The organism is Geothrix sp. (assembly GCF_030219325.1).
Taxonomy (GTDB): domain Bacteria; phylum Acidobacteriota; class Holophagae; order Holophagales; family Holophagaceae; genus Geothrix.
On the sequence record NZ_CP126625.1, the window covers coordinates 2193801 to 3104855 of the forward strand.

The 911055-nt window shown below is 67.6% G+C and carries 773 protein-coding genes and 9 tRNA genes (2 of these 782 running past the window's edge); 358 read left to right on the forward strand and 424 right to left on the reverse strand.

The features are described from left to right. The 5 genes from QOZ81_RS09905 to QOZ81_RS09925 form a co-directional block, all read left to right on the forward strand. Positions 1-193, forward strand: the 3' end of a protein-coding gene (locus QOZ81_RS09905) for a polysaccharide biosynthesis protein (RefSeq protein ID WP_291207458.1). The gene continues 1883 nt to the left of window position 1, outside the view; the window shows 193 of its 2076 coding nt (coding positions 1884-2076); its start codon lies off the left edge, out of view; its stop codon occupies positions 191-193. 293 nt (positions 194-486) lie between these two features. Further along, entirely contained in the window at positions 487-1074 is a 588-nt protein-coding gene (locus QOZ81_RS09910; protein WP_291207455.1) for a GNAT family N-acetyltransferase, read from the forward strand. Positions 1075-1139: 65 nt separating this feature from the next. Then, positions 1140-2402, forward strand: a complete 1263-nt coding sequence (locus tag QOZ81_RS09915) for a glycosyltransferase family 4 protein (protein WP_291207452.1) — start codon at positions 1140-1142, stop codon at positions 2400-2402. A 70-nt stretch (positions 2403-2472) separates the two neighbouring features. Further along, positions 2473-3630: a DegT/DnrJ/EryC1/StrS family aminotransferase gene (locus QOZ81_RS09920; protein WP_291207450.1), complete on the forward strand. Its 1158-nt coding sequence runs from the start codon at positions 2473-2475 to the stop codon at positions 3628-3630. A 2-nt stretch (positions 3631-3632) separates the two neighbouring features. Next, entirely contained in the window at positions 3633-4244 is a 612-nt protein-coding gene (locus QOZ81_RS09925) for a sugar transferase (protein ID WP_291207448.1), read from the forward strand. A 25-nt stretch (positions 4245-4269) separates the two neighbouring features. On the opposite strand, the gene QOZ81_RS09930 is transcribed toward QOZ81_RS09925, so the two are convergent. The 3 genes from QOZ81_RS09930 to QOZ81_RS09940 are packed head-to-tail and all read right to left on the reverse strand — an operon-like array spanning position 4270 to position 8574. Next, positions 4270-5871 (reverse strand): GNAT family N-acetyltransferase, encoded by a 1602-nt coding sequence (locus QOZ81_RS09930; RefSeq protein WP_291207445.1) that lies wholly within the window; start codon positions 5869-5871, stop codon positions 4270-4272. 36 nt (positions 5872-5907) lie between these two features. Further along, positions 5908-6828 (reverse strand): proline dehydrogenase family protein, encoded by a 921-nt coding sequence (locus QOZ81_RS09935; protein WP_291207442.1) that lies wholly within the window; start codon positions 6826-6828, stop codon positions 5908-5910. Positions 6829-6861: 33 nt separating this feature from the next. Beyond that, positions 6862-8574 carry a carbamoyltransferase C-terminal domain-containing protein gene (locus QOZ81_RS09940; RefSeq protein ID WP_291207439.1) on the reverse strand — a complete coding sequence of 571 codons (1713 nt, stop codon included), beginning with the start codon at positions 8572-8574 and terminating at the stop codon, positions 6862-6864. A 593-nt stretch (positions 8575-9167) separates the two neighbouring features. Here QOZ81_RS09940 and QOZ81_RS09945 point away from each other — a divergent pair. The 7 genes from QOZ81_RS09945 (at position 9168) to QOZ81_RS09975 (ending at position 17718) form a co-directional block, all read left to right on the forward strand. Beyond that, positions 9168-10721, forward strand: a complete 1554-nt coding sequence (locus QOZ81_RS09945) for a GNAT family N-acetyltransferase (protein ID WP_291207436.1) — start codon at positions 9168-9170, stop codon at positions 10719-10721. A gap of 231 nt (positions 10722-10952) precedes the next feature. Further along, entirely contained in the window at positions 10953-12137 is a 1185-nt protein-coding gene (locus QOZ81_RS09950; RefSeq protein WP_291207433.1) for a polysaccharide biosynthesis/export family protein, read from the forward strand. Positions 12138-12191: 54 nt separating this feature from the next. Further along, positions 12192-12647, forward strand: a complete 456-nt coding sequence (locus QOZ81_RS09955; RefSeq protein WP_291207430.1) for a low molecular weight protein-tyrosine-phosphatase — start codon at positions 12192-12194, stop codon at positions 12645-12647. Beyond that, a complete protein-coding gene (locus QOZ81_RS09960) occupies positions 12644-14860 on the forward strand; it encodes a polysaccharide biosynthesis tyrosine autokinase (protein WP_291207427.1) in 2217 nt (738 codons plus the stop codon). Before QOZ81_RS09955 ends, QOZ81_RS09960 begins: the two co-directional genes overlap by 4 nt. Positions 14861-14928: 68 nt before the next feature. Continuing rightward, a complete protein-coding gene (locus QOZ81_RS09965) occupies positions 14929-15981 on the forward strand; it encodes a Gfo/Idh/MocA family protein (protein ID WP_291207424.1) in 1053 nt (350 codons plus the stop codon). Next, positions 15978-16616 carry an acyltransferase gene (locus QOZ81_RS09970; RefSeq protein WP_291207421.1) on the forward strand — a complete coding sequence of 213 codons (639 nt, stop codon included), beginning with the start codon at positions 15978-15980 and terminating at the stop codon, positions 16614-16616. Before QOZ81_RS09965 ends, QOZ81_RS09970 begins: the two co-directional genes overlap by 4 nt. Before the next feature lies 1 nt (position 16617). Then, positions 16618-17718: a DegT/DnrJ/EryC1/StrS family aminotransferase gene (locus QOZ81_RS09975; RefSeq protein ID WP_291207418.1), complete on the forward strand. Its 1101-nt coding sequence runs from the start codon at positions 16618-16620 to the stop codon at positions 17716-17718. 25 nt (positions 17719-17743) lie between these two features. On the opposite strand, the gene QOZ81_RS09980 is transcribed toward QOZ81_RS09975, so the two are convergent. After that, positions 17744-19114, reverse strand: coding sequence for a hypothetical protein (locus QOZ81_RS09980; RefSeq protein WP_291207415.1), 1371 nt, complete (start codon positions 19112-19114; stop codon positions 17744-17746). A gap of 3 nt (positions 19115-19117) precedes the next feature. Then, positions 19118-20614: an oligosaccharide flippase family protein gene (locus tag QOZ81_RS09985; protein WP_291207412.1), complete on the reverse strand. Its 1497-nt coding sequence runs from the start codon at positions 20612-20614 to the stop codon at positions 19118-19120. A gap of 297 nt (positions 20615-20911) precedes the next feature. Between QOZ81_RS09985 and asnB the strand changes: the two genes are divergently transcribed. The 7 genes from asnB to QOZ81_RS10020 all read left to right on the forward strand — a co-directional run bounded on the left by asnB (position 20912) and on the right by QOZ81_RS10020 (position 29486). Continuing rightward, complete coding sequence (asnB, locus tag QOZ81_RS09990) at positions 20912-22873, forward strand: asparagine synthase (glutamine-hydrolyzing) (protein ID WP_291207409.1); 1962 nt, start codon at positions 20912-20914, stop codon at positions 22871-22873. 73 nt (positions 22874-22946) lie between these two features. After that, on the forward strand, positions 22947-24164 hold the full coding sequence (locus tag QOZ81_RS09995) for a hypothetical protein (RefSeq protein ID WP_291207406.1): 1218 nt from the start codon (positions 22947-22949) through the stop codon (positions 24162-24164). Between the two features lie 140 nt (positions 24165-24304). After that, positions 24305-25498 carry a glycosyltransferase gene (locus QOZ81_RS10000; RefSeq protein WP_291207403.1) on the forward strand — a complete coding sequence of 398 codons (1194 nt, stop codon included), beginning with the start codon at positions 24305-24307 and terminating at the stop codon, positions 25496-25498. After that, complete coding sequence (locus QOZ81_RS10005; RefSeq protein ID WP_291207400.1) at positions 25498-26007, forward strand: CatB-related O-acetyltransferase; 510 nt, start codon at positions 25498-25500, stop codon at positions 26005-26007. The genes QOZ81_RS10000 and QOZ81_RS10005 overlap by 1 nt, the downstream gene beginning before the upstream one ends. 65 nt (positions 26008-26072) lie before the next feature. Continuing rightward, positions 26073-27200 carry a polysaccharide biosynthesis C-terminal domain-containing protein gene (locus QOZ81_RS10010; RefSeq protein ID WP_366082939.1) on the forward strand — a complete coding sequence of 376 codons (1128 nt, stop codon included), beginning with the start codon at positions 26073-26075 and terminating at the stop codon, positions 27198-27200. Beyond that, positions 27197-28324 (forward strand): non-hydrolyzing UDP-N-acetylglucosamine 2-epimerase, encoded by a 1128-nt coding sequence (gene wecB, locus QOZ81_RS10015; RefSeq protein WP_291207395.1) that lies wholly within the window; start codon positions 27197-27199, stop codon positions 28322-28324. Before QOZ81_RS10010 ends, wecB begins: the two co-directional genes overlap by 4 nt. A gap of 112 nt (positions 28325-28436) precedes the next feature. Further along, a complete protein-coding gene (locus QOZ81_RS10020; RefSeq protein WP_291207390.1) occupies positions 28437-29486 on the forward strand; it encodes a polysaccharide biosynthesis protein in 1050 nt (349 codons plus the stop codon). 49 nt (positions 29487-29535) lie between these two features. Here QOZ81_RS10020 and QOZ81_RS10025 read toward each other — a convergent pair whose 3' ends face one another. From QOZ81_RS10025 to QOZ81_RS10045, 5 genes are all read right to left on the reverse strand, one after another. Further along, positions 29536-31815 (reverse strand): PKD domain-containing protein, encoded by a 2280-nt coding sequence (locus QOZ81_RS10025; RefSeq protein WP_291207387.1) that lies wholly within the window; start codon positions 31813-31815, stop codon positions 29536-29538. Positions 31816-31969: 154 nt separating this feature from the next. Next, positions 31970-33325: a sigma-54-dependent transcriptional regulator gene (locus tag QOZ81_RS10030; RefSeq protein WP_291207384.1), complete on the reverse strand. Its 1356-nt coding sequence runs from the start codon at positions 33323-33325 to the stop codon at positions 31970-31972. 40 nt (positions 33326-33365) lie between these two features. Then, complete coding sequence (locus tag QOZ81_RS10035) at positions 33366-34496, reverse strand: sensor histidine kinase (protein WP_291207381.1); 1131 nt, start codon at positions 34494-34496, stop codon at positions 33366-33368. A 179-nt stretch (positions 34497-34675) separates the two neighbouring features. Beyond that, positions 34676-36664, reverse strand: a complete 1989-nt coding sequence (locus tag QOZ81_RS10040) for a hypothetical protein (protein ID WP_291207378.1) — start codon at positions 36662-36664, stop codon at positions 34676-34678. 117 nt (positions 36665-36781) lie between these two features. Then, positions 36782-37216 carry a hypothetical protein gene (locus tag QOZ81_RS10045; RefSeq protein WP_291207375.1) on the reverse strand — a complete coding sequence of 145 codons (435 nt, stop codon included), beginning with the start codon at positions 37214-37216 and terminating at the stop codon, positions 36782-36784. Between the two features lie 501 nt (positions 37217-37717). Between QOZ81_RS10045 and QOZ81_RS10050 the strand changes: the two genes are divergently transcribed. From QOZ81_RS10050 to QOZ81_RS10080, 7 genes are all read left to right on the forward strand, one after another. Beyond that, complete coding sequence (locus tag QOZ81_RS10050) at positions 37718-39112, forward strand: NAD(P)-binding domain-containing protein (protein ID WP_291207372.1); 1395 nt, start codon at positions 37718-37720, stop codon at positions 39110-39112. A 76-nt stretch (positions 39113-39188) separates the two neighbouring features. Beyond that, on the forward strand, positions 39189-39956 hold the full coding sequence (locus tag QOZ81_RS10055) for a response regulator transcription factor (protein ID WP_291207369.1): 768 nt from the start codon (positions 39189-39191) through the stop codon (positions 39954-39956). Positions 39957-40046: 90 nt separating this feature from the next. Continuing rightward, positions 40047-41627, forward strand: a complete 1581-nt coding sequence (locus QOZ81_RS10060) for an aromatic amino acid hydroxylase (RefSeq protein ID WP_291207366.1) — start codon at positions 40047-40049, stop codon at positions 41625-41627. Further along, positions 41624-41869: a 4a-hydroxytetrahydrobiopterin dehydratase gene (locus QOZ81_RS10065; RefSeq protein WP_291207363.1), complete on the forward strand. Its 246-nt coding sequence runs from the start codon at positions 41624-41626 to the stop codon at positions 41867-41869. The genes QOZ81_RS10060 and QOZ81_RS10065 overlap by 4 nt, the downstream gene beginning before the upstream one ends. 70 nt (positions 41870-41939) lie before the next feature. Continuing rightward, entirely contained in the window at positions 41940-42590 is a 651-nt protein-coding gene (locus QOZ81_RS10070) for a hypothetical protein (RefSeq protein ID WP_291207360.1), read from the forward strand. Continuing rightward, a complete protein-coding gene (locus tag QOZ81_RS10075) occupies positions 42583-43734 on the forward strand; it encodes a cytochrome c biogenesis protein ResB (RefSeq protein WP_291207357.1) in 1152 nt (383 codons plus the stop codon). Before QOZ81_RS10070 ends, QOZ81_RS10075 begins: the two co-directional genes overlap by 8 nt. A 2-nt stretch (positions 43735-43736) precedes the next feature. After that, positions 43737-45509 (forward strand): cytochrome c biogenesis protein, encoded by a 1773-nt coding sequence (locus QOZ81_RS10080; RefSeq protein WP_291207353.1) that lies wholly within the window; start codon positions 43737-43739, stop codon positions 45507-45509. Positions 45510-45609: 100 nt separating this feature from the next. Here the strand turns inward: QOZ81_RS10080 and QOZ81_RS10085 are convergent, their stop codons facing one another. Genes QOZ81_RS10085 through murD form a run of 3 tightly spaced genes read right to left on the reverse strand, consistent with a single transcriptional unit; the run spans position 45610 to position 48868 of the window. Then, positions 45610-46116, reverse strand: a complete 507-nt coding sequence (locus QOZ81_RS10085; protein ID WP_291207350.1) for a hypothetical protein — start codon at positions 46114-46116, stop codon at positions 45610-45612. 14 nt (positions 46117-46130) lie between these two features. Continuing rightward, positions 46131-47543 (reverse strand): FAD-binding oxidoreductase, encoded by a 1413-nt coding sequence (locus tag QOZ81_RS10090; protein WP_291207344.1) that lies wholly within the window; start codon positions 47541-47543, stop codon positions 46131-46133. Then, entirely contained in the window at positions 47540-48868 is a 1329-nt protein-coding gene (gene murD / locus QOZ81_RS10095; RefSeq protein WP_291207340.1) for a UDP-N-acetylmuramoyl-L-alanine--D-glutamate ligase, read from the reverse strand. The genes QOZ81_RS10090 and murD overlap by 4 nt, the downstream gene beginning before the upstream one ends. A 426-nt stretch (positions 48869-49294) precedes the next feature. Here murD and QOZ81_RS10100 point away from each other — a divergent pair, with 426 nt between their 5' ends. After that, positions 49295-50062 carry an EAL domain-containing protein gene (locus QOZ81_RS10100; protein WP_291207599.1) on the forward strand — a complete coding sequence of 256 codons (768 nt, stop codon included), beginning with the start codon at positions 49295-49297 and terminating at the stop codon, positions 50060-50062. On the opposite strand, the gene mraY is transcribed toward QOZ81_RS10100, so the two are convergent. The 20 genes from mraY to QOZ81_RS10200 form a co-directional block, all read right to left on the reverse strand. After that, positions 50040-51128: a phospho-N-acetylmuramoyl-pentapeptide-transferase gene (mraY, locus tag QOZ81_RS10105; RefSeq protein ID WP_291207337.1), complete on the reverse strand. Its 1089-nt coding sequence runs from the start codon at positions 51126-51128 to the stop codon at positions 50040-50042. The two genes, QOZ81_RS10100 and mraY, sit on opposite strands and share 23 nt — an antisense overlap. Positions 51129-51149: 21 nt before the next feature. Then, positions 51150-52499 (reverse strand): UDP-N-acetylmuramoyl-tripeptide--D-alanyl-D-alanine ligase, encoded by a 1350-nt coding sequence (locus tag QOZ81_RS10110; protein ID WP_291207334.1) that lies wholly within the window; start codon positions 52497-52499, stop codon positions 51150-51152. Between the two features lie 252 nt (positions 52500-52751). Further along, positions 52752-53738 carry an L-threonylcarbamoyladenylate synthase gene (locus QOZ81_RS10115; RefSeq protein ID WP_291207331.1) on the reverse strand — a complete coding sequence of 329 codons (987 nt, stop codon included), beginning with the start codon at positions 53736-53738 and terminating at the stop codon, positions 52752-52754. After that, positions 53735-55192 (reverse strand): UDP-N-acetylmuramoyl-L-alanyl-D-glutamate--2,6-diaminopimelate ligase, encoded by a 1458-nt coding sequence (locus QOZ81_RS10120; RefSeq protein WP_291207328.1) that lies wholly within the window; start codon positions 55190-55192, stop codon positions 53735-53737. The genes QOZ81_RS10115 and QOZ81_RS10120 overlap by 4 nt, the downstream gene beginning before the upstream one ends. Next, positions 55189-57330 (reverse strand): penicillin-binding transpeptidase domain-containing protein, encoded by a 2142-nt coding sequence (locus QOZ81_RS10125; protein WP_291207325.1) that lies wholly within the window; start codon positions 57328-57330, stop codon positions 55189-55191. Before QOZ81_RS10125 ends, QOZ81_RS10120 begins: the two co-directional genes overlap by 4 nt. A gap of 48 nt (positions 57331-57378) precedes the next feature. Further along, a complete protein-coding gene (locus QOZ81_RS10130; protein ID WP_291207322.1) occupies positions 57379-57747 on the reverse strand; it encodes a hypothetical protein in 369 nt (122 codons plus the stop codon). An 11-nt stretch (positions 57748-57758) separates the two neighbouring features. Then, positions 57759-58721, reverse strand: coding sequence for a 16S rRNA (cytosine(1402)-N(4))-methyltransferase RsmH (rsmH, locus tag QOZ81_RS10135; RefSeq protein WP_291207319.1), 963 nt, complete (start codon positions 58719-58721; stop codon positions 57759-57761). A 2-nt stretch (positions 58722-58723) separates the two neighbouring features. Then, entirely contained in the window at positions 58724-59200 is a 477-nt protein-coding gene (locus QOZ81_RS10140; protein ID WP_291207316.1) for a division/cell wall cluster transcriptional repressor MraZ, read from the reverse strand. Positions 59201-59886: 686 nt separating this feature from the next. Next, positions 59887-60783 carry a DUF3187 family protein gene (locus QOZ81_RS10145; protein ID WP_291207312.1) on the reverse strand — a complete coding sequence of 299 codons (897 nt, stop codon included), beginning with the start codon at positions 60781-60783 and terminating at the stop codon, positions 59887-59889. Between the two features lie 245 nt (positions 60784-61028). Then, positions 61029-62222 carry a GGDEF domain-containing protein gene (locus tag QOZ81_RS10150; RefSeq protein WP_291207308.1) on the reverse strand — a complete coding sequence of 398 codons (1194 nt, stop codon included), beginning with the start codon at positions 62220-62222 and terminating at the stop codon, positions 61029-61031. After that, entirely contained in the window at positions 62216-63661 is a 1446-nt protein-coding gene (locus QOZ81_RS10155) for an HD-GYP domain-containing protein (protein WP_291207303.1), read from the reverse strand. Before QOZ81_RS10155 ends, QOZ81_RS10150 begins: the two co-directional genes overlap by 7 nt. Then, positions 63576-64439: a sensor histidine kinase gene (locus QOZ81_RS10160; RefSeq protein WP_291207302.1), complete on the reverse strand. Its 864-nt coding sequence runs from the start codon at positions 64437-64439 to the stop codon at positions 63576-63578. The genes QOZ81_RS10155 and QOZ81_RS10160 overlap by 86 nt, the downstream gene beginning before the upstream one ends. Positions 64440-64641: 202 nt before the next feature. After that, positions 64642-65229 carry an outer membrane beta-barrel protein gene (locus tag QOZ81_RS10165; protein WP_291207244.1) on the reverse strand — a complete coding sequence of 196 codons (588 nt, stop codon included), beginning with the start codon at positions 65227-65229 and terminating at the stop codon, positions 64642-64644. A gap of 168 nt (positions 65230-65397) precedes the next feature. Further along, positions 65398-66078 (reverse strand): helix-turn-helix domain-containing protein, encoded by a 681-nt coding sequence (locus tag QOZ81_RS10170; RefSeq protein WP_291207240.1) that lies wholly within the window; start codon positions 66076-66078, stop codon positions 65398-65400. A 50-nt stretch (positions 66079-66128) separates the two neighbouring features. Beyond that, on the reverse strand, positions 66129-70559 hold the full coding sequence (locus QOZ81_RS10175) for an efflux RND transporter permease subunit (RefSeq protein WP_291207237.1): 4431 nt from the start codon (positions 70557-70559) through the stop codon (positions 66129-66131). A 2-nt stretch (positions 70560-70561) separates the two neighbouring features. After that, positions 70562-71641 (reverse strand): efflux RND transporter periplasmic adaptor subunit, encoded by a 1080-nt coding sequence (locus tag QOZ81_RS10180; RefSeq protein ID WP_291207235.1) that lies wholly within the window; start codon positions 71639-71641, stop codon positions 70562-70564. Between the two features lie 25 nt (positions 71642-71666). Then, on the reverse strand, positions 71667-71951 hold the full coding sequence (locus QOZ81_RS10185; RefSeq protein ID WP_291207232.1) for a hypothetical protein: 285 nt from the start codon (positions 71949-71951) through the stop codon (positions 71667-71669). Positions 71952-72300: 349 nt separating this feature from the next. Beyond that, positions 72301-73515, reverse strand: coding sequence for a BamA/TamA family outer membrane protein (locus tag QOZ81_RS10190; RefSeq protein WP_291207229.1), 1215 nt, complete (start codon positions 73513-73515; stop codon positions 72301-72303). A 119-nt stretch (positions 73516-73634) separates the two neighbouring features. Continuing rightward, on the reverse strand, positions 73635-74210 hold the full coding sequence (locus QOZ81_RS10195; RefSeq protein ID WP_291207226.1) for a DUF4136 domain-containing protein: 576 nt from the start codon (positions 74208-74210) through the stop codon (positions 73635-73637). 161 nt (positions 74211-74371) lie between these two features. Continuing rightward, positions 74372-75904 carry a sigma 54-interacting transcriptional regulator gene (locus tag QOZ81_RS10200; protein ID WP_291207223.1) on the reverse strand — a complete coding sequence of 511 codons (1533 nt, stop codon included), beginning with the start codon at positions 75902-75904 and terminating at the stop codon, positions 74372-74374. Between the two features lie 783 nt (positions 75905-76687). On the opposite strand from QOZ81_RS10200, the gene QOZ81_RS10205 reads away from it, so the two are divergent. From QOZ81_RS10205 to QOZ81_RS10215, 3 genes are read left to right on the forward strand one after another with little or no spacing between them, the layout of a single operon-like run. Further along, positions 76688-77344 carry a hypothetical protein gene (locus QOZ81_RS10205; RefSeq protein ID WP_291207220.1) on the forward strand — a complete coding sequence of 219 codons (657 nt, stop codon included), beginning with the start codon at positions 76688-76690 and terminating at the stop codon, positions 77342-77344. Between the two features lie 41 nt (positions 77345-77385). After that, positions 77386-78744, forward strand: a complete 1359-nt coding sequence (locus QOZ81_RS10210) for a mechanosensitive ion channel family protein (protein WP_291207217.1) — start codon at positions 77386-77388, stop codon at positions 78742-78744. After that, the gene (locus tag QOZ81_RS10215) at positions 78729-81410 is read left to right on the forward strand and encodes a patatin-like phospholipase family protein (RefSeq protein WP_291207214.1); all 2682 of its coding nucleotides are present in this window, start codon (positions 78729-78731) and stop codon (positions 81408-81410) included. Before QOZ81_RS10210 ends, QOZ81_RS10215 begins: the two co-directional genes overlap by 16 nt. Positions 81411-81432: 22 nt before the next feature. Here the strand turns inward: QOZ81_RS10215 and QOZ81_RS10220 are convergent, their stop codons facing one another. The 6 genes from QOZ81_RS10220 to QOZ81_RS10245 all read right to left on the reverse strand — a co-directional run bounded on the left by QOZ81_RS10220 (position 81433) and on the right by QOZ81_RS10245 (position 88954). Continuing rightward, positions 81433-82710, reverse strand: coding sequence for an L-serine ammonia-lyase, iron-sulfur-dependent, subunit alpha (locus QOZ81_RS10220; protein ID WP_291207211.1), 1278 nt, complete (start codon positions 82708-82710; stop codon positions 81433-81435). 69 nt (positions 82711-82779) lie between these two features. Beyond that, entirely contained in the window at positions 82780-83097 is a 318-nt protein-coding gene (locus QOZ81_RS10225) for a thioredoxin family protein (protein WP_291207206.1), read from the reverse strand. A gap of 11 nt (positions 83098-83108) precedes the next feature. Then, entirely contained in the window at positions 83109-84080 is a 972-nt protein-coding gene (gene trxB, locus QOZ81_RS10230) for a thioredoxin-disulfide reductase (RefSeq protein WP_291207203.1), read from the reverse strand. 113 nt (positions 84081-84193) lie between these two features. Beyond that, positions 84194-85924: a protein-disulfide reductase DsbD family protein gene (locus QOZ81_RS10235; protein ID WP_291207199.1), complete on the reverse strand. Its 1731-nt coding sequence runs from the start codon at positions 85922-85924 to the stop codon at positions 84194-84196. 40 nt (positions 85925-85964) lie between these two features. Further along, on the reverse strand, positions 85965-87440 hold the full coding sequence (locus QOZ81_RS10240) for a M16 family metallopeptidase (RefSeq protein ID WP_291207196.1): 1476 nt from the start codon (positions 87438-87440) through the stop codon (positions 85965-85967). After that, positions 87440-88954: a M16 family metallopeptidase gene (locus QOZ81_RS10245; RefSeq protein ID WP_291207193.1), complete on the reverse strand. Its 1515-nt coding sequence runs from the start codon at positions 88952-88954 to the stop codon at positions 87440-87442. The genes QOZ81_RS10240 and QOZ81_RS10245 overlap by 1 nt, the downstream gene beginning before the upstream one ends. A 302-nt stretch (positions 88955-89256) precedes the next feature. Between QOZ81_RS10245 and QOZ81_RS10250 the strand changes: the two genes are divergently transcribed. Together QOZ81_RS10250 and QOZ81_RS10255 are read left to right on the forward strand one after the other, a co-directional pair. After that, complete coding sequence (locus tag QOZ81_RS10250; RefSeq protein ID WP_291207190.1) at positions 89257-92106, forward strand: TonB-dependent receptor; 2850 nt, start codon at positions 89257-89259, stop codon at positions 92104-92106. A 566-nt stretch (positions 92107-92672) separates the two neighbouring features. Beyond that, positions 92673-93851 carry a TlpA disulfide reductase family protein gene (locus QOZ81_RS10255; protein WP_291207188.1) on the forward strand — a complete coding sequence of 393 codons (1179 nt, stop codon included), beginning with the start codon at positions 92673-92675 and terminating at the stop codon, positions 93849-93851. A gap of 53 nt (positions 93852-93904) precedes the next feature. On the opposite strand, the gene QOZ81_RS10260 is transcribed toward QOZ81_RS10255, so the two are convergent. The 5 genes from QOZ81_RS10260 to QOZ81_RS10280 form a co-directional block, all read right to left on the reverse strand. After that, positions 93905-95374: an aminotransferase-like domain-containing protein gene (locus tag QOZ81_RS10260; RefSeq protein WP_291207184.1), complete on the reverse strand. Its 1470-nt coding sequence runs from the start codon at positions 95372-95374 to the stop codon at positions 93905-93907. A gap of 10 nt (positions 95375-95384) precedes the next feature. Next, positions 95385-98609 (reverse strand): serine/threonine-protein kinase, encoded by a 3225-nt coding sequence (locus QOZ81_RS10265; protein WP_291207181.1) that lies wholly within the window; start codon positions 98607-98609, stop codon positions 95385-95387. A 106-nt stretch (positions 98610-98715) separates the two neighbouring features. Beyond that, complete coding sequence (locus tag QOZ81_RS10270) at positions 98716-99387, reverse strand: hypothetical protein (protein ID WP_291207178.1); 672 nt, start codon at positions 99385-99387, stop codon at positions 98716-98718. Beyond that, positions 99381-100382, reverse strand: a complete 1002-nt coding sequence (locus QOZ81_RS10275) for an ABC transporter ATP-binding protein (protein ID WP_291207175.1) — start codon at positions 100380-100382, stop codon at positions 99381-99383. The genes QOZ81_RS10270 and QOZ81_RS10275 overlap by 7 nt, the downstream gene beginning before the upstream one ends. Before the next feature lie 101 nt (positions 100383-100483). After that, positions 100484-101602: a TlpA disulfide reductase family protein gene (locus QOZ81_RS10280; protein WP_291207171.1), complete on the reverse strand. Its 1119-nt coding sequence runs from the start codon at positions 101600-101602 to the stop codon at positions 100484-100486. Between the two features lie 298 nt (positions 101603-101900). Between QOZ81_RS10280 and QOZ81_RS10285 the strand changes: the two genes are divergently transcribed. Next, positions 101901-103142 carry an HD-GYP domain-containing protein gene (locus QOZ81_RS10285; protein WP_291207168.1) on the forward strand — a complete coding sequence of 414 codons (1242 nt, stop codon included), beginning with the start codon at positions 101901-101903 and terminating at the stop codon, positions 103140-103142. A 9-nt stretch (positions 103143-103151) separates the two neighbouring features. Here the strand turns inward: QOZ81_RS10285 and QOZ81_RS10290 are convergent, their stop codons facing one another. Beyond that, positions 103152-103511 carry a histidine triad nucleotide-binding protein gene (locus QOZ81_RS10290; protein WP_291207165.1) on the reverse strand — a complete coding sequence of 120 codons (360 nt, stop codon included), beginning with the start codon at positions 103509-103511 and terminating at the stop codon, positions 103152-103154. Positions 103512-103522: 11 nt separating this feature from the next. Between QOZ81_RS10290 and QOZ81_RS10295 the strand changes: the two genes are divergently transcribed. Genes QOZ81_RS10295 through radA form a run of 3 tightly spaced genes read left to right on the forward strand, consistent with a single transcriptional unit; the run spans position 103523 to position 105755 of the window. Further along, entirely contained in the window at positions 103523-103978 is a 456-nt protein-coding gene (locus QOZ81_RS10295; protein WP_291207162.1) for a tRNA (cytidine(34)-2'-O)-methyltransferase, read from the forward strand. A gap of 14 nt (positions 103979-103992) precedes the next feature. Then, on the forward strand, positions 103993-104391 hold the full coding sequence (locus tag QOZ81_RS10300; RefSeq protein ID WP_291207159.1) for a cobalamin B12-binding domain-containing protein: 399 nt from the start codon (positions 103993-103995) through the stop codon (positions 104389-104391). Beyond that, entirely contained in the window at positions 104391-105755 is a 1365-nt protein-coding gene (radA, locus tag QOZ81_RS10305) for a DNA repair protein RadA (protein WP_291207156.1), read from the forward strand. The genes QOZ81_RS10300 and radA overlap by 1 nt, the downstream gene beginning before the upstream one ends. Positions 105756-105809: 54 nt before the next feature. On the opposite strand, the gene QOZ81_RS10310 is transcribed toward radA, so the two are convergent. Together QOZ81_RS10310 and QOZ81_RS10315 are read right to left on the reverse strand one after the other, a co-directional pair. Beyond that, positions 105810-106325 (reverse strand): hypothetical protein, encoded by a 516-nt coding sequence (locus tag QOZ81_RS10310; RefSeq protein ID WP_291207153.1) that lies wholly within the window; start codon positions 106323-106325, stop codon positions 105810-105812. Then, positions 106322-107611, reverse strand: a complete 1290-nt coding sequence (locus QOZ81_RS10315; protein ID WP_291207149.1) for an AAA family ATPase — start codon at positions 107609-107611, stop codon at positions 106322-106324. Before QOZ81_RS10315 ends, QOZ81_RS10310 begins: the two co-directional genes overlap by 4 nt. Positions 107612-107862: 251 nt before the next feature. Here QOZ81_RS10315 and QOZ81_RS10320 point away from each other — a divergent pair, with 251 nt between their 5' ends. The 3 genes from QOZ81_RS10320 (at position 107863) to QOZ81_RS10330 (ending at position 111298) form a co-directional block, all read left to right on the forward strand. Continuing rightward, positions 107863-108582, forward strand: coding sequence for an alpha/beta hydrolase (locus tag QOZ81_RS10320; protein WP_291207146.1), 720 nt, complete (start codon positions 107863-107865; stop codon positions 108580-108582). A 64-nt stretch (positions 108583-108646) separates the two neighbouring features. Beyond that, the gene (locus QOZ81_RS10325; protein WP_291207143.1) at positions 108647-109642 is read left to right on the forward strand and encodes a hypothetical protein; all 996 of its coding nucleotides are present in this window, start codon (positions 108647-108649) and stop codon (positions 109640-109642) included. Positions 109643-109789: 147 nt separating this feature from the next. After that, a complete protein-coding gene (locus tag QOZ81_RS10330; RefSeq protein WP_291207140.1) occupies positions 109790-111298 on the forward strand; it encodes an alpha/beta hydrolase in 1509 nt (502 codons plus the stop codon). Between the two features lie 23 nt (positions 111299-111321). Here the strand turns inward: QOZ81_RS10330 and QOZ81_RS10335 are convergent, their stop codons facing one another. From QOZ81_RS10335 to QOZ81_RS10375, 9 genes are all read right to left on the reverse strand, one after another. Then, the gene (locus QOZ81_RS10335; RefSeq protein WP_291207137.1) at positions 111322-113292 is read right to left on the reverse strand and encodes an Ig domain-containing protein; all 1971 of its coding nucleotides are present in this window, start codon (positions 113290-113292) and stop codon (positions 111322-111324) included. A 59-nt stretch (positions 113293-113351) separates the two neighbouring features. Beyond that, complete coding sequence (locus QOZ81_RS10340) at positions 113352-115079, reverse strand: NAD(P)H-dependent flavin oxidoreductase (RefSeq protein ID WP_291207134.1); 1728 nt, start codon at positions 115077-115079, stop codon at positions 113352-113354. 121 nt (positions 115080-115200) lie between these two features. Continuing rightward, the gene (gene ilvC / locus QOZ81_RS10345; protein ID WP_291207131.1) at positions 115201-116217 is read right to left on the reverse strand and encodes a ketol-acid reductoisomerase; all 1017 of its coding nucleotides are present in this window, start codon (positions 116215-116217) and stop codon (positions 115201-115203) included. A 40-nt stretch (positions 116218-116257) separates the two neighbouring features. Beyond that, positions 116258-116803 (reverse strand): acetolactate synthase small subunit, encoded by a 546-nt coding sequence (gene ilvN, locus QOZ81_RS10350; protein ID WP_291207128.1) that lies wholly within the window; start codon positions 116801-116803, stop codon positions 116258-116260. Positions 116804-116814: 11 nt separating this feature from the next. After that, positions 116815-118539: a biosynthetic-type acetolactate synthase large subunit gene (ilvB, locus tag QOZ81_RS10355; RefSeq protein WP_291207125.1), complete on the reverse strand. Its 1725-nt coding sequence runs from the start codon at positions 118537-118539 to the stop codon at positions 116815-116817. A gap of 11 nt (positions 118540-118550) precedes the next feature. Then, positions 118551-120239 carry a dihydroxy-acid dehydratase gene (ilvD, locus tag QOZ81_RS10360; RefSeq protein ID WP_291207122.1) on the reverse strand — a complete coding sequence of 563 codons (1689 nt, stop codon included), beginning with the start codon at positions 120237-120239 and terminating at the stop codon, positions 118551-118553. A gap of 211 nt (positions 120240-120450) precedes the next feature. Further along, positions 120451-121590, reverse strand: a complete 1140-nt coding sequence (gene leuB, locus QOZ81_RS10365) for a 3-isopropylmalate dehydrogenase (protein ID WP_291207119.1) — start codon at positions 121588-121590, stop codon at positions 120451-120453. A 2-nt stretch (positions 121591-121592) separates the two neighbouring features. Next, the gene (locus QOZ81_RS10370) at positions 121593-121718 is read right to left on the reverse strand and encodes a hypothetical protein (protein ID WP_291207117.1); all 126 of its coding nucleotides are present in this window, start codon (positions 121716-121718) and stop codon (positions 121593-121595) included. A 3-nt stretch (positions 121719-121721) separates the two neighbouring features. Continuing rightward, positions 121722-123266 carry a 2-isopropylmalate synthase gene (locus QOZ81_RS10375; protein WP_291207114.1) on the reverse strand — a complete coding sequence of 515 codons (1545 nt, stop codon included), beginning with the start codon at positions 123264-123266 and terminating at the stop codon, positions 121722-121724. A 138-nt stretch (positions 123267-123404) separates the two neighbouring features. On the opposite strand from QOZ81_RS10375, the gene QOZ81_RS10380 reads away from it, so the two are divergent. The 5 genes from QOZ81_RS10380 to QOZ81_RS10400 all read left to right on the forward strand — a co-directional run bounded on the left by QOZ81_RS10380 (position 123405) and on the right by QOZ81_RS10400 (position 129588). Further along, on the forward strand, positions 123405-124325 hold the full coding sequence (locus QOZ81_RS10380) for a LysR family transcriptional regulator (RefSeq protein WP_291207110.1): 921 nt from the start codon (positions 123405-123407) through the stop codon (positions 124323-124325). Then, a complete protein-coding gene (leuC, locus tag QOZ81_RS10385; protein ID WP_291207107.1) occupies positions 124322-125731 on the forward strand; it encodes a 3-isopropylmalate dehydratase large subunit in 1410 nt (469 codons plus the stop codon). Before QOZ81_RS10380 ends, leuC begins: the two co-directional genes overlap by 4 nt. A gap of 1 nt (position 125732) precedes the next feature. After that, positions 125733-126335, forward strand: coding sequence for a 3-isopropylmalate dehydratase small subunit (leuD, locus tag QOZ81_RS10390; RefSeq protein WP_291207104.1), 603 nt, complete (start codon positions 125733-125735; stop codon positions 126333-126335). Between the two features lie 48 nt (positions 126336-126383). After that, positions 126384-127259 (forward strand): YicC family protein, encoded by an 876-nt coding sequence (locus QOZ81_RS10395; protein ID WP_291207102.1) that lies wholly within the window; start codon positions 126384-126386, stop codon positions 127257-127259. A gap of 160 nt (positions 127260-127419) precedes the next feature. Continuing rightward, a complete protein-coding gene (locus QOZ81_RS10400; RefSeq protein ID WP_291207097.1) occupies positions 127420-129588 on the forward strand; it encodes a bacteriohemerythrin in 2169 nt (722 codons plus the stop codon). Between the two features lie 16 nt (positions 129589-129604). Here QOZ81_RS10400 and QOZ81_RS10405 read toward each other — a convergent pair whose 3' ends face one another. Both QOZ81_RS10405 and QOZ81_RS10410 read right to left on the reverse strand, forming a co-directional pair. Next, positions 129605-130474 carry a hypothetical protein gene (locus tag QOZ81_RS10405; RefSeq protein WP_291207094.1) on the reverse strand — a complete coding sequence of 290 codons (870 nt, stop codon included), beginning with the start codon at positions 130472-130474 and terminating at the stop codon, positions 129605-129607. A 2-nt stretch (positions 130475-130476) separates the two neighbouring features. Next, the gene (locus tag QOZ81_RS10410) at positions 130477-131505 is read right to left on the reverse strand and encodes a threonine aldolase family protein (protein WP_291207091.1); all 1029 of its coding nucleotides are present in this window, start codon (positions 131503-131505) and stop codon (positions 130477-130479) included. Between the two features lie 48 nt (positions 131506-131553). Between QOZ81_RS10410 and QOZ81_RS10415 the strand changes: the two genes are divergently transcribed. The 7 genes from QOZ81_RS10415 to QOZ81_RS10445 all read left to right on the forward strand — a co-directional run bounded on the left by QOZ81_RS10415 (position 131554) and on the right by QOZ81_RS10445 (position 138094). Continuing rightward, positions 131554-132435, forward strand: a complete 882-nt coding sequence (locus tag QOZ81_RS10415; RefSeq protein ID WP_291207088.1) for an undecaprenyl-diphosphate phosphatase — start codon at positions 131554-131556, stop codon at positions 132433-132435. Positions 132436-132540: 105 nt separating this feature from the next. Beyond that, positions 132541-133302 carry an ABC transporter ATP-binding protein gene (locus tag QOZ81_RS10420; protein ID WP_291207085.1) on the forward strand — a complete coding sequence of 254 codons (762 nt, stop codon included), beginning with the start codon at positions 132541-132543 and terminating at the stop codon, positions 133300-133302. Then, the gene (locus tag QOZ81_RS10425; RefSeq protein WP_291207083.1) at positions 133302-134489 is read left to right on the forward strand and encodes an ABC transporter permease; all 1188 of its coding nucleotides are present in this window, start codon (positions 133302-133304) and stop codon (positions 134487-134489) included. Before QOZ81_RS10420 ends, QOZ81_RS10425 begins: the two co-directional genes overlap by 1 nt. A gap of 87 nt (positions 134490-134576) precedes the next feature. After that, complete coding sequence (locus tag QOZ81_RS10430; protein WP_291207081.1) at positions 134577-135110, forward strand: TPR end-of-group domain-containing protein; 534 nt, start codon at positions 134577-134579, stop codon at positions 135108-135110. 17 nt (positions 135111-135127) lie between these two features. Continuing rightward, entirely contained in the window at positions 135128-136114 is a 987-nt protein-coding gene (locus tag QOZ81_RS10435) for a gluconeogenesis factor YvcK family protein (protein ID WP_291207078.1), read from the forward strand. 126 nt (positions 136115-136240) lie between these two features. After that, complete coding sequence (locus tag QOZ81_RS10440) at positions 136241-137365, forward strand: DUF4388 domain-containing protein (RefSeq protein WP_291207075.1); 1125 nt, start codon at positions 136241-136243, stop codon at positions 137363-137365. 21 nt (positions 137366-137386) lie between these two features. Further along, entirely contained in the window at positions 137387-138094 is a 708-nt protein-coding gene (locus tag QOZ81_RS10445; RefSeq protein WP_291207072.1) for a hypothetical protein, read from the forward strand. Here QOZ81_RS10445 and truA read toward each other — a convergent pair. Beyond that, entirely contained in the window at positions 138082-138885 is an 804-nt protein-coding gene (gene truA / locus QOZ81_RS10450; RefSeq protein WP_291207069.1) for a tRNA pseudouridine(38-40) synthase TruA, read from the reverse strand. The genes QOZ81_RS10445 and truA overlap by 13 nt on opposite strands. Before the next feature lie 350 nt (positions 138886-139235). Here truA and QOZ81_RS10455 point away from each other — a divergent pair, with 350 nt between their 5' ends. The 6 genes from QOZ81_RS10455 (at position 139236) to QOZ81_RS10480 (ending at position 144123) form a co-directional block, all read left to right on the forward strand. Then, a complete protein-coding gene (locus QOZ81_RS10455) occupies positions 139236-139532 on the forward strand; it encodes an HU family DNA-binding protein (RefSeq protein ID WP_291207064.1) in 297 nt (98 codons plus the stop codon). A 262-nt stretch (positions 139533-139794) separates the two neighbouring features. After that, positions 139795-140457 carry a flagellar basal body-associated FliL family protein gene (locus QOZ81_RS10460; RefSeq protein ID WP_291207059.1) on the forward strand — a complete coding sequence of 221 codons (663 nt, stop codon included), beginning with the start codon at positions 139795-139797 and terminating at the stop codon, positions 140455-140457. 72 nt (positions 140458-140529) lie between these two features. Next, positions 140530-140835 (forward strand): FliM/FliN family flagellar motor switch protein, encoded by a 306-nt coding sequence (locus QOZ81_RS10465; RefSeq protein WP_291207056.1) that lies wholly within the window; start codon positions 140530-140532, stop codon positions 140833-140835. A 258-nt stretch (positions 140836-141093) separates the two neighbouring features. Next, positions 141094-141927, forward strand: a complete 834-nt coding sequence (locus QOZ81_RS10470) for a bifunctional hydroxymethylpyrimidine kinase/phosphomethylpyrimidine kinase (RefSeq protein ID WP_291207053.1) — start codon at positions 141094-141096, stop codon at positions 141925-141927. After that, entirely contained in the window at positions 141924-143111 is a 1188-nt protein-coding gene (locus tag QOZ81_RS10475) for a hypothetical protein (protein WP_291207050.1), read from the forward strand. Before QOZ81_RS10470 ends, QOZ81_RS10475 begins: the two co-directional genes overlap by 4 nt. 22 nt (positions 143112-143133) lie before the next feature. Further along, on the forward strand, positions 143134-144123 hold the full coding sequence (locus QOZ81_RS10480; RefSeq protein ID WP_291207047.1) for a cation diffusion facilitator family transporter: 990 nt from the start codon (positions 143134-143136) through the stop codon (positions 144121-144123). Positions 144124-144129: 6 nt separating this feature from the next. Here QOZ81_RS10480 and dusB read toward each other — a convergent pair whose 3' ends face one another. From dusB to QOZ81_RS10505, 5 genes are all read right to left on the reverse strand, one after another. Then, entirely contained in the window at positions 144130-145110 is a 981-nt protein-coding gene (gene dusB / locus QOZ81_RS10485; protein WP_291207044.1) for a tRNA dihydrouridine synthase DusB, read from the reverse strand. Between the two features lie 161 nt (positions 145111-145271). Further along, positions 145272-147572 (reverse strand): ABC transporter substrate-binding protein, encoded by a 2301-nt coding sequence (locus tag QOZ81_RS10490; protein WP_291207041.1) that lies wholly within the window; start codon positions 147570-147572, stop codon positions 145272-145274. A 5-nt stretch (positions 147573-147577) separates the two neighbouring features. Continuing rightward, positions 147578-148870 (reverse strand): transcription termination factor Rho, encoded by a 1293-nt coding sequence (rho, locus tag QOZ81_RS10495; protein WP_341849985.1) that lies wholly within the window; start codon positions 148868-148870, stop codon positions 147578-147580. A 57-nt stretch (positions 148871-148927) separates the two neighbouring features. Beyond that, positions 148928-149773 (reverse strand): alpha/beta fold hydrolase, encoded by an 846-nt coding sequence (locus tag QOZ81_RS10500; protein WP_291207038.1) that lies wholly within the window; start codon positions 149771-149773, stop codon positions 148928-148930. Next, positions 149773-150249: a SixA phosphatase family protein gene (locus QOZ81_RS10505; protein WP_291207033.1), complete on the reverse strand. Its 477-nt coding sequence runs from the start codon at positions 150247-150249 to the stop codon at positions 149773-149775. The genes QOZ81_RS10500 and QOZ81_RS10505 overlap by 1 nt, the downstream gene beginning before the upstream one ends. Positions 150250-150416: 167 nt before the next feature. On the opposite strand from QOZ81_RS10505, the gene QOZ81_RS10510 reads away from it, so the two are divergent. Then, positions 150417-152069: a DEAD/DEAH box helicase gene (locus tag QOZ81_RS10510; protein WP_291207027.1), complete on the forward strand. Its 1653-nt coding sequence runs from the start codon at positions 150417-150419 to the stop codon at positions 152067-152069. 36 nt (positions 152070-152105) lie between these two features. On the opposite strand, the gene QOZ81_RS10515 is transcribed toward QOZ81_RS10510, so the two are convergent. Next, positions 152106-153434: a hypothetical protein gene (locus QOZ81_RS10515; RefSeq protein WP_291207024.1), complete on the reverse strand. Its 1329-nt coding sequence runs from the start codon at positions 153432-153434 to the stop codon at positions 152106-152108. A 122-nt stretch (positions 153435-153556) separates the two neighbouring features. On the opposite strand from QOZ81_RS10515, the gene QOZ81_RS10520 reads away from it, so the two are divergent. Next, a complete protein-coding gene (locus QOZ81_RS10520) occupies positions 153557-154105 on the forward strand; it encodes a bacteriohemerythrin (protein ID WP_291207021.1) in 549 nt (182 codons plus the stop codon). Here the strand turns inward: QOZ81_RS10520 and QOZ81_RS10525 are convergent, their stop codons facing one another. Further along, on the reverse strand, positions 154106-156586 hold the full coding sequence (locus tag QOZ81_RS10525; protein WP_291207018.1) for a penicillin-binding protein 1A: 2481 nt from the start codon (positions 156584-156586) through the stop codon (positions 154106-154108). A gap of 28 nt (positions 156587-156614) precedes the next feature. On the opposite strand from QOZ81_RS10525, the gene QOZ81_RS10530 reads away from it, so the two are divergent. From QOZ81_RS10530 to QOZ81_RS10545, 4 genes are all read left to right on the forward strand, one after another. Further along, positions 156615-157493 (forward strand): NAD(+)/NADH kinase, encoded by an 879-nt coding sequence (locus tag QOZ81_RS10530; protein ID WP_291207016.1) that lies wholly within the window; start codon positions 156615-156617, stop codon positions 157491-157493. Positions 157494-157658: 165 nt separating this feature from the next. Beyond that, positions 157659-159059, forward strand: a complete 1401-nt coding sequence (gene vorB, locus QOZ81_RS10535) for a 3-methyl-2-oxobutanoate dehydrogenase subunit VorB (RefSeq protein WP_291207013.1) — start codon at positions 157659-157661, stop codon at positions 159057-159059. Next, positions 159056-160486: a 2-oxoacid:acceptor oxidoreductase family protein gene (locus QOZ81_RS10540; protein ID WP_291207010.1), complete on the forward strand. Its 1431-nt coding sequence runs from the start codon at positions 159056-159058 to the stop codon at positions 160484-160486. The genes vorB and QOZ81_RS10540 overlap by 4 nt, the downstream gene beginning before the upstream one ends. Before the next feature lie 23 nt (positions 160487-160509). Further along, positions 160510-160773: a hypothetical protein gene (locus QOZ81_RS10545; protein ID WP_291207008.1), complete on the forward strand. Its 264-nt coding sequence runs from the start codon at positions 160510-160512 to the stop codon at positions 160771-160773. 80 nt (positions 160774-160853) lie between these two features. Here the strand turns inward: QOZ81_RS10545 and QOZ81_RS10550 are convergent, their stop codons facing one another. From QOZ81_RS10550 to rbfA, 3 genes are all read right to left on the reverse strand, one after another. Further along, on the reverse strand, positions 160854-161201 hold the full coding sequence (locus QOZ81_RS10550; protein WP_291207006.1) for a hypothetical protein: 348 nt from the start codon (positions 161199-161201) through the stop codon (positions 160854-160856). 133 nt (positions 161202-161334) lie between these two features. Next, positions 161335-162231 carry a tRNA pseudouridine(55) synthase TruB gene (truB, locus tag QOZ81_RS10555; RefSeq protein WP_291207001.1) on the reverse strand — a complete coding sequence of 299 codons (897 nt, stop codon included), beginning with the start codon at positions 162229-162231 and terminating at the stop codon, positions 161335-161337. Beyond that, positions 162231-162629: a 30S ribosome-binding factor RbfA gene (gene rbfA, locus QOZ81_RS10560; RefSeq protein WP_291206999.1), complete on the reverse strand. Its 399-nt coding sequence runs from the start codon at positions 162627-162629 to the stop codon at positions 162231-162233. Before rbfA ends, truB begins: the two co-directional genes overlap by 1 nt. Before the next feature lie 104 nt (positions 162630-162733). On the opposite strand from rbfA, the gene QOZ81_RS10565 reads away from it, so the two are divergent. The 3 genes from QOZ81_RS10565 to tpiA all read left to right on the forward strand — a co-directional run bounded on the left by QOZ81_RS10565 (position 162734) and on the right by tpiA (position 165485). Beyond that, positions 162734-163459: a class I SAM-dependent methyltransferase gene (locus QOZ81_RS10565; protein ID WP_291206996.1), complete on the forward strand. Its 726-nt coding sequence runs from the start codon at positions 162734-162736 to the stop codon at positions 163457-163459. Positions 163460-163545: 86 nt separating this feature from the next. Next, positions 163546-164742 (forward strand): phosphoglycerate kinase, encoded by a 1197-nt coding sequence (locus QOZ81_RS10570; protein ID WP_291206993.1) that lies wholly within the window; start codon positions 163546-163548, stop codon positions 164740-164742. Between the two features lie 8 nt (positions 164743-164750). Continuing rightward, positions 164751-165485 carry a triose-phosphate isomerase gene (gene tpiA, locus QOZ81_RS10575; protein WP_291206990.1) on the forward strand — a complete coding sequence of 245 codons (735 nt, stop codon included), beginning with the start codon at positions 164751-164753 and terminating at the stop codon, positions 165483-165485. Here the strand turns inward: tpiA and QOZ81_RS10580 are convergent, their stop codons facing one another. After that, on the reverse strand, positions 165486-166226 hold the full coding sequence (locus QOZ81_RS10580; RefSeq protein ID WP_291206987.1) for a zf-TFIIB domain-containing protein: 741 nt from the start codon (positions 166224-166226) through the stop codon (positions 165486-165488). Next, positions 166226-167089, reverse strand: coding sequence for a hypothetical protein (locus QOZ81_RS10585; protein WP_291206985.1), 864 nt, complete (start codon positions 167087-167089; stop codon positions 166226-166228). Before QOZ81_RS10585 ends, QOZ81_RS10580 begins: the two co-directional genes overlap by 1 nt. Before the next feature lie 193 nt (positions 167090-167282). Between QOZ81_RS10585 and aroF the strand changes: the two genes are divergently transcribed. The 4 genes from aroF to QOZ81_RS10605 all read left to right on the forward strand — a co-directional run bounded on the left by aroF (position 167283) and on the right by QOZ81_RS10605 (position 170078). Continuing rightward, positions 167283-168314 (forward strand): 3-deoxy-7-phosphoheptulonate synthase, encoded by a 1032-nt coding sequence (gene aroF / locus QOZ81_RS10590; RefSeq protein WP_291206982.1) that lies wholly within the window; start codon positions 167283-167285, stop codon positions 168312-168314. A gap of 38 nt (positions 168315-168352) precedes the next feature. Next, a complete protein-coding gene (gene secG / locus QOZ81_RS10595; RefSeq protein ID WP_291206979.1) occupies positions 168353-168697 on the forward strand; it encodes a preprotein translocase subunit SecG in 345 nt (114 codons plus the stop codon). Between the two features lie 61 nt (positions 168698-168758). Further along, positions 168759-168844, forward strand: a tRNA-Leu gene (locus tag QOZ81_RS10600). A 136-nt stretch (positions 168845-168980) separates the two neighbouring features. After that, positions 168981-170078, forward strand: a complete 1098-nt coding sequence (locus QOZ81_RS10605; protein ID WP_291206976.1) for an A/G-specific adenine glycosylase — start codon at positions 168981-168983, stop codon at positions 170076-170078. On the opposite strand, the gene QOZ81_RS10610 is transcribed toward QOZ81_RS10605, so the two are convergent. The 6 genes from QOZ81_RS10610 to QOZ81_RS10635 all read right to left on the reverse strand — a co-directional run bounded on the left by QOZ81_RS10610 (position 170050) and on the right by QOZ81_RS10635 (position 175115). Next, positions 170050-171030, reverse strand: a complete 981-nt coding sequence (locus tag QOZ81_RS10610) for a GHMP family kinase ATP-binding protein (protein ID WP_291206973.1) — start codon at positions 171028-171030, stop codon at positions 170050-170052. The two genes, QOZ81_RS10605 and QOZ81_RS10610, sit on opposite strands and share 29 nt — an antisense overlap. 1 nt (position 171031) lies before the next feature. Beyond that, positions 171032-171748 (reverse strand): tetratricopeptide repeat protein, encoded by a 717-nt coding sequence (locus tag QOZ81_RS10615; protein WP_291206970.1) that lies wholly within the window; start codon positions 171746-171748, stop codon positions 171032-171034. A 75-nt stretch (positions 171749-171823) separates the two neighbouring features. After that, positions 171824-172546 carry a peptidoglycan-associated lipoprotein Pal gene (gene pal / locus QOZ81_RS10620; RefSeq protein WP_291206967.1) on the reverse strand — a complete coding sequence of 241 codons (723 nt, stop codon included), beginning with the start codon at positions 172544-172546 and terminating at the stop codon, positions 171824-171826. Positions 172547-172611: 65 nt separating this feature from the next. Then, complete coding sequence (locus QOZ81_RS10625; protein ID WP_291206964.1) at positions 172612-173892, reverse strand: hypothetical protein; 1281 nt, start codon at positions 173890-173892, stop codon at positions 172612-172614. 24 nt (positions 173893-173916) lie between these two features. Continuing rightward, complete coding sequence (locus QOZ81_RS10630) at positions 173917-174288, reverse strand: (deoxy)nucleoside triphosphate pyrophosphohydrolase (RefSeq protein ID WP_291206961.1); 372 nt, start codon at positions 174286-174288, stop codon at positions 173917-173919. After that, the gene (locus QOZ81_RS10635; RefSeq protein WP_291206958.1) at positions 174285-175115 is read right to left on the reverse strand and encodes a ribonuclease HII; all 831 of its coding nucleotides are present in this window, start codon (positions 175113-175115) and stop codon (positions 174285-174287) included. The genes QOZ81_RS10630 and QOZ81_RS10635 overlap by 4 nt, the downstream gene beginning before the upstream one ends. 200 nt (positions 175116-175315) lie before the next feature. Here QOZ81_RS10635 and QOZ81_RS10640 point away from each other — a divergent pair, with 200 nt between their 5' ends. After that, positions 175316-177358: a S1 family peptidase gene (locus QOZ81_RS10640; protein ID WP_291206955.1), complete on the forward strand. Its 2043-nt coding sequence runs from the start codon at positions 175316-175318 to the stop codon at positions 177356-177358. Positions 177359-177498: 140 nt separating this feature from the next. On the opposite strand, the gene QOZ81_RS10645 is transcribed toward QOZ81_RS10640, so the two are convergent. Genes QOZ81_RS10645 through QOZ81_RS10670 form a run of 6 tightly spaced genes read right to left on the reverse strand, consistent with a single transcriptional unit; the run spans position 177499 to position 182848 of the window. Next, positions 177499-178170 carry a glycosyltransferase family 2 protein gene (locus tag QOZ81_RS10645; protein WP_291206951.1) on the reverse strand — a complete coding sequence of 224 codons (672 nt, stop codon included), beginning with the start codon at positions 178168-178170 and terminating at the stop codon, positions 177499-177501. Beyond that, a complete protein-coding gene (locus QOZ81_RS10650; RefSeq protein ID WP_291206947.1) occupies positions 178167-179966 on the reverse strand; it encodes a M61 family metallopeptidase in 1800 nt (599 codons plus the stop codon). The genes QOZ81_RS10645 and QOZ81_RS10650 overlap by 4 nt, the downstream gene beginning before the upstream one ends. 8 nt (positions 179967-179974) lie before the next feature. Beyond that, complete coding sequence (locus QOZ81_RS10655) at positions 179975-180676, reverse strand: TetR/AcrR family transcriptional regulator (RefSeq protein WP_291206944.1); 702 nt, start codon at positions 180674-180676, stop codon at positions 179975-179977. 59 nt (positions 180677-180735) lie between these two features. Then, positions 180736-181329 carry a tRNA isopentenyl-2-thiomethyl-A-37 hydroxylase MiaE gene (gene miaE, locus QOZ81_RS10660; RefSeq protein WP_291206941.1) on the reverse strand — a complete coding sequence of 198 codons (594 nt, stop codon included), beginning with the start codon at positions 181327-181329 and terminating at the stop codon, positions 180736-180738. Continuing rightward, positions 181326-182174 carry an EamA family transporter gene (locus QOZ81_RS10665; protein ID WP_291206938.1) on the reverse strand — a complete coding sequence of 283 codons (849 nt, stop codon included), beginning with the start codon at positions 182172-182174 and terminating at the stop codon, positions 181326-181328. Before QOZ81_RS10665 ends, miaE begins: the two co-directional genes overlap by 4 nt. A 20-nt stretch (positions 182175-182194) precedes the next feature. Continuing rightward, on the reverse strand, positions 182195-182848 hold the full coding sequence (locus tag QOZ81_RS10670) for a DUF2520 domain-containing protein (RefSeq protein WP_291206935.1): 654 nt from the start codon (positions 182846-182848) through the stop codon (positions 182195-182197). Between the two features lie 34 nt (positions 182849-182882). Between QOZ81_RS10670 and QOZ81_RS10675 the strand changes: the two genes are divergently transcribed. Further along, positions 182883-183584, forward strand: a complete 702-nt coding sequence (locus tag QOZ81_RS10675; RefSeq protein ID WP_291206932.1) for a hypothetical protein — start codon at positions 182883-182885, stop codon at positions 183582-183584. On the opposite strand, the gene elbB is transcribed toward QOZ81_RS10675, so the two are convergent. Continuing rightward, on the reverse strand, positions 183581-184258 hold the full coding sequence (elbB, locus tag QOZ81_RS10680; protein ID WP_291206929.1) for an isoprenoid biosynthesis glyoxalase ElbB: 678 nt from the start codon (positions 184256-184258) through the stop codon (positions 183581-183583). The two genes, QOZ81_RS10675 and elbB, sit on opposite strands and share 4 nt — an antisense overlap. A 76-nt stretch (positions 184259-184334) precedes the next feature. Between elbB and QOZ81_RS10685 the strand changes: the two genes are divergently transcribed. The 10 genes from QOZ81_RS10685 (at position 184335) to dsrP (ending at position 196073) form a co-directional block, all read left to right on the forward strand. Next, on the forward strand, positions 184335-185492 hold the full coding sequence (locus QOZ81_RS10685; RefSeq protein WP_291206926.1) for a pyridoxal phosphate-dependent aminotransferase: 1158 nt from the start codon (positions 184335-184337) through the stop codon (positions 185490-185492). A gap of 25 nt (positions 185493-185517) precedes the next feature. After that, positions 185518-187548 (forward strand): DUF4178 domain-containing protein, encoded by a 2031-nt coding sequence (locus tag QOZ81_RS10690; RefSeq protein WP_291206923.1) that lies wholly within the window; start codon positions 185518-185520, stop codon positions 187546-187548. Beyond that, positions 187548-187727: a hypothetical protein gene (locus QOZ81_RS10695; protein ID WP_291206920.1), complete on the forward strand. Its 180-nt coding sequence runs from the start codon at positions 187548-187550 to the stop codon at positions 187725-187727. The genes QOZ81_RS10690 and QOZ81_RS10695 overlap by 1 nt, the downstream gene beginning before the upstream one ends. Next, positions 187727-187945, forward strand: a complete 219-nt coding sequence (locus QOZ81_RS10700) for a DUF350 domain-containing protein (protein WP_291206917.1) — start codon at positions 187727-187729, stop codon at positions 187943-187945. Before QOZ81_RS10695 ends, QOZ81_RS10700 begins: the two co-directional genes overlap by 1 nt. Continuing rightward, a complete protein-coding gene (locus QOZ81_RS10705; RefSeq protein WP_291206914.1) occupies positions 187938-189488 on the forward strand; it encodes a polyamine aminopropyltransferase in 1551 nt (516 codons plus the stop codon). The genes QOZ81_RS10700 and QOZ81_RS10705 overlap by 8 nt, the downstream gene beginning before the upstream one ends. Before the next feature lie 186 nt (positions 189489-189674). Further along, positions 189675-191246 (forward strand): FAD-dependent oxidoreductase, encoded by a 1572-nt coding sequence (locus tag QOZ81_RS10710; RefSeq protein ID WP_291206909.1) that lies wholly within the window; start codon positions 189675-189677, stop codon positions 191244-191246. 262 nt (positions 191247-191508) lie between these two features. Next, a complete protein-coding gene (locus QOZ81_RS10715) occupies positions 191509-193323 on the forward strand; it encodes a hypothetical protein (RefSeq protein ID WP_291206906.1) in 1815 nt (604 codons plus the stop codon). Next, positions 193320-193865 (forward strand): cytochrome c3 family protein, encoded by a 546-nt coding sequence (locus QOZ81_RS10720; protein ID WP_291206903.1) that lies wholly within the window; start codon positions 193320-193322, stop codon positions 193863-193865. The genes QOZ81_RS10715 and QOZ81_RS10720 overlap by 4 nt, the downstream gene beginning before the upstream one ends. After that, positions 193862-194791: a 4Fe-4S dicluster domain-containing protein gene (locus tag QOZ81_RS10725; protein ID WP_291206900.1), complete on the forward strand. Its 930-nt coding sequence runs from the start codon at positions 193862-193864 to the stop codon at positions 194789-194791. The genes QOZ81_RS10720 and QOZ81_RS10725 overlap by 4 nt, the downstream gene beginning before the upstream one ends. A gap of 4 nt (positions 194792-194795) precedes the next feature. Then, positions 194796-196073, forward strand: a complete 1278-nt coding sequence (dsrP, locus tag QOZ81_RS10730; RefSeq protein WP_291206897.1) for a sulfate reduction electron transfer complex DsrMKJOP subunit DsrP — start codon at positions 194796-194798, stop codon at positions 196071-196073. Positions 196074-196174: 101 nt separating this feature from the next. On the opposite strand, the gene QOZ81_RS10735 is transcribed toward dsrP, so the two are convergent. From QOZ81_RS10735 to QOZ81_RS10765, 7 genes are all read right to left on the reverse strand, one after another. Beyond that, entirely contained in the window at positions 196175-197257 is a 1083-nt protein-coding gene (locus tag QOZ81_RS10735) for an aldo/keto reductase (RefSeq protein ID WP_291206894.1), read from the reverse strand. 43 nt (positions 197258-197300) lie between these two features. Beyond that, positions 197301-198383, reverse strand: a complete 1083-nt coding sequence (locus tag QOZ81_RS10740) for an HD-GYP domain-containing protein (RefSeq protein WP_291206891.1) — start codon at positions 198381-198383, stop codon at positions 197301-197303. 127 nt (positions 198384-198510) lie between these two features. After that, positions 198511-198957 carry a hypothetical protein gene (locus QOZ81_RS10745; protein ID WP_291206888.1) on the reverse strand — a complete coding sequence of 149 codons (447 nt, stop codon included), beginning with the start codon at positions 198955-198957 and terminating at the stop codon, positions 198511-198513. 98 nt (positions 198958-199055) lie between these two features. Beyond that, the gene (gene guaA / locus QOZ81_RS10750; RefSeq protein ID WP_291206885.1) at positions 199056-200585 is read right to left on the reverse strand and encodes a glutamine-hydrolyzing GMP synthase; all 1530 of its coding nucleotides are present in this window, start codon (positions 200583-200585) and stop codon (positions 199056-199058) included. Between the two features lie 129 nt (positions 200586-200714). Continuing rightward, positions 200715-202730, reverse strand: coding sequence for a DUF1570 domain-containing protein (locus QOZ81_RS10755; protein WP_291206882.1), 2016 nt, complete (start codon positions 202728-202730; stop codon positions 200715-200717). 36 nt (positions 202731-202766) lie between these two features. After that, positions 202767-204917: a glycine--tRNA ligase subunit beta gene (glyS, locus tag QOZ81_RS10760; protein ID WP_291206879.1), complete on the reverse strand. Its 2151-nt coding sequence runs from the start codon at positions 204915-204917 to the stop codon at positions 202767-202769. Further along, positions 204914-205825, reverse strand: a complete 912-nt coding sequence (locus QOZ81_RS10765) for a glycine--tRNA ligase subunit alpha (RefSeq protein WP_291206876.1) — start codon at positions 205823-205825, stop codon at positions 204914-204916. The genes glyS and QOZ81_RS10765 overlap by 4 nt, the downstream gene beginning before the upstream one ends. A 58-nt stretch (positions 205826-205883) precedes the next feature. Between QOZ81_RS10765 and QOZ81_RS10770 the strand changes: the two genes are divergently transcribed. Beyond that, positions 205884-206408: a GNAT family N-acetyltransferase gene (locus QOZ81_RS10770; RefSeq protein ID WP_291206873.1), complete on the forward strand. Its 525-nt coding sequence runs from the start codon at positions 205884-205886 to the stop codon at positions 206406-206408. A gap of 31 nt (positions 206409-206439) precedes the next feature. Here the strand turns inward: QOZ81_RS10770 and QOZ81_RS10775 are convergent, their stop codons facing one another. Next, positions 206440-208254 (reverse strand): tetratricopeptide repeat protein, encoded by a 1815-nt coding sequence (locus QOZ81_RS10775; RefSeq protein WP_291206870.1) that lies wholly within the window; start codon positions 208252-208254, stop codon positions 206440-206442. An 11-nt stretch (positions 208255-208265) separates the two neighbouring features. After that, entirely contained in the window at positions 208266-208751 is a 486-nt protein-coding gene (locus QOZ81_RS10780) for an RDD family protein (RefSeq protein WP_291206866.1), read from the reverse strand. Positions 208752-208893: 142 nt separating this feature from the next. Between QOZ81_RS10780 and QOZ81_RS10785 the strand changes: the two genes are divergently transcribed. Then, on the forward strand, positions 208894-209841 hold the full coding sequence (locus tag QOZ81_RS10785; RefSeq protein WP_291206863.1) for a carbamate kinase: 948 nt from the start codon (positions 208894-208896) through the stop codon (positions 209839-209841). Positions 209842-210050: 209 nt separating this feature from the next. After that, on the forward strand, positions 210051-210344 hold the full coding sequence (locus tag QOZ81_RS10790; RefSeq protein WP_291206860.1) for a YciI family protein: 294 nt from the start codon (positions 210051-210053) through the stop codon (positions 210342-210344). A gap of 3 nt (positions 210345-210347) precedes the next feature. Here the strand turns inward: QOZ81_RS10790 and QOZ81_RS10795 are convergent, their stop codons facing one another. From QOZ81_RS10795 to QOZ81_RS10810, 4 genes are all read right to left on the reverse strand, one after another. Further along, positions 210348-210716, reverse strand: a complete 369-nt coding sequence (locus tag QOZ81_RS10795) for a response regulator (RefSeq protein ID WP_291206857.1) — start codon at positions 210714-210716, stop codon at positions 210348-210350. A 34-nt stretch (positions 210717-210750) separates the two neighbouring features. Then, positions 210751-211155 (reverse strand): bacteriohemerythrin, encoded by a 405-nt coding sequence (locus QOZ81_RS10800; protein ID WP_291206854.1) that lies wholly within the window; start codon positions 211153-211155, stop codon positions 210751-210753. Between the two features lie 104 nt (positions 211156-211259). Further along, a complete protein-coding gene (locus QOZ81_RS10805) occupies positions 211260-211682 on the reverse strand; it encodes a bacteriohemerythrin (protein WP_291206851.1) in 423 nt (140 codons plus the stop codon). Between the two features lie 43 nt (positions 211683-211725). Further along, positions 211726-216183 (reverse strand): PAS domain S-box protein, encoded by a 4458-nt coding sequence (locus QOZ81_RS10810; protein WP_291206849.1) that lies wholly within the window; start codon positions 216181-216183, stop codon positions 211726-211728. 354 nt (positions 216184-216537) lie between these two features. Here QOZ81_RS10810 and QOZ81_RS10815 point away from each other — a divergent pair, with 354 nt between their 5' ends. From QOZ81_RS10815 to QOZ81_RS10860, 10 genes are all read left to right on the forward strand, one after another. Further along, a complete protein-coding gene (locus tag QOZ81_RS10815; protein ID WP_291206846.1) occupies positions 216538-218262 on the forward strand; it encodes a methyl-accepting chemotaxis protein in 1725 nt (574 codons plus the stop codon). Between the two features lie 91 nt (positions 218263-218353). Further along, on the forward strand, positions 218354-218854 hold the full coding sequence (locus QOZ81_RS10820; RefSeq protein WP_291206843.1) for a chemotaxis protein CheW: 501 nt from the start codon (positions 218354-218356) through the stop codon (positions 218852-218854). 4 nt (positions 218855-218858) lie between these two features. Next, positions 218859-219161 carry an STAS domain-containing protein gene (locus tag QOZ81_RS10825; RefSeq protein ID WP_291206840.1) on the forward strand — a complete coding sequence of 101 codons (303 nt, stop codon included), beginning with the start codon at positions 218859-218861 and terminating at the stop codon, positions 219159-219161. Beyond that, the gene (locus tag QOZ81_RS10830; RefSeq protein WP_300714609.1) at positions 219158-220231 is read left to right on the forward strand and encodes a methyl-accepting chemotaxis protein; all 1074 of its coding nucleotides are present in this window, start codon (positions 219158-219160) and stop codon (positions 220229-220231) included. The genes QOZ81_RS10825 and QOZ81_RS10830 overlap by 4 nt, the downstream gene beginning before the upstream one ends. 14 nt (positions 220232-220245) lie before the next feature. Then, on the forward strand, positions 220246-220608 hold the full coding sequence (locus QOZ81_RS10835; protein WP_291206834.1) for a response regulator: 363 nt from the start codon (positions 220246-220248) through the stop codon (positions 220606-220608). An 8-nt stretch (positions 220609-220616) separates the two neighbouring features. After that, positions 220617-222713, forward strand: a complete 2097-nt coding sequence (locus QOZ81_RS10840; RefSeq protein ID WP_291206831.1) for a chemotaxis protein CheA — start codon at positions 220617-220619, stop codon at positions 222711-222713. Then, positions 222710-223573 carry a CheR family methyltransferase gene (locus QOZ81_RS10845; RefSeq protein WP_291206829.1) on the forward strand — a complete coding sequence of 288 codons (864 nt, stop codon included), beginning with the start codon at positions 222710-222712 and terminating at the stop codon, positions 223571-223573. Before QOZ81_RS10840 ends, QOZ81_RS10845 begins: the two co-directional genes overlap by 4 nt. Then, a complete protein-coding gene (cheD, locus tag QOZ81_RS10850) occupies positions 223570-224181 on the forward strand; it encodes a chemoreceptor glutamine deamidase CheD (protein ID WP_291206826.1) in 612 nt (203 codons plus the stop codon). Before QOZ81_RS10845 ends, cheD begins: the two co-directional genes overlap by 4 nt. Then, a complete protein-coding gene (locus QOZ81_RS10855) occupies positions 224178-225233 on the forward strand; it encodes a protein-glutamate methylesterase/protein-glutamine glutaminase (protein WP_291206823.1) in 1056 nt (351 codons plus the stop codon). The genes cheD and QOZ81_RS10855 overlap by 4 nt, the downstream gene beginning before the upstream one ends. A gap of 33 nt (positions 225234-225266) precedes the next feature. Beyond that, positions 225267-227528, forward strand: coding sequence for an ATP-binding response regulator (locus QOZ81_RS10860; protein ID WP_291206820.1), 2262 nt, complete (start codon positions 225267-225269; stop codon positions 227526-227528). Here the strand turns inward: QOZ81_RS10860 and QOZ81_RS10865 are convergent. From QOZ81_RS10865 to cysK, 8 genes are all read right to left on the reverse strand, one after another. Continuing rightward, entirely contained in the window at positions 227525-228490 is a 966-nt protein-coding gene (locus QOZ81_RS10865; protein ID WP_291206817.1) for an MlaD family protein, read from the reverse strand. The genes QOZ81_RS10860 and QOZ81_RS10865 overlap by 4 nt on opposite strands. After that, on the reverse strand, positions 228487-229152 hold the full coding sequence (locus QOZ81_RS10870; protein WP_291206814.1) for an ATP-binding cassette domain-containing protein: 666 nt from the start codon (positions 229150-229152) through the stop codon (positions 228487-228489). The genes QOZ81_RS10865 and QOZ81_RS10870 overlap by 4 nt, the downstream gene beginning before the upstream one ends. 10 nt (positions 229153-229162) lie before the next feature. Continuing rightward, a complete protein-coding gene (locus tag QOZ81_RS10875; protein ID WP_291206811.1) occupies positions 229163-229948 on the reverse strand; it encodes an MlaE family ABC transporter permease in 786 nt (261 codons plus the stop codon). Positions 229949-229990: 42 nt separating this feature from the next. Continuing rightward, on the reverse strand, positions 229991-230647 hold the full coding sequence (locus QOZ81_RS10880; protein WP_291206808.1) for a CAP domain-containing protein: 657 nt from the start codon (positions 230645-230647) through the stop codon (positions 229991-229993). A gap of 22 nt (positions 230648-230669) precedes the next feature. After that, on the reverse strand, positions 230670-231467 hold the full coding sequence (locus tag QOZ81_RS10885) for a hypothetical protein (protein WP_291206805.1): 798 nt from the start codon (positions 231465-231467) through the stop codon (positions 230670-230672). Further along, the gene (locus QOZ81_RS10890; protein WP_291206802.1) at positions 231464-232369 is read right to left on the reverse strand and encodes an ABC transporter ATP-binding protein; all 906 of its coding nucleotides are present in this window, start codon (positions 232367-232369) and stop codon (positions 231464-231466) included. Before QOZ81_RS10890 ends, QOZ81_RS10885 begins: the two co-directional genes overlap by 4 nt. Continuing rightward, positions 232366-232767, reverse strand: a complete 402-nt coding sequence (locus tag QOZ81_RS10895; RefSeq protein ID WP_291206799.1) for a GntR family transcriptional regulator — start codon at positions 232765-232767, stop codon at positions 232366-232368. Before QOZ81_RS10895 ends, QOZ81_RS10890 begins: the two co-directional genes overlap by 4 nt. A gap of 134 nt (positions 232768-232901) precedes the next feature. After that, positions 232902-233867, reverse strand: a complete 966-nt coding sequence (gene cysK, locus QOZ81_RS10900) for a cysteine synthase A (RefSeq protein WP_291206796.1) — start codon at positions 233865-233867, stop codon at positions 232902-232904. 126 nt (positions 233868-233993) lie between these two features. Between cysK and QOZ81_RS10905 the strand changes: the two genes are divergently transcribed. Further along, positions 233994-234422 (forward strand): RrF2 family transcriptional regulator, encoded by a 429-nt coding sequence (locus tag QOZ81_RS10905; RefSeq protein ID WP_291206793.1) that lies wholly within the window; start codon positions 233994-233996, stop codon positions 234420-234422. A 28-nt stretch (positions 234423-234450) separates the two neighbouring features. On the opposite strand, the gene QOZ81_RS10910 is transcribed toward QOZ81_RS10905, so the two are convergent. Then, complete coding sequence (locus QOZ81_RS10910) at positions 234451-234846, reverse strand: hypothetical protein (protein WP_291206790.1); 396 nt, start codon at positions 234844-234846, stop codon at positions 234451-234453. Positions 234847-235002: 156 nt separating this feature from the next. Further along, positions 235003-238119 carry a C45 family autoproteolytic acyltransferase/hydolase gene (locus QOZ81_RS10915; RefSeq protein WP_291206787.1) on the reverse strand — a complete coding sequence of 1039 codons (3117 nt, stop codon included), beginning with the start codon at positions 238117-238119 and terminating at the stop codon, positions 235003-235005. Positions 238120-238206: 87 nt separating this feature from the next. On the opposite strand from QOZ81_RS10915, the gene QOZ81_RS10920 reads away from it, so the two are divergent. After that, a complete protein-coding gene (locus tag QOZ81_RS10920; RefSeq protein WP_291206784.1) occupies positions 238207-239100 on the forward strand; it encodes an RluA family pseudouridine synthase in 894 nt (297 codons plus the stop codon). Beyond that, entirely contained in the window at positions 239097-240044 is a 948-nt protein-coding gene (locus tag QOZ81_RS10925) for a diacylglycerol/lipid kinase family protein (RefSeq protein ID WP_291206781.1), read from the forward strand. The genes QOZ81_RS10920 and QOZ81_RS10925 overlap by 4 nt, the downstream gene beginning before the upstream one ends. A gap of 61 nt (positions 240045-240105) precedes the next feature. Here the strand turns inward: QOZ81_RS10925 and QOZ81_RS10930 are convergent, their stop codons facing one another. Beyond that, a complete protein-coding gene (locus QOZ81_RS10930; RefSeq protein WP_291206777.1) occupies positions 240106-240849 on the reverse strand; it encodes a hypothetical protein in 744 nt (247 codons plus the stop codon). Positions 240850-241057: 208 nt separating this feature from the next. Here QOZ81_RS10930 and murC point away from each other — a divergent pair, with 208 nt between their 5' ends. Genes murC through QOZ81_RS10955 form a run of 5 tightly spaced genes read left to right on the forward strand, consistent with a single transcriptional unit; the run spans position 241058 to position 247278 of the window. Continuing rightward, positions 241058-242425: a UDP-N-acetylmuramate--L-alanine ligase gene (gene murC, locus QOZ81_RS10935; RefSeq protein ID WP_291206774.1), complete on the forward strand. Its 1368-nt coding sequence runs from the start codon at positions 241058-241060 to the stop codon at positions 242423-242425. A 2-nt stretch (positions 242426-242427) separates the two neighbouring features. Beyond that, entirely contained in the window at positions 242428-245061 is a 2634-nt protein-coding gene (locus tag QOZ81_RS10940) for a M14 family zinc carboxypeptidase (RefSeq protein WP_291206771.1), read from the forward strand. A gap of 7 nt (positions 245062-245068) precedes the next feature. Continuing rightward, positions 245069-245638: a UbiX family flavin prenyltransferase gene (locus tag QOZ81_RS10945; protein ID WP_291206768.1), complete on the forward strand. Its 570-nt coding sequence runs from the start codon at positions 245069-245071 to the stop codon at positions 245636-245638. Then, complete coding sequence (locus QOZ81_RS10950; protein WP_291206765.1) at positions 245635-246561, forward strand: carbohydrate kinase family protein; 927 nt, start codon at positions 245635-245637, stop codon at positions 246559-246561. The genes QOZ81_RS10945 and QOZ81_RS10950 overlap by 4 nt, the downstream gene beginning before the upstream one ends. A gap of 9 nt (positions 246562-246570) precedes the next feature. Then, positions 246571-247278 carry a hypothetical protein gene (locus QOZ81_RS10955; RefSeq protein ID WP_291206762.1) on the forward strand — a complete coding sequence of 236 codons (708 nt, stop codon included), beginning with the start codon at positions 246571-246573 and terminating at the stop codon, positions 247276-247278. 10 nt (positions 247279-247288) lie between these two features. On the opposite strand, the gene QOZ81_RS10960 is transcribed toward QOZ81_RS10955, so the two are convergent. From QOZ81_RS10960 to QOZ81_RS10970, 3 genes are read right to left on the reverse strand one after another with little or no spacing between them, the layout of a single operon-like run. Beyond that, the gene (locus QOZ81_RS10960; protein ID WP_291206759.1) at positions 247289-248218 is read right to left on the reverse strand and encodes a cell division protein FtsX; all 930 of its coding nucleotides are present in this window, start codon (positions 248216-248218) and stop codon (positions 247289-247291) included. Next, on the reverse strand, positions 248215-249297 hold the full coding sequence (locus tag QOZ81_RS10965; protein ID WP_291206756.1) for a hypothetical protein: 1083 nt from the start codon (positions 249295-249297) through the stop codon (positions 248215-248217). The genes QOZ81_RS10960 and QOZ81_RS10965 overlap by 4 nt, the downstream gene beginning before the upstream one ends. Positions 249298-249305: 8 nt before the next feature. Then, on the reverse strand, positions 249306-250388 hold the full coding sequence (locus QOZ81_RS10970; protein ID WP_291206753.1) for a DUF4388 domain-containing protein: 1083 nt from the start codon (positions 250386-250388) through the stop codon (positions 249306-249308). A gap of 114 nt (positions 250389-250502) precedes the next feature. On the opposite strand from QOZ81_RS10970, the gene ribB reads away from it, so the two are divergent. Genes ribB through trxA form a run of 3 tightly spaced genes read left to right on the forward strand, consistent with a single transcriptional unit; the run spans position 250503 to position 252459 of the window. Beyond that, complete coding sequence (gene ribB, locus QOZ81_RS10975; RefSeq protein ID WP_291206750.1) at positions 250503-251624, forward strand: 3,4-dihydroxy-2-butanone-4-phosphate synthase; 1122 nt, start codon at positions 250503-250505, stop codon at positions 251622-251624. Continuing rightward, positions 251621-252115 (forward strand): Crp/Fnr family transcriptional regulator, encoded by a 495-nt coding sequence (locus QOZ81_RS10980; protein WP_291206747.1) that lies wholly within the window; start codon positions 251621-251623, stop codon positions 252113-252115. The genes ribB and QOZ81_RS10980 overlap by 4 nt, the downstream gene beginning before the upstream one ends. A 23-nt stretch (positions 252116-252138) precedes the next feature. After that, complete coding sequence (trxA, locus tag QOZ81_RS10985) at positions 252139-252459, forward strand: thioredoxin (protein ID WP_291206744.1); 321 nt, start codon at positions 252139-252141, stop codon at positions 252457-252459. A 48-nt stretch (positions 252460-252507) separates the two neighbouring features. On the opposite strand, the gene QOZ81_RS10990 is transcribed toward trxA, so the two are convergent. The 3 genes from QOZ81_RS10990 to QOZ81_RS11000 all read right to left on the reverse strand — a co-directional run bounded on the left by QOZ81_RS10990 (position 252508) and on the right by QOZ81_RS11000 (position 255647). Beyond that, entirely contained in the window at positions 252508-253398 is an 891-nt protein-coding gene (locus tag QOZ81_RS10990; RefSeq protein ID WP_291206741.1) for a hypothetical protein, read from the reverse strand. A gap of 64 nt (positions 253399-253462) precedes the next feature. Next, the gene (locus tag QOZ81_RS10995) at positions 253463-254374 is read right to left on the reverse strand and encodes an ATP-binding response regulator (protein ID WP_291206738.1); all 912 of its coding nucleotides are present in this window, start codon (positions 254372-254374) and stop codon (positions 253463-253465) included. Positions 254375-254396: 22 nt separating this feature from the next. Next, complete coding sequence (locus QOZ81_RS11000) at positions 254397-255647, reverse strand: 3-deoxy-D-manno-octulosonic acid transferase (protein WP_291206735.1); 1251 nt, start codon at positions 255645-255647, stop codon at positions 254397-254399. 45 nt (positions 255648-255692) lie between these two features. On the opposite strand from QOZ81_RS11000, the gene QOZ81_RS11005 reads away from it, so the two are divergent. Next, positions 255693-256709 (forward strand): CobW family GTP-binding protein, encoded by a 1017-nt coding sequence (locus tag QOZ81_RS11005; protein ID WP_291206732.1) that lies wholly within the window; start codon positions 255693-255695, stop codon positions 256707-256709. Between the two features lie 12 nt (positions 256710-256721). On the opposite strand, the gene QOZ81_RS11010 is transcribed toward QOZ81_RS11005, so the two are convergent. Then, positions 256722-257210: a GlcG/HbpS family heme-binding protein gene (locus tag QOZ81_RS11010; protein WP_291206729.1), complete on the reverse strand. Its 489-nt coding sequence runs from the start codon at positions 257208-257210 to the stop codon at positions 256722-256724. A 197-nt stretch (positions 257211-257407) separates the two neighbouring features. Here QOZ81_RS11010 and QOZ81_RS11015 point away from each other — a divergent pair, with 197 nt between their 5' ends. The 4 genes from QOZ81_RS11015 to QOZ81_RS11030 all read left to right on the forward strand — a co-directional run bounded on the left by QOZ81_RS11015 (position 257408) and on the right by QOZ81_RS11030 (position 262403). Beyond that, a complete protein-coding gene (locus QOZ81_RS11015; protein WP_441316731.1) occupies positions 257408-259966 on the forward strand; it encodes a Tex family protein in 2559 nt (852 codons plus the stop codon). After that, positions 259966-260577: a hypothetical protein gene (locus tag QOZ81_RS11020; RefSeq protein WP_291206720.1), complete on the forward strand. Its 612-nt coding sequence runs from the start codon at positions 259966-259968 to the stop codon at positions 260575-260577. The genes QOZ81_RS11015 and QOZ81_RS11020 overlap by 1 nt, the downstream gene beginning before the upstream one ends. Positions 260578-260597: 20 nt before the next feature. Then, positions 260598-261470, forward strand: coding sequence for a signal peptidase I (gene lepB, locus QOZ81_RS11025; RefSeq protein WP_291206717.1), 873 nt, complete (start codon positions 260598-260600; stop codon positions 261468-261470). 102 nt (positions 261471-261572) lie between these two features. After that, complete coding sequence (locus QOZ81_RS11030; protein ID WP_291206714.1) at positions 261573-262403, forward strand: S1/P1 nuclease; 831 nt, start codon at positions 261573-261575, stop codon at positions 262401-262403. A gap of 468 nt (positions 262404-262871) precedes the next feature. Here QOZ81_RS11030 and QOZ81_RS11035 read toward each other — a convergent pair whose 3' ends face one another. Continuing rightward, complete coding sequence (locus QOZ81_RS11035) at positions 262872-263204, reverse strand: hypothetical protein (protein ID WP_291206711.1); 333 nt, start codon at positions 263202-263204, stop codon at positions 262872-262874. Here QOZ81_RS11035 and QOZ81_RS11040 point away from each other — a divergent pair. Next, on the forward strand, positions 263203-265323 hold the full coding sequence (locus QOZ81_RS11040) for an alkaline phosphatase family protein (protein WP_291206708.1): 2121 nt from the start codon (positions 263203-263205) through the stop codon (positions 265321-265323). The two genes, QOZ81_RS11035 and QOZ81_RS11040, sit on opposite strands and share 2 nt — an antisense overlap. 28 nt (positions 265324-265351) lie before the next feature. Here QOZ81_RS11040 and QOZ81_RS11045 read toward each other — a convergent pair whose 3' ends face one another. From QOZ81_RS11045 to QOZ81_RS11060, 4 genes are read right to left on the reverse strand one after another with little or no spacing between them, the layout of a single operon-like run. Beyond that, positions 265352-265810: a hypothetical protein gene (locus QOZ81_RS11045; protein ID WP_291206705.1), complete on the reverse strand. Its 459-nt coding sequence runs from the start codon at positions 265808-265810 to the stop codon at positions 265352-265354. Then, entirely contained in the window at positions 265810-267672 is a 1863-nt protein-coding gene (locus QOZ81_RS11050; RefSeq protein ID WP_291206702.1) for a tetratricopeptide repeat protein, read from the reverse strand. The genes QOZ81_RS11045 and QOZ81_RS11050 overlap by 1 nt, the downstream gene beginning before the upstream one ends. Then, complete coding sequence (locus tag QOZ81_RS11055) at positions 267665-268729, reverse strand: 3-dehydroquinate synthase (RefSeq protein WP_291206699.1); 1065 nt, start codon at positions 268727-268729, stop codon at positions 267665-267667. Before QOZ81_RS11055 ends, QOZ81_RS11050 begins: the two co-directional genes overlap by 8 nt. After that, entirely contained in the window at positions 268726-270489 is a 1764-nt protein-coding gene (locus QOZ81_RS11060; protein ID WP_291206696.1) for a M20/M25/M40 family metallo-hydrolase, read from the reverse strand. Before QOZ81_RS11060 ends, QOZ81_RS11055 begins: the two co-directional genes overlap by 4 nt. 117 nt (positions 270490-270606) lie before the next feature. On the opposite strand from QOZ81_RS11060, the gene QOZ81_RS11065 reads away from it, so the two are divergent. From QOZ81_RS11065 to QOZ81_RS11080, 4 genes are all read left to right on the forward strand, one after another. After that, the gene (locus tag QOZ81_RS11065; RefSeq protein ID WP_291206691.1) at positions 270607-272394 is read left to right on the forward strand and encodes an ABC transporter ATP-binding protein; all 1788 of its coding nucleotides are present in this window, start codon (positions 270607-270609) and stop codon (positions 272392-272394) included. A 224-nt stretch (positions 272395-272618) separates the two neighbouring features. Then, on the forward strand, positions 272619-273764 hold the full coding sequence (locus QOZ81_RS11070) for a thiamine phosphate synthase (protein ID WP_291206689.1): 1146 nt from the start codon (positions 272619-272621) through the stop codon (positions 273762-273764). Positions 273765-273785: 21 nt separating this feature from the next. After that, complete coding sequence (locus tag QOZ81_RS11075; protein ID WP_291206684.1) at positions 273786-274526, forward strand: metallophosphoesterase family protein; 741 nt, start codon at positions 273786-273788, stop codon at positions 274524-274526. A 13-nt stretch (positions 274527-274539) separates the two neighbouring features. Continuing rightward, a complete protein-coding gene (locus QOZ81_RS11080; RefSeq protein ID WP_291206681.1) occupies positions 274540-275238 on the forward strand; it encodes a PilZ domain-containing protein in 699 nt (232 codons plus the stop codon). Between the two features lie 9 nt (positions 275239-275247). Here QOZ81_RS11080 and QOZ81_RS11085 read toward each other — a convergent pair whose 3' ends face one another. The 6 genes from QOZ81_RS11085 to QOZ81_RS11110 form a co-directional block, all read right to left on the reverse strand. Then, a complete protein-coding gene (locus QOZ81_RS11085) occupies positions 275248-276723 on the reverse strand; it encodes an MFS transporter (RefSeq protein WP_291206678.1) in 1476 nt (491 codons plus the stop codon). A gap of 48 nt (positions 276724-276771) precedes the next feature. After that, positions 276772-277053, reverse strand: coding sequence for a hypothetical protein (locus QOZ81_RS11090; RefSeq protein ID WP_291206675.1), 282 nt, complete (start codon positions 277051-277053; stop codon positions 276772-276774). A 4-nt stretch (positions 277054-277057) separates the two neighbouring features. Continuing rightward, complete coding sequence (locus QOZ81_RS11095) at positions 277058-277312, reverse strand: MoaD/ThiS family protein (RefSeq protein WP_291206672.1); 255 nt, start codon at positions 277310-277312, stop codon at positions 277058-277060. A gap of 152 nt (positions 277313-277464) precedes the next feature. After that, the gene (locus QOZ81_RS11100; protein ID WP_291206669.1) at positions 277465-278706 is read right to left on the reverse strand and encodes an NAD(P)/FAD-dependent oxidoreductase; all 1242 of its coding nucleotides are present in this window, start codon (positions 278704-278706) and stop codon (positions 277465-277467) included. A gap of 16 nt (positions 278707-278722) precedes the next feature. Beyond that, positions 278723-280573, reverse strand: a complete 1851-nt coding sequence (locus QOZ81_RS11105; protein WP_291206666.1) for an aldehyde ferredoxin oxidoreductase family protein — start codon at positions 280571-280573, stop codon at positions 278723-278725. Between the two features lie 12 nt (positions 280574-280585). Then, a complete protein-coding gene (locus tag QOZ81_RS11110) occupies positions 280586-281062 on the reverse strand; it encodes a 4Fe-4S dicluster domain-containing protein (protein WP_291206663.1) in 477 nt (158 codons plus the stop codon). A gap of 257 nt (positions 281063-281319) precedes the next feature. Between QOZ81_RS11110 and QOZ81_RS11115 the strand changes: the two genes are divergently transcribed. Beyond that, complete coding sequence (locus QOZ81_RS11115) at positions 281320-282213, forward strand: polysaccharide deacetylase family protein (protein ID WP_291206660.1); 894 nt, start codon at positions 281320-281322, stop codon at positions 282211-282213. 76 nt (positions 282214-282289) lie between these two features. Here QOZ81_RS11115 and secD read toward each other — a convergent pair whose 3' ends face one another. From secD to tgt, 3 genes are all read right to left on the reverse strand, one after another. After that, positions 282290-285136, reverse strand: coding sequence for a protein translocase subunit SecD (gene secD / locus QOZ81_RS11120; protein ID WP_291206657.1), 2847 nt, complete (start codon positions 285134-285136; stop codon positions 282290-282292). A 73-nt stretch (positions 285137-285209) separates the two neighbouring features. Next, positions 285210-285533, reverse strand: a complete 324-nt coding sequence (gene yajC / locus QOZ81_RS11125) for a preprotein translocase subunit YajC (protein ID WP_291206654.1) — start codon at positions 285531-285533, stop codon at positions 285210-285212. Then, a complete protein-coding gene (gene tgt, locus QOZ81_RS11130; protein ID WP_291206651.1) occupies positions 285534-286682 on the reverse strand; it encodes a tRNA guanosine(34) transglycosylase Tgt in 1149 nt (382 codons plus the stop codon). A 265-nt stretch (positions 286683-286947) separates the two neighbouring features. Between tgt and QOZ81_RS11135 the strand changes: the two genes are divergently transcribed. The 4 genes from QOZ81_RS11135 to QOZ81_RS11150 are packed head-to-tail and all read left to right on the forward strand — an operon-like array spanning position 286948 to position 289587. Further along, complete coding sequence (locus tag QOZ81_RS11135; RefSeq protein ID WP_291206648.1) at positions 286948-287748, forward strand: energy transducer TonB; 801 nt, start codon at positions 286948-286950, stop codon at positions 287746-287748. 49 nt (positions 287749-287797) lie between these two features. Then, positions 287798-288526, forward strand: coding sequence for a MotA/TolQ/ExbB proton channel family protein (locus tag QOZ81_RS11140; RefSeq protein ID WP_291206644.1), 729 nt, complete (start codon positions 287798-287800; stop codon positions 288524-288526). A 60-nt stretch (positions 288527-288586) separates the two neighbouring features. After that, positions 288587-289087: an ExbD/TolR family protein gene (locus QOZ81_RS11145; RefSeq protein WP_291206641.1), complete on the forward strand. Its 501-nt coding sequence runs from the start codon at positions 288587-288589 to the stop codon at positions 289085-289087. Further along, positions 289087-289587 carry an ExbD/TolR family protein gene (locus QOZ81_RS11150; RefSeq protein ID WP_291206639.1) on the forward strand — a complete coding sequence of 167 codons (501 nt, stop codon included), beginning with the start codon at positions 289087-289089 and terminating at the stop codon, positions 289585-289587. The genes QOZ81_RS11145 and QOZ81_RS11150 overlap by 1 nt, the downstream gene beginning before the upstream one ends. Positions 289588-289630: 43 nt before the next feature. On the opposite strand, the gene QOZ81_RS11155 is transcribed toward QOZ81_RS11150, so the two are convergent. The 6 genes from QOZ81_RS11155 to QOZ81_RS11180 form a co-directional block, all read right to left on the reverse strand. Then, positions 289631-290518: a DMT family transporter gene (locus tag QOZ81_RS11155; RefSeq protein ID WP_291206636.1), complete on the reverse strand. Its 888-nt coding sequence runs from the start codon at positions 290516-290518 to the stop codon at positions 289631-289633. A gap of 144 nt (positions 290519-290662) precedes the next feature. Beyond that, positions 290663-292186, reverse strand: a complete 1524-nt coding sequence (locus QOZ81_RS11160) for a DUF512 domain-containing protein (protein WP_341849997.1) — start codon at positions 292184-292186, stop codon at positions 290663-290665. 69 nt (positions 292187-292255) lie between these two features. Then, positions 292256-294295 carry an elongation factor G gene (locus QOZ81_RS11165; RefSeq protein ID WP_291206630.1) on the reverse strand — a complete coding sequence of 680 codons (2040 nt, stop codon included), beginning with the start codon at positions 294293-294295 and terminating at the stop codon, positions 292256-292258. A gap of 149 nt (positions 294296-294444) precedes the next feature. After that, entirely contained in the window at positions 294445-295278 is an 834-nt protein-coding gene (locus QOZ81_RS11170; protein ID WP_291206627.1) for a DUF817 domain-containing protein, read from the reverse strand. Between the two features lie 9 nt (positions 295279-295287). After that, complete coding sequence (locus tag QOZ81_RS11175; RefSeq protein ID WP_300714641.1) at positions 295288-297651, reverse strand: 3-hydroxyacyl-CoA dehydrogenase/enoyl-CoA hydratase family protein; 2364 nt, start codon at positions 297649-297651, stop codon at positions 295288-295290. 108 nt (positions 297652-297759) lie between these two features. Further along, positions 297760-298908: a thiolase family protein gene (locus QOZ81_RS11180; RefSeq protein ID WP_291206621.1), complete on the reverse strand. Its 1149-nt coding sequence runs from the start codon at positions 298906-298908 to the stop codon at positions 297760-297762. Positions 298909-299073: 165 nt separating this feature from the next. On the opposite strand from QOZ81_RS11180, the gene QOZ81_RS11185 reads away from it, so the two are divergent. Together QOZ81_RS11185 and QOZ81_RS11190 are read left to right on the forward strand one after the other, a co-directional pair. After that, the gene (locus tag QOZ81_RS11185) at positions 299074-300027 is read left to right on the forward strand and encodes an AAA family ATPase (protein WP_291206618.1); all 954 of its coding nucleotides are present in this window, start codon (positions 299074-299076) and stop codon (positions 300025-300027) included. Between the two features lie 59 nt (positions 300028-300086). Next, positions 300087-300482: a hypothetical protein gene (locus QOZ81_RS11190; protein ID WP_291206615.1), complete on the forward strand. Its 396-nt coding sequence runs from the start codon at positions 300087-300089 to the stop codon at positions 300480-300482. Here the strand turns inward: QOZ81_RS11190 and QOZ81_RS11195 are convergent. Continuing rightward, a complete protein-coding gene (locus QOZ81_RS11195; RefSeq protein WP_291206612.1) occupies positions 300473-303541 on the reverse strand; it encodes a protein kinase domain-containing protein in 3069 nt (1022 codons plus the stop codon). The two genes, QOZ81_RS11190 and QOZ81_RS11195, sit on opposite strands and share 10 nt — an antisense overlap. A gap of 287 nt (positions 303542-303828) precedes the next feature. Here QOZ81_RS11195 and QOZ81_RS11200 point away from each other — a divergent pair, with 287 nt between their 5' ends. After that, a complete protein-coding gene (locus tag QOZ81_RS11200) occupies positions 303829-305580 on the forward strand; it encodes an ABC transporter permease (RefSeq protein WP_291206609.1) in 1752 nt (583 codons plus the stop codon). A gap of 7 nt (positions 305581-305587) precedes the next feature. Beyond that, a complete protein-coding gene (locus QOZ81_RS11205; RefSeq protein ID WP_291206606.1) occupies positions 305588-306889 on the forward strand; it encodes an ABC transporter ATP-binding protein in 1302 nt (433 codons plus the stop codon). 171 nt (positions 306890-307060) lie between these two features. Here the strand turns inward: QOZ81_RS11205 and QOZ81_RS11210 are convergent, their stop codons facing one another. The 7 genes from QOZ81_RS11210 to QOZ81_RS11240 form a co-directional block, all read right to left on the reverse strand. Next, positions 307061-308371, reverse strand: a complete 1311-nt coding sequence (locus QOZ81_RS11210; protein ID WP_291206603.1) for a carbohydrate porin — start codon at positions 308369-308371, stop codon at positions 307061-307063. A gap of 72 nt (positions 308372-308443) precedes the next feature. Continuing rightward, positions 308444-309340, reverse strand: a complete 897-nt coding sequence (locus QOZ81_RS11215; RefSeq protein WP_300714646.1) for a DMT family transporter — start codon at positions 309338-309340, stop codon at positions 308444-308446. A gap of 23 nt (positions 309341-309363) precedes the next feature. Then, positions 309364-309735, reverse strand: a complete 372-nt coding sequence (locus QOZ81_RS11220) for a response regulator (protein ID WP_291206597.1) — start codon at positions 309733-309735, stop codon at positions 309364-309366. A 58-nt stretch (positions 309736-309793) separates the two neighbouring features. Then, entirely contained in the window at positions 309794-310930 is a 1137-nt protein-coding gene (locus tag QOZ81_RS11225) for a D-alanyl-D-alanine carboxypeptidase/D-alanyl-D-alanine-endopeptidase (RefSeq protein WP_300714648.1), read from the reverse strand. 2 nt (positions 310931-310932) lie between these two features. Beyond that, positions 310933-311457, reverse strand: coding sequence for a type II secretion system protein (locus QOZ81_RS11230; RefSeq protein WP_291206591.1), 525 nt, complete (start codon positions 311455-311457; stop codon positions 310933-310935). Between the two features lie 23 nt (positions 311458-311480). Then, positions 311481-313295 (reverse strand): HD-GYP domain-containing protein, encoded by a 1815-nt coding sequence (locus tag QOZ81_RS11235; RefSeq protein ID WP_291206587.1) that lies wholly within the window; start codon positions 313293-313295, stop codon positions 311481-311483. Between the two features lie 119 nt (positions 313296-313414). Further along, on the reverse strand, positions 313415-314320 hold the full coding sequence (locus tag QOZ81_RS11240) for an ACP S-malonyltransferase (RefSeq protein ID WP_291206584.1): 906 nt from the start codon (positions 314318-314320) through the stop codon (positions 313415-313417). A gap of 32 nt (positions 314321-314352) precedes the next feature. Between QOZ81_RS11240 and QOZ81_RS11245 the strand changes: the two genes are divergently transcribed. Further along, positions 314353-315324: a hypothetical protein gene (locus QOZ81_RS11245; protein WP_291206581.1), complete on the forward strand. Its 972-nt coding sequence runs from the start codon at positions 314353-314355 to the stop codon at positions 315322-315324. A gap of 131 nt (positions 315325-315455) precedes the next feature. Here QOZ81_RS11245 and QOZ81_RS11250 read toward each other — a convergent pair whose 3' ends face one another. From QOZ81_RS11250 to carA, 4 genes are all read right to left on the reverse strand, one after another. Then, entirely contained in the window at positions 315456-315866 is a 411-nt protein-coding gene (locus QOZ81_RS11250; protein ID WP_291206578.1) for a CoA-binding protein, read from the reverse strand. Between the two features lie 49 nt (positions 315867-315915). Then, positions 315916-319599, reverse strand: a complete 3684-nt coding sequence (locus QOZ81_RS11255) for a PAS domain S-box protein (protein WP_291206575.1) — start codon at positions 319597-319599, stop codon at positions 315916-315918. Positions 319600-319708: 109 nt separating this feature from the next. After that, positions 319709-322939 carry a carbamoyl-phosphate synthase large subunit gene (gene carB, locus QOZ81_RS11260; protein ID WP_291206572.1) on the reverse strand — a complete coding sequence of 1077 codons (3231 nt, stop codon included), beginning with the start codon at positions 322937-322939 and terminating at the stop codon, positions 319709-319711. Then, the gene (carA, locus tag QOZ81_RS11265) at positions 322932-324014 is read right to left on the reverse strand and encodes a glutamine-hydrolyzing carbamoyl-phosphate synthase small subunit (protein WP_291206569.1); all 1083 of its coding nucleotides are present in this window, start codon (positions 324012-324014) and stop codon (positions 322932-322934) included. The genes carB and carA overlap by 8 nt, the downstream gene beginning before the upstream one ends. 294 nt (positions 324015-324308) lie before the next feature. On the opposite strand from carA, the gene tadA reads away from it, so the two are divergent. Both tadA and QOZ81_RS11275 read left to right on the forward strand, forming a co-directional pair. After that, on the forward strand, positions 324309-324761 hold the full coding sequence (gene tadA / locus QOZ81_RS11270; protein ID WP_291206566.1) for a tRNA adenosine(34) deaminase TadA: 453 nt from the start codon (positions 324309-324311) through the stop codon (positions 324759-324761). A gap of 10 nt (positions 324762-324771) precedes the next feature. Next, positions 324772-326595 (forward strand): diguanylate cyclase, encoded by a 1824-nt coding sequence (locus QOZ81_RS11275; protein ID WP_291206563.1) that lies wholly within the window; start codon positions 324772-324774, stop codon positions 326593-326595. 5 nt (positions 326596-326600) lie between these two features. On the opposite strand, the gene QOZ81_RS11280 is transcribed toward QOZ81_RS11275, so the two are convergent. Continuing rightward, complete coding sequence (locus QOZ81_RS11280; protein WP_291206560.1) at positions 326601-327659, reverse strand: DUF2891 domain-containing protein; 1059 nt, start codon at positions 327657-327659, stop codon at positions 326601-326603. A 62-nt stretch (positions 327660-327721) separates the two neighbouring features. Between QOZ81_RS11280 and QOZ81_RS11285 the strand changes: the two genes are divergently transcribed. Next, a tRNA-Ser gene (locus QOZ81_RS11285) sits at positions 327722-327811 on the forward strand. Positions 327812-327888: 77 nt separating this feature from the next. Here the strand turns inward: QOZ81_RS11285 and QOZ81_RS11290 are convergent. Further along, complete coding sequence (locus QOZ81_RS11290; protein WP_291206557.1) at positions 327889-329994, reverse strand: hybrid sensor histidine kinase/response regulator; 2106 nt, start codon at positions 329992-329994, stop codon at positions 327889-327891. A 1-nt stretch (position 329995) separates the two neighbouring features. Beyond that, the gene (locus QOZ81_RS11295; RefSeq protein ID WP_291206554.1) at positions 329996-333016 is read right to left on the reverse strand and encodes an ABC transporter substrate-binding protein; all 3021 of its coding nucleotides are present in this window, start codon (positions 333014-333016) and stop codon (positions 329996-329998) included. Between the two features lie 211 nt (positions 333017-333227). Between QOZ81_RS11295 and QOZ81_RS11300 the strand changes: the two genes are divergently transcribed. Both QOZ81_RS11300 and QOZ81_RS11305 read left to right on the forward strand, forming a co-directional pair. Then, entirely contained in the window at positions 333228-334676 is a 1449-nt protein-coding gene (locus QOZ81_RS11300) for an aminoacyl-histidine dipeptidase (RefSeq protein ID WP_291206551.1), read from the forward strand. Positions 334677-334752: 76 nt separating this feature from the next. Continuing rightward, positions 334753-334843 (forward strand) — tRNA-Ser (locus tag QOZ81_RS11305). Between the two features lie 707 nt (positions 334844-335550). Here QOZ81_RS11305 and QOZ81_RS11310 read toward each other — a convergent pair. The 6 genes from QOZ81_RS11310 to QOZ81_RS11335 form a co-directional block, all read right to left on the reverse strand. Next, on the reverse strand, positions 335551-335736 hold the full coding sequence (locus QOZ81_RS11310; RefSeq protein WP_291206548.1) for a hypothetical protein: 186 nt from the start codon (positions 335734-335736) through the stop codon (positions 335551-335553). Between the two features lie 129 nt (positions 335737-335865). Beyond that, entirely contained in the window at positions 335866-336228 is a 363-nt protein-coding gene (locus QOZ81_RS11315; protein WP_291206545.1) for a hypothetical protein, read from the reverse strand. A 119-nt stretch (positions 336229-336347) separates the two neighbouring features. Continuing rightward, entirely contained in the window at positions 336348-336821 is a 474-nt protein-coding gene (locus tag QOZ81_RS11320; protein ID WP_291206541.1) for a hypothetical protein, read from the reverse strand. A 98-nt stretch (positions 336822-336919) separates the two neighbouring features. Continuing rightward, positions 336920-337933, reverse strand: a complete 1014-nt coding sequence (locus QOZ81_RS11325) for a guanosine monophosphate reductase (RefSeq protein ID WP_291206538.1) — start codon at positions 337931-337933, stop codon at positions 336920-336922. A 30-nt stretch (positions 337934-337963) separates the two neighbouring features. Beyond that, positions 337964-338776, reverse strand: a complete 813-nt coding sequence (locus QOZ81_RS11330; RefSeq protein WP_291206535.1) for a sulfite exporter TauE/SafE family protein — start codon at positions 338774-338776, stop codon at positions 337964-337966. Between the two features lie 17 nt (positions 338777-338793). After that, positions 338794-339942 (reverse strand): ABC transporter substrate-binding protein, encoded by a 1149-nt coding sequence (locus QOZ81_RS11335; RefSeq protein WP_291206532.1) that lies wholly within the window; start codon positions 339940-339942, stop codon positions 338794-338796. Between the two features lie 106 nt (positions 339943-340048). Between QOZ81_RS11335 and QOZ81_RS11340 the strand changes: the two genes are divergently transcribed. From QOZ81_RS11340 to QOZ81_RS11355, 4 genes are read left to right on the forward strand one after another with little or no spacing between them, the layout of a single operon-like run. Further along, a complete protein-coding gene (locus QOZ81_RS11340; RefSeq protein WP_291206529.1) occupies positions 340049-341059 on the forward strand; it encodes a YncE family protein in 1011 nt (336 codons plus the stop codon). 50 nt (positions 341060-341109) lie between these two features. Further along, positions 341110-342042, forward strand: coding sequence for an archaetidylserine decarboxylase (gene asd, locus QOZ81_RS11345; protein ID WP_291206526.1), 933 nt, complete (start codon positions 341110-341112; stop codon positions 342040-342042). Continuing rightward, a complete protein-coding gene (gene scpB / locus QOZ81_RS11350) occupies positions 342039-342755 on the forward strand; it encodes an SMC-Scp complex subunit ScpB (protein ID WP_291206523.1) in 717 nt (238 codons plus the stop codon). The genes asd and scpB overlap by 4 nt, the downstream gene beginning before the upstream one ends. Continuing rightward, entirely contained in the window at positions 342752-342997 is a 246-nt protein-coding gene (locus QOZ81_RS11355) for a hypothetical protein (RefSeq protein WP_291206520.1), read from the forward strand. Before scpB ends, QOZ81_RS11355 begins: the two co-directional genes overlap by 4 nt. A gap of 100 nt (positions 342998-343097) precedes the next feature. Here QOZ81_RS11355 and QOZ81_RS11360 read toward each other — a convergent pair whose 3' ends face one another. Beyond that, entirely contained in the window at positions 343098-343328 is a 231-nt protein-coding gene (locus tag QOZ81_RS11360; RefSeq protein WP_286353645.1) for a hypothetical protein, read from the reverse strand. A 52-nt stretch (positions 343329-343380) separates the two neighbouring features. Further along, positions 343381-345369 (reverse strand): protein kinase domain-containing protein, encoded by a 1989-nt coding sequence (locus tag QOZ81_RS11365; RefSeq protein WP_291206515.1) that lies wholly within the window; start codon positions 345367-345369, stop codon positions 343381-343383. A 144-nt stretch (positions 345370-345513) separates the two neighbouring features. Between QOZ81_RS11365 and rpsU the strand changes: the two genes are divergently transcribed. The 3 genes from rpsU (at position 345514) to QOZ81_RS11380 (ending at position 349853) form a co-directional block, all read left to right on the forward strand. Beyond that, positions 345514-345720, forward strand: coding sequence for a 30S ribosomal protein S21 (rpsU, locus tag QOZ81_RS11370; RefSeq protein ID WP_291206512.1), 207 nt, complete (start codon positions 345514-345516; stop codon positions 345718-345720). Positions 345721-345814: 94 nt separating this feature from the next. Continuing rightward, positions 345815-348235 carry an endonuclease MutS2 gene (locus tag QOZ81_RS11375; protein WP_291206509.1) on the forward strand — a complete coding sequence of 807 codons (2421 nt, stop codon included), beginning with the start codon at positions 345815-345817 and terminating at the stop codon, positions 348233-348235. Between the two features lie 67 nt (positions 348236-348302). Then, entirely contained in the window at positions 348303-349853 is a 1551-nt protein-coding gene (locus QOZ81_RS11380; RefSeq protein WP_291206506.1) for a methyl-accepting chemotaxis protein, read from the forward strand. Between the two features lie 80 nt (positions 349854-349933). Here the strand turns inward: QOZ81_RS11380 and QOZ81_RS11385 are convergent, their stop codons facing one another. From QOZ81_RS11385 to QOZ81_RS11400, 4 genes are all read right to left on the reverse strand, one after another. Continuing rightward, positions 349934-350338 carry a bacteriohemerythrin gene (locus tag QOZ81_RS11385; protein ID WP_291206503.1) on the reverse strand — a complete coding sequence of 135 codons (405 nt, stop codon included), beginning with the start codon at positions 350336-350338 and terminating at the stop codon, positions 349934-349936. Positions 350339-351718: 1380 nt separating this feature from the next. Beyond that, positions 351719-352210, reverse strand: coding sequence for a PH domain-containing protein (locus QOZ81_RS11390; RefSeq protein WP_291206500.1), 492 nt, complete (start codon positions 352208-352210; stop codon positions 351719-351721). A 180-nt stretch (positions 352211-352390) separates the two neighbouring features. Continuing rightward, positions 352391-352741, reverse strand: a complete 351-nt coding sequence (locus QOZ81_RS11395; protein ID WP_291206497.1) for a hypothetical protein — start codon at positions 352739-352741, stop codon at positions 352391-352393. A gap of 979 nt (positions 352742-353720) precedes the next feature. Continuing rightward, positions 353721-354260, reverse strand: coding sequence for a hypothetical protein (locus QOZ81_RS11400; protein WP_291206495.1), 540 nt, complete (start codon positions 354258-354260; stop codon positions 353721-353723). Positions 354261-354388: 128 nt separating this feature from the next. On the opposite strand from QOZ81_RS11400, the gene QOZ81_RS11405 reads away from it, so the two are divergent. Next, positions 354389-354472 (forward strand) — tRNA-Leu (locus QOZ81_RS11405). Positions 354473-354662: 190 nt separating this feature from the next. Here QOZ81_RS11405 and nadE read toward each other — a convergent pair. Together nadE and QOZ81_RS11415 are read right to left on the reverse strand one after the other, a co-directional pair. Then, positions 354663-356372 (reverse strand): NAD(+) synthase, encoded by a 1710-nt coding sequence (gene nadE / locus QOZ81_RS11410; RefSeq protein WP_291206493.1) that lies wholly within the window; start codon positions 356370-356372, stop codon positions 354663-354665. Between the two features lie 9 nt (positions 356373-356381). Beyond that, positions 356382-357518 carry a sensor histidine kinase gene (locus QOZ81_RS11415; protein ID WP_291206491.1) on the reverse strand — a complete coding sequence of 379 codons (1137 nt, stop codon included), beginning with the start codon at positions 357516-357518 and terminating at the stop codon, positions 356382-356384. A gap of 23 nt (positions 357519-357541) precedes the next feature. On the opposite strand from QOZ81_RS11415, the gene QOZ81_RS11420 reads away from it, so the two are divergent. Then, positions 357542-358369, forward strand: a complete 828-nt coding sequence (locus QOZ81_RS11420; RefSeq protein ID WP_291206489.1) for a pyruvate, water dikinase regulatory protein — start codon at positions 357542-357544, stop codon at positions 358367-358369. 27 nt (positions 358370-358396) lie between these two features. On the opposite strand, the gene QOZ81_RS11425 is transcribed toward QOZ81_RS11420, so the two are convergent. Both QOZ81_RS11425 and pap read right to left on the reverse strand, forming a co-directional pair. Further along, positions 358397-359002: a hypothetical protein gene (locus QOZ81_RS11425; RefSeq protein WP_291206487.1), complete on the reverse strand. Its 606-nt coding sequence runs from the start codon at positions 359000-359002 to the stop codon at positions 358397-358399. Positions 359003-359011: 9 nt separating this feature from the next. After that, positions 359012-360484: a polyphosphate:AMP phosphotransferase gene (gene pap, locus QOZ81_RS11430; protein ID WP_291206485.1), complete on the reverse strand. Its 1473-nt coding sequence runs from the start codon at positions 360482-360484 to the stop codon at positions 359012-359014. A gap of 89 nt (positions 360485-360573) precedes the next feature. Here pap and QOZ81_RS11435 point away from each other — a divergent pair, with 89 nt between their 5' ends. Then, on the forward strand, positions 360574-361488 hold the full coding sequence (locus QOZ81_RS11435) for a DUF7544 domain-containing protein (protein WP_291206483.1): 915 nt from the start codon (positions 360574-360576) through the stop codon (positions 361486-361488). Here the strand turns inward: QOZ81_RS11435 and QOZ81_RS11440 are convergent. After that, positions 361485-363128, reverse strand: coding sequence for an NAD(P)/FAD-dependent oxidoreductase (locus QOZ81_RS11440; protein ID WP_291206481.1), 1644 nt, complete (start codon positions 363126-363128; stop codon positions 361485-361487). The genes QOZ81_RS11435 and QOZ81_RS11440 overlap by 4 nt on opposite strands. 71 nt (positions 363129-363199) lie before the next feature. After that, positions 363200-363979 carry an FKBP-type peptidyl-prolyl cis-trans isomerase gene (locus QOZ81_RS11445; protein WP_291206480.1) on the reverse strand — a complete coding sequence of 260 codons (780 nt, stop codon included), beginning with the start codon at positions 363977-363979 and terminating at the stop codon, positions 363200-363202. 156 nt (positions 363980-364135) lie between these two features. On the opposite strand from QOZ81_RS11445, the gene QOZ81_RS11450 reads away from it, so the two are divergent. Beyond that, a complete protein-coding gene (locus QOZ81_RS11450) occupies positions 364136-365050 on the forward strand; it encodes a TIGR01777 family oxidoreductase (RefSeq protein ID WP_291206479.1) in 915 nt (304 codons plus the stop codon). Next, entirely contained in the window at positions 365047-365529 is a 483-nt protein-coding gene (locus tag QOZ81_RS11455; protein ID WP_291206478.1) for an SRPBCC family protein, read from the forward strand. Before QOZ81_RS11450 ends, QOZ81_RS11455 begins: the two co-directional genes overlap by 4 nt. Here the strand turns inward: QOZ81_RS11455 and QOZ81_RS11460 are convergent. The 3 genes from QOZ81_RS11460 to QOZ81_RS11470 all read right to left on the reverse strand — a co-directional run bounded on the left by QOZ81_RS11460 (position 365495) and on the right by QOZ81_RS11470 (position 368574). Then, a complete protein-coding gene (locus QOZ81_RS11460; protein WP_291206477.1) occupies positions 365495-367792 on the reverse strand; it encodes an ATP-dependent helicase in 2298 nt (765 codons plus the stop codon). The two genes, QOZ81_RS11455 and QOZ81_RS11460, sit on opposite strands and share 35 nt — an antisense overlap. 26 nt (positions 367793-367818) lie before the next feature. After that, a complete protein-coding gene (locus tag QOZ81_RS11465) occupies positions 367819-368181 on the reverse strand; it encodes a c-type cytochrome (RefSeq protein ID WP_291206476.1) in 363 nt (120 codons plus the stop codon). A 63-nt stretch (positions 368182-368244) separates the two neighbouring features. After that, complete coding sequence (locus QOZ81_RS11470; RefSeq protein WP_291206475.1) at positions 368245-368574, reverse strand: c-type cytochrome; 330 nt, start codon at positions 368572-368574, stop codon at positions 368245-368247. Between the two features lie 47 nt (positions 368575-368621). Here QOZ81_RS11470 and QOZ81_RS11475 point away from each other — a divergent pair. Further along, positions 368622-368707, forward strand: a tRNA-Leu gene (locus QOZ81_RS11475). A 21-nt stretch (positions 368708-368728) separates the two neighbouring features. Here the strand turns inward: QOZ81_RS11475 and QOZ81_RS11480 are convergent. Continuing rightward, entirely contained in the window at positions 368729-370750 is a 2022-nt protein-coding gene (locus QOZ81_RS11480; RefSeq protein WP_291206474.1) for a methyl-accepting chemotaxis protein, read from the reverse strand. Between the two features lie 395 nt (positions 370751-371145). After that, positions 371146-371679, reverse strand: a complete 534-nt coding sequence (locus tag QOZ81_RS11485) for a hypothetical protein (RefSeq protein ID WP_291206473.1) — start codon at positions 371677-371679, stop codon at positions 371146-371148. Positions 371680-371758: 79 nt separating this feature from the next. Here QOZ81_RS11485 and QOZ81_RS11490 point away from each other — a divergent pair, with 79 nt between their 5' ends. Then, positions 371759-372637, forward strand: a complete 879-nt coding sequence (locus QOZ81_RS11490) for an aldose 1-epimerase family protein (protein WP_291206470.1) — start codon at positions 371759-371761, stop codon at positions 372635-372637. Here the strand turns inward: QOZ81_RS11490 and miaB are convergent. The 3 genes from miaB to QOZ81_RS11505 form a co-directional block, all read right to left on the reverse strand. Next, positions 372634-373938 carry a tRNA (N6-isopentenyl adenosine(37)-C2)-methylthiotransferase MiaB gene (miaB, locus tag QOZ81_RS11495; RefSeq protein ID WP_291206468.1) on the reverse strand — a complete coding sequence of 435 codons (1305 nt, stop codon included), beginning with the start codon at positions 373936-373938 and terminating at the stop codon, positions 372634-372636. The two genes, QOZ81_RS11490 and miaB, sit on opposite strands and share 4 nt — an antisense overlap. Positions 373939-373997: 59 nt before the next feature. Continuing rightward, the gene (locus QOZ81_RS11500) at positions 373998-375314 is read right to left on the reverse strand and encodes an outer membrane protein assembly factor BamB family protein (RefSeq protein WP_291206465.1); all 1317 of its coding nucleotides are present in this window, start codon (positions 375312-375314) and stop codon (positions 373998-374000) included. Positions 375315-375409: 95 nt separating this feature from the next. Beyond that, positions 375410-376015 (reverse strand): hypothetical protein, encoded by a 606-nt coding sequence (locus QOZ81_RS11505; protein ID WP_291206462.1) that lies wholly within the window; start codon positions 376013-376015, stop codon positions 375410-375412. Between the two features lie 88 nt (positions 376016-376103). On the opposite strand from QOZ81_RS11505, the gene QOZ81_RS11510 reads away from it, so the two are divergent. Then, positions 376104-376988 carry a hypothetical protein gene (locus QOZ81_RS11510; RefSeq protein WP_291206459.1) on the forward strand — a complete coding sequence of 295 codons (885 nt, stop codon included), beginning with the start codon at positions 376104-376106 and terminating at the stop codon, positions 376986-376988. A 366-nt stretch (positions 376989-377354) separates the two neighbouring features. On the opposite strand, the gene lepA is transcribed toward QOZ81_RS11510, so the two are convergent. Then, the gene (gene lepA, locus QOZ81_RS11515) at positions 377355-379172 is read right to left on the reverse strand and encodes a translation elongation factor 4 (RefSeq protein ID WP_291206456.1); all 1818 of its coding nucleotides are present in this window, start codon (positions 379170-379172) and stop codon (positions 377355-377357) included. Between the two features lie 136 nt (positions 379173-379308). On the opposite strand from lepA, the gene QOZ81_RS11520 reads away from it, so the two are divergent. The 5 genes from QOZ81_RS11520 to QOZ81_RS11540 are packed head-to-tail and all read left to right on the forward strand — an operon-like array spanning position 379309 to position 385126. Then, positions 379309-380115, forward strand: a complete 807-nt coding sequence (locus QOZ81_RS11520; protein ID WP_291206453.1) for a response regulator — start codon at positions 379309-379311, stop codon at positions 380113-380115. A 38-nt stretch (positions 380116-380153) separates the two neighbouring features. Then, positions 380154-381689 carry a carboxypeptidase-like regulatory domain-containing protein gene (locus QOZ81_RS11525; RefSeq protein WP_291206450.1) on the forward strand — a complete coding sequence of 512 codons (1536 nt, stop codon included), beginning with the start codon at positions 380154-380156 and terminating at the stop codon, positions 381687-381689. Positions 381690-381710: 21 nt separating this feature from the next. After that, positions 381711-382178, forward strand: coding sequence for a nuclear transport factor 2 family protein (locus QOZ81_RS11530; RefSeq protein WP_291206447.1), 468 nt, complete (start codon positions 381711-381713; stop codon positions 382176-382178). Between the two features lie 29 nt (positions 382179-382207). Then, positions 382208-383578, forward strand: a complete 1371-nt coding sequence (locus tag QOZ81_RS11535) for a M20/M25/M40 family metallo-hydrolase (protein WP_291206444.1) — start codon at positions 382208-382210, stop codon at positions 383576-383578. A 48-nt stretch (positions 383579-383626) separates the two neighbouring features. Continuing rightward, complete coding sequence (locus QOZ81_RS11540; RefSeq protein WP_291206441.1) at positions 383627-385126, forward strand: hypothetical protein; 1500 nt, start codon at positions 383627-383629, stop codon at positions 385124-385126. A gap of 18 nt (positions 385127-385144) precedes the next feature. Here QOZ81_RS11540 and QOZ81_RS11545 read toward each other — a convergent pair whose 3' ends face one another. The 6 genes from QOZ81_RS11545 to QOZ81_RS11570 all read right to left on the reverse strand — a co-directional run bounded on the left by QOZ81_RS11545 (position 385145) and on the right by QOZ81_RS11570 (position 392142). Next, complete coding sequence (locus QOZ81_RS11545) at positions 385145-385813, reverse strand: OmpA/MotB family protein (RefSeq protein ID WP_291206438.1); 669 nt, start codon at positions 385811-385813, stop codon at positions 385145-385147. 10 nt (positions 385814-385823) lie between these two features. Continuing rightward, on the reverse strand, positions 385824-386591 hold the full coding sequence (locus QOZ81_RS11550; RefSeq protein ID WP_291206435.1) for a motility protein A: 768 nt from the start codon (positions 386589-386591) through the stop codon (positions 385824-385826). An 82-nt stretch (positions 386592-386673) separates the two neighbouring features. Continuing rightward, a complete protein-coding gene (locus QOZ81_RS11555; protein ID WP_291206432.1) occupies positions 386674-388368 on the reverse strand; it encodes a hypothetical protein in 1695 nt (564 codons plus the stop codon). 10 nt (positions 388369-388378) lie between these two features. Then, the gene (locus tag QOZ81_RS11560) at positions 388379-388774 is read right to left on the reverse strand and encodes a hypothetical protein (protein ID WP_291206427.1); all 396 of its coding nucleotides are present in this window, start codon (positions 388772-388774) and stop codon (positions 388379-388381) included. 67 nt (positions 388775-388841) lie between these two features. Continuing rightward, positions 388842-391052: a multicopper oxidase family protein gene (locus QOZ81_RS11565; RefSeq protein WP_291206424.1), complete on the reverse strand. Its 2211-nt coding sequence runs from the start codon at positions 391050-391052 to the stop codon at positions 388842-388844. Between the two features lie 229 nt (positions 391053-391281). Continuing rightward, positions 391282-392142 (reverse strand): tRNA1(Val) (adenine(37)-N6)-methyltransferase, encoded by an 861-nt coding sequence (locus QOZ81_RS11570; protein WP_291206421.1) that lies wholly within the window; start codon positions 392140-392142, stop codon positions 391282-391284. Between the two features lie 263 nt (positions 392143-392405). Here QOZ81_RS11570 and QOZ81_RS11575 point away from each other — a divergent pair, with 263 nt between their 5' ends. The 3 genes from QOZ81_RS11575 (at position 392406) to QOZ81_RS11585 (ending at position 396488) form a co-directional block, all read left to right on the forward strand. Beyond that, the gene (locus QOZ81_RS11575) at positions 392406-394631 is read left to right on the forward strand and encodes a RelA/SpoT family protein (RefSeq protein WP_291206418.1); all 2226 of its coding nucleotides are present in this window, start codon (positions 392406-392408) and stop codon (positions 394629-394631) included. After that, positions 394628-395287 carry an NUDIX hydrolase gene (locus tag QOZ81_RS11580; protein ID WP_291206416.1) on the forward strand — a complete coding sequence of 220 codons (660 nt, stop codon included), beginning with the start codon at positions 394628-394630 and terminating at the stop codon, positions 395285-395287. The genes QOZ81_RS11575 and QOZ81_RS11580 overlap by 4 nt, the downstream gene beginning before the upstream one ends. Before the next feature lie 70 nt (positions 395288-395357). Then, positions 395358-396488 carry a hypothetical protein gene (locus QOZ81_RS11585; RefSeq protein WP_291206413.1) on the forward strand — a complete coding sequence of 377 codons (1131 nt, stop codon included), beginning with the start codon at positions 395358-395360 and terminating at the stop codon, positions 396486-396488. Positions 396489-396533: 45 nt separating this feature from the next. Here the strand turns inward: QOZ81_RS11585 and QOZ81_RS11590 are convergent, their stop codons facing one another. The 6 genes from QOZ81_RS11590 to QOZ81_RS11615 all read right to left on the reverse strand — a co-directional run bounded on the left by QOZ81_RS11590 (position 396534) and on the right by QOZ81_RS11615 (position 403762). After that, positions 396534-396773: a hypothetical protein gene (locus QOZ81_RS11590; RefSeq protein WP_291206410.1), complete on the reverse strand. Its 240-nt coding sequence runs from the start codon at positions 396771-396773 to the stop codon at positions 396534-396536. A gap of 75 nt (positions 396774-396848) precedes the next feature. Further along, on the reverse strand, positions 396849-397082 hold the full coding sequence (locus QOZ81_RS11595) for a hypothetical protein (RefSeq protein ID WP_291206407.1): 234 nt from the start codon (positions 397080-397082) through the stop codon (positions 396849-396851). 28 nt (positions 397083-397110) lie between these two features. Next, positions 397111-400419: an efflux RND transporter permease subunit gene (locus tag QOZ81_RS11600; protein ID WP_291206404.1), complete on the reverse strand. Its 3309-nt coding sequence runs from the start codon at positions 400417-400419 to the stop codon at positions 397111-397113. Positions 400420-400617: 198 nt separating this feature from the next. Continuing rightward, on the reverse strand, positions 400618-401919 hold the full coding sequence (locus tag QOZ81_RS11605) for an efflux RND transporter periplasmic adaptor subunit (protein ID WP_291206401.1): 1302 nt from the start codon (positions 401917-401919) through the stop codon (positions 400618-400620). A gap of 10 nt (positions 401920-401929) precedes the next feature. Then, complete coding sequence (locus QOZ81_RS11610; protein WP_291206398.1) at positions 401930-403312, reverse strand: TolC family protein; 1383 nt, start codon at positions 403310-403312, stop codon at positions 401930-401932. Positions 403313-403381: 69 nt separating this feature from the next. After that, complete coding sequence (locus tag QOZ81_RS11615) at positions 403382-403762, reverse strand: hypothetical protein (protein ID WP_291206395.1); 381 nt, start codon at positions 403760-403762, stop codon at positions 403382-403384. Positions 403763-403900: 138 nt separating this feature from the next. On the opposite strand from QOZ81_RS11615, the gene QOZ81_RS11620 reads away from it, so the two are divergent. Together QOZ81_RS11620 and QOZ81_RS11625 are read left to right on the forward strand one after the other, a co-directional pair. Then, entirely contained in the window at positions 403901-404971 is a 1071-nt protein-coding gene (locus QOZ81_RS11620; protein ID WP_291206392.1) for an NAD(P)/FAD-dependent oxidoreductase, read from the forward strand. Positions 404972-405110: 139 nt separating this feature from the next. Next, positions 405111-405947 (forward strand): nitrilase-related carbon-nitrogen hydrolase, encoded by an 837-nt coding sequence (locus QOZ81_RS11625; RefSeq protein ID WP_291206389.1) that lies wholly within the window; start codon positions 405111-405113, stop codon positions 405945-405947. Positions 405948-406091: 144 nt separating this feature from the next. Here the strand turns inward: QOZ81_RS11625 and QOZ81_RS11630 are convergent, their stop codons facing one another. The 7 genes from QOZ81_RS11630 to QOZ81_RS11660 form a co-directional block, all read right to left on the reverse strand. Continuing rightward, positions 406092-406637 carry a hypothetical protein gene (locus QOZ81_RS11630; RefSeq protein ID WP_291206387.1) on the reverse strand — a complete coding sequence of 182 codons (546 nt, stop codon included), beginning with the start codon at positions 406635-406637 and terminating at the stop codon, positions 406092-406094. Positions 406638-406784: 147 nt separating this feature from the next. Continuing rightward, on the reverse strand, positions 406785-407381 hold the full coding sequence (locus QOZ81_RS11635; RefSeq protein ID WP_300714686.1) for a hypothetical protein: 597 nt from the start codon (positions 407379-407381) through the stop codon (positions 406785-406787). A 135-nt stretch (positions 407382-407516) separates the two neighbouring features. Next, a complete protein-coding gene (locus QOZ81_RS11640; RefSeq protein WP_300714688.1) occupies positions 407517-408038 on the reverse strand; it encodes a hypothetical protein in 522 nt (173 codons plus the stop codon). A 720-nt stretch (positions 408039-408758) separates the two neighbouring features. Next, positions 408759-409190, reverse strand: coding sequence for a hypothetical protein (locus tag QOZ81_RS11645; protein WP_300714690.1), 432 nt, complete (start codon positions 409188-409190; stop codon positions 408759-408761). Positions 409191-409355: 165 nt separating this feature from the next. Further along, entirely contained in the window at positions 409356-409754 is a 399-nt protein-coding gene (locus QOZ81_RS11650; protein WP_300714412.1) for a hypothetical protein, read from the reverse strand. Positions 409755-410474: 720 nt separating this feature from the next. Continuing rightward, entirely contained in the window at positions 410475-410996 is a 522-nt protein-coding gene (locus QOZ81_RS11655; RefSeq protein WP_291206385.1) for a hypothetical protein, read from the reverse strand. A 405-nt stretch (positions 410997-411401) separates the two neighbouring features. Then, positions 411402-412475 (reverse strand): aldo/keto reductase, encoded by a 1074-nt coding sequence (locus QOZ81_RS11660; protein ID WP_291206383.1) that lies wholly within the window; start codon positions 412473-412475, stop codon positions 411402-411404. Between the two features lie 104 nt (positions 412476-412579). Here QOZ81_RS11660 and QOZ81_RS11665 point away from each other — a divergent pair, with 104 nt between their 5' ends. Further along, positions 412580-413221, forward strand: coding sequence for a MarC family protein (locus QOZ81_RS11665; protein ID WP_291206381.1), 642 nt, complete (start codon positions 412580-412582; stop codon positions 413219-413221). Here QOZ81_RS11665 and QOZ81_RS11670 read toward each other — a convergent pair. The 5 genes from QOZ81_RS11670 to QOZ81_RS11690 all read right to left on the reverse strand — a co-directional run bounded on the left by QOZ81_RS11670 (position 413208) and on the right by QOZ81_RS11690 (position 422187). Further along, positions 413208-413624, reverse strand: a complete 417-nt coding sequence (locus tag QOZ81_RS11670) for a nucleoside 2-deoxyribosyltransferase (RefSeq protein WP_291206377.1) — start codon at positions 413622-413624, stop codon at positions 413208-413210. The genes QOZ81_RS11665 and QOZ81_RS11670 overlap by 14 nt on opposite strands. 4 nt (positions 413625-413628) lie before the next feature. Further along, entirely contained in the window at positions 413629-415698 is a 2070-nt protein-coding gene (locus QOZ81_RS11675) for a S46 family peptidase (RefSeq protein WP_291206375.1), read from the reverse strand. Positions 415699-415815: 117 nt separating this feature from the next. After that, positions 415816-417876 (reverse strand): S46 family peptidase, encoded by a 2061-nt coding sequence (locus QOZ81_RS11680; RefSeq protein ID WP_291206372.1) that lies wholly within the window; start codon positions 417874-417876, stop codon positions 415816-415818. A 121-nt stretch (positions 417877-417997) separates the two neighbouring features. Next, entirely contained in the window at positions 417998-420082 is a 2085-nt protein-coding gene (locus QOZ81_RS11685; RefSeq protein ID WP_291206369.1) for a S46 family peptidase, read from the reverse strand. Positions 420083-420105: 23 nt separating this feature from the next. Then, on the reverse strand, positions 420106-422187 hold the full coding sequence (locus tag QOZ81_RS11690) for a S46 family peptidase (RefSeq protein ID WP_291206366.1): 2082 nt from the start codon (positions 422185-422187) through the stop codon (positions 420106-420108). Between the two features lie 217 nt (positions 422188-422404). On the opposite strand from QOZ81_RS11690, the gene QOZ81_RS11695 reads away from it, so the two are divergent. Further along, a complete protein-coding gene (locus tag QOZ81_RS11695; RefSeq protein WP_291206363.1) occupies positions 422405-423238 on the forward strand; it encodes a hypothetical protein in 834 nt (277 codons plus the stop codon). A gap of 18 nt (positions 423239-423256) precedes the next feature. Here QOZ81_RS11695 and QOZ81_RS11700 read toward each other — a convergent pair whose 3' ends face one another. The 3 genes from QOZ81_RS11700 to QOZ81_RS11710 form a co-directional block, all read right to left on the reverse strand. Next, positions 423257-424141, reverse strand: coding sequence for a metal ABC transporter permease (locus tag QOZ81_RS11700; protein ID WP_291206360.1), 885 nt, complete (start codon positions 424139-424141; stop codon positions 423257-423259). A 27-nt stretch (positions 424142-424168) separates the two neighbouring features. Further along, positions 424169-425107, reverse strand: coding sequence for a metal ABC transporter substrate-binding protein (locus QOZ81_RS11705; RefSeq protein ID WP_291206357.1), 939 nt, complete (start codon positions 425105-425107; stop codon positions 424169-424171). A gap of 61 nt (positions 425108-425168) precedes the next feature. After that, on the reverse strand, positions 425169-426365 hold the full coding sequence (locus tag QOZ81_RS11710) for a TonB-dependent receptor (RefSeq protein WP_291206354.1): 1197 nt from the start codon (positions 426363-426365) through the stop codon (positions 425169-425171). Between the two features lie 149 nt (positions 426366-426514). Between QOZ81_RS11710 and QOZ81_RS11715 the strand changes: the two genes are divergently transcribed. Genes QOZ81_RS11715 through QOZ81_RS11725 form a run of 3 tightly spaced genes read left to right on the forward strand, consistent with a single transcriptional unit; the run spans position 426515 to position 430279 of the window. Beyond that, positions 426515-427738, forward strand: a complete 1224-nt coding sequence (locus tag QOZ81_RS11715; protein ID WP_291206351.1) for an efflux RND transporter periplasmic adaptor subunit — start codon at positions 426515-426517, stop codon at positions 427736-427738. Between the two features lie 4 nt (positions 427739-427742). Continuing rightward, complete coding sequence (locus QOZ81_RS11720) at positions 427743-428972, forward strand: ABC transporter permease (protein ID WP_291206348.1); 1230 nt, start codon at positions 427743-427745, stop codon at positions 428970-428972. 8 nt (positions 428973-428980) lie between these two features. Further along, positions 428981-430279, forward strand: a complete 1299-nt coding sequence (locus tag QOZ81_RS11725) for an ABC transporter permease (protein WP_291206345.1) — start codon at positions 428981-428983, stop codon at positions 430277-430279. Between the two features lie 786 nt (positions 430280-431065). Here the strand turns inward: QOZ81_RS11725 and QOZ81_RS11730 are convergent. Continuing rightward, positions 431066-432679 carry a B12-binding domain-containing radical SAM protein gene (locus QOZ81_RS11730; protein WP_291206342.1) on the reverse strand — a complete coding sequence of 538 codons (1614 nt, stop codon included), beginning with the start codon at positions 432677-432679 and terminating at the stop codon, positions 431066-431068. A gap of 115 nt (positions 432680-432794) precedes the next feature. Between QOZ81_RS11730 and QOZ81_RS11735 the strand changes: the two genes are divergently transcribed. Further along, entirely contained in the window at positions 432795-433589 is a 795-nt protein-coding gene (locus QOZ81_RS11735; protein ID WP_291206339.1) for a carbonic anhydrase, read from the forward strand. Positions 433590-433610: 21 nt separating this feature from the next. Here QOZ81_RS11735 and QOZ81_RS11740 read toward each other — a convergent pair whose 3' ends face one another. Both QOZ81_RS11740 and QOZ81_RS11745 read right to left on the reverse strand, forming a co-directional pair. Further along, entirely contained in the window at positions 433611-433970 is a 360-nt protein-coding gene (locus tag QOZ81_RS11740) for a type II toxin-antitoxin system PemK/MazF family toxin (RefSeq protein WP_291206336.1), read from the reverse strand. Then, positions 433967-434233, reverse strand: coding sequence for a hypothetical protein (locus QOZ81_RS11745; protein ID WP_291206333.1), 267 nt, complete (start codon positions 434231-434233; stop codon positions 433967-433969). Before QOZ81_RS11745 ends, QOZ81_RS11740 begins: the two co-directional genes overlap by 4 nt. 151 nt (positions 434234-434384) lie before the next feature. Between QOZ81_RS11745 and QOZ81_RS11750 the strand changes: the two genes are divergently transcribed. Beyond that, on the forward strand, positions 434385-435797 hold the full coding sequence (locus tag QOZ81_RS11750; protein WP_291206331.1) for a pyridoxal phosphate-dependent decarboxylase family protein: 1413 nt from the start codon (positions 434385-434387) through the stop codon (positions 435795-435797). Positions 435798-435806: 9 nt separating this feature from the next. On the opposite strand, the gene QOZ81_RS11755 is transcribed toward QOZ81_RS11750, so the two are convergent. Then, positions 435807-437372 carry an ArnT family glycosyltransferase gene (locus QOZ81_RS11755; protein ID WP_291206328.1) on the reverse strand — a complete coding sequence of 522 codons (1566 nt, stop codon included), beginning with the start codon at positions 437370-437372 and terminating at the stop codon, positions 435807-435809. Between the two features lie 324 nt (positions 437373-437696). On the opposite strand from QOZ81_RS11755, the gene proB reads away from it, so the two are divergent. From proB to QOZ81_RS11780, 5 genes are all read left to right on the forward strand, one after another. Continuing rightward, positions 437697-438554, forward strand: coding sequence for a glutamate 5-kinase (gene proB, locus QOZ81_RS11760; RefSeq protein WP_291206327.1), 858 nt, complete (start codon positions 437697-437699; stop codon positions 438552-438554). Next, complete coding sequence (locus tag QOZ81_RS11765; protein WP_291206324.1) at positions 438551-439867, forward strand: glutamate-5-semialdehyde dehydrogenase; 1317 nt, start codon at positions 438551-438553, stop codon at positions 439865-439867. The genes proB and QOZ81_RS11765 overlap by 4 nt, the downstream gene beginning before the upstream one ends. 123 nt (positions 439868-439990) lie before the next feature. After that, positions 439991-441301 carry a pyridoxal phosphate-dependent aminotransferase gene (locus QOZ81_RS11770; RefSeq protein WP_291206321.1) on the forward strand — a complete coding sequence of 437 codons (1311 nt, stop codon included), beginning with the start codon at positions 439991-439993 and terminating at the stop codon, positions 441299-441301. Between the two features lie 148 nt (positions 441302-441449). Further along, entirely contained in the window at positions 441450-444263 is a 2814-nt protein-coding gene (locus tag QOZ81_RS11775) for a M20/M25/M40 family metallo-hydrolase (RefSeq protein WP_291206318.1), read from the forward strand. A 26-nt stretch (positions 444264-444289) separates the two neighbouring features. Continuing rightward, complete coding sequence (locus tag QOZ81_RS11780; protein ID WP_291206315.1) at positions 444290-445090, forward strand: hypothetical protein; 801 nt, start codon at positions 444290-444292, stop codon at positions 445088-445090. A gap of 53 nt (positions 445091-445143) precedes the next feature. Here QOZ81_RS11780 and QOZ81_RS11785 read toward each other — a convergent pair whose 3' ends face one another. Both QOZ81_RS11785 and QOZ81_RS11790 read right to left on the reverse strand, forming a co-directional pair. Continuing rightward, a complete protein-coding gene (locus QOZ81_RS11785) occupies positions 445144-445314 on the reverse strand; it encodes a YHS domain-containing protein (protein WP_291206312.1) in 171 nt (56 codons plus the stop codon). 203 nt (positions 445315-445517) lie between these two features. Then, positions 445518-447392, reverse strand: coding sequence for a hypothetical protein (locus QOZ81_RS11790; protein ID WP_291206308.1), 1875 nt, complete (start codon positions 447390-447392; stop codon positions 445518-445520). Between the two features lie 210 nt (positions 447393-447602). Between QOZ81_RS11790 and QOZ81_RS11795 the strand changes: the two genes are divergently transcribed. After that, on the forward strand, positions 447603-448493 hold the full coding sequence (locus QOZ81_RS11795; RefSeq protein ID WP_291206305.1) for a LysR family transcriptional regulator: 891 nt from the start codon (positions 447603-447605) through the stop codon (positions 448491-448493). A 7-nt stretch (positions 448494-448500) separates the two neighbouring features. Here QOZ81_RS11795 and QOZ81_RS11800 read toward each other — a convergent pair whose 3' ends face one another. The 3 genes from QOZ81_RS11800 to QOZ81_RS11810 all read right to left on the reverse strand — a co-directional run bounded on the left by QOZ81_RS11800 (position 448501) and on the right by QOZ81_RS11810 (position 454813). Next, on the reverse strand, positions 448501-449646 hold the full coding sequence (locus QOZ81_RS11800; RefSeq protein WP_291206302.1) for a glycerate kinase: 1146 nt from the start codon (positions 449644-449646) through the stop codon (positions 448501-448503). Positions 449647-449733: 87 nt separating this feature from the next. Continuing rightward, positions 449734-451359, reverse strand: coding sequence for an L-lactate permease (locus QOZ81_RS11805; RefSeq protein WP_291206299.1), 1626 nt, complete (start codon positions 451357-451359; stop codon positions 449734-449736). Positions 451360-451513: 154 nt separating this feature from the next. After that, positions 451514-454813, reverse strand: a complete 3300-nt coding sequence (locus QOZ81_RS11810) for a S41 family peptidase (RefSeq protein WP_291206296.1) — start codon at positions 454811-454813, stop codon at positions 451514-451516. 121 nt (positions 454814-454934) lie between these two features. Here QOZ81_RS11810 and QOZ81_RS11815 point away from each other — a divergent pair, with 121 nt between their 5' ends. The 3 genes from QOZ81_RS11815 to QOZ81_RS11825 all read left to right on the forward strand — a co-directional run bounded on the left by QOZ81_RS11815 (position 454935) and on the right by QOZ81_RS11825 (position 459865). Beyond that, a complete protein-coding gene (locus QOZ81_RS11815; RefSeq protein ID WP_291206293.1) occupies positions 454935-455720 on the forward strand; it encodes a transporter in 786 nt (261 codons plus the stop codon). Further along, positions 455717-457033 carry an exodeoxyribonuclease VII large subunit gene (gene xseA / locus QOZ81_RS11820; protein ID WP_291206290.1) on the forward strand — a complete coding sequence of 439 codons (1317 nt, stop codon included), beginning with the start codon at positions 455717-455719 and terminating at the stop codon, positions 457031-457033. The genes QOZ81_RS11815 and xseA overlap by 4 nt, the downstream gene beginning before the upstream one ends. A 114-nt stretch (positions 457034-457147) precedes the next feature. Then, on the forward strand, positions 457148-459865 hold the full coding sequence (locus QOZ81_RS11825) for a protein kinase domain-containing protein (RefSeq protein ID WP_291206287.1): 2718 nt from the start codon (positions 457148-457150) through the stop codon (positions 459863-459865). A 12-nt stretch (positions 459866-459877) separates the two neighbouring features. Here the strand turns inward: QOZ81_RS11825 and QOZ81_RS11830 are convergent, their stop codons facing one another. Next, positions 459878-461815: a PP2C family protein-serine/threonine phosphatase gene (locus QOZ81_RS11830; RefSeq protein WP_291206284.1), complete on the reverse strand. Its 1938-nt coding sequence runs from the start codon at positions 461813-461815 to the stop codon at positions 459878-459880. Between the two features lie 7 nt (positions 461816-461822). Next, on the reverse strand, positions 461823-462569 hold the full coding sequence (gene fabG / locus QOZ81_RS11835; protein WP_291206281.1) for a 3-oxoacyl-[acyl-carrier-protein] reductase: 747 nt from the start codon (positions 462567-462569) through the stop codon (positions 461823-461825). Between the two features lie 163 nt (positions 462570-462732). Here fabG and QOZ81_RS11840 point away from each other — a divergent pair, with 163 nt between their 5' ends. Further along, positions 462733-463161: a hypothetical protein gene (locus tag QOZ81_RS11840; protein WP_291206278.1), complete on the forward strand. Its 429-nt coding sequence runs from the start codon at positions 462733-462735 to the stop codon at positions 463159-463161. Here the strand turns inward: QOZ81_RS11840 and QOZ81_RS11845 are convergent, their stop codons facing one another. After that, positions 463162-464148, reverse strand: coding sequence for an alpha/beta fold hydrolase (locus QOZ81_RS11845; protein ID WP_291206275.1), 987 nt, complete (start codon positions 464146-464148; stop codon positions 463162-463164). A 186-nt stretch (positions 464149-464334) separates the two neighbouring features. Here QOZ81_RS11845 and QOZ81_RS11850 point away from each other — a divergent pair, with 186 nt between their 5' ends. From QOZ81_RS11850 to QOZ81_RS11865, 4 genes are read left to right on the forward strand one after another with little or no spacing between them, the layout of a single operon-like run. Next, a complete protein-coding gene (locus tag QOZ81_RS11850) occupies positions 464335-464838 on the forward strand; it encodes a MarR family winged helix-turn-helix transcriptional regulator (RefSeq protein ID WP_291206272.1) in 504 nt (167 codons plus the stop codon). A gap of 21 nt (positions 464839-464859) precedes the next feature. After that, on the forward strand, positions 464860-466239 hold the full coding sequence (locus QOZ81_RS11855) for a TolC family protein (protein ID WP_291206269.1): 1380 nt from the start codon (positions 464860-464862) through the stop codon (positions 466237-466239). Positions 466240-466250: 11 nt separating this feature from the next. Beyond that, positions 466251-467360: an HlyD family secretion protein gene (locus QOZ81_RS11860; RefSeq protein WP_291206266.1), complete on the forward strand. Its 1110-nt coding sequence runs from the start codon at positions 466251-466253 to the stop codon at positions 467358-467360. Positions 467361-467376: 16 nt separating this feature from the next. Beyond that, a complete protein-coding gene (locus tag QOZ81_RS11865; protein WP_291206263.1) occupies positions 467377-468942 on the forward strand; it encodes a DHA2 family efflux MFS transporter permease subunit in 1566 nt (521 codons plus the stop codon). A 3-nt stretch (positions 468943-468945) separates the two neighbouring features. Here QOZ81_RS11865 and QOZ81_RS11870 read toward each other — a convergent pair whose 3' ends face one another. From QOZ81_RS11870 to QOZ81_RS11910, 9 genes are all read right to left on the reverse strand, one after another. After that, positions 468946-469470, reverse strand: coding sequence for a ferritin family protein (locus QOZ81_RS11870; protein ID WP_291206260.1), 525 nt, complete (start codon positions 469468-469470; stop codon positions 468946-468948). 11 nt (positions 469471-469481) lie between these two features. Next, the gene (locus tag QOZ81_RS11875; RefSeq protein ID WP_291206258.1) at positions 469482-470363 is read right to left on the reverse strand and encodes a 2-oxoacid:ferredoxin oxidoreductase subunit beta; all 882 of its coding nucleotides are present in this window, start codon (positions 470361-470363) and stop codon (positions 469482-469484) included. Positions 470364-470371: 8 nt separating this feature from the next. After that, positions 470372-472162 carry a 2-oxoacid:acceptor oxidoreductase subunit alpha gene (locus QOZ81_RS11880; protein WP_291206255.1) on the reverse strand — a complete coding sequence of 597 codons (1791 nt, stop codon included), beginning with the start codon at positions 472160-472162 and terminating at the stop codon, positions 470372-470374. Positions 472163-472403: 241 nt separating this feature from the next. Next, the gene (gene fabD / locus QOZ81_RS11885; protein WP_291206251.1) at positions 472404-473342 is read right to left on the reverse strand and encodes an ACP S-malonyltransferase; all 939 of its coding nucleotides are present in this window, start codon (positions 473340-473342) and stop codon (positions 472404-472406) included. Between the two features lie 33 nt (positions 473343-473375). Beyond that, positions 473376-474401: a phosphate acyltransferase PlsX gene (plsX, locus tag QOZ81_RS11890; RefSeq protein ID WP_291206246.1), complete on the reverse strand. Its 1026-nt coding sequence runs from the start codon at positions 474399-474401 to the stop codon at positions 473376-473378. A gap of 10 nt (positions 474402-474411) precedes the next feature. Then, positions 474412-474597, reverse strand: a complete 186-nt coding sequence (rpmF, locus tag QOZ81_RS11895) for a 50S ribosomal protein L32 (RefSeq protein ID WP_286353738.1) — start codon at positions 474595-474597, stop codon at positions 474412-474414. A 52-nt stretch (positions 474598-474649) separates the two neighbouring features. Continuing rightward, positions 474650-475183, reverse strand: coding sequence for a YceD family protein (locus tag QOZ81_RS11900; protein ID WP_291206237.1), 534 nt, complete (start codon positions 475181-475183; stop codon positions 474650-474652). Continuing rightward, positions 475180-475692, reverse strand: a complete 513-nt coding sequence (locus tag QOZ81_RS11905; protein ID WP_291206234.1) for a type II secretion system protein — start codon at positions 475690-475692, stop codon at positions 475180-475182. Before QOZ81_RS11905 ends, QOZ81_RS11900 begins: the two co-directional genes overlap by 4 nt. Positions 475693-475781: 89 nt before the next feature. Continuing rightward, positions 475782-477236 carry a sigma-54-dependent transcriptional regulator gene (locus QOZ81_RS11910; protein ID WP_291206231.1) on the reverse strand — a complete coding sequence of 485 codons (1455 nt, stop codon included), beginning with the start codon at positions 477234-477236 and terminating at the stop codon, positions 475782-475784. Positions 477237-477310: 74 nt separating this feature from the next. Between QOZ81_RS11910 and QOZ81_RS11915 the strand changes: the two genes are divergently transcribed. From QOZ81_RS11915 to rfaD, 5 genes are all read left to right on the forward strand, one after another. Further along, positions 477311-478414 (forward strand): glycosyltransferase family 4 protein, encoded by a 1104-nt coding sequence (locus tag QOZ81_RS11915; protein ID WP_291206228.1) that lies wholly within the window; start codon positions 477311-477313, stop codon positions 478412-478414. Then, positions 478405-479370 carry a glycosyltransferase family 9 protein gene (locus tag QOZ81_RS11920; RefSeq protein WP_291206225.1) on the forward strand — a complete coding sequence of 322 codons (966 nt, stop codon included), beginning with the start codon at positions 478405-478407 and terminating at the stop codon, positions 479368-479370. The genes QOZ81_RS11915 and QOZ81_RS11920 overlap by 10 nt, the downstream gene beginning before the upstream one ends. Before the next feature lie 26 nt (positions 479371-479396). Next, positions 479397-480359, forward strand: coding sequence for a DUF1573 domain-containing protein (locus QOZ81_RS11925; protein ID WP_291206222.1), 963 nt, complete (start codon positions 479397-479399; stop codon positions 480357-480359). A 66-nt stretch (positions 480360-480425) separates the two neighbouring features. Beyond that, positions 480426-481376, forward strand: coding sequence for a DMT family transporter (locus QOZ81_RS11930; protein ID WP_291206219.1), 951 nt, complete (start codon positions 480426-480428; stop codon positions 481374-481376). 62 nt (positions 481377-481438) lie between these two features. Continuing rightward, positions 481439-482374 (forward strand): ADP-glyceromanno-heptose 6-epimerase, encoded by a 936-nt coding sequence (gene rfaD, locus QOZ81_RS11935; protein WP_291206216.1) that lies wholly within the window; start codon positions 481439-481441, stop codon positions 482372-482374. 10 nt (positions 482375-482384) lie between these two features. Here the strand turns inward: rfaD and QOZ81_RS11940 are convergent, their stop codons facing one another. The 18 genes from QOZ81_RS11940 to QOZ81_RS12025 form a co-directional block, all read right to left on the reverse strand. After that, entirely contained in the window at positions 482385-483551 is a 1167-nt protein-coding gene (locus QOZ81_RS11940; protein ID WP_291206213.1) for a PP2C family protein-serine/threonine phosphatase, read from the reverse strand. Positions 483552-483565: 14 nt separating this feature from the next. Continuing rightward, entirely contained in the window at positions 483566-483904 is a 339-nt protein-coding gene (locus QOZ81_RS11945) for an anti-sigma factor antagonist (protein WP_291206210.1), read from the reverse strand. Further along, entirely contained in the window at positions 483898-485067 is a 1170-nt protein-coding gene (locus QOZ81_RS11950; protein ID WP_291206206.1) for a TIGR04552 family protein, read from the reverse strand. The genes QOZ81_RS11945 and QOZ81_RS11950 overlap by 7 nt, the downstream gene beginning before the upstream one ends. Before the next feature lie 88 nt (positions 485068-485155). Then, a complete protein-coding gene (locus QOZ81_RS11955; RefSeq protein ID WP_291206204.1) occupies positions 485156-485455 on the reverse strand; it encodes an ATP synthase F0 subunit C in 300 nt (99 codons plus the stop codon). A gap of 91 nt (positions 485456-485546) precedes the next feature. After that, complete coding sequence (atpB, locus tag QOZ81_RS11960; protein ID WP_291206201.1) at positions 485547-486278, reverse strand: F0F1 ATP synthase subunit A; 732 nt, start codon at positions 486276-486278, stop codon at positions 485547-485549. Positions 486279-486290: 12 nt separating this feature from the next. Continuing rightward, positions 486291-486689, reverse strand: coding sequence for a hypothetical protein (locus QOZ81_RS11965; protein WP_291206198.1), 399 nt, complete (start codon positions 486687-486689; stop codon positions 486291-486293). Then, a complete protein-coding gene (locus QOZ81_RS11970; RefSeq protein ID WP_291206195.1) occupies positions 486682-486963 on the reverse strand; it encodes an AtpZ/AtpI family protein in 282 nt (93 codons plus the stop codon). Before QOZ81_RS11970 ends, QOZ81_RS11965 begins: the two co-directional genes overlap by 8 nt. A 58-nt stretch (positions 486964-487021) precedes the next feature. After that, positions 487022-488485 carry an NADH-quinone oxidoreductase subunit N gene (locus QOZ81_RS11975; RefSeq protein WP_291206192.1) on the reverse strand — a complete coding sequence of 488 codons (1464 nt, stop codon included), beginning with the start codon at positions 488483-488485 and terminating at the stop codon, positions 487022-487024. Then, positions 488485-490164: a complex I subunit 4 family protein gene (locus tag QOZ81_RS11980; protein ID WP_291206189.1), complete on the reverse strand. Its 1680-nt coding sequence runs from the start codon at positions 490162-490164 to the stop codon at positions 488485-488487. The genes QOZ81_RS11975 and QOZ81_RS11980 overlap by 1 nt, the downstream gene beginning before the upstream one ends. Positions 490165-490200: 36 nt before the next feature. Beyond that, on the reverse strand, positions 490201-492507 hold the full coding sequence (nuoL, locus tag QOZ81_RS11985) for an NADH-quinone oxidoreductase subunit L (protein ID WP_291206186.1): 2307 nt from the start codon (positions 492505-492507) through the stop codon (positions 490201-490203). After that, the gene (gene nuoK / locus QOZ81_RS11990; protein WP_366082814.1) at positions 492504-492806 is read right to left on the reverse strand and encodes an NADH-quinone oxidoreductase subunit NuoK; all 303 of its coding nucleotides are present in this window, start codon (positions 492804-492806) and stop codon (positions 492504-492506) included. Before nuoK ends, nuoL begins: the two co-directional genes overlap by 4 nt. After that, on the reverse strand, positions 492806-493357 hold the full coding sequence (locus QOZ81_RS11995) for an NADH-quinone oxidoreductase subunit J (RefSeq protein WP_291206180.1): 552 nt from the start codon (positions 493355-493357) through the stop codon (positions 492806-492808). Before QOZ81_RS11995 ends, nuoK begins: the two co-directional genes overlap by 1 nt. 43 nt (positions 493358-493400) lie before the next feature. Continuing rightward, entirely contained in the window at positions 493401-493904 is a 504-nt protein-coding gene (locus QOZ81_RS12000) for a NuoI/complex I 23 kDa subunit family protein (RefSeq protein ID WP_291206177.1), read from the reverse strand. Between the two features lie 9 nt (positions 493905-493913). Further along, positions 493914-495080 (reverse strand): complex I subunit 1/NuoH family protein, encoded by a 1167-nt coding sequence (locus QOZ81_RS12005; RefSeq protein WP_291206174.1) that lies wholly within the window; start codon positions 495078-495080, stop codon positions 493914-493916. 19 nt (positions 495081-495099) lie between these two features. Beyond that, positions 495100-496200, reverse strand: a complete 1101-nt coding sequence (locus QOZ81_RS12010) for an NADH-quinone oxidoreductase subunit D (protein ID WP_291206170.1) — start codon at positions 496198-496200, stop codon at positions 495100-495102. A gap of 3 nt (positions 496201-496203) precedes the next feature. After that, entirely contained in the window at positions 496204-497082 is an 879-nt protein-coding gene (locus tag QOZ81_RS12015) for an NADH-quinone oxidoreductase subunit C (RefSeq protein WP_291206167.1), read from the reverse strand. Continuing rightward, entirely contained in the window at positions 497082-497585 is a 504-nt protein-coding gene (locus tag QOZ81_RS12020; RefSeq protein WP_291206164.1) for an NADH-quinone oxidoreductase subunit B, read from the reverse strand. The genes QOZ81_RS12015 and QOZ81_RS12020 overlap by 1 nt, the downstream gene beginning before the upstream one ends. A gap of 2 nt (positions 497586-497587) precedes the next feature. Next, positions 497588-497941: an NADH-quinone oxidoreductase subunit A gene (locus tag QOZ81_RS12025; protein WP_291206161.1), complete on the reverse strand. Its 354-nt coding sequence runs from the start codon at positions 497939-497941 to the stop codon at positions 497588-497590. A 134-nt stretch (positions 497942-498075) separates the two neighbouring features. Here QOZ81_RS12025 and QOZ81_RS12030 point away from each other — a divergent pair, with 134 nt between their 5' ends. After that, positions 498076-499707 (forward strand): GspE/PulE family protein, encoded by a 1632-nt coding sequence (locus QOZ81_RS12030; protein ID WP_291206158.1) that lies wholly within the window; start codon positions 498076-498078, stop codon positions 499705-499707. Here QOZ81_RS12030 and QOZ81_RS12035 read toward each other — a convergent pair. Next, complete coding sequence (locus QOZ81_RS12035) at positions 499704-501455, reverse strand: ABC transporter ATP-binding protein (RefSeq protein ID WP_291206155.1); 1752 nt, start codon at positions 501453-501455, stop codon at positions 499704-499706. The genes QOZ81_RS12030 and QOZ81_RS12035 overlap by 4 nt on opposite strands. 509 nt (positions 501456-501964) lie before the next feature. Here QOZ81_RS12035 and QOZ81_RS12040 point away from each other — a divergent pair. The 4 genes from QOZ81_RS12040 to QOZ81_RS12055 are packed head-to-tail and all read left to right on the forward strand — an operon-like array spanning position 501965 to position 505170. Next, positions 501965-503320: an ABC transporter substrate-binding protein gene (locus QOZ81_RS12040; protein ID WP_291206152.1), complete on the forward strand. Its 1356-nt coding sequence runs from the start codon at positions 501965-501967 to the stop codon at positions 503318-503320. Next, positions 503320-503961, forward strand: a complete 642-nt coding sequence (locus QOZ81_RS12045) for a hypothetical protein (RefSeq protein WP_291206149.1) — start codon at positions 503320-503322, stop codon at positions 503959-503961. Before QOZ81_RS12040 ends, QOZ81_RS12045 begins: the two co-directional genes overlap by 1 nt. Further along, complete coding sequence (locus QOZ81_RS12050; protein ID WP_291206146.1) at positions 503958-504674, forward strand: hypothetical protein; 717 nt, start codon at positions 503958-503960, stop codon at positions 504672-504674. The genes QOZ81_RS12045 and QOZ81_RS12050 overlap by 4 nt, the downstream gene beginning before the upstream one ends. Beyond that, positions 504661-505170, forward strand: coding sequence for a peroxiredoxin (locus tag QOZ81_RS12055; protein ID WP_291206143.1), 510 nt, complete (start codon positions 504661-504663; stop codon positions 505168-505170). The genes QOZ81_RS12050 and QOZ81_RS12055 overlap by 14 nt, the downstream gene beginning before the upstream one ends. 6 nt (positions 505171-505176) lie before the next feature. On the opposite strand, the gene QOZ81_RS12060 is transcribed toward QOZ81_RS12055, so the two are convergent. Beyond that, a complete protein-coding gene (locus QOZ81_RS12060; RefSeq protein WP_291206141.1) occupies positions 505177-505956 on the reverse strand; it encodes an enoyl-ACP reductase FabI in 780 nt (259 codons plus the stop codon). A gap of 157 nt (positions 505957-506113) precedes the next feature. On the opposite strand from QOZ81_RS12060, the gene QOZ81_RS12065 reads away from it, so the two are divergent. Continuing rightward, complete coding sequence (locus QOZ81_RS12065; RefSeq protein WP_291206139.1) at positions 506114-507196, forward strand: tetratricopeptide repeat protein; 1083 nt, start codon at positions 506114-506116, stop codon at positions 507194-507196. Here the strand turns inward: QOZ81_RS12065 and QOZ81_RS12070 are convergent. The 3 genes from QOZ81_RS12070 to QOZ81_RS12080 are packed head-to-tail and all read right to left on the reverse strand — an operon-like array spanning position 507193 to position 509772. Then, positions 507193-508110, reverse strand: coding sequence for an ABC transporter permease (locus tag QOZ81_RS12070; protein WP_291206137.1), 918 nt, complete (start codon positions 508108-508110; stop codon positions 507193-507195). The two genes, QOZ81_RS12065 and QOZ81_RS12070, sit on opposite strands and share 4 nt — an antisense overlap. A 10-nt stretch (positions 508111-508120) precedes the next feature. After that, the gene (locus tag QOZ81_RS12075; RefSeq protein ID WP_291206135.1) at positions 508121-508882 is read right to left on the reverse strand and encodes an ABC transporter permease; all 762 of its coding nucleotides are present in this window, start codon (positions 508880-508882) and stop codon (positions 508121-508123) included. Beyond that, on the reverse strand, positions 508879-509772 hold the full coding sequence (locus tag QOZ81_RS12080; RefSeq protein ID WP_291206133.1) for an ABC transporter ATP-binding protein: 894 nt from the start codon (positions 509770-509772) through the stop codon (positions 508879-508881). The genes QOZ81_RS12075 and QOZ81_RS12080 overlap by 4 nt, the downstream gene beginning before the upstream one ends. Positions 509773-510187: 415 nt before the next feature. On the opposite strand from QOZ81_RS12080, the gene QOZ81_RS12085 reads away from it, so the two are divergent. The 3 genes from QOZ81_RS12085 (at position 510188) to QOZ81_RS12095 (ending at position 511916) form a co-directional block, all read left to right on the forward strand. Continuing rightward, entirely contained in the window at positions 510188-510694 is a 507-nt protein-coding gene (locus QOZ81_RS12085; protein WP_291206131.1) for a prepilin-type N-terminal cleavage/methylation domain-containing protein, read from the forward strand. 167 nt (positions 510695-510861) lie between these two features. Then, positions 510862-511299, forward strand: a complete 438-nt coding sequence (locus QOZ81_RS12090) for a type II secretion system protein (protein ID WP_291206129.1) — start codon at positions 510862-510864, stop codon at positions 511297-511299. Positions 511300-511475: 176 nt separating this feature from the next. Then, positions 511476-511916: a prepilin-type N-terminal cleavage/methylation domain-containing protein gene (locus QOZ81_RS12095; RefSeq protein ID WP_291206127.1), complete on the forward strand. Its 441-nt coding sequence runs from the start codon at positions 511476-511478 to the stop codon at positions 511914-511916. An 85-nt stretch (positions 511917-512001) separates the two neighbouring features. On the opposite strand, the gene QOZ81_RS12100 is transcribed toward QOZ81_RS12095, so the two are convergent. The 4 genes from QOZ81_RS12100 to pilB all read right to left on the reverse strand — a co-directional run bounded on the left by QOZ81_RS12100 (position 512002) and on the right by pilB (position 516778). Further along, positions 512002-512418, reverse strand: coding sequence for a prepilin-type N-terminal cleavage/methylation domain-containing protein (locus QOZ81_RS12100; protein WP_291206125.1), 417 nt, complete (start codon positions 512416-512418; stop codon positions 512002-512004). A gap of 51 nt (positions 512419-512469) precedes the next feature. Further along, positions 512470-513672: a type II secretion system F family protein gene (locus tag QOZ81_RS12105; RefSeq protein ID WP_441316713.1), complete on the reverse strand. Its 1203-nt coding sequence runs from the start codon at positions 513670-513672 to the stop codon at positions 512470-512472. 70 nt (positions 513673-513742) lie between these two features. After that, positions 513743-514927, reverse strand: a complete 1185-nt coding sequence (locus QOZ81_RS12110; protein WP_291206122.1) for a type IV pilus twitching motility protein PilT — start codon at positions 514925-514927, stop codon at positions 513743-513745. A 12-nt stretch (positions 514928-514939) separates the two neighbouring features. Further along, positions 514940-516778, reverse strand: coding sequence for a type IV-A pilus assembly ATPase PilB (pilB, locus tag QOZ81_RS12115; RefSeq protein ID WP_291206121.1), 1839 nt, complete (start codon positions 516776-516778; stop codon positions 514940-514942). Positions 516779-516857: 79 nt separating this feature from the next. Between pilB and QOZ81_RS12120 the strand changes: the two genes are divergently transcribed. Together QOZ81_RS12120 and QOZ81_RS12125 are read left to right on the forward strand one after the other, a co-directional pair. Next, a complete protein-coding gene (locus QOZ81_RS12120) occupies positions 516858-518816 on the forward strand; it encodes a hypothetical protein (protein WP_291206120.1) in 1959 nt (652 codons plus the stop codon). Positions 518817-518870: 54 nt separating this feature from the next. After that, complete coding sequence (locus QOZ81_RS12125) at positions 518871-520031, forward strand: GGDEF domain-containing protein (protein WP_291206119.1); 1161 nt, start codon at positions 518871-518873, stop codon at positions 520029-520031. A gap of 7 nt (positions 520032-520038) precedes the next feature. Here the strand turns inward: QOZ81_RS12125 and dnaJ are convergent, their stop codons facing one another. The 4 genes from dnaJ to hrcA all read right to left on the reverse strand — a co-directional run bounded on the left by dnaJ (position 520039) and on the right by hrcA (position 524985). Further along, positions 520039-521202, reverse strand: coding sequence for a molecular chaperone DnaJ (gene dnaJ, locus QOZ81_RS12130; RefSeq protein WP_300714731.1), 1164 nt, complete (start codon positions 521200-521202; stop codon positions 520039-520041). 42 nt (positions 521203-521244) lie between these two features. Further along, complete coding sequence (dnaK, locus tag QOZ81_RS12135; RefSeq protein ID WP_291206117.1) at positions 521245-523110, reverse strand: molecular chaperone DnaK; 1866 nt, start codon at positions 523108-523110, stop codon at positions 521245-521247. A 77-nt stretch (positions 523111-523187) separates the two neighbouring features. Then, positions 523188-523829 carry a nucleotide exchange factor GrpE gene (locus tag QOZ81_RS12140; RefSeq protein ID WP_291206116.1) on the reverse strand — a complete coding sequence of 214 codons (642 nt, stop codon included), beginning with the start codon at positions 523827-523829 and terminating at the stop codon, positions 523188-523190. A 106-nt stretch (positions 523830-523935) separates the two neighbouring features. Further along, complete coding sequence (gene hrcA, locus QOZ81_RS12145; RefSeq protein ID WP_291206115.1) at positions 523936-524985, reverse strand: heat-inducible transcriptional repressor HrcA; 1050 nt, start codon at positions 524983-524985, stop codon at positions 523936-523938. A gap of 57 nt (positions 524986-525042) precedes the next feature. Here hrcA and QOZ81_RS12150 point away from each other — a divergent pair, with 57 nt between their 5' ends. Then, positions 525043-525885 carry a hypothetical protein gene (locus QOZ81_RS12150; RefSeq protein WP_291206112.1) on the forward strand — a complete coding sequence of 281 codons (843 nt, stop codon included), beginning with the start codon at positions 525043-525045 and terminating at the stop codon, positions 525883-525885. A 99-nt stretch (positions 525886-525984) separates the two neighbouring features. Here QOZ81_RS12150 and prfA read toward each other — a convergent pair whose 3' ends face one another. From prfA to QOZ81_RS12240, 18 genes are all read right to left on the reverse strand, one after another. Beyond that, entirely contained in the window at positions 525985-527058 is a 1074-nt protein-coding gene (gene prfA, locus QOZ81_RS12155) for a peptide chain release factor 1 (protein WP_291206109.1), read from the reverse strand. A gap of 105 nt (positions 527059-527163) precedes the next feature. Next, positions 527164-527424 carry a 50S ribosomal protein L31 gene (gene rpmE / locus QOZ81_RS12160; protein ID WP_366082801.1) on the reverse strand — a complete coding sequence of 87 codons (261 nt, stop codon included), beginning with the start codon at positions 527422-527424 and terminating at the stop codon, positions 527164-527166. Between the two features lie 125 nt (positions 527425-527549). Next, entirely contained in the window at positions 527550-528311 is a 762-nt protein-coding gene (locus QOZ81_RS12165; RefSeq protein ID WP_291206106.1) for a hypothetical protein, read from the reverse strand. Positions 528312-528320: 9 nt separating this feature from the next. After that, positions 528321-528647, reverse strand: a complete 327-nt coding sequence (locus tag QOZ81_RS12170) for a PadR family transcriptional regulator (protein ID WP_291206103.1) — start codon at positions 528645-528647, stop codon at positions 528321-528323. Between the two features lie 168 nt (positions 528648-528815). Next, positions 528816-530045: an ABC transporter permease gene (locus QOZ81_RS12175; protein ID WP_291206101.1), complete on the reverse strand. Its 1230-nt coding sequence runs from the start codon at positions 530043-530045 to the stop codon at positions 528816-528818. Continuing rightward, positions 530042-531208 carry an ABC transporter permease gene (locus QOZ81_RS12180; RefSeq protein WP_291206098.1) on the reverse strand — a complete coding sequence of 389 codons (1167 nt, stop codon included), beginning with the start codon at positions 531206-531208 and terminating at the stop codon, positions 530042-530044. The genes QOZ81_RS12175 and QOZ81_RS12180 overlap by 4 nt, the downstream gene beginning before the upstream one ends. Before the next feature lie 171 nt (positions 531209-531379). Further along, positions 531380-532102, reverse strand: coding sequence for an ABC transporter ATP-binding protein (locus tag QOZ81_RS12185; RefSeq protein ID WP_291206095.1), 723 nt, complete (start codon positions 532100-532102; stop codon positions 531380-531382). After that, entirely contained in the window at positions 532099-533202 is a 1104-nt protein-coding gene (locus tag QOZ81_RS12190) for an efflux RND transporter periplasmic adaptor subunit (RefSeq protein ID WP_291206092.1), read from the reverse strand. Before QOZ81_RS12190 ends, QOZ81_RS12185 begins: the two co-directional genes overlap by 4 nt. Positions 533203-533246: 44 nt before the next feature. Next, a complete protein-coding gene (locus tag QOZ81_RS12195) occupies positions 533247-534269 on the reverse strand; it encodes an SAM-dependent methyltransferase (protein ID WP_291206089.1) in 1023 nt (340 codons plus the stop codon). After that, positions 534266-535048, reverse strand: a complete 783-nt coding sequence (locus QOZ81_RS12200; protein ID WP_291206087.1) for a DUF1295 domain-containing protein — start codon at positions 535046-535048, stop codon at positions 534266-534268. The genes QOZ81_RS12195 and QOZ81_RS12200 overlap by 4 nt, the downstream gene beginning before the upstream one ends. Beyond that, the gene (locus QOZ81_RS12205; RefSeq protein ID WP_291206084.1) at positions 535048-535518 is read right to left on the reverse strand and encodes a DUF2062 domain-containing protein; all 471 of its coding nucleotides are present in this window, start codon (positions 535516-535518) and stop codon (positions 535048-535050) included. Before QOZ81_RS12205 ends, QOZ81_RS12200 begins: the two co-directional genes overlap by 1 nt. Next, positions 535515-535847: a DUF1475 family protein gene (locus tag QOZ81_RS12210; protein ID WP_291206081.1), complete on the reverse strand. Its 333-nt coding sequence runs from the start codon at positions 535845-535847 to the stop codon at positions 535515-535517. Before QOZ81_RS12210 ends, QOZ81_RS12205 begins: the two co-directional genes overlap by 4 nt. Further along, positions 535847-536971, reverse strand: a complete 1125-nt coding sequence (locus tag QOZ81_RS12215; protein WP_291207593.1) for an SAM-dependent methyltransferase — start codon at positions 536969-536971, stop codon at positions 535847-535849. Before QOZ81_RS12215 ends, QOZ81_RS12210 begins: the two co-directional genes overlap by 1 nt. A 56-nt stretch (positions 536972-537027) precedes the next feature. Then, positions 537028-537828, reverse strand: a complete 801-nt coding sequence (locus tag QOZ81_RS12220) for a DUF1365 domain-containing protein (protein WP_291206078.1) — start codon at positions 537826-537828, stop codon at positions 537028-537030. A 100-nt stretch (positions 537829-537928) separates the two neighbouring features. Continuing rightward, positions 537929-539182 carry an NAD(P)/FAD-dependent oxidoreductase gene (locus QOZ81_RS12225; protein ID WP_291206075.1) on the reverse strand — a complete coding sequence of 418 codons (1254 nt, stop codon included), beginning with the start codon at positions 539180-539182 and terminating at the stop codon, positions 537929-537931. Next, on the reverse strand, positions 539179-540012 hold the full coding sequence (locus QOZ81_RS12230; protein ID WP_291206072.1) for an acyl-CoA desaturase: 834 nt from the start codon (positions 540010-540012) through the stop codon (positions 539179-539181). Before QOZ81_RS12230 ends, QOZ81_RS12225 begins: the two co-directional genes overlap by 4 nt. A gap of 376 nt (positions 540013-540388) precedes the next feature. Next, positions 540389-540465, reverse strand: a tRNA-Arg gene (locus QOZ81_RS12235). Between the two features lie 370 nt (positions 540466-540835). After that, a complete protein-coding gene (locus QOZ81_RS12240; RefSeq protein WP_291206069.1) occupies positions 540836-541615 on the reverse strand; it encodes an N-acetylmuramoyl-L-alanine amidase family protein in 780 nt (259 codons plus the stop codon). Here QOZ81_RS12240 and hisS point away from each other — a divergent pair. From hisS to QOZ81_RS12290, 10 genes are all read left to right on the forward strand, one after another. After that, positions 541614-542861 carry a histidine--tRNA ligase gene (gene hisS / locus QOZ81_RS12245; RefSeq protein ID WP_291206067.1) on the forward strand — a complete coding sequence of 416 codons (1248 nt, stop codon included), beginning with the start codon at positions 541614-541616 and terminating at the stop codon, positions 542859-542861. The two genes, QOZ81_RS12240 and hisS, sit on opposite strands and share 2 nt — an antisense overlap. 299 nt (positions 542862-543160) lie before the next feature. After that, the gene (locus QOZ81_RS12250) at positions 543161-544321 is read left to right on the forward strand and encodes a hypothetical protein (RefSeq protein ID WP_291206064.1); all 1161 of its coding nucleotides are present in this window, start codon (positions 543161-543163) and stop codon (positions 544319-544321) included. A 193-nt stretch (positions 544322-544514) separates the two neighbouring features. Further along, positions 544515-545810, forward strand: a complete 1296-nt coding sequence (locus tag QOZ81_RS12255; protein WP_291206061.1) for a DEAD/DEAH box helicase — start codon at positions 544515-544517, stop codon at positions 545808-545810. Positions 545811-545877: 67 nt separating this feature from the next. Beyond that, positions 545878-546348, forward strand: coding sequence for a MarR family winged helix-turn-helix transcriptional regulator (locus tag QOZ81_RS12260; RefSeq protein WP_291206058.1), 471 nt, complete (start codon positions 545878-545880; stop codon positions 546346-546348). A 49-nt stretch (positions 546349-546397) separates the two neighbouring features. Further along, positions 546398-547324: an MBL fold metallo-hydrolase gene (locus QOZ81_RS12265; RefSeq protein ID WP_291206055.1), complete on the forward strand. Its 927-nt coding sequence runs from the start codon at positions 546398-546400 to the stop codon at positions 547322-547324. Between the two features lie 26 nt (positions 547325-547350). After that, the gene (locus tag QOZ81_RS12270; RefSeq protein WP_291206052.1) at positions 547351-548535 is read left to right on the forward strand and encodes an MdtA/MuxA family multidrug efflux RND transporter periplasmic adaptor subunit; all 1185 of its coding nucleotides are present in this window, start codon (positions 547351-547353) and stop codon (positions 548533-548535) included. A gap of 234 nt (positions 548536-548769) precedes the next feature. Beyond that, positions 548770-551934: a multidrug efflux RND transporter permease subunit gene (locus QOZ81_RS12275; RefSeq protein ID WP_291206049.1), complete on the forward strand. Its 3165-nt coding sequence runs from the start codon at positions 548770-548772 to the stop codon at positions 551932-551934. Then, positions 551931-555032: a multidrug efflux RND transporter permease subunit gene (locus QOZ81_RS12280; RefSeq protein WP_291206046.1), complete on the forward strand. Its 3102-nt coding sequence runs from the start codon at positions 551931-551933 to the stop codon at positions 555030-555032. The genes QOZ81_RS12275 and QOZ81_RS12280 overlap by 4 nt, the downstream gene beginning before the upstream one ends. A gap of 338 nt (positions 555033-555370) precedes the next feature. Then, positions 555371-557341 carry an aspartate--tRNA ligase gene (gene aspS, locus QOZ81_RS12285; protein ID WP_291206043.1) on the forward strand — a complete coding sequence of 657 codons (1971 nt, stop codon included), beginning with the start codon at positions 555371-555373 and terminating at the stop codon, positions 557339-557341. 25 nt (positions 557342-557366) lie between these two features. Continuing rightward, a complete protein-coding gene (locus tag QOZ81_RS12290; RefSeq protein ID WP_291206040.1) occupies positions 557367-557930 on the forward strand; it encodes a hypothetical protein in 564 nt (187 codons plus the stop codon). A 183-nt stretch (positions 557931-558113) separates the two neighbouring features. On the opposite strand, the gene QOZ81_RS12295 is transcribed toward QOZ81_RS12290, so the two are convergent. Genes QOZ81_RS12295 through QOZ81_RS12310 form a run of 4 tightly spaced genes read right to left on the reverse strand, consistent with a single transcriptional unit; the run spans position 558114 to position 565358 of the window. Then, entirely contained in the window at positions 558114-558740 is a 627-nt protein-coding gene (locus tag QOZ81_RS12295) for a hypothetical protein (RefSeq protein WP_291206038.1), read from the reverse strand. A 46-nt stretch (positions 558741-558786) separates the two neighbouring features. Then, positions 558787-559200 carry a hypothetical protein gene (locus tag QOZ81_RS12300; protein ID WP_291206035.1) on the reverse strand — a complete coding sequence of 138 codons (414 nt, stop codon included), beginning with the start codon at positions 559198-559200 and terminating at the stop codon, positions 558787-558789. A 36-nt stretch (positions 559201-559236) separates the two neighbouring features. Then, complete coding sequence (locus QOZ81_RS12305; RefSeq protein WP_291206032.1) at positions 559237-559629, reverse strand: hypothetical protein; 393 nt, start codon at positions 559627-559629, stop codon at positions 559237-559239. A gap of 17 nt (positions 559630-559646) precedes the next feature. Beyond that, the gene (locus tag QOZ81_RS12310) at positions 559647-565358 is read right to left on the reverse strand and encodes an RHS repeat-associated core domain-containing protein (RefSeq protein WP_291206029.1); all 5712 of its coding nucleotides are present in this window, start codon (positions 565356-565358) and stop codon (positions 559647-559649) included. Between the two features lie 312 nt (positions 565359-565670). Here QOZ81_RS12310 and QOZ81_RS12315 point away from each other — a divergent pair, with 312 nt between their 5' ends. Beyond that, positions 565671-566066, forward strand: coding sequence for a hypothetical protein (locus tag QOZ81_RS12315; RefSeq protein WP_291206026.1), 396 nt, complete (start codon positions 565671-565673; stop codon positions 566064-566066). A gap of 121 nt (positions 566067-566187) precedes the next feature. On the opposite strand, the gene QOZ81_RS12320 is transcribed toward QOZ81_RS12315, so the two are convergent. Then, positions 566188-567246: a hypothetical protein gene (locus tag QOZ81_RS12320; RefSeq protein WP_291206023.1), complete on the reverse strand. Its 1059-nt coding sequence runs from the start codon at positions 567244-567246 to the stop codon at positions 566188-566190. A 46-nt stretch (positions 567247-567292) separates the two neighbouring features. Here QOZ81_RS12320 and QOZ81_RS12325 point away from each other — a divergent pair, with 46 nt between their 5' ends. Beyond that, the gene (locus QOZ81_RS12325; protein ID WP_291206020.1) at positions 567293-568762 is read left to right on the forward strand and encodes an HAD-IG family 5'-nucleotidase; all 1470 of its coding nucleotides are present in this window, start codon (positions 567293-567295) and stop codon (positions 568760-568762) included. 13 nt (positions 568763-568775) lie between these two features. On the opposite strand, the gene QOZ81_RS12330 is transcribed toward QOZ81_RS12325, so the two are convergent. The 3 genes from QOZ81_RS12330 to QOZ81_RS12340 all read right to left on the reverse strand — a co-directional run bounded on the left by QOZ81_RS12330 (position 568776) and on the right by QOZ81_RS12340 (position 572925). Continuing rightward, the gene (locus tag QOZ81_RS12330; protein ID WP_291206017.1) at positions 568776-570599 is read right to left on the reverse strand and encodes a hybrid sensor histidine kinase/response regulator; all 1824 of its coding nucleotides are present in this window, start codon (positions 570597-570599) and stop codon (positions 568776-568778) included. A 56-nt stretch (positions 570600-570655) separates the two neighbouring features. Continuing rightward, positions 570656-571870 (reverse strand): DegT/DnrJ/EryC1/StrS family aminotransferase, encoded by a 1215-nt coding sequence (locus QOZ81_RS12335; protein ID WP_291206014.1) that lies wholly within the window; start codon positions 571868-571870, stop codon positions 570656-570658. A 113-nt stretch (positions 571871-571983) separates the two neighbouring features. Further along, positions 571984-572925: a hypothetical protein gene (locus QOZ81_RS12340; RefSeq protein ID WP_291206011.1), complete on the reverse strand. Its 942-nt coding sequence runs from the start codon at positions 572923-572925 to the stop codon at positions 571984-571986. 396 nt (positions 572926-573321) lie between these two features. Here QOZ81_RS12340 and QOZ81_RS12345 point away from each other — a divergent pair, with 396 nt between their 5' ends. Continuing rightward, complete coding sequence (locus QOZ81_RS12345; RefSeq protein WP_291206008.1) at positions 573322-574158, forward strand: DsbA family protein; 837 nt, start codon at positions 573322-573324, stop codon at positions 574156-574158. A gap of 15 nt (positions 574159-574173) precedes the next feature. Here the strand turns inward: QOZ81_RS12345 and QOZ81_RS12350 are convergent, their stop codons facing one another. After that, a complete protein-coding gene (locus QOZ81_RS12350) occupies positions 574174-575616 on the reverse strand; it encodes a sensor histidine kinase (RefSeq protein ID WP_291206005.1) in 1443 nt (480 codons plus the stop codon). A gap of 85 nt (positions 575617-575701) precedes the next feature. Between QOZ81_RS12350 and QOZ81_RS12355 the strand changes: the two genes are divergently transcribed. The 10 genes from QOZ81_RS12355 (at position 575702) to nuoE (ending at position 587742) form a co-directional block, all read left to right on the forward strand. Next, a complete protein-coding gene (locus tag QOZ81_RS12355; protein WP_291206002.1) occupies positions 575702-576925 on the forward strand; it encodes a sensor histidine kinase in 1224 nt (407 codons plus the stop codon). Continuing rightward, positions 576918-577562 (forward strand): RNA polymerase sigma factor, encoded by a 645-nt coding sequence (locus QOZ81_RS12360; protein ID WP_291205999.1) that lies wholly within the window; start codon positions 576918-576920, stop codon positions 577560-577562. Before QOZ81_RS12355 ends, QOZ81_RS12360 begins: the two co-directional genes overlap by 8 nt. After that, on the forward strand, positions 577559-578362 hold the full coding sequence (locus QOZ81_RS12365; RefSeq protein ID WP_291205996.1) for a cupin domain-containing protein: 804 nt from the start codon (positions 577559-577561) through the stop codon (positions 578360-578362). Before QOZ81_RS12360 ends, QOZ81_RS12365 begins: the two co-directional genes overlap by 4 nt. Positions 578363-578425: 63 nt before the next feature. After that, on the forward strand, positions 578426-579298 hold the full coding sequence (locus QOZ81_RS12370) for a DMT family transporter (RefSeq protein WP_291205993.1): 873 nt from the start codon (positions 578426-578428) through the stop codon (positions 579296-579298). A gap of 84 nt (positions 579299-579382) precedes the next feature. Then, entirely contained in the window at positions 579383-580780 is a 1398-nt protein-coding gene (hydG, locus tag QOZ81_RS12375; protein WP_291205990.1) for a [FeFe] hydrogenase H-cluster radical SAM maturase HydG, read from the forward strand. 1 nt (position 580781) lies between these two features. Beyond that, positions 580782-581999 (forward strand): [FeFe] hydrogenase H-cluster maturation GTPase HydF, encoded by a 1218-nt coding sequence (gene hydF, locus QOZ81_RS12380; protein ID WP_291205987.1) that lies wholly within the window; start codon positions 580782-580784, stop codon positions 581997-581999. Then, on the forward strand, positions 581983-583092 hold the full coding sequence (hydE, locus tag QOZ81_RS12385; RefSeq protein ID WP_291205984.1) for a [FeFe] hydrogenase H-cluster radical SAM maturase HydE: 1110 nt from the start codon (positions 581983-581985) through the stop codon (positions 583090-583092). Before hydF ends, hydE begins: the two co-directional genes overlap by 17 nt. Positions 583093-583219: 127 nt before the next feature. Further along, complete coding sequence (locus tag QOZ81_RS12390) at positions 583220-585400, forward strand: NADH-ubiquinone oxidoreductase-F iron-sulfur binding region domain-containing protein (RefSeq protein ID WP_291205981.1); 2181 nt, start codon at positions 583220-583222, stop codon at positions 585398-585400. 9 nt (positions 585401-585409) lie between these two features. Further along, entirely contained in the window at positions 585410-587173 is a 1764-nt protein-coding gene (locus QOZ81_RS12395) for an NADH-dependent [FeFe] hydrogenase, group A6 (RefSeq protein ID WP_291205978.1), read from the forward strand. Beyond that, complete coding sequence (nuoE, locus tag QOZ81_RS12400) at positions 587170-587742, forward strand: NADH-quinone oxidoreductase subunit NuoE (RefSeq protein ID WP_291205975.1); 573 nt, start codon at positions 587170-587172, stop codon at positions 587740-587742. Before QOZ81_RS12395 ends, nuoE begins: the two co-directional genes overlap by 4 nt. Here the strand turns inward: nuoE and QOZ81_RS12405 are convergent, their stop codons facing one another. After that, positions 587743-588906 carry an MFS transporter gene (locus QOZ81_RS12405; protein ID WP_291205972.1) on the reverse strand — a complete coding sequence of 388 codons (1164 nt, stop codon included), beginning with the start codon at positions 588904-588906 and terminating at the stop codon, positions 587743-587745. Positions 588907-589305: 399 nt separating this feature from the next. On the opposite strand from QOZ81_RS12405, the gene QOZ81_RS12410 reads away from it, so the two are divergent. The 5 genes from QOZ81_RS12410 to QOZ81_RS12430 all read left to right on the forward strand — a co-directional run bounded on the left by QOZ81_RS12410 (position 589306) and on the right by QOZ81_RS12430 (position 592653). Then, positions 589306-589848 (forward strand): hypothetical protein, encoded by a 543-nt coding sequence (locus tag QOZ81_RS12410; protein WP_291205970.1) that lies wholly within the window; start codon positions 589306-589308, stop codon positions 589846-589848. A 40-nt stretch (positions 589849-589888) separates the two neighbouring features. Beyond that, complete coding sequence (locus QOZ81_RS12415; protein WP_291205967.1) at positions 589889-590422, forward strand: hypothetical protein; 534 nt, start codon at positions 589889-589891, stop codon at positions 590420-590422. Positions 590423-590521: 99 nt separating this feature from the next. Then, complete coding sequence (locus QOZ81_RS12420) at positions 590522-590992, forward strand: hypothetical protein (protein WP_291205965.1); 471 nt, start codon at positions 590522-590524, stop codon at positions 590990-590992. A gap of 630 nt (positions 590993-591622) precedes the next feature. Then, complete coding sequence (locus tag QOZ81_RS12425) at positions 591623-592132, forward strand: hypothetical protein (protein WP_291205962.1); 510 nt, start codon at positions 591623-591625, stop codon at positions 592130-592132. A gap of 170 nt (positions 592133-592302) precedes the next feature. Next, the gene (locus QOZ81_RS12430) at positions 592303-592653 is read left to right on the forward strand and encodes a DUF2200 domain-containing protein (RefSeq protein ID WP_291205960.1); all 351 of its coding nucleotides are present in this window, start codon (positions 592303-592305) and stop codon (positions 592651-592653) included. Between the two features lie 79 nt (positions 592654-592732). On the opposite strand, the gene rsmI is transcribed toward QOZ81_RS12430, so the two are convergent. The 4 genes from rsmI to typA form a co-directional block, all read right to left on the reverse strand. Continuing rightward, positions 592733-593581 carry a 16S rRNA (cytidine(1402)-2'-O)-methyltransferase gene (gene rsmI, locus QOZ81_RS12435; protein WP_291205958.1) on the reverse strand — a complete coding sequence of 283 codons (849 nt, stop codon included), beginning with the start codon at positions 593579-593581 and terminating at the stop codon, positions 592733-592735. Positions 593582-593602: 21 nt separating this feature from the next. Continuing rightward, positions 593603-594778 (reverse strand): hypothetical protein, encoded by a 1176-nt coding sequence (locus tag QOZ81_RS12440; protein WP_291205955.1) that lies wholly within the window; start codon positions 594776-594778, stop codon positions 593603-593605. Positions 594779-594856: 78 nt separating this feature from the next. Beyond that, entirely contained in the window at positions 594857-595552 is a 696-nt protein-coding gene (locus tag QOZ81_RS12445) for a YdcF family protein (protein ID WP_291205952.1), read from the reverse strand. 109 nt (positions 595553-595661) lie between these two features. Next, positions 595662-597485: a translational GTPase TypA gene (gene typA / locus QOZ81_RS12450; protein WP_291205949.1), complete on the reverse strand. Its 1824-nt coding sequence runs from the start codon at positions 597483-597485 to the stop codon at positions 595662-595664. Between the two features lie 143 nt (positions 597486-597628). Here typA and QOZ81_RS12455 point away from each other — a divergent pair, with 143 nt between their 5' ends. From QOZ81_RS12455 to QOZ81_RS12465, 3 genes are read left to right on the forward strand one after another with little or no spacing between them, the layout of a single operon-like run. Beyond that, the gene (locus tag QOZ81_RS12455; protein WP_291205946.1) at positions 597629-598867 is read left to right on the forward strand and encodes a type IV pilus twitching motility protein PilT; all 1239 of its coding nucleotides are present in this window, start codon (positions 597629-597631) and stop codon (positions 598865-598867) included. Positions 598868-598918: 51 nt separating this feature from the next. Continuing rightward, positions 598919-599194 (forward strand): HU family DNA-binding protein, encoded by a 276-nt coding sequence (locus QOZ81_RS12460; RefSeq protein ID WP_243286548.1) that lies wholly within the window; start codon positions 598919-598921, stop codon positions 599192-599194. A 57-nt stretch (positions 599195-599251) separates the two neighbouring features. Continuing rightward, a complete protein-coding gene (locus tag QOZ81_RS12465) occupies positions 599252-599524 on the forward strand; it encodes a DUF493 family protein (protein WP_291205939.1) in 273 nt (90 codons plus the stop codon). Between the two features lie 584 nt (positions 599525-600108). On the opposite strand, the gene asnS is transcribed toward QOZ81_RS12465, so the two are convergent. The 7 genes from asnS to QOZ81_RS12500 all read right to left on the reverse strand — a co-directional run bounded on the left by asnS (position 600109) and on the right by QOZ81_RS12500 (position 607597). Continuing rightward, positions 600109-601410 (reverse strand): asparagine--tRNA ligase, encoded by a 1302-nt coding sequence (gene asnS, locus QOZ81_RS12470; RefSeq protein ID WP_291205936.1) that lies wholly within the window; start codon positions 601408-601410, stop codon positions 600109-600111. Positions 601411-601652: 242 nt separating this feature from the next. Beyond that, positions 601653-602573, reverse strand: a complete 921-nt coding sequence (locus QOZ81_RS12475; protein ID WP_291205933.1) for a chemotaxis protein CheW — start codon at positions 602571-602573, stop codon at positions 601653-601655. Then, the gene (locus QOZ81_RS12480) at positions 602570-604678 is read right to left on the reverse strand and encodes a chemotaxis protein CheA (protein WP_291205931.1); all 2109 of its coding nucleotides are present in this window, start codon (positions 604676-604678) and stop codon (positions 602570-602572) included. The genes QOZ81_RS12475 and QOZ81_RS12480 overlap by 4 nt, the downstream gene beginning before the upstream one ends. Continuing rightward, the gene (locus QOZ81_RS12485) at positions 604675-606198 is read right to left on the reverse strand and encodes a chemotaxis protein CheW (protein WP_291205928.1); all 1524 of its coding nucleotides are present in this window, start codon (positions 606196-606198) and stop codon (positions 604675-604677) included. The genes QOZ81_RS12480 and QOZ81_RS12485 overlap by 4 nt, the downstream gene beginning before the upstream one ends. A gap of 3 nt (positions 606199-606201) precedes the next feature. Then, positions 606202-606801, reverse strand: a complete 600-nt coding sequence (locus tag QOZ81_RS12490) for a hypothetical protein (protein WP_291205925.1) — start codon at positions 606799-606801, stop codon at positions 606202-606204. Between the two features lie 10 nt (positions 606802-606811). After that, on the reverse strand, positions 606812-607168 hold the full coding sequence (locus QOZ81_RS12495; RefSeq protein WP_291205922.1) for a response regulator: 357 nt from the start codon (positions 607166-607168) through the stop codon (positions 606812-606814). A 33-nt stretch (positions 607169-607201) separates the two neighbouring features. Next, complete coding sequence (locus tag QOZ81_RS12500; RefSeq protein WP_291205919.1) at positions 607202-607597, reverse strand: PilZ domain-containing protein; 396 nt, start codon at positions 607595-607597, stop codon at positions 607202-607204. Positions 607598-607740: 143 nt separating this feature from the next. Here QOZ81_RS12500 and pyrR point away from each other — a divergent pair, with 143 nt between their 5' ends. From pyrR to QOZ81_RS12550, 10 genes are all read left to right on the forward strand, one after another. After that, the gene (gene pyrR / locus QOZ81_RS12505) at positions 607741-608283 is read left to right on the forward strand and encodes a bifunctional pyr operon transcriptional regulator/uracil phosphoribosyltransferase PyrR (RefSeq protein ID WP_291205916.1); all 543 of its coding nucleotides are present in this window, start codon (positions 607741-607743) and stop codon (positions 608281-608283) included. Further along, positions 608283-609242 (forward strand): aspartate carbamoyltransferase catalytic subunit, encoded by a 960-nt coding sequence (locus QOZ81_RS12510; RefSeq protein WP_291205913.1) that lies wholly within the window; start codon positions 608283-608285, stop codon positions 609240-609242. The genes pyrR and QOZ81_RS12510 overlap by 1 nt, the downstream gene beginning before the upstream one ends. Next, positions 609242-609823 (forward strand): ORF6N domain-containing protein, encoded by a 582-nt coding sequence (locus tag QOZ81_RS12515; RefSeq protein WP_291205910.1) that lies wholly within the window; start codon positions 609242-609244, stop codon positions 609821-609823. The genes QOZ81_RS12510 and QOZ81_RS12515 overlap by 1 nt, the downstream gene beginning before the upstream one ends. Positions 609824-609825: 2 nt before the next feature. Further along, the gene (locus QOZ81_RS12520) at positions 609826-610314 is read left to right on the forward strand and encodes a hypothetical protein (protein WP_291205907.1); all 489 of its coding nucleotides are present in this window, start codon (positions 609826-609828) and stop codon (positions 610312-610314) included. 8 nt (positions 610315-610322) lie between these two features. After that, complete coding sequence (gpmI, locus tag QOZ81_RS12525; protein ID WP_291205904.1) at positions 610323-611846, forward strand: 2,3-bisphosphoglycerate-independent phosphoglycerate mutase; 1524 nt, start codon at positions 610323-610325, stop codon at positions 611844-611846. A 69-nt stretch (positions 611847-611915) separates the two neighbouring features. Next, positions 611916-613142, forward strand: coding sequence for a hypothetical protein (locus QOZ81_RS12530; RefSeq protein ID WP_291205901.1), 1227 nt, complete (start codon positions 611916-611918; stop codon positions 613140-613142). A 227-nt stretch (positions 613143-613369) separates the two neighbouring features. Further along, positions 613370-613918 (forward strand): ATP/GTP-binding protein, encoded by a 549-nt coding sequence (locus QOZ81_RS12535; RefSeq protein WP_291205899.1) that lies wholly within the window; start codon positions 613370-613372, stop codon positions 613916-613918. Between the two features lie 91 nt (positions 613919-614009). Next, positions 614010-615761 carry an acyl-CoA dehydrogenase family protein gene (locus QOZ81_RS12540; RefSeq protein ID WP_291205897.1) on the forward strand — a complete coding sequence of 584 codons (1752 nt, stop codon included), beginning with the start codon at positions 614010-614012 and terminating at the stop codon, positions 615759-615761. A 70-nt stretch (positions 615762-615831) separates the two neighbouring features. Beyond that, on the forward strand, positions 615832-616353 hold the full coding sequence (locus tag QOZ81_RS12545) for a PAS domain-containing protein (RefSeq protein ID WP_291205893.1): 522 nt from the start codon (positions 615832-615834) through the stop codon (positions 616351-616353). Then, positions 616343-617785 carry a methyl-accepting chemotaxis protein gene (locus QOZ81_RS12550; protein WP_291205890.1) on the forward strand — a complete coding sequence of 481 codons (1443 nt, stop codon included), beginning with the start codon at positions 616343-616345 and terminating at the stop codon, positions 617783-617785. The genes QOZ81_RS12545 and QOZ81_RS12550 overlap by 11 nt, the downstream gene beginning before the upstream one ends. On the opposite strand, the gene QOZ81_RS12555 is transcribed toward QOZ81_RS12550, so the two are convergent. Then, positions 617786-618478 carry a class I SAM-dependent methyltransferase gene (locus tag QOZ81_RS12555; protein ID WP_300714770.1) on the reverse strand — a complete coding sequence of 231 codons (693 nt, stop codon included), beginning with the start codon at positions 618476-618478 and terminating at the stop codon, positions 617786-617788. It lies immediately after the preceding gene. A 116-nt stretch (positions 618479-618594) separates the two neighbouring features. On the opposite strand from QOZ81_RS12555, the gene QOZ81_RS12560 reads away from it, so the two are divergent. Then, positions 618595-620379 (forward strand): acyl-CoA dehydrogenase family protein, encoded by a 1785-nt coding sequence (locus tag QOZ81_RS12560; protein WP_291205884.1) that lies wholly within the window; start codon positions 618595-618597, stop codon positions 620377-620379. A 70-nt stretch (positions 620380-620449) separates the two neighbouring features. Here the strand turns inward: QOZ81_RS12560 and QOZ81_RS12565 are convergent, their stop codons facing one another. The 3 genes from QOZ81_RS12565 to QOZ81_RS12575 form a co-directional block, all read right to left on the reverse strand. After that, positions 620450-622363: a DUF6600 domain-containing protein gene (locus tag QOZ81_RS12565; protein ID WP_291205881.1), complete on the reverse strand. Its 1914-nt coding sequence runs from the start codon at positions 622361-622363 to the stop codon at positions 620450-620452. Positions 622364-622456: 93 nt separating this feature from the next. Continuing rightward, positions 622457-623125, reverse strand: coding sequence for a hypothetical protein (locus tag QOZ81_RS12570; RefSeq protein ID WP_291205878.1), 669 nt, complete (start codon positions 623123-623125; stop codon positions 622457-622459). After that, a complete protein-coding gene (locus tag QOZ81_RS12575) occupies positions 623101-623880 on the reverse strand; it encodes a TatD family hydrolase (RefSeq protein WP_291205875.1) in 780 nt (259 codons plus the stop codon). Before QOZ81_RS12575 ends, QOZ81_RS12570 begins: the two co-directional genes overlap by 25 nt. Before the next feature lie 145 nt (positions 623881-624025). Between QOZ81_RS12575 and moaA the strand changes: the two genes are divergently transcribed. Next, entirely contained in the window at positions 624026-625072 is a 1047-nt protein-coding gene (gene moaA / locus QOZ81_RS12580; protein WP_291205872.1) for a GTP 3',8-cyclase MoaA, read from the forward strand. Then, positions 625069-625635 (forward strand): NTP transferase domain-containing protein, encoded by a 567-nt coding sequence (locus QOZ81_RS12585; RefSeq protein ID WP_291205869.1) that lies wholly within the window; start codon positions 625069-625071, stop codon positions 625633-625635. Before moaA ends, QOZ81_RS12585 begins: the two co-directional genes overlap by 4 nt. Here the strand turns inward: QOZ81_RS12585 and QOZ81_RS12590 are convergent. Further along, positions 625632-626009, reverse strand: coding sequence for a (2Fe-2S) ferredoxin domain-containing protein (locus QOZ81_RS12590; RefSeq protein ID WP_291205867.1), 378 nt, complete (start codon positions 626007-626009; stop codon positions 625632-625634). The genes QOZ81_RS12585 and QOZ81_RS12590 overlap by 4 nt on opposite strands. Before the next feature lie 291 nt (positions 626010-626300). Between QOZ81_RS12590 and QOZ81_RS12595 the strand changes: the two genes are divergently transcribed. The 15 genes from QOZ81_RS12595 (at position 626301) to QOZ81_RS12665 (ending at position 644012) form a co-directional block, all read left to right on the forward strand. Next, positions 626301-626621: a c-type cytochrome gene (locus QOZ81_RS12595; protein ID WP_291205864.1), complete on the forward strand. Its 321-nt coding sequence runs from the start codon at positions 626301-626303 to the stop codon at positions 626619-626621. A 54-nt stretch (positions 626622-626675) separates the two neighbouring features. Next, entirely contained in the window at positions 626676-628403 is a 1728-nt protein-coding gene (locus tag QOZ81_RS12600) for a DUF3373 family protein (RefSeq protein WP_300714777.1), read from the forward strand. Positions 628404-628466: 63 nt separating this feature from the next. Beyond that, positions 628467-630653, forward strand: a complete 2187-nt coding sequence (locus QOZ81_RS12605; RefSeq protein WP_291205858.1) for a molybdopterin-dependent oxidoreductase — start codon at positions 628467-628469, stop codon at positions 630651-630653. An 11-nt stretch (positions 630654-630664) separates the two neighbouring features. Beyond that, positions 630665-631216 (forward strand): 4Fe-4S dicluster domain-containing protein, encoded by a 552-nt coding sequence (locus QOZ81_RS12610; protein WP_291205856.1) that lies wholly within the window; start codon positions 630665-630667, stop codon positions 631214-631216. A gap of 9 nt (positions 631217-631225) precedes the next feature. After that, on the forward strand, positions 631226-632206 hold the full coding sequence (gene nrfD / locus QOZ81_RS12615) for an NrfD/PsrC family molybdoenzyme membrane anchor subunit (protein WP_291205853.1): 981 nt from the start codon (positions 631226-631228) through the stop codon (positions 632204-632206). Between the two features lie 10 nt (positions 632207-632216). Then, positions 632217-632804 (forward strand): molecular chaperone TorD family protein, encoded by a 588-nt coding sequence (locus QOZ81_RS12620; protein ID WP_291205850.1) that lies wholly within the window; start codon positions 632217-632219, stop codon positions 632802-632804. Between the two features lie 47 nt (positions 632805-632851). Continuing rightward, positions 632852-634231 carry a sigma-54-dependent transcriptional regulator gene (locus tag QOZ81_RS12625; protein WP_291205847.1) on the forward strand — a complete coding sequence of 460 codons (1380 nt, stop codon included), beginning with the start codon at positions 632852-632854 and terminating at the stop codon, positions 634229-634231. Positions 634232-634242: 11 nt separating this feature from the next. Continuing rightward, positions 634243-634644 (forward strand): helix-turn-helix domain-containing protein, encoded by a 402-nt coding sequence (locus QOZ81_RS12630; protein WP_291205844.1) that lies wholly within the window; start codon positions 634243-634245, stop codon positions 634642-634644. Positions 634645-634679: 35 nt separating this feature from the next. Then, positions 634680-634756 (forward strand) — tRNA-Pro (locus QOZ81_RS12635). 424 nt (positions 634757-635180) lie between these two features. Beyond that, a complete protein-coding gene (locus tag QOZ81_RS12640; RefSeq protein ID WP_291205842.1) occupies positions 635181-636290 on the forward strand; it encodes a hypothetical protein in 1110 nt (369 codons plus the stop codon). Then, entirely contained in the window at positions 636287-637192 is a 906-nt protein-coding gene (locus QOZ81_RS12645; protein ID WP_291205839.1) for a phosphatidylserine decarboxylase, read from the forward strand. Before QOZ81_RS12640 ends, QOZ81_RS12645 begins: the two co-directional genes overlap by 4 nt. Next, on the forward strand, positions 637189-637782 hold the full coding sequence (locus QOZ81_RS12650) for a CDP-archaeol synthase (RefSeq protein ID WP_291205837.1): 594 nt from the start codon (positions 637189-637191) through the stop codon (positions 637780-637782). The genes QOZ81_RS12645 and QOZ81_RS12650 overlap by 4 nt, the downstream gene beginning before the upstream one ends. Further along, on the forward strand, positions 637783-640392 hold the full coding sequence (locus QOZ81_RS12655) for a PEP/pyruvate-binding domain-containing protein (protein ID WP_291205834.1): 2610 nt from the start codon (positions 637783-637785) through the stop codon (positions 640390-640392). It begins immediately after the preceding gene. Beyond that, a complete protein-coding gene (locus tag QOZ81_RS12660) occupies positions 640389-641321 on the forward strand; it encodes a UbiA family prenyltransferase (protein ID WP_291205832.1) in 933 nt (310 codons plus the stop codon). Before QOZ81_RS12655 ends, QOZ81_RS12660 begins: the two co-directional genes overlap by 4 nt. Positions 641322-641324: 3 nt before the next feature. Next, the gene (locus tag QOZ81_RS12665) at positions 641325-644012 is read left to right on the forward strand and encodes a PEP/pyruvate-binding domain-containing protein (RefSeq protein WP_291205830.1); all 2688 of its coding nucleotides are present in this window, start codon (positions 641325-641327) and stop codon (positions 644010-644012) included. On the opposite strand, the gene QOZ81_RS12670 is transcribed toward QOZ81_RS12665, so the two are convergent. Beyond that, positions 643993-644673, reverse strand: coding sequence for an ABC transporter ATP-binding protein (locus QOZ81_RS12670; RefSeq protein ID WP_291205827.1), 681 nt, complete (start codon positions 644671-644673; stop codon positions 643993-643995). The genes QOZ81_RS12665 and QOZ81_RS12670 overlap by 20 nt on opposite strands. A gap of 1 nt (position 644674) precedes the next feature. Next, entirely contained in the window at positions 644675-645787 is a 1113-nt protein-coding gene (locus tag QOZ81_RS12675; protein ID WP_291205824.1) for an ABC transporter permease, read from the reverse strand. 300 nt (positions 645788-646087) lie between these two features. Here QOZ81_RS12675 and QOZ81_RS12680 point away from each other — a divergent pair, with 300 nt between their 5' ends. Both QOZ81_RS12680 and QOZ81_RS12685 read left to right on the forward strand, forming a co-directional pair. Next, positions 646088-649120 carry a sensor histidine kinase gene (locus QOZ81_RS12680; protein ID WP_300714785.1) on the forward strand — a complete coding sequence of 1011 codons (3033 nt, stop codon included), beginning with the start codon at positions 646088-646090 and terminating at the stop codon, positions 649118-649120. Between the two features lie 63 nt (positions 649121-649183). Further along, positions 649184-649834: a response regulator transcription factor gene (locus QOZ81_RS12685; RefSeq protein ID WP_291205818.1), complete on the forward strand. Its 651-nt coding sequence runs from the start codon at positions 649184-649186 to the stop codon at positions 649832-649834. Positions 649835-649920: 86 nt separating this feature from the next. Here the strand turns inward: QOZ81_RS12685 and QOZ81_RS12690 are convergent, their stop codons facing one another. Continuing rightward, on the reverse strand, positions 649921-650067 hold the full coding sequence (locus QOZ81_RS12690) for a hypothetical protein (RefSeq protein WP_291205815.1): 147 nt from the start codon (positions 650065-650067) through the stop codon (positions 649921-649923). Positions 650068-650221: 154 nt separating this feature from the next. Between QOZ81_RS12690 and QOZ81_RS12695 the strand changes: the two genes are divergently transcribed. Further along, a complete protein-coding gene (locus QOZ81_RS12695) occupies positions 650222-650551 on the forward strand; it encodes a hypothetical protein (protein WP_291205812.1) in 330 nt (109 codons plus the stop codon). An 80-nt stretch (positions 650552-650631) separates the two neighbouring features. Here the strand turns inward: QOZ81_RS12695 and QOZ81_RS12700 are convergent, their stop codons facing one another. Further along, positions 650632-651321 carry a protein-L-isoaspartate(D-aspartate) O-methyltransferase gene (locus tag QOZ81_RS12700; RefSeq protein WP_291207590.1) on the reverse strand — a complete coding sequence of 230 codons (690 nt, stop codon included), beginning with the start codon at positions 651319-651321 and terminating at the stop codon, positions 650632-650634. 156 nt (positions 651322-651477) lie between these two features. On the opposite strand from QOZ81_RS12700, the gene QOZ81_RS12705 reads away from it, so the two are divergent. From QOZ81_RS12705 to QOZ81_RS12715, 3 genes are all read left to right on the forward strand, one after another. Continuing rightward, positions 651478-653418: a hypothetical protein gene (locus tag QOZ81_RS12705; RefSeq protein ID WP_291205809.1), complete on the forward strand. Its 1941-nt coding sequence runs from the start codon at positions 651478-651480 to the stop codon at positions 653416-653418. Further along, positions 653415-654578, forward strand: a complete 1164-nt coding sequence (locus QOZ81_RS12710) for a hypothetical protein (protein ID WP_291205806.1) — start codon at positions 653415-653417, stop codon at positions 654576-654578. The genes QOZ81_RS12705 and QOZ81_RS12710 overlap by 4 nt, the downstream gene beginning before the upstream one ends. 80 nt (positions 654579-654658) lie before the next feature. Further along, the gene (locus tag QOZ81_RS12715) at positions 654659-655120 is read left to right on the forward strand and encodes a PliI family lysozyme inhibitor of I-type lysozyme (RefSeq protein WP_291205803.1); all 462 of its coding nucleotides are present in this window, start codon (positions 654659-654661) and stop codon (positions 655118-655120) included. Between the two features lie 115 nt (positions 655121-655235). Here QOZ81_RS12715 and QOZ81_RS12720 read toward each other — a convergent pair whose 3' ends face one another. Beyond that, complete coding sequence (locus QOZ81_RS12720; protein ID WP_291205800.1) at positions 655236-657635, reverse strand: VIT and vWA domain-containing protein; 2400 nt, start codon at positions 657633-657635, stop codon at positions 655236-655238. Between the two features lie 297 nt (positions 657636-657932). On the opposite strand from QOZ81_RS12720, the gene QOZ81_RS12725 reads away from it, so the two are divergent. Beyond that, a complete protein-coding gene (locus tag QOZ81_RS12725) occupies positions 657933-658406 on the forward strand; it encodes a YybH family protein (protein WP_291205797.1) in 474 nt (157 codons plus the stop codon). Positions 658407-658464: 58 nt separating this feature from the next. Here QOZ81_RS12725 and QOZ81_RS12730 read toward each other — a convergent pair whose 3' ends face one another. Both QOZ81_RS12730 and QOZ81_RS12735 read right to left on the reverse strand, forming a co-directional pair. After that, complete coding sequence (locus QOZ81_RS12730; RefSeq protein ID WP_291205794.1) at positions 658465-659577, reverse strand: hypothetical protein; 1113 nt, start codon at positions 659575-659577, stop codon at positions 658465-658467. Further along, a complete protein-coding gene (locus QOZ81_RS12735) occupies positions 659574-660155 on the reverse strand; it encodes an RNA polymerase sigma factor (RefSeq protein WP_291205791.1) in 582 nt (193 codons plus the stop codon). The genes QOZ81_RS12730 and QOZ81_RS12735 overlap by 4 nt, the downstream gene beginning before the upstream one ends. A 66-nt stretch (positions 660156-660221) precedes the next feature. Here QOZ81_RS12735 and surE point away from each other — a divergent pair, with 66 nt between their 5' ends. Genes surE through QOZ81_RS12750 form a run of 3 tightly spaced genes read left to right on the forward strand, consistent with a single transcriptional unit; the run spans position 660222 to position 661775 of the window. Then, the gene (gene surE / locus QOZ81_RS12740) at positions 660222-660971 is read left to right on the forward strand and encodes a 5'/3'-nucleotidase SurE (protein WP_291205788.1); all 750 of its coding nucleotides are present in this window, start codon (positions 660222-660224) and stop codon (positions 660969-660971) included. A 4-nt stretch (positions 660972-660975) separates the two neighbouring features. Beyond that, positions 660976-661248: an acylphosphatase gene (locus tag QOZ81_RS12745; protein ID WP_291205785.1), complete on the forward strand. Its 273-nt coding sequence runs from the start codon at positions 660976-660978 to the stop codon at positions 661246-661248. 2 nt (positions 661249-661250) lie between these two features. Further along, entirely contained in the window at positions 661251-661775 is a 525-nt protein-coding gene (locus QOZ81_RS12750; RefSeq protein ID WP_291205782.1) for an adenine phosphoribosyltransferase, read from the forward strand. Here the strand turns inward: QOZ81_RS12750 and QOZ81_RS12755 are convergent. Then, entirely contained in the window at positions 661756-662670 is a 915-nt protein-coding gene (locus tag QOZ81_RS12755; protein WP_291205779.1) for an NAD-dependent epimerase/dehydratase family protein, read from the reverse strand. The two genes, QOZ81_RS12750 and QOZ81_RS12755, sit on opposite strands and share 20 nt — an antisense overlap. Before the next feature lie 151 nt (positions 662671-662821). After that, positions 662822-664900: a sensor histidine kinase gene (locus QOZ81_RS12760; RefSeq protein WP_291205777.1), complete on the reverse strand. Its 2079-nt coding sequence runs from the start codon at positions 664898-664900 to the stop codon at positions 662822-662824. A 35-nt stretch (positions 664901-664935) separates the two neighbouring features. Between QOZ81_RS12760 and QOZ81_RS12765 the strand changes: the two genes are divergently transcribed. Genes QOZ81_RS12765 through QOZ81_RS12775 form a run of 3 tightly spaced genes read left to right on the forward strand, consistent with a single transcriptional unit; the run spans position 664936 to position 667423 of the window. Continuing rightward, entirely contained in the window at positions 664936-666174 is a 1239-nt protein-coding gene (locus QOZ81_RS12765; RefSeq protein ID WP_291205774.1) for a DNA methyltransferase, read from the forward strand. 60 nt (positions 666175-666234) lie between these two features. Then, positions 666235-666495 carry a helix-turn-helix domain-containing protein gene (locus QOZ81_RS12770; protein WP_291205771.1) on the forward strand — a complete coding sequence of 87 codons (261 nt, stop codon included), beginning with the start codon at positions 666235-666237 and terminating at the stop codon, positions 666493-666495. Further along, positions 666410-667423, forward strand: a complete 1014-nt coding sequence (locus tag QOZ81_RS12775) for a hypothetical protein (RefSeq protein WP_291207602.1) — start codon at positions 666410-666412, stop codon at positions 667421-667423. The genes QOZ81_RS12770 and QOZ81_RS12775 overlap by 86 nt, the downstream gene beginning before the upstream one ends. Before the next feature lie 118 nt (positions 667424-667541). Here QOZ81_RS12775 and QOZ81_RS16800 read toward each other — a convergent pair whose 3' ends face one another. Both QOZ81_RS16800 and QOZ81_RS12780 read right to left on the reverse strand, forming a co-directional pair. Further along, the gene (locus tag QOZ81_RS16800; protein ID WP_366082759.1) at positions 667542-667958 is read right to left on the reverse strand and encodes a very short patch repair endonuclease; all 417 of its coding nucleotides are present in this window, start codon (positions 667956-667958) and stop codon (positions 667542-667544) included. A 9-nt stretch (positions 667959-667967) separates the two neighbouring features. Continuing rightward, the gene (locus tag QOZ81_RS12780; protein ID WP_291205769.1) at positions 667968-669065 is read right to left on the reverse strand and encodes a DNA cytosine methyltransferase; all 1098 of its coding nucleotides are present in this window, start codon (positions 669063-669065) and stop codon (positions 667968-667970) included. Between the two features lie 326 nt (positions 669066-669391). On the opposite strand from QOZ81_RS12780, the gene QOZ81_RS12785 reads away from it, so the two are divergent. Both QOZ81_RS12785 and QOZ81_RS12790 read left to right on the forward strand, forming a co-directional pair. Next, complete coding sequence (locus QOZ81_RS12785) at positions 669392-669787, forward strand: nickel-binding protein (RefSeq protein WP_291205765.1); 396 nt, start codon at positions 669392-669394, stop codon at positions 669785-669787. A gap of 36 nt (positions 669788-669823) precedes the next feature. Continuing rightward, positions 669824-671047 (forward strand): vanadium-dependent haloperoxidase, encoded by a 1224-nt coding sequence (locus QOZ81_RS12790; RefSeq protein ID WP_291205763.1) that lies wholly within the window; start codon positions 669824-669826, stop codon positions 671045-671047. A 74-nt stretch (positions 671048-671121) separates the two neighbouring features. Here the strand turns inward: QOZ81_RS12790 and QOZ81_RS12795 are convergent, their stop codons facing one another. The 7 genes from QOZ81_RS12795 to rpmB all read right to left on the reverse strand — a co-directional run bounded on the left by QOZ81_RS12795 (position 671122) and on the right by rpmB (position 675048). Beyond that, positions 671122-671733: an OmpW/AlkL family protein gene (locus tag QOZ81_RS12795; protein WP_291205761.1), complete on the reverse strand. Its 612-nt coding sequence runs from the start codon at positions 671731-671733 to the stop codon at positions 671122-671124. A 295-nt stretch (positions 671734-672028) separates the two neighbouring features. Then, positions 672029-672511 (reverse strand): RrF2 family transcriptional regulator, encoded by a 483-nt coding sequence (locus tag QOZ81_RS12800; protein ID WP_291205759.1) that lies wholly within the window; start codon positions 672509-672511, stop codon positions 672029-672031. A 131-nt stretch (positions 672512-672642) separates the two neighbouring features. Then, positions 672643-673140 carry an RrF2 family transcriptional regulator gene (locus QOZ81_RS12805; RefSeq protein ID WP_291205756.1) on the reverse strand — a complete coding sequence of 166 codons (498 nt, stop codon included), beginning with the start codon at positions 673138-673140 and terminating at the stop codon, positions 672643-672645. Positions 673141-673202: 62 nt separating this feature from the next. Then, positions 673203-673634: a GNAT family N-acetyltransferase gene (locus QOZ81_RS12810; RefSeq protein WP_291205753.1), complete on the reverse strand. Its 432-nt coding sequence runs from the start codon at positions 673632-673634 to the stop codon at positions 673203-673205. Beyond that, positions 673631-674326, reverse strand: a complete 696-nt coding sequence (gene tsaB / locus QOZ81_RS12815) for a tRNA (adenosine(37)-N6)-threonylcarbamoyltransferase complex dimerization subunit type 1 TsaB (protein ID WP_291205750.1) — start codon at positions 674324-674326, stop codon at positions 673631-673633. Before tsaB ends, QOZ81_RS12810 begins: the two co-directional genes overlap by 4 nt. A gap of 30 nt (positions 674327-674356) precedes the next feature. After that, complete coding sequence (locus QOZ81_RS12820) at positions 674357-674758, reverse strand: bacteriohemerythrin (RefSeq protein WP_291207587.1); 402 nt, start codon at positions 674756-674758, stop codon at positions 674357-674359. Positions 674759-674856: 98 nt separating this feature from the next. Then, a complete protein-coding gene (gene rpmB / locus QOZ81_RS12825; RefSeq protein WP_291205747.1) occupies positions 674857-675048 on the reverse strand; it encodes a 50S ribosomal protein L28 in 192 nt (63 codons plus the stop codon). A 156-nt stretch (positions 675049-675204) separates the two neighbouring features. On the opposite strand from rpmB, the gene QOZ81_RS12830 reads away from it, so the two are divergent. Next, on the forward strand, positions 675205-676002 hold the full coding sequence (locus QOZ81_RS12830) for a DNA-processing protein DprA (protein WP_291205744.1): 798 nt from the start codon (positions 675205-675207) through the stop codon (positions 676000-676002). 457 nt (positions 676003-676459) lie between these two features. Here QOZ81_RS12830 and QOZ81_RS12835 read toward each other — a convergent pair whose 3' ends face one another. The 9 genes from QOZ81_RS12835 to QOZ81_RS12875 form a co-directional block, all read right to left on the reverse strand. Continuing rightward, a complete protein-coding gene (locus tag QOZ81_RS12835) occupies positions 676460-676921 on the reverse strand; it encodes a c-type cytochrome (protein WP_291205741.1) in 462 nt (153 codons plus the stop codon). Between the two features lie 8 nt (positions 676922-676929). After that, a complete protein-coding gene (locus tag QOZ81_RS12840; RefSeq protein ID WP_291205738.1) occupies positions 676930-678933 on the reverse strand; it encodes a c-type cytochrome in 2004 nt (667 codons plus the stop codon). Between the two features lie 10 nt (positions 678934-678943). Continuing rightward, a complete protein-coding gene (locus QOZ81_RS12845) occupies positions 678944-679657 on the reverse strand; it encodes a hypothetical protein (protein ID WP_291205735.1) in 714 nt (237 codons plus the stop codon). Then, positions 679654-680418 carry a cytochrome b N-terminal domain-containing protein gene (locus QOZ81_RS12850; protein WP_291205732.1) on the reverse strand — a complete coding sequence of 255 codons (765 nt, stop codon included), beginning with the start codon at positions 680416-680418 and terminating at the stop codon, positions 679654-679656. Before QOZ81_RS12850 ends, QOZ81_RS12845 begins: the two co-directional genes overlap by 4 nt. Further along, positions 680415-680909 (reverse strand): ubiquinol-cytochrome c reductase iron-sulfur subunit, encoded by a 495-nt coding sequence (locus QOZ81_RS12855; protein ID WP_291205729.1) that lies wholly within the window; start codon positions 680907-680909, stop codon positions 680415-680417. The genes QOZ81_RS12850 and QOZ81_RS12855 overlap by 4 nt, the downstream gene beginning before the upstream one ends. After that, positions 680902-682731 carry an FAD-dependent oxidoreductase gene (locus tag QOZ81_RS12860; RefSeq protein ID WP_291205726.1) on the reverse strand — a complete coding sequence of 610 codons (1830 nt, stop codon included), beginning with the start codon at positions 682729-682731 and terminating at the stop codon, positions 680902-680904. The genes QOZ81_RS12855 and QOZ81_RS12860 overlap by 8 nt, the downstream gene beginning before the upstream one ends. Positions 682732-682735: 4 nt before the next feature. Then, positions 682736-683317, reverse strand: coding sequence for a beta-sandwich domain-containing protein (locus QOZ81_RS12865; protein ID WP_291205723.1), 582 nt, complete (start codon positions 683315-683317; stop codon positions 682736-682738). Between the two features lie 23 nt (positions 683318-683340). Then, positions 683341-684819, reverse strand: a complete 1479-nt coding sequence (locus QOZ81_RS12870; RefSeq protein WP_291205720.1) for a hypothetical protein — start codon at positions 684817-684819, stop codon at positions 683341-683343. A gap of 111 nt (positions 684820-684930) precedes the next feature. Next, on the reverse strand, positions 684931-685605 hold the full coding sequence (locus QOZ81_RS12875; RefSeq protein WP_291205717.1) for a helix-turn-helix transcriptional regulator: 675 nt from the start codon (positions 685603-685605) through the stop codon (positions 684931-684933). A 439-nt stretch (positions 685606-686044) separates the two neighbouring features. Here QOZ81_RS12875 and topA point away from each other — a divergent pair, with 439 nt between their 5' ends. From topA to QOZ81_RS12890, 3 genes are all read left to right on the forward strand, one after another. Next, complete coding sequence (gene topA, locus QOZ81_RS12880) at positions 686045-688519, forward strand: type I DNA topoisomerase (protein ID WP_291205714.1); 2475 nt, start codon at positions 686045-686047, stop codon at positions 688517-688519. Then, positions 688500-689717 (forward strand): PIN domain-containing protein, encoded by a 1218-nt coding sequence (locus QOZ81_RS12885; protein WP_291205711.1) that lies wholly within the window; start codon positions 688500-688502, stop codon positions 689715-689717. The genes topA and QOZ81_RS12885 overlap by 20 nt, the downstream gene beginning before the upstream one ends. A 148-nt stretch (positions 689718-689865) precedes the next feature. Continuing rightward, on the forward strand, positions 689866-690399 hold the full coding sequence (locus QOZ81_RS12890; protein ID WP_291205709.1) for a DinB family protein: 534 nt from the start codon (positions 689866-689868) through the stop codon (positions 690397-690399). A 406-nt stretch (positions 690400-690805) separates the two neighbouring features. Here the strand turns inward: QOZ81_RS12890 and QOZ81_RS12895 are convergent, their stop codons facing one another. Continuing rightward, the gene (locus QOZ81_RS12895; RefSeq protein WP_291205706.1) at positions 690806-691312 is read right to left on the reverse strand and encodes a hypothetical protein; all 507 of its coding nucleotides are present in this window, start codon (positions 691310-691312) and stop codon (positions 690806-690808) included. Between the two features lie 344 nt (positions 691313-691656). On the opposite strand from QOZ81_RS12895, the gene QOZ81_RS12900 reads away from it, so the two are divergent. Further along, a complete protein-coding gene (locus QOZ81_RS12900) occupies positions 691657-692112 on the forward strand; it encodes an aminoacyl-tRNA deacylase (protein WP_291205703.1) in 456 nt (151 codons plus the stop codon). A gap of 424 nt (positions 692113-692536) precedes the next feature. Here the strand turns inward: QOZ81_RS12900 and QOZ81_RS12905 are convergent, their stop codons facing one another. Beyond that, positions 692537-692989, reverse strand: coding sequence for a cache domain-containing protein (locus tag QOZ81_RS12905; protein ID WP_291205700.1), 453 nt, complete (start codon positions 692987-692989; stop codon positions 692537-692539). A gap of 91 nt (positions 692990-693080) precedes the next feature. Then, positions 693081-693608, reverse strand: a complete 528-nt coding sequence (locus QOZ81_RS12910; protein ID WP_291205697.1) for a DinB family protein — start codon at positions 693606-693608, stop codon at positions 693081-693083. A 124-nt stretch (positions 693609-693732) separates the two neighbouring features. On the opposite strand from QOZ81_RS12910, the gene QOZ81_RS12915 reads away from it, so the two are divergent. The 4 genes from QOZ81_RS12915 (at position 693733) to QOZ81_RS12930 (ending at position 701322) form a co-directional block, all read left to right on the forward strand. After that, complete coding sequence (locus tag QOZ81_RS12915; protein ID WP_291205694.1) at positions 693733-694542, forward strand: ferredoxin--NADP reductase; 810 nt, start codon at positions 693733-693735, stop codon at positions 694540-694542. Between the two features lie 292 nt (positions 694543-694834). Continuing rightward, positions 694835-698908: a hypothetical protein gene (locus tag QOZ81_RS12920; protein WP_300714807.1), complete on the forward strand. Its 4074-nt coding sequence runs from the start codon at positions 694835-694837 to the stop codon at positions 698906-698908. 229 nt (positions 698909-699137) lie between these two features. Further along, positions 699138-699872, forward strand: a complete 735-nt coding sequence (locus tag QOZ81_RS12925) for an alpha/beta fold hydrolase (protein ID WP_291205688.1) — start codon at positions 699138-699140, stop codon at positions 699870-699872. A 16-nt stretch (positions 699873-699888) separates the two neighbouring features. Beyond that, positions 699889-701322: an NAD(P)H-binding protein gene (locus QOZ81_RS12930; protein ID WP_291205685.1), complete on the forward strand. Its 1434-nt coding sequence runs from the start codon at positions 699889-699891 to the stop codon at positions 701320-701322. 25 nt (positions 701323-701347) lie between these two features. On the opposite strand, the gene QOZ81_RS12935 is transcribed toward QOZ81_RS12930, so the two are convergent. The 4 genes from QOZ81_RS12935 to QOZ81_RS12950 all read right to left on the reverse strand — a co-directional run bounded on the left by QOZ81_RS12935 (position 701348) and on the right by QOZ81_RS12950 (position 709442). Beyond that, positions 701348-702184, reverse strand: a complete 837-nt coding sequence (locus QOZ81_RS12935) for a hypothetical protein (protein ID WP_291205682.1) — start codon at positions 702182-702184, stop codon at positions 701348-701350. A gap of 212 nt (positions 702185-702396) precedes the next feature. Next, a complete protein-coding gene (locus QOZ81_RS12940; protein ID WP_291205679.1) occupies positions 702397-704916 on the reverse strand; it encodes a PKD domain-containing protein in 2520 nt (839 codons plus the stop codon). A 531-nt stretch (positions 704917-705447) separates the two neighbouring features. Beyond that, complete coding sequence (locus QOZ81_RS12945; RefSeq protein WP_291205676.1) at positions 705448-706677, reverse strand: MFS transporter; 1230 nt, start codon at positions 706675-706677, stop codon at positions 705448-705450. 35 nt (positions 706678-706712) lie between these two features. After that, positions 706713-709442, reverse strand: a complete 2730-nt coding sequence (locus QOZ81_RS12950; protein WP_291205672.1) for a PAS domain S-box protein — start codon at positions 709440-709442, stop codon at positions 706713-706715. 134 nt (positions 709443-709576) lie between these two features. Here QOZ81_RS12950 and QOZ81_RS12955 point away from each other — a divergent pair, with 134 nt between their 5' ends. Further along, positions 709577-710146 (forward strand): hypothetical protein, encoded by a 570-nt coding sequence (locus QOZ81_RS12955; RefSeq protein WP_291205669.1) that lies wholly within the window; start codon positions 709577-709579, stop codon positions 710144-710146. Positions 710147-710205: 59 nt separating this feature from the next. Here QOZ81_RS12955 and QOZ81_RS12960 read toward each other — a convergent pair whose 3' ends face one another. Beyond that, the gene (locus tag QOZ81_RS12960) at positions 710206-710700 is read right to left on the reverse strand and encodes a hypothetical protein (protein ID WP_291205666.1); all 495 of its coding nucleotides are present in this window, start codon (positions 710698-710700) and stop codon (positions 710206-710208) included. A gap of 127 nt (positions 710701-710827) precedes the next feature. On the opposite strand from QOZ81_RS12960, the gene QOZ81_RS12965 reads away from it, so the two are divergent. The 10 genes from QOZ81_RS12965 to QOZ81_RS13010 all read left to right on the forward strand — a co-directional run bounded on the left by QOZ81_RS12965 (position 710828) and on the right by QOZ81_RS13010 (position 718843). Next, positions 710828-711118, forward strand: coding sequence for a DUF2164 domain-containing protein (locus tag QOZ81_RS12965; RefSeq protein WP_291205663.1), 291 nt, complete (start codon positions 710828-710830; stop codon positions 711116-711118). 36 nt (positions 711119-711154) lie between these two features. After that, the gene (locus QOZ81_RS12970; RefSeq protein ID WP_291205660.1) at positions 711155-711520 is read left to right on the forward strand and encodes a 5-carboxymethyl-2-hydroxymuconate Delta-isomerase; all 366 of its coding nucleotides are present in this window, start codon (positions 711155-711157) and stop codon (positions 711518-711520) included. 19 nt (positions 711521-711539) lie between these two features. Beyond that, a complete protein-coding gene (locus tag QOZ81_RS12975; RefSeq protein ID WP_291205654.1) occupies positions 711540-711746 on the forward strand; it encodes a hypothetical protein in 207 nt (68 codons plus the stop codon). Between the two features lie 321 nt (positions 711747-712067). Continuing rightward, positions 712068-713252, forward strand: a complete 1185-nt coding sequence (locus tag QOZ81_RS12980) for a DUF3892 domain-containing protein (RefSeq protein ID WP_291205652.1) — start codon at positions 712068-712070, stop codon at positions 713250-713252. Between the two features lie 54 nt (positions 713253-713306). Then, positions 713307-714494 (forward strand): hypothetical protein, encoded by a 1188-nt coding sequence (locus QOZ81_RS12985; protein WP_291205650.1) that lies wholly within the window; start codon positions 713307-713309, stop codon positions 714492-714494. Positions 714495-714605: 111 nt separating this feature from the next. Then, positions 714606-716138 carry a M14 family metallopeptidase gene (locus QOZ81_RS12990; protein ID WP_291205646.1) on the forward strand — a complete coding sequence of 511 codons (1533 nt, stop codon included), beginning with the start codon at positions 714606-714608 and terminating at the stop codon, positions 716136-716138. A gap of 210 nt (positions 716139-716348) precedes the next feature. Then, positions 716349-716990 carry a sensor domain-containing protein gene (locus QOZ81_RS12995; RefSeq protein ID WP_291205643.1) on the forward strand — a complete coding sequence of 214 codons (642 nt, stop codon included), beginning with the start codon at positions 716349-716351 and terminating at the stop codon, positions 716988-716990. A gap of 29 nt (positions 716991-717019) precedes the next feature. Next, the gene (locus tag QOZ81_RS13000) at positions 717020-717289 is read left to right on the forward strand and encodes a DUF4342 domain-containing protein (RefSeq protein ID WP_291205640.1); all 270 of its coding nucleotides are present in this window, start codon (positions 717020-717022) and stop codon (positions 717287-717289) included. 224 nt (positions 717290-717513) lie between these two features. Continuing rightward, complete coding sequence (locus tag QOZ81_RS13005; RefSeq protein WP_291205637.1) at positions 717514-717990, forward strand: hypothetical protein; 477 nt, start codon at positions 717514-717516, stop codon at positions 717988-717990. Between the two features lie 94 nt (positions 717991-718084). Continuing rightward, positions 718085-718843 carry a sulfite exporter TauE/SafE family protein gene (locus QOZ81_RS13010; RefSeq protein ID WP_291205634.1) on the forward strand — a complete coding sequence of 253 codons (759 nt, stop codon included), beginning with the start codon at positions 718085-718087 and terminating at the stop codon, positions 718841-718843. 225 nt (positions 718844-719068) lie between these two features. Here the strand turns inward: QOZ81_RS13010 and QOZ81_RS13015 are convergent, their stop codons facing one another. Both QOZ81_RS13015 and QOZ81_RS13020 read right to left on the reverse strand, forming a co-directional pair. Next, on the reverse strand, positions 719069-720046 hold the full coding sequence (locus QOZ81_RS13015; RefSeq protein WP_291205630.1) for a SpoIIE family protein phosphatase: 978 nt from the start codon (positions 720044-720046) through the stop codon (positions 719069-719071). After that, complete coding sequence (locus tag QOZ81_RS13020) at positions 720043-720543, reverse strand: DinB family protein (protein ID WP_291205627.1); 501 nt, start codon at positions 720541-720543, stop codon at positions 720043-720045. Before QOZ81_RS13020 ends, QOZ81_RS13015 begins: the two co-directional genes overlap by 4 nt. Before the next feature lie 86 nt (positions 720544-720629). On the opposite strand from QOZ81_RS13020, the gene QOZ81_RS13025 reads away from it, so the two are divergent. Then, entirely contained in the window at positions 720630-721259 is a 630-nt protein-coding gene (locus tag QOZ81_RS13025) for a CGNR zinc finger domain-containing protein (protein ID WP_291205625.1), read from the forward strand. Here the strand turns inward: QOZ81_RS13025 and QOZ81_RS13030 are convergent. From QOZ81_RS13030 to QOZ81_RS13085, 12 genes are read right to left on the reverse strand one after another with little or no spacing between them, the layout of a single operon-like run. Beyond that, a complete protein-coding gene (locus QOZ81_RS13030) occupies positions 721256-723661 on the reverse strand; it encodes a heavy metal translocating P-type ATPase (protein WP_291205622.1) in 2406 nt (801 codons plus the stop codon). The genes QOZ81_RS13025 and QOZ81_RS13030 overlap by 4 nt on opposite strands. Further along, a complete protein-coding gene (locus QOZ81_RS13035) occupies positions 723658-723819 on the reverse strand; it encodes a hypothetical protein (RefSeq protein WP_291205619.1) in 162 nt (53 codons plus the stop codon). Before QOZ81_RS13035 ends, QOZ81_RS13030 begins: the two co-directional genes overlap by 4 nt. Positions 723820-723822: 3 nt before the next feature. Continuing rightward, positions 723823-725163: a 4Fe-4S dicluster domain-containing protein gene (locus QOZ81_RS13040; RefSeq protein ID WP_291205616.1), complete on the reverse strand. Its 1341-nt coding sequence runs from the start codon at positions 725161-725163 to the stop codon at positions 723823-723825. Further along, positions 725164-727098, reverse strand: a complete 1935-nt coding sequence (locus tag QOZ81_RS13045; protein WP_291205613.1) for an FAD-dependent oxidoreductase — start codon at positions 727096-727098, stop codon at positions 725164-725166. A gap of 4 nt (positions 727099-727102) precedes the next feature. Next, the gene (locus QOZ81_RS13050; RefSeq protein ID WP_291205610.1) at positions 727103-727411 is read right to left on the reverse strand and encodes a hypothetical protein; all 309 of its coding nucleotides are present in this window, start codon (positions 727409-727411) and stop codon (positions 727103-727105) included. Next, entirely contained in the window at positions 727408-727590 is a 183-nt protein-coding gene (locus tag QOZ81_RS13055; protein WP_291205606.1) for a hypothetical protein, read from the reverse strand. The genes QOZ81_RS13050 and QOZ81_RS13055 overlap by 4 nt, the downstream gene beginning before the upstream one ends. Before the next feature lie 3 nt (positions 727591-727593). Further along, a complete protein-coding gene (locus tag QOZ81_RS13060; RefSeq protein WP_291205603.1) occupies positions 727594-728163 on the reverse strand; it encodes a cbb3-type cytochrome c oxidase subunit II in 570 nt (189 codons plus the stop codon). A 21-nt stretch (positions 728164-728184) separates the two neighbouring features. Next, positions 728185-729579 (reverse strand): cbb3-type cytochrome c oxidase subunit I, encoded by a 1395-nt coding sequence (locus QOZ81_RS13065; RefSeq protein WP_291205598.1) that lies wholly within the window; start codon positions 729577-729579, stop codon positions 728185-728187. Next, the gene (locus QOZ81_RS13070) at positions 729560-731374 is read right to left on the reverse strand and encodes a c-type cytochrome (protein WP_291205595.1); all 1815 of its coding nucleotides are present in this window, start codon (positions 731372-731374) and stop codon (positions 729560-729562) included. Before QOZ81_RS13070 ends, QOZ81_RS13065 begins: the two co-directional genes overlap by 20 nt. 10 nt (positions 731375-731384) lie before the next feature. After that, positions 731385-732677: a cytochrome b N-terminal domain-containing protein gene (locus QOZ81_RS13075; protein WP_291205592.1), complete on the reverse strand. Its 1293-nt coding sequence runs from the start codon at positions 732675-732677 to the stop codon at positions 731385-731387. Further along, positions 732674-733165, reverse strand: coding sequence for a ubiquinol-cytochrome c reductase iron-sulfur subunit (locus tag QOZ81_RS13080; RefSeq protein ID WP_291205588.1), 492 nt, complete (start codon positions 733163-733165; stop codon positions 732674-732676). The genes QOZ81_RS13075 and QOZ81_RS13080 overlap by 4 nt, the downstream gene beginning before the upstream one ends. Next, positions 733140-733343, reverse strand: a complete 204-nt coding sequence (locus QOZ81_RS13085; protein WP_291205585.1) for a hypothetical protein — start codon at positions 733341-733343, stop codon at positions 733140-733142. Before QOZ81_RS13085 ends, QOZ81_RS13080 begins: the two co-directional genes overlap by 26 nt. A 474-nt stretch (positions 733344-733817) precedes the next feature. On the opposite strand from QOZ81_RS13085, the gene QOZ81_RS13090 reads away from it, so the two are divergent. The 9 genes from QOZ81_RS13090 to QOZ81_RS13130 all read left to right on the forward strand — a co-directional run bounded on the left by QOZ81_RS13090 (position 733818) and on the right by QOZ81_RS13130 (position 747499). Next, positions 733818-735833 carry an NADPH-dependent 2,4-dienoyl-CoA reductase gene (locus QOZ81_RS13090; RefSeq protein WP_291205582.1) on the forward strand — a complete coding sequence of 672 codons (2016 nt, stop codon included), beginning with the start codon at positions 733818-733820 and terminating at the stop codon, positions 735831-735833. 67 nt (positions 735834-735900) lie between these two features. Next, complete coding sequence (locus tag QOZ81_RS13095) at positions 735901-737094, forward strand: winged helix-turn-helix domain-containing protein (RefSeq protein ID WP_300714822.1); 1194 nt, start codon at positions 735901-735903, stop codon at positions 737092-737094. Positions 737095-737116: 22 nt separating this feature from the next. Continuing rightward, entirely contained in the window at positions 737117-737959 is an 843-nt protein-coding gene (locus QOZ81_RS13100; protein WP_291205576.1) for a MurR/RpiR family transcriptional regulator, read from the forward strand. 149 nt (positions 737960-738108) lie between these two features. Continuing rightward, the gene (locus QOZ81_RS13105; RefSeq protein WP_291205573.1) at positions 738109-740904 is read left to right on the forward strand and encodes a TonB-dependent receptor; all 2796 of its coding nucleotides are present in this window, start codon (positions 738109-738111) and stop codon (positions 740902-740904) included. Positions 740905-740971: 67 nt separating this feature from the next. After that, the gene (locus QOZ81_RS13110; RefSeq protein ID WP_291205571.1) at positions 740972-741811 is read left to right on the forward strand and encodes a cyanophycinase; all 840 of its coding nucleotides are present in this window, start codon (positions 740972-740974) and stop codon (positions 741809-741811) included. Further along, entirely contained in the window at positions 741808-743304 is a 1497-nt protein-coding gene (locus QOZ81_RS13115; RefSeq protein WP_291205568.1) for a M14 family zinc carboxypeptidase, read from the forward strand. Before QOZ81_RS13110 ends, QOZ81_RS13115 begins: the two co-directional genes overlap by 4 nt. A 36-nt stretch (positions 743305-743340) precedes the next feature. After that, positions 743341-744507, forward strand: a complete 1167-nt coding sequence (gene iadA / locus QOZ81_RS13120) for a beta-aspartyl-peptidase (protein WP_291205565.1) — start codon at positions 743341-743343, stop codon at positions 744505-744507. 56 nt (positions 744508-744563) lie between these two features. Continuing rightward, on the forward strand, positions 744564-745955 hold the full coding sequence (locus QOZ81_RS13125) for a YfcC family protein (RefSeq protein ID WP_291205562.1): 1392 nt from the start codon (positions 744564-744566) through the stop codon (positions 745953-745955). A 5-nt stretch (positions 745956-745960) separates the two neighbouring features. Next, entirely contained in the window at positions 745961-747499 is a 1539-nt protein-coding gene (locus tag QOZ81_RS13130) for a M20/M25/M40 family metallo-hydrolase (RefSeq protein WP_291205559.1), read from the forward strand. 159 nt (positions 747500-747658) lie between these two features. Here the strand turns inward: QOZ81_RS13130 and QOZ81_RS13135 are convergent, their stop codons facing one another. Continuing rightward, positions 747659-748993 carry a CapA family protein gene (locus QOZ81_RS13135; protein ID WP_291205556.1) on the reverse strand — a complete coding sequence of 445 codons (1335 nt, stop codon included), beginning with the start codon at positions 748991-748993 and terminating at the stop codon, positions 747659-747661. A 112-nt stretch (positions 748994-749105) separates the two neighbouring features. Between QOZ81_RS13135 and QOZ81_RS13140 the strand changes: the two genes are divergently transcribed. From QOZ81_RS13140 to QOZ81_RS13170, 7 genes are read left to right on the forward strand one after another with little or no spacing between them, the layout of a single operon-like run. Then, complete coding sequence (locus QOZ81_RS13140; RefSeq protein WP_291205552.1) at positions 749106-749699, forward strand: methyltransferase domain-containing protein; 594 nt, start codon at positions 749106-749108, stop codon at positions 749697-749699. A 14-nt stretch (positions 749700-749713) separates the two neighbouring features. Continuing rightward, a complete protein-coding gene (locus tag QOZ81_RS13145; protein WP_300714827.1) occupies positions 749714-750778 on the forward strand; it encodes a sulfotransferase family protein in 1065 nt (354 codons plus the stop codon). Continuing rightward, positions 750775-751323 carry an adenylyl-sulfate kinase gene (cysC, locus tag QOZ81_RS13150; protein ID WP_291205548.1) on the forward strand — a complete coding sequence of 183 codons (549 nt, stop codon included), beginning with the start codon at positions 750775-750777 and terminating at the stop codon, positions 751321-751323. Before QOZ81_RS13145 ends, cysC begins: the two co-directional genes overlap by 4 nt. Positions 751324-751369: 46 nt before the next feature. Next, positions 751370-752332, forward strand: coding sequence for an ABC transporter substrate-binding protein (locus QOZ81_RS13155; RefSeq protein WP_291205545.1), 963 nt, complete (start codon positions 751370-751372; stop codon positions 752330-752332). Positions 752333-752334: 2 nt separating this feature from the next. Next, positions 752335-753153 carry an ABC transporter permease gene (locus QOZ81_RS13160; RefSeq protein ID WP_291205542.1) on the forward strand — a complete coding sequence of 273 codons (819 nt, stop codon included), beginning with the start codon at positions 752335-752337 and terminating at the stop codon, positions 753151-753153. Then, positions 753150-753950 (forward strand): ABC transporter ATP-binding protein, encoded by an 801-nt coding sequence (locus QOZ81_RS13165; protein WP_291205539.1) that lies wholly within the window; start codon positions 753150-753152, stop codon positions 753948-753950. Before QOZ81_RS13160 ends, QOZ81_RS13165 begins: the two co-directional genes overlap by 4 nt. Positions 753951-753970: 20 nt before the next feature. Beyond that, entirely contained in the window at positions 753971-754564 is a 594-nt protein-coding gene (locus QOZ81_RS13170; RefSeq protein WP_291205536.1) for a hypothetical protein, read from the forward strand. Positions 754565-754626: 62 nt separating this feature from the next. Here QOZ81_RS13170 and QOZ81_RS13175 read toward each other — a convergent pair whose 3' ends face one another. Continuing rightward, the gene (locus tag QOZ81_RS13175; protein ID WP_291205533.1) at positions 754627-754950 is read right to left on the reverse strand and encodes a hypothetical protein; all 324 of its coding nucleotides are present in this window, start codon (positions 754948-754950) and stop codon (positions 754627-754629) included. 77 nt (positions 754951-755027) lie between these two features. On the opposite strand from QOZ81_RS13175, the gene QOZ81_RS13180 reads away from it, so the two are divergent. Both QOZ81_RS13180 and QOZ81_RS13185 read left to right on the forward strand, forming a co-directional pair. Continuing rightward, entirely contained in the window at positions 755028-756041 is a 1014-nt protein-coding gene (locus QOZ81_RS13180) for a bacteriohemerythrin (RefSeq protein WP_291205530.1), read from the forward strand. Between the two features lie 90 nt (positions 756042-756131). Then, complete coding sequence (locus tag QOZ81_RS13185; RefSeq protein ID WP_291205527.1) at positions 756132-756554, forward strand: bacteriohemerythrin; 423 nt, start codon at positions 756132-756134, stop codon at positions 756552-756554. An 8-nt stretch (positions 756555-756562) separates the two neighbouring features. Here QOZ81_RS13185 and QOZ81_RS13190 read toward each other — a convergent pair whose 3' ends face one another. Together QOZ81_RS13190 and mutS are read right to left on the reverse strand one after the other, a co-directional pair. Beyond that, a complete protein-coding gene (locus QOZ81_RS13190; RefSeq protein ID WP_291205524.1) occupies positions 756563-757039 on the reverse strand; it encodes a pyridoxamine 5'-phosphate oxidase family protein in 477 nt (158 codons plus the stop codon). After that, positions 757036-759555: a DNA mismatch repair protein MutS gene (gene mutS, locus QOZ81_RS13195; RefSeq protein ID WP_291205521.1), complete on the reverse strand. Its 2520-nt coding sequence runs from the start codon at positions 759553-759555 to the stop codon at positions 757036-757038. The genes QOZ81_RS13190 and mutS overlap by 4 nt, the downstream gene beginning before the upstream one ends. A gap of 78 nt (positions 759556-759633) precedes the next feature. On the opposite strand from mutS, the gene QOZ81_RS13200 reads away from it, so the two are divergent. Then, on the forward strand, positions 759634-760731 hold the full coding sequence (locus QOZ81_RS13200; protein ID WP_291205518.1) for an NAD(P)/FAD-dependent oxidoreductase: 1098 nt from the start codon (positions 759634-759636) through the stop codon (positions 760729-760731). Here the strand turns inward: QOZ81_RS13200 and QOZ81_RS13205 are convergent. Both QOZ81_RS13205 and QOZ81_RS13210 read right to left on the reverse strand, forming a co-directional pair. Then, a complete protein-coding gene (locus QOZ81_RS13205; protein ID WP_291205515.1) occupies positions 760728-762068 on the reverse strand; it encodes a DmsC/YnfH family molybdoenzyme membrane anchor subunit in 1341 nt (446 codons plus the stop codon). The genes QOZ81_RS13200 and QOZ81_RS13205 overlap by 4 nt on opposite strands. Continuing rightward, positions 762065-764101 (reverse strand): molybdopterin-containing oxidoreductase family protein, encoded by a 2037-nt coding sequence (locus QOZ81_RS13210; RefSeq protein ID WP_291205512.1) that lies wholly within the window; start codon positions 764099-764101, stop codon positions 762065-762067. The genes QOZ81_RS13205 and QOZ81_RS13210 overlap by 4 nt, the downstream gene beginning before the upstream one ends. A 98-nt stretch (positions 764102-764199) precedes the next feature. On the opposite strand from QOZ81_RS13210, the gene QOZ81_RS13215 reads away from it, so the two are divergent. The 9 genes from QOZ81_RS13215 to QOZ81_RS13255 all read left to right on the forward strand — a co-directional run bounded on the left by QOZ81_RS13215 (position 764200) and on the right by QOZ81_RS13255 (position 775264). Continuing rightward, on the forward strand, positions 764200-765447 hold the full coding sequence (locus QOZ81_RS13215) for a threonine/serine ThrE exporter family protein (RefSeq protein WP_291205509.1): 1248 nt from the start codon (positions 764200-764202) through the stop codon (positions 765445-765447). 363 nt (positions 765448-765810) lie between these two features. After that, positions 765811-766080 carry a hypothetical protein gene (locus tag QOZ81_RS13220; protein ID WP_291205506.1) on the forward strand — a complete coding sequence of 90 codons (270 nt, stop codon included), beginning with the start codon at positions 765811-765813 and terminating at the stop codon, positions 766078-766080. A 1-nt stretch (position 766081) separates the two neighbouring features. Next, positions 766082-767932 carry a kelch repeat-containing protein gene (locus QOZ81_RS13225; protein WP_291205503.1) on the forward strand — a complete coding sequence of 617 codons (1851 nt, stop codon included), beginning with the start codon at positions 766082-766084 and terminating at the stop codon, positions 767930-767932. 78 nt (positions 767933-768010) lie between these two features. Then, the gene (locus QOZ81_RS13230; RefSeq protein WP_291205501.1) at positions 768011-768280 is read left to right on the forward strand and encodes a hypothetical protein; all 270 of its coding nucleotides are present in this window, start codon (positions 768011-768013) and stop codon (positions 768278-768280) included. Between the two features lie 145 nt (positions 768281-768425). After that, a complete protein-coding gene (locus QOZ81_RS13235; protein WP_291205498.1) occupies positions 768426-770999 on the forward strand; it encodes an ATP-dependent Clp protease ATP-binding subunit in 2574 nt (857 codons plus the stop codon). Between the two features lie 72 nt (positions 771000-771071). Next, positions 771072-772502, forward strand: coding sequence for an HD domain-containing phosphohydrolase (locus tag QOZ81_RS13240; RefSeq protein ID WP_291205495.1), 1431 nt, complete (start codon positions 771072-771074; stop codon positions 772500-772502). Next, complete coding sequence (locus tag QOZ81_RS13245; RefSeq protein ID WP_291205492.1) at positions 772499-773329, forward strand: response regulator; 831 nt, start codon at positions 772499-772501, stop codon at positions 773327-773329. Before QOZ81_RS13240 ends, QOZ81_RS13245 begins: the two co-directional genes overlap by 4 nt. 4 nt (positions 773330-773333) lie before the next feature. After that, positions 773334-774344, forward strand: a complete 1011-nt coding sequence (locus QOZ81_RS13250) for a glycoside hydrolase family 3 N-terminal domain-containing protein (protein ID WP_291205489.1) — start codon at positions 773334-773336, stop codon at positions 774342-774344. Beyond that, positions 774344-775264 (forward strand): diguanylate cyclase, encoded by a 921-nt coding sequence (locus tag QOZ81_RS13255; RefSeq protein ID WP_291205486.1) that lies wholly within the window; start codon positions 774344-774346, stop codon positions 775262-775264. Before QOZ81_RS13250 ends, QOZ81_RS13255 begins: the two co-directional genes overlap by 1 nt. Positions 775265-775477: 213 nt before the next feature. On the opposite strand, the gene metK is transcribed toward QOZ81_RS13255, so the two are convergent. Further along, the gene (gene metK / locus QOZ81_RS13260; RefSeq protein WP_291205483.1) at positions 775478-776620 is read right to left on the reverse strand and encodes a methionine adenosyltransferase; all 1143 of its coding nucleotides are present in this window, start codon (positions 776618-776620) and stop codon (positions 775478-775480) included. Positions 776621-776802: 182 nt separating this feature from the next. Here metK and QOZ81_RS13265 point away from each other — a divergent pair, with 182 nt between their 5' ends. Both QOZ81_RS13265 and QOZ81_RS13270 read left to right on the forward strand, forming a co-directional pair. Continuing rightward, on the forward strand, positions 776803-777936 hold the full coding sequence (locus tag QOZ81_RS13265) for a hypothetical protein (protein ID WP_291205480.1): 1134 nt from the start codon (positions 776803-776805) through the stop codon (positions 777934-777936). 126 nt (positions 777937-778062) lie between these two features. Continuing rightward, positions 778063-780648: a hypothetical protein gene (locus tag QOZ81_RS13270; protein ID WP_291205477.1), complete on the forward strand. Its 2586-nt coding sequence runs from the start codon at positions 778063-778065 to the stop codon at positions 780646-780648. Between the two features lie 55 nt (positions 780649-780703). On the opposite strand, the gene QOZ81_RS13275 is transcribed toward QOZ81_RS13270, so the two are convergent. The 5 genes from QOZ81_RS13275 to QOZ81_RS13295 are packed head-to-tail and all read right to left on the reverse strand — an operon-like array spanning position 780704 to position 788919. Further along, a complete protein-coding gene (locus QOZ81_RS13275; RefSeq protein WP_291205474.1) occupies positions 780704-781960 on the reverse strand; it encodes a 1-acyl-sn-glycerol-3-phosphate acyltransferase in 1257 nt (418 codons plus the stop codon). Continuing rightward, the gene (locus QOZ81_RS13280; RefSeq protein ID WP_291205471.1) at positions 781957-783183 is read right to left on the reverse strand and encodes a spinster family MFS transporter; all 1227 of its coding nucleotides are present in this window, start codon (positions 783181-783183) and stop codon (positions 781957-781959) included. The genes QOZ81_RS13275 and QOZ81_RS13280 overlap by 4 nt, the downstream gene beginning before the upstream one ends. 25 nt (positions 783184-783208) lie before the next feature. Further along, entirely contained in the window at positions 783209-783805 is a 597-nt protein-coding gene (locus QOZ81_RS13285) for an OmpH family outer membrane protein (RefSeq protein WP_291205468.1), read from the reverse strand. A gap of 60 nt (positions 783806-783865) precedes the next feature. Further along, a complete protein-coding gene (gene bamA / locus QOZ81_RS13290; protein ID WP_291205465.1) occupies positions 783866-786448 on the reverse strand; it encodes an outer membrane protein assembly factor BamA in 2583 nt (860 codons plus the stop codon). Next, positions 786445-788919, reverse strand: a complete 2475-nt coding sequence (locus QOZ81_RS13295) for an ATP-dependent Clp protease ATP-binding subunit (protein ID WP_291205462.1) — start codon at positions 788917-788919, stop codon at positions 786445-786447. The genes bamA and QOZ81_RS13295 overlap by 4 nt, the downstream gene beginning before the upstream one ends. Positions 788920-789064: 145 nt before the next feature. On the opposite strand from QOZ81_RS13295, the gene QOZ81_RS13300 reads away from it, so the two are divergent. The 5 genes from QOZ81_RS13300 to QOZ81_RS13320 all read left to right on the forward strand — a co-directional run bounded on the left by QOZ81_RS13300 (position 789065) and on the right by QOZ81_RS13320 (position 797056). Next, positions 789065-790381 (forward strand): adenylosuccinate synthase, encoded by a 1317-nt coding sequence (locus tag QOZ81_RS13300; RefSeq protein ID WP_291205459.1) that lies wholly within the window; start codon positions 789065-789067, stop codon positions 790379-790381. Between the two features lie 105 nt (positions 790382-790486). Beyond that, a tRNA-Lys gene (locus tag QOZ81_RS13305) sits at positions 790487-790561 on the forward strand. Between the two features lie 13 nt (positions 790562-790574). Next, positions 790575-790649, forward strand: a tRNA-Glu gene (locus QOZ81_RS13310). Between the two features lie 346 nt (positions 790650-790995). Beyond that, a complete protein-coding gene (locus QOZ81_RS13315) occupies positions 790996-793947 on the forward strand; it encodes a PD-(D/E)XK nuclease family protein (protein WP_291205458.1) in 2952 nt (983 codons plus the stop codon). Position 793948: 1 nt separating this feature from the next. Beyond that, positions 793949-797056 carry a UvrD-helicase domain-containing protein gene (locus QOZ81_RS13320; RefSeq protein WP_291205457.1) on the forward strand — a complete coding sequence of 1036 codons (3108 nt, stop codon included), beginning with the start codon at positions 793949-793951 and terminating at the stop codon, positions 797054-797056. 222 nt (positions 797057-797278) lie between these two features. On the opposite strand, the gene QOZ81_RS13325 is transcribed toward QOZ81_RS13320, so the two are convergent. The 13 genes from QOZ81_RS13325 to QOZ81_RS13385 form a co-directional block, all read right to left on the reverse strand. After that, positions 797279-797974 (reverse strand): HNH endonuclease, encoded by a 696-nt coding sequence (locus QOZ81_RS13325; protein WP_291205456.1) that lies wholly within the window; start codon positions 797972-797974, stop codon positions 797279-797281. A 236-nt stretch (positions 797975-798210) separates the two neighbouring features. Then, complete coding sequence (locus QOZ81_RS13330; RefSeq protein ID WP_291205453.1) at positions 798211-799764, reverse strand: hypothetical protein; 1554 nt, start codon at positions 799762-799764, stop codon at positions 798211-798213. 111 nt (positions 799765-799875) lie between these two features. Next, positions 799876-801933 (reverse strand): alpha-galactosidase, encoded by a 2058-nt coding sequence (locus QOZ81_RS13335; RefSeq protein ID WP_291205451.1) that lies wholly within the window; start codon positions 801931-801933, stop codon positions 799876-799878. A 31-nt stretch (positions 801934-801964) separates the two neighbouring features. Then, positions 801965-803083 (reverse strand): amidohydrolase family protein, encoded by a 1119-nt coding sequence (locus tag QOZ81_RS13340; RefSeq protein WP_291205448.1) that lies wholly within the window; start codon positions 803081-803083, stop codon positions 801965-801967. After that, positions 803080-805143 carry a glycoside hydrolase family 36 protein gene (locus QOZ81_RS13345; protein ID WP_291205445.1) on the reverse strand — a complete coding sequence of 688 codons (2064 nt, stop codon included), beginning with the start codon at positions 805141-805143 and terminating at the stop codon, positions 803080-803082. Before QOZ81_RS13345 ends, QOZ81_RS13340 begins: the two co-directional genes overlap by 4 nt. Positions 805144-805174: 31 nt before the next feature. Next, a complete protein-coding gene (locus QOZ81_RS13350; RefSeq protein ID WP_291205443.1) occupies positions 805175-806068 on the reverse strand; it encodes a DMT family transporter in 894 nt (297 codons plus the stop codon). Next, entirely contained in the window at positions 806065-807375 is a 1311-nt protein-coding gene (locus QOZ81_RS13355) for a class II D-tagatose-bisphosphate aldolase, non-catalytic subunit (protein ID WP_291205440.1), read from the reverse strand. Before QOZ81_RS13355 ends, QOZ81_RS13350 begins: the two co-directional genes overlap by 4 nt. After that, a complete protein-coding gene (locus QOZ81_RS13360; protein ID WP_291205437.1) occupies positions 807368-808213 on the reverse strand; it encodes a class II fructose-bisphosphate aldolase in 846 nt (281 codons plus the stop codon). Before QOZ81_RS13360 ends, QOZ81_RS13355 begins: the two co-directional genes overlap by 8 nt. Beyond that, positions 808203-809150 (reverse strand): carbohydrate kinase family protein, encoded by a 948-nt coding sequence (locus QOZ81_RS13365; RefSeq protein ID WP_291205432.1) that lies wholly within the window; start codon positions 809148-809150, stop codon positions 808203-808205. The genes QOZ81_RS13360 and QOZ81_RS13365 overlap by 11 nt, the downstream gene beginning before the upstream one ends. Before the next feature lie 25 nt (positions 809151-809175). Beyond that, positions 809176-810354, reverse strand: coding sequence for an SIS domain-containing protein (locus QOZ81_RS13370; protein ID WP_291205427.1), 1179 nt, complete (start codon positions 810352-810354; stop codon positions 809176-809178). Between the two features lie 54 nt (positions 810355-810408). Further along, entirely contained in the window at positions 810409-810990 is a 582-nt protein-coding gene (locus QOZ81_RS13375; protein WP_291205425.1) for an outer membrane beta-barrel protein, read from the reverse strand. Between the two features lie 16 nt (positions 810991-811006). Next, entirely contained in the window at positions 811007-814129 is a 3123-nt protein-coding gene (locus tag QOZ81_RS13380) for a TonB-dependent receptor (RefSeq protein ID WP_291205424.1), read from the reverse strand. 30 nt (positions 814130-814159) lie between these two features. After that, positions 814160-814945, reverse strand: coding sequence for a hypothetical protein (locus tag QOZ81_RS13385; protein ID WP_291205421.1), 786 nt, complete (start codon positions 814943-814945; stop codon positions 814160-814162). Positions 814946-815145: 200 nt separating this feature from the next. On the opposite strand from QOZ81_RS13385, the gene QOZ81_RS13390 reads away from it, so the two are divergent. Genes QOZ81_RS13390 through QOZ81_RS13400 form a run of 3 tightly spaced genes read left to right on the forward strand, consistent with a single transcriptional unit; the run spans position 815146 to position 822422 of the window. Further along, complete coding sequence (locus QOZ81_RS13390; RefSeq protein WP_291205418.1) at positions 815146-815907, forward strand: DeoR/GlpR family DNA-binding transcription regulator; 762 nt, start codon at positions 815146-815148, stop codon at positions 815905-815907. A 41-nt stretch (positions 815908-815948) separates the two neighbouring features. Then, on the forward strand, positions 815949-817493 hold the full coding sequence (locus QOZ81_RS13395) for a hypothetical protein (protein ID WP_291205416.1): 1545 nt from the start codon (positions 815949-815951) through the stop codon (positions 817491-817493). Positions 817494-817553: 60 nt separating this feature from the next. Further along, a complete protein-coding gene (locus QOZ81_RS13400) occupies positions 817554-822422 on the forward strand; it encodes a hypothetical protein (RefSeq protein WP_291205413.1) in 4869 nt (1622 codons plus the stop codon). Positions 822423-822593: 171 nt separating this feature from the next. Here QOZ81_RS13400 and QOZ81_RS13405 read toward each other — a convergent pair whose 3' ends face one another. From QOZ81_RS13405 to QOZ81_RS13420, 4 genes are all read right to left on the reverse strand, one after another. Beyond that, positions 822594-823292, reverse strand: a complete 699-nt coding sequence (locus QOZ81_RS13405) for a hypothetical protein (protein ID WP_291205410.1) — start codon at positions 823290-823292, stop codon at positions 822594-822596. 79 nt (positions 823293-823371) lie between these two features. Continuing rightward, positions 823372-825378: a hypothetical protein gene (locus QOZ81_RS13410; protein WP_291205408.1), complete on the reverse strand. Its 2007-nt coding sequence runs from the start codon at positions 825376-825378 to the stop codon at positions 823372-823374. Positions 825379-825404: 26 nt separating this feature from the next. Further along, entirely contained in the window at positions 825405-827078 is a 1674-nt protein-coding gene (locus QOZ81_RS13415) for a hypothetical protein (protein WP_291205406.1), read from the reverse strand. 367 nt (positions 827079-827445) lie between these two features. Further along, positions 827446-828684 (reverse strand): hypothetical protein, encoded by a 1239-nt coding sequence (locus tag QOZ81_RS13420; protein ID WP_291205404.1) that lies wholly within the window; start codon positions 828682-828684, stop codon positions 827446-827448. Between the two features lie 140 nt (positions 828685-828824). Here QOZ81_RS13420 and QOZ81_RS13425 point away from each other — a divergent pair, with 140 nt between their 5' ends. From QOZ81_RS13425 to QOZ81_RS13440, 4 genes are read left to right on the forward strand one after another with little or no spacing between them, the layout of a single operon-like run. Continuing rightward, a complete protein-coding gene (locus QOZ81_RS13425; RefSeq protein WP_291205401.1) occupies positions 828825-829403 on the forward strand; it encodes a DinB family protein in 579 nt (192 codons plus the stop codon). A 4-nt stretch (positions 829404-829407) separates the two neighbouring features. Further along, positions 829408-831927, forward strand: coding sequence for a PIG-L family deacetylase (locus QOZ81_RS13430; RefSeq protein WP_291205398.1), 2520 nt, complete (start codon positions 829408-829410; stop codon positions 831925-831927). Next, positions 831920-832048: a hypothetical protein gene (locus tag QOZ81_RS13435; protein ID WP_291205396.1), complete on the forward strand. Its 129-nt coding sequence runs from the start codon at positions 831920-831922 to the stop codon at positions 832046-832048. Before QOZ81_RS13430 ends, QOZ81_RS13435 begins: the two co-directional genes overlap by 8 nt. Further along, positions 832045-833766: a sodium:solute symporter gene (locus tag QOZ81_RS13440; protein ID WP_291205394.1), complete on the forward strand. Its 1722-nt coding sequence runs from the start codon at positions 832045-832047 to the stop codon at positions 833764-833766. The genes QOZ81_RS13435 and QOZ81_RS13440 overlap by 4 nt, the downstream gene beginning before the upstream one ends. Here QOZ81_RS13440 and QOZ81_RS13445 read toward each other — a convergent pair. Genes QOZ81_RS13445 through QOZ81_RS13455 form a run of 3 tightly spaced genes read right to left on the reverse strand, consistent with a single transcriptional unit; the run spans position 833763 to position 835233 of the window. Continuing rightward, complete coding sequence (locus QOZ81_RS13445; RefSeq protein ID WP_291205391.1) at positions 833763-834197, reverse strand: phage tail protein; 435 nt, start codon at positions 834195-834197, stop codon at positions 833763-833765. The genes QOZ81_RS13440 and QOZ81_RS13445 overlap by 4 nt on opposite strands. Before the next feature lie 10 nt (positions 834198-834207). Next, positions 834208-834603, reverse strand: coding sequence for a hypothetical protein (locus QOZ81_RS13450; protein ID WP_291205388.1), 396 nt, complete (start codon positions 834601-834603; stop codon positions 834208-834210). 36 nt (positions 834604-834639) lie between these two features. Then, complete coding sequence (locus QOZ81_RS13455; RefSeq protein WP_291205385.1) at positions 834640-835233, reverse strand: hypothetical protein; 594 nt, start codon at positions 835231-835233, stop codon at positions 834640-834642. 106 nt (positions 835234-835339) lie between these two features. Between QOZ81_RS13455 and QOZ81_RS13460 the strand changes: the two genes are divergently transcribed. Beyond that, a complete protein-coding gene (locus tag QOZ81_RS13460) occupies positions 835340-836503 on the forward strand; it encodes a GGDEF domain-containing protein (RefSeq protein WP_291205382.1) in 1164 nt (387 codons plus the stop codon). Here the strand turns inward: QOZ81_RS13460 and QOZ81_RS13465 are convergent. The 3 genes from QOZ81_RS13465 to tsaA form a co-directional block, all read right to left on the reverse strand. Further along, positions 836500-837270: a class I SAM-dependent methyltransferase gene (locus QOZ81_RS13465; RefSeq protein WP_291205377.1), complete on the reverse strand. Its 771-nt coding sequence runs from the start codon at positions 837268-837270 to the stop codon at positions 836500-836502. The genes QOZ81_RS13460 and QOZ81_RS13465 overlap by 4 nt on opposite strands. Positions 837271-837292: 22 nt before the next feature. Continuing rightward, positions 837293-837859, reverse strand: a complete 567-nt coding sequence (locus tag QOZ81_RS13470) for a hypothetical protein (protein WP_291205374.1) — start codon at positions 837857-837859, stop codon at positions 837293-837295. Between the two features lie 67 nt (positions 837860-837926). After that, positions 837927-838454, reverse strand: a complete 528-nt coding sequence (gene tsaA, locus QOZ81_RS13475) for a tRNA (N6-threonylcarbamoyladenosine(37)-N6)-methyltransferase TrmO (RefSeq protein WP_291205371.1) — start codon at positions 838452-838454, stop codon at positions 837927-837929. Positions 838455-838611: 157 nt separating this feature from the next. On the opposite strand from tsaA, the gene QOZ81_RS13480 reads away from it, so the two are divergent. Then, positions 838612-839220: a lysophospholipid acyltransferase family protein gene (locus tag QOZ81_RS13480; protein ID WP_291205368.1), complete on the forward strand. Its 609-nt coding sequence runs from the start codon at positions 838612-838614 to the stop codon at positions 839218-839220. Positions 839221-839235: 15 nt separating this feature from the next. Here QOZ81_RS13480 and QOZ81_RS13485 read toward each other — a convergent pair whose 3' ends face one another. Continuing rightward, a complete protein-coding gene (locus QOZ81_RS13485) occupies positions 839236-842352 on the reverse strand; it encodes a sensor histidine kinase (protein WP_291205365.1) in 3117 nt (1038 codons plus the stop codon). A 190-nt stretch (positions 842353-842542) separates the two neighbouring features. Here QOZ81_RS13485 and rsmH (QOZ81_RS13490) point away from each other — a divergent pair, with 190 nt between their 5' ends. Continuing rightward, a complete protein-coding gene (rsmH, locus tag QOZ81_RS13490; protein WP_291205361.1) occupies positions 842543-843577 on the forward strand; it encodes a 16S rRNA (cytosine(1402)-N(4))-methyltransferase RsmH in 1035 nt (344 codons plus the stop codon). Positions 843578-843600: 23 nt separating this feature from the next. Further along, positions 843601-844482, forward strand: coding sequence for a hypothetical protein (locus tag QOZ81_RS13495; RefSeq protein ID WP_291205357.1), 882 nt, complete (start codon positions 843601-843603; stop codon positions 844480-844482). Here the strand turns inward: QOZ81_RS13495 and QOZ81_RS13500 are convergent. From QOZ81_RS13500 to QOZ81_RS13530, 7 genes are all read right to left on the reverse strand, one after another. Continuing rightward, positions 844469-845995, reverse strand: coding sequence for a M28 family peptidase (locus QOZ81_RS13500; protein WP_291207584.1), 1527 nt, complete (start codon positions 845993-845995; stop codon positions 844469-844471). The genes QOZ81_RS13495 and QOZ81_RS13500 overlap by 14 nt on opposite strands. Before the next feature lie 31 nt (positions 845996-846026). Further along, on the reverse strand, positions 846027-846827 hold the full coding sequence (gene tatC, locus QOZ81_RS13505; RefSeq protein ID WP_291205354.1) for a twin-arginine translocase subunit TatC: 801 nt from the start codon (positions 846825-846827) through the stop codon (positions 846027-846029). 87 nt (positions 846828-846914) lie between these two features. Beyond that, a complete protein-coding gene (gene tatA / locus QOZ81_RS13510) occupies positions 846915-847073 on the reverse strand; it encodes a twin-arginine translocase TatA/TatE family subunit (RefSeq protein ID WP_291205351.1) in 159 nt (52 codons plus the stop codon). A 57-nt stretch (positions 847074-847130) separates the two neighbouring features. After that, positions 847131-847538, reverse strand: a complete 408-nt coding sequence (locus QOZ81_RS13515) for a cytochrome c3 family protein (protein ID WP_291205348.1) — start codon at positions 847536-847538, stop codon at positions 847131-847133. A 2-nt stretch (positions 847539-847540) separates the two neighbouring features. Next, positions 847541-849079: a flavocytochrome c gene (locus tag QOZ81_RS13520; RefSeq protein ID WP_291205345.1), complete on the reverse strand. Its 1539-nt coding sequence runs from the start codon at positions 849077-849079 to the stop codon at positions 847541-847543. Positions 849080-849101: 22 nt separating this feature from the next. Further along, positions 849102-850364 carry a porin gene (locus QOZ81_RS13525; RefSeq protein ID WP_291205342.1) on the reverse strand — a complete coding sequence of 421 codons (1263 nt, stop codon included), beginning with the start codon at positions 850362-850364 and terminating at the stop codon, positions 849102-849104. A 197-nt stretch (positions 850365-850561) separates the two neighbouring features. Next, a complete protein-coding gene (locus QOZ81_RS13530; protein WP_291205340.1) occupies positions 850562-851404 on the reverse strand; it encodes a helix-turn-helix domain-containing protein in 843 nt (280 codons plus the stop codon). A 413-nt stretch (positions 851405-851817) separates the two neighbouring features. On the opposite strand from QOZ81_RS13530, the gene QOZ81_RS13535 reads away from it, so the two are divergent. Further along, complete coding sequence (locus QOZ81_RS13535; RefSeq protein WP_291205337.1) at positions 851818-855063, forward strand: S41 family peptidase; 3246 nt, start codon at positions 851818-851820, stop codon at positions 855061-855063. A 46-nt stretch (positions 855064-855109) separates the two neighbouring features. Here the strand turns inward: QOZ81_RS13535 and QOZ81_RS13540 are convergent, their stop codons facing one another. From QOZ81_RS13540 to rlmN, 3 genes are all read right to left on the reverse strand, one after another. Continuing rightward, entirely contained in the window at positions 855110-855868 is a 759-nt protein-coding gene (locus tag QOZ81_RS13540) for a dienelactone hydrolase family protein (protein WP_291205334.1), read from the reverse strand. A 63-nt stretch (positions 855869-855931) separates the two neighbouring features. Further along, complete coding sequence (gene dut, locus QOZ81_RS13545) at positions 855932-856387, reverse strand: dUTP diphosphatase (protein WP_291205332.1); 456 nt, start codon at positions 856385-856387, stop codon at positions 855932-855934. A 47-nt stretch (positions 856388-856434) separates the two neighbouring features. Further along, positions 856435-857493, reverse strand: a complete 1059-nt coding sequence (gene rlmN, locus QOZ81_RS13550; RefSeq protein ID WP_291205329.1) for a 23S rRNA (adenine(2503)-C(2))-methyltransferase RlmN — start codon at positions 857491-857493, stop codon at positions 856435-856437. Positions 857494-857602: 109 nt separating this feature from the next. Between rlmN and QOZ81_RS13555 the strand changes: the two genes are divergently transcribed. Further along, positions 857603-859648 (forward strand): M1 family metallopeptidase, encoded by a 2046-nt coding sequence (locus QOZ81_RS13555; RefSeq protein WP_291205326.1) that lies wholly within the window; start codon positions 857603-857605, stop codon positions 859646-859648. A 13-nt stretch (positions 859649-859661) separates the two neighbouring features. Here QOZ81_RS13555 and QOZ81_RS13560 read toward each other — a convergent pair whose 3' ends face one another. The 5 genes from QOZ81_RS13560 to QOZ81_RS13580 form a co-directional block, all read right to left on the reverse strand. Beyond that, positions 859662-860933: a M16 family metallopeptidase gene (locus tag QOZ81_RS13560; RefSeq protein WP_291205323.1), complete on the reverse strand. Its 1272-nt coding sequence runs from the start codon at positions 860931-860933 to the stop codon at positions 859662-859664. A gap of 25 nt (positions 860934-860958) precedes the next feature. After that, on the reverse strand, positions 860959-861756 hold the full coding sequence (locus QOZ81_RS13565; protein ID WP_291205316.1) for a hypothetical protein: 798 nt from the start codon (positions 861754-861756) through the stop codon (positions 860959-860961). Between the two features lie 121 nt (positions 861757-861877). Then, complete coding sequence (locus tag QOZ81_RS13570; protein ID WP_291205313.1) at positions 861878-862798, reverse strand: ABC transporter ATP-binding protein; 921 nt, start codon at positions 862796-862798, stop codon at positions 861878-861880. Then, on the reverse strand, positions 862798-863658 hold the full coding sequence (locus QOZ81_RS13575; protein ID WP_291205310.1) for a hypothetical protein: 861 nt from the start codon (positions 863656-863658) through the stop codon (positions 862798-862800). Before QOZ81_RS13575 ends, QOZ81_RS13570 begins: the two co-directional genes overlap by 1 nt. A 3-nt stretch (positions 863659-863661) precedes the next feature. Beyond that, positions 863662-864585 carry an ABC transporter ATP-binding protein gene (locus QOZ81_RS13580; RefSeq protein ID WP_291205307.1) on the reverse strand — a complete coding sequence of 308 codons (924 nt, stop codon included), beginning with the start codon at positions 864583-864585 and terminating at the stop codon, positions 863662-863664. A gap of 87 nt (positions 864586-864672) precedes the next feature. Between QOZ81_RS13580 and QOZ81_RS13585 the strand changes: the two genes are divergently transcribed. The 4 genes from QOZ81_RS13585 (at position 864673) to QOZ81_RS13600 (ending at position 871151) form a co-directional block, all read left to right on the forward strand. Then, positions 864673-865887 (forward strand): 7TM diverse intracellular signaling domain-containing protein, encoded by a 1215-nt coding sequence (locus QOZ81_RS13585; RefSeq protein WP_291205305.1) that lies wholly within the window; start codon positions 864673-864675, stop codon positions 865885-865887. 48 nt (positions 865888-865935) lie between these two features. Next, entirely contained in the window at positions 865936-869562 is a 3627-nt protein-coding gene (gene dnaE / locus QOZ81_RS13590) for a DNA polymerase III subunit alpha (protein WP_291205301.1), read from the forward strand. Positions 869563-869856: 294 nt separating this feature from the next. Continuing rightward, positions 869857-870753: a serine O-acetyltransferase gene (locus tag QOZ81_RS13595; RefSeq protein ID WP_300714857.1), complete on the forward strand. Its 897-nt coding sequence runs from the start codon at positions 869857-869859 to the stop codon at positions 870751-870753. Continuing rightward, entirely contained in the window at positions 870750-871151 is a 402-nt protein-coding gene (locus QOZ81_RS13600; RefSeq protein ID WP_291205295.1) for a phage holin family protein, read from the forward strand. Before QOZ81_RS13595 ends, QOZ81_RS13600 begins: the two co-directional genes overlap by 4 nt. Here QOZ81_RS13600 and QOZ81_RS13605 read toward each other — a convergent pair. Together QOZ81_RS13605 and QOZ81_RS13610 are read right to left on the reverse strand one after the other, a co-directional pair. Beyond that, positions 871135-871881, reverse strand: a complete 747-nt coding sequence (locus tag QOZ81_RS13605) for a lysophospholipid acyltransferase family protein (protein ID WP_291205292.1) — start codon at positions 871879-871881, stop codon at positions 871135-871137. The two genes, QOZ81_RS13600 and QOZ81_RS13605, sit on opposite strands and share 17 nt — an antisense overlap. A 4-nt stretch (positions 871882-871885) precedes the next feature. Further along, complete coding sequence (locus QOZ81_RS13610; RefSeq protein ID WP_291205289.1) at positions 871886-872521, reverse strand: peptidylprolyl isomerase; 636 nt, start codon at positions 872519-872521, stop codon at positions 871886-871888. 67 nt (positions 872522-872588) lie between these two features. Here QOZ81_RS13610 and QOZ81_RS13615 point away from each other — a divergent pair, with 67 nt between their 5' ends. Further along, on the forward strand, positions 872589-873518 hold the full coding sequence (locus tag QOZ81_RS13615; protein WP_291205286.1) for a prepilin peptidase: 930 nt from the start codon (positions 872589-872591) through the stop codon (positions 873516-873518). A 96-nt stretch (positions 873519-873614) separates the two neighbouring features. On the opposite strand, the gene QOZ81_RS13620 is transcribed toward QOZ81_RS13615, so the two are convergent. The 6 genes from QOZ81_RS13620 to tmk all read right to left on the reverse strand — a co-directional run bounded on the left by QOZ81_RS13620 (position 873615) and on the right by tmk (position 877697). After that, a complete protein-coding gene (locus QOZ81_RS13620) occupies positions 873615-873878 on the reverse strand; it encodes a hypothetical protein (RefSeq protein ID WP_291205283.1) in 264 nt (87 codons plus the stop codon). An 88-nt stretch (positions 873879-873966) separates the two neighbouring features. Then, positions 873967-874371: a methylmalonyl-CoA epimerase gene (gene mce / locus QOZ81_RS13625; protein WP_291205280.1), complete on the reverse strand. Its 405-nt coding sequence runs from the start codon at positions 874369-874371 to the stop codon at positions 873967-873969. A gap of 55 nt (positions 874372-874426) precedes the next feature. Next, positions 874427-875632 carry a hypothetical protein gene (locus QOZ81_RS13630; protein ID WP_291205277.1) on the reverse strand — a complete coding sequence of 402 codons (1206 nt, stop codon included), beginning with the start codon at positions 875630-875632 and terminating at the stop codon, positions 874427-874429. Positions 875633-875714: 82 nt separating this feature from the next. Further along, entirely contained in the window at positions 875715-875957 is a 243-nt protein-coding gene (locus QOZ81_RS13635) for a DUF2492 family protein (RefSeq protein ID WP_291205274.1), read from the reverse strand. Between the two features lie 64 nt (positions 875958-876021). Beyond that, positions 876022-877032, reverse strand: a complete 1011-nt coding sequence (locus tag QOZ81_RS13640) for a hypothetical protein (protein ID WP_291205271.1) — start codon at positions 877030-877032, stop codon at positions 876022-876024. Beyond that, positions 877032-877697, reverse strand: coding sequence for a dTMP kinase (gene tmk, locus QOZ81_RS13645; protein ID WP_291205268.1), 666 nt, complete (start codon positions 877695-877697; stop codon positions 877032-877034). Before tmk ends, QOZ81_RS13640 begins: the two co-directional genes overlap by 1 nt. Before the next feature lie 88 nt (positions 877698-877785). On the opposite strand from tmk, the gene QOZ81_RS13650 reads away from it, so the two are divergent. Then, entirely contained in the window at positions 877786-878862 is a 1077-nt protein-coding gene (locus QOZ81_RS13650; RefSeq protein ID WP_291205265.1) for a zinc-ribbon domain-containing protein, read from the forward strand. A gap of 1 nt (position 878863) precedes the next feature. Next, on the forward strand, positions 878864-879433 hold the full coding sequence (locus QOZ81_RS13655) for a hypothetical protein (protein WP_291205262.1): 570 nt from the start codon (positions 878864-878866) through the stop codon (positions 879431-879433). Here QOZ81_RS13655 and rfaE1 read toward each other — a convergent pair. Together rfaE1 and QOZ81_RS13665 are read right to left on the reverse strand one after the other, a co-directional pair. Beyond that, on the reverse strand, positions 879430-880434 hold the full coding sequence (rfaE1, locus tag QOZ81_RS13660) for a D-glycero-beta-D-manno-heptose-7-phosphate kinase (protein WP_291205258.1): 1005 nt from the start codon (positions 880432-880434) through the stop codon (positions 879430-879432). The two genes, QOZ81_RS13655 and rfaE1, sit on opposite strands and share 4 nt — an antisense overlap. Next, the gene (locus tag QOZ81_RS13665; RefSeq protein ID WP_291205255.1) at positions 880431-880598 is read right to left on the reverse strand and encodes a Trm112 family protein; all 168 of its coding nucleotides are present in this window, start codon (positions 880596-880598) and stop codon (positions 880431-880433) included. Before QOZ81_RS13665 ends, rfaE1 begins: the two co-directional genes overlap by 4 nt. A 114-nt stretch (positions 880599-880712) precedes the next feature. On the opposite strand from QOZ81_RS13665, the gene QOZ81_RS13670 reads away from it, so the two are divergent. Then, positions 880713-881402 carry a haloacid dehalogenase type II gene (locus tag QOZ81_RS13670; protein WP_291205252.1) on the forward strand — a complete coding sequence of 230 codons (690 nt, stop codon included), beginning with the start codon at positions 880713-880715 and terminating at the stop codon, positions 881400-881402. A gap of 89 nt (positions 881403-881491) precedes the next feature. Here QOZ81_RS13670 and QOZ81_RS13675 read toward each other — a convergent pair whose 3' ends face one another. The 5 genes from QOZ81_RS13675 to QOZ81_RS13695 all read right to left on the reverse strand — a co-directional run bounded on the left by QOZ81_RS13675 (position 881492) and on the right by QOZ81_RS13695 (position 886566). Then, positions 881492-881845 (reverse strand): P-II family nitrogen regulator, encoded by a 354-nt coding sequence (locus QOZ81_RS13675; protein ID WP_291205249.1) that lies wholly within the window; start codon positions 881843-881845, stop codon positions 881492-881494. Between the two features lie 38 nt (positions 881846-881883). Beyond that, on the reverse strand, positions 881884-883560 hold the full coding sequence (locus tag QOZ81_RS13680) for an ammonium transporter (RefSeq protein WP_291205246.1): 1677 nt from the start codon (positions 883558-883560) through the stop codon (positions 881884-881886). A gap of 87 nt (positions 883561-883647) precedes the next feature. Beyond that, positions 883648-884505, reverse strand: coding sequence for a TorF family putative porin (locus tag QOZ81_RS13685; RefSeq protein ID WP_291205244.1), 858 nt, complete (start codon positions 884503-884505; stop codon positions 883648-883650). A 90-nt stretch (positions 884506-884595) separates the two neighbouring features. Beyond that, the gene (locus QOZ81_RS13690; RefSeq protein WP_291205241.1) at positions 884596-884811 is read right to left on the reverse strand and encodes a hypothetical protein; all 216 of its coding nucleotides are present in this window, start codon (positions 884809-884811) and stop codon (positions 884596-884598) included. A 213-nt stretch (positions 884812-885024) separates the two neighbouring features. After that, the gene (locus QOZ81_RS13695; protein ID WP_291205238.1) at positions 885025-886566 is read right to left on the reverse strand and encodes a sigma-54 interaction domain-containing protein; all 1542 of its coding nucleotides are present in this window, start codon (positions 886564-886566) and stop codon (positions 885025-885027) included. A gap of 270 nt (positions 886567-886836) precedes the next feature. On the opposite strand from QOZ81_RS13695, the gene QOZ81_RS13700 reads away from it, so the two are divergent. Next, complete coding sequence (locus tag QOZ81_RS13700) at positions 886837-887904, forward strand: 3-deoxy-7-phosphoheptulonate synthase (protein WP_291205235.1); 1068 nt, start codon at positions 886837-886839, stop codon at positions 887902-887904. A 13-nt stretch (positions 887905-887917) separates the two neighbouring features. On the opposite strand, the gene QOZ81_RS13705 is transcribed toward QOZ81_RS13700, so the two are convergent. The 3 genes from QOZ81_RS13705 to QOZ81_RS13715 all read right to left on the reverse strand — a co-directional run bounded on the left by QOZ81_RS13705 (position 887918) and on the right by QOZ81_RS13715 (position 892155). Further along, positions 887918-888301: a FadR/GntR family transcriptional regulator gene (locus QOZ81_RS13705; protein ID WP_291205232.1), complete on the reverse strand. Its 384-nt coding sequence runs from the start codon at positions 888299-888301 to the stop codon at positions 887918-887920. 18 nt (positions 888302-888319) lie between these two features. Next, positions 888320-889927: a peptidylprolyl isomerase gene (locus tag QOZ81_RS13710; protein WP_291205229.1), complete on the reverse strand. Its 1608-nt coding sequence runs from the start codon at positions 889925-889927 to the stop codon at positions 888320-888322. 191 nt (positions 889928-890118) lie between these two features. Continuing rightward, a complete protein-coding gene (locus QOZ81_RS13715) occupies positions 890119-892155 on the reverse strand; it encodes a (Fe-S)-binding protein (protein WP_291205226.1) in 2037 nt (678 codons plus the stop codon). A 157-nt stretch (positions 892156-892312) separates the two neighbouring features. Here QOZ81_RS13715 and QOZ81_RS13720 point away from each other — a divergent pair, with 157 nt between their 5' ends. The 8 genes from QOZ81_RS13720 to QOZ81_RS13755 all read left to right on the forward strand — a co-directional run bounded on the left by QOZ81_RS13720 (position 892313) and on the right by QOZ81_RS13755 (position 898712). Next, the gene (locus tag QOZ81_RS13720; protein ID WP_291205223.1) at positions 892313-892666 is read left to right on the forward strand and encodes a 6-carboxytetrahydropterin synthase; all 354 of its coding nucleotides are present in this window, start codon (positions 892313-892315) and stop codon (positions 892664-892666) included. A 6-nt stretch (positions 892667-892672) separates the two neighbouring features. Further along, the gene (gene lepB / locus QOZ81_RS13725; RefSeq protein ID WP_291205221.1) at positions 892673-893104 is read left to right on the forward strand and encodes a signal peptidase I; all 432 of its coding nucleotides are present in this window, start codon (positions 892673-892675) and stop codon (positions 893102-893104) included. Between the two features lie 125 nt (positions 893105-893229). Beyond that, positions 893230-893841, forward strand: a complete 612-nt coding sequence (locus tag QOZ81_RS13730) for a DUF1579 domain-containing protein (RefSeq protein ID WP_291205214.1) — start codon at positions 893230-893232, stop codon at positions 893839-893841. Between the two features lie 81 nt (positions 893842-893922). Continuing rightward, complete coding sequence (gene murA / locus QOZ81_RS13735; RefSeq protein ID WP_291205211.1) at positions 893923-895224, forward strand: UDP-N-acetylglucosamine 1-carboxyvinyltransferase; 1302 nt, start codon at positions 893923-893925, stop codon at positions 895222-895224. Positions 895225-895240: 16 nt separating this feature from the next. Next, on the forward strand, positions 895241-895933 hold the full coding sequence (locus QOZ81_RS13740; protein ID WP_291205208.1) for a helix-turn-helix transcriptional regulator: 693 nt from the start codon (positions 895241-895243) through the stop codon (positions 895931-895933). Positions 895934-895998: 65 nt separating this feature from the next. Continuing rightward, entirely contained in the window at positions 895999-896502 is a 504-nt protein-coding gene (locus tag QOZ81_RS13745) for a DinB family protein (RefSeq protein WP_291205205.1), read from the forward strand. A 99-nt stretch (positions 896503-896601) separates the two neighbouring features. Then, positions 896602-897549, forward strand: coding sequence for a ribose-phosphate diphosphokinase (locus QOZ81_RS13750; protein WP_291205202.1), 948 nt, complete (start codon positions 896602-896604; stop codon positions 897547-897549). Then, positions 897549-898712 (forward strand): class I SAM-dependent methyltransferase, encoded by a 1164-nt coding sequence (locus QOZ81_RS13755; RefSeq protein WP_291205199.1) that lies wholly within the window; start codon positions 897549-897551, stop codon positions 898710-898712. The genes QOZ81_RS13750 and QOZ81_RS13755 overlap by 1 nt, the downstream gene beginning before the upstream one ends. On the opposite strand, the gene QOZ81_RS13760 is transcribed toward QOZ81_RS13755, so the two are convergent. The 4 genes from QOZ81_RS13760 to QOZ81_RS13775 all read right to left on the reverse strand — a co-directional run bounded on the left by QOZ81_RS13760 (position 898709) and on the right by QOZ81_RS13775 (position 903387). After that, positions 898709-899662: an FAD:protein FMN transferase gene (locus QOZ81_RS13760; protein WP_291205196.1), complete on the reverse strand. Its 954-nt coding sequence runs from the start codon at positions 899660-899662 to the stop codon at positions 898709-898711. The genes QOZ81_RS13755 and QOZ81_RS13760 overlap by 4 nt on opposite strands. Further along, complete coding sequence (locus tag QOZ81_RS13765) at positions 899650-900876, reverse strand: DUF3570 domain-containing protein (protein WP_291205193.1); 1227 nt, start codon at positions 900874-900876, stop codon at positions 899650-899652. Before QOZ81_RS13765 ends, QOZ81_RS13760 begins: the two co-directional genes overlap by 13 nt. After that, complete coding sequence (locus QOZ81_RS13770; RefSeq protein ID WP_291205190.1) at positions 900863-901561, reverse strand: redoxin family protein; 699 nt, start codon at positions 901559-901561, stop codon at positions 900863-900865. Before QOZ81_RS13770 ends, QOZ81_RS13765 begins: the two co-directional genes overlap by 14 nt. Before the next feature lie 170 nt (positions 901562-901731). Beyond that, positions 901732-903387, reverse strand: a complete 1656-nt coding sequence (locus tag QOZ81_RS13775) for a DUF4382 domain-containing protein (RefSeq protein WP_291205187.1) — start codon at positions 903385-903387, stop codon at positions 901732-901734. 140 nt (positions 903388-903527) lie between these two features. On the opposite strand from QOZ81_RS13775, the gene QOZ81_RS13780 reads away from it, so the two are divergent. The 4 genes from QOZ81_RS13780 to QOZ81_RS13795 all read left to right on the forward strand — a co-directional run bounded on the left by QOZ81_RS13780 (position 903528) and on the right by QOZ81_RS13795 (position 909672). After that, positions 903528-904097: a hypothetical protein gene (locus QOZ81_RS13780; RefSeq protein ID WP_291205184.1), complete on the forward strand. Its 570-nt coding sequence runs from the start codon at positions 903528-903530 to the stop codon at positions 904095-904097. A gap of 59 nt (positions 904098-904156) precedes the next feature. Next, complete coding sequence (locus QOZ81_RS13785; protein ID WP_291205181.1) at positions 904157-905215, forward strand: helix-turn-helix transcriptional regulator; 1059 nt, start codon at positions 904157-904159, stop codon at positions 905213-905215. 126 nt (positions 905216-905341) lie between these two features. After that, the gene (locus tag QOZ81_RS13790) at positions 905342-909103 is read left to right on the forward strand and encodes a M4 family metallopeptidase (protein WP_291205177.1); all 3762 of its coding nucleotides are present in this window, start codon (positions 905342-905344) and stop codon (positions 909101-909103) included. An 11-nt stretch (positions 909104-909114) separates the two neighbouring features. Continuing rightward, positions 909115-909672, forward strand: coding sequence for a hypothetical protein (locus QOZ81_RS13795; RefSeq protein WP_291205174.1), 558 nt, complete (start codon positions 909115-909117; stop codon positions 909670-909672). A gap of 45 nt (positions 909673-909717) precedes the next feature. On the opposite strand, the gene QOZ81_RS13800 is transcribed toward QOZ81_RS13795, so the two are convergent. Then, positions 909718-910530: a DUF4097 family beta strand repeat-containing protein gene (locus tag QOZ81_RS13800; protein ID WP_291205171.1), complete on the reverse strand. Its 813-nt coding sequence runs from the start codon at positions 910528-910530 to the stop codon at positions 909718-909720. Positions 910531-910595: 65 nt separating this feature from the next. Then, on the reverse strand, positions 910596-911055 hold the 3' portion of the coding sequence (locus QOZ81_RS13805; RefSeq protein WP_291205167.1) for a TonB-dependent receptor. Its footprint extends 2420 nt past the window's final position; the window shows 460 of its 2880 coding nt (coding positions 2421-2880); its start codon lies off the right edge, out of view — the gene reads right to left on this strand; its stop codon occupies positions 910596-910598.

The window sequence follows — 911055 nt, forward strand, 5'->3', positions numbered from 1 at the left end:
CGCCCGCCAGCGGGCCATCCTCCAGGGGTTCATGGAGCTGGTGCCGAATTACCAGCCCTCGCCGAATGGCCTGGGCAGGCACCTGGATGCCGCCATCGATTTCGGGGAGGACCTGATGCCTTCGCACCGGTCTCCTGCTTCCGTCATCGTCCTCCGGACGCCTGTGACGTTCACGCCCTTGCAGTCCTCCTGATGGGCGGCCCCGCCCCCGCCGGTGTGGGATGGACGAGGATCCTTCCCCGTATCCGGCTGCCGCCCCCGATTCGCTCTCCATGGGCGGTCCGAAGCCATGTACGGAAAAAAGGGAGGGAGTTGCACAGGTATTTTTCCGTTACTCTTTAAGCCTATCACGTGGTTTTATCCGAGATCGACTGGCGCGACCAAAGTAATATCGGAGCCTGGCACGCGATGGGTAACAGCAACGGCAGGGATTTTCAGATCCGGAAAGTTCAGCCAGACGACATCCCCTTTGTCGTCGATGTGCACTTGGCCAGTTTCCAGAACTTCTTCCTCACCTTTCTGGGCCGCGCCTTCCTGGAGCTCCTCTACCGCGAAATCGCACGGGAACGCGGAGGCGCCTTCCTCGTGGCCACGTCCCCTGAAGGTGCGGTCGTCGGGTTCGCGGCCGGAGTTCCCCATCTGTCCCGCTTCTACCGGAAGCTGGCCAGGGAGCGGTGGTTCAGCTTCGGGCTGGCTTCCATCCAGGCTGCCGTCCGGCGCCCTGCGATCATTCCGAGGCTGTGGCGGGCTCTGCGCGCCTCCGAGGCCTCCGGCCTGTCCCCCTGCCCCGCAGTCCTGATGTCCATCGCGGTGGCCCCCGGCACGAAGCGGTCAGGCATCGGCAAGGCCCTGGTCCGGCACTTCCTGGCTTGCATGGCCCGGAACGGCGCCCCGCACATCTGCCTGACGACCGACCGGGACGACAATGCCCCGACCCTCGGCTTCTACGAGGCTCTCGGGTTCTGGCGGGTCCGCGAATTCCAGACCCCGGAAGGAAGGTGGATCTGCGAATTCATGATCGACACCCCATCGGAACCTCCAGAGCTCGACTTCGCCACGCTTCCGAATCCATGAAGAGCCGCCATGACCTACGAACGCGATGAACCGGTCGGCCCGCCCCCGGTCCAGGTGAGGCGCGCATGAGCGCCGCCTCTGCGCCAGCCCGCGCCGGGAATCACCGTGGGCCCTTCCACGTCGTGATCATCACGCCCTACTTCTGGCCGATCCTGGCTTCCTCGACCCACCTCATGAAGGACCTGGCGGAGGGGCTGGCCGGAGAGGGGTGTCGGGTGACGGTCCTGTCCAACGGACCGAACACCGCCACCCGCGAGGCGGACGGCCCCCTGCTGGCCGGCAGCGTCCACCGGGCCTGGAATCCCTTCCTGCGGCGCCTGGGCGTGCTCTCCAAGTTCTGCGAGTACCTGTGGTTCATGGCCTACTTCCTGCTCCGGGGCCTGGCCATCCCGGGAATCGACGTCATCTTCGTGGCCTCCACCCCTCCCCTTGCGGGGCTGCCGGCGGCCCTGCTGGCCCGGCTCAAGGGGGCCAAGATGGTCTACAACCTGCAGGACATCTTCCCGGATTCCGCCGTGGTGGCCGGGATGCTGCCGGCCGGCGGGTGGATCTACCGCTGTCTCCGCAAGGCCGAGGAGGCCACCTACCGGAGCTCCGATCTCGTCTCCTCCATCAGCCCGGCCTTCTCCGAGTATGTCCAGCGCCTCGTCCCCGGCACGCCGGTGGCCACGATCCCGAACTGGGTGGACACGGACCACATCCGACCCCGCGAGTCCGCCGAGGACCCGGACATCGCGGCGTTCCGCCGGGGCGGGGCCTTCGTCGTGCAGTACGCCGGGAACATCGGGTTCATGCAGAACCTCGAGACGCTGGTGGAGGCCGCCGAGCAGTTGAAGGGCGTGCCTGGCATCCGGTTCATCTTCATCGGCGATGGCAATGCCAAGCAGACGCTCCAGGAGCTGGCCCGCCAGCGGGGACTGGCCAACTGCGAGTTCCTGCCGCTGCAGCCGCTCGACCGGGTCCCCTCGGTGTACAACGCCTGCGACCTCGGAGTGATCCCCCTGAAGCCGGGCGCGGCCCACATCGCCGTTCCCAGCAAGACCTGGAACTACCTGGCGGCGGCCCGGCCCGTCATCGGCTGCGTGGAAGAGGACAGCCCCCTGGCCCAGGTGATCCGGGAAAGCGGGTCGGGCTCCGTCGTGCCCCCTGACGATCCCGGCCGGCTGGTCCAGGTGATCCTGGAATACCAGAATGCCCCCGGGCGCGCCCGGGCGGAGGGCCTGCAGGGACGGACCTACGTGGAGGCCAACCTCTCCCGGCGCACCGCCATCAAGCGCTACTTCCAGATGTTCAACCACGTGCTGGGCCGACCTGCGGAAACCCCCTAATGGACCGCCCATTCCACCCCGAGACCATGGCCGCGAAGCGGACCTGGCCGTCCGTCGCGAAGGAATCGAGATGAGGCAGGAATTCCTCTCCTACAACCCCCCCACCATCGGCGACGGCGAGCGCGCAGAGGTGATGGAGACCCTCCTGTCCCCCTGGGTGACCACCGGCCCGAAGACCAAGGCCTTCGAGGCCGCACTCGGGACCTACCTCGAGGCCCCGGCCGTGGTCGCCCTCAACTCCTGCACCGCGGGCCTCCACGTGGGCCTGGTCGCGCTGGGCGTGGGTCCGGGGGACGAGGTGATCGTCCCCGCCATGACCTTCTGCGCCACCGCCAACGTCGTCGAGCACGTGGGCGCGAAGCCGGTCCTGGTCGATGTCTGCGCCGACACGCTGACGCTCTCCCCCGAGGCAGTGAGGGCCGCCATCACCCCGCGCACGAAGGTCATCCTGCCCGTCCACTACGCGGGCCACCCCGCGCAGATGGACGAGCTGGACCAGCTCGCGGGCCAGCACGGCCTCGCCATCATGGAGGACGCGGCCCACGCGATTTCCACCCGGTACAAGGGGCGCCTCATCGGTTCGCGGGCCAACCTCGCGGCCTTCAGCTTCTACGCCACGAAGAATCTCACGACGGTGGAGGGCGGCTGCCTCACGGGCAGCCAGGAGCTGATCGACAGATCCCGGATCATCGGCCATCACGGCATGAACCGGGATGCCTGGAAGCGCTTCGACCGCTCAGGCTCCTGGTACTACGAGGTGGTCCTCCCCGGCTTCAAATACAACATGACGGACATGCAGGCGGCCATCGGCCTGGTGCAGCTCAAGCGGATCGAGGCGTTCCAGAGGCGCCGCCGGGAGGTGGTGGCCCGCTACGCCGCGGGGTTCCAGGACCTGGCCGCCCTGGAACTTCCGGTCGAGCGGCCCTGGGCCGCGTCGAGCTGGCATCTCTACGTGCTCCGCCTCCGCGCCGGGCAGCTGAGGATCGACCGCAACGCCTTCATCGACGAACTGAAGGACCGGAACATCGGCACCTCGGTCCACTACCTCCCGGTGCACATGCATCCCTTCTACCGGGACAAGTACGGCTACCGCCCCGGGGACATCCCCGTCGCGGCCGACGCCTACAGCCGGATGCTCAGCCTGCCCCTCCACGCGGGGCTGTCCGACGGCGACGTCGACGACGTGATCGAGGCCGTGCGGGAGCTCGTCCTTTCCAACCCGGCCTGATCATGGCGAAACGGGCCTTCGATCTGTTCTGGTCGATCCTGGGGCTGGTGATCCTGTCACCCCTGCTGGTGCTGGCCGCCCTCCTGGTGAAGCTGGAGGATGGCGGCCCGGTCTTCTTCCGGCAGGTCCGCATCGGCCGCGAGGGCCGGCCCTTCCGCATCTGGAAGTTCCGGACCATGGTGGTGGACGCGGAACGCATGGGCCGGTCCATCACGGTGGGGCAGGATGCGCGCATCACGCGCGTCGGCGCCAGGCTCAGGGACACCAAGCTCGATGAGCTTCCCCAGCTGCTGAACGTGGTGGCCGGCGACATGAGCCTGGTGGGCCCCCGACCCGAGGTGCCACGGTACGTCGAACTCTACTCAGAGGCTCAGCGGGCCATCCTCGCCCTGCTTCCCGGCATCACCGACCTGGCCTCGATCAAGTACCGGCACGAGAGCGAGCTGCTCGCCGGAGCCGAGAATCCCGACGAAACCTACGTCCAGGTCCTGCTCCCCGACAAGATCCGCATCAACCTCGCCTATGCGGCCCGGGCCGGGGTCTGGTCCGACTTCCTCGTCATTCTCGCCACCCTCGGCCTCTTCCCCCCGGGGCGCATCCGCACGGAGCCCTGAAGCCGCGTTTCCTCCCCTTAGCCCGTCACGTCCTCCCGCGGCCCTCCTGGGGGTCGAGGGTGAGGCGCAGGTGGACCAGGCGCTCCGAACTCAGCTCGGGCACTTCCACGAACCCCGCCTGCTCGTTCAGGGCCCGTGCCCGGGCGTTCTCGCGCCGCACGCCGGTGTTGATGCTCTCGGCGCCCCATTCCAGACAGGCCCGGATCGAGGCCTGCTTGAGGCCCCGGCCGATGCCGCAGCCCCGGACCTCTGCCGCGACGCAGGTGAAGGCGATCTGGGCGGCGCCCCCGCAAGGCCTCGCCGCGGATGGAACCGACGGTCCCAGCCTGCTCCACCAGTCCGGACGGGCCGCCAGCCAGGGGCGACGGAGGAACCCCAGCATCGCCTGCCACCGGCACGCCCGGAGCAGGGGCCGGCCATAGGGCCGGTCCGAAAGGGCCGTGAGACCCACGAGCCGGTCCCCGCTGCGGGCCACCAGGACCAGGGTCCCCGGCGAGGTGAGGAACCAGCGGTAGGCCGCCCGGATGAATCCACGCCCGAACCCCAGCAGGGCGCCCTCCTCCGCGGAGGAACAAGCCAGGTGCAGGGCGACCACCTCTGCGAGATCAGCGGGGGTGCCGGGGGAGATCTGGATGTTCAGCCCCTGTGGCGCCGGGGTTTCGAGCTCCCGGAACAGGGGGGAACCGAGCCGCCGGCAGATGTCCTCCCGCTCGGAAGCGAGGAGTTCCGGGAACGGCTGCCGTGCCAGCGGCAGCTTCCCGTTGGCGTGGAACCTCACCAGCCCTTCCGCCTTCTGCAGGTAGTCGCTCTTCGGGTAGAGGGCCGCCAGACCCCCAAAGCACCTGGAGACACCGTCGCCAACCCATGGGGCCAGACGGGGATGGAACACCACGCGCTGGCGGACGGGCCGGACCGAATAGCCGAGCCGCGCCTTGAACTGATCGACGCTGGGGGGGGCGTCCAGGGAGTGGAGGCCGTTGTGGATCAGGCGGACGCCCGCGTCCGCCGCGAGGGCCCGGGTGACCTCGAACAGGAGGGCGTTGTTCACCCGCTGCGGAAGGAATTCGGTGAGCGACTGCTGGTAGAGCATGTCGATGCAGTCGTCGATCCGCACGAACAGGAGGGAGGCCGCCAGCCGGCCTCCCACTTCCGCCCCCCAGGCCTCGAATCCATCGAGGTCCGCCGCCGCCCGGACCATGCGATCCCAGTGGGGGCGCCTGTGGCGGGAATGCCGCTGCTGGCGCGACCGCGTATCCCGCTCAAGGGGCCAGCCCTCGCTGGCGTAGCGCTCCAGTGGAATGGGCCCGACCTGACAGGCTTCGAGCCCCCGCCGGACCTTGGCGCGGATGGAGGCGTCCACGTCCTGGATTCCGTAGGCGAGCCGCTCGAAGACGATGTGGTAGCTGCAGGCGCCCTCGTCCGCCTCCAGATCCGTGGAGTAGCGGAGCCCGATGGCGTTCTCTTCGAAGAAGAAGTCGCGGAGCTCGTCCTCGGTGGGGCGGATCACCCAGTGGTAGGGAAAGGCCTGGAAGACCCGTGGCCCCGAATCGAACCAGTAGGAGCTCCGCGTGCGGACCACGCGATGACCCTGGCGCCGCAGCCATTCCGCAAAAATGTCCGGGGTCATCGCAGCCGATTCCGGGGAAGGTCCATGTCCGGTTCCTCAGGATAGGTGGAGGGAGTGCCTGAAGCGCGTCAGGGCCCCGGCGGGGATGCGGCGCAGGCATCCCACCGCGTGGGTCGCCCAGTCGCCGCCGTAGGGGATGTAGCAGCGCACGGTGCAGCCGTCGGCCAGGAGCCGTTCCTGCAGATCGGGCCTGACGCCGTACAGCATCTGGAACTCGAAGGCCTCCCTTCCGAGCCCTAGTCGCGCCTGCACGGCCAGGGTCCAGGCGATGGCAGCCTCGTCGTGTGTGGCGATGGCGGGCGAGACTCCCCGCAAGAGCAGCCGCTCGATGTCGCGGTTGAAGGCGGCGTCGACCTCCGCCTTGCTTCGGAAGACCTGGCTTGCGGGTTCCCGGTAGCCGCCCTTCACCAGCCGGATGCTCGCCTTCCGGTCCAGCAGGCGGTCCAGGTCGCCCGCCCGGTGCCGCAGGTAGGACTGGATGACCAGACCGACCGTCCCGTTCCCAAAGCGATCCTGCATCTCCTCGAACACCCGGAGGGTCGTCTCCACATAGTTCGATTCCTCCATGTCGATCCGCACGAACCCCCCGGTTCCCGCGGCGCATTCCAGGATCCGCCGGAGCTGGAGCTGGCAGTAGGCCGGGTCCAGGTCGAGGCCGATCTTCGTGAGCTTGATCGAGACATTCGAATCGAGGCCTTCCTCGCGGATCCGCACCAGGGCGTCCATGGCCTGCTGGGCCGCCCCCTCCGCTTCCGCCAGGTCCAGCACATGCATCCCGTGGAAATTCAGCGTGGTCTTGAGCCCCCGGGCGTTCGCACCGCGAGCCGCGGCCAGGGCGGAGGCCAGATCCTCCCCGCCCACGAAGCGGCCCGCCAGCTCCCTGACGATCGGGGTGCTCATGACGAGCTTCCTGAACCAGGCCTGCCTGGCGAGGATCTGGGCGGCTTTCCGGATCATGGTGCCTCAGAGGGGCGGATCGCCCAGGGGGCGTCAGTTCGGGATGGGCTTGGAAATGAGGAAGGGACCGAGGGCCAGGTGGAGCAGGCCCGATCGCTGCATCACGTCGATGGCGTCAGCCGGGGAGGAGACGATGGGCTCGCCGTGGATGTTGAAGGAGGTGTTCATGATCGCCCCCCGTCCCGTCCTCTCCCGGAACCGTTCCAGGATGCGGTGGTAGGGGCGGTTCTGCGCCGATGTCACCACCTGGGGGCGGATGGTCCCGTCCTCGGGATGGCAGGCGGCCTTGACCTCCTGCGTGTTCCGGGAGTCGAAGGCCAGGATCATGTAGGGGGCCGTGAAGCCCTTGGGGTTGTGGATGTAGCGGTCGGCGCATTCGGCCATCACCGAGGGCGCGAAAGGCATCCAAAAATCGCGACACTTGATGGCGTTGTTCACGGTGCGAACCACCTCGGGGGAAGTCGGGTCCGCCAGGATCGAGCGGTTGCCCAGGGCGCGGGCGCCGAACTCCTCGCGGCCCTGGGCGCGGGCCACCACCTGGCCGCGGCTCAGGAGCTCCGCGATGGCGTCCTCCAGGTCCTCCGGCCGCGCCACGGTCCAGCCCAGCGCATGGGCCCGGTCGGCGGACGCCTGATACTCGGCTGCGGAGGGCTCGGGCCCGAGGTAGAGCGATTCGAGGGGTTGGATGGTATCGGCCTGGCCGAGGTCCGAAAGGTGGGCCCAGGCGGCGCCCAGGGCGTTGGTCTCGTCGCCGCAGGAGGGGAACACGAACAGGTCATCCACCTCGGGCAGTTCGCCGATGGCCTTGTTCAGCTTCACGTTCATGAAGACGCCGCCGGAGAGGTGCAGCTTCCTGCGCCCTGTCTTCTTCAGCCAGCCGCGCACCCACGCCGTGAGGAACTCCTCCGTGAAGCTCTGGAGTCCGGCGCAGACGTAGTCGAAGCGGGTGAACTCCAGGCGTTTGCGCCAGTACTCGTAGGAGTGGGTCGTGTCGGGCACGCCCGGTGCCCGCCGCCAGGAACCGTCTGTGAGTTCGAAGGCGCTGGCGAACACCCGCTTGATCTTCTCCACGCGGTCGCCGCTGGCATAGGGCGCCATGCCCATGAGCTTGTACTCGTGTTCCATGGGCACCATGCCCATGTAGGCCGTGATGACCTCCCAGAGGTTTCCGATGGATTCATCCTCGTGGATGGTGGCGAGCCGCTCCAGCCGTCCTCCGGGCCCGGGCAGGGAGACCGTGGCACAGAGCGAATCCCCCGCGCCATCGACCGTGATGACCAGGGCCTCCTCGTCCACGCCCCGACCGAAGTGGGCCGTGGCAGCATGGCAGCGGTGATGCTCGATGGTGAAGACCGCCTTGCGGTCCACGCCATGCGCGACGAGGCGCTCGATCTGGCGCTCGCGACGCCAGCGGTGGACCATTCCGCGCACCGGGGTCTTCTGGAGCAGGCGCTTCACCTGCCCGGCGAACGTCGCAGCCTCTTTGTAGCCCCGGATGCGATTCGCCGCCTCGTTGCTGCTGGAGGTCGTGTCGGCGTAGGATCCGTAGCCTCCGAAGACATAGGCGTCGACCTCCTGCCAGGAGAACCCGTGGCTCTCCAGCAGCCGGCCGATCGCCTGCTCCGGGAATCCGCGCCGGTTCTTCTCCCGGGTCGGGCGCTCCTCCTGCAGGGCGCCGAGAAGGCGACCATCACACAGCAGCGCGGCGGAAGCTGTATGGCTCGGATTGATTCCACAGATCAACATGCCTGGGCTCCCGGTTGGCTGAAGTTGCAGCTGGGTCGGAGGGGGATCGGTCTCCGCGGCGGTTGAGGAAGGCGGGGTTCATCGCGACGAAGGACTTTGGGAAGGAGCGGCCTGAGGATGGCTATGATGACATCAGCGGATTGCGAGAAGAGTGATGTTTTTTCGCGATTAATTACACTCAGAAATGATGTCTGCTGTAAAAGAATCAGGATGAACCAAGACGACGCCCGCCCACCCCTGGCCCACGCCTCCGAGGCCTCCGGCAGGCTTCATCCCGGCCTGGGCCACCAAACCGGGCCGGGAATCCGGGACCGGTCCATTCTTTCCCCGGGGACTACCGCCCAGCGGAGACTCCAACCTGGAGTTGACAGGCCCCGTGGTATGGCGGGAAGAATGGACACCCTTCATCGGACACCCCGGTCCAGACTCAGCGGATTCCCCTTGCGCCAGCCTTCCCGCCAGTCCCCCGGCCCCCCGTCCTCCGGGCCCCGCGCCGTCGGCCGGTGGCCCGGGGAGATCCAGTCGGCTGGTCGCCCCGACGGCCGGGGATGGCGCAGGTGGAGATCCGTGGCAGGCCCTTGCAGGGAGGGCCGATGAACGCGGACGTCTTCGCCGAGTGGATGCGCCGCCAGGGCTACCGCGTCGTGCGGACCGAGAGCAGCTACTGGTACAACGCGGCCCCGGGCGTGCTCCAGGCCTTTCCCTACCATTGGGTGATCACCCCCTCCGCCTCGGAGATCCGCCCCCTGATGATGCGGCACGGCATCCTCGCGGTCCGCTACTCGACCCCCTTCGAGTTCACGCATGGCGTGGCGAGCTATCACATCACCCTCCGCGAGCCCTACTCCCTCGACCAGCTGAAGGCCCAGGCCCGCAATGGCGTGAAGACCGGCCTGGACCACTTCCAGATCGAGCGGATCCCCTTCGAACGGCTGGCCACGGAGGGATGGCTTCTGCAGCAGGACACCCTTGACCGGCAGGGGCGGCTCCGGAGCATGACCCGCGAAACCTGGGAACGCCTCTGCCGGTCGGCCTCCGATCTCGATGGCTTCGAAGCCTGGGCCGCCACCTCCGACGGCGAGCTCGCGGCCGCGGTCATCGTCGCGCGCCAGCAGTCCATCTTCTCCGTCCCCTTCGCCATGAGCCACCGGCGCTTCCTGGGGAACCACGTGAACAACGCCCTGTTCTACGCCGTCAGCAAGGAGCTGCTTGGCCGCGAGGGCATCGAGAGCCTGTTCTACACCGTGCAGTCCCTGGATGCGCCGGCCAATGTGGATGAGTTCAAGTTCCGCATGGGCCTGCAGATCAAGTTCGTCCGCCAGTGCGTGGACTTCAATCCGCTCATCCGTCCGTTCGCCACCCCGATGGCGCACCGGTTCGCCCGGAAGCTGCTCCAGCAGGACCCTTCGAACCCCCACATCGCCAAGGCGGAAGGCATGCTCAGGTTCCACCTCGAGGGCCGGAAGCCGATCGGGGAACAGGCCTGGCCGGAACGGCTCCTGGCGGAACGGTCCATGTTCCTGCCGCCCTCGAAGTGCTTCAGGAAGCTGAAGGACATCCTGGTGACGTCGGCCACGCCCTTCGACATCAATGCCCTGGTGGATCTCCATGGCGTCTGCTTTTCGAAGCACGAGCACATCCCCGTACGGCTGGGCAGGCCCTTCCTCATGGCGGTCTACCGATGGTTCGTCTCCTCGCCCGACACCTCCGTGCTGGTGGCACGACAGGGCGGTCGGCTGGTCGGATTCACGACGCTCTCGGACCACCCCTACAACCTGCCCATGCTGTGGGCCTGCCGGCGGGAAATGTTCAGGAGCTACCTCCGACATCCTTCGGCCCTCTTCGACCTGGAGCTGTTCCAGCGCCTGGGGGGGATCCTCGCCAACCGGCTGGGGGGCTCGGCCGAGAAGGTGGCCCAGATCGCCTTCACCGGGGTGGATCCGGCCTTCCAGGGCCAGGGCATCGGGAAGGCCCTGAAGGCAGCCTCCATCAGCGTCTGCCGCGAGCGGGGCATGGTGGCGATCTCCACCGGCGTCCGCAGGCAGAACCAGCGGGCCCGGAGGCTGAACGAACAGGCGGGGTTCGTCGAGGTGCCGTCCCTGAGCACTCGACGCCTGGTCTACTTGAGGCTGGACCTCAGGGACTGAATTGTTTCGATACGAAACAATTCGAGGCCGAGGGGGCGGTTCTTGAGACGGCCAGATGCAGCCGTGGCGCGTGTTCGGGCCATCCTCGCGATCTCCATGCAAGATTTTGATCGAGCTTCGATATCACGACGAATTGTCTGGATTTCATTTGGAAAATAGGGATAAATAACCTTCACCACAGCTGCTTTTCGTGATGCACGAACAACGCTGTTCGCTCCATCGGAGGCCAACATGTTCTGCGAACATCACACCGCGCCGTGGATCCTGGGATGCCCCCAGGCGGCGTCCGGCCCCTGGGTCCAGGCCCATCTCCGCCGAATCCAAGCGGGCGCCGCCCTCGCGGCGACGCTGCTGCTGGCGGCCTGCACCGCCCCTGGGATGAAGCTGAATTCCCACCCGAGCCGGCCAGAGAGGTCCGAGGTCGCCGGCCTCGCGGTGACGCTCCGTCCCATGACGCCCGACGTGGTGGCGACCCAGCGTGCGCCCCAGCCCCCGGCCCTCGACGGCCTGTTCGTCGAGAAGCTGCCTTCCTACCGCGTGGGAGCCCAGGATGTCCTCCTGGTCACGGTCTGGGACCATCCCGAGATCACCCTTCCCCTGGGCCAGTACCGGACGGATTCGGCCTCGGGGACCGTGGTGGACGATGACGGCACCATCTTCTTCCCGTACATCGGGCACGTGGCCGTGGCCGGATCGACCATCCCGGAGGTGCGCGCCAGAATCACCACCCAGCTTGCGAAGGTGCTTCAACGGCCCCAGGCCGACGTCAAGGTGCTGGCCTACCGCTCCCAGAAGGTGTATGTGGGCGGCGAGGTGCGCAATCCCGCCGCCTACAACGTCACGGACATCCCCCTCACCCTTTCCGAGGCCATCGCCCGGGCCGGTGGGTTCCTGCCCACCGCCGATGACAGCCATCTGGTCCTGACGCGGGGAAACCAGTCCTGGACCCTCAACTTCCAGGTCCTGATGGCCGCCGGAAACCGGCTCGGCCAGATCCTCCTCAAGGATGGCGATTCGCTCTACGTGCCCAGCGGGAAGGAGAATCCCGTCTATGTGATGGGAGAGGTCACGAGGCCGGGAACCCTGCCCCTGGTCCACGGAAGCCTCTCCCTGGCCCAGGCACTCTCTGAATCAGGCGGCATCCAGGGGAACAGCGCCGATGCGCGTTCCATCTACGTGATCCGCCAGGGCAGCGCCGTGAACTCGGTGGATGTCTTCCACCTGGACGCGCGCAACCCCACGGCCATGGTGCTGGCGGATCGCTTCATCCTGGGCCCTCGCGATATCGTCTACGTGGATGCCGGCACCCTCACGCGCTTCAGCCGGGTCATGACCACGCTGGTGCCCACCGTGACCGCCGTCTCCACCACCACCCTCGCCGCCGCAGAGGCCTGGTACTTCAGGAACCGGCGTTGACGGCCACCTTCCAAGCCCCTCCCCCTGCGTTCCCTTCCCGATCCAAGGCGACCCTTGAAATCCATTCTCGTCCTTTGTGAAGGCAACCACTGCCGCAGTCCCATCGCCGAAGCCCTGCTCCAGGCCGCCCTGGGTCCTGAGGTCCGGGTGGCCTCCGCCGGGCTCAACGCGCTCGAAGGACAGCCTCCGGATCCCGAGGCCATGAACATCTCCCTTCAGAACGGCCTCGACATCGGCGGACACCGCGGGCGGCAGTGGACCAGCGACATGGCCCTCGGCGCGGATCTGGTCCTGGTGATGGACGAGGGGCAGAAGGCTCTCTGTGAAGCCCTGGTGCCGAGTGCCCGTGGGCGGGTGTTCCTGCTCGCGCATTGGCTCGCCACCCCGCCGCCGGGGATCCCTGACCCCTACCTCCAGGGCCCCGAGGCCACTCGGCGGGCCTTCGAACTCATTCATCAATCCGTGGCGGGCTGGCTACCCCGGCTCAAGACGAAGCAAAGGTCGGTATGAACGCCTCCCACCCATCGGACCCGCGCTCCCCATCGGGGACTCCAGAGCCCCTCCCCCGGCGGACCAAGCTGTCTGAAGACGGGGAGGACACGGAGATCTTCCCCTGGCTGGCGGACCTGTGGGAGGGACGGACCCTCGTCTTCGCGTCGGTGGCGATCTTCTTCTTGGCGGGACTGTTCTACGTCTGGTGGGCGCCCCCCCTCTACCAGAACGAGGCCATGCTCCAGATCCAGGCCAAGAAGGAACGGTCCTCCGACACGGCGTTCACGAAGATGGAGAGCATCTTCTCGGAACCGGTCGAAGCCGCCGCGGAGATCGAGATCATCCGGAGCAACCTCGTCCTCGGACGCACCGTCGAGGCCCTGGCCCTTGACGTGGTGGCCGAGCCCGAGGTGATGCCCCTGATCGGCGCGGCCCTGGAGCGCCGGAAGGCCAACCCGGCCCGGCTCGAGATCGAGTCCTTCGAGGTTCCCAAGCCCATCCGCGGCGTGGCCTTCCGCGTCACGTCCCTCCCCGACGGGGCCTTCCAATGGAGCGCCCCGGACGGGACCATCCTCGGAAAGGGAAGGCAGGGGGAGGAACTCAAGGCGACCTACGCCGGTGAGGCCCTGAAACTCAAAGTCCGTGAGCTTGTGGCGAACCCGGGCCAGAAATTCCTCCTCTCGGCGAGGCCGATGCAGGATGTCATCGACGGGCTCCGGCAGGACCTCGACGTCTCCGAACGGGGCAAGCTCACGAACATCCTGGGGCTGACGCTCCGTGGTCCGAACCCGACGAAGTGCCCGGTCATCCTGAACCAGATCATGGACCAGTACGTCAGCCACAAACTGGAGCGGAGGCTGGGGACGATTTCCAAGGCCCAGGCGATCCTGCAGGGGAAAATGCCCGAACTGAAGGCCCAGGTGGAAGCCGCCGAAAGCCGGTTGAACCAGTTCCGGAGCCGGTCCGGCTCCGTCGACCTGTCCAGGGAGGCCGATGTCTACCTCTCGCAAAGCGCCTCCCTGTCCTCCCAGGTCTCGGCCCTGAAACAGAAGCGGGAGGAGCTGCTCCGCACCTACAAAGAGAACTCGGACGTGGTGGTCACGCTCGACCAGCAGATCGGCAAGCTCCAGGCGGAGCTGACCCACATCGACTCGAAGGTCCGCGTGATGCCCGGCCTCCAGCAGGAGGTGGTGCGCCTCTCCCGGGACGTGCAGGTCGCGACCGAGCTGTACACGGCGCTGCTCAACAATGCGCAGCAGCTCCAGATCGCCAGCGCGGGCGACATGGGCAACGTCGTCGTCGTGGACCGGGCCACGGTCAACCTCGATCCCATCGCCCCGAAAAAGAACGTCATCCTGCTGCTCTCCCTGCTGCTGGGCTTGGCGGCCGGCAGCGGCTCGGCCATACTCCGGCGGGCGATCCGCCGCGGGGTCGAGGACCACCGGATCATCGAGACCAAGCTCGGCCTTCCCGTCTTCGTCACGGTGCCGCACAGCAAGGCCCAGCGCGTCCACGACGAAACCATCCAGCGGAGCACCGGCGGCCTGCACCTGCTCGCGGCCCTGGACCCGGGTGACCTCGCGGTGGAGAGCCTGCGCAGCCTGCGGACGATGCTGAACTTCTACATGAAGGATGCCCCGAACCCCGTGATCCTCATCTCGGGCCCGTCTCCGATGATCGGCAAATCCTTCATCAGCGCCAATTTCGCCTGTGTCCTCGCCCAGGCGGGCTCGAGCGTGCTTCTGATCGACGGCGATCTCCGGCGGGGGAAGCTTCACAAGTATTTCGGGCTGAAGAATCGGCTCAATGGATTCTCCAACGTGGTGTCCGGGCAGCAGGAGTGGGAGACCATGGTCCAGGCCAGCGGGATCGACGGCCTGGACCTCGTCAGCACGGGCCTGCTCCCACCGAACCCCTCTGACCTGCTGATGGCACCGCGATTGGCATCCATCTTCGAGCAAGTATCCAAAAAGTACGACTACATCATCGTGGATGCCCCACCCGTGCTTCCCGTCACGGATGCCACGATCCTCGGTTCCCACGCCGCGACAGTCCTCATGGTTGCCAAGTTCGGCCAACATCCCCTCGACGAGCTCCGGGCAGCCCAGAAGCGCTTTGAAAGCCACGGCATTCGTGTTAAAGGTTGTATTTTTAATGACATTAAGCCTGTCGGATGGGGTGGAAATTATCGTCACTATAATTACATCTATAACTATGATCTGAAGAAATAGTCGCGACCGGGTGCCCCAAGGCCCCCTTCGGATCCCGCCTTCGCCCGCCCGCGCCAATGGAGGACTTGATGAAAACGATCGCACTCGTCGGATGCGGACGGATCTCCGCCCGCCACATCCAGGTCCTGACGCAGACGCCCGGCATCCGCCTGGTGGGGGTCTGCGACGTCGTCGAGGAGCGGGCCCGCAAGGCCGCCGGACCGATCGGCCTGCCCTTCTACACCGATGCGATGGAGATGGTGAAGGCCGAGAAGCCCGACATCATCTCCATCCTGACGGAATCCGGTTCCCACGCCCGGGTGGCCATCGCCCTGGCTCCGCACGTCTCCGCCGTGGTCGTCGAGAAGCCCATGGCCCTGACCCTCGAGGACGCCGACGAGCTGATCGAGACCTGCGACCGGAATGCCACCCGTCTCTTCGTCGTCAAGCAGAACCGGTACAACCCGCCCGTGGTCAAGCTCAGGAAGGCGGTGGATCGCGGCGCCTTCGGCAAGATGGTCATGGGCACGGTCCGCGTGCGCTGGTGCCGTGACCAGAGCTACTACGACCAGGATCCCTGGCGGGGGACCTGGCGGGACGATGGCGGGGTATTCACGAACCAGGCGAGCCATCACATCGACCTGCTCCAGTGGATGATGGGTCCCGTGGAGTCCGTCAAGGCCTATACCGCGACCCGGCTCGTGAAGATCGAATCCGAGGATACCGGCGTGGCCATCCTGCGATTCAAGAGCGGGGCCCTCGGCGTCATCGAGGCCACGACCGGGTCCCGGCCGAAGGACCTGGAGGGGAGCCTGTCGGTCCTCGGCGAGAAGGGCTCCGTGGTCATCGGGGGCTTCGCGGTGAACAAGCTGGAGACCTGGAACTTCTCCGATCCCGAGATGATGAAGGAGGTCGCCGAGGATCCATCACAGGCGGTCCCCAATGTGTACGGCCTCGGCCACCAGGCCTTCTACAACGAGGTGCTGGAATGCATGGAGACCGGCCGGAATCCCATGCTGGCGGGCCTCGAAGGCAGGAAGTCCCTGGAGATCATCAACGCCCTCTACGAATCCGCGGCCACCGGCCATGAGGTGTTCCTCAGGTTCGTCCCCCATTCCGTGCTGCTGGGGAGGGGCCGATGACGGAGACCTGCATCCAGTTCCCCAATGTCCTCCTCGGCGAGGGCGCGGCCATCGATGACTTCGTGATCCTCGGGCGGGCGCCGAAAGGGGCCCAGCCCGGTTCGCTGGAGCTGGCCATCGGTCCCGGCGCGGTGCTCCGATCCCACTCCGTCCTCTACGCGGGGAGCAGGATCGGCGCACGGTTCCAGTGTGGACACGGCACCCTCGTCCGCGAACAGTGCACCATCGGCGACGATTGTTCCATCGGATCAGGGACCGTCCTGGAGTTCCTCGTCACCCTCGGCGACCGCGTCCGGATCCACTCCAACTGCTTCATTCCAGAACATTCTGTCCTGGAGGACGACTGCTGGATCGGCCCCAACGTCGTGATCACGAATGCCAAGTTCCCCCAGACGCCCCGGACGAAGGAACTGCTGGCCGGCGTCCGGATCTGCCAAGGCGCGAAGGTCGGCGCCAACTGCACCCTGCTCCCGGGCGTCACCATTGGCCGGCATGCCCTGGTGGGCGCCGGCAGCGTCGTCACCAAGGACGTCCCCGAAGGCATGGTCGTGGCCGGCAACCCGGCCCGCGCCCTCTGCAGGGCCTCGGAGCTCCGCTATCCCGACACCCACGAACCCGTCTATCCAGGAGCCTGACATGGCCGACTCCACCATCCCGCTGGTCGATCTGAAGGGCCAATACCAGGGCATCAAGCCCGAGATCGACGCGGCGATCCAGTCGGTCCTCGATACCACCGGCTTCATCCTGGGCCCCCAGGTGGAGGCCTTCGAGAAGGCCTTCGCCGCATTCTGCGGCGCGGGCCATTGCGTCGCCATGGGGAACGGCACGGATGCCGGGGTGCTGGCCCTGGAGGCGCTCGGGGTCGGTCGGGGCGACGAGGTCATCACCGTCTCCCACACGTTCATCGCCACGGCCGAGGCCATCTCCGAGCTGGGCGCCGTGCCCGTCTTCGTGGACGTGCGGAAGGACAGCCTGCTCATGGACGTCGCGAAGATCGAGGCCGCCATCACGCCGCGGACGCGGGCCATCGTGCCCGTGCACCTCTACGGCCAGACCGTGGACATGGATCCGCTGCTGCTGATCGCCCGCAGGCACGGCCTGAAGGTCATGGAGGACGCCTGCCAGGCCCATGGCGCAGAGTACAAAGGCCGGCGGGCCGGCTCCATGGGTGACGCCGCGACCTTCAGCTTCTATCCCGGGAAGAACCTCGGTGCCTATGGCGACGCCGGCGCCGTCGTGACCAACCGGGCCGACCTGGCCGACTGGATCCACCGCAAGCGCAATCACGGACGGGCAACCAAGTACACCCATGATTTCGTGGGACGGAACTCGCGCATGGACGGCATCCAGGGCGCGGTCCTGAACGTCAAGCTCCCCCGCCTGGAGGCCTGGAACGCCGACCGGCGCAGGATCGCCGCCCAGTACGACAGCCTGCTGGCCCCGCTCGGCATCCGGCGCGTGGCGACCCAGGAGGACTGCCTGCCCGTCTTCCACCTGTACGTCGTCCGCGTGACCGACCGGGCCAGGAAGCTGGAGAACCTCAAGGCCGCGGGCATCGAAGCCGGCATCCACTACCCGGTGCCGCTCCACCTGCAGAAGGCCTACCAGCACCTGGGGCTGGCCAAGGGCCACCTGCCCGTCACCGAGACGGCCGCGGATGAGATCCTGTCCCTCCCCATCTGGCCGGGAATGGGGCTGGACCTGGTGGAACGGGTCGTGGCCGTGCTCAAGGGCTAGCTTCCGCCACCGATCCCGGTGCCGGTCATCCGCGCTCCGATCCATCGAGAGCGGGGGATGTCTGCGCGTCGCGCGCCCGCTCGAGCATGAACTGGGCGCGGTCGAAACCGAAGGTGGCGATCCCGAGCCACATGACTGTGTCCACGAAGGTGAGGCTGCCTTTCTTGCTGAGCACGATCAGCTGGTAGATGAAGAGGGAGAGCATGAGGGCGGCGAAGATGACCGTCGGCTGCTGGGCCTGCTGCCTGGCCAGGGCCAGAGTCCTGAAGCCGAACCGGAAGGCGAGGAGGCAGGCGAGGCAGAGCATGCCGAAGCCGATGATGCCCGTCTCGCCGAAGGCCTGCACGAAGTGGTTGTGCGGGTAGATGCCCAGCCGCTTCTCGCACCCCCGCGCGCCGATTCCGACCAGGAGGTTCCGGGGCGAGGACAGCGCCATCTCGATGGTCTTGGCGCTGAGGCCCATGCGATCGTTGGAGGCCTCCGCCATGGAACTGGCCGAGTACCTCCAGGAGAGCTCGGCGATCTTGTTCTTCGGCAGGATGCTGAAGAAGACGATGGCGGACAGGGCGGCGAGGAATGCAACCTGGTAGACCATCCACTTGGCGTACTGGGCGAGGTCCCTTCCCTTCACCAGCGAGACCAGCACGCATGCGCAGGCGATGCCGGTGAAGGTCTCGCCTCGGGACGTGTTGAACGTCAGCCATAGACCCATGACCAGGCCGGTGGCGCCGGCCAGGAGCCAGAGGGTCTTGGGCAGTCCGCGGTTCTCGCGCTGGGTGGTCTGCATCAAGAGGATGCAGGTGCTCAGGATGATCAGGTAGGCCCCCATGTCCGCGATGGCCAGGGGATTGCCCTCATCGTACTGGCCGACCTGGAAGTGCACGACCAGGCGGCCGATGTCCGGCGACAGGTGGAAGGCCGGGGAGACCATGAGCCCCAGGGTCGCGAGAAGCGTCAGGGCCCACACGGCGATGTAGGCCCGGAGCATGAGCTCGGGGCTTTCGGTGAGTGACGGCAGCATGGCGAAGTAGACAAGGAAATAAGGGAGGAAGCGCCACGAGTCCGCTCCGTAGTACGGAGACCACATGATGGAAATCCAGAAGAATCCCAGGAACGCCCAGGTCAGCACCTGGAGGGTCTTCCCGCTCTTCGTCCAGCAGTTCACACCCGGATTCCGGACGATGATGTTGTACAGGTAAATGACGGCGATCATCGCGGCCATCATGTAGTTGAACAGGGGCCCCCTCGTCTGGAACGTCGGCACGGCCAGGGAGGCGATCTGCTTGTAGGCGTAGGTCATGATGCCCAGGGGAATCGCCAGGGCCGGGAACCGGATCGCGAAGACGAACATGATCACGAGGGACAGGAAGAAGCCTGCGAGCACCGCGCTTGACATGGGTCACTCTGTGGATTCGGACGGGGGCGTGGGGCGCGGGACGGGCGCCTCGGCAAGTTTCGGCGATTTCGAGAACAGGTCCCGGAAGGAGGCGACCTTCCGGAGGGAGAACGCCAAGAAGAGGCCGATCAGCCCCAGCCCAAGCAGGACCGTCCAGCCGTGGAGCTCCCGATGCTGCCAGGTCATGGCCGAAAGCACCAGGATCAGTCCGGCCCCGAGCGCGATCCTGTATGCTTCGCCGGACCGGATGACGAATCCGTGGGAGACGTAGGCGTAGTAGACCATGACAGCCGTATAGCAGAGGTAGAGCGCCAGGAACATGATTCCCAACCACTCGACCCCCCCTCCGGCGGCGAGGACCGCCCATCCCGATCCGGCCAGCCCCAGCGTGAACGCCACCTCGGTCCAGAAGAACCAGCGGAGCTCGTGGAAGGCCAGCATGGGGAAGGAGAGCACCCAGGACACCCCCTTGAAGAAGTCCCCGATGAGCATCCAGCGCATGACGCTCAGGGCGGGAAGGAGGGAGGCGGAGAACATGACCCGCACCACCAGCGGTTTGAACAGGATGGCGAGGGAGACGAGGACGGGCATCGCCACCACCGCCATCTGGAGGTACGACCGCATGAGCGCCCGACGGTCCTCGGGGTCCTGCAGGCGGCTCAGGCTGGGCATGTAGTAGTTCCCGAACGAGCCCAGGGCCAGCGTCACGTAGGCCATGGAGAGGGTCCAGGCCACCCAGTAGTAGCCGGCCATCGACAGGCCGATCCGCGCAGCCACGATGCGGTTCATGAAGTACTGGGCCCCGGTGTTCAGCAGTCCCGTCATCAGGAGGACCGAGGACATCCGGAAGAAGTAGGCGGCATCCTTCCCGTCGATGGCTGTGCGGAAGGCCGGAAGCCGCCCGGCCTTCCGCGTGGCCCAGAATGCGGCCAGAGCCACGGCCGCCGGCGGCAGGCCGAGCATGAGCACGAATCCCGAAGAGGCACCGGCCCGCACGAGGACTACCATGGGGAGGACCAGGAGCAGCGCGCAGACCGGGCCCACCAGCTGGGAGATCACCAGCTGGTCCAGGAGCCGGTAGGCCGTGAGGACGCTGGTGTAGAGCGTCTGGGCCGCCATGCAGAGGGCCGCCAGCGCGAGCCACCTCAGGAGCAGGATGGCCTGGGGATGCGGGATCAGGCTGGGGGCAATGACGGGCGCCCCGAGGATCAGGACGAGGGCGACTCCGGCGGCCATCAGGACCATGAGGGTCTGGACGCTTTCCGCGAACCGCCGTTGGGCCTCGTCCACCCGGCTGGCGATGCCCTGGATCAGGGCCGTGTGGCCGGCGAAAGTGGCCACCACCACCAGGTACTGGAGCAGCTGGCGCAGGATGCCGAACAGACCGACGCCGGCCGCACCAAGCTGGACCGAGATGATCTTGACCGCCAGCATCCAGCCCAGGAGGTTGGCCAGAGTGGCGGCGGCGACCTTCAGGGCAGCCAGGAGGATGTCACGCATGGGGCCATTCCGGCCCCGGAGGCCAGGCGCCAGGCAGTGGGCCCTTCGGTGGCTTGCGTTTCATGGGTACCAGGAGGACGGGATTCCGGAATGGATGATAGCCGCGGGGCGAGGGGAGGCCGATTCCGAAGCCGCAGGAGGGCGACTTGGTTACGGGTCATCATGGCGGAGGCTGCGTCTCATGCTACCATCCTTTGTGAAATCATCGACAATGGGCTGGGATCGATGCCTTTTCTTACAGGCCCGCCCCACCTGAGCCCCTTACGACAAATCGCTCCCAGTTCGCGGTGGACGCTCATGTGCGGAATCTTTGGTGAAATCAACCTCGCCGGCCCTGGATTCGACCTGGGTTCGGCGCGCCGTGCGCTGGACTCGATCCGCCACCGCGGGCCAGACGACGAGGGCTGGGTCTGCATCAATACGGGCCGAGGGGCCGCGGTCCCCTTCGCCGGACCCGACACCATGCCGGAGCTCCAGCTGCCTTCCATTGGTCAGGCCGACCCGGCCGCCTTTGACGTCTGTCTGGGCTTCCGCCGTCTCTCGATCCTGGATCTCAGCTCCGCGGGACACCAGCCCATGCGCAGCGCAGACGGGACCTGCTGGATCGTGTTCAACGGCGAGGTCTACAACTTCATCGAGCTGCGTCGCGAGCTGGAGGCCCTGGGCCACGTCTTCCGCAGCCAGGGCGACACGGAAGTCCTGCTGGCGGGCTACCAGGCCTGGGGGCGCGGCGTCTTCTCCCGGCTGGAGGGCATGTTCGCCTTCTGCCTCGTGGACCTCCAGCGGGGCGACGTGCTCCTGGGCCGGGACCACTTCGGCATCAAGCCCCTCTACTACACGTTCGCGAACGGCCGGCTCCTGTTCGCCTCCGAGATCCGCTGCCTGCTCTGCTACCCGGACGTGGCGCGGCGGCTCAACCCCGAGGCGCTGTTCCGCTACCTTCGCCTCGGAAGCTCGGACGGCCATCCGGAAACCATGATTCGCGGCATCTGGCAGGTGCCGCCCGGATCCTACGGCCTGCTGAACCGGGGGGGGAAGTCGCTGGATCTGACACGCTACTGGGCCCTGGATCCGGACCGCACCGCCGCCTGCAGCCTGGAGGAAGCCAGCCGGGCCGTCCGCAGCAGGCTCGAAGAGAGCGTGCTCCTGCACCTGCGGAGCGACGTCCCCCTGGGTTCCTGCCTCTCGGGGGGCCTGGATTCGACAACCCTTGTCATGTTGATGAAGGGCCTGCTGGAGCCCGGCCACCCCGTGGACTGCTTCACCTTCATCACCGATGATCCCGTCCTCAGCGAGCAGCGCTTCGTCGACGTGGCCTCCGCCGCCGCCCAGGTGAACCTGCACACGGTGGCGCCGACCCCCCAGGAGTTCTCCCGGGACATGGCCGATCTCATCCGGACCCAGGAGCTCCCCTTCGGAGGCCCGACGGTGTATGCCCAGTACCGGGTGTTCCGCCTGGCCCGGGAGTCGGGCATGACGGTGATGCTGGACGGCCAGGGCGCAGACGAGTTGTTCGGGGGCTACTACACCTACCTGGGCGCCAGGATCGCCGAAGACCTCTGCCGGCTCTCCTTCGGGAAGGTGGCTGGGGTCCTGAGGAACACACCGGGCAATCAGCGGCAGTACTTCTTCCGGATGCTGGCCTTCGCCTTCGCGCGGCTCCTTCCATCCGGCCTGCGTCCCCTGATCCGGCCCCTGGCCGGCGAGCCCCTGTTCCCGGACTGGCTGCGGAAGTCCTGGTTCCTCGAGCGGGGCTTCCCAGGCGTGGAACGGACCGCGGGCTCGGGGGCCAACGCCCTCAAGCGGGAACTGGCGCTCTCGGTCCAGGAGGGCTCCCTGCCTGCCCTGCTCCGCTACGAGGATCGCAATTCCATGCGCTTCTCCATCGAAAGCCGGGTGCCCTTCTGCAACCACCGGCTGGCCGAACTCGCCTTCTCCCTGCCGTCGGACCACCTGATCTCCGGAAGGGGCGTCACCAAGAGCGTGCTCCGGGAAGCCGCCCGCGGCCTGGTTCCGGACTTCATCATCGACCGGGAGAAGGTGGGATTCGGGACGCCTGACCGGACCTGGCTGTCCGCCATCCGCGGGCACGTGGATGCCGTGGTCTCAGAGGGGGAGGCCATGGACCTGCCCTTCCTCACCCACATCCGGCGCGAGACCGCCCACGCCCTCGACGCCTCCGGCGTCTGGCCGGCCCATGCCTGGCGGATCTTCAACCTCATCGAATGGATGAAGGCCTTCGACATCCAGGTCGAATGAGCGCGGCCTGAACCAGACCCCGCCCCGCTTCGGCGTCCTCCCCTTCCCACTGCGCAGTGTCATCAGGTGCCCCATGCCCCCCTTGATCCACAGGCCACGGCTGCTCCACCTGTTCCTGGCCGGGGCCCTGTCCCTGCTGGTCGGATGCGGGAGTGGCGGGGCGGCCGGAACCGGCTCCGCCTCGGCTTCCCGCAGTTTCTACGGCTCGGGGATCAACGCGGACGATCTGGCGAACATCGTCATCGGATGGGACACGGCCAACGACACGTGCAACCGCGTCGTGAGCCACCGCTGGCGCGCCGGCCACACGGGGGCCCTGAGGTCCATCCGGCCCTTCTTCCAGTGGAGCACCGTCAAACCGGGCTATGCCATGGGCGACGGGGGAACCATCCAGATCCAGCTCCAGACCGACGATGGGAGCGCCAACCACCTCCCCTCCGGAACCGCGCTCGCGGCCCTCGTGTGCGACCACCCCGTCACCACCGGCGACCACTGGCCCCTGCTGACCTTCCCCACTCCCGCCAGCGTGGTCGAGGGCCAGCTGTACCACCTCGTCTACACCAACGTGGCCGCCGACCCCAAGGCCAACTGGGTCTCCCTGGACCACCTGCTGCTGTGGGATGCCGGTGCCTCCGTGCAGCCCACCCTTCTCAACACGGACTGGGCTGTCCTCGAGCGCGGATGTGGCGGGGCCTGGGCCGTGTACAACCGGGGGGGAGGGCACGGCTACACACCCATCCTCGAGCTGGACTACGGAGACGGAGCCTCCCAGGGACAGGGCTACGTCCAGGGCTACGGGCAGACGGTCACCACGCCCTGGGTGAATCCGAAGCCCATCACCGGAGCCCAGGGGGTCCGGGAGACCTTCACCCCCTCCGGCGCCGATCGGACCGTGACCGCAGTGTCGGTGCGGGTGAATCGGATCGGCGGCACCGGCGCGCTGACGGTGCGGGTGGAGAAGGTGGACGGGACCCTGGTGGGCCAGGGGAGCGTGATCGTCGCGCAGGGCGTGGTGAGCCCCATCCACAACGGCGCCTCCTGGGCCAGGGTGGCCTTCCCGGGCCCTCTGCCCCTCGCAGCCGGCCAGGGCTACCGGCTCGTGCTCAGCTCCCCGGCGGACACCACCCACACGACGCACGTCCTCGAGAAGGGCGGCAGCTCCGGCTACCGGTCCACGACCTACTTCGCCGACGGCCATGCGGAGTTCAACAGCGGAACGGGGTGGCAGGGATGGGACCTCTGGGGCCTGCCGAACCAGAGCGACACGGACCTCCAGTTCTATTTCGAGTAGGGCCCGGAAGCTTGATTTCAGGCAAAGCGTTTTTCATTTGAATTTCCTATACACATCATCGTTTTAAAACTAAATTAACGCCATGATCCAAGAACATGTCGCAGGAATCGCCACCATCCGTGGAACAGGAGCCCAAGCTCATGGGTGAGCCGAAAAGGGATGTCCCCATCCACGTCTGCATCGTCACCACGGCCCACCCCATCGACGATGTGCGCGTGAACAACAAGATCGCGCACGCCTTCAAGTCCGCGGGCTTCAAGGTCACCTGGGTGGGCCCCGGGCACGCCTTCTTCGACCAGGACAACTACAACCGGGATGGCATCGAGTTCCTGCTCACGCCTCCGATCCGGGGTCGCCTGGACCGGCTGGTCTCCCGCTTCCGCGTCCGCAGGCTGGCCGCCACCGTGCCGGGCGTGGATGTCTACTACTCCCCGGATCCTGATTCGGGGCCCATCTCCGTAGACTTGGCCAGGCGGAACGGGGCGCGATCCGTCTTCGACATCCACGAGATCTACCACGGGACCAATCTGGACAAGTGGCTGTTCGGTTTCCGCCTGCAGCCCATCAGGGATTTCGTGCGGAGGGGCATCGCCCGGACCTGTTCGCGGGCCGACCTGGTCATGGGTGTCAGCGATGCGGTCCTCGACCCGGTCTTCCCCGACCGGGCGAAGCGCCTCGTCGTCCGCAGCTGCGCCCCGGCCTGGTTCGCGAACGGCCCCACGGCGGATGTCTGCGGCGAGGGACGGACGCAGCTCCGCCTCATGCACGGCAAGGGCCACCTCGCCTACGGCACGGGCAAGGTGCTCGAGGCGCTCCGGCTCGTGAAACAGCAGGGCCCCCACCCCAGCGTGGTCGTGATGGCCGCCGGAGATCCCTCGGCGGATCCCACCATCCAGACCCTGGCCCCCATCGCCAGGGACCTCGGGGTGACGGATGCCCTGGATATCCGGAAGGGGGTCCCCCTCCAGGAGATGCCCGACATCCTCCGTTCCTGCGACGCGGGGATGATCTCGTATGGCCGGGGGCTCGGCATCGACATCCTCCCGAACCGGCTCTTCGAGTACCTGGCGCTGGGCCTGCCGGTCATCGCGCCCTCCTATGCCGTGGAAGTGGCGAAGATCCTCGACGCCGAGCAGTGCGGGTTGCTGGTGGACTTCGAAGATCCTGGGGCCATCGCCGAGGCCATCATCCGGCTCCAGAACGACCGGACCCTTTGCCGCGACATGGGGAGGCGGGGCAAGGAGGGTTTCCTTGCCCGGCACAACTGGGAGGTCGAGGTCGAGCCCCTGCTGCAGACGATCCGCGCCTGGGGTCCCGCCAGGGGGAGGGCTTGATGATCAAGTCGGGCTTGAACGCCATCCGGAACCTGCTGCTGTTCAGGCTCCGCTATCCCTGGGTGAAGAAGGGGCGGGGCATCCACTGCCAGTGGACCACGCTCTTCCTGGCCCCCCACAAGCACGTGATCCTGGGAAACCAGGTCGGCATCGGGGGCCATTGCCTGATCCAGGCCGACACCGAGATCGGGAACAAGGTCATGATCGCCTCCAGCATCGCGTTCCTGAACCGGGACGAGCACAACTACGACATCCTCGGCAAGGCGATGTGGGATTCAGGGAAGGCGCAACGATCCAAGATCATCATCGAGGATGACGTGTGGATCGGACACGGGGCGATCCTCCTGGCCCCCCTCCGGATCGGACGGGGTGCGATCGTGGCCGCCGGGAGCGTGGTCGTGAAGGATGTCCCACCCTACGCCATCGTGGCCGGCAATCCCTCGAAGCTCATCAAGATGCGGTTCACGCCCGAGCAGATCGAGGTCCATGACCGGATCCTCTATGGTTAGGTAGGATGGTCAGGCGGAAGCCGCCTGCGGATCCCAGCTTCAACCAACCGAAGGGAGACGGACTCGTGACGGGACAAGACGCACGCATCGCGATCACGGGAGCCGACGGCTTCCTGGGATGGCACGTGCGCTGTTCGATGAAGATTGCCGGGGACCCCGAACCACGGCAGGCGGTCGAGGCCGACTTCCGGTCCGTGGAGGCGCTTCACCAGGCCATCGGCTCCGTGGATGCCGTCCTCCACCTGGCCGGCATGAACCGCGGCTCGGAGGAGGAGGTCTTCGAGACCAACCTCCGCCTGGCCGACACCCTGACCGCCGCCCTGGACCGGGCCGGCCCGGCGCCGACCATCCTCTTCGCCAACTCCACCCACAGCTTCAACGACAGCGCCTTCGGCCGGTCCAAGCGGGAAGCCTCGGCACGGCTGTCGAGGTGGGCCGCCGCTCGCGGCTCCCGGTACGTGGACGTGATCCTGCCGCACCTCTTCGGCGAGGGCGGCCGGCCCTTCTACAACAGCGGCTTCGCCACCTTCTGCCACCAGCTGGCCACCGGCGGGGAGCCCCAGATCCACCAGGACGGCCAGGTCGAGCTCTTCCATGCGCAACGGGCGGCCCTTGCCTTCCAGGGCCTCCTGGCCGATGGCGGTGCCTCCGGCACCGTCCGGCTGGAAGGGGCGCCGATGCGCGTTTCCGAGGCCCTCGAGCGCCTCCGGGCCATCCATGCGACCTACCAGGGCGGGATCATCCCCCCGCTTGCCGATCCCCTGGCGCTGGAATTCTTCAACACCTACCGCAGCTACCTGTACCCCGCCCAGGTTCCGATCCCCCTGCTGCTCCGAACCGATCCCCGCGGGAGCCTGTTCGAGGCGGTGAAGACCCAGCACGGCGGGCAGGCCTTCCTCTCCACGACCCACCCAGGCATCACCCGCGGAAGGCATTTCCACCGGCACAAGGTGGAGCGCTTCCTGGTGATCTCAGGCCAGGCGGAGATCCGGATCCGCCGGCTCTTCGATGGGAAGGTCTTGGTCTTCCCCGTGTCCGGGGAGGCTCCCTGCTTCATCGACATCCCGACCCTGCACACGCACGAGATCACCAACGTGGGCAGCCGGGATCTGCTGACCCTGTTCTGGAGCCACGAGATTTTCGATCCCTCCAATCCGGACACCTACTCCGAGCCTGTCATCCTGGAATCATGAATAAACTACGAGTCCTCACAGTGGTTGGAACACGGCCGGAGATCATACGGCTCTCGCGGGTGATCGCGCGGCTGGAGCAGGATTTCGAGCACCGGCTCGCCCACACGGGCCAGAACTATGACTTCGAGTTGAACCAGGTCTTCTTCGAGGACCTGGAGCTGCGCAAGCCTGACTACTTCCTGGACGCCGTGGCCGGCTCCCTGGCGGAGACCATCGGGAACATCATCACCCGCATCGATCAGGTGCTCGCCGAATTCAAGCCCGACGCGCTGCTGGTACTCGGAGACACCAACAGCTGCCTGGCAGTCATCGCCGCCAAGCGACGCAAGATCCCCATCTTCCACATGGAGGCCGGCAACCGGTGCTTCGACCAGCGGGTGCCCGAGGAGACCAACCGGAAGATCGTGGACCACACCAGCGACATCAACCTCCCCTACAGCCGGCTGGCCCGCGAGAACCTGCTGAGGGAAGGCCTCCCCACGGACCGGATCATCCAGACCGGCAGCCCCATGTACGAGGTGCTCCACCACGCCATGCCCCGCATCGAGGCCTCCACCGTGCTGTCCCGCCTGGGCCTCGTGCCCGGGGAGTACTACGTGGTGAGCTGCCACCGGGAGGAGAACGTGGACGCCGAGTCCAACCTCCGCCTCCTGGTGGGCACCCTGAACCAGCTCGCCGCCAGCCGAGGCCGGCGGATCATCGTCTCCACCCATCCCCGCACCCGGGCGCGGCTGGACGCACTCGGGCTCACCCTCGACCCGCTTGTGGAGCTCCTGAAGCCCCTCGGCTTCCTGGACTACATCAAGCTCCAGACCTCCGCCGCCGCCGTGCTGTCGGACAGCGGCACCATCACCGAGGAGTCCTCCATCCTCGACTTCCCGGCCCTGAACATCCGCGAGGCCCACGAGCGCCCCGAGGGCATGGAGGAGGGGGCGGTGATGATGACCGGGCTGGGCTGGGAGCGGGTCGAGCAGGGGCTGGCCATGCTGGAAGGCGGGACCCCTGAGGGGCGCCGGACCTGCATCGTCCGGGACTACGTGGCCCCGAACGTGAGCCAGACCGTCTCCAGGTTGATCCTGAGCTACACCGACTTCGTCAACCGCGTCGTATGGCGCCGCCCCTGAGCCGGTACCGCCCATTGAAAGGCCCCATCCACCACCGTCCCGCGAACCACCAGCGCCACCGGCCCAGGCGGGCCCGGCCCACGAAGGCGAACCAAGATCGATGAGGTCAACCATGGCGCTCCTTGCCGACCTTTCCAAGAAGAAGCTCCTGATATCCGGTGGCACCGGCTCCTTCGGCAATGCAGTCCTCCGCAGGTACCTGTGCTCCGACATCGGGGAGATCCGCATCTTCAGCCGCGACGAGAAGAAGCAGGACGACATGCGGCACGAGTACCGCGATGGCCGAATCAAGTACTACATCGGGGACGTGCGGAATCCACGCAGCATCGCCTCCGCCCTGCGGGGCGTGGACTACGTGTTCCATGCCGCCGCCCTGAAACAGGTCCCCTCCTGCGAGTTCTATCCGGTGGAGTCCGTGCTCACCAACGTGCTGGGCACCCACAACATGCTGACCGCCTGCATCCAGGAGGGCGTGCGGAAGGTGGTCTGCCTCAGCACCGACAAGGCGGTCTACCCCATCAACGCCATGGGCATCTCCAAGGCACTCATGGAGAAGGTGGTCGTTTCCGAATCCCGCAACCTGGACGAGGCCAGGACCACGATCGTCGTCACGCGCTACGGCAACGTCATGGCCTCCCGCGGGTCGGTGATTCCCCTCTTCCTGGACCAGATCCGGACCGGCAAGCCCATCACGGTCACGGACCCGGCCATGACCCGCTTCCTGATGCACCTGGACGTGGCGGTCGAGCTGGTGGAGTTCGCCTTCGAGAACGGACACAACGGCGACACCTTCATCCGGAAGTCCCCGGCCGCCACCATCGGCGACCTGGCCAAGGCCATCTGCAACCTGCTGGGCGTCGATGCCCCCATCCAGGTCATCGGCAGCCGGCACGGCGAGAAGCGGTACGAATCCCTGATGTCGAAGGAGGAGTCGGCCCGGGCCGAGGATCTCGGGAACTACTTCCGGGTCCCCGCCGACTCCCGCGATCTCAACTACGACAAGTACTTCACCGACGGGAACCCGGCCACGTTCCGCTTCGACGAGTACAACTCCGACAACACTGAGCGGCTCGACCTGCCCAGGATCAAGGAGCTGCTGCTGACCCTGGATTGCGTCCGGGAAGCCGTGCAGCAGATCCCAGACAGGGAAAAGGGCGGGTGACCCCGCCCCTCCCCCATTCAGGCCCCACTCCCCCCCGGAAGCCGGCCTGTCACTGCGTCACGAAGTAGAACTGGAGATCACAGTCCGTACGATTGGCCACGGCAAACAGATCCCAGCCCAGCCATCCGGTTCCGCTGTTGAACTGGGCGTAGCCATCGGCAAAGTAGGTGGTGGCCGGGAAGCCGTAGACGTTTCCCTTCTCGAGGGCATGGGTCGTGTGGACCGTATCCGCGGGAGAGCTGAGCACGAGGTGATAGCCCACACCTGCCTGAAGGGTCAGGGGCGTTCCGAATTTGACCGAGACCCACGCTTCGTTGGCGGAAGTGCTGCCGGCGCCACCCAGCGGGACCAGCACGGTGCCCTGGCCGACCAGGGTCCCATCCGACTTCTCGATCGTGACGGTGAGGGGGCTGGATCCGCTGATCCGGTTGGCCCGCACGTTGATGGCTGTCACGGTGCGATCGACGCCGGAGACGGTGAAGGTCTCACGCACGGACTGCGTCCCTGAGATCGGCTTGGGGTTCACCCATCCGCTGGTGCTGGTCTGGCCAAAACCCTGGATGTAGCCCTGTCCCTGAGAGGCACCATCTCCGTAGGTCAACTGGATGGTGGGAGAGTAGCTGTGCGTCGATCCTCGGACGAAGGCGACCCATGCGCCAGCCGTGTTGGTCTCAAGCAGGCCCAGGTCTGTGTTCGACACCAGGGGCTGGGTGGATGTGCAGGCATTCCACATGAAGAGATGATCAAGGGAGATGTAGTTGACCGTGGGATCCGCGTCCACGTTGGTGAAGACGACGTGGTAGAGCTGACCGGCAGTGAGGTTCGCCGGATTGGAGAAGGTCAGCAGGGGGAAGTAGTTGCCAATGGTGATCGGCTGATTGTACTGAAGGGAGGCGAGCACGGTGCCAGAGGGGAGGTGGTTGCTGGAACCATCGTCCGTCTGGATCTGGATCACGATGTTGCCGCCGGTGCCCGCGCCGTAGCCGCCCTTGACGGTGCTCCAGATGAACTTGGGGCGAATCGATGTCAGGGTCCCGCTGTGCGTTGCGCGCACGCGGATGCTGGCCTTCCGGTTGACGGTATCCACGGAGCTGTTCCAGCCGATGACCTGATTTCCCAGGTCATCCGCATTCAAGCCGGATCCGTAGAACCCGGCGGTCTGGGCCGGGACCGTGAGGACAGCAATGCTTTTCTGGGCGGAGGCGCTGATGGAGGAGCTGTTGGTGACGGTGCAGCCCAGCAGCAGGGTGCCCGCACCGCCCGCCGTGAAGGCAAGGTTGGTGGTTCCCTGGCCAGCACTGATGGTGCCGCCCGTGATCGTCCAGGCATAGGTGCAGTTGGACTGCGCCGGGATGCTGGCGAGGTTGCTGGTGGACTGGGCATTGACCTGGGAAGGGGCCGTGATGACGGGAGTCGCCGGAGCCGAGGCGACCACCTGGACCTGAGCTTGACTGCTGCTGTTGCCGACGCTGTTGGTTGCCATGCAAGTCAGGGTCAGGGTTCCAGCAGATCCCGCAGTGAAGGTCACCGAAGTGGAACTCGCTCCCGCGGTGATCGTGCCATCGACGATGGTCCAGCTGTAGCTGGTGCTGCCCTCGGGCTGGGTCACGCTGGCCACCAGATTGGTCGCGCCCACGGTGGCACTGGTGGGGGCGGTGATCAGGGGAACCGCTGGAAGGGTGCCCTGGACCTGGACATGAGCGGTACTGCTCAAAGTCTGGGTGCCCGAGGTGGCCCGGCAGGTGAGGGCCAGCGTTCCGGCCTGGCCGGCCGAGAACGACACCGAGGTTCCGGTGGTCGGGCCCTGGATGGTGCCTCCGCTGATGCTCCAGGCATAGGTCGCGAAGGATTGGGGGTTCGTGGCACAGGCTGAAAGCCCCGTGGCGCCGGCGAGGGCCGTGGCCGGGGCATTGATGGTGGGTGTCTGAAGCGTCTGGTGATGGATGCGGATGGGTGCGGTGGCGGTCTTGGTGGTATCCGTGACGCTGGTGGCGGCCAGCAGATGGGTGCCCTCGGTCCCAGGGGCCGTGTAGGTCACGGTGTTTCCGCTCCCGCTGATGGTGCCGACATCGGGATTGCCGTTCTGGATGCCGTCCACCAGCCAGGTGACGGCGGGGTTGGTGGTGCCGCTGACCTGGGCCGTCACGGAGAGAGGGTCCCCACAGATGGCGTCGGCGGGAGCCCCGGTCAGGCTCACGTTCACGGTCGCGGCCGGCGGCGTGGAGGTGCTGCCCGACCCCTTGGTGCCGCCCCCCCCACAAGCTCCTTGAATGAGCAGTCCGGCAATGGCCAATCCCTGAAGTGTGTTGATGAAGTTTCCGATTCGCATTGGGTCCTCCGCAGCTGACTGAGGCAACGGGGGTACCACTGGAAAGCGATCAGATCACAACAGGTTAAACAACATGTTACGAGCATTAACAAATGCCGATCCGGCCTCCGGAGGGGCCTGGGGGTCGACCGTTTCTGAACCCTGGATCCAGATTCTAGAATCTGGACGGCGCGGTCCCATAAGTCTTGAGCTTCTGGTAGAGGGTGCTCCGGGGGATGTCGAGCCGCTTGGCGGTCCGGTCCACATGGCCGCCCTCTTCGTTCAGGACCTGGAGGATGTAGTCCCTTTCCAGCTCTTTCAGGGTCAGGTTGGCCGCCCCCCCCGGCTTCGGACCGCCCGGACTAGAGGCGAAATCCAGGTCCTGCGCCTCCACAATGGAGGACTTGGCACCCATCAGGGCCCTTTCCAGCACATTGCGCAGCTCACGGATGTTCCCCGGCCAGTGATGCTGCCTGAGTTTCATCAGGGCGCCCTGGGAGAGGTGCATCGATTCGCGGCCGCAGTCGCTGGTCAGGCGGTTGAGGAGGACCTGGCTGAAGGTGAGGAGGTCCTCGGCCCGCTCGCGCAGCGAGGGGACGAAGATCTGGATGGCGCTGATGCGGTAGAAGAGGTCGGATCGGAACCGCTGCTCCTGGACAAGTTGATCCAGTTTCTGGTGGGTGGCGGCAATCAGGCGGAAGTCCACCTTGCGGTCATGGACTCCCCCCAGGCGGCGGAACCGTTTCTCTTCCAGCGCCTTGAGGACTTTCGGCTGGATCTGCAGGTCCATATCCCCGATCTCATCCAGGAAGACCGTGCCGCGGTGGGCCGCCTCAAGCAGGCCGACCTTGTCGCTCGAGGCGCCGGTAAACGCGCCCTTCTCGTGCCCGAACAGCTCGGTCTCCAGGAACTCCTTGCTGAAGCCCCCGCAATTGAGCTCGAGCATCGGCTCGGAGGCCCGGGAGCCGTTCCGGTGCAGCCAACGGGCCAGCTCGCTCTTCCCCGTGCCCGTTTCGCCCTGGATGAGGATGGGGCTCTCGGTCGCGGCGGCGAGGCGGCACTGCTCCTCCAGGCGGTGGATGGCGAGGCTCTGGCCGATGAACGGATCCACCGCCCGCTGGGGCTGGTTCACGGACTCGCGGGCCAGCTGCTTCCTGCGATTCTGCTGGTTCTCGAGTGCCCGCTCGATGACCAGCAGGAGGGCCGGAAGGTCCAGCGGCTTCACCAGGAACTGCTCGGCCCCCAGCTGGATGGCCCGTACCGCGAGTTCGATGCTGGCATGGCCCGTCAGCAGGATGATGGGCACCCGCGAATCAATGGCCTTCAGCCTCGGGAGCAGCTCGAGGGCATTCCCGTCGGGAAGGGAGTAGTCCAGGGTCACGGCATCGTACACGTCGGCGCGGTACCGGATCTCGGCCTCGGCGCAGGTCTCCGCCTCGTCGACGGTGAACCCCAGGAGCTCCAGGTAATCGCGGATCGCAAAAACGATGATCTCATCATCGTCGACGACCAGGATTTTCGCTTTCGCCATGGGGCCCTCAAAACCATCTGGTTGCTTGCAAAGAATAGGACTATTCCGATGGCAACATGAAGCTGATCCTCATGCCCCCCTCCGGGCCGGGGCCGGCCGTGAGCGAGCCGCCATGGGATTCGAAGATTCGCCTCGCCCCGGGCAGCGTGAGCCTGCCCAAGCCGGACATGCGGTAGTAGAAGGGCTCGAAGATGCGGGCCGGGTCGACCTGTTTCATCTTCGTGCCCGGGAAGTCCAGGTTGCCCGCAATCAGGCCCCGGTTCCCCTGGTGAGCCGCTGCCAGGTTGAGCACCACGCGTCCACCGGGCTGCTCCTGCTGGAGGATCAGGTCGATCAGGCGGATGAGCGCGGCCTGGAGGCCCTCGCCATCCGCCTGGATCCTGGGCAGGGCCCCTTCCGAATGGAACTGGAGATCAATGCCCTGCTTCGCCGCCAGCGGAGCGTTCCGCTCGACGGCCTCCCGCAGGAGCGGCTCCAGATCCAGGACCGTCCAGGAGAGCCGTTGGGGGTACCCGTACTCCTTCAGCTCCACGATGAAGGTACCCATCCGATCCAGGCCCTTCCTGATGTTGGCTGCGTATCGGCCCACGTCCTCCAGCCCCGTGTACCTCGCCTCGAGGGCATCCAGGCTGGCCGAGATGCCAAAGATGAAGCTGCCGAGCTCATGCACGAGCCCGGGCACGAAGGAGGCCGCTGCGGGAGCGCGGAGCGTGGCCCGCGACTCGGACCTCTGGCGGTCCATGGTCACGATGGTCTGAACGTGCTCGGCCACAAGCCTCAACGCCTCCCGCTGGTCCTCGGACAAGCTGGGCGGCCCCTGGGACAGCACGCACAGGGTGCCGAGGGCGCGGCGGCAGTCGTCCACCAGGGGCAGGGCCGCGGCGAGCTGCAGTCCTTGCGCTCCATGCCCACGGGCCTCTGGATCGAAGCCGGAGCCCCGGGACAGGGCCGGCTCCAGGGAGGCCGCCTGCTCGGTGGTGAGCCCGCAGCTGTCCCGATACCAGGTGCCCGACTCATCCTGCATGATCAGGGCCGCCGGCCCGCCCGCAAGAGCCGCGGCGATGAGGAGGGAGTCCCGCAGCATGTTCTCGGTATGGGATTCCGTGAACCCATGCCGGGGTGAGATGTCGGGCCGCGCCTGGCCCGGAAGTGGACCACCGTTGGCACTCATGGGTAACCCCCCTGGGAATCGGCTTCATGGCCCGGATCACCCGCCACTCGCGGCCGACCGGGGTCGGATCCGGCCCTCGACGGGCCGGCAGGTGGCGCCTGCTGTGGGTGCGAACGGCTTCGGTGGATCCCCTCACTCACTCATGGAACTCCCGTGTCAGCGCGGTTCAGGCCAGGACGTCACTGCGTCTCGAAATAGAACTGGAGGTCGTTGTCGGTGCGGTTGGCGAGGCCCCACTCGTCCCATCCCACCCATCCGCTTCCGCTGTTGAATTCCGCATATCCATCCGCGAAATACGTCGTCGGCTTGTATCCGCAGCTGCTCCCCTTCTCCAGGGCATGCGCCGTGTGCACCGTGTCCGACGGCGAGCTCAACACCAGGTGGTACCGCTGTCCCGCCTGCAGCGTCAGCGCCGTCACGAACGCCACCTTCGCCCAGGACGATCCGTTGTGCGAGGAGCTCACCGCCCCCTGCGCCACCACCACCGTCCCCTGCCCCACCAGCGTCCCATCCGCCTTCTCCACCCGCACCGTCAGCGGGCTGCTTCCGCTGAGCCGATTCACCCGCACCGATACCGTCGTCACCGTCCGGCTGGTCCCCGACACGGTGAACGTCTCGCGCACGCCCTTCGCCCCGGATATCAGCTTCGGGTTCACCCAGCCGGAGGCCGTCGTCTGACCGTAGCCCTGGATGTAGCCCTGTCCCTGGGAGAATCCATCCTCGTAATCCAGCTCGATGGTCGGCGTCCAGCTGCCCGTTCCCCGGTTGAACAGCACCCAGGCCCCGCTGCAGTTCCGCTCCAGCATCGCCATGTCGGTGTTCGACACCGTCGGCTGCACGGGACTGTTCCCGTCCCACATGTAGAGGTGGTCCAGGGAGACCCAGTTCACCGTCGGGTCCGCCGCCACGTTCGTGTAGACGATGTGGTAGAGCTGCCCCGCCACCAGGCTCGCCGGGGTCGAGAAGGTCAGCAGCGGGAAATGGTTCCCCGCCGTGATCGGCTGGTCATACACCAGCGAGGCCAGGGTCACTCCTGATGGGAAGTGGTTGCTGGTCCCGTCGTCCGTCTGGATCTGGATTCGGATCGTCCCTCCGTTCCCCGCCGCATAGCCGGATTTCACATCGCTCCAGATGAACTTGGGCCGGATCGCCGTCAGCTTTCCCGTGTGCTCCGCCCTCAGCCGGCAGCTTGCCGCCTTGTTGCAGCTGTCCACCGCCGTGTTCCAGCCCACGATCTGGTTCGCGAGGTCGTCCGCATTGATCCGGGAACCGTAGTAGCCCGCCGCCTGCCCCGCCGGCAGCACCGTGATGCTCTGCTGGGCCGTGGCGCTCACCGAGGCGCTGTTGGTCACCGCGCACAGCAGCACCATCGTACCGGTGCCTCCCGCCGTGAACACCACGCTGGTCGTCCCCTGCCCCGAACTGATCGTTCCCCCCGAGAGCGTCCAGGCGTAGGAGCATCCCGCCTGCGCCGGAATGCTCGCCACGTTCTGGCCCGACTGCGCCGTCACCTGGCTCGGCGCCGTGATCACCGGCGTGGCCGGCGCCACCGGAACCACCTGCACCTGGGCCTGGCCCACGCTGCTCCCCACGCTGTTGGCCGCCGTGCAGGACAGCGTCAGGGTGCCCACCGCCCCGGCACTGAAGGTCATGGAGGCAGCATTGGCCCCGGAGATGATCGCCCCGCCGGTGATGGTCCACTGGTAGCTCGTGTCGCCCTCAGGTTGGGCCACGCTGGCCCCCAGATTGGCCGCCCCCGTGCTGGCGCTGACGGGCGCGGTGATCTGCGGGGTCCTCGGCAGGGCGCTCTGCACCTGCACCTGGGCCGTCGCGCTCGCGCTCTGGCTGTCCAGGGTCGCCTTGCACGTGAGCGTCAGCGCCCCCGCCTGCGCCGCCGTGAACGATACCGGAACCCCTGTGGAAGGCCCCTGGATGGTTCCGCCGCTGATCGTCCAGGTATAGGTCGCGTTCGGCTGCTGGTTGGTGACCGTGGCCGTGAGGTTGCTGCTCCCGATGGCCACTGCCGCCGGCGCCACGATGACCGGAGGGGGAACGGCTCCTTGTGGGGTCGGGCTTCCGCCCGATCCACCGCTGCAGGCGATCAGGGAGCAGATGGTCCCGACCGCGATCAGGCCCAGCACTCGGAATTGGATGCTGCCTACATGCATGGCACCTTCCTGGACATTCCCATTCCAGCGACCCGGGATTCAAACCTTCACGGGTGGTACGACGAACTCCCCCACAGGCCAGGCCACCGGCTCTGGCTGGTGATCAAGGCCAGGGCCTCACTGGGGTGCTCGTTTCCTGAGCATCCTGATCACCAGCAGGTCACCGAAGGGTTGGATGATGGCGAACCAGATCGCGGCGTAGCCGAAGGAGAGGATGATCTTCAGCCAGTCCGGGAGGAAGGAGATGTCGTTCTTGATCAACCAGACGGGAACGATGGACAGGGGGATGCAGACCGAGAAGGAGGCCAGGAAGACCGTGCGGAACACCCTGGAGCTCACGCCCAGCAGGGTCTCACTGCCTTCGAAATTCCTGTTCTGGCTGACCTTGAAATAGTCGAGATAGGACCTTGCGAACGAGCCCCCGGGCATCGCGTCCACCTGCCTGGCGAGGGCCTCGAGGGTGCGTCCCTCCAACTCGCGGGCGAACCGGACCGCCGTTCCATGGGCATCACTCCGGATGACCGTCCCTTCGACGAGGATCCTCTCCCCCATGGCTTCCCCCTCGGGAGGTATCGCCAGTTTGCATTGGCTTCCCACCGAAAGCGCCGGAGAGGCCTGCAGGAGAAGCCCTCCGAGACCGATGTTGAGGACCAGGACAGATGAGGTCGCCAGGCCCTTGGAAAGAACTTGGGCCTTCTTCACGATTCGGATCCGCCCCCAGGCGCGCGAGTCATCGGATTTGCCCATCGGGATCTCCATGGTTCGTTGGTGCAAGTTCACTCCCCCACCCCTTCTTCTGGATCAATCAGCGAAACGGCTCCCATGATTGACTTTTTTTTCCATGTTACATCCTGTTCTGGTACACCTATCGAGCGTTCCTTGTGACAAGATGGGCCAGTACGTCCCGCAAGCCACCCTGGAGATCCTCAAAACTCGGAAAAATCGATTCCGAGCCCGGGTGCCCTTCCGACCACCCCAGGGCCCCGGACCTCACCGGACGGCTCACGAATGCAGATTCAAAGGTATCTTGGGAGATAGATGCCCGGAGGTCATGTGCGCATCGCATTCCTGGGTCTGGGGCGCATGGGCCTTCCCATGGCCCGCAACCTCCTGGGGCGGGAGCACACCGTCACGGTCTACAACCGGACGCCCGGCCGGGCCGAAACCCTGGCGGCCCTGGGGGCGGAAGTCGCCACCACCGTGGCCGAGGCCGTGAGGAACGCGGAAGTGGCCATCACCATGCTGTCCGATGATGCGGCCATGAACGAGGTCGCCCAGGGCCAGACCGGCCTCCTTCGCCACCTGCCCGCCAGAGCGATCCACATTTGCATGGGCAGCATGGGAATCGAGGTCTCCGCTGCCCTCGCCACCGCCCATGCCCAGGCGGACCAGGGCTACCTGGCGGCTCCGGTCTTCGGCCGGCCGGACACGGCTGCCACCCGCCACCTCTGGATCCTGGCCGGGGGACCCGAGCCTCAGGTGAACCGCTGCCGGCCCATTTTCGAGGCGCTGGGGCAGGGCTATACCCGGGTCGGGCCCAATCCCGCCCTCGCCCATGCCCTGAAGCTGGGGGGGAACCTGCTCACGATGGCCATGGAACTCGCCGCGTCGGAAATCCTCCCCTATGCCACTAAGGCCGGGTTGCCTCCCGCGGACTACCTGCGCCTGCTGAACACGGCCATCTTCAGGTCCCACGTGATGGATGGCTACGGGAGCATTCCGGCCCGGCCGTCCTTCGATCCGGAGGACCAGACCCTCGACCTGGCCGCCAGCGAGCTGCTGGCACAAGCCTGCAAGGACCTGGGAGCCGACATCCCGCCGGTCGATCTCCTCCACGCGCGTCTGCAGGCCGCCAGCGCCCGGGGCTGGGGTGAGCAGGACCTTGCCGAACTGACCCGGACCTTCCACCTGGAGACCGGAGGCGAAGAGCCTCCGGCCCTGACCCGGGCGACGCCGCCTTCCCCGCCCCGTCCAAAACCGCTGCATCCTCCCCCGCCCCGCACAGTGATCCAGTCAGAGGAGCCGCTTCCCTCCCCGGAGCCGAAGTCCGCCCCGTCGTCCGCCAAGACCGCCCGGAAGGCCGAGCCCGCCAAGCTGAAACCGCCCCAGGTCCTCTCCGCCAACCGGTTCGACGCCCTGGAAGACGGGGCTCCCGTGACCCTCGACCTGAACCGGAGCAGTCACTTCGAGTTGATCCACGGCCAGGTCTGGGCCTGGTCGGAGGGAAGGCGCTACAGGACCTTCTGGACCAGCCTCGACGAGGTCGAGTCGACCTTCCACCACGTGATGTTCCTGCGGAGCAAGCGGCATGTCCTGCTGCGGCCCGAGGCCGTCCTGGAACTGCGGCCCACGTTTGGGGGGGGTGCCAAGGCGCGTGTGGGGGGGGATGTCGAGCTGGACGTGGGGCGCACCGCCTTGGCCCGACTTAAGGACCTGCTGGGCCTGTGAGTCGGGCCAAATCGCGGGCAAATTATGAAGACAGGGGGCCCGACCGTATTGGGACAACGGGTACACTGTAGGACAAATGTGCCCCCCTGAACCCCGTTCGCTCCCCCCGAAGAAGGTGCCGGCCGCGTCCCAGTCCGAACCAGGGACACCCCCGGAAGCCGAGGCCACCCTGGTCCTCGTGGTCGAAGACGAGCCGCTGGCGCGGGTCTCCATCCGGGCGACCCTGCTGAAAGCGGGCTTCCTGGTCGTCGAGGCCGAAAGCGGTGAACAGGCGCTGGGCCTCTTCGACCAGGGTCCCGCTCCCGATGTGGTGATCCTGGACATCGGCCTGCCCGGCCTCGATGGTTTTCAGGTCTGTCAGGCCATGCGGAAGAAGCGGGCCGACACGGCCATCCTCATGCTCACGGCCCGGGCCGATCCCTCAGACAAGATCACCGGCCTCACGCTGGGGGCCGATGACTACCTGGTGAAGCCCTTCAATCCCGGCGAGCTGGTGGCACGCATCCGGGCCGTCCTGCGGCGATCGGCGCTTCAGGCGCCCTCGACGGAACCCATCGTGGCGGGTGACCTGCGCCTCGACCCTCGATCCCAGAAGGCTTACAAGCGCGGCGTGGACGCCAACCTGTCACCGCGTGAATTCGCCCTGCTTGCGGCCCTCCTCCGCCATCCCGGCCAGGTCATGTCCCGGGAGAAGCTGGCCCAGGAGGTCTGGGGGCCGGCGCACCAGGCCAACGCGCGGGCGCTGGATGTGTTTGTCTGCAAGCTCCGCGACAAGATCGAAGACGATCCTGACCATCCCTTCTATGTCAAGACCGCCTGGGGCGCGGGCTACATCTCCGGCTGAAATACCGGCGCAAGGATTCCTGCGTCCCGGGTCATCCGGCTTGATGGATCATTGTCGCAAAATTAGAGTCTAATGATCCCCGAGGCCGCCATGCTCCCTGCCCCATCCCCGACCCGGCGCGCCATCGACCGCCTGCCCGCCCACCTGCGCCGCTTCGTGGTGGACCAGGACCATGGGGCCTACACGCCGAGGGACCACGCGGTGTGGCGGCACATCCTGCACCGGCTGGCGGACCGCCTGAGGGATACGGCCCATGCCAGCTACCTGTCGGGCCTGGCGGCCACGGGCATCGGCCTGGAGCGCATCCCCAGCCTGGACGAGATGAACGGGAAGCTGGAGGCCATGGGCTGGTCCGCCGTGGGCGTGCGGGGCTTCATCCCCCCCGCCGTGTTCACGGAGCTGCAGTCCCTGGGGGTGCTGGCCATCGCCGCGGACATCCGCAGCCACGAGCACATCGAGTACACGCCCGCCCCCGACATCGTCCACGAGAGCGCGGGCCACGCGCCGATCCTGGCTGACCAGCGCTACGCGTCGTACCTGAAGCGCTGCGGCGAGGTGGGCTTCCGGGCCATCGCCTCGGTGGAGGACCAGGCGGTGTACGAGGCCATCCGCAACCTCAGCGTGGTGAAGGAGGACCCCGCCGCCAGTGAGGAGGAAGTGCGCCTGGCCCAGGAGCGCCTCCACGCCGCCGGGGCCAGCCGCCGCTACGTGAGCGAGAGCACCAAGGCTAGCCGCCTCTACTGGTGGACCGCCGAGTACGGCCTGGTGGGCAGCCTGGACGATCCCAAGCTCTACGGCGCGGGCCTGCTCAGCAGCCTGGGCGAGGCGGCCCACTGCCTCACCCCGGCGGTGAAGAAGGTGCCCCTCTGCCTGGTCTGCGCCGACACGGAATACGACATCACGCGCATGCAGCCCCAGCTCTTCGTGGCGCGGGACTTCGACCACCTCTTCGAGGTGCTGGAGGCCTTCGAGGCGACGCTCGGCTGGCGGCGGGGCGGCGACCACGGCCTGGAGGAGGCCCTGCGCGCCCGCACCGTGAACCACCTGGTGCTGGATGACGGCCTGGAGCTCACCGGCAAGGTGGTGGCGCGGATCCCCGCCCGGGGCGAGCTGGCGCCTGGCCTCGCCACGGCCCTGGCCCGCATCGAGGGCCCGGTCCAGCTCTCCCGCCACGGCCAGGCTGGCCAGCGGCCCTGGCCCGGCGAGGCCCTGGTGGCCTTCGGCAGCGGGCTGCTGCCCCGCCGCGGGGCCTTCAGTCTGGACCTGCCCTCGGGGCTCTTCCTCACGGGCTTCCGGGTGGGCGAGCACGAGGTGATCAACCTGCGGGGGCACCAGGACGGCCGCCCCCTGGACCTGCCCAGCTGGGCCCTGCTCTTCCTGAGCGGGAGCCTGCCCTCGGTGGCGGGCGGACCGGCCGATCCCGGGGCCTGGGATGCCTGGTTCGGCGATCCCTCCGCCCTGGCCGAGGGGGAGGCCGAAGCCCAGGCCCGGGACCGCAAGGCCCAGGCCCTGCCCGCGGATCTGGCGGCACTCTACCTCGAGGCGCGATCCCTGCGCGAGGGTGGCCGGATCGAAGACGAGCGGCTCCGCCGCCTGGCCGGCCGCGCTGCGGAACACCCCGACGAGTGGCTGCTGCAGGCGGAGCTGGCCGAACTGGAGGCGAGGCGATGAGCTGGCGCGAGGAGAACGGCACCCTGGTGCGGACCTTCAAGACCCCGGATTTCCTGACGGCCTACAACCTGGTGAGCGCCATCGTGGGCCCGGCCGAGGCGCTGAACCACCACCCGGATCTCGCCTTCGGCTGGGGCTATGTGCGGATCACCCTCACCACCCATGACGCGGGCGGCATCACAGAGCTGGATCACCGGCTGGCCGACGCCATTGATCATGCAGTTAAACCATTTGATCTATAACATTTGCAGAATTCCGACCTGTTCATTCACTGCCGGGTCCGGTATTCTGGAGTGTCCATCGAGGAGTCCCTTGCCGAACCCGCCCAACTCCCTTCATCGTCCCAGCCTCACGCCCACCACATCGGCCGCTCTGCTGGGCGCCGGGCTTTTCTTCCTGGGCCTCGGCTGCAGCTCCGAGCGGGTGTCCCACTACCGCGTGCCGAAGGAGAGCGCCTCGGCCCCGGCCCCCGCGCCCGCGATGCCCCCGAAGCCCATGGGCGAGCGGACGGGCGAGCCCTCGGACGTGCCGCCTCCCCCCAAGCCCAAGGGCTCCCTCAAGTGGTCCCTGCCCAAGGGCTGGAGCGAGCTGCCGGGCGGCGGCATGCGCTTCGCCACCTTCAAGACGCCCTATGCCGGCAAGCTGGAGGCCACGGTGGTGGTGCTGCCGGGTCCCGCTGGCGGCGAGCTGGCCAACGTGAACCGCTGGCGCGGGCAGATCGCCCTCCCCGCCCTTGACGAGGCCGGGCTGGCCAAGGCCCGCACCACGCTCAAGAGCAAGGTCGGCACGGTCAACGTGTATGACTTCACCAGCGACGGCCAGACCAAGAGCCGCATGGTGGCCGGCTATGTCGCCACCCCCGACGGGAACACCTGGTTCCTGAAGCTGACGGGCGACGCCGATCCCGTGGCCAAGGCCAAGGCCGATTTCATGACCATCCTGGGGAGCCTGCACCTTGATTAACGCCTACGCCTCCCGAGTCTGGGGCTTCCTGAAGTCCTTCCAGCTCACCATCGTCCTGCTCGCGCTGCTGATGTGCCTCGTGCTGTTCTGCACCCTGGCCCAGGTGGAGATGGGCACCCAGGGCGCCGTGAACGCCTACATGCGCAGCTTCATCGTCTGGAACCAGCCGCTCCTGCTGAGGCTGCCCTTCCCCGGCGGGGCCCTGGTGGGTCTGCTCCTCACCCTCAACCTCATGGCCAAGACCATCGACATCAAGCTCAGCTGGCAGAAGTCCGGCATGTGGCTGGTCCACGTGGGCCTGGTGGTGCTCTTCGCCGGCGAGTTCGTGGCCGGCATGATGCAGGTGGACACCAACCTGACCGTCGAGGTGGGCCAGACGGTCAACTTCGTGCAGAGCTACAAGCAGATGGAGCTTGCCGTCATCGATGTCACCGACCCCACCTGGGACGAGGTCTACTCGGTGCCGGACACGCTGCTGGCCAAGGGTGGCGCCGTCACCATCCCGGGCACGCCGATCACCCTGAACGTGAAGAAGTTCTATGCCAACGCGGAACTGGCCAACCTGGCGCCCGGTGCGCTGCCCTCCCTGGCCACCGCCGGCGTGGGCGCGGGCGTATCCATCGTCGAGCGGCCCGTCGTCTCCGCCGACAACGAGATGAACCAGACCTCCGCCTTCGTGGAACCCGTGGCCGGTGGCCGCAGCTACGGCACCTGGCTGGTCTCCGTGGCCCTGGGCGCCCCCCAGTCCTTCACCCACGAGGGGCATACCTACACGCTGGCCATGCGCCTGCGCCGCCAGTACCTGCCCTACGCCTTCACGCTGAAGCAATTCCGGCACGACGTGTACCCCGGCACCGACATCCCCAAGAACTTCTCCAGCCTGGTCCAGGTGGTGAATCCTTCCCGGAACGAATCCCGCGAAGTGCTCATCTACATGAACCAGCCGCTGCGGTACGAGGGCAAGACCTTCTACCAGGCGAGTTTCGGCAAGAACGACACCCTTTCCGTCCTTTCCGTGGTCGAAAATCCCGGCTGGCTTCTTCCCTACGTGTCCTGCGTGCTCGTGTCTCTGGGCCTGCTTGTGCACTTCGCCATCGTCCTGCGCCGCTCCCTGAAGCGCCGCCAGGACAAGAAGGAGGGCTGATCATGGCTTTCGTGCAGAAATACCTCGCCTGGGGGGCCGGCGTCCTGGCCCTCCTCATCGCGCTCGTCGTCGCCCTGCCCACCGGCAAGGCCCGCGGCTTTGACGTGGGCGGTTTCGGCAACCTCCCCATCCTGGAAGGGGGGCGAGTCAAGCCCCTGGACTCCCTGGCCCGCAACTCCCTGCTCGTGATCCACAGCCGCCAGGGCTTCCGCCACGACGGCCGCATGGTGGGCCCGGACGAGTGGATCCTCGACGTGCTGTTCCGCCCCCAGGTGGCCGACCAGCAGGCGATCTTCGTCATCGATGATCCGGAAGTGATCAGCCTCATCGGCGCCAAGCAGACCAAGAACCGCAACTACTTCAGCTTCGCCGACCTCTCCTCGCACCTCGACGAAGTCCAGAAGCAGGCGGCCTCGGCGCAGCCCATCTCCGCCCAGAAGCGCACTCGGTTCCAGAGCGCCATCGTGAACCTCTTCGACCGCGTCTATCTCTACTACAAGCTGCGGAACACCCTGCAGCTGGCTGGCTCCCCCGGCCTGGGCTGGGAACTCCAGTCCCTCGGCACTCCCGAAGCGGCCCTGCGCCACCAGGACCTGACCCAGCTGGCCCACTTCCGCATGCTGCCACCCGCCACGGCGGCCAACCCGGACGCCTGGCAGAGCGTCGGCCAGGCCCTGAGCGCCGTGAATGCCGGCGCTGGCGTGCATCCCGCCCTGGTGCCCCTCGCCAAGATGAACGCCGCCTACGTGGCCGATGATGCGGCCAGCTTCAACGCCGCCCTCGCGGAGATGAACGGCGTGGTCACCACCCTGAAGCCGGACGCCCTTGGCCACGCCTCCAACGAGCTCCTCTTCAACCGGGCCCAGCCCTTCTTCGTGGGCTTGTCCATCTACTTCGCGGCGTTCATCGTGCTCTGCATCTCCTGGATCTACAAACCAGAGCTGCTGCGCCCCACGGCCTACGCCCTGCTCGTTTCCGCCGCCATCGTCCACACCATCGGACTGTTCGCCCGCATCATCCTGCAGGGCCGCCCCCCGGTCACGAACCTCTATTCCTCGGCCGTGTTCGTGGGCTGGGCCGCCGTGATCCTCGGCATCATCGTCGAGCGGATGTACCGCAAGGGCTTCGGCACCGCCGTGGCCGCCGTGGCCGGGTTCGCCACCCTGATCGTGGCCCAGAACCTGGGCGAGGGCGGGGACACCATGGAGATGATGCGCGCCGTGCTGGACTCCAACTTCTGGCTGGCCACCCACGTGACGACCATCACCATCGGCTATTCCGGCACTTTCCTGGCCGGGGCCATCGCCATCGCCTACGCCCTGAAGAAGCACATCGCCCCCAAGGTGGACGTGGAGACGGACAAGGCCCTGGCCGACATGGCCTACGGCATCATCTGCTTCGCCCTCTTCTTCAGCTTCGTGGGTACCGTGCTGGGCGGCATCTGGGCCGACCAGTCCTGGGGCCGCTTCTGGGGCTGGGATCCCAAGGAGAACGGTGCGCTGCTGATCGTGCTGTGGAACGCCATCATCCTCCACGCCCGCATGGCCGGCTACGTGCGCGAGCGCGGCATCATGGTGATGGCCATCTTCGGCAATGTCATCACGGCTGCCTCCTGGTTCGGCGTGAACCTCCTCGGTGTGGGTCTCCATGCCTACGGATTCACGGACAGCGGATTCATTTGGCTGGTGGGGTTCTGGGTCACTCAGTTGATCTTCATGGGCCTCTGCTACGCTCCGGCGCGGTTCTGGGCACAGAAACCACCCGCCAACGCCTGATTGTTCCCCGGGGCCCGTGCGGCGCAGGCACTCCCGGAACTCCGCAAAGAAGCCCGGCACAGCCGGGCTTCTTCTTTGTGGCCTGGACCGGCAATCCAGGTCACTTCACCTTGCGGGTGGTGGCTTCAATGTAGGTGGCGAAGGCTTCGGGCTTCCCGGGAGGGGCGATCTCGAAGCGCAGGGTGACGAGACTGTCGGACGTCTTCAGGTAGGTCAGCCGGAACCGTGGTCCCGGGGTGGGCTCGCTGGTGAAGGCGACGCCCTCGGGCCGGGGCGTGACCAGGTAGTGGATGACGTGTCCCTCGTTGTCCAGGTAGAAGGCCTTGAGCTGGCCACCCTCCTCGAACACGGTCATCAGGTCCTCGTGGCGGGAGGCCGGGCGCCCATTGGCCGCGGCCACGTCGGCCACGTTGCGGCGCACGAGCACCTTGCCATCCAGCTCGAAGCGGTACGAGGCTCCGCCGCTGGAGGCGCCAGGCTTGCCCCCGCCCTCCCCGATCCACTCGCCCACCAGGAAACGGACGGGGGCGAAGGGATCGGCGGCGGGCGCCGGGGTCTGCGCTCCCAGGGAGGCGATGATCGCCAGGGGCAGGAAGACAGATCGCATGGTGGTGCCTCCGCTCAGTCGAGCCTGGTGGTTCCCAGGATGCCGTCGGCATCCAGGTGGCCCTTCAGCATCCCGCTGAGGGTCCGGATGACGGCGGGGGTGTAGGCCGCGTAGAACCGCTGGTTGTGGGGGCCCACGCCATGCTCGGCGCTGTAGCTCCCCTCGAAGCCCTTCACGGCCAGATCGTAGATCCGGGCCTGCAGTTCGGGCACCAGATCAGCGGCAGGCCGGGGCGCAGCAGCCTCGTCCCACACCAGGTTCAGGTGGGTCCCCCCGTCGCCCCAGTGCCCGAAATCGCAGCAGCGAATGAAGGGATACGCTTCCGCCAGCACGGCACGGGCGGTCTGGGTAAAGGCGGCCATGCAGCTGCGCGGCACGCTGATGTCGAAGGCCAGGACCTTGCCTTCCTGGCGCAGGCTCTCGCTCACGTGGTGCCGGATGGCCCAGAGATCCTCGGCGCGGCCCATGAAGACGTCCGTGATCCCATCTCCCGCTTCGGTCTCGAGGAAGGCACCCAGCCGCTCCTCCAGCAGGCCCGGCAGGTCCAGGGCGGCGGGCGGCAGGGTGGAGGCCAGCTCCACCAGGGCCGTGTAGGCCGGGGGCTGGGCGGCCCCGTAGGGATTCCTCACGCCGGCGTGGTGGACGAAGACCGGCGCCAGGGCCTCGGCGCTGATGACCTCGAAGGCCGTGAAGACATCGGCCAGGTCCTGCTCCAGCGCCCTCAGCAGGAGCAGCGCCGCCTCGCCGGAGGCGCAGCCCACCAGGGCCGTGGCCTGCTGGCCCGGCACTGGCACCACCTGCAGCACCGCTCCCGTGATGACGCCGAACACGCCGCTGGTGCCCACGAACAGCTGCTTCGCGTCCAGGCCCGTGTTGTTCTTCCGCAGCTGGTTCATGGCCTCGACCACGGTGCCGTCGGCCAGCACCACTTCGACCCCCAGCAGGTTGTGGCGCACGTCGCCATAGCGCAGCAGCCGCGTGCCGCCGGTGTTGGTGGCGATCATCCCGCCGATGGAGGGATCGGCGCCGAGGTCGATGGGGAACATCAGGCCATGGGCCAGGAGCGCTTCGTTCAGCGTGCTCAGCAGCACGCCGCCATCCACCCGGGCGGTGCGGTTGACGGGATCGATCTCCAGGCGCCGGTTCAGGCGCTCCAGGCTCAGGACGGCCATGCGGCCGCTGGCGTCCGGCGTGGAGGCGCCCACCAGGCCGGTGTTGGCACCCTGGGGGATGACCCGGATCCCGGCCGCGTGGCAGGCCTTCAGGACCTCCGCCACCTGGGCGGTGGTGCCCGGCCGCACTGCGAGCAGGGCCTTCCCCTTGCCGTAGCGCCAGCCCTCCTCATAGCGGACCAGGTCCTCCGGCTCCGTCAGCACCGCGTCCGCGCCCAGCAGGTTCCGCAGGTCATGGATCAGGGCCTCGCTCATGACCGGCTCCAGGTCTGCACCAAGGCCTCGAAACGGTCCCCCCGCTGCTCGAAGTTGTCGAACTGGTCGAAGCTCGCACAGGCGGGACTGAGTAGTACCTGGTCGCCCGCCTGGGCCAGGGACAGCGCGGCGGCCACGGCCGCATCGAAGCCGGGGATCAGTTCGTGCGGCAGGTCGCCGAGGTCCCGCACGAGCTGGGGAATGGCCTCGCCCAGAAAGACCAGCCGCCGCAGCTTGCCCGCCAGGGCCTCGCGCAGCGGCTCGTAGCTGGCCCCCTTGTCGGTGCCCCCGAGCAGCAGGACCAGGGGCCCGGGGAGGGCGCGGATCGCCGTCAGCGTGGCATCCACGTTGGTGCCCTTGGAGTCGTTGTAGGCCTTCACGCCGCCCCGCTCGCCACAGAAGGCGATGCGGTGCGCGAGACCGGGATAGGTGCGCAGGCCCTCGCGGAGGGCGGCGATGGCGGCCCCGCCATGGGCGGCCAGGAGGCAGGCGGCCAGGGCGTTCTCCACGTTGTGCTCACCGGGGATCCGCAGCTCGGAGCGGTGCAGCAGGGGCTCGCCCAGCAGCGTCATGGCGCCGGAGGCGTCGCACCAGGCCTCGCACCCGGACCAGCCGAACCGCGCTGCTCGTCCGCTCCCCGGGGCATCCTGCCACCACTCCGGGTGGGCCGCGGGCACCACGCGCAGGTCCTCGGCCGTCTGGCCTTCGAAGATCCGCAGCTTGGTGCGCCGGTAGGTCTCCATGTCGCCGTGCCGCGCCAGGTGGTCGGGCGTGAGGTTCAGGAAGGCCGCGCCTTCGGCGTGAAAGGCCAGCGTCGACTCGAGCTGGTAGCTGCTCAGCTCGATCACGAACACCGAACCCGGTTCCGCCGACTCGACGGCCTCGATCACGGGCGTGCCCAGGTTGCCGCAGGCGATGGCGGGAAGGCCCGAGGCCCGCAGCAGGTGGGCGGTGAGGTCGGTGGTGGTGCTCTTGCCGTTGGTGCCCGTCACCGCCAGCACCTTGCTGCCGTCCCCGCGTTCGCGGATCAGGCGGTGGGCCAGCTCCACCTCGCCGATCACCGCGATGCCGCGCCCCAGGGCCTCGGCCACGAAGGGCGCGGTGCGGGGGATGCCGGGGCTGATGACGAGCTCGCCGCAACCCTCCAGCAGGGCCAACGGATGGTCGCCCCAGACGCCGGGAATGCCCGCGTGCGCAAGGTCCAGTTCCAGCGCCGGGTCAGGCTCGGGGCGGCTGTCCGTCAGGACCACGGGGCGGCCCTGCACCGCGAGGAAGCGCGCCGCCGCCAGCCCTGACCGTCCTGCTCCCATGACCACGGTGCGCATGCCGCCTCCCCCTCCAGACTAGGAGCCTGTCCCAGTATTCGAAAGCCCCGCGATGGTCCCAGGCGGGATGCACCGCAAGGAAGGGCCCGCAGGGCGATGTGGTGGCATCGTTCAAGGGACCTGACGCCGCGGGGCGCCCGCCTGGGGCCATCCCGAAGGGCGTGCGGCGGCGCGCGTCGCGATGCGGCGTCAGGCTCGGATCGCGTAGTGCCCGCTACGCGATCCTCGCCTTCCTGGCCTCGCTCGCGCGGCGCCGCACGCGCGGGGCACTCCAATTACTGGGACAGGCTCCTAGGAGCCTGTCCCAGTATTCGAAAGCCCCGCGTCGGACCCTGTCCGCACAATTGGAATGCCCGACCGGCCACGACAGCCCCGGCCGCCCGCGCTACACTGAGGCCAGGACGCTGGGTCGGAGGCGAAGTGAACATGCCGAAGGGCATCCTGGAAAGCATGCTGAAGGGCGAAGGCGTCATCGAGCCCCACGTACAGCCCATGTACCGCCTCAACGACAACCGCCTCATGGCGCATGAATACCTCGCCCGGCATCTGGATGAGGCGGGCGTCGCCCATCCGGTGGGGCCCCTCCTGCAGGATCCCTCGCTGCGCCTGGAGGATCGCCTCGTCCTCGACCTGCGCTTCCTCGAGTCCACCTTCCAGACCCTGGCCCGCACCGGCGACGACAGCCACCTGCACTTCGTGAACCTGGAGCCCGTCAGCCTCGAAGCGCCGGGCTTCTGGGACTGCCTGCCGCGCTGGATGGAGGCCCTGCCCTTCGACCCCGGCTGCGTGGTGATGGAGTTCACTGAATCCCAGGGCGTGCACGACCTCCAGGTCCTGCAGGGCTACGCCAACCGGCTGCGCGACCTCGGCCTGCGGGTGGCGGTGGACGACCTGGGTGCGGGCGTTGCCAGCCTCACGCACATGGCGCGGCTGGCCCCGGACTTCATCAAGGCGGATCGCAGCCTGGTGGAGCAGGTCCATCGCCGCCCCTACCAGGCAGCCCTGCTGAATGCGCTCTCCCACTTCGCCCAGCGCATGCGCATCGGGTTCATCGCCGAGGGCATCGAGACGCTGGAGGAGTTGCAGGCCGTCATGGATGCGGACGTGCCCTGGGGGCAGGGCTACATCCTGGGCCAGCCCTGGCCCACGCGGCCCCGGCCGATCATCGCCCCTAGCGCAGCTTCAGGGAGCTGAGCGCCAGGATCGAGCAGACGATGGCGGTGATCCACATGCGGATGACGACCTTTGTCTCCTGCAGCCCGCCCAGCTCGAGGTGGTGGTGGAAGGGCGCCATGCGGAAGATGCGCTTCCCCCCGCGCAGCTTGAAGCTGCCCACCTGCAGGATCACGCTGACCGCCTCCAGCACGAAGAGCCCGCCTGCGATGACCAGCAGCACCTCCTGCTTGATGACCACGGCCACCGTGCCCAGCGCGCCGCCCAACCCCAGGGAGCCTGTGTCGCCCATGAAGACCTCGGCCGGATGGGCGTTGAACCACAGGAAGCCCAGGCAGGCCCCCGCCATGGCCCCCATGAACACCGAGAGCTCCGCGCCGCCGGGGACGTAGGGCACCACCAGGTAGCCCGCAATCTTCGCGTGGCCCACCACGTAGGCCAGGATGGCGTAGGTGAGCGACACGATCAGCGTGCCGCCGATGGCGAGCCCGTCCAGACCGTCCGTGAGGTTCACCGCGTTGCTGGTGCCCACCATCACCAACCAGATCCAGGGGATGAGGAACATCCCGACGTCGGGCCGGAAGTTCTTGAAGAAGGGCACCGAGAGCTTGCTGGTGGCCGCGCCCCGCAGGCCGAAGTGCAGGATGAGCCAGGCCACCAGCAGGGAGATGGCCGTCAGCAGCGCCATCTTCTGCCAGCTGCTGAGACCCAGGTTCTGCTTCTTGAGGAGCTTCTGCGCGTCGTCGAAGGCGCCCACGACGCCAAAGCCCAGCAGGGCGATCAGCACCACCCAGATGGCGCCGCTCTTGAGGTCGCACCAGAGCAGGGTCGAGACCGTGATCACCAGCAGGATCAGGATGCCGCCCATGGTGGGCGTCCCGGCCTTCTTCTGGTGGTTCTCGGGGCCCACGTCACGGATGTGCTGGCCCATCTTCAGGGCCGTCAGCGTGCGGATCACCCAGGGGCCCAGCAGCAGGCTCAGCACCATGGCCGTGGCCGCGGCCATGGCCGTGCGGAAGGTGACGTAGCGGAAGACCGAGAAGCCCGGCACCACGTCGCGGAAGGGATAGAGGAGCCAAGGCAGCATGAACGGTCCGGAGTCAGCGGGTCAGTGGGCGAGGAGCCAGTCCACGGCGCGTTCCGCGCGCCAGAACCGGCTGCCCTTCACCAGGATACGGGCTCCGGAGGGAATTGCGGAGAGTCCCGCTGCGGCATCGCGCAGGGACTCGAAATCCGGGAAGGCCCGGGCTCCGGCACCGAACCCCCCGGCGTAGTCGCCGGCGTGGTCCCCGTAGGCCCACAGGCCCGTGATGCCCAGGTCCCGGAGCGCCCTACCGGTCTCCTGGTGGATCTTCGGGGCGTCGGGCCCCAGCTCCCGCATGGAACCCAGCACCGCCACGGCCTCTCCGCCCGGCAGCTGCAGCAAGGCACGGGCGCAGGCCAGGATGGAATCGGAGCTGGCGTTGTAGGTCTCATCCAGCAGGCAGCCGCCTCCGGCCAGAGCGTGGAGACGCCCCCGGCCGGGCTCCGGAGTGACCCTGCCAAGGCCCTCAGCCACCTTCTCCGCGTCGTGTCCGAGCCGGATGGCCAAGGTGGTGGCCAGGGCCGCGTTCCGGATCTGGTGCTCGCCGGGCAGCTGCAGGCGGATGGGGATGCTGCCGTCCGGGGTGCGAAGCCGGAAGGCCCCGCCCGCGGCACCGAGGGATTCCACGCCTTCCCAGCCGAAGGCTTCGCCCTCGCCCACGGCCAGGGCCTCGGCATGCTGGGCCCAGGGCTGGGCGGCGATCCAGCGGCACCAGGGGTCCGAGGCCAGGTGCACCCAGAGCCCGCCGCGGTTCAGGCCCGCCACCAGCTCGCCCTTGGCCTCGGCGATGCCCTGCTGGCCCTTGGGGAAATTCTCGATGTGGGCGGTGCCCACCAGGGTGATGAGGCCCGCGTCCAGCGGCGCGATCCCGGTGAGCTGCCGGATTTCGCCGGGCGTGCTCATGCCCAGCTCGAGCACCGCCGAAGCCAGCCCCTCCGGGAGCGTGGCCAGGGCCTCGGGCAGGCCCAGGGTGTTGTTGCGGTTGCCCGGGGTCTTCCAGGCCCCCAGGGCCGCGGCGAGCAGCTCCTTCGTGCTGGTCTTGCCGACGCTGCCCGTGATACCACAGACCTGCTTCGGACGCACCGCCGCCAACCGTGCCTGGCCCCATGTCTGGAGGGCCACCAAGGTATCGGGGACCACCAGCTGGGGGCAGTCGGCGGGCAGGGGATGATCGACCAGGAGGGCGGCTGCGCCCTTCTCCACGGCCTGGGCGGCGAAGTCGTGGCCATCCCGCTCGGCGCGGAGGGCCACGAAGCAGGTGCCGGGCTGGAGGGTCCGCGTATCGAGGGAGAGGGATGACGGCACCACGGAGCCATCGCCGAGAATCTCCCCGCCCACCTGGGAGGCCGCCTGGAAGAGGGACCAGAGGCTCACGCGGCACCTCCGCCTAACGCACGCAGTGCGTGCTCCGGCGCGCTACGCTTGCCGAGGCGGAGCCTCCCTGTGCCGCGCCCTTCATTCGGCCCATCCTGGGCCTCACCCCTCCGGGGCCGAACAAATGTCCGGTGGCGCTCGGCTCCTGCCTCGCGCTCGGGCTTCGGCTGCGCCAAAGTGGCCCTTCGCTCCTGCTTCGGGCTCACGCGGCACCTCCGTCCAACCTGCGTTGTGCGCGCTCCTGCTTCGTGCTCACACCGACTCCTTCGCCGAGGCGCGGCGCAGACGGTCCCGGACGGCCATCCAGGCCTCATCCTCGGGGGGCCGCTCCATGACCACGCACTCGAAGCCCGCATCGTCCAGCTCGTGGAGCAGCGCGAACAGCCGCGTGCCCACGGCCTCCGCATCGAGCGGAAGGAGAATGCCCCGGATGGAATCCGGCAGGGGCGGAAGCTGACCGAAGGCCACGTAGGCGGTCCGTGCGGAATTCGCAGGCAGGCCGCTGCCAGGCACCACCAGCTCGAGCCGCGCCCTGGGGGCGTAGTGGCGCTCGGCCATGCCGGGCGCGGCCTGGGTCTCCCCCAGCTTCACGGCGCCCTTCCACAGGTCCACGGCACCCAGGAGCGCAGCCAGCTCCGCGGGGGCGACGGGGCCCGGACGGAGGATGCGCGGCCGTGCCCCGCTCAGGTCGAGGATGGTGGACTCCAGGCCGGCCTCCGTGGGCCCGCCATCGAGGATCAGGTCCACCGCCTCGCCCAGGCTGGAGGCCACATGTTCGGCGAGGGTGGGCGACAGGTGCTGGCTGCGGTTGGCGCTGGGGGCCGCCAGGGGCCGGCCCACGGCCTTGATCAGCGCCTGGGCGACGGGATGGGCCGGACAGCGCAGGGCCACGGTGGGTCCCCCGGCGCGCACGATGGCGGGTACCTGCTCCGAGGCCGGCAGGACCAGGGTCAGGGGACCGGGCCAGAACCGCTCGGCCAGGGCCGTGGCTTCGACCGGCCAGCGCGAGGTGAGGGCCCTCGCAGACGCAAGGCCGTCCACGTGCAGGATCACGGGATTCGTCGCCGGCCGCCCCTTGGCGGCGTAGATGCGGGCCACGGCCTCGGGATCCAGACCGTCGGCGCCCAGCCCGTAGACCGTCTCCGTGGGGAAGGCCACGAGGCCGCCCGCACACAGCAAGGAGGCCGCTTCGCGGATGGCCGGATCGTCCGGCCCAGCGACCTGGAGGATGCGCGTCACGGGAGACCCCCAAGCACAGCTTCCACGGCAGCGCGATCGCTGTAGGGATGCTTGACGCCATGGATCTCCTGGTAGGGCTCGTGGCCCTTGCCGGCCAGCAGCAGCAGGTCGCCGGGACGGCAGTCCGCCAGGGCCTGGCGCACGGACTCGCGGCGATCAGCGTTGCGGTGGTAGCGGGTGGCATCGCCGCGGATGGCTTCGGGAATGCCCGGCGCGGCGTCGTCGAGGATGCGCTCGGGGTCCTCGGTGCGGGGGTTGTCGCTGGTGTGCCACAGCACGTCGGCGCCCGCGGCCACGGCCGCGGCCATGAGGGGACGCTTGGCGCGGTCGCGGTCGCCGCCGCAGCCGAAGAGCACGTGCAGGCGGGCGCCGGGCGGAAGCAGGCGCCGGCCCTCGGCCAGCAGCTTCTCCAGCGCATCCGGCGTGTGGGCGTAGTCCACCATCACGCCGAAGGGCTGGCCGCAGTCCACGCGCTCGATGCGCCCCGGGGCGCCGGTGACCTTGGGCACGGCGGGCACCAGGCGGTTGAGGTCGAAGCCCGCCTCCGCGCAGGCGGCCAGGGCCGCCAGCAGGTTGTAGGCGTTGAAGCGGCCCAGCAGGGGGCTCTCCACCACGAAGTCACCCTGGAGGCCCCGCAGGCGGAACCGCGTGCCCGTGGGGCCCAGCACCAGCTCCGTGGCCCGGTAGTCCGCCTCGTGGTCGATGGCGTAGCTCCAGCACCGGCCCCCTTCGAGCAGGCGGCGGCCATAGGAATCATCCGCGTTCACCAGGAACCGGCCGCTCTGGTCCCGCAGCCGCAGCTTGGCCTCGAAGTAGGCCTCCAGGGTGCCGTGGTAGTCGAGGTGGTCCTGGGTGAGGTTCGTGAAGAGCCCCACCTTGAACAGCGCGCCGTGGACCCGCCCCAGGCAGAGGGCGTGGCTGCTGACCTCCACGGCGGAGGCGGCGTCGCCTGCATCCACGCTGCGCCGCAGCCAGCGGTAGAAGGCGGGGCTTTCCGGCGTGGTGCGGACGGCCTCCTCCTCGAGGTCGCCGGCCGCGTTCAGCACGGTGCCGACCAGCCCGCAGCCGATGCCCGCGCCCCGCAGCAGCTGGCGGATGAGCGTGGTGGTGGTGGTCTTGCCGTTGGTGCCGGTGACGCCGATGAGGGCCAGGTGCTCGTCCGGCGTGCCATGCAGGCGCCGGGCCATCTCGGCCATGCGCAGCCTTGGATCCGCCAGGAAGGTGCAGGCCGCTACCTGCTCTGGCATATCCACGCCCGAGTTGGAAATGACTGCGACAGCACCTTGGGCCAGGGCCTGGGGCACAAAAGCGGCGCCATCGGCCTTCTCGCCCTGCAGGGCGAGGAAGGCCCAGCCGGGCTGGACTTCGCGGCTGTCGCTGGTGAGGTCCAGCACCTCGACGTCGGGCCCGGAGCGCCGGACGGCGATCCCATCGATGAGTGCGTCGAGCTTCATGGCATCCCCGCCTTGATCTTCACCACGGCGCCGGGCTCGAGGACGGCCCCCGGTTCGGGGCTCTGGCCCAGCACGCGGGTGGCCGTGGAACCGGGCGTGGTCTCCACCCGGGGGTTGCCGCCCACCAGCACCACGCGGTGGATGGCCGCCTTCAGGCTGAGCCCCTTCAGGTCGGGCACGCGACCCCGCTCGACATGCACGGCGGCCTCGTCCGTCTCGCTCACGGGCCAGTCGCGGAGCGACAGCTTCAGGTCGGCCTCGCGATCGGGATCGGGCGAAGTCTCGCGGAAGCGCAGGATGCCGTCGCCGATGCGCTTGAAGAGGGGCGCTGCCACGTCGCCGCCGGTGGTGTCGCCGGCCGGATCATCCAGCATCACCAGCACGCCGAACTGCGGCTTGTCCGCCGGGAAGAAGCCCATGAAGGAGGCGAAGTGGCGCTTGGGGTCGTACTTGCCGTCGATGAGCTTGCGGCTGGTGCCGGTCTTGCCGAAGGCCTCCACGCCGTTGTCGAGCTTGGCCCGCTTGCCCGTGCCCTGGGTCAGCACGCCCTTGAGCGTCTCCTTCATGAGGTTCGCGGTCTCCTCGCTGAGCACCTGGGCCCGCACCGTGGGCTTGACCTCCTTCATCAGCATGCCCTTGTCGTTGTAGATGCGCTGCACGAGGATGGGCTGCATGAGCTTGCCGCCATTGGCCAAGGCGCAGCCCGCCATGAGGATCTGCAGGGGCGTGGTGCTGAGCCCGTAGCCGTAGGAGAAGGTGTACTGGGTGGGCACGCTCCACCGGTCCGGCGCGATCATGCGGCCCTGGCTCTCGCCCGGGAAGTTGAGGCCCGTGGCATCGCCGAAGCCGAACTTCCGCAGGTACTGGTAGTGGACCGCGGGATCCAGGCGGATGCCCATCTTGGCGGCGCCGATGTTGGAGCTCTGCCAGAGGATCTCCTCGAAGGTGAGCACGCCATGGTGGTGAGTATCCGTGATCGGGGGCACCTTGGGGCTGTAGAGCCACCGCCCGCCCAGGCAGTCGATGCGCTCGCCCAGCCGGACCTTGCGCTCCTCCAGCGCGATGGCGGCGGTGAAGATCTTCATGGTGGAGCCAGGCTCGTAGACATCCTCGACGGGATGCACCTTGCGGGCCGCCTTCTGCCGCTCCAGTTCGCGCCGCAGCTCCTCACGCTCGCCAGCCGAGAGCTCCGACTCGCCGCGGTTCCGGAACTTCTTGGGCAGGATGTGGTTGGGGTCGAAAGTGGGCGTGCCGGCCATGGCCAGGATCTCGCCCGTCTGGGGGTCCACGACCACCGCGTAGGCCGTGCGCGGCCGCGAGATCCGCATGCCCTCCTCCAGCGCATCCTCGACGATGTGCTGGATGGAGGCATCGATGCTGAGCTGGAGGGAGGCCCCGTTCACGGGGATCTGGCTGTAGTTCTCCTGGAGGATGAGCAGCTTGCCGTGGGCATCCCGGGGGGCGATGAGCTCCCCCTTCAGGCCCGCCAACTCCTTGTCCTTGTTCTGCTCGATGCCCAGCTGCCCGACCCCGTCGATGTTCGTGAAGCCGATGATCTGGGCCGCGAGGCTGCCCCGCGGATAGAAGCGCCGGCTCTCGGGCTGGAACTCGATGCCGTCCAGCTCCAGGGCGCGGATCGCGGCCACCTTCAGGGGGGGGAGGTGCCGCTCCAGGTAGACGAAGGTCTTCTTCCGCAGGAGCTTGTCCAGCACCTGCCCCATGGTCTGCTCGAGGATGGGGGCGAGTTTCGCGGCCACCTCGGCTGCCGCCTTGCGGTCGGGATTGCCCCACTGGCGCTCGTCGCCCTTGCCCGGCTTGTACTCCGGATAGAACACGCGGGGATCGGCGAAGAGGCTCTCCACCTTGATCGAGATGGCCAGCGGCTCGCCGCGGCGGTCCCGCAGCTCGCCGCGGATGGGGGGCACGGGCACCACGGTCGTGTGCTGCTGCTCGGCCTTGGCCCGGTAGCGCTTGTGCTCCACCCCCTGCAGCCAGAGCAGGCGGAGGAGGATCAGCAGGCCCCAGAAGGCCATGCCGCCCATGATCCAGGGCATGCGGCGGCTCAGCAGGTCCTGGGGATCCTGCCGGCCCAGCAGGCGCCGGGAGGCATGGGGTTCAGTGGCGAAGCGGAGGGACACGGGGGATGACCTGGGAGGCGCTGGGCCCGGACGGGCCCAGCCTCTAGCCTACAGCCCCTCGGACGACACGGGTCGCAGCTTGGCGATGCGCTGATCCTCGGGCGTGAAGCCCCGCCGGATCAGATGGCCCTGCTTGCGGGGCTGGAGACCCGCCTTCTGGGCGTAGACCTGCACCTCCTCGTCCCGCTGGAAGCGGCTGCGCTCGAGCATCAGCTTGCGCTGCAGCTCCTCTTCCTTGTGGATGCGCTCCTTGAGGTCGCCCATGGCGTAGCTCAGGCGGGTGCTCTGGATCTTCAGGTAGGCGAGGGTGCCCAGGGGCATGGCCAGGGCCAGCACCAGCAGCAGCATGCGCAGGATGCCCTCGCTCTCCACCATGCGGGTGGGGGCGTTGGAGCTCGGAAGCGTTCCGGCAACCATGGGGACCTCGTTCAGGAAAGGCGTTCAGCCACCCGCAGGCGGGCGGAGCGGGAGGGGGGATTCTCGGCGGCTTCGGCCTCGCTGGGCGCGATGCCACCGGCATGGATGAGCTTGAGGAGCTTGGGGAGCTCGACCGGGGCGGTGCGGCCTGGGCCGTCGTAGATGCCGGCGAGGCGCCGCAGGGTCTGCTTGACGATGCGATCCTCCAGGCTGTGGAAGCTGATGACCGCCAGGCGGCCACCGGGCCGCAGATGCGAGATGGCGGCCTCGAGCGACGCGGCCAGGCGGTCCAGCTCGCCGTTCACGGCGATGCGGATGGCCTGGAAGGTGCGGGTGGCCGGGTCGCTGTGGCCCTTGCGCTTGGCCGGTTCGCGGGGGATCACGGTGTAGACGGCCCTGGCCAGGTCGTGGGTGGTGTCCAGGCGGCCTTCGTGGAGGGCCCGCAGGATGGCCCGGGCGATGGGGCGGCTGGCCCGCTCCTCGCCGTACTGGTAGATGGCGTCGGCCAGACTCTCGTCGGTCTGCTCGGCGATCCAGGCTCGGGCCGAGAGACCGTGCTCCTGGTCCATGCGCATGTCGAGGGGCCCCTCGTCCCGGAAGCTGAAGCCCCGGTCCGGGGTGCGCAGCTGCAGGGTGGAGACGCCGAGATCCGCCAGGATGGCGTCGAAGCCTTCGGGAGCCTGCGCGGCGCGCCAGGCCAGGAAGTGGGATTCCTCCCAGAGGTCCTCGTAGGCGCAGGCCAGGATGCTCAGGCGCCCGTCCGAACCCAGCCGCCGGGCGGCCAGAGCGCGGGCCTCGGCATCGCGATCCACGCCGAGGTAGCGCGTGTCGGCATCGGCCCGGGCCAGCAGGGCCTCGGCGTGGCCGCCCAGTCCCAGCGTGAGGTCGAGGATGCGGGCCGCGGGGGGCAGGATGAGGTTGTCCAGCACTTCCTGGAGGAGGACGGGGACATGGACGGGGGGCTGGATCGTCATCATCAGATCCCCAAGTCCGCGAGCTGGGCCAGGTCGTCGGCGCCCAGGGGCTCCGCCGCCAGACGGCGCTGGAAGCCGGCCTTGTTCCACAGGGCCAGGTGGTCCATCTGGCCCAGCACGGCGACTTCCCCGGTCAGCTGGGCGGCTTCGCGCAGGATGGGCGGGATGACGAAGCGGCCCTGGGCATCGGGCTCCACCTCGCTGCCGAAGTAGGCGGTGGTCTCCAGGAACTTGCGCTTGGCGGGGCTGGTGGAAGGCAGGGCGGCCAGACGGGCCTCGATGGCCTCCCAGACCGGCATGGGGTAGAGACGGGCCGACCGGCCGTCCAGGGAGGTCAGGTAGTGCCGCAGGGTGCCAGCCCCTTCAGGCAGGGCCTGGCCCCCCTCGCCCTGGGCGAAGGATTCCAGCTCGGCCTTGAAGGAGGAGGGGAGCTTCAGTCGGCCCTTCTCATCCACCGTGGCCGGTGAGTTTCCGCGCAATCGCAGCACCGGTATCGCCTTTCAACCAGTTGCCCAGGAGGGAGGTGTAAACTGGAGTGAGACCACTTTCATCCACTACAGCCCACTTTTCTCCACTGAGAACCACTTCGAAGTGTATAAACCCCAAAGAAGTCAACAAGAGGAAATAAAAGCGAAAATTGCAGATTCTCATTGAGATATGGCGGGATTCTCGACCTCGTGGCCTGGTTCTCACCCGCATGGCCAGCGTTATTGCAGAAGGGTTTCAGGCCGCTTTTCGCTTTTTTTGGTCCAGTCGCGAACTTTCCCCTCCAGGGTTTGGGAACGCCCTCGCCCTTCCGACACGGACCCAGCCCATGGCCGCCATGCATTCCGAACGATCCACGCCTCGGACGGACTGGTCCCGCGACGACCGAAGAAGTCGCCCGGGTGATCTTTGGGGATGCGTTCTTGGTGGGCCTATCCGCACCCAGTGTGGAAAACCTTCAGGGTTTCAGCACGAAGCCCTTGGAGGGATAAGCCCCCGGGCAGTGCCCTCCTTGCGAGGCGGCAAAAACACCTTGGTCAATAAAAATGCGCCGCTCTCAGCAGAAACCCTGGAGGTCGAACCGGGCAGACTGGGTCCACGCCATGGGAGAACAAATCTTCTGCCGTTCGACGAAATGCATGACCCGGTCTGCTGGATTCAAACTCCCCATCGATTTCAGTTAGAAGCTGGCCGTCAGGCTTGCCCCGAACCCCATGTCAGCGGTGTTCTCGTTGTGGGTGATGTTGTTGAGATAGCGGAAGGTGAAAACCACGTCCTTCCTGAGTTGCCAGTGGAAACCCAGGTCGTGCTGGAGACTGGGCCGGTCCAGCTTCTGATAGGGCTGTTTCGGGAGAAAGCCGCTCTGAAGGTAAAGCTGCAGGAAGGGTCGAATGTGCTGCCACCGACGGTACTCCCAGGTGCCGTGAGCCCCCCAGGCATCGCGGAGGCTCCCGAAGGCCATGGAGTTGTAGGCGGCTGAACCGCCGGGGCGACGGATGAAGCCGAAACCCCCGTAGAAGACATGTGAAGTCCGCGGCTGCCACCTTCCCGTGAGCCCAGCGGAGTGATCCCAGCCGGATCGGAAATCATCATAGTTCGTGGTCAGGGGCGGCTTGAGGGACACGTAGGCGGATAGCCCCCACGTTGGACCGCTTGAAATTTCGTGCTGCAGGCCGATGGTCGGATCCTGCGATTTCCGGCGGATGCGCTGGTCGCTGTAGAAGACCAAATGGCCATGGCTCATCACCATCAGCGCGATCTGGTCCCTCTTCACCAGATCCCGTCCGAACTGCTCGAACCCCAGGTTATGGAATCCTTCAATGACCCCATCCAGGAATCCGCCGTCATGGCTCTGGACGGGAAATTCGGCCCACACATCGGTCTTGTCGGTGAGTCCGAGCCGCACCCGAAGGGATGTGCGGGCAATTTCCTCGTCGAAAAAGAACAGGACTGGAATCGAGGCGTACTCATTGGCGTGCGCAAGCACGAATTCCCGAGTGATCGCAATCCTACCCTGAGCATCGCGAGGCGCCTGATCCTTCAAGATGTCCGAGAATTCGAAGGTGTTCGCCTGCATGTGATCCAGGGAGACCCGCCAACGCCCCCGTCCCAGGGGACTGGGGTCCACTGGCTGGTAGACCATCGGCAGCAGATAGAGAGGAAACATCTCTCTCGTCGGGAATGGGCCCATCTCCATCGGCTCCTGACCAAATAGGGGGAGCATGCCTCCCAGCATCAGGGCCAGCGTGAAGCCAATGGATTTCCTCCATCTGCCGGATGGCTTCTTACGCGGCCGCAGAGGCTCAGAGGGCGCTGAAGGCATCATGCGACACATGTGACGCGATTCCTTCCGCCATGTTTCGCCTCGTAAAGGGCCTGGTCAGCCCTTTCAATCAGCTCATCCAGGGACTCCGAGCCTGCCCTGGTGGCGGCGATTCCCATGCTGGCGGTCACGCGCAACACGGCGCCCTCCCCCTGAGCGGCGGCCAGACGGGAGCCCGCCAGGTTCAACCGGATCCGTTCTGCGGCCACCCCTGCGGCCTCCAGTTCCGTCTCGGGGAGACAGGCAATGAATTCTTCTCCCCCGAACCGGGCCAGGATATCGGAGGCACGAAGCTCATGGCGAAGCACGTCAGCCGCCAGACGGATCACCTGATCCCCAGTCCCATGCCCAAAGGTGTCGTTGATCCGTTTGAAATGATCGAGGTCCACCATCAGGATGCAGAGGGGATGCCCATTGCGGTCGGCGAGGCGCAGGTGCTCGGAAGCCGACATCATGAAATAGCGGCGATTGTTGAGTCCCGTCAAGGGATCCTGGATGGCCAGATCCTCGAGTTTCTTCCGCTGCACATGGTTTTCGTGCAGGTTCCGGGTCAGATTCCATTCCAGGAGAAACATCATCAGTGCCATGGGAATCATGGGGAAGAGAAACCGGGCAGGTGCCATGCCGGGCATGAGCCCGAGGACTTTCAATCCGATGGGCATCGCCATGAGCAGCCCGATGCTGGAGATGGTCACCGTCATGCCGAATGGCAGAGCCAGGATTCGCGCATAGGCGACCAGGTAAAGGAGCAGGACGATGGCTCCGGTGATGTCCCCGGACTGGCTGGCCCGCAGTTGCAAATCCATGGATGCCACGACTGAGGGGGTCAAAATCGCGACGATCCGGACCCATCTCCGTGGCAGTCCGACTCGAAGGGCCAGGGGAAACAGTCCCAGGATTCCCACCGAACAGAGCCCGATGAGAAAGGACGTCCTGACCATCTGCGGGCGGAGAAGGAGATCCTGGATGAAGATGAGGATGGGCCCGAGACAGGCGATGGCCAACGACAGGCGCAGACTGAGTTTCTCGTACTCCCTGAACCGGAAATCCGCGTAGGTGGCATGGAAAGGCGGCAGGGAATGAAGCGGGTGATGTTCCATCGTCCACCAGCCTGCTAGGAATGGTGTTGTATGGCTCAATTGATTGAGGGCTGAGACCAGTATCCGCCGTAGGAAGCGAAACACAATCACCATGGGAGCCCCTCGAGGGTTTTCGGCCCAGAAACGAGGGGACCAGCCAAGGATTTCCAGGTCACGGATTGATCCGTGTGCAGGAAGGAGCGGTGCTGGTCGACCCAGGCCTTCAATCGAGCCTGGAGTTCGACCTCCGCAGCCCCGCCGATGTCCCTGAATGCCTTCGCCGCAATCCTGCCAAAGCGGGCCACCAGATCCGGATCGAAATGGCGCCCCGCCTCCTGGTCCAGGATCGTCAGCACCTCCGGCAAGGGGATCGGAGGTTTGTAGGGGCGCGCAGAGGTAAGGGCGTCGAAGGCGTCCACGATGGCGAAAACCCTCGCTTCCAGTGGGATATTCCTACCCGAAAGCCCCCTCGGATAGCCCGCCCCGTCGAACCGCTCGTGATGGCACTCGATGACGTTCCGTGCCAGGTGAAGCCAGTTGGAGGATTCGATGATGGCCACGCCGCGTTCCACATGGCTGCACATCACCATCCGCTCCTCGGCGGTCAAGGGGCCGGGCTTGAGGAGGATCGCGTCATGAATTCCGATCTTGCCGACATCGTGGAGGAAGGCGCCCAGGATCAAGGCCCGCATGTCCAGCGCCGGATCTTCCACCTCCAGACCGAGCTGGATGGCGTAAAGGGTGACCCGGAAATTGTGGCTCCCGGTGCCCGAATCCCGCTGGGCGATGGCCGAGCCCAGAACCGACGCAAGTTCAAGGTTGGCACTGGCGAGATCCTCGGAGAACTTCCTGGCCCGCCGGTGGAGAGAAAGAAGCAGAGGGTATAGAACCGCACCGGTGGCAAGGGTGGACAGCAGGGCCGCGAGGCTGAGCCGCTGGATGTAGCCTTTCAGAAGCGCCACCGCATTCGGGTCGAGCAGATACACGGCGTCGAGGATGCCGGTCGGCCTTCCATGGGAATCGGCCAAGGGCTGCCGAACCTGGACCATGGGGCGCCCGTCCAGGACGAACCGGTGCATTCCAGCCCCACGATTTCGTTCGATCGGCATCAACTTGGCTCTCAGTTGCCTGGCGAAGGGAAGCATGGCTGGGGCGCAGGATTCCATGGCGAGGTCACCTTGGGGGCCATAGACACGAAGCAGCAGGCCGTTCTCCTTGAGGCTCCGGCTGGCGATCTCCTGCCACTGACCCAACGCTTCGGGAGGCGGGGGTTCGGATCCCTCGTGGAGAGCCGTCAGGCGGGCGACCTCGGCCCGAGCCAGCGATTCCGCCATCCGGTCCATCTTCACCATCTCAAGCAGGAGACCCGCAAGCCCGGTGAGCGCTGAGATCAGGATGCAGGCGAGTGCGATCCTGCGGATGAAGCTTCGATGGAAAGTATCCATATTCCCTTCGTTGGAGGGATGCTCAGGAGGTTTTTGGATCCCTGAGGTGTTGCGTTGCGGATAGGGCACCCCGCCCCGTCGAGGTTGTTTTCGGCACGCCAAAGTCACCGGGGTTCCCCTCATGGGACGCATGCAGAGGCAGATCAATGCAGAATGTGGCACCAAGGCCGTACGCACTCTCGATCCAGACCTTCCCTCCGTGGCGTTCCACCATCTGTCTGACGATCGAAAGCCCCAGTCCCGCACGGGACTCATCCGAGGTGGGCCTGGCGGACAGGACCTGAAACGGGGTGAAGGCCTTGGCCTTGTCCTCCGGTGTGAGGCCAGGCCCCTGGTCCTTCACCCGGATCGAGGCATAGAGCACCCCTGCCCGTTCGTGTGAGAGGAGCGTCAGCTGGACTTCCGAACCCGGGGGGGAAAACTTGATGGCGTTGTTCACCAGGTTGTCCACGGCCAGGCGCAGACATTCCTCGTCCACCTGGCCCCAGCATTCCCCTGCCCCCAGGTCTGGGAAACGAAGGCGGATGTTTTTGCTCAGGGCATATTCCCAGTTGGACTTGACCACGTGTCGCAGGAGGCTGGAGAGGCTGCACCTGGTCGGCTGGAACGGAAAACCCCGAATCTCCCCGGCGGCAGTTTCCATGAGGCTGTTGATGCTCTGCTGCATCCGCTTGCCGCCCTGCAGGATCCGATGCGCCAGTGCCGCGATTTCGGATTGAAGGGGTCTGCATTCAATGGCGATCCGTTCTGCCAAAAGGAGGATCCCCGTCAGCAGGTTCTTCAGGTCGTGGGCGGACATGGCCATGGCCCGGATCGTCACGCGTGGTCCGCAGTCCACCGTGTCCGGGCATTCATTCTGAGTGTCCATCGGGAATGTCGTGTTCATGATTCTCTGGGCCTGGGGTGAGCGCATGGCAACGAACGGCTACCTGCCTGGATGGAGGCCAAGGGCCGATGCTGGGCTTCTGTATCTGTTCCATCCGGGGCGGCCGGGAGGGTGACGGTCTTGCGACCGTCTCCCCTCCTGGCGTGATCCGGATTCCGGAACGAGGCCATGGGTCAGCCCGCGTTCCTCAGAGCAGTCCAGTTCAGAACCGGAAGATGAAGCTCGCACTGATGGCCGGCGCGTCCACGGTGGGCTTGCCGGTGTAGCCCCGGGGGGCGAAATCGGCCACCTCGGGCTTGTAGCGGCTCCAGGTGTAGCGCAGTTCGGTGCCGAAGTTCTTGGTGAACATCCAGCCGCCCTCCACCGAGCTGAAGACGGAGTTGGGGGTGTCGCTCGAGGAGTACCCGTGGCCGGTGAGCTCGAACTTGGCGGAGCCGAAGCCGAGCCCGGCGCCGAGGTAGGGGCCTTCGTTCACCTTCCCATGGAGGAAGTAGTTGTAGTCGGCTCCGATCTGGTACATCTGGACCTTGCGGTCCACCCCGGACTCCGACTTCTTGAAATAGGTGTAGTCGATCCGGGGCACGACGGCATGGCCGCCCTGGAAGCCGATGACCATGTGGGCGCCGATGCCCGCGCCGGGCTTGCCGTCCAGCCAGTCCTTGCTGGACAGGGGACCCGCCGGGAGGGCCGCGGAGACCTGGCCGCCGAAGCTGTACTCCTGAGCAGAGAGGGAGACGCCGCTGAACACCAGCGCCGACAGGCCGAGGGCCAGGTGGGAGACTTTACGCATGATTCACTCCTTGGTGAGAATCCATCCCCGATTGGGATGAGGGGTCAATTCCGATCGCTGGACCGGAAAGGGAAACGAAGCATTCCTGTCAGGCCGTGATGGTGATCGGCGGCCTAAGGCGCCGACCGGCCAGTGACCAGGCCTTTTCTGAGTTCCGGAAGCTCGAGGTCATGGCGATTCGAGCTCGAGGTATTCATCCGGGATGCCCAGGCCATTCAGGTTGAACTTGAGGAAATGGGTCACCAGGCGGGGCAAATCGTCCTCGTGGCAGGGCGGCTCATTCAACACCCGGGCGAGGATGTCCTGGTGGCAGAGGAAGAACAGCAGCTGTGCATGAATGCTCATCCCCATCCGCACCATCCCGTCATGGTCCAGGTCGGACCTGAGGACGCGAAGGCAGCGGTGCAGGTAATCGATGTGTGGCTGGACCGCTTCCAACAGGCTGCCCATGGATTCTTCCGGGGGGTAGATCATGGTCTTCGCGATCAGCACCAGGACAGCTCGTTCCAGCTCGGGATCCTTCTCGGGTGGGAGGCTGGAATGGAGGCGGAGACTCATCCGGATGAATTCATGAATGTAGGCACGAAGGGCGTTGACCGCTTGTCGAAGCACCGTGGATCTGCCGGCAAACGGCCCCACGGGCAGTGGCGGCATGGGCAGGGTCTTGGCAGTGTGCTTCGCCATGCGAGCGGCGAGATGGAGCGCGGCGGCATGCAGGCCGGCTTTCCCTCCGAAGTGGAACGAGATGAGGCTGCTGTTCACACCTGCGGCATCGGCGATTTCCCTGATCGAGGCCCCCTCGAATCCCTTCTCGGCAAAGGTCCGTATGGCTGCCTTGAGCAGCAGCATGCGGGAATTGGTGGTTGGCGAGGTCATTTCCTGCTCATCTCTGGGCATGGTCATGGGTTCACACCTCCACCGAGTAGCCGATCCAGCTCGGCACGAGTGAGATCGAGCCCCAGGCGTGCGGCCAGGAGATCGGCTTCAGCAGCCCTGGCCTCCGCATCCGCTTCCACTTTCCTGGAGGCTGGAACCAGTCCCGACTGATGCTGATTCCCGGTCAGTCGCGCCTTTTCGACGTTCATGGCACATGCCTCTTCGGCGGCCTCTGTCAGGAGGCGAGCTGTCTCCAATTTCCGGAGCAGCTTATCGAGGTCGATCTCAGTGCGGTTGCGGACCCGGTCATAGTTGCTTGAAGCCTGGCTCACGAGGGCGGCACGCTGATTGACCACACCGGATCGCCTGCCCCAATCGAGGATGTTCCAGGTCAGGGAAAGGCCATAGGAGGTGGAGTTGGCCTGGACGAAGGGGAGCCCATCCTGATGGGTCTGCCGGACGAACGCACCAACTTCAGGGATGTATTCGGATTTTCCGGCCTTGAGGGCGCTGCGGCTCTTGTCGACCGACGCCTGGGCAACGGCCAGATCTGGATTGGATTTCCGGACCTGCTCCAACATCGCTTCGCGCTCAGGAAGTGGCCGTGAATCGGGGGAAACCGGAGCCAGGTCCAGGGGCGTCTGAAGGGGGTCGCCCATCAGGTCGTTGAGTTCCGATGTGAGATCCGCGGCGGTGGCCTGGGCGGCCAGCAGCTTGTGGCGATTCTGGAGGAGCTTGGCCCGGCTCCCGGTCTGGAGCACCTTCAGGGCATTGCCTGCCTTGACCGCTTCCTTGGCATCCAGGTCCTGCTGTTCGGCTGCGGCCACGCCGGTCTGGGCAGCCTTGATCTGGGCCTGGGCAATGAGAAGACCGAAGTAAGCCTGGCGCGTCAGGTAGGCGATGTCGGTTTCCATCTTCCGCAACTCGGCCTTGGCTCCCCGCTCCTCCGCAGAGGCCACTTCGTTCCCGTGGCTGATCTTGAAGAGCTGGGTAAGAGGCTGGCTCAAGGTGATGTTCTGCACGAAGAGATGGGTCTTCCCCTGGCCCAGCTTGGCGTCCTGGCTCGGGAAGGGACCCATGCCGGGTACGTCACCCAATGATCCGGCCGGAATGGTCATGAACGGCTGGTCGTTGCGCTTCAACCAGGTGGCGTCCGTTGAAAGCTGAGGGAAATAGTCGGCTCGCGCCGTGCGTTTCTTCCCCAAGGCCTCTTCGACCTTGGCACGGGCGATGCGGACTCCCGCGCTATGGTCCAGGGCGCTGGCCACGGCGCTCTCGAGGGTCAGTCGCTTGGATTCCGGCGCCCCTGCACTAAGCGGGGAGGCCAGAGCCAGGGCCAGGAGGGCCATCGGGATGACTGAGGCCACGCCGCTTCCAGTGGGTGAATTCTCCTTGGGCCGGAACACGAGCACGTAGATGACGGGGACCACCAGGAGCGTGAAGAACATCGAGAAGATCAAGCCGATTGCCAGCACGCTGGCCAGGGGACTCCACATTTTCGAGCCCGAGAGGATCATGGGGGTGACGCCCACGGCGGCGGCCATGGTAGTGAGGAAGATGGGGCGAAGCCTTCGCTCGCCTGCCATGGTGGCGGCCTCTACAAGGGGAATCCCCTCGTGCAGCTTCTCCTTGATGTAGTCGATGAGGATGATGGCATTCCGGACCACGATGCCGCAGAGGCTGATCATGCCCATGAAGGCCGTGAAGCCGAAGGAATTGCGGGTGATGAGGAGGCCAAAGGCCACTCCAAACAGCGAAAGAGGAATGGAAGTCATGACGACCAGGGGTTCGGCCAGGTTACGGAACTGGATCATGAGGATGAGGAAGATGGCCACGAGGCTGATGCCGAGCGCACCCACCATCTCGGGCTGCGTCTCTTCCTGGTTGGCGAACTCGCCACCCAGTTCGAGGTGGTAGCCGGGAGGAAGGGCGATGGCCTTCACTTTCGGCAGGGCGTCCTTGAGGATGGCCGAGGCGTAGGTCTTCGGAGCCTGGAGGCAGCGGACGGTCAGGGTGCGCACACCGTTCCTGCGCACGAGGCGGCTGGTCTGCCACGCGGGAGTGAGATCGGCGATGGCCCGCAGGGGCACCTTCTCGTTGGAGATGGAAGAACCCACGTACGTGTTCCGCACATCATCGAAGCTGGCGCGGTGGGCGGGGTCGACCCTCAGGACGATGTTCACGGCCCGGTCCCCCTCCCAGAACGTGCTAACGGGCGCGCCGTCGAAGGCGCCGTTGAGGAGGTTCGACACGCCCATGTGGGTGATGCCCAGGCGGTTGGCCAGCTCCGTATTGAGGTCCACGTTGACCATGGGGGAGTCGTTCCGGTAGTCGGTGTGGAGGAACTGGGCCCGGGGGTCCTTCTGGAGGATGCCGCCGATCTGCTCGCCGATGGCTTTCAGCTTTGCCTCGTCATCCCCGGAGATCCGGAATTCGATGGGGGCTTCCATCACGGAGCCCTGCTGGAGTTCCTGCACCAGCACCATGGCCTCGGGCGTCAGACGCGCCAGGCGCGTTCGGAGTTCTGCCACGAGTGCCGTGGTGGCCTTCACGTCCACGGTGTTCACGATGAACTGGCCGTAGGCAGGATCGGGCTGCTGGGGGTTCACGTTGTAGTAGAAGCGGGGGGAGCCCTGTCCCACAAAGCCGGCGAGGTGGGTCACCCGCTTGTCGTGGAGGAGCTCGCTCTCGATGCGCTTCATGGTGGCGTCCGTGGCCTCGATGCGGGTCCCCTGGGGCATCCAGAGGTCGACGACGAACTGGTTGCGCTCGGCGTTGGGGAAGAACTCCTCGGGGACGAACCGGAACAGGAAGGCGCCCAGGACGATCCCCGCCACACCCAGCCCGACTGCCAGCATGGGTTTGGCCATGAAGTAGGTGATGGCCTTGCCGTAGGCGACCTGGAGGAGGTCCAGGGCGTTGAACTTCTTCGCGTGCTCCGTGGGTTCCGCATCGTGGTCGTGCAGGCCCTGGTGGATGAAGGTCCGGCAGAGCAGCGGGGTTACGAAGATCGCCACAAGGAAGGAGACGGTGAGGGACACTGCCACGGTGATGGGCAGGGCCAGGATGAACTCGCCGGAACTGCCGGTGAGAATGACCAGCGGCAGGAAGGAGGCGATGATCGTGAGGGTCGCGGTCAGCACCGGCACGAGCACCTCCGTGGCGGACCGCCAAGCGGCTTCGGCCCGCGGAACCTTGTGGTCCAGCAGCTCCACGTAGTTGTCGGCGATGACGATGGCGTCGTCCACGACGATGCCGAGCACCACGATCAGGGCCGCGATGGAGACCTGGTGGAGCTGGATCCCGACGGCATTCATGACCGCGATGGTCGTCAGCATGGTCGTCGGGATGGCCAGGGCGGCGATGAGCGAGACCCGGAAGGGCAGCAGGAGGACCGTCACGACGATGACGCAGCCGATGGCGATGAGGAACTCACGGCCCATGTGGGACATCCGCTCTTGCACAACCTCCGGCTGATTGCAGATGTAATCCAGGTGGAGATCAGGCGGGAGGAGGGGCTTGACGCGCTGGTTGAGCACCTCGGTGACCTTCTCACCCATCTCGACCATGTTGCGCCCCTTTTGCATCTCCACGGAGATCATGAGGGCGGGCTTGCCGTCGTAGCGCACCATGAATTCCGGATCCTGGTAACGCCGCTCCACATTGGCGAAGTCGCCGATGTAGCTGGGCTGCCCGGTCGGGGACTGGCCGACCATCATCTTCTTGATCTGGTCTTCCGTGTTGAACAATCCGGTCGTGTGGAGGGGGATCTTGCCGTTGTCCGTGCGGGCGCTGCCGGTGGCCTGGACTTCGTTCCTCTGGTTCAGCGCTCCCGCGATCTGCCGCGGATCCGTGAAGTACTGACTCATGCGCTCGAGGCTGCTGGTCACCCAGATCTGTTCGTTCTGTCGGCCGTAGACCGCGATCTTCCCGACTTCGGGCACGCTGCGCAGGGCATCCTGGATGGTGTCCACGTAATCGCGGAGCTCCCGGTAGCCATAACGCTCCCCGCTCACGGAGATGAGCATGGCCACGGTGTCGCCGAAATCCGAATCCACCACGGGTCCCATCACCTCGCGCGGCAGCTCCTGGGCCCTCACCAGGTTCATCTCGTGGCGCAGCTTGGCCCAGAAGACATCAGGATTCTTGACGTTCTTCTCCAGCTCCACGTTGATGATCGCGATGCCGGGGCGGCTGGTCGAGTAGGTCTTCTCCTTGCGCACCTCCTGAAACTTGAAGATGTGGGATTCGAGGGTCTTGGTGACCTGCTTCTCCACCTGTTCCGAGGTGGCCCCGGGATACATGGCGGCGACGATGCCGGTCCGGATGGTGATGGTGGGATCCTCAGTGCGAGGCATACCCATCAGGGCGTGGATGCCCAGCGCCACGGCCATGATGACGAGAATGGACGTGATGGTCGGGTAACGCAGGAAAGCTTTGATGGCTGTCTTCATGGCTACTTGCTCCCCTGGACGGCTTCTGCGCCCATGCCGTTACGCAGCGAGTTCTGTCCGGCCACCACGATGGACTCGTTCCCGGCGAGGCCGGAGCGCACCTGGATGCTGCGCCCGTACACGGCGCCCACTTCCACGCGCTTGGAGTAGACCCGTTGCTGGTCGGGGAAGTAATGGAACACCTGGGTGGCGCCCTGCGGGTCGCGCACGATGGCTTCGGATGGAAGGGTGAGCATGTCCAGGTGCTGCGCCCCGGTGATGGAGACCTCGGCGACCATGCCGATCTTGAGCTCGCGTTGAGGATTGGGGACGCTGACCCGGGCCATGTAGGTGCGCGTCGCCGGGTCGGCCGAGACGTTCACCACCCGCACGGTGCCCTGGAAGGAACGGCCAGGCAGCGCGGGGATCGTGATCGAGGCGGACTGCCCCACCTTCACAAGCCTCACATCGGTCTCAGGAATTCCGACGTTCACCTCGATGGGGTCCAGCTGCGCGATTTCGAAGACGGGCTGACCCGCGCCCACCATGACGCCAGGCTCCAGCATCCGCCGCGCGATGAAGCCATTGATGGGCGCGACAAGACGGGCCTCGGCCAGGTTCTTGCGAGCCACGCCTTCCCCGGCGATCGCCTGCTGAAGCTGCTGGCGGGAGGCATCCCGGGCGGCGGTGAATTTCGCGAAATCGTTGGGCGCCAGGCTCTGGCTGTCGAACAGCTGCCTCATGCGGCGGAATTCCTGTTCGGCCTGGTCTGCGCCTGCTTTAGCGGCCGCCACCTGGGCACGGGCGGCTTCCAGGGCATGGGTGAGGTTTTCGGAATCCAGGGTGGCGAGGGTCTGTCCCTTCCTCACCGGCTCGCCTTCCCGCAGAAGGACCTGGATCGCCCGACCCGGTACCTGGAAAGCCACCATGGAAGATCCACCCTGGGGCATCAGGGTGCCGCTCACGCCGATGCGTTCGAGTTCCTGGACCCGGGTGGGCTGGGCCACCACGATGTTGGCCTTGGCGGATTCGGCGGCTTCCCGATGGGTTCCGCAGGCCAGGATCAGGCAGAGGGGAGAAAGGATGAGAAGGTTGCGTTGCATGGATACTCCTGAATTTGGAAAAGGGTCAATCTTTGGAAAGGGATTCGACTTCTTCAATGACGGCTTCGATGAATGGGGTCGGGCCCTGCAGCGAGCACCCGGTTCGGCGCATGGCCGCGAGCATGGCCTTGCCGTGGGCGTCCACGAAGGAGACCTCGGACAAGTCCACGAGCACTCCCCAGTGGCCGGGGATTCGGGGGGAAACGTCCATCCAAACCCTGAAGAGTTCGTCCACCCACGGATGAATGAGCTTTCCCTCCAGGCGCAGCCGCACCGCCTCCGGTTCGTTTTCAACATGGATTCTCAGCACACGGGACCTCCATTCCTGGAGTCCTTAGGGCACACCCGATGCCAATTTGACGAATCCTTTTAAGTTCTATTATTTGTGCGCTTTCAACATTGTCCTCTCTCTCGACAGGACGACGACCTCGTCACATCGAGACGACATGGAGTCTCGCGACTTTATTTCGTCACATGGCTCGGCCGAGGTTCAGCCGCTTCGTCTTGGCGTGAAAAGTCGTGCGATGCAGGCCCTGTGAGCAGCAGCGCCATCGGCTCCACCCACCTCGCCGACACTCGCATTCAGGGCCGCCTGGATGCGCTGGCTTTTCACATTCCCGAGCAACCTGCAGATGCCCTCTTTGGCGGCGGCCCTTCCGTCAGAACTGGAAGGGATGCCCCACCATCATCTGCACTGCGGTCTGCTCCGGGGAATGGACGAAATCGACCCGCGCGATCAGGCCCTTGACCTGGAACCGCACACCCAGCCCGACATCCCATTTGAGGGCGCTGGACCACTGCACAAACTGCCAGGAAGGGGCGACCCGGCCCGCCTCGACGAAGGCCACAAACTGGACCCATTGAACGCCGATCCGGCGCTGGATCCAAGGCAGGTGCTCGAAGGGATTCCAGGCTGGAATGACGCGGTACTCTGCTGCCGCGCAGGCGGCGGCCTTGTCGCTGAAGCGCTCGGCGGGATAACCGCGCAGGCGCCACAAACCACCCAGGGTGGCACCTGCGTAGCCCGGGGGGCCATGGCGAACGGTGCCGTCCGGATTGGTTTCCCAGGTGGGCGAATAGGCCGTCCAGACATCCAGGGCCAGCACCTGTTGGCGGATCACTGCAGACTGGGCGAGGGGGTGGTACCAGTCAGCCTCCCCTTCCACCACGGTCCAGGAGCCAGAACTGCCGACCGCGCCCCAATCACGTGAGACCCGGACGCGCATCGATCCGCCCCGGGTCGGGTTGTCCGGGTAGTCCCGGTTGTCCCAGAAGATCGATCCATCCAGGCCGCTGGTCCGGCGCGTGGAGTGGATGTCGGCCTCAGAGCTGGCCACCCGCAGGGAACGGTAGAACGGCTGCAGTTCCAGGAAGGTCTTCCCGCTCTCCAGGGGATTCCATGAATCCCCGCCGCTGGCTCCGGAGACCGGCAGGCCGTCCACGAACTGGTACCGACTGACGGTCTGGTCCCGGCCGTGCCCGAGGGGAAGCAGGTACTTGAACCGCAGCCGCGTGAAGGTGTCCTGGCCGCTGCCGGTGAGGTAGTTGTCCGAATGGGAATCGTTGCTGCCGGGGCGTTCGTTCGGGTAGGCCGGGTTTCCCCCCACGTAGGCGCGGTTGTCGGCGAAAGAGCCCAGTGAGACCCAGGGATCCAGGAACAGGCGCTCCGTGCCAGGCATCCGGATGTCACGGCCCATGAAAAAGCCCATCACCGACCCCTTGCTGCCGGCCATGACCGTGGCCAGCACCCGCGCCTGCGGCTGGGGATAGCCAAACCGGAAGGTGCTGTAGCCTGCGGCCGCGCCAAAGAATTCGCTGTAGAAGGCGAAGGGCACGCTCACCGCCTGGTCAGTTTCGGCCGTCGCTGGGACCATCTGTGGTTCCTCGGCAGGCCCCGCGAAGGCGCAGGTGCAGAGCGCGCCTAGGAGCAGGGAGTGCAATGGCCGAATGAGCATATGAAGGCGTCCGTGTCCAGGCGGGGGATGGCTCGGTATCAATGCTTCGACATGGAGTCGGATGAGGTGTGGTCGACCCCGATATGAGGTGGCACGAGATCGAGGAGCCCCGCCAACGTGGGTTCATTCGCCACTCCCTGGATCGGATCGATCTGGTATGGAATTTCGGCACGCCCGGACCAAAGCTTCCGCGAGGTGGGTCGATCAAACATCTCCATGATCGTGATCCGAGAGCGGGGGGTTGGCTCCTCGGTGAAGGTGGTGAGGACGATTCGCACATCCGCTTCCTGATGCGGGGCCTGCTGGTAGCCCTTCTCCATGAGCCGGTCGGACACCAGTGACTTCAACTCGTCGAAGGGGATGGGACGCATGTTCCAGATGTAGAGCGCGGGATCTGGCTGACCGTCGATGCTGAAAGTCCTCGAAGAGGTGAGGCGGTCCTTCTCGAGAGCGGTTCCCGTGAAATCAGGTCCCCGGCAGGACAGCAGGGCCTCGAGCAGGAGCAGCGCCAATAGAAATGCCACAAACCGGAGCATGATCCGCCCAACTGGGTGTCGAGGCACATTCGCCAGCTGTACGGCATCTTGGTGATTCTCAATGTGGATTCGCAGCACCCAGGTTCTCCAGTCAGGGAGTCCCTGGGCACACCTGATGCCACATTTTCATTCACCACTTAAGCTGTTGTTTTATTTTGCCTTAGCCGTGATGTCCCCTGCCAAAGCCAATGACGACACGGCCTCAGCGAGACGAAATGAAGTCTGGCGACTTCATTTCGTCACTTCTCCCGGTCTAGCCCGAGTCGCTTCATCTTGGAGTGCAGGGTCGTGCGTTTCAGGCCAAGGCGCGCCGCAGCACCGTCGGGTCCGCCCACCGCGCCACCACTTGCCTTCAGGGCCTCCAGAATGCCCTGGCGTTCAAGGTCCTCGAAGGTCTGGGCGGTGGTCATCGGAGACGATTCCGCCGGAAGGACCATCTCACTCATGGGTACGTGTAGATCCGGGCCTGGGCTGAGGATCACGGATCGTTCCACCAGGTTCTGCAACTCCCGGATGTTGCCAGGCCAAGGCCAGCGGACCAGGAATTCCATGGTCTCCCCCGGGATGCGCTCGATGCGCCTGTCCATGGCCCTGGCGAATTTCTGGGTGAAATAGCGGACCAGGTTGGGGATGTCCTCCTTGCGGTCACGCAGGGGTGGAACCCGGACGGGGAACACGTTCAGGCGGTAGAACAGGTCCCGCCGGAAGCCCCCGCTCTCGACCATCTGGGCCAGATCCTGGTGGGTGGCGGCGATGAGCCGCACATCGACGTGGAGGGTCCGAGTGCTGCCCAGGCGCTCGAACTCGCGCTCCTGAAGGGCGCGCAGAAGCTTCGGCTGGAGTTCCAGGGGCAGGTCACCGATCTCGTCCAGGAAGAGGGAGCCCAGGTGGGCCAGCTCGAACCGGCCCACCTTGCGGGCGATGGCCCCGGTGAAGGCTCCCCGCTCGTGGCCGAACAGTTCGCTCTCCACCAGGCCCAAGGGGATGGCCGAGCAATTGAGCTTCACGAAGGTGCGCCCCTTCCGCCGGCTGCGCTCATGGATGGCTCGGGCCAGCAGTTCCTTGCCTGTGCCCGTCTCCCCGAGCAGGAGTACCGTGGCATCTGAAGGAGCCACCGTCTCGATCTGCTGCAGAACTTTCCTGAACGAGGCACTGGCGCCGACCATCTCCTGAGTCGCGAAGTCCTGGGCAACCTCCGCCTCCAGGTACAGCTTCTCTTCGACAAGCTTGTCCCGGGAATGCCGGATGTCCTGGAAGGTCATGGCATTGTCCAGAGCGAGGGCGATCTGACCCGCAACGAGTTCCAGCAGCCGCAGGGTGGGGCCCTGGAACGCGTTCTCTCGTTGGCTCCCCAGGCTCATCACTCCGAGCGCCCTGCCTTTGGAATGCAATGGAATGGAGCACATGGATTGGATGCGCTCCTGCTTGGCCACCCGGACGATTTCGGGTTGAGGGAGGGCGGCAATCTGCTCCGGCCCGAAGATGACGATCTGTTTCCCTTCCTTGTCACTGAGAATCCGTTCAAGGGATTCAGGAATCTGGTCCCCGATCCTGTACTGCCCTCTGGACCCCGGGAAATCCACGAACCGAAGGCACTCCATGGCGCCACTCGGTTCCGTGGTGCTGAGGCTCATGAACTGGTGGTGGGTGCGCTCCCAGATGGCCGTGGAGATGGCCATGAAGAGCTGCTCCGGATCCAGGTTGTTCAACAGCAATTGGTTGATGTGCAACACCAGGTTCTGCTCGTCGCGTTCCTGCGTCAGCTCGTCCAATCGGCGACGGAGCTCCTGGAGCACCATCAGTCTGCGCGATGTGGCTCGCCCCCCGCGATTGCCAGCGGGTCTCTCTCCTCCCGCATTCTGGCGCGGGCGTCGCCCCTGGCGGGAGGCGGGTGGCACGTGATCGTCTTGCATGGGACATCCTTCTCCGGGGTTATATCACCGAGGATGGATCGAGATCCAGAAACCCCTTGTGTCGACCCGCCTCGCCACCGAGCCAGAAGGGGGTCGCTGCTGCAAGCCTACAGCCACACCGCAGGGAACGGGACCGATGCGCCGGGTCGGGGTGGGCGTCGGAACAGCCCTCCGAGACATGCTGTCGACCCGTGACGAAATAGAGTCGTCGCGACGAAATCCAGCCTCCAAATCGCTTACCAGTCGACGGCACGCAACCCACTTATGCCGGTTAAGCGTTGTTTTATTGATTGTTATAAATTCAATCCTGGCTTGGCATCCGACCTGCTCTTACGGCACCGACTCGATTTGGAGGTGAGGTGTGGGGCAGAGATGCGAGGGAAGCCTGACGAACCGCGGGGGGAGCCTCTGGCCGCGAATTCAGGAGTGGGATGCGACTGCTGGGTTGCGGGTTCTGCCGCTGACCTGGGCAAGGACTGGACATGCCCCGGATCGAGAATCCCCATGCGAATGATTCCAGCGGCCATGGTCGCGACTTTTCTCTCGGCGGCCAGCCTCCTGGCGGCTGATCTCACCCTCACCCAGACCAGCACAGGCCCCGGCCATGGGGGGGAGCAGACCCAGCTCTGGTCAGCCCGGTTCATGCGGATCAACCAGCCGGGCAGCCAAGCTGATTTTCTGGTCGATTTCACTCAGGGAGTCTCCTACACCATCGACCACCACAAGAAGCTCATCCAGAAGATGAGCTGGGATGACCTCGAAATCGCGGCAGAAGCCTCCATGGAGAAGCTGAGGAAGCTGCCGCCTCTGGTCCTGACGCTGATGGGTGTCAACGATGTCACCGTGACTGTGGAGGAGCGAGGTTCCGAAATCTTCCTCGGGCGCGAGTGCCGCAGGTGGAGGATCACCATGGGTCCCATGGTCATCGAGAGCAGCAACGACCCCTCGGTCGATCCCCCGGTGCCCGCGATCCCCTATCAGCGCTTCCTCAGGCTTCATACCGCCCTCGGCCAACTGCCATCCAATGCTGCCTTGGCGCGCAAAGCTGGTGAGGAACTGTCCAAGGTACAGGGCATCGCCTTGAATTACCGCATCGCGCTCCCCCTCGCGGGACAGCTGACGATGACCACCACTCGCCTTGAGGAAGGGCCCATTCCTCCCTCGGCCTTCGACCTGCCCGTGGACTACCAAGTGGAGGACACCGGCAAGAAGCTGCGGGAGAACCTAGTCGCGATCGGTCCTTCAGGGTCTGGCCGTCCTGTGGCGGAAAGGCAGGTCCGGTCATGTTCAGGGATCTGAGGACCGTCGTCAGCCCGTGGCGTCGGTGGGTCGCTCTCGGCTTGCTCCTGACGGCAGCGGTTCTGGCCGTCTCGGTGCTGGGCGATGGCCATGGCTTCCCCGTACTGGTGCGGGCGCGCGAGCTCGTGTTCTGGGCCCTGGGCTGCTACCTGGGCATCCGGGTCTTCACCCACGTGCTGCTGGACCCGCTGTTGAGCCACTGGCGCACCGCCACCCCCGGGTTCGCCCGGGATCTGGTGGTGGTGGCCCTGTACATGGCTGCTGCCGTGTTCCTGCTGCACAGGACCGTGGGTGTGAACCTGGGCACCCTGATGAGCACCGGGGCCATCGCTGCCGCGGTCTTGGGTCTTTCCATGCAGGAAACGCTGGGCAACCTGTTCGCCGGCGTCTCCATGAGCCTGGCCCCGGCCTTCCGCGTGGACGACTGGGTCGAGGTCACAGGCAATCTGAGGGGCGGCAGCGGCCAGGAGACCTTCATCGGCCGGGTCGACACCCTTACCTGGCGCACGGTCCAGATCATCACCGAGAACGGCGACACCAGCATCTTCCCCAACCGGATCCTCGCCCAGGCGGTGGTCACCAATCTGTACGCCCCATCCGGCCTGCACCGGCGCACCTTGAGGGTGACCGTGGCCCCCCACGACACCATGGCAGCCACCCTGGCGGCCTTGGAGCAGGCCCTGGGCGGCATCCCTCATCACCCCGACCATCAGCCCGAGGTCAGAACCCACAGCCTCGACCTGGGCGGCGTGGTGCTGGAGGTGCGCTTCTGGGCCCTGGGCTGGCGGCATGGCCGGGCCGCCAACTTCCAGGCAGTGCGCCTGACCCAGACGGTGCTGACCCGCCTGGAAGTGTCCCTGCTGGGGCCCCACGGGCCTACGCCCACCTGGACCAGCCCTGTGGTGCTCCAGGACGGGGTCCTGGAGGATATCCTGGATCGCTTCGGGCTGCCGAGGGAGTGGACCCCGGAGCTCAAGGAGCGCGTGGTCCTGCGCCGGGCCGAGCCAGGCGAAGGGGTGATCCGCGAAGGGGATCCGGGCGAATCCCTGTTCATGGTCATGGCCGGCACCCTGCAGGCCGTGAAAGTGGTCGAGCGCTTCGAGCCCTACACCGGGCTGTTCTGGGAGGCGATCGGAGACCTCGGCCCCGGAGACTGGTTCGGCGAAGGCTCCCTGCTCACGGGCGCCCCCCGGCGGGCGACGGTGGTGGCCGCGACGGCCTGCGAGCTGGTGGAGGTGCCCAAGACCGCCTTCGAGCGCGTCCTGCGCAGCGCCCCCCATCTGGTGGAGGGCCTGGTCGAACTGAAGGAATCCAGGTCCGGGCACATGTCGGACTTGCCCCGGACGGCCAACCGTCGGGACTTGGCGCGAGAGGAGATCAAGCGATGGTTCGGTCTCTGAGCCCCTGGCGTCGATTCCTGGCCATCCCCATCCTGGGTGGCTGCCTGTGGGCCCAGGCCCAGGAACGCCTGGCCCTGACGGTGAGCCCGCCGGATCAGCGGTTCCGGTTCCTGCCGGTACTCCACGCGCCTGGCGAGCGCCCCCTCGTGCTGGCCCTGCGGGGCGGAAGCGCCAAGGGCCTGGCCCACGCCGGCGTGCTGCGGCGCCTGGAGGAGGAAGGCTGGCATCCCGAAGGGCTCGTGGGCACCAGTGCCGGCAGCTTCGCGGCGGCGCTCTATGCCAGCGGCTTCGGCGGAGTCGGGGCCGAGCGGATCTTCGAGCGTCGCGATTTCTCCCTGGTGCTCGATGACCGCAGGCGGACGCCGGGCCTGAGCGCCTCGGAGGACGAGGACCTGCATGGCACCTTGATGGGACTCTCCTTCGTCGGCGGTCGCCCCATGCTGGTGCCTGGCGAGGACCGCGCACGCCGCCTGCGCATCGCCCTGTTCGAGACCCTGGCCCGGGCCCAGGCGCTGGGTGGCTCCGACTTCGACCACCTCGGTTCCCGCCTGCGGGTCGTCACCTCCAGCCTCACGCAGGGCGAGGCCCGGATCCTGGCCCAGGGGGACCTGGTGGATGCGGTGAAGGCCTCCATGTCCATCCCGGGGCTGCTGGCCCCCGTGGCCATCGGTGATGAACGCATGGTGGATGGAGGTTTGGTGGAGAACCTGCCCTCCATGGCGGCCCGCTCGGCCTTTCCCGGTGCCCGCGTCCTCGCCGTGAACATCGGACGCACCTGGAATGCCACGCCGCCTTCCGACATCCTGACCCTCCTTGACCGCAGCCTCGCGTTGGCCATGCGGGTCACCGAAGCGCGCAGTGAAGCGAATTCAGATCTGGTGATCCGTCCCGAGACCGACCGGGTGGATGAGTTCGCCTACCGGGGCCAGGAGTCGGCGCTTTTCGAGGCCGGCGCAACGGCCCTCAGCGGCGCCCTGCCCCGGCTGGAGGCCCTCCTGATGACCGACGCGGGGGCTCCGGCCGCGGCCACCCTGAGGGTGGATGGCCCCGGCCATCCCGATCTGCCTGGTTTGCTGGCCGACACCCGGCCAGCCGCCGGCCCATGGTGCCGCGCCGACCTCTGGCGCCTGCTCCGCCGCGCTCACCGGAGGCTGCCCCTGGGCCATGCCTGGGTGACTCTGCCCACCACCCCGGAAGGCGAAGCCACCTTCCACTGGGAGCCCGCCGCCCTCATTCAGCGAGTGCAGCTGGACCTGCCCGCGGGATGGGCCGCCCCCTATCAGGCTCGCGTGGCCCAGCTCCTGAGCGAGCGAGGCCTGGTCCCGGGCCAGCCTTTCCACGCCGCCCGCTTCGGACAGCTGGAACAGGAACTGCTCGCCGAGGCCGTCGGCAAGGGTGCCGCCATGCTGGACCTGCGGGGCAGCGGTTTCGCCGACGGGGTGCTCACCCTCGCCGTGCGTGAGCCCAGTCTGGTGCGCGTGGAGGTGGAGCCTGGCCCCCTGGCGACCCCCACCCTCGCGATCGCCCAGGAACTCCAAGGCCATGCCCTTCGCGCCTCGGAACTGGAGGAGGTGCTGGGGCGCGCCCGGGACCGCATGGGCTTCCAACGGCTGGAGGCCCGTCTCCAGGAGCGCGAAGAGGGCCTCGTCCTCAATCTCCGCCCCGTGGGCAGCCAACCCACCCTGCTGAACCTCACCCTGGCCTATGAAAGCGACTGGGGCCCGCACGGCGGCGTCCTCGTGCGCGGCCGGAACCTCTTCGGTGGCGGCGAGAGCGGTTCCATTGAAGCGGTGGCGGACAGGCTCCAGAAGCGCCTGGAAGGACATGTGGCCTGGAACCTACCCTCCCTGCCGTCCCTGGCGCTGGGGGCCTTCGGCACCTGGTCGCAGAACGACGTGAGCGGCGGCGTGTTGTTCGTGGAATCCACGGCCGACCGGGCCTCGCGCTTCACCCGCAAGGAACTGGGGCTCGAGGCCATCCTCCGCTGGGGCAAGGAGGACCGCGGCCGCCTCGGCCTCGCGGCCTTCGAGCACCAGGGGACCTTCACCTTCGCCGGGACCACCGCCGACACGCCCAACGCCACGGTGGTCCGGGGCTGGCTGGAATGGGACGATCTGGACTTCCACACCCTCCCCTCCGAAGGCACCCTGCTGCGCTTCTCGGCGGACCGGAGCCTCTCCGTGGAAGGCGAGGCCCGTCCGTACTGGCGCAGCTATGCCCGGGCCAAGCGGCACCAGCCCCTGGGTTCCAACTGGGGACTGATGGTGGACACCGAAGTGGCCCTGTCGAAGGATGCGCCGCCGGACCGCCTGTGGATCGCCGGCGGCAGCGATTCCTTCATCGGCACCCGTAGCGCCGCCTACCTCACGCCGAACCTGGCGGTCCTCAAGATCGGCCTGCCCTACACCAAGGCTTCGGTTGTGGGCACAGGCTGGCAACTCGGCCCCCGCTTCGACTTGGGCCGCGCCTCGGACCAGCCGTCCACCCTGGGCGATGGCCTACGCATGGAAGGGCTGGGCCTGGTGGCCAGGACCGGTTTCCGGGAATTCTTCATGGAGCTGTCCGCCGGCTGGGTGTACCTCCACCGAGGCTCCGCCTCCCAGCACGAGAACCGGGTGTCGATCCTCCTGGGCGCCCGGCCATTCGACCTCTGGCGGCGGAAGTAGGTGGGTCGTTCGCCGCATCTGGTCAGCCATGCGGGCGAGCCAGCGATAACTTCCGCTGCATGATCTCGAGAATCTCGGCATCGACGTTGGCCATTCCATTGGTGACCACGAGCCCAAGATAGACCAGCGACGTCTCGCCGTCCTTGCCGACGATGCCATTGGTGGCCGGGATCCCCTCGCCCGCCATGGCATAGCTGGCGGCGCGGAAGGCTGCCTCGACCCCGGTCGCTGTCTTCATGGCACAGCCCACCTTGGCGCCGTCGCAGATCATTCCAGCCAGTGTGCCGACCACGTTGCTGACCGCCAGGCCTACCTCCGGAGCGCCACCGCCTTCCAGATGAACCAGCCCGGCCGCAATGCCTGCGCCTGCAGCAATGGCCGAGCCACAGGCTGCCGAGAGGGTTCCCAGATGGTGCGTTGTGGCAGAGGTGATCAGGCACCCCAGGGCCAGAGCCTCTTCGACTCGTTCGCCGGAATGACCATGCTCAAGGCCCCACAGCCATATCGGCAAGGTGACCGTGATTCCCTTGTTCCCGGAACCGGCCAGGGTCATGACCGTCTGGGATACACCAGACATCCGGGCGGTGACACCCGCACTGACCTGCAAGACCACGCGCTCCTGAACACCTGCACCCGGCTTGTTCACGACCTTCTCAGGGAGGAGCGAGGTCCCGGCCCTGGCTATTTCCAGATTCAGTCGCGCCCCCCCGCGCAGGACGCTCCTGTCCTCCTCCGTCAGGCTGTGGGCCATGTCAATGGCATCCTTGATGCTCATTCCGGCGAGCCTGGCCCGAACGCTCACGCCTCGAGGCGCCGTTTCAGAGGGAGTTTGGCTGCTCCATGCATGACCCTGAGCATAGAACGCCACTTGGGTGAGGTTCTCGTGTTCGCGTTCGATGACCGCGCGCCCGATGCCCCCGGCAAGCTTCACCCTCACATCAATGAACAGTTCGGTGCGCTGCGCATCCACCTCGACATGGACCGCCCGGCGCTCGATGAGTCCTTGGGCACGCGCCAACATTTCCGGGCTTACACCATCGAAACTCCGCAGGCGGAGTGAACGATCCGTGAGGCTCGCCCCGATGGCCAGGGCCCAAAGAATCCCCGTCTTCCCTTCGGAATTGGGCAGACCCACTGCGTAGCAGTTTTTGTAGATCCTGGGATCGCAGATCAGCCGAACCTCTTCGATGGGCCCCTCAGAGGCTCCTGCAGCATTGGCAGCGGCCCATGCCACGGCGGCGGGTTCAGTGCACCCGAGAGCGGGCTTCCATTCAGCAGCGAGGTACTCGGACATCAGCATGGCGGCCTCTCGGGTTGGGTTCCAATCGGGACAAGCAACCTGCTCGGTCCATCGAGACATCGGTTCAGATCAAAGGGATTGCTGCACAAACGCCCGAAGCTGGTCCAGGGACTGGCCGCCGGATCGAGCAGCGACCCTCTTGCCATCCTTGAACAGCATGAGGGTGGGCACGGACATCACTCCGAACTGGGCGGAAAGCTCGGGCGTGGCCTCAATGTCCACCTTGGCCGTGGTGAGCTGACCTTCCAGTTCCCGGCCCAACTGGTAAACCAGGGGTTCCAGGGCTTTGCAGGGGCCGCACCAGGGGGCCCCGAAGTCCACCAGGACCACGCCGGTGGCGATGGTCTGCGCGAATTCGTTGGCTTCAAGGACTCTCAGTTTCGACATGGGTGATCCTTTCAATGGGTTTGTTCGGCGAGCCAACGCTCCGCGTCGATCGCGGCCATGCAGCCACTTCCGGCGGCCGTGATGGCCTGACGGTAGGTGTGGTCGGCAACGTCGCCGGCGGCAAACACGCCGGCAATCGAGGTACGGGACGAACCCTTCTCCACGAGTAGATAGCCCGATGCATCCATGGGCACTTGGCCCTCGAACAAGCGCGTGTTGGGCTGGTGGCCGATGGCCACGAAGAGGCCATTCACTGGCAGGGAGCAAGACGGCCTGCCGTTCTGGGTGTCCTTCAGGATCAGAGAAGCAAGCTTTTCCACCTTCTCACCGAAGGCATCTTCGCTGGAGACGGTCTGCAGGCATGAGATCTCACGGTTCCAATGGACCTGGATCTTCTTGTGTGTCAGCGCCCGCAGCTGCATCGCCTTCGAGGCCCGGAAGGCGTCCCGGCGGTGGATGAGGTGCACCTTGCTGGCGAACTTCGTCAGGTAGATCGCCTCTTCCAGGGCCGTGTCACCGCCGCCGACCACGGCGATCTCCTTCCCCCGGAAGAAGAACCCGTCGCAGGTAGCACAGGCCGACACGCCACCGCCGTTCCGGCTCAACTCCAGGTCCTTGCCCAAGCCAAGCCACTTGGCCGAGGCGCCTGTCGCGATGATGAGGGCATCCGAGGTGTAGGAGCCCTGGTCCGTGACCAGCAGGAAGGGGCGGACCGAAAGGTCCACCGTCTCTACAGATTCTGCGCGGACCTTCGTTCCGAAACGAAGGGCCTGCTCGCGCATCTCGGCCATGAGGACAGGCCCCGGGATGCCATGGCTGAATCCGGGATAGTTCTCAACCTCCGTGGTGATGGTGAGTTGGCCACCAGGCTGGACCCCTTCCAACACCAATGGCGCCAGGCGGGCCCGGCTGGCATAGATGGCGGCCGTGTAGCCGGCTGGGCCGGTGCCGATGATGATGAGCCGGTGGTGCGATCGCGCCATATCTGTCCCATGGGGGGGCAATGCATGAAATTCTCCCGCCCGTCCCCCCGAACCGGGCGGGAGAGAGGCAGGTCCCTGGAGGAGTCGTGGGGGACCTGCGTCCTGCTGGATGATCAAGCGTCCTTGAGCCAAGTGAGCATGGCCTCTGGATTCTTGAAGCCAAAGGTTCGGCGCAGTTCCTTGCCCTCCGCATCTCGCAGGATGACGGTGGGGTAGGACTTGATGTCGAGGGTCTTCTGGAGGTCGGGACGCGCCTTCTCGCACTCCACCCGGACGGCGATGGCGTTCTGCTGGATCCAGGCCACCACCTGCGGATTCGGCCAGGTCTTGTGATCCAGTTCTTTGCACTGGGCGCACCAGGAGGTGTAGGTGTCGATCAACAGGAGCCTGTGCTCCGCCTTGGCTTTGGCCTGGGCCGTCTCCAGGTCGTTCTCGATCCAGAGCTGCGGTGTGTTCTCGGCTTTGGCTGCCACCCCGGTCTTGGGCAGCAGCTGGAGATCGAGGCCGCCTTCCAGCGCCCGGACCCCCAGCAGGATTCCGACCGTGAGCAGCACCAGGCCCAGGGCCTTCTGCAACCCTGCACCCAGTTCCTCGGCGCTCTTGAAGGCGCCCAGCACCACGGCTGCGACCAGCAGCACGACCATCCACATGGTCGCGTTCAGCCACTCGGGGGCAAGCAGGCGGATGTTCCAGGCGGCGAAGCCCAGCACAATGACGCCCATGAGGTATTTCAGCTTGGTGAGCCAATCGCCCGAACGGGGCAGGCCCGCGGAGAAGGTACCCACCAGGAGAAACAGCACGCCCATGCCCAGGGCGAACACGAACAACTGCAGCCCGCCGAGGAACACCTGCCCCTTCTGGGCGATGCCCACCAGGATCGAGGCCACGATGGGGCCCACGCAGGGCGCCGCCAGGGGGCCGAGCACCAAGCCCATGATGAAGGCGCCGCCGAAGCCCTTGCGGGGGCTGTCGCCCTGGAGCTTTGCCTTGAGGCCTTGGGGCAGGTCGATCTCGAACAGCCCGAACAGGCTCAGAGCGAACAGGGCGAACAGGATGGAGACCGGAATGAGGAAGGCTGGCTTCTGGGCGAAGGAACCGAACGTCGCGCCGCTCATCGCGGCGAAGACGCCCAGTGCCGTATAGGTCACCGCCATGCCCAGCACCAGGGACAACGACAGCAGGAACCCACGGGCTCTACCACTATCCTTGGTGCCGATGATCGCCATGGTGATGGGGATCATCGGATAGACGCAGGGGGTGAGGCTGGCGCCGAGCCCGGCCAGGAAGACCACCAGCAAGCCCAGGAGGAAACCCCGCTCGGGGCCGGGAGCGGGCGCCGGAACCTTTGCGGCGGAGACCGCCGCCACACCGACAGACGGCGCGGGCTGCGCCACCTGGACAGCGGCAGGCTCAGCGACCGGCGCGGAGGGAGCCTGCCCGGGTTTGACCGCCGGCAGCTTCGCGGTCGCGGCGGGAATATCCGAGGCCTTCACCTTCAAGGGGACGGTGACCGGGGGATAACAGTTCCCACCCTCCCCTTCCGTGCAGGCCTGGTACTGGACCTCCAGCATCACCTCGCCCTTCAGGCCCTCCCCGGTCACGGGGATGGCCACCTGGCCGTGGAAGATGTCGTCCCCCAGTTCATCCTTGGCATCGGCCTTGGGCAGGGGGGCGACCTTGAGGCTGCCGGGCTTGGACGCCAGGGTCACCTCGGTGAACGCCTTCTTGATGTGGACATGGGGAGGCACGGTGATCAGGACCGCACCCTTCTTCAGGGTCACTTTGACATCGGGGTTCGAAGCGACGGCCAGGCAGGGCCAGGCCAGGAACAGGAGGGTAACCAAGCCCGACAGGATTCGCGTTGTTCGCATCGTGGGAGGTCTTTCAGGGAAGGGGTTTCAAGGTCAGTGGATCGCGCAGAGGCAGCCGGGTCAGGGGCAGAGGGGCGACGTCCTTCAGGAGGCCTGGATGGTCCTTGGCATCCCCCGCCTCCGCGTCGACGGCCTTGCCCACGACGAGGATCGTGAGCCGGGAGGGATCAAGGTACTGGCGGGCCACCCGCTGCACATCCCCGGCCGTGACGGCCTGGATCCTGTCCCGGAAGTCCACCCACCAGTCCTCGGGCCAACCCTGGACCTGCTCCTTGGCAAGGGTGTCCACGACCACGGGCTTCTTTCCCCATTCCGAGGGGAAGGCCTCGATGATGGCGGCCTTGATGCTCGCCAGTTCCTCGGCGGGCACGGGCTCAGACTTGATGCGCTCCACCTCGGCCAGAAGCAGCCGCAGCGCGAACGGGACCGACAGGTTCTTGGTCTGGAAGGACCCCTTCCAGAGCCCGGTCCAGAAGGCGCCATCAGTGAACTGGGTGCCGATGCCGTAGGTGAGCCCTTCGTCGCTGCGGATCTTCTTCATGAGCCGGCAGGTGAAGCCGCTGCCGCCCAGGACCTGGTTCAGGACGACGGCGGCGTGCCAGTCGGGATCCGTCCGCCGCAGCCCAGGCAGGGCGAATTGGACGAGGCTCTGGGGGACATCCTTGTCCACCACGTAGATGCCCGGCCTGGGGCGGTGGGCCGGGACAGGCACGGCGGGGCTGGCCTGGGCTGCGGGTCCCGCCGGGATCCGTCCCAGGGTCTTCTGGAGGAGCTCCAGCATGTCTTTCCGCTTGAGGCGGCCGGAAACGGAAACGACGAGATTCTTCGGATGGAGCAGGCGGGCGTGGCAGGCGGCAAGGTCCTCCCGGGACAAGGAGGCAAGGCTGTCAGTGGTGGGCTGGACGGACAGGAAATGGGACGGGCCGTAGAGCAGGCGCGCCAGCTCAGCTTGCGCGATCGTGCCGACCGCATCGTTGCGGCTGGCCATCATCTGCCGGAAACCGTCCTTGGCCCGGTCCAGGCGCTCCTGGGCGAAGGCGGGCTGGGTGAGCACCTGCATGAAGAGGTCCAGGCCTTCCTTGAGGTCCTTCTCCAGGATGGTCATGGACACCGTGCCGGAGGTGGCGCCGAAGTCGCTGGTGATGTTCCCCGCGAGGAATTCCAGCCGCTCGTCCAGATCGGAGGCGGAGACCTTCTGCGTCCCCCCGTCCCGCAGCTGGGAGCCCATGAGGGTGGCCAGCCCCTCCTTGCCTGCGGGGTCCAGGTAGGAGCCTCCCTTGACCATGACCTTGATGCGCACGAAGGAGACCCCCACCGGGTCCTCGGCATAGTAGACCGGAATGCCGTTGGCGAGGCGCGTCTTGAAGGATCCGGCGCGGGGAACGGAGAAGGCCAGCGGCTTGAAGGCGATGGCTTCGGGCCGCGGGGGAATGGCCTGGGCCAGGAGCGCGGTGCCGAGGAACGCGGTCAGGAATGAGGTGCGGACCATTACTTGGCCTCCTTGCGGCGGACGATCACGGTCGCGCGGTTTTCGTGGGTGAAATAGGCGCGTGCGACCCGCATGACGTCCTCCCGGGTCACGGCCTGCAGGCGCGCCGGCTGCGCCAGGAAATCCAGGTACGTCCCGGCGCCCTCGGCCTCGGCCAGCTGGTCGCGGAGATCGCTGTTCTTCTCGATGATTTCAAGGGCGCTGGCAGCCAGCTGGTTCTTCACCTTCTGGAGTTCGCGGTCGCTGACCCCTTGCTCCTGAAGGGTCCGGATTTCGGCGAGGAGCGGAGCTTCCAGCTCTTCCGGCGCGTGGCCTGGAGCCGGGACGGCCTCCAGGAAGAAAAGGCCCCCGTATTTCATGCCAGAGGCAAAGGCTTCCGCGAACACCGCGATGCCCTTTTCGTTGACGAGGGAGCGCTTCAGGCGACCCGAATCACCCTGGAGGAGGGCCATGAGGACCTTGAGGGCCGGGGCATCCCTGTGCACCGAAGGGACCGTCTTGTGGGCGATCGCGAGCATGGGCATGGCATCGGCCTCGGCCAGAAGGCGCTGTTCCCCGCTTTGCGGCGGCTCCAGGGTCGTCACCTTGGGCGGTGGGACGGGATTGGCGGGAAGGGTCCCGAAGTAGCGCTGTACGGTCGCCATGGCCTCGCCAGTCCGGAAGTCTCCCACCAGCACGAGGGAGATGTTGTTGGGGGCGTAGTAGGTCGAGAAGAACAGATCCGCCTGATCCCGGGTGATCGTCGTGATGTCGCTGGGCCACCCGATGACGGGCCAGCGGTAGGGGTGGGCCTGCCAGAGCATGGCGGTGAAGGACTCGAGGGTCCTGCCGTAGGGTGTCGCCTCGACGCGGAGCCGGCGTTCCTCGAGAACCACGCTGCGTTCGCTGTAGAATTCACGGAACACGCCGTTCCGGATCCGGTCCGCTTCCATCCAGGCCCAGAGCTCCAGCTTGTTGGCGGGGACATCGATGTGGTAGAAGGTGCGGTCGCTCGTGGTGTCTGCATTCATGCCCGTGGCGCCGCCTTGGCTGTAGACCTTGCTGAATTCGTCCTTGACGATGAGCTCCCGCTGCTCCCGCACCAGCTTGTCCAGGGCGTCCAGGGCGGCCTGGAGGCGCGGCGTCCTCGCGTTCGGGTCCCCGATGTCCTTGATTTCACCCCGGCGCAGGCGCTCCCGGAGCAGGTCCTGCTCCTCGCGGATGGTGACCACCACCCGGTCCTGCTCCCGGTTAAGCTCCATGTCGCGCACGGCGTCCCGGGTCCCGATGACGCGGGTGCCCTTGAACATCATGTGCTCGAAGAGATGGGCGATGCCCGTGATGCCCGGCCGTTCGTCGGCGCTGCCGACCCTGGCGACCCAGCCGCAGGAGATGCTGGGCTCCCCGCTGCGTTCCACCAGGATGACGCGCATGCCGTTGGGAAGGACGCGTTCCTGGACCGGGATCTCCTGGGCCATCAGGCCTGGGATGCCCAGGAGGGCCGCTAGCAAGGTCGGGGGAATTCGATGCTTCATGGTCTCGCCTTGGGGAAGGTGCTGGCTTGGACGTGCGGGCGACATGGGAAGCAGCCGTGATCCGCGGAAGCTCCGAGTCTGGTTCGGCCTTTCCGCCGCGAGGTAGTCCGGTTTCGGGATTCCCCAGGGCTCCGGTTCGAGCGCAACGGCTTAGGATCGTGTCTACGTCCACACCTGGGGGTGGGGGTGCACCGGTGCATGCCAAAAACTGAAAACCGGAGCATCCCCTTGGGGGGAACCGCCACAAGCTTTCGGCAGATCTCTGAAACCCATCTCCCACCACCCCCATTCATGAGGTGTCCATGCATCACTTCAAAGCACGATCCCTGTCCGGGCGCCTTTGCGCCCTGCTCATCGCCTCCTCCGGCGTCCTCGTCGCGCAGACCAGCGCCGTGGGCCACATCTCCGGCAAGGTGACCTACCCCGACGGAAAGCCTGCCGTCGGCCAGCTCGTCCTACTCGAGACCCCTCGTGGCAACCGGGAAATCCGCACGGACGCCAATGGCCAGTTCCTGGTCGCCAACCTGGTCCCCGGCAAGGTCCTCGTGAAGGTCAACATCAAGGACATGATGGACTTCAAGACCGAGGTCCTGGTGGCGGCCTACCAGACTGCCGTCATGGCCATCCACCTCATGCCCCAGGCCGCGCAGACGATCGAGGTGATCGCTTATGCTTCCACGCTGGCGCTGAACACGACCGATCCGAGCCAGGCGAAGATCGGCCTCACCACATCCATGGACCACGTCGACCTGCTTCCGATTCCTGTCACCACCACCATGGATCGGTTCACCACGATGATGACCCTGGTGCCCGGAACGAACTCCGGGTACGCCATCCATGGGGCCTCGACCATGGCCTTCCATGTGGACGGCGTGGACACCACCGATTCCAACTTTGGCAACATGGGAACCGGTTTGAACAATGACCTCATGGACCAGATCCAGGTGCTCACAGGCGGGGTTTCCGCGAAATATGGCCGGTTTGATGGTGGCGTGTTCAGCGTGACGACCAAAAGCGGATCGAACACCTTCGAAGGGTCGACGCGCATGACCCTTTCGAATCCCAAGTGGGGCGGCGTCGGCAAGACCCCCGAGATCTACAAGGCCCTTGGCATACCGTTGTCCAGGCCCTTGGACAACACCACGACCATCCAGTCGTACACCTTCATGGGCCCCATCATCAAGGACACGCTGTTCTTCTCCCTGGGTTACCAGACCTATTCTCCGAGCCAGAAGACGGCCCAGGCGACCAACGGCCTCACCTTCGGCAGCGTACCCTACGTGGCAACCAGCAGCGAAACCCGACAGGACTTCAAGCTGGACTGGTCCGTGGACACGTCCAACCGGCTCTCCTTCCAGTACAACGCGGTCAAGTCCGACAATACCAATCAGAGCACGAATTACGGCAACCCCTCCTCTCTGGCGACCCTGAGCGGGCTCGACCACCAGGAGCGGGGCTACTACTCACTGGGTTGGACCAGTCAGCTCTCATCCAATCTCCTGCTGGACGTCAAGTACAACGACGCCTTCTACAAGAAGGGAGGCTCCGGAACGGGTTCGACTGGGGGCGACTCCGTCGTCACCTGGCTGGATGTGCCGGACTTCACCCTGTTCGACAACGGCGCCTTCACCAGTGTGAAGGAGGAAAGGCACCAGAAAGTCTTCAGCGTGGGCGTCACTGAGTATTTCAATGCCATGGGCGAGCACCAACTGGAAGCGGGCATCGAGAGCTACAAGTTCACGCTGGAATCCGGGGCCTTGGACTTCCCGTCGGGCTACCTCATCAGCTTCAATGGCTTCACCCCGGGGGCCAGCACCCCGGCCTTGTCCAACCGGATCCTCGAGGTCCAGAACCCCGCGCTGACCAGCCTGACCTGGCAGCAGGCCATGACCGGCAAGGCCACGACCAAGAACCATTCGCTCTACGTGAACGACACCTGGACCATCAACAAGAACGTGTCCTTGAACCTGGGCTTGCGCTACGACAAGTTCACCAGCGACACCACGCCCGAGAACAACCACTATGCCACGGACGCATATGCGCCCCGCCTGGCTTTCAACTATGACCTGAAGGGTGACCGGCAGGACGTGGTCACGCTCACGGCCGCGGTCTACACGGCCCAGATCCTCCAGGGCAACCTGGCCAACGCGACCGTCACCAAGACCCCGATCACCAAGAACTACGTCTACATCGGCACGGGCGGTCCCGCCCAGGGCACGGGCGCGGACGCCCTGACCTCCACCGGGGCCATCAACTGGGCGGCCTGGGGCAACCTCGCAGGCGCCACGGGCCAGGGCAACCCCGCGAGCACCCTTGATCCCATCCAGAACCGCACCACGTTCGTGGATCCGAACCTCAAGGCCCCGAGGACCCGGGAAATCACCCTCGGCTTCCACCATGAGACCCAGAAGCAGGCCTTCGCCGCGACCCTGATCCGCCGCTGGATGGACCGGTTCGTGGACGACATCTGGTACGGAGACGGCATCGCTCCGGGCGTGGCCAAGGTCCTCATCTCCAACGACCCCGACGGGAAGCGTGACTACTATGGACTCGAGGTGACCTACCGCAACAACGCCATCGAGCACCTCTCCTTCGGAGGCAACGTCACCTGGGGCCGCGCCATGGGCAATGATGGCGCCCAGGCCAACAACTTCGGCTCAGGCATCAGCCGGGACCGGCTGGCGCCCTATGGTCCTTCCTTCCCTCTCGACCGCCCCCTCATCGCCCATACCGACCTGGTCTACCGGAATTCGCTCGGCAAGGGGACCTACAACGTCTCCTTGTTGGGCAGTTACTTCGGGAAGGAGACCTACGGCTATCGCTGGGGAGTGGCCCTGACCGATCCGAGCCTGGTGGCCCAAGGCTATGCCTACACGTACCGGAAGTATTTCCCCGAACTTGGTCCCCACCACCAGCCTGCCTACTTCACCCTGGACATGCAGATTGGCTACGAGGCTCCCTTCGCCAAATGGGCCAAGGGGTTCGTGAAGTTCAATATCAATAACATCCTGAACTACATGCCCAACACCATGAACACGTACTATGGGACCGCCTACACCGGGTCCTACGTGCCGTTCACGCTGGTCGATGGGTTGGGCACCGTGAACGTGCCCCCGCGCAGTGTCACCCTGGATCTCGGCATCCGGTTCTAGCCGGACAGACCCCACGGAACAGGCCGGACGGAGTGAGCTGAGACTCGCACCGTCCGGCCTCTCTGACTGTCGGTTTACGCCGGAACCGGTGCAGTCGCCAATTCGGATTCCGGATCATGCCCATGCATGCGGCCTGGCCCAACCTGGAACATGCATCAACGGCGGCCCCGCCCTTGAAGCCCCCAAAGGAGGTCAATCGGTCATGGGACTAATGATCCTTTCGGAATTCATCGGATGGCCCGTACCTTCTCCCCACGCAACTGAGTCTGGTCGCTACCTCCAGAGCCTTGTGGCGCCTTTGGCCCAGAAATTGGCCCAGGCGGCGTCCCCGGCGGGCGCCTTCCTCAGCGATGTGCTGACGAAGCTCGCACGGACAGGGGACTTTCTCCTGGGCAGGGGCGACTTCTGGCTTTTGGTTCTGTTCCTGGTGGGGATCTGCACGATGTTCACTTACCTGGCCCGCGCGAAAGGGCCGGAATCCGACCGATGCCGATGAGCCGCGGTGGAATGTGCATTCGTGCAGTTACTACGTCCGGAGCCGGATCATCTCGGCGTCCGCAGGAGCAATGACGATCAACCGTCCGGACCATTCCGGCCTCTCACTGGAGCAACCCATGCCTCACACCCCGCGGACCACTCGAATGGCCCTCCTCCTTGCCGCATCCTGGCTTGCCCTGCCCGCCTGTGCCGCGGCGCCGGCGCCTCCGCCTGCCCAGGTGGCAGAGGCACCGGCCATCACGCTCAAGGTCGGGGACGTGGCCCCGCCCTTTGTCCACGGAACGTGGCTGAAGGGGCAACCGGTTGCCGCGCTCGCCAAGGGACAGATCTACGTCGTGGAGTTCTGGGCGACCTGGTGCGGCCCGTGCAAGGTCTCCATGCCACATCTGTCGGAACTGGCCAAGACGTACAAGGGCAAGGCCACGTTCATCGGCGTGGATATCTTGGAGAAGGGCAAGTCCCCCGAGGCCATCGAAAAGAACGTGGCTGCCTTCGTCAAGGCCAAGGGCGACGCCATGGCCTACTTGGTCTGTAGGGACACTCCAGACGGAGCCATGTACAAGACGTGGATGCAAGCTGCCGGCGAGGAAGGCATTCCACTGGCTTTCATCGTCGACGGTTCGGGCCGGATCGTGTGGAAGGGACACCCGATGACCATGGAGAAGGTGGTCGAAGCCGTCGTCGCGGGAACCTTTGATGCCGCGGCCTTCACGAAGGCTGCGGAAATGGAGCAAAAGGTCCAGATGGACATCTACAAGTTGACCCTGGCCAAGGACTGGAAAGGCGTCCTCGGTGTTTTGGGCACCTTCCAACCCTCGACCAAGACGGGCAAGGAGCAAGCGGACATGTGGACGCTGCAGGCCCAGCTGCACCTGGACGAAAAGGCCGCGGAGAGGGCCTATGCCAAAATCATTGAGGAGGATTCTGACATTCTCCTGAACCTCGGCATTCTCATCGTTGGCGAAGAAGGTCTCTCCAAGGTTTGGTACGCCAGGGCGGCCACCCTGCTCACACCTGAAGTGGAAAAGGAGCCCGCCCTGCTCGGGAAGCTGGCCCTGGCCCAGTTCAATGCGGGGGACACCAAGGCCGCCGTGGCAACCAAGGCCAGGGAATTGGCGTGGTGGCTCCCCTACTCCGCGGAAAAGCTCAAGGAGAACCCTGGAGCTGAAGGGGAGAAGTTCGTCAAGAATTACACCTCGAAAATCGAAGCCGAGCTGAAGCGGTACCAGACGGCGGCCAACCAGTAGGCCCTCGGGTCCGGTACGGCCGGATGCTGGGCATCTGGCCGTACCGTTTCTGACTACCCGGCCACCGGGCCCAATGTGCGGCGGGCCTTTTCCAGGCGTGTTACGGCCTCTTCAAGTTCACGTTCGTCCGCCTGTGCGAAACCCATCCTGAAGGCAGGTTCCGGCGTCCCCTCGTGGAAGAAGGACGGGGGATTCAGGATCAACCCGCTGGAGCGAGCGGCCTGGATCCAGGCTTCCAGATCGGTTCCTTCCCGTCCGCGCAGCCAGAGGCTCAGCCCTCCCTGGGGAGTCACCACCTCAAGATGGTCGCCCAGGTCCTTCTGCAGTCTGGCCACGAGGAAATCGCGCCGGGACGCGTAGATCTTTCGCACCTTCCGGAGGTGACGGACGAGCTCTCCATCCCGGATGAGGTCTGCGACCGCCCATTCGAGCACCGGATCTCCCAGTTCCCCCCGGCTCCGGCGGAGCTTCGCCAGGTAGGGGATGAGGGGCGGCGGCAGAACCATGTAGCCGAGCTTGAGACCCGGGGCCAGGAGGCGCGACAGGGAGCCAATGTGGATGACCTGCCCGGTGCCATCCATGGAGAGGAGCGGTTCGGTACGGGCCCCCTCGTAGCAGTACTCGCCGTCATAATCATCTTCGAGGACGGCCAGTCGGTAAGTCTCGGCCAGCTGCAGGATCGCCTTCTTCCGCTCCTGCGAGAGGACGGCCGTAGTGGGAAACTGGCGCCGCGGCGTGAGGTAGAGCACCCGGATCCGGTCCTGTCGCAGGACGGCCTCCAGGGCGGAGGGCACCATGCCCTCGGCGTCCACCGTCACCGGGCGGAGTTCCATCTTCGCGATCTGCTGGAAGATATCCCAGGCCCTGCGGTTGCCAGGATTCTCCACCGCCGCGAGGCTCCCCGGCCGGAACAGGGCGCCCGCCAAAAGGACCAAGGCTTCACGGCTGCCCCGCGTGATCAGGATCCTTTCCGGGCCGACGGACACCCCGTGCCGTTCCGAAACCCAGGCCGCCACGATCTCCCGCAGCAGGGGCGTCCCCAGCGGATCGCGGTCGGAGAGAATGCGCGGACCGTGACGCCGGAGGGCCCGCTGGTAGCCCTTGGCCAGTTCCTCAGCCGGGGCCAGTCGTGGATCGGGCGCCCCATCCTCCAGCAAGAGGTCGCCGGCCACCGTCATGGAGGCCGGCTGAAGGATGCTGGGCAGGTCGAACCCGACCTGCGCCCCCGGCAGGGTCCCCGGGTGGGGGCCTACCCCCGCCCCCGAGGGGAGTTCGTCGGCCACGAAGGTCCCGCTGTTGGGCCGGGTGACGAGCCAGCCCTGGGCTTCCAGTTCCTGGAGGGCGGCGATGACCGTCCTCCGGTTGACCCCCAGCAGATCCGCAAGCACCCGGGACCCCGGCAGGGCCGTCTGGCGCGGCACACGGCCTTCCAGGATCGCATTCTGGAGGGTCAGGGCGATCCGCTGATAGAGGGGGGACCCGGGGGCGTCGGCAAGGGTGAGGAAGAGGCTCTGGGGGCGCATGGGATGGGTTTCAGCTCCTGGAGAGGGTCCGGGCCTGGTCGAGGAGGGGGCGCAGGCGCCGTTCCCTGAAGGGGTCCTGCTTCAGAGTTTGTTCGAGTGCCGCCAGAGCCCTGCGGGCAAGATCGATCCGCACCGAAGGTTGCCGCTCGCGGGCTGCCATGGCCGTGAGGATTTCGGCTTTCAGGGGCCGGATCCTGGCAAGGGCGGCGGGATAGTCGGGGTAATTGTCCGGCCGTGGGCGAAGCGTTCTGGCATCTCCGGTGATCCTGGGGGGCAGGAGCTGTTCAAGGGCCTTGTCCGCCGCGGCCAGGGCCTGGGCCAGGAGGGCATCGGGATCCTCGGCCCGGCCCGCGCCCAAGAGGCAAAGGGTGGCTAGCTGCTCCTGGTAGCCGGGAGTCCAGACGTAATCCTTGAGCACGGGCTCCCGAAGGCAGGCCTGGGCCCCATCTAGGTAGGGCTGCGCCTCCGCCTTCGAGGTCTGGGCGTGACGAGCCAAGAGAAAGCTCAATTCAAGGGCATCGGGGAGATTGCGTGGCGGCATCCCGGCCCCCGCCTTGCCCAGGGCCACAAGGTCCTGACGCAGGTCCGCCCAGGAGGCTTCGTCCTCGAGCAATTGTGCCTTCTTGATGCGGATGCTCTTGGCAAGCCCGCTCTTGTAGATGTCATAGGAGTCCATTTTCGGCAGGGCGGCTTGCGCCCGTGCGATCCAGGGTGACGGGTCACCATGGTCAAGCCAGACATGCTCGGCGGCCAGCAGATCGAGGTTGGCGAGGGCGTACCATTCCGGGACGGTCGCGGGATGGAAGACCTCATGGATGTCCTGGATGCAGGGAACGGGATTTGCCCCCGTTTCCGCAAGGGCCTGAGCCGCGGCGGCACACGCCATGAACCTTTCGGATGCGTTCCCCGTCCAGGCCTCCTTGGCGCACCCCGCGCAGGCATCGACCATGGACTGGGGCGGCCGGACTCCGTAATAGCTGCATTTCCTCAGGAACACGGCTGCGGCTTCGAGAAACGCCCGCGGGCCCTGTCCGTCGAGGTTGGATGCACTGAGCGTGCGGAGACCCTGGAGATCCCGGGCCACCGGCGCGGGATCCAGGCCGGAGGCCAGGTGGAGCGACAGCACGTGCTTGGTCAGGAACTGGGAATACTGCAGGATCAGGGTCGGATCATCGGGGCGGATCTGGAGGCCTTCGTCCAGCAGAACCCGCGTCTGGGCGAGAAGCTCACGGGTGGGCTCGGTCTCCCTGGTCGGCAGGGAATTCTCCCTCATGTACTCCGTCGCCAGGGCGCCATAGACTTTGGGGAGACTGGGCGCGATGCGTTTGACTTCCCCCAGAAGCTCCCGGACGCGCTTCCGGCAGGATTCTGCCTCCTGGAGCCCGGGCGGAGAATACGTGGGCGACTTGAGGCTCGCCGTGGTCACCAGCAACTCGGCCTTGAAGGAAAGGGCTGCGGCCTCCTCGAACATGCCTTCCAGGTCGTTGGGAAACTGGGCCCGGTAGGCCTGGATCAGGCCCAGCAACCGGTCGGGGTTGCTCCCATCCAGGATCTTGGCATCGGCCAGATCCACGAGGAACCTCAACCGCGCCTGGTCGAGGCTGCCCCTGCCTTTGAGCAGGGTCCGCGCTGGGTCCAAGTACTGGCGCCGGACCTCCTCGGCGCGATCCGGGTTGGCGCTGTCGTGCAGCCCCGGAACGAAACTCCAGGTCGCCTTCCGGTAGGTGGCCAGCATGGCGACGGCCAACCAGGAACGCGCGCTTTCGGTCTGGTACCCCATGTCCCAGGCCTTCTGGAAGTACATCACGGCCTGGTCTTCATCGTCCTCAAGCAGGAAATGGGCTTGCCCCAGGGCGAGGCAGGCGGGCCCCTGGGCTGCGGGGCCCCCACGACGCCTGGCGTCCTCGAGCTTCTCGATGAAGACCGCGGCCTCCCGGAGTGCGGGGCGGAGGTCGTGGGCCGGAAGGCGGTAGCTCCGGTCCAGGTGCGCGCCAAGCTGGTCGACGAGGTTCTGAAAATGGTGGTCCCATTCCGCCTGTTGCGAAATGAAGGTCGAGTGGCGAACGAAGAACGCCAGCGAGCCCACCAGGAGTGCCAGGCTCAGGCCAATGACCCACTGAAGCTTGCGGTTTCGCTGGAACCATTTGGCAAGGCGGTAGGTCCCCGCCTTGCCCATGGCCCCCACGGCCTCGCCCCGCAGGAAGCGATCCAGGTCGTCCGCCAGGTCCCGGGCACTGGCGTAACGGTCCTGGGGGCGTTTTTCCATGCATTTGGCCACGATCCTCGCGAGGTCCGGGGCGACCTGCGGAACCCGCCGGCGCAGGGGAATGGGCGGCGCCTTGGCCATGGCCTCCAGGAGGCCCGGGAAGTCGTGGGCCTCGAAGGGAATGGCGCCGGCCAGCAGCACGTAGAGCATCACCCCGAGGGCATAGACATCCGCCCCGGGCCCGATCAAGGCCGGATCCCGGGCCAGCTGCTCCGGGCTGGTGTACGGCGGAGTCCCAAGGTTGCAGCCGCTGGAGGGTCTGGGGGAAGCTCCAGACACCATGCCGAAATCGCTGATGACGGGATGGAAGATCCCATCCTCGTGCCTTTCCATGAGGACGTTGTTGAGCTTCAGGTCGAGGTGGATGAGGCCCTTCTGGTGCGCGACGTGGATGCCCTGCGCGATGTCCCGGATGATCCGGGCCTTCTCGGCCAGATCGATGCTGGGCGCCATCTGCGCCAGGGTTGGGCCCTCCACGAGCTGCATGACCAGGTAGCCCTGGCCGACCTCATAGACCCGACAGACGTTGGGGTGTTCGACCTTCGCTTGGGCGCGGGCCTCCTCCAGGATGGGCCCCCGCGGATCCTTGAGCGCCTTGATCGCCACGTGCCGCTGGAGCAGGGTGTCAAACCCCTTGTAGACGTAGGCGCTGGCCCCTTCCCCGACAGGGGTCAGGTCTTGGTAACGGTCCCCCAGGCCCTTGAGCTCGCCGATGGGAGCGGGACCCTTGAACAGTGGATCGGCCCAGGACCCGGCCTCGCCGCCGATGGCCTCCCAGGCCAGGGTGTTGACCATGGCCCCCGACAACCGGCCCGAAGCCACAAGGGAGGCCAGTTCCGCCCCCCAGTAGTCAGCCTCGCGGCCACCCTCGGTGGCGAGGGGCCCGTCGTCTTCCCGGCGCTCCTCCCCCACAAGTCCGTGGGACTGGGCCTCCTTAAGGACGCGGGATGTCAGGTTCAAGGAGAACATGGAGTGTGGATCTCGGTCTTCGCTGGGGCCGGGTGGAAGACAGGATAGCTTACGCATCCTCCGCCCGTTGCTATGAAGGCATACGGGAGAACCCAGGTCCGGCTTATCAGATCGGTTTCTTCGAGAAACGGCGAGATGCCTCCAGGATCAGCGTGGCAGTCGCGAAGAGCACCAAGGCAAGGTGCAGGATTTCGCCCGCCGCCGGGCTCCAGCCGAACCACCCTGAGACCTTGGTGGCGGCATAGTCCAAAGCGAAAGAAAGGACGCAGGTAAGGAACATGAACCCGGCCAAGCTGCTGGGAATGCCCTCACTCAGGACCCCGATGAGGAGGCCGCAGGCCATGGCCAGCAGGATCCCCGGGATCCGCATGAGCAGGAGGATCCTGAACAGGGCGGCGGCATCGAGGGGCAACCTTGCCAGGGCGGCGTTGACCAGGAACAGGGCCCCGACTCCAACGCACAGAGTGGCTGTCAGGATGATCGCCATTCCCGCGCCCCTGGCCAGGAGGAAGTAGGCCCTGGGCACGGGCCGGATGGCGAACAGGATCGGTACGCCCTGCTGGAGGTCGGAGGTCAGGGAAGCCGTCACGACGGATCCCGTGAGGAGGGCAGTGAACAGAGCCGTCAACGTGAGCAGCATCGTCGCAATCACTTGGACATGATCGCGGCTTGCCAGCAGGGCGATCGGCATCAGAAGTGCGACGCACACGAGCACCACTTGGATCAGCCGGCTGCGCCGGAGGTGTGTCAATTCATCAAGAATCAGCAGCGTCAGCATGCCATGCCCTCCTCTTCCTGCTCCCGGGCCCCCTCCGTGGGGCTCCCCGTCATCTGCCCCACGATGGCTTCCAGGGATGGGACGAGGGGCTTGACGAAACGGATCCCATGGCCGCTTGCGATGACCTGGCCGAGCAGGCCGGTCGCAACGGCGAGCAGGTCCGCACCAGCGACTGGGTGCAGGCGCATGACATTGGGCGCCATCAGTTCAAGTCGCGCCACGCCGGGGAGGGCGCTCAGCCGGGCATGGGGAAGGATGCCGGTGAAGCCGATTTCCACCGCTTCGGCATCCCTGTGCTCCGCTTTCAGCGCGTCGACCGTGCCATCGAAGATCAGGCGCCCGTTCCGGATGACCAGGAGCCGCTGCATCAATTCCTCGACGTCGGCGAGGATGTGGCTCGAGAAGATGATGGCGACGCCCTTGCGGTTCAGTTCGGCAAGCACGCCCTTGACGTGTTGGCGTCCACCCGGATCGAGGTGATTGAACGGTTCGTCCAGGATCATCAACTTTGGCTCGTTCAGCATGGCCTGGGCCAGACCCAACCGCTGCTTCATGCCCCGAGAAAAGGTGCCGACCCGGGTCTCGGCCTTCGGGCTTAGGCCCACCTGCTGCAGAACCTCCCGAATTCTCTGCCGGAGCGGCGCCTCTGAGATCCCCGAAAGCCTCCCGAACAACCACAGCGTCTCCCACGCCGTTCGCCAGGGGGCAAAGGCCACGTCCTGGGGGAGGTAGGAGATCTGTCCCAGGATGCTCTTCCGGTCCAGGGGCTGACGCATTCCCGAGATCCGGACGTCGCCTCCGAAGGCCGTCTCCATGCCGGTCAGGATCCGCATGGTCGTGGTCTTCCCAGCGCCGTTGGGGCCGACGTAGCCGATGATCTCGCCGGGGGAAATGGCAAAGGACACTTTGTCCAGAGCGGTGGTTTCGCCGAACCGCTTGGTCAGGCCCTCCGCCACGACAAGGGAAGGAGGGGAAGGCAGTGCATGGCTGATCATGGTTCACCTGGATAGCTTCGTTCCGGTGGCCCTGACGCAGGCCGGGGAGAGGGATCCCGTGACCCCTCTCCCCGGCCTGCACCCAAGGGCCGGATCCTCGATCAATGCTGCTTCGCGGCGGCGGACCGGTACTCTTTCAGCTTGGCTTCCTCTTCCGCCAACTTGGATTTGATCATGGCGCCCGCATCGGGATGCTCCTTGAGAATTTCGGGGATCCTGGCGCGGAGCTGCTTGATGTCAGCGGCCTTGCTCTTCGCGGCACCCTTGAAATCGCCGGCCTTGGCCTGAACCTTGGCCAGCATCCCGTACCAGACTTTATCCTTCTTCACCAGCTCCTTCAGTTCCGTGGCCGCGTTGGTGTACCAGGACTTGGCCAGCCCATCCGCAGCGGCGATCTGGCCGAGGTAGGTGATGGTCAGGTCCGGCCGTTCTTTGTGCATCCGATCGAACATCTCCTGGGCGGCGTTGGGATCGAGGCGAAGCAGGGCCATGAATTTGAAATAGCCGCCCCAATCCTTTGAAACCGGATCAAGCGCCTTGTATTTCGGGAGCAGGTCCATGACCCCCTGCCAATTGTTGGCCGCCATCTCCTTGCCGATGGCCCTCTCGACCTCGGCGTTGGCATCCGCGGCAGCCTTCTCCGCGACGGGGTCGAAGGTGCCCGCCGCCACCTTCTCAAGCACAGGCTCCATGGCCATGGGATGCCCCTGCCAGACCAGGCGGCCCGAGCCGTCCACGATGAAGGTCGCCGGAATGCCCTCCAGGCCTGCGGCCTTCATCCAGTTCGTGTTCATCTGCTCATCACGGGTGTCGCGGCAGACCAGGTAGTCCATGGTCGCGCCCTTCTCCTTGACGAAGTCTTTCACCTTCTGGTCCATGTCCTCGGGCGTCTTGCCGGTTTCGAGGACATTGACGCCGATGAACGTGATCTTGCCGGCGTACTTCTTCGCAAAGCCCGATACGTGGGGAATCGCGGCTTTGCAGGGTCCGCACCACGTCGCCCAGAATTCCAGGACGTACACCTGGCCCTTGGCCAGGGCGGACAGAGGCTCGCCCTTGATCCAGGTGCCAGGCGTGAAGGCCGGTGCCATATCGCCGACCTTGAGGTTGACGGCGGCCGCCTGGGCCGTCGGCGCCTGGGCGGCAGCGGGGACGGAGAGGGCGAGGCAGGACGTGGCGAGAAGGAGCACTGTCCCTCGCCACTGAGAAAGTCGGGGCATGAAGTCCTCCTGGGGATAAACCGATTCTGTTTCGGCTGCCAAGTATTCGCCCCACCCCCTAGCGGGTCCTACTCCGGTTTCGGACTTTGGACATGCACCGGTTTCAAAGCCGGCCATCACCCGGCCGATTCCACCCGCGGGGCGGGGCCCCGGAGGAGAAGGGGCTCACCGAGGGCCCCGGCCCGGTCCAGGCGGGTCTCCCACCGCCAGGCCAGCGAAAGTCAAGCGATCCGGATCGCGAAAAGTATTCTGGAGTGGAGTATCGTCTGGGTCATCTCCACCCAGTGAGCGAGCCGCCATGATCCTCCAGGCCGACCTCCGACATCTGATCTGCACGCTCTCCGACGCGCTCGATCTGGTGGGCGTGGACGACGTGGGCCACGGCAAGCGGGTGGGCGTCATGGCCGCGGAGTGCGGAAGGCGGGCCGGGCTGGCCCCGGAAGAGGTCACCTTCCTCTTCGACCTCGGCATGCTCCACGACATCGGCGTGTCGTCCACCCAGGTCCACCACAACATCATCACCACCTTCGCCGCACCGGACGTCCAGGCCCACTGCGATACCGGCGCCGGGCTGCTAGCCAGCTTCCAGCCCCTGGCCTCCCTCGCCCCGGCGGTGAAGCGCCACCACACCCCCTGGACGCGGCTCATGGAGGAGGGGATCGACCCCGCCCTCGCCTGGCAGGCCAACCTGGTCTTCCTGGTGGACCGGGTGGACGCCCTGGCCGTCACCCACCATTCCCAGGGCTCGCCCATCCTCCATGCCCCGGAGATCCGGGAGCGGATCCGGCAGCATTCGGGTACTGATTTCAACCCGGAGCTGGTGGACCTGTTCCTGGAGACGTCGGGCTCAGAGGCCTTCTGGCTGATGCTGGAACCCCGGCCCATGAACGACTTCATCCAGGAGGTGCACAGCCAGCGGCTGGGCTACGCGGCCAGCATGGGCGACCTCAGGCAGCTGGCGGAGATCTTCTCGCGCATCGTCGATGCCAAGAGCCCCTTCACCGCCGAGCACTCCCTGGGCGTGGCCGAGCTGTCACGGTTCCTGGCCCGGAAGATGGAGCTGGGGGAGAGCAGCCAGCGGAAGCTCGAGATCGCGGGGCTGCTGCACGACGTGGGGAAGCTCCGCGTGCCGGACGAGATCCTGGACAAGCCGGGCCAGCTGGACTGGCAGGAACGGCAGGTCATCAACACCCACAGCTTCGAGACCTACCAGATCCTGCGCCACCTCCACGGGTTCGAGGAGATCGCCCAGTGGACCGCCCACCACCACGAGGCTCCGGGCGGCGGCGGCTACCCCTTCCACCTCGATGCCAGCCTCCTGCCCCTGGAGGCCCGCATCCTCCGCATCGCGGACATCTTCCAGGCCATGGTGCAGGACCGGCCCTACCGGAGGGGGCTCAACCAGACCCAGGCCCTGGCCTTCATGACGAACCTCTCGGCCCGGGGACTGGCGGAGCCGGAGATCGTGGCCCACCTCGTCTCCTGCGGCGGCGAGGCCATGGCCGCGGCCCATGCCGGCGTCCGCCGCGACCAGGCCTGAGGGACCCTCCTACTGGCAGAGTTTCCCGCCCAGCGGCTTCCCGCCCAGCAGGTGGAAGTGCAGGTGGAAGACCGTCTGACCACCATCGGCGCCGCAGTTGCTGATGAGGCGCCAGCCGCTGGCCTGGATCCCGTGCTCCGCAGCCAGCTTCGCGGCCAGGCGGGGCACCCGGGCGGCCGCGGCCTCGGCCTCCGGGGTCAGGTCCCCCAGGCCCTCGCAGTGGACCTTCGGAATGATCAACAGGTGGACCGGCGCCTGCGGGAAGATGTCCTTGAAGGCGATGAGAGTATCGTCTTCGTACACGATGGCCGAAGGGATCTCCTTCCGTGCGATCTTGCAGAACAGGCACTCGCTCGTAGGGGCGCTCATCAGGACCTCCGATGTTTCACATCATCTTGCACCAGCCTGAGATTCCGCAGAACACGGGAAGCATCGGCCGCCTCTGCGTGAACAACGGGGCGAAGCTCCACCTCGTGCATCCGCTGGGCTTCGAGACCACGGACGCCCAGGTGCGCCGGGCCGGCCTGGACTACTGGGAGAAGCTGGACCCCACCCACTATGAGAACTGGGAGGACTTCCTGGCGCGGAATCCCGCGAAGCGGCTCTGGTTCTTCAGCACCAAGGGGGCCCGGCGCCACACCCAGGTGCCCTGGGCCTACGGCGATGGCCTGGTCTTCGGCCGCGAGACGGTGGGCCTGCCCGATGACCTGCTTGAGGCCAACCGGGACCACCTCGTGCGCATCCCCATGCTGGGCGACCACCATCGCAGCCTCAACCAGGCCCAGGCCGCGGCCATTGGCCTTTACGAGGCCCTGAGGCAGACTGAGAACTGGTAAACCCGGGAGTCCCCATGAGCCAAGCGCCGATCCGCGTCGTCATCGCCAAGCCCGGCCTCGACGGCCATGACCGCGGCGCCAAGGTCGTGGCCCGGGCTCTGCGGGATGCCGGCATGGAGGTGATCTACACCGGCCTGCGCCAGACGCCTCAGCAGATCGCCGCCGCCGTGGTGCAGGAAGATGCCCGCGTGCTGGGCATGAGCATTCTCAGCGGCGCCCACAACCAGATCTTCCCCGAGGTGCTGCGGCTGCTCAAGGAACAGGGCGCGGACGACGTGCTGGTCTTCGCCGGCGGCATCATCCCCGACGAGGACATCCCCGCACTCAAGGCCGCGGGCATCCGCGAGATCTTCCAGCCCGGCACCAACACCGACGACATCGTGGCCTTCATCCGCAGCGCGATCCACGACTGATGGCCAAGACCAGCCCGCTTTACGAATGCACGGCCTGCGGCGCGCGCCACCCCAAGGCCATGGGGAAGTGCACGGCCTGCGGCTCCTGGGATACCGTGCAGGAAGTCCGCGGTGCCCTGAAGCGCGACCTCCAACGGGCGGGCTCGGCCTACGCGCAAAGCCATTACTCAGGCCCCATCGCCCTCCCCGATGTGGATGTCTCCGACACCCAGCGCATCCCCACGGGCCTGCGCGAGCTGGACCGCGTCCTGGGCGGCGGCGTGGTGCCCGGCATGGTGGCCCTGCTGGGCGGCGAGCCGGGCATCGGCAAGTCGACGCTGCTGCTGCAGTGGGCCGCCACGACCTCGGGCACGGTGCTCTACGCCAGCGGCGAGGAGAGCGAGCGCCAGATCAAGCTGCGGGCCCAGCGCCTGGGCGCGGAGAACCCGGGCATCCATCTGCTGGCCGAAACGGACGTGCGGCGCATCCTCGAGGAGGCCGAGCGCATGAAACCGGGCCTGCTGCTGGTGGACAGCATCCAGACCCTCTTCGATCCCGACTTCGAAAGCAGCGCGGGCAGCGTGAGCCAGGTGCGGGGCTGCGCCGCCCTGCTCACCCGCTGGGCCAAGACCACGGGTACGCCCCTGGTCCTGGTGGGCCACGTCACCAAGGACGGCAGCCTCGCCGGCCCCAAGGTGCTCGAACATCTCGTGGACACCGTGCTGGCCTTCGAGGGTGACCGGCACCACCACCACCGCCTGCTGCGAGCCCTCAAGAACAGATTCGGCGCCGCCTTCGAGCTGGGCGTCTTCGCCATGACGGAAAAGGGCCTGGTGCCCGCCGAGGGCAATCCCTTCTTCCTGGATGCCGAGCCGCGGCCCGGCTGCGCGGCCACCGTGGTGCTCAGCGGCACGCGGCCCATGGTGGTGGAGATCCAGGCCCTGGTGGCTTCCGCGGGCCTGGGCATCCCCCGCCGCACGGCCCTGGGCATCGATGGCCAGCGGCTGGCCATGCTCTGCGCCGTGGCCGAGCGCCGCGGCGGCGTGCAGCTGCACGACCGCGACGTCTACGTGAACGTCGCCGGCGGCCTGGAGATCGAGGATCCCGCCGCGGACCTGGCCGTCATCGCCGCGCTGTGCAGCAGTGCAGGCGGCCGGCTGTTGGCGGAGAAGTGCCTCTTCATGGGCGAGGTGGGCCTCACGGGCGAGGTGCGTCCCGTGGCCCAGCTGCCCCTGCGCCTCCAGGAGGGCGCCCGCCTGGGTTTCGCCTGCGCCGCCGTGCCCAGGCTGGGCTTCGAAGGCAAGAGCCCCCTGGAGCTGTTCCTGGAGACCAGCGTCGAGCGCCTGCGCGGCAAGGCTTGGCTCAAGGGCGTGGTGGAGGAGTAGGAACGGTTCCAGGTGAGTTAATTCGAACTTCGATCAAATAATGACGAATTAAATCTATGATTGGTAATTAGACCTACGAGGCTTTGGAAGTCGTGAGGAGGCTCGTGCACGATCTTGCAACCCTTGGTCAGAGGTGAGAATTTCTACTTCGAACCGACGATCCATATAAAATTGTGCGATCAATTCAATTGTAAAATCCCCAAAAGAGACCCCGTGCTTAATGCTATCAGGCCATTCGGCAACTATACGCTCGATGTTTGGTGGCTCCCAAATGATGCTCTGCTCATTGAATATTCCCCAAGGTGAATCTCCATTAATTGCTTGTTTCAATAATTCCATAAGCAAGTTTGCACATTTTACATTTGAGGTTTGAGCGATATGGTTCCCGGTTTCAATTAAAGCGGCGATCGGCAGAATAAAAATGAACCCTTTTGTTTTTTTTACATCAATAAGGTTTTGAATCCTTCCTTGGTCCCAAGGATCAGATTTTGGGCCCGTAACATCCATACCCGGCACACCCAGCCAAGTACAAACCATACTAGAGTCCAGGATCAATACTTGCTTATTCATGCTTGGCTACCATTTAACTTAGACAAAGCATTTTCAATTACTCCACGGCTAGACAATTTCCCAACTGAATTACTTGCAAGGAGCTTTGCTAGCGGTTCAATGTCATCAAGCAAAGAAATATGGCTATTCCCAGTAATTGAATCTCTATGCGCTATCGCTATAAAGGCTAGCATTTCTGGCCCCATCTCATCCAACAGCGTTGCATTATGAGTTGTGATCAGGAGGTCAATATGTCGCTTTGCACTCAGTTTTTTCAACATGTTAATTAGAATTTTTGCTCGTGATGGATGGAGCCCATTATCTACTTCTTCGATCACGAGTAGACTCTGAATTGGTCGAGTAAGCAGTGCTGTGACAATCGCAATAAATCTTAAAGTTCCATCCGACATTCCTCTTGCATCTACAATTTGGTTTTTTGAGTCTGCATTCCAACCCTCTTCACAGTAAAGCATTGCATCGCTATTATATTTTCCGACAGCCTCGGCGAATACATGCTTAATGTCTTTTTCAGGGAGTGCCCTCGTAAATTCAGTTATTTGAGCTTCAATCTCAGCTTTTTCTTTGGGCGGAAAAGCTGCCAAAACACCAGCCACATTATTTGCATCCGGTTCTAATTCATCGGATAACTTTCGATAATCTCTCATATGACTTGGAATGGGATCGAGTATAAATATTTTCTTAAAATCAGATACCAGTAGAGAGACCCCTTCAGATATATCTAATGCTAGTTCAGTATTATTCAATTGAAATAATAATGAACTAGAACGAGTCATAAATCTTACCGTACCACTCTTTCCATTATAGAGCCGCGCAGTTATTGTTGGAGATCCAATCGCACACAGATCTGTTCTTAATAATCCAACTTCAGCATTTTGAATAAATTTTCTCGTTCCATTTTTACTTACTTTATATTTTTTTCTAATAATTGATTCCGAATTGACTTCACATCGATTCGCATTAATCACACATTCAATAGTGTATGTATATTCACTGATAATTTCCAATTGATCTTGTTGAAAAGGTTCTACTGTTACACCAATTCGAAATTTATTTCCTGGGGACCTGGCAGCCCAATCCAATCCACCTCGAACGGCCGGCAGGTTTTGTTCGCCCCTTATGGACGATGTCAAATTAGTACCGCTAACACTTCGATAAAGGAACATTAATGCATCAAGTGCGTTACTTTTCCCACTCGCATTTGTGCCAATTAATACTGTCATTGGATCGAAATGTAATTCGCCTTTTTCAAAACTTTTCCAATTTTCTAAACTCAGCTTAGTAATCAAGAAGCCTCCAGAAAATTTTGTACTGCAAGGCAAACTCCAGGTCTAATCCAGAATTGAAGGCTGCGAGGGAGGACAGCATGAAGCTAGGTTATTCTCTTACGGCCATTACGACAATTCTGTTTGCGACAAATTCGTTTGATGGCTATGTAACCATCCGCTCTGTATTACTGCAGAGAACGGTGCGTCTGGTTGTTCATGTGCCCACTGCGGCCGTCCAAGGCGGATGGCGGTCCACCCATCCCGAGTCCCCCATGCAGCTGGTGCTCTTCCTTCCGGGTGCCTGGGACGGCCCCGAGGACTTCCTGCGCGAAGGCCTGGAGACCTTCCTGACTGACCAGGAATCGAAAGGCGAGCTGCCGCCCAGCCTCTGGGTGGCGGTCACCCACTTCCAGAGCTGGTACGCGGATCGCCTGGATGGCTCCTTTCCCTACGAGCGCTTCCTCATGGACGAGCTGCTGCCCCTGCTGGAGGCCCAGCATCCGGGCTTTGGCGGAACGCCGAGGGCCCGCTCCATCGCGGGCCTGAGCATGGGCGGCTTCGGGGCCCTGAACCTCGCGGCCCGCACCAAGGCCTTCTCCCGCTGCCTCGCCCTGTCCCCGGCTTTCGTGAAGGCCCCCTTCACCAGCTACCAGTGGTTCATCCGACGCAGCCTGCGCCGGACCTTCCCCCAGGATCCCGCCCTTTTCGCCCCGTGGAATCCCTGGACGCACCTTGGAGGTGAGACCGAGCTGGTGATCGGCGCCGGGACCGAGGACCGGTACCACCTGGCCGGAGCCTGCCGCGACTTCGCGCAGCGCTGCGAGGAGCGGGGCCGTCCGGTCCACCTGGACCTGCGCCCAGGTGGTCATGACTGGACCTACTGGACCCCCACCTTCAAGGACTGGATGCCGTGGCTCATCCGCGTGCCGGACAGTGGCACGGGCAGGAATCCCGGCCCCGGCACCCCGGCCCCCAGCCTGGTCAGGGAATAACGAGGGACGCCACAGCCGTGATTCTCCAGGTGCCTTCCGGGCCGATTGGATCTAGGCTCGACCGATGACCTGGAAGCCGCGTCCCCGGGCAGGGGTGGATCACCTCGCCCTGCCCCTCGATCCCCGCCAGGGCTACCTGCTCTCGCTGCTGGATGGCGCCCTCGACGTGCCGACCCTCGCCGCCCTCATGAACCTGGGTGAGGATGAGGTCACCAGCCTGCTTGATGACTTGGTACGCATGGGCGCCGTGGCGTCGCTGAACCAAGCGCCCGCGGCGCGCCCTGCGATGGAGGCCGACCCAGAGCCGGTCCCAGCGCCGGAGGCCACAGTGGATCCAGAAGCCACGGATCCGACGGAAGAGGATCCCCTCGCCGCCGGCAGGGCCACGACCCACCGCCAGCTCTTCGAGTTGCACCTGCACGGCCGGCCCCAGGATGAGCGGGTGGCCCAGGCGAAGGTGGCGGTGGAGCCCGATCTCTGCGCCTGGTGCTTCGACCCCACAGCGGAGGTCATCCGGGCCGTGCTGGAGAACCCCCGGGTGGGCGGCCTCCACGCCCGGCTCATCGCGGCCCACCACCGCACCACGGCCGGGCTGGAGGCCCTCGGCGGGCGCCCGGCCTTCACCCAGGATGGCGGCGTGCGCCGCGCCCTGCTGCAGAACCCCCTCCTGCCTCCGGGGCTCTACCGCCGCCTCTGGTCCACCAGGCGCCTGCTGGACCAGTACCTGGTGGCCATCTCCCGGGAGGCGCCGGAGCAGGTCCGCGCCATGGCCCGCGACGTATTGCGGGCCAGCTTCACCCAGCGGGCGGGCGAGGAGCGCGCGGAGCTCATCCTCTCCACGGAGGGCCGCTGCCTGGCCAGCCTCGTGGGCCTCACCATCGACAGCCACGCCACGGCCATCCTCTGCCGGCGCACCTACACCTCCACCCTGCTGGTCCAGAACATCGCCCGCTGGAGCGCGGCCCCGCCCCAGCTCATCGCCCACCTCCGCCGCCAGGACCTGGTGAAACGGAACCCAGTCCTGCGACAGATGCTGGAGCGGCATCCGAACGCAAGCTGAGCGAGGGCCGTTCTGAGGCCGATGGATCCCGCCCCGGGCTAATCCAGGCGGCCTGACCAACCGTAGCAAATGCACCCACCTCATGATCGCAGTCGGCCCCGCCTTTGCGCCAAGCCATGAGACCGTGCACCCCGTGAGGTTCTCGCCATGACAAGCCATTGCTTCCTCGGCAAGCCGGATCGAGTGGGCCGCAGCCTCCTGCCGATGCTTCTGGCCGCGATGCTGAGCGCGGAAACGCCCATCACGCGGATCGAGTGGTCGGACCTCCCTGCGGCCATCGTCGACAAGGCTCCCGACCTGCGCACGGGCTACCTCGTCGTCCCGGAGCGCCGCTTCCCCACCCCGGGCCAGCGCACGGTGAGGCTGCCGTTCATCATCATGAAGAGCCGGAGCGCATCCCCCCGGGCGGACCCGGTCCTCTTCACCGCGGGCGGTCCCGGGGGGAGCTCGCTCGGCGCGGCCAGGAACCGGCAGCGCAACCCGCTCCTCGATGAGCGCGACGTGATCCTCATCGAGCAGCGGGGCACGCACTGGGCCGAGCCGAGCCTCATGTCGCCTGCGATTGATGCCGCCCTGCGCTCCGGCTGGGGAAAGCGTCTCAACGGAGACCCCGAACCCGCCGCCGTCCGCCAGGCCATGGCCTCGACACTGCGGCAGTTCCGAAGCCAGGGCATCGACCTGGCGGGCTACACCACCCGGGAGAGCGCCGCCGACATCGCGGAACTGCGCCGGCTGCTCGCGATCCCCTCCTGGAACCTCTATGGCGTCTCCTACAGCACGAAGCTGATGCTGACGGTCCTGCGGGATCACCCCGAAGGCGTCCGTTCCGCCATCCTGGATTCGGTGCTGCCGCTGGAGGCCGACTGGGACGAGTCGGCCCCGGCCAACATCCTGGCCGTCCTGGAGCGCGTGCTGCAGGTCTGCACCGAGGACGCCTCCCTGCGAGAGCACTGTCCCGACCTGCGGAACCGCTTCCGGGGCCTGCTGACTGCGGCCAACCTGCACCCGGTCCCCATCGCGATCAAGAACCCCATGGATGGCACGCCGCTCACGGTGCGGCTCGACGGAGCGGGCATCATGAACTGCGTCTATGCGGCGCTCGAGTCCGCCGGCGGCATCCGCCGCCTGCCCCTGGTCCTCGATGCGGCTTGTCGCGGCGAGACCCAGGCCCTGGGGCCCTTCCTGGAGGAGTACCTGGGCTCCACCCAGGGCTCTGCCATCGGCATGCGGCTGGCCATCTGGTGCAACGAGGAATTCCCCTTCGAGCGGCCCGACCGGATGCTCCGCCCCTTGGGGCTGCCCCCCGAGTTGAAGACCTTCGTCCAGACGGCGGTCCATCCCGCGGCGCTGACCGATTGGCCACAGGGGCGACCTGATCCCGCCGAGAACCGGCCCGTGTCCAGCACCCTGCCAGTGCTCATCGCCGCCGGCGAATTCGACCCGGACACGCCCATCGCCTGGGCGCGCAGCACCTCAGCTCGGCTCCCCGGCGCGCACCTGATCGCGTTCGCCGGCATGTCCCACGTGCCCCTGTTCAGCCATCCCGAAGCGGCCCGCATCATGAAGGCCTTCCTGGCGGATCCCGCGCGTCGTCCGGAGCCGGGCACCATCGGAACCCGGCCCTCGTTCCTGCACGCGCTCCCATCGGCGAAATAAAAGCGGGGCCTAGACCCGCTGTTCTATTGGAACTCGGCGGCCTTCCTCCCCACGTTGGCCAGGGCGGTGGCGTTGGTGCCATTGATGTTCACGGTGAGGTCCGGCGTGAACCAGGACTGGTAAGTGGCCTCGTCGATGAGCAGGTTCAGGACGGGGCTGGCGGGGTGGTTCTTCACGACCTGGTTGTAGGGGTCGTCGCCGTGATCCAGGTAGAGCTTCTCGGAGGGGAAGTAGGCCAGCTCGTGGCCGCAGATCCAGACGGGCTGCACCGGCACGTTGAGCACCCGGAGCACAGCATGGAGGAAGCCCACGCTGCCGTGGCAGCCGGCGGTCCAGTGCTGCGTCCCAAGGCCAGGGTTGTTCGCATCGACGGTGCCATTCACGATCTTCGAGAGCGGCACGTGGCCCCGGTACTGCCACACGGCCTGGTGGTTACCGAAGGTGTCGGCACCATAGAAGTGCCACATGTTGCCGCGCATCCACTCCATGACCTTGCCGATGGTCTCCTGCCGCGTGGCGCCGATGAGCCCCGCCTGCTGCAGCCAGGGGTAGGTCCACATGGGCGGCGCGAAGGTCGTGTGGGGCCGCGTGTCGGCGCGCAGGGCCGGCGGATAGGCCCCCGCGTAGGTGCCCATCCAGAAGTTCCCGTTCGGCAGGTACCAGGCCATCACGCTGCTGTCGAGGAGGTAGCGCAGGGTCTCGTCCGTGTCGTCCACCAGGCTCCAGGGCAGCGGGTGGCTGAGCTCCTGGGCCAGGGCGAAGGCCACGTGGGCGACGTAGAGCTTCCACATGTGCGCGGGCGTCACCCACTGGAGGGTCGTGAGGGTGTCGATGTTGGTCTGAGGGTGCTGGTTGACGGGCTCGTCCGTGAGCCCCGCGGAATCCATGGCGACCTGGTGGGCCCCCTGGGCGAACCAGGCCTTGGCATCCAGGAAGGCCTGGTTGAGGTCGGCCTGCTGCTGGGGCGACCAGGCGGTCCAGGCCACCTTGTCCGCGTCCGCGGGGGCCTGGTAGAGGTTTCCGAGGTTTGCTGGCCGGAACTGCCAGCGGATGGCCGAGGCCACCCGCGGATGCGCCACCAGCCAGGTGGCCAGCTCGGGCCGCACCGTCACGTGGACGGTGGCGCTCGTGACGCTGCCGCCATAGGCATCGCTGACCACCGCGTGGAAGGCCGCCCCGTCATCGACCGTCGTCAGGGATGCCGAGGTGTAGGTGGGACCCGTGGCCCCGGCGATGGGAGCGCCATCCCGCCACCACTGGTATCCCAGCGTTCCCGTGCCCGTGGCGGACACCGTGAAGACGGCCGCCGCCTGGTAGTCCACGGTGGCATCGACGGGCTGGAGGCTGATACTGGGCGGGAGCGGGTTCACGGTGAGCTGGGGCGACACCGACGAGCTGCCGCCCGAGTTGGTGGCGGTGATGAGGTAGCTCGCGGTGGCGCTGAGGGTCGTGGGCGTCCCGCTGAGGGTGCCGTCCGAGGTGCTGAAGACCAGCCCCGCCGGGGCCGCGGGCGCGATCGACCAGGACACGGCGGGACCGCCGCTGTTCGTCGGCAGGAGCGTGGTGATGGCCTGGCCCGTGGTGAAGGTGTAGCTGCCGCTGCCGTAGCTGATGGCCGGAGGGACGTCCACTACGGTCAGCTGGACCTGGGCCTGGGTGGATCCGCCGGGGCCGGTGCCGGTGATCGTATAGACAGCCGCAGGCTTGAGGGCGGTCGGTGTCCCGGTGAGGACACCGCTGGCCGGATCCAGGACCAGGCCTGCCGGCAGGACGGGCGCGACGCTGAAGGTGCGGATCTCGCCACCGGACCAGGTAGGGCGGTTCGCCGGGGCCGCCTGGGCCAGGGTGTAGACCGCCGGGTTGCTGCCGTAGACCAGTGCCGATGGGGCGGGCGGCGGCGCGGAGCCGCCCCCTCCGCCGCAACCCAGGAGCGCTCCGAGGACCAGAAGGAGAGATCGCCAGCTGGGTCCAGTCCCGCGCGCTTCGATCCCCATCTCCCACCCCCTGGGTCCCTTATCGACCCGGGGTCGGGATCCGTTGATCCCCGATTCCCCTAGGCGTAGAGCCGCTGGAGTCCGGGGTCCTGGGTGAGTTCTTCGATGAGGTCGCGGACGCTCACCAGCTCGCGGAGCTTGGCGCCGTTGCTGCCCGTGAAGAAGAGGCCGCTCTCCTCGTTGCCCTGCATGGCGTCGGCCAGGCGGTCGGCGATGCAGTAGCCCACGGCCATGGCGCCCTTGCCGTGGCCGCAGGGGCTGAGGCAGTTGCTCACGCAGCGCACCAGCGGCGCGGTGCCGGCCTCGATGTTCCGCTGCAGGCTGGTGCGGACGCCCCGGGCCGGCAGGCCCACGGGGGATTTCATGAGGCCGATGTCCTCGGCCTTGGCGCGGAGGATGACCTCCTTGAAGATCGGCGAGGCATCGCACTCAAAGGTGCCGATGAAGCGGGTGCCCATCTGCACGCCATCGGCACCCAGGGCCAGGAAGCGCTGGATGTCCGCGTGATCCCAGACGCCGCCGGCCACCAGGATGGGGAACTCGCCCCACTTGTTCCGCTCCTCGATCACTTCGGGGAGGATGTTCTCCAGCGTGTGGGCCGGATCCAGGCAGCCGTCGTGGCTGAAGCCCTGGTGGCCGCCGCTTTCCGGGCCTTCCAGCACCACCGCGTCGGGCAGGCGGTTGAACTTCCGCTGCCACTGCTTGCAGATGACCTGGAGGGCGCGGCCGGAGGACACGATGGGCACCAGGGCCACATCCGCGTCGCCCACGTAGCCAGGCAGCGCCAGAGGCAGCCCAGCGCCGGACACGATCATCTGGGCGCCGCCGGCGAGGGAGGCCCGCACGGCCTCCTCGTAGCCCTCGATGGCGCAGAGGATGTTCACGCCCACGGCACCACGGCCGCCGGAGCGCTCACGGGCCGCGCGGACGATCCATTCCAGGGCCTTGGGGGGGTTCAGCGCGTCGGTGCCGTCGGGACGGCCCAGGCGCATCTTGGGGTTGGCCGAGCCGTGGTAGCCCGTGCCGATGGCGGACACCAGGCCCACGCAGCCGGCGCTGGCCACGGCGCCCGCGAGGCCTTCCCAGGAGACGCCCACGCCCATGCCGCCCTGCTGGATGGGGTAGGCCAGATCGAGGTTGCGGATCTTGAGCCGGGGCAGCGTGCAGGCCCCGCGGCGCACGAAAGCCTGGGCCATGGAATCCAGACCGGCCATGAGACGGGTCCGGAAGGCCGCCAGGGGCGAAGCATCCAGCAGACCAGGGGTCCGGGGCTGCAGCCCGATGGCGCCGTCCGCCATGGCCTGCCGCGCTTCGGCTTCGGTATCGGCCACGGCCATCACGGGCAGGCCGAGGCTGCGCAAGGAGGCCACATCGCAGGCCCGAGCCAGCAGGGCGGCGGCGCCACCGGCCTTGGCCCGGGCGCCCTCTTCGGGGTTCTGCACGGCCACTAGGCGGGGCATGTTGGTGTGGCGGAGCATGGCCAGGGATGGCGGCAGCTCGGCCGTGTGGAGCAGGAAGGCCACGCCGGCTTCGCGGGCGGCGGTCATCACGCTGTCGGCGCTGTCCCGCAGGCCCCGGAGGTCCAGGCCGATCTTGGCGCCATCGCGCATGGAGGCCTTGAGCTCCTCCAGCCGGGCGCGGAGCTTGGCGGCATCCGGAAAGGCGTCGGTGCGGGGCAGCGCCCAGCCTCCGGCACGGAGGAAGGCGGCCTGGAAGTCCAAGGAACCGGGCGCCTGCCAGCCCTGGAGGGTGGGCGAGGTGGCGGTCTTGAAGAAGGACTCGGCCATTCAAGGCTCCTGGGCGCGGATGGGTCTCCGCGCATAGACACCATTCTGAGGCCAAAACCTGTGACGGGGCTCAAGCATTTGACCCGCGGTCAAGGTGCCCAAACCCCGTCACGGAAATTCCTCAGGGCTTCACCGTGGGGGCGGCGGTTTCCACAGGATCGAGGAAGGGCATCATGCGGCGGAGTTTTCTGCCTACCTGCTCCAGGGGGTGCTCGTAATCCGCGGCCCGCTGGGCCTCGAACCACTTGCGGCCCGTCTTGTTCTCCTCGATCCAGGCCTTGGCGTAGCGGCCGTCCTGGATCTCCTTGAGGATCTCCCTCATCTCGGCCTTGGTCTGGTCGGTGACGATGCGGGGGCCGCCGGTGTAGTCACCGTACTCGGCGGTGTCGCTGATGCTGTAGCGCATGTAGCTGAGGCCGCCCCGCTGCATGAGGTCCACGATGAGCTTCAGCTCGTGGAGGCACTCGAAGTAGGCGATCTCGGGCTGGTAGCCCGCTTCCACGAGCGTTTCAAAACCCGCCTTCACCAGGGCGCTGGCGCCGCCGCAGAGCACGGCCTTCTCGCCGAACAGATCGGTCTCGGTCTCCTCCGTGAAGGTGGTCTCCAGCACGCCGGCGCGGGTGAGGCCGAGGGCCAGGGCATAGGAGAGGGCCAGGGCCAGGGCCTGACCGCTGGCATCCTGGTGGATGGCCACCAGACCTGGTGTGCCGCCGCCCTCGACGAAGACCTCGCGCACGCGGTGGCCGGGGCTCTTGGGCGCCACCAGGCTCACGTCCACGCCCTTGGGGGGCTCGATGCAACCGTAGCGGATGTTGAAGCCGTGGGCGAACATCAGCGTCTTGCCCGGGGCGAGGTTCGGGGCGATGTCCTTCTGGTAGAGCTCCCCCTGCCCCGTGTCCGGCGTGAGGATCATGATCACGTCGGCCCAGGCCGCGGCCTCGGCGGGCGTGGAGACCGTCAGTCCCTGGGCTTCCGCCTTGGCCTTGGAAGCCGAGCCGGCGTGGAGGCCCACGCGGACGTTGACGCCGCTGTCGCGGAGGTTGAGGGCGTGGGCGTGGCCCTGGGAGCCATAGCCGATGATGGCCACCTTGCGGGCGCGGATGAGGTCGAGGTCGGCTTCGTAGTGGATGACGGCCATGGTGGGCTCCTGTGGGGTTGTGTCGCAGGGAAGGAAGAGATCAGACGGACATGGCTTCGGGACCCGTGCCCGTGCGGAGGGGCACGGGGGCCCTGGAGGGCGTGGGGGTGCGGGTGCCGCGGGCCATGGCCACGGCACCGGTGCGGCCCAGTTCGAGGATCCCGAAGGGGCGCATGGAATCGACCAGGGCATCGATCTTGGCGAGGCTGCCGGTGCACTCGATGACCAGGCTGTCGTCGGCGATGTCCACCACGTTGGCGCGGAAGACCTGGGCCAGCTGCAGCACCTCCGAGCGCACCTCGGGAGTCGCGGCCACCCGTACCAGGACCAGGTCGCGGACAACCATGGGCCGGTCGCCCAGCTGCTCCACGGCCAGCACGTTCACGAGCTTGCGCAGGTGCTCCACGGCCTGGCGCACGGTCGGCGCCTCCGCGTCCACCACGATGGTCATGCGGGACAGGCCGGCCCGCTCCGTGGGGCCCACCGTGAGCGAGTGGATGTTGAAGCCGCGGCGGCGGATCAGCGAGGCCACGCGGGTGAGGACGCCAGGTTCGTCGTCGGTGTAGACCACGAGTACGTGGGGCATGTGACCTCCTTTCATACGGGATCCGAACCGGTTTCGGCCAGAGCACTGGGTCGGCGGATCATCTCGTGGAGCGCCGCGCCGGCGGGCACCATGGGATAGACGCTGTCCTCCTGCTCGACCTTGAACTCGATGAGGGCCGCGCCCTGGGCCTCCCGGGCCCGGGCCACGGCCGCGGCCACCTCGCCGCGGGTCTCCACTCGCTGGCCGGGGATGCCGAAGGCCTCCGCCAGTTTCACGAAGTCCGGCGACAGGATGGGCGTGGCGGCATAGCGGCCCTCGTAGAACATGGCCTGCCACTGGCGGACCATGCCGAGGTAGCCGTTGTTGATGATGGCGATGTTCACCTTCACCCCTTCCTGCACGGCGGTCATCAGCTCGGCGAAGGTCATCTGGAAGCCACCATCGCCCGCCACCACCCAGACCTCAGCCTCCGGCCGGGCGATCTTCGCGCCGATGGCCGCGGGCAGGGCGAAGCCCATGGTGCCGGCGCCGCCGCTGGTGATGAGGCTGCGCTCTCCGTCGTGCTTGTAGTACTGGGCCTCCCACATCTGGTGCTGGCCCACGTCCGTCACCACCACGGCTTCGCCCTTGGTGAGGCGCCACAAATCATGCATGACGTGCGCCGCGTAGAGGTGGCCGTCGTCCGGCAGGTTCTTGATGTCGCGCACGGCGGAATCGCCGCGCCACTCGCGGATGGTGTCCAGCCAGGCGGAGCGGTCCGCCACGGGTACCTCGGGCAGCAGGGCCCGCAGCACGGCGCCCAGGTCGGCCGCGATGGCCACGTCCACGGGCACGTTCTTGTTCAGCTCGCTGGCGTCGATGTCGATGTGGATCTTCCTCGCGTGGGGTGCGTACTCCTTGAGCTTGCCGGTCACGCGGTCGTCGAAGCGCATGCCGAAGGCCAGCAGGAGGTCCGCCTCCTGGATGGCCCGGTTCACCCAGGCCTCGCCGTGCATGCCCATCATGCCGAGGCTCAGCGGGTGCGTGGCGGGCACGGCGCCCAGGCCCAGCAGGGTCAGGGCGAAGGGGATGTCGGCGCGCTCGGCGAGGGCGATGACCTCGGCCCGGGCGCCGGACAGCTGGATGCCGTGGCCGGCGAGGATGACGGGCCGCTTGGCCTGGCGGATGAGCTCCAGGGCCTGGGCCAGGTCGGCCGGCCTCGGCGTGGGCGGGATGTGGCGCAGGTGGCGCTGGGGCACGGCGGCGTCCCAATCCAGGCTGGCGCGGGACTGCTGGGCGTCCTTCGTGATGTCCACCAGCACGGGGCCGGGGCGCCCGCTGCGGGCCACGGCGAAGGCCTCACGGATGGCGGGGACGATGTCCTCGGCCCGGGTCACCAGGTAGTTGTGCTTGGTGACGGGGATGGTGATGCCCGTGATGTCCACTTCCTGGAAGGCGTCCGTGCCCAGCAGTGCCGAGCCCACCTGCCCGGTGATGGCCACCAGCGGCGTGGAGTCCAGCATGGCCGTGGCCAGGCCCGTCACCAGGTTCGTGGCGCCGGGGCCCGAGGTGGCCACCACCACGCCCACGCGCCCGCTGGCCCGGGCGTAGCCGTCCGCCATGTGCACGGCGCTCTGCTCGTGGCGCACCAGCACGTGCCGGACGGTGTACTCAGTCATGGCGTCGTAGGTGGGCAGGATGGCCCCGCCGGGATAGCCGAAGACCGTGTCCACGCCCTCGCGGATGAGGCTCTCCCAGATGAGCTGGGCGCCGGTGAAGGATCCTGGTTCGGACATGCGCGCCTCCTTCACTGGGCGACCGTGATGGCGCCTTCGGAGGCGCTGGCCACGGTGGCGGCGTACTTGGCGAAGACGCCGGTGCGGTAGCGCGGGGCCGGGGCCTTCCACTCGGCCCGGCGCCGGGCCAGCTCGTCGTCGGGGATCTTCAGATCCAGGCGCCGCGTGGGCACGTCGAAGACCACCGTGTCCCCCTCGCGCACCAGGGCGATGGGGCCGCCCACGGCGGCCTCGGGCGCCACGTGGCCCGCCATGAGGCCGCGGGTGGCGCCGGAGAAGCGGCCGTCCGTGAGCAGGGCCACGGTCTCGCCCAGGCCCGCGCCCATGAGGGCCGCGGTGACGCCCAGCATCTCGCGCATGCCAGGCCCGCCGCGGGGGCCCTCGTAGCGGATGACCAGCACGTCGCCATGGTCGATGCGCCCTTCCTGGACAGCGGCGAAGGCCTCGTCCTCAGTCTCGAAGACCCGCGCCGGGCCCGTGTGGTGCAGCCGCTCATGGCCGGCCACCTTGATGACGCAGCCCTCCGGAGCCAGGCTGCCCTTGAGGATGACGAGGCCACCGCTGGCCTTGATGGGGTTCGCGAAAGGACGCACCACCTGCTGGCCCGGGGTTTCCTGGGCCGAGGCGAGCTCTTCGGCCACGGTGCGCCCGGTGACGGTGAGGGCAGCCCCGTGGAGCTTGCCGCCCTCCAGCAGGCGCTGGGCCACCAGGCGGATGCCGCCGGCCGCGTGCAGGTCGGGCGCCGTGAAGCGGCCGCCGGGCTTGAGGTCCGCCAACAGCGGCGTGCGGGCGCTGACCTGGTCGAAGTCGTCGATGCTGAGGGGCACGCCGGCCTCCCGGGCCAGGGCCAGGTAGTGCAGCACCGCGTTGGTGGAACCGCCCGTGGCGGCCACGGCGGCGATGGCGTTCTCGAAGGCCTGGCGGGTGAGGATGGCGCTGGGCCGCAGGTCGCTGCGGAGCAGGTCCATGATGATGCGGCCACAGGTCTCGGCCGCGTCGCCCTTGCGGGGGTCCTCCGCCGGGATGCCGTTGAGGCCCATGGGGCTGAGGCCGATGAGCTCCAGGCTGGCCGCCATGGTGTTGGCCGTGAACTGGCCGCCGCAGGCACCGGCGCCGGGACAGGCGGCGTCCTCCACCTTCTTCAGGCCCGCATCGTCGAGCTTGCCCGAGCTGTGGGCGCCTACCGCCTCGAAGACGTCCTGCACGGTGAGGTCCCTGCCATCGCACTCGCCCGGCGCCGTGGATCCCCCGTAGAGGATCAGGCCCGGAATATCGAGACGAGCCAGCGCCATGGCCACGCCGGGGTTGGTCTTGTCGCAGCCCGAGAGGCAGACCAGGCCGTCGAAGGCGTTGCCGCGGGCCACCAGCTCGATGGAATCCGCGATGACCTCGCGGCTCACCAGGGAGGCCTTCATGCCCTCGGTGCCCATGGTGATGCCGTCGCTGATGGAGACCGTGCAGAACTCCATGGGGGTGCCACCGGCGGCGCGGACGCCCGCCTTCACGCGCTCGGCCAGCTCGCGCAGGTGGTAGTTGCAGGGGCCGATTTCGGTCCAGGTGTTCGCGATGCCGATGATGGGCTTGGCCAGATCCTCGTCCGTGAAGCCGATGGCCTTCAGCATGGCCCGGGCGGGGGCGCGGTGGGCGCCCTGGGTGATGACCCGGCTGTGGCGGTTCAGAGGCTGGTCACTGGCGGTCATGGTGGTCCTCGTGGTTCAGAAAGTCAGCGGCCCCGCTGGTAGGTGCGGGGCCGTCGTCGAAGTGGTTTCGATCGGGTGGCCCCTAGTCCGTCAGCCGCAGCACGATGCCCAGCCCGACGGGTCGAATCAGGGAAAGTCCCTCCGTCGAGGCGGACGCAACGGGTGACGGGGTGTTGGCGGGGAGCTGGATCATCAAGGGTCCTCGGTCAGGTCAGAGCTTCGAGTGATGGCCTTCGGGGGATCCGCAGAAGGAGTAGGCGGAATCCACCAGCCGGGGCGTGTTCGCCCGCGGCGGCCGGATGGCCTCGCGGATGCGGGCGCCCATGAAGCGGGTGCCGTGGATGTACTTCGCCCCGCCCCGGAGGTCGCCGGTGCCGTGCCCGGACTTGACCACGCGGTGCACAGCCTGTTCCAGGGCCAGGGCCTCGTCCTTGAGGCCGAGGGCGTGGCGGAGCAGCATGGCCGCCGAGAGGATGGTGCCGATGGGGTTGGCCACGTCCTGGCCGGCGATGTCCGGTGCGGAGCCGTGGATGGGTTCGTAGAGGCCCACGGAGCCGCCCAGGCTCGCAGAGGGGAGCATGCCCAGGGAACCGGCCAGCACGGCCGCCTCGTCGCTGAGGATGTCGCCGAACAGGTTCTCGGTGAGCACCACGTCGAAGTCCCGGGGCCGGGTGATCAGGGCCATGGCGAAGCTGTCCACATAGTGGTGCTGCACCTTCACCTCCGGGTAGCTGGGGGCGAGATCGTTCACCACCTGGCGCCAGAGGCGGGAGGTCTCCAGCACGTTGGCCTTGTCCACGGACACCAGGTTCCGGCGCCGGGAGCCGGCCAGCTCGAAGGCCACCCTGGCTACGCGCTCAATCTCGACGCGGGTGTAGGGCAGCGTGTTGACCGCGGCCTCGTCGGAATAGGACCGGGGCTCACCGAAGTAGAGCCCGCCGCTGAGCTCGCGCACGAACATCAGGTCGGTCCCGCGCACGACCTCGGGCTTCAGGGGGGAGGCGTCCTCCAGGGCGGGATGGACGGTCACGGGCCGGAGGTTCGCGAAGAGGCCCAGGCCCTTGCGCAGCCGCAGCAGCCCCGACTCCGGGCGCTGATCGCGGGCGTGGCCATCCCAGGCGGGTCCGCCCACGGCACCGAGCAGCACGGCATCGGCGCAGCGGCAGAGCTCCAGGGTCGCGTCCGGCAGGGGATCGCCGGTGGCGTCCACAGCGGCCCCGCCGATGAGCGCCTCCTGGAAGGCGAACTGGTGACCGAAGCGCTCGGCCACGCTGGCGAGGCAGGCCACGGCCTCCGCCGTGACCTCGGGCCCCACGCCGTCGCCGGGGAGGACGGTGATGCGGGCTTCCATGCTCACACCCCCCAGCCGTAGGCATCCGCCCCGTCGAGCAGGTCCGGTGCCGGGGCCGCCGCGGCCAGCGCCGCCTCGGCCGCGCGTTCCGGGCTATCGGGCTGGGGTGCGGGCCTGGGATCCGTCATGCATCACCTCGTTTCAGCCGCCGCCGGCGCAGCCGCGCGGCGGGCGAAGAGAACCTTGTTCGTGGCGTTGAGGTAGGCCCGGACGCTGGCCTCGACGATGTCGGTGCTGGCCCCCTTCCCGCCCTGGGTCACACCCTCGAACTCCACCTGGACGAACACCTCGCCCACCGCATCGGCACCGCCGGTGATGGCGTGGATGCGGAAATCCAGCAGCCTCCCCTTGAGCCCCGTGAGCTTGTCCACGGCCGCGAACACCGCGTTGACGGGACCATCGCCCATGGCGGTCTCGGTGGCCTCGCCCTCATCGGAAAGGAGGGTGACCAGGGCCGTGGCGAACATGGAGGTGCCGGCCGTGGCCTGGAGGGCGCGGAGCTTGAAGGTCTCGGGAATGTGCGTGAGGCCGTCACGGACGATGGCCAGCAGGTCCTCGTCGAAGATCTCCTTCTTCTGGTCGCTGAGCTTCGTGAACAGCTTGTAGGCCTTGTCCAGCTCGGTGCGGCCGAGCGGATAGCCCAGCTCCTCGAAGCGCTTGGCAAGCGCGTGCCGGCCCGAGTGCTTGCCCAGCACCAGGTTGGTCTGGCGCACGCCCACCGATTCCGGCGTCATGATCTCGTAGGTGGAGCGGTGGCTCAGCATGCCGTGCTGGTGGATGCCGCTCTCGTGGGCGAAGGCGTTGCGGCCCACGATGGCCTTGTTGGGCTGGACCTCGTTGCCCGTGATGTTGGCCAGGGTCTGGCTGGTGCGGTAGATGGCCTCCTGGTTCACGCCGGTGGTGAAGGGCATGGCGTCCCGCCGCACCGACAGGGCCATGACCACTTCCTCCAGCGCCGCGTTGCCGGCCCGCTCGCCGATGCCGTTCACCGTGCATTCCACCTGCCGGGCGCCAGCCGAGATGGCGGCGAGGGAGTTGGCCACCGCCAACCCCAGGTCGTTGTGGCAGTGGACGCTGATGGTGACGCCGTCGATGCCGGGGACCTTCGCCTTCAGGTGGCCGATGAGGCGACCGTACTCGTCGGGCACGGTGTAGCCCACGGTATCAGGCACGTTGAGCACGGTGGCCCCGGCCTCGATGGCCACGGTGAATACCTCCACGAGGTAGTCCCAGTCGCTGCGGGTGGCGTCCTCGGCGGAGAACTCCACGTCGGGGCAGTGGCCCTTGGCGCGGGACACCCCTTCGCGGATCATCACCAGCGCCTCGGCCCGCGATTTCTGCAGTTTGTATTCCAGGTGGATGTCGGAGGTCGCGAGGAAAGTGTGGATGCGGGGATGGGCCGCTTCCTGGAGTGCCTCCCAGGCGCGATCGATGTCCTTCGGAATGGCGCGGCACAGGGCGGCGATGACGGGCTTCCGGCACTCGCGGGCGATGGCCTGCACGGACGCGAAGTCGTCCTCCGAGGCCACGGGGAATCCCGCCTCGATGACGTCCACCCCCAGGGCCTCCAGCTGGCGGGCCATCTGCAGCTTCTCGTCCAGATTCATGCTGCAGCCCGGGGACTGCTCGCCGTCGCGAAGGGTGGTGTCGAAGATGGTGATCCGCTCGGTGCCCATGGGTCGAGATGCTCCTTCACCCGGCCGGAGCCGGAGGGATCACCAAACGATGGCGCGTTCCAACTCATAAATGTATTTAATTTTTTTTATGATTCCATAAGTTATTCTTGGAAACCTACACTTCACACGGGAGTGGTCATGGACCTCGGGCAGCTGGAAACCTTCCTGGTGGTGGCGCGGGAGAAGAGCTTCTCGCGGGCCGCGGAGCGCCTGTACCGCACGCAGCCCGCCGTGAGCCTGGCCCTCAAGCGCCTGGAGGAGGAACTGGGCGAGACCCTGCTGGACCGCACCACCAAGGGCGGCACCCTCACGGACGCCGGGGCGACGCTGCTGCCCCTGGCCCAGCGCATGCTCGACCTGCGCAAGCAGATCATCGACACCTTCGGCTCGCTCAAAGGGCTCCAGCAGGGGCGGCTGAACATCGGCGCCAACGAGAGCGTGTCGGAGTTCCTGCTGCCGGGCGTCCTGCTGGCCTACCAGCAGGCCCATCCGGCCATCCGCATCCAGGCCTACCGCCAGAGCTCCGAGCGCATCCCCGCCGAGGTGCTCGAGCGCCGGCTGGACGTGGGCTTCGTCTCCTACGACCCCATGCATCCCGAACTCCAGAGCGAGGTCATCCTCCGCGATCACATGGTGCTCGTGGTGCCCCCGGGGCACAAGCTGGCCCGCAAGAAGGAGATCAACCTGGAGGCGCTGGGCCGCGAGACCTTCGTGGCCCACAACGCCATCACGCCCACCCGCAACGCCATCATCGACCTCTTCGCCCGCCTCGGCACGCCGCTGCGCATCACCATGGAGCTGGGCTCGCTGGCCACCATCCAGGAGTTCGTGGCCCTCGGCGCCGGACTGGCCATCCTGCCGAGGATGACCGTGCTGGAGGGCATCCGGCAGGGCCGCCTGGTGGAGGTCGCCGTCAAGGAGCTCCAGGTCGAGAAGCTCATCCGCATCGTCACCCGCCGGGAGGAGGCCCTGTCCCACGCGGCCAAGGCCTTCCTGCAGCTGATCCGGGCCACCGACTTCACCCGCACGGCCCCGCAAGCCAGGAGGAAGCAGCCATGAGTCCCCGCACCCTCTACGACAAGATCTGGGACGAACACCTGGTGGCCGTACGCTCGGATGGCACCAGCCTCCTCTACATCGACCGGCATCTGGTCCACGAGGTCACCAGCCCCCAGGCCTTCGAGGGCCTGCGGGAGGCCGGGCGCCCCCTCCGCCGGCCCAATGCAATCCTTTCGGTGGCGGACCACAACGTCCCCACCATCGACCGCGAGCAGGGCATCGCCGACGAGACCTGCCGCCTGCAGGTGGAGGCCCTGGAAGCCAACGTGAAGGCCTACGGCGTGCCCTACCTGCCCCTGCTCGACGACCGCCAGGGCATCGTCCACGTGGTGGGTCCGGAACAGGGCTTCACCCTGCCCGGCACCACCATCGTCTGCGGCGACAGCCATACCAGCACCCACGGCGCCTTCGGGGCCCTGGCCTTCGGCATCGGCACCAGCGAGGTCGAGCACGTGATGGCCACCCAGACGCTGCCGCAGCGCAAATCGAAGAACCTGCGCGTCCGTTTCGAGGGCACCCTGCCCCCGGGCCTCGGCGCCAAGGATCTGGCCCTCGCCCTCATCGGGAAGATCGGCACCGCCGGCGGCACCGGCCACGTCATGGAGTTCACGGGCGCCGCGGTCCGCGCGCTGTCCATGGAAGGCCGCATGACCCTCTGCAACATGAGCATCGAGGGCGGCGCGCGCTCGGGCCTCGTGGCGCCGGACGAGACCACCTTCGCCTACCTCAAAGGGCGCTCCATGGCCCCCCAGGGTGCCCTCTGGGACCAGGCCCTCGCCCACTGGCGCACGCTGGTGTCGGATGAGGGCGCGGCCTTCGACACCGACGTGGTCCTCGACGTCTCGACCCTGGCCCCGCAGGTGACCTGGGGCACCAGCCCCCAGTGGGTGACAGACATCGCCGGACGCGTGCCGGATCCCGGCCAGGCCGCCACGGAAGACGACCGGCAGGCCATGCTCCGGGCCCTCGAATACATGGATCTGCGGCCTGGCACGCCCATCGCGGACATCGCCCTGCAGGCGGTGTTCATCGGCTCCTGCACCAATGGCCGCATCGAGGATCTGCGGGAAGCCGCCGCCGTGGCCCGGGGCCGCAAGGTCGCCTCCGGCATCCGCGCCCTGGTGGTGCCGGGTTCGGGCCTCGTGAAGCGGCAGGCCGAGGCCGAGGGACTGGACCGCATCTTCCTGGAGGCCGGCTTCGAGTGGCGCCAGCCTGGGTGCAGCATGTGCCTGGGCATGAACGACGACCGGCTCGCCGAGGGCGTCCGCTGCGCCAGCACCAGCAACCGCAACTTCGAAGGCCGCCAGGGGCGCGGCAGCCGCACCCACCTGGTGAGCCCCGGCATGGCCGCCGCCGCTGCCGTGACGGGCCACTTCACCGATGTCCGCCGCCTGATGGGAGCCTGAGATGGAACCCTTTACCGTCCACACCGGCATCGCCGCCCCGCTTCTCCGCGCCAACATCGACACCGACCTCATCATCCCGAAGCAGTTCCTGAAGACGCTGGTCCGCTCGGGCCTGGGGCGGAACCTCTTCCATGAGATCCGCTACGACTCGGATGGCCGGGAGCGGGCGGAGTTCGTCCTCAACCAGGACCGCTTCCGCCAGGCCTCCATCCTGCTCGCTGGACCGAACTTCGGCTGCGGCTCCAGCCGCGAGCACGCGCCCTGGGCCCTGAAGGATTTCGGCATCCGCGCCGTCCTCGCGCCCAGCTTCGCCGACATCTTCTACACCAACTGCTTCGCCAACGGACTGCTGCCGGTGCAGCTGCCCATGGAGGCCATCGAGGCCCTCGGGGCCGTGGCGGCACCGCTCACCGTGGACCTCCCGGCCCAGCAGGTGCGCGGCGGCGGCCTCAGCTTCGCCTTCGACCTCGAGCCCGCCCGCAAGGCCGTGCTGCTGGAGGGCCTCGACGAGATCAAGCGCACCGAGGCGAACCTGCCGGACATCGCCAAGTACGAGGCCCGCCGACGGTCGGAAGCGCCCTGGCTGGAGATCCGCACCTCCTGATCGCCGAGCCGCGCGCTACCCTGGGATTTCAGCCCCAGGATCACCCCCATGAAATCCATGACCGCCTTTGCCGAGATCGTCCGCCCCCTGGAGGCCGGCCAGCTGCGGCTCACCCTGCGGAGCGTCAACTCGAAGGCCCTGGACCTGAGCCTCCGCTTGCCCCCGGCGCTCTTCCCCCTGGAGGCGGGCATCCGCGCCCAGGTGCGCACGGCCGCCAGCCGCGGCAAGCTCGACCTCAGCATCGAGGTGCAGGACGAGCCCTCCCTGGAGCCCCGGATGAACCGCGCCCTGCTCCGGGCCGTGGCCAAGGGCTGGCAGGAGGACGCGGAGTGGCTGCAGCTCCCGCCCCTCACGGCCGAGGCCTTCTTCCGGCTGCCGGGGGCCTTCCAGGCGCCGGCCTCGGACCTGGGCGAGCGCCTGGAGGCCCCCGTCCGGGAGGCCGTGACGGCCCTCCTGGAGGCCTGGAACGCCGGGCGGGCCCGGGAGGCGGAGCGCCTCCGCCCCTTCTTCGAAGACGGCCTGAGGCGCCTGAAGGCGCTGCGGGAAAAACTCAAGGCCGAGGCCGAAACGCAGGCGGTGGAGCTACCAGGCCTCTACCGCCAGCGCATCGAGCAGATCCTGGAGGACGCCCGCCTGGCGGGCCAGCTCCCGGCCGAGCGACTGCTGGCGGAGGCCGGCGTCTTGGCCGAGCGGCAGGATGTGCGGGAGGAGCTCATCCGACTGGCGGCCCACCTCGACGACTTCGCTGAGCGCATGGACAGGGGCCGTCTGGAAGGCAAGGCCATCGATGTCTGGTGCCAGGAGGTGCTGCGGGAGCTCAACACCACCGGCAGCAAGTGCAAGCGCATCGACATGACCCGCGCGGTCATGGAGGCCAAGGGCGTGCTGGACCAGATCCGGGAGCAGTCCGCGAACCTCGAGTGACGGGGCCCGGCTTTCACCGAACTTAACTCCAGGTATATTCCCACCGATCAGGGGGGGGCAATCCGTCGAGGGTTCCAGCGGAATCAGGCCTCTTCCGGCCCGAGTCCCTCTCTGCGGTCCGGCCGGACGGACTGCTCCCCTCGCAGCGGGGAGGGCGATCATGGCATTGAACCTGCGGAACCTGAAGCTGATGACCCGGCTCTCCCTCACGGTGGCCGCGGCGTTCCTCGTCATGCTCGCCATCGTCTACCAGTCGATCACCACGATGCATCAGCAGCTCTACGAGGATCGTCAGCTCAAGACCAGGCACCTCGTGGAGACCGCCCATGGCGTCCTCGCCGGCTTCCAGGACATGCAGCGGACCGGCACCCTGACCGAGGAGGAGGCGAAGCGGCAGGCCATCCAGGCCGTCAAGCGGCTCCGGTACGAGGAGAAGGAGTATTTCTGGATCCAGGACCTGGGAAAGCCCGTCCCGCGCATGGTGATGCACGCCACGGTGCCCGCCCTGGACGGGAAGGTGCTGGACGAGCCGCGCTTCAACAAGGCCACCTCCATGAGCGAGGGGCTCCACGGCAAACCCGTGCCGCTCGACAACCGGAACCTGTTCGTGGCCTTCAACGACGTGGTCGAGCGGACGGGCCACGGCTTCGTCGAGTACCAGTGGCCGAAACCCATCGCCGGGGGCGGCACGACCAAGGAACTCTTCATGAAGCTGTCCTATGTGAAGAAGTTCGAGCCCTGGGGGTGGGTGATCGGCTCCGGCATCTACATCGACGACGTGGATGCCCTCTTCCGCCAGCATGCCAAGCGCACGGGGACCCTGGCCATCCTCGGGACCCTGGGCCTCCTGGCCATCTCCCTGTTCGTGCGGCGCAGCATCTTCCGGGACTTCGGCTGCGAGCCCCAGGCCGCGGAGGGCTTCACCTCCCGCATCGCGCAGGGGGACCTCACCGGGGAGATCCCGCTCAGGGAGGGCGACGAGAGCAGCATCCTCTTCGTGCTCAGCCGCATGCAGGGCAACCTTCGCGAGATGCTCGGCGGCGTGTCCCAGAACGCCTTCAAGATCCAGCGGAACCTCGAGAGCCTGTCCTCCCAGTCCAATGAGATCAACCTGGCCACCCAGCTCCAGGCGGGCGTGATCGAACAGACCCGCTCCGCCATCACGGAGGTCTCCGCCACCGTGGCGGTCGTGAACCAGCTGGCCCAGGAGACGGTGGACCGCTCCCAGGGGGTGGTGAACCGGGCCCAGGAGGGCGCCAAGGTCGCCGGCGAAGTCACGGTCGGGATGCGGGCCATCTCGGACACCATCTCGGCCTCTTCGGCCCAGGTCACCCGGCTGGTCGAGCGGACCCGCGAGATCGAATCCATGGCCACCGTCATCAAGGACATCGCCGATCAGACCAACCTCCTGGCCCTCAACGCAGCCATCGAGGCGGCCCATGCCGGCCACCTCGGCAAGGGCTTCGCCGTGGTCGCGGACGAGGTGAGGAAGCTTTCCGAACGCACGGGCCGCGCCACCGGCGAGATCAGCCAGACCCTCCAGGCCATCCAGGCCGATACCGAGAAGCTCGTCCAGGGCATGGAAACCGCCACGCCCCTGATCGAGTCGGGCGTGCTGCGGGCGGGGGACGCCGCCGACTCCCTGCGCGCCATCGAGCGGGAGGCCGAGGCGACCCTCGGGAAGATGGGCGACCTGGCCCAGGCGACCGGAACCCAGTCCCGGCGCATCGAGGAGATCGTGGGCAATGTCCGGGACGTGATGGCGGCCTCCTCGAAGACCGAGGCGGTGATCGACCACTCCCTGGCCACGGCTTCCGAACTGGGCGTCGCCGCCAACGACCTGTTCGGCATGGTCAAGCGGTTCCAGATCGGGGACCTCCAGACGGCGGACGGCCCTTCCAGCCATGCCGGATCGGCCGTCCGGCCCCTCATGGAGTGGACCCCGGCCCTTCAGGTCGGGCATTCGGAGATCGACCGCCAGCACCAGAAGCTCATTGACCTCGCCAACCGGCTCAACGCAGCCATGCAGGCGGGCCATGGGCGGGCCATCTCCGGGGAGATCCTCCAGGAGCTGGTCGACTACACCGTGTCCCACTTCGGCTTCGAAGAGGGGCTCATGCATACGCACGCCTACTCCGACCGGGAGGCGCACCTAGAGGAGCACCGCAAGCTCATCCAGAGCGTCACGGAGTTCAAGCGGCAGTTCGACGCGGGCCAGGCCTCCGTCTCCATCGAGCTCATGGGCTTCATCCGCGACTGGCTGGTGAACCACATCCTGAAGGTGGACAAGGCCCTGGCCCGGGAGCTTGCCTCGCGCGGACTGGCCTGAGCCGTTCCTTCCCGGCTCACATCCCCAGGGAGTCGTAGGGCAGGTCCATGCCCCCCTTCCACACGCCGAAGAGCCGGGTGCGGGTCCAGTCCTCCTGGTCCGGCCGCAGCCGGCGCAGGCGCCGGGACAGGAACCAGACGCTGCCGTCCTTCATGCGCAGCTCATCGTAGGGCGCCAGCCGCACCCGGGCCATGTCCTCCGGCGTCACCTGACCCGGGAACACGGCCCAAGCCCAGCGGGCCGAGACCAGCCCGTCGGCCCAGGCCCGGCTTTCGAGAAGCGCAGGATCGGTCCGTACTTCCACGGCTGCGAAGCCTGCCCTGCCCGGAGTGAAGCCTTCGAAGCGCGTCAGCACACCCCCCTGACGGATGAAGGGGCCACTGCCTGCCACCGGCCACTGGGCCAGCAGGCCGGGCATGCCCTGGGGGCGCACCTTGAATCGGAGGTCCAGAGTCATGGCGTCCACCACCTGGCATTCACCCCCGAGGGGCAGCACCCTTGGGCCCAGGGACGCGGCGAGTCTGGCGGCATTGAGCTGCGATCCGTCCTGCAGGCGCCAGCCCTGGATCACGGTGAGGCGCCAGCGCCGGCCATGGCGGGAAACCTCCAGAGCCGTGACGAGCTGGCCGGAGAAGATGCCGACCGGCTGTTCTTCAAGAACGGTCAGGGCCGCCTGGCCGGTGAGAAAGGCCTCGGTCTTGGGCCCTGGAAGCATCAGGGCTTCGATCCGGGCCTGGTCCTCTCCATACTCGGGTTTCCCTGGCACGAAGCGCATGAGCCGCTCAGCCAGGGGCACCGGCACCAGCCCATCCTGGAAGAAGAAGTAGCCTCCGACGCCAAGGGCCGTGGCCAGGAGGACGGCAAGGGCGACCAGGGTCTTCTTCATGCTCAGACTCCGCGGAGGGCCGGCACCAGGGGCTCGATGCGGCGGAGGGCCTCCTCGATGTCGGCCATGGCGAGGTCACGGTGCGGGATGAACCGGACGGCCGACCCCACCGGCAGGGCGCGGACGCCCACGGATTCCAGGGCAGCCAGAGTGGCCGCCGCATCGGGCACGGGCACCAGCAGGATGTTGGTCTCGGGCACGGGGGCGGCGAGGCCGAAGCCGCGCAGGCCATCCGCCAGGCGCCGGGTCTTGGCGTGGTCCTCCGCGATTCGGGGCAGGTAGTCCAGGGCCACCAGGCCCGCGGCACCCACCACGCCGCCCTGGCGCACGCCGCCCCCCAACATCTTGCGCAGGCGCCGGGCTTCAGCGATGTGGGCCTTCGAGCCGCCCAGCAGGGAGCCCATGGGCGCACCCAGGCCCTTGCTGAGGCAGACCTGCACGGTGTCCACGCCCTCGGTCAGGGCCGAGGGGGCGAGCCCCAGGGCCGCTGCGGCATGCCAAAGCCGCGCGCCGTCCAGGTGCACCGCGAGCTTCGCGGCCTTCGCCGCAGCCATCAGGCCGCGGTGCTCGACCAGGGGCGTGGCCGTGCCACCGGCGAAGTTGTGGGTGTTCTCCAGGCACAGCAGCGTGGTGCGCAAGGTGTAGTAGGGGCCGGGCGATCCGGCCGCACGCGTCACCTGGGCGGGGGTGGGGCGCCCTGGGCCACCCTCCCAGGCCAGGGCCTCGGGCATGCCACCGGCCAGCCAGGCTCCCGTGCCCAGCTCCGAACCCAGCACATGGGCCTGGGCGGGGGCCAGGAACCGATCGCCGCGCTTGAGGTGCAGCATCAGCGCGATGAGGTTGCCCATGCAGCCGGAGGGCACCCACAGGGCCGCCTCCATGCCCAGCAGCTCCGCCACGCGGTCCTCGAGCCGGGCGAGGGAGGGATCGCGCTCCAGCACGTCGTCGCCCACCTCAGCGGAGGCCATGGCCGCGCGCATCTCAGGGGAGGGCTGGGTGACAGTGTCGGAGCGGAGGTCGATGGGGCGCATGAAGAGATTCAATCACGCATGGCACACTAAGTGTTCAAGGGAGCCCGAATGAATCTGCTGCACGCCATCCTCCTGGGCCTGATCCAGGGCTTGACGGAATTCCTGCCGGTCTCGTCCACGGCGCACCTCACGCTGGCGGAGCACCTGATGTTCGGGGGCCGTCCCATGCCCCTGGCCTTCGACGTGCTGCTGCACGTGGGCACCCTGGTGGCCCTGATGGTCTATTTCCGGCGCGAGCTGGTACAGGTGGTCATGGGCTGCCTCGGCATGGACAAGGAGGGACGGAGGCTGGCCCTCTGGCTGCTCCTGGCCATGATCCCCACGGCCATCTTCGGGCTGGCCACCAGGGGCGTGAAGGAGGCGGCCAAGGAGCACCTGTGGGTCTATGGCATCGGCCTGCTCGTGACCTCCCTGCTGCTGTTCCTGGCCAACCGCCTCAGCCGCGAGCGGGTGAACCAGCATGAGCAGGATCTGGCGGGCCGGGATCTCCAGGACCTGCGGGCCATGGATGCCCTGGCGGTGGGTGCCATCCAGGGCATCGGCGGCGGCTTCGGGCTGTCGCGCTCAGGCTCCACCATTTCCGTGGGCGTGTTCCGCGGCCTGAAGCTGCCGGCCTCGGCGCGGTTCAGCTTCCTCCTGGGCATGCCCACCATCGCCGCCGCCGCCGTGGTGGAGTTGCGGGGACTCCTGAAGCCCCTCCTGAAGCATCAGCCCCTGCCGCCGGACATGGCCTTCCCGCCCGGCTCGCTGTCCCCGATGGTGCTCTGCGCCGTGGGCGTGCTGGCGGCCGCCGTCTCCGGCTACTTCGCCATCGGCCTGCTTGACCGCTTCACCCGCAAGCCCCGGCTCAACGGCTTCGCCCTCTACTGCGTGGCCATGGGCCTGGTGCTGCTGGCGCTGGGGACGACGGGCGTCCTCGGCCACCGCTGAAGCCTTGAGGGGTTCCGTTCACCGGTTCCCCGGCCCCGTTCACCGATGGGTCGAACGGCCCCCGGGGGCGCCCCCTAGACTGGGGCCTTCCATGCGGAGGCCCTGGTGATCCAACTGAACGAGGTCCACAAATCCTTCACCGTGAAGGACCGCAAGACGCGAACGACCAAGCGCATCGACGCCGTGCGGGGCATCTCCCTCACGGTGAAGCCGGGCGAGATCTACGGGCTGCTGGGTCCCAACGGCGCCGGCAAGTCCACGACGCTGCGGATGATCGCCGGGCTGATGGACCCGGACGTCGGGACCATCGACGTCTGCGGGTTCGACACGCGGCAGAAGCCGGAATCCGTGCGGGGCTGCCTGGGCTACCTGAGCACGGACATGGGGGTCTACACCCGCTTCACGCCCCGCGAGCTCCTGCGGCTCTTCGGAGAGTTCCAGGACGTGGATCCGGGCACCGCCGAGCGCCGGGGCCTGCACCTGCTGGAGAAGCTCCAGCTGGCGGACTTCGCCGACGTGAAGATGGAGGGCTTCTCCTCGGGCCAGAAGCAGAAGGTGAGCATCGCCCGGGCCCTGCTGCACGATCCGAAGGTGGTGATCTTCGACGAACCCACCACGGGCCTCGACGTGCTCACGGCCAAGACCGTGCTCGACCTGCTGCGCATCATGCGCGAGGAGGGCCGCACCGTCATCGTGTCGACCCACGTCATGCCCATGGTCGAGGACATCTGCGACCGCGTGGGCATCATCTTCGACGGCAAGCTCCACGGCGATGCCCCGCCCCGGGACATTCTGCAATCCAGACATGCCAAGAGCCTGGATGAGGTCTTCTTCCAGCTCGCGGCCGAATCCGAGGGAGGCAACTGATGCGCGGCGCCCTGCTCATCGCCAAGAAGGAATTCCTCGAGCTGTCGAAGGACCGCAAGACGATGTTCTTCGCCTTCGTCCTGCCCTTCCTGCTCTATCCGGCCATCTTCGGCATGATGGCCAAGATGGGGAAGCGGGACGAGGCCCAGAACCGCAACAAGGCCAGCCGGGTCTACGTGGCAGACGCCTCCGGCGTGCTGAATGGCATCCTGACGGACCCCAAGCTGTTCGAGCGCGTGGCCAAGCCCGAGGGCGACCTCAAGCAGGCCATCCGGGACCAGAAGCTGGAGATGGCCCTGGAAGCGGATGCCAACGCCGCCGAGGCCCTCCAGAAGCACCAGACCTTCACCCTCACAGTCACCATGGACGAGAGTGAGCGTGCTTCGGAAGTCGCCCTCAAGCGGCTGAGGGAGTCCCTCAAGGGCCAGGAGAAGACCTGGGTGCAGGGGCGGCTCCAGGTGCTCGGCGCCTCCTCCCAGCTGGCCGAGCCGGTGAAGCTGGAGGTCAAGAACGCCGCCGACGTGGCGCTCGAAGTGGGCAAGGCCATGGGCAAGTTCCTGCCCTACCTGCTGATGATCATGATGTACACCGGCGCCATGCAGCATGGCATCTACGCCACGGCCGGGGAGAAGGAGCGCCAGACCCTGCTCAGCCTCATGGCCACCCGCCTGCCGCGCAACCAGATCATCCTCGGGAAGCTGCTCTACATCTTCTGCATGGGCGTCATCGCCGCCCTGCTGAACCTGCTGAGCATGGGCCTCTCCATCGGCTTCATGACCGGGGGTTCGGCCAACTCGATGCAGGCCATGTCGGCCATCGCCAACCCCATGACCCTGGGCCTCACCTTCCTGATCATGGTGCCCCTGGGCCTCTTCTTCTCGAACTTCATCCTGCTCATGGGCATCCAGGCCAAGAACACCATCGAGGCCGGCAGCGCCATCACCCCCGGCATCTTCCTGGTGGTGTTCCTGGGGGTCTTCACCATGGCGCCGGGCGTGGACAAGATGGCCTTCCTGTCCTACGTGCCCGTGGTGAACGTCTGCATCGCCCTCCGCAAGATGTTCAGCCAGCAGCCAAACTGGCTGGAATACGCCATTGCCTTCACCATGACCGTGGGGCTGGCGGGGCTCATGACCCTGGTCTCGACCCGGGTCCTGAACCGGGAAAAGGCCCTGTTCAAGATGTGATCGCCGCCCCTATCGCCATGCGGACCCGGATTTGCCGGAGAAACCCTGTCACTCTATAGTTTCTCCAACGCATCCCGAGGATCCCGCATGGCGACCAAGGCCAAGACTGAACCCGCATCCAAGTCCACCTCCGCACCTTCCCATCCAGCCCCCTCGGCGCTGGCCGTAGCCTTCTCCAAGGCCGTGAAGCTCGTGGACTCGGGCAAGTTCCCCGAGGCCGCGAAGGCCCTGGAAACCCTCCGGGATGAGGCCCAGGCAGCCGGCGAGTGGTCCATGAAGCGCCGCGCCCAGGTCTACCTGTCCCTGGCCAATGAGAAGATCCACCCGCCCAAGGCCGTCGCCCCTGACGCCATCACCGAGATCCAGGCCTGCCTCAACCGCCACGAAACGGACGAGGCCCTCAAGCTGAGCGAAAAGGCCATCAAGAGCCATCCCACCAAGGGGGCCCTCCACTACCTGCGTGCCGTCGCCTTCGCCCAGAACGAGAACACCGAGGCGGCCGCCGAGAGCCTGAAGAAGGCCGTGGAACTGGAGGCGGACTTCGTCTTCCAGTGGCACATGGAACCTGACTTCAACCCCATCCGGAAGTCCCCCCTCTTCGCCTTCACGGAAGGCCGCTGAGCCAGGACCCCCACGCCATGGCCGGCCCGAACCTCGATGCCGACAAGCCCCTGCGGGTGGTGGCCCTGGGTGGGGGCACTGGCTTGGCCGCCCTGCTCCGCGCCCTCAAGCGGGAGGCGGGGCGGAGCCGCGATCCCTGGAAGCTGACGGGCATCGTCACCGTCTCCGACAACGGGGGTTCCTCAGGCCGCCTGCGGGACGAGCTTGGCGGCATTCCCCCGGGCGACCTCCGCAACTGCCTGGCAGCCCTCACCCTGGAGGATTCGGCCCTCTCGGATCTCCTGAACTACCGCTTCCGTGGCGAAGGCAGCCTCGCCGGCCACTCCCTCGGCAACCTGATGCTGTGGGCCCTGGCGGACCTCACGGGCGACTGGGTGCGGGCCATCCGCCAGCTGTCGGGCGTGCTGGTGACCCTGGGGCGCCTGTTCCCCTCCACGGTGGTGCCCGTCACCCTCTGCGCCGAGGACATGGCGGGGCGCGCCTACGTGGGGGAGACCGCCGTGGGATCCTGCCAGCCACCCCTCGCTAGGCTCTGGCTGGAACCCCGCGAGGCCGAGCCGCTCCCGGAGGCGGTCCTGGCTCTGCTCCGGTCCGACCTGATCCTCCTCTCGCCCGGCAGCCTCTACACCTCGACCATCTCGAACCTCCTGCTCCAGGAGCTCCAGGAGGCCGTGGAGTCCTCCCGGTCCCCGGTGATCTACGTGGCGAACCTCATGACCGAGCCGGGCGAGACCGCCGGCCTGGACCTCGAAAACCACGTGGCCGCCATCTCGGCCTTCGGGCGGACCCGGATCTCGGCCATCATCGCCAACGCGGCCCCCCTGCAACCTGACATGCTGGCCAGGTACCAGGTCGAAGGCGGTGAACCACTTATGACCGAATCCGACACGATCCTGGGCATCCCGGTCCACCGGTTCCCCCTCCTGGATCCCGAGGCCCCCATGGCCCGGCACCATCCCGACCTGCTGAATAGGGCCATCCGGGAAGTGCTTTCAAGGCTCTGAGCTCCTATTGGATCGCGGGGGCATGCCGATACGGAGATGGAGCGCCCCGGTGGGCCTTGTAAAATTCGATGAAGATTGTTTTTCTGACAACCATTGGAGTAGGCTTGTCTTCGTGGGAGGCGGCAAGTGGCGCTGAGCGGTGATCTGGCGACCATGGGCCTGGAGGACATCTTCCAGTGGCTGGCCGTGGGCAAGAAGACCGGCGTCCTGGAGCTCAAGGGCCCCCTGCACACCAAGCGCGTCGCCTTCCATGAGGGCCGCATCACCAGCATCTGGTCCTCCGATCCGCGGGAGTACCTGGGCCAGTACCTGCTGGCCTTCAACCGCATCACCGAGGAGCAGCTCCGCGACGCCCTGGCCACCCAGGAGGACGAGCAGCAGCTGCTGGGCCGGATCCTCATCAACCGGCAGCTGGTCACGGAAGCGGAAATCCGCCGCATCGTGCAGCTGAAGGTGGAGGAGAGCATCTTCGACACCTTCCTCTGGAACGTGGGCAGCTTCGAGTTCCACGACGGGGCCGCCTCGCACCAGAAGTCCATGCTGCTCAGCCTGGACGTGACCGGGATCGTGCTGGAAGGCGCCCGACGCCTGGATGACTGGAAGCGCATCCGCCGGGTCATCAAGGGTGGCGACGCCGTGCTCTCGGCCATCTCCGAGGCCATCGCCGAGCGGCTGCCCCTGGCCCCGGAGGACGCGGACATCCTGGCCAGGCTGGACGGGACCAAGCGCGTGGATCAGCTCGTGATCGACATGCGGACGCCCGAGTACAAGATCAACAAGCTGCTCTTCGACCTTCACGAAAAGGGCCTGGTCCGCATCGTGAATGCCGGCGGCAACCTCGGCGAGAATCCGAGCCTGCAGCTCCAGCGGGCCCGCGCCCTGGTGGAGAAACAGAAGCTCCAGGAGGCCCAGGAGGAACTCCGGCGCATCCTCAAGGATCAGCCCCGCCACCTCGACGCGAACAAGATGATGGCCGTGGTCCAGGATCTCCTCGAGGAGAAGAAGCTGGACCAGGACCTGGTTCCGGAACTGGCCGTCAGCCTGGACGAGCTGATGACCACCAACCTGGGTCCCAACGAGGCCTTCCTTGCCAGCCGGGTGAACGGCCTCTGGACCATCCGCGACATCCTCTCCATCGCACCTTTCGAACCGAACGAGTGCCTCGGCATCTTCTCCAAGCTCCTGAAGCGTGGGATTCTCAAGACCACGAAACCCGCCCAGGGAGGCGACCAGCTGGGCTTCCAGCGCTAGGGCCTCCGATCCGGAGGAACGATGCGCATCGCCCTGTCCCTGCTGCTGATCGCCCTGCCCCTCGCGGCTGCCAGGAAACCCACGGCCGCCCAGCTGCAGGCGCAGGTGAAGCGGCTCACCGAGGAGCGGGACGACCTCAAGCAGCGCCTGGCGGCCACCGAGGACCTGCAGAAGGACATCGGCAGCGCCCGGAAGGCCCGGGACTTGGCCAAGGCCGAAGCCGAGACGGCCCGCAAAGAGACCGAGCAGCTCCGGGCCACCCTGAGGGAGAACCAGGGCGGCAGCGATGCCATCCTCAAGGACCTCCAGGACGCGAAGCAGGCCGCCGCCGAGGCCAGGGCCGAGGCCGCCCGCCTGAAGACCGAGAACGAGGCGCTCCAGCTTAAGACCGCCGCCGTCCCCGGCGAGGGGGACCTGGTGCAGCTCTCCGAGGACATCCGGCCTGCCCGGGCCATCAACCTCAACCGCGCGACGCCCCGGCTGAAGGCTGCGAGCTTCTTCGCGGGCCGCCCGAAAGGGGTGGTGGTCGTCCACGTGCTCATCAGCGAGAAGGGGGACGTTCTCGCCGCCCGGCTCATCCAGGGGCTTCCCGGCGACTCGGCCGAGGCCCGGGAGGCCGGCGAGGCCTGCGTCGAGGCGGCCAAGCACCTGGTCTTCGATGCGGCCGCATCCAAGGACGGCAAGACGAAGTTCAAGGTCTGGCAGGGCGTGGGGTTCTATTTGGACTGAGCCGTCCGCTCGCCGAAGGGGCTGGGCTCACCGATGCCCCACTGCGCCCCGTACCAGACTTTCTCCAGGCACAACCCCTCGGGGGGAGCGGTGAGCCCCGCGCGGGTGCGGTCCCTTGCCGCCAGCACGCCCGCCAGGGAATCCGCGGCGCGCCTGCCCCGCCCCACCTCCACGAGCGTCCCCGCCATGATCCGCACCTGGTGCATGAGGAAGCTGGTGCCCTCGAAGACCAGGTCCACCCCACCTTCAGCCGGCTCGATGCGGATGTCGTGGATGGTGCGGACGGGCGTCTTGGCGACGCAGTCCACGCAACGGAAGCTCGTGAAATCGTGGGTGCCGACCAGGGGCCGCAGGGCCTCCGCCATGGCCTCCAGGGCGAGCGGGGCCGACTGGTGGACGTGCCACCGGAAGGCCGCCTGCAGCGGATCCGGGGCCGGCCCCAGGTCCAGCCGGTAGACGTAGCGCTTGGCCACCGCGTGCTGCCGGGGGAAGAATCCCTCCGGCGCGGGTTGGACCGCCATGACCCGGATGTCGGGCGCGAGGTGGGCATTCAGGGCCATGAGCAGGCGGTAGGGGTCCCAGTCCCGGCTCGCCTGGAGCAGCACGCCCTGCCCCCGGGCATGCACGCCCGCATCCGTCCGCCCGGTGCCCTGCGGCATGGGTGCCTCGGGATCGAAGGCCCGGAGGGCCTTCCAGAGGTCCCCCTGGCTGCTGCGGAGCGTGGACTGGATCTGCCAGCCATGGAAGGCGGTCCCGGCGTAGGCCACGGTGAGGAAGAAGGGGTGGGACATCGCTCCATCATAGGCCGGGCCGGGGCCGGGCGTGTCCTAGAGGGCGGAATGTCCCGTTCTACGGGGATCTCTGCGATCCATGGCACTTACAGTCGAGCATTTCCGGCCATTCAGCTGTTCCATGACCTCCCAGATGACGCAACGGTGCCACTCTCCGTTTTTTTTTGAAAGAAATTCCTTGACCACGCTGCATCTGCGGCGTAGCTTTTGTGCAGTTTAGGAAACCTAGGATTCATGGGCCTCTTGGGGCCAATGATGTTCGAAAACCCAGCAAATACGGTCGTTCCAATTCCGGGGCGATTCCGTTTCTCTCAACCCGGGGACGCAGTTCCCCAATTTCGGAGGTTCTCATGAACAAGGCTGAACTGGTCAGCGCCGTCGCCGACAAGGCCGGCATCACCAAGGCCCAGGCCGCTGCCGCCCTGGATCAGGTCCTCGGCGGGATCGGCGCCGCCCTGCGCACGGGCGACAAGGTCACCCTCGTGGGCTTCGGCACCTTCTCGGTTGCCAGCCGCGGTGCCCGCACCGGCCGCAATCCCCGCGACAACAAGCCCATCAAGATCGCCGCCAAGAAGGTCGCCAAGTTCAAGCCCGGCAAGAAGCTGGCCGACGAAGTCAACGGCAAGGGCGGCAAGAAGCGCAAGTAGGATTTAGCCGTCCGGATTGATTCCGGATCGAGCATCCACGGGGCCTGTTTCGACAGGCCCCGTTTTTTTTCAACTTTCATTTTTCATGGGTTAGTCGGCGTACAGACACAGAAACGGGAGAAATGGGCTGTCAGGGCCTCTCCACGCCATCGGCCCTGGAAAACCCCCATTCCGTTGATGCTCAGATGACCTGGCCCCGGTCGTCACGCTATTCAGGCTCTTCCGGAAGGCATCCGATGAAGGGGCATCTGACGAGGTTTCCATGTCCGACGACGCTGCCGGCCCCAAGAAGAGCCCCATGAAACTGATCATCATCATCGTGGTCGCCCTGGCGGTCCTAGGTGGTGGTGGCTTCGGCACCATGCTGTTCCTCAAGAAACGCGCAGCCGCCAAGGCCGCTGAAGCCGTTGAAGCCGTTGAAGCCGAAAAGGCCAAGACCGAAGGTTCGGCCGCCGAGGGCGCCCCGGGCGGCGAGGCTGCCCACGGCGCCGAGGAATCCGACGATTGCGGAGACACGGGCGAGAAGAAGGAGGGCGGCGGGCACGGCGGCCCCGAGGCGGCTCCGGTCATGGTCCTGACGCGCACCGTGAACCTGATGGGGCCGCGGAGGAACGCCTTCCTCCGCTGCGAGCTGAACATCCTGTTCTGCGATACCGAGCTGGGCAAGCTGGTGTCCGGGGAGAAGCCTTCGCCTGAAAAGAGCCTCATCCAGTCCATCGTGCTCGGAACCCTGTCGGGCAAGAGCGTGGAGGAGGCCTCCGATGCCGAGTCCCGGGAAGCCCTGGCCAAGGAGATGAAGGACAAGCTGAACGAGCAGTTCAAGCCCCATCCCCCCAAACCGGGCGAGAAAGAAGATCCCAAGCACAAGAAACCCAAGCGGCCCATCAAGAGCGTGCTCATTGTGGACTGGGCCATCCAGCAATGACCGGCCATCTGGCACGGGCGTTGCGATGACGGTGGCCTGGGTCCATGCTTTGACAGGACTTCGGGGAGGTACATGGCCAAGCGGGGAGAGCGGATCGAGGGCGATCGCGTGCTCAGTTTCGAGCAGGTGGTGGCTGAGGTCATGCCCTTCATCGACACGCCCCTCCGGCTGGAGATCCAGCTGGGCCAGGCGCGGATGACCATCCGCGACCTGCTGGACCTGGAACCCGGTTCCCTGGTGGAACTCAAGAAGAGCGCCGGTGAACCCATGGATGTGCTCTGCAAGGACCGGGTGCTCATCCGGGGTGAGGTGACGGTCCTGGAGGACAGCCTTGGTCTCCGGGTCACTGAGATCGTGGATTCCGACCGCAGGGTCTGATGTTCTCCGGGGGTTCCGCGCTGCGCGCACACCCCCGGACCCCCGCGCTCAGCCCGGCGGAGCCGGCCCTCGCTTGATCCTCTCCGGGAGTTCTGTGCTGCGCGCACACCTCGGACCCCCGTGCCCCGCCCGGCGGAGCCGGCCCTCGCTTGATCCTCTCCGGGAGTTCTGTGCTGCGCGCACACCTCGGACCCCCACGCTCAGCCCGGCGGAGCCGGCCTTCGCTGAACCGCAACCTATGGCATCCTGGGAGTTCCCATGGATGCCACCCGCCCCAGCGCTGTCCCGCTCGCCCTCTGCCTGGGCGGGATGGATCCGTCCGGAGGGGCGGGCCTGCTCAGGGATGCCCTGACCCTGGCCGAGCTGGGCTGCCAGCCCATGGCGGTGAGCCTGGCGGAGACCCTCCAGAACGGGTTGGGCTGCACCCGCATCGATCCCCCGTCCATGGATCCCGTGGCACGCCTTGAAACCCTCGCGCCCCACTTGGCTGGCCGCTGGGGCGTGAAGCTGAGTCTCTGCGCCCTCGAGGCGACGGAATTCCGGCGCCTCTGCGCCACCCTGCGGCATCTGGCGCCACCTCTGCGCATCTGGGACCCCATCCTCGCCCCCAGCGCCGGCGTGGGCCTGCACGATGGCGGGGACCTCCGCCGCATGGCCGCGGATCTGCTCCCCATGGGCGGGTGGGTGGTCAGCCCCAACCGGGGCGAGGCCGCCGCCTTCGCGGGCCTGCCTCCAGAGGCCATCCGCTCCGCCCGCATCGAGGTTCTGACGACCCCCTGGCTGGAGGCCGGTGCCGTGGCTGTCTGGCTCAAGGGCGGCCACGCCCCGGGCGACCAGGTCCAGGACGCCTGGGTCACCGCGGATGGCATCCAGTTGCTGGAGGCCGCTCCACGGCTTCCCGGCGAGCGCCGGGGGACCGGTTGCCTCCTGTCGGCCAGTTGGCTGGGCCTGCGCCTGCAGGGCCGCGACGACCTGATGGCCGCCCTGGAATCAGCCCGGCGGCTCCGGCACCGGTGGGAGCGGGCCTGCACCCCCGGCGGCGTCGGCCGGCCCATGTTCATGCCCCTGGCACTCTTCCAGGAGGCCCGGTGACTGGGATCGAGGGACGCGGTTTCCTCCTGCGCTCGGCGCCCGACGGTCCCTGGGCCGGCTGGGCCGGATCCCGATTCCTGGAAGAGGGCCTGGCCTCGGTCCATGCGGCCCCGGGAAGGGCCCTGGCCCGTCTGATGAACCTGGTCTCCCTGCTCCCGGGTGGCTTCGGCCTGATCTGGGACCATCCACCCGCCTGGATGCAGGCGCTCCCCTCCGAATCGCGCCAGGGCTGGTGGGAGGCCATCACGGCCATCCCCCGGCTGAGCCTCCACCTGGGACCCGACGCGGCTCAGCAGCTGCCCGGCGGCGCCTTCCGGGGCTGGCTGCACGCTCCGGACATGCCCGAAGGTCCCCTGGGGGAGCACTGGCGCCAGGGCGTGGTCGGTTGGGTCCCCCGGGAGGGGCCCTCCTGGCGGCTGCCCGATCTCGGCGTGACCGCCTCCGGTGAGGAGGTGCCTCCCGGCTGGCTGTGGGGCGAGGTGACCCTCGTCCTGGGCGCCCTGCCCACCCTCGCCTCGGGCGAGGCCCTGATCGCGGCCATGTCCGAGGCCCAGGGTGCCGCGGAGCGGGGCCTCGCCCAGCGCCTGGCCTCCAGCGCCTGGGTGGACCTGCCCTTCTCCCGCCGGGCCGTGGGCTGGCGGGTCTCCCTCGTCGGCGGCACGGAATTCCAGCGGGCCGGCGGCACCTGGCCCGCCGCCCTGGGCCAGCTGCGGGCCCTCAAGGCGCTGCTGCAGGAGCGCCTTCGCACACCCATCCACCTGGGCGCCAGCTCGGATCTCCAGGTCGCCGCCCTCCTGGGTCGCCAGGCCCTGCGGGAGGGCCACCCCTGGCGCGCCAGCCTGGCCCTGCCGCCGGCGCCTGGAGCCTTCACCCCCGGCCTCGCCGCGGATCCCAGGGACCCCGTGCCTCTGGAGGCCCGGGCCATGCAGCCCGCGGCCTGGCCCGACACCCTGGATCATCCGCCCATCGCGCTGCTGCGGGTGCCCGCCATCCCGCCCGAGGCCGGGGCCCAGACGCTCCTTGGCCAGATCCAGCCACCCCCTGCGCTGCGCTGGCTGCCCCCCGAGCTGCCGCCGCCCGGGCGCTTCGATCCGGATCGCCCCTGGGCCCCTGCCGCCGCCTACCCCTTCCCGGCCGATCCCGGCAACGGGGTTCAGCGGGGACTCTTCGAGGACCTCGGCTGATAACCTGATGGGTGGAGCCACCATGTCCGCCGAACACGCCGAACAGAACCACCGGATCCGCATCGCGCTCCTGTCCATCACCGCAGGCATCTGCATCCTGGGCCTGAAGTACGTGGCCTACGTGCTGTCCGGTTCGGTGGCCCTGAAGTCCGACGCCATCGAAAGCATCGTGAACGTCGTGGCGGCCGTGTTCGCGCTGGGGGCCGTGATCTTCGCGGGCAAGCCCGCAGACCGGGAGCACCCGTACGGCCACGGCAAGATCGAGCACTTCAGCGCCGTCTTCGAGGGCGGGCTCATCTCGCTCGCCGCGGTGTTCATCCTCCTCGAAGCCGCCAAGGGCCTCATCTACGGCGTCGACCTGAAGGACCTGGGCAAGGGCCTGCTGGTGAACCTGCTCGCAGGAGCCCTCAACGGCCTGCTGGGCTGGTTCCTCCTCACCCAGGGGCGCAAGACCCGCTCGAAAGCCCTGGAAGCCGACGGCCACCACATCCTGTCGGACTTCTGGACCACCATCGGGATCGCCGCCGGTCTGCTGGCCGTGAAGCTCACGGGCATCAAGTGGTTCGACCCGGTCATGGCCATGATCGTCGGCCTGCTCCTCGCCCGCACGGGCTTCCGGCTGGTGAAGGAGTCGTCCCAGGCCCTCCTGGACATGGAGGACCCCGAGGTGCTCGGCAAGGTGCTCGCCGCCATGAACGCGGTGCGCACCTGGGACATCATCGCCATCCACGAGCTGCGCACCTTCCGCAGCGGCCGCTACACCCACGTGGACGTCCACATCGTGGTGCCCGAATTCTACCCGGTGCGCCAGGCCCACGACCTCTGCGAGTCCTTCGGCGTGAAGGCCCTCAAGGAGGGTGCCATCGAAGGCGAAGTCCATACCCACGTGGATCCCTGCGGGCGGCTCTACTGCGACCGCTGCCCGGCGGTGGAGTGCGCCATCCGGCAGGTTCCGAAGAGCGCCGGCGCGGCCTTCGTCCTGGAAGAGGCCATCGCCGAGGGGCCGGCCTAGCGGGTACTAGGCCGCCTGATGCCTCAAGGCGTCGATGGCGGCCATGAGGGCCTGGGGATCGCTGGCCGCGTGCAGGTTCTGGCGGAAGCCATGGCCGCCGGGCACGCCCTTGGTGAACCAGGCGCCGATCTTCTTGATCTTGTGCAGGGCCTCCCGGGGTTCCAGCAGGTCGAGCAGGATCTGGAAGAGCCGCAGCGTGGCGTCGATGCGCATCTCCGTGGTCACCGCGAAGCCCGGCTCCAGGATCTGGCGGAACAGGAAGGGGTTGTAGAGGGCCCCGCGACCGATCATCACGGCGGCGCAGCCGGTCTCTTCCACCATGCGGAAGGCATCCTCGCGCCCATTCACGTCGCCGTTGCCGATGATGGGGTACGACGTGGCTGCTTCCACGGCCCGGGCGATGATGCTCCAGTCCGCATTGCCTTCGTACTGCTGTGCGCGCGTGCGCGGATGGATGGCCAGGGCCTGCACGCCGGCGGCCTCGAACATGCGCAGGAAATCGAGGAACTCGCCCCGGTCCTTCTGGGAGGCATCCCAGCCCGCCCGCATCTTGACGGTGACGGGCACCTTCACGGCCTTCACCATCGCCGTGACGCAGCGCTCGGCCAGCCGGATGTCGCGCAGGAGGGCAGAGCCCGCGCCGCCCTTGGTGACGTTGCTGGCCGGGCAGCCCATGTTGAGGTCCACCAGGTCCGCGCCCGCGGCCTCGCAAAGCACCGCGCCCTCCGCCAGGGCCTCGGGACGGCCCCCGGAGATCTGCATGGACAGGGGCCGTTCCCCCGTGGCCGCCATCATCTTCTCCGCCTTCACCGCATGCCGGATCAGCGCCTCGCTGCTGATCATCTCCGACACCACCAGACCGACGCCGCCGATCTCCCGGATGAACTTCCGGAAAGGCTGGTCCGTGATTTCGTGGAGCGGCGCCATGACGAGGCGGTTGGGCACCTCGATGTCGCGGATCCGGAATGGGCTGTGGGGAAAGGTCACGGTTGGGCTTTCATACGACCTTCCAGTTTAGCCGGGGCTCTGAAATTGGCCTGCGGCCAATTTCAGGGCCGTGCGGCCTGGGCCCCTGACTCCATTTGATTGCGGTGCGGAGTCCGGCCGTACTGCCGGATGTCAGCCCCAGCCGAGCCGACTGCCGGATGTCAGCCCCAGCCGAGCCGCTCGAGGTTCTCCTGGAGTTCCTTCTTCCCGAAGGGCTTGAGCAACAGGGTGACGTCCTTGTGGGCCTCCACGAGGCTGACCGCCGCCTGATCCGCTCGCCCGGTGGCGAGCAGGATGGGCACCTCTGGAAGCCGGATGCGAAGCCGAGGCAGGGTGCCGACCCCACCAAGTCCTGGCATGTTCATGTCGAGAATCACGACATCCGGCTCGAACCCGGCCTCGATGATCGCAAGGGCGGATTCACCGTCCGGGGTCGTGAACGTGTCATGGCCCAGGGTCTGAAGAATGGCCTTGGTGGAGCTCTGGATCAGTTCGTCATCGTCCACCAACAGCACCTTCAACGCCAGCCGGGCAACCTGAACCCGGCTCTCGGCGCCCGTTTCGATGGCCTCGCTCGCCGGCTCGCAGGCTGGGAACCGCATGCTCACCTGGGTGCCCTGGCCGATCTCGCTATGGATGTCCACCTGGCCATGGTGGGCCTTCACGATGCTGTAGACCATGGACAGACCCAGCCCCGTGCCTTTGCCAACGGCCTTCGTGGTGAAGAAGGGTTCCAGTGCCCGCTCCAGAACCTCCGCCGTCATCCCCGCCCCCGTGTCCTCGACCACGACCTCGATCCATCCGTGCCCGTGATTGCGCGTCCGGAGCGTGAGGGTGCCCTGGGCGGGCATGGCGTCCACGGCATTGACGCACAGGTTCATGATCGCCTGGGTCAAGGCACTGGCATCTCCGAGAATGGGCCGCAGTCCGGGCTCCAGTTCCATCTCCAGGTGAACTCTGGAGAGGGTGGTCCGTTCCAGAAGTTCAACCTCTTCCCGGATGATCACGTTCAGGTCCAACTGCCGCCTCTCGGCCGGGCTCTGGCGGGCAAAGCTCAGCAGGGACTTGACCATCTTGCCGCCGCGCTCGGCGGCCTTGATGATGATTGCGAATGCCCGATGGGTGTGGCCCCCTTCCGGATGGTCCTCGATGCTGGCCGAGGCCATGCCCAGAATGGCCCCCAGCACGTTGTTCATGTCGTGGGCGATGCCGCCCGCGAGGCTGCCGAGGCTTTCCATCTTCCGGGCCTGCTGGAGCTGCTCCTCCAGCCTGGCCTTCCCCTCGTGCTCCAGGCGCATGGCCTCCTCGGCTTTCTCCCGGGACACGATCTCCCGCCTCAGCCGCATGGACATTCTGAACAGGACCAGGGCGACGCCGCCGAGCAGGACTCCCAGGCCGACCAGCAGGACGATAACCGTCACCAGCCGACGGTTGACCTGGCGAACACCGGCCTCCGGTTCATAGAGGAAACCCTCCATGCCGAAGCCCTTCGGGAGAAGACCCAGCTCGACATAGGTGTCGATGATGTGCTGCCAGCGCCCGGGGTACATGTAACCCAACTCCACCATGCCCGGCTGGATGAGCGTGTTCATCTTCTGGGCTTCGTAGAGGAGGTATTCGCGGCCCCGGCGCGGGCCATAGCGGGAAATGATCAGGTCGGCCAGCTCCTCCGGGTGCTGCATGGCGTACTTCCAGCCCTTCATGCTCGCTTCGCGAAACGCCTTCACCTGCTCGGGCCGTGCTTTCAGCTCCTCTTCGGAGGTGAAGAGGTTGTCACCATAGAAGTCGATCCCGGCCATACGGGGCGTGAAAGTCAGATAGGGGAACCGGGCCTTGTCCAGGAAGTAGGGTTCGTCGATCAAGTAGGCGCTCATGCAATCCACCTTCCCCTGGATCAGATCGTCGGGGTTGAAGGTGTGTTCCACGAGGGCCACAGTGTTCTCCGACACGCCCTCCTTGCGCAGGTAGGCGAAGAGTTCATCCGACTGTTTCTCGATCATCAGGCGCTTGCCCGGCAGATCCTGGACCGAGATGATGCCGGAGCCCGCCCGGGCGACGAGGATGATGGGGGAATGCTGGAAGACCGCTGCCAGCACCACCACGGGCTGCCGCCGGAACCGGGAGAGCAGCAGCGCGCTGGTGCCCACGCCGAACTGGGCCCGGCCGGAGACCACTTCCTGGACCACGTCGATGCCCGGTTCGGCCTCGATGATCTTCACCTCGAGTCCGGCGTCCCGGTAGTAGCCCTGCTGCTGGGCGGCGTAGTAGCCCGCGAACTGGAATTGATGGTGCCATTTGAGCTGGAGGGTCACCGGCTTCAGCGGAGCCTGGGTCGCGCCCAGAGCAAAGGCCAGGGTCCATGGAAGGACGCACTGGAGGGCGGAGTGGGCCATTCGCACGAGTGTCGTGGTCGATTGCGCTCCGGCCTTGCCAGCCATCAGGCAGCGCCGGAGCGTGAACATGGCTGCTATCTCCGGGCCGGCGGTTCCTGCAGGTTCGCCAGGAACTCATCGTTGGTCTTGGCCTTGCCCAAACGATCGACGAGCAACTCCATGCTTTCGCTGGGGCCGCTGGCACTGAGGATCTTGCGGAGCACCCAGATCTTGGCGAGCTTGGCGGGCTCGATGAGCAGGTCCTCCTTGCGGGTGCCGGACTTCTGGATGTCCATGGCGGGGAAGATGCGCTTGTCGCTGAGCTTGCGGTCCAGCACGATCTCGCTGTTGCCGGTGCCCTTGAACTCCTCGAAGATCACGTCGTCCATGCGGCTGCCAGTCTCGATCAGCGCCGTGGCGATGATGGTGAGGCTGCCGCCCGCCTCGATGTTGCGTGCCGCGCCGAAGAACCGCTTGGGCCGCTGCAGCGCATTGGAATCCACACCGCCGGACAGCACCTTGCCGCTGGGGGGCACCACGGTGTTGTAGGCCCGGCCCAGGCGCGTGATGGAATCCAGTAGGATCACCACGTCCTTCTTGTGTTCCACCAGGCGCTTGGCCTTCTCGATGACCATCTCGGCCACCTGGACGTGGCGAGTGGCAGGCTCGTCGAAGGTGCTCGAGACCACCTCTCCCTTCACGCTGCGCTCCATGTCCGTGACTTCTTCAGGCCGCTCGTCGATGAGCAGCACGATGAGGAAGACTTCCGGATGGTTCGCGGTGATGGAGTTGGCGATGTTCTGCAGCAGCACGGTCTTGCCGGTGCGCGGCGGGGCCACGATGAGGGCGCGCTGGCCCTTGCCCAGCGGCGTCATCAGGTCCATGACGCGGGTGCTCAGCTCCTGGGCGTCCCGCTCCATGCGCAGATGGTGCTTGGGGTAGAGGGGCACCAGGTCATCGAAGTGCAGCCGCTCCTTGGCCTGCTCGGGCGGGTCGAAATTGACGGCGTCCACCCGCAGCATGGCGAAGAATTTCTCGCCTTCTTTCGGCGCGCGGATCATGCCCGACAGCGTGTCGCCGGTGCGCAGGTTGAACTTGCGGATCTGGCTGGGGGAGATGTAGATGTCCTCGGGCCCGGCCAGGTAGTTCTGGTCGGGGCTCCGCAGGAAGCCAAAGCCCTCGGGCAGCACTTCAAGCACGCCTTCGGAGAAGAACTGGCCTTCGCGCTCAGCCTGGGCCTGCAGCACCCGGAACACCAGCTCCTGCTTGCGCATGGCCAGGGGATTCTCGATCTCGAGTTCCTTCGCCAGGTCGGCGAGCTTGCCGATGGAGAGTTCCTTGAGCCCTTGCAGGCTCAGGACGGGCGGCGGCTGAGAAGGGGTGGCCATAGGTCACCTCGGGGGTAGGGCGAGTCAGGAGTGGCTCGGGAATGCAGACAGGATAGGTCAGAATTCGCGATCGGCCAAATCCCCCTGCACTTCGTCAACAAAGGCCCGCACCCGGGCCACGAAACCCTTGGGATCCTCCACTGGGTAGGCATGACCGATCCCGGGCACCACCTCGAAGCGGCTGTGGGGGATCCGCCGCGCGGTCTCCAGGCACTTCCAGGGCGGGGTCAGCAGGTCCTCGGCCCCGCTCAGCAGCAGTACGGGGGTCTTGATCCGGTCCAGGCGCTCCCGGATGTCCCAGCCCAGGGTGCCGCGGATCTGGTGCAGATTCCCGTGCTGGGGACGGTCGCCGCCGCCAGTCACGACTTGATGGTAGGCCCGCAGGACCCCATGCCGGGCCTCCAGGAAGGCGTCGCCCCACAGGAAGGGGGCCACGGCGTCGAACTGCATGAGCGGGCCGCCCACCTCCAGGCAGCGGGCCCAGTGCTCGGCCTTCAGGCTCATGGCGAAGTCGAAGCGGGGCATGGCGCTGGTGAGCACGGCCCCGGCGAAGGCCCCGGGATGCGCACTCAGCAGTTCCAGGCTCATGGCGCTGCCGTTGGAGAGGCCGATGAGCCAGGGGTTTTCGATGCCCAGGGCGTGGAAGAGCTCCCAGGCATCCTCCGCCAGCTGGGCGGTGGCATAGGGCCCTTCCAGGGGCGCATCCGACCTGCCCTGTCCCCGGCTGTCGAAGGTGAGGATGCGGTAGCGGTCTGCCAGTCCCGGCAGCACGCCGGCCCACATGGTGGTATCCGACAGCAGGCCGTTGAGCAGCACCAGCCAGGGGCCGGCCGGATTCCCCTGCACGCGGTAGTGCAGCTTCAGGCCCGAGGCGAGGGTGGCGAGGGTGGGCTGGGGACGCATCAACCCCTCAGCTCGGAGGGCTGGTACTGCCGCTCGAAGCGCCACGTGCCGCCTTCCCACTGGATGATCGTGCAGCTGGCCTTCTTCACCTCCACGTCCCGGCCCGTCAGATGGAAGACCAGGTCGCTGAGGAAGGGCTGGTGGCCGATGAGGACGAGAACCTCTCCAGGTCCCGCCTCGGCCGTGAGTCCCCGCAGCCAGAGGTCCACCTGGGGGGGCTGCCCGTCCGGCCTCAGGTCCACCCGCGACTCCATGGGAAAGGCCCCCGCCGCCTCCTGGAGGCAGGTCATGGTTTCCGCCGCGCGCCGGTAGGGACTGTGGAAGCCACGGGTGGGCCGATGGCCCCGGGCCACGAGGCCCTTCATCGCCGCCCGCGTCCTCACCCAGCCCTCTTCCGTGAGGGCGCGGTCCGCATCCCGCTGGCCGGGGCGAGGATCCTCGGCGATGCCGTGGCGGATGAGCAGGAGCGTCGTCATCCGATGATGGTAACGCCCTGGGTCGAGCGCAGCATTTCTCCTTGTTTTTCAAGGCATTTCGAGAGATGATAGCCGTTTGGGCCCCTCCCGGCTGGCGCTGTCCGCCAATTGAGTTGCCACTTGGCACACTCGCGCAGGGATAGCCCCGGGAGATACCAGTGAGTGAGATGACCTTCGCAGCCCTCGGCTGCAGCGAAGCCCTTTTGGCCGCCCTGGCCAAGCGCGGTTTCGAAACCCCCATGCCCGTCCAGGCCCAGACCATCCAGCCCGGCCTCGAAGGCCGCGACCTGCTGGTGCAGAGCCGCACTGGTTCGGGCAAGACCCTGGCCTTCGGCCTGCCGCTGCTGCAGCGGCTCTCCGACGCGCGCCACCCCCAGGCCCTGATCCTCGCGCCCACGCGGGAGCTGGCCCAGCAGGTGGGCGCCGAGCTGCACACCCTCGTGCCCAAGCTGCCCATCGCCTCCCTGGTCGGTGGCGTGGCCTACCCGCCCCAGCTCAAGGCCCTGCAGCAGGGCGCCCAGGTCATCGTGGGCACGCCGGGCCGCGTGATGGACCACCTGGAGCGCGGCACCCTGGATCTCAGCCGCGTGAGCATGATCGTGCTCGACGAGTGCGACGAGATGCTGAATATGGGCTTCCTCGAGGACGTGGAGACCATCCTCGCCAAGGTGCCCGCGGGCCCGCAGACCTACCTGTTCTCGGCCACCCTGCCCGCCCCCATCGCCAAGCTGGCGAAGCGGTTCCTGAAGGATCCGGTCCAGATCACCCTGGCCGAGGCGGGTGAGCACGCCGTCCACGCCGACATCGCCCACACCCCCGTGCTGGCGCCCGACCACCAGCACGTGCGCGCCCTCGTGAACCTGCTGCTGAAGGACCAGCCCAGCTCCGCCCTGATCTTCACCAAGACCAAGGCCCAGACCGAGGAGGTCGCCGAGGAGCTGACCGTCTCCGGCCTGCCCGCGGCCTTCCTCCACGGCGACCTCGCCCAGGCCACGCGCACCCGCATCCTGGGCCAGTTCAAGGAGGGCAAGCTGCGCTACCTGGTGGCCACGGACGTAGCCGCCCGAGGTCTTGATATCGAGGGCCTGCCCCTGGTGGTCCACATGGGCATCCCCACCCAGCTGGAGAGCTACATCCACCGCAGCGGCCGCACCGGCCGCGCCGGCGCCAAGGGCACCAGCATGGCCCTGGTGGGCTGGAAGGAAAGCCGCATCCTGCTGGCCTGGAGCCGCCGCGGCGGCCTCAAGCTCGACTGGCGCGCCGTGCCCACGCCCGCGGAGATCCGCGAGACCCAGGCCACCAAGCTCCTCGACGGCATCCAGGGCTCCGTGAGCCCTGCCCTGCTGCACCAGGCCGCCCAGCTGCTGAAGGATGCCGATCCCGTTCGCCTCGTGGCGGGCCTGCTGGGCCTCGTCCAGGCCGACCAGGCCTCCGGCTTTGACCTGCCCAACGAGCCCGAGAAGAAGCCCAAGTCCCGCTTCGACTCCCCCCGCGATCGCAAGGAGGGCGGCCCCCGCCCCCAGCGCACCTACGCCGAGCGCGCTGCCGCGCGTGGAAACGAGCGTCCGGATTCCGCCTTCTCCAAGACCCGCCCCGACGGCAGCTTCAAGCCCCGCAGCGACTTCGAGGATCGGCCCCGGCCCTACGCCAAGCCCAAGCCCGAGGGCGCCGAACGGCCCCGCAAGACCTGGGAGGATCGCCCGGCCAAGCCCGAGGTGAAGGACACCCCGCGCCCCTGGAAGCCCAGCGTCAAGCCTGCGGGTAAGCCCGGCCCCAAGTACGGCGAAGGCCCCGCCAAGCCCTGGAAGAAGAAGGGCTGATTCTCTCCGGAGGTTCCACGCTGCGCCGGCCCGCCTTCAGCGACGCCGGCGCAGCGTGTAGATGGCCTCCACCCGGAAGAACCTTCCCGCATCCCGGCCCGTGTAGAAGGTGCCCGGATCCAGGCGCTCGTAGAGCACGTGGCCCTGCCACTGCCCGGAGAAGGTGACGTCCGCCCGCAGTTCCGCAAGTCGTCCCCGGCTCAGCCCCGACGCGAAGAGCGGCCCCTTGCCGGTCACCGGCTCGACGGCGCGCAACCAGAAGAGGCTGGCCCGCAGGCCGACCTTGGCGTGGGGCTTGGCCTGCACCGTGGCCTCCCAGGTCCGCAGGTTGGACCAGGTGGCCACGCCTGCTTCGGGCACCTGGCTGTAGACGTACAGCTCACTCCACTTCGGCCAGCGGCTGAACAGCGGATCCCAGCCCTCCTTCGCCGGAGTCGTGGGATCGTCGCCGGAGAGCCCCACCCACCCCAGGCTCAGGGAAGGCTCACAGGCCACCTGGAAGACCTGGGTGAGCCTGGCCTGCCCGCCCCAGGCGCGGATGGCCGAAGCGGATTCGGAGCTCCCCGGGCGGCCCTGCTGGCGGCCCGATTGGACGGCGAACTCGCCGGTGGCGCTGAGCCCCCTTCCCAGGTCCTCTGCAAGCCGCGCCCCCAGCGTCTCCACCCGGCGATCCGGCACGAACAGCGGATCGGTCGGGATGCGGCTGTCATGGCGTTCCGTTTTGTGGAAGGCGTAGGCCTGCAGATCGTGGCCCTCTCGCCGCCAGGTCCCGTAGACCGCCAGCGCCGCCTCGTCGCGCTCGTTGAGCAGCTGGCGCTCCTTCGGATTGTCCGTCGCGTTCAGGCGGGGGAGGTACTTGTCCCTGAAGGGGTCGGAGATGGCCAGGAGCTCCACCTTGGCCTCGCCGCCGGTCCAGGCGAGATCCAGCGCGTTGACATAGCCCGTGCGGCTGCCGTCCAGGGCGCCACCATCCATGAGCACGAAGCCGTCGCCCCGCATCAGGGTCTGGCGGCCCGCCCGCAGCGACCAGGAGGGATCCATGCGCCAATCGAGGTACAAGGTCTCGAAGATGACTTCCCGACCGTTGGCCGCCACGTCGGGCCGTGCCACCTTCCGGTTCTCATTCACCAGGCCCGCGGCAAAGGTCAGGTTCGCGTCCAGCGGAACCACGGCCCAGGCCCTCGTGCGGAAGCGGTACTGGGTTCTGAAATCCGCCGCGGCAGCCCGATGGTCGATCAGGTTGTCCCAGGATTCCGAACGCACCCGCTCCTGGAAGCCGACCTCGAATCCCGGCGCTGGTTCCTGAGCCAGGAGGGCCGTGGCAAAACAGGCGGAGAGGCACAGGGCCAAGGGGAATCCAGGCATCCTCGAGGATCCCAGCCCACGGCTTGGACATGGGTCACCAGCTCCGGCCACCCGCCGGACCGGTACCGCCCCCAGCCTTGTCTGGGCGAGTAAACTTGCACCACCCCACCAGGGAACCGCCCATGCACGACCCTGCGCTCGACCGTAGGAAGAACGGATACTTCCGGATCCTGTACATGGATTTCCGCTCCTTCTGGTACCGCCTCATCCTGAGGAGGAAGGACACCCCAGGCGCCCCCGCCAGGCCGAAGGCCGCGACCCCGGGGGCCCATCCGCAGGTCGAGGCCAAGGTTGGCGTGGGCTTCACGACGGGGGTACCCAAGCTCGACGACCAGCACCATGAGATCCGCGAGGCCATCCTGGGCCTCCAGAAGGACCTTGGCCGGGGCGTGGCCGCCGAATCCCTCCTCCATTCGCTGGACGCCCTGCTCCAGAGGATGAACGACCACTTCCAATACGAGGAGTCCTACCTGGAGCACATCAAGTTCCCGAACCTGACACATCACAAGGGGGAGCACGACCGCTTCAGGATCGATGCGCGTCTGCTGCGCGACCGGCTCGAGGCCGGCGAGCAGGGAGCCGCCCTGGACCTCTCATCGTTCCTCTTCAACTGGTTCCGCAGGCACACGCTGGAGGAGGACCACACCTTCGCGAAGGGGCAACGTCGCTGATCAGGCGTTCGGGTCGCTGGCGTTCAGGTCCACGGGCTTGGTCTCCTCGACCGGCTTGGGCCGGCCCCAGACGCGGTTCTCCATGGGCTGGGCGTTGGCCTTGTCCCGCGCCTCCTTCACCTGCCGGATGGCCTCGGCATCGCTGCCGGACTTGGGCACGGTGCCAGGCTTGAAGGCCAGGTGCAGCACGCGGTCCGCCGTGGCGGAGGTGGCCAGCAGGCCGGTGTAGCGGTCGATGTCCGCCCACTCCATGCCGTCGGGCACCTTGAATTCCTCCTTCTCCGTGGTGGGGAGCGCTGCCTTCATGAAGTCGATCCAGATGGGCAGGGCCACCTTGGCCCCGTCGGCACCCTTGAAGATCGTCTTCTTCTCGTCCAGCCCCACCCAGACCCCACAGACCACCCGGGTGGAGAAGCCGATGAACCAGCCGTCCGTGTGGTCGTCCGTGGTGCCGGTCTTGCCGGCCACGGGCCATTCCAGCTCGTTGCTGCGGGCGCCGGTGCCGCTGGTGGCCACGCCCTGCAGGCACTGGATCAGCTGGAAGGTGTTCTGGGGATCCAGCACCTGTTCGGTGGCGGCGCCGCCGTGGCTCTCCAGTACGCGGCCATTGCGGTCTGTGACCTTCTTGATGAAGAAGGGCGGCGGCGCCTGGAGGCCGCCGTTGGCGATGGTGGCGTAGCCCCGGACCATCTCCCGGAGGGTGAAGTCCCCGGAACCCAGCGCCATGCTGGGATAGGGCGGGATGTTGCCGGTGACGCCGCACTTGCGGGCGAAGTCGATGACGTTCAGGACGCCCGTCTCTTCGAGGGTGCGCACGGCCGGAACGTTGCGGGAATCCCGCAGGGCCTCCCAGATGGGAATGGGCCCCCAGAAATCGCGTTCGTAGTTCTTGGGCTCGTAGGGCTTCACGCCGGGGCGGAGGGGCTTGAAGTCCGAGCTGCCGTCCGGGTGGCTGATCAGGGCGTAGTCCACCGTGTCCAGGAAGCGCGTCGGCACGTCGTTGACCATGCTGGCCGGAGTCTTCCCGGCCGTGAAGGCGGCCCCATAGACATAGGCCTTCATGGTGGAGCCCACCTGGCGCAGGGCCTGGGTGGCGCGGTTGAACTTGGAACGGTTGAAATCGTACCCGCCCACCATGGCCCGGATCTCGCCGGTCTTCGGATCCACGGCCATCAGCGCGCCCTCCACGGAGGGGTCCTGGTCGAGTTCCAGGGTCCCGGGCGTGCCCTCATTGGCGGTCTTCACGGTGAAGAGGGGCGCCGCGCCCCGCGGCAGCAGCTTCTGGATGTCCTTCCCGGCCCAGGCGAAGGCGGTCTCAGGCACCTCGAGCTGGACCTTGCCGATGCGCACCTGGGCCTTGCCGCCCTTCCAGCCGAGGATCACGCCCCGCACACTGTCGCCCTCCTCGAAGTACCGTTTCCAGCCGTTCAGCTGGGTGGTCTCGGGGTCGGTCACGAACTGCACGGCGTCCTTGCGGAAACCCCGGCGCCGGTCCACGGCCTTGACACCGTTCCGCACCGCCTCGTTGGCGGCCTCTTGCCAGTAGCTGTCCACGGTGGTGGTGACCTCCAGCCCCCCGTTCAGGACCTGCTCCCGGCCGTACTTCTCGTAGAGGTACTTGCGCACTTCCTCCACCACGTAGGGCGCCACCGCTTCTTCGTGGGCGTTCTCGCGGGCCAGCCGAATGGGCTTCTCGATGAGCAGGCTGGCCTCGGCGGCCTTCAGGTAGCCCTCCTTGACCATGCGGATGAACACGTGGTTGCGCCGGGATTTCGCGGCGGCGCGGGCCTTGGGATCGGGGTTGTAGGGGTTGTACCAGTTGGGATTCTGGACGAGGCCCGCCAGCAGCGCGCACTCCTCGGGCAGCAGCTGGGGGGCGCTCTTCCCGAAATAGAACTCGGCCGCGGCCTCAATGCCGTAGCGGCCGCCGCCGAAGTAGACCTCGTTGGCGTACATCTCCATGATCTGCTTCTTGGAGTAGGCCTTCTCCAGCTTGCGGGCGAGGATGATCTCCTTCAGCTTCCGGTCCAGCCGCTTCTGCCGCTTGGCCGTCACGGTGCGGATCAGCTGCATGGTGAGCGTGGACGCCCCCTCGCGCCGGCGGCCGAAGCTGGTGACGAAGTTCGCACCGGAGCGGAGGAGGCCGCGGGTCGAGACGCCCCCGTGCTCCCAGAAGTCGGTGTCCTCGGTGGCCACCAGCGCGTTGATGAAGGCCTTGGGGATGTCGCCGTAGGGGATCACCACCCGGTGCTCCTCGGCGAAGATGCCGATCACGTTGCCGCTCTGGTCCAGCACCTTGGTGATGGTCTTCGGCACGCGCAGGGCGAAGAGCGTGAGGAAGCTGTCGGCATCCCGGGACAGCACGGACCAGGACACCCCGAGGATCACGCCACCCAGTGCCACGACGGCGACGAAGGCCAGGAGGAACCGCCGGATCCACCGTCGGGTGGGCGATGAGGGGGAAGCCAGGTTGGAAGCCATGGCTCAAGGATAGCGGTAGAGTGATGCCATGCCCCAGCGACTCATCCTCGTGGCCAAGGTCAAGTCCCCGCACCTGGGTTCCACCCTGCGGGAGGCCCTGCCGGTCTTCCTGGATCGGGGCTGGGAGGTCCTCGGCGAGCCCGGTCTCGAGGAGGCCTGGGCCCAGGCCGGACTGGACCCGGCCCGGCTGCACATCGACCTGGACCTGGGCGCCGGAGACGCGCCGGCCGACCTCTGCCTGGTGCTGGGCGGCGACGGCACCCTGCTCTACGCGGCCCGTCGGGTGGGCCTGCGGGGCACCCCCATCCTCGGGATCAACCTGGGCTCCCTGGGCTTCCTCACGGCCCATCCGGTGTCGGGTGCGCGGGAGGCCGTGGAGGCCTTCCTGGCCGGAGCGCTCCTGCCGGACGTACGTCCCATGCTGGAGACCGAGCTTTGGCGCCAGGGCACCCTCTTGGCCCGGCAGAGCGTGCTGAACGATGCCGTCCTGGCCAAGGGGGCTCTGGCCCGCATCATGGACATGCGCCTGCGCATCGGCGACCAGGACGCCGGCCCCATGAAGGCGGACGGCCTCATCATCGCCACGCCCACGGGCTCCACGGCCTACTCGTTGTCGGCGGGCGGGCCCATCCTGCATCCGAGCCTCGAGGCCTTCGTGATCGCGCCCATCTGCCCGCACACCCTCACGCTGCGGCCCTCGGTGGTGCCGGCCTCGCTGCCCATCTCCATCACCCTGGAGGATGCCGAAGACGCCCACCTCACACTGGACGGCCAGGTGGGCCACCGAGTGCTGCCCGGTGACGAGGTCAGGCTGCGCCAGGCGAAGACGCGGATCACCCTCCTGCAGCGGCCTGCGCTGCACTTCTTCGCCCTGCTCCAGCAGAAGCTGCACTGGGGGGATCGTTAGCGCCTCGGTCCGACCGGCAAACCGGCACAGACCGCAGGTGCGGAAGTCCCATCCGGCCCCATTGGTCGGCGGTGGTCTGCGCCATTCCATGCTTGTGACCACAGGCACACGGGCCCAGGTCGAAACTTCCTCCAGGTAGGACCTGCGTCCCTGCATGGAGGCCCCATGGCCCTCAAAGAACGACCGAAACCCTTCCTTCTGCCGGACTATTGCAAGGGCTGCGGCCGTTGCCTGGATGCCTGCGCCAAGGACTGCATCACGCTCAGCGACCAGATCAACCCCATGACCGGGTTGGTGCCGGTGGAGCTGGATCTGACGGACTGCAACGCCTGCGGCATGTGCATGGATGCCTGCCCCGAGCCCTACGGCCTGCGCCCCGCCCATGAGGGCGTGATCGAGGACTTCGAGCTGGAGGATCCCGCCAAGCTCTTCGGCGTGAAGCCCAGCGAGGCGCCCGAGCCCACGGACATCCCCAACGAGACCCTGCCCCTGCCCCGCACGGAGCCCCTGGTCATCAAGGGCACCTACGCCTCGGCCGTGGGCGCCATCCTGGCTGGCTGCCGCCACGTCTACGGCTACCCCATCACGCCCTCCACCGAAGGCGCCGAGCTCATGGCGAAGTTCCTGCCCAAGCTCGACGGCACCTTCATCCAGGCCGTGAGCGAAGTGGCCGCCGTGAACATGATGTACGGCACCGCTGGCGCCGGCCTGCCCACCATGACCTTCACCTCGTCACCCGGCTTCAGCCTGATGCTGGAAGGCGTCTCCTACATGATCGGCGCGGAGCTGCCCGGCGTCTTCGTGGACGTCATGCGCGGCGGACCCGGCCTGGGCAACATCGCCCCCGAGCAGTCCGACATCAAGCTGGCCTGCCACGGGCTCGGCCACGGCAACACCCAGGCCATCACCCTGGCGCCCTCCACCTCCCAGGAGATGCTCGACCTCACCATCCTGGCCTTCGAGCTGAGCTTCAAGTACCGCAACCCGGTGATCCTGCTGGGCGACGGCTACCTGGGCCAAATGACCGGCAAGGTGCAGCTGCCCGAAACCATGATCAAGCCCGGCATCCCCAAGTGGGCGGTCTACGGCGACGCCATGCACCGCAAGAACCTCATCTCCTCGATCTTCCTCACCGAGTCCGATCTCGAGGCCCACAACCACCACCTCAACGCCAAGTACGAGGCCATGAAGGTGGAGGCCCGCGCCGAGTCCTTCCTCTGCGACGACGCCGAGGTGGTGCTCATCGCCTGCAACACACCCGCCCGCACCGCCAAGGGCGCCGTGCAGGACCTGCGCAACCAGGGCATCAAGGCCGGTCTGTTCCGGCCCATCACCCTCTGGCCCTTCCCCGTGGAAGAGCTGAAGGCCGCCATCCACGGCGCCGAGCGCATCGTGGTGGTGGAAGCCAGCGCCGGGCAGCTGGAGGATGAGGTCCGCCTCGCCCTCAGCAAGGCCGGCGTCCGCCAGTTCCCCGAGCTCGAAAACGTCCGCCGCATGGGCGGTGTCCTGCCTCAGCAAAGCGAGATCATGACCCGGGTCCTGGGCCGGAAGGAGGTGCTCGCATGAGCAAGACCAGCGTCATCTACGACAAGTTCGAGCGCCATTCCCACGGTGAGGGCCTCAAGGGCCACGCCACCCACTACTGCCCCGGCTGCGGCCACGGCCTCGCCCACAAGTTCCTGGCGGAAGCCATCGATGCCCTGGGCATCCAGGACCGCACGGTGGCCGTGAGCCCCGTGGGCTGCTCCGTGTTCCTCTACTACTACTTCGACGTGGGCAACACGCAGGCCGCCCATGGCCGTGCGCCCGTGGTGGCGCTGGGCCACAAGTTCGCCAACCCCGAGAGCGTGGTCATCAGCTACCAGGGTGACGGCGACCTGGCCTCCATCGGCCTCGCCGAAACCGTGGCCACGGCCCAGCTCGGCGCCCCCATCACCGTCATCTTCATCAACAATGCCATCTACGGCATGACCGGTGGCCAGATGGCCCCGACCACCCTGATGGGCCAGTCCAGCTCCACCAGCCCCTCGGGCCGCAACGAGTACAACGGCCAGCCCATGAAGATGGCCGAGCTCATCGCGGGCCTCGATGGCCCCGTCTACGTCGAGCGCGTGGCTCTCTTCGACGCCAAGCAGCGCATCAAGGCGAAGAAGGCCATCCAGAAGGCCATCAAGCTCCAGGTGGAAGGCCGCGGCTACTCCTTCATCGAGGTGCTGGCCGAGTGCCCCACCCACCTGAAGATGACCCCCGAGGAAACCGAGAAGTGGGTCAAGGAGTGCATGGAGCCCGTGTATCCCCTCGGCGTGAAGAAGGACCTCACCGTCGAGCCCTGGTTCCACCGCAACGCCCCCTGCTTCAAGGGCGAGAAGATCCTGGCCCTCACCGGTGCCAGCACCGAGCATCCCGAGCGTTTCTGCAAGGGCTTCCCCACGGGGCTTGATCTGAATGATGTTTCCCTGAAGCTGGCCGGTTCCGGCGGCGACGGCGCCCAGACCGCGGCCATGCTCATCGCCCGGGCCGCCATCAGCGAAGGATTCGACGCCACCCACATCCCCAGCTACGGCCCCGAAAGCCGCGGCGGCACGTCCTACGCCGACGTGCACGTGGCCGAGACGGAAGTGCTCAATCCCGGTTCGCCCGATCCCCAGATCCTGCTGGCCTTCAATGCGCCCAGCCTGGCCAAGTTCGGCCCCACCGTGCGCAAGGGCGGCTACGTGATCTACGACAGCTCCGTGGTCACCGAAGCCCCCGTGCTGGATCCCAGCATCAAGGTCTTCCCCGTGCCCTTCACGGGCATCGCCACCGACCTGGGCAAGGCCGTGGTGAAGAACATCGTGGCCCTGGGCGCCCTGCAGGCCGCCACGAACATCTTCCCCAAGGACACCTTCCTCGGTGCCATCCGTGTGGCCCTGAAGGACAAGTGCGCCCTGATCCCCCTCAATGAGGAAGCGTTCAACTGGGGCATCAAGTCGGTGGAAGCGCTCGACCAGTAGGCTTGGAATTCCAGGAGGCAGCCATGACGGACACCGCCATCCAGACCACCCTCAGCGCCGAGGAATGGAAGGTCGTCATGGCCCTCCGGGACATCCCGGACAGCCCGCTCCGCGCCAAGGTCTCCGGCCTCCTGGCCGAGCTGGTGCGCTTCATCCAGCAGCCCCGCTGCCTCGGCATGCAGAGCGACGGTTTCCCCTGTGGCACCCCCCACACCAGCTGCGAGGAGTGCCAGCACATGCTGCAGGTGCTCGACGACCTGGCCGCCCGGGTGCCGGTCCAGGGCTGACGCGATCCAAGACCAAGGCCCCCCGGCACCTCGAGCCTGGGGGCCTCGGTGTGTACGGGCGGCCCGCTGCGTCAATCCCGCTATTTCTTCCTGGTCAGGGTGACCTTGCCGGAAGCCACGGGCGAGGTCCAGGTGCCCGTCATGGTCAAGCCGTCCTCCGAGATCGTGGCTTCGAAGTCCATGGTGGGCTCGGGGAACTTCACCTCGCGGCCCTTCACCTTGGCCTTGGTGAACCTGTCCGAGAAATCGCCCACGGCGGTGCCGTACCAGGTGGACTCCCCCTTCAGGGTGTCACCCGAGGCCGAGGCGATCTTGACCACCAGCTTGCCCCCCAGGTCCGCGAACGCCCACTGCCCCTCCCAGGTGCCCACCAGCCCAGCGGCGGTGGCGGCGTCATCGGCCCTGACGCAGGGGGCGGCGGCCAGCAAACAAGTCATCATAACGAACGGTCGGTAGGTTTTTGACATGCAGGCTCCTCGGGATGGCGTTGATTCTAGCGGCTGACGGGTGCGGGACAAAACCCCCGCGCGGTCGTGCGAGGGTCGCCGGGCCCCGCCGTGCCTACAACCCGCCCCGCAGGTTGGCGAAGGTCCTCAGGCCCTCCCCGGCGGGCTTGAGCAGGGCCACGAGCCGACCCCCGTGCAACGCGCGGAGGGGTGCGCCGGGATCGGGAAAGCCTTCGGGCAGGGCCCAGCTGGCGGGCTGGGACTCGCCGACCGGGACGGCTCGGCCATGGCTGAGGTGGTCGGCCTCCTCGTCGGACAGCAACCGTGAAGGGCACCAGGGCAGCAGGTCCACGCCCGTCAGCAGCCGCTCCTGGTCCAGGCCGGGGTCGCCCCAGGGTCCGATGGCGGTGCGGCGGAGCGCCGCGAGGTGGGCGCCACAACCCAGGCTCCGGCCCAGATCCCGGGCCAGGCTGCGCACGTAGAAGCCGCCCCGGCAGGTGATCTCCAGCGTGCTGCGCCGCGGCAGATCGTGGCGGATCCACCGGGCGGACAACAGGAAGACGCGGCTCGGCTTCATCAGCACCACCTCGCCCCGGTGCGCCTTCTTGTACGCCGCCTCGCCGTCGATCTTCTTGGCGCTGGTGGCGGGGGGCACCTGCTCCGTCCAGCCCAGGAAGGGCGTCAGGGCCGCGTCCAGGGCAGCGGGAGTGAGCTGCGAGGCATCTCCCTCCGACAGGGGAAGTCCCTGCAGGTCGCAGGTGTCGGTCTCCACGCCCCAGGCCACTTCCGCGACGTAGGTCTTGGGGAGCGGATGCATCAGCTCCATGAGCCGCGTGGCCTGGCCGGCCAGCACCAGCAGCAGCCCGTCGGCGAAGGGATCCAGGGTGCCGCCGTGGCCCAGGGCCAGTTTCTTCTGGCCCGCCTCGAAGGCCCGGCGCTTGAAGCCGCGGATCACGTCGAAGCTGCTCTGGCCCACGGTCTTGTGGACGAGGTGGATGCCGGCTTCGATCATCAGGCTTCCGTCGCGCCTTCTTCAGGCTCCGCGGGCCTGGCTGCCCGCTCCTTCTCGATCTCCGACAGGAGCGTCTCCAGGTGATTGCCCGCTTCCAGGGTGCTGTCCGGAAAGAAGCGCAGTTCGGGCACCCGCTTCATCTTGAGGCGGGCGGCCAGCTGGCTGCGCAGGAAGCCCGCCGCCCGGCCCAGGGCCTTGCGGGTGAGCGAGTCCTGCGCTTCCTGATCGCCACCATTGGCCGGCAGCACCGTGAAATAGACCTTGGCCACGCTGCGATCCGGCGAGAGGCGGACGGCCGTGAGGGTCACGAAGCCGAGCTCCGGGTCGCGCAGCTCCCGCTGCACGAGCGTGGACAGGAGGAAATGGACCTGGTCTTCGAGGCGTTCTGGGCGTTGCATGGGATTCCTTTGCAACTTTCATTCTACCCGACCCGGCTTTTTCGCCTTGCCCGTGGAGGCTGGACCCGTCACGGGATACTCTGGGTTTTTCAAAGGCAGCGGTCTTGGCCGAGTGGTTCGAAACCTGGTTTGACGAGGACTACGCCCGTCTCTACGCCCACCGGGACGCGGAGGAGGCGCGCGTGGCCCTGGGCCGGGCCATGCGGGTGGCCCCCGAGCTGGCCCAGGGGCCCGTCCTCGATCTGGCCTGTGGCGCGGGCCGGCACCTGGAGATCCTGCGGCGGGCGAACCCCATGGCCTTCGGAATGGACCTCTCCCGCCCCCTCCTGCAGATGGCCCCGGGCGGCCTCCGCCCCTGGCTGCTCCGGGGCGACATGCGCCGCATTCCGGTGAAGGACGGCTCCCTGCATGGAATCTGCCTCTGGTTCACCCCCTTCGGGTATTTCGATGATGAGGAGAACCGGGCGCTGATGATGCGCCTGGGCGCCCTGCTGGAGAACAACGGCGTGCTGGTGATGGACTACCTCAACGCCGACCTGGTGGCCCGCACCCTGGTGCCCGAGGAGACGGTGGAGCGCGGGATCATCCGGGCCCAGAGCCGCCGGTCGCTGGAGGGGGACCGCCTCGTGAAGCGCATGGTGCTCACCCGCACGGACACGGGTGAGGTGCGCGACGTGCTGGAGAGCGTGCGGCTCTACCATCCCACGGAGCTCCAGGAGATGGCCGTGCGCGCGGGCCTGCGCCTCCGGCGCGTCATGGGCACCTACGCTGGCGAGGCCTTCACCGACGACAGCCCGCGCTGGATCGGGGTTTTCGAGAAGGCGTGGTGAATGAGGCTGCAGTCTCCCTCCTTCCTCCAATAGCCGATCCTCCCCGCTTCCGTCAGAATGGATCCGTTCAAGTGCAAGGAGCAGCCATGGGCTTCCAATCGGTGCGCGATCTCGATGTGAAGGGCCACCGGGTCTTCCTCCGGGCGGACCTGAACGTGCCCCTCAAGGAGGGCCGCATCACGGATGCCACGCGCATCAAGGAGACGTTGCCCACGCTGAAGTGCCTGCTGGATGGCGGCGCCTCCGTGGTCCTCGCCTCCCACCTGGGCCGCCCCGAGGGCAAGGGCTTCGAGGCCGCCTACAGCGCCGCCCCCGTGGCCGCCTGGCTGAAGGAGCAGGGCTTCGACTGCCGCCTGGCCAGCTATGTGAACGGCGCCACCGTGGAGGCCGAGGCCGCGGCCCTGAAGCCGGGCCAGATCCTGCTGCTGGAGAACCTGCGCTTCGAGAAGGGCGAGACCAAGAACAAGGAGGACTTCGCCGCGGATCTGGCGAAGCTGGCCGACACCTACGTGAACGACGCCTTCGGCTCGGCCCACCGGGCCCACGCTTCCGTCAGCGGCATGGTGGCCCACTTCCCGAAGGACCGCGTGGCCGCGGGCTTTCTCATGGAGAAGGAGCTGAAGGCCCTCGGCAAGGTCGTCCATAACCCCGACAAGCCCCTGGTGGTGATCTTCGGCGGCGCCAAGGTGAGCGACAAGATCGAGCTCATCCAGAACTTCCTGGGCAAGGCCGACGCCATCCTCATCGGCGGCGCCATGAGCTATACCTTCCTCAAGGCCCAGGGCTTCCAGATCGGGAAGAGCCTCTGCGAGGAGGACAAGCTGGAGATGTCCCTCGACCTGCTGAAGCAGGCCCAGGCCAAGGGCACGCGCCTGCTCCTGCCCCTGGATCATGTGGCGGCCGCCGAGTTCAAGGAGGATGCCGACTGCGCCATCACCCTGGACCAGAACGTTCCGGCGGACCGCATGGCCCTGGACATCGGACCCGAGACCGTCGCCGTCTACGCCGCCGAGATCCGCGCCGCGAAGACCCTGCTCTGGAACGGCCCCATGGGCGTCTTCGAGATGGCCCCCTATGCCAGCGGTACCCTGACCATGGCCGAAGAACTGGCGGATGCCGCCGACCGGGGCGCCTTCGTGCTCGTGGGTGGCGGTGACAGCGTCGCCGCCGTGAACAAGGCCGGCGTGGGCCCCCGCATGGGCCACGTCTCCACCGGCGGCGGGGCCAGCCTGGAGTTCCTCAGCGGTCTCGACCTTCCGGGCGTCGTCGCCCTCTCCAAGTAAGGATTCCCATGCGCTGCGTCGTCGCCAACTGGAAGATGAACCTGACCTCCGATGAGGCAAGGGCTTTCTGCGAGGATCTGCTCGGGCGCGTGGCGCCCGAGAAAGAAACTGAAGTCGGGATCGCTCCGCCGTTCACGATGCTGCACCTGGTGAGCGATCTGGTCCGGCCGAGGGGCCTCCAGGTCTTCGGCCAGAACGGCCATGCCGAGGCCAAGGGGGCCTTCACGGGCGAGATCTCCATGCCCCAGCTCCGCGATGCGGGCTGCTCCGGCGTGCTGCTCGGCCACAGCGAGCGCCGTCAGTTCTTCGGCGAGACCGACGCGGCCCTGGCGAAGAAGGTCAAGGCCGCCTGGCAGTGGGACCTGCTGCCCCTGCTCTGCATCGGCGAGACGCTGGAGCAGCGCGATGCCGGCAAGACCCTGGAGGTGCTGGGCCTGCAGCTGGCCATCCTGGCCGAGACCGGCCCCGGCCCCCTGTGGGTGGCCTATGAACCGGTCTGGGCCATCGGCACCGGTCGCCGGGCGGAGGCCGAGCAGGTGCGCGAGGCCCACGCCTTCATCCGGGCCGAGCTGGACCGCCACCTCGCCGGCACCGAGTACCGGGTGCCCATCCTCTACGGCGGCAGCGTCACCCCCGAGAGCTTCCCCGAGCTGCTGGGCATCCCCGAAGTGGCCGGTGGCCTGGTGGGCGGCGCCAGCCTGGATCCCCGCAAGTTCGCGGAGCTGGTGAAGCAGGCGGGCTGATCAGCTCAGGTCCAGGAACAGGTCAGCCACGTCGATGGCCAGCCCCACCAGGCCGGCGGCGTCGAGCCAGTGGCTGGAGGCGTGCATCTGCTGGGCGAATTCATAGGACGAGGCCGGATGCTGTGGCATCGGCACTGCGGCGCGCCTGGCCTCCTTCAGCGCCTCGATCTCCAGCTCACGGGCCCGATCCAGCCCGCCCCCGGCGATGAAGACCAGGACCCGGCGCAGCTCGTCCTTGTCGAACCAGATGCCATGGGCCTTGCACACGTCCAGCACCACGCCGGAGCGCTTGGCGTAGTTCACCCGGTTCATGCGCTGGCGGCAGGCGGGACAGGGTCGGTACTGGACCGGCTCCAGTCTGGCGACCGGCGGCTGGTCCGGCGCGGGCAGCGCGCCGAGAACGGCCCCCTGGCGCTCGCGGCTGGTACCCAGCTGCTCGAACACGGCGCGGTCCAGCCAGAGCCCGCCGCAGGCCAGGCACTCGCCCACTTCCACTTCGCCGACCTTGGCGGAAGCCATGGCCTTGGCGCAGGCGGGACAGGGCGCGCCCGTGGCCGGGGATGCAGCCCGGGGTGCCATCGCCGCGCCGCAGCCGGGGCAGTGGCTGGCGGAAAGCGGCACCAGGGCGAAACAGGCGGGGCAGGCCGCGGTCGCCAGCTGCGCCTTGCAGTAGGGGCACTGCGTGGCGTCCAGCGGCACCGAGGCGCCGCAGCCCGAGCAGCGCAGGACGCGGGCCTCCATCAGTTCTGCTTTGGCTCGGCCGGTGGTTCAGGCGTGGAACCGGGCGGGGGAGGCAGCGTGGCCGGCGGCGGGGGGGGCGGCTCAGTTGGCGCGGCCGTGGGGGGAAGCGCAATCGGCGGCGCGGGCGGGTCCACCCTTCGGGGCTGGGAGGCTCCCTCTTTCCGCCCCGAGGGGTCCTCGTAGAAGCGCTGCTCGGTGAAGCGGGTCCACTGGAAGTAGGCCGTCAGCTTCTGCACCACCACCCGTGCGAAGCCCTTGGCCTCCTCCTCGCGGATGCGGCCATCGTCATCGCGGTACCCGCGGGGCAGCGGGTCCATGGCTTCGACGACCTCGACGGGCTCGATGGACTCCACCCAGAGCGGCTCGGGATTGCCCGGCTGCACGAGGCTCACCTGGGCGCGCACCACCGTGGGCAGATAGCCCAGGCGGTCCTGGACGCGCTCCCGGTGCATGGCGGCATGGCTGCCCGCCCACAGACCCCAGAAGAGGCCATCGACGATGCCCCAGCCCCGGTTGCCCGAGGCCGCGCTGATGGCTCCCACGGTGACGCCCGTGGCGACGCCGACGGCCGTGGGGCTGGGCTGGCCGGGGGCCGGCGAGAGGTCGCGGATGACCACCTGCAGCTGCGCCGCCCCCACGGGGGGCTTCACGCCCTCGGGCACCACCACCACGCGGGTGGCCAGCCGGGCCCGCAGGGCCGAGGCGTACTCCTTCTGGAAGGCCTCGTGATCGGCCAGGCCCGAGGGCAGGCTCACGCTGACGCTGACGGGCGCCGGCTGCCGCCGGAACGCCTCGACCTCCGGCCGGGTGCAGCCGAGGACCAGCAGGATGGAAGGAATGAACAGCCAGGGAGCGCGCCGCATGGGAGACCTCCAGGGCCTAGTGTGCGTCCGGCCCGGTGAAGGTGTCCAGGAGCGGCCGTCCCGCTCCCGGTAGAATGGCGGTTCCCGGAAGGCCCCTCATGCTTATCCTCTTCGCCCCTGCGGGCTCAGACCTTATTTCGAAGGTGGCCTTCCCAACCCACGGCCCAATCTCCACCTCCGCAGAGGCCCTCTGATGCTCATCCTCATGGAATCCAGCGCCACCGCAGACCAGGTGAAGGAGGTCCTGTCCCTGCTGGAGGCCTCGGGCATCCGCTGCCAGGTGAACGAAACGCCGGAATCCCTCAGCATCGTGGCGCCCCACGCCTCCAAGGCGTTGAAGCCCGACCGCATCGAGCCCATGGCCGGCGTGCGCCGGGTGGTCCCCATCACCAGCCCCTACAAGCTGGCCAGCGCGGATGCCGCCACGGGCCGCACGGTGGTGGAGGTCCGCGGCGTCAAGATCGGCGGGCCGGAACTCGCCCTGGTGGGTGGCCCCTGCGGCGTGGAAAGCCGCGAGCAGCTCTTCACCGTGGCCCGCTACGTGGCCGAGGCCGGCGTGAAGCTGCTGCGGGCCGGCGCCTACAAGCCCCGCACCAGCCCCTACGCCTTCCAGGGCCTGGGCCTGGAGGGCCTGCGCCTGCTGGAGGAGGCCCGGGCGGAATTCGACCTGGGCATCGTCACCGAGGCCACGGAAGTGGAGACCTTCGACGCCGTGGAGCGCAGCGCGGACATGGTGCAGATCGGCGCCCGGAACATGCAGAACTTCGCCCTGCTGCGGCGCGCGGGCCGCTGCGGCAAGCCCGTGCTGCTGAAGCGGGGGCCTTCGGCCACGCTCGAGGAGTGGCTCTACGCCGCGGAATACGTGCTGGGCGAGGGTAACCGCAACGTGGTGCTCTGCGAGCGGGGCATCCGCACCTGGTCGGATCACGCCCGCAACACGCTGGACGTCAGCGTGGTCCCCGCCGCGAAGGCCCTCACGCACCTGCCCATCATGGTGGATCCGAGCCACGCCACGGGCCGCCGGGACCTGGTGATCCCCTGCGGACTGGCAGGCGTGGCCGCGGGCGCCGACGGCCTGCTGGTGGAGACCCACTGCCACCCGGAGAAGGCCCTCAGCGACGGCCCCCAGGCCCTGCTGCCCTCGGACTTCATCCGGCTGGTGGAGCAGGCCCAGGCCATCCACCGCGTGCTGCAGGCCCCCAGCCTCACTGGGCTATGGATGTAATGGGCCAGCCGTGACAGACTAGGAGGTTCGGAGTTTCCATGAACGGCCTCGCGCTCACGCTTCTCATCCTTTTCGGCGTCCTCCTCATCGGGACGGTCCTCCTGCAGCCCGGCACCAAGGGCGGCCTCGGGGCCTCCTTCGGTGGCGGTGGCGCCAACTCCGCCTTCGGCGCCCAGGGCGCCACGCCCTTCCTCTCCAAGGCCACCTACTGGTTGGCCGCGGGCTTCCTCGGCACCACGCTGTTCATCGAGGTCCTCATCATCCGGCAGAACCGCTCGGTGCTGGAGAAGACCACCGAGAAGACCGTGGTCGTCCCCACCGCACCCGCCCCGGCAATGCCCAGCCCGGCCCCGGTCCCGGCGCCCGCTCCCACGAAGAAGTAGTCCCCGCGAAACCGGTCATTGACCGCGTCCGCGCTTTGGGAGACACTTGAATTTCCTCGTTGCCCGCGTGGTGAAATTGGTAGACACGCCATCTTGAGGGGGTGGTGGCCACAAGCCGTAGCAGTTCGAGTCTGCTCGCGGGCACCAGAACAGAGAGCGCCGGAAACGGCGCTTTTTGCTGTCCGGGGGTTCCGCGCTCCGCGCACACCCCCGGAGCCCCCGCGCCGAATCCCGGCCAAGCCGGTCTTCTGCTTACCACGCCTGAACTGATAGCGTCATCTTCATGTCCTGGCCTTTGTCTCCGGAACTCCTCGCGCCCCTCGCCCCCTGGTTCGAGCGGGTGCGCCGCGACCTGGCCTGGCGGGCGCAGGATCTCGATGCACCCCATCCCGATCCCTACGCCGTGCTGGTGTCGGAGCTGATGCTCCAGCAGACGCAGGTGGCCACCGTGGTCCCCTATTTCGCTCGCTGGCTGGAGCGGTTCCCCGATGCAGCGACGCTGGCGGAAGCCGATGAAGACGCGGTCCACAAGGCCTGGGAGGGGCTCGGCTACTACCGCCGCGCCCGGTTCCTGAAGGCCGCCGCGACCTCCGTGGCCGCCGAGGGCTGGCCCGGCGATCTGGAAGGCCTGGCCGGATTGCCTGGTCTTGGCCCCTACACGGCCGCCGCCGTGGGCGCCATCGCCTTCCAGTGGCCCACCCCCGCCCTGGACGGCAATGCCTTCCGGGTGCTGGCCCGGTTGCTGCTGATCGAAGGCGATCCGAAGGCCCGCGCGGCGGACCTGCGGACCTGGCTGGTGCCGGCCCTCGGGGCACTGGGGCCCTCGCGCCTGACCCAGGCCCTCATGGAGCTGGGCGCCACGGTCTGTGCGCCTGCGCCAGCCTGTGGCGCCTGTCCGCTGGGCGACCACTGCGCCGCCCGGCTCGCTGGCCGCACCGCAGACATCCCGCCCGTGGCGAAGCGGGCCAAGCCGAGGGCGTCGACGCTCTGGCTCGTGGCCTTCGAGGCGAAGGGCCAGTTCCTCCTGCAGGCCCCGGCCGCCAGGGGGCTGCTCGCCGGGCTGTGGCGGTGGCCCACCTTCGATGCGGCAGATCACGGCGCGGAACCAGTCCTCCGCCCTGGGTCCATCACTGCCTGGCTGGGCTGGACCCAGGTCTACACCCACCGGCGAGAGGCCGTGACACCCCTCCGCATCGGCCTGGAGGCGCCCTTCACGCCGGCGGGAGGACTCCGCTGGGTGCCCGGCACCGAGCTTCAGGGCCTGCCCCTCGGCAAGCGGGACCAGCGCCTCCGCGACCTGCTGGTCACGCCGGGCCAGCCCCCCCTGGAGTCCCCGGACCCGGCCCGCCTGATCAGAGCTTGTGCAGCCCCTTCGGCGTGATCCGCAGGTCCATGGGCGGCAGGCCCATCTCCCGCAGGGCCGCCTCGGCGGCTTCGCGATGCCCGTCCCGCGCCACCAGCAGGCAGCACCCGCCGCCCCCGGCGCCGCAGGGCTTCATCCCCGCGTACCAGCCCTCGCGGCGGCCCCGATCGCGGACGGCGCGCATGGCGTCGGTCTCGACGGCGGGTGACATGCTCATCCGGGCCCGGCCCTCGCGCTCCAGGAGCTCGGCCACGGCCGCCGGATCCGAGGACAGGGCCAGGGCCATGTCCCGGGCGATGTCCCGGATCTCGGCCAGGGCCTGGCGGGTCTGGCCGTCCCCCTCGATGAAGCGCCTGTAGGCCTCCCAGTTCGTCAGGCCCGAGTGGTGGGGCTTGCCGGTGTAGAACACCACCAGGTTCGACAGCAGCGCGGGATGCGGCTCCAGCCGCTCCCAGCGCGGGGCGGGGCCATCCCAGTGGAGGGCCAGGGCGCCCCCCAGGGCCGCCGGATAGTAGTCCTGCCAGCCGGTCGGAGTTTGAAGCTCTCTACTTTCCAAGTCCCGCAAAATGGACACTTTGGCAGCAAGAGCTTCACCGGCCTCCAGTCCCAGGGCCGCGCCGAGCAGCCCCACGCCCAGGCAGGAGGAGACCCCGAGGCCCGAGCCTTGGGGCACGGGGCTGTGGAGGGTGAGGGTTGCCGGGGGTGTTTCGCTCGCGTCCAGGACCCGCCACACCCAGGAGAGGGTCGTCGGCGGCTCGGTTGGCCAGGCGTCGAACCTCAGTTCGAGGCCCAGGTCGCGGCTCGTGATCCGATGCCCCTGCCCGCTCCGGGTGAGGCCGATCTCGATCCACAGGTCCACGGCGGCATTCACGGTCACGCAGCCGCCCATCATGGCGTAGATGGGCCACAGGTCCAGGGTGCCGCCCGCAAAATCCACGCGGACGGGGACGCGCCAGGTTTCCCGGGTCATGTCAGAGGCCGAGGTCGCTCAGTTCCTGCTGGGCCGTGCGGGCCTCGGCGCTGCCCGGGAAGCCGTCCACCAGCTCGCGGAAGGCCTTCATGGCGGCGGGCTTCAGCCCCTGCTTGAGCAGGCACTGGGCCCGCTTCAGCCTGGCGGGGAGGAACTGGGGTGAGGCCGCATGCTCCTTGATGATCCGGTCGAAGGCGGCCTGGGCCTTGTCGAAGGCGCGCTGGTTGTAGTGGCAGAGCCCCAGGAAGAACAGGGCATCCGGGCGCTTCACGCTCTGGGGGTAGGTCTTCAGGAACAGTTCGAGCCCTTCGGCCGCCAGGGGGTAGTTGCCCCGGTTGTAGTCCAGCACGGCGGCGTTGTAGGCCCGCTCATCCTCGGCCGAGACGGCCGCCGGAGCCGGCGTCTCGGCGGCGGGCCGGCTGGGGCCCTTCGGCTGGCTGTTCAGGCGGTTGTTCAACACCCGCGTGGTGTCCTGCACCTGCCGCAGGCTCTCCTGCAGGTCCGCCTGGAAACGGCGGTCCTGGCTTCGGGCTTCGGCGGCGGCCTGCTGATCGGCCTGGGCCCGCTTGTTGCCCTCCTCCACCGACTGCCGGAGCTTGAAGACCTCCAGCTTGAGGTCGCCCACTTCCTGCTCCACGCGGCGGAGCTGGTCCTCGGATCCGCAGCCGATGGCCAGCAGCGCGGCCAGGGCGGGAAGCAACATCATGCGGGCGCTCATGGGAACTCCGGAGGTGCTTCCATCCTAAACGAAAAGCGGGGGCCGGAGCCCCCGCTTCGCGTCAGACGGCACGATCTACTTGAGCTTGAACTCGCCGCGGCGGTTCTGGCTCCAGCAGGCTTCCTTCGCATCGGTGCAGAGGGGCTTTTCCTTGCCGTAGCTGATGGTGGTGAAGCGGGCCTCGTCCACGCCCAGGGTCTTCAGGTAGGCCAGGGCCGCGGCGGCGCGCTTGTTGCCGAGCGCGAGGTTGTACTCGTTGGTGCCGCGCTCGTCGCAGTGGCCTTCGATCTCGAGCTTGGCGGCGGGGAAGGCCTTCATGAAGTCGGCGATGCCCTGGAGCAGCGCGCGATCAGATTCCTTGATGTCGGACTTGTCGTAGTCGAAGTGGATCGTCTTGAGGGCGGCCTCGGCGGCCTTCCTGAAGGCGGCGGCCTTCTCGGCCTCGGCGGCCTTGCGGGCAGCTTCCTCGGCGGCGGCCTTCTCGGCGGCGAGCTTGTCGGCGGCGGCCTTCGCGTCGGCGGCGGCCTTGGCATCAGCAGCGGCCCTGTCGGCAGCGGCCTTGTCGGCGGCGGCCTTGTCCCAGCCGTCGTACCAGCCCTGCAGCTTGTGCGGGTTTTCCTTGTCGTTCACGTAGGGGTTGGTCGCACGGGCCTTGCCGTCCTTGAATGCCTGCACGCCCTCGTTGAAGGCGGCCTGGGTCTCGGCCTTGATCTGCTCGGCGGTCTTGGGCGGCTTGCAAGCCAAGCTGCCAAGGGTGAGCACGATGGCCGCAGGGACGAGGTAGGTTCCGTAGCGCATGGGATTGTTCCTCCAGGATGAAATGAGTATAGAAGCTCTGTTGATCAGGGGGTTGTCATAAATTTTCAGCGCCCGCGGATCCAGCGGGGGCTCTGGCAGCCCGAAAACTCAGCCAGGCGCACGATCTGGCGGCCCGAGAGGTCCGTGGTGAAGAGCTGGGAGGAGCCGAACCGGTTGCTGGTGAACACCAGCCGCCGCTCATCAGGGGACCAGGACGGCGACTCCGAGGTGCTCACGCCCGTGGTGATCTGGTATGCCTTTCCTTCGCCCAGCTTGTAGACGAAAAGATCGAACTTGCCCTCGAAGCGGGATACGTAGGCCACCATGGCGCCGTTGGGACTCCAGGCCGGGCTGGCGTTGTACTGTCCCTCCCCGGTGAGGCGGCGGAGGTTCGAGCCGTCATCCTGCATGAGGTAGACCTGGGGCCCGCCCTCGCGGTCCGAGGTGAAGGCGAGCTGGTTCCCGTTCGGATTCCAGGCCGGCTCGGTGTTGATGCCGTTGCCGTCGGTCAGCCGCCGGGCCCGGCCCGTGTCGAGGTCCAGGGTCATGATGTCGCTGTTGCCGCGGCGGTCGCCCTGCACGAAGGCCAGCCGCTTGCCGTCGGGCGACCACACCGGCGAGGAGAGCATCCCGCCAGCTCCGGTGGTGGGATAGAAGCGCTCGTGGGGGCCGTCCTTGCGGCGCTGGCCCCAGATCTCGGGGGCACCACCCTTGTAGGTGACGTAGGCCAGCCGGCCATCTCCGGCGATGGTGGGCGAGAGGGTCAGGCTGCCATGGCGGGTCAGCTGCACCAGCCCGGCGCCATCGCGGTCCACCTGGAAGATCTCCTTCACGCCGGGTGAGGTCTGCCGAACGAACACGATGCGGCTGGAGGCCACCCCCTTCTCGCCGGTCAGGCGACCAACCAGGTCGTCGGCGAGGTAGTGGGCAAGGTAGCGCAGCGGCACGATCTTGTTGGCGTTGTAGGTGCGGGTGAACACGCCCTTCTCGGCGGCGGTGTCCAGCGCGGAGGCCTCCATCTGGAGATCGCCACCGGCCGCCTTCGTCATCCGGACGTTCAGCAGCCACTGGGCCCCGGCCACCTTCCAGGCCTTCAGGGTGGCGGCATCGCCCGGGAGCCGTTCCTGGAGCACGGCGATGAGGCCCGTCTCGTCGAGGTCCCGCTTGAGGACGGCCGTGAACTCGGTGGCGATGGTGGCGTCATCCAGACCGCTGGCCTTGGGCTGGGTCATGGCCAGCACCAGCTTCGCACTGCTGGTGGCGGTCAGCACCACTTCCGTCTGCTGGGCCCAGAGGCCCGTGGCCGCGAGGACGCAGAGGAAGGTCCGAATGAAGAATCGCGTCATGGCATCTCCGGGCCTGGGGAGTCTTCAGCCTATCAGATCAGCCGCCGCCAACCGGGCCACCAGGTCCGTGTTCCTGGGTGGCATGGACAGGCGGAGCATCTCCGGCGCGGTGAACCACCCCCAGGCCAGGGACGTGCGGGGCTCGCCCTGGGTTTCCACGAGAAAGGGATGGAGGCGGATCGGGCCGTCCAGCACGGGCCAGGGCCGCGCCTCGCAGAGGCCCAGTCCCACCTCTTCCCGCAGCTCGCGGGCCAGGGCCGCCTGCGGCGTCTCGCCCGCCTCGACCTTGCCGCCCGGAAACTCCCAGAGCCCCGGCAGAACGGCGTTGGCGGGATCCCTCCGCTGGAGGAACCAGCGGTCCCCGCGCCGCAGCAGCGCCAGGGCCACCTCGGTCATGCTTCCCCTCCGGAGGGCCCGTCTCCGCCGGCCAGCAGCGCCAGGCGGTCCGCATAGCGCCGGCGCAGGGTCTCCACCCACACCAGCTTCAGCCGGCCATAGGCGGGCCTCAGCTCAAGCTCGACCCAGGCCCTCAGCTCGTCCACGGAGGCGCAGCGGGCCAGGCTCTGGTGCAGGGCCTCGCGCAGATCCTCGTCCACCCGCTGCAGACCGGCCACGGGCGCGTAGCTGATGCGGTGGATGGAGCTCGCCCCCAGGTCCCGGAGCCGTTCCTGGTGGAGGGCGGTGCCATAGCCCTTGTGCCGGTCGAAGCCGTAGCCCGGGTGGGCGGCCTCCATCCGGACCATCAGGGCGTCGCGGTGGGCCTTGGCGAGGATGCTGGCCGCTCCCACCGCGCAGCTGAGGGCATCGCCGTCCACCACGAGGCGCTCGGGCAGCCCGGTCCTCGGGCCCTTGTCCCCATCGATGAACAGCATCCGGGGCCGGAGGGAGAGCTCCGCCACGGCCTGCCGCATGGCCATCATGGTGGCCTCGAGAATGTTCTCCCGGTCGATGGCCATGGGATCCATCTCCGCGATCCCGTAGGCCGGCAGCAGGGCCTTCAGCTCGGCAGCGAGGACCTCGCGCCGTTCCGGTTTCAGTTTCTTGCTGTCGCGCACGCTCCGCAGCACGTGCCCCCACTTCCGGACTGTCTCGGCATCGAGCACCGCACAGGCCGCCACCACGGGCCCGGCCCAGGCGCCCCGACCCGCCTCGTCCACCCCGCCCCAGGCCACGCCCGGGGGCACGTTGCCCAGATCCCAGTCGAGGGGGTTCACCGGGCTCATTCCCGTCCGCCATCCAGGGACCCCGGATCGAAGCTGCAGCGTGTCGTCACCATGGATTCAACCTACCCGCGAAGGCCCCGGGGCCCAAGCCATCAAGAGGCATCAACCGATACCATCTGTTGGGATACACTCGATTCTTGCCGACCCCCTGATCTGTTATCACCTTCCCTCCGCCCCCACCCCCACTTCACGGATGCGCCATGAGATTCCTCACTCGACTGGTCCTGCCCTGCCTCCTCCTGGGCACGCTCCTCGCGGCGCAGGAGTCCGCCCTCGCCCCGGCCGTGAAGAACCGGGTGACGGACGCCAGCTTTGAGGTGGTGGTCCCCCGGGCCGACCCGGCCAAGGATCCGGTCTCCTACGAGAAGGACCTGCCCTGGGACCTCGTCCCGTTCAACCTCCGGAATGATCCCTACGTGTCCATCGGCACCGCCTTCGCCATCTCGAAGACGACCCTGGTGACGGCCCATCACGTCTTCCAGTCCCTCCACGCCTCCAGGGGCTACCAGACCTGCTTCATCCGTGATGCCAAGCAGAACGTCTGGGAAGTGGATCAGATCCTGGCCCTGGATGAGCAGCGCGACGTGATCGAGTTCTCGGTCAAGGGGAGGACCTTCGAGCAGTGGCTCGAGCTTCGACCCGGGTTCAAGGACAACGAGACCGTCTTCACCGTCGGCAACGCCTATGGAGAAGGCCTAGTGATCCGGCCCGGCGAGCTGATCGGAACCATCCCCGAGCCTCTGCGAGGCGCCTGGAACCTGCTGAAGAGCAGCGCCGGGGTGAACCCCGGCAATTCCGGAGGTCCGCTCGTGGATCCCCAGGGGCGCGTGGTCGGCGTGGTCCTGGGGAAGAAGGACAACATCTGCTACTCCCTTCCCACCGAGGAACTGAAGGCCGTGAAGCCCGACCTCGCCCGCTTCTTCAACAAGGTCACCTTCAGCTTCTCGCTGTTCCCCGAGAAGTCGAGCGCCTTGGAGCGCGCCTACGACGTGCCTCTGCCGCGCGCCTACGCGGAGCTGCGGAAGGAGATCGCGATCAAGGAGAAGGCGTTCTACTTCAAGTCCATGGATGGGTTGTTCACGAGCCTGGGGCAGGAGCTCTTCCCCTCGAGCGAAGCCAGCGAAGAGGCCGTCGCAGACATCCCCACCAGCGGTAATCCAGAAGTCATCTTCCGCGACAACACCACCAAGAAATGGTCGTTCTCCGGCCTCGAGTACAAATCCAACGACCTGCCCAAGAACGGACGGATCTCCTATGCGCAGGCCAACGGCGTGTACCTGTTCAAGATCCGCCGGCCCGATGGGCTTCCCCTCGGGGATTTGCTGACGAAGCCGAAGGTCTCCATGGACCTGCTGCTGAAGGGCGCCAGCGTGTCCCGCACGGTCGGGGGCCAGGCGATCCGCGTCACGTCGTTCGGCGAGCCCTACCAGGTCCAGCCGCATGCGGACCGGTTCGGACGCCTCTGGCAGCAGGCCATCTGGTTCACCGCCTACGACGATGGCGTGGTGCTCACCTATTCCACGCTTGTCCCCTCCGGCGTGGTGATGGCCGTCAGGTTCATCAACTCCTCCTCGCTCATGGAATGGCTCTACGACCTGCCGAAGTTCCTGGACTACACCTATGTCCCCTACGCCGGCAGGCTGAAGGACTGGAGCGAATTCCTGCAGCACCGGGAGCGCCTCCCGGCCGCCCTCCGGGGCATGACCTTCGACTTCCAGGAAGGGAAGCACCTCCGGTTCCAGGCCCTCTGGGCGAAGGCGGACCTCGGCCCCGCCCAGATGGAGCTTTCAGCCAAGGCCTTCCTGATCCTCAACATGGGATTTTCGAGGAAGGGCCCGGAGGTGCTCTGGGATCTGCGCCGGGTGAACATCGCGGAGGATGAGGAGGACAACTACTTCGTCCTGCTGCGGCACATCCACCCCACGCCGGCCATGCCCGAGTCCGACCAGAAGCGCTGGAAGGAGATCGCCAGACAGCGCCACCCGTACACCAGGCGCACATACGAGGAAGAGGGGGCCAGCCGGATCGCGACGGTCCACCCGGCGTTCCTCAAAGCGGACACGCCCGCCGACGAGAACACGGACCTGTTCACCGTCTACCTGGCCCGCGTGGGGAAGGTGGAGGACAAGGAAATGCAGACCCGCATCCAGGGACTCCTCCAGGCCCTCACCCGTTCCGGGGCGAGCCCCTCCAGCCAGGTGGTGCAGGTGCAGCCATCCACCCCGGCGGCAGCCACCCGCTGACCAGCGGGGGCTCCGCCTCTGGCACTCCCCTCAACACTTCAGGGACTCCCACGCGATCAGCCAGGTCAACCCGGATCTGGACCGAGCTTGGCGCTGCGGGGCAGCGCCAAGGGACAAGGCCAGACCGGGTTGAAGCCAGCTCAGCACTTCAGGGATTCCCACGCGATCAGCCAGGTATCCATCACACCTCTGAAATGGCTCCGGTGCGGTCCTGGCCGGTAGATGGCCTGGATGGGGATGTGCGCCCAGCGCAGCTTCCAGTCCGCGGCCTTCATGGCGATCTCCATCTCGATGGCGAACCCGGAGGCACGGAGCTGGAGGCGGTCCAGCACCTTCTTGCGGATCAGGCGGAAGCCGCTCTGACTGTCCTCCCAGGTCACGCCGGCGATGCGCCCCAGGGTCCAGGTGCCCAGGGCGTTAGTCCGCCAGCGCTTGGCGGGGATCCGGGCCCGATCCTGGAAGCGCGAGCCGATGAGGAAGTCCGCATCGGGATGGACGGACAGATGGTCCAGGAAGCGCTGGAGATCGCCCGGGTCATGCTGGCCATCCGCATCCAGGAACAGGTAGAAATCGAAGTCGTCGGGCTGGAGCCGGGCGATGCCGGCCCGCATGGCCTGCCCCTTGCCGCCACCCTTCCCGGGCTCCAGCCGCAGCACTTCCGCACCGGCCGCCGCGGCCACGGCCCCGGTGCCATCCGTGGAGCCGTCATCCACCACCAGGAGGCGATGGAGGCCGAAATCCTTCAGGCCTTCCAGCACGGGCGCGATGTGCTCCGCCTCATCGTGGGCGGCGATGATGGCGGCGATCCTCAACGGCGCTTCCCGCGTTTCCCGGGGGAGGCGGGCCAGGGCTGGCCGTACGAGGCCTCGTAGGCCGACCGCTGGACAGCGTTGGCGGCCTGATCGGGAACCAGCCGGTAGCTGCGCTCGGGGTTCTCGATGACCGGCACGTCGACCTCGAACACCCGGCTGCGATCCGTCGCGAGGATGTGGGCCAGGCCAGCGGGCCCGGGCTGGGCCAGGCCCCGCTGGACCTCGGCCGCGGTCTTGGTGCGCCAGCCGTCCACCGCCAGGATCTCCATGCCGAAACTGAGGCCCGCAACCGCGGCGGGACTGCCGGGAATCACGTTCTGCACCACCGGTCCATTGGAGGCCAGCACCAGTCCCGTCCAGGACCTGGCCCGCTGCAGGGACACGGTATCGCGCTGCTCCTCCTGGGAAAGGCCCTGCCAGGGGGCCTGCGCTTCCAGGCCCAGACCGAAGGCCCGGCGCAGGAGGTCGGCGTCCAGCTCGGCCCGGCCGGAGATGTAGGCATCCCAGAAGGGCCCGGGCTCGCGCCCCGACAGCTCCCGGAAGGCCGCCCGCACATCGGCATCGGTAAGTCCCCGCTCGCCGTGCCGCTGCCACAGCAGGGCGAAGAGTTCCGCCAGCCCGGCCCTGCCGCGGCTGCCCTCACGCAGGGCGGCATCCATGAGCCAGCCCACCAGCTCACCCTTGTCGTAGTAGCTGACGGTGCTGTTGGGGCTGAACTCGTGCGGCTTGTAGAGGCGGATCCAGGTGTCCCAGCTGGATTCCTCCAGGCTCTGCTCCAGGCGGCCCGGGCGCTGAACCTGCTCGCTCCAGCATCGGGCCAGCTCCTTGGCCGTGTGATTCCACGGCACCACGCCGGCCCGCAGGACGATCACGTGCTCCATGTAGGACGTGAGCCCCTCGTGGAACCACAGCATCTTCGTGGGATTCTCGCGGCTGTAGTCGAAGGGCCCCAGCGCGGGATCGTGCAGCCGCTTGACGTTCCAGGCGTGGAAGAACTCGTGGGCCACGAGCTGGTGGAGGGCGTGGTAGCCCTCCTGCCGGTCGAAGGCGTGGCTGTCGGAGATGAGACTGGTGCAGTCCCGGTGCTCGAGGCCACCCCGAAGCCCGGGCGCGAAGGTGAATAGGAACAGGTAGCGCTGGAAGGGGAAGCCGCCGAAGATGGCGCCCGCGGCCTCGACGATCTTGCGGGTGGCCTCGGTGATGCGAGCTTCGTCGCCGTTGTGCGCGCCGGTGAAGGCCAGCTGGAAGGTGGTGCTCCCGGCCTTGAAGCTGCGCGACTTGAACGCGCCCAGCTCGAAGGGCGAGTCCACCAGCGTGTCGAAGTCCCTGGCCTGGTAGGCGCCCTGCTTGAGCGGAAGGGGCGAGGCCACCTTCCAGGTGGTCGGGAAGCCCTCGAAGTGCACGGTGATGGGTCGGTCCAGCTGGCCCTCCAGGTAGAGGAAGGTCGCCGCGGGGATGATCTGGGCGTGGGTGGCGTCCATGTGGTTGGTGCGGACGGTCAGGTCGTTGCCGTAGACGCGGTAGCGGACCGTGAGGTCACCCCGGGAGGCTGGAAGCGCCCAGCGCTGCTTGTCGAGTTTCTCGAGAGCCCGTTCCTGCGGGCCATCCACCCAGCGGACGCGATCCACGAACCGCGCGTAGTCCCGCACGAGGTACGAGCCCGGCGTCCAGGCCGGAAGGGCGGCGACCCCGCCCTTGGCCAGGGCCTCCGCCGGGAAGACCAGCCCCACCTCGAACAGGTGCTGGGCCAGGTCCAGGGGACGCAGGGTGGCCCGGATGGGGGCAGGCTTGGACATGGGCGGCCTCAGCCCAGGACGCCGTGCAGCCAGCGCTGCGACACCCACCGGATCTCCTCATCAGTGATCTGGTACTGGGGATCGCGCAGCTTCTCCTCGATGAGCGAACCCACCAGCGAAGTGAAGAGCAGCACCTCCTTGCGGGCCTGCTCCAGGCCGGTGCCGAAGGCGTGGTGCATGAACATGCCGAGGGGACTCAGGCCCTTCTCCACCAGGGGCATCAGGTCGCGGAAGCTGGAATCCGGAGAGGGCACGGCGATGGAGCGCAGGATGAAGCCGGTGAACTCCTGGCTCTCGAGCAGCATGCCGAGGTAGGCACGGCAGAGCTCCAGGCAGGCGGCTTCGAGGGCCGGCCTGCCCTGGATCGGGGCGGCGAGGTAGGGCTCCACCATGGCCTGGATGCGCACGGCCATGCTGGCCAGCGACACCAGGCAGAGCTGGCGGAAGAGCCCTTCCTTGCTGCCGAAGTGGTAGTAGAGCGTCGGCTTGGAGACCCCGGCCTCCTCGGCGACCTCCTTCACCTGGACGCCGTCGTAGCCCTTGGCCGCAAAGTGGGACAGGGCCGAGAGCAGGAGCCGGGCCTTGAGGTCGCCCTCGCCGCTGAGCCGCTCGAGGGCGGCGTGGAAGCTGCCGTGGGTGCCGACACCCAGGGCCTCGGGCCCGAAAACCGGCACCATCTCTTTGAGACCATGGTCTGGAACGGTGGACATAGGCTGCCTCGGAAGACGCCTCAGAATGCCACGAAACAGCCTACTCCTGGTTAAGGGACCTAGTGGACCGCAGACCGCCAGGGCAGGGCCTGGATCACTTCGGACTCCCGGTCCAGCCACCACTCCAGCCGGGCTTCGGCCTGGGCGCCGAAGCGCTCCTCGGCCAGACTGCGGTAGGCCACTGCATGACCCGCCTCGCAGCGCTCCAGCTCCAGAAGGAAGGTCAGCCAGCCCGCGGAACCCAACTCGGCCTGGGCCGGGCCCGCCTGCTCCAGCAGCCAGAGGCGCTCGCAGCTGCGGGCCTCGATGAGTGCGGCGATGAGCAGGCGGTCAAGCAGCCCTTTGGAGGCGAGCTTGTGCAGGGCCTGGGCGTAGGGATTGCCCAGGTCCGGTTGAAGGGCCCAGCCGAATCCGTGCAGCGCCTCGAGCACCCGCCGATAGTGGTTGAGTTCCTCCTCCGCAAGCCGCGCCAGCAGGATCGAGGCCCGCGGCGTGTCCGCGAAGGACTGGCTCAGGTTGAGGGCGTTCAGGGCGGCCTTCTTCTCGCAATGGGCGTGATCGGAGAGCAGGGCCGCCGGATCGGCGGTGGCCGCCTCGGCCCAGGCGGCGGGGGTGCTGGCGCGGAGGGCCAGGGGCGGCCGGAATCCGGTCATGGGCGTCCTCCTGGAAAGCCATTGAGCGCAAGGGCGGAAGCGAGGACCACCCCACCCAGGATGAGCCTGGGCCAGTCGATGGCCTCGCGGAACACGAGCCCCGAAGCCAGGATCGCCAGGGGGATCTTCACGTTGTTGAAGATGGCCAGGGTCCCGATGTCCGTCCGCCGGGCCCCGGCGTTGAAGAGGAAGAACCCCAGCCCCGAGGCCACCGCGCCCAGGTAGGCCAGCACCGCCGCCTGCCGGAGGCTCAGGGTGAAGACCTGATGCCACTGGATCCACGGAGCAGCCAGGCTCACGGCGACCGCCGCTGCACCGAGGTAGAGGATCCCCATGAGCTCCCGGTCGCGCTTCCCCGTGGCAGGGGCCTCGCGGCGATAGAGCACCTGGCCCAGGGCGAAGCAGAGGTTCGCCCCCTGCATGAGGAGGAAACCCCAGAGCAGGCCCGCCCGCCCCGGCCCCGAGCCCACGCAGATGCCCGTCCCCAGCACCGCCACCGCCACCGCGAGCCAGACCTTGCCGGTGCTCCGCCCTTCCAGCAGGTCGTCCACCAGCGTCACGAAGAGGGGCGTGAAGATGGTGAAGAGGGCCACCTCCGAAGAGCGCAGCCAATGGAACGATGCGACGTAGAGCAGGTACATGAGCCCGAACTGGAGCGCACCGATGGCGGCGAAGGCGGCCACCCGCTTCGGGGCCATCCCCTTCAGGTTCAGGAAGGGCAGGAACACCAGTGCCGCGAGCAGAGTCCGGACCGCGGTCACGAAGGGGGCGCCCAGGCCGCTCACCTGGGCCGTGAGGCCGAAGGACAGGGCCCACAGGACCGAGACGACGAGCAGCAGGGACATGGCACTCCAGGGAGGTGGGGTCAGTCGAGACCTCGGCCGAGTTTCAGGAAGATCTCGCGCCAGGGGGCCGGAAGGGCCTCCGCGTCCCGCGCGATGGTCGCCTCGTCACCGCGCACGAAGGGTCCCGTGCGGCCCACGGCGCCGCCTGCCTCCACGTTGCGCAGGGTGGCTTCCGCCAGGGGCAGCAGCCCACGGCCTGGCAGCGCCACGCCCTGGGCGCGGAGCAGGGCCTCGGCCCCCAGCCACAGGGTGGCCGCATGGCCCGAGGTGAGCACGGCCGCCGCGTGGTAGAGCGGCTTCAGCTCCGCCGGCAGATCGAAGGCCATGAAGCCCAGGTCGCCGAAGGCGCGGCGCAGCCCATCCGGCAGGGCCCCGGTGACCGCGAGGGGCGTGTCCGTCCAGTCGCGGGCCTGGCCGTCGAAGCTCGTCAGGGGATGGGCGCAGGGCACGCCCTCCAGGTGCAGGCTGCCCGCCAGGTGCACGCAGCGCCCCGGGAACAGCGCCGCCAGTTCCGGCAGGGCCCGGTCCGGCACCGCCAGCACCACCAGGCCTTCCGGCCGGGCCGTATGCTCGCACAGCGCCACCCGCGGACCCCAGGCCGCCGCCAGTGCGCGCCCCGCTCGGCCCCGGCCCAGGATGGTGAATTCGACGGTCATCCGGACAGTGTGGCGCAATTGGGCCACAGCCTGTTGGAGGTAGGCTGGGGGAGTGAAACCATCCTCCGTTCCATGGGGCCTGCCCCCCGAGGTGCCGTGGCCCCGGTTCCTGCGGCTGCTGCGGCACACGGATCCGCCCCGTGGCTGGCTGGAATCCGCAGCGGAACTGCCCGAACTGAAGAAGCGGCCCCTGTTGCTGCGCTGGATCGCCCAGCACCCGAAGGCCCCCGCGCACCTCCGCGCCCGCCTGCTGGGCCGCCTGCCCTGGCGCGCCCTCGCCGCGGTGGCGACGGATGCGGCGGCCCACCCCCAGGCCGCCCAGCAGGCCACGGAGAAGCTGCAGCAGCTGTGGCCGGTCATGACGACCGGCGAGCGCCGCAGCCTCGCCATCCATGCGCCGAGACAGCTCTGGCCCATGGTGTGGAAGAGCCCCGCGCCCTCGGTCCTGGCGGCCTTCCTCCACCATCCCAAGCTGGGACTGGAAGCCCTGGTCGCCCTCATCCAGCCGCCCCTGCGCCCGCCCCAGGCGGAGGCCCTGGCCTTCTCGCGCTGGCGCGAGGCCGGGCCCGTGGCGGAGCAGGTGCTGCAGGTGCTGGACCGCAGCCTCCCCCTGCCCGACTCGGGCCTGGCATTGGGCCACGCGGCGCCGTGGATCAAGGCGCTGGACGAAGAGGCCCGCATCCTCACCGCCAGCCGCATCCTGACGCCGGCACTCCGGCGTATGGTGCACCCACGCCGAAACGAGGAAGGCTAGGCCCGCTTGAGCACTTCCGCCACGCAGCGCTCGATCCCGACAAACACGTCACTCAACCGGGCGTCGTCGAACATGTAGGCGGGCGTGGTGACGAGGTTGTTCGCCTCGTCGATGACGATCTCGCGGGCGCTGGGCGTGTCCTGGTGCAGGTGCCCCAGGCGACGCATGGCATCCGCGCAGCCGGGATCGCCCCCCAGGGTGAGCCGCGCCGCACTCCGGCCCGACAGGGCCAGGGCCACCAGGGCCGGGGCGATGCAGATGGCGCCCACGGGCTTCTTCGCGTCGAAGAAGCCGCGCAGGAAGGCGGCCACGTCGGCCCGGACCTCGCCTTCCGGCCCCTTGAAGGCGAAGGAGCAGAGGTTCTTGGCCACGCCGTAGCCACCGGGCATCAGCAGCGCGTCGTAGTCCTCGACGCGGGCCTGCGCCAGGTCCAGGCACTGGCCCACCCGCGCGATGCGGCTGGCCTCCTCCAGGATGTTGCGCACGGCGCCGGCCACGGGCTGACCGGTGGCGTGGTTGATGACGTGGTGCTGGTCGGCGTTGGGCGCGACGCACTGGAAGGCGGCCCCGTGCTGGTCCAGGGCCAGCAGCGTCAGCACCGCCTCGCGCGCCTCGGCACCGTCCAAGTGGCCGCACCCCGCCAGCAGCACCGCGACCTTGAGCGTCCTCGCCATGAGAGCCTCCTGAGCCTTCCAGTGATTATCGCGCCAATCCGGAAAGCGGGCTGCGGTTCTCGTCTACCCTGAACGCATGCGCCTCTCCTCCCGCCTGCCGCAGGGCTTCGAGCCGAACGCCCTCACGGCTGCGCTGACCCGGCTCCGGGCCCAGGGCCGGGAAGTCCTCGACCTCACGGTCTCCAACCCCACGCGGTGCGGCTTCACCTATCCCGAGGCGGAGATCCGTCAGGCCCTCTCCCAGCCCACGGTGCTGGCTTACGACCCCGATCCCCAGGGAGCCAGGGCGGCCCGGGAGGCCATCGCCGCCCACCACGGCCATGGCCTCCGCGCCGAAAACCTGCTGCTCACGGCCTCCACCAGCGAGGGCTACGGCCTGCTCTTCAAGCTGCTGGGCGACCCCGGGGACGAGGTGCTCGTGCCCAGCCCCAGCTACCCGCTCTTCGAGTGGCTGGCGCGGCTGGAGGGCCTGCTGGCGCGGCCGGTGCCCTCCTACTTCCACGATCGGTGGCACCTGGATCTGGGGGCCCTGGAGGCCGCCGTGTCGCCGCGCACGCGGGCCGTGGTGGTGGTGAATCCCAACAATCCCACCGGCCACTTCCTGACGAAGGCGGAGTGGGCGGCGCTGACCTCTTTGTGCGCCCGGTACGGCCTCGCCCTGCTCGTCGATGAGGTCTTTGCGGACTACGCCCTGGAGCCGGCCGGGGATCGGATGGCCACGGCCCTCCTCGATCCCGATCCACCCTGCCCCGTCTTCCTCCTTTCGGGTTTAAGCAAGGTGGCGGCCCTGCCCCAGCTCAAGCTCGGCTGGATCGCCGGGCGCGGCCCCGGGGCGGCGGCGGGCCTGGAGGCCCTGGCCTTCCTCGCGGATCAGTACCTCTCCGTCTCCGCGCCGGTGCAGGCCGCGGCCCCGCGTCTGCTGGAACTGGCGAGGCCCATCCGGGCCCAGATCCTCGAGCGACTCCAGGCCAACCTCACGGTCCTCGATGCGGCGCTGGCCGGTCAGCCGCCGCTGTCGCGGCTGCCCGTGGAGGGCGGCTGGTCGGTCCTGCTGCGGCGGCCGGCCGTGGATGCGGATGAGGCCTGCGCCCTGCGGCTGCTGGAGGAGGCCTCAGTGCTGATCTATCCCGGCTCCTTCTTCGACCTGCCCGGCGATGGCCACCTGGTCCTCAGCCTCCTGACCGGGGAGTCCGGATTCAGCGAGGGGCTGCATCGCATCTTCCCCTGGCTGTGACGCCCCTGCATAATCACCCCACTCCATGAGCATCCTCGCCTCCTGCCCCAGCTGTGGTGCCGCCCTGAGCTTCCGGCCCGGGACCATGGTGGCGGTCTGCACCTACTGCAAGGCCCTCGCCGCCCGGAAGGACCGCGACCCCGAGCTGATCGGCAAGGTGGCCGACCTGGTGGACACCGGCTCCCCGCTGGGGCTGGGCGCCTCTGGAACCTACACGGGGCGGTCCTTCACCCTCGCCGGGCGCGTCCAGCTGAAGCATCCCCTGGGCGGCGTGTGGGACGAGTGGTACCTGGCCCTGGATGACGGCCGCTGGGGCTGGCTCGCCGAGGCGCAGGGCCGCTTCTACCTCACCTTCACCCAGGACCCGCACGGCACCCTGCCGGCGGTCGGCAGCCTGCAGGCCGGGGGCCTCGCCGACCTGGGCCCGGCCGGTCTCTGGACCGTGGGCGAGATCAGCGAAGCCACCTTCCACAGCGCCGAGGGCGAGATCCCCTGGGCCGTGGAGCCCGGCGCCACCTACCGGTTCGCGGACCTCTCCGGCCGCAACGGCGCCTTCGCCACCCTGGACTACAGCGAGGATCCGCCGCTCTTCTTCCTGGGCCGCGAGATCCCCCTGGCCGACCTGCGAATTCAGGGCGGCGTACGGAAGCCGGTCAAGGTCGGCGCCCAGAACCTCAACTGCCCCAAGTGCGGCGGGGCCCTGGCCCTGCATGCGCCGGACCAGACCCAGCGCGTGGGCTGCCCCAGCTGCGGCAGCCTGCTCTCAGCGGAAAACGGGAAGCTGGCCTTCCTGAAGAGCCTCAAGCAGCCCCACCAGGATGTGGCCATCCCCCTGGGCACTGAGGGGGTGCTGGGCGGCGAGAAGGTCACCTGCATCGGCCAGCTGCGCCGCAGCTGCACCGTGGATGGCCTCGCCTACCCCTGGACGGAGTACCTGCTCCTCGATGCCCAGCGCGGCTTCAAGTGGCTGGTGGAGAGCGACGGCCACTGGAGCCTGGCCGTGGCCATGCCCCCAGGCGAGGTGCCCCAGGCGCGTGATGGGCAGAAGAACCTCCACGCGCTCGGTGTCAACTGGCGGCGGTTCCAGGATGTCGAGGCCGTGGTCGAAGGCGTCTGGGGCGAGTTCTACTGGACCGTGGAGCAGGGCGAGCGGGTGCAGGTGGCCGAGTTCATCGCCCCGCCGCGCAGCCTCACCCGCGAGCGCCAGGGGCACAAGGGCGGTGGTGAGGAGGTGAACTGGAACCTCTCCACCTACCTGGATCCGGAAGCGGTCTGGACCGCCTTCAAGCTCAAGGACGCGCCCCCGACGCCCCGCGGCATTTCATCCTTCCAGCCCAATCCCCACAAGGTGACGCTCTCCAAATCCACCCTCTGGATCGTGGGCGCTCTTGGCCTGCTGCTGGCCCTCGTCATGGTGGAGTCCGCCACCCACCGCAACGAAGAGCTGTTCAAGAAGCGGCTGGACCTCTTCGAGCTGGCGCCCGGTCTCCGCAAGGAGGCGGCGGAGACCGTACGCAAGGGCATTCCCCTTCGCCGGCCCGCCATGCCCAGCCCGCCGGACGCACCGGCGGCCGAGGCCCAGGAACCGGTCTACTTCTCCGGTCCCATCGAGATCAAGGACGGCCGCCGCAACCTGGCCGTCACCCTCAGCGCCCCGGTCAACAACAGCTGGATCAGCCTGGAGGGCGCCCTGGTGAGCGAGACCACGGGCGTGGCCGAGCTCTTCCTCCTGGAGAGCAGCTTCTACCACGGTGTGGACGGCGGCGAGTCCTGGGCCGAGGGCGAGCAGACCAGCACGGTCTTTCTCAGCGCCGTGCCGCCCGGAACCTACGTGCTGCGCCTGGCCCCCCAGTGGGACGGGAAGTTCCCTCCCGTCGGCGCCATCGACGTGCAGCTGCGCCAGGGCGTCATGCGCTGGCTCTACCCCGGGCTCGCCCTGCTGGCCATCCTCGTGGTGCCCCTGCTCCTGGTGTTCCAGATGGCCGCCTTCGAAGGCCGCCGCTGGCAGGAGAGCATGTACGGCACGGCGGCATCTTCCAGCGGAGGTGACGATTGATGCGGATCCTCTACATCCTCTTCCTCGGCGGTGGCTTCAGCCTCATGGTCGCCAACGGCTTCTTCGGCCGCGAATTCTTCGGCCAGCGGCGCCGGGCCGATCTTCCGCCCAGCGTGCGCCAGACGCCCGGCGCCTACCGCACCTTCCTGCACAACAACGGCTTCCACGGAGGTAAGTGATGATCACGAACCAGATGCTGCACCAGCTCCTCGTTGCCGCCGTCTTCTCCGCCCTGGGTCTGGTCATCCTGGGCCTGGTCTGGCTCTTCCTGGTGAAGGTCCTCCCCTTCTCCCTGCGGAAGGAGATGGAGGACGACCAGAACATCGCCCTCGGCATCGTCCTGGGCTGCCTCATCCTGGGCATCAGCATCATCATCGCCGCGGCGATCCATGGGTGATTTGCCGCAACCGGATGCGGGAGCTTCTGCTGACCAGCCCACCCTGAAGGCCCCTCTTCTCTTCATCAGCGTGCTGCTGATCGCGAGCTGCGGGCTGATCTATGAGCTGGTCGCCGGGACGCTGTCGAGCTACCTGCTGGGGGATTCAGTCACGCAGTTCTCCACGGTCATCGGGGTGTATCTCAGCGCCATGGGGCTGGGCTCCTGGCTGTCGAAGTTCCTTCACCGCGGGCTGGCCCGGCGCTTCGTGGATCTGGAGCTGGCGGTGGCCCTGGTGGGCGGCTTCTCGGCCCCCATTCTTTTCCAGGCCTTCGCCCACACCCATGCCTTCCGCGTGGTGCTCTACGGCACGGTGGTGGCAGTGGGCACCCTGGTGGGGCTCGAGATCCCCATCCTCATGCGCATCCTCAAGGACCAGGTGCGCTTCAAGGACCTGGTGGCCGGCGTGCTCACCCTCGACTACATCGGGGCCCTCTTCGCCTCCCTGCTCTTCCCCCTGCTGCTCATGCCCAAGCTGGGCCTGGTCCGCACCAGCCTGCTCTTCGGCCTGCTGAACGCCGGGGTGGGCCTCTGGTCCACGCACCTGCTGCAGTCGCAGCTGGGCCCCACCCGGATGATCCGCCTGCGCTGCCTGGCCGTCATGGTCCTGCTGGCCGTGGGCCTTGCCTTCGCCGGGAAGTTCACTCTGGCCGTGGAGGAGGAGATCTTCGCGGACGAGATCGTCTACGCCAGGGACAGCGCCTACCAGCGCATCGTGCTCACCCGCGGCCGGGGCAGCTTCCAGCTCTTCCTCAATGGCAACCTGCAGTTCTCCAGCGCCGACGAGTACCGCTACCACGAGGCCCTGGTGCACCCCGCCTTCGGCCTGCGGCCCGACGCCAAGCGCGTACTCATCTGCGGCGGCGGCGACGGCCTCGCCGTGCGCGAAGTGCTGAAGCATCCCTCGGTGCAGGAGGTGGTGCTGGTGGATCTGGATCCGGCCATGACCGACATGGCGCGCCGCCAGCCCATGGTGCGCCAGCTCAACGGCGCCGCCCTGGACGATCCCCGCGTGAAGGTGGTCAACGCCGATGCCATGGTGTGGCTGCAGGAGACCACCGGGGCCCCCTTCGACCTGGCCTACGTGGACTTCCCCGATCCCAACACCTACGCCCTGGGGAAGCTCTACACGTCGCGCTTCTACCGCCTGCTCCAGCGCCGGCTCACGGACGACGCCATGATCACCGTGCAGAGCACCTCGCCCCTGATGGCGCGGCAGTCCTTCTGGTGCATCGCCGCCACCATGGAGGCCTCGGGCCTCAAGGTGCGCCCCTTCCACCTGGCGGTGCCCTCCTTCGGCGTGTGGGGGTTCGCCCTGGCCTCGAAGCGCGACTTCGAAGTGCCCGCCCGCGTGCTGCCGGGCCTGCGCCACCTGTCCGATGAGGCGACCAGCGCCATGTTCGCCTTCCCCAAGGACATGGACCGCGTCCCCGTGGAGGTGAACCGCCTGGACAACCAGGTGCTCGTCCACCTCTACACCCGGGAGTGGCGGCGATGGTCGTAAAGGAAAACCGCGAATGACGCGAATGGGCGCGAATGGAAATGCCATCGACGGTCATCTGCCCACAGCAGATCTACACAATCATTTTTCGCGCGCCCGAAGGGCGATTCGCGCCATTCGCGGTTCCATGCCCTTTCCTTTATTCTCTCGCCCATGAGGCGCCGCGACTTTCTCGCCACAGGCGCCCTGTTGGCGGTTCCCATCGCCTGTCGCCGCAAGCCCGAGTTCCCCTTCCCGGGCGAGCTGGTGGGGCCGGACCTCGCGCTGGGACACCGTTTCCGGGGCCGTGACCTTCCGGAACCCGAGCGCTTCGAGCCGATCTCCGTCCTCGTCGTGGGAGGTGGGGTCGCCGGTCTCAGCGCCGCCTGGCGACTGGCGGGCGGCGGCCTGGACGACTTTCGCGTGCTGGAACTGGAACCCGAGCCTGGCGGCACCTCGCGCTCCGGCCGCAACCACGTCAGCGCCTTCCCTTGGGCCGCCCACTACCTGCCCGTGCCCGACCGGGGCAACCGCGCGGTGCTCCGCCTGCTGAAGGAGTGCGGGGTGCTGGAGGGCTTCGACCCCAAGGGCGATCCGGTCTTCGCGGAGGAGGCCACCGTCCGCGCGCCGGAGGAACGCCTCTTCGCCTACGGCCAGTGGTGGGAGGGGCTCTACCTGCGGGCCGGGGCCAGCGCCGAGGACGAGCGCCAGTACCACGCCTTCTTCCAGGAGGTGGACCGCTGGGCCGCCTTCAGGGATGCGAAGGGGCGCCCCGCCTTCAGCATTCCCCGCTCGCGGTGCTCCGACGCGCCGGAGGCACGCGCCCTGGATGGCCTCTCCTTGGCCGCCTGGCTGGACGGCCGCGGCCTCACCTCGCCGCGCCTGCGCTGGCTGCTGGACTACGCTTGCCGGGATGACTACGGCTCCCGCCTGGATACCACCAGCGCCTGGGCCGGCCTCTTCTACTTCGCCGCCCGCAAGCAGGGCCCCGGCGAGGACTCCCGCCCCCTGCTCACCTGGCCCGAAGGCAACGGGTTCCTCGTCAACCACCTGCGGAAGGCCTGCGGGGACCGGCTCCGCTGCGGCGTGATGGCCACCGCGATCCGCCCGGAGCGGAAGGGCCTCCGCGTCACGGCCTGGGATGCCGCAGCCCAGCGTCCCGTGGGCTGGCTGGCGAAGCGCGTCATCTTCTCGGGTCCCCAGCATGTCGCGCGGCACGCCATCGAGGGCCTCGGAGCCGCGCGCCCGGCCCTGGCCCGCATCCACAACGCGCCCTGGCTGGTGGCGAACCTCACGCTGCGGGCCCGGCCCCAGGAACCGACCTTCCCCCTGGCCTGGGACAACGTGCTGCGCGACAGCGAGGCCCTGGGCTACGTGGTGGCCACGCACCAGAGTCTGCGGGACCACGGCCCCACGGTGTGGACCTGGTACCGGCCGTTCTCCGGAGCCGACTGCGAGGCCGAGCGGGCACGGCTGCTGGCCCTGGACTGGCCTGCCTGCGCGCGCATGGTGATGGCCGACCTCCGGCCGGCCCACCCCGATCTCGAGGGGCTGGTGGCGCGCCTCGACGTCATGCGCTGGGGCCACGCCATGGTGCGCCCCGCGCCGGGCCTGCTCTGGGACTCCGAGTTCCTGGCCCTCGCCCGCCCCTTCGGCGCCATCCACTTCGCCCACACCGAGCTCAGCGGCTTCTCCCTCTTCGAGGAGGCCCAGGACCATGGGCTCCGGGCGGCGGAGGAAGTGCTCGCGGCCCTGGGTCGATCCGGGACCACCTGGCGGTAGCTGTCACCGGGCTGTGATGTCCGGCACATGCCATGCGCGGCCTCTGAACCCGCCTGGCATGAGCCTCCGCCGGTTTTCTCATAGAATCTCCAGCGCAGCTCTAGGATGCCGAAGTCATTTATGTCCTAACAGTTTTCATTGTTTTTGTTATGAGTCATTTGGAATGCCCATATTTCGCTTGACGCCCCCCTTGCCGGGGCGTGGCATGAGGACAACACATTCCTAAATCCAAGCTTCCCCACCTCACCCAGAGGTTCCCTCCATGTCCACGGCCGAGGTCTTCCCTCCCGAGCGCCACGCGGCCGATAGCCCGTCCGGCGCCCTGGAGTCCCGCCTGGCCGGCCTGGCTGAGACCATCAGCCGCCTGGAGGCCAGGGTGGCCGCCCTGGAGGGCCGGACGCCGGAGCGGGCCGTTTCCGTGGTGGTGGCCACGGATGGCAGCCCCAGGACCGCCGCCCCGGCGCCCGCCACCGCGGACCTTCCCAATCCCATCCGGCTCATGGGTCTCATCGGCAGGACCTGTCTCATCCTGGGTGGGGCCACCTTCATCCGGGCCCTGGTGGATGCGGGCACCATCCACCGCGGCTGGGGCGTGGCGCTGGGCCTCGCCTTCGCCATCACCTGGGCCATCCTGGCGGACCGCGCAAAGCATCCGCTCGATTCCGCCTTCCATGCCCTGGCCTCCATCCTCATCGCCTACCCGCTGCTCGTGGAGTCCACGGCCCGCTTCGGCATCCTCGAGCCGGGCCTGGCGGCCTTCCTGCTCCTCGTCGTGACCGGCCTGCACAGCGCCGTGGCCTGGCGGCGGGACCTGCAGCCCATCATCTGGCTGGCCATCCTCACTTCCCTGGGCTCCGGCTTCGCGGTGATGACGAGCCGCCGTGCCATCGAACCCTTCCTGATGGTGTTCCTCGTCCTCGGCCTCGGCTCCCTCTGGGCCACCTACGGCCGCCGCTGGCACGGCCTGCGCTGGCCCACGGCCCTGGCCGCCAACCTCGGCGTGCTGATCCTCACCTCGCTGGCCGCCTGGCCCGGGGGCGCGCCGGAGATCTACCGGGGCCTCTCCCCCGCCCGCGCCATGGTCCTCGCCCTGGCCCTCGTCGTGCTCTACCTCGGCAGCTTCGCCGTACGGATGCTCCAGCAGCGGCGGGTGGTGAATGCCTTCGAGAAGATCCAGACCATCCTGGCCCTGCTCGTGGGCTTCGGCGGCGCCTTCCGCGTCGCCCTCGCCACGGGCTCGGGGACCGGGGTCCTGGGGGCCGGCGCCTCGGTGGCGGGCCTCGGCTGCTACGCGACGGCCCTGCGCTTCGCGGAGGACCACGAGGAGACCCGGGCGAATTTCAATTTCTTCACCTTCCTGGCGCTCATTCTGGTGCTGCTGGGCGGTTCGATCCTGCTCCCGCAGCCCATCTTCGGGCTCCTGGCGGCGGCCCTCGGCCTGGGAGCGATGGTGGCCGGCCTCCACCTGCGGCGGGCCGTGCTGTTCGTCCAGAGCGGCATCTTCCTCCTGGCCGGCGCGGTGGCCTGCGGCCTGCTCGGCTGGTCCTTCCGTGCCTTCCTCGCCCCCGGGGGGGCCGGTGCCCCCATGTCCCTGCCCGGCCTCCTCTGCCTGGGCCTCCTGGCGGGCGCGGTCGCCTGGTTCCTGCTGCACCGCCCCTCGGACGCCATCACCCGGCGCGTGCGCCCCCTGATCCTGGGCCTGGGCGCGGTCGCCGCCATCGGCGCGGGCGCGCTGGCGGTCCGGACCTTCAGCGCCGCACTCTCGTCCGGAGCCCCGCAGGCCGACCTGCTCGCGGCGCTGCGCACCGGGGTCCTGTCGCTGCTCGCCATCGCCATGGCCTGGTTCGGCCGCCGGATGCCCATCCTCGAGCTGCGCTGGCTGGTCTATCCCGTGCTCATCGTCACGGCCCTGAAATTCCTGTTCGAAGACCTGGCCGTGGGCCGGCCCCTGACCCTGTTCCTCGGGTTCATGTGCTTCGGCGCCACCCTCATGCTCGCGCCCCGACTGCTGAAGGCCCCCGCCCCCAAGGGCGGAGGCGATGATCCGAACACGTCGATCCCGGAGGTGGATTCATGACGACATGCCTGACCCGATCCGCAGGCCTGGCCCTGCTCCTGCTGGCCCTCCCCGCCAGCGCCAAAGAGCCGCCCAAGAAGGCGGAACCCGCCACCCAGGAGGGCATCGAGGTGCCGAAGCCGCCCTTCACCGACGGCATCTTCCCCTGCACGGGATGCCACGACGGCAAGCAGCTGAAGGTGGACACCAAGCGCCGCGAGCTGGCCATGCACAGCGAGATCGAGCTCAAGCATGGCACCGAGTCCCGCTGGTGCCTGGACTGCCACGATGCCAACAGCCGCGACAACCTGCACCTGGCCAGCGGCGAGAAGGTGGAGTTCACGGCCTCCTACAAGCTCTGCGGCCAGTGCCACGGCGACAAGTTCCGGGACTGGCGCGTGGGCATCCACGGCAAGCGCACCGGCAGCTGGAACGGCCAGAAGCAGTACCTGCTCTGCGTCAACTGCCACAATCCCCACTCCCCCCGCTTCGCGGCCTTGAAACCCATGCCGCCGCCCACGCGGCCTGAAGACATCAAGCTGACGAAAGGGGGTGCCAAATGACGGACCAACTGCCCATGCAGACTCCAGCGGCGTGTGACGAGTCCAGCAGCTGCGGCAGCCGCCGGGAATTCCTCGGCACTGCGGTGGCCACGGTGGCCCTGGCCCTCACCGGCTGCGGCAAGCTCAGCAAGGAGGAGTTCCTCCAGCACCACTTCAAGGAGCTTTCCAAGGATGAGGTCCAGACCATCATCGCCCGCCTCGAGGCCGAGTACAAGGAGAAGTACCACAAGACCGTGAAGGTGGGGACGGAAGCGGCCATGCCCGGCGTGATCTTCGGCTACGCGCTCGATCTCAGCCGCTGCATCGGCTGCCGGCGCTGCGTCCATGCCTGCGTGAAGGAGAACAACCAGTCGCGGGAGCCTGAGATCCAGTGGATCCGGGTCCTGCAGATGGACAAGGAGGAGGGCGTCAACCTCCAGCACGCCGAGCAGTACTACAATCCGAATGAAGTGCCCCAGGAAGGGCACTTCTACATGCCGGTCCAGTGCCAGCAGTGCAAGAAGCCGCCCTGCGTGAAGGTCTGCCCCGTGGGCGCCACCTGGAAGGAGAAGGACGGCATCGTGGTGGTGGACTACAACTGGTGCATCGGCTGTCGCTACTGCATGGCCGCCTGCCCCTACGGCGCCCGCCACTTCAACTGGGGTGAGCCGCACCTCAAGGATGCGGACGTGAACCCCGACACCCACTACCTGGGCAACCGCCCCCGGCCCAAGGGCGTGGTGGAGAAGTGCACCTTCTGCATCCAGCGCACCCGCAAGGGTCTGTACCCCGCCTGCGTGGAGATCTGCCCCACCGGCTCCCGCAAGTTCGGCAACCTCCTGGATGCCAAGAGCGAGATCCGCCAGGTGCTGGAAACCAAGCGCGTCTTCAAGTTCAAGGAAGACCTGAACACCCAACCCACCTTCTTCTACTTCTACGGGGTGTGAGGCCATGGTCAATCTGCGGAATTTCAAGCAATTCATCGTCGATACCGTGGGCCTGATGGCCACGGGGAGCCGCTACTACTACTACTGGGTGGGATTCCTGCTCGTGCTGATCGCCATGGGCGGCATCGCCTACGCAAACCAGCTACACCACGGCCTGATCGTGACGAACATGCGGGACCAGGTCTCGTGGGGCTTCTACATCGGCAACTTCACCTTCCTGGTGGGCGTGGCCGCGGCCTCGATCATGCTCGTGATCCCGGCCTACATCTACGACTGGGGCCCGATCAAGGAGATCACCATCCTGGGCGAGATGCTCGCGGTCACGGCGCTCATCATGTGCCTCGGCTTCGTCATGGTGGACATCGGCCGCCCCGACCGGTTCTGGCACATCATGCCCCTGGTGGGTCACCTCAACTGGCCCCACTCCATGCTGGCCTGGGACGTCATCGTCCTGAACCTCTACCTGCTCCTGAACTGGTTCGTGGTGACCTACCTGCTCTTCAGCTCCTACCTGGAGAAGCACTACAACAAGAAGATCGTGCTGCCGCTGGTGCTCCTCTCCATCCCCATGGCCGTCAGCATCCACACCGTCACCGCCTACCTCTACAACGGCCTGGCCTCGCGGCCCTACTGGAACTCCGCCATCCTGGCCCCGCGCTTCCTGGCCTCGGCCTTCTGCTCGGGCCCCGCGGTGCTGCTCATCCTCCTGCAGGTGCTGCGCCGGACCACCCGACTGAAGATCACCGACGAGGCCATCTTCAAGATCGCCGAGCTGATGGCCTACACCATGGGCTTCAACCTCTTCCTCACGGCGGCGGAGTCCTTCAAGGAGATCTACTCCGGCACCGAGCACATGGTCTATTTCCAGTATCTGCTCTTCGGCATCGAGAAGAACGGCGTCCACTACAACACCCTGGTGCCCTTCGCCTGGGCCTCCATCATCACGGGGTTCATCGCCTTCCTGCTCTTCCTCATCCCGAGGACGCGAACCAACTGGATCACGCTGAACGTCGGCTGCGTCCTCATCTACGCCAGCGTCTACATCGAGAAGGGCATGGGCCTCATCATCCCCGGCCTCACACCGGACGCCCTGGGTGAGATCTTCGTCTACCGGCCCTCCTTCACGGAGATCGCGGTCGCCGCCGGCATCTTCTCCCTGGGCGCCCTGGTGTTCACCATCATGCTCAAGGCCGCCGTGCCCATGATGCTCGGCGAATTCACCATCACCAAAGGCCGCAAGCCCGCCGATGCGCCACCCCAGGCCGATCCCATCGAGGCGTAGCAGCTCAAGAAAACTTCTCACCGCCTAGACGTCAAGAAAAGCAAGCAAGGGGCTTTTTCAGCTCTTGGCGTCTAGGCGGTGATCCTTTTTCTACGACGCCCTCACCACCGTTCCTGATCGGTCGTCGGAGCCAGGGACCAGGGATCGGAGGCCACGCCGTTGATGGTCGCGCCGCTCTGCATCACATGCTTCGTATTGGCCAGGAAGCCATGGGGGAAGATGGGCGTCGGCGCGCTGGCCGCGTCCAGGCGGGCGATCATCGCCTCCGGCAGCGTCAGGTCCAGAGAGGCCAGGTTGCCGTCCAGCTGTGCCAGGGTGCGGGCGCCCAGGATGGGACTGGCCACGCCGGGCCGCGCCAGCACCCAGGCCAAGGCCACCTGGGCCACGCCGGTGCCCAGCTCCGTGGCCACGGCCTCGGCGGCCTCGATGATGGCGTAGTTGCGGTCGGTGAGGCTCTTAGAGACGCCGGGCACGTGGCGGCCCTCGCCCTGGGGCTGTTTGTTCCGCCCGTACTTGCCCGTCAGCAGACCCCCCTTCAGGGGCGACCAGGGCGTGACCCCCAGGCCGTGGGACCGGGCCATGGGCATGAGGTCGTGTTCCACCGTGCGCTCGATGAGGGAGTACTCGATCTGCAGGGCCACGAAGGGTGACCAGCCGCGGAACTGGGCCTCCAGCTGGCCCTGGACCACCCTCCAGGCGGGCGTGTCCGACACGCCCAGGTGGCGCACCTTCCCCGCCCGCACCAGGTCGTCCAGGGCGCGCATGGTCTCCTCGATGGGCGTGTGGGGATCGTCGAAGTGCAGCCAGTAGAGGTCCACGCAGTCGGTGCGGAGGCGCCGCAGGCTCTGCTCCAGCTGCTGCTGGATGGCCTTGCGGCCGGCCCCGCCGGCATTGGGATCGCCCCGGTGCAGGCTGCCGCAGAACTTGGTGGCCAGCACCGCCCGGTCGCGCCCCCCGCGCTCGGCGAAGTAGTCGCCCAGGATGGCCTCGCTGTGGCCCTTGGTGTAGATGTTGGCCGTGTCGAGGAAGTTGCCCCCGGCGCCCAGGTAGGCATCCAGCATGGCGCGGCTCTCGGCCACGTCGGCACCCCAGCCCCAGTCGCTGCCGAAGGTCATGGTGCCCAGGCAGAGGGGGCTGACGCGCAGTCCCGAGCGGCCCAGGGTGCGGTAGTCGGTGAGCTTCATGGCGGCCTCCAGGGAGTGGGCGGGCCACCAGCCTACAACAACATCAGATTCCGGGATCCTCGTCGTGGGCCTCGTCCGGATTCGCGTTCAGAATGGCCCGGAAGCGCTCCAGGTTCGCCAGGAACAGCTCCACCAGGCGCGGGTCGAAGTGGACGCCGCTGCCTTTGAGGATCAGTTCCACCACCTGCTCCTCGGGCCAGGGCTCCTTGTAGTGGCGGCGGTTGCTCACGGCGTCGTAGACATCCACCAGGGCGGTGATGCGGGCCTCCAGGGTGATGGCCTCGCCGCGCAGTCCCTTCGGATAGCCGGTGCCGTCCCACTTCTCATGGTGGCCGATGGCGATGCGGGCCCCCATCTGGATGAAGGGCACCGCGGACCCCTTGAGGATGGTGGCGCCCATGGTGGTATGCCGCTTCATGGTCACCCACTCCTCTTCCGTGAGCGCGCTGGGCTTCTGCAGGATCGCGTCCGGCACGCCGATCTTGCCGATGTCATGCATGGGGGCGGCCGCCCGGATCGTGTCCACGCCCTGCAGGTCCCAGCCCAGGAGGCGGGCCAGCTCCGCGGCGTAGAGTCCGATCCGCCGCACGTGCATGCCGGTCTCGTTGTCCCGGTGCTCGCTGGCCGCGATGAGCCGGAGGGCGATCTCCTCCCGGGAGTCGCGGATCTCCAGCGTCTGCTCGCGCACCTTCTGGGCCAGTTGCGCCTCCCGGTCCCGGAAGGCGATCTCCAGCATGCGCCGGCGCAGGGCGGAATTGACCTGCACCAGGATCTCCCGGGGCTGATAGGGCTTCAGGACGTAGCCGAAGGCGCCCCGCTGGAGGCACTCGATGGCCGTCTCGGCCTCCTCCAGGGAGCTGACCATGACCACGGAGGTATCGGGGATGCGGTGCTTGATGGCCTTCACCAGGTCCAGTCCCGAGGCTCCGGGCATCTGGATGTCGCAGAGGATCAGGTCGATGGTGTCCTCGTCCAGCACGGCCAGCGCAGCGGCCACGTCCTCCGCCTCGCGGCAGCGGTAGCCCGACTTCGTCAGGATGTGCCGCAGGGAGAGCCGCACGATGGCGAGGTCATCCACGATGAGGACGCTCACCTGCTGCGGAACCACCTGGATGTTGTCGGTCATGGCTTCCCCGTGTGCGTTCTCAACGGTGTCCATGGAGGCTGGCTGTACTTCGAAATCATCGCACAGGCAGAAAAAACCTGGATGGCCGAGTTGCGGGGAGTCTTTGCCGGTTCTGCTTTTCCAAGGATCACCGGGCCCATTCGAGTGAGTCGCGCTTGGCCGAATAGTGCGCGCCCAGCCCCAGGGCGATGGCCCGCTCGCAAAGCTCCAGGGCCGCGTGGAAGTCGCCCAGCTCACTGTGGGCCTGGATGCCCCGTTCGAAACAGGCCAGTCCTTCCAGCATGCGCCGGTACTCGTGCGGAAAGGCCGCCTCCAGGTCCGGAAGGTAGGAGAGCACCTGCGCCACCAATTCCGCGCAGGCTTCCCACTGGCCGCACTGTCCCTGGGCGTCGGCACTCAGGTCGTAGGCCACCGCCTTCACGGCATTCGGCAGGCTGGCCTGGCTTTCGAAGGTGCGGCGCAGGTACTTCAGGGCCGACTCGGGACCGCTGAAGGCCGCCTCGCGGTGCCCCGCCAGCAGGTCCTCCAGGACGTCCTTCACCGACTTGCGGACGGGCTCACTGCGCTTTGCCATAGGGCCTCAATTTTTGCCGCGGATTAACACGGATGAACACAGATGGATAAAAACCGGACGCGGAACATCCGTGTTTATCCGTGTTCATCTGTGGCTGACTATTCGTACTCAATGGTCGCGGGCGGCTTGCTGGTGATGTCGAAGACGACGCGGTTGATGCCGCGCACTTCGCGGACGATGCGCTGGGCGATGCGGTCCAGCAGCTCGTGGGGAAGGCGCGCCCAGTCGGCGGTCATGAAGTCCTCGCTGGTCACCGCCCGGAGGGCGCACATCCACTCGAAGGTGCGCTCGTCGCCCATGATGCCCACGGTCTGCACCGGCAGCAGCACGGCGAAGGCCTGGCTGGTCTTGGCGTACCAGCCGCTCTCCCGCAGTTCCTGCAGGAAGATGGCGTCGGCGTTCTGCAGGATGGTGGCCCGCTCGCGGGTGATGGCGCCGGGCAGGCGCACGGCGAGGCCCGGGCCGGGGAAGGGGTGCCGCTGGTTCATCTCCTCGGGCAGGCCCAGGGCCAGGCCCGTGGCCCGCACCTCGTCCTTGAAGAGCTCGCGCAGGGGCTCCACTAGCTGCATCCTCATGCGCTCCGGCAGCCCGCCCACGTTGTGGTGGGACTTCACCAGGATGGCGCCGCCGATGCCGCTGGATTCGATCACGTCGGGATAGGTGGTGCCCTGGCCCAGGAAGTCGGCCTTGACCTTGCCGGCTTCGCGCTCGAAGACCTCGATGAACTTGCCGCCGATGATCTTCCGCTTCTGCTCGGGATCGGTCACGCCCGCCAGCGCGCCCAGGAACTCGTCCGAGGCGTCCACCCAGATGACGTTCAGCTCAAAGGGCGCGAAGTAGGCCTGCACCTGCTTCATCTCGTCCTTGCGCATGAGGCCGTGGTCCACGAACACGCAGGTCAGCTGCTTGCCGATGGCCTTGTGCAGCAGCAGGGCCGCCACGCTGGAGTCTACGCCGCCGCTGAGGCCCAGCACCACCGTGCCCGAACCCACCTGGGCGCGGATGGCCCTGATCTTTTCGTCGATGAAGTTGCCCGCGTTCCAGTCCAGCGCCATGCCGCAGCACTTGAGGAAGTTCAGCAGCAGGGGGGTGCCCTGGGCGCTGTGGGTGACCTCGGGATGGAACTGGAGGCAGTAGATCCCCCGCTTGGGATCCTCCATGGCCGCCACGGGCACGCTGGGGGTCTTGGCGGTGACGGTGAAGCCCGCGGGGGCCACCTCCACGTGGTCGCCGTGGCTCATCCACACCTGCTGGGCGTGGGGCAGGCCTTCGAACAGCATGGAGTGCTCCGGCATGGCCTGGATGTCCGCCTTGCCGTACTCCCGGCTGGCGGAGCGGTGCAGCTGGCCGCCCAGGTTGCGGGCCAGGAGCTGCTGGCCGTAGCAGATGCCGAGGATGGGCACGCCCAGCTCCAGGATGGCCGGATCCAGGTCCGGCGCCCCGGACTCGAGCACCGAGTTCGGCCCACCGGACAGGATCACGCCCTTCAGGTCCGCCCCCGCGATCTCCTGCGCCGTGGTCCCGCTGTTGTAGACCAGGCCGAAGGCGCCGAGCTCCCGCAGCCGCCGGGTGATGAGCCGCGTGTACTGGCTGCCGTAGTCGATGATCGCGATGCGTTCGTGGTGCATGGAGGCCTCTGCAGAATCGTCCAGAACGGCCAGAAGGCGGTCCAGGAGCCACCTCCAGTGTGCCCGATTCGCCGTTTCCCCAGGGTCACGGCCATCCGTCGCCCGTCAAGCCCCTCGGAGTGGGAGAGGTCAATACCCGGCCTTCCTGCCCTTGAGGTGATCCAGCAGGGCCTTGAGGGAAGGTTTTTCGTAGGGGCCCTTGGCCTTGGGGATGGCCGCCTGGACCATCTGGATCGCCTCGTCCAGCCGTCCCTGCATCACCGCGGCCTGCACCTCCCGGCTCAGGTCGGCCAGGGAGTCCGGCAGCCAGAATTTCAGGGGCTTGACGCCCGGCTGGGCCGGCGGGATGGAGGGGCCGGCCCCGGGTGGCGACAGGGGGCCGGCGGGCGCCTTCGCCATCGCGGCGCGCTTCCGCAGGGTTTCCAGCAGAGATCCAAGGACACGACGGTCGTAGGCCTGCTTCGTCCCCGCGAGGGCCTTTTCCACCTTCCGCATGGCCTCATCGGTCCTGCCTTCACCCACCAGGTCCGTCACCTCACGCCCCAGGGACGCCAGGTGGGAGGGCAGGCTGAACTTCAGGGGCTCGAGGGGTACCGGACGCACGGGGAGCTCCTTGGCATCCACCAGGCCGGGGACCAGGGGCTCGTTGCTGCGGGCGTTCCGCTGGGCCCGGAACCGGTCCAGCGATGCGGCATAGGTCGCAGCCATGCGCCTTTCGACCTGGGTCATGGCGAAGCCCGCCAGTTGATGGCCCACCTCCTCGGCCTCCTTCTCGAGTCCGAGGTTCATGCAGGCAACCCCCAGGTTGAACAGGCTGGACAGGTTCTGCGGCTCCAGTTCCACGGCCTTCCTGCCTGCCTGGAGCGCTTTGTCCGGGTCCCTGGGGCTCCAGGAATACTGCTGGCAGAGCGCCATGTGTGTGCCCGGAAAGTCCGGGCGGAGGCGCTGCGCCATCTCAAGCCAGGCGATGATCTCCGCCGAATCGCGGCTGTCGCGCTCCCGCGCGAGCTGGGCCAGGCGGAAGGGGGCGCGGAAATCCTGGGTGCCGAGCCGCAGGGCCTCCCGATAGGCGGCCTCAGCCTTTCCAGTCTCCCCCCGGAGGACCATGGCCCGCCCCAGGGCCACCTGGACCTCGGGTCGCTGGGCCGCCGCGGCCACGGCCTGATCGAGCAGCGGACGGGCGAGCAGCTCCTCGCCCGTGTCCATGAGGAATTCCGCCCGGGCCACCCAGGAGCCCGCCTCGTCGAGCACACGGACCTGGAAGTCCCGGTCCGTCAATTTCACGGTGAGCGGGAAGTCCCAGAACCCGAACCGGGACCGCTGAGAGTAGCTGGTGAGGGCTCCCTGCAGCTGGCCCAGGTCCCCGAACCCGGCACGGGCCGCAGCCAGGGGATCTGCGCCTCCCGACGCGGCCTTGAGGTAGTTCCGGAACAACCCGGCCTTCAGCGCCTGGTCATCCATGAACAGGTAGTGCACGAAAGCCCAGCTCTGCGCATAGAAGAGGCCCGACTTCTCCCCTTCCTGGTAGTGGGGGGAGTCGTGGGTGACCGTGAAGAGCGTCTCGAGGGGGAGCCGGGCCTGGTTGCGGAGCTGGGCCAGCCGGCCCACGGGGATCCGGCCGAGGTAGACATGCTCGGACCGGATTTCCGTGGCCCCGTAGAAATCCGCCAGGCCTTCATCCAGCCAGGTGGGCAGCGCGGGGAAGTTCTGGTGGACGATGCTGTGGGTGTACTCGTGGAACAGGACGAAATAGGGCTGGTCCGACTGATGGCTGACATCGAGCCGGAGGATCGCGTAATTGCGGTCCTCCCTCTGGTAGAACATGCCCGCAGGCCGTTTGGGATCCTTGCCCTCGAAGGGCTTGGGAAGCAGCCGCTTCATGGAGGCCTCATCCTCGACCACGAAGATGACCATCGGCTTGGGCGGGTCCACCCGCACCTCCGGGAAGATCGTGCCGAAGACGCTGCGGATCCCCTCGAAGCCCGTCAGCGCCTTCTTGGCTTCCGCCTCGCCCGCATCGCTGTAGGCCACGAAATGGGGGGACTTCACCTCCACCCAGGATTCCTTCCGCCCTGCTTGAAGGACGGTTCCTTGGAGGAGGGCCGCAAGCGCCAGCCCCAGGTGGATGGGTCGGATCGCGAACATGGAGATCTCCGAGCCGGGGTGGCTGGAATCTGGGACCTACTGCCAGAGGCTGAAGTCCGCCACGCGCAGGAAGGACAGCCTCAGCCGGTGGAGGAGGCTGAGGCGGGCGGCGCGGAGGGCCGGATCCTCGCACTTCACCATGACGGCGCTGAAGAAGGCTTCCAGGGGTTCGGCCAATTCGGCCAATTCGGCCAGCAGTGCCTTCCGATCCGCTGTGCCTTCCAGCCAGACCAGTCGTTCCGCCAGCACCTTTTCCTCGGCCTGCGCCAGCAGGCCGCCCTCGAGGCTCTCGGCAGGTTCCTCGTCTTTCAGGATGTTGCCGATGCGTTTGGCGCTCTGCGCCAGGGAGGCGAAGCGGGCATCCTCGGCGAAGGCCGAGAGCGCTTCGCAGCGGGCCTTCAGATCCGCCAGATCCTCCCAGCCCGCAGCCAGGGCTGAACGGCGCACGGAGCCGGCATAGCCGGCCAGCTCCAGCTGGTAGGCCACGCGGTCCTTGAAGAAGGCCAGCAGGGCTTCCGTGGTCTCGGCAACGGGTTTGGTGGCCTTGGGGCCCACGGTGTTTAGCGAAGCCTGGATGAGGTCGGTGGGCGTCAGCGCCCAGCCCTGCTCCCACAAGATACGCACGATGCCCTGGCCCGCGCGGCGCAGGGCGAGGGGATCCTTCGAGCCGCTGGGGATGAGGCCCACGGCGAAGCAGCCCACGACGGTGTCGAGCTTGTCGCACAGGGAGAGCAGACAACCCATGGGCGTGCCGGGGATGGCATCGTCGGCGCCGATGGGCCGGTAGTGCTCCTTCACGGCCTTCCAGACGTCCTCGTGGGCGCCCTCGTGCTTGAGGTATTCGCCGCCCATGATGCCCTGCAGCTCGGGGAACTCCCCGACCATGAGCGTCCGCAGGTCGCACTTGGCCATGCGGGCGGCCTCCAGGGCGCGGTTGATGTGTTCCTCGTCGTTGGAGAGACGCGAGGCGATGGCCTTGACCAGGGCCACGACGCGGCCGGTCTTGGCGTGGTAGCTGCCCAGGTCGCGCTGGAAGGTGAGGGCCTGCAGCTTCTCCAGCCGGTCGGACAGGGGGTGTTTGCGGTCCTCGGCGAAGAAGAACCGCGCGTCGTAGAGCCGCGCCTTCAGCACCCACTCGTTGCCGGCCTTCACATAGCCCGCAGGATCGTCGGTGCGGTTGGCGGCGGTGAGGAAGCAGGGCAGCAGTTCGCCATCCGCCTTCTCGATGCAGAAGCTCTTCTGGTGCTCGCGGAGGCTCGTGACCAGCACCTCCTTGGGCAGTTCGAGGAAGTTCGCGGGGAAGTCACCGCGCACGATCTTGGGGAACTCCACGATCTCGGCCAGGGTGTCCAGCAGCTCGGCGTCGGCCACCACGCGACCCCCGGCCTCGGCGGCCAGGGCGTCCAGCTGCTGGGCGATGCGGGCGCGGCGGACGTCCACGCTGACCACCACGCCCGCAGCTTCGAGGGCGGCTTCGTAGGCCTCCGGCCTAGCGATTGTCACCGGCGCCGGGTGCTGGCGGTGGTAGAGGCGATGACCCCAGGTCGTGTTCGTGGCGGTGACGCCATCCACGGTGATGGGAACGACCTCCTCACCGAAGAGGCAGAGGATGTTGCGGATGGGGCGGACGAACTCGAAGTCCGACTTGCCCCAGCGCATGGCCTTGGGCACGTGCAGGCTGGCGATGAGCCCAGGCAGGGCCTCCGCCAGCAGCTCGGCGGTGGGCCGCCCCTGCTTCGTGAGCGTCACCACCGCACAGGGTTCCTTCTTGCCGGCAGGCTGTTCGAAACGCACGTCCGAAAACGGCACGCCCCATTTCTCGGCGAACTTCTCCCCCTGGATGGTGGGCTTGCCTGTTTCGTCCACGCACATGCGCTGAGGCGGGCCCACCTGGGTTTCGGTCTGATCGGGCTGCTCGATTGGGAGGAACTCGATCAACCAAGCCAATTTCCTCGGGGAGTAGCAATAGCTGAACAGCGCGGAGGGATTCACCCCTTCTGGGAAGGGGGTAAACACGGTCGGAGGCCAGGTAGGGCCATTCGGTTCCCGACGTTGGATCGAAGAACCGATGGTTTGAGCAACGAACAAGTTGAGTTTGCTTGCGAGTTCTTCGCTCAACGGCTCCAGGAACCGCGCCGGGATCTCCTCGCAGTGCAGCTCCAGCAGGAAGGTGCGGGTGGCGCTCACTTCGCACCTCCCTTCACGGCTTCCGCAGGTGCGGGGGCGCCCTCCTCGTGCTCCAGGTAGGCCTTGGCGCAGGCGCTGGCCAGGTCGCGCACGCGCTTGATGATGCCGGGGCGCTCGGTGGTGCTCACGGCGCCGCGGGCGTCGAGCACGTTGAAGGTGTGGCTCATCTTGAGGGCCTGCTCGTAGGCGCTGAGGAAGTGGCCGTGGTCCTTGAGCAGACGCCAGCCCTCCTTCTCGAAGGACTCGAACAGGGCGCGGTGGAGGTCCAGGTCCGCGTGCTCGAAGCTGTAGGCGCTCAGCTCGAACTCCTCGCGCTGACGCATCTGGCCGTAGGTGACCGGGAAGACGCCGTCATCGGTCTTCACCTCGCCGTGCACCAGGTCGAAGATGTTGTCGTAGCCGCCCAGGAACATGCAGATGCGCTCGATGCCGTAGGTCAGCTCGGCGCTCACGGGCCGGCAGTCCAGGCCGCCCACCTGCTGGAAGTAGGTGAACTGGCTGATCTCCATGCCGTCCAGCACCACCTGCCAGCCCACGCCCCAGGCGCCCAGCGACGGCGACTCCCAGTTGTCCTCCTCGAAGCGCAGGTCGTGCTTGGAGAAGTCGATGCCGAGGGCCTCCAGGCTCTCGATGTACATGTCCTGCACCTTGGCGGGACTGGGCTTGAGGATCACCTGGAACTGGAGGTGCTTGTAGACGCGGAAGGGGTTCTCCCCGTAGCGGCCATCCGCGGGGCGGCGGCTGGGCTCCACGTATGCCACGTTCCAGGGCTTCGCACCCAGCGCGCCGAAGAAGGTGAGCGGGTTCATGGTGCCCGCACCCTTCTCCAGGTCGTAGGGCTGGCCGATGAGGCAGCCCCGGTCGGCCCAGAACCGCTGCAGGCGGAGGATGAGTTCCTGGATGTGCATGGGGGCTCGCCAAAACGAGCATTGTAGCGGGTTTTCACCACTTTGATAAGCTCGTGGGATGGTGATCCGCACAGCCCTTCCGACCGAAGCCCAGGCGCTAGCGCTCCTGGGAGAGCGCCTGTGGCGCGAGACCTACACGGGGCTGATTCCACAGGCGAACCTGGAGCTGCACCTGGCGGAGACCTTCGGGCTGGTGCAGCAGACCGGGGAGCTGGTGGATCCCGCCAACTGGACCCTGGTGGTCGACGTCGACGGCGCACCCCTGGGCTACGCCCTGCTGCGGGCCCACGGGCCCAAGGTGGCCACCGCCGCGGTGCCCTTCGAACGACCGCTTGAAGTGGCCCGCTTCTACGTGGATCGCACCCTGCATGGCCGCGGCGCAGCCCAGGCGCTGATGGCGGAAGTGCTCGCACGGGCCGGGGCCGCGGGGCACGACGGCGTCTGGCTGCAGGTCTGGGAGCAGAATCCCCGCGCCATCCGCTTCTACGCCAAGGTCGGCTTCATCGATGCGGGCGACGCCACCTACCGCATCGGCGAACAGGTGGACCGGGACCGGCTGCTGGTGCAGGCGCTGACGGCGTAGAGCGCTTGTCAGGTGCCGGGTGGGGGGGCCATCAGTCCATCTCTTCGGTGGGATGGGCCGTGGGCAGGTCGTCCAGATCATCGATGACAGGCGGCGGCATGGTCAGCCGCAGGTAGGCGGCCTTGGCCGGATCATCGCCCTTTTCCATCGCCTTCTTGTACCAGGCCAGGGCCTGATCAACATCCCGTGCGCCTCCCAGACCGTTTTCGAGATACCGGCCCAGTTCCCGCATGGCCTGAACTTCACCCAGGTCGGCCGATTGGGCGTAGGCATGCCGCGCCTTCCCCAGATCCTGGAGGATGTTTCCAGAGCCCGAGGCGTACATCGTCCCGGCGTTCCACCAGGCCCGGCTGTCGCCTCGGTCCCCACCTTTGAGGTACCAACCCAGGGCCACCTCGGGGTTCTTCGGCACCACCAGGCCGTGTTGATGGAACCAGCCGAGCTGGTTCATCGAAGCCCCACTGCCCTGGTCAGCGGCCATCTGATAAAAACGGACGGCCTCCGTCAGGTTTTCTGCCACACCGAGCCCGAATTGGTACGCCCAGGCCAGCTGATGCTGCGCACCCACTGATCCAAGGTCAGCAGCCTTCCGAAAGTGCTCCACGGATTTTGAGAGGTTCTTGGGGGTGATGACGCCATTCAGGTAGCAGTGCCCAAGCTCATACCAGGCCTGAACCCAACCACGCTCTCCGGCCTGCTGATAGAGATCGATGGCCTTGGCCCCATCCTTCTCCAGCGCCCAGCCGCTCTCCGTGAACCACCCGAGCAGGTAGATCGAATAGGCGGAGCCCAGCTCAGCCCCCTGCTTCAGCCAGCGGACGGCCCGCTTGTCATCCTGGGGCACTCCCTGCCCGCGGTGGTAGAGCATGGCCAGGCGGGGGTGGGCCCAGTGGAATTCGTGCTCGGCCGCCTTCGCATACCAGGAGACCGCCTGGGCGAAGTCCACGGGTCCCCCGATGCCGTTCTCATGGCAGTTGGCGACCCAGAACATGGCCACGGGAGTGCCTGACTTGGCCGCTTTGCGGTACAGGGCCGCCGCACGATCCGTGTCCTTTGGAACGCCAGTTCCGGTCCTGAGCATGTCGGCGAGGCTCACCAGGGCAGCCGGATCCTCCAGCGCATCAGGGTGCGTGAACCACGCCAGGGCGGCCTGGGGGTTCTTCGGCACGCCGATGCCGTTGAGGAAGTGCATTCCCATCCGCCGGGGACCATCCGCATAGCCCTGCCCGGTGGCCTGCTTGGCAAATTCGAAGGCCGCCTCGGCATCCTTCGGGAAACCCGAACCGTTCTGGTGCATCCAGGCGAGGGTCATGGGGTAGAAGCGGGATTTCGGTTGCTCCGAGGCCTTCTCGTACCAGCTTTTCGCCTGGGCGGGATCCCAGCCGATGCCCGAGCCGTACTCGTGGCACTGCCCCAGCTCCGCCATGGCATCGGCGGATCCGCGGTCCGCGGCCTGGCGCAGCAGCTTGGCGTACTCGGCGTGGTTCACGGGAACGCCGAATCCGTTCTGGTGCAGCTCCGCCAGGTGGTAGAGCCCCCGGGCGTTGCCCTTCGCCGCGCTGGACTTGAGCCACTTCATGGCCTGTGCGGCATCCTTCGGGATGCCCTCGCCACGGAAATGCATCCGCCCCAGGTGGGCCATGGCTTCGGGATCGCCTCCCTCCGCTGCCTTCAGGTACAGCTCCGCGGCGCGGATCCGGTCTCGCTTGACCTCTCCCTGCCCGAGCCAGTACCGATGCGCCTCGGCGAGAACGTCCGGCGCTGCTGGCGAGGGCGGCTGGGCCCGTTCCTGCGCCACCCCAGGCACCGCGAGCAGGAGGGTGAGCGGAGCGACCCGGCTGCCCATGATCGGCGCCCTCAGGCCTTGATCACGTGGGTGTCGGCGAAGAGGTCGTGCAGGCAGCGGCGCGTGGGCTGGAAGATGAAGACCACGTCCATCAGGTGGATGATGCTGCCGATGCCCTGGACCTTGAGGACCAGCTGCACCACGGTGGCCACGACGGCGAAGGGCAGCCAGCGGAGGAAGAAGACGCGCCAGATGCTGGGGATCTCACCGTCGCTGGTGATCATGCGGATGCCCAGGGCCCGCTTGCCGACGGTCTGGCCGTGCTTCACCAGCAGCACGATCTGGGTGATCAGAAGGACCAGCAGGAACAGCAGGGACAGCGCAAGGATGACCAGCATGGACGCGACGCGCCCTCCCATCAGGGCCATGGGCACCAGGATCGCCAGTGCGATGACCGGAGGGGCGAGCACCAGGCCATCCACCAGCGCCGCGCCGAGCCGGCTGAGGCGGGTGGCGGCCTCCACTTCGTAGGTGTCGTGGGTCTGATTGGGGTCCATGGCCGTCCGCTCCGTCCTTGACAGGGTGCAAAAGGTCAGGGGCCCTGACAAGGATTCTGTGGCCTGTCCGGGCGCAGTGTGACCTCGGTCCTTTGCGCCACCTGGCCGCCCCTGTATGATCCTCGTTTCCCCGGGGTACGGCATGACCCGAAAGATCGCACTCCTCGCCATCGGCGGAAACGCGTTGCTAAAGGAAAAAGAACGCGGGCTCCAGGAGGAGCAGCTGGAAAATGCCCGGGAGACGGCCGAGATGCTGGCGAAGGTGGTGGCCGAGGGCTACTCGCTCTGCGTGGTGCATGGCAACGGACCCCAGGTGGGGAACCTGCTCATCCAGCAGGAGGCGGCCTCCGGCCAGGTGCCGCCCTACAGCCTGGATGTCTGCGGGGCCATGACCCAGGGCTCCATGGGCTACATGCTGGAGCGCATGCTCATCAACCGGCTGCGCTTCCTCGGCGTGGACGCCCCGGTGACCTCGGTCCTCACCGAGGTGGTGGTGGACAAGGAGGACCGGGGCTTCCAGGACCCGACGAAGCCCGTGGGCCCTTTCTATCCCGAGTTCCGCGCCCTGGAGCTGATGCGGGCCAAGCGCTGGAAGATGAAGGAGGATTCGGGCCGCGGCTGGCGCAAGGTGGTGCCCTCGCCCAACCCTCTCGAGATCGTCCAGCTCGACGCCATCAAGACCCTGCTGCAGGCGGGAAACTCGGTCATCGCGGGCGGTGGCGGCGGCATCCCCGTGATCCGCGATGCCAGCGGCTTCCTGGTGGGCGTGGAGGCCGTCATCGACAAGGATCGGCTCAGCGCCCTGCTGGCGACCCAGCTGGGCGCCAACCTCTTCATCATCCTCACGGGCGTGGCCAAGGTGGCCCTGGACTTCGGCAAGCCCACCCAGCGCTGGCTGGACCGCCTCACGGCCGACGAGGCCCGGAGGCACCTGGCCGAGGGCCAGTTCCCCCCCGGCAGCATGGGCCCCAAGATCGAGAGCGCCCTGGGCTTCCTGGATGGCGGCGGCGACGAGGTGCTCATCACCACCGCCGAGGCCCTGGCCACCGAGGACCCCGCCACCGTGGGCACACGGATCGTGCGGGACTGACCGGTTTTTCGTACTCAGAAAGAAAATGCAGAACACCGATGAACACCGAATAACTGCTGATAAACACCGATAAAAACGGTGCTGTCGCCCATCTGGGGACCAGGGCCCAATCAGGCGTCCTGATCGGTGTTCATCATTTTTTTTCGGTGTTCATCGGTGTTAGGTTTTTTCCTGAAACCCTGACCCGAGACCCGACTGGAGGAGCCCCCATGTACGCCATGATCATCGTCCGCTACCGCCGCCCGCTGCTGGAGATCGAGGCCGTCACGGAAGCCCACCGGGCCTACCTCCGCGACCTGCAGGCGAAGGGCGTCCTGGTGGCGTCCGGGCCGCTGGAACCACGCTTCGGCGGCATGTGGCTGGTGCGGGTCCAGGACGAGAATCCCCTGGTCGACCTGGATGCCCTGATGGCGGGCGATCCCTTCCACCAGCACGGACTGGCCAACTACGAACTGCTGCCCTGGAAGGTGATGCAGGGCAAGGAAGGGCTCGACCGGATCTGAGGACTATACGGGGGCGAGGGCGCCAGCCACCGCCGCCACCAGCTCCTCCTCCTTGAGGGGCTTGTGGAGGATGAGGTTGACGGCCTGGCTCTTGAGCGCGTCCATGATCGTGTGGTCGTGGGTGGCGGTCACCACGATCACCGGCAGATCCGGCTTGGCCTTCCTCGCCATCCGCGCCACGGTCAGGCCGTTGCAGCCGGGCATCTGGTAGTCGGTGACCACCAGATCCGGACCCGAGGCCAGGATGCGATCCGAGACCTCCATGGCCGTGATCTCTGCCCAGGGATCCACCTGGTGGCCGGCCTCCTCCAGGATGTGCTGGATCAGGTTCCGCATGAGCTTGCTGTCGTCGACCACGACGATCTTGGACACGGCCGCTTCCTTTCAGGCAGGGATGGCGGATGCCCTACTTGCGATCCTGGGTCCGCTTGAACTCCACGTAGCCCATGTCGACCTCGTTGATGTGGTGCTTCAGCCAATCCGCGAGGAACTTCGAGACCTCAAGCGTCACGGGCCTGCCCTCGGCGATCTTCCCCTGCAGTTCCTGGGCCTTCGACACCAGCTGGGCGTGCTCAGCCATGTGCGAGGTGAGCTTCGGATAGCCCATGTCCTTCATGACCTTCTCCTCGGTCTGGAAGTGCTCGACGGTGTACTTCACCAGGAAATCCATGCTGTCCTTCACCGCCGTCTTGGAGGTGCCGTCCTTGAAGGAATCGGCCAGCTTGTTCACCGCGTCGAAGAGCGCCTTGTGCTGCGAATCGATGATGGCGATGCCGGTCTCGAACCGGCTGTTCCAAACCGCGATGGCCATGGCTGCTCCTGGGAAGGGTGACTGCCTTCCCATCGGCTTCCCCTGCAGGCGCCTTGAATCAAGGCATCCCGGGTCGCAGGTGGACACCCATCGGATCCGTTCCCTCAGAGACGCTGGATCGTCACGGTGGGAGGCTGCACCGTCAGGAACCGGACCATCGCCAGGTCGTACTCGTCGATGTGCTGCGCCAGCAGGTCGGCAAGGAAGATGGTGACCTCCATGGTCACCGCCTTGCCCCCGCGGAATTGCTCCTCCAGCTGCTGCGCCTTCCCGACCAGGCGCTCATGCTCCGCCAGGTGTGCGGCCAGACCGGGATAGGCCCTCTCCCTCATGTAGGCCTCCTCCGTCTGGAAGTGCTCGAGGGCATAAGCCAGCAGGGCGTTCAGGCCCGCCTTCACGTGCTCCTCCGAGGTCCCGGTCCGGAAGGCCTCCGTCAGCTGGTTCAGGGCATCGAAGAGGGCCCTGTGCTGGGTGTCGATGGTGTCGATCCCCGTCTCGTATCGGCTGCTCCAAACGGCGATGGGCATGGTCGTCCTCGTGTGATCGTCAGTGCGTGGTGGCCATGGGCCCTCAGCCGGCGGATGTTTCCGGAGCAGGCTGGAGGTCGAGGTTCAGGATCTTCAGCTGGATTTCCTTGAGGCTGTACGGCTTCCGGATGCTGGTCACCGAGGGCCGGCCCTCCAGCAGCGGGGTGATCTCATCGTCGCTGTAGCCCGTGGCCATGATCACGGGCAGACCTGGGCGCAGGTTCAGGATCCGGGGCAGCGTCTCGGCGCCGCTCAGGCCGGGCATGTTCATGTCGAGGATCACGAGGTCCACCGCCAGTCCCGACTCCAGCAGCTGGATAGCCCGTGCCCCGGCGGAGGCGTCGGTGACGGTGTGGCCGATCACTTCCAGCAGCGGCCCCGCGGATTCCCGGATCAGCTCGTCGTCGTCCACCAGCAGGATGTGGAGGGACCGGCCGGACTGGAGCGAAAGTGCGGATGCCGCGTCCGCCTCCGGCTCCGGCAGACCCACACGGCTGGGCGGGAAGCGGAGGATGGCCTCGGTCCCCCGCCCCAGCTCGCTGCGGAGTTCGAAGGTACCTTCGTGCGCCAGCATGGTCCCGTAGACCATGCCCAGCCCCAGCCCCGTGCCTTTGCCCTGGGGCTTGGTGGTGAAGAAGGGATCCATGGCCTTGGCCAGGACCTCGGGCGACATGCCCTCCCCGGTGTCCTCGACCCGCAGGGTGAGGCCTCCAGCCTCCTCCGCCTGGGTGCGGATGAGGAGGGAGCCGCCGCCGGGCATGGCATCCAGCGCATTCACGCAGAGGTTCATGAGCGCGTGGCTCAGCGCCCCGGGGTCGCCGCGCAGGCGGCCGATCCCATCCGCCAGCTCCATCCTGAGCTGGATGCGCTTGAGGGTGGTGTGGCTCAGCAGCTGGCTCATCTCCCGGACCAGTTCGTTGAGGTCGATGGACCGCTCCTCCTGGAGGTCCTTCCTGGCGAAATAGAGCAGGCCCTTGACCACCCCGCGGCCCCGCATGCAGGCGTTCATGATGGTGTCGAGGTTCCTCGCGGTCGGCGTGAAGGGTTGCGCCGCTTCCCGGAGGGTCGAGGCCAGCCCCAGGATGGCGCCCAGCACGTTGTTCATGTCGTGGGCCACGCCTCCGGCCAGGCTGCCCAGGTTCTCCAGCTTCTGCGACTGATGCAGCTGCGCCTCCAGGGAGCGCCGCTCTGCCTCGTCCTGCTTGAGCTGGGTGATGTCCTCCTTGATGGCGATGTAGCCCGTCAGCATACCGGATTCATCCCGCACCGGGGCGATGATCGCCCGCTCGTGGAACGGCTCGCCGCCCTTCTTCAGGTTCTCGAACTCGCCCACCCAGACCTCGCCCCGGTCCAGGGTCTCCCACAGGGTCCGATAGTGGCCCGGTGGGGTGGAGGGGGACTTCAGCACGCGGGGATTCTGCCCGACCGCTTCCGCGGCCGTGTAGCCCGTGACCTGCGTGAAGGTCGGGTTGACGTATTCGATGGTGCCCTTGGGATCGGTGATGACGATGGACAGGGGGCTCTGCTCCACCGCCACCGAGATCTTCTGAAGGGCCTGTTCGGCCAGCTTGCGCTCGGTGATGTCCTGGATGACGCCCACCATGGCCACCGGCTGATCCTCCGCATCCCGGTGGATCTCCCCCCGCCCATGCACCCACCGGCGCTGGCCGTCCGAGGCGCGAAGGATCGGGTAGTCGAGGTCGAAGGGTTCGTGGCGCTCGATGATCCCCGCGACGTAGGCCGCCATCTGGTCGCGGAAGTCCGGTGCCACGACGGCCACCCACCCCTCCAGCGTCCGCGGGTGGTCCGGCCCGACGCCGAAGAGCTGATCGAGGTACGGGCTGCCCGTCCAGTGGTCTTCACGGATGTACCAGGTGTAGGTGCCGATGCCGCCCGCCTCCTGGGCCTCCTTCAGCTGCCGCTCGCTCTCCAGCAGCGCGATCTCCGCGCCGCGGCGCTGATCGTCCAGGGCCAAGTGGTCCAGGGCGAAGGAGATGTCCATGGCCGCCTCCACCAGGAGGGCCTCCTCGGGGGCGCCGAAGAATCCCCTCTCCCGGGAATAGACCGCCAGCGCCCCGATCACCAGGCCTTCCCGCCGGATCGGGAAGGCCGCCACGGCCTGGAACCCGGACTCCAGAGCGGCGGCCCGCCACGGCTCGGTGCCGGGGGTGCCCATGAAATCGTTCACCACGCAGGGACTGACCTCCCGGATGGCCCGGCCCACGGGGCCGGCGCCGTGCGCCGTGGGGCCGCTCTCGATCCGGATCCGGTCGAGGTAGCCATGGGCGTCGCCGCAGGAGGCGACCACCTGGACCTGGCCCACCCGGTGGTCGTCCAGGCCGATCCAGGCCATGTCGAATTTCCCGAACTCGACCATGACCTCGCAGATCTTGGCGAAGAGCGCCTCCCGGTCGGGCGACCACACGATGGCCTGGTTCACCTGGCTCAGCGCGGCATAGAGCTGGGTCATCCGCTGGATCTCGCGTTCGTTCTTCCGCCGCTCGCTGATGTCCCGGACGAAGCTCATGACCCGCGGCTGGCCATCGAGTTCCAGGGCCCGGGCGCTGACCTCCACGGGGAAGGTGCTGCCGTCCCGGCGCTGGTGAAGGGTCTCGAACCGGACAGAGCCGGACTCCCGCAGTCGCTGGTAGCGCTCATGGCCTTCCGCGCGGGCCTCGGGCACCCGGAGATCGAGGATGTCCATCCCGATGAGCTCTGCGCGGGCATAGCCGTACTGGCCAAGGGCCTGTGCGTTGGCCTCGAGGATGCGGCCCTCAGCGTCCATCAGGAGGATGATGTCGCTGGCCTCCCGCATGAGCGTTTCATAGCGCCGGGTAAGATCCAGCTGGTTCCGGAGCATCTCCGCATCGCGGTGCCGCAGGACCACGCCCAGGCCCGCCCCGACGAGGAGCACGATTCCCATGAGGCCGAGGCCGCCCAGCCAGACCTTCTGCCGCAGAGGGCCATAGACCTCGGCGGCATCCACCTTGGTCACCATGTGCCAGGTCGTGCCCGGGATCCTGCGCAGCACGGACACCACCGGCACGCCCCGGTAGTCCGGGCCCTCCAGCAATCCTTCGTAGCCCAGGACGGCCCGGGTGGCGGGGCCGTCGGGATTGGTCGTCAGGTCCTGGCGCAGCGTCATCGCGGTGTGGGCACGGTGGCGCAGGTCGTTGAGGAACAGGACCTGGTCCCCCTCCCGCCGCACCAGCAGCGTCTCGGCGCTGGGGCTGTCGGTGGGCCAGGACTCCACCAGGGGGTAGAGGTAGGTCCGGGGGTCCACCTGGAGCAGGAGCGCCCCTTGAGCCGGTCTCCCGGCCGTGGCCCGGACCGGAATCCAGAAACCCAGTTGGATGTCAGAGTGGCCCGGATGCTGGTGCAGGTCCGACATCGTCAGCCCAGGGGCCTGCAAGGCCGCCCGGAGCTCCGAGGGATCCTCGGCCGGCTCCCGGATCAGCTGGTCCGCGTAGGCAGCCAGGCGCGCCCGTCCCTGCGCATCGAAGAGGGCCACCTGACGGTAGCTGAAGGTCCGCTGGAGGGACGCCATCCAGCCATTCAGGTCCCGCTCGGGCAGAGCCGCGGGCGAGCCCGCCAGATACCGCTGCAGCTGGACCTGGATGAGCGCACTCTCGGCGATCACCTGGGAATCGCCCCGCCGCTCGACCACCCACTCTGTGATCTGCCTGGCCTTCAGGTCCGCGATGGTCGAGAGTTCCGCCTGGACCCGCATTCGCGTGGCGTGGATCTGCCGCCTCAAGAGCGCCGCGCCGCCAACCAGGATCAGGCTCCCGAGGCCCAGGTAGATGGCCACCGTCCTCGGAGAGAAGCCGAGCCTCGACCGGTGGTGGTCCAGGCGAAAGGCGGCCAGGGGCCAGGTATCCCGACCGGCGGCCAGGAGCTGGGAGGCCCCCAGCAGCAGCGCGCACATGGCGGCCGGCAGGGACATGGGTATGTACCCCGTCCCGTAGAGCAGAGGGGCGCCCGAGACATAGGTGACCAGCACCACCAGGCCGATCAACAGGGGCACCAGGGCCAGAATGGCGGCCGCCTGCCGGGCCGCCCAGCCACCCTTGGACGGCGCGCGCCTGGCGAGGAAGGAGGCGGCCGCGCCGAACAGGGTCAGATCCGTCAGCACAGAGGTCAGCTGGAGGTTCGGCCAGAGCCGGAGCAAGGAGGTTTCGAAGGGCAGCGTGCCGCCGGAAACGTGGCTGATGACGAAGGCCAGACCGGCCCCGCCGGCAAGGGCGGTGGCGGCGAGGCCGATCCTTCTGATCCCCAGGGCATCAGGCCGCCACTCCGCCCCCCAGAAGGCCGCCGCCAGGAGGAGCACCAGGCCGGCGCCCAGGGGCGACATCGGCACCAGGCCCGGCCCCATGGCCGCGAGCAGAGGCGTGCGGAGACAGGTGCCCACCAGGGAGGTGATCGCCATCAGGGCCGCGCCCAGGGACAGAGCCATCCGCAGGCGCCGGGCGGCGTTTTTCGGGAGTGGATCTGGGGTCATAGCCGATGAGCTCATCAATAGAACCTTGTCCTCGGTTTCGGCCTGGATTTCTGGACATTGAATCTTGGGTGCCCGGGGTTTTTCCCAGACGCTCTTATCCATTTCAACCACTGATCGGAAATTCCCAAATGCAACCTGTGATGAACATCACATGCGGGTCGTCAATAACTCAGCCGCCCTCCCCGTCCACCGATGAAGCCCTATCCCGCATCCGACCGAGATGCCCTTGTTTGGCTTGATAGGAACAACAACATACAGGTAATTTCCCGATCTTGTTCCGACAGCCATCTGCCATTCGACCACTTTTCCTTCCACCCATTGCACCCATCCCACACCCCACACCAGGAGGTTTCCGTGAGTTTCCTCGACAACATCAAGATGGGCCCCAAGCTCATCGGCTCGTACTTGATCGTCGCCGCCATCGCCGCCATCGTCGGCACGATCGGCATCCAGAAGCTCCACACGATCGAAGTGGCCGACACCAACCTCTACGAGAAGATGACCGTGCCCCTCGGCGAGATGGGGGACATGATGCAGCTGTTCCAGCGGCAGCGGGTCAACCTTCGCGACGCCATCATGACCGGCGATGTGGACCGGTTCGGCAAGCGGCTCAAGGAGATCGAGGTCGACCTCACGAAGACCGAGGAATCCTTCCAGAAGACCCTCCTCACCGACAAGGGCAAGGAAGCCTACAAAGCCTACAAGGATGCGAACAACGCCTACGATGCGATTGCCGAGAAGGTCCTGGCCCTGGCGGCAGCCGGCAAGTCGAAGGAGGCGGAAGCCCTCATGCGCGGTGATGGCGCCGCAGGCCAGGCGAAAGTGAACGAAGCCCTCGATGTCCTGCAGAACATGAAGCTGAAGCTGGCCAAGGAATCCGCTGAATCAAACGCCGCGCTGGCCAGCGCCGCCACCACCATGATGCTGGTCATCATGGGCGTGGGCGTGGCCTTCGGCATCATCACCGGGATCGTCATGACCCGTGCCATCACCCGCCCACTGAACCGTTTCGGCGAGGTGCTGGAGGCGGTGGCCGGCGGTGACCTGAGCATCCACTCGGACATCCAGACCAAGGACGAGCTGGGCCAGATGAGCGAGATCCTCAACAGCACCATCGGCAACCTGCGCGAATCCATGCTGCAGGTGCAGGAGAGCGCCATGGCCATCTCCACGGCCTCGGGCGAGATCTCCATGGGCAACACGGACCTGAGCCGCCGCACGGAGGAACAGGCCGCCAGCCTGGAAGAGACCGCCAGCAGCATGGAGCAGATCACCAGCAACGTGAACCAGACCGCCGACAACGCCAAGTCCGCCAACCACGAGTCCAGCAAGGCCCGTCAGGTGGCTCAGGATGGCGGCGCCGCCGTCACCCAGGTCATCGCCGCCATGGAGGCCATCAACCAGTCCTCCGCCAAGATCAACGAGATCATCGGCGTGGTGGACGAAATCGCCTTCCAGACCAACCTGCTGGCGTTGAACGCCGCTGTCGAGGCCGCCCGGGCCGGCGAGCAGGGCCGCGGGTTCGCCGTGGTCGCGGCCGAGGTGCGCAACCTGGCCAAGCGCAGCGCCGATGCTGCCAAGGAGATCAAGGGCCTCATCCGCGAGAGCGTGGCCAAGTCCGTGGACGGCAACAAGGTCGCCGCCCATGCGGGCGAGACCATCCAGGAAGTGGTGGCCAACGTGCAGCGCGTGACCTCGCTCGTCAGCGAGATCGCCAATGCCACCCAGGAGCAGAGCACGGGCCTGAACGAGATCAACAAGGCCGTGGTGCAGATGGACGAGGTCACCCAGCAGAACGCGGCCCTGGTGGAGGAGTCCGCCGCCGCCGCCGAATCCCTGGACGCCCAGGCCCATGCGCTCACCGAGATCGTCGGCCGCTTCAGGACCGGCGTGGAAGTGCGGCGCACCGCGGCCGCGCCCAAGGCCCGCACCACGGTCACCGCGCACCCCGCCCCCAAGATGGCCAAGAACGGCCATGCGGCCCTCAAGCGCCCCTCTGCCCGCCAGGAGCTCGCCATCGCCAAACAGCCTGTCCCCACTCCCAAGAGCGACGATGACGGCAACTGGGAGGCCTTCTGAGCCTGCCCCGGCAGGTACTCAGGCGCTGATTCCCTTCTTCCGAAACCATCTGTAGCCCGGTTGCAGCCACTGGACCGTTGCGGAGAACAACATGGCAAGCACTGAAGCCAGTTCCCAAGGTCTCCAGCAGGTGCTCTGCTTCGCCCTCGCCGGCGAGGCGTACGCCCTGCCCATCCTGAAGGTCCGGGAAATCCAGGCCCAGGCCACCATCACCCGGATCCCCAAGGCCCCGCCCTACATGCCCGGGGTGATCAACCTTCGGGGCGCCATCGTCCCCATCCTGGAGCTGCGGCACCGGTTCTCCCTGGGGGATGCCCCGGAGGACACCCGGCCCGTCATCGTCATCGTGGAGGTCCAGGGGCGCACCCTGGGCATCCGCGTGGACTCGGTGTCCGACGTGCTGGATCTGGATCCCAATGCCATCCGGCCCGCGCCGGAGCTGGGCACCCAGAGCGCCCTGGGCCGCGAGTTCATCGCGGGCCTGGCCAGCCTGCCGGGAGCCACGGGCGCCGAATCCATGCTGATCCTCCTCGACCTGGACCGCCTGCTCTCCGATGGCGAGCTGATGGCCCTGGAAAGCGCCACGGTCTGAAGCCATGGCACGGAAAGCGGCCCCTTCCAGCCCAAGGCTCTCCTTCGAGGGCGACCTGGACATCTTCAGCATCCATCAGCAGTGGGAGAAGGCCCTGCCCCTGCTCACCACCGGGAACGGCAGTGCGGAGGTGGATCTGTCCTCCGTCGGAGACCTGGACCTGTCCGGGCTCCAGCTGCTTGGCGCCATGGACCGGGATCTCCGGGCCAAGGGGCTCTCGTTTTCGGTGGTGGGCGCCAGGGAGGAGTGGCAGGCCCGCTTCGCCGCCCTGGGCATGGCCCACCTCTTCGACGGGGCCCATCCATGAGCCGGTGGTTCTCCGGGGACACCGCCGCAGGTCCCGCGCCCATCGAGGCGCCCGTGCTCCCGGCTGGGGACAATCGGCAGGCCCTGCTGCGTCTGGCCGCCTGTGAGGCCCGCATGCTGGAGGGCCAGGTAAACTTCCTGACGCCCGAGCTGCTCCAGGTGGACAGCCTGGTGCGGGAGGCCGCCGGCACCCTGGAAGACGCCCTGAAGACCCTCGACCGCAGCGTGCAGCACCAGCACCTGCTGGCGGGGGAGATCCAGGCGGCCATGCAGAGCACCCTGGAGGGTGATGCGGGCGGCGAGGCCGGCAGCAGCTTCGACGCCATGAGCGCCACCATCATGGGCACCCTCGATGGCTTCGTGAACCACATCACCGAGATTTCCGAGTCCACCGCCCAGCTCGCCGAGCAAGTCGACGACATCCGCGAGCGCTCCTTCCGCATGGAGTCGATGCTGGATGAGCTGGCGGAGATCGCCGGCCGCACCCACCTGCTCTCCCTGAACGCCAGCATCGAGGCCGCCCACGCCCGGCAGTTCGGGGCGGGTTTCGCCGTGGTGGCGGGCGAGGTCTCCAAGCTGGCCGACCGCAGCACCGCGTTGAGCAACACCATCCAGGAGCAGGTGCTCGGCACGCGGCAGGCCCTGGAGCGCACGGACGCCCACGTGAAGGCCATCGCCAGCCAGGACATGAACGTGGCCCTGGCCTCGCGTGGCGAATCCGAGGCCCTGGTCATGTCCCTCCGGACCTCCAACTGGGTCGTGAAGGACCTGGTCGCGCAGCTCGAGGAGAACGCCCGCAAAGTCACCGAGCAGGTGGGCCACGTGGTGCGCAGCCTCCAGTTCGAGGATCTGGTGCACCAGACCCTCATGGCCTGCCTCAAGGAGTTGGGGAACCTGCTGGAGCAGTCCCAGGCCTGGAAGGATCTCGAAGTCCGGCTGAAGGCCGGTGAACCGGAGGGCCCCGCCCTGGCGGCGCTGGAAGCCACCCTGGGCCAGATCGAGGCGGCCCGCGTCCAATTCCGTGCGGTGAAGAGCGGTACGCTCGCCGCCGGCGAAGTCGACCTTTTCTGACCAGGAGCCGAACGATGGGCCGTCTCATCCTCACCGTCGATGACTCGAGCACGATGCGCCAGATGATCACCTTCACGCTCAAGGGCGCGGGCTTCGACATCCTCGAGGCGGGCGACGGCGTGGAGGCGCTGGAGGTGGCCGCGGGGAAGAAGCTGGCCCTGATCGTCACCGACGTGAACATGCCCCGCATGGATGGCATCACGCTGGTGCAGCGCCTGCGCGCCCTGCCCGAGTTCAAGTTCACGCCGATCCTGGTCCTCACCACCGAATCCGACGCCTCCATGAAGATGAAGGGCAAGGAGGCCGGCGCCACGGGTTGGATCGTCAAGCCCTTCAGCCCGGAAAAGCTGCTGGACGTCGTGAACAAAGTCCTCTGAGGTTCCCCATGTCCGATGCGATGGCCCAATTCCGAGATGCCTTTTTCGAAGAGGCCACCGAGCTGGCCGACGGCATGGAGGCCACCCTGCTCTCCATGGACCTGGCTGCGGTCGAGGTCGAGGACCTCCACACCCTGTTCCGGGCCGCCCACTCCATCAAGGGCAACGCGGCCACCTTCGGCTTCCCGGCGGTCGCCGCCTTCACCCACCAACTGGAGAGCACCCTCGAACCCGTCCGCCAGGGCACGCGGCCCATGACGCCCGACCTGCGGGAGCTGATGCTGCAGGGCGTGGACCTCATCCGCAGCCACCTGCACCACGCCCGCCGCGGGGAGCCGCTCCCCGCCAAGGAGCAGCAGTCGCAAGAGGCCCTCATGGCCAAGCTGCAGGAGGATGTCTCCACCGCCCCGCCGCCCGCCGCGGCGACGCAGGCCCCGGCCCGGACCGTGGCCATGAAGGGCGGCCGCGGCTTCTCCATCCGCTTCGAGGCGCCCACAGATTCCTTCCGCCGGGGCATCAACCTGGAGCGGCTCTTCCGCGACCTGGCCAAGCTAGGAACCCTGCAGATCTGGCCCGACCTGACGCGGATCCCCACGTTCGAGCAGATGGACCCCGAGGACTGCCACCTGGCCTGGGACATCCGGCTGGAGACCGCCCACCCGCAGATCGACGTGGACGACATCTTCGAGTTCGTGGCGGAAGGCGACAACCTCCGCATCCAGCCCCTGAGCCCGGAGGGGGCGGTGCCGTCCCTGGGCGAGATCCTCCAGACCGAAGCCGGGGTCAGCCCCGCCGACATCCGCGAGGCCCTGTCGCAGCAGAAGCGCCTGGGCGAGCTGCTGGTGGACATGGGCAAGGTCAAGCCCGAGGTGGTCACCAAGGCCCTCGACCAGCAGCAGAAGAAGCGCAACCAGGCCGAGGCTTCCACCGTCCGCGTGGCCACGGACAAGATCGACCGCCTGGTGAACCTGGTGGGCGAGCTGGTCATCACCCAGGCCATGCTGGCCCAGGCCTCCCAGCAGTCGAACACCATGCAGGGCGAGGAGCAGCTGAGCGCCGCCCTCATGCAGCTGGACCGCCAGACCCGCGAGCTGCAGGAGCGCGTCATGGGCATCCGCATGGTGCCCGTGGAGATGGTGTTCTCCCGCTTCCCGCGCATGGTCCACGAGCTGGGCAAGCAGCTGGGCAAGGACGTGGAGCTGGTCATGGAGGGCCAGGCCACGGAGCTGGACAAGACCTTCATCGAGATGCTGGTGGATCCCCTCACGCACCTGGTGCGCAATGCCGTGGACCACGGCATGGAGGACAAGGAGGAGCGCCTCAAGACCGGCAAGCCCGCCATGGGCACCATCGCCCTGAGGGCCTCCAGCCGGGGCGGCCACATCCACATCGAGGTGAAGGATGATGGCAAGGGCCTCAACCGGGATCGCATCCACCAGAAGGCCCTGGACCGCGGGCTGATCCAGCCGGGCCTCCGTCCCTCGGACGAGGAGTTGAACCTGCTCATCTTCGAGCCCGGCTTCTCCACCGTGGAGCAGGTCTCGGACCTGTCCGGCCGCGGCGTGGGCATGGACGTGGTGAAGCAGAACGTGCGGGCGCTGGGCGGCCGCATCGAGGTGGAGAGCCAGCCGGGCCGGGGCACCCTCATCCGCCTGGTGCTGCCCCTCACCCTCGCCATCCTGGACGGCCTCACCGTCCGCGTGGCCGAGGAGACCTACGTGTTCCCGCTGGCCTCGGTGCTCGAGAGCTTCCAGACCCGGGGCACGGACGTGCAGACCGTGAAGGGCGACCGGGAGGTGATCAGCCTCCGGGGCGAGTTCATCCCGGTGGTGCGCCTGCAGCGCCTGCTGGCCGTGGGCTCGGGCCAGGACGCCTCGGACCGCACCCTCCTGGTGCTGGTGGAATCCGAGGGCCGCCGCGCGGCCATGGCCGTGGATGAGCTGCTGGGCCAGCAGCAGGTGGTCATCAAGAGCCTGGAGACCCACTACCGCCGCGTGGAGGGCATCTCGGGCGCCACCATCCTCGGGGACGGCCGCGTGGCCCTCATCCTCGACGTTCCCGGTCTCATGCGGCTGGAGGCTGGGGCCGCCGCGGTCGGAGCATGAACCGGTCCCGCGTTTCCGAGGTCGAGGCCCTGAGCCAGGGCCGGGAGCAGCTGTCCACCGCCACCTTCACCGCCCTGCGCGACCTGCTGCATGCCCACTCCGGCATCGCCCTGGCCGCGCACAAGCTCACCATGGTGCAGTCCCGCCTGGCCAAGCGCCTGCGGATCCTGGGCATCCAGACCTACGAGGAGTACCTGCAGCGGCTGGAGAATCCGGAGGCCCCGGAGTGGTCCGAGTTCATCAACGCCCTCACCACCAACCTCACCAGCTTCTTCCGCGAAGGCCACCACTTCACCCGGCTGGTGCCGCTCATCCAGCCCTTCCACGCCGCCTCCCGCCGCATCCGGATCTGGAGCGCCGGCTGCTCCACCGGGGAGGAGCCCTACACCCTGGCCATGACCCTGCTGCAGGGGTTCGGCTCCGCGGCCAACATCCAGATCCTGGCGACGGACCTGGACACGGCAGTGCTGGAGACCGCCGCCCACGGCGTCTATCCCATGGCCCGCATCGAAGGGGTGGACGACTCCTGGAAACGCCTGGCCTTCCTCAAGGGTTCCGGTGCGCAGGAGGGCCAGGTGCGGGTTCGGCCCGAGGTGCGGCAGCTGGTCACCTTCCGGCAGATGAACCTGCTGGAGGACCGCTGGTCCGTGCCCGAGGCGCCCTTCCAGGCCATCTTCTGCCGCAACGTCATGATCTATTTCGACAAGCCCACCCAGCGCAAGCTCCTGAAGCGCTACCACGACCTGCTGGAACCCGACGGACTCCTCTTCGTGGGCCACTCAGAGGCGCTGCTGGATACCACCCTGGGCTTCCAGTCCCTGGGCCAGACCATCTACCGGCGCCGGGAGGTGGCGTCATGAGCCCGCCCGTCCCCCTGGTCCACGGCCGTGCCTCCAAGTACCTCGACCGCAACTTCAACCGCCAGGCCATGAAGATCCTGCCCGGCGAGTTCTACGCCACCGCCGAGGACGAGGTGATCGTCACCGTCCTGGGCAGCTGCGTGGCCGCCTGCATCATGGATCCCATCGCCATGGTGGGGGGCATGAACCACTTCATGCTCCCGGTGAAGCAGGGGGACCGCGATCCGGACGTGTTCTTCGCGGCCCGCTACGGCGCGGCGGCCATGGAATACCTCATCAACAACCTGCTGCACCTGGGGGCGCAGCGGGACCGCCTTGTGGCCAAGGCCTTCGGGGGCGGCAAGGTGATGCGGGGCATGTCCACGGACGTGGGCGGGCAGAACGTCGACTTCGTGCGGGAGTTCCTGCGCAACGAGGACATCCCGCTCTGGAGCGAGGACATGGGCGGGCCCTTCCCCCGCAAGGTCTACTTCTTCCCCCACACGGGCCAGGTGCTGGTCAAGCGCATGGAGACCACGCACAACGACACCGTGCTCAACCGCGAGCTCACCTACATCCAGGAAGTGGTCGGCCGGCCGATGAATGGTGACGTGGAGCTGTTCACATGAACATGGAGCGGAAGCGCCGCGTCCTGGTGGTGGATGACAGTGCCCTGGTCCGCCAGGTGCTGACCAACATCCTGTCCCGCCATCCCCTGCTGGAGGTGGTGGGCACCGCCAAGGACCCCTACGATGCCCGCGAGCGCATCAAGGAGCTGGATCCGGACGTGCTCACGCTGGACGTCGAGATGCCCCGCATGGACGGCCTCACCTTCCTGGGCAAGCTGATGAAGGCCCACCCCATGCCCGCGGTGATGCTGTCGAGCCTCACTGCCAAGGGCACCACCACGGCCCTGGATGCCCTGGATCTGGGCGCCGTGGACGTGATCGGCAAGCCCACCATGGACCAGGCGGCGGGTCTGGAGCGGATGGGCCATGAGATCGCCCAGACCGTGTACGCCGCGTCCCTGGCGCGGGTGGGCGGCCCCCGGCCCCCGCTCCAGACCCCGCCCTCGCTGGCCGCCCTGGCCTCCCGCGCCAAGGCCGGCCGGGCCCTCATCGCCATCGGCTCGAGCACAGGCGGGACCGAGGCCCTGCGCCAGGTTTTCGAGTCGATCCCCGAGAACCTGCCGCCCATCGCCGTGGTCCAGCACATGCTGCCCGGGTTCACCGCCGCCTTTGCGGAGCGCCTCGACCGCAGCAGCCGGGCCCGGGTGAAGGTAGCCGAGGATGGCGAATCCCTGAAGGCCGGCACCGTCTACCTCGCGCCCAACGAGGCCCACCTCACCGTCGGCCGGCACAGCGTGGGTCTGGTGGCCATCCTCCAAGCCGGGGACCGCGTATCGCACCATCTCCCTTCGGTGGACGTGCTCTTCGACTCCGTGGCCGCGTCCTGCGGGGCCCATGCCATGGGTGTCATCCTCACGGGCATGGGCGATGACGGCGCCCGCGGCCTGCTGAAGATGCGCCAGAAGGGCGCCCGGACCCTCGGCCAGGACGAGGCCACCTGCGTCGTCTACGGCATGCCCCGCGCGGCCTTCATGCGCGGCGGCGTCGAGGAGCAGGCCCCCCTGGGCGCCATTGCGAAACACCTCGTCGCCTGGTGCGAACGCGACGCCTGAACCCTGCCATTCCCCCACCTTCTCTTGGCTGACATGTCCCTCCGATCCCTCCTCCTCCCGGCAGTACCCGGCACCTTCAGGGCCTTCTTCGCCCTGTTCGGGGCCTGGTCCCTGGTGGTGCTCGCGGCGCTCGGAGCCGACATGTACTTCTCGATCCGCGAAGACCGGGTCATCGCCTACAACCGCGCCTCGGACAGCTACCGCAAGGACCTGGCCTACCGCCGCTGGGCGGCGGAACGGGGAGGCGTCTACGTCCCCAAGGACGCCAGGACGCCACCCAATCCCCACCTGGCCCACCTGCCCCACCGGGACGTCACCACCACCGATGGCAAAGCCCTCACCCTGGTGAACCCCGCCTACATGACCAGGATGGTCCACGAGCTGGCCGAGCGGGACTACGGGCTCAAGGCGCACATCACCAGCCTGAATCCCATCCGGTCGGAGAACGCCCCGGACCCCTGGGAACGCAGGGCCCTGGAATCGTTCGAGCGGGGCGGCCGGGAACAATCCGAGGTCCTGCAGCAGGACGGCAAGCCCGTCCTGCGGTTCATGGGCGCCTTCCTGGTCGAGGAGAGCTGCCTCAAATGCCACGGGCAGCAGGGCTACAAGCCGGGCGAAGTCAGGGGCGGCATCAGCGTGACCGTGCCCGTGGGCTCGGGGGCGACCGTCTTCGGCCTGACCCACGAATCCATCTCGGTCCTGTCGGTCCTCGCCCTGTGGCTGATGGGGGGGCTTGGCATCCTGGCCTGGGTGCGCCGGCTGGTGCATGCATCGCGGGACCAGCTGCGGATGATGAAGGAGATGGAGGACGGTTCCAATCGGTTCCACCAGCTCTTCCAGTCCTCCCCGGCCCCGATGATCATCCACCGGAACGGCCGCTTCACGGACGTGAACCTGGCGGCCGCGCGGCTGCTGGATGCGGATGATCCATCCCAGCTCATCGGGCTGGAGATCCTGAGCTTCATCCATCCCCAGTACCGCTACCTCGTGAGCGAGCGCATCCACACCGTCGAGCAGAACGAGGAGACCGTCCCGGCGATCGAGGAGGTCTTCCTCACCTACCGGGGGCGCGAAGTCTGGGTGGAGGTCCAGACGGCCTACATCGACCTTCCCGGCGGACCCGCCATCCTCGTCTTCGCCCAGGACCTGAGCGAGCGCCGGCGCGCCGAAGAGGAGCGCCGGAAGATGGAGGCGGAGATCCAGCACGCGCAGAAGCTGGAGAGCCTCGGCAGCCTGGCCGGAGGCATCGCCCACGACATGAACAACGTGCTCGGGGCCATCCTCGGCATGGCGACCCTCCTCCAGCTGAAGCGCGAGGGGGACGAGGCCCTGCTCAAGTCCCTGCGGACCATCGAGAACGCCGCCAGCCGCGGCCGCGACCTGGTGAAGGGCCTCACGGACTTCGCCCGCAAGGGCCTGCAGCAGGCCCAGCGGCTGGACCTCAACACCCTGCTCCGGGAGGAGCTGGATCTGCTCGTCCGCACCAGCCGCCAGCGGTTCACCTTCGAAGTGGAGCTGGACGAGACGCTGCCGCCGATCATGGGGGAGCGCAGCTCGCTGGGCAGCGCTTTCATGAACCTCGCGGTCAACGCCTTCGACTCCATGCCCAGGGGCGGCACCTTCCGGGTCAGGACCTTCCAGGAGGGCGACCAGGTCTGCCTGGAGGTGGCCGACACCGGCGAGGGCATTCCGGCGGACATCCTCTCCCGGGTCACGGACCCTTTCTTCACCACCAAGCCCCAGGGCCGGGGCACGGGCCTGGGCCTGGCCATGGTCTACGGCACGGTCAAGGCCCACGGGGGCTCGCTCGACATCCAGAGCGAGGTCGGCAAGGGGACGCGCATCCGCCTCCACCTGCCCGCCCTGGTCACGAGGACCCTCTCGGGCGAGCCCGAGGACCTGCCCGTGGCCCACCCGGATCATCCCCTGCGGATCCTGCTGGTCGACGACGACGAGCTCATCCGGGACATCCTGCCCCCGATGCTTGAGCAGCTGGGGCACCGGGTCGAGACCACCTCATCCGGGCTGGAGGCCGTGCGCCGCCTGGGTGCAGGCCTGGAGGTGGACCTGGTGATCCTGGATCACAACATGCCGGGCATGACCGGGGCCGAGACCCTGCCGCGCATCTTCCAGCTGCGGCCCGCCGTCCGGGTGCTCATCGCCACGGGCTTCCTGGACACGGACCTCAAGATCCTGCTGGCCGACTTCCCCTCCGTCTCCACCCTGCAGAAACCCTTCTCCGTGGTCGAACTCCGCAAGATGCTGCAGGCCATTTCAGCCGAACTGGAACCCTAGGGCTTCGGCGGAACCTGCTTCCCAGCCTCCACCTGCTTCTTCGCCTTCTCCCGTTCCGCGTCGCTGGGCGTGCCCCACACGACCCGGCTGGGCTTCTGCTTGAGGAGTTCCAGCAGCTCCTCGACGGAGGCCAGGGAGCGGCGCAGACTCCCCAGGCTCTGCTCCAGCTCCGGGTGGTTCTGGGCAGAAAAGCGGCTCATGAAGGCGTCGGCCTGCTTCAGGGTCGAGGCCAGGCTCACCAGGATCTGATCCAGCTCGGGCCCGCGCTTCTCCATCAGGCTGCGCACCGTGCTGAGGCTCTGGTCCAGGGCGGCCAGCGCCCTGTCCGCCTCGCCCATGCTGCGGTCCGCATGGCCCACCAGCCCCCGGCTCTCCTTCGCCAGGACCTGGAACTCCTTCAGCGTGCCATCCAGCGACACCAGCGCCTGGCGCACGGAGGGATGCTCCAGCACGTCGCCCAGGCCCTTGCGCTCGAGGCGCCCGCGCAGGTCGTCCACGCCCGCCTGCAGGCTGGCCATGAGGTGGTCCGTGCGCTCCAGCACGCCGGCGATGGACACGCCCGAGTCCCCGGGGATCTCGTCCCCCGCGACGAGCGGCACCACCCGCTCGGCCACCTCGGGCAGCCGCAGGTCCAGCATCACGCTGCCGACCCCCTTCGGCGCCAGGTTCGCCCGGGTCCCGCGCCACAGCTTGATGTCCTCGCGGACGGAGATGCGGGCCAGGAAGTGATAGGACTTCCCTTCCAGCCGCATGTCCACGCGCTCCACTGAGCCGACCCGGAAGCCCTTCAGCTGCACGTCGGTGCCGGGCGCCAGACCTTCCATCTGCTCAAGCCGCACCACCAGCGGGTAGCTGCGCTCCGTGACCGCGCCCGCGTTCTTGTAGGCCACCAGCGCGAGGAACAGGGCCAGGGCCCCGAGGACGAGCAGCCCGAGACGGGCATCCTGCTTCTCGAAATTCATGGGGACTCCACTGACACCGGCGCACGGTGAAGCTGGAGGCGCCCCGCCTCCAGGTAGGCAAAGGAACCAGCCTCCTCCGCAGCGATCACCAGCGTGCAGACGCCGTCGGCGGCCCAGGTCCTGATCAGATCCTGGGCGATGCCCCGGTCCGTGGCATCCAGGCCCTCCAGCGGGTCATCCAGCAGGATCAGACCGGGATCCATGGCCAGCACCCGCGCGAGGTTGCCATGCCTGCGCGCGGAGGCGCTCACCGCATGGGGGCGGAGGTCCGCCACCGCGAGCAGGTCCAGGCGCTCGAGGGCGGCCTCGGTCCGCTGCCGGAGTTCCCCGGGCGGAATCCCCTCGAAGCGAAGCGGGAGGGCGACGTTCTCCCGCAGGGTGAGGTTCGACAGCAGCCCGCCCGACGCGAAGGCGAAGCCCAGCCGCACCTGTCCGATGAGGGACAGCACCCCATCTCCGGGCCAGACCTGGCGGCCTCCCACCCGGACCAGGCCCCGGGCCGGGCGTTCGATCCCGGCGATCACCTTCAGGAGCCGGCTCTTCCCGGAGCCGCTGGGTCCCGTGATCAGCTGGTTCCCGCCCCGCGGCACGGCGAGTTCGAGCGACTCCAGCAGCAGGCGGCCATCCAGGGCGTCCAGGGCGAGGTCGTGGAGCTCGATCATCGCGGCCCCGTCAGAAGTAGAGGAGGGCGGCGATGAGGCCGTCCAGGGAGAACACGGCCACCAGCGCCGACACGACGGTCTTGGTGACGGCCTGGGGGATCTCGGTCTGGCTGCGGCGGATGCGCAATCCGAAGTGGCAGGCGTGGAAGGCGATGACCCCCGAGAAGAGCACCACCTTGAGCAGGGTGGCCGCGAAGTCGCGATTGGACAGGGCCTGGCGCACCGAGTCCATGTAGAACCCGAAGGTGATGCCGTACTTGAGCTTCGCCACCAGGAAGCCGCCGCCCAGGGCCGCCGCGTCGAAGAACACCACCAGCGCGAACACCGAGACCAGCACACCCAGCCAGCGGGGCAGCAGCAGGTACTGGTAGGGGTTCACGCCGTGGGTGGCCAGCGCGTCCACCTCGCCGTTCAGCTGCATGGCGCCCAGCTCCGCGGAGATGGCCGTGGCACTGCGGCCGATGACCAGCACCGCCGTGAGCAGCGGGCCCAGTTCGCGCAGGATGATCAGCACCATCAGGGCGCCGATGTAGTTCTCGGCGCCCAGGCCCGAGAGCTGGCTGAAGGCCTGGATCAGGGTCACCGCACCCAGCAGCAGGGCCGTGCCGCTCACCAGCCACAGCGCATCGAGCCCCGTGAAGCGGATCTGCAGTCGGGTCTGGCTGCCCACCACCGCCAGCTGGTCCAGGCGCAGCAGGAGGGCGCCCCGCAGCGTCCGCAGCACCAGGTGCGCCTGGTCGCCCAGGAACTCCAGGAAGCCGCGCACGGGCGCGCCAAGCCGCGCAAGGAAAGCCATCTCTCACCCAAGGGATGGCCCAGGCTAGCAGGAATCGGCCACTCAGGGATTCGGGACGAAGCCGTCCGCGTAGTCGATGACCGTCACCACGCGGTAGTCGCGGTGGGGCGCGCTGCCCGCCCCGGCCTGGTGCAGATCCGGGTTGAAGAGGTTGTGGCGGTGTCCCCGGCTGGGCACGCCGTCGTCCACCAGGAGCTGGATCACCACCTGCCGCGCCTCCGGCTCGCCGGTGCTGATGTTCTCCGCCACGAGGCCATGCCAGGTGCCGAGCCGGTTGAGCCGGTCGGAGAGCTTGGCGCCATCCGAGCCCACGTGTTCAAGGGCCCCACGGGGGCCCAGGTCCTGCGCGTGCCGCCGGGCGGCCAGGGCCAGCCCCTCGTTGAAGCGGAGCGGCCCCACCGGGCGGGCAGCCTCGAGGAAGGCGATGGCCTCATCCAGCGCCGCCACGCCCTCGTCCGTGCGCAGGGGCACCCGCCTTGGCCGGTGCCAGAGGTTTCCCTCGAAAGCATCCCGCAGCTCCCGCAGGTATTTCGCATAGGCCTTCGGTCGGATGCGGGCGTCGCTCATCTCCTGGACCACCGCCCGCTCAAAGGCCGTGGCCTTCTCCGCGGGCACCTGGGCGCCAAGGCCGAGGCCGGACCCGGCCCACAGCAGGACCGGAAGGAGTGGGCGGATGAGACGGGCGACGGAGTTCCGCATGAGGGCCTCGGGACAGACGACTCTAGCGGATCCTGGGCGATACGGTCCGGATCTTGGGGCCATCTTTGAGCACCCACGCCACCTGCGCCCAGCCGATCAGCAGGGCCAGCCCCAGGCTGGTGGCCAGCGTCACCGACACCCAGCGGTGGCCCCGCTGGAGGTCCGCCCTGCCCTCGGCCACCTGGAGGTAACCCGCCAGCGCGAGGCCCAGCGTCACCACCACCAGCAGCACCAGCCAGAGATGGAACATGGCTTCGAAGGCCCCGGCGGAGATCAGCCTCCGGCTCAGCAGCCGCACGCCCCAGGCGAAGCCGGACCAGGCGGCCAGATCCAGTGCCAGCCAGGAAGAACGGGACCGGACCTGGATGGACACGGCATGGAAGAACAGCAGCAGGACGATGCCCCCGGCCAGCCACAGGCCGATGATCCGGCTGACCTCCTTCAGAGGGAGCTGCCTCCAGATGCCGCCCAGCAGGATCGGCGGGAGGCAGAGCAGACCGGCGGACAACACGGCCATGCCGACCCCTGCCCCGACCTTGCCGGCGAAGATTTCGCCAGTCCGGAGCGGCTGGTTCAGCAGGAAGCCGAAGCGCCGCTCCTCCAGGTCGCGCCCCACCATCGTGGCGCCGAAGAGGGCGGCCACCACCCAGGCGAACAGCGTGCCCGTGCCGATGGCCATGAAGGTGGCCTTGTCGTGGAGGGAGCCCCCATCAGGATCGAATCGGAGCCCGATGAGCTGGATGAAGCCCATGCCCAGGGCCAGCAGGAAGACGTTGCGGCGGCCGATCCATTCCCGGCGGAAGACAGCGAGGGTGGTCATGAGGCTACCTCCGATTCCGCGCCCACCAGGGCGACGAACAGCTCCTCCAGGGACAGGGCATGCACCTTCAGGTCCGGTCGGTCGCCGTCCAGCAACCGCGCGGGATCGCCCTGGGACAGCACTGCCTCGCCGCCGAGCCCGCCTTCGCGAATCCGCAGCGGGGCATAGGGCGCCAGCTCCTCGGGCCGCAGTGCCTGGAAGGGCGCCCAGCTCACCTTGCGGTGGCGGGCTTTGAGCTCCTCCAGGCTGCCATCCAGCAGGAGCCGTCCCTCATGGAGGATGCCCACCCGGTCGGCGATCCCCTCGATGCCCGCGAGATCGTGCGTGGTGATGAAGATGGTGGTACCCCGGTCCGCCAGCTCGCTCAGCAGCTCGTCGTAGACCTCGCGCCGGGCCACCGGATCCAGGCCCAGGGTCGGGTCATCCAGCACCAGCAGTTCGGGCCCGGGGCCCAGCGCCAGGGTCAGGGCGAGCTGCGCCTTCTGGCCCCGGGAGAGTTTCCCGAAGGGGACGTCGAGGGGCACGCGGAAGCGCTTCAGCCGGTCGTCCGCGGCGAGCGCATCCCACCCGGGATGGAGGTCCGCGCAGAACCCGAGCAGCTGGCGCGGCGTCATGGCCGGCGGCGCGTCCGGCTCCTCGGCCACCACGCCCACCCGCTGCATGAGCTCCGTGCGGCGGGACCAGACGTCCTGACCGAGCAGCTCCACCCGGCCCGCGAGGGGCTTCTGGTGGCCCAGCAGGCACCGGACCAGGGAGGTCTTGCCGGAACCGTTGCGCCCGAGCAGGGCGTAGACCTGGCCGGGCGCAACCGTGAAGGAGGCCTCGTCCAGGGCCTGGATCCGGCCGTAGCGGACGCTGAGGTTCCGGCAGTCCACGGCGGGGGGTGCCTGGGTGATCGTCATGACTTGCCTCCCTTACGGGTGATGGATTTCCATGCTGCCGCCAGGAAGGTCGTCGCCTCGGGCAGGTCCGCCCCGGTGGTCAGGGCCGTGGCGGCGTAGCGGAGGGCGCCCTCGCGCAGCAGGGCCGCCCGTTCGCTGGCCCGGAAGGCCGGGGGCGAGTCCGCGACGTAGGTGCCGTCGCCCCGGCGAACGGCCAGCACGCCGGCTTCCACGAGGTGCTGGTAGGCCTTCACCACGGTGTTGGGGTTCACCCCCAGATCCCGGGCCAGGTCCCGGACCGAGGGCATCAGCGCCCCGGCCGAGAGCCCCCCGGAGGCCGCCAGGCGGCGCACGCCCTCCTCGATCTGTCGCCAGAGGGGGGCCGCTTCGGCGGGGTCCACTTGAAGAAGGGTCTTCATCCCGTGCCTCCCGGGCGAGGGTTACTGTATCAGTGAACTAATACAGTAAAGCAGACAGACCTGCCGTCAAGGGGTGGGCCAAAAAAAGAGGGCTCCGGAGAGCCCTCGGTTGACGCTGGTTCGATGGGATGGCTTCAGATGGCGGGCCCGTCGATCTCCGCGAAGAGGGGGTGCGTCAGGTAGCGCTCGCCGGTGTCGCAGAGCACGGCCACCACGGTCTTGCCCTCACCCAGCTCCTTGGCCACCTCCAGGGCCGCGAAGACGATGGCGCCGGTGCTGATGCCGGTGAGCAGGCCCTCCTCCCGGGCCAGGCGGCGGGCGATGGCGATGGCGTCGTCATAGCCCACGGGCCGGATGCGCTGGAAGGCCTCGCGGTTGAGGATGCTGGGCACGAAGTTGGGCCCGATGCCCTGGATCTTGTGGGGACCCGCCTGCCCCGTGCTCAGCAGCGGCGAGGTCTCGGGCTCCACGGCCACCACCAGGGTGCCGGGCTTCTCCTTGGCCAGCACCTCACCCACGCCGGTGACGGTGCCGCCGGTGCCCACGCCCGCCACGAAGGCGTCGAGCTCGGGCACCTGCTCCAGGATCTCCAGCGCCGTGGTGCGGCGGTGGACGGCGGGGTTGGCGGGATTGTCGAACTGGCGCACCAGGAAGTAGTTCGGATCGGCGTCTGCCAGCTCCTGGGCCTTGTCCACGGCCGCCTTCATGCCGCCGGAACCCGGCGTCAGCACCAGCGTCGCGCCGTAGGCCTTGAGCAGGGCACGGCGCTCCTGGGTCATGGTGTCGGGCATCACCAGCGTGATCTTGTAGCCCTTGGCCGCCGCCACAAAGGCGAGGCCGATGCCCGTGTTACCGCTGGTGGCTTCGAGCAGGGTGCTGCCGGGCTTCAGGACGCCCCGCGCCTCCGCGTCCTGGATCATGCTCAGGGCGATGCGGTCCTTGACGCTGCCGCCGGGGTTGGCGCTTTCCAGCTTCACGTAGACCTTGGCGGAACCCGCCGGCACGATGCGGCTCAGGCGCACCACGGGGGTGTAGCCCACCAGGTCGTAGGCGTGTTCCACGCGGTTGGGCCGGGTGATGGGGGCGGTGGCCAGACTCATGAATGCACCTCCTTCAGGGATCGGGCGCGGCCCGGAATCTGAAGTATGAAAAGGAATGAAAAATTGTCAAGTTTGTCAATTGTTTTGATTATATACTTGAGCTAGGATGGCATCGGAGGTTCGATCATGAAAGGTTCTGCCAAGGGACGTTATGGATTGCAGCTCATGGTGGAGCTGGCGCTGCAGGCGGGGCGCGGCCCCATCCTGGTGGACGCCATCGCCGGCCGCCAGGGGCTCCCGCCCAAGTTCCTGCGCGTGTTGCTGGGCAGCCTCAAGACTGCCGGGCTGGTGAAGGTCCAGCGCGGCCCCAGCGGCGGCTGCGAGCTGGCCCGCCACCCCAGCCACATCAGTGCCCTGGAGGTGCTGGAAACCCTCGAGGGCCGCCTTGGCGGCCTCAGCCTCCCCCCCGACGCCACCCACGGCGCCCGCGCCGTGCGCGAGCTCTGGACCCGCAGCACCGAGGCCGCCCGGGCCGTCCTCAAAGCCACCACCCTCGCCGACCTCGCCACCCGCCAGCAGGCCCTGGAGGTTGACAGCCACGGGTACTCGATCTAGCGGGCAGCTGATTCGTCATCAGCGGGTGTCAGGGCTTGGCGGTCCCGTCCGGACAGAGCCAGGCCTTGGCCTCGGCCAGGGTCCGGAACACCCGGATCTCGATGCCCGAGTGGGAGGCGTGGCCCCGGTACATGTTCGACACCCCGTAGGTCAGATCCTCGGGCGCGGCGATCGCCGCGCGGGTCAGGTTCGTGCCTTTCAGCTTCAGGCTGTCCGTCGCGACGATGGCTTCAAGTTCACGGTTCGATACCTCCAGCCTGGTCACGCCCGTCAGATCCACCAGGCAATGGGTGATGCGCTCGGGGGTGGAGATGCCCTCCGGAAAGGCGGCGATCACATCGAGGATCTCCTGGCCCGTGAGGACCCCCCGCCCGAGGCGGAGGAGGCCCGTTCCCTCATGGATCAGTTCGGTCAGGTAGGGCATCGAGTGCTCACTTGTAAAATTTTTACCAACTGGGATAGCAGTTCCAAGCTACCCCCCAGCCGCGCTCCCGCCAAAGAAAAATTCCATAAAAACGAACTCATTCCAACCACCGCCCCCGGCTCCTTTGGCGGCTTCCTGCTCTCCGTGGAATCTGCGTCAGGGCTTGAACTCCTGACTCGCGTGCTCGGCCAGCGCGTGCCCCTTCAACTGCACGTCGCCGCCGCGGTAGAGGCCCCAGCCGGGGAGACCGCGGGGCCAAGCCTTGGTCATGGCCCACTGCTGGATGCGGCTGTTGGCCAGCACCACGACGAGGAAGCGCTTGGGGTTCCAGGGATTGGGGAAGGCGGCGATGAGGCTGTCATCGGGCCGGCCGTAGGTGCGCCCCTGCCACTTGAACCAGCCGGGACCCGCCTCGACGGGGAAGCGGCCTTCGGCCTGGAGCCGGGCGGCCACGCCGTTGTCGGCGGGGCCGCCGAAGAGGAGGAGGTCGCTGGCGGCCAGCTCCGCGTCGCTCACCTCGGCATCCGTCTGCACCGGCAGCAGCACCTCGGTGGTCAGTTCGGCCAGGGTGTCCCGGTACTGCAGGGCCAGGGTGCGCTGGGCCTCGACCTCGCGGGCGGTGCCATAGATCAGCCGCGTGGCGGTCCAGTCATCCAGCACGTTGCCGAGCACCCAGAAGTTCGCGCGGGCCACGGGGATGTCGTTGCCGGTGTTGAAGGTGACCCGAGTGGGCTGGGCCTCGCTGGGGAAGGTGAAGGTGCCGGTGGCGCCCGTCATCTGGATGCGCTCCAGGCGGGCGCCCTTGGCGGTCTCCAGGTTCACGGCGGCGACGAAGGGATAGGCGAAGCCGGTCTGGTCCACCGTGAGGGTCACCGCGTAGCCGGCCTCGGCCTTCTTCACGTCCACCTTCATCCGGGGCGTGGGCAGGTCGGCGCGCTCCAGCCAGGGCTTCAGGATGGGCGCCACGTCGCGGCCCGCCCCTTCGGACAGGGCCTTGATGAGGTCCGCCGTGCGGGCGGGCTTCCCGTTGAAGCGCTCATGGACCGTGCGCATGGCCTTGGCGAAGGCCGCGTTGCCCAGGTGCAGGCGCAGCTGGTGCAGGGCGAAGACGCCCCGGATGCGGGGGATCTGGTAGGCGCCGTAGCGGTCGTAGGCGGTGGCGGTGGCCAGGGGCGCCTGGGCGCCTTCCTTCGCATCCAGGTACAGGTAGCGAGTGTTCAGGTCCGCCAGGGTGGCGGCCTGGGCCTCGAAAGCCTTGGCGGGCGCGGCGGGCAGGCCCTTGAGCTGCTGCCAGTAGGCCGCGGAGGCGCTCACGAACCAGTTCTCCGCATCGGTGGCGGGCTTCACGGTGCCAGACCAGAGGCCCTTGGCCTCATAGCCATTCGCCTCCTTCATCCCGCTCACATCCGGCGAGGGCGCAGCCTTCGCCTGCTTTTCCTCTCTCCAGGCGGCCCTGGCAGCCTGGAGCTTCTCCGTCACCCAGATGGGGCTGAAGGTCGTGTACCCATGGGTCAGGTGGGGCGTGGCGCCCGGCAGGTCGGCGATGAAGCGGCCACCCACCAGCTTCTCGCGCAGGGTGGTCTTGCCCTGGTGGGCGATGAAGACCAGCTTCTCAGCCATCTCGGAGGTGGTGAGCTTGCCGTCGCAGGCGTGGGGGCGGTTGATGGGGCTGCTGGCCAGGATGCGGGTGGAAGCATCGATGTCGAAGCCGCCCTTACCGTAGGTGCGGAAGGCCTCCTGGAAGGCGATGTCCCGGTTCCAGGTGTTGAAGGCGAGATCGGCCGGGGCGTTCTCGGGGTTGGCGCCGTACTCGCCGCGCACTTCGAGGTCCCGGTTGTTGTTGTTGGCCCAGATGAAGTCGCGGTGGTTGCCGGGCGTGTCCGCGGGCTTGCCCTTGGCGCCGGTGCGCCACAGCTTCGTCTTCTCGGTGCCCAGCAGGAAGCAGGCCCCCTCGTCGGTCTTGGTGTCGGCCATGGTCCAGTCATTGGTGTAGAGGCCGTTGTTCTGCTTGAAGAGGATGGCCGCGGCCTCGTCGATGGTGGCGGCGTACTGGGCGGCCTTGCGGATGCGGTTGCTCTGGGGCGTGCCCTCGGGGTTGAAGGGCGTCTGCCCCACCGTGGTCTCGCCGATCACCAGGCCCGAGCCGTTGATGTACCAATCCGTGCCGCTGTGGATGCCGCCCGCGAAGGTCTGCATCACCACGCGGTGGCCCTTCTCCGGCACGATGTCCAGCATCACGCCCCACTCGGTGCCGGTGTAGCCGTTCCACATGAACAGCTGGGTGAAGATGAAGCGGCCGCTCTTGGTGGCGCCCTTCGTGGCCACGAAGGAGGAGCAGTGGTCGCCCTTGCCGGCCTTCTCCACCTCGTCGTCGCCGGTCATGAAGGTACGGCCGCTGAGCGGGTGCGCGGCATGGTTGAGGCCCTCCTGCAGCTGGCTCATGTCCACGGCGCTGTTCAGGGTGACGATGTCCAGCAGGTCCAGGTCCCGGCCCCGGAACTTGGCGCCGGCCTTCACCGCGCCATCGGCGATGCCCTTCATCTCCTCCAGGAACTCAACGTCGTACTTGCGGAAGAACAGGGCATCCGCCACCTGGCGCTGGTCGGCCCAGCCCCGCACGGGGTCGGCATTGTTCTTCAGCACGCCCAGCTTGGTGATGTAGCGCACGATCTCATCGGCCATGAGCTCGCCGTGCTGGCGCCCTCGGGCGTACGGCGCGCCTTCGATGTGCAGGAAGGTCCAGCCACCCATCTCGTAGCGGAAGCCCTTGCCCGCCCATCGCACGGTTTCCATGGGGATGAAGGCCGTGACGTCTTCCACTTTCTCCAGCTTCACGGCGCTGAAGGTGGCGGCGCCCGTGGCCTTGCCGTTGCGGCCCAGGTGCAGCTGCGCGCGGTCCGTGGGGCTGGTGGCCAGGAACAGCAGCGAGACCTTGCGCTCCGAGGTGCCCGCGACGCTCTGCGAGGCGTTGGTGAAGGGGAAGCTCTCCATGGACAGGCAGGCGCCCAGGGCGGTGGGATAGCGGGCCAGAGGATCGGCCGTCACGCCTTCAGTGCGGATGGTGGCGCTCAGGCGGTAGAGCTCGCCCACCTTCAGGGTCACCGGACCCGAGGCCAGGGTGGCTTCCGTCCCCGCGGCGGTGGCCGCCAGGCGCAGGCCCGAGACGCTCGCAGCGGACCCCGGCTTCAGCGCCCAGCCCGACAGGGGAAGGTCGGCGGCCGTGGCCAGCATCGTCACAGCCATCAACAGCCCGGCGCGAAGCATTCGGATCATGGGAGCCTCCACCCACCAGCATGCCAAACCTCACCCCAGATTGCCTCGCTTTTTGAGGCAATCCGGGGCACCAGCTACTCTGGAACCATGACGCTGCGCAAATGGACCTTCACCGTGGACCCCGAGGACGCGGAGCTGCGCCTGGATCAGCTCATCGCCAAGCGCACGGAGCTGTCCCGGCGTTCGGCCCGGGAGGCCCTGAAGCTGGGCGGCGTGCAGGTGGATCGCAAGCGCGTGAAGGTGGCGGGCAAGGTGGTGAAACCCGGCATCGAGGTGCGGGTGGCCTTCGATCCCGACCTGCCGCCGGTGCCCACCACCCCCATCCCGGTGGTGTTCGAGGACGCCTGGATCATCGCCGTGGACAAGCCCGCGGGCCTCGCCACCCAGGGCACCTGGGCCACGGACCGCCACGACCTGCTGGCCCTGCTGAAGACCCAGCGCCCGGACCTGAGCCTGTTCCTCCACCACCGCCTGGACCAGGGCACCTCGGGTCTGCTGGTGCTGGGCAAGGATCCCAAGGCCAACAAGGGCCTGGCCGAGGCCTTCGCGGGCCGCGATCTGGAGAAGCTCTACCTGGCGCGCATCTCCGCGCCCCTGGAGGCCTGCACCGTGGACGCCCCCATCGGCCGCATCCGGGGCGCCGATCCCGGCCGCTTCGGCACCGCCAACCCCCAATCCGGCTCCGCCGGTGTCGATCTCATCGAGCCCCGCTCCGCCCGCACGGACTTCCGCCCCGCCACGGCGGAAGAAACCGCCGGCCTCGTGCCCGGCCACTGGATCGTGGCCCGCATCCACACGGGCCGCACCCATCAGATCCGCGTCCACCTCGTCCACCTGGGCCACGCCATCGTGGGCGACGCCCTCTATGGCGGCGCCGCCTCCGACCGCCTGTGGCTCCACGCCTGGCGGCTGGGGCTGAAGCATCCCGTCACCGGAGAAGACCTGCGGCTGGAGGCGCCGCCAGAGCGGTTCCGCGCATGAAGCTGCCGCTGCTCTTCAACCCGGCCTCCGGCACCTCCCCCAAGGACCCCGATGCCCTCCTGCGGCCGCTGCCCGCGGAGCTGCGGGACCGGGTGGAGCCCCTGCCCTTCGGTCCGCCCTGGGACTTCGGACCGCCCATCGACCAGGCCCAGCGCGCCGAGGGCCCCCTCTTCATCTGGGGCGGTGACGGCACGATCCACCATGCGGCGAAGGCCCTGATCCAGCGCGGCTGTCCCGTGCCCCTGGCCGCGATCCCCGGCGGCAGCGGCAACGGGCTGGTGCGCGGCCTGCGCACGCCGCTGGAACCCGCCGGGGCGCTGCGGCGCCTGCTGGAAGGCCGGGAGCTGCGCATGGACCTGCCGCGACTGGATGGCGAGCCCTTCCTGAACCTCTGCGGTACCGGCTTCGAGGCCGCCGTGGCCCACCGCTTCGACGCGATGCCCGGCCGGGGCTTCGGCACCTATGCCCGGGCCTGCTGGCAGCTGTGGCGCAGCTGGCCTGAGACCCGCCTCGCTTGGGACGCCCAGGCCGAGCCCATGGCTGCGGACCATGGCCGGTTGGAGCGCATCCGGGCCGCCTTCCAGGGCCCCCAGCCCGACCTGCCGGAAACCGCCTGGAGCCTCTGCCTGGCCAATCTGCCCCAGTACGGCTCGGGGCTGTGGATCGCCCCGGGGGCCGATCCCACCGACGGGGCCCTGCAGTGGGCGACCCTGGCGCGTCCCTCCTGGTTCGACCTGCTGACCGAGGCCCACGTGCTGTTCCGGGAAGGCGGACGCACGGCGCTCCGCCACGAGGGGCGCTTCCGCAAGGCCACCATGCGCCTGGAGCGCCCCCTGCCCTGGCACCTGGATGGCGAGCCCGTGGCCGAGCGCGATCGCGCCGAGCTCACCGTCGAACCGCGGGCCTTCCGGATGCAGGTCTCGGAGGCATGTCCCTGGACCTAGTGTCGGTCTTACGCAAAACCGGCCCCATGCGGGGCCGGTTTTGCGTAAGAGACACAGATGCTCAATGCGGATACACGGCAGGCCCGGTCAGGCTGGGTCCCCGGAACTCGGCGCTGACGCTGGGGCTGGCGCCCCAGAGGCCGGCCACCATCTTCACCTGGCTGAGGTCGGTCTTGGCGGGATCCCAGTCCCGGCGGATCGCCAGGGTGTAGGGGTCCTTCGCATCGGACCACCAGGCGGGATCATCCACGATGACGTAGATGGCGGTGGCCTCATCCTTCGGATTCTTGTAGGTGACCATCACGGGCTGGTGGGCGATGGCCGCCTGCATCATCCCGGGCCCGGGGGTGCCCCACTTGTCCACGAGCATGAGGCGGAACCAGGCCGTCTTGGTGTGCTGGACCTCGACCTGGACGGTGCCGCCAGCGGGCACGGAGATGCCGTAGGCACGCCAGCCGGCCGGGGTCTGCACGTAGTCCGTGAGGAGGTCGACGCTGTCCCCGATGGGGCTCACCGGGATGAACCCGCTCCTGGACAGCCACTGGATCTCGGCCATGAGGTCACGGCCGCGCCAGTAGTCCAGGGTCGGCATCGACGTGCAGCGGACCCAGGGGGGCGGCACGATGGTCCGGGTGCCCGGGTAGTAGCTGACCTTCACGCGGGTGCGGCCGGGATCCGTCGTCCGATGGATGATGCCGGGCTTGGGAAGCCTGGCATCGGGCTCCCGCGTCGTCTGGGGGGTGGGGGCGGGGAGGGTGGCGCTGTTGCCCTTGTCCCGGGGCGACTGGGGCTGGGGGCGTGGCACCTTGCCTTCCTGTGGCGAAGCGCCACAGAGGGTCGATGCCAGGGCGAGCCCGGCAACTGCGGTCATGAAACGGTGTTGCGGAAACCAGGTTCGCATCGCACACCTCCTTGGATCGGAATGGAACTTCTATCATGCCAGACCCATGCCATCCGTCTCGCGCAGCCCGCCATGGCGGTATGCTGGCGCTTTCCAAGATGGGGGCTTCCAGGTGTTCGGCAAGATCCAGCACATCCATTTCGTGGGCATCGGCGGCATCGGGATGTCGGGCATCGCCGAGGTGCTCGCCAACCTGGGCTACCAGGTATCCGGCTCCGACCTCAAGGAGAGCGCCGCCACCCAGCGGCTGCGCAGCCTCGGCATCACGGTCCACCTGGGCCATGAGGGCCGCGCCATCGAGGGCGCGCAGGTGGTGGTGATCAGCTCCGCCGTGAAGGGTGACAACCCCGAGGTCGTGGCGGCCCATGCCGCCAAGGTCCCGGTGATCCCCCGGGGCGAGATGCTGGCCGAGCTCATGCGCATGAAATACGGCATCGCCGTCGCCGGCTCCCACGGCAAGACCACCACCACCAGCATGGTGGCCCAGGTGCTGAACCAGGGCGGCATCGATCCCACCATCGTCATCGGCGGCAAGCTCGGCACCATCGGCAGCAACGCCAAGCTGGGCAAGGGCCCCTTCCTGGTGGCCGAGGCCGACGAGAGCGATGGCAGCTTCCTCATGCTGAATCCCACCCTGGCCGTCATCACCAACATCGACCGCGAGCACCTGGACCACTACAAGGACCTGGACGAGATCCAGGACGCCTTCGTGGCCTTCGCCAACAAGGTGCCCTTCTACGGTTCCGTCTTCCTCTGCCTCGACGATGCCAACGCCGCCGCGGTGCGGCCGCGCCTGAAACGCCGCGTCCGCACCTACGGCACCCACCCGCAGGTGGACATCCGCGCCCGGGAGATCCGGCAGGACGGCTTCCGCACGCACTTCAAGGTGACGGCCCAGGGCGCGGACCTGGGCGCCTTCAGCCTCGGCGTCCCCGGGCACCACATGGTGCTGAACGCCCTGGCCGCCATCGGCATCGCCCTGGAGCTCGACGTGGAGCCCGACGTCATCCGGGCCAGCCTCTCCAGCTTCACGGGAGCGGACCGCCGCTTCCACCTGAAGGGCGAGCGGGGCGGCGTGCTGGTGGTGGACGACTACGGGCACCATCCCACGGAGATCGCGGCCACCCTGGCCGCGGCCCGGGCCGGCTTCCCCGACCGCCGCCTGGTGGCGGCCTTCCAGCCCCATCGCTACAGCCGCACCAGGGCCCTGCTGGACGAGTTCGGCACCGCCTTCTTCGAGGCGGACTGCGTTCTCGTCACCGACGTCTACCCCGCCGGGGAGCAACCCCTCCAGGGCGTGGATGGCGCCGCCGTGGTCGAGGCGCTGCGCTCCCACGGCCAGAAGGAGGTCCACCTGGTGGGCCGGGTGGAGGAGCTGCCGGAAGCCCTCAAGCGCCTCACCCGGAACGGGGATCTGGTGATCACCTTCGGCGCCGGTTCCATCACCAACGCCGGTCCTGCCTTCCTCGAGCTGGACTGAACATGGGAGTCCCGATTCGCCTCGCCCCCGCCGCCCTGCTCTGCGCCTCCACCCTCGTCGCCGGCCTGCCCGCGGGCCTGCTGCCCCCCTCCGACCACCGGCCGGAGGTGCCCCAGCCCGAGCTGGGCCAGCGCTACACGAGCCACGAGGCCCTCCTCGCCTACGCGCGGGCGCTGGCCGCCGCCGCGCCGGATCGCCTGCGGCTGACGACCCTGGGCGTCACGGAGGAGGGCCGCGAGCAGCCCTTCCTCGTGATCACCTCGCCCGCGAACCTGAAGCGCCTCGAGGAATGGAAGGCGCTGAACGCCAGGCTCGCCGAGCCGAGGACCTGCTCCGAGGACGAGGCCCGGCGCATCGCCGAGACCAGCCCCGTGTTCGTGTGGCTGGGCTATTCCGTCCACGGCTCCGAGGTCTCCGGCTCCGAGGCCGCCCTGGCCGTGGCCTACCACTTCGCCGCGGCCCGCAGCCCCGAGGTGCTGAGGCAGCTGGACCGGGTGGTGATCCTCATGGATCTCACCCAGAACCCGGATGGCCGGGCCCGCCACCTCCAGGGCGTCGCCGAGGCCACCACCCCCTTCATCGCCAACGATCCGGCGGATGCCCAGAACACCTCCCGGTGGCCCGCCGGCCGATTCAACCACCGGCTCTTCGACCTGAACCGCGACTGGGCCTGGCAGACCCAGGGCGAGACCCGCGCCAAGACCGCCGCCTTCCTGCAGTGGAACCCCCAGGTGGTGGCGGACTTCCACGAGATGCAGCCGGAAACGAGCTACTACTTCCCCCCCACCATGCAGCCCATCCACGAGGCCCTGCCCAAGGCCTTTTCGGGACGGTGGCAGGCGGCCTTCGGCAAGGGCGTGGCCCAGGCCTTCGACGCCCGGGGCTGGGCCTATTTCAGCCGCGACGTGTTCGACCTCTTCTACCCGGGCTACGGGGATTCCTGGCCCACCTTCCAGGGCGCCGTGGGCATGACCTTCGAAGTGGCCGGACAGGGCGGCGTGGCCTACCGGCGCCTGGACGGCGAGATCCTCACCCTGGAGAGCCGGATCCGGCGCCACGCCGCGGCCAGCCTCGCCACCGTGGCCACCGCCGCCGCCGAGCGCCAGCCCCTCCTCCTGGATTTCCAGCGGGCCCGGCGCGAGCAGGTGGCCCTGGGCGACAGGGCCGGCGCCTTCCTCTTCGCCGAAGGGGACGATCCCGCCCGGGCCCGTCAGCTCGCCACGCTCCTGGAGCGGAACGGCATCGAGGTGCAGCGCACCACCGCCGAGCTGGCCACGTCCGGCCTCGAGCCCATCGGCCTGGCCCGGTCCGCCGGCCTGCCCGCGGGCAGCTACCTGGTGCCGCTGGATCAGCCCAAGGGCGCCCTGGCCCAGGCCCTGCTCGAAGGTGAGGCCCGCATGGGTCCCAAGCCCACCTACGACATCACCGCCTGGAGCCTGCCCATCGCCTTCCACGTGCCCGCCTGGCGCGCCAAGGCCCGGCCGAAGGTCGCCACGGCGATCCGCCCGGACGCCGCGCCGACCGCCCTTGCTGAGGCCGCCTGGGGCTACCTCCTGCCCGCCGGCCACGAAGGCGTGGAGCGCACCCTGGCGACGCTGCTGCTGGAGGGATTCAAGGCCACCGCCCTGGCGGAACCCGCCCAGTTCCAGGACCGCAAGCTCGACGCCGGCACCATCGTCCTGCGGAAGAGCGGGAATCCCCCCGGCCTGAAGGCCAGGCTCGAGGCCCTGGGCCAGCTCAACCGGCACCCCGTGCTCGCCACCGATACGGCCCAGATGACCTCGGGACCCGACCTCGGCTCGAATCGCGCCCTCATCCTGAAGGCCCCCCGGATCGCCGTACTCATGGACCGGCCCGCTGACGCCCCCGCCTTCGGCGCCCTGGCCCACACCCTGACCGAGGCGGGCCTGCCCTTCGTGCAGCTGCGGACGGATCGCCTGGGCTCCACGCCGCTGGCGCGCTTCACGCACCTCGTGCTGGTGGACGACAGCCAGGGGCACGACAGCGCCCAGGGCAGGGCCTGGCAGCAGGTCCTCGGCGAGGGCGGCGCAGCCAAGCTGAAGGCCTGGATCGCGGAGGGCGGCACCCTGCTGGCCTTCCAGGGCGGCGCCGCCTACGCCTCCCGGGCCGGCCTGACGCCCACGGGCTTCCACCTGCTGGCCAAGGCCGCGGAGGAGGCGCGGCTGAAGGAGAAGGATCCCAAGCGGGAGGCGCCGAAGGTCGATCCCGCCGAGCTAGTGCGCCCCTGGGACAAGCGGGAGGACCGCGCCCTGGAGGAGAGCATCCCCGGCACCTTCCTGAAGGTCCGGGTGGATGGCTCACATCCCCTGGCCTGGGGCCTGCACGCGGACCAGGGCGCAGCGGTGCTCGACACCAGCGATCCCATCCTCGAGCTGAGCGCGGGCGGGGAGAACCCCCTCCACTTCGCCAAGGAGGATCTGAAGGTCTCCGGCCTCCTGCCCAAGGCCATGGAGGCCAGGCTGCACCAGACCGCCTGGGCCATCCGCGAGCGGTCCGGCCTGGGCGCCGTGATCCTGCTGGCGGGCGATCCGGTCTTCCGGGCCCAGACGCCGTTCACGCGGCGCCTCCTCTTCAACGCCATCTTCTTCGGCCCCTACCGCCCCGTCACGGAGTAGCCCGTCTATGGGATTACGGTTCACCCTCGCCATCACCGGAGCCTCCGGCTCGGCCTTCGGCGTGGCCGTCCTCCGGCGGCTCTCTGCCAGCCCGGCGGTGGAACACGTGGCCCTGCTGCTCTCGCCCACGGGGAAGCGCTGCCTCTTTGATGAAGTGGGGTTGACGCCGAAGGACCTCGCAGCCCTGCCCAAGGTGGGCCTGCGCGATGAGCGCGACCTGGGCGCCGACATCTCGTCGGGCTCGTACCGCCACGATGGCATGGCCATCGTGCCCTGCAGCGCGGGGGCCATGGGCCGCATCGCCGCGGGCGTGAGCGAGTCCCTGGTGAGCCGCGCGGCGGACGTCTGCCTCAAGGAGCGCCGGCCCCTGGTGCTGTGTCTGCGGGAAACGCCGCTGAACCGCATCCACCTGGAGAACATGCTCCGCATCCACGACGCGGGCGGCGTCGTCATGCCGATCATGCCCGGCTTCTACAGCGGGCCGAAGTCCCTGGAGGACCTCTTCGACACCTTCGCGACCCGGGTGCTGGATCAGCTCGGGCTGTCCGAAGCGGATGCACGGCGATGGAAGGGTTGAGGCCGTCCCCTGAGGTGGTGGTCCTCGGCTGCGCCGGGGTCGACACGAACGTCTTCCTGCCGGGGCGGGAGGTGGACTGGAGCGTCGAGGCCAACTTCACGGAGAACCTCGACACGCCCGGCCAGGCGGGGGTCTACGCCAGCCGGGGCTACGCGGCCCTGGGGCGGCGCGTGGCCTTCATCGGCAACCTGGGCGAGGATGCCTGCGGCGCCATGGTGCGCGAGGCCTTCTCCCGCGATGGCGTCGATGTCCGCGGCATGTTCACGGATCCCGCCGGCACCGCCCGCAGCATCAACGTGATGTACCCGGACGGCCGCCGGAAGAACTTCTACGATGCCCGCGCGGCCTCGGGCCTCCGCCCGGATCCGGCGCGCTGCCGCGAGGTCATGGCCGGCGCCAGGCTGGTGCATTCCCACCTGGCAGACTGGGCCCGCCACCTCCTGCCCATGGCCAGGGAGCTGGGCCTGGTGGTCGCCTGCGACCTGCAGGACGTGGTGGATCCCGGCGATGCGTACAGGCAGGACTTCATCCGTGAATCCGACATCCTGTTCTTCTCGGCCGCCAACCACGCCGATCCCGCTCCGCTCATCCGGCGCTTCCTGCAGGACCGGCCCGAGCGCATCGTGGTCTCCGGCATGGGCGCCCAGGGCTGTGCCCTGGGCACCCGGAAGGGCATCCGGTTCTTCCCCCCCGAGCCCTCGGACCTGCCCCTGATCGACACCAACGGCGCCGGCGATTCGCTGGCCGTGGGCTTCCTCACCAGCCACGTGCTGGAGGGCCGGCCCCTGGCGGAGTCCATCCGCCGCGGCCAGCTCGCCGCGCGGCACTGCTGCACGCTGCGGGGCACCTCGGAGGGCCTCATCCGCGCCCGGGCCCTGGACGCGCTCGCCCTGGCCTCTGCGCCGGCGCCAGAGCTGCGATAGCCTGGAGCCATGCGCGGTCGGGTGGTCCCCCAGTTCCTCGGTCTTCTGCTCCTGGCTTCGGGCCTGTCCGCCCAGGGGCCGCTGCCCCTGGAGGCCCTGGCCCCCCAGCACCGGGCCGCAGTGCAGGACATCCTCAGTCGCCTTGACTTCACGTTCCGGATCCGGACCCCGCCCCGGAAGGTGCGTCTGGCCACGGTGGAGAAGCTCTACGACCGGCCCCGGCTCTGCGCGGCCATGTGGCGCTACTGCCAGTTCGTGCCCACCTTCTACACCTTCGAGGTCCCCCCGGCCACCTTCACCGTCGACGACCTGCGGGGCCTGCACGGGACCATGACCCTCATCTACAAGCGGCCCGGCTATCGGATCTACATCGCTGACGGCCGGGTGGAGCGGGGGCGGATGGGCAATCCCATGGCGGTGGGCGCGAAGATGGTCACGGCCTACCGCTACCACGAGGGGCCCAACGGCCTGGAGGGCGAACTCCAGACCTGGACGGCCCTGGACAGCGCCCTGCTGGGTTTCCTGAGCCGCCCCTTCCGGAGCTACATCCAGAAGCGCCAGGAGGAGTTCATCGCCTACATCTTCTTCAACATCGCCCAGGGCAGCGAGTTCGCGGAGAGCCACCCCCAGGAGTTCTGGGAGCCGCTACAGCGCGAAAGCGATCCGGTCGCCCTGGCCGAATTCGAGGCCGCCTTCGGCCGGGGCCGGAAGCGCTGAAGAAGGCAGCCTAGCCGGCGCCCTCCATCAGCGCCTCTTCCTCGCGCTGGGCCTTGCGGGTGGCCCAGAAGGCCCAGAGGGCGCCCAGGGCTCCGGTGGCGGCCCCCACGAAGGCCAGCAGGAGCATGCTGCCCCAGGAGAAGAAGCCCAGGCGGGCCAGCTCCACCAGCAGGGGTGACAGGCCGCCCACGCCCCGCGACAGCGGGAACCAGAGGCCGAAGAGCCCCAGCAGGGCCAGCAGGCTGCCCACCAGTCCCAGGAAGGCGCCCTCGAGAAGCAGCGGCGTGCGGATGAAGCTCTCCGAGGCGCCGACCAGACGCATGATCGAGATCTCCTCCTCCCGGGCGAGGATGCTCATGCGGATCACGTTGCCCGTGGCGAAGCCGGCGGCCAGCAGCAGCACGACGCCCAGGGTGGCCAGGGCGGAGCGCAGCATGCGGGCCATGCGCTGCAGGTTCTCCAGCCGCTCCTGGTCCACGAGCACGTCCCCCACGCCCGGCATGCCCCGAAGGCTCTCGCCCACCTCCACCGCCCTGCCACCGGAGGCCAGATCCTGGCGCAGGGTCAGCTCCAGGCTCTCGGGCAGGGCGTCCTGGCCCGCGCTCTCCAGCAGCAGGCCCGCCTCACGGGTGGCGGAGAGGAAGCGCTTCCGGTTCTCCTCGGCGGACATGCGCCGGACCTCCCGGAAGCGGGGATCCCGCTTCAGCCGGCCGGCGGTCTCGTCCAGGGACCGGCCCTCGGCGGCATACGCCACCACCTTGGCCATGCCTTCGAGGCGCCCCACGAAGCGGTCCAGGCTCTCCACCAGCAACAGGCCTCCCCCGGCCAGCAGCAGGCCCGAGGCCAGGGTCAGGACGGCCAGCACATACTGGCCGCGGTGGCGGAAGAGGTCGCGGAGGACGTCCTGGAGCAGCAGGCCCAGGAGGCGCAGTCCCGTCACGAGGCGTTCCCGTCCACCGCCACGCCCTTGAACAGGGAGCTGGCGGGCGTGACCGTGATGGCCTTGGCGGCGGTGCCCCCGGTGGGTGATTTCCAGATGAAGATCGTGTCGTAGGCGGTGGTGCCGTTCCCCCGGAGGCCCACGAGCCAGTCCTTGGTGCCGGCGTGGGCGATGACCCGCAGATCGGCCTGGGCCGTGGCATCCCCGAGCGTGGAGGTGGGTGGCTGGTTGTAGGCCTGGCCGAAGAGGCCCGTGGCGAAGACCTGGATCGGGGCCGTGGAAGCCCCGGCGTCCGTGTTGTGGCGGGCCACGAAGAGCTTGCCGCTCGTGTCCAGGGCGAGGGAGCCGTACTTCCCGATGAGCGTGGAGCTGCCGATGAGGGTGTTGGCATCGGTGAAGGCCGAGGCGGTGCCCTTGCGGAGGCGGGGGCCCGAGTAGGTCACCACGGTGCCCACCGTGCTGCCGTCCAGCATGAAGCCATAGACCGATCCAGAGCCGGCGGCGACGCCGGTCCCGCCGCTGTCGCCGCTCATCTGCAGCGCCTGGAGGGTGACCGAGGCATCCTGCACCTGGCTGCTGGCATTGGCCACGACCCAGATCTGGGTGCCGCTGCCGCTGTTCTCGGTGATGTACAGGGTGTCGGTCGAAGGATCCAGGGCGGCCTGCCCGAAGGTGGATCCGGAGAGGCGGCCAGTGTTGGAGAGGCTGAAGGAGACCACCTCGAGGCTGTTCACCGTCCCGCTCTGGGAACGCATGTTGCTCACGCGCACGATGTTCCCGGAATCCGAGACGAGGTAGAGGTAGGCATGCGTGGCATCCAGGCAGAGGCCGCCCCAGGCGAGGCTGCTGATCTTGCTGCTGAACACCGAGGAGGTGATCTGCTTGCTGGGCGCCACAGACGTGGCGGTGCCGTCGTACACGGTACCCAGATCCGAGAAGACGAACACGGTCGAGGTGGCGCTGTCGTAGGCGTAGAGCGCGGCTCCGGTCGTGCCGCCGGTGGCGCCGTCCGGTTCTTTGCATCCAGTGGCGAGCAGCAGGACAGCGGCCGCGAGGCCAAGCAGGAAGCGCGAAGTCATCAGGAAGCCTATTTGGTTGAGAAGAGCGCCTTGAGGTGGGTGTTGAGGGTGCGGACCATGTCGGCATCGCAGCCGGCATCCACCGCGCCGCGGCTGATGGCGAGCGCCAGGCCCTTCACGGCCTCGGGGCCATCGCCCGAGATGATCTGCTGGGTGGCCCTGGCCTGGAGGCGGTTGACCATCTCGTGCTGGCCCTCCGGGAGGACCATCTTCGCGGCCTGGGCGATGCGCTGGGTGAAGTTCATCAGCTTGACCATGCGCTGGGGATCATCCATGACCGGCGCGGGCTTAGGGGCCGCCACGGGGGGGACCACACCGGCCACGCCGCCACCCACGGTTTCCGGAAGGGGCTCGTCGCTTTCGGGGAAACCCTGCATCTGCGGAACGGGGGGAGGCGCCTGGAGGCGCACGATGGCAGTCTCGTCCTCGCGGGATTCCGGGCTGACCGGTCCCGAGGCCGGAGCGGTGCCCAGGAGGGTGGACACGGGTGTGAGCTCCCGCACGGGCTCGCTGACCGGGGCGTCCGCTTTGGGCGGTTTGCCGGACCGGAGCCCCTTCATCACCACGTGCCCGGCCATCACCAGGCCGTAGAGGTCCTTCGCGACGGTGAGCACGGGCTTCTGCGTCAGCTCGGCCAGCTCGGACACGGTGTAGTAGCCGGTGGCCATGGCGAGGAGGCGCGCCTCCCGGGGGTTCACGTCATGGGGGGTCTCGCCGGGCAACAGGGTGGAGGCCGGATAGAGGTCCACCGAAGGCACCTTCTGGCTGATCACCCGCCACTCGTCCATCCGGCGGCCAAGCTCCATCAGGATGGAGGCATTGGGTTTGGTGATGGTGGCCGGGACATCGGGCACCACCTCCTCGAAGCGATAGGTGCCCTCGATCCAGAGCGCCACCTCCATGAGGGCCTCGAAGCCCTCACCGGCGTGGGTCACCGCATGGATGATCCGGCCATCCTTCAGGTAGATGCGGGCCTTGGAGGCCTCCTGCTGCACGTGGAAGCACCCGGACTTGCCCCCCTGGCTCACGAGTTGGATGATGTCGGGCAGCGGCGCCTCGCGCATGGAGCCTTGGATCACACCCTGTGACATGGGCTGTTCCTCTCGTGAAGGTGAAGCGGATGCCCAACCATACCATAGGACTGCGCACATACCGCCGGGTGCGCCCTTCCCCCGGGAGGTCTCATGAGCGATGCTGGGTGTCCTATGAGCGCCCGCCCCGACTCCCCCTTCGCCTCCATCGAGGAAGCCATCGAAGCCATCCGCCAGGGCCGGATGGTCGTGGTGGTGGACGACGAGGACCGGGAGAACGAGGGCGACCTCACCCTGGCCGCCGAGCACGTGAGCCCCGAAGCCATCGCCTTCATGGCCACCCACGGCCGGGGCCTCATCTGCGCAGCCCTCGAGGGCCCGGTGCTGGACCGGCTGCAGATCCCCCTCATGGTCCGGGACAACACCAGCCCCTTCGAGACGGCCTTCTGCGTGTCCGTGGAGGCCCGGGAGGGCACCACCACCGGCATCAGCGCCCAGGACCGCTCCCGCACCATCCAGGCGCTCATCGCCCCGGATGCCAGGCCCCAGCACTTCGTGAAGCCGGGCCACGTCTTCCCCCTGCGGGCCCGCCCCGGCGGCGTGCTCACCCGCACGGGCCAGACCGAGGCCAGCGTGGACCTGGCCCGCCTGGCGGGCCTGCACCCCAGCGGCGTCATCTGCGAAATCATGAAGGACGACGGCACCATGGCCCGGGTGCCCGACCTGGTCCCCTTCTGCCGCCAGCACGGCCTGCTTCTCGTGACCGTGGCCGACCTGGTGGCCTACCGCCTGCGCCAGGAGCCCCTGGTGAAGCCCCTCGAGATCCGGACCATGGCCAGCATGTGGGGCGAGCTCAAGGTCCACCGCTTCCAGAGCCTGCTGGACGGCGGCAGCCACCTGGCCTTCGTGCTGGGCGACCTTGCCGCCGGCGGGGAACCGCCCCTGGTGCGCGTCCACGTGGAGACCCTGCCGGACGACCTCCACGGCTTCGAATCGGGGCTCTTCCAGAAGGCCATGGGCGTCCTGGCCAAGGAGGGCCGGGGCGCGCTGGTCTACCTCCGCCGCCATGCCCACACCCCCGGCGTGGCCGACGAGGGCCCGGTCCAGCCGCAGGCCATGAGCGACCGCGATTTCGGCGTGGGCGCCCAGATCCTCAGGCAGCTCGGCATCGGGAAAATGCGCCTCCTCAGCCGCCATGAAACCAAGTACATTGGCCTTCGTGGCTTCGGCCTCGACCTCTGCGCCCACGTGCCCCTGGAGCCCACCGCGGCCCCCCTCTCCACGGATCAGCGTTGATCGACGCCGCCTTCCTGACCCAGTCGCCCTTGTTCAGGAACCTGGACGAGGCCGAACGGGTGCAGATCCTCATCATCGGGCAGGTCCGTTCGGTGAAGGCTGGCGAGGTCCTCTTCCGGGAAGGGGATCCCGGCGATGGCCTCTATGTCGTCATGAAGGGGTCCGTCCGGATCTCCAAACAGGGCGCCACGGGCGAGGAGGCCCTGGCCGTGCTTGAACCCCCTGCCTTCTTCGGGGAGATGGCCCTCATCGATTCGGCCGCCCGCGCTGCGGACGCCATCGCCAACGAGGACTCGGACCTGTTCTTCATCCCCCTCCAGGAACTCCGGTCCGTGATCGACGCCTACCACAAGCTCGCCCTCAAGATCCTCTACGCCCTGTGCGAAGTCCTCGCCCAGCGCCTGCGGGAGACGAACGAGCGGTACATGAACATCTTCACCATTGCCCAATGGGGGGGCGCCAATCCTGACGGCCCCCTGCCCATCCCCTGAACCTGAACTTGAAAGGAGTTCCCATGTCCGATCTCGTGGCCCACATCACTGACGCCGAGTTCCCCCAGGCCGTCGCCCAGGGCGTCACCCTCGTGGATTTCTGGGCCCCCTGGTGCGGCCCCTGCAAGATGATCGCCCCCGTCCTCGACGAGCTGGCCGCCGAAATGACCGGCAAGGCCAAGTTCGTGAAGATGAACGTGGACGAGAACCCCCAGGTGGCCGGCCAGTTCGGCATCATGAGCATTCCCACGCTCATCGTCTTCAAGGACGGCAAGCCCGTGAACAAGCTCATCGGGGGCCAGCCCAAGCCGCAGCTGAAGGCCTTCGTGGAAGGCGCCTTCTAGTCCCACCACGCCGAAGAGAAAAGCGCCGGACCTGGTCCGGCGCTTTTTCTATGCCTTCCGCTCCGACTTGAGAGGGATGCCCATGCGCCGGAAGTCGTCCGCGACATCCACCATGCATGAGGGACAGATGCTGTGGCTGAACTTGGCCCCGGACCGCTCGTGGACGTAGGCTTCCACCTGCTGCCAGAAGCCGGCGTCATCCCGCACCCGCTTGCAGTGGGCGCAGATGGGAATGAGGCCCCGGAGGGTGCGGATGTTCGCCAGGGAGTCGCGCAGTTCTCGCACGAGCCGGGTCCGCTGCCGCAGGATGACCCGGTCCTTCTCCCGCAGCTGGGACAGGGCGGCGATCAGGCGGTTGAGGTACCGCCAGATCAAGGTGCTGAGCAGGGTGGCGGAAAGAATGATGAAGCTATTACCCGTGAGGAGTCCGGGATCCACCCAGTGGGCCAGGGAGGCCAGGGCCAGGCCGACGCACAGGCACTGGGCGAGCACGAAGCGCCAGGTCGAACGGAGCGTCACCCCCGCCACCACCTGGACCAGGACGAAGTTGACCAGCTGCACTTCGCCCGGAAGCCAGGCCATGAGGAACACGTTGTTGCCGAGGGCGATGGCCAGGAGCAGGAGCCCGACGTTCTCGAGGCCGCCCATCCGGGGTACCAGGCGATGGATCAGGAGGCCCACGCCGTAGAACAGCACCAGGGCCACCAGCGATTCCAAGGCGAGGGCGCGCCGCAGGAAGTCGGGCCGCGAGTAGAACAGCCGGAAGAGCGTCAGCATGACGAAGTAGTGGCCCAGCCAGAGGCAGACGCTCCGATGCGCCCGGATGGACTGGGCCTCCACGGTCTCGGCGGTCCGGCCCGGCGACGCGGAGGCGTCCTCCCCGGCGTGCGTCCCCCAGGGGGAATCCAGTGAGTGCTCAGGTTCGGGTCGGAAATTCACAAGACCATCCTTGAAGCACCTATCGGAGGCGCCCCCGGGCTCCTTGAATCTGCTGATCGGGCGCCTACTTCCGCCGCAGCACCAGCCGGATCTGGTTGCCCTTCTCGTTGAAGTGCACCTCGTCCATCACCAGCAGGATGAGCGGGAGGCCGCGGCCGCAGTGGGGCACCATGTCGGAATCTCCGGTCATGGGCGAGATGCGGCTGGCGTCGAAGCCCTGGCCCTCGTCGCTGATCTCGAGCTCGAAGCGCTCGGTGTCCATGGCCAGCCTCACCTCGATGAGCCGCCCCGCGTATTCGGGATCCGCCATCCGCTTCTGGCGCAGCCTCACGTAGGGGTCCTCCTCCGCGAAGAGATCCCCCTTGAGGCTCGATTCCAGCTCGAGGTTGCCGTGCTCGAGCGAGTTCACCAGGGCCTCGTGGAAGGCCATGGCGATGACGTCCAGGTTGCTCAGGGAGGCGAAGCCCATGGGCACCAGGCGGTCCGTCAGGTGGCGCACGAGGGTGGGCACGTCGAGCTCGTCCGAGCGGAAGAGGAAGTGGCGCCGCTCGTTCACCAGGCCGCGCAGGCCGTCATCCGCCAGCCGGAAGTCCCGGTGCAGATCCACGAGGTGGAAGACGCTCTGGATCATTTCGCGAATGGCGATGGGCTTCATGAAGAGATTCGCCGCGCCCATGCGCATGGCCCGGATGGCGTAGTCCACCGAGGCCTGGCCGGTCATGAGCACCACGGGCAGGCGCGGCTGCATGGCCTTGACCTTGTGGATGACGTCGAAGCCGTCCAGCCCCTCCATGTTGATGTCGGTGATGACCAGGTCGAACTGGGGGGCCGAGGGATTCTGCATGAGATCCAGCGCCTCGGCGGCGTTCGGATAGGCATGCACCTCCATCCCGTAGTGGGCCAGGGCCGAGTGCACCATGTCCAGCACGGCCGGATCATCGTCGATCAGCAGGATGTGCGCGGCCCTTCGGTTCATGGCGGCTCCGTATGGGCAGATTCTATCCAACCGGCGGCAGATGGGGCGCGATCAAGGCCCAGGTCCGTTCGAGCGCCCCCGTGAGCGCCTCCGGAAGGGGCTTCGGGGCCAGGGGGCGGAGGGGGGAGTCCGCCAGCCGCGCCAGCACCTCGCGCTCGAGGTCCGCGGCCTCGACCACCTGGAGGCGGCCCGCCTCCCGCAGGGGCGGGACCAGGTCCGCGAAGTTGGCGAAGCCGGGGCCGACCAGGGTCGGAACACCCGCCTGCACCGGTTCGAGCGGATTGTGTCCCCCGGGATGTCCCCAGCCCCCGGCCACCAGCGCGAGGGTGCCCTCCCCGTAGGCGGAGGCGAGGTCGCCCAGCGTATCGAGCAGAAGGATCCCGGTCCCGCGCCAGGCCCCTTCCCCGGGCCACGGATCGGAGGCGCGGCGGTGGGGAAGCCCCTGCGCCGACAGCTCCGCCGCCACGGCGTCGAAGCGCCGGGGCTGCCGGGGCGCCAGGATGAGGCGCAGGCCCGGCACCTGGGCCCGGACGGCCGTCCAAATGCCCAGCACCAGGTCCTCCTCCCCTTCCAGCGTGTTCCCCGCGACCAGGACCGGGTCGCCCGCCCAGGCCGAGCGCAGCGCCGCCCAGGTTTCCGGAAGGGGCCGGGGCGGCGGCAGGTCCGCCTTGAGGTTGCCCCCCAGCTCGACCCGGGGCGCGCCCAGGCGCCGGAAGGCCTCCGCGCTCTCCGGGTCCCGGGCAGCCACCAGCGTGAGCCGGCCCGCCGCCCTGCGCAGCCAGGGCCCGCCGCGCTGGAGGGACTTCTCCGTCAGGCGGCCGTTCACCACCAGCCGGGGAATGCTGCGGGATTCGAGGGCCTCGATCAGGCCGGGCCAGAGCTCGGTTTCCAGCGCGATGAAGGCGCCCGGGGATTGGCGAAGGAACGGCTCCAGACCCGCAGGATCGTCCAGGGGGAACGCGCCCCCGCTGATCCGCCCCGTGCCGGCATCCCAGGCGGGCAGCCGCCGGGCCAGCAGGTCGAGGCCGGCGGGTGTGCCGGTGCTCACGTGGACGCGCTGCCCCGCCGTACGGAGGCGGCCGATCAGCCCATCCGCCAGCAGCAGCTCCCCCACGCTCACCGCGTGCAGCCAGACCCAACCCGGCGCGGACTGCTCCGGTGCCCCGGCCTCCAGCCGGACCCGCCAGCCTTCAGGCAGGCCCTTGGCGCAGGCCCGGGCGATGGCGCCGACCAGGGAAGCGGTCAGGCGGTAGCTGAGATCGAGGGTGTCCACGCTTCAACGCTCTCACATTTCCGCTGCGGGCGGCATCATGGATGGATGGACGGACGCACGCCCCTGGACATCCTCATCGTCACCGGCCCCCTGGGCGCCGGGAAGACCACGGTCGTGAACCGCCTGCTGAAGGCCGAGGTGGCCGCCGGGCGGAGGGTGGCCGTGCTCATCAACGAGTTCGGCGCCATCAGCGTGGATGGCACCCTCGTCGATGCGGAGCGGCCCGAGCTGGCGGGCGTGGAGAACCTGGTGAACGGCTGCGTCTGCTGCAGCCTCCGTGACGACGTCGTGGCGACGCTCCGGGCCTGGTGCGACCAGCCCGAAGGCCAGCGCCCCGAGCGCGTGGTGCTGGAGACCACGGGGCTGGCCGATCCCACGGACCTGCTGGACCTCGAGCACGAAGCGGCGCTGGAGGGGCGCCTGCGCCTGGCGGGTCTGCTCACGGTGATCTCCTGCCTGACCCCCGTCGATCACCTGAAGACGAAGCCCCTGCTCCACCGCCAGACGGCCCTGGCCAGCCTCGTCCACCTCAGCAAGGCGGACCTGGATCCCTCGGCGGCCGTGGCCTGGGAGGGAGAGGTGCGCAGCGCCTTCCGGCACATCCCGCTGGTCCTCACGCGGCACGGCATCGCCCCGGACGGCAGCCCGGATCCCTGGCTGGGTGACGTGCGCCCCCTGCCGGAGGGCTGGGCGGCCTCGAGCCCCACCAGCTTCTCGGAGGCCCGCGCCCTCAGCCTGGCCTGGGACCATCCCGTGGACCCCGCCGCCCTGGAGGCCCTGCTGTTGGCCCCGCCCGCCCAGGGCGAAGTGCTCCGGGCCAAGGGCGTGTGCGTGTTTGCAGGCTGGGCCCTGCGCAACGACGGCAGCGACCGCTGGGCCTTCCAGCTGGCGGACGGCCGCCTGGAGATCTCCCCCCTGCCCCTGCTCGGGGACGGGTCGGCCGCGGCCTGCGCGGCGGTGGTCATCGGCACTGGCCTCGATGCCCTGCACTGGAAGAAGGCCCTCCGGTCCCTGGAGCGGCCCGAGGCAGGCCAGCGCCGCAAGGTCATCCTGGATCGCTGATTCCTTCCCGCCCTACTTCAGCTGGGCCGCCCCGGCCATGGCGCACTGGTTGTCGTTGGCGCTCGAGTCCCCCGACACTCCGATGGCGCCGATGATCTTGCCGTCGACGATGAGGGGGACGCCACCTTCCACGGGCATGGCCCCCTGGAGCGCGAGGATGCGCAGGCCCGCGCCGCCGGCGGCCACCGCGTCCTGCAGCGCCTTGGTGGGGCGCTTGTAGATCGCGGCCGAGCGCGCCTTGTCGATGGCGACATGGGCACTGGCGACCTGGGTGTGGTCCATCTTCTCGTAGTAGACGAGGTTTCCGCTGGTGTCGACGATGGCGACGGCCATGGTCCACTTGTTCCTGGCCGCCTCGGCAAGCGCGGCCGCTGCGGGCTTCTTCGCCTGCTCCAGGCTGATCGGCGCACCGTAGGCATTGGGCATCTGGGCGGCCAGACTGGCCCCGCCCAGCGCGAGCCCGGCGCAGAGCCATCCGCTGAACCTTGACCTCGAAGTCATGGGGATCTCCTTTGGAAGCGGTAGCACACGGTGGTCCGCTGTCCCAGGGTTGTCAAGGGCGGGAGCACCCGGCGCGAATCCCCTTCCCGGCCGAAGCCCGGGTCCACGGGAAGCCAGAACCGCGCCGCCTTGGTATCATCGCCTTTTCCCTCCAACGGGGATGGCAAGGAGCAGGTGTGGATCAAGTGCTCGACCTCATGGCCAAGGAGCTCAAGCTCCCCCGCGCAGGCGTCGCCGCCATCGTGGCATTGCTGGAGGAGGGCAACACGGTCCCCTTCATCGCCCGCTACCGGAAGGAGGCGACCGGCTCCCTCGATGAAGTGGCCATCCGGGCCGTGGAGGACCGCCACGCCTACTACAAGGACCTGCTGGACCGCCGCCGCACCGTGCTCAAGTCCATCGACGAGCAGGGCAAGCTCACGCCCGAGCTGAAGGCCAAGATCGAGACCACCTGGGTGAAGGCCGAGCTCGAGGATCTCTACCTGCCCTACAAGCCCAAGAAGCGCACCAAGGCCACCACGGCCCGGGAGCGGGGGCTGGAGCCCCTGCTGGACTCCCTGCTGGCCGATGACAGCGGCGCCGATCCCTTCATCATCGCGGAGCCCTTCATCAAGGACGAGGACGGCCTGCGGTCCCCCTCGGAGTGCATGGAGGGCGCGGGCCACATCCTGGCCGAGCGCCTCACCGAGGATGCCGCCATCCGCGCCTGGCTGCGCCTGGAGTTCCACGAGCATGGCGTGCTGAAGTCCGAGATCCGCGAAGAGCGCAAGGCCGATCAGGCCGCCCTGCGCTTCAAGCCCTACTTCGACTTCTCCGAGCCCATCCGGAAGATCCCCAGCCACCGCCTGCTGGCCCTGCGCCGGGGCGAGAAGGAGGACATCCTCACCGTGAAGCTGGTGGTGGAGCGCGAGAACCTGGTGAGCCAGCTGGTCACCAAGGTCCAGATCAACCCCGGCAGCGGCTACCGCCGCTTCCTCAACGAGGTGGCCGGCGACGCCTTCGACCGCCTGCTGGCCCCCGCCATCGAATCGGAAGTGCGCTACGAGGCCAAGAAGAAGGCCGACGCCGAGGCCATCAAGGTCTTCCAGACCAACCTGGACCACCTGCTGCTGGCGCCCCCCGCGGGCCAGCGCTGCACCCTGGGCGTGGACCCCGGCATCCGCACGGGCTGCAAGCTCGTGGTCATCAACCGCCTGGGCCAGCTGGTGCAGAACGAGGTGATCTATCCCCTGGAGCCCAAGCGCGACCTGGATGGCAGCCGGGCCCTGCTGGAGAAGCTCTGCACGGAGAACCCCATCGAGGCCATCGCCATCGGCAACGGCACCGGCGGCCGCGAGGTGGAAGCCTTCATCCGCGAGTGGCTGAAGGAGACGAACCGCACCGGGCTCATCTGCATCAGCGTGAGCGAGGCCGGCGCCTCGGTCTACTCCGCCAGCGACATCGCCCGGGAGGAGTTCCCTGAGCACGACGTCACCGTGCGCGGCGCCGTGAGCATCGCCCGGCGCTTCCAGGATCCCCTGGCGGAGCTGGTCAAGGTGGATCCCAAGAGCATCGGCGTGGGCCAGTACCAGCACGACGTGAACCAGACCGCCCTGAAGAAGGGCCTGGATGACGTGGTGGAGAGCTGCGTGAACCGCGTGGGGGTGGACCTCAACAGCGCCTCGTACAAGCTGCTGGCCTACGTGGCGGGCATCGGCGAGGGCCTGGCCAAGGGCATCGTGGCCCACCGCTTCGAGCACGGCGCCTTCAAGCGCCGGGAGCAGCTGATGGAAGTGGGCCGCTTCGGCGCCAAGGCCTTCCAGCAGGCCGCGGGCTTCCTGCGCATCCCCGATGGCGAGGATCCCCTGGACGCCTCTGCCGTGCACCCCGAGAGCTATCCCGTGGTGCAGCGCATCTGCCAGCTGGCGGGCAAGACCGTGCCCGAGCTCATCGGCAACGACGCCGTGCTGGACGCCCTGGATCCCAAGCTCCTCGTGGATGAGAAGTTTGGCGTGGAGACCGTGAAGGACATCGTGGCCGAGCTCAAGAAGCCCGGCCGAGACCCCCGCCACCGCTTCGAGATCGTGCAGTTCCGCGAGGGCGTGAACAAGCCCAGCGACCTGGAAGTGGGCATGGAACTCCAGGGCATCGTCACGAACGTCACCGACTTCGGCGCCTTCGTGGACGTGGGCGTGCACCAGGATGGCCTGGTGCACCTCTCCGAGATCGCCCACCGCTACGTGAAGAACCCCGCCGACGCCCTCAGTGTGGGTCAGGCCGTGAAGGTGAAGGTGCTGGCGGTGGACCTCGAGGCCAAGCGCATCGCCCTCTCCATCAAGGCCCTGCTGGCCGCGCCCGAGGGCGCCGGCCAGGCCCCGCAGCACCGTCGCCGTCCCAGCCGCCCCGAGGGCCAGCCCCGCGCCGCCCAGGCCGGTCCCCGCCCGCCCCGGCCCGAAGGCCCGCGACCACCGCGTCCTGAGGGCGCACGGCCCCCCCGGCCCGAAGGTGCCCGCCCCGCCCGCCCAGAGGGTCCGCGCCCACCCCGTCCCGAAGGCCCCCGTCCGCCCCGTCCTGAAGGCGTCCGGCCGCCCAGGCCCGAAGGCGCGCGCCCCGCCCGCCCGGAGGGTCCGCGTCCGCCCCGCCCCGAGGGTGGCCGTCCCGCGCGCCCCGAGCGCGAGCCCCGGGTCATGACCTTCAACCCGCCGGAAGCGCCCAGCCCCGCCAGCGGCGCCTCGCTGACGGACCTGGTGGCCAGGTTCAACAAGGGCCACCGCTGATGCCCCGGCTGCTGCCCGGATTCGCACGCCTCGCCCCCGCCGCCCTGCTGCTGGGGCTGGCCTGCCAGCCTCCGGAGGCGCCCAAGGTCTACTGCCCCTGGGAGGAGGGCCTCACCCTCGCCTTCGAGGATCCCTCGCAGCCCCAGCCCCAGCGCAGCGCCAACCGCCTGCAGGTGCGGGTGGCCAAGTCCGCCATCGCGCCCGGCCCCCCGGACCTTATCCAGGTGGATGTCGCCAGCACGCACGGGCAGATGCCGATGACCTTCCGCCAGAAGGATGGCGGCGTCTCCCTCGTGACCGACCAGGGCCAGGTGCTCTCCGTCTCCCTGCCGGCGGGCTTCCCCGCCACCACGGCCTGGACGGAGCGGGGCACGGCGTTCCAGGTCGTCGGCCGGGCCACCTGGGATGGCGCGGGCCTGCTGCCGGTCACGGCCGACCCGGTCGGCATCTGGGTGGAGTCCCGCCCGGCCCGGGGCCCCCGGCGCCGCACGCTCTACCTGCCCAACCTGGGTGAGGTGGAGACCCGGGAGGAACGCGCTGGCGCCTGGGTCACCGTCAACCGGCTGGTGGCCTACGGCTTCACCACCCTTCCCGCCATCAAGCGTCCCTGATCGCCAGCCCCGGAGCCGACATGGCCGAACCGACCACCGCCCCCGAAGACCTCGAGATCGCCCTGCCCCCGGGCGCCGAGAAGGGCATGGTGCGCGACAACCTCGAAGTGATCTGCTTCGCCATGGTGCTGATCCTGTTCTTCAAGACCTTCGTGGGCCAGCAGTTCAAGATCCCCTCGGCCTCCATGCGGAACACGCTGATGATCGGGGACCACCTCCTGGCCAACAAGTTCATCTTCGCCACCCCCCAGTGGGGCTGGGAGGAGTCGCTCTTTCCCATGCGCGGCGTGAAGCGGGGCGACATCATCGTCTTCCGCTGGCCCCTCGACCGCGACCAGGACTACGTGAAGCGCTGCGTGGCCCTCGCTGGCGACACCGTCGAAATGCGCAACAAGCGGCTCTACGTGAACGGCAGACAGGTGACGGGTGCCTTCGAGCACATGTTCGGCCGCAGCCCGGAAGGCCCCACCCCCGGCCCCTGGCCACCCACCCGCGATGCCGGGGAGGTGGAGCGCCCCGTGGGCCTCTGGCGCCACGCCGACGCCGAGGTGCTGGCCCTCCATGACCGCAACCAGATGCAGTCCATGAACAGCCTCCGCCAGGACGGCTTCAAGGACAACCTGGGCCCCATCACCGTGCCGCCGGGCCACGTCTTCGCCATGGGCGACAACCGCGACAACAGCGAGGACAGTCGCTACTGGGGCTTCCTGCCCGTGGATCACCTGCGCGGCCGCCCCTTCCTGGTCTGGTGGAGCTTCAAGGAAGGCGACACCGACAACGACAACGGCCGCGTGCCCACCGGCCCCCAGGATGTCGCCGGCGACTTCATCGACACCGCCCGCCACTTCTTCACCCGCACCCGCTGGGAGCGGACCGGGACCATCCCGGAATAGGGGTGGCTGTTTCCCATCGGCACCCCTGCGCGAATCCGCATGGCGGATTCGCGCAGTGAACCACCTTTCGTGGGGTTCCTCCCCAGGTCGAGGCAAGTCCCCATGAGAATTCTGTCGCTGCTGATCCTGCTCGTCACCTCCCCCCTCTGGTCCTGGGGCGACAAGGGCCACCGGACCGTCTCGACCCTCGCCATCCGATCGCTGCCTGAGGGCCCCCGGGCCTGGTTCCAGGGACGCGAGGCGGAGGTCTGCGACCACGCCTCGGACCCCGACCACTGGCGGCAGGATCGCAAGGAGGGGCCGCGCCACTTCATGGACCTGGAACCCTACGGCGGACCGGACCAGCTGCCCCGCACGCTGGAGGAGGCCCAGGCCAAGCTCGGCGGCGACTTCTACCGCCGCGGCGTGGTGCCCTGGATCATCCAGGACCGCTGGCGCGACCTGGTGGATGCCTTCCGGGCCGGTGATCCCGCCCGCGTCACCTTCGCCACCGCCATCCTCGGCCACTACATCGGCGACGCCCACGTGCCCCTGCACACCACCGACAACCACGACGGCCAGCTCAGCAACCAGCGGGGCGTCCACAGCCGCTGGGAGAGCGGCCTGGTGGAGCGGCACATCACGGCCGAGGACCTGGCGGTGCCACCCGCCCAGCCCGACAAGGCCTTCTTCGTCCGCCCCTGGGACTGGCTCAGGGCCTCCCACGCGCTCATTCCGCAGCTGCTGGAGGACGACCGCGACGCCGACCGCACCACCCCCCTGAGCGGCCGCGGCAAGGCCCGCACCGCCGCCTACTGGATGATCTTCTGGTCCAAGCAGGGCCCCGTCGTGAAACAGCAGCTCCAGCTCGCCGGCCAGCACCTCGGCGACGCCATCCTCAACGCGTGGATCGCCGCGGGGAAGCCGGCTCCGCCAGCACCGTCGGGAAAGTGATCCGGCAACCAGAACCCGCAGTCACCGGGGCAGGATCCAGACGCCCTACCCGCACTGCCTGACCCATGGGGTTTTGACCTTCGTGGCCGTCCTACCGGGGATGGATCACGAAGCGGGCCGCAGGCCTGGGCCAAAACCAACCCACTCCGGGATAAGGTGCTCATTCCGCTGCGGCTTGAATGCGCCCCATCAAGTGGGCGAGTCAGCTGGTGGGTCCATGTCGACCCAGGCCCAAAGATGACCCTCGGCCTAAATATATGAATAATATTTAGTTAACGAACAAACAAGCTGGCATGGCAGATGCTGATCAAAGGATCACGAAATTCATTATTTGCCGTTTTTTTCAATATCCATCAACCACCACAGAGGGTGACCATGGCGTGCACATCCCCGCGTGATCCTGCCCACGAGGTCGTCCGGGCTGAGCTTGAAGCCCATCTGCTCGCATCGCTTCGCTCCCGGGGAAGCTCAGATCTGGTGCCAGCCCACCTGGCCGCTCTCGACGATGCCGATCTGGCGACAACCTCGGCCCGCCTGGTCCGCCTGCGTCAGGCCTGTGGTTGCTCGGAGGGAGCGGCCTGCCTGCTCGCGGCGCTGCTCCTCGGATCCCTGCTCGCCGTCCGCCGTGGCGCCACGAGCCTTGGTGAAGGAATCGCCTTGGGCGCGACGGTCCTGGGCTGGAGCCTCGTCGCGGCCGCCGTCGGCAAGGTGGCGGGCATCCTCGTGTCGAGAGTCCAGTGGCACCTCGAACGGGGCCGGTTGTTCCGCCGTCTCGCTGGCGCTCCAGAGGGAGGCGGACATGTCGTTCTGCGGTGAGCTTCGCTACAGCATCATCCGCACCCGGGACGAGTGGCGCTCGTGGCTGGTCTCGAAGTGCACGACGTGGGCCGACGAGGGCTCGAAGAACTGCTCGGATTGGAGGGACGAGGGGTCGCGGAAATGCGCGCAGTGGGCCGATGAAGGCTCGAACCAGTGTTGCGACTGGGCTCCGTGCAGCTGGTTCTGTGACGCGTTCTACTGGCTGGCGAAGTGGGTGTGCATCGGCTTCTATTGGGTGGCGAACTGGGTCTGCCAGGCGTGGTACTGGTTGGCGAAGTGGGTGTGCCGGGCCTTCGCCTGGGTCGTCTACTGGGTCCTGACCATCGTGGCCTACATTGTGTGGGTCGTGCTGTGGATCCCGTGCCACGTGTTCGGCGGACCGCTCGGACCCGGCGGGCCGGTCAAGCACATCTTCGTCCTCGTCCTCGAGAACCGGTCCTTCGATCACATGCTGGGCATCTCGACCGCCCGCCCGGACGTCGAGGTCGGCTGGACCCTCGGAGTGGGCATCGACGCCGTCACGGGCCTGGTGACGACGGTCAATGGACCGTCCTCGCTGGAAACCAACATCCACAATGGCCAGACCTTCTGGATCCAGGCCGGGGCGCCATTCTGGCTTCCGGTGGATCCCCCCCACGAATTCTGCGACGTCCAGCTCCAGCTGGCCTCCACGACCATCCAGGGCAAGCCGAACGACGACAAGTGCGACTACTCGGGGGTGTACCCGAGTCCGCTCACCCTGGCGGGGTTCGTGGACAACTACGCCAACCAGGCGAACGCCGAGACCGACACCACGTTGAAGGCCGCCGCGCTGGCGGATCTGGGCACGGTGATGGCCTGCTTCACCGCCGACCAGGTGCCGGTCATCAGCACCCTGGCCCGCGACTTCGCCCTCTGCGATTCCTGGTTCTCCGCGCTCCCGGGGCCGACGTGGCCCAACCGGTTCTTCCTCCACGCCGCCACCTCCGGCGGGCTGGATCGAAGCCCCAGCACGGCGGAGATCGCCATCTCCCAGCTCGATGGCTACCAGTTCGAGAACGGCACCATCTACGATGCGCTCGACAGCAAGGAGTACGACTGGCGCGTCTACCACGGCGATGCCTTCCCGCAGGTTGCAGCCCTGGCCGGCATGGATCTCGCGACCATGGCGACCAACTACCACGGCCTTGACGACCTCGCCGAGGATCTCCAGGACAGCGACTTCAGCGCCGCCTACGTGTTCATCGAGCCAGACTACGGCCACGTGTTCACGCACCATGCCAACTTCCAGTGCGGCAACAGCCAGCACCCGCTCGACGATGTCACCCGCGGCGATGCCCTGATCAAGTACGTGTACGAATCCATCCGCCGGTCCCCCCACTGGGCCTCAAGCCTGCTCGTCGTGACCTATGACGAACACGGTGGTTTCTATGACCATGTCCCACCACCGGCGGCCATCCCCCCGGGCGACATCATCGACCCCGACAACAACGGGCACGGCTTCCGTTTCGATCATCAAGGCGTCCGGGTGCCCACCCTCGTGGTCTCGCCCCTCATCCCGTCCGTGCAGGCGAACGGCGTCGGCGACCAGAACTGCAACCTCATCGATCACACCCAGTACGATCACGGCTCCCTGCTGGCCACCATCGAACAGATCTACGGGCTCTCACCGCTCACCCATCGCGACGCGACGGCCAGGGAGTTCTCCCACCTCCTGTCCCTCCCGGCACCCCGCTCAGATGCCCCCTGGACGCTGCCGGAAGCCGCGAAGTCGGGATTCAACTGTGCCGACGATGCCAGCAACCCGCCCAGCGGACCCACGGGGCCCCTGGCTGAGCCCGTCAATCCGGACGAGTCGCATCCCATCGGGCCGAGCCTGCGCGGCTTCGTCGAACTCGCGGGCATCATCGATGCGCGGCTCCATCCCACCGACAAGGCCCAGATCGCCCGCCGGGTCCAGGAGCTGACCACCCAGGCCGACGCCCACACCTATCTGACGCGGGTGCACACCCAGCTGCAGACCCACCACCAGAGAATCCGCGCCACTGGAATCTCCCCCAAGGCCACGAGAAGCCGCCGTCGGAATCGCCGCGACGCCGCCCTCAAGGCCAAGCGCGACTAGCGGCCCCTTCGCCCGAGGCGGTGGGGAACTACTTCCCCTCCCACCGCTTCCGATCCAGCCACACCTGCTGGTCCTTGCCACGGGCATCCTTGCCGCGCCAGTGGAGCTTGAGGGGGCCCTGGGCGTCCTTCTTCAGGATGGACACGCCGGTGCCTTCGCCGGTGCGCAGGAGGTGCAGCAGGCCCTCCACGCTGAGCACCTGGGGCAGGAAGGGCAGCGGCAGCTGGGACAGGTAGGTGGCGCGCTGGTCGAGCTTCTGGCGGGGCACCTGCAGGCGGTAACCCGAGGCGGCATCCCCCTCCAGCAGCAGCAGCCGCTCCCCGGGCGCGTGCAGCTCGAGGATGAGCTTGCCGCTGGCGGCTTCCATCAGCAGGCTGAGGGTGCCCACGCCCTCGCCATCGGCGCCCGCGTAGCCCCAGCCGTACTGGGCCCGCACGGGCGCCGCGGGCGCGGGGGCGACCACCGGCGGCGGGGCCTGGAGCGGCATCACTGGTCGTCCTCGTCGTCATCGGGTTTCACGGCGGGGGTCGCTGGCGTGGCCGTGGGCGCTTCCAGCTTCGCGGCCTGCTCCTTGGCGATGCGGATGCGCAGGTCACCCAGGCGTTTCTCCAGGGCGGATCGATCCGGGAAGACGAAGGCCAGGGCCCGGTCCCACTGCTCGGCGGCTTCCGCCAGCTTGCCCTGCTTCACCAGGACCTCGCCCAGGTGCTTGCGGACCTCGGGGCTGAAGGGGCTCAGCTCCGCGGCGCGGCGCAGCGTGGCCTCCGCCTCGGCGACGCGGCCCAGCTTGAACTGGGCCCAGCCCAGGCTGTCCACCACGTTGCCGTTGTCCGGCGTGGCTTTCGCGCTGGCCTCGATGAGGGCGGCGGCCTCCTCCAGGTCGCGGTCCTGCTCCAGCAGCAGGTAGCCGAGGTTGTTCTGCACCAGCGGGTTGGCCGGCTCCAGGGCCTGGGCCTCGCGCAGCACGGCCAGGGACTCCGCATGGCGATCGAGCTGGTCGTAGGCCTGGCTCTGCATGATCAGCATGTCCACGCGGCGCACCGGGGAGAGGGTGCGGGCCCGCTCCAGGGCCTCGAGGCACTTGTCCCAGCGCTGGAACTCCTGCCAGAGGGCGGCCATGCCCTCCAGGTGCAGCTGCTCCAGCGCGGCCCGCGTCTCCTTGCGGGAGAACACCGCGTACTCGAGGTACCTGGGCGGGAGCTTGGCGGCCTGCTGGAAGAAGGGCACCTTCGGGTAGCGGGCGATGCCCTCCTTGAGGGCGTCCAGCCCGCTCTTCCAGTCGTTGAGGCTGATGCAGGCCTGCGTCTTGAAGACCTGGGCCTCGCCGTCGGTGTGGGGGCGGGGGCGCCGGTCCTTCAGGAAGGCCAGCAGGGCCCTGCCCTTGCCCTGGAGCAGGAGGGATTCCGCGTACAGCATCGGCGCACCATCCCCGATCCACTGGGGTTCGATCTCCTGGGACACGATGCCGCGGAGGCGCCGCTCGGCCTCTTCGAAGCGGCCCAGGTTCATGAGGGCCCGCGCCGTGTGGAAGGTGAGGGTGGGGCTGGGCTTCAGGGCCTCGGCCTTGGCCAGCGTCTCGAGGGCCTCGGTCCAGCGCGCGGTCTGGATGCGCACGAGGGACACGTTCTCCCACAGTCCGGCTTCCTGGGGGACGTGGCTGGCCAGCAGGAGGAAGCTCTCCTCGGCATGGGCCAGGTAGCCGGCCTTGATCTGCTCCCGGGCCAGTTCCTCGAGCAAGCGGAGGTGCCGGTCCTCAGGGTGCCGGGCATTGAGGGCCAGCAGGGCCTCGCGCTTGCCTTCGTAGTTCTGGGTCGCGCGGGCGTGGATGAAGGCCCGCTCCCAGGCGGGTCCGAAGCTGGGGCGCATGCGGCCCAGGCGCAGCCAGGCCCGCAGGGCCCCCTCCCCGTCCTTGACCGTCTCGGAGGCCTCACCGAGGCGCGCCCAGAGCTCCGGATCCTGGGGCAGGCGGAGGGTGGCGGCCTTCAGCTCCCGGATGGCCTCCGGTGCCAGGGCGGCATCCTTCTGGGCCCGCTGGAACTGGAGCAGGGCCAAGTGGGCCTGGGCCTCGGCGTTCTGCGGGGCCAGCTCCACGGCCTTCCTCGCCGGGGCCACGGCGGCATCGGCATCCTGGGCCTCCTGGAGGGCCTCGGACAGCCGCAGGTTGGCCTCGGCGCTCTCGGGGACCTGCGCCAGCACGCGCCGGTAGAGGGCCGCCGCAGCCGTGGGATCGGCCCCACCGCCCCGCAGCTGGAGGGCACGGGCCTGGAGCATGAGGGCGCGGACATCCTCCGCGGAGGCGAGGGCCCCGGCGAGGAGCACCACGAGCAGTGAAGCGCGGAAATCAGACACGGACGGACTCCTGGTGGAGCAGGGCGAGGAGCCTGGCATGGGGGGATTCCCAGGCCTCGGGGGGCAGCGCCCGCTGCACGGCGGGTTCGCCGGGCCGCGGAAGGATGCATTGGATCTCGGTGGCGGGGGCGTCCTGGGTGGAGCCGGAGGCGTGGACCGCCTTCTTGTCGCGGGCCAGGAGGGGCAGGCAGTCGGCCCAGGGCGCCACCAGGGGGGCCAGGGGTGCCAGGCGCCGCACCAGCGGTTCGAGCAGGCCCGGCGGGAAGGGCTTCAGGCCCTGCTCCTCCGCCAGGAGGCAGGAGCCCAGGAGGCCCAGGCCCACGGCCTCGCCGTGCAGCAGCCGGTAGCCGGAGGCCGCCTCCAGGGCATGCCCCAGGGTGTGGCCCAGGTTCAGCAGGCGGCGCTCCCCGGCTTCGCGGGGGTCGCGGTGCACCACACCGGCCTTGAAGGCCAGCGCGCGCTCCACCCAGGCGACCTTCAGCGTCTCCTCCTGCAGCATCTCCTGGGCCCAGGCCATCTCGCCCACGATCAGGGCCGTCTTCACCAGCTCCCAGAGGCCGTTCTGCAGGTGCCGCTCGGGCAGGCCGGTGAGCAGGTCCGTGCAGGCCACCAGGCGGCGCGGCGCATGGAAGGCCCCCACCAGGTTCTTGCCCGCCGAGAGATCCGCGGCGGTCTTTCCGCCCAGGGCGGCATCGGCCATGGCCAGCAGGGTGGTGGGCCACACCTGCCAGGCGATGCCGCGCAGGAAGAGCGCCGCCGCCAGACCGGTCAGGTCGGACAGCACGCCGCCGCCCAGGGCCACTACGGTGGCATCCCGATGCAGCGGAATCCGGGCCCAGTGCTCCAGCCAGGGGATCACCGTGCGCAGCTTCTTCTCCTCCTCCGGCACCGACACCCACAGGGCGTGCTCCGGCTCGGGCATGCCCGCCCGGGCCCAGGCTTCGCGCAGCCGCAGGTCGCCCACCAGGGTCCACGCCCCTTCCGGGAGCAGCTCCCGGTCGGGGGCCTCCAGGAGGAAGACCTCCGTGGCGAACCCGGACGGCGTGGCCAGTCTCATTGCCGGCCCTTCAGCGTGGCCTCGGCCTGCATGGGCTGGTCGCCGCGCAGCCACTGGATCACGACCTTGTCGCCCGGCTTGAAGGCACCCAGCGCCCCCATGAAGTCATAGACGTTCTTCACGGGCTTGTCGCCGAACTGGATGAGGATGTCGCCGGTCTGCAGGCCGATGGTCTCGGCGGTGCCGCCCTTGGAGACGCCGTTGATGCGGAAGCCCTTCGGGTTGTCGGCGTAGTCGGGGATGGTGCCGAAGGCGATGCGCATGGGCCCGCCGTCGCCCCGGGAGGGCAGCTTGGCGGTCTCGGGATCGAAGGCGGGCAGCGTGTCCGCGTTGGCCAGATCCAGCGAGACGGCCTTGCCGAAGGCCACCAGCTTCACCATGCCGGGGAAGTTGATGAGGTTCGCCGTGTCGGTGGGCCGGTGGTACTCCCCGTGGATGCCGGTGAAGAAGAAGAAGGTGGGGATCTTGGCCTGGGAGAAGCTCATGTGGTCGGAGCCGCCCACGCTGGCGCCCACGTCCGCGCTGACGGCGAAATCCTTCGGCACGAACTTCTGGGCCGCTTCGACCGCGGATTTCGGGGCCCCGAGCCCGCCCATCATCAGCTTGGGCGCCTTGAGGTCGAGGCGGCCCACCATGTCGAAGTTGAGCATGAACTTCACGGACTCGAGCGGGTGCGTCGGATGCTGCACCCAGTACTGGGAGCCCAGCAGGCCCTCCTCCTCGCCGCCGAAGTGGAGCAGCAGGATGGAGCGTTTGGGCCGGGCCTGCTTCAGCGCCCGGGCCAGCTCCACGACCATGGCCGTGCCGGAGGCATTGTCGTCGGCGCCGGGATGCACCTGGCCGCGGGCCTCGGCGCCGCCCATGCTGTGGCGCTCGCCCATGCCCAGGTGGTCCATGTGCGCGCCCAGGGCGATGAATTCCTTCCGGAGCTTGGGATCCCGGCCGGGGATCACGGCCACCACGTTGGGCACCTGGGCCTCTTCGCGGCGGAGCTTCAGCTCCAGACTCAGCGTGACGGAAGGGGCGGAGGCGAAATCCTGGCTGGCGGGCTTCCCCGTCTCCTTGATGCTCTTGAACCGGGCCGCCAGGTCGCCGCAGGCGCCGCCCAGGGCCTCGCTGGTCATGCCCAGCACCGGGACGTCCACCTTCACGGGACCCTCCTCGCGCTGCAGGGGCCGGAGTCCGTTCTCTTCGAGCACGATGACACCGGCCACCTTGGCGGTCTCCAGCTTCTTCAGGCGGGCCAGCAGGCTCCGCTCCCCGCGGGGCAGGTGGGCGAAGGCGTCGAGATCCGGCACGGAGCGGGCGATCACGACGACGCGGTCCTTCAGCTCGAGGCCGGCCAGGTCGTCATAGCCGCCGGGGATCTGCACGCCGTAGCCCAGGAAGGCCAGGGCCTTGCCGCGGAAGCTGGCATCCCCGCTCAGGCCCAGGGCCTCGAGGTCCTTGCCCCACACCAGGGACCGGGAGCGGTCGCCCTGGAGGAGCGCGGCCTCCTGGCGCTCGCGGACCACCTTGGCGATGAAGGGGAAGCGCTGGATCTGGGTCTTGAGGCCGAGGGCCCTGAGCTCGCCCTCGATGCGCCGGGCGGCCTGGTCGAGCTCGGGGTAGCCATTGCCGCGGCCCTTCAGCTCCGGCGAGGCCAGGAAGGTCACGTCCCGCCGTAGCCGCTTCTCCATGGCCGCGTCGGCCTTGGAGGCGGGGGCCTGGGCTTGGGCCACGAGGGTGGCGGCAACAAGAACGGGCATCCAGGCGTTCATCGAGGCTCCGGGCGAACTTCCAGTTTACATGAGCCCCGCGCCCGCTCCGCCGGGGCATCCCTGGTCCCGGAGCAGGGTCGGCGCGGGATTCTCCACGTCCTGTGGGAGAATGGGCCCATGTCCGAACAGGGAGCCTTCTTCCAATCCGATCGCACCGATGATCGCCCCATGCGCCACGCCCTGCTCTGGCGCCTGGCCAGCTACCTGAAGCCCCAGTGGGCGGCGCTGCTCCTGCTGCTGGTCCTCATGGCCCTGGGCGCCTTCCTGGAGGTGCTGCCCTCGGAGCTGACGCTGCGCCTCATCAACCGGTTCATGGGCGAGGGCAGCCTCAAGGGCGGCGGCCCCATGGTGGCCGGGTTCTTCGGGGTGCTCATCGCCGGGTTCCTGGTGAGCTTCGCCCGCTACTTCATGCTGGCCAAGGTGGGCCAGAAGGCCATGCTCGAGCTCCGTGTCCAGCTCTTCGCGCACCTCATGGGGCGCAGCACGGACTTCTTCCACCGCAACCCCGTGGGCAGGCTGATGACCCGGGTGACCAGCGACGTCCAGAACCTGAACGAGATGTTCGCGTCTGGCTTCGTGGCCATCGTGGGGGACGCGCTGTCCCTGCTGGCCATCGTGGCCTGGATGTTCTGGACCCACGCCGGCATGGCCCTGGTGGCCCTGGTGATCCTGCCCTTCCTGCTGGTGGCCACGGAGTTCTTCCGCCGCCGCGCGGGCGAGGCCTTCCGCGAGACCCAGCGCCGCTACGCCGCCATCAACGCCTTCCTGCAGGAGCAGATCTCGGGCATGGGCCTGGTCCAGATCAATGCCCAGGAGTCGCGCAGCGACCAGCAGTTCAAGGTCCTCAACGAGGACTACTATCAGGCCTTCCTCCGCACGATCTTCGCCTACGCGGTGTTCTTCCCGGTGGTGGAGTTCATCACCTCGGGCACCCTGGCCGCGCTCATCTTCTATGCGGGCTTCAAGCTGAAGGCCGGGGCCATCACGTGGGGCCTGCTGCTGGCCTTCATCCAGCAGTCCAGCCGCTTCTTCCGGCCCATCCGCGAGCTGGCCGAGCGCTACAACGTGATGCAGACCGCCCTGGCCTCCAGCGAGCGCATCTTCCGCCTGCTGGACAACCGCGAGGAGATCCCCGAGATCCCCGGCGCCAAGGCCGCCAGCTTCGCCCGGGAGATCCGGCTCGAAGGCGTGACCTTCGCCTACGAGGAAGGCGGCCGGAAGGTCGTGCGGGAACTCAGCGGCGTCATCCCCAAGGGCCGGCGCATCGCCGTGGTGGGCCACACGGGGGCCGGCAAGAGCACCCTGATCAACCTGCTCATGCGCTTCTACGACGTCCGCGAGGGCCGCATCACCGTCGACGGGACGGACACCCGCCACCTCACCCTGCGCAGCCTCCGCGACCTCTTCGGCCTGGTGCTCCAGGACGTCTTCGTCTTTTCCGGAACGCTGCGCGACAACATCGTGCTGGACCGTCCCCTGGACGAGACCCGCCTCGCCTCCGTGCTGGACCAGAGCCAGCTCAAGGACCTGGTGGGCCGCCTGCCCCAGGGCCTGGATACCCAGGTGGGCGAGCGGGGCCAGAAGCTCAGCGCCGGCGAGCGGCAGCTGCTGGCCTTCGCCCGCATGCTCTACCTCGAACCGGCCGTGCTGCTGCTGGACGAGGCCACCGCCAACATCGACTCCGAGACCGAATCCAAGATCCAGACCGTCATCGAGCGCGTGAGCCACCGGCTTACCACCTTCACCATCGCCCACCGGCTCTCCACCATCCGCGACGCCGACGAGATCTGGGTCATGGACCAGGGCGCCCTCGTCGAGCGCGGCACCCACGACGGCCTCATCGCCCAGGACGGCGTCTACGCCAAGCTCGTGCGGCTGCAGTTCGCGGATGGGGAAGCGGCGTAATGAAGGCTGGGGTCCGGAGTCTGGAGGTACAGATTCCTGTGGCCGCCTTCGGCGGCGATGATCATTTGAGATTGGGCGAGGCACACCGAATGGGTCGGCGCCAATCTGGATGATTGACGCGGCGCATGGCGCCGCACCAACAAGCAGTACCTCCAGACTCCAGACTCCCTCGGGCAACGCATGCGTTGCCCGAAGTCTAAGGTCAGTCTGTAGACTGAGTTCCCATGCTCCGCCTCCCGCCCCTCTACCCCATCACCGACGCCTCGCGCCCCGAATCCCTGTCCGCGCAGATCCGCCAGCTGGGCGAGGCGGGCTTTCCGCTGGTCCAGTTCCGGGGCAAGCCCCTGGACGCGCAGGCCCAGTGGACGGAGCTGCGCACGGCCCTGGCCGAGGCGGCTGCCAATGGGGGCTGGCCCATGATCTGCGTCAACGACCGCGCGGATCTGGCCATCCTCGCCGCCCGGGAGGACCTGACCCCCTGGGGCCTGCACCTGGGCCAGGAGGACCTGCCCGCCCGTGAAGCCCAGGCCCTGCCGGGGCTGGCGGGCCTCCACCTCGGCGCCTCCACCCACGAGGCCAGTGAGTGGGCGGCCGTGAACCGCGCTTGTGACCACGCCGGAGTTGGCCCCTTCCGGGGCACGCCTTCCAAAGCCGATCACGCCGAACCCATCGGCCTGGAAGGACTGCAAGCGGGCTGCGCAGCCCTCCGCGCCCAGGCCATCGCCCCCATCGCCATCGGCGGCCTGACCCTCGCGGATGCCGGCCCCTGCTTCGAGGCCGGCGCCGAGTCCCTGGCCATGGTGGGCGAGATCCACCGCGCCGCGGACCCGGCCGCCCTCGGCTGGGCGATCCAGCGGGAGCGCTGGCGGGTCCGCCCCCCCTTCCGTCCCGGCCAGGGCCTCGTGCTGCTGGGCGGCAGCGGCGGCGGGAAGACCTCCCTGGGCCGGCTGCTGGCCTTCCGGATGGCCCTGCCCTTCCACGACCTGGACGCGGTCATCGAGGGCCACGCCGGCCGTGCGGTGGCGGAGCTCTTCGAAGCGCGCGGGGAGGCGGCCTTCCGGGCCCTGGAATCGGAGCTTCTCCCCGGGCTCCTGGCGGCGCCCGCGGTGGTGGCCCTGGGCGGGGGTGCCTGGGAGGCCGAGGCCAACCGCCTGGCCGTGGACGCCAGCGGCTTCGCCGCGCTGTGGCTGGCGGAGACGCCCGCCCGGGCCTGGGAGCGGGCGGGGCGGGATCCCAAGCGCCCCCTGGCCCAGGACCCGGCCGTCTTCATGGCCCGCTGGCGCAGGCGGATGCCGGCCTGGGCGCAAGCGGACATGCTCCTCGCCTTTGGTCACAGTTCGCGGGACCTCGCGTCAGCCTTGCTAGACTGAGATGCCTCCCCTGGACATCCCTTGGACCTGATCCTCTCCGATCTGCACGCGAACCTGCACGCCCTCCGGGCCGTGCTGCGCTTCGCGCGGCGACGGGCCATCCACCGCTTCGTGCTGCTGGGCGACCTGGTGGGCTACGGGGCCAACCCCAATCAGCTGCTGGACAAGGTGAAGGAATGGCGCCCGCGGTACATGGTGCGCGGCAACCACGACAAAGTCTGCGCGGGCCTGGAGCCGGACGGCTCCTTCAGCCTGCCCGCCAAGCAGGCGGCGGATTGGACCCGCGACCGCCTGCGGCAGGACAACTGGCGCTTCCTGGCGGACCTGCCCGTGGGCCCGCTCTGGGTGGGCGAGGACTACCAGATCTCGCATGGCTCCCCCATGGACGAGGACGCCTACCTCCTCCACATGCGGGAGATCAGCCAGGCCTTCGACGCCTTCGAGGGCCAGCTCTGCTTCTTCGGCCACACCCACCTGCCCGGCTGCTTCGAGCTGGATGAGGCCCGGGGCCAGCTGAACTGGATCTGCCTCCAGCCCGGCGAGTGGTTCCAGCTGCAGCCGCACTGCCGGTACCTCGTGAATCCGGGCTCGGTGGGCCAGCCCCGCGACCGGGACCCCCGCGTCTCGTTCATGACCTACAACCCCAAGCGCCACTGCCTGAGGCTGCACCGCCTCGACTATGACGTGAAGGGCGCGGCCAAGGCCATCCTGGCCGCCGGGCTGCATCGCAACCTGGCAGAGCGGCTGGGTCAAGGCATTTGAAAGGCAGGACCCCATGGGCCACGCATCACATCTGTCCGCACCTGTCCTGGAGCAGTTCCTCCACCAGGCCCGCCTGACCAGGGCCGTGGCGAGCCTCCGGCTCCAGGATGCCAACGCGCGGCTGCTTGGGGACCTGCGGATCCACGGCTTCCGCGCCGGCTCGACCCTGGAGCTGTCCGGCCTGCATGTCCGGGATTCGGTTCCCGCCGACGGCACGGCCGTGACCCTGACCATCCTGCTGGGCGACGAAGTGCTCACCCTGGAATCGCTCCTCCTCTCCCCCGTCCACGATGGGCCCGGGGGCACCCTCCTGCGGCTGGACTGGCCGCATGAATCGGCCCGCCTCCACCACCGTCGCGACGTCCGGGTGGCCGGGCCCGACCAGACGCCCCTCAAGGTCCGCGTCGGCCTGGGCGGACGGCAGCTGGAGGCCCTGCTGGTCAACCTCACGGAAACCGGCGTGGGGCTCGCCCTGAACGAGCCGCTGATGGTGGACCTGCACGCCCAGGTGGACATCGACGCCGAGCTGCCGGATGGCGCCGTCCTGCGCTGTCCGGGGGAGGTCCTGCACCTCACCTACCTCCAGGGCCAGGACTACCCGACGCGCCTGGGCGTGGTGCTGCACCCGCGCCCGGACACCGATCTCGAACCCATCCACCGGTTCATCCAGGCCCGGCGCACCGACCGCTCCCAGAGCTTCCGGCGCGGCTGAGCTGGCGGTTCAGCGCCTCCGCAGGCTCACCGCGGCGCCGCCGGCACCGAGGAGCAGCATGATCACGGCCTGGACCATGGTCTTGTAGGAGATCTCCGCCCCGCCGAAGAGTGCCGACCGGACGAAGAGCAGCCCCGCCACGAGCAGCAGTGCGTAGATGCCGAGCATGATCTTCCGGGCCTTCTCGTTGGTCGCTGGCGTGTCCTCCGCGAAGACCCGGTCGTAGAAGATGAGGCCGATGGCGGCCACCACGTTCAGGGCCACGAAGAGCAGCCAGAAGGTGCGGGCCGCCGCCGCCGCGCCGGGCTGGCCCACCAGGGGCTTCAGCATGGAGCCGTAGAGCATGCCACCCAGGCTCGAGCCGATGAGGCTGCCGATGACGCCGTAGAGGAAGGCGTAGCCCATGTAGACGGCCTTCTTGTCGGCCGGGGCCACCAGGCCCACGTAGCTGTAGTACTTCGGATGGGCGGTCATCTCGCCGATGGAGAAGACCGAGATGCCGAGGATGAAGATCCACACGTTGGTGGAGGCGGCGAGGCAGAGGAAGCCGAGGGTGCCGATGACGATGCCCGAGACCATGGTGGGCAGGGGGCGGATGTTCCTGACGATGCGGCTGACCAGGACCTGCAGCAGGATGATCGTCCCGCCGTTGACCACCGTGACGTGCTCCGCGTCGAACTTCAGCGGGATGCCGATGGAGGCGAAGAGCCGGTTCACCGGCGTGGCGTCCACGAAGTCCCGGAGGTACCAGAGCACGGAACCGAAGTTCTGGAAGTAGAGGATCCAGAAGCCGGAGTAGACCACGATCATCAGCATGAAGCGCGCATCGCCCAGCACCATGGCCGCGCCGTGGGCCACCTCGCGCAGGTTCTTGGTGTTCTCGGGCTTGGGCGGATCCTTGAACAGGAACACCGTCGGCACCAGCATGGCGGCGCAGTAGATGGCCGAGGCGATGAACACGTAGCGCCAGGAGAAGCCCTTCAGCACGCTCACCACGAGGGGCGCCAGGAAGGCCCCGATGTTGATCATCCAGTAGTAGATGCCGAAGCCGAACCCCGAGTTCTCCTCGGTGGTGGTGCGGGCGAGGGTGCCCGAGATGATGGGCTTGAACAGGCCCGCGCCGGTCGCCATCAGCAGCAGCGCCGCGAACACCGCCCCGTACATCGTGACGTTGCCCGCGATGAAGTAGCCCGCCGACAGGATGGAGAAGGCGAACAGGAGCATGCGCCGGTAGCCGTAGCGGTCCGCCAGGGCGCCGCCCGCGATGGGGATGACGTAGGTGAAGGCGTAGATGAGGCTCTGCAGGAAGCCCACGGACTGTTCCGTGAAACCCAGGCCCCCTTCGGAGATCTTGTTCGTGAGGTAGACCGCGAGCACCGAGTTGAGGCCGTAGTAGGCCGCCCGCTCGAAGAGCTCCATGACGTTCGCCAGCCAGAAGACGGGCGGGAAGGAGCGAAGGATTCCGGCAGGGCGTGGCGTCGACATCCGGCGATTATACGGGACGACCGGGTCATCCAAGCAGGCGGGATGCGCCTAGCCGCCCCCCCGCTGGAAGCCCCGGTGGAACCGGGCCATGAACGCCTCGGCCTCGACCTCCGTATGGCCCTCCAGGCTGATCTCCACGGCCTGGCAGGGCAGCACCACGCTGCCCAGGCGGCGGTCCGGGAGCGGCCGCAGCCGGATCGTCCAGCGCAGGCCGCACTCGGCGCCCCTGAAGACGCCATCCGCCTCGGCGACCTCGACCCCTCCCACGGCGCCGGGCAGAAGACGGAGGAAGTCCTCCCGGTTGAGGCTCATCTCCAGACTCACCTGCACGGACTCACCCTCCGGCCACGGGGGGCCAGATGGCCAGGACCTCGCCCTCCGCGAGCTCGCGGGCGGCCCGGTCCGCCTGGGCCACCCACACGCCATCCACCAGCACGATGGCGCACTGGGCCGCCGGAATGCCCTGGTCCCGGATCACGTCCAGCACCGTGGCGCCCGGCGCCACCTCCAGCTCGAGGCGGTGACGGGATCGCACCTCGGCCGGGAGGTGGACGGCGAGGGAGGCGAAGAGCTTGAGGGAGATCTTCACGCGTCGCCTCCTGCGCCGCGCCCTGCGGGCTTCGGCTTCGCCAATGTGGCCCTTCGCTCCTGCTGCGGGTTCACGCGTCGCCTCCTGCGCCGCGCCCTGCGGGCTTCGGCTTCGCCAAAGTGGCCCTTCGCTCCTGCTGCGTGCTCATGCCTTCAGACTACGCTGTGCGCCGCTGCCAGGTAGGCCTGCATGATCAGGGTGGGATCCGCCATCAGGCGCTGCTTCCAGGCGCCCAGGCGCACGCGGCCTTCGATGAGGCCTCGCAGGGCGCCCACGTGGTCGGTGAATCCGACCGTGTTCGCACCCACCAGACGGTCGCCCTCGAACTGCAGGTTGAGGTAGCGGTAGCGGGCCCCGTCCAGCACCTCGGCGGATTCGCCGCCGGGCACGCCCTGCCATTCCCCGAAGGACGAGGAGACCAGACCCAGGGTGGTGAGCACGTTGAACACGAAGCTGCCCTTGAAGCGGGCGGCCCGGCCGGCCATGTTCAGCGCCGCGATGCGTCCCTGTTCCACCGCGTTGGGCTGGATGGCATTGAGCTGACGCTTCCCCGTGAGGCAGTCCGTGGCTTCCGCCACATCCCCGGCCGCATAGACGCCGGGCACGCTGCTCTGCAGGTTGTCGTCGACGACGATGCCCTGAGCCACCTCGATGCTGCTGCCTGCCAGGAAGTCCAGGTTCGGATCCACCCCCACGGCGCTCAGGTAGATGTCCGCGGGGAGGACGCGCCCATCCGCCAGGGCGACCCGGAGGACGCCGCCCTCCGAGGTGAGTCCCGTGGGCTGCGTGTGGGTGAGGATCTTCACGCCCTTGGCCTCGCACCAGCGGCGAAGCATATCGCTGGCCGTGGCGTTCATCATGCGGCGCACCATGTAGCCGCTGCGGACGAGGATCGTGAGATCCACCCCCCGCGACAGCAGGCCCTCCATGATGATGCAGCCCACGAAGCCCGCGCCCATCTGCACGATGCGGGCGCCGGGCCGGGCCTGGGCGAGGATGGCCCTGGCATCATCCAGGGTCCAGCAGGCCTGGACGCCCGGCAGGTCGATGCCGGGAATCCGCTCCCGGCTGGGCCTTGAGCCGGTGGCAATGAGCAGCCGGTCATAGGACAGGCCCCGGCCACCGACATCCACTGTGCGGGCCGCCGTATCCACCGCCTTCGCGCTGGCCTGCACCAGCTGGATGCGCAGGCGCGCGTAGTGGTCCGCATCCTTGCGGAGGTGGGTGCCCGCCTCCGGGATGTCCCCCCGCAACAGGTAGGGGATGGCCATGCGGGAATAGGGCGGGCCCGCCTCGCCGCAGAGCATCGTGATCTCCGCGGCGGGGTCGGCCTTGCGCAGGGTCTCCGCCGCGACCACCCCGGCGGGCCCGCTTCCGATGATGAGGTGTCGCATAAAGGCCTGCGTCCGTTCACACGCCGAGACGCGTTCGCGTCTCGGCGGTAGGCACACCCTCCGGTGTCCACCCACGAACTCGGTAGTACTCGGGCAGCATGATGTCGAGTTTCGACACGGCGCCCTTCTGGGGGCCGGTCTTGGCGGCCTCCTTCATGAGGCGGGGCGGCAGGTTGTCGTCCTTGCCCGTGAGCCCGGCGGCGAGGTTGAACTCGCGCTCCATGTTCCAGATGCGCTCGCCGATGAGGAGCAGCCGCTCCTCGGACCAGTCGCCCTCGCAGGCGGCCTGGAGCTGGGGCTGGATGTCCTGCAGGCCCCAGGCGAAGGTGGTGAAGAGGCAGAGGCCGCTGGAATCCACCACGGCGGTGAGGTCCTGGAAGGCCTTCAGCATGGCGGGCTTCCCCTCGGTGGCCTGGGGCTCCATCTTCACGGGGATGCCCAGCACTTCCGGCGACACCATGTAGCCGCGCAGGTGGCAGGCACCGCGGTTGCTGGTGGCGTAGGCGAGTCCCATGCCCTGCAGGCCGCGGCCATCGTAGGCCGGGAACTCCTGGCCCTTGACGGTCATGGACAGCTCGGGCTTGCCGTACTTCGCGCAGAGCCGCTTGGAGCCCAGGCCGATCTCCTTGCCGAAACCCTCGCCCCTGGCCGTGAGTTCCGCCAGCTTCACCATGCCCTCGGTGGAGCCGAAGGGCAGCTCGAAGCCGACGATCTCCTTGGTGAGGATGCCCAGGTCGTAGAGCTCCATGGCGGCGCCGACGGTGGCACCGAAGGAGATGGGATCGAAGCCGTCCTCGTTGCAGAGGAAGTTGGCGTAAGTGAGGGCTTCCAGATCGGACACGCCGTTGGCGGCGCCCAGGGCCCAGGCCGCCTCGTACTCCACGCCGCCGGAGGCGCCGTGGTACTGGGGCTTGTCCTTGATGGTGAAGTGGCCCGGATCCATCTTGGAGATGCGGCCGCAGGCGATGGTGCAGCCGAAGCAGGCGCCGTTGGTGACGAGGTTCGCCTTGCCGTCCGTGGGCCGCTTCTCGTGCATGGCCTCGCCACCGATGGCCATGGCGCCCTCGAACTGCACGTCGCGGTGGTTGCGGGTGGGCAGCGCGCCCAGCTCGTTGATGACGTTCATCAGCACCTGGGTGCCGTAGGTGGGGAGCCCCTGCCCTGTCACGCCGTTGGCGGCCAGCACCTTCTTGCCGGCATCCACGGCAGTGAAGAAGGCATCGGGATCCGCGATCTGGTAGGCATCGGTGCGGGTGCCGCGCACGGCCACGGCCTTGAGGTTCTTCGAGCCCATGACCGCACCCACACCGGAGCGCCCGGCGGCCCGGTGCAGGTCGTTGACGATGGCGGCGTAGAGCACCTTGTTCTCACCGGCCCGGCCGATGGCGGCCACGCGGATCTGGGGATCCTGGTGCTGCTTCTTGATGGTCTCCTCGGTCTCCCAGACGGTCTTGCCCCACAGGTGGGAGGCATCGACCAGTTCGGCCTTCCCATCCGTGATCAGCAGGTAGACGGGCTTTGGAGCAGCACCCTCGAAGATCACCATGTCCCAGCCCGCGAACTTCAGCTCGGCCCCGAAGTAGCCGCCGGAGTTGGAGCAGGCGATGGCGCCCGTGAGCGGCCCCTTGGTGACCACGGAGTAGCGGCCACCCGTGGCGGCCATGGTGCCGGTGAGGGGACCGGTCACGAAGATCATCTTGTTCTTGGGGGAGAAGGGATCCACCTTGGGATCCGTCTCAGAGACGAAGTACTTGGTGGCGAGGCCCCGCTGGCCCAGGTAGTCGCGGGCCCAGTCCATGTTCAGGGGCTCCGTGGTGCAGGTACCCGCCTCAAGATTCACGCGAAGGACGTTCTTGGTCCATGCCATGGCAGTCTCTCCTCACGCCGTCGCTTGGTTGGTGTCGGTCTTGCCGGCCCACTGGCGCATCTTGTCGAGGCCGGTCCAGTCCGAGTCCACATAGGTGATGGCCGCCGTCGGGCAGGCCTTGGCGCAGGCCGGCGCGCCGTCGCAGAGGTCGCACTTCTGCACCTTGCCGGTCTGCGCCACGTAGTTGATGGTGCCGAAGGGGCAGGCAATCGTGCAGACCTTGCAGCCGACGCAGGTGGGCTCCAGCACGATCTTCGCGCCGGTGTCGGGATCCAGCCTGATGGCATCCACCGGGCAGGCGATCATGCACCAGGCTTCGTCGCACTGGGTGCAGGTGTAGGGCACGAAGCGGCCCGCCTCGTGGAAACTGAACACCTTGATCCGCGACTTCGCGGTGGTGAAGCTCCGGTAGTTCTCCCAGGAGCAGGCCATCTCGCACTGCAGACAGCCCGTGCACTTGTTGGGATCGATGTGGAGGGACTTCTGCATGGCCATGCCTCCTTATGGATGTGCTGTCGGGGGTGCGGCGATGATCATAAATCGGATAACGGCCGCGGCTCCGACTTTTTCACTGGCCTTCGACGGAAAGACGGAGTGCCTTGGCTGGCATGGCTTCCCGGGGATGGAATGGAGGAGTCTCTGTCTCAATTTCCCTCCGCCCGGGCCGCCGGGATGGGTGGCCGTCCCCACCCCCGCCCTTGTGGCCGGTTCCGTTCGCGGGTGGAATGGAGCTTGCAAGGAGCCCCATGAAGGCCATTTCCCTCCGCGTGGACGTCGACACCCTGGAAGGCTCGCTCACGGGCATTCCGACCCTGCTGCGCCTGCTGGACAAGCACCGCATGCGGGCCAGCTTCTACTTCTGCTTCGGCCCCGACAACAGCGGCAAGGCCATCCGCCGCATCTTCCGCAAGGGCTTCCTGGCCAAAATGCGGCGGACCTCGGGACCGGGCAAGCTGTACAGCCTGAAGACCATGATGTACGGCACCCTGCTGCCCGCGCCCATCATCTGGAAGCGCGCAGCCACCCAGATGCAGGCCGCCAGGGCCGCAGGCCACGAGGTGGGCATCCATGGCTGGGACCACGTGCAGTACCACGACCTGCTGGACCGGAAATCCCGGAAGTGGCTGGCTGACTGGTACGCCAACGCCCACGAGGCCTTCGGCACCATCTTCGGGGAGAAGCCCCTGGGCGCCGTTAGCCCCGCCTGGCGCTGCAACGACACCACCCTGGAGCTGCAGGAGGCCTACGGGCTGGCCTACGCGGGCGACTGCCGGGGCTTCGCGCCCTTCTACCCCATCGTGAAAGGGCAGCCCCAGAAGACCCTGCAGATCCCCACCACCCTGCCCACCCTGGACGAACTGCTGGGTCTCGATGGCCGCACGCCGGACCAGGTGAATCGCGAGGTCTGGGACCTGGTGCGCGAGGACGCGCTCAACGTCTACGCTCTGCACACCGAGGTCGAGGGCGGGGCGCTGTTCGAGACCTTCGATACCTTCCTGGGCGGACTCAACGAGCGTGGCATCGTCGCCCGCACCCACGCCGACTGGCTGCCCGAACTGCTAGCCGCCAATCCGCCCGCCAAGATGATCACCCGGCGAGAGATCCCCGGGCGAGCGGGTTGGGTGAGCTGGGAAGGTTGATCCGTTCTCCTTCGCGCGTAGCGCCAACGAAAAACGCGGCCCATTCGGGCCGCGTTTTTCGCAAGGCTGAAAAGCCTTACGCGTGCTGCTTCAGCTTGTCCTTGCCGCCGAACCACTGGTCCCAGTACACCACCACCGGGGCGGCGATGTAGATGGAGGAGTAGGTGCCGGTGATGACGCCGATGACCAGCGGGAAGGCCAGGTCCTTGAGGGCCGGGCCGCCGAACTGCCAGAGGCAGACGGACACGAAGAGCACGGACAGCGAGGTGAGGATCGTCCGGCCCAGGGTCTGGTTGATGGAGTCGTTCACCAGCTTGGTGATCGTCATCCGCCGGTACTCCGGCCGGTGGCTGTTCTCGCGGATCCGGTCGAAGACCACGATGGTGTCGGCCATGGAGTAGCCCATGAGGGTGAGGAAGCTCGCCACCACGGGCACGTTGAACTCGTAGCCGAAGGCCGCGAAGAGTCCCAGGGCCATGAGCATGTCGTGGATCAGGGCCACGATGCCGCCCACGGCGAAGCTCGCGGTGAACCGGAAGATCACGTAGACCAGGATGGCCAGCATGGCCAAGCCGACCGCCGTGAGGGTCTTGCTGGTCCACTCCCCGGAGATGCTCGGGGAGAAGCTCTCGTTCTTGCGGATGCCCACGGCGCCCAGCCGGTACGTGGTCTGCACCGTATCCTTCACCGCCTGCGGAAGGTCCTGCGGCAGCTCACTGAAGGCGTGGTACAGGCCAGAGGTCAGCCGGTCGCGGCCGGCGATGACCTTCTCGGCCAGGGGCAGGTAGGTGGCGGTGAGGATCGTCTCGTCGTTGGCCACGTGCAGCGGGTTGGCCCTGGCCAGGGAATCCGCCAGGGTCTTCGAGCCTTCCAGATTGAGGGCGGGCAGCGGACTGCCGGCGGCCTCGGGATCCAGCTGCTTGAAGATGCCACGCAGGGCATTGGCCTGGATGGTGCTGTCCTTCTGATCCCCGTCCTTCTTGGCCTTGACCTTGACGGCGAAGTCGCGGACGGACGCGTCCGAGTTCTCGTAGGGCACCACCGTGGCCTCGATGAAACCATTCTTGGCCAGGGCGGCCCGGATGGTTTCGGGTTCCATGGCGCCGCGGAAGCGGACGGTCATGTCATTGCCGCCCACGAACTGCATGCCGAGGTGGATGCGGTTGTTGTGGGTGAGGTTCCAGGGCCGCACGAACAGGAAACAGAGCACGATGATGCCCCAGCTGATGGCCAGGGCCGTGCCCTTGTACTTCATGAAGTCGTAGGAGGCCCCCTTGAAGAAGGTGTGCTTGCCCACGGACAGGGTCTTGGTACCGGGGTGCCGCTCCAGGATCCAGTCATAGATGAAGCGGCTGATGTAGATGCTGGTGAACAGCGAGGCCACGACGCCCACGGTGAGGGTCACGGCGAAGCCCTTCACGGGGCCCGTGCCGAAGATGAAGAGCAGCAGCGCCGCGAAGAGCTGGGTCACGTGGCTGTCCACGATGGTCCAGAACACGCGGTCGAAGCCCGCGTCGATGGCGCCAGGCACGCTCTTGCCAAGCCCCAGTTCCTCCTTGATGCGCTCGAAGATGAGGATGTTGGCGTCCACGGCCATGCCGAGGGTCAGCACGAAGCCGGCGATGCCCGGCAGGGTCAGCGTGGCGCGGAAGGAGCCCAGCAGGCCCATCATCACCACCACGTTCACCGTGAGGGCGATGATCGCGTTCATGCCGGACCAGCGGTAGAAATACACCATGAAGGCGATGATGGTGATGAAGCCCACCAGGGCTGAGGTCACACCCGCCCGGATGGAGTCCTTGCCGAGACCAGGTCCCACCACGCCTTCTTCCAGGAACTTCATGGGCGCGCGCAGGGCGCCGCTGCGGAGCTGGCTGGCGAGGTCGTCGGCCTCCTGGGCGGAGAAGCTGCCGCTGATGCGGACGGCGCCGCCGATGATCTTCTCCTTGGCGCTCAGCTCGGTGACGATCTTGCGGTCCAGCACGATGGCGATGAGGCGGTTCTCCTCGGAGGCCGTGCCCGTCAGGCGGGCGAAGTCGTCATCCCCCTTCCTGTTGAGGGTGAAGTTGACCTCGTTGGCTTCGGTCTGGGAGTTGGAGGCGCGGTGGGAATCGATGATGTCGGCGCCGTCCACGGCCACGCGGCTTTCCAGCAGGACCCAGCGGCTGATCTTCTCCTCGCCGGGCTTGGCCTTGACCACGGGCTGGCCGGCGCGGCGGGCCTGGCGCTCGCTCTCGATCTCGGGCAGCAGCTCGAATTCCTGGGGGATGGCCCCCTTGAAGAAGGCCAGGGCCTCGTCCTTGCTGTTGAAGTAGATCTGCGGAGCCTTCGCCAGCAGGCGCTGTTCCAGGCGGCCCGGGGTGGACAGCAGGGACTTGATGCGCTCACGATCGCCCTCCTCGATGCCGGGGATCTCGACCACGATGCGGTTGCCTTCGGCGCCGCTGGCGGTGATCTCGGGCTCGAGCACGTTGGCGGGGTCGATGTCGCGGATGCGCTTCTCGATGACCTCCAGGGCCCGCTTGTTGGCGTCGTCCTTCAGCTGCTTCTGGTAGGTGTCCTTCTGCGTGAGGCGGAAGACATCCCCTTCGGCGGCCACGGTGTAGCCGGAGAAGTAGTCCTTGGCGACCTTCTCCACGGTGGCCTTCTGGTCGGCCCCCACGCCCTCCACCCGCAGGGCCGGGCCGTCCACACGCACCATGGCGCCGGGCAGGCCCTTCTCCCGCAGACGGGAGACCATGCGGTCCTTGCTGTCGCGGAGATCGGCGGTCAGGGCCTCCTGGCCCTGGACCTCCAGCTCGAAGTGCACGCCGCCGCGAAGATCGAGACCGAGCTTCACCTTGGAGAGGGGCGTGAAGAAGTATCCGCAACCGAACAGCACGGCGAGGACGATGGTGAGGCGCCAGAGGCTCCGTTTGGTCACGGGGCGCTCCTTACAGGAAGCGGGTCGGCCCAATCGATCGAGCATTGGCACCGACCCGGAAGGTCAGGGGAGATCAGTTCTGCTTGGGTTCCGTTTCGGAGGCCAGGGTGGCGACGGCCGAGCGGCGCGCCTTCACCACGGTGTTGCCGAGCTTGACGTACAGGTCCTTGTCCTCGACGCGGTCGATGGTGGCGTAGAGGCCGGAGCTGAGCACCACCTCGTCGCCAGCCTTCAGCTTGGCCAGGCGGGCCTCCATCTCCTTGCGGGCCTTGCTCTGGGGCCGGAGGATGAAGAAATAGAACAGCAGGCCCATGCCCAGCATCATGGGAAAAGGCCCCTTGAGCAGCGCTTCGAGCCCTTGCGGGCCTGGGGGAGTATCAAGCAGGGCGAAAGTCATTCAGGGCTCCTCGGTCAACCATCCGGCGCGTGTGGACTGGGCGAAGGCCGGAAACCGGTTCTCCAGCAGGGCCTGCCGCGCGGCGCGGGTGAGTCCCACAGTGTAGCTCAGGTTGTGGATCGTGTTCAGCGTGAAGCCCAGCAGCTCCCCACAGCGGAGGAGATGATGCAGGTAGGCCCGGGAAAAGGTCCGGCAGGTGTAGCAGGGGCAATCGGGGTCCAGGGGCAGGTCCGCCTCCCGGTGGCGGGCGTTCTTGAGGTTGAGCCGGCCCCGGCTGGTGAGGATGCGGCCGTGGCGGGCCTCCCGGCTGGGGAGGACGCAGTCGAAGAGGTCCACCCCGTGCTCGATGCCGAAGAGCAGATCCTCCGGGGTGCCCACGCCCATGAGGTAGCGGGGCCGGTCCCCCGGCAGCTCCTTCACGAACTCAGCCAGCACGGCGTTCATCTCCGGCTTGGGCTCGCCGACGCTGAGCCCGCCCACGGCGAAGCCCTGGAAGGGCGTCTTCGCATCCAGCTCCAGCGCCTCCTCCAGGTGCCGGCGCCGCAGGTCCAGGTGCGTGCCGCCCTGGTTGATGGCGAAGAGCCCCTGGTGCGGCTGCAGCGGCACGGCCCGGCTGCGGGCCAGCCAGCGGGTGGTGCGGGCCATGCTGACCTCGAGCTTCGACCGCTCCAGGCGCCCAGGCGGGCACTCGTCGAGGGCCATGCAGATGTCTGAGCCCAGGTTCCGCTGGATCTCCAGGCTGCGCTCCGGGGACAGGAACTGCGGGCTGCCGTCCACGTGGCTCTGGAAGGTGACGCCGTCCTCGGTCATCTTGCGGAGGGAAGCCAGGGAGAACACCTGGAATCCCCCGGAATCCGTCAGGATGGGGCCCTCCCAGCCCATGAGGCGGTGCAGCCCACCCAGCCGGGCGACGAGCTCGTCCCCAGGTCTCAGCCCCAGGTGGTAGGTGTTGCCGAGGATGACCTGGGGCCCGATCTCCCGCAGCTGGACCGGCGTGATGCCCTTCACCGTGCCCTGCGTGCCCACGGGCATGAAGGCGGGGGTCAGGACCTCGCCATGGCCGGTCCTGAAGTGGCCCGCCCGCGCAGCTGCGGCGTGGTTTGCGGTTTCGTTCCTGAATGTGAACTCAGGACTTGTGATTTCAGACATGACGGCTACCTGACTTTCTTAACAAAAATTAACAATTCCACCCTTTTCCCGACTCAAAAGATGTTGCGGTATCCATGAAAAAACAGTGGAATGCCGTATCCATGAGGGATTGCGTTCAGTTTCAAGGCTTGACCAACCGCCGACCCTTTGCCATCTTAGCCGCTGGGCTTGCCCCAGTTCTTTACCCTCGTCGTTGTGGCCGATTCGGTGTTCCCGCCGTTTCGGCTAGCTGTTTTTTCCCCCCTGGATCTTTCAAGGGAGCCGCATGAGCAAAGATCCCCAGAAACCCATTCCCGCCAAGTCGGCCGCTCCCGTGGAGACGCTGGAGGATGCCGTTTATCGGTCCTCCCTGTCCGCCGGGAACGACGCCATCAAGCGGGGCAACCCCAAGGTGACGATCCCCGCCACCGTACTCATGTACGGGCTCTTCGCTTTCGTAGGCTTCCAGCTGGCCAAGCAGTCGTCAGTGGTCAAGGAAAAGCTGAAGACCGTGGGCATCGACCTCAACGAGAAGGCTGACGACGCGCCGCCGCCGCCGCCTCCTCCTCCTCCGCCGCCGCCGCCGCCGCCGCCGCCGCCGATGGCCGCGGTTTCGTCGAAGGCGGATCAGACGCCCATCGATCCCCGACAGGAGATCGTGCCTGAGCAGGCCCCCAAGGAGCTGCCCAAGCAGGATCACTCGCTGGGTGGCGTTCCCGGTGGCGTCCCCGGTGGCGTTCCCGGTGGCGTGATCGGCGGCGTGGTCGGTGGCGTGGTCGGTGGCGTGGTCGGTGGTCAGGGCAGGGTCGTCGACTTCGACTTCAGCCAGATCAAGATCAAGTACCAGCCTCCGGCGCCCCCCTACCCCCCCCTCGCCAAGATCGCGAAGATCCAGGGCACGGTGGTCGTGGAAATCGTCGTCGGTCCCGATGGCATCCCCACCTCGGCTTCGGCCAAGGAGGGACCTCCCCAGCTCCGTCCTTCCGCCGAGGCCTACGCCATGATGTGGAAGTTCGAGCCCGCCATGCTGAACGGGCAGGCCCAGTACGCCCGCTTCAAGCTGACGATGCCCTATCGCCTCCGGTAGCCACCACCCCTTTCCCTGTCATCCACCTTTTCTCCCATAAGGAAACCTCATGAACCTGCTTTCCTCCCCCCTCCTGCTCGCCCTCGCCGAAGGCGGCCACGACAGCTTCTCCCCCCTGGAGCTCTTCAAGGCGGCCTCCCCCGCGAACAAGGGGATCATCATCATCCTCTTCATCCTCCTCGGGTACCAGATCTACGTGACCGTCGAGCGCTTCGTCACCTACGCCCAGAGCAACCAGGCCTCCGACAAGTTCCTCAAGCTGTTCATGGACACCCTGCGCCGCGGTGACTTCGAGGCCGCCAAGCGCGCCGCCACCACCCACAACAAGAGCCACGTCGCCCTCGTGCTGAAGCACGGCCTCGACATCTTCCAGTACGAGAAGCAGCTCAAGACCATGAACCCCAACCACGACGCCATCCAGCCCGTGGAACGCGCCATCGCCCGTGGCACCGCCGAGGTCGTCGAGCTCCTCAAGAAGGGCATGAGCGGCCTGGCCACCATCGGCGCGCTGGCCCCCTTCATCGGCCTGCTCGGCACCGTCATCGGCATCATCAAGGTCTTCTCCGACCTGAAGACCAAGGGCGCCGGCGACATCAACGCCCTGGCCGGCTCCATCGGTGAGGCCCTGGCCACCACCGCGCTCGGCCTGATCGTCGCCATCCCCGCCGTGTGGATCTACAACCTGCTGACCAACAAGCAGGACGTGGTCGTCACCAACATCAACAATGCCGCTTCCCAGATGATCGACGAGTTCATCCGTCGCGAGAGCCAGGGCTAATCTGACCATCCATCCCCGTCCGGGGGCGCAAGCCCCCGGGCCGTTCAAGGAGAACACACCATGGATGCAGGTGGTGGTAAGGCGGGTGGCGTCAAGTCCGACATCAACGTCACCCCGCTCGTGGACATCGTGCTGGTGCTGCTGATCATCTTTATCGTGATCACGCCCGCGGTGAACAGCAGCGTCAAGCTGCCGACTGCCAAGCACAGTCCGAAGGCAGAAAAGAACAAGGACGAGAAGTACCTCACGCTGATGCTCACGTCCAAGCGCAACGACAAGTGGGAAGTCATCGGCCCCGGCGCCATCCTCATCGACGACAAGGATGCGAAGGATCTGACGTTCTTCATCAACAATGAGGGCCAGCGTCAGCAGCTCGAGGATTTCATCAACCGCAATGTCTCCCAGCTGAGCCAGAAGGTCGTCTTCGTGAAGGCTGACGCGGACCTGCCTTTCAAGTACGTCAATGAGCTGTTCCAGGTCTGCCGGAAGGGTGGCGCCGATGAGGCGTCCATCGTGACCAGCGAAGACAAGACCGAAGAAAAGCCCGCAGGAGGCAAATAATGGATGCCGGTGGCGCTAAAGGAAAACAGAAGTCGGATATCAACGTCACTCCGTTGATCGACATCGTGCTGGTGCTCCTCATCGTCTTCATCGTGATGGTGCCCGGCCTCGACAAGGCCACCAAGGTGGTGGTCCCTCAGGTGGTCGTCCAGACCAAGGTGACTCCTCCCGATCCCAACAACATCCTGATCCAGATTGATCAGGATGGGACCATGACCCTCCAGCAGGACAAGATCGACATACAGGGTCTGAAGGATCGGCTCCCCGAGGCGGTGATGCTCCAGCCCCTCAACTACCGGAAGGTCTTCCTGAAGGTGGACGAGGATGTGAAGTTCCAGGCCATGGTGGACGTGCTCGACACGATCCGCGTCGCCTCCAACACCGCCAAGCAGAAGTCCCTGGAAAACGGGGACAAGTTCCTGGGCCAGGACGGCGGCGACGTGAAAGTGGCCGTCTCCTTGAAGAAGCGTCCCGCGAGTGCCACGGCTCCCGTGAGCTAGGCCCTCCCGCCATACCTGAAAGGGCCCCGCTCGGGGCCCTTTTTCATGCCCGCTGCCGGTGCCCGAGCACCGTGCCGTAGGCCACGCCGGCCACGGTGATGAGCACCCCCGCCAGCCCCGGAAGCGTGCTGCGCTCGCCCAGCAGGGGCACGGCGAGGAGGTACTGGACGATGGGCAGCAGCTGGAGCCAGATGGCCGCCTCCGGCACGGACAGGGTGCCGTAGGCTTCCGACATCAGCAGCTGGCCGGCATAGGCCAGCAGGCTCATGAGGACGGCCAGGGCCCAGGGGCCGACGCCACCTGGCCAGGGCGTGAGGGCGAAAGGCAGCACCACGGGCAGCCCCGCGATGCAGAAGAAGAAGAAGATCGTGGCGGCGTTGTCCGTGTGGCGCACGGCCCGGATGGCGTTGGCACTGGTGGCCGCGAAGACCGCCGCCGCCAGGGCGGCCAACTGCCCCCGCCCGAAGCCGAAGCCGAGGTGGCCCTGGCTCAGCACCATGGCCACGCCCAGGGAAGCGGCCAGGATGGCCAGCCACAAGTGGATGGTGGGCCGCTCCTTGAAGATCACCAGGGACAGGGTCACGGCGATCACGGGGAACACGTTGTAGAGGATTCCCGCCTCGCCGGCCGGAATGTGGGCCAGGGCGTAGAAGTAGAGCACCACCACCGCGCCGCCCGAGAGCCCCCGCATCACCAGCAGGCGGTGGTTGCTGGGGCGGTACAGACCGGGTATCAGGCCGAAGGTCAGCAGGCTGAACAGCGCCCCCACCACGAAGCGGAGCACGGCCAGGTGCCCCGCCGTGAAGCCCATGTCCGGCATGGTCAGCTTCCGGGCCAGGATGGCCATGAGCCCGAAGCACAGGGCCGAGCCCGCCAGCTGCCCCCGGGCCGCCATGCGGCGACGGGACTGGGCGGGGGTGAAGGTGGTCATGCTCGAATCATCCGATGGGGAAACCAAAAGAGAAACCGCAGATGTCGCAGATTCACGCAGATGAAAAGCCGAGGCCACTCATCTGCGCCATCTGCGTCATCTGCGGTTAGATGTCTTACCTTTTCGCACTGGAATTCACCGGCTTCAGGGGTTGTAGGCGCCCTGGGGCTGGTTCAGGCCCGCGGCGTGGAAGGCGGACTGGAGGGCCCCGCCCCGGAAGGCGCCACGGTCGGCCGCTTCCAGGTGATCCAACAGGTGGGACAGGTTGGCGCCACTGGGCACCGTGGGCACGCCCAGGTCCGCCGCCAGCTGGGGCAGGGTCAAGTCGTCGAGGAAGGTACCTTCCTCCCTCACCACGGAGCCCCGCAGGGTGTACTGGTCCGTGGGCCCCGTCACGGTTCGCAGGCTGGAAGAGGGCACCACCACCGCATCCACCCAGCCGGCCCTGCCGCCCTTGGCCTCCCGGTCCGCATGGGCGGCATATTTCAGGTCCTCGCCACAGAGCAGGCCCGCCACCGTGACGGTCTCGCCGAAGCTGAAGTTCTTCGCCGCGGCCACCCGCAAATGGCTTCCCACTTGGCGGTTGAGCTCAGCCGCTACGCGGCTGAGTACCGGCGCGAAACTCGCGCCGGTCAAGAGGAGGACTCTACGCCCCATGAATCCCTTGGCCCGTGGAGATTTGATGAAGCGGCGGCTGTGCTCCAGGAAGCGGCGCACCAGTCCCACGCCGTTCTCCAGCTGGGCCCAGGACCGGGAGTAGAAGGCGCGCCCCGGCACCTCGAGACCCGCCCGGGTGAACCACTCATCCGCCAGCAGCAGCCAGGGTTCGCCATCGTTGGCCCTGGCGTACTTCCGCACTTCCGGTGTCCAGCTCGCAACCCAGTCCCGGGCGAAAGCGGAGTCCACATCCTGCACGCTCGGCAGGTTCTCGCGGTGCGCCGTGAGGCCCACGGGCACGCAGGAGAGGCTCAGCACGCTGCCCCGCCCTTCCTTGCGGCGGGCCCAGAGATCGGCCAGGGTCTGCTGCCAGATCTCGCCATCGTTGAGGCCCGGCGCCACCACCGCCTGGGTGTGCACGTCGATGCCACCGGCCAGCAGGCGATCGATCTTGCGAAGGATGTGGCCTTCCCGGGGATTGCCCACCACCTTCACCCGGGCCACCGGATCCGTGGCATGGACCGACACATGGATGGGGCTTAGCCGCTCGCGCACGATGCGGTCCAGCTCCGCGTCATCGCTGCTCGACAATGTCGTGAAGTGCCCGTAGAGGAAGGAGAGCCGCACATCTTCGTCCTTCAGGTAGAGCGACTTGCGGAAGCCCTTGGGCATCTGGTGGACGAAGCAGAACACGCAGTTCTGCTTGCAGACCTTCACCTCGTCCTGGGCCAGGTCCACGCCGATGCCCTCGCCGCCGTTCTCCACAAAAGCCTTGAACGTGCTGCCGTCCGGGCGCTGCAGCACGAGCTCCGCCTCGTCCTCCCGGGTGATGAGGTACTGGTAGCTCAGCTGGTCCAGCACCGCCTCGCCGTGGATCTTCAGCAGCGTGTCGCCGGGACGGATCCCCGCCTCCTCGGCCAGACTGCCGGGTTCCACGGTGATGATCTGGACGCCTTTCTGGGCCAAGGGACGCTCCTGCTCCGGATTCCCTTCGGGAATCCGGAGGTAGATTGTCTCATTGGGGGGGAAGAATGGCCTTTCCTATCTCCGGCCCGCCAGGGCCAGAGCCTCGTATGGATCTCAAGCAGGAGCCTTTGTAGCCTTCCTTGCCTCGACCACCTTGTCAGCGTCGCGGCCCACCAGTTCCTGCAGGTGGTGGAAGGCCCAGGTGAAGGAGCCGACGCCCATGGTGAGGCTGCGGAGTTCCACCACCACATCGCTCATCTCGGCCTGGGGGATGTAGGCCGACACGATGTCCCAGCCCTTCCAGCCGGGCTTGGCATCGAAGCCGAGCACCTGGCCGCCTCGGCGCCCGGTGACGAGACGCTGGGCCTTGGGCGTGAACTCGCTGGGCACGCTGATGTGCACTTCGCTGATGGGCTCCAGCAGCACGGGGTTGCAGACCGGCGCGGCCTCGTTCATGCCGATGCGGGCGGCGGTCTTGAAGGCCATGTCGGAGCTGTCCACCGTGTGGTAGCTGCCATCCACCAGGGCCACGTAGATGTCCACGACGGGGAAGCCCAGGGGGCCGCGCTTCATCCAGTCCACGACCCCGTGTTCCACGGCGCCGAAGAAGTTCTTGGGCACCACGCCACCCACGATCTTCTCCTCGAACTCGAAGCCTTCCCCGCGCTGTCTCGGCTTGATCTCCAGCCAGACATCGCCGAACTGGCCGTGGCCACCGGTCTGGTGCTTGTGGCGTCCGTGGACCTTGGCGGCCTTGGTGAAGGTCTCCCGGTAGGGAACCATGGGCGGGTGGTGCAGCACGTCCAGGCCGAAGCGGCTCTTGAGGCGGTCCAGGGCGCACTTGAGGTGCACCTCGCCCTGGCCCCAGAGGATGCGCTCCTGGGTTTCGGCGTTCTGCTCCACCTTCAGGGAGGCGTCCTCTTCGCAGAGCCGCTGCAGCGCGAGGGACAGCTTCACGTCGTCGCCACTCTTGGTGGTGTGCAGGCTCAACGCCAGCATGGGCTGAAGAGGCTCGGGCCAGGCGAGCTCCACCTTGGCATTGGGGGTCAGGCCTTCGCTGGTGTGCACCTCGTCCATGCGGCCCAGGGCCACGACCTCGCCCACCGTGGCCTTCTGCTGCTTGATCTGCTGGGCGCCGAAGAGCTTGTTGATGCCGCTGACACGGTTGCCCGCCAGGGAGCTGCCATCGGCCACCTCGCCGCGCCACACGCGGGAGATGCTCAGCTTGCCCACGTGCTGGGCATGCACGGTCTTGAAGACCTGCACCAGCGTGTCCTTGCCCTCGGGAATGCCCAGGCGGGCGGCCGTGGCCTCCACCCGGGGAGCCTCGTCGCAAAGGGCCTGAAGCAGGCGGCGCACGCCCGTGTCCTTGTCCGCGGAGCCAAAGTAGACCGGCACCAGCAGGTCCTCGCGGACATCCTTGGCCAGGTCCTCGGAGACCTCCTCCTCGGGCGGAACCAGGTCGCTGAGCAGCTCTTCCATCAAGTGATCGTCAAAGTCCGCAAGCTTCTCCAGCAGGGCCTGGCGGGCTTCCTGCTCCTCGGGCACGACGGAGTCCGGCAGCTGCACCAGGTCCGCATCCTTGCCGGCCTCGTACTTGTAGGCGTGCTCGCTGATGAGGTCCACGTAGCCGGTGATCTGATCGCCTTCGCGGATGGGGATCTCCACCAGCACCAGGGGCCGCTCGGACACCACCTGCAGGGCGTTGAGCACGTCCTTGAGCTTTCCGGCACTGCCGGGGGCCTCCATCTTGTTGATGAACAGGACGTGGGGAATCCTGTGGTCATCAAGGAACTTGAGGGCGGGGGCGGCCATCAGGGCGCGGGCCGGATCGGGGTCGCAGACCACCACGGCGATGTCCGCGGCCATGAGGGCATGGACGGCCTCCTGGCGGAACTCCACGGACCCCGGACAATCGATGAGGGTCCAGGCCTCACCCTGGTACTCGCAGGTGGCCAAGCTGGCCTCCACGCTCATCTGGCGGGCCTTGGCTTCCATGGAGGCATCGCCGACGGTGTTCCCCTCCTTGACGGAGCCCTTGCGCGGCAGGGCGCCTGCCACGAAGAGAAGACTCTCCATCAAGGAGGTCTTTCCGGAGAGGTAGGGACCCACGATGGCCGCTACGCGTGGAGTTGACTGGGAATTCCCGCTCACAGTGCCTCCTGATTGTCTGGTTCCGATGTGGACCGCCCCAAGTGTTCCGAGCTTGTCACAGGCTGGCAACACCGAAAAAAAGTCGCCCGGGAAAAGGCGGCTTAAGTCACAAATCCTCAGAGGGATGGCATCCGCCGAGCCGGGCTGGCTCAAAGAGCCGGGCGCGCCCTGAACCGCTCCTTCAGGTGCTTGAGATCCGCCACGCAGACGAAGCTCAGGATCACCAGCAGGCTCCAGCTGTGGACCTTCCCCAGGCCCACGGGGCGCCAGCCCAGGCGCTGGTCCGGGTAGGCCCAGGCGCCGCCCCAGGTGGCCGCGTTCTCGGCCACCCAGATGAAGAACCCGATCAGCAGGAAGGAGAGCGCCAGGGGCATGCGGCGGCGGGGCCCTCCCGGGAGCACAGTGAATCCGACCCAGGTGTGCCTGAAAACCCAGAGCACGGCGAGGCTGAGCGGCCAACGCAGGTCAGGACCGAAGTGGTGGGTGAAGAAGTTGAGATAGATCGCGGCGGCGAGCAGCGCGCTGAGCCGGTGATCCGGGTAGCGGAGGATGCGGAGGTCGAAGAGGCGCCAGGCCTGCGTCATGTAGCTGGCCACGGCCGCGTACATGAACCCCGAGTACAGCGGCACGCCCTGCACCATGAAGAACCCCGGCTCGGGATAGCTCCAGGAATGGATCGACGGGTGGGTCTTGAAGACTTCCAGCAGGAGGCCAAAGCCATGGAACAAGCACAGTGTCTTGACCTCGTCCAAGGTCTCCACGCGGGTGGCCACCAGGACCCCCTGGAGGCCGAGGCTCAGAAACAGGATGAGGTCATACCTGGCCAGCCCCGGCAGGTGGAGGTGGCGGCTGGCGAGAAGAAGGAGAAAGAAGCCCCCTGCGAAGAGGCAGGCCCTGGCCTCCTTAAGCCCGAAGGCCAGGAACTCATGCAGTGGACCCCCCTCGGAAAGGAACCTGGAGGGTGGCCGAAAACATCGAGGCATGCAGCGCGCCTAGTTCCGCAGCGGCCTTCCCGTTTTCAGGATGGCGTCCATGCGGGCCTGCGTCTTCTCGAAGCTGCAGAGCCGGGCGAAGGCCTGGCGCTCCAGCTCGAGGATCCGTTCCTCGGTGACCTCCTGCACCAGGCTCACGTCGCCGCCGCAGAGGATGTTGGCCAGCTCGCCCATGATGATGGCGTCGTGCTCGCTGGCCAGGCCCTGCAGCTGGAAGTCGCGCACGGCCATCTTGAGGGCCTCGCTGCCGCCCCGGCCGGGCAGGCGCAGGGTGCGCTCCTTCACGGGCTGGAAGTCCGCGGCCATCTTGAGCACTTCCTGCTTGGCCTCGTGGAGCAGGAAGGCCTTGTTCATGACGCGGCGGTCCGTGCGGCGCAGGTAGCCGTTGCGCTGGGCCTCGTCGAAGCTGGTGTGCACGGTGGCCGTGCCGATGCCCTGGAAGCTGGCCTTCACCTTGGGCATGGGGCCCAGCTCGCCCTTGGCGGCCATGGCGTCTTCCATGCGGAGCAGCATCTGGAGGCAGCCGCCGCCCGCGGGGATGACGCCCACGCCCACTTCCACCAGACCGATGTAGAGTTCGGCGTGGCCCACCACCCGCTGGCAGGCCATGGTGATCTCGCAGCCGCCGCCCAGGGCCAGGTTGAAGGGGGCGCCCACGGTGGGGAACGGCGCGTAGGTGAGCATGCGGGCCGCGTACTGCAGGCGGCGGGCCACTTCCTCGATGAGGTCGAACTGCTTGTCCTTGGCGGCGTTCAGCACCATCACCAGGTTGGCCCCGGCGCTGAAGTGCTGGCCCTGGTTGCCCACCACCAGGCCCTTGAAGCGACCGGGCACGTGCTTCTGGACCGTGTCCTCCATGAGGCCGATGATGCCGTCGTCCAGGGCGTTCATCTTGCTGCGGAAGCTGAGGCAGGCCACGTCATCGCCAATGTCCAGCAGCTGGCAGCTGCCGTTCTCGGCCACCACCTTGCCCTTGCCTTCCTCGCGCTTGAGGATGATCACGCGCCGGTCTTCGAGGATGGGATCGAAGGCCAGGGTCTTGGGATTCAGCTGGGAGACGGGAACGCCATGCTCCCAGCGGTAGAAGCTGGTGATGCCCTTGGCGAGCATCTGCTCCACCAGCGGCGCGATGGGCTGCTCCTCGAACGTCATGCGCGCCACGACCCGCTCCACGCCGAGGATGTCCCACAGCTCGAAGGGACCCACCTCGAAGGCGAAGCCGTTCTTGATGGCGCGATCCACGTTCAGGGGACCATCGGTGACTTCGCCCAGCCGGTTCACGGCGTAGGTGAGGTTGGGCGAGATGCAGCGCCAGGCCAGACGGCCCGCCTCGGTATCGCTGGTGAGCAGGGTCTTCACCTTTTCCGCGGGGTCATCGATGCCCTTCAGCTCCTTCAGGATGGGCCAGTCCTTCTTCACCTGCGGGATGTACTCGCGGGTGGCGGGATCGATGGCCAGGAAGGTCTTCTTGCCCTTGGCGTCCTTGGGTCCCTTCTTGAAGAAGCCCTGCTTCACCTTGTTGCCGAAGAGCTTGTTGTCCAGCATCCACTGCAGGAACTCGGGGAACTTGAAGGTGTCGCGCACTTCATCATTCGGGCAGAGGTCGTAGACGTTCTTCGCCGTGGCGGCGAGGATGTCCACGCCCGCCAGGTCCGCCGTGCGGAAGGCGGCGCTCTTGGCGCGGGCCGCGGCGTCGCCCAGCACCGTGTCCACCACCTCGAAGGGGATCTTCTCGGCCAGCACCAGATGCAGGGTGGCCATGATGCCGTGGATGCCGATGCGGTTGCCGATGAAGGTGGGGCTGTCGTAGGCGGGCACCACCTCTTTGCCGAGGCTCTCCTCCAGCCAAGTGCGGAAGGTCTGGGCCTTGGCCTCGTCGACCTCGGGCCCCTTCACGAACTCCAGCAGGCGCAGGTAGCGCACCGGATTGAAGAAGTGGGTGATGACGAAGTGCTGGCGGAAGGCGTCCGTGCGCCCTTCGACCAGCAGCTTGAGGGGGATGCCCGAGGTGTTCGAGCTGATCCAGGCGCCGGCCTTGAGCTTGGGTTCGAGGCGGCCGTACAGCTCGCGCTTGATGGCCAGGTCCTCCTTGACCACCTCCACCACCCAGTCGCAGTCCGACAGGCGGTCCAGGTGATCCCGCAGGTTCCCGGGCCGGATCTTCTTCAGGAAGGAGCCGTGCATGGCCAGGGCCGGCTTGGACTTCGCCAGGGCCGCCAGGGCGCCTTCGGCCAGTTTGTCCGGCGCCGCCTCGTCGATGACGATGTCCAGCAGCTCCACCGAACAGCCCGCCGACGCCACATGCGCCGCGATCCCCGAGCCCATCACACCCGAACCAAGTACACCAATTTTTTTGATGCTCATTGGAAACCTCAAAAATGAAACCGCGAATTTCGCGAATGAACGCGAATGAAGCAGACACAGGCCCTTACCGGAATTTCATTGGCGCCCATTCGCGTCATTCGCGGTTCTTCAGATTTTTTCAATGATGGACGCGATGCCCTGGCCGCCGCCGATGCACATGGTGGCGATGCCGTACTTGCCGCCATCGGCCTCGAGGCGGCTCAGCAGGGTGGTGAGGATGCGCGCGCCGCTGGCGCCGAGGGGATGGCCCACGGCGATGGCGCCGCCCCAGGCGTTCACCTTGGCCGGGTCGTAGCCGCCTTCGCGGATGACGGCCAGGCTCTGGGCGGCGAAGGCTTCATTCAGCTCCATGGCGTCGATCTGGTCGAGCTTGAGGCCGAAGCGGTCCAGCACCTTCTTCACGGCGGGCACGGGGCCGATGCCCATGCGGTCCGGCTCCACGCCGGCCACGGCGCCGCCGATGATGCGGGCCCGGGCCTTCAGGCCCAGGGACTTGGCCAGGCCCTCATCCATCACCAGCAGGAAGGCGGCGCCATCGGTGATGGGGGAGCTGTTGCCGGCAGTGGTCAGGCCGTCCACCAGGAAGGCGGGCTTCAGCTCCGCCAGCTTCTCCAGGCTGGTCTCGGCGCGGACGCACTCGTCCTGCTGTAGCGTGACGGGCTTGCCATCCAGTCCCTTCGTTTCGAAGCGCACGACCTCCTTCTCGAACTTGCCGGCCTTCCAGGCGGCGGCGGCCTTCTGGTGGCTGTGGAAGGCGAACTCGTCGCACTCGCGGCGGGTGAGCTTGTATTCCCTGGCCAGGTTCTCCGCCGTGATGCCCATGGAGCAGTAGGCCGCGGGGTAGGTCTCGGCGATGAAGGGATCCACGCTGGGATTGAAGCCCATCATGGGTACCTTGGACATGCTCTCCACGCCACCCGCGAGGAACAGATCCCCCTGGTTGGCCATGATGGCCCGGGCCGCCATGAGCATGGTCTCCTGGCTGCTGCCGCAGAAGCGGTTGATGGTGGCCGCGCCGGCCGTGATGGGCAGGCCGGCCCGGAAGCTGATGAGGCGCGCCATGTTCATGCCCTGCTCGCCCTCGGGCATGGCACAGCCCACCAGGACATCTTCGAGGCCCGACCAGTCCTTCAGCAGCGGCTTGATGGCCTCGATCACCACGGCACCCAGGTGCTCCGGGCGGGTGGCGGCGTAGCTGCCCTTGATGCCCCGGCCGATGGGCGTGCGCTTGGCTTCGACGATGACTGCGGATCGCATGGGTCCTCCAAGGGGAAGCAGCTGTCTGGGTTTCCGAGGAGCCTAGCATCCGCTGAGTTGGGCGTAAGCCCCTACCGTGGGTCATGAGCGCGTTTACCGCAGGTCAACCTGGCGTTTCGACCGCGCCGCTTTCCAGTCAAGATGGGAGCATTCCCCGGACCCCCCATGGCCACCCCCTTCGTCCACACCCTGGAACCCCTGCTCGCCGAGTGCCGCAAGGTGATCGTGGGCCAGCCCCAGCTGCTGAACCGCCTGCTGGTGGCCCTGCTCTGCCGGGGCCACGTGCTGCTGGAGGGCCTGCCGGGCCTGGCGAAGACCCGCACCATCAAGACGCTGGCATCCGCCAGCCACACCACCTTCCACCGCATCCAGTTCACGCCCGACCTGCTGCCCAGCGACGTGGTGGGCACGCTCATCTTCGATCCCAAGCAGCTCACCTTCACGCCCAAGCGCGGCCCCATCTTCGCGAACCTGGTGCTGGCGGACGAGATCAACCGCGCCCCCTCCAAGGTGCAGGCCGCCCTGCTGGAGGCCATGGAGGAGCGGCAGGTCACGCTGGGCGAGGAGAGCTTCGCCCTGCCCGATCCCTTCCTGGTGCTGGCCACGCAGAACCCGCTGGAGCAGGAGGGCACCTTCCCCCTGCCCGAGGCCCAGATGGACCGGTTCCTCTTCAAGCTCCGGGTGGACTATCCGCGGCAGGACGATGAGGTCGAGGTACTGCGCCGTGCCCACCTGAACGGTGACGAAGTGAACCCCGTGGTGGACGGCCCCAGCCTGCTGAAGGCGGGGCGCGAGGCCCAGCAGGTGCGCCTCGACGATGCCATCCGCACCTACATCGTGCGGCTCGTGCAGGCCACGCGGCCCGGCCACGGCAAGCCCTGGAAGGGCAAGGAGCAGCTCCGCTGCGGGGCCAGCCCCCGGGCCTCCCTGGCGCTCCAGTCCTCCTCGCGGGCATTGGCCTACCTGCAGGGCCGGGACCACGTGCTGCCCCAGGACGTGGTGGATCTCGCCCCCGACGTGCTGCGCCACCGGCTTCTGCTCACCTTCGAGAGCGAGGCCGACGGGGCCACCACGGACCAGGCCATCACCCAGCTGCTGCAGGCCGTGCCCAGGCCCTGACGCCATCTGGGCGACGCACCACCTCCCCAACCACCCTCTCTCCCCTTCGGAGGCACCTCATGCCACGCCCCAAGCTGCTGAAGATCCGCCTGATCTACAGCGTGGAAGGAAGCCAGATCCCCCTGGAAATCGACGTCGATCCCTGCCGGACGACCTCGCTCTTCTTCGACGAGCATGCCGCCGTGGAGATCCTCGGCGCCTTCTACGACGACAAGGGCAAGACCATCACCCGGGACCAGGCCATCGCCCGCTTCGGCACCCGCGCCGAAGCCTGGTTCCCCAAGGGCAAGGACGAGCTGCCCCTGGACAAGAAGTTCCTGAAGCTGGCCTGGGGCAGCGAGACCCAGAAGCCCCGCCGCGGCGGCAGCGTCCGGGTGGACCCCCGGGCCGATGCGAACGGCCTGCCTGTGATGATCTGCAAGGACCCCAACTGCATGCCGAGCGGCTATCCCTGAGGTTGATCCCCCGCCTGAACTGCCTGGAGCAGACGACGAATTTCCGGATTATGAGGGTCCAGAGCGAAGGCCCGCTGAATGCGGGCCTTCGCATCCTTGGCCTGGCCGCGGGCCTTCGCCAACTGTGCCCCCCGCAGCCACAAGGTGGGTATTTGGGCGAAGCGTTTCACGTCTTCTTGGAATTGGGCCTCGCCCTCTCTCATGGCCCGTTCCCCGTCGACTGTCCCGAACCCAGCGGCCATCCCCCTCCAAAGCGCGACCTCGACCAGATTGGCCCCGAGAACTGAATGGAATGGCGCCAACAGCCTCGCCTGGCGGTAAGCCTGATCGGCTCGCTCCAAAGATGCCTCCGCGCCTGCCTGACGATGAACCGTTTCCCACTGCCCGCGCATCAGGGCGGCGTTGGCCATGCCGTAGTGGGAACGGAAGCTCGGCCCCTGCCTGAGAACCATCTCGAAGCTCTGCATGGATTGTTCCAACGATGGCCGCGGATCCATGCCATGGGTGCGCTCGTACTCCGCTCGTTCGCCCCAGAGGTAGCCCAGAGCCTCTCGCAGCGACTTCGCATCAGGCTCGCGCTCTAACCCCCTCAGGATGACTTGCAGGGCGGACTCGAAGACTTCCCAGGGAGGCTCCCCACGGAGGGTGCCTTCGGAGAGGCGCCATACTGATACTCGCGCTAGTTCATTGGCCAACGACGAATGGCCCGGTCTCCGATCGAGAGCCTCCCTGCCATGGGCCAAGGCCCGGTCCAACCATGGGATCGGATCTCCCATTTCTGGGAATTTGATGGCATAGCATTCTGCCTGCATGGCGCCTTCGAGCGCATCGAAGGGCGGATCAGGGGCCTCCAGGAGGGGAGCCAGCAGGGCCAGGGCCCGCCTCAGGGGCGCTGCACCGGGGCGTCCGGCCACCTGCGCATTGACGGCCTCAGCCGTGAGCAGGGACGCCTCCAGGATCGCCGCCCGCGATCCCCCGGGTTCCAGGATCCGGAGGGCCGCCACCACGCCTTCCACGCCTGCATGGATGGCCCGGCCCTGCACGGGGTCCGATACGAACAGGCCGTAGCGCATCACGCCGATCCGGCCCGCCAGGCCCAGAGCCTGGACGTCACAGGGCGCGGCCATCAGCGCGGCCTGGGCGCTGCGGTGAGCTTCCGCCAGGATCCCATCCCGCTCAGGGCCGCTCTTCGGCAGGCCCCAGGACAGCAGGGCCTGGGCCTCCAGCAGGCGGGCCTCGTAGAACCAGGGCGCCTGGCCCTGGGCCGCTCGGGCCTTGGCGATGGCCTCCTCCCAGCGCCCGGCCACCCAGGCCGCCTGCCCTTCCAGGTAGGCCAGCGGGATGAGGGAAGCGGTGGCCCCGGATCTCAGCAGCGGCTCGATGCGCGCGACGGCAACCGCTTGCAGCCGGCCCAGCGCCTCCTTCCGTGCATCTTCCGGCCCGATGCGCCAGGCCTCGTCCAGGGCCTTCTGGTGCAGTTCGAGCAGGGCCCGGCCGAGGGCGGAACGCAGCTCTGGTGTATCGAAGCCCAGGGCCCGGGCCCGCTCCAGGTGTGTCCGGGCGGACTCCGGCTGGCCCAGGGCCAGCCGCGCCCGCCCCAGGGCGTACTGCCCGGGCGCCTCCGCACTGGCCCCCTCCACGTGCGCTTCCGCTTCCAGGCGGGCCACCCGGCCTTCGAGATCCCGCAGCTCGGGCCCCAGATCATGGGGGGGGGACAGCTTCAGATATCGGGCCAGGGCCTCGATGCGCTCCGCCGCCTGGGCGAAGCGCTGGGCATGGGCGGCCTGGGCCCGGGCCCGCAGGCGCTCCCGCACCGCGAACCCGCCGAAGACGGCCGTGGACAGGAGCACGGCGGCCGTGGCCGCCACCAGCACGGTGTGCTTCCGGGCCCAGTGGACCCCCTTCTCCAGCCGGGTGGCCGCCCGGGCCTCGATGGACTCGCCATCCAGGATGCGCTGCAGATCCTCCCCCAGGGCGCGGGCCGTGGCGTACCGGCGGCGGGGATCCTTCTGGAGGCAGGTGAGCACCACGGTCTCCAGGTCGGCCGAGAGCATGGGCAGCCGGCGCCGGAGCGGAACCGGGTCGTCCTTCACGATGTGGGACATGCACTCGAGTCCCTCCCCCGGAAAGGGTGGGGAACCCGTCAGCAGGGCCTGGAGCGTGGCGCCCAGCGAGTACACGTCCGAGCGGCGGTCCAGCCGTGCCGCATCGCCGCGGGCCTGCTCCGGGGACATGAAGGCCACCGTGCCGATGATGCGGCCCGTTTCGGTGAGGCCCTGGCTCTCGGTGCCGCGGGCCAATCCGAAGTCGAGCACGCAGGCCCGGGTGGAGCCATCCTCCAGGCGGTCGATCATCAGGTTGGCGGGCTTCAGGTCGCGATGGACGAGCCCCACCCGATGAGCCGCATGGACCCCTTCGCAGACATCCACCATGTAGCGGAGCAGGGCTTCCACGGACAGGGCGGGCGCGGCCCTCTGGAGGGTCGCGCCGCTGAGGAACTGCATGGCGATGTAAGGCTGGCCGCGCCACTCGCCCACCTCGTACACCCGGCACACGTTGGGGTGGTCGACCCGGGCCTGGAGCTGGGCCTCCTGGATGAACCGCTGGAGCAGGTCGGGATCCTCCCGGCGCAGCAGCTTCAGGGCCACCAGGCGATGCAGCGAAGGGTCCGTGGCCTTGAAGATGCGCCCCATGCCCCCTTCGCCGAGCAGCTCGAGGTTCTCAAAGCGGGCCCAGCGCGCCAGGGTCCGGGCCTGGAAGACATCGCCTTTGCGGAATCGCCTCCCCGGGTCGGACGGTCCGGCCGAGGGGCCCGACGGATCTGTCTCCGCGGGGTCCCCGTGCGTTGGCAGGGGCGTCTGGGCCGTGACATCCAGGGACCAGTGGCTGGCTTCGACCTCCTCCAGGTCGGCCAGGTCCTGGAGCAGCCCCTGGCAGTCCTCCCGGGTCAGGCGGCCGGCGGCCACCAGGGTTTCCAGGTCGGTATCCCGGGCCTCCCCGGGCTCCAGCAGCCCGCAGGCCACCGCCAGGGCCAGCGCCCGCTCACCAGCCGTCGACATGCCAGCCGATCTCCACGGGTGTGACTCCTGTGTGACTTGTCCATGGTGACGGCTTTGGGACGATACGAGAAGGTACGCTTGGGTTGACCGAGGCGGAGCCGGGAGGCATTCTGGCTCTGGCCCTGGCGCCGGAAAGGAGGTTTGATGGGACGACACGCCGACCTCACCGAACCTCCGTCGAGTCGCGCCGCCCGCTGAGGCGGCCCCTTCCCGGCTCTCCTGAATCCGCCCCCTGAACGGGATCGCAGACCGCCTGCCGGCGCTGCATCCGCTCCTCCGGACCGGCCATGATGCACCGATTCCTAGACACCATGTGGGGCCAGGCCAACGCCCTGTTCTCCCCCCTGCGGAGGCGGCGCTGGGTCGACCTCCTGCTGGTCGCGGCGGCCTTCGGCATGCTGTACGGGCTGATCCTCGTCGGGCGCGAGTGGACCGCCATCCAGCGTCCCCAGCTCGAGATCGACCTGTCCCTGCTGGCGCTGCCGAAATACACCTTCTTCTCCATGATGCGGGGCGTCGCGGCCTACGTCCTTTCCATCGCCTTCACCCTGGTGTACGCCTTCTGGGCCGCCAAGGACGAACGGGCCGAGAAGCTGCTGATCCCCCTGCTGGACATCCTCCAGAGCATCCCGGTCCTGACCTTCCTCATGCCCCTGCTGCTCGTCATGGTGGCCCTGTTCCCCCGCAGCAACATGGGCCTGGAGATCACGGCGATCCTGACCATCTTCACCGGCCAGGTCTGGAACATGACCTTCAGCCTCTACCACAGCCTGAAGAGCGTTCCCGCCGAACTCCAGGAGGCGGGCACCGTGTACCGGTTCACCTGGTGGCAGCGCTTCAAGTGGGTGGAACTGCCCTTCGCCACCACGGGCCTGGCCTGGAACAGCATGATGAGCATGGCCGGCGGCTGGTTCTTCCTGATGATCAACGAGTCCCTGAAGGTGGGCGACAAGGACTTCCGCCTGCCTGGGCTCGGCTCGTACATGCGCGTCGCCGCGGAGCAGGGCAACGTCAAGGCCGAGGTGCTGGCCGTACTGGCCATGATCCTGATGATCGTCTTCCTGGACCAGGTGCTGTGGCGCCCGGTCGTGGTGTGGGCCCAGCGCTTCCGCATCGAGGACACCGTCCAGAACGTCGACTCCCAGAGCTGGTTCCTCAACCTCATCCGGGGTTCCCGCCTCATCCGCCGCTGGGACCGCTGGCGCACCAAGCAGCGCCGGAACCGCCAGCACCGCCACCCCGCTCCGAAGGTGCCCCTGGCGGAGGGCGGCAGCGAGCGTGCAGCCCATGCCGCCCCCTGGCTGTCCATGGGTGCCCTCATCGTCCTGTCCGGGTTCCTGCTTCTGGGTGGCTACGGCGTCTTCCGCCTCCTGCAGCAGCTCCCTTCGGGCGCCTGGTGGACCTTGCTCAAGGCCGCGGGCCTGACCCTCTCCCGGGTGATGGCGTCCATCCTCATCGGCCTCTGCTGGACCCTGCCGGCGGGCCTTGCCATCGGGCTCTCCCAGCGGCTGTCGCGCATCTTCCAGCCCATCGTCCAGGTGGCGGCCTCCTTCCCGGCGCCCATGCTCTTCCCGGCCGTCATCGCCATCCTCGCCTCCTTCAGGATCGGCCTGGGCTGGGGCAGCATCGCCCTCATGCTGCTGGGCACCCAGTGGTACATCCTGTTCAACGTCATCGCCGGTGCCAGCGCCATCCCCAGCGACCTCCGGGAGGTGGGCACCGCCTTCGGGTTCAGCCGCTGGCAGCGGTTCCGCAACCTCTACATGCCTGCCGTCTTCCCCTACCTGGTGACGGGGTGCCTGACCGCGGCCGGGGGCGCCTGGAATGCCAGCATCGTTTCCGAGTACTACAACCTGAGCGGGCCCACCTTGAAGACCTTCGGCCTCGGCGCCATCGTGAGCCAGGCCACGGACGAGAAGGACTTCGTGCTTCTGGCGGCCGCCACCCTCGTGCTCGCCGGTACGGTGGTGCTCTTCAACCGCCTGGTCTGGAAGCCCCTCTACAAGATCGCCGAGACCCACTATTCCCTGTCGAAGTGAGGCAGCCATGAAGCACGCCATCAACGCCACCCACGAAGTCATCTGCGAGCTGAAGGGCATCCAGAAGTCCTTTGAGCGGGAGACCGGCCATGCCCTGCGCGTGCTGGAGGACATCAACCTGGACATCCGGGCCAACGAAGTGGTCTGCCTCATCGGACCTTCGGGCTGCGGCAAATCCACCATCCTCCGGATCTTCGCCGGCCTGATCCACCCCACCAAGGGCAAGACCTTCTACCACGGCAAGAAGATGGAGGGCCTCAACCCGGGCGTGGCCATCGTCTTTCAGAACTTCGCCCTCTACCCCTGGATGACGGTGGAGGCCAACGTGAAGACGGTGCTCCAGGCCCAGGGCCTGGATGACGAGACCATCAAGGCCAAGGCCCACCGCGCCATCAGCCTCGTCGGCCTCGAAGGCTTCGAGGAGGCCTACCCGCGCGAGCTCTCCGGCGGCATGAAACAGCGGGTGGGCATGGCCCGGGCGCTGAGCGTCGACCCCGAGATCCTCTTCATGGACGAACCCTTCAGCCACGTGGACGCCCTCACGGCTGAGGGCCTCCGGGCGGAGATCCTGGACATCTGGGACGACGCCGAGCGCAACCCCTCCTCCATCCTCATGGTGAGCCACGACATCAAGGAGGTGGTCTACATGGCGGACCGCGTCGTGGTGCTGTCGGCCAATCCGGGCCGCGTGCGCACCATCGTCGAGAATCCCCTGCCCCGTCCCCGCGACATGCGCAGCCCCGAATTCCTGCGCCTGGTGGACCAGCTCCACGACATCATCACCAGCACCGAACTGCCGGACATCGAAGTGAGCGCTCCAGAGCCCAGCCTCCTGCCCGACCTCATCGAGCCGCTGCCGCCCGCCCCCTCCTCCGACATCCTGGGCCTGCTGGAATACCTGGAGACTCAGGGCGGCACCGCAGACCTCTTCCAGGTGGCCGCGGCCACCCACGTGACCTTCGAAAAGATCCTCTCTTCCGTGAAGGGTGCGGAGATGCTCGACTTCGTCGACACGCCCAAGCGCCAGGTCGTCCTCACGGCGCTGGGGCAGCGGTTCATCCGCGCCAACATGGACGACCGCAAGGAGATCTGGAAGGCCCAGCTCCTCGAACTGCGCCTCTTCCGACTGGTCCAGGAACTCCTCGAACTCCACCACGGAGAGCTCAAGGAGAGCGAGCTCCTGGCCGAGTTGCAGCAGCGCCTGCCCATGGAGAACTCCGAGCAGACCTTCGAGACGCTGGTCACGTGGGGCCGCTTCGGCGAACTCTTTGCCTACCGCGAGGAACGCGGCGTCCTCACCCCGGAATAACGGCTCACTCTGCCCCACCTGGACTACCCCCCGATCGCAGGCGACGCCTGTCGCCTGCTTCCGCTCCTCGCTGCGCTCGGTCGCGGAGGGGGCCCCGTGGGGCCGCTTCGGCGAACTCTTCGCCTACCGCGAGGAACGCGGCGTCCTCACGCCCGAGTAGTCCGGGGCGGCTCAGAACTGGGCGTGGAGCCTGAAGGCATACAGGGTCACGGGCCCCCGGTCGCCGTTGTAGCCTGGGTTCCAGATGCGTTCGGCATCGAGGGTGGCCGTGAGATGCCGGCCCAGGGCGAGGGCATAGTACGCCTCGAGGATGCGCTCGGGAACGTAGCTCAGGCGGCCGTCTCCCAGGAGGAACCCCAGTCCGCCCGCGGCGAGGTAGTCCCGGTGGTCCGGGCTCAATCCGTTCTGGACGAAGGCTGCGCCAACACAATCCTGCGGACGGCCCCAGTCGCTGCCCTTCAGGGCAAGTCCGGCCGACGCAGAGCGGTCGACCTCGGTGAAGGCCCAGGATTCCGTGCGACCGTCACTCCAGCTCCACCGGGCGAAGGCGCCGAGGTCCCCGGTCAGGCTCTGCTCCAGGTTGAGACCCCACCCCTGCTTGACGCGGCCGTAGGCGCGAGTGGCGGTGATGTCCGGCGCCGTGGGTGATTCCGCGAGGCTCTGCCGGTAGTCGCCCATGCGAGTGGTGTTGCGGAAGGCCATGAGGCGCACGACCCCGGCCAGTCCGCCGATGGTGTGGCCATGCTCCACCTCGACCACGTCGCCGTGGGCGCGGGCGATGCCGCGATCCATCTCCAGCTGGTTGGCTTCCAGCGGCTCTGCGAAGCGGCCGAAACGGAGGGCCCAGGCATCCCAGTAGATCTCAGCTGCGCAGCCCCAGGTATAGCCGCGGGTGTCAGCCGGGTAGTCCCAGGCGCCATGGCCCATCAGGGTCCAGTTGAGGAACTGGCTGCGGGGATCGTGGGCGTAGGCGTTGGCATCGAAGACGTCCATGACGCTGAACTTGCCGAGGTGGATGACAAGCCGGCGGGATGCGCGGGTGCCGCCCAGCTGGTGGGCATCAGCCTCGACCGTTTGCGCTTCACCGCCCAGATCGAAGGTCTGCCGGACCATGAACCGTGCGACCGCCGCGCGGAAGTCCGGGCTGCCCACGCGGTAGGTCTCGCCATTGGGGGCCCCCGCCAGGCCCAGCACGCCGCTGACGCCCTTCCCCGCGGCCCCTTCCAGGTCCAGGTAGACCTCGGTGCCCTGCCAGGGTCGCAGCCCGGCCATGAGCGTGGTCGTGAAGGAGGTGGCCCACTCCTTACCTGGACGCAGCGAGTTGGGGCCCTGGTAGGGCGAGGAGAATTCCCCGTGGGTCTGGCTGACCGTGGTGGCCTGGCCATGGAGGCTCCAGAGCTCGCCGACGGGATCGGGGGTCTGGCCCCCGAGGGGAACCCGGAGGACGGCCAGTGCGAGGACGAGCACCCATTGATTTCGCATGGAAACACCGTGGCAGGCGGGGGCGACGAAGGCGTGACGGAGCCGTCACGGACCTGGGCGGCTTCCGGGATCTCAGCCCGATGGGGGGCCGGGCGGTTCCAGAACCGGGGGCGCGAAGGCGCACAAGGCGATCCCCGCCAGCACCAGCATGGCGCCGAGACCTTGCAGGGGCCGCACGGATTCCGCCAGCAGCACCCAGCCCAGGATGATGGTGGCCACGGGCTGGGTCATCAGGCCCATGGCACCCAGGTTGGTGGGGACGTGGCCCAGGCCCCAGGTGATGAACCACCAGGCCACCACCTGCACCAGCGTGCCCAGGCCGATCAGCGCCCACCAGGACCGCACGGGGTAGCCGGTGAAGGCCTCGCCCTGCGCCCAGCCCAGGGCGCCGAAGAGGATGGTGCAGCAGAGGACCACCCAGAACAGGGCCTCGGGGGCGCTGAGCTCGCGCCGGGCGCGGCCCAGGGCCAGGGTGAAGGCGCCGTAGGCCAGGGAGGCCAGGGCCCCCAGCAGCTCGCCCAGCCCGGTGCCCCAGCGGGCCCCCTTGGCCAGGCCCAGGACCATGGCCCCCGCCAAGGCCAGCAGCACCCCCAGCCAGAAGCGCTTGCGCAGCCGGGCGCCCATCCACAGCACGGATACCACCGCCACCCAGATGGGGGCCAGGGTCACCAGCAGGGTGGCGTTGGCGGCGCTGGTGAGGTGGAGGGCCGAGTGCCACATCCAGAGATCCAGCACGAAGCACACACCCGCGATCACTGCCCAGAGCCGCGCCCGCCCCGTGACCGGCCGGCCCGTGCCCCGGGCCAGCCAGGCCACGAACGGCAGTGCGATGGCCATGCGGTAGAAGCCCACGGCCAGGGGTCCCGCCGGTGCGGCCCAGCGCACCAGCATGGCGGCGAAGCCGAGCAGGGAGGCCCCGAAGATCAGGGCGGCGAGTCCCCGCGGATCTTGCGTCTGTCTCCTGTGCATGAAACCAGCCTTCCTGAGTGCGCTCAGTCCTCGAGCGCCTCGGCCACCTTGGCCACCAGGGTCGGGGCGTCCACGGGCTTCAGCAGGAACCCGGAGATGCCCATCTGCTGCATGCGCTGCAGGCTGATGTCATCGCGATGGGCGGACACGACCAGGATCGGCAGCTCCCGCAGGGCCGCGTCCTCCCGGCAGGCCCGGACCAGGCTCTCGCCGGAGCACTCGGGCATGAGGAAGTCCGCCAGGAGCAGGTCCACCGGGGTCTCCCGGAGCACCTTCAGAACCTCGAAGAGGGAGGTGGGCTCCACCTCCACCGTCTCGTGGCCACCGGCCCTCAGGGCCCCGGCCGCGAAGGCCCGGACCAGCCGGCTGTCATCCACGATGGCGATGCGGGGCATGGCGACTCCTCGCCTCCATGGTCCCGCACAACCCACCTATCAACAATGGGCACGAAATTCAGTTCGCCCATCGGGAGACCTGGTCCCACACGTCGTCGTCACCGCAGGGACCGTTGAGCACGATGGCGAAGACGCGGGCCTGGCCGTCCAGGGTCTGGAGATAACCGGCCAGGCTGATGACGCGGTCCAGGTGGCCCGTCTTCACCCGCACCCGCCGCGTGAGGTTCGCATCCTTCTTCTTCAGCTTCCAGGGCTCGCCCCCGATGACCTTCAGCGAGGAGACGAACTCGGGCCCCACTTCGAAGTCGTGGTAGGCGCCCCGCAGGATGATGGCCAGGGTGCGGGCGGACAGCCGGTTCTCCTTGCTCAGGCCCGAGCCGTCCGTGATCTGGATGACCTCCGGCCCCAGGTTGAAGGCGGTACGGTAGAACTCCTGGATGCGCTTCACGCCCCGCGGCCAGGATCCCGCGCCGTATTTGCGCACCAGCATCTCGATCATGAAGTTGTTCGACCACTTGTTGATGTCCAGCACCATGGCCCGCAGCGGCGGGGAGGCCCAGCCCAGCAGCTTGCGCGGGGGCTCGGAGGCCGCGCCGCGGCCCTCCACGGCGATGCCGGCCTCCTGGAGGAGCCGCTGGATGACCTCCCGGGACTGGCGCTCGGGATCCGGCACCAGCTTGCCGGCCTCGTCCCGGTTGAAGTTCACGGACAGCGCCAGCACGGTCGGCAGGGTATCCGCCGTGGTGTTCTCCCAGCCCTGGGGTTCCTTCTGGGCATCGAAGGCACTCTGATCCAGGCGGATGCCGCCGGTGATCCGCTGGACGCCCAGCTTCCGGAGGGACTGGACCAGCAGCCAGACGCGCTCGCTGGTGAGCAGGGGATCGCCGTCGCCCTTGAAGGTGAGGTCCCCCCGTACCACGCCGTCCTGCAGGTCCCCCCAGACTTCGGTCTCGAGGGTGAAGTCCGGTTTCAGGGTCTTGAGCAGCGCGTAGGTCGAGACCACCTTGGTGGTGCTGGCCGGCACCAAGGCCAGGTCATCCTGGTGCCGCTCAAGGACCTTGCCCGTGCCGGCGTCCCAGATCCCGGCGGAGACCCGCACCCCGCGGGCCTCCAGCTGCCTGGCCCAGCTCCGGAAATCCTGGGCGGCCAGAGCCAGGGCCGAGGCCAGGAAGACCGCCACGGACCTCCAGCCCACCTTCATTCCTTCGGCGCCACGGGCTTTTCGGCAGCATTGCCGGCCTTGGGGAGGCCGCGGGACTTGCTGATCTCGTCGGTGATCCCCAGCAGGTTCTGCTCCGCCGTGAACTGCCATTCCCGCACCAGGGTCTTGTTCTGGTAGATGCGGATGCTGTTCAAGGTGCTCTTGCTGCGGACGCCCACGATGGGCAGCCCGTCGGTGCTGCCCGAGGCCCCTGGCCGCACCTGGGTGATGTATTCCCACTCGCCACCCGGCGTCATCGGATCCTTGTATTTCTGGCGGAGGATGCGGGGGCGGACCTTCATCACCTCATCGAGATCCATGGGGTAGCGGCCGGCCTTGCTCGCGTACAGCTTGAAGGCGGCGGCGATGGCCTCGCCCCGGAAGATGAGCTCCGCCTCGTTCTCGCGCTGGACCTCGGCACTGACCAGGGGACCCGCCTTCATCAGCATGATCCCCATCACCACGGCCACCGCCAGGGCGAGCGCCATGGTGAAGCCGCGCTGGGATCGGGAAGGGGTCATGGACGCTCCGGAGCACAAGGGTACTACCCCCGGTCGCCTTTCCGGGTCAGAAGCTCGCGAAAGGCTGCCACCACCTTGGGATCGAACTGGGCCCCGGCCTCGTTGTCGAGTTCCTCCAGCACCTGCCGGTAGCCCTTGGGGCGCCGGTAGCCCTTGCCGCTGGTCATCACCTCGTAGGCTTCGATCAGGCCGATGATGCGGCTGCCGATGGGGATGCTGGTCTCGCGCAGTCCCTCGGGATAGCCGAGGCCGTCCCAGCGCTCGTGGTGGTGGCGGATCATCTTCACCACGTCGAAGGGGAACCTCAGGTCCTTCAGGAAGACCGCGGCCAACTCCGGATGGCTCCGGATCTTCTTCAGCTCCTCGCCATTCAGCTCAGGCTTGGCGAGCATCTGCGGATCCAGCATCAGCAGGCCCACGTCGTGGAGGATCGCGCCGATGCTGACCGCCTCCACCTCCTCGGTGGTGAGTTCGAGCTTCAGGGCCAGGTCCCGGGCCAGGCGCGCCGTGGCGAGGCTGTGGGGCCGCAAGGTCGGCATCCGGCTTTCGCTGGACTGCAGGATCCGGTGGCTCACCGAGAGGAAGGCGTGGTGGTAGCGTTCGTGGAGGCGCGCCTCCTGCATGTGGAGGCCCAGGATGCGGCCCAGCTTCTGGATGGCCTCGATCTCGGCGATGGAGAAGGAGTGGTCCTCCTGGCGGAAGACCAGCATCAGGTCGTGGCCCTGCAGCGTCTCGTTCAGCAGCAGGGGCATGTAGGTGGCGAAGGCCCCATCGATCTGGGGCGATTCGGCCATGTCCACGCGGGTGATGAGCCGGAGGTCCTGCTCCTGCACGGCTGGGAGATGGAAGGTGGCGTGGGCGAGGATCTGCTGCTGCAGGTCCGGCGACAGGGGCAGCGTGCTGTACGCGAGGATCGGGCGGATCTCCTCGGGGTCCTCGATCCAGAGCGCCACCGCCGAAGCCGAGAGGATCTGGCTGAGCAGGCCGGCGATCTCCCAGAAGAAGGCCCGCTGTTCGGGCGGCACCATGCCGCGCTTGCGTTCGGGATTGGGCGGCGGCGGCGCCACCCAGCCGCTGAGCGTGCGATCCGCCTCCCAGGGCAGCGCCGCATAGCCGTCCTGCCCGCCGGCGAAGCCGTACATGCGCTCCTGGGCCGGGGGGCCGGTGGATGTCACGAAGACGCCGGGCGCGCGCAGGGGCGGCGCCGGGGCACCCACGGACGGAAGCAGCCGCTCTGCCACGGGAGCGACCTCGTCGATGATGGCGGCAGCCGTGGGCAGGCCTTGCGGCACGGGCGCCGGGCCAGCGGCCGGCGGCGCCGGCGGATCGGGCACGTGCACCGAGAGCGGCACCTGATCCGGCCGCGGCATGGTGCCGTACAGGCGGAATTCCCGCAGGGCCTGCACCAGGTCTCCGCAGATGCCCAGGGTCGGCGGCTCGTCCCGCTCCACGTCGAAGGTGCCGCCCTTGATGCGGTCGCGCTGGATCAGCAGGCCCACCCAGTCACCCGCCAGGTAGACGGGCGTGATGAGGTACCGGGGCCACTCGCCGCCCTGGCCGAAGGCCGCCAGCTCCGGGGATTCGGAGGCGTCGTTCACCACGAAGGCCCGGCGCATGCGCTGCGTGTGCACCAGCAGCGGGTGCCCCTCCGGGATGGAGACGGGCGGGCGCGTCCCCCGGGGCCAGCCGTAGAAACTCACCACCTCGAAGGAGCCCAGCTCGGGGGTCCGGAGGTAGAGCGCCCCCTTGGTGCTGCCCACTTCCTCCAGGCACCGGTAGAGGACCTGGGAACACCGGTTGGCGAGGGCCTCGCCGAGTATCAAGGTGGGCATGGCCATGGGATGGGGGGTCCTGGTCAGGGTGGGCGGGAACCCCAATCATGGCAGAGCCGCAGGGGGACGATCCAGCGAATCGGCCGTTCCGTTCCGCGACTTTTACCGACAGGTCCTCAAAGGGGTCAGGCCCCTTGGGGCAGGCGCTGGAGGCTCTCCACCTGGAGGCTGCGGTTGGCCCAGCGGGTGAGCCCGGACAGCTGGCTCCCATGCCCGCATTCCGCAAGGGGCGCGGCCAGAGTCTCCAGGCGCGCCACCACGGCCAGCCAGTCCACGGGCAGGGCCACCGAGGCCAGCCCGTCATCCCAGGCCTCCCCGCCCGTCGTGAGCAGCCGCCCGTCGAAGTGGGAGATGAGCGGAAAGGCCGGTGCCGAGGGGGCCACGACGGCCATGCGCCGGGCGAGGGCGGGCAGCAGGGCGGCCATGTGGGGGCCATGCAGCGGGTGCCGGATGGGCAGCAGGCCCACCTTGAAGGCCGAAGGCCGGAGGGCCGCCACCAGGGGCTCCAGGGCATCCACCGGTCCCGACACCGTGAACTGGGCCTGGCCGTTGCGGTTCGACAGGGCCAAGGCGGGATGGGCCAGGAGGGCCTGCCGCACGTCCAACTCCGGGACTCCGATGATGAAGGCCATGCCCATGGCGCGCCCGGCGAAGGCGGCCTCGCTCAGCCCCTCCACGGTGTCCAGCAGGTCCAGGGCGGCTTCGAGTGGAACGACGCCCGCCGCCACCAGCGCCGAGTAGAAGCCCATGCTGTGGCCCGTCGCCGCCCTGGGAAGGGGCATGCCCGCCTGACGCCAGGCTCGGAACAGCCCCACGGAATGCGCCAGCACCGCGCAGGGGGCGTGGCGCTGGAAGCGCAGGGCCTCCAGGGGACCTTCCGCCATCAGGCGCCGCAACGGATAGCCCGTGTGGGTTTCGGCGGTGACGAGGGTCTCCACCCAGGCGGGCTGGCTTTCCCAGCCGGCGGACATGCCCACGGCTTCGGTGCCCTGGCCGGGGAAGAGGAGGACGGAGGGGCTCGATGGCGTCATGCCTGCAAGCATAAATCGGCTACTGTGTGACGATGACCCCCGAAACGCCCTGGCAGCAAGTGGCCTGGCACGAGCGGCGCTCCTACTGGGAGCTGGCCGAGGCCGAGCGCGCCGGTCTGCGTGAGGCCCTGGAGCGCGAAGCCGCCGACCTGGCGCGCCACGCGGACCGGGCCCTGGACGACTACGCCGCCTTCCCGGGCACCCTGGAGGGCCAGCTCGTGAACGGCGACGTGCTGGCGACCCTGCTCCCCAGCCTGCGGCGCAACCCCACCCAGGGCTACGAGGCCCTGGAGGATCCGGCCGGCCGGGCCTCGGTGCACCTCAACGCCCTGGGCAAGCGGCTTCGAGATAGGGCCCTGGCCATCGCCCGTCGGGAGCCGGTGATCATCTTCATGGGCGGCCAGGCCACGGGCAAGACCACGGGTGCGCTGGCGTTGGGGCCGGCGTTCGGGGCGGTCTTCGACGCGCCCCACACCGAGCCCGAGGGCGTGGCCTTCCTGCTGGGCCGCATCCGGCGCGCCGGCTGCAGCGAGGTCCACCTGGCCTACACCGACCGGGAGCCCGAAGGCTCGCTCAGGGCCATGCTGGCCCGCTCCGAACGCGAGGGCCGCTACGTGCCCCTGGACCGCATGGCGCGGGCCCACGCCTGGGCCCCCTTCACCTTCCTGGGCCTGGCCCCGCGGGTGGGCCGCAGCCTGCAGCTCTACCACGTGCGGGTGGACGAAGAGGGGCCGGGCCGCATGACCGAGGGCCAGGATGCCCTCGCCAGCGTCCGGATACGGCCAAAACCAGCCGATTCCGTGGTTGCCTACCAGCTGCAAACCGCTTACCTTTCTCTTCTGAGGAATCCCAACCATGACCGCCAAGCCTACTTCCCGCGAGATGTGCTCGCAGGACTCAACCGAACGCTCGACCCCTGGCGAAGAAGCGAAGCCGATCATCTCCTTCGCCGATTTTTCGAAGCTGTGGCGGAGCGAGGTCCCGAAGGTGGTGCAGGCGCATGAGGAGCACCGGCTGGAAGTGCGGCGCAGCCTGGGCTTGGCGTAGGCGGCTGAATTCGCCGTGCGAATTCAGTAAGGAAGGGATGTCTCTAGAATTCGCGCAGCGAATTCCCTACTGAATCTGCGCAGCAGATTCAGCCCTCGTGGTACCCCAGCACCACCAGCAGACAGGGCCCGCCCGCGATCACGGCCATGCCCGAGGCCTCCGCCTCACGGATGGCTTGGTCACTCTCGGCGCCGGGCTGCATCCAGATGTGCGTCACGCCGGCCGCGGCAGCGTCGCGAACCACCTGCTCGGTGATCGCGGGCGGCGTGATGACGGAGATCGCCTTCACCGGCACGGGCAGGGCCGCCAGCGAGGGGTGGGCCTTCAGGCCCTCGACCTCGTCGGCGCGCGCGTTGATGGGGTAGACCTCCCGCCCATGCTGCTGGTAGCAGCGCAGCACCTTGTTGCCGTACTTCGAGCGGTCGACGCTGGCGCCCACCACCGCGAAGGGACCGGCCTCAAGGAAGGCGGTGATCGTCTGCTGGACCGTGTGTGCCATGGCTGCTCCGCCCATGGGATGTCCAGTGTGGAGCCATCGTGACAGTGGCTCAGGCACCGCCCGGCGGAAAGTGCATGCGGACGACCAGGCCCCCGCCCTCGCCATTGAAGATGTGCAGGCCGGCGCGATGCGCCTGGAGGATGCCCGTCACCGACGCCAGGCCCAGCCCCCGGCCCAGTTCGCGGGTGGTGAAGAAGGGGTCGCAGATCCGCTCCAGGTTCATGGCGGGAACCCCAGGTCCCTCATCCGAGACCTCCAGACATACGGTGGCGGGAAGCCTTGGCCGGGCCAGTGGCCAGATGCCCGGCGAGGCGGGACCGGGCCGGCCTTCCCCGAAGTCCGTGTAGAGCCGCAGCCGTACCCGGCCGGCCAGGGGTTCGGCCGCCTCCAGGGCGTTGGCCACCAGGGCCTGCAGGACCTCTTTGAGGCGGGCCCGGTCGCCCCTGATGAGCGGCATCGGCTCGCAGGAGACATCCAGGAGGAAGGTGGTGGGAAGCTCCAGCTGCAGGGTGGCCGCGTAGGCGGGTAGCCAGGCTTCCAGGTCGAGCAGTTCCTGCTTCACCAGGGCCCGGCCGGAGAAGTCCAGCATCTTCCAGGACAGCCCGATGGCCTTGCGCAGCGACGCCTCCGCCTTGCCGAGCACGAGGCCGAGGTCGGCGTTCCCGCCCGCCTTGATGGCGGCGACCTCCAGGAAGCCCAGGACCCCCTGGAAAATGTTGTTGAAGTCATGGGCGATGCTGCCGGCCATCAGGACCAGGCCCTCGGCCTTCCGGGCACGGGCATCGGCCTCGATGATCCGCTCCCGCTCTGTGAGGTCCCTCACCACCGTCAGGAACAGTCGCGGCTCCTGCTGGAGAAGCCCGAACCGGACCTCCACCGGGAAGGTGGACCCGTCCCTCCTGCGGATCCGGGTGTGGGCTGTCCCTTTCTGGCCCGGCACCATGGTTTTCCAGGACTGCATGCGGAGGTCCTTGTCGGTCTCCTGATCCAGGTCCCAGACATGCATGTCCAGAAGGTCGGCGAGGGAATGTCCCGTGGTCCGTGCGGCCTCGGGATTGGCGAAGACAATCCGCTCGTGCTCATCGTGGATGTAGATGGCATCCGCGGCGTGCTCCACCACGCCACGGAACCGTGCCTCGCCCTCCTCCAGGAGGAGACGGGCTTCCTGCGCTTCCGTGATGTCCGTGGAGATCCCCTCCCAGAGCACCGAGCCGTCCGGCTGGGGCCGGGGTTTCGAGCGCACCCGGAACCAGCGCCATCGGCCATCCGCATGCCGCTGGCGCAGGTCCATGGCAAAGGGGCAGTGTTCCCGCCCGCTGGCCGTCTCGGCTTCAAGGTAGGCCGGCAGCATGTCCGGGTCCAGTTGGCTGAACAGCAGCTTCGGGTCCCGCACCACCTCCTCGGCCCTGAGCCCGCAGAGGCGCTCCACACCGGCGCTGAGATAGAGGAAGCGGGGGGTTTCTCCCGACCTCGACAGGAACTGGTAGAGGAAGCTGTCCGGCAGCTGGTCGCCGAGGATGCGCAACCGCGATTCGCTGAGCCGAAGCGAGTCCTCCGTGGACTTGCGCTCGCTGATGTCGGCGTGCGTACCGATCATCCGGGTCGGACGCCCATCGCCATCCCATTCCACTGCCATGCCCCTGGCCAGAATCCAGATGTAGCTGCCGTCCCTGCGCCGGATCCGGTACTCGGTCTGGTACATCGGCATGTGGCCATCGAGGTAACCGTCGGCCGCGGCCATGACCTGGTCGCGGTCGTCGGGATGGATCCGTTCGATCCAATCGGCGTAGGAAAGGCGCAGGTCCTCGTCGGCCCCGTAGCCGAGCATGGCCTTGTAGCCGCGGCTCACGAACATGCTGTCGGAGGCGGCACTCCAATCCCACACCCCGTCCCCCGCTCCATCCAGGGCGAATTGCCAGCGGGCCTCGCTCTCACGCAGGGCAGACTCAATCCGGTCGTGCTCGGTCACGTCCTTTCCCAGGCTGAGGAAACAGGATTCACCAGCCACTTCGAGGACCTTGACCGTCACCAGGAGCCGGTGCTCCCGGCCATCCCTGCTCATGAGCGTGATCTCTGCCGGCCCGAATGCACCTGATTGCCTGAGTCCGGCGATGAAGGCATCTCGTTCTTCAGGCCGGGTCCACAGGCCTAGATCGACGGTGGAGCGCCCCAGGTTTTCCTGTCGGGGGATCCCAGTCAGGTCGCACCAGGCCTGGTTCACCTCCACCAGGAGCCCATCGGACAGTCGGGTGAGGGTCATCGGGTCCGGCGAGAGCTCGAAGATGCTGTGGAATCGCGCTTCACTGTCCAGGAGTTGGCGGTCCCGGCGCCGCGTCTCACTGATGTCCTCCACCACGGACAGGTGCCTGGCGGGCGCGTCCGCGGCCACCGGGAGCTTGACCATGCTCAGGCGGGCCCAGACTGCATGGCCATCCCGGTGCAGGTACCGCTTCTCCTTGTGGACGACCGGCACCGCGCCCGAGGCCAGGTCCCGTACCGCGGCCAGGTCCTGGGCCAAGTGCTCCGGATGGGTGAAACTTTGGAAATCCCGCGCCAGCAGTGCCTCGGTGGGATAGCCGAGGATGTCACCCATCTTCGGATTCACCGAGAGGAAGCGGCCCGAGCCCGAATCCACGATGGCCATGCCGTAGGGCGCCCGCTCGAACAAGGCCCGGAACTGGGCTTCCGTGGCCAGCAGTTCCTCGCCCCGCGCCTCTGCCAGGCTGCGGGCCCGCTGGGTCGTGCGTGCGAGCGCGGCCAGGATGAGAAAGACCAGCAGGCTGACGGCCCCGCCCACCAGCGGGGCCAGCCAGTGACGGGGTCGGCCGATCTGCTGATAGAAAGCCGGGCTGGGCTCGACCGACGTGGTCCAGACGCGCCCGGCCACGGTCAGGACCTGGTGCTTGCCGGGCTCAGAGCCTGGGCTGGCGGGGTTCGAGTCGAAGAGGAGGTGCTCGGGGCTGACCCGCAGACCGTCGTAGATCTCGATGTCGGCCAGCCTCCGCTCCAGAGGCAGGGTGGCCCGCATGAAGTCCGTCAGGCGCAGGGGAATGGTGGTCCAGCCCCGCAGGGCCCGGCGCCGGCCCGCCACAGTCTCCAGCGGTGGGCCCTGGCGGTAGACCGGCGCGAACAGCACCATGCCGGGCTGGGCATCCGCTTCGGTTTCCTGGTACAGGGTGAGGCGATCGCTGGCGATGACCTGGCCGGTGTCCCGCGCCCGCAGCATGGCCTCGCGCCGGTTGGCCTCGGCCAGCATGTCCCTGCCGAAGGCGCGCTGGTTGCGGGCGTCGAGGGGCTCCAGGTAGAGGATGACCCCGGCCCCCTCCGCCATGGGATCGCCGGGTCCGCCAGGCGTCACGGCATAGTCAGGAAAACCCTCTCGACGCACACGCCGGACGTGGGCGGGCAGCTCTTCCCGGGGGATCCACTCCACGAAGCTGAGACCCTGAAGGCCCGGGTAGTTGATTGGAAGGTCGAGGCTGGCCACATAGTCATGCCACTCGGCCCGGGTGGGCAAGTCACCGCGACCCAGGTACCCGGCGGCGCCGCGCAGCACGGTGGCGAGGTTGGTCATCTGCCGCTCCACCCTCAGGACCACGCCATTGGCATACTCCGTCTTCAGCGCGTCCAGGCGGGCCTCCTCCACCCTGTAGATGAGCGCCCACGAAATCAGGGTGACGAGCAGGCCCAGGCACAGCCCCGCCCAGGGCCACGGAGAACGGAGGGGCCGCACGGGGACCGCTGCGGAGGAAGTTCCGGAAGAAGTCACAAAGCACACACAGGGGGCCAGGAAGGCCCCGCGAACGATACTTTACGACCAATTGGTCGAAACTAGTTGATGTCTATTTTTCACCAAGTGGCTGGCTTCGCAGCGACTGCAGGGCCCGCACCTTCATGTCGCCGCGCAGGGTCTCCACGGCTTCGCAGGCGGCCAAGGCGGCACTGAGGTTGGTGAGGCAGGGGATCTTCAGGCGCAGGGCCTCCTTGCGGATGGAGCCCTCGTCGAAGAAGGCGTCGCGGCCCAGCGGCGTGTTGATCACCCACTGCACCTCGCCGTTCTTCAGCAGATCCACGGCGTTGGGGCGGCCCTCGTTCACCTTGAAGATGCGGCGCACCTTGAGGCCCACGGACTCCAGGGTGCGGGCCGTGCCTTCCGTCGCGCAGAGGCCGAAGCCCAGGGCCACCAGCTTCTGGGCCAGCTCCGGCAGGCGGGCCTTGTCCTTGTCGTTCACGGTGAGGAAGACCGTCCCGGAGAGCGGCAGCGGGATGCCCGCGGCCAGCAGGGACTTGGCGTAGGCCTCGCCGAAGGTGGCGCCGATGCCCATGACCTCGCCCGTGCTCTTCATCTCGGGGCCCAGCACCGGATCCACGCCCGGGAACTTGGCGAAGGGGAAGACCACCCCCTTCACCGACACCGCCCTCGGCACGCCATCGGTGATGCCCTGCTGCTTCAGGCTCTGGCCCAGACCGATGCGGGCGGCGACGCCGGCCCAGTCCACCCCCGTGGCCTTGCTCACGAAGGGCACCGTGCGGCTGGCCCGGGGGTTGGCCTCCAGGCAGTAGGCGATGCCATCCTTCACGGCGAACTGCAGGTTCATGAGGCCGCGCACGCCGAGATCCAGAGCCAGCTTCCGGGCATAGCCGGCCACCGTTTCCAGGATCTCTTCGGGCACGCCCAGGGCCGGGATCACGGCGTAGCTGTCGCCGCTGTGGATGCCGGCCTCCTCGATGTGGGCCAGCAGGCCCGCGATGGCCACGTCCTCGCCGTCGCACACCACGTCGATGTCCAGCTCCTGCGCGCCGTCCAGGAAGCGGTCCAGCAGCACGGGCTGGTCGTTGCTCACGGCCACGGCCTCCCGCATGTACTTCTCCAGCCCCGCGTCATCGAAGACCACGGCCATGGCCCGGCCACCCAGCACGAAGCTGGGCCGCACCATCACGGGGTAGTCCAGGCGGTGGGCCACCTCCTTGGCCTGCTCGAAGCTCGTGGCCATGCCCCACTGCGGGGCGGGGATGTCCAGGCGCTTGAGGGCCTGGCCGAAGCGCTCGCGATCCTCGGCATCCATGATGGTGTTCAGTGGCGTGCCCAGCAGCTTCACGCCGGCCTTGTGGAGCGGCTCCGCCAGCTTCAGCGGCGTCTGGCCGCCGAACTGGGCGAAGACACCCAGCAGGTGACCGCCCTGCCCTTCCCGGTCCACCACGGCCTTCACGTGCTCGTAGGTCAACGGCTCGAAGTAGAGGCGGTCGCTGGTGTCGAAGTCCGTGCTGACCGTCTCGGGGTTGCAGTTGATGAGGATGGCCTCCACGCCGCTGGCGCGGATGGCCTCCACGGCCTGCACGCAGCAGCAGTCGAACTCCACGCCCTGCCCGATGCGGTTGGGGCCGCTGCCCAGCACGATGGCCTTGGGCCGGTCCGTGGGCTGAGCTTCGCTGCGTTCCTCCCAGGTGCCGTAGAGGTAGGGCGTCTCGGCCCTGAACTCGCCCGCGCAGGTGTCCACCCGCTTGTAGGCGGGCCGCAGGCCCAGCGACTCGCGGCGGGCGGCCACTTCAGCCTCGGTGCCCGAGCAGAACACGGCGATCTGGTTGTCGGCGAAACCGGCGCGCTTGGCCTTCTCCAGCAGCTCCTCGGGGAGGCGGTCCACGGGGAAGCTGCGCAGCCGGCCCTCCAGCACGACGATCTCCTCGATCTCGCGCAGGAACCAGGGGGTGATCTTGGTGAGGCGGTGGATCTCCTCCACGCTGTGCCCGGCCTTGAGCGCGTGGTAGATCCAGAAGATGCGCTGGGCGCCGGGGATGATGAGGTGCTCCTTGAGGCGGCCCAGGTCGAGCTTGCCCTCCAGGGCGCCGGAGATGCCCTTGTGGCCCTCCTCCAGGGAGCGCACCGCCTTCTGCAGGGCCTCCTGGAAGCTGCGGCCGATGCTCATGACCTCGCCCACGCTCTTCATCTGCGTGCCCAACACCTTGTCGGCCTGGGGGAACTTCTCGAAGGTGAAGCGGGGCATCTTCACCACGATGTAGTCCAGCACGGGTTCGAAGGCCGCCTTGGTCATGCGGGTGATGGCGTTGGGCAGCTCCCAGAGCCGGTAGCCCAGGGCCAGCTTGGTGGCCACCCAGGCGATGGGGAAGCCCGTGGCCTTGGAGGCCAGCGCGGAGCTGCGGCTCACGCGGGGGTTCATCTCGATGACGATGATGCGGCTGGTCTCGGGCTCCAGGGCGAACTGGATGTTGGAACCACCCGTCTCGACGCCCACCGCACGAATGACGGCCAGCGCCGCGTCACGCATCTTCTGGTACTCGGGATCCGTCAGCGTGAGCGCAGGCGCCACGGTGATGCTGTCGCCGGTGTGGACGCCCATGGGGTCGAAGTTCTCGATGGAGCAGATCACCTCGACGTTGTCGTCGAGGTCGCGCACCACCTCGAGCTCGAACTCCTTCCAGCCCAGGATGCTCTCCTCGATGAGCACCTGCTTGGTGGGGCTCAGGTCCAGGCCCCGGGTCACGATGGTCTCGAACTCGTCCACGTTGTAGGCGATGCCGCCGCCGCTGCCGCCCAGGGTGAAGCTGGGGCGGATGATGGAGGGGAAGCCGGTGAGCTTGAGCAGGTCCCGGGCCTCGCCCATGTTGTGGGCGAAGCCGCCGCGGCAGGTCTCCAGGCCCAGGTCGTCCATGAGCGCCTTGAAGAGCTGGCGATCCTCGCCGCGCTTGATGGCCTCGGGCTGGGCGCCGATGAGCAGCACGCCCGTGCGCTCCAGCAGGCCGCTCTCGTGAGCCTCCATGGCGAGGTTCAGGGCCGTCTGGCCGCCCACGGTGGGCAGGATGGCGTCAGGCTTCTCGGCCTCGATCACCTTCTCCAGCACGCCCAGCGTCAGGGGCTCGATGTAGGTGGCGTCGGCGCGGCTGGCGTCCGTCATGATCGAGGCCGGATTCGAGTTCAGCAGGATGGTGCGGATGCCCTCCTCCCGCAGCGCCTTCAGCGCCTGGGTGCCGGAGTAGTCGAACTCGCAGGCCTGGCCGATCTGGATGGGGCCCGAACCCAGCACCAGCACACTCTTCAGGTCGGTCCGCTTAGGCATGGTGGAACTCCTGGAGCATGGCGACGAACCGGTTGAAGGCGGGGTGGGCGTCGTGGGGTCCGGGGCTGGCTTCGGGATGGTGTTGCAGCGAGAAGATGGGCAGCCGCAGGTGCCGCAGGCCCTCGACCGTGCCGTCGCTGAGGTGGCGGTGGGTGACTTCCACGTCCTTGGGCAGGCTGGCCTCGTCCACGGCGAAGCCATGGTTCTGCGCGGTGATCTCGATGCGGCCGGTCATGAGGTCATGCACAGGCTGGTTGGCGCCGCGGTGACCGAACTTCAGCTTGAAGGTCTGCCCCCCGAAGGCCTGGCCCAGCAGCTGGTGGCCCAGGCAGATGCCGAAGATGGGCAGCTGGCCGATGCAGGCCTCCACCTCCTTCTGCATGCCCGGCAGCGCGGCGGGGTCACCGGGGCCGTTGCTGAGGAAGAGGCCGTGGAAGCGTTTGTCGGTGAGCTCCGTGGCGGGCGCGTCCCAGGGGAAGACTTCGAGGTGCAGGCCAGCACCCACCAGCTGGTCCAGGATGCTGAGCTTGATGCCGCCGTCCAGCACTGCCACGCGGAAGGTACCGCCTGGGTTCAGCTCGTAGCGGTCCTTGCAGCTCACGGCGCCGCAGAGGGCCTGGCCCGTCATGTCCGGCAGGGCCTTGGCCCTGGCCACGCCCGCGTCGAGGCTGCCGTCCACTTCGGTCCAGATGAGCGAGGGCTGGGAGCCCTGGTCGCGCAGGTGCTGGGTCAGGGCCCGGGTATCCAGGTCGCTCATCACGGGGATGTGGTGGCGCTTGAGCCAGGCCGGCAGGTCGCCCTCGCAGCGGTGGTGATCCGGCGCGAAGCTGAGGCGACGGCAGAGCAGGCCCGTGGCCCAGGGCCGCGTGCCCTCGTTGAGGTCGGCGTGGATGCCGTAGATGCCCTGCTCGGGGAAGGTCATGCAGACCATCTGCCCGGCGAAGCTGGGATCCGTGAGGATCTCCTGGTAGCCCGCCATGGCGGTGGTGAAGACCGCCTCGCCCCCGCCCCCGAAGCCCAACGGCGCCCGCCCCCGGAAGATGGTGCCGTCCTTCAGGATCAGGTGCGCGCGCATGTAGCCTCCGCCCGTGCTTGGCAAAAACCCCGCGGAGGCCGGGCCGCCGCGGGGTCGTGAGAATGACTCGGTCCATGCAGGACCAAGGTGAGTGTAGCGACCCCGAATTGCGAGGATCAGCCTTTTTCTTCAAGGGAAATTCGGCCATACTGCTCCTTTGTTTCCGACATAGCGGATGGACTTTGGCCCTTGCAGGGTGGCGAGACGGAAACAGAGCGGCGACCTGGGTGAGTTCCCGTCGAATACAGGGTTTGCCCTATCAGCAGCCGCGCCGGTTTGCGACACACTGAATGGATGTGGTCCGGTGACGACATCTACTTCATGAAGCTCGCCCTCGAGGAGGCCGAGAAGGCGGACAGCCTGGACGAGGTCCCGGTCGGAGCCGTCATCGTGTCCGAAGGCTGCCTGCTGGGCCGGGGCCACAACCACCCGGTGAAGCTGAACGACCCCACCGCCCACGCCGAGGTGCTGGCCCTGCGCAGCGCCGGGACCTGGACCAAGAACTACCGCATGACCGGCGCCACGCTCTACGTGACGCTGGAGCCCTGCCTCATGTGCTTCGGCGCGCTCATCCACGCCCGGGTGGGGCGCGTGGTGTTCGGCGCCTCCGACCCCAAAGTGGGCGTCAGCCGCTGGCTGGAGACGCTGGACCAGGCCGCCCTGAACCACCGCTTCAGCCTGGAGGGGGGACTCCTCGAACCGGAGTGCCGCGCCCAGATCCAAGCATTCTTCAAACGGCGCCGATGAGAGAGTCGCCATGCTGACCCTCCCATCCGCAAGCACCCCGGCGCTGCCTTCCCCGCTGCCCCTCGCCCTCCAGGCCTTCCTGGCGGGCATCCTGGTGGCCCTGGCGCTGCTGTCGATCCTGGCCTACCGCCCCCTGCGCGACCGCGTGCTCAGCCAGGCGGGGATGTTCGGCCTGGTGGCTGCCGCCGCCTGGATCGCCTACAGCGGCCTCCTGGCCTCCATGCTCCCCCCGGCCCTGATGCCCTGGATCCATCCTGCCTCCCTGATTCTCGGTGGCCTCTGCCTCGCCATCTGGGAACGGGTGACGGCCGCGCTCCTGGCGGCTTCGCCCGGGGCCCGCCGCCTGGCCCACATCCGGCGCCTCACCGCCCTCACCACCCTGGTCATCGCCCTGGCGGCCCTCCTGCCCTCGACCCGATTCCACCGCCTGGCCGAGATCATCCTCGGCCTGCTGGCGCCCCTGCTGGCCCTCCTGACCCTCACCGCGGGGCTGCGCGCGCGGCGGGAAGGGCTGCGGATCGCGGGGGCCCTCGTGGCGGCCACCATGGCCCTGCTGGTCTGCTGCGCCACCCTGTGGGCCCTGTCGGCCCGATGGATGGGCAGCTCTCTGAGCCTGACGATCCTCCAGCTCGCGCTGGTCGTCCTCGCCATGTCCCTGGGCTGGGCCATGCTCAGCCGCATGATGGAGCTCCGCAAGGACACCGAGGCGGCCCAGAGGGCCCAGCTCGCGGTGGTCGCAAGCCAGGCCTCGACCCTGGAGGCCCTGGTGACCCAGCGGAATGCCGAGCTGTCGGCGCGGCTGCGGGAGCTGAGCGAGGCGCGGCAGTCCTCTGAGCTGGCCAACCGGAGCCTCCAGCGGGCCCTGGACCAGCTGGAGCAGGCCGCCGCCACGGACCGCCTCACCGGCGCCTGGAACCGACGCCGCTTCGAGGAGGCAGTGATGCCCGAGATCGCCCTGGCCCACCGTCGGCGCGACCCCCTCTCCCTGCTGATGTTCGACCTGGACCACTTCAAGCGCGTCAACGACACCCATGGACATGGCGCCGGCGACGCGGTGCTGGCCGGCACGGCCCAGACCGTCCGCATGCACCTCCGGGCCTCGGACTCGCTGGTGCGCTGGGGGGGCGAGGAATTCCTCGTGATGACCCCGGCCACCCGCCTCGAGGGGGCCCTGGGCCTGGCGGAGAAACTCCGCGCGGCCATCGAGGCCATCGATTTCCCGGACGTGGGCCACGTGACCATGAGCCTGGGCGTGTCGGAGTATGCCATCGGGGAAGGGCTCGAGGAATGGATCGAGCGCACCGACCAGGCGCTCTACCGGGCGAAGGCCGAGGGCCGGAACCGCGTCATCGCCGCCCCGGCGCCCGAGGGTCCCGAAGGAGAGCCCTCTTCGGAGCGCTCCCTGCTCGAGGTGATCTGGGAGGACACCTATTCGAGCGGCCATGCCCTGGTCGATGCCCAACACCAGCGGCTGTTCCGCCTGGCCAGCACCCTGATGTCCACTCTGACCGAGAACCGCCCCCTGACCGAGGTGTCGCTCCGGCTGGAGACCCTGCTCGCCCACACGGCCCAGCACTTCCACGATGAGGAGGCCCTGCTGCGGCAGGCCCGGTACCCCGATCTGGCCGAACATGCCATCGTCCACGCGGCCCTCCTCTCCAAGGCCTGGAAGCTGCAGGCGGAGGTCAAGGCCGGCCAGCTGGACTTCGGCCGGCTGATCACCTTCCTCGCGCTGGACCTGGTGAAGGGCCACATCCTGACCGAGGACCGGGCCTACTTCGCCCACCTGGTCAGCGCCACGGGACCCGACAGCATGCCTCCCGCGGGGGCATAGAGCCGTCAGCGCTCCGCCAGCATCCGCACGGCGAAGGTGGCCAGCCAGTGCTCTCCCTCATAGTTTCCGGAGGCGAGGTGGGGCAGCGAGGCCCGGGCGTGGCGATCCGCGAGCCGGAGCAGTCCAGCGGACCGCGCATCCGCCGCCCCCAGCGCCGCCGCAATCCGCCGGAGGGCCCGCGCCCGGCTGAGGTTCAGCCCATCCAGGTGGACGATCTTGGGATCCGTGCGGTCCGAGACCACCGCCGGGACGAGGCCGCCCGACAGGCCGGGCAGGAAGCCATCCAGCCAGCGGCGGAAGGAGGGTGCGGGCAGCAGCCTCGACATCAGGGCCGCCTCCTCCAGGCAGGGCGAGAGGAAGTCCTCCCCGCCCGGCTCCCAGGCCAGGGGCCCACGCCGGTCCAGGCCGAACCAGTCCCGGGCGCGCTCGCGGATCAGGGCCTCGAAGCGGGCATCGCGGGTGGCCCGGGCGTAGTCCAGCGCCAGATCCAGACTGAAGGCCGTGTTGGGATGGACGCCCGTGCGGATGGGGTAGGTCTGCTTCGGAAGGAAGGTCATGAACCGCCCCGTCAGCTCGTCGGCCAGGGGCTGCAGCGCCTCGGCCCAGCGCCGGGCCGAGGAATCGTCCCAGGTCCGCAACTCGGCCGAGAGCTTCAGCAGCCAGGCCCAGCCGTAGGTGCGCTCGAAGCTGCGCCGGTTGTCCTCGCCCAGGTAGGCCACCTCCAGGGCGATGCGCTCGGGGCTCAGGTTCTCGTCGAGCACGGCGCGGATCTCGGTGGCGCGGGCCATTCCCGGGTGCTCGCGCAGCAGCTTCACGAGCATCCAGTGCCCATGCACCGACGAGTGCCAGTCGAAGCAGCCGTAGAACGCCGGATGCAGGGCCTTCGGGGACTTCACCTCGCCGGCCCCGTTCATCACGTGGTCCAGCTTGTTGGGGTATTCCTGTCGCACGCAGCGAAGCGCCAGGGCCGCGAAGCGATCGGCCGCGGCATCGGTCAGGGCCAGTTCAACCTCTTGGGCCTGGGTCGCCGCCACAACCGTCAATCCGAGGAATGCACGCCCCATCCAGCCCATCGAAGCCTCCGAAGGCTGGATTCTACCGGGCGGTTTGCTAGAATGGTCGTTCCGGAGAGATGGCCGAGTGGTTGATGGCACCGCACTCGAAATGCGGAGACGGGGAAACCTGTTCGGGGGTTCGAATCCCTCTCTCTCCGCCAGATAAGCCGCCGCCAGGCGGCTTATCTTTTTGGCGGAGAGAGAGGCATTCGAAGTCACTGAAATGCTGGCCTCCGCCCTACCCCAGCGCCCGCTCCACGGCGCGAGTCAGGGCCTGCAGGCTGAAGGGTTTCTGGATGAACCCGGCGGGGCGAAGTCCGTGCAGGGTCTCGATGGCCTCACCCTCGCTGTAGCCGCTGGCCAGGATCACTTTCACCTCGGAGTCGCGGGCCTTCATCTGCAGGAAGGCCTCCTGGCCGTCCATCCGCGGCATGGTCAGGTCCATGAAGACGAGGGCGAACTCGCCCTTCTGGAAGCGCTCCAGGGCCTCCAAGCCATCCCGGGCGGCCACCACCTGGAAGCCAAGGTGCTGGAGCATGCTGCCGAAGCTGAACCGCAGGTCGGCCTCGTCGTCCACCAGGAGCACCTTGCCGTGGAAGCGGTCCTTGTGGGCGCCCATCTCGATCCCGCGGGAGTCGGGGAGCTTGGCCCGGCTGGCCCGGAAATGGATCTGGAAGACACTGCCGTGACCGGGATCCGAGTGGATCTCGAGGCCGGCCCGGTGCCCCCGGATGATGCCCAGCATGGCCGAGAGGCCGAGACCCCGGCCGGATCCCTTGGTGCTGAAGAAGGGGTCGAAGATCCGGGCCTGGACTTCGGGTTCCATGCCGCACCCCGTATCGGAGACCCGCAGGGTGACGTACGGGCCGGGCTCCAGACCCTGGCCGGGCAGGACCGACTCGATTTCCCGTTCGCCGAAATCGCTGAGCCCCGTCGCGATCCGGATGACGCCCTCCGTCTCGCCGATGGCCTCGGAGGCGTTGGTGACCAGGTTCATCACCACCTGCTGCAGCTGGGCCGAGTCCCCTTCAATGGGCGGAAGCCCCGGCGCGAGATCGTATTCCAGGCGCACGCGCTTCGAGATGGATACCGCCAGCAGGTGCGTGATCTCCGCCACCAGCCGGTTGAGGTCCACGGGTTCCACCACGAAGCGCCCCTTGCCCGAATAGGCCAGCATCTGGCGCGTGAGCTCCGCCGCCTTGCGGATGGTGCCTTCCATGTTCTCGAGGTAGGGGCCGGAAGCACCACCGATGGGCAGCTTCATCTGGGCCAGGTTCAGGTTGCCGAGCATGGCGCTCAACAGGTTGTTGAAGTCGTGGGCGATGCCGCCGGCCAGCACCCCGAGGCTTTCCAGTTTCTGCGTCTGGCGCAGCGATTCCTCGCCCCGCCGCCGCTCGGAAACATCGGTGAACATGACGAGCAGGTGTTCGCCCACGAGGGCCGCCTGGATCTCCAGGTAGACCAGGCCGCCATCCTTGCGGGTCACGGGGAATTCCGCCGGAGGCACGGGGATCCCCCGGACGGCGGCCTGGGCCGTGGCCTCCTCCCACCGGGTCGAGACCCGCTCCCGTACCTCGGGATCGGGGTAGGCCTTGGTCCACCAGGCCTCCAGGTCCGGCAGGTCCTCGAGCGTGTAGCCGAGCACCTCCTCGAACCGGCGGTTCACGTAGGTCACCGCGCCCTGCGCGTTGGAGAGCGCGATGGGAAGGGGGGCGTTCACCACCAGGGAGCGGAACCGGGCCTCGCTCTCCTCCTGGGCGGCCAAAGCCTCGCGGAGGCGCTCACGCTCCTGGTGGTACTCCTTCAGGACCACCCAGAGGATGATCACGCACACCACGCTGGACAGGGTGAAGCCCGTGACCATGTCGATGAACCGGCCCTCGGGGTGCGGGAAGGGCCAGACGAGGCCCGGGCGCAGCCGCTCCGCCCAGAGGAGGGCCAGGCCATTGACCAGGTAGAGCCCGAGCATGACCCAGCGGGTTCGCCCCTTGAAGAAGATCACCAGGTACATGGCCGCGGTGATCAGGAACATGCCGATGCTGCCCTGGGATCCCCCGTTGCCGAACCAGACGAGATCGAGGTTCGCCAGGTGGAGGAAGAAAAGGAGCTTCATGCCGTAGTGCCCGCGGAAGGTCGCCCAGAACAGGCCCAGGCAGAGCACGCCGAAGGCGAGGACCGATCCGTTCACGAACCCCGGCAGGCTCTGGGGGAAGTTCAGGGGGACCACCACCAGGATCGACAGCAGGCCGCCGGTCAGGGTGAGCCCGCGGAACAGGCGCCGTTCGATCGTCGACCCCTCACCCAGGCTCAACCAACGCTGCAGGCGCTCCAGCAGGCGCTTCATCTCAGCCCCCGTACCGCAGGGCCTTTTCCAGGGCCTCCACGAGGGTCTTCAGCTGGTAGGGCTTCTGGATGAAGCCGGCGAGCCCCCGGCCCAGGAACTGCTGGATGGCCTCCTGTTCGTTGTACCCGCTGGAGAGGATCACCCGCACCGAAGGATCCGCCTCCTTCATCCGCCGGAAGGCCTCCTTCCCGTCCAGGCGGGGCATGGTGAGATCCATCAGGACGAGGGCGTAGACGCCGGGGCTGAAGCGCTCGACGGCCTCCTGCCCGTCCCGGGCCGCATCCACCTGGAAGCCCAGGTGCTCCAGCATGGCCGCGATGCTCGCGCGGAGATCCTCCTCGTCATCGACCAGGAGCACCCTCCCCTGGAAGGGCACGGTCATGGACGGCGGCGGATCCCCGGCCACGGGCAGCGCGGCCTCCATCGCCCGGAAGTAGACCTGGAAGGTGCTGCCCTTGCCCGGCTCGGAGTAGATCTTGATGCCGGCCTGGTGGCCACGCAGGATGCCCAGCATCGCGGACAGCCCCAGCCCCCGGCCCGAGGTCTTGGTGGTGAAGAAGGGATCGAAGATGCGCGAGAGGGTCTCCGGGGACATGCCGCAGCCCGTGTCCGACACCTGCAGGGTCACGAAGCGGCCCGGCTCCAGCTCCTGCCCGGCGAAGAGGAAGTCCATGGCCCTCTGATCCAGGTCCCGGGTGCCCGTGGCGATGGTGATGATGCCCTCCCTGTCGCCGATGGCCTCCGAGGCGTTGGTGACGAGGTTCATGATCACCTGCTGGACCTGGGTGGCGTCGGCCTCGATGGCAGGCAGGCCCGGAAGCAGGTCGTAGCGCAGGGCCACCTTCTTCGAGATGGAGACGGACAGCAGGTGCGTGATCTCCTCCACCTGGCGGCTGAGGTCCAGCGGCTCGACGACGAACCGGCCCTTGCCGGAATAGGCCAGCATCTGCCGCGTGAGGTCGGCCGCGCGCAGGATCGTGCTCTCCATGTTCTTCAGGTACGGCTCGGACGGGGCGTTCGGCGGCAGCTTGATCTGGGCCAGGTTCAGGTTGCCGAGCACCGCGCTGAGGAGGTTGTTGAAGTCGTGGGCGATGCCGCCGGCCAGGACGCCGAGGCTCTCCAGCTTCTGGGCCTGGCGGAGCGCCTCGTGGGAGCGCCGCTCGTCCGTCACGTCCCGGCTGATGCCGGCCAGCAGGTAGATGCGGCCCTCGGGGTCCCGGATGGGCACCATCTGGGTGAGCAGGACCCGCTTCCCGGCGGGCAGGTCCAGCACCTCCTCGTAGTTGAGGTTCCGGCCGGCGGCCACGCAGCGCTGCAGGTTGCCCGTGATGAAGTCGGCCACCGCCCTGGGAAGACAGTCCTGCGGGGGCTTCCCGAATACCTCTTCGTGGGTGACTCCGAAGGTGGCCGAGAAGCTCGGATTCACCCCCTCGAAGAGGAATTCCCCCCCGGGCGCCACCCGCAGGACCTTGATCAGGTCCGGGGAGTTCTGGTAGATGCCGCGGTAGCGGTCCTCGCTGGCCCGCCGTGCCGCCTCGGCCTCCACCCGCGCCGTGACGTCCACGACCAGCCACACCTCGCAGGTCGAGAGCACGCGCATGCTGATCTCGACGTTCCGCCTGCCGCCATCAGGGCGGAGCACCTGGGCGGACAGGGGGGTCACGGGATGGGCGTCGCGCTTGGACGTGTAGGCCTGCTGCACGCGGAGGCCCCCCTGGGGATCGAGGATGCGCAGCCAGGCGTCGAAATCAGAGAGCTGGGTCCGGTCGTAGCCCGTCAGCTGCTCCACGGCGACATTGGGGTAGAAACCGGTTTCATCGATGTAGACGGCGCCCGCGGGCAGGTTCTCCACCAGCAGGCGGAACCGCTGCTCCCGCTCGGCCAGGGTCGCCTCCGCTTCCCGCCGGTGCTCGACCTCCCCCTTCAGGGCCCTCGTCCGCGAGTCCACCTGCCGGCGCAGCTGGACGATCCACAGCGTGCCCACCAGCCCCGCCGCCAGCACCGCGGCCAGCCCCAGCCCTGTCCACTTCAGCAGGGCCTTACCTACGGGCCGGGAAGGTTCGAACAGGAAGTCCCTGGGGTCGCGGACGGACTTCAGGACGCCCAGGTTCACGGCCGCCTGGGCGATCCGCGCGAACCGGCCCGGGTTCATGTGCCCCGCATCCACCAGCCCGGGCAGCACGAGTTCCTTCATGCTCCGGGCCTCGTGCTCAAGCTTGACCCGGGTCCCGCCCCCCTCGCGCACCCCCGGCATGGCCAGGATCAGGTCGATGAGCTCGGCCGGATGCTCCATGGCGTATTCCCAGCCCCGGAAGGAGGCCCGACGGAACCGCTCGGTCAGCTCTGGATTGTTCTCGGCGAACGCCCGCGTCGTGAAGAGCAGGTCCCCGTAGAAGTCGATCCCGTAGTCCGAGGGCCGGATCAGGCTCAGCTCCGCGCCCCTGGCCTCGAGCGTGAAGGGCTCGTCGGTGATGTAGGCCGAGATGGCATCCACCTTCCCGGTCAGCAGGTCATCCAGGTTCCAGCTGTGGGGGACGGCCTTCATCCGCTCCGGCGGGATCCCCTCGGATTGCAGCATGGCGAAGATCTCCATCTGCCCCTGGTTCCCCGCGAACATCACCCGGCGCCCGGCCAGATCCGAGGCCCGCATGATGCTGCTCCGGCGCAGAGCGATGATCGTATAGGGCGAGTGCTGGAACACCACGCCGAGGGCCACCAGGGGGCGCCCCTCCTGGTACGCCTGGAAGACCTCCATGTCGCTGACGCCGAACTCCGCCTCGCCGCTTTCAACGGTCGGCAACGGCAGGCGCTTGGGCCCCGCCTCGCGGAGGGCCACGTCCAGGCCCTCGGCCGCGTAGTAGCCCTTCGCCTGCGCCGCGTAGTAGCCGGCGAACTGGAATGCGTGGGACCACTTCAGCTGCAGCGTGACCTTCCGGGGCGGCTCAGCTTGCAGGGCCGTGGCCAAGGCAAGCGACAGCACCCCCGCGAGGAATCGGCAGAAGGATGAGAGGGGGCGTCGCACGGGAACCCTGGGGTGGGACGGCGATTTCGGGGAACATCACGCTGCCTGGACGGCATCGGCTCGCTGGGACCGTCGGCTGAGATCCATGAAGGTTAATCCACACCGCCAGGTCTTCCATCGTGATGCGCGTCACGCCTGCATCCAGGCCCCCCCGGTACCCTGGATCCCTGGCCCCGGTCGACCCGTGGGCCGGTGACCCCTGGGAGGCTCCGTGAACGCCCTGCTCGAATCCCTCGAACCGCAGACCATCTGGTCCTACTTCCTCGCGCTGTCGAAGATCCCCCGCGGTTCCAAGAACGAGGCCGAGGCAGCCGCGTGGGTGGCTGATCAGGCGAAGGCCCTGGGCTGCGACGTGGAGCGCGACGAGGTCGGCAACGTGATCATCCGCAAGCGGGCCACCGCTGGGAAGGAGGGCCACCCGACCATCTGTCTGCAGGCCCACGTGGACATGGTCTGCGAGAAGAACGAGGGCACGGACCACGACTTCACCAAGGATCCCATCCAGGTGTGGAAGGACGGCGACCTGCTCCGCGCCAAGGGCACGACCCTGGGCGCCGACAACGGCATCGGCGTGGCCGCCGCCCTGGCGGTGCTGGCCAGCCGGGACATCGCCCATGGCCCCATCGAGGCGCTGATCACCATCGACGAGGAGACCGGCCTCACCGGCGCCAACGGCCTGCAGCCCGCCCGCCTGAAGGCCAAGTTCCTCCTCAACCTCGACAGCGAGGAAGAGGGGTTCCTGACCATCGGCTGCGCCGGCGGCGTCGACACCATCGCGTCGCGGAAGCTGGCCCGCACGGCCCCCCCCGCGGGCAGCCGCCCCTACCGCCTGAAGGTGTTCGGCCTCAAGGGCGGGCACTCCGGCATCGACATCAACAGTGGCCGCGGCAACGCCATCCGCCTGCTGGCGCAGGTCCTCGGCTTCCTGAAGCCCGAGTTCGGGCTCGCCCTCGCCTCCATCAAGGGCGGCAACAAGCGCAACGCCATCCCCCGGGAAGCCTCGGCCATGATCTTCCTGGATCCCGCCAGGGAACAGGCCTTCCGCGAGGCCCTCGCCCACCACGAGGCCCACTGGCGCGCCGCCCTCGGCGCCTTCGACCCGGGTCTGCACCTGGCCCTCGAAGCCGGCGACCCCGCGCACCCCATGTCCGGCACCGATGCCGACGCCCTCATCCATCTGCTGCTGGCCCTGCCCCACGGCGTCGAGGCCATGAGCCCCGACATCAAGGGACTGGTCCAGACGTCCACCAACCTCGGCGTCATCGAGACCCGCGAGGATGCGGTGGAGGTGAACCTGCTCACCCGCAGCTCCATCGACGCCTCCAAGGTGGCCCTGTCCGATCGGATCGCCGCCACCTGCGCCCTGGCCGGGTTCGACTCCCACACCTCCGGCGGCTACCCCGGCTGGAAGCCCGAGCCCGAAGCCTCCCTGGTCCGCATCGTCAACGACGCCAACCAGGCCGTCTTCGGCAAGCCCCTGGAGATCATGGCCATCCACGCCGGCCTGGAGTGCGGCCTCATCGGCGAGAAATACGCCGGCATGGAGATGGTCTCCTTCGGCCCCAGCATGTGGGACGTCCACACCCCCGACGAGCACGTGAGCGTGCCCTCCGTGGGCAACTTCTGGAAGCTGCTGGTGGCCGTCCTGGAGGCCGTGTAGCCCTTCCGATCACGGCCCTTGGCCGAAGCCAGGGGCCGTGATAGCCTTGTTGCTTCCGCCTTTTCGTGGAAGCCATGGAGAGTTGTCCGAGTGGTTTAAGGAGCACGCCTGGAAAGTGTGTGTAGGTCAAAAGCTTACCGAGGGTTCGAATCCCTCACTCTCCGCCAGAAAAGCGCCCCCGTTCGGGGGCGTTTTTCTGTTTGGCGGAGAGTGGGGGATTCGAAGTCACTGAATCACCGGCTTTCGTTCTGGCTCGGGGAGACAGCCCAGTGGGCTGTCGGACCCGAGACAGAAAGCCGAGTGATTCGTGCGGCCGGAAGGGACGCCGCGCAGCGGTGGCCCTGGAGGGAATCCCCCTGATGGATCATCCTTCAGCTCTCCGGGGAGTCCTTCATATGGCGGCGGTGAGAGGGGATTCGAATTCACTGAATCACCGGCTTTCTGGCTCGGGGAGACAGAAAGCCGAGTGATTCGTGCGGTCGGAAGGGACGCCGCGCAGCGGTGGCCCTGGAGGGAATCCCCACTCTCCGCCAGATCGAAGCTGCCGCAAGGCGGCTTCTTTCAGGTGGCGCCGGGGCTTACTTGACCCCGTCCATCCACATGATCACCTTCAGCAGAAGGTAGGAAACCACGACCACCCCACCGAGGTAGGCCCAGATCAAATACCTGCTCTTGTCGGATTCCTGCGTAGCCATGCGGCCTCCGGACGATATGTGGCTGTTTGCAATTGTTGATCACCACAATACGTCACCCGATGCCCGAATGGGCATTAATTTTATCCGGACCAGAAAAGGCTCACTGCCAGCCTGGAAGACGCTCCAGGAGTCGACTTCCGGGTGCCGGAACCGACGGGAGGCCGCCCGGCCACGGTCCCTCACCCGACCCGGAGCACTTCCTCCGCGATGACCCGGGCCACCTGGCGGGCGGCCTCGGATCCGGCCTCATCCCCGGCCAGTTCCCGGGCGTGCTGGACCTTCTGGGCGATGGCGAGACACGCCTCGGCCGTGGCCCTCTCGATGACCTTCACAGGCAGCTTGGTACGCGCGTTTCCGGGCGGCATGGTTCCTCCGGATTTGGATGGATTTGTGAGGGGAAGGTTAACAGCAGGTATCTGCCCTCACCAATCGGCATCTCGCATCCAGAAGGTAAAAACCAGCATAATTCGTTTTCAGCCAACGGAATGAAATGCCTAGGTGCCCTGGGTGGTTGGATCCCCGATCACGCCCACACCGCAGGTCTCTTCGACCCGCGCTGAAGCCAACCCGCACCCATTCTCCACGAGCAGCGTCGCACCCCGCTTCCGGTTGCACTCGCTGCAGAGGGGCACGATGTACCACGAGGCGTCACCCACCATGCCCAGGGCCCTCATGCCCTCCAGGACCTCCTTCTGGACCCGTCCGCCCTCCTCGATGGGGTTGCTGCACGTCACGACGGAACAGGATTGCCGGCGGGAGAAATCCTCGCTGGGCTTTCCATAGCTTCGCCAGTGGCTCAGCCAGCTGCCGCAGCCGCAGGAGGCAATTGAATGGCCATTCAGATTCTTGACCACCATGAAATTCTCCACAGTATCCACTGCATCTTGCCGCTATTTTACGAATAGCATCCAAGAAAACAACCCCTTCTTGATCGGGCATTCCAGACCGATCGATCAGGTGGACCTGGGGTTCGACCTTATTTGCCGGGCATCTTCTTGAGGTCCATCCGCGAGGCCCGGTGGGGCAGCCGGGTGGACAGCTTCTTCAGGTGTTCCTGGTCGTGGCACTTCCCGCAGGTGGCGTCCATGTTCTTCCAGGCCACCCTGGAGGCCGGGTTGCTCCGGGGCACGATGTCATGGGCGTGGCCGTGGCAGGTCATGCAGGAGGGGGCGTGGTCCTTCCCCTGCTTGCGCGCGACGCCATGGACGCTGTTGGCGTAGTCCTGCCCCTCGTGATCGTGGCAGCGCACGCACAGGGGCGGCGGCAGCTTCTCGGGGTGGGGAAGGGTCGTGATGGCCGTGTGGCAGGTCACGCAGCCCAGCTTCCCGTGGGTCCGCGTCCTGAACTTGGCGAGATCGATGGTGTCGTGGCAGGCCACGCATTCCGTGGGATCGGGAGGGGGCGCGGCAGCGAGGCCCAGGGCGAAACATCCTGCAAGCAGCAGTCGCATGGTGTCTCCAGGGATGGGGGTCGACCCCCAGGGTAGGCCTTCGTCCGGGATCCGAACAGATCCGAAAGATCTAGACGAGCCACGGCACCGGGGCGCCGTCAGCCCAGGGTCTTATGCGGCAGGCTCTCGACCCGCCCCGCGGGGGAGACCATCACGTAGTTCAGCTTGCGCTGGAGTTCCCGGATGGTGTTCGCACCGGCATAGGTGAGCCCCGACCGCAGCCCGCCGACGATGTCGGCGAGGATCTCGTCCTCGTCCTCCCGGTAGGGGACCTTGGTGGCCACGCCCTCGGCGGTCTTCCAGCCCGTGAGGCCGCCCAGGTGGTCGTCGGCCACCTCCTTGCTGGCCATGCCCCGGTAGACCTTGTGGGAGGGGTTGCCCTTCGCGTCCAGGATGGGCTCACCGGGCGTGGGTCGGGTGCCGGCGAGCATGCCGCCGATCATCACGAAGTCCGCGCCGAAGGCCAGGGCCTTCACGATGTCCCCGGGCGTGCGGATGCCGCCATCGGCCACGATGGACCGGTCGGCCCGGGCGCATTCCTGAATGGCGCTGAGCTGGGGCACGCCGAAGCCGGTCTTGATGCGCGTGGTGCAGACGCTGCCCGGACCGATGCCCACCTTGATGATGTCGGCGTGCACCGAGGCCAGGTAGTCGGCGCCAGCGTAGGTGGCCACGTTGCCCGCCATGATGCAGGCGTTGGGCGCCATCTGGCGGATGCGCTTCACCATCTTGCCCACGTACTTCGCGTGGCCGTGGGCCACGTCCACGCAGAGGTAGTCGGCGCCCGCGTCCCGCAGAGCCTCGATGCGCTCCAGCTCGGCCTCGGCCGTGCCCACCGACACGAAGGCCGGGTAGCGGCAGCGCTTGAACATCGCCACGTTCTCCTCGACGGATACGAAGCGGTGCAGCACGCCGATGCCGCCCCGCTCGCCCACGAAGTTGGCCATGGCGTCCTCGGTCACCGTGTCCATGTTGGCGGTCAGGATCGGGAGGCCCAGCTTGAGCTTGCCGGACTTGTCGGTCATGCCGATGTCCACGACCCGGCGGGACTCATGGTGGTTGTAGGCCGGGATCAGGAGGACGTCGTCGAAGGTGATGGCGGTCTCGGACATGGACCCTCCTGATGCTTGGGATCGAACGCTTCAGGCGGCGTAGGTCTTGTAGAAGTACCAGGCCGACAGGATGAACCCGATGACGACCACCCCGCCCCGCACGGTGGTGCGGCCCACGCGGTGGGCCATGTGGGAACCGAAGAGCCCGCCCAGGCCCGCCGCGACGGCCATGGGCAGCACCAGCATCCACTTCGCGTTGCCGGGATGCCGCAGGAATTCCATGGCCATGAAGGCGAAGATGGCGATGCCGTTGATGCAGAGAGCCAGCAGGTTCTTCAGGCCGTTCATCTGGTGGATGTCGGTCAGCCCCAGCAGGCTCAGGGCCGCCAGCATGAGGATGCCGATGCCCGCGCCGAAATAGCCGCCATAGATCCCGACGATGAACTGGAAGCAGATGGCGGCGATCCACCAGCCCGGCGTCCGCTCGTGACCGTGGATCCGCTTCAGCAGCTTGCTGACGGGATCGTTGGCCGCCAGGAGCACCGTGGCGGCCAGGATCAGCCAGGGCACCAGCTGGTCGAAGACCTTCTGCGGCGTGACCAGCATGAGCCAGGCGCCCAGCGCCCCGCCGATGAGCGAGGGCGGCATCAGGCGCATGGCGAAGGCCCGGATGCCGGCGAGGTCCTCCCGGTGGCCCCAGAAGCCGCCGATGGAGCCGGGCCATAGCGCGAGGGTGCTGGTGACGTTGGCCTGCTGGCCCGTGAGGCCGATGCCCAGCAGCGCGGGGAATGACACCAGCGTGCCGCCCCCCGCGATGGAGTTGATCGCCCCGGCGGTGAAGGCCGCGGCCATGACGGTGATGATCGGCAGGATGCTCATGCCATCCACGATGACAGGAGGCACCGCACCTCAGAAGTGCGTTACTTCCACTTGAAGGGGAAGACCGGCTTTTTCGAAGCGTACTCCGGTGGCCACACGGTTTCGTGCTTGCCGTTCTGGATCTGCTCCACCAGCATCTGGTGCTTGTTCTGGTTCGTGTAGCCGTTGTAGTCCACAAACTGGACCGCACCCATGATGCCGTTCCACTTGCCGTCGTTCAGGATGGCCCGCAACTTCTCGCGGTCCCCGCCCGCCTTCGCGGCGCTCTCGGCCATCACCATCATGGACGCGTAGGCGTTGGCGGCGTGGTAGGGCACCTCGTCCTTGCCGAACTTGGCCTTGTAGCGCTTGCCGAAGTCCTTGGCGCCGGGCCAGTTCACGTCCGTCGTCCACTGGGTGCTGGAGAACACGTTGTTGGAGATGGCCTGCTCCCGGGCGAATTCCGAGGAGGCGAAGCCCGCACCGGCGCCCAGGAAGGCCTGGGGCGTCAGCCCCACTTCCCGGGCCTGCCGCATGAGCAGGATGCCGTCGGCCACGTAGGACACCATGAAGACGAGATCCGGCTTCACGCCCTTGATCTTGGCCAGGGTCGAGCGGTAGTCGGGGGAACCCGAGGCGTAGGCCTCCTCCATCACCACCTGGATGCCCACCTGGGCCGCATAGGCCTTGGCCGATTTCGCGCCGGAGGTGCCGAAATCCGTGTTCTCGTTCAGGATCGCCATGGTCTTGGGCTGGCCCAGCTTCTGGGCCATGGAGATGAGGATGGACGCGTAGTCCTCGGTCGTGGCGCTGAGGCGGTAGACGTACTTCTGGTTCTGCCGGGTGATGTCCTCCTTGGAGGCCACCGGCACCAGCAGGGATACTTTGTACTTCTCCGCCAGCTTGGACACGGCATTGGCGCAGGCGGAGCTGTACGGGCCCACCACCCCCACCACGCGGTCCCGGGTGACCAGCTTCTCCATGGCCGACATCGAGACCTGGGGCTTGCCGGTGTCGTCCTCGATCACCAGCTCCACCTTGATGCCCTTTTTCTGGAGATCCTCCAGGGCCAGCTTGTAGCCGTTGCTCATGTACTCGCCGATGGGCGCCTGGGTGCCCGTGGCGCAGTTGATGACGCCGATCTTCAGCGGTGTCTGGGCCTGGAGGACCAGCCCGAACGCCACCAGGGAAGTGAGGACTCCGTGCTTCATGACGGCTCCTGATGAAAGGTGCATGGGGGTTGGATGCTGGCCGGGAGATTAGCACACAGGTGCCTCGTCATGCGTGGTAGGTTGAACGACTCTCCCGAGGTTTCCCATGCGCGTTTTCCTGGCCCCGATCCTGTCCCTTGGCCTGTTGGCGGCCCCGCCGGAAGCGGGCTTCCATACCGTGAAGTCCCTGCCTGTGGCGGGATCTGGCGGCTGGGACTACGTCACCCTCGACAGCTCCGCCAAGCGCATCTATGTGCCCAGGTCCGACCGGGTGATGGTGCTGGATCTGGATGGCAAATCCGCCGGTGAAATCCCCGGCACGGATGGCGTGCACGGCGTGGCGCTGGCACCGGCCCTGGATCGCGGCTTCACCAGCAACGGCCGCAGCAACACCATCACCATCTTCAAGCTCTCGACCCTCGAAGTGCTCAGCCAGGTCAAGGCCACCGGCGAGGGGCCCGACGCCATCCTCTTCGATCCCTTCTCCAACCGGGTGTTCAGCTTCAACGGGCGGGGCAAGAACGCCACCGTGTTCGATGCCCGCAATGGCGCCGTGGTGGGCACCATCCCCTTCGGCCACAAGCCCGAGTTCGCCGCCACGGACAACCAGGGCCGAGTGTTCGTGAACCTGGAGGATTCAGCAGAAGTGGCCGTCATCGACGCCACGAAACTCACCATAGAAAAGCGCTGGTCCCTGGCGCCCATCGAGGATCCCACGGGCATGGCCATCGACTTGAAGCACCACCGGCTCTTCATCGTCGGCGGCAACAAGCTCATGGCGGTGGTGGACACCGGGTCCGGGAAAGTCGTGGCCACGCCGGCGATCGGAGCCGGTGCGGATGCGGCCGCTTACGACGCCGAGCTGGGGCTGGCCTTCAGTTCCAACGGGGAAGGCACCCTCACCGTCATCCGCCAGGAAGGCCCGGACAAGTACGCACCATTGGCCGTGGTCCCCACCAGGAAGAGCGCCAGGACCATGGCTCTGGACGAGAAGACGCACCGGATCTACCTCCCGGCGGCCGACTTCAGTGCGGCGCCGGCGCCAACCCCGGAAACGCCCAGGCCGCGCCCCGCCATGGTGCCGAACAGCTTCCAGATTCTGGTGGTGGGACGCTAGGTCGGGCTTCAGGTGGGTCGGCACGCCGGCCCATCGTATATCCTGATGAAATGCAACTGTCCTGGCCTTCGCCCGCGCGACTTGCGCTCGTCCTAGCCCTGCTTTGGGTGGTCTACGTGATGCTGTGGACGCCGGGGCCCTTTTCCCTGCGGGCCCTAGGCCTCTACCCGAAGAAGCTGGGCTCCCAGGTCGTGGGCTGGGCCGCCACCCGCGCCCTTCCCAGAGGGTGGCGGACGCCCCTGCTGGGGCGCTTCGCAGGCCACTACGGCATCAACCTGGCCGAGGCGGAGTTCCCCCTGGAGGAGTACGCCAGCCTCCAGGCCCTGTTCACCCGGCGCCTGAAGCCCGGCCTCAGGCCCCAGGAAGCGGTGATCCCGGGCTTCGTGAACAGTCCCGTGGACGGCCGCATCATTGCCAGCGGCCGCATCGAGGCCGGCCTGGCCATCCAGGCCAAGGGCCTGCCGTACCGCATCACCGAGCTGCTCAAGCACGATCCAGAAGCCGCCCGCTTCGAAGGCGGGCACTTCCTCACCCTCTACCTGTCGCCCAAGGACTACCACCGCATCCACGTGCCGCTGGAAGGCCGGGTCGAGGCCGTCAGCCGCGTCGAGGGGGAGCTCTGGCCCGTGAACGACGCCAGCACCGGCCACGTCCCCCGCCTCTACGAGCGGAACCGCCGGGCCGGCTGGACGGCCCTCGGCACGGGCGCCTGCGAAGGCCTGGAGGTCGCCGCGATCCTGGTGGGCGCCACGCACGTGGGGGGAGTGGTCATCGACGCCCGCTGGCTCGAGGGGCGCGCCCTGCCGAAGGATGGGGGCTGGAAGGTGAACCACCTGCCCTGCGCGCCGGGCGACGACCTCGGCACCTTCGAGTTCGGCTCGACCGTGGTGCTGCTGGTGGGCGGTCCCAGGGCCGCGAACTGGGTGGCGGTCCGCACCTCGGGGGATGTGAAGATGGGTCAGCGGCTGGGGGCGTACCGGTGAACGACGTCGACATTTTTCATCAGGATCCCCTCTGGGACGAAGGCGGCGACCTGCCCGGCGCGCTGGAGGCCCTCTTCACCGCCGCCGGCGAGGTGCTGGATCTGGCACGCCTCCGCGAGCTGACCGGACTGGCCGATGGCGCCCTGCAGCAGGGCATCGAGAAGCTGCAGGAACGGCTCCAGGGCGCCTCCGGCCTGCGCCTGCTCGAAGTGGGCGGCGGCTGGCGCATGGCCACCAGCCCCGTCTACCGGGAAATGGTCTCGCGGCTGGTGACCACCACCCGCAGCGGCCGGCTCACGCCCGCGCAGATCGAGGCCCTGGCCATCATCGCCTACCGCCAGCCCGTCACCATCACCGAGCTGAACGCCATCCGCGGCGTCACCAGCAGCGCCAATCAGGTGAAGAGCCTCATGGAGCGCCAGCTCATCACCCCCGCGGGCCGCAAGCCCGTCGTGGGCCGCCCCATGACCTACGCCACCACCCAGGCCTTCCTCCTGCACTTCGGCCTCAAGAGCCTCCACGACCTGCCCCGCCTCGAGGACTTCGGCGAGGGCCGCCTCGAGGCCGAGGCCCTGGCGGCTCTCGAACCGCCCCTGCCCGAGGACGGCCTGTTCGGCGAAGGCGCCATGATCACCGACCTGGAACCAGAACCCGGCCAGGGACTGATGGAGGAGCCTGAGTCGAGCGCTTCCGACGGAGACTTGCCGGCATGAACCAGCCCACCCTCAGCCTCGAAGGTCAGCCCGCCAAGCCCAAGGTGGAGAGCCCCACGGGCTTCTTCCTCCAGCCGTGGCAGAAGGGCATCCTGCTCGTGGTCATCCTCGGGATCCTCTACCTGCGGATCCTGCGGCGCAAGCAGGCCAAGACGCAGATCTGCAGCCACTGCGGGAAGAAGAATCCCCCGCACCAGAGCAACTGCCAGAAGTGCGCAGCGCCGCTGATGCGGGTGGATTAGCTGGCAGTCAGGCCTGCCTCAAGGTCCTGTGGCATAAGCTTCTCGCCGGGTCCCGGCTTCACGCGCTCCACTGGAGCGCGTTCCGCCACCCGGCGGGCGCTTAAAACTCGATCTCGATGGACTCTTCCGCGAGGTCGTTCTCCTCGCCCAGGACTTCGCAGGCGGCTCCGTACATCTGCAGCACGGCGGTCTTGCGGTTGCTGAGGCTCGTGAGCAGGTCCTTCACGCGCTGGACTTCCGAGGCGATGGTGTTGTTGATCTGGGAGACCTCAGAGCGGCAGCGCTCCCGAGTGGTCTCGTAGAAGGCTTTCTGGTCCTGGCTCAGATCCATGGGGTGCTCCCGGGGTGGAAAAATAGATCGCAAAAATCGAGTTTATACCGTTTCAGGACCAGCCGGCCATGATCAGCATGATGACCAGGATCACAGCCAGGGTCAGGATCACCGGCAGCAGCCAGCGGGGGCGGGGGGGCGGCGTCATGGCTGGCGCCTGGGGTCGTGGACTTTCCGCCGAAGTCTCAAGCCCGGACATGGATCCATGGTGATGAGAGGCGGTCTCCACGCTGGTCCGCTCGCTCAGCACGCGGTGGGTGCCGCTGGTGAGGCTGCTCGGCGTGGGGAAGCGGGCCGAGACGAGGGTCTCCAGGTGTTCCCGGGAGCCCTTCAGCAGGGCGTTCATGTACTCGGCGACGTCATGTTCGGTGATGGGGGTGCCCTGGCGCTGGAGGTACTCCCGCAGGTCGCGTTCCATGAACCGGGCCGAGGGATAGCGGTGATCCACGCCCTTCTGGAGCGCCCGGCTGACGATGGCGGCCATCTCCCGGGACACGTTCGGATTCAGGGTCGCCAGGTCGGAGATGCGGCCGAGGCGCACCTTCTCCAGGACGCCCAGCTCCGAGTCGGCCTGGAAGCAGCGCTCGCCGGTGAGCAGCTCGAAGAGCACGAGGCCCAGCGAATACAGGTCCGATCGGTTGTCCAGGGGCTGACCCGTGGCCTGCTCGGGGCTCATGTACAGCAGCTTCCCCTTGAGCGCGCCGGCCACCGTGTGGCTGGCCTTGCTGGCGGCCTTGGCAATGCCGAAGTCCACCAGCTTCACGGCGCCTTCGGTGGACAGGATCACGTTCTGGGGGCTGATGTCCCGGTGGACCAGCTTCAGCTCGCGGTCGTCGAAGCCCCGCTTGCGGTGGGCGTAATCCAGGGCCGCCGCCACCTTCATCACCACGAAGGCAGCCACCTGTTCCGGGAAGGGGGTTCCGTACTCGCGCACCTTCCTCAGCAGGGTGCGCAGGTCGCGGCCGTTCACGTACTCCATGGCGATGTAGTACGAACTGCCGGCCTTTCCCAGGTCGAAGATCTGCACGATGTTCGGGTGGGTGAGCTGGGCCGCCAGCTTGGCCTCGTCGATGAACATCGTGACGAAGTCCTCGTTGTCGCTGAAGTGCGGCAGGATGCGCTTGATGGCCACGATCTTCTGGAAGCCCTGCACGCCCCGCTGCTGGGCCTTGAACAGCTCGGCCATGCCGCCCACGGCGATCTTCTCCAGCAGGAAGTAGTTTCCGTACTCCTCGATGGCGGCGGGTGCGGCCGGAACCTCGGGCCGAGCCAGCGACGAGGGGAGGGATTCGCCGGTCTGTGGCACCTGGGCGACCACCCAGTCGAAGGGGTCATGGACGCCGGAGATGCCACTGAGGGTGAAATCGGAAGGGCCCAGGGCCTCCGCCTGGGCGACCGGAGCCGGGAATCTAGCCTCGGCCATCCGGACCGGGGCCACCGTGACCGAGGGCGTGGGAAGGCCCGCACGTTCCGGAGTGGATATGGACAGGGCCTCTACCTCCTGGAGGACAGGACCGAAGATGTCCTCCGCGCTCAAGGGCGCCTGGGGAGGCGGAGGTGGCGCCGGAACCTGGGCCTGCCGGAACAGGGTGAAGGGATCGGCCGGAGCCGGGACCGCCCCCCGCTCCAGGTCCTGCAACAGGTCCCCGAAGATGTCGTCCCGGCTGAGCTTCGGCTCCTCCGGGCGGTACTTCCGCAGGGCCTGGGCGAGGGCATCTCCGGGCTGGGTGCGCTCCAGATACGCCTGGACCGCCACCGCCTGGCCCTGTGGAATGGAGCCCGGGGCGGAGGTCCCCGAGAGCACCAGCACCGGCAGTCCGGGTCGCCGCTCCTGGAGCCGCTGGGCGAGGGCATACCCGGCCCCGCCCGGGGTGGACGCCTCCAGCAGGAGCAGGTCCGGATCCCGGGCCTGCTGCAGGAAGGCCTGGGCCTCCGCCGACTGGACCCAGCGGACCTCCCAGCCGTCCCCCTCCATGGCCGTGACCAGTCCCGGCGTCCTGAGGGACTCGCCGTCCACGATCAGAAGCAGGGGATTCGACATGGGGCTCCGGGCAGCGGGGAAGCATCCAGGGTAGCGGGAGGCATTGCACCTCGCCATAACTCGAAATCCGGGATACACTTCTCGTTCGGTCCGAGTCTGCCTGGCAGCCCCGGCTGAAATCCACGGGAAAGGAGGTGCATCCACATGCCTTTGGTCAAGGTCAAAGAAGACGAAACCTTCGAGTTCGCCCTTCGCCGCTTCAAGCGGAAGTGCGAGAAGTCCGGCATCCTCAGCGAGCTGAAGAAGCGCCAGCACTACGAGAAGCCCAGCGCCAAGCGCAAGCGGAAGATGCTTGCCGCCCGTAAGAAGACCCTGAAGCGCCTCTCGCAAGAACGGCGAATGATCGGTTGATCCTGCTCGATGCTTCGCATCGAGTGAAAAAGGCCCGCGCGAGCGGGCCTTTTGTTTTACTGAAGACTGAAGCCTGAGGACTGAAGACCGCCCCATGAATCCCGAACTTGAAGCTCTCGAATTTCCCGAAGCGGTCCGGCTGATCCAGTCCGGCGCGCGGACGGCCCCGGCACGGAAGGCGCTCGGCGCCATGCGCCCGGGGGATGGCCTCGCGGGGCTGCGCCGCCTCCACCAGCTGGAGCTCCAGGAGCTCTGGGCGGCCTCGCCGGACCGCCTGCCCACCTTCCCCATGGACGAATCCCTGGATGAGCTGCTGAATCCGGCGGGCTGGCTGCTTCCGGAGCATTGGCGGCAGCTGCGGGACGGCCTGAAAGCCATGTCCGTACTGCTGCAGAGCCTCGCCTCCCTGACCTGGCCGGAATCCCAGCCTGCGCCGCCCGGCACGCACCTGGGCATCGACCGCCTGCAGGTGACGGCCGTCCTGCTGCCGGATCCGGCACCCCTGGCCGAGCGCCTGGCGAAGAGCTTCAATGCCGATGGCCAGCTGGATCCCCTGCGCATTCCGATGCTGGCCAGTTTGTACAAGGTGCGCCAGGAGGCCTACCAGTCGGTGCAGGGCAAGCTTCAGAAGCTGCTGCGCACCTCTCCGGACGCCTTCAACGAGGCCATGGTGGTCGAGCGGAACGGCCGGTTCTGCCTCCCGGTCCGCCAGGAGCGCCGCGGGCTCGTGCCGGGCCTGGTGCTGGATCGCAGCGGCAGCGGCGCCACGGTGTTCATCGAACCCATGGAGGCGGTGCCCCTCAACAACGCCTTCGTCGAAGCGGACCGGGACTACGCCCAGGCCGTCCAGGCCTTCCTCCGCGACCTGCTGGCCGACCTGCGCACCCGCCGCGAGGACTTCACCCGCTGGCGCGAGCTCCAGGCCCAGGCCGACCAGGGGCTGGCGCTCCTGCGCTGGCAGGCCCTCTGCGACGGCCACCTTCCTGAGCTCGCGTCCGACCCGAAGCAGGGCCGCCTCTGCCTCCTGGAGGCCCGCCACCCGCTGCTGCTGCCCGCCGTGCGGGAAGCCATGGGGCTGGAGCCCCTGCCCCACCCGGTGGTGCCGCTCAACCTGGTGATGGAGCCCGGCAAGCCCGGGCTGGTCATCTCAGGCTCCAACACCGGCGGCAAGACCGTGGTGCTCAAGACCGTGGGGCTGCTTTCCACCCTGGCGGCCTGTGGCTGCGCCGTGCCCGCCCGCGAGGGTTCGGCCTTCCCGGCCCTGCCTAGCCTCCACGCGGACATCGGCGACCACCAGACCATCACGGGAAGCCTCTCGACCTTCAGCAGTCATATCCTGCATTTGAAGGAGATCCTCGAAACGGTTCATGACGGTGGCATGGTCCTGCTGGACGAGCTCGGCACCGGCACCGATCCGAAAGAAGGCGCCGCCCTGGGCATCGCCCTGCTGCAGACCCTCTCGCGCCGCCACTGCTGGATCCTCTGTTCCACGCACCTGGGCGAGATCAGCCAGTGGGCCCTCCGCCACACGCGCTTCCAGAACGCCTCGGTCCAGTTCGACGAGGCGCGCCTGGCCCCCACCTACCGCCTGCTGGTGGGCCAGCCGGGCCAGAGCCGGGCCCTCACCATCGCCGCCCGCCTAGGCCTGCCCCGTGCGGTGCTGGAGCACGCCGACAAGGTGCTGGGCCAGCGCGAGCAGGACTGGCGGGACTTCCTCCGGGAGCTGGAGGCGGAGCGCACGCGGCTGATGGAAGAGGGCGAGGCCCTGCGGCAGGCCCAGGCCGCCGCCGAGAAGGACCGGGAGATCCTGCGCCAGCGCGAGGAGCGCCTGCGCCTGGAACGCGACGCATTCCAGGCGGAATCAAAGGCCAAAGTGGCGCGGGTGCTGGATTTCCTCGACCACGAAGGCAAGCGCCTGGTCCGGGAGCTGAAGGAACGGCAAAAGGCCGAGTCCGTGAACGCCGACCGCCTGGGCACCGAGGCCCATGAGCGGGTGAGGCAGCTGACCCGCCTGGCCCAGGCCGAGCTCCATCCCGGTGGAACGAAGCCTGGAAACTCAGCCCCCCTCCAAGTCCGCGAAGGCGGCTTCGCCCGGCATCGGGGCCTGGGCGTCGAGGGCAAGGTCATGGCCCTGAAGGGCGACCGGGCCACCCTGGAAACGCCCCAGGGCCGGCGCCTCGAATGTCGGGTGGGCGAGCTGGAACCCATCGGAGCCCGGGAGGCGGCTCCCAAGGCCACCGGCAAGGTCCGGGTCCGGGCCGAGGTCCAGGAAGTGGACTCCGAGATCAACCTCATCGGCCGGGCCAGCGACGACGTGGACAGCGAGATCTACCGCTTCGTCGAGGAGGCCCTGGCGGCCGGGCGCCGCACCATCCGCATCGTCCACGGCCACGGGACCGGAAAATTGAAAGCCGCGGTCCGGGAGGCCCTGCGCGGGCATCCGGGCATCGCCCGGGTGGAGGACGCCCCCCAGGCCCAGGGCGGGGCCGGGGCCACCGTCGTTACGCTCCGTTAACCTCCGAAAATTCAACTCCATTCCCGGGGCTTCCGATGCAGGGGAACACCTTGTTCAGGGGCGGACCATGGAATTCTGGAAGAACCTCAACATCCGCAAGAAGCTGATGTATTCGATCCTGGCCCTCGCGGTCGTGCTCGGCCTCGCTTCGACCGCCTTCTCGCTCTGGCGCCTGAACTCGGCCCTGAACGACGGCCTGAGGCTGAAGGCGGAGAGCCTCACGGGCCTCGTGGCCGACGGCATCCAGTCCGGCGTGCAGTTCGAGGACATGGGCCTGGTCGAGCGGGGTCTCGACGGCATGAAGGACGACGCCGACATCACCCAGGCCGCCCTCATCTCCCAGGACCCGGCCACCAAGGCCGCCAAGGTCGTGACCAAGTCCAAGGCCAAGGCCTTCCAGGGGGACCTGACCCCCCTCGCGGACGCCCTGCTGAAGGAGATCGCCAAGGATCCGGCCAAGGAACACACCTTCGTGGAAAAGGACGGGTATGTGCTGGTCAGCGGTCTGGTGAAGATCGAGGGCGCGCCGGTGAAGTCCTACCTCATGCTCCTGGTCAACCGGGACCGCCTGCGCTCCAACCAGGCAGGCGCCCTCGTCGGCATGGCCCTGCTGGGCCTGCTGATGATCGGCGCGGGCTGGGCTGCGGCCTACTTCCTGGGCAACGCCATCGTCTCGCCCCTGGAACACATCCAGGGCCGCATGCGCGACATCTCCGAGGGTGAGGGTGACCTCACCGCCCGCCTGGACGTGCATGGCAACGATGAGATCGCGGCTCTGGCCGGGCACTTCAACCGCTTCGTGGACAACATCCACCAGATCGTCCAGCAGGTGATGGCGATCTCGACCAACATCGCCTCGGGTTCGCTGCAGATGTCGGCGGGCATGTCCGAGATGCACAGCACCGCCCAGAGCATCGCCCACGCGGCCGAGAGCCAGAAGGCCAGCGTCTCCACCACCACCGACAGCGTCAACGGCATCGCCGGTTCGTCCCAGGTGGTCAACTCCAACGTGGCGGATGCGCTGCAGGTCTTCGAGCAGGCCCAGCAGGCGGCCGGCAAGGGGGGCACCGCCGTGGGCAGCGCCGTCTCCGGCATGCAGGCCATCAACCAGAACTCGAAACAGATCGGCAACATCCTCACGGTGATCACCGAGATCGCCAACCAGACCAACCTGCTCTCCCTCAATGCCGCCATCGAGGCCGCCAAGGCCGGCGAGCACGGCAAGGGCTTCGCCGTGGTCGCCGAGGAAGTCCGCAAGCTGGCCGAGCGCAGCGCCACCGCCGCCAAGGAGATCACGGCCCTCATCCAGACCTCCAACCGCGCCATCGGGGACGGCACCAAGATGGTGAACACCGCGGGCGAGGCCCTCACCAGCATCCAGGCCGCCATCACCGACTCCGCCGAGCGCATGAAGACCATCGGCAGCCAGAGCGAGACCCAGAGCCGCGACAGCCAGTCCGTGGTGTCCGCCATGGGCAACCTCACGGCCATCGCCGAGCAGAACGCCGCCGCCATGGAGGAGATGGCCGCCACCATCAAGGAGTCCACCCGCACCGTGGACGAGCTCAGCCACCTGGCCGAGCAGCTCAACTCCCTGGTGGCGCGCTTCCGGATCTGATCTGGATCCAGCCTGCAGACGAAGGCCCCGCCAGCGCGGGGCCTTTGCTTCGCCACCTGGAGTGAGCCCCTCCGGAACGCTCAGGCCAGGTTCCGCGCCTTTAGGAAGGTCACGAACCCGAAGTCGCCGTCGCTGATGTGGTGCTTGAGCCAGCCCTCCATGAAGGTCGGCACCATCAGGGCCATGGCCTGGTGGCTCTCCTGGAACTTGGCCAGCAGCTCGTGGAGGCTGGTCAGCATCGAGGCGTGCTCGGACACGTGCTGCGTGAGGTCGGGGTAGGCGAAGCGGCCCATGTAGGTCTCCTCGGTGGCAAAGTGCCGCTCCGAGCAGGCCACCAGGTCCTGGAGCAGGGCCTCCACCGCGCTCCGGTCCGCATCCTCCTGGACCATCCGCCGCAGGCGATCGACGATCCGGAACAGCTCCTGATGCTGCTCGTCGATGAGCTTGATGCCGGTGTCGTAGCGCGTGTTCCAGGCCACTTCCATGACTTCGGTGCTCCCCTTCACATTGGAGGTCCCACGGTGCCGGGGATGCCGTCGAATCAATCCGCTCAGCGGGCGAATGCCGCCAGTCGACTGTAGGTTTTCAGGACCCGCCGATCAAGTGAAATCCGTTTCATGACATCAATTAGTCATTGCGATTAATGCGCTTAACCTCGGCGGGCGTCGCGCGGCGAGCGTCACCCACCAAAGCAGAAGGCCCCCGAGGGCCCCGACAATTTGGTACCGGTGGTCGGACTCCGGTCCTTGAAATGAATGCGTCGGCTTCACCGAGATCAGGCGGTTTGACCGCAGTCGGAAGTCGATCCGAAGGTCGATCATTTTTCCCCGCCAGGAAAGTGCCTGGGAAAGTGGCCACCCCCCTTTTGACTCAAAAAATCGAGGGTGCTCGATGATCAACACGAAAAAGTTTTCACCAGCGAAATCTATATGAGTTGACGGTTATATTAAGCATGGATACTGGATGACTGAGCACTCGAATGACAACCCACTGAACCTTGCCCTCATCCGAGCTATCGAGGAGGCCTATCAGGCGTCAGCGCAGTTGGAGGAACTGCTCCTGGCAGACCTAGACGAACCTGGGCTTTCCAGGGCACAGGTAGAAGAGCGACAGGAGGTCTCCAGAACCACCATCCGGATCTATGGCAACCTTGAACTAGCTAGAGCGCAAAGGCTGGGTTCGAGTTGAGCTAAGGGTTGGGGCGACCAACCACTCTCTATTGATTTGGCAGTGTAAGTGCTAGTTCGTATATCTGAACTGTCTCATGAATTATTCGAGCACTGGTTTTTGCTGAGATACTTCGACCTGCCACGGTTCGATGGCCGCGAGTGTCGACTACCCCATTACTTAGAAGAACCCCTTCAAACTGGGTGTAGCACTGATTCGCACACCAGATTTTCAGAGATGGTAGAGACTGTGGTCCAACCATTCGTTGCGATTGATCTCTTAGGTAGAGCCGACATGGAGAGTCATTGCGAAGATCAATTGCTGCGATTTCCCAGTTCCTCAGTTTCTCAAAGGTGTGCGCATTGAATGGATTTGAGCCCTTCATGGCAAAGATCAATTCGAGCAACATTTTCATTTGGGATAGATCCAAGACAGTAGGGCTATCAAGTAGCTCCTTAATCTTCTTGAAGCGAACCTCATCCGTTACTGCTATCTCCGAAGTTGCAACCTCATTGCACCACACGGCAGAATTCGGAACGAACAATAACGCGATAAGGAGTGTCGTCCGAATCATAGAGAGCCCTAACGAATGAAAGTTGCCGAACCCGCCTGTACTGAGGCGCTAAACAAAGCCGAGGAAGCGAGATGTTGAGAGAGAGCGGAGGACATAGCAGGCGGGGTCCGAGTGCAGCGGAGGGTTAGGCGATGGGGGATTGATTCGTTGGCATTTGCGATTTGATAATTTCAGCCAATTCATCGCCATTTTCGAGGTAATCAATCGATAGAATATCCTTCTTGCCCATGGTAATTAGTAATTCAGAATCGACCAGGCCATTTTTGATTTCCACCTTTTGAATGGATTGATACGGGATTCTTCTCCTGAGATGCCCCTTAATGAATATGAGCCGACTGTCGGTCAGAAGAACCCGAGTTTTCACGTACGACCAGACCAAATAAGCCGAAAGAGATACCCCAATAGGCATAATTGCCACCAGCCAAATCCAATTGAGCGTGGACATCTCAGACATTTTAAAAACGGGGCCATTCTGAAAAGATGTGGGGTTCATGAAATAAAAGATGGGCAACAGAAGGAAGACAATCGCTGGGAATGCGCGGTTGAACAAGATCTGGAAGATTAGGGCGTACGGCAATTTTTTTGATCGTGCCACTAAGCGCTCGTTCTCTGCCAAGTGGATTAGATCATTTGCGGGCATTGGAATCGCCTAACGGAAGAAGCTCACCAGCCCCACCTGCGCCGAGGCGCTGAACGAAGCCAGGAAAGTCGGAGAATGAGAGAGAGCGGAAAACATTGCTGTTGGGGTCCAACTTAAGCGGAGGGTTAGGCCAGGTCACACAGAACAAGGGGCGTGTCATTCAAGGTTGTGGGCCACAGTGGGGTACCAATGTGAAAGCTGTGCGCTGAAGATTTGACGGATGACTTTGACATTATTGTGCCAGTCCTCGAAGAACCCAGGAACACCCCAGCCGGGAGGATAAGAATACTGTTCGCCCTCATCACCAAATTTCGAAAGCCAGAACTCGGGTTCTTGGGAATCGGAAACCTCGAAGCATAAGGGGTCGAAAAGAATGGGTTCACCCCTGTCATCGAGTATTCGAAAATCGCCAGCCTCAATTCCTAGAACCTCATATTCATGGCCGAGAGAAAGTGACCACACATTCCTGCCATCACAGGCGACATGATTTCGGAATAGTACCTTCATGGGGCGACCTTGGTTTGGGCCTAACAAATGAAGTTCCCCGACACCGCCTGCGCCGAGGCGCTAAGCGGAGCCAGGAAAGCCGGAGGATGAGAGAGAGCGGAGGACATGTCAGGCGGGGTCCGAGTTGAGCCGAGGGTTAGGCGCTACCGTCATAGCCGTTTAAACCCCTTGATTACATCCGGTAATGCTATCCACAGCCCGAGGCAGGAACCCGCGAAGAAAATAAACATGAAGAGAAAGAATTTGTATGGATCTTCCTTTCGTTTGATTGGATCACCAATTCGGGGAAAGAAAACTCCAGAGCGCATTGATATGAAAATAACTACGAATCCGAATATTGCGAAGGCCGCCATCAACGCGTCATGCACAAGATTCATGGGGGCGCCTAACGAACAAGGCTAACTGGCCCAACCTTGGGCTTGGTGTTCAGATGGTGGGGGAAGGTGGTCATGGTTGGGTCCGGTTCAGCGGAGGGTAGGCCCTTCTTAGGCGGAGGAAGTTGATGACGGGTAATGGTTGCCACAGAAGCCAGAGTGAAATGAAGGCGTAAATGAGCCAAGGAGAGAATTGATAGGAAGCCTTGAACAATTCGATGCCATAACCCCAGGTGGTAAAGAGTAGGATGCAATCAAGAATCACCGTCAGAACCATAAGCGTGATAGCTACACGCCTAGATGGATTCGGGCTGAAGTAGTTGGCTAGTACGAATGGAAGAACGGGGAGTGAAAGGATCGAAACCAAGAGTGGGGAAAGCCAGCCATGGCCTGCCCCAGCCAGGAAGTAACTTAGGATGAGCAGGGTGAAGCCCGAGGCGATGCCACTGAATGCTGCCTCATTGCGGGACATTGTCGTCATGGTGCGGCCTAACGGAAGAAGCTAAGCGGCCACGCCTGCGCCGAGGCGATGAGCGAAGCCGAGGATGCGGATAGCTGAGAGAGAACGGAAGACAATGCAGGCGGGGGTAGACTTGAGTGGAGGGCTAGGGTGATATCTGTTGGTTTAACGGGTCGGCTTCATATTGACCGAGGACTTCCAGCCATAGTCTGGCTGTCATGGCGATATTAGTTTCCGTGGATCGACTAAAGCGATTCAATAGTTTTCGAATGAGCAACATCTTTTCCGGCCCTTGTCCGCCTCCATCTGCTGCCACAGCATAGAGCCCTAGCTTCTTTCGTTTTGGGACTGGCCGCATGGCCACAGCCTTAAGAATTTCCCTAGGGTGGGTGATGAAGGTATCACCGAGCCATGATCCGAGCTCTTCGGCAGTGGCACCATCACAGTGATCGCCAGCGTCTAGGATCGCGCCAAGGACTTTATGGTCTCCCTTGTCGTACCAATACATGGCCTCAGCAAGAGACTCTTCGGTCCATTCAACATTCCCCGAAGCCTTTCCAGTGGAAATGACCTGAAGCACTAATTTCCGGCGCTTGGTCGGCGGGGGAAATTTCTTTGAGTATGGAAATTGCCCGTAAACGGAGGAGACGAACAGCAATCCTAGAAGAGCCGCGCGTATGAACATCGGAGGAGCCCTAACTTTGTATTGGACGGAGGATCTTAGACCCCATCAGTTCCCCTATTCAGGAACATTGCCGGGGCACGGTTTTACGGATCCTACCAAGGAATCGATTCATGTACACTTGAAGCCACGGCCCTCTGGCGGAATGGCAGACGCGCTCGACTCAAAATCGAATGCCGAAAGGCGTCCCGGTTCGACCCCGGGGAGGGCTACCAGAACACTCGAATCGATCCCAAACAGGGTCGATTTTTTTTGGCCTAAAACCGGTAGCAAGCTGGTATCAAAAATGCCACTTACGCATGTAACCTGTTTTATTTCTTCATCCATAAAGGATTTTGAGTCCGTCGCGTCTGCCATTTCGCCACACCGGCCAGAAGGGCCAGGATATCGCGGTGGCGCGGGTTTTCAAAGCGCGGTAAGAGGGATCCTGCGTCCCGCGCCGAAGGCCTTGGGGCTCACCTTGAAGGCGAAGGGCAGCTGGCGCCGCTTGAACTCCGTGCGGCGGAGGAGGCCGAGGATGCGGGGCAATGCGGCCCTGGCCTGCGCGAGGGCGGCGCCCTCCAACAGCAGCGCCAGATCGTCCACGAGGCCTTCTTCCGGCCGCTGCGCTTCGAGGGCGGCGCCCAGGATGGCGTCCAGCTGCGCGTAGGGCAGCAGGCTGGCCTCGTCGGTCTGGCCCGGCCTCAGCTCGGCGGTGGGCGGACGCTCGATGACACCCCTCGGAACGGCCTCGCCCAGGTCCAGGGCCATGGCATAGACGCGCGCCTTGAGGCAGTCGCCCAGGGGGGCGAAGGCGCCGATGCCATCGCCATACAGCGTGAAGTAGCCCGTGGCGGCCTCGCTCTTGTTGCCCGTGTTCAGCACCGCCACGCGATCCGTCCCCAGCCACTGGTGGATCTCGGGCTCGGAGGTCAGGGCCATGAGCAGGCTGCCCCGGCAGCGGCTCTGCAGGTTCTCGTCCGTCAGGCCGAAGGCGCGGCCGGGCAGTGCCTGTCCCAGCGCTGCGCCGAAACCCGCGAAGGGCGCGTCCGCGTCCAGGCGCAGGAAGCCCATGCCCAGGTGCCGCGCCTGCTGCTCGGCGAGGTCGGCGCTGACGCCGCTGCTGTAGCGCGTGGGCAGGGCGGCGCCCAGGACGCGCTCGGGTCCGAGGGCCTCCACCGCCAGGGCGGCAGCCACGGCGCTGTCGATGCCCCCCGAGAGCCCGAGAACCACCGCTTCCAGGCCCTGCTTCGCCAGGTTGTCGCGGATGCCGGTCACCAGGGCGTGGCGCAGCCAGGGGCCTTCATCCACGGCCCGCCAGGCCTGGCCCGGCGCGGCGGGATCGACCATGAGCGGGCCTTCGTGGAAGGACTCGCAGCCCTGCCAGCGGCCATCCGGCAGGGCCAGACCGGACCCCCCGTCGAAGAGTAGCCAGCTCTCGGCCCCGACGCGGCTGGCATAGGCGATGGGCACGCCGTGCTTCTCGGCCAGACCCGGCAGCAGGCGACGGCGCTGGGCCTCCTTCGAGGGGATCGCCCAGGGCGCGGTGCGGCCCGGCGGCAGCCAGCTGCCCAGGGCGCTGGGACTGGCACTGGCATTGAGGATCAGCGTGGCCCCAGCGGCCACCAGATCGGCGATGGGATCCAGGCCGTAGCCCACGGGCGCATTGCCCAGCTGGGGATCGGCCCAGAGGTCCTCGCAGATGGACAGCCCGATGCGGTGCCCCTGGAAGGCAACCAGCGGCTGGGCCGAGGCATCCGGCTCGAAGTAGCGGTGCTCGTCGAACACGTCATAGCTGGGCAGCACCCGCTTGCGGGCGCAGTGGCGCAGGCCGCCGTCCGCGCACCACCAGAGCTCGTTCCAGAGCCGGCCGGAAGGCGCGGGCCGGGCCGTCCCGAACACCAGGGGCACCGTGCCCGACAGCGCCGCCAGCCGGAGGGACTCGGCCTCCACGCGCCGCCGCAGGCCCGGCTCCCAGAGCCGGTCCTCCAGCAGGTAGCCGGGGATCGTCAGTTCCGGGGCCAGCACCAGCTGGGCGCCCGAGGCGATCGCCTCGCCGTAGGCCCGTTCCAGCTTGCGGCCATTGCCCTCGGGATCCCCGAGGCGGGCGTTGAGCTGAAGCAGCGCGATTCGCATCCCACCAACTTACCAGCGGATCTCTGCGCAGGTGCCGCCCTCGGGCCGGGGCGAAAGCCGGAGGTCCGCCCCCTGGGCATTGAGCCACTTCAGCGCCAGGGGCAGCCCCAGGCCCGTGCCATCGGGCCGGCCGCTCTCGAAGGGCCGCAGCATGCGGATGGCCGTGTCCTCCGACAACCCGGGCCCCTCGTCCAGCACCTCCAGGCGTCCCTCGGCGATCCTCACCAGGATGCGCCCCCCGAGGGGCGTGGCCTGGCAGGCATTCTCCAGGAGGTTCACCAGGGCCTGGTGCAGCAGCACCGGATCCCCGCGGACGGCCCCCCGCCCTTCGCACAGCAGGCTGCGCCCCTGGCTCACGGGACGGCGCTTCAGCTCCGTCAGGGCCTGGGCCACCACGTCCTCGAGCCTCAGGTCCTCGGCGATGGGGTCCAGCGGCTTGGCCCACTGGAGGAACCGCTGGACCAGGCGCTCAAGCCCCTCGGTCTCCTCCAGCACCGCGTGGGCGGCCTCCCCGTGGCCCACCCGCTTCAGGAGCTGGCCCTGCCCCTTGAGCACCGCCAGGCCGTTCTTCAGCTGGTGGGCCACGCCCGCCGTCATCTCGCCGAGCTCGGCGAACCGCTCCCGCAGCTGATGCCGGCGCTCCTCCAGCTCGGCCTCGGTGACATCCTCGAACTGCACCAGGGCGCCGATCCGGTCCGGCGCCTCGATGCGCTGGACGCGCCAGCGGCGTCCCCCGGCCTCCAGGCGCCGGGCCGGGCCGGGCTCGCCTTCCAGCGCCTCCCGCAACCAGGCGAAGGGCTCCAGCACGAAGGCCGCCTCCAGGCCCACCACCCCCGGCGTGACGCCCAGGAGCTCGCGGCCCTGGCGATTCAGGGCCGCCAGACGATGCCGCTGGTCCACCCAGAGCAGGCCCATGGGCAGGGCATCCAGCAGGCGTTCATGGACCGTGCGCAGCTCCCCCAGGGTGGCCGCCAGCTCGCCGCGCTCCTTCAGGCTGCCGGACACCGCCGACAACAGCAGCGACTCGGGATCGGCGGCCGTCCGGCGGCGCAGGCGGGCCCAGCGCACCAGGACCACCAGCATCCCCCCCAGCACCGTGGCAAGGGGGAGGGCCAGGACGAGCCAGGCGACAAGGTGTGGACGCATCCCAACAGGTTAATCTGGATCCCATGGACAGACAGCCGATCTACATCGTCTCCGGGGGCTCCGGCGAGACCGCCCACCGCATGGTGCAGGCGGCCCTCACCCAGTTCGCCAAGGGGGAGAGCTCGGCCCTGGTGCGCCGCTTCCAGAACGTCCGCTCCCAGGAGGACCTGGATCGGGTGCTGCAGCTGGCCGCGGACAAGCGCGCCGTCATCATCCACACCACCGTGTCCCGGGAGATGCGGGACTACCTCGACAAGCGCTGCGCCGAGCTGCGCCTCACCCAGGTGGACCTCTTCGGCAACCTGCTCGACACCCTGGCGCTCTACCTGCGGGAGCGGCCCGAGGAGCGGCCCGGCAGCTTCCACGCCGTGGGCGACAAGTACTTCCGCCGCATCGAGGCCATCGAGTTCGCCCTGAAGTTCGACGACGGCATCGACATGGGGGGCCTGGTGGATGCCGACATCGTGCTGGTGGGCATCAGCCGCACCAGCAAGACGCCGCTGTCCATGTATCTCGCCATGGAGGGCTTCAAGGTCATGAACGTGCCCCTGGTGCCGGGCGTGCCCCTGCCCCCCGAGCTGGCGGGCATCCCCCAGGGCCGCATCGTGGGCCTCACCATCCAGGCCGACCGGCTCCAGGAGATCCGCGCCTACCGCCTGAAGCGCCTGGGCGCCACGGGCAGCGCGGACAGCTACAGCGACATGGGCCGCATCCTGGATGAGCTCGCCTATGCCGACGATGTCTTCAAGCTGCACCGCCGCTGGCCCGTGCTGGACGTCACCGGTCGCAGCATCGAGGAGACCGCGGGCCTGGTGCTGGACCGCGTCTTCGGCAAGGAGCGGGCGGTTTAACCCAGCCGCCGGTCGCGGCTCCTGCGCTCAGCGCATGCCTTTCGGCAGCCCACGGCGTGTGGGTGTGCGGGAGAACTCCGGCATGCGCCTTGAATGGCTGGGGGGATAGACTCCGGGCTGGAAGCCATAACGGAAGAGCAGCTCACCATCAGGGAGATCTTTCAGGCGCTCGGGATCCGCAGCCATCAGCTCCGTCCTGACCTTGGCCTGAAGGGCGAAGGCACCCTGCCGGGTTTCATGGGTGAAGCGAAGTTTCTGCTTATCGCCTGTCTCCCGCCAACGCCCATTGGTGGCCGTTTCGAGCGCCAGGTAGATGGCACTGGCAATCCAAGGTTCGATCGCATCCCCACAGCGGATCCAAGGCAGGGTGGTGACACGGATGTCGATCTCGTAGATGTCTCCGGGAGCCCCCACGAGCAGGCTGCCATAGTCCGGATCCAGGCCTGGAACCAGCCTGTAGCGGGCCTTCCGATCCGCCCCTGGCAATTGGCTGACCACCTGCTGAAGGCTGGGGGAGTGGGCCAGGGCCCACTGGTACGCCCCGAGGATCATCGGATCTGAGCCCGGAAGCAGGGGCAGGTCCGGAGTGAGCTGGACAACCTGGGTGGGCGGAGGCGGGGTGGGCCACGGCATGGGGGAATCCTACAGCTCCTCCTCCAGGCGCTGCACCAGCGTCCGCAGGATCCTGATCCGCCCGTAGTACTTGTTCTCGCTCTCCACGAGGGTCCAGGGGGCGATCTCGGTGCTGGTGCGGTCGAGCATGTCGCAGATGGCGCTTTCGTAGGCGGGCCACTTCTCCCGGTTGCGCCAGTCCTCCTCGGTGATCTTGAAGCGCTTGAAGGGCGTGGCCTGGCGCTCCTCGAAGCGGCGCAGCTGCTCCTCCTGGCTGATGGACAGCCAGAACTTCAGCAGGATGCTGCGACTCCTCACGATCTGGTCCTCGAAGTCGTTGATCTCGCTGTAGGCCCGCTGCCAGTCCGCCTCGGAGCAGAACCCCTCGACCCGCTCCACCAGCACGCGGCCGTACCAGCTGCGATCGAAGAACATGACGCGGCCGCGCCGCGGGAGGTTGCGCCAGAAGCGCCAGAGGTAGGGCTGGGCCCGCTCCTCCTCGGTGGGGGCCGCCACGGGCTGGATGCGATAGGTGCGGGCGTCGAGGGCCTGGGTGATGCGGCGGATGCTGCCGCCCTTCCCGGCCGCATCCACGCCTTCGAAGACCATCACGACCGAGTGCTTCCCGAAGTTGCGGTGGCGCGTGAGCAGATTCAGCTTCCCCTGGAGGGTGAGCAGCTCCTCCTCGTAGTCCTTCTTGTCCATGCGCTTCGTGAGGTCCAGGGCCTTGAGGATGTTCACGCCATCCAGGTCGATGGCCGGCTTGGGCGGGGCCGCGGCGGGCCTGGGGGCGGGGTTGTCCAGCCGGGCGCGGAGCCGCTCCAGCAGGAGCTTCCCCACGGTGAGCTTCTGATAGCGGGGGTCCGTGGCCTCCACCACGATCCAGGGGGAGTCCGCCGTGCTGGTGGAGCGCAGCGCCCGCTCCGCCACCTGGCGGAAGGTGTCGTACATCTCGAAGTGCTTCCAGTCCCGGGGCGTCACCCGCCAGCGGGTCTTGGGATCCTTCTCCAGGCTCTTCAGCCGCTTCTTCTGCGTGTCCTTGCCCAGGTGCATCCAGAACTTCAGCACAAGGGCGCCCTCGTGGATGAGCATCTGCTCGAAGCGCGCCACCCGGGCCATGTCCTGGTCCAGGTCCGAGGTCTTGATGCGGCCATGGGCCCGCTCGAGGATGGGCCACGTGTACCAGGAGCCGTCGAAGATGCCGATCTTCCCCTTGGGCGGCAGCATGCGCCAGTAGCGCCACATGTGGGGCCGCTCCCGCTCCTCGTCCGAGGGCTCGTCCAGGCCGTGGGTCTGGATGTGGCGGGGGTCCATCCACTCGTTCAGGGTGTTGACCGTCTCGCTCTTGCCCGAGCCGTCCACGCCCGCCACCAGGATGACCACGGGGAATTTCGCGGCGGCCAGATCGTACTGGGCGTCCAGGAGGGCCTCGCGGAGCGCCGGGACCTCCTTCTCCCAGACCTCCTTGGCGACCTTGTGGCCGAGTTCCGCGGATTCGAACATGGGTCCTCCGGGATGGATGTGCCGCTTTTTCGGCGGGAAAGCCACGATAGCTGATTTCCGCGTCCAGCCTCCGTGGAATGATGGGACCCATGGTTTCCGTCACCGATCCCATCCAGCCCGCCATCGCCCACGCGAAGCGCATCCTCTTCCAGCCCTTCAGCGCCCGGAAGTGGTTCGTGCTGGGGTTCTCCGCCTTCCTGGCCCACCTGGGCGGCGGCGGCGGCTCCTTCAACTACAACGGCAATCCCTTCGACCACTCCTCTCCCGGCGCCCAGCCGGACTTCAGCCCCGTCACCAGCTGGATCTCCGAGCACCTGCCCCTGGTCATCGCCCTCGCCGTGGTGTTCTTCGTCCTCATGCTCGCCCTGGCCGTGCTGTTCCAGTGGCTCAGCAGCCGCGGCCAGCTCATGTTCCTGGATGGCGTGGTCCGGGACCGGGCCGAGATCGTGGAGCCCTGGAACCGCCTGCGGCACCTGGGCGATGACCTCTTCCGGTTCCGCCTGATGCTCCTGCTCGCGACCCTGGCCCTGTTCATCGTCTGCGGGGGCCTGGGGGCCCTCATCGCCCTGCCCGACATCCATGCCCGCACCTTCGGGGGCGCCGCCCTGGCCGGCGTGCTGGTGGGCTGCGGGCTCCTGATCCTCGGGGTCCTCGTCCTCAGCCTCGTCGGCGCGCTGCTCCACGACTTCGTGGTGCCCATCATGTACCACCGTGACCTGCGCGTGCCCGCCGCCTGGCAGGTGCTGCGCCGGGAGCTGCTGCCCGGCCATGGCTGGCACTTCGTGGGGTACTACCTGATGGGCTTCCTGCTGGGCATCGGCGCGGCCATTCTCATGCTGCTCGCCTGCTGTCTCACCTGCTGCGTCGCCATGCTCCCCTACATCAGCTCCGTGGTCTTCCTGCCCCTCTTCGTCTTCTTCCGCTGCTACTCCCTGGAGTTCCTGGCGCAGTTCGGGGACGAGTGGCGGATCATCCAGGTGCCGGAACCCGTCGTCGAGCCCTAGTATTCATTCGCCAGATCCCCGGCCCGCACCTGCTTTTCGAAGGGCTGGAACACCGGCGCGCCGGCGGTCTGGGCGATCCACTCGGCCACGCGGGTGCCATCCACGGCGGCGGAGGTGATGCCGCCCGCGAAACCCGCGCCCTCGCCGCAGGGATAGAGGCCCGGGTGCGACACGGACTGTCCGTCCTCGCCCCGCAGCAGCTGGATGGGGCTGCTGGTGCGGCTTTCGATGGCCAGCAGGATGGCCTCGCGGCTGGCGAAGCCGTGGATCTTCTTGTCGAAGGTGGGCAGCGCGCCCGCCAGCTGCTCCCGCACGAAGTCCGGCAGGCAGGTCTGCAGGTCCGCCGCCACGGCGAAGGGACGGAAGCTGGTGCGAGGCAGTTTCCCCGTGGCGCGGCCCCTGAGGAAGTCCTGCACGGCCATGGCGGGCGCGCCGTAGGTCTCACCGGCGGCGCGGAAGGCGGCCTGTTCCCACTTGCGCTGGAAGTACATGCCCCCCAGCAGGTGGTCGCTGCCGAAATCCGCCGTGTTCACCTTGGCCACCAGGCCCGAGTTCGCAAAGCCCGAATCGCGTTTCTCGTTGCTCATGCCGTTCACCACCACGCCGCCGGCCTCGCTGCTGCACTGGATCACTTCGCCGCCGGGGCACATGCAGAAGCTGTAGGCGGCGCGGTTCAGGCCGAAGTTGCAGACCAGCTTGTAGTCCGCGGCGGGCAGCGAGGGGTGGCCTGTGCTGGGCCCGTACTGGGAGCGGTCGATGAGGTCCTGGGGGTGCTCCACCCGCACGCCCATGGCGAAGGGCTTCTGGCGCATGGCCACGCCGTGCCGGTGCAGCATCTCGAAGGTGTCCCGGGCGCTGTGGCCCGGCGCCAGCACCAGGGCTTCGCAGGGCAGCTCCTCGCCGCTGGCCAGCACGGCCGCGCGGACGCGCCCCTGCTCGTCGAAGCGCACATCCGCCAGCCGGGCATGGAAGCGGTACTGGGCGCCCCGGGCTTCGGCCGACCTGCGGATCAGCACCGCGCAGCGGCGGATGACATCCGTGCCCACGTGGGGCTTGGCGAGGTAGAGAATGCGTGGATTGGCGCCGAAGCGCACGAAGGCGTCCAGCACGTACCGCGTGGCGGGGTGCCCGATGCGCGTGGTGAGCTTGCCATCGCTGAAGGTGCCGGCGCCGCCTTCGCCGAACTGGGCGTTGGCCTCGGGATCCAGCACCGCGTCCTTCCACAACCCGGCGATGGCCTTCACCCGCTCGCCCATGGCGGGACCCCGCTCCAGCACGATGGGCTCGAGGCCGTAGTCCAGCAGGCGCAGCGCGCAGAAGGTGCCGGCGGGACCGCTGCCCACCACGACGACCCTCGGACGGCGCGGTAGCTGCGCCACCGCGTAGGGCGCCGGGACCGGCGCCAGGTCCAGCTTCAGGCCACCGGGCAGCGGGCCCAGCTCAAGGAGGCGGTCCGACTCGAAGCTGAGGGCCGTGAGGAAACGGATGGCCCCCTTGTGGCGGGCGTCCAGGCTGCGGCGCTCCAGGGTCACGGCGCGGTAGTCCTTGGGCGATCCACCCAGGGTGTGGGCCAACGGAACCGCCAGGTCCAGCGCCTCCTCGCCCAGGTTCAACGGCAGGTTGGAGAGCAGGTAGCGCATGGTCGCCTCGGCGGGTGGAGTCCACGGGACTCAAAGCCAGAGGACAGCTTAGCTCTCCAATGGGCCCGGATCTAGTTGTGGAAGCCCACCAGTTCCACATCGAACACCAGCATGCCGGCGGGCATGCCGGCCTGGCCACGGTAGGCCCGCTTTTCGGGGATCCAGAACCGGCGCCGCTCGCCCGCGACCATGAGCTGCAGGCCTTCGACCCAGCCTTCGATGGTGTCCTTCAGCTGCAGCGATACCGAGGCGCCCTTGGGAATCGAGGTGTCGAAGAGCTTCCCATCCGTGGTCCAGCCAGTGTAGTGCACCGACACCCAGCTGGCGCGGGTCGGGTGGGCCTGGCCCGTGCCGGGCCTGAGGATCTTGAAGGCCACGCCGGAGCGGAGCACCTGCGCATCCGGACCAGGCGCCGCCACGTCCGCCGGGGCCTGGCTGGGAGGAGGGAGGATTTCCAGCAGTTCCAGATCCATGACCACGGCGCCGGCGGGCCTGCCCTTGGCACCGGCGAAGGCCAGGGGCTCGGGGATCCAGAGCTGGCGCCGCTCGCCGATGGTCATGGTGGTCAGGCTCTCCCGCATGCCCGGCATGATCCGCTCCATGCTGAGGCAGAGCGCTTCACCGTCGGCGCGGGTGTCCGCGAAGGTCTTCCCTTCGGCATCCCGTCCGGTGAAGTGCACCCGCACGAAATCCTTCAGGCCAGGGCGGGAGCCCTCGCGTCCGGCGTGGATCACCTGGTAGGCCAGCCCGCTTGGGGTCCGGGTGGCGTCCGCCGGGGGCACCCCCTGGTCGGCGGGGGCGGCCTGGATCATCAGGGCGGCGGGCAGGCAAAGCAGTGGGAGCAGGCGCATGGTGGGGTTCCCGGGGTTGGGCGGTGGCCAAACGCCCATTTTCCCCAGGCCTGGATGTCATGGCCAGATTCGAGTCCCGAATCCCAGCGGACAGCCCTGAAAGAAAGCCCGGGATGATTTATGTCTAGATGTATACTTAGACACGGAGCGACGCCCATGGAACCGAATCTGAAGAGAGTGGTGGTGGCCGGGGGCACGGGTCTGGTGGGACGCCAGCTGGTCCGGGCCCTGATCGACTTGGGTGTCCGGGTGCAGGTGCTCACCCGGAAACCCCTCACCCTCCATGTGCCGGCCGGGGCCTCCGCCCACGGCTGGGACGAGCTGCCCAGCCTGTTGGAGGGCGCCGATGCCGTGATCAACCTGGCGGGCGAAGGCATCGCCGACCGGCGCTGGTCCCCCGCCCGCAAGCAGGCCATCCGCCAGAGCCGCCTGGACGCCACCCGTCAGCTCGTCTCCGCCATGAAGGCCTGCGCCCAGGCCCCCTCGGCCCTGGTGAACGCCTCGGCCATCGGCTACTACATCCCCAAGGGCGCCGTTCCCATCACCGAAACCGGGGCCCCCGGTTCGGGGTTCCTGGCCGAGGTCTGCCAGGCCTGGGAGGCGGAGGCCCAGGCGGCCACGGCCCTGGGCGTCCGCGTGGCGTGCATCCGCATCGGGGTGGTCCTCGCCGAGGAGGGTGGCGCGCTTCCGAAGATGGCCATACCCATTCGCTGGTTCCAGGGCTGCAAGCTGGGCGCCGGCACGCAGGGCCTGAGCTGGATCCACGAGGCGGACCTCGTGGCCATGCTCATCGAGGCGGCCCGCAACCCCACCTGGGAAGGCGCCTTCAACGGCACCGCGCCCGAGCCCCTCAGCAACCTGGCCTTCACGCAGCGTCTGGCCCAGCGGCTCCACCGGCCCCTGCTGCCCGTGCCCGGCTTCCTCACCACCCTGGCCACGAAGCTGCTCTTGGGCGAGATGGCGGAGGCGCTGCTGCTCCAGGGTGCCTTCGTGCTGCCCGCCCGCGCCCAGGCCCTGGGCTTCACCTTCCGCTTCCCCACGGCCGAGGCCGCCTTGAAGGATCTGCTGTGAGAGAAGAGGTCTTCATCGCCGTCCAGGACCTTCCGACGCCGCGCCGCGAGGTCTTCGCGTTCTTCTCCGATCCCGCCAACCTGGAGGCCCTCACGCCCCCCTGGCTGAACTTCGAGGTCCTGACGCCAAGGCCGCTGCCCCAAGGCGAAGGTGCCCTGTTCGACTACCGCATCCGGGTGCGCGGCCTTCCCATCCGCTGGCGCACGCTCATCGAGACCTTCATCCCCGGCGAGCGCTTCGTGGATCGCCAGATTGCCGGGCCCTACGCCATCTGGCACCACACGCACCGCTTCGAGGACCTGCCCGATGGCGGCACCCGGATGACCGATCAGGTGCGCTACCGCGTGGGCTGGGGGTTCATCGGCCACCTCGTCACCGCCCTGTGGGTGCGGAAGGATGTGGCCAAGATCTTCGCCTACCGGAAGCAGGTGCTGGCAGAGCGGTTCAAGCCCGCTCCAGCCCCCCGAACCGCGCCATGATGCGCTTATCACCCCCCTGGTCGAAGCGCACGGTATAGGTCAGGCCATCGCCACGCCCCGATGCGGCGAGGATGGTGCCGGCGCCAAACCGGGCGCTCCTCACGCGGGTACCGGCCGGGAAGGCGCTGGGGTCTTCCTTCTCGGCAGGCTCGGGGCGCATGCCGCCGTCGGAGTCGCCGGGAGGAACCGGCGCCTCCTTCACCCGATCGAAGAAGCTGCGGATCCGCTGCAGCTCGGTGGCCACGGAGGCCCCACCGGCGCCCCGGCTGAAGGAGCTGCCGGGCCGCACGCCCTCGCCAGCCTGGTAGAGCTCGGTGCCCCAGCGGATGGGCGCCGTCAGGGCCGCAGCCGGGAGCTCGCGGAGGAAGCGGCTGGGCATGGACAGCATCTCCGTGCCCATGATGCGGCGGCGGCGGGCGGCACTGAGCGTGAGGCGCCGCTGGGCGCGGGTGATGGCCACGTAGAACAGGCGGCGCTCCTCCTCCAGGCCCTCCGGTGTCTCCCGGGCGTTGCGGTTGGGGAAGACGTCCTCCTCCATGCCGATCACGAAGACATAGGGGAACTCCAGGCCCTTGGCGCAGTGGATGGTCATGAGGCTGAGCTGGGCGGCCTCCTCGATCTGGTCGGTATCCGCGGCGAGGGTGATCCGGTCCAGGAACTCCGACAGGCGGAGGCCCAGCGACTCGGATTCGGCGGCGGCGCTGAGGAACTCCTCCAGGTTGCGGATGCGCCCCTCGGCCTCCAGCGTGGCCTCATCCTCGAGGCTCTGGAGGTAGCCGCTCTCCTGGAGCACCCACTTCACCAGGCCGGCGAGCCCCTGCGCCTCGCGCTCCGTTCCGGCGCGGTGGAACAGGTCCAGGAACTTGCCCAGCTCCCGCTGGGCGCGGCCCTTGAGCTCGCCAGCGCGCAGCAGCACGGCCAATCCTTCGAGGGGCGTCCCGCCCTCGGGGATGGCGCCCTCGATCTTGCCGAGGGTGGTGGGACCCACGCCCCGGCTGGGCGCGTTCACGCACCGGCGGAAGCTCACCAGGTCGAAGGGGTTCGAGATGAGCCGCAGGTACGAGATGAGGTCCTTCACCTCCTGGCGCTCGTAGAACTTCACGCCGCCCACCAGGCGGTAGGCCAGGTTCTGGGCGCGCAGCGCCTCTTCCATCTGCCGGGACTGCCAGTTGGCGCGGTAGAGCACGGCGACCTTGGCCTCGTGGTCCAGGTAGCGCAGCTCCTGGATGCGCTGCACCACCCACTCGGACTCCAGCCGCCCTTCGTCCGAGAGCTTGAACTGGATGGACTCGCCCTCGCCCAGGTCCGTGACGAGCGCGCCCTTGCCCTCCACGCGCTGGGCGTTGTTGGCAATCACCTCGGAGGCCGCGTCCAGGATCTTCTTCGTGGAGCGGTAGTTCTGCAGCAGCTCGATGCGCACGGCCTCGGGGAAGTCCTGCTGGAAGTCCAGGATGTTGCGGATGTCTGCGCCACGCCAGCCATAGATCGACTGGTCCTCATCACCGACCACGCACAGGTTGTGGTGCCGTCGCGCCAGGTGCTGCACCAGCAGGTACTGGGCGCGGTTGGTGTCCTGGTACTCGTCCACCAGGATGAACTTGAAGCGCTCGCCATAGACCGACTGCATCACCGGATCGCGGAAGAGGCGCTCGGTCCAGAGCAGCAGGTCGTCGAAGTCGCAGGCCCGGTGGTTCTTCAGGCCCTTCTGGTAGAGGTCGTAGGCATCCAGCACCTTGCGGGTCCACGGATCCAGGGCCTCCTCCCGGGCCTCTTCCGGCAGCAGGCAGCGGTTCTTGAAGTCGCTGATGATCTCGAGGACCTTCTTGGGGTGGAACTGCTTCTCCGGCAGCTTCAGCTCGGCCAGCACCTGCTTGACGAGGCTCTTCTGGTCGGCGGGGTCGAAGATGACGAAGTCGCGGCCCACGGGCGTCCGCTCCCCCTCGCGGCGCAGGATGCGCGTGCAGAAGCTGTGGAAGGTGCTCACCCACAACTGGGCGGCGGGCACGGACACCAGCCGCTGCACCCGCTCCCGCATCTCCTCGGCGGCCTTGTTCGTGAAGGTCATGGCGAGGATCGAGCCGGGGTGCACGCCCTCCTCCTCGACGAGCCAGGCGATGCGCCGGGTGATCACCGTGGTCTTGCCAGAGCCCGCCCCGGCGAGGATCAGGAGGGGGCCATGGGCATGGCGCACCGCCTCCCGTTGGGGGGCGTTCAGATTTCGCAGGAGGGGATGGTCGATCGGTTCGGAGGCGGGGCCGGGCATTGCTCCATGCTACTTGGTGGCTCGCCTCATGGCGTGATGACCTTGTCCCGCTCCGCCTTGCGGAGCACTTCCCGGACGAGGAGCAGCGCCTCGGCTTCGGCGATCCGCTTCTTGAAGGGTGGCATCACCACCCCGAAGAAGATGCCCTTCCGGATCGTCTTCGCCATCATGGCGTCGCTTTCCCTGGCCATTTTCTGCTTGTCCGTGAAGTCCATGCCAGGCAGGCGCTTCCCCTCCGGGCTCCGGGCCGACCCGTCGGCTCCGTGGCATTTCACGCAGTTGTAGGCGTAGAAGGCCTTCAGCTCCCTGCCGGACCTGACCGGTGCCTCGGCCCGCAACCCCAGGTGCGGCGGCATGGCCAGATACAGGATCAGGATGGTCCGCCGCATGGTCACCTCAATTGTGCGCTGAACCATCCACTATGGGGCCGATCCCGCGACGGGGAACCGGAATCAAGAGCGCTTTCTCGCCGCCAGGGGCCGGATGATCTCCGCCACCAGGCGGCGCCCCTCGGCTTCGGACAGTTGCCGCCGGAAGCCCGGCATGGCGCCGCGCCCCTTGAGGATGGACGCCACGAGGCCCGCCTCCTCCTGCTTGGCCAGCCAGCGGGGGTCCGCCAGATTGCGTCCGCCCAGCCGGGCGCCGGTCACGCCCCGGCCCGTCCCCTCCGGGCCGTGGCAGACCGCACAGCGCTCCTGGAAGAAGGCCTTCAGGTCCCGGACCTCCGCGGTCAGGGGCAGCGTGGAGAACGCCAGCAGCAGCACGGCGGCACGGGAAATCATGGGTCGAACCTACCATGTCCCGCGGTCTCTCGTTAGGCTGGACCCACGCGCCCGTGGCGGAATGGCAGACGCCGCGGACTTAAAATCCGCTGCCCGCAAGGGCGTGCCGGTTCGAGTCCGGCCGGGCGCACCAGGGCCAATATCGGGGGGACGGCTATGTTTTGAACCGCCCCATGAGGTCCGCCAGGCCTTCGGCGGTGCGCGAGAGCTGCTCGGTGGTCGCGGCGTTGCTGTCCACTGTTCCCGACAGCTGCACGCTGGCGCTGGCGTTCTGGACGGCCTGCTGGGCCCCGAGCTCCACCTGCTTGGCGACCTCTTCGCTGGCCTTGGCCTGCTCACCCGAGGCGGCCTCGATCTGGGTGGACATGGCGGCCACCTCGGAGATGTGGTCGCGGATGGTCTCCAGGGCCTGGACCGCATCCTGGACCGTGGCCTTGCCCTGCGTCACCGCCCGATTGCTGCCTTCGATGAGCTGGGCGATCTCCCGGGCGGAGGCGTCGCTGCGTTCGGCCAGCTTCCGCACTTCCTCGGCGACCACTGCGAAGCCCTTGCCCAGTGAGCCTGCCGTGGCGGCCTCGATGGCGGCGTTCAGGGAGAGCAGGTTCGTCTGCCGGGCGATGTCCTGGATCACCTGGACGGCCTCGACCATCTGCCCCGTGGCCTCCTCCACGCGGTCCATGGCCTTGATGGCGGCCTGGCCCGATGCGTTGGCGTCCTGGGCCGTCCTGGAGGCCTCCATGGCGCGGTGGTGGCTGGTCTGGACGTGGTCGGCCACTTCCCGGACCGAGGCGGACAGCTCGGTGATGGCAGAGGCCATGCGGTCCGTGGAGGTGCGCTGGGAATCGGCGTTGCGGGCCAGCTCCCGGCTGGTGCTGGCGATCTCGTGGGTCGCCGTGGCGATCTCGCTGCTGTTCTGCTGGACCCGCATGGCGTCGAAGCGGATGCGGTTGATGGTGGTCTTCAGGTAGGCCTGCATCCCGCGCAGCGTGGCCATGAGGCTGGTCCGGTCGCCGGGCCGCGTGGGGATGTCCATGCGGAGGTTGCCTTCGGCCAGGGCCCTGGCCAGCTCGAGGGCGACCTTGGGATCCCCCCCCAGCTGATGGTCCAGCACCTGCACCAGCTTGCCGAACACCAGCAGTCCTGCGGTGACTCCGATGACCGTGCCGACCCCCAGGACCCAGAGGCTGAGACCCGCCCGGCTGGAGATGGTGCTCAGCCGCGACTCCACATCCTTGACTTCCCCATCCCGCAACTTCGCCATGTGATCGGTGAGCTTGTCAGACGCCTTGTCAAAGGCCTCCATGACCCGGTTGCCCTCGGCCAGGCCCTGGTTCTGGTAGGCGGCGACCATGGTCTTGCCCGTGTCGTGGAGGGCATCGAAGTCCCGGTTGAGCTCGTCCAGCTCCTTCAGGTTGGTCACGTCCCTCACGGCGATCTTCCGGAAGGCCTGCTCGGCCTTGTGGAAGGCCCCGGCGGCCTTGGCGGCCTCCTGCATGGATTCGGCCCGCCTGGTGAGGGCTGCGTCGGTGAGGGCCTGCTGGATCTGCACGGTCTGGAGGGCCATCTCCTCGGCCAGCAGCGTCGTCGGAAGGTATTCCGCCTTGACTGAGGCGGCCTCGACCTGGGTCGTGGTGAAAGCGAAGAAGCTGATGGCGGCCATGACGAAGAAGACGGCCAGAACGGAGGCGGCCGCCGCCCACACGCGGTTGCGGAAGCCCATGTCGGGGAAGGGGATCCAGACCTTCCGCTCGGGGTCCTCCATGGGCTGGCCGGCGTTGGCCCTGGCGTACATGCGCTCGGCGTCGGCGATCTGGCTGGCCGTCGGCTTGCTGCGGATGGAGACGTACCCGACGGTCTGGCCGTTCTCCACGATGGGCGTCACGTTGGCGTCCACCCAGTAGAAGTCCCCGCTCTTGCAGCGGTTCTTGACCAGGCCCTGCCAGGGCTTCCCCGCCTTGATGGTGCGCCACAGATCCTCGAAGGCCGCCGGGGGCATGTCGGGATGGCGGACGACGTTCTGCGGTTGCCCGATCAGCTCGTCCCGGGTGAACCCGCTGATCCGGATGAACTCCTCGTTCCCGTAGGTGATCACGCCCCGCAGGTCTGTGGTGGAGACGATGTAGGCGCCTTCTTCCAGGCGGCGTTCCACCTTGGTGACCGGCTGATTGACGCGCATGGGGACTCCCGGGCAAGGCCCGATCCCGACGCACGGTCGAGGCCGACGGCCATGGCTCCTGCTTCGGCGTCTGGCGACGAGTCTTGATTTTGGGGGTACCCGGTTATCGGCCACACTCAGCCGGGAAAGCGTTTAACCGCGAATGCCGCGAATCGCCCTCCGGGCGCGCGAATGGCGACCAGACTTGCTTCCGCCTCCGCTCACGGGGCGGATTCGCCGGCTCCTGAAGGTCGGCGGCCCCGCCCCGTGAGCGGCCAGCCACGCTTGCCGTGGCTGGGGGCCAAAGGCCCAGGCTGCCTGTCCCCGCAGCATTCGCGGCCATCCGCGGCATTCGCGGTTCCAAGTCTTGTCCAGCCAGCTTCAGGCTGAGACTCACCGATAATCGGGTGGGGGTATTAGGGAAGCTGCTTCAGCAGCGGGATCAGGATCCCGTTGAACCGCTTCCAGCCGGACAGGTCGCCGTGGATCAGGCGCCGGACCTTGACCCAGTCATCCTCGGCCGCCGCCTTGGGGACGCCCTTCAGCATGAAATCGTAGGCCAGGATCCGCGCAGCCACCGCAGGGTCCAGGGCCAGGTCCGGCTGCTCCACGAGGTCCGCGCCCACCAGCTTGCCGAAGCGCGCGTACTCGGAGCGCCCGACGAGGGGGACGAAGCCCCGGCCGCAGTACCGGGGGCCGTCCCCCGGCTCGAGGTTGCCGAGGCTGCGGTCGAATTCGTACATCCGGCGGAAATAGGCCTCGGTCCCGGCCTCCTTCTCGGGCGCGAACAGGTAGCTCTCGGTGCCGATGCTGGCGATGGCCGCAACCTCCACCGCGGGCTCCAGGATCTTCAGGCTCCCAAGTGCCTCGATGACCAGGGGCCAGTGGGCCTCCACGTTCGCCCGGGGCGCGTGGAGGATGGTCGCGATGGCGTCCGCCGTGAAGGGCATGGCTGGCTCCCGGGGGGCTGGCTGCGTGCGTGAAAGACGGGGAGGGCCAATCTACCACGGGGCCGGTCATCATGTCGGCATGGACCTCCACCGGTTGCACCTGGACGGCGCGGAAGCCGTGATCGCCCGCCACGGCGCAGAGCTGCAGGCGCTGCGGCTCGGCGAGGCAGACCTGCTGTGGAACGCCGGCCCGCTCTGGCCCCGCCATGCGCCCCTGCTCTTCCCGGTCGTGGGCGGTTTGAAAGGAGACCTCCTGCGCCACAGAGGCGAGGTCCATCCGATGCCCAGACACGGCTTCGCCCGGGACCGCGACTTCTCCTGGCTGGAACGCACACCCACCCGCTGCGTCCTGGAATTGCGGGATGACGGGCGCACCCGGGAGGCTTACCCCTTCGCGTTCCGTCTGGTCGTATGCTACGCGCTGGCGACCGCGGGCCTCCGCATGGAACTGGAACTGCACAACCCGGCGGACGCGCCCCTCCCGGCGAGCCTGGGGCTCCATCCAGCCTTCCGCTGGCCCCTCGTCCCGGGCCTTTCCAAGGCCGCACATCGGCTCGTCTTCGAGGCGGACGAGCCCGGCCCGCTGCGACGCCTGGATGGCCGGGGGCTCCTCGGCCCGGGGGATCACCCCACGCCCATCCGCGGAGGCGAACTGGCGCTGCATGAAGACCTGTTCCTCGAGGACGCCCTAATCTTCCTGCAGCCCCGCAGCCGCAGCCTCCGCTTCGAAGCCAGGGGCGGTCCCTCCCTGGCCATCAGCTGGGAGGGCTTCCCGCACCTCGGCGTGTGGGCCAAGCCGGATCCCGGTCCCTCCTTCCTCTGCATCGAGCCCTGGGCGGGCTACGCGGATCCCGCAGACTGGACGGGCGAATTCGACGAAAAGCCGGGCGTCTTCCCCATCGCCCCCGGGGGGTCACGCAGGTGGTCCTTCTCCGCATCACTGGGCGGAAAAACCTAGACCAGCTCCGCGCCCAGGAAATGGGGACTCGCCAGGGTGACCCTGGCCTGCACCAGCTCGCCGAAGGGCAGCACGCGGCCGGGACCGGCCTGCAGGTGGATGGTCTTCCACTCGCCGCTGCGGGCCAGCCACCAGCCCTGCTCGTTGGGCTCGTGGGTCTCCACCCGCACCGGGATCTCCCGGCCCAGGAAGCGCGCGTTGCTGGCCCGCGTGAGCTCGGTCTGCCGCTGCTGCAGCCGCGTCAGCCGGGCGGACTTCACAGCCGGGGGCAGGTCGTCCTTGAGACGCAGGGATGGCGTGCCGGGCCTCGGCGAGTAGATGAAGCTGAAGGAGGCGTCGAAGGCCACCTCGTCGAGCACGCGCATCGTGGCCTCGAAGTCCTCCTCGGTCTCGCCCGGGAACCCCACGATGAAGTCGGTGCTGAGGGCGATGCGGGCCCGGCCCTCGCCCAGGTAGCCCAGCCGCTCCAGGTACTCGGCCACGGAGTATTCCCGCAGCATCCGCTTGAGGACCCGGTCACTGCCGCTCTGCAGGGGCAGGTGCAGGAAGGGCGCCACCTTGGGGTTCGAGACGAGGACCTGGGCCAGCTCCCGGGTGAAGTTCATGGGATGGCTGGTGGTGAAGCGGATCCACTCCAGGCCATCCACCTCGGAGACACGCTCCAGCAGGTCGGCGAAGGTGCAGCCGCCGGCATAGCTGTTCACGTTCTGGCCCAGCAGCTCCACCTCGCGGTAGCCCCGCTCCACCAGCCCCCGCACCTCGGCCAGCACATCGCCGAAGGGGCGGTGCCGCTCGGCGCCCCGGGTCGTGGGCACGATGCAGTAGGTGCAGGCGTGGTTGCAGCCTTCGGTGATGGTGACCAGGGCCTTGGCCGTGTCCCGGCGGCGGGTCACGGCGGGCGGGAACAGGTGGTTGTCCGGATATTCGCCCGCATCCATCACGCGGGCCTTGCCTGCCTGGGCTTCGGCCACCAGCCGCGGCAGCTGCTTCAGGGCCATGGTGCCCAGCACGAAGTCGATGTGGGGGGCCCGCTTGAAGAGGGCGGCCTGCTCCTGCTGGGCCAGGCAGCCCGTCACGCCCACCAGCAACGGGCGCCGCTGCTTTTCCTCCCGGAGGCGGCCCAGCTCCGAATAGACCTTGTGCACGGCCTTTTCGCGGATGGAGCAGGTGTTCAGCAGCACCAGCTCAGCCTCCTCCGTGGAGTCGACCTCCTCGAAACCATCGGCCGACAGGAGCCCCGACAGCTTCTCGCCGTCGTGGTCGTTCATCTGGCAGCCCCAGGTCTGGATATGGAATTTCATCGCCCCGTCCGAATCCTCCATTCTAACGGCCGGCCAGAACAATGCCATCAGACGGGCTTTCAGCGCAGGGCGTAGACGGTCCCATCGGTGCTGCCCACGAACACCATGCCCTCGGTGACGACCGGCGAGGAGAGGATCGAACCCAGGCTGAACATGCGGTCGAGGCCGATGACCATGCCATCCAGGGTGCCGTCGGGATAGAGGGCCGAGCCGATCATGCGGCCCTCCGCGTCCAGGTACTTCTTCCCGTTCTGCCTGCAGCCCTCGGTCTGGAAGTCGGCCACTGCCGCGCCCGTGTCGCGGTCCACCAGGTGCAGCCAGCCGTCCGAGGTCCCGAAGAGGATCCGGTTCCCGGCGATGGCCGGCGAGGAGAAGGACACGGCCTTCATGGGCTGGTCGTAGACCGGCCTGCCCGTGGCGGCCTCCAGCGCCTTGAAGCGCTGGCCGTCCGAAGTGGGGAAGTACACCCGCCCGCCCTGCACCGCGGGCGAGGCGATGACCCAGCCCTTGTGGTTGTCGTGCTTCCACAGCAGGGTCCCCTTGGCGGCATCCAGGGCATAGAAATGGCCGTCCCGGCACCCGAAGAAGACCCGCCCCTCGGCCACGGCCGCAGAGCCGGCGATGCCCACCTGGTTGTGGAGTTCGGGATCATCGCCGGTCTGGAAAGTCCACCGGATGGCGCCGGTCCCGGCATCAAGGGCGTAGAACGTGCGATCGAAGCTCCCGACGTACACCCGGCCCCCTGACACCGCAGGGCTGGCATGCACCACCCCGCCGGTCTTCACCTTCCAGCGGAGCGTCCCCGTTGCCGCGTCCAGCGCGTAGACATGCTGGTCCCCGCTGCCCACGAACACGAGCCCCTCCGCGACTGCGGGGGAGGAGAGGAACACATCGAAGGGATCCGGCATCAGCTCGGTCCGGGGCTGTGCGCCATGGATGCCAGGAGCGGTGAACCGGCGTTCCCCTTCTGTGCGGAAGGTCCAGGCGGACTTGCCCGTGGCCGCGTCCACCCCGTGGATGAGCCCATCCAGGCTGCTGAAGATGACGCGCCCGGCGGCGACGGCCGGAGAGGCGGCGATGGCGCCCCCGGCCTGGAAGTGCCATTTCAACGCACCGGTCTTCGCATCCAGGGCGTACAGGCGGTGATCGGCGCTCCCGACATACAGGACGCCCTCGGACACCACGGGCGACGAGACCACCTTGGCGCCGGTCCGGAAGGTCCAGGCGGTGGTGGCCAGGGTGGGGGGCGGGGCGACATAGACTCCCGTGTGGGCCGCATCGCCCCGGAACATGGCCGGCACGGACGCCTCGAGCCCCATGGCCGTCAGAGCCACCGAGGCCAGGCGCAGGAAGAGGGAGAGCCGAGTGCGCGTCATGGTGCACCTCCGGCTCCAACCTACATCGCCCCCCGGGGCCCGCAGGTCCCGCCCGGGGCGAGCCGAGCGGCTCGAGGGGTGGGTGGCGCCGCAGCCTAGGAGGCGGCGGGCCGCTCCATGCGGACGACCAGTCCGCCGGGCGTCTCGAGGATGGAGAGGCCCAGGCGCTCGCCCGTGTCCCTCAGCCAAAGGGAAGGCAGGTTCTTGGGGGCGTCCGGCGGCAGCTCCGGACGCAGCGCGACCGGCAGCGGGGCATCGCCCACCCAGGTCAGGGTCCAGGCCTCAGGCGAAGCCGAGGCCTCCACGCGGAGGGGACCCGGGGCGGCCCAGGGGAGGATCTGGCGCGTGAAGGCCGCGGCCCAGTCCTGCAGCAGGGGCGCCGGCCAGTGGGTCCCGTCGGCCCCGGCATCGACCAGTTCGATGGGACACCGGAAGAGGGCGGCCATGGACTCCAGCCGCTGTTCAAGTCCGGCCTTCCACTCACCCCAGGCCGCCAGGCCGGCGTCCGGATGCCGCCCCAGGGCCAGTGCCCGGGCCATGGCGATGAGCGTCTTCCCGTCTCCGAGCGTGGTCTCGAGGCGCATCCGGTTCCGGGCGTCCAGGGGCAGCCGCGGGTCGCTGAGGTCCAACACGCCCTGGAGACCCGCCAGGAGATTGTTGAAGTCGTGCAGCGTCGCCCGCCACAGATCTTCCGTAGTCATGCTGCCCCCGTTCGCACAAAACCCTTGAATAAAGTTACCTTGGAGACGAACCTCTGTGCAGCAATGATGAACCCCACGGGACCCAAACATGCAGCAACCGATCAAGCGTCTGGGTGAACTGCTCGTGGAGGGCGGGCTCATCACGCCTGCGCAGCTCCAGAGCGCCATCACGCACCAGAAGATCGCCCGTGGACGCCTCGGCAGCAACCTGGTGGCGCTGGGCTACATCTCCGAGGAAGTGCTCATGGACTTCCTCAGCCACCAGACCGGCGTGCCGCAGATGGACGTGCGCAACCTCGAGGTGCCCGCGCAGGTCCTCAAGCTGGTCCCCCATCGCCTCGCGGATCAGTTCACCGTCCTGCCCATCACCACCCAGGAACCGAAGTCCCTGGTGCTGGCCATGTCCGATCCGTCGGACCTCAACGCCATCGACAGCGCGCGCTTCGCCTCCGGCCTCCACATCCAGCCCGTGGTGGCCTCGCACAGCGCACTGAGGAAGGCCATCTCCGATCTCTACCGCCGCCTCGAGGCACCGGTCGAGGCCCTGACCGTGGAGCTCGGAAAGGACCAGAGCCAGGATGACGCGCTGCCCGTCACCTTCACCCTGTCACCCCTGGCGGTTCCCACGCCCCCGCCGCCGCCGCCGCTGGCCTTCCCCAAGGATCCCTTTTTCGACGGCCCCGCCGCGCCCACCCAGCCGGTCAACATCGACCCCTTCGGCCTCTTCGATCCGACCGTTCCTCCGACGCGTCCGGCCCCTCCCCCCAGCCCGCCGGTCAACCCCGAGCTCGTGCACAGCCGCACCCTGAGCCAGAGTGTGCGGCGGCTGGAGACCTACCAGACCCGCAGTCTCGTGCTGGGCCTCATCAGGCTCTTCCAGCGCCGCGGCGTGATCGGCGAGGATGAGCTCCAGCGGCTCCTGGCCAACCTCATCGAAGCCGGCGAGATCAAGGACGACGACAAGGTCGGCTAGTTGTCGACTTTGAGGATCGCCAGGAAACCTCGCCTCGCCGTGTCCCGGCTCGGAGCAGGGCTTTGTGCCCTGCCCGCTCGCCACTCGGCTGAGGCTCAGCCTGCGGGATCTCCACGTTGCCGATGGATCTGACTCGGCCCTCCACCGGACGCAGGGCCACCGGCCCTGCTCCCACTCGCTACGCTCGCGGCGGTGGAGCCTCCCTGGGCCTCGCCCCTGCGGGGTCATGCGCTGCGCGCACGGTCGGCCTTCGCTCCATCTAACGCACGCTCCGCGTGCTCCCACTCGGCTCACGCCTCGTGGAGATGGAGCCTCCCTGCTTCGGCCTCATCCTATTGAAGGCGGTCCATCGGAGCCGCTTGAACCCTAGTTGTCGACTTTGAGGATCGCCAGGAAGGCCTCCTGCGGGATCTCCACGTTGCCGATGGACTTCATTCTCTTCTTGCCCTCTTTCTGCTTGTTGAGGAGCTTCTTCTTGCGGCTGACGTCGCCGCCGTAGCACTTGGCGAGCACGTCCTTGCGGCGGGCCTTCACGTTGGTGCGGGCAATGATCTTGCTGCCAATGGCGGCCTGGATGGCCACGTCGAACATCTGCTGGTGGATGACTTCCTTCATCTTCTGGCAGAGGGCGAGGCCCAGGGCCTGGCTCTTGCCCCGGTGCACCAGGATGGACAGCGCGTCCACGGGCTCGGCGTTCACCAGGATGTCCATCTTCACCAGGTCGGATTCGGTGTAGTGCTTCATGTGGTAGTCGAAGCTGGCGTAGCCCTTGGAGGTGGACTTGAGCTTGTCGTAGAAGTCCAGCACCACTTCGTTCAGGGGCAGCTCGTAGACCAGCATCACCCGGTCCTGGCTGAGGTACTCGAGCTTCTGCTGGAGGCCGCGGCGTTCCTCGCAGAGCTTGATCAGGCCGCCCACGAAATCCGTGCGGGTGAGGATGGTGGCCTCGATGATGGGCTCCTCGATCCTGGCGATCTTCTGGAGGGGGGGCAGCTTGGTGGGATTGTCCACGGAGACCTCGGAACCGTCCGTCAGGTGCACGTGGTAGCGCACGCTGGGGGCCGTGGTGATGAGGTCCAGGTCGAATTCCCGCTCCAGGCGCTCCTGCACGATCTCCATGTGGAGCAGACCCAGGAAGCCGCAGCGGAAGCCGAAGCCCAGCGCTGTCGAAGTCTCGGGTTCGTAGGTGAAGCTGCTGTCGTTGAGCCGCAGCTTGTCCATGGCGTTGCGCAGGTTCTCGAAGTCGTCGCTGGAGGTGGGGAAGATCCCCGCGAAGACCACGGGCTGGATCTCCTTGAAGCCCTTCAGCATCTCGGTGGCGGGCTTGGTGGTCAGCGTCACCGCATGGGTGACGGTGTCGCCCACCTTCACGTCCACCAGCTGGCGGATGTTGGCCACCAGGTAGCCGACCTCGCCCACGGAGAGGCTCTCCTGCTTGTCCATCTTGGGATCGAAGATGCCGATCTCGTCCACCCGGTGTTCGCTGCCTGTGGACATGAAGCGGATCGTGTCCCCGGCCTTGATCGTGCCGTTCATCACCCGGATGAGGTTCACCACGCCGCGGTAGGCGTCGTAGTAGCAGTCGAAGACCAGGGCCTGGAGCGCGGCGTTCGGATCCCCCTGGGGCGCCGGGATGCACTTCACGATCTGCTCCAGCACCTGGTCGCAGTTCTCGCCGGTCTTGGCGCTCACGTTCACCGCGTGGGCCGTGTCCACCAGGCCGATGACCGTGTCGATCTGCTCCAGCACCCGGATGGGGTCGGAGCTGGGCAGGTCGGTCTTGTTCAGGACCGGGAAGACCTCCAGGCCGTTCTCCAGGGCCAGGTAGGTGTTGGCCAAGGTCTGGGCCTCTACGCCCTGGGTGGAGTCCACCACCAGGATGGCCCCTTCGCAGGCGGCCAGGCTGCGGCTCACCTCGTAGGTGAAGTCCACGTGGCCGGGGGTGTCGATGAGGTTCAGGGTGTAGGTCTTGCCGTCCAGCGCCGGATATTTCAAGGTCACGGCGTGGGCCTTGATGGTGATGCCGCGCTCCCGCTCCAGGTCCATGTCGTCCAGGATCTGGGCCTGCATGTCCCGGCCGGCCACGGTCTTGGTCAGCTCCAGCAGGCGATCCGCCAGGGTGGACTTGCCGTGGTCGATGTGGGCGACGATGGAGAAATTGCGGATCAGGGCTGGATCTGACACTGAGGAACCTCGAACCCACCATTGTACTGGTGCCAAGCCACGCTGTCTGCGGAGTTTTCCCAGTCTCTTACTTGATCCCTGGTTGATCCGAACCGATAGGCCCTTTACCCTCGAGATACGAGTGCAAGGAGCCAGCTTGTCCCAGTTCGCGTCCCCCATGACCATTCTGATGGTCGAGGACAATGCCCTTCAGCGACGCCAGATCGAGGCGCAGCTGCAGGCGCTGGGCCATCGGATCATGGCCGCCTCCAACGGCCAGGAGGCTCTGGACCGGATGAAGGAGTCCCTGCCCGACCTGGTCATCATGGACGCGGTCATGCCCTCCATGGATGGCTTCAAGGCCTGCGAGATGATGAAGGGGAACCCGGCCACGGCCGGCGTCCCCATCCTGGTGCTCACGGCGCTCAGCCGGGACGCCAAGGACCGCAGCTACGCGGCGGGCGCCGACGATTTCCTCCGCAAGCCCGCCAACACCATGCTCCTCCAGGTCCGGGTGCAGACCCACCTGCGGATCCGGGCCCTCACCCTGCGGGCGGGCACCCCGGCCCCGGCCCGCCCCAAGGTGCTGGTGGTGTCCGCCAGCTCGCTGGTGCGTTCCCAGGTCCAGAACCACTACGGCAAGGACCAGGCGACCTTCCTCGAGGCCCAGGGTGAGAGCCAGGCCCGCGCCCAGATCATGGCCCACCGGCCCGACCTGATGGTGCTGGACACGGAGCTGCTGGAAGGCAGCGCCCAGACGCTGGCCGTGGCCGTCCACCAGTCCGACGAGCTGAAGGACATGCCCATCCTCCTGCTCTACACCCCTGGCGAGCTGGAGACCTGGTCCCGCCTCCAGGAGCCCGTGGCCGACGCCCTCGAGAAGCCGCTGGTCGCCCCGGAGACCCGCCGCCGCGTGTCCCTGCTGGCCCGCATGGCCCACCTGCAGAAGCTCGTCCAGGCGTGACAGGATCCGCTGCGAGCCGCCCGGGGCTCAGCGCGACCATGGCCGCGAGCAAAACGGTCCGTCCTGCGATCCGCGCTGAGCACGGAAAACGATTCGGCATCCTCATCCTCTGGGTTTCCCTCTTCTTCGCGGCCACGCTCCGTGCCGCCCCCGTGAATGGCCGAGTCACGGATGGCCGCCAGGGCATCCCCGGGGTGCGTGTCTATCCCGATCGGCAGCCTCACATTTCCCCGGGTGCGGTCCCCCCCATGGCGACCACGGATGCCGAGGGCCGGTTCCAGCTGGACCTGGCGCCGGGCGATGCGGTGCTCGCCGTCGAGAAGGACGGCTGGCGGCGCGATCTCGTGCCGGCCGCGGAGTGGTCCCGCGAGATCGTGCTGCATCCTGAGCCGGACTTCAGGACGGGCGCCGTCCTCCTCGTGCGCCTCGACTTCCCCGACGAGCCCTCCAGGGTGCCGGACGAGGCCCTGCGGAACCTGCTCTTCTCGCGCAGCCCGGGCGCGGCCAGCGCCGCCAACTACCTCTATGAGGTGAGCAAGGGCGCCCTCTCCCTGGTCGAGGGGCGCTTCCTCAAGCTGCGCAGCACCGAGCACCCCGCGCCGCGGCGCGACGAGCATGCCTCCCCCATGGCCCGGTGGGTGCTGAAGCAGCTGCGCGGCGAGCCCCTGGGCGACTGCGACCGGCTGGACAACCGCACCGGCGCGCCGAAGCCGGACGGCAAGCCGGACTTCCTCTGGATCATCGCGCCCGGCCACCCGCAATCCGTGACCGGCAATCCCTCCCACATCAAGGCCATCAGCCTGCTGATGCCCCTGCCCTGGAACCAGAACCGGCGCTGGCCCCTGCTCTTCATGACCGAGGAGGTGCCCCTGGGCAACATCGTCCACGAGGCCTTCCACGGCATGGGCGAGCACCGGGTGGACGACCTCTACCTGGAGGATGGCAAGGTCCCCACCGCCGGCATCTGGGATCTCATGGACGGCGGCCAGTACCGGGGCTGGGACCGCCAGCACCCGGACGAAGGTCCCTGGGTGGCGGACATGGGCTACAGCCCCTCCCATCCCATGGCCTGGGTGCGCTCCGAGCTGTGGTACCGGGGACGCTTCCGGACTTCGGTCAGCCGCCTCGTGGTGAAGGGCCGGAGCTGGGAGGGCTGGATCGCGCCGGTCTCCCGGGCCCCGGGCGGCGATCCCCAGTGGGTCACCCTGGCCGATCCCCGCAAGAAGGGGCGCTTCTTCAGCCTGGAGGTGCGCCGTCCCTGGGGCTTCGAGCAGGGGCGCATCGGCGGCCGCTTCGGACCGGGCCACCAGGGCCTGGTGGTGGCCCTCATCGACCCGGGCCTGCTCACCTACGGCGATCCCAAGGGTCCGGTGCGGGTGGTGGATGCCCACCCGGGCAGCCCCGAGCCCCCCACGCCCAGACTCCCCCTCGGCCTGTGGGAACTCGACGACGCCGCCTTCAACCTGGGCCCCGGCGAACAGCCCAAGGGCCGCAGCGGGCCCCTGTCCTGGGAGGTCCTGGAGACGGATGCCAGCGGCCGGATGCGGGTCCGGGTGAAGCTCGACCGGCACTGACTTCCCTTGATTGGAGCTCTCATGCGCCCCGCCCTGCTGCTCTGCGCCACCCTCACCCTCTGCGCCCAGTCGCCAGCCGAAAAGGCAGTCGCCGCGGTGCTCGACGACTGGCATCTGGCCGCCACGCAGGCCGATGAGGGGCGCTACTTCGGCCACCTGGCCGAGGGGGCGGTCTTCCTCGGCACCGACCCCGGCGAACGCTGGACCAAGGCCGCCTTCCAGACCTGGGCCCATCCCATCTTCCAGCGCGGCAAGGCCTGGAGCTTCAAGGCCACGCGGCGGGCAGTCACGCTGTCGAAGGACGGCCGCACCGCCTGGTTCGACGAGGACCTGGACACCCCGAACCTGGGCCCGGCCCGAGGCTCGGGCGTCCTCAGCCGGGACCGGGACCGCTGGCAGATCCAGCAGTACAACCTCAGCGTCCCGATCCCCAATGCGCTGATGAAGGCGGTACGGGCCCAGATCGAGGGATTGGCAAAAAAACCGTGACCTGGGGGTTCTACCAATTAAGATGAGGCATGAACCTCCTCCGCTGCCTCCTCCCCTGTCTGATCGTCGCCCAACTGGGGGCGCAGGCTCCGACCCAGGACCTGCGGCCCGCCTCCGAGCGCCTGCGCGCCGAGGCCTTCCGCACCCACGGGGCCTACGAGGACCTGGCCTGGCTCTGTGACCGCATCGGCCCCCGGCTGTCGGGATCACCCCAGCTGGACCAGGCCATCGCCTGGGCGCAGGCCCGGCTGAAGGCCGCGGGGCTCGCCAACGTCCATGCCGAGCCCGTGATGGTGCCCCACTGGGTGCGCGGCCAGGAGTCCGCCGAGCTGCTCCTGCCGAACCCGACCCGGCTGAACATCCTGGGCCTCGGCGGCAGCGTGGGCACGCCCGAGGGCGGCCTCACGGCGGACGTGGTGGTGGTGGGTTCCTTCGACGAGCTGGACAAGCTCGGCGAGGCGGTGAAGGGGAAGATCGTCCTCTTCGACGTGCCCTTCAAGGGCTACGGCCACACGGTGGTCTACCGGCACGACGGTGCCGCGAAAGCCTCGAAGTACGGCGCCGCCGCGGCCCTGGTGCGCTCCGTGGGCCCCGTGAGCCTGGACACGCCCCACACCGGCGCCATGGACTACGATCCCGCCTTCCCGAAGATCCCCACGGCCTGCGTCACCATCGAGGCGTCCACCCAGATGCGGCGCATGCAGCAGCGCGGCGAGCGCATCCAGATGCGGCTCGTGATGGGCGCCAAGACCCTGCCGGATGCGCCTTCCGCCAACGTGGTGGCCGAGATCCCCGGCACGGAGAAGCCCGGCGAGGTCGTCATCCTCAGTGGCCACCTGGACAGCTGGGACGTGGGCCAGGGCGCCCAGGACGACGGTGCCGGCACCGTCATCGCCATGGAGGCCGCGCGGCTCATCCAGAGCCTGGGCCTCAAGCCCCGGCGCACGATCCGCGTGGTGCTCTGGACCAACGAGGAGAACGGCCTGCGGGGCGGCAGGGCCTACCGCGACGCCCACCGGGCGGAGTTCAAGGACATCGTCGCCGCGGTGGAGACGGATTCCGGCAGCGAGCGCATCAAGGCCTTCAGCCTCGAGCTCAGGAAGGCCACGCCGGAAGCCAAGGCGGCCGCCCTGACCGCCCTGAAGACCTTCGAGCCGGCCCTGGCGCCCTTCGGCCCCGTGGACCTGCGGCTCGGAGGGTCCGGCGCGGACGTGAGTCCCATGGTGGCCGAAGGCGTACCGGGCATCGGCGTGAGCCACGCGGCCACGCACTACTTCGACATCCACCACACCCACGCCGACACCTTCGACAAGGTCGAGAAGGATGACCTGGCCCACAACGCCGCCGTCCTGGCCACCTTCGCCTTCGCGCTGGCCCAGTCGGACCGCCGCTTCCAGTAGGCTTCCAGATCGCGCCTGGGCAGCGCCGGGTGTCGCTATAGTCAAGCGATGGCCCGTCCAACCCGCCTGCAGATCATCCTGATGCTGATGGCGGCGACGCCGGGCCTGGCGCAGACGCCCTTCCCCGTGTTCGAGACGCGCTGGACCGCGGAAACCTGGCGGATGCCGGCTCAGGGCGAGCGGCACATGGGCGTCCTGGGGCTGCAGGTGGACCAGCGCTGGCCTTCCGGCGCCTATGTGGGCTTGGGGGGCTGGGGCAGCCTAACCGGGGATCGGGGGGGCTTCATCACCATGGGCATGGGCGGAGGCTGGCGCTTGCCCCTCGCCGGCCCGCTGGGCCTGGATGCAGGTCTGTGGGTGGGCGGTGGCGGCGTCGGCAGGGCCTCGGTCGGTGGCGGCCTCATGCTGAGGGGCCACACGGGGCTCAGCTGGACCACGCCGCAGGGGAGCTACCACCTGGAATGGTCCAGGGTGCGCTTCCCCAATGGCGAGATCGACACCCAGCAGCTGGCCCTGTCGGCGGCCTTTCCCTTCCGCCTGCCAGCCTGGGGCCTCAGTCCGGCGGAGCCGCCACCCTGGCCCGAGCTGGGGCACTACCGCGACGTCTCCATCAGCCTCACGGCCCAGCGCTACGCCCCGACCCGGTCCACGCGCAACCTGTCCGGTCGGCCCGACTCGGCTCCGCTGGATCTCGGCGGGCTGGAGGTGCGGCTCGGGCTGGATGGCGGGACATTCGTCGTGCTGGATTCGGCTGCGGCGGCCCGCGGCGACGCGGCCGGCTACATGGACGTGTTCCTCGGCCTCGGCACCAGTGTCGACCTGGTGGACTCCGGCTGGCTTCGCGCCACGGGGAAGCTGGTGGGGGGCAGCGCCGGTGGCGGGCACCTGGATGTGGGTGGCGGCGCGGCCTTCAAGGCGACGGTGGGCCTGGATGCACGGGTGGGGAGGCAGGGCTTCCTGTCGCTCTCCGGTGGCTTGATCTCAGCTCCGGCCGGGAGTTTCAAGGCCTGGGTCCTCACCGTGGAGGGCGGCCGCCGCTTCGCCCTCGGCACCGCCACGGGCCCGGTGGCGCCTCCCGACTGGGACTGGTCCTGGAGTGGGTGGTCCTTCCGTCCATCCTTCCTTCGGCTGGCCTCGGCCCGGCGGCAGGGAACGAATCCGGCCCTGCCGATCGAACTCGTGGGTCTCTCCTTCTCCCACGACCTCGGCCAGGGTTTCGAGGTGGTGGGCCAGGGCAACTTCGCCACGGCCGGCAACGCGGGGGGCTTCGCCCAGGGCCTGATGGGCCTGGCCTGGCGCAGCCCATCCCTGCTGGGCCGGGGGCCCCGACTGCGGATCCAGGGCCTGGTGGGCGAAGCCGGCGGCGGCGGCGTGGATACCTCCGGGGGCTTCCTGCTGCAGCCTTCCGTGGGACTCGAGCAGGACCTGGGGGCAGGTTGGAGCGTGCAGGCCCTTTGCGGCCGCGCCAGGACACCCCAGGGGAAGTTGAACACGGCGCTGGTGGAAGGTGGCTTGGCCTGGCGGTTCCGCCTCCCGACGCGACCTTGAAGGCAGACCCGCAGTCGCCTACCGCTCCGCCGCGCGCTGGAACCGGAAGGTCACCCGCCGCTGGAGCGCGCGGCTCTCGGATGTCTGCCCCTGACCTTCGGGGTGGCTGTCGCCGTGCGCTTCGGAGGTCAGCTGCGCGGGCTGGAGGCCGATGCCCGCAAGGTACCGCTGGGCGGCCATGGCCCGCTGGGAGCTCAGATCCAGGGCATCGGTACCCCGGCCGCGCTCGCCCGGCGCCGCGTGGCCCTCGCACACGAGGGTGAAGCCCGGATAGCGCAGCGCCAGCTCCGAGAGGCGCGTCAGGATGACGTCGCTGCCCGAGGTCAGCGTGCTGCTGCCTTCGTCGAAGATCAGGGAGCCGCGGAAGCTCACGAAGCGCAGGCGTGATCCCGTGTCCCTCCCCTCGACGGCCTGCGCCGCGTTGAGGAGTTTCTCCAGGTCCTCGGCCTTGGCGGGATCCATGCCCGTGGAGCCCGGCAGGATGCCATCACCGGTGGTCTTCACGCCTGCCTTCGCCTCGACGCCGAGGGCCTTCTGAATGGAGGTCACGGCCTGCTGCAGCTTGGTCTGGTCCGAGACGGAGAAGGAATAGAGCAGCGCGAAGAAGGCCATGAGCTGCACCATCAGGTCCGCGAAGGTCACCAGCCACAGCGACTCCAGGTCCGCCTTGCGCCTTGCGAATCTCATCGGGGCGAGGTTACCCACGGGCCCGCCGATCCGGGTTCCGCTCCTTGGGGGCCAGGAAGGCGTTCAGCTGGGCCTCCAGGGCCGCGGGGTGCATCTCCGCCTGGATGCCCAGCACGCCCTCCATCATGATGTGCTTGAGCTGGAGCTCCTCCTTGCTGCGCAGCTCCAGCTTCCCGGCGATGGGGATGGCCAGCAGGTAGGCGATGACGGCTCCGTAGAGCGTGGACAGCAGCGTCAGGGCCATGGCCTCGCCGACGCTGGAGGGGTCCTTGATGCTGGCGAAGAGCTGCACCATGCCGATGAGGGTGCCCACCATGCCGAAGGAAGGGGCGCTGAGGGCGATGAAGCGGAAGATCTCCTGGCCCTGCAGGTGGCGGTCCTGGGTGGAACGCAGCTCGGCCGCCAGCACCGCGTGGATGTGGTCCCGGTCGGATTGATCCACCACCATGCGGAGGCCCTTGGCCAGGAAGCCCTCCACGTCCATGGCCTTCTCCATGTTCAGCAGCCCTTCGCGCCGTGCCCGCTGCGACAGTCCCACGATCTGGGCCACCAGGGCCTGGGTCTCCGGCGGCCGGGTGAAGAAGGCGCGGCTGGCGATGGTGAAGGCGTAGCTCACGTGCTCGAGCGGGAAGCGGATCATCGTGGCCGCGACGATCCCGCCCACGACCACCACGGTGCTGGCCGGGTGGAAGAAGATCCGCGGATTGGGACCCAGCCCGATGGCCACCGCCAACAGGAGCACGCCCAGCAACACGCCCAGGAAACTGCCTCGATCCATGGATCAACCCTCGGGGGGCTCATCGGCAGGGAGTGCCCCGGGGCCCAGAAATGGCAAAGTCCATGCACCAGGTGGCCTCGGGCTAGTGGATCACCCAGTCGCTCTGCTTCACGAAGCCGTGCAGGCGGCCCCGGGGCAGCTTGACCACGTAGCACCCCTTGGAGGCGAAGCGCTGGCCGGGACCGAAGCTGAGCCGCTCGTAGTCCGTCTCGTCGTCGTCCATCATCATCCCGAAGGCGTCCAGCAGGGTGTCCCGGTAGAAGTTCCGTTCCATCCGGGTGAGGGCTTCCGTGAGGGACTTCATGACGGCGAAGGACCGGGTCCGCACCCGCCGGTGGGTGTCCCCCGCCACCAGGCTCACCAGGGCCAGGGTCTCCGGGGGCGTGCCCTCCGGGGCCTTCATGGATGCCGGCGGGCGGAAGAGGCGGAAGGGGTAGGTGAGCCAGGTCCGGTCCCGGGCCTCCTGGGGCAGGTCCCACACCCGCTTTCCGAGCAGGCTGCTGGCCATCATCACCCTGGCGGTCGGTCTCCGGGTGAGCGCCGTGAGCGCCGGGTAGGCCTCGGCTCCCGTCCACAGGAGCAGGATGGGATCCCCCTGGGTCCCGCCCAGGATCCTCCCCGGATCCAGCCGCTGCCCCCGCCGCAGGTGGAGGGTCTGGACCTTGGCCTGCCCGTGGTCTTCCCAGCCGCTGTCGAACCCTTCGGCCAGGGCCCGCGCCTCCCGCGAATCCGCCACCACCTGGAGGATGGGCCGCCCGGCCAGGGCCGCCCTCTGGTCGGCGAGGAAGGCGGCGGCGGCCTCACCCTCCTGGAAGGGCCCCTTCGAGAAGTAGAGGGTGTACCAGCCGGGACCCGAGGTCTGGGGCAGATCCGTGAGGGGGAGGATGCAGGGGAGGGCCTCCGCTTCGCAGAAGGCGTGGATGGGCCCCCAGGGCTGGTAGGAGAGCCCGCTGACGATGGCGAAGACCGGCTCCTTCCGGTACAGCGCCGCCAGCTGGGCCGCCCAGCCGCTGGCGGGCCCCTTCAGCTTCCAGACCGTGAGGGACCAGTCGCGGTAGGCCAGGGCCCCTTCGCGGGCGGCCAGGGACCGGTAGCCCCGGCTGTCGCGATCCACACCCTGACGGTTGTGGATGGCGAAACGGTAGGTGAGGATCTGCAGGAAGTCCTGGCGGTCCTCCGCGCTGACCTCGTCCGTGACGATGGTGGCGAACTTCAGGACGGTGGGGGTCACGCCGGGGGAAGGCTCGGCTCCCAGTCGCTTGAGGTACTGCACCAGGAGGCCGACGTCGGCGGCCCCGAGGGCATAGCGGGGCATGACGTCGTTCAGGACGCGCCCCGCGGGATCCACGCCCTCGGTGAGGGCACGGGCGAGGGCCGCATCCGTGTAGGCGGGGCGGCGCAGCTCCTCCCGGATCGACTCGGGCAGCACCTTCCGCTCCCCGCCGACCAGGTTGGGGTGGAACCGGAACCAGGGACGGAACAGCTTCTCCGCGTTGGTGGGCGGCGTGGCCACGCCGCCCTCGAAGGATCCGAGCCCTCCCTGGAGGTGGCAGCCCGTGCAGGCGAAGGCCGTCCCCGCCACGGGCACGTCCCCGCGGACCGTTCCGGTCATGGGTTCACCGGAGGGGAGCACCCCATCCCGGTACATCCGCTCGCCCAGGCGGAGTGCCGCGTCCGGCGCCTGCGGCCCCGAGCCCATGAGCAGGGCCAGGAGGAGCGGCGCCGAGGCCAGGCGAAGGAGGGACCGGGACCGCGGGAGTGGGGGGCGCTGGGGCATCAGCGGGGGCTCAGCGCGACATCTCCAGGACCGTGCGGTCCTGCTTCTTCGCCAGTGACGGCGAATCGTAATCGAGGAGCGCCGTGCCCTTCACCCGGTTCGGCTCCTTCACCTTCGCCGTGAGCGTGACGGCCAGCCCCCGGGTCGGAGGCGAGGTCAGGTGCAGCTTGCCGCTGGCGAAGGTGCCGCTGAGCGGGAGCGGCGAGCGGAACTTCGGCATCAGCAGGGTGCCCTCCACCCGCCGCCCGGACTGGCGCAGGGTGATGACCAGGTCCTGGAGGGAGAGCCCCGTCGTGGCCAGGGTGAAGCTGCCCTTCCAGGTCCCCGTGAGATCGATGGCCTTCGCTGGCGGACCGGCCATCAGGGCAGAGGCGGAGAGGCAGAGGGAAGCCAGGATCAGACGCATGCGTGAAGCCCCCTGGATGGCAGGGGCCGGTTCGGACCGGCCCCTGCCTCCAGCCATCGAGTGTAGGTCAATTGCCGTTGCCGACGGGCACCACCAGGAAGGAGCGCATCATCTCGTTCTCCTCGTGGGACAGGATGTGGCAATGCCACATGTAGGCGCCGAGCTGGTCGAACTTCAGGCGCACCCGCACGTAGCCCGGGTACTGGACGGGCTGGCCGGATTCCAGCGGTACCCCTGCCGGGGGCACCATGACCGTGTCCTTCCAGACGTTCTTCTCATTGTCGGCGACGCGATAGAGGGAACCTTCCGGCGCTGATTCCGGGGGATCGGGATCAGGCGGCTCGGCGTTGGGGACGAAGGCGCTGGGATCCGAAACGGTCGGCAAGGCGAATCCGTCCGCAGGCGTGTAGGTGAACTTGGCCGTGTTGACATAGCCCTTCTCGACGACCTGGAACTTGGTGAGGTGGATGTGCATGGGATGCACGTCGGGGGTGGCGTTGATGAACACCCACTCCTCGGTGCTGTTCAGCTCGGGCTTCTCGCTGATGGGGGCCCGGAACATCTTGTTGTTCAGCACCAGGATGGTGCGGAAGGTCACCAGGCCCGAGGTGGGATCGAGGAAGCTGTTCACGGGATCCTTGCGTTCCTGCATGTCCACGAGGCGGGGGGCCTGGCGGGTCAGGCTTTCGCTGGAGATGCCCACGAAGGGCACCAGCCCCGTGCGGAGCGAGGTGGCCGGTCCCGCGGGGGCCAGCAGCGGAGAGGGCGTGCCGGTGGTGCTGGCCACCTTGAACAGCATGACGCGGCCCGTGGTCTTGGGATCGAGGGTCGTGAAGTCCACCGCCCCCTGGCTGAAGTCCCCGCCGAAGGGCGCGGGGCAGTCGTTGCGCAGCACGATGTTGCGGCCCTTGAAGACCGGGTGGCCGAAATCCACCAGCAGGTCGACGCGGGCGCCGTTGGCCAGGAGCAGGCCGTCGTTGCCGGGACCCGTGGCCACGTCGATGGCGGCGTCCCGGTAGCCCTGTTCCGCGGCGATCTGCACCACGGGCCAGGTGAGGGTGGGCGCGGCGGCGGCGGCGAGGGCCGGCGTGATGATCTCGCCGGTATCCGCATCCTGCAGCCACAGGTTGTACATCCGGGAGTCCGAGCCGTTCACGAAGCGGAATCGGTAGAGCTGGGTCTTCACGCTCTTGTAGGGCCAGGCCTTCCCGTTCACGGTGATGACGTTGCCCCACATCTCGGGCCGGATGCTGGCCAGGGCATTGCCGCTGCTGTCGTGCAGGGCGTTGTAGGTGTAGACGCCCAGGTTCACGAAGGCGGGGAACACGATGGAGCCGTCCTCGGTGAACGCCTTGTCCTGGATCACCACCGGCAGATCGAACTCGTCGGACTGCAGGGAGGGCACCACGGGGTTGGCGTAGCGGCCCTTGGGCAGGTTGGCCAGGGCCCCGGCGCCTTCGACGACGGGATCCTTGATGATGTAGAAGGCGGCCACGCCCGCGTAGGCGTTGAGGCGGGTGATGCCCATGGAGTGGTCGTGGAACCAGAGGGTGGCGGCGCCCTGGCTGTTGGGATAGGTGAAGGGGGCCAGCGCGTTGCCCGAGGGACGGCCGGGGAAGCCCACGGAGGGATCGGCCGCCTTCACCCACTTGGCCTGCACGGCGGGATCGTTGGTCACCCAGGCGTCCGGGTGGCCGTCGGAGGTGTAGGGCACGTCGCCACCGTGGAGGTGCGTGGTGATGCGGCACTCGGGCTCACCCATGTCCGTGCCGTCCAGGGTGTAGTCCAGCTGGAGCAGGTGCCTGGTGAGGTAGGGGCCGGTGCCCATGGCGCCGCCCACCTCGTCCCGGAGGTTGTTGATGTAGTTGAAGGTCAGCGGCGTGCCGTTGGTGGCCTCCACCGTGGCCCCGTAGATGCCGAGGAAGGCCCCGTTGATGTCGTAGCCCCAGGTCTTGGTGGCGATGGGCTTGCCGGTGTAGGGATCCTTGAGCGCGTTGCCGTTCCGGTCCCGGAGGCCGAAGTCCCAGCTGCCCTGCCGGACGTTGACGGTGTACTTCGTCGGCGTCGTGACGTCCTTGGGCGCGATGGGGATCTCCACGAAGGCATTGGCGAACTGCTGCAGCAGCTCCGGATTCAGGGGGTTGTAGATGGGCGCGGGCCCGGCCGGAGTGGCCACCGCCGGCGCAGTCGTCTTGCTGCCGCCGCAGCCCTCCAGCAGCAGCACCGCGCAGGCGCTGCCGAACAGACCCAGGTAAGCCATGCGGGAACGGGCGGTCATCGTGACTCCTTGCAGGTTGGAAGGGCCGCTGGAGAGACCTACAGTCGCCTGTAGTCCTTTGGATCTAGATCTACCCCCTTACTTTGGACGGTGTACGCGACCTTACAAGGTAGGGTTTTCCCTACTTCACAACCCGGGAAACCCCCATGATTCATGGGCTTCCAGCGCGGAAAAACTCGATTCGACAATTATATAAATGATATTAAAGTCGTTTTTTCCCGTCCGGTCTTCAGACTCCAGGCGGGAAGCCCAGGGCCAGTCGGACCCTGGCGATGTCCGGCGCCACGCTGCCATCGGCGCGCCGGACCAGCACGCGGGCTTCGACCTCGGGACACTCGGCCCGGGCCTCGAAGCCCTCCGGCAGGTCCTGGCGCCGGGCGGCGGCGAACACGTCCAGGCCGTAGGGCTCGCCCTCCTTGAACACAATCTCGCGCCGATGGAGGCAGAGCAGCCCGGCTTCGCGCAGCGCCGCCAGGGCCCGCTCCCGCTGGTCATTGGGGAACACGCAGGCGAAGATCCCGCCCGGCGCCAGCAGGCGGGCCGCGGCCTGGGCATAGTCGGCGATGCCGCCCCGCACCTCGAGCCGGGCCGGCACGGACTGGGCGTGCGCGGCCGGCAGGCGATGGCCCTCCGGCCAGTAGGGCGGCGTGCCCGTGACCAGGTCGAAGGGGGCCTGATCGCCGAACAGGTCCGGGTCGCGCAGGTCGCCCAGGCGGGGGAGGATGCGGTCTTCCTGGCCGTTGATGCGGATGCTCTTCCGCGCCAGGCGCAGGCTCTGCTCCTGGGCCTCCACCGTATGCACCACGGCGCCGGGGCAGCGCCAGGCCGTGAGCAGCGCCACGCTGCCGATGCCCGAACCCAGGTCCGCGATGCGGGCCGCGCGGGGGCACCAGGTGGTGCCGTACCAGGCCGTCACGAGATCGTCGGTGCTGAAGCGGTTACCCCTCTCCAGCTGGAAGATGCGCCAGTGGCCGCAGAGGCCGTCCAGCGTCTCGCCCGGCTCCAGGTCCACCCCGCCCGGCGGGATGGGGCCGGGGCGAGTCCAGCCCTTGAAGCTGGGACCATCGCTGGGGGCGGTTCGGCGCGTCATGTCATCAGTGTGGATGAACCCTGGAAAAGCAGGAAATGCATGGAACCGCGAATGACGCGAATCGCCCTTCGGGCGCGCGAAAGGCGAACGGGCATTCATTCGCTTCCCATCACGGGGCGGCAGGGGGCCAAAGGCCCGGGCGGCCCATCCACCGCGCATTCGCGCCCCTTCGCGGTATTCGCGGTTTCCTTTTTCAAGCTCCTACCCTCGGTCGCCCGCACTTCCCGTCTGGCTTCCCGGTGGCCGCTGAGCGACACTCAACCATGGCCGTGTCTGGGAAAGCCCCGGAACCCGTCCTCCGCGAGGGGGAAGGGTCGGCTTGCGGCGACGAGGTCTGCCTGACCCTGGAGGGTGCCTTCGACCGCGTGAAGGCGGCCTTCCTCCAGCACCACCCCAACGGCGACGTCGCCCTGCTCTACCGGGCCTTCACCGTGGGCCGGGACATGCACGCCACGCAGATCCGCAAGAGTGGCGAACCCTACTTCTTCCACCCCCTGGCCGTGGCCCAGAGCCTGGCGGACTGGCGCCTGGACGCCGTGAGCGTGGCCTGCGGCATGCTGCACGACGTGGTCGAGGACACCCTCATGACCCAGGCCCAGGTGAAGGCCCAGTTCGGGGAGGAGATCTCCGAGATCGTGGATGGGCTCACCAAGATGAGCAAGCTGGCCTTCACGGACCGGCACCTGCTCAACGCCGAGAACGTCCGCAAGCTGCTGGTGGCCATGGGCAAGGACGTGCGGGTGCTGCTGGTGAAGCTGGCGGACCGCCTGCACAACATGAAGACCCTGGGCGTGATGGAAGAGGAGAAGCGGCGGCGCATCTCACGCGAGACGCTGGAGCTCTACGCCCCCCTGGCCAACCGCCTGGGCATGGGCCTGGTGCGGCTGGAGCTCGAGGACCTGGCCTTCCGCCAGCTGGAACCTGAGCAGTACGCCGACCTGCTCCGCGCCGTGGAAGGGCGGCGGGCCAAGCAGTCGGCCACCATCCACGAGATCCACGGATCCCTGCAGGCCATCTTGCGCCAGCAGGGCATCGCGGCCCAGGTCTATGGCCGCATCAAGCACCTCTACGGCATCTGGAAGAAGATGGGCGCCCAGGCCAAGGGCTTCGACGACATCCACGACTGGCTGGCCTACCGCATCATCTGCCCCGACCGCGCCAGCTGCTACACGGCCCTGGGCCTGGTGCACGGCCTCTACAAGCCCGTCCCCGGCAAGTTCAAGGACTACATCAGCCTCCCCAAGGAGAACGGCTACCAGAGCATCCACACCAGCGTACTCATGAACTCCGGCGACATCTTCGAGGTGCAGATCCGCACCGAGGAGATGCACCTGCACGCCGAGGCGGGCATCGCCAGCCACTGGACCTACAAGGACGGCCGCATCGCCAACCGCTCCGAGATCAACCAGGTGTCCTTCCTCCGCAAGATGGTGGAGCTGCACCAGGACGCCCAGGACAGCCGCGACCTGGTGGCCAACCTGCGCGGCGAGCTGACCTTCAACCGCATCCAGGTCTTCACCCCCAAGGGCGATCTCCGCAGCCTGGTGGAGAACAGCACGCCGGTGGACTTCGCCTACGCCATCCACACCCAGGTGGGCCACCGCTGCGTGGGCGCCAAGGTGAACGGCCGCATCGTGCCGCTGAAGCACACGCTCCAGAACGGCGACCGCGTCGAGATCCTCACCCGCCCCGACCACAAGCCCAGCCGCGACTGGCTGGGCTTCGTGAAATCGGCGGGCGCCAAGAGCCGCATCCAGGCCTTCATCCGCGAGGAGGAGCGGGCCCACGCCGTCACCCTGGGCAAGGAGCGCCTCGAGCGCGAGGCCCGGGCCATGGGCGTGCGCCTGGACGACCCCGACTCCCAGGCCAAGCTCGAGGCCCGCATCGCCGAGCTGAAGCTGGCCAACTGGGACGCGGCCTACGCGGCCCTCGGCTTCGGCCGCATCACGGTGCACAAGCTCATCGAGCCCCTGGTGCCGGAGCCCGAGCGGGCCAAGCCCAAGGAGAACACCTCGAACCTCCTGGATTCCGTGGTGGTGGGCGACACCACGGGCATCCTCTACACCCTGGCCGCCTGCTGCAAGCCCATCTGGGGCGACGAGGTGGTGGGCTACATCACCCGCTCCCGGGGCACGGCCATCCACAAGGCCGACTGCGCCCAGCTGAACACCGGCACCCTGCACCCGGAACGCCGGGTGAACGTGGCCTGGGGCAAGCACGGCACCGAGCTCTACGACACCGAGATCACCCTCACCACCGAGGACCGGCCCGGCATGGTGGCCGCCATCTCCGAAGGCATCCAGCGCATGGGCATCAACGTCCAGCGCTTCCACGGCTCGGCCACGGAAGAGGGCGCCGGCCTCTTCCACATCGCCCTGCGCGTGCGGGACCGGGCCCACCTCGTGGAGCTGATGTCCGGCCTGCGCCGCATCCGCGGGGTCTACACCGTGGAGCGCGTGAAGGGCTCGGTGTTCGGGAAGGTCAAATGAGTGCCCGGGAGGGGAAAGCCCCGATCTGGCGCCCTCCCGACGCGGCCCCACCCGTGCCCTGGCCCCGCATCGCCGAGAGCCTGCGGCTCCCGCAGCTCGGCCCGAATCCCCACAAGCTGAGCCCCCGCATCCCGGAGGATCCGCGGCGGGCGGCCGTGGGGGTGATCCTCTGGGGCGACGCCGAGGGGGCCCGCAAGGTGGTGCTGGTCCAGCGCGGCTTCGGCGCCCCCCATCATCCCGGCGAGGTCGCCTTCCCCGGGGGCATGGTGGAGCCCAGGGACCGCGATCTGCCCGCCACGGCCCGGCGGGAGGTGGCCGAGGAGCTCGGCATCGCCGAAGGCCTCTGGGAGCTGGGCTGCTTCCCGGATGGCGTCGCCAAGGCCCGGGTACGGTTCACGCCGGTGTTCTTCCGTTGGGAGGTGGCTGAGCCCCGCTTCCGCCTGGACCGGGAGCTGGAACAGGTCCTCATGATCCCCCTGGCGCCCCTCATGGCGGCCCCCTGGACCCACGAGAGCTTCGAGCGCCACGGGCTCGCCCTGGAGATCCCCCGTCTGGAGCTGCCCCAGGCCCCGCTCTGGGGCGCCACGGCCTTCGTCCTCAAGGCCTGGCTGGACGTGCTGGCTGGCGTCCAGCCACAGACGGCTGACCCCAATTAGGCTGGCGTACCTCGTGGAGTGGGTTCACCCTGGGTGCTGTTTCAGCGTCACCTGCCCATAGGAGTCCCCGATGCGACTGCTGCGTTCCCTCGCCCTCGGTGCCGCGCTCGCCGCAGTGCCCCTTGCCCTCACCTTCGGCTGCGACCGGAAATCCGGCGCGGAGGCCGAGACCAAGGACCTGGTCAAGAAGGTGACCGAGGCCGAGAAGGCCGAGAGCCAGGCCCAGGGCGCCGCCAAGGCCCAGTCCGAGGCCATGGCCAAGGCCGGCCTCCAGCCCGGGGCCAGCGTGCAGCTCAGCGAGGCCCAGCGGGCCCTGCTCGAGACCCGCGTCAAGGCCGAGAAGGACAACGGCGTCGCCGCGCTCCTCCAGGAGATCCTGGACCGGGACAAGCAGATCGGCGAGCTGAACGCCAAGGTCGCCAAGCTGCGGGCCGACCTGCCCAGGCCCCAGGTGGCCGGCGAGAAGGACAACCACTTCGCCATGGCCGTGCGCTACCTGAAGGGCCGCGGTCTCGGCGAGGAGAAGGCCAAGGAGGTGGCCGCCCGCGCCAACCTGATGGAGGAGCTGCAGCCGGGCTGGCAGGTCTATCACCAGTACGTGGACGGCACCTACCTCACCACCGTCACCCAGGGCAAGGCCACGGTCAGCCCCTCCGAATACGTCCGCACCCAGCGGGCCGCCCTGGTGCGCGACAAGGAGGACACCATGCTCATCGCCCACGGCCTCGCCGACGAGGTGGAGAGCCTGGTGGCCCAGCGGGTGAAGGTGCAGGAGGAGGTCGATGCGCTGCGCTCGGAGAAGACCACGCTGATGTCCCAGGTGAACGAGCTCAGCACCCTGAGCCAGACCCAGAAGTCGAAGCTCAACGCCATGCACTACCTGGTGGGTCGCCGGAAGCAGCTGGAGGAGGATGGCGTGATCGTGGTGCCCGTCTTCGCCAAGGACCGCATGGGCCCCAAGGCCGTGGCCGCGAAGTTCGACAAGGACCTGGCCCTGGATGGCCCCAGCCCCGAGGTCACCATCAGGGCCGCGGACCTGGGCCTGAAGACCCTCAGCAAGGTGAGCGTCATCCCCGGTTCCCTGGAGAAGGACCGGCACTACGCCGTGGTGATCTCCGAGGACCGCACCACCGCCAGGGTCCGCATCCTGGACGCCGAGCGCCTCCGCAACGACCGGGTGGTCTTCGCCGTGGCGGACTGAGCCCGGCCCCCACCCTGCCCCGCAGCGCCCGGCTTCGTCCGGGCGCTACTTTTTTTCCGCCTTCACACTGCCGTCCTTCTCCAGGTACTTGTCAGGGTCCTTCTGTAGGGCAGCGCCGCAGTGCTTGCTGCAGACCCGGTATTCCTGGCCGCGGACGGCCACGGTGGTGGACTTCTCGTTGACCGCCATCTTGCAGATGGGGTCCTTGGTGTTGGTGGCGGGCTTCGCCTTCTCGGCCGCCGGCGCGGCCAGCAGGGCGAGGGAGAGGAGCGCGGTGTGCAGCATGGGGCCTCCGGAAGGCCCCAGTGTAGCGGACCGCCCTGCGACCTTCTGTCGCAGGGCTGCCGCCGGGCCATCTGGCTACTTCTTCGCGTTCCTGGGCGTGCCGTCCTTGGCCAGGTACTTGTCCGGGTCCTTCAGCAGCTTGGTATCGCACCCGGCGCAGCAGATGCGGTACTCGCGGTCGCGAACCACCACGGTCTTGGACTTCTCGCTCACCTTGCCGCCCAGGACGGGGCAGGCAGTGTTGGTGGCGGGGGCGGGCTTGGCGGCTGGCGCCGCCAAGATAGCAAGGGAAAGCAGGGTGGCAAGCATGGTGGCTCCTGTAAGTGGTTTTTCTGACTCAGGCTTCGACAGAAGCCTGAGCCTGGAGGGGAAGAGAACGCCTCTTCCAGAGGAAATAGATCGCGGGATAGACCAGCAGCTCCAGCAGGAAGCTGGTGGCCAGGCCGCCCACCATGGGCGCCGCGATGCGCTTCATGACGTCGGCGCCGGTGCCGGTGCTCCACATGATGGGCAGCAGGCCCATGAAGGCCGCGAAGACCGTCATGGCCTTGGGCCGGACGCGCTTCACGGCGCCGTGGATGATGGCTTCCACCAGGTCGTCCTCGGTCTTCAGGCGGCCTTCCCGCTGGGCCTCGTCGTGGCTGAGGTCCAGGAAGAGCAGCATGAAGACGCCGGTCTCGGCATCGAGCCCCATGAGGGCGATGAGGCCCACCCACACGGCGATGCTCATGTTGTAGCCCAGCAGCCACAGCAGCCAGAAGGCGCCGATGGCGCTGAAGGGCACCGCCAGCATCACCACGGAGGCCTTGAAGGCGGACTTGGTGTTGGCGTAGAGCAGGCCGAAGATCAGCACCAGGGTGATGGGCAGGATGACCTTCAGCCGCTCCTTCACCCGGATCATGTTCTCGTACTGGCCCGACCAGGTGAGGCTGTAGCCCGCGGGCAGCTTCAGGTCCTTCTCCACGGCGGCCTTGGCGTGCTGCACGTAGGTGCCCACGTCGATCTTCGAGGTGTCGAAGTCCACCAGCACGTAGCCGTTCATCTGGCCGTTCTCGTCGCGGATCATGGCGGGCCCGTTGGCCCACTTCAGGTCCGCGATCTCCTCCATGGGGATCAGGGCGCCGCCCGGCGTGGGGATGAGCACCCGCCGGAGGGCGTCCGGACTCTCCCGGTAGTCCCGGGCGTAGCGCACGTTCACGGGGTACCGGGCCCGGCCGTCGAAGATGGTGCTCTGGTTGTCGCCGCCGATGGCGGTCATCACCAGCATGTTGGCCTGCTCGACGCTGAGGCCGTAGCGGGCCAGCTGCTCCCGCTTCAGCACGAAGTCCAGGAAGTAGCCCTGGGCCGTGCGCTCCGCGAAGGCGCTGCGGGTGCCGGTCACGCCCTGCAGGATGCGCTCGGCGTCCACGGCCACCTTCTGGATGGTCTCCAGGTCCGCGCCGTTGATCTTGATGCCCACGGGCGTGCGGATGCCGGTGCTGAGCATGTCCAGCCGGGCCTTGATGGGCATGGTCCAGGCGTTGGGGATGGCCGGCAGCCGCACCACGCGGTCCAGCTCGGCGACGATCTCCTCCTGGGTCAGCCGATCCCGCCAGATGGGCCGCAGGACGGCCTTCAGGAAGTCCGGGGCCCAGGCGCTGAACCACCGGGGCTTCTCGCGCCACTGGTCTTCCGGCTTCAGGACGATCACGGTCTCCATCATGGAGAACGGGGCCGGATCCGTGGCCGTATCGGCGCGCCCCGCCTTGCCGAAGACCTTGTCCACCTCGGGCACGGTGCGGATCAGGCGGTCCTGCACCTGGAGGATGCGCTGGGCCTCGGTCTGGCTCAGCCCCGGCAGGGTGGAGGGCATGTAGAGGATCGTCCCCTCGTTCAGGGGCGGCATGAACTCGCTGCCCAGGCTCACGAAGGCGGGGATGGTGGCGAGGACCAGCAGGAAGGCCACGGCGATGGTGGCCTTGGCGTGCCGCACCACGAAGCGGCAGGGCCCTTCGTAGATGCGGTGGAGGAACACGCTGATGGGGTGCTTCTCCTCCGCGTAGTACTTGCCGACCACGACCTGGGTGGCGGTCCAGGCCAGCCACCTGGGCTTGAAGCTGAAGGGCTCCACCCGCGCGAACATCATGCGCATGGCCGGGTCGAGGGTCAGCGCCAGCAACGCCGCGATGCCCATGGCGAAGTTCTTGGAATAGGCCAGGGGCTTGAAGAGCCGCCCCTCCTGATCGAGCAGGGTGAAGATGGGCAGGAAGCTCACCGCCACCACCAGCAGGGAGAAGAAGACCGAGGGCCCCACTTCCATCAGGGCCTCGAGCCGCACCTGGTAGAAGCTTCCGGGTTTCCCATCCTCGATCCAACGCTCGATCTTCTTGTAGGCGTTCTCCACCTCCACGATGGCGCCGTCCACCAGCACGCCGATGGAGATGGCGATGCCGGCCAGGCTCATGAGGTTGGCGTTCTGGCCGATGCCGAACATGGGGATGAAGGCCAGGGCCACGCTCACGGGGATCGTGATGATGGGGACGATGGCCGAGGGGATGTGCCAGAGGAAGACCAGGATGATGATCGACACGACGATCATCTCCTCGATGAGCTTGTGCTTCACCGTCTTGATGGCGTTGTGGATCAGCTCGGACCGGTCGTAGGTCGTCACCACCTCCACGCCCTCCGGCAGGCCCTGCTTCAGCTCGGCGATCCTGGCTTTCACGCGCTCGATGACGTTCAGGGCGTTCTCGCCCTGGCGCATGACCACGATGCCGCCCACCACGTCGCCCTGGCCATCCAGATCCGCCAGACCCCGGCGCATCTCGGGGCCAAGGGTGACGGTGGCCACGTCGCCCAGCCGCACGGGGGTGCCGTTCTCGGCCTTGAGCACGGCCTGTTCAAGATCCCAGGTGGTCTTCACGTAGCCCCGGCCCCGGACCATGTACTCCCGGCCGCTGTATTCCACGAGACGCCCGCCTCCCTCCGAGTTGGCCGCCTTCACCGCCCCGATGACGGCGTCGATGGGGATCCGGTAGGCCGCCATCTTGTTGGGGTTGAGCTGCACCTGGAACTGCTTGGCCTGGCCGCCCACCGTGGCCACCTCGGCCACGCCGGGGGTGCTCTGGATGGCGTAGCGGAGGAACCAGTCCTGGAGGGACCTCAGTTCATCCGTGCTGTGTTTTCCGCTCTTGTCCACCAGGGCGTACTGGTAGACCCAGCCCACGGAGCTGGCGTCGGGACCCAGCGAGGTCTGCACGCCGGCCGGCAGGTTGGAAGTGATCTTGCTGAGGTACTCCAGCGTTCGGCTGCGGGCCCAGTAGATGTCCGTGCCGTCCTCGAAGATCACGTAGACGTAGGAGAACCCGAAGTCCGAGAGGCCCCGCACGGCCTTCACCTTGGGGGCGCCCAGCAGGCTCGTGACGATGGGATAGGTCACCTGGTCCTCGACGAGGTCGGGGCTGCGGTCCCACTTGCTGTAGATGATCACCTGCGTGTCGCTGAGGTCCGGCAGGGCATCCATGGGGATGTTCCGCATGGTCCAGAAGGACATGACGATCAGCACCACGGATGCGGCCATCACCAGCCAGCGGTTCTCCGCCGAGAAGCGGATGATGCGTTGCAGGAAGGTCGGGTGTTCGGGATCGTAGCCTGCGTGGCCGCTCATACAGACCCTCCCCGGCTCATCCGAGCGGACCGATCGGCCGCGCAGCTCGCACCTGAACAGGAATTTTTAAAGCTGAGGAAAGCAGAGGAGCTGAGGAAAGCGGAAAAGGAACCTTTTGCTTTTCTCAGCTCTCCTCCGCTCCTCCGCTCGCCTCCGCTTATGAAATTCTTTGGCAATGGGTTCATGACCATCCTCGATTCAGTGCTTGTGGGTCAGCTGGGCCAGGGCGGCCTTCAGGCGGGACTCGGAATCCACCAGGAAGTTGGCGCGCACGACGACTTCCTCACCGACCTTCAGACCGGAGCGGATCTCCACCTTCTCGCCCACCATGGTGCCGGTGGTCACTTCCCGGGGCTCGAACCTGCCCCCGCCCAGGGCCACGAAGACCACCTTGGTGGTGCCCGCATCCAGCACCGCGTCCAGGGGGATGATCATGCCCTTCCGCCCCTGCCCCTTCAGCAGGACGTCCCCGAACATCTCCGGCTTGAGCTCGCCCCTGGGATTGGCGAACTCCACGCGGGCCCTGGCCGTGCGGGTCTTGGGATCCATGACCGGATCCACGAACACGATCCGCCCCCGGAAGGTCTTCCCGGGCGAGGCCTCGACCATCAGGTCCGCGGGCATGCCCACCTTGGCGCGACCCAGTTCGGCCTCGTACACGTCCACCTGCACCCAGACCCGGCTGAGGTCCGTGATCTCGAAGAGGATGTCCGCCGGCGTGATGCGGGCGCCCTCCATCACGTTCTTCACCGTCACCACGCCCGAGATGGGGCTGCGCAGCGTCAGGGCCTTCTGGACCTCGCCGGTCTTCTCGAGGTGGTCGATGGCCTCCTTCGGCACGTCCCAGAGACCGAGACGGCGCTTGGCAGATTCCAGCAGCTCGCCGCCGCTGCCCTGCAGGGATCCCCCCGCGAGGGATTTCTGGGTCTGGAGGGCCAGGAGGTACTCCCGCTGGGCGCTCACGAACTCCGGGCTGTAGAGGCTGAACAGGGGCTGGCCCTTGGCCACGGGCTTGCCCACGAAATCCACGAAGAGCTTCTCCACGAAGCCCTCCACCTTCACGGTCACCTTGCGGACGCGGGTCTCGTCGACCACCACGCGCCCCAGGGCCCGGAGCTCTCCGCTCACCATCCCCTCCGCCACCTTCTCGGTCCTGAGGCCGATGAGCTGCTGGCGTTCGGGGTCGATGGTGATGGCCGCGTGGCCCTCGAGCCCGGTTCCGCCGGTGCCCACCTCCTCCATGGGCACCAGGTCCATGCCACAGATGGGGCAGGCCCCCGGGTGGTCCTGGATGATCTGCGGGTGCATGGGGCACTGGTACATCTGCTTCTTGGGCGCGGCTGCGCTGGTGGCTCCGTGGTCGTGACCGTCCTTGGCGCCGGGACGGAGCAGGGCCATGGCTCCCACGCCCACCACCAGGCCGAGGGTGACGAAGGCGATGGGGCGGAAGGGGAACCCGGACCTGGCCGGGACTTCGAGTGAGGGCTGTTCGAGGCTCATGGTGGATCTCCTACATCTTGGTCATGGCGGGACCGCTGTCCTGGGCCGCGCCCGGGGCCTTGGCGGTGGATCTGGAGGCGGTCGGAGCGGCGGCACCGGAGGAGATGCTGGCGGAACCGAGGGAGCCGCCAGTGATGGGCGCCGTGGGCCCGAGGGCCGCCTCGCGCAGGGCGATGTGCTGGGCCTGGAGCTGGGCCAGGGTCTGCAGGTAGGAACCCTGGTCGCCCACCCACCCGTTGAGGGCCTCCAGGGCACCCAGGAAGGAGCCCCGCCCCGCCTCGTACTGGGCCAGGGAGGCCTTGAAGCTGGCCTCGCTCTGCACCAGCAGCCCATCGCGGTACAGATCGCGGATGCCCCGCAGGGACCGGATCTGGAAGGTGCGTTCCTCCGTGCGCTGCCAGAGCAGCGTGTGCACGGAATCCACCTCGGCCTTCTGGCCGAGCCGGTGGTGGTCATGCTCCGCCACCGCCCGCTGCTGCTTGTTGCGGCCGTAGATGGGCAGGGAGATGCTCACCCCCACCTGCCACATGGGGTCGAGCCCGCCCCGGGGCATGAGGCCCGCCGTCACGGCGAAATCGGGCCGCCGGTCCAGCCTGGCCAGGTCCATCTGCTTCTCGGACTGCTGCACGCCGGCCCAGGCTCCCGCCAGCTCCGGGCTGCGGGCCTCCACGGCTTCCAGGGTCAGCAGCTCCGGTTCGGGCAGGTCCCGCAGGGAGGCGGTGGTGTCGATGGGATCTTCCGGGTGGTGCTGGCGCAGGCGGTTGAGGCCGGCCAGGGCTGATTTCTCCTCCGCCTCCAGGGCGAAGGCGGCCTGCTTCAGCCGCGTCCGTTCCAGCTGGGCCCGCAGCAGATCGACCTGACTGCCCAGCCCCACCTCATAGCGGGAGCGGGCCAGCCGTTCGGCCTGCTCCAGGAAGGTCGCCTGCTGGGCCTGGAGGGTCTTCTGCTCCCGGATCAGCAGCAGGGCCGCGTAGCCCCGCCTCACGTCGGCTTCCAGCCCCAGGCTCACACGGCTCTTCGCCGCCTCGGACACCTTCACGCCCAGGGCTGCAACTTCCGTCCGCAGGCCGCGCTTGCCGGGCCAGGGGAAGGGCTGGGTGAAGGCCACGCTGTAGAAGCTGGTCTCCATGCGGCCCACTTCCAGGCGCTTGAAACCGTCGTTCTGCAGGCCCAGGGACAGCGAGGGATCCGGCAGGACGCCGGCCTGCGGCACGCGCTCCTGGTCGATGCGGACGGCGTGATCCGCCTTCAGGAAGTCTGGATGGTCCTGCAGGGTCTCCCGCAAGAGGTCCGCCAGCACAGGGTCGGTCGATGGAGGTTGGGTCGGGGGGGCCTGGGCGTGACCGGGCGCAAAGAGCACCAGGGCTGGGACCAGGCGCAGGGATGAGCGCATGGGAACTCCGGAAGGGAAACGTGGCGGCGGCCCGCCTGGATCGGCGGGCAGGGCTTCGCTGGTCTCCGCTCAGATCCGGAACGTGCCCAGGTGCGCGAGCTGCCGCCCCAGGTCCGGGTCGCGTCCCTGGACGAGGGGCCTTGGCGCCGTGGCGTCGGAAGCGACCCGCGCCTCGGCCCACTGGGTGGGTTCCGGCCGGGGCTCGGTGCGCCGCTGGGCCTGCTGGTTCCGGCGCAGGGAGACCTGGGGGGCCACCACCGTCTGGCGGTCCGGGCAGGCGCCCCGCGAAGGTCCCCGGTTGCCTTCCGGCTTCGGGCAGGGGCAGCTGTCCTCGATGCCGCTGGGCGTTCCGCAGCAGCAGGTGTGCGGGGCCTGCGCCGGCGCCCAGTCCCCCGCCCCGCCGCCCAGGAGCAGCACGACGGCAAGGATGGCGCGCAGGATCGACCGCACGGAGGAACCTCCGGATGCTTCCCATCATAGGCCTTCCACTCATGTGGCAACACGGAATCCTTGACCGAGGTCACAGGGATCCGGCGACCGGAGGCCACCCGAACCAGATTCGGCGCGCATCAGGGCTACGATGGTTCCATGGGCACGGTTGAAACGGCAGAGGTTGTGATCGTCGGGGGCGGCATCGCGGGGCTCGGCCTCGCCTGCCACCTGGCCGGGGCCGGCCAGCCGGGGATCGTGCTGCTGGACCGCGAGGACCAGCCCGGCACCTATGCCAGCGGCCACAACGCCGCCGTGGCCCGCGCCCTCACGGGCCGGGACGAGCACACGGCCCTGGCGGTGGAGGGGCGGCGGCGGCTCGCCGCGGCCGGCCTGCTGACCCCCAGCGGCGGCCTGCTGGTGAGCGCCGACCCCGGCCCCCTGGCGCCCTTCGAGGCCGAAGCCGCGCGGCACGGGGTGGAGGTCCGGCGGGGCGAGGGCATCCCCCTGCCCGGCCTGAAGGCCGCGGAACACCTGGCCATCCCCGGCGACGGCGTCATCGACATCGCGGGCCTGCTGCGTGCCTGCGCCGAGGGCGCCCGGGCGGGTGGCGCGGACCTGCGCTTCGGCTGCGCCATGCTCGATCTCAAGCCCACCGGTGACGGCTTCGACCTCGACACGGACCGCGGCCTCCTGCATGCGAAGACCCTGGCCATCGCCGCCGGCGCCTGGGCCGGGGAACTGGGCCGCAGCGCGGGCTCGCAGCTCGAGTTCACGCCCCTGCGGCGCTCCCTGGTGTGGAGCGGCGCCGCCCATCCCCAGCAGGAGCCCTGGGCCTGGTGGGTGGACCGTCCCTTCTACCTGCGCCCCGAAAGCGGCGGCCTGCTCATGTGCCCCTGCGAGGAGGTCGCCGTGCCCCTGCCCGCCCGCGGGCGCCAGCCCGACACCGATCCCGCCGTGCTGGAGGGCCTCTTCGCCAGCCTGCGCGAGCTGGCCCCCCACCTGGCCGAGCGCCCCGTCACGCGGTACTGGACCGGCCTGCGCACCTTCGCGCCGGACCGCCGCTTCGTCCTGGGCTGGGATCCCTGGAACCCCCGCCTCTTCTGGTCCGCGGGCCTGGGCGGCCACGGCATGACCAGCGGCCTCGCCGTGGGCCAGCTGGCCGCCGACTGCTACCTGCGCCACGCCACCTCCGGGCCGCTCGATCCGGCGCGGTTTCGGCAGGCGTGAATTCAAGAAATTGAAACCGCAGATGACGCAGATTTCGCAGATGAAAACCCTCAGTGAGCGTGCCTCATATTTATCTGCGTCCATCTGCGACATCTGCGGTTCCAGTATTTTTTCGCGAGGTTGGATCTAGGATCGTTCCATGCGCCCCAGCACCCTCCGCGTCGCCCTCATCCAGCAGGCCACCCTCTGGCAGGATCCCGCCGCCAACCTGGCGCGGGCCCGGGGCTTCGTGGCGGAGGCGGCCCGCGCCGGTGCGAGGGTGGCGGTGTTCCCGGAGCTGTTCACCCTGGGCTTCACCATGGCCCCCGAACCCTTCGCCGAGGCGATCCCCGGCCCCACGGTGGAGGCCGTGGCCAGCCTGTCGCGGGAGTTCGGCCTCTACCTGGTGGGTTCCGTGGTCGAAGCCCACGCGCCCCACCCCCGCAACGCCGCCTTCGTCACGGCGCCGGACGGATCGCTCCTGGCGGCCTACCGCAAGATCCACCCCTTCTCCTACGGCGAGGAGAACCTGCACTACAGCGGTGGCACCGAGTGTCCCGTGTTCGCAGTGGACGGCATCCCCTGCGGCCTGCAGATCTGCTACGACCTGCGCTTCCCCGAGCCCTTCCGCGCCCTGGCGGCCAGGGGCGCCGAGGTGGTCTTCGTGCCCGCCAACTGGCCCGCCCGGCGCATCGCCGCCTGGTCCACCCTGCTGGCCGCCCGCGCCATCGAGAACCAGCTGGCCGTCGGCGGCGTCAACCGCGTGGGCCGCGACGCCCTGGGCCTCGACTACCCCGGCGCCTCGGCACTGCACGACTGCTTTGGTGAAGTCATCGCCCAAGGGGCTGCCACCGAAGGACTGGTGGTCGGAGACATCGACCTCACCCAGCTGCGCGCCTGGCGCGAGCGGTTCCCGGCGCTGAAGGATCGACGGGTGGAAGTGTACTCGGCGCTAGAGAGGAAAGACAAAACACCGATGAACACCGATCAAAGCTGATGAACACCGATCTGTTTTCGGGAAGCTAACCGGGCCCCGCCTGCACTGAGGCGCTGAGCGAAGCCGAGGAAGCGGAAAGCTGAGAGAGAGCGGAAGGCAATGCAGGCGGGGTCCGAGTTGAGCTAGGGGTTAGGCATTCCGGGTTCACTGTCTAGCTATCGCCTTTTTAATGGTACTGTTGACAGCTAGCAAATCATTAAGCATGGTCATGTATCTGTCTTCACGGTGAATTGCAGTCATTGCCAAAAGTGTAAACGGTTGATATTGCTTAATTCGAGAACATATATCTATGATTTCTTCCTTTTTGAAGATCTGGAGCAGCAGTGGATCGCTGTCATCAGAGAAGCTGTAAAGGAGGTCGAGCATTGCGACCTTGCCTTCGTGGTAAACATTGAAGGGCTCAGTTCCTGTTTCCTCTGCAACACTCCAGCCAGGCCCATTTCCGTTTCGCTTATCTTCGGCAAGGATGCAAAGGTAACCGAAGTATTGCATGGAGTTGGCCATGTTTAGCCAAGCTGTATGAGCTGTTCGAATTTTATCTAAGGCGAATTCTAGCGACATCTCCGTTATCTTCTGGCGTAAATGACGACGCCTATACCTAAAAACGACATAAGAGGAAAAGATGAGTGAGAGGACGGAAAGAAATAAGGAGACGATTTGAATAGCGCTGGTGTCGTTAGATGGATTCATTGGATCTCCATGGGGAATGCCTAACGAATGAAGCTAAGCGGCCACGCCTGCACCGAGACGATGAGCGGAGCCGGGATAGCGAAATGCTGAGAGAGAGCGGAAGGCAATGCAGGCGGGGTCCGACTTGAGCGAGAGGTTAGGCCATGACTACTGCTCAAGAAATGCCTCTGGATTTTTAAGGCGCTTGGCCTGAATAGCGGCTTTGTATAGACCCTGGAATGATTCAGTCTCGGAGGCCCAATCGAACTTGGAAGCCTGAACCTGAGGGTACAACAGCTTGAGCGCGGAGCGAGCACCGTGGCCAGCAAGGACATTACTTGCTGAAACCCAATCGACAAGGAAATCTGACGCCGCATAGAGCTTGAACACACCCCATAGATGGAAGGCTTCTGACCATTCCTGGGAGTTGGCCTCGAAACCGCCATGATTCTGTGCGTGCCAGAGCCGGAGAAGGGAAGGCCTATCACCCCGCGAGGCAAGCCATAGATTGGCCCAATATCCCGGCTTGCCGGCGTTCTCCCGCGCAACGATTTCGACCAATCTGCGGAATTCTTTTCTGGATTTCACCCTTGCCGATTGGAGTGCTTCGACTGCTTTGACCTTTTCCTGATATTCAAAGGCCTGAATCATTTCTTCTGCATAGTTGTATTCCAGAGCATATGGATCTGGCAGTTTTCTGGCATCGCCCCTCAATGGGGATACTACAAACAGTATTGGTATCGCCAAAAGAGAGGATGCGTTCATCGAGGGCCTAACGAATGAAGCTAAGCGGCCCCGCCTGCACCGAGGCGATGAGCGGAGCCGGGATAGCGGAATGCTGAGAGAGAGCGGAGGGCAATGCAGGCGGGGTCCGACTTGAGCGGAGGGTTAGGCTGCCGATCACTTCGAGCGAGGAATGCTTTCAGGGTGAAGGCGCCTCAAAATGTCTTGGAGATGCCCACCTTTGGGATAGTAGAAATCTACGAACACGCAATTTCCATTTTCAACGGCTACCTGGGGGGTAACAGCCAGACTGCCACGCTTTCCCTTTCTGTCTCGAGTGAAGACTTCTACCCAATATAAACCCTGCCATTTCCGAATACTTCCAACCATGTATGAAGGGGCTGGATCTTGCGTGTTCAGGAATGGATCAAAGTCGAGCCCGTCTATCTCCCCTTTCGCAGCTGCTTGAGCCTCTGCGTCTTTCTTCAGCTCTTTAAGAAGGAATGGATGAAATAGCTCAGGCTTTCTTCTAAGTGCAATGTTCGAAGATGGCTCCTTTTGATCTGCCAATGCAAGCGGAACATACCAGTCGTAAAATCCGGTTACTACTTTTCGAATGAGATCCTCGGTTGGATCGGCAAAGCAGTTCTGGCCCACGGAGAAGGCCATGATTACCGGAAGGAGGATTGCTCGATTCATGCGAAGCAGCCTAACGAAAGCAGCTAAGCGGCCACGCCTGCACCGAGACGACGAGCGGAGCCGAGATAGCGAAATGCTGAGAGAGAGCGGAAGGCAATGCAGGCGGGGTCCGACTTGAGCGGAGGGTTAGGGCGAAACACGAATCGCTTGGTTTGCGGATTCGAGCCAAGTGTACGACGCATCTTCTGCGACATACCCAGGAAAGGGTTCACTGCCTTTAAATCGGAGGCTGACTCCATGTTTCACGAAAAGTGCGCCATTCACCTGATTGAGTTTTCTGAAGTCCCAGATTTGGTAGTCAGAGTTTTCGTATAGGACACTCCCACCATCAAGGACTTTCATTCCCTTTTGGGCGTGAATCGGTGACTTACCGGCCAGAAGGAGGTTCATATCCTCGTTGGCGTTTTGCAGAACCTGTAGCGATTCCTTTGTGAGTGCCGACTCTTTGTTCGAATCTATGCGAATGAACTCGAATGATGGCTTTGAGGCACGACTGCCAAGATAGAAACAAATCAAGGCTGTCAGACACAGGAACGGGAGGTGTCTGGTCAGAATGTTTTTTAGATCCATGCGGACACCTTGTTATGAGCCCTAACGAATGAAGCTAAGCGGCCACGCCTGCACCGAGGCGATGAGCGGAGCCGAGATAGCGAGATGCTGAGAGAGAGCGGAAGGCAATGCAGGCGGGGTCCGACTTGAGCGGAGGGTTAGGCGCTGAGCTTAACAACCTAAGAACCCGCGCACTTTGAAGGACCGTTTTGATTTCCCTAATTCTAAGATCATTAGGCCCTGGAAATCCGTTTCTTCACCGAAGAGGAAGGCTGTGATGGTGCAGTGGAAGGTGACTTTGAGGCTCGAATCTCCCCACACCTCTGTGAACTTGCCGCCGATCGAGCCCTTCCCTGACATTTTTGTGGTTCCGGAGCGGGAAATGAAGGTCACACGATGGAGTTCACCGTTGACTCGAATTCGGCATACACGATCACCATCGTTATCAGGAATGTTGTCCTCTGCGAATACCTCTGGCTGCCCTTCCTTGTTGGTGTAACCCAAGAAATATCCATAGCCACAACCACTGGTTTGTTCGTTCGAATGGAGATTTTCGATAGAAATCCCCTGTGGTGGTGCTGTGGCCATGAGCGCTGGAAGCATCGCCAAATTCAAAAGGATTGGTCGAAAGCGATTCATGAAGCGCCTAACGATGAAGCTAAGCGGCCACGCCTGCACCGAGACGCTGAGCGGAGCCGAGATAGCGACAAGTTGAGAGAGAGCGGAAGGCAATGCAGGCGGGGTCCGACTTGAGCGGAGGGTTAGGAGTCATCGGGAGAGCCGTTCGAGGATGACGCCTCGGTTTGGGGACTCCGGTTTGTAGTATGCGAGACGCCCGGGGATGCACGAAAGGACTGCCCCGAATTCGTGCATGCAAATCTGGGTAAGTGCCTCGGAGAGCGGGAGTTCTTGACCATCGATCTTCAATCCATCCACGATCACGTGGCAGGTGGGGCCTGCCCCTTTTGCCTTGAGCAACTTCTCGAGTTCAGCAGGGAAATCCTGGTTGCCTGGAACCTCGGTGCCGAGTGCGGGAATGTAGGGAAGATTGTGGTTCAAACGATCAAGAATTTCCTTTCGACGTTTAGAGCTTGAGAGGAATTGAGCCCATCGCGCCTGCTTTTCAGACGTGATGAATGCTTTCACGAACGCCTCTTCATGGCTCATGACGGGTGGGACTCCTAACGAATGAAGCTAAGCGGCCACGCCTGCACCGAGGCGACGAGCGGAGCCGTGATAGCGAATTGCTGAGAGAGAGCGAAGGACAATGCAGGCGGGGTCCGACTTGAGCGGAGGGTTAGGAGGCCGGGCGTTCCGTTGCGAGCTTGCCCCTTTTCATGCAGAGCGTGAGATTGAGTGGGTTGCGGCAGATTATCGCCCACATGGGCTGACTTTCTGAAGTTGAAAAGGAGAGAACTCTCAGCCCATTTGAGAGAGTGACCTCAAGTTCGCTTAGCCGGCCAAAGAGCTGAAGATCTGTGACGGTTGCTCCTTTGAGTGAGTGGAGAACCTTCATACGGCGCTTCTCGGTGCTTGTACTCCCGCAAAGAATTGAACGCACCTTCTCGCAGCGCCAATCCCACTCGAACATAAGCGTAGTTTCCCCGATCGGATTTCCCGTATTGCCATCCTTCCGGAACCCAGGTGAAAGTTGGCCCAGTTCCAGAAAAATGGTTGAACCGTACCCATCCCAGACATGGGAAACAGGTTGGCCAATCACGGCTTCTCGAAACTGGTCGAACAGCAGATGGGCCTCCTAACGAATGAAGCTCACCGGCCACGCCTGCACCGAGACGATGAACGAAGCCGAGTTAGCAAGAAGTTGAGAGAGAGCGAAAGACAATGCAGGCGGGGTCCGAGTGGAGCGGAGGGTTAGGCTGCGAATCTTCATGTCCAATCCTCTGCAACACCGATTTCAGTGACAATGTCATTCCGTAATTCGACCCACAAGAAGCCATCGAAGACCTTTGGGAAGTAATGGAGGACTGTTGCTGTTCCTTTCGATTCTTCTGAAGCTGGTTGACCGAGCGCTGAAATCGCCTGTTCGCGTGTTTGGCCGATGCGAAGACCGCACTTTGTGGACCAACCCTTGCCCGTGATGATCATTCGCCAAACATGTGCTTCTTTCTGACCAGGGTTCACACTGGTAGGTTCTGGCTTCGTCACTTCAACCACCAGCCCAGGGAAGTGCATCTCCTCCCATTTGCCCATCCCCATGTCGGAGTCGTAGCCGCGACGAGACCTGCTTGGTTTCCCGAGAACAGATAGAACTCGAGACCGAAGGGACCCAATCGTAAGGTTCTTGACTGCGATCATGTCAGCCGGAATCTGCCCAATAATCTGGCCTTTCGGCTGTGTAGGGCCAGCTTGGGCCATCAGCAGGAATGCAATTGGTAGGAGAAGGTTCATAGGATATCGAGCAGCCTAACTAGTAATTAGACGAACTGGCCGGGGAGGGGGTGAGTTCGCCTATTCGGGGGAGGGGGGAGGGTAAGTGTTGAACGAACCGCAGGGCTACGAATGGGGGCGCCTGAATAGGCAGACTAAAAATCGACGGACGGCGGGCTTGGATGGCCCGGAGGGGGGTGGGCAGTACGCCTAATCAGGTTCAGAAAGATGCAAGTGTTGACGGAACCGTGGGACTACGAAAAGCAAACACGAACTGGAGGGTATGGACCGGGCAATTCTAGCATCCCGATTGGCGCCTGAAGGCCGGTCGGGCTTGGCGGGGTGGACCTGGGGGTGTTCCTCGCCATCCTGATCGGTGTTCATCCGTTTTTATCGGTGTTCATCGGTGTTCCGCTTTTCGCGCTTTCACTTCGGTGGATTCGCCGGCGCGTCGCGCTTGTACCACGAGGCCTGCCCGTAGACGGGCTTCACCTTCTGCTCCAGGGCTTCCAGCTGAGCGGTGTTCAGGGGCAGGAACTCCCGCGCGATCCTCACGTTCTCTTCGAGCTGGGCCACGGTGTCCACGCCGATGATGACGGTGCTCACGGGGTGGGTCAGGGTGTAGCGCATGGCCTCCTTCATGGTGAGGGTGCCGGGCCGGTCGTGCTTGGCGGTGCCGCGCCGCTGGTCGGGGGGCGGGGGCTGGACGCCTTCGAGGATGCGGCCCCGGGCGGGGATCTTCATGCCGATGATGCCCATCTCCTTTTCGATGGCCAGGGGCAGCAGGGTCTTCTTGAAGGGGAGGTGCCAGGTGTCGGCGGCGTTGAAGGCCATGAGCACGCAGTCGAAGGGGAAGCGGCGGATGGCCTCGGCCAGGATGTCGGGATCCGTGTGGCCGCTGAGGCCCAGGAAGCGCACCAGCTTCTGGTCCCGGGCCTTCTGGAAGGCCTCCAGGGCGCCGCCTTTGGCGCAGACATCGTCCACGTCCTTCATCGTGCTCATGGCGTGCAGCTGCCAGAGGTCCACGTGATCCGTCTGCAGCAGCTTCAGGGAGGTCTCCAGGATGCGCAGGGAGCCGTCCGCCGTGCGGTCGTGGGTCTTGGTGGCGAGGAAGGCCTCCTTCCGCCGCCGCTTCATGACCTGTCCGAAGTACTGCTCGCTCCAGCGGGCATCGCCGCCGTAGCGGGCGGAGGTGTCCAGGTAGTTCACGCCCAGATCCAGGGCCCGCTCGATGAGGGGCACGGCCACCTTCTCGTTCTCCGCCTTCTCGATGGCGGCCTGGCCGCCGAGGCTGAAGAGGCCCACCAGGTGCCCTGTGCGGCCCAGGTTGCGGGTGGGCATGGCGCCCGCCGTGACGGGATTGAAGGGCGCCGCTGGCGAGGGCTTCGGCAGTGCGGCCTCGCCGGGTTCCTGCGCGCCCAGCCGGGTGGCGATCAGCCCCGCCGCGGCGGCCGCGCCGAGCTTGAACAGGTCACGGCGGGTAGTTCCGGAATCCGGCATGGCGTCCTCCCAAATGAAACTGACCCAAGTATCGCGTAAGGATGGCCGTCCCGGCGATGGAATGGGTAGGATCGCTCCAGGCATGTGCCTGAACGGAGCCCCGCTTGGCCCTCTTCCTGAACACCATGCTCTTCGCCTTCCTGGCGCTCTTCCCCATCCTGAACCCGCCGGCCATGGCGCCCATCTTCCTGCAGCTCACCAGCGGGGTGCGGGACGAGCAGCGCAACCACCTGGCGGCCCTCATCGGGTTCTACACCTGGGCCTTCCTCACGCTGCTGCTGGTGCTCGGCGGCTGGGCGCTCAAGCTCCTGGGCATCTCCATCCCCGTCATCGCCATCGCGGGCGGGCTGCTGGTCTTCCACAGCGCCTGGCGCATGCTGAACCGCGACCCGCGGGTGAGCGAGTCCGACAAGGCGGAGCTGCAGACCGTCCTGCTGGACAAGGCCTTCTTCCCGCTCACCATGCCCTTCACCGCGGGACCGGGCTCCATCGCCGTGACGCTCAGCCTGGTGCCGCGGGGGCCCATCTGGCACCCGCAGACCTTCACCAGCTTCCTGGCCACGAGCTGCGGCATCGGGCTGGCGGCCCTCACGGTCTTCCTGTTCTACCGCTTCGGCACCAAGGCCATCCGCCGCCTGGGCGCCACGGGCGAGGCCACGCTCTCCCAGCTGTCGGCCTTCATCCTGTTGGCCATCGGCGTGCAGATCGTCTGGAGCGGCCTGCGGGAGCTGATCAGGGGGCTGTGAGGAAATCGTCCATGCGGGCCAGGGCCTCCTCCTGGGTGGCGTAGGTGGCGAAGGCGAAGCCCGGCTGCCGGATGCCGGTGATCATCTTGCTCACGCGCACCCCTTCTCGCGCCAGGCAGAGCACGGGCTTGCCGCGACCCAGGGCGTAGGCGATCTCGAAACCCACGCCATGGGAGGGTGTGCTCACCTCGGCGATGAGGGCGTCGCAATCCCGCAGCCAGGCCGTGTCCCGCTCGAAGACGGCTTCCGGCGCCAGCCCACCGTCCGCGGCCATCACGGCCTCGGAAGCGAGATGTGCCGTGAGCACGCGATGGCCGAGGGACTGCAGATGGTCAACCATCGCGGCGTAGACGGGCTGGTCCTGGCGGCCGCCGGTCAAGGAACATGAGAAGTAGAGGTTCAAGGTCCTACTTCCCCAGCGCCTCGTCCGCGAGGTGGCCGGCGTCCATGATCTTGCGCAGGGCCTCGAGGATGGCGCGGACATCGGTGGCCACGGCGCGCTTGGTGGCGGCGTCGTAGACGTAGTACCCGCCCTGCCCTTCGAGCACGCTGTCGAAGTTGATGCCCACGAACTCGCCCTTGGCGTTCACCACGGGGCTGCCGGAGTTGCCACCCACCGTGTCGCAGCCGTAGGCGAAGTTGAAGGGCGTCTCCAGCGCGAGGCGGCCCTTGGCCTGCAACCAGCGCTCGGGCAGCGTGAAGGCGCCATCCTCGGCGGCCGCGGCGTTGCCGCCCCAGCCCGCGTGGCGGTCGTAGAGCCCGAGGAAGGTGGTGAAGGGCTGGGCCTTGGTGCCGCTGCCGGTGTCGTAGGTGGCGACGGGCCCCCAGCTCAGGCGCAGGGTGAAGGTGGCGTCGGGGTACTGGGACTTGCCCAGGGCCTGGAAACGGGCCCGGGCGATGCGCCCGCCGTGCTCGGCGAAGACGCTCTGCACCTGGTCCTCCCACTGCCGCTGGACGCCCCGCTGGAAGGGATCCAGCACCCGGGCCAGCGCGAGCATGGGGTCCGGATGGCTGGCGAGGGCCTCGCGGCCGCCCTCCAGGAGCTGCTTGCGGAAGGCCGGATCCTGGAGCCGGGTGCCGGCGCAGGCCGCCTTCGCCACGGCCCCGGGGGTGCGTCCGCCCAGGATGGCTTTCACGAAGGGATGGCCCTCGCCCAGTTGCTCCTGCGCTTCGCGGAGGACCCAGGCCAGCCGTGCCTCATCCAGGCCCATGCGCACCGGGCGCGGGCTCAGCAGCCGCTCCCGGGTGGCCTTCAGGCTGCCTTCGCTGAACTCGGGCAGGCGCTGGGCGGTGGGCCGGGCCTCCTCCTCCAGGATGCGCACGAGGGTGAGGGCGTGGCCGAACAGGACGCTGCCGCGGGTGCCCAGGCAGGTGTACTCCTTGAGTAGGGCCTTCTGGCGCTCGACGGCCTCCGCGATCCGGTCCCAGCTTCCGCCGGCGCTGGCCTGGAGTCCGGCCTCCCGGGCCACCGTGGCGCGCAGCTCCTCCTCGCGGGTGGCCACCAGCGCCAGGCTCTCGGGCTTGGCCAGGCCCATGAGCTGGCCGCTGAGCCGCTTCTGGCCGTTGCTGATGCTGTAGACGGCGTCGGCGGAGGTGCGCGCGGCCTCGGTCGAGGTCTTCGCGTAGGCCTCCAGGGCCCGGCGCTGGCGCGCCAGGAAGGCGAGCTGGAAGGGGATGCCCACCTCCTTCGCGTAGCGCATCTGGGCCAGGGTCTGGCCCCGGTAGGTGACGCCGGGGTGCCCCGAGATGATCGTCAGGTCACCGGCCTTCAGGGGCGTCTGGGCGAAGGGCAGGAAGGCCTCGGGCCGGTAGGGCTTGCCATCTTCGTAGACGCGGAAGAGCGCGAAGTCCAGGTTCCAGCGGGGGTAGGTGTAGTTGTCGGGGTCGCCGCCGAAGCTGGCCACCTGGACTTCCGGCGCCGCCACCAGCCGCACGTCCTTGAACTTGCGGTAGCGGTAGAGCCAGTACTCGCCGCCCTGGTAGAGGGTGACGGGCTCGCAGGTGAGGCCGGTCTTCGCCTCCTCCACCTTGCGCAGGTCGGCCAGGGCGTTGCGCCGGGCCGTGAGCGCGTCCTTGTCGGCAGTGCCCGGCTTCACGGCGCCGTTCACGCGGGCGGTGACGTCCTCGCTGGAGACCAGCATCATCAGCTCGAGCCCCGGCACCTTGACCTCCTGGGGCCGGGTGGCGGCGGTGAAGCCGTTCCTCACCAGGTCCGCAGCGGCGGTGGAGACCTGGGCGATGGCGTCGCGGCCCACGTGGTGGTTGGTGATCACCAGGCCGTCCCGGCTCACGAAGGCGCCGGTGCCGTTGGGGAAGCGCAGCGTGGCCAGCTGCAGGTTCTTCAGCCAGGCGGGACCGAGGTCCACCCCGTACTTGGCCTGGATGGCCTTGACCGGGACGTTGTCGAAGGTCCACATGCCCTCATCCGCGCGCAGCGCAGGCAGGGCGAAGAGCAGGGCGAGGGCGGAGAGGCGCATCAGGAACTCCAAAATTCAAGAATGGGAACCGCAGATGTCGCAGATGACACAGATAAAAGCCACTCTCCCTCAGGGGATCATTTCATCTGCGCCATCTGCGTCATCTGCGGTTAAAAATCAGTTCTTGCCCGTCAGCTCGGTCACCAGGTGCTTGGCGTCGAAGACCTTGTCCAGGGCCTCCACGATGGCGCGGGCGTCCACGGAGAGGCAGCGGTTCACGCGCGAGTCGAAGTAGTACCGGCCCGCATTGCTTTCGATGTTGCCGTCGAAGGCCAGGCCCACCAGCTCGCCCCGCTTGTCCACCACGGGGCTGCCGGAGTTGCCGCCGATGATGTCGTTGCTGGTGATGAAGTTGTAGGGCGTGAAGAGGTTCAGCTTGTCGCGGCGCTCGACCCAGCGGGCCGGCAGCTCCCAGGAACCCTCCTCGGCCTTGGGGCCCCAGGCGGCGGCGCGGTCGTAGAGCCCGGCAAAAGTGGTGAAGGGCTGGGCGAGGGTGCCGGAGAGGGGGTAGGTCTCCACGGCGCCGTACGAAAGGCGCAGCGTGAACGTGGCATCGGGATAGGTGGAGGTGCCGTAGACGGCGAAGCGGGCCTTGGCGATGCGCGTGAGGTGCTCGGAGATCACCGACTGCAGGGCCTGCTGCTTCTTCTGGACCTCATCCAGCTTGGGGGCGAGCTGGCGGGCCAGGACCAGGGCCGGGTCGGTGTACTCGAGGATGGCCTTGGGATCGCCTTCGACCAGCGCCTTGCGCAGGGCCGGATCGCCGAGCTTGGAACCGGCAAGCAGGGCCTTGGCCGCGGCCTCAGGCGACTTCCCGGCCAGCAGGGCCTGGGTGGCGGGGTGGGCCGCGCCCAGCTCCTGCTGCACGGTGGCCAGGAAGCCCTGCAACGCGAAGGCCTCCTGTCCGGCGGCGGCGGGATCGATCCGCATGAGACGGGCCTTCAGGCCGGCCAGGGACTTCTCGTCGCGGTACTGCGGCGCGCGCTGGTCGGCGGGCTTGGCCATCTCCACGGCGTAGCGGTGCAGGCCCAGGGCGCTACCCAGGGTCTCGCTGCGCATGGCGCCGAGGAGGGAAGCCTCCGGGGCCCCCGCCTTCTGCTGCGCCACGGCCTCCTCGACCTTCGCCCAGCTCTGGCCGGCCGAGGCCTTCAGCCTGGGATCGGCGTCCACCTTGGTGCGCAATTCCTTCTCCGCCTCGGCCACCTTGGCCATGGCCACCTTGTCCCGCAGGCCATCGGTCTCGCCGGCCACCACCTTGTAGGCGTTCTCGACGCCCATGAGCTGGTCGGAGACGACGCGGGCCTGCTCCCCGCCCTGGGCCGCGTAGGCGCGCAGCGAGGTGCGCATGCGGTCCAGGCCGCGGAGGGCCAGGGGATTGGTCACGTCGCGCTTGGCCTCCATCTGGGCCAGGGTCTCCAGCCGCGAGGTGCGGCCGGGGTGGCCGACCGTGAAGGTCAGGTCGCCATAGGCCACGCCCTTCCCGGTCCAGGCCAGGTGATGGGCCGGCGCGTAGGGCTTGCCGTTCTCGTAGACGCGGAAGAGGCTGAAGTCCAGGTCGTGCCGGGGCCAGCTGAAGTTGTCCCAGTCCTTGCCGAAGGCGGCCACGCCGTATTCGGGGGACATCACCAGGCGCACGTCGGTGTGCTTCTTGTAGCGGTAGATCCAGGTCTGCCCGCCCTGGTAGAGCGTGACGGGCTGGCAGTCGAGGCCGGTCTTCGCGCCCTGCTCCTTCACCAGGGCCGCCAGGGCCTCGGCCTTGGCCTTGGCCGCGGCCTGCTCGTCGGCGCCGGCCGGGACGGCCTTCTCCACCTGCGCCGTCACGTCCTCCATCTCGAGCAGCGTGTAGAGCGCCAGCCCCGGCACCTTGAGCTCCTGGTCGCGGCCCATGGCCACGAAGCCGTTCTTCACGTAGTCGTGCTGCGCGTCGGAGACCACCTGGGTCCAGTGGTGGCCCACGTGGTGGTTGGTCAGCACCAGGCCGTCCTTGCTCACGAAGGAGCCCGAGCCGCCGGGGAAGCGCACGGCCGACAGGCGCACGTGGTCCAGCCAGGCCTGGTCCGGCGCCCAGCCGTACTTGGCCTGGATCTTCTTGGTGGGCAGGTTGTCGAAGGTCCACATGCCCTCGTCCGCGCGCAGCGCAGGCAGGACAAGCAAGAGGGCGAGGGCAGTCAAACGCATAGAAAACTCCGGGGATGAACAACGGGAACCGCAGATGTCGCAGATGACGCAGATATGAACCGTTCAGTGGTGGAGGGTCATTCCATCTGCGCAATCTGCGTCATCTGCGGTGAAAAAAATCCTATTTGCCTGTCAGTTCGGCGGCGAGGTGGGGCGCGTCGTAGACCTTCACCAGGGCTTCGAGGATGGCGCGGGCATCCACGGAGACACTGCGGTTCACCTTCTCGTCGTAGAAGTAGCGCCCGGCATTGCCTTCGATGTTGCCGTCGAAGAGCAGGCCCACCAGCTCGCCCTTGCGGTTCACCACGGGGCTGCCGGAGTTGCCGCCGGTGGTGTCCACGGTGTGGGAGAAGTTGAGGGGCGTCTTGAGGTCCAGCTGGCCCATGCGGTCCAGCCAGCGCTGGGGCAGGTTCCAGTCGGTGTGGTCCTTGGCCTGGTTGCCGCCCCAGCCGAGGTGGCGGTCGTAGAGGCCGAGGTAGGTGGTGAAGGGCTGGATGAGGGTGCCGTTGGCCGGGTAGGTGGACACGGCGCCGTAGGTGATGCGCAGGCTGCCGGTGGCATCGGGGGGGAGGGTCTTGCCATAGACGGCGAAGCGGGCCTTGGCGATGCGGGCGCCGTGCTCGTCGAGGATGGCCTTCACGCCGTCCTGCTTCCTGCGGAGGGCCAGCAGCGTGGGCTCCAGCTTGCGGGCCAACTGGATCATGGGATCGGTGCTCTCGGCCACGGCCTTGGCGCCGCCCTCGACCAGGGCCTTCCGCACGGCGGGGTCGGCCAGCCTGGTGCCTTCCACCAGGGCCTTGGCCACGTCGGCGGGCTTGCGGCCGCCGAGGATCGCGCCCACGAAGGGGTGCTTCGGGCCCAGCTCCCTGGCCGCATCCTCCAGGCCGCGGGTGAAGAGGAGGGTCTCCTGCTCGGGGTTGGGCGCCTGTCCCATCATCCCGGTGGCGGGCCCGGCGAGGCGGGTCTTCAGGGTCTTGAGGCCGCTCTCGGAGCGGTACTCCGTGAGGCGCTTCTCCACGGGCAGGTCCAGCTGCTCGCCAAGGCGCACCAGCGCGAGGGCCTGGCCCAGGGTGGTGGAGCGGGCGGCGCCCACGTACTGGGTCTCCTTGGCCAATCCGGCCTGGGTCTTCAGGGCCTGCTCGATCTTCGTCCAGCTCTGGCCCGTGGTGGCGGACAGCTTGGGGTCCTTGGCCACGGCGGCCTTCAGGGCCTTCTCGTCGGCCTCGATGCGCTTCATGGCCTCGGGATCCTTCAGGCCGGCCAGGGCGCCCTCGTTGGCCTTGGCGCCGTTGTTGACGCCGAGGATGAGGGTCTGGACCTGGCGGGCGTGCTCGGCGCTGCGCTTGCCGTACTCCTCGAGGATGCCGCGCGTGCGGTCCGCGGAGCGCAGGTAGGCGGGGATGCCCAGGTCGCGGTCGTACTTCATCTGGGCGAAGGTCTGCAGGCGGCTGGTGCGGCCGGGGTGGCCCACCACGAAGGTGAGGTCGCCGGTCTTCAGGCCCTCGGTACTCCAGGTGAGGTGGTGGGGCGGGTTGTAGGGCTTGTCGTTCTCGTAGACGCGCACGAGGGAGAAGTCCAGGTCATGCCGCGGGTAGGTGAAGTTGTCGTAGTCACCGCCGAAGGCCGCCACGGCGATCTCGGGCGCGGCCACCAGGCGCACGTCCTTGAAGACCTTGAAGCCGTACATCCAGGTCTCGCCGCCCTGGTAGAGGTTCACGGCGTCGTAGGTGAGGCCGCCCTGCTTCTCCAGCTCGGCCTTGATGGCATCCAGCTCCTTGGCGCGGGCCTCGGCGGCCTTCTTCTCGGAGAGCCCCGCGGGCACGGCCCTGGCCACGCGCTCGGTCACGTTCTCCATGGCCATGAGCGTGCGGTACGTGAGGCCGGGGATCTTGAGCTCCTGCTCGCGGGTGGTGGCCACGAACCCGTTCTTCACCAGGTCGCGCTCCTTGGTGGAGAGGCGCTGGATGGAGCCGCGGGTGCAGTGGTGGTTGGTGAGCACGAGGCCGTCGGCGCTCACGAAGGAGCCCGTGCAGCCGCCCAGGGTGAGCGTAGAGAGGCGCACGTGGTCGATCCAGTCCTTCGAGGGTTCGAAGGCGTACTTCTCCTTCAGCTGCTTCAGGGGCAGGTTGTCGAAGGTCCACATGCCCTCCTCGGCGCGCAGCGCGGGAAGGGCGAGCAGGAGGGCAAGGGCGGTAAGGCGGCGCATGGTGTCTCCGGAGGGCGGAAGGATTACTTGCCGGTCAGCTCGGCCACGAGCGCGGTGGCGCCGTAGACCTTGTCGAGCGCGTGGAGGATGGCGCGGGCATCCAGCGAGACGCCGCGGTTGGCCGCCTCGTCGTAGTAGTAGTTGCCGGGCAGCATCTCGATGTTGCCGTCGAAGATGAGACCCACCAGCTCGCCCTTGCGGTCGATCACCGGGGAGCCGGAATTGCCCCCGATGATGTCCACCTTGTGGGCGAAGTTGAAGGGGACCGCGGGATCCATGGCGCCGCGCCGGTCGATCCAGCGCTGCGGCAGGACCCAGGCGCCGTCGTGGGCCCGGGCCGCGTTGCCGCCCCAGCCGTCGTGGCGATCATAGAGGCCACCGATGGTGGTGAAGGGCTGCATCAGGGTGCCGTTGGCCTTGTATTCGGCCACGGGGCCGTACGTGAGGCGCATGGTGAAGGTGGCGTCGGGATAGGTGTTCTTGCCGTAGACCGCGAAGCGGGCCTTGGCGATGCGCGCGCCGTGCTCGGCCACGACGCTGGTGACCAGCTCGTCCTGCTTCTTCCGGAGCTCCCGGGTGATGGGTTCGAGTTTCCGGGCGAGGAGGATCATGGGGTCCGAGCTCTCGGCGACGGCCTTCTTGCCGCCGGCCAGGAGGGCCTTGCGGACCTCGGGATCACTGAGCCTGGAGCCTTCCACGGCCGCCTTGGCCACCTCGGCGGGGGACTTGCCGCCCAGCATGGCCTTCACGAAGCGGTGCTGGGGGCCCAGCTCCCGGGCGGCCTGGGCCAGCCCGCGCGTGAACATGAAGATCTCCTGCTCCTTGTAGAAGGGGGCGGGCACGCCCTGGCGGGCCTTGGCGGTCTTCAGGCTGGCGTCGCTGTACTCGGGCAGCCGCTGGTCGCTGGGCAGGGCCTCCTGGTCGGTGATGCGCACCAGGGAGAGGGCATGCCCCAGCAGGGTGGAATGGGCCGTGCCGACGTAGCTCTGGTCCTTGATGAGCCCCCGGGCCGCCTTCATGGCCTGCTCGATCCGGGTCCAGCTCTGGCCCGCCTGGGCCTGGAGCGCGGGCGACTTGGCCACCTTGGCGCGCAGGGCCTCCTCGTGCGCCTGGATGCGGGCGAGGGCCTCCTTGTTCTTCAAGCCGGCGAGGTAGCCGCTGCGGGCCTTGAGGCCGTTCTCGATGCCGAGGATCTGGGTCTCGACCTGGCGCGCCGCCTCCGGGGAGGCCTTCCCGAACTCGATCAGACCCTGCCGGCGGGATTCCAGGTCCTTCAGGCCCATGGGCAGGGCGAAGTCGCGGGCGTAGGCCATCTGGGCCAGGGTGTCCTGCCGGTTGGTGCGGCCGGGGTGCCCCGTCACGAAGGTGAGGTCGCCCGCCTTGAGCCCCGTCTCCGTCCACTTGAGGAAATCCTTCGGCTGGTAGGGCTGGCCGTTCTCGTAGACGCGGAAGAGGGTCATGTCCAGGCTGTGGCGGGGATAGGTGAAGTTGTCGAAATCGCCGCCGAACAGGGCCACCTGCAGCTCGGGCGCGAACACCAGCCGCACGTCGGTGTGCTTCTTGTAGCTGTAGATCCAGTGCTCGCCGCCCTGGTAGAGGCTCACGTGCTCGCAGGTGAGGCCGCTCTTCTCCTGCATCTCCTTCTTGATCTTCTCGATTTCCGCGTCCCGGAGCTTCAGCGCCTCCTTCTCGGGGGTGCCGGCCGGCACGGCCCGGGAGAGGCGATCCGTGATGTCGTCCATGGCCATGAGGGTCACGAGCTCGAGCCCGGGCACCTTGATCTCGGCCTCGCGGTTCGCGGCGCTGAAGCCGTTCTTGACGTAGTCGTGCTCCTTGCTGCTCACCCGCTGGATCCAGCCGCGGCCCACGTGGTGGTTGGTGAGCACCAGACCGTCCCTGCTCACGAAGGAGCCCGAGGCACCCGGGAAGCGGAGGCAGGAGAGGCGCAGGTGGTCCAGCCAGGCCTGATCCGGCGCCCAGCCGTACTTGGCCTGGATGGCCTTGGTGGGCAGGTTGTCGAAGGTCCACATGCCTTCTTCGGCCCGCAGGGAGGCGGCGGCCAGGGTGAAACCCAGAAGGGACAGGGCCAGGGAACGGGGCTTCATGCGGGCTCCAGACAGGGTCAGAGGAAAGACCATCGTATCACTAAGTATCCGCCCCCCGGCCGGGCGCACCCTGCACAGAATCAAGCCGATCCATTTCCATTCGATGTTAAGTAGGGATGACAGTCGACCCTTCAGTCCCCCCCGGATCAGGTGATCATCGTCACTTGGGAACCAGGATGTCTTGAATGTTTTACAATTGAGACTCAGGATCATAAACATGACGAACCCAACCTCCCCCCTCCTCTACCGGCTCCTTCCCGCCCTCCTCCTCGCCGCTTCGCTGACGGCCCAGGAGAAGAAGGAAGGCCCCATCCAGGACAACTCCTTCCTCGTGGAGGAGGCCTACAACCAGGAACCCGGCGTGGTGCAGCACATCAGCACCTTCACCCGCTTCCAGGAATCCAAGGACTGGATCTACACCTTCACCCAGGAATGGCCCGTGGGCGGCATCACCCACCAGCTCAGCTATACCCTGCCCTGGCAGCGCCTGGCCTCCCTCGACGGCAAGCAGGCCTTCGGGGATGTCGCCCTCAACTACCGCTACCAGCTGCTCGGCGACGGCGAGGCCAAGGTGGCCATCGCGCCCCGCCTGTCCGTCCTGCTGCCCACCGGGGACGAGAAGACCGGCTACGGCCGCGGCGCCACCGGCATCCAGGTCATGTTCCCGGTGAGCGTGGTCCTGACCGACACCCTCGTGGCCCACTCCAACGTGGGCGCCACCCGCACCCCGAACGCCAAGAACCCCCTCGGCGACAAGGCCACCACCCAGGACCTGGCCCTGGGCCAGAGCTTCATCTGGCTCGTCAATTCCCGCTTCAACCTGATGCTGGAGTACGTCCACACCCGCAGCCAGGCCGTCATCGGCCCCGACCAGACCCAGGTCCAGACCGCCACCTACCTGAGCCCCGGCATCCGCTGGGCCTACAACTTCCCCAGCGGCCTCCAGATCGTGCCGGGCATCGCCGCGCCCATCGGCGTGGGGGCCAGCCGCGGCGAGAAGGCGATCTTCCTCTACCTGAGCTTCGAGCACCCCTTCACCAAGACGAAGTAGCCGCCCGGCCCGCCCGATCTACTTCCGCTCCGCCTCGTAGGCCCGGTCCCCGGCGCCGGCGAGGCGGTGTTTTTCGGCGTACCCGCGCTTGTGGTAGACCACCAGGTGCACCAGGAACATCAGCACCAGAACGCCGCCGAAGGTGCAGACGATGGTGGCCCCCGTGGGCGTGTCCAGCTTCACGGAGAACAACACGCCCAGGGCCGAGACCAGGGTCCCCATGGTCCAGCCGATGGCCAGCCGGGGGCCGATGCGGTCGGTGAAGAGCATCGCCCCGACGGAGGGCACGATCAGGTAGCAGAACACCAGCAGCACGCCGGCGATGGCCACGCTGGAGGTGACCACCAGGCCGAAGGACGCGTAGAAGAGGAAGTCCCACAGGCGGACCGAGATGCCCTGGGCCTCGGCCTCCTTCGGGTTCATGGAGATCAGCAGGAAGCGCTTCCGGAAGATGAAGTGGAAGAGCCCGATGACGCCGTACAGGGCGGCGGTCTTCCCCACCTCGGCCCACGACACCGCCAGGATGTTGCCCACCAGCATGTCCTTCAGGTGCTCGGTCTCGCCCGTGGCCTTGCTCATGGCCAGGATGGCGGCGGCCGACGCCACGGCGTAGGCGATGCCGATGAAGGCCTCCTGCGGGATGTGGGCCCGCTTGGATCTCGCCACGGAGAAGACGAAGGCGCCCAGGAAGGTGAACCCGAGGCTGATCCAGTAGGCGGACGTGCCGTGGGGGTCGAAGCCCATGATGAGGGCCACGATGGCCCCCAGGGCCGCGATCTGGGCCAGGGCGAGGTCCACGAAGATGACGCCCCGCTCCACGACGTGGACGCCGAGGTAGGCGTGGATGCCCGTGAGGATCAGGCTCGCCGCAAGCGGCGCCAGCAGGAACTGGAGAATGTCCATGGGTCGTCCTTCCCTTGATCGCGCGGGCTACTTTGCCTGCTGGAATGCCCTGACGAGCAGGTTCACGTCGTAGTCGAACAGCTTGATGTAGTCGCCCGTGTCCTTGTCGCCGCCCACGGAGGGCATCAGGACCACCACCTGCCCGCCCGTCTCCCGCGCTACGCTCTGGGGCGTCTTCAGGTCGAAGTAGGGCTCCACCAGGATCAGCTTCACGCCCTGGCGCTTCATGAGGGCGATGAGCTCCACCACGTGCGCCGGGCTGGGGGGGATCCCGGGGCGCGGCTCGACGTAGTCCACCACCTGCAGCCCGAAGCGCTTCACGAAGTTGGGCCAGGACTGGTGGTAGGTGACCACCTTCCGGCCCCGGTAGGGCTTCATGGCGTCATCCCAGCGGCGCTCCGCGTCGGTCAGGCGCCTCCGGAAGTCCTCGAGCCGCTGCTGGAAGTAGGCTGCGTTCCCGGGGCTCATCTGGGTGAGTTTCTGGGCCAGGCCCGTGGCGACCCGCAGGCCGTTCTTGGGATCCAGCCAGTAGTGGGGATTGCCCTGCGGGTGCACGTCCCCCATGGCCCGGGAGACCTGCGCGGTGGGGATCTCCAGGATCTCCGCGAACCGCGAGGCATCGAAGTAGCCGGGCGCGGCGGGCTGGATCTTCGGGTTCCCGCTCTGGGTGATGAGGGGTGGCAGCCAGCCGATCTCCAGCTCGAGCCCCACCACCACCACCAGGTCGGCCCGGCGCAGGTTCAGCAGGAAGCTCGGCTTGGCCTCCACGAAGTGGGGATCCTGGTACCCGCGGGCGATGGCGGTCACGCTCACCCGGTCGCCGCCCACCTCGCTGACCAGGGACCCCAGGTCCGTGGTGGCGGCGACGACGTTGAGCTTCCCGTCGGCCAGCACGGGCTGGGCGGCGAAGGCGGCCATCAGGAGGGCCATCACCAGGGATCGGCGGGTCTGCCACTGGATCTTCATCGGGTGCCTCGGGGATGCTTCAAGGGTGGGAAAGGTGCTGGCCCATCATGGCCTGGGACGATCAGAAGGGGTGGGCGCCGTGCGCTCCCAGGACGAACACCAGCTGCAGGCGCAGTTCGCTCGCATCCTGATGACCGTCGTACCGGGTGAAGCGGTACTGCCCCCGCACCTGGCTGAACTCGCTCATCCAGTAGGTCAGGAGGGCCGAGGCGCCCCGGTCCAGCTGGCTGGATTGCGCGGCCCGCTCGGACCAGTCGTACCGGCCCCCCAGGGTCCAGCGCTGGTCCAGCCGGTACTCGAGGCTCGAGTAGAAGCCGAAGGCCCGCTGCTGGACCGGCAGCTGATCGCGGCGGCTCCACACGAGCTCGGTCCGCCACAGGAGCGAGTTGTAGATCGAGCGCCGCAGCGGCTTCCAGCGGAGGCTCACGTCCACGCCGTGGAGCTTCGTCAGGAAGTCGTGCCCCAGGTCGTTGTGCCCCTGGGCGTAGGAGTAGCCGAGCTCCAGGTTCGTGTTCTCGGTCAAGTCCTCATAGCCCCGCAGGTGGCCCACGAAGCTCAGGTCGTTCTTCCGGCTGGATTTGAACAGGTCGCCTGAATCCCCGCGGAACACCTGGGCGGTGGCCTCCAGGAAGAGGTCTCCCGGCGCGGGCAGGATGCGGCTCACGGACAGCCCCATGTCGCTGATGCCGTCCTCGCCGTTCACCAGGTTCTCCGTCACCAGCGGACGGTCCGTCCAGGGCAGCGCGTGGTTGTGCGTGGCGTTCACCTTGCCGAAGGCGGCCCGCAGCTTGCCGACCCTGGCCACGAACTCCCCGGGCAGGGCCGTCAGCGTGACGAAGGCCTCCTCCACGCTGACCCCGCCATCGCCGAAGGAGAGGAACACGTCCCCCCTGGAATAGGGGTCGATGACCGACTGCAGACCCAGCTCGGCCTCGTGCATCTCCAGGCCGGGCACGGGACGCACGTCGTTGCGGCCGACCGATCCGCGGAAGTCGCCGTTCAGGCTGATGTCCGGGTTCAGGGCCTTGGCCGCCGACCCCCCGGCCCCGCCCAGCGGGGGGGCTTCCGCCCGGGGCGCGGCCTGGGCCGCCTTCAGGGCCTGCACTTCCTCTTCGAGCTTGCGAAGCCGCTCCTCCTGGGCCTTCTGCGGGTCCTCCGCCGGCTGTGGTGCAGGCGGGGACTGGGCCCGTGCCACTCCGACCGGGAGGCCCGCGGCCAACAGGAGGATCAGGGCGGCGCGGGGAAAGGCATGTGGCACGGGCGTCTTCTCCAGATGAAAGCATTTTCTAATTCAATTCAACCCTGGTCAATGGAAATAATTTTCATTTACGATCAAGAGATTCACTAAACCTTGAGCCCACCTAGGCGAAGCTTATGCATGAATTGCCCCTTGGGGAGGTCTTCGACATGAAGCGGAAGCAGCTGTGGATTCTCGGCGGGGGGCTTGCGGTCCTCCTGGTGGGCGGCGTCGCCATCGCCGGCATGCAGGAGAAGGGCCTGGCCGTGCAGGTGGCCAAGGTCGGACGGGAGAACCTCCAGTCGAAGGTCAGCGCCAACGGCAAGATCCAGGCGGTGACCAAGGCCGACATCTCAGCCAACGTGATGGGCCAGGTCACCAAACTGGCGGTCAAGGAGGGGGACCGGGTCAAGAAGGGCCAGTTCCTCATGGAGATCGACCCGCGCAGCGCCAAGGCCAGCACGGAAGCCATGCAGGCCAACCTGCAGGCCGCCCAGTCGGACCTGATCTCGGCCATGGCCAACCTGGCCCAGGCCCGCTCGGACTTCGACCGGGCCAAGGCCAACCGCGACGCCGGCATCATCTCCGCGGCCGACTTCGAGCGGGCCAAGACGGCCTTCGACACGGCCAAGGCCGCCCAGGAGACCGCCCGCCGCAGGGCGGACCAAGCCAAGGCCAACCTCAGCCAGTCCCACGTGGGTCTCCAGAACTCCACCATCACCGCGCCCATGGACGGCGTGGTCACCGCCCGCCGCATCGAGCTGGGGGAGACGGCCGTGCCCGGCATCCAGAACTCCGCCGGCACCGTGCTGGTGACGGTCTCCGACATGAGCAAGGTCGAGGCCGAGATGGAAGTCGACGAAGCCTCCATCCCCACCGTGAAGCTGGCCCAGAAGGCCCAGGTGCGCATCGACGCCTACCCCAACCAGACCTTCGACGGCGAGGTCACCGAAGTGGGCGGCAGCCCCATCCTGAAGCTCAGCGCCAACGAGGCCATCAAGTTCAAGGTCAAGGTCTGGATCAAGAACCCGCCCCTCACCATCAAGCCCGGCCTCTCCGCCCAGGCGGACATCTTCACCGGCAGCCGCGACCAGGTCCTGGCCATCCCCATCCAGTCCCTGGTGACGCGGGAGATCAAGCCCAAGGCCGGCGAGACGCTGAAGCCCGGCGCGCCCCGGGACGAGGAGGGCGTCTGGCTCTTCGACGGCCAGGGCAAGACCAAGTTCCTCCCGGTCAAGACCGGCCTCCTGGGTGACCTGAACGTGGAGGTGCTGGACGGCCTCAAGGGCGGCGAGACCGTCATCACCGGACCGTTCAGGATCCTGCGCGACCTCAAGGGCGGCGAGCTGGTCCGCGAGGACAAGAGCAAGAAGAAGGACGAGAAGAAGGGCTAGCCCCATGAACTATCAAGAGCTGTTCCGGGTGGCCCTCCGGGCCATCCGGGCCCACAAGCTCCGCAGCTTCCTGACCCTGCTGGGCATCATCATCGGCGTCACCACCATCGTGGGCGTGGTGGGGATCATCACGGGCCTGAACCGCTACGTGCAGGAGAAGGTGATCGTCCTCGCGCCCGACATGTACATCGTCACGCGCTTCGGCATCATCCGCAGCCGCGAGGAGTTCCTCCAGGCCATCAAGCGGCCCCAGCTCACCTGGGAGGAGTACCAGCGCATCAGCAGCGGCGTGCTCAGCCATGCCTCGCTGACCGCCACGCGCTCCTTCAAGACGCTCCCGGTCAGCTACGGCACCCACCGGCTGGCGGACACCTTCGTGGTGGGCAGCACCGCCAACTTCGCCCGGATCCTGAACCTGGAGACCGGTGGCAACGGCCGCTTCTTCACCGAGGGCGAGGACGAATCCGCCCAGAACGTGGCCGTCATCGGCGCCGACATCAAGGAGGAACTCTTCCCGAACCAGGATCCCATCGGCCGGATGATCCTGGTCCGCGGCCAGCCCTTCCGCGTCATCGGCCACATGGTGAAGGAGGGCAAGGGCCTCGGCATCAACCGCGACCAGCTGGTGGTCATCCCCTTCCAGGTCTACCGGAAGAACTTCTTCGCCCCCAACGATCCCCTGGACTACTTCATCAAGGCCCGCGGCGGCGTGGAGGGCCTGAGCGAATCCATCGACGAGACCCGGGCCTTCCTGCGCGCCATGCGCCACACCTCCTGGCGGGATCCCGATCCCGTGGGCTTCCTCACCCAGGACCAGCTCCAGGAGCTCTGGCGCCAGATCAGCACCGCCACCTTCGTGCTGCTCACCCTCATCGCCTCCGTGTCCCTGGGCGTGGGCGGCATCGTGATCATGAACATCATGCTGGTGAGCGTGGCGGAGCGCACCCAGGAGATCGGCGTGCGCATGGCCCTGGGGGCGCGGAAGCGGGACATCCAGCGCCAGTTCCTGCTGGAGGCCTCCCTCCTCTCCATGGCCGGCGGCGTGGTGGGCGTCCTCCTGGGCGGGGCCATCGCCCTGCTGGTCAAGGCGGCGACGGGCTTCCCCGCCCAGATCACCGTGGGCATCGTCCTGATGGGCGTGGGTCTCTCCACGGTGGTGGGGCTGCTGGCCGGCTTCCTCCCGGCCCGCCGGGCCGCCAACCTGCCCGTCATCGACGCCCTGCGGGCGGAGTAGGAGCCACCATGGCAGCCGCACGCGCCCGCTCAGCCATCCGCAGCATGGGGCTCGAGAACGTCCGCTTCGCGATGCGCTCGATCCTCGTGCAGCGCCTGCGCAGCTTCCTGACCCTGCTGGGCATCGTCTCCGGCGTCGCCACGGTCATCGCCATGGTGAGCTTCGTCGCGGGCTTCAACGACGCCATCACGGGCGCCTTCTCCAGCTTCGGCACCACCCTGGTGCAGTACCAGAAGTACGAGCCCCGCTTCGGCGGCGGCCCCACGGGCCCCCCAGAAGAGCAGCGCAAGCGCCGCGACCTGACCCTGGAGGACGCCCAGGCCCTGAAGCGCCTGAACACCCTGGCCGCGGCGGTGAGCCCCGAGCGCTACCTCAACCTGCCCGGCCTCGCCGCCTCCACCACCTTCAAGAACCGGAAGGGCAAGGAGGCCAACGGCCCCACCCTGGCCGGCGTGGTGCCCGACTACGCCCCGGCCAACAATGCGAGCATCACCGATGGCCGTTTCTTCGGGGATGCCGACGTCAGCCACTCGGCACGGACCGCCGTCGTCGGACCGGACGTGGCCGACGCCCTCTGGTTCCACCGCGATCCCATCAACCAGGAGCTGCTCATCAACGGCGTGGCCTTCCGGGTCATCGGCCTGCTCGAGAAGCGGGGCTCCTTCCTGGGCGGCAGCGCGGACAACATCGTGTGCATCCCCTTCAGCACCTTCGACGAGATGTTCCCGGACGTGAAGAACAGCAACGGGGACACCATCCACATCGCCACGATCCCCAGGGATCCCAAGGAACAGCAGGCCATGACGGACCAGGGCATCTCGATCCTGCGCACCCGGCGGGGCCTGAAGGCCAAGGAACCCAACGACTTCGCCATCTTCACCAGCGAGGGCCAGCTGGAGACCTTCCGGGCCATCACCGGCGGCATCGCCGGGGCCATGATCCTCATCGCGGGCATCGCCCTGCTGGTGGGCGGCGTGGGCGTCATGAACATCATGCTGGTGAGCGTCACCGAGCGCACGCGCGAGATCGGCGTGCGCAAGGCCCTGGGCGCCACCCGCAAGGACATCGCCATGCAGTTCCTGGTGGAGGCCATCACCCTCACCGGCGTGGGCGGCGCCATCGGCATTGCCGTGGGCCTGGGCATCGCCATGCTGGTGCGCCTCGTCTTCGACTTCCCCGCCGCCGCCCCCCTCTGGAGCATCGCCCTCGGCTTCGGCGTCAGCACGGCCGTAGGGCTGATCTTCGGGCTGTGGCCCGCGCTGAAGGCTGCCAAGCAGGATCCGATTGAGGCCCTTCGCTACGAGTAGCTTCTTCCAACGCCCGTGGGCCAGCGCCTGGGCGCTCGCCTTCGGCTCGACGCACGGCGCCCAACCCACGATTGGATGCCCCCGCATGGGGCATCCTCCCGATTCAGTCGGGCATTGCCCCCCTGAATCGGAGTGGGACCTTCCCCCGCGAACGGACGCGCCTCCGGCGCGTCCTCCCACTCGGCCTGCGCTTCGCTTGGCCTCGCGGAGCGGGTCCCGCGGCCCGCGCTGAAGGCTGCCAAGCAGGATCCCATCGAGGCTTTGCGGTACGAGTAATATCAACAAATATCCAAGGCAAATGGAAACCTGGTTGTCGGCCTTGCTCTGCTTCCTGTATGGCCTTTAATGCCTCCACGAAGAACACGAAGAATAGAAGCTCACGCGGAGCCGCGGAGACCGCGGGATTGAATGCGCATGCGAATTCTCTCAGCGCCCTCTTCGCCCTCAGCCGTGAGAGCTAACCGCGAATGACGCGAATCGCCCTGCGGGCGCGCGAATGGCGAACGGACATTCTTCCGCCTCCTCTCACGGGGCGGATTCACCGGCTCTTGAAGGCCGGCGGCACCGTCCCGTGAGCGGCCAGCCGCGCAAAAACGCGGCTGGGGGCCGAAGGCCCAGGCGGCCTATCCCCGCTGTTTTCGCGCCCATTCGCGTCATTCGCGGTTCCATGCTTTCAGCCCAAGTGGAGCCCCGTCCCCAGGGGCATGGGATCCGCGGTGAGACGGCATTTCCACAAATCCCGGAAGATCCTTTCCTCATTCCACATGAATTTGTAAATTGCCTCAATCACTGCACTCGGAGAATCAACTCTCCGTCAACAAGCGCGAACTCGACCTCGCAGGGCATGGCCTCCACGCTGAAGGCCAGCTCTTCCAGCCGCGTGGTTCCCTCCTCGATCTGGGCCATGAGCGCCCTGGGATCGTGGTGGAAGGAGACGCGTCGGACAGCTGCTGCTTCGTCGCTGGGCTCGTCCATCAAGGCCGAGGAATAACTGAAGCAGGCGATCACGTCCGCGGCCAGATCGCCCAGCAGGCGGTCGCCCCGCGCTTCGAAGAGGGACCGGAAGAAGCCGCGCTGGGTCTCGATGGGCGCGGCCTCGGGGTGGGCCTCCAGCCACGCGGCGAAGGCTTCGAAGACCTCGGATGGCCTCAGCTCCAGCGGCTCCAGCAGCATGCCGAACCAGGGCACGGCCCGGCCCTGGTTGTAGAGGGCGTCGCAGCCTTTGGCAATGCGGCCGGCCTGATCCATGTCCGCGGCGCTGAAGCTGGGCGAGCTGAGCACGCGGTAGGGGTTGTGGGCCTCGTGCCGCAGCTGGAGCCCGGCGGCCGTCTCGGCCAGGCGCGTGCCCGGGAGCACCGAGAGGCGGAAGACGTCGAGGTGGTTGGGCACCAGGCCCATGGCGAAATCCACGCTTTCCCGGAACCCCTCGAGGGTGTCGCCGGGAAGCCCGTAGATGAGGTCGAAGCCGTAGGGCACGCCGGCCTGGTGCAGCAGGAGGATCTTGGCCTCGAAGTCCTCCGGGTCGAAGCTCCGGCTGATGTTCCGGAGCACGTCATCGTGGGCGCTCTGCAGGCCGATCTGCAGGGTGCAGCGGATGGCCGCGAAGAGCCCGGCCATCTCCCGATCCAGGAACTCGCTGCGGACCTCGAAGAAGAAGTGGGTGCCGGGGGCCTTGGCCGCGATGAGCCGCAGCACCTGCTTGGCCTGGACCTTGTGGTAGTTGAAGGTGGGATCGAGGACGAAGACCTCGCGGATGCCCCGGGCCTCGAACAGGTCCAGTTCCGCCTCCACCCGGGCCAGGGGGATCCGGCGTGTGCCCGCCGTGCCCCGGGCCTCGAAGCAGAAGTCGCAGGTGAAGGGACAGCCCCGGGAGAGCTCCCAGAGCGCCCCGCCATAGTCCTCGGGGCGCAGGGTGCCATCCAGGTAGGGCGAGGGCAGGTCCGTCAGGTCCTTCACCGGCCGGGGCCGCGCCCACTCGGCGAGGGCCCGGGGCGGGTCCCCCTGGAGGAGGCGCCCCATGGCCTCGACGAGGATCTCCTCGCCCTCTCCCGGCAGCACGAAGTCCATGGACGGGTCCGCCAGGACGCCCGCGACATCCGCCGTGGCCTCGGCCCCGCCGGCAAAGATGACGATGTCCGGCCGGTTGGCCTTCAGGCGGGCGGCGATCTCCAGGGTCTGGCTGCGGTTCCAGACATACATGGAGAACCCCACCAGATCCGGATCGCTGGCCAGGATCCGCGCGGCGCAGGCCGCGGCCGGCTCGGTCACGAAGGCATCCACCACCCGGGTCTGGATCACCTCCCCGAAGGCGCCCCGGAGCACCGAGGCCAGCATGGCCGGCCCCAGGGGCAGGGCCCGGGGGGAGGGTTCGATGTGGATCGCCACCAGGGCCAGCTTCATGATTCCGCCTGGCTAGCAGCCTATCCTCCTGCTGCGGGCGGGGTGGCAGCTTTCCCTGCCGCGACTCATGCCCCTGGATCTCTGCTCCGATCCAGAGGGGGCCCCTGGAGCTCCCATGCGACTGCTGCCCCTGATCCTCGCCACCACCACCTTCGTCCTGCCCGCCGACGAACATGCGACCCCGGCAGCCAAGGCCAAGCCGAAGGCCGCGGTCCAGGCCCAGGCCTCCACCCCGGCGGCCCACGGCCCGGCCCCCGCCGCCGATGCGCCGGACAGCCCCAGCGCGGCCCTCGCCGAGCTCAGCGCCGGCAATGCCAGGTTCGTGGGCGGAAAGCGCGTCCGCACCCTGGACACCGGCCATGACGCGGCCATGCGCGCGGCCCTGGTGGGCGGGCAGGCGCCCTTCGCCGTGGTCATCACCTGCTCGGATAGCCGGGTACCCGACGCCCTCCTCTTCGACCAGGAGGCGGGGCGCCTCTTCACCATCCGCGAAGCCGGCAATGCGCCGGACCTGCAGGGCATCGCCTCGGCCGAGTACGCCGCCGAGCACCTGGGCTCCAAGCTCATCGTCGTCATGGGCCACACCAGCTGCGGCGCCGTGAAGGCCGTGCGCGAGGCCAACGGCAAGTCCCTGCCCGGCAACCTCTGGGCCCTGCAGGCGGGCATGGCGGGCCTGCTGGAGAGCACGCCCCAGGATCCCAACGAGGACGCCAAGGGACACCTCGGCCGGCTGGAGGAGGCCAATGCCCGCCGCCAGGCCCAGGCCATGCTCGACCGCTCCGCCCTGCTGCGGGACCTCGCCGCCGCCGAGAAGCTCTGGATCGTGCCCGCCCTCTACAACCTGGCCAGCGGCAAGGTGCAGTTCTTCAAACCGATCGCGGTGGTTCCCGTGCCGCAGGCGCACCACTAGCAAAATCGCTTTGCGATTTTGCTAGAAATCCAGAACGGCTGAGAGAGCCTCGGCCAAAGCCTTCATCTGGACCGGCGTGGCCTTGCCGAGGCGCTTGGTCAGCCGGGACTTGTCCACGGTGAAGATCTGGGTGGCGTTGGCCCAGGAATCCGCAGGGAGGCCATTCTCCTTCCCCTTTGGGATCGGGACGTAGAAGGCATAGGCGCGCCCCTGCGTCGTGAGCGGCACCACCACGGTGGTGCGGGCGCCCTCGGCATGGTTGCCGAGATCGGACTGGATGATGAGGCCGGGCCGGAAGCCACCCTGCTCCGAGCCCCGCCGCGGGTTCCAGTCCAGCAGCCAGATCTCGCCCCGGCTGCACTTCTGGAAATCACTGGTCATTTGGCCTTCCGCGACTTGTAGCTCCGCCGACGCGGCTCCGCCGCCACCTCGGCCTGAGCCGCAAACGCGTAGGCCACGTCTTGGGCTTCGCCATCCCTGCCGTAGGCCGCCCAATCCGCCGCCAGCTTCCGCCGCGCAGCCATCGCCTGCTCTCGGCGCACCAGCTCCGCCAGCCAGCCATTCACGCTCATGGCCTGGGCTTCCGCCACCTCCCGCAGGAAGCGGCCCAGGTCATCGTCGAGGCGGAGCGTGGTGCTGAACATGATCTCCTCTGAATGGGTGGGGCGATGGTACATGCTTTGAAATCATTTTATGATTTCAAAGTTCGAAAGCAAGCCCTGGATCGGGCGGCCCCCTTCATGCTTTTCACCTAACCAGATCGCGCAGCGATCTGGTTCCGGCACAATGATCGGCATGGACGCCCAAGAATTCCGCCGCCTCGGTTACCAGCTCGTGGATTGGATCGCGGACTACCGCGAAGGCCTGGAGCGCCTGCCGGTCATGAGCCAGGTGAAGCCCGGCGAGGTCCGGGCCGCCTTCCCGGATCACCCGCCCCTGCACGGGGGCCGGATGGATGTGGCGCTGGCCGCCCTGGAACGGGACGTGATGCCCGGCATCACCCACTGGAACCACCCCTCCTTCTTCGCCTACTTCCCCAGCAACACCAGCTACAGCTCGATCCTCGGCGACCTGGCCGCCTCGGGCATCGGCGCCCAGGGCATGAGCTGGCAGACCAGCCCCGCCGCCACCGAGGTCGAAGAAGTGGTCATGGACTGGCTGCGCCAGATGGTGGGCCTGAGCCCGGGCTTCACCGGCGTCATCCACGACACCGCCAGCACCGCCACCTTCACCGCCCTGCTCTGCGCCCGGGAGAAGGTCTCGGGTTACGCGCAGGACACTGAGGGATTGCAGAGTGGCGAGGCACCCCTGGTGGTCTACGCCTCGGACCAGGGCCACAGCTCCATCGAGAAAGCCGCGCTGCTGGCGGGCTTCGGCCGCAGCTTCCTGCGCCTGATTCCCACGGACGAGCACCACGCCATCCGCATGGATCTCCTGACGGCGGCCATCGAGAAGGACCTCGACATCGGGCTGCGGCCCTGCGCCCTGGTGGCGGCCGTGGGCACCACGGGCACCACGGCCATTGACCCCGTGGCCGCCATGGCGGATCTCGCGGAAAAGCACGGTCTGTGGCTACACGTGGACGCCGCCCTCGCCGGCACGGCCATGGTGCTGCCCGAGTGCCGCTGGATGTGGGAAGGGGTGGAGCGGGCCGACAGCCTCGTCTTCAACCCCCACAAGTGGATGGGCGTGGGTTTCGATCTCAGCGCCTACTACGTGCGCGATCCCCAGCACCTCATCCGCGTCATGAGCACCAACCCCAGCTACCTGCGCACCGCCCAGGACGGCCAGGTGAGCAACTTCCGCGACTGGCACATCCAGCTGGGCCGCCGCTTCCGGGCGCTGAAGCTGTGGTTCTACCTCATGGACGTGGGCGTGGAGGGCCTGCAGGCCCGCCTGCGCCGGGACCTGGAGAACGCCCAGTGGCTCAAGGCGCAGGTGGACGCGGCCCCCGACTGGGAGCGTCTGGCGCCCGTGCCCCTGCAGACCGTGTGCCTCCGGCATCGCAAACCTGGCCTCGATGAAGCGGCCCTCGCCACCCACAACCTCGAGCTCGCCCGCCGCGTGAACGACAGCGGCAAGGCCTATCTGACGCCTTCCATGCTCAAGGGAACCCAGATGCTGCGCGTGAGCATCGGTGCCGAGGCCACCGAGCGGCGGCATGTGGAAGCACTGTGGGAGGGCCTGCGGGTGGCCGCACAGGCTTGAGGCACGACCTCAATTCCAGTGCTTCAACGTCGGCCACAGTCCACGGATGGACACCTTAGGTTTCCGGCACAGGTAGATGGGCCGGTTCTCCTCCTCCATGCCCCAAGGGTGATGGTGCACGGCGGCCACCTGCACCGATTCGAAGACCCGTGACAGTCCCTCATCGCAGCCCAGGCAGATGTAGGTCGAATAATCCCGCTCCGGCGGGGCCCACAGCGAGTGGGCCTGGTGGGCGCAGATGGCCCGGGGGAGCCCACGGACGGGCCCCAGGTGGTTGATGGCCCCGGCCTCGCCGTAGTTGGCGGCGTAGATGGCAGTGTTGGCGCGCTCCTCAGGGGTCAGCGAATGATAGATCTGCGCCACTTCATCTGCGAGTTCGGGCCAGCCGAACTGGTCACTCAGGCGCTGGTCCAACGGCCCTTCGTGGTGGACTTCCAGCTTGTCGGCCTTGAGCCCGATGGCTTGCTGGTAGGCCAGCAACTGGCCCGGAGACAGCAAGGGAAGCAGGGCGGGGATGAGCACCGCCGTCACCGCGACGACCGCGGTGAGCAGCGTCGCCTTGGGCCACAGCCGGCCGCGGCTCCAGGCCTGCCTGGCCAGCCAGTCCTCCACGGCGACGGCACCAGCCGCGAACAACATGGGGTAGATGGCCGCCAGATAGTAGTCCTTGGCGTGAAGCCCCATCATCAGCGCCAGCATGCCCAGGTAGAGGAGGCCCAGCACCCGGAGCCGGGATTGACGGCCGAACAGCAGGGAACAGAGCCCGGCGAACCAGATGGGGAAGAGCAGCGGGTGGAGGATCTGGATCTGCTGGCGGATGAAGGCCCATGGCCCGAGCACCACGTTCTTCCCCAGGCGCCGGATGTTGGCCATGTCCTCCAGCAATGGGTAGCCGTGGCGGATCTGCCAGAGCAGTGTCGGAAGGAAGATCAGCATCGCGAGGAACCCAGCCGCCCAGAACCAGGGCCTCCGCAGCTCCCGTCGCAGGGGTGTCAAGAGGATGGCGACGAGCGCCGCGAGTCCAAAGACCAGCATGGCGTATTTGTTCTCGAGACCCAGGCCGGCCAGCACGCCAAACCAGAGCCATAGGCGGGAGTTCCCGGTCCGCACGATCTCGATGACCACCGCGACGCAGCCCATCCAGAACAGCGGCTCGAAGGCACCCACGCAGAGGATGCTGTCCATGCCGAGGAAGACCGGCACGCCCAGAATGCAGAGGCCTGTCAACAGCTGGGCGAAGCGGCCGCCGCCCAGCTGCCGCGCCAGCACCATGCTCAGCGCCACCGTGCCCGCCCCCGCCAGGGCGGGCAGCAGGCGCACGACGGGTAGGGATCCGCCCAGCCACGACGCGACCTTGGCGTAGCCCGCAATCAGCGGCGCGTCATCCACATAGCCCCAGCCCATGTGCCGGGCGCAGTCCAGGAAGTACAGCTCGTCACGGAAGAACCCATAGGCGTTGCTGGAGAGGAGATGCAGCAGCAGCTTGAGACCCACCAGCAGGCCAAGCAGACGCCAGTCCCAAGGCTGGACGGTCCACCGGCTCGTTTCCAGGGTCGAATCCTGACGATCACTCAAACCGGTGGCTCCTTCGGGTTGGACGCGGGCGTGCGGGGGCTTCGTGGAAGGGCCGTCAGAAGTTTAGTGCCATTCTGCGACATGCCCCCACTTCACGATGAGTCCCTGCGCATGAAACGCCAGCGGACGCCATTCGGCCCTTGTGCCGACAGGCATCCTGCGCCCACAATGGCTCCACCATGAAGTCCACCCAGAATCTCATCCCGCGCCCTGGCCACCCCATTCCGGCGGCCGGGGGATTGCAGGTCTGAACGAGCATCAGGACCTCCCGCCCTCCCGCCCCCGACCCGCCGTGATCGGGGGTTTTTCTTTCGGCAGGTTTCCATGAACCATCCTTCGAAGGCCTCCCCTGAACCCCTGCAGCGTGTCGGCCTGGCCAGCGCACAGCGGATCGTGCTGAAGCTTGGCACCCAGGTCGTGCTGGATGGCGAGGGCAGGCCCGCCCTCAGCCGCCTCTACGGGCTCATGGAGACCGTGGCGGAGCTCCGCCGCCGGGGCGCCCAGCCCGTGCTGGTGTCCTCCGGGGCCGTGGGGCTCGGGGCCCGGCAGCTGGGCATCCGTCCCGAGAGCCTGTCCCAGAAGCAGGCCTGCGCGGCGGCTGGCCAGGGCCAGCTCATGTCCATCTACCAGGAGGGCTTCGCCCGCATGGGGCTCTGCGCCGCCCAGGTGCTGCTCACCGAGGACGACTTCGCCGATCCCGTCCGTCACGCCAACCTCCGGCGCACGCTGGAGACGCTGCTGGAGCTGGGCGCCATCCCCGTGCTCAATGAGAACGACACCGTCTCCACCCTGGAGCTGGAACGCCCGGATCCCGGCCACACGCCCATCTTCAGCGACAACGACCACCTCTCGGCCCTGGTGGCCACGCATCTGGAGGCGGACCTGTTGATCCTGCTGTCGGACGTGACGGCCCTGCACACCGCCAACCCCGGCCTCGACCCCGATGCCACCCCCCTGACCGAGGTCCCCTTCGGCGCCGACCTGCGGGCCAACCTGGAGGGCGGCTCCGACCGCGGCCGGGGCGGCATGGTCAGCAAGGTGGAGGCGGCCCGCGCCGCCGCCCGGGCGGGGGTTCCCGTGGTGCTGGCCTCGGGACTCGCCGTCCACATCCTGGCCCGGATCCTCTCAGGCGAATCCGTGGGCACCCTCTTCCTCGCCGCACCCAGGGGAGGCCGGTCATGACCACGGCAAGCACCGATCCCGAGGCCATCCACCGCATGGCGCAGGCCGCCCGCGAGGCCTCGCGGCGCCTGGCGACCACCCCCTCCGGGCTGCGCTCCGGCGTGCTCCTGCGCCTGGCTCAGGAGCTGGGCCGGCGCGCCGAGGAGATCCTCTCGGCCAACGCCCAGGATGTCCGCGCGGCGGCGGGCCTCATCGACTCGTCGGCCCTCGAGCGCCTGAAGCTGGACGCCGTCAAGCTCGACGCCATGGCAAAGGGCGTCCGCGCCGTGGCGGACCTGCCGGATCCCCTGCATCAGGTCCAGCTGCGGCGCGAGCTCGACGCGGGGCTCGAGCTCACCCGGGAAAGCTGTCCCCTGGGCGTGCTGTGCGTCGTCTTCGAGTCGCGGCCCGATGCCCTCATCCAGATCAGCGCCCTGGCCCTGAAGAGCGGCAACGCCGTGCTGCTCAAGGGCGGCAGCGAGGCCCGCCACTCCAATGCGGCGCTGCTCGCCGCGGTGCAGGCCGCCCTGCGGGACACGGGCATTCCCGAAGCCGCCGTGCAGGGCCTGCCGGATCGCGCGGCGGTCGCTGTGCTCCTGCAGCGCCCGGACCTGGTGGACCTGGTCATCCCCCGCGGCTCCCGGGAGCTGGTCCTGAGCCTCCAGGCCGCCACCCGCATTCCCGTGCTGGGCCACGCGGACGGGCTGTGCCACATGTTCCTCGACGCGGCCGCGGACACCGCCATGGCCGTGGCCCTGGTGCGGGATGCCAAGCTGCAGTACCCCTCCGCCTGCAATGCCGTGGAGACCGTGCTGATCCACCGTGAAGCGGCGGCCCGGCTGCTGCCCGCCCTGGTGGCGGATCTCGCTCCCCGGGGCGTGGAGCTGCGCGGCTGCCCGAGCTGCTGCGAGCTGATCCCCGCCATCGCGCCCGCCACCGACGCTGACTGGGATGCCGAGTACGGCATGCCCATCCTGGCCATGAAGGTGGTGGCTGACCTCGACGAGGCCCTAGCCCACATCCGCGCCCACGGCAGCGGCCACACCGAGGCCATCGTCACCGAGGACGCCGCCATCGCTGCCCGCTTCCTGGCCGAGGTGGACGCGGCGGGCGTCTTCCACAATGCCTCGACCCGCTTCGCCGATGGCTTCCGGTACGGCTTCGGGGCGGAGGTCGGCATCAGCACCGGACGCCTCCACGCCCGCGGACCGGTCGGCCTGGAGGGCCTGCTCAGCTACCGCTACCTGCTCCGGGGCTCGGGGCAGCGGGTCGAGGACTATGCGGGGCCCGCCGCCCGCCCCTTCACGCACCGCGATCTCATTCCTGACGCATAAGGTTCATTTATCAATTCATAAGGTTCTATAACTTTGAGCCGAGAACCTGAACTGCTAGCCTTAACCAATGCTTGTCGCCCCCGGGTTGCCGCAGGGGCGGCATTTTTCGTATCGGGAGGTACCGTGGCTGCCCTTCTCTCTCCTGAAACGCCCGCCTTCGCCGTGCCCGAGACGAACCTCGTCCCGGTGGGCGACCACCTGGGGAAGATGATGGCCATCCCGGCCTCGCGCATGTTCCTCATCAACAAGTCGCTGAAGGTCTTCCAGGAGAAGCAGCCCGGCGTGCCCATCTTCGACGCCAGCCAGGGCGACGGCGGCGCCTCGCTGCCCGGCGTGCCCGAGGCCCTGCTGGACCGTGCCTTCGAGCTGCAGAAGCAGCACGGTACCGCCTACGACATGCCCTTCGGCACCGAGGCCTACCGCAAGGCCGTGGCCGAAAGCTACTGGAAGCTGGCTCCCGACACCGGCTGGGGCACGGCCAACGTCATCGGCACCCAGGGCGGCCGCGATGGCCTGCAGAAGGCCTACCAGGCGATGATGGCCCTGGGCCACGGCCGCCAGGGCGACGTGGTGGTCGTGAGCCGCGTGCCCTGGATCAGCTACAACTGGGGGCCGTACGGCATCGGCGCCAACGTGATGTGGGCCCCGGGCCGCGCCGAGGAGGGCTGGGCCTATTCCGAGGACGGCCTCCGTGCCTGCGTCACCGAAGCGGCCAAAACCGGCCGCAAGGTGGCGGGCCTCGTCATCACCAGCCCGGACAATCCCACGGGCCAGACGCTTACCCTGGAACGCCAGATCACCCTGGCACGGACCGCCCTGGAAGCCGGTGTGGCCTTCGTCCTCTTCGACTGGATGTACCACGCCGTGGGCGATGGCGAGCCCTATGACGTGAACGCGCTGCTGCGGGCCTTCGAGCCCGAGCTGCGCAAGCGCCTCATGGTGCTGGACGGCATCACCAAGAGCCTGGGCGGGTCCAACATCCGCAACTGCCACCTGCTGGCGGACGCCGAAGTGGTGAAGACCATCGTGGCCCAGGCCTCGCACACGGTGATCCCCTCCTTCTTCAGCCTGGCCGTGGCCATGGCCGCCTACGAGCAGGGGTTCGCCGCTGCCAGCGCGCCCATCGCCGAGCCCTGCCGCGCCAGCCGCGCCTGGCTGCGCGAGTTCCTGAAGACCCAGGGACTCACCCACATCATCGGCCAGGGCTACTACGCCTTCATCAACGTGGCCGCGGGCCTGAAGGCCAAGGGCTGGGCCGACAGCGAGCCCCTGGGCCAGCATTTCGCCGAAAACCACGGCGTGGCCGTGGTGCCGGGCGCCTTCTTCAGCCCCTACGGCGGCGAGTGGATCCGCTTCTCCTACGCCACCCCCGTCGAGCGCACCCAGGGCGCAGCTACACGATTGATCGAGGCCCTTAAAGAACTTGGGAGATGAGAATGAAGAAGGTCTAACCGCAGATGTCGCAGATTGCGCAGATGAAAAGCCAAGGAACTTATCTGCGCCATCTGCGGTTAAAAAAAATCAGTTTTCTTCTTTGAGTCTCTGAGGAAAACACCCCTCAGCTGATTGATCCGGAGTCCCCGTGTTCGACTTGAACGCCTTTGTCGAGAAGTTCCAGCTGGCGCGCCAGACGGCGCTGGAGACCCGTCCCTCGGGTGGCCTCTGCGGGCTGGAGCTGGAGTGGAACCTGGTGGATCCGCAGTTCCGGCCGCTGCTCACCGTGGGCACGGGGCCCGACCACATGTCCTTCGTGGACCACCTGCGCTCCAAGGTCCTGTCTCCCTGGACGGAGGAGTACCACCAGCTCGAAGTCTTCCACTGGATGATCGAGTGGGTGACCAAGCCCTACCACACGCCGCGGGGGGCGGTGTACGAGGGCCGCCTGCTGGAGGGCGCGCTCATCAATGCCCTGGCCAAGGCCGGCCGCAGCTTCGGGGAGCCGCTCCACTACTGGCACGGCAACCTGCTCGTGCTGCCCAAGATCGGACCCGACTGCGTGCCCGAGTCCTGGCACCTGGCCAAACGGCGCTACCTGCAGCGCTGCGTGGACATGTACGGCACCGAGCTGGCCACGGCCGGCACCCACTCGAACCTGAGCCTGCCCGAGCCCATGCTGGCCTGGGACTTCATGCACCTGCCCACCAGCGAGCGGGGCGACACGCACCTGGACGACTACAAGAACCGTATCTACATCACGGGCACCCGGCTCATGCGCGCCTTCGCCGCGCTCTTCATCGCCACCAGCGCGAGCACGCCGCTGCAGGCTTCAGAGGAGGACGGCAAGCCCGTGGTGCGCCTCACGCCCTACGAATCCGTGCGCAACCTCACCTTCCCCAACCCGCCCGCCCTGGACGTGCCGGACCTGAACCGCAGCCATGCCGACTACCTGCGCCTGTCCTACGACCTGGTCCGCAGCGGCGTGCGCTTCGGCAACAACAACTGGATCCCGGTCCGCGCCCGTTCCCAGGCGGAGCCCGTGGAACGGCTCATCCAGGTCACCAGCGACCAGCTGCACGACATCTACGCCCGGGGCCTCTTCGCCGCGGGGCAGACCCGCAACGTGGAGGACATGGCGGCCCAGATCGAGCGGCAGAACCTCTTCGCCCGCATCGACCTGCCCATGGCCCGCGTGGAGGTGCGCACGGACGATCCCGGCCACGACCTGGCCCTGGACGTCGCCAACCTCACGCTGAAGCACCTGCTGCTGCTGCGCTTCTACGCGGACCCCGACTTCGCCCGCGGCTTCCGCTACGACGCCGAGGACATCAAGCGGGCCCGCCGCAACGAGGAGCTGGCCGCCAAGGAGGGCCTGCGCGGCGTCATCGAGGATCCCCTCACGGCCAAGCCCGTCTCCCTGTCCGCCTTCCTGGACTGGACCCTCCTCCAGATGCGGCCCCTGGCCGAGGCCCTGGGCCTCTGGGACGACCTCCAGCCCCTGCGGGAGCTGGCGGCCGGCGCCCCCAGCACCGCCGAGCGCATCCGCCAGACCCTGAAGGCCAAGCTCGGCACCTCGGACATCGTGCCCCCGGCCCTGCTGGTGGAGCTGGCGGAGGCTCGCAAGCTCCGGGTGCGCGACGAGGTGGAGACCATCACCGCCCACCTGGCGGACCTCGGCGACGAAGAGGGCAAGCTGCGGGACTTCGTGGAGCATGCCCGCGACGAGGTGACCCTGGATCCCCAGGCCCCCGTCCGCTTCCAGCCCCGGCCCGAGTCCCTGGTGGACGCGGACTATCCCGACAAGACCACCGAGGTGGTGGCCCTGTCCCAGCGCCTGGTGCGCATCCCCAGCGTCACGGCCTGCCCCGAGGAGCGGCTGCCGGAGGTCCACCGCGCCGCCACCTTCGTCTACGACTACCTCCGCAACCACGGCGTGCCCGTGCGCACCTTCGACCAGGGGCCCTTCCCCGCCGTGCTGGCCCACTTCCCCGGCGGCGAGAAGGCCCCGGCCATGCTCTGCGGCCACTTCGACGTGGTGGAGCCCGAGCCGGACGACACCCAGTTCGAGCCGAGGATCCAGGGTGACTACCTGTACGGCCGCGGCGCCGCCGACATGAAGACCGTGGTGTCCACCTACCTCGTCTGGATGAAGGACACGCTCAGGAAGGGCGCGCCCTACCCGCCCATCAACCTGCTGCTGGTGGGCAACGAGGAGAACGGCGAGCTGGAGCCCATGGGCACGCCCCACGTGCTGAAGGTCCTCAAGGACGAGTGGGACTACGAGCCCTCCTTCTTCATCGCGGGCGAGCGTACCGGCGAGAAGGGCACCGAGCTCTGGGGCGAGGTCTGCACCCAGAACCGCGGCGTCCTGCGCTTCGAGCTCATCGCCCACGGCACCCGCGGCCACAGCGGCCTGGCCGGCGGCAGCGACCTCACCGAGCGCCTGCTCAGCGCCCGCGAATCCCTGCGCGAGCTCTTCGCCAAGCACCTGACCCTGAAGGCCGCCGATGGCTGGCAGTCCCTGGCCCGCTTCGCCTACATCCAGGTGGGCACGCCCGGCATCTACAACATCACGCCGGACCGCGGCTCCCTGGGCGTGGAGATCCGCGCCATCCCCCAGGACGACGTCTCGAGGATGCGCGCCGAGATCGAGGCCCTGGCCGCCGAGCTGCAGCTGGAGTTCCTGCCCTCCGCCTGGGAACCCGGCGTGGCCTGCGATCCCGAGAACCCGTACCTCAAGGCCCTGCTGGCGGGCATCACCACCGCCGGAGGCGACGTGCGCATCGGCCGCAAGGGCGCCGGCACCTCCGCCCGCTTCGCGCCTGGTGGCCAGGCCGTGGTGTGGGGTCAGACGGGCATCGGCCCCCACGCGGCCAACGAGCGCCACTACATCCCCAGCATCGACCCGTACTACCGGGCCCTGGAGTCCTTTGCCGCCGAGGCGAGTAGACTGCGCTGAGCCCTTCCCCCCCTGGGGTACCGTCCTTGAAGTCCTTCCTCGCCTCGCTGAGATACGAGTTCTCGTCCGCCCGGGAACCGAACATGGAGCTCCGGCTCTTCCGCCTGCTCTGCCTGGCGGCGGCCTTCCTCTCCTTCGCCGTGGTCATCCCGGTGAACGCCATCCAGAACCTGCCCTGGATGCTCAATGCCACCATCGCGGTCTTCGGGCTGGCGGCCCTGGCCCTCTACTGGGCCTCGCTCCGCGGGTCCCACTACATGCGGACCTTCTTCGTGGTCGTGGCCCTGGTCCTCAACCTGTGCTGGTTCACGGATGCGGGTTCCCAGGGCAGCATCGCCATGTTCTTCTTCGCCGGCGTCATGATCAACGGCATCTTCTTCCGCGGGCGGGAGCGCTGGGTCTTCCTGCTCCTCTTCCTGGCGAACGTGCTGGGGCTCCTGGCCCTTGACCATGTCCGTCCCGGGTGGTCGATCCCCTTCCAGACGCCCTTCGACCGCTACCTCGACCTCACCACCGGCTTCCTGGTCAGCGTCGTGGCCTGCGTCCTGATGCTGTGGGTGGTGGTGGCCACCCACGATGAGGAGCGGAAGCACCTCCACGAGGCGAACCAGGCGCTCCAGCGGAGCCTCAACGAGATCCGAACGCTCCAGGGCATGCTCCCGATCTGCGGCTGGTGCAAGAAGATCCGGGATGACGAAGGGCTGTGGACCCAGGTGGAACACTACCTCGCCGAGCACACCGAGGCCTCCTTCACTCACGGCATGTGCCCGGAATGCGCGAAGGAGCACTTCCCCAAGGCCGAGGCTCAGGCACCTTCAGAATCCTGAGCCTTCCTGCGACCCGGGCGGCCTCGGACAGGATCAGCGGCAATCCCCTTTGTTCAGCTGCCGCAAGTCACGGCCTCCCCGGCGGAGACCGCCTGGAACCTGGCCCTGCACTGATCACTGCAGAAGGAGTAGGTCCTGCCATCCCGCACGGCGTGGAGGGCGGTGGCCACTTCCACATTCATGCCGCATGTTGGGTCTTTGGTGAAGGTCTTCGACTCGCTCATGGTCCTGTCCTTTTCCGGAGGCTTCGATGGGCCCCCTTGAAGGCAAGGGTCATCGCCTCTGCCGGCTGACTGAGCATTTCCCGAGCCACCTGTCATTTTGTCTGTTTGCATCGGTTTATGCGCACAGCCATGCCCAAGCCAACGGTGTCCCCCATCAGAATGAGGAGGAGGGGCAGCCATTTCGATGGTGGTGGCGGAGGTGATCAGAAATCCAGGTTCTCCGTCAGCCGCGTTCCATCCTTCTCGAAGGCCTCCAGGAACTGCGCGATGCGGCGCTCCGCCACGGACAGCTGGTCCACGCCCAGGTTGAGGTTGAGCAGATCCACGTACCAGGGCGCCTTGATGTCGCTTCCCACGTAGGTCTGGACGATGGCCCGGGCGATGGGCAGGGTCGTGTCCTTGGAGTCGTCGTGGACGTCGCGGTTGCCGGCCTGGCGGAGCTTGGCGTATTCCTCCTCCAGCAGGCGGGCGAAGAGGGCGGGCGTGAAGGGAGCCCCGGCGGCGCAGCCGGTCCCGGCATCGGCCTCGGTGAGCACCGCACCCTTGTGGATCCACTCCCACAGGATGGAGAGCCGGATCTCGCCCGTGGCCATGTCCTCCATGAGGTAGAGCACGTCGTCGTTGCCGAAGAAGTCCGCGGGCTTCAGGGCGGCGGCCTGGAAGCCGCGCAGGAAGGCGTTGCCATACTGCAGGGCCACGGAGAGCAGGTCGCGGGCGCCGGCGATGGTGCGCGGCGCTGGCTCCAGCTGCATGAGGCCCGCGGCGTCTTCCGGCGTGTAGGTCAGCGCCGGAAAGGCACGGCCCGCCTGGTTGGCCTGCCCCGCCTTCTCCCAGACGGGGCGGACGATGTGGACCATCTTCCAGTGGGCCACCCACTTGCCCGAGGCACCTTCGCGCTGCTCGCGCTCGGCACCGGCCACGGCCTTCTTCATGCTTGCGGAGACGCCGGCCTCGGAGCCCACGGGGATGTTGGGCTCCATGCCGCCCTGCCAGAGGGCGTAGCGGCCGTTCCGGTCCGGGGTGTTCATGGCGCGGCGCACGCGGTCCTCGTAGGTCCGCATGTAGCCGTAGGTCATGGTGATGGCCTGGATGTTGGGGTTCACGAAGTCCCGGTCCCAGGCCAGCGCGTCGGAGACGCTGTTGATGTAGTCCCAGCGGCCGGTGTTGAAACCCACGAAGTGGGGCGACAGGGCGGCGCGGATCTCCATGAGCTGGAAGCACTGCTCGATCTGCTCCACCAGCACGTAGCACTTGATGGTGCCCACAGGCAGGCCCAGGTGCGCCTCCAGGGCGAGGATCATGCTGTTGAAGAGGGCGGCGTCCTCGGCGGTCTGGGTCTTCGGAAGGTAGAGAACGAGGCTGCGGCCGGCGGCCCGCAGGCGCTCCTGGTTGTTCACCACGAACATCACCATGTCCGCGATGGAAGCGGAGAAGCCGTGGCCGTCCCGGCGGATGTGCCGGTCGTCCAGGTGGAGGCCCCGCACCCGGTAGATCACCGTGGTGAAGTCCAGTTGCTGGCGCCAGTCGGCGATGATGGGACGCCCGAAGAAACCCTGGGCCCACTGGTTCATCTCATGGGCGACCTCCTCGGCCACCTCGAGGAAGAGCGGGTCGCGGGCGAGGGCGAGCTTGAGGTTGCGGTGGTTGTCCAGGGACATGGTGTCCACCTGGCCCAGGGCGTCCTCGCCGTCGAACATCCAGCCGTCGGCGCCAGAGAGCAGGGCGTAGGCCACGTTGCGGATGCCCGAGCGCACGTCGGCGCGGGGCTTGGTGGCAGGACCTGTCCCCTGGATCCACTGGCGCTGGAGGTCGGGCGGGATCACGGCGCCATCGAAGTTGCCGGCGCGGGCGTCGGCCACCTTGATCTGGGTGCCAGGGATGAGGGACCCGAGATCAAGGAAGGCGATGCGCTCGCCCTTCGCATGGCGACGCTTCCGCAGGGCGGTGCGGGCGGCCATGCGCTCGCGGCGGCGCTCGTTGAGGGGCGCCAGCACGTCCAGGGCGCGGAGCACCTCCGGCGTGTACACATCCGGATACTGGGCCAGGATCCCCGCGCGGAATTCGAGAGAGGTGGTCATCGTAGCCTCCGACGGGGCCGGGAAGATCCGCGGCCCTGGTTCACAGGTGTGTCATTTGCTGCCCTGACATCCAATTTCCCTTCTCTGCGCCCGGGAAACCAGCGAATCTTTTCGATCCCTGGAATCGGATTCACTGATCGAACGGTCCGCTATGCCTGCGCCTCCAGGGCTTTCCGGAGCGCCCTGGAAGGCCCCGGTACAATGGCTGCCATGGATGTCCGGACCCTATCGACCTTCGCCGCCGCCGCCCGCACCCTCAATTTCACGAACGCCGCACGCTCCCTGGGCTACGCGCAGTCGAGCGTGACGGCCCAGATCAAGAGCCTGGAAGAGGATCTCGGCTCGTCGCTCTTCAACCGCGTCGGCAACCGGCTGGAGCTCACGGAGCCCGGCGAGCGGTTCCTCGTCTATGCCGAGCGGATCCTCGCCCTGACCCACGAGGCCAAGGCCTCGCTGCAGGATGAGGCCGGGGTGGGCACCCTCCGGTTCACGGCGCCCGAATCCGTCTGCACCTACCTGCTGCCGCCGGTCCTGAAGGCCTTCAAGGACAGATTCCCCCGGGTCCACCTGCAGTTCCTCCCGGGCTTCGTGCGCGATTTCAAGCGCCAGGTGCTGGACGGCACGGCCGATTTCGCCTTCATCCTGGAGGAGCCCTTCCCCTCCAAGACGCTGGCGGTGGAGCGGCTCCGGGACGAGGAGATCCTCATCGTGGCGGCGCCTTCGCACCGCTTCGCCACCGCAAGCCGGGTCTCCGCCCAGGACCTCATCGGGGAGGATGTCCTGCTGAAGGCCCTCGGCTGCAGCTACCGCAACCAGTTCGAGCGGCAGCTGATCACCGCCGGCGCGCACCCGGGCCGCTTCCTCGAATTCCAGGGCGTCGAGACGATCAAGCGCTGCGTGGAAGTGGGCCTGGGCATCGCGCCCCTGCCCCGGATGGCCGTCGAGGCCGAACTGCAGTCCGGGAAGCTGGTGGCCCTCCACTGGGAAGGGCCGGAGATCAGGATCTCCACGCACCTGGTGTGGAATCCGGATCGGCACATGGGTGCCGCCGAAAAGGCCTTCCTGGAGCATGTCCGCGCTGCGTTTCCGGCCAGCCGGTAGGGCCGACCTATCGGCGCAGCGCCATCCCCACCCTCAGCATCCGGCAGACCCGGCGGGCTGCGGCCTCCACCAGGGCGGCCCCCTGGTCCATGCAGGCCTCCAGCGCCATGGGCTGGGGCACGGTGCTGGCCAGGGCATCGATGCCGTGGGCCAGCACGTCCTCCGCGCCGTCGCCCAGCCCGCCCGAGAGGCAGATCACGGGCACGCCGTGGCGCCTGGCCACCGCCGCGACGCCCACGGGGGCCTTCCCCATGGCCGTCTGGAAGTCCGTCCGGCCCTCCCCGGTGATGACCAGGTCCGCGCCCTGGACCAGGGCCTCGAAGCCCGTGGTCTCTAGCACGATGGACACGCCGGGCCGCAGGCTGGCCGGGGTGAAGAAGAGCAGGCCGGCCCCCAGCCCGCCCGCCGCGCCAGCGCCCGGCAACAGGGCCACCTCCCGGCCCGTGGCCTGGGCCGCGATCTTCGCGAACACGCCCAGGGCCGCATCGAGTTCGGCCACCATGTCCGGCGTGGCGCCCTTCTGGGGGCCGTAGACGGCGGAGGCCCCGCGGGGGCCGCAGAGGGGGTTGTCCACATCGCAGGCCACGAGGAGGGCGCTCTCCGCCAGTCGCGGATCCAGGCCTGACAGGTCCACGCGGGCGAGCCGCGCCAGGGCGGCGCCGCCTTCCGGCAGGTCGCGGCCCTCGGCATCGAGGAAGCGCACGCCCAGGGCCCGGGCCATGCCCGTGCCGCCATCGTTGGTGGCGCTGCCGCCGATGCCGATGACCAGCCTCCGGAGCCCGGCGTCCAATGCCGCCTTCATCAGCTCGCCGGTGCCGGAGGTGCTGGTGACGCGGGGATCGCGGCGCTCCTTGGGAATCAGCGGCAGGCCCGAGGCCGAGGCCATCTCGAGGAAGGCCGTGGCGCCATCGCCGGAGATGCCCCAGTGGGCGCGCACGGGGTCGCCCAGAGGGCCGCGCACCTCCGTGTGCATGAGGCGGCCACCAGTGGCCGCCACCAGCGCCTCGACAGTGCCCTCGCCGCCATCCGCGATGGGCACCTTGAGCACTTCCGCGTCGGGGAATACGGCTTGGATGCCGCGCTCCATGGCCTCGGCCACGCCGAGGGCCGACACGCTGCCCTTGAAAGAATCCGGAGCCACGATGATGCGCATGGGCCCACCTCACACACAGATGTTGCACTCAAAGATAAAAATAACCGCCAAGACGCGGGGGCGTCTTGGCGGCGGTCGCTCGTCTCGTCAGGGAACGAGTCCCGGGAACAGGAATGCGAAGCCCCAGGTCATGAGGGCCAGCAGGATCACGTAGGGGATCGTGTACTTGATCGTCTGCCGCATGATGAGGCCTTCCTTGCCCGCCAGGCCCACGGCGGTGGCGGCGATGACGATGCTCTGGGGCGAGATCATCTTGCCCGCGGAGGCGCCCGCGCTGCCGGCCGAGGCCATGAGGATGTCCGACAGGCCCATGCCCTGGGCGGTGAGCTTCTGCAGGTTGCCGAAGAGGGCGTTGGCCGAGGTGTTGCTGCCCGTGAGGAAGACGCCGATGGTGCCGAAGAGCGGGCTCAGCAGCGGGTAGACGTGCTGGCTCACCAGAGCCACGATGCCGTTGGCCAGGGTGGCCACCATGGAGATCTGCTTGGTGGCCAGATCGCCCACGAAGGCCAGCTTGGTCTTGGGATCGATGATGGGCAGGGCCAGGTTCATCACCTCGGCGATGGAGAGGATGCAGGCCACGGCGATGAAGGAGGGGATCATCTGCTTGAAGGTCTTGCCGAACTGCTCGCCCATCACGGAGTACTTGATGCCCATGAAGGGGAAGGCGATGGCGCCGGCGATGAGCATGATGGTGCCGGGGGTCTGCAGCCAAGTGAAGGCGTAGAGCTTGCCGGGGTTGTAGATCTGGGTCTTGAGGACCAGCCAGTTCCAGCCGGGGGCCGCACCCGCGAACAGGGGCTTGGTCTTGGGCAGGTTCACGGCGATGACCAGCACGGCCAGCAGCAGGTAGGGCAGCCAGGAGAGGAACAGCTCCTTGAAGTGGAATTCCTTGGGGGCGTTGTCGGCGGGGGCGTCGCCCTCGAAGAGCCAGGGCTGGGCGTGCTTCTGCGTCTTCAGGTAGATGGCCGTGGCCACGAGGCAGGCGAGGCCGGCCAGCACGGAGGTGAGGTCCGCGCCGATGAAGTTCGACACCAGGAACTCGGTGATGGAGAAGCTGAGGCCCGCCACCAGGATGGTGCCGATGGCGCCCTTCAGGCCCTTGGACTTGGACATGGCGTAGACCGTGGCGAAGGCCATGATCATGGCCAGGGGCGCCATGAAGCGGCCGGTCATCTGGGAGAGCTTCATCACGTCCAGGCCCGTGGTCTTGGCCAGGGTCACGGTGGGGATGGCCAGCGAGCCGAAGGGCACGGGGCCCGTGTTGGCCACGAGGCACACGAGCGCCGCCATCATGGGGTTGTAGCCCAGGCCGATGAGGATGCTGGCGGGAATGGCCACGGGGGCGCCGAAGCCGCAGATGCCTTCGAGGAAGGCGCCGAAGCCGAAGGCGATGAGCAGGGCCTGGGCCCGGCGGTCGATGGTCAGGCTGGCCATGGCCCCCTGCATCTTGTCCATCCAGCCCGTGGTCTTCAGCACGTTGTAGACCACCAGCGCGCCGAAGGGGATGTACATGATCGGGAAGAGGCCCGTGAGGCCGCCCTGCAGGGCCGCCAGCAGGGTGACCTTCGCCGGGAAGTGGAAGACGAAGATGGCCGTGAGCACGGTCACCAGCCACGCGACGGGGGCGACCTTCGCCGCGGGTTTCATCATCAGCGGGATGCCGATGAGCAGGACGATGAGCGGCAGCGTGGCCGCAAGGGCACCCAACAACATTGTCTACCTCCGGATCAACTGCCAATGACACTACCCTCTGATGGTCAGACCACCAAGCCCAAAAAGCATCACAACGCGAGGGCCAGGTCCCGTGGGACCCGGCCCTCGTCCGTTCACGATGCCGCCGGGATAATTCCGGCGTTCAGGGGAGGCCCTACTTGGTCTTGATGGGGTCGGCCGGACGCTTCGGCAAGGCCATGGGTTTCTCGGCCATGCGCTTGAGGACTTCCTGCACGCCCCGCTCCAGCTGGAGATCATGGCCCGCCAGCATGGACGCGGGGTCGTTCTCCACCTCGATGTCGGGGGTCACGCCTTCGCCTTCGATGATCCACTCGCCCGTGGGGGCGTTGGTGCCGGAGCGGGGCACGAAGACGCTGCCGCCGTCGATGAGGGGCAGGTTGCCCCCGCCCACGACGCCGCCCCAGGTGCGCTTGCCGATGAGGGGGCCGAGGCCCGCGAACCGGAAGTGGTAGGGGAAGATGTCGCCATCGCTGGCGCTGGTCTCGCTGGTGAGCGCCACCATGGGTCCGTGGAAGACGGTGCTGGGGTAGGTCGAGGGATGGTCGCCGTCATTGCCGAAGCGGGTGCCCAGCAGCTTCCTGCCCAGGCGCTCGAGGATCATCTGGCTGATGTTGCCGCCCCCGTTGGCGCGGACGTCCACCACCAGACCCTGCTTGCGGATCTGGGGGTAGTACCACTTGATGAACTCATAGAGCCCGGGGGCGCCCATGTCGGGGATGTGGAGGTAGCCCACCTTGCCGCCGCTGAGCTTGTCCACGGTCTCCTTCGAGCGCAGCACGAAATCGAGGTAGCGCAGGCTGGCGTCGCTCTCGATGGGACGGTAGGTCACCTGCCGGGCACCCTCCAGCGTGGGCTTGGTGTTGAGCGTCAGCGTCACGGTGAAGGTCTTGTTCCGCAGCAGGCGGTAGGGATTCTCGTCCGCCTTCAGGTCCACGCCATCGATGGCCAGGATGTAGTCGCCCTCGCGCGCATCCACGCCGGGCTCCGTCAGCGGGCTGCGGTACTTGGGCTCCTCGTTGTGGCCCCGGTAAATGTGGGTGAGCCGGTAGCGGCCCGTGGCGGCGTCCAGCTCGATGCGGGCGCCGGGCAGACCCACCTTGGCGCGCTCGGGCAGGAACTGGTCACCGCCCTCGGTGTAGGTGTGGCCGATGTTCAGCTCGGAGATGAGCTCGGTCAGCACGTAGGTCAGGTCCGAGCGGTGCGTCACGTGCTGCAGCCAGGGGCGGTACTGCTCGCGCAGGGCCTTCCAGTCGTAGCCGTGCATGTTCTTCACGTAGAAGAAGTCGCGAAAGCGCCGCCAGGTCTCGTCGTAGATCTCGCGCCACTCTTCGGCGGGGATGCGATCCACGAAGAGGTCCTTGGTGGAGACGGTCTTCTTGTCGGCACCCTTGGGCTTGGCTTCGATGAGCTGGTACGAGGCCGCCGGGCCCTGACCGGTCCGCGCCAGGATCTTGGTGCCGTCCTGGCTGAGGGTCCAGCCCTGGACCTCCGGCAGCAGCTCGCTCTCCTGGCGCTTCTTCAGGTCGAAGATCCAGAGGCTGCTGCCAGCGTTCCGGCGCCCATTGGCTTCGCCGTACACGAAGGGCGAGGCCTTGGTGTAGAGAAGGAAGCCGCGGATCGCCTCCAGGCCGCCCAGGTTGTCAGCAGGCAGGGGCACCCGCACGCCCCGCTGTTCGAAGCCGTCCCAGTCGATGCGCACGGCCACGGGGCCCTTGGGCGCGTCGGCCGACTTGTCGGCCTTCTTGTCGCCGTCCTCCTTCTTCTCGGGCGCAACACCCACCTCGTCGCTCTCGGGCGGGAAGGGATGGGCCACGTCCTTGCGCAGGGTGTAGGCGATGACGTCCACATTGCGGTTGCCCGCGTAGTCGAACTCCAGGTTGCTGATCTGCGGCGCGAAATCCCGGCGGCTGAGGGCGTAGAGGTGCTTGCCCTCCGGATCCCAGGCGGGATCGGTCACGGGGAACAGGTCACCCGTGAGCCGGCGCAGCTGCTGGTCCGCCAGGCCCCAGGCGTGCAGGCTGCGGGTGCCGTTCAGGTTGCCCAGGGAGAAGGCCAGGATCTGGCCGTCCGGGGACCAGGCCAGGTCGCCCGCCCGCCCGAACTCGTCCTTGGCCGCCTTCACCAGCTTGCGATCGGCCAGGCCGATGACATAGACGATGCCGTCCTTGTCCGTGAAGGCGAGGTGCTTGCCATCGGGGGACCAATTGGGCGCGTTCAGCTGGGTCACCAGGCCCGTGGTCAGGGCCTCGGGCTTGCTTTTGCCGTCCTGGTCCACCAGGTAGAGCTGGTCCTCGCCGCTGAGATCCGAGATGAAGGCGATCTTCTTGCCGTCCGGCGACCAGCGGGCATTCCGGTCGTGGGCGCCGGAGCTGTTGGTGAGGTTGCGTGTCGGCCCCTTCTCGATGGGCACGGTGAAGACGTCGCCCCGCGCCACGAAGAGGGCCCGCTCGCCTTTGGGCGACAGGGCGAAGCCCTCGATGTTCCGCTCGACGCTGATGCGCGCGGGCCGCGAGGCGCCGCCATCCGTGGGCACGTGGATGGCGATGCCCTTGTCGCTGCCGTCCTGCACGTTGAACACGCGCAGCTCGCCGTTCAGCTCGTAGACGATGCGCGACTGGTGATCGCTGGAGGGCCAGCGCACGTCCCAGGTCTTCTGGAAGGTGAGCTGCTTCACGGTGTCGGAGCTGGGCTCCACCGAGTAGAGGTTCAGCGTGCCGTCCCGGTCCGAGGCGAAGTAGACCTTGTCGCCGATCCACATGGGATCCCGCTCGGTGCGCTTGCTGGAGGCGATCTTCTTCTGCTGCCTGGTGGCGAGGTCGAAGACGTAGAGCTCCTGCGCCCAGCCGCCCTCGTAGCGCTTCCAGTGGCGGAAGTCGCGGAACATGGGCGCGTAGGCGATGCGCTTGCCGTCGGGCGAGAAGGAGCCGGGGCCCGCCGTGGGCATGGGCAGCTTCATCGGCAGACCACCCGCGAGGGCCACGGTGTAGAGCGCCGTGCGGCTCAGCACGCCATCCGCGTCGCTCGCGGCCCGGAACACCACGCTGCCGCCGTCCGGCGTCCAGCCCACCACCTGGTGGTCGTAGCCGCCCCGCGGCGGCAGCGGGCCCGTAGCGGGATCGAAGGTGAGCTGGCGGGGCACGCCGCCCCCGCTGGGCATCACGTAGACCTGCTCGTCCCCGTCGTACTGGCCGGTGAAGGCGATCCACTTGCCATCGGGGCTGAACTTCGCGAAGAGCTCCAGGCCCGGGTGGGCCGTCAGGCGCGTGGCGGCGCCGCCGGTGGCGGAAGCGGTCCAGATGTCCCCGCCGTAGGTGAAGGCCACCTTGTCCCCGTGGATGTCCGGGAAGCGGAGCAGCTTCGTCTGGGCCTGCGCGGCGCCGGCAAGGGCGAGCGCGAGGGCCAGGCTGCGAAGGAGAAGGGAGCGTCCGGGCATGGGAACACCTCGAGGGGGAGTGGGGAAACGGTGACCATTGTATGACGAGGTAGAGCGACCCGCGCCATCAAACCTCCGCATCTTGGCCCGCCCCGACCCAGATCCGCTAGCCTGGATGGCGATGCGCACCCCACTGGCCCTCAGCCTCCTGCTCTCCGTTCCATTGTGGGCTGAGGAACCGTCCATTGAGGTGAATCCCAACCGGCCCACCTTCGCCACACCCGCCGCAACAACCCAATCCGGCGTGGCAGAGCTGGAATGGGGCCTCCAGCGGAGCACGCTCCGCGACGATGGCACCACCTTCGGAACCCCCACGCTTCTGAAATTCGGTTTGATCAAGGATCTGGAACTGCGCCTGTCCACTCCCGGCTTCCTGCGCCTGGCGCCCGTGGGCGACCCGACCGCCTCTGGCCTGGGAGACCTGAGCCTGGGCGCGCAGTGGTGCTACCTCCACGATGGACTGTTCGGCATGGATCAGGCCGTCCAGCTGGCCCACACCTTTCCCACGGCACCATCGTCCCAGGGCCTGGGCAACGGCGCGCCCATCGACACCCTCACCCTGATCTTCAGCCGGGATGCGGGCCCCTACCACGTCGACGTGAACTTGCTGGAATCCTGGATCGGGCTCGCGCCCGATGCGGGTGGAGGCCGCGCCACCCAGACCGCAGGCACGGTTTCCATCACCCGGAACCTCAACGACCAGTGGTCCATCACCGGCGAACTGTACGCCCTTCAGGCCACGCCGCTGAATGCGCAGATCACCTCGAATCTCTGGGCCGTGGCCTACAAGGCGTCCAAACGGTTGGTGCTGGACGCGGGCGTGGATGTGGGACTCAGCCATGGGGCGCCCCGGTACACGGTGTTCACGGGATTGACGGTGGGGCTGGGGCGCTTCCGCAAGCCATGAGCGAACCTGCCCCCCTTTCCGTCAAGCGCCTGCTGGAGCAGGTCAAGGCCCGCCTGGAGCCGGCCTTCGCGAGCGTCTGCGTGGTGGGCGAGGTGTCGAATTTCCGCGGCTCGGGGAAGCACTGGTACTTCACGCTGAAGGAGGAGGGTGCGGCCCTCTCCTGCGCCGTGTGGGCCAGCCAGCAGCGCTTCCTCCAGCACAAACCCGTCGACGGCCAGCGGGTGGTGCTGAAGGGCAGCCTGAACCTCTACGTGGCGGGGGGCACCATCACCCTGGCCGTCACGCACTGCGAGCCCGCCGGCGTGGGCGACCTGCAGGCGCGGCTGCGGCAGCTGGAGGCAGAGCTGCGCGTCCAGGGCTGGTTCGACCGCCCCAGGCGCCCCCTGCCCCGCTTCCCGAAGAAACTGGGCGTGGTGGCGGCCCTGGGGGGCGCGGCGCTGCGTGACGTGCTGGAGGTGATGGCCCGGCGCGCGCCGGGCATCGACGTGCTCATCGCCCCCGCCGCCGCCCAGGGTGACCGCTGCGTACCCGAGACCCTGCTGGCCATCCAGGAGCTGCAGGATCCCCACTGGGGCTGCGAGGCCCTGCTGCTGGTGCGGGGGGGCGGCAGCCTCGAGGATCTCTGGGCCTTCAACGACCCGGAACTCGTGCGGGCGGTGGCGGAGTGCCGCATCCCGGTCATCACGGGCGTGGGCCACGAGATCGACACGACGCTGGTGGACCTCGCGGCGGACCGCCGTGCGGCCACGCCCAGCCAGGCCGCGGAGCTGGCCACGCCGGACCGGTCGGCCCTGGGTGCCGAGCTGCGGCGGCGCGTGGATGCCCTGTGCGCCAAGGTCCTGTGGCGGCTGCAGGGGCAGGAGACCAGCCTCAACCTGCTGACCGACCATGGGCTGCAGCGGGCGGAGCCCTTGGCCCCGGTCCTGGCCCGCTTCGGGACCCTGGCCCAGCGCCTGGCCCTGGCCCACCCCAACCGGGGCCTGGATGGCGCCGCCGCGAGGCTGGCCCTGCTGCGGCAGAGGCTGGGCCACCTGGGGGCCCAGGTGGCGGGCGAAGTGGACCTCCCCCGGGTGCGAGACGCCCAGCGCCGCCTGGAGCCAGCGGTCACCCGCGCCCTTCAGCGGCGCGACCAGCGGCTGGCTGTGATGGCTGAGCGTCTGCAGGGGCTGGATCCCACCGGCCCGCTGGAGCGGGGCTTCGTGCTGGCCCTGGGGCCCGACGGCCGGCCGGTGACCCGCGCCTCGGCCCTGCCCGCCGGCGCGGGCCTCCGCCTGCGCTGGAAGGATGGGGAACGCGTCGCGACACTCGACTAAAGGACGGGTTGGCTGTGCTAAGGTAAAAAAAATATCTGGTGCGAAATGTCCAATGAACCCCAGCCTGCGTCCGCGCTTCCTCCGGGGAGACGGCTCCTGGAGCCGGGGGATCAGGTGGGTCGCTTCCGCGTCGAGTCGCTGCTGGGCAGCGGCGGCATGGGCGAGGTGTACCTGGCCTGGGATCCCACCCTGGAGCGCAACGTGGCCCTCAAGGCGCTGCGGGTGGGTGGCGAGCGCGAGGCCGGCGCGCCGGAGCGGTTCCGCCGCGAGGCCCTCGCCCTGGCCCAGCTCAACCACCCGAACGTCTGCCAGATCCACGACTGGGTGGATGAGCCCAGCGGCACCTTCATCGCCATGGAGCTGGTGGCGGGCCAGACGCTCGATCAGGCCGCCCCCGGCCTCAAGATCCGGGACAAGCTCCTAGTGATCCGTGGCGTCTCCCTCGCACTGGAGGCAGCCCACGCGAAGGGCCTGGTCCACCGCGACCTCAAGCCCGGCAACATCATGGTCGCGCCGGGGAAGGGTGACCAGGGCCCCAGCGTGAAGGTCCTCGACTTCGGGCTGGCCAGGCTGGCGGGGACTCACGGCACGGGGGAATTCCAGATCACGCCTCCGCCCGTCCCCAACCTGGCCCTGCTCCAGGCCCTCGAGGAGGCCGAGAAGAAGAAGAACGCGGATGGACGCGAGACCGCCATGACCCGCACCGAGGGTGAGCGGCGGGATGCCTCGGGTTCCCACAGCTGGGAGCAGCTGACCCAGGCCGGTACCTTCATGGGCAGCCCCAGCTACGCCTCCCCGGAGCAGATCCAGGGGCAGGCGGCGGGGCCCTCCAGCGACGTGTTCTCCCTGGGCATCGTGGCCTGGGAGCTCCTCGTGGGGGAGCACCCCTTCCCCGGCGAGGGGCGGGCCCGCATGCGGGCCATCGTGGAGGGCTCCCGGCGCGAGCTGAAGGTGCGGGGCCTCCCTTCCGGAACGTCGGACCTGCTGCGGGCCATGCTGGAGGCCCACCCCTTCAAGCGCCCCACCGCCGCCCGCGTATCCGCCACGCTCGGCCACCTCCTGCGCCCGCAGAGCCTGCTGCGCTGGACGGCGGTCTCCGTGGCGGGGGCCCTGCTCCTGGCCGGGGCCGTGAACCTGTTCCTGAGCCGGGGCATCATCGCCGATCTCGTGAAGCAGCACCCCGCCCGGCTGGTCGTGCTGCCCTTCGCGAACCAGACCGGCGACCCGGGCATGGATGCCGTGGCGCGCCTCGTCCTCCCGGAAATGCTGGAGGCCTCGCTCCGGGAACACCCGAAGCTGGCGCCTCTGGATCTGGAGAGCGTGGCGAAGGCGCGCAGCACCCTGCGCCTGCCCCTCCAGGGCGCCCTCAGCGCCGAGGACCAGACGCGCCTGGTGTCGGCGCTCGGCACCCAGCTCCTGCTCCGCGGGACGCTGACGAAGGGCGTGGGCGGGGCCGTCATGGTGGCCTACGAGCTCATCGATGCCAGTGGGAAAGTCAGGCAGGCCGGAGAGGCCCGGGAAACCGGCGACCTCGCCACGGTCACCCTGCCGCTGGCCCGTAGAGTCTCCGGGGATCTCATCAAGGCCGTGGATCCCTTCGCCTCCCGCTCCCGCGGTGCCCTGCCCGACGTGCCTCCCGAGGCGCTCGAGGCCTATGCCCGCGGAACCCAGCTCGTGGATCAAGGCGAATTCAAAGAGGCGGCACCAGCCTTCCAACGGGCCGCCCAGCTGGCCCCAGACTTCGCACCGGCGGTGCTGGGCTACGCTCGGTGCCTCAGCCGCCTGGCGGACATTCCGCCCGAGCCCGTCTTCCAGTGGGCGCGCTGGGCCGCGCGGTCCCAGGGCAACCGGGTGGACGAGATGAAGGCCCTGCACTACCTGGCCGTTCGCCAGGGGGATCGGGGGCAGTGGGAAGCCTCCGACAAGACCTGCCGCGAAGCCCTGGCACTGGCAAAGACTCTGGGTGATGCTGCATTTGAAGCTGGCGTCCACGCCACCCTTGGGGTGAATTTCCAGCGTCAGCACAAACTTGCAGAAGCCGAAGTTGAGTACCAGCAGGCCCTGACCTTGAACGAGTCCGTGGACAACAAGATCAATGCCACCAGGGCCCTGAACAACCTGGCGGTGCTGGAGAAAGAGCGCGGCAATCTCAAGGGCGCCGAGACCCGCTACCTGGGTGCGCTCCAGACCGTGCAGGGCTATGGCGACAAGTGGGTGGAAGCCATCATCACCAGCAATCTCGGCGACCTGGCGCTGGCGCAGGAGGGCGGGCTGGATCGCGCCGAGTCCTTCTTCCGCAAGGCCCAGGCGCTGCGCGAATCCAACGGCGACCAGAACGGCCTCATCTACACGCTGATGGGCCTGGCCAGCGTCGCCCAGGCCCGGGGCGACCTTGATCGCGCCGAAGGCCTGGTGCGGCAGTACCTGGACTTGGCCCGCCGGACCAGCCTGCGGCCCATGGAGGCCCTGGCCCTCTACAACCTGGGCGAGCTGAACCGCACGGCGGTGCGCTTCGAGTCCGCCCGCGGGTTCTACCGCCAGTCCCTGGCCCTCCACCAGGAGCTCAAGGATGCGGTCATGGAGGCCCACTGCCTGGCGGGCGAAGCCGAGTGCCTGGCCCGGGACGGCCGCCGCGGCATGGCCCGCAGCCTGTTGGAGCGCAGTCGCACCCTCTCCACCGACGAGACGCCCTACATCCTCCGGGCCCAGGCCTGGCTGGCCCGCGGGGAGGGCCGCGGCGACGCCGCCAAGACCCTGTTCGCCAAGGCCCTCCAGGCGGCCCGCATCCAGGCTCCGGAAATCGTCCGGGAGTTGAAGGACGCGGCCCGCTGAGCCGCAACCGAATCAGCGGCTGAGGATGAGCAGGGTGAGGTCGTCGGCGAGGGGCCTGCCTTCGCCGAAGGCCACCACGTCCGCCAGAATGGCGGCCTGCAGATCCTCCGCCGGAAGGGTGAGCAGTGTCTCCAGCCGGTCCTCACCGTAGAAAGTGTCATCGGGAGCCTGCGCCTCGGTGAGCCCGTCCGTGTAGAAGATCAGGCTGTCACCGGGCTCCAGGGTGCCCTCGCAGAGTTCCAGGGCCTCCCGGAAGCGGCTGCCGCTGAGGCCCACGCCGAGCCCCCGGGGGTGCAGCCGGGTGACCTGCCCGTCCTGGCGCCGCAGGAACGCGGAGGGATGCCCCGCCCGCACGAACTGGAAGCGGCCCGTGCGGGGGTGGAAGGTGCCGTAGGCCAGGGTGAGGAAGAGGCGCCGGTCATGGCCCTGGCACCAGATGGCGTTGAGGCGGTCGGCCACGTCCACGGGCCCCAGGGCCTGCTTGTCCAGGGCCGAGAGCACGCCCTTGGTCTCCGCGGCGTAGAAGGCCGCGCTGGTGCCCTTGCCGCTGACGTCGAGGATCAGGAAGGCCAGGCTGCCATCGGCCAGGGGGAACAGGTCGTAGTAGTCCCCGGCCACCTCGCGGGCCGGCAGGATGGTGGCCCGCACCGAGGGCATGCGCAGCGCCTCCAGGTCGGGCAGCAGGCGCATCTGCACCTCGCGCGCCACCCGGAGTTCCTGTTCCATGCGCAGGCGCTCCTCCCGCTCGGAGGCGGCGGTCTGCAGCCGCGCCGCCATGTCGTTGAAGGCGGCGGAGAGCTGGGCCACCTGGTCCCTGCCCCGGGGATGGATGCGCGCGGAGAAATCCCCCAGGCTGAGCTGGTTCACGCCCCGGTGGAGATCGTTCACGGCCCGCCCGAGCGACCAGGCCAGGACCAGTCCGAGGATCGCCGCAAAGGCCTGGGCCAGGGCCAGGGCCACCAGCACCAGCGACACGACGATGATGGCCTTCACGGTGCCCAGGGACATGCCCTGCCGCCCGCTGGCGCCAAAGCCCGCGAACAGGGCGTAGAGGTTCGTCTCGGGCGTCGCCGTGAGCACCAGCGACTGCCCCGTGGACCAGTCCGTGATGGTGAAGGCCAGGGGCGGCAGGTCGAAGGGCGCGAACAGGCCCGAGCCCTGGAGGGGCTGTCCCTTGGTCCAGGTGGCCACGGCCTGGCCCTGTCCCGCCAGGATCGCTGCCTCCTTGCCCACGCGCCCCCCGCCGGCGGTGATCTTGAAGGACTCCTTCCCCCTCTTGTTCTTGCTCTCCCGCTGCGGGGCCAGCTGGAACAGCACCTGGCCGCCCGCCAGAGCCTGGGCGCGGTCGCCCAGGACGCCGAGGTTGAGCGAGAGGATGCGGAAGCCGCCGGATTCCTTGCGCACGGCCCGCAGGTAGGTGTCCTTGCGGGGTTCCTTCAGGTTGGTGTCGTGGCTGTCGGCCCAGACCATGCCGATGAAGGTCTCCGGCACGCCGTCCGGCAGCTGCCGCGCATGCTCCACCCAGGCCCCGCCGTAGGTCCGCAGGGCCTGCAGGGCGGCCGCATCCGTGGATTCCTGGTTGGCGGTCTTCAGGGCGTCTTCCCAGGCCGCCAGGGTCTGCTGCGTGGAGCGGCTCACCTGCGCCCCCAGCCCGAGCCAGCTCAGGGCCATGAGCATCAGGGCCAGGGCCACCACGGGCAGCACCGACATGAGCGCGAGGATCACCCACAGCCGCCGCGAGACGCGGAACAGGAGCCTGTTCCAGATCCAGCGCAGGCCGCGGAAGAGGAGCCACAGTCCGCCGGCCCAGGCCAGGGCCCCGGCGCAGCCGGATCCCACCGGCGGCAGGGCCAGGGCCAACCCAACGGCGAGGAAGGCCCAGGGCCAGTCACGCCGGAAGCGGAAGGCGGCCCAGCCGCGGCGGAGCAGGTCCTGAAGCGAGCGGAGCATGCCCGGCTCAGGCCATCAGCATTCCGCCATTCACGCTGAGGACCTGCCCGGTGATGTAGCTGGCCTCGTCGCTGGCGAGGAACGCGACGGCGGCGGCGATGTCGGCGGGTGTCCCCATGCGGCCCAGGGGGATCTGCTTGGTGAACTCGGCCTTCACGTCCTCAGGCAGACCCGCCGTCATGGCGGTCTCGATGTAGCCCGGCGTCACCGCGTTGGCCGTGACGTTGCGGCTGGCGAGCTCCCGGGCCACGGACTTGGTGAGGCCGATGAGGCCGGCCTTGGCCGCCACGTAGTTCGCCTGGCCCGGGTTGCCCATCTGGCCCACCACGGAGGCGATGTTGATGATGCGGCCCCAGCGCTGCTTCATCATGGGCTTGGTGGCCGCCTGAATGGCCGTCCACGCGCCCTTGAGGTTGGTGTCGATCACCGCGTCCCAGTCCTCCTCCTTCATCTGGATGAGGAGCTTGTCGCGGGTGATGCCTGCGTTGTTCACCAGGATGTGGATGGCGCCATGGCGTTCCACGGTGGTGGCCACGGCGGCCTTCACGGAGGCCGTGTCCGACAGGTCGGCGGCGATGACGTCCGCCTTGCCCCCGGCCGCGGTGATGGCATCCGCCACGTCCTGCAGCTTGTTCAGCGTGCGGGCCGCGCAGACCACCGTGGCCCCCTGGGCGGCGAGCTGCTTCGCGATGGCTTCGCCGATGCCCTGGCTGGCGCCGGTGACGAGGGCGACCTTGCCGTCGAGGCTGAACATGGGACCTCCAAAACGAGTGAAGGGACAGCATACCAAGGTGGGCCGGGGCCATCTGGCCCCAGATCTCGCGCAACGCATGCGATGTGCGCAGGGAAGAACGGTTCCGGGGGCTTGCCCAAGGCCTGGATGGGACTACCATGGGGCCCTTCCCCCGGGAGGGACCATGCTCGTCTTCGCCTGTCTCCTGCTACTCCAGACACCCGGGGCCCAGGCCCCGGCCTGGTCCGCCACCACCCTGGAGGCGGCCGCCACCGAGGCCAACAAGAAGGTGCTCGCCGAAGCCAAACCCATCACGGTCACGGGCGAAATCGTGGACGTGTCCTGCTACACCCAGTTGGGCAAGCGGGGCGAGGGCCACAAGGCCTGCGGCACCCTGTGCGTGGCCTCCGGATCGCCCGCGGGCATCCTCACCTCCGACGGTACGCTCTACATCCTCATGGCCGAGCCCCATCACCCGAGGCGGGATGGCAAGGCGAGCCTGGCCAAATACCTCAGCGAGCGCATGGCCCAGACCCTCACCCTGTCGGGCATGGCCTCCAGCCATGGCGGCATCCACACGCTGTTCATCCCCGTGCCCGCCGAGGGGAAGTAGTCACTTCAGCGTCTTCAGCCACGCCGCCACGGGCGTGAGATCGGCCAGCGGCGTGCCATCGCCGTAGGTGGTCGAGGCGTTGGCGCCGGACAGCTCCGACTTCGCGCGGCTCTCCCGCTTGAGGAGGTGGTTGGCCTCGGCGAGTTCGATGACGGCACCCTTGAACTCCGCGGGGACCACCTCGGGCTTCCAGGTCTGGACATCGCGATCGCCCCAGGCCACCGCGGTGGGGATGGGCAGGCGCTGCGCTGCGCCCCAGGGATCGAGGTCCAGCAGGTCGCGGACGAAGCCGCGGGTCTCAGGCCGGGCCAGGCTGCGGGCCAGGGCCGTCAGGCCCGGTGCCACGGAGGGCCCGGCTTCAGGCAGGTCGAGGTCCTTCCGGATGGCGGCCAGCACCGCCTCCAGGTAGGCCAGGTTCGTGGCGGAGACCTCTGCCGGCGCGCCGGCCGCCTCCAGCTGGCCCTTGACCTGGGCGGAGATGAGCCTGCCCATGCTGAGGCCCGGCATGGCCAGCAGCAGCGCCGCATCGGCGCCCCCGGCCGCCAGCAGCGACAGCAGCGCGCCCTCGCCGTGGCCCACCAGGAGCAGCTTCTTCCCTTTCGCCTCGGGTAGGGCCCGAGCTGCGCGCAGGGCCGCCTTGATGTCGCCCAGCTGGGCATCCAGCGAGACGTCGAGCTTGGGGTCCTTGGCCCCGATGAACCGCTTGTCGAAGCGCAGCGAGCCGATGCCCTGCCCTTGCAGCCAGGCCGCGACCTCCCGCCCCGCATGGCTCGGCACGGGAATGAGCGGATTGGACCAGTCCCGGTCCGTGGGGCCAGAACCCGCCACCATCACGGCGAAGTAGGGATGGCCGCCGCCGGCCTTCACGCTGCCCTTCAAGGGGAAGGCGTTGAAACCCGGGAAGCTGACGGAGCGGTCCGGAGAAGCCGGTACCTGGGCGAGGACAGGGGTGATCGCGAGGAGGATCGTCAGCGCGGCGCGTGGCATCGGGGCTCCGGGAAGGGTGGTGCGGGCAGGTTCTGGCAGCGGCAGTCCCTGAAGAACAATGACGGAAAGGGACGGTAGGTTCGCAGGGACCTGGGCGCCGACCCGGCCCGGTTGACAGCCGCAAGGATATCCCATACATTACTGCCTTGACAGTGATTGCTTAGGCATCAACCTCGGACCCTTCCCATGACCACCCGCCCAGACCGCCACGCCCCCCTGTACACCCCGGAGAACTACTTGCCGGAGGAGAGCGTCGGACGCCTTATCGCCGATGTCTCCGGGCGCCTCCTGGCCGCCTTCGACGAGGAGATGACCGGCATGGGCATCACTGGGGCGCAGTGGGTGATCCTGATGCGCATCGCCGGCGGGTGCGGTTCCACGGCTGCCGAGCTCTGCCGCTTCAGCCGCTATGACACGGGGTCCATGACCCGCATGCTCGATCGCCTGGAGGAGAAGGGCCTGATTCGCCGCATCCGCAGCAGCCAGGACCGCCGGGTCGCCCACCTGGAACTCACGCAGGAAGGGCGGGAACTCTACCCCCTCCTGCCCCCGGTGGCCATCAAGGTGCTGAATGCCCACCTCAAGGGCTTCACCGGCGAGGAGCTGGAACTCTTCAAGGGCTTCCTGAAACGGATGCGGGCCAACAGCGAAGAGATCGCCCGAGCCTCCGCCACCCCCGGTCTTCCCTGAGGAGCCCCCATGGAGGCATGCATGCTCCGTCCGACCCGCCACCCCCTCCGGATCGTTCTCCCGGGCCGGATGCTCCTGGCCCTGGTGGCCCTGTCCGGTTGGAGCTCCGCCCGGGCCCAGGCGCCCGTTCCGGTCGCAACCGGGGCGCCGGCCCGCACGGTGCAGCTGACCCTGGCCCAGGCCATCCGCACGGCGCTGGACCAGAACCCGCGCGTGCAGCAGTCGCTCCTGGCCATCGCGGAAAGCGGCGATGACCGCCGCTCCGCCGCCGCGGCGCTCATGCCCTCGGTGGCAGCCCAGGCCATCGGCGTGCGCAACAAGTACAACCTCAATGCCCAGATGGGCATGACCGTACCCGGATTCCCACCGGTGGTGGGTCCCTACAACTGGCATCAGGCGGGGCTCGAAGCCCAGGTGTCGCTCTTCGACCTCAGCCTCTGGAAGAAGTGGCGGGCCTCGCAGCACGCTGAAACCTCCACGCGCGCCCAGGGCCGCGCCGTGCGCGAGGAGATCGCCGCCATCGTGGTGGGCCAGTACCTTCGCGCGCTGCGCGCCGCCGCCTCCGTGCAGGCCGGCGAGTCCCGCGTGGAACTGGCCGAGGCCCTGGCGAAGTTGGCGGAGAACCAGCAGAAGCAGGGCGTGGGCACCAAGCTCGACACCCTGCGGTCCCAGGTGCAGCTGCAGACGGAGCGCCAGCGCCTCATCCAGGCCCAGACCCAGCGCAGCACCGCCCTCGCGGGCCTCGGCCGCGCCCTGGACCTGGAACCGGGCACCCGCATCGAGCTGACGGATTCGCTGGTCGCCCCCGCCCTGCCGGGGACGGGCTTCCAGGAGACCTTCCAGGCGGGTCTGGCGCAGCGGCCCGAGCTGGCGGCGCTGGATGCCCGGGAGCAGGCTGCCGTGAGCATGCGCGAGGCCGCCCAGGGCCTGCGCCTGCCCACCCTCGTGGCCACGGGCTTCCTCGGCTCCACGGCCCTCCAGTCCCTCCCCTCGACCACCACGTACCAGGTCTCCCTGGGCCTGCGGGTGCCGCTCTTCACTGGTGGCCTCGTGTCCGCCCAGGTATCGCGCGCCCAGTCCGAGCAGAGCCGCGTGCAGGAGGCCCGGCGCGAGGTCCGCGCCCAGGTGGGCTACGAGATCCAGGTGGCGCGTGCCGAACTGGAAGCCGCTGCGCATGAAGTGGAAGTGGCGAACCTTGCCGTCTCCCTCTCCACGGAGGCCCTCAGCCAGGCCAGGCACCGCTTCGAAGCCGGCGTGAGCAACAACATCGAAGTAATCAACGCCCAGGATGAGCTGGCCAAGGCCAACGACAACCAGATCAGCGCCCTCTACCGCCTGAACCAGTCCCGAGCGGACCTGGCCCGGGCCACGGGGCAGCTGGAATCCTTCTTCGCACGCTGATGGAGCCACCCATGAACCAAGATGTGACTGAACAGACCGGCTCGACTTCCGGGGCCCCGGAGTCCAGCAACAAGGCTCTGCTCGCCCTCAAGATCGGCACGCCCATCCTGCTGCTGTTCGCAGCGGGCATGTGGTTCTATTCCCGCAACCGGGTGAGCACCGACGACGCCCAGGTGGACGGCCACCTGGTGCCCGTCTCCTGCCGCGTCTATGGCACCGTCGAGAAGGTGCTCGTGGAGGACAACCAGGAGGTGAAGGCCGGCGATCCGCTCGTGGCCATCGATCCCCGCGACATCCAGGCGAGGCTGGATCAGACCAGGGGATCCCTGGCCCAGGCCCGCGCCCAGCTCGAAGGAGCCCGGGCGGACCTGGAGCGCTCACGGGTGGCCTACCAGCAGGCCAACAGCTCCGACCTGGAAACGGCCAAGGCCAACATCGATTCGAAGAAGGCCAGCCTCGACAAGGCGAAGACCGATCTGCAGCGCATGAAGCCCCTGGCGGAGCGGGAGGAGATCTCGGCCCTGCAGTTCGATGGCTTCCGCACCCAGGCCGAGGTCGCCGACAGCGAGTGGCGCGCCGCCCAGCAGAAGCTGGGATCGCTGCAGCGCGAGGCGGACATCCGCCGCGTCGCCGTGGGGGCGGCGGAGGCCCGCCTGGCCTCGGCCCAGGCGCAGGTGGATCAGGCCCGGGCCAGCCAGGAGGGCCTGGACCTCCAGCTGGGTTACACGAAGATCCTGGCGCCGGTGGACGGGGTGGTCACCCGCAAGTTCGTGGAGGCGGGCCAGACCATCCAGCCCGGCCAGGGCCTGCTCACGCTGATCCCCCTGCATCGCACCTGGGTCACCGCCAACTTCAAGGAGACCCAGCTGGCGCGGATGAAGCCCGGCCAGGAGGCCGAGGTGAAGGTGGACATGAACGGCGTGGTGCTCAAGGGCCGCGTCGATTCCATCGCCGGCTCCACGGGTTCGCGCATGAGCCTGATGCCGCCTGAGAATGCCGTGGGCAACTTCGTGAAGGTGGTCCAGCGCATCCCCGTGAAGATCCGCATCGACGAAGAGGAAGCCAAGAAGGTCGTCCTGCGCCCCGGCATGAACGTCGAGGCCACGGTCATCCTGAACTGATTCCGGCGGCCTCCCCGTGACCTCTTCCCACCGCCACATCAACCCCTGGGTCATCGCGCTCACCGTGATGATCGCGACCTTCATGGAGGTCCTGGACACCAGCGTGGCCAACGTGGCGCTGCCCCACATCGCGGGGAACCTCTCCGCGACGGTGGAGGAGACCACCTGGGTGCTCACCTCGTACCTGGTGGCCAATGCGGTGGTGCTGCCCCTGGGTGGATACTTCTCCAGCCTCATCGGCCGCAAGCGGTTCTACCTCACCTGCGTGACCATCTTCACCGTGGCGTCCTTCCTCTGCGGCATCGCGCCCTCGTTGGGCTGGCTGATCTTCTTCCGCGTCCTCCAGGGTCTCGGCGGCGGCGGCCTCCAGCCCATCTCCCAGGCCATTCTCGTGGAGACGTTCCCCGCCGAGAAGCGCGGCGCGGCCATGGCGGTCTACGGCATGGGCGTGGTGCTGGCGCCCATCATCGGGCCCGTGCTGGGCGGCTGGATCACGGACAACTTCAGCTGGCACTGGATCTTCCTCATCAACATCCCCGTGGGCTTCCTGTCCTTCTTCCTCACCAGCGCCCTGGTGCAGGATCCCCCGACCTTCCACCGCATCTCGCTGAAGGAGGGCGCCCGCTTCGACTACCTGGGCATCGGCGTCATCACCCTGGGCCTGGCCTCGCTGGAGATCGTCCTGGACGAGGGCCAGCGCAAGGACTGGTTCAGCTCGAACCTCATCGTCTTCTTCGCCATCACGGCGGTGGTGGCCCTGCTCTACGCCGTCTATCACGAGCTGAAGAAGGAGCGCCCCATCGTGGACCTGAGGCTGCTGAAGGACCGCACCTTCGCCGTCTCCATCCTCATGCTCTTCGTGCTGGGCTTCGTCCTGTACGGCAGCCTGGCGCTGCTGCCCATCTTCCTGCAGACCATGCTGGGCTACACGGCCCTGCTCAGTGGCTGGGTGCTGAGCCCCGGCGGCCTGGCCGTGATGCTGATGATGCCGGTGGTGGCCATGCTGCTGAAGAAGACGGACACCCGCTGGCTCATCGGCGTGGGTTTCTTCTTCTGCGGGCTGGGCCTCATCCAGATGGCCGGCTTCAACCTGCAAGTGGACTTCCCTACGGCCATGTGGTCCCGGGTGGTGCAGAGCCTGGGCTTCGCCTTCCTCTTCATCCCCATCAACGTCTCGGCCTTCCAGCACATCCCCCACGAGAAGACGGCCTACGCCGCCGGCCTCATGAACCTCGTGCGCAACATCGGCGGCAGCACGGGCATCGCCATCGCCACCACCCTGCTGGCCCGCCGGTCGCAGTTCCACCAGTCCAACCTCGTCGGGCACCTGACCCCGGGTGATCCGGCCTACCAGGGCTTCCTGGACCGGGCCACGCAGCTGGGCGTGCTGCGGGGCGGTCTGTCACCGGTGGACGCGGGCCACCTGGCCCAGGGCGCGGCCTACGGCACCGTGGTGAAGCAGTCCAGCATGATGGCCTTCGCCGATACGTTCTGGTTCATGGGCATGCTCTGCTTCGCCCTCTTCCCGCTCATCTTCCTCATGAGGCGCAGCCGGTCCACCGGGCCTGTCGTGGTGGACTGAGTCCTACTGCGGCGCCGGCTCGTCCACGAAGTCCTCCTCAGACAGCCCGCTGTCCGGGGGGAGCTTCGCCAGCTCGATCTGGACCAGATGCTGGTGTTCCAGTTCCTCTTCCCGCAGCTCCTCGAAGAGGGCCCGGACCTCGACGTTCGTCAGGGCCGGCAGGGCGGCCACGAAGAAGGCGTGGGCCTTCACTTCCGAGGCGAGGGCAGCCTCCATGGCCTTGCGCGGGGTCATGAAAGCCCGCGCCGCATCGAAGTCGGGGGCCTCGACATCGAAGATCATGGTTGGCGTCACGGCCCTGGGCGCATCGCCGAAGAGTTGGAGGCGGCGGGCAGCCAGCTCCCGCCCGTGCTTGGCCTCGTTCTCCACCATGTACCGGAAGAACCTGGCCGCATCGGGCGTGCGGTGCTGGTCCATCTGGGCCGCGAAGTCCTCGTAGCGTTCCTGCGCCTCGTCCTCGATGAGGATGGCCAGGTCGAGGGCATCCTTCAGGGAGAGGGTGGCGAAATCGATGCCGCGGATGGCCATGGTGACCTCCCTTACTTCTTGATGAAGAGGTCCAGGATGCGCTCCTTGGGGAGGGCATCCTTGGAAAGCAGGACCTGCCGCTCCTTCACCAGGTCGCCATAGGTCGGCGGGGGCTCGGGATTGCGGTAGAACACGCCGAGATGCAGCTTCTCGCCATAGTGCTGCGCGAGATCCATGGCCGCCAGGCGGTCGGCCGGGTTGTGCCCCAGGCTCGCCAGAGTCTCGCTGATGGCCTTGAGACCCTTGATCTGCTGGGCCTCCTCGCCGTAGGTGACGCAGGGGGACTGGATGTTCACGAAGGCGAAGCCGGGGTAGCGGATGGCCTCCTCGATGGTGGCGGCCATGCCCACGAGATCCGTGGGCGAGGCCTGGGCCACGAAGCCGGCGCCGTAGGCCAGCACGTAGAGCAGTGGATTCACCGGCTCCTCCAGGCTGCCGAACCGCGAGGTGCAGGTGACCCGGCCCTTCTGCGAGGTGGGGGAGAGCTGCCCCTTGGTGAGGCCGTAGATCTGGTTGTCCATCACGATGTAGGTGATGTCCATGTTGCGGCGGATGAGGTGCGCGATGTGCCCGCCGCCGATGGAGAAGCCGTCGCCATCACCGCCGGCGGCCAGCACCAGCAGGTCCGGGTTGGCCAACTTGATGCCCTGGGCGATGGGGAGGGAGCGGCCGTGGACGCTGTTGAAGCCGTAGGCCGTGGTGTAGCCGGGGATGCGGCTGGAGCAGCCGATGCCCGACACGAAGGCGATCTCGTGGGGCGGGCGGCCGACGGCGGCCAGGGCGCGATAGATGCCCTGCACCACGGAGAAGTCGCCGCATCCGGGGCACCAGATGGGCTTGAGGTCGCTCTTGTAGTCCTTGGGCTGGTATTCGCAGGTGCCGGTTGCGCTCATGGTCGACCTCACTCCTGGGGCTGAAGGTTGCCCTCGTGGCTGCGCTGCAGCTCCGAGACAAGGGTTTTGAGGGCCGCAACAATTTCGCTGGGCAGGAAGGGGTTCGCGCCGCTGCGGGCCAGGGGCTTCAGGCCCTTGGGCAGGTCGATGTGCATGCGCAGCAGCTTGAAGGTCTGCGCCAGGTGGGTCTGCTCGATGACGAGGCCCTTCTGCACGGAGGCGAAGAAGTCGTTGTAGACGCCCTCGGCCACGGGATAGAGCAGGTAGGGGACGAGGAGCTTGACGTCCAGCCCCTCGGCCTGGGCCATGGCCAGCGCCTCGCGGCAGACGCCGGCGATGCTGCCCCAGGCCACCATGGCGATGGGCGCGTTGGGGTTGCCCGTCACTTCGAACAGATCCTTGCGATCCTTCAGGGGCTCGAATTTCTTGGTGCGCTTGTCGTTCATGCGTGCGTGGACGGAGCCACTGTTGGTCGGCGCACCGGACTCCACATGCTCGATGCCGGAGGCCAGGTAGGTGCCGCCGATCATGCCCGGATGACTGATGGGGCTGATGTGGTTGTCGGTCTGCTTGAAGCGCTTGTAGTCCTGCAGATCCGCCCCGGCGGGAACGAGGCGGTTGATGATCTTGAACTGGGTGGTGTCGATGGGATCCAGGGTTTCCTTGCGGGCCGCGATCTCCTGGTCGGACAGGACGATCACGGGCGTCTGGTAGTGCTCGGCGATGTTGAAGGCCTCGATGGTGATGCGGAACATGTCGGCCACAGAGGTCGGAGCCAGCACCGGCCGGATCACGTCACCGTGGGCGGAGAAGCAGGCCGCGAAGAGGTCGGACTGCTCGGTCTTGGTGGGCAGGCCCGTGGAGGGGCCGCCCCGCTGCACGTCCACGATCACCAGGGGCAGCTCGGCGATGCTGGCGAGGCCCATCATTTCGGACTTGAGGGAGAGACCGGGGCCGCTGGTGGCGGTCATGGACTTCTTGCCGGCGAAGGAGGCGCCCACGGCCGCGCCGATGCCCGCGATCTCGTCCTCGGCCTGCAGCACGGAGCCGCCGTACTTCCAGACGTGATCCGTGAAGAACTGCATGATCTCGGTGGAGGGCGTGATGGGGTAGCCGCCGAAGAACTGGCAGCCGGCGAAGATGGCCGCCGCCGCGCACATGTCGTTGCCATCGGTGATGAGCTTCACCTGGCCCTTGGTCTCGGAGGCGACCACGTTCATGCTGGCCTTGAGGGGATGCTCCATGGCGAAGGCGCGGCCCGCATCGAAGGCGCGCTGATTGGCTTCCACCAGTTCCTCACCCTTCTTGGCCAGCTTCTTCCGGATGCCCTTCATCACGGCCACGGCGCCGATGCCGAACCAGCCGGCGATGAGGCCGAGCACCACGGTGTTCTTGGCGCGTTCGGTGCCGGCGGTTTCCTTGGCCATGGCGGCAATGGGCACGGCGATCACCTGCAGCGGAGTCACGCCCACCAGGGGGATCTGGTTCTCGGGAATGCCGGTGGCGGCCTCGTAGATCACCACGGTGGTGCCGCTCACGGGCAGCTCGGCGCCGAACTTGAGGAAATCCTCCCAGTTCAGGGCCACCGCCACGTCCAGGTTGCCGCCGGGGTTCAGGATCGGTTCGGTGCTGATGCGCACCCGGCAGGAGGACTCGCCACCGCGGATCTGGGAGCCGAAGCTCTTGGTCATGACGCCGTGGTAACCCTCGGCGGCCGCGGCCTGGAGCAGCGAGTCCCCGGCGGAAACGATACCGTCTCCTCCCGAACCGGCCATTCCGAAGACGAGATCTTTGCGCATGGGCACCTCCGGGAGGGAGTGGATGAGAACGGCCAAGCGGCTACGCACCGCCTACCATCCTGGACACGAAAACTGGGGTCGTGGCGTCCTTCCACCCTAGCCGCTCGGGGGTTTGGCTTGCATCACAGTTTCCCGGGGCCCTGGCCGCGAAGGCCGGAGGAAACCCGCATGGCTACTTGATGTGGGCCAAAACGCAGATGATCAGAAGATCGTGAATGCCTGTCAAAAGCAGCGCGGGGTGTCAGCCCAGCTGGGCCAGATCATCAGGGGTCCCGAGACTGAGCGCGGCCACGTCGAGCCCGCGCTCCTTGGCCTGCCGCTTCGCCAGTCCCGCCAGCACTTTCCCTGGGCCCAGTTCCACAAAGGTGGTGACTCCCTGATCCAGCAGCAGGTCCATCGTCGCCTGCCAGCGCACGGCGCCAGGGATCTGACGCACCAGGCCATCCAGCAGCGCATCGGGGCTGGTCACCGGGGCGGCGTCCACGTTGTTCACCAGGGGGCAGATGGGCGCCTTGAAGGCCAGGGCGCGCAGCACAGGTTCCATGCGGGTCTTGGCAGGTTCCATCAGGGGCGAATGGAAGGGGGCGCTCACCGGCAGCTTCATCATCTTGCGCCCTCCGCGGGCTTTGGCGGCCTCCATGGCGGCCTCCACGGCCTCCGCATGGCCGGCGATGACGATCTGGCCGGGCCCGTTGAAATTCGCCGGAACCACGATCCTGCCCGTGGCCGCGGCGGCTTCAGCGCAGGCGGCCTCCACGTCTGCCTGGCTCATGCCCAGCAGGGCGGCCATGGCACCCACACCCACCGGCACGGCCTCCTGCATGGCCCGGCCGCGCTCCCGGACCGTGCGGACCGCATCCTGGAAGCCCAGGGCACCCAGGGCCACCAGGGCGCTGTACTCGCCCAGAGAGTGGCCGGCGGCGAAATCGGGTTTCGGCAGGCGGTGCGCCCATGCCCTCACCACCATGATGCTGTGCGTCAGGATGGCGGGCTGAGTGTGCTCCGTGAGCTTCAGCGTCTCTTCGGGGCCTTCCGCCATCAGCTTCGACAGGGGGAAGCCCAGGGCCGCGTCAGCGTCCTGCAGAACCGCGCGAGCCGCGGGTTCGGCCTCCGCCAGCGCCACACCCATGCCCACAGCCTGAGAACCCTGACCGGGAAACAGCCACGCCACCTTGCTCATGGACACCTCAAAGAATCGGGATCTGTCTGGCCATCAGTCCTGCGGCAGCAGCAGCGCCACGCGCTCCTGGATGCGCTCGTGGAGGTGGTGTTCCGCGGCGCGCAGGGCGGCGCGGATGGCGTTGCGCACGGCCTTGGCATCGCTGCGGCCATGGCCGATGATGCTCACGCCCTTCACGCCCAGGAGCGGGGCGCCGCCGTATTCGGCGTAGTCGAGCTTCTTCTTGAAGCTCTTCATGGCGGGCTTCGCCAGCAGGCCCGCGAACTTGGTGAGGGCGCTCTGCATGAAACTCTCGCGCAGGCCGGAGATGATGCCCTCGGCCAGGGCCTCGCTGGACTTCAGCACCACGTTGCCCACGAAGCCATCACAGGCGATCACGTCGAAGTTCCCGTTCCAGATGTCGCGGCCCTCGGCGTTGCCCTCGAAGCGGATCTCCATGCTGCGGAGCATGGCCGAGGCCTCCTTGGTCACGTCGGTGCCCTTGCCGTCCTCCTCGCCCACGCTGAGGATGCCGACCCTGGGGCATTCCAGGCCCAGCACCTGCTCGGCGTAGACCGAACCCATCACGGCAAACTGGGCAATGTGTTCAGCGCGGCAGTCCACGTTGGCGCCGACGTCCAGGAGCACGGTCGGTCCGCCCTTCATGTTGGGCAGGACGCTGGCCAGCGCGGGCCGATCCACGCCCTCCAGCTTGCCGATGACGAGGACCGAGGCCACCATGGCCGCCCCGGTGTGCCCCATGGACACCACGCCATGGGCCCGCCCCTCGCGGACCAGTTGGGCGGCCACGCGGATGGAGCTGTCCTTCTTTTCCTTCAGGATGCAGGTGGCCTTGTCTTCCATGACCACGGTATGGAAGGCATGCACCAGCTCGACCCGGGTCATGAGCGCCGGCGTGAAGCCGTACCTGCCCAGCTCCGGGCGGATGACGCCCTCGTTGCCCACCAGGAGCAGCTGGAGCCCAGGCCAGGCCTCAAGGGCCTCCCGGGCGCCCTGCAAGGTGGCATGGGGGGCGTTGTCGCCCCCCATGACATCCAGCGCGATTCGATGGCCGTCCACCGGCCGACTCTTAAGCCGTTTCTGCGACGCGGACAGCCAGCTTGCCGCGGTAGAAGCCGCAGCTGGGGCACACGCGGTGCGGCAGCTTGGGGGTCTGGCAGTTCGGGCAGGTGCTGGCGCTCATGACTTCCAGCGCGTCATGGGTGCGCCGGCGGTCGCGGCGGGCCTTGGAATGGCGGCGCTTGGGATTCGGCATGGCTTGCTCCTAGGAGTAGAACGATAGAACGCAATGTTCCAGGTTAAAGGGTTCAGGATTCCGGGTCCAGCTTGATTCCCGCCAGAGCCTTGGTCAGGGCCCGGTTGAGGGCAGATGGGGCCTGGTCGGCTTCAGGCCGGCAGTGGCAGGGGCCCTTGTTCCAGTTCTTGCCGCAGCTGGGGCAGAGGCCCTTGCAGTCCTCGACGCAGAGCGGGTGCATGGGAGCCTGGAGCTCGAACTGCTCGCGCACCAGCTCCGCCTCGTCGAGGTTGTCCTCGGGGAGGAAGACCACGTCCAGATCCTGGGAGCCCAGCTGGTGCGATCCGCGGCCCACCAGATCCGCGTCCTTACTGCCCAGGAACTGGCTCTCGACCACCAGGGGCCGGTCCAGGGGCGCGAGGCAGCGGCTGCAGGTGCCCTGCCACAGGGCCTGGCCCTTCACCTCGAGGAAGACGTCGCCATCGGAGGCCAGCGCGAAGACCGCCCAGGACAGGTCGCGCAGGGACGCATCCCCTTCCAGCGCCAGCTGGGCCGTGGTGCCGTTCAGGCGCAGCCCTTCCGGGGGCAGGTGGTAGAGGTCGATCACTTCTTCGCTCCGGCATCACCTGCGGGGAGGTCCGCCTTGGGAGCGCCTCCGGCCGAGGGGCCGTTGCCCATGACCTGGCCCTGTCCCGGCGTCCGGGTGATGGGGCCGTAGTCGTCCTGGTTGTCGGGATCACCAAGGCACTTCAGCTCGTAGGTGGCGCGGGAGGACTTGCCCTCGTAGGGCTGCTTGAAGGGGTCCTGGGAGGACATGCTCATCTTGATGAGGCTTTCCTTCACCAGGACGGAATTGCCATCCACCATGGCGTCCCAGCTGCCGAAATCCGGGTAGGTCCCATGCTTGAGCCAGTACTGGTCCAGGCCCTCGGCCACGATCTTGAGTTCGTCCTGGGCCTTGAGGTAGCGGGCCTGGGCCCCCTGCTTCCGGTACTGGGAGAATCCCAGGGTGCCCAGCACGGCGATGATCATCATCGCCACCAGCAGTTCCAGGAGGGAGAACCCGCGGGTCGCTCGGCGTGCCTGGGAGGTGGCCTGGTTCGAATGGGGGGTCATGGGCGGGGTCCGGGGTGAGGGGGCGGATGGGTCGCATCCGAGCGTTCCAGTGTGCCAGAAAGGGCCGGAAAAGCAAGCATTCATGGGCATCATGCCTCCTTGGGGCCTTCGGTTCCGCCCCCTTCGTCCACCACCGGAGCGGGGAAGTCGGCGGGCCAGGGGAATTCCATGGGAAGGGCCTCCAGGCCGCCAAGTTCGGCCAGCCAGTACCGGTAGGCCCGGAAGCTCATGCCGAGGCGTTTGCCGGCCTTGGTCTTCACGCCCCCGACCTCGTCCAGGGCCCGCCGGAGGAAGTGCCCCTTCAGGGCCTGGATCCAGGCTTCGAGGTCGAAGCCCTCGGGGGGGATGACCAGGGGCGCGAGGCGGCTCAGGCCCTGGGCGGGCCCGGCCAGGCCGAGTCCGTCCGGCAGCAGGTCCTTGGTGATGGGGCCGCCGGGGTTGAGCGCCACGCAGCGCTCCATGAGGTTCTCGAGCTCGCGGACATTGCCGGGGAACCGGTGGCAGAGGAGCTGCGACATGGTCTCCGGGTGCAGCTGCATGGGCGCCTTGCCCAGCTTCTGGCAGGAGCGCCGGATGAAGTGCTCCGCCAGCACCGGCAGGTCCTCGGGCCGCTCCCGCAGCGGGGGCAGCTCGATCTGGAGGATGTTCAAGCGGTAGTACAGGTCCTCCCGGAAGGCGCCGGTTTCGGCTCGCGTCCTGAGGTCCCGGTTGGTGGCGGCGATGACCCGCACGTCCACGGCCCGCTCTTCCGTGGCCCCCAGCCGGCGGAAGCGGCGCTCCTGGAGCACCCGCAGCAGCTTCACCTGGAGGGAGGAGGGCATCTCCCCGATCTCGTCGAGGAAGAGGATGCCGCCGCCCGCCTCCTCGAAGAGGCCCCGCTTCATGGCCCCGGCACCGGTGAAGGCGCCCTTCTCGAAGCCGAACAGCTCGCTCTCCAGCAGCGCCTCGGGCAGGGCCCCGCAGTTCACGGCCACGAAGGGTCCCTTCGCGCGATCGGAGTACCGGTGAATGAGCCGGGCCACCACCTCCTTGCCCGTGCCGCTCTCGCCCGTCAGGAGCACCGTGGTGTCGGCCCTGGAGACCTTGCCGATGAGGGCGTTGATCTTCCGCATGATGGGCCCCACCCCCACCAGCTCGCCCAGGTCCGAGGGCGGGGCGGCCTGGGGCTCGGCGGCGGCGAGCAGGCCCTTGAGGGAGGCGATCAGCTCTTCGTGCTTGAAGGGCTTCGTGATGAAATCCACGGCCCCCTGGTTCAGGGCCTGCACGGTGGTTTCGGTGGTGGCGTAGGCGGTCATGATGACCACCGGCGTCTCCAGCCCCTGCTCCTTCATCCAGGTCAGCAGTTCGATGCCCGACCCGTCCTTGAGCTTCAGGTCGGAGAGCACGCCGTCGAAGGTGGTCTCCCGGAGGGCCCGCTGCCCCTCCTCGATGCCAGCGGCGGCCTCGCACTTGAAGCCGGCCCCCTCCAGCGCCAGGGTCAGCACCTCCCGGAGGCCGGGTTCGTCCTCCACCAGCAGGATCCGTTGGGTCGAGGCTAGGGACATGGCAACCTGTGAGTGTGACGCGTTAGGTCAGTCATCCTATCCTGAATCCGGCCCTGCACCCTTTCTGGAGTCCCGTGAAGCATGTCGTGTTCGCCCACCGGAAGCTGTCCTTCGGGGGCGGTGAGCGGGTGCTCCTGGAGCAGGTGGCCGCCCTGGCGCCCCTGCCCATCAAGGTTTCCGTGCTCTTCCGCAAGGAACCGGGAAGGCGCGACATCGAGCCTGAGCTGCGGGAACGGAACCCCAACGTGGTCGAGGTGATCCACCTCCCGGGCGCCCTGGGCGCCTTCCGCTGGCTGTGGCGGACCCGGCCCGACCTGCTGGTCGTCTGCAACCACAAGGGCGTGCAGCGCGCCCTGCCCTGGCTGGCCCGCCTCGGGCTTCGGATCCCCACGGTGCTCACCCTGCACGAGCACTACGAGCGCCACCTCCGCAAGTACCGGGGCATCCGGAACCTGGTGGACCGCTGGATCTGCACCTACGACTTCACCGCTGCCGTGCGGGAGCACCTCAGCGCAGCCCCCTGCAGCGTCATCCACCCGCTCTATCCACGGCCCGAGGTCGAGGCGGCGACGCCCGAGGACCGCCAAGCCGCACGGCGCCAACTGGGCCTGCCGGGCACTGGAATCGTCGTGGGCTACGTCGGGCAGATCGATGGCCGCAAGGATCCCGCCGGCGTCGTCACCTTCGCCGAGGCACTCGGGGACGTCCACCTGCTCTTCGCCGGACGAGAAGAAGCCGACACCGCAGTGTCCCTCGACAAGCGCCTGTCCACTTCCCCCCTCCGCGACCGCACCTCCCGGCTGGGCCCCCAGGCGGATCTTCGCCCTGCCTTCACAGCCCTGGACCTCTATGTCATGACCAGCCGCAACGAGGGCTTCTTCCCCATCGCCCTCATCGAGGCCCTGGAGCGCGGCGTGCCGGTGCTGGCGCCCACGGTGGGCGGCATCGGAAGCCAGCTGAAGGATGGCGACGGGGGCTTCCTCATCAAGAAAACGGATGACCGCCGCTCCGTCCCCACTCCCCTTCTGGAAGCCGCGGCCACCCGCCTCGCCCCGCTCATGGCCTACGCTCCCGGTTGGGAGGCCCAGCGGGCGAAGGCCCACGCCTTCGGCACCGCGCTGACCCGGGATTACGACGCCACGGCGAAGTTCCGCGAGGCGGTGGCCGAGTGGCTGTGATCCCCGACCACGCCACCTGGGTGCGCTTTCCGCGTTTTGTCGGAGACGCCGCCATGCAGCTGCCGGTGCTGCGCCTCCTCCGGGAGATCGGCGCCGGTCCCATCGTCGTCTGGGGACCGAAGGCCACCGTCGGCCTGGTGGCCGACACCTGGTTCTGCGATGCGACAGTGCCGGACGAGGGCAAGCCCGGCCCCCTGGCCATGGCCGGCACCCTTCGCCGGCACCGGGCCGCCCGCAGCATCCACTTCCCGAAGTCCCTGCGCCCGGCCCTGGCGGCTTGGCTGGCCCGCGTGCCCGAGCGCATCGGCGTGGATGAGAGCCTGGCGGGCCTCTTCAACACCCACAGTGGCCCCTTCTGGAGTGCAGATGGCCCTTTCCTGCTTCGCTACCACGCGGTGCTCGCGCGGCGCTGGCCGGACCTCCCACCCATGCCCTTTGCCGACTTCGATCCGGGGGTCGTCATCGACAAGCCCGGGGAGCGCTACCTCTGCCTGATGCCCGGCTCCACCTGGCCTTCCAAGGCCTGGCCCCTGGAGCACTACCGGACCCTCCTGCTCAGGGCCCGTGCGGAAGGATTCGCCGTGGCCGTTCTGGGATCCCCGGACGAGGCCGTCACCTGCACTGCGGTGGCCGGCGCCGAGGGCATCAACCTCTGCGGCCGGACGACGCTCAAGGAGGCCGCCGCCTGGATGCGCGGAGCCGCGGTCGTGCTCGGGAACGACTCGGGCCTCAGCCACCTCGCCGCAGCCACCGGAGCGCCCGCGCTGGCCCTCTATGGCGCCACGGACCCCGGCGGCTCCACCCCCTGGGGGCCGAAGAGCCGGGGTCTGCGGAAGGAGGGCATTCCCTGCGCCCCCTGCTTCAAGCCGGCTTGCTTCACGCCAGGGCACCCCTGCCTGGCGGACATCGGGCCCGACCAGGTCTGGGCTGAACTGAGCTCCCTCATCTCCGTATAGAATTCAAGTCTCCTCCGAGGTTCCGCATGTTCCGTCGTCTCCTCCTCGCCTGCGCCGCCGCCACCCTGATGGCCCAGGCCCCCGTCATCAGCTTCGACAAGACTCACCACGACTTCGGCCGCATCACGCCGGACAAGAAGGTGGCCGCCAAGTACCGGGTCACCAACACCGGCAACGCCTACCTGAGCATCACCCAGGTCCGCCCCAGCTGCGGCTGCACCTACACGATGCTCGGCAAGTGGTCCATCGCCCCCGGGGAATCCACGGAGATCGAGGCCATGTTCGATCCCAAGGGCCTCAAGGGCGGCGTGCGCAAGTCCATCGAGGTGGTCTGCAACGATCCGAAGACGCCGACCCTGAGCCTGACGCTGGAGGCCGAGGTCGTGCAGGAGATCATGCCGTCGGTGGAATCCGTTTATTTCCACCAGGCCCCCAAGTCGGCCTCCACCCGCAGCCAGATCCGCTATGTCAGCGGCAACGGGGAGCCCGTCCAGATCGTGGAGGTGAAGGCCCCGGGCGCGCCCTTCCTCACCTTCGCCTTCCGGCCCGAGGGCAAGGACATCGTGCTGGAGGTCACCTTCGATGGCCGCAAGGTCCCTGCGGGTCTCTACCGCGGCGTCGAACAGGCCACCGTCCGGTTCACCAATCCCCGGATGAACCAGCTGCCCCTGAACATCCAGTGGGACCTCAAGCCCTCGATCCAGGCCAGCCCCGTCGAGCTCGTCTTCCAGGACGCGGCGGGCAAGGAACTCCGCCAGAAGCTGACCCTCAAGCAGGCTGAAGGACGCCCCTTCCGCATCACGGGCACCCGCCCCTCCTTCCAGGGGATGCGCGTCGAGGGACTGGACCAGAAGGCCTCCACCCTGGACCTGACCGTGGTCTTCCCCGCCACTGCGAAGGCCGGCCGGTACAGCGAGGTCCTGGCCCTGAGCACCGATGATCCCGATCAGCCGGAGTTGACGATCCGCGTGGTGGCCCTGCTGAAATAGCAGCGGATGGCCGGTCCGGCGAAAGTTCCGCTCGGAGGGGTCCCATCCGGGCGATAGCCTGTGAGGATGCCGGAATCCCGCGCTTCCCATCTGATCGCCGTGCTCTCCATGGCCGCCATCGCGGCCGTGTGGGGCGGCGGCTTCCCCGCCACCAAGTACTGCCTCCAGGCGGGGTTGTCGGTGGGAGCCATCCTCGCCCTGCGCTTCGCCATCGGCACCCTCGGCCTCGGCGCGATGCTGGTGCTCCTGAAGGTGCCCCTCCGCCGGCGCGATGTCCTGGATGGCCTCTGCCTGGGCCTGGTGCTGGTCACCCTGTTCTGGCTCCAGACGGATGGCCTGCGCTTCACCACCACCTCAAAATCCGGGTTCATCACCGGGCTTTACGTGATCTTCACGCCCATGGTGGCGCTGCTGATCGGTGACCGCCTGCGGCCTTCCCATGGCCTCGGGGCCCTGGTGGCCCTCGTGGGCCTGGCCTTCCTGGTGCGGGAGCCGGGCCTGGCCTGGGGCGGCTGGAACCGCGGGGATTCCGAGACCCTGCTGGCGGCCGTGCTCTGCGGCTTCCACATCGTGATGACCTCGCATTTCTCCCGCCGGTCCTCCGGCTGGGTCCTGGCCTTCGTGCAGGTGGCCGTGACCGGCGCCGTGTCGCTGGTGGTCACGCTCACGCTTCCGGCCCCGTACGGATTCCAGGGTGCCGGGGCGGCCCTCGCGCAGGTGGGCACCTGGGTGTCCCTGGCCTTCATGGGGATCTTCGCCACGAGCCTCGCGTTCTACGTCCAGAGCGCCATGCAGGCCCGGCTGGGGGCCACCGAGAGCGGCATCCTCCTGTCCACCGAGCCCGTCTGGACCGCCGCCATCGCGGTCAGCGGCCTGGTGCCGGGCATCCGCGAGCACCTGAGTCCCATCCAGCTCATGGGCGGCCTGCTCATTCTCGCGGCCACCCTCGTGACGGAACTGGGACCGCGGCTGCTGCGCCGCCTGGCCCCCATCGAGGCCGAAGACACCATCGGCTAGGGGCCGTTGCCCAACGCATTGGGCGCCGGCGAAGCCGCTATGCTGGAAGTGAGGAGTCGGAGATGTTCATCGTCACGGGTGGTGCGGGATTCGTGGGCAGCAACCTGGTGCGGGAGCTGAACCGGCGCGGCCACACGGACATCCTCGTGGTGGACAACCTGGCCCGCGCCGAGAAGGCCCGGAACCTGGCGGACCTGACCCTGGCCGACTACATGGACAAGCGCGAGTTCAGGTCCCGTCTGGATGCCGGCACCCTGGACCTCCAGCCCGAGGCCGTGTTCCACAACGGAGCCTGCTCCGACACCATGGAGTCCGACGGGCGCTACATGATGGAGAACAACTACGGGGACTCGAAGGCCCTGCTCCACTGGTGCCTGGCCCGCAAGACGCCCCTGGTCTATGCCAGCAGCGCGGCCACCTACGGGGCCAGCACCGATTTCGAGCCGGTGCCCGCGAATGAAGGCCCCCTGAACGTCTACGGCTACTCGAAGCTGGCCTTCGATCAACATGTGCGCAGCCTCATGCCGGCCATCCAGAGCCCCGTGGTGGGCCTGCGCTACTTCAACGTGTTCGGCCCGCGGGAGCACCACAAGGGCCGCATGATGTCCGTGCTCCACCAGCTGCTGCGCCAGCTGAAGGAGACTGGCGCCTGCCGCCTGTTCCGGGGCACCGACGGATTCGGCGATGGCGAGCAGCAGCGCGACTTCGTCTTCGTGGGCGACATCGTGGCCATCAACCTCCACTTCGGCGGCGCGGGCATGGCGAAGGCCATCGTGAACGCCGGAACGGGCCGCGCCCGCAGCTTCAACGACATTGCCAAGACGCTCATCGCCCACCTCGGCCAGGGCCGCATCGACTACATCCCCTTCCCTGACGAGCTGCGCGGCAAGTACCAGAGCTTCACCCAGGCGGACGTGCGCAGCTTACGCGCGGCGGGCTACACGGCGCCGTTCACCGAGATGGAAGCCGGCATCGCGGCCACGCTGGCCGAGATCTAGCGGCAGGCGCTCAGGCCTTCCGGTCCAGGATCACCAGGGTCACGTCGTCCAGGAAGGGCGCGGGATGGTTGAAGGTGCGGGCCTGGGCGATGACGGCGTCGGCCGCCGCCTCCGCGCCCACCGGCAGCTCCGCACAGATGCGGCGCAAGCCGGCCTCCTCGAGCATGGTGCGGTCCTCGCGTTCCACCTCCACCAGGCCGTCGGTGTACAGCACCAGGCGGTCCTCCGGCAGGAACTCGGCATCGTGCTCCATGAAGGGCAGCTGCTCATCCAGCCCCAGCATGAAGCCCTTGCCCCGCAGCACCTCGGAGCGCTGCAGTCCGCCCTTCGCCCCGCCCACGATCCGCAGGGGGGCGCAGTGCCCGGCCACCACGTAGCGCAGGCGGTTGGAGACGGGATCGAGGCGGCCCAGCCAGGCCGTGGCGAACTGCTCGGCCAGGGTGGAGCGGCAGAGATCCTCGTTCATGCCCTGGGCCCAGGCCAGGGGCTCGCCCCCCAGCCGCACCTGGTTCTCGAAGGAGGTCTTCACCATGGCGGAGATGAGCGCCGCGGTGACGCCATGGCCGCTCACGTCGGCGATCATCATGGCCGTGCAGCCATCGGGCAGGGGCAGGATCGCGTAGATGTCCCCGCCGATGCCGGCTGCCGGAAGATACCGGTGCGTATACCGGGAGCCCGGCGCCTCGCCTGGCAGCTTGGGCAGCAGCCCCATCTGGAGGGCGGCCGCCAGCTCCATCTCCTCCTGCACCTTCTGCTGGAAGGTGGTGAGCTCCTTGTTCTGCCGCTTGATCTCCTTCTGCATCTCGATGAGACGGAAGGTGGAGTCAACCTTGGCCAGCACCTCCTGGGCGTGGAAGGGCTTGGGGATCATGTCGTCGGCGCCCAGGGCCAGGCCGCCGATGCGCGAGGCGGTGCCGTCCAGGGCGGACAGGATGATGAAGTAGATGTCGCGGGTGGCCGGGTCGCTCTTGACGCGCTTGCACAGCTCGTCGCCGGGCATCTCCGGCATGCGGAGGTCCGAGATGATGAGGTCGGGCCGGGAGCGGCCCATCTCGTCGAGGGCTTCCAGACCGTTGGCGGCGGTCAGGACCTGGTAGCCCGCCCGCTTGAGGTAGAAGCTGAGGATGTCCCGGATGGGTGCTTCATCATCCACAACCAGAACGGCGCCCTTGGCCATGCAGGGCGCGTCGGTCAGGCGCCGCGCAGAGCGTCCTGCTCCGTGGCGAAGATGGAGAAGTAGTTGGTGAGGTTGGTCTGGTCGAAGGTCTTCTTCACCGGCGCGGGGAGACAGCACAGGTGCAGCTTGCCGCCGGACTTGTCCACGCTGTTGCGAGCGGCGACCAGGAGCCCCAGGCCGGAGGAATCGATGAAGCTGACGCCTTCGAGGTTGATCGCGAGGAGCTTCGGCTGCGCCGTTGCCACCGTCTCGCGGATCACGTCCCGCAGCTGGGCGGTCACCTCGAAATTGACCTTGCCCTGGATGGACACCACGGAAGCGGTGCCTTCTTGGCGGGTCTGGATGTTCAGCATGGTTCCTCCTGAAGGATTCCCTGAAGTACTCTCCGCCGGGCGGCGTCCCGCTGGCGCTGTTTGTATTCCGAATGGGATGCGGGACCGGATCGTGAGCTTTGAAACCCCGATTGTTCCATCACTTGGACTTCATGTGCGAAGAAGAAAGTAAACTCCTCCTGATCCTGGATCAACTCCGGAATGCGGACGAGGTCGGATAGCTCGGTATCTCCCATGGTCTGGAGGCGCTCCTGGAGGGTCTCCAGGGCCCGGGTGGCGGGGCTGGGGAGCCGAACCAGGGTGCGGGCAGTGAATTGGATGGCCGAGTAATCCTTGCTGGAAAAGGGGTTTTGATCCTTTCCGGGGCCCTTTATGGCCAGGGTCCGGCTCAGCGCCTGTCGCTCCTCGGGCCCCAGGTCCTGGATCCGGAAGAAGGGTGGGGTCGCCTCGCTCCAGGCAGCCAGTGCCTCCATGTCGATCATCAGGTTCCGGCTCCGGCTGGGCTTGATGTGCGTCGGCATGAGCACGTGGTGGTCCAAGAGGAAGCGGATGACCATCAGCACGCCCAGCTGGTCCTCGGCCACCAGGCGGATGCCGATCTGGTCATAGATGGTCTCAGCCACGTTCTCGGGCTTGTGGAGCATCTTCAGGAGCATGGAGACCCGGTCCTTGTTCTCCTTGCGCTCCATGGCCACCAGGGGCACCTCGTAGGCCCCCCGCAGGAACCAGCGGCCCTCCTCGCACACCAGGTACTGGTCGTAGCGGCTGAAGACCTGGCGCTGGATCTCGGGCAGGAAGCGCAGGTTCACATTGTGGTCCACGTGGAAGAGCGTGTGCATCACCCGGAGGATGGCGCAGGACCAGCGTCCCCGGATGTTGCGGGGCCGGTCGGAGGCCCAGACCAGCAGATCCAGCGGGTCCTGCAGGTCCCGCACTTCCAGGGGGACGTGGAGGCTGGTCCCCTCCAGCACCACGGCCTCCAGGAAGTCCACGGCGTCCTCGTAGACCCGCATCACGGCGGCCCGCTGGACCGGGACATCCATGTCGTAGCCGTAGTTCAGCGCGAAGTTCCTGGCCTCCCCGGGGGAGTGGATCCGCAGCGAATCCAGGTCGATGGGCGAGCCGCCCCCCAGGATCACCTGGGTGACTTCGGGGGGCATGGGGAACAGGGCGTGGGGAGTCATGGCGGCTAGAACCTACATCGGTCTTTCAAGGAATCACAATAAAAACGGGGCGCCCAGTCCTGGACGCCCCGCTCGGAACAAGGAACGCCTACTTGATGGCGAAGGCGGCCACGAGCACGTAGATCACGAGGGCCTCGATGAGGGCCAGGCCGATGATCATGGTGGTACGGATGGCACCAGCGGCCTGGGGGTTGCGGGCGACGCCTTCGCAGGCGGCGACCACGGCCTTGCCCTGGCCCAGACCGCAGCCGGCGGCGGCGATGGCGAGGGAGAGGTGGGCCACGAACTGGCCTTCGAAGAGGCTCTTCTGAGCGGCGACGGGGGCGCCCTGCGCGAAGGCGACGGCGGCCAGGGTGAAGAGGAAGGCGGTGGTGAGGAACTTCTTCATGTGGTGCTCCTTGGTTTTGCCCGAAGGGTTCGGAATCCCGCAGGCGGTTGAATGCTTTTCTAGCGGAAATCGCGCAGCGATTTCCGGAGGCTCAATGCTCGTGGGAGACGGCGCCACTCAGGTAGATCGTGGCCAGCATCGTGAACACGAAGGTCTGGATCAGGCCGAAGAAGAGGCCCAGGAACATCATGGGCACCGGCAGCAGGATGGGCATCAGGCCGAAGAAGATGCCCGCCACCACGTGCTCGCCGGCGATGTTGCCGAAGAGACGCAGGGAGTGGCTGAGAATGCGGCTGAGCAGGCCCAGGATCTCCAGGGGGAACATGAGGGGGGCCAGCCACCAGATGGGTCCGGCGAAGTGCAACCAGTACTTGCCGACGCCCTGCTCCTTCATGCCGTGCCAGTTGTAGTAGCCGAACACCACCAGCGCCGCGCCCAGGGTGACGTTCCAGTTGCTCGTTCCGGGGCTGAGGCCGGGGAGCAGGCCGAAGAGGTTGTTGAAGAAGACGAACAGGGCCATGGTCCCGATAAAGGGCAGGTACTTCTCGCCGTGGTGGGCGATGTTGTCGTTGATCATCTCCTTCAGGCCGCCGACGACGCCCTCGAAGATCTGCTGCAGGGGGCCGGGGATGCGGGCCAGGCCCTTCCGGACCAGGGTGGTGATGACCATGGTCAGCAGCGCGGCCAGGGCCGCGTTCAGCAGGTGATCGTACCGTTCCAGCACGGACAGGGAAGCGCCGTGGGCGAAGCCGGGCCAGGGGTGCTGGGCGAGGCCCAACACGTGGGTGAGCCACTGGGCGAGCAACGATGCGTGGTGTTCCATGTCGGTCAGACCTCACTCGGGTGGCGTGGCTTCGGGCTTCTGGAACATCAGGCGCAGGGCCTCCAGAAGGATGCCGGCCACGAAGAGGAGCACTCCCAGGGCCAGCGGCAGAGCTTCCGCCGGGTAATTTCCCATCATCCCACGCAGCACCAGGGCGATCAATGCCAGTTTGCCCAGGGACAGGAAGCCGTAGAGCCAGCGCAGGCGCACGGACGGGGTGAGCATCCGGGCCGTCAGGACCCGGTGGAGGGCCCAGAAGGTCAGGCTGGTCAGGGAACCCACGGCGAAGACCAGGGCGGCGGTCCAGGAGCGCAGGAAGCCCCAGAGGGGGATGCCCAGCAGGCCCAGGACCACCATGGCCCCCGTCACCCGCCTCAGGTGGCCTTCGCCGTCGTCCCCAGGCTCAGACATGGAGGTCCTTGTCATCCTGGAGGCGCTTCAGCTCGGCCTCGTCCCGCCGGGACATGCGCTGGCTGACCTTGTAGAGCTCGTAGAAGGCGGTGGCGATACCCCAGACCAGGCCCACCCACTGACCCGGCACCGGCCGCCCGAACCAGCCTCCGATCCAGCGCCCCAGGAAGAAGCCCAGGGTGATGGCGATGGGGAACACGAAGCCCAGGGACATGAGGTCGCCCCAGAGGGCCCGCTCCCCCGGATCCGCATCCACCTTCTTCTTGAAGATCACGCTTACCCCAACAGAAAAGGCGCGGGTCACCCCGCGCCTTCAAGTGTAAGCCTTTGCCTCAAACCCAGAAAACTCTGCCGGCCCAGTCCAGCAGCCAGGGCCCGAAGGCCGTGCCGACCAGCACCAGGATGCAGGCCAGGGTGACGATGAAGACCTGGGCGGCCCCCATGGGAATGGCTTCACCCTCGGGTTCCTTGAAGTACATCTCCTTCACCACGCCCAGGTAGTAGTAGGCGCTCACGGCGCTGGTCAGCAGCGCGAGGACCGTGAGGGTGACGAAGCCCTGCTCGATGGCCAGCTTGAACAGGTAGAACTTCCCGAAGAAGCCCACCAGGGGTGGAATGCCCGCCAGACTGAGCAGGAAGATCATCATGGCGAAGGCCAGTACCGGATGCTTCTGGCCCAGGCCCTTGAAGTCTTCGATGCGCTCGCCCTCGCCCTTGCCCTGGAGGTAGATCACCACCGCGAAGGCACCGGTGTTCATCACGATGTAGATGAGCATGTAGAGCCACACGGCCTGGGCGCCGGCCTTGGGGTCGCCTGACAGCACGCCCAGCAGCATGTAGCCCACGTGGGCGATGCTCGAGTAGGCCAGCAGGCGCTTCATGCTCTCCTGCTTCACGGCGGCCACGTTCCCCAGGACCATGCTGGCCCCGGCGATGTAGCAGAGCGGCAGGACCCAGTCGCTCGACACGCCATGGAACCCCGTGCCGAACACCCGCAGGAAAGCAGCCAGGGCCGCGGCCTTGGGGGCGGTGGCCATGAAGGCGGTGATGGGCGTGGGGGCGCCCTCATAGGCATCGGGGGCCCACATGTGGAAGGGCACCGCGGCCACCTTGAAGGCCATGCCCACCAGCACCATCAGGACGCCCGCATACACCAGCAGGCTGCTGGTGGTGGGGGTGAGGGCCAGGGCCTGGTTCAGGTCCACCAGGTTGGTGGTCACTCCGCCGGCGGCACCATAGAGCAGGCTGATGCCGTAGACGAGGATGCCGCTGGAGAAGGCCCCCAGCAGGAAGTACTTCATGCCCGCTTCCACGCTGGTGGCACGGTCCCGCAGGTAGGCCACCAGAATGTAGATGCAGATGGCCATGAGCTCGATGCTGAAGTAGACCGAGATCAGATCCGAGGCGCCGCACAGGAAGAGCATGCCCGCCAGGGAGAACAGGATCAGGGCGTAGTACTCGACGGTCTGCTGCTTGAGGCTGTCGAGGAGCTTCACGCTCAGCGTCACGGCGCCGGCCGAGGCCAGGATGCAGAGCATCTGGAAGCCCCGGGTGAGGCCATCCATGCGGAACATCCGGGAAAAGCCCTCGCCGTCCGGCACCCTGGTCACCAGGAAGGCCGTGATGGCCAGGACCACCAGGGTGATGGGCGCCCACTTGTGCTTCTCGTTCCGGTTGAAGAAGAGGTCGCCGGGCCACAGCATGAGCGTGGCCACGGTCATCAGGAAGAGTTGGGGCGTGATGAGATGCGTGTCCCGGAGGAGCGCATCCAGAAGCCCCTGAGCGAAGCCGGTCATCAGTGGCCTCCGCCGTGGGCAGGAACGTCATGGGCGGGAGCCTCGTGGGCTTCGTGTCCAGCCGGAGCGGCCTCGTGGCCGGGCTCGGCTTCATGGTGGGCCGGAGCGGTCATGCCCCTCATCCCGACCTTGGCGGCCATGGCCTGCTTGGCGGCGAGGGCTTCGGCGGCATGGAAGCCGGGCGTGACCTGCTCGACCAGCTTGCGGACCGGGGCGTCCATCACGTCCATGATGGGCTTGGGGTAGAGGCCGATCCAGAAGGCCGCGGCCACCAGGGGCGCGAAGTAGAGGATCTCGCGCAGGTTCAGGTCCTCCATCTTCTCGTTGACCGCGGTGATGGGTCCGAACATGACGCGCTGGAACATCCAGAGCATGTAGGCGGCGCCGAGGATGATGCCCAGGGTGGCAACGACCGCGGCCCAGGGGAAGGCCTGGAAGGAGCCCATGAGGATGACGCCTTCACCGATGAAGCCGTTCAGTAGCGGCAGGCCGATGCTGCTCATGGTCATGATCATGAAGATGGTGGCGTAGACCGGCATGGTCTTCGAGAGGCCGCCGAAGTCCGCGATCATGCGGGTGTGGCGGCGCTCGTAGACGATGCCCACCGCGAGGAAGAGCCCGCTGGTGCTGATGCCGTGGTTGATCATCTGGAAGAGGCCGCCCTTGATGCCGTAGGGGTTCAGGGCGAAGAGGCCCAGCATGCAGAGGCCCAGGTGGCTCACGGAGGAGTAGGCCACCAGCTTCTTCATGTCCTTCTGGATCATGGCCACCAGCGCGCCGTAGATGATGCCGATGAGGGCCAGGGCCAGGAACCAGGGCATCAGTTCCTTGGTGGCCGTGGGCAGGATGGGCAGGAGGAAGCGGACGAAACCGTAGGTGCCCATCTTCAGGAGGATGGCGGCCAGGATCACGGAACCGGCGGTGGGCGCCTGCACGTGGGCGTCCGGCAGCCAGGTGTGGAAGGGGAACATCGGCACCTTGATGGCGAAGCCGATGAAGAAGGCCAGGGCCATGAGGTGCTGGTAGGTCTTGCTCTGCTGGGCGATGATCGGCGCCATGGCCTGGAAGCTGGCCAGGGAGAAGTCATAACCACCGGTGGTCTTGTGCTGCAGGAAGTAGATGGCCAGGATCGCCACCAGCATCAGCACCGAGCCGGCCAGGGTGTACAGGAAGAGCTTGATGGCGGCGTAGAGCTTCTGGGGGCCGCCCCAGATGCCGATGAGGAAATACATGGGCACCAGCATCACTTCCCAGAACAGGTAGAAGAGGAACATGTCCTGGGTGATGAACACGCCGAGCATGGCCGTCTGGAGCACCAGCATCCAGATGTAGTACTCCTTGTGTCGCTCCTCGATGGACTTGAAGGAGCAGGCGATGGCGATGGGGCCGATGAAGGTGGTCAGCAGCCAGAGCAGGAGGCTGATGCCGTCCATGCCCACGCTGAACTTCACGCCCAGGGCGGGGATCCAGGTCCAGGCCCCGGCCCACTGGACGGCTGCGCTGGCGCGGTCGTAGCCGAACCAGAAGGGCAGGCTCAGCAGCAGGCTGGCGATCATGATGACGAGCGAGCCGATCTCGAAGACGCGGCGCTGGCCCTTGGGCACGAAGAGGAGGACCAGCGCGCCCAGGACGGGCAGGAAGGTCGCCACCAGCATCAGTGTCGTATTAGCGGTGAACATGGGGACTCCAAACCATGAAGGCTAGGCAGGGAAGGACTAGACGAGGAATTTCACGACGGCGAAGGCGAGGAAGCCGAGGAACATCACGAAGGCGTAGTGCTGCACCCGGCCGCTCTGCAGGCCGCGGAACACGCCGCTGGTCTCCTGCACGATGTACTCGGTCAGGTCGACGGCGCCATCGACCAGGTACTCATCCACCCAGTGCATGAGCTCGGCCCAGATGAGGGTGACGCGCGCCGCGCCGTTCACCATGCCGTCCACCACCCAGGTGTCGAAGCTCCAGAGCTGGGCGGAGAAGCGCTTGAGGGGTTCGATGATGGCCCACTCGTAGAACTCGTCCACGTAGTACTTGGCGTTCACCCACTCGAAGACCTTGGGGAAGCGGGTGACGAAGGCCCTGGCCTTGGACCAGCTGGGGTCCATGCCGTAGATCCAGACCGCCAGCAGGATGGCGCCCGGGGCCCAGAACAGCGTGGCCCAGAACATCAGCGCGTACTCGATGAAGGGGGCCGCGTGGTGGCCGTGCTCGGGCGCCGCCACCTGGTAGAGGAGCGGCTCGAGCCACTTGGAGAAGTGGTCGTTGCCGAACACCTTGCCGAGGGTCTCCAGGCTGTGGGGCAGGTTCAGGAATCCGAGGATCACGGCGAAGATCGCGAAGATGAACACGGGCAGCCACATGTTCCAGGGGACTTCCGTGGGGCCGTGGCCGTGATCGCCGTGCCCATGGGCCGCGGGGGCGGCATGAGCGTGATCGTCATGCCCATGCGCGTCGTGGCCATGGTCGTCGGCACCATGGTGGGCCTCGGAGGGCACCGTCAGGTGGTAGGGATCATGCCCTGCCCCGCGGTACTCGCCGTAGAAGGTCATGATCATGAGACGGGTCATGTAGAAGGCGGTCATGAAGGCGCCCAGCATGCCCAGGATCCAGGCCACCAGGTTCAGGGCGGGGCCGTCAAAGGCGCCGTGGTGGTACCAGCCCTCGAAGACCTTCCACAGGATCTCGTCCTTCGAGAAGAAACCGGAGAAGGGGAAGATGCCCGCGATGGCCAGGGTGGCCAGGCCCATGGAGAGGAAGGTCCAGGGCATGTACTTCCTCAGTCCACCCATGTTCCGCATGTCCTGCTCGTGGTGGCAGGCCATGATGACCGAGCCGGAACCGAGGAAGAGGCAGGCCTTGAAGGCGGCGTGGGTGAAGACGTGGAACATGCCGGCGGTGAAGGCCCCGGCACCCAGGCCCATGAACATGAAGCCGAGCTGCGACACGGTGGAGTAGGCCAGCACCTTCTTGATGTCGTACTGGGCCAGGCCCATGCTCGCGGCCACGAAGGCGGTGAGGGCGCCCACGAAGAGCACCACGGCCAGGGCCACCGGCGCCTGGACGTAGATGAAGTTCAGGCGGGTGATCATGTAGAGGCCGCTGGTCACCATGGTGGCGGCATGGATTAGGGCCGACACGGGGGTCGGGCCCGCCATGGCATCTGGGAGCCAGACGTAGAGGGGAATCTGGGCTGACTTGCCGGCGGCGCCCACGAAGAGGCAGCAGCCGATGAGGTTGAACCACCAGACGGGCGCGTGGGTGAGGCCGAAGAGGGTGATGGACTTCAGGCTGGAGATCTCCCGGACCGAGCCCATGAGGGTGTCGTAGTCCAGGCTGCCGAAGACCATGAAGATCAGGAAGAACCCGATCATGAAGCCGAAGTCGCCGATGCGGTTGGTGACGAAGGCCTTCTTGCCGGCGATGGCGGCGTATTCCTTGTCGAAGTAGAAGCCGATGAGCAGGTAGGAGCAGAGGCCCACGCCCTCCCAGCCCAGGAACATCATCATGATGTTGGCGCCCAGCACCAGGTTGAGCATGCTGAACACGAAGAGGTTCAGGTAGGCCATGAAGCGGTAGTAGCGGCCGTCGTTGCGCTCTTCGGCCATGTAGCCGGTGCTGAAGAGGTGGATCAGGAAGCCGGCTCCCGTCACCAGCAGGGCCATGGCGCCGCTCAGGGCGTCGAACTTGTAGGCCCACTCGATCTTGTAGGTGCTGAGGCCGCCGAGCACCCGCGCGCCGCCCACGTCGAACCAGGTCCAGAGGCTCTGGTGGATGGAGCGGCCGTCCGCCGGCAGTCCCACCAGCTGGATGAAGTGGTAGAGCGTGAGCAGGAAGGCAACGCCCACGCTGCCCAGGGCGATGAAGTCCACCACCTGGGTGTTCCTCAGCTTCTTGCCGCTGAGCCCGTTGACGAGGAACCCGAACAGGGGGAGGAAGGGGATCAGCCACAGCAGGGTGCTGGGCTGGGAGGCGGCGGTCGTGGCGGCGTGCACCAGGGTCATGTCGGCAGTCATGGTCGTCGTCATCCCTTCAGCAGGTTGATGTCGTCCACCTGGACGGTGTCGCGCTTGCGGTAGAGGGCCACCACCAGCGCGAGGCCCACCGCCACTTCGGCCGCGGCGAAGCCCATCACCAGCAGGGCGAAGGCCTGGCCGGAGACGGACCCGCTGTGGCGGGCGAAGGCGATGAAGTTCAGATTGGCGGCGTTGAGCATGAGCTCCACGCACATGAGGATCACCAGGGCGTTGCGGCGGATGAGGACGCCGATGATACCGATGGAGAACAGGAGGAACGAGATGAGGAGGACCGCGTTCATGCTGACCATCACACACGCTCCGTTTTCGCCAGGACCACGGCTCCCACCAGGGCCACCAGCAGGATCACGCTGAGGATCTCGAAGGGCAGCAGGTAGTCCGCGAAGAGCCCGCGGCTCACGGCCTGGGCGTTCTGCCCGGCCACGTTCAGCCCCTGGGCCAGCCCGGGGCGCAGCACCAGCGCCTCGGGCGAGGCGGCTCCGAAGAGGACCTTCCGGAAGACGCTCAGGAAGGTGGCCGCACCGAGGAGGACTGCCACCACGGCGTACCGGGACTGGACCTGGAAGACCTCCTTCTCCTTCTTCTTGCTCATCTCCACGAGCATGACGACGAAGAGGAAGAGCACCACGATGCCCCCGGCATACACCAGGATCTGGGCCATGCCCAGGAACTCAGCCTCCAGGGAGAGGAAGCAGCCGGCGATGCAGAGCATCGCGAAGAGGAATCCGAGCACGCTGTGCACGGCGCTCCTGGAGGCGACCATGAATGCGGCGCCACCCAGGGCCATGGCGCCGAAGATGGCGAACATGTTCCGGCCGATCATTTGAATGAAGTGTTCCATGGGGCGTCCTCGGGAATGCGCGAATGGTCTGGAAGTCCGGAAATCAGTCGTCGGCCACGCTGAACTTGCCCACGGGCGTGGGCTCGTACATGTTCTGGCCCAGGCCTTCCATGCCGATGGAGAAATCCTCCCGGTTGTAGGCGGCCAGCTCGAACTGGTGGTTGAGGATGATGGAGTCGAAGCCGCAGCTCTCCACGCAGAACTCGCAGAAGATGCAGCGCTCCATCTCGAAGTCGTAGCGCACCGGGAAGGGCATCTTGCGCCCTTCCTTCTTGCCCTTCTCGATGGTGATCACCTGGGTGGGGCAGATCTTTTCGCAGGCCAGGCAGCACACGCACTTGATCTCGCCCTGCTCGTCCTTCAGCAGCGTGAGACGGCCGCGATACCGAGGCTGGACCTTGGCGGGAACCTCGGGGTATTCGGAGGTGATGTGGAAGGGCACCTTCCGGCGGTTGGCCGTGAAGAAGACCTTGGCGAAGTGCTTGCCCGTGATGGACAGGCCCTTGGCGATGTCGAAGGGGATGAGGGTCCTCAGGATCTTGTTCATGGTCGGCCCCTAGACGGCGAAGCAGCGGACGGCGGCCGCCAGCAAGAGGTTGAACAGCGCCATGGGGATCAGGTACTTCCACGCCACGCTCATGACCTGGTCGTACCGGTAGCGGGGGATGGTGCCGCGCACCCAGATGTAGGTGAAGAGCAGGAAGATGATCTTCACCACGAAGAAGATGGCGTGGGGCTCGCCGAACCACGACAGGAAGGCCGGCAGGTAGGGATTCACCAGCCCCTGCAGGCCGAAGGGCAGCAGCCAGGGGCCGCCCAGGAAGAAGCCTGCGGCCAGGGCCGCCACCACGGTCATGTTGATGTACTCGGCCAGGTAGAAGAACCCGAACTTCATGCCCGAATACTCGGTGTGGAAGCCCGCCACCAGCTCGTTCTCGGCCTCGGGCATGTCGAAGGGGAGGCGGTTGGTCTCGGCGAAGCCGCAGGTGAGGTAGAGCAGGAAGCCGATGATCTGCGGCGCCAGGCCCCAGAAGGGCAGGCCCGTCGCCATGCGCGCGGACATCTCGCCGAAGTTCAGGCTGGCGGAAAGCACCACGGGCGCGAGCAGGCTCAGGGCCAGGGGCACTTCGTAGCTGACCATCTGGGCCGCGCTGCGCAGGCCGCCCAGGAGGGGATACTTGGAGTTCGAGGCCCAGCCGGCCAGGACGATGCCGTAGACGCCCACGCTGGCGACGCCAAGAATCCAGAGCAGGCCCACATTGATGTCGGCGATGCCGCCGGATACCGGCAGGCCGCCCACGAAGGGGAACCAGGTGGGGAAGGTGAAGAAGACGCCCGGCACGAAGGACACCGCGGCGAACACCACCACCGCCGCCACCATGCTGAGGGCGGGCGCGATGAAGAACACGAACCTGTCGGCCTTGGCAGGAATGACGTCCTCTTTGAGGATCAGCTTCAGGACGTCCGCCACGAGACCGGGGATGCCACGCCAGTAGGAGAGGACGGGAATCCGGCCCCACTTCCACATGCCGCGGTTCATCCAACCGGTGATGCCGACGTGGCCGCTGGCCACGCGGGTGGAGCCCAGGCGCTGCTGGAGGTAGCCGAGCACCTTGCGCTCGGCGAACACCGTCAGGGGGACGACGACGAAGACGAAGATCACCACCAGCAGGCACTGGATGAGGGTGATCACGATGGACTGGGTGAGGGTCGGAATCGGCATGGGTGGGAATCCTCGTCGACTAGCGGTCGATCTCGCCGAGCACGATGTCCAGGGTGCCGATGGCCGCGACGATGTCGGCGATCAGTCCACCCTCGGCCATCTTGGGCAAGGCTTGGAGGTTGATGAATCCGGGGGCCCGCACATGGAAGCGGTAGGGATTGCCGCTGCCCTTCTCGCCCACGAGGTAGTAGCCGATCTCGCCCTTGGGGGCTTCGGTCGCGTGGTAGACCTCATTGACCTCGGCCTTCAGGATCTTGGGCAGCTTGGCCATGACCGGGCCTTCGGGCATGCCGTCCATGCACTGCTGGATGATGCGGGCACTCTGCCGCATCTCGTCCATGCGGACCAGGTACCGGGCGTAGGTGTCGGCCTCGGTGCGGGTCGGCACGTCAAAGTTCATCTCGGCGTAGGCGGCGTAGGGGAAGGCCTTGCGGATGTCGTAAGGAACGCCCGCGGCCCGCAGGACGGGCCCTGTGACGCCCAGGGCGATGGCATCCTCGGCGCTGAGCTTGGCCACGCCGACGGTGCGCTTCTTCCAGATGCGGTTCTCGTTCAGCAGGTTCTCGTATTCCGCGATGCAGTCCGGGAACTTGGCCAGGAACTTCTTCACCAGCTTCTCGAAGCCCGGAGGCAGGTCCTCGCGCAGGCCGCCGATGCGGAAGGCCGTGGTGGTGAGGCGCGAGCCGCAGAAGGCCTCGTTCATGTCGAGGATGTCCTCGCGCTCGCGGAAGGCGTAGAGGAAGACCGTCATGGCCCCGATGTCCAGGGCGTGCGTCGCCAGCCAGATCAGGTGCGAGGCCAGGCGGTTGAACTCGTTCAGCATCGTGCGGATGTACTGGGCGCGCCGGGGCACCGTGATGCCGAAGAGCTTCTCGTTGGCTTCCGCCCAGCCCAGGTTGTTGGCCACGGCCGAGCAGTAGTCCATGCGGTCGGTCCACACCTGGCCCTGGAAGAAGGTCTGGTTCTCGCAGATCTTCTCCACGCCCCGGTGCAGGTAGCCGATCATGGGCCGGCAGTGGGTGATGGTCTCGCCATCGAGCCGAAGCTTCACCCGGAGCACACCGTGCGTGGACGGGTGCTGCGGCCCCAGGTTGATCTCCATTTCCTCGTTCTTGAACATGGATCACTCCGCCTTGGGCTGCTTCAGGTTGATGCCCAGCTGGCCGGCCTTCTGGAGGGCGATGCGCTCGAGCATGCCGCCGCGATCCTCGCGGAAGGCGATGTCGCGCTGCCCCCAGCCCACCACGGGGTAGTCCTTGCGGAGGGGGTGGCCTTCCCAGTCCTCGGGGCAGAGGATGCGGGTCATGTCGGGGTGGTTGGCGAAGCGGATGCCGAGCATGTCGTAGATCTCGCGTTCCATCCAGTTGGCGCTGGGATAGACGGCGCAGGCGCTCTCGGGGCTGAACCCCTCGGGTACCAGGATGCGGAGGCGGAGGCGCTTCCGGCGGCTGATGCTGGTCAGGTGGTAGACCACGCTGAAGGCGAAGCCGGTGGCCGCCGGGTAGTGCGTGGCGGTCTGGTCGGCGAGCATCTCGTAGTTCAGCGCGATGTCCTGCCGGCAGAGCTGGAGGGCTTCGAGGATCGCATCCTTGGAGACCTGGCAGGTGAGCTCGCCGGCCTGCTCGAAGATCTCCTCGACCTTGCCGCCCAGGCGCTCCTGCAGGCGGTGCAGGTCATCATCCTTGGCCTCCTGGGGCCAGGGGGTCTTCATGTCGTTGTCATCCTTGCGCGGCACCGGGCGGACGGGGGGCTTGGGGGCCTCCTTGCCTTCCCCCTCGGCCTTGGCCTTGGCGGTCTCGAAGTCCGCCAGCATCTTCTGCCACTTGGCCTCGTCGGCGGCGGCGGCCGCCTTCACCTCGGCCTCGTAGGTCTTCAGGCTGGGCAGGGGCACGGTCTTCGGCAGGACGACCTGGCGCTGGGGGGACGCGGCGTAGTCATAGACATAGGGACCGGCCGGCGCTTCCGGAGTCTCCGGCGGCTGGGGGAGGGTCTCGTCCGACATCAGCCCACCTCCTCGAAGATGTCCTTGTACCGGTCGGCCAGGCTGCTGGTCATGATCTTGTCCTGCAGCTTCATGAAGCCGTAGATGAGGGATTCGGGACGGGGCGGGCAGCCGGGGATGAAGACGTCCACGGGGATGATCTTGTCCACGCCCTGGATGGTGTGGTACGAGTCGAAGGGCCCCCCCGCCGTGGCGCAGGAGCCCATGGCGATCACCCACTTGGGCTCAGGCATCTGGTCGTAGAGCGTCTTGATCACGGGCGCCATCTTGTAGGTGACCGTGCCGGCGATGATCATCAGGTCGGCCTGGCGGGGCGTGGCCCGGAAGATGCCGGCGCCGAAGCGGTCGAAGTCGAAGCGGCTGGCGCCCGCGGCCATCATCTCGATGGCGCAGCAGGCCAGACCGAAGGTCACGGGCCACACGCTGGTGGCGCGGGACCAGTTCATGACCTTCTCCACCTTGGTGGTGATGAGGATGTGTTCAAGGGTGGAAGGCTGGTTCATGCTCATTCCCATGTGAGGGCTCCCTTGGACCAGATGTAGCCATACCCGAACAGCAGCAGGAAGAGGAACAGCCCCAGCTCGATGGCGCCGAACAGGGCCAGTTCCTTCATCTGGATGGCCCAGGGCATCAAGAAGACCGTTTCCACGTCGAACACGAGGAACATCACGGCCACCAGGTAGTAGCGCACGGAGAATTTCTCCCGCGCCTCACTGGTCGTGGTGATGCCGCACTCGTAGGACGAATATTTCGCCGCGCTGGGCCAGCTGGGGCGCAGCAGCCACGACAAATTCCAGATGATGATCGGCAGGGCCACTGCTACCAGGATCAGCAGCAGGATGGACGCGTACCCGCGCATGGAGCCTCCAGGACAGGTCATTGTGGAGTGCCGGTCCCGCGCAGGTCAACGCTGGAAGCCGATCCTCGCATCCTTTGTGACCCATGTCCGATTCTGGCCACTCGGTCGATTGCCGCTTCCGCTAGGATGCTTCCATGTCCACATCAAACCCCCCGGTTCCTTCGGATGCCGTCGCCACGGGCGATCAGACCATGACCGACTTCAGGCCCGCCAAGGAGCTCTACCCGACCCTGGACCTCACGCGGGAGCCGGTGGATTTCGCCCTGTTCCAGGCCCTGCCGCTGGACTTGATGTTCAAGCACCATTTCGTGCCGGTGCAGGAGCGGGAGGGCGTTCTGTGGCTGGCCATGGCCGATCCCCTGGACATCCCCACCCAGGACATGCTCCGCCTGCAGCTCAAGCGCCCCCTCCGGTTTGCCGGCGCACCCCTGGCCCAGATCCAGGAGGTGCTCAAGAAGTCCGAGAGCGGCCAGAAGGTCATGGACGAGGCCGGCGAGGCCCTCAAGGTCCAGGTGCTCCACGAGGAGGACTGGGACGACGAGGTGCTCGACCTGGAGCGGCTGACTGACAAGGACGAGGCCCCCATCGTCCGCCTCGTGGACACCACCATCTTCAACGCCCTCCAGCGGCGTGCCTCTGACATCCACCTGGAGACCATGTCCACGGGCTTCCAGATCAAATACCGCATCGACGGCAGCCTCTACCCCGCCGCCGACCCCATCGACCGGCGCTTCGCCTCGCCCATCATCAGCCGCGTCAAGGTGATGTCCGAGCTGGACATCGCCGAGAAGCGCAAGCCCCAGGACGGTCGCTTCAAGCTCAAGGTGCGGGGCCGGGCCATCGACTTCCGCGTGAGCATCATGCCCACGATCCACGGCGAGGACGCGGTCATCCGCATCCTGGACAAGGAGAACCTCACCGAGGAGTTCCAGTCCCTCTCGCTGGAGATCCTCGGTTTCTCCGACCACGAACTGAAGCGCCTGCGCCGCTTCTCCCGCGAGCCCTACGGCATGTTCCTGGTGACCGGTCCCACGGGCTCCGGCAAGACCACCACCCTCTATGCCGTCCTCAGCGAGATCAAGTCGCCCGAGGACAAGATCATCACCATCGAGGATCCCGTCGAATACCAGCTCGAGGGCGTCACCCAGATCCCCGTGAACGAGAAGAAGGGCCTCACCTTCGCCCTGGGGCTACGCTCCATCCTGCGCCACGATCCCGACAAGATCCTCGTGGGCGAAATCCGCGATCCCGAGACGGCGCAGATCGCCATCCAGTCGGCCCTCACGGGCCACCTGGTCTTCACCACCGTCCACGCCAACAACGTGCTGGACGTGCTGGGCCGCTTCCAGCACATGGGCGTCGAGGTCTACAACTTCGTGTCCTCCCTCAACTGCATCCTGGCCCAGCGCCTCATCCGCGTCCTCTGCCCCAAGTGCAAGCGCCCCGCCCCGATCCCGACCCCCCAGGAACTCGAGGAGAACGGGGTGGATGAAGCCTGGCTGCGGAGCGCCACCCTCTTCGACCGGGTGGGCTGCGTGGACTGCCACGGCACCGGCTTCCGCGGCCGGCAGGCCATCATCGAGTTCATGGGCCTCAACGACGAGATCCGCGAGCTGCTCATCCAGCGCGCCCCGGTCCGCGAGGTGAAGGCCGCCGCCCGCCGGGGCGGCATGCAGTTCCTCCGGGAGAGCGCCATCGAGAAGGTGCGCATGGGGATCACGACCTTCGTCGAGATCAACAAGGTCACCTTCCGGGAAGGCGCCTAAGCCCCGCGGACCAGCTCCCGCTCAAGGCTCTGCAGCCGCTTGAGGCGGGCGAACAGGCCGGGCTGGGCGGCCAGGGCCTCCGGATCGCCCACCTGGATCATCCGGCCCTCCTCCAGCACCAGCACCCGGGCGCAGCTCTCGGCCACGAAGACGCGGTGGGTGGCGAGGACCAGGGTCGAGGTGCCCAGGAAGCCCCGGAGGTTCTCCAGGATGCGGCTTTCGGTCTCGGCATCCACCGCGGACAGCGCATCGTCCAGCAACAGGAGGCGCGGGCGGCGGAGGAGGGCCCGGGCCAACGCCGTGCGCTGACGCTCGCCGCCGCTGAGGATCACGCCCCGCTCTCCCACGATGGTGTCGAGTCCGTCGGGCAGCCGGCGGATCAGTTCGTCCATGGCCACCACCCGGGCAATCTCCCAGATCTCGTCTTCCGTGGCATCGGGCCGCCCCATGGCCAGGTTCATGCGCAGGGTGTCCGAGAACAGGAAGGCCTCCTGGGGCACCCAGCCCAGCCCCGCCCAGTGCCGGCGCAGGGTCCGGTCGGACAGGGGTTCCCCGTCCACCAGCATGCGTCCCGACTGGGGCTCCCGCAGGCCCGCCAGCACCTGGAGCAGTAGGGTCTTGCCCGAGCCGATGCCACCCACCACCGCCAGGCTGTCGCCGGGGGCCAGGGTGAGGTCCAGGGGGCCGAGGCCGCGACCGGTCTCGAAGCGGTGCGTCACCGCCTCGAGCTGCAGCGAAGCCGGAACCTCTGGAAGGGCGATGACTTCAGCCGGCGGCAGCGAAGCCTCCGGGCTGTGCAGCAGCTGGTCCAGTCGCTCCTGCCCGGCCTTGGCCCGCTGGAACAGGTTCGCCGACCAGCCCAGGCTCATCATGGGCCAGGCGAGCGCCACCAGAAAGCCGGTGAAGGCCGTGAGGTCGCCCAGGCTCAGCACCCCCTTCACCACCAGGCTGCCCCCGTAGGCCACCAGCACCAGGGCGGACATCCCGCCGATGAGGGCCGACAAGGGCGCATAGGCGCTGAAGATCACCGATTGCTTCATGCTGAGCATGGCGTGGCGGCGGCTGAGGGCTCCGAACTGGGCCACCCGGGCCTCTTCCAGCCCGAAGGCCTGCACCACCCGCTCGCCGCTGATGGTCTCGTGGCTGAAGGTCGTCAGGGCCGAGAAGGCCAGCTGCAGCTTCTGCTGCACCATGTGGCTCCACTTCCCGATGATGTAGAAGCCCAGGGCCAGGAAACAGAACGGGAACATGACGGCCAGGGTGAGCCGCCAGCTGGTGTGGAACATCAGTCCCAGCGTCACCGGCAGGATGGACAGCACCTGGAGGAAGCTCATGAGGCCCGGGCCCGTGGCCATGCGGACCGTGCCCACGTCGTCGCCCACCCGCGACATGAGGTCGCCCACCCGCTGCCGCTCGTAGAAGGCGAAGGGGCGGGCCAGGAGGAAGCTGTAGAGGGATTCCCGCTGCTCCCGCTCCACCTCGCGGCTGAGACCGATGAGGGTGTTCCGCATGAGGTACCGGCCGATGCCCGCCGCGGCCGTGAAGCCCAGCATCCAGGCCAGGAAGACCCGGGAGCCATGCCAATCGCCGCGCTCCAGGGCATTGACGGCCCGGCCGGACCAGTAGGGCACCACCGAAGCCGCCACGCTGCACCAGACTGTGGCCGCCAGGCCCCAGTAGAGGGTGCGCCGGTGACGCGCCATGAGGGGCCACCACCACCAGAGCTTCGAGTTCGAAAGATCCGCCAAGCGGGCCTCCAGACAATCAGAGTAGCAACACCAATCGCCCCTGGCAGCCCTTCCTGGCGGCGCATCCCGTCTGGGCCCATCGCGGGGCGTTCGAATCCCTGGACCGGCCCTTGGCGCCAGGATGAGCTTTTCTCGTGACCGCCACCCGGCGCATCCTAGAGGGAATCCCCGGATGCCCCATGCGCCGCCTGCGAAGAGTGCCTAACAGAACCCCGACGAGGCCGCGAGAAAGCCAGGTGGGATGCACCGCAGGTATCAGTTCGTCTCGCGTATCGCCGCAGGCGATACCGAGAGGGAAGGGCCCGCAGGGCGATGCGGGACATCGTTCAAGGGCCCTGACGCCGCGGGGCGCCCACCTGGCTTTCTCCCTCCGGGCGAGGGCCGGCGGGCGTCGCGATGCAGCGTCACGCTCGTCGCGCGTAGTACCCGCTACGCGTCTCCTCGCATTCCTCGCCTCGCTCGCCCGGCGGCCCTCGCGCGACCCCGTGGGGGTTTTGTTAGGCACTCTAATGGCCCTCTGTCTGATCCTCCCCCTGGGCCTGGCCCCACTCCCCCTGGCGGCCCAGGTGGTGGAGGAGTCCCTGGCCCGGGACCCCGGGCCCCTCGACTTCATCCAGGGGGACAGCTACGAGCAGTGGATCCTCCAGTCCCTCGCGGGGGACGCCCTGGTCGGTCTGGGGGCCGATGGCCGGGTGGTGCCCCGCCTCGCCTCAAGTTGGAAAACCCTGAAGGACGGGGCGATCCTCTTCACCCTCCGCAAGGATGCCCGCTACCCCGACGGAGCCGGCGTCAGCGCCGAGGACGTGGTCTGGACCATCCGGGAGCTGCTGCGCCATCCCCAGGCCAGCCCCACCAAGCGCGCAATCCTTGAGGGGGCGGAGGTGGGCGTGGACCAGGGCCGCCCCTGGATCCGCTCCCGGAAACCCGCAGGCCGCCTCCTCATGGAGCTGGCCCGCGTGCCCATCGCCCAGCAGGGGCACCCGGACCGCGGCTCCGGCCCCTTCGCCTTCCGCAAGGAACCCGGTGCCTGGACCTTCACGCGCCGGGACCATTTCCTGAAGCCCCGCATCGACGGCATCCGGTTCCGGCTGCTGCCCGATGCGGCCGCGGTGATGACCGCCCTCCAGAAGGGCTGGCTCCACATCGGCGCCCCCGCCATGCGGCGCCAGACCGAGGTCCCACCCACCCACCGCCTGCTGACGCAGCCCATGCACGCCCAGCTGGTGGTCTGGAGCCGCGTCGGGGTGGGGCCGCTCCAGCTGCTGGAGCGCTGGCGCAAGGATGCCTTCCCACCCCAGCTCCTGGGCCAGAATGCCCACCCCAGCCGCGGCCTCTGGCCCGAGACCCTCGGCTTCGAGGTCCAGGCCATCGACTCGGGAACGCCCGCACCCCGGGGGCCCGGTACCCTGCGGCTGCACTATTCGGCGGGGGATGAATCCATCGAGAGGCTCCTGCTCGCGCTCCGGGAGCGGGCCCGCATGGACGGTTTCGACCTGCAGCTGCTTCCCATCGAGCAGGGCCTCCTGGCCGATCGCCTCCAGAAGGGGGACTTCCAGCTCGCCTGTTCCATGGTGGTCTTCGATCCCCACCCCTGGGCGGTGCTGGAGTACCTGGAGCCCCATGGGCCCATGAACTTCACGGGCTGGAAGCACCCCCGGCTGGCGGAGTTCACCGCCCGCCTCCAGCAGCCCGGCGACATCGACTGGCGCAACCTCCAGTCCCTCTGGGCCAGGAGCCCCGCCGCCCTGCCCCTGCTGGATTTCCGGAGCGTGATCTGGGTGGACCGGAACCTCCAGGTGGAGCCCAGTCCCATGGGCCTCTACCTGCACACGCCGGGAGCCGCCGGCTGGCGCTGGAGCCAGTGATGGCCAGGACCGCCCCGGGCCTGGCCGTTTGGGGCCTGGGGCTGCTGCTGGCCCTGGGCCTGCCTGGCTCCATCTGGAGGCAGGCCGCCCCTCCGGGTTTTCCCATGGCCGCCGTGGGCCCGGCGCTCCTGGCCGTCGGCGCGCTGGCGCTGCTGGCCCCCCTGCTGGCCTGGCGAGGCGGTCCCGGCCTGGCTTCCCGCCGCTCCCTGGCCCTGCTGGAAGCCCCACCCGATCTGCTCTGGGCCGGACTCCTCCTCGCCCTGTGGCCCGCGGCCTGGGGGCCTCCGGGCCTCTGGGGTTGGTTGCTGGCCTTCCTCGCAGCCTCCCTGCCCGGGGAGGTCCGCTGGCTGGCCCAGGCCATGCCGTCGGAGCATCCCTTCCCGGAGGCCTGGGGCCGGGCCGCCGTGAACCGTGTGCGCGGGCTGGTCCTGCTGCGTCTCTGGGGGCGTTGGACTGCCGCCCGGCTACCGGTCTGGCTGACGGCGACCCTGGTGCTGGAACGGATCCTGGGCGTGCCCGGTCTGGGCACGGACTGGATGACCCGGATCGCGGTACGGGACCGCGCCGGCCTCAGCTGCTGGGTCCTGGCCCTGGCCCTGCTCTGGGCGCTCTCGCAGAGACTGGAAAAGGAGATGGCATGAGGTGGCGCCTCGCCTTCCTCGGGGCCCTGCTGCTCCCGGACCTGGCTCTGGCCCCCTTCCAGGGTGGCCTGGCCTCGACCCTCAGGCACCCGCTCGGCACCGACGACCTGGGCCGCGACGCCCTCCTCCGCCTGCTGCTGGCCTCGGCCCGCAGCCTCGGTTTTGCAAGCGCCTGCGCCCTGTTGGCCCTGGCCGCGGGCCTGCTGCTCGCCTGGCGGGGCCGGCGCCTGCTCGGCGCCTGGTCTGCCCTGCGCAGCCTCCCCCCCCTGCTCTTCCTGCTGCCCCTCGCCGCAGCCCTGGGTGGACTGCCCGCGCTGCCCCTCGGTCTGCTGCTCGGCTTCATGATCGCCCCCCACCTGGAGCCGCCCCTGCGCGCCCGGCTGGAACAGTTCCAGAATTCCCCGGCCTGGGCCGCCGAGCGCACCCTGGGCGCACCCTGGCCATCCATCCTCCGCCGCTGGTCCCCCTGGGCCTGGCAGCAGGTCGTTACGCTCTTCCCGAGTGCCTGGCTGTCGGCCTTGTGGGGCGAGGCCACCCTGACGGCCCTGGGGCTCGGCCCCGGTCCCGGCCAGGACAGCCTGGGCCGCCTGCTGGCCGAAGAACTGCCCCGGCTCGGCTCGGATCCGTCGCCGCTGGGCTGGGCGGCCCTGACCGCCGTGCTCGGCCTGGCCTGGGCCTCGGCACCGGGCGGCAGGCCCCATGGCGCGAGTTGACCCGCCACTGCGCTACCCTGGCCCCATGAGCCCCCTTCTCGGACATCCCATCCCAGCCTTCTCCCTGCAGGACGACCAGGGCGCCATGGTCACGGCCAAGGACTTCCAGGGCCGCTGGACGGTGCTCTACGCCTACCCCAAGGACAGCACCCCCGGCTGCACCACCGAAGCCTGCGACTTCCGCGACAACCTCGCCCGGGTGCAGTCCCTCGGCGCGCAGGTCTACGGCATCAGCCGCGACAGCCTGAAGAGCCACGTGAACTTCATCACCAAGCAGAGCCTGCCGTTCCGCCTGCTCTCGGATCCCGATCTGGCATTGCTGAAGCCCCTGGGCGCCTTCGGGAAGAAGATGATGTACGGCAAGGAGATGGAAGGCATCATCCGCAGCACCTTCCTCATCGATCCCAAGGGCGTCATCCGCCACGTCTGGCCCAAAGTCAGCGTGAAGGGCCACGTCCAGGGCGTACTCGATACCCTGGCGAAGCTGAAGGGCTGAGCCGCCTCACCCAGCCATGATGCTGAAGCCGCCGTCGACATAGAGCACCTGCCCGGTGATGCCGCGGCCCATGTCGCTCACCAGGAACACGCCGGCATCGCCCACTTCCAGCTGATCGGTATCCCGCTGCAGGGGCGTGTGGGAGCGGTGCTGCTTGAGCTTTGAGCCGATGCCCGGGATGGCCGAGGCGGCCAGGGTCTTGATGGGGCCCGCGGAGATGGCGTTCACGCGGATGCCCTGGGGGCCCAGGTCGGCGGCGAGGTAGCGCACGCTGGCTTCGAGGGCGGCCTTGGCCACGCCCATGACGTTGTAGCCGGGCACCACCCGCTCGGAGCCCAGGTAGCTGAGGGTCACGATGGAGCCGCCTTCGGGCATGAGGGGCGTGGCGGCGTGGGAGACGGCGGCCAGGGAGTAGGCGCTGATGTCGTGGGCCACGCGGAAATCCTCGCGGCTGGTATCCACGAAGCGGCCTTCCAGGGCCTGCCGGGGGGCATACGCCACGGCATGCACCACGAAGTCGAGCTTCCCCCACTTCTTGCGGATCTCGTCGAAGGCCATGACGATCTGGCTGTCGCTGCCCACGTCCATCATGGTCAGCAGGGGGTTCTTCAGCTCGGCGGCCAGCTCGCGGACATTGTCGCCCAGCCGCTCGTTCTGGTAGGTCAGGCAGAGCTGGGCTCCGGCCTCGGTCACCTTCTGGGCGATGCCCCAGGCGATGGAACGCTTGTTGGCCACCCCGATGATCAGGCCGCGCTTCCCTTCCAGCAGTCCACCCTTGGTCGCCATGCGATCTCCTCCAGAGTCATGTCCGAACAATCACTCAGGATACACCAACCCCACGGGATTCCGCCAGATCGGAGGCCTGGGAACCCTCCCCCGAATCCTGTTCTCCCCACCACGCATCTCTGTTAATCCTGTCCTGCCATCCTTGCTCAGAGGCCCCGTGATCCGCATCGCCCCTGTCGTCCTCCTTTCGGTTCTCCAGGCCCAGGCGCCGGCCTTCCGCGCCGACCTGGAGGCGGGCCGCTACCTCAAGGTGCTGGCCGAGGCCGACCAGCGGCTGCGCGAGCACCCCAACGATGCCTCCGCCTGGGCGGCGAAGTCCCAGGCCCTCTCCAGCCTGCTTCGCTTTGGGGAGGCCCTCGCGGCGGCGGAACGCGCGGTGTCCCTGAAGCCCGATCTCGCGGATGCCCTCCTGGCCCGGGGCCTGGCGCGGGCGGGGGAGGCCATCAAGCAGCGCGATCTCGGTGCCCTCCGCAGCGCCCTCGGCGCCATGGACGACCTGCGCGCCGCCACGGCGGCCGATCCCACCCTGGTTCCGGCCTGGACCAGCCTGGGCCTGGCCTACGAGATGCTGCCCGGACTGCTTGGCGGGTCCACCCGCAAGGCCCTGCAGTGCGCCGAGCGGCTCCGCGCCCTCGCCCCCGCCCGGGGCGACCTGCTGCAGGCCCTCGTCCTTGTGGAGGAGGGCAAGTGGGGCGAGGCCGAGCCCTGGTTCGGCCGCGCCCTCGCCAAGGCGCCCCAGGACCCCGAAGTGGTGGGCCAGTGGCTGGATGCCCTCGACCGCAAACCCGCCAAGAAGGCCCTGGGCGAGGCCGGAAAGAACGCCCGCCTGCTGCTCGAGGCCCCACGCCTGCTGCCCGGCGTGCACACCCGCGCCCGCGGGGTGGTGGCCGTCAGCGATGCCTACCTCCATGCGGGTCAGCCCGAGGCGGCCTGGAAGGTCATCCAGGACCATCTTGGCCAGGTCGATGCGCCCAGCCTGCTGCGCCTGCAGCTCGGCAAGGTGGCCGCCGCCAGCGGCCTGCACAGGACAGAAGGCCTCGCCACCCTCGACCAGGTGCTCCGGGAACCCCTCGAGGGTGGCTCCTCTGGCTACCCCGGCGCTTGGTGGCGGAGGGGCCAGATCCTCCAGGGCCTCGGCCGCAAAGACGAGGCCCGGCGCTCAGCCCAGGAAGCCCTCAAGCTGGATCCGAGGCATCGGGGGGCGAGGGAACTGCTGGAACAGATGCAAACAAGCGGCTAAGCGCGGTCGCGTCCGGCCTCGACCAGCCCCAGGGTCAACAGGACCAGAGTGCAACCCAGGCTGAATGTACCGAGCGCCCATTTAGACGTGGGCGGCGGGATCCCGAGAAGATCATCGGGGTCCTGTATCTCGATGCGGTATTTCCCCACAATGGTGACCTTTGGGACACTCAATTTCTGTTCGTTGTAGAACGGCTTCTGGGCAGTGTGCATCTCCTGGCGCGCGCCCGGGATGTCGATGGCCTGCTGGGCACAGGTATAGGGCAGCACCCAAGGAATGAAGTCCCTGCGCCACATGGGGTAGAGTTCCTTCCCTCCCAGGGAGATGGTGAGCAACAAACCCACCATCGCAAACATGATGGGAACGGCGGCATTGTCGATCCGGTCCGACAGCCAGAGGTAGAGTGCCAGCAACGGCAGACTCCCCAGGTAGGACCAGGCCAGAACCCGGATGAGGGCTGTCCACGGGAAGGCGCTGTGAACCAGGGGATTCAGGTAGCCGATCAGCCTGGATTCCACCCAGAGCAAAGCCAGGATCGCACTGAGCACCAGCCCGAAGCAGAGTCCGAGAATCAGGGCCTTGGTGGCGAAAATCGCCCGCCGGGAGACCGGCTGGACATGCAGGTGCTTCCAGAGGCTGAAACGGTGCTCAGAACGGAACAGCAGAGGGGGCAGCAACGCCACGAGCAGGGGATGGAAATAGCCGGACCAGGTATCGGCCAACGACTTGATGGGTATGGCGTTCAACCCCTGTTGCGCCTCTGCAGTCAGCTGCCGTGTCAGCAGCAGCGGCAACCCGGATAGGAGGACATCCACCAGGATGAACAGGACCGGAAAGACCCACAGAAGCCGCAATGCGGCTGAACGCCTCAGTTTGCGGACCTCTGAGACAAGCAGGTTCAAGAGCTGGGCCATGATGTTTCCCTCATCGTTGTTCTTCACGGCGGGAGAAATCGAAGGCGCCCAGGAGCACCAGAAGAATCGCCAGTCCGCACGCTGAGGCGAGCAGCCCGACGGCGCCCGCCTCCGCCCCGAAGGCCACCCGGACGCCCGCACCCGACAAGGCCCAGGGAGACCACCTCATGGACATGCCGAGGCTCGCGAGCAGGACCGTGAGGAGGCTGCCCACCAAGGCCAGGGTCAGGTTCGATCCTACACCGCGGATCCGGGTCGACAACCAAGTGTGCAGCCCAAGCAGAGGGAGTGAGGCGAGGAAGGAGGTCACGCCCAGCCCTGTGAAGAGCAGGCGTTTGGGTGGTCCCATATCCAGGTACAGAAGGTATTTGGAAATCAGCAAGCTGGTCAAAAGGACCAGCAGGAAGAGCACAAGCTGGGCCATCAGCATCAAGGCCGCATGGCTCATGCATTTGGCCAGGTAGTGGAACCGCCTGGGAACCGGCTGCAGCAGCAGGTGCTTCCAGGCACCGGCTGCCTCCTCCTGCTCCCAGGAGAGGAGACAGACCAGGGCCACCGTGATGGGCATGAAGATCAGGTTCCAGGCGGAATAGACAACCTGGTACCAGACCTGGAAACCCGGACCGAGCTTGCTGGCCTGGATCTCCGAGTTCCAGAAAATGAGGAAGAGGAATCCGACCAGGCTGGCAGGACAGAGAATCGCCGCCACCGTGGCCCAGTTTCTTTTCCATTTGATCCGTTCAGCGTGAAACAGAGAAGCCAGTGAGGTCATGCGCCCTCCAGCAGGGCCAGGAACCGCGTCTCCAGACTCACCGTGCGGGGCTTCAATTCGTACAGGGCCACTCCAGAACTCACAAGCAGGGCCGCCAGGGCGGGCACACCCTCGTCGGAAGATTGGACGAGCACATACGGATCCTCGAAGCTCACCTCCAGTCCACCTCCCCTCAGCAGATCCATGGCCCGTCCGGCCTGGTCCACCCGGATCTGCTGCCAAGCCGCACCCTGACCTCCCAGGTCGGCCGTGGGGCCCTGGTAACGCAGAAGCCCACGGTGGATCACGACCAGATTTGAGGCAATCTGTTCGACTTCCGCCAGGATGTGGCTCGACAGGAAGACGGTGGCGCCTGTCTGCCTGGGGACCTGGCGGATGAGCTCCCGGATCTCCTGGATGCCCGCCGGGTCCAGCCCGTTGGTGGGTTCGTCCAGCACCAGCAGGCGCGGGTTGCCGAACAGCGCCAGAGCCATGGCCAACCGCTGGCGCATGCCAAGGGAATACTGCTGGACCACCCGGTGGGCGTCCCGGGTCAGCCCGACGACCTCCAGCACGCGATCCGTCTCGGGGCGTGCCCCCCCGCGCATGAGCCGGGTGATTTCGACATTCTCGTACCCCGTCAGATGTCCATATAACGAAGGAGATTCGACCATGGCGCCCAGCTGGCGAAGCGCCTCCACCTGGCCCGGTTGATGGCCAAGCACCTCGCAGGTCCCACTGGTGGGCTTGAGCAACCCCAGGAGCAGGCGGATGGTGGTGGTCTTGCCCGCGCCATTGGGGCCCAGGAACGCCGTGATGGTCCCCTCGGGAACCCTCAGGTCTAACCCTTCGACGGCCGGAAGTTTCCCGAACTGCTTGCTGAGCCCATCGGATCGGATCGCCAGGGTCATGTCACCCACCTCGGAACAAGTTCAGGTACTAAATTCAAACGGGTTCTGCTGTCAACCATTGGGGCAGGTCTGGATCCATGACGGCAGTTGAACATGGGATCCTCGCCTTTCAGATGGCCAATCCCCTCCCCAATCGGAACACCCCCGGCCCCTCTTCTGGGGAACCCCTTCATGGAATCCAGCCACTGGTTGGCTGGCTGACGATATCTCGGGATCGAGGGCTGGATGGACGCATTGGAGCAGGAGACTGACCCGTTGCGTCAGTTCTCCAGCGATTCCAGCTGAGCTCGACCCGGTTGCCAGTGCCGTCTTGCCTCCGTCCGGCCTTGATCCACACGGTTTTCTTCCAGGTCTGGCGAGTTGGCACAAGGCTTGATATCTTGTCTCGCGGCCATCGCCCACTAGGAGATCACCCATGAAGAACCAGAAGGGCTTCACGCTCATCGAGCTGCTGCTCGTGCTTGCCATCATCGGCATCATCAGCGCCATCGCCATCCCGGCCCTGCTCAGCCAGCGTTCCCGCGCCCGCGACAAGTCCTGTATCCAGAACATGACCGGCCGCGTGGGTGATCTGGTGGGCCAGTTCGACAAGGAGAAGGAAGCCGGCAACCCCTTCGCCACCATCGTGACCAACCTCGGAACCTACATTGCCAACACTGGCGGTGCCGACAAGAATCCCTGGGATCCCGCCACTGCCGCGTTCCATACCGCCGTGGGCACAGGCGCTGCCACCACTCAGGCTGCCGCCGTCGCTGAGATCGAGGGTAAATGCGCCACTAAGGGACTTGTTGAGTTTGTGGTGGCCCCTCCGGGCGCCGGCACCCCTGGTTTCGTTGAGGGCGGTGTGCTCTGCGACAACGTCCAGGCCAATGCCACCACCGCCGGCGGCAAGATCGTAGGCAAGGTCACGGCCATCGAGTAGGCCTTTCATAGGCTTTGAGACCAACGGAGGAAGGTCCGCCTTCCTCCGTTTTTTTTTGGATGTCCTTTTTCGACTTGGCCCCGCCAAGAACCAGGCCAGGAAGTGACACACATTTTGCATCGATTCTCAGGTCAGGCTCCCACACCACTCACCCATCTGGAGGCTCCATGAAGCGCCAAGCCGGTTTCACCCTCATCGAGCTGCTGCTCGTCCTCGCCATCATCGGCATCATCTCCGCCATTGCCATCCCCGCCCTGCTGGGCCAGAAGGAACGGGCGAACCAGAAGTCCACGGAAGCCACCGCCCAGGCCGTGGTCTCCGAAGTGACCTCCGCCGCCAAGCTCATGAATGGCGCCACCACTGCCGGGGTCCTGGCCTATGTGCGGGGGCTCCCCAATTTTACCTATCCCCGCTGCAAGAACGCCTACACCCCCACCGTGACGGCCATGAACGCCGCCGGTGCCGCCGCGGCCAATGGCGAAGTGGGCATGGTGGCCGGCGTTCAGGCCGACATCAACGGTGTGAATGTCAATGTCATCACCGTCAGCTACCAGCACAGTGCCTCCGGGGGTTCCATCGCCCTGGCAAACGTTCCGGTCGAATAGTCGGGATCGCCCCATGGTTTGAGACACAGGCCCCCGCCGATGCGGGGGCCTGTGCGTTCAGGGCTCACGCACTTCGGATCCGATTTCCATCGAGGCCTTCGCGTCTTCCCGCCCAGAACTGGGGCATGATCATGCTCACGAGATCAGGAATGGACAAACCCGGCCCAGGAGGCCCCATGAAGAAACGATCCGGCTTTACACTGATCGAGATGCTCGTGGTGGTCGCCATCATCGGTATCATCTCGGCGATTGTCATTCCGTTCCTGGCGGGACACCGCGAAAGTGCGCGCCAGAAGTCCACTGAAGCCGTGGCCGCGGCCGTCGCAGTCGAGTGTGCCGCCGCGGCCAAGGCCATGTCCGGCGCAGCCAACGCCGCGACCGTCATGGCCTATGTGCGAGCCCTGCCAAACTTCCAGCACCCCCGGTGCAAGAACGCCTACAACCCCACCATCACGGCCCTGACCGCCGCAGGAGCCGCTGTCAATGACGGCGAAGTGGGCATGGTGGCCACCCAGCAGAACGACACCAACGGCCTTCCGATCAACGTCATCGCGGTGAGCTACAAGCATCTCAGTACGGCGGTTCCCCTCAATCTGGCAAACGTCCCCGTCGAGTAGCCTATGGACATCGCTTCGGATCGCCTGAGCCTGGTGAGGTTTGGGCGATGCGAACTGGGTGAAGTCTTCCAGCGGATCCGCCAAATCAGGGATAGATCTGCTGTCCCGTCTGGTTGGTCTGGAAGATCTTGGCGTTGCTTCTCCCCGGCCGGTTGTCGTTGATGGTCAGGTCGTAGGCCAACCCCGTGCCGTCCACGGTCAGGGTATAGGTCATCTGGGTTGAGCCCTTGGGGGCAAAGAGAGGCGCAAGGTTGGTCCCGGTGACCGTGCCATCGTTGTTCCAGACGGTGACCGCACCGGCGGCTCCGTAGAGGCCCGTGTCGGCCTTCCGGGTTTCCAGCATCATCTGCAGGGACTTGGCATTCTGCTGGGCGTCGCCCACCAGCTCGGCATTCTTCTTCTGGCCGATGAGGCCCGGGATGGCGATGGCACTCAAAATACCGATGATGACCACCACCAGCAGCACTTCCACGAAACTGAAGCCCTTCGTTGTCTGTCGCATGGCGTCCTCCCGAACCCCAAAGGGATGCAATTCACCGGCCAACTGCGTCTTCTAGCTCTTATCAAAGGCGGCCGCGAGGCCGAAGATCGGCATGTACATGGCCACCACAATGAAGCCCACGATGCCGCCCAACAGGGCGATCATGATGGGCTCCATAAGGCTGGTGAGGTTGGCCACGGCATTGTCCACCTCGTCCTCGTAGAAGTCGGCCACCTTGGCCAGCATCGCATCCAGGGCGCCCGTGGCTTCGCCGACACCCACCATCTGCACCACCATGGGGGGGAAGACCTTGGTTTCGGCCAGGGGTGTTGAGATGTTGCGACCCTGCTCCACGGCGTCCTTGGACTTGAGGATGGCGTTCTGGATGACCAGGTTGCCCGCGGTCTTGGCCGTGATGTCCATGCCCTCCAGGATGGGAACGCCGGAGCTGATGAGCGTACCCAGGGTCCGGCAGAAACGGGCCACCGCCACCTTGCGGAGGATGTCCCCAAGCACGGGGAGATGCAGCAGCAGCGTGTCGAGCTGGAGATGCCCCACGGGCGTTTTGTAGAATTGACGGGTGCCGATCACGACCATGCCGATGCCGATCAGGATCAACCACCAGTAGTTGATGATGGCATCCGAGATGGCGATGCAGACGATGGTGGGATAGGGCAGCTTGCTGCCCATGCCTGAATACATGGCTGAGAACACGGGGATGACCTTCACCATGATCACGACCACCACGATGACGGCGATGCTGATAACGGCGATTGGGTAGGTCATGGCGCTCTTGACCTTGGCCGTCAGTTTCACGGCTTTCTCGATGTAACCCGACAACCGCTGAAGGATGATGTCCAGGATGCCGCCGCTCTCCCCCGCACCCACCATGTTCACGAAGAGGTCATTGAAGGCCTTGGGGTGCTTGGACAGGGCCGCCTGAAGGGTGGAGCCCTTCTCCACATCGTCCCGCACAGACTCGATGATGCGCTGGAAGCCCTTGTGATCCTGCTGGGCGCCCAGGATCTCGAGGCACTGCACCAGGGGCAGACCCGCATCGATCATCACGCTGAACTGCCGGGTGAAGATGGCCAGGGCCTTGGGCGGAACCTTGCCGAAGGACTTGCCACCTTCGGCGGCCATGACCCGTATGTTCATGACTTCGATGCCGTTACGCTTCAGGGTGGTGGCGGCGGCATCACGGGAATCGGAGACCAGGACGCCTTCCTGGACTTCTCCCATTCGGTTCTTGCCTTTCCAAGCATAAGCGGGCATGCGGACCTCGGAGAGCGGCTGGGAACGGTGGTGCTTTCAGCATAGGCAGGAAAGCCCCTGCGGAGAAGTCCTAGGTGTACTTGATGTTGGGGTTCCGCCCTCCCAGGGCCGGACTGACAGGCTGAGCGGGAGCGGCGGCACTGCGCCCGCCGGCCGCGCCGACGCCCACGCCGCGGTTGATGAGCTCGCGCAGTTCATCGGTGTTGGAGGAGTAGTCGAAGGCCTGCTCCTGGCTGATCTCCTTGCGGATCACCAGGTCGGACAGGCTCTGGTTGAAGGTCTGCATGCCGAACTTGGCCTGGCCCGACTGCATGACGCCGTAGATCTGGTGGATCTTGTCCTCGCGGATGAGGTTCCGGATGGCGGAATTGGGAATCATGATCTCCAGGGCCAGGGACCTGCCCTTGCCGCTGGCCTTGGGAATGAGGCTCTGGCAGATGACGCCTTCCAGCACCAGGGAGAGCTGGGCCCGGATCTGGGGCTGCTGGTGGCTGGGGAACACGTCGATGATGCGGTTGATGGTCTGCACGGTGCTGCTGGTGTGCAGGGTGCCGAAGGTCAGGTGGCCCGTCTCGGCGATGGTCAGTGCGGATTCGATGGTCTCCAGATCGCGCATCTCGCCCACCAGCACCACGTCGGGGTCCTGGCGCAGGGCCGAGCGGAGGGCCTTCTTGAAGCTGTGGGTGTCGGCGTGGATCTCCCGCTGATTGACCAGGGCCCGCTTGTGCTTGTGCACGTATTCCACCGGATCCTCGATGGTGAGGATGTGGAGTGGTTCCTCGGTGTTGATTTTGTCCACCATGGCGGCCAGGGTCGTGGACTTGCCGGAACCGGTCACTCCGGTCACCAGGACCAGCCCCCGGGGCTTGCTGGTGAGCGCCTGGATGGAGGGTGGCAGGCCCAGCTGTTCGAAGCTGCGGATCTGCTCGGGGATGGTGCGGAACACGCCGGCGGTGGCACCCCTCTGGTTGAACACGTTGGCCCGGAAGCGAGCCACGCCCTGCAGGCCGAAGGAGAAGTCCACCTCGAAATCCTCCTCGAGACGGTGCTTCTGCTGGTCCGTCATCACGCCGTAGCAGAGCCAGCGGGTCTGGGAGGCATCCAGGGGGGGCAGCTTGAGGGGCACCATGCGGCCATCGATGCGGATCTGGGGGGCCGACTCCGTCGTGATGTGGAGATCCGTGCCGCCGTATTCCACCATCGTCTTCAACAATTGCTGCAGCGGGGCAACGTAGTTGGCGCCGACTTCACTCATGTACCACCTCGCCTAAAGCACGGTCTCTCGAATGATCTCTTCAATGGTGGTGACGCCGTCGAGGACCTTGCGGCAGCCGGAACGGCGGAGGGTGATCATGCCCTCCTTCTGGCCCTGTTCCCGGATCTCGATGGCCGAGGCGCCCGTGAGGATCATGTCCTTGAGGGTCTCCGACATCTCCAGCACCTCGTAGAGCCCCACCCGTCCCTTGTAGCCACGCTTGTTGCAGGTCTCGCAGCCCACGGGCTTGTAGAAGGTGATGCCCTTCTGCACTTCCTCAGGGGTGAAGCCCACCTTGTAGAGGGCCTCCTCGGGCTGGTGGTGGGTGTCCACCATCTTGCAGTTGGCGCAGAGCCGGCGCACCAGACGCTGGGCGCAGATGATGTTCACGGAGGTGGCCACCAGGAAGGGCTCCACGCCCATGTTCATGAGGCGGTTGATGGTGCTCGGGGCATCGTTGGTGTGCAGCGTCGACAGCACCAGGTGCCCCGTGAGGCTTGCCTTGATGGCGATCTCGGCCGTTTCGAAGTCCCGGATCTCGCCCACCAGGATGATGTTGGGATCCTGCCGGAGGAAGGACCGCAGGGCGGCCGCGAAGTTCAGGCCGATCTGCTCCTTCATCTGCACCTGGTTGATGCCGGGGAAGTTGAACTCGACGGGATCCTCGGCCGTCATGATGTTGGTATCGACGGTGTTCAGCTTGGCGATGGACGAGTAGAGGGTGTTGGTCTTGCCGGAACCGGTGGGGCCGGTCACCAGCACCATGCCGTAGGGCTTGGAGATCTGGCGATCCCAACGCTCGAGGCTCTCGGGCTCGAAGCCGAGCTTGGTGAGGTCCAGCATGAGCTTGTCGCTGTCCAGCAGCCGCAGCACGATCTTCTCGCCGAACAGGGTCGGCAGGATGCTCACGCGGTAGTCGATGACCTTCTGCTTGCCCTGCATGTTGACGCGCAGCTTGATGCGACCGTCCTGGGGCAGCCGCCGCTCGGCGATGTTGAGCTTGGCCAGGATCTTCACGCGGGAGGTCAGCGGGTCCTTCAGCTTGAGGTTGGGCCGCATGACTTCCATGAGGATGCCATCGATGCGGAACCGGATCCGGTAGGTCTTCTCGTAGGGCTCGATGTGGATGTCGGAGGCGCCCCGCTTGATGGCGTCGATGAGCACCATGTTCACGAGCTTCACGACCGGCGCGTCCTCGCTGCCCCGCTTCAGGCTGCCGACGTTGACGCTGCTGTCGTCGTCCTCGGTCGCATCGAACTCGGCATCGGCATCGAGCTCCTGCTCCAGCTCCGACAGGTCGAAGTGTTCATCTTCTTCGCTGAAAGGCTGAGCCGCGTCGGTGTCGGTGGGGCCACTGGCCTGGGGGCCGCTCCCGCTCTGGGAGCTGCGGATCTTCGTGCCGTCGGCCAGGCGGACGGCGCTGTTGCCCCCGTAGTACTTCTCCACGGCGCGTGCCAGGCCCATCTCGCTGGAGACCACGGGATCCACGTTGTAGCCAGTGTGGAACCGCACGTCGTCCATGGCGAAGATGTCCGTGGGATCGGACATGGCGAGGGTCAGGACGTTCCCGGTGCGCTGCAGGGGCAGGACCTTGTGGCGCTGGGCCAGGTCCTTGGGGATCAGGGCGATGACGCCCGCGTCGATGGGGGGCCACTGCTCCAGGTCCGCGGCCGGGACACCGTACTGCATCCCCAGGAAACTCACAATGTCCTGGTCCGAGCAGAAGCCGGAGCGCACGACGATGCTCCCAAGCTTGCCGCCCTCCCGGCGCTGGATTTTCATGACCTCATCCAGCTGGGCGTCCGTGATGAGCTGGGCCTTGACGAGCATTTCCCCGAGCTTGCTGACCACTGGCTGCCTCCAGATTGGGGTGAAGCGATGGTATCACCACCAGCAGGTTCCGAAATCCTAACCATTGTATGCTTTTGCCATGTCATCCCCAGGCACCCAGCCCCAGCGACTGCTGCTGGCCCGGCAGCTGATCCGGGAGAAGGGTCTGTCCAAAAGCGATCTGACCCTGCTCGAGGACATCCTGCGGGAGGGCGCACGGGATCTGGAACCGCTGGTCGAGGCCGCCCCCCAGCGGGTCGCCAGCAGCGAGGAATCTCCGGCCCAGGCCGCCCTCAGACGCAGCCTGGGCTACTTCCTGGCCTTCCTGCATACCTTCTCCCCCCGCCGGCTGGGAGAAGCCAGGAATGCCATGGGCCTCGTCATGCTCCACAGTCTCGGACGGCTCGGCGACCAGGCCGAGGCCGCCCACCGCGAACTGATGGTGGAGCAGCAGCAGCCCGAATGGGTGACCCAGCTGCTGGATCTCCTCGCCTCGCTGCGGGCCATGTCCCTGGCCCCCTCCGAGGACAACGGCAACCTCCGCCAGATGTGGTCCTCCTTCCTGGCCGGGCACCGGGACGCCTTCCGCGACATCCTGGCCGCGCTCCAGAAGGTCGAGCCAGGTCCTGCCGCAGTCACCCGACTCAACACCCAGATGAAGGCCGTCAACCGGGCGATCCAGGGGCAGGGCCGTCTGGAGGAATCCCTGGGCCGGCTGGCCGAGCAGCTGGAAGCCTGCATTCCCGCGGAGATCCACGCGCGGGTGGAGCCGCTGCTCCTGCTCGAGCACGTGGTGTCCAACCTCCGCCTCAGCCTGGTGCGCCCCCTGGACCGGGGCATCCACTGGCCGGCGGTGGAGCAAGTCCGGGGCAGCCTGCGCTGGCTCTGGGATCACCTGGGCTGGTCCCTGCCCCGCATGGACGCAGAGCTGTTCCGGGAGAGCATGCCGCCCGAGCTGCGCCGCCTCCTCCAGCAGGTCCGGCGAAGCGACCGCCCGGCCTTCTCCGTGGTGGCGCGCGCCCTGGCCAGCCACATCTCCCTGCTCGGCCTCCTCGAATCCCTGGAATCCGCCACCAGCGCGGGTCTCCGCGAACGCTACGCGGCCGTCCCCACGTTCCTGGTGCTGGAATCGGAGCTGGGCCGACTGGCCGAGCGGTCCTACGAGCCCGCCCGGGGCGAACTGCTGGATCCCTCCCGCCCGGAGACGCACCGCCTGCGTGCCTTTCTCCGGCAGGCCGTGCTCAGCCTCCAGCAGGACCAGGGCACCCTCCGGAGCCTTTTGCAGCAGGCCCTCACCGGCCAGGACGCGGACCAGCTGGCCCAGACCCTCGACAACCTGCGCGGCCTGCTCATCAACCACCAGAAGCAGCTGATGGGCGAGCTGGTGGGGATCTTCTCCCCGGACGTCCAGCACCGCCTCTTCCCCGAATCCCCCAGCATGATGGAGGAAGGCGAGCGACTCCGTCTGCGCATCCAGCGGCTGTGGGAGCAGGTGCCCCCCCTCCACGGGCAGCTGCAGCTCCACCTGGAACTGCAGGACTGGCCGCGGCTGGCCCTGGGCCTCTCCCACACCTACCGCCACCTGCTCGCCTTCCGGCGGAGTCCCGAGTTCCCCCTCATGCGGCGCCCGGACCGGGAGGAGGCCGAGCGGCTCATCCAGGAGCTCGGGGGCCTGCTGGAATCACCCCAGGACGTGCCGCAGGCCCTGCGCGATGGCATGGACCTGCTGGGCGAGCTGCTGCGATTCCTCGAGCTGTTCCTGCTGCGCATCAACGCCCGGATCCCCCTCATCCGCCAGGACCTGGAGGTGGCCCAGGAGGCCCTCAAGCTCATCGCGGAGCTCCGGGAAAGCCCCTCCGGCTCGGAGCGGACCCGGCTCTCCCACAAGCTCATCCAGACCTCCAAGCGGTTGGGCGTGCGGGACCCGCAGTGCCTGGCCCTGCTCAAGCGCTGGGTCCGGGCCGAGCGGGGCCTGCGGGAGGCCTCGCCTCCGGCGCTGGACCAGCTGGCGGCCCATCTGCGGCAGCTGGCCCTCCGGCTCGAGGCCGCGCTGGGCTGAGCAGTCTCATCCAGGCCCAGTCCGCGGTCGAAGAGTCGGTCATCTGGGAGTCCCATGCCCCTAGTCCACTGGTTGGAAGTGCATCCCTCCCCGGCGGGGGACGCCCTTCGCGCGGCCCTTGCAGGCTGGGGGGACGAGGTGCAGGAGGGCACGGGGCCGGGCTCCCTGGTGCTGGTGGCCGAACACCCGGATACCCGCCTGATTCCCACCGAGGGCACTGAGATCCTCTGGTGGGTGGAAAAGGCGGAACCCGAGGAGGTGAGCGCCGTGCTGAACCTCCGTCCAGGCTGGGTGCTGCTCCAGAACCGCCCTCTCGAGGCGGCCCGGGAGGCCCTGCACCACCTGCGGCAGCGGGACCTGGGCAGCGAGGGGTGGCTGCGCCAGATGATGCACCTGGCCTCTCTGGACGAGCTGCTTCGCCTGGCCCTGGCCCGGGCCATCCGCCTCTCCGGAGCTGAAGGGGGGGCCATCTGGCTCCGGCGGGACGACACCTTCTACCAGCGCGTGGGGGACAGCACCTTCACGGAGGCCCCCCTGCCCCGCCCTGAGGCGGCCGAGCTCGTCCGCCGGGGCGAGGCCTTCCTCATGGCCCCGTCTGAGCAGCTGGGCATCCTGCGTCTGGCGAGCCCGAAAGAAAGGCCGGAGAGGTTCCTGCGCGGCTTCGACGACATGGAGCCGCTGCTGCTCAGCGCCTGGCAGCTCGAGGAAAGCCGGGCCCTGTCCTTCAAGGACGACCTCACGGTGGCCCAGAACCGGCGCTGCCTGGAGGCCGAGCTGCCCCAGGCGGTGCGCTCCGCCGCGGCCAAGGCGGAGCCCCTGGCCCTGCTCTTCATCGACGTGGACGACCTCAAGCGCGTGAACACCAGCCATGGCCATCCCGTGGGCAGCCTCTTGCTGGAATCCGTGGCCATCACGGCCCAGCGGCTCTGCCGCGCCCACGACCGCCTGTACCGGTACGGCGGGGACGAGTTCTGCATCCTCATGCCGGGCACGACCTCCCAGGGTGCCCGAAAGCTGGGCGAGCGCCTGCTCCAGGTCCTGCAGGAGCATCCCCTGGACCTGGGCCATGGCCACCTCGTCGTTTCCCTCAGCGCTGGCGTGGCTGCCTATCCCGAGCACGCCGATGGCGCCGGCCACCTGATCGAGCAGGCGGATCACGCCCTGCTGAGGGCCAAGCAGGAAGGCAAGGCGCGGGTGATGGTGGCGCGGCAGTAGGAGCCCCCTACTTCCGCTTCTTCTTCCCGCCCTTCTCCGAGCCGAACACCTTGGCGAGGAATCCTTCCTCCTTGCCGGCTTCGGTCTCGCCATCGAGGCTGCGGCGGAGTTGTTCGACCAGCTGCCGCTGCTCGGCCGTCAGGGACTTCGGCACGGCCACCCGGAGGTGGAGGTAGAGGTCCCCCCGGCCACTGCCCTGCAGGCGCGGAACCCCCGCGTTCACCAGCTTCACCACATGGTCGGCAGGGGTGCCCGCCGCCAGCTTGACCTTGTCAGAGCCGTAGGGCGTCTCCACGTCCAGGCTGCCCCCGGTGACCAGCAGGGGCCAGTGGACCTCCAGCCGCCGGTGCAGGTCGCTGCCGTCCCGCTCGTAGCGCGCATCCGGCTCCACATCGAACACCACGTAGAGATCCCCGGTGCGGCCCCCGAAGCGCCCCGACTCGCCCTGGTTCTGGAGCCGGAGCCGCGTGCCCCGGTCCACGCCGGCCGGAACCTTGAAGCTGACCTTCGATTTCCGGTGGATGCGGCCCTCGCCGTGGCAGGCACGGCAGGGCTTGGGGATGATCCGCCCGCGCCCTTCGCACCGGGGACAGGGAGCCAGCATCTGGAAAAAGCCCTGGCGCACCGCCACCTGCCCAGCGCCCCGGCACTGGGGGCAGGTCTCGGCCCGCGTGCCGGTCTCGCAGCCCGAACCGTGGCAGGTATCGCAGGCCTCGAGGCGGGGGATGGAAAGCTCCACCGCCTCCTTCCCGAAGATGGCGTCCTGGAAGCTGAGCTTGAGGTTGTACTGCAGGTCGGAGCCCCGTTCCTCGCCTGTGGAGCGGCGCCGGCCGCCTCCGCCGAAGAGGTCGCCGAAGAGCCCCCCGCCGAAGAAACTGCCCAGGATGTCTTCGAAATCCGCGAACTGGCTCGGGTCGAACTGGAACTGCTGGCCGCCCCCGCCCGCGCCGCCCAGCCCCGCGTGGCCGAACTGGTCGTAGACCTTCCGCTTCTCGGCGTCGGACAGCACGCTGTAGGCCTCGGCGGCCTCCTTGAACTTCTCCTCCGCCTCCTTGTTGCCGGGATTGCGGTCGGGATGCAGTTCCATGGCCAGCTTGCGGTAGGCCTTCTTCAGCTCATCCGCGCCAGCCTCTTTGGAAACACCCAGTACTTCGTAGTAGTCGCGCTTCATCATCCCATCCTGACTCTCCAGGATAGCCGATGAGCGGCCGGACTAATTGGGCGGAGCCGCGCCGTCACTCTCGCCGTCGAGGGAGGCCATCATGGCCTCGCTGGCCGCCAGGACCGCGTCGGTCAGCAGGTTCTGGGCTTCCAGGAGCTGGGTCTCGCAGGCACGGAGGGCATCCGGGTCCTGGGAGGCCACGGCCTGCCGGGCCTTCGAGAGCACGTCCCGGACCAGGGACTGCTGCTCGTCCGTCAGGTATTTGCCGCACTCGATGAAGCTCTTGTCGCAGGAGAAGATGAGGCCCTCGGCCGAGGCGATGTACTTCATCGCGTCACGTTTCTTCACGTCCCCCTCGGCATTGGCCAGGGCTTCGCGGATCATGCGCTGGATCTCCAGCTCCGAGAGTCCGGAGCTGGGCCGGATGCTCATGCTCTGTTCGAGCCCGGTCATGAGGTCGCGCGCCGAGACCTTCACGATGCCGTTGGAGTCGATGTCGAAGGCGACCTCGATCTGCGGTACGCCCTTGGGCAGGGGCGGCAGGTTGATGAGGTCGAAGCGGCCCAGGCTCTTGTTGTGCTCGGAGAGCTCACGCTCACCTTGCAGCACGTGGATCTCCACGCGGCTCTGATTGTCCGTGACCGTGGTGAAGGTGCGGGCATCCCGGGTGGGGATGGTGGCGTTGCGCTGGATGATCTTCACGAAGCCGCCGCCCTGGGTCTCGATGCCCAGGCTGAGTGGCGTCACGTCCAGCAGCACCAGGTCCTTGATGTCGCCCTTGAGCACGGCGCCCTGGATGGAGGCGCCGACGGCCACCACCTCATCGGGGTTGATGCTGCGGTTGGGTTCCTTGCCGAAGAAGTCCCGCACCAGGCGCTGCACGAGGGGCATGCGGGTCTGGCCGCCCACGAGGATGATCTCGTCGACCTGCTTCGGGGTCTTGCCGCCCTGCTCCAGCGCATCCTTGATGGGGACGAGGGTGAGGTCGACCAGCTCGCGGACCATCTCCTCGAGCTGCTCGCGCGTGAGGGCTGCCTCCAGGTGCTGGGGGCCGCTGGGACCCTGGGCGATGAAGGGCAGGCGGATCTCGACGCGATCCAGGGTGGACAGCTCGCACTTGGCCTTCTCGCTGGCCTCCTTCAGGCGCTGGAGGGCCATGCGGTCGCTGGTGAGATCGATGCCGGTCTTCTCGCGGAAGTGGAGGACCAGCCAGTTCTGGATGAGCTGGTCGATGTCCTCGCCGCCCAGGAAAGTGTCGCCGCTGGTGGCCAGCACCTCGAAGACGCCGTCGTTCATCTCCATCAGCGTGAAATCGATGGTGCCGCCGCCGAAATCGTAGATGCCGAGGATCTGCTTCACGCCCTTCTTGTTGAACCCGTAGGCCAGGGCCGCCGCCGTGGGCTCGTTGATGATGCGCTGGACGTTCAGGCCCGCGATCTTGCCGGCATCCTTGGTGGCCTGCCGCTGGGCGTCGTCGAAATAGGCCGGAACCGTGATGACGGCATCGGTCACTTCCTCGTGCAGGAAGGCCTCGGCGGCCTGCTTCAGGGAGCGGAGCACGATGGCGGACACTTCGGGGGGGGCGTAGTCTCGCTCACCCACGCGGAGCCAGGCGTCACCGTTGGGCGCGGCCACCACCGGAAAGGGCAGGCGGGTCACGGCCTCCTGCACCCTGGGGGACTGGAAACGCTGGCCGATGAGGCGCTTCACGGCGAAGAGGGTCCGCTGGGGGTTGGTCACGGCCTGGCGCTTGGCGATGTGGCCGACCAGGACATCCCCCTTGTCGGTGAACGCCACGACGGAGGGCGTGGTGCGGCTGCCCTCGCGGTTGGGGATGACCCTGGAGTCGCCCCCCTCCATCACGCAGACGCAACTGTTGGTCGTGCCCAAATCGATGCCGATCAGTTTGCCTGCCATGAGTGGAACTCCGTGAGGTCGCGTCAATTATCGTATTCGACTTCTCGATGGCGAATCCAGCAGAAGCATGGAGCGGACTAGGATTTTCCAGGTTCCTGAAGCCGGTTCACCACCACCCGGGCCGCGCGGAGGAGCTGCCCCTTCAGGTTGAAACCCTGCTCGTAGATGGCGGCCACCGCACCGTCCGGAAGGTTGGGATCGCTGAAGGTGGTCAGGGCTTCGGAGGTCAGCGCATCGAAGGGTTCGCCCACCTGGAGGGGCAGCTGCTCGACGTTCAGCCTGCGCAGGGACTCGAGGAACTGCTTGCGGATGAGCTCGACGCCGGCGCGGAAGGATTCCACGTCCTGGTAGGTGGCGCCAAGGCCGCGCTCGAAGTTGTCGAGCAGGGGGAGCATCTCCAGAAGGATCTTGCGCTCTGCCTGCTCCACCGCCAAGGCGATGTCGCGCTGGGCGCGGTTCCGGAAGTTGTTGAAATCCGCCGCCAGCCGACGCTGCTGGTCCATGAGCTCCGCCTCGCGGCGCAGCATGTCCTCCATCTGGTGCTCCGCCTCGGTCAGGGCCGATTCCAGATCCACCCGGGCTTCCGGGTCGGGAGTGGGCTGGGGCAGGTCCAGCAGGTCCAGCTCGGGGACCATCTGGGTCCGGTACTCCGAGGCCACTTCATCGGCCACGGATTGGAGATCCCCTTCCAGGCTTTCGTCCAGGTTGAGGTCGACCAAGTCCTCGGATTCACCTGAAGGGGTGGAGGGCCTGGCGTCCGGCTGCAGAGGGATATCGTTGGGCATCGCAGAAGTATAAGCACTCCTGGAAGCAGCCGGAAATGCTTTAGGAGCGGTCCCGCCGGCTCTGGACCTGGCGGGACCACCAGCGCAACCCGCCCATGACCCGGCCGTAGTCCATGCGAAGCGGGCCCACCAGGGCAAAGGTGACGAAGCCCGCAGGCCCCAGCGCCACGGTCCTTACCGCCGTGGCCAGGGGCCAGGCCTCGAAGTAGGGGTTCTCCGTCCCCAGCAGCAGCTGGACGTCCTCCGAGGCGCGACCGGCGAAGGCGTTCAGGAGATGGGCGAGCCGCCCGCGCTCCTCGAAGGCGGCGACCAGATCCCGGAACCGGGAAACATCCTCGAACTCGGGCAATCCACCCAGCTGGCCCAGGCCGGAGACCAGGACCGGCGGGTCCACGGTTTCAGGGTCTTCCGGCCACCGCGCGGCCAGTTCCTGGAGGCGGCGGCGGAGGGACTCGCCCTCCTGGGCGCCGGCTCGCAGGGCTTCCAGCAGCTTCGAGCGCATCTCCACCAGGGTCAGCCCGGCGAACTGGGCCGTGGCGTAATTGCCGAGCTCGGTCAGGACGGACTCGGAGTGCTGCCAGGGGTTCTCCATGAGCCGGTGCTCGACCTCCCCCAGGCTGCCCACCCAGACGGCCACCAGCCGATTCGGGCCGACCGGGACGAACTCCAGCCGCACCAGCCGGCTCTGGGACAGAGGCATGGGCAGCGCCACGCAGACTCCCCCCATGACCTCGGCCAGCGTGCGGCTGGCGTGGCGGGCCCAGGCCTCGGGATCCAGGTCCAGCCCGTCCAGGGTGGTGGACAACCGGCCTTCGACATCGGGCCCCGGCGGCAGGGACTTGAGCCAGCGGTCGACGTAGTAGCGGTAGGCCCGCTCCGTGGGGATCCGGCCCGCCGAGGTATGGGGCTGGGCCACCATGGACTCGTCCTCCAGATCCGACAGCACGTTGCGGATCGTCGCGCTGGACAGGGGCTCGGGATACCGCTTGGCCAGCAGGCGTGAACCCACGGGCTCCCCCGCCTCGAGGTAGGTCTCGATGAGGGTGCGCAGGACGGATTCGCCGCGGGGGTTGAGGTTGGGTCGGGCCATCGGAAGGGTCCCTGTCGGGATGCCATACTATACGGCACCCCATCCCGAGGAGGCCCCATGCGCCCCGTGTTCTCTTTGTTCGCCCTCGCCGCAGTCCTGTCCTTCACCCTGGCCTGCAACCACAAGAGTGAAGCCGCCATCCAGGCCGAGGAGGCCGCCAAGGCCGCCGAGGCCAAGGTCACCCAGCTGGAGCAGCAGCTGGCCGAGGCCAAATCCGGCAAGGTCACCGGCGACGACGCGGAGACCGTGCAGCACCTCACCAAATCCCAGGTGAAGGCCCTGGAACGGCAGGTCTCGGACGCCAAGAAGCGGGCCGAGATCAAGAAGCAGGAGGCCCTCACCCTGGCCCAGGCCCCTGCCCCGAAGGAGGATCCTAAGCCGGTGGTGGTGGAGGTTCCCGTGGGCACCAAGCTGGAGATCGCCCTGGCGCGCGAACTGACCACCGAGAAGGACCTGGCCGGCGATGCCTGGGAAGGCACTCTGGCCTCGGACGTGGTCCAGGACGGCAGGCTGGTGTGGAGCGCGGGCAGTCCGGCCCGGGGCGTCATCACCCAGAGCGCCGCCGCCGGCCGCCTGAGCAATGGCCAGGGGGCTCTGGGCATCCGCCTCACCGAGATCGCCGGGGTCGGCATCGACACTGATACCCACGTGGTGGTGGCCACGGCCCGCGGCGAACGGAACGCCAAGTACATCGGCGGCGGTGCCGCCCTGGGCGCCCTCATCGGCATCCTCGCCGACAAGAAGAACAAGAACGATCACGCCCTGGGCGGGGCCGCCCTGGGTGCCGCCGCCGGCACGGCCGTCGCGGCTGGCACCGCCGAAACCGTCATCCGCATCCCCTCCGGGAAACCCGTCGCCTTCAGCCTGACGGCGGCTGAACGGGTCACGCTGAAGAAATAGCCGTTACTCTGCGACCGGCTTCCAGCCGGTCGATAACAAAATCGGGAGGTCAAGCCTCCCGATTTTGCATGTAACGGCAGAGAAAGAGGGCTCGCCCCTTCAGGCCTCCAGCGCCTGCAGCCGCTCCGCCTCGAAGGCGGCGCGCAGGGGCTCGAGGATGGGCTCGATCTGGCCGCCCATGAAGCTGTCGATCTGATGGATGGTCACCCCGATGCGGTGGTCGGTGACGCGGCCCTGGGGGAAGTTGTAGGTGCGGATCTTCTCGCTGCGGTCGCCGCTGCCCACCTGGGACTTGCGCATGGCCGAGTGGGCCGCGTCGGCCTCGTCCTGGGCCTTCTGCAGCAGGCGGCTGCGGAGCACGGTCATGGCCTTGGCCATGTTCTTGATCTGGCTGCGCTCGTCCTGGCACTGCACCACGGTGTTGGTGGGCAGGTGGGTCAGGCGCACGGCGGAATAGGTGGTGTTCACGCTCTGGCCGCCCTTGCCGCCGGAGCAGAAGGTGTCCACGCGCAGGTCCTTCTGGTGGATCTCGATATCCACTTCCTCGGCTTCGGGCATGACCGCCACGGTGGCCGCCGAGGTGTGGATGCGGCCCTGGGTCTCGGTCTTGGGCACCCGCTGCACCCGGTGGACACCGCTTTCGAAGCGGAAGAGGCTGTAGGCGCCGTCGCCCTGGATCTCGGCGGTGGCATCCTTGAGCCCGCCCGCGTCGGCATCACTCTCGTCGAGCACGGAGACCTTGAAGCCCCGGCGCTCGGCGAAGCGGATGTACATGCGGAAGATCTCGGCGGCGAAGAGCGCCGCTTCTTCGCCGCCGGTTCCGGCCCGCACCTCGAGGATGACGTTCTTGGCATCCATCGGGTCCTTGGGGACGAGCAGCCGCTTGATCTCTGCATCACCTTCGGCAAGGGCCTTCTTCAGGTCGGGGATCTCCATCTCGGCCATCTCGCGCAGCTCGGCGTCCATGGACTTGTCGCCCAGGATGGACTCGGCCTCCTCGAGCTGCTTGAGCAGGTTCCGGTGGGTCTGGAAGGCCAGCACCACCGGCTCCAGCTCCGCCCGGAGCTTGGACAGCTCCCGCAGGCGCCTGGGGTCCGACACCACGGCCGGATCCTGCAGCTGCGCCTCCACTTCCTGGAAGCGGGCCTCCACGGCTTCAAGTTGATCCAGCATGTTCCACCTTTTCAGCTACCTCAAAATGTCGGCGGAGCCGAAATTTCGAGCAGATAAAGAAGAAGGACGGGCCGAGTGATCGGCCCGTCCTTTGGAACATCGCAGCTAGGCTTCGGGGGTGACCGGAGCGGTCTCGACGGGAGCCGTCTCGGGAGCAGCGGGAGCCGCCTTCTTGGCGTACTTCTTGTTGAACTTGTCCACACGGCCTTCGGTGTCCATCAGGCGCTGCTTGCCCGTGAAGAAGGGGTGGCAGTTCGAGCAGATTTCCACGCGCAGCTCCTTCTTCGTGGAGCGCGACATGAACTCGTTGCCGCAGGCGCAGTGAACCTTGACCTCGTGCAGTTCGGGGTGGATCTTCTCTCGCATCGCTTTCCTCCTGGGACCGACCGGATGCCCCCATGAGCGGGGTATCTGCACGCGGCTTGTCCACGCAAGACGACCAGTCTACCGCCCGAACCCTTCTGACTCAAGGGGGATTCCCCCGGGAGGCCTCACCCTTGCTGTTCCTGGGGGGTGAGCACCCGACGCTCCGCCAGGAGCCGCTTGAACCGGGTGGCCAGCATCACGCTCAGCAGGATGGTGGCGTTGAAGCTGAGCTCCAGGGGCACCTTCCACCACTGGAAGCGGATCCGCCCCAGCACCCCGGCCTCGAGGATGAACATGAGGGCCGTGAACACCACCGGCTCCAGGAGCGTCTGCCAGAGGGGGCGTTCCTGGCTGTGGCGTTCCAGCAGGAAGCCCGTGAAGGCCCCGTAGAGCAGGCGGGTCGGCTTGAAGCCGTGGTGGGTGGTGAAGCCGAGGGGGATGGACAGCAGCGAGGTGATGAGCACGGCCACCAGGGTCCGGGCCCAGGGGTCCAGCCGCAGCCAGTGGCGGCGCACCCAGAAATAACCGGCCCCCACGGCCAGGCCCTGGGCCGCCGCGAAGGCCAGGGCGATGTACCAGCGCCACCCCTCGAACCACATGTGCCCCCCGGTGGCGAGGCCGATGATCATGCCAGCGGCGAGGGCGGTGCCGCCCCGGTGATTGGCATCCTGACCCTCTCCGGCGGCGAGCTCCTCCGCCAGCAGGCTGGGATGCTCCTTCTCGGAAAGCATGGCCGACATGGCCGACTCGGACTCGATGCCGCGGGCTTCGGCCTCGTCCAGCAGGTGGGCTTCCAGCTCACGGAGCACCGTCAGGCGGCGCCTCCGCGACAGGCCCTTGAGGCCTGAACCCACTTGGACGAGATAGGCCTCCAGCGCCCTGGACACGGCTACCCGCTAGGCCCTGGGCCCCACGAAGGCCTGGACCATGTCCACGAACTGGTTCCATTCCTGCTTCTTGGCCGTCAGGAAAGCCTGCCCCGCAGGCTGGATGGCGTAGTAGCGGCGCTCCCGGCCGTTCTCCTGGGTCTCCCAGTAGGAGGCGATGAACTCGGTGGCCTCGAGCTTGTGGAGGGCAGGATACAAGGCGCCCTCTTTGAGCGTGTAGGTGCCGCCCGTGCGCTGGCGCACTGTCTCGATGATCTGGTAGCCGTACATGGGCCCCTCGCAGAGCAGCGACAACAGCAGCAGGGGAGTGCTGCCCTTCAGCAATTCACGGTCCACAGGCCCCTCCGGGTTAGGAGAAATAAGCACCTCTAATCTGCCTCGCAAAACGATGGCTGTCAAGGTCACCCCCCCTTCATCGCCTCCCGACCGCCGGGTGGTGGAGCAGGCTGCGGGGCAGCCTGCGAAGCCGGGACCCGGCGAGGAGGGAATCACGCAGGGGTGGGGTCACCCCCCCTTCATCGCCTCCGTCAACGGGATGCGGCTGGCCCGCCAGGCCGGCAGGAAGCCCCCCAGCAGCCCCATCACCAGGCTGAAGGCCACGCCCTGGGCCATGAGGCCCGGGGTGATGGTGAAGGCGAAGCTCACGTCGCTGAAGGTCTCGAAGCTGGTGGTGCCGGTCTGGATGCCATTGGCGAAAAGGGCCAATCCCGAACCCAGGAGGCCGCCCGTGAGGCACAGGAAGATGCTCTCCCACTGGAAGCTGGCCAGGATCTCCCGCTGGCGGAAGCCCAGGGCCCGGAGGGTGCCGATCTCCTTGGTGCGCCCGGCCACGGCGGCGTACATGGTGTTCATGGCCGCGAAGATGGCAGCGCCGGTGAGGATCAGGGTGATGAGGTTGCCCAGGATCTTGATGGGATCGCCCGCCTTGGTCAGTTCCCTGAAGTAGTCCGTCTCCCGGATCACGTCCAGCTTCAGCCGCTTGTCATCCTCCACGGCCTTCAGGAACCCTTCGACCCGCTCAGGTCCCTCCAGCCGGGCCACCATGGCCGAGTAGGACTCGCGCCGGAAGGCCTGCATCACGTCGTTCACGTCGGACCAGACTTCGCTCTCGTAGCTGGCACCCCCGGCGTCAAAACTCCCCACGATCTGCCAGTCTCGCCCCCCCATGCGCAGGTTCCGGCCCACCTCCATGCCGGGAAATCGGCCCTGCATCTTCCGGGGCACCACCACTTCACTGAGCCCCGGGCGGAACCAGCGGCCCTGGAGCAGCCGGACCTGGGGCCGCAGGGCGATGCCCCTGCCCTCCAGGCCCCGCACCGTCACGTTGGTGTCGGTGCCGTCCGCCATGGGGAAGAGCTTCACCACCACCACCTCGGCGCTGGCCATGGGGCCCTCCGCATCCCGCTTGAGCAGGGGATGCACCTTGAGGATGCGCATGCGATCCCGCTCGATGGAGCTGTTCAGCTCGAACCGGGCATTGGGCCGCAGCACGATGGCCTGGTCCGGGCGACCGCTGCTGACGAAGGCCACGGAGAGCCCCTGGGCGAGGCTCAGCACCACCACGAAGATGCCCACCACCAGGGCGATGGCGGCGGCGGTGCTGAGACTGGACAGCTTCCGCTGCCACAGGGACCGCAGGTTGTAGCCCAGGGGGATGGGATAGGCCACCAGGGCCCAGACCAGCCAGGCCAGGTAGGCCGCAAGAGGCAGGAGAATGAGCAGGCCGAGGATCATCCGATGGCCTTCAATCCATCGGTGATCGGGCGCCGAGTGGCCGCGTAGGCCGGGACGAAGGTGGCCAGGACGCCAACACCCAGGGCCCCCGCCAGGCAGGAGAGGACCGTGTCCGGCAGGATGGCGAAATCCGCGAAGAACGGCATGGCCATCCCCAGGGATTCCCGCACGCCACCGGCGGCGAGGTTCGCGAGCAGCAGGCCGAGGCAGCCACCGGCACCCACCAGCAGCACCCCCTCGGAGAGCAGCAGCACCAGCACCCGACCCGCGGAAAAACCCATGGCCCGGAAGACGGCGATCTCGGTGGTGCGTTCGCGAATGGCCGTGGCCATGGTGTTGCCCGTGACGATGAGGATGGCCACCACCACCGCCGCCGTGATGCCCTGGATGATGGCGCCGATGTTGCCCAGCATCTTCACGAAGGCCAGGTTGAAGGCATTCTCGGTTTCGGCGAGGGTTTCATAGGCGCTGTTGGCATAGTGCCGGTCCACCCGCTCGATGAGGCGCGGAATGTCCTCGGGCCGATGCGTCCTCAGCCAGAAGGATCCGCACAGACCCTTCATGCGCGGCACGCCCTCTTCCAGCACCTTGTAGTGGAAGTGGAGGACGTTCTCATCCGAGGGCTTGGGGCTCTTGTAGATGAGCCGGATGGTGAGGCGGGGATTGATGGGGAAGATCGTCCCGGTCAGGGGCACCACGTCGCCCACCTTCCAGCCGTTCTTCTTCGCCAGGCTCTCGCCCACGACGCACCCAGCTCCATCCCTGATGTAGTCCTTGATCTGGGCCTCGGTGATGCCGGCGACGCCGAACTCCTCCCGGAAGATCTGGAACAACGTGGTCTCGTCGCTGGCGAAGTTCGCGAAGAAGTTGCGGGGGTCCTGGTAGTAGCCGCCAAACCACTGGAGGGCGCAGACGGTCTCGACTTCGGACTGCTGGCGCAGATAGGCCTCGTAGCTGCGCGGCAGCATCTGGGTCAGGCCGCTCTTGTGCCGGACCACGACCCGGTTGCTGGAGTTCGGATTGTTGGTCACCGCATTCAGGGTGGTCAGCAGGCTCTGGAGCACCGCCACGGTGAACACGGACAGGATCAGGCTGCCCACGATGAGAAGCGTGCGCCGCTTGGAGCGCATGAGGCTCTTCCAGATGAGCGCCAGCCAGCGCATCAGCAGACCCCGCTCACCGGTTCACCTCGACGGCCTTATCCAGCACGCCCTTCTCGAGGTGGATCTGGTGCCCTCCACCTATCACAGAGCGCCCCGCGCTCTGCTCCCGCTCGCCGCTTTGCGGCTCGGCGGAGGCGGAGCCTCCATGATGCTCACGCGCGGCACTCGGCCTCACCGGTTCACCTCGACGGCCTTATCCAGCACGCCCTTCTCGAGGTGGATCTGGTGCCGCGCGTGATGTGCGGCTTTCGGATCGTGCGTGACCATGACGATGGTCTTCTGGTACTCGGAGTTGAGCCGCTCCATGAGGGCCAGCACTTCTTCCGCGTTCTTCGCATCCAGCGCGCCCGTGGGTTCGTCGGCCACCAGCAGGTCCGGGTCGGTGACGATGGCCCGGGCGATGGCCACGCGCTGCTCCTGGCCGCCGCTGAGCTGGCGCGGGTAGTTCCGCATCTTGTCCGTGAGGTTCACCAGCGCGAGGGCCTCCTCCACGCGGTCCCGACGCTCGCCCCGGCCGGCCCCGGTGAGCAGCAGCGGCAACTCCACGTTCTCGAAGGCGTTCAGCACCGGCACCAGGTTGTAGTTCTGGAAGATGAAGCCCACGTGGGCGTTGCGCCAGGCGGCCAGCTGATCGTCGTCCAGGGCGTTCAGCTCGTGGCCGCACACCTCCAGGGAGCCGCCCGTGGGGCGGTCGATGCCCGCCACCAGGTTCAGCAGGGTCGTCTTCCCGCTGCCGGAGGGGCCCATCAGGGCGATGTAGGCCCCCACGGGGACTTCCAGGTCGATGCCCTGGAGCACCGGGATCTCCAGTTCCTCCCGCCAGTAGCTCTTGGCCACGTCGCGCAGGGTGATGATGGGCTCGCCCCCGCCCAGGTCGAAGCGGTCGGTGTTCATCCGTTCTTGACCCTCACCTTGGCGCCGGGCTTCAGGGATTCGGGGGGCGCCACGATCAGCATCGCGTCCCTGGGCAGATCCTTCACTTCCAGCCCAACGGGATTCTCGGCCTGGATGCTCACGAACTTCTGCACCGCCAGGCCATTCTCCACCACCCATGCGAAGGCCTTGCCATCCTGCTTCTTCACCTGCTCACGCCCCAGGACCACCACGTCCTGAAGGTAGGGGTCGCCCAGGAAGGTGACCTTGGCGCCCATGTCCGGCACGAGCAGGGGGTCCTTCTCGACGAAGGCCACACGGACGATGACCACGGCCTTCTGGCGGTTGGAGCTGGGATAGATCTCGCGCAGCCGGCCCTTCAGCACCGAGCGCAGGCCCTGCCCGTCCAGGGCATCCACGCGGATCTCGGCGGGCATGCCCCGTTGCAGCTTGGCGATGGAGGCCTCGTTCACCTCCACCTCCACTTCCAGGGTGTCGAAATCGGCCATGACCAGGACGGCGTTGATGGCATTGGCGCCGCCCGCGCTGCCCGGCGCCACGGTCTCGCCCACCTCGGACAGCTTCTGGGTGACCACGCCGCTGAAGGGCGCCCTCAGCTCCATGCTGTCGAGCAGCGCATTCTGGTAGGCCAGCTGGGCCTCCAGCGTGAGCTTCTGGCTCCGCAGCCGATCCACGGTGGCCGCGTCCTGGATGCCCAGGACGCGCAGCTTCTCCGCCCGGTCCAGGTCCACTTTGGCCTGATCCAGCTGGGCCTGCACCTGATCGCGGGCCGCAGCAAGATCGGGGGACTCCAGCCTCGCCAGGATCTGGCCCTTGACCACTCGGCTGCCCTCCTGCACGCCCAGCCAACTCACCCGGCCAAGCACCTTGCTGGAGAGGGTCGCCCGGGTGCGGGCCACCAGGTAACCGGAGGCGGTCACCATCGGATTCCGCTCCCCCGCCTTGAATACCGTGGGCGCCGACACGGAGACAGACACGGGACCGCCTTTGGCGGCCATCATGGCGCCCAGGGCCCCCAGGCCAAGCAGGCCCAGGACCACCCAACCCCAGGGGAATCGCTTCTTGATCACGGAGGGTTTGCGGGTGCGCGACTCGCTCATGCTCAAGGCTCCAAATATCCAGGTGATGACAGGCTATCCGGGGATCAGGGGCGGCGGAAGCGGTAGTGGCTGACGAACCACTCCGAACCGCCCTGGAAGCCCCACAGCTCGGCGCAGGCCATGAAGAAGATGCGCCACTGCAGGAAGCGCCAGGATGCCTCCGCCCCATAGGTGGCCTGGAACAGGCTGAGGATCTCGTCCCGATGCGCATCCTGGTTGTGCAGCCAGGCCTCCGCCGTGGCCTGGTAGTGGGTGCCGGAGACGCGCCAGTGGTCTTCCAGGTGCAGCTGTTCCTGGAACCGCAGCAAGTAGCCGTCGGCGGGCATGATGCCGCCCGTGAAGAAGTGCTTCGCCATCCAGTCGGAGTCGTCGCGGATCTCGAACGGATAGGTGTACTCCCGGTGGGTGAAGATGTGGACGAACAGCGCGCCCCCGGGCCGCAGCCACTGCGCGATCCGGCCCATGAGCTCCCGGTGGTTTCGCATGTGCTCGAACATCTCGACGCTCACCACACGGTCGTAGCTGCCGGGCGCTTCGAAGGTGGTCATGTCCGCCGTGAGGACCTCCACGTTGGTCAGCCGGCGCTCGGTGGTCCGCGCCAGGATGAAGGCCCGCTGGTCCCGGGAATTCGAGGCTGCAGTGATGCGGCTCGCGGGGAAGTGCTCGGCCATCCACAGGGTGAGGCTGCCCCAGCCACAACCCAGTTCCAGGATGTCCTGGCCATCGGCAAGCTGCGCCCTATCGCACGTGAGGCTCAGCATGGCCTGCTCGGCACGGCCCAAGTCCGTGACACCGGCTTTAAACAGGGCCGAGCTGTATTTCAGGTGTGGCCCCAGCACGAGCTCGAAGAAGCGAGGCGGCACCTCGTAGTGCTGGTCGTTGGCATCCTGCGTGTTCACGGCGATGGGCCCGGTGGACCAAGCGGCCAGGTGGCGCCGGAAGCGCTCGTGGACGGCCTCGACACCGCCCTCGGCCTCGTCTCGCAGGCGCTGGCGGAGCAGCTGCCGGATGCGCCCTCGGATGAGGACATCCGGCACCAGGCCGGCGGTCAGCAGGGTGTCGATCATGGATCCACCTTCCGGGGCCACCAGGGAATGAAGGGCGAGGTCTCCCGCTGGTAGCGGGCATAGTCCTCGGGGCGGCTGCGGAGGCTCTGGGCCTCGGTGTAGGGGATCCCGGTCACCCGCAGGAGGAAGTAGAGGATCAGGGCCGGACACAGGGTCGCCGTCCAGCCCCACGGAGCCGACCAGGCGAGCAGGAGGTAGGCCACCCACAGCAGCCACTCGAAGAAATAGTTGGGATGCCGCGAGTACCGCCAGAGGCCTTCGCGACAGGTGTGACCCGCCGCGGTGCCGCTGGTCTTGAAGCGCCGGAGCTGACTGTCCGCCAGGGACTCGCCGACCCAGGCGCCCAGCCAGAGCAGGGCCGCCGCCCACTCCAGGGAGTGCAGGCCGGGCCTGGGGTTCCAGGCGGCGAGCAGGAAGGGCAGGCCGAGGAGCACGTCCAGCATGGCCTGGCCCTGGAAGAAGGCAAAGAACTTCAGGTCGAGCCCCGTCTGCCAGGCCGCGCGGATGGCCTGGTAGCGGCCATCCTCATGGGGGTCCGTGGCCACGCGATGCCAGAGGTGGAGGCCAAGGCGCAGGCCATGCAGCCCACCCATGAGGCCCACCAGGAACCGGCGTTCCAGGGGCGCCGGGCCGAGCGCCGCCGCGAGCAGCGCCATGATGGCCAGGCCCAGGGCCCAGCCCACATCCACCCAGCCGGCGTTGCGGGTGTGACGCTGCCAGAGCCAGAGGGCCAGCTGCAGCAGACTCAGGATGCCCGCGCCCCAGAGGGCGGCGACCATCACGCAGGCACCTGCTGGAAGCGGCGCGCGGCCCACCGGAACAGAGGCTGCAGGAGCAGCGCCAGGAGTGCCGACCCCAGCGGTGCGGTCAGGCCCCAGGCCACACCGGCATGCCACAGGCTGGTCCAGAACGTGTGCAGGGCCCCCCAGGGGTCGGCCCGGAGGGCGCCGGACAGCACCTCGACCGACAGGGGCAGTCGCGGAGCCCCGAAGAGCTTTTCACCCAGCCGGATGAAGGGGATGAGCAGGAGCAGCTGCAGCGGGTAGGCCAGGTAGTTCGCCACCTGCATCACCACCTGGTTCAGCTTGAAAGCCAGGGCCAGGAAGATGCAGAGCCCCGTGGAGGTGCCCACCAGGGGCGACACCCCCGCGCCCAGACCGAGGGCGAGGCTCCAGGCCATGCGCCCAGGGCTGAGCCCCTGCCTCAGCTGACCGACCAAGGGCTCCCAGAGCCAGCGCCGCAAGCTCATCCGTCCCTCCGCAAGAGCAATGCCTCGACGCCCGCACCGGGCGGCAGGCGGTACAGCTGGATCAGCATGTAGCCCGCCATGGCCAGGTTGCCCAGGGCGAAGAGCAGCAGCAGCCAGAGCAGGCTGCGCCCAAGACTCGCCTCCTTGTAGAGGATCCACAGCCAGAACCACAGGAACCCGAAATAGGCATCACACAGGGTAGCCACGCCCCAGCGATCCGCGAGCAGGCGCTGGAAGCCAACGAGCACGTTGGCGTCGAGGCTGGCCCAGATGGTCACCGCCACCATGGCGACGAACACTGCGATGGAAAACAGCCAGAGGGGGCGCATCACCAGGGCTCATTGAACAGCGGAGCATCGCCCCCAGCCTTGGCCAGCAGCAACTGGGCATCGCCGATGTGGCGCTCGGCGAAGGCGCCTTCACAGTAGGCCAGGTAGTAGTCCCACATGCGGATGAACGCCCCGTCGAAGCCCTGGGCGCGCACGTCCTCCAGCCGGGCATGAAAGGAGTCCCGCCAGGCGTGCAGCGTGTGGGCGTAGTGCAGGCCGATGTCCTCCAGGTGGTGCAGGGTCATGGAGGTGCTGCGTCCGATGGAGGCCACCATGCGCGACACGGAGGCCAGCTCAGCGCCTGGGAAGATGTGCTTCTGGATCCAGTCACTCTGCCTGATGTAGTCGGCAAAGCGCTGCTCGTTCATGGTGATGGTCTGGAGCAGGAAGCGTCCCCCGGGCTTCAAGAGCCGGTCCACGGCACTGAAGTAGGCGTCGTAGAACTCAAGCCCCACGGCCTCGAACATCTCGATGCTCACGGCCTTGTCGAACCGGCCCTCCAGGTGGCGGTAGTCCTCCAACCGCAGGTCGATGCGATCCGCCAGCCCCTCTCGCTGGAAGAGGTCGCGGGCGTACTCGAACTGTTGCCGGCTGATGGTGGTGGTGGTGACCCGGCAGCCGTGGGTGCGGGCCGCATGGAGTGCGAATCCGCCCCAACCAGTGCCGATCTCCAGCAGGTGGTCGCCGGGACCCAACTGGAGCTTGCGGCAGATCAGTTCGAACTTGGCCTGCTGGGCCGCTTCGAGCGATTGACCCGGCGTTTCGAAGACGGCACAGGAGTAGGCCAGCGCGGGGTCGAGCCAGAGGCGGTAGAAGTCGTTGCCCAGGTCGTAGTGGTGGCCGATGTTCCGGCGGGAGCCTTCCACATGGTTGCGGCGGCGACGATGCAGCAGGCGGTTGGCGGCTTTGCCCAGCGTCGCCAGGACGCCTCCATCCTGGTCGAAGGCCGCCATGTTGCGCACGGCGATGCGCACGACGGACACGAGGTCGTCCGTGTCCCACCAGCCCGCCGTGAAGGCCTCACCCAGGCCGATCTCACCATGGAGCAGGCCGGCGCGGAAGGCCCGCGGGTCGTGGATGGACACCCGGGCGCGCAGGTTCGAGTCGGGGTTCCCGAGGGTCACCAACCGCCCATCCACCTCCAAATCCAACCGACCCACCCGGATGTCGGCGAGGGACCTCAGAAGGAGGCGCTGGGCGAGGGAGGGGGTGTCGGCGGCCTCGAAGGACCGGGGTGGGTGAACACCGGCACGCGCTTGATCCATAGCCAGAAAGCCTCCCAATGTATGGCTGTGAGCACCTTGAGGGTCATCCAGGGGAACCGGATGAGGGTTTTCCTTAGGATGCCCGGCGTCCAGGGATGTCTCTGGAGATCGAGGGCAGCGTTGAAAAATAAATCTAGACAGTTAAATTCGGCAATGTGGACTCGCAGCCTGTCTCCCGGGGGCGTGAAGGTCCAGCGGTAGCGGCAGTCCATGGGCATGAAGGGGCTCACGTGGAAGGTCTTGGGCACGTCGAAGCTGACCCCGTTCGGCCCCTGGCGGCCCTCGGCCACGGGCATCCAGTAGGTGTGCCGCTCCCGCCAAGGGGTGTTGCTGACCTGGGCCATGATCAGGGTCAGGCGGCCAGCCCGGTCGTGGCAGTAGAAGTAGCTCACCGGGTTGAAGCAGATGCCCAGGTAGCGCAGGTGGGTCAGCAGGAAGATGGGCCCCTCCGGCAGCTGGTATCCCTTGGCCTCGGCGTCCCGGCGCAGCCGCTCCCGCAGGGGCAGTGTGGGATCCCCGAACTGATCCTCCTCGTGGAAGGCCGCCCAGTTCCACCGTCCATAGCTGAGGAGGCGGGACATGCCGCACAGCTCGGGGATGCGATCCACGTCCAGGAGGGCCATGAACAGCGGATAGGTGAAGGCATGCACCTTGGGCTTCGTGCGCCGGTGGCGGACCTCACCGAGGTAGAGGGCGGGCTCAGGCAGGCTCACCATGCGAAACCCAGGTCACGCGCGACGCGGATTCCAGAACGGACGCCGTCCACTCGGCATCCGCTGCGCGGGTGCGCGAGACCTCGCGCCATGGGGCACCCGTTCACCATGTGACACCCAGGTCACGCGCGACGCGGATTCCAGAACGGACGCCGTCCTCATGAAAGCCGTAGCCCCAGTAGGCGCCGGCATAGTGGGTGCGGCCGTGGAGGGAGGCCGGGCCACTCACCTCGGCCCAGCGCGCCTGGGCTCGGATGGCTTCGCGGGTGAACCGGGGATGCTCGTAGGCATAGCGGCCGGCGATGGCCGCGGGATCCAGCAGATCCTCCGCATGCAGGCTCACGAACCAGTCCTGTTTGGTCCCGAGGGGCTGCAGGCGGTTCATGTGGTAGGTGAGCACCAGGCGCCCGCCATCCCCATGGGCCTTGAAATTCCAGGAGGCCCAGCCGCGCCGGTGGACCGGCAGCAGGGTGGCGTCGCGATGCAGCACGGTGGGGCTCAGGTTGCTGGTGAAGGCGCTGAAAACCTCCCGTTCCTGGGGACTGGCATCCGCAAGCAGGGGCAGCACCTGGTCCCCGTGACAGGCGAAGACCATCTGGTCGAACCGGCGTGTCTCCTGCCCCTCCAGGTACAGGTGGACGGCCCCTTCGGACCGCCGGACGCTGTTGATCCGGGCGCCCGTCACGATGCGCTCCCGGAAGGGCCGGGTGATGGGATCCAGGTAGCGCGAGGTCCCACCGGGGATGGTGCGCCAGGGATGGTGCGTGGTCACGCCGAGGAAGCCGTGGTTATGGAAGAACCGCGCCAGCGTAGCCGCCGGAAAGAGCTCCATGTCCGCCAGGGAGGTGGACCAGACCGCGCCGGCCATGGGGTAGAGGTACTCTGACTTGAACCGCTTGGAAAACCCGTGGCGGGCCAGGTACTCGCCCAGGGTCGGCCCTTCGGCCTCCCGGCTGTCGAGCAGGGTCAAGGCAGTCCGGTTGAAGCGGATGACCTCGGCCCAGAGGCCGAAGAAGCCCGGGTCGACCAGGTGCCGCCGCTCGGTGAACAGGCCATTCAGGCCACGGCTACACCAGGGGTGGGCATTGCCGCTGGCGGCAAAGCTCATGTCGCTGGGACAGGTGTCCATGGCCAGCTCATCCATGAGCCGGAGGAAGTTCGGGTAGTTCACCTGGTTGTGGACGATGAAGCCGGTGTCCACGGCGACGGGACCTTCGGGGGCATCCACCGTGACCGTGTGTGTGTGGCCACCGATCCGGGTCTCCTTCTCGAACACCCATACTTCATGTTTCCTGCTGAGCAGCCAGGCGGCGGACAGCCCTGCGATGCCGGTGCCGATGACAGCGATGCGGCTCATGGCCTGGGGGCCACCACGGTGGAGGCCGGGAAGGGACGGATGTCGCGCACGATGCGCACCCAGCTCAGGATTTTCAGCGCGTAGAAGGTGGGGTCGAACTCCCACCAGCGGATGCCCTGGCGGCAGCTGGCCTGGTAGTGGTGGTGGTTGTTGTGCCAGCCCTCGCCCAGGGTGATGAGGGCCAGCACGAAGTTGTTGCGACTCTGATCCTTCGTGTCGAAACGCCGGGTGCCCCAGACGTGGGTGAGCGAGTTGATGCAGAAGGTCCCGTGCCAGAGCAGCACAGTCGAGATGACGAAACCCCACACGAGCGATTCCCAGGCGCCGATGCCCGTCCAGGCTCCGAAGGCGAAGGTGGCCGTGCCCAGCAGCCAGGGGCAGAGCCAGTGGTAGGCATCCAGGAAGCGCAATTCCGGGAAGCGGCCGAAGTCCTCGATGCTCCGGGTGTCGTAGTGGTCGTGGGCATCCGACAGGATCCACCCCACGTGGGACCACCAGAATCCGTCCGTCACCGGCGAATGCAGGTCCTGGGCCGTATCCGAGAAACGGTGGTGGTGGCGGTGGTGGGCCGCCCACCAGAGCACGCCCTTCTGCGCCGAGGTCTGGGCCACGAAGGCCAGCAGGAACTGAGGGACGCGCCCCAGCTTGTAGGTCCGGTGGCTGAAGTAGCGGTGGTAGCCCGCCGTCACGGCGAACATGCGGATCAGGTAGAGCCCGACGCAGAGCGCCACCAGCTTCCAGGAGAAGGCCAGCCAGACCGCAGTCAGGCAGGCCAGATGCAGCAGCACGAACGAAACCGAGGTGACCGTCACTGCAAAGGGCTTGCGCATGGACCTTCCCGGGGCAGGGATCCAGGGTAGCCCAGGAAAACAGCAGGTCCCGGGCCTGTTCAGAAATTCACGGGATGGTCACGGTCGTGGAGCCGATCCTGGGGGCGGGGCCCATTCGATGCACTCGCCGGTTCGATCCCAGGACGTCAACAAAGCCAGGGGGGCCATGCGGCCCGGGCGGGAATCGAACCGTGCGGCTTTGCCGCCCCGCCTCGCTTCGACGCGCCTGAGGCTCCGCCTCCGCGAGCCGGCGAGCGGGAGCGCCATCCGGTGGAGGGCTCGTCAGGCGGAGGGGCGCGTCTCGGGCGATGCACTCGCTGGTTCGACCCCAGGACGTCAACAAAGCCAGGGGGCCATGCGGCCCCCCTGGCTTTGTTGGTGCACCCGACTGGAATCGAACCAGCGACCTTTGGCTTCGGAGGCCAACGCTCTATCCAACTGAGCTACGGGTACTGCGACCTTCCATCATGGCTTCGAATGGGCTTCGGTTCAAGGTCGGCCTCCGGCCAACGCTCCTCCCCCTGACGGACAGCGCCCCGCGCTGTCCTCCCGCTCCTCGCTCCGCTCGTTCGCGGAGGCGGAGCCTCCCAACTGAGCTACGGGTACTGCGACCTTCCATCATGGCTTCGAATGGGCTTCGGTTCAAGGTCGGCCTCCGGCCAACGCTCCTCCCCCTGACGGACAGCGCCCCGCGCTGTCCTCCCGCTCCTCGCTCCGCTCGTTCGCGGAGGCGGAGCCTCCCAACTGAGCTACGGGTACTGCGACCTTCCATCATGGCTTCGAATGGGCTTCGGTTCAAGGTCGGCCTCCGGCCAACGCTCCCTCAGCCGGGTCCCCCGACCATCCTCCGCCTCACGGACCCGTTGGTCTCGGCGAAGTAGCGGCGGACGCCCAGGGTGATGGCCTCGGCGACCTTGGCGCGGAAGGCGGCGTCCTTCAGTTTCTCTTCCTCTTTCGGATTGGAGATGAAGGCGACCTCGACCAGCACTGCGGGCATGGCGGCCCCGCGCAGGACGATGAAGGGCGCCTGCTTGACGCCCCGTTCCTTGATGCCGGCCAGGCGATTCAGCTGGCCCTGGACGGCCACGGCCAGGCGCTCGGAGTCCTGCAGGAAGGCCTTCTGCGCCAGGTCGTCCAGGATGCTGGCCACCACGCTGTCGGCGCTACCGGGGGCGGCGCCGGCACCCGCGTTCTCCACGGCCACCACGTCCTCGTCGTCGCCCTTGCCCAGGCTCAGGAAGAACACCTCGGAGCCCCGGGCGGCCTTGGCCCGGGCGGCGTTCAGGTGGAGGCTGATGAAGAGGTCGGCCCCCTGGGCATTGGCCACCTTGGCCCGGTCCCAGAGGGGGATGAAGGTGTCGTCGTCCCGCGTGAGCACGGCCTGGAACCCGGCCGATTCCAGCCGGGCGGCCACGGCCTTGCCGATCTCCAGGGCGGCTGTCTTCTCCTTGAGCCCCTTGGGCCCCTTGGCGCCGCCATCATCGCCGCCGTGGCCGGGGTCCACCATCACCTTCAGACGCGGCTGGGGTGCGGCGGGTTTGGGAGTCTGGCCCCAAGCCAGTAGGCTGAAGGTGGCAAGCAGAATGCTCGGGAGTCGGATCATGGCCCAGTCGGTGAAAGGTATGCGGGATCTCTTCGGGGCGGAGCTGCGCTGGTTCCAGCATATCGAGGAAACCGCCCGCCGCGTGTTCGGCCGCCATGGCTACGGTGAGATCCGCACCCCGATCCTCGAGGAGCTGGATGTCTTCAAGCGCAGCGTGGGCGAGAGCTCCGACATCGTGAACAAGGAGATGTACCAGTTCACGGACAAGGGCGGCCGCGAGGTGGTGATGCGCCCGGAGAACACCGCCGGCGTGGTGCGGGCGGCCATCCAGCACAAGCTGCTGCTGAACAACGATCCGGTGCTGTTCTATTACATCGGCCAGCAGTTCCGCTACGAGCGCATGCAGACGGGCCGCTACCGGCAGTTCTGGCAGATCGGCGCCGAGAGCTTCGGCGTGGCCAGCCCTGAATCCGAGGCCGAGAGCCTGCTCATGCTCCACAGCTTCCTCACCGAGCTGGGCCTCAAGAACCTGGTCTTCTCCATCAACAGCGTGGGCACGCCCGAGTCCCGCCCCGCCTTCCACGCGGCCTTCCGGGCCTTCTTCGCCGAGCGCGCCGACCAGTTCTGCGAGGACTGCCACCGGCGCATTGAATCCAATCCGCTGCGCGTGCTGGATTGCAAGAATGAGACGTGCCAGAGGGCGCTGGAAGGCCATCCGGTGCTCACGGACTACCTGGACGAGGGCTCGGCGAAGCACCATGCCCGCCTGAAGGCCCTGCTCACGGAACTGGGCATCCCCTACGAGGAGAATCCCCGCCTGGTGCGCGGTCTGGACTACTACACCCGCACGGCCTTCGAGGTGCTCAGCTCGGACCTCGGCGCCCAGAGCGCCCTGCTGGGCGGTGGCCGCTATGACGGCCTGACCAGGCAGATGGGCGGTCCCGAGGTCCCCGCCTTCGGCTGGGCCATCGGCTTGGATCGTCTGGCCATGGTGCTGCAGCAGGTGCGCGGCGAGGCACCCTTCGCCCCCCCGGCCCTGCTCATCCCCCTGGGCGAAAGGGCCGCCACCGAGGCCCTCAAGCTGGCCCGCCAGCTCTGGGACGCGGGCGTGGCCCTCCAGCTCGAAACCCGGGGTGGAGCCCTCAAGAAGGCCATGGCCTCCGCCAACCGCCTGGGCATCCAGACCGTCCTCATCCTGGGTGATGGCGAACTCGAGAGCGGCACCATCACCGTCAAGCACATGGCCACGGGTGAGCAGGAGACCTGGCCCCTGGGCGAAACGGGCTCGAGGCTGGCCGCCCGCTAGATTCCGAAAGCACCGGTCGGCGCCTGGGATCTTCCCGGCGCCATCCCATCAACCGTCCCGCTGGACCGCCAGGCGCTGACTTGGTAGCCCGTGCCGCCGGAGCGTCGGCCCGGGGCCTCCTGGAGGTCTGCCGCCTGGTAAGGGGGCGGATGGTTTTCCTGGTTCCTTCGGGAAAAAATTCATAATCCATAAAAATTGTGTTTTTGCCGGAAAACAACCATCATCATACTGCTCATCCCTGCCCTCCATGGGGCCCAGAACCATTCCAACCACCTACCAATCAAACCAATGGAGCGCCCATGTCGCTGCCAAAGATCCTCCTTCTTGCCTGCCTGATCCTGACCTCCACCTGGGCCCAGGCCGGGCCCAAACCCGAGCGGCCCATCAAGCTCGTCCAGCAGCATGCGGACCGCCAGGCACTGTCCAGCCACCTGCGCAACCTCGGCTTCAAGGCCCGCGGCGGGGTCGACAAGGCCACCACCGATCGGGACGAGGCGGAGAACCGCTCCTTCCCCCACTTCTCGTCCTCGTTCAGCACGGGTGGCACGGCCTACCCCTTCACCATGGTGGGGTATGCCCCCAAGTCGGGGCGCGCGGCCTCGATCAAGTCGGTGATCGTGCCGCTGCGCATGAACTTCAACTGGTTCGGCGCCAACTACGACGTGAACCACAGCTTCGAACCCGCCCCGGCGGTGGCCAACATCGTGGGTTCCCCCATGTACGTTCCGGCGCAGTTCCCCAATGGCTTCGGCCAGTTCGGCGACCAGATGCAGCGGGCCGCGTTCTGGAATCGCATGGACCATGACCACAACTGGCATGTGCGGATGGCCGCACCGGTCGTGGCCAAGACCGTGGACATCTACGTGACGCCCGAGACGGGTTCGCTCTATCAGGATGCGGACGGCAACTTCTTCGGGGACGTGCTGATCGATTTCATGGACGCCCAGGTCCAGACCATCCTCCAGTTCCTCAACCTCGATGCCGACACCCTGCCGATCTTCGTGACCGATGGCGTCACCGCCGAGGCCCTGGGTTACCACACGGCCTATCCGGTCGCCGGAAACCTGCTGCAGACCTACATCTTCACCTCCTGGCTCGATCCCGCCCTGGTCAGCCCGCTCTTCGCCGACGTGAGCACCTTCAACCACGAGCTGGCCGAGTGGCTCAACGATCCCTTCGTCAACAACGTGACGCCCACCTGGGCCTATCCGCCCCAGAGCGATCCGGCCACGGTCTGCTCGGGGAATCCCTTCCTCGAAGTGGGGGATCCACAGGGAAATGGCCCCACCTATGCTGATTTCCCGACGGCCCTGGTGACCCTGCATGGCGTCACCTACCATCTGCAGCAGGTGGTGCTCTGGCAGTGGTTCGCGGACGAGGTGCCCTCCAGCGCCTTTGGTGGCTGGTATACCTTCCCGATGCCCAGCTCGCTCCAGGTCCCGGCCGTCTATTGCCAGTAGGCTGTCTCATAACCACTAATGACGATAATAAATACAGCGGCGGTGGCCAAATCCTGACCACCGTGGTAAGGTAAAGCCTTCGTGATCGCAGGCGACCCCCGGTCTCCGCCTCTTCTCAGTCCGAATCCCCCTTTCTTGCCCTGACCGGGCCCCCGGAACACCTTCTGCGGGCGGGCCCATTCAGGAGCAAGCCATGTCCTTCGAATCCCTCGGGCTGCTGCCCGAGCTCCTGCGCGCCGTGCGCGAGCAGGGCTACGAAACCCCCACCCCCATCCAGGCCCAGGCGATCCCCCTGGTGCTGGAGGGTCGCGACCTCATGGGCCGCGCCCAGACCGGCACCGGCAAGACCGCCGGCTTCACCCTGCCCCTGCTGCAGCGCCTGGCGCCGCACGCCAGCAGCTCGGCCTCGCCTGCGCGCCATCCCATCCGCGCCCTCATCCTCACCCCCACCCGCGAGCTGGCCATGCAGGTGGAGGAGAGCGTCCGCACCTACGGCAAGTACATCCCCCTGCGCTCCACCACCATCTTCGGCGGCGTGAACATCAACCCCCAGACCAAGGCGCTGCGCGCCGGCGTCGAGATCCTCGTGGCCACGCCCGGGCGCCTCCTGGACCACCAGGGCCAGGGGAACCTGAACTTCAGCCAGCTGGAAGTCCTGGTGCTCGATGAGGCGGACCGCATGCTCGACATGGGCTTCATCCGCGACATCCAGAAGATCCTCGCCCTCCTCCCCGCGAAGCGGCAGACCCTGCTCTTCTCGGCCACCTTCACGGACGAGATCAAGCAGCTGGCTTCCAAGTTCCTGAAGACCCCAGCCACGGTGCAGATCACCCCCCAGAACACCGCCGCCGAGCTGGTGCGCCAGGTCGTGCATCCCGTGGACCGCGAGCGCAAGCGCCACCTGCTGGCCCACCTGATCACCAGCCGCAAGCTGGAGCAGGTGCTGGTCTTCACCCGCACCAAGCACGGCGCCAATCGCCTCTCCGAGCAGCTCGACAAGGACGGCATCAGCTCCATGGCCATCCATGGCAACAAGAGCCAGCCCCAGCGCATCAAGGCCCTGGAGGACTTCAAGAAGGGCGCCGTCCGCGTGCTCGTGGCCACCGATATCGCCGCCCGCGGCCTGGACATCGACATGCTCCCCCACGTGGTCAACTACGAGCTGCCCCAGGTGCCCGAGGACTACATCCACCGCATCGGCCGCACCGGCCGGGCCGGCAGCGAGGGCGAGGCCCTCTCCCTGGTCTGCGTGGACGAGCACGGCCTGCTCCGCGACATCGAGAAGCTGCTCCGCAAGGAGCTGCCCAAGGACGTCGTCACCGGCTACGCCCCGGACCCCAGCATCCCCGCCGAGCCCATCCAGACCGGTCGGCAGGGGGGTAGTGGCCGTGGCCGCGGTCCAGCCCGTCCAGCCCGTAGCAGCTCGGCTCCCGCGCCCCGCGGTGAGCGGGGCCGCCATCCCTCCCGCCCTGGCGCCCGGGGGAAATAGGTCAGACCGCTATACCACTTGACGCGAGGCTTGAAAGGCTCCAAGATTCTTGCTTATGCAAGAACCCATGCCCGACACCCTCACCCAGGCCAGCCTCGGCACCCTCGCCGCCGCCGTCCGCCGCCGCCTGAAACACGTGGTGGGCGCGCGTCTCGTCCCATTCAGCCTCACAATCCAGCAGGCCTGGGTCATGCTGGTCCTGCTGGAGCAGGGTCCCTCCTCTCTGCATCCGCTGGCGCAGCAGGTGTGGATGGATGACCCCACCGCCAGCCGCGTGGTGAAGGCCATGGTCGGCCGGGGGCTCCTGCGCACCCAGCCGGACCCCCGGCACGGCCGACGCATCCTCATCAGCCTGACGCCCGAAGCGCTGCCCATGGCCCAGGGGGTCCAGCAGATCGTGGCCGGGATCCGGGCCAGCCTCGTGCAGGGCCTGAGCCCGGCCCAACAGGAGCTGCTGCGGGAGGGCCTGCTCTCCATGATCGCCAACCTGGACGAGATGTCCGCCGATTCCGCCGATCCGGCCGCTGCGGCTTCGTAACCCGGCCCTGGCTTCCGACCCCATCCCATTTCCCCTTCCCGGAGGTGCCATGCGTGTCCCAGCTGCCCTCGTCCTCGCCCTGGCCCTGGCCGCACCGCTGGCCGCCCATGCCAAGCATCAGGCCGCGCCACCGGCCGAGGCCCCCAAGATCCACAAGGTGGAGAAGGTCGCCGAAAACGTCTACTGCATCTTCGGCCAGGGCGGGAACATCGGCCTCATCGTCACCACGAAGCACGCGGTGCTCATCGATGACCAGTTCGAGCGACTGGTGCCCGGCCTGCTCGAGGCCGTCCACACCGTCACGGACAAGCCCATCAAGTACCTCATCAACACCCACGGCCATCCCGATCACGTGGGGGGCAACGTGGTGCTGGAGAAGCAGGTGTCGGCCATCATCGCCCACGCCAATGTCCGCAAGCGCATGGTCCTCGCCCAGGCCAAGCTCGATCCCGCCAAGCAGGGCGGCCTGCCTGAGCTGGCCCTGGGTTCCGAGGACACGAAGGAGCGGGCCCGCCTGAACCTCCACCTGGATGACGCGGAGATCCACCTGCTGCACCTGGGGCCCGGCCACACGGACGGCGACGTCATCGTGGGGATCCCGTCGGTGCTCGTGATGCACATGGGCGATCTCTTCTTCCTGGGCATGCTCCCCTACATCGACGTGGAGAGCGGCGGCAGCTTCGATGGCCTTGCCGCCCAGATCTCGTCGGTGGCCTCCTGGCTGCCCGAGGGCGCCCGCATCATCCCCGGCCACGGCCCCGTCTGCGGCAGGAAGGAACTGCTCCGCTACCGCGACTTCCTCCAGGCCGTGCAGGCCCACGTGAAGGCCAACCCCGCCAAGGATGCCGCCGCGCTGGCCGCCTCCTTCGACCGGACCGCCTGGCCGGAGTGGAAGCCCCGGGCGGATTTCGTCACCTGGGAGACCCTCTTCTCCGTGGCCTCGGGCAAGGGCCCCGGCCGCGTCGCCCGTCCCTGAACCCCGCCCGACAGCCCGGATTCCCCATGAACATGTCTGAAGCCACTTCCACCGAACAGGCCACCAGCCGCCCGGCCCTCCTGCGCGGCTGGCGCCCCTGGGCCATCGGCGGAGCCGTCCTGCTGTGCGGATGGTTCCTCTTCGGCCGCGGCGGGAAGAAGGATCCTGCCGCGAATGGCGCTGGCCGCCCCGTCCCCGTGGCCGTGGCCCAGGCCCGCAAGGGCGACATGGCAGTCCACCTCACGGGCCTCGGCACCGTCACGGCCATGAACAGCGTCACCGTGAAGAGCCGGGTGGACGGCCAGCTGGTGCGCATCGACTTCACCGAGGGCCAGATGGTGAAGGAAGGCCAGCTCCTCGCCGAGATCGATCCGCGGCCCTTCCAGGTCCAGCTCATGCAGGCCGAAGGCCAGTACGCCAAGGACCAGGCCGCCTTCCAGAACGCCGCCGCAGACCTGAGGCGCCTGCAGGGCCTCGTGCAGCAGGGCATCATCTCGCGGCAGCAGCTGGACACCCAGAGCAGCGCCGTGACCCAGTTCGAAGCGGCCCTCAAGTCCGACCAGGCCCAGGTGGAGAGCGCCAAGCTCAACCTCGTCTACAGCCGCATCACCGCGCCCATCGCGGGCCGGGTGGGGTTGCGCCTCGTGGATGCCGGCAACATGATCCGCGCCACCGATGCCAACGGCCTCGCCACCATCGCCCCCGTGCAGCCCATCAACGTGGTCTTCGCCGTGCCCGCCGACAGCATCCAGAAGGTGCTGGGCCAGAGCGCCAAGGGCGGGAAGCTGCCCGTGGAGGCCTGGGACCGCGACCTCAAGTCGCGCCTCGCCCTGGGGTCGCTCTCGGCCATCGACAACCAGGTGGACACCACCACGGGCACCGTGCGGCTCAAGGCCCTCTTCGCCAACGAGGATCGCATCCTCTTCCCCAACCAGTTCGTGAACGCCCAGCTCCTGGTGGACACCCTGAAGGGCGTGGTCATCGTGCCCACCGCCGCCATCCAGCGCGGGCCGCAGGGGGCCTTCCTCTACGTGGTGAAGGCCGACAGCACCGTGGACCTCCGCATCATCGAGGTGCAGGGCACCGATGGCGACGAGTCGGCCGTGGTCAAGGGGCTCGCCGGCGGCGAGACCATCGTCATCGACGGCCTCGAGAAGCTGCGCCCCGGCAGCAAGGTCGCCCTGCCCAAGCCTCCCGCCGCGAAGGGCTGAGGCGATGCGCGCACCGGCCTATCGCCTCTGCGAATCACAACAAGAAATCAAAAAGTTGGAACCGCAGATGTCGCAGATTTCGCAGATGGGCACCGACCCAACGCGCCTGAGCCTCCATTCGAGCGCTCGAATCCCATTTATCAATCTTTGCGAATCAGTGAAATCTGTGGACCCATCCTTTTATCTGCGTCATCTGCGACATCTGCGGTTTCCAGCTTTTAACCGGAGTTGTCAGTGAATCCCTCCAAGCCCTTCATCCTCCGGCCCATCGCCACCTCGCTGCTGATGGCGGGGCTGCTGCTGGTGGGCCTCCTGGCCTTCCGGCAGCTGCCGGTCTCCGCCCTGCCGCAGGTGGACTACCCCACCATCCAGGTGGTCACCTTCTACCCCGGCGCCAGCCCGGACGTCATGGCCTCGGCCATCACCGCCCCGCTGGAACGCCAGTTCGGCCAGCTGCCGGGCCTGAACCGCATGTCCTCCACCAGCTCCGGCGGGAGCTCGGTCATCACCCTCCAGTTCGTGCTGGACCTGAACATCGACGTGGCGGAGCAGCAGGTCCAGGCGGCCGTGAACGCCGCGGGCACCTACCTGCCCACGAACCTGCCGAATCCCCCCATCTACAGCAAGATCAACCCGGCCGACGCGCCCATCCTCACCCTGGCACTCACATCCAAGACCCTGCCCCTGTCCAAGGTCGAGGACTTCGCCGACACGCGGCTGGCCCAGAAGATCTCGCAGCTGCCGGGTGTTGGCCTCGTGAGCATCAGCGGAGGGCAGAAGCCCGCCGTGCGCATCCAGGCCAATCCCGCGGCCCTCGCGGCCAACGGGCTCACCCTCGGCGACGTGCGCACGGCCGTGGCCACCAGCAACGTGAACCAGGCCAAGGGCAGCTTCGACGGCCTGCGCCAGGCCTACGCCATCGGCGCCAACGACCAGCTGCTCACCAGCGAGGACTACCGGCCCCTCATCGTGGCCTACAAGAACGGCGCCCCCGTCACCATCGCCGAGATCGCCACCGTCAGCGACGACGTGGAGAACGCCCGCCTGGCTGCCTGGATGGGTACGGGCCAACCCACCGAGAAGGCCGCCTCCGCGGGCGCACCCGACCAGACCGTCCAGGTGCCGGCCGTCATCCTCAACATCCAGCGCCAGCCCGGGGCCAACATCATCGCGGTGGTGGACCGGGTGAAGGACCTGATGCCCCAGCTGCGGGGCTCCCTGCCCGCCGCCGTGGAGCTGACCGTGCTCACGGATCGGACCGTGACGATCCGCGCCTCCGTGGAGGACGTGGAGTTCGAGCTGATGCTCACCATCGCCCTGGTGGTGATGGTGATCTTCCTCTTCCTACGGACCCTGGCCGCCACCATCATCCCCAGCGTGGCCGTGCCGCTCTCCCTGGTGGGCACCTTCGGCGTGATGTACCTGCTGGGCTACAGCCTCAACAACCTCACGCTCATGGCCCTCACCATCTCCACGGGCTTCGTGGTGGACGACGCCATCGTGATGATCGAGAACATCATGCGCTACATCGAGGAGGGCGAGTCCCCCCTCCAGGCGGCGCTGAAGGGCTCGGAGCAGATCGGCTTCACCATCCTGTCCCTGACGGTCTCGCTCATCGCCGTGCTCATCCCCCTGCTCTTCATGGGCGACATCGTGGGCCGCCTCTTCCGCGAGTTCGCCGTCACCCTCAGCGTCACCATCCTGGTCTCGGCCGTCGTCTCCCTGACGCTCACGCCCATGATGTGCGCCAAGCTGCTCAAGCACACCCCCCCCGAGGAGCAGGGCCGCTTCTACCAGTCCTCGGAGCGGATCTTCCAGCGGGTCATCGCCTTCTACGGCCGGACGCTCACCTGGGTGCTCCAGCACCAGACCGGCACCCTGATCGTGGCCGTGGCCACCCTGGCCTCCACCGTGCTGCTCTACATCGCCGTCCCCAAGGGCTTCTTCCCCGTGCAGGACACGGGCGTCATCCTCGGCATCTCCGAGGGGCCGCAGACGGTCTCGTTCTCCGCCATGGCCGAGCGGCAGCAGGCCCTCTCCACCGAGATCCTCAAGGATCCGGCCGTGGCGAGCCTCTCCTCCTTCATCGGCATCGACGGCACCAACACCACCCTCAACAGTGGCCGCATCCAGATCAACCTGAAGCCCCTCGATGAGCGTGGCCTCAGCGCCAGCGAGGTCATCCACCGGCTCCAGCCCCAGCTGGCCAAGGTCGAGGGCATCCGGCTCTACCTCCAGCCCGTGCAGGACCTCACGGTGGAGGATCGCGTCAGCCGCACCCAGTACCAGTACACGCTGGAGGACGCGGATGCGAAGGAACTGGGCGAGTGGGTGCCCCGCTTCGTGACGCGGCTCTCGGCCCTTCCCGAGCTACGGGACGTGGCCAGCGACCAGCAGAACGCGGGCCTCCAGGTGCGGGTCACCCTCGACCGCACCACGGCCTCCCGCCTGGGCATCACCCCCCAGATGCTGGACGACGCCCTCTACGACGCCTTCGGCCAGCGGCAGGTCTCCACCATGTTCACCCAGCTGAACCAGTACCGCGTGGTGCTGGAGGCCCGGCCCGGCCAGTACCAGCGCCCCGAGGATCTCCAGAACATCTACGTGCGCTCCGCCTCCGGGGGGTCCGTGCCCCTCAGCGCCTTCACCCGCCTCGAGACCATCACCGCTCCCCTGGCCATCAACCATCAGGGCCAGTTCCCCACGGCCACCGTGTCCTTCAACCTCGCCCCCGGCGTCTCTTTGGGCGATGCCGTGAAGGCCGTGAACCAGGCCCGCCAGGAGCTGGACCTGCCCCCCAGCATCAAGGCCGGCTTCCAGGGCACGGCCCAGGCCTTCGGGGCCTCGCTGACGAACACGCCCCTGCTCATCCTCGCCGCAGTGCTGACGGTCTACATCCTGCTGGGCGTGCTGTACGAGAGCTACATCCATCCCATCACCATCCTCTCGACCCTCCCCTCGGCCGGCGTGGGCGCCCTGCTCTCGCTCATGCTCTGCCGCACGGACTTCAGCGTCATCGCCCTCATCGGCATCATCCTGCTCATCGGCATCGTCGAGAAGAACGCCATCATGATGATCGACTTCGCCCTGGAGGCCGAGCGCAAGGGCGGCCTGCCCCCGGAGGAGGCCATCTACCAGGCCTCCCTGCTGCGCTTCCGGCCCATCATCATGACCACCATGGCCGCCATGCTGGGCGGCGTGCCCCTGGCCCTGGGCAGCGGCGTGGGCGCCGAGCTGCGGCGGCCCCTGGGCATCGTCATCGTGGGCGGCCTCATCTTCAGCCAGGTGCTGACCCTCTACACCACGCCCGTGATCTATCTCGCGTTTGACCGCCTCGCGCGACGCGCACGCCGCTGGCGCGGCGTGCGGGAAACTGCGCCTGCGGCGCAGGAATCATGAGCATTTCAACACCCTTCATCCGCCGCCCGGTGGCCACCACGCTGCTGACGGTGGCCCTGGCCCTGCTGGGCGCCATCGCGTACCAGTTCCTGCCGGTATCGCCCCTGCCCCAGGTGGAGTTCCCCACCATCCAGGTCTCCGCCGGCCTGCCCGGGGCCAGCCCCGAGACCATGGCCTCCTCCGTGGCCACGCCCCTGGAGCGGCAGTTCGGCCGCATCGCCGGCATCACCGAGATGACCTCGGCCAGCGCCCTGGGCGGGACCAGCATCACGCTCCAGTTCGACCTGGGCCGCAACATCGACGCCGCGGGCCGCGACGTGCAGGCGGCCATCAACGCCGCCCGGGGCGACCTGCCGGCCAACCTGCCGAACAATCCCTCCTATCGGAAGGTGAACCCCGCGGATTCGCCGATCATGCTGCTGGCCCTCACCTCGAAGCTGATCCCGCGGGAGCGCATGTACGACATCGCCTCCTCCGTGCTCCAGCAGAAGCTGTCGCAGGTCCAGGGCGTGGGCCAGGTGGGCATCTTCGGCGGCGCCCTGCCGGCGGTGCGGGTGGACGTGAACCCCGCCCTGCTGAATGCCCAGGGGCTCGCCCTGGACGACGTCCGCATCGCCATCGCCGCGGCCAACCTGAACCGCCCCAAGGGCGACCTGTCCGATGGCAAGAGCACCTGGTCCATCGCCACCACGGACCAGATGATGAACGCGGCGGACTACCAGCCGCTCATCCTCCGCTACCGCAACGGCAGCGCCGTCCGCCTGTCCGACGTGGCCCAGGTCACGGATTCCGTGGAGAACGTCCGCAACAGCGGCCTGTCCAATGGCGTGCCGGCCATCATCGTGCCCATCTTCCGCCAGCCGGACGCCAACATCATCGAGACCGTGGATCGGGTGAAGGCCATCCTGCCCCAGCTCCAGGCCTCCCTGCCGCCCACCATCGACCTGAAGGTGCTCATCGATGCCACGCGCACCATCCGGGCCTCGGTCAAGGACGTGCAGCTGGCCCTGACCATCTCGATCCTGCTGGTCATCCTCGTGGTCTTCGTGTTCCTCCGCAGCGTGCGGTCCACGCTCATCCCCAGCGTGGCGGTGCCCATTTCGCTCATCGGCACCTTCGGCGCCATGTACCTCCTGGGCTACACCATCGACAACCTGTCCCTGATGGCCCTCACGGTGGCCACGGGCTTCGTGGTGGACGACGCCATCGTGGTGGTGGAGAACATCACCCGGCACCTGGAGAACGGGATGCAGCCCATGGAGGCCGCCCTGCACGGCGCCAAGGAGATCGGCTTCACGGTGATCTCCATCAGCATCTCGCTCATCGCCGTGTTCATCCCCATCCTGATGATGGGCGGCATCGTGGGCCGGCTCTTCCGGGAGTTCGCCGTCACCCTTTCGGTGGCCATCGTGATCTCCATGGTGGTGTCCCTCACCACCACGCCCATGATGTGCTCGCGGATCCTGCGCCCCCACTCGGAGGAGAGGCATGGGCGGGTCTTCCAGGCCAGCGAGCGGATCTTCCAATGGATCATGGGTCACTACGAGGCCTCGCTCACCTGGGTGCTCCGCCACCAGAAGGCCACCCTGATCGTCGCCCTCAGCACCATGGCCGCCACCGTGGGCCTCTACATCGCCATCCCCAAGGGCTTCTTCCCCCAGCAGGACACAGGCCGGGTGACCGGCTCCATCCAGGCCGCCCAGGACATCTCCTTCGTCGGCCTCGAGAAGCTCATGACCCAGTACGTGGCCATCGTGCAGGCCGACCCGGCCGTGGAGAACGTCACCGCCTTCATCGGTGGTGGCAACACGGGGCGGATGTTCGCCGCCCTCAAGCCCAACGACCAGCGCAAGGACACGGTGGACCAGATCATCGCCCGGCTGCGCGGCAAGACGGCCCACATCGTCGGCGGCACCCTCTTCATGCAGCCGGTGCAGGATCTCCGCCTGGGCGGCCGGCCCTCCGCCACCCAGTACCAGTACACCATCCAGGGCGATGATGCCCGGGAGCTGTTCGACTGGGCCCCCAAGGTGCTGCAGAAGCTCCGCACCGTCCCCCAGCTGACGGACGTGAACTCGGACCTCCAGAACAAGGGCCTGGAGGCCTCCCTGGTCATCGACCGCGCCACGGCCTCACGGCTGGCCATCACGCCCCAGGCCATCGACAACACGCTCTACGACGCCTTCGGCCAGCGGCAGGTCTCCACCATCTACACCGCCCTGAACCAGTACCACGTGGTCATGGAAGTGGACTCGCCCTTCATGCAGACGCCGGACGGGCTGCGCCACACCTACGTCCGCTCCGCCACCGGCAACCTGGTGCCCCTGAGCGCCTTCACCACCCTGGAGCGGCGCAACACGGCCCTCTCCGTGAACCACCAGGGCCAGCTGCCCTCGGTGACCCTTTCTTTCAACCTGCCCCTGGGCGTGGCCCTGGGCGATGCCGTGGCGGCCGTCGACAAGGCCGAGCAGGAGATCCACCTGCCGGGCACCATCCGGGGCAGCTACATGGGCACGGCCCAGGCCTTCCGGGCCTCCCTGGCCAACCAGCCCCTCCTGGTGGCTGCGGCCCTGCTGGTGGTCTACATCGTGCTGGGCATGCTCTACGAGAGCCTCATCCACCCGCTGACCATCCTCAGCACCCTGCCCTCGGCGGGCGTGGGCGCCCTGCTGGCCCTCATGGCCTGCCGCACGGAGCTGACGGTCATCGCCTTCATCGGCATCATCCTGCTCATCGGCATCGTTAAGAAGAACGCCATCCTCATGATCGACTTCGCCATCGAAGTGGAGCGGCGGGAGGGGCTCACGCCGGAGCGGGCCATCTTCCAGGCCTGCCTCCTGCGCTTCCGGCCCATCACCATGACCACCATGGCGGCCCTGCTGGGCGGCCTGCCCCTGGCCATCGGCATGGGCACCGGCTCCGAGCTGCGGCGCCCCCTGGGCATCGCCATCGTGGGCGGCCTGCTCGTCAGCCAGCTCCTGACCCTCTACACCACGCCCGTCATCTACCTCTACATGGATCGGGCGCGGCTGCGCTGGGAGCGGTTCCGGGCTGCCCGGCGACCTGCGCCAGCCCTGGGGAAAGCACCTGTGGGCTGAAAGCCTGGAACCGCGAATGGCGCGAATCGCCCTTCGGGCGCGCGGATGGCGAACGGGTGGGTTCCCCGCCTCCGCTCACGGGGCGGATTCGCCGGCTCTCAAAGGACGGCGGCACCGCCCCGTGAGCGGCCAGCCACGCAGAGCGCGGCTGGGGGCCGCAGGCCCAGGCGGACCATCACCGCCGCATTCGCGCCCATTCGCGTCATTCGCGGTTTCATCTTTCTCCGCGTCTTCTGTGAATTTCCCTGCCTTCCGTGGCCAGCCTTTCTTGCCGCCCCTCGCCAAGATCCTTTTGCCCCGCTTGAGCCCAGGGCCCCCGGATGCGATCCTGTAGGGCTATGAAACTCGATCGGCTCGGCGACTTCCAACGCACCCACCGCAACGGCGACCTGCGCCTCGACCACGCGGGCCAGACCGTGCGCCTGCTCGGCTGGTGCCGCCGCGTGCGCAACCTCGGGTCGCTGGTCTTCCTGGATCTCCGCGACCGCTGGGGCCTGGTGCAGCTGGTGGCCAACGAGGAGACCGCCGATCCCGAGCTGCTGGCCAAGCTCAAGGCCGTGCGCAGCGAATTCGTGCTGGCCGCCGAGGGCGTGGTGGCCGAGCGCGAGAGCAAGAACCCCCACATGGCCACGGGTGACGTCGAGATCCGCCTCACGGGCCTGCGCATCCTGAACACCGCGGCCACCCTGCCCTTCCCCCTGGAGGACGAGGGCGTGGGCGAGGACCTGCGCCTCACCTACCGATTCCTGGACCTGCGCCGCGAACACCTGCAGCGCAACATGGTGCTCCGCAGCGAGACCTCCAACATCGTCCGCAACTACTTCCGGAAGCACGATTTCATCGAGGTCGAGACGCCCATCCTCGGCAAGTCCACGCCGGAAGGCGCCCGGGACTACCTGGTGCCCAGCCGCGTGCACGCGGGCGAGTTCTTCGCCCTGCCCCAGAGCCCCCAGCTCTACAAGCAGATGCTCCAGGTCTCGGGCTTCGAGCGCTACGTGCAGATCTGCCGCTGCTTCCGGGACGAGGACCTGCGCGCCGACCGCCAGCCCGAGTTCACCCAGATCGACGTCGAGATGAGCTTCGTGCGCCAGGAGGACATCCAGGATCTGATCGAGGGCCTGATGGTGGAGCTCTGCCCCCTGGTGGGCCAGCACCCCGTCGCCCCCTTCCCGCGCCTGACCTACCAGGACGCCATGGAGTGGTACGGCTCCGACAAGCCCGACCTACGCTGCAAGGTCAAGATCCAGGACGTGACGGGCCTGTTCGCCGGCAGCGAGTTCAACCTGTTCCGCGCCGCCGCCGACTCCCAGGGCCAGCGCCGGGTGCGCGGCCTCTTCCTGCCCGGCGAGGCCGCCGGGGCGTACAGCCGCAAGCAGCTCGACGAGCTGCAGGAGACCGCCAAACAGCTGGGCGCCGGGGGCCTGCCCTACGCCAAGTGGGGCAAGGACGGCCTGGCCTCCAGCTTCAAGAAGTTCATCAACCCCGAGTTGGAAGCCGAACTCAAGGCGACCCTGGGCGTCAGCGGAGAAGGCCTGGCCATCTTCGCCGTGGGCACCGACGACCAGACCTCCCGCGTGCTGGGCGACCTGCGCCTGCGGCTGGCCCGGGCCCTGGGCCTGGTGGACACCTCTGCCTTCGAGTTCCTGTGGGTGGTGGACTTCCCCCTCCTCCAGTGGGACGAAGGGGACCAGCGCTTCGTGGCCTGCCACCACCCTTTCACCAGCCCCCATCCCGACGACCTGGACCTGCTGCAGTCCAACCCCGGGGCCTGCCGCGCCGTGGCCTACGACCTGGTGCTCAACGGCTACGAGCTGGGCGGCGGCAGCATCCGCATCCACGACGCCGAAACCCAGAGCCTCATCTTCCGCACCATCGGCATCAGCGAGGCGCAGGCCCGGGCCAAGTTCGGCTACCTGCTGGATGCCCTGGCCTTCGGCGCCCCGCCCCACGGCGGCCTGGCCCTGGGCCTGGACCGCCTCGTCATGCTGCTGGCGGGCGAGGAGAACATCCGCGAGGTCATCGCCTTCCCCAAGACCGCCCAGGCCCGCTGCCTCATGACGGACGCCCCCAGCCCCGTGGACGAACGCCAGCTGCGCGACCTGCACCTGTTGCAGGACACCAAGCAGACCTACCGGGTGGGCGCCGTGTTCTTCGAGAGCGCCGAGGGCGGCAACACCGAGCTGCGCGGGCAGGCCCTGCAGCAGCTCAGCCAGCTCACGCCCCGCCAGACCCAGGGCCTGGTCACCCTCGACGGGCAGGGCCAGATCCTGGATGCCCAGACCCTGAGCGGACCCACCTTCGAGTTCTGAGACCCCCTTCGCCGCAAGGAAGCCCATGACCACGCCCGGAAAGCCCCCCAAGAAGGTCAAAGAGAAGCGGCAGACTCCGGCGGAGCGCCAGGAGGCCATGCGCTACAACCACATGATGTACGGCCCCACCGCCGGCGAGCTGCGGCCCGCCGCCAAGAAGGTCAACTACGGCGGCGCCTACCTCAGCCACCCCAAGTTCCAGACCCTGATCACCGCCCTCAAGAAGGGTACGGCCTTCAGCTTCGACGTCACGGACAAGGGCAAGGTCTGCGCCATCGCCACCGACGGCGCCCACATCTCCTTCGACGGCCGCGTGATCTTCTACTCCCGGGCCCTGAACAAGCACGAGGACAACCTGCTGCTGGACCGCGAAGTCACCGTCCAGCTCCAGACCATCGACGCCCTGGTCCACCTGGTCTTCGCCGTCGTCCGAGCCCTCCCCGAGCTGGGCGCCCCCCCCTTCGCCTACCAGGCCCGCCAGTTCTTCCTGGGCGCCGAAACCCTCGAAGCCGGCATCCCCGACCAGGGCCCGAACCTGCTGCTGGGGTCGTTCAAGCACAGCAAGGTTGTTGAGAAGGGACGGAAGTAGCCTGATTGCCTGTCCAACCTCAGAGGGGGACGGAATGGGCCATATCCAGGACCTCATCGCCTTGCACGAAGCCGAAGCAAGCCCTCACGGCAACCTGATCGACCATATGGGGCTTTTCATGACCGACAGGGAGCGGTTGCCCAGGGGTCCAAGACGTGGTCCCGGCGTTATTGGTTGCACCAACTAATATGGAAATTCCGGCTTTTGAATTCTGACAGAAAATGAGAGAGCTGCTTTTTTATATTCAAATAGCCCGGCCTTAAGGAATACCTTACATGCGGACATTTTTCCATTCAACCCATATACAACAATCTTTATCGCATCTATTTCGTGTTCCCTAGTGTAATACTGAATCCAAAAACCATCTCCATTGCCAAAAACACCACCTTTAATTGGATTATCCTCCTGAACGATCTGAATATCTTCACCAGTCACTGAATTCCAAATATGAGCATATTTTTCGAGTGATCCGAATTCCGCTCCCCATATAAAGAAGGATGTCTTGTTGTTAAATGAGGTAAATTCTCCAGAAAATAATGAAGATTTTTTCAAAATTTCACCATCTACGCTAACTCGATAAAGTCTTTTAAGAGTTACATTCCCATTATCCTTTTCTTTATAAACAACCAGATTCTTGTTGATATCTGTTGAAATAATTTTAATAACTCCATTGCCTGGCAATTCTACATCAATAAATCGAGGAACCATTTGTGGTGTTGGCCTCTTTGCCTCCTTGGAGAAAACTGGGTTTGCTGAGAGCAAGAATAATAAACCAACGGTAGTTCTACGCAGAAAATCTTGAAATCTCATGGCCCCTCCAACTTTAGTCCATTGTCGAAAAAAACGGTATTATTCTTCATTTTTTGATTACCCAGTCATCACCACAATGCGGCTTGGGATGGGAAGGCCCGGTTTCTCCATAAATACAGCTTCGAACACCATTGGTAAGAGGTGAATCCCCTGAAGGCTTAATTAATTTGCCTTTTGAATCCCACTCCATGTGGTGGTCATGCATCCCTGTGGCGTGCCCATTTGTTGGCGAAGCCATGGTTCCAAGAACATCCCCGACATGAACAACAGTCCCCTTCGGTGGATTGCTCCCAGGTGTCATGTGCCCATCAAGGGTTGGTTTTTCTTTCCCGCTCACTACCACGCGATACCATGCGCCAGCCTTTTTCCCACGGTGCGCTTTTTGGTTCTGCCAGCCAACTTTTGTAATTTCCCCATCAGTGACCGCGTGAACAACTCTTGCCGGATCGTGGCAAGCCATACAATCCGTGCGTGAAGGGGTATCTGGTTGCGCATACTATTCATTGGCATTATCAATATATGTAAACAAATATATTTTACCGCATTTTTCAAACCCTAAGACTATAGCCAATCCAGATGGGTCACTACAATCAACAGCATATCCATTATACCCTTTAATTCGTGTGGGACATTTTTTCTTGATTTTTTGTTTTACGTAATCCGAAAAAATTAACTTATATTTTGATTTCAGGCTATCAGAAGATTTTAGGTCTCCACCAAAATCGTTAGATCTTAGTGGGAAATGTGTAATTTTTGACAGTGCTTCAATATTGTCATTTTCTATGGCTAATTGAAATTTATTCCAGGTAGTAGCCAATTGAGTTGGAATTTGGGACATAACAGTGACTGAATACATCATTGAAAATACAACTACTATTTTTTTAAACATTTTATCTCCTCTATTTATCATTGTTTCACTTGTGCATTGTCTAAAATATGAGTCGGGTCAATAAGATCAGACCTGCGTTGATATGGTGCATTCCCAATATCTGTTAATGGACCTTTTCCACTTCCACTATACAACTCAAGGTGAAGCATACTTGACCCATCATGATCATTTGCTATAGTATAACCAATTACATCTCCCATTTTAACGTGAGATCCTGTAACAATTCCATTGGGTACCGCAGCAGATATTTCACCATACCTAGCCACGACTCCATTACTAAAAGTAACCTCCATTGCATAAGTGCCATAATAGAAAGGAGTCGGGGTTCGAGTCACTACACCATCTTTCATAGCAAGAACAGGAGTTCCGGCTGGTGCCAAGTTATCAGATGCTGCATGGTTTCGATGGTTTTTTCCTTTGTCCCGGGATGCACCGAATTGCCGCCCACCTGTCTTGTACCCACTTGCTGGACGTGTAGGGAGGGGGAACATGTAACCAATGTCGAGAGCTCTCTTAACTGCGTTCCAAGCTCTTGTAAATAGGTTCCCTGTTTGCGCCTCCTTCTTCTTTTCATCTTCCCGTTTCTTTCTAGCCGCCTCCTCAGTTTCATTATTTGCCTTGGCGGAAAAATTCGCGCTCGCGCTATTGGATTTGGTCCCCTCATTCAGAGCCATCATCCCCGTCGGATCCGTGCTCATGATCGGGGAATTCAGCACATAGCTGTAGATGTTCCAGCTCTGAGTCTGCTCGAAGTGTTGATCTCGGGCGGGGTCGGGACTGGCGAAGCGCCCGAACCAGGGCATGTAGAAGCGCGCCTGCATGTAGATGAGGCCTGATGAATCGGTCTGCTCGTGGGCGGTGTAGCCCTTGGCGCTCTTGAAGGTTCCGGACTGCTCCAGGAGTTCGCCGTAGGGCAGGTACTTCTGGCGGGATTCCACGACGCCGGTGGGGCCGGTGACGAGGCGGGGGCTGCCCAGGTGGTCCACCTGGATGACATGCAGGCCGGCACTGTCGAACTCGGCGGCCTCCCGGGTGCCCAGATACAGGATGTCCCGCTTCCAGGTGAGGCTGCCTGCGGCGGTCTTTTCGTACTGGGAGACCAGCTGCCGGGCATCGTTGTAGAGGTTCACCCGGATCTTCTGCAGGGTGGCCCCGCTGTATTCCTGGACCACCGTCCGGAGCCCCTCGGCGGAATACTGGTAGGTCTCCGTGAGGCCGGTCTTCGTGTTGGAGACGCTGAGCACCCGACCCAGGGCATCGTAGGTCATGGTGAGGACCACCGGGTTCACGCTGGTGGGTTTTTCAAAGACCTTGGTCAGGTTCCCCTGGGCATCATAGACCGCCCCCGTGGGGAGTCCAGTGGCGGTGGTGGCGGGCAGCCGGTTCTGCAGCAGGGCGGCGCTGCCCTGGGTGAAGGCGGCGTTCACCACCTGGCGCCCAGGATCCGACAGCAGGCCTGAGGCCGTGACGTAGGCCGTGGAATCCCCCTTGGCGCCCTTCCAGCCGGTGACCCGCTGGATGCTGCTAGCCACCCGATTGCCGAAGGCATCGTAGTCGAACTGCTGGAGCTGTTCCCCGTAGGTGGGGGACTGGATCACCGCCGAGATCAGCCGGTTGAGCTCGTCATAGCCGTACTGGTCAAAGGCGTAGGACCCGGCCCCATCGGGACGCAGCTTGTCGAACTCCCGGGTGAGGTTGCCAACCTCGTCGTACTTGTATAGCCAATCCGCCTGGGGAGTCGTCTGGCCATCCAGGTGCTTCACCCCCGTCAGCCGGGCCTGGTCGAGGTCGTACTCGAACTTGCTGGCCGCCCCGTTCCCGTAGGCGATGGCCTTCAGGGCCCAGCTGACGGAGTCGTAATAGACCCAAGGCGTGCTGGCGACATTCTGGGCGCCGTAGGACAGCGAGCTGGGCAACCCCGTCAGGGGGTGGTAGCTCTGGGCCCAGCTCTCATGGCTCGTGCTGCCGCTGGTCCGGTTTCCATAGATGTCATAGACGAAGGCCTGGGTGAAGGTCCGGGGCGTTCCCTGGACGGACACGGTCGTCGCCAGGGTGTCCAGCCGCTTCCCCTGGCCGCCGTAGGTGAAGGCGGTCACCACCGCACCATCGGTGCTCGAGGCGAGGTGACCCTTCCCGTTGAGGGCGGTGTCGTAGACGAAGGACTGGGACACGCTGCCATCGGTGGTGGAGGTCACGGAGAGGGGGCGGCCCATCCAGTCGGGTGCCATCTGGACGATGCGGCCGTTGTAGTTCGTAGTGGTGGGTTTGCCCGCCACGGTGAAGTCACCGTAGATCGTGACCCCACTTTCGGGCTGACCGAGGGTCTCCAGCCAGCCCAGGCGGTTGTAGCCCCAGGTGCGGGTCTGAACACGGTTCGCCTCGTCGTACTGCTTCACCTCCTTGATTCGGTCGCCGCCATCGTAGCGGTATTCCGTGCGGAGGTTCTGGAGGGTCCCGGTGTTCGGATTCAAGGGGTCGGTGTATCTGGAGACGGGGGTGGTGAGCCGCACCAGGCGCCCGGCAGCATCGCTCTCCGCCCACTTGACCTGGGCCACGGTGGTGCCCGGCCCTACGGTGATAAGGCGAACCGGACCCACATAGGCGGTCACGCCGGGTGGCAATTTCGCAGGACCGAAATACTCGGTCGTGGAAGCGACCTTGTTCCCGTCCTGGCTGAGGACCACCCGGCCCCGGCCATCGTAGGCGGTGGCCACGCCTGCATAGATGGCAGGATCAGTGGTGGTCGTGGTGGTCCCCGGAATGGATTGCCAGGTGATGCAGATGGCATTGCCATCCGCATCGAGGCCCCACTTCTTGCAGACCGTGGTGTCCTGGGTGGTCGTTGTGGTTTTAATGTCCCGGGTCAGGGCAGGCTTGACCCATTCCGCTTCGTGGTTGGCCCCATCGCCGCTGAGCCAGACCGTCACTCCTGTCTTCCGCCCGGCCTTGTCGTAGCCGTGCAGCCGGTGGGACTTCGCCCCATCCTCTGCCGTGCGGCGTTCCAGGATCAGGTCTCCGAACCCGTTGTAACGGTACTCCATGACTTGGCTGCCATGGGTGACAGTGATGCCCCGATGGTCCGTGTCGTTGTAGTCGATCTGAATGGATGCATCGCCATCTGACGAAGTGATGCCCGATAGGCGCCCGGCCAGATCCCAGGAGAAGGTCTTCACGGTGCCGTTCATGTCCGTCTGGGTTCTGGGCCGCCCGAGTTCATCCGATTCCTGACTCACGCTTAGGGTCGTTCCCGCACTGGGCTTCTGGGTGATGGCATTCAGGTGGCCCAGGGCATCGTAGCCGTAGGCGCTGACGCCCAGTTTTCCACTTAACGCCAGTCCCGGAGAGCTCAGGTAGGCGCTCTGCAACTCCAGGGCAGCCCGTCCCACGGTGCCCTGGAAGGTGAAGGCCGTGGCAACGGCCGGCGCCCCGGTGTTGCTCACCTCCACCGACTCGATCCGGTTGATGTCAGCGTGGAAGGTTCTGGTCAGCAGGGGCTGGACATCAGGAACCGCCACACCTGGGGCCAGGAACCCCGTGTTGTCCTTGCAGGTGGTCGTCTGCTCCGTCTTCACCCGGGAGAAGATCCATTCGAGTGGTTTGGGTTCGAAGGTCTTGTCGGTCCGACGGTAGAGGCCCTTGTCGGCAGCATAGGTCTCGTTGCCCAGGCCCCTCTGCTCCAGGCTGAGGTAATCCACCGTCAGCACGGGAGCGGCGTTGATGGTCGAGACGGAATGACTGGTTTTCCAGCCAGAGGCCGTGGCGTCCCAATCGGTCGTCTCCTCGGTCGTCAGGACCTGGCTCTCCTTGTCCCAGGTGCGAACCCGGGTGGGATAGGGCACGGAGTGTTGGCCCAGGCTGCCATCGGGAGCCCCCACCACCCGGACATCAAAGCGGTCCTTGACCGTCCACTTGTAGGCGGAACTGGACGCGGGGTCGGTGACAGCCAGGTCGGCCTTCCAGTCCACGCCGGGCTCGTAGAGGCGAACCTCCCGCTCAAGCGTCTTGATGAAGGCCAGGTTCTGCATGCCCTCAGGGCCTGTGAGGACATTGTCGGTGGGTGGCGAGACGAACCGGTGGACACTGACACTACCGTCCGGCTGCTGGATGGAGTCATAGAAGGTCCCATCCACCCACTGGTCCGGCGGCGCTTGGTGGAAGGGAATGTTCGACCAGTTGGACTGGGGTACGACGCGGATATGGCGGGTCTGGCGGAACTGGGTGCCGTCGGTATCATCGATGCGCCATACCCCATAAGTGAAGGCGGGCCGACCCGTGTCCACACTGCCGATCATCCCGCCCCATGCGTCGGGGCTGTAGTTGGGCCGGTACCGATAAGGTTCCCAATAGAGGGTGACGGTCCTGGTGGGGAAGGTGACACCGTAGAGCACCGTGGGGGAGAGGCTGACAGGCGCCGAGGAACCTCCTTCCCAGGTCGCAGGAGGCGCGCCACTCCAGGTAAAACGGATCTCCTCCTGGGTGGCTTCCTGGAGCACTCGCATGGGCTGCACGGACAAGACGGCGGCATCGAAGGCCAGGCCGTCCCGGTTGATGGTGCCATTGGGACTATTGGCACCTGGGCTGTCCGGCCCACCCCCTGAGGCAAGGCTCAACTGGCCGCCTTCAGGGTGGGCAAGCTCGAGGATGAAGGACGAGGTCGGCTGGCTGACGCCCTCGTAGCTCACACGAACCTGGGTGGCGGCCGTCACCAGGGTCCTGGACTCCAGCAGGCTGGTGGACTGTCCGGGGAAGGTAACCTTCCCGAGGGCCTGGACTCGGATCTTCAACTGGGGGTTGACGCTCCAGGATGCGGTATACCCCACACCGTCCGGATCGTAGGCGAAGTCGACGGATTCACCGAACTTGTTTCGCATGTGGGTGATCACGTAGTGACCACTGTAGAGCTGGTTCTTCTCTCCGTTGGCCAGATAGGGGAGGACTCTGGTCATGTATGTGTGGTGCACATAGTGGAACTCGTAGGCTACCTCCCCGTTGATGACGACCACTCGGCGGGGAAAGTCCCACTTGTACAGGACCGACTCAGGATACTGCTGGATGTCCGCCGAGACCTCGTCCGTGATCTGGGCGGGATTGCCTGAGGCACGCAGGCCGAGGATGAGGCTGCCATCCGATCCCATCTGCATGAACGGCACCCTAGGGCTAGATCCAACGAGACATGGCCAGTTGCCTACCGTGTCGTTCTCGCCATACCCGAATTTCCTGAGGAGCGACTGCGCGTCAGCCGTCGTCATACCCACCGGAAGCTGGCCAAGCGCACGACCGCCACCTCCGCCCGGCAGAGCGTAGGTGCTCTTCTTGCGATCCAGGGTGCTGACCAGGGTGCCCAGGTCAAAGGTTCCAGGACTGAAGGAGGCGGACCCGAAGCCACGCTGGTACAGGGTGTCGATCGTGGTCACCACGGGCGGTTTGGTGGCCCATTCGGGATCGCTCAGCACGTTCTCATCGCTCGTGCTGATCGCCAGCTGGGGATTGATCCGCATGGTCAGTACGGGGCGAAACTTCAGCCCCCGCTCGCCAATGCCCGGCCCGAAGGGCAGGTTCATGCTGGCGGCGCCTGTAGCGGCATCCACCTCGACGCCGGAGGTGAACGTCGCGGGACCCTTCGCCCTGTCGAACCTCACATCCGAGAAGGAGGTCTGGTAGCTCTGCGCCAACGCCGAGACTGTGGCAAGACAGGATAGGAGGAGGGGGACGAAGGATCGAAGCGGCATGGGATTCACCAAAGGATTTGGCCCATGCTAGGGGCGTCGGGTTCTCATCGTCTGTTAAATGATGTGAAGATCAATTGCTATTAATATTTAACAAATTAGCCGGTTACAACCTGTCGAAACAGCTGGATATCGAGTGTCCGAATCTCTCCCAACCCAAGGCGGCCTGCGGAGCGAGGGGGAAGTTCCGATGCGAGGATCTCAGGCCCGTCGACCTTTCCTTGCCAGAAGCGTAGCGGACCGGCCTATCAACGACCCGACTCCCCGCAGCCAGCCAGGAAAGACTCGTGCCCCCTGTTGACTCAGAATGAAGGTATGACACTCACCCTCCGCCACCGCGCCCAGGCCATCCTCCGCGAGGCGGGCTGGAATCTCGCGCCGCCTCCCGTCATCTGGTCGCCGCGCATGGCGCGGTGTGCGGGGTTGTTCGTGATCGAGAAGGATGCGCGGGGGAAGTGGCATCCGGAGATCCGGCTCAGCATTCCGCTGCTGCGGCGCCGGGACTGGCCCTGGCCGCAGCAGGTGTGCGGGATGAACTGCCACGATCCGGAGCAGGTGCAGCGGCGCATCCTGGAGCACGAGCTCATCCACTTCAAGCTGTGGGCAGATGGGGAGAAGAACTGGGGGCACGGCGAGCAGTTCCGGCGGCTGGCCTTCGAGGTGTTCGGGCACCAGAGCATTACCCACGGCATCGGCACGGAACCCGACTAGGTCCGGCGCGCGAGTTCGGCGTGATTCGCTCGTGTGGGGCCCCGCTCCGCAGGCTCCCCCGGAGCCTCCTGCGCGACCCACATCGTCGCGACCCACGGCATCGGCACGGAACCCGACTAGGTCAGCCTCCCAGCGCCATCCGCAGCGCGTCCAGCTCGGCGGTGTAGATGCGCAGCTTGAATCGGCCGGGGAGCAGGCCGTAGAGCCAGCGCCGCTTGAGGAATTGGGCCGGCGGCTCCAGGGGCAGCTCCAGGTAGGGCGGGTTGATCCAGCCGCGCCCGGTGCGCATGCGCCCGGGGAGGGACCCCCGCGGGACCCGCAGGAACGGCGTGCCGAAGGTGTGCACGAGCAGATCCCCGTCCACCACGCTGACGCAGGCCACCAGGAACTTCCACTGCCCGCCCCCGACGAGGCCGAGCTCAACGAAGGGCCTGCAGAAGGCGGCCTGGGCCACCGCCTGCGGCGCCTCCGGAAGCCGGCCCGAGCGCCGCCCCAGGCCCCAGAGGAGGAGTGATGGCAGCAGCAGGATGACCAGGGGGAAGAGGCCGAGAACATTGAGGGGGAGCAGGTACCGGTAGCGGGTCTCTCCGGGGATCGCGGCCAGGGCGGCGCCCAGCCTGCTGCCGGGCCCCGTCCCGTCGGCTCCCCGCAGGGAGAGCAGCAGGGCGTGGAAGACCTCCTGCTCGGGCAGGAAGCCCTGGGAGGTGCGCAGCTCCACCCAATGGCGATGGCCGCCCTGGTCGAAGCAGGCCACCAGCCGGAGTGCCTTCCCCTCCTTGTGCATCGCGTAGGCGCCCTGCCGGAAGAGGGGCAGGGGCTGGAAGAAGTGGTCCCGCCCGCGGCTGCGGTAGTGCAGGGGATCCGCGGACCAGGCGGGCAGGCTGAACCAGCGGAGGCAGGCCGCCTCGAAGGTCGCCCCGTCCAGGGGTTCCGAGGCGAGCTGGAGGGTGCCCACGCCCCGGGCCTGGAACTCCTGGATGCGCCAGGCCTGGTTGGTCCGCCCGCCCGAGGGCCGGAAGGCGGCGGGCAGGGGCAGCTCGACCGCGCCGAAGGCCACCACCCGGGCCCCCCGGGGATCCATGGCGGACTGCGCGGATCCGCGCACGAAGGCCGCGATCCCGGCCATGACCGCCAGGACCACCGCGGCGATGGGAAGCAGGACCAGGGTCTGTCGCCTCATGGGCCCTCCGCAGCGATCTTATCCACCTCCGGAGTACACTCCTGCCATGACCGCCTGGGATTCCGCCTACCTTTCCGCGCCACCCCTGACCGAGGCGGAGGACCGCCTGCCGCCGGCGCACAAGCTGTACGCCCTGCGCACCCTGCCCATGGGGGAGATCAAGGCCATCGGCTTCGACATGGACCACACCCTGGCCCGCTACCGCAGCCCGGAGATCGACGACCTGGCCTTCAAGAAATCCGCCCGCCTGCTGGTGCGGGACCGGGGCTACTCACCCTGGCTGCTGGAGTGCGACTACGATCCGGACTTCGCGGTGCGCGGCCTGGTGCTGGACGGCCTGCGCGGCAACCTGCTGAAGCTCAACCGGGAGCGGCAGGTGGTGCGGGCCTGCCACGGCAGCCGGGCCCTCTCGCGCCCGGAGCTGGAGGCCACCTACGGCCGGCGCCGCCTGTCCACGGCGGCCAAGGGCTTCCGCAACATCGACACCCTCTTCGAGATCCCCGAGAGCCACCTCTATGCGCGGATGGTGGATGGCCTCGATGGCGGCCATCTGAAGGCCGAGAACTACCTCCAGCTCTTCCAGGACGTGCGCTGGGCCATCGACACCGCCCACCGCAACGGCGAGATGAAGGCCGAGATCCTGGAACACCGGGACTTCTTCATCCCCCGGGATCCCCAGCTGGCCCTGGCCCTGGATCGGCTCAAGCGCTCGGGCAAGAAGCTGTTCCTGCTGACCAACAGCGAGTGGAGCTTCACGGACGGCGTGCTGGGCCACCTGCTCGACAGCCTGGACGAAGCCCGTCCCCGCTGGGTGGACTACTTCGACCTGGTGGTGGTGAGCAGCCGCAAGCCCGCCTTCTTCCTGGAGACGCCGGAGCCGAAGCCCCTGGAGGGCCACCCCCGCTGCTTCAGCGGCGGCCATGCCGCCTGGCTGGAGGCCCAGCTGGGCGCCCAGGGCGAGGAGGTGCTCTACGTGGGCGACCACATCTACGGGGACGTGCTGCGCTCCAAGAAGAACGCCTCCTGGCGCACCCTGCTGCTGGTGCCCGAGCTGGAGCGGGAGCTTCGCCTGCTGGAGGCCAGGGCGGCGGACCTGCGTGAGCGGTACCGCCTGGAGACCGCCCGGCGGCGCACCCTGCGGCGGGCTTCCGTCCTGCACGACCAGTGGCAGCGGAACCGGGCGCGCCGCCACGTGCTGGGCCAGCGCCTCAGCACCGAGGCCATGCAGGCCCTGGACCACGAAGCCACCCAGCTGGCCGCCAGCACGGAGGCGCTGCAGCACCGCGCCGAGGCGCAGCGCCTCGAGCTGGAGGAGCTCACCCGCTCGGTGGAGGGCGCCTTCAACCCCATGTGGGGGCCCATGTTCCGGGACCGGGACGAGCTGACCCGCTTCGCCGACCAGATCCAGCAGTTCGCCTGCGCCTACACCGGCAAGGTCGGCAACCTCTACATGTACGATCCCCTGGCCACGGTCTACGCGCCCCTCCCCACCCTGCCCCACGAGCGGCGGATGTAGGGGCTGCGCCCGGCTACTTCAGCCGCGCGCCCATCACCCGGTCCAGCAGGACCTCCAGCTCGGCGCTGGTGAAGGGCTTCTTGAGGAAGTCCGCGAAGCCCTGGGCGATGGCCTGGTCCCGGGACACGGGCAGGGCGTAGCCGCTGCACAGGATCCCTGGCAGGCCGGGGCGGAGGGCCTGCATGGCCCGGAAGGCCTCCACACCCCCCATGCGCGGCATGGTGGCGTCCAGGATCACAAGGTCGAAGGCCTCGGGCCGCTGGGTGAACACCTCCAGGGCCTCCTGCCCGTCCGCTGCGGAGACCACCTCCAGGCCGAACCAGTCCTGCAGCATCTCGGCCATGACCTCCCGCAGATCGAGCTCGTCGTCGGCGAGCAGGACCACGTTCCGGGCGTGGAGATCCACCACGGTGGGCGCCGCGGTGGGGACCTGGCCTTCCGGCGCGGGGAAGTGGACCCGGAACACGCTGCCCACGTCCGGGATGCTCTCCACCTGGATGCCGCCACGGTGCCCCCGGACGATGCCCAGGGCCGCGGCGAGGCCCAGGCCGCGCCCCAGGTCGCGGGTCGAGAAGAAGGGATCGAAGATCCTCGACAGCATCGCGCCGTCGATGCCATGGCCCTGGTCCGAGACCTCCAATACCGCGTAGAGGCCGGGCTCGATGGCCTCCGGCCAGTGTCCGCTCGACAGGTCCGTGGCCGTGAGGGTGCGCATGTAGGTCCGGACCCGGATGGCCCCCATGGCGGAGTCGGCCTCCAGCGCGTTGGTCACCAGCCCCTCCACCACGCGGCTGACCAGCAGGGGGTCCACCAGGATCACGGGGAGGTCGCCGGTGAGGTCCCGGAGGACGGGCAGGCCCATGCGATCCAGGGCCTCGGCCACGAGGGGGCCCAGGGTCAGGGATTCGGGACGGCGCAGGTCCCCGCCGGAGCTGTAGAGGATGTCCCGGCTGAGGCGGGAGGCCCGGTCGAGGCCCGCCTTCAGCCGGAGCAGGTAGCCCTGCGACTTCGAGTCCTCGGGCACGGAGGCCTGGGCCATCTCCAGGTTCGCGGTCATGGACTGGAAGATGTTGTTGAAGTCGTGGGCGATGCCCCCGGAGAGCATGCCGAGGCTCTCCATCTTCTGGGCCTTGGAGAGCGCCTCCTCGGTCCGGCGGCTGTCCGTGATGTCCACGGCGCAGCAGACGCCGCCGTGGAGACGCCCCTCCAGATCCCGGAGGGGGGTGGCGTAGAACATCAGGCGGCGGACCTCGCCGTCGGGGGAGACGAGGTCCAGGGGCAGGTCATGGATCTGTTCGCCGGCCCTGGCCGCCCGCTGCAGGGGCATCTCGTCCAGAGCGAGGTCCCGGCCGTTCTGCCGCAGGATGAAGCCCTGGGCCTGGCGGGTGGCCGGAGCCATGAGATGCAGCCTGGAGGCCGCGGGATTTGCGTGAACCAGCTGGCAGGCAGGATCCTCGGAGATCCAGAGGGGGATCGGCGTCGCCGCCATGACCGCCGTGAGCTTGTCGGCCTCGGCCCGGGCCTGGATCCTGGCCTCCTCCAGCCGGGCGGCCTCGACCGCCTTGGAGCGGAAGACATCCTGGACGAGGATCATGCCGGCGAGGAGCATGGCGGAGATCAGCAGGCCCAGCACCTCGTAGGACAGGAGGTGGTCCGGCAGCCCCCGGTTCACCAGGTCCTCGAGGACCATGAGCCGCCGGACCGCCATCAGCACCAGGGCCCCGGACAGGAGCAGCCAGACCAGGCGCCGCCCGGCGATCCGGTTGACCCGGATGGCGAACGCCGCCGCCGCGATCTGGAGCAGCACCGACAGGAGGATGACCAGGAGGTTGATCAAGCGGACCTCGCCCTGGATGACCTATCGACACCTCCCCTTGTCTGGTTAAATCCCGATCAGATCTGGACGCGGCTCCCGGCCCTGGCGTGGGCGATCACCTGCTTGATGGCCGCCACGGTCTGGTCCTGGTCGGCCTCGCTGAGGCCCGGCCACAGGGGCAGGCTCATGAGGCGTTCGCCGCTCCACTCGCTGTAGGGCAGGCCATCCTTGGGCAGGTGCTGCGGGTTCGCCGCGTAGAAGTCCCGGTACCAGGGGTGGACGTGGGCCGGGCGGTAGTGGATGCCCGTGCCGATGTTCTCCTCCTTGAGGGCCGCCACGAAGGCGTCGCGATCCAGACCCAGCTTCTCGGGGTGGATGCGCAGCACGAAGAGGTGGAAGCAGTGGCCGTGGTCGGCGTCACCGGGCCAGGGCAGCATCACCTCGTCCAGGTCCTTCATCAGGTCCAGGTAGCGCCGGAAGAGCACGCCGCGGCGGGCGTTGAAGCCGTCCAGCTTGCCGATCTGGTGCAGGCCCATGGCCGCCTGGAGGTCCATGAAGTTGGCCTTGCGGGCGGGCTCGTACACCTCCGTGTGCGGGCTGCCCTCCTTGGCGAAGCGCTTCCAGGCATCCCGGTCGATGCCGTGGAAGCGCAGGCGCTTGATGCGGCTCTCGTAGTCGTCGTTGAAGAAGGCGATGGCGCCGCCCTCGCCCGTGGTCATGTTCTTGTTGGGGTGGAAGCTGTAGACGCTCATGATCGAGCGCGGGTCGCCGCCGATCTTGGTGCCCTTGTAGTGGGCGCCCATGGCCTGGGCCGCATCCTCGATGACCCAGAGGCCGTGCTTCTCCGCGATGGCCCAGATGGCGTCCATGGGACAGGGCAGGCCCGTGAGATGGACAGGGATGATGCCCTTGGTGCGGGGCGTGATGGCGGCTTCGAGCTTCGCGGGATCGAGGTTCAGCGTGACCGGATCGATGTCCACCAGCACGGGCACGCCGCCCTGCAGCACCACGGTGCTCAGGGTGCTCACCCAGGTGAGCGAGGTGGTGATCACCTCGTCGCCGGGCTGCAGGTGGAGCACCTGCATGGTGATCTCCTGGGCCGTGGTGGCGCTGCTCATGGCCAGGCAGTGGGGCACGCCGTTGTAGGCCTTCAGCTTCTCCTCGAAGGCCGCCGACTTGGGCCCGGTGGTGATCCAGCCGCTGTGGATCGAGTCGATGATCTCCGCGATCTCCTCCTCGCCCACCATGGGGCGGGTGAAGGGCAGGAAGTCCGGGCGGCGGACATAGGACATGGAGGCTCCGCGAAAACGATCATTGTAGCCGCGGGAGCCTGGCCCCGTTTTCGCCCGGACAGACCACCGGCGGGCACGGGGCCCGCCGGTGAAGTTTCCCTTGGCTGGATCGACTACTGCATCTGGCAGTACTGGCTGGAGCCGACGAACTTCACGTTGCGCTGGATGAGGAAGTTCCGGGAGCCCAGGGTCACGTTGTAGTAGGCCCCGTTCGAACCCAGGGTGCTGGTGCCGAAGGTCCAGGCGCAGTCGTCGCCGTTCTCGTAGCCCGTGCGGGCATACCAGGTGTTGCCATCGGGATCGGTGGCGGCTTCCTCGAGCTCGTGGGCCAGCACGGACACCATGCCATCCACGCCGGCATTGCCATTGGGGCCGGTGCTCTGGGCGGCGCAGGAGGTGATGCAGCGGGCCGCGTTGCCCACGAAGGCGAAGCGGTGGTTGGAGCCGTTGATCGTGCCCCAGGAGTGCCAGCCGCAGTACTGGGTGCAGAAGCCCGAGGACGCGGTCACGTCCGAGGAGGTCAGCACGAAGTAGATGCCGTTGGCATCGTTGGGCAGCGCGCCGCCGGTGATGGCGTTGGACACGACGGTCTGGATGTTGGCATCCGACAGGCTCGCGCCGTAGGGGTAGGCCACGGAGGTGGCACCGCCATAGGTCACGTTGCCCGTGATGCCGGAGCCGGTGTAGGTGGAATTCATCTTGTAGTAGGGGGAGCCGCCGATGGCGCCGAAGAAGTCCGTGACGATCTTCTGCCCGGCGGCGGTGTCGGTCCCGTTGCTCTGGGCCCAGTTGCCGTACCAGATGATGTAGACGGTGGGCGTGGTGATGACTTGGCCGCCGTGGTTGGTGAGCTTCGAGCGGGAGGAGAGGGCCGCGGTGGAGCCCACCGTCGGGGCGTACAGGCCGGCGTGTTCGCCGCCGTTCATCCGGTGGTGGATGATCTCGCTCCCGCTCTCGGAGAAGTGGGAACTGCGGCCTTCCTGGGCGAAGGCGGAAGGCACGGCGAGGCCGGCCAGCAGGAAGGCGGTGAGATGGAGCCGGGTGAAGGTCTTCATGGTGCTCCTTGTGGTGGGGAAAGGTGGGGGGTGAATGGGATTCCCGGAAGGGTCTCCCTGGGGGGAAGAACCGTGAACAGGCTGTGGCCCCGAAACGCGCGGGCGCCTCGGGGACTGCGGGCTCGTCTGGTCGCGCGGGATCGTGGTCATCCGGCGGTTGCGGCCAAGGCCGAGGCCTTCATGAACTGGCTGAAAGAACGTCTGGACAGGAGTCTAGGTCGCAGAATCGAATCTCACAACATGTTAATTTTTGTTAATGTCAACCAATTCGTCATTTACCAATATCATTTTTTCATAAAACTTTAATTTGGAATCAATAAACCCATGCAAATGGGTAGGCTATCCTTTCCCATCGCCCCCCACCAGTGCATCCATCAAGCGCCGAAAGGACTTCCGATGCCCCGTCGCCTCAGCCCCGGACTCGCCGCCCTCCTCGCCTTCGCCGCCCAGGTTCCGGGCCTGCAGGCTCAGCAGGCCGCCCCGCCCCGGCGGAAACCAGCGGCACCTCCCCTGCAGTCCCAGATCGATGCCCTGCGGGAAGGCCAGGAGAAACTGCAGAGGGATCTGGATGAGCTCAAGGCCCTGCTGAAGGCGCAGCCCGCGAGGATGGAATCCCCGGCCATCCCGAAGCCCCAGGACCTGATCACCTTGAATGTCGGCGGTGAGCCGTTCAAGGGGAGCGCCCTCGCCCGGGTGGCCATCCTGGAGTACTCGGACTTCGACTGCTCCTACTGTGCGAAGTACGCCACCGAGGTCTACCCGCTGCTCGACCACCTCTACATCCAGGGCGGCAAGGTGAAGTACTTCTTCCGGGACATGCCGGGCCAGGACCACCTGAACGCCCTGTTCAAGGCCAGGGTCGCGCGCTGTGCGGGCGACCAGGACAGGTTCTGGGAGGCCCATGACCTCCTCTTCAAGGACCAGCGCCCCTTCGACGCACCGGGCCTGGCGCGGTTCGCCGAGTCCCTGGGCCTGGACGGGGCCCAGTTCAACGCCTGCGTCGCCAGCGACCGCCACCTCGACGCCATCAACCGCAGCGCGATGGGCGCCGCCCGCCTGCGGCTCCGGGGGACGCCGGCCTTCCTCATCGGGATGCTGAGCGAGGACGGGACCATCCTGCGGGCGACCCGGGTCATCATGGGCGGAGACTCCCTCGACGCCTTCCGCACGGTCCTGGACGACATGCTCAAGGCTGATGCGTCCAAGCCCGGGGCCGGCCAGCCAGCTTCGTGATCCGCCTCCCCCGCCTCAGGCGATGGGCATCGTGATCCGCAGGGTGCTGCCCCTGCCGAGGCCATCGCTGGCCAGGCCGATGGTCCCGCCCATCATCTCCATGAGGTGCTTGCAGATGACCAGGCCCAGCCCGGTGCCTCCGAATTCACGGCTGTGGCCGCCCTCGGCCTGGGCGAACTTCTGGAAGAGCCGGGCCTGGGCCTCATGGCTCACGCCGATGCCCGTGTCCACCACCAGCAGGGCGATGTGGCCGGGATGGCGCTCCACCTGCACGGCGACGCTGCCTTCCTTGGTGAACTTGAGCGCGTTGGAGAGGAGGTTGAGCAGCACCTGCTTCAGGCGGCTCGGATCCACCACCACGTCGGGGAAGTCGTCGAGGTCGGGCCAGAACAGCTCGACGTTGGGGCGGCGGGGATAGGCCTCGGCAATGGGCCTCACCTCCTCCAGCAGGATGGGGAGGCTGAAGGGCTCGGGATGGACCTCGAGCTTGCCGGATTCGATCTTGGCCAGGTCCAGGATGTCGTTCAGCAGGCCCAGCAGGTGCTGGCCGGAGGTGTAGCTGTCCTGGAGCATGGACCGCATCTCCTCCGCGTCGTCGTAGAGGCCGTCCATCACCAGGCGCGTGAAGCCGAGGATGCCGGTCAGCGGGGTGCGGAGCTCGTGGCTGGTGAGGGCCAGGAACTCGCTCTTCAGCTGGTCGGCCTCCCGCAGGGCATCGTTGACGCGCTCCAGCTCCAGGGCCTGCCGCTGCAGCGCGTCCCGCTGCTCGGACAGGTCGCGGAAGAGCCAGGCGTTGTAGAGGGAGATGGCCGCCTGGCGCTGGAGGATGGTGATGGAATCAAGATCCTCCTCCTCCCAGTGCCGATCCGCCGGCAGGGCCAGGATGGCGAACCCCAGCAGCAGCAGCTGGTGCTCGAAGGGGATGAAGAACAGCTGGGCGCCGTCCGTTCCACGCAAGGCGCCAAGGGTGGTCCCATCGCAGGAGGGGTCCAGCCACTGGCTCTGGAAGAGCACCAGGGGCGTCCCCGGAAAGGGGTTGGGGGCGGGCAGCCGCAGCGTGGACCACTCCGCCCGCGTGAGGCCCGTGCCCTCCTTGGGGACGTAGCCGACGCCGCCGTCCTCCAGGGTCCAGACCACGGCCCGCTGGCAGTGGAACTCCTGGGCCAGCACGTCGAGGACCACGCTGACCACCTGTCCGCCCTTGGAGGTGGCGGCCAGGATCTCGGACACCTGCTGGAGCACCTGCATCTGGTGGGAGCGGCGACCCAGCTTGGCCCTCAGCTCCCGGGCCTCGTGCATGGCCTGCGTGAGCTGCCGCTGGGCCTGCATGAGCTCGGCCAGCATCTCCGCCCCCTGGGGACGCTGGGGCTGCACCGCGGCCACAGGCTTGGGACCGGAGCTGGTCTTCGCGGGGGGCTGAGTCGGCTTGGGGCCCGAGGACTGGTTCGAATTGGGCATGGACTCCAGGATGGCCCGGCGCACCCCCGCTGCCAAGGGGCCTCTCGCGTCGCCGGAATAAGCCTGTTTGCCCCAAGATAGGGACATGGCGAACCGCGCCCCCACCTTCTCGCTCCAGCGGATCATCTTCCTGGCCGTCTCCCTGGTGCTCTGCATCCAGGTGGGCTGGTGGATCAACGTGCAGATCCGGGAATCCGGGCGCCTGCTCCAGGCCCGCGCCCAGGCGCTCAACGCCAGCCGGGCCGAGGCCTGGCAGATGGACAGCCTCAGCCTCCTGGCCTTCATGCATGCGCGACCCGATCCCTCCTCCCGGGCCGGGGCCGTAGAGGGCCGTCTGCCCGCCCTGCCCAGCCTGGAGCGGCGCCGGGAGGCCATCCACCGGGTGTACCCCCACGTCGTGGTGGTGCCTTCCCGCACGTCGCCGGACGACTTGGCCCTGCTCGACGGCTCGGCCTTCCTGGCCCTGCGGCCCGAACCCATGATCGAGCTGCGCAACCAGCGCTGGCACTCGGTCTTCCGGGCCGCCTCCGAAGGCGCCTTCATGGTGGTGGCCGTGCTCCTCGGCTTCGTGCTGCTCTACCGCAAGCTGGCCGAGGAGCTGGACCTCAAGCTGCGCCAGCGGAACTTCACCTCGGCGGTGACCCACGAGCTCAAGACCCCCATCGCCTCGCTGCGGGTCTGGACCGAAACCCTCTTCACCCGCACCCTGCCCGATGAGCAGCGGCTGCGGATCCGCGGCCTCATGGAGAAGGACATCGAGCGGCTGAACGAGCTGGTGGGCAACCTGCTGGACGTGGCCCGGGCCGAATCCGGCAGCCTCGTCCTCCACCAAGCCCCCCTCGAGCTGGCCCCCTGGCTGCGTGGCGTCTGCGAGGCCATGGACCAGCGGCTGGGGGCGGGCGCCCTGGGCCTCAGCCTGGAATTCGGGTCGGAGCCGCTCTGGGCCAACGCCGACCCCAAGGCCCTGGGCACCGTGATCGAGAACCTGCTCTCCAACGCCTTCAAGTACGCGGCGGAGCCCCGCCAGACCACGGTCACCCTGGACGGCGATGGCGACGACGTCCTCATCGTGGTCAGCGACCTCGGCCACGGCCTGGCCGCCAAGGACCTGCCCCGGGTCTTCCACCGCTTCTTCCGGGTGGGCGACGAGATGACCCGCCAGGTGGCCGGCACGGGCCTGGGCCTCTTCCTCGTGAAGGAGATCGTCACCCGCCACGGGGGCGATGTGCGCGCCTCCAGCCGCGGCCCCGGCCTCGGCTCGGCCTTCACGGTGCGCCTGCCCCGCATCCCCAGGCCCCCGGATGCCTGAGCCCGCGCCGGCCCGGGACCCGCGCCCCGAGGCCGCCCTCGTCCAGGCCGCCGCCCAAGGCGACCCCGTGGCCTTCGAGGCCCTGGTGCGGCCCCACCTGGGCATGCTCTTCCGCGTGATCGACCGGATCCTGGGGAACGAGGCCGAGAGCCAGGACGCGCTGCAGGATGCACTCCTGACCCTCCACCGGGAGCTGCCGGGCTTCCACGGCGCCAGCAAGTTCAGCACCTGGGCCTACCGGATCTGCGTGAACCAGGCCCTCATGGCCCGCCGCAAGCGCGTCCGGCGCCGGGAGGATGCCATCGAGGATCTGATGCCACGTTTCGGGGACGAGGGGCATCACATGAACGTGGACACGATCCTCGACTGGAGCGAGGACGCGGAGGCGCTGATGAAGGTCGAACAGGAAGAGCTGAAGGCCAGGGTCCGGTCGGGCCTGGATCGCCTCTCCGACGATCAGCGCGCGGTCTTCGTCCTCCGGGACCTCGAGGGTTGGAACACCGACGAGATCGCCCGGCACCTGGGCATCACCCGTGAGCTGGTGCGGCAGCGCGTGCACCGGGCCCGCCTGGCGCTGCGCGCCCTGCTGCCCGAGTTCGCCCCTACCCAGTTCGCCCCGCCCCAGGAGGGACGATGACCTTCCTGGTCCCTTCCTGCGAGCGGGTCACGAGCCTGCTCACCGCCTACGAGGAGGGCGCCCTGGGCCCCCTGGACTGGCTCGGGCTGAAGCTCCACCTGGCGCTCTGCCCGCCCTGCCAGACCTTCCTCGCATCCTTCGAGCGGACGCCGGCCCTGCTGCGACGGGCCTGGGGCGAGGACACCCACGCCCTGTGCGAGCGGGCCCTGGCCGGCGCCCTGGCAGCCCTGCGCGAGGGGCGCGTCCCCCGGGGACCCCAGCACCACCCCGAGCCTGAAGCCTGGTCCGCCCTGGAATCCGGCGGGGACCCCCTCCACACGCTGCTGCTGCGGGTCCACCTCGGTCACTGCGAACCCTGCCGCGAGACCCGGGGCGGGGACCTGGCCATCTCCCTGGCCGAGCGCCCCCTGGAGGCCCTCCGGCCCCACCTGCCCCCGGATACGCAGTGGCGCTGGATCCGCCACGGCCTGGGCGGAGCGAAGGTGGCCATCCTCCAGGAGGATTCCACCGGGGCCAGCCTCAGCCTGGCCTGCCTGCCGGGAGGCCGCACCACGCCCTTCCACAACCACCGGGGCGTCGAGCGGGCCCTGGTGCTGTGCGGCGCCATGCAGGATGGCCCGGCCCATCTGCGGGCGGGCGACTGGATCGAGCATCATCCCGGCCACCTCCACGGCCCCACGGCGGATCCCGGGGGGGAATGCTGGGCCCTCATCGCCCTCGAGCGCCCCGTCCAGTTCCTGGGCTGGCGGGCCGTCGTGGAGTGGTTCGCGAGCCGATCCCCGGGGCCGGCCCCCCGCTGAGGCGGCCGGCGCCAGGACCATCGCGACGCGAGCCGCGTGATCGCTCCATGCTCCAATGGGACGATGAACCGATCCGCCGAGACGACCCGAGGCGTGGCCCTGGTGGCCCTGGCCGCCCTGCTCTGGAGTTCCAGCGGCCTCTTCATCAAGGTGCTGCCCCTGGGCGCCCTGCAGATCGCCTTCGCCCGCAGCCTCGTGGCGGCCCTCACCATCGCCGCGGTGGTGCGCTTGAGGGGAGGCCACCCCTTCCCCAGGCCCGATGGGCTGGCCCTGGGCTGCGCCGTGGCCTACGCCGCCCTCCTGATCCTCTTCGTGGCCGCCACCAAGCTCACCACGGCGGCCAACGCGATCTTCCTGCAGTTCTCCGCGCCCATCTACCTGGTGTTCCTGGAGCCCTGGGTGACCCGCCGGCCCCTGCAGCGGCGGGATCTGGTGGCCGTGGTGGTCTGTTTCTCCGCCATGGGCCTGTTCTTCGTGGGGCGGCTCGGCGCGGGCACGCTGGCCGGCAACCTCCTCGGAGTCGCTTCCGGCGTCTGCCTGGCGCTCTTCTCCCTGACGCTGAAGCTGCAGAAGAGCGGTCATCCGAAGGCCGACCCCGTGGCGGCCATCATCCTCGGCAACCTCCTGGTGGCCCTGGTCTGCGCCCCCCTGGCGCTCAGGGATTTCCATCCGTCGCTGCCGCAGCTGGGCATTCTGCTCTACCTGGGCGTCTTCCAGATCGGCATCGCCTACCTCTTCTTCAGTGCCGGCATGAAGCGCCTCTCGGCCACGGTGGCCGTGGTGACGGGCACGCTGGAGGCGGTGCTCAACCCGGTCTGGGTGTTCCTCGGCATCGGCGAACGGCCCTCTGCCTGGGCCCTGGTGGGCGGCCTGGTGATCCTCGGCACCATCGGGTGGTACACCCTGGGGCCGCGAAGGCGGTCCGTGGAGTTGTGACCAAGGCCCGGAGGATGGGGGTGGTCCTTAGATTACCCATGGGTTATTTTTTATGCGCACCACTCCCCCGTGGAGGTTCTTTCGATGCGCGGGCCCTCAGAATCCTTCCCCCTGGCTGAAGCGTCCATCCAATCGGCGCTGGACTCGGCGCCGGCCGAGGACCCCGTCCGCATCCGTGAGCTGCTGGCCAAGGCCCGCGAGATGAAGGGGCTGGCGGACGGGGACCTCCCGCCCCTCATGGCGCTCCGGGATCCCAGGCTGCTGCTGGAGCTCTTCGATGCGGCCAAATGGGTGAAGGATCAGATCTACGGCAACCGCATCGTGATGTTCGCGCCGCTCTACGTGTCGAACCTCTGCGGAAACGAATGCCTCTACTGCGCATTCCGCGCCTCGAACCGGGAGCTCCCGAGGCGGGCCCTGCAGCAGGAGGAGATCGCCGCGGAGGTGGGCCATCTGCTCGCCCAGGGGCACAAGCGCCTGGTGCTGGTGGCCGGGGAGGCCTACCCCAAGGAGGGTCTCGACTACATCCTGTCGGCCATCCGGACGGTGTACGCCGTGCGCCACGGCGACGAGAACATCCGCCGCGTGAACGTGAACATCGCCCCCCTGGAGGTCGCGGATTTCCGCCGCCTGAAGGAGACGGAAATCGGCACCTACCAGCTCTTCCAGGAGACCTACCACCGGGAGACCTACGCGCGGATGCACCCCAGGGGCCTCAAGGCGGACTTCGACTGGCGCCTGGGCTGCATGGACCGGGCCATGCAGGCGGGCATCGACGACGTGGGCATCGGCGCCCTCTTCGGCCTCCACGACTGGCGCTTCGAGCTGCTGGCCATCATGCACCACGCCCGCCACCTCGAGGAGCGCTTCGGCTGCGGGCCCCACACCATCAGCGTGCCCCGCATCGAGCCCGCCGAGGGCTCCAGCACCAGCGAGGCGCCGCCCTTCGCGGTCAGCGACGCCGACTTCCGCAAGCTCATCGCCATCCTGCGCCTGGCCGTGCCCTACACGGGTCTGATCCTCAGCACCCGGGAGCGGCCCGAGGCGCGCCGGGAAGCCCTGCAGCTGGGCATCAGCCAGATCAGCGCCGGCAGCCGGACCAACCCCGGCGGCTACGAGGAGGACGCCCTCGAGGGCGGCGCCCAGTTCTCCCTGGGGGACCACCGGGACCTCGACGAGGTTGTGCGCGACCTGGCGCAGATGGGCTTCATCCCCAGTTTCTGCACCAGCTGCTACCGCATGGGCCGCACCGGGTCCGATTTCATGGATCTGGCCAAGCCCGGCGAGATCAAGGCCCACTGCCACCCCAATGCCCTCGCCACCCTCCAGGAGTACATGGAGGACCATGCCAGCCCCGCCACCCGGCTCGTGGCGGCACGGCTGCTGGCGGACAGCCTGGACGACCTGGATGGCCAGGCCCGCGCCCAGGCCGAGGGCATGGTGGCCCGCGTGAAGGAAGGAGAACGCGATGTGTTCTGCTGAGATGAGACCCGCCCCGCGGAACCTCCGCCTCCACATCGGCCTCTTCGGCCGCCGCAACGCGGGGAAGTCCTCCCTGCTGAACGCCCTGACCCGCCAGCAGGTGTCCATCGTCTCGCCCCAGCCGGGCACCACCACGGATCCCGTGGAGAAGCCCATGGAGCTGCTGCCCCTGGGCCCCGTGCTCTTCGTGGACACCGCCGGGCTCGATGATGAAGGCACCCTGGGCGAGGCGCGCAGCGGCCGCTCCCGGGCCGCCCTGGACCGCGTGGACCTCGCCATCCTCGTGGCCGAGCGCGGCCAGTGGGGCGCCTTCGAGGCGGAGCTCCTGGCGGACCTGAAGGCCCGGAGCACCCCCACGGTGGTGGCCCTCAACAAGTCCGACCTGCGCTTCTCGAAGACCCTGCCCGACCTCGGGGACACCCCCGTGGTGCCCGTCTCCGCCCTCCGCGGGCAGGGCCTCGACAGCCTGCGCGAGGCCCTCCTGCGCGCCGCCCCCGAGGGCCATTTCGACTCCCGCCACCTGCTGGCGGACCTGGTGCCGCCAGGCGAGGTCGCCGTGCTGGTCATGCCCATCGACAGCTCCGCCCCGAAGGGCCGCCTGATCCTGCCCCAGGTGATGGCCGTGCGCGACGTGCTGGATGGCGCGGGCCTCGCCCTGGTCGTGCAGGCCCGGGAGCTGTCCCGCGCCCTGTTCGCCCTGAAGCGCCTGCCGGCCCTGGTGGTCACGGACTCCCAGGCCTTCCAGTCCGTGGCCATGGATGTCCCCGACTCGGTGCCCATGACCTCCTTCAGCATCCTCATGAGCCGGTTCCAGGGCGACCTGGCGGCCCAGGTGCGCGGCACCCTGGCCATCGAAGACCTGCGGGAAGGCGACAGGGTGCTCGTGGCCGAGGGCTGCACCCACCATCCCACCGAGGAGGACATCGGCCGCGTGAAGCTGCCCCGCTGGCTGAACCAGAAGGTGGGCGGCCCGCTGCAGTTCGACACCGTCCAGGGCCGGGAGTTCCCCACGGATCTGTCGCCCTACAAGCTGGTGGTGCACTGCGGCAACTGCATGGGCAACCGCCGCGAGATGCTGTCCCGCACACACCGCTGCGAATCCGCCGGCGTGCCCATCACCAACTACGGGCTCGCCATCGCCCATTCCCTGGGCATCCTCCACCGGGCCCTCCGCCCCTTCCCCGAAGTCCAGGACGCGCTGCATGCCCTCCAGCCCTGAACCCGGACGCTTCCGCCTGGACCACGCCGGCCTCAGGGACTGGCTGCTGGAACTGGATCCGGAGCGTCTCCAGGCCCTCTGGTCGGAGGCGGATCGCGTCCGCCGCGCCCACGTGGGGGACGCGGTCCACCTCCGGGGCCTCGTCGAAGTCTCAAGCCACTGCGTCCGTCACTGCCTCTACTGCGGGCTGCGGGCCCCCTCCACCGGGCTGGACCGGTACCGCATGGAGGCCGGCGAGATCCTCGCCTGCGCCCACGAGGCCGTGCGGCTCGGCTACGGCAGCGTGGTGCTCCAGGGCGGCGAGGATCCCGGCCTGGGCCAGGCCTTCATCGCCGGCGTGGTCCGCGTCATCAAGCAGGAGACGCCCCTGGCCGTCACCCTCTCCCTGGGCGAGCGCAGCGACGAGGACCTGCGGGCCTGGAAGTCCGCCGGCGCAGACCGCTACCTGCTGCGCTTCGAGACCAGCGACCCCGCCCTCTACCGGCGCATCCATCCCGACCTGCCCGGCATCCCCAGCGACCGCTTCGCGCAGCTGGAGCGCATGCGCGACATGGGCTACGAGATCGGCACCGGCGTCATGGTGGGCATCCCCGGCCAGACCTGGGACACGCTGGCGGCGGACATCCTCCGCTTCCGCGAGTACGACATGGACATGATCGGCGTGGGCCCCTTCCTCCCCAGCCCGCGCACGCCCCTGGGCGGGCCTGCGGCCGAGACCTTCCTCGCCGCGCCGGAAGACCAGGTGCCCAACGACGAGCTGACCACCCTCAAGGCCGTGGCCCTGACGCGCCTCGTGTGCCCCGATGCGAACATTCCGAGCACCACGGCCCTGGCCACCCTGGATCGCGCCCAGGGCCGCGAGCTCGGTCTCATGCGCGGCGCGAACGTGGTGATGCCCAACGTCACGCCGCTGCCCTTCCGGGCCCTGTACGAAATCTATCCCGGGAAGGCCTGCCTCGGCGAAACGCCCGCGACCTGCCAGGGCTGTCTGGAAGGACGTCTCCACGCCCTCGGCCGCACGATTGCCAAAGGACCTGGAGGGCGAATTAGGACACTGTGTAAAGATTCTGTTCCATGTGATTTCCATCACTGACCGATCGGTCATCAATGGACAGAATTCTCGTGCAGCTGGTGCCCCGGCGCGCGGCGAATCCTCCCCCTGAGCCGCCTCCGGGATGCCCTTGAATCCATCCGGGTGATGCCGGGTGGCAGGAGATTCCATGTCTCTTCCCGTGCGCGATTTCTACCGGTCCATGGCGGACCGCGTCGGCCAGACCCTGGCTGAGCGGGACCTCGGGAACAAGATCCTGATCCAGGTGGGCTCGGCCACCTGCGAACACGCCGCCGGATCGCAGGCCGTGGCCGAGGAGTTCCTGCGGCACATCCGGGCGTCGGGCCGCAAGGACGTCGTCATCCACCGCACGGGCTGCACGGGCCGCTGCTCGCGGGAGCCCATCGTCGGCATCCAGGTGCCCGGCCAGATCCCCGTGAAGTACGAACGCGTGAACCGGGACCTCGTGCACCGCATCTTCACCGAGCACGTGCAGGGCGGGGTGGCCGTGATGAAGCACGTCCTCGACCACAGCACCGAGGTGCTGCCCGAGCGGGAGTTCCTCTTCTGCGAAGGCTCCCGCTGCCAGGGGCCGGGGCCGGGCCTGCGGGACCGCTTCATGGCCATGCTGGAGGCCCGGGGCATCGAGCCCCACCGCGTCCACGTGGCGGCGGCCAGCTGCTTCGGCGGCTGCAGCCTGTCCGGCGGCTCCCCTGCCACCTACGTCCTGGCACGGCCCGAGAAGGTGCTCTACCGCGTCGCCAGCGAGGAGGATCTGACGGCCCTCCTGGACCTCCACGTGCTGGAAGGCCGGGTGGTGGAACGGCTGCGGGTGCAGGAGGAGCCCATCGCCCTCGAGTTCCTGGAGCGCTACGGCGACGTGGCCTTCTTCAACCGCCAGAGCCGCATCGCCCTGCGGAACGCGGGCGTGGTGGATCCCGACAGCCTCGATGAGTACATCGGCTTCGACGGGTTCAAGGCCCTCAGCGAGGTGCTGGCCCGGCGCGACCCCGACTGGGTGATCTCCGAGCTGACCAAGGCGCGGCTGCGGGGTCGCGGCGGCGGCGGCTTCCTCACGGGCACCAAGTGGACCCTGGCCCGCAAGCAGGCGGACACCACGCGCTTCATCATCTGCAACGGCGACGAGGGCGATCCCGGCGCCTTCATGGACCGCTCCATGCTCGAGAGCGATCCCTTCAACATCGTCGAGGGCATGATCATCGGCGGCTACGCCATCGGCGCGCAGAAGGGCTTCTTCTACATCCGGGCCGAGTACCCGCTGGCCATCAAGCGCATCCAGCATGCCATCGACACCTGCCGGGCGAACGGCCTGCTGGGCCAGGACATCATGGGCTCGGGCTTCGGCTTCGACCTGGAGATCCGCCTGGGCGCCGGCGCCTTCGTCTGCGGCGAGGAGACGGCCCTCATCCGCTCCATCGAGGGCGAGCGGGGCCAGCCCAAGGTGCGCCCGCCCTACCCCACGGACCGCGGTCTCTGGGGCCACCCCACCTGCATCAACAACGTGGAGACCTTCGCCAACGTCTCCGCCATCCTGCGCTACAGCGGCGACTGGTACGCCCGCATCGGCACCGAGAAGAGCGGCGGCACCAAGGTCTTCGCCCTGGCCGGCAAGGTGAAGCACACGGGCCTGGTGGAGGTGCCGCTGGGCACCACCCTCTCCCGCGTGGTGAACGACATCGGCGGCGGGGTATCGGGCGGCAAGCAGCTCAAGGCCATCCAGACCGGCGGTCCCGCGGGCGGCTTCATCCCGGCCTCCATGCAGGACATGGAAGTGGACTTCGAGCCCCTGCAGAAGGCGGGCTCCATCATGGGCTCGGGCGGCATGATCGTCCTCAGCGAGGACGACTGCATGGTCGACATCGCCAAGTTCTACATGGCCTTCAGCCAGGAGGAGAGCTGCGGCAAGTGCACGCCCTGCCGCGAGGGCACCACCCGCATCCTGGAGATCCTCGAACGCATCACCCAGGGCAAGGGCGTCGTGGAGGACCTGGACAAGCTGCACCGCCTGTCGCGGCTCTGCCAGCGCACCAGCCTCTGCGGCCTGGGCCGCGCCGCACCGAATCCGGTGCTCTCCAGCCTCAAGCACTTCCGCGAGGAGTTCCTGGCCCACATCGTGGACAAGCACTGCCCGGCGAAGAAGTGCGTGGCCCTGATCCGCTACGAGATCAATGCGGAGAAGTGCATCGGCTGCACCATCTGCGACCGCAACTGCCCGGTGGAATGCATCACCGGCAACCGCAAGGAGGCCCACGTCATCGACCAGGCCGCCTGCATCAAGTGCGGGAACTGCTTCGACGTCTGCAAGTTCGCCGCCATCGACCGGGTGTAGGAGTTCGCCATGTCCCAGATGATCAGCCTCAAGATCGACGGCGAATCCATCCTCGTGCCCGCGGGCACCACGGTGATGGATGCGGCCGAGAAGATCGGCGTCCACATTCCCCGCCTCTGCTACCACCCGGATCTCAGCCTCGAGGGCAACTGCCGGGTCTGCGTGGTGGCGGTGGAGGGCTTCGACCACGGCCTGGCCTCCTGCGCCACCACGGCCTGGGAGGGCATGGAGGTCCAGACCAACAGCCCCATGATCCGCCAGGCCCGCCGCGACATCGTGGAGCTCCTGCTGGACAACCATCCCAAGGACTGCCAGACCTGCGACCGCGACGGCAACTGCGAGCTGCAGAACCTCTCGTACCGCATGGGCGTCCGCGAACGGCTCTTCGAGGGGAAGCGCAAGCAGTTCCCCATCGATGACGCCGGGGCCTCCGTCGTCCGCAATGCCGAGAAGTGCATTCTCTGCGGGCGCTGCATCCGCGTCTGCGGCGAGGTGCAGGGCGTGTTCAACCTCAGCCAGCACGGCCGTGGCTTCACCACCGTGGTGGGGCCGGCCAACCTGGCCCCCATGGACGAGAGCGCCTGCATCCAGTGCGGCCAGTGCGTGAGCGTCTGCCCCACGGCCGCCTTCCTGGAGCAGGACCACACCGAGCGGGTCTGGAAGGCCCTCAGCTACCGCCGCACGGAGAAGCACGTGGTGGTGACCACGGCCCCGGCGATCCGCGCCGCTCTGGGCGAGGCCTTCGGCCTGCCCATGGGCACGCCCGTCACGGGGAAGATGGTCACGGCCCTGCGCCGCATGGGCTTCGACGCCATTTTCGACGTCAACTTCAGCGCCGACCTCACCATCATGGAAGAGGCCCACGAGCTGCTGAAGCGGCTGGAGGGCGGCGGCCCCCTGCCCCTGCTCACCTCCTGCAGCCCCGGCTGGGTCAGCTTCCTGGAGAAGTTCTATCCGGAGATGATTCCGCACATGTCGAGCTGCAAGAGCCCGATGCAGATGCAGTCCACCCTCATCAAGACCTACTACGCCCAGCAGAAGGGGCTCGATCCCAAGGACATCTACGTGGTGTCCGTCATGCCCTGCGTGGCCAAGAAGTTCGAGGCCGCCCGGCCCGAGCACCAGCTCGACGGCAGGCCCACCACGGATGCGGTCATCACCACCCGCGAGCTGGCGCAGATGATCAAGTCCTACGGCATCGACTTCCACCGCCTGCCGGACAGCGACTTCGACCACCCGCTGGGCACCTCCTCTGGCGCCGGCGACATCTTCGGCGCCACGGGCGGCGTCATGGAGGCGGCCCTGCGCACGGCGGCCTTCAAGCTGACCGGGAAGAACCTCGGCAACCTCGAGCTCACCGAGGTCCGCGGCGTCACCGGCGAGATCCGCGAGACCAGCGTCACCCTGGCCGGGAAGACCCTGAACGTGGCCGTGGCCAACGGCCTCCAGAACGCCAAGCTCCTGCTGGATGCGGTGAAGCGCGGCGAGAAGGACTACCACCTGATCGAGATCATGGCCTGCCCCGGCGGCTGCATCTGCGGCGGTGGCCAGCCCTACCCGCCCATCGGCAGCTACACCCTGAACCGCAGCCTGGCCGCGGCCCGCGCCAAGGCGCTCTACAGCATCGACTCGGCCAAGACGCTGCGCTGCAGCCACGACAATCCCGACATCCAGAAGCTCTACGCCGACTTCCTCGGCGAGCCCCTGGGGCCCAAGTCCCACGAGCTGCTCCACACGCACTACACCGCCCGCACCCCCCGGGGGATCCGATGAGCGCCTGCTGCCACGCCACCCACGACAACTGGCCCGAGCTGGAGCGCGGCTACCGCGCCATGCTGCCCGAGGACGTCCTCGCCTTCATCGATGCGAACCTGCAGCAGGAACGCAGCGAGAGCATGCTCATCGCCACGCTCCACATGGTGCAGGCCCACTTCGGCCACCTGGGGCCCGGCCACCTCGAGGCCGTCGCCCAGCTCATGCACATCCCCCTGGCCAAGGTCACGGGGGTGGCCACCTTCTACCACTACTTCCGGCTCCAGCCCCGGGGCAAGTACCTCATCAACGTCTGCCTGGGCACCGCCTGCTACGTGAAGGGCGCGGAGAAGCTGGCGCAGAAGCTCACCGACGAGCTGGGCATCCGCTTCGGCGAGACCAGCAAGGACGGCGTCTTCAGCCTCGAGAGCACCCGCTGCGTCGGCACCTGCGGCCTCGCCCCCGTGGTGATGATCGGCGACGAGGTGCATGGACCGCTCACCCCCGGCCAGGTGCCGGGCCTGCTGGAGAGCTACCTCGCCCGCGCCGCCGAAGAGCTGGCCGGCGCCTCGTCCGGTGAGGGGCGGTAGTCAGGCGCGCCGCCCCGCCCGCATCTCCATGGCCCCGGTGCTCAGGGGCACCAGCAGGGCGAGGCCGGCCAGGGCCACCACGCCCTGCCAGCCTCCGGTCTGGTAGGCGTGGCCGCTGAGGGTGATGCCGGCGGCGCCGCCCAGGTAGTAGAAGAGCACGTAGAAGGCGTTGGCCCGGCCGCGTCCCGCGCTGAGCTTGCGGTTCAGGGCGCCTGCCGCCGAGGCGTGCAGGGTGAAGAAGCCCGCGCAGACCAGGCCCAGGGCCAGGGCCATCGCCCAGCCCCGGGGGATGAGCGTCACCGCCAGCCCCGTCCCGAACACCAGGGCCCCCAGCACCATGGCCGTGCCGTTGCCCACGCGGTTGCTGAGCCGGCCCGCCAGGGGCCCGACCACCACGCCCACGATGTAGGACAGGTAGAGCAGCGTCACGGCCCGGGTGGACCAGTGGAAGGGCTCGCCATGCAGGTAGAAGGGCATGTAGTTGAACACGGACGAGAACACGAAGAAGGCGCCGGCCCCCACGCAGTAGAGGCGGAACAGGTCGTGGCGGAACAGCACGTCCCGGAAGCGGGTGGTCTCGCGGGTGGCGTGGCCGCGCTCCGCCTCCCGGGGCAGACCCGCATGGGCGGCCAGGGTCGCGGCCAGCAGCAGGGCCGCCGCGGCGAAGAAGGCCCAGCGCCAGTGCGCCGCGGGCAGGATGAAGCCGCCGATGAGCCGGCCCGAGAGCCCGCCCACCACCGTGGCCGAGACATAGGAACCCATCACCACGTTCAGGCGCTCGGCGGGCATCACCCGCGCCAGGTAGGCCACCAGGCAGGTGGTGAGCGCGGGGATGAAGAGCCCCTGGACGAAGCGGGCCGCCACCAGCAGTGGCAGGGTGGGCGCCAGGGCCGAAGCCAGCCCCGCCGCCGCGATGACCAGCCCGCCCGTGAGCAGGATGGGCCGGATGGGCAGGCGGTCCGCCAGGGCCCCGAAGGGCAGGTTCGCCAGGGCGATGCCCAGCACCACCGCCGATACCGTCAGCGACGCCGCCCCCTCGCCCACCCCGAACTGCTGCCGCAGCACCGGCAGCACCGGCTGGGGGATGTACACCGTCGTGAACACCGCCGCGACCAGCGCGAAGACCAGCCACTGGAGCCGGGAGAGGGGATCCGACGATGCCATACCTCAACTACTTTCAGGCGATCGGGGGTTGGAGATACAGCAAAATCCACCCCAGATGGGAAGAAGACGGGTGAATGGTTACAGACGAACGCAGATCGACGCGGAACCGGACATCAGCGCGACCGGTCCTGTCAGCGTTCCCTCCGCTTCACACCTGCGAGAAGATCCTTGTTCCTTCGTGGCGCAACGGCAGAGGGAAACCATTGAAATTCGACCAGTGAGGAGCGGCGAGAGCTGCAGGAAGGCTCGATTTGCGTGGTCGGCGATCCTCCCGTAGATGTCAATTTGTATTGATGATGCCCCTATCCCATGCGAGGATGCGCGTGAAATTCCGGCATGAAGTCCTTCCAAATCTCCTTGGTTCGTCTAATCCAAAGTTAGGCCTCATACGAAGCTCCGATGACGACATTGAAACGATTAATCCAGGGTCAGGACATAGCCTTCGATACCCACCAAGCAGGAGATGGGCAGGGCGTGAAGTGGCGCGAACTGCATCTTGAAAAACGCATGCACGAAGGAAGTGGAAAGGCTCGCTTCCCGTTCTTCGACCATGCAAAGGCCTCCTCTTCAAGTCGAATGAGCGCAGACGCTCTTCAGGAGGTTACAAAAGAGGTGGGTCGGGTTCTTCAGAAAAATCCCGAATTAACAAAAAAACTTGGAAAAATTGTTGTCGAATCCCTGCAGAGATTCAGTGATGGAACAGCCACCATCGAGGACGGGAAAGCTGCAGCAAAACAATTAGCTGGGTACTTTGATCTCGATGAAAATTTTCTACGCGTAGTTGAAGATTATTCAGAAGGCAGGCTGGTATCACTTAAGACAGTGCACATCGAGCCTCATGACAGAACCCTCCATGAAATTTATCAATCCCAAACCACTCTCGAGATACGCAAAGCTCGTCGCAACTACCCATTAAACATTATCCATCCAGATAGACACTGAGACCTAACCCTCCGCTCAACTCTGGTCGATAGGCAACCCCTTGTTTCCCACCCTGACTCTTAGTGTCCTTCTGGCCTTAGTCCCCCTTCAATCCAAGGGAGAAGTCAGGGCAATAGTCGGCCCTTGGAAAATCTCTGTACCAGAAGGGGTCATCCTGCTCATTAAGAAGGGGGATCAGTTTGGTGCCCTGAGGTTCTCCGCTGTCAAACCCGACCAGGAGAAGGGCTGGGGATCAGCACAATTTGAATCAGCCTTCCAAGGGGATGGCAGTGGCTCCTTCTCGAGATCCAATATCCTGGTCGGGAAGGGAAAGGTCCACGCTAAATCCTTGGTCGGAATCGGCCGGGTGTCTTTCCAGGTTGGGCACACAACACTGAAGATTGGTCCATACAAGTTCTATTACAGCTTCCCAAACTGGGTAGACATGTGGCCAGCAGGAGAGCTTGCAGATGACTATGGCTTTGAATTCAGCCTGGTACAGGCCAAAGAATTTTCAGCAATCGATGTAACCGCTCCATCGCTTAAATGGTATCGCTTCGATCAAAACAGGCGAATTGAAATCAATGTCCCTTAGTCTTGCCTGGGCCTGCCTAACCCGCCGCTCAAGTCGGACCCGGTTAGCCTTGTTCGTTAGGTCGTATCACTTTCAGATTGGCAGTCTAAGGAGCAAACTATGCGAGCCATTCTCATTTGGGCAATCGCGTCCTTGTCGGCGATTGCCGGTCCGCGTGAGGAATCCCTGCGATATAACTCTCGCTGCATTCGGGCTCATGCAGATGCCTACGATTACACCCCGTCCACAGCCCAACGTGCTGCACTTGATGCGGTCTCACAAGACCCAAAAAGGGTTCAGGAACTGCTGATCGTCTACGTCAAAGAGAGCCTAGCTGATTTCCAGAATGGGGTTCGTCTTGGAGCTGCCAATTCAAAGCTCAAAGGTCTAGACTCAGCCACGAAGCGAGAACTTGTGACTTCATTTAAAAAGGACGCAACTAAATGCTCCGTCCTTTTGAAAGAGCTGCAATCTATCGATCTGATGGGCCTCATCACACCAGGAATACATTCAATCAAGGGGAAAGAGGGTGCCTGTCCTCACGACGTAGATGGGCGACTCAATATTGCGAAATTTAGAAAGCTCAAGTGAACCCTCTCATGTGGCCTGACCCTCGGCTCAATCTGGGCCCCGCCTGCACTGCCTTCCGCTCTCTCTTGACATTTTGCCATCCCGGTTCCTCTCGTCGCCTCGGTGCAGGCGTGACTGCTTAGCTGCTTTCGTCAGGCGCCCTCCATGGAGCAACGCATGGTTCAACCCAAGAAACAAACAATTCGCAGCAATCTTTTGTACTTATATAGACAACTCGTTCACTAGAAATACTCCCCCAAAAATTCATGCAATCAACCTAAAGGGATAAATATGTTTTGCTCTAAATGCGGAAATAAGATCGGCGATTCTGCCTCTTGGTGTGAAAATTGTGGAAATCAAACACAGTCTTCAATTCAATCCCAAGCAGGATTTGGCTATTCATTTTCGGCCATTGGTGCCTTGATCGGATTACTGATTGGCCTCATACGTGGGTATAAGGATTTCACAACATGGTGTCCGCGAGATTATCCTGCCACATTCACCAAATTTATAGATTTCTCCTTCCAACCAGTAATAATTTTCGTACTCGCCTGTCTTGTTATTGGATTATTTATTGATAAAGTTATTATAAAAGCTCTCAAGTAACCATAACTATTTAACCCAATTTGATGAAAAATGCCATGAGGGCACATGAATGATAAAACTTTGGTACAACCTTTAACGCTGGATAAATTTCATCGTGTACCGATGTCACTTACAAACCGGAATTGGTGGGTACCCGTTCCCAACATCACTGGATGGTATGCCATAGAGACAAACACGCCAGTATCCGTTCTTGCCAAATTACCACCGCCCAAGCCCGGAAAGCGTTATAACCTGGGTAACCGCATCAGAAACGCCTCGTTTTTGATCTCCGTTGGGTTGGCGATTCAACCGCTCACCGAATCAGCCAATTACATAGTTTATATAGGCGAACATGAAAATTTAAAATCACGGGCCCGAGAACATACACATGGCCACACAGGAACGGGCTGCCTTTGTCTAAGCGATTACCCTGAATTGTGGAAATATGATTGGGAATTTCTGTATATGGCTTGTTCGGAACATGCACCGACTAGTCAAGGAGACAAAGCCCTGCGCATTTTTCTTGAACAACGCTGGCGTGGTGAAAATACGTGGCCACTACTTTGTCACCAGTGATCAATTCACGGGCGTCTAACCTCCTGCTCATCTTGAACCCGCATCCATGCCCTTCCGCTCTCTCTCAGTATGCCGCCATCTCGGCTCCGCTCGTCGCCTTGGCGCGGACGGGGCCGCTTTGCTTCCTTCGTCAGGCTGTCCGGAAACCTTCAAGCCCAGGAGACGCTACGATGCCCGCACGTGAGATCTCTAAGCTCCTGTTCACGACGGTCTACCCCCTGTACCTGCAGAAAGCCGCGCGCAAGAACAGGACCAAGGAGGAAGTCGACACCATCATCTGCTGGTTGACAGGCTACACGCGCGAACAGCTGGCTCGACACACGACTGCCAACATCGACTTTCAGACCTTTTTCGACCAAGCCCCCTTGATCCACCCGAACAGCTCTCACATCACGGGCCTTGTCTGCGGCGTTCGCGTGGAAGCCATTCAAGACCCCATGACCCAGAAGATCCGATACCTCGACAAGCTCATCGACGAGCTTGCCAAGGGCAGATCGATGGACAAGATCTTGCGCCAGTGACGATCGGCCCACCAGACGACGGACTTGATCGCCTGCCGCCGACCCTCCCGCTCGGCCCGGACCCGCGCGCTGAGCGCGGTTACAGCTCCGCCGCGATGCGGTACAGCTCGGAGGCCTGCACGCCCAGGTGCTTGGCCAGGGGCTTGACGGCCTCGCGCAGGGTCATGCCGCCTTCGCGGGCGGCGGCGAGGTAAGTCCTGGCCCAGTCCGGCAGGGCGCCGTGGAAGGCGGCCTCCACCTCCGTCACCACGCGCTTGGCGCTGGCCCCGGCCAGCACCAGCACCATCTCGCCGCGGTCCTCGCGGCCCAGTTGGGCCTTCACCTGGCTGGGGGTGCCGCGGTACCAGGTCTCGTGCAGCTTGGTCAGCTCGCGGCCCAGGGCCATCTCCCGGCCCGGCAGCAGCTCCTCCAGGTCCGACAGCGTCTCGTGGATGCGGTGGGGCGTCTCGAAAACCACCACCGTCTCCTCCTCGGCGCCCAGCTTCTTCAGCATGGTCTTCCGCGGCTCGCTGCGGTTGGGCAGGTAGCCCCAGAAGCTGAAGGCGTGGCAGGGCAGGCCCGAGGCCACCACCGCCAGCAGCACGGCGGAGGCCCCAGGCAGCACCGTGACCTTGGCGCCCGCGGCGCGCGCCACCCGGGCGATCTCGAAGCCCGGATCGTTGATGCCGGGCATGCCCGCGTCGCTGCAGTAGGCCACGGTGCGGCCCGAACCCAGCTCCAGGCCCAGGCGCTCGAAGGCGGCGGCGCTGGCGTGGTCGTCGAAGCGCAGCAGGGGCTTGTCGATCTCCAGGTGCTTCAGCAGGCCGCCGGTGCGCCGCGTGTCCTCGCAGGCCACCAGGTCGGCCCCGGCCAGGGCCTCCTTCGCGCGATCCGTGAGATCGCCCAAGTTGCCGATGGGGGTGGGGACGAGGATCAAGTGGCCAGTCATGGTTCGTCCAGTCTGGCAGGCTCAGTCCTCGTCGGTGGGAGGCCCGCCCGCCGTGGAGGCCCCCTGGCCCGGGACCTGGATGGGGATCTTGGGGGCCTGCAGCTGCATGGGCTGCCAGGGCTGGGGCTCGGAGGGCTGGCGCCGCGTGGGCTTCCGGACCGGGGGCTTCTCCTCGGGCGCGCCCTCGGGCAGGTGCCACACGAGGACCGGCGGCTCCAGGGCCCGGCTCTCGGCCAGGGCGGCGTCCAGGCGGGGCTGGCAGGCGCCCAGGCCCTGACCCTCGCGGCCGGGCAGCCACAGGGTGGCGCCCATGGGCACGCCGCCCAGCTGCATGCGGAGCCGGAGCAGGAGGATGTGGGCCACGCTGCGGGGGGTGCGCTGGAAGATGACCAGGAAGCGGCCGGGCCCGGCCCGCACCACCAGGTCCCCGGCCCGCACGCCCTCGGCGGCCTTGAGCAGCCGGGCCGCATCCTTGCGGCCCCGCAGGCCCAGGTGGAACTCGGCCACCACCAGGCTCTCGGGCCGCTGGTCCGAGCCCAGCAGGGCGCGCTGCCAGACTTCCAGGTAGCGGAGGTTGGGCAGGTCGGTCTCCGAGTCGCGGATGGAGCTGTCCTCCATGACGGCCCGGGTGATGGCCAGGGACTCCTCCAGGCGGTGGAGGGAGAGCTTCAGGTCCTCGATCTCCACCACGCGGCCCATGAAGCCCGCCACCGCGTCCAGCAGGGCGAACTCGGCGCGGGGGAAGGCCCGGGGCTCGGCGAAGTAGGCGAAGAGCAGGGCCTTCACGCCCTCGCCCTGGCGCAGGGCGCAGCCCAGGGCCGCCCGGTGCGGGATGGCCCCGCGGTCCACCAGGAAGGGCACGTGGGGACCCTCATCCATGTCCTTCACCACCAGGATCCGCTCGGGGTTCTCCAGCAGCCACTGGCAGAAGGAGGGCACCGCCGCGGGGGGCTCTTCGTCCTCCAGCTCCGGGTGCCACCAGCGGGTCTCGGGCACATCGCCGTTCAGCATGACGAGGGTGGTCTGGGCCGCCCCCAGGTGGGCCGCCAACAGCTCCAGGCACCGGGCCAGGAAGAAGGGATCGCCCGCGCCGCCGGACTGGTTGAGCACCCGCATGGCCTCTGCCAGACGGTCCAGGGAGCCGCTTCCGGGCTGGAAACGCTTCGCGTACCGGTTCTTCAAACGCTGGAGCCCCACCCTACCCCCGTGCCTTCCCCTGTGGCCTGCCCCCCTCGTTTCGGCCCCGGGCCCGCCCAGGATGAACTCCTGCCCGGATCAGGTGACCCGTTCGAGCTGGCTTCGGCTCTGGATCAGGCGGCTGTAGAGCATCCCGGTGTGGTACCAGTGCAGGAGGAAGCCCTCCAGGGCCGCCCGGCGCCACCAGGCCAGCGAACCTCGGACCGGAGGGGCCTCTGGCGCCGGACAGCAGCGCACCTCCAGCTGCAGTCCGAGGGCCGTGGCCCTGGCCCGGGCGAGGTGGAGGGGATCGGAGACCACCACCAGGGTCCGCCAACCCTCCGCGCGCATGTGGGAGCGGACATTGAACAGGTTCTCCAGCGTGTGCTGGCTGCGATCTTCCAGGTGGATGGCCCCGGCGGGCAGGCCCCGGGCCACCAGCCAATCCCTTCCGGCCTCGGCCTCGCTGCGGGACGCCGTTCCCGTGGTGCCCCCGGCGACATAGACGCGGGGGGCGAGCCCCTGGCGCCACAGGACCTCGGCCTGGGCCAGGCGGGCCTCGAAGACCGGGGTGAGGTGGTCCCCCTCCAGCCGCCGGCCCAGGACGAGGATCGCGTCGGCGGGGGCGGGCTCATCTCCATGGGCGCCCTGGAGCACCCGGCGCAGGCGGTACAGCCAGGGCAGCCCGCCGAGCCCCAGGGTGGTCAGGATCGCCAGCCCCAGCGAAGCAGCCCCGCCGGGCCCCAACTTCTGGAAGAAGCTGGCGCGGGGCGGGGCGTGGTAGGGCTGGGGCATGGGCCTGGAGCTTACGCGTCCGCGCGCTTCTCGGACTTCGTCTTCGCATCCTCTGGATGCGAAGACGCCGGGCTCAGCCAGACGGAGAGGCACATGCCCAGGGCCCGGCTCAACTGTCCGACCGCTTTTCTGACTTCTTCCGATCGTTGGTATCCAGCACCCGCTTGCGCATGCGGATGAAGTTCGGGGTGACTTCCACCAGCTCGTCGGGCTCGATGTACTCCAGGGCCTGCTCCAGGGTGTGCTCCCGGGGCGGGGTGATGCGGGTGGCCTCGTCGCTGCCGCTGGATCGCATGTTGGACAGCTTCTTGGCCTTGGCCACGTTCACCACCAGGTCGTTCTCGCGGGCGTGCTCGCCCACGATCATGCCCTCGTAGCACTTGGTGCCGGGCTGGATGAAGATGACGCCGCGCTCCTCGAGGTTCATCAGCGCGAAGCCCACGGACTCGCAGTTGTCCATGCTGATCAGCACGCCGTTCTTGCGGCTGGTCAGCTCGCCCTTGTGCGGGCCGTAGTGGCTGAAGAGGCTGTGGATGATGCCTTCGCCGCGGGTGTCGGTCATGAACTCGTTGCGGAAGCCGATGAGGCCGCGGCTGGGGATCTTGAAGTGCAGGCGCAGGCGCCCACCCTCATTGCCCATGTCCTGCATCTCGGCCTTGCGGTTGCCCATGTGCTCCATGGTCACGCCCATGTAGGCCTCGGGGATGTCGATGGTGACGTCCTCGTAGGGTTCGAGCTTCTCGCCCTTCTCGTTGGTGTGGAGGATGACCTCGGGGCGGCTCACGCAGAGCTCGAAGCCCTCGCGGCGCATGGACTCGATGAGCACCGAAAGGTGCAGTTCACCGCGGCCGCTCACCTTGAAGGAATCGGGGCTGTCCGTATCTTCCACGCGCAGCGCCACGTTGTGCTGGAGCTCCTTCTGGAGGCGCTCGCGGATGCGGCGGCTCTGGATGTACTTGCCATCCTGGCCGGCGAAGGGGCCCGCGTTCACCATGAACATCATGGAGATGGTGGGCTCGTCGATGTCCACGTATTCCAGGGCGGTCGGATTGGTCGCATCGGCGATGGTCTCGCCCACGCGGATGTCCTCGATGCCCGCAATCGCCACGATCTCGCCGGCGCTGCCCTCGGTGAGCTGGATGCGGCTGAGGCCCTCGAAGCCGTAGAGCTGGGTGATCTTCTGCTGCTGGATGGTGCCGTCACGCTTGATGAGGGCCACGCTGTCGCCCACGTGGATGCGGCCGTTCACGATGCGGCCGATGCCGATCTGGCCCACGAAGTCGCTCCAGTCCATGAGCGTCACCAGCATCTGCAGGGGCGCGTCCGGGCTGCCGGTGGGGTGAGGGCAGTGCTTGACGATGGTGTCGAAAAGCGGATCCAGGGTCTCGCTGGCATCGTTCATGTCCAGCATGGCGTAGCCCAGCTTGGCGCTGGCGAAGACGCAGGGGAAATCCAGCTGCTCTTCGGTGGCACCCAGCTCGATGAGCAGGTCGAAGACCTGGTCCTGGGACCACACAGGGCGGGCGCCGGGGCGGTCGACCTTGTTGATGACCACGATGGGGCGCAGGCCCAGGGCCAGGGCCTTGCGGGTGACGAACTTGGTCTGGGGCATGGGCCCGTCGAAGGCGTCTACCACCAGCAGCACAGAGTCCACCATGCTCAGCACGCGCTCCACCTCGCCGCCGAAGTCGGCGTGGCCGGGCGTGTCCACGATGTTGAAACGGTAGCCCCCCCAGTGCAGGGAGGTCGTCTTGGCCAGAATGGTGATGCCGCGCTCGCGCTCCTGGTCGTTGCTGTCCATGGCCCGTTCCTGGACCCGCTGGTTGTCCCGGAACATGTGGGCGCCCTTGAACAGGGCGTCCACGAGGGTGGTCTTGCCGTGATCGACGTGGGCGATGATGGCAAGGTTGCGGATCTTTTCGAGAGGGGTCATCAGGCTTCCTGGTGGGCCGGGCAAAGGCCGGGCAGAACCCTCGATTTTACCAGAGAGTTCGACCATTTCCGAGAACTAATCGGACCCTCTTCCATTGTCGCGGCAGGGGTCTAAGATAAGCGGACCCTCCCCGGGAGAACTCCATGCACATCAACGAACTGCTCACCGTGGTCTGCGAGCAGGGTGCCAGCGACCTTCACTTGAAAGTCGGCAACCATCCCATCGCCCGCATCCGGGGCAAGCTGACGCCCATGACGCAGTTCAAGCGGATGGTGCAGGAGGACACCATCGCCATGGCCTACGCGATCATGGCCAGCGACAAGCAGAAGGGGAAGTTCAAGGAGAACTTCGACATCGACATCGCCTATTCGGTGCCGAGCCTGGGCCGGTTCCGCTGCAACATCTTCAACCAGCGCGGCACGGTGGGCCTGGTGCTCCGCGTCATCCCGCGGAAGATCTACACCATCGACGACCTGATGCTCCCCAAGGTGCTGAAGACCATCTGCCAGGAGCAGCGCGGCCTGGTGCTGGTGACCGGCACCACCGGCTCGGGCAAGTCCACCACCCTGGCGGCCATGATCGACCTCATCAACGCCACCCGGACCGAGCACATCCTCACCATCGAGGACCCCATCGAGTACCTGCACCGGGACAACCTCAGCATCGTGAACCAGCGCGAGGTGGAGGCCGACTGCAAGACCTTCTCCTCGGCCCTGCGTGCCGCCCTCCGCCAGGATCCGGATGTCATCCTCGTGGGCGAGATGCGCGACCTGGAGACCATCGAGACGGCCCTCCACGCCGCCGAGACCGGCCACCTGGTCTTCAGCACCCTGCACACCCTGGACGCCACGGAGACCATCAACCGCATCATCTCGGTCTTCCCGCCCCACCACCAGAAGCAGATCCGCCTCCAGCTGTCCGCGGTCCTCAAGGGCGTCATCTCCCAGCGCCTGGTGCCCCGGTCCGATGGCCAGGGCCGCGTGCCGGCCGTGGAGGTCATGGTGGCCACCGAGTCCGTCCGCACCTGCATCGAGGACAAGGACAAGACCAAGATGCTGAAGGACGTCATCTCCTCCGGCACCGCCCAGTACGGCATGCAAACCTTCGACCAGAGCCTCTACTTCCTGCTCAAGCAGGGGCTCATCACCGAGGAGGAGGCCCTCCTGCGCGCCACCAACGTGGGCGAGTTCAAGCTCCGCCTCGAGGGCGTCATGGCCACCTCCGACCTGGCCAAGGCCAACATGGAGCGGGGCATGTCCATCGCCCAGGGCAGCGGCCGGGAGTCCGGCGGCCCCCCTGCGCCACCGATCCAGTCCCAGGTCCCGGGCATGCCCATGGCCATGCCCCCGACCACGGACGTGAAAATCACCCTGGCACGCTGATCGTCCTTCCCCTATTCTGGCTCTCCCACCCCACACGGCCCGAGGTCGCAGATGATCAAGATCGACATCGCCAATTCGTTGATGAAGGTTCATCCCTGCTCCCGCGCCACCGCCCTCCAGGTGGTGGACCTGCTGACCGAGCGGCTGAAGGATGCCCTCCTCAACGGGCATCGCATCGAGATCCGCGGCTTCGGCGTCTTCGAACCCCGCCCCCGCAAGCGCGGCATGGGCCGGAACATCAAGACCGGGGCCAGCGTCCAGATCCCGAAGGGCAAGAGCATCCGCTTCAAGCCGGGGAAGGACCTGCGGGAGATCGAGGTCGGTTAGGGCCTGCGCTCAACGCTGCGCGTTGAGCGTTTGAGAAAAGACGGCGACAATGGCCGGATGGAAGAAGCCTGCCGTCGGCCCGAGATCACCTACCCCTGCCGCGTCCCCATGAAGATCATCGGGCGGCAGGAGGAGCTGCGCCCCGACATGGTCATGGAGCTCATCCTCGCCCATCTCGGGCCCCAGCCCGAAGGCGACGAGCGGCACTCCGCCAACTGCAAGGGCGCCTTCATCAGCTACACCTTCTGGGTCACCCTGCCCGACGACAAGGCGGAGACGCCCCTGCGGGAGGCGATCCAGAGGCTGCCGGGCGTGGTGATGCAGCTATAGAGGCTGGAGGCACGGCCTTCGGCCGCGAGACTGGAGACTGGAGGCACAGATTCTTGAGATGGCCTTCGGCCATGTCTTTGGTTTGCCTTTGGGCTCGGAGGCCCGAGTGGGTTGAGGCCACATTCAGGATCGGCGCGGCGCACAGCACCGCACCAGGAAGCAGTACCTCCAGCCTCCAGACTCCGGTCTCCAGCCTGTCTACGGCCTGAGCGTCCCCTTCACGCGGCCATTCCTTCGGCACGGTGGGCCTCCTGCTTCGGCCTCATGCGGTGTTAGGGTCGGAGCGTCCCCATCATGCGAGGGTACGGGATGGTCTCGCGGACATGCGGCGAGGGACGAAGCGGGTCGCAGAGCAGGCTGCGGGGCAGCCTGCGGCGCGGGGCCCCGCCGGCCCGAGTCGGAGCAGGGCGAAGCCCTGCGGAGGCTGCCACCCGCGATCGCAAGCCGCAGGCGCAGCGGGAGCGGTGTCGTGGCCGAAGGCTATGGCCTGAGCGTACCCTTCACGCGGCCCTTCCTGGGCCGCGCCCTTCGGGCCATGCCTGCGGCACGGTGGGCCTACGCTCCTGCTTCGGCCTCATGCGGTGTTAGGGGCGGAGCGTCCCCATCATGCGGGGGTACGGAATGGTCTCGCGGACATGCGGCAGCTTGCAGATCCACGCCACGGCGCGCTCCAAGCCCATGCCGAAGCCGGCGTGGGGGACGCTGCCGTACTTGCGGACGTCCAGGTACCACTCGTAGTCGGCTCGGTTGAGCTCGTGGTGCTTGATCTGGTCCAGGAGGTACTGCAGGTCGCTGGCGCGCTCGCCGCCGCCTATGACCTCGCCGTAGCCCTCGGGGGCCAGCAGGTCCGCGCCCAGGGCCAGGCGGGCATCCAGGGGATCCGGTTCCATGTAGAAGGCCTTGAACGCCTTCGGGAAGCGGTGCACCCAGAGGGGCCGGTCCGTGGCGTTCATGAGGATGGTCTCGTCGTCGTTGCCGAAGTCCTCGCCCCACTGGATGTCGCTGCCCAGGGTCTTGAGCTTGTCCACGGCCTCGGTGTAGGTCATGCGGTCGAAGGTGGTGTTCAGTGCCGTTTCCAGGGGCGCCTGGTCGCGCTCGAGGATCTTCAGCTCCTCCTGGCGGCCTTCGAGGACGCGCTGGATGAGGAACTTGGTCATGCGCTCGCCCAGGATCATCACATCGTCCAGGTGGGCGAAGGCCACTTCGGGCTCCACCATCCAGAACTCCGTGAGGTGGCGGCGGGTCTTGCTCTTCTCGGCGCGGAAGGTGGGGCCGAAGCAGTAGGTCTTGCCGAAGGCGGCGATGCCGGGCTCCTGGTAGAGCTGGCCCGACTGGCTGAGGAAGGCCATGCCCTCGTGGAAGTACTCGGTGCCGAACAGCGTGCTGGTGCCCTCGCAGGCGCTGGGCGTGAGGATGGGCGCGTCCAGCAGGGTGAAGCCGTCGCTGTCGAAGAAGTCGCGGATGCCCTTCACCAGCGTGTGGCGGATGCGGAGGATGGCCCACTGGCGGCGGCTGCGCAGCCAGAGGTGGCGGTTCTCCATGAGGAACTCGGTGCCGTGCTCCTTGGGGGTGATGGGGAAGTCCTGGCTGCCGCCGATGAGTTCGAGCGACTTCACCAGCAGCTCCGGCTGGCCGGTCTTGGGGTGCTGCTGCACCAGGCCGGTCACCGTGATGGCCGCTTCCTGGGTGAGCTTCCCCGCCAGCTCGTAGCTCTCGGGATCCGCCTCGGCGGCGCCCACCACGCACTGGACGAAGCCGGAACCGTCCCGCAGCTCGATGAAGCGGGTCTTGCTGGTGCGGGCATTGCGGACCCAACCCCGCAGCCGGACGGTCTCGCCGACCTGGCCGGCGAGGAATCGGACTTCGGTGAAGGGCTGGCTGCTCACGGGGGCTCCTGGGCCTAATCCCCCATTGTGCCCGGGGAAGGGCTGAGGCTCCAGCGCAGGGATGAAACGGGGGTTCTGCCCGGAAAAGCCTGGAACCGCGAATGGCGCGAATGGACGCGAAATGAAACAAACAGGTGCGGGGTATCCCGAAGGGCCCTCCCTCAATGCTTTCATTCGCGCACCCGAAGGGCGATTCGCGCCATTCGCGGTTCTTCTTTTCACGGGAAGTGGCCAGTCCCGCCCTACTTTGTGGTTCGGAACTTCCCGGAGATGGCCACCTGCATCCCCTTGAGATGCGACATGACCCGCTCCAGCTTCTGCCGGGCGATGTCCTGGAACTGCATCTGCTGGATGAGCGCGAAGACCATGTCCTGCATCTCCTGGTTCAGCCGCTCCAGTTCCGCGATGTCCCGCTCGTGGCCCTTGAGCTTCCCCAGCCCGGCCTCCTGTTTCAGGTAGCCGAGGCCCTGGAAGACCCGGTCGGTGCTGGACAGCATCGTCTCCACCCGCTCGAGCACCTTGGCCATCTCCTGCTCGGTGTAGGAGATGGAGGACTCGATCTGGGGCATGACCCGGTGCTCGCCCTGTTCCTTGGGGGGCGCCATCTCGATGAGGCGCCTCAGACCGTCATCGAGCCGCTCTTCCAGACTGAGGGTGGCCAGCACTTCCTTGCCCTGGGTACGGCCTACGCCATGGTTGGCGATCAGGGCCGCATCCAGCAGGGTCACCACCCGCTCCCCCTGGACGATGAAACCCTCGACCCAGGCGCCATCCAGCCCCGCCAGCAGGGGGCTGGCCGGAACCAGGTCCGAGTCGGGAATGCTCACCACGGCATCGACTGCATCCACCAGCAGGCCCGTGGCGGTTCCGGCCAGGTCCAGGACCAGAATGGTTCCGGTCCTCGAGGGATCCAGGGGCGGCAGGGACATGCGCAGCCGCAGGTTCACCACCGGGACCACGCGGCCCCGGAGATCCAGGATGCCCTCCACGGAGCGGGGCATGTGCGGCAGCTTGTTCAATTCCCGGAAGGGCGTGATCTCGGCCACGTGCTCTAGGGGCAGGCCGTAGGCCCGGTCGTTGAGGAAGAAGGTCATGAACCGGTGCTGGATGCCCTCCCGGCCCTGGGCGCGGGCCTGGGGCGCTGGAGCGGAGCCGAGGTTCACACGGCCTCCTGGACGGCGAGCTGCAGCAGCTCGGCGGGATCCAGGATCAGCACCACCCCGCCGTCGCCCATGATGGAGGCGCCGCTGATGCCGGGCAGGCTGGCGAGGTAGGGCGCCAGGGGCTTGATGACCACTTCCTGGCGGCGGACGAAGGTATCCACGATGATGCCCATCCTCCGCCCGGCCGCGGAGACCACCACCACGGAGAGGCCATCCGACTCGTCGGCGCTGTCCGGCGAGGCGGACTTCAGCAGGTGCTTCAACCGGCACACGCCGAGCACCTCTCCACGCAGGTTGATGGCCTGCCGGCTCGTGAGGTGGGACACGCTCTCCGGCGGGACGATGAGGGTCTCCTCCACGGCGGTGCCGGGGAGCGCAAAGACCTGGTTGCCGCTCTTCACCAGCAGGGCGTCGATGATGGCCAGGGTCAGCGGCAGCTTGATGGTGAACACCGAGCCCTTGCCCACCGTGGAGCGCACGCCGACGCGGCCGTTGAGCTTGCGGACGTTCGAACGCACCACGTCCATGCCCACGCCGCGCCCGGATATGTCCGTCACCTTGGCCGCCGTGCTGAACCCTGGCGCGAAGATCAGTTCGATCACTTCCTCGTCGGGCATGGCATCGGCGCGGTCCTGGGTCATCAGGCCCTTTTCCACGGCCTTGGCCCGGATGACCTTTGGATCGATGCCCTTGCCGTCGTCCTCGATCTCCACGACCACGCTGTCGCCCTCGTGGCGGGCCCGCAGGATCACGGTGCCCATCTCGGACTTGCCCGATTTCACCCGCGCCTCGGGCGTCTCGATGCCATGGTCGGCGCTGTTGCGGATGAGGTGGATCATCGGGTCGCCGAGCTCCTCGATGATGCTCTTGTCGATCTCGGTGTCCTCGCCGACCATCTGGAGGTCAATCTTCTTCCCGCTGGCCTTCGCCAGGTCCCGCAGCATGCGCGGGAACTTGGAGAAGATGGTCTTCACGGGGACCATGCGGATGCCCAGCACCGAGGCCTGGATCTCCTTGCTGACGTGGTCGAGGTACACAGAGGCGTGGGCCAGTTCCTTCGCCACGGCCGAGGCGGGGTGCCCGTTGACCTGCGGCACGAGCCGTTCGACCAGGTGGCTGATCATGGTCTTGCTGATGATCAGCTCGGCCACGATGTTCATGAACTGCTCGAGCTTGGCCTGGCTCACCCGGATGGTATCGGAGGTGCCCTTGTCGTCGGAGTTGCGGCGGCCTGATTTGCGGCGGTCCTCGGCGACGGGGACGCCCTCTTCGGCGGCCGCCTCGGCTTCAGGCCCACCCCCGAGACTCAGCGGGTGGAACGTGATCGTGGCGTTCGTCACCGCCCCGAACACCTTGCGGACCTCCTCGATGGGCTCGGTGGCTTCGATGAGCAGCACCATGTCCAGGTGGAAGGCGCGGGAATCGAAGGACTCCAGGTCCACCAGGGGCTGCCGGGGCACCATCTGCCGGTGCAGCAGCCGTCCCACCAGCTCCACCATCTGGAACATGGAGAAGGGGTTGAAGGCGGTGCCGTAGATCGCGCCCGCCAGCTCGACATGGATTCCCAGAACAGTCTTTCCTTCCGCGAGGGCGGCGGCGGCCGTCTTCCTGCCCGCGGCATCCACGCCGGCAAGGCTCGGAGGAAGGTGGAGGTCGCCCTTGGGCGCCGCGGTCTTGGCGGCCGCCGCGGGGGCGCCACCCGTCTTCAGGGATTCGAGCCTGCGGATCAGGTCGGTGGGATCCGGATCTTCGGCCTCGCCCTGCTTCCTCACCTGGACGCGCACGTCCTCGACCAGCACCTTGAGCATGTCCACGGTCTCGAAAAGCAGCTCCATGACCAGGTCGCTGAGTTCCATCCGGGACTTGCGGAGGTCGTCCAGCACGTTCTCGCCGATGTGGGCCACGGCCTGGACCTTCTGGAGGCCCAGGAAGCCCGCGGCGCCCTTGATGGTGTGGACGCTGCGGAAGATGGCGTTCAGCAGGTCGAGATCGCCCGGCGCTTCCTCGAGGGCCAGGAAGTTGGTCTCGATCTGCTCGAAGTGCTCCTGCGCCTCAACGAGGAAGTCCTCATAGAAGCTGGGATCGTCGAGGGCGAAATCGCTCATGGCTCACCCGTCCTGTTGCGGCGCCCCTGGAGGCCCTGAAGCTGCTCGGTCTCCGCATCGGTCAATAGCTGCTGAAGCTCGAGCAGGAAGATCATGCTGTTGTCCAGACGCGCCACCTTCTCGATGTAGCGGTTGGCACCCACGGCCGTGACGGCGGGCGGAGGTCCGAAGCGGTGCAGATCCACGGGCCGGACTTCGTCCACCGCGTCCACCACCAGCCCCGTGAACACGCCCCCGATGCTGGTGATGAGGATGCGGGAGATGGTCGTCGCCTCGATGCGGTCCAGGCCGAACCGGGTGCGCAGGTCCACCACGGGCATCACCTCTCCGCGGAGGTTCAGCACGCCATCCACGAAATGGGGGGCGCGCGGCACGGGGGTGATCTGGCCGACCATGATGATCTCGCGGACCTCGTGGAGACGGAGACCGTAGCTTTCGGGGCCGAGGCGGAAGACCACCAGCTCCAGGTTGGGCACCGTCTCCTGCACGCGCGTGTCGGAGAGCCCGAGCCCCTGGCCCATGGCCGCGATCTTCTCCTGGTCGTCGCCCGTGATGATCTTCAGCACGTTGATGAGGCTCACCATCCGGCCCGGCAGCAGGAGGATGCCTTCCAGATGCTCGCGCTCGGCCTCGGACAGGGTCTGGGGCGGGGGCAGGACCTGCTCATCCTGCACGCGGAGGATCTCCTGGATCTCATCGACCACGACGCCGATCTTCGCGGCCCCGAAGGAGAGCAGCACCACCATGTCCCGCTTGCGCTCCATGGCGCCCTGCTGGATGGAGAGGATCTCGGACAGGTCCACGAGGGGCATGACCTGGTCCCGGAGGCAGATCACCCCCAGCACGTAGTCCGGCGCATCGGGCACCTTGGTGACGGGTGGCAATTCGACGATCTCCTCGACGTCGTGGAGGGCGATGCCGAAGGATTCGGACCCCAGGCGGAAGGTGACGAAGGGACGGCCATCCTCTTCGATGGTCTCCCCGGCTTCGTCCCCGGCCCCCGTGAAGGTACCGGCCATGCCGAGGTCATCGAAGTCCGCCCGCCGGGTGAGCTCCGAGCTCTCCAGGAGCTTCTCGAGGTGGATCAGGGTGATCAGGCGGCTGCCCACCGTGACCATGCCGGCCAGGTACTCCGCGCGGATGCCCGCCACCAGGGGGGGCGTTTCGCGGATGGCGTGATCCTCCAGGCGCACCACCTCCGCCACGGAATCGACCTGCAGCCCGGTGGGGCCGCTGGCCAGGCGCAGCACGATGATGCGGGTCTTCGAGGTGGGCTCCTGGGGGGCCAGGTGGAAGCGGTTGCGGCTGTCGATGACGGGGATGATGAGGCCGCGCAGGTTGATGACGCCGAGGATGAAGCTGGGGCTGCCCGGCACCGGCGTGACGTCGGTGCGGTGGGTGATCTCCTGCACCCGGTCGATGTCCAGCCCGAACTCCACCCCATCCAGGGTGAAGGTCACCAGCTGGCCCGATGGCACCAGCTCCGTGGCGAGGAGGGCCTGGGTGGACTGGGCGGCCATGGCTTACCCCTTTTTCTGAGACTTGAAGGCCTCGATCACCGCATCCGCGTGGGCCTTGTTTTCGTCGGGCGTGGTGCCGGTCTGGGCGATGGTGTGGCTGATCGAAGGCCGTTCCACGTCACTCTTCAGGCCCGTGCCGAGCAGGTCGATGATGTAGTCATGGATCTGGCGCAGGTGGTGGACGATGCGCTCCAGCTTCTGCCGGGTGATGTCCTGGAACTGCATCAGGTCCATGGCCTCGAAGACCTTGTCCTGAATCTCCTTGCTGGCGCTCATGACCTCGTGGATGGCCTTCTGGACGCCCTGCGACTGGGCCCCCTCATGGCGCATCATGTCGGTGACGAGCTGCTGCTGGCGGGCGACGAGCTGGCTGATCTGGTCCAGCTGATCCATGACCTTGTTGGATTCGCGCTCGGTGACCGAGGTGACCGTATCCAGCTCGGAGATCACGTGGCCGCTGCCGTCCTTGTGGGGCTCGGCGTGCACAGAGGCGGCGGGCGGCGCCGGGACAGGCTCCGCGACGGGGGCCTTGGCGGCCGCCTTGGGCTTCTTGGGGGGTTTTCCGCCTCCGGCGAGGAGGGCGTCGATTTCGGACTGGTCCATGGCCTGCTCCCTACCCGAGGAGGGACTCGATCTTTTCCTTGAGGGTCTCCGGGGTGAACGGCTTCACCACGTAGTTGTTCACGCCGGCCTGCAGGGCCTCGACGATGTCCTCCTTGGCGGCGTTGGTCGTCACCATGAGGATCGGGATGGCCGCGTTCTGGCCACGGACGGTCTTCACGAATTCGAGGCCATCCATCTCCGGCATGTTCCAGTCGGTGATGATCATTTCCACCCCGCCCTGGCCGAGCTTCTCGAGCCCGCTCTTGCCGTTCTCACCCTCGACCACGTCGGTGTAGCCGATGCGGGACAGGGTGTTGATGATGATGCGCCGCATCGTCGAGGAATCGTCCACGATGAGGATCTTCACGGGGGCCTCCTGGAATGAGTGGTGTGACTGGGGTCAGAGGGAGGGGGGAGGCGCGGAGGCCTCCAGGAACTTCACGAGGGCTTCAAGGTCATCGGGGTAGACGTTCTGGAACTTGACGCCCAGCTCATAGCCTCCGGGGTCCATCTGTTCGACGCGGACGACCATGCCGAGGGCGACCAGAGGCCGGACCTCAGCGTCCTGGACGGGGCCGAAGTGGTTCTGGTAGCGGCCCCAGCCCGGAACGCGGAGTTCCAGCTTGAGCAGAGTGCCCAGGGGGTAGGCCCGGGGGGAATCCACCAGGAGCCCGCCACCCGACACATCCTTGTAGCTGCTCGTGGCCGGCACGTCCCCCTTGTGGAAGCTCAACTCCTGGAAACTCAGGGTGGCTTCCAGGGGAATCCGTTGGTACTGTCGGCGTTCCTTGCTCATGGGCGTCCTCACATGGGGCATCGGAGGGGGGGGATTCAGACTTGAATCCTGCAAAAGCTGCCCCGAACGGCCCGGAGGCGGACCGGGCTGGGATAGACTTGAAACCGTGCGCGCGCCCCGAGGGGGCGCACCCCGGAGGTTCCATGCCCGCTGCCCCAGGCCCCTGCCCCATGGACCCCGGCCAGATGGAAGCCGCGCTCCGGCGTCTGGCGGCGGACCTGATGGCCCGGGTGGGCCCGGACGAGGAGGTCGTCCTCCTGGGCATCCGTTCCCGGGGGCTCCCCCTCGCCGAGCGGCTGGCCAGCCTCCTGCGGGCCACCACCGGAGCCCAGGTGCCGGTGGGCTCCCTGGACATCACCCTCTACCGGGACGACCTGACCGAGATGGTGGGCAGCCCCATCGTCCGCCCGACGGAGATCCCTTTCACCCTCAAGGAGCGCACCGTCGTCCTGGTGGACGACGTCCTCTACACGGGCCGGACCGTCCGGGCCGCCCTGGACGCCCTGCTGGACCACGGGCGCCCCCGCCGGGTCATGCTCCTGGTCATGGCCGACCGCAGCGGCCGCGAGCTGCCCATCCAGGCCGACCTGGCCTGCCTGCGGGTCGAGGTCCCCCCGGGCCACCGGGTGGCGGTCCGGGTGAAGGAGATCGACGGCGAAGACGGCGTGACCGTGGAGGCCTGCTGATGACCTCCGAGCGCTATGTCTTCCCCCACAAGCACCTGCTGGGCATCGAGCCCCTCAGTCCCCGGGACATCACCGCCCTGCTCGACCAGGCCCAAGCCTTCGAGGAGGTCTGTGAGCGCCCCGCCATCAAGATCGTCCCCGCCCTGCGCAAGAAGCTGGTGGTGAACCTGTTCTTCGAGAACAGCACCCGCACCCGCAACAGCTTCGAGATCGCCGAGAAGCGCCTCTCCGCCGAGATCATCAACTTCGACGCCGACACCAGCAGCCTGAACAAGGGCGAGACCCTGGTCGACACGGCCATGAACCTGGAGGCCATGCACCCGGACCTCATCGTCATGCGGCACAGCGCCCCCGGGGCCCACGCCCTGCTGTCCCGGCACATGAAGGCCAGCATCGTGAACGCCGGCGATGGCGCCCACGAGCACCCCACCCAGGCCCTGCTGGACGCCTATACCCTGCGCAAGCACTTCGGGAAGCTGGAAGGCCTGCGGGTCGCCATCGTGGGCGACATCCGCAACAGCCGAGTGGTGCGCTCCAACCTCTGGCTGCTGACCCGCATGGGCGCCAAGGTCACCCTGGTGGGGCCCCCGACGCTGGTCCCCCAGGAGATGAAGGCCACCTGGCCTTCCATCGAGATCTGCCATGACTTCGACGCGGTGATCCCGGATCAGGACGCCATCATGATGTTGCGGGCCCAGTTCGAGCGGGGCACCGGCGCCTACATCCCCGGCCAGGGCGAGTACAGCCGGTTCTACCAGCTCAATCCCGCCCGCATGAAGCGCGCGAAGAAGGACGTGGTGGTGCTGCACCCAGGCCCCATCAACCGCGGCCTGGAGATCACCAGCGACGTGGCCGACGGCCCCAACAACCTCATCCTCGATCAGGTCACCAACGGCGTGCCGGTCCGCATGGCCGTGCTCTACCTGTTGTCCCATCCGCATGGGGAACAGGTGCCGTAATGGCTGTCCCGGCGGAGCGGATCCTCCATTCCATCCATGTCCTGCGGGGCGAACGGGTTCTTTTCGATGCCGATCTGGCGGCCCTGTATGAGGTCGAGAGCCGGGCCCTCGTCCAGGCCGTGAAGCGGAACCTTGAGCGGTTTCCTGACGATTTCATGTTCCAGCTCACGGACCGAGAATGGAGCGACTTGAAATCACAATCTGTGATCTCAAGTTCATGGGGTGGCCGCCGCTCGGTCCCGTACGCCTTCACAGAACTGGGAGTGGCCATGCTTTCCAGCGTTCTCAACAGTGAGCGCGCCATTCAAGTCAATATCTCGGGGACTACCCCCAGATCGGACAGTGCGAATGCACTGTCCTCCCGCTCCTACCCTTCGGGTGTTCGCGGATGGGGCCCCGTCATGCGGGCCTTCACCCAACTTCGGGGGATGCTGGCCGCCCACTCGGACCTGGCTCGCAAGATGGATGCCCTGGAACGCAAATACGACGGCCAGTTCCGGGTGGTCTTCGAAGCCATCCGCGATCTGATGACACCTCCCACCCCAGTCAAGAAGCCCATCGGCTTCCGCCCGAAGAGGTAGCCGTGAGCGCCCCCGTCGAAGTCCTGTCCCGCCTGCTCTGGCTCCGCGACACCGCCGCCCTGCCGGACCGGGCCCTGGCCGACCAGTTGGGTCTGGACGCCAAGGCCCTGGCAGGCCTCGTGCAGTCCCATCCGGAGCGGTTCCACGAGTCCCTGGTCTTCGCCCTCACGGCCGAGGAGCGGCAGAAGATCCCGGATGGCCCGGTGCTGGCCTTCACGGAGGCCGGCGCCGCCCTGCTGACCGGCCTGCTGCCCGGGAAGGAACCCACCCTACTGGCCCTGCTGCCCGCCTTCGCGGAGGCCCGGCACGTGCTCACCTCCCAGGCCGAACTGTCCGCGCGGGTCTCCGCCCTGGAGCAGAAGCTCGACCTCGTCCTCAAGTCCCTCCAGGGCGAGGGGGAGGAGACCCATGCCGAGCACCGCATCGGCTTCGTGCCGGAGGACCTGCCCAAGGGCTTGAAGGCCCGGCAGCGCACGGCGAAGAAGGGATGAATGCATCCATGATCCAAGGCCCAGTCACCCTCCTCATCCTCGACGGCTTCGGCGACGGCCCCCGCAATGCCTTCGACGCGACCTTCATGGCCGCCATGCCCCGCTTCAACGCCCTACGGAAGACCTACGCCGCCACCCAGCTGCAGACCAGTGGCGAGGCCGTGGGCCTGCCTGAGGGCCAGTTCGGCAACTCCGAGGTGGGCCACATGAACCTGGGCGCAGGCCGGGTCGTGTGGCAGGAGCTCACCCGCATCGACGCCGCCATCCGGCGGGGCGGCTTCCGCGAGAATGCCGCCATCGGCGCCCTGCTGGCCGGCCTGAAGGCCTCGGGGAAACGGCTGCACCTGCTCGGCCTGGTGAGCGATGGTGGCGTCCACAGCCACCAGAACCACCTGGTGGCCCTGGCCCAGTGGGCCCAGGCCGAGGGCGTGCCCACCACCATCCACGCCATCACCGATGGTCGCGATACGGGCCAGAAGAGCGCCGACGGCTTCCTCCAGTGGCTCCAGTTCCAGCTGCGGAACACGCCCCTGGTGACCATCGGCTCGGTCTGCGGCCGCTACACGGCCATGGACCGCGACAAGCGCTGGGAGCGCACCGAGCAGGCCTGGAAACTCTACGTGGACGGTGAGGCGCCCCAGCAGTCACCGGATGCCCTGGCGGCCATCACCGCCGCCTACGGCCGCGGGGAGACCGATGAGTTCATCGCCCCCACCCGCCTGGACGCCTTCCACCCCTTCGCCGATGGCGATGGGGTCCTCTTCTTCAACTTCCGGGCGGACCGGGCCCGGCAGCTGTGCCACGCCCTCGTGCATCCGGCCTTCGCCGGATTCGCGCCGAAGCGCCGCCCCGCGGTGAAGCTGGTCACCTTCACGGCCTACGACGTGGAGCTGGAGCCCTTCGTGTCCGTGGCCTACCCGCCCCAGAGCCTGGATCTCATCCTGGGCGAGCTCATCAGCACCCAGGGCTGGAAGCAGTTCCGCACCGCCGAGACGGAGAAGTACGCGCACGTCACCTACTTCTTCAACGGAGGCCGGGAAGAGCCCTTCGAGGGCGAAGAGCGGCGCCTGGTGCCATCCCCCAAGGTGGCCACCTACGACCTGCAGCCCGAGATGAGCCTGGCGGACGTGAGTCAGGGCCTGGAAACGGCCATCCGCACCGGCACCTACCGCCTGCTGGTGTGCAACCTGGCCAATCCCGACATGATCGGCCACACGGGCGACCTCGCCGCAGCCGTTGTGGCCTGCGAAGCCGTGGATGCCGCGGTGGGACGCATTGCCGACGCCACTCTGGCCATGGGCGGCGCCCTGTTCATCACGGCGGACCACGGCAACTGCGAGTGCATGCGGGCCGAAGATGGCAACCCCCACACGGCCCACACCCTGAACCCCGTTCCTGCCCTGCTGGTGGCCAAAGGCTTCGAGGCCCGGCAGCTCCGGAGTGGCGGCGCCCTCAGCGATGTGGCGCCCACCCTCCTGAAGCTCTTCGGACTGGAGCAGCCCGGCGTCATGGATGGCCGCAGCCTGCTCTGACTGGGATTCACCCAAGGCCCGGATCCGGTCGATGGTTACTCAGAACCCAAGCTGCACAAGGGAACCCGGATGACCGAAACGTCACGACAGATCAAGGGAACCTCGGGGTCCCAGCTGCGCTCGCTGATCCTCGCCGTCCTCCTCTTCGACCTGCTGGTCATCGGCCTGGCGGGCTGGACCCTGGCCAACAGCCGGCGCCAGTACGTGCACCACGCGGGACAGACCACGGACAACCTGGCCCAGGTGCTCGAGCAGTACCTGATGGCCTCCATCCGCCAGATCGACCTGGTGCTGATGTCCGTGAAGGACGAGGCCGAGCGGACCGACCACACCCCGGATCCGGCCGGCATCGAAGCCCGCCTCCAGTCCCAGTTCTCCCGGGTGGCCCTGCTGGATTCCCTGCGCACCACGGATGCCCAGGGGCGGCTGGAGCGGCCCGACAACACCGACGGCCATCCACGCGAAGATCTCTCCCACAAACCCTTCTTCCAGCATCTCCGCCGGACCCCCCAGACGGGGTTGTTCATCTCCCACCCCTCGCGGGACGGGGCGGGCGGAGCCTGGGCCATCACCCTGGCCCGCCGCATGGAACACCCGGCCGGCGTGTTCCGGGGCGTCGTCTTCGCCACCGTCACCCTCGAGCAGCTGACCCGGGAGCTGGCCCAGGTGGACATCGGGAGGCACGGGTCCATCTCCCTCCGGGGCGGGGAACTCGATCTGCTGGCCAGGTACCCCGCCACCCCGGATCAGGACAAGATCATCGGCGACCCGCGCATCTCCGGGGACTACCTGGCAGCCGTCCAGTCCGGACGGCAGGTCAGCCACTTCAGCACCCACTCGGTGCTGGATGGGCAGGTGCGCACCTACACCTTCCGGAAGATGACGAACCCGGCCTTCTACATCCTGGTCGGCCTTGCGGAGTCGGAGTATCTCCAGACCTGGTACCGGGAGGCGCTGCTCTCGGGCTCGGCGGTGCTGGGGCTGGTGACCCTCTCCCTGGTCCTGGCCTGGATGGCCCGCACCACCTGGCGGAAGCAGATGGACTCCCAGGCCGAACGCGACCACCTGATCCAGGACCTGACCCACGCCCTGGCCGAGGTGAAGAACCTCAAGGGCATGCTGCCCATCTGCGGCCACTGCAAGAAGATCCGGGATGACCAGGGCTACTGGAACCAGATGGAGACCTACATTTCCGAACACACCGAGGCCACCTTCAGCCATGGCGTCTGCCCGGACTGCGCCAAGGAGCTTCGCCAGGAGATGCAGGCCCGCCGCGCCGAGCAGAACAAGGCCTGACCGGCCGACAAGGGTGACCAAGGGCACACCCGCCCTCTGAGTCATCCTGGATACTGGACGCATGACGATTCGGAACCCGATGAGCCCGAAGCAGGAGCGAAGGGCCACTTTGCCGCAGGCGAAGCCCGCAGGGCGAGGCACAGGAGGTGCCGTGTGAGCCCGAAGCAGGAGCGAAGGGCCACTTTGGTGAAGCCGAAGCCCGCAGGGCGAGGCACAGGAGGTGCCGAGTGAAGGTCGCATTCATCGGCACCCACGGCGTCGGGAAGACCACCCTCTGCTACGAACTGGCCGCGGCCCTGAAGCGGGAGGGCGTCCACGTGGACATCGTGAAGGAGGTGGCCCGGCTTTCGCCCCTCCCCATCAACCAGAAGACCTCCCTGGAGGCCCAGACCTGGATCTTCCTCACCCAGATGGCCGAGGAGATCCGCTCGGGCAGCCAGCACGATGTCCTCGTCTGCGACCGCAGCGTGCTGGACAACTACGCCTACATGATGCTGGCCTTCGGCCGCCAGCTGCCCATCGAGCGGTACATGCACCACTGGATGAAGAGCTACGACCTGCTCTTCAAGGTGCCCTTCAGTGGGCAGCTCGCCGCGGATGGCGTGCGGGACACGGATGCGTTCTTCGCCCAGGCCGTGGACCAGCTGGTGGACAAGCTGCTGGAGGAGCGGGGCCTGCCCCATGAACGGCTCGAACCCGGAGCCCGTCCCACCTGGATCGAGCGGGTCAGGCAGGTCGTTCTGAACCACCCCAAGGGGCAGAGGCGACTTATCTGACTCGTCGGTCCTTATTTGTGATCCAGTTCTCGGGAATTGAACTGGAGAGGCCCTGACTCCGGGTAGATCATGGTTGGATTGGAGGTTCCCCATGGCCCAGGACGAGACCCAGTTGGTACGCGGCGGCAGTTTCATGTTCCATCCCGCCGGCACCCTGCCCCAGGCCACTCCTGAGGAGAACAGCGAGGAGGCCCTGGCCATCGCCGAGGCGGCCCGGGACTTCGTGAACGGCGAGATCCTGCCCCGGGACGAGGCGATCGACCACCTGGACCTGGAGCTCACCCGCGACCTGCTGGCCAAGGCCGGCGACCTAGGCATCCTGGGCATGGAGATCCCCGAGGAATACGGCGGCCTGGACCTGGACAAGAAGACGGCCCTCCTGGTGCTGGAGCAGATGGCCAAGCAGGCCAGCTTCTCCACCAGCTACACGGCGCACACCAGCATCGGCACCATGCCCATCGTCTACTTCGGGAGCCCCGAGCAGAAGGCCAAGTACCTGCCCAAGCTGGCCACGGGCGAGTGGTGCGCGGCCTACGCGCTGACCGAGGCCGGCAGCGGCTCCGACGCCCTGGGGGCCAAGGCCACCGCCGTGCTGCAGGACGGCCACTGGGTGCTGAACGGCACCAAGGCCTGGATCACCAACGCCGGCTTCGCCGATGTCTTCGTGATCTTCGCCAAGATCAATGGCAGCCACCTCAGCGCCTTCATCGTCGAGAAGACCGACCCCGGCATCAGCACCGGGGCCGAGGAAAAGAAGATGGGCATCAAGGGCAGCTCCACCCGCACCGTGATCCTGGAGAACTGCCGCATCCCCGAAGATCGGCTGCTGGGCGGCAAGGGCAAGGGCGCCCGCATCGCCCTGGGCATCCTCAACGTGGGCCGCTTCAAGCTGGGCGCCAGCTCCGTGGGCGCCGGCAAGCGGGTGCTGGAATACACGCTGAAATACGCTGGCGAGCGCACCCAGTTCGGCAAGCCCCTCAACGCCTTCGGCCTCATCCAGCAGAAGCTGGCCAACATGGCCGTGCGGATCTTCGTGGGCGAGAGCATGAGCTTCCGCACCATCGGCTACCTGGACGAGGCCCTGGCCTTCACCAGCTGGGAGAGCGAGACCGGCGGCGCCGACAAGATGAAGGCCATCGATGAGTACGCGATGGAGGCCTCCATGTCCAAGGTCTGGGGCAGCGAGGCCCTCTTCGCCACGGCCGACGACGCCGTGCAGTCCTTCGGCGGCGCAGGCTTCAGCGCGGAGTATCCCCCTGAGAAGATCTACCGGGACTGCCGCATCAACCGCATCTTCGAAGGCACCAACGAGATCAACCGCCTGCTCATCGCCCAGACCTTCCTCAAGCGCTGCAGCGGCGTGGACGGCCTGCCCCTGGCCCAGGCCACCTCGGCGCCCCTCGACCTACCCCAGGATGACCTGCTCCGCACCGTGGCCCTGTCCAAGGCCCGGGCCCTCAAGGTGATCGCCCTGGCCCAGGGGCTGCACGGGCCGAAGATCCTCGACAACCAGGAGGCTGCGGCCCGCATCGCCAACATGCTGCTGGAGATCTACGCCATGGAAGCCGCCGTGGTTCGCGCGCAGAAGATGGCCGCCGCCAGCCACCGCTGGTCCGCCCTGGCCCTGGACCTGGCCACGGCCTACGCCCAGGAGGCCTGGAACCGCATCCAGGCCGAAGCGCGCATGCTGGCCGCAGAGCTGGCCTCGGATGCGGTCCTGGACGCCCTGGTGGCGGACCTCCTCGCCATGCAGGCCCCGGCCCCCGTGGCCCTGTCCGCCGTGCGCCAGCGGATCGCCCAGGCCCTGGTGGATCAGGGCCGGTACCCGATCTCGGCGGTCTGACCCGCTGGAAGGCCCAAAACTCAGGCCCAGGGGGATCTCCACCCGATATCAGTAGGGTGGAGATCCCCCCATGAGCGTCAGGCCCCAACCCACCCAGCATGAGAAGGTCCTGGGCGAGGACGACTTCATCGTCTCCAAGACCGATCTGAAGGGCGTCATCACCTACGGGAACCGCATCTTCATCGAGATCTCGGGCTACTCGGAGCGCGAGCTTCTCGGTGCTCCGCACAGCATCCTGCGGCATCCCGACATGCCCCGGGCCGTGTTCAAGCTCCTCTGGGACACCATCCAATCGAAACAGGAGATCTCGGCCTACGTGAAGAACTTGGCCAGGGACGGCAGCTTCTACTGGGTCTTCGCCAACGTGACGCCCTCCTTCGACGCCCACGGGAATCTCATCGGCTACTACTCGGTGCGTCGGAAGCCGAGGCCTGAGGCCATCCAGGCCGTCGAGGGCCTCTACCGCATCATGCTCGAGGCCGAGCGCAGGGCCGGGGACGGCCAGGCCGGCATGAAGGCCTCCACGGACATCCTCCACCAGCACCTCGAAAAGAAGGGCGTGAGCTATGAAGAATTTATCTTTGGGCTCTAGGCTCCACTACCTCGTCGCCATCTCGTTGGGGCTGTTCCTGCTCTTCGGCCACCTGGCCTCCGGGGCCAGCCGGCTGACGACCTGGGCCTGGGTCGACTTCGGCGCCACGGCCCTCCTGCTGGCGCTGGCGCTCTATTCCATCATCCGCATCCGGAAGGCCATCGACCATCTGACCGCCATTCTCAAGGCGGCTGCCCGGGGCAGCCTGGACCAGCGCCTCACCGGCATCAAGACCGGCGCGGCCACCGGTGAGCTGGCCTGGGCCGTGAACGACCTGCTGGACCAGCAGGAGGCCTATTTCCGCGAGGTGCTCTCCGCCTTCGAACACGCCACGCACGGACAGACCTACCGGTTGGCCATGGAACAGGGGCTGCACGGCTCGTTCAAGGACGCCATCGTCCGGGTGAACGTGTCGGTGGAAAGCCTCGGCCAGGTGCAGCAGATGGCCCTCAAGGAGAAGCTGATCGGCCGGATCACCGACCTCAACTCCGGGAACCTCATCGCGAACCTGAAGTCCATCCAGGAATACCTCATGGACATGACCCAGGAACTGAGCATCGTGGGCCAGATCTCGAAGGAGACCGCCCGGGATGCCGAGGGCAGCCGGGCCACCATCGAGAATCTGGTGGCGAACCTCAACCAGGTGGCCGAGATGATCGCCCGCACCAATGCCCAGACGACCCTGCTCCACGAAAAGGGCGAGGAGATCAACCAGATCGTCCAGGTCATCACGGATGTGGCCGACCGCACCAACCTGCTGGCCCTGAACGCGGCCATCGAGGCGGCCCATGCCGGCGAGATCGGCAAGGGCTTCGCCGTCGTCGCCGAGGAGGTGCGCACCCTCTCGGAGAACACCAAGGATGCCGCCGCCTCCATCGCGGCCACCATCGAATCCTTCGGCGAGGCCACCAGCCGGATGATCAAGGACTCCGAGCAGGTGAAGGACATCGCCGAGGGCAGCCGGAACGCCGTCACGGAATTCCGCGCCCAGGTGCTGAAGTTCGCCGATTCCGCCAACACCTCGCTCACCCAGATCAACAAGGCCCAGGACTTCAGCTTCGCCTCCCTGGTCAAGGTGGACCACTTCCTCTTCAAGCAGAACGGGTACCGGGTGATCCACCAGGGCGCCCAGTCCGCCGAGTCCCGCGCCATCCAGACCGATCACCGGGGCTGCCGCCTGGGGACCTGGTACTACGAGGGCCAGGGCGCCGAGATGTTCTCCCACGTCCCGTCCTTCAACCGCCTCGAGGCCCCCCACGCCCGGGTCCACCAGCACATCCAGGAGGCGGCCGGCCTGTTGGCTGGCGGCTGGGAGAAGGACTCCGAAGTCCAGAACCGCATCTATGGCCACTACGAAGCCGCCGAGCGGGCCAGCGAAGAGGTGGTCCAGGTGCTCGACCGAATGGTCGAGGAGCGGCACCGCGCGGTCTGATTACTTCAGTGCTTCATGCAGGGCCACGATGCCCCCCGTGAGGTTCGTCCAGCGGACCTCGCGGAAACCCGCGCCTTCCAGTTCCGCCGCCAGGGCCTGCTGATCGGGGAAGGTCCGGATGCTCTCCGGCAGGTAGGTGTAGGCCGAGGCGTCTCCACTGATCCAGCTCCCGATGCGGGGCAGCACCCGCAGGCTGTACCAGTCGTAGAAGGCCTTGAGGCCGGGCAGGACCGGCGTGCTGAACTCCAGGATGGTGAGCTGCCCGCCGGGGCGCAGCACCCGCAGGAACTCGGCGTAGGCCCGGGGGCGGTCCTCCACGTTCCGGATGCCGTAGCAGATGGTGATCCCGTCGAAGCTGGCCTCCCGGAAGGGCAGGCGCTGGGCGTCGGCGTCGCTGGAGGCCCAGATGAGCTTTGCGAACCCCTTGCGCGCGAATTTCGCAGGCCCCAGGCGCAGCATGGCGTGGGTGAAGTCCGTGCTCACCACTTCGGCCCCGCGCCGCGCCAGCGCCAGGCTCGAATCCCCCGTGCCCGCCGCAACGTCCAGGAAACGCTTCCCGGGACCGGCTCCGCTGGCCCGGGCCATGCGCCACCACCACCAGAAATCCGCGCCGCCTGAAAGCACGTGATTCAGGAGGTCGTACTTCCCGGCGATGGCCGAAAACATCTGCTGCACTTGCCTGCCTTCCAGCATCCAACCTCCTGGGACCTTCTATTGAACCAGAGTAGGAGCGCGTTGACCGAAGGTAGAGGCTAGGCAAGCGGCCTCGGGCCTTCCATCTTGAACCCAACCCAATCCGGAGGACCGAGATGAGCAACGCTGCTGCAGAGCAGGTCAAGGGAGGCAGTTTCCTGCTGACCCCCATCGGGGCCATGCCCCAGTTCACGCCCGAGGAATTCGGCGATGACGCCAAGGAATTCGCCCGGGCCGCCAAAGACTTCATCCAGGGCGAGGTGCTGCCCCGCGACGAGCAGATCGACAAGCTGGACCTGCCCCTCACCGTGGAGCTCATGAAGAAGGCCGGAGAACTGGGCCTGCTGGGCCTGGAGATCCCCGAGGCCTACGACGGCATGGACGTGGACAAGCGCACGGCCATGCTCGTGCTGGAGGAGATGAGCAAGCAGGGCAGCTTCGCCGTGACCTACAGCGCCAACACCGGCATCGGCACCCTGCCCATCGTCTACTTCGGCACCGAGGCCCAGAAGCAGGCCTACCTGCCCAAGCTCGGCACGGGCGAGTGGCTGGCCGCCTACGCCCTCACCGAGGCTGGCAGCGGCTCCGACGCCCTGGCGGCCAAGACGACGGCCGTGCTCGACGGCGACAGCTGGGTGCTGAACGGCACCAAGATGTGGATCACCAACGCCGGCTTCGCCGATGTCTTCATCATCTTCGCCAAGATCGACGGCCAGCACTTCAGCGCCTTCATCGTCGAGAAGACCGATCCCGGCATCAGCACCGGCGCCGAGGAGAAGAAGCTCGGCATCAAGGGCAGCTCCACCCGCACCGTGATCCTCGAGAACTGCCGCATCCCCAAGGACCGGCTGCTGGGCGAGATCGGCAAGGGCCACAAGATCGCCTTCGGCATCCTCAACATCGGCCGCTTCAAGCTGGGCCTGGGCAGCCAGGGCGGCATGAAGCGGATCCTCGAATACGTCATCCGCTACACCACCGAGCGCCAGCAGTTCGGCAAGTCCATCAATGCCTTCGGCATGATCCAGCAGAAGCTGGCGGACATGGCCACCAAGATCTTCGTGCTCGAGGCCCTGAACTTCCGGACCATCGGGTACATCGACGAGGCGCTGCACGCCACCAGCTGGGACAGCCCCACCGCCGGCGCCGACAAGATGGCCGCCATCGACGAGTACGCCATCGAGTGCAGCATATCCAAGGTCTGGGGCAGCGAGGCCCTCTTCTTCGTGGCCGACGAGGCCGTGCAGGCCTACGGCGGCTACGGCTTCAGCGCCGAGTACCCGCCCGAGAAGGCCCTGCGCGACTGCCGCATCAACCGCATCTTCGAAGGCACCAACGAGATCAACCGCCTGCTCATCGCGGGCACCCTCCTCAAGCGCGCCATGAAGGGCGAGCTGCCCCTCATGCAGTTCGGCCAGCAGGTGGCCAAGGAGATCGCCAACCCCATCAAGGCCGAAACCTTCACGGGCCCCCTCGCCCGCCTGAAGCACGGCGTGGAACTGAGCAAGCGCCAGTGCATGCTGGCCGCGGGCCTGGCCGTGCAGGTGCTGGGCCAGAAGCTGGTGGACAACCAGGAGGTCATGGCCCGCATGAGCGACATGCTCATGGAGATCTACGCCATGGAAAGCGCCGTGGTGCGCGCCGAGCGCATGGTCGAGACCGGCCACCGCTGGGCCCAGATCGCCCGCGACATGACAGAGCTCTTCGTCAACGAAAGCTGGCACAAGGTCCACGGCAATGCCCGCATGCTCTGCGCCGATGTGGTCGAGGGCGAGGCCCTGCGCCACGCCCTGGCCGGCGTGAAGGCCTTCACGGAATTCCATCCCACCAGCAGCGCCCGCCTGCGGGGACGCATCGCCAGTGAGCTCATTCAGAAGGGGATCTACCCGATCGAGGTGGCCTGATCCAGGCGCTCCGCACCGACGAAAAGAAGAAGGGCACCGGATGGGGCCCTTCTTCATGATCCACGTTCATTCAGCGACGGAACTCGCGCGGTCCCTCGCTCTTCTTCTCTTCGCGGGGCTTTTCCGGCTTGGGGGCGGGTCGGCTCTCGCGCTCGGCGGCCTTGGGGGGATCCGGGCGACGCTCCTCGCGGGGACGGGGTTCGGGATTGCGCTCGCGAAACGCCGGCTCGGGGCGCCGTTCCTCGCGATCGAAGCGGGGACGGGGCTCCACGGGGCGCTCCCGCGGCATGGGCTCCACCGACTTCTCCGGAAGAGGCCTGGGCTCAGGGCGGCGATCCTCGACGCGGGGCCGTGGATCGGGGCGGCGCTCCTCCGGGCGCGGCCTGGATTCGACGGGGCGCTCACGCGGCACCTCGGCCTGGGGGCGGGGTTCCATGGGCCGTTCGCGGGGCGCCTGGCCGGGGCGCTTCTCCTCGATGCGGGGCTTCGGTTCCACCGGCCGTTCCCGGGGCAGCGTCGCGCGATCAGCAGTACCGGCGCCAGCTCGGCTGCGGTCCTCGAAGGGTATGCGGGCGGGAACGGAAGCGGGCGAGCCGGGGCGGACTTCCACCGGACCCGCCGGCCGGAAGTCGCGGCGGAGAACCTCGCGTCCCGTGGTCTCACGGGCCTGCCGTTCGTAGGCCACCATCCGTTCCCGGTGCACGTCGCGCTGGAAGGCGACCTGGATCTGGCCGGGATTCCGGAACTCGGCGTTGGAGACGATCAGGGGCGAGCGCTGCCAGGGAGCGCGGAGATCACGGCCGCCGCCGGTCCAGGCGGTCCCGCCGGGGACGTCGTTGAAGTGGTGGAGCACCGTGACGTCGTTGTACATGTGGCGGTGGACGCTGCCCAGGTTGATGTTGACCACGGCCACCACGTTCCAGGCGAAGCCACCGCGCCAGGCGCCGTAGCCCCACTGGCAGGGCGTGTTGTAGTAGCCGAGAGGCGCCCACCCGTAGTAGCCAGGGGTGTGATTCCAGGCCACCCAGGCTGGGCTGTAGTGGATGCCGGGGATCCAGAACCAGCCCACGCCCAGGCCCCAGTGCCAGCGCCCATGGTGGTAGGCCACGTAGCCCCAGGGTTCGTCGGACACCCAGGTCATGCCGCCCGCATAAGGCGCCCAGCGGCCCTGGTAGTAGGGCCGCCAGTCCTCGGCCACGCCGTTGGGCTGCCAGACCCAGCCGAATTCCTCGGACTGCACCCAGCGGCCGTTGTGGTCGAGTTCATCGGCGTAGTAGCGGATCTCAGGGGGGACGCGATCCCAGCTCTCGCCACGCTGGACGATGACCGCCCGGTCGCTCCAGCGGTCGAACTCGTCGCCGTCATAGGTGTTGAAGCCGCGGACGCGATCCAGCCCGTCCTGGGGACTGTACACGGTCAGCCGCTCCCCGGCGGTGATGCGGGCCTCGTCCCGCTCGTTGGCGAACGTCACCCGGCCACTGTGGACCTTCAGGCGCACCACCCGGTCCCGCTCAGCCTCGAGGGTGAAGCCGCCCTTGTCGAAGCAGGTGGCCGTGCCCGAAGGCGTGTCCACGCGGAAGCGGGCATCGGACTGTCCGCCCAGCAGCACGCGGATCCGGCCGTAGTCCAGGCGGAGCAGCACCTGCTTCTCGCCCTTGCGGTCCGTGAAGAGGGCAGCCACGGTGAACCGGGTCGCACCACCGAAGGCCACGCGGGTGCCATCGCCCAGTTGCAGAACGCCACGACCGCGGCTTTCCACGACATCGCCCTCGGCAATGGGGGTGCCACGGCTCAGGCTCTCCTCGAGGTCGCCCTTGCGGATGCGAACATCGCCTTCCAGGGCCCGCACCATGGCGTAGCGTTCGGGGGCTTCGCCTTGGTAGGTCTCATCTTCGGGGGGCGCGGGCGCCTGCGGGCCGGCCACGAGGATCGCGGCAGGCAGCAGCAGCGCGGCAAGTCGGGAGTAGGAGAAGGTCGAGTGCATGGTCCCTCCGCGGGATGGATGCCGGCTCCCGAAGGATCGGTTCCCGCCGGAGGGACTGCCAGGGTCGTGCCAACTGGCCATTTACCCCGGGGGTCACTCCTTCGGGAAGGGGGCCAGGGCCGAACCCGCCTTGGCGGGACCCGTCTGCGGGCCCAGCGCCGCGAGCCGGGGAAGCAGGCCCATCCAGGGGATGGCCCAGCGTCGCGGGGCCCCCCGGTCCACCTCACCCGCGCTCACCTCGAGCCGATCCGGGAGGAAACTCAGGTGGAGATCCCTTCCGGGCGGCAGGGGCAGGTGGATGACCCGGGCCGTGGCCGGGTGCGCCACGGTGAGGACGGTCTCCCCATCCTCGATGACCCACAGCAGGCCCCGCAGGAAGGGGCGGAAGTCCGCGGCCCCCCAGAGCAGCCCACCCAGCCCCTGGCTCAGGGGCGAGTCCGAGGGGAAGGACCAGGCGCCGGAAGGGGCCGGCAGGGGGAGGCCCCCGTCCCGCCAGGCCTTGAGGGGGCGCCCGGGCAGGCCGGTCTGCAACCGGATGATGCCCCGGGCATCCTTGACGCTGAGGGTCCCGTCCGCGGTGAGCCGGGCTTCCACAGGGCCGGAGGAGGGGGTGGCCTCGTACGGTGTCCCTGCGGCGGTGTCTGGACGCGCCTGCCAGTCCAGGGGTGCCAGCCCTTCCCACGGGAGCGGCTGGCGCCCCTGGGCGGCCAGTCCGGGCGCGGCCAGGACCGCGACGGTCAGGAAGAGGGCGCCCAGCCGCACAGGGCCTCCAGGTTCCGAGTGGTCAGCTCGGCGAGTTTCACGGCGGGGATGCCCCGCAGCTCGGCCACGGCCTCGGCCGTGAACCGGACGAAGCCCGGCTCGTTGGGCTTTCCCCGGTAGGGCACCGGGGCCAGGAAGGGCGCGTCGGTCTCCACCAGGATGCGATCGGCGGGGGCCCAGGCCGCCACGTCACGCACGGCCTCGGCCTTCTTGAAGGTCGTGATGCCCGAGAAGCTCAGGTAGAAGCCCAGGTCCAGAGCCCGCACCGCGAAGGCCCGGTCCTCGCTGAAGCAGTGGATGATGCCGCGCACGGCGTCGGCGCCCTCCTCCTCCAGGATGCGCAGCGTGGCCTCGGGGGCCGAGCGGGTGTGGATCATCAGCGGCTTGCGGAAGGCCTTGGCCAGGCGGATCTGGGCGCGGAAGGCCGCTTCCTGCTCGTCCCTCGGGCTCAGGTCGTAGTGCCAGTCGAGCCCGGTCTCCCCGACGAAGCGCACGGCGGGATCGGCCAGCAGCTTGCCGAGTTCGGCCTCCACCTCCGGCGACCAGCTCTTCGCCTCGTGCGGGTGGACGCCGAGGCTGGCCTGGACGTCCGGAATGCGGGTGGTGAGCGCCAGGACCACCCTGGAATCCTCCAGGTCCGTGCCCACGGCGATGAATCCCGTCACGCCATGGGACCTGGCCCGCGACAGCGTGGCCTCCACCTGGTCGTCGGCCAGGTGGGAACCGGTCAGATGGCAGTGCGCGTCCACGAGCATGGCCCCATGGTCCCACGAACGCGGGTATGCGCAGAACGGCGGCCCGGGGGATCCAGGTTCCCACCCCGGTGCCGGCTGTGACCTTGGGCACGATCACGGACCGGAGCCCATCGATGCCTGCATCCTGTAGGTGCCTGGAGCCGACGTGTCCCCCCTCTTTGCCACCCCGCCCGAGAACCATCTGCCGCGCATGCTCCGCGTGAAGGATGGCCTGAAGGACGGGCTGGGCCGCGGCATCACCTACCTGCGGGTGTCCGTCACCGAGCAGTGCAACCTCGCCTGTGTCTATTGCAAGCCGCGGACCGGGGTCGCCGAGCGGAGGCAGCCTCCGGCCATGAGCCGCAACGAGGTGGTCCAGCTGGTGAAGGTGTTCACCAGCCTGGGCATCCGGAAGGTCCGCCTCACCGGCGGGGAGCCCCTCCTGCGGCGCGACCTCGAGACCATCATCGCGGGCATCAGCCCCGAGGTGGAAGGGCGCGTGCACCTGACCACCAACGGCCTCCACCTGGCCCGCAAGGCCCGGGCCCTGCGCGACGCGGGCCTCGCCGGCGTCAACGTCAGCCTTGATGCGGCGGACGCGGCCACCTTCGCCCGCCTCACGGGGAAGAACCAGCTGGGCAAGGTCCTCGCGGGGCTGGAAGCCGCCCGGTCCGTGGGGCTGAAGACCAAGCTGAACGCCGTGGTGCTCCGCGGGTGGAACGAGGACCAGATCCTGCCGCTTACCCGCCTCGCCCAGCAGGGCGGTTTCCAGGTGCGCTTCATCGAGTTCATGCCCTACCAGGGCAATGGCTGGGGGCAGGATCAGTTCATGCCCGCGGCGGAGATCCTCCGCACCATCCAGGAGGGCCTCGGTTCCGAGCTGGAGGAGGAACCCGTGCTCGGCCTGGAGGAGGGCCCGGCCCGGCTGTTCCGGATCCCCGGCAGCACCGGAAAGGTCGGCGTCATCTCCACCCTCAGCGCGGATTTCTGCGACCGCTGCAACCGGGTCCGCCTGACCAGCCAGGGCGCCCTGAAGGCCTGCCTGTTCGGCAACCAGCCCGTGGACCTGCTGGAACCGCTCCGCAACCACGCCACGCATGACGACCTCGTGCGGCTCATCCGCCAGGCCCTGACCGAAAAGCTGGACTGCCATCCCATGCGCACGGGCGGGCAGCCCACGCTCGGCCAGGGCATGTGGCAGGTCGGCGGATGAAGACCGGGCTGCTGCTCCTGAGCGGCGGAAGCGGAACCCGCATGGGCGCCCCGAAGCACGCGCTGGCCCACCCCGGGGGCGGCTCCTGGGGAGGCCACCTGGTGCGGGTCTTCGCCGCCGTGTTTCCCGATGGGCCGGTGCAGGTGCTCGGCGATCCCCTGCCGGACCACCCGGACCTGCCGCGCCTCGAAGATCCCCGCGAAGGCCCCGCCGTGGCGCTGCGGGTCTGGGCCCGGGCCGATGGCCCCGATGTGGACCGCTGGTGGGTCGCCGCCTGCGACCAGGTGCGCTGGACCCCGCAGCGGCTCACGGAATGGGCGAGGATCGGCGAAGCCGCGGATCCCGAGGCCACCCACTGGGTCATGGCCCTGCACGGCGGCCACCTGCAGCCGCTGGGAGGCTGGCTGCCGGATGGTTTCCGCCCCAGCCTCATCACCTCCACCACCCGCTCGCTGATGGGCCTGGCGACCGCCCTCCCCCACCTCGCCATCCCCTGCGACGGTCCTGAATGGGTGGATGTGGACACGCCGGAGGAACGCGCCGAGTTCGAGGGCGGGGCCTAGCCCAGCCGCTTCCGCACCAGCCGCTCGACGGGCACCCCGCCCTTCAGGTGGCTCTCGACGATCTCAGGCACGTCCGCCGGCGTGACGTGGGCGTACCAGATGCCGTCGGGGTAGACCAGCACCGCCGGACCGATGGCGCAGAAGCCCACCGATCCGCACTGGATGCACTGGATCTCGCCTTCCCGGTTGTGCTTGTAGAAGAGCAGCTGTTCCTCGATGAGCTGGGCCTTGAAGGCCTCCAGCACGGCCTCGGAGCCGTTCGCCGTGCAGCTCTTGGACGTGCACACCAAGACTTGCCGCCGCAGCGAAGGCCCCATCACCGGCGTGACGGCCGCATCCTGCTCAGGCGTGGGGAGGGAGGCATCGGGGTCCATGGCGGCATCCTTGGAACCCCACCATAGCAGCCGCCTGTCGGCCCGGCTGGAAGGTCTCCTGATCCATGCCAACCGGGGGTCGTGGAATCAAATTACTCTGTGGTTATTTAATTAATAGTGATCATAGTCACGAACGACTTGACCACGCTATCCACCTCTTCATCATCAATGTCGAGATCCACCCGCGCGGCTTTCTCGCAGGCCCTCCGCGGATTGAACGAACCCAGCGCCCACCCCGGCCCGGGATGGCGTCGCCCTGCCTCCCATTCCCCCCAAGAAAGGACGTGCTCCATGCGGAACACCCTCGCGCTCCTCGCCCTTGCCGCCGCGCTCGCCGCGCCCCTGGCCGCCGAAGGCGGCAGCGACACCAAGGGCAAGTTCTTCTTCAAGAAGACCTGCAAGTCCTGCCATGCCCCCGGCAGCGCCGCCAAGGAGATCACGCCGCTCTCCAAGACCCAGGCCCAGTGGAAGGCCTACTTCGCTGCCGGCAAGCACAAGAAGGGGTCCGAGAAGCTCGACACCGTCCTGAAGCCCGAGCAGGTCAAGGACGTGCAGACCTTCCTGGTGAACCACGCCTCGGATTCCCCGCAGCCCGAAACCTGCGGCGGCTGATCGTTCCCGCGACGTCCCTCCCCTTCCCTGAAACCCACCCCCGGAGAACACCCCATGAACTCCCGAATCATGCTCGCCCTGGTCGCCATGCTGGCGCCTGCCGCCCTGAGCGCCCAGTCCAACGCGGACCTGCAGAAACAGATCGAACAGCTCAAGGTGCAGCTGAAAGCCGTCGAGGAGAAGGCCGCCGCCGCGCAGGAGATCGACACCCGCCTCGTCAAGGTCGAGACGAAGGTCGCCGGCGACAACATCCAGTGGGGCGGTGACCTCCGCACCCGCTTCGAGAGCAGCAAGTGGACCTTCAAGCCCTACCAGCAGTTCATGGGCTTCGCCCAGAGCGCCGGCGCCCCGGCGGGCTCCCTGCCCCCGGGCTACCCCTATCCCTTCATGGCCCTGACCCAGCAGGTCCCTGGCCAGGACTACACCAACGCCGTGCAGTGGTCCACCCGCCTGCGCCTCAAGATGGGCATCACCATCAATGAGCACGCCAAGATCATGGGGCGCCTGACGATGTACAAGGTCCACGGCGGCGCCGACGTGCCCGTGTTCAACGGCTCGCCCAACACCGTGTCCAACTCCTTCAACGACGCCAAGGTCCCCGGGACCGACGTGCTCCGCGTCGAACGCGCCAGCCTGGTCTACGACTTCCCCGTGGGCATCCTCTCCATCGGCCGCCAGAACACCTCCGATGGCCCGCCGTTCGAAGTGCGTGAGGGCGGCGAGCGCCAGGCCACCCCGCAGGCCCTGGCCGTGAATGCCCTCGTGGATGGCATCGGCTTCAAGTTCCAGCTCGACAAGCTCGGCCTGCCCGAAGGCACGCTGCTGGGCATCTGCTACGGCGTGGGCTACGAGTCCGGCTTCGGCGGCGGCGGCAACGTCAAGGCCAATGCCGCCCCCGTGGGCTTCAACTTCACCAACGTGAACTGGACCGCCCAGGGCCCCAATGCCGCCGCGGCCACCATGCAGGTGAACAACATCGGCCCCCTCAAGGACAGCACCGTGCTGGGCGTCATGTACGACATGCCCCTGCTCTTCCAGCTCGGCGAGAGCGTCCAGAGCGCGAACTTCTACCTTGGCTTCAACCGCTTCGGGAACATGACGGACATCCCGTACGGCAGCACCAACAACTTCCCCGTGCCCGCCATGCCCGGCATGGGCGGCATGCCCAGCACCCAGTACGTCACGGCCACCAACAACCTGGGCGACATGGACCAGTGGACCGCCACCTGGAAGCACAAGATCGGCGACACTTTCACCTACTTCGCCAGCTATGGGCACATCAAGAGCAATCCCAACGGCAAGATGAGCCAGTACGGCGCCTACTGGACCTTCCCCGCCAACATGGGCGGCACCCAGCAGCTCGCCGGTTTCGGCGGCCTCCTGGGCGATGCGACGCACAGCCAGACCGCCAGCGCCTACTACGTGGGCATGCGCTGGGATCCCATCCAGACCCTCGGATTCGGGGTCGAGTTCAACCACGGCTCGCCTCGCTGGTTCACCTACAGCCCCGCCACCGGCGAGGCCACGGAAAAGCTCGGCACCCGCGGCGACGTGTGGGAGGGCTACATCCACTGGCAGTTCGCCAAGAATGCCGCCTTCCGCCTGGGCTACCTGGACTACAAGTACACCCACGCCTTCAGCGGCTGGCACATCTCCCCTGGCCCCGCCATGCCCGGCCAGAGCTGGGAGGACGCCTACGACCTGAGCAAGAACCCGATGCTGCAGTACGGCTTCCCCGCCGCGGTGAAGACCACCTACGCGTCGATCGAAGTCAAGTTCTGACCCCGCGCGGAAAGGGCCGGAGGGTTTCCCTCCGGCCCTTCCCACGATAGAGAAGGAGCCAACATGGGCACCACTCGCATGGATCGCCGCCTCTTCCTGAAGGCCGCGGGCGCCACCGCCGGAGCCGCCACCACCCTCCAGGTGGGCTGCCTCAGCTACTTCAAGAAGGGCCGGAGCGCGGCGGCTGACAACCGCGAAGTCCCGACCACCTGCGAGCTCTGCCCCAACAAGTGCTCCGCCATCGCCGTGGTGGAGAAGGGGGTCGTCAAGAAGCTGAATCCGAACCCCGAGAACCCCAAGTCCCGCGACATGCTCTGCGCCCGCGGGAACGCGGCCATCAAGCAGGTCTACGACCCCGACCGCCTCAAGCAGCCCATGATCCGCGTGGGGGCCCGGGGCGAGGGCAAGTGGAAGGCCGTGAGTTGGGACGAGGCCTTCGATTTCGCCGCCAAGAAGCTCGCCGAGGTGAAGGCCAAGCACGGCCCCGAAGGCACGCTGTGGTCGTCCACTGAGGGCTTCCAGGAGGTCTTCTTCAAGAACCTGGGCCTGGCCTTCGGGTCGCCCAACCTCGTGCGCCATCCCACGCTGTGCCTGGCCTCGGTGAACCTGGCCTACAGCGCCACGTTCGGGACGGTCCCGAGCTTCGACCTGCTCAACAGCAAGTTCGTCATCATGTCCGGCGCCAACCGCTTCGAAAGCATCATCACGCCCGACACCATGGACCTCATCGGCGGCGTGATGGAGCGCAAGGCCAAGCTGGTCTACCTCGATCCCCGCTTCACGGTCACGGCCGCTAAGGCCGACGAGTGGTACCCCATCAAGCCCGGCACCGACCTGGCGTTCATCCTCGCCATGATCCACGTGATCATCAAGGAGAACCGCCACAGCAAAGACTTCGTCGCCGCCTACACCACAGGCTTCGACCAGCTGGCCGAGCACGTGAAGCCCTACACGCCCGAGTGGGCCGAGAAGGAAACGGAGATCCCCGCGAAGGACATCGTCCGCATCGCCCGGGAGTTCTCGGACGCCGCGCCCCGCGCGCTCTACTACGCCGGGCGGCGCTCCTCCTGGTACCAGAACGACTTCCAGATGCGCCGGGCCCAGGCCATCCTCAACGCCATCGTGGGCAACTGGGACCAGGTGGGCGGCATGGTGCCCAACGCCAAGCTGCCCAAGGGCGAGTTCCTCTTCATGCCCTGGGACGAACCCAAGGCCCCCCGCGTGGACGAGATCGACAAGCACTTCCCCCTGGCCGCCAAGGGCGATGGCGTCTACCTGAAGCTGCGCGAGAACGTGCTCAGCGGGAAGCCCTACCCTGTGAAGGCCTGGATGGTCTACAAGCAGGACCCCATGAACGCCATGCCCGACCAGGCGAAGACCCTGAAGATGATTGAGGGCATGGACTTCATCGGCGTCATCGATGTCCAGATGAGCGACATGGCCTGGTATGCGGACGTGGTCTTCCCCGAGAGCACCTACCTGGAACGGACTGATCCGGTCGAGGTCATGGCCGGCATCTGGCCCGCCGTGGTCTACCGGCAGCAAGTGGTGAAGCCCATCCACGATACGAAGCCGAACCTGGAGATCGTCCAGGGCCTGGCCAGGCGCCTGGGGCTCGCCGACTACTTCGACTACACCATCGAGCAGTGGGTCGAGGCCGAGTTCAAGGAGCTGCCGATTCCGCTTGCCGCCGAGCACATGAAGAAGCATGGCGTGTGGGCCGCCAGCGGCCAGCCCAGCTACGGCAAGACGCTCACCCCCGACCACCGCTTCGTCACCAAGACCGGCAAGATCGAGCTGTTCTCCGAGCGGCTCCAGGAGGCCGGGGCCGACCCGCTGCCGGTCTACAGCGCGCCCGTGCCGCCACCCAGCGATCGCTTCCGCCTCATCCTCGGCCGCGTCGGCTACTTCACCCACGCCAACCAGACGAACAATGTCTGGCTGAACGAGCACATGAAGGAGAACGACCTTTGGATCAACCCGAAACCCGCGGAACGCCTCGGCATCCGCAGCGGGTCCATCGTCCAGGTCACCAGCAGCGTGGGCACCGTGAAGCTCAAGGCCCGGGTCACCGAGGAGATCCGCCCCGACTGCGTGTTCATGCTCCACGGCTTCGGCAAGAAGTCGAAGATGCAGAGCCTGGTCTACAACGTGGGCGCCAGCGACGCCGTGCTTCTTGAAACAGCCTGGGACAAAGTCTCCGGCAACGCCGCCTTCCACGAAACCTTCGTCAAAGTCGCGAACGCCTGAGGGGGTGAACCATGGCCATGAAGAAACGGCGCTACGCCCTCGTCATCGACTCCAGGAAATGCATCAACTGCAAGGCCTGCGCGGTGGCCTGCAAGGCCGAGAACGAGGTCCCAATCGGCAACTTCCGCAACTGGATCAACGAAGAGCACCAGGGCGAGTACCCCAAGCTCCGCATCGACTTCGAGCCCGAGCAGTGCCACCACTGCGAGCACCCCTCCTGCGTGCGGGTCTGCCCCACGGGGGCCTCCTGGCAGCGCAAGGACGGCGTGGTGCTGGTGGCCGAGGATGACTGCATCGGCTGCCGCTACTGCATGATCGCCTGCCCCTACGACGCCCGCTACTTCCACGAGGAGAGCGGCACGGTCCACAAGTGCACCTTCTGCACCCATCGCATCGACGGCGGCGTCCTGCCCGCCTGCGTGGAGACCTGCCCCAGCAAGGTCCGGGTCTTCGGCGATCTGGAGGATCCCGCCAGCCGCATCCACGAGCTGCTTTCCACGCGGCGGCACCACGTCAAAGAACCCCAGACGGGCAATGGCCCCCAGCTCTACTACCTGGTTTAGGAGACTGTGATGCACGAATTCAACTGGGGTCTCCTCATCGTGGTGTACCTGTTCCTTGGCGGCCTGTCCGCGGGCCTCTTCTTCGCCGCGGGCCTCGCCAACTACCTGGAAGTGGACGGCCAGCCGGCCCACCCCCGCATCGCCCGCATGGGCGCCCTCCTGGCGCCCTGGCCCGTGGCCCTGGGCTCGGGCCTGCTCATCCTCGACCTGGGCCACTGGTACCGCTTCTACAAGCTGTTCACCCACTTCCGGTGGGAGAGCCCCATGTCCATCGGGTCGTACCTTCTGACCCTCTTCACCCTCATCGCCTTCGCGTACGCCTACGCTTGGCTGCCCGAGGACTGGCGGCAGCAGCTCTTCGCCAAGGTGCCCGCCGCCTGGACACAGGTCCACCGCCTAAACGTGGATATTTCGGCCCATCGCAAGACCATCGCCATGGTGGGCTTCCCCTTCTCCATCGGCGTGGGCATCTACACCGGCGTGCTGCTGGGCGCCGTCTCGGCCCGCCCCTTCTGGAACACCAACCTGGTGGCCCAGATGTTCCTGTTTTCGGCCCTCTCCAGCGGCACGGCGGCCCTGCTGCTGGCCCTGGTGCTGGACAAGCGGAACCCCGTGGAGCAGCGCGACCTGAAGTTCCTGGTCTGGCTGGACGTCATCTTCATCTCGCTGGAGCTCTTCATCATCCTGCCCTACCTGATCCACGGGCAGCTCTCCGTGCTGGCGGTTAAGCAGGCGCTCTGGCTGATCCTGGGCGGCCCCTACACCTTCGTCTTCTGGGTCTGCTTCCTGGGCTTCGGGCTGCTGGTCCCCCTGGGCATCGAGGTCTATGAGCTGGCCCCCAGCCTCCTCAAGGGGCGGCCCTTCCACGGGAACCGGAACCTCGCCCTGACGGCCGCCGGACTGGTGCTCTTCGGCGGGTTCCTCCTGCGCTACATCTTCGTCTACGCTGGTCAGCTGAGCAGCTTCCACAAGATGGGAATGCTGCGCTGAAAGGACCGACATGACGCTCGCGCTGCTGGCTGACCTCGCCCAGATCCTTGCAGAGGCCTTCCTGGAGCCCGATGCAGACCTGAAGGAAGTCCTGGAAGACCTGCTGAACGGCGGCCCCAGCCCCGCCCTGGCCGAGCCCCTGGCCCGGATGGCGACACACACACTCGTCCTCCAGGAGCAGTCCGTGGAGTACACCCGCCTCTTCCTCCAGGCCAGGGACACAGACGTCGTCCACCTCTTCGAGTCCGTGCAGGCCCGGGGCCACCAGATGGCGCCGGAGGTGCTCGGGCCCCTCCAGGGCATCTATGACGAGGCCGACATCAGCGTCCAGGAGGACCTGGCCGTACCGCCCGATCACCTGGGACTGGAACTGGCCTGTCTCAGCCACCTGCTGGCCCAGGTCATCGAGGGCGACCTGGCCGAGCGGCAGCGCTTCGTGGAGCTGGCCCGGCGCCTGCTCCGGGACCACCTCTCGCCCCTCGTGAAGGTCGTGGCCGGGCAGCTCCCGCAGGTGTCCGCCCACGCCTACTACCAGGCGGCCGCCGACCTGGCCTCCGCCCTGTTGCCCGCAACGGAGAAGGCGCTCGCAGAAATCTAGCCAACCCCCTGCTGGACAAAGGCTTGTCCCGCGTCCAGCATGGATCCATGCGCGCCCCCACAACCATCCTCCTGGTGGATGACGAGCCGGGAATCCGGCGGTCCCTGGGCGAAGCCCTGAAGGACGAGGGCTACCACGTGGTGAAGGCCGAGCGGGGCGAGCAGGCCATCGACCTGCTCCACAACCCCGATGGCGAGAGCCTCCAGCTCATGCTGCTGGACGTCTGGCTGCCGGGCCAGGATGGCCTGGAGACCCTGAAGCAGGCCAAACAGGTCCGGCCCGACCTGCCGGTGGTCATGATCTCGGGCCACGCCAGCATCGACACGGCCATGCAGGCCACCAAGCTAGGCGCCTTCGACTTCCTGGAGAAGCCCATCGACCTGGACCGCCTGCTCCTGGTGGTGGGCAATGCCCTGCGCCAGTCCAAGCTGGAGCAGGAAAACCAGCGTCTCCTGGCCGAGGTGGAAGGCGGCCGCTTCTTCCTGGCGGACAGCCCCGCCATGAAGCGCCTCATGGCCGATGTGGCCCTGGTGGCCCCCACCGAGGGCCGGGTGCTGCTCACGGGCGAGAACGGCAGCGGCAAGGAGGAGGTGGCCCGCCTCATCCACCTGCAGAGCCCCCGCAAGGACGCCCCCTTCGTCGAGGTGAACTGCGCGGCCATCCCCGAGGAGCTCATCGAGAGCGAGCTCTTCGGCCACCAGAAGGGCGCCTTCACGGGCGCCGTGCGCGACCAGAAGGGCAAGTTCCGCGAGGCGGACGGCGGCACGCTGTTCCTCGATGAGGTCGGCGACATGTCGCTGAAGACCCAGGCCAAGGTGCTGCGCGCCCTCCAGGAGGGCCGCGTCGAGCCCGTGGGCGGGGGCGGCGCCGTGGGCGTGGACGTGCGCGTCATCGCCGCCACCAACAAGGACCTGGCCGGGGAGATCACCCGGGGCCGCTTCCGGGAGGACCTCTACTTCCGCCTGGCCGTGGTGCCCCTGCGCATCCCCGCCCTGCGGGAGCGCCCCGAGGACATCCTGCCCCTGGCCGAGGCCTTCATCAGCCGCATCGGCCGCCAGTACGGCCGCCCGCCCCGGCACCTGGGCCCCGAGGCCAAGGACACGCTGCTGCGCCACGACTGGCCCGGCAACGTGCGCGAGCTGAAGAACCTCATGGAGCGCGCCGTCATCCTGGGCCGCGGCAGCGAGATCGGCCCCCGCGACCTGGGCCCCCTGGCCGCCCGCCACCTCGCCGAGCAGGATCCCTTCTCCTTCCCCGAGTTCGCCAGCCTGAAAGAGGCCAAGGACTGGTTCGAGACCCAGTACCTCCAGCGCGAGCTGCGCCTCCAGAACGGCAACATGACCCGCGTCGCCGAGCGCGTGGGCATGGACCGCTCCAACCTCTACAAGCGCCTCAAGGCCCTGGGCATCGAGCCCAGGGAGAACTAGGCAGGCCGCGGGTGAGCGACAAGAAGTGGTTCAAGATTGGCGAGGCCGCCCAGATGGTGGGCGTCGGCCCCAAGGACCTGCGCTACTGGGAAGACGTCATCCCCGACATCAAGCCGCGGCGCAGCAAGGGCAACCTCCGCTACTACCACGTGGACGAGCTGCCCCGCCTCAAGCGCATCAAGGCCTGGCTGGGTGAAGGCCTCACCGTGGCCGATTGCGCCGAGCTGCTGGCCCACGGCCACCTCGTCCAGCGCCTCGACCTGGGCCTGGAAGCCGACGAGCTCCCCGCGGCCCCCGTGCAGAAGCCCAAGGCCGCCTTCCCGCGGCTCCTCCGCACCAGCACCGACCTCCAGCCCGTCATCAAGTCCGTGCGGGCCCTGTTCGAAAGGCTCTCCGCGCCACCCAAACCTTGACCTCCGCCCCCACCCGGTCTAGAGTCAATAGTTCACGGCGCGTGGCGCAGCCTGGTAGCGCACTACCTTGGGGTGGTAGGGGTCGGAGGTTCGAATCCTCTCGCGCCGACCAAAACACCAGAAGGGGCCCTCACAGAGGGCCCTTTCTGGTGTTTTGACCCGTCATACCGAGAGGATTCGAACCTCCGAATGGGATTCCGGAGACGCGACTGAATGTCGCGTCGGAGGAAGACCGGCGGCTGGCGCAGCCAGACGCGTTCGAATCCGTGCCCTGGTGTGGCGGCGCCAAATACGGAGAACGAACCACTCAATCCAGTGAAGGGCCCCTCACAGAGGGCCCCTTCTGATGTTTTGACCCATCGTTTCGAGAGGATTCGAACCTCAGGCCGGGAGTGCCCGGTTCGGCAGGATCATCAGTGGTGCGGGCCTTGGTGCGCGCCACCGGTGCCCCGCGTAGCCCCCTCTTCCCAAAGGCGATCCCATGGTTTTTTAAAGGACCGCCCGGTCCCCCGGGGGTATCCTTCCGGTCAACCACCATGATCGACGTCGTTCAAGCCACTTTCCCGGACTGGAAGCGCTTTGCCGCCTTGCCCCGGCGCCTCTACGACGGGGATGCGGCGTTCTCCCCGGTGCCCGATCCGGAATTGCGGGCGTGGTTCGCGGGGTCGCACCCCTGCTCGCCGTTCCTGCGCTTCCAGGCCTTCCTGGCCCGCCGCGGCGGGCGGACGGTCGGACGCTGCGCCGCCTTCATCAATGCACGACTCCCCGTGGATGGCGCCCCCCTCGGCACCCTCGGCCTCTACGAGTGCGAAGCGGACGACGCCGCGGCCGCGGCCCTCCTCGCCGGGGCCCAGGACTGGCTGCGGGAGCAGGGCTGCGCAATGGCCTGGGGCCCCATGAACGGCTCCATCTGGACCGGCTACCGCTTCCTGACTTCGGGCTCCGGTCACTCCACCTTCCACGGGGAACCCGCCCACAAGCCCTGGTACCCGGGCCAGTTCAGCGCCGCCGGCTTCAAGCCCATCCGGCGGTGGCACAGCCTCTTCCTCCCCCCTGCCGAGGCGCGACTGCTCCGGGACGATCAGGTCAGGCTCGCTGCCTCGGCCCGGGCCCGGGGCTTTCGCATCCGCCACCCGGACCCGGCACGGGTCGATGCAGAGCTGGCCTCCATCCACGCCATCATCGAGGACTCGTACACAAGTTTCCTGGGCTTCAGCTCCCTGGCCCCCGGAGAGTTCAGCGATCTGTACCGGGGCCTCACGGCCGTCTGGAACCCGGAGCTCATCCAGATCGCCGTGGATCCCCAGGGCCGGGACGTGGGCTTCAACATCGTCCTCCCGGATCCCGGGCGGGGCCTCCGCGCCATGCGGGGACGTTCCTCCCTCCTGGCCAGGCTGCGGTACCTCCTGGCGCGGGAGGCGAATCCCGCCCACGTCGACCTCTACCTGGGGATCCGGCGGGAGGCGGGCCACCTGGGCGTGGGTTCCCTGCTCACCCACGCCGCCTGCCACAACGCCATCGAAGCGGAGGTTCCCTTCATCATCGCCCTGGTCGCCGAGGAGACGTCCTTCGCCTCGGTCGAAGCCCGCTTTCCCCACGTGGAGCGCCACGAGTACCACCTCTACGCCCGGAGCCTGGTCCCATGAGCGCGGAGACGACCCTTCCCTACTTCGACCGCCACCGGAAGGCCATGGCCGAGGAGCGGGTGTTCGAAGCGTCCGCCATGGCCTTCCTCTACGGCAGCGCGCTGGGCCGCCTCCTCACGGAGCTCATCCTCAAGCGCCGGGCCTTTTCGCGCTGGTACGCCTGGCGGTGGAACCGGCCCGCCAGCCGCCGACAGATCCGCCCCTTCATCGAGCGGTACGGGATCGATGCGGAGGAATTCGAGTCGCCGGTGGAGGCGTTCATGTCCTTCAACGACTTCTTCACCCGCCGCCTGAAGCCCGAGTGCCGCCCCATCGCCCCCGGGAAAGCCACCCTCATCGCGCCGGCGGATGCGAAGCTGCTGGCGCACCCCTGTGCCCAGGGCCGGGCCTACCCGGTCAAGGGACGCGCCTTCAGCCTCGCCGCCCTGACGGGACATGGCCTGGACACCGCCGCCTGGGAAGGCGGGACCCTCCTCGTGTTCCGGCTCAGCCCGGCGGACGCGCATCGCTTCGTGTACTTCGATTCCGGGACGCATGGCCCCGTGCACCGCGTACCCGGCTTCTTCCACTCGGTATCCCCCATCTCGCTGGCGGCCGGCTCCGATGTCTTCGGGGGCAATGAGCGGGAGTGGACGGTGCTGGAGACCGACCATTTCGGGCAGGTCATCCAGGTCGAGGTGGCGGCCCTCACGGTGAATGGCATCGTCCAGAACCATCCTGCGGGAACTGCCTTCCGGCGCGGGGAGGAGAAGGGCCACTTCGCGTACGGATCGACCCTCGTGCTCGTCTTCCAGCCGGGCCGCCTCCGGCTGGACGAGGACATCCTGGCCCACTCCGCGACGGGACTCGAATCCGGTGTCCGCTGCGGCAGCGCCCTCGGCTCAGCGGGAGGCACCCCATGACGGCAGCCACCCTGGCGAGGCTCCTCTACCTCATGGCCCCCATCATCCTGGCGGGCATCTGCAACATGGCCTACGTGAAGCTGCCCCTCCACGGCCGCCTCCGCGTGCCCATGGATGGCGGCCGGCGCTGGCGCGATGGGGCCCGGATCTTCGGCGACAACAAGACCTGGAAGGGCTTCCTGGGCATGATCGCCTTCGCCTCCGTCTGGTTCTCGCTCCAGGCCGCCCTGGACGCCACCCTCCCCGGGGCGCGGGCCCTGTCCCTGGTGCCCTTCGCATCCTTCCCACCCCGGCTCGTGCCCGTGCTCGGGGCGCTCTGGGGCCTGGGCTACGTCCTGGCCGAGCTCCCGAACAGCTTCATGAAGCGCCGCCTGGGCGTCCGGCCCGGCGCCAATGTCCCGGGCTTGCGGGGAGCCCTCTTCCTGCTGATCGACCAGGGCGATTCCGTCCTCGGGTGCCTGGTGGCCCTGCGCCTCTTCTACCCGTACGGGTGGCGCACGGGGCTCCTGCTCCTGCTCATCGGCACCGGCGTGCACCTCGCCGTGAATGCGGTCCTCTACCTGGTGGGTCTCAGGAAGCAGGCGGCCTAGATGAAGCTCATTCATGACTTCACGGAACTCCTGGCCGACCCCCTGCCACCTGCGGAGCTCGGCGGGAAGGCCAGGGGTCTGCTGGAGCTGCTGACCTGGGGCTTGCCCGTCCCCCCCGGCGCCGTCCTTCCGGCCTCCGCCTTCCGGCGGTTCCTGGCTGAGACCGGAATCGCCGCCACGACCCCGGGCGAAGGGGCGTCCCCGGCGGAGGTCTGCGATCACTGGCGGGGGCTCATCCTGGCGGCCGCGCCTCCACCCTGGCTCGACGGGGCGGTCCGGGCCTGGGTGTCGGCCCATCCTGGGCAGAGCTGGGCCGTCCGTTCCAGCGCCATCCAGGAGGACCTGCCCGGGCATTCCTTCGCCGGCCAGTACTCCAGCTTCCTGCACCAGGTCACGGTCGAGCAGATCACCCGGTCCATCCTGGCCTGCTGGGCCTCCCTGTACAACCCGGGCGCCGTGAGCTACTGCCAGGAACGGGGACTCCCGCTGGAATCCTCGGCCATGGCCGTCATCCTCCAGCGCATGGTGCGGGCGGACCACAGCGGCGTGCTGTTCACGGTCGATCCCATCGGCGGCAGAGACACGGTGATGCTCGTGGAAGCCGTCCACGGCCTCGGCGAGAGCCTCGTCCAGGGCCGGGTGACCCCGGATTGCTACCGCTTCGACTGGTTCGCGGGCCGGGAGGTCGAGCGGAGCGTGGCCCGCAAGGAATGGAAGGTGGCCTGCGCAGACGGTGGGGGCGTCATGGAAGGGCGCCTCGATCCGAAGCTGGCGGAGGCTCCCGTGCTGTCCCCAGAGGCGCTGGGCCAGCTCTGCGGCGCGGCCCTCGACATCCAGCGCCGCAGCGGCTACCCGGTGGACATCGAGTGGGCCTTCGCCGAGGGGACCCTCCACATCCTGCAGAGCCGGCCCGAGACGCGCATCCACGTCCGCGACCTGGAAGGCGAGTGGACCACGGCGGACTTCAAGGACGGGGGCGTGTCCTCCACGGTCTGCACGCCCTTCATGTGGGCCCTCTACGACCTGGTCTGGGAACGGGCCATGCCCGAATACCTGCGCTCCGTGCGAATGATCGATGCCGTGGAAGGGATCGTCTGGGGGGACATGTTCTTCGGGCGGCCCTACTGGAACGTCGGCATCATCAAGACCTGCCTCGAGCGCCTGCCCGGCTTCACGGAGCGCCACTTCGATGCGGACCTGGGCATCGAGCCGGCCTACGCGGGAGAGGGACGCACCTCCCGGCTGGGCCTTGGCAGCCTGTGGCGGGCCCTCCGGGTCGTCCTGGCGCTGAAGCGCTCATTCCAGGCCGAACTGGAAGCCTGTGAGGCCTTCCGAGCCCGGCAGCTGGCGAGGCTGCGGGAGCTGGACGGCCTGGACCTGCACAGCCTGGACGAGCAGGCCTTCTTCGCCTTCTACTGGACCTTCATCGAGCAGGACTTCTTCCGCAGCGAGTACGCCTACTTCCACCTCATCTTCAACAACAGCAACTTCCAGAGCCTGTACAAGGGCGAGCTGCAGAAGCAGGGCGCCGACATCCTCCTGCTCCTGTCGGGCCTGCAGGAACTCTCCCACCTCCAGCCGAACTACCGGCTGTGGGAGCTCTCGCGACAGCTGCGGACCTCCCCCGGCGCCTGCGCCTATTGGCGGGACACCCCCCTCCTCCGCATTTCCGAAGCCCTGCGCTCCGGTGAGCCGGGCCCGGGCTTCGAGGAACTGCGCGCCCACATCGAAGCCTTCAAGTTCCATTCGACCCGGGAGCTGGACATCCGGGTGCCCCGGCTGGACGAGGACCCCTCCCAGGTCCTCTCCAGCCTCCGGCAGCTCATCGACCTCGACGACGCCCACTCGCCGCAGGACCACACGGCCGCCCAGTCCCTGGCGGCGGAACAGGAGCGGCAGCGCTTCATCGAGTCCCTGCCGCCCTGGAAACGGAAGGCCTCGGCGCGGAAGATCGAGCGCATGCGCCGCTTCCTCTGGTGGCGGGAGGAATACCGCGACCTGTCCACCCGGCACTACCACCTCGTCCGGAAGGTCACGCTGCACCTGGCCGGACGGCTCCTGGAAGGGGGCTGGCTGGCCACCGCCGAGGATGTCTTCTTCCTCGACCTGGCGGACCTGTTCGGCCTCCTGGACGGGCGCGCGACCCGAACGGACGTCAAGGAACGCATCCGCCTCCACCGCGCCTACTACGACTCCTTCCGGAACTTCCAGAACCCGGATGAGCTGGGCCGGGGTCGGGACTTTCAGCCCGGCGGGATGAGCCGGCAGGCCGGTGAGGGCGCCCTCACCGGCCTGCCCTGCAGCCCCGGCCAGGCCGAAGGCCCCGCCCGCCTCATCGCCGACATCTTCGAGGCGGACCGCCTCGCCCAGGGCGACATCCTCCTCACCCGGTACACCGACCCGGGCTGGACCCCCTGCTTCGGCCTCATCGCCGGGGTGGCGACGGAGACCGGCGGCCTGCTCTCCCACGCGGCCGTGATCTCCCGGGAGTACGGCATCCCGGCGGTGCTGGCGGTGAAGGGCCTGCTGTCTGCGGCGGCCGGCGCCCAGCGCGCCAGCCTCGATGGGCACGCGGGGCAGGTCCGCTTCGATGAGGGGGGACCGCGATGACCCCTTCCCCGAGGCGCCTGTGGCTCTACCTGTCCACCACCTACCCGCCCCTGCTCACGGCGCCCTTCGCGGCCATCAGCTACCTCGCCCTGGCCTGGTCCCTGCTCGCCGCCCGGGGCCTCCCGCCCCGCCTGGGACGAGCCACCCTGGCGGGCATTCTCGGGACCTTCCTCTTCCTGCTCTTCCTGCGCGTCTCGGACGAGCTCAAGGATTCCGAATCCGACAAGATCCACTTCCCGGAACGCCTCCTGCCTTCGGGGCGGATCACTCCGGGCGACCTGTGGCTCCTGTGGTGGGTGGCGCTCGCGGGGCTGATCGGCGTCCAGCTGCTCGTCCCCCGGCTCAACGGGTACTACCTCGCCCTGCTCATCTACGGCCTGCTGATGTTCAGGTACTTCTTCCTGCCCCGGCTCATCACCAGCCATCTGTTCCTGGCCCTCCTGAGCCACAATCCGTCGGCCTTCCTGCTGCAGCTCTGCGCGCTGGGATGGCTGGGCGCGGACCCGGGGTTGCCATCCCCCTTCGTGGCCCGGCGCGGGGACCTCCTGATCTGCCTGCTCTTCTACCTGCCGGCGCTCCTGTGGGAGCTTTCGCGGAAGCTCCGCCGGCCCTCCGAGGAAACGCAGTACCAGACCTATTCGTCGCTGCTCGGTCCCCGCCGCGCAGCGCTCCTGACCCTGACCGTGGCCCTGGGCATGCTGGGTCTGGTGGTGGCCTTGGGCCCGCGCCTCGGCACCTCGATCCTGGCCCTGGCGGCGCAGATGGCGGCCTTCCTCCTGTTCGCCGGCGCCCTCCTGCGCTTCATCATCCAGCCGGAAGCCGATGGCCCGAAGCTCGGCATGGTCGGGCAGGCCTACGCCATCGCCTTCTACGCCATCGCCTTCTGCGACCTGGCCCTGCGCGGACCCCGCGCCGGCGGGATGGGGTAGGCCGTGGACTGGCGCCTGCTCGACCCCCGCGACGAGCTTCGCGTGGAGGCCTGCGGGGGCAAGGCCCTGGGGCTGGCGAGGCTCGGAGCCGCGGGCCTGCCCGTACCCGACTGGTTCTGCCTTTCCGCCGACACCTTCCGGCGCGCCCTGGGGCCCGCCCTCGGGGACTTCCATGCCGGACTGGCCGCCGCGTCGCCGGAGGACCGATCGGGCCTGGAGGCCCTCTGCGCGCGCGGGCGAGCCGCGGTGGATGCGCTGGTCCTGCCGCCGGACGCCCTCCGCGGCGCGGCCCTGGAGCACCTGCCGGGAGCGGACCTGTTCGCGGTACGCTCCTCGGCCTGCGTGGAGGATTCTCCCGAAGCCAGCTTTGCCGGCCAGCTGCAGTCCTTCCTCTGCGTCCCGGCCGAGGGCCTGGAGCAGGCCGTCCTGGCCTGCTGGCGGAGCTACTTCAGCGCCGGCGCCGCGAGGTACCGGCTCCATCACGGCCTCGGGGCTGCGGCCCCCGGCATGGCGGTCATCCTCCAGCGCATGGTGGAAGCGCAGGTCTCGGGCATCGCCTTCTCCGTCAGCCCCGACGGCAACCTGGGGGAGCTGCTCCTGAGCGCCACCTACGGCCTCGGTCCCGGGGTCGTCTCGGGGGAGTTCGAGACGGACCTCATCCGGATCGACCGGCGGAGCGGCGCGATCCGGTCCACCCAAGCCGTGAAGGCCGAGCGCCTCGTGAAGGACGCCGCCGCGGGCCGGGGCCTGCGCCGGGAGCCGGTGCCGGAGGCACTGCGCCGGGCGCCCTGCCTGGGCCCGGAGCAGGTGGCTGAGCTGGCCGGTCTCTGCCTGCGGGCCGAGCGGGCCCTGGGGGACTGGGTGGACCTGGAGTGGGCCTTCGACACCCGGTTCCACCTGCTGCAGGCCCGGCCCATCACCGCCCTGCCCGCGGGGGAGATCCACCTCCTGGACAACAGCAACATCGTCGAGAGCTATCCCGGGATCTCCGCGCCGCTCACCTTCGCCTTCGTCCAGCAGGCCTACGCGCGCATCTTCCGCAACTTCGCCCTCCGACTGGGCCTCCGGGCGGCGGAGCTGGACCGCAGCGCCGCCCACCTGGACCAGATGGTCGTCCACTTCCAGGGGCGCATCTATTACAGCCTGGAGAACTGGTACGCCCTCTTCTCGCTCCTGCCCTTCGCGTCGCGCTTCATCCCCATCTGGGAGGGCATGCTGGGCATCCGCGCCGCGGAAGGGGCTCCGGGCGGCCCCGGCCTCGCCACCCGCCTCCTCGCAGGTCCGCGGGCGCTGCGCATCGGGCTTCGCCTGCTGGGCGAGTTCCTGCGCCTGCGCCGCTCGATGGCTGCGCTGCTGGCGCGCTTCGAAGCGCTCAAATCGAATTTCGACGCGCGCCTCCAGACCGCTTCCCGGGGGGGCCTCGATGCGCTGCGGTCCCTCTACGACGACCTGGGCGCCCGCATGGTGGACGGCTGGGAGCTCACGCTCATCAACGACGGCTTCGCCTTCCTGTTCACGGCTCTGGCCCAGTGGTCCCTGCGCCGCCTCCTCCCGCCGGAGGCGGCCCTCGAGGCGTTCAACGGCCTGCTCTGCGGTCTGGCGGGCATGGCGAGCCTCCAGCCCGCCCGGGAAGCCATCCGCCTCGGGGAGCGGCTCCAGGATCATCCGGGCCTGCTCGCCGCGGCCCTGGCCGCCGCCGAGGCCCGGCTGGACCGGCTGCCGGCTGATGCCGCCACTTCACCGGAAGAGGCCTCGGCCATCGCAGACTTCAACACGGCGTTGGCTGACTACCTCCAGCGCTGCGGCTCCCGGACCTTCGAGGAACTCAAGCTGGAACGGCCCAGCCATGCCGAGGCCCCCTGGCTGCTGCTCCGCCAGGTCGCGGCCTGCGCCAGCCAGGGCCTGCGCGCCGCGGACATGGAGGCCCGCGAGGCCGCCATCCGCGCCCGGGCGGAGGGCCTGCTCGCCAGCGCCGGGCCCCGTCCAGTGACACGAGTCGTCTTCTCGTTCTGCCTGGCGCGGGCCAAGGCCTCGATCCTCCACCGGGAAGCCAGCCGCCTGAAGCGCGGCGAGTTCTACCGCATGGTCCGGCGGATCTTCCTGGCCGCCGGGGAGCGCCTGGCCCAGGAGGGTCTCCTCCACCAGGTCGACGACATCTTCTACCTGACGGTGGACGAGGCCTTCGGCGCGGCCACCCTCGGCGCAACCGCGCTCGAAGCGAAGGTCGCCACCAGGCGGGCCGAGCAGTCAGCCCAGGCGGCCCTGTCCCCGCCGGAGCGGATCGTCTGGAAGGGCAGCCTGGCCGAAGCCGAGCGGGTCCTGGCCACGACTCTGGGCGAGCCGGGATCCGGGGCCGGGGACGCGGCTGGATTCACCCTCTCCGGCCTGGGTTGCGCACCGGGCCAGGTCAGCGGCGGGGCCCTGGTGGTGGCGGATCCCGGCACGGTCACGGACGCCAGGGGAAAGGTCCTGGTGGCGCGGATGACGGACCCCGGCTGGGTGTTCCTCATGCTCCAGGCCCGGGGGCTCATCGTGGAGAAGGGCAGCCTGCTCTCGCACACCGCCATCATCGGCCGGGAGCTGGGCCTGCCGACCCTCGTGGGTGTCACGGACGCCGCCCGGCGGATCCGGAGCGGCGATCAGCTCAGCCTGGACTCGGGCCGCGGCACCGTCACGGTGCGACGGGGCTGAGCCGACCTTCCTGCAACGACAGCACGCGGTCGGCGAGCTCCGCCAGCCGCGTGTCATGGCTGGTGACGATGGCGGTGCGGCCCCCTTCGCGGATGTACTCGTGGAGCATGCGGATCACCTCCTGGCCCTGGTGGAACTCCAGGCTGGCCGTGGGCTCGTCCGCCAGGATCAGGCCTGGCGAGGGCCCGAAGGCGCGGGCCGCGGCCACGCGCTGCTTCTCGCCATGACTCATGGTCGCGGCGCGGCACTCGCCGAGGTGGGGGATGCCCAGGCTCAGGAAGACCTCCCGGCTCCGCTGGGCGGCGGGCCCGGCCTTCCAGCCCGCGAAGCGCAGGGCCAGCTCGGCGTTCTCGCGGCCCGTCAGGGATTCGATGAGCAGGAAATTCTGGAAGATGAAGCCGATGTTCCGGGCCCGCAGGGTCTGCAGCTCATCCGGGTGCAGGCCGCCGAGGTCCCGCCCGAAGAGGCGCACCTGCCCGCTGGAGGGCGGGGTCAACCCCGCAAGGGTGGTGAGCAGGGTCGTCTTCCCGCTCCCGCTGGGCCCCAGGACGAGGACGATCTCGCCGGCCTCCGCCTGGAAGTCCACGCGGTCCAGGACCAGCCGCCGGCCCTCGCCCTCGCCGAACTGCCTGGAGACGCCTGCGAGTTCCACCACGGCCATGTCAGTCCCCCCTGGCCCGGAAGGCTTCAAGGGCGTAGAAGCCCGCGATGCGGCGCGTGGCGACCAGGGCGCTGGCCAGGCAGATCACCAGGACGCCGGCCAGCACGAGGGCCATCTGCGCCGGATAGACCTGGGTCTCCAGCTCCGGCGCCAGAACGCGCACCAGGGCCCGCAGCGGCAGGAAGAGGGCCAGCCCCAGGCCGCCGCCGCAACCCCCGAGCAGCAGGGCCTTCGCCGCCACCAGGCCCCGCAGGTAGCTGCGCGGCGCGCCCAGGGCCTTCATGATCACGAAGTCCCGGCGGCGCTCCAGGATGTCCAGCGACAGCAGCAGCGCCAGGATGACGGCGAGCACCAGAGCGCCCATGAGCGTGATGATGAAGAGGAAGGCCAGGAAGCCCGTCTGCATCTCCAGCACGTTGTTCTCGATGAACTGGGCGTCCGAGAAGAAGTTCATCTCGGGTTGGGCCGCACGCAGGGCCTGCAGGACCGCCGGTACCGTCTCGCCCGGCCCGATCCGGATCGCCACGAAGGAGATGAGTCCCGGCAGCTGGATGAAGCCCTGGGCCCGCTCCAGGCTCACGAAGGCGTACTGGATGACCATGGCGTTGGTGCCGCGGCTCAGGCCCACCACCTGCAGCGGCACGCCCTGGATCTCCAGGGTCTGGCCCAGGACCAGATGGTGTTTCCGGGCGAACACCTCGTCCAGCACGATTTCGTCATCGCCCGCGAGGGCCCTTCCCGCCGCGATGATGGGCGGCCCTCCCGTCGGCGCCTCGCGCCGGTAGCCCGTGAGGAAGAGGGTGTAGAAGCGCCCCTGCAGCTTCACGGACGAGAGCAGCAGCAGCACGGGCGAGGCCGAGGCCACGGCTTTCGTCTCCAGGACCGCCTGGCCCTCCTCCAGGGTCATGATCGAGGAGCCGCGGATGATGTTGGTGGCGTTGGCCTGCAGCATCCAGATGTCGGCGCGGGTGCGGCGGATGTAATCCACGGCCCCCGCGTTGACGCTCTGGTAGGTGGCCCACAGGAACACCATCATCAGCGTGCAGGCGCCGATGGCCGCCACGGTCATGGCGAACCGTCCGACCTCGCCCAGCAGGGGGTTCCGGATCCGCATGGCCCAGTGTAGCCACTGGCAGGCGCAACCCCCTGCCCATTGAACCTTCCGCGATGGCCGTGGGCGCATCCAGTCGGCGGATTCGAGGGACGGGGTCCTTGCCCTGAGGCCAGCGTGCGTCAATCTGGGCCGGCATTCTCGGGGTCCCAGGAATCAGGCAGAACCCCTTGAAGGGCCGGTTACCATCGGGGTCTCCTCCCTTCATGAACGGAATGTCCTGCCTCTGGATCACGCATGCATCCGGCTCCCCCTCTTTCCCCTCGAGGTGTCCGCCCTGAGATGAGGATCCTCCGATCGGTCGTGGCAGCCCTCACCCTGATGGTGTCTTCCGCCCTGAGCGGACAACGGCTCCCCATCAAGAGCTTCTCGGCCTCCGATGGATTGCCCGGGGGAGGGATCAATCGCATTGTCCGGGACTCGCACGGGTTTCTCTGGTTCTGCAGCACCGAAGGCATCGCCCGATTCGATGGCCATGACTTCGTCCGCTTCGGGGCAGACGCTGGCTGGCCCGCCCATGCGGTGAACGACTTCCTCCAGGCCCGGGACGGCAGCTGCTGGATCGCCACCAGCCAGGGCCTGTTCCGGCTGGACATGGCCGTGCCAGGGGGACCGCCGACCGGCGGTGGGCGGCGGGTCGTGCCCGTCTCCTCCAGAAACCTGTCGGTCACCTGCCTCTTCGAGGACCGGACCGGTGTGCTGTGGTGCGGCACCCACGCCGGCCTCTTCCGGGTGGATCGTTCGCCCGGCCCGGGCTCCCTGAGGTCCATCAACCTGGGCTTCCCGGAGAAAACCACGGACGATCCCATCGTCACCGCCCTGGCCGGCAAGGATGGCGGTGGCCTCTGGATCGGGGCCGGCAGCGGGCTCTACAGTCTGGAACCGGACGGCCGCGTGGGTCGCTATACCAAGGCCGATGGCCTGCCGGACACCTGGGTCCGCAGCTTGGCGGTCGCCGGTGACGGCAGCTTCTGGGTGGCCACCCGCAAGGGCGTCGGCCGGCTGAGGCTGTCCGCCGGGGCTTCCAGGCTTGAGGTCCTCGAAACATACACCCGCGGGAACGGCTTCCCGGACCTCGTGAGCGACGTTCTCCTCCGCACGGGGGAAGGCAAGATCATCGTGGGCACAGGCGTGGGCCTGAGCCTCATCGAGCGCGCCAAGGTGGACAGCTATGGCCTGGACGAGGGGCTGGAGGTCCCAGTGCTTGCCTTGGCCGAGGGCGCCCGCGGGGAGCTCTGGGTCGGGACCGATCACGGCGCCCAGCGCTGGATTCTGGATGGGCTGACCACCTACGTGCCCAGTGACCGGCCGTTTCAGCGGATCAATTCCCTCCTGGAGGACCGGACGGGTGCCTTGGTGGCGGTCACGGCCAATGACACCCTTTTCAAGATCCGCCGGATGGTGGGCAACCGGCTGCTTTCCAGTACCCTGCGCATGCCTCCGGGCAGCCACCGACCGGGCTGGGGCTGGCACCAGCCTCTGCTCCAGGACCACCTGGGAGCCTGGTGGTGTGCCACGGACCAGGGACTCTGCCGGTTCGAGGTCACCCCCAGCGCGGCGGCCCTCCCGGGGGCCAGGCATGCCAGGACCTACAAGGTCCAGCAGATCTCCGGCTCGGGCTCCGACGAAGTCTTCGCGGTATTCGAGGACAGCCGCGGCGACATCTGGTTCTCCACCGTCGCCAACCCCCTCAACGGCCTGGGCCGCTGGGTGCGGGCCGGCGACAGGATCGAGGGTTTCAACGGCAAGGCGGGCATTCCCGAACGGCCTTCCCTGGCCACGGCCTTCGCGGAGGACCAGGCGGGGAACGTCTGGGTCGCCTTCAACGGAGCAGGACTGGGCCGCTTCAGGAATGGTCGGTTCGACCTCTTCACCGAGGCGGATGGGATCCCGGCCTGCTGGATCCGCTCGATGATGCTGGATGGCAGCGGGCGGCTCTGGGTGGCCTGCTCCAGGGGCGGCGTCCGCATCATCGAGGATCCCACCGCGGCCGTGCCGCACGTCCGCGCCTTCACCACCGACCAGGGACTGGCGGGCAATTCCATCTGGAGTTGCGTGGAGGATCGCTGGGGCCGGGTTTACGTGGGCACCGGGGCCGGGATCGACCGGGTTGATCTGGAGCACGGGCGGGTCCTGCACCTGTCCGAGGCCCAGGGGCTGGCCTCTGGCGTCCCGCGGGCGGCCATCCGGGACCGGGAAGGCACCTTGTGGTTCGGCCTCAGCGGCGGATTGTCCCGCTACGTCCCGCCCGCGCCGAAGCCCGAGCAGCCACCCCCGATCTTCCTGATTTCGCTCCGGGTGGCAGGAACGGCCAGAGCGCTTCCTGAATCAGGTGCCCCGGAGTGGGACCTGCCGGACCTTCCCGCCGGCCAGAACCGCATCGAGGTGGATTTCACCAGCCCTGGAGGCCTGGGTGGGAACACCCTCCGCTACCAGTATCGGCTGCGAGGGGTATCGGACGACTGGAGCAGGGCCAGCCTGGACCGCAGGGTGGATCTGGCCAACCTCGCCCCCGGCCACTACCACTTCCAGGTCCGGGCCATGGGTGAGGAAGGCAGGACCAGCGACCCTCCCGCCGAATTCCGCTTCACGATCCTTCCCCCCCTCTGGATACGCTGGTGGTTCCTCACGGTCGCCGCAGGCTCCCTTCTCGGGGTTGCCTGGCTTGGCTACAACTACCGGCTCAGGCACCTGCTGGAGGTGGAGCGCATCCGCACCCGGATCGCCGCCGATCTCCACGACGACATCGGCGCCAGCCTCTCCCGCATCGCCATTCTCAGCGAGGTGGTGAAACGGCGCACGCCGGAGGACCAGCCGGAGACGGCTCGTTTCCTCTCGGAGATCGCCGAGTCGTCGCGCGACCTGGTGGATTCCATGGCCGAGATCGTGTGGTCGATCAACCCCAAGCGGGACGACCTCCAGCACCTGCTGGCCCGCATCGGGCAGTTCGCCTCCGCCTCGCTCCAGGCGAAGGACATCCGCTGGACGATGACCCTGCCGCCGGATCCCGCCAAGGTGAAGCTCACGCCCGAGCAACGCCGGGGCATGTACCTCATCCTGAAGGAGGCCATCAACAACGCGCTCAAGCACTCCGGATGCCGCTCCATGAACCTGCAGGTGGCCCTGGGGCAGGGTCGGCTCACCGCCCAGATCCGGGACGACGGCTCCGGCCTGCCCCCCGAACCGCCGGGATCGGAGTCCACGGGATCCCAGCGGGGGCGGGGGCTCATCAACATGCAGGTCCGCGCCCATGACATCGGAGGCCACCTGGACGTCGCGTCGGGCCCCGAGGGCACCACCATCCGCCTCGACCTGCCCTTCCGGGGGGGAGCATGATCATGCCATCCCCCCCAGCGCCCCCAACCCCTACCATGGAACCTCACCACCCCCAGGCCCAGGATGAATGAGCGCACGGCGATCAAGGTGGCCCTGGTCGAGGACGACGGCTCCACGCGGGAGGGGTTGCGCCTGCTGATCCATGGCAGTCCCGGCTTCCACTGCACCGGCGCCTACGAATCGGTGGAGGAGGCCCTGCCGGCCCTGGCCCGGGACGCACCGGACGTCCTGCTCATGGACATCAACCTGCCCGGCATGTCAGGCCGGGAAGGGGTGCGGATCATCAAGGATCGCTGGCCCGCCATCGAAGTCCTGATGCTCTCGGTCTACGGCGAACAGGAGAGCGTGTTCGAATCCATCTGCAATGGTGCGGCCGGCTACCTGCTGAAGAAGACGCCGCCGGCGCGGCTGCTGGAAGCGATCCAGGAGGCCCGTGATGGCGGCTCGCCCATGTCCCCGGAGATCGCCCGGAAGGTGGTGGTGCTGTTCCGCAAGACGCCGCGGCCCGAACCCCCGGAGCGGCAGCTCACCCCGAGGGAACTCCAGCTCCTGGCGCTCCTGGCGGAAGGACATGGCTATGCCGAGGCCGCGGACCTGCTCGGAGTCAGCGAGAACACCGTCCGCAACTACATCCGCAGCATCTACGAGAAGCTGCACGTGCACTCCAAGTCCGAAGCGGTGAGCAAGGCTCTGCGCCAAGGTCTCATCTCCTGAAGGCGCACTGCAATTGATCACGAATCAGAAAAAAACGCATGTTCATGCTCTGCCCGCGGATCGCTTCCAGTCGCAATCTGGGCCCATCAGCGGTCCGTCGTGCCGAGACCCGGCACCCGCGACCCTGGGTGGAGGCTCGTCATGCCCGTCTCGGCCAGCACCCCTTCCTCCGTGCCTGTCGCTTCAGCGCCGCCCTCGTGGAGGGCGATCCTGGCCTTCTGCCTGGGGTCCACGGGTCGAATCCGGAGGTATTTCGCCAGGATCGAATCCGGAGCCACCCTCGTCCGCGATCCGTTCTCTGCGGAGCAATCCAGGGACTGACGTCGAGATCCTCCATCCACCGAACGCCACTGGCCCCGGATGGGCCGGCATCCCAGGGGAGAAACCATGCCCAGCACCGTGGACCTGGTGAGTTGGCTGTTCGTGGTCACCAACACCTTCCGTCTGTTCGCCTACCTGCCGCAGATCATGGCCGCGCTGAGGTGCCCGAACGGCGCCAGCGCCATCTCGCGGGCCACCTGGAGCTATTTCGCCGTGGCGCACCTCACGGGCCACTTCTACAGCCGGCTGGTGCTCCACGCCCCGAAGATGTCAGCCGTGCTGCTGGGCAACTTCCTGGCCTGTTCCACCCTGGTGGCCATCGTCACCTGGAAGAGGATCCGGCATCGGGCGGCCACCGCGGGGGAGATGAGGCCGGCACCCCTGGGGGCGGAATGACTCCGGCGGGTGCTGCAAGACATTCCACGGATTGAGCGTGACACCTTGGTGAGGCTCTTCCGCGGGAAAAGCCGCGGCCTTCAGCGCCCCTTCACCATCGGCACGAACCGCACCGGCAGCACGGCATTCTTTTCCAGGCCCGCGGGCGTCCTCTGCAGCAGCACCAGCTCCTGGGCCCCCCACTGGGAGCCCACGGGGATGATCATCCGGCCGCCCGCCTTCAGCTGGGCGACCAGCGCCGGAGGCACCTCCTCCGGCGCGCAGGTGACGATGATCGCATCGAAGGGCGCCGCCTCGGGCCAGCCAAGGTGGCCATCGCCGCAGCGGACCTTCACATGGGTGAAGCCCAGTCGCCGGAGGTCGGTTTCGGCCCGCCGGGCCAGGGGCTCGACGAGCTCGATGCTGCAGACCTCGGCCACCAGCCCGGAGAGCACCGCCGCCTGGTAGCCGGAGCCGGTGCCAATCTCCAGCACACGGTCCGTGGGCTTTGGATCGAGGGCCTCGGTCATGAAGGCCACGATGTAGGGCTGGGAGATGGTCTGGCCGTGGCCGATGGGCAGGGGCCCGTCCTCGTAGGCCCGGGACCGCAGCTCCGCGGGTACGAACTCGTGGCGGGGCACCTGGCCCATGGCTTCCAGCACCCGGAGGTTCGTGATGCCCCGGGCCGCGATCTGCTCCCGCACCATGCGGGCCCGGGCGGTCGCGTAGCCGGTCTCCCCCGCCGCTCGGGGCGGCTGGGCAGCCCCCTCGTCTCCCCCTAACAGCAGCATCAAGGTCACTCCCAGATGCAATCGCATGGGTACGAAGGTAGTCCGCCCCGCCCCAGCCGCCAACCCGTACCACGATTGCCGGCTTCTTCCAACGCCGCCAGCCGGAAATCAACCCTCAAGTCAGGTTCGACGATGAGCGCACAACAGGGGGTCTCCATGCCCAGCCTTCGCCCCGTCCTTCTCTCGGCACCCAGCACCAAGGAACGGCGGCGCCCCTGGTGGCCCCAGGTCTTCAGCCTGCTTAGCGCGGCGCTGCTCATGGGCTGCCATCTCTTCGACGCTTCGCATCCATCCTGGCCTCCACCACCCCCCACGGTCAGCCTCGTCATTCCCAGCCACACGCAGACAGTGGGCACCACGCAGCAGCTGTCGGCCACGGCCTCCAACGGGGGCGGGATCACCTGGTCCATCGATTCCGGTGGCGGCTCCCTCAGCACCACGGGACTCTTCACGGCCCCGGTCACGCCCGGAACCACGGTGGTAAGAGCCGCCCTGACTGGAATGGCCACCATCTACGCAACGGACAGCATCTCGGTCGTGGCGGCTCCCCTGACCCAGACTTTGCTGATCTCCAGCCCCAGCGCGGGCAAAGGTGGCATCGGTCAGTGGAACCTCTACAATCCGGCCACGCTGGCCAAGAGCTCCACCCTGGCGGAGGCGAAGGGCATCCCGGAACCCTCGAGTGCCTCGCTGAGCGATGAAAACGGGGAGACCGGCTACCGCGGCGGCTTCACCTACAATGCCGTGGACCACACGTTCTACGCGGCGCTGGACCGGGCGAGCATGCCCGCGCTCACGCCGCAGGGACTGTCCTCTGATGACTCGCCCGGAATCCTCGTGCGCTTCGATCCCGAGACGGATCAACTCGAATGCCTGGCCACGATTCCCCTGCTCACCAGCTATGGCACGAACAGTCCCCTCAACGGTTTCCTCACCAGCCCCGTGGTCAGCCCGGATGGCAAGTCCCTCATCCTGGTAGCCCAGGGCGGTGGTGAGTCCATGCCCGGACCGGACGGCACTGGGGTGCCGGGGGGCGGGGTGGTCCATGTGGACATCGACCCGGCCAGCCCCACCTTCAAGCGATTCACCCCGGTCTACAACTTCGCCGACTACGGGCGGACCCTGCCCTTCAACCGGCAGATGGTGAAGGTGGACGGCAAGCCGCGCCTCGTCAAGGCCGGGGGCGCGGACATGATCTACCTCGTCACCGACGAGGTGCACTACAACATCCAGGGGCAAGCGAGCAGCAATCCGGCCAAGCAGATGCTCCTGAAGCCGCACACGCCCGCCAACTGGGCGGGCCCCTGGGAGATCTCCTCGACGGCCTTCACCGCGCCTGGCCGGGAGCAGCTCCTGCAGCCCTGGTGGGATGACTTCACCAACAGCTACTGGTACGGGGCCAACGACAATCAGACCGATTCCGCGTTCTGGAACATCAAATCCAAAGTGGGATTCACCGGTCCGGAGAATTCCTATTTCCCCCCATCGACTTTCCTCGGCATGCGGAGACCGGTGAGTGTATTCACGGTGATCGGCCATAACGGGGCCTTCGTGGTCAACGCGGGGGTGGACGAAGCGAATACGGACCTCAATTCGATGAAGATCATCGAACTCAGTACCAACCCCACCATCGATCCGATCGAGCGTAAACGGCTGTCCAGCTACGAGACCGGCACCACGCAGCGCCTGTGGCCCGCGGGCGTGGGCGTCAGCCCCACGACGGGACTGGTCTTCATGACCGGAACCTCTATGCCGGGCGCCCAGCAGATCCCCGCCGCCATTGAGCGGACCCTCGCGAATCTGCCCGCCTCTACCACCACGCCCTCGACCGCCCCCTACCACAGCCTGCCGCTGGACACGCTGTATCGGGGTGGCGCTGGGGTCAGCTACCTCGACATGGATGGCCCACTCCCCGGCAGCCTCGATGTCATCGACATGTCCAACTTCGCGCTGTACAACCTCGTGCGGGGCAGTGCGGCGCTGGGCTGGGTCTTTGTCGGGGCACCTGCCCTGGCGGTCGCTCCACCGAGCCCATCGCGGACCGCTACCTCGTCACCCTGGCCCTCTACGGTGGCGCCAACGGCAGCGGCGCGGTGATCAAGTACGATCGGCTCACCGGCAAGGCGACCTCGGTGCCCCTGGGGGCCACCACCACCGGCCAGCCTGTGGGGCAGCCGCTCCAGCTGGCTTCGGGCCTGGTGCTCGGCGGCACGAACATCCGCACCGCCGCGGGGCTCACGCCGACGCGCAGCTACCAGGGTGTCTACACGCTCAATCCGGCCACCGGAGCGACCCGGGACTACCCCCTGCCCTTCGCCGACCTGGTCGCCCAGGGGAAGCCGCAGTACACCACTGCGATGCGCGCGCCCCATTCGTTCACCCAGGCTGCAAACGGCACCGTCTGGTCCCTGGTGCCCTACTACCTCCACCTTCTCTTCTCGCCGAGTGTCGTACTCGCCCCAGGGCTCTTTGCCCTCGATGCCGCCTCCGGGGCACCCACGGGCGAGATCCACTTCTTCGATTATTCCCCCGGTTCGGCGGGCCCGGCGGCGGGCGCCCTGGGCTACCTGTCGCCCATGGCCGCGCAAGGCAATGTCCTGGTCTTCGTGACGCCGACGACCTTCGCGGATGCAGTTGATGGCAGCCGCGTCTGGTGCGTGGACCTCGCCACCCGCGACGCCAACAACCACCCTGCCAGCGGCTCCGCGCTGCTGACACCCGGCGGTGCCGCGGACGAGGCCTGGTGGCCGCTGTTCGGCCCCACTCTGGCGAAGAAGACCGGCCAGCTGTACCTGATGACCACGGCCATCGGCCCCACCACCAGCCCCACGCGGCAGGTCCGCATCCTGAAGATGCAGGTGGGCAGCCCGGTCACGGTGGCACCCGCGGTCACGGCCGTGCTCACGGTCGCCGGCGCCGTGGACCTGCCAGGCACGCCCCTGTTCGATGCCTCGGATGGCAACCTCTACTACGGCACGGCGACGGGCAGGCTGATGAAATTCGATCCCGTCGCAAAGGCCGTCACGATGGTCGCGGACCTGGCCGCCACGCCTGGCGTCACGACAGACTGCCGCGGCTTCCTCAGCGAAGCCGGTGGCGGGGTGCTGATGGGCATCGCCGCGGATCAGGACAGCACCGGAAGCCTGACGACCCGCCGGGCCTTCCGCTACATCCTGGCCACAGGCGCCTCAACCACCACGGCCGTGGAAGCAAGCGATCGGGATCCGTTCCCAGGCATCACGCCGATCCTGCACTGAAGCACTCTTCCTGCAACTTGGCGCCGACGGAGAGGACTGTCCAGTTGACGCCACCTTGCCACCATTGCAAGGCATGAACCATGAACAAGCTCCATGCATTCACCCTGATTCTGATGGCGGCCGCCATCATGCCTGCCTCCGAGCCGGAACGCTTCGTCACGAAAGTCAAACTGCCTTCGGGACAGACGGCCGTGGTGGCAGAAGGAGACTTCGAACCGCGCTCCACGGGCAGCTTCAGCATCCGGTTGTACGACGCGGCACCTGCTGGTGACGAGACCACCTTCTTCCGCGCAGGCAAGGTCCTGGATCGGGACGGAGCCGTTGAGAAGGTCGTGCTTTCGAAGGAATCAAGCCGCCATCCAGCCGAGATCATCGTGATCGTGCGATCCACGGGGACGGGAGGTTATCTGTCCGCCCACGCCTTCACGTTCGACAAACGACGCCTCACGCTCCGCGCTTCCATGAGCGGATTGCCCGCTAATGCTGACCCGCTGGCCACCCTTCGGCGATCCAAACGGAGAGCTGTGCGTTCGACAGACTGACCAGCCAGACCTTTTGGCAGCGATCCATGAAAACACCTGCCGCCCAGTCCAGTACCGGACGGCAGGTGCGGTCGTGCCTACCAAGCGGACTGCGAACGATGGCCCTGGCCTGGCATCACCCCAGGGTCAGCTCCAGGCTGCCGGCCAGGCCGCCGGTCCAGCTCCGTAGGCGCCAGATGGCGACCAGGGCCTTGGCCTTCGCGGCGCCCGGGAAGGACTGGCTGAACGTGACCGACACGACCTGGCCGGCGGCGTCCACCTTCAGCTCGAGCGTGGTGCCCGCAGGCATCCCCGCCAGGGCCGCGGTCAGCGCGGGATCCAGGAGACGGGCCTCCACCTCGCGGCGCAGGGCGGCGGGATCCGAGGTGCCGGTGATGCCGGCGAAGGACCGGATGCGGAGGAAGGAGGCCTCCTTCGCCTTCTCCTGCCGGGCCGCCCGATCCTGGGCCACCACCTCGACGACGGCCGAAGCCCCGACGGCGCGCTTCGCCATGGGTGCGGGCGCATAGGCCATGGGGCTGGCGGCGACGCCCCCGACCACGCCGCCGACCACCCCGCCGACCACGCCACCGCGCGCGTAGCCCACGGCCGCGTCCGACACGCCCTCGGGCATGGGCAGGGGTTGGGTGACCGTGGTACTGTGTCCGCCGGTGTTGCGCACGAGCGTGTCCACCGCCACGAAGGAGGTGTGGGCCGTGAGCAGGTGGTAGGTGAGGCCCAGCCGCGTGACCTCGGCCTTGCGGGCCTCGTCCTGGCCGAACTGGTCATAGTCCGAGAGCATCTGGATGCGCTGGCGGGCCCAGAGCTGGGGCAGGGCCCCGTGGCTGCGGCCCTTCACCTGGCCCACTTCGAAGGTCTGGCTCCAGGGGCCGCTGCCACTGATGCCGGAGAGGGTGACGGTGCCCTTGGCCTCACCCTTCCACTTGCCGAGGCAGATCACGGGCCGATCCGCCAGCACGTCCGGCAGCTGGATGGGCTCTAGGTCCTGGATGTGGAAGCCGTTCGTGGTGAGCTTGAGGTTCGTGAGCACCGGCGAGGAGACATAGGCGCGGAACTTCTCGGCCTCGGCGGCGGCCTGCTCGGGCCTGGTGATGACGAAGGCCTCGCCCTGTCCCGCGTGGGCCATGCCCTCGATGAGGTGACGGTTCACCGACGACCCGATGCCGAAGGTGAAGAGGTTCGCCGAGCCCAGGTTCTTCCGGATGATGTCGAAGACCTGGCCGTCGGCGCTGATGTAGCCGTCCGTGGACACCACGAAGGTGCGCGAGATGCCGGGCACCCGGGGCAGGCCCAGGGCCTTGCGCATGGCGCTGCCCAGCTCGGTGCCGCCCCCGCCGTTCTGCATCCGCACGAAGGCCAGGGCCTGCGCGGCGTTCTCCGGCGTGGCGGGCTGGGAGGCGGTTGACCACAGGGCCGAGCTGCCCTCGAACACCATCACGTTGAAGAGATCCTGGGGTCGCAGGCCCTGGATCATTTCCTTCATGAGCACCTTGGAGACTTCGATGGGGAACCCCATCTGGCTGCCCGAGACATCCATGATGAAGACGAACTCGCGGGGCGGCAGGTCCTTGGGCATCACGCGCTTGGGCGGCTGCGCCATGAGCAGGAAGGTGTTCTCCTCCCGGCCCTGATCCAGCAGGAGACCGGACTGCACGGTGCCGCCCGCCAGCTGGTACTTCACGATGACGTCGCGGTTGCCGCCCTGGGCTTCGCTGGGATCGAGCTTCAGCGTGGCCTCGGCCTTGCCGTCGTAGGCGATGGACGTCTTGTGCGTGTCGCAGCTCATGCGCTGGATGGGCAGGCCCGCCGACAGCCTCACCTCCAGGTCGAAGGAGGTGGCGGGTTTCTCGCCGGCGTGGGTGTAGGGATTGGCCACCCAGGGCTCGCCGGTGCTGGACTCCGTGCCGACCCTTCCGGCGTAACGGGGTCCCACCACGGTGGGATAGACGAAGGCATAGGTGCCTTCCGTGGGCACCAGCAGCTCGGTGTACGACAGCTCCACGCGGATCTCGTCGCCGGGCATGATGTTCGCCACGTTCATCTGGAACACGTTGGGGCGGTGCTGCTCCAGCAGCGAGGCGCTGCGCCCCTGCTGCTTCGCCTGCTCATAGTCGGCCCGGGCCTGGCCCCGCTCCTTGATCTGCGCCTTCAGCACCCGCTCGCCGATGGTCATGGTCATGCCGTAGACGGCCGAGCGCGTGGAGCCCGGGAACACGTAGATGGCCTCCAGGGGCTTCGTGCCGGTGTTCTTGTACACCTGGGTCACCTTCACGTCGGCGATGACGCCCGCGATGGCCACCCTGGCCGAGGTGGCCTTCAGGGGCAGCTGGTCCACGGACGCGTCATCGCTCTTCACGAAGAAGTAGGGCGACAGCGTGGCGTCAGGGTTCTCGCCCTTCGGCCCGCGGTCCATCCCGGCGGGCGTGGGGCGGATGCGGGCCTGGGCATCGCCCTGGGTGGTGAGGGCGAGCCCCACGCAGGCGAGCAGGGTGGTGGTGGAGCGGCGCAGCGACATGGGTTCCTCCCGGATGGGCCGCACCGGCATGGCGCGGTTCAGGAGGGTATGTCGCGTGAATGCGGTTCCTTTCAGCCGGTGGAAGGTCCTCCCTGGGAATGCCAGCTTTCCTGAACGGGCCCCAGGGGCCCTCCCGCCGTACCCATGCTCGTCCAGCCCTGCTTGATGCGTGTCCCGGCCACCCGCGACCCACCGGAATCGGCCGACGATTTCCATGGACACCCATTCAAGTTGGGACATATTGAGACTCTATTTCCCGAATCCACCCCTCCCCGAAGGGACAACTAGGAGAACACCATGAAACGGGCCATGCCGATCTTCCTGTGCTGCAGCCTCGTCCTCGCCACGGCTGCTTCCATCTCCGCCCGCGAACCAAAGGCGGTCGGTGTCCAGAGCGTCGACCAGGCGTTCACCAAGGCGCTCCTGGACGGTGATGCCGCGGCCCTCGCGGCCCTCTATGCGGATGATGCGGTTCTGGTCATGCCCGGGAGCCCGGCCATCCGCGGCGGCAAGGCCATCGCCGAGACGTTCGCTGGCTGGCTCAAGGCCACCAAGGTCACGGCGTTCAGCATGACGACCACCGGCCATCGGACTTCGGGCCGCCTCTCCACGGGTTGGGGGACCTGGACCATGACGAGCGCCCCGAAGGCGGGTGGGGCCCCCACCACCGAGACGGGGACCTTCTGCGAGGTCACCCAGGAGAAGGATGGTGTGTGGCGCTACGTCTCGGATCATGCGGCCGCAGATCCCGCCCCAGCCGCGAAACCGTAGCGGCCGCTCCGGCAACGAGTCCTTTCAGCCAGGCTGAGTTCCCGGATGGTGGAAAGGTCTACTTCGCCCCGGGGTGGATCCGGGCCCTGAAGCCATCCACAGGCCCGCTTTCCGGCAGCCTGGCGGGCTCGGCCGCGGGGGCGTTCAGCAGGTAGAGGTCCAGGGCATCGCCCGCCGCCAGCCGGGTCTCGCATGCCCACCGGGCCATCTCCCCGCCGGGGTCGATCACCCGGAGGATCAGCAGCTCCACGCCAGCGGCGTTGCGCTTCAGGAGCACCGCAGCGGCACCCGCGGGTCCCTTCACCGTGATCCGGGTCAGGCCATCGGGCCGGGGTTCCAGAGTCCAGCTGGGCCTGAACTCCGCCGCGGCCTTCCACACCACCCGGCGCGGGGGTGGAGGCGCCACGCCGCCCACGACGCCCCCCACGACCCCGCCAACCACCCCGGGCGAGAGCGCCGCGGCACCCTGGGCCGGCTGGTCCTGCCTGGATTTCTTGGCTGCGGGAGCCGGAACCACCGAGGCCAGCACCTCCACCACCGCGGCGGGCTTCGGTGCCTCGGCCTTCTTCGCCAGGTTGTCCTGGGCCTCCGCCCGTCGGAACTCGGCGGCCTTCTCGCGGGCGGCGTCCGCGGCCACGGCCATGGGCGCCCCGCCCGCCGGGGCCACGCCCCGTTGGGGCGCCGGTTCCGGGGGCGGAGGCGCCGCCGGCGTGGCGGCCTGGGCGGGCGCCGGGGCCTCCTTGGCTTTCTCCAAAGGGCTCCGGTTGCGCGCGGCGGTTGGAGTCGCCGGTGCCGCGGGCGTTGCCTCAACGGCCTTGGCGGCGGGGGCCTTGTCCATCTCCGGGCGCAGCGGGGGCGGTGCCTTGTCGGGGCTGCGCAGGTAGGCGATGCCCGCGAGGGAGGCCAGCAGCAGGCTGGCCGCGGCGCCCAGCACGCCGGTGCGGCGCCAGAAGGGCACCACCTTGGGCGGGGCCGCAGGCGCCAGGGCCGCGATGAGTTGGGCCTTCGCCGCGGGATCCGCCAACAGTTCCCGCAGTATTTCTTCATCCATCAGGGCGTCGAAGACGGCCTGATGGCCCAAGGCCGCGGCAAACAATTGCTGCCGTTCCTCTTCGGTGAGGGTGCCGGTGGCATGGCCGCCCAGGAGCTTTTCGGCGTCGATCCGCGTCATGGCACCCCCCCTCCGGCGGCCTGCCAGCTCCCGCCCAGCGTTTCGAGCAGCTGCTTTCGGCAGCGGTGGTCCCAGGTGTAGACGGTGTTCAGGGTGGTGGCGCCCATGAGCCCCTGGATCTCGGCGAAGCTGCGCCCCTGCAGCTTGAGGCGGAACAGCTCGCGGCAGCGCTCGCCCATGCGGGCGATGCCCCCCATGAGCTTCGCCAGCAGCTCCTTGTGCTCCAGCACCGTGGCCGGGTCCGGCGCATCCGAGGGCGGCGGGAACTGGTCCACGTCCACGGCGTCGTACTCACCCCGGCGGGCGGCCTTGCGGCGGTGGGCCGCCAGCTTGAAGCGCAGGATCTGGAAGGCCAGGGGCAGCAGGTCCTCGATCCGGTCCAGGTGGCCGTACTTCTCGTGGAGCAGCATCAGCACCTCCTGCGCCAGGTCCTCCGCATGGGCGCCTGCATACCGGGATGCCGCGAAGGACACGATCCTTTCACGGAGCCGGGCCAGGATCGCGGCGCGACCGGAGGGGGCGGCCTCCTCCCCGAGGGGGATGGGCAGGGCGGAGGGCATCGGGAGGTCGGCGTCCATGGAACCAGGAGGTGAATTCCATCCTGGCAGCGAATGTCCCTCCCGGGCACCGGGTACACTGCCTCCATGCCCGAACGCCTGATCCTGCTCACCAACGACGATGGCCTCTGGGCCCCCGGCATCGCCGCCCTGGCCCGGGCTGCCGCGCCCTTCGGCAAGGTGGTCACCGTGGCCCCCGACCGCAACCGCTCGGCCATCTCCTCGGCCCTGAGCCTGCACAACATCCTGCGCCTGAACGAGGTCGGCCCCGACCGCTTCGCCTGCGACGGCACCCCCGTGGACTGCGTGCTGCTGGGCGTCTGCGAGGTGCTGGGCCGCAAGCCCGACTGGGTGCTCTCGGGCATCAACCACGGCTTCAACCTCGGCGAGGACGTCTTCTACTCCGGCACCGTGGGCGCCGCCTTCGAGGGCCGCCTGCAGGGGGCGCGGGCCGCGGCCTTCTCCATCCATCCCGGGGGTTCGCTCGACGTGGCGGAGCCCTGGATCGGCCGCTTCCTCGAGCGCTGGGAGGCCATGGAGCTGCCCGCCAACCGCATCTGGAACGTGAACTTCCCCAAGGGCGAGCCCAAGGGCTTCCACCTCACGGGCCAGGACAGCCGCGCCTACCACGACCTGGTGGAGCGCCGCGTCGATCCCCGCAACACGCCCTACTTCTGGATCGGCGGCGACGCCGGCCCCACCTACGCCAAGGCCCCCGGCAGCGATGCGGAAGCCGTCTTCCACGGCTTCGCCAGCGTGACGCCCCTGCGCCTCGACCTGGGCTGCCCCGAGACCCTGGCGCGCCAGGCCGACTTCGACGCGGCCTTCAAGCGGTAGCGCCGTGGCCGTCGCCTTCCGCGTCCACGGGGAGGTCCAGGGGGTGGGCTACCGGCGCTTCGCCCAGCGCGAGGCCCAGGCCCTCGGCTTGGCGGGCTGGGTGCGGAATGATCCCGATGGTTCGGTTTGCGGTGAGGCCGAGGGCTCGGAGACCGAACTGGCGGCATACCAGGCCCGGCTGGCCCAGGGCCCCGCCTTCGGGCGGGTCTCCCGACTGGACTGGGAGGCCCTGGATATGCGATCCTCCCTACCCTTTCCTTTCGAGATCCGCAGGTAGCCATGCCCACCACCACGCCCCTCACCTCCTTCGTCCGCGACGTCCCGGACTTCCCGAAAGCCGGGATCCTCTTCCGGGACATCACCCCCCTGCTGGCCAGCGCCGAGGCCTTCGGCGAGGCCGTGGCCGCCATGGCCCAGCCGGTCCTGGCCCTCCAGCCCACCCACGTGCTGGGCCTGGAGTCGCGCGGCTTCATCTTCGGCAGCGCCCTGGCCCAGAAGCTGGGCGTCGGCTTCGTGCCGGCCCGCAAGCCCGGCAAGCTGCCCATGGCCACCTACTCCGAGGCCTACGGCCTGGAGTACGGGTCGGATGCCCTGGAGATCCACACCGACGCCTTCAAGGCCGGGGACCGCGTGCTCATCGTGGACGACGTCATGGCCACCGGCGGCACCGCCGCCGCGGCCCAGCGCCTCATCCAGCGCACCGGAGCCCAACCCCTGGCGCTGACCGTCTTCATCGAGCTGACCTCCCTGCCGGGCCGCGAAAAGGTCGAGGGCCTGCCGGTCTTCAGCGTCCTGCGCTACTAGAGTTCCCCCAGCCCATCTCCACCAGGCTGGCGCGGATGCCATCGTCGGGGTTTCCGTACTCCGGCGTCCAGCCCAGCTCCTGCATCCGCCGGCTCGTGACGAGGCGGGATTCCCGCAGGAAGGCCAGGACCCCCGGACTCATGACCGACTGCGCCTCGGCCCAGGAGACGCGGCGCGGCGCGGGCAGGCCCGCCAGCTTCGCGACGCGGATGGTGAAGGCGGCCATGCTCTCCGGGGCTCCGTCCGTCAGGTTGAAGGCGCCGGACACGGGCCGATCCAGGGCCGCCAGGCAGGCCGCCACCAGGTCATCCACGTGGATGCGGTTGCCGGGCCCCGAGTCCCCGTCGCGCAGCACGGGCTCGCTCCGGCGCAGCCGGTCCAGGGGCAGGCGATGGGGGCCGTAGATGGCCGGCACGCGCAGGATCACGGGCCGGACTCCCCGCGCCCCGCACCAGGCGGCAACCTGCCCTTCCGCCTCCCAGCGCTGCCGGGAGCGGTCCTCCCGGGGCGCCACAGGGCTGGCCTCGTCCACGGCGGCTCCGCGCGTGTCCCCGTACACGCCCGTGGTGCTGAAGTACACGACCACCTGGGGACGGGCCGGCCCCAGCGCCTGGAGGAAGCGGGCGAGCCGGAGGTCCTCCGTCCCCGCTCCCGCAGGTGGGGCCAGATAGATCACGGAGGCGAGTTCCCGTGGCAGCGCCAGGAGAGGAATGCCCGCGTCGACATCCGCCGCGACCGCGGGAATGCCCTGGCGGATGAGAACCTCCGCCGAGACCGCCCTCCGCACCAGCGCCAGCACGGGACCTGCGCCCAGCCGGCGTCGCGCCAGCCGCGTCCCCGTGTAGCCGCAGCCCGCGATGAGGCAGGTGCCCTTCCCTTCCGCGCGGTTCTCCATGGGGTCAGCATACGCGCCGCCATGAGAGGCTGGTGCGGGGCCCCGGCCCCGCCTCGGAGCCCGCGTGTCCCCTCTCGTCAAGCTCGTGCTGCTGGCCTGGCTGGTGCTCGGGCCGCTGGGGCTCTGGCTGCGGAGGCGGCGCCGGGCCTGATCAGGCTCTGGGGCTCCTGGGCAGCACCAGGCTGAAGCGGCTGCCGGGCTCGAGCGGCTGGTAGCGGGCATCGCCGCCGTGATCCTGGGCGATGCGGCGGACGATGGCCAGGCCCAGGCCCGTGCCCTTGCGCTTGGTGGAGAAGTAGGGCTCGAAGAGCCGCTCGCGATCGGCCTCCGGCACCCCGGCGCCGTCATCGGCCACGTCGAATCGCAGGGAGGTGCCCTCCACCGCCAGGGAGAGGCTCACCACGCCCTTGCCCTCCACCGCGGCCACCGCGTTGTCCACGAAGTTGATGAGGGCCCGCTTCACCATGTCGCCGTCCCACAGGGCGGAGACCGGCTCCCCGGGCAGGGCCAGCTCCCAGCGGATGTCGGGGTGGTTGGGGCCGTAGAGGGCGGCCACCTGCCGCAGCAGCTCGGCGGGATCGCAGGGGGAGAACTGGGGCACCGGCAGGCGGGCGAAGCGGCTGAAGCTGTCCACCAGGCGCGAGAGGCTGGCCACCTCCGCCAGGATGGTCTCGGCCCCCTCCTGCACGGAGGCGTCATCCAGCCGGCCCTCCCGGTTCTTGCGGAGGAGCCGTTGGGCGGTCAGCTGGATGGGCGTCAGGGGGTTCTTCACCTCGTGGGCCATGCGGCGGGCCACCTCCTGCCAGGCCGCGCGCTTCTCCGCCTGGGCCAGCAGCGACAGGTCCTCCAGCACCGCCAGCACGCCCCCGCCCTGCAGGGGCTCGAGGATGGCGCGCACGGGGCGGCCCTCGCCCTCGCCGCCCATGCGGAACTCCTCCTGCACGCCGCGCTTGGAGGCGCGCACCGCCGCCAGCAGCTCGGGCAGGCGGCCCAGGCGCGGCAGCGTTCCCACCGTCTCCCAGCGGGCCTCGGTGGGATCGAAGGCCTCCAGGCCCAGCCAGGCGCGGGCGGCGGCATTGAAGGTGCGCAGCTCGCCGTCGGCCCGCCAGCTCATGACGCCCACGGGCAGGGCCGCCAGCAGCTGGTCCAGGTAGGCCCGCTGCTGCTCCAGGCGGCTGGCCTGGGCCTCGATGGCCGCCTGGTTGGTCTTGAGGTCGCGGGTCATGGCGTTGAAGGTGCGGGCCAGGAAGGCCAGCTCGTCTTCGCCCAGCTCCGGCAGCTGGACGTCGAGATCACCACTGCCCACGCGCTGCGCGGCCTTGGCCAGGGCCCGGATGGGCTCGCTGAGGGACTTCGCCAGGGCCAGGCCCGACCACACGGCGAAGAAGAGGGTCAGCAGGGTCAGGAAGAGGAAGGTGCTCTGGGGCAGGGTCTGGAGGGTGTCCCGGTTGGCGCGGATCTGCTGGCTCTCCTTGTACCGCTGCTCCAGGGCCAGCACCCGGTCGAGGGTCTCCCGGGGCATGAACACGCCCACGGCCCAGGTCCCGTCCCCCCGGGGCACCACGCGGATGAGCCAGAGGCCATCCTTCGACTCCTGGCGGCTGTCGCCGGCCTCGGGGGTCAGGTCCGGCGGCGGCAGGCCCAGGCCCAGGTCCAGGCTCTTGATGCCGCCTTCGCCCCGACCATTGAGGGCGGCCACCAGATCCACGCCCGACGCGGCGCGGATGGCCTGGGGCTCCGCCGAGGCGGACACCAGCAGGCGGCCCGCGCCGAAATCCAGCCGGGCCCGGACGGCGGCGCGCAGGTCCTCGGCCATCTTCTGGCCGTCGCGGATGGCCACTTCCGTCTCGGGGCTGAACCAGCGCTCCACGTTCTTGTTGATGAAGTTCCGGCCCACCACGAAGAGGATCAGGCTGGGCACGATGCCCACGATGAACAGCGTCAGCACCATGCGCGTGCGCAGCCGCGAACCCAGGATGCCGCTCTTGCGCTCGAAGTAGAGCTTGGCCAGGCTGCGGGCCACGATGAACAGCAGCGTGCCGATGGCCAGCGCGTTGAGCACGCCCACCGCCACCAGGGCCCAGCGGGACGGCGCGTCCAGCCCGCCCTCCGCCACGCGGTTGCCCACCGCCTTGTAGGCCAGGATGATCATGAGGATCACCGCAACCAGGCCCACGGCCACATAGAGGCGCGTCAGCTCGGGGTGGCGTTTGGGAGCAGAACTCATCATCACAGGGTACTCTGGCATGTTGACACGGAGTGGAATTGGTCAAGGTCAGGCAGGAATGCCCATCGACGGAAGCTCTGCTGAAACGCTTCCCCCCACGAGGAGCCTTCGAAATCGACGAACTGGAAACCAAGTCAGGTCCACTCCCGAGGATCATCGGGGAATTTTGGGCACCTGGGCAGCGGAATGGTCACAGCCTTCACGAAATCAGCTACCGGGCCTGCTACAAGCCCGAGTTGCCAGCCCTATTCATCGAAGCCCTGACCCAACCCGGAGATGCCGTCTACGACCCTTTTGGCGGGCGTGGTACGACGGCACTCGAAGCGGCCCTAAGAGGTCGAAGGCCGATCTCGAACGATGTCAACCCGCTCTCTGAGATGTTGCTCAGGCCCAGGCTCACTCCACCTGCATTTGATGAAATCGCCCATCGCCTAACGAAGATTCCCCGGCATTCCAGGAAGATCGTCGATCTGGATCTCTCCATGTTCTTCCATATCCAAACGGAATCCGAGATACGAGCCTTGAGGGTTTGGTTCAAATCACGCCGGGATTCCGGTGCCTTCGATGCCGTAGATGCCTGGATCCGAATGGTCGCGCTAAACCGACTCACGGGCCATAGCGCCGGGTTCTTCTCCATCTATTCACTTCCGCCAAACCAGGCCATGCCCGCAAAAAAGCAACTCGCAATCAACCAGCTGAGAGATCAGGTCCCTCCGTATCGCGATACCCATGCCCTCATCAGGAAAAAAACTAAGGCATTACTACGTGATTTCACCTCTCCTGAGGCCGTGTCCGCCCTGCATGTAGCAGGTAAGTTGGCTTCACTGCACTGTGGCAGCGCAGAGCACACGCCAGATATCCCCTCGGAAAGCGTCGACCTCGTGGTGACGAGCCCGCCCTTTTTGGATGTGGTTCAGTACCACACCGACAACTGGATGAGGAACTGGTTCGCGGCCATCGATGAATCATCAGTCGAGGCTACCTTCATCTATGAACGCACCGTGGAAGGCTGGTGTCGCCGCATTGAGGAGACTTTCAAGGAAATTCATCGCGTTATGAAGCCGGGCGCCTGGTTCGTCATGGAAGTGGGAGAGATTAAGAAGGCCACACTCAACATGGAAGATCTATTGCTTCCCATTGGTGAAGCCCATGGCTTCCATCTACAGGGGGCCCTCATCCATACCCAAGCCTTCACCAAAACGGCCCATATATGGGGGGTCGGAAACAATGAGAAGGGTACCAACAGCCAGCGAATGGTTCTGTTTCAGAAGCGGTAGCATCAACCAATGTGACTCATAGTCCATAGACTCCAATGGCCCATGCGCCAGTCTTGTGACATGAGGCTCATCAATCGACTTGCGCAAAACATTCGTGAACTACGACTGGCAAATGGCTGGTCTCAGGACGATTTGGCCGAGGCCTCGGGACTCGATCGTACATACATCAGCGGGATCGAACGCGGGAGGAGAAATCCCACGATTTTGGTCGTAGAACGGATTGCCAACGGGCTCCATGTCGACCCATCGATGCTCTTATCCACAGAATGTCAATCGGCAGAAAACCAGAAGACACTTCCCACCAATAGAAAGGCGGATTGAACCTGTCTGCAATTTCCCGACGGTTGTAAGGGCTCTTCAAACCTACGCGGTCTATCGCAACTATATGAAAGACAAAGATATGGTTAATCCGAAAAGAAATCGCTCCGAGGGTTGGTCCCATGCGAAGAACTCGGGCCACGCAAATGAAACAGCCATCGAATATTCTCTAAAAGAAGAGCCACTTAACCAGTTGGGCTATCGTCTTGGCAAGAAGGGAATGTCCGGCGAAGCCAAGGTGGGTGGAAAGGGAGAGAAATCGGTCCCTTGCATTTTGGGTGGTAAGACCAAATCAAAAACCGATCTGAAAATCATCTGGAACGATGGATCCATCAGCAATATATCCATAAAGAAGAGTTTGGGTGGACAGGCTTTTCTTATCGGGACAGAGCGGTTCATCGACGGCTTCGAGCGTCATTTCACGACCATACCCAAGGGAGTTAAAAAGGCTTTACGGCTCTACATCGGCGGACCCGAGGTGAAGCCGGTCCTGAAGGAGATCCCTGCAACGGGCACTGATTTGCGTGAGTATGAACTCCGAAAAGGGCGAATGGTCTGGGATACCTTGCGCACCTATGATTGCGGACTCGCGGCAGAGCTGCTGTCTTGGAGCCGGTTGAATGTAGGTAGCATCACGAGATTCTGTTTCTCGAGAGGTTTGGCCCGAGACGAATCCGACTGGGCTAGCCACATCTGGTACAAGAACTTAATCGGAGAAAACAACACAGACGAACTATTCAATATTGATGATCTCGTAGCAACTGCGGGCATGGCCATTGATCGAGTTGCTCCAGGCCCAAAGAATGGTGGGTCAACGATCCTGTTTCCGTTTGGCTTCTTGCAATGGCATCAGAAGAAGATGCAATTTCATCATGGTTTTGAATCCATTTCGGAATGCCTGATTCTTGGCACCAAGCCGAAATCAAAATAGGCAACTACTGTAGCGGATTAAAGTGTTCATTGAATTTCGGCCCTCAGGACCAAGGAACCCAACTGTTGAGTTTCACCCTGATCCTCTCATCGATTGTTTGATGTGACTTATTCGCTACCTAACACTTGGAAAGAAGGAAAGTTGATAATCTAATGGCAAGACCCTCAGCATCTGTAGTTTGGCATTCCCAGACGACCTTCACGCTCCAACCTAGTCTTCGAAGTTGGCGTTGTGCTCGTCGATCACGAATCAAATTCGAGTCAAATTTCTTGTTCCAGAATGCGATGTTAACCGCTGGCATAGTGGATTTGCGGCATCCATTCCCATGTCGATGCCAAAAACAACCATGGACGAAAATGACCTTCTTCAATCGTGGGAATACAAGGTCAGGTGATCCTGGTAGTTCCTTCATGTGCAATCGGAATCTGTACCCAAGGCGATGACAAAGACTTCTCACGATCAATTCGGGGGCGGTATCCTTCCCTTTGATTCTTTTCATCCTCTCGCTAACCTGCTTCGGAGTCTGAGTAGGCATTGGACCTCATCACCCCGCCATTTGGTCCTTCTTCTCAAGGCAATCAAGGATCTGCCTCCCGAGTGCCATGGCAAGAAGCGGGGGAACTGCGTTGCCAATCTGGAGATTCTTTTTCTGACGAGTTCCCGTGAATTGGTAGGCGTCGGGGAACCCCTGTAGACGTGCTCCCTCCCGAGTGGTCAATCCACGATTTTGAAAGGGATGAATACAACGACTACTACTCGGCGTTCCAAAATTCCGGGTCATGGTCGGTGCACATCGATCCCACCAGAGGCGCGCGTAGGTATTGTTAAAATAGGATTTTGGCCGTAGCTCCAATGGAATGTCGAGAATGGATCCACCGGGGGGAACCAGTCCTATCACTTTTGTGAGTCTTGCTCCATGAGTGGGAGATTCATGTTCGGTTAACTCCGCCACACCCTTTCTCATCAGATGTTGGAATTCATTCTTCGGGGCGAAATGGTACGAATTGCAGGCTTCGCCAGATTTGATATCTGGTAGATCAGAAAGGGCATCTTCCAGAGTCAATCGCGGTAAAAGGCCGAAAAGAGAGGCACCATCTGCATGAGTTGCCTCTGGGAATTCAAACTTCATTGGCGGCTTGAATCCGACGACAAATGTTCTCTGCCTTGATTGAGGAACTCCGAAATCGACCGCATTGAGAATGCCATGTTTGGTCGTGAAGCCTAAGCGCTCCAGGTCATCGATCAGGGCCTGATAGGCTCTCCCCTCATACATTCGCTTGAATCCACTAACATTCTCGAAAAGTACCACGCTGGGACGAACCACCTCGACGACCTTGAGGAAACTCCAGAACAGTCGATTTCTTGGATCGCTCTCTTGCTTCTTTCCGACCGTCGAGAAGCCCTGACAGGGTGGACCGCCGGCAACCAAGTCGATCTTCCCGGCGTAGGAGAATAGCTTTTGTTGAATTTCAGATGACATGATGTCGCCACAAATGACATCGGCATGGGGATGATTGATCTGGTAGGACTCTGCAAAGGTTGGCTCGTACTCGTTTGCTACGACGACATCCCAACCCGCCCATTGCAGACCTAGGCCCAGTCCACCCGCCCCAGCAAATAGATCCATGGCCCTGAACTTCATTGATGCTCCAGTCTTCCAATCATCTCATTTTAACCTCGAATCCTGCCATGGCCGCTCCTAGGTCTAAGTCGCCGAAAGGGCCAGACCTTCACCAAGACCGCCCACATCTGGGGCGTGGGCAACAACGACAAGGGCACCAACAGCAACCGGGTGGTGCTGTTCGAGCGAATCTGAATTCAGGGATGGAATCAGACAAGTTGAGCTATGAGCACAAATTGAATAGTAATTAATCGATATAGATTCCATTTTTTGAATCATTGACTCAACCCCAAAAAGGTCCATGCTGAGCCCTCGGGAACCCACGGTTCCATTTTGAGGAGGAACTCATGCACGTCCGCACCACCGCCCTGTCCGTGCTCGCGACCCTGGCCCTGCTGCCCGCCAGCCTCGGGGCCGCCACCCCCACGCCTGCTCCCGCTGGTTCGGCGGACTCCGCGCCCGCCGTGCAGGCACCCAAATCGGGCATGCACCGCTACATGGTCGTGCGGACCTTCCCGGCGGGCGCCCTGGCCGGCCTCGATGCCGCGGGCAAGAAGGCGGTGAACAAGTGCAACTCCACCCACAACGTCAAGTGGGTGTATTCCTACGCCAACGCGGACAAGACGAAGACCTTCTGCATCTACGAGGGCCCGAACGAGCAGGCGATCCGGGACGCCGCGGCCTCGAACAAGATCCCCGTGGACGACATCATCGAGATCCCGGTGGTGCTGAAACCCAAGTAGCGCCTTGCTCGGCAGCGCCGAGCCAGGGAGCCCGACATGAACCGGATGGTCAAGATCCTGCAGCGGGCGTGGCTGGTGAGTGCGGTGGTCTGCGCACCGGCCCTGGCGGATGCGGTCATCGACTGGAACATCAAGGCGGGAGATCTCGTCACCGAAGCCAAACTCAACGCCCAGTACGCCACGCGGGCGCTGACGATGATGCACGCGGCCATCTACGAGGCGAGCAACGCCATCACCCAGCGCTACCCTTCCAGGCTGAAGCTGACGGCGCCCCCCGGAGCCTCTGTGGATGCGGCCATCGCTGCGGCCAGCCGCGCCACGCTCCTGAGGCTGCTGCCGGCCCAGCGGAATGCCATCGAAGCCGCCTGCGCGGCCGCGCTTGCCGGGCTGCCAGAGGGCCCGGCCAAGACCGATGGCATCGCCGTCGGCGAGCAGGCCGCAGCCGCCATGTTCACCCTGCGTGCCGAGGACCTCTCGCTCCCAGCAGAAAGCTACCGCCCGGTGACGACGCCCGGCGTCTATGTACCCACGGTGGTCCCGGCGGTGCCCCAGTGGCCGAAGCGCAGGCCCTGGCTGATGGCGACCGCGGACCAGTTCCGTCCCGGACCGCCGCCCAGGCTCGACAGTGCGGTGTGGGCCCACGATTTCGTGGAGGTCAAGGACCTGGGCGCGAAGAACAGCACCCGGCGCACCGCGGAGCAGACCGAGATCGCCCGCTTCTGGGAGGCGACGCTGCCGCCCATCTACCACGGCGTGGTGCGCTCAGTCGCCGGCATGCCCGGGCGGGAGGTGACCCAGAATGCCCGGCTCTTCGCGGCCATCACCCAGGCCACGGACGACGGGTTCATCGCCGTCTTCGAGGCCAAATACCACTACGGCTTCTGGCGTCCCATCACGGCCATCCGCAACGGCGACCTCGATGGCAACGATGCCACCGACCGCGACCCTTCCTGGGCGCCCTTCATCGACACCCCCATGCATCCCGAGTACCCCTGCGCGCACTGCATCACGGCCAGCGCCGTGGCCACGGTGCTGCGCGCCGAGCTTGGCACCGGGCCCGTGCCGAGGCTCACCACCACCAGCCCCACAGCCGGCGGCGCCTCCAGGTCCTGGACCAGCCTGGATGACTTCGTCCGGGAGGTGTCCATGGCCCGCATCTACGATGGAGTGCACTACCGCACCTCCACCGAGGCGGCCGTCGCCATGGGCCAGCGCCTCGGCGAACTGGCGGTGGCCAAGGTTTTGAGAGCGGGTGAGTAGCTCCGGAACGGGCGCAGCCCGGCCAGACCTCACTCGGGGACGCGCAGCGCCCCCGAGCAGGACAAATGGCAAACCTAGAACCGGTACCCGATCCCCACGCCGTACAGCATGGGATCCACCTTCACGGTGGTGACCTTGGCGCCGGTGGCGGCCACCTTCACGTCGCTCTTGATCTGCACGTACTTCACGTCCACGTTGAGGGACCACTTCGGGGCCAGCTGGATGTCCACGCCGGCCTGGGCGGCGAGGCCGAGGCTGCTCTTGTCCAGGTCCAGCGCGCCGTCGGCCAGCTTCACGTCGGAGATGAGGGTGTAGTTCAGGCCCGCGCCGATGTAGGGATCCACGGCCCCGCCGGGGAGGAAGCGCCACTGGGCCGTGAGCGTGGGAGGCAGGTGCTTGAAGGTGCCGAGCTTCACGCCGTTCAGCGTGACGTCGTGCTCCTGCGGCACCGTGAGCACCAGCTCGGCCGAGAAGTTCTTCGTGAAGAAGTAGCTAAAGTCCACTTCGGGGATGGTCTTGTTGCTGACGTGGATGGCATCGGCGGGGATGCCGGGGGCCGCGTCCGACTTGTTGGCGGGCTGCAGGGCCACGGCGCGGAGCCGGACCATCCAGGGGCCGTCTTCGGCGCGGAGGCTGGGGGCCGCGAGGGCCGCGGCGAGCAGGGTGAGGGTGGCGAGCTTCTTCATGACGGACATCCAGAAAAGGCCCCCGGGATCTCCCGGGAGCGGGTGGGAAGGCAGAGGGACTCCCACCGGCCCGGCCGGAAGGCATGGGAGCTGGGTGGGGCCCGGGAGCGCCGGGTCAGGTGGAGCGGGTGAGAAGGCAGGGCAACTCCCACCGGCTCGGCCGGAAGGCATGGGAGCTGGGCTGGTCCCGGGGGTGCCGGGTCAGGTGGAGCGGTGGAAAGGCAGGGAGATCCCCACCGGCTCGAGGCCGGAAGGCTGGGGGTGTTGGAGGAGGATCAGGACCGGCGGGGCCGGCTCAGGAAACAGGTGTGCTGCGGCGGGCGGGCCTCTGGGCCAGGGCCGCCCGCTGGGAATGCGCGGCCTGGTGGTCCGGGGAGGCGCCCACCAGGGTGTCGAAGGTCACGGTCGCCAGGTGGCGCCGCAGCAGGTCGGTGGCATCGCCCCAGGCCCGCTGCACCAGACAGCCCTGCCCGAAGACGCAGGGCTTGCCGCCCTCCATGCAGGCGTTCAGCACCACGCCACCCTCCACCGCCTCGAGGATGTCGAGCAGGGAGATCTCCGTGGCCGGACGGGCGAGACGGATGCCGCCCCCGGTGCCGCGGAGGGTGTGGAGGATGCCCGCCTTCACCAGATCGCCCACGATGCGGCGGGTGAAGGGCGCGGGCAGCAGGCGCGTCTTCGAGATCTCGGGGATGGAGACCCGGGTGCCGGGTTCCAGGCAGGCCAGGTGCAGCACCAGGCGCGCTGCGTAGTCGGACTGCCGGGAGATGCCGATCATGGGGCTCCAAGGGTGATCTGGGTTTCAACATTACCCATTTCGTAACCTTGGTCAATACCCCTGGGTCATGAATTTAAATGACCCGTCGGACATGAAAATCCCCCACAGGAGGGGTGGGCCTGCCGGGCGGCCTAGGCCAAGGCACCTTTCGGCACCACACAGCGGGCGGCGCCCCGCACGCGGCCGAGCTCCTGCACGCGCAGGTGGGCCGGCTGGTGGATCTCGCTGCGCTGGGCTAGGGCATCGAAGCGCACCGAGGCCAGGTAGTCCTCCAGCACCTGGGTGGCGTCCACCCACACGGACTGCACGGGGCAGGCCGAGGCCAGGGGACAGACCCGGCGGTCGCTCACGCAGTGGTTGAGGGCCACGCCGCCCTCCATGGCCTGGACCACCTCGCCCAGGGAGATGTCCGCCGCGGGCCGGGCCAGGCTCACGCCGCCGCCCGAGCCCCGGGAGGTGGCCAGGACGCCCGCCTTCACCAGGTCGCCCACGATGCGCCGGACGAAGTCCAGGGGCAGCATGCGGTGCTTGGCGATGTCGGCGATGGGCACCTTGGCGCCGGGGGCCAGGCAGGCCAGGTGCAGCACCACGCGGGCCGCGTAATCCGTCTGTCGCGAGATGCCGAGCATGGGTCACCGCCAGGAAGGACCCAAATATGAGCGATCCGGTCCCATTGGTCAAGATGCCCAGGTCAACTATGGATGAACCGGAAGAGCGCCGCGTCCTCCCCGTCCGGGTAGTAGCCGGCCCGAAGGCCGCAGCGCTCCCAGCCGCAGGCGCGGTAGAGGCGGATGGCCGACTGGTTCGAAGGGCGCACCTCCAGGTGGAGCTCCACCATGCCCTCCGCCGCCAGGGCCTCCTGGCAGGCCGTCAACAGCCGCTGGCCCAGCCCCCCGCCCCGGTGGGCCGGGTCCACGGCGATGCGTAGCAGCTCCGCCTCGCCCGCCGCGGGAATGCAGGCCCAGCGGGCGAAGGCCACCTCGGGGATGAGCCACAGCGCTTCGTGCGCCGCCGGAGCCTTCCAGGCCGTGCCGAAGGCCGTGCGATCCAGGCGGACCACCCAGTCCGGCAGCGCCTCTCCTTCTTCCTGCCTCCAGACTCCAGGCTCGAGACTCGGCTTCATCGCGCCACGCCCTTCCGCAGCGCCTCCGACAGGTGGGCGGCGGCGTGGGGGAAGTTCACCTCGGCGTCGGTCTCCCGCAGGTAGAAGGGCACCAGGGGGGCCTCCGGCGGTCCCTGGGCCACACGGCGGGCCAGGGCCACCAGGCCCGCCAGGGTGGCTTCGCCTTCGTCCGGCAGGGCGATGCGGCCCGTGGGCAGAACGGCCTCGACCCTGGGCGCGAAGGCCTCGGGGGCCCACCAGGCCTCGGCCCCCAGCAGCTCCGGCAGGGTGGCCAGGGGGTGCTTGGCGGCGGCGGACCTGGGTTCCGCCTCCCAGCGCTGGTGGAAGGCCTCGCCCCGCTGCCCATCCAGCAGGATCCAGCAGGGGCCCGCCACGCCCGCCTGGCGCAGCGCCTCGGCGCGCAGCGCGAAGGCGGAGAAACCCCAGGTGGGCAGGCCCGTGAGGCCGAAGCCCTCGGCCGTGGCTACGCCGATGCGCAGGCTCGTAAAGCCGCCGGGCCCCAGGCAGGCGGCCACGCCGCTCAGATCCATGGGGGTGGCGCCGGCCTCGGCCATGAGCTCGTCCAGGGTGGGGAGCAGCCGCTCGCTGTGGCCCCGCCCGACGCCCGACAGCACCCGCCGGGTCCAGGCCCGCTCGCCCTTCAGCAGAGCCAGGTGCAGGATCTCCGTGGTGGTGTCGAGGGCGAGCAGCATGGAGCCAGTGTATCGGGGCCGGAGGCCCGTCTAGGAGGCCAGGCCCCGACCCCGCAGGTACCAGCCGAATTCCTTGTCCATGACCTGGATGTGCTCCACCAGCCAGGCCCCCAGGAAGGCCTGCACGGCCTCCACGACCTCGGTCCGGCCCGAGCGCAGGGCCGCCAGGAGGTCGCTGACCCGCGTGACCAGCCGCGCGTGGGCCGCCACGTGGGCCGCCAGCCCCGGATAGCGGTGCGCGATCATCAGGGACTCTTCCGACTGGAAGTGCGTGACCGTGTAGTCCCGCAGGAAGGACAGCACCCGCAGGACCTCCTCCTGGCCCCGGCCCTCCTCCACGGCATCATGCAGGCGGTTCAGCGCGTCCACCAGGGTGCGGTGCTCGGCGTCGATTTGTCCGTGGCCGACTTCCAGGGTCGGGCGCCATTCCATGCGGGCCAAGGGATCTCCAGGGGGGAACGGGCGGCGGAGGGCCCGCCCCTACAAGCAGAAAGGCGGCCCCGGGGCCGCCTTCCAGAAGGGACGCGAACCTAGCAGGCCTTGAGGACCTTGCCGGCCTGAATGCACGAGGTGCAGACGCGCAGGCGCTTGGGGGCGCCGCCCACCAGGGCGCGCACGCGCTGGATGTTCGGATTCCAGCGGCGCTTGGTGATGTTGTTGGAGTGGGACACGTTGTTGCCGAACTGGGGCTTCTTGCCGCAAATTTCGCACTGACGGGACATGGGAACCTCGCGAACCAAAGGTGAAAACAGCCAAGAGATTCAGTGTAGCCGTCGGAGGATCAAACGCAAGGGGAAAGCCCTTGCGCTGCGCCATTTGTCCCATCCAGGATAGCTGCATCCCCCACCCATTGCTTGGACACGCTCCCAGGAACCGCCGTGGATCTCCGCCTCTGGGCCCTCGCCTTCACCGTGCTGGACTGGACCGAGCGCCAGAAGGCTGAAGTCTGGGCCGCCCTCCAGGCCGGGGTGGCGCCCGCCCTGCCCCCGGGACAGGCCCGGACCCTGGCCGCCCTGGCGGCCGACCTGCCCCGCCACCGGCAGGAGGCCTCGGACCGCGGCGCCCGGCTGCTGCTGCCCGGCGACGAGGGCGTGGATGCCCTGCTGGCGCCCCTGCCCTACCCCGTGGCCCTGTGGGTGCGCGGGTCGCTGCCCCCGCCCGGACCGAGGATCGCCCTGGTGGGCAGCCGCCAGGCCGGACCCGGGGGGAGGGCCCGTGCCCGGGCCTGGGCCAGGGCGCTCACGGAAGCCGGCGTGGCCGTGATCTCGGGCCTGGCCCGGGGCATCGACGGCGCCGCCCACGCGGGGGCCCTGGAAGCCGGCGCCACCTGGGGCGTCATGGGCTCGGGGCTCGACCATCCCTACCCGCCCGAGCACCGGCCCCTCATGGACCGCATGGTGGCCGCCGGGGGTGGCGTCATCACGCCCTTCCCACCCGCGGCGCTGCCGCTGAAGTGGCACTTCCCGAGGCGCAACTGGCTCCTGGCGGCCTGGGTGGACGCGGTCCTGGTCATGGAGGCTGCCCGCCGCTCCGGGAGCCTGGTGACCGCCAAGCTGGCCCTGGACCTGGGCAAGGAACTCTTCGTGGTCCCCGGCTCCGAAGGCACCGACGCCCTCCTGGAAGAAGGCGCCGCCCACCTTTGCATAGACGTGGGCGATCTGCTGGCATTGGGATGAAAAATATTCACCGCCAAGACGCCAAGAACGTCAAGTTTCTTTGTGTCTCGCGTATCGCTGCAGGCGATACCGAAAAGAACAACAAAGCAATTGCCCTGCTTTTCTTGGCGTCTTGGCGCCTTGGCGGTGATTCTTGTTTTCCCGATTATCGGTGAGTCTCAGCCTGAAGCTGGCTGGACAAGACTTGGAACCGCGAATGCCGCGAATGGCCGCGAATGCTGCGGGGACAGGCCGCCTGGGCCTTCGGCCCCCAGCCACGCCAAGCGCGGCTGGCCGCTCACGGGGCGGGGCCGCCGGCCTTCAGGAGCCGGCGAATCCGCCCCGTGAGCGGAGGCGGAAGCAAGTCTGGTCGCCATTCGCGCGCCCGCAGGGCGATTCGCGGCATTCGCGGTTAAACGCTTTTCCGGCTGAGTGTGGCCGATAACCGGGCTTGTTTTTTTGAATGTAGCGCCGAGCCCTACGATGCCGGTGGCGCGTCGGTGCGCTTGAGGGTGCGCAGGTAGCCCACCACCTGGTCGATCTGGTCCGGCGTCAGGGTCTTGCCCCAGGGCGGCATCATGGGGGAGAGCCCCACGCCCACGCCGCCGCGGCGGACGGTGTCCTTCAGATCAGCGTCCGTTTTCGCCTTCTGCAGGGCCGGATCCCCCAGGTCGCGCGGGTGGGGTTCGACGTTGAACGCGTTGAACCCATCCCCGGCCCCGGTCTCGCCGTGGCAGGTGAGGCAGTAGTGCTGGAAGACCTGCTTGCCCAGGCGCAATTCGTAGGAGAGGGGCGGTTCCACGGGCGCCGCGGGCGCCGCGGCTTCGGCGGGAGCGGCGCCAGGCGCGGGCGCGCCCGGCGTCGAGGCGGCGGCCTCCTTGTGCCGGCCACAGCCGGCGGTCACGCCCAGTGCCAGCACCAGGCCCAGCCGGGGAAGCATCGGGGCCCTCATCGTCCACCTCCCTTGGCCGTGTTGGGTTTCTGGACCAGGGTCTGGAGGAACGACGTGAGCTTCAGCGCGTCCGCATCCGAGAGGCCGTAGTTCGGGCAGCGCACGTCCGCGCGCCACTTCTGCGGTCCCTTCAGCCAGGTGTAGGTCCAGCCGGGCTTCAGGCGTCGTCCGGCCTCGTTGAGCGGCGGACCGAAGTAGCCGCCCTTGTCGCCCAGGATGTGGCAGGCCTTGCAGCCCAGGGTGTCGAAGATGTGCCGGCCCTCGTCGGGATCGCGGCTGGTGGCGGGCTGGCCCGCGAAGGGATCCTCGGGGATCGAGGGATCCAGGTAGAAGGTCTCGAAGGCGTTGGCCAGAAGCGCCGCCTCCTCCCTCGTCATCCGGAACACCGGCATGCGATCCGTGAGAATGGGCCGGATGGTGTAGGACAGCACGAGGTAGTCGATCACCCAGTCCTTCTTCACCTTGCTGCCTTCCGCCGTCAGCGGCGCGGTGGAGATGTCCCCCCCCTTGTCGCCGATCTGGTGGCAGGAGAGGCAGCGGTAGCGGTCGAACAGGGCGCCCACGGAGCCGCCGGGCACCAGCGAGGCCCGCTGGGCCGGCAGGTGCTGGTAGCGGTCGGGAACCGGTTCAGCCCCGTAGGACAGCAGGGCCGTGACCACCGCCCGCGTGTCCTCGGGCGGGAACCCGTACGAGGGCATCTTGAGCCCGGTCCCCAGGGACCGCGGGTCCTCGAGCTTGGCCTGCAGCCAGGCAGGGAGGGTGTGCTTCACGTCCTGGCGCTTCCCGAAATCCAGGGAGGCGGCCCGCTTGTCGCCGATGCGGTTCAGTTCGGGGCCGATGCGGTCGGCATCCCCGGAAGCGGCGTGGCAGGCGGTGCAGCCCAGCTGGCGGAAGAGCTTCTGCCCCTTCTCGGCCAGGGTCTGGTTCACGTGGACCGGATCCAGCATCTCCTTCGGGGCCTCGAAGTCCTTGAACTCGGACACCATGTAGGCCACCACGTCCCGCGTGTCGGCTTCGCTGAAGCCGAAGCGCGGCATCCGGGTCCTCGGGTTGAAGGCCTGGGGATCGCGGAGGAAGGCCAGCAGCCAGGGCTGGGTGGCCCGGGAGGCCACCTTCGACAGCTCGGGCGCCGAGCCGTTCCCCTTGCCTTCCAGGGTGTGGCAGGAGATGCAGCGCGCCTCGGCGAAGATCTTCTTGCCGTTGATGGGGTCGCCGGCCTTCTCCCCGCCGGCCACCCGCACCTTGTCCGAGAGGAGGCGCGAAGGGGCCGTGTTGAAGATGTAGTGGGTCAGTGCCTCGATCTCGGCCTCGCCGAGGTGAAAGTTCGGCATGTTGGCATTGGCGTCCAGCCCCTTGGGGTCCTTCAGCCAGCGCCTGAGGGCCTCGCCCCCGGTCTTGAGGGCGACGGATTCCAGGGGCGGCGCCTCGGAGCGGAAGCCTTCGTGGCCCTTCACCAGATGGCAGGCGAAGCAGCCGGCCTTCTCCATCAGCTTCCGGCCCCTCGAAAGGATGGCCGCGCCGGCCACCTGCTCGGCCTGGTGGCAGCGTCCGCAGCCGGACTCGATGAAGGGCAGCGGCGTCATGGGCGTGCCGGCGTTCTCGGCGGTGCCGTGGGCATCCTCCGTGAGCGTGGCCAGGCCCTGGCCGCCATGGCAGGAGGTGCAGCCGAAGCGATCGAAGTCCTTGGGCGTGTGGAAGCTGCGGGAGTGCAGCCGGAAGACGCCAGGGGCCCCGGCCATGGTCTCGTCCTGCACGCCCAGGTGGCAGGTGGTGCAGCGGTCGACCCGGTTCTGGAGCTGCGGCAGCCAGATCTGCTGGATGGAGACGGGCCGGGCCTGGTAGGCCTGGGCCAGCTTCTGGCTCTTGGCGCGGGCGGCGCCCAGGCGGGCGTACTCCCGCTGGATGGACCGGTAGGGCCGCAGGGCGTTCTTCAGGGGCGAGATGGCCAGGACCACGAAGAACAGGATGCTGGTGATGGCGAATAGGCGTCGCAATGGCACAGGGACTCCGTCAAGCGGGGGGATACATGTTCCAGGGCCAGACGAGGGACCAGCCTGGGCCGCGGAAGAAGGTGCCGATGAGGGTCAGGACCGTGGCCACCAGCACGAACCAGGTCATGATCCATTCCGGCAGCGTCACCTGAGTGAGGAAGCGGCGGAACGGCTGCCCCTTCCCTTCGCCCCGGGCAACGAACATCGCGGCCGCCACCATCAGGGTGGGGACGACGATGGCCCAGCACTGGAAGGCCGCGAAGAGCACCGTCAGGGCCACGGTCACCGCGGCGATCCCGTTGCGCAGCTTCGCCCGGTCGCCGGACCAGAGGGGGCCCGCCACCAGGTTGATGCGCGCATAGGGGATCACCACCAGCGCCACCACCACCAGCCCCGGAATCACCACCCCCGCCACCACGGGCGGGAAGTAGTGCAGCAGCTCCTGGAGGCCCAGGAAGTACCAGGGGGCCTTCGAGGGATTGGGGGTCTCCAGCGGATTCGCCAGGCCCTCCAGGGGGGCGTTGAACAGCAGGGCGATCACCGCCAGGCCGATGACCACCACCTGGAACATGATCACCTCGCGGATGATCAGGTGCGGGAAGGTCATGACGAACTTCTCTTCGCGGCGACGGATGGTGGGCCGGGTGTCCGGCCGGACCATGGCCACCCGCTTGGGGACCACCATGGGGTCGTTGCTCTCCACCGGCACGAACGGCTGCGGGATCTGGCTCATGGTTCCACCTCGTCGCTGGCATCCTTCTCGGGTGGCCCCTGGACGCCGCCATCCTTCCGGATGCGCCAGATGTGCACGGACAGGAAGAGCAGCAGCACCGTCGGCAGCACCACGCAGTGCAGCACGTAGAACCTCAGCAGCGCGTTCTCCGACACGATGTTGCCACCCAGCATCAGGAAGCGCAGCGGCTTGCCGACCAGGGGGGCCTCCTTGGCCATGTTGGTGCCCACCGAGACGCCCCAGAAGGCCAGCTGGTCCCAGGGCAGCAGGTAGCCGGTGTAGGACAGCAGCAGGGTGACCAGCAGCAGGATGACGCCCACCACCCAGTTGAACTGGCGGGGCGGCTTGTAGGCCCGGTGGTAGAACACCCTGAGCATGTGCAGCAGGGCGCCGAACACCATCAGGTGGGCGGCCCAGCGGTGCATGTTCCGGTAGAACACGCCGTTGTCCACCACGAACATCAGCTCCTTCATGTCGCGGTAGGCCTGCGGCACCGAGGGGTGGTAGTAGAACATCAGGAAGATGCCCGTGACGATGAGCACGAAGCTGGCGACCAGCGTGATGCCGCCCAGCCAGTAGGTGTGCGAGAACTTGAGCGTCTTCTCCCGGACCTTCACCGGGTGGACGTGGAGGAACAGGTTCTCGAAGACGACGAGCGACCGGTTGCGGTTCGTGTTGGCGACGCCGTGGCGGATGATCGATCGGTACACCGCGGAGTTGCGGATCAGGGCCCCAAGGGCGGACAGCTGGAATGAGCTCATACCTTCAGCGCCTTTCCGTGCGGAATGACCACACTGGTGTCCACGGTCAGGTTCCCCGCCGCATCCGCCTTCACCTCGAGCCAGGGCAGCGGGTGGGGCGCGGGGCCGTGCGTCACGTTGCCTTCCAGGTCGAACTTGCTGCCGTGGCAGGGGCAGGCGATGCCGCCTTCCCCCGACACGGGGCGGGTGATGCAGCCCAGGTGCGTGCAGACCGCGGACATGGCGAAGACCCCGGCGGCGCCGCCCACGATGTAGACCTTCTGCTCCTGGTTGAAGCGGACCGTGCCCTCGGGGAAGTCGGCGACGTTGCCGGCGCGGAAGCTGGTCGGGGGCTCGAAGAGCACCTTGGGCTCCAGGTAGTCGGCCACCGTGAGCGCGGCGCCCAGGCCGGTCATGACACAGGCGCCGAGCCCCACCTTGGTGAGGAACTGGCGCCGGGTCTCCTCGCCGGGGGTGAGTTCCGGCAGGCTGTCTGCGGTCTCGTCAAGCACAGGGATGCTCCTTGGTCTCAAAGCTCTGCATGGTGATCGTCCCCACCGGGCACCTCAGGGCGCAGAGCCCGCAGCGGATGCAGGCCTCCTCGTCCTTGAGGAAGACGGAACCCCGCAGCTCCGCCTTGCTCAGGAGGGGCACCAGCTCCTCCGCCGAGGCGGGCACGTCCACGAACCGGATCGAGGGCAGGATCTCGATGCAGTCCTCGGGGCAGACGTCCTGGCAGCCGCCGCAGAGGATGCACTCGGTGCCCTCCTCCGCGCTCTGGGTGAAGATCGTGTTGGTCCAGCAGTGGAGGCAGCGCGCGCCTTCCAGGCGGGCGGCCTTCTCGTCGTAGCACTCCTCGACCTCGGCGAAGCCCACCCGGCGCAGCGTCGGCCGCATGGGCGGCTTCTGCCGCGGAATGCCCTCGAAGTCCCAGACGCGTTCGTAGCGGTCCTCGATCTCGATCTCGACCGTGAGCTCGGCTTCGGGACGGGGCTCGCCCCGCAGGAACTCGTCGATGGAGCGGGCGGCCTTCTTGCCGTCGGCGATGGCGCTGATGGCGATGCGGGGGCCGAAGGCGGCGTCGCCTCCCGTGTAGACGCCGGGGGCGCTGGTGGCGAGCGTATCCGGGTCGATGAGGATCCGCCCCTGGCGGGTCTCCACGTTGTCCTCGGGACTCAGGAAGGAGAAATCGCCGGTCTGGCCGATGGCCACGATGACCGTGTCGGCCTCGAGGACCGTTTCCGAGCCCTCGATGAACTGCGGGGCGAAGCGGCCGTTCTCGTCGAAGACCCGCGACACCGCCGTGAACTCGACGCCCGTGGCCGAGCCATCCTTGCCGAGGATCTGCTTGGGCCCCATCCGATGGCAGAACTTGATGCCCTCGTGCAGGGCCTCCTCGACTTCCTCCAGGGCCGCCGGCATCTCCGCTTCCGACTCGAGGCAGCAGACGGTGACCTCGCGGCCCCCGAAGCGGATGGCGCTGCGGGCCACGTCCAGGGCCTGCACGATGGAGAGGCCGCGCTCCGTGTTGCCCTGTTCCCCGCCGCGGGCGGCGGTGCGGGCCACGTCCAGGGCCACGTTGCCGCCGCCGATGACGACGACGCGCTTGCCCATCTCGACCTTGTAGCCCAGGTTCAGGTTCAGCAGGTAGTCGATGCCCCGCAGCACCCCGTCCAGCTCGATGCCGGGGATGCCCAGGGTGCGGCTCTGCATGGCGCCCACACCCAGGAAAATGGACTTGTAGCCCTTGGCCCGCAGATCCGAGAGGGTGAAGTCCCGGCCCAGGCGCTGGTTGCAGTGCAGCTCCACGCCGAGGGACAGGATGGCGTTCACTTCGAGCTGGATGAGGGCCCGGGGCAGCCGGTACTCGGGCACGCCCAGGCGCAGCATGCCCCCGGCCACGGGGGCCGATTCGAAGATCGTGACGGGGTAGCCCAGCAGGGCCAGGTCGTGGGCGCAGGCCAGGCCCGCCGGGCCCGAGCCGATGACGGCCACCTTCTCCGCGTAGCGGTCCTTGCGGTGCCCGTAGATCTCGGAGAGCACCGAGAAGTCCATCATGCTTTCGACGCCGAACTTCTCGGTGACGAAGCGCTTCAGGGCGCGGATGGACACGGGCGAGTCGATCTCCCCCCGGCGGCAGGCTGGTTCGCAGGGGGCCGCGCAGATCCGCCCGCAGATGGAGGCGAGCGGATTGGGGCGGCGGGCCACGGCGTAGGCCTCCCGGAACCTCCCCTGGGCGATGAGCGTCACGTACTTGCCGGATTCCGTATGGACCGGGCACGCCCACTTGCAGGGGAAGTTCCGTTCAAGCCATTCCTGGCTGACCTCTTCCATGGGACTACTTCGCGATCTCGAAGGCGGCCGCGGTGGCGCCGGCGACGGTGACGGCCTTCTGGGAGGGCTTGCACTTGGGGTGCCACACCTTCACGGTGTAGGCGCCATCGGGGACGTTCGGGATGGTGAAGCTCCCGTCCGCCTTGGTGACGGCGAAGTAGGGCGTGGGGCTCGTCACGACGAAGCCCTCCATCTCGGGGTGGACCTTGCACAGCAGCGTGGCGGCGCACTCCTTCTTGAAGGTGTAGCTCTTCGACTGGCCCTGGGGCCAGGTGCCCAGGTTGAACTTGTCGCAGCAGGCGTCCGGGGAGAAGACGTTGTGCAGCACCGCGTCGGAGTTCAGGTAGTCCACCGTGGTCCCGGCGAGGACGGCCATCACGTGGGGGATGAAGACCAGGTTCTTCTGGTCCATCTTGGCGTGGGCCGCGGGGGCCGCGAAGGTCTTGCCCGGGATGGCGGCCACGTAGACGACCGCGTCCGCGCTGTCGCGCACGCCCTTGCAGGTGACCTTGCCGTGGATGTCGCCGGCCTGGGCGCAGAGGGCCGCGCCGAGGCCGAGGGCCGTGAGGAGGAGGGTTTTCGACATGGTCGAGCTCCTTGGGAAACGGGTTAGAAGGCCGCCCGGATGACGGTGTTGATGGACTTGTTGGTGCCGACGCCGGCCTGCTCCGACTTGTTGTACTCGAGCATGAACTTCAGGTTGGCCGCGGCCAGGTAGGTGAAGTTGTAGTTCGAGACCTTGACCGGCTGCACGGTGGTGTCACCGGGCGTGAGCTTCTCGTAGCGGGCCGAGAGGTGGAAGGGCGGCGCGAGCACGTAGTCGGCCTGGACGAAGTAGGCCTTGTAGGTGCGGTCGTCCGTGGCGTACAGGGTCAGGCCGTCGGCACTGCGCGTTTCCAGGGTGTCCTTGCCGCTCAGGTAGACGCCGAACACGTTGAGGTCCGAGTAGGTCCAGGAGGCGAAGAGGCCGGTCCGGGTGTAGCTCGTGTCCTGCATGTGGTACGGGTTGTCGCTGGGATCCAGGATCGGCCCGTTGGCATCCGTCGCGATGAAATCGATGTTGGTGCCGTTGCCCTTGAGGGCAAGCACGCCGATGCGGAACGACTTCTCGCGCCAGTTCTCGGGGGGCATCTGCACGCCCTCGGTGTCGCCATCCAGGCCCATGCCGCCGAACTTGTAGTCGAGGCGCAGGTAGATGTCCTTGTGGTTGTTGGCGCCGAAGTTGCCGGGCGTGCCCTGGGTGCTGCCGTCCCCGGTGTTCGTGGCCACGCCGCTGCCGGGGCCGATCTTGTTGGAGAAGCCGAAGGTGTAGAAGAAGCGGTGATTCAATACGCCATAGACCTCGATGCCGCGCACCCGGGCCGGGAGGGAGACGATGCCGGCGCCATCGGTGATGACCCCCGTGCCGCCCTTGAAGCCCACGGGATTGTAGTTGAACAGCGAGTCCACGCCGTTGTCGGTCATGAGCCACATTTCCTGGAACCCGGCGTAGAGGTTCGGCGCGAACTTGCCCATCCGGACGTTGAAGGCGTGCTCAGGTCCGAAGAGGCTTTCGAAGCCCAGGCGGGCATGCTCGATCTCGGTCCCAGAGCCGCCATCCGGCCCTTCCGCGTGGGTCAGCTCGGCCATGAAGCTCATGTGCTCGCCCAGGGTGCCCGCGGCGAAGAGGTTCACTTCCTGGGGGAACTGGAAATCGTTGTGGACGATGGTCTTCCCCCCGCTGGCGTCGGTGCTGGAGGTGTAGACATTCGCCATCTTCACGTTCACGGCCACGGGTGCGTTGCCGGGAAGTTCATTGGGCCACACGGCATCGGGCCACACGCGCTTGTAGGCCTCCGAGCCCAGCGACACGGGCTTCTGCTTGATCAGGTCCTCGGTCTCCTTCGGCATGCGGTAGCCGTTCAGGCGGAACGCCTCGCCGAAGGGATTCAGCTTGGGGTAGACCGAGTGGCAGGTCACGCAGGAGGTCTGGTACTTCCGCGCGAAGATGGGGAAGGCGCTGGCAGGCGCGGCCAGGCCCAGGAAGAGGGCGAGCAGGAGGAGGCCGTGGAGGAGGGACCTCAGCCTCGGGGGCGTGGATGGGTTCATGGGTGTTCTCCAGGTTGGGGGGTGGACCTGGAGAAGGTTGTTCCCACAACCAGGCAATCACTACCCGGCAAACACACCAATCTGTCTGCTCAATCCTCACCAGGTGCCCGGCTACACCAGGTGCTTCTGGAAGGCGAAGGCCACCGCCTCGGCCTTGGAGTGGACCTCCAGTTTGTCCAGGATGTTCTGCGTGTGGTTCCGCACCGTCAGGGTGGAGATGTGCAGCAGGGAGGCGATCTCGGCCGAGGTCCGGCCCGCGGCCACCAGGCCCAGGATCTCCACCTCCCGCTGGGTGAGCTTCCGGGCCCGGACGTCCGGCGACTCCCGGGCGCTCAGCACGGCGGCCCTCGGCGGGGTCTCGGGCTCCTCCCGGGCTGCCTGGGGCCGCAGCTCCCGGTCCGAGGGCTTCAGGATGTGCACCAGGTAGAAATGGTGGGGCGGAGGGGCCGTCAGCTGCAGGATGTTCACGTCCACGCAGAGCGGCGGCCCGGACCGGGGCCGCAGGCGCAGGTCGAAGTGGCGCACCACGTCCCCGCGCCCGGCCATGTCCACCAGCGGACAATGCTCGGAGCAGTAGCGGTTGCCCGAGCCGTCGCAGCCCCCCATGAGGGCCGAACAGGACATGCCGAGGGCCTCTTCCGGGCCATAGCCCAGCAGCCGCTCGGCGCTCCGGTTCCAGGCCACCAGCCGGTTGTGGCTGTCCGTCACGAAGACCGGGTCCGGAGACCCCTCCAGCAGGTCGAGGAAGGGGCGGACCTCCTCGGCGATCCGGTGGGCGAAGCTCACGCCGGCTCCCCGAATCCCCGGGAGGGCGCTGGCTGGACGGAAAGCCCCTGGTGCATGCGCACCTCGTGGCAACGGATCTTGGAAAGGATGGGTGGACTCACGCCATCCTTCAACCTTTCGCGCCGTTGTCCTAACAGTTTTTGCCTCCTGGCCGGGTTTTCCCGGGGCCGGCCCCCCCCCTCGGTGGCTGCCGCCGAAAGATTCAGAATATTTAACTATCAGTGTTTTCAACTGGAATCGCCCGGGCAGCTCCCGATCCCCCCTTCCGGACGGGTCCAGGGGCTTGACAGGCCTCCGGCCCCAGGTTCCATCCTTAGGGGCCATCCAGGGCTGGCAGCGTTTTTCTGGCAGGCCTGTCACGGCGCCTTATGCCGCCCCCATGGTCGAGGCGAAATCGTGGTTCTGAGCAAGGCGGCGTAGCCCCCAAGGGAGATCTCTGGTGACAAAGCTCGTGATCGTCGAAAGCCCCTCCAAGGCGAAGACCATCACCAAGTACCTCGGCAAGGGGTACAAGGTCATGGCTTCCGTGGGGCACATCCGGGACCTGCCGAAGAAGCTGGGCGTGGACATCGAGAACGGGTTCCAGGAGGAATACGAGATCAGCCCGGCCAAGGAGAAGGTGGTCAAGGAGCTGAAGGCCGCCGCCAAGACCGCCACCGAGCTGGTGCTCGCCACCGACCCCGACCGCGAGGGGGAGGCCATCAGCTGGCACCTGCTGGAGGCCATCAAGCCGCCCAAGACCCTGCCCGTGAGCCGCGTCCTCTTCAACGAGATCACCCCGGCGGGCATCCAGAAGGCCATGGCCGCCCCCACCACCATTAATAAGAAGCTGGTGGACGCCCAGCGGGCCCGCCGCGTGCTGGACCGCCTGGTGGGCTACAAGGTGAGCCAGGTGCTCTGGGACAAGGTGCGCCGGGGCCTCAGCGCCGGGCGCGTGCAGAGCGTGGCCGTGCGCATCATCGTGGACCGCGAGAAGGAGATCCTGGCCTTCAACCCCGTCGAGTACTGGGTGCTGAAGGGCCGCTTCGCCGCCAAGCTGCCGCCCTCCTTCTGGATGCGCCTGGTGAAGCTGGGGGGCCAGCCGCTACAGCTCGGCAACAAGGAGACCAAGCGCCGCGTGGGCGATGCCGCCCAGGCCAAGGACCTGAAGACCAAGCTCGAAAAGGCCGACTACAAGGTCACGGGCCTGGAGACCAAGGAGAAGAAGCGCAACCCCGCCGCCCCCTTCACCACCGCCAAGCTGCAGCAGGAATCGGCCCAGAAGCTCAAGATGAGCGTGAGCCGCACCATGCAGAACGCCCAGCGGCTCTACGAGGGCGTGGACTTCGGCGAAGGCCCCGTGGGCCTCATCACCTACATGCGCACCGACTCGCCCCGCATGGCCCCCGAGGCCGTGGAGGCCACCCGCGAGTTCATCGCGTCGAAGTACGGCAAGGAGTTCCTGCCCGCCAAGGCCCGCGTGTACACAGGCAAGGCCGGGGCGCAGGACGCGCACGAGGCCATCCGCCCCACGGACATCACCCGCACGCCGGAATCCCTGCGCGGGCACCTGGAGCCCGACCAGTTCCGCCTCTACGCGCTGATCTGGCGGCGGACGATGGCCTCGCAGATGGAGGCCGCGCGCTTCGACGAGACCGTGGTGCAGACCGAGGCCGAAGTGGGCAAGGACACGGCCACCTTCGAGGCCAAGGGCGAGATCGAGCGCTTCGCGGGCTGGCTGGCGGTGTACCGCGCCGACAAGACCGAGGTGGAAGCCGAGGCCATCGCCGATGCCACCAAGGGCGCCGACGAGGAGGACGAGGACGACGCGCAGCTGCCGGCCCTGAAGCTGGGCGAGGCGCTGAAGCTCGAGCAGCTCGACGCGGACCAGCAGTTCACCAAGCCCCCCGCCCGCTTCAACGAGGCCACGCTGGTGAAGGAGCTGGAGGAGGACGGCATCGGCCGGCCCTCCACCTACGCCAGCATCATCAGCACCATCCAGGACCGCGACTACGTCAAGAAGCACGAGGGCCGCTTCAAGCCCACGGATCTCGGCATGACGGTCACCGAGCTGCTGCTGCAGGGCTTCCACGACCTCATGGATCCCAAGTACACCTCGGGCATGGAGGGCAACCTCGACCGCATCGAGGAGGGCAAGCTCACCTTCAAGAAGGCCATGACGGACTTCTACGGGCCCTTCGAGCAGAGCCTGGCCGCCGCCGGCAAGGACATGCAGAACCTCAAGGCCGGCGTGCCCACGGGGGAGAAGTGCCCCAAGTGCGGCGACCGGAAGAAGAACCCCGGCACGCTGCTCAAGCGCATCGGCCGCAACGGGCTCTTCGTGGGCTGCACCAACTACAGCGCCGAGCTGGAAAAGGACAAGTGCGACTACACGGCGGACCTCGAAAAGATGGAGGAGCCCGAGGACGCGCCGGAGTGCCCGCTCTGCGGCACCACGCCCATGAACCTGCGCAAGGGCCAGTGGGGCCCCTTCTGGGCCTGCCCCAACTACCCCAAGTGCAAGGGCATCGTGAAGGCCGATCCCAAGGGCATCCCCGTGCCGCCGGACGAGCCCACGGGCGAGAAGTGCCCCAACTGCGGCAAGGGCTTCGTGAAGCGGCACGGCCGCTACGGCGAGTTCGTCTGCTGCGTGGACTACCCCACCTGCAAGACCGTGAAGAAGGAGATCCTGGCCGTGCCCTGCCCCAAGTGCGGCGGCGGCCTCAGCCCCCGCAAGACCCGCTTCGGCAAGGTCTTCTACGGCTGCACCAACTACCCCAAGTGCGACTTCACCGCCTGGGACAAGCCCGTCCCCGTCACCTGCCCCGCCTGCAAGAACCCCATCATGGGCGAAAAGACCAAGAAGCCCCGGGGGAAGGATCCCATCCAGGTGCTCGTGTGCCCCAACTGCAAGCATGAAGAGCCGATGGGGTGAGCCACCTATGGTGATGAGACGAGAAAAACCGCCTAAATATGTCCTCATCCCAGATACAGGCTTGCTTTGGCACGATGATAAATGTTTAATTGTTAACCCAGAGTTCGATACTTTTTTATTACAACATTCTAAAAAATACGAACTTGAAGTTAACGTGCCCGAAATAGTCATGGAAGAATTGGCATTTCAACAATCAACTTCTGCTATTAAATCATTCGAGCAAATGTTGCCACTTCTTGAAAAAATAAATCAAATTATTGATAAAAATATTAATATTAAAATTACAAATACTGAAATAAAAAAATTCGCCAGAGATAGGGCGTATAAATGGGCACACGATCATAAAATTAAAATTCTACCTATCAACATCGAAAAAGTTGATTGGAATAGAATTATTCATCAAGCGACTTGGAGATTACCACCATTTACATTTGACCCAAAAAATCCTGAAAAAGAAAAGGGATTTCGGGACACATTAATTTTAGAAACAGCCATTCAAAAATCCAAAGAAGCGGCCGAAGATTGCAATGTAGTGTTCATATCCAAAGACAATCTTCTTAGAGAAACAGCAGAGAAGATATTCGGTGGCAACTCCAATATGTTGGTATTTAATAATCTCGAATCTTTTTCTTCCTATTTAAAATTGTTTGAAGAGAAATTAACAAAAAAATTTATCCAAAACATACAACACAGAGCAAGAAGGAAATTCTATTCCGATGACGATGATAACAATTTATGGGAAAAATATGATATTTCAAGCCAAATAGCCAATAAAGTTAAAGAGATTTTCAAAGAGCCCCCTGATCCTGAAAAATCCAGAGGAATTGTCGCCCTAGCGAATTTATCTAATAAATTTAGGCCATTTGGAGAGAGTAAAATATTTTTTAATAGTCCAACATTCAACAAATTAGAATCTTCAAATATTTTTCATTGGAATTCTCTTGTTACTTATTCACAGCCTTTTCAATTGGCCTTAAATTTTATAACGAGGAAACCAGATTCAAGTTCCAAAAAATTAAAAATTATTCAATTCAACATACAATGGCATGCCACGGTAAAAGCAGATGGTAGGTTCATGTCCATAGTTCTTGATGAAATTTCGATACTGGATAGTTTTTTTGATTTTCCAACTAATGAGCAATTAAATAATTACTATGGCCCATGGCCTGACCGCCATCAACCAAATTCTGAATCTTAAAATTATTATTCCATCTTTATCGATAATCCTCATTAAATCCTAGGGGTTAATTGGAGATCTTCCTTAATCGGTGATGCATGGTGATGGGCACTGCCCTGCTTTCCATCGCTGTCCATCACCGGTTTCCATAGTCTTGCGATAATCCCCCATGCTCCAGGACACCCCCTCCTTTCTCGCCTACTGGCGCAACGCCCGGTCCCGCACGGTGCGGGTGCTGGAGGCGCTGGCGCCTGAGGACCTGGAGTGGGCGCCCACGCCCGGGGCCTTCAGCTTCGGCGACCTGTTCCGCCACCTGGCGGGGCTTGAACGGTTCATGTACGCGGAGAACGTGCAGGGCCGCCCCAGCTGCTACCCGGGCCACGGGGTCGACCTCGCGCCGGGCCTGGACGGCGTGCGCGCCTACCTGGACCGCTGCCACGCCGAGTCCCTAGCCATCTTCGGCCAGCTCAGTGACGCCGACCTGCTGGCCCCCTGCGTGAACCTGGCAGGCGCACAGATGGCCACCTGGAAGTGGCTCCGCGCCATGGCCGAGCACGAAGCCCACCACCGCGGCCAGCTCTACCTCATGGCCAGCCTCCGTGGCCGCAGCGTGGCCCCCCTCTTCGACCTCACCGAAGAACAGCTCGCCGCCGCATCCGAACCCGCTGAAAAGAAAAAGCGGAACACCGATGAACACCGATAAAAGCTGATAAACACCGATAAAGACAAAGCAGGGCTTCAGGTGGTTCTGCTTTATCGGTGTTCATCATTCAGTTCTCGGTGTTCATCGGTGGTTTTCTTTGGCCGGTGATGCACGGTGATAAACGGTGATAACTGCGCTTGCTCTTTTCATCTCCGTCCATCTCCGTTCATCTCCGGCAAATTCCCTTTTCTTTTGAATGCCTCTTGGTGCGGCACTGGCCCATGGCTTCGGTATTGGCAGCCTTTCCTGCAAAGGAATTCAATAAGCGGAGGTCAGCGGAGGGGCGGAGGAAAGCGGAGAAAGACTTGGTTGACCTGCTTTTCCTCCGCTCTCCTCAGCTTCTCCGCGCTCCTCCGCTTTCAAAATTCCTTTTCCTTGGGTTCCCACCGCCTCCCGGGCGAACCCGTCAGGGCTGCCCGGGTGGCTCGCCGGGGACCTGGAGCACGCTCTTCTTGAAGGTGCCGACGATCTCACCGGCCAGGGCCGGATAGACCTCGTCCGCCAGACGGCCCCTGGGACCGACGCCTTCCACCTGCACCGCCTCCACGCTTTCCCCGGAGGGATCCAGGATGGCGAACTCCACCACGAAGGTGCCGGTGCCCTTTTCCGCCCGGAGCACCGTGACGTTCAGCCGGAACGGGCTGTCGGGGCGGATGACCTTCCCCAGCGACTGCTCCAGGGCCACGGCGAAGACCCAGACCCGGTCGCTGGTCTTCCAGCCGATGCGGCCGTCCCAGGAGACGCCGAGCTCGCGCTGGAACACCGCGGGGAACCAGGTGAACTGCGGCCTGGAATCCTGGACGGCGGACGTCCGGCCGGTGGGGGGCTTGATGGCATCGAACGAGGCATGGGCCGACCGGGCCGGTCCTCCGAGCGCGAAAAGGGCCACCAGAGTACAGAGCGTCCTGGTCATGGGCATTACCTCCCTCGACACGTTGCAAGCTGGGTTGACGATCAGCAGAACTGGGCTGGGGGAGGATGGGTGAATCCCTTCCGCCGTCTATCGGCAGGCTGGCGGGGAGCATGAGCTGTTCGGGTTCCCCTTTCGCCCCGTGGCCCCCCGCTTCGGCCACACCGGGCCGGAGCTGGTAGCAGGCTCCATCCGGAAAAGCTGGATTCGCCACAGATACACACGGATGAACCCGGATGGCTGGCATCGGCGCAGCCCTGTCTTATCTGCGTTCATCCGTGTTTATCCGTGGCTCGCTTCCCTCCCCGGACCCATCCTTGCCCTGCTCTCGGTCCCAGGAGGCTGCCATGCCCATGACCAGGCTGAAGGAATTCCTCAACCGGAACGGGGTGCCGCACCAGGTCATCCCCCATCCCCTGGCCTTCACGGCCACGTCCGTGGCCGGGGCGGCGCACATCCCCGGCCGGGAGATGGCCAAGACGGTGGTGATCGACCTGGACGGCCAGCATGTCCTGGCGGTGCTGCCCGCCCACCGGAAGGTGGACCTGGAGCGCCTGCGCAAGTCCACGGACTCCTACTACGCGGACCTGGCCCAGGAGTGGGAGTTCGTCCGCGAGTTCCCCGACTGCGAGCCCGGCGCCATGCCGCCCTTCGGCAACCTCTTCGGCCTGCCGGTCTACGTGGAGGCCCACCTGGCCGCCGACGCCGAGATCGCCTTCAACGCCGGCAACCACACCGAAGTGGTGCGCATGGCCTACAAGGACTTCGAGCGCCTCGTGCAGCCCACGGTCGTGGAGATGTAGGGCCAAGAGCCACCGGAGGCCCGCCGGAAAAGCGCCGCATCACACCGGTGGACTTCTCTGAATGCCCCTTGGCGCGGCACGGGCCCGTGACTTCGCCAAGGGCGGCTTCTACTGCCACGGAATTTGGGAAGCGGAGGACAGCTGAGGGGCGGAGGAAAGCGGAGAAAGGCAGCGGACGCTTTCCCTCCGCTCTCCTCCGCTTTTCCGCTCTCCTCCGCTTTCAAAATTCCTTTCCTATGGCCAGGGAATGGCGCCGACCCAACGGGCATGGGCCCGCCGGAGGCGGCCTCCGGCTGGGCCGGAGGCCCGTGCCTGCGAAGCCACCCGCTCCAACAGACCCACCGCCCCTGCTTTTCATCGTTATCTTTTATCGCCGTCCATCACCGTCCATCACCGGCTAAAAACCAGTCGGTTCTTCCATCCGTCACTGATAGACGCCGCAGAACACCACGACACCGTTCTCAGCCAGGCAGTACGAGGTCTTCGCTTCCATCTTGCGGGTCTCGGGGTTCAGGCGCTTGAAGTTCACCCAGCCGCCGGTCTTCTGCTGGCCCGCGGCGATCTGCAGCTTGATGTACTGCACGCCATCGGGATCCTTCACATTCAGGCGGTTCAGGCCCTTGAGGGCGGCGTCGGCGCCGTGGGCCAGCACGTTGCCCTCCAGGTCGTAGGCGGCCAGGTACAGGGTGCCGCCGGGCTTCACGTGGAACTTGCCCGAGCCCTTCTGGATCTCGCCCAGGAAGGCCTCCTTGCCGTGGGCCTTCATGAAGGCCAGGCCCTCTTTCACCAGGGCCTCGGCCTTGGGACGGTCGGCGGCCTGGGAGCAGAGCGGCAGCGCCATGACACAGGCCAGCACGGGAATGAACAGTGGACGCACGGAAACCTCCAGGTGGCACGATGGCCACCCCCCTGTTTTCGTCGGCGCGCCGGGGCACCTTGAGTTCCTCCGGAGTGGGCCGGGTCCGCGGCTAGACGATGGCCATGAGCAGCCGCTGGAGCTGGTCCAGGTGCAGCAGGTCGTGGCCGGCCATGAGGGTGCGGAGCAGGCCCAGGGATTCGGGGCCGCGCTCGTTGTGCTGGCCCGTGCGCGCCAGCTCCGCCGGGCTGAGGCTCCGCCACAGGCGCAGGTTGTGGCCACGCAGGGCGCGGAACTCCTCCACCACCTCCATGGGCTCGCGCCCGTTGTACTTCTGCCCGGCCACCCAGAGATCCTGGTCCATGCCCAGGATGGTCGGATTCTCCTCGCAGAGGATGAGCCGGGCGCGGTAGCCGTAGACCCACTCGCAGTCGCAGAAGTGGCCCATGACCTCCAGGGGCGTCCACTTCCCCTCGATGGGCCGCACCTGCAGGCGCCGGCGGTCGTGGGTGCGGACGGTGGCCGCCAGCACCTCGGGGGTGCGGGCCAGCACCGCGAGGGGCTCCTGGTCCCCCACGAACGCCGCCAGGCGCTGGCGGTAGGCGGCGGTGGTGCCTTCCGGCAGGGCTGCGGTGGCCATGGCCTCCTCCAGGGTGGCCCCCGGGGCAGCCGCAGGAAAACGGGCCGGAAGGGGGAAACGGGATCATGATGGGGTCCGCCCGAAGCTGTCGCAACAGGGGGATCCGCCGCGAAGGAGCCCGTCCATGCCCGAAGCCAATGCCATCGTGACGCAGCGCATCGACTCCGCCCCGGGCCTGATGGTCCTGCGGGTGGCCCCGGCCGGGTGGGAGCTGCCGGCCTTCTCGCCGGGCCAGTTCGCGGTGCTGGGGCTGCCCACCTCGGCCCCGCGGAGCCCCGGCGCCGAGCCCGAGGAGCCCGCCCTGCCCCCGGACGCCTTCCTGCGCCGCGCCTACTCCATCGCCTCCTCCTCCCTGGAGCACCAGTACCTGGAGTTCTACCTGGTGGAGGTGAAGAGCGGGGCCCTCACGCCCCGGCTCTTCAACCTGAAGCCCGGGGACAAGCTGTGGCTGGGCCCCAAGTTCACGGGCATGTTCACCCTGGACGAGGTGCCAACCGAGCAGAACGTGGTGTTCATCGCCACGGGCACGGGGCTGGCCCCCTACATGTCCATGCTGCGCACGCACCTGGCGCGGGATGGCCGCCGCCGCTTCGCGGTGATCCACGGGGCCCGGAACTCCTGGGACCTGGGCTACCGGGATGAGCTGGTGCAGATGCAGCGCCTGGCGCCGAACTTCCACTACCTCCCCGTGCTCACCCGCCCCGCCACGGAGCTGGCCCCCTGGACGGGTCACACGGGACGGCTGCCGGCCTTCTGGGCCGAGGGGGTGCTGGCGCGGACCTGGGGCTTCCGGCCCGCCCCCGCCGACACGCACATCTTCCTCTGCGGCAACCCCGACATGCTGACCACCCTGCAGGGCCAGCTGGAGGCCGAGGGCTTCCGCGAGCACACCAAGAAGGCCCCCGGGCAGATCCACCTGGAGAAGTACTGGTAGGGCGCGCCTACACGATGGCCATGAGCAGGCGCTTGGGCTGGTCCAGGTGCAGCAGGTCGTGGCCGGCCATGAACAGCTGATGCAGGGGGCCTCTCGATGGCCCTGGATGAGTCCTTTTTTGCCAGGATGTCGACTGCCATCACAAATTATTTATCGTCACCATTAACACTCTTGACTTTGACAATGGGAACAAAGACGCCTAGGTTGAGTGGTCATCATTGTTTTTTCATGCCTTTGCATGCAAGGGGTTCTCATGGCGGAAAACCGTCAGCCCTCCTGGATTGGCTGGATCATGGCCGCCCTCCTGGGCACGGCGGTGATTGCTCCACAGGTGGGCGGAGAGAAGTCGCCCCCTGCTCCTCCGGCTGCGTCAGGCCAGAAGGCGGCCAACCAGGGATTGGGGACGCAGGATCGGTACGGTGCGTCGGACCTGGAGAACACAACCCTGCGACCTCTGGTGCGCTTTCTGGAAAAGCTGGGCGAGCCGTCCACCCACGCCGTCCAGGAAGCCACCATCCGAGGCGAAGCCAATAAACCCGTCTGGGAACTCAAGGGTGCGCCCTTCACCAACCTTGAGGAGATGCGGAAGTCCTGGAGTGCGGCGCACGAGCTTGAGCGCAAGGTCGGGAAGGCTCAGAAAGACGGAACGGAGAAGAAGCGCGGCCCGCACCAAGGGGCCGATGGGGATGGCACCCAGGATCTGATGGCAAGCCCGCACCTGCGCCTGCTATTGGCCAGCCTGCCTGATCCCGAGTACCCCGACCTGCTCCCCATCCACGATCTGTACCTCCGGGCCATGAAGGAGCAGATCCACCGCATGGGGTGGCTCTTCGCCGGCCACTGGTACCCCGAGATGGACACCCCGGGCAAGGCGCCGGAGGCCTTCCGGCACATGCCGCGGAGCATCCTCTTTTCCAGGCCGCTCCAAACCCCAGTGAGCTGGGCCGGTCCGGAACCGGTCGGGCCCAAAAAAGCTGTCGGCGAATCGAACCCGGCCCGGGAGAACCACGAATTGCTGCTGGTGCTGCTTGTCCCAGAAAACCCCACCCGAGGCATCGACCGTCTTCGGCTGCGGCGTGCACTCAAGCTGGTGAATGACTGGCAGCATTCGGTGCACGCAAAGGACTCAGCTGCCGTACGGCAGCGCTACGAAAACGCGCAGGATAAGGCGAATCAGGATGGGAGGGCCTTTCAGAGTTGGCTGGATGGGTGGCTGGATGGGTTGAAAGCGAAACATGAGATTCAAGAAGAGACCTCGAATTCACTGTCAAAACTGGTTAGACCCTTGATTCGATTGCCGAAGCCTGGCGAATCTTGGGACGAGATCGAAAAAGAGACCTCGAATTCACCATCAAAAAGGGTCAGGCCCTTGATTCGATTGCCGAAGCCTGGCGAATCTTGGGACGAGTGGCTGGCGCAGCTCCAATCCTTCCCCGAAACGGTTAAGACGAAGAGCACACCCAAGTCCGTGGTCAGCCAATTTGAACGAGAGGCTCGCAGCTTCGTCGACCGCCTCTGGTCCCGTGTGACCGAAGCCTCACACTACAGCAGGCATCTGCGGTTCCTCGGGCCCCACTACTCGAGCAGCGCCCAGGCCTTGGCAGAAGAGCTTTCTCCCAAGGCAGGATTCGATACGGCCCTGGGCGCTCTGGTCATCAGTCCTGGCAGCAGCATCCCATCCGTCCGCGGGAAGGCGTTCTGGCCCGCGCGCGTTGAGGCCGTGTTTCTCCCGCCTGACGACGATTCTCTCCTCATGACCACCGTCTCCACCCAGTTCAGGGAGGACCTGACCGGCTCTGGAGACAGGTGGGCCGAAATCGATGAAACGGATACCGCCTTCGGAGGCGTGAGCGGGTCCTGGAGTTCATCACATCCTTCCGATCAGGGACTGACCTACAAACTTCCCTCGAATCTCACCTCCCTCCGGCGGGCCAAGGGCGGCAGCGATGCAGATCCCCTGGCGGGTCTCGGGGGGCCCCTGCGCTCGGCCCTGGCGCGGCTGCGGCCCCTTTCCATCGACTGGACGGCGGAAGGTGCGAGTCCCGAGCTTGCCCCGCTGGATCCCCATCCAGCCGTGACCCTGGATCTGGAATTCCAGGCTCTGGTCCAGGACCTGAAGGTCCGTGGGATAAAGGGGGTCTTCATCAGCATGAGCAGCCTCCAGAACGCCCTGTTCATCGCCCGGCAGCTGCGGATGCACCTGCCCGACCTGATCATTGCGATGGACTGGCTCCACGCGGAGCTGTTGCACCCCGACCTGGCGGGGGATCTGGAAGGGATCTATGTCTTCTCGCTCCACAGTCCCTACCCGGACTTGTGGCGATTGAGCGCAGACAGCCAAGACCAGACGCATGTGAAACCGATCAGTCCGCCGGAAGAAAAACCGACCCCGCTGGCCCAGGCCTCCGCACCCTTGGTCCAGGATGCCCTGTGGCTACTGGAAAATGCAGCCCAGAACCCCAAAGGCGGGTGGCAGATCGCCCAGGTTCCAGATACCCCGTCGAAGGCCCCTTGGTCCAAGCGGCCTGACGGCGATTGGACCTTGCGTCGCCCGCGCTATGTGTCCCAGCTTCGGCATGGCCAGTTCCGTCCGGTCAAAGCCGCATTGGAGCAGGAGAATGGTCAAGGAAATGCTGAGGATGTCGTTCACTTTAAGGATGCAGGATTCCCTTGGCCGAATCATATTCCCCGTTCAGCTGATTTCTTATCGGTGGATGTGTCCTATCTCCGCATGGGGCGCATCCAGAGATTCTGCCTTCCCCTGCTGGCCATCGGCCTGCTGCTGTTTGCCTTCCGGCGCAATCGGAAGCAGCAGGCCAACCTGGAAATGGGCGCCTCGATTGGGGTGCAGACCTGCCAAGCGCCGGCCCAGCTCGTGTTGATGATCCTGCTGGGCACCGTGCTCCTCTGCACCCAGGTGACCTGCCTGCATGCGTGCCTGGGCGTGCTCTGGCTGCTGGGAGGCAGGGGGTTGTTCCCCTGGGTCGAGATGTTGCTGTTCCTCGGCTCGTGCGGGGGCATCTTGTGGATTGCGGCAGGGACCGCAGGACGCCGGGTTCTGACCCTTCTCGAAGCCACCCGAACGCCCTTCATCGCACGCCTCAGGGATGGGCAAGGGCAGGTGTTCCTGTCGCCTGGATGGATCCAGCTGGCCACTGGCTGCCTGATGGCTGCTCCCGCCCTCTTCATCCTGGGGCAGAGGGGCTGGGAGGATTTCCATCCTGACTCATCCGGCGATCGTTTCGCGCCGGCCTTCCACGCCCTTGCGGCCCTGGAGCCCTTCACGGGATTGGCCTACCTGAGCACCCTGCTCATCATCTGCGTGTTCATGGCCCTGGCCATCCACCTCGAAGGCCTGCGTGCATTTCACCAGCAACGGAACCTGAATCTCGTGACGCCGGAGAAAGTGTCGGGCACTCCGCTGCAAACCCCGACCGAACAACGAACGAAAGCCACTCGCGGATGGAGCCTGGCGGCCTGCCTCCTGCTACCCATGCTGCTGTACCTCCCACTGTTATTCGAGGGCGGGTTCCGGGCGGTGCGGTTGATCCCCCTGCAAGGAGTGATGAGCTGGATCATCGGCCTCGGCTTCATCGGGCTGGCCGGCTACGCCGTGTGGCAGTACTGGATGGCCTGGCAGGAGTGGCGGGGGCTCAAGATCCGGTCCATCGCCCTGGAAGTGGCGCCCTGGCGGGATGCCTATGAGGAGGTCGGCAGACTGTACCCGTGGCGACCCGCCCGCAGCCTCAGTTTCTTCGGCAAGGACAACCGCAGCCTTCCCTTCAAGGTGCTCGAGGAAATCCTGGCGAAGAGCGCAGATCCGCCCCTCGATCTGGGCCTGCCCGAGCTGCACGGAATCCGGGCGAGCATCCAGAAACTGGCGGATGCCCGGACCAACCAAGCCGAGGAGGCTCGGATCGTGCGGGACCTGGACCTGGAGCTGAGCGGCATCTTCAAGCGGATGGATGCGAAGGCATCGTACCGGAACCGCCAGGCGCTCGCATTGCACACCTACCTCTTTTTCCGGCGGCGCCTGTGGGACGTCAAGTACCGCATCTACCTGTCCCTCTTGGCCTCGTTCTGCCTTCTCTTCGCCGGGTCCGAGGGGTTGCAGGCGAGCCAGTCCCTGATGCTCCTGGCCCTCACGGGCATCGGCCTTCAGCTGCTGCTGGCCCTGCGCCTGATCCTGGATCTGGAGGGCAACGGCCTCTTCAGCGCCGTGGCAGGCACGGCCCCTGGCAAGGCCAACTGGAACCAGGACACCTGGTCGGCCCTGATGAAGCCCGCAGCCCTCGCCTTGCTCGCCCTGCTGGTCGCCCGGTTCCCCGGACTCAGCGCCGCCGCCGCGGGCATGCTTCTGCACTAGGACCCGCGTCCGCACCCGAAGCTGCTCGGAGGCAAGAGCACAGGGTGACTCCGCGCGGGCAGGTCCCATCATTCGGCGCATGTTCTTTTGTTTCCCCAGGAGTGGCTTCGGCCAGCATCCGCCGGTGAGGGGGCGTGCTGAACAGGGGCATTCCTTCATACCCCTCCATCCCGGCAATGGCTTTCCGTCCTTGAACTCAGGAATCGGCCGTTCCTGGGATACTCGCCCCATGCCCGCCGCGCCGCCCCTCCTCCTCGTCCTGCTGCCCGGCATGGACGGCACGGGGCTCATGTTCGAGCCCTTCGTCAAGGCCCTGGCGGGCTTCGAGGCGCGGGTGGTGCGGTACCCGGCGACGATGACCGCCTACCCGGACTGCGTGGCCTTCGCGCGCCAGCAGCTGCCCACGGACCAGCCCTTCCTGCTGCTGGGGGAATCCTTCTCGGGTCCGGTGGCCATCGCCCTGGCAGCGGAAGCACCGGAGGGCCTGGTCGGCCTGGTGCTCTGCAGCAGCTTCGCCCGGAACCCCCGCCCCGAGTGGCTCTGGCTGCGCCCCCTGCTGCGCCTGCTGCCGCCCCTGCAGCTGCCGCTGCCCCTCCTGCGCCGCCTGCTGCTGGGCAGGGGCGCCGCCGGGGAGCTGGTCCGGCTCACGACGGCCATGCTCCCCCACTTCCCCACCGCCGCCATGAAGGGCCGCACCCTGGCGGTGGCCGCCGTGGACCACACGGCCCTGCTGGACCGGATTCCGGTGCCCATGCTGGCCCTCTGCGCCAGCCACGACCGGCTGGTGCCGAAACGTGCCGCGGCGTGGATCCAGGCCCATCGATCGCAGCTGGACATCACCACCCTGCAGGGCCCCCACTGGCTCCTGCAGACCCGCCCCGAAGCCTGCCTGCGGGCCATCCAGGCCTTCGTGGACCTGCTGCCCTCCCGTGAAGCAACCACGGGGAACCCCGATCAAAGCTGAGCTATGCTCTAGCCCCGTGCCCACACCTGTTTCCTCCTCCCGCCCCCGGGTCGCCCTGGCCGGCACCAGCGGCTTCATCGGAGCGGCGCTCTGCGAGGCGCTGGGGGACCGCTTCGACCTGCGCATCCTCACGCGCTCACTGACCCGCACGGCGCCGCGGGCGCAGGACGAGGTGCGCAGCTGCGACCACTTCTCCCGGCTGGAGCTGGCCCGGGCCCTGGAGGGCGTGGACTACGCGGTGTACCTGGTGCACAACCGCGACCCCTCGGCCCGCCTGGACCAGGCCCAGTCCCGGGACATGGACCTGCTGGTGGCGGACAACTTCGCCTGGGCCGCCGCCCGCAACGGCGTGCGGCAGATCCTCTGCCGGGCCCCCCTGCTGGCCGCCTCGGAGCGGCCCACGGGCCGGGACGCCCGGGAGCGGGAGGAGGTGCTGGCCTCCCGCGGCGTGCCCCTCACGGTGCTGCGCACGGGCCTGGTGGTGGGACCGGGCGGCGAGCTGGCCCGGCTGCTGGTGCAGATGGTCCAGAGCCTGCCGCGCATCCCCCTGCCCCACCTGGCCACCAACGAGATCCGGCCGCTCTCCCTGGAGGCCCTGCTGCGGGCCTTCCAGCACTGCGTGGGCCGCGCGGAGACCTTCGGCGGGAGCTTCGACGTCTTCGGCCCCGAGCCCACCAGCCTCCGGCGGATGCTGGAGGACACCGCGGACCTGCTGGGCCGCCCGGTGCACTTCGCGCCGTGGGGAGACCTGTCCCAGGGGGCCTTCGCCGCCCTGCTGAAGCGGCTGAACCCCTCCCTGCATCCGGTCTTCGTCACCTACCTGCTGGACATGTTCTCGGCCGAGTCCCACGGCGAGGCCAACCCCGTGCAGCAGGCCGTGACCCGGGACTGGACGCCCCTGAAGCAGTGCCTTGGGCGGTCGCTGCAGCAGTCCCTGCGAGCCGTCGAGGGGGAGGCCACCGGCCCCCAGCGGGCGCTGGACGACGAGACCCTCCGCCAGCTGGGCCGGGTGCGCTCCATCCAGCGCCTGCGCCTGCCGCAGGGCCGGAACGCGGAGTGGGTGGCGGAGCGCTACTTCCCCTGGCTGGGGGCGCTGATGAAGCTCTTCGTGGCCACGGAGCGCGACGCGGACGGCTCCTGGACCGTGCGGATGCGGCTGACGCGGCTCCGCCTGCTGCGCCTGGACTTCAAGCCCACCCACAGCACGCCGGACCGCCGCATGTACTTCATCACCGGCGGCGCCCTGGCGCGGATGCTGGGGGGGCGCACGGCCCGCCTGGAGTTCCGCGACCTGCTGGGCGGCCGCTTCACCCTGGTGGCCATCCACGACTTCAACCCGGCCCTGCCCTGGTTCTTCTACCGCTACACCCAGGCGGCCATGCACGGCCTGGTGATGAAGGGTTTCCAGGGCCACATGGAGCAGGCCGCCGAGGGCGGGCCGATGCTTTAAGCAGGGCCCGCCCCCGTCGATCTGCCTACTTCGCGCCCTTGGGGGGCTTGACCGTCCAGAAGCCGGGGTCGCTGGCGATCATGCCGGGGCCCGGGAAGCTCAGCTTGGGGCTGAAGGCGAAGAGCTGGTTCTCGACGACGTTCACGGTGTCGGTGAAGACCTTCTGCATGGCCTTCTGGCCCTCTTCGCCCAGGGCCTCCTGGAAGGCCTTGTCGGCGGCGGCCATGCCGTCCAGCTCGCCGAGGGACTTGAGGGGACGCAGCACCAGGTAGGTGGGCGAGCCCGTGCCCGCGGCGATCTCGTAGAAGGCGAAGGAGGCCTGGTAGCCGCTCTTCCCGTAGCCGGCCAGGGCCATCTTCACGCCCTCCTCGAAGGCCTTGCCCTGCCCCTGCTTCACGCGGAAGGTGCGGATGCGCATGTACCGCATCTTGCCGATCTCCACGGGCGGGCCGTAGCTCAGGTCCTTGCGCAGGGCGCCCAGCATGGTGCGGGTGCCGCTGAGGTGGTCGCCGTCCTGCAGGGCGATCTTGTCGACCTCGGCCTTGAGGGCCTCGTTCTTGTCGAACTCGTTCTGCTTGGATTCCCAGTCCGCGTAGCTGGCGTAGCCCATGATGAACCAGGCCTCGGAGGGCCCCGTGAGGGCGCTCATGCCGAGGTAGTTGTCCTTGGACTTGCCCTTCACGAGGGCCCGCGTCCACGCGGACTCCGTGGCCGCGTGGCCCGCGCCGTGGCCGGGCTTCACCTCCTCCCGCACGAACAGCATGAGCGGGGGCGGCGGCATGGGACCGCTCTGGGCCAGCAGGGCCGGGGCCAGCAGAAAGGCGAGCTTGGGGAGCAGGGACTTGAAGGTTGCATGGAACATGGCGGCCCACCTCCAGAGGGGCGGACCCGATGCTAGTCGTCCGGCGCTCGCGAAGATAGGAATATTACTGTTGTAACAAGGCTATCGGATCGTATTAATACCATTTTTCGCATCTTTGCCGATGGGCGCCGCGACGCCCTTTCGCGCCGTCAAAGCCCATCCCCCACCTTCCAGCCAAGCGGCCGGAAGGTGGGGGATGGGGTACGGACTGGTCAGTTGTTCAGCGCGCCTGCGGTGATCCAGGCGGAGATGAGGGACTGGTTCGCCGCCGACACGCTGCGGTGGCCGCCGGCCAGCTGGGCCACCAGGGCGCTGGTCCCCGGACTGCCCGGCACGACCCGCAAGCCGGAGCGGGTGGTGGCGGCGACATTCACCAGGTTGGCGTAGGCATTGCCCGCGGTCAGGTTCATGCCGGCATCCCCGTTCTGGCCATGGCAGCCGATGCAGAGCGGCGTGAAGATCGTCGTCTGCAGCTGGGTCAAGGTGGGTGCGGTGCCCCCGGCGGTCACGGTGATGGTCCGGGTGGCGGGAGTGGGATCGGCCAGCCCCTTGGAATCCGTGGCGGTCAGGGTGACGGTGTAGGTACCGGCCGTGGCGAAGGTGTGGTTGCCCGGTGCCAGCAGGGTGGAGGTACTGCCGTCCCCGAAGGACCAGAGGACGGTCACGGTGTCGCCGTTGGGATCGGAGACGGTGCCGGTGAAGGAGACCGCCTGTCCGGCCGTGATGCTGACATTGGCCGCGGGGGCCGTGATGACCGCGTCAGGTGGCTGGTTGACCGCCGCGGGCTGCACGGTGATGGTCCGGGTGGGCGGATTGGGATCCGCCAGCCCCAGGGAATCGGTGGCCGTGAAGCGGACCGTGTAGGTGCCGGCCGCGCTGTAGACGTGATTCCCGGGCGAGAGCAGGGTCGACGTGCCACCGTCCCCGAAGGTCCAGAGGACGGTTACGGAGTTGCCATCGGGATCCGTGGCCATGCCCGAGAAGGAGACGGGCTGGCCCGCCACCACCGTGACGTTGCCGACGGGGGCGGTGATCGTCCCGACCGGCGCCTGGTTTCCGGTGGCGGCCTGCACGGTGACGGTGCGGGTGGGCGGGTTGGGATCCACCAGGCCTTTGGCATCGGTGGCGGTCAGACGCACGGTGTAGGTGCCCGCCATGGGGAACAGGTGGCTGCCCGGTGACAGCATCGACGAAGTGCTCCCGTCGCCGAAGGTCCAGAGCACGGTGACGGCATCCCCGTCGGGATCCGAGGCGGTGCCCGCGAAGGACACGGACTGGCCCGCCTGGATGGTCACATCCGCCGAGGGGGACGTGATCGTGGCCGTCGGGGGATGGTTGGTGGGCGTCCCGCTGGCTGGGAGGATCTGGCCCCGGAGCTCGCCCGTGGGCTGGGCCTGGGTGAGCACGTTCAGGTAGAAGCTGCCGTTGGCGAGGGCCGCGCTGAAGCCCACCCAGTCACCGGCGAAGGGCCCCTTGAGGTTCCGTGCCCGGATCCGGCCACTCACCGCGAAGCCGCTGCCGGCATGGTCGTCGTCCTCCTCCCCGAAGTCCTCACCGCGCGACAGCGTGGCGACCAGAGCACCCGTGGCGCCGGGCAGCCCCTGCCGGATCTCGATGCGGCGGACATTCCGGATGCCCGTGAGGGAGACGGTGTAGCGCAGCGCCGGGCCCGAGGACACGTGGTCATCGGAGACGCTGCTGCCGCTGGCCAGGGAGAAGGTGGCCTGGCCGGTGGCCTGGGTGGTGACCGGCGGGACCTCGTCACCGCCGCTGAGGGTGGCCGTGAACTGGGCCGTGGCCGTGGGTGCCGACGAGGGGACGGCGGCCATGACCACGCCGCGGCTGGTGCTGGTCCAGTAGACGTTGCCATTGGGGGCCACGGCGACCGCCGAAGGCTGGGGGTCCCCGCTGTGGATCACCGTGCGGGTCATGGACGTGAGGTCCAGGGCGTTGACGGTGTTTTTCCCGCCGGAGGCCCCGGCCACGCCGGGCGTGGGTACTTCCGTGAAGTAGAGGAGATTCTCGGAGGTGTCGAGGGCCAGCCCACGGGGGGCTTTCAGGCCCGAGAGAACCACGCCGCCGGAGCCATCAGGCGCCCGGTGGTAGATGAGTCCGGCGGCGCTGCTGGTCCAGTACAGGTCCCCGGAGGCGGCCGCCACGAGGGTGGTCTTCTCCGGCCCGGCGGGATCGGGGATGGCGGAGATCGCCCCGCCCCGCACGATCACGGCGGCGGTGCCGCCTGAGGAGGTCGTGCCCGCGAGGTAGACCCGGTCCGCGGAATCCACGGCCAGGGCGGTGGCGGGCAGCATGCCACCGGCGTGCAGCACGGAGGGGGCGCCATCGGTGGCCCCCTGGGTCATGAGGGCGCCGCGGTTCGCATCCACCCAGTAGAGCCTTCCGGCATGGTTGGCGGCGATGCCGGAGCGCACGGCGGGATCGGCGCCCTGCACGCGCAAGGCCCCGGTGCGCAGATCGACCCGGGCGATGGACGCGTCCAGCGGGTTGGTGGATTCCTGGGAGACGACCAGGGTGTTCGCCCCGCCAAGGGCGAGGCCCGTGGGCCGGGCCAGACCCGAGGCCACCTGGGTGTAGGTGAAGGGAGCCGCGGTCGCGGGCGGATCCGTAGCGGGGGTCTGGGCGTTCTGGGAGGATCCCTTCCCGCAGTTCAGGTGGGGCACGGTGAGCAGCGCCACCCCAAGCAACGAGGACAGTCCGAGGATTCGGGATTTCATGGAAATGCTCCTTGTGGAAGAACTGGACACCTCGAATGCGACCCTGAGAACAGAGCCGCCCGGCGAGGAGCAGAGGAAACCGTGGAGGCCGAGGCGGCCTCAGGACAAACGCATCGTCCCGATCGGAGGGGTGCACCACGCGGATTCCGGCCCTGGCGAAGGACCACCCCCGAAAGGGCAGCCAGGCTGGGTTTCCGACAACGATCGAGGTCTGGGGCTCCGGGTATCCAAAGACCGGAGCGGTAGGGCAAACATGTCCCATGCCCCGGAATGCGTCAAGGATCGAAAGGTCTAGACGATCTGCCAGGACAAGCATTCACAGGGGCTTGGGATTGATTTTTTTTCTTCGCTGCCCCGGGGGAAATCCGGAGGCACGATCCAGCTAGATCGGGATGACTAGGACGAACGTGTCCGATGGCGGGATCCCGGCAGTGCCGGAAGGCCGCGCCGATGCTGCATCTTCCGATTGGGGCGGCCCGCCGGATCCGCGATTGACAGAGACTGTCTCATTCATTCCCGGGGACGGCCGATTCAACCACCGCGCTCGGTGGCCTTGAAGCTCCGGTAGAGCAGCAGGTCGTAGAGGATCTTGAGCCCCCCGGCGAGGAAGAAGGGCAGCCCGCCGAGGGCGGGGACGGCGAGCATGGGGCCGGCCAGGACGGGTGAGATGGCTGCGCCGGTGGTGCGCGCGATGCCCGTGACGCCGGCGGCGGCGGAGCGCTCGTCGGGCGCCACCACGGCCATGGTGTAGGCCTGGCGCGTGGGCACGTCCATCTGCGAGATGCTGAAGCGCAGCAGCAGCATGGCGATGGCGAGCGGCAGGCTGGGCATGAGCGGCACCAGGATCAGCAGCACGTTCGAGGGGATGTGGGTGTAGACCATGGTGCGGATGAGGCCGATGCGCCCGGCCAGCTTCACGGCATAGAGGCTGGAGAGGCCCGCCAGCACGTTGGCCACGAAGAAGATGGAGCCCAGCGTGCCCGGGGCCACGCCGAACTTCTGGTGGAACCAGTAGGCTACGAGGCTCTGGATGACGAAGCCCCCGGCGAAGGCGTCCAGGGAGAAGAGAGCCGACAGCTTGAACACCACGCCCTTCGAGGCATGCAGCCCCCAGCGCCCGGCCGCGGCGGCCGTCGGCGGAGCCTCCACGGCCCCGCTCAGCTTCGCGAAGAGGGCCGCCAGCAGCAGCCCCACGGCGGCGTAGGCGAAGATCAGCACCCGGTAGCTGGCCACCGGGGCCAGGCCGGAGCTCTGCAGGGCCTGGGCGGTCCAGCCGCCGGCCAGGGCGCCCAGGGCGGTGGCGAAGGAGCCCGTGAGGTTGTACCAGGCGAAGACGCCGGTGCGGCGGTCCTCGGGCAGCACCTGGGACAGGGCCGCCTGCTCGATGGCCAGGAAGGGGCCCACTTCGTTGCCGGAGGGGCTGATGACGCCGAAGGTGGCGGCCAGCACCAGCACCGTGAAGTCGCCGCTGAGGGCGAAGGGCACACCCGCCAGCAGCATGAGGGCCGAGCCCAGGGCGAGCATGCGCTTGCGGCCCACACGGTCGGCGTGGAGGGTGATCCAGAGCGAGATGAGCGTGTCGCCCACCAGGGTGAGCGTCAGCAGCAGGCCGATGCGCCCCTCGCTGAAGCCGAGCCCGGCCAGGTACAGCACCAGCACCACGGAGAGGAAGCCGTACGAGAACATCCGCGCCGCCCGCGTCACGAAGAGCAGCCGGCCATCGGGGCCGAGGAGGGAGGGGGCCGCGCCGGGGGAGGTCATAGGCCTCCCATTCTAAGGGTGCCGGGCCAGGGCTTTCAGACCCGCACGAAGGGGGCCAGGTGCGCCTGGAGTTCCTTCATGCCGAAGGGCTTGGAGAGCAGGGTGACGTGGCGGTGCGCCTGGACCAGATCCTGGGCGGCCTGGTCGGCCCGGCCCGTGGTCAGGAGCACCGGCACCGTGGGCAGCAGGGCCCGCAGCCGCGGCAGGGTCCCCGCGCCCCCCAGGCCCGGCATGTTCATGTCCAGGATGACCACGTCGGGACGGAGGCCGCCCTCCACCCGGGCCAGGGCCTCTTCGCCGGTGGCGGCCAGGCAGGGCAGGTGCCCGAGGAGCTCGAGCATGCCCAGCATGGAGTTCTGGATCAGCTCGTCGTCGTCCACCAGCAGGACCTCCAGGGACCCGCCGAAGGGCAGGGTGCGATAGGCCCCGGAGGGTTCGGCGGGCTGGGCTGGGCCGGCGCTGGCCGGGAAGCGCAGGAGGACGCAGGTGCCCTGGCCCGGCTCGCTCCGGAGCTCCATCTCGCCCTGGTGGGTCTTGACCGTGCTGTAGACGATGGACAGGCCCAGCCCCGTGCCCTTGCCCACCTCCTTGGTGGTGAAGAAGGGATCCAGGGCCCGGTCCATGACCTCCTTTTCCATGCCCATGCCTGTGTCCTGGACCTGCACCTCGACCCAGCGGCTGGGGAGGTTCCGGGTCCGCAGGGTGAGGGTGCCGTTCTCCGGCATGGCGTCCACGGCGTTCACGCAGAGGTTCATGAAGGCGTGGTTCAGGGCTCCCGCGTCGCCGCGGACCAGGTGCAGCGCCGGATCCAGGTCCATCTCGAGCCGGATCTTGGACAGGGTGGTGCGCTCGAGCAGCCGGACCTCCTCCCGCATGATGGCGTTGAGGTCCAGGTCCTGCTGCTCCTCCACGGCGTTCTGCCGCGCGAAGCTGAGCAGGCCCTTCAGCATGTTGCCGCCCCGCTCCGCGGCCTTGATGATGGTGCCGAAGGCGCGCTGGACCGGGCTTCCCGCCGGCTGGGACTCGATGTGGGCGGAGGCCAGTCCGAGGATCGCCCCCAGGACGTTGTTCATGTCGTGGGCCACGCCTCCGGCGAGGCTGCCGAGGCTCTCCAGCTTCTGGGCCTGGTGGAGCTGGGCCTGCAGGAACTGCTGCCGTTCCTCCGCCTCCCGGCGCTTGGTGACGTCGGTGATGATGCCGACCAGGGTGTGCAGGCTTCCGTCCGGGTTCTCCAGGCGACGCCCCGACAGGTGGCCCCAGAAGGTGCTCCCGTCGGCCCGGATGAACAGCCGCTCCACGGAGACGAGGTCGATCTCCCCGGTGATGATCATCCGCATCCGCGCATCGGCGATCCGCCTTTCGGACGGGTGCAGGTGCTCGGGGTAGGTGGTCCCGATCAGCTGCTCCAGGGGCATCCCGAACATCTCCGCCATGCGCCGGTTCGCGAAGGAGATCTCGCCCCGGTCGGACACCAGGATGATGCCGGCTTCGGAGGCCTCGAAGATGGTCCTGAGCTTGGCCTCGTTCTCCCGCAGCAGGGCCTCGGCCTGCTTGCGCTCGGTGATGTCGTGGATGATGGAGTACAGCACCCGGCGGTGGCCCGCCAGGACGCGGCTGGAGGAGACCTCCACCTCGCGGAGGGAGCCATCCGCCAGGCGGTGCTGGAATTCGAAGCGGGCCCCTTCGTCCTCCCGGATGGAGGCCATGATCCGCTGGAGCTCCCCCTCCGGCAGGATGTTGATGTCCGAGATGTGCAGCTCCAGCATCCGCTCCGGCGCGTAGCCGTAGAAGGCAGTGGCGGCGCGGTTGGCGTCGAGGATGCGGCCATCCTCGGGGTCGATCATCAGCATCACCGACGAGTTGTCGGTGAACTGGTGGCGATGGGCGGCCTCGCTCATCCGCAGGGCCTCCTCCGCCCGCCGGCGCTCCAGCTCTCCGGCCGCCCGGTCCGCCACCAGCTTCAGCAGCGCTTCGGCCAGTTCCGGCTCCTTCAGCGGGCGCCGGCCGATCAGGGCGATCAGGCCGATGGGCTTCCCGGTGTGGCCCCAGAGGGTCACCCCCAGGTAGCTCTCGGCCCTGAGGTCCCGGAGCACCTCATCCTTGGGGAAGGAGGCGGCCACCCCGGAGGGGAAGCAGCACACCGCCTTTCCCGCGAGCACGCCACAGGGCGTGTCCTTCAGGGCGTAGGAGACGTTGTCCTCGAAGCGGCCGTCACACCACATTGCGAGCGTCTTCGCCGTCAGGCCATCGCCTTCGAGGACATCGATGCAGACGAATTCCACGGCGAACTGCTCGGCCAGGAACCGGGCCAGGGACTGGAAGAAGTCCTCGCCCGGCCCAAGGGCGCCACTGGCCAGGAAGGCCAGCACCTCCTCGGTGCGGTGATGCCGGGTCAGGTCCGTGAAGGTGATGACGGGGTTCTCGCCAAGCCGGGCGCAGGCGGCCCGGACGAACCGCCAGGAGCCGTCCCGCTGCCGCATGGGGAGGTCCATGGGCGCCATGGGCCGGCTCCCGTCCCTGGGGGGCCGCAGCGCCTCCGCCCAGGCCCCCTGCAGCTGCTGGCGGGTGGCGGGGTCTGGAAGGAACGACTCCCACCATGCTCCGGCGTCCCGGAGATCCCCGCTCCCGTAGCCGAAGAGCTCCGTGAACGCCAGGTTGGGGCAGAGGGCCTCCTCCACGGGATCCCACGCCACCATGGCCAGGGGCAGGCTGTCCACCCATTGGCAGGCGGGGGGGACCTGAGGCGGCGGGAGTGGCGAGGTCATGCAGGGGCCCCGGGGGAGATTCCATCTATTCGGCTTGACCATCCCATCGCAGTAACCCGGTGCCGTCAACCGGGCCTAGCCGCTCCGGTCATCCCGGCTGTCTGGATCCACCTTCTTCAGGGATACTTGACCCCATGTCCCTCCTTGCCCGCCCCGCCGTCCGCTGGCCCGCCCTCCTCGGCCTCTGGGCCCTGGCGGGGGCGGTGGCCTGGATCGTGACGGTGCAGGTCTTCCTCCTGGTCCTGAACCCGTTCTGCCACCTGCAGCGGCCCGGGTTCTCGCACCTGGAGGTGGTGAGCGTGGACCGGAACGCGGACAGCCAGATCACGGACTTCGTGACGGCGAAGCAGGGCGAGGAGACGCGGGTGCTCACCGTCAGCAAGGCCGAGGCCGCCGAACTGCACCCGCACGACGAGGTGTGGATCCTGGACGCCTGGTACGCGGACAGCCTGCGCCCAACCCAGTTCCTGCTGACGCCCCAGCGCATCCTGCTGGAATACCCGCTGCTGCTCCTGCTGCCGGTGGCCCTGGGCCTCTGGCGCGTGCGCCGCGCCCGCCGGGAGGCCGAGGCCGCCCCGCCCCCGCCCGTGCGCCGCACCTTCACCGACGACTTCCACCTGCGCGCCCAGCGCTTCGCCAAGCCGGAGGCCGCCGATGCTGGCGCCGGGATGACTGAGACCAAGAACACCGATGGGGAACGATAGGACCTGATCGGCTTTCCTCCGGGGCCGGGCGATGTCCGCCCTGGTCGCCGCGAAGGGGCTCAGCCCTGCTTGTCGGGGGTTTCCGCCTTGGGCGGATCGGCCTTGGGAGCCTCGGCCTTCGGCGCCTCGGCGGGCTTCACAGGGGCCTTGGCCTTCGGGACTTCCACCGGGCGGGTGGCGGCCTGGTAGGTCTTCCAGGATTCCTCGGCCTTGCGGTGGATCTCCTCCGCCCGTTCGCGATGGACCTCCGCCTTCTTCTGCAGACCATCGGCCTGGCGCTTGGCCTGGTCGGCCTTCTTCAAAGCCTCGGCCTCGGCCCGCTTGTAGGCGGCCTGCCGGGTCTTCTCCTGGGCCGCGCGGCGCTTCTGCGCCCGGGCCTCGCCGGCAAGCCTGTCCGCCTGCGCCTCCCGCTTCTCCAGTTCCTCGGTGCGCCGGGCCGACTTGTCGGCTGCCTTCGCCTTCATCGGGGCGGGCCCACTGGGTTTCGGGGTCGGGTCGGGAGTCTGGGCTCCCAGGAACACGGGCAGGAACAGGGTGCAGGCCAGCAGCTTCATGGGAAACCTCGGGGTTGGGAATGGGAAGCCTCCATTCTGCACCCCCGCCGACCCGGATCGGAACCTTTGCACACCGTTTCCCAGCCCCGTCAACCGCAGCCACACTGAAGGCTCGCGCGAGGCATCCATGGACATCAAGCTCACCCCCGACACCGAGAAGCGCCTGGCCGGCCCCATCCAGCGCTTCGTAGCCGAGGAGTACGGCGAAAGCATCGGCGAGCTGGGCGCGGGCAACTTCCTGCGCTTCTGCCTGAAGGAGATCGGCCCCGCCATCTACAACCAGGCCATCAGCGATGCACAGGGCTGCCTGCAGGAGCGGGTGACGGACCTGGAGAACATCTGCTTCGCCGAGGAGACCAGCTACTGGGGGACCGCCGCGAAGAAAGGGATCCAGCGCAAGCCCGACCATCGGCGGTAGCATCCGGTACCCCCTCCACCCACGCACAGGCCCGCCATGCCCCACTGCATCCTTGAAGCCTCGGACAACCTCCTCGACCAGCCCGACTGGGGCAGCCTGCTGCGGGAGATCAACGGCACCCTGGTGGGCACGGGGCTGTTCACCGCGGCGGACATCAAGAGCCGGCTCCTGCGACACCCGGTCTTCGCCATCGGCGATGGCGCCGCGGACCAGGCCTTCGTCACCCTGAACGTGCAGATCCTGGGCGGCCGCCCGGACGAGGTGAAGGCCCAGCTCAGCGAGGCCCTGCTGCCCGTGCTGGCCAGGGCCTTCCCCCACACCTTCGCGAAGATGAGATGCAGCCTCACGGTGCAGATCACGGACATCCACCGGGCCAGCTACCGCCGCCAGATCAGCTACTAGCACCCCTCCAGGAGCCTTCATGGCCGAACCCATCACCGCCCGCCAGCTCACCATCCTCCAGGTGGTGGCCAAGCACCCGGACGTGGTGCGGGACCACCTGGTGAAGGCCGGGGCCACCGATGCGGACCTGGCCTACCTGGAGCGCCACGACCTCATCCGCGAGCGGGCCATCGGCCGCTACCGCGTGACCCACATGGGCCAGGAAGTGCTGAAGCGGAGCCTCTGAGCCGGCAAGGCCCCGGCGCCCTCGGGTCCATTTCGACCCACCCCGGGTGGTGCGGGGAAATGCGTCTGCCCCGGGGGCTTGTCCCGCCCCCGGAGCCCCGCCTGGGTCAAAACCACATCAATTAGATATTATGCATTATTTTTCCATGTCATTGATTGACTGGTCATTACGAATTTTGCATGCATTGGCGCGCTGATTGCCAGTGAAGGGGTCCGCCTCGGAGGGCCCATTCCGGTCTGTCGAGGCACCCCTTCCCCCAGCCTCCGATGCCTGGGCGGTCGGGCAGCTTGACGCATTGGAACCTCTGTCCGGAGTCACGCCATGAAAACCGTCGTCGAAGAACCCGTCCAGACCCGGAGTCGCAAGAAGCTGAAGTGGGAGACCGCCAAGGGCCACGGCGTGGTCCCCACCCATTTCGGCAAGGCCAAGCATCTGGATGCCAAGGCCCCCTCGGCCAAGGCCTTCCCGGGCGGGAAGGACCTCGTCATCGAGACCTTCAAGAATGCCGGCGACGCGCCGGCCACCACCACCATCAGCGACGGGGGCGGCAAGAAGCTCCGCAACGCCACCATCAACCTCATCTTCTGGGGCGATGCCTGGACCGCCAACCCCGCGCCGAACCCCTCGCTGGCCCAGGTGGTGAACGACGCGGCCAGCATCCTGGCGGGACCGTACCAGGCCCGCATCTCCCAGTACGGCGCCACGCCGGCCAGGCTGGGCGGCATCTTCGTGTCCGTCCCCGGCAACAACCCGCCCACGAACTACCAGACCTCGGACGTGGCAAACCTCATCACGGGGGCCATCGGCGGCGGCGCGCTGCCCGAACCGGACGAGGAGACCAACGACGTCCTCCACTGCGTCTTCATGCCGCCGGGCACCAACGCCCCACCCAACCTCGGGGGCCTGCACACCTATGCGAACTGGACGGAGATCAGCCTCATCCCCTTCGACATCGACATCAACGACCGCACGCACATCGCCTGGGTGGCCTTCGGCAACCGGGGCTTCATCTCCTCGGTGTTCTCGCACGAGGTGGTCGAGGCCCTCAGCGATCCCGAAGGGAACGGCGTCCAGGTGAATCCGACGAATGCAAACGCCTGGAACGAGATCGGCGACGTCTGCCAGTCCACGGGCCTGGTCAATGGCGTCACGGTGCAGTCCTACTGGTCCCAGAGCGACCGGGCCTGCGTGATTCCGGTGAACCTCGCCCTGGAGATGCAGATCAGCTTCATCCACAAGACGCCGCGGGATGACGCCTTCCATCCCATCCGGGCCGTGGGCGGCATGAACCTCACCCAGAACATCCCGTTCCGGATGACGCAGAAGGAGTGCATCGCCTCCATCGACCGGGGCAACAAGTTCTTCGTGGTCGGGGCCGACGGCAGCCGTGCCGAGGTGAAGGTCTTCGTCCACTTCCCGCCCTGGAACCGGCAGGGCATCCGCTACATCGCCACCGTCGCCGACAACTCGAAGGCGGACAACCTGCTGTCGCTGCCCGAGGGCTGAGCCCCGCGGGCCTCCCTGCCTCCACTACCTGCCACGCATCCATCAGGAGCACCCATGGCCGCCCATCCCCAGAAAGACCCCGCGCCACCGCCCCCCGAAGCCGGGGAGGAATCCGAGCGCTGCAGCGTCCGGCTGCCGAAGCCGGACCCCTGCTGCATCAGCCCCTGCGAACCCCCCTGGCTGAAGGACGAGCAGTGCCTGCGCTGGTACGAAACCAAGTACTTCCGGGTCCCCCTCGGCAAGGACCGCGGAAACGTCGGCGCCTTCGTCAACCTGCTGAGGGAGTACATCGAATTCCGGATCACCTACGAGCACTGCCTGTGCCTCGTCGGCAAGCAGCACGGGCCGCTGCTCTACACGGTCACGCTGCTGCCCAAGGAGAAGGTGACGCTCTACCATAGCGACCGCTACCGCCGCATCTCCAGCGAGCAGGACCGCTACGCGGTGCAGTCCACCTTCATGCAGTTCCTGTCCGTGGTGCACGAGGCGAGGACCACCAACACGATGAACCTGCTGAACGACAGGCTGGCGAGCGTGAAGGGGAGTACCTCCGTCTCCGCCGGTGGCGGGCTCGCCGGCCTGCTGGGGCTTCCCAGCGGCAACGCCTCGGTGCAGACCAGCGTGACGGACCACACCGTCCTGCAGGTGGGGGCCGTGTCGGACCAGTTCAACCAGTCCGTGGCCCAGGCCTCGCAGCTCACGCACGCCGAGCGCTCGGTGGTGGTCAGCACCTACGAGGACAAGGAGACCGCCGACATCACCGCCCGCACCATCCAGAACGACAACGACTGCCGGGCGGTCACCTACTTTGTCAGGAAGGTGGTCGAGCTCTACACCATCCGCACGACGGTGGTGGACATCTCGTACCACATCGTGGCACCGAATTTCCCGGCGGATTGGCACTCCCTCGACGACGTGGCCGGGCTCCCCGCTTCGGTCCAGGACGAGATCAAGCAGGTGCTCAAGCTCCTGCCCAAGCTCGGCGCCGAAGTCGAGAAACCGAAACCCATCTCGCTGCCCACGGATGGCACGGTCTACGATCCCGAGCTGGCCCACTGCTGCTCCTGCGAACCGGAACGCGAAGCCGCCATGCGGATCTCGCTGGAAAAGCAGAAGGCGGAAGCCCGCAAGGCCTGCCTGGAGTCCCAGCTGCTGGAAGTCGAGCTGGAGCGGCGGCGCCTGCTGCTGGCGAAGGGGGATCTCGCCCCCTTCGAGCCGCCACCGGTGGAATGCTGCGAGTGAGCCCGCCCATCCGGTAGGGACTCCCGCCCGCCCGACCCCCTCCACTCACCAGGCGATGGTTGGCCTGATGAGGGAGGGGGTTCTATGATCAGGGCCCGCCCCGGAGTATCCATGTCCCTGCTGACCCGCGCCGAAGCCACCCGCTACGAGGAGACCAGCCGCCACGCGGACGTGATGGCCTTCATCGCCGGTCTCCAGGCCAAGGGCGACAAGCGCCTGCATGTCACCACCTTCGGCGTGAGCCCCCAGGGCCGCGAGCTGCCCCTGCTGGTGCTGTCGGATCATGGCGTCAAGACGCCGGAGGAGGCCCGCAGCCTGGGCCGCCCCGTGGTGCTGGTCATCAGCGGCATCCACGCCGGCGAGGTGGAGGGCAAGGAGGGCTGCCTGATGCTGGTGCGCGACCTGCTGGAGGGCCGGCCCGGGCTCGATGCCGGCGCCCTCCTCGCGGACCTGACGCTGGTGGTGGTGCCCCTGTTCAATCCCGACGGCAATGATGCCATCGATCCCGGCAACCGGCGCCTGCACCTGCCCAAGCTCACGGGTCAGCTGGGCCCCGACAGCGGCGTGGGCACCCGCGTGAACGCCGCCAAGATCAACCTGAACCGCGACTACCTCCGCATGCAGGGCGAGGAGATGCGTCTGCTGCAGACCCGCGTGTGCCAGCCCTGGGCGCCGGACCTCACCATCGACAACCACGCCACCAACGGCTCGGTGCACCGCTTCTCCATGACCTACGACATCCCCCACACGGTGGAGAGCGGCCGGGGCGAGCCCATCGAGTACATGCGCCAGCGCCTGCTGCCGCCGGTCACCGCGGCCCTGAAGCGCAACCACGGCCTGGACGCGGGCTGGTACGGCAACTTCGTGGAGGACGAGCGGGCCATGGACGCGGACGTGGACGCCCAGCCGGGCGCGCCAGTGCGCGAGGGCTGGATGACCTACCCACACCACCCCCGCTTCGGCAGCAACTACCGGGGCCTCACCAGCCGCATGGACCTGCTGCTGGAGTGCTACTCGTACATCAGCTTCGCCGAGCGCGTCCGCACGGCCTACGCCTTCATGCTGGAGACGCTCAAATACGTGGCGGCCCACCGGGACGAGGTGGTGCAGACCGTGGCGGCGAGCCGGACGCCCCGGGAGCGCATCGCCATCCGCTACGGCCTGGAGCGCTTCGCCGCGCCCGTCGAGATCCTCACGCGCACGCCGCGCACGCTGGAAGGAGCGCCCACGAGCGTGACCCTGCCGTACCTGGGCCGCTTCGTGGGCAGCACCGTGGTGGAGCGCCCCGAGGCCTACCTGGTGCCCGCGCCCATGGCCGCCCACCTGCGTCGGCACGGCCTCAGCCTCCAGGAGGCCGTGGGCACCTTCGACGTGGAGGTCCCCGTCACCGAGGGCCTGGGCTCCGAGGGGGGCCGCGCCATCCTGGAGGCCGCCGCCGTGGGCGAGGTTTCGGTGTCCTGGCGCCGGGGCCCCCGGGCCGTGCCGCCGGGCTGGGCCCTGGTGCCCACCGAGCAGCCCCTCGGCGCCATCGCCGTCTACCTCTGCGAGCCCGAGAGCGATGACGGCGCCGTGGAGAACGGCCTGCTGCCGGTCCCGGCCCTGGGCGAAGAGTTGGCCCTCTGGCGGGTGCCGGCCCTGGGCTGAGTGCCTCGAAGGAAAAGCGTGGAACCGCGAATGACGCGAATGGGCGCGAAGAAAGGGCTTTCGGCTGGATGCCCGCTGGCTCCGCACCCCTCTCTTTCGTTTCCCTTCGCGACCTGTCCCGTGCTTTCACCGATCCGTGAAAGCCGTTCGCCGGTTCCCACCTGAACCGCTCCGGGCTGCCCCGTAGCCTGGGACAGTTCCGGAGGTCCCATGTCCCTGCTGCCCGCATCCCACCCAGGCTTCTTCGAGGCGCTGGCCCAGCGCCGGACCTACACCACCCTGCTCTACCTGCTGCTGTCCATGGCCACGGGCATCCTGGCCTTCACCTACACGGTGACGGGTCTCTCCCTGAGCCTGGGCCTGGCCATCCTCATCATCGGCATCCCCGTGGCGCTGACCTTTCTCGTGGGCGCCCGCCTGCTCTCCGTGGGCGAGGTGCACCTGCTGAAGGTGCTGGTGGGCGGAGAGGGCTCGGCAGGCCCCGCCCTGCTGCCCGGCGGGGAGGGATTCCTGGGCCGGCTGAAGCGCCTGCTGAAGGATCGCCGCACCTGGACCAGCCTCCTCTACCTGCTGCTCCTGATGCCCCTGGGCATCGCCTACTTCACCACGCTGGTCAGCCTGCTCTCCGTGGGCCTGGGCCTGCTCGCGGTACCCGCAGCGCGGCTCTTCCAGGCCACCGGGACCCTCAGCCTCGACCTGGGCGGCACGGGCTGGGCCCTGGCCCACCCGAACCTGACGGCCCTGCTCTGCGGCCTGACGGGCCTGGCCCTCATCCCCCTCACCTTCCACCTGGCGCTGCTGCTGGGCCGCTTCCAGGTCTGGCTGGCCAAGCACCTGCTGGTGAACGCCTAGCCTCTCACCCACATCTGAAAGGACACCGCATGACCACAGACACCACCCAGGACCGCACCCGCACCGAGGAATTCAAGCTCGAAGGCGGCAAGGTGCTCGACAAGATCAAGGACCTCATCCACCAGGGGAACATCCGCCGGATCATCCTGAAGAACGAGGCGGGGAAGACGCTCATCGAGATCCCGCTCACCCTGGGCCTGGTGGGGGCGGCCCTCCTGCCCGTCTTCGCCGCCGTGGGTGCCCTGGCCGCGGTCGTCACGCGCATGGTGATCGTGGTGGAGAAAACCGATGGCGACTGAGATGGCATCTCAGCATTCATGACCTTCGAATCTTCTTGACACTCCCGGGAGCCAATGGAAGCATGGCTCGCCAATCACTGGCTGACCTGGAGGTCGTTATGAAAAAAACAACGCTCGCCCTCGCGCTGCTCCTGGGGGCGCCCCTGGCGGCCCAGTCTTTTGAAGTGGGTCTCTTCGTTGGCCAGCAGCAGTATCCCTCTCCCCATATGGAGGTTTCCCCTGGGGTGACCGGACAGCTCAACCTCGACAACAAGACGGTCTATGCCGCGCGCTTCGGCTATTCCGTCGTGGATGTCGGTCCCGCCCTGTTTCAGATCACGGCTGGATACCAGCCGGAATCCAAGGCGACCGTGAAGGCAACCCTGGGTGGCGCACCCTCTGGCATCCCCGCCGAACTCAAGCAGAGCCACTGGTCCGTCGGAGCCATGTTCAATTTCAAGGCGGTGGTGGCGGTGGGCGCAGGGCTGGAATACCGCGCCGAGAAGCTCGATCTGGAGGGTGAGAGGACCACCTACAACCGCCCCTGGATCCGCGCCAACATCGGCTACGCCATCCCCTCCCCCCTGGTGAAGCCGTTCTTCGGCCTTGAGGTGGCCTTCCCCCTCACCAGCACCAGCAACAAGTTCGACTCCATGGAGAATGTGCTGAAGTCCATGGCCCCCAAGAACCAGATCGGCATCTACGCCGGCATCCGCTTCTGATCCAACGCCATCACGGGTGGGTGCGACACCTCGTCGCACCCACCCGTGATCCATGCCGCTTGCGGGCCCCGCAGGCTTCGATGGACCATGGGCCATGCTCGAACACTGGCTGAACCATCCCCACGCCGCGCCCTGGCTGGTGGTGATGTGGATCGCGGGGCTGCTGGGTTCCCTGGGGCACTGCGCGGGCATGTGCGGCCCCATCGTGGCGGCCTTCGGGTTGTCGCAGGCCAAGCACGGCGGCCGCACCTGGACGCGGCACCTGCGCTTCCAGCTGGGCCGCATCAGCACCTACGCCATCCTCGGCGGCCTCATCGGCTTCCTGGGCGGCTTCGCCCGGCTGCAGACCGTGCAGGACATGCATGCCTGCTGCAAGCCCGAAGGCGCGGCCCTCATCGCCGCGCAAGCCTGGCCCTGGCAGATCTGGGTGAAGCTGGCCGTGGGCGTGCTCATGGTGCTCATGGGCCTGACCATGGCCCTGGGCGGGCGGGCGGATTCGCTCATGGAGTTCAGGCTGCCGGCGCCGCTGCAGAAGCTCATGGGCAAGGGCCTCGCCCTGGGCAGCCTGCCCTATGCCCTCGGAATGCTGTGGGGGCTCATCCCCTGCGGCCTCGTCTACATGATGCTGCTGCGCACCCTGGACGGCGGCGACTGGAAGATGGGCGCTGCGGGCATGGCCGCCTTCGGCCTGGGTAACGCGCCCCTGCTGCTGGGCCTGGGCCTGGCCAGCACCCGCCTCAGCCAGGCCTGGAAGGCCGTGCTGCTGCGCGTGGGCGGCGTCCTGGTGGCCGCCATGGGCGGGTACATCCTCTGGCAGGCCGTGATGCTGCTGCGGATCCAGGGGCAGGGCTAGATCCAGTTGCATCGGAAAAAGAGGACCACAGAGGATTGAGAGAAACCCTTCTCCCCTTCCAGCAGGACGCCATGCGAGGTATTCAAGAGCAACAGCTGGAACCGCGAATGGCGCGAATGAGCGCGAATGCAGCGATCACCCATCCCTGTTTTCATTCGCGCGCCCGAAGGGCGATTCGCGGAATTCGCGGTTCAGGAACTCCCGTGTCGTGTGGGCAACCCCCTTTCAGACCGCCCGCCGGACCGCCACCAGCGTGAGATCGTCCCCGCGGGGCGAGCCGTCCAGGAAGCGGTCCAGCTCGGCCCGGCAGGAGGCCAGCAGCTCGGGCAGCGGCAGCGCGGCGCCCTTGCGGAGGGCGGCGGCGGCGCGGCCGATGCCGAACTCCCGGTCCCCCCTGGCCCCCTCGGTCCAGCCATCCGTGTAGAGCAGGAGGGTCTGGCCCGGCTGGAGCTTCAGGTCCCGCTCGGTGTAGACGGAATCACAGAAGAGGCCCAGGGGCAGGCCGCCGCCCTCGATGGGCCGCACTCCGCGGCCATCCGCCAGCAGGGGCCGGGGGTGGCCCGCATTGGCGATGGAGAAGCTGCCGTCGCAGCCCAGGCGGAGCGCCGCCAGGGTGGCGTAGCTCACCGAGGAGGTGGCCTCCGCGAAGAGTTCGTTGGCCCGCTTGAACAGGTCCGGCAGGGACTGCCCCGCGGGCACCAGGGCCCGGAAGAGGGCGTGCAGGTGGGACTGCAGCAGGGCCGCCGCCACGCCCTTGCCCGACACGTCGCCCAGCACCAGGTGGAGCGGCGCCCCGGGCGCGCTGGGCGGGATGAGGTCCACGTGGTCGCCGGACACCACGCCCCGGGGCTCCCAGTGGTAGGCCACGTCCCAGCCATCCTGGGCCACGTGGGTCGGCGGCAGCAGGGTGCGCTGCACCTTGCCCGCGGACTGCAGGTCCCGTTCGAGGGCCCGGCGATCCGCCTCGGACAGGCACTCCAGGCACACCGTCAGCAGGGGATCTTCCGCCAGGCGCGAGGGGGACATGGGGTCGTGGCAGACGGCGCAGATGCCCCAGGTGCCCACCTCGATGGCGCCGATGGCCGCGTCCACCTGGCGCATGAGGTCCACCCAGCGCCGCTCCTTCCGGGCGGAAGTCAGCCCGGCCAGGTGGTTCCGGCGGGTGATGAGCCGTTCGAGGGTGCGGGTCTCCAGGGGCGTCATGGCCGCCCCCCGGCCGCGGCCTCGGCCTGCTTGCGCAGCAGGGCGATCTGCCCGGCGTGGTAGGCGTTGTGCTGCAGGGTGCCCTGCAGGAGCCCGCGGATGGTGGTGTCGGAACCGGACCTGGCCTCGTCGAGGCGGCCCTCCTCCAGTTCGAGGATCGCGGCCCGGAGCCCGCCGTAGGCGTCCTCCAGGGCGGCGCAGGCCCCCTGCCAGGCAGCCTCGGAGCCCAGGTCCGCGGGGCTCCAGTCCGAACCGGGCTCGCCGGGGAGGCGGGGAGTGCCCGCGAGCTGCCGCCGGGTGTCCTCCAGCCAGTAGGTCAGGTGCCCCACGAGATCGGCGATGGAATGGGAGGTGGGCTCTGGGCGCCACCGGGCCTGCTCGGCGCTGAGGTCCGCCAGCAGCTCCATCACGGCGGGGCCGTGCCAGGCGCCGCCGCGGAAGCCGCGCTCCAGCTGATCCGCCAGACGGGTGGGGGCGAGGTCTTGGGTCTGGGCCATGAATAACCTCCTTGATGACGAATGGAGGTTAAATATGAGGCGAATTTCTAACCTGTCAACCCATTCATACAAGTTATAATTGACCCGTGGACGATGTCGCTTCCCTGCCTGGCCAGGGCCCCTTCGAGCTCTCCGGGGGGGACCTCTGCCTGGACTTCGCCAACACCTGGGGGGACCGGGGACGCCCTGAAAGCGACGACCTGCGGACCTACCCCCGGCTTCTGGCCTTTGCCCGCCAGACCGGCCTGCTGGAGGCCGCCCAGGCCAATGGGCTGGCCGCCCGGTCCCTGGCCGAGCCCGCCGCGGCCCAGGCGGCGCTCCAGGCGGCCCTGGACCTGCGCGAGGCCCTGTACGGCATCTTCTCGGCCCGGGCCCACGACCGGGAGATTCCGCCCGGTGACCTGGCCTGCCTCAACGAGGCCCTGGGCGAGGCCCTTCCCAACCTCCACCTCGGCCTCGAGGGAACCGCGCTGGCCTGGCACTGGCGGCGGGACGGGACCGCACTCACCGCGCCCCTCTGGCCCATCGCCCGGGCCGCGGCGGATCTGCTCACGGCGAAGGCCGCCGCTCCCGTGCGGGAGTGCGGCGGCGCCCAGTGCACCTGGCTGTTCCTCGACCACAGCCGCGGCCGCTCGCGGCGCTGGTGCTCCATGGCCAGCTGCGGCAACCGCGCCAAGGCCCGGCGCCACTATCACCGCAGCCGGCAGGGAGACTAGGCGCGATCCCGTCCCAGGCGCATGGAATTGCCGATGACCGAGAGGCTGGACAGCACCATGGCGCCGGCGGCGAGGATGGGGTTGAGCACGCCGGTCATGGCCAGCGAAATGCCCGCGGTGTTGTAGACAAAGGCCCAGAAGAGGTTCTGTTTGAGCACCCGCAGGGTGAGGGTGGCCAAGCGGAACACTTTGGTGATGCGGGTGAGCGAATCGCGCATGAGCACCACTGGCGCCGCATGCATGGCCAGGTCCGCCCCCGAACCCATGGCGATGCCCAGGTCGGCGGCGGCCAGGGCCGGGGCATCGTTGATGCCGTCGCCCACCATGGCCACCACCTTGCCCTGGGCCTGGAAGCGCCGCACGGCCTCGGCTTTCTCCGAGGGCGACACCTCCCCCAGGAAATCGTCCACGCCCACGGCCATGGCGATGCGCTCCGTGGTGGTCCGGGCATCGCCAGAGAGCAGGACCACGCGCACACCGCGGGCCCGCAGCTCGGCGATGACGGCCGCCGCCTCGGCCCGGGGCCGGTCCCCGAAGGCCAGGGCACCGGTACTGAGGCCATCCACCGCCGCGAAGGCCACGGTGAGGCCCTCGGCTTCCCAGGCGCTGGCCCGGGCTTCGAGGTCGGCCGAGAGGGCGAGACCCTCCTCGGCCAGCAGCCTGCGGTTGCCCACGACCACCCGCTTGCCTGCCACCGTGCCCAGCAAACCCCGGCCTGCCCTCACCTCGATGCCGGAGGCATCGAGCCGACCGATCCCCAGGTCGGCGGCATGGCGCCCCACCGCGTGGGCCAGGGGATGCTCGGAATAGGATTCCAGGGCCGCCACGAGGTCCAGCCCTTCCAGCTCGGCATGGCGCACCCGGAAGTCGCCCTCGGTCACGGTGCCGGTCTTGTCGAGGATGAGCAGGTCCACCTTGCGGAAGGTCTCCAGCACCCGCACGTCGCGGATGATGATGCCCTGGCGGGAGGCCGCGCCGATGGCGGCGGTGGTGGCCAGGGGGGTGGCGATGCCCAGGGCGCAGGGGCAGGCGATGACGAGCACTGCGATGCCCCGCAGCATGGCCTCGGTGCCGGTCAGCCCGCGGCTGAGGCACACCAGCACCGTGAGCGCGGCCAGGGCCAGCACCACGGGGATGAACAGCCGGGAGACGCGGTCCACCATCCGTTCGAGGGGGCTCTTGCCCGCCAGGGCCGCCTGCACGGACTTCACGATCTGGGCCAGGGTGGAATCCTCACCGCAGCGCGTGACCCGGATCTCCAGCACGCCCGCCGTGTTGAGGCTGCCGCAGATCACGGCGTCGCCCATGGCCTTGGCCTGGGGATCCGACTCACCCGTGACCACGGACTCGTCCACCGCGGACTGGCCTTCCACCACCACGCCGTCGGCGGGGATGCGCTCGCCGGGCTTCACCAGGATCAGGGCGTCGGCCTCCAGGGCCTCGATGGCCACGAAGCGCTCCTGCCCGTCGATGCGCAGGCGGGCCTTCCTGGGCAGCAGGCGGTGGAGCATGGCGATGGCCCGGGCGCTGCGGTCCTTGGCGTTGCGCTCCAGGGCCTTGCCCGTGAGCACCAGGGTCACGATGGCGCAGGCCGTGTCGAAGTAGAAGTGCCTCCCCCCCAGGACCGCCTGGGCCGAGCTGTAGGCGAAGGCCGCCAGCACGCCCGTGGAGATGAGGGCCTCCATGCGCAGGTGGCCGGACTTCACGCCGTACCAGGCGATGCGGTGGATGGGCCAGGCCGAGTAGAGCACCACGGGCAGGGTGAGGGCCATGAGGATGAAGGGCACGGCCCGCTGGGCCCAGCCGGCGATGCCCTCGAAGTAGCTGGCGTAGATGACGAGGCTGAAGAGCATCACGTTCATCCACAGGCCCCCGGCGATGCCCAGGCGCAGCAGCATGTCCTGCCACTCGCGGCGATCGCCCTCCTGCTCGGTGCCGAACTCCGCGGCCTTGTAGCCCAGAGACTTCACGCGGTCCGGAACGACGCCGGGCGGCACCAGCTGGGGACAGTAGGTGACCTTGAGGAGGTCCGAGGTGAACAGCACCTCGGCGGATACCACGCCCCGTTCCCGGCGCAGGGCATGCTCCACCACCCAGCCGCAGGCCGCGCACCACATGCCCGAGAGCTGGTAGAGGGCCTCCCGGGTCTCGACCCCTTCAGGCACGGCCGGGGTCGCGGCCTCCCCGCCCTGCCCCAGCAGGCCCAGGCGCAGGCTCTCCTGGTAGAGGTCGGTGCTGCGGAGATCCACGCCCGCATCCATGGCGCCGCTCTCCAGCAGGATGGCGTAGACGTTGAGGCAGCCGGTGCAGCAGAAGCGCTTCTCCTGGCTCCGGAAGACCTGGACCTGGGGCTTCTTCGTGGCGGCCGCGCCGCACAGATCGCAGGTGGCGCCTGGGCTCATGAACGATGCGTCGGCTGGGGCCGCCCCTGGTCGTCGAGCATGATGGGGTTGGCCTGGCGCGTGATGCGGTAAGCCACGACGAGGATGGTGATGAAGAGCAGGCTGATGAGGCCGAACATCACCAGGTACGAGCCGCCGCCTTTCTTGGGTTCAGTCATGGTTCACTTCCTTTTCAGCGGCGTGATGAAGGTGAGCTCCTCGGCGTCCGCCTTCCGCGCCGCGTCGGCCTGGGCCAGGATGCGGATGTGGTGGACGTCCTGCCCATCCTGAACAAAAGGCGCCCGCAGTTCCACCGTTCGCTCGAAGGTCTCGCCCGGCTGCAGCGCCACCGGGTTGGCCGGCAGGGCGAGGTCCGCACCGGCCAGCCCCTCCACCCAGAGGCGGACCTGGGTGGCCTTGCCGGTGCGATTGGCGAGTTTGAGGCGGATCAGGTTCGCGATGCGGCCATCCTCCAGGACCTTGAACATGGTGGACCGGTCCGGGTTGATCTCCACCAGCACAGGGCGGCGCAGGGACAGGGCCATGGCGAGGCCCCCCAGATAGAAGGTCATGATGAGGAGGATCACCACCCGCTTGGCATCCCGGAAGCCCCAGCGCTTGTACCAGGGCTCCTGTGCGGCGATCGCCTTCGGCGTCTCGCCCCAGGCGTAGTGGATGAGGCCCGGCTTGCCGAGCTTGCGCAGCACGTCCTCGCAGGCATCGATGCAGTCGCCGCAGTGGACGCACTCGATCTGGTAGGGCGATTCGCGGATGTCGATGCCCATCTCACAGACCCGGACGCACTTCTTGCACTCGATGCAGTCCTTGGCCTCGTCAATGCCGTCCTGATAGCTCACCAGCAGCGTGTGCTTGTCCTGGAGCATGCCCTGGATGTAGCCGTAGGGGCAGACGGTGGTGCAGAACTTCTGCCGCACCAGGGTGAAGTCCAGGAAGGTGATCAGGGTGACCGTGGCGCCGGTGATGCCGCCCACCGTCACGAGGTCGAAGTGCATGAGGCGCCCCAGCAGGTCCCGGGGTTCCACGAAGTACGAGGTGAACACGAAGGCCAGGAAGACCGAGGCCAGGGCCAGCACTCCGTAGAACAGCCCCCGTTCCAGCGCTTTTTTCGACGCAGCGCTGGCGCTTTTCAGCCAGCGCTGCGCAGAGCGCTTGCCCCAGCGCTCCACGTCCTGGCTCCACTCGCTGAAGATCATCTGGGGGCAGGCGTAGCTGCAGTAGATGCGGCCGTGGATGATGGCCGAGGCCGCGATGACGAACATCAGGAGCATCATCGCGAAGAAGATGATGGCGAACTCGCTGATCCACAGCTCGAAGCCCGCGAAGTAGAACCGCTGCCGCGGGATGTCGAAGCGCATCAGATTGGTGAAGGGCGCCGCCACGAAGGCCAGGAAGAAGGCCAGGTGGAACCGCTTCCGGATGGGCCGGTACACGGTCTCCTGCGGCGGCAGGGGCGGCAGCCGCTCGATTTTCGGCTTGGGGGAAGCCTCGGTCTGTATGCTCATTCAGTTATTATACAGGATCTTCGGATTGGGCGACGGGATCGACACGCATTCCGTGCTGTGGTCGAAGCGCTTCATCAGGATGGCGTGGGTGGGGCAGCGGGATGCGCACATGGCGCACCGGATGCAGGTGCTCTCGTCCTTCAGCATGACCCCGCCCAGCTCATCCTTGTCCTGGGGGCTCATGGCCTGGTACTCGGCCAGGCTGATCTCGGCGCCGGCCGCCACCAGCCGTTCGTGGGCGTCGTAGTCGGTCAGGGTGCTGATGCCCACCAGCTTGATGAGGTCCTCGGGGCACACGTCCACGCAGCCGTTGCAGGCGATGCAGTGGTCCGTCTCGAAGACCGTGTTGACGTTGCAGCGCAGGCAGCGCGAGCCCTGGCGGCGGGCCATCTCCTCGGGGAAGCTCAGCTCGACGATCTCCACCGAGGTGGCGCGGATCTCGCTCTCCAGGACCGGCGCATTGCAGCGCTCCTCGCGGTGCCAGCCCTCGGCCATGGTGTAGGCGGCGGGCAGCCAGCGCTTGCGCACCACCACGTCCGTGCGGGTGCCCCGCAGGAAGTCGTGCATGGACCGGGCCGCGGTGTGGGCCGAGGCGATGGCGTCGATGAAGAGCCGGGCGCCATGGGCCACGTCCCCGCAGGCGAAGATGTCCGGGGCCGTGGTCTGGTAGGTGGCGGGATCCACCTTCACGAGGCCGCGGTTGGTCTCGACACCATCCTCGGGCTTGAGGAAGCTGAGGTCGGAGGTCTGGCCGATGGCGAAGACCACGGAATCCGCATGGATGTCGCTGAGGTCCGCCTCGTCGAACTTCGGGTTGAAGCGGCGCTCTTCGTCGAACACCGAGAGGCACTTCACCACCCGGAGGCCCTTGCACTTGCCGTTCTCGACGATGATCTCCTTGGGGCCCACGCGGTTGTGGAGGCGGATGCCCTCCTCCTCGCCTTCGTGGATCTCCACCTTGTCCGCGGGCATCTCCTCCAGGGACTCGAGGCAGACCACGTGGATCTCCTTGTCGCCGCTCATGCGCAGCGCCGACCGCGCCACGTCGTAGGCCACCTTCTCGCCGTGGCCCATCTCCTGGAGGGCGTCCTCCTGATTCAGCGCCTCGAAGGGGCGCAGGGCGGAGCGCGCCACGTCATAGGCCACGTTGCCGCCGCCCACCACCACCACGCGCCGGCCCAGGGGCAGCGGCTTGCCTTCGTTGAAGGCCTTGAGGAACTCCATGCCGTCGTAGACGCCCTCGGCCTCGCCGCCAGGTAGCGAGAGCTTGCGGCCGTTGGGCAGGCCCACGCCCAGGAAGATGGCCTTGTAGCCCTGGGCCCGCAGGTCCGCGATGCTGAAGTCGCGGCCCAGCTTCATGTTGCATTTCAGGTCGACGCCCAGGGACACGATGGCGTTGATCTCGTGGCGCACCAGCTCGCGGGGGAGCCGGAAGACCGGCACGCCGGCGGTGAGCATGCCGCCCGGTTCGGCGTTGGCCTCGAAGACCGTGACCTTGTAGCCGATCTGGACCAGGTCGTGGGCCACGGTCATGCCAGCCACGCCGCCGCCGATGACGGCCACCTTCTCGTAGTCGCCCCGGTTGGGGGGCAGCATCTTCTGGTTGGCACCGTCCCGGTAGGCGGTGTAGTCACCGGTCTCGGGCCCGAACTTGTCCGTGACGAACCGCTTGAGGGCGCGGATCGCCACGGGCTCGTCCAGGGAGCCGCGGCGGCAGTTGGCTTCACAGGGTGCGCCGCAGACCCGTCCGCAGATGGACGCGAAGGGGTTGGTGGCGCGGGCGATCGCGTAGGCCTGCTCGTATCGCCCTTCGGCGATGGCCGTCACGTACCCGCACGCGTCCGTGTGCACCGGACAGGCGTGCTGGCACTTGACCATCTCGACCCAGTACTGCGAGTCGTCGGGAACCCTGAACTGCCAGCTGGCGTTATCCACAGCTTTAATCCTCGTGGGGCTTGCGGAAGGCGAAGATCGCGACGATGGCCACGTAGATCAGGACCATGGCAGCGATGCCGTACATCAGCACCGGGTTGGTCTTGGTGGCGGCATTGAACTGCTGGACCAGGGGCCCCCGGGTGGCGTGGCCCACATCTCCGTACATCTGGAAGATCAGGTAGCCAACTCCGCCCAGGCCGATGACCGGAATCGCCAGCTTTAAGAAGCCCGGGGCATCCGTGCCCTTGCGTTCCGTCATCCAGCCGTCGGCATATTCCTTCAGTTCCTCGTGGCCTTTCTTGTCCTCGGTCATGGCGTCCTCCTGGGGGTCTCATCCTCATCGAACATCTGGAACTTGGCTTCCTCGCCCTTCTCGCCCCAGTACCCATCCCGCCGCGACTTGAAGAAGAAATAGACGGCCAGGAAGAACATCAGGGCGAAGAACAGGTAGGCGAAGTAGACGCTGGGGTAGGTGTAGTCCGTGGGGGCCATGACCTACTTCTCGTAGTCGTTGGCCGGACGCCAGTCCTTGCCGCGGCCGAGGTTCTGAAGGTAGGCGACCAGGGCCTTGAATTCCTCGGGGTTGTTCACGATCCAGGGGTAGGGCGGCATGATGGAGCCCTTCACGAGGTCGCGGGGATTGCGGAAGTGGGTGCGGTGCCACTGCTCGTCGTACTTGCCGCCGATGCGGGCGAGATCGGGGCCCGTGCGCTTGGTGCCGAACATGTGGGGATCGTCGTAGACGAACTCGTCCGGCGTGGAGATGGGGGCGTCGACGCCGCGCCAGCCGTAGCGCTTGGTGTCGGCCAGGAGGGTGCGGATCTGCTGGGTGTGGCAGTACCAGCAGCCTTCGCGGACGTAGATGGCCCGGCCCTTCTTCTGCAGGTCGGTGAGGGGGACCACCTTGCCGGTGATGCCCTTGGCGGGGTCGTGGTTCTCGAAGGGCTTGGCCCAGGTGGTGTCCACCAGGGGCGGCACCACGGTGGTCAGGATGCCCCCGATGAAGAACAGCACGAGGGAAATTCCGATGGCCCAAAGGGCGTTGTTGTCAGCTTTTTTGAACATGGTCGCTCTCCTTTCCGCGGCCTAAACGGCCGCCTCCTGCTGGTCGCCCAGGGCGGTGGCCAAGATGTTGTAGGCGAACATCACGATGCCGATGAACATCAGGATTCCCGACACGAACCGGACGATCCAGATGGGCTTCAGGGCGATGACGGTGTCGATGAAGGGGATGCTCCAGTTGTTCCACTGCCAGCCCTGCCAGAAGCCGCCCAGCCAGAGGGTGGTGAAGAAGCCCAGGCCGCCGATCATCAGCATCCAGTAGCTCCAGTTGGCCAGGGACTGCGAGTGCAGGGGCTTGCCCCAGAGCTTGGGCACCGTGAAGTAGGTGCCGGCGATGGCGAAGAAGCTGAAGCAGCCCAGCACCGCCATGTGAGCGTGGCCCGGAATCCAGTCGGTCTTGGACACGATGGCGTTCACGGTGCGCAGGCTGTGCATGGGGCCCTGGAAGCAGGTCAGCAGATAGAAGACCACGCCCGACATGAGGAACTTGAGGGGCACGCTCTCGCGGAGCTGGTGCCACTGGCCCTTCATGGTGGCGAAGAGGTTGTAGACCACGGCCCACACGGGGATGAGCAGCATCACCGAGAAGGCGATGGCGATGGTCTGCAGCCACTGGGAGATGGGCCCGTGGATCATGTGGTGGGCGCCGGTCCAGACGTAGACGAAGGCCAGGGACCAGAAGCCGACCATGGACAGCTTGTGGCTGTGCAGGGGCGTGTTCGAGGCGCGGGGGATGAAGTAGTAGGCGATGGCCAGGCCGATGGGCGTGAAGATCAGGCCCACGGCGTTGTGGACGTACATCCAGTTCAGGTTCGCCTGGTTGGTGCCCGTGGTGAACAGGGTGGCGAAGTTGCCCGTCAGGTAGACGAAGGCGGTCCAGAGGATGCAGCCCATGGTGTACCAGATGGTCACGTACATGGCCTGGTGCTTGCGGGAGGCCACGGTCATGAGCACGTTCAGGCCGAACATGATCCAGGCCACCACCACGAGGATGTCGAGGTACCAGGGCAGCTCGGCATATTCCCAGCCCTGGTTCTGGCCGGCGAGCAGCGTGACCACGGCGCCCAGGATGATGACGTTCCAGAGGATGGCCGTGGCCAGGCCCAGCTTCTCGCTCCAGAGCTTCACGCCGCAGAGGCGGGGGATGACGTAGTAGGCCAGGCCCATGTCGGCGGCCAGCAGCCAGCCGAAGAGCATGCCATTCACGTGCAGGGGTCGCAGCCGCCCGTAGGTCAGCCAGGACATGGTGCCCATGAGGTCGGGCCACACGAACTTGGCGGCGATGATGACGGCGATGATGCCCACGATGAAGAAGTAGGCCACCGAGCTCACCAGGAACCACTTGGCGGTGGAGTCGTCGTGGACGAGGGCCCCTTCGGGCGTCGTCGCCACTTCGGCCTTACTGAATTGCGGCTGCATGCTGGCCTCCCTTCGGTTTCGGGTTAATGCTGCGGATGAAATTGACGAGGTCGCCCGCGTCGTTGTTCGTCAGTCCGTCGTTGATCCAGGACGGCATGGGCGTGCCCTGGACGCCATACAGGATGGACTCGAGGAGGCGCTGGTCGCTGACGCTGTCCACGAAGAAGGCGTTCCGGAGGTTGCGGGGCTTGGGCAGGATGTCCAGGGAGTTGGGGCCTTTGCCGTCGCCCTTCTTGCCGTGGCACCCGGCGCAACGGTTGACGAAGATCGCCTCGCCGCGGTCCACCGATTCCTTGCCCATGGCCACGGGGTTCTTCTCGGGAATGGCCCGGGCCTTGAGTTCGCGGCGAGGTTCCTTGGTGATGGCGGTCTGGATGTGGCCCAGCACCGCCTTGGCCTGCTCCTCGTTGAGGAGCTTGCCCCAGGCCGGCATGGAGGTGCCCGCCACGCCGTTGCGGATGGAGGCCACCAGCCGGGCTTCAGGCTTGGAGTTCATGAAGCCGGCCTTGGTGAGGTCGCGGGGGTAGGGATCCAGGTGCTCGGCGATGGGGCCGTGGCCGTCGCCCTTCTCACCGTGGCAGCGCAGGCAGAGGGCCTTGTAGATCCCCTCGCCGTTGGTGGCGGGGCTGGTGCCCTTGAGGGTGAGCAGGTAGGCGGTCATGGCCTTGAACTCGTCGTCCGTGAAGCGGAAGGCCGGCATGATCGAGTCGGGCATGGTGGACTTGGGGTTCTTGAAGTGCTCGTAGATCCAAGGGCCGTCCTTCAGCAGGCCTTCGAAGCTGAGGTCGGGGGCGATGCCGCCATCCCGGTCGCCCAGCTTGTGGCAGGCGGTGCAAGCGCGGTCGAGCACCAGCTTCTCGCCCTGCTTGACCATCTCGGCCGGGTTGATCTGCACGGGCTTGATGGTGGCCTGGACCAGCTCGGCGCCACCCGTGAGCTTCACCTTGAAGCGCTGGATCTCGGTCTCGGCGAAGTTGCGCCCCTTGCGGCTCTTGAGGAAGACGACGAGGGCCTTGATGTCCTCTTCCTTCAGGTTGAACTTGGGCATGATCGAGGTGGCCAGGATGCTCTTGGGATCGGCGATGCGGCCCCACAGGTAGTCGAGCTTCCACTTCTTGCCCACGTCGGAGAGGTCGGGCCCGATGGTGCCGTCCGAGAGCCCTTCGATGCGGTGGCAGCCGTAGCAGTTGGAGCTGAAGAACAGCTCGCGGCCCTTGGTCACCAGCGGCGTGCCGGGGAAGGCGATCTCCGTGTGGCACTGGGCGCAGTTGGCCTGCATGTATTCCTTGCCCCTGAGCTTGGGGGCGAAGTCCTTGCGCCAATGATCCTGCGTGGTGTAGCCCAGCAGGGGATCGGGCCAGTACTCGTCCTTGCCATGGCTGTACTCGGAGTCGAGGCCCCGACCCTGGCCGTCGTGGCAGACCGTGCAACCGAACTCGGAGAACTTGTGGCGCCGATCCCACTTGCCGTTCTTCTGCTGGTCCCCCATGGCGGTGGAGTAGGGGTGGGTCTTCACGGGCTCAGCATGGGAGGAGAAACGCGGGTCGTCCGAGGCGATGTGGCAGGTGGTGCAGCGGTCCACCCGGGTCTCGCCGAAGTTGCTCACCACGATCTGCTCGATGCGTGGCTTGCGGGCGGCAAGGGCGGCCTTTTCCGTGTCGGTCTTGGCCAGCACCCTGGCCTGATCGAAATAGGTGTTCTGGTTCCGCTCCCATGGGTGGCCGAACTGGTTGTAGAAGACGACCCCGTGGATCACGAGGATGAAGAAGGTGCCGATGGCGAGTGCCAGTCTCATGTCGCGCTCCTCACCAGGGGGTCACGAAGGCCCAGTTGGCCCCGCGGAAGAAGGTGCCGATGATCACGAAGATGACGTTCGCCACCACGAAGGTGATGAAGATCGTGTTCGCCAGCAGGCGGTCCCGGGAGAACCACTTGCCCACGCCCTTGGGACCGCGGTCGAGGTAGGGGGTTCCCAGCAGCAGCAGCACGAAGATGCCGGGCACGCCGATGCCGCCCCAGAAGGCCGAGTAGCTGACCATCTCCTGCAGGCCCAGGAAGTACCAGGGCGCCTTGGCGGGATTGGGGGGATGCAGGGCGTTGACGGGCTCCTCCAGCGGCGCGTTGAAGAGCAGCGAGAGGATGAGGATCGCCGACAGGGTGACCACGAAGGTGAACAGCTCGGCCAGGAAGAGGTTGGGCCAGGAGAACACGGTGTTGTCGGGGATCTGGCCGACCTTGGTGAGCGGTCCGCGCACCAGGCCCTGGAAGCCGTAGAGCTTCTTCGGCTCCGGCACGGATGCCTTGGACACCGAGGCCATCTCCATGGGCTCGAGGGTCACCTTGGGGTCCGCGTCGTCGGGACGGGAGAGGCCGCCGTCCTTGCGGATGCGCCAAAAGTGGATGGCGATCATGAGGGTGAGGATGGCCGGCAGCACGGCCACGTGCAGCACGTAGAAACGCAGCAGGGCCTCCTGACCCACGCTGGTGCCGCCCATGAGCAGGAACTGGATGTCCTTGCCGATGATGGGGGCGTAGCCGGCGATGGCCGTGCCCACGGTGATGGCCCAGAAGGCCAGCTGGTCCCAGGGCAGCAGGTAGCCGGTGAAGCTCATGAAGAGGGTGAGCAGGAAGAGGATGACGCCCACCACCCAGTTGAACTCGCGGGGCTTCTTGTACGAGCCCGTGAGGAAGACGCGGCAGAGGTGCAGGAAGACGATGGCGACCATGCCGTGGGCGGACCAGCGGTGCATGTTGCGCAGCAGGGTGCCGAAGGCCACGGAGCCCCGCAGGTCCAGCATGCGGTCATAGGCCTGGGTGGTGGAGGGCACGTAGTAGAACATCAGCAGGATGCCCGTCACGATCAGGATCACGAACAGGAAGAATGAGATCAGGCCGAGGCCGAAGGTGTAGGCGGGCCGCAGCGAGTTCTTGTGCACCTTCACGGGATGGATGTGCAGGAAGAAGTTCGTGAAGCTGGTGGCCGAGCGCTCCAGGTCGTTGGACGGGAGCGGGTTGCGGAAGATGGAGCTCCAGACGTTCTTCGGGAGGTCCATCAGCGTGGCGAGGAGGGAGGATTTGGGCGGAGTGGGGCGGCTCATAGGGTCAGGTAGCTCCCAGGTGCGATTTCAATGTCCTTGTCCACTTCAATCTCGCCGTTGGGGGCGAGGGTGATCTGGAACCAGGGCAGCGGGCGCGGCGCGGGACCGCCGGTCACGTTGCCATCCTGGTCGAAGCGCGAGCCGTGGCAGGGGCAGGCGAAGCCGGTGTCCGCGGCACCCACCGTGCAGCCCAGATGGGTGCAGGTGATGGAAATGGCCGCCAGCTTCGAACCCTCACGGACGATGCAGATGCCCCGCGGCGCCAGGATCGCCCGGGTGCCGGAGGGGTAGTCCTCGGGCTTGCCCACGCTGAAGCGCTGGGGCTGCCCATAGGTGGCCCGGGGCTTGATGAAGACGAAGTTGGACACGGCACTGAGCCCTGCGGAGCCAAAGAGGCCCGCGCCGGTCAACCACCCGAGCATCTTCCGCCGGGAGGTCTTCCCCCCATCGGAATCCTCCCCGCTACTTCGCTTTAGATTGACTGCCATCAGCCTTCTCCTGAGAGGGGTTCACGTGTTCGCTGTCCTGCCGGTCCGACCAGAAGACCTGGTACTTCGCATCCTCGATGTTCTTCATCCAGTCCCGCTTGACGGCGTAGATGAAGAGGAACGCGGCTCCCGAACCCATCGCCAGGCTGGCTGCGATCGAGATCCACGTCAGTTCCACGGAGTTGCCTTTCGAGAGCCATGCGGATGCGGTCGGGCGGGAAGGAATGGTTTGGTGCCGGAAATGGCATCTTGAGGATCTTGTGGTCGCGTTTCAATGATCACGATTTACCAGCATGATTCATGTGACAAGGGACACAATTTATAAATATTTAAAAAATAACATATTTATAGATTTTGATAGATTTCATATTATAGATTATTGACTATTTATAGAATATCAAAAAATATCATAATACAAATTATTTATTAATTTAAATGCACATGTCATATCGTATTTAACATGATTTGAATAACAACGACATAAAATTGATATTTTGTTTGCTATTGTTTGAACATTTTTTATAACTATTAATAATATTAAATTTAATTGCCTTCGAAATAGCCGGGATCGAATCGACGCCCTTGGCGCCCGCGTCCTGGCTCCGGGTAGGCCGGGCTCGGTCCTACACTGGCCAGACCCCCCGGAGCCCCTGTGTCCTACCCCCACCTGCTGGCCCCCCTCGACCTCGGCTTCACCACCCTCGCCAACCGCGTGCTCATGGGTTCCATGCACACGAACCTTGAAGAGGCCAAGGGGGGCTTTGCCAAGCTGGCGGCGTTCTACGCCGAGCGGGCCCGGGGCGGTGTCGGGCTCATCGTGACCGGGGGGATCGCGCCGAACCTGCGGGGCCGCCTGACACCCTTCGGCTCCCAGCTCTCCTGGCCATGGCAGGTGGCCAAACACCGGAAGGTGACCGGGGCCGTCCACGCTGCCGGCGGCAAGATCGCCCTGCAGATCCTCCACGGCGGGCGCTACAGCTACCACCCCCTCAGCGTGGCACCCTCCGCCGTGAAGAGCCCCATCACGCCCTTCAAGCCCCGGGAACTGAGCGCCCGGGCCGTGCGCGCCACCATCCGCGACTACGCCCGCTGCGCAGCCCTGGCCCAGCGGGCCGGCTATGACGGCGTCGAGATCATGGGCAGCGAGGGCTACCTGATCAACCAGTTCATCGCGGCCCGCACCAACCGCCGCACGGACGCCTGGGGGGGCAGCTACGAGAACCGGATGCGCTTCCCGGTGGAGATCGTGAAGGCCGTGCGCGAGGCCGTAGGGAAGGATTTCATCATCATCTTCCGGCTCTCCATGCTGGACCTGGTGCCGGAGGGCAGCACCTGGGAGGAGGTGGTGCAGCTGGCCAAGGCCCTGGAGGCGGCGGGCGCGACCATCCTGAATACGGGCATCGGCTGGCACGAGGCCCGGGTGCCCACCATCGGCGCCATGGTGCCCCGGGGCGCCTACGCCTGGGTGACGAAGAAGCTGAAGGGCGAGGTGGGCATCCCCCTCATCACCACCAACCGCATCAACACCCCGGAAGTGGCTGAGGAGCTCCTCGCCGGGGGCAGCGCGGACATGGTGAGCATGGCCCGGCCCCTGCTGGCGGACCCTGAGTTCGTGAAGAAGGCCGCCGAGGGCCGTGCCGAGGACATCAACACCTGCATCGCCTGCAACCAGGCCTGCCTCGATCACGTCTTCCAGCAGAAGCGCGCCACCTGCCTCGTCAATCCCAGGGCCTGCTTCGAGACCGAGCTGATCTTCGAGCCGGTCATCGTCCCCAAGCGCCTCGCCGTGGTGGGTGGCGGTGCTGCGGGCCTGAGCTTCGCCTGCCACGCGGCCGAGCGCGGCCACCTGGTCACCCTCTTCGAGGCCGCCCCCGAGCTGGGGGGGCAGCTCAACCTCGCCAAGCGGGTGCCGGGCAAGGAGGAGTTCTTCGAGACCCTGCGCTACTTCGGGCGGCGCCTGGCCACGGCCGGGGTGACCCTGCGCCTAGCCGAGCGGGCCACTCCGGAATCGTTGGCCCCCTTCGACGAGGTCATCCTCGCCACGGGCGTCCAGTCCCGCACCCCCGACATCCCGGGCGTGGACCATCCCAAGGTCATCAGCTACCCGGACCTGCTCTCGGGCCGGAAGGCGGCGGGCCGCACCGTGGCCATCATCGGTGCCGGGGGCATCGGCTTCGACGTCGCCGAGTTCCTCGTCCAGGCCGGGCACGCGCCCCAGGTGGATCGCTACCTGCGGGAGTGGGGGGTCGATGCGGCCCACGCCCACCGCGGCGGGCTCCTGCCGGCGCCGGAGGGCTTCGAGCCGGCCTGCAAGGTCCACCTGCTCCAGCGCAAGACCGATCGCATGGGCGCGGACCTGGGCAAGACCACGGGCTGGATCCACCGGGCCACCCTGAAGGCCATGAAGGTGAAGATGCAGGGCGGCATCCACTACGAGCGCATCGATGATGAGGGGCTCTGGATCCGGGACGGCAAGGACGCCGGGGCGAAGTGCCTGGCCGTGGACAGCATCATCCTCTGCGCGGGCCAGGTCTCCGAACGCAGCCTCCTGGTCCCCCTGCAGACGGCGGGCAAACCCGTCCACCTCATCGGCGGCGCCGACCTGGCCGCCGAACTCGACGCCCAGCGCGCCATCCGGCAGGGTGCCGAGCTGGCGGCGAAGATTTGAATTTTCGCCACAGATGAACACAGATGAACACGGATGCTTCATGATCTGTGTTCATCCGAGTCTATCCGTGGCCCATTCCATTCCCTTGATCTCTTGCGCCGCCGCCCAGCGCCTCTTCCTCGGCGCCCAGGGGCTGCTGGACGATCCCGGGAAGCGGGTCACCACGACCTCTTTGCAGGCCCTCATCGAGCGGCTGGGCTTCGTCCAGGTGGACACCATCAACGTGCTGGCCCGGGCCCACGACCTCACCCTCTTCAGCCGCCTGGATGGCTACCGGCCCGACCAGCTGAGGAAGCTGCTGGAACAGAAGCGGAACCTGTTCGAAGGCTTCACCCACGATGCCTCGGCCATCCCCACGGCCTTCTTCCACCACTGGAAGCCCCGCTTCGCCCGGGACCGGGAGCGCATCCACGCCCACGCCTGGTGGCAGTACCACTTCCGCGGAACGGATGGCGCCAAGGTGGTGAAGGACGTGAAGGCCCGCATCGAGCATGAGGGCCCGCTGAAGTCCTCGGACTTCGAGCACCCGGAGAAGCGCGGCCCCTGGTGGGGCTGGAAGCCGCAGAAGGCAGCGCTGGACTTCCTCTGGCGCAGCGGTGAACTGATGGTCCCCCGCCGCGAAGGCTTCCAGAAGGTCTACGACCTCACGGAGCGCGTGCTGCCGGAGCACCATGCCCTGCCCTGCCCCGGGCCCGCCGAGCACCTGGCCTGGGCCTGCGGCACGGCGGCCGAGCGGCTGTGGGTGTTCACGCCAAAGGAGCTCGCCGAGTTCTGGAACAGCATCGAGGCGGTGGATGCCAAGGCCTGGTGCGCGGCCGCCGAGAAGGAGGGCCGCATCGTGCCCGTGCAGGTTGAATCGGCCGACGGCGAACTCCGGCCCGCCTTCGCCCTGGTGGATTGGGAGGCGCGGCTGGCCAGGCTGCCCGAGGCGCCGGAGCGCACCCGCCTGCTCTGCCCCTTCGATCCGATCCTGCGGGACCGCACGCGCGCCCTGCGCCGCTTCGGCTTCGACTACCGCTTCGAGGCCTTCGTGCCCGAGCCCAAGCGGCAGTACGGCTACTTCGTCATGCCCATCCTGGAGGGCGGCCGCCTCGTGGGGCGCCTCGATCCCAAGCTCCACCGCGACCGGGGCCTGCTGGAGATCAGGGGCCTGTGGTGGGAGGCCGGCGTACGCGCCACCAAGGCCCGCCAGCGCGGGCTGGACGAGGCCCTGGAGCGCATGGCGACCTTCGTCGGGGCCGCAGACATTCAGCTCCCTTGATGACCGCGCTATCCTGCATCCCATGTCCGCGACGAAGAACCCCCTGCTGAACCGCCTGCACAGCGCGCAGGGGCTGTCCCCCAGCCAGCGGCAGATCGCCGACTGCCTCATCGCCAACATGAACGAGGCCCCCCTCTGGGGCGTCGAGGAGCTGGCCCAGAAATCCCAGACCTGCGTGGCGACCGTGGTGCGCTTCGCCAAGAAGCTGGATTACTCCGGCTACCTGGAGATGCGGAAGGCCCTGGTCACCGCCGCCAAGAAGCACTATGGACGGGGTGAGCAGCTGCTGCAGGCGCCGGTGCGGGCCTCGGCCACGCTCCTCGAGGTGGCCCGCCGGGACATCCGGAACCTCGAGACCCTGGTGCAGGCCGTGAACGAGGACCTCCTGAAGAAGGTCGTCCACCAGATCAAGTCCAGCCGCCTGCGCCTGGCCATCGGGGATGGCGTGTCGGCCCTCATGGCCCGCCAGCTGGCCTACCTGCTCATCAACACGGGGCTGCCTGTCATAGAGGGCAACCCGGCCGACTTCGCCACCCAGGTGGGCATGCTGGAGAGCAAGGACCTGCTCATCGCCATCAGCATCATGCCCTACACCCAGGAGACGCTGGACGCCGCCGCCTATGCCCGGAAGCGGGGCATCCCCGTGCTGGCCTTCACGGACACCCTCAACTCCCCCCTGGCCAAGTCCGCCAACCTGACCCTGCCCATTCCCGGCGAGAACCTGCTCTTCTCCCACAGCGTGACCACCTTCGGCGTGCTGGCCCACGCCATCGCCACCTCCATCGCCAGCCAGGACCCCCACCTGGCCCTCAAGAAGCTGCGCGAAGTGGAGCGAGTGGCCCTGCCGAAGTTCGCCAAGTCCTGAGAAGCCTTCTCAGGATTTCCATCCACCGGCGCCCGTCTCCGGCCGGTGGAGGTGAACCTTCCGCATCGATGAAAAAAAACTTGACTCGCCTTTGAACAAAGCATTACTTTTTGATCACCAATCCAACATCTTTCAACCTCGGAGGCGTGATGGCTAGAAACGCTGGCTCTTTCAGATTCAGTGCGCTCGTGCTGGCGCTCGTGGCGTGTCCAGTGGCCCTCCTGGCCCAGAGCAACACCACGGCCGCCCTCACTGGCGTCGTCAAGGATCCCAAAGGCGCTCCTCTGGCCGGTGCCACCGTGAGGGTGAGTTCTGCCTCGCAGATTGGCGGCGAACGTGTCGTCCGGACTGCCGACAATGGCATCTACCGAGTGCCCCTGTTGGCTCCCGGGCGATACCGGATCGTTGTCGAGGCCCTAGGCCTCACGACCATCGTCAGCAATGAGACCCTCGAACTGGGCAAGACGACCACCCTCAACTGGAAGTTCGCCTCTGCTGCCTCCGCCACCGTCGAGGTGGTCGCGGCCGCAGCTGAACTGACCACCGTGGGCATCACGCAGAACTACAGTACTGAGGATCTGGCCACGCTCCCTGTCGAGCGGTCCATGTCTGGGATCATGAACTTGACGCCTGGCGTGAACGGCAAAGCCGCCTGGGGTGGCGATACCGGCGAGAATGCCTGGCTCATGGACGGCATGAACATCGGCGATGTCTCCGGCGGTGGCCAGTGGTTGTATGCCAATCCGGACTGGTTCAGCGAAGTACAGGTGGGCGGCATCGGTGCGTCAGCAGAGTACGGCAACTTCAACGGGGGTTATACCAATGCCCTGGTGAAGCGCGGAGGCAATAATTTCTCGGGTTCCCTAAATTTCTATTACGCCGACTCCGCCTGGGAAGCCAAGACCTCGAACCGCTATCCCGGCCTGGATCGCACCATCCTGCCCGGAAAGAGCTTTGACGGGGCCATCAACCTCGGTGGCCCCATCATCAAGGACAAGCTCTGGTTCTTCGCCTCGGCCTGGGCCAGCCAGAGTGAGACCACCCCCATCGGCGCGTTGGCCTCCCAGAAGCGCAGTTATCAGAATCTCCTGGCCAAGATCACCTGGCAGGTCACCCCCGACGCCACACTGGAAACCCTTCTGGAGTACGACTCTCTGCCCGAGGAGAACAAGGGCATCGACAATACGGTCCTACCCATCGCCTCCCATAAGCAGATTGCGCCGGACCGCCTCTTCAACGTCATCTGGACCCAGAGCCTGAACACCAGCATGGTGCTGACATCAAAGGTTTCGGGTTATTCCGGCAACTACGAGGGCCGCCCCAACAACGGCAACATGCCCAGCCTGAACGCTGAAGGCAGCCTTCTGACCACGGCTGGTGATCCTTCCCCGCTTGACTATTTCGGCAACAACCAGTGGTACCGGAACAACTACCGGGCCCGCATCGAAGGGGCAATCACCCTTGACTACTTCAAGACCAGTCTCTTCAACTCTGGCGATTCCCATGCCTTCCGGTTCGGTTTTGAGCAGGCCCAGGCCACGAATGAGGATCTCAAGACCCCGACGGCCGGCTACCAGCTGTACGCCTATGAATATGGTTCGAACGCCAACGGCTTCCTCACACCCGACCTCATCGACGTGGGCGGTGGCTACAACATCAAGATGCACAGCAACCGCTCAGCTCTGTATGTCCAGGACACATGGGCCATCAACGACCGCGTGACCTTGCGCCCAGGCCTTCGTCTCGAGAAGTACACCGCCCGCGGCTATGGGGAGACCAGCAACATCTGGGACAAGAAGGTTGTCGCGCCTCGCTTCGGCGGCACCATCGCCCTCACCCAGGACCAGAAGAACGTTCTCAAGTTCCACTGGGGCAAGTACTACACCGCCTTCTCGTCCTGGTTCGTGGATCGCGCGTACCAATCCTGGACCCCCGTGATGACGGAGTACTACTGGCAAGGGAATGATTTCAATCCCCTGACGACCCCTCCAAGTCAGTACACGGACCCGGCCCAGGGTCGCACCCCCGACTTCAGTGCTGGAAACATCTCCTACTCCTCCAACAACATTTCGCCAGTGGACCCCAACGCCAAGCAGCCCTACACCGAGGAGACCACCTTCTCCTTCGAACACAAGTTTGAGGGCCCCTGGAGCACGTCCGCCACCTGGGTCTACCGAAAGCAGAAGGACATCCTGGTCCGCCTGAACAAGGCCGAAGTCACGACCGGACCGAACGCCACAGGCTCTTGGGAGACTGACACCGGCTATTACACCAACCATGGGGCCCCCCAGGACCTCACTTGGTGGAACTCGAATGTGGATCCCAACAACCCGAACGGCACCAATTGGCTCGTCGCCACCGAACCGACGGCGAAGCGCAATTATCTGGCCGCCACTTTGGTCATCGACCGCAAGTGGATGGACGACTGGAGCCTGAACGCCAGCTTCACCCGCGCCCGACGCTACGGGAACATGAGCACGGCGGATGGCTATGACGGCTGGGCCCCCTACGAGAGCCCCAACTACATGATCAACGCCAACGGCCTCCTGCCTGGTTATAACGACTACGAAGGGAAAGTCCGTGGTGCCATCAAGTTACCCTGGATCATGAAGCTCTCCTTCAACTTCACCTACCTCAGCGGCCAGCGGTACACGCCCTATGTCCGCACTTACAGGAATGATGCTGGAGTGCGTTCCTACGTATTCGTGGAGGCCCGCGGCAGTGAGAAATACCCCAGCGAGCACCTCCTCGACATACGCCTGAGCAAGAACATCAAGTTCGGGAAGAAGGCAGATCTCGAAGTCTTCGGACAGGTATTCAACGTCCTGAACACTGGAACGACCCTCTCCTATTCCACCGAGCGCATCAACAGCAGCGCCTACGGCATCCCCGGCTCTGTCGAGCAGGGCCGCCGCCTCCAGTTGGGCGCGCGCCTCAGCTTTTAGCCTCACGGAAGGGCCGCTTGCAGTGGGTTTCGCGACCCGCTGCAGGCGGTTTGCTTGAGAGAAGAACATGCTCCGACGAATCTCCCTCCCTTTCCTCGCCTGCTTCGCCTTCAGCACCTGCCTGGTGGGGGCCGCGCCCCCCAAGGGCACCCTGGTCATCGTCGGCGGGGGCGGGATGCCGCAGCCGATCCTGGATGCCTTCCTGGGCGCTTCCGGCGGCAAGGGCGGGGTGGTGGGCATCATCCCCACGTCCACCAGCGATCCGGAGGGGGCCCTCAAGGAGTGGCAGGAGGATCTTGAGAAGGCGGGCCTCACTTTCGTGGCCTTGGATGTCCGGGCCCGGGAGCAGGCCTCCCGGCCCGAGCTGCTGGAGCGGGCCAAGCGCTGCACGGGGTTCTGGTTCTCGGGGGGCGACCAGAACCGTGTCGGCGACTGCATCGTCGGCACCCCGCTCCACAAGCTCATCCTCGAACGCTACGCCGCCGGGGCCGCCATCGGCGGCACCAGCGCCGGGGCCGCCATCATGTCCAAGGTCATGCTCACCGGCGATGACCGGCACGGGAAGAACGAGTGGTCCGAGTTCGGCCCCGGCGCCTACCGTACCCGCGAGGGCATGGGCTTCCTCCCGCCAGGCGTGCTCGTGGACCAGCACTTCCTGCGACGGAGCCGGCAGAACCGCCTCTTCAGCCTGATCATGGAACACCCCGACCACCTGGGTCTCGGCATCGACGAGGCCACCGCCCTGGTGGTGAAGGATGGGAAGGCCACCGTGGTGGGCGACCGCTCCGTGATGGTCTTCGATCCCGCAGGCATGACCATGAACGGCGCCACCCTGCGCGACCTCCGGGTCCACGTGCTCCGCGCCGGACAGGCCATCGACCTGGGCACCCGCAAGGTCTCCCAGTGAGCCGGGGTGCCCGCCTGCTCCGCTCCGCCGGGCTGCTCCTGGCCCTCGGGATGATCGGCAGCGCCGCCCCACCCCGGGCGCCCTTCCCGGTGGATCACCGCAACCTGCGGCGGACGGTGTCCTACGAGGAGATGGCTGCCTTCCTGGACGGCGTGGCGAAACCCGGCTTCATCACCGTCACCGAGGAGGCCCGCAGCACGGAGGGGCGGAAGGTCTTCCTGGTGCGCCTCAACCGGGGCGGGGACAAGGCCCGCTTCAAGGTGCTCTACTACGCCCAGCAGCACGGGGACGAGGTGGCGGGCAAGGACGCCCAGCTCACCCTCATCCGGGACATCGCCGCACGGCCTTCGCTGCTGCCCGAGGACGTGGACCTCTACCTCATGCCCATGCTCAACCCCGATGGCGCCGAGGCCCACCGCCGCGTCAACGGCGCCGGCGCGGACCTGAACCGCGACCACCTTCTGCTGGCCCAGCCCGAGACCCGGGCCCTGCACCGCGTGGCCCGGCGCATCCGCCCGCATCTCGCCGTGGACAGCCACGAGTTCGGCCGGGACAGCGAAGACTACGCCAAGCGCGGCTGGGAGGCCTGGCCCATCATCACCATGGACGCCTGCAACCACCCGCTGATCCCCGACTACCTGAAGGCCGCGGCCCTGGAGGCGGTGGCCTCCGCCGCGCCACTCCAGGCCCGGGCTGGCCACGCCTACCGGCGCTACACGGTGGGCGGTCCCCCGCCGGAGGAGGAAATCCGGCCCTCCACCTCCGAGGTGGACGATGGCCGCAACGGCATGGGCACCCTCGGGGCCCTCTCCTTCATCATCGAAGCCGGCGTGCGCCATCGCGCTGCCGATCCCTCGGCGGACCTGGGCGAGCGGGTGGACGGCTACCGCATCCTCTACCGGCACCTGCTGGGCGATCGCGCCTGGCGCGACCGGATCCGGAGGCTGGCGGAACGCGCCCGCCGTGAGCCCCTGCCCCCCTTCATCGCCACCAACACCTTCTGGGCGAATGTCGGCGGCAAAGTGAGCGCCGTGAAGGTCCGGGACCTGGCCACCGGCCGAACCCTCGAGGTACCCACGGCCATGGCCATGACCGACCTGGTGGTGAAGGGCAGCGTGCCCACACCCCGGGCCTACGCCATCGAACCCGCCGCCGCCGCACGCTTCATCCCCGTGCTGGAGGCCCAGGGCCTGCGCTGGGAGGCCCTCGCGGCGCCCCGCCGCGCGAAGGTCGAGCGCGTCCAGTTCCTCCGCCTCGAAGCACCCTACGACGACCTGTACCAGCGCTACAAGGACCGGCAGATCGTGGCGCGCCAGCCCCAGGTGGACCTGGACCTGCCCGCCGGGACCCTCATCGTCCCCCTGGACCAGGACCTGGCCCGGCGCGCCATCCAGGTGCTGGAGCCCTGCCTGCTCTACGGCCTTTATGGCTACCCTGGCTTCCGCGAGCTGGCCCAGCCCGGCGCCCCCCTGCCCGTGTCCCGACTCTTCTGAATCCCTTCCGGGCCGCCTGGTCCGGCTGGAGTCCCCATGCTGCTCTTGATCAAGAACGCCGATGTCTACGCCCCGGAAGCCGGAGGGCGCTGCGACCTGCTGCTGGGCGGAGGCAAGATCCTCCGCATGGAGCCGGACATCCGCATCCCCCGGAAGTACTGCGAGGTGATCGACGCCCGGAACCTCAAGGCCGTGCCCGGCTTCATCGATGGCCACGTGCACATCATGGGTGGTGGCGGCGAGGGCGGCTTCGCCACCCGCACCCCCGACCTGCCTCTCACCGATGCCATCCAGGGCGGCGTCACCACCGTGGTGGGCTGCCTGGGCACGGACGGCTACACCCGCAACATGGCGGGCCTGCTGGCCAAGGCCAAGGGCCTGGATGAGGAGGGCATCAGCACCTTCGTCTATTCCGGGTCGTACGGCGTCCCCCTGCGCACCCTCATGCCCAGCCTGGAGGAGGACCTGCTCTTCATCGACAAGGTGATCGGCGCGGGGGAAGTGGCCCTGTCGGACCACCGCTCCAGCCAGCCCACCTTCGAGGCCTTCGCGCAGGTGGTGGCCATGGCGCGGCGCGGCGGCATGCTGTCGGGCAAGGCGGGCATCGTGAACGTCCACCTGGGCGACGGCCCCCGGGGGCTCGACTTCCTGCGCCGCATCCTCGCGGAGACGGAACTTTCCCCCACCCAGATGCTGCCCACCCACATCAACCGCAATCCGCGCCTCTTCGAAGAGGGCATCGCCTACGCCAAGGGCGGCGGCTTCGTGGACTTCACCACGTCGACCCTGGCTTCGTACCTCGAGGGTGGCGAGATCCCCTGCGGCAAGGCTTTGCGCCTGATGCTGGAAGCTGGCGTGGATCCGGGCCAGATCACCTTCACCTCGGATGGCCAGGGCAGCCTGCCGGACTGGGACCAGAACGGGCGGCTGCAGGAGATCTCCGTGGGCCGCGTCACGTCGCTGTTCCCCGCCGTGCGCAAAGCCGTGCAGGAGGAGGGCATCCCGCTGGAAACCGCCCTGCGCGTCATCACCGCGAACCCCGCCCGCATCCTCAAGCTGAAGGCCAAGGGCCGCCTGGCGCCGGGCCTGGACGCCGACGTGGTCCTCCTCGATCCGCAGAACCTGGAGGTCCGCACCGTCATCGCCAAGGGCCGTCTGCTGATGAAATCGGGCAAGCTGTTGGCCAAGGGGATGTTCCAGTGAGTAATCCAAGCCAGGCCGCCGAGGTGAAACCGCCGGTCCCATCCTCGGGGCTGAAGATGCCCCACACCCTGGTGATCGTCGCGGCCCTCATCGTGCTGGTGCTGATCCTCTCCTGGCTGGTCCCCTCCGGTGAGTTCCAGCGCATCGAGAAGCTGCTGCCGGACGGCAGCCGGTTGAAGGTCCCCGTGGATGGCACCTACCACCAGCTGCCCAAGACCCACCTGGGTCTGCAGACCCTCTTCCTGGCGCCCATCAAGGGCTTCCTGGATGGCGCCGGGCTCATCTCCTTCCTGCTCATCATCGGCGGCAGCTTCGGCATCTTCCAGGAGACCGGCGCCGTGGAGCAGGGCATCAAGCGGCTCACGGTCCACGTGCGGCGCCATCCCTTCCTGGAGCTGCTCTTCATCCCCGTGCTGATGACGGTGTTCTCCCTGGCCGGGGCCGTGTTCGGCATGGCCGAGGAACTCATCCCCCTCGTCCCGATTTTCATCGCGCTCGCCTGCGCCCTCGGCTACGACGCCATCGTGGGTACGGCCATCCCCTTCCTGGGCGCCGCGGCGGGCTTCGCCTGCGCCTTCTTCAACCCCTTCACCGTGGGCGTGGCCCAGGGTATCGCCGGAGTGCCCATCTACTCGGGCCTGGGCTACCGGGTCTGCGCCTGGGTGGTGGCGACCAGCGTCGTGATCGCCTACGTGATGGTCTACGCCGCCAAGATCAAGAAGAACCCCGAGCTGAGCCCCGTGCGAGATCTCGACCTGGCCCGCGAAGCCCAGGCCACGGCCGCTTCCGGCGAGGCCTGGAACGCCTCCCACATCCTCGCCCTGCTCACCTTCCTGGCGGCCCTCATCCTGCTGGTCTGGGGCGTGCTGAAGCACCACTGGTACCTGGAGCCCATCGCGGCGCTCTTCCTGGGCATGGGCATCCTCATCGGCCTGCTCTCCCGCATGGGCCCCAGCACCATCGCCAGGCACTTCGTAGCCGGTGCCAAGGACATGGTGGGCGTGGTGTTCATCGTGGCCTGCGCCCGGGCCCTGCTGGTCATCGCCAACGATGCCCACATCATGGACACCCTGCTGCTCTACGGTTCCAACGCCATCCGGGTGCTGCCCCATGCCATGACGGCCCAGGTGATGTTCCTGGTGCAGTGCGTCATCAACTTCTTCATCCATTCGGGCACCTCCCAGGCCGCGCTCACCATGCCGGTCATGGCGCCCCTCTCGGACCTGGTGGGCATCACACGCCAGACCTGCGTCTACAGCTTCGCCCTCTCGGAGCTCATCAACCCCATCCTGCCCACCAGCGCCGTCACCATGGGCATCCTGGGCGCCGCGAAGATCCCCTGGGAGCGCTGGGCCCGCTGGTTCCTGCCCCTCATGCTCATCCTCGTAGTGCTGGCCTTCCTGCTGCTGGTGCCGCCGACGCTGTTCTTCCACTGGGGCCCGGTGTGAGGCGGGTGGGTCGCTTCGCCCTGCCTTTCCTGCTGGCCGGCAGCCTCCTGGCCCAGGACCCGAGTGCAGACTTCATCCGCGCGAAGGAACCCGGGGCCAAGTCTGGGCCCATGGGCGTCGCCCTGGAGCGCCTGGATGCCTCGCGCATCGCCCGGCACATGGCCTGGCTCGTGGATCCCCGGCGCGAGGGACGGGGCCTGGGCACCCGGGGCCTGAACGCCACGGTGCACGACCTCAAGGACCAGCTGCAGGCCATGGGCATCCCGCCCCTGGGCACCTCGCCGCTCCAGGCCGTGCCCCTGCGCGAGGTCCGACCCGGCAAGGGCACGATCCGCCTCCGCACCGCCTCGCACCTGTTCACCTTCCACGCCGGGCAGGATGCGATCCTCCCTGCCGTCGAACCCGGAGTGCTGTCCGGGCCAGTGGTCTTCGCGGGCCACGGCATCCAGGAGCCTTCGCTGGGCCACGATGATTTCCGCGGCCTCGAGGTCCGAGGGCGGATCGTGGCCTTCCTGGACGGGCTTCCCCCGGGTGAGCCCTGGAAGAAGCCTGAGCTGATCGAACGCTACGCCTCACCCCGCCCGGCAGATCGCTACGACCACCGCCTGGCCCTGCTGGAAAAGCTGGGCGCCCGAGCCGCCATCGCCCTGGAGGCCGGCCTCGACCAGCGCATCAGGGAAGGCAAGGAGCCGCCCTTGCCGTATTTCCTCGCGGCCCGGGGCCTCCCCCGCGCCGGAGAGCCGCCCCTGGCCCGCGTGGCCTTGACGGCGGAGCTGCGACAAGCCCTTGAGACGGGGCAGGCTGAGACGGCCACCCTCAGCATCCGCGGCCGCGAGAAGGACCTGCTCGGCTTCAACGTGCTCGGGCGCCTGGAGGGATCTGACCCGGTCCTGCGCCAGGAGGCCATCCTCATCGGCGCCCACATGGACCACCTGGGCCAGCCGAACGGCGTGCTGCATCCGGGGGCCGATGACAATGCCTCCGGCGTAGCGGCCCTGCTGGAGATCGCCCGCGCCTTCGCCAGCAGCCCCGTCCGCCCCCGGCGCACGCTCCTCTTCGCCTTCTGGACCGGCGAGGAGGAGGGCAAGTTCGGCTCCGGCCACTACACCCGCCATCCCCGCTGGCCCCTGGCCACGACTCGCGCCTACCTGAACCTGGACATGATCGGCCACCCCTGGACGCTCGCGGACCTGCAGGCCCTCGCAGCCGAGGCCAAGGCGCCGGCGGCCTTCCTCGACGGCCTCGACCCCACCCGCTTCGCCGAACCCGGCCTCTCCTCGGCACACCGCGACCTGGGCCCCGTCCTCAGCCAGGCGGGCCTGGACACGGGCCTGTCCCTGCACCTGGACTGGACCGACGGCCGGAACGGCGGCAGCGACTACCGCGACTTTGCCAGGCTCGGCCTGCCCTTCGTGCGCTTCTTCGGCAGCTACTTCCCTGAGTACCACAAGCCCGGCGACACCCTGGACAAGCTGGATCCCGACCAGGTCAAGCGCATGGCCAGGCTCGTCCTCGCCACCGCCTGGCTCTTGGCAGACCGCTAGGAAGGTCGAGGCATCGTGTTGGAAAAGAATGTTGAAAGCGGAGGAAAGCGGAGTGGCTGAGGAAAGCGGAGAAGTGAATCACCTGCCTCTGCTTTTCTCCGCTCTCCTCCGCTCCTCCGCCAACCTCCGCTTATTGACATCTTTTGTAAAAGCTTGCAGTCAGAGCACCACTTCCGCGTACCACCCCTTGCTCACGATCTTGGTGCCGTAGGGCTCTGACAGCCTCTGCATGAGCGCGATGATCTCGGCGCCACGCTTCGTACCCGCCAGCTTCGGCACGCCGTAGAGGGGACCCTCGTCGTCGATGGTGATGGGCAGGAGTTGGATCCGCTTGAGCTTGCCCTGGTTCAGCGTCATGCGGACCATCACGGTCTCCAGCACCTCACGGGATTCGCGGCGGTCCCACACGGAGACATTGAGGGGCCGGGGCATCTCGATGTCGCGCTGGTGGAGGAGGTCGGCGGGGATCCGGTCCGGCGTGCGGTACTGGTAGATGAAGTCGCCCAGGCTGTAGAAGATGGGGCGGCCCTTGTAGATCTCGATGCCGCGCAGCACGTGGGGGCCGGTGCCCAGCACCATGTCCGCCCCGGCCTCGATGGCGCGGCGGAACATGATCTCCTCGTTGGGCGGGGTCCTGTCCTGGATGCCGAAGGCGCGGTGGTGGGTCACGTCGTGGTTGTGCAGGGATACCAGCAGCAGGTCGGTCTTGCGCCGGGCCAGGAGGATGTCCTCCTCCATGACGGCCACGTCGGATTCCAGTGGCCCCTCCACCTTCTCCGCCTTGCCGTCCCTGGCCACCAGGATCACGGCAGGATCGATGGTGGCGAGCGAGGGCGCGTTCGCATCCTTGCTGCGGTACTTGGCGGTCCAGTAGCGCATGTAGGAAAGCAGCCCCACGGTGGCCTTGTGACCGGCGAGTTCGGTCTTGGCCAGGGCGTGCGCCTCTGCCAGGGTGGTGCCGGCGCCCGCGTGGGTGATGTTGGCCTGATCCAGGGCCTGGAGGCACTCCTTCAGTCCCTCGGGACCGAAGTCCATCGCATGGTTGTTGGCCTGGCTCACCAGGTTGATGCCGGTGCGGGCCAGCTCCCAGCGGAACTCCTTTGGCGCGCGGAAGTTGTAGAAGGGGCGCTGGAGCTCGGGCCGATCGTTGAGGGAGAACTCCATGTTCCCGTAGGCGACATCGGCTTCCTGCATGAGCCGGAAGAGGCCGGCCCGGTCGGGATCCGGCAGCTGCGTGATGGGCTGGTTGAAGATCATGTCACCCACGGCGGTGAGGGTCAGGTCGCCCGGCTCCTCCTTCAGCAGTTCCGTGATGCGCCCGGCCCAGTCGATGCGCTCGGCGGGTTCGGGGGGATGGACGCGCCGCAGGTGGACGGCGCGGGGGTCGTCCTTCCCGGGGCCGGTGGCGGTCTGGGCCAGGGCCGGCAGCGCCAGCAGGGCCAGCAGGGCCGCACCCAGCGGCAGACTTCGAGGGCTCCGTTCCGTCCTGCACATGGGTCGCTCCAGTCGCTGCATCGGGTTTGCACAATTTTGTTTCATTTCTTGATCATGCGCAAAATTATTCGCGCAAATACCCGGGCGGGACGCAGGACCCTATCCTGGAGTGATGACGACCCATCCCGACTACTGGAACCAGCTCTACCGGGACGAGGGCCGGCCCGGCTGGGACATGGACGGGGCCACGCCCCTCGTGCGCGAGCTGCTGGACCTGGCCCTGCCCCTGGGGCTGCGGGCCGGCTGTGACCTGGTGGTACCCGGCTGCGGCTACGGCCACGATGCCGCCGCGTTGGAATCGAAGGGGTTTTCGGTCACGGGCCTGGACTTCGCGCCCCTGGCCATCCAGGGGGCCCGGTCGCGGTACGGGGACCGGGTGGCCTGGTCCCAGGCGGACTGGTTCACCACGCAGCTCGGCCCCTGGGACGCCATCTTCGACCACACCTGCTTCCCCGCCATGGACCCGGACCGGCGTCCCGCCTACGTGGAGGCCTGCACCCGCCACCTGCGGCCCGGCGGCCTCTGGATGGCGGCCCTCTTCCACGACGTGAACGGCCGGCCCGGGCCGCCGCACGCCATCCCCATGGCGGACCTGCGGCAGCTGGTCGAGCCCCGCTTCGAGATCCTGCACCTGGCAGAGGCCACCGCCAGCCACCCGCGCCGCGCCGGCCGTGAATACTTGATGGTGGCCCGCAAGCGGGCCTGAGGACTGCCACCCCCATGCCCACCCCGCCGCCGGTCTCCGACAAGCTCAGCTGGATGATGTCCCCGCCCCTGGGACGGACCCTCCGTCTCCTGGCCCGGGAACCCCGCTGCGTGCGGCCGGGGAACTGGATGAAGAGCCTGGGCCTGCTGCTGCGCGGCGGCGCCGCGAGCCTCCTGAACCGCCTCGCCCCGCCCCTGCCCGGGGGCAGAGCGGCCCTGCCCCCGGTCTTCATCGTGGGCTTCTGGCGATCGGGCACGACACTCCTGCACGAGCTGCTCTGCCTCGATCCGCGGGTGGCCTACCCCTGCTCCTTCGACTGCATGGCGCCAGGCCATGCCCACTGGACCCGGGACCGCGCGCTGCCCTACGGCCAGGGCCACTTCGAGTCGCGGCGTCCCATGGACAACATGGTCATCCGCCTCGACTCCCCCCAGGAGGACGAGTTCTTCCTGCTGAACACCGGGGCGCGGTCCTTCTACGAGCTCTTCCTGCTTCCCGAGGAGGGCCTCGACCACCTGGCAGCCCTGGACCCGGCCGGATGGACGGCGCCGGAGCGCGAGCGCTGGCTCGCGGGGATGGCGCGGCTCATGCGCCTGCTGGCCCGCCCCGGCAAGGACCGCGCCGTGCTCAAGTCGCCCACCCACGCCTTCCGGATCCCCCTGCTCCGCGAGCGCTTCCCGGAGGCCGTCTTCATCCATCTGCGGCGCGATCCCCTGGAGGTCTTCCTCTCCACCCGGCACACCTGGCGGGCGAACGCCCGGATCTACGCGCTGCATCGCCCCAGTGCCGAGCGGGACCTGGATCCCCTCATCCTCGCCTGCCACCGGCTGCACCGGGAGCGGATGGCCGAAGCCCGGCAGAGCCTCGGCTCCCGCTGGTACGAGCTGGGCTACGCGGACCTGGTGCGCGATCCCGTCGGCTCCCTCGAGGCCATCTACCATCAGTTCGGCTGGTCCGGCTTCGAGGTCGTGGCACCGGCCCTCGCGGCCTACCAGAGCACCCACGCCGACTACCGGACCAACGGCTTCCAGGCGGCGGACGAGGCCGAGCGGAAGCGCCTCTGCGAGGCCCTGGCATGAGCGGGAACGCCCTGTCACCGGGGCTCCCCACAGGGGCGGTCCTCTGGCTCACGGGCCTCAGCTCCGCCGGCAAGACCACCCTGGGCCGCGAGCTGGCCACTCGCCTGCGGGCCGGGGGCCACCGCGTCGAGCTGCTGGACGGGGACGAGATGCGGCAGCACCTCTGCCGCGACCTGGGCTTCTCCAGGCAGGACCGGGACGAGCATGTGCGGCGCCTGGCCTACGTGGCGGGACTGCTCGCGCGGAACGGCGTCGTGGCCGTGGTGTGCGCCATCTCGCCCTACCGGGCGGCCCGGGAGGCGGCCCGGCAACAGGCCGAACGCTTCTTCGAGGTGTTCGTGAACGCGCCCCTGGAGGTCTGCGAAACCCGGGATGTGAAGGGGCTCTACCGGAAGGCCCGCGCCGGGCTCATCCAGGGCTTCACGGGACTCGACGATCCCTACGAGGCGCCGCTGCAACCCGATCTGGAGTGCCGGACCGACCAGGAGGATCTCGAGGCCTGTGCCCGCAGGGTGCTGGACTGCGTCTGTCCGATCCTGGGCTGATCGCGGCGCGGTTCGTTCTACAATCGGGGAAAACCCCGGAGCGACCATGAGCATGAAAGCCATCTTTGCCCTGCTCTGCCTTTCTTCCGCCGTACTGCCGGGGCAGGACCTGGTGCGCCTGGGCAACCTGAAGTTCGCCCACTATGGCGCCGTGTCCTACATGAAGGAGCTGGCGCCGAAGTACCGGCTCAAGATCGAGGAGCGCATGTTCGCCAAGGGCATCGACATCAACCCGGCCATCGTGGCGGGCGAGATCGATGCCAGCGCCGCCGCCCTGGATGCCGCCATTGCCGGACGCTCCGCGGGCGTGCCCATCGTCGTGGTGGCGGGCTTCGCCCGGGGCGGGGCCCGCCTGGTGGTGCGGCCCGATGCGGGCATCAAGTCGCTGAAGGATCTCAAGGGCAAGAAGGTCGGTGTGGCCCGGGGCGGCGCCCAGGAGCTGCTGCTGCTGGCGGAGCTGGCCAAGGCCGGCCTCAGCTGGGCCGACAAGCCCGGCAAGGACGTGCTGGTGCTCTACCTGCCCTTCGCCGACCTCAACCAGGCCCTGATGGCCAAGAACATCGACGCCATGTGCCAGAGCGAGCCCTACAGCTCCCAGGCCATCAACAAGAAATTCGGCGTCGAGCTGCTGAAGCCCTACGACACGCCCATCGGCGAGCCCATCCGCGCCCTGGTCATCACCGAGAAGCTCTACAAGGAGCGCCGCGACGTGGCCCTGCGCTTCCTGCTCTGCTTCGTGGAGGCCACCAAGAAGTTCATCGACGAACCCAAGACTGCTGAGAAGTTCGTCCGCGAAGTGATGTTCAAGAACCAGATCAGCGCCGAGGACTACCAGGATGCCATCGGCAACTCGCCCTTCAGCTACGACATCACCGTGCCCCACGTGCAGATCACCACGGATCTGATGGCCAAATACGGCGTGGGCAAGATGGCCAACCCGCCCAAAGCCGGCGACTGGGTGAAGCTGGACCTGCTCCTTGAAGCCAAGAAGCAGCTGAAGGTGAAGTAGGCATGAAACGGTACCGACACGCCGCCTCCGGCATCCTCGTCCCGCTGGCGGCCCTGGGCTTCTGGCAGCTGCTGTCCACCATGGGCTGGGTGAACGCCACCATCCTGCCCTCGCCCATGCGGGTGCTCATCAAGTGGTGGGCCTACCTGCGGCCCCTGGAGGTCTTCGACCCCGCCCAGGGTTCCTACCTGAAGTGGTGCTTCTCCGGGGAGCTCATCCAGGACGCCATCGGCAGCCTCTACCGCGTGCTGGTGGGCTTCTTCATCGGCGGTGGCCTGGCCCTGCCGCTCGGTCTCGCCATGGGCTACAGCAAGGTGGCCTACGGCCTCTTCAACCCCCTCATCCAGGTGCTGCGGCCCATCCCGCCCATCGCCTACATCCCGCTGTCGATCCTCTGGTTCGGCCTGGGCAATCCGCCCGCCGTCTTCCTCATCAGCATCGGTGCCTTCTTCCCGGTGCTCATGAACACCGTGGCCGGGGTGCAGAACGTGGACAGCATCTACCTTCGCGTGGGCCGCAACCTGGGCGCCTCGCGGCTCACCCAGTTCACCCGCATCATCCTGCCGGCGGCCACGCCCTACATCTTCACCGGGGCGCGCATCGGCATGGGCACGGCCTTCATCGTGGTGATCGTCTCCGAGATGATCGCGGTGAACAACGGCCTGGGCTACCGCATCCTGGAGGCCCGCGAGTACCTCTGGTCCGACAAGATCATCGCCGGCATGTTCACCATCGGCCTGCTGGGCCTGGGCATCGACACCCTCATGAGCCGCCTCAGCTCGTACCTGCTGAAGTGGCACCGCGGCCTGGAGCAGTCATGAGCGGGGCCACGCACATCAGCGTCCAGGGCGTGCACAAGGTCTTCCAGAGCGGTGGGCAGGACGTCCACGCCCTCAGGGCCATCGACCTGGAGATCCCCCGGGGCGAGTTCGTCTGCCTGCTGGGGCCCTCGGGCTGCGGCAAGTCCACCCTGCTGAACGCCGTGGCGGGCTTCAGCCTGCCCAGCTCGGGCACCATCACGGTGGACGGCTCCGTCATCAGGGACCCGGGCCCCGACCGCGGCATGGTGTTCCAGGAATACGCGCTGTTTCCCTGGATGACCGTGGAGCAGAACATCGCCTTCGGCCTCCAGGTCAAGAAGGTGGCCAAGGCCGCCATCCAGCAGAAGGTGGATGAGCTGCTCGTCCTGCTCAACCTCCAGGATTTCCGCAAGCGCTATCCCAAGGATCTCAGCGGCGGCATGCGCCAGCGCGTGGCCATCGCCCGGGTGCTGGCCATCGACTCGCCCATCCTGCTCATGGACGAGCCCTTCGGCGCCCTGGACGCCCTCACCCGCCGCAATCTGCAGGACGAGCTCCTGCGGCTCTGGGTGGAGCTGAAGAAGACCATCCTCTTCGTGACGCACAGCATCGAAGAGGCCCTCTACCTGGCCGATCGCACCGTGGTGATGACCTACCGGCCCGGCACCATCAAGCGCGATCTCGCCATCGACCTGCCCCGCCCCCGCGACGTGGCCAGCCCCGCCTTCAACGCGCTGAAGAAGGAGCTGAGCCAGCTGCTCATGGAGGAGCAGAGCCGGCACAATCAGGACGAGTTCAAGGGCGCAGCGGTGGACTAGATTCACGAAGGAGACGGCCCATGGTCGACAGTTCCTGGGACAACGGCGGCCTCCCCCCGGTGAAGAAGGGCCTTGGCACGGGCATGAAAGTCCTGCTGGGATGCGGCATCGCCGCGCTCCTCGCCTTCGCCGCCTGCGCCGTGGGCGGGGCGATCCTGGGGAACATGATCAAGAAGGATCCCAAGGCCTTTGAGAAACGCATGGAGGGCTTCGCCGAGGGGCTGGTGCGGAAGGACTGGGAGCGGTTCCGGAACCTGGTGGACCGTCTCCAGTCGGACGAGGGCGCCGCCGGCATCTACCGATCCAACCCCGGACTGCACCAGGCCTATGCCACCGAGGGGCAGTTCCTGCAGGCCGTCCGGTCCTGGCGACCCCACCTGACCCCGTTGCCCGACAAGGTCCCTGTGGGCAGGCGCCACCGCCGGCACCGGCGGGACGATGCCGCAGAAGAGCCGTTCCCGTCGGACGCCGCCACGCCGGAAGCCGCCCGGGAGCCGGCTGTCGACATCCAGAAGGTCTTCGGCACCACCCGGATCCAGTGCCGCTATCCGAACGGCACCAAGCTGTCCGTGACCTTCGATGGGGAACAGATCCAGCGCCTCGAAGTGGAGTGACCGGGGCCGCTTCCGGCACCAGCCTGCTCAGAAGCCACGCCCGGGATTCCGCAGGCCCAGGCTCATTTCAGCGCCTCCGTCGGCAGGGGGAGCCCGGCATCGCCCCGCCCCCGCGTGGCGAGGGCCACGGCCAGGGTCCAGAAGGGGGCCAGGTTGAGGTAGGGGATCCATTCCGTGAGGAAGGAGGGCAGGAAGGCCCAGTGGAACCCGAGCATGGCCCACAGGACGACCATGGTGACCACATCCAGCCCCACGCCCAGCAGCCAGCCCACCGGGCCGGTGACCTCCACGGGGATCTGGATCGCGTCCACGGCCAGTGCGATGCCCCAGGCCACCCGGATGCGGGTCCTGGAGAGCGGGGGCCTGGGGGCAGCTGCGGGAACCATGGCGGAAGTCTACAGGATTGGGATATCGCCCCCGATGCACCGATGAGCCGTAAGAAGCTCCCCCACAAGGACGATCCATGGCCCACATCCAATGGAAAGACCGCTACAACATCAACTTCCGTGAGATCGACGCCCAGCACCAGGGGTTGCTGGACCTGCTCAACGAGTTGAGCGACAACCTCGACGGCCGCCGGCACCCCGATACCGTGGCCCACGTTTTCGAGGCCCTGGGCGACTACGCCCAGACCCACTTCAGCAGCGAGGAGCGCTACATGCGCGCCGCGGGCTACCCGAAGCTGCCCCAGCACTGCCAGGAGCACGTCTTCTTCGTGAACCGGGTCAAGGAGCTGAGCCGGAGCTACGATCCGGGCGATCCCCGGGTGGTGGATGAGACCGCGACCTTCCTGCGGGACTGGTACATGAACCACATCATCAAGGTGGACCAGGACTACGGGCCCTTCCTCAAGCGGGCCCTGCCCACGGCCTCCATCGAGGGCATCCTCCTGGGGCTGGAGGGGGTGGTCTGCAGCCTGGACCCCGCGCCCCTCGTCCAGGCCGTGATCGAGGGCAGCGGCAAGCCGGAGGCCGAGGTCCGGTCTGCCCTCTGGGAGGACCCGGGCTTCCTGCCGCAGCTCGAATCCGGGCAGTGGGACCTGGACCGGTTCGAGGTGGAATGGACCGGGTGGGCGGGGCAGACCGCTGCCCCGGAGAGCCTGGCCCCGGCTTACGGAGCTTCGTACCAGCCGATCCCGGCCATGGTCCAGCTGGCCGGCCGCCTGAAGCAGCACCAGCCTGTGGCCCTGGTGGGCAACGCCGCCCCCTGGATGCGCAGCCAGGTCCTCGGCCGGCTGGGACTGGCCGCATCCTTCACGGCCAATGCCCTCTCCTGCGAAACCGGGGCGAGGCTGCCGGACAAGGCCCTGCTGCTGGCGGCGGCCTCGGCCCTGGGGCTGGCGCCCGAAGCCTGCATCCTCATCCACCGGGATTCCGCCTGCCTCGAGGCCGCCCAGGGCACCCGCATGCAGACCCTCCAGTACACCAACCCGGTGATGCTCATGGCGGAACTCCGGCGCATGGGCATCGGGTTCTGAGGCCCGGCCCAAGCACGCCTTCCGTCCATCCGGAAACTTGGCCGGGAGCCCGGATCCGCCGATGGTGGGGTGACCGCTCCCGGAGGCCCCATGGTTCACATCCAGTGGAAGGATCGCTACAACATCAACTTCATGGAGATCGACGACCAGCACAAGTCCCTGCTGGAGATCCTGAACGAACTCATCGACCTCGTGGGGGAGCGGGGGGATCCGGAGGTGGTGGCGGGGATTTTCCAGCGGTTGTGCCAGTACGCCCTCACCCACTTCGCCACGGAAGAGGCCTACATGGCCGCGGGGAACTACCCCCTGCTGGAGAAGCACAGGGGGGAGCACGGCGCCTTCATCCAGAAGCTGCTCGAGCTGAACCAGGCCTATGACCCCTCGGACCCGCACCTGCTGGAGGAGACCCTCGATTTCCTCAAGAACTGGTACCTCTCCCACATCCTCAACTCCGACATGCGGTACGTGCCCTTCCTCAAAGCCCAGACCCCGGACCCGGGGAAGGAGCCCTAGGGTCTGCTTCAGAGCCGGGCCTTGCCCGTGGCCCGCAGGATCCGGATCCGCAGCACCGCGGTGCGGAACAGGTCCTTGTCCACCTCCCGCGCCACCACCTCGGGATGCTCCGCCGCGAAGCGCAGGCCCAGGGCTTGGAGGAGCCTGTGTTTCTCGCCGCCATCCGCGACCAGATCCGCCCGGCCGAAGACGATGACGCTGGCATAGCGGGTGGCCAGCTCCAGGGGCAGGGTTTCGGCCATGGTGACGGCGCAGTAGGAAACCTGGGGATTGAAGGCCAGGTTGTCCAGCTTGTGGCCCGCGGTGGCGCAATGGATGACCAGGTCCCCGTCCACCACCGCGTGGTTCACGGGCACGGCGTAGGGCCAGCCCTCGGCATCCACGGTGGCCAGCACGCCCCACTCCGCCGCCCGCAGAAGGTCAAGGGCCTCCGCCTCGCTCAGCTCGCGGTCGCGCCGGCGCATGGGGTGGCTGGGCAGGTTCATCGTCGCCTCGAGGCGATCCAGTTGAGGGCTTCGATGGGCGTCATGCGGTTCAGGTCCAGGGCCTCCAACTCCAAGCGCAACGCGTCGGGCTCCACCTCGAAGAGCGGCAGGGCCGGCTGCGAGGGCATGGGTGCCCGGGGCGGCGCCTCCGGGGCCTGGGCCAGCAGGCGCTGGGCCTTCTGGATGACGGACTTCGGCAGGCCCGCCAGCCGCGCCACCTGGATGCCGTAGCTGCGGTCCGCCGGGCCCGGCGCCACGCGGTGGAGGAAGTGCAGCTGCTCCTCCCACTCCTGCACCTCCACGTGCAGGTTCTGGATGCGGCTGTCGTCGGCCAGCTTGGTCATCTCGAAGTAGTGCGTGGCAAACAGCGTGCGCGGCGCGCCGCCTTTCAGATCCCGCAGGAACAGGGCGATGGCCTCGGCCAATGCCAGACCGTCGCGGGTGGAGGTGCCGCGGCCGATCTCGTCCAGGATCACCAGGCTGGCCGAGGTCGCCTGGTTGAGGATTCGCGCGGTCTCCGTCATCTCCACCATGAAGGTGGACTGGCCCTTGGCCAGCTGGTCCGAGGCTCCGATGCGGGTGAAGATGCGGTCCACCAGGCCGAAGCGCATCAGTTCAGCTGGCACGAAGGAGCCTGTCTGGGCCAGCACCACCAGCAGGGCCGCCGTGCGCAGGAAGGTGGACTTGCCGCCCATGTTGGGGCCCGTCACCACGGCCATGGGCTGCTGCGCGCTGAACTGCAGGTCGTTGGGGATGCACTCCCGGCCCAGGCGGGATTCCAGCATGGGATGGCGGGCCGAGGCCAGCACCAGCTCGCGCTCCTCGCCCAGCTCCGGCCGGGTCCAGCCCGAGAGGCGCGCCCGCTCCGCCAGGGCAGCCATCACATCCAGGGTGGCCGTCGCGCGGGCGAGCCGCGTGAGGTCCGCCCGGTGCTCCAGCACGAGGGCCAGCAGGCGCTGGAACTGGACGGCCTCCAGGCGGGCCTGGTCGCTTTCGGCGCTGAGCAGCCGCTGCTCGAAGGCCACCAGCTTCTCGGTGGTGAAGCGCTCGGCGTTGGCCAGGGTCTGCTTGCGGAGGAAGTGGGCCGGCACAGCGCCCAGGTTGGATTTCGTGATCTCGAAGTAGTAGCCGAACACCCGGTTGTACTTGATCTTCAGGCTGTTGATGCCAGAGGCGGCGCGCTCCTCCTCCTCCAGCTCCAGCATCACCTGCTTGGCGTCCCGGGCCAGGCGGCGCACGCCGTCGAGCTCCAGATCCACGCCTTCGCGGATGACGCCCCCCTTCTCCAGGTCCAGGGGCGGAGCTTCAGCCAGGCACCGCAGGAGTTCACGGAGCAGTGGCGTGCAGAGTGGCGTATCGCCAGGCCATAGACCCAGCTCGGCGACCTCTTCGGCCCAGCCCTCGTCCTGGATGCGCGTGGGCAGCTTCTGGAGCACGGCCAGGCCCTCGCGGAGCTGGGCCAGCTCCGGTGGCAGGGCCAGACCAAGGGCCACGCGGCCCAGCAGGCGGTCCAGGTCCGGCACCTGGGCCAGCAGGGTCTGGATGGGGCCGCGGCGGCGGTCCTCCGTCAGCCAGGCCACCTGGGACCAGCGGCGTTCCAGCGCGGGGCGGTCCCGCAGGGGCTGCTCCAACCAGGCTTTCAGCAGGCGGGAGCCCATGCGCGTGCGGCACTGGTCCAGCAACGCCAGCAGCGACCCGGCCCGGCCCCCATCCATGCCATTGGCGAGGACTTCGAGGTGGCGGGCGCTGGTGGCATCCACCAGCGGGCCGGAGGCACCCAGTTCCAGCGCCACGCCCTGCAGGTGGGCGGGACGGCCCTTCTGGGTGGCCTCCACATGATCCAGCAGGGCCGCCAGGGCGCCCAGGGCGGCCGGGTAGGAGTCCAGACCCACGCCCTCCAGGTGCTGCCAGCCGAAGAAGGCCAGCACCTGCTGCTTCGCGCGGGAGGGCTCGAAGCGCCAGGCGGGCAGCCGCGTGCGGGCGGCCTCCAGGTCGGCGATGTCCTCGGACCCTTCGGCCAGGATCAGCTCCTGGGGATCCAGCCGCTCCAGGGTGGCCTGCAGGGCCTCCTGGCCCTCGCCCGGCAGCACCCGCAGGGCGCCGGAGGCCAGCTGCAGCAGGGCCAGGCCCCAGGTATTCCCCACCCGATGCAGGGCGCAGAGCCAGCGGGCATCGTCATCCAGCCAGGTGCCCGGCGTGATGATGCGCTTGATGGCGCGGGGCAGCAGGCCCTTCACCTCCTCGGGCCTGGCCGTGGGCTCCGCGATGGCCGCGGAGAAGCCCGCCGCCAGCAGCTTGGGCAGGTACGATTCCAGCGCGAAGTGGGGCACGCCGCACATGGGCGTTTCCGCCTCCGTGCCCTTGCCCCGCATGGTCAGCGCGATCTCCAGCACCGGCGCCGCCCGCACCGCATCCTCCCCCAGGATCTCGTAGAAGTCCCCCATGCGCGTCAGCAGCACAGCCTCGCCAGCCTCGCGCTTGAGGCCCGCGATCTGCTGCAGCATGGGGGTGGACATGGGTGGACTGGTCTCAGGAGGGAGGACGACGAATCCTCGATCTTCCCACAGGCCCACCGTTGCCGCGAAGATGGAGCCATGGAACGGGTGGAGTGCATTGTCATCGGCGCTGGTGTGGTGGGGCTGGCCCTGGCCCGGAAGCTGGCCCGGTCGGGACGCGAGATAGTCGTCCTGGAAGCGGAGGACCGCATCGGCACGGGCATCAGCTCGCGCAACAGCGAGGTCATCCACGCGGGGATCTACTATCCGAAGGATTCGCTCAAGGCGCGGCTCTGCGTGGCGGGCAACCGGGCCCTCTACGCGTACTGCGCCGAGCATCACGTAGACCACCGCCGCTGCGGCAAGCTCATCGTGGCCACGGACGCCACCCAGGTGGAGGCCCTGCGCCAGCTCCAGGCCCGGGCCGCGGCCAACGGCGTGATGGATCTCCAGTGGCTCGACGCCGAGGAGGCCCTGCGTCTGGAGCCACGGCTCCACTGCGTGGCGGCCCTGCTCTCCCCCAGCACCGGCATCGTCGACAGCCACGGCCTCATGCGCGCCCTGTGCCTGGAGGCGGAAACCGCGGGTGCCTCGGTGGTGCTGAAGAGTCCCGTGCTGGGTGGCCGCTCCACCCCGCAGGGGTTGGAGATTCAGATTGGCGGCGGGGAGCCCATGACCCTGCTGGCCCGGCGGGTCTTCAACGCCGCGGGGCTGGGCGCCCTCGCCCTGGCCCATGCCATCGAAGGAACTCGTTCCGCGAGCCTGCCACCCCAGCCCCGCCGCTTCGCCAAGGGCAACTACTTCAGCCTCACCGGCGCCGCGCCCTTCTCCCGGCTGGTCTACCCCATCCCGCCGCAGGGCGCCCTGGGCGTGCACCTCACCCTGGACCTGGCGGGCCAGGCCCGCTTCGGGCCCGACGTGGAGTGGATCGACCGCGAGGAGTACGACGTGGATCCGCGCCGCGCCGACAGCTTCTATGCCGAGGTCCGCAAGTACTGGCCCGGACTACCGGACGGTTCGCTGCAGCCGGCCTACGCGGGCATCCGCCCGAAGCTCCACGGCCCGGGCGAGCCCATGCCGGACTTCTTCATCCAGCGTGAAGCCGACCACGGCGTGCCGGGCCTGGTGAACCTGCTGGGCATCGAGTCCCCGGGCCTCACGGTCTGCCTGGCGCTGGCGGACGAAGTCGCGGGCTAGGACACCGGCGCGGCGGTCGTGCCCTGCCGGAGGCGGGCCATCAGGTCCGCCTGGGGCGTGGCGACGTCGAGTTCGTCGTAGTACTCGGCCCGATCGATGAGGTCGCCCAGGATCGCCAGGGCCGCCGCCAGCAGGGGATGCGTCGCACTCAGCCACAGGGGGCCCAGGAAGCCGAGGCCCAGCCGCAGGGCGGAGATCGCAGGCCGGACTGGCCTGCCCAGGTCGGCAAAGTACCGCTTCCGGTGCAGGTAGAGCAGCGCCTTGACCAGGCCCAGGACCAGGGCCAGGGGCCGGATCCCGACCAGCAGGCCCAGCAGGAAGAGTCCGTTGAACAGCACGTGGGCGCTGTGGAGGTTCCAGGGGCCCGTGCGCAGGGCCACGCGGTAGAGGCGGTCGATGGCGAAGAGGGCCCCAAATCCCGCCAGGGCGGCGGGAATGCCCAGGGCGGGCTGAACGAAAGCCGCCAGGGTGCCGAGCCCCAGGAAGAGCGATACGGCCGCCACCTCGCGGGAGAGCCAGCTGGTACGCAGGTGCAGCAGGGCCCGCCAGGCGCGCTCCGGCCGCCCCAGGTGCGCCGTGCTCAGGGCCAGCACCAGGGTGCCCAGGAACAGGAAGGTCCAGCGGTGGAGGGGCGGGCCGCCCAGCAGCGAAGCGCCCAGCCAGGCGGCAAGGCCGCTGATCACCGTGGTGAAGAGCAGCAGCGTCCACTCGCCCCGGAGCGTGATCTTCGGGTGTGCCACCCGGAGCAGCGCCTCGAGGTAGGGCCGCATGGCGGCGTCCGGCGGCCGGTGCCCCTGGCTGGGTGGCTCGGGGCGGCGCAGGGGCGCGATGGCGATGGCGGGTGCCGTGGCCGAGGGGGGCAGGCCCGGTACGCCGACGAGGGGCCTCCCGGGATCAAGGGCGGACACGCCCAGGGCCTCCATGGGACAGCGGGCCACGCAGGCGGGTTCGAGTCCCCGGGCCAGCCGCTCGGGGCACAGCGTGCACTTCTCGATGGTGCCGAGGGCTTCGTTGACATTCGGCGCATCGTGGGGGCAGGCCCAGGTGCAGTAGCGGCACCCCATGCAGCGGTCCGCGTGGATGGTCACCGCGCCCGTGGCCGCATCCTTCGTGTAGGCATCGGCCGGGCAGTGTTCGAGGCAGGCGGGCGCCTCGCAGTGGTGGCAGGCGAAGGAGAGGTGGAAGACCGGCAGGTCGGGGTGGCCGCAGGCGTTGAAGGTGTGGACCGTGCGCCAGGGGCGCGACTGCAGCTCGCGGTTCTCCATCCAGCAGGCCAGCACGCAGGCCTGGCAGCCGGTGCAGCGGTTGGGGTCAAAGGTGAACTGGGTCGCTGTCACGCCCGCTCCACTTCGACCAGGTTGTCGTGGAAGCCGGCGCCGAAACCCAGGTCCGTCTCGCGCCCCAGGGAGAGCAGGTTCACGGAGCCGCCATCCTCGGCCCCGAACCCGTTGAAGGCCGCCACGGTGCCCGGCCGCATCCCGAAGCTGATGCGCAGGGGCAGCTCCAGGTTGCCCCGGTCGTTGAAGACCCGCACCCGCTCGCCCTCCTTCAGGCCGCGCAGGTGGGCGTCCTCGGGGCCCATCTCCAGGCTGGGCCCGGGCATGAGCTGGCGGATCACCTGCAGGGGCAGGAACTGGCTGTGGATCGAGTTCTTGGTGTTGGGCGTGAGCAGCTGCAGCGGATGCCTGCCACCCCCGGCGGCCTGGCTCTCCACGGGCGGCGTGAAGTCCGGCAGGGCCGCCACGCCCCAGCGGGCGACGGCCTCCTCGCTGAGCAGCTCCACCTTGCCCGAGGGCGTGGTGAAGTGCAGGTCGGCGAAGGCCACTTCTTCGGCGCCGGGCGCCAGCACCGGGCCTTCCCGCAGCTGACCGAGGGAGAGTCCGTGCGGCGCCAGGCGGGCCTCCAGCCAGGCCTCCACGCCGGCATCATCAGGCTCGGGCAGGAAGGCCAGCTCCTCCGGGCCCAGGCCGAGGCGCTGGCCCAGGGCGCGGTAGATCTCGGTCTCGGGCCGCACCTCGCCGGGGGGCTCCACCACCTTCTGCCGGAGCTGCAGATAGGCGTGCCAGTAGGCCCCGATGACATCCGTCTGCTCGAAGAGGCTCTTGCTGGGCAGCACCAGGTGGGCCTCCCGGGCCGTGTCCGTGAGCCGCTCGTCCACCACCACCAGGAAGTCCAGGGCCCGCAGGGCCGCCAGCACCGCGGGCGTCTCGGGGTTCTGCGCGGCGGGATTGCCCCGCTCCACCCAGCCCACCTTCAGCGGCGGGTCCTGCTGCGCCAGCATGTCCGTGCCCAGCCGCGCGGTGCTCACGGAGACGCGCACCACGCCGTCGGGCTGCTCCGGCGGGTAGAAGTCCAGGGGGTCCTTCAGGTGCCCGAAGATCTGGGTGGCGAGGTTGGCGTAGACCCAACCCGCGCCGGGCTTGCCGAGGTTGCCCGTAAGGGGCAGCAGGGCCTGGATGGCCCGCATGGTCTGGCCGCCGTTGGTGTAGCGCTGCATGCCGAAGCCCGCGCAGATGCTCATGGGGGCCACCTGCCCCATGAGGTCGGCCAGCTCGAGGAGCTGCGCCTCGGGGAGGCCGCACACCTGGGCGGTGCGGATCGGCGTCCAGGCCTTCACCTGCGCGGCGAAGGCCTCGTAGCCCAGGACGTGCTCCCGGATGAAGCCCAGGTCCACCTGGCCATCCTCGATGAGCAGGTGCGCCAGCCCCAGGGCCAGGGCCCCGTCGGTGCCCGGCCGCGGCTGCAGCAGCAGGTGGGCCCGGTCGGCGGTGGGGGTGCGGCGCGGATCGATCACCACCAGCCTGGCCCCGCGCTCCAGCGCCTGATGCACGAAGCGCATCTGGTGGAGGTTCGTCTCCGAGGCGTTCTTGCCCCACATGACGATGAGGCGGGAGTGGGCGATGTCCCAGGGCGCGCTCTGGCGGTTGTCGCCGAAGGTGAGGCGCGTGGCCTCCAGCCCCGCGGGCCAGCAGAGGTCCCCGTACGTGGTGGTGCAGCCTCCGAACTGCCGCCAGAAGGCCGGGCCGCAGCTGTTGAGCAGGCCCTTGGTGCCGCTGGCCGCGTAGTAGAAGACCGACTGCGGCCCGTGGGCGCGCCGCGCAGTTTCGAGGTGGCGGGTGATGAGGTCCAGCGCCTCGTCCCAGCCCACCCGCTCGAAGGCGCCGGTGGCGGTCCGCTTCATGGGGTGCAGGATCCGCTCGGGGCTGGCCTGCCGCTCCAGGTAGCTCAGACCCTTGAGGCAGGGGCCTTCGGCGGTGGCCAGGTTGCCCTCGTGGGGATCGATGGCCGTTACCCGGCCCTGCTCCACCGTCACCCGCATGGCGCAGGTGCTGTAGCAGTTCCGGGGACAGGCGGTGGTGTGGACGGTCATGGCACTACCAGGATAGGGAGGGCCATGCGCCGGGCCGCGCTCCTCCAGGTGCTTGTGATCAAGATCCGCAGGGTGGCCCGGGGCCGCTAACCTGGGTCATGTCCGCGCCCGAAGCACCAGGTCCCGCCACCGCCCCGCCGGCCGCCACGCCGCCCGAGATCGCGCTCTGCCTGGAGCTGGGCCGGGCCTTCCAGGCTTTTGGAATTCCCGCCCACCGCTTCGAGGACGCCCTGGCGCGGATTTCGGAGCGGCTGGGCCTGGAGGGCCAGTTCTTCGCCCTGCCCACGGCCTTCTTCGCCTCCCTGGGGAAGGGCGGCCACCACTGGACCTTCATCCAGCGGAGCCCCTCCGGCGACGTGAACCTGGAGAAGCTCTCGGACCTGCAGGAGACCACGGATGCCCTCATCGCCGGGGACCTGGACGCCGCCGGCGCCCACGACCGCGTGCAGACGATCCTCGCCGCCCCGGATCGCTGGAGCGCCCTGCTGACGGTGCTCTGCTTCGGCCTCGGCTCCGCCCCGGCCGCCATGTTCTTCGGCGGGGGATGGCGCGAGATGCTCCTCACGGCCGTGCTGGGTTCCCTGGTGGGCCTCATGGTCATCCTGCTGGGACGGAAGGCCGGCCTCGCGCGGCTGGTCCATCCCGTGGCCGGCACCCTGGTGGGCTTCCTGGCCGTGGCCGCCGCCTACCGGTTCCCCCAGGTCTCGCCCCAGGTGCTCACGGTGGCGGGCCTCATCGTCCTTGTGCCGGGACTGCGCCTGGTGGTGTCCATGAACGAGCTGGCCACGGGCAACCTCGTCGCCGGCACCGCCCGCCTGGTGGACACGGCCATGACCTTCCTGTCGCTGGGGTTCGGCGTGGCGCTGGGCCAGCGGCTTGCCGTGGCCATGCTCGACCGCGCCCTGCAGGGCACGCCCCTGCCCCTGCCCGCCTGGACCATCCTGCCCACGCTGCTGCTGGCCGCCTCGGCCTTCGTGGTGATCTTCAAGGCACGGCCGCGGGACCTGCCCTGGATCTTCGCGGCCTGCGTGCTGGCCTTCTTCGGCGCGCGCCAGGGCGCCGTGCTGCTGGGCCCCCAGTTCGGCGTGGGCCTCGGCGCCTTCGCCCTGGGCCTGGGCAGCAACCTCTTCACGCGGCTCACCCGGCGCCCTTCCGTGGTGACGCTGCTGCCGGGCCTGATGGTGCTGGTGCCCGGGGGCCTCGGCTTCAAGGGCCTCGAGTTCATCATCCAGAAGCAGCTGGTGATGGGCCTCGACACGGCCTTCCAGGCCCTCTTCGTGGCCATCGCCCTGCTCACGGGCCTGCTCCTGGCCCACGCGGCCGTGCAGCCGAGGACCGCCCTGTAGCCCTTCCGGCTGGGGCGCTCTGGACCCGGCCCTGGGTCCACTGAAGCAACCAACCTGGGATCAGCGCCTTGCCCGCCAGCCGCCGGGACAGCATGGGTCATTGTCCCTCTTGAAAACGATTGAGCCTGTTTTTTCTATGTTGCTGCAATGTTTTGATTAGCTTTGAAAAAGATGAATTGGCTTTCTCGTTGCAAATGCCTGGATCAAATCTCCACGGCTTCGTGAGGGTGTCCAGGGCTTCGGCCTGGTCCGCTCCTGCCTGGCCTTGGCGACCTCCAGGAGAGCGCCCTTGCCGAATCCCGATGCCACGATCCTTCCCGCCGCCCGGTGCATCGTCGGGGATCCGTCCCCTGCGGGGCAGCCATGAAGCAGCTGCGCGACGATGCCTGCGGCTGCGCCATGGGCGCGGTGTTCACGGTGGTCGGCCTCGGCCTGTCATCCGGCTATGCCGTCTGGCAGTGCCGGACGAACGGCATGGCCACCTCGGCGGCGGTGCTGAGGGTGTTCCTCGCCACCTTCCTGGCGGCGGGGGCCGGGAAGGTCCTCGGCATCCTGCGCTACCGCATGGGCCGGAACCGGCCGGCCAGCCCTGCCCTGTCCCCCAACCTCGACCCACACCCCACAGGAGAATGAGATGGCCGGAACCTGGAAGCAGCTCCCCTCGAATTGCACCCGCAACCTGGGCCTCACCCTCGTCCGCTGCGCGCAGCTCGGACAGACCATCCGGACGGCCTGCGTGGGCTGGGCCAACCAGGTCGAGCAGTCCTGCGCGCAGTGGGCGGACCAGGGCCATTCCGAGTGCGCCGCCTGGTCGGACCATGGGCACAACGAATGCTGCGATTGGGCCCCCTGCTCCTGGTTCTGCGATGCCTTCTACTGGGTGGCCAACGTGCTCTGCGACGCCTTCTACTGGGTGGCCAACGTGGTGTGCGTGGTCTTCACCACCATCGTGAAGGTCGTCTGCGTGCTGGTGTCGATCATCGTCGAGGTGTTCTGCGCGCTCTGGAGCATCATCACGATCTTCTTCTGCGTCTCCACTGCGAACGGAGGCACCGCCCTGCTGCTCACCGACGGCACCGTGCTCATGCAGGAGTGCCTGCTCGGGTACGGCACGCGCCGCTGGTGGAAGCTGGTGCCCGACAACACCGGCAGCTATTTCAACGGCACCTGGCGGCGGGTGCGGGACGCCAACGTGGGCCGGAAGTACTTCGCCTCGGCCGTCCTCGCCGATGGCCGCGTGCTGGTCTGCGGGGGCGAGTATTCCGATGCCAGCGGCATGAACGCGGCAGACGAGACGAACACCTGCGAAATCTACGACCCGGTGGCGGACACCTGGACGGCGATCGACCCGCCCAGGGACGCGGGCGGGGCCTTCTGGGCCAAGATCGGCGATGCGGCCTGCTCCCTGCTGGCGGATGGCACCTTCCTGATGGGGAATGCCATGGACCGGCAGACCGCCACCTTCGATCCCGCCACGAACGCCTGGTCGCTGGCCGGCGGCAAGCGGAACCGGGCCACGGAGGAAAGCTGGGTCCTGCTGCGAGACCAGACGGTCAGCACCCCCAACTGCTCGGGGCATCCGGCTGCGGAGAAGTACCTGCCCGCCACGCGGACCTGGATGGCGGACCGCAGCATCCCGGCGGCCTCCGACATCGTCGAGGATGCCTCGAGCGAGACGGGGCCCGGCGTGCTGCTGCCCGATGGCCGAGCCTTCTGGGTCGGGGCCACGGGCAAGACCGTGCTCTACACGGCACCAGCCACCGCGAACGCCCAGGGAACCTGGATGGCCGGGCCCGACCTCCCCAAGGCGGGCCGCATGGAGCAGGGCACGAAGGATGGTCCGGGCTGCCTGCTGGTCAACGGCAACGTGCTGTTCGGGATCGCTCCGGTCAACGGGAAGGGCGGCGAAGAGGACTACCTTTCGCCCACCAGCTTCTTCGAGTTCGATGGGACGGGCGTCAACCGCGTGAGCGATCCTCCAAACAGCAACCATGCCACCTACGTGGGCCGCATGCTGCTGCTGCCCAACGGCGATGTCATGTTCATGCGGGAGGACGACTCGAGCTTCTATGCCTACACGGACTACGGCCGGCCGCAGGACATCTGGCGGCCCGTGATCCAGGCCTGCCCGGGCATGATCCAGCCCGGCCACACGATCCAAGTCTCCGGGCTGAACTTCAACGGTTTCTCCCAGGCCGTCGGCTACGGCGACGACTCCACCGCCGCCACCAACTACCCGCTGGTGCGGATCAGACACCGGCAGTCCGGCCATGTGGCCTACTGCTGCACCTTCAACCACACCACCCCCGATGCGGCGGGGAACCCAGTTCCCTCCATGGGCGTCGCCACCGGAGCCGCCGTGATCACGACCCATGTCGCGGTGCCGGCCGGCCTCCCCTTGGGCGATTCTGATCTGTTCGTGGTGGCCAACGGCATCGAGTCCCTGCCCTTCCGGGTGGACATCGTGCACCGGAGGAAGGATTGAGCCCGACCGCCCGGTCCTTGTGCGAATCCGGGCGGTTCCTATATTGAGCCAGGCCCCAAGGCTCACAAGGAGATGTGCATGAACAAACTGGGCATGTTTGCCCTGGCGTTGGCGTTGGCCGGAACCACGGTCCTCTCCGCCCAGTCCAAGGAAGACAAGAGCCGGGCGAAGGCCAAGGACACGGTGGACCGGGTCCGGGAGGCCGATCCCCCCAAGGTGAAGGAGCGCCAGAAGGACGACACGGCGCAGAAGCGGGCCGACGAGGCCAATGCCCAGGAGCGGGCCCGTCAGAAGGAAGTCGCCAAGAAATACCCCGCCAAGGGCAAGGACGTGCCGCCACCGAAATAGGCGCCGGCTCGCACCCCTTCCCGACCAGACCCCGCCGCCGGCGGGGTTTTTTGTTGGCCTGATCAGGCGGGTATGGATAATATTTTGGAAGAAAATTTTAGTTGATTACAATCATATTTGGATCATTCTGGATGCGAGGTGCCGCATGTCCCTCCTCCCCTTCACTCAGAAAGCCAATGACGCCCTGGTGGCCGCCCGGGAACGGGCCGTTCGCGACCAGCACCCGGAGCTGGTGCCCCAGCACCTCTTCGGGGCCCTGCTGGCCAACGAGGCCGGGCTCCATCCCCTGCTGGAACGGGCGGGGCTGAACCCGGAATCCATCCGCGGCCTGGCGGACGCCGCTGAGGGCCTCATCGCCAAGCTCCCCCGGGCCGTGGGCGGAGCCGAACCCCAGGTGGGCGCGGCCTTCCGGCATTTCCTCGACGTGGCCAGCGACACCGGCCGGGGGCTGGGGGACCGCTTCCTCGCCACCGATGCCCTGCTGCTGGCCCTGGCCAACGCCCACACCGACGCCAAGCCGCTGCTGGAGCGTTTCGGCCTGGGCCGGAAGGCCCTGGAGGCGGTCATCCGCGAGGTCCGCAAGGGTTCGAAGGTGGAGGACGAGAAGGCCGAGGAGAAGTTCGCCAGCCTGGAGAAGTACGCCAAGGACTACACGGCCCTGGCCGCCGCCGGAAAACTGGACCCCGTCATCGGCCGGGACGAGGAGGTCCGTCGCGTGCTGCAGGTGCTGTCCCGGCGCACGAAAAACAACCCCGTGCTCATCGGCGAGCCCGGCGTGGGCAAGACCGCCATCGTGGAGGGCCTGGCCCAGCGCATCCAGAAGCGCGACGTGCCCGAAAGCCTCAAGGGGCTGCGCGTCATGGGCCTCGACATGGGCGCCCTGGTGGCCGGAACCCAGTACCGGGGCCAGTTCGAGGAGCGCCTCAAGGGCGTGATCCAGGAGGTGGAGAAGGCCGAGGGCCAGGTCGTCCTCTTCATCGACGAGCTGCACCTGCTGGTGGGCGCGGGTGCCGTGTCCGGCGGCATGGACGCCGCCAACCTGCTGAAGCCCGCCCTGGCCCGGGGCGAGCTGCGCTGCATCGGCGCGACCACATTGGACGAATACCGCAAATACATCGAGAAGGATGCCGCCCTGGAGCGCCGCTTCCAGCCCGTGTTTGTGGAGGAACCCGGTGTGGAGGACGCCATCTCCATCCTGCGGGGACTCAAGGAGCGCTACGAGCTGCACCACGGGGTGCGCATCCAGGATGCCGCCCTGGTGGCCGCCGCCCAGCTGAGCCACCGCTACATCGCGGATCGCTTCCTGCCCGACAAGGCCGTGGATCTCATGGACGAGGCGGCCAGCGCCGTGCGCATGCAGATCGACAGCCGGCCCACGGAGATCGACGTGCGCGAGCGACGGGAGATGCAGCTGCAGATGGAGCGGCATTCCCTGACGAAGGAAAAGGATGCTGCCAGCCGCGCGCGGCTCGCAGATATCGAAAAGGAATGGGCGGAATTGAACGAGGAGCTGAGCCACCTGCGGGCACAGTGGGAAAACGAGAAGAAGGTCATCGAGGGAGCCCGGGCCATCCAGAAGCGGCTGGATGATCTGCGCATCGAGCTGGAGCAGGCCAAGACGAAGGGCGAGTACGAGCGCGCCTCCCGCCTGGAGTACGGCGAGATCCCGGCCCTGGAGAAGCAGCTGGCGGCCACGGCCCCCAGGGAGAGCGCGATGCTGCGCCTGGAGGTCGGAGAGGCGGACGTGGCGGCCATCGTAAGCCGCTGGACCGGCATCCCCGTGAGCCGCATCCTCGAAGGCGAGGTGGAGAAGCTCCTGAAGATGGAAGCCCGCCTCACGGAGCGCGTCGTGGGCCAGGACCCGGCCCTGACGGCCATCGCCGACGCCCTCCGCCGCAACCGCGCCGGGCTGGGCGATCCCAAGCGGCCCATCGGCAGCTTCCTGTTCCTGGGTCCCACGGGCGTGGGCAAGACCGAGGTGGCACGCGCCCTGGCGGAGTTCCTCTTCGACGACGAGAACGCCCTGGTGCGCATCGACATGAGCGAGTTCACCCACGAGGCCGACGCCACCCGGCTCATCGGCGCCGCCCCCGGCTACGTGGGCTACGAGGAGGGCGGCCGCCTCACGGAGGCCATCCGCCGCCGGCCCTACGCCGTCATCCTCCTGGACGAGATGGAGAAGGCGCACCCCCGCACCTTTGACCTCTTCCTCCAGGTCCTGGAGGACGGCCGCCTCACCGACGGCCAGGGGCGGACCGTTGACTTCCGCAACACCGTCGTGCTCATGACCACCAACCTGGGCAGCCAGGCCATCTTCGACGCCGGGGGAGACACCTCCAAGGCCGAGCTGGCGGTCCAGGCGGCCCTGCACGCCCACTTCCGGCCGGAGTTCCTGAACCGGCTCGACGAAGTGGTGATCTTCCGGTCCCTGAGCCGCGAGGACATGAAGGCCGTGGCCCGCATCCAGCTGAAGCGCGTCGAGGCCCTGCTCCAGGCCCAGCGCCTGGGGCTGGAGGTGCCCGAGGAGGCCCTGGACTGGCTGGCTGCCGAGGGTTTCGACCCGCAATTCGGCGCCCGCCCCCTCAAGCGGCTCATCCAGCAGGCCGTGGTCAACCCCATGTCCCGCCTGGTCCTCCAGGGCCAGCTCCAACCCGGTGGCCTGGCCCGCCTGGCCGTCCGGGACGGGCAGCTCCTGGTGGAGGCCGAGGCGGTCCAGTAGGGGCGGCCCAGGCTCCCGAAACTTGCCCCGGCCCGGCCCCGGTCCGATGAGGGTGGCGTAGCCGGAGTCTGCGTGCCCCTCCCCTCTCCCATCCCCATCCTCATCGTGGACGACGAGGCGGACCTCCGAAACCTGCTGGTGGAGGCCCTGGAGGACCAGGGCTACGCGGCCGTGGGGGCGGATGGTGGAACCCAGGCCCTGGCCCGGGTGCGGGAGCGTCATTTCCCGGTGATCTTCACGGACCTGAACATGCCCGGCGGGCTGTCGGGGCTGGAGCTGCTCCGGGCCATCCATGACGAGGATCCCCAGGCCATGGGCATCCTCATGACCGGCTACGCCACCACGGAATCTGCCATCCAGGCCCTCAAGCGCGGCGCCTACGACTTCATCCAGAAACCCTTCAAGCTCGCCGAGATCGAAGCCAGCCTGGAGCGCGCCCTGGAGCACTACCGCCTGGTGCAGGAGAACGAGGAATACCAGAAGAACCTGGAGCAGATGGTCGAGGCCCGCACCCAGGAGATCCTGGGACTGAAGAACGACATCGAGAGGCTCTTCGAAGGCTTCGTGAACGCCTCCGTGACGGCCATCGAGGCCCGCGATCCCAGCACCTCAGGCCACTCCAGCCGGGTGGCGGACCTGACGGTGGGCCTGGCCGAGGCCGTGAACCAGACGCCCAACGGCCCTTATGGGGGCCTCCACTTCAACCCGCTCCAGATCCGCGAGATCCGCTACGCCAGCCTGCTGCACGACTTCGGGAAGGTGGGCGTCCGCGAGCAGGTGCTGGTGAAGGCCAAGAAGATCGAGGGCGAGCACCTGGAGAGCATCTACCAGCGCCTGCACCAGCGCACCCTCGAGTCCATGCGCGACCGCATGCTGGATGCCTGGAGCAAGGGCAACCCCTTCGACCACGACGCCCTGGGTGGCCTCCTGAGGCAGCAGGAGGAGGAGACCCGCCGCCTGATGGACCTGGTCCGGCGCAGCAACGAGCCCACGGTCCTGCCCGAGAAGGTGGCCCTGGAGCTGGACCAGCTGGAGGAGCTCACCTACCAGCACTGGTCGGGTGACCGCCGGACCCTCATCGAGCGCCAGGACATCGACCTGCTGAGGATCACCAAGGGCAGCCTCTCCGACCAGGAGCGGGACGAGATCCAGAACCACGTCACCTACACCTACCGGTTCCTCAGCCAGATCCCCTGGACCTCGGAGCTGGCGGGCGTCCCCGAGATCGCCTGGGCCCACCACGAGCGCCTCAACGGCAAAGGCTATCCCCGCCAGCTCAAGGAGCCGGACATCCCCGTCCAAAGCAAGCTGATGGCCGTCTCGGATGTCTACGACGCCCTCACCGCCGCCGACCGGCCCTACAAGGCCGCCGTGAGCGTGGAGCGCAGCCTCCAGATCCTGGAGCAGGAGGCCAAGGTCAACCTGCTGGACACCGAGGTGCTGCGGATCTTCCTGGAGGCGAGGATCTACGAGCGCACCATCCCCACGGTACGGGTCCCATGATCCAGCAGCCCATCCTCATCGTCGATGACGAGCTCGAAGTCCGCGAGACGCTGCTGGAGGCCCTCGGAGATCAGGGCTACAGCGCCGAGGCCGTGGCCAGCGGCGAGGCCGCCCTGGCCCGCATGGCCGAGCGGTCCTTCCCGGTCGTCCTCACGGACTTGCACATGCCCGGCGGGCAGACGGGGCTCGACCTCATCGGCGCGATCCGGCACCACTTCCCGGACACGCTCTGCGTGCTCATCACCGCCTACGCCACCCTGGACACCAGCATCGAGGCCCTGAAGCGTGGCGCCTACGACCTGATCCAGAAGCCATTCCGCCTGGCCGAGATGGAAGTGGTCCTCAACCGGGCTCTGGACCATGCCAGCCTGCTCGGGAAGGTCCGCGACTACCAGCAGGAGCTGGAAAGCCGGATCCTGAGCCGGACCCGCGACCTCCAGGAAGCCCATGCGGAGGCCCTCACCCTTTGCGACCTGGGGCTCCAGGCCCTGGACGCGCCCTCGTTCCGGGAGGCCCTCGACCCCCTGCTGGACCAACTGGCGGCCCGCTGGTCCCCGGATGGCCTGGGCATCTACCGGCGGGGCAAGGACGGCAACCTGCACTGCGTGGCGGCCCGCGGGCGCCTCGCCCTGCCCCCACGGCTCACCCGGCCCCAGCCCGGACCCTTGACCGCGCCCGGGCTGGGCTACGCCGAGGACCACCTGCTGCCCCTGGGCCCCGCCGGCTGGCTCTACCTCGGCTTCGAGAGCCGCTCCGCCTTCATGGAGTCGGATCCGGCCTTCCTGCTGCTGGCCCGCCACCTGGAACTGGTCCTCCGGGTAAGGTGAGGAGATGACCAGCTCCCATCAGCTTCTCTGGACCGGCTTCCGCGGTCTCGACCCCGCCGAGGTGGACCTGCCCTTCCAGCCCGGGGGCGTCATCCTGTTCGCCCGCAACCTGGATCCGGACCCCGAACGGGGGCCTGCCCGCTGCCGGGCCCTCGTCGACGCGCTCCAGGCCCGCTTTGGCGCGGACCTGCCCCTGGCCGTGGCCCTGGACCAGGAGGGCGGCCCCGTGAGCCGCCTGCGGCCCTGGACCGGCCCGACGCCGCCCCTGCGCCAGCTCTGGACCCGGGGTGGACCGTCCGCCTGCTCGGCCTGGGGCCGTCTCTGGGGCGAGGGGCTGCGCCTGCTGGGCTTCAACGTGGACTTCGCGCCCGTCCTGGACCTCTGGGACGGCCACCCCGGCGCCGGCATCGGGGATCGCGCGGCCAGCGCCCTGCCCGCCGAGGCCGCGGCCGCGGCCGGCGCCTTCCTGCATGGCCTGGAATCCACCGGGGTGCGGGGCTGCCTCAAGCATTTCCCCGGCCTGGGCGGCACCACCCTGGACAGCCACCAGGGTCTGCCGGCCCTGGCCAATGCCACCCAGGTGGACCGCAACGCGGCGGCCTTCGTCCCCCTCGCCCATCCGGATCGGCTGGTCATGGTGGCCCACCTCCGGACCCCGGCCAGCGGCCCGCTGCCGGCGAGCCTCCACCGGGCCTCCGTGGTGGACAACCCCTGGGGCATCCAGGGCCGGTTCCTCCCTGACGATCTGGAAATGGGCGGCTGCGCGGACTGGAGCTGGGACGACCGGGTGCGGCTGTCCCTGGAGGCCGGTCACCAGTGGCTGCTGGTCTGCCAGACGCCGGCAGGTTGGACCGCCTGCGCCGAAGCGGCGGGACGGCTTCCGGAGGGACTTTGCGCCCCGGCCCTGAAGGCCACCCAATCCATGCGGAGGCACCTGCCGGGACCCGTGCCCTTCGACCCGCAGGCCTGGAACAGTTGGATCGCGCGGCTCCAGACGGCCGCAGAGGAGGTGTGATGGCCGGCCGGATCCTCATCGTCGACGACAACGCCATGATCCGCAGCGAGATCAAGGCCGTGCTCATGAAGGACGGCAGCTTCACGCACTTCATGGAGGCCTCGGACGGCCTCACGGCCTTCAAGACCATCATGGAGCAGCCCCCGGACCTGGTGCTCTGCGACCTGGTCATGCCCGGCTTCGATGGCTTGAAGTTCCTGGGCCTCAAGGCCAGCCGCAAGGAGCTGGAGCAGATCCCCGTCATCATCCTCACCGCCGAGGACGACCTGGACCGCAAGGCCGAGATCCTGGAGCGTGGCGCCTCCGACTACGTGACCAAGCCCTTCCACGAGAAGGAGCTGCTGGCCCGGGTGCGCATCCATACCAAGCTGAAGCTCCTGCAGGACGAGCTGCGCGAGAAGAACGTCCAGCTCGAAACGCTTTCCGTCACGGACGCGCTGACGGGGCTGGCCAACCGCCGGCGCCTCATGGCGCGCCTGGAGGAGGAGGTCCAGCGGGCCCGCCGCTACAAGACGCCGCTGTCCGTGGTGATGATCGACATCGACCACTTCAAGCAGGTGAACGACACCCACGGCCACGCCATGGGTGACGAGGTGCTGCGGAACATCGGCGCCCTGCTCAGGGCCAACGTGCGCACCACGGACCTGGCCGCGCGCTACGGCGGGGAGGAGCTGACCCTGGTGCTGACCCACACGGATCTCGCCTCGGCGGCCCAGGTGGCCGAGAACCTCCGCCAGAAGTTCGCGGAGCTGGAGCACCAGCTCGATGGCGTCACGCTGAAGAAGACGGCCAGCATGGGCGTCGCCTCCCGCGACGGCCAGGGCGACGTCCCCCACGCCGAGGAACTCCTGAAGCACGCCGACGAGGCCCTCTACCGGGCCAAGCAGGGTGGCCGCAATCGGGTGGAGATGGCGGGGTAGGCCTCAGGCTTACTTCGCCGCCTTCTTCAGCGCCTCGACCTTGTCCGTCTTCTCCCAGCTGAACTCGGGGCGGCCGAAGCGGCCGTAGGGCGGGACCCGCTCCGCGAGGGCGCCTTGGCGCCCGAGTGGGAGGACGCGCCTAAAGGCGCGTCCGATCGCGGGGAAGCAGGCGCCGCGTGCGCCGGAACGGCGCGCCCAGCGGCCGCAGGCGGCCTACTTCGCAGCCTTGCGAAGCGCATCCACCTTGTCCGTCTTCTCCCAGCTGAACCCGGGGCGGCCGAAGTGGCCATAGGCCGCCGTGGCGCGGTAGATGGGCTTGCGCAGGTCCAGGGCCTCGATCATGGCCTTGGGCGTGCAGCTGAAGATCTCGCGCACGGCGCGGACGATGGCTTCATCGGACACCTGGCCGGTGCCGAAGGTGTCCACGGCGATGGACACGGGCTCCGCCACGCCGATGGCGTAGGCGAGCTGGATCTCGCAGCGGGTCGCCAGGCCCGCCGCCACGATGTTCTTGGCGATGTAGCGGCCCATGTAGGCGGCGCTGCGGTCCACCTTGCTGGGGTCCTTGCCCGAAAAGGCGCCGCCGCCGTGGTGGCCGGTGCCGCCGTAGGTGTCCACGATGATCTTGCGGCCCGTAAGGCCCGTGTCGCCCATGGGCCCGCCCACCACGAAACGGCCGGTGGGATTCACGTGGAAGATGGTCTGCCCATCCAGCAGCTCCGCGGGCAGCGCGGCCTTGATCACGTCCTGGAGGATGCTGTCGCGGATGGTGTTCTGGGTGACGTGCTCATCGTGCTGGGTGGAGATCACCACCGTGTGGATGCGCTTCACCTTGTCGCCGTCGAATTCGACGGTGACCTGGGACTTCCCATCGGGGCGCAGCCAGGGCAGCTGGCCGTTCTTGCGGACCTCGGACAGCTTCCGGGTCAGCAGGTGGCTGAAGTGGATGGGGGCGGGCATCAGCTCGGGCGTGTCGCTGCAGGCGTAGCCGAACATCAGGCCCTGGTCCCCGGCGCCGCCGGTGTCCACGCCCATGGCGATGTCGGGGCTCTGCTGGTCGATGGTCACCATCACCGAGCAGGTCGCGTAGTCGAAACCCTTGATGTGGTGGTCGTAGCCGATGTCCTTGACCACGTCGCGCACCAGGGCGGCCACGGGGATGTAGGTCTCGGTGGTGATCTCGCCCGCCACCAGCACGAGGCCGGTGGTGAGGAGGGTCTCGCAGGCCACGCGGCTGCGGGGGTCGTCCTTCAGGGCCGCGTCCAGGATGGCATCGGAGATCTGGTCCGCCATCTTGTCGGGATGGCCCTCGGTGACGCTCTCGGATGTGAACAGGTGCCGCCCCTGAGTGGCCATGCAGGACTCCTCGGAACACCCCCAAACAGCTGTCCGGGGGAAACTATGAGTATATCGTGGGTCGCCGACCCATACACCTTTCGGATGACGCGCGAATCCTTGCCTTGCCATAGGCTTGGGGACTAAGGTGGGGAGTTCCCCGTCTTCGCTGCACTTCCCTACCGCCCCCCGTGGAGGAACCCATGAACCCCTTCCGACGTCCGACGCTGGCCCTGGCCCTCATGGCCGCCTCCGTCCTGATGGTCTCCACCGCCTGCAAGCGCGAGGACCCCCAGATCCGGGAACTGACCCAGAAGGCCGCCGAGGCCGACAAGGCCAACCAGCAGCTGAACCAGGCCGGCAGCGAGCAGCAGAAGAAGCTGGCCCAGGCGGGTGTCAATGACATCAAGCCCAACGCCGAGACCCTCCAGCTCACCGACGACCAGAAGAAGGCCCTGGAAGAGCGCATCAAGAACGAGAAGAACAGCTCGTACCAGGCCCTGCTCCAGGAAGTGCTGGACAAGGACAAGGAGATCAAGGATCTCAACACCAAGCTCGCCAAGCTCAAGGCCGACCTGCCCAAGCCCGACCTGGCCAAGCCCAATGACAGCCACTACGGCATGGCCCTGCGCTTCCTCAAGAAGAAGGGTGTGCCCGAGGCCGAGGCCAAGAAGCTGGTGAGCCGCGTGGCCATCCTCGACAAGCTGGCCCCCGGGTTCGAGGTCTACCACTTCTATGCCAACGGCACCTACGGCACCTGGGTGTCCCAGGGCAAGGCCAAGATCAGCCCCAACGACCTGATGCGCCAGGAGCGCGAGAAGATCGAAGGCGAGCGCGACGAGGCCGTGGCTGCGAACGAAAAGCTGCAGGAGGAGGTCCTCGATCTCGAAAGCCAGAAGAAGAAGATCACCGAGGAGATCACCACCCTCCAGAGCGAGCGCAGCAACCTCATCGAGGAGCGCACCAAGCTCCAGGCCGACAATGCCGGCCAGCTGGCCAAGCTGAACTCCCTCCACTACGTCGTCGGCACCCGCGACAAGCTGAAGGCCGACGGCGTCATCGAGATCCCCGTCTTCGCCAAGGACCGCGCGGGCAAGAACTGGCGCGACGAGGTCTTCACCCAGAGCCTCGACCTGCGCTCCGCCAAAACCATCGTCATCAAGGCCGCCGACCTGGGCCTGAAGAAGATCGGCAAGGTCAACGTGGTGCCCGGCTCCTACCTGAAGGACGAGCACTACAAGCTGACCATCAGCGAGGACAAGATGACCGCCACGGTGGAGCTCATCACCGTGAGTCGCTTTAAGAACGATAAGGTCGTCTTTGCGGTGACGGACTAGCGTTTCCCACCACCTGGAGGGGCCCCGGCTGGGGCCCCTCCTTTTTTGTGGAATTTCGGCTCCGGGCCGCCTATCGTCTGGAGACCCATCCTGGATTTCCTCTAACCACACCCATGAGGTGAAGCAATGCGCGTAAACCTGTACCAAGCGCTCCTGGGCACGTCCCTGCTGGGCCTCCTCGCCTGCAACGGCGGCGGCGATTCCAAGACGACCATGACCGTCACCGGCCCCGAGAGCAGCCCCAGCTCGACCACCGCAGTCTTCGACCCGGCCTCGGGCGCCGTGCCTCTGCCGAACGTCCTGGTGACGGCCACCACCACCAGCATCACCTACACCGCCACTTCCACGCCGGCAGCCGGCACCCTCAACATCAACCCCGGCTACCCGCTCACTCCGGACAAGGCGCTGGCCTACGTGAACCTGAAGGAGATGGGCAACACCCACGCGGTGTCCGGCGTGAACGCCCCCATCTACATCGGCTTCACCAACGGCGTGGACACCGCCACCATCAACGGCGCGAACATCAAGATCTTCATGGTGACGCCCGACCAGGCACCGTCGGTCAACCCCTCCAGCTATGAGAACAACCCGCTGACCTTCACGGACATCTCCGGGCTCTTCACGTTCAGCACCATGGCGCTCACCCCCAGCGGCGTGGGTGCCTACGCCATGCCCAAGGTGCCCCTGCCGCCTGGCTACCGCTTCCTCTACGTGGTCACCAACCGGGTGAAGGACACGGCGGGCAAGTCCATCTCCGCCTCACCCTTCTTCGAGGCCCTGAAGTCCACCACGGCCCTCGCCGGCTCCTTCGCCGCGCTGGAACCCATCCGCTCCGACGCGATGGCGGGCGCCAACATCCAGCTCTCCGGCTACGCCAAGGTGATGAACGACCTCATCGCCGCCAGCGCCACCACCACCATCACCCAGCGGGCCGACATCGCCCTCATGGGCCGCTTCATCACCACGGGAGCGGGCTACATTCCCGCCGACCCCGTCGGCACGCCCGCCTCCCGGATGCCCGTGGAGACGGCCCTGTGGGCCTACGCGAACAACGCGAACCTGGGCGCCACCGCCCTGCTGGCTGACTTCAGCACGGCCGAGAGCCGCGCCTGGACAAACGGCGTCTCGCACTTCCAGCTCATGGGCACCTCCGCCATCCCCAGCGGCGCCGGTTCCATCTCGGCGATCTTCGGTTCCATTCCCAGCGCCGCCGTGGGCTTCGTGGGCGCCGGCACCTTTGAAAGCGCCGACTTCCAGCTTGACCCCTACGCCGTGCACGCCAACCTCGCCAACGCCGGCGGCAACCTCGATGCCATCACCGGCCTGGTCTACAACCCCGGCACCAGCGTGGCCATCGGCCCCCTCGCCGCCGCCCCGGGCACGGGCGTCCTGCAGTCCTTCCGCAATGGCACCGGCGTACTGCGCGGGTTCTACCACCGGACCCGGCGGGTGCCCTTCATCGTGATCGCACCCATCACCCCCGCCCCGGTGGGCGGATACCCCGTGGCCGTCTTCATGCACGGCATCGGCGGCCAGAAGGAACAGGCCCTGGGCCTGGCCAACACCCTCTGCGCCGCGGGCTATGCCGTTGTCTCGATCGACCAGGCCGTCCATGGCCTGCCGGCCAACGGGCAGCTCGACGTCACCGGAACCGCCGTGAGCGGCAGCCTGACCTCCCCGCTCTACACCGGACCCGGCATGGGCAACGGCCGCCCCGCGGCTGAGTGGGCCAGCAACTTCTTCATGCTGCCCTCCATCCTCACCGCTCGCACCAACGTGCAGACCAGCGCCTTCAACCTCTGGCGCCTGGAGCGGATCCTCAAGCAGCCGGCCGCGGATCCCACCAGCCTGCAGGCGGCCATGACCACTGCCGGCAAGTCCCTGAGTGCCGCCGGTGCCAGCCAGTTCGTGGGCCAGAGCCTGGGCAGCATCGTCGGCTCCTACTTCCTGGCCGGCAACAGCTCCCAGACCGGGGGCAGCAACATGAAGGGCCTTCTCAGCGTTCCGGGCGCGCGCCTGGCCTGGATCCTGAAGGAAAGCCCCTCCTTCGCCACCACCGTGGCCGGTGGCCTCGCCGCCGCGGGCGTCCCCACGGGCAGCGCCGCCTTCTACCAGTTCTTCGCGCTGGCCCAGGCCGTGGCCGATCCCATCGACCCCGCCACCATGGGCACGCCCCTCCCCGGTGCCCCCGTCTCACGGTTCATCAACCGCCTGCTGGTGCAGGAAGCGGTGGGTGATACGGTCATCCAGAACGCCTGCGGCCAGTACTTCGTGAATGCCTTCGCGGGCCGCCAGGGACAGCTGGGCGTGGACGTCAGCGCCACCACCGGCCTTCCCGGATTCACGCAGGTGCTCCGCAACACCCAGGTGGCCCCTGCCGTGCCCTATGTCTATGGCGCGACCCTGGCTGCCATCAAGGCGCCCGTGGCTGCCGCCACGGCCTCCTCGGCCACCACGCCCACCCAGGGCGTCATGCAGTACAGCCCCGCCCAGCACGGCATGCTGCTCCAGGACACGGCCACGGCCGCCAATGTCGCCAGCTGTCAGACGCAGATGTACGCCTGGGTCAAGTACGGCCTGGTCGTCGACGGCGCCAACGCCGCCGGCTTCCCCTTCGTGGCCTCCCCGAGCGGCCTGACGAAGATGGTCATTCCCGGGCTCTTCGGTCCCGAGAGCCTGTCGATCCACTACCCGCTCACGCCCACCGAATAGCCAGACCGCACCACGGAAGCGCCGCCCTCGTGGGCGGCGCTTCCCGTTTCAAGGGTCAGCCACCCAGTTCCGGAAAGGCCTCCAGCAGCTGCCTCCGGGCCTCCAGCAGCTCGGGCACGGCGGGATCCCGGCGCCGGAGGAAGCCGCGGACGGCCTGCAGGTCCTCGGCGGCCCGCTCCAGGATGGGCAGGCCCAGGCCGATGGCCAGGAGCGCCGCCAGGGGCACCAGGGCCATCCGCCACCCCCAGGCGAACCCGGCCGCGCCGGCCAGCAGGAGGGCCCACAGCGGGAAGAGCAGCGCCCCACTCAGCAGCTTCAGGGTGGCGACCTGGTCTCCTTCGTCCGTGAACCGCCCCGCCAGCCAGCCGGCCAGGCGGTACGGAGGCCAGAAGAGCAGGCCCGGCGACAGCAGCAGGACCGCGCTCGCCAGGCGGAGGGCGGCGCCCGGCAACCAGCGCCGCACTTCGGCCGCCGGATAGGGGTGGCCCACCTGATCGGGCCGCAGTCCCTTGGCCCGCAACCAGGCCTGGGCCCCGTGGACGCGGGCCTCCAGGGCCGCGAAGGTCTCGGCGGAGAGGGCGCCCAGGCGCGGCGCCAGGGCGCGCACCCGCAGGCGCAGGGCCTCCAGGTCCACCCGCGTGCCCGGGGCCTCGGCCAGGAGCCAGGCCACCTCCTGGGCCAGGGCCAGGCAGCGCGCATCGGCCTCATGCAGGGTGAGGGGCCGGAGTGCGGCGCGGATCCGGGCGGTCAGCTCGGCGATGGCCTCGGGCGAAGTCCCCTGCCCGGCCAGGTCCCCGAAGGGGATCGGCGCCCCCAGCCGCAGCAGGGCGCTGTGCCGGAAGGTGCCGCGATCCCCGTAGACCAGACCCGCGGGCACCAGGGACAGGGGCACGGGACTGGACAGGGCGATCCGGGCTGCGCCGGTCTTGAGGGGTGCCAGGTCGGCTTCCGTGTGGCTCACGCCCTCGGGAAACATGGCGACGGAGCCCCCCCGGGCCAGCACCTCGTGGACCTCGTGGAAGCTCCCCAGGATGGATTCACGCGTGGCGCCGCCATCCTTGGGGCGGGTCACGGGAATGGCCCTGAAGGCCGAGAGGAAGGGCCGCAGCGGGAGGATCTTCCAGAGGGTGGCTTTGGCCAGCCAGCCGGCCTTGCGGTCGAGCAGGGCGGCCGCCGCGAGGGGATCCAGCAGGCCGTTCGGATGGTTCAGCAGGATGAGGCAGGCCCCCGGCGGCAGGGGGGGCCCCTCCTGGCGCAGGGCGCGGAACCAGATGCGCCCCAGGAATCGCGCCGTCCCGCTGCCGCCGTTCATGCCAGTCCGGCGGCCGGCCGGCGACGGGCCCAGATGAGGGCCACGGCCGAAGCCGCGATGGCGGGAATGACCAGCAGCATGGCCCGGCCCAGGGCCGCGCCCCCCGCCCCGCCCGCTTCCGAGACCCGACCCACCAGGGCCGGGCTGAGGGCATCGCCCAGCAGATGGATGAGGAGCACGTTGAGGCCCGTGCCCGTGGCCCGCACCGAGGCCGGCAGGCAGCTCACCGTAAGGGCGTTCACCGGGCTGGTGTTCACGAACAGCATGAGCATGGCCGCGAAGAAGGCGACATAGGTGGCCTGCAGGTGCCCCGAGGACAGGGCCCAGAACACCGCCGGGATCGCGAGCAGCAGGGTGGCGGCGCTCAGATCCACGCCGATGTCGGGCCAGCGGTGCTGGAGCCGCTTGGTCAGCAGGCCTCCGGCGAAGGTGCCGAGGATCCCCGTGACCACCAGGAAGATGCCAAATACTTCGCCCGCAGCCCCCACGCTCACCCCGTGGCGGCGCTGGAGGAAGGCGCTGCCCCAGAAGCTCAGGGCCCCCATGGCGAAGGTGTAGGCCACGTAGCTGCCCGTGCAGGCCACCCAGACCCGGTTGGTGAGGATGGCGCGCAGCTTCAGCCCGTAGGAGAGCCCTGCGGCCGTATCGGCCCCCTGGTCCTGGCCGCCCCGGGGAGGATCAGCCAGGGTGGCCATGCGCGCGGCGAAGAACAGGCCTGGCAGGCCGGCCACCAGGAAGGCCTGGCGCCAGCCCCAGTGCTGGGCCACGATGCCACCCAGGGCGTAGCCCAGGGCCGAGCCCACGGGAATCGCCAGGTAGAACCAGGTGAACTTGGCAGCCCGCTCATCCTCGGGGAAGAGGTCGGCCAGCAGGGCAGGTCCCAGGCTGGCGTAGGCCGCCTCCCCCACGCCCACCAGCGAGCGGGTGAAGAGCAGGCCCCAGAAGCCATGGACCAGGCAGGCCCCGGCCGTGGCCAGGCTCCACAGCCCCACGCCCACGGCCACCAGGCGCGGCCGGTGGAACCGGTCGGCCAGCAGGCCGAACAAAGGAGCGCCCACCATGTAGGCCAGCAGGAAGACCCCGTTCACCCAGCCCCGCTGAGTGTCCGTGAGTCCAAGGTCCCGGCCCAGGGGTTCGATCACCGCCGCGACGACATACCGGTCCAGGTAGTTCACCAGGTTGATCCCGGTGAGCAGCAGGAGCAGCCGTCGCGCGGCGGTCATCTCAGCAGGCCGTCAACGGCCGGGCTTACTTCTTGGGAGCGGCGGGCTTGGCGGCAGCCGGCTTGGGAGCCGCGGCGGCGGGCTTCGGCGCGGGGGCGGCGTCCGTGGCGTCCAGGCGCTTGGAGACTTCGGCGGTGAAGGCCTTCAGCCACTCCGCATCACCCCAGGAGAGGATGCTGATGGCCTGATCGGACAGGACCAGTTGCAGCTTCTCCTCCTTGGCCAGCTGTTCGACGATGGGGGCCGCGATCTTGGTGATGGCCTCGCCGACCTTCCGCTCCACGCGCTGGTACTCCTGCTGGCTGTCCTCCTGCATCTTCTTGGCCTCGAACTCCACGTCGCGGTACTTCTTGGCCAGGGCCTCCTTCTTGTCGGGATCCAGGCTGGGGGAGTTCAGCTGCTGCTGCAGCGTCTGGAGCTCCTGCCCCTTGGCCCCCAGCTTCTCCTCCAGGTTCTTCTTGGTGATCTCCAGCTCGGAGAAGATGGCGCCGGCCTTCTTCGAGGTGCGCACCAGCTGGTTGATGCTGAAGAAGGCGAACCGGGGGGCCTCCTGGGAGGCGGCGGGGGTGGCGAGGGCCGCGGACAGGCAGAGGGCGGCCAGGGACGGGGCGATGAGGCGCATGGGAATCTCCAGGGCGAAAGAGCCATTGTAGCCGGGAACGGCGGGGCCTTCCGGCAGGAATCAGAAGGTGGTGCCGATGGAGAACTGGAAGTCGGTCCGTGACTCGGTGTCGAAGGGATAGGGGTTCAGCTTCCTCGCCCAGATCAGGCGTAGCGGCGCCGGACTGATGGGCAGGAAGAACCGGAATTCCAGCCCCGCGGATCGCACCAGCGTGGGGTTGGTGTAGGAGTAGGTGTTCCCGGTCGTGATGTCCTTGTAGGAGATCAGATTGCGGCTGAAGACCTTGGTGCCGCTGCCCCAGGCGTTGCCCGCATCGTAGAAGAACACCAGTCGGAACTGGTCCGCGATCTTGAACTGGTATTCGGCATTGGCCACGAGCTGCTTGTTGCCGCCCACCACCACGGCATAGCCGTTGTTGTCCAGCAGGACCGAGCCCACCTGGCCGTAGCGGTAGCCGCGGATGCTGTTCTCGCCACCGGGCCGGTACAGGTCATAGAGGGGGGTCTCGTCCCGGCCCATGTTCTGCAGGTACCCGTAGCTCGTGTTGAAGGCGAAGATGTGGCGGTCGGCCACGTTCGCGAACTTGGCAAAGTCCCAGGTGGCCCGCAGGAAGGGCCGATCGCCGCCGAACTGCCAGCCGCCGTACTCCAGGCCGAAGGAGACCCGCGTGCCGCTGGTCGGCTTGAACTGGTGGTTCACCGTGCTGTAGGCGAGGCTCTGGCTGAAGGTGGAGGTGAGCTGGTTCGGGGTATCCCGGAAGTAGAAGTTCCGGCCACCCTCGATGCGGATCAGCCGGAAGCTGTAGCCCGTGGAATAGGTGGTGAAGAAGGCCCAGGGCTGGTTGGGGATCCAGTTGCTGAGGCGCGCGCCCACGGAGACGCCGAGGCTGCGGGTGAACTGCTTGTAGGCGTTCGCGATGCCCACGCGCGAGGCGTCGTAGTCCGCCGAGCCGTTGGAGACCGAGGTGGAGAAGGAGTAGGGGAGGTCGAACACGAAGGGCTCGGTGAACCCGACGGAGATGTTCTTCGAGAACTTGCCGCCGTTGTAGCTGAAGGACAGCGTCTCGCCGCCACCGCCCAGGTTCCGGGTGGAGAAGCTGACGCCCAGCGAGAAGCCGAACAGCGATCCGTAGCCGCCCTGGAAGAGCACCTCGTTGACGCCCGATTCCTCGCCGCGGACCACGATGTCGACCTGGGGCTTGTCCTGGACCAGGTCCACCTTGGGCTCGGAGCTCTTCACGTCGAAGAAGCTCAGCTGGCTGATGCTCAGCAGCGAATCCTTGAAGCGGTCCGTCTGGAAGGGGTCGCCCTCCCGCATGAGCATGCTGCGCCGGAGCACCTTGTCCTTGGTGGTGAGGTTGCCCTCGAATTCGATCTTCCGGACGGTGTAGGCCTCGCCCTCGTCCATCTTCAGGGTCGTGTCCACCTTCTTGACGCCGCCCTCTTCCCGCACGTCGTACTTCTTCTCGGCCCGGAACAGGACGTAGGCCTGGTTCGAATAGGCCTCCTTGATCTTCTCCACCGTCTGGTTGACCGCATCGAGGTCGAAGGGCACCGGCTTGGCGTCGGCCCTGGGCGTCTCCAGGGAGGGCCGGATGTTGAAGAACTTCTGGAGCATGGACTTGTTGTCCCGCTTCACTTCCGCGTACTTGCCCTTGAAGAAGTTCTCCTGGAACAGCTTGCCGCCCTCAGTCTTGAAGGTGCCCTCGAAGAACTGCTCGCCCTCCAGGATGGGGAAGGTCAGGGTCGCCCGCAGGTCGTACTTGGGCGACTTCGCCTCCTTGAGCCGCTTCTCGTTCTTCTTCTTCTGCTTGGCGGTGGTGCGATCCTCCACCTCGATGATGGGCTTGCCGATGAAGACATCCTTGTAGCCCATCTTCCAGTAGGACTTCTTCAGGTTCTCAAGGTCCTCTTCCAGGTTCTTGTCCACCAGCAGGTCGTGGGTGGTGAGCCAGCTGAACATCCAGTGCCGGCGCGTCTTCTTCATGACGCTGCGGAGCTGGGCGCTGGTGAAGACCTTGTTGCCCTTGAAGGCCACCGTGTAGATCTTGGCCTTGCCGCCTTCCTTGATGTCGAAGACCAGGCGGGCCACGCCGCCGGCCATGGGCTCGAGGGTGATGTCCACCACCGGGCTGCGGAAGCCCTTCTCGCCGGCCTGCTCGACGATCATGTCCTTGATCTTGCGGGCGGAGTCAGGGTCGTAGACGGTCTCGGGATTGATGGTGAGCTTCTTCTCCTTGACCTTGTCCTTGATGTTGGTGAGGCCCACCTCGGTGCCGCCGCGGTAGTCGATCTCCTTGATCAGGGGCCGCTCCTTGATGCGGATGACCAGCTTCTTGCCGCCGGGCGCGTCCTCCAGCTCGAGCTTGATGTCGTCGAAGGAGCCGTTGGCCCACAGCTTCTCCATCACCGCCGAGAAGTCCAGGTTCCGCAGGTCGTCGCCCACCTTCACGCCCGACTTAAAGATCACGGTCTCCGCCGTCTGCTTCTGGGCGCCGACCACCTCGATGGCCACGATGGGCTCGATGTCCTGCCCCGCCAGGGGCATGGTGAAACCGGCCGCCAGCACGACGAGGGTCAGGGGCAGCACGCCCTTCCACCACCGGGGCCGGACCCGGTTCCATACCATGTTCCGCTGCGTCATTCAGGTGCTCCGACCAGATGGGTTTCCTGGCCAGAGGCCACGTCTCCGGTATCAGACAGGGTGGGGACGAGTTTCTCGTCCACCAGATCGAAGTTCACCAGGCCCGAAGGCACCGTGTCCTGGCCGACCATCAGCTCGGCGAGGGGGTCCTCCACCTGCTTCTGGATGGCCCGGCGCAGGGGCCGGGCGCCGTAGGCGCGGTCTCGCAGCGTCGTCTTCACCAGCCAGTCGCAGGCGGCGTCCGTCAGGGTGACGCACAGCTTGTGCTTCTGGAGGGTGATGTTGAGATCCTCCACCAGCAGGCGGACGATCTTGCGCAGCTCGTCATCCCCCAGGCGGTTGAACACCACGATCTCGTCGATGCGGTTCAGGAACTCCGGGGGGAAGGTGCGCTTCAGGACCTTCATGGCGTCGCTGGACTTGGCGTCGGGACGGCCGTCCTGCTCGACGAAGCCGAGGTTCTTCTCCGACAGCAGCTCCCGGCTGCCCACATTGGACGTCATGATGATGATGGTGTTCTTGAAGTCCACCAGGTTCCCGAAAGCGTCCGAAGCCTGACCGTCGTCAAAGATCGACAACAGAATGTTTATGAGGTCCGGGTGGGCCTTCTCGATCTCATCGAAGAGCAGGACGCAGTACGGGTTCCGCCGGATGCGGTCCGTCAGCATGCCGCCTTCCTCATAGCCCACGTACCCCGGAGGGGCCCCGAGCAGCTTGGAGACCTCGTGCTTCTCCATGTATTCCGACATGTCGAAGCGGATCATCTTCTTGGCATCGCCGAAGAGGAAGGTCGCCAGGGTCTTGGCCAGCTCCGTCTTGCCCACGCCCGTGGGGCCCAGGAAGAGGAACGAGCCCATGGGGCGGTTGGGGTTCTTGAGGCCGGTCCGGGCCCGGCGCACGGCCCGCACCACGGCGCTGACCGCCTCGGGCTGGCCGATGACGCGCTCGTTGAGCCGGGGCTCCATGTTCACCAGGTTGGCCTTCTCGTCGCCCTTCAGGGCGCGGACGGGAATGCCGGTCCAGCTGGCCACCACGTCCTCGATGTCCTGCTCCGTGACCTCGGGGAAGCGGGCGTAGTCCTCGTCCGTGAGCTCCGAGCGGTTCTTCTGGATCTCGTCGCGCAGCTGCAGCTCCTTCTGGCGCAGCAGCACGGCCTTCTCGAAGTCGCGGCTGAGCACGGCCTCGTTCATCTCGTTGATGACGCGGTGCAGCTCGTCCTCGGAAGTCTGTCCCTCGGAGGAGGAGCCGCCGGGCCCCACGCGCAGCTTCACCCGGGCGCCGGCCTCGTCCAGCAGGTCGATGGCCTTGTCGGGCAGGAAGCGGTCCGTGATGTAGCGGTTGGACAGGTAGACCGAGGCCTCCATGGTCTTGGCCGTGTACCGCACCCGGTGGAAGAGCTCGTACCGGGCCCGGATGCCCTCGATGATGCGCAGGCTCTCGGCCTCGTCCGGGGGATTCACGGTGACCGGCTGGAAGCGGCGGACCAGGCTGCGGTCCTTGTCGATGTACTTGGCGTATTCCTTGTGCGTGGTGGCGCCGATGCACTGGATCTCGCCGCGGCTGAGGGCCGGCTTCAGGATGTTGGCCGCGTCCAGGCTACCCTCGGCGGCGCCGGTGCCGATGAGCGAGTGGATCTCATCGATGAAGAGCACCACGCTGGGATCCTTGCTGGCCTCGGCGATGATGGACTTGAGCCGCTCCTCGAACTGGCCGCGGTACTTGGTGCCGGCCACCACGAGGCTGAGGTCCAGGGCGTAGATGCGCTTGTCCGCCAGGCTAGGGGGCACGATGCCCTCGTGGATCTTCTGGGCCAGGCCCTCCACGATGGCGGTCTTGCCCACGCCCGCCTCGCCCAGCAGGATCGGGTTGTTCTTGCGGCGGCGGCTGAGGATCTGGACGATGCGCTCGACCTCGGCATCCCGGCCGATGAGGTTGTCGAAGATGCCCCGCTCGGCCATCTCGGACAGGTTGCGGGCGAATTCCGAGAGGAGCGGGTGCTCCTTCTTCTTCTTGGCGATCTTTTCTTCCTTGCTGCTCTCCAGCAGGATCTCCTTGGCGGCGATGAGGTCCGCGCCGGCCTCCTTCAGCAGGCGGCCCGCCAGACAGCCCTCCTCGCGCAGCATGCCCAGCAGCAGGTGCTCGGCGCCCACGTGCTTGTGGTTGAGCTTGGCGCTCTCGGCCGTGGCGTGCTGGAGGATGTGCTTGACCTCCTCCTCCATGGGGATGTCGATGCTGGTGCTGCTGGGGGTGATCTTCTTGTCTTTGGGGGTGAGCGCCGCCACCAGGCGCTCGCGCAGGCTGCTCACCTGCACGCCCATGCGCTCCAGGAGCTGGGTGCTGGTCTTCTCCGATTCCCGGAGGAGGCCCAGCAGGAGGTGGCCGCTCTGGATGCTTTCCGCACCGAACTGGCTCGCCTCATAGCGGGCAAAGAACATCACACGACGGGCTTTTTCGGTGAATTTTTCGAACACGGGACACCCTTCCGGGTCAGGGATGGCGCCGGGGCCAGGATGGTTCCGGAGCGGTCTAACAGGGTAGCGCCTTCCGGCACCCTTGTCCCCTTTCGGCTGGGAAGGATGGGCTTGCGCCGGTATCCTGGAAGGCTGGGAGGGCGACATGAGCCTGGCTAGGACCAATCTGGCGATCCTTGGCCTCCAGTGGGGCGACGAGGGCAAGGGCAAGGTCGTGGACCTGCTCAGCCCGAAGTTCAGGCAGGTGGTCCGCTTCCAGGGTGGCAACAACGCCGGCCACACCGTCGTGGTGGATGGCGTGAGCATCGCCCTGCATCAGGTGCCCAGTGGCGCCCTGCACCCCGGCTGCTTCCTGGTGGTGGGCAATGGCGTGGTGCTGAACCTGGAGGTCTTCCAGCAGGAGCTGGATCGACTCAAAGCCCGCGGTTTTGATCTGACCGGCCGCCTGCTGCTGTCCGAGAAGGCCCACGTGATCCTCCCCCACCACATCGCCCTGGACCAGTGGCGCGAGATCCGGGCCGACAAGGTGGGCGCGAAGATCGGCACCACCGGCCGCGGCATCGGCCCCGCCTACGAGATGAAGGCCGCCCGCATGGGCATCCGCCTGGGCGACCTGCGCCACCCCGAGACCCTGGCCGAGCGCATCGAGCCCGGCTACGCGGAGGTGCGCCTGAGGCTGGGCAGCGAGACCCCCCTGCCCAGCCTCGACGCCATCGTCGAGGGCCTGCTGCGCACCGCCGAACCCTTCCTCCAATTCATCGGCGACGCCCAGGGCCACCTGCTCGGCGCCTGGGAGCGCGGCGACAGCATCCTCTTCGAGGGCGCCCAGGCCACCCTGCTCGACATCGACCACGGCACCTACCCCTTCGTCACCTCCAGCAACTGCAGCCTGGGCGGCCTCTTCACCGGCACCGGCCTGCCCCCCAAGGCCGTGGGCCAGATCCTGGGCATCGCCAAGGCCTACACCACCCGCGTGGGCGCCGGCCCCTTCCCCGCCGAGCTGCTGGACGCCACCGGCGACCGCATCCGCGAGGTGGGCCGCGAGTTCGGCACCACCACGGGCCGCCCCCGCCGCTGCGGCTGGTTCGACGCCCCCATCACCGCCCACGCCTGCCGCACCAACGGCGTGGATGGCCTGGCCATCATGAAGCTCGACGTGCTCGACGGCATGGACGAGGTGGGCCTCATCGTGGGCTACCGCACCGGCGAGGGCACCCTCACCACCCAGCTGCCCAGCTGCGCCGCCGACTGGGCCGGATTGCAGCCCGAGGTGAAGCGCTTCAAGGGCTGGACCAGCACCCGCGGCATCACCGACCACCGGCAGCTGCCCGCCCAGGCCCAGGCCTACCTCGAATCCCTGGCCGAGAGCGTGGCCGTGCCCATCAGCTACCTCAGCACCGGACCCGACCGCCACGAGGGCTGCCTCTACCCCGGAACCTTCCTCCAGCCGCTGCTGGGTTGACTCCAGGCGGGTTCACAGGCACACTGATCCTCCTGCCCACCCGGGCATCGCACGCTCGCGTGCACCGCGCGCTCGAGGGTTCGCGGTCCCCGGCTCCACCGACAAGGGCCCTTAGCTCAGCGGTAGAGCAGCGGCCTTTTAAGCCGTTGGCCGCGGGTTCAAATCCCGCAGGGCCCACCAAGTTCCACCCCAGGGGGCTATCGTCTAGGGGTCAGGACACCGCCCTTTCACGGCGGTAACACGGGTTCAAATCCCGTTAGCCCTACCATAAAAGAGCCTAGAGAAATCTAGGCTCTACTTGTATAAAGACGGCTCAACGCACCTAGAGATGAACTGAACGCTCCAAAAAACGCTCCAAATTGAGGGCAAATCTGGGAGCGTTTTCTCAATCGATGGCGAAGTCGTGTGATCTGTCCAGCAGGAGGGCCCGCTGGGGTCGGTCGGCTGGCGGCAGCCGCATGCCGATCTGCCCAGGGGCCTGGTCGTCTTGCCAAGGTTGACCGCATCGGCAGGCCCCTACCTGGAGCTGGAAGCGTGGAGAAGCCCACGGACATTTTCTGTCCAAACCGGTGTGGCAGGATGGTCTGGACCAAGTCTTTCCTTGAGATGCCTGCATGAGCTACGACCCCTTTGATGGCGTGTTGCTGAACGACCCCCGACCGCCTGTGTCAGGTGCCGTCAGCCTCATGCTGCATCTGCGGGTGGCGCGAAGACTGGCCAAGGCCCAGGGACGCACAGCGGGCCCCAGCCTCGAGGCGCTGAAGACACGTGCTCAGGCCTGCCGGGAACTGCTGGCTCAGGGTCTTTTGCCTGCCACCTTGCGAGAATTGCAGGCCTACGGGCTGGACCTCGGCCAGCCCAAGGCTTCCCACAGCCTCGCCAGCGTTCTAGCCCACCTGGAGGCCTACCTCAAGGAAGTGGAAGCGGGCGGCTATCTAGAGCCGGACCTAGCCCTATGGCAGGCCGTGGACCTGGAACTGGCCGGGAAACGGGGGCTCTGGATCGAGCGGACCGAGGCCGATGGGCCCATTGAAGCCGGACTTCGTGACCTGGTGCCCACGCGTCTTCGGGCCCTGGCCTGTGTTCCGGGCCTGGGAGGCGCCACGTTCAGGCTCGCGGCCCAGAAAGGTGGCGATGCCTCCGGCCTCTTCGGCAGCGCACAACCCCTGGTGGCGTGGTTCCTCGATGGGCTCGAAGCCCATGGCGAAAGCCTCCCCAATGACCTCAACCTTTCTGAGCCGGAGGGCTGGGGATCGGCGCCGTGGTCATCCGCTCTGGAATCCCTGTTCGAGGGACCGCTTGATCTGAAGGACCATGCGGACACCTTCCAGCGGGGACTCGTCGAAGGCCCTCTCGACCTGCTGCGCCATGCCATTGAACAGGTTTGCGTCTGGCTGGATGCGGGCATTCCCCCGGCTGAGATCACCCTCATCCATCCCGAGCCGCAAACGGTGGCCGCCTTCCTTGTACCCCTGCTGGCCGAAGAAGGCGTGGCCCTCCATGTGCGCGGTGGTCTGCTGCCCCTCCTCGCCAGCGAAGCCTGGAGTCCGCTCTGGACCCTGCTCATGGGCGTGCAGCGGCTGGACCCCTGCGCCGTGTCCGCCGGACTCCGCGCCTCCAGGCGCGACGACCTCCGCCACTGGGCGGATGCCCTGGCCCTCGCCGATCAGAGCGGGACGCTCGCGTTCGAAGGCAGCTTCATGCACCTGCGAGACCGCGTGAAGGACTACGCCCAAGGCATCTGGCAGGAACTGGCCACGCTGAGGGCAACCACCCAGACGGCGCACAGGTGGGCCGAGCGCTTGGAGTCCTTGGCCACCACGCTGCGACTGCCCATGGATCCCGATGATTTCTATTCGCCATTGGGCCTGCTCAAAGAAGCCTGGGGCAACGAGACTTGGACCTTCGCCGACATGCTCCTGGCGTTGGAGGCCTTCCTGGATGCGGCGCGCAGCAGCGAGATCCCCCGAGCCGTCGAGGGCCTGCGGCTGGTGACCCCCGGCACGATCCTCGACGACTGGAACGGCGCCCGCGCCACCCTGATCCTCGACCTCTCCGAAGGTGCCTGGCCTAGCCGCCCCGCCGAGAACCCCGACCTGGACGGCGACCGCAAGGCCGCCATCAATCGCGCGCTGCTCGCCTGGAGCCAGACTGAACCGACGGCGACCTTCCCCCCTGCCCTGCAGCGGTTCTGGCTTCCCCGTAGCGAGCATGGCGACCAGATTCCCCGCGCCTTCCAGCGGGAGGCCTACGCCTTCAACAAGGTGCTGGCCATGACTCGCGAGCGCCTGGTGGTGCTCAGTCCTGCCCAGGATGAGGATGGCCGCATGAAGTCCCAGGGACCCTTCTGGACGGCGCTGGAAGGTGCAGCCCTGTGGAGTCCTGAGCCCGCGCTGCACAGCCGCCTGCGATGGCGCTGGGAAGGGCACGACCAATCCCCTCACCAACAGGCCCGGGCCACCGCCGCCCAGGCCCGCCCGGCCAGCGAGGCGCTGCTGGCGGAAGCGCCCGACTTCGACCTTGCTCCAGGGCTCCGCGCCGCCTGGCGCAAGGGGCAGGACAGCGCCAGCCCCACCGCGCTCGAAGGCCTCGCCAAATGCCCCTTCCGTTCTTTCGCGGAGCGCGTCTGGGGCCTGCAGACCTTCGATGCGCGTACCCGGATGTCCATGGCCGTGGGCATCCTCGTCCACCACATCATGGAAGAGGCCCTGATGCCCTTCGTGGGCGAAGAGGACTGGCCTGCCGCCTTCCAGACGGCCCTGGGCCTGGGTCCTGAGGCCAGCGCCGATGACCTCATCCCCCACCTGCAATCCCTCTGGCTGGACAATCAGGACCAGTGGCTGAAGGAGCTGGACCGCCACATCCCCCAGGAGCAGTGGCCTCAGGCCGTGCTCCGCCTGGAATCCCTGCTGCCCAACGTGGCCGCTGGTCTGCTGCGGGATGTCCAGGCGGAAGCCCCCGACAAGGGCGAATTCGCGTTGCTCGACCCAACACGCCTGTTAGCTCCAAAGGCAAAGAAGGCTGCAGCGCCCCCACCGGAGACCTGGCGCCGGAGCCTCCTGGCCCTCGAAGGCAGCCTGGGTCCAGTCGCCCTGGACCTGGGTGACGGCCGCTCCCTCGTGGTCAGCGGCAAGGTGGATCGCATTGAGCGCTGGACCAGTGACGACCTCTCCTTCCTGCGGGTGGTGGACTACAAGACCTCGAAGGAGACCTACCTCAAGGCCTACGCCGAGGAGGACGCACCCTTCGCCTCGCACCTGCAGACCCCGCTCTACATGCTGCTGGCCGAGCAGGTCTACCTGGGCGAACGCGCCACGGCGGTGCTTTTTTCCCTGCGTGACGATGACCCCAAGCCCTTCACCAAGCACCTCGTCACCCTGGCCGAGGCCGGTCCCGACGGAGCCTGGCGCCAGCGGCTGCTCACGAATCTCGCTCGTTTTGATTCGCGGCTGGAGTCGGGGGATTTCCCGCCGACTCCCGGCGAGCATTGCAGCCAGTGTCAGTTGGCGGCCCTCTGCGGGCGGCCCGTGGACGTGACCGTCGAGACCGATGGGGAGGGGGACTGATATGCGCACCCTCGACCTGAGCGATCCCCTCATCCTCGACCAGTCGCTGGTAGTGAGCGCCAGTGCAGGATCGGGCAAGACCTTCACCCTCACCGTGCTGGTCACCGCCCGGCTGGGGCGCGGCGATATCCGCCCCTGGGAGATCCTGGCCACCACCTTCAGCGAGACTTCCGCAGCGGATCTGCGCGAGCGGCTGCTCCGTCCACTGGATATGCTGTCCGCCTTGGATGAGGCCGCGTGGCAGCAACTGCTGCCGCACCTCGAAGTGCCCGTTGCCACGGACCTCGAAGCGTTGCTCAAGGAGCTGCCCGGCATCCAGCACCTGAAGAAGTCCGCCGGGGAGGTGGCCCAGGCCGCCGCCCACTGGTCATGTGCACCCTGGCTCGGCTCGCCCGCCAAGGCCCGCGCCTTCTGGCGCCGCGTGCGGCGGGAAGCCGAGCTGCTGCAGGTGTCCACCATCCACAGCCTGGCCATGCGCGTGCTGAGCAAGGGCGAGGGCAGCCACGACACCATCCTCGATGTGCGTCATCCCTCCCTGCTGCGGCTGCTGCGACTCACGGTGCGCGAGGCACTGACCCTGCCCACCGGCCATGCCGATGAAGTGCCCGCCCGCTTGCTGCTGGCCTGGGCCGAGCAGAACTGGGAGGAACTGTCCCAGGGCTTCGACAACCACCTCGATGCCCTTGGGCACCTGAAGGGTGAAGACCCCAGCCAGTACCGGGACGCTCTGACCCATGCCCTGGCCGGAGCCCGGAATGCCCTGGCGCCCTTCGCGGCGGATGCTGAGCTGGCCAAGCACCCCAGCGGCAAGGGCCTCCACAACTTCAAGAAGGAGAACCTCCTTCCGGTTCCAGTCGACAGCGCCGATCTGCAGACGAACCTCCGCTGGGCCCAGGCCCAGAGCGGGCGCGTGTCGAACCCGCCCCCTGCCTATTACTCCGACGCATTCTGTGAGGCGATGGCGGCCCTCAAGCCCGTGGCCACCGCGCTGGAAGCCTGGCTGCGCTGCCTGCTGGTGAATGCGCTGCAGCGCTTCGAGGCCGAGAAGCAGGCCCAGGGGCTGGCCACCTTCGGGGACCTGGTTCGCCAGGCCTTGGACAGCCTCAAGGCACATGGACTGGAAACTCCTGCGCCCAAGCTGCTCCTGGTGGACGAGTACCAGGACACCTCCAAGGTGCAGGATGCCTTCCTGGAGGCCCTCGGCGCTGAGCGCATGGTGCGCGTGGGTGATGTGAAGCAGGCCATCTACGGCTTCCGGGGTGGCGATCCCGATCTGCTGCGGGACCGGCTGGCCGCGGCGGGAGAGGGCGCCTTCCGCCTCGCTTCCAACTTCCGCTCCACACCCGAGATCGTGACCCTGGCCAATACCTATGTGGATCAGGTCTGGCCCCAGTTGGATCCCACGGTCGGCGATCTCGACGGGGCCCAGGTACCCGTTGCCCCATCGGGGCCTCCAGTGGGGTTGGTGCGCACGCCTGCGCCACCTACTTCAGGCGACCTTCCGGCCCTCGCGGATTGGATCTCGGGCCTCTCCCGGGAGTCCGGCTGGACCGAGTCCCTCGGCGCTCGCGCGAAGACCGGCAGCCGCACTCGGGCGCTCCTGCTCAAGCAGCGCACCCGCCTGCCGGGCCTCCTCCAGCGCCTCAAGGCGCAGGGCATCCAGCCCTACGTGGTGGCCAAGGAGGGATTCTGGGACAGCCCCGGCGTGCGGCTCATCCTGGCGGCCCTGGAGGCCGTGGCCCACCCCGAGCGACCCATCCCCTGTGCGGCGTTGCTGCGCCAGGTGGTGGGCCTAAGCGATGCCGAACTGGCAACCCTGGCCCAAGGCTGTGAAGGCCGTCCCGGACTGCCCGGTCTGGGTCAGTTGGATCCCGAGCGGCTTCCGGATGCCCACCGAGAGGCCGCCCGTTTCCTCCTCGACCTGCGACAGGCCTCCACCCAGACCATCGCAGGTCGCCTGCTGCGCCACGGAGCCCTGCTCCAGGCCATCGCAGCCCTGAACGTGCATGGTGCGCTGGAGCCCCTGCGGGCCCGGCGCAACCTGGCCGGACTGCTCGCCAAGTTGCAGGACCTGCCCGCCAGTCCCTCCGTGGCCTACGCCCTGCTGGATGACGAGCGGAACGGCCTGGAGCGGGGCGACCTGCCCGCCTCCGTGGAAGACGCCGATCTGCTCATCCAGACGGCTCACGGCAGTAAGGGGCTGGAGTACGACGACGTCATCCTGCCCCTGCTGAATGTGAACCCGCGCAGCTTCCGAAAGGGGGACCTGCGCACCCGCCCCGAGACCGGCGAGCTGCTGCTGGCCTGGAAGCTGGGGACATTCACCGGACGCGCCTACGACGACCTCAAGCCCCTGGTGGAGGCCAAACAGAAGCGCGACGAACTCAACCTGCTCTATGTGGCGCTTACCCGGGCCAAGGGGCGTCTCTGCGTGCTGCTTCAGGAGCCCAAAGACCCCAAAGAGCCCAAACCCCCGAGCGAGTTCAAGACCTGGGCGAAATGGGGGCAGGTCCTGGCCAGCAGCCACCTGGACTGGAAGCCCTTGGCGGAGGCACCGACACCGGTGCCCGTGCCGGCCCGTGTCACCCTCACGCTGGACTCACCGCCGGCGAGAGCGGCCCTGGCCGACCTCACCCTGCCTGCCGATGCCCATGACGACCTCCCTGGCGATACCCGCAGCAAGGCCCGCCAGGAGGGTGAAGCCATGCATGCCTTCCTCCGGGATCTCCTGGTGCGGTGGGAGGATCCGGAAGCCTTCCAGGCCTGCCTCGCCGCTGCCCCACCAGTCGCCCACGCCCGTGAGAACGCCCTGCGCTTCCTGGAGCAATTCGAGGCCAAGGGCTGGCGCCACTTCCGCCGCCGCACCGAGCTGCCCCTCGCGGGTGCAGCCAGCAGTGGTGGGCTTGGACGCGCGGACCTCGTGGTCTGGGGCGAGGACCGCATCCACCTCCTGGACTTCAAGCACTCCAAAGCCTTCGGCGAGGAGGAGCTTGCGGCCTACCGGGACCAACTCAACCGGTATTCCGCCGTATTGGCGGAGCGGGAGGGGATGCCCGTGACCTCTTGGCTTGTGCCGCTTCGTGGCAACGCTTGGGTCAATCTGGAATGACAAACCTGGGCAATCCACCACCTTGAAAGGCAGCCTGAAGCATCCTGGGACCAGCTATCGTGTGGATGGCCATCGGCGCACCCATTCGGTCATCTACCAGACCGCCCGGGCGGACCTGCTGGGGCTGGTGAGCCTCGGCCTGCTGGAGCAGACCAAAGAAGGCCGGGCCTTCGTGTTCACCGCGCCACGGGATCTGTCCCGGCGCATGAAGGAACTTGCCGCTCAGAGCTTGAAGACATTTTCTCGATGCCAGCTCAGGAAATCGGCATGAGGTCGCTGATCTAGCGCCTCGGGGACGAGAACCCGTCGATCCGAGCGGAGGAGCCGAGACAAATCATCGGGAACGCCTTGTGGGGAGAGCAGGATGCTGCCGTCTACGCCGACGGCCAAAAGCCCTCGATCGAATAACCAATGGAGGGTGCCTGTGAGAGCCAGTCCATTTCGTACTGAATCTGGGCCGTTGAAGGCGACTGGTCGAATGTGCGCAGCCTGGACCTCGGGCCGCCCACCACCATTGATCAGCCGCAGACCAGAAAAAGCGCAGGTGTTCTGGTAGGCCTCGCGGACCTTGTGGCGGAAGGCGACTTCCCGGAAAGGGCGTGAGACCCACTGCTGAATCATTGGGCGATCCGAGTAGGCGATGGCTTCTTCGGCAACCCGGTCCGCGGTCTGATTCGAATCGTTGATCTCCCACGAGTCCATCACCCGTGAGAATCCGGCTCGGACGATCGCCTCGAATTCCTCCAACGGAAGAACCCTCACAGCCCGGCCAAAGGCCCCCTTGTTGGTCGATCCATCGGCCTTTTGAAGCGTGGATTCCCGATAGTGCCCACCTTCCTGGAACGGTACCGGCAGATCGAACTCCTGATAGCCCTCCATGTAGGCGAAGAAATGATCCTCTCGCTCGGCGTCGGGCATGATGCGCGTGATCCTCGCCATCGCAAAGTAGGCTTGGCGACCGCCCCCTTGGCTTCGCCGAGGTTCGTAGTACAGGATCCAATCACCCTCGGCCGCCCCGACCTGGTTCAGGTAGGTTCTCGGGAAGTGGTAACGCACCTCTGGCAGGTCATCGTAGACCGAGCCTACTGACATGGTTAGCACTGCGTTGGTCACGGGGGCCAGGCTACCAGGTCGTTGATATCAGGGCTGCCCCCCTACCCCAACCCCGCCGTCCTGGCCAAGGTCAGCGACCCATCCCGGTTCGTCCCGGCACACGCCCAGGCCACGGGCCTTCGCTGGCCTTTCACCAGCAGCTCGGCTTTGAGGGTCAGGCCTTCCCAGGGGATGCCTCGGGGCAGGAGGAGGGAGGCCTGGCGGACGCCGCGGGTCATGGGGTAGCCGGGGTCGAGGCAGCCGGTGGCCAGGGGCTTGCCGTCGGCGGCGCACAGGGAGATCCGGAGCACGCCGGGGATGCAGGCCACGCCGTCGTTCACGAGGCCGAGCACCAGGCCGTGGCGCCCGTCCCGCTGGTAGGCCCAGATCCAGGAGGGGCGCACGCGGTAGCCGATGCGGCGGGCGGCGGCGTCGATGGCGGCGTGGGAGCGTTCGTAGCTCCGGAGCAGATGCTCGGCGGAGATGGCGTGGAAGTTCCACAGGGACCAGTAGTTCGCCCCCACGTCAAGCACGTGGGAGAGGGTGTTCTCGGTGCGCGGCGGCCCGCCCTTGGGATCCGGCGCATCCGGGTCCCCACTCAGGCCCGCTTCGCAGATGGCGGCGACCCAGGGCGGGCGGTTGGCGAGGGCCTCGATCTGCTCGTTCTCGATGAAGATGGTGTCGGTGCGCAGCCAGTTGTGGGTGCGGATGGTGCGGTCCACCAGTTCCGAGTTGCCCACGCGGCTGAAATCAGGCTGGGTGTTCGTGGCCAGGGGCGTGCGCTTCCAGGCCCCCAGCTGGGCCTCGAACATCGCCAGCCAGGTGGCCTCGGCGGTGGCGTTGTCCGGGAAGGGATGCCCCTCGTAGGGCCAGGTGTGGCCCTCGCCCCAGAACCCGTACATGAAGGTGTCCATGTATTCCACCTGGGGATGCCCATCCAGCTCCTGGGCCAGGAGCCCGTTCAGCTCCCGGAAGGCGGCCTGGTACTCGGGGTGGTCGTAGCGCGGGAGCTGGTTCAGGCCCTTGTTCCGGGGCAGCTCGGAGGGGCGCTCCCACTGCCCCTTGAGCGCCACCGTGGGGACCTTCGCTGCGAGGAAGGCCGGCATCCCCGGCTCGGGATGGTCGGGGTTCTCCAGCATCACGCGGAAGCCCACGCCCTTGCCGTAGCGCCGCGCCAGATCGAGGGTGGCCTTCCAGCCCTCGGGGAAGTCCAGCCGTCCAGGGCGCTGCTGGATGTCCCGCCAGTTGAGGCGGATGTAGACCTTCTGCGCGAAGGGCAGCCGGATGAGGTCCTCGAGGTACCGCTCCACGGGCACGCCGTGGGTGCGAGGCGGCCAGAAGTCCCCGGACACATACACGGTGAGGCCCATGCCGGGGTTGGGGACGATGTCGGTGGATGGCAGGGTGGTCATCACCACCTCGCTGCCGGACAGCACCTCCTCCGGCGGGTACTGGGGGAACGGGCCCTGGTAGAGCCGGTCGGGGACCGCCGGGGGCGGCCCGAAGTCGTGTTTCTCCCAGGTGTGGCTGGGCACGAAGGCGGAGGCCGAGCGGGAGCCCAGTCCCGCCGCCAGGGCCGCCGTCCCCGCGGTCTTGAAAAAGTCGCGTCGTTTCATGAGTCCACCTGGTCGAGGAGAAATCACGCCATCCGAATCCGTCCCGATCCTGCTGCGATTTGAACCGCCCCGTCACGCGGCGCTGAGTGTTGGCGTTGCGTCAGTCACCCTTCATTCCGGCCTGGCCTCGATCAGGAGGTGGGCGCTGAAGGGAAGGTTCAGGGTGGCGCGGGGACCCTTGACCACGCCCAGATCCCGGTCGTGTTCGTAGTCCCGGATCCGATACGTGCGGGCTTCGAGGCCCCGCAGCTCGACCGGGCCCTGCCACTTCTTGGCGAAGAACCCGTAGTACCGGGCCTCGCCCTTCTGGATGGCGTGGGTCTCGGGCAGGTCGAAGCCGACGTCGTAGAGATCCCCGAGATACTGTCCCTTCGGCAACATCTGTTTCCGATAGATGCCAAGCCACGTCGCGAGGGCCCGCTTGCGCCCGGGCGTGAGGTCCGAGGTGCTGCGCTTGGTGGCGAGGGCGGGCAACACGAACTGGGTGCCGATGACGCCCCCCACGGCCACCGTCGAGGCATAGTCGCTTGCCCCGTCGCTCAGCTCCACGTGATCGCCGAAGTAGGCGACGCCATCGCCCATGAGGGCCTTCAGGACCTTCCCCTTGGAGCGGACCTGGAAGGAGCTGGTGGGATCGGAGCCGACCGACATGTTGAAGTAGGGCATGGTGAAGAAGGAATAGCTGGTGCCGCAGGGGCAGAACTCCACCAGGGCCTGGGGCTTGAGGCTCCGCACCGTCTCGAAGATCGCCTTGAAGTAGAGGGGCAGCGCCTTCACGGCATCCTCGGGATGCTCGTGGTGGTGGGCGGGGTTGTAGCAGGGTGGCACGCCGTTCATGTACTGCCCGTCGAGCTTCAGCCCGTCGTAGCCCCAGTCGAGGATCATCTTCTTCGCCAGGTCCTTGCTGTACTCGATCACGCCGGGCGCCGCCGGGCACAGGTAGAAGGTCGGCCAGTACGAGATCTTCTGCTGCGATCCGTCGCGGTTCAGGAGGGCGAACTCGGGATGCTCCTTCATCAGGGTGCTCCCGCGGGAGCCCATGAGCGGCGCCCACCACAGCTGCGCCTGGAAGCCATCCTGGTGGATCCGGTCGACCATCGCCTTCAGGTCCTCGTCACCTCTAGGGAACTTCAGGGGATCCGGATGCCAGTCCGCGTAGTTGTCCTGCCAGCCATCGTCCACGGTCACCCAGGTGAAGCCGAGTTCCTTGACGGTGGGGAGGGTTCCGTAGATCTGCCGGGCCTGGACCTTCCTGCCGTAGCCCCAGGCGCACCAGATGGGTCCGAAGGCCGCTTCGGGGGAGTCCGCCATGCGGAAGCCCTGGCCCGCCATGAACCGCCGGTAGAGCGACAGCGTGCCGAAACAATCGCCTTCATGGACGGACACGAAGGTCCGCAGGCTCCGCACGGTGGCGCCGGGCGCGAGGCTCTGCTCCCGCGCCATGCGCAGGGCCACCTGGGCCCGGCCCGCCTTCGGCATGGTCACGGGCAGGGACACCAGCTCGGGCGAGGTCTCCAGATGGCCGATGCCCAGACCCGCCTCGCGGGACCACACGTCGACGATGGGCGTCCCTCCGCCGTAGTCCGGGGCGTTCATGCCCAGGTGGTTCTCCTGCCGGAACCCCACGCGCAGCGGCACCAGCCAGTTCGGCCGCCGCTCGTAGGATCCGCATTGGTACGACCAGAAGGTCGGCCCTTTCCCGGCCGCCTGGGCCTCCAGCTCGTAGGCGTGGCTGGTCCAGCCGCTGATGGGCAGACTGGCACCACCTTCGTTGGTGTAGGCCACCTCGTAGACCGCCAGCGCGGGGAAGGCGTCGTAGATCGTCACGGTGACGGTCTTGATGAGCTGCGGGGCCTGGCCCTTCAGCACCAGGCGCTCGCCATCGGCGATGCGGTCCCGCTGCTGGGAGACCAGGGTGAATTCCTGCCGCTTCCGGCCCGGACCCTCCAGGTACTCCGAGTCGGAGAAGGGCCCCAGGGGTTTCTCGACGCCCTTGAACCGGGCGACCACCCGGCTTCGCAGGTGCAGGTCGAACTCGATGCGGAGGCAGGGGCTCTGGATGGACGGGGCCTCGGCGGCGGCCTGGGCCGCGGGAACGGCGGCCCGCGCCGGTCCCGACGGAAGGGCCAGGGACAGACCGGCGAGGGCAAGGGCACGGAACAGGGACATGGCGGACTCCCGGAAAGGGCGGAACCAGACGTCAGGGGCGCTGGGCGCGGGCCATCACGCGGCGGGCGTTGTCGGCGTACAGCTTCCTCAGCACCGGTTCGCCCAGGCCGAAGCCGTACAGGGGCCAGTGGTAGCCGAACAGCTCGGTCTCGTAGAAGTGCTCATCCTCGGATTCCAGGATCCGGAAGGTGGTGCGGTACATCTCGGCCTCCATCCCCATGTCCGTGCCGTAGAGAATCCGGTCCTGGTAGCGACCGAGGAAGCGGGCGACCTGCCGCGGAATGGGGGCCGTCTCGCCGTAGCGGGCGCCGATGTCGGCGTAGAGGTTCGGGTACTTGTCCAGCATCGCGCCCAGGATGGCCAGGTCGTGGCAGCAGTTGGCCAGGTGGCAGGCGATGAAGAGGGTCCGGGGATGCTTCTTCACGGCGCGGTCGAGGGTCGCGATGACCTGGTCGTGCCGGAGCACGTCGGGCCGGTTGGGGATCTTCCACTCGAAGGCATTCATCAGGCCGTCGTTGGTCTGATCCTGGGGCTCGTACATCCACTGGTCCTCGCCCACGTGCACGTTGATGGGCAGGCCCAGGTCCGCGCACTTCTCCAGGATCGCGTCCATGCGGGGATCGTCGAGGTGCATGCCGCCGGCGTTGCCGTTCAGCCCGCCGCCCTTGTCCGTGATCTCGCCCACCCCCACGGCCCCGAGGCGGCGGCAGCGCTCCAGTTCCGCCAGGGCGGCGGGCCCGAAGCCCGGCTGATCGAACCCGGTGAAGTCGATGCCGCACCAGAGCTCGAACCGCGCGGGGTATTTCCTGTACTTCCGGGTGGCCTCGTCGAAGGTCTTTCCCGTGCTCCCGAAGAGGATCACAGTCTTTTCGATGCCCACGGCATCCATGGTCTTCACCCAGGCTGCCACCTCGGCCTCCGTTTCCGCGTAGGGATGGGAATGGATGTCGATGGTGGGGAAGCGGGCCTTCTCGATGCGGGTCTGGGGCACCTTGAAGATGGAATGGGGGCGGTAGTCCTTCAGCAGCAGCTGGTCCGGAGGAATCGCCTTGGCTGACTGGGCCTGGAGGGCCGCCCCAAGGGCGAGCAGCGAGCAGAACCCGAGGGCCCGCCTCAGCGGCCTGAACCCGGTTGGATGGAATCCAGTCATGGCGCCACCTCCAGCAGCAGATGATCCTTGAAGGCCACGGCCAGGCGCGGCGCCCTGCCCCGGACGGCCACCACTTCGCCCAAGTCCCGGCCTTCGACGAGGTCCCGCACGCGATGGCGGCCGGGCTCCAGGCCCCGGAGCTCGACCCGGCCCTTCCAGGCGCCCGCCGCGAAGAACCCGTAGTGCATCCTGCCGTCGCGGGCGATGGCGTAGCCCTCCGGGCGGTCCACGCCCAGGGTGTACAGGTTCAGGAAGGTGCCGCTGGACAGGCGCTTCTCCCGGTAGAGGTCCAGCCACCGCCGCCAGACCGCGTTCTTGGCCGGACTGAGATCCACGGGGCCGGACCTGGGCACCTGGCCCGTGGGAGGCCACACGAACTTGGTGCCCGGCACGCCACCGGCGCCCAAGGTGGAGGCGAAGTCCTCGCCGGTCTCCAGCCAGTCGTCCTTGCCGAGGGGCTTCATGACGCTCAGCTCCACGTGGTCCCCGTACACGGCGGCGGCGGGTCCCAGCAGGGCCTTATAGAGCTTGATGCGGCGCCGGACCTGGACCGCCCCCACGGGATCGGCGGTCACGGCCTGGTCCATCCAGGGCAGCCAGGCCGCGGCGGGCGTGGTCCCGCAGGGGCAGATCTGGATCACCGCGCCGGGCTTCAAGGCATGGACGGCCGCCTGGATCTGCCGGTAGACCTCGGCGGCGGCCTGCGTGGATTCCAGGGGAGAGGCGTGGTGGTGTTTGGGATTGAAGCAGGGCGGAACGGCGAAGACGTTGTCCATCTTGAAGCCATCGAACCCGTCGTCCCGGATGAAGGCCACGGCCATGTCCCGAAAGTACGCCTGGACCTCCGGCAGGGACGGATCCAGCACCGCCAGGTCGCGGATCATGGTGGCGGGTTGGCCCTGTTCATCCAGCACCAGCCAGTCCGGATGGTCGCGCACCACCTGGGACTGGCGGTACTGGTGGGACTCGCCCTTGCCATTGGCGATCTCGGCGGCGATGGGCAGCCACCAGAGCTGCACCTTGATCCCGGCCCGGTGGTACTGGTCCACCATCGCCCTCAGGCTGTCGCCGGGGTAGGTGTCCGAACGGGCCTTCCAGTCGCCGTAGGCGTCGAACCAGCGGTCATCCAGGGTGGCCCAGCTGAGGCCCAGCTCTTTCAGCTTGGGCAGCACACCGAGCATCTGGGCCGGGGTGATGTCGAAGCCATAGCCCCAGCTGCACCAGGTGGCCTCGTAGGCCTCGGCGTCCGCCGCCCCGGGCTTCCAGGCCGAGGGCGCCATGAGCCGCGACCAGAGGCTGACCGGTTCGAAGAAATCGCCCGGGTGGACCGCCAGGAAACACCAGGGGGAGGTCCAGGTCTCACCGGGTGCGAGGTTCCGGGCCGGGAAGGCCACGGCGGCGGCGGCGCGGCCATCCGGTGCCACCTGCACCGGCAGGGCGCAGGGGTCGGCGGACAGGCAGCCCAGCGCCTCTCCGCTGGCGGCATTCCAGAAGTCGATGACGGGGATTCCGCCGCCGACGCCGCCGGCGAGCATGTCCCCCAGCCTGTTCTCGGAGCGGCCGGGGCGGAGGCGCAGCACCTCGTCCTGGCCCCACCCCTTGCTGGTTCCCTGGAAGGACCACAGGCGACCCTTCGCGAACCGCGCCCGGAGGACATCAAGCTCGCCGGTGCTCTGCCTGGCGGCGGTGGGATTGGTCAGGCGCAGGGCGGCGAAGAGCACCCCGGGATGGCCCTCCCGAACCTCCAGGACGAGGGTCTTCGACACGGACCCGCTGCCGAGGCAGGGGATCTCCCAGTGGCTGCCCCCAGCGGAGCGCTGGGCCCGGCCCAGATCCAGGACGGGGACCTTGGCATCGCCGGCTCCCTTCATGGTGTCGGCAAGGGAAAGGCGCCGTCCATGCTGGAGCCGGGTGGCGGTGATGACGCCGGAGGGCAGCACCTGGAACTCCGCCGAGGGCGTCACCAGCCTGAGCGGCGGGCGGGCCGCCAGGGCCGTGGCCAGCAGGCCGAAGGCCACGGCCAGGATGCGTCGTCCTTCCATCCAGCGGAGCGCCTGCATGGGACCTCCCTTGAAGAAAACGGACCAGCCCTTACCCCTGCGCGGGGGCTTCGACTTCCTCCTCCAGGGCCATGAGCACCGTGGCGAGGATGGCCACGGCCATGCCCACGCCCTGGATGGCCAGGGGCATCGTCCGGTAGAGGACGAGCGAGATGAGGATGGTGACCACCGGCGCCCCGGCGTTGATGAGCGGGGACACGATGATGGCCCGGCCGTACCGGAAGGCGTAGACCAGCAGCAGCGCCCCGACGGCATTGAGCACCTGGATCAGGGCGGCCAGCCAGGGACCGCGGAAGCCCCAGTGGATGGGCTGCCGGAAATCAGTCATGAACCAGGCCACGGGGATCAGCAGGAGGCCCGTCACGGTCATGTAGAAGAAGATGCTCTCGGCCCGCATGGACTTGTTCCCGTGGGAGATGACGAAGCCCTGGAAACCCCAGGCCAGGAAGACCAGCAGGGCCAAGCCCACCCACAGCAGCCCCGCGCCGGCGCGACCCTCCGGCGGCGTGTAGGCCAGCAGGATCCCGGCCACCAGCGCCAGGGCGATGCCGATCCAGCCTTTGAGGGAGGCGCGCTCCCGGGAGACGATGAAGGCGAGGACGATGGTCACGAGGGGCGAGAGGGCGACGAAGGGGAACACCAGGTAGGCCGGCGCCAGGCGCAGCACCTTGAAGAGGATCAGCTGTCCCCCGGCGCCCAGGAACCCGGCCAGTCCGCCATAGAGGATCGACCGCGCGTCGGTCTCCACCTTCCAGCCCACCAGGGCCAGGGCCACCAGGCAGGGCGGGATCATGGTGAGGGCCCACACGATGTAGCCCAGGGTCTCGGGGAAGCCGGCCTTGGCGGGCGTGTCGATGAGGGCCCCCCACAGACCCCAGGCCAGGACCGTGATGACGGTGTAGAGGAACCAGCGCGGCTTGTTCATGAGCCTCCCTGTGCCACGGACATGGAAAGGCCACAGGCGGCGGCATAGTGCCCCAGCACCCTGCGGACGGAGTGGATGGCGAGGGCGCGGCCGCTGGGCCGGATGATCCCGGCGCGGACCGCATCGTACTCGCGGGGCCGGTACTGGCTGATCAGCTCGAGCGGAAGCGGCCCTTCCAACGTCCGGAACAGGGCCTCCAGGGCCTCCCTCACGGCGGGATCGCCCCAGTAGTACCGGGAGCGGTCGCTCAGGCTGAAGCGCCGCGCGAAGGCCTGCTCGCCGGCCGTGCCATGGTGGTGGTCCTGCCAGTGGCCGGGCTCCCGGAGCATGGCCGCTTCCAGCGTCGCGGCCAGAGGTGGGCAGGAGTAGCGGGGGTTCCGGCCCTGGAGCTCGCGGGCAAGCTGCTCCAGCGAGAACACGGCTTCCCGGAAGGCGAAGGTGAGCCAGGGCCCAACCTTGAGGATGGCGAAGCGATCCTCCACCAGCTGGCGCAGGGCAGCGGGGCTCTGGTAGTCGGTGGAGTGAGCCTCGTACATCCAGGGCAGCCGGCGCGCGATGGCCCCGGTCAGCGGCGCCGCGGCGCCTCGATCGTAGTCGTGGACGCTGGCCTCGCCGAACTCGACCCCGGGCTGGACCACCAGGGCCACGACCCGCTCCCAGGCCGACTCGAGGCCGAGCCTGGCGAAGGTGGCCTGGCTGAGATCCAGGGTGCGGGCCACGTCCGAAGGCGCCGTGGGCCGGAGGCCGGCCTCCTCTTCCACCGCGCCGCCGGGCATCGGGACTTCGGTGCCGATGACGTAGACCGGTGGCGGCCCCCCGCCCCGGCGACCATGGGCCTGCTCCGCCCGGAGGCAGAGTCTCCCCGCGCGTTCGGCGATGACGGCGTCGGGGAGGACGGCGGGATCGTCGGCGCAGCGCATGCTCGCGTCCAGGTGGATCTTGTGGAAGCCCGCGCTGACGTAGGCATCCACCAGCGCTTCGGCCTGCGCCATGGCGGCCGCGGCGGGTTGATTCCGCCAGGGATTCGGGCCCAGGTGGTCGCCGCCCAGGATGAGCCGGTCGCCGGGCAGGCCGGCCTCCCGGGCCAGGGTCTCCACGAAGGCCTTGAAGTCCGCGGGCGTCATGCCCGTGTAGCCGCCGGCCTGGTTCACCTGGTTGCAGGTGGCCTCGATCAGCACCGGGGAGGCGTCCTCCCGGGCCTGGTCCAGGGCGGCCCGCAGGACCACCGGGTGCGCCGAGCAGACCGAGTAAATGCCCCGCCCCGCCGCAGCGCGGCAGTCCTCCCGGAGCCGGAGGAGCTCAGACACGCCCGGAGCCGTCCATGAACATGCCGAGCTTCTGCTTGATCAGATCCTTCACGTCCCGGATGGCGGGGGGGAAGATGTTCCGCAGGTCGATGTCCGTGGTGGCCTGGATCTCGCGCTTCACGCCCCGGACGAAGGCGTCCTTGGTCTCGGTGGCCACGTTGACCTTGCAGATGCCCCGGGCGACCGCGGCCCGGATGGCGGTCTCGTCCACGCCGGAGCCGCCGTGCAGCACCAGGGGCACGCCGGTGCGCGCCTGGATCGCCGCCAGGCGCTCCAGGTCGAGGCAGGGTGTGGCCTTGTAGAACCCGTGGGCCGTGCCGATGGCCACCGCCAGCGAATCCACGCCGGTCTCGTGCACGAACCGGGCGGCCTCGTCGGGATCGGTCATGCCGCCGGAGTCCGCCTCCTGGCCCAGCTTGGCCACGAAGCCCAGCTCCGCCTCCACGTTGGCGCCGGTCTTCCGGGCCAGCTCCACGGCCTTCCGGGTGAGCGCCACGTTCTGGGCGAAGTCCGCTTCGCTGGCATCGATCATGACGGAATCGAAGCCGGCCTCGAGGCACCGCTCGACGAGATCCAGGGAGGTGGCGTGATCCAGGTGGATCCAGCCTTCCACGCCGTACTGTTCGATGGCGGCCCGGCCCATGGCCAACGCGAGGCCGAGGCCCAGGTAGTCGATGGAGCTCCGGGTCAGCTGCAGGATGACCGGCTGGCGCAGCTCCGCGGCCGCCTCCAGGATGCCGCGCAGCGTCTCGGCGTTGTAGAAATTGGTCGCGAGCAGGGCCGTCCTGCGGTCCCGCGCCTCGAGAAGCTTCTCCCGCATGGGCAGTCTAGAAGGCATGGTTGAAGCGCTCCTTGGCGATGGCCTGGAGGCCCGCCCGGTCGGTGAACGCCCCGGTGCCTCCGGCGGCGGTGGTGGAGATGGCCCCCATGAGGTTGCCGAAGCGCAGGCACTCCTCCAGGCTCTTCCCTTCGATGAAACAGGAGACGAACCCGGCGTCGAAGCTGTCCCCGGCGCCGATGGCGTCCACCACGTCCCGGTTCAGGAAGGGCGGGCAGGACAGGATCCTGCCGTCCGCCATGGCCTGGGCGCCCTGGTTCCCCTGTTTCACCACCACGGTATGCGCGAAGGGGCGCAGCGAGTCCAGGGCCGTTTCGACATCCGGCTTCCGGGTCAGGTTCAGGAGCTCCTGCTCATTGGGCAGGAAGACGTCCACGTAGGGGAGGATGTCGGGCAGGTCGAGATCCCAGGCTTCCGCCGGATCCCACTGGGGATCGAAGGACGTGGTGAGACCACACTCCTTCGCCCGCCGGAACAGGTTCCCCACGTCGCCCCGCAGCCCCGGCTGGAGGAACGCGGAGGCGAAGTGCATGTGGCGGGAGGTGCGCAGCCGGTCGACCTGGATGTCGGCAAGCGTGAGGTGGGCCATCGCCCCCATGTAGGTGACCATGGCCCGGTCCTCGCCCCGGTTGAGGACGATGGTGGCACCCGTGGCGTGATCGGAGGTCCGGCGGATCATGGCCGCATAGACCTTCTTGTCACGGAGGCTGTTCACGGCCAGGTCGCCGAACAGGTCTTCGCCCACCTTGCCCAGGAAGGCGACCTTGGCGCCGATGCTGCTCAGGTTGCTGGCGAAGATGGCGGAGGAGCTGCCGAGCGTGAGCGTCATGGCTTCCGCCAGGATCTCCTTGCCGACCTCCGGCATTCGGGGGAGGCCGTTCAGGATCAAATCGACGTTGAGTTCGCCGACGACCAGCACATCAAAGTTGGATTCCATGCCTGGGACCTCGTTCTTGGCTGCATCAAAGGGGATCGTGGGCCCGGGGGTAGATCGTGACGCCCTGCACGACGCGGGAGATGCTGCCGCAGGGTGAGGGGTTGTCGGGGCTGAGCCCCTGCGCGATGGAGAGCTCCACCCCGAGGACCTGCGCCACCAGGACGCCGCAGATGGCCCGCTCCTCGTCGCGGAGCAGGCCCTCCTCGTCGAGGGTGATGGTGGCCTCGGGGCCCTCATGGGGCGCGAGGCCCGCGCCCACGCCCAGGCGGAAGCAGCCCAGGTTTCCATCCCGAATCTCTTTCACGAGGTCCTGCTCATAGGCTTTCTGGCCGGGCCGGCCCGAGAAGAGGAAGACGACGAGGGTCTCCGCATCGATGGCGGCCTTGGGGCCGTGCCGGAATCCCAGGAAGGAATCGTAGGAGCACATCACGGATCCGTTCGTGAGTTCCTGGACCTTGAGGTGGCACTCCCGCGCGGCCCCCTTCAGGGCCCCGGCCCCGAGGAAGATGGCTCGGCGGACGCCCAGCCGGGCCAGCTCGCGGAACCGTCCGCCCTCGCTGGAAAGGAGGCGCTCGGCCGCGGCGGCCATGAGCCGGACGCGGGAACCCTGGTACTCCAGGCAATCCAGGTCGGCCATCAGCATTCCGGCCAGGGCCATGCTGGTGAAGCTGCCGGTCATGGCCAGGCCCTTGTCATCGGCCGCCGGGGGCAGGACGAAGACGGCGCGGGGGTGCTTCGTCGGATGCTTCGCGAGGTCTCCGCCGGGGTTGCAGGTGATGATCAGGTGCCTCACGTCGCTGAGGCACTCGTCCGCCCGGTCGAGGGCCGCGATGCTCTCGGGGCTGTTGCCCGACCGGCCGAAGGAGATGAGCAGGGTCGGGACATCCTGGGCGAAGCACTCCTCGGGATTGGTCACGATGTCCGTGGTCGGAACGGCCCGCACGCAGCGCTTCAGGCGGCGGCTGTAGCAGCCCTGGAGCAGCTCTCCAATGAAGGCGGAGGAGCCAGCCCCCGTCAGCACCACTTCCCGGTCGGAGGCCTGGAGCGCTTCGGTCATGAACGCCTTCAGGTCCTTCGCTTCCCAGCGGAGCCCCTCCCAGGTGGCCTGCCAGAGCGCCGGCTGCCCGAGGATTTCCGGAATGGTGTGGACCGCGCCGAGGGAGGGTCGTGACGGTGGGGCGAAAGTCGAAAACGCGGCGCTCATGCCTGAAAACTCCAGAAACCTGCAGGTTGGACCCCATCGGGCCCGCTTGATCGTCTAGAACCGGTAGGATCCCATGAGGCTGAAATAGGAGGGCCGGCTGGGGTTGGTCGCATCCACGGGCAGGTCGGGATTGCTGCGCCACTCGGTGAAGGTGTAGTTCAGGGATACCGCCCAGTGCTCGGAGAGGTCATACCCCAGCCCCACGCGCCAGCCCAGCTTGATGTGCTGATCGGCGGGGTAGAGGCTCGGGTCGCCCCCCTTCTGGTCCGCCTTCCAGATGTGGAAGGAGGGCCCCACCCGCACCGTGAAGGGCTGCGAGTCCCAGGGCTGGTAGACCAGCTCCGCGCCCAACCGGGGGCTGTTCAGCGTGAAGGTCGGCCGGTCCACCGTTCCTTCAGCCGCGGGGATGTGGGCATAGCCGAGATAGACCTGGATCTTCGGTCCGAAGTTCTCCGGGTTGAACAGGGCCCCGGCCTCGACGGTGTAGCCGCCAGTGGTCTTCCGGGTGAGATCGACCGTGTTCCCCTGGTTGATGAGGAGCCCGGCGGAAGCCGTGTACTTCGTATCCCCGGCGCGGGCCGGGCCAGCCAGGGCCAGAGCCAGCACGCCCGAAAGCAAGACTTTGGAAAGGTGCATGGGGTCTCCTCCTGGCCTAGAACCGGATGCCTGTATCAAGGGTGATCACCCGGCCTGGGATGCGACCCGTCCCCACCGTCGAGAGATCGTCTGCGGCGCGCCAGCCGTGCCCGGTGAACTGATGCGGCTGCCCCGCGGTGTCCGTCAGGCTCGTGCCGCCAAGGCTGTACGGCCCCATGGACTTGGTGTTGAAGATGTTGTTGATGTTCATGTCGCAGAACCACCTCACGGTGCGCAGGACCGTGATCTCGAGGTTGTACTTCAACCCGATGGTCGTGATGCTCGTGTTCGTCATCCGTCCGCCATCGGCGGCGACGGCCAGGGAGTTCGGCAGTCCGCCCGTGTTCTGGTTGTTCGTGTCGTTGTAGCCCGGGACGGTCGGGAAGGGGATGTTGTAGTTGATCCATCGCGCTTCAGGCTTGCCGCTGGTGTAGTTCGCCCGCAGCGTGACGTTGGATTTCACCTTCCCGGAGCTCACGTCGAACACCGCGAACAGGTTCAGGTTGTGCTCGGGCGTGCGCAGCGTGGTGGGGTTGTACTGGTCCCGGGTGAACAGCGTGTTGTAGTAGTCGCGGAAATTGGCCAGCTGGCTCGTGGTGCGGTCCGGATTGTCGAGCGAAGGGCGGGTGTTGGCCGTCATCCGGGCGTAGGTGTAGTTGCCGTAGATGGTGGCGCGCCGGCTCAGGGGGAGCATCCACTCGAGTTCGGCGCTCTTGTAGGTGCGCTGCGAATCGGGGTCGTTTCTCAGTATCCGCTTGAAATTCGGGGAACCGGAAGGGTCCGTGTAGACCGGACCGGGGAAGAAGTCGAAGAGGTTCGACCAGGTCTTGTAGACCGCCGTCGCCCGCCAGTAGCCCCCCGCCGTGTAGGAGCGGCGGAAGCCCATGGTGATCTCGGTGGAGACGGGATTCTTCCAGGACTTGTCGATCTCGAAAGTGTCGCCGGCGTAGGTGCGGGAATAGGCGGTGTAGTTGTTCTTGTCGAGGAGCTGGTTGTAGGACACGTAGTAGGGGGTCGAGGAGCCCTGGCTCCAGTAGTACACGGTCTGGTCGCCCAGGCGGCCATGGGCCATCGGGAGGAACAGCGAGCCCGGGGAGCTGGCCTGGAACTGGCCGTAGGACAGATTGAAGAGGCGGGACTGGTCCCCCGAGACGTCCCACTTGTACTCGAACCGGGGATTCAGGTGCCCGTACGACACGAAGGTGCTGAAGTCGTCGTTCACCTTGAACATGTCGTAGCGGAGCCCCAGCATCACGCTGTGGTTCTTGTTGATGGTCCAGAGGTCGTTGATCCAGTAGGCGTGGGTCGTCTTCTGGAAGTTCCCGCCCTCGGCCCCCGTGCGGCTCACCCACGTGGGGATGAGGCCCAGGCCGCCCGGGAAGTGGTTGTCCGATCCGGGCGCCCCGATGCCGGGGTTCACCAGGCCGTCGCTCAGCACGGGCGTGTTCGCCGCCGTCGGATCCAGGTCCTGCAGGGTGGCCGTCGCGGCGTTGTAGACGAGGTACTGGCCCGTGAGCGGATTCTGGCCGGGGACGATGTACTGGTCCTTGGCCGCGCCCACCTGGATTCCCCACTTGAACTTCTCGACGTCGAAGCCCATGTCCAGCTGGTGGGAGCTGTCCCCCTGGGAGAACACGTGGGCGTAGTTCACGATGGCCGAGTCGTTCAGGATCGTGTCGCCCTTGTCGGCGTTGTAGCCGTTGGTGTTGTAGGCGACGCCACCGGAGGCGTACCCATCCAGCAGGCTCGTGACGGGTGAACCGTCCGCGTGCTCGCCGGGGATGAACGTGGTCCAGATGGGCGGCTGGCCGGGGCTGTAGGGATGCGGCCAGGTGCGGTAGGTGTGGCCGACCCGGGCCTCCAGGACGCCTGCGTTGCCGATCAGGCCCTTGTACCCGAGATTCCACAGGTGGTGGTGGTAGTTGTCCGTCCCCGACGAGGTCACGCTGTCGATGCGGCCGAAGCGCGGGAGCCCCCAGTAGGCCTCGCTGTCGTTCTGCGTGTAGTTCCACTCCAGGCTGTGGTCCGGATTGATCTGGGCGAAGAGCACGAACTGGTGGAACTTCGACGTGTCCTTGAGCGTATCCAGCCCGCCGAGGGCGTAGGTGTTGGCGGGGGCGATCCCGGTGCCGGGAACGTAGGTGAAGGTTGATTGGCTGGGCAGCCCGTTCAGGGTGGTGAGCCCGACCACCGAGGTGTAGGAATAGGTCGGCGTCTGCTGGGTGCCGTAGGCGAAGGTGATGTGATCCTTCCAGATCGGGCCCCGCAGCGACAGCTCGTAGGTGCGGTTGGGGAAATCGTCGTTGGGGTAGACCGGGTCCCCGGCAGAGCCGTCCCGCCTCGGGTACGAGGTGTTGTTGTCCTGCCAGTAGTTCTTCCGGTACTTGATGCGGGCCGTGCCCGTGAAGGTGTTGCTGCCCCGGGTGGTCACGATGGAGACGAGGCCGCCATCCGTGTTCCCGTAGCGCGCGTTGAGGGGCGACTGGATCACCGCCATGGTGTCGACCAGGTCCATGAGGGTCGTCAATTCATTCAGGTAGCCGCCACCTTCCTCGGTGATGTTCAGGCCGTTCTGGATGACCTTGGTGCTGTGCTGGATGCCGCCCCGGATCGAGATGGCGTCATCGCCGTACCCGCCGACGTTGGGATCCAGGATCCCGGTGATCCCCGGCGACAGGACGAGGATCGAATCCAACTCCTGGCTCGCGAGCTGGTTGAGGTTCTCCATGGAATAGGTCGAAGCCGTGGTGGTCGTGGTCTTGTCCACCTGGGCCGCCTGGTCGATGACCTCCACGGTCGCCCCCTGTTCGGCCACGGCGGGGAGGATCACGTCCTGCCGGGCCGTCTGGCCGGGCACCACCTGGAACTCGCCCTTGACGGTCATGAAGCCGCCGGCCGAGACCGTGATCGTGAACTTGCCGTTCGGCAGGATGGCGAGCCGGTACTGGCCCTTCTCGTTGGTGGTGGTGGTCCGTTCCCCCAGCAGATTCGGGGAGACGAGGCGCACGAGCGCGCCCACGATGGGTTTCCCGGTCTTCCCGGTGACCAGGCCCACCGCGGTGCCGGTCGTCTCCTGGGCCAGCAGGGGAGCGGCGGCCAGGAGCAGCATGAGAGGCGTGAACTTGCTTCGGTGCAGCATGGACCTATCTCCTTTACCTGTTCCCGGTGCCTAGATCTTCACTGCGAGCCCGAACTCGAAGACGAACCCACGATGGGTGCTCTCCAGAAGGACGGGGCTCTGGCCTGTGTAGGTGAAGGGCCTGTAGTCGAAGTGCGTGGTGCTGATGTTGCGGATGGTGAACTCGAACTTGAGGTTGTCGGACAGCGGTACGCCCACCCCGGCCAGCAGCCCCACTCCGGGCTTCGTCTTCTCCTTCACGAAGGCCCAGCCTTCGTAGTAGTCGCTCCCCGGGGCATTGGGATCCAGCACCGGTGCCGGCGAGGCGGAACCGTACATCGGGATGAGCGTGCCGCTCATCTCGGCGCTGACCTTGTAGAGGTCCAGGCTCACCCCCGCGAACCAGTACCAGCCCCCCAGGTCCGGGAACGCGTCCGAGTAGGTGCCCCGGAGGCTGAACCCCTGGCTTTGTTCCTTCCGGAAGTCGATGGAGTTCGTCTGGCTCAGGAAAAGGGGATTCCCCTGATAGGTGGTGGCCGGGCTCTGCGGGTTGTAGAAGACGGCCCCGCCGGTCGGCATGACGTCGCGGGCCTGGCCCGGGAAATGGTCGAACCCGAATTCCACCGAAAACGCGCGCGCCCCTCCCAGGGGCCAGCGGCCGCCCACTCCGAATCCGAAGGCCTGGTGGCTGTTCTGGTCCTGACTCAGCGTCCCCGCCGTGAGCGCCCCCTTGACCTTGAAATCGAAGGTCGGGTCGCCCTCGGCCGCGGACAGCGTGAGGACCGACCAGCCGGCCACCGCGAGAACAAGCCTGGGAAGTGGTTTCTGGACCTTCATGGTGGGCCTCCGTGAGCAGGCGAAAGGACTGGGCAGGACCGGGAGTGGCTGGATGCGGGGGAAGCTGAATGGGAAGTCGAGGGTGGGGCGCAGGGCAATTGATCTAATTCGAATCGAATATTTGTTCATCTTTGCAGCATTTTTAGCAGTATCGAGCAGAAAGCGACAGTGTCAATTTTATTTTGTGTTATTTTTGGGGCATGCGCCAAGAAGAACGTCTCGGTCTCATCCTCGACCGGCTGTCCAGGAAGGGCACCTTGGGTGTCGCTGACCTCGCGGCTGAGCTCGGCGTGTCCACGGCCTCGGTCCGTCGGGATCTGGAAGTACTCGAAGAACAGCACCTTCTCTCACGCACCCACGGCGGGGCGGTGGCCAACACCCTCGCCTACGAACTGCCGCTGCGCTACCGGGGGGGCCGCCAGAAGGAGGAGAAGCGGCGCATCGCCGCCATGGCGGTCGCACGGCTCGGCGAGGGGATCGTCTCCCTGGGGCTCACCGGCGGCACCACCACCACGGAGGTGGCCCGGGCCCTCGCGAACCTGACGGGGCTCACCATCGTCACCAACGCCCTCAACATCGCCTCGGACCTCGCCATGCGTCCGAACCTGAAGCTGATCGTGACCGGCGGGACGGCCCGGAGCGAATCCTACGAGCTGGTGGGCCCCCTGGCCGAGGCGAGCCTGGAGGGCCTGCACCTGGACCTGGCCATCGTCGGCGTGGATGGCATCAGCGCCAAGGGCGGCCTCACGACCCACCACGACGTGGAGGCGCACACCAACCGCGCCCTCATCGAACACGCCCGGCGCGTCATCGTCGTGGCCGATGGCTCCAAGGTCGGGCGCATGGCCTTCGCCCGCATCTGCCCCATCACCGAAGTGCATGAGCTCATCACCGACGACCAGGCGGATGCCGACGAGCTGGAACGCCTTCGCGAGGCGGGCATCACGGTGACCATCGCCTAGCCGACCGAGGCGCGATACCCCAGTCCATGGAGGGAACGACCATGCCGAACCGCCCCGGGATCCCAGGCACGAAGACGTGGATCATGCTGCTCGCCCTGGCGGCGGCGCGGGCCCTCACCGGGCAGCCGGCCCCGCAGATCCAGTTCCCGAGGCCCTTCGCCGTGGTGGTGGATGATCTCGGCTGGATGCATGGGGGCTCCCAGGATCCTGCGAACGGTCCCTATCGCATCGGGTTCAAGCGGGACATGGTGGCCCAGGACTACCTCCCCATGATCCAGATCGGCCAGGCCGTCGGCGTCCGCATCCAGGGCGTCTTCGTGCTCGGCGAGCTGGACCGGGAGAACGCCGTGGCCAAGCTGCCCTCGGCCACCCGGGAGGGGAGCAAGTGGGACAACACGGCCAACGTCTCCCCCGAACAGCTGAGGATCATGGAGACGGTCAAGGCCCAATCGGCCTTCCTGGAGTTCGGCCTCCATGGCGTGGGCCACGAGTACTGGGAGAACGGCCGCCGCCGCCGCGCGGAGTGGTACAACCTGCAGGACAAGCGCCCCTGGACCGAGGCGGAGATCCGGGCCCACCTGGACATGTTCAGGACGATCATGGCCCAGTACGGACTTTCGAAGGAGAACGGCCACTCGTTCCCGGAAAGCTTCGTGCCCACGGCCTACAGCTACTTCTGGAACCCCTCGGCCAAGCCGTACAGCCTGGGCAAAATCCTCCGCGAATATGGCGTGCGATACGCCAACACGGCCTTCTCGGAGATCCCCCAGCTGCATCCCCCGGCGCAGGGGTCGGGCGGCTTCGACAACGGCGTCCTCGTCCTGGACCGGCACAACTTCGGCAACGAGTGGTGGGAACCGGCCACCCTCCCCCGCCAGCCCATCTCAGCCTTCGACACGGACATCATCGAGACGCACTGGGTCAACCTCCTCGCCACGGATGACATCTTCCAGGCCTCGGTCAACGCCAAGTGGATCGCCCTGCTGCAGGCCGTCCAGGCCGAGGAGGGACGCTACCTGGCCAAGAACACCGAGCAGCTCTACTCCCAGTGGCTCTACAAGCGGCATTGCAAAGTCTCGGAGCCGGAGCCGGGCCGGGTGCTCATCGATGCCCGCCCCATGCCCCAGGATGCCTTCGATGCCGGCATGGTCGGCCCCCTGGTCCTGAAAGTCAGGCTCCCGAAGGGAACCCACCTCTCCCGGGCGACCCTGGACGGTCAGCCGATCCCCTCCATCCAGGAAGTCCAGGGATTCGCCCATCTCTACCTGCCGGCGATCCCCCGGGGCATCGCCGAATTGCGGTACGGATTCGGGGACCATCTCCCCGAGCTCACCGTCATCAATGACGGGACCTACCTCGTCTACGCCCGGGCCCTGAGCGGGACATCCGCGCGCTTCAAGATGCGCGTGTATGGCGAACAGGCTGTGGCCATCACCACCGCCTCCAGGCCGAGCTCCGTGACCTGCTCCAATCCCCGGCTCAGCGTGCGCGAAGTCAGGTTCAACAGGGAATCCGGGATGACCACCGTGGTCCTGCAGGCCCATGACATCCAAGGCGAAACGGGAGAACTCATCCTGGGGTTCTAGCGGGAACGCCCGTTCGCCTCCGGGCCGGTTCTCTCTCATGCTGGAGGGTGGGGGATTCCGTTGGCGCAGCGCACAGACCAGGACATCGTCATCCGCGGGGCGGAGGCGCACAACCTCGCGGGCTTCGACGTGCGGATCCCCCGGCGCAGCCTGACCGTGATCACGGGCGTGTCGGGCTCCGGCAAGTCCTCGCTGGCCTTCGACACGCTGTTCCGGGAGGGGCAGCGCCGCTTCCTGGAGACGCTGCCCTCCTTCGCGCGCCAGTTCGTGGGCGGCTTTGCACGTCCGGCGGTGCGCAGCATCGAGGGCCTGGGGCCCGCCGTGGCCGTGGGCCAGCGCAGCAGCCTCGCGAATCCCCGCTCCACGGTGGGCACGCTCACGGAAGGCTGGGACCTGCTGCGCCTGCTCTTCGCGCGGCTGGGCAGCGCGCCCGAGGGCATTCGCCCCACCCGGGGCCTCTTCTCCTTCAACGGCGAGGAAGGCGCCTGCCCCCAGTGCCAGGGCCTGGGCGTGGAGGACCGGCTGGACCTGGACCTGCTGGTGGCCGATGGCTCGAAGTCGCTGCGGGACGGTGCCCTGCGGGTGAGCACGCCCAACGGCTACCTCATGTATTCGCAGGTGACCCTGGCCGTGCTGGACGAGGTGCTGCGGGCCCACGGCGGCTCCGTGGACGTCCCCTGGCGGGACCTCGGCGACGAGGCCCGTCGCGTAGTGCTGTACGGCTCGGAGCGCCTGAAGGTCCCCTATGGCAAGCATCCCCTGGAGTCGCGGCTGAAGTGGACCGGCATCACCGCGCGCCCCCGGCAGGAGGGCTTCTACCGCGGCCTGGTGCCCGTCATGGAGGAGATCCTCCGGGGCAAGCGGAACGACTCCATCCTCCGCTTCGTGCGCAGCGCCACCTGCACCGCCTGCCGCGGCGCGCGCCTGCGGCCCGGGGCGCTGGCCGTCACCTGGCGGGGCCGGCGCATCGTGGACCTGGCCGCCCTGACGGTCCGTGACCTGCGGGCCCTCCTGGGCCCACTCGAAGCGGCACCCTCCGAAGCCGCCGTGCTGGAGCCCATCCGCAAGGACCTCCTTGCCCGCTGCGACCTGATGACGGAGCTGGGTCTCGACTACCTGACCCTGGACCGCCCGGCGCCGAGCCTCTCGCGCGGCGAGGCGCAGCGCCTGCGGCTCCTGGGCCTGGCCCTGGGTGAGCTGCGCGGCCTGCTGGTGGTGCTGGATGAGCCCTCGGCGGGCCTGCATGCCCACGACGTGGACCGCCTGATCCGCGTGCTGCAGCGCCTGCGGGACCAGGGCCAGACCGTGGTGGTGGTGGAGCACGATGCGCGCATCGCCCGCGCGGCGGACTGGCTCATCGACCTGGGCCCCGGGCCCGGCGTCCAGGGCGGCCGGCTGCTCTTCAGCGGCCCCCCTCAGCAGCTGCTGGCGCAGGTCGCGGGAGGGGCCGCCACGCCCACCCAGCGCTGGCTGGCGGGCACCGGCGCGGCCGTTCCCCGAAGCCCGCGCCCTGGGCGGGGCTCCCTGCGGCTGGAGGGTCTGCACCGCCACAACCTCCAGCACCTCGACGTGACGCTGGAGGTGGGTCTCCTCCACGTCATCTCGGGTGTCTCGGGCGCGGGGAAGACCTCGCTGCTCGACGAGGTGGTGGCGCGCTTCCAGGCGGACGCGGTGCCGGACGCGCCCTTCCGCCGCATCGTCTCGGTGGATGCGGATCCCATCGGACGCACCCCCCGCTCCAATGCGGCCACCTACACCGGCGCCTTCGACCTCATCCGGGATCTCTTCGCCGGCTCGGCGGACGCCAAGGCCCGCGGCCTGGGCAAGGGGAGTTTCTCCTTCAACACGGCGGGCGGTCGCTGCGAAGCCTGCGAAGGCGCGGGGGTGCAGGAAGTCGGCATGCGCTACCTGGGCAGCGTGGAGCTGGTCTGCGAGGCCTGCGGCGGGCGGCGCTTCCATCCCGAGGTGCTGGCCGTGCAGGTGCGGGGCCGGAGCATCGCGGACGTGCTGGAGGGCAGCATCGCCGAGGCCGCGGCCCACTTCGCGGACCATCCGCGGCTGCGCCGCATCCTCGATGCCCTGCTGGACGTGGGCCTGGGCTACCTGCCCCTGGGCCAGCCCGCCACGACGCTCTCCGGCGGCGAGGCCCAGCGCGTGAAGCTGGCCACCGAACTCGCCCGGACCGGCAGCGGCCCGGCCCTCATCGCCCTGGACGAGCCCACCACCGGCCTGCATGCCGCCGACGTGGCCGTGCTGCTGCAGGCCTGGGACCGCCTGCTGGACGCGGGCCACACGCTGCTGGTGGTGGATCACGACCTGGACGTGGTGCGCCACGCGGACCGGGTGCTGGACCTGGGGCCCGGCAGCGGTCCCGAAGGCGGGCGGCTGCTGGTGTGTGGGGTTCCTGAGGACCTCACCGCCTGCCCGGCCTCCCTCACCGGCGCCGCACTGCGGGAGCTGCCACCACCCATCGAGGCGCCTTCCGTGCCGGGTGAGGCGCCGCCCATGGAGCTGGTGGGGGTGCGCACGCACAACCTGCGGGGGATCGACGTGACCCTGCCCGCCCAGGGCCTCACCGTGGTCACGGGGCCTTCGGGCTCGGGCAAGTCCTCGCTGGTCTTCGACACGCTGCTGGCCGAGGCCCAGAACCGCTTCGCGGACCTGGTCTCCCCCTGGGCCCGGCGCCTGCTGCCCCGCAAGGGCGGCGCCGAGTTCGAGGCCGCCCGCGGCCTCCAGGCCACCCTGGCCGTGCCCCAGCAGGCGGGCCGGCGGAACCCCCGCGCCACCGTGGGCACCGCCACCGAGCTGGACGAGCTGCTGCGTCTGCTCTTCGCCCGGGCGGGCGAGCAACCCGCCGCCGGCGAGCCCCCGCAGGTGCTCTGGGCCGCGGATTTCTCCCCCCACTCGGAGCGCGGCGCCTGTCCCCGCTGCCGGGGGCTGGGCTTCCTCCAGCGCTGCGATCCCGAGCGCCTGGTGAGCCATCCCGATCGGGCGCTGGATGGCGGCGCCATGGATGGCACCCGCTTCGGTGCCTACCTGGGCGAGGCGGACGGCCAGTTCGTGGCCACCCTGCGGCATGCGGCGGCCCAGGCGGGCCTGGACCTCTCCCGCCCCTGGCGGGAGCTGGGCCCGGCCGAGCGGCGGCTCGCCATGGACGGCAGCGGCGACCTCCTGCACGAGGTGGCCTGGCGCTACCGGCGCGGCAAGGCCGAGGGCGTGCACCACCTGAAGACGACCTGGGATGGCTTCGCCACGCTCGTGGAACGGGAATACGAGCGCATCCACGCCGAGCCCAAGGGCGAGGAGCTGGAGACACTGCTGGCGGACGCGCCCTGCCCCGCCTGCGGCGGCGAGCGCCTGCGGGAGCTGCCGCGTTCGGTCCGCTTCGGCGGCCTGCGCCTGCCCGAGCTGCTGGCCCTGTCCGTGGACGAGGCCCTGGCGTGGTTCGAAGGGCCGGCCGTCCTGGGGCTCCCGCCCCGCACGCTCACGCTCACCGCGGATCTCCGGAGGGATGTCCTCGCGCGCATGAAGGCCCTCGCGGACGCGGGCCTCGGCTACCTCACCCTGCGCCGCGAGCTGGCCAGCCTTTCGGGCGGCGAAGGCCAGCGGGTGCGCCTCGCGGCGGCCCTGGGCGGGGGCCTGGTGGGCGTCACCTACGTGCTGGACGAGCCCACCCAGGGGCTGCACCCGAAGGATGTCCAGCGCCTGGGCGGGGTGCTGCGCCGGCTGGCCGATGCGGGCAATGCGGTCATCGTGGTCGAGCACGATGCCGCCCTCATCGCCGCGGCGGATCAGATCCTGGAGTTGGGCCCCGGGGCCGGTCCCGAAGGCGGACGCCTCGTGGCCAGCGGCCCACCCCGGGACCTGGAGCGGCAGGCGGACTCCCGCACCGGCGCCCTGCTGCGCCGCACGCGGACGGTCTACACCGAAACAACCGCCGCCCTCACGCCGGGCCTCCGGGTTCGAGGCGCCCACCTGCACAACCTCCAGGGGATCGACGTGACCTTCCCCACAGGTGCCCTGGTCGCGGTGACGGGCGTGTCCGGCAGCGGGAAGTCCACCCTCGTCCTCGAGGTGCTGGCGCCCTCGCTGCGGAACCACCTGGCGGGACGCGGACCCTTGGGCTGCGAGGGTTTCGAGCTGCTGACCGGCATCCAGGAGGTCATCACCGCGGATCAGGCGGCCCTGGGGACGGGCTGGAGCAGCACGGTCCTCACCCTCACGGGGCTGGCGGAGCCGCTCCGCAAGCGCTTCGCCGCCACGCCCCGGGCCAGGGCCCTGAAGCTCACGGCGAAGCACTTCTCCACCACCGCGCCGGGCGGCCGCTGCGAGGCCTGCGAAGGGCGCGGCGTGCTCACGATGGCCATGGACCTGCTGCCGGACGTCACCGTGGGCTGCGAAACCTGCGGCGGACAGCGCTTCCGGCCCGAGGTGCTGGAATGCCGGCTGGAAGGCCGCAGCATCGCCGAGGTGCTGGAGGCCACCGTGGCCGAACTGGCCGGGGCCTTCTCGGGAGACGCACTCCTGGCCACGCCCTTGAGGGCGCTGGAGGAGGTGGGCCTGGGCTACCTGCGCGTGGGCCAGGCGGGGGCCGCCCTTTCGGCCGGGGAGCGCCAGCGCCTTCGGCTGGCGGGCCTACTGGCGGAGTCCCCCGGAACCCGCGCGGCGATCCTGCTGGACGAGCCCACCCGCGGCCTGGGCTTCGAGGATGTGGACCGCCTGTCGGCCACGCTGCACCGCCTGGCCCAGGACGGCCACCTCGTCGTCGTGGTGACGCATGACCTGGATCTCATCGCCGCCAGCCACTGGATCATCGACCTCGGCCCCGAAGGGGGCGCCGGTGGAGGCCGGGTCCTGGTGGAAGGCCCGCCCAGCGTCGTGCGCGCCTGTGCGGCCTCCCACACAGGGCAGGCGCTGGCGAACCGGTAGGATCCGGACTTGCCTCGTGGCCCACAAACACGAAGAGGGAGCAAGAGGCTATCCGCAGTGCCATCGGGCTTCCACGCATGTGGCCGCCCGATGGCGGCCACATGGAATGGAACGGCTTGGAAGGTCATAGCCCGGTGATAACGGACTTTCCGTCCACCTCTACCGTTCAGATCAGCCCTCTTCCGGAACGCTCTTGGCGGCCGAGGTCAACGACGCCATGTCCGTGATTGGCACCGCCGGCTCGCCCAACTTGAAGTTCTCTGCCTCGGCAATGGTCTTCGCCATCGACCGCACAGTCTGGAAGGCCTTGATCTGATCCGGCGTCGTCTTGGCGATGACGCCAAGGGTCCCGAGGATGCCGGTGATCTTCTTCAGCTTGGTGATCTGGAATGGGTTGGAGCTCAGGCTGGATACGGTGGCCTGGCCGTTCTTGATGAACCCGGGAACCTGGGTCGCGGCAGCGAGATCCGCGGCCACGGCCAATCCCAGCTTGGCATAGGCCGGGCGGACCACCTTGGCCTTGTCCTTCTGGTAGCCCTTGGGATCCAGCTTCTCCATCTCCAGGAAGGTCTCCGAGACCAGCGTGTTCTGCGTGGCGTCGAGGGCATCGCCCTCCTTCCGTTTGGCATTCAGCTCGTTGAACTTCGAGAATTTCTCCTTGATGGCCTTCACCTGTTCAGGCGGGAAGGCGTCGCACATCTGCTCGGCGGCACTCATGGCCAGGAGGGTGGCGGTGGTCGAGAAGAGGATGATCCGGCCGCCCTCGGCCATCAGCGTGTCGGGGTCCATCACGGCGACCGCCGCGACGGCAGCTGTGGTCCCATCGGCCTTGGGCGCTTCCTTCTTGGCATCGTCTTTCTTCCCGAACAAGCCGGACAACCCTTGGCCTTGTGCGGAAGTACCGGCAAGGAGGGCCAGGACCAGTGGTAGTGCTGTGAAAGCTCGCATGCTATTTCTCCAGAGTGATGGCCTGGATCAGGCCTTGTTGGGTGGAACGCTTGATCAGTTCAGTGAGTGAGGACTCCTGCAGGACCAGCCCGAGGTGGGTGGCATCCAGGGGTCGGTAGCCGTCAGTGGGTGGATAGGGCAGGGCGTGTCCCAGGCCCAGCTTCCAGCGGGGTTCTTTCTCCGGGGTGTAGCCATCGCGGTACACCCGGAGCCGCCAGGTGGCACCGACCCCGCGACTCGGATCCAGGAAGGGAGTGTCTACCTTCAAGCGGAGGTCGGATTCGCACTGGGTGGCCTCTCCAGGCCGGTCCTGGAGGACGATGTCCAAGCCCGCCGCACGGGAGAGCTGGGCCGCCAAGGCAGCCTGGATCCAGCGTGCCGGGAGCAGCGCGATCGTCTCTGGGACGTCCGGGATCAGCAGCCCCACCGTGGGCAGACCACCGGCCCTGAAGCTCAGTTCATCGCCCTGGGAGGCGCGTCCAAGGTCGGGCCAGACCAGGCTGCTGTTCGGCTGGAAATAGGGTCCGAGGTCCCGGCCCTGGGCATCACGGATGGCTCCTTCCGGGTGGATCCAGGCCAGCTTCGTGCCCGGTTTGGGTGAAAGCCCAAGCCACTGGACCTTCCCCTCGGCCTGGACCACGCCTTTGTGGGCATGCTGACCATGCTTGGGACGCACCAGCCAGGCCTTCTGGAACCGACCCGACAGGTTGATCAGACCATTGCGGCAAAGCGAGAACCAGATGGAATCCAGATCCAGTTCCCGCAACCCTTCCTTCATCCGGAAGACCTTCTCCTCCGTCTGGAATTCGGTTCCCCTCAGGATCAGGCGCCCGGGCTCCCCATCCTCGGATTCCCGCTGGTACCAGGCCAAACCCCACACGACGCGCAACAGGTGATCCGTGGCGCCCCCTGCTTCCACCCGCGTGGCGTGGTGTGCATCGACCACGCCGATCTCGACTTCGACTTCGGGCGAGTCCAGTTTCGCCTTGGCGGCAAGATCCTCCAGACTGGCCGTGAAAGCATTCCCTTCGACCTGCTGGGAGAACCGTCCCACGTCCGCCTGGAAGCCTTTGTCCAACTGCGTCTCAGCGACCGGGAGCACCCGGAAGGCGCCCGCCTTGCTGACGTAGTTGGCCATCAATCCCAGCCACGCGTCCATGGCCAACGGGGGTACCTGGGAATCCAGCTGCGGGCTGGGCCGGGCCGGGCCGATCCACCGGAGGGACAGGCGCGGCTCCTTCCGCTCGGCAGGGGTCGCCTGCCCCATGAAGGTGGCCCCATAGACTTCGGCTGCGCCCAGGTCGAGGTCCCGGCCCGGAATGGCCTGCTCGACGAGCGAGAACCGCTCGAATACCTGCTTGATGCGGACCCTGCCGGAGCCCGCCCCCTGCAGGATGCGTCCGCTGACGCTCCGCTGGCTCCCGAAGGGCCAGATGGCCCCGCCCCTGATGCGGACGCCCTTGGGGAGGGGCAGCAGTGCGGCTTTCAGCGAGAAGGGATGGGCCTGCGTCTGTAACTGCCCCAGGCATTCCTGGATCCACTGGGTCGCTGCCATTCCAAAGGCCTTCCTGATCAGCTCGGCCCTCTCGCGGGGATCCTTGTCCCGGCTGATGGACACCGTGGTGGTCACCATGCGCGTGGCGGCGAACAGCGAGGTCAGGCTCCAGGGATCCACCAGGGTCACGTCACCAACCAGGGTGGCTTCCAGGTGATCCAGGCTTCCGGCCACCGTATCCTTGTACAGGCGGACCACCGACAAGCGCGGAACCACCAGAAGGGTGGGTTGGGAGGCGGTGATCATCCCTTCCGGGGTGGCCGATAAGGGCACGACTCGACCGAAGCGTCCCTCAAAGGCCTCCCGGAACTGGCGGCCAAGGCTTTCCTGCGCTTGGGGGTTCTGGAATTCGAAGGGAAAGGGATCCGCCAGGGTGATGGCCGGCGCCACCACATAGCGGATGGGTTCTTCCGCCCGCACCGGGCACAGCGCCACCAGGCCGAGAAGATGCATCCGGCCGAACCACCTGGAGAGGGGGCTCATTGGAGTTTGAGGCGGGCGATGCTGTCGTCTTTGGAGATGAGCACGGTTCCATCGAGCTCATCCAGCAGATCCTTCACATCCTCGGGGGCGCGGGCCCCCAGCTCAAGGGTCAGGACCTCCAGGGTACCGTCCCCCAGGGTCTCGCTGCTCACCTTGAACCCAGCCTTCTTGAAGGTCTCGCGGATCCGAGCGACCTGCCTGCGCTCCTTCACGCCGGACAGTTCCACGCGGTACTGCCTGGACTGGGAGGCCACCTCGCTTTCATCCTTGAGGTTCTGCAGCCCCTGACGGACCCACTTGGGCAGCAGGTCGTCCATGCTCAACAGGGCCAGCTCCGTGGCCTGAAGACGGGCCTCATCATCACTTGGCCTGGCCTCGCTCGTCTTGGCCACCGAATCCGCTGGCAGCAGGTTGTGACCGTCATTGATCCGCACCACCCGGAACGTGATCTTCGAGGAGAACCGGTGCCGGTCGACGTCGCTCGGGGTGAGGCTGTTGATGGCCATGGCCACGTAGTCCCCGCTCTTCACGCCCTTCTGCTTCTTGGCCTGAGTCAGGATGTGGTCGATGAACTCGTCCTCGTTGCGGAAATCCTTCGCCATCAGCGGGAAATTGAGCGTCTTGACCGGGAGCCCCGCCCGCGTGAATGCACCCTCGAACTTGGCCCTCACGTCATTGGTGGAGCCGGCGCCCTTTTTGGTCGCGTCCGCATATTCCGTGAGCCGGTAGTACTGCGTGCTGGTGTCGCTGTAGTTCGCCCCGGAAGCGGAGGAACTCCGGGCGTCGTGGCTGGCGCTGGCCTGGCGGGCATCCACGGCGGCGGAACTGCGCTTGTCCCAGTTGGCGGCACCGCTCTGGCTGGCGTTTCCTTCGAACTTGGATTCCTGCTTGAGGCGGGCCTCGGCGCTGCCGGACTGGCTGCCTGAGAAGCCACTGTCACCGCGGTTGGCCTTGAGACTGGATTCGCCGCGGGCGACGGCCGAGGCATCGACCTTGTTGGATTCCTTGACCGAAGTGCTGGACTGCACGGCCACCGCGCCCGTGTCCTTGGATTCGGCCGAGGCCTGGAGGGACTGGCTCTGGGACCTGGAGCTGTCCGTGGCCTGGGCCTTCGCGTAGCGGGAGGACACCACGTTCTGCCGGTTGTCCCGGATCTCCTCCCGGAGCAGCTGGGGTTTGTCCCGGTCGGGATCCTTCCCCTCCACGGTGTAGGCCAGGACATACAGACTGAACTTGTTGCCGAGCCCCTTCGTCAGGCTGATCCCCTTGGATTTCAGGTAGTCCTGCATGGCGGAGAGGTTCACCTTGATGGTCAGGCCCACCTTGGCCACGCCATCCGTGACCCGTGATTCCACGATGTCGACCCGATCGACCAGGAAGCCGGCGGAGTGGTCGGCCAGGTCCTTGGCGAGCGCCTCAAGGGCCGCCGCCTCCAGGTGGTTCGTACCTACGAGCGAAAGGATCGCGGTCCGGGTGGCGTCCACCAAGGCCGCCCCCTCGGCTCGATCAAGCCCGCTCTGGTTTTCCTTCGCCTGGGAAAACACGGATTTCGCCACCGGGGCGCTACCGCTGCCCGGGAAGGTCTTCACTTCGGCTGCCCGGCTGAAGGAGATCATCCCCACGCAGAAGGACAGGGTCAGCAGGCATCGGGAAATGGGGAGGGAGGTCATCAAAAAGTCTCCTGGGATTCGTTGATCACGGTTTCGCCGACCGACCTTCAGAAGGGTCGGTTCTCACGACATCAGGCTGGCGGACAGGCCGGGGAACGCCGACCGACCCGCCGATTCCGTGCGGGTGAGACAGACTTGGCCCCAGGCTTCAGCCCAATCAATTGATTCATCTGATCCTCATTAAATAACCAAATGATTTCTATGTACGGAGGACCAGCACTGGATCTCCCACCGAATAAATCGGCTTGTTTTGATTCTGTTCAAATTTATTAATACGAATGTGATTTAGCTCACATGCGCATCAACTTTTTAAAATCAGCCCAGCATGGAGGAACCGACACAGGTCCCGTGTCAGTCCGCAACCGAATTACAGGCCCAGCGCGCGCGGCAGCCGGGGGCTGGAGATCAGGTCGACGAAGACCTCCCACCGACGCCTGGGGTCGGCCACGGTGCCGCCCTGCCGCTCGACCCACTGGCGCACGAACTGCTCGCCCAGGTTGTAGTTGATGACGTAGCTGCGGTAGGTGTCGATGAAGCGCAGGCGCTGGGCGGCCTGGGCTTCGGTCCGCAGGGAGTACTGCACGAGGAAGGCCTCGGCCTGGGCGCGATCCAGCCGGCCGTCCAGGTAGCCGCGGGCGGCCTCGTTGTCGGCGAAGGCCAGCACCTTCATCTCCGCCTGCACCCGGGCCCAGCGCTCGGCCTCGGCGGGGTCGAGGTCCGCCAGGGGGAACAGCACGTCGCGCTCGAAGGCCAGTCGCTCGGCGCCGGGGAACGCCACCTCGATGCCGAAGTTGGCGGTGCCCTCCGCGATGAGGGACTGGGGCGAGAACAGCGGATAGATCGTGAACTCCACCCAGCCCCGGCCAATGGATGGGGGCTGCGCGAAGCGTTGCTCCAGCAGGGCGTTGTAGACGTGGTGGCCCGGGTAGCCCTCGTGGGCGGCCAGGTCCAGGGCGCGATCGATGGCGATGGGCAGGTCCAGGTTCACCTGGATCACGGAATGCCCGCCGCCCTGGTACCAGTTGTAGGCGGACCAGGACTTGCCGGTGACATACTCCACGCGGAAGTGGTCCGAATCCGGCAGCGTCGCGTGCCGGCGCGTGCGGTCGCGGGCTTCGGCGATGGCTGCCTGGAAGACCGCGTCCACCCGCAGGGTCGGCACGATGATCCGCTCCCGCAGCCGCTGGTAGCGATCCTGCACGGAGCCGGGCCCGTCGAGCAGCTGATCCAGCCGCGCCAGGGCGGCTTCCAGGGCGGCTTCGGACGTCACCGGTGGCCGCACCTGGTAGAGGGCCTCGGCCTCCTCATCGAAGGAGAAGCGCTGGCCATCCAGGCGCGCCAGGTGCGCCGCCACGGCTCCCAGCTGGCCCAGCAGGTAGTCGCGACGCAGGGCCTCGCCCTCCTGCAGCTCCGCGGCGGCCACGGCTTCCAGCAGCTGGGCCGCCTCGACCCGCAGCTCGGCCAGGGGACGCGGCTCCCCGGCTTCCGCCACCTGCTTCCAGGCCCTGGGTCCGTAGTAGGCATCGACGAAGTCCCCGTCGTGACGACCCACCGCCAGCACCAGGTTCACGTAATCGGAGGCCCAGCGGGAAAGCGACCTGTCCATGCGTCCTCCTCGTCCCTGGCATGGTCCCACAACGACGCGGAGGAGACCTCCACCCCGGCCTGCTGACGGCCGGCCACATTCCCCGGCATTGATGGTTCCCCGTGGCGCTATGCTGGCCCTCCAAAACCCGGGAGTCCCAGATGCCCCTCGCCCGACTCACCCTGACCCTGCTGCTGGCCGGAGCCGTGGCCTCGGCCCAGGCCCCTGCCCCCCCGAAGCCGGCCGCGGAGGCGACCCTCACCCTGAGCCAGGTGCTGGACCGGCAGCTGGCCAACCTCGAGCGGGAGTTCGTGCCCGCCGCCGAGGCCCTGCCTGAGGAGAAGTTCGCCTTCGCGCCCACCCAGGGCGAGTTCAAGGGCGTCAAGACCTTTGCCCAGCAGGTCGGCCACGTGGCCTCGGCCAACTACCTGTTCGCGGCGGGCATCCTCGGCGAGAAGCCGCCGGCCGACCTGGGCCCGGACGAGAACGGCGCCGCCTCCCTGAAGACCAAGGCCGATTACATCAAGTATCTGAAGGACTCCTTCACCTATGCCCACAAGGCCTTCGCGGCCATCGCCGAAGCCAATGCCACGGCCAGCATCCCGGCCCCCTGGGGCCAGGGCAAGGTCACGCGCCTGGGCCTGGCCAGCCTCACCGTCGCCCACGGCTTCGACCACTACGGGCAGGTGGTGGTGTACCTGCGCATGAACGGGATCGTCCCGCCCGCCAGCCGGAAGTAGGCCCGTGCCCCGGTTCCACCGCCTCGCCCCACTCGTTCTGGCGGCCACGGTGCTGCCGTGGCTCCAGGCCCAGGTGCCCGTGCGCGACGCGGCCGAACTGCAGAAGCAGCTGGACCGCCTGCAGACCCTGGGCAGCGTCCTCTACATCGCCGCCCACCCCGATGACGAGAACACCGCCGTGCTGGCCACCCTGTCGAAGGGGCGGAACCTGCGCACGGCCTACCTCTCCATCACCCGGGGCGGCGGTGGCCAGAACCTCATTGGCCCCGAGCTGGGCGACGGCCTCGCGGCCATCCGCACCCAGGAGCTGCTGGCTGCGCGGCGCCTCGACGGCGCCGAGCAGTTCTTCACCTCGGCCGTGGACTTCGGCTTCTCCAAGACCGCGGAGGAATCGCTGCGCCTCTGGCACCACGACACGGTGCTGGGCGACGTCGTGCGCACCATCCGCACTTTCCGGCCTGACGTGATCCTCACCCGCTTCCCTCCCGATGCCCGGGCCGGGCACGGCCACCACACGGCCTCGGCCATGCTGGCCATCGAGGCCTTCCAGGCCGCCGCCGATCCCACCCGCTTCCCCGAGCAGCTCAAGGGCGGCCTGCGCCCCTGGCAGGCCACACGGCTGCTGTGGAACCACTTCCGCTTCAGCGAGGACGCCCCCAGACCCGCCCCCGGCAGCCTCACCCTGGATGTCGGTACCTTCGATCCCCTGCTGGGCCGCTCCTACGGCGAGCTCGCCGCCGACAGCCGCAGCCAGCACCGCAGCCAGGGCTTCGGCGTGCTGGCCCAGCGCGGCGCCCGGGAGGAGAGCTTCGAGCTGCTGGCCGGGAAACCCGCGAAGGCCGACCTGTTCGAGGGCATCGATCTCGGCTGGTCCCGCTTCCCCGGCACCGGCGAGGTGGCCGGGCGGCTGCAGGAGGCCCGCCGGGGCTTCCGACCCGATCACCCCGCCGCCAGCCTGCCCACGCTCCTGCGCGCTCGGCAGGCCCTCCAGGCCCTGCCTCCGGCCCTGCAGTCGGAACCCCTGCTCCGGGCCAAGGCCGCCGAGCTGGAGGACCTGCTGCGCGCCGCCGCAGGTCTCTGGGTGGAGGCCATCGCCGAGCGCCAGCGGGTGGCGCCCGGGGATCGCCTCACGGTGAACGCCGCCGTGCTGGCCCGGGGCGGCGGCCCCCTCGTGCTCGAGTCCCTGGCCCTCGAGGCCGTGACGCCCGAAGGCTCGCGCGCCCTGGAGGTCCGCCAGGACGGCAAGCCCCTGCCCGACAACGCGCCCCGGAAGGAGGCCTTCGCCTTCACGCTGCCCGCGACCACGCCCCTCGGCCACCCGCACTGGCTGGGCGGACCCGGCGGCGCCGCCTGGGCGGGCCTGCCCGAGTCGGTCCCGCCCTTCCGCCTGCGGGCCCGCGTGGCCCTTCCCGAGGGCAGCTTCGACGTGGTGGTGCCCGTGCAGTTCCGCTTCCGGGACCCGGTCCTGGGCGAGCGGTACCAGCCCCTGGCCGTGGTGCCTGCGGCCTTCGTCCACCTGGAGGAGGGCGTCCAGATCTTCGACGGTCCTGGCACGAAGGAGCTCCACCTGAAGGTCATCGCCGGAGCCGCCCGCGCCGCGGGCCGGGTGCGCCTCCAGGTGCCCTCCGCCTGGAAGGCGGAACCCGCCGAGCGGACCTTCACCCTCTCCCGCGCCGGGGAGGAAGGGGAGCTGTCCTTCCGCCTCACCCCACCGGCCGCTGCCGCCTCCGGCGAGCTGCGGGTGGAGGTGGACACCGGGGCCGGGTTCGCGGCCGCCCGTGGCCTCGTGAAGCTGGATCACCCGCACATCCCCCTGCAGACCCTGCTGCCGGAGGCCAGGGTGCGCCTGGAGCGCTTCGACCTGAAGCACAACGGGCACCGCATCGGCTACGTCATGGGCGCCGGCGACGACATCCCCCAGGCCCTGCGCCGCCTCGGCTACGAGGTGGACCTGCTCACCGACGAGGCCCTGGCCCGGGAGGACCTAGCCCGCTTCGACGCCATCGTGCTGGGCATCCGCGCTTACAACACCCGCCCCGCCCTGCAGACGCTGAAGGAGCGCCTGCACGCCTACGTCGCCGCCGGCGGCACGGAGGTGGTGCTCTACACCGTGAACACGGGTTTCCCGGGCATCAATGCCGCCATGGTCACGGACACCATCGGCCCCTATCCCTTCAAAGTCGGGCGGAAGCGCATCACGGATGAGACAGTGCCGGTCCACTTGCTCCAACCAAACCATCCTGTCTTCCACTGGCCCAACGAACTCACGGCCAAAGATTTCGACGGCTGGATCCAGGAGCGGAGCCTCTACCATGCCGAGGGCTGGGACGCCCGCTACACGCCCCTGCTGGGCATGGCGGATCCCGGCGAGGCGGAAGACACCGGCGCCCTGATCGTGGCGGAGCACGGCAAGGGGCACTACGTCTATACGGGCCTCGCCTTCTTCCGCCAGCTGCCGGATGGCGTGCCCGGCGCCACGCGCCTCTTCGCCAACCTCCTGGCCCTGGGCCATGCCCATGACTGAGCCCGGAAAGGAGGACATGCCGCCGATCCTGGGCTCCTGGAAGCGCCTCTACGCCCTGGTGCTGGGTGAGCTGCTGCTCTGCATCCTGCTCTTCCGTCTCTTCTCCTGGGCCTACTCGTGAGCCGCCTGGACTGGCTGGTCCTGGGCGGCGCCCTCCTCTTCGTCGTCCTGTGGGGCCTCTGGAAGGGGCGCGGCGCCACCACTGGCGAAAGCTACATCGGCGGCGGCCGGGACCACCGCTGGTGGCTCATCGGCCTCTCCATCATCGCCACCCAGACCAGCGCCATCACCTTCCTCTCCACACCGGGCCAGGCCTACGTGGACGGCATGCGCTTCGTGCAGTTCTACTTCGGCCTGCCTCTGGCCGCGGTGGTCCTCTCGGTGACCCTCCTCCCCCTCTACCACCGGCTCAAGGTCTCCACCGCCTACGAGCTGCTGGAGGCGCGCTTCGACCTGAAGACCCGTCTGCTGGCCGCGATCCTCTTCCTCATCCAGCGGGGCCTCGCCGTGGGTCTCACCATCTTCGCGCCGGCCCTGGTGCTCTCGGTGCTGCTGGGCTGGAGCCTGCACGTCAACATCCTGATCGTGGGCCTGCTGGTCATGATCTACACGGTGACCGGCGGCACTCGGGCCGTGGCCTGGGCCCACAGCTCGCAGATGGTCATCATCGCCTGCGGCATGCTGCTGGCCGGCATCATGACGGCCCACCGCTTGCCGGCCGACGTGAGCTTCGGCGACGCCCTCCACGTGGCGGGGGGGCTGGGCCGGCTGAACGCCATCGACACCCACTTCGACCCCAACAACCGCTACAACCTGTGGTCCGGGCTCATCGGCGGCTTTTTCCTCATGCTGTCCTACTTCGGCACGGACCAGTCCCAGGTGCAGCGCTACCTGGCAGGCAGCGACCTCACGCAGAGCCGCCTGGGCATGCTGCTGAACGCCATGATCAAGGTGCCCATGCAGTTCCTCATCCTGCTGCTGGGTGCCCTGGTCTTCGTCTTCTACCAGTTCCACGCGCCGCCGATCTTCTTCAACCCCGGCCCCGTGAAGCAGGTGCTGGCGGGGCCTGATGCTGCCGCCTACCGCGCCATCGAAGCGAAGTTCGCTCAGGCCCGGACCGACCAGAGCCAGAAGGCGGAGGCCTACGTCAGCGCCCGGCACCGTGGGGATGCGGCCTCGATCGCGGAGGCCAAGCACCAGCTATCGCAATCCCACGCCGAGAGCGAAGCGATCCGGCGTGAGGGCATCGCCCTCATCGAGAAGGCCAACCCCGGCACCAACCCCAGCGACACGAACTACATCTTCCTGGCCTACGTGCTGAGCAGCCTCCCCGTGGGCCTCGTGGGCCTGGTCATCGCCGCGGTGTTCTCCGGCTCCATGTCCTCCATGTCCGGCGAAATCAGCGCCCTGGGCGCCACCACCGTGGTGGACCTGTGGCGGCGCCTCATCGGCGGCAGCCAGGGCCAGCACGAGGGCCGGGGCGAGGTGTGGGTGGGCCGCCTCGCCACCTTCGCCTGGGGCTGCTTCGCCATGGCCTTCGCCGAGTACGCCGCCCGCCTGGGCTCGCTCATCGAGGCCGTGAACATCCTGGGCTCGCTCTTCTACGGCACGATCCTCGGCATCTTCATCACGGCCTTCTACGTGAAGCGCGTCCGCGGCGGCACGGCCTTCTACGCGGCCCTGGTGGCGGAGGTCGGCGTGCTGGCCTGCTTCAAGTTCACCGCCATCTCCTTCCTCTGGTACAACCTCATCGGCTGCGTGGCGGTGGTGGCGCTGGCCTGGGCCTTCAGCCTCTTCCAGCCACCCCAGCCCCTCCCTGAAGGCGAGCTGGCCGGCTAGGTCGCCAGGATGTCCATCGCCTCGACGCTGAGGCGCAGGGTCTCGATGAGTACGCCGCTGCCCTGGGCATCCAGGGGCGACCACTCCAGGCCCACCGGGAAGGTGTTGCGCAGGCGCCAGCTCAGGGTGGGCTGGTGCTGCTCGTCCAGCAGGCTCACCACGATGTCGCGCCGCTCGGCCTGGCCGAAGTGGACGGTGTTCATCCACTGGAAGAACTCATGGTCGACGGGGATCACGCCCCGCTGCAGCACGCAGTCGCTGAGCCGGAGCAGGCCGGGCAGTTGGCGGACCGAGTCCACGGGATCGGAACCCTCCCGGTAGCGGATCACGTCCCGCTCCATTCGAGGCAGCTGCACGTGGGTGAAGCCGATGCGGGAGAAGCCTGCCTCGACCCGGAAGTGGAAGGACTGATGGGGATTGTTGGCGGGCATGCTGCCTCCTTCAGAGGATTTCGCGCACCCCGGTCCAGGCCGCGAGATCGTGGTTGATGACGCGGCGCAGGCGCCGGCCATCCTCGCTGCGCCATTCGAGCCGGGCCTCGAACTGCATGGGCTGCCTGCGTTGCTGGTAGCCCGCGAGGGAGTCGATCAGCAGGGGGATCCGGCGCCCGGCGGCCAGGAACGCCAGCTGGGTGTACAGGGGCTGCTCGTTCACCCGCTGCCCCGCCAGGTCGCGGATCACGCGGCTGAAGCGCACCCGCACGCCGTGGGCGTGGCCACCCTCGCAGGCAAGCACGAAGTGGAGCGCCCCCCGCTCGACCAGGACGTCGAGGATCACGTCGGCCTCGGGCGCGGCGCCGCGGGTCGTCGCCTGGCTGCGCGGGATCCCGGTCGGCATGGGTCCTCCGGAGTGGGTGGGGCTATGGGCGGAACTCTAACATGTTCCGACAGTCGTCAGTCCCGCCCAGGCGGCGCGCGGAGGCTGGCCGGCCGGCCGGGTCAGCCGCCACCAGCCCCAGGCCAGGGCCCCCGCCAGCAGCAGCCAGCCGATGGGGGACCTCGCGGCGATCTTCAGATCCTGCGGCGATGGGATGGCCCCGAAGACCAGGTTGGCCAGCAGGAGCATCACCCCGGCCTCCTGCCAGCCGAAGCGGGGATTCCCGCCCAGCCGCCAGAGGAGGAGGCCGTAGGCCAGAGGCAACAGGAGCAGCGGCGCCAGGCCGATGAAGAAGGCGTTGTACCAGCGCAGGTTGCCCAGGGCCACGGAGCCCAGCACCCAGCCGCGGCCCTCACGCTTCGGCAGGATGGTGAAGCTCAGCGGGCGCCCCCCCAGCAGGTGCCCGAGGATCCAGTGGCAGAACTCATGGCAAAGAGTCCCCGGCAGCACCAGCAGCGAGAACAGCCAGAAGGAGCGCCGCGCCTGGTTCAGCAGCCAGAGCATGGCGGCAAAGCCCGCCAGGTAGGCCAGCTGCAGACCGTGGATGCCCGATGGGCCCGTACCGTGATCCATGCGACCAAGGTACCCCATCGTGACTCCAAGCACAGACTCACGCCCGGGCATCGGAACCACGATATTTTTACCAGTGGGTCCTTTAATGCCCGCCCCCCTCCACCTCCTCGTCCGGACCAGAACCATGAGCGCCTTTCCATGGGACAAGAGCTTCCTGACCGGCCTCGACCAGGTGGACGAGCAGCACCACGCGCTGGTGGACCTCATCAACCGCTTCAGCGGCCTCCTGGAGGCGGGCGACATTGAGGACCCGAGGGCGCTAGCCAGGGTCTGCGAGGAGCTGACGCAGTACGCGAAGTACCACTTCAGCGAAGAGCAGATGTTCATGGACGAGCTGGGGGTAGATCCTCGGCACGTCGCCCACCATGTCCGGGAGCATGCGGACTTCTTCCTGGACCTGGCCCGGATGCGGGCGGAAGTGGCTTCGGGCCAGTCTGAGGCGCCCCGGCACTTGCTGGAGTTCCTCGTCCACTGGCTGGCCGCGCACATCCTGGGCTCGGATCAGGCCATGGCCCGCCAGATCGCCGTCATGAGTGCGGGCCGCAGCCCTGCCGAGGCCTTTGCGGCGGAGGAGCGCGCCCTGGACGGGGCCACGGGCATCCTGCTCCGCTCCCTCGGCGGGCTGATCATGCTGGTCTCAGAACGCAGCCGGCAGCTGGCGGAGCTGAACGACTCGCTGGAAAACCGGGTGTTCCGGCGGACCCAGGAGCTGTCCCTGGTCAATGAGCGGTTGTCCGGCACCGTGAAGCGCCTGGAGGCCGAGCAGCAGGAGACCCGGCGGCTGAGCCAGGAACTGGAGGAGGCCAACCGGCAGCTGGAAGGCTACGCCATGATCGATCGGCTCACCGGCCTTCCCAACCTGCAGTACGCCATGAACCGCCTCACCTCCGAGATCGCCTCCGCCCGGCACTTCGGCCATCCCCTGAGCGTGGCGATCTTCGCGGCGGAGGGCTTCAAGGCCGTCAACGAGGACCACGGGCACGCCGCCGGCGACGAGATCATCATGTCCCTGGGCGTCCTGTTGCGCATGGCCTTCCGCCACCATGACGTGGTCTGCCACGTCGGGGTGGAGGAGTTCCTCGTCATCTGCCCCCTGACCAGCCACGCGGAGGTGGTCAAGCTCCTCGATCGCGTCCGGGCCGCCCTGCCCGGACTGGAAGTGCGGGTCGGGGACAGCGTCTGGAAGGGGGCCGTCAGCGGGGGGGTCGCCGAGTTGGGGCCAGGGGTCGATACCGTCAAGAAGCTGATCCAGGCCGCGACCACCCGGCGCTGGCCCCTGGAACCCTAACCCCGCCGGGCCAGGATCACCAGGTCGGATGAGGTGGGACTCCAGGCCTCGCCGGTCATGGTGCCCAGCGTCTCGCTCACGGTGAACCCCGCCGCCCGAAGGAGGGCCTCGATCTCAGCCCGGCGCCAGCCCCGGAGCGCCACGTCGTGGGCGGCCACCAGCTCGAGGGGCGTGGCGGTCCCCGGCCGGTAGCGCAGGTGGGCCGGCGTGAAGGTGAGGCGGCCATTGCCATGGTGGGTCATGAGGCGCAGGAAGACGGTGTCCCCGCCCTCCCCCTCGCCGGGGCGCAGGACCACCGGGAAGGTGCGCTCACCGCGGGCGAGGATGCGGTCGTAGTTGAGCAGCTGGAGTAGGAGGGGCGCGCCGGGCGCGAGGCGGCCAGCCAGGCCCGAGAAGAAGGCCCGCACCTCGGCCTCCTCGCAGAGGTGGGGCAGCGTGTTGCCCACGCAGATCGCAGCGCCCTGGCTTGCCTGGAGGGCCTCCCCCAGTTCCGCGAGGCTGGCCTGGACATACCTGCCGCGGGGATCGGCCTCGCGGGCGGCCTCCAGCTGGGAGGCCGAGGCATCCACGCCGGTGACCTCGAAGCCGAGCGCGGTCAGGAGCCTGGTGTGCTCGCCACTGCCGCAGCCGAGGTCGAGGACCCGGGGCGAAGGCGCTCCCGCCAGCACCCGCTGGAGGAGGGGGGCTTCGCGCTGGAGGCGTTCGGGCCAGGCGATGAGACCGCGGTAGGCGAGGCGTCCGTAGGCGTCGGGCTCAGATCCACTCATGGAGCGAGTGTAGCCCCCGGGCTCAGCGGGGCCACAGCCACCCGAAGATCCCCGCGCTGAGCAGGCCGTAGATCAGGGCATCCGCCAGGTCCTTGGCCACGCTGCTCCAGGGCTTGCCCATCCAGATGGCCATGGTGATGCTGCCGAAGCCGTAGGCCACGAAGGACACGGCGCCCACGACGCGGAACACCTGCAGGTAGTGGGTGCCGAAGCCAAGGGTCCGGCCGGCCAGGTAGGCCGCCGTGACGGCCACCAGGACGGTGAAGGCGAACCACTTGCCCAGGGCCGCGCCCATGGCGGGGGCGCCATTGGGCATCACCACCAGCATGGCCACGGGGCCCTCCTGGTACTTCGCCAGCATCTCGGGCTTGCCCATGTCCTTGTGGTCCGAGCAGTGGGGCAGCACATACTGGCCGGGGGCGGGCGCCTCCTTGCGGATCGCGGCGCGCACGTCATCCTCGTTGGCCAGGGCCTTGTAGTCCGAGGCGTGCCACTTCAGCACCATGTGGACGAGGCTGCTGGCGACGAAAACGCAGACGGCCGACAGCAGGATGGGGATCCAGAGCTGGGCGAGGGAGACATGGGGCATGGCGGCTCCTGGTGTCAGAACGGCGGTTGGGGGGGCGTCCGTAGGGTGGACTCGCGGCCGGGGCCGGTCAAGGGTTTCGGCGGGGCTTCCTGGGTCCCGGCGCGGAGTGGGCGCCGGTGGCGGCGTCCACCGCGTCGATCCAGCCCGCCCGGGCCCCGGGGAAGGCGTCCGCGTAGGGCACGTAGGGCTTCAGATCCAGCACCGGCGTGCCGTCCAGCAGGTCCACGCCCCGCAGGCGCAGGGTCCGCCCCTCGACGCCCACCAGCTCCACCGCCGAGAGGCCGAGGGCGTTGGGCCGGTGGGGCGAGCGCGTGGCCAGCACGCCCCGCTTGCCCTTCGGCCCCCGAGGCGGCTGCACCAGGGGCGCCCAGCCCTCGCTGAGGTGGAAGGCGAAGATGAGCCAGATGCGCTCGAAGCCCGCCAGGTCGCGCAGCACGGTCTCGGGCAGGGCGGCGTCGAGCTCGAGGGTGGCCTCGGCCGGGGCGCCCGATTCGGTGCCCTCCACCACCGTGGGCTGGTGGGGCGCGTCGATGCGCTTCGCGTAGGGCGTGCGCACGAAACCGATGGGGCGGTAGGTGAAGGCGGGGGCATCCATGGGTGAAGCGTAGCGCCCCCGGGGGAGCCCGGGCCCATTGATCCTGGTGTCGCCATTGACTTGGGCTGGACGCGGAGGGCCATGGATAGGAGCATCACCAGGACGGTGTACGAAGACCGCCCGCCCACTCCCGGATGATTCTCCTGACGGCCTGCCCATGATCTATCGGATTGCCCACACCGGATCGCGCATCGTCGGCCGCCTCTTGTTCCGGCACCGCACCCTGCACCGCGAGCGGATTCCCGAATCCGGCGGAGCCCTCATCGTGGCCAACCACGTGAGCTACCTCGATCCGGTGGTGGTGGGGATCTCCTTCCGGAAGCCCATCTTCTACCTCGCCCGCAAGTCCCTCTTCAAGGGCTTTCTCGGCTGGCTGCTGCCCCGCATCCAGGTGCTGCCCGTGGATCGCGGCAAGGGCGACCTCGCCAGCATGAAGCGCATCCTGAGCCTGCTCAAGGAGGGCCACCGGGTGCTGATCTTCCCAGAAGGCACCCGGTCCACCGACGGGGAGATCCAGGCGGCGGAGGCCGGCATCGGCTTCATCATCGCCAAGTGCGACGTGCCCGTGGTCCCCGTGCGGATCTTCGGGGCCTTCGAGTGTTTCCCCCGGGGCTCCAGCTGGCCGCGGCCGGGCCGCATCACCATCGTCCCCGGCCCGCCGGTGGATTTCTCGGCCGTCCCACCGGAACTGGCGGGCCGGGAACGCTACCAGGCCTGCGCCGACCAGGTCATGAAGGCCCTGGGCGAGCTCCGGCTGGACGCCTGAGGCCGCGCGGGGCACTCAGACGGACCAGTCCTCTCCAGGTTGCCGGATCGGCGGGGGCGGCGTTCCATGAACCATGTGCGGCCCGGTCCGGAGGGGGATCTCGACTCCAAAGGTGGCGCCGCGGCCGGGTTCGCTCTCGATCCAGACCCGGCCCCCGTGGAGTTCCACCATCTGCTTGACGATGGACAGGCCCAGGCCCGTGCTGTACTCGCCGCCCGTGGGCTTCGCGGAGAGCCGCTGGAAGAGCCCGAAGGCCTGGGCCTTGTCCTCGGGGGACAGGCCTGGTCCCTCGTCGCTCACCAGGATCTCGACCCGGGTCTGGCCCTCCACCACCCGCGGGGTGACCATCACGAGGACCTCCTTCCCGTGGGGCGAGTACTTGATGGCGTTGTTCACGAGGTTGTCCACGGCCCGCTTGAAGTGCACCTCGTCCACGAAGCCCCAGCATTCGCCGGCCAGCATCTCCCGGTAGGTGAGCCTGATGCTCTTGCTGGAGGCGTACTCGAGGTTGGCCGCCACCACCTGGTGGACCAGGCTGGGGATGTTGGACTCCACCAGACGCAGGGTCACGTCCCTGGCCTCCTGGGCGGCCGTATCCAGCAGGCCGTTGATGATCAGGAGCATCTTCTGGCCGATGTCCTCCAGCTTCTGGGTCCGCGCTTCAATGGCCGGGTGCGACTCACCAGCCTCCTCCCGGATCATCTGGGCGTGCAGGAGGATCCCTGTGAGGGGATTCTTGAGGTCATGGGCGGTGGTGGCGAGGAAGCGGCTCTTGAGCTGGTTGGCCTGCGTCAGGTTCTCGTTGGTCTCGCGCAGGTCGTGGGTCCGGGCGGCGACGGTCTCCTGCAGAAGGCGGTTCTGCCGGCGGAGGGAACGGTACCGGAGGAGGACCGCCCCATAGACCGCCCCAGAGGCGCCGAGCAGGAAGAGGAGCATGGCCCACCAGGTCTCGAACCACCGGGGGAGCACCCGGAAGGCCAGGGTCCTGGCCGGTCCAGGAGGCGTCCCGTCGCGCCGGAGGCGGACCTCCAGGTGGTAGCTCCCCTCGGGGAGCGCGCCGTATCTCAGGTGGTTGCTGTCGAGCCGCACCCAGCCCCGGTCCACGCCGGACAGGCGCACTTCGAGATCCAGTGAGCTGGCCGAAAGCGAGGACGGGATGGCGAACCGCGCCTCCAGATCGGCCCCGGGTCCGAGGCGGGGTTCTGGATCACCGAGCCGGAGCGGCTTGCCGTGGACGCTCCAGCCGAGCAGGAGCGGGAGCGGCAGGGGAGGCGCCGACGTCTCCTCGGCGGAGCGGTACCGCCCCAGCCCCGAGGAGGTGCTGAACCAGAGGTCCCCGTTCGGCTCCAGGAAGAGTCCCTGGGTGGTGGCGTCCGCGCCCGGGATGCCCTCGCCTGGGGCGAACCAGGCGTCCAGCCTGCGGGTGCCTGGATCCAGGCGACCCAGCCCCTGGCTGGTGCCCACCCAGAGCTGTCCCGAGGGCGTGGCCGCCAGGGAGAAGACCAGGAGCTGCACCTTGTCCTGGAAAGGCCACCACTCATCCACCTGCTTCCAGGTCCCCCCCTCGCGGCGATGGCGGGTGAGGACCGGGCGATCCAGGTAGGCCACCCAGACCTCCCCGGTCGCGGTGCGCTGGGCGCCCAGGGGTGTGTAGGGCAGGGTCGCGCCCAGGGATTCCCAGGTCCCTCCGGACCTCAGGTACACGGTGGATCTCGCGGGCAGGTAGACGGCGCCGGTGCTGTCCTGCACCACTTCGAAGATCCCTTCCGGCGGCTTCCCATCCAGGGTTCCGGGCTCCCAGACCCAGACCCCGGACCGCTTCACCCCCCGCGCGAAGCGGTGCTGGTAGTCGGAGATCCAGACCGTGCCGTCCGCCTCCACCCCCAGCCCCCGGGAGACGGGGGAGGGCTCCATGCAGGCCGCCACGTGGCCCTGCACCTTCAGGGAGCCCGGATCGATGGTGTAGAGGGTGCCGCCCGGACTGCCGACGGCGAGAAGGGTGCCGTCCGGGTGGAGACGCACCCGCGAGAACTGGCCCCTGGCCACCACCTTCCAGCCTGCCGGCCCGAGAACCGCGAGCCCCCCGTCCGTGGCGGCCCACAGGCGCCCCTGCCGGTCCCGGACGCTGGTCCAGACCACGTTGCTGGGCAATCCCTCGTCCCCGTCGTGGACGGTCCAGAGGGCGCGACCGAGCACCTGGGTCACGCCCAGGGAAGCCACCCAGGGGGAGCCCTCCCCATCGAGCATGCCGGTCACGGGCACATAGCCCTTGGGGCCCGTGGCCACCGGGCGCGCCTCGGCACCCCGGCACCTCACCAGCCCCCGGGCCGTGTTGATCCAGAGCCATCCGGCCCGGTCCCGGGCGATGCCGAAGTGGTCCGGGATCGGCTCGGAGAAGGGACTGCCGAGGCGTGCCCAGGGCCCCCGGCCCGGTGCCTTGCGCCAGAAGCTCGACCGGGTGCGCACCCAGGTGAAACCCGCGCCATCCCACCCGAAGGCCAGGGGCACGTCGCCCGCTGTCGACGGCATCCGTTCCAGGGCCCAGGTGCGCCGGGAAGGATCCAGGGTCCAGATCCCCTGCTTGCCGAGCACCTTCACACCGGACGCGGAGGGATCCGCGAAGACCTGGATGAGGTCTGGAGCGCCGGGGCGGGCCGGCGCCGGTGAGAATGCCCCCCCGGAATGCACGAGCAGCTGGGCCCCGGCGTGGATCCACAGATCGCCCCGGGCGTCGAAGCCAAGGTGGTGGATCCGCTGCGAGAGCGGGCCACCCTCCGCGTGGAAGGCCCAGGTGGCATCCAGCCATCCGAGGCCGTTCCGCGTACCCACCCAGAGCCGGCCGTCCGGCCCCGCCAGGAGGGTCGTGATGAACCGGTGGTCTGCGGGCAGGTCGAGGAGCTCGAATCGCCGTCCGTCGAAGCGGAAGAGCCCCCCTTCCGTTCCCGCGTAGATCAGGCCGTCTGTCCCCTGGACCAGGGCGATGACCGAGGTGTTGGTGAGCCCCTCCGGGAACCCGAAGGTCCGGCCCGGAAATCGCCCCGGTTCCTGCCCGCCGGCGGCGACCATGGGCATGAGCGCGCCGAGCAGCAGGCTCCGCAGGAGGCGAGGCAGGGGAAGGGTGGGCCAGGTCATGGGGTCCGGTGGAATCTGAAACGCTTGAGGTCGGTCTTGGGCGCGATCGAATGATCCCCGGTGGACCATCCCTACCGCCTGTTCGGGTTTTCCTCCGTGCCTGTTTAATCGGGGCCGGATGGCCCGGATCCAGGTCCGGACCGCGCACGCCAGATGCCACGCCGTGCCCGGGAGCCCCTACGATTCGGATATGTGTCCCGACGATCCCCCCCGCACCCGCCGGCCCCGCTACAAGGGCACGCACCCCCGGCGCTTCGCGGAGAAGTACAAGGAGCTCTCCCCGGAGCAGCACGCAGCGGAGCTGGAGAAGGTCATGGCCCGGGGCCATACGCCGGCCGGCACCCACCGCTCGATCATGGTGGACGAGATCCTCGCAATGCTGGACCCGAAGCCGGGCGAGGTGGCCCTGGATGCCACCCTGGGCTACGGCGGCCACACGCGGGAGCTGCTGCCGCGCCTGCTGCCCGGGGGCCGGCTCTTCGGGGTGGACGTGGATCCCCTGGAGCTGCCCCGCACGGAAGCCCGGCTGCGGGACCTGGGCTTCGGCGAGGAGGTGTTCACAGTGCGCCGCATGAACTTCGCGGGGCTGCCGCGCCTCAGGGCCGAGTCCGGCGGCTTCGACCTGGTGCTGGCCGACCTCGGCGTCTCCTCCATGCAGATCGACAACCCGGCCCGGGGCTTCACCTGGAAGGCGGAAGGCCCCCTGGATCTGCGGCTGAATCCCCAGCGCGGCCGGTCCGCGGCCGAGCTGCTGGCCTCGCTGGACGAGCAGGCCCTGGCGGACCTGCTCGTGGAGAACTCGGACGAGCCCCACGCCACGGCCATCGCCAGGGAGGTTCACGGCCAGACCATCCGCACCACCCGCGACCTCGCAGAGCATGTGCGCTCGGCGCTGCGCGCCGAGCGGCTGGACGACGATGACGTGAAGCGCGCCCTCCAGCGCACCTTCCAGGCCCTGCGCATCGCCGTGAACGACGAGCTCACGGTGCTGGACCAGTTCCTGTCCCTGCTGCCGGGCGTCCTGAACCCCGGCGGCCGCGTGGCCATCCTCACCTTCCACTCCGGCGAGGACCGCCGCGTGAAGAAGGCCTTCCAGCAGGGCCTGCGCGAGGGCCTCTACGCCGAGGTGGCCGCCGAGCCCCAGCGGGCCTCGGCGGAGGAGCGGCGGTCCAATCCCCGATCCACCAGCGCGAAGTTGCGCTGGGCGCGCCTTCCAAGGCCATGAGGCTTGCGATAGGGTGGTCGGATATGGTCACCGCTCCGTCCTCCCCGCTCCGCACGACGATCCTCTGGGTCCTGGCCGTGCTGCTCATGGCCGCCACGGTGGTCTACCAGCGCCGCACGGGCCCCACCCACCCGCTGCGCGGCACGGTGACGATTGGCGGGACGACCACCATCTACAAGCTCATCCGCAGCGAGGAGACGGTGCGCGATGCCCGCGTGGCCCTGCCGGATCCGGGCGTGCCCGGCACCCTGGTGTGGCGGCGCTTCCCCCTGCAGGAGGCCTGGTCGCGCCAGCCCATGCTCCGCGAGCAGAAGGACGGCCAGGTCGAGCTGGCCGGATACCTGCCGAAGCAGCCCCCGGCGGGCAAGCTGGAGTACACCGTGGAGCTGGGCGAGGGCCCCGGCGCGGTGCGGCTGCCCCAGGGCGGTCCCGTGGTGCTGCGCTACAAGGGCCCGGTGGCGCTGGCGGTGCTGCTGCCCCATGTCTCCATGATGTTCATCGCCGTGCTGCTCGGCCTGCGGACGGGCCTGGGGGCGCTGTTCGGCGCCACCGCGCCCCGCCGCCTCCTGTGGATCACCCTGGGCTGCATGACCCTGGGTGGCCTGGTGCTCGGGCCCTTCGTGCAGAAGGCCGCCTTCGGCCACTACTGGACCGGCTTCCCCTGGGGCTACGACCTGACGGACAACAAGACCCTGCTCATGTGGGGTGTGTGGGTGCTCGCGGCCATCGTCGCGGGGCCCCGGCCCCGCAGCCGCGAAGGCTGGAGCCGCGGGGCGGTGCTGGCCGCCACCGTGGCCATGGCCGCGGTCTACCTCATCCCCCACAGCATGCGGGGCAGCCAGCTGGACTACAGCAAAGTGAAGACCGGCGGTGACGCGAAGGACGCCGTGGTCACCGGGCGTTAGCCGCCAGTCGGCCCAGCTCCAGCGCGAAGCGCACCTGCTGCATGAGCCCCGCCAGATTCCAGGCGGGATCGTAGCGGTCCGTGGGCCGGTGGTAGTGGTTGAGGAAGTCCGCCGCCTTGGCCTGGGCCGCGGCCTTGTCGCCCAGGTAGTCCCAGCCGCCATCCAGCGAGAAGCCCGGTGACAGGGCCGGTACGCCCGCCTTCATGAAGGGGAAGTGGTCCGAGCGGAAACAGAGGCCCGCGGGATCCGCCTTGGCCGGCGTGATGACCAGGTCCGCCGCCGCCGCGGCCCGGGCGCAGAGGGCCCGCAGCTTCGGATCGTTCGAACCCAACAGGCCGATGTCCCGGGTGGGGCCGATCACGTTCAGGCTCTCGAGGTTGATGTTCAGCACCGTGCGGGCCAGGGGCCAGAGCGGGGCGGCCACGTAGGCCGAGGAACCCAGCAGACCCTGCTCCTCGGCGCAGGGGAAGAAGACCATCACGCTGCGTTTCAGGGGCTGGTGCACCAGGGCCTGGGCCAGGGCCAGCACGGCGGCGCAACCGCTGGCATTGTCCACGGCCCCCGAGTAGATGGCGCCATCCGCGCCCTTGCCGAAGTGGTCCCAGTGGGCCGAGTAGATGACCAGTTCCTTCTTCAGCGCGGGGTCGGTGCCTGGCAGGATGCCCGCCACGTTCCACTGTTCCAGCCGCCGCACGGAGGTCGTCAGCCGGCCCCTGGCCTGGATGGGCAGCACCACCGGGCGGAAGGAGGCCGCATCCGCCCCGACAGCCAGCGCGCGGTAATCCTGACCCGCCAGGGCGAAGAGACGGGTGGCCATGGCCTCGGTGATCCAGCCCTGCATCGCGCCGGCCTGGCCGGAGCCCTCCCGCTGGAAGCGCTCCTGGACCCACCCGTTCCGTACCACGGCCCAGCCGTAGCCGGCGGAGGCGTCCGTGTGCACCAGCAGGACGCCCCCGGCCCCACGGCGACGGGCCTCCTCGAACTTGTACGTCCACCGGCCGTAGAGGTTCTCCGGCTCGCAGCAGAGGGGCATGGGCGGCCCGCCCTTGCGATCGCCCACCAGCATGACGAGGATGCGGTTCCGGACATCCAGCCCCTTGTAGTCGTCCCGGCTGCCATCGGCGGCCGTGATGCCGTGCCCCACGAACACCAGGGGCGCATCCACGGCCAGGGTGGTTTCCGCGGCTGCCGCGCCCATCACCAGGTCCGCGCCCAGGGCCGGCGCCAGCGCCTCCTTCGGCCCCTCGAAACGAAGACTGCTGGCGGTCGCATCCAGCCGCAGGCCGGACAGCCGGACCGTCTGCCGGTAGCTGGTCCCATGGACGGGCTGGAGGCCCAGGACCTGCAGTTGGGTCTCCAGGTACCGCACGGCCAGTTCCCCGCCCCGCTGGCCCGTGCCGCGGCCTTCCAGCACGTCATCGGCCAGGAAGGCGAGGTGGGCCCTCAGGGCCGCTTCGTCCACCTTCGGTCCCTGGGCCACCAGGGAACCACAGGCCAGAGCAGCACACAGCATGAGTCGCACGGCGGCCTCCATGGGTCCCACCTTACCGGGGCTGGCGGGGTTCGGCGAGCCAGGCGACGGCGACGGAGATGAAGTAGAGGCCGAGGAGCACGACGCTGAAGAAGATGGTGGTGACCACCACGTCGCCGGGCGTGAAGAAGGCGCTGAAGATCAGGATGACCATGGTGGCGTGGCGCCAGTACTTCAGCATCCACCGGGCGGTCACGATGCGGAACCGGGCCAGGAAGAAGAACAGCACCGGCAGCTCGAACATGATGCCGGTGATGAGGGTGGTCGAGATGAACAGGTCGAGGTAGTCCGAGGCGTGCAGGTTCGCCCGCAGGCCTGCGGCGGCGGCTTCCTGGAAGAGGATGTCGCCCAGGAACTTGAAGGCCTGGGTGTAGGCGAAGGCGGAGCCAAGGAGGAAACAGCCTGAAGTCACCACCACGAAGGGGATGACGAGGCGGCGTTCCTTGGGCAGCAGGCCGGGCCGGATGAAGGCCCATAGCTGGTAGAACAGGAAGGGTGCCGCAACGAAGGCGGCCGCCCACAGCGAGAGCCGCATCATGCTGAAGAACGGTTCGGTGAGATCCGTGAAGGCGAAGGGTTGCAGCTCCGAGATGGGCTTGTGGGTCTGGGCCGCCATGGCCTCCATGAAGGGCTTCTGGGCCCAGGCCCAGAGCTTGAAGCGGAGGGGGGGGATGTCCCGGTAGCCGAACGGGAAGCCGTACGTGAAGGCGAAGGCGCCCGCCACGATGAGCAGGGAGCGCACGATGCGCACCCGCAGCTCCTGCAGGTGCTCCCAGAAGCTCATCTTCCCGGGGGGTGGAGGCGGTGTCGGCATGGCTGCATTCAGGAAAGCGCCCGGCCCCCCGAGGGAGGCCGGGCGGGGTGGTTCAATGGGAGACGCGCGGGCCGGACCGGCCCTGCCTCATTCCTTGACGGTATCGGTCAGTTCCTTGCTGGCCTTCTTGAACTCCTGAATGCTCTTCCCCAGGCTCTTGCCCAGTTCCGGCAGGCGCGAGGGGCCGAAGAAGATCAGCAAGGCGATGCCGATCAGCAGAATTTCCATCATTCCCAGGTTGCCCATGGTGTGCTCCAGAGGTGCTTGCAAGTGGTTCGGTGGATCGATCAGGTGCGAGAGGACTCAGGGCACCTTGAAGCCATAGGCATGGCAGTGGTTGCACCAGTTCACGGTCTTCTCGTGCTGGCGGTGGCAGACGTTGCATTCCATCTGCGGCCCCCAGTGCGGGGCATCATGGGGATTCTCGGGCTTCACGTGGGCCGTCTTCTTGACCAGGTCGGCGGGAGATCCGTGGCAGCCCAGGCAGCGCTCGGCGGCCACGAAGGTCTTCTTCTTCGCCGTTCCGTGGCAGTCCACGCAGGTGACGCCCTTGGCCTTGTGCAGATCGGCGGTCATGGTGGGAGCCTGCGTGGCGGCTTGGCTGAGCGGGATCAGGGCCGCGAAGAGCAGCAGGCGGGCGGCGGTTGCGAGGCGCTTCAGGAAGGGGTTCGACATGGAGGAGATCCTCTCGTTCAGGTGGATGGGATGCATGGTCAACTCCACGCCTTCTCGCCACCGGCGTTCTTGCCGGCGATGCGCCCGTTGACCACGCAGTCGGCCATGGCCACGCTGCCCAGGCGGACCGCGCCATGGACGCCGCCGGTGATCTCGCCCGCGGCGTAGAGCCCCTTGATGGGCTTCATGTCGAAGCCGATGACCTGGGCCTCGGCGTTGACGACCAGGCCGCCCATGGTGTGGTGGACCCGCGGCCAGAGGCGCATGGCGTAGAAGGGCCCGGCGACCGTAGGCTTGGAGTCGGGGAAGAGCTTGCAGTCGAAGTCCTCGTCCTTCGCCTTCTCGACAAAGCCGTTCCAGCGGGCCACCTGATCGAGGAAGGGCTGCACCGGCATCTTGTACTCGGCCGCCAGCGCCTCAAGTGTGTTGAACGTCTTCACCACGCCCACTTCCATGGCCTTGCCGAGCACCTTGGGCACCACCTGCTTCCCGATGGCGTAGCTGTCGCCCACGATGATGACCGGGTGGCCGATGGCGATGATGGCGTCGGCCCGCTCCTTGCGGTTGCCGGTCTCCTTGAAGAAGCGCTTCCCGTTGGCCGGGTCCACCATCAGGCCATAGCCGACGATCCGCTCACAGACCTGGGGCCCGTGGCCGAAGCCCGGCTCGTCGGGGCTGGTCCAGGGACCCAGCTGGATCCAGTCCATCTGGACGTCCATGGCGCCGGCACTGCAGGCCGCCAGGATCGCCTCCCCGGTGGCGCCGGGGTGGTTCGTGGATTCGAACTTCGGGGTGAGGCGGGGATCGTGGATCTGCCGCAGGGCCATGTTCTGGGAGAAGCCCCCCGCCGCCAGGACCACGCTCCGACGCGCCTTGATGAAGCTCGCCGTGCCCGAGGCCTCATCGGGCCACTTGTAGCCATGCCGCACTTCGAGCCCGACGATGCGGCCCTCTCTGCCGGCGATGAGCCGGGTCATCTTCGTGCGGAGCACCACCTTCACGCCCAGCGACTTGGCCTTGGCCAGCAGCGGGTTCACGAGCCCGGATCCCGACTGGTTGTAGGTCTGCACCGAGCGCTTCACCGAGTGGCCGCCATGGAAGTTGAGGCGGGTGAACTGGGCGCCGATGTAGGTCCGGCACCACTCGAGCGCCTCGTTGGACTTCTCCGCCACCAGGCGGGCCAGCGGGGGGTGGTTCAGGTACGAACCCGCCTTCATCATGTCCTTGAGCATCAGCTCTGCGGAATCCTGGACGCCGGCCTCCTTCTGGAAGCTGTTGCCCGCCGCGGCGAAATCGCCGCCGTTGATGATCGAGTTGCCGCCGTAGACGGGCATTTTCTCGACCACCAGGACGCTGGCCCCCGCGAGGCGGGCTTCGATCGCCGCGGAAAGCCCGGCGAAACCGGTGCCCACCACCACCACGTCATAGGTCTCATCCCACCGCTTGGGCAGGGTTCCGGGTCCTGCGGCTTCTTTGCCCTCGAGGGGAAGGGTGCCGAGCACCATGCCGCCCAGCAGGGCCGCGCCGCCGGCGCCGATGAACCCGCGCCGGCTCATGTCTTTCGTTTCATCACTCATGTCGCGTCTCCCTGGGCCGGAATCAGAAGGTGTAGAGGATGCCGAGGCCGAAGCCGGTGGTGGAGGCGCCGGGGGCGACGCCGGTGCCCACGGGCGGGAACAGCGCGTAGCTGGCCGAGCGCTCGTTGGTCATCCCGTAGACCGAGGTGTAGAGGTCCGCCGTCTTCGTCAACCCGAAGCTGTAGCCGACGCTCCACTGCGCGCCGCCCAGCCCATTGGTCGTCGCCGGACCGCCGCCCACCACCGTGACCTTGCCCGCCGCCGCCTTGCCGTAGGACCCGAACACCTGGTGCGCCCCCCAGCGCTGCTGCACCAGCAGGTACCAGGCATCGCGCTCGTAGTGGTTCACCTTCCCCACCACCGTGTCGTCCGTGTCGTAGGTCAGGCGCTCCACGATCGCCGATACCTTGGTGCCCGTGCTGAACGCGTAGGCCGCCACCAGCTCGTGGCCCAGGTCCTTGGAGGAGGCGTTCGTCGCCGTCGCCCCCGCGGAGCCGCCCAGCTGGGCCAGGCCGAAGTAGTCGCTGTGGCGCTCATGGCCGTAGCTGAGGTTGAAGGCCCCGGCCTTGTAGCTCAGCAGGAAGGACCAAAGCTCCGGGCTCACGGACGGCACCGTCGTGGTGGCCGTGGTCTTGCCCTCGTTGACGGAGTAGGCGATGCGGCCCGAGAAGCCGTTCACCGTGGGGGTCCAGTACTGGATGCTGTTCCCCTGGCGCCGGTTGAAGGCCGCGTCGGCCTTGGTATTGGCCCGGCCGTTCTGGGTGGTGGTGCCCGGCACGTTGAAGCCCGGATTGGCGGTCAGGGCATTGTCGAAGGGGTTGAGGCCCCGCATGGCCCCCACGAACAGCAGGGGATACTTGTAGGGCGTGTCCCAGTTCCCGTAGAACACCCGGCCCCAGCTGCCTTCGAGGCCCAGGCAGCTGTTGCGGCTGGTGAGGCTGTTGGGCGCGTCGCCGTCGGGGCTGATGGCGCTCTCGATCTGCCAGATGATCTTCAGATCATCGTTCACCTTGTAGCTGCCCTTGAAGCCCAGGTTCGAGGTGCCCGAGGTGATGCGGTTGCGCGCCGGCAGGTTGCCCAGGTCGCCCGTGTAGGCCCCGAGCGGCACCTGCGTCGCCCCGCCATTGGCCGGGCTCAGGCCCGGCGCCGTCGCGCCGGAGGTCTTCACGTTGTCCAGGAAGGGCAGGAAGGTCCCGTAGATCTGGACTTCGCTCGCCTGCGCCGACAGGCCCATCGGCAGCGCGCACGCGCCGACCAGGGTGAAAAGAAGGGTTTTCGATTTCACGACAGACCTCCGCTGTGTTGCTTATTCGCAACATTTCAATGGTTGGGATGAACTAATGACTCCTGGGTATTCAATAACCCGAGGCAAGGGCAAGCTTAGTCCCGACCCTTTGGGTTCTCCCGGTACGGGCCTGCCAATTTCTGGTGAATCCCGGATCCGGGTACCGGGGCCGGTTCAATCCACCCCTGGTCCCGGACTCAGCCTGCGGCACCCGCAAGGGGCTGGATCAGCAGCCGCGCCTTCCGGAAACCCGAGGGCGTCTCCCCCGTGGCCTTCCGGAAGGCCTTGGTGAAGTTCGACTGGTCCTCGCAGCCGAGGTCGGCGGCGATCTGCTGGATGCTCAGGTCCGTGTGCAGCAGCAGCCGCTTGGCCTCGAGCATCCCGCGCTCCATGATGAGGCTCTGCGGGGTCTTGCCCAGGATGAGCTTGCAGACCGCGCCCAGCCGGCGGGTCGTGCAGCGCAGCTTCCGCGCATAGAACTCCACCTCCCGTTCCTTGACGAAGCTCGCGTCCAGCTGGTGCAGGAAGGCCTGGAAGAGCTTGAAGTCCGAGGTGCGGTGCGCCTGGTTGTGCGAGGCCTGCTCACGGATCCTCGACTGGAGGAGGTGGAGGAAGGCCGACAGCAGGTGGCGCAGCACGGGCCGGGTCTCATCGGTCTTGAGCTTGCCGAGGTCCCACAGCAGCCGGGCCATGGCGGTCGCCTGCTGGAAGAGTTCGTCCTTCGGGAGGGGCAGGTTCGGCGAAGCCAGGAAATCCGAGAATACCCAGGAGGCATCCGCGTCCAGAAAGTCCTCCCCGAAGTCGAACATCCAGCCCTCGGCCTGGATGTCCGGCAGGTAGAGGTGCTTCTTCCCCTTGGCCACCAGCATGACCCAGGGCCCGTGGATGCGGGTCTCCTCGCCATCCACCCAGTGGGTGCCCGTGCCCTCCGTGATGAAGAAGACCTGGTGGAAGGGGTGGCTGTGGAGCCCGGGTTCCCCCATGCGCCAGCTCAGATTGGTGCGCTCATCGAGGGGCCAGACCGTGAAGACGGTTTTCATCACTGGGCTTTCTGAAGGCATAGATGCCATCGAGATCATTTTTGACCATGTGGTTGTCTAATGCAAGATCCCATTCGGACTCAACCAAAAGGAGGCCACCGGCGTAAGATCCCTGGACCCTTAGAGTGCCTAACCGAACCCCGACGAGGCCGCGATGAAGCCAGGCAGGATGCGCCGCAAGGAAGGGCCCGCAGGGCAACGTGGTTCGTTGTTCAAGGGACCTGACGCCGCGGGGCGCCTGCCTGGCTTCATCCCTCCGGGCGAGGGCCGGCGGGCGTCGCGAAGCATCGTCACGCTCGTCGCGCGTAGTACCCGCTACGCTTTGACTCGCGTTCCTCGCCTCGCTCGCCCGGCGACCCTCGCGCGGCCCCGTGGGGGCTCGATTAGGCACTCTTCATAGCCCGGAGCGTCGCATGCGCCTTCTCCCCTTCGTTTCCGCCGCCCTCGTGGCGGCCACCGCCATCAGTGCCACCGCCCAGATCGACGCGCGCCTGATGCGCTATCCCGACGTGTCCGCCACGCAGATCGCGTTCACCTACGCCAACGACCTCTGGATCGTGCCCAAGACCGGCGGCGTGGCCCAGCGGCTGTCCACCCCCAAGGGCGAGGAGACCTTCGCGCGGTTCTCCCCCGATGGCAAGCAACTGGCCTTCACGGCGAACTACGATGGCAACCCCGACGTCTACGTGCTGCCCGTGACCGGCGGCGTGCCCACCCGCGTGACCCACCACCCCATGGCCGATCGGCTCGTGGACTGGACGCCAGACGGCAAGTCGCTGCTCTTCGCCTCCGGCATGGAATCGGGGAAGGACCGCTTCAACAAGCTCTTCCTGGTCCCCAAGGAAGGCGGCCTGCCCAAGGCGCTGCCCCTGCCCTACGCCGAGTTCGGCGCCCTCTCGCCGGACGGGAAGGTTCTCGCCTACCAGCCCATCAGCACGGACTTCCGCACCTGGAAGCGCTACCGCGGCGGCATGGCCTCGGAGATCTGGTTCTTCGACCTGGAGAAGAAGACCGCCAGCCGCCTGCCCAGCGCCGATGGCTCCAACGACTCCCAGCCCATGTGGTACGGCGGGAAGCTCTACTTCCTGTCGGATCGCGATGGGGCGAAGCGTGCCAACATCTGGTCCTACGATACGGCCACCAGGGCCTTCAAGCAGATCACCTTCTTCAAGGACCACGACGCCCACTTCCCCGCCATCGGTCCCGAGGACATCGTGGTCGAGGCCGGTGGCCGCCTGCACCGCATCGAGCTGCCCTCGGAGAAGGTGGTCGAGGTGAAGGTGGACGTGGTGACCGACCGCGCCACCCTGAAGCCCAGGAACGAGAACGCCAGCCGCCTGCTCCGGAATCCCACCCTGTCCTCCCAGGGCAAGCGGGTGCTCTTCGAGGCCCGGGGCGAGCTGTTCTCGGTGCCCGCGGAAAAGGGCTACGTCATCAACCTCACCCGCACGCCAGGCGCCGCGGAGCGCTTCCCCGCCCTGTCGCCCGACGGCAGACAGGTGGCCTACTTCAGCGACCGCAGCGGCGAATACGAGCTGTGCGTGCGCGCCGCCGACGGCTCAGGGGACGAGCGCCAGGTCACCCACCTGGGTCCCGGCTTCCGCTACCACATCAGCTGGTCGCCGGACGGCAAGCGGGTGGTCTTCGCCGACCAGACCATGGGCATCCAGCTCTGCGACCTGGACACCGGCAAGGTGCAGCAGGTGGACAAGGGGCTGTTCATGTTCGAGGATCCCCTCGATGGCTTCCGGGCCAGCTGGTCGCCGGACAGCCGCTGGTTCGCGTACCCCCGCGACACCGCCAACCAGAACAACGTGGTGGTCCTCTACGACACGAAGACCGGCACCCGGAAGGACGTGACCTCCCCCTTCTACAATGCCGGCGATCCCGTCTTCGATCCGGAAGGCAAGTATCTGTTCCTCAGCACGGGGCAGCAGTTCAGCCCCACCTACAGCGACCTGGACGGCACCTGGATCTACGCCGCCACCACACGGCTCGCGGCCCTGCCTCTGCGCAAGGACGTGCCCTCGCCCCTGGCCCCCCGCAACGATGCGGACGCCGCCAAGGACGACAAGAAGGAGGAGAAGAAGGAGGGCGGGGACAAGAAGGACGCCCCCAAGCCCGTCGAAATCGACCTCGATGGATTGGAAGCCCGCATGGTCCTGCTCCCGCCCACGGCCGGCTACTACATGGACGTCGCCGCCGCCAAGGGGAAGCTCCTCTACCGCCGCGCCGCCCAGCTCAGCCAGGAGGGCCCCACCAAGGGCACGCTCTTCGTCTATGACCTGGAGGAGCGCGAGGAGAAGGCCGTGCTGGCGGACCTGGATGGCGCCCTCCTGAGCGGGGACGGCAGCAAGGTGCTCGTGAACCGGAAGCTGGAGTACGCGCTCATCGACCCCAAGCCCGACCAGAAGTTCGAGAAGAAGCTGCCCACCGGCGAGCTCATGATGACCGTGGACCCCTCGGCCGAATGGCAGCAGATCTTCAACGACGCCTGGCGCTTCGAACGCGACATGTTCTATGACCCCGGCATGCACGGCGTGGACTGGAAGGCCATGCGCGCCCGCTACGGCAAGCTGCTCAAGGACTGCGTCACTCGCGAGGACGTGAACTTCGTCATCGGCGAGCTCATCTCCGAGCTGAACGCCTCCCACACCTACCGGGGTGGCGGCGACGTCGAGCAGCCCCTCCGCCTGGGCACGGGCCTGCTGGGCGCCGACTTCAGCCTGGAGAACGGGGCCTACCGCATCAAGAAGATCCTCCGCGGCGCGGACTGGGATGCCCAGGTCCGGGGCCCGCTGGCCCAGCCCGGCCTGAAGGTGAAGGAGGGGGACTACCTCCTCGCCGTGAACCGCATTCCACTCGACGTCGGCCAGGATCCCTGGGCCGCCTTCCAGGGCCTGGCCGGCAAGACCGTGCTGCTCAGCATCAACGACAAACCCTCCCTCGACGGAGCCCGGGAGGTCCTCGTCGACACCGTGGTGAATGACTACCAGCTCCGCTACTGGGACTGGATCGAGGCCAACCGCCGCTACGTCGAGAAGGCCTCCAACGGCCGCATCGGCTACGTCTACGTGCCGGACACCGGCATCGGCGGCCAGAATGACCTGGTGCGCCAGTTCCGCGGCCAGTGGGACAAGGCCGGCCTCATCATCGACGAGCGCTTCAACAGCGGCGGCCAGATCCCCGATCGCTTCGTGGAGATGCTGGGCCGGAAGACCCTCAACTACTACGGCGTGCGCGACGGCAAGGACTGGCAGTGGCCCCCCATCGCCCACGATGGCCCCATGGCCATGCTCATCAACGGCTGGAGCGGCTCCGGCGGCGACTGCTTCCCCTTCCTCTTCAAGAAGGCGGGGCTCGGTCCCCTCATCGGGCGGCGCACCTGGGGCGGACTCATCGGCATCAGCGGTGCCCCGGCCCTCATCGACGGCGGCAACGTGACCGTGCCCACCTTCGGGATCTTCTCGAAGGAAGGCCAGTGGATCGTGGAAGGCTACGGTGTGGATCCCGACATTGAGGTGATCGACGATCCCACCCTGCTCACCCAGGGCAGGGATCCGCAGCTGGACCGGGCCATCCAGGAAGTGGAGGCCTCCCTCAAGCGGAACCCGCCGGTGCCCACCCGGAAGCCGGTCTACCCGAACCGGGCCCACTAGGTTTTTCAATCTGCGCCCCGCGACCGCGGGGCGCAGCCATGTCCGTCTATAAGGCCTCGTGGAAGAAATCCTTCATGTGCTGCCAGCTGCGGCGGTGGGCGGCCTCGTTGTAGGCGGCGCCCTTGCTGTTGTCGCTGCCGGCCTCCTTCTGCGTGAAGGCGTGCACGGCGCCGGCATAGGCCACGAACACGTAGTCCGCCTTGGCCTGCCGCATCTCGTCCTGGAAGGCGGCCACGTCCTTGGCGGGCACCCAGGGATCATCGGCCCCGTGGCAGACCAGCACCTTGGCGGACATGGGGCCGGGCGCGTAGCCCGCAGGCACGTCCAGCCCGCCATGGAAGGAGACCACCGCCTTCACCGGCAAGCCGCCCCGGGCCGCTTCGATGGCCCCCGTGCCGCCGAAGCAGAAGCCGATGACGGCGATGCGGCTGCCGTCCACGCCCTTCTGGGCCTTGAGGGTCTCGATGGCGGCGGCGATGCGGCGGCGGTACAGCGCGCGGTCGCCCTTGAAGGAGCCCGCCAGCTTGCCCGCCTCCCCGGTGTTCGCCGGGCGCACGCCCTCGCCGTAGATGTCCGCCGCCAGGGCCGCATAGCCCAGCTTGGCCAGGTCGTCGGAGACCTTGCGCTCATGGTCCGTGAGCCCCATCCACTGGTGGATCACCACCACGCCAGGCACCTTGCCCTTGGCGTCGGCCGGGTGGGACAGGTAGCCCGCGAGTTTGGTGGCCCCGTCCGCATAGCTCAGCGGCTGGCCGGCGAGGACGGGAAGGGCGGCGAGGGAGAGGGCGAGGGCGGCGGATCGCATGGGAGCCTCCTGGGATGGGAGACCGATCGTATAGCTGTTTGAACGGCTATTCCAGGGAAACTCTTACCGCCCCGTGCTGCCATAGCCGCCTTCGCCGCGCTCCGTGTCACCCAGGGCCTCGACCGTGGGTTCGGGGATCCAGGTCCAGCTGGCCACCGGGGCGATCAGGAGCTGGGCGATGCGCTCGCCGCGGCGGAGCTCGAAGGGGGCCTCGCCATGGTTCACCAGCAGCACCTGCACCTCGCCGCGGTAGTCCGCATCGATGGTGCCCGGCGCGTTGAGTACCGTGAGCCCGTGGCGCAGGGCCAGGCCCGAGCGGGGCCGCACCTGCCCCTCGAAATCCCGTGGGATGGCCAGCACCAGGCCCGTGGGCACGAGGCGTCGCTGGCCCGGCGCGATGGCCCAGGTCTCGCCTTCCGGAATCGCCGCCCGCAGGTCCATGCCCGCCGCGTGGGGCGTGGCCGCCGCCGGAAGGTCAAGGCCGAGGCCGTGGGGGAGCTGATGGACCGGAATGCGCATTCAAAAAGATTCAACGCAAAGGCGCGAAGGCGCAAAGGGAAAACCGCTTACTCCCCCTTCACCAGCTGCCCGCAGGCCCCCTGCACGTCCCGCCCCCTGCTGCGGCGCACGGTGACGAAGCAACCCCGGGCTTTCAGCCACCGGGCGAACTGCTGGACGCGGTCCTCGCTGGGCTGATGGAAGGCGCTGGCGGCGTGCTCGTTCATGGGGATGAGGTTCAGGTTGTGGGCGCCGCGGAGGTCTCCCAGCCAGTCCGCCAGCCGCTGCGCGTCGGCCTCGGTGTCGTTCTCACCCGCCAGCAGCACGTACTCGAAGCAGAACTTCTCGCCGCGCTTCAGGCCCCAGTCATCCAGCGCACGGCGCAGGCGGGCCAGGTTCCACACACGATTCACGGGCATGGTGCGGCCCCGGGCCTCGTCCGTGGTGGCGTTGAGGCTGAGGGCCAGGAGGGGCCGGGGTTCCAGCTTCGACAGCTTGTCGATGCCGCTCACCAGCCCCGAGGTGCTCACGGTGATGCGGTTCTTCCCCAGCCCCAGACCGGCGGGATGGCACATGAGGCGGATGGCCCGATGCAGGTGCTCCAGGTTGTGCAGGGGCTCGCCCATGCCCATGAACACCAGGGTCAGCTCGTGGCCGCGGTCGGGGCCCAACTCCGCCATGAGGGCCAGCACCTGGCCCAGGATCTCGCCGGCCTGCAGGTTGCGCAGGATGCCCATGCTGCCCGTGGCGCAGAAGGTGCAGCCCATGGCACAGCCCACCTGGCTGGAGATGCAGTAGGTCACCCGGGGATTGCGCACCCGGCGCGGCATGTGGACCGCCTCGATGCGCTTCCCGTCCGCCAGTTCCAGAGCCAGCTTGGTGGAGCCGTCATCGGAGGGCTGGCGCTCCACGAGGGCTGGCATACGGAGGTCCGCCACAGCCTCCAGCCAGGCCCGGATGCCAGTGCCCAGGTTCGGCACGCCCCCCTTCCAGGTCCAGGGGCGGTGCAGACGCTTGAAGGTTTCCAGGGCGCTGCCCGGGCAACCCAAGGCCGCCAGATCCTCGGGAAAGAGCGACCAGGCGGAGGGCAGTCCCTCCCGCTCAGGGGCGGGGTGATCCCAGGGCATGGATCCTGAACCGGACATAGAGGGCAGTGTACCGGCTGGCCGTGGATCCATTTCAGAATCGAGACCGTTTCGATATGCTGATCAGATCATCCATTAAGGAAGCTCACCCATGTCTGCTGCCGCCCCGCTGCGTCTAATCCTGGCCATGCTCGGTCTCGTCAACCTGGGCTTCGCGGCCGATGGCCCCACGCCCGTGTCTCTCCTCAAGCAGGTCGCCACCTACAGTGAGCAGCCCAATCTGGGTGAAGCGTTCACCGTCAAGGACTGGACCCTCCCCATGGGACGGATGACCTTCACCATGACCTCGGGCACCGTGGCACCCATGGTCTCCGCGGGGCGGACGCTCGGATTCCACTTCAAGGGGAAGGGTTCCTTCCGCTACCGCTCAGACGAACCCCTCGAGCGGGCGGCGCTGGCTTCGAACTACAAGAAGAACATCGGAGGTATCAATACCAAGGCCATCCTCTCCGAGGAGAAGGGCCAGCAGGTCCTGACGGTGGAACTCAAAAGTTTCACCCTCTGGCAGGAAGGTCTGATCCTGGCCCTCCCGAGCGGGACGCCTGCCGAGACCCCCAGCGACTCCTTCACCAAGGACTCGGCCTTTTTCAAGCGGGACGGCCTGGGAGACCGGAGTCATGACTTTGCCGCCCACCTGGCCAACACACCCAGTCGCGGCCTGGCGCGGGCGGAAATCACCGGAGTGGACAGCCCCTTCATCTATACCCTGGACCAGGGCGGTTCCCAGCGCGAACAACTCTGGTCCGTCGCGGGCCCGTACCGGCCGGCGGTCTATGACGGGCTCCGCAGGGTGCTGCTCTCGGATCAGCCCATCGGCTGGACCTGGAAGGCCCCCCTATCGCCATTGCTGAACCTGACGGCCGTGGATATCGACATGAAGGCAAGCCTGGGTGGCGCAGACCTGAAGGTCACGGAGACCCTGGTTGCTGGAGACGAGGGCCTGGCCGTCATATCTCTGAACCTCTACAACATCGTGGATCCCACCTACAAACTGGGCATCTACAAAGTCTCCAAGGTCGTGGATGAAGAAGGGCACAGCCTCCCCTTCCACCATCGGCATGACACGATCCTGGTCCAGTTGGATCGGCCCCACCCGGCGGGTGAGCCTTTCAAGCTCACTTTCGAGTACGGTGGCGCCATCCTGCTCCGCCCCGGTGGTGACAGCTACTGGGAACTGGGGGTGGAGCCCTGGTTCCCCCAGCCCGACATGGACGGCCAGGCCTACACGGTCCATGCCGTCATCCAGACGCCCAGAGAAGACGTGCCCGTAGCACCCGGCAAGACGATCCGCCGAAGCCAGAGCGACTCAGGAAACCTCCTCGAAGTCCGCATCGACAAACCCGTTCAGTTCTTCTCCATGTTCGCGGGGGCCTACACCTTCACCGAGGAAGTGAAGGATGGCCTCACCATCCGAGTGGCTGCCTACGGCAACCAGGGCGGCGGCATGCAGCAGCGGCTCATAGGCATTGCCCAGCAGACCATTGGATTCTACGAGGACCTGTTCGAGAAGTTTCCCTTTGAGGAGTTCAACATCATCCAGGTCAATTCCTTCGGCTTCGGACAGGCCCCTCCCGGGATGATGATCATCACCAACGAGGCCTTCAACGGGAAGATGGACGAGCTCAGCAGTCTCTTCACCAAGGGTATCAACCAGCGCTTCGCTCACGAGATCGCCCATCAGTATTGGGGGCATCTGGTCAAGATGGCGACGCCGGAAGAGCAGTGGATTACGGAATCCTTCGCGAACTATGCCTCCGCCCTGGCCATGCGGAGCATGAAGAACCAGGGGAGCAGCGCCTATGAGGGCATGTTGAGCCGCTGGCGGAACCAGGCCAGCGCCTACGCCGGTTCTGGCACCATCCCCTTCGCCAATCGGCTTCAGTGGATCGAGGACCCCCGTGGTTCCTTCCTTGCCCGGACCTCCCTGCTCTATGAGAAGGGCGCGCTCCTGCTCGCAGCCCTGCACAAGGACATGGGTGACAAGGCCTTCGCCCTCTTCATGAAATCCATCATCGCCAACTTCCGGTGGAAGGCCGCCAATACCCCCTCCATCGAGCAGATCGCCAGCATGGCCGGGCGCAAGGACTTTGGTCCACTGTTCCGGGATTGCTACTGGGGAACCCAGATGCCCAAGTGACGACCAGGGGCCCTCAGGCCACCAGGTCCTGCGCCCGGATGTCACAGCCCCGCCGGGTGCCGAGGGCGCTGACGCCCAGCTGGGCTGGATCGAGCAGGTTCTGGGCGACGCGCAGCAGGTCGTCCAGAGTCACGGCCTCGATCTCGGCCATCTGCTGATCGAGGCTGCGCAGCTCGCCCAGGTGGATGGCCTGATGGGCCAGGCTGAACATGCGGCTGCTGCTGCTCTCCTGGCTGAACACCAGCCCCGTGCGGGCCTGCAGCTTGGCCCGGACCAGCTCGTCGGCCTCCACGCCTTTTTCGCGGATGCGGGCGCACTCGGCCATGGTCCGCTGCACCAGCTCCCGCAGCTGGGCCGGGGCGCAGCTGGCGCTGATCTGCAGGGCGCCCGTATCCGCGTAGGGACTGAGGTAGCTGCCTACCTGGTAGCAGAGGCCTCGGCGCTCGCGCAGCTCCATGAAGAGGCGCGAGGCCATGCCCCCGCCCAGCACGTGGCTGAGCAGGTGTGCCGCGGCCCGGTCCGGCGAGTGGTGATCCGGCGCCGGGAAGCCCATGACCAGGTTGGCCTGCTGGAGATCCTTGCGGGGCACGTTCAGCAGGAAGGGCCGGGTCCGCGCCCCGGCGATGGCGGCGTGCGCCGTCCCCGCCGGCAGGCGGTCCAGGATGGGCTTCAGCAGGTCGAGGAAGGGCGCCGCCTCGATGGCGCCGGCGGCGGCCACCACCAGGTTCGGCGCCCGGTAGGTGTGGTCGAAGAAGGCGCGGGCCTCAGCGGGCCCATAGCTCGAAACCTGGTCCCGGCGGCCCAGGATGGGGTGAGCCAGAGGCGTGCCCTCCCAGAAGCCCCCGTAGAACAGCTCGCTCACCCAGTCGTCGGGCTGATCCTCGCTCTGGGCGATCTCCTCCAGGATGACGCCGCGCTCGCGGATCAGCTCGTCGGTCTCGAAGCGGGGCGCGGTCACCAACTCTCCCAGCAGGTGCACCAGCTCCGGCAGCTGGTCGGCCAGCACCTTCCCGTAGAAACAGGCCACTTCCTTGCCGGTGAAGGCGTCCACGTGCCCGCCTAGGCGGTCCGTGGCCGCCGCCAGCTCGTCGGGCGTGGGGTAGGCGGCGGTGCCCTTGAAGACCGTGTGCTCCAGGAAGTGGGCCAGGCCCTCTTCCGCAGAGCCTTCGTGACGGGACCCCCGACGCACCCAGAACCCCACGGCGCAGCTCCGCACATGGGGCAGCGGCTCGATCAGGATCTCGGTGCCCTCGGGCGTGACGGTGCGGTGCGGAGCATTCGGCATTCCACCAGTCTACCGCCCGGGGCTCCTACCCCTCCGCCTCGCTTCCAGCCAGGCCCACGGGCATGCGGTGCAGCTTCCAGCCGGCCAGGGCCCAGCAGAGCAGGCCGAAAGCGAGGAGGGCCAAGCAGGCCAGGACCGGATGGGTGGTCACCTGCTCCTGGGCCAGCAGCTGGTTGGTCTGGATTTCCGCCGCGCGGCTGCCGGCGAGGCTCTCGATGTGGTGGGTGAAGGTGAGCCGCTGGAGGAAGGGTGGGAAGATGCGGACCCAGGGCTCCCACAGGAAGAAGTACAGGGCGCCCCAGAGGGTACCGCGCTTGAAGAGGAGCCCGATGAGCGTCATCAGGGCCAGTTCGCCCCACCAGGCGCTGACCAGGGCCGCCAGGCGCCCCGGGAGCAGGGACGGATCCCCGCCGATGACCTGGAGGCCGAGGGTGCCGAGGATGAGCCAGGCGGCGCCCCAGGCGAACCAGGGCAGGCCCTTGCCCAGGGGCAGCGCCCAGGCGGGGGCGGGCCGCACCAACAGCAGGGGGAGGGTGCGCTGCTCCAGGTCCTCCCGGATGCCAGCCGGCGCCGCCACCAGGGCCATGATGGGCAGCATCATCTTCACCAGCACTTCGTGGAAGATCTTGAGGGCCTCGCCGGGCCGGGGACCGCCTTCCCCACCCTTGATCTGGGCCACGGTGTAGATGAGGAGGCTGAGGGCCACGGGCACCATGACCAGCGAGGCCAGCACCCAGCCCCGGCCCTGGAACACGCGGGGCAGGTAGCCCCGCGCCGTGGCGCGGATCGTCGCCAGGGGAGAAGGTGGGGCGAGGACAGTCATGATTTCCCCCAGGTGAGTTCAGAAAGGTCATGCACTGGACCAGCAAGCCCGGGACGGGCTCTGCCCGCTCCGGGCGCAGGGGCCCGGGGATGTTCGCGCAGCGAGGAATCCCCGGACAGCATTAGGCGTGATCCTTGGTCAGATACTGGAAGACGGCATCGAGGTTGAGGTCCAGGGGATCCAGCGCACGCAGGGGGATGCCCCCTTCCGCCGCGGCCTTCTGCAGGCGGGGCAGGATGTCCCGGGGCGAGCGGACGGACAGCACCACGGCCCCTTCTTCGATGCGGAGGGCCGCCAGCTCCGGCTGTTCCACGGCCCAGCGGGCCAGCACCTGGGCCTCGCCCGTCAGACGCAGCTCCACCGGATGGCGGTCCAGCAGCTGCCGGATCTCGGTGACCGTGCCCTCGGCCAGCAGTCGGCCCCGGAACAGCAGCAGGATGCGGTCCGTCAGCTGGGCGATCTCGCCGAGGATGTGGCTGGAGACCAGGATGCGCGTGCCCCCTTCCGCGAGGCCGCGCAGCAGGGCCATGAGGGTGAGCCGGGCCTCCGGGTCCAACCCATTGAACGGTTCGTCCAGGATGAGCAGCTCCGGCTCGTGCATGAGGGCCTGGGCGAGGCGGATGCGCTGGCGCATGCCCTTGGACATGCGCGCGAAGGTGAGGTGGGCGCGGTCCGCCATGCCCACGGTCGTGAGGGCCTTGGCCACGGCGGCGTTCAGACCTTCGCCCGACAGGCCGGAGAGCTCCCCCATCATGCGGAGCCAGCGGTCGGCGCGGAGGCCCGTGGGCAGGCGGTCTCCCTCGGGCACCAGCCCCAGGCGGGCGAGCACCGCGGGATTGCGGAAGGGGGCCTCGCCGAAGACGCGGACGTCGCCGCCGGAGGGTGGCAGGAGGCCCGAGAGCAGTTGCAGCAGCGAGGACTTCCCGGCGCCGTTGGGGCCCAGCAGGCCCGTGATGCCGCCGCCGTCGGGCAGCTCGAAGGTGGTGGGGCTGAGGCCCAGGATGGGGCCGTAGCGGAGGGAGGCGCGGTCCAGCGAAATCATCAGATCACCGCCTCGGAGGGTCGTGTGCGCCGCGAGGCCACGAAGGTCCAGAGACCGATGTGGAAGGCCGTGCCCAGGAGCGCCGGAAGCCACGCCACCATTGGATGGTCCACGCCGACGAGGAGCTGGGGCCACGCCTCGGCCAGCATGATGGGGTTCAGGGCATCCACGGCCCTGATCCCGGTGAGGCCGTGGATCATGGAGGCCAGGGTGCCGGCCCCCAGCACGAGACCAAGCACCCAGCCGATGCCGGCCCGCGGTGTGGCAGCCATGCTGGAGGCGCCCACCGCCAGGGAGCCCATCAGGACCGAGCTGATGGCCATGGCCGGCAGCAGGCGCAGCGGCGCCGTCGCCCACACCGGCCCCTGGAGCCCCGCCAGGAGCAGGGACATGGCCCAGGGCAGCAGGGCGAAGGGCAGCAGGATGACGAAGGGCAGCGCCGAGGCGAAGCCGAGCTTGGCGAGCAAGTAGTCCTTCGGGGCCACGGGATGCGCGTACATCAGGGGACGCACGCGGTAGAGGGTGTCCCGCGCCACGAGGCCGCCCCCCACCAGGGCCACCAGGAACCAGAGCAGGTACATCGTGGGGTTCAGCAGCCCGGCCTGGAACTCGGCCCCCTGGGTGAAGATGTTCTTCCCGAACTCATTCAAGGGCTTGAAGGCCTGGTTGGTCTGCATCAGGTATTTGGCATAGATCCACCCGGTCTGGAAGAGCAGGATCATCAGGAAGATGAAGCTGAAGAAGCGGCCGATCTTCTGGCGCCAGAGCCGCGTCAGGTCGAAGCGCATGAGCACCAGGACGGGCGGATGGCCCTGGTGCAGGTCCGGCGCGGGCGGCAGGGTCGGAGCGTAGATGGGCATGGACTAGGCTCCCGTCTGAGGATGGAGGGCCCGGAGCAGCACTTCGTCCAGCCGGTCGTGGCGTGGCGTGACCTGCACCAGGGTGGCGCCCCTGCTTTCGGCCCAGCGGAAGGCGCCGACCGGATCGGCTTCCATCAGTTCCAGGTCGTAGAGCCCGTTGCGCGCCTCCAGCACGGTTCCAAGCTCCGCCAGTGCTGCCTCCTGCGCCGCATCCAGGGGATCCAGGAAGCGCAGCTCCACCCGTTTCGCGAGGGCCTTGCGGAGGCCCGCCATGGAGCCGGCCGCCTTGATCTCCCCCTGGTCGAGGATCACCAGCTGGTCCGCCACGCGCTCCACGTCGCCCAGCAGGTGAGAGGCCAGGATGACGCCCGTGCCCAGCTCCGCGTGCACGCGCAGCACCAGGTCCAGCATGCGGCGCCGGCCATCGGGATCGAGGCCATTGGTGGGCTCGTCCAGGAAGATCAGCTCGGGGCTGTGCACCAGGGCCTGGGCCAGCTTCACGCGCTGGCGCATGCCCGTGGAATAGCCGCTCACGGGCCGGTACCGGGACTCATCCAGCCCCACGAAGTACAGCACCTCGTGCGCGCGGTCCCGCGAGGCCTCCGGCGCCAGGCCGCTCAGCTCACCCCAGAAGGCCACCTGCTCGTAGGCCGAAGCATCCTCGATGAGGGCGTCGTACTCCGGCATGTAGCCGATGCGGGAGCGCAGCCGGGCCGCTTCGGGCGCGCCCAGGGCCACCCCCAGCACCGAGCCGCTGCCACCCGAAGGGGTCAGCAGACCCAGCAGGGCCTTCAGCAGGGTGGACTTGCCTGCGCCGTTGGGCCCCAGCAGGCCCACGATCCCGCGCTCGAGCGAAAGGCTCAGGCCCTTCAGGGCTGGCGCCGCGGTCGCGGCGTAGCGCACTTCCAGGTTTTCGAAGGCGATCAAGAGGGACTCCAGGTTGAAGGCGGCTACGAAGCGGGCTCCGAAATGGATTAGGCTGTACCCATCCTCCCACCGCCCGGACGCCTCTGCATGCAACTCCTGGAATGGCCCATTCTCGATGCCCTGCAGGCCGGTGCCCTGCTCGCCCTCTTCATCAGCTTCGGCACGGACGCGCTGTCCCGCCGGGACCGGATGATGGGCTGGCTTTCGCTCACGTGCCTGCTGGTGGCCCTGCGCCACAGCGTCCTGGTGCTCGGCACCCTCCCCTCCCTGAACCCCGACCTGGTGGATCGCGCCCAGAGCCTGCTGGTGGCCTTCGGCTTCATCGCCCTCTGCACCGCCCTCACGAACCTCTTCCCGCGCCACATCCCCCGCCGTTTCCCCTTCTGGATCGCCCTGGGCATGATCCCCAGCTACATCCGCAACCTCCTGCTGCCCCACCCGGGCTCCTGGGACACCTGGATGCACCACGCGTCGAACGTCACCTATCTGGCGGGTTGCGGCTTCATCGTCTACTGGACGCTGCGGGCCCGGCAGGACGAGGACCCCATGGGCCGCCGGCTGTTCCTGGGGCTCCTGGGATTGACGCTGCCGGTGGTGGTGGAGATCGCGGCCCTCAGCCTCTTCGACATGAAGGTCCGCCTCTCCGGCTTCAGCCTCGTGTTCCTGGCCATGGGCGTCGGAACCTCCTGGCAGTGGCTCATGGTCAGCGGCATGGAGTCCCGCATCCACCGGGCCGAGGCCGAGGTGGAGGTCTGGCGCAGCCTGGTCCCGGGGCAGGCCTTCCGCACCGATCGTCCCTCGCCCATGATGGAGAAGACCTTCGGGGCCTCCTGGCCGGAGCGGCTGAAGGCCACGCCGGATGTGCCGCTGGTCGCCCTGGATGGCACCACCTACCGGGTGCGGAGCCGGGTCCTCCACCATCAGGAACGGCTTGGCTGGTACGAGCGGGACGAAGAGACCCAGCCCGGCCAGCAGGGATTCCTGTCCGGCTGGGTGGTGGGCCTGGGCATGGAAGAGGGCGCTGAGCAGAACCGGATCCAGGCGCTGCTGCGCGCCTGGGGGGCCGAAGTGCAGGCCTGGGGCACGGTGCCCCCGCGCGAGGGCCCCTATCCGAGCGTGCTGCTCTGGGCCCGGGAGCCCAGCATCCTCTCGGTCTGGCGGGAGGACGACCTGGTCCGGAGGCGCCCCCGCTGGGTCCAGATCGGCGGGCCCACCACCGAAGGACCGCACGCCCGCCTGGAGCCTGGGGTCCCGGAAGACGTCCTGCGGGGTACCCTCGAACGCCTCCTCTCCCGGCACTGAACCTGGGGCACTTGCCCCAAGCCGCGGCATCCATCGGAGAATGGGCGAATGAGCTTCGCCCATCTCCATCTGCACACCGAACATTCCCTCCTCGATGGCCTCACGCGCATTCCGGATCTCGTGAAGAAGTGCCGGGCCTCGGGCATGCCCGCCGTGGCCGTCACCGACCACGGGAACATGTTCGGGATGATGAAGCTCTTCGACGCCTGCGAGAAGACGAAGGACGCCGATGGCAACTGGGCCGTGAAGCCCATCCTGGGCTGCGAGGTCTACGTCGCGCCCAAGACCCGCTTCGACAAGAAACTCGAAGCCAAGAACGCGACGGGCGAGGAGGGCCTCGAGGACTGCGTGGATCCCAGCGGCTCCCGCGACGCGGGCTACCACCTGGTGCTGCTGGCGAAGAATCCCGTGGGCTTCGCCAACCTTTCGAAACTCGTATCCGCGGGCTTCACTGAGGGCTTCTACTACAAGCCCCGCGTCGACAAGGATCTCCTCCGGCAGCACAGCGAGGGTCTCATCGCGCTGTCCGCCTGCCTGGGCGGCGAAGTGCAGGCCCGCATCCTGCAGAACCGCCTGGACCAGGCGGAGCGGGTATCGCGGGACTTCCGCGACATCTTCGGCGAGGACTTCTACCTGGAAATCCAGGACCAGGGTTTCGACAAGGAGAAGGAGATCATCCCCTTCCAGATGGAGCTGGCCCAGAAGCTCGGCATCCCCCTGGTGGCCACCAACGACGCCCACTACCTCAACCACGCCGACGCCGACCTGCACGACACCCTGCTCTGCATCGGCACCAAGACCACCAAGGCGAAAGAGAAGCGCATGCGCTTCTCCACGGACCAGTTCTTCGTGAAGACGCCGGAGGAGATGCGCTCCGTCTTCCCCGATCACCCGGAATACCTGGAGCGCACCCTGGAGATCGCCGCCAAGGTGGACCTCTTCCCCATCACGCGCAAGCCCGTGACACCGCGCTTCCCCGTGCCCGAGGGCTACGACCTCGATTCCTACTTCGTGCACATCGCGAAGGAGACCTTCGAGCAGCGCCTGGCCGGCTGCCGCCCCCTCTGGCAGGCGGGCACCCTCAAGCACAGCGAGGAGAAATACCGCGAGCGGCTCGCCTTCGAGCTGGACATGATCCTGAAGATGGGCTTCCCCGGCTACTTCCTGCTGGTCTGGGACTTCATCCGCAAGGCCCGGGAGATGGGCGTGCCCGTGGGCCCCGGCCGCGGCTCGGCGGCAGGCAGCATCGTGGCCTGGTCCATGATGATCACCGACATCGACCCGATGCAGTACGACCTGCTCTTCGAGCGCTTCCTCAACCCCGAGCGCGTGTCCATGCCCGACGTGGACATCGATTTCTGCCGGGACGGCCGCCAGCGCGTCATCGACTACGTCACGGAGAAGTACGGCCAGGACAAGGTGAGCAGCATCATCACCATCAACCAGCTCAAGACCAAGGCCGTGATCAAGGACGTGGCGCGGGTCTTCGAGAAGGACTTCGCCTTCGCCAACAACCTGACGAAGCTGGTGCCCCAGGAACCCGGCAAGCCCATGACCATCGGCGAGGCCCTGGAGAAGAGCGACAAGCTGCGCGAGCTGTACGAGTCCGACCCCGAGGTGAAGAACATCCTCGACATCTCCGCCCGGCTTGAGGGCCTGTCCCGCAACACCGGCGTCCACGCGGCCGGCGTCATCATCGCGCCGGACGAGCTCACGCAGTTCGCGCCGCTGAGCGTGGATAAGGACAAGAAGGTGATGGTGCAGTACACCATGGTGGAGGCCGAGCGCGCGGGCCTGCTGAAGATGGACTTCCTGGGCCTGGAGACGCTCACGCAGATCGCGAAGACGCAGGAAGTGATCGCCCGGCGCCACGGCCAGCCCAAGGACATGACCACCATCCGCGCCTTCGACGACCGGAAGACCTTCGAGCTCTTTGCTGCCGGAGACACGGACGGCGTGTTCCAGTTCGAGTCCGGCGGCATGAAGCAGCTGCTGCGCCAGCTGGGCCCGGACCGCTTCGACGACCTCATCGCCCTGAACGCCCTCTTCCGCCCGGGCCCCCTGGGTGCGGGCATGGGCACCACGTACGTGGAGCGCCGCCACGGCCGTGAGGCCGTGACCTACATGTTCCCCGACCTGGAGCCGATCCTGGCGCCCACCTACGGCGTGATTCTCTACCAGGAGCAGGTCATGCAGATCGCCAGCCTCATCGCCGGGTACTCCCTGGGCGAGGCCGACATGCTGCGCCGGGCCATGGGCAAGAAGGACAAGGAAAAGATGGCCAAGGAGAAGACCAAGTTCATCGAACAGGGCGCGGCGAGGAAATACGACAAGACCAAGGTCGCCGAGCTCTTCGACCTCATCGAGTTCTTCGCCGGCTACGGCTTCAACAAGAGCCACAGCGCCGCCTACGCCATGGTGGCCTACGAGACCGCCTACCTGAAGGCCAACTACCCCGTGGAGTTCATGGCGGGCCTGCTCTCCACCAAGTCGGGCCGCACGGACGACGTGGCCAAGTACGTGCAGAACTGCCGGGAGCGGGGCATCGAGGTGCTGGGCCCCGACATCAATGAATCCACCCTGGATTTCACGGCCACGGGGGATCTGCAGATCCGGTTCGGATTTGCCGCGGTGAAGGGCTTGGGAGACGCCGCGTTGCAGGCCATTCTGGAGGCACGGAAGACCGAGGGCCGCTTCAAGGACTTGTTCCATGCGCTGAAGAGCACCGACCTGCAGAAGGCCAACCGCAAGGTGTGGGAGTCGCTCATCAAGGCGGGGGCCTTCGACAGCCTGGAGCCCAACCGCGCCGCCCTGCTGCAGGGCCTGCCGGACGCGGTGTCCGCCGCCTCCCGCGGCACCGGCGACACGGGCATGACCAGCCTCTTCGACGATGCCGAGATGGCCACGCTGAGCGAGGACTGGCGCGTGCCCGAGAACATCGAGCCCTGGGACCGCAAGGTCCGGCTGGCCGCCGAGCGCGAAGTGCTGGGCCTCTTCGTCAGCGGCCATCCGCTGGAGGAATTCGCCGACGCCATCCAGGTGCATACCCACGGCACCCTGGCCAAGATCGTGGAGGATGCCACTTCGGGCCGCCTGCGGGACCGCCACGAGGTGACCCTCGGCGCCATGGTCTCCACCGTGGCCTTCAAGACCAACCAGAAGGGGGAGCCCTGGGCCATCCTCCAGGTGGAGGACACGACGGGGAAGATGGAAGTCCTCCTCATGGCCAGCAAGTGGGATCCCCTCACCAAGAAGTCCTCCCTGCGGCCCTTCGAGCGGTACCGCCACTTCGCCGTGCCCGAGGCCATGCTGCGCATCACGGGTGAGCTGCGGGTGGAGACCATCCAGGGCAATGGCAACGGCCCGGATGGCGAGGAGGACGAGGAGCAGACCGTGGTGAAGGTCTTCGCCACCCTGCTGGAGCCCCTGGAGGGCTTCCAGGGCCTGGGCTTCACCGGCGCCCTGGTGCGGCTGCCCCCGGGTGAGTGCCCGCCCCGCCTGGCGACGATCTTCGGCGACCACAAGGGCGAGCTGCCCGTGACCTTCGAGTACCGCTCCAAGGAGGGCCTCGTGGCCCGGGTCCGGGCCGGCCACGGCCTGCGCCTGAAGTACGACGAGGCCCTGAAGGAGAAGGTGGCCAAGGAAACGGGCTGTGCCTTGACCTGGACGTACTGAGAGTGCCTAACAGAACCCCCACGGGGTCGCGCGAGGGTCGCCGGGCGAGCGAGGCAAGGAAGGCGAGGAGACGCGTAGCGGGTACTACGCGCGACGAGCGTGACGCGGCATCGCGACGCCCGCCGGCCCTCGCCCGGAGGGATGAAGCCAGGCAGGCGCCCCGCGGCGTCAGGCCCCTTGAACAACGAACCACGTTGCCCTGCGGGCCCTTCCTTGCGGTGCATCCTGCCTGACTTCATCGCGGCCTCGTCGGGGTTTTGTTAGGCACTCTAAACCCGGAGTATCCTCATTCGCATGAAGAAACCCCCCGCCGCGCCCAAGCCCGATCTCCACGCCGTGGTCGAAGCCCTGGCCGAAGCCTCCACGGCCCTCACCGAGATGCCCCTGGGCCGCCGGGAGTTCCCCTCCCGCACGGCCGTGGCAGCCCTGGTGGAGGACCTGCGGGCGCTGCTCTTCCCGGGCTACTTCGGCGCCTCCGAGCTCACGGCCGAGACCCTCCGCTACCACCTGGGTGCCCGCATGGACCGCGTGCTGCACGGTCTGTCGGACCAGATCCAGCGGGGCCTCATGGCCTCGGATCCAGCCTGCACCGAGTGCCGGGGCCGCTCCGTGGAGCTGGCCCAGGCCTTCCTCGCCCGGCTACCCCAGGTGCGCCACCTGCTGGCCACGGACATCCAGGCGGGCTTCGAGGGCGATCCCGCGGCCACCAGCCCCGAGGAGGTGCTCTTCTCCTACCCCGGCCTGCTGGCAGTGGCCAGCCAGCGCCTGGCCCACGAGCTGCTGAAGCTGGGCGTGCCCCTGCTACCCCGCATGATCACCGAGCACGCCCACAGCCTCACCGGCATCGACATCCACCCCGGCGCCCAGATCGGCGAGCGCTTCTTCATCGACCACGGCACGGGCGTGGTCATCGGCGAGACCTGCGTCATCGGCCGCAACGTGCGCATCTACCAGGGCGTGACCCTGGGCGCCAAGAGCTTCCCCCTGGATGCCGAGGGCCACCCCGTCAAGGGCGTCCCGCGCCACCCGGTGGTGGAGGACGACGTCATCGTCTACTCCAATGCCACCGTGCTGGGCCGCATCACCCTCGGCAAGGGTTCGGCCATCGGCGGCAACGTGTGGCTCACGCGCAGCGTGCCCCCCGGTAGCGTCATCACCCAGGCCAACGAAAAGGACGGGATGCCGTCATGAGCGTGCTGCTGCGCTTCGTCTTCTCGGCCATCGGCCTGCTGGTGGCCTGTTCCGTCGTCAAGGGCCTGGGCCATGGCTCCTTCCTCGACCTGCTCATCGTGGCCGTGATCCTGGCGGCCCTGAACACCACGGTGGGCAGCTTCCTGAAGCTCATCGCCCTGGTGCCCATGGCCTGCTCCTTCGGCTGCTTCAGCCTCGTCATCAACGGCCTGGTCTTCTGGCTGGCCGGGGCACTGTCTGCGAAGCTGGGCCTGACCTTCACCGTGAGTGGCTTCTGGGCGGGCTTCTTCGGCGCCCTGGTGTCCAGTGTCGTCGCCTCCGTCCTCGGCGCCATCTTCATCCCCAAGGACCGGCAGCGCCCCCAGGGGCCAGCGCCTTCCATCAAGGTCGTGAACTGACCCTGGCCTCCCCCAGAAGCTCGCGCACCGCGGTTTCCGTGGCCTGCAGGAGCGCCTCGGGGCTGGGAAAGCCCTGCGGCTGCAGGGGCTGGCCCACCCTGATCCGGTAGGTGCCGGCCCGCACGCGCCAGGAGCCCTTGGGCAGGATGTCCACGCCGCCCCGGATGGCGAAGGGGACCACGGGCACCCCCGTCTCACAAGCCAGTGCGAAGACCCCCTTCTTGAAAGGCAGCAGGCACCCATCGGGACTGCGCGTGCCTTCGGGGAAGGCGGCGATGGACTGGCCGCCGCGGATGCGCCGGGCCGCGGTCCGCAGGCTCTCCACGGCCGTCTCCCGGCGGCTGCGGTCGATGAAGATGAAGTCCGCCAGCCAGATCACCCAGCCCAGGAAGGGCACCCGGGCCAGCTCCCGCTTGGCGATGAAGAGGGGCCTTCCGGGCAGCGTGGAGATGACCAGGGGCGGGTCGAGGAGCGAGGCATGGTTGCCCGCGAAGATGACCGGTTGCGCCCCCTCCCGGATCGCCGCCGGCAGATCCTCCCAGCCTTCCAGCTCCCGGCGGATGCCGAAGGCCCAGGCCGTGGCCCGGATGTACCGCGGGGCCACCGCCCAGAACGCGCCCGCCCCCCCCAGGAGGGGTGCCAGCAGGAAACAGAGCACCACCGCGAGCGCCAAAGCCAGGGAACCGGCGGCCCAGACGAGCAGGGGGCGCAAGATGGGACGGCCGGTCATGATCCTACTGCGGCGGCAGCAGGACCGCGTCCTTGAGATACACCGGGAACTGCGGGATGTCGCCCATGCCCCGGCGCCACTCGGTGCGCACCTTGGCGATCTTGTCCACGGCCTCCATGCCGGATACCACGCGGCCGAAGGCACAGTAGCCGAAGCCCTCCTCGCTGAAGCCGTGGGGGTCCAGGCTGGGGTTGTCCACGAGGTTGATGTAGAACTGGGACGAGGCGCTGTGGGGGTTCGCCGTGCGGGCCATGGCGATGGTGCCCCGGCTGTTCTTCAGACCGGCCTTGAAGGTCGAGCCCACCTCGTTGAGGATCGGGTCCCGGGTGGGCTTCTCCTGGAGCGTGTCCAGCATGCCGCCGCCCTGGATCATGAAGCCGTCGATGACGCGGTGGAAGATGGTGCCCTTGTAGAAGCCATCCTGCACGTACTGCAGGAAGTTCGCCACGGTCTTCGGAGCCAGCTCCGGTTCCAGCTCCACCACGATGGGGCCATAGCTGGTGAGCAGCTGCACCCGGGGCTTGGCCGCAGGGGCGGGCGCAGGGGCCGGGGTGGACTGGGGGGCGGGGGCCTGGGCGGCCAGCGGCAGGGCCAGACTGATGAGGGGCAGGGCCAAGGCGACGAGGGCGGATCGGATCACGGGGACTCCTGGAGAGGACACTTCATTCTGCCGCGAATCGCCGGGAAGTCCCCGCTATCGTGGACGCATGTCCTTCATCGACCTCCCGCCCTGGCTGCTCTCCCTGCTGCTGGCCCCCTTCGGCCTGGTGCTGGGCTCCTTCGGCAACGTGCTGATCCACCGCCTGCCCCAGGAGGAGCCCGCCGACCGGAACGTGGTCACCAAGGCCAGCCACTGCCCCGGCTGCAAGGCCAAGATCAAGCCCTGGCACAACGTGCCCCTCCTCGGCTGGCTGTGGCTGCGCGGCAAGTGCGCCGCCTGCGGCTGGAAGATCCCCGTGCGCTACCCGCTGGTGGAGCTGCTGGCCGGGTTGCTGTTCGCCGCCTCGCCCTGGCTCTTCCCTTTCGGCACGCTGATCTGGTTCAAGGGCCTCGTCTGCGGCTTCGCGCTGATCGTCCTGTTCTTCACGGACTTCACCGAGATGATGCTGCCGGACGTGCTGCAGTTCCCGCTCATGGCCCTGGGCGTGCTCCTCACCCTGCCCCAGGTCCTGCGGCCCGAGGCCCTCGTGAAGATCTGGACGGGCAGCGGGAACCTCATCCAGGCCCTGGCCTTCCACAACGGCCTGCAGCCGGCTCCCGCCTGGTCTGGCTTCGAGCCGGCGGTCACCTGGCAGGCCAGCCTCATCGGCCTGGCCGTGGGCTACGGCGTCCCTGCCCTCATGAACCAGCTCTACAAGTGGATCCGCAAGACCGACGGCCTGGGCATGGGCGACTTCAAGATGCTGGCCTGGCTGGGCGCCTTCTGGGGCTGGGCCCCCATGCTGGGCATCCTTTTCCTCGGCGCAGGCCTGGGCGCCGCCGTGGGCCTGCCCCTCATGCTCCTGCGCCGCAACTCCGACCAGGCCGTCTCGGGCCAAACCATGCTGCCCTTCGGCTGCTTCCTGGCCCTGGCCACGCCCATCGTGGTGTTCTTCGGGCGGGCGCTGTGGCTGGGGTATCTGGGATGGGTGGGCTGACGGAGCAGTGAGAGGTACCAACCGGACTGGTGGCGCGAAAACCAGCAGTCTCCACTCCAACTCAATGGCAGGCCCCCAACCTGTTGACCGTGATCTTCAGGGGTTCTTTTTGGCCTTCTCCGCCTTGGCTTTCTCTGTCCGCTCCTTTGCCTCGGCCTTGGATTTCTCTTTCAGTTCCTTGGTCTTGTTCTGGATGTTCTCCATTTTTTCTTTGTCGCCAGGGGCCTCGCCTCCGGTCTTTTTATCCGTTCCGATGGTCTTGGTTTCTTTGGGCTTCTCTTCCTTCTTTTGAGCGGGTGATCCAAACGCGGGAATGGTCAAACCCGCGACGACCAGCAGGACGATGGCTTTGCCTCTCATGTTCGACTCCTTGGGTTTGGGGTTGCTGGTGAGATGGTCTGGCAGATCCAATCCGTGTCAAACAAACCTCGGGTCGTGAGGCAATCCTTCAGCCCCCCTGACTCAGCTCCATCAGCACCCCGCCGGTTTCGGCCGGGTGGATGAAGGCCACGCGGCAGCCGTGGGCACCGTTCCGGGGGGACTGGTCGATCATGCGCACGCCCTTGGCCAGCAACTGGGCCACGGCGGCGTCGATGTCATCCACCTCGAAGCAGACGTGGTGGATGCCAGGGCCGCGCTTCGCCAGGAACTTGCCGATGGGGCCTTCGGGGTCGGTGCTCTCCAGGTACTCCAGGGTGCTCTGCCCCACGGGGAAGAAGGCCGTCTTCACCTTCTGCTCGACCACTTCCTCGGTGTGGTCCGCCGCCATGTCGAAGAGCCGCGCCATGCGCGCCATGGCCTCGTCCAGGCCCGCGGCCGCGATGCCCAGGTGGTTGATGCGGAGCAGCTGCATGGAGCCTCCCAGGAGCATTGTATTCAGGCCGGACTCCGGACGATCAACCTCCGCCCTACAGCGTCGTGTGCTTGCCGCTGCGAGGGAAGACTTCCTTCGCGCAATCGGGGCAGATGCCGTGGGTGAACTCGGCCTCGGTGTGCTCGTTCAGGTAGGCCTCGATCTGGTTCCAGTAGCCCTTGTCGTCCCTGATCTTCTTGCAGTGGCTGCAGATGGGGAGCATGCCGCCGAGGGTCTTCACCTCCGCGAGCAGGCGCTCCAGGCGCTCCTGGGCCGCCTGCTGGCGCAGCCAGGTTCGGCGCAGCAACAGGAAGACCACCAGGGTCAGGCAGAGGAACAGCGCCACTTCGCCGAATTCCTGGTAGACCTCGCGCCACCAGCCCTTCAGGTAGTCCTGCTCGGCCAGCCCCACCACCAGGTAGTAGGGCCAGCCCTGAACCTTGCGCACGGAGAACGTTCGCTGGACATGGTCGAAGGGCGTAAGCGCCCGGAAGGTCCCGGCCTGGCTGCCGGACTGGGTGAAGGCACGGAACTCCTGGGAGACGACTTGCGAACCCACGGCGGTTCCCGCAGGCACAGGCTCGGGATGCCGGGCCACCAGGCCGAGCTCCAGGTCGCGAAGGGCCACGGAGCCGCGGGGTCCCACGTCCAGGGCCGAGAAGGCCTTCTGGAGATCTCCCAGGGCGATCACCCCGATGGCCATCCCGGCAAAACGATGGTCCGGGTGCTCCAGGCGGCGGGCGACGATGACGACCCAGCTCCCCGTGAGCCTGCCCACCAGGGGTTTCGAGACCACCACCCCCGCGGCAGGATCGTCCCGAAGCCTGATGAAATGCTCCCGGTCCGCCGAACTGACCCGGGTCTTCGCCTCCTGGCCGCTGCCGTGATCGATCACGCCTTCGGCGTTGGCGGCGCGGAGGGCCAGCAGGCTCGGCACCCGTGCATGCTGGCGCTGGATGAAGGCGTCCAGGTCCGGGGTGTTGGCCTTCGGGTCGGCCAGGCGGCGCTCGACCTCGTCCTTCACCGCCGACACGGCCAGGTCCGCCTTGCCGAGGGTGTCGGCCACATAGTGGTCCAGCACCAGGCTCAGGTTCTGGGCCGTGGCGATGGCGCGGTCCTGGTGGTTCCGCAGGCTGTTGCGAGCGGAGACCGCCGCCATGATCACGACGAACAGGTTCAGGGCCAGGAACCCCGCGCCCAGCCGGATCATGCGGGGCCTGGATGCGTGGCTTGCGCGCTGGGAGTCGGAGTCGGTGGTCATGGGTCCCTGGTGGGGAGTCCTGGAGATCCTATCCCATCCTTCCAGAATGGCCCTTGCCGCCGTCCTGAATGGAAGGCCCAACTCAGTGCTGGCAGGCGGGTGCCATGCCCAGGCTCACGCGGCCTCCGGCCACCTGGATCTTGCCCTTGCTGCCCAGGAAGGCGATGACGCCGTCGAAGTCGAAGCTGTCGCCGTGGCAGTTGCAGTAGATGGCGGCCTTGCCGTGGACCGCTTCGGAGGCGGCACGGAGGTCCTCCAGCGGGCAGGTCCCGCCCTTCTCCACCAGCAGGCTCAGCAGGTCGTGGCCGTAGAGGGGTTCGGACATGGGCTCTCCCGTTCAGGAGTCGAGGCTCCTAAACCCATTCTAGCGTCCGGGCCGGTGATCCCGGTCACGACACCAGAGCGAGCGCCACTTCCCGGATCAGCGGCTCGGGGCTGAGGTTCCGGGGCAGGTGGCGCAGGGCCTGGAGGGCGGCCTCCTGGGGCGCCTTCAGGTTCCGTTCGGGCGTCGCCAGGGCTGCCAGCTCCTCCCGCCAGGGCGCCAGGGCCGGGGTCTCCCCGGCGCGGATCCGGGCCAGGTCGGCCAGCAGGCGCAGCAGCAGCTCCAGGGGCTGGCGCAGCTGCTCGCCCTGGGCCAGGGCGGATTCCTTCTCCGGCAACAGGGACTCGGACGCCTCGCCGAAGGAGCGACCGGCCATCAGGGCGAGCCAGGCCTCCACCTGGGCCTCGGCGCGACGGAAGGCCGCCTCGTCCAGGTGCCTCAGGCTGCCCTCCCCCAGGGCCAGCCAGCGGTCGTGGTCCGCCTCCAGCCAGCCGTTCCGCTGGGCCACCGCCCAGGCCTCCCGGGGGGCCAGGGGCGCGAAAGGGATGCGCTCGCAGCGGCTGCGGATGGTCTGCAGGAGCGCCTCGGGACGGTGGGTGACCAGGATGAAGTGGGTGTCCTGGGGCGGTTCCTCCAGGGTCTTGAGCAGGATGTTGCCGCTGGACTCGTTGAGGCGGTGCGCCTCCTCCACCAGGATCCAGCGGTGGCAGCCCATGGCCGGGGCCAGGGCGGCCCACTCGATGACCCCGCGGCTGAACCGGGGCTGGTTGTTGGAATCCAGGCCCTCGCGGATCTGGTCGATGCGGATGACGCCCGCCTTGCCCTCCGGCACGATGCGCAGCAGGTTCGGCAGCTCGAAGGGCAGGTCGTCCCCCTGGAACATCCTGCATCCCTCGCATTGCCCACAGGCGCTGCGCCGGAGGCAGAGCTCGCGCTGGGCCAGCTCCAGCGCCACGCGGCGCTTGCCGATGCCCTCGGGGCCCGTGAAGAGCAGCGAGCCGCGAATGCGCCCTCCCTGCAGCCGCTGGAGCAGGCGCTCGCGAATGGCCTGGTGGCCGGCGATGTCGGGCGAGTACATCAATCGACTCCGAAACCGGCGTTGCGCAGCAGGGGGGCCACCCGCAGCCAGATGGCGGCCTCCACCTGATCCACCGGATCCCGCGCCGGGATCAGGGCCACGCGGTTGGGATGGTTCTGGGCGATGGCGAGGAACCGGTTCCGCACGCGCCGGTGGAAGTCCAGCTCGGCCTCGTCGAAGCGCGTCTCGGCGAACTCGGCCCCCAGCGACAGGTTGCGGACCTCGACCCGCTGCAGGGACGTCTCGGGATCCATGTCCAGCATCACGGTGAGGTGGGGCTTGAGCCCCCGCAGCACCAGCTCGTTGAGCCGGTCCAGGGATGACTCCGCCACGCCGCTGGCCCCCTGGTAGGCGCGGGTGGAATCCTCGAAACGGTCCACCAGGACGACCTTCCCGGCCGCCAGCGCGGGGCGGATCACGGTCTCCAGGTGCTGGGCCCGGTCCGCGTAGAACAGCAACAGCTCGGCCTCCGCGCACCAGGTCTCCCCGCTGCCGTGGCGCTCGAGCAGGAGGCGCCGGATCTCCCGGCCCAGGGCCGTGCCACCGGGCTCCTTCGTCACCACCAGGGGCAGGCCCAGACGGCGCAGGCGCTCCGACAGGTGGAGCAGCTGGGTGGACTTGCCGGCCCCCTCCACGCCCTCGATGGTGATGAACACGCCCTGCACGATGCCTCCGTGGTTCGAGGATACCCGGCCCGGCTGGACGCCAAACCCTGGCTCGGTGCTATCCTGCTCGAAACGCCAGGAGTGACCGGTGGCCGAAGCGATCCATTGCCCGAGCTGCACCACCCGCTACCGCCTTCGCCCCGAGCGGCTGAAGCCGGTCATCCGCCGGGCAAAATGCCTCTCCTGCGGCGGCGTGTTCCCCGTGGGGGACGTGGTCCAGCGGCTGCTGGCCCTTCCCGTCGAGCCGGTCGCGGCCGAGCCCATGCCCGAAGTCATCGAGTCGGTCCACCTGGACGAACCGCCGCCCGCCGAGGCACTGCCCCCCTCCCTCACCCTCGGCGACCTGGACGTGGCGGACGAGGAGATCCTGGAGAAGACGCTGGTGGCAGTGCCTGAATCGCTGCCCGAGGCCAAGGCCGAACCCGCCTCCACCTTCCCGCCCGAGATCACCGAGACCACCCTGTCCGGCTACACCTCCGCCCGGGATGCCATCGAGAAGCTGTTCGGCAACGCCCCCACCGCCAGCAGCCTGAAGGTGGGCCAGGATCCCCACGCCATGGACATGGAAGCCGCCCTGTCCGCCCTGGACACCACGCTCGGCCCCACACCCGCCAACCCGCCTTCCGCGGGCACGGAAACCCTCGGCGACAGCCCCACCGCCGCAGGACTGACGGAAGAGGACCTGGCCGGTCCGTCCAGCTCGACCATGCGTCTGAGCCAGGAGGACATGCAGGCCATCATCGCCGCCGCCTCGGCGCCGGCGGAATCCACGGTGGCGCTGCGCGCCTCGGACCTGGCCACGACGCCGGCACCGTACCGGGACCCCGCCGCCACGGCGCCCGTGCCGCGCTCCTTCGCCCCCCTCCCTGAATCCCCCGACACGGGCGCCGAGCTGCTGCGCCTGAAGATCGGCGAGGACATCTATGGCGGGCTCACCATGCCCCAGCTGATGGCCTGGGTGGAGGAGGGCCGCATCCTCGAGAACCACCTCGTGGCCCGGCAGCACAGCGAGAACTGGCTGGAGGCCCACAAGGTGCCGGGCCTGCGGCCGGTCTTCGAGCGCCTCCGCCGCGAACGGAGCAGCGGCGCCCCCAGCCTGGATTCCGGCATCGGGGATTCCTCCTCCAAGAAGAGCCTCTTCGGCGGCCTGTTCGGAAAGAGCTGACATGCAGATGCTGTGCCTCATCGTCGCCCTGGGCCTGGCCCAGGAGCCCCCGCTCCAGATCCCGCCTCCGGCCGCGGAAGCTCCGGCCCAGGCTCCTGCCCCCGCACCTCCGCCCCCAGCCCCGGCCCCGGCACCGGCACCCAAGACCACACAGGCGGCGCCGGCCGCCACCGCCTCCGCGGCCCCGCTGTCCTTCTATGCCGAGACCTTCCCCTTCGCCTGGGATCGCATCATCCCCCTGACGGTCAACCTGGACGGGCTGAAGGTCAGCAGCATCTTCTTCAACAAGCGCGTCATGCAGCCCGGGTTCTTCAGCCTCCTGAAGGGTGCGGAGTTCGGCACGCGGGCCCAGGTCGAGGTCACGAACACCGGGAAGTACCCGAAGGTGCCGGGCTTCGCCGTGGCCGTGCTGGACAAGGAGGGCCGCCTGATCGGCGTGGCCTCCGGCGGCACCAAGGTCGGCACCATCAAGCCCGGCGAGACCGAGACCTTCGACCTGAACTTCACCCAGGTGAAGGAACGCCTGGCCTCCGGCGACAAGTTCTTCCTGGCCATCGAACTGCGGAATTAGTTCGCTTCCTGCTCGTGGTAGTGGCCGAGGAGCTCGCTCGGCGTGACGGTGGCGGTGCCCACCTTGGCCACCACCACGCCGGCGGCGGCGTTGGCGAGCATGGCGGCTTCGCGCCAATCGGCGCCGGCGGCGATGGCGGCGCTGAAGGCAGCGATGACCGTGTCGCCGGCCCCGCTCACGTCGAAGACCTCGCGGGCCTCCGTGGGGATCATCCAGGGCGCCGCATGCTCCGCATCGGGTGCGAACAGGGCCATGCCCCGCTCGCTGCGGGTCACCAGCAGGCCCTTCAGGTCCAGCTCGGCCATGAGGGCCCGGCCCGCGATGGTCACCTCCATGTCCGACCTCGCATCGCGCGCGGTCAGCTCCGAGGTTTCCTTGGTGTTGGGCGTCATCAGGGTCGCGCCCCGGTAGAGGGCCTTGTGGGCCGGCTTGGGATCCACGATCCAGGGGATGTCGCGCGCGGCGCACTGGGCCCGGACCACGTCCATCACCGGTTCGTTGATGGTGCCCTTGGCGTAGTCAGAGACGATCAGCGCCGACGCCGAACCCAGCGCCCGCTCCAGGCGGTCCTTCAGCCCCAGGAGCACCGCGGCGTCGGGCAGGCCCGGATCCTCCCGGTCGATGCGGAGCATCTGCTGCTGCTGCCCGATGACCCGGGTCTTGATGATGGTGGGACGGGAGGTATCCAGCACCAGCCCCGAGATGGACACGCCCAGGCCCGTCAGCAGGCCCAGCACCCGGTCCCCCGCCCCGTCCTTCTGCAGCGTCCCGATGAGCAGCGGTTCCGTCCCGAGGGCCTTGAGGTTGGCGGCCACGTTGGCCGCGCCGCCCAGCACCGCCCGCTCCCGCAGCACCCGCACCACGGGCACCGGCGCCTCGGGCGAGATGCGGTTCACCTCCCCGAACAGGTACTCGTCCAGCATCACGTCGCCCAGCACGGCCACCTTGCGGCCCTCCATGCGCTGGAGCAGGGACTCGGCCTGGGCGCGGTCCAGTCTCACTTGCCCACCTTCTTCGCCGCATCGACCAGCATCACGGGGATGCCGTCCTCGATGGGATAGAGCAGCCCGCACGCCTGGCAGTGCAGGCCATCCGCCACTTCCGCCAGGTCGCCATGACAGGCCGGGCAGCAGAGGATCTCGAGGAGGCGGGGATCGACGGGCATGGGGCTAGCTTAGCGGAATCGATCCAGGGGAGTGAGCGGCACCCGGGAAGGGCAGTATGCTGGGCGCCTGCTCCCACGCGATGTGACGAACCGATCCCGGAAAGGAGGCCAGTCATGCCCGCCACCCCCCTCCTTCAGGACATCTCGGCCTGCGTCTTCGACGCCTACGGCACCCTGTTCGACGTCGGCAGCGTGGCCCGCGGTGCGCAGGAGGAACTGGGCGACCGCTGGCAGGCCCTCTCGGACCTCTGGCGCGGCAAGCAGCTCCAGTACACCTGGCTGAGAGGCCTGTCGGGCCAGCACGCCGACTTCTGGCAGGTCACCGGGGAGGCCCTGTCCTTTGCCATGGCCAGCCTGGGTCTGGCCGACCCGGGGCTGCACCAGCGCCTCATGGACCTCTACCTTCGCATCTCCGCCTACTCAGAGGTGCCCGCCACGCTGGCAGGCCTCCAGGCCAAGGGTGTGCGCCTCGCCATCCTCTCCAACGGGACGCCGGCGATGCTCGCCGCAGCGGTGGCGAATGCCGGCCTCGGATCCCGGTTCGAGGCCCTTCTCTCGGTGGAGGAAGTCGGCGTGTTCAAGCCGCATCCGCGCGTGTACCACCTCGCCTCACAGCGGCTGAACCTGCCGATGGGGCAGCTCTGCTTCCTCTCTGCCAACGGCTGGGATGCCTGGTCCGCCAAGGCCTGCGGCATGAAGGTCCTCTGGTGCAACCGCACCGGCCAGATGCCGGAACGCCTTCCCGCAGCCCCGGACGGCGAACTGCGGGACCTTTCCGGGTTGCCCGGGGCGATTGGGTACTGAACGGGGCGAACCCCCCGGGGAGACACTGGCAAGGGCCATTGCCACCCTGGAGGGCGCCCGCGGAGCTGACAACCCCAGCTGGCCGGGCCTCAGGGCCCGATGGCCGCACCCCCGGTTTCGCCCGTGCGGACCCGGTAGCAGTCCTCCAGGTTCAGGACGAAGACCTTGCCATCGCCCAGGTGGCTGGGCTCGGACTTGGCGGCCGACATGATGGCCTCCACCGCGGGCTTGACGAACTCCTCGTTGACCGCGATCTCGAGCTTGACCTTGGGGAGCAGCCGGACGAGCCCGATCTTGTTGCCCCGGAACTGTTCCGCGTAGCCCTTCTGGGTGCCGCAGCCGCGGACGTCGGACACGGTCATCAGGTAGATGTCCTTGGCCACCAGGGCGGCCTGCACCGCTTCGAACTTGTCCGGGCGGATGATGGCGATGATCATTTTCATGGGTGACTCCTATGACGACGTGACATGGGGGAGGCCGCTCACTTCTTCCCGGAGACCGGGACCCTCAGGGGCGCGCCCGCGGGAGAGGCCAGGGCCGAGATCACGTACTCGGGATAGGCCGAGATGCCGTGCTCGTGGATGTCCAGGCCATCGTGCTCGCCTTCCTCCGACAGCCGGAGCCGTCCCATGGCGTCCAGGGCATAGAACACCGCGAAGGACACCGCCAGGGTGGCGGCCAGCGTGATGCCGCTGCCGATGGCCTGGGCGATCAGGACCTTGGAGCCGCCGCCGTAGAAGAGGCCCGTGAGCTTGCTGGACAGGTCGGGGGCGACGGGATCGCTGCCGGCGGCGGCGAACTCACCGCTGGCGAAGAGGCCAAGGGAGAGGGTGCCCCAGATGCCGTTGATCATGTGCACCGGCACGGCGCCGATGGGGTCGTCGATGCGGAGGTATTCCAGCAGGTCGACGCCCAGGATGACGATGACGCCGGCGATGGCCCCGATCATGACCGAGCCGAAGGGGCTCACCCAGTAGCAGGGGCAGGTGATCGCCACCAGGCCCGCCAGGAACCCGTTGGTGATGGAACCCGGGTCCCACTTGCCGGTGCGGGCATAGATGTAGAACACGGCGGTCAGGCCCGCGGCACAGGCCGCAAGGGTGGTATTGGCGGAGACCCGGCCGATGCCTTCGAAGTCCATGGCCGACAAGGTGCTGCCAGGGTTGAAGCCGTACCAGCCGAACCAGAGCAGGAGGCCGCCGCACACCGCGATGGTGAGGTCATGGGGCGTCATGGGGCCGCCGCCATCCCTCTTGAACTTGCGGCCGAGCCGGGGGCCCAGGACCACGGCGCCGGCCAGGGCCACGGCGCCACCGATGGTGTGCACCACGGTCGAGCCCGCGAAATCATGGAAGTTCATGCCCAGGGAGGGCAGGAACTTGCCCGCCGCGCCCATGGTGGCCAGGAAGCCATCGGGGCCCCAGGCCCAGTGGCCGATGATGGGATAGATGAAGCCGGAAACGGCGAAGCTGTAGAGGATGTCACCGATGAAATCGGTGCGGCCGATCATGGCGCCGGAGGTGATGGTCGAGCAGGTGTCGGCAAACGCGAACTGGAAGATCCAGTGGGCCAGGATGGCCACGCCGGTGGTGCCGAAGGTGGCCGGGGCGCCCTTGAGGAAGAACCAGTGGTAGCCGATGAAGCCGTTGCCCTCGCTGAACATGAAGGCGTAGCCGATGGCCCAGAAGAGGATGCCGCAGAGGCAGGTGTCGAAGACGCACTCCACCAGCACGTTCACCGTCTCCCGCGAGCGGCAGAAGCCGGCCTCGAGCATGACGAAACCCACCTGCATGGCGAAGACGAGGAAGGCCGCGAGCAGCGTCCAGACCGTGTTCAGCGGGTTGACGATGTCCTTGGCGGCCACCACGGGCGGAGCCGGGGCGGGAGCGGGGGCCGGCACCGCGGCGGGCGGAGCCGGAGCCGCTTCCGGGGTGGCCTGGATGAGGACCGCCATCGGCGTGTCCACCCTGGTGGCATGCCCGCCCGTCAGGGCCGGAAGGAGGACCATGATCCCCAGGACCACGGCAAGTCCAAGGACCTTGCCGAAGGCCAGCGTGAAGCCGTAGCGGCGCCACTCGGGATCCTGCATGCGGACCGCGAGTCTGGCGAGCTTGTCCTTCAGGGGGAGGGACTCCTCCCTGTGCCTGATCCGTGCCATGGGGTGCTCCTTGGAAAATGGGTCGCTGTTCGGGTACTAAGGTTCTGCACTCCGCCAACGGGAAGGCGGCGTGCGTGGGTACCAGGTCTAGAAGGCCTTGGCGATGGTGAAGGTCACCCGCCCCTTGCCGATGTTCCGGCCCATGGCGTTGTCGTAGAGGGGCGTCTGGTTGTCCGAGGCCAGGCCCTTGGTGTCCGCGTTAGTGCCGGCCAGGGTGAAGGTGTAGCCCTTGAGTTCCTTCGCGATGCCCAGCTTGTAGTCGGTGTAGTCCAGCGGGGAGTTGTCGGCGCCGTTCTTCGAAGCGAAGGTGGTCTTGCCTCCATGGGCCAGGATGGTCCAGCCGCTCTCCCCCAGGGGGTAGGCCAGGGTCAGGTCCACATAGGTGGTGCCTTCGGCGCCGGCGACGCCGAAATCGGCGCCGCTGATCACCCGGGAATACTTAAGGCTGGCCCAGCTGTAGCTCACGCCCAGGTAGGCCTCCGTCGTGGCCGGATTCTTGTAGACCACGAGGCTGTCGTAGGTGCCGGGATAGAGGTAGCGGTAGAGGCCGACATCCAGAGCCCAGTCCTTGGCGAAGCCCCACTTGTAGCCACCGAAGAGGTCCACCTCGACACTGGCCGAGGCCACGGACCCCACCATCACGGGAGCGCTGGCCGTGTTCAGGTTCTGGTCCGTGAACCAGGAGATGTTGCTGAGGCTGGTGCTCAGGTAGAAGCCCGAGGGATGCACCAGGTCGAGCTCTGCCTGGACCGTGGGCTTGCCATCCGTCTGGGTGAGCCCCCGGAAGATGTACTGGGAACCGATCGTGGTCGATCCGCTCACCGCGAAGCCCAGGAGGGTGGGCGGCGCCGGAGGCGCGGGCGCGGCGGGCGGTGGCGCAGGGCTCTGGGCGGCCAGGCCGGCGGACAGGGCCGCGGAGAGTGCGAGGTGGATCCGGAACCGCATGGATGACTCCCGAAAATGGGTCTTCTAGGTAGGGCTGCGCCAGGGTCGGAACCCCGGACGAGTGGAATGGGTTGGCGGTGCGGAGGTCCTTCAGTCCGTCTGCGGATCGGCCCCCTGAAGCTGCGGGTTTCCCCGCGGGCTGTCGGCATCGGCCTCAGCGAAGAGCGGCGTGATGGCCGCAAGGGCCACGACTACGGCGAGCGCCCGGTACAGGGTTCGCCTGCTCAGGGAAAAGCGCCCCGGCGTCGTGCTGGGAATGGGCACGACGAGGGTCCAGGGCAGGCTCTGGGCGCTCCCGGTAGTCATGGTCCCCTCCGCATGGTTGGATTCCAGGGGACCGGCCATCGGCCCCCCTGCCTGATTCCATTGGCAGGGACTGTGCCGATACAGATTCACTCAGCAGAATTGTTTATAAATATTGATATTTAATTGTTTATAAAAAATAAAATCGAACAACAATGCCATCATGGAATGACAAAAATGTATTATCACTGTAAATGACTTACATTTTTGTAATTTCTATAGGTTTCGGAAGCGCTCCGGCTCCAATCCGTACTTCTGAACCTTGTAGTTCAGGATGCGCTCCGTGGTCTGCAGCAGCCGGGCGGCACGGGAGCGGTTGCCCCGGGCGGACTTCAGGGCGTCCTGCAGCAGGTCCCGCTCGAAGGCGGCCACAGCCTCCCCCAGACCCGTGCCCGGCAGGGTCCCGGAGACCTCCGCTGTCTGCAGGGAGGGGGGCAGATGGTGGGCGTGGATCACGCCGCCTTCGCAGACGAGGACGGCCCGCTCGATGGCGTTCTCCAGTTCGCGCACGTTGCCGGGCCAGTGGTAGGCCGCCAGCATGTCGATGGCCGAGGTGGAGATGCGGCGCACGTCCTTGCCCTGGGCCGCCGCGACCTTCTCCACGAAGTGGTCCGCCAGCAGCAGGATGTCCGCCTGGCGCTCCCGGAGCGGCGGCATGAACACCTCGAAGACCTGCAGGCGGTAGTAGAGATCCTCGCGGAAGGTCCCGGCCTTCACGGCGGCTTCCAGGTCCCGGTGCGTGGCGGCGAGGAGCCGCACGTCCACCTTCACGGGGCTCACCCCGCCCAGCCGCTCGAACTCCCGCTCCTGCAGCACCCGCAGCAGCTTCACCTGGGTGGCCGGGGACAGCTCCCCCACCTCGTCCAGGAACAGCGTGCCGCCATGGGCCAGCTCGAAGCGGCCCTTCTTCTGGTGCCTCGCGTCCGTGAAGGCGCCGGGCTCGTAGCCGAAGAGCTCCGACTCGATGAGGTTCTCCGGCAGGGCCCCGCAGCTCACCTTGATGAAGGGTTTCTCAGCCCGGGGCGAGTTGTAGTGCAGGGCATGGGCCACCAGCTCCTTGCCCGTGCCGGACTCGCCCCGGATGAGCACCGTGGTGCTGCTGGGCGCGGCCTGGGCCACGGCCTCGTAGACCCGCTGCATGGCGTGGCTGTGCCCGATGAGGTGGCGCAGGTCGTAGCGCTCACGCAGCTCCAGGCGCAGCTGCTGGTTCTCCTCCACCAGCCGCTGCCGGTCGGCGGCCACCAGCCGGGCCACCTTCATGGCCAGGCCCACCATGGAGGCGGCGATCTGCAGCAGCTTGGTGTCCCGGTCGAAGTCGCGGTGCCGGTCGTAGGGCACCGTGAGGCAGAGGGTCCCCGCCGTCTTCTGGTCCAGGAAGATGGGCACGCAGAAGAAGGAGAGCTCGGTCTTCTTGCGCTTCTGCTCCCGGAGCACGCCCGTGCGGTCCAGAAACAGGGGCTCCTGGCTGGCCTGGGGCAGCACCACGGCCTTGCCGCTCACCAGCACCCGCCCGTTGATGCCCTCCCCCGCCTTGTAGTGGGCTCGCTCTGCCGCCTGCCTGGACAGGCCCCGGGCCGCCTCGATGCGCAGCCCCCGGCCCTCCTCGTCCGCCAGGAGGATGGCCCCGTTCAGGGCCCCGAAGGCCTCCGACAGGATCTCCAGGGCCCGGGGCAGCGCCGAGCGAATGTCCGAGGCGGCCAGGGCGTGGCTGAGCTCCAGCAGGGGCGAAAGAAGAAGGGCGTCCTCCGAGGGGTTCATGGGGGCTCCGGGGGCATCTTTTACAAAATTGTATCAAATAAATATTGCTTCGACAATTTTGTATGATGGTTGAAATCCATCTCGCCTTGCTTCAGGATGAGTCACCCCCTGGAAGCCCCATGTCCCACCGGTTTACCTATCCCTATTGGAGCCCCCGCGCGGATCGCGCGTGGCGCGGCCAGGGTCCTTCCTAAACTCCGGAATCCCCCACCGACCACCCCGATCCTCCCAAGGGATCGGGGTTTTTCGTTTCCTAGGAAAGCCGCGACCATGACCCACCAGGCCCTCGAAAACCTCAACATCGACGCCTTCGACCGGATGCCCTCGCCGGGCGAGGTCCACGCGGCTCTGCCCGTGCCGGATGCCGTCGCCGAGACCGTGGCCATCGGCCGACGCGACCTCCAGCGCATCCTGGCCCGGGAGGACCCCCGCCTCATGGTGGTGGTGGGCCCCTGCAGCATCCACGATCCCTTGGCCGGGCTGGACTACGCCCGGCGGCTGAAGGTCCTGGCCGACGAGGTCGCGGATACCCTGCTGCTGGTCATGCGGGTCTATTTCGAGAAGCCCCGCACCTCCACGGGCTGGAAGGGCTTCGTCAACGACCCCCGCATGGACGATTCCTTCCACATCGAGGAGGGGGTCCGGAAAGCCCGGGAGTTCCTGCTCCGCATCGGCGAGCTGGGCCTGCCCGCCGGCACCGAGGCCCTCGACCCCATCACGCCCCAGTACCTGGGCGACCTCATTGCCTGGACCGCCATCGGGGCCCGGACTTCCGAGTCCCAGACCCACCGGGAGATGTCCAGCGGCCTCTCCACCCCCGTGGGTTTCAAGAACGCCACGGACGGCGACCTGGGCGCGGCCGTGAACGGCATCCTTTCCGCTTCCCATCCCCACAGCTTCCTGGGCATCAACGACCAGGGCCAGGCCGCCATCGTGCGCACCCGGGGCAATGCCCTGGGCCATCTGGTGCTGCGGGGCGGCAGCGGACGCCCCAACTACGACACCGTGAGCGTCTCGCTGGCCGAGGCCGCCCTGCGCAAGGCGGGCCTGGCCGAGAACATCGTGGTGGATTGCTCCCACGCCAACAGCCTTAAGAATCCGCGCCTGCAGCCCCTGGTGCTGCATGACTGCGCCCACCAGATCCGCCGGGGCAACCGTTCCATCATCGGCGTCATGGTCGAAAGCTTCATCGAAGAAGGGAACCAACCCATCCCGGCGGACCTTTCCACCCTCAAGTACGGCTGCTCCGTCACCGACGCCTGCCTGGGCTGGGACGACACCGTGGCCATGTTGCGCGACACGCGGAACCTGCTGAAGGAGGTCCTGCCGAATCGCTGAACCCCAAGGAGCCTCAGCTCACCGGGCCGTAGAACTGCACGATATGGGCCTCCACCCGGTCCGCCGCTGCCTGGGGCTGGCCCTGGCGGATCGCCTCGTAGATGCCGTGGTGGTCGGCGCGCAGCCGGGTCGTGACGGCAGGCAGGTCCAGCACCGCCCGGAGCGAGGCTAACAACCGGGGGCGCTGGGCCTCGCGCAAGGCGATGGTGAGCTCGGCCGCCAGCAGGTTGCCGGTGGCGCGGGCGATGGCCCCATGGAAGGCCGAGTCGAGTTCGTTGAAGGTACTGGCGTCCGGGCCCGACCATGTCGATCCGGAAAGGTGCCAGCCCAGCCCGACCTCACCCACACCATCCTGGCCGGGGCGACTGGAGAGCACCCTGGTGGATGGGATGGCCATGAACAACGCTGGCCATAGTCAGCGGCTGTTGCTGGACTTTCCCCAGGAGCTATTGCGGGACTTCTCCCAGGATTCGTAGATCTTCTTGAACTCCGGGTTTTTCGCCGCCTCCTCGGCATAGAGCCTTTGTGCGGCGGCACGGGCGCCATCCATCACATCAGCTGGGTACGTCCTAATATTGGTTTCTGGTACTGCCAGTCGTTTGAATCCGGCCGGGTCGAGGCGGTCGCCCTGGGCCGCGGGAGTGGCGTCAACCTCGGCACAGGCCTTTTCGAAGGCTGCCCGATAGGTCTCGGAGAGTGATTCCCAGGCCCTGAGGTTCACGTAGAAGGTGAGGTACGTACTCGATTCCATCCAGCCCTGGTGGTAGTAGTACTTCGCCACTTTGGCCAGCCCTCGCGGGTCTCCATCCGCGCCGGAGCCGGGCCACTCGGCGGCATCCAGGGTCCCGCGTTCCAGCGCCGCTACCACCTCGTTGGGTGGGAAGCTCTGGGGGGCTGCCCCCAAGGCCGCGAACACCTGGGCGCCAAGCCCCTGGATGTTGACCCGCAGGCCCTTGAGGTCCTTCAGTGAATGGATTTCTTTGCGGGACCAGATCCCCTTCCGGGGCCCGGCGCTGCCGCCTGGGAAGCTGATGAGCCCATAAGGGCGATAGAACTCCCGCATGAGGCCAAGACCGCCTCCGCCCCTCATCCAGGCCTTGTGTCGTCGCTCGCTCAGGCCAAAGGGCAGGGCCGAATCGAAGGCAAAGGCGGCATTCCTGCTGACGAAGAGGTCGGCGACCACGTGTCCCGCCTCGACCCCCTTCTCCCGGCCCACCTCGTCAACCAGCCTCCGGGCTGGGAACAGGCTGCCGCCATCGAGGGCTGAGATCTGGAATCCCCCATCCGTCAACTCACCCACCCGCTTGCAGAGTTGTTCGGTCAGCTGGAACGATCCATGGGGGGTCTTCAGGAAACTCGACACCAGCCGCCACCTGACGCGCACCGGCCCGGTTCCTGCGCGTTCGCTGGGCCTCGGTACCGCCACAGGGGTGGCCGTTCCTGGAGTGAGCAACTCCGCCCGTTCGATCATGACCGGCGAGAGGGGCACGTCCGAATGCGGGCCGACCCTGCCCGTGGGAACGGTCCGGATGGCATCGACGACCTCCATCCCATCGATGACGCGGCCGAATACCGCGTAGCCGCCATTGCGTCCGGGGGGATCCAGCATCGGGTTGTCCCGCACGTTGATGAAGAACTGTGCCGTGGCCGAATCGGGATCATTGGTCCGGGCCATGGCCAGAGTGCCGCGGCGATTGGAGAGCCCATTCCCAGATTCGTTTCGAATGGGCGGCCCGGTCGGTTTTTCCTTCATCTGCTCGGAAAAGCCGCCGCCCTGGATCATGAATCCTGGCATCACGCGATGGAACTGGGTGCCGTCATAGTGGCCGGACCGGACATAGCCAAGAAAGTTGGCGGTGGAGAGGGGGGCCTTCTGGGCATCGAGCTCGACGACGATGACACCCATGGAGGTCGAGAGCCTGACCCTCGGCTGCTGCGGATCGCCCTCGGCTCCGACGCCCCCCAGGCACCCGGCGCAGGCGAAAGCGCCAAGCAGGAACCATCGAAGCGCGCGTCTCAGCATGGGGACCGCCTTTCACCGCCGTTGGGACCGGATTCACTGTGCCTTGCCTGGTGCGTCCACAAGATCGGGAGCCCAGTTGGACGAATTTCCTCGTGGTTGTCGGAACACCCGAGATTGGCCACCACCATGCGCCAGGGCCAGGCTCGGGTCAAGGTCGACCCGAGCCTGGCCCCACGTGAATCGGCTTCGTCCTACTTCAGAGCCTTCGCCGCCAGCTCCAGCACGTCCGTCGTGGCCACGCCCTCGTGGTTGGTCTCGCCCGCCGCGTTATTCAGCATGACGTTGCAGAAGGGGCAGCCCACGGCGATGGTGGTGGCCTTGGTCTCCAGGGCCTGTTCGAAGCGCTCGTGGTTCACGCGCTTGCCCAGGTGCTCCTCCAGCCAGAAGCGTCCGCCACCCGCGCCGCAGCACATGGTGGCTTCGCCGTGCTTCTCCATCTCCGTGAGCTTCACGCCGGGGATGGCGTCGAGAATGGCGCGGGGCGCCTCCACCTGGCCGTTGATGCGGCTGAGGTAGCAGGGATCGTGGTAGGTGAGGTCCACATCCACGGTTTGTTCCATCTTCAGCTTGCCTTCGCCGATGAGCTTGGCCACCAGTTCGGTGCCGTGCACCACCTCGAAGTCACCGCCAAAGGCCGGGTACTCGTTCTTCAGAGTGTTGAGGCAGTGGGGACAGTTGGTGATGACCTTCTTGACGCCGTGACCCTTGAGCAGCTCCACGTTGGTTTCCGTGGCGGTCTGGAAGAGGTACTCGTTCCCCAGGCGCCGGGCGGATTCGCAGGTGCAGCTCTCCTCGGTGCCCAGGATGGCGAAGGAGACCTTGGCCGCCTTCAGCAGCTTCACCAGAGCCTGGGAGACCTTCTGCCCGGCGGCATCGTACGAACCCGCACAGCCCACCCAGAACAGATACTCGGCTTCGGGGTTGTCGGCGATGGTGGGCACTTCCAGTCCCTCGGCCCACTTGGCGCGGTCGGCCTGGGCCAGGTTCCAGGGGTTGCCCTGGCGCTCCATGCCCTTGAAAGCGACCTGGGCCTCCGCGGGGAAGTTGCTTTCTTCGAGGGTGAGGTAGCGGCGCATGCCGATGATCTTGTCCACGAAGCTGATCTGCAGGGGGCAGGCCCACTCGCAGTAGCCGCAGCTGGTGCAGGCCCAGATGGTGTCCTGGCTGATCCAGCCCTCCAGCTGCTCCTTGCTCCAGGGGGCCGCTTCCTCGTCGCGCTTCCAGTACGAGCCCTCAGGCACTGGGCCGCCGATGAGCAGGCGATCTTCGGGAACCGACTTGTCCTGGCCCATCTGGTCGAGGGGCGTGGCCTTCAGGTAGTCGCGCAGGTCGGTGCCAAAATCCTTCGGACGAAGGGGCTTGCCGGTGAGCGTCGTGGGGCAGTTCTCGAGGCAGCGGCCGCACTCCACGCAGGTGTAGAAGTCGAGCATCTGCTTCCAGGTGAAGTCCTGGATCTTGTTGATGCCGAAGTGCTCGGCCTCCATGTCCATGGGCTTGAGGTTCTTGTTGGGCTCCAGCTCGCGGAAGTAGATGTTGAACAGCGACGTGAACACGTGGAAGTGCTTGGAGTAGGGCAGGAAGTTGGCGAAGAAGTAGAGGATCGCCAGGTGCAGCCACCACATGCTCTTGTAGAGCACCAGCAGGCCCGTGCCGCCCAGGGGCCGCAGCAGGTTGGCGATGAAGAGGCTCGCGGGCGCCCAGGTCTTCCAGGCGGGGTTGTGCAGCCAGATGTAGGCGCCATCCGCCAGCAGGTCGGTGATCATCAGGCTGCCGATGAGGCTCAGGGTGGCCCAGGCGTCCCAGGAGTTCTCCAGGCGCCAGGGCTTCACCACCAGGCGGCGCCAGGCGGCCAGGCCCAGGCCCAGGAGCACCAGCACCTCGAAGATGTCCTTCGTGAACTGGTACCCATACCCGAAGCGACCCAGGGCCTCGGTCATGTGGAAGGCCGGGAAGAGGCCCTCCACCACCAGGCCGATGGAGCGCAGGGCCAGGACGCAGAAGCCCCAGAAGATGAGGATGTGGTAGAAGCCCGCGTACTTGTCGCGCACCATGCGCTTCTGCATGATGGCCAGCGTGAACACGCCCTTCAGGCGCACCCAGGGCTGGTCGAAGCGGTTATCCGGCAGGCCCGCCTTCAGCGTGGCCAGCCGCTGGCGGATGGTCCAGGCGAAGAAACCGGCGGCACCCAGGGTCATGAGCCAGAACAGAGCGATTTCCAGGGCCTTCATGGGCGACTCCTTGCGATGAGCGGTCTGTGCGGGCCCCGGCGTGGCCGGGGTCCTTCCATTGTCCCACCTGGTTATCAGGTATGTGGTCGAAGGCCCAGTGTACCGGTGGCCATGCGAAACTGAAGGCCCGACCTGGAGTCAGGTCCTGGAGCCCGAGTTGACCACGCCCCCCCCCCTTCATTTTGAAGCCGCGGTGACCCGCCCGCTGTCGGTGGTGTTCCGATCCGGCGAGGCCTGGGAGGGCCATGACTACACGGTGGAGGTGGTGACCGCGCGGCAGGGCCTGGACGGCTTCGACGTGGTGGTGGACTTCCGCGACCTGGAGGCGGCCCTGGACCGCAGCCTGGCCCCCCTGCAGGGACGGCTGCTCTCGGACCTGGGCCTGGATGGCCCCCTGGCCCTGGCCCGGCGCCTGCTGGCCGAACTCGCCCCCTTTGTCCCGGCCCCGGCCCGCCTCCGGGAGGTCGCGCTGACGGACGGGACGGGACGGCGGCTGGCGGTAAGGGCCTAGACCCCCATGCGCCCCTGGATCCCCCTGGCCGCGGTGGTCCTTGCCGTATCGCCGCTGGCTGTCGTGCATCCGGTTCGCGTGGCGGGGCGGAGCATGGAACCGGCGCTGAGGGATGACGACCTGCGCTGGGCGCTGAGGGCCTGGATCAGCCATGCCCCGAGACGCGGCGAAGTGTGGATCGTGGCGGGTCCAACGGGTTCGTCCGCGAAGCGCGTCATCGGTCTGCCGGGCGAAGCGGTCACCTGGCGGGGTCCCGATGTCTGGATCGACGGCCAGCGCCTCGACGAACCCTGGGTGACCCATCCCGAGCGCTCCGGCCAGGGCACCCTGACCTGTGGAGCGGGCTTCCTGGTTCTCGGCGACAACCGGCCCGAGAGCCAGGATGGACGGCGCTGGGGCCCACTCCCGCCCACGGCGATGCAGGGGCGGATCCTCTAAGAGCGTCCTCCCTCCAAGAGTCTTGAAATGAAAAAACAGCTATTTCGTGAGAATTGAATTAATTTTTCTCGGCTGTGATACGGTATTCCTCCGCTCGTTCCCGAGCATCTTGTAGGAGGCCGATCATGTCCCTGCAACGACTCTTCACGCGCACCATGGCCGCCGCCAGCCTGGCCGTGGCCCTGCCACTCCCGGCCCAGGAGGCGAAGCCGAAAGCCCCCACGGCCGATCAGCAGGCGATGATGGACGCTTGGCAGAAGGCCGCCGCACCGGGCCCGAACCACAAGCTCCTCGCCTCGCTCGCCGGCCAGTGGAACTTCGCCACCAAGATGTGGATGCAGCCCGGAGCTCCACCCGAGACGTCCACCGGCACCGCCGTCTACACGTCCTTGATGGACGGACGCTTCATCCAGGGGGAGTACAAGGGCACGTTCGGCGGCATGGCCTTCCAGGGTCTCGGACTCACGGGCTATGACAACGTGGCCAAGCACTTCACGGCCACCTGGGCCGACAACATGGGCACCTCCATCATGCTCATGACGGGAAAGTACGACCCCGCCGCCAAGACCTTCACCTACAAGGGCGACATGGTCAACGTGATGAAGCCGGGCACGATGGTGAAGGTCCGGCAGACCGTGAAGATCGCGGATGACGATTCCCACGTCATGGAGTGGTACGAAATCCGGGGCGGGAAAGAGGTCAAGACCATGGAGATCGCCTACACGCGCCAGAAGTAGGGGGGTTCCCCGGCGCGATGAGGCCCCAGCTTCCAGGCGGGCACCGGCCAGGTTGGGCTACGCTGGAAGGCTGGAGTTTCGATGGACCGACTGGTGATCCAAGGTGGACATCCCCTGCGGGGGCGCATCCGGGTGTCGGGTGCCAAGAACGCGGCGTTGCCGTGTCTGGCGGCGACGCTGCTGACCGCGGAACCGGTGGTCCTGTCCAACCTGCCCGCCGTGGCGGACATCCGCACCATGGTGAAGGTACTCCAGGCCCTGGGTACCGAGGCCTCCCTGGAGGCCCATCCCGATGGTTTCGAGCTCACGGCGAAGCTGGCCTGCGCCGGTTCGGAGGATCCGAAGGCCCCGTACGACCTGGTGAAGACCATGCGCGCCTCCATCCTGGTGCTGGGGCCCCTCCTCGCCCGGTTCGGCAAAGCCACGGTGAGCCTACCCGGCGGCTGCGCCATCGGCGCCCGCCCCGTGAACCTCCACCTGGAGGCCCTGGAGCGCATGGGCGCCCGCATCGAGATCAGCCACGGCTACATCCACGCCTCCGTGAAGGGGCGCCTGAAGGCCATCGACCACACCTTCGAGAAAGTGAGCGTGGGGGCCACGGAAAACATCCTCACCGCCGCCACCCTGGCCGAGGGCACCACGGTCCTGCGCAACGCCGCCCTGGAGCCCGAGATCGGCGACCTGGCCCGACTGCTGGTGGAGATGGGCGCCCAGATCGAGGGCATCGGCACGGGCACCCTCACCATCACGGGCGTGTCGGAGCTGCACGGCTGTGAGCACGCCGTCATCGCCGACCGCATCGAGGCCGGCACCTACCTCTGCGCCGTGGCCGCCGCCTGCGGCGACGTGGTGCTGGACCGCTGCGAACCGGAGCACCTGCGCTCGCTGCTGGACCTGCTGGAGCGTTCGGGCTGCGTCATCACGGAGCGCGAGGGCCAGGATGGCCGCCAGCTGCGCGTCCAGCGCGAACCGGGCCAGAAACTGCGCTCCAAGGATGTCACCACCCTGCCCTTCCCCGGTTTCCCCACGGACCTGCAGGCCCAGGTGATGGCCGTCATGACCCAGGCCTGCGGCATCAGCGTCATCAATGAGGGCATCTTCGAGAACCGCTTCCAGCACGCCATGGAGCTGGAGCGCCTGGGTGCCAACCTGCGCACGGACGGCCACACGGCCATCGTGGCGGGCCCCGCGGACCTGACGGGCTGCACCGTGATGGCCACGGACCTGCGCGCCAGCGCCGCCCTGGTGATCGCCGGCCTCGTGGCCCAGGGCGAGACCATCGTGGACCGCATCTACCACCTGGACCGCGGCTACTCGGGCCTGGAGAAGAAGCTCCAGGGCGTGGGTGCCCGCATCGAGCGGGTGGGCGGCGGCAAGGTCTAGGTTTCCGGGCCCCGCCATGCGTCGCGCCGATCGGCTCTTCCAGATCGTGCAGCTGCTGCGGCGGGATCGCGTGAGCACGGCCGCCCGCCTGGCCCGCGAACTGGGCATCAGCGAGCGCACCCTGTACCGGGACGTCGCGGACCTCATGGCCTCCGGCGTTCCCATCGAGAGCGAGGCGGGCGTGGGCTACCGCCTGCCCCGGCATTTCGATCTCCCGCCCTTCATGTTCAACGCGGAGGAAGGCGAGGCGCTGCTCCTGGGTGCGCGCATCGTGGCGGCCTGGGGGGATCCCTCGCTCCGGGAGGCCGCAGAGAGCCTCCTCCGGAAGGTGGAGGCGGTCCTACCGGCGGGACGCCGGAAGTCCCTGTCGGACCTCCCGTTCCTGGTTCCGGATTTCCATGTGCCGCCGGAGACCGCGCGCTTCCTCGGCGTGCTCCGCCAGGGACTGCGGGAGCAACGCCGCGTGCGGATCGCCTACGCCCGGGCGGATGGGACCAGCTCGGACCGGGTGGTGCAGCCGCTGGGTCTGATCTTCTGGGGCTACCGCTGGCACCTCGCGGCCTGGTGCGAGCTGCGCGAAGCCCTGCGCACCTTCCGCGTGGACCGGATCCAGGCTGGCGAGCTCATGGACGCCTTCCAGCCCACGCGCGGCCAGGATCTGGAGAGCTACCTCGGGCGCATGCGGGCCGAGAATCCGGCTGGGGCCTGATCTCTCCTGCCACCAGGCTGTCAGGAGCCCTGCGCCATGCTCAGGCCTCAACCCAAGGAGCCCCCATGTCCATCTCCCAATCCCTTCTTCCCGAGTTCGGGCACGAAATGGCCGGCCTCCGCCGGGTGATCGAGCGCATCCCCGCGGACCGCATGGACTTCCGTCCCCACCCCAAGTCCTTCAGCCTCCACGATCTGGCCAACCACCTGGTCACGGTGCCGGGCTGGGCCCACACCACGATGACGGAGACGGAGCTGGATTTCGGACTCCCCGAGACCCGGGCCAGGCAGCCCAAGCCCAGCGATACGGTGGAAGGCCTGCTCCGAACCCTCGATGCGGGTGTGGAAAAAGCGCTGGAGGCGCTCTCCAGTGCAAGTGATGAGGACTTTCAGGTGATCTGGACCCTGAAGAATGAAGGCCAGGTGATCCTCGCCATGCCGCGCATCGCCGTCTACCGCGGCTTCGTCATGAACCATCTCGTCCACCACCGGGCCCAGCTCAGCGTCTACCTGCGCCTGCTGGACGTGCCGGTGCCGTCCCTGTACGGACCCAGCGCCGACGAGGGTTGAGGGGAGAGGGGCAACTCCCCACCTCCGGCCGATTCCCCATTCCCTGTGACGACTGCCACCCGGTCGCTGGGTTACACTGAATTTACGATCGGGGGATCCATGTTCGGCGAGATGAAGGTCTTTTCCGGGAGCAGCCACCCGGAGCTGGCGAGGGGCATCGCGACCCACATGGGCATGCCCCTGGGCCGCCTCAAGGTGACCCGGTTCTCGAACGAGAACATCAAGGTGAAGATCGAGGAGAACGTCCGCGAGGCGGATGTCTTCGTGATCCAGTCCTCCTGCCCCCCCGTCAGCGACAACCTGATGGAGATGCTGATCCTCATCGACGCGCTGAAGTTCGCGTCCGCCGCCCGCATCACCGCCGTCCTGCCCTACTTCCCCTACGCCCGCAGCGACAAGAAGGACGAGGCGCGCATTTCCATCACGGCCCGCCTGGTGGCCGACCTGCTGGAAACCGCCGGCGCGGACCGGGTGCTCACCATGACCCTGCATGCCCCCCAAATCCTCGGTTTCTTCCGCAAGCCCGCCGACCAGCTGCTGGCCACGCCCATCCTCACCAACTACTTCCTGACCAAGGACCTCGGCAACACCACGGTGGTGGCCACGGATGCCGGCGCCGCCAAGTTCGCCGGCCACTTCGCCAAGCGCCTGTCGGTGCCCATGGCCATCATCGACAAGCGCCGCTTCGATGACTCCGAGAAGGCCCAGAGCGTGGCCCTCATCGGCGACGTGAAGGGGCGCGACGCCATCATCTACGATGACGAGATCGCCACCGGCGGCTCCATCAAGGAGGCCGCCCGCATCCTCCGCGAGCTGGGCGCCAAGTCCGTGCGCGTGGGCGTCACCCATCCCGTGTTCTCGGGCAACGCGCTGGAGACGCTCAACTCCGCGAACCTGGACGAGCTGGTGGTCACGGACAGCATCCCGGTGTCCCCCGAGCGCGCCAAGGCCATGCCCTACCTCAAGGTGCTCTCCACCGCGGCGCTCTTCGGCGACGCGATCCTGCGCATCCACGGAGGACGGAGCATCAGCGAGATGATGGACTGATGGACTCACTCCTCGGCCCCATCGAGGCTGTCCCCAGCCTCGAGCTGCTGGGGCCTCAGGGGTCCGAGATCATCCGGCTCTTCACCCGGCCCTTCCTGCTGATGCACCGGGCCTCGGAGCTGTACACCGCCCGGATCTGCCTGCTGCTGCTCCTGGATCTGGGTTGGGAGGACCGGCTCCGGGCCGGAACCACGCTTGATCAGCTCTGCCTTGGGCTGTCTGACCAGGTCCGGAAACCCCTGGCCTGGATGCTGCCCTTCCTCACCTATGAGGGCCTGCTCACCCGGATGGGCGAGGTCTACACCTTGAGCGGCAACCCGCCCCTGGACCTGGCCGGGATCCGCGCCCTCATGGAGGCCGAGGCCCCGGACCACGGCGTCAATTTCGATCTGCTCGACGGCGTGCGCGAGCGGATCCGCCCCTACTTCACCGAAGGGAAGGCCGGCGAGGGCCTGCTCTTCGACCTGACGCTCTTCCCCCTCTGGCTCTCCTACTTCCGCAACGAGAACCTGTGCTACTACCCCAACAACCTGCTCGCCCTGCTGGCCCTGCGCGAGCAGCTGCCAGAAGGGGCCCGGGTGATGGAGCTGGGTGCCGGTGCCGGCTCCTTCGCCCAGCTGGTGGCGTGGAAGGGCGCGGAGGAGGGCTGGCTCGCCCGCATCGCTGAGTACCGCTTCACGGATGTGGCCCCGACCTTCCTGCGCCGCGCCCAGCGCGAGTTGAAGGCCGCCGCCCCGGGCCTTCCCCTCAGCTTCCAGGCGCTGGACCTGAACCGCCCGCTCGAAGACCAGGGCATCGGGCCCGCCAGCCTGGATGCCATCGTGGGCATCAACGTGCTGCACGTGGCCCAGGACCTCGAAGCCACCCTGGGCGACCTGCGGAGCCGGCTGAAACCATCCGGCCGCCTGGTGATCGGGGAGTGCCTGAAGCCCACCCTGGACCAGCCCCTCTACCTGGAGTTCTTCTTCAACTTCATCAAGAGCTTCACCGAGGTCACCCTGGATCCCCGCTGGCGTCCCCGCCATGGCTTCCTCACGCCGGAGGCCTGGGACGAGGCCCTGCGCCACGCCGGGTTCGCCCAGATCGCGCATACCCCGCCGCCCCGCCCCCTCATGGACCGGCACCCGAACTTCACCGTGGGGGCCCTTACGGCCCGGGCTTAGGCAAAGGTGGCGATCCTCGCGAGACCCGTAGTCGTCAGCAGCTCGCCGGCCTCGGTGATGAGAGCGCCCTCCACCGAGGTCGAGGATTCGAGCAGGTGCAGCCCGCGCTGCGGCCCCAGCAGGAAGGTGGCCGTGGACAACCGCCCCGCCTCGAAGGCCGTGGGCGCCACCACCGTGACTGAGGCGAGGCCCCGGGCGGGGTGCCCCGTGGTGGCATCCAGGAGGTGGTGGTAGCGGATGCCCTCCACCTCGAAGCCGCGTTCATAGTCGCCCGAGGTCGCGATGCCGCAGTCCCCCTTCGCCCGGATGGCGAGCCGGAAGCGGTCGCGGTCGCGGGGGTCCTGCACGCCGATGACCCAGGGCTTCCGATCGCCACGCGACCCCACGGTGCGCACATCCCCCAGCAGGTTCACCAGGGCCGATTCCGCGCCTCCCGCCCGGAGCAGTTCCGCCACCCGGTCCGCCGCATACTCCTTGCCCACGCCGCCGAGATCCAGTTCCATGCCCCGCCGCGCCAGCCGGACCGTGCCGCAGCGCAGCTCCACGGCGCCGGCATCCACGCAGGGCAGCAGGGCCTGGATGGCCTTCTCGGCGGGCACCACGCCCTTCCGGAAATCCCAGACCCGCCGGAGCACGCCCACCGTGGGGTCGAACCGGCCCTCCGTGAGCACGGCCAGGTCCAGCGCGGCCCTCACGAGGCCCTCGGTCTCGTCATCGATGATCACCGGCGCACCGCCTGCTTCGGTGTTGATCTCCGAAATCACGCTGGTCGGACGGTAGCGGGAAAACTTGGCTTCGATCCGCCGGGCTTCGGCCACGGCCGCCTGCATGAGGGTCGTCGCCGCGTCCTGGCCACGGACATCCACGAACTTCACCTCCGCCTCGCCGCCCATGAGGGGGAAGCGGGCCTGGTAGAGCGTCCGTGACTCCGGCGCCGTCAGTACTGCCACTTCAGGCTCAGGGTGGCGGTGGTGGTGTTGACGTCTGCCGCGGAGGTCGTGGGGCCTGCGTAGACAGCGGGAGAGCTCCCGGTGGCGGCGGTCTGCAGCGGCGTCACCGGGTTCTTGCCCTGCTGGATCTGGTAGGTGGCCCCGAGGCTTAGCGTCAGTCCCTCCGAGAGTTCGGTGGAGATGGCGCAACCGAGCAGGACGCTGCTGAAGGCCGAGAGCCGGTAGTCCGAGGACATGTAGGTCTGGGGGGCGGCGAACCTGGCGTCGTAGAAGGTGGCGGCGTTCTGGCTGTAGAGGCGCACCCGGGGCGTGAGGATCCAGCCCTCGTCGAGGTGCTGGTCGTAGGTGAAGTCCAGGGTGTGGGCCTTGAGGCCCCAGTCGTCGCGGTAGAAGCGGTACGTGGTCTTGAGGGCGCCGTCCCACTCGAAGTAGTGTGCCTGCTTGACGAAGTAGGCATCCCGCGCGCGGGTGTCCGGGCGGCGCTCGGGCGCCGTGGTGATGCCGACCGGCACGATGAGATAGGGCTCGTTGAGATCGCCCTTGAGGTTCATGCGGGAGAGGCCCACATCCAGCAGGTCGTCCTCGCCCAGCACCCAGGTCCATCCCAGCGAGTAGCCGTGGGTCTTCTTCGGCTGGCGGAGGGTGCTGGTCACCGGCGCCACGGTGTCGTCGGACAGGGAGATGCCGTAGTGGAGGGTGCCGCGGCCCTCGAACAGGGTCCAGGCATCGGAGAGGCCGTAGCCCCGGGCGATGTAGTCCTTCTCCACCGAGTGGGAGAGGTCCACCGTGGGCAGGTGGGCGCCGAAGCGGCGGCTGTAGGTGATCCCTTCGGATTTCCGCTCGTCGGTGTACTGCGCCATCGGGATCTTGCCGGCCGCGTTCGTGCTGGTCTGGCCCGAGGCCGAGGTGCTGGTGGTCACGCTGAGGGTCGGATAGGCGCCCGTGGGCGAGGCGCCGGAGATGCTGTCGTGGGAGAGCAGCAGGTCGATCTGGCCGAGGGCCTCGCTGAACTCGTGGTGGAGCAGGAGGGTGGGGTTCTGGACCCGCGTCCGGCCATCGGACTCGCTGTAGAACAGATAGCGCAGCTCCACGAAGGACTGGGCCCGGGCGACCCGACCGCCCAGCATGCCGAGGCCCGCGACCATCCATGGCATGCCCCGCAGGACCAGGCGGCTCCTGCGCCGGAGGATGAAGGCGCGTTCAGTTGCAGCCACAGCCACCTCCCGCCGCGCCGCCATTGCCCGCGGCCCCTTCCTTGCTGGCATGGACGTGTTCCCGCAGGAGGGCCGTGAGCCGGTCGCCATCGAGGGCCATGATGGGATCCGCCAGGTGGCCGCGCCGCCAGGCCTTGAGGGCGCCCGTGGCCTGCAGCCCAGCCGCGACGCGGACTTCACCCGCCGCGGCGCCTCCCGCCAGCAAGGCGGCCACGATGGCGGCCTCCTCCTGGGCGTGCGAGCCCCCCTCGAAGCGGGCGGCGATGCGGCCTTCCCGGTCAAGGATGAAGGTCGTGGGCATGGCCACCACCGAGAAGGCCTCGCCGGTCTGGCCCGCCGGATCGTGGAGGATCGTGAACCGCACGGGCACCTTCTCCAGGAAGGTCGCCACGGCGCTGGCATCCGCGTCCAGGGAGATGCCCACCACGCGCACCCCCTGGCCTGCGAACCGCGCCTGGAGGGCATCCAGTTCCGGCAGGCTCTTGCGGCAGGGGCCGCACCAGGAAGCCCAGAAATCCACCACCACCACCTGCCCCCTGAGGGCTTCCAGGGAGAAGGCCTTCCCCCCCTGGTCTTTCAGCTGGATGGCCGGAGCGGGACCACCCGGTCCGGCGGCATGGAGCAGGGCGCCCATCATCAGCAGGAGGGCGGCCAGGGGCCGGTGGAGCGGAAACCGTGGGTGCATGGATCTCCAGATGCAGAAAGATCCGGTGGAGGGAACCATCGGATCCGGGGGTGGGGGAAGGCCTGTGACTCATTGTGTGCGGGATCTCTCGCAAAGGATCCCTGAGAATGTGTTTCAACACACATGCGGCACCCCGGGGGGTGCCGCATGCAGTCGGGAAGGGTCGACGATCAGAATCCGGAGAACACGACCACGGAGTAGGCCGCGTAGGTGCCATCGGGCTTGGGCACCACGGCCACCCGGGTCACGGCGGGGGCGACGAGCTTGGTGGCCCAGGCGCTCTCGGGAATGGCCGTCACGGTGATGACGCCGGACTGGTTCGCCACTTCGAGGACGGCGGGCTGCATGCCCACGGTGGTGTTCAGGCTGACCGTGATGTTCTGCGTGGCCGCGGCGGAGTTGGTGAAGGTGAAGCCGAGCTGCCCGCCATTGTACGAGGTGCTGATGGTGCCCTTGGGCAGCGCCACGGGCAGGAAGATCGCGTTGTTGGCATCCCAGGCGCTGGTGCCGCTGTTCCAGACCAGGTCGCTCACGCCACGGACCCTGACGTCACCCGAGCCGGCGCAGGCAGCCGCGAAGGCGCCGCTGCTCGTGGAGGTCACGCCGGGGAAGCCGAGATACCACCAGGTGAAGGGATTGGCGTAGGCGTGGACCCGGTCGCCGGCCACAGGGTGGGTGTAGGTGAACTGGGTGGCGTCCGCCACCTTGATGGCACCGCCATCCACGGCCCGCTGGATGTTCACGGACTTGGCGTGCATCGGCACCTGCAGCGGATCTTTCACGTCCACCTGGACCTTGAAGCCCACCCACACATCGGCCAGGGTGGCCGTTCCAGTCCCGAGGGTCTGGTCCGTGCGGAAGGTGAAGGTGGTGTCGGCATCGATGGCGATGGCGCGGGGCACGCTGGCATTGGTGCTGACCAGCAGCTTGTTGTTCACGCGGTCCACCCCGACGACGTGACCCTCGGGGGTCCAGCCCGGCAGGGCGTTGACGCCGTACCACACCCGCACCGCCCAGAGGCTGCCGTCGCTCTGCATGCGCAGAGACACCAGCGCGTTCTTGCCCGCCGCCAGGCCTGCGAAGCTGCCCACGGTCTTGGTGTCCGCATCGAAGAACCAGGCGCCGGCGCCCACGTTCACGGTGAGGTCGTTCCCGCTGTCCGTGTGCAGCACGAAGCTGGAGGCGCCGACGGAGGCGATGGTGCCGCGGCGGTGCCGGAACATCATCTGGCCCATGCCCATCATGCCGTTCGGGTTGGGACGATGCTTGACCTGCAGGTTCAGGACCCAGTCGCCGTTGGGCAGCTGGACCAGGAAGAGGGGATGGCCCAGGTCGAAGTCGATCTGCACGGCATTGCTGCCGGTGGTGGTCACCACCAGGTCCGTCTCGAGAGCGACGAGCACGCTGGCGCCGTTCACGTGCACCTGGCCGGCGGGCACGGTGGTGCCATCGGCCTTCACCAGGTTCACGCTCGCGGGATCGATGGTGACGCGCAGCGCGTCATAGGTGCCCACGGGAAGCTGGGCGGTGGCGAGCAGCTCGCCCACGCTGTCGAGGTCCACCAGGTTGATCTTGGCGGTGGCGCCCTCGAAGGCCACGACTTCCTTGGCATGGTCGGCCTTGCTCCGCAGGGTGATCTTGGTGACCACCACCTCGACGGCCGACCACTGGTCCGAGGGGGCGTCGGTCAGGATGATCGAGGCCGAGCCGGTGGCCACGGGGGCCGGGGACGAGGAGCCGCTGCTGCCACCGCAGGCCACGGTCAGGGCCAGGGTGGTGAGGGCGGGCACCGCCAGCAGGGAGAAGGTCTTGAGCGAAGGGCGCATGGGGATCTCCAGAGGTCGGAGCCGGGGCTCCAGATGAGAGGGTGAGGAATCGGACAACTCCACTGACCCGGGCCGGCGGAAAAGGGTTGATGGAAGAAAGTTGGGATGGCCCTGGTCCTTGTCTTGCAATACTTCCAGCCATGGCCACCACCCTGCGGGACCTGCTCATCCAGCGCGCCGCCCGGCTCCAGGACCGTCCCGCCCTGACCGCCCCGGATTGGGGCACCTTGAGTTACGCCCAGCTCCGCAACCGGGCCGAGGGGGTGGCCCTGGGGCTCCTGGCCATGGATCCGCCGGCGGCCGCATTCAGTGCCACGGGCACCCCCTGGGATTGGGTCGCCGAGTTGGCGGCGGCCGCCTCGGGCCTGGCCTGGGACCCCGCCGGGCAGGCCGTGCCTCCCGAAGTGCTGGGAGGACCGCGGTTCAACGACGAAAGCGGCCGGGGCCCCTACCATGCCCGGGATCAGATGGTGGGAGCCGCCACGCCCTTCACTTCCGGGCTGGACCATGCCGGCCTGATGGCCCGGCTCCGCCGCCTCAATGTCCGCCTGGGCTGGGACCACGACACCCGCGTGCCGCTGCCGCTGGCGAGGTGGGGCGAGCCGGCGCTGCGGGCCGCCCTCTGGAGCGCCCTCTACGCGGGAGCCCATGCGGTGCTCGAGACTTCCCGATGGGATGCGGGTCCCTTCGAAGGGTTCTGGCAGATCTAGGGCCCCGATAGTCCTTGCCCTTGGACAATCACTGGCCAATCCTGGATGCGGAGGTCGCCATGGCCCGTGCCGCGTCCCGCAAGGTGCTTGAATCCCCCCGCCCCGACGGCGGCCACCTGGTGAAGCCCGAGCGGCTGCAGATCGTGCTGGAGGCCATTCGCGACGCCGGGGAGCACGGCATCACCAAGGAGGGCCTCATGCGCAAGCTGGGGGGCGTCGCCTCGCGCACCGTGGACCGGGCGGTGCAGCTGCTGGAGGAGCAGGGCGCGCGCTTCGGCAAGGCCCGGCAGGGCCTCCCGGCCGTCATCCACTTCACGCTGGAGAAGGCCCCGGACTGGGACAGCCGGATCACGCCCCACGCCCGCATGGCGCTGGAGGTGGCCCTCATGGCCCTGGAGGGCACGGCCACGGAGCTCTGGTTCGACCAGCTGGAGGGGTTGCGCACCTTGGCGGACAGCCACCTGAGCAGCCGCGACCGTGACCTGTTCCGGGCCCTGCAGGAGCACGTCTGCGTCCGGGGCGGCGCCGACGACCAGCAGGCGCTCGACACGAAGATGCTCACCCAGGTCCTGCTGGCGCTCGGGCACCCCGACGGCCCGCGGGAGCTCGACCTCACCTACAAGGCCGCCTCCACGGGCCGCACCAGCGCCCGCACCGTGGTGCCCTACACCCTCACCCACGACGTCTTCTCCGGCGGCGCCTTCCTGCTGGCCTGGGATCAGGCCAAGCAGGAGCCCCGGCACTTCCGGCTGGCCCGCATCGAGGAGGCGAAGGCCCTGGCCCGGCGAGGCCTCATCCCGGACAAGCGGCCCCTGGAACAGGCCCGAGACCTGCAGATCGGCGGCTGGTACAGCCTGGCTGCGCCCTTCCGGATCCAGGTCCGCGTCTCCGGCACCAACTGGCCCCAGGCCCTGCTGGACGCCCCGCCCGCCCTGCCCGGCGTAGAGGTCCGCAAGGAGAAGGGCGGCACCGTGCTGCTGGCCTTCCAGGCCACCGAGCCCTCAGGCCCCACCCGCTTCATCCTCCAGTTCGGGCCCGATGCCGAGGTGCTGGAGCCCAGGTCCCTCCGGGAGCACCTGGTCTCGACGCTGAAGGCCATGGCGGCGAAGTACAGATAACCTCTCCCCGCCTCGCCGAACCCGCAGTGGATGGCATCAATTCCAGATACCATCATCACCTAAGCTCTTGATCGATTGTTGGAGCCGGAGTCCAGCCTCCATGGGACCGCCTCCGTTGGAGGGTAGATGCTGCACATGCACCTGGGACCGCACCGAACCAGACCCGCAGTCTCCCTCCTGCTCGGGCTGGTGCTGGCCGGCAGTTCGGCAGGGCCGGGCCTCCAGGCCGCCCAACAGAAAAGGATCGTCTCCGTCCGGCGGGACGCCGACGAATCCACTCACGCGAGGTTCATCCAGACCGTCCATGGCGTCCGCGTCTGGGGTGGGGATGGCATCACCCACGCCCGCAAGGATGGGCGTGAATTCCTGCTGACCCAATCCGTGGTGGGGGAGATCGCCGTCCATACCAGCCCGACCCTGACCTCCTCGGAAGTGCTCTGGATCGTGTCGGAGAACCTGAAGCTGCGCGGCCCCTTTGCGGTCACGCCGAAGGTCGAGCTGGTCATCCTCCCGGAGGTGGAGCGGGTCCACCGGGACACCGGGACGCCCGTCCAGCCCAGTCAGGACCTGAATGCCATCGAGGTGGTGGAGAAGACGGTCGGCTTCCGCCTGGCCTACCACGTGCAGGCCGCCCATGGCAGCGAGACCGGCGGGGCCGCCCTGACCGGATTCCTGGTGGATGCCCACGGTGGCACCATCCTCCGGAAGTGGTCCGCCCTGGAGACGACGGGAACCGGTCTCTCCCAGTACAGCGGCACCGTCGTCCTCTCGACCGCACCCGGTGGCCTGGGCCATGAACTGCGGGACGTGGGGCGGGGCGGCAACGTCACCCTCGACATGAACCACAGCTGGGACATGGCCCTGAACGGCGACCTCTACGAGGATGCGGATGATGTCTGGGGGGATGGCCAGCAGTACCTCCTGGGAGGGTCCACCACGGCCCCCAACGGCCAGACAGCCGCAGTGGATGCCCATTTCGGCACCCAGGTGACCTGGGATTTCTACGGCCAGGTGCTGGGCCGGAACGGGATCGACGGAGCGGGCACCCCCACCCGGGCGCGGGTCCACTTCGGCGACAACTATGACAACGCCTTCTGGTGGGACGAGTGCTTCTGCCTGACCTTCGGGGATGGCAGCAAGTTCAAGACACTGACCTCGCTGGACGTGGTCGGACACGAGTTCAGCCACGGCGTCACCTTCGCCACGGCTGGCCTGATCTACAGCGGAGAATCCGGATCCCTCAACGAGGCCACCTCGGACATCCTCGGCACCATGGTCGAGTTCTACGCCAGAGGCGCCAGCGGCAAGGGAGCCGTGGTGCCCGACACCGGCGGGAACTGGACCATCGGCGAGCAGCTGAGCACTCCGGCCTTCAACCATCCGCTCCGCTACATGTACAAGCCGAGCCTGGACGGATCGAGCCCCGACGCCTGGTCCGCCAGCCTGGTCAACCTCGACGTCCACTACGGAAGCGGCCCCATGAACCGCTGCTTCTACTTCCTGGCCCAGGGGGCCTCCGCGAACGCCGCCTCGGTGTATGCCTCGCCCTACCTGCCCGGGGGCATGAGCGGCCTCGGCAACGACAAGGCCACCCGGATCTGGTACCGCGCTCTGACCACCTACCTCACCTCGGCCAGCACCTACCTCCATGCGCGCATGGCCGCCCTGCGGGCCGCCATCGATCTCTACGGCCCGGGCTCGGCCGAATTCCAGGCTGTCCGGAACGCCTTCGCGGCCATCAACGTGGGCTATGCCTCCGGAGACGGGGACGACCTGGAACCCCCCACCGTGTCCGCCTCCGTGGACGGCAGCACCGGCACCATCCAGTTCACCGCCCACGCGCAGGACAACAAGGGCGTGGCGTTGCTGGTCTACTTCGTGGATCAACGCCGAGTGGCGACCCGCACGCTGGGCGGGCAGGCCAGCATCATCGACGGGCTGGCCTTCGACTCGCGCAGCATCCCCAAGGGACCGCACACCCTCACCCTCGCCGCGACCGATACGGTGGGCAACGTCACCTACTCCGCGCCGGTCCCCTTCCAGCTGTCGAACCCGTTCTATGAGCTGCTTCTGCAGGGCGACTTCGAATTCGGCAGCCTCTACGACGGCGGCATCGACAAACGGCACTCGGCCTGGGTCGATCCCATCGGCGTCATCTCTCAGGCCTGGCCCTACTTGGGCTGGTGGTGCGGCGATTTCTGCGGCGTCGGCGACACCAACACGCAGTCGATCCACCAGACCGTGACGATCCCCGCCGAGGCCCAGAGTGCAGTCCTGAGCTTCTGGCTCGAGGTCTTCTCCCAGGAACCCGACGACCGGGCCCGGGATACCTTCCAGGTCCAGGTCCGGGCCACCACCGGGGAAGTTCTCGAGACCCTGGCGACCTATTCCAACCTGGATCGCAGCCGGATCGCGATCCCCATTCCGGCCAAGAAGGACTACCGCCAGCATCTTCTCGATCTGTCCGCCTACCGTGGGAAGACCGTGCAGCTCTGGTTCGAAGGACGGGAGGACGCGGCACATCCGGTCCCTGCCATCGCCCCAGTAGCGGTGCGCCCTGCGGTTCCCATGGTGGTACCCTCGCCCGGCCAGGACCGGCAGATCGCCAAATCAGACACGATCTCCGGCGTCACGTTCTACCCCAGTGGCGTCGGCCTCTCCGAATTCCTCCTCGACAACGTGTCCCTCAGGATCGGGGAGGCCCCGGATACGGAAGCACCCGTGGTCTGGAGCAGGGGCATCCGTGGAACCAGCGGAGTGATCGAGCTCAGCGCCGACGGCCAGGACAACCTGGCCATCACCCGCATCGACTTCCTGGTGGATGGCGTCCTGGTGGGCACCACGACCTCGGGCCCCCACAGGCTGTCCTTCGATTCGCGGGGCCTCGCCGATGGCAACCACCAGCTCGTGCTGAATGCCTTCGATGCCGCCGGGAACAAGGGGGCCTCGTCGCCCCTGGGCTTCACCACGGACAACACCTCTGCCCAGATCCTGAAGAACCCGGGGTTCGAGGCCGGACTCGCCGACTGGACCTTCACCAACTGGAGCGTCGCCTGGAGCAGCTCCATCTACGACACCGAAGTGGAGACCCTCGCCGGCAATGCCGGCGTCATGGGGCCCGCCCTCCCGGCCATCCTCTCCCAGCCCGTGTCGATTCCGGCGAATGCCGCCTCGGCCACCCTGACGTTCCCCTACGGCATGCTGTCCTTCTCCAATCCCCCGGATGACAGCCTCAAGGTGCAGGTCCGGGACCCGAGCGGCGCGGTCCGGGCGACCCTCGCGACCATCGCACCCCCCAACACGGATGCGTACTACGGCCAGGCGGAAGTCAGCCTCCTGGATTTCCGTGGCCAGGACATCGTGCTGGCCCTCGTCCTGAACACAGTCTCCCTTCCCCCGGGCGGAGGCGCGATGAAGGGCCTGGCGGTCAACCTGACCCAGGTCGACCTGGTGGTGCAGACTTCCCAGTTTCCTTCCATCTTCACCCAGCCCGTCAGCTGCTCCGTGTCCGCAGGCACCCAGGTCACCTTCTCCGTGGTCGCCGGAGGCACGGGGCCCCTCTCCTACCAGTGGCGGAAGGACGGCGTTGACATTCCCGGTGCCCGGGCCAGCAGCCTGACCATCCCCGGGGCCGCAGCAAGAGATGAGGGCAGCTACCAGGTCCTGGTCACCAACGGCCAGGGCAGTGTCCTGAGCGCGGCGGCGACCTTGAAGGTGCTGACCATCGTCTTCGACCTCAACGCCGATGGGTCCGTCAACGTGCTCGACCTGGCATGGTTCCTGAAGCACTACGCCCCGGGCGTCCCCGTGGCCAACTCCCCCGCAGACCTGAATGCGGACGGCTTCGTCGATGACGCCGACCTGGCTCTGCTGCTGGCCCGGCTATGAGAAAGGCCCTCATGCTCCGAGTCAAATCCACCCTGGGATGCGCTGTCCTGGCGCTCGCGGTCGCCTGCGGCGGCGGCGGCAACCCGCCCCCGCCCCCGCCCGCCATGGCGACAGCACTGGCCTATACGGACCCCGTCAGTGCCGACTACCGCCTCCTGGGGAATGCCGCCCTCTCCACACCCTCCCGGCTCGTGCTGGACCTCGTGGGGCCGTCCAGCCAGAACGGCCAGGGCCTGGCGTTCATCCTCACGGCCGATCCCGCCAAGGTCTCCTGGGTCCAGCCACCGAACACCACCGGGCTGGTCCAGAACCTGGCCTTCGATCCCGGCGGCGCCGTGGTCCTGACAGGCACGGACAAGGGCGGCGGCGCGCTGCATGGGGCGGTCTTCCGGAAGGCGGGGGCCGTTCCGCTCGGCCAGCCCCTCGCCCGCATCTGCCTCGTTCTCAAGGCCAATGCCGTCCCGGTCAACACCACCATCGGGTTCACCCTCACGGCGGGGAACACCCTCTCCGACACCGGCACGGTTCTTCCCCTCACCCTTGCCACAGGCACCCTGGTCGCGAAGTAGCGATCGTGCGCCTGTGGCGAGGGCCGGGCTTTCCTGGCGGTCCGCTCAGTCCAGCGTGATGGCGCCGTTCACGGTCTCGATGTCGATGCCCTGGTCGCCGCCGGGGAAGACGGCGGTGACGCGGTGCTTCTTCACGTCGACCTGCTCGGCGCCCTTGGCGTTGAAGGAGATCCCGCCGTTGACCGTGCTGGCCTTCAGGCGGCCCTTCAGGCCGCCCAGCTGGAGCTGGATGGAGCCGTTCACGGTCTCCGCCTTGATGCCCCTGCCCTGACCGTCCAGGCCCGAGCCCTTGATGGCGCCGTTGACGGTCTGCAGGTTCAGGCTGCCCTTCACCTGGTCAAGGTTGATGCTGCCATTCACGGTCTCGGCCTTCAGCTGCTCCTGCAGGTTGGAGGCGCGAATACCGCCGTTCACGGTGCTGAGGACGGCCTTGCCCTGGGTGCCATTGACGCTGACCTCCCCATTCACGGTCTCGATCGTGGGCGCGATGCGGCGAGGCACCTTGAGGGTCATCTGGCACTGGGGCCCCTGGTACGAACCCCAGCCGGTGTGCTTGGGGTACTCGCCCCGGATCTCCAGGGCGCCATTGCCGGCCTCGACCACCACCTTCACCTGCTCGTCCCTGCTGCTGGGCTTGAACTCGCCCGTGAACTGGACCTCCTCGCGATCCCAGGCCTCCACATGGATGAAGCCGTTGACGTTCTTCACCTTCAGAGTGGAACCCGAGGCCAGCGGCAGGGTGCGCGTCTCGGTGGTCTTCTCCGCCTTGGCGGGCTGGATCACCTGGGACTGGGCCGCCAGTGAGGCGCAGAGGATGACGGCGGCAACGGCCGCGGCGAGGGGTCGGGCGAGGGCCATGGGAGCCTCCTGGATGTCAGAGATCGTGCGTGGGCTACGAGACATGTCGGAGGGCGTTTAGGGGACTAGAACTTCAACCCCGTGCTGAGGTACATCCGCCTGGCCCGCCCGTAGTTGGTGGGACCGGCCGCCCCAAAGCCCGAATTGGGGGCGAAGGGCGTGGAGATCGGATCGCCGGAGGCCAGGGCCGCATAGCCGGTGCCAAAGGTGACCTGCTGCTGGTGGTTGAAGACATTCTCCACCACCGCCTTCACGTAGGCACTGGCCTTGCGACCATTTCCGAATGTCAGGAGCCGGAAGTCCTGCTGCACGCTGAGGTCCAGGTAGTACTGGGAGTGGTAGGTCCCGTCGCCCCGCATGTTGTTGCGGTACTGGTAGAGGCGCAGCCCGGCAGCCTGGGGATCGATGGCGGGGTTGAGGCTGCTGGGATCGGTGATGACCCGGATGTGGCTGTAGGTCTGAGGGCCGTCATAGCTGAACAGCAGGCCGGTCGTGAGCTCGCCCAGGGGGTTGGCCCAGCGGGCG

What these genes read in the sequence shown, in the direction of transcription:
- QOZ81_RS09915 (WP_291207452.1), top strand. Translation starts at nt 1,140, where the DNA reads ATGAGCGCCGCCTCTGCGCCAGCCCGCGCCGGGAATCACCGTGGGCCC.
- QOZ81_RS09920 (WP_291207450.1), top strand. Translation starts at nt 2,473, where the DNA reads ATGAGGCAGGAATTCCTCTCCTACAACCCCCCCACCATCGGCGACGGC.
- QOZ81_RS09925 (WP_291207448.1), top strand. Translation starts at nt 3,633, where the DNA reads ATGGCGAAACGGGCCTTCGATCTGTTCTGGTCGATCCTGGGGCTGGTG.
- QOZ81_RS09930 (WP_291207445.1), bottom strand. Translation starts at nt 5,871, where the DNA reads ATGACCCCGGACATTTTTGCGGAATGGCTGCGGCGCCAGGGTCATCGC.
- QOZ81_RS09935 (WP_291207442.1), bottom strand. Translation starts at nt 6,828, where the DNA reads ATGATCCGGAAAGCCGCCCAGATCCTCGCCAGGCAGGCCTGGTTCAGG.
- QOZ81_RS09940 (WP_291207439.1), bottom strand. Translation starts at nt 8,574, where the DNA reads ATGTTGATCTGTGGAATCAATCCGAGCCATACAGCTTCCGCCGCGCTG.
- QOZ81_RS09945 (WP_291207436.1), top strand. Translation starts at nt 9,168, where the DNA reads ATGAACGCGGACGTCTTCGCCGAGTGGATGCGCCGCCAGGGCTACCGC.
- QOZ81_RS09950 (WP_291207433.1), top strand. Translation starts at nt 10,953, where the DNA reads ATGTTCTGCGAACATCACACCGCGCCGTGGATCCTGGGATGCCCCCAG.
- QOZ81_RS09960 (WP_291207427.1), top strand. Translation starts at nt 12,644, where the DNA reads ATGAACGCCTCCCACCCATCGGACCCGCGCTCCCCATCGGGGACTCCA.
- QOZ81_RS09965 (WP_291207424.1), top strand. Translation starts at nt 14,929, where the DNA reads ATGAAAACGATCGCACTCGTCGGATGCGGACGGATCTCCGCCCGCCAC.
- QOZ81_RS09970 (WP_291207421.1), top strand. Translation starts at nt 15,978, where the DNA reads ATGACGGAGACCTGCATCCAGTTCCCCAATGTCCTCCTCGGCGAGGGC.
- QOZ81_RS09975 (WP_291207418.1), top strand. Translation starts at nt 16,618, where the DNA reads ATGGCCGACTCCACCATCCCGCTGGTCGATCTGAAGGGCCAATACCAG.
- QOZ81_RS09980 (WP_291207415.1), bottom strand. Translation starts at nt 19,114, where the DNA reads ATGTCAAGCGCGGTGCTCGCAGGCTTCTTCCTGTCCCTCGTGATCATG.
- QOZ81_RS09985 (WP_291207412.1), bottom strand. Translation starts at nt 20,614, where the DNA reads ATGCGTGACATCCTCCTGGCTGCCCTGAAGGTCGCCGCCGCCACTCTG.
- asnB (WP_291207409.1), top strand. Translation starts at nt 20,912, where the DNA reads ATGTGCGGAATCTTTGGTGAAATCAACCTCGCCGGCCCTGGATTCGAC.
- QOZ81_RS09995 (WP_291207406.1), top strand. Translation starts at nt 22,947, where the DNA reads ATGCCCCCCTTGATCCACAGGCCACGGCTGCTCCACCTGTTCCTGGCC.
- QOZ81_RS10000 (WP_291207403.1), top strand. Translation starts at nt 24,305, where the DNA reads ATGGGTGAGCCGAAAAGGGATGTCCCCATCCACGTCTGCATCGTCACC.
- QOZ81_RS10005 (WP_291207400.1), top strand. Translation starts at nt 25,498, where the DNA reads ATGATCAAGTCGGGCTTGAACGCCATCCGGAACCTGCTGCTGTTCAGG.
- wecB (WP_291207395.1), top strand. Translation starts at nt 27,197, where the DNA reads ATGAATAAACTACGAGTCCTCACAGTGGTTGGAACACGGCCGGAGATC.
- QOZ81_RS10020 (WP_291207390.1), top strand. Translation starts at nt 28,437, where the DNA reads ATGGCGCTCCTTGCCGACCTTTCCAAGAAGAAGCTCCTGATATCCGGT.
- QOZ81_RS10025 (WP_291207387.1), bottom strand. Translation starts at nt 31,815, where the DNA reads ATGCGAATCGGAAACTTCATCAACACACTTCAGGGATTGGCCATTGCC.
- QOZ81_RS10030 (WP_291207384.1), bottom strand. Translation starts at nt 33,325, where the DNA reads ATGGCGAAAGCGAAAATCCTGGTCGTCGACGATGATGAGATCATCGTT.
- QOZ81_RS10035 (WP_291207381.1), bottom strand. Translation starts at nt 34,496, where the DNA reads ATGAGTGCCAACGGTGGTCCACTTCCGGGCCAGGCGCGGCCCGACATC.
- QOZ81_RS10040 (WP_291207378.1), bottom strand. Translation starts at nt 36,664, where the DNA reads ATGCATGTAGGCAGCATCCAATTCCGAGTGCTGGGCCTGATCGCGGTC.
- QOZ81_RS10045 (WP_291207375.1), bottom strand. Translation starts at nt 37,216, where the DNA reads ATGGGGGAGAGGATCCTCGTCGAAGGGACGGTCATCCGGAGTGATGCC.
- QOZ81_RS10055 (WP_291207369.1), top strand. Translation starts at nt 39,189, where the DNA reads ATGTGCCCCCCTGAACCCCGTTCGCTCCCCCCGAAGAAGGTGCCGGCC.
- QOZ81_RS10060 (WP_291207366.1), top strand. Translation starts at nt 40,047, where the DNA reads ATGCTCCCTGCCCCATCCCCGACCCGGCGCGCCATCGACCGCCTGCCC.
- QOZ81_RS10065 (WP_291207363.1), top strand. Translation starts at nt 41,624, where the DNA reads ATGAGCTGGCGCGAGGAGAACGGCACCCTGGTGCGGACCTTCAAGACC.
- QOZ81_RS10080 (WP_291207353.1), top strand. Translation starts at nt 43,737, where the DNA reads ATGGCTTTCGTGCAGAAATACCTCGCCTGGGGGGCCGGCGTCCTGGCC.
- QOZ81_RS10085 (WP_291207350.1), bottom strand. Translation starts at nt 46,116, where the DNA reads ATGCGATCTGTCTTCCTGCCCCTGGCGATCATCGCCTCCCTGGGAGCG.
- QOZ81_RS10090 (WP_291207344.1), bottom strand. Translation starts at nt 47,543, where the DNA reads ATGAGCGAGGCCCTGATCCATGACCTGCGGAACCTGCTGGGCGCGGAC.
- murD (WP_291207340.1), bottom strand. Translation starts at nt 48,868, where the DNA reads ATGCGCACCGTGGTCATGGGAGCAGGACGGTCAGGGCTGGCGGCGGCG.
- QOZ81_RS10100 (WP_291207599.1), top strand. Translation starts at nt 49,295, where the DNA reads ATGCCGAAGGGCATCCTGGAAAGCATGCTGAAGGGCGAAGGCGTCATC.
- mraY (WP_291207337.1), bottom strand. Translation starts at nt 51,128, where the DNA reads ATGCTGCCTTGGCTCCTCTATCCCTTCCGCGACGTGGTGCCGGGCTTC.
- QOZ81_RS10120 (WP_291207328.1), bottom strand. Translation starts at nt 55,192, where the DNA reads ATGAAGCTCGACGCACTCATCGATGGGATCGCCGTCCGGCGCTCCGGG.
- QOZ81_RS10130 (WP_291207322.1), bottom strand. Translation starts at nt 57,747, where the DNA reads ATGGTTGCCGGAACGCTTCCGAGCTCCAACGCCCCCACCCGCATGGTG.
- rsmH (WP_291207319.1), bottom strand. Translation starts at nt 58,721, where the DNA reads ATGACGATCCAGCCCCCCGTCCATGTCCCCGTCCTCCTCCAGGAAGTG.
- QOZ81_RS10145 (WP_291207312.1), bottom strand. Translation starts at nt 60,783, where the DNA reads ATGCAGGCGAACACCTTCGAATTCTCGGACATCTTGAAGGATCAGGCG.
- QOZ81_RS10150 (WP_291207308.1), bottom strand. Translation starts at nt 62,222, where the DNA reads ATGGTGATTGTGTTTCGCTTCCTACGGCGGATACTGGTCTCAGCCCTC.
- QOZ81_RS10160 (WP_291207302.1), bottom strand. Translation starts at nt 64,439, where the DNA reads ATGAACACGACATTCCCGATGGACACTCAGAATGAATGCCCGGACACG.
- QOZ81_RS10165 (WP_291207244.1), bottom strand. Translation starts at nt 65,229, where the DNA reads ATGCGTAAAGTCTCCCACCTGGCCCTCGGCCTGTCGGCGCTGGTGTTC.
- QOZ81_RS10170 (WP_291207240.1), bottom strand. Translation starts at nt 66,078, where the DNA reads ATGCTGCTGCTCAAGGCAGCCATACGGACCTTTGCCGAGAAGGGATTC.
- QOZ81_RS10175 (WP_291207237.1), bottom strand. Translation starts at nt 70,559, where the DNA reads ATGAAGACAGCCATCAAAGCTTTCCTGCGTTACCCGACCATCACGTCC.
- QOZ81_RS10180 (WP_291207235.1), bottom strand. Translation starts at nt 71,641, where the DNA reads ATGCAACGCAACCTTCTCATCCTTTCTCCCCTCTGCCTGATCCTGGCC.
- QOZ81_RS10190 (WP_291207229.1), bottom strand. Translation starts at nt 73,515, where the DNA reads ATGGTCCCAGCGACGGCCGAAACTGACCAGGCGGTGAGCGTGCCCTTC.
- QOZ81_RS10205 (WP_291207220.1), top strand. Translation starts at nt 76,688, where the DNA reads ATGCGGATCAACCAGCCGGGCAGCCAAGCTGATTTTCTGGTCGATTTC.
- QOZ81_RS10215 (WP_291207214.1), top strand. Translation starts at nt 78,729, where the DNA reads ATGGTTCGGTCTCTGAGCCCCTGGCGTCGATTCCTGGCCATCCCCATC.
- QOZ81_RS10220 (WP_291207211.1), bottom strand. Translation starts at nt 82,710, where the DNA reads ATGCTGATGTCCGAGTACCTCGCTGCTGAATGGAAGCCCGCTCTCGGG.
- QOZ81_RS10225 (WP_291207206.1), bottom strand. Translation starts at nt 83,097, where the DNA reads ATGTCGAAACTGAGAGTCCTTGAAGCCAACGAATTCGCGCAGACCATC.
- trxB (WP_291207203.1), bottom strand. Translation starts at nt 84,080, where the DNA reads ATGGCGCGATCGCACCACCGGCTCATCATCATCGGCACCGGCCCAGCC.
- QOZ81_RS10240 (WP_291207196.1), bottom strand. Translation starts at nt 87,440, where the DNA reads ATGGTCCGCACCTCATTCCTGACCGCGTTCCTCGGCACCGCGCTCCTG.
- QOZ81_RS10245 (WP_291207193.1), bottom strand. Translation starts at nt 88,954, where the DNA reads ATGAAGCATCGAATTCCCCCGACCTTGCTAGCGGCCCTCCTGGGCATC.
- QOZ81_RS10250 (WP_291207190.1), top strand. Translation starts at nt 89,257, where the DNA reads ATGCATCACTTCAAAGCACGATCCCTGTCCGGGCGCCTTTGCGCCCTG.
- QOZ81_RS10255 (WP_291207188.1), top strand. Translation starts at nt 92,673, where the DNA reads ATGACGATCAACCGTCCGGACCATTCCGGCCTCTCACTGGAGCAACCC.
- QOZ81_RS10260 (WP_291207184.1), bottom strand. Translation starts at nt 95,374, where the DNA reads ATGCGCCCCCAGAGCCTCTTCCTCACCCTTGCCGACGCCCCCGGGTCC.
- QOZ81_RS10265 (WP_291207181.1), bottom strand. Translation starts at nt 98,609, where the DNA reads ATGTTCTCCTTGAACCTGACATCCCGCGTCCTTAAGGAGGCCCAGTCC.
- QOZ81_RS10270 (WP_291207178.1), bottom strand. Translation starts at nt 99,387, where the DNA reads ATGCTGACGCTGCTGATTCTTGATGAATTGACACACCTCCGGCGCAGC.
- QOZ81_RS10275 (WP_291207175.1), bottom strand. Translation starts at nt 100,382, where the DNA reads ATGATCAGCCATGCACTGCCTTCCCCTCCTTCCCTTGTCGTGGCGGAG.
- QOZ81_RS10280 (WP_291207171.1), bottom strand. Translation starts at nt 101,602, where the DNA reads ATGCCCCGACTTTCTCAGTGGCGAGGGACAGTGCTCCTTCTCGCCACG.
- QOZ81_RS10285 (WP_291207168.1), top strand. Translation starts at nt 101,901, where the DNA reads ATGATCCTCCAGGCCGACCTCCGACATCTGATCTGCACGCTCTCCGAC.
- QOZ81_RS10290 (WP_291207165.1), bottom strand. Translation starts at nt 103,511, where the DNA reads ATGAGCGCCCCTACGAGCGAGTGCCTGTTCTGCAAGATCGCACGGAAG.
- QOZ81_RS10295 (WP_291207162.1), top strand. Translation starts at nt 103,523, where the DNA reads ATGTTTCACATCATCTTGCACCAGCCTGAGATTCCGCAGAACACGGGA.
- QOZ81_RS10300 (WP_291207159.1), top strand. Translation starts at nt 103,993, where the DNA reads ATGAGCCAAGCGCCGATCCGCGTCGTCATCGCCAAGCCCGGCCTCGAC.
- radA (WP_291207156.1), top strand. Translation starts at nt 104,391, where the DNA reads ATGGCCAAGACCAGCCCGCTTTACGAATGCACGGCCTGCGGCGCGCGC.
- QOZ81_RS10310 (WP_291207153.1), bottom strand. Translation starts at nt 106,325, where the DNA reads ATGAATAAGCAAGTATTGATCCTGGACTCTAGTATGGTTTGTACTTGG.
- QOZ81_RS10320 (WP_291207146.1), top strand. Translation starts at nt 107,863, where the DNA reads ATGCAGCTGGTGCTCTTCCTTCCGGGTGCCTGGGACGGCCCCGAGGAC.
- QOZ81_RS10325 (WP_291207143.1), top strand. Translation starts at nt 108,647, where the DNA reads ATGACCTGGAAGCCGCGTCCCCGGGCAGGGGTGGATCACCTCGCCCTG.
- QOZ81_RS10330 (WP_291207140.1), top strand. Translation starts at nt 109,790, where the DNA reads ATGACAAGCCATTGCTTCCTCGGCAAGCCGGATCGAGTGGGCCGCAGC.
- QOZ81_RS10335 (WP_291207137.1), bottom strand. Translation starts at nt 113,292, where the DNA reads ATGGGGATCGAAGCGCGCGGGACTGGACCCAGCTGGCGATCTCTCCTT.
- QOZ81_RS10340 (WP_291207134.1), bottom strand. Translation starts at nt 115,079, where the DNA reads ATGGCCGAGTCCTTCTTCAAGACCGCCACCTCGCCCACCCTCCAGGGC.
- ilvC (WP_291207131.1), bottom strand. Translation starts at nt 116,217, where the DNA reads ATGGCCGTCATCCACTACGAAGCCGACCTCGACCTCATCCGCGCCCGC.
- ilvN (WP_291207128.1), bottom strand. Translation starts at nt 116,803, where the DNA reads ATGCCCCACGTACTCGTGGTCTACACCGACGACGAACCTGGCGTCCTC.
- ilvB (WP_291207125.1), bottom strand. Translation starts at nt 118,539, where the DNA reads ATGTCCGAACCAGGATCCTTCACCGGCGCCCAGCTCATCTGGGAGAGC.
- ilvD (WP_291207122.1), bottom strand. Translation starts at nt 120,239, where the DNA reads ATGACCGCCAGTGACCAGCCTCTGAACCGCCACAGCCGGGTCATCACC.
- leuB (WP_291207119.1), bottom strand. Translation starts at nt 121,590, where the DNA reads ATGGAAGCCCGCATCACCGTCCTCCCCGGCGACGGCGTGGGGCCCGAG.
- QOZ81_RS10370 (WP_291207117.1), bottom strand. Translation starts at nt 121,718, where the DNA reads ATGACGGATCCCAGGCCCGCACCCCAGCCCGATAGCCCGGAACGCGCG.
- QOZ81_RS10375 (WP_291207114.1), bottom strand. Translation starts at nt 123,266, where the DNA reads ATGGGCACCGAGCGGATCACCATCTTCGACACCACCCTTCGCGACGGC.
- QOZ81_RS10380 (WP_291207110.1), top strand. Translation starts at nt 123,405, where the DNA reads ATGGACCTCGGGCAGCTGGAAACCTTCCTGGTGGTGGCGCGGGAGAAG.
- leuC (WP_291207107.1), top strand. Translation starts at nt 124,322, where the DNA reads ATGAGTCCCCGCACCCTCTACGACAAGATCTGGGACGAACACCTGGTG.
- leuD (WP_291207104.1), top strand. Translation starts at nt 125,733, where the DNA reads ATGGAACCCTTTACCGTCCACACCGGCATCGCCGCCCCGCTTCTCCGC.
- QOZ81_RS10395 (WP_291207102.1), top strand. Translation starts at nt 126,384, where the DNA reads ATGAAATCCATGACCGCCTTTGCCGAGATCGTCCGCCCCCTGGAGGCC.
- QOZ81_RS10400 (WP_291207097.1), top strand. Translation starts at nt 127,420, where the DNA reads ATGGCATTGAACCTGCGGAACCTGAAGCTGATGACCCGGCTCTCCCTC.
- QOZ81_RS10405 (WP_291207094.1), bottom strand. Translation starts at nt 130,474, where the DNA reads ATGAAGAAGACCCTGGTCGCCCTTGCCGTCCTCCTGGCCACGGCCCTT.
- QOZ81_RS10410 (WP_291207091.1), bottom strand. Translation starts at nt 131,505, where the DNA reads ATGCGCCCCATCGACCTCCGCTCCGACACTGTCACCCAGCCCTCCCCT.
- QOZ81_RS10415 (WP_291207088.1), top strand. Translation starts at nt 131,554, where the DNA reads ATGAATCTGCTGCACGCCATCCTCCTGGGCCTGATCCAGGGCTTGACG.
- QOZ81_RS10425 (WP_291207083.1), top strand. Translation starts at nt 133,302, where the DNA reads ATGCGCGGCGCCCTGCTCATCGCCAAGAAGGAATTCCTCGAGCTGTCG.
- QOZ81_RS10430 (WP_291207081.1), top strand. Translation starts at nt 134,577, where the DNA reads ATGGCGACCAAGGCCAAGACTGAACCCGCATCCAAGTCCACCTCCGCA.
- QOZ81_RS10435 (WP_291207078.1), top strand. Translation starts at nt 135,128, where the DNA reads ATGGCCGGCCCGAACCTCGATGCCGACAAGCCCCTGCGGGTGGTGGCC.
- QOZ81_RS10445 (WP_291207072.1), top strand. Translation starts at nt 137,387, where the DNA reads ATGCGCATCGCCCTGTCCCTGCTGCTGATCGCCCTGCCCCTCGCGGCT.
- truA (WP_291207069.1), bottom strand. Translation starts at nt 138,885, where the DNA reads ATGTCCCACCCCTTCTTCCTCACCGTGGCCTACGCCGGGACCGCCTTC.
- QOZ81_RS10455 (WP_291207064.1), top strand. Translation starts at nt 139,236, where the DNA reads ATGAACAAGGCTGAACTGGTCAGCGCCGTCGCCGACAAGGCCGGCATC.
- QOZ81_RS10460 (WP_291207059.1), top strand. Translation starts at nt 139,795, where the DNA reads ATGTCCGACGACGCTGCCGGCCCCAAGAAGAGCCCCATGAAACTGATC.
- QOZ81_RS10465 (WP_291207056.1), top strand. Translation starts at nt 140,530, where the DNA reads ATGGCCAAGCGGGGAGAGCGGATCGAGGGCGATCGCGTGCTCAGTTTC.
- QOZ81_RS10470 (WP_291207053.1), top strand. Translation starts at nt 141,094, where the DNA reads ATGGATGCCACCCGCCCCAGCGCTGTCCCGCTCGCCCTCTGCCTGGGC.
- QOZ81_RS10480 (WP_291207047.1), top strand. Translation starts at nt 143,134, where the DNA reads ATGTCCGCCGAACACGCCGAACAGAACCACCGGATCCGCATCGCGCTC.
- QOZ81_RS10490 (WP_291207041.1), bottom strand. Translation starts at nt 147,572, where the DNA reads ATGTTCACGCTCCGGCGCTGCCTGATGGCTGGCAAGGCCGGAGCGCAA.
- rho (WP_341849985.1), bottom strand. Translation starts at nt 148,870, where the DNA reads ATGGCCACCCCTTCTCAGCCGCCGCCCGTCCTGAGCCTGCAAGGGCTC.
- QOZ81_RS10500 (WP_291207038.1), bottom strand. Translation starts at nt 149,773, where the DNA reads ATGCGTCCCCAGCCCACCCTCGCCACCCTCGCCTCGGGCCTGAAGCTG.
- QOZ81_RS10505 (WP_291207033.1), bottom strand. Translation starts at nt 150,249, where the DNA reads ATGACGACGCTCCTGCTCATCCGCCACGGCATCGCCGAGGATCCTCGC.
- QOZ81_RS10510 (WP_291207027.1), top strand. Translation starts at nt 150,417, where the DNA reads ATGACCTTCGCAGCCCTCGGCTGCAGCGAAGCCCTTTTGGCCGCCCTG.
- QOZ81_RS10515 (WP_291207024.1), bottom strand. Translation starts at nt 153,434, where the DNA reads ATGCCTGGATTCCCCTTGGCCCTGTGCCTCTCCGCCTGTTTTGCCACG.
- QOZ81_RS10520 (WP_291207021.1), top strand. Translation starts at nt 153,557, where the DNA reads ATGCACGACCCTGCGCTCGACCGTAGGAAGAACGGATACTTCCGGATC.
- QOZ81_RS10525 (WP_291207018.1), bottom strand. Translation starts at nt 156,586, where the DNA reads ATGGCTTCCAACCTGGCTTCCCCCTCATCGCCCACCCGACGGTGGATC.
- QOZ81_RS10530 (WP_291207016.1), top strand. Translation starts at nt 156,615, where the DNA reads ATGCCCCAGCGACTCATCCTCGTGGCCAAGGTCAAGTCCCCGCACCTG.
- vorB (WP_291207013.1), top strand. Translation starts at nt 157,659, where the DNA reads ATGGCCCTCAAAGAACGACCGAAACCCTTCCTTCTGCCGGACTATTGC.
- QOZ81_RS10540 (WP_291207010.1), top strand. Translation starts at nt 159,056, where the DNA reads ATGAGCAAGACCAGCGTCATCTACGACAAGTTCGAGCGCCATTCCCAC.
- QOZ81_RS10545 (WP_291207008.1), top strand. Translation starts at nt 160,510, where the DNA reads ATGACGGACACCGCCATCCAGACCACCCTCAGCGCCGAGGAATGGAAG.
- truB (WP_291207001.1), bottom strand. Translation starts at nt 162,231, where the DNA reads ATGATCGAAGCCGGCATCCACCTCGTCCACAAGACCGTGGGCCAGAGC.
- rbfA (WP_291206999.1), bottom strand. Translation starts at nt 162,629, where the DNA reads ATGCAACGCCCAGAACGCCTCGAAGACCAGGTCCATTTCCTCCTGTCC.
- QOZ81_RS10570 (WP_291206993.1), top strand. Translation starts at nt 163,546, where the DNA reads ATGGGCTTCCAATCGGTGCGCGATCTCGATGTGAAGGGCCACCGGGTC.
- tpiA (WP_291206990.1), top strand. Translation starts at nt 164,751, where the DNA reads ATGCGCTGCGTCGTCGCCAACTGGAAGATGAACCTGACCTCCGATGAG.
- QOZ81_RS10580 (WP_291206987.1), bottom strand. Translation starts at nt 166,226, where the DNA reads ATGGAGGCCCGCGTCCTGCGCTGCTCGGGCTGCGGCGCCTCGGTGCCG.
- QOZ81_RS10585 (WP_291206985.1), bottom strand. Translation starts at nt 167,089, where the DNA reads ATGCGGCGCGCTCCCTGGCTGTTCATTCCTTCCATCCTGCTGGTCCTC.
- aroF (WP_291206982.1), top strand. Translation starts at nt 167,283, where the DNA reads ATGCTCATCCTCATGGAATCCAGCGCCACCGCAGACCAGGTGAAGGAG.
- secG (WP_291206979.1), top strand. Translation starts at nt 168,353, where the DNA reads ATGAACGGCCTCGCGCTCACGCTTCTCATCCTTTTCGGCGTCCTCCTC.
- QOZ81_RS10605 (WP_291206976.1), top strand. Translation starts at nt 168,981, where the DNA reads ATGTCCTGGCCTTTGTCTCCGGAACTCCTCGCGCCCCTCGCCCCCTGG.
- QOZ81_RS10610 (WP_291206973.1), bottom strand. Translation starts at nt 171,030, where the DNA reads ATGACCCGGGAAACCTGGCGCGTCCCCGTCCGCGTGGATTTTGCGGGC.
- QOZ81_RS10615 (WP_291206970.1), bottom strand. Translation starts at nt 171,748, where the DNA reads ATGAGCGCCCGCATGATGTTGCTTCCCGCCCTGGCCGCGCTGCTGGCC.
- pal (WP_291206967.1), bottom strand. Translation starts at nt 172,546, where the DNA reads ATGCGCTACGGAACCTACCTCGTCCCTGCGGCCATCGTGCTCACCCTT.
- QOZ81_RS10625 (WP_291206964.1), bottom strand. Translation starts at nt 173,892, where the DNA reads ATGACGCGATTCTTCATTCGGACCTTCCTCTGCGTCCTCGCGGCCACG.
- QOZ81_RS10630 (WP_291206961.1), bottom strand. Translation starts at nt 174,288, where the DNA reads ATGACCGAGGTGGCCCTGGCGCTGCTGCGGCGCGGGGACCGCTGGTTC.
- QOZ81_RS10635 (WP_291206958.1), bottom strand. Translation starts at nt 175,115, where the DNA reads ATGAGCCCGGTGAACCCCCTCGACTGGGATCTGGGCAACGTGCCCCCG.
- QOZ81_RS10640 (WP_291206955.1), top strand. Translation starts at nt 175,316, where the DNA reads ATGAGATTCCTCACTCGACTGGTCCTGCCCTGCCTCCTCCTGGGCACG.
- QOZ81_RS10650 (WP_291206947.1), bottom strand. Translation starts at nt 179,966, where the DNA reads ATGTCCAAGCCTGCCCCCATCCGGGCCACCCTGCGTCCCCTGGACCTG.
- QOZ81_RS10655 (WP_291206944.1), bottom strand. Translation starts at nt 180,676, where the DNA reads ATGTCCACCGTTCCAGACCATGGTCTCAAAGAGATGGTGCCGGTTTTC.
- miaE (WP_291206941.1), bottom strand. Translation starts at nt 181,329, where the DNA reads ATGACCGGATTCCGGCCGCCCCTGGCCCTCCGCGCCAGCACCCCCGCC.
- QOZ81_RS10665 (WP_291206938.1), bottom strand. Translation starts at nt 182,174, where the DNA reads ATGTCCCTGCTGCTCGTCGTCTCGGTCCTGTGGGCCCTGTCCTTCGGC.
- elbB (WP_291206929.1), bottom strand. Translation starts at nt 184,258, where the DNA reads ATGGCGAGGACGCTCAAGGTCGCGGTGCTGCTGGCGGGGTGCGGCCAC.
- QOZ81_RS10685 (WP_291206926.1), top strand. Translation starts at nt 184,335, where the DNA reads ATGCGCCTCTCCTCCCGCCTGCCGCAGGGCTTCGAGCCGAACGCCCTC.
- QOZ81_RS10690 (WP_291206923.1), top strand. Translation starts at nt 185,518, where the DNA reads ATGAGCATCCTCGCCTCCTGCCCCAGCTGTGGTGCCGCCCTGAGCTTC.
- QOZ81_RS10695 (WP_291206920.1), top strand. Translation starts at nt 187,548, where the DNA reads ATGCGGATCCTCTACATCCTCTTCCTCGGCGGTGGCTTCAGCCTCATG.
- QOZ81_RS10700 (WP_291206917.1), top strand. Translation starts at nt 187,727, where the DNA reads ATGATCACGAACCAGATGCTGCACCAGCTCCTCGTTGCCGCCGTCTTC.
- QOZ81_RS10705 (WP_291206914.1), top strand. Translation starts at nt 187,938, where the DNA reads ATGGGTGATTTGCCGCAACCGGATGCGGGAGCTTCTGCTGACCAGCCC.
- QOZ81_RS10715 (WP_291206906.1), top strand. Translation starts at nt 191,509, where the DNA reads ATGTCCACGGCCGAGGTCTTCCCTCCCGAGCGCCACGCGGCCGATAGC.
- QOZ81_RS10720 (WP_291206903.1), top strand. Translation starts at nt 193,320, where the DNA reads ATGACGACATGCCTGACCCGATCCGCAGGCCTGGCCCTGCTCCTGCTG.
- QOZ81_RS10725 (WP_291206900.1), top strand. Translation starts at nt 193,862, where the DNA reads ATGACGGACCAACTGCCCATGCAGACTCCAGCGGCGTGTGACGAGTCC.
- dsrP (WP_291206897.1), top strand. Translation starts at nt 194,796, where the DNA reads ATGGTCAATCTGCGGAATTTCAAGCAATTCATCGTCGATACCGTGGGC.
- QOZ81_RS10735 (WP_291206894.1), bottom strand. Translation starts at nt 197,257, where the DNA reads ATGAAGCTCACCGACTACCGCACCCTGGGCCGCTCGGGACTGCGCGTC.
- QOZ81_RS10740 (WP_291206891.1), bottom strand. Translation starts at nt 198,383, where the DNA reads ATGACCGACAACATCCAGGTGGTTCCGCAGCAGGTGAGCGTCCTCATC.
- QOZ81_RS10745 (WP_291206888.1), bottom strand. Translation starts at nt 198,957, where the DNA reads ATGGCAAAGCGCAGTGAGCCCGTCCGCAAGTCGGTGAAGGACGTCCTG.
- guaA (WP_291206885.1), bottom strand. Translation starts at nt 200,585, where the DNA reads ATGCACCACGAACGCATCGCGATCATCGACTACGGCAGCCAGTACACG.
- QOZ81_RS10755 (WP_291206882.1), bottom strand. Translation starts at nt 202,730, where the DNA reads ATGTTCGCGATCCGACCCATCCACCTGGGGCTGGCGCTTGCGGCCCTC.
- QOZ81_RS10765 (WP_291206876.1), bottom strand. Translation starts at nt 205,825, where the DNA reads ATGCACATCCAGGAACTCATCCTCCGCCTGCAGCGGTTCTGGGCCGAC.
- QOZ81_RS10770 (WP_291206873.1), top strand. Translation starts at nt 205,884, where the DNA reads ATGGTGATCCGCACAGCCCTTCCGACCGAAGCCCAGGCGCTAGCGCTC.
- QOZ81_RS10775 (WP_291206870.1), bottom strand. Translation starts at nt 208,254, where the DNA reads ATGGGCAGCCGGGTCGCTCCGCTCACCCTCCTGCTCGCGGTGCCTGGG.
- QOZ81_RS10780 (WP_291206866.1), bottom strand. Translation starts at nt 208,751, where the DNA reads ATGGACCCCAATCAGACCCACGACACCTACGAAGTGGAGGCCGCCACC.
- QOZ81_RS10785 (WP_291206863.1), top strand. Translation starts at nt 208,894, where the DNA reads ATGACCCGAAAGATCGCACTCCTCGCCATCGGCGGAAACGCGTTGCTA.
- QOZ81_RS10790 (WP_291206860.1), top strand. Translation starts at nt 210,051, where the DNA reads ATGTACGCCATGATCATCGTCCGCTACCGCCGCCCGCTGCTGGAGATC.
- QOZ81_RS10800 (WP_291206854.1), bottom strand. Translation starts at nt 211,155, where the DNA reads ATGGCCATCGCGGTTTGGAACAGCCGGTTCGAGACCGGCATCGCCATC.
- QOZ81_RS10805 (WP_291206851.1), bottom strand. Translation starts at nt 211,682, where the DNA reads ATGCCCATCGCCGTTTGGAGCAGCCGATACGAGACGGGGATCGACACC.
- QOZ81_RS10810 (WP_291206849.1), bottom strand. Translation starts at nt 216,183, where the DNA reads ATGACCCCAGATCCACTCCCGAAAAACGCCGCCCGGCGCCTGCGGATG.
- QOZ81_RS10820 (WP_291206843.1), top strand. Translation starts at nt 218,354, where the DNA reads ATGGCAAGCACTGAAGCCAGTTCCCAAGGTCTCCAGCAGGTGCTCTGC.
- QOZ81_RS10825 (WP_291206840.1), top strand. Translation starts at nt 218,859, where the DNA reads ATGGCACGGAAAGCGGCCCCTTCCAGCCCAAGGCTCTCCTTCGAGGGC.
- QOZ81_RS10830 (WP_300714609.1), top strand. Translation starts at nt 219,158, where the DNA reads ATGAGCCGGTGGTTCTCCGGGGACACCGCCGCAGGTCCCGCGCCCATC.
- QOZ81_RS10835 (WP_291206834.1), top strand. Translation starts at nt 220,246, where the DNA reads ATGGGCCGTCTCATCCTCACCGTCGATGACTCGAGCACGATGCGCCAG.
- QOZ81_RS10840 (WP_291206831.1), top strand. Translation starts at nt 220,617, where the DNA reads ATGTCCGATGCGATGGCCCAATTCCGAGATGCCTTTTTCGAAGAGGCC.
- QOZ81_RS10845 (WP_291206829.1), top strand. Translation starts at nt 222,710, where the DNA reads ATGAACCGGTCCCGCGTTTCCGAGGTCGAGGCCCTGAGCCAGGGCCGG.
- cheD (WP_291206826.1), top strand. Translation starts at nt 223,570, where the DNA reads ATGAGCCCGCCCGTCCCCCTGGTCCACGGCCGTGCCTCCAAGTACCTC.
- QOZ81_RS10855 (WP_291206823.1), top strand. Translation starts at nt 224,178, where the DNA reads ATGAACATGGAGCGGAAGCGCCGCGTCCTGGTGGTGGATGACAGTGCC.
- QOZ81_RS10860 (WP_291206820.1), top strand. Translation starts at nt 225,267, where the DNA reads ATGTCCCTCCGATCCCTCCTCCTCCCGGCAGTACCCGGCACCTTCAGG.
- QOZ81_RS10865 (WP_291206817.1), bottom strand. Translation starts at nt 228,490, where the DNA reads ATGAATTTCGAGAAGCAGGATGCCCGTCTCGGGCTGCTCGTCCTCGGG.
- QOZ81_RS10870 (WP_291206814.1), bottom strand. Translation starts at nt 229,152, where the DNA reads ATGATCGAGCTCCACGACCTCGCCCTGGACGCCCTGGATGGCCGCCTG.
- QOZ81_RS10875 (WP_291206811.1), bottom strand. Translation starts at nt 229,948, where the DNA reads ATGGCTTTCCTTGCGCGGCTTGGCGCGCCCGTGCGCGGCTTCCTGGAG.
- QOZ81_RS10880 (WP_291206808.1), bottom strand. Translation starts at nt 230,647, where the DNA reads ATGCGGAACTCCGTCGCCCGTCTCATCCGCCCACTCCTTCCGGTCCTG.
- QOZ81_RS10885 (WP_291206805.1), bottom strand. Translation starts at nt 231,467, where the DNA reads ATGACCACCCTCGCTGTCTTCCGCCGGGAATGGATCGGCCGCCGCAAC.
- QOZ81_RS10890 (WP_291206802.1), bottom strand. Translation starts at nt 232,369, where the DNA reads ATGACGATCACCCAGGCACCCCCCGCCGTGGACTGCCGGAACCTCAGC.
- QOZ81_RS10895 (WP_291206799.1), bottom strand. Translation starts at nt 232,767, where the DNA reads ATGAAGACCCTTCTTCAAGTGGACCCCGCCGAAGCGGCCCCCCTCTGG.
- cysK (WP_291206796.1), bottom strand. Translation starts at nt 233,867, where the DNA reads ATGAGTCTGGCCACCGCCCCCATCACCCGGCCCAACCGCGTGGAACAC.
- QOZ81_RS10905 (WP_291206793.1), top strand. Translation starts at nt 233,994, where the DNA reads ATGAAAGGTTCTGCCAAGGGACGTTATGGATTGCAGCTCATGGTGGAG.
- QOZ81_RS10910 (WP_291206790.1), bottom strand. Translation starts at nt 234,846, where the DNA reads ATGCCCTACCTGACCGAACTGATCCATGAGGGAACGGGCCTCCTCCGC.
- QOZ81_RS10915 (WP_291206787.1), bottom strand. Translation starts at nt 238,119, where the DNA reads ATGATCCGAATGCTTCGCGCCGGGCTGTTGATGGCTGTGACGATGCTG.
- QOZ81_RS10920 (WP_291206784.1), top strand. Translation starts at nt 238,207, where the DNA reads ATGACGCTGCGCAAATGGACCTTCACCGTGGACCCCGAGGACGCGGAG.
- QOZ81_RS10925 (WP_291206781.1), top strand. Translation starts at nt 239,097, where the DNA reads ATGAAGCTGCCGCTGCTCTTCAACCCGGCCTCCGGCACCTCCCCCAAG.
- QOZ81_RS10940 (WP_291206771.1), top strand. Translation starts at nt 242,428, where the DNA reads ATGGGAGTCCCGATTCGCCTCGCCCCCGCCGCCCTGCTCTGCGCCTCC.
- QOZ81_RS10945 (WP_291206768.1), top strand. Translation starts at nt 245,069, where the DNA reads ATGGGATTACGGTTCACCCTCGCCATCACCGGAGCCTCCGGCTCGGCC.
- QOZ81_RS10955 (WP_291206762.1), top strand. Translation starts at nt 246,571, where the DNA reads ATGCGCGGTCGGGTGGTCCCCCAGTTCCTCGGTCTTCTGCTCCTGGCT.
- QOZ81_RS10965 (WP_291206756.1), bottom strand. Translation starts at nt 249,297, where the DNA reads ATGACTTCGCGCTTCCTGCTTGGCCTCGCGGCCGCTGTCCTGCTGCTC.
- QOZ81_RS10970 (WP_291206753.1), bottom strand. Translation starts at nt 250,388, where the DNA reads ATGTCACAGGGTGTGATCCAAGGCTCCATGCGCGAGGCGCCGCTGCCC.
- ribB (WP_291206750.1), top strand. Translation starts at nt 250,503, where the DNA reads ATGAGCGCCCGCCCCGACTCCCCCTTCGCCTCCATCGAGGAAGCCATC.
- trxA (WP_291206744.1), top strand. Translation starts at nt 252,139, where the DNA reads ATGTCCGATCTCGTGGCCCACATCACTGACGCCGAGTTCCCCCAGGCC.
- QOZ81_RS10995 (WP_291206738.1), bottom strand. Translation starts at nt 254,374, where the DNA reads ATGAACCGAAGGGCCGCGCACATCCTGCTGATCGACGATGATCCGGCC.
- QOZ81_RS11005 (WP_291206732.1), top strand. Translation starts at nt 255,693, where the DNA reads ATGGACGGACGCACGCCCCTGGACATCCTCATCGTCACCGGCCCCCTG.
- QOZ81_RS11010 (WP_291206729.1), bottom strand. Translation starts at nt 257,210, where the DNA reads ATGACTTCGAGGTCAAGGTTCAGCGGATGGCTCTGCGCCGGGCTCGCG.
- QOZ81_RS11015 (WP_441316731.1), top strand. Translation starts at nt 257,408, where the DNA reads ATGGCCAAGGAGCTCAAGCTCCCCCGCGCAGGCGTCGCCGCCATCGTG.
- QOZ81_RS11020 (WP_291206720.1), top strand. Translation starts at nt 259,966, where the DNA reads ATGCCCCGGCTGCTGCCCGGATTCGCACGCCTCGCCCCCGCCGCCCTG.
- lepB (WP_291206717.1), top strand. Translation starts at nt 260,598, where the DNA reads ATGGCCGAACCGACCACCGCCCCCGAAGACCTCGAGATCGCCCTGCCC.
- QOZ81_RS11030 (WP_291206714.1), top strand. Translation starts at nt 261,573, where the DNA reads ATGAGAATTCTGTCGCTGCTGATCCTGCTCGTCACCTCCCCCCTCTGG.
- QOZ81_RS11040 (WP_291206708.1), top strand. Translation starts at nt 263,203, where the DNA reads ATGTCGTTCTGCGGTGAGCTTCGCTACAGCATCATCCGCACCCGGGAC.
- QOZ81_RS11035 (WP_291206711.1), bottom strand. Translation starts at nt 263,204, where the DNA reads ATGTCCGCCTCCCTCTGGAGCGCCAGCGAGACGGCGGAACAACCGGCC.
- QOZ81_RS11045 (WP_291206705.1), bottom strand. Translation starts at nt 265,810, where the DNA reads ATGCCGCTCCAGGCCCCGCCGCCGGTGGTCGCCCCCGCGCCCGCGGCG.
- QOZ81_RS11055 (WP_291206699.1), bottom strand. Translation starts at nt 268,729, where the DNA reads ATGAGACTGGCCACGCCGTCCGGGTTCGCCACGGAGGTCTTCCTCCTG.
- QOZ81_RS11060 (WP_291206696.1), bottom strand. Translation starts at nt 270,489, where the DNA reads ATGAACGCCTGGATGCCCGTTCTTGTTGCCGCCACCCTCGTGGCCCAA.
- QOZ81_RS11065 (WP_291206691.1), top strand. Translation starts at nt 270,607, where the DNA reads ATGTCCGAACAGGGAGCCTTCTTCCAATCCGATCGCACCGATGATCGC.
- QOZ81_RS11070 (WP_291206689.1), top strand. Translation starts at nt 272,619, where the DNA reads ATGCTCCGCCTCCCGCCCCTCTACCCCATCACCGACGCCTCGCGCCCC.
- QOZ81_RS11080 (WP_291206681.1), top strand. Translation starts at nt 274,540, where the DNA reads ATGGGCCACGCATCACATCTGTCCGCACCTGTCCTGGAGCAGTTCCTC.
- QOZ81_RS11085 (WP_291206678.1), bottom strand. Translation starts at nt 276,723, where the DNA reads ATGTCGACGCCACGCCCTGCCGGAATCCTTCGCTCCTTCCCGCCCGTC.
- QOZ81_RS11100 (WP_291206669.1), bottom strand. Translation starts at nt 278,706, where the DNA reads ATGCGACACCTCATCATCGGAAGCGGGCCCGCCGGGGTGGTCGCGGCG.
- QOZ81_RS11105 (WP_291206666.1), bottom strand. Translation starts at nt 280,573, where the DNA reads ATGGCATGGACCAAGAACGTCCTTCGCGTGAATCTTGAGGCGGGTACC.
- QOZ81_RS11110 (WP_291206663.1), bottom strand. Translation starts at nt 281,062, where the DNA reads ATGCAGAAGTCCCTCCACATCGATCCCAACAAGTGCACGGGCTGTCTG.
- QOZ81_RS11115 (WP_291206660.1), top strand. Translation starts at nt 281,320, where the DNA reads ATGAAGGCCATTTCCCTCCGCGTGGACGTCGACACCCTGGAAGGCTCG.
- yajC (WP_291206654.1), bottom strand. Translation starts at nt 285,533, where the DNA reads ATGACTTTCGCCCTGCTTGATACTCCCCCAGGCCCGCAAGGGCTCGAA.
- tgt (WP_291206651.1), bottom strand. Translation starts at nt 286,682, where the DNA reads ATGTCTGAAATCACAAGTCCTGAGTTCACATTCAGGAACGAAACCGCA.
- QOZ81_RS11135 (WP_291206648.1), top strand. Translation starts at nt 286,948, where the DNA reads ATGAGCAAAGATCCCCAGAAACCCATTCCCGCCAAGTCGGCCGCTCCC.
- QOZ81_RS11140 (WP_291206644.1), top strand. Translation starts at nt 287,798, where the DNA reads ATGAACCTGCTTTCCTCCCCCCTCCTGCTCGCCCTCGCCGAAGGCGGC.
- QOZ81_RS11145 (WP_291206641.1), top strand. Translation starts at nt 288,587, where the DNA reads ATGGATGCAGGTGGTGGTAAGGCGGGTGGCGTCAAGTCCGACATCAAC.
- QOZ81_RS11150 (WP_291206639.1), top strand. Translation starts at nt 289,087, where the DNA reads ATGGATGCCGGTGGCGCTAAAGGAAAACAGAAGTCGGATATCAACGTC.
- QOZ81_RS11155 (WP_291206636.1), bottom strand. Translation starts at nt 290,518, where the DNA reads ATGACCACCTTCACCCCCGCCCAGTCCCGTCGCCGCATGGCGGCCCGG.
- QOZ81_RS11170 (WP_291206627.1), bottom strand. Translation starts at nt 295,278, where the DNA reads ATGCCTCGATGTTTTCGGCCACCCTCCAGGTTCCTTTCCGAGGGGGGT.
- QOZ81_RS11175 (WP_300714641.1), bottom strand. Translation starts at nt 297,651, where the DNA reads ATGAGCATCAAAAAAATTGGTGTACTTGGTTCGGGTGTGATGGGCTCG.
- QOZ81_RS11180 (WP_291206621.1), bottom strand. Translation starts at nt 298,908, where the DNA reads ATGCGATCCGCAGTCATCGTCGAAGCCAAGCGCACGCCCATCGGCCGG.
- QOZ81_RS11185 (WP_291206618.1), top strand. Translation starts at nt 299,074, where the DNA reads ATGGCCACCCCCTTCGTCCACACCCTGGAACCCCTGCTCGCCGAGTGC.
- QOZ81_RS11190 (WP_291206615.1), top strand. Translation starts at nt 300,087, where the DNA reads ATGCCACGCCCCAAGCTGCTGAAGATCCGCCTGATCTACAGCGTGGAA.
- QOZ81_RS11195 (WP_291206612.1), bottom strand. Translation starts at nt 303,541, where the DNA reads ATGTCGACGGCTGGTGAGCGGGCGCTGGCCCTGGCGGTGGCCTGCGGG.
- QOZ81_RS11200 (WP_291206609.1), top strand. Translation starts at nt 303,829, where the DNA reads ATGATGCACCGATTCCTAGACACCATGTGGGGCCAGGCCAACGCCCTG.
- QOZ81_RS11205 (WP_291206606.1), top strand. Translation starts at nt 305,588, where the DNA reads ATGAAGCACGCCATCAACGCCACCCACGAAGTCATCTGCGAGCTGAAG.
- QOZ81_RS11210 (WP_291206603.1), bottom strand. Translation starts at nt 308,371, where the DNA reads ATGCGAAATCAATGGGTGCTCGTCCTCGCACTGGCCGTCCTCCGGGTT.
- QOZ81_RS11215 (WP_300714646.1), bottom strand. Translation starts at nt 309,340, where the DNA reads ATGCACAGGAGACAGACGCAAGATCCGCGGGGACTCGCCGCCCTGATC.
- QOZ81_RS11220 (WP_291206597.1), bottom strand. Translation starts at nt 309,735, where the DNA reads ATGCCCCGCATCGCCATCGTGGATGACAGCCGGCTGGTCCGGGCCTTC.
- QOZ81_RS11230 (WP_291206591.1), bottom strand. Translation starts at nt 311,457, where the DNA reads ATGACCCCTTCCCGATCCCAGCGCGGCTTCACCATGGCGCTCGCCCTG.
- QOZ81_RS11235 (WP_291206587.1), bottom strand. Translation starts at nt 313,295, where the DNA reads ATGGCCATGCCCACCTTGATACTCGGCGAGGCCCTCGCCAACCGGTGT.
- QOZ81_RS11240 (WP_291206584.1), bottom strand. Translation starts at nt 314,320, where the DNA reads ATGACGCCATCGAGCCCCTCCGTCCTCCTCTTCCCCGGCCAGGGCACC.
- QOZ81_RS11245 (WP_291206581.1), top strand. Translation starts at nt 314,353, where the DNA reads ATGACCCCCGAAACGCCCTGGCAGCAAGTGGCCTGGCACGAGCGGCGC.
- QOZ81_RS11250 (WP_291206578.1), bottom strand. Translation starts at nt 315,866, where the DNA reads ATGGCACACACGGTCCAGCAGACGATCACCGCCTTCCTTGAGGCCGGT.
- carB (WP_291206572.1), bottom strand. Translation starts at nt 322,939, where the DNA reads ATGCCTAAGCGGACCGACCTGAAGAGTGTGCTGGTGCTGGGTTCGGGC.
- carA (WP_291206569.1), bottom strand. Translation starts at nt 324,014, where the DNA reads ATGCGCGCGCACCTGATCCTGAAGGACGGCACCATCTTCCGGGGGCGG.
- tadA (WP_291206566.1), top strand. Translation starts at nt 324,309, where the DNA reads ATGTGGTCCGGTGACGACATCTACTTCATGAAGCTCGCCCTCGAGGAG.
- QOZ81_RS11275 (WP_291206563.1), top strand. Translation starts at nt 324,772, where the DNA reads ATGCTGACCCTCCCATCCGCAAGCACCCCGGCGCTGCCTTCCCCGCTG.
- QOZ81_RS11280 (WP_291206560.1), bottom strand. Translation starts at nt 327,659, where the DNA reads ATGGGGCGTGCATTCCTCGGATTGACGGTTGTGGCGGCGACCCAGGCC.
- QOZ81_RS11290 (WP_291206557.1), bottom strand. Translation starts at nt 329,994, where the DNA reads ATGAAGCGCCTGCTGGAGCGCCTGCAGCGTTGGTTGAGCCTGGGTGAG.
- QOZ81_RS11310 (WP_291206548.1), bottom strand. Translation starts at nt 335,736, where the DNA reads ATGCCGCCCGGAAACGCGCGTACCAAGCTGCCTGTGAAGGTCATCGAG.
- QOZ81_RS11315 (WP_291206545.1), bottom strand. Translation starts at nt 336,228, where the DNA reads ATGGTGGTCAAGAATCTGAATGGCCATTCAATTGCCTCCTGCGGCTGC.
- QOZ81_RS11320 (WP_291206541.1), bottom strand. Translation starts at nt 336,821, where the DNA reads ATGCGACTGCTGCTTGCAGGATGTTTCGCCCTGGGCCTCGCTGCCGCG.
- QOZ81_RS11325 (WP_291206538.1), bottom strand. Translation starts at nt 337,933, where the DNA reads ATGTCCGAGACCGCCATCACCTTCGACGACGTCCTCCTGATCCCGGCC.
- QOZ81_RS11335 (WP_291206532.1), bottom strand. Translation starts at nt 339,942, where the DNA reads ATGAAGCACGGAGTCCTCACTTCCCTGGTGGCGTTCGGGCTGGTCCTC.
- QOZ81_RS11340 (WP_291206529.1), top strand. Translation starts at nt 340,049, where the DNA reads ATGCGCGTTTTCCTGGCCCCGATCCTGTCCCTTGGCCTGTTGGCGGCC.
- asd (WP_291206526.1), top strand. Translation starts at nt 341,110, where the DNA reads ATGCAACTGTCCTGGCCTTCGCCCGCGCGACTTGCGCTCGTCCTAGCC.
- QOZ81_RS11355 (WP_291206520.1), top strand. Translation starts at nt 342,752, where the DNA reads ATGAACCAGCCCACCCTCAGCCTCGAAGGTCAGCCCGCCAAGCCCAAG.
- QOZ81_RS11360 (WP_286353645.1), bottom strand. Translation starts at nt 343,328, where the DNA reads ATGGATCTGAGCCAGGACCAGAAAGCCTTCTACGAGACCACTCGGGAG.
- QOZ81_RS11365 (WP_291206515.1), bottom strand. Translation starts at nt 345,369, where the DNA reads ATGTCGAATCCCCTGCTTCTGATCGTGGACGGCGAGTCCCTCAGGACG.
- rpsU (WP_291206512.1), top strand. Translation starts at nt 345,514, where the DNA reads ATGCCTTTGGTCAAGGTCAAAGAAGACGAAACCTTCGAGTTCGCCCTT.
- QOZ81_RS11375 (WP_291206509.1), top strand. Translation starts at nt 345,815, where the DNA reads ATGAATCCCGAACTTGAAGCTCTCGAATTTCCCGAAGCGGTCCGGCTG.
- QOZ81_RS11380 (WP_291206506.1), top strand. Translation starts at nt 348,303, where the DNA reads ATGGAATTCTGGAAGAACCTCAACATCCGCAAGAAGCTGATGTATTCG.
- QOZ81_RS11385 (WP_291206503.1), bottom strand. Translation starts at nt 350,338, where the DNA reads ATGGAAGTGGCCTGGAACACGCGCTACGACACCGGCATCAAGCTCATC.
- QOZ81_RS11395 (WP_291206497.1), bottom strand. Translation starts at nt 352,741, where the DNA reads ATGAAGGTACTATTCCGAAATCATGTCGCCTGTGATGGCAGGAATGTG.
- QOZ81_RS11400 (WP_291206495.1), bottom strand. Translation starts at nt 354,260, where the DNA reads ATGTTCATACGCGCGGCTCTTCTAGGATTGCTGTTCGTCTCCTCCGTT.
- nadE (WP_291206493.1), bottom strand. Translation starts at nt 356,372, where the DNA reads ATGCGAATCGCGCTGCTTCAGCTCAACGCCCGCCTCGGGGATCCCGAG.
- QOZ81_RS11415 (WP_291206491.1), bottom strand. Translation starts at nt 357,518, where the DNA reads ATGCGTCCACACCTTGTCGCCTGGCTCGTCCTGGCCCTCCCCCTTGCC.
- QOZ81_RS11420 (WP_291206489.1), top strand. Translation starts at nt 357,542, where the DNA reads ATGGACAGACAGCCGATCTACATCGTCTCCGGGGGCTCCGGCGAGACC.
- QOZ81_RS11425 (WP_291206487.1), bottom strand. Translation starts at nt 359,002, where the DNA reads ATGCCGTGGCCCACCCCGCCTCCGCCCACCCAGGTTGTCCAGCTCACT.
- pap (WP_291206485.1), bottom strand. Translation starts at nt 360,484, where the DNA reads ATGTTCGAATCCGCGGAACTCGGCCACAAGGTCGCCAAGGAGGTCTGG.
- QOZ81_RS11435 (WP_291206483.1), top strand. Translation starts at nt 360,574, where the DNA reads ATGGTTTCCGTCACCGATCCCATCCAGCCCGCCATCGCCCACGCGAAG.
- QOZ81_RS11440 (WP_291206481.1), bottom strand. Translation starts at nt 363,128, where the DNA reads ATGCGCTACCTGCTCTCCAACCTGCCGTTGAACCTGGGCGAGGAGGCG.
- QOZ81_RS11445 (WP_291206480.1), bottom strand. Translation starts at nt 363,979, where the DNA reads ATGCGCCTGCTCCCACTGCTTTGCCTGCCCGCCGCCCTGATGATCCAG.
- QOZ81_RS11450 (WP_291206479.1), top strand. Translation starts at nt 364,136, where the DNA reads ATGGAACCGAATCTGAAGAGAGTGGTGGTGGCCGGGGGCACGGGTCTG.
- QOZ81_RS11460 (WP_291206477.1), bottom strand. Translation starts at nt 367,792, where the DNA reads ATGCCCGGCCCCGCCTCCGAACCGATCGACCATCCCCTCCTGCGAAAT.
- QOZ81_RS11465 (WP_291206476.1), bottom strand. Translation starts at nt 368,181, where the DNA reads ATGCGGCGGACCATCCTGATCCTGTATCTGGCCATGCCGCCGCACCTG.
- QOZ81_RS11470 (WP_291206475.1), bottom strand. Translation starts at nt 368,574, where the DNA reads ATGATTTCCCGTGCCGCCGTGCTGCTGCTGGCGTTCTCCACGCTGCCC.
- QOZ81_RS11480 (WP_291206474.1), bottom strand. Translation starts at nt 370,750, where the DNA reads ATGCGCGTCAATCAGCCGGTCACCAAGGTGGAACGCCGCCTGGAAGAA.
- QOZ81_RS11485 (WP_291206473.1), bottom strand. Translation starts at nt 371,679, where the DNA reads ATGCCCTTCACGGCGGACGCCATCGCGACCATCCTCCACGCGCCCCGG.
- QOZ81_RS11490 (WP_291206470.1), top strand. Translation starts at nt 371,759, where the DNA reads ATGGACCTCCACCGGTTGCACCTGGACGGCGCGGAAGCCGTGATCGCC.
- miaB (WP_291206468.1), bottom strand. Translation starts at nt 373,938, where the DNA reads ATGAAATTCCATATCCAGACCTGGGGCTGCCAGATGAACGACCACGAC.
- QOZ81_RS11500 (WP_291206465.1), bottom strand. Translation starts at nt 375,314, where the DNA reads ATGACGCGCACTCGGCTCTCCCTCTTCCTGCGCCTGGCCTCGGTGGCT.
- QOZ81_RS11505 (WP_291206462.1), bottom strand. Translation starts at nt 376,015, where the DNA reads ATGACTACGGAAGATCTGTGGCGGGCGACGCTGCACGACTTCAACAAT.
- QOZ81_RS11510 (WP_291206459.1), top strand. Translation starts at nt 376,104, where the DNA reads ATGCAGCAACCGATCAAGCGTCTGGGTGAACTGCTCGTGGAGGGCGGG.
- QOZ81_RS11525 (WP_291206450.1), top strand. Translation starts at nt 380,154, where the DNA reads ATGGCCGCGAGCAAAACGGTCCGTCCTGCGATCCGCGCTGAGCACGGA.
- QOZ81_RS11530 (WP_291206447.1), top strand. Translation starts at nt 381,711, where the DNA reads ATGCGCCCCGCCCTGCTGCTCTGCGCCACCCTCACCCTCTGCGCCCAG.
- QOZ81_RS11535 (WP_291206444.1), top strand. Translation starts at nt 382,208, where the DNA reads ATGAACCTCCTCCGCTGCCTCCTCCCCTGTCTGATCGTCGCCCAACTG.
- QOZ81_RS11540 (WP_291206441.1), top strand. Translation starts at nt 383,627, where the DNA reads ATGGCCCGTCCAACCCGCCTGCAGATCATCCTGATGCTGATGGCGGCG.
- QOZ81_RS11545 (WP_291206438.1), bottom strand. Translation starts at nt 385,813, where the DNA reads ATGAGATTCGCAAGGCGCAAGGCGGACCTGGAGTCGCTGTGGCTGGTG.
- QOZ81_RS11550 (WP_291206435.1), bottom strand. Translation starts at nt 386,591, where the DNA reads ATGGATCGAGGCAGTTTCCTGGGCGTGTTGCTGGGCGTGCTCCTGTTG.
- QOZ81_RS11555 (WP_291206432.1), bottom strand. Translation starts at nt 388,368, where the DNA reads ATGCCCCAGCGCCCCCCACTCCCGCGGTCCCGGTCCCTCCTTCGCCTG.
- QOZ81_RS11560 (WP_291206427.1), bottom strand. Translation starts at nt 388,774, where the DNA reads ATGCGTCTGATCCTGGCTTCCCTCTGCCTCTCCGCCTCTGCCCTGATG.
- QOZ81_RS11565 (WP_291206424.1), bottom strand. Translation starts at nt 391,052, where the DNA reads ATGACCGCCCGTTCCCGCATGGCTTACCTGGGTCTGTTCGGCAGCGCC.
- QOZ81_RS11570 (WP_291206421.1), bottom strand. Translation starts at nt 392,142, where the DNA reads ATGACGCGCCGAACCGCCCCCAGCGATGGTCCCAGCTTCAAGGGCTGG.
- QOZ81_RS11575 (WP_291206418.1), top strand. Translation starts at nt 392,406, where the DNA reads ATGGCCGTGTCTGGGAAAGCCCCGGAACCCGTCCTCCGCGAGGGGGAA.
- QOZ81_RS11580 (WP_291206416.1), top strand. Translation starts at nt 394,628, where the DNA reads ATGAGTGCCCGGGAGGGGAAAGCCCCGATCTGGCGCCCTCCCGACGCG.
- QOZ81_RS11585 (WP_291206413.1), top strand. Translation starts at nt 395,358, where the DNA reads ATGCGACTGCTGCGTTCCCTCGCCCTCGGTGCCGCGCTCGCCGCAGTG.
- QOZ81_RS11590 (WP_291206410.1), bottom strand. Translation starts at nt 396,773, where the DNA reads ATGCTGCACACCGCGCTCCTCTCCCTCGCCCTGCTGGCCGCGCCGGCG.
- QOZ81_RS11595 (WP_291206407.1), bottom strand. Translation starts at nt 397,082, where the DNA reads ATGCTTGCCACCCTGCTTTCCCTTGCTATCTTGGCGGCGCCAGCCGCC.
- QOZ81_RS11600 (WP_291206404.1), bottom strand. Translation starts at nt 400,419, where the DNA reads ATGAGCGGCCACGCAGGCTACGATCCCGAACACCCGACCTTCCTGCAA.
- QOZ81_RS11605 (WP_291206401.1), bottom strand. Translation starts at nt 401,919, where the DNA reads ATGAGCCTCGAACAGCCCTCACTCGAAGTCCCGGCCAGGTCCGGGTTC.
- QOZ81_RS11610 (WP_291206398.1), bottom strand. Translation starts at nt 403,312, where the DNA reads ATGCGCTCATCCCTGCGCCTGGTCCCAGCCCTGGTGCTCTTTGCGCCC.
- QOZ81_RS11620 (WP_291206392.1), top strand. Translation starts at nt 403,901, where the DNA reads ATGGGCACGGTTGAAACGGCAGAGGTTGTGATCGTCGGGGGCGGCATC.
- QOZ81_RS11625 (WP_291206389.1), top strand. Translation starts at nt 405,111, where the DNA reads ATGCGCCCCAGCACCCTCCGCGTCGCCCTCATCCAGCAGGCCACCCTC.
- QOZ81_RS11630 (WP_291206387.1), bottom strand. Translation starts at nt 406,637, where the DNA reads ATGAATCCATCTAACGACACCAGCGCTATTCAAATCGTCTCCTTATTT.
- QOZ81_RS11635 (WP_300714686.1), bottom strand. Translation starts at nt 407,381, where the DNA reads ATGAACGCATCCTCTCTTTTGGCGATACCAATACTGTTTGTAGTATCC.
- QOZ81_RS11640 (WP_300714688.1), bottom strand. Translation starts at nt 408,038, where the DNA reads ATGAATCGAGCAATCCTCCTTCCGGTAATCATGGCCTTCTCCGTGGGC.
- QOZ81_RS11645 (WP_300714690.1), bottom strand. Translation starts at nt 409,190, where the DNA reads ATGCTTCCAGCGCTCATGGCCACAGCACCACCACAGGGGATTTCTATC.
- QOZ81_RS11650 (WP_300714412.1), bottom strand. Translation starts at nt 409,754, where the DNA reads ATGAGCCATGAAGAGGCGTTCGTGAAAGCATTCATCACGTCTGAAAAG.
- QOZ81_RS11655 (WP_291206385.1), bottom strand. Translation starts at nt 410,996, where the DNA reads ATGAACCTTCTCCTACCAATTGCATTCCTGCTGATGGCCCAAGCTGGC.
- QOZ81_RS11660 (WP_291206383.1), bottom strand. Translation starts at nt 412,475, where the DNA reads ATGCCGGATTCCGGAACTACCCGCCGTGACCTGTTCAAGCTCGGCGCG.
- QOZ81_RS11675 (WP_291206375.1), bottom strand. Translation starts at nt 415,698, where the DNA reads ATGCGCCTCTCCGCCCTCGCCCTGCTCTTCGCCCTGCCTGCGCTGCGC.
- QOZ81_RS11680 (WP_291206372.1), bottom strand. Translation starts at nt 417,876, where the DNA reads ATGCGTTTGACTGCCCTCGCCCTCTTGCTTGTCCTGCCTGCGCTGCGC.
- QOZ81_RS11685 (WP_291206369.1), bottom strand. Translation starts at nt 420,082, where the DNA reads ATGCGCCGCCTTACCGCCCTTGCCCTCCTGCTCGCCCTTCCCGCGCTG.
- QOZ81_RS11690 (WP_291206366.1), bottom strand. Translation starts at nt 422,187, where the DNA reads ATGAAGCCCCGTTCCCTGGCCCTGTCCCTTCTGGGTTTCACCCTGGCC.
- QOZ81_RS11695 (WP_291206363.1), top strand. Translation starts at nt 422,405, where the DNA reads ATGACGAACCCAACCTCCCCCCTCCTCTACCGGCTCCTTCCCGCCCTC.
- QOZ81_RS11700 (WP_291206360.1), bottom strand. Translation starts at nt 424,141, where the DNA reads ATGGACATTCTCCAGTTCCTGCTGGCGCCGCTTGCGGCGAGCCTGATC.
- QOZ81_RS11705 (WP_291206357.1), bottom strand. Translation starts at nt 425,107, where the DNA reads ATGAAGATCCAGTGGCAGACCCGCCGATCCCTGGTGATGGCCCTCCTG.
- QOZ81_RS11715 (WP_291206351.1), top strand. Translation starts at nt 426,515, where the DNA reads ATGAAGCGGAAGCAGCTGTGGATTCTCGGCGGGGGGCTTGCGGTCCTC.
- QOZ81_RS11720 (WP_291206348.1), top strand. Translation starts at nt 427,743, where the DNA reads ATGAACTATCAAGAGCTGTTCCGGGTGGCCCTCCGGGCCATCCGGGCC.
- QOZ81_RS11725 (WP_291206345.1), top strand. Translation starts at nt 428,981, where the DNA reads ATGGCAGCCGCACGCGCCCGCTCAGCCATCCGCAGCATGGGGCTCGAG.
- QOZ81_RS11730 (WP_291206342.1), bottom strand. Translation starts at nt 432,679, where the DNA reads ATGAAGCTGGCCCTGGTGGCGATCCACATCGAACCCTCCCCCCGGGCC.
- QOZ81_RS11735 (WP_291206339.1), top strand. Translation starts at nt 432,795, where the DNA reads ATGCGACTGCTGCCCCTGATCCTCGCCACCACCACCTTCGTCCTGCCC.
- QOZ81_RS11740 (WP_291206336.1), bottom strand. Translation starts at nt 433,970, where the DNA reads ATGACCAGTGATTTCCAGAAGTGCAGCCGGGGCGAGATCTGGCTGCTG.
- QOZ81_RS11745 (WP_291206333.1), bottom strand. Translation starts at nt 434,233, where the DNA reads ATGTTCAGCACCACGCTCCGCCTCGACGATGACCTGGGCCGCTTCCTG.
- QOZ81_RS11750 (WP_291206331.1), top strand. Translation starts at nt 434,385, where the DNA reads ATGGACGCCCAAGAATTCCGCCGCCTCGGTTACCAGCTCGTGGATTGG.
- proB (WP_291206327.1), top strand. Translation starts at nt 437,697, where the DNA reads ATGAACCATCCTTCGAAGGCCTCCCCTGAACCCCTGCAGCGTGTCGGC.
- QOZ81_RS11765 (WP_291206324.1), top strand. Translation starts at nt 438,551, where the DNA reads ATGACCACGGCAAGCACCGATCCCGAGGCCATCCACCGCATGGCGCAG.
- QOZ81_RS11785 (WP_291206312.1), bottom strand. Translation starts at nt 445,314, where the DNA reads ATGAGCGAGTCGAAGACCTTCACCAAAGACCCAACATGCGGCATGAAT.
- QOZ81_RS11790 (WP_291206308.1), bottom strand. Translation starts at nt 447,392, where the DNA reads ATGACCACCTCTCTCGAATTCCGCGCGGGGATCCTGGCCCAGTATCCG.
- QOZ81_RS11795 (WP_291206305.1), top strand. Translation starts at nt 447,603, where the DNA reads ATGGATGTCCGGACCCTATCGACCTTCGCCGCCGCCGCCCGCACCCTC.
- QOZ81_RS11800 (WP_291206302.1), bottom strand. Translation starts at nt 449,646, where the DNA reads ATGCGCATCATCGTGGCTCCGGATTCTTTCAAGGGCAGCGTGTCGGCC.
- QOZ81_RS11805 (WP_291206299.1), bottom strand. Translation starts at nt 451,359, where the DNA reads ATGTTGTTGGGTGCCCTTGCGGCCACGCTGCCGCTCATCGTCCTGCTC.
- QOZ81_RS11810 (WP_291206296.1), bottom strand. Translation starts at nt 454,813, where the DNA reads ATGCCCGGACGCTCCCTTCTCCTTCGCAGCCTGGCCCTCGCGCTCGCC.
- QOZ81_RS11815 (WP_291206293.1), top strand. Translation starts at nt 454,935, where the DNA reads ATGCGCACCCCACTGGCCCTCAGCCTCCTGCTCTCCGTTCCATTGTGG.
- xseA (WP_291206290.1), top strand. Translation starts at nt 455,717, where the DNA reads ATGAGCGAACCTGCCCCCCTTTCCGTCAAGCGCCTGCTGGAGCAGGTC.
- QOZ81_RS11830 (WP_291206284.1), bottom strand. Translation starts at nt 461,815, where the DNA reads ATGCTCCGCTCGCTTCAGGACCTGCTCCGCCGCGGCTGGGCCGCCTTC.
- fabG (WP_291206281.1), bottom strand. Translation starts at nt 462,569, where the DNA reads ATGTTCAGCCTCGACGGCAAGGTCGCCCTCGTCACCGGCGCCAGCCAG.
- QOZ81_RS11840 (WP_291206278.1), top strand. Translation starts at nt 462,733, where the DNA reads ATGCTCGTCTTCGCCTGTCTCCTGCTACTCCAGACACCCGGGGCCCAG.
- QOZ81_RS11845 (WP_291206275.1), bottom strand. Translation starts at nt 464,148, where the DNA reads ATGCCACGCGCCGCGCTGACGATCCTCCTCGCGATCACCCCTGTCCTC.
- QOZ81_RS11850 (WP_291206272.1), top strand. Translation starts at nt 464,335, where the DNA reads ATGACCACCCGCCCAGACCGCCACGCCCCCCTGTACACCCCGGAGAAC.
- QOZ81_RS11855 (WP_291206269.1), top strand. Translation starts at nt 464,860, where the DNA reads ATGCTCCGTCCGACCCGCCACCCCCTCCGGATCGTTCTCCCGGGCCGG.
- QOZ81_RS11860 (WP_291206266.1), top strand. Translation starts at nt 466,251, where the DNA reads ATGAACCAAGATGTGACTGAACAGACCGGCTCGACTTCCGGGGCCCCG.
- QOZ81_RS11870 (WP_291206260.1), bottom strand. Translation starts at nt 469,470, where the DNA reads ATGGCCATCCGCGGCATCGATTTCGCCACCCTCTCCCTGAAGGATGCC.
- QOZ81_RS11875 (WP_291206258.1), bottom strand. Translation starts at nt 470,363, where the DNA reads ATGAGCGCAACCGGCACCTGCGAATACCAGCCCAAGGACTACAAGAGC.
- QOZ81_RS11880 (WP_291206255.1), bottom strand. Translation starts at nt 472,162, where the DNA reads ATGCGCAAAGATCTCGTCTTCGGAATGGCCGGTTCGGGAGGAGACGGT.
- fabD (WP_291206251.1), bottom strand. Translation starts at nt 473,342, where the DNA reads ATGAGCAAGGTGGCGTGGCTGTTTCCCGGTCAGGGTTCTCAGGCTGTG.
- rpmF (WP_286353738.1), bottom strand. Translation starts at nt 474,597, where the DNA reads ATGCCGAATCCCAAGCGCCGCCATTCCAAGGCCCGCCGCGACCGCCGG.
- QOZ81_RS11905 (WP_291206234.1), bottom strand. Translation starts at nt 475,692, where the DNA reads ATGACCCCCCATTCGAACCAGGCCACCTCCCAGGCACGCCGAGCGACC.
- QOZ81_RS11910 (WP_291206231.1), bottom strand. Translation starts at nt 477,236, where the DNA reads ATGTCCCTAGCCTCGACCCAACGGATCCTGCTGGTGGAGGACGAACCC.
- QOZ81_RS11925 (WP_291206222.1), top strand. Translation starts at nt 479,397, where the DNA reads ATGTTCCGTCGTCTCCTCCTCGCCTGCGCCGCCGCCACCCTGATGGCC.
- QOZ81_RS11930 (WP_291206219.1), top strand. Translation starts at nt 480,426, where the DNA reads ATGCCGGAATCCCGCGCTTCCCATCTGATCGCCGTGCTCTCCATGGCC.
- rfaD (WP_291206216.1), top strand. Translation starts at nt 481,439, where the DNA reads ATGTTCATCGTCACGGGTGGTGCGGGATTCGTGGGCAGCAACCTGGTG.
- QOZ81_RS11940 (WP_291206213.1), bottom strand. Translation starts at nt 483,551, where the DNA reads ATGGCCAAGGGCGCCGTTCTGGTTGTGGATGATGAAGCACCCATCCGG.
- QOZ81_RS11945 (WP_291206210.1), bottom strand. Translation starts at nt 483,904, where the DNA reads ATGCTGAACATCCAGACCCGCCAAGAAGGCACCGCTTCCGTGGTGTCC.
- QOZ81_RS11950 (WP_291206206.1), bottom strand. Translation starts at nt 485,067, where the DNA reads ATGACTCCCCACGCCCTGTTCCCCATGCCCCCCGAAGTCACCCAGGTG.
- QOZ81_RS11955 (WP_291206204.1), bottom strand. Translation starts at nt 485,455, where the DNA reads ATGAAGAAGTTCCTCACCACCGCCTTCCTCTTCACCCTGGCCGCCGTC.
- atpB (WP_291206201.1), bottom strand. Translation starts at nt 486,278, where the DNA reads ATGGAACACCACGCATCGTTGCTCGCCCAGTGGCTCACCCACGTGTTG.
- QOZ81_RS11965 (WP_291206198.1), bottom strand. Translation starts at nt 486,689, where the DNA reads ATGTCTGAGCCTGGGGACGACGGCGAAGGCCACCTGAGGCGGGTGACG.
- QOZ81_RS11975 (WP_291206192.1), bottom strand. Translation starts at nt 488,485, where the DNA reads ATGACCGGCTTCGCTCAGGGGCTTCTGGATGCGCTCCTCCGGGACACG.
- QOZ81_RS11980 (WP_291206189.1), bottom strand. Translation starts at nt 490,164, where the DNA reads ATGTTCACCGCTAATACGACACTGATGCTGGTGGCGACCTTCCTGCCC.
- nuoL (WP_291206186.1), bottom strand. Translation starts at nt 492,507, where the DNA reads ATGACGACGACCATGACTGCCGACATGACCCTGGTGCACGCCGCCACG.
- nuoK (WP_366082814.1), bottom strand. Translation starts at nt 492,806, where the DNA reads ATGGTCAGCATGAACGCGGTCCTCCTCATCTCGTTCCTCCTGTTCTCC.
- QOZ81_RS11995 (WP_291206180.1), bottom strand. Translation starts at nt 493,357, where the DNA reads ATGGAACACTTCATTCAAATGATCGGCCGGAACATGTTCGCCATCTTC.
- QOZ81_RS12000 (WP_291206177.1), bottom strand. Translation starts at nt 493,904, where the DNA reads ATGAACAAGATCCTGAGGACCCTCATCCCCTTCGACATCGCCAAGGGC.
- QOZ81_RS12005 (WP_291206174.1), bottom strand. Translation starts at nt 495,080, where the DNA reads ATGCCGATTCCGACCCTCACCCAGTCCATCGTGATCACCCTCATCCAG.
- QOZ81_RS12010 (WP_291206170.1), bottom strand. Translation starts at nt 496,200, where the DNA reads ATGTTCAAGAACGAGGAAATGGAGATCAACCTGGGGCCGCAGCACCCG.
- QOZ81_RS12015 (WP_291206167.1), bottom strand. Translation starts at nt 497,082, where the DNA reads ATGTCGGACGAGACCCTCCCCCAGCCGCCGGAGACTCCGGAAGCGCCG.
- QOZ81_RS12020 (WP_291206164.1), bottom strand. Translation starts at nt 497,585, where the DNA reads ATGAACCAGCCTTCCACCCTTGAACACATCCTCATCACCACCAAGGTG.
- QOZ81_RS12025 (WP_291206161.1), bottom strand. Translation starts at nt 497,941, where the DNA reads ATGCGCGGGTACGCGTCCATCCTGCTGCTGATCCTGGTAGCAGTGGCC.
- QOZ81_RS12030 (WP_291206158.1), top strand. Translation starts at nt 498,076, where the DNA reads ATGTCCACATCAAACCCCCCGGTTCCTTCGGATGCCGTCGCCACGGGC.
- QOZ81_RS12040 (WP_291206152.1), top strand. Translation starts at nt 501,965, where the DNA reads ATGGCCCTCTGTCTGATCCTCCCCCTGGGCCTGGCCCCACTCCCCCTG.
- QOZ81_RS12045 (WP_291206149.1), top strand. Translation starts at nt 503,320, where the DNA reads ATGGCCAGGACCGCCCCGGGCCTGGCCGTTTGGGGCCTGGGGCTGCTG.
- QOZ81_RS12050 (WP_291206146.1), top strand. Translation starts at nt 503,958, where the DNA reads ATGAGGTGGCGCCTCGCCTTCCTCGGGGCCCTGCTGCTCCCGGACCTG.
- QOZ81_RS12055 (WP_291206143.1), top strand. Translation starts at nt 504,661, where the DNA reads ATGGCGCGAGTTGACCCGCCACTGCGCTACCCTGGCCCCATGAGCCCC.
- QOZ81_RS12060 (WP_291206141.1), bottom strand. Translation starts at nt 505,956, where the DNA reads ATGGCGACCAAGGGTGGACTGCTGGAAGGGAAGCGCGGCCTGATCATC.
- QOZ81_RS12070 (WP_291206137.1), bottom strand. Translation starts at nt 508,110, where the DNA reads ATGGCCCAGCTCTTGAACCTGCTTGTCTCAGAGGTCCGCAAACTGAGG.
- QOZ81_RS12075 (WP_291206135.1), bottom strand. Translation starts at nt 508,882, where the DNA reads ATGACCTCACTGGCTTCTCTGTTTCACGCTGAACGGATCAAATGGAAA.
- QOZ81_RS12080 (WP_291206133.1), bottom strand. Translation starts at nt 509,772, where the DNA reads ATGACCCTGGCGATCCGATCCGATGGGCTCAGCAAGCAGTTCGGGAAA.
- QOZ81_RS12085 (WP_291206131.1), top strand. Translation starts at nt 510,188, where the DNA reads ATGAAGAACCAGAAGGGCTTCACGCTCATCGAGCTGCTGCTCGTGCTT.
- QOZ81_RS12090 (WP_291206129.1), top strand. Translation starts at nt 510,862, where the DNA reads ATGAAGCGCCAAGCCGGTTTCACCCTCATCGAGCTGCTGCTCGTCCTC.
- QOZ81_RS12095 (WP_291206127.1), top strand. Translation starts at nt 511,476, where the DNA reads ATGAAGAAACGATCCGGCTTTACACTGATCGAGATGCTCGTGGTGGTC.
- QOZ81_RS12100 (WP_291206125.1), bottom strand. Translation starts at nt 512,418, where the DNA reads ATGCGACAGACAACGAAGGGCTTCAGTTTCGTGGAAGTGCTGCTGGTG.
- QOZ81_RS12105 (WP_441316713.1), bottom strand. Translation starts at nt 513,672, where the DNA reads ATGCCCGCTTATGCTTGGAAAGGCAAGAACCGAATGGGAGAAGTCCAG.
- QOZ81_RS12110 (WP_291206122.1), bottom strand. Translation starts at nt 514,927, where the DNA reads ATGAGTGAAGTCGGCGCCAACTACGTTGCCCCGCTGCAGCAATTGTTG.
- QOZ81_RS12120 (WP_291206120.1), top strand. Translation starts at nt 516,858, where the DNA reads ATGTCATCCCCAGGCACCCAGCCCCAGCGACTGCTGCTGGCCCGGCAG.
- QOZ81_RS12125 (WP_291206119.1), top strand. Translation starts at nt 518,871, where the DNA reads ATGCCCCTAGTCCACTGGTTGGAAGTGCATCCCTCCCCGGCGGGGGAC.
- dnaJ (WP_300714731.1), bottom strand. Translation starts at nt 521,202, where the DNA reads ATGAAGCGCGACTACTACGAAGTACTGGGTGTTTCCAAAGAGGCTGGC.
- dnaK (WP_291206117.1), bottom strand. Translation starts at nt 523,110, where the DNA reads ATGGCAGGCAAACTGATCGGCATCGATTTGGGCACGACCAACAGTTGC.
- hrcA (WP_291206115.1), bottom strand. Translation starts at nt 524,985, where the DNA reads ATGGCCCGACCCAACCTCAACCCCCGCGGCGAATCCGTCCTGCGCACC.
- QOZ81_RS12150 (WP_291206112.1), top strand. Translation starts at nt 525,043, where the DNA reads ATGCGCCCCGTGTTCTCTTTGTTCGCCCTCGCCGCAGTCCTGTCCTTC.
- prfA (WP_291206109.1), bottom strand. Translation starts at nt 527,058, where the DNA reads ATGCTGGATCAACTTGAAGCCGTGGAGGCCCGCTTCCAGGAAGTGGAG.
- rpmE (WP_366082801.1), bottom strand. Translation starts at nt 527,424, where the DNA reads ATGCGAGAGAAGATCCACCCCGAACTGCACGAGGTCAAGGTTCACTGC.
- QOZ81_RS12175 (WP_291206101.1), bottom strand. Translation starts at nt 530,045, where the DNA reads ATGATCCTCGGCCTGCTCATTCTCCTGCCTCTTGCGGCCTACCTGGCC.
- QOZ81_RS12180 (WP_291206098.1), bottom strand. Translation starts at nt 531,208, where the DNA reads ATGCGCTGGCTGGCGCTCATCTGGAAGAGCCTCATGCGCTCCAAGCGG.
- QOZ81_RS12185 (WP_291206095.1), bottom strand. Translation starts at nt 532,102, where the DNA reads ATGAACACCGACCGCTTCGACCTGGGCGGGGGCGAGCCCATCATCACC.
- QOZ81_RS12190 (WP_291206092.1), bottom strand. Translation starts at nt 533,202, where the DNA reads ATGAGCGAGTCGCGCACCCGCAAACCCTCCGTGATCAAGAAGCGATTC.
- QOZ81_RS12195 (WP_291206089.1), bottom strand. Translation starts at nt 534,269, where the DNA reads ATGATCGACACCCTGCTGACCGCCGGCCTGGTGCCGGATGTCCTCATC.
- QOZ81_RS12200 (WP_291206087.1), bottom strand. Translation starts at nt 535,048, where the DNA reads ATGGTCGCCGCCCTCTGGGGCGCGGGCATCCTGAGTCTGCTGCAGCTG.
- QOZ81_RS12205 (WP_291206084.1), bottom strand. Translation starts at nt 535,518, where the DNA reads ATGAGCTTGCGGCGCTGGCTCTGGGAGCCCTTGGTCGGTCAGCTGAGG.
- QOZ81_RS12210 (WP_291206081.1), bottom strand. Translation starts at nt 535,847, where the DNA reads ATGCGCCCCCTCTGGCTGTTTTCCATCGCAGTGTTCGTCGCCATGGTG.
- QOZ81_RS12220 (WP_291206078.1), bottom strand. Translation starts at nt 537,828, where the DNA reads ATGGTGAGCCTGCCTGAGCCCGCCCTCTACCTCGGTGAGGTCCGCCAC.
- QOZ81_RS12225 (WP_291206075.1), bottom strand. Translation starts at nt 539,182, where the DNA reads ATGAGCCGCATCGCTGTCATCGGCACCGGCATCGCAGGGCTGTCCGCC.
- QOZ81_RS12230 (WP_291206072.1), bottom strand. Translation starts at nt 540,012, where the DNA reads ATGCGCAAGCCCTTTGCAGTGACGGTCACCTCGGTTTCGTTCGTGCTG.
- hisS (WP_291206067.1), top strand. Translation starts at nt 541,614, where the DNA reads ATGGCCCAGTCGGTGAAAGGTATGCGGGATCTCTTCGGGGCGGAGCTG.
- QOZ81_RS12240 (WP_291206069.1), bottom strand. Translation starts at nt 541,615, where the DNA reads ATGATCCGACTCCCGAGCATTCTGCTTGCCACCTTCAGCCTACTGGCT.
- QOZ81_RS12250 (WP_291206064.1), top strand. Translation starts at nt 543,161, where the DNA reads ATGTCGCTGCCAAAGATCCTCCTTCTTGCCTGCCTGATCCTGACCTCC.
- QOZ81_RS12255 (WP_291206061.1), top strand. Translation starts at nt 544,515, where the DNA reads ATGTCCTTCGAATCCCTCGGGCTGCTGCCCGAGCTCCTGCGCGCCGTG.
- QOZ81_RS12260 (WP_291206058.1), top strand. Translation starts at nt 545,878, where the DNA reads ATGCCCGACACCCTCACCCAGGCCAGCCTCGGCACCCTCGCCGCCGCC.
- QOZ81_RS12265 (WP_291206055.1), top strand. Translation starts at nt 546,398, where the DNA reads ATGCGTGTCCCAGCTGCCCTCGTCCTCGCCCTGGCCCTGGCCGCACCG.
- QOZ81_RS12270 (WP_291206052.1), top strand. Translation starts at nt 547,351, where the DNA reads ATGAACATGTCTGAAGCCACTTCCACCGAACAGGCCACCAGCCGCCCG.
- QOZ81_RS12280 (WP_291206046.1), top strand. Translation starts at nt 551,931, where the DNA reads ATGAGCATTTCAACACCCTTCATCCGCCGCCCGGTGGCCACCACGCTG.
- aspS (WP_291206043.1), top strand. Translation starts at nt 555,371, where the DNA reads ATGAAACTCGATCGGCTCGGCGACTTCCAACGCACCCACCGCAACGGC.
- QOZ81_RS12290 (WP_291206040.1), top strand. Translation starts at nt 557,367, where the DNA reads ATGACCACGCCCGGAAAGCCCCCCAAGAAGGTCAAAGAGAAGCGGCAG.
- QOZ81_RS12295 (WP_291206038.1), bottom strand. Translation starts at nt 558,740, where the DNA reads ATGAGATTTCAAGATTTTCTGCGTAGAACTACCGTTGGTTTATTATTC.
- QOZ81_RS12300 (WP_291206035.1), bottom strand. Translation starts at nt 559,200, where the DNA reads ATGGCTTGCCACGATCCGGCAAGAGTTGTTCACGCGGTCACTGATGGG.
- QOZ81_RS12305 (WP_291206032.1), bottom strand. Translation starts at nt 559,629, where the DNA reads ATGTTTAAAAAAATAGTAGTTGTATTTTCAATGATGTATTCAGTCACT.
- QOZ81_RS12310 (WP_291206029.1), bottom strand. Translation starts at nt 565,358, where the DNA reads ATGCCGCTTCGATCCTTCGTCCCCCTCCTCCTATCCTGTCTTGCCACA.
- QOZ81_RS12315 (WP_291206026.1), top strand. Translation starts at nt 565,671, where the DNA reads ATGACACTCACCCTCCGCCACCGCGCCCAGGCCATCCTCCGCGAGGCG.
- QOZ81_RS12320 (WP_291206023.1), bottom strand. Translation starts at nt 567,246, where the DNA reads ATGAGGCGACAGACCCTGGTCCTGCTTCCCATCGCCGCGGTGGTCCTG.
- QOZ81_RS12325 (WP_291206020.1), top strand. Translation starts at nt 567,293, where the DNA reads ATGACCGCCTGGGATTCCGCCTACCTTTCCGCGCCACCCCTGACCGAG.
- QOZ81_RS12335 (WP_291206014.1), bottom strand. Translation starts at nt 571,870, where the DNA reads ATGTCCTATGTCCGCCGCCCGGACTTCCTGCCCTTCACCCGCCCCATG.
- QOZ81_RS12340 (WP_291206011.1), bottom strand. Translation starts at nt 572,925, where the DNA reads ATGAAGACCTTCACCCGGCTCCATCTCACCGCCTTCCTGCTGGCCGGC.
- QOZ81_RS12345 (WP_291206008.1), top strand. Translation starts at nt 573,322, where the DNA reads ATGCCCCGTCGCCTCAGCCCCGGACTCGCCGCCCTCCTCGCCTTCGCC.
- QOZ81_RS12350 (WP_291206005.1), bottom strand. Translation starts at nt 575,616, where the DNA reads ATGCCCAATTCGAACCAGTCCTCGGGCCCCAAGCCGACTCAGCCCCCC.
- QOZ81_RS12355 (WP_291206002.1), top strand. Translation starts at nt 575,702, where the DNA reads ATGGCGAACCGCGCCCCCACCTTCTCGCTCCAGCGGATCATCTTCCTG.
- QOZ81_RS12360 (WP_291205999.1), top strand. Translation starts at nt 576,918, where the DNA reads ATGCCTGAGCCCGCGCCGGCCCGGGACCCGCGCCCCGAGGCCGCCCTC.
- QOZ81_RS12365 (WP_291205996.1), top strand. Translation starts at nt 577,559, where the DNA reads ATGACCTTCCTGGTCCCTTCCTGCGAGCGGGTCACGAGCCTGCTCACC.
- QOZ81_RS12370 (WP_291205993.1), top strand. Translation starts at nt 578,426, where the DNA reads ATGAACCGATCCGCCGAGACGACCCGAGGCGTGGCCCTGGTGGCCCTG.
- hydG (WP_291205990.1), top strand. Translation starts at nt 579,383, where the DNA reads ATGCGCGGGCCCTCAGAATCCTTCCCCCTGGCTGAAGCGTCCATCCAA.
- hydF (WP_291205987.1), top strand. Translation starts at nt 580,782, where the DNA reads ATGAGACCCGCCCCGCGGAACCTCCGCCTCCACATCGGCCTCTTCGGC.
- hydE (WP_291205984.1), top strand. Translation starts at nt 581,983, where the DNA reads ATGCCCTCCAGCCCTGAACCCGGACGCTTCCGCCTGGACCACGCCGGC.
- QOZ81_RS12390 (WP_291205981.1), top strand. Translation starts at nt 583,220, where the DNA reads ATGTCTCTTCCCGTGCGCGATTTCTACCGGTCCATGGCGGACCGCGTC.
- QOZ81_RS12395 (WP_291205978.1), top strand. Translation starts at nt 585,410, where the DNA reads ATGTCCCAGATGATCAGCCTCAAGATCGACGGCGAATCCATCCTCGTG.
- nuoE (WP_291205975.1), top strand. Translation starts at nt 587,170, where the DNA reads ATGAGCGCCTGCTGCCACGCCACCCACGACAACTGGCCCGAGCTGGAG.
- QOZ81_RS12405 (WP_291205972.1), bottom strand. Translation starts at nt 588,906, where the DNA reads ATGGCATCGTCGGATCCCCTCTCCCGGCTCCAGTGGCTGGTCTTCGCG.
- QOZ81_RS12410 (WP_291205970.1), top strand. Translation starts at nt 589,306, where the DNA reads ATGACGACATTGAAACGATTAATCCAGGGTCAGGACATAGCCTTCGAT.
- QOZ81_RS12420 (WP_291205965.1), top strand. Translation starts at nt 590,522, where the DNA reads ATGCGAGCCATTCTCATTTGGGCAATCGCGTCCTTGTCGGCGATTGCC.
- QOZ81_RS12425 (WP_291205962.1), top strand. Translation starts at nt 591,623, where the DNA reads ATGAATGATAAAACTTTGGTACAACCTTTAACGCTGGATAAATTTCAT.
- QOZ81_RS12430 (WP_291205960.1), top strand. Translation starts at nt 592,303, where the DNA reads ATGCCCGCACGTGAGATCTCTAAGCTCCTGTTCACGACGGTCTACCCC.
- rsmI (WP_291205958.1), bottom strand. Translation starts at nt 593,581, where the DNA reads ATGACTGGCCACTTGATCCTCGTCCCCACCCCCATCGGCAACTTGGGC.
- QOZ81_RS12445 (WP_291205952.1), bottom strand. Translation starts at nt 595,552, where the DNA reads ATGCCCCAGCCCTACCACGCCCCGCCCCGCGCCAGCTTCTTCCAGAAG.
- typA (WP_291205949.1), bottom strand. Translation starts at nt 597,485, where the DNA reads ATGACCCCTCTCGAAAAGATCCGCAACCTTGCCATCATCGCCCACGTC.
- QOZ81_RS12455 (WP_291205946.1), top strand. Translation starts at nt 597,629, where the DNA reads ATGCACATCAACGAACTGCTCACCGTGGTCTGCGAGCAGGGTGCCAGC.
- QOZ81_RS12460 (WP_243286548.1), top strand. Translation starts at nt 598,919, where the DNA reads ATGATCAAGATCGACATCGCCAATTCGTTGATGAAGGTTCATCCCTGC.
- QOZ81_RS12465 (WP_291205939.1), top strand. Translation starts at nt 599,252, where the DNA reads ATGGAAGAAGCCTGCCGTCGGCCCGAGATCACCTACCCCTGCCGCGTC.
- QOZ81_RS12480 (WP_291205931.1), bottom strand. Translation starts at nt 604,678, where the DNA reads ATGAGCGATTTCGCCCTCGACGATCCCAGCTTCTATGAGGACTTCCTC.
- QOZ81_RS12485 (WP_291205928.1), bottom strand. Translation starts at nt 606,198, where the DNA reads ATGGCCGCCCAGTCCACCCAGGCCCTCCTCGCCACGGAGCTGGTGCCA.
- QOZ81_RS12490 (WP_291205925.1), bottom strand. Translation starts at nt 606,801, where the DNA reads ATGGACCAGTCCGAAATCGACGCCCTCCTCGCCGGAGGCGGAAAACCC.
- QOZ81_RS12500 (WP_291205919.1), bottom strand. Translation starts at nt 607,597, where the DNA reads ATGAGCAAGGAACGCCGACAGTACCAACGGATTCCCCTGGAAGCCACC.
- pyrR (WP_291205916.1), top strand. Translation starts at nt 607,741, where the DNA reads ATGCCCGCTGCCCCAGGCCCCTGCCCCATGGACCCCGGCCAGATGGAA.
- QOZ81_RS12510 (WP_291205913.1), top strand. Translation starts at nt 608,283, where the DNA reads ATGACCTCCGAGCGCTATGTCTTCCCCCACAAGCACCTGCTGGGCATC.
- QOZ81_RS12515 (WP_291205910.1), top strand. Translation starts at nt 609,242, where the DNA reads ATGGCTGTCCCGGCGGAGCGGATCCTCCATTCCATCCATGTCCTGCGG.
- gpmI (WP_291205904.1), top strand. Translation starts at nt 610,323, where the DNA reads ATGATCCAAGGCCCAGTCACCCTCCTCATCCTCGACGGCTTCGGCGAC.
- QOZ81_RS12530 (WP_291205901.1), top strand. Translation starts at nt 611,916, where the DNA reads ATGACCGAAACGTCACGACAGATCAAGGGAACCTCGGGGTCCCAGCTG.
- QOZ81_RS12540 (WP_291205897.1), top strand. Translation starts at nt 614,010, where the DNA reads ATGGCCCAGGACGAGACCCAGTTGGTACGCGGCGGCAGTTTCATGTTC.
- QOZ81_RS12545 (WP_291205893.1), top strand. Translation starts at nt 615,832, where the DNA reads ATGAGCGTCAGGCCCCAACCCACCCAGCATGAGAAGGTCCTGGGCGAG.
- QOZ81_RS12555 (WP_300714770.1), bottom strand. Translation starts at nt 618,478, where the DNA reads ATGCTGGAAGGCAGGCAAGTGCAGCAGATGTTTTCGGCCATCGCCGGG.
- QOZ81_RS12560 (WP_291205884.1), top strand. Translation starts at nt 618,595, where the DNA reads ATGAGCAACGCTGCTGCAGAGCAGGTCAAGGGAGGCAGTTTCCTGCTG.
- QOZ81_RS12565 (WP_291205881.1), bottom strand. Translation starts at nt 622,363, where the DNA reads ATGCACTCGACCTTCTCCTACTCCCGACTTGCCGCGCTGCTGCTGCCT.
- QOZ81_RS12575 (WP_291205875.1), bottom strand. Translation starts at nt 623,880, where the DNA reads ATGCTCGTGGACGCGCACTGCCATCTGACCGGTTCCCACCTGGCCGAC.
- QOZ81_RS12585 (WP_291205869.1), top strand. Translation starts at nt 625,069, where the DNA reads ATGAAGACCGGGCTGCTGCTCCTGAGCGGCGGAAGCGGAACCCGCATG.
- QOZ81_RS12590 (WP_291205867.1), bottom strand. Translation starts at nt 626,009, where the DNA reads ATGGACCCCGATGCCTCCCTCCCCACGCCTGAGCAGGATGCGGCCGTC.
- QOZ81_RS12595 (WP_291205864.1), top strand. Translation starts at nt 626,301, where the DNA reads ATGCGGAACACCCTCGCGCTCCTCGCCCTTGCCGCCGCGCTCGCCGCG.
- QOZ81_RS12600 (WP_300714777.1), top strand. Translation starts at nt 626,676, where the DNA reads ATGAACTCCCGAATCATGCTCGCCCTGGTCGCCATGCTGGCGCCTGCC.
- QOZ81_RS12605 (WP_291205858.1), top strand. Translation starts at nt 628,467, where the DNA reads ATGGGCACCACTCGCATGGATCGCCGCCTCTTCCTGAAGGCCGCGGGC.
- QOZ81_RS12610 (WP_291205856.1), top strand. Translation starts at nt 630,665, where the DNA reads ATGGCCATGAAGAAACGGCGCTACGCCCTCGTCATCGACTCCAGGAAA.
- nrfD (WP_291205853.1), top strand. Translation starts at nt 631,226, where the DNA reads ATGCACGAATTCAACTGGGGTCTCCTCATCGTGGTGTACCTGTTCCTT.
- QOZ81_RS12620 (WP_291205850.1), top strand. Translation starts at nt 632,217, where the DNA reads ATGACGCTCGCGCTGCTGGCTGACCTCGCCCAGATCCTTGCAGAGGCC.
- QOZ81_RS12625 (WP_291205847.1), top strand. Translation starts at nt 632,852, where the DNA reads ATGCGCGCCCCCACAACCATCCTCCTGGTGGATGACGAGCCGGGAATC.
- QOZ81_RS12640 (WP_291205842.1), top strand. Translation starts at nt 635,181, where the DNA reads ATGATCGACGTCGTTCAAGCCACTTTCCCGGACTGGAAGCGCTTTGCC.
- QOZ81_RS12645 (WP_291205839.1), top strand. Translation starts at nt 636,287, where the DNA reads ATGAGCGCGGAGACGACCCTTCCCTACTTCGACCGCCACCGGAAGGCC.
- QOZ81_RS12650 (WP_291205837.1), top strand. Translation starts at nt 637,189, where the DNA reads ATGACGGCAGCCACCCTGGCGAGGCTCCTCTACCTCATGGCCCCCATC.
- QOZ81_RS12655 (WP_291205834.1), top strand. Translation starts at nt 637,783, where the DNA reads ATGAAGCTCATTCATGACTTCACGGAACTCCTGGCCGACCCCCTGCCA.
- QOZ81_RS12660 (WP_291205832.1), top strand. Translation starts at nt 640,389, where the DNA reads ATGACCCCTTCCCCGAGGCGCCTGTGGCTCTACCTGTCCACCACCTAC.
- QOZ81_RS12670 (WP_291205827.1), bottom strand. Translation starts at nt 644,673, where the DNA reads ATGGCCGTGGTGGAACTCGCAGGCGTCTCCAGGCAGTTCGGCGAGGGC.
- QOZ81_RS12675 (WP_291205824.1), bottom strand. Translation starts at nt 645,787, where the DNA reads ATGCGGATCCGGAACCCCCTGCTGGGCGAGGTCGGACGGTTCGCCATG.
- QOZ81_RS12685 (WP_291205818.1), top strand. Translation starts at nt 649,184, where the DNA reads ATGAATGAGCGCACGGCGATCAAGGTGGCCCTGGTCGAGGACGACGGC.
- QOZ81_RS12695 (WP_291205812.1), top strand. Translation starts at nt 650,222, where the DNA reads ATGCCCAGCACCGTGGACCTGGTGAGTTGGCTGTTCGTGGTCACCAAC.
- QOZ81_RS12700 (WP_291207590.1), bottom strand. Translation starts at nt 651,321, where the DNA reads ATGCTGCTGTTAGGGGGAGACGAGGGGGCTGCCCAGCCGCCCCGAGCG.
- QOZ81_RS12705 (WP_291205809.1), top strand. Translation starts at nt 651,478, where the DNA reads ATGCCCAGCCTTCGCCCCGTCCTTCTCTCGGCACCCAGCACCAAGGAA.
- QOZ81_RS12715 (WP_291205803.1), top strand. Translation starts at nt 654,659, where the DNA reads ATGAACAAGCTCCATGCATTCACCCTGATTCTGATGGCGGCCGCCATC.
- QOZ81_RS12720 (WP_291205800.1), bottom strand. Translation starts at nt 657,635, where the DNA reads ATGTCGCTGCGCCGCTCCACCACCACCCTGCTCGCCTGCGTGGGGCTC.
- QOZ81_RS12725 (WP_291205797.1), top strand. Translation starts at nt 657,933, where the DNA reads ATGAAACGGGCCATGCCGATCTTCCTGTGCTGCAGCCTCGTCCTCGCC.
- QOZ81_RS12730 (WP_291205794.1), bottom strand. Translation starts at nt 659,577, where the DNA reads ATGACGCGGATCGACGCCGAAAAGCTCCTGGGCGGCCATGCCACCGGC.
- QOZ81_RS12735 (WP_291205791.1), bottom strand. Translation starts at nt 660,155, where the DNA reads ATGGACGCCGACCTCCCGATGCCCTCCGCCCTGCCCATCCCCCTCGGG.
- surE (WP_291205788.1), top strand. Translation starts at nt 660,222, where the DNA reads ATGCCCGAACGCCTGATCCTGCTCACCAACGACGATGGCCTCTGGGCC.
- QOZ81_RS12750 (WP_291205782.1), top strand. Translation starts at nt 661,251, where the DNA reads ATGCCCACCACCACGCCCCTCACCTCCTTCGTCCGCGACGTCCCGGAC.
- QOZ81_RS12755 (WP_291205779.1), bottom strand. Translation starts at nt 662,670, where the DNA reads ATGGAGAACCGCGCGGAAGGGAAGGGCACCTGCCTCATCGCGGGCTGC.
- QOZ81_RS12760 (WP_291205777.1), bottom strand. Translation starts at nt 664,900, where the DNA reads ATGATGAGTTCTGCTCCCAAACGCCACCCCGAGCTGACGCGCCTCTAT.
- QOZ81_RS12770 (WP_291205771.1), top strand. Translation starts at nt 666,235, where the DNA reads ATGAGGCTCATCAATCGACTTGCGCAAAACATTCGTGAACTACGACTG.
- QOZ81_RS12775 (WP_291207602.1), top strand. Translation starts at nt 666,410, where the DNA reads ATGTCGACCCATCGATGCTCTTATCCACAGAATGTCAATCGGCAGAAA.
- QOZ81_RS16800 (WP_366082759.1), bottom strand. Translation starts at nt 667,958, where the DNA reads ATGCCTACTCAGACTCCGAAGCAGGTTAGCGAGAGGATGAAAAGAATC.
- QOZ81_RS12780 (WP_291205769.1), bottom strand. Translation starts at nt 669,065, where the DNA reads ATGAAGTTCAGGGCCATGGATCTATTTGCTGGGGCGGGTGGACTGGGC.
- QOZ81_RS12785 (WP_291205765.1), top strand. Translation starts at nt 669,392, where the DNA reads ATGCACGTCCGCACCACCGCCCTGTCCGTGCTCGCGACCCTGGCCCTG.
- QOZ81_RS12790 (WP_291205763.1), top strand. Translation starts at nt 669,824, where the DNA reads ATGAACCGGATGGTCAAGATCCTGCAGCGGGCGTGGCTGGTGAGTGCG.
- QOZ81_RS12795 (WP_291205761.1), bottom strand. Translation starts at nt 671,733, where the DNA reads ATGAAGAAGCTCGCCACCCTCACCCTGCTCGCCGCGGCCCTCGCGGCC.
- QOZ81_RS12800 (WP_291205759.1), bottom strand. Translation starts at nt 672,511, where the DNA reads ATGATCGGCATCTCCCGGCAGTCCGACTACGCAGCGCGCCTGGTGCTG.
- QOZ81_RS12805 (WP_291205756.1), bottom strand. Translation starts at nt 673,140, where the DNA reads ATGCTCGGCATCTCGCGACAGACGGATTACGCGGCCCGCGTGGTGCTG.
- QOZ81_RS12810 (WP_291205753.1), bottom strand. Translation starts at nt 673,634, where the DNA reads ATGAAGCCGAGTCTCGAGCCTGGAGTCTGGAGGCAGGAAGAAGGAGAG.
- tsaB (WP_291205750.1), bottom strand. Translation starts at nt 674,326, where the DNA reads ATGCTGCTCGCCCTCGACACCACCACGGAGATCCTGCACCTGGCTCTG.
- QOZ81_RS12820 (WP_291207587.1), bottom strand. Translation starts at nt 674,758, where the DNA reads ATGGAATGGCGCCCGACCCTGGAAGTCGGCCACGGACAAATCGACGCC.
- rpmB (WP_291205747.1), bottom strand. Translation starts at nt 675,048, where the DNA reads ATGTCCCGTCAGTGCGAAATTTGCGGCAAGAAGCCCCAGTTCGGCAAC.
- QOZ81_RS12835 (WP_291205741.1), bottom strand. Translation starts at nt 676,921, where the DNA reads ATGCTTCCCCGGCTGGGCCTGGTGCTGGCACTGGGCGTGACCGCCGGC.
- QOZ81_RS12845 (WP_291205735.1), bottom strand. Translation starts at nt 679,657, where the DNA reads ATGAGCCAGATCCCGCAGCCGTTCGTGCCGGTGGAGAGCAACGACCCC.
- QOZ81_RS12850 (WP_291205732.1), bottom strand. Translation starts at nt 680,418, where the DNA reads ATGAGCTCATTCCAGCTGTCCGCCCTTGGGGCCCTGATCCGCAACTCC.
- QOZ81_RS12860 (WP_291205726.1), bottom strand. Translation starts at nt 682,731, where the DNA reads ATGGAAGAGGTCAGCCAGGAATGGCTTGAACGGAACTTCCCCTGCAAG.
- QOZ81_RS12865 (WP_291205723.1), bottom strand. Translation starts at nt 683,317, where the DNA reads ATGTCGAAAACCCTCCTCCTCACGGCCCTCGGCCTCGGCGCGGCCCTC.
- QOZ81_RS12870 (WP_291205720.1), bottom strand. Translation starts at nt 684,819, where the DNA reads ATGAACCCATCCACGCCCCCGAGGCTGAGGTCCCTCCTCCACGGCCTC.
- QOZ81_RS12885 (WP_291205711.1), top strand. Translation starts at nt 688,500, where the DNA reads ATGAAGAGCCGATGGGGTGAGCCACCTATGGTGATGAGACGAGAAAAA.
- QOZ81_RS12890 (WP_291205709.1), top strand. Translation starts at nt 689,866, where the DNA reads ATGCTCCAGGACACCCCCTCCTTTCTCGCCTACTGGCGCAACGCCCGG.
- QOZ81_RS12895 (WP_291205706.1), bottom strand. Translation starts at nt 691,312, where the DNA reads ATGACCAGGACGCTCTGTACTCTGGTGGCCCTTTTCGCGCTCGGAGGA.
- QOZ81_RS12900 (WP_291205703.1), top strand. Translation starts at nt 691,657, where the DNA reads ATGCCCATGACCAGGCTGAAGGAATTCCTCAACCGGAACGGGGTGCCG.
- QOZ81_RS12910 (WP_291205697.1), bottom strand. Translation starts at nt 693,608, where the DNA reads ATGGCCACCGCAGCCCTGCCGGAAGGCACCACCGCCGCCTACCGCCAG.
- QOZ81_RS12915 (WP_291205694.1), top strand. Translation starts at nt 693,733, where the DNA reads ATGCCCGAAGCCAATGCCATCGTGACGCAGCGCATCGACTCCGCCCCG.
- QOZ81_RS12920 (WP_300714807.1), top strand. Translation starts at nt 694,835, where the DNA reads ATGGCCGCCCTCCTGGGCACGGCGGTGATTGCTCCACAGGTGGGCGGA.
- QOZ81_RS12925 (WP_291205688.1), top strand. Translation starts at nt 699,138, where the DNA reads ATGCCCGCCGCGCCGCCCCTCCTCCTCGTCCTGCTGCCCGGCATGGAC.
- QOZ81_RS12935 (WP_291205682.1), bottom strand. Translation starts at nt 702,184, where the DNA reads ATGTTCCATGCAACCTTCAAGTCCCTGCTCCCCAAGCTCGCCTTTCTG.
- QOZ81_RS12940 (WP_291205679.1), bottom strand. Translation starts at nt 704,916, where the DNA reads ATGAAATCCCGAATCCTCGGACTGTCCTCGTTGCTTGGGGTGGCGCTG.
- QOZ81_RS12945 (WP_291205676.1), bottom strand. Translation starts at nt 706,677, where the DNA reads ATGACCTCCCCCGGCGCGGCCCCCTCCCTCCTCGGCCCCGATGGCCGG.
- QOZ81_RS12950 (WP_291205672.1), bottom strand. Translation starts at nt 709,442, where the DNA reads ATGACCTCGCCACTCCCGCCGCCTCAGGTCCCCCCCGCCTGCCAATGG.
- QOZ81_RS12955 (WP_291205669.1), top strand. Translation starts at nt 709,577, where the DNA reads ATGTCCCTCCTTGCCCGCCCCGCCGTCCGCTGGCCCGCCCTCCTCGGC.
- QOZ81_RS12960 (WP_291205666.1), bottom strand. Translation starts at nt 710,700, where the DNA reads ATGAAGCTGCTGGCCTGCACCCTGTTCCTGCCCGTGTTCCTGGGAGCC.
- QOZ81_RS12965 (WP_291205663.1), top strand. Translation starts at nt 710,828, where the DNA reads ATGGACATCAAGCTCACCCCCGACACCGAGAAGCGCCTGGCCGGCCCC.
- QOZ81_RS12970 (WP_291205660.1), top strand. Translation starts at nt 711,155, where the DNA reads ATGCCCCACTGCATCCTTGAAGCCTCGGACAACCTCCTCGACCAGCCC.
- QOZ81_RS12975 (WP_291205654.1), top strand. Translation starts at nt 711,540, where the DNA reads ATGGCCGAACCCATCACCGCCCGCCAGCTCACCATCCTCCAGGTGGTG.
- QOZ81_RS12980 (WP_291205652.1), top strand. Translation starts at nt 712,068, where the DNA reads ATGAAAACCGTCGTCGAAGAACCCGTCCAGACCCGGAGTCGCAAGAAG.
- QOZ81_RS12985 (WP_291205650.1), top strand. Translation starts at nt 713,307, where the DNA reads ATGGCCGCCCATCCCCAGAAAGACCCCGCGCCACCGCCCCCCGAAGCC.
- QOZ81_RS12990 (WP_291205646.1), top strand. Translation starts at nt 714,606, where the DNA reads ATGTCCCTGCTGACCCGCGCCGAAGCCACCCGCTACGAGGAGACCAGC.
- QOZ81_RS12995 (WP_291205643.1), top strand. Translation starts at nt 716,349, where the DNA reads ATGTCCCTGCTGCCCGCATCCCACCCAGGCTTCTTCGAGGCGCTGGCC.
- QOZ81_RS13000 (WP_291205640.1), top strand. Translation starts at nt 717,020, where the DNA reads ATGACCACAGACACCACCCAGGACCGCACCCGCACCGAGGAATTCAAG.
- QOZ81_RS13010 (WP_291205634.1), top strand. Translation starts at nt 718,085, where the DNA reads ATGCTCGAACACTGGCTGAACCATCCCCACGCCGCGCCCTGGCTGGTG.
- QOZ81_RS13015 (WP_291205630.1), bottom strand. Translation starts at nt 720,046, where the DNA reads ATGACGCCCCTGGAGACCCGCACCCTCGAACGGCTCATCACCCGCCGG.
- QOZ81_RS13020 (WP_291205627.1), bottom strand. Translation starts at nt 720,543, where the DNA reads ATGGCCCAGACCCAAGACCTCGCCCCCACCCGTCTGGCGGATCAGCTG.
- QOZ81_RS13030 (WP_291205622.1), bottom strand. Translation starts at nt 723,661, where the DNA reads ATGAGCCCAGGCGCCACCTGCGATCTGTGCGGCGCGGCCGCCACGAAG.
- QOZ81_RS13035 (WP_291205619.1), bottom strand. Translation starts at nt 723,819, where the DNA reads ATGACTGAACCCAAGAAAGGCGGCGGCTCGTACCTGGTGATGTTCGGC.
- QOZ81_RS13040 (WP_291205616.1), bottom strand. Translation starts at nt 725,163, where the DNA reads ATGAGCATACAGACCGAGGCTTCCCCCAAGCCGAAAATCGAGCGGCTG.
- QOZ81_RS13050 (WP_291205610.1), bottom strand. Translation starts at nt 727,411, where the DNA reads ATGACCGAGGACAAGAAAGGCCACGAGGAACTGAAGGAATATGCCGAC.
- QOZ81_RS13055 (WP_291205606.1), bottom strand. Translation starts at nt 727,590, where the DNA reads ATGGCCCCCACGGACTACACCTACCCCAGCGTCTACTTCGCCTACCTG.
- QOZ81_RS13060 (WP_291205603.1), bottom strand. Translation starts at nt 728,163, where the DNA reads ATGTTCAAAAAAGCTGACAACAACGCCCTTTGGGCCATCGGAATTTCC.
- QOZ81_RS13065 (WP_291205598.1), bottom strand. Translation starts at nt 729,579, where the DNA reads ATGCAGCCGCAATTCAGTAAGGCCGAAGTGGCGACGACGCCCGAAGGG.
- QOZ81_RS13070 (WP_291205595.1), bottom strand. Translation starts at nt 731,374, where the DNA reads ATGAGACTGGCACTCGCCATCGGCACCTTCTTCATCCTCGTGATCCAC.
- QOZ81_RS13075 (WP_291205592.1), bottom strand. Translation starts at nt 732,677, where the DNA reads ATGAGCCGCCCCACTCCGCCCAAATCCTCCCTCCTCGCCACGCTGATG.
- QOZ81_RS13080 (WP_291205588.1), bottom strand. Translation starts at nt 733,165, where the DNA reads ATGGCAGTCAATCTAAAGCGAAGTAGCGGGGAGGATTCCGATGGGGGG.
- QOZ81_RS13100 (WP_291205576.1), top strand. Translation starts at nt 737,117, where the DNA reads ATGTCCGCGACGAAGAACCCCCTGCTGAACCGCCTGCACAGCGCGCAG.
- QOZ81_RS13105 (WP_291205573.1), top strand. Translation starts at nt 738,109, where the DNA reads ATGGCTAGAAACGCTGGCTCTTTCAGATTCAGTGCGCTCGTGCTGGCG.
- QOZ81_RS13110 (WP_291205571.1), top strand. Translation starts at nt 740,972, where the DNA reads ATGCTCCGACGAATCTCCCTCCCTTTCCTCGCCTGCTTCGCCTTCAGC.
- iadA (WP_291205565.1), top strand. Translation starts at nt 743,341, where the DNA reads ATGCTGCTCTTGATCAAGAACGCCGATGTCTACGCCCCGGAAGCCGGA.
- QOZ81_RS13125 (WP_291205562.1), top strand. Translation starts at nt 744,564, where the DNA reads ATGCCCCACACCCTGGTGATCGTCGCGGCCCTCATCGTGCTGGTGCTG.
- QOZ81_RS13135 (WP_291205556.1), bottom strand. Translation starts at nt 748,993, where the DNA reads ATGTGCAGGACGGAACGGAGCCCTCGAAGTCTGCCGCTGGGTGCGGCC.
- QOZ81_RS13140 (WP_291205552.1), top strand. Translation starts at nt 749,106, where the DNA reads ATGACGACCCATCCCGACTACTGGAACCAGCTCTACCGGGACGAGGGC.
- QOZ81_RS13145 (WP_300714827.1), top strand. Translation starts at nt 749,714, where the DNA reads ATGCCCACCCCGCCGCCGGTCTCCGACAAGCTCAGCTGGATGATGTCC.
- cysC (WP_291205548.1), top strand. Translation starts at nt 750,775, where the DNA reads ATGAGCGGGAACGCCCTGTCACCGGGGCTCCCCACAGGGGCGGTCCTC.
- QOZ81_RS13155 (WP_291205545.1), top strand. Translation starts at nt 751,370, where the DNA reads ATGAGCATGAAAGCCATCTTTGCCCTGCTCTGCCTTTCTTCCGCCGTA.
- QOZ81_RS13160 (WP_291205542.1), top strand. Translation starts at nt 752,335, where the DNA reads ATGAAACGGTACCGACACGCCGCCTCCGGCATCCTCGTCCCGCTGGCG.
- QOZ81_RS13165 (WP_291205539.1), top strand. Translation starts at nt 753,150, where the DNA reads ATGAGCGGGGCCACGCACATCAGCGTCCAGGGCGTGCACAAGGTCTTC.
- QOZ81_RS13170 (WP_291205536.1), top strand. Translation starts at nt 753,971, where the DNA reads ATGGTCGACAGTTCCTGGGACAACGGCGGCCTCCCCCCGGTGAAGAAG.
- QOZ81_RS13175 (WP_291205533.1), bottom strand. Translation starts at nt 754,950, where the DNA reads ATGGTTCCCGCAGCTGCCCCCAGGCCCCCGCTCTCCAGGACCCGCATC.
- QOZ81_RS13180 (WP_291205530.1), top strand. Translation starts at nt 755,028, where the DNA reads ATGGCCCACATCCAATGGAAAGACCGCTACAACATCAACTTCCGTGAG.
- QOZ81_RS13185 (WP_291205527.1), top strand. Translation starts at nt 756,132, where the DNA reads ATGGTTCACATCCAGTGGAAGGATCGCTACAACATCAACTTCATGGAG.
- QOZ81_RS13190 (WP_291205524.1), bottom strand. Translation starts at nt 757,039, where the DNA reads ATGAACCTGCCCAGCCACCCCATGCGCCGGCGCGACCGCGAGCTGAGC.
- mutS (WP_291205521.1), bottom strand. Translation starts at nt 759,555, where the DNA reads ATGTCCACCCCCATGCTGCAGCAGATCGCGGGCCTCAAGCGCGAGGCT.
- QOZ81_RS13200 (WP_291205518.1), top strand. Translation starts at nt 759,634, where the DNA reads ATGGAACGGGTGGAGTGCATTGTCATCGGCGCTGGTGTGGTGGGGCTG.
- QOZ81_RS13210 (WP_291205512.1), bottom strand. Translation starts at nt 764,101, where the DNA reads ATGACCGTCCACACCACCGCCTGTCCCCGGAACTGCTACAGCACCTGC.
- QOZ81_RS13215 (WP_291205509.1), top strand. Translation starts at nt 764,200, where the DNA reads ATGTCCGCGCCCGAAGCACCAGGTCCCGCCACCGCCCCGCCGGCCGCC.
- QOZ81_RS13220 (WP_291205506.1), top strand. Translation starts at nt 765,811, where the DNA reads ATGAAGCAGCTGCGCGACGATGCCTGCGGCTGCGCCATGGGCGCGGTG.
- QOZ81_RS13225 (WP_291205503.1), top strand. Translation starts at nt 766,082, where the DNA reads ATGGCCGGAACCTGGAAGCAGCTCCCCTCGAATTGCACCCGCAACCTG.
- QOZ81_RS13230 (WP_291205501.1), top strand. Translation starts at nt 768,011, where the DNA reads ATGAACAAACTGGGCATGTTTGCCCTGGCGTTGGCGTTGGCCGGAACC.
- QOZ81_RS13235 (WP_291205498.1), top strand. Translation starts at nt 768,426, where the DNA reads ATGTCCCTCCTCCCCTTCACTCAGAAAGCCAATGACGCCCTGGTGGCC.
- QOZ81_RS13245 (WP_291205492.1), top strand. Translation starts at nt 772,499, where the DNA reads ATGATCCAGCAGCCCATCCTCATCGTCGATGACGAGCTCGAAGTCCGC.
- QOZ81_RS13250 (WP_291205489.1), top strand. Translation starts at nt 773,334, where the DNA reads ATGACCAGCTCCCATCAGCTTCTCTGGACCGGCTTCCGCGGTCTCGAC.
- QOZ81_RS13255 (WP_291205486.1), top strand. Translation starts at nt 774,344, where the DNA reads ATGGCCGGCCGGATCCTCATCGTCGACGACAACGCCATGATCCGCAGC.
- metK (WP_291205483.1), bottom strand. Translation starts at nt 776,620, where the DNA reads ATGGCCACTCAGGGGCGGCACCTGTTCACATCCGAGAGCGTCACCGAG.
- QOZ81_RS13265 (WP_291205480.1), top strand. Translation starts at nt 776,803, where the DNA reads ATGAACCCCTTCCGACGTCCGACGCTGGCCCTGGCCCTCATGGCCGCC.
- QOZ81_RS13270 (WP_291205477.1), top strand. Translation starts at nt 778,063, where the DNA reads ATGCGCGTAAACCTGTACCAAGCGCTCCTGGGCACGTCCCTGCTGGGC.
- QOZ81_RS13275 (WP_291205474.1), bottom strand. Translation starts at nt 781,960, where the DNA reads ATGAACGGCGGCAGCGGGACGGCGCGATTCCTGGGGCGCATCTGGTTC.
- QOZ81_RS13280 (WP_291205471.1), bottom strand. Translation starts at nt 783,183, where the DNA reads ATGACCGCCGCGCGACGGCTGCTCCTGCTGCTCACCGGGATCAACCTG.
- QOZ81_RS13285 (WP_291205468.1), bottom strand. Translation starts at nt 783,805, where the DNA reads ATGCGCCTCATCGCCCCGTCCCTGGCCGCCCTCTGCCTGTCCGCGGCC.
- bamA (WP_291205465.1), bottom strand. Translation starts at nt 786,448, where the DNA reads ATGACGCAGCGGAACATGGTATGGAACCGGGTCCGGCCCCGGTGGTGG.
- QOZ81_RS13300 (WP_291205459.1), top strand. Translation starts at nt 789,065, where the DNA reads ATGAGCCTGGCTAGGACCAATCTGGCGATCCTTGGCCTCCAGTGGGGC.
- QOZ81_RS13315 (WP_291205458.1), top strand. Translation starts at nt 790,996, where the DNA reads ATGAGCTACGACCCCTTTGATGGCGTGTTGCTGAACGACCCCCGACCG.
- QOZ81_RS13320 (WP_291205457.1), top strand. Translation starts at nt 793,949, where the DNA reads ATGCGCACCCTCGACCTGAGCGATCCCCTCATCCTCGACCAGTCGCTG.
- QOZ81_RS13325 (WP_291205456.1), bottom strand. Translation starts at nt 797,974, where the DNA reads ATGCCCGACGCCGAGCGAGAGGATCATTTCTTCGCCTACATGGAGGGC.
- QOZ81_RS13330 (WP_291205453.1), bottom strand. Translation starts at nt 799,764, where the DNA reads ATGAAACGACGCGACTTTTTCAAGACCGCGGGGACGGCGGCCCTGGCG.
- QOZ81_RS13335 (WP_291205451.1), bottom strand. Translation starts at nt 801,933, where the DNA reads ATGTCCCTGTTCCGTGCCCTTGCCCTCGCCGGTCTGTCCCTGGCCCTT.
- QOZ81_RS13340 (WP_291205448.1), bottom strand. Translation starts at nt 803,083, where the DNA reads ATGACTGGATTCCATCCAACCGGGTTCAGGCCGCTGAGGCGGGCCCTC.
- QOZ81_RS13345 (WP_291205445.1), bottom strand. Translation starts at nt 805,143, where the DNA reads ATGCAGGCGCTCCGCTGGATGGAAGGACGACGCATCCTGGCCGTGGCC.
- QOZ81_RS13350 (WP_291205443.1), bottom strand. Translation starts at nt 806,068, where the DNA reads ATGAACAAGCCGCGCTGGTTCCTCTACACCGTCATCACGGTCCTGGCC.
- QOZ81_RS13360 (WP_291205437.1), bottom strand. Translation starts at nt 808,213, where the DNA reads ATGCCTTCTAGACTGCCCATGCGGGAGAAGCTTCTCGAGGCGCGGGAC.
- QOZ81_RS13365 (WP_291205432.1), bottom strand. Translation starts at nt 809,150, where the DNA reads ATGGAATCCAACTTTGATGTGCTGGTCGTCGGCGAACTCAACGTCGAT.
- QOZ81_RS13370 (WP_291205427.1), bottom strand. Translation starts at nt 810,354, where the DNA reads ATGAGCGCCGCGTTTTCGACTTTCGCCCCACCGTCACGACCCTCCCTC.
- QOZ81_RS13375 (WP_291205425.1), bottom strand. Translation starts at nt 810,990, where the DNA reads ATGCACCTTTCCAAAGTCTTGCTTTCGGGCGTGCTGGCTCTGGCCCTG.
- QOZ81_RS13380 (WP_291205424.1), bottom strand. Translation starts at nt 814,129, where the DNA reads ATGCTGCACCGAAGCAAGTTCACGCCTCTCATGCTGCTCCTGGCCGCC.
- QOZ81_RS13385 (WP_291205421.1), bottom strand. Translation starts at nt 814,945, where the DNA reads ATGAAGGTCCAGAAACCACTTCCCAGGCTTGTTCTCGCGGTGGCCGGC.
- QOZ81_RS13390 (WP_291205418.1), top strand. Translation starts at nt 815,146, where the DNA reads ATGCGCCAAGAAGAACGTCTCGGTCTCATCCTCGACCGGCTGTCCAGG.
- QOZ81_RS13395 (WP_291205416.1), top strand. Translation starts at nt 815,949, where the DNA reads ATGCCGAACCGCCCCGGGATCCCAGGCACGAAGACGTGGATCATGCTG.
- QOZ81_RS13410 (WP_291205408.1), bottom strand. Translation starts at nt 825,378, where the DNA reads ATGCATCTTCTCGGCCTGGTGGCGCTGTGCCCGGTGCGGGCGGAAGAA.
- QOZ81_RS13415 (WP_291205406.1), bottom strand. Translation starts at nt 827,078, where the DNA reads ATGACCTCCCTCCCCATTTCCCGATGCCTGCTGACCCTGTCCTTCTGC.
- QOZ81_RS13420 (WP_291205404.1), bottom strand. Translation starts at nt 828,684, where the DNA reads ATGGACAGGTCGCTTTCCCGCTGGGCCTCCGATTACGTGAACCTGGTG.
- QOZ81_RS13425 (WP_291205401.1), top strand. Translation starts at nt 828,825, where the DNA reads ATGCCCCTCGCCCGACTCACCCTGACCCTGCTGCTGGCCGGAGCCGTG.
- QOZ81_RS13435 (WP_291205396.1), top strand. Translation starts at nt 831,920, where the DNA reads ATGACTGAGCCCGGAAAGGAGGACATGCCGCCGATCCTGGGCTCCTGG.
- QOZ81_RS13445 (WP_291205391.1), bottom strand. Translation starts at nt 834,197, where the DNA reads ATGCCCGCCAACAATCCCCATCAGTCCTTCCACTTCCGGGTCGAGGCA.
- QOZ81_RS13450 (WP_291205388.1), bottom strand. Translation starts at nt 834,603, where the DNA reads ATGCCGACCGGGATCCCGCGCAGCCAGGCGACGACCCGCGGCGCCGCG.
- QOZ81_RS13455 (WP_291205385.1), bottom strand. Translation starts at nt 835,233, where the DNA reads ATGGGGTACCTTGGTCGCATGGATCACGGTACGGGCCCATCGGGCATC.
- QOZ81_RS13460 (WP_291205382.1), top strand. Translation starts at nt 835,340, where the DNA reads ATGAGCGCCTTTCCATGGGACAAGAGCTTCCTGACCGGCCTCGACCAG.
- QOZ81_RS13465 (WP_291205377.1), bottom strand. Translation starts at nt 837,270, where the DNA reads ATGAGTGGATCTGAGCCCGACGCCTACGGACGCCTCGCCTACCGCGGT.
- QOZ81_RS13470 (WP_291205374.1), bottom strand. Translation starts at nt 837,859, where the DNA reads ATGCCCCATGTCTCCCTCGCCCAGCTCTGGATCCCCATCCTGCTGTCG.
- tsaA (WP_291205371.1), bottom strand. Translation starts at nt 838,454, where the DNA reads ATGGATGCCCCCGCCTTCACCTACCGCCCCATCGGTTTCGTGCGCACG.
- QOZ81_RS13480 (WP_291205368.1), top strand. Translation starts at nt 838,612, where the DNA reads ATGATCTATCGGATTGCCCACACCGGATCGCGCATCGTCGGCCGCCTC.
- QOZ81_RS13485 (WP_291205365.1), bottom strand. Translation starts at nt 842,352, where the DNA reads ATGACCTGGCCCACCCTTCCCCTGCCTCGCCTCCTGCGGAGCCTGCTG.
- rsmH (WP_291205361.1), top strand. Translation starts at nt 842,543, where the DNA reads ATGTGTCCCGACGATCCCCCCCGCACCCGCCGGCCCCGCTACAAGGGC.
- QOZ81_RS13495 (WP_291205357.1), top strand. Translation starts at nt 843,601, where the DNA reads ATGGTCACCGCTCCGTCCTCCCCGCTCCGCACGACGATCCTCTGGGTC.
- QOZ81_RS13500 (WP_291207584.1), bottom strand. Translation starts at nt 845,995, where the DNA reads ATGCTGTGTGCTGCTCTGGCCTGTGGTTCCCTGGTGGCCCAGGGACCG.
- tatC (WP_291205354.1), bottom strand. Translation starts at nt 846,827, where the DNA reads ATGCCGACACCGCCTCCACCCCCCGGGAAGATGAGCTTCTGGGAGCAC.
- tatA (WP_291205351.1), bottom strand. Translation starts at nt 847,073, where the DNA reads ATGGGCAACCTGGGAATGATGGAAATTCTGCTGATCGGCATCGCCTTG.
- QOZ81_RS13515 (WP_291205348.1), bottom strand. Translation starts at nt 847,538, where the DNA reads ATGCATCCCATCCACCTGAACGAGAGGATCTCCTCCATGTCGAACCCC.
- QOZ81_RS13520 (WP_291205345.1), bottom strand. Translation starts at nt 849,079, where the DNA reads ATGAGTGATGAAACGAAAGACATGAGCCGGCGCGGGTTCATCGGCGCC.
- QOZ81_RS13530 (WP_291205340.1), bottom strand. Translation starts at nt 851,404, where the DNA reads ATGAAAACCGTCTTCACGGTCTGGCCCCTCGATGAGCGCACCAATCTG.
- QOZ81_RS13535 (WP_291205337.1), top strand. Translation starts at nt 851,818, where the DNA reads ATGCGCCTTCTCCCCTTCGTTTCCGCCGCCCTCGTGGCGGCCACCGCC.
- QOZ81_RS13540 (WP_291205334.1), bottom strand. Translation starts at nt 855,868, where the DNA reads ATGCGATCCGCCGCCCTCGCCCTCTCCCTCGCCGCCCTTCCCGTCCTC.
- dut (WP_291205332.1), bottom strand. Translation starts at nt 856,387, where the DNA reads ATGCGCATTCCGGTCCATCAGCTCCCCCACGGCCTCGGCCTTGACCTT.
- rlmN (WP_291205329.1), bottom strand. Translation starts at nt 857,493, where the DNA reads ATGCCCTGGGATCACCCCGCCCCTGAGCGGGAGGGACTGCCCTCCGCC.
- QOZ81_RS13555 (WP_291205326.1), top strand. Translation starts at nt 857,603, where the DNA reads ATGTCTGCTGCCGCCCCGCTGCGTCTAATCCTGGCCATGCTCGGTCTC.
- QOZ81_RS13560 (WP_291205323.1), bottom strand. Translation starts at nt 860,933, where the DNA reads ATGCCGAATGCTCCGCACCGCACCGTCACGCCCGAGGGCACCGAGATC.
- QOZ81_RS13565 (WP_291205316.1), bottom strand. Translation starts at nt 861,756, where the DNA reads ATGACTGTCCTCGCCCCACCTTCTCCCCTGGCGACGATCCGCGCCACG.
- QOZ81_RS13570 (WP_291205313.1), bottom strand. Translation starts at nt 862,798, where the DNA reads ATGATTTCGCTGGACCGCGCCTCCCTCCGCTACGGCCCCATCCTGGGC.
- QOZ81_RS13575 (WP_291205310.1), bottom strand. Translation starts at nt 863,658, where the DNA reads ATGCCCATCTACGCTCCGACCCTGCCGCCCGCGCCGGACCTGCACCAG.
- QOZ81_RS13585 (WP_291205305.1), top strand. Translation starts at nt 864,673, where the DNA reads ATGCAACTCCTGGAATGGCCCATTCTCGATGCCCTGCAGGCCGGTGCC.
- dnaE (WP_291205301.1), top strand. Translation starts at nt 865,936, where the DNA reads ATGAGCTTCGCCCATCTCCATCTGCACACCGAACATTCCCTCCTCGAT.
- QOZ81_RS13595 (WP_300714857.1), top strand. Translation starts at nt 869,857, where the DNA reads ATGAAGAAACCCCCCGCCGCGCCCAAGCCCGATCTCCACGCCGTGGTC.
- QOZ81_RS13600 (WP_291205295.1), top strand. Translation starts at nt 870,750, where the DNA reads ATGAGCGTGCTGCTGCGCTTCGTCTTCTCGGCCATCGGCCTGCTGGTG.
- QOZ81_RS13605 (WP_291205292.1), bottom strand. Translation starts at nt 871,881, where the DNA reads ATGACCGGCCGTCCCATCTTGCGCCCCCTGCTCGTCTGGGCCGCCGGT.
- QOZ81_RS13615 (WP_291205286.1), top strand. Translation starts at nt 872,589, where the DNA reads ATGTCCTTCATCGACCTCCCGCCCTGGCTGCTCTCCCTGCTGCTGGCC.
- QOZ81_RS13620 (WP_291205283.1), bottom strand. Translation starts at nt 873,878, where the DNA reads ATGAGAGGCAAAGCCATCGTCCTGCTGGTCGTCGCGGGTTTGACCATT.
- mce (WP_291205280.1), bottom strand. Translation starts at nt 874,371, where the DNA reads ATGCAGCTGCTCCGCATCAACCACCTGGGCATCGCGGCCGCGGGCCTG.
- QOZ81_RS13630 (WP_291205277.1), bottom strand. Translation starts at nt 875,632, where the DNA reads ATGACCACCGACTCCGACTCCCAGCGCGCAAGCCACGCATCCAGGCCC.
- QOZ81_RS13635 (WP_291205274.1), bottom strand. Translation starts at nt 875,957, where the DNA reads ATGTCCGAACCCCTCTACGGCCACGACCTGCTGAGCCTGCTGGTGGAG.
- QOZ81_RS13640 (WP_291205271.1), bottom strand. Translation starts at nt 877,032, where the DNA reads ATGTACTCGCCCGACATCGCCGGCCACCAGGCCATTCGCGAGCGCCTG.
- QOZ81_RS13655 (WP_291205262.1), top strand. Translation starts at nt 878,864, where the DNA reads ATGCAGATGCTGTGCCTCATCGTCGCCCTGGGCCTGGCCCAGGAGCCC.
- QOZ81_RS13665 (WP_291205255.1), bottom strand. Translation starts at nt 880,598, where the DNA reads ATGCCCGTCGATCCCCGCCTCCTCGAGATCCTCTGCTGCCCGGCCTGT.
- QOZ81_RS13670 (WP_291205252.1), top strand. Translation starts at nt 880,713, where the DNA reads ATGCCCGCCACCCCCCTCCTTCAGGACATCTCGGCCTGCGTCTTCGAC.
- QOZ81_RS13675 (WP_291205249.1), bottom strand. Translation starts at nt 881,845, where the DNA reads ATGAAAATGATCATCGCCATCATCCGCCCGGACAAGTTCGAAGCGGTG.
- QOZ81_RS13680 (WP_291205246.1), bottom strand. Translation starts at nt 883,560, where the DNA reads ATGGCACGGATCAGGCACAGGGAGGAGTCCCTCCCCCTGAAGGACAAG.
- QOZ81_RS13685 (WP_291205244.1), bottom strand. Translation starts at nt 884,505, where the DNA reads ATGCGGTTCCGGATCCACCTCGCACTCTCCGCGGCCCTGTCCGCCGGC.
- QOZ81_RS13690 (WP_291205241.1), bottom strand. Translation starts at nt 884,811, where the DNA reads ATGACTACCGGGAGCGCCCAGAGCCTGCCCTGGACCCTCGTCGTGCCC.
- QOZ81_RS13695 (WP_291205238.1), bottom strand. Translation starts at nt 886,566, where the DNA reads ATGAACCCCTCGGAGGACGCCCTTCTTCTTTCGCCCCTGCTGGAGCTC.
- QOZ81_RS13700 (WP_291205235.1), top strand. Translation starts at nt 886,837, where the DNA reads ATGACCCACCAGGCCCTCGAAAACCTCAACATCGACGCCTTCGACCGG.
- QOZ81_RS13705 (WP_291205232.1), bottom strand. Translation starts at nt 888,301, where the DNA reads ATGGCCATCCCATCCACCAGGGTGCTCTCCAGTCGCCCCGGCCAGGAT.
- QOZ81_RS13710 (WP_291205229.1), bottom strand. Translation starts at nt 889,927, where the DNA reads ATGCTGAGACGCGCGCTTCGATGGTTCCTGCTTGGCGCTTTCGCCTGC.
- QOZ81_RS13715 (WP_291205226.1), bottom strand. Translation starts at nt 892,155, where the DNA reads ATGAAGGCCCTGGAAATCGCTCTGTTCTGGCTCATGACCCTGGGTGCC.
- lepB (WP_291205221.1), top strand. Translation starts at nt 892,673, where the DNA reads ATGCGCCCCTGGATCCCCCTGGCCGCGGTGGTCCTTGCCGTATCGCCG.
- QOZ81_RS13730 (WP_291205214.1), top strand. Translation starts at nt 893,230, where the DNA reads ATGTCCCTGCAACGACTCTTCACGCGCACCATGGCCGCCGCCAGCCTG.
- murA (WP_291205211.1), top strand. Translation starts at nt 893,923, where the DNA reads ATGGACCGACTGGTGATCCAAGGTGGACATCCCCTGCGGGGGCGCATC.
- QOZ81_RS13740 (WP_291205208.1), top strand. Translation starts at nt 895,241, where the DNA reads ATGCGTCGCGCCGATCGGCTCTTCCAGATCGTGCAGCTGCTGCGGCGG.
- QOZ81_RS13745 (WP_291205205.1), top strand. Translation starts at nt 895,999, where the DNA reads ATGTCCATCTCCCAATCCCTTCTTCCCGAGTTCGGGCACGAAATGGCC.
- QOZ81_RS13750 (WP_291205202.1), top strand. Translation starts at nt 896,602, where the DNA reads ATGTTCGGCGAGATGAAGGTCTTTTCCGGGAGCAGCCACCCGGAGCTG.
- QOZ81_RS13755 (WP_291205199.1), top strand. Translation starts at nt 897,549, where the DNA reads ATGGACTCACTCCTCGGCCCCATCGAGGCTGTCCCCAGCCTCGAGCTG.
- QOZ81_RS13770 (WP_291205190.1), bottom strand. Translation starts at nt 901,561, where the DNA reads ATGCACCCACGGTTTCCGCTCCACCGGCCCCTGGCCGCCCTCCTGCTG.
- QOZ81_RS13775 (WP_291205187.1), bottom strand. Translation starts at nt 903,387, where the DNA reads ATGCGCCCTTCGCTCAAGACCTTCTCCCTGCTGGCGGTGCCCGCCCTC.
- QOZ81_RS13780 (WP_291205184.1), top strand. Translation starts at nt 903,528, where the DNA reads ATGGCCACCACCCTGCGGGACCTGCTCATCCAGCGCGCCGCCCGGCTC.
- QOZ81_RS13785 (WP_291205181.1), top strand. Translation starts at nt 904,157, where the DNA reads ATGGCCCGTGCCGCGTCCCGCAAGGTGCTTGAATCCCCCCGCCCCGAC.
- QOZ81_RS13790 (WP_291205177.1), top strand. Translation starts at nt 905,342, where the DNA reads ATGCTGCACATGCACCTGGGACCGCACCGAACCAGACCCGCAGTCTCC.
- QOZ81_RS13795 (WP_291205174.1), top strand. Translation starts at nt 909,115, where the DNA reads ATGCTCCGAGTCAAATCCACCCTGGGATGCGCTGTCCTGGCGCTCGCG.
- QOZ81_RS13800 (WP_291205171.1), bottom strand. Translation starts at nt 910,530, where the DNA reads ATGGCCCTCGCCCGACCCCTCGCCGCGGCCGTTGCCGCCGTCATCCTC.